Source organism: Rhizorhabdus dicambivorans, from assembly GCF_002355275.1.
Lineage (GTDB): Bacteria > Pseudomonadota > Alphaproteobacteria > Sphingomonadales > Sphingomonadaceae > Rhizorhabdus > Rhizorhabdus dicambivorans.
Map to the genome: position 1 here is coordinate 1,192,443 of NZ_CP023449.1, position 907,409 is coordinate 2,099,851.

Below are 907,409 nucleotides of genomic sequence, written 5' to 3' on the forward strand. Positions count from 1 at the left end.
ACGAACGCTCGCGCAAGGTGATCATGACCGGTCGGCTGGTCATGCCTTATTACAGCCCGCGCGGGCAGGAAGTGATCCCCAGCGCGATCTCGGTGAACCTCACCGACGACGACTACATCTGCACCATCTATCGCGGCAGCCACGACCAGCTGGCGAAGGGTCTGCCGCTCAAGGACCTGTGGGCCGAGGTTGCCGGGCGCACCAGCGGCACCTGCAAGGGCAAGGGCGGCCCGATGCACGTCACCTATCCGACCAAGGGGATCATGGTGACGACGGGTATCGTCGGATCGACCATGCCGATCGCCAACGGCCTGGCCTGGGGATCGCAGCTACGCGGCGACGGCCGGGTGACGGTCGCCAATTTCGGCGATGGCGCGGCGAACATCGGCGCCTTCCACGAATCGCTCAACCTGGCGTCGGTCTGGAAGCTGCCGGTGATCTTCGTCTGCCAGAACAACGAATGGGGCGAGCACACCGCCTATGACAAGACCAGCAACGTGCCGGTCGCGGCCCGCGCCGCCGCTTATGGCATCCCGGGCGAGCGGGTCGACGGCAACGATCCCTTTGCCATGTACGCGGCCGCGCATGAGGCGATCGCCCGCGCCCGCGCCGGGGAGGGGCCGACCCTGATCGAGGCGATGACCTATCGTTTTCACGGGCATGTGTTCGGCGATCAGGACGCCTATATGGACAAGGGCCGCAAGGCGCAGGCGCTGGCCGACGATCCGGTGCCCCGCTTCCGCGCCCGGCTGATCGCCGACGGTGTCGCGGGAGAGGACCAGCTCGCCGCGATGGAGGCCGATATCGAGGCGCAGATCGACGAGGCGGTCGAGTTCGCGCTGGCCGGCGATTTCCCCGGCATCGAGGAACTGAAGCGCGATGTGTTCGCGGAGGAGCTGAACTGATGGCTACGCAGGCTGCCGCCAAACCCGCCAAGGCCAACATCCTCCAGGCGATCAACGCCGCCATCGCCGACGCGATGGAAGCCGACGACAATGTCGTGGTGCTGGGCGAGGATGTCGCCGATCCCGAGGAGGGTGGCGTCTGCGGCGTCACCAAGGGGCTGTCGTCGCGCTTCGGCGATGCTCGGGTGCGCTCGACTCCGATCTCCGAACAGGCGATCATCGGCGCCGCGATCGGCGCCTCGCTGGTCGGCTTCAAGCCGGTCGCCGAGATCATGCTGATGAACTTCACCACGGTGGCGATGGATATGATCGTCAACCACGCCGCCAAGCTGCGCTTCATGTCGGGCGGGCAGACCCATGTGCCGATCGTGATCCGCACCATGACCGGCACCGGCTTTGCTTCGGGCGGCCAGCATTGCGACTATCTGGAGGCCTGGTTCGCCCACACGGCCGGCATCAAGGTAGTGGCGCCGTCCAGCCCGCGCGACGCCTATGGGCTGATGCGCAGCGCGATCGACGATCCCGATCCGGTGATGTTCATCGAGAATCTGCCGACCTACTGGGCCCCCGCCGAGGCGCCCGAGAAGGGCCATCGCGTGCCGATCGGCAAGGCGAACGTGCTGAGCGAGGGCAGCGACGTTACCATCGTCGCCTATGCGCGGATGATCCAGGAGGCGCTGCCGGCGGTCGCCCAGCTCGCCGAGGCGGGCATTTCCGCTGAACTGATCGACCTGCGCACCATCGCACCCTGGGATCGTGAGACCGTGCTCGCCTCGGTCGCCAAGACCGGCCGGGCGATGATCGTCCATGAGGCGGTGACGCCGTTCGGGGTGGGCGCGGAGATCGGATCGGTGCTGAACGAGGAACTGTTCGGCAAGCTCAAGGCGCCGGTCAAGCGGCTCGGCGGGGCCTTCTGCCCGGTACCCTTCTCCAAGCCGCTGGAGACCGCCTTCGCGCCGCAGACCGCGGATATCGTTGCCGCCGCACAGGCCCTGATGGGCCGATAATCTTCCAAGGGAGTTCGCCATATGGCCGTTGAGATATTGCTGCCGAAGCTCGGCTTTTCGATGAACGAGGGGGTGCTGGCCGAATGGCTGGTCGCCGATGGCGGCCAGGCGGTCGAGGGCCAGCCGCTTTATGCGCTGGAATCGGAGAAATCGACCCAGGAAGTCGAAAGCCCGGCGAGCGGCACCCTCAAGATCATCGCCGCTGTCGGCGAGACCTATGAGGTTGGTACCGTCCTCGGCGTGATCGAGTAACGATGCGCTACATCCTCCACGTCACCTCGCGTGCGCTCCCCGGTCGGGAGCAGGATTATGATCGCTGGTATGATGAGATTCACGCCGCCGAGGTGCTGGCGCTACCCGGCTTCCTGTCGTGCGATCGCTATGACGAGCTTGGGCCGGACGGCCAGCCGACAGGGACGTTCGTCGCCCATTATGGGGTGGAGACCGACGATCCCGCCGCGCTGCTGCAAAGCCTGTTCGCGGCCGTGCCGACGATGCGGCTGACCGACGCATTCGACCCCGACAGCGCCAGCTTCTCCTTCCTCCGGCCGCACGGCTGATCATGCGCGCCGTCGCGATCGGGCGCTATGGCGGGCCCGAGGTGCTCGAGCTTGTCGAACTGCCGCTGCCTGAACCGAAGCCGGGCGAGGTGCTGGTCGCTATCCGCGCGGCGGCGGTCAATCCGGCCGACGGCAAATGGCGGGCCGGCATGTTCGCCGGCTTCGCGCCGGTCGGCTTTCCACACATATTGGGCTATGACGTCGCCGGTACTGTGGCGGGCGGTGATGGCCTGCCCGTCGGCACGCGGGTTGCCGCGATGCTCGATCCCTTCATCAAGGGCGGCTATGCCGATCATGTCGCGGTGGCGGCCGATCGGCTGGTCGCGATGCCTGATGGCCTGTCCTTCGAGCAGGCGGCGGCGGTGCCGACGGCGGGACTCACCGGTAGCCAGTTGGTCGAGCGCGCGGTCGATGCGCGGCCCGGTCAGCGCATCCTGATCACCGGCGCCACTGGCGCGGTCGGCCGCTTCGCGCTCGATGCGGCGCGGCGTCGCGGCGTGGCGGTGGTCGCGGCGGTGCGGACTTCGCGGAAGGCCGAAGCGCTGGCGCTCGGCGCCGAGGCGGCGATCGCCCTCGGCGAGGAGGATTGGACGGGGGTGCCGTTCGATCATGTCGTCGACACGGTCGGCGGCGATGCCGTTGCCGCACTGTGTCGGCATCTTCGTCCCGGCGGCCGGATCGCGACCGCAGCCACCACGCCGATCGATCCGCAGGGCCTGCCCGCCACGCCCGAATTCTACGCTGTCGTCGCCGATGCCGAGAGGCTTGGTCGTCTGCTTGAGGCCGTCGCCAAGGGCGAGATCGCAGTTCCGATCGCGCGGGTGATGCCGCTGGAGCAGGCCGCCGAGGCGCAGCGGCTGACCGATGCCGGCGGCGCGGGCGGGAAGATCATCCTGGCGCCCTGACGGGCTCAGTCCCCGTCGCGGTACATCCGCTCCAGCGTGCCCGCCAGCGGCACCGGCACGAAGCCGTCGCCGAAAGGCCAGTCGAGGAAGCCCGCCGCCGCCATCGTGCCGCCGTCGACATGCAGGGTCATGCCCGATACGAAGCGCGCCATGTCCGATGCCAGGAACAGCACTGCGTCGGCCAACGCCTCGGCCGGCGGCTGCTCTCCGCGAGGGATGTACATCTCCATGCCCTTGGACATCGCGGACGGGGGCAGGCGGCCGAAGGCCTCGCCATATTCGGGCGGGAGGCCGTTCATATTGCCCCGGCTGGGGGTGGTGTCCGGTGCGATGCAGTTCAGCCGAATCTTCTCCTTGCCGAGTTCCACCGCCATGGCGCGGGTGAAGTTGGTGGTCGCCGCCTTGGCGCCGGCATAGACCGAGAAGCCGGCGGCGCCGCGATGCGCCTCGATCGTGGTGAAGCTCACTATGCTGCCGCCCGCGCCCGATCGCCGGATCAGCGGCACGGCGCGCTGTACCGACTGGACGGCATAACCATAGTTGCGCTGGATATCCTGGGCGATGTCGGCACGGCTCGCCGCCATGAATTCGCGCCGTTGGGTGCCGCCCGCGATGTTGACGAGGATGTCGATCCGCTCGAAATCGCGTTCGAGCCGATCGTAGAAGGCATCTAGCGCGGCTTCGTCCGTCGCATCGGCATGGCAGGTGGTGACCGTACGGCCGAGTGTGCACGCCGCCGAGGCGGTTTCCGCCATCGCCGCCTCATCGATATCGCAGAGGGCGAGGTCGACCCCCGCTCGGGCGAGCGCGATCGACACCGCCGCGCCGATCCCGCCGCCGCCGCCGACCACAGCCGCGACCTTGCCGGACAGGCCGGCGCGCTCCTCCAGAAATCCGGTCATCATCCCTCTCCCGTCACCATTTGCGGCGGAGCTGCGATCCGATCCGGCGGCGGCGCAGCGCCTCCGCCCGCTCCTCGCCACCGATCCGCGCGGCGCCATCGGGCAGGTGGCGGTAGAGTTCGGCGAACTTCACCTTCTTCACCTCAGGGGTGGGATGGCTCGAGCAGCGATACCAGCGGCCGATCAGCATCCCGTAGAGATTGCCCCCGGTATCCAGCCAGTTGGCGACGCCGGGATCGTGATGCGCCAGCACCGCACGGAATTTCCCGTCCGCATCCACCTTCGCCTGCAGCCCGTTGAGGCTCGACTGGCGATAGACATAATCGACCTGGTTCCAGAGCCTGTCGATCACCTGGATGTTCCAGTAGGGGCGCTGCTCGGGCAGATCGCTCTCGATGATCAGCGCCTCGTCCTCGCCGATGTCGAACACCGTCTCCCAATAGGCCTGCGGCCAGTCCTTGCCGTTGCCGAGCTCCTGGAAGCTGGTGAGGTTGAAGCGGTTGACGAAGCCGTTGTCGGCGCAGCGCGCGACCGCGCCGATTGATATCTGCGACAGGTTGCGGACATAGCCGCCGAACAGATGCTCCAGCTTCGCGTCGGTCTGTTCGGGCGTCAGCGCCGGGCGGATGGCGGGCGCATCGATCCGCTCGATGGCGAGGCGCACGTCGCGCTCGCGGCCCCAGTCGTAGGAGAATTGCCGGACGAGAATGAAGTCGGCCTCCTCGGGCAGCTTCAGCCAGTTGTCGTCATGGCCGGCGGGCCGCTCGGCGCTGAAGATCACCTCGAACCGGCCATCCTCGTCCATCTCCAGATCGTCGAAGTCATGATTGCCAAGGCCCTTGCCCGGCAGCGGGTCCATGCCGATGATCCGGTTGCCGAGCGCGAAGCCGGCGACGGGAGCGTTGCCGCGCTCGCCTGTCACCCGATAGGTGCCACGTGCGTCGACCGGGGCATAATAATAGACCGCATCGGGATTGGGCTGCGCCAGAAACACCGAATTCTCGAAGGGGGCGAATTCGGGATGGTCAGTGGTCGACTGGAACAGCAGGAAATAGCCCTGCGACAGGTTCATCGCGAACTGGCGCCAGAGCTGCGCCTTCATCGCCTCGCTGTCCGGAAAATGCGTCCTTGTGAGCAGGTCGGCTGCCGGTTTCAGCAGCTCCGCATAGTCGGCCCAGTCGCGCATATCCGTCTCTCCCTCGGTCGATGGCGCGCAGGGTGGCGGATCGGTGCGGGCGAGGCCAGTTGCGGGTATATCCACCGCATCCATGATGGCTGGCCACATTCCATCATTCGATCCGCACTGATAATGTCGCGCTCATCCCATGACATTATTCGATAATGGGGAATGGTGATGGACCGGCTGACGGCGATGGAGGCTTTCGTGGCGGTGGCCGAGCTGGGCTCGTTCAGCCGTGCCGCTGCGCGGATGCGGATGTCGGCTGCGATGATGACGCTTCATATCGCGCGGCTGGAGGAGAAGCTCGGCGTCCGGCTGTTCAACCGCACCACCCGGAGGGTCGACCTGACCGAGGACGGCCGCCAGCTGCTCGACCGCGCCCGCGCCGCGCTCCATGCCTTCAGTCAGGCGGAAAATGCGCTGAAGCCGGGCGGCGGGCTGACCGGGCGGGTGCGGATCGATGCACCGGCCTCGATCGGCCATGGCTTCATCGTTCCCGCGCTGGAAAGCTTCCACCGCCTCTATCCCGATATCGTCGTCGAGCTGAGCCTGGGCGATCGCGGCACCGTCTTTCGCGCCGATGGCTTCGACATATTGCTCAGGGTGGGGGAGGCGCCGCTGTCGGGCTGGATCACCGTGCCGCTGGGGACGACCCGACTCGTCTGCCTGGCCGCGCCCGATTATATCGATCGGTACGGCGCCCCGGCCACGCCCGAGGACCTCAACGAGCATCGCTGCATCCTCTATGCCAGCGTCGAGGGGGCGGGTGGCAATCCGTGGAGCTTCGCACAGAACGGCCGGCGGGTGCGCATCCGCCCGCCGGCTGCCTTCACCTTCAACGACGGCGCGGCGATCATGGCAACGACCTGCGCCGGGCTCGGCATCGCGCAGAATCTGGAGATGCTGGCCCATGACGAGCTACATAGCGGTCGGCTGCGCCCCCTGCTCGAGGACTGGACGACAATGAGCCTGCAGGTCGTGCTGATGAGCGCCAGGGATCGTTATACGCTGCCCCATGTGCGGGCGACGATGGACTTCCTAGCCGAGCGGATCGACTGGCGGCTTTGACCCGGATCAGCCGCCCCGGCTCACCGGGACCAGTGCGCCGCTGATCGCGCGCGCAGCGGGCGAGGCGAGGAACAGGATCACGTCGGCGAGCGCGGCCGGCTGTACCCATTGGCTGAAATCGGCATCGGGCATGTCGGCGCGGTTAACCGGCGTATCGATGATGCTGGGCAGCACCGCGTTGACGGTGACGGAGCTGCCCGCCAGCTCGGCGGCAAGGCTTTCGGTCAGCTTGTGGACCGCCGCCTTGGATGCGGCATAGCCGCCCATTCCCGCTGCTGCGACCAGCGCACCGCCCGCGCCGATATTGACGATGCGGCCCGCTTCGGCCTTGCCCAGCGGGCCGAGCGCGGCTTTGGTCATGTTGACGCAGGTGGTCGCGTTCATCGCGAACATGCGCGCCCAGGTGTCGCTGCCGCCATCGGCCAGCGTCTGCCAGGTGAAGCCGCCGGCGACGTTGACGAGCACGTCCACCCCGCCGAACGCCGCGACTACGTCGGCCACGGTCTTTTCGGCGGCGCCCGCATCGGTCAGGTCGATCCCGCCCAGATCGATCCCACCGGCCAGCGGTTCGGGTGCGGAGGTCGCGAAATCGACCCGCGCCACCCGTTCACCCGTTGCCGCGAAGGCTGCCGCGACGGCGCGCCCCAAGGTGCCGAAGCCGCCGGTGACGATGATCGATCGTGCCATGATATTCCCCTCTATGCGCCGCCGCGCTCGCGCGTCAGCGGCCGGACATAGGAGATATCGCCCTTGTCGCGGCGGTTGGGGCCGGACTTGTGGAGCAGCCGCTCGGCTTCCTCGGGCAGGCGATTCTCCATGAACAGGCCGGCCTTCTCGTTCACGCAGACGCGATGCGCAATCCTCCACTCGCCGTCGCGCTTCTCGAAGCGGTCGACATAGCGGCCGAAGGCAAGGGTGGGCGGCCCCATCCGGTTCTCGCCCCAGAAGACATAATAGGTCTCGCCATGGGCGGTATCGCCATCAAGTTCGAGACTGTGATTGGCGATGATGTGCTGGTGCCTGGTCTGATATTCCCCGTGCCAGCCGATCGCCCAGTCGACGAACTCCGCCGCATGGCCCTCGGCCACACCATGTTCGTCGAACGCATCGGGCCAATAGGCGGACAGCATCAGCTCCCGGTCGTGGCGGTCGACCCCGCGCGTGTAGCGCAGCAGGCATTGCTGGATGTCGAAACGGTCCTTCTGCTCGCGCACGAAGGCGACCAGCTCGGGCGTCAGCATATCGGACATGGCGGTTCCTTCAGAGTACGGGTTCAGGCGGCTGTCGGTGCGGGCTGGCCGCCGCGCACCAGCCGTCCGGGCAGCGCGCCCGTGGCCACCCCGTTGCGGTAGGTGACAACGCCGCTGACTATGGTCGCCTCATAGCCCTCGGCGCGCTGTGACAGCCGCCGTCCGCCGGTCGGCAGGTCGTAGCTGGCGTGCGGCGCGTGGAGGTGCAGCCGGTCCATGTCGATCACGTTGAGATCCGCCTTATAGCCGGGTTTGACCAGCCCGCGGTCGTTCAGGCCCACGGTCAGCGCGGGCTCATGGGCGAGCTTGCGGATCGCATAGGGCAGGTCGATCTTGCGGTCGGGCTCGGCGTCGCGGACCCAATAGGTCAGCATATAGGTGGTGTAGGCCGCGTCGCAGATCATGCTGTAATGCGCGCCGCCGTCGCCGAGCGCCGGGATGGTGTAGGGATTCCTGACGAGGTGGCGGCCGGAACTCTCGAATTTCTCCCCCTCGGCATTGCCCATCGGGCGATAGAGCACCTCATGCCCGTCGCGCTCCAGCAGCGCGTCGTAGATCAACTCCTTCGGATCAACGCCCCGCGCGCGGGCCTGGGCGGCGATGCTGTCCTCGGTGCGCGGATTATAGTTGGGCGGATCGCCGAGCACGAACAGCGCATCGAGGTCCGAGATGATGAACTTGAAGAAATCATGCGGGTCTTCCGGGGATTCGGCGATCAGCCGCTTGCGGAATTCCGGATCGCGCATCCGCGCCACCTTCTGCTCCAGCGGCAGATGCTCGATCGCGCGATAGCTGGGGTTGAGCGCGAAGGGGTGGAGCGACAGTTCGAGGCCGAGCAGCCCACCGGTCGGGCGCGGGATGATCTGCCCGCGAATCTCCAGCCCTTCCTTGTTGGCCTGATCGAGATCGTTGAGCGTCTCGCGCCAGTCGCCCGGGGTGTGGGGTGTCTGCATGAAGGTGAAGGATACCGGCCGGCCGGAGGTCTTCGCGATGTCGCGCAGCAGATCGAAGCGCTGGCGCGCGGTGACGTCGTAGCTCGGCACCATCTGGAACACGCCCTTGCCGGCGTCGCGCAGGCCCGCGGCGAGTGCCAGCACCTCCTGGTCCTCGGTCGGCACCGAAGGCGCCAGTTCGCCGGTGCGGAAGCGGTGGGCATAGCTGCGCGAGGTGGTGACGCCCAGCGCGCCCGCCTCGATCGCCTCGGCGGTCAGCCGCCGCATCTCGACCAGGTCCTGTTCGGTCGGCGGCTCCAGATGCGCGCCGCGCTCGCCCATCACATAGACGCGCAGCGGGCTGTGCGGCAGCTGGGCGGCGAAATCGATGTCGCTCTCGCGCTTCTCCAGCGCGTCGAGATAGTCCGGGAAGCTTTCCCAGTTGAACGGCACGCCATCGGCCATCACGACCTCGGGAATATCCTCGACGCCTTCCATCAGCTTGATCATCAGATGATGGTCGCCCGGCTTCACCGGTGCGAAGCCGACCCCGCAATTGCCCATCACGACCGTCGTCACGCCATGGTCGGACGACGGCGCCAGACGGTTCTCCCAGGTGATCTGGCCGTCATAATGGGTGTGGACGTCGACGAAGCCTGGGGTGACGATCTTGCCGCTGGCATCGATCTCCTCGGCACCGTTGCCCTCCACCGTGCCGACTGCGACGATGCGGCCGTCCTTGACGGCGACATCGGCCGCGAACGGCTCGCCGCCGCTGCCGTCGAACAGGGTCCCGCCGCGAATGACGATGTCGAACTCAGCCATGTCTCCACTCCTCGATGGCGCCATCGCGCCTTTGCGCCGAGATTATTCTTCGTTCCGCCGCGCCACAAACGCGGACCGGCAGCCTTCAGCCCTGTGATATCTGCGCGAAGAAGCGTCCGACATTGGCGGCGAAGGCGGCTGGCTCTTCCAGCGCGGCGAAATGGCCGCCGGCCTCCATCTCCTGCCAGTCGGCGATGGCATAGGCGCGCTCGGCGGCGCTGCGCGGCGGATAGGGCATGAACTCGCGCGGGTAGAGGGCAAGGCCGGTCGGCACCTCGATCCGCCTGCCCGGCCGCGCCTCGGTGAAGATGGTGTGATACATCCAGATCGCCGACTGGACCGCATCGTTGACCAGATAGACCATGATATTGTCGAGCAGCCAGTCCTTGGAGAAGCGGCTCTCGATATCGCCGCCGGTGTCGCCCCAGCCGTGGAATTTCTCGCAGACCCAGGCGGCGAAGCCGATCGGGCTGTCGGCCAGCGCCAGCCCGATCGTCTGCGGCTTGGTCGCGTGCTGCATCATATAGGCGGATTCGCGCAGCTGCACCGCCGCCAGCGCCTGCCGGTAGGCGGTGGTCTCGGCATCGTCGCCCTCGGTCGAGGGTGGCGCCATGAACAGGTTCAGGTGGATCGCGCTGAGCACATCGCCATGGTCCGCGCCGAGGGCGGCGGTCACCGCCGATCCCCAGTCGCCGCCCTGCGCGCCGAAGCGCTGATAGCCGAGCGCCTCGGTCATCAGCTTTCGCCACAGCCGGGCGACGCCGGCCGGGCCGATCGGGCGCGGCGGCCGGCCCGAAAAGCCGTAGCCGGGCAGAGAGGGGATGACGAGGTCGAAGCCCATCGCCGACAGCGGCTCGATCACGCCGAGGAATTCGAGCACCGATCCCGGCCAGCCATGGGTCAGCAGCAACGGGAAGGGCCGGGCCGGGCCGGTGCCGCGCACATGGATGAAGTGGATATCGATGCCGTCGATCCGGGTACGGAAATGCGGCAGCGCGTTGAGCCGGGCCTCGCAGCGGCGCCAGTCATAGCGGGTGCGCCAATGGTCCAGCAGCCCCGCCAGCCAGCGCGCGTCGGTGCCATAGCGCCAGTCCGCGTCGTCCTCCGGCGCATAGCCGACCTCGGACAAGGCGAGCTTCGCCGCGATCCGGTCCAGCTTCGCCTGCGGGATATCGATGCGGAAGGGTTCGATCGCCATCAGGCCGCTGCCCTTCCCATGTCGCCGCCCTTTTCGAATCGCTCCAGATAGTCACGCAGGCCGCGCGGCTCGGGCTTGTGCGCGGGATCGTAGAAGGGCGAGAAGACCTTGAGCAGTCGCGGGCCGGTGTGACGACGCATGAAGGCCTGGAATTCCTTCAGGCTGGCCTTGGATCGCTCGACCTCCTCCGCGCTCATCGAGCGGCGGTCGGCGTCGATCAGCTCCTGCGAGACACGCTTGCTGTAGGCACCGAGATGGCGGATCGCGCTGACGAAGCCATAGCAGCGATAGAGCCAGCCGTTCCAGAAGCGGCCCCAGAGCCCCTTGGCATAGAGCGCCCGGAACAGCCGGAAGCAGACCTCGCGATGCTCATATTCCTCGGCCATATGCCACTTCCACAGGGCGACCGCCTCATGGTCAGCACCCTCCAGATAGGGGTCGTAAATCTCGAACCACATCGTGGCGGCGGGCGAGCCGAGCGATTCGAACCCTTCCGAATAGGCGAGGCAATATTTGAGCGAGCGGTGCTCCAGCATTTCCTCATATTCGCGCTCGATCCGCTGTTCGTGCGGGATGATCTCCGGATAGGCCGCGCGGATGTTGCGATTGAAGCCGGCATGCTGGCGATAATGCTGGGCCTCCTGCGCGATGAAGATGTCGATCTCGCGGTGCAGCCGAGTCTCGCTGTCGGGCAGGATCGCCTTGGCCTTCGTCATCACCTTGATCAGCCAGGGCTCGACGAACACGGGAATGGTCGAGGACGCATTCACGTTGTGCGCGAATTCGCGGTTCGGCGCCCAGTGGGGGCGGACCCGGGAATAGTCGATCTTGGGGAAACGGGCTTTCATCGTCGTCCTCTCCTGTGATGATGTCAGCCCCAGGCCACGGGAAGCTGGCGGCGGCCCCAGTACATCCAGCTGTCGATCCGCTCGGTCTCGCCGGTCAGGCGCAGCTTCGGCAGCCGCTCGACCAGTTTGCGCAGGCCGATCTGCGCCTCCAGCCGGGCGATTGGCGCGCCCAGGCAGAAATGGACGCCATAGCCGAACGACAGATGCCGCTTCACCTGGTTGAGCGGGCGGTCGATCCTGAACATGTCGGGCTCGTCGAAGATGTCGGGATCGCGATTGGCCCCCATCATCGAGAACATCAGCTTGCTGCGCTCGGGCAGTTCGGTGCCGTGCATCGTCACCGGGCACAGGCTGGTGCGGAAATGGGAATTGATCGGCGGATCGAAGCGCAGGCTCTCCTCGATCGCATTTTCGACCAGATCGGGATTGGCCTTGAGCTGCTCCCACAGTGCGGGCGTCTCCAGCAGCCGCCAGATCACGTTGGTCAGCAGGCTGGTGGTGGTCTCCTGCCCGCCGGTCAGGAAGGCGGTACAGACCTGGAACAGCTCCATATCGTTGAAGCGGCGCCCCTCGACCCGGCTGACCAGCGCCAGTGAGATATAGTCGGGCGGCAGCACCGTGCCCCAATGCTCCAGCGTGGGGTCGTCGATCCCGGCATCGGCCAGCATCTGCTTGCGCGCCTCGATCAGCCCCATGAAATGGGGCATGATCTCCGCGATCAGCGACTGTTCGGCGGCGGGATTCTTGTCGTTGAACAGCAGCGACTGGAGCTCGTCGGCCCAGCGCTTGTAGTCAGCGTACATCGCCTGGTCGGCGCCCAGCATGAAGCACATCGTCCTGGCCGGCAGCGGCAGCGCGAACAGGTCATGGAAATTGCCGCTCTTGTCGGCGCGGGCTTCGAGGCCGGAGACCAACTCCTCGGCGATCGCCTCGACCTCGGGCCGGTAATATTTCATCCGCGAAGGGGTCATGCCCTTCCGCAGCGCGGCGATATATTCGAGGTGGAAGGGAGGATCGGTCAGGATACCGAAATCGCTGAACTCGGCCCAGTCGATCGGCCCGTCACCCCATTTGAACGACCAGACCGGATTGTCGGACAGGATCTTGTCGCGGATCTCCTTATAGTCGCTGGTGACGTAGAACTGATATTCGTCGCCCTGATAATGGTAGAAGGGGCATTTGGCGGCGAGCTCGGAATAGGCCGGGCCGGGATTACGCACCGTTTCCGGATCCAGCGGATCGAAGACATGATCCGCCCTGGTCTTAAGCTGCCGTTCCGCGCCTTCGTCGCGTGGCCGTGCCTGCGCCGCTCCGCTCATCCCGTCCTCCATATCGTGATGCGGGAAATTTACGGGCAGCGGCGCCGCGATTGAACGGTGAATTGTTTAGGGCCCTAATCATCGCTGTGCGGCACGCCGACGAAATCGCGATCGAGCTGTTCGTGCATGTCGCCCAATATCCGGCTCAGCGCCTGCCGATCCTCCGGGGGCAGGCGCCGGAACAGTTGGACGATCTTCGCCTCGCGGGCGATCAGCAATATCGCATCCTCGATGAGCGCGCGGCCCCTGTCGGTCAGGTGGAGTTCGAAGGCGCGCCGGTCGGCACCCTGCTCGCGGGTCAGCAGGCCCTCCTTCTCCAGCCGTGCGACGCGGGTCGAGAGCACCGCGTTGGAGACATAGAGGATCGAGGTAAGATCGGTCGCGCGCAGCGCGCGGCGGCGGTCGCGGCCGAGGCTGCCGAGCAGGTGGATATCGGCGAAGCTGTGGCCAAGCTTGTGGACCACCCGGTCGAGGTCGGTCGCGACCAGATGGCCGACCGTGAACAGGTGCCACATCGTCGCGAAATATTCGACGTCGAGCTCGGGCAGCAGCCGCGCATAATAGTCGCGTCCGGCTTCCAGCTCCTCGGTCGGTTTCCTGGGCATGACGAAGCTTGTGCCACCCGTCGCCGCTTATGTCAGCCCCGCCCGCCGGTCAGGGCCAGACCAGATCGAGCCGCAGCACCCCGTTGACCATTCCCGTCGCCAATACCGGCTGGGTTCCGGGCTTGATCCGGAACTCGGGAATGCGCTTCAGCCATTCCTCCAGGAAGATGCGGATCTCGCGTCGGGCGAGCACCGCGCCGGGGCAGGCGTGGGCGCCGTTGCCGAACGCGGCATGGACCGGTTTCTCGCGATCGAAATCGACCTCCAGTGGATCGGCGGTGATGCGGTCGTCGACACCGACGAACAGGTTGGCCGGCAGGATGCGGTCGCCGGCGCGGAAACGGTTGTCCTTATAGTCGAAATCATGAGTGATGATCCGCGCGGTGTTGGCGAGGCCGTGGCGGCGGATCAGCTCCTCGATCGCGTTCTTCAAGAACGCCTCGTCGTCGATTCGCTCGACGAGTTGGCGGCGATGGCCGGGATTCAGGGCCAGGAAGCGGGCGATGAAGGCGATCATGCCGGCGACGGTGTCGAGCCCGCCGAACAGCACCAGGGTCGCGTAGGAGATCGCCTCCGCCTCGGAGATGCGCTCGCCGCTGATGTCGACATTGACCAGTTTGCTCAGCAGGTCATCACCCGGATTGTCGCGGCGCGCGCGAATCCAGGGCAGCAGATAGGCGCCCATCGCATGCTGCGCGCCCAGCCTTATCTCGGCGGTGCTGCCGCGCACCGAATCCTCGGCTATGGTCAGCAGATAGGCCTTGTCGTCGAGCGGGATCTTCACCAGTTCGAGAAAGACGTGGATCGGCAGGACCTTGGCGAAATCCTCGACGAACTCGCACTCGCCCAAGGGCCGGAGCCGCTCGGCCGCGTCGATCGCCACCTGCCGGACATTCTCTTCCAGCTCGGATACGATCGAGGGCAGCAGCGCCTGCATCAGCGGACGTCGGTAGCGGGCATGTTCGGGCGGATCGATTTCCAGCGGGATTTGCCGCGGCGTGCCCTCGGGCATCGGCGGCAGCACGATCTGCTGATATGAGAAGCGGCTATGATCGCGCTGCATGACGAGGATATCCTCGCCACGCGTCGCCACCCAATGGCCGCCGTTGCGCGGGGTCCAGAAGATGTCGGGCGAGCTTTGCTGGATCGCGGCATAGGCGGCCTGGATGTCCTCGGCGGCGCCGGGGACATTGTAGAGGTCGAAATCGCGCACGCGATCGGCGGGAACATGATCGGGCCGGGGCGCAAGGCCCGCTTCCATGGCGTCCTGCATCGTCGTCCTCTCCCTATTCGGCCGCGATCGGGGCGGCATCCCGCTTGCGTGCGGCCGCCGCGACGGCGGTGAACTCGTCGTAGACGGTCAGCGGCCGGTGCAGCGTGGCCGGGTCGCCGATCTCCTCGAAATGTGCGGCGACGTCCTCGACGCTCGGCGCCTCGGCGCCGGCCGGCGATATCCAGCCCTCGGTCGCGTGGATCAGCACCTCGGCATAACGGCCGCCATTGGCGCTGAAGATGCCGTGGGTCGACCGGCACTGCTCGCTCGCCAGATATAGGGCGAGCGGGGTGTTGAACGCGGGCAGCAGCCGATCCTGCACCGCCGAATAATCGGCCTCCAGCACCGAGCGGGCGAACTCCGGAATCTCCATGAAGCCGTCGTTCATCTCGGCCATCAGCCGCGACTGGGCGGTGGGCATCAGCAGGTTGGACTTTATGCCATAGGCCGATCCTTCGATCGCGACGATGTGACTCAGCCCCATCAGCCCGCCCTTGGCCGCTGCATAATTGGCCTGCCAGGCATGGCCGAACATCGCGCTCGCCGATCCCGTGAAGACGAAGCGGCCATAGCCGTGCTTGCGCATGACCCGGTAGGCGGGCTGCGCGACGTAGAAGGCGCCCTTCAGATGGACGTCGATGATCGCATCGAGCTTCGCGTCGTCGATATCCTCGAAGCGGGCGTTGCGCAGGAAGCCGGCATTGCTGATGCAGATGTCGACCTTGCCGAACGCCTCGACCGCGGCGGCGATGATCGCCTCTCCGCCCTGCCGGGTGGCGACGCTGTCATGATTGGCGACGGCCTTGCCGCCTGTCGCGCGGATCTCGTCGACCACGGCGTCGGCGGCGCTCTGCGACGCGCCTTCGCCCGCCCCGCTTCCGCCGAGATCGTTGACCAGCACCGCGCCGCCGCGCCGGGCGATCTCCAGCGCATAGTCGCGGCCGAGGCCATTGCCGGCGCCGGTGATAACGGCGACCCTGCCGTCGAAGCATATCTGTTCGGTCATCGCTCAGTCTCCGAAGCGCACGTAGAGATGTTTGGGCACGCGCATCATCGAACCCTGGATCTGCGGGCGCGGCTTGTCCGGATCGAAGCGCAGGTTCGGCAGATGATCGAGCACCGCGTGGAGCGCGCGGGTCATCTCCACCCGCGCCAGATGCTGGCCGACGCAGATGTGCGGCCCGCGCGAGAAGGAGAAATGCGGCTTGCGGTCGCGGAAGATGTCGAACCTGTCGGGATCGGCGAACAGCGCCGGATCGCGATTGGCGGCGCCCGCGACAACATCGAGCAGCGAACCCGCCGGGATCGCCACCCCGCCCAGCTCGGTGTCGACGCTGGCCATGCGCAGCTGCGCGAGGACGGGCCCGTCCCAGCGCAGCGCTTCCTCAATCGCCTGCGGGATCAGCGCGCGATCGGCGCGGATCGCTTCGAACTGGTCGGGATTCTCCAGCAGCGCGGTCAGCAGGATGCTGGTGCCGCGATAGGTGGTGTCGCCTGCCGCGTTCATCAGCTGGCGGAGGAAGGAGATCAGCACCTCATGCGGCAGATGTTCGCCCTCCGCCTCGGTCAGGGCGAGCAGGCTGACCAGATCCTCGCCGGGGTTCTTCCGCCGCTCCTCGACCAGCGCGGTGAAATATTCGCCGAGCTTGCGGCCGGCCTCGATCGCCTTCTCATGGTGCACATAGTCGGTCTGGCCGAGTGCCAGCCGCTGGAAAGTGCGGACGTCCGCCTCGGGCAGGTCGAGCTGGTGGTAGATCACCTCGAACGGGTAGCGCAGCGTGAACTGCTCGATCAGGTCGGCCCGCCCATCGGGCAGGAAGCGGTCCATCAGGCCATGGACCACCGGATCCACGATCGTGTCGCCCCATTTCTTCACATATTGCGGCAGGAAGATCTTCTGGAAGATCCGACGCCAGCGGCCATGCTCCGGATTGTCCATCGTGCTGATGCTGCCCTGGCCGAAGGTGATGCCAAGGTTGAACTTGTAGGCCGCGTTGGAGAAGCGATCGGTGTCGGTCAGCACCTCGTTCACCTCGCGCGAGCCGACCACGGTGAACATCTTGCGATCCGGGTAGAGCGCCGCGGGCAGGCCCATCAGCGGGCGATAGCCGCCCTCGATCACCGGCGCCTCGGCGCGCCAGCGCGCGATCAGGGGATAGGGATCGGCATGATCGCCGAAATTGACCTCGTCCGAATTGAACGGATCATAGCTCGAATCGTCGAACTCCTGGATCCGGACAGCGCTCTCCATCGCTCACCACCTTATATGAAGTGAGCACTACATAAAATCGCGACTCCACGAGTGTCAATCGGAGCGGGGGCGCCACATCATATCCGCGATCATCTGTTCCAAGGCGCCCATCAGCGCCTCGCGGTCGGTCTGCGGCGGAAACAGCATCGGCTGGAACAACACGGCGGAGGCGATCATGCCGAAGCCCAGCCGCACCGCGATCGCATAGTCGACACCCGCCGCGCCGTCCTGCGCGGCATAGGTAGTGGATTTCTCGAAGAAACTGTCGAGCCCGCCGAACGGCAATGCCGGCTGGCCACGGCTGTCCGCCGGCATCTGGAACAGCAGTGCGCGGAACATCTCCTGATTGTCCTCGAACAGCGCATAGACGTTGCGGACGAAGCGGCGCGCGTCGGCATCGCGGTTCGGATCGCGCGGATCGGGATGGAGGGCGACGAAATCCTCCATGAGGCGATTGAACGGTGCCGTCACCACCTCGTCGAACAGCGTCGCCTTGTCGCCATAATAGCGGAACAGCAACGTCTCGCTGACGTCGGCGAGGCGGGCGATCTCCTTGGTCGTCGCGAAGGCATAGCCGCGCTCGGCGAAAAGCTGGCGGGCGGCGGCACGGATCCGCTCGACGACATCCTCGCGCGTGCGGCGGCGGCGGCGGGGGCTGGCCTCGGGGGCGGCTATGTCGATCGTCTCGGCCATGTCGCTATAGATCGCCTGATATCGTCCAAGTCCAGCGCACTATCGGCTCCGTCCTTCGAGGATCAGCGAAGCTGCGCGCCAGGCGGAGGCCATGATCGGGCCGTTGGTGTTCGCGGAAACCATCGCCGGCATGATCGATCCGTCGACCACGCGCAGCCCGTCCACGCCGCGCACCCGCAGCCGCTCGTCGAGCACCGCATCGTCGAAGTCGCCCATCCGGCAGGTGCCGCAGCCATGATAGCCGGCCTGGCCCTGGCTGCGGAACCCGGCGAGGATCTCCTCGTCGGTCTGGAGCGAGCGGCTCGGCTCGCGCTCGCCGGTCACCATCGGCGCGATGGCGGGCTGGCGCATCCACTCGCGGATATAGCGGTGCATCGCCACGGTGACGGCGCAGTCATAGGGATCGGTCAGATAGCCGGCATGGATCGTCGCCGGCTGGTTGGGATCGGCCGAGGCGATCCGGACATGGCCCTCGCTGCGCGATCGCAGCGGATAGCCGAACAGCTGGATGCTGTGGCCGCGATCGACGATCATATTGCCCTTCGCGTCGGGCATCGCGACGACCGGCGAGAACAATATCTCGATGTCCGACGTTGCCGATTCGGCCAGCACCTTCGCGAAGGCGCCGACCGTGCCATAGGCCACCGCCATCATCCCCGACCGGGCGAGATAATAGCGCAGCACATTGGCGGCGAGGCGCAGCCCGCGCAGCTGGGGATTGTGGCTGTGCGGCACGTTGATGTCGTACTGCATCATCATCAGCCGATGCTCGAGCAGATGCGCGCCGACCCCGGGGCTGTTGACCAGCGGCGCGATGCCGAGGCCCGACAGATGCCCCGCATCGCCGATCCCCGAGCGCTGCAATATCTGCGGCGACATCAGCGCGCCCGCCGACAGGATCACCTCGCCCTGGGCATCGAAGCGTTGGGGCGAGCCGTTCACCGTCGCCGCCACGCCGATGGCGCGCTGGCCCTCGAACAGTACCTTGTCCACCGTCGCGCCGGTGACGATACGCAGGTTCGGGCGGCGGCGGGCCTGCTTGAGGAAGGTCTGCGCGGTGCTCTGCCGGCGGCCCTTCCAGATCGTCCGCGTGGCATAACCAACGCCCTGTTGCTCGGGGCGGTTGAGGTCCTCCACCCGGGGCAGGCCCATCTGCTCGCCGGCCTTGATGAAGGCTTCGGTCAGCGGGCTACGCTCGCGCTCGACGCTGATGCCCAGCGCGCCGCTGCCGCCGCGCACATCATCCTCGCCCAGCTCGTGCCGTTCGATCGCGCGGAAGGCGGGGGCCATCTGGTCCCAGCCCCAACCCTTGGCGCCGAGTGCTTCCCAGCCGTCATAATCCTGTGGCTGGCCCCGGAAATACATCATCCCGTTCACCGAGGAGGAGCCGCCCAGCATCTTGCCGCGGATCCAGGTTTCGGACGGGATGTCGTCATGCGCCTCGGTCTGGAAATACCAGACATGGCGCGGGTCGGTGTAGAGCTTGGCGACGCCGCGCGGCATGTGGATGAAGAGGCTTTTGTCCTCGGGCCCCGCCTCCAGCAGCAGCACCTTGTTGGCCGGGTTGGCCGAAAGCCGCTCGGCCAGTACGCAGCCGGCCGATCCGGCGCCGACGATGATATAATCCCAGCTCACAGGGCGCTCCGGATCACGTCGCCGATCAGGGTGCGGCTGTCCTGGTCGATCTCGATCGTGTCGAACATGCGGTTGTGGCAGAAGGCGACGGCGAGCTTCAGGTCGGGGTCCGCCCAGCCGATCGATCCGCCCATGCCGGGGTGGCACAGCGCCCGCATGTTGCGCGGGGAAGAGACGGGCGGCGCCTCGGCCCCGCCCAGCCAGAAGCCGGCCCAGCCGATCGGCACCTTCATCCCGAAGAACACCGGGTCGGCATCCTCGAAATGCGGACGCGGGCCGGCGAAGCTGGCGACCCGATCCTCGGACAGCAGGCGTACCCCGTTCAGCTGCCCGCCATTGGCGAGCATCGCCCAGAAGCGCGCCTCGCTGCGTGCGTTGAAGATGCCGCCCACCGCCGGGATGCAGGCGCGGCGGACATAGGGCCGCTCGAACGGATCGGGCATCAGGTCGACGATCAGAGGCTGCGCCTCGCGCATCGCATTGCCGTCGGGCATCACATAGACCGCGACGTCGTCCAGTTTCGCGATGCGCGGCTCTACCTCTGCGGGAATGCCGAACCACAGGTCGGTCGCGCCCAGCGGCTCGGCGATCTCCTCGCGGACGAACTGGCCGAAGGGACGGCGCTTCGGGTCGGTGCGGCGGACCACCTCGCCGACCAGCCAGCCAAAGGTCATCGACTGGTAGGAGGACCGGCTGCCGGCGGGATAGGCGCCCGGCATCTCGGCGATGCGATTGCACATCCAGTCCCAGTTGGTCATCAGCTCTGGGGTGACGTCGGGCGGCATGCGCAGCACGCCCGATACATGGCTGAGGACGTGGCGGACGGTGACGTCGCCCTTGCCGGCCTGCGCGAAGTCCGGCCAATAGGCGGCGACCGGCGCGTCATAGTCTACCAGCCCGCGCTCGGCCTGGATGTGGAGCGCGGTGGCGGTGACGGCCTTCGACACCGAATAGACGTTGAACAGCGTGTCGCCGTCGACAGGGCGGCCGGTTGCGGCATCGGCCACGCCGGCCCAGCAGTCGACGACCTGCTCCTCGCCAACCCAGGCCGCGACCTGCACCCCGATCTCGCGCCCATCGGCCACCAGCGAATCGAGGGTGCGCTGCACCGCCTCATTGACCTTGTTCGCCACGGACATGCGCGTCCTCTCCTTATCGCCTGGATATTTCTCCCGGACCACTTATCAAGTAAGCACTACATAGTATAGTGCGCGCCCGAAGCGGCGGGAGGAGAGGCGATGAACGGAAATTACGAGACAATCGCGCTGCGACGCGAGGGAGACATCCTCGAGCTGCGAATCCATCACAAGGGTGAAGCCGCGCGCTGGGGGCTGTGGGGCGGGCTGCACCGCGAGCTTGGCCTCGCCTTCGCCGAGATCGCGGCCGATCCCGACCTGCGCGCGCTGATCCTGACCGGCACCGGTGAAGCTTTCTGCGCCGAATTCGACATGGAGGGGGAGATGCCGCCGGCCATGTCGCCCGCCACCTGGGACGTGATCTTCCGCGAGGGCCGCGCCCTGCTCAACAACCTGCTGGCGATCGAGGTGCCGGTGATCGCGGCGGTCAACGGCCCCGCTTTCATCCATGCCGAACTGGCGGTGCTCGCCGATATCGTGCTGGCGTCGGACGATGCCGCGTTCGCCGATAAGGCGCATGGCATCGCCGGGGTGGTGCCGGGCGATGGCGTCCACACCATCTGGCCGATGCTGCTCGGCCCCAATCGCGGCCGCTATTTCCTGCTGACCGGGCAGGAGATCGACGCTCAGGAAGCGCTAGGCTGTAGTGACATTTTAGGGATTTACGCCGACGAAGGTTTCTGATTCAACGCTGGCTTTTGGAGGCTGGTGTGGAAGGCGAGGTTCTTCGAGACGATCAATGGGACCGTCTGCGAGAGTTCGTGCCGGGTGGTCGCAAGGGACGGAGAGGCCCACGCAGCGACGGCCGTCGCTTTCTAAATGCCCTTTTGTGGCTGGCGCGTTCAGGCGGTCGCTGGCGCGATCTTCCAGAGAGGTTCGGCCCCTACCAGACCGCCAAGCGGCGCTATTATCGTTGGGTCGAGCAGGGGGTGATCGACCGGATATTCGAAGCCGTGTCGGATGATCCCGATATTGAATGGCTGGCAATCGATGCGACGGTGATCCGCGCTCAAGCCCAAGCGGCTGGGGCAAGGGTAAAAAGGGGGGCGCTCAAGCCCAGGCTCTTGGGCGATCCAGAGGCGGGTTTGGCACCAAAATCCACGCCGTAGTCGATGCCCTTGGCTTGCCGATCCGCTTCATCCTCGGCCCTGGACAGCAAAACGACATGGCACCGGCCTGCGATCTGATCCGAGGCATTCCAGCTGAAAGAGTGCTGGCGGATCGTGCCTACGACGCCGACAGCTTGCATGACCTCATCTACGAGCAAGGCGGCGAGCCGATCATTCCGCCTCGCCGCCATCGCAAATATCAGCACCACTATGATCGCATTGCCTACAAGCAGCGCTGGGGCATCGAGGGCTTCTTCGCAAAGCTCAAGCAGTGGCGGCGCATCGCCACACGCTACGACAAAATTGCCAGAAACTTCCTCGGCTTCGTTAAACTCGCCAGCATCATGCTGTGGCTCAAATGATTAAATCGTCACCACAGCCTAGCGCTCGGCATCGTCGGTGAAGTGCTGCCGCGCGACCGGCTGCTCGACCGCGCCTGGGACCATGCCCGGACCCTCGCCGCGCGCCCGCCGCTGGCGATGCGCTATGCCCGGATCGCGCTGACGACGCGGCTACGCGAACAGGTCGCGCGTGATCTGGGGCCGGGGCTGATGCTCGAGGGCATGACGGTGCTCGCCGGTCATGGCGGCTGATTATTACGTGATCCTGAAAAGTATCTTCGAAAAGGAAGGGATTATACAGTAGCGGCAATAGGCATATCCTCCGGCGCAGATAGAAAAAGGGAGAGGCAATGGACTTCCCGCATCTCTTCGCGCCCTTCGCGATCCGCGACATGCGCCTGAAGAACCGCATCATCATGGCGCCGATGGAAAGCCATCTCGGCAATGCCGACGGATCGGTGTCGAAAGAGGCGATCGCCTATTATCGCGAGCGCGCGCTGGGCGGCGTCGGCATGGTCGTGGTCGAATATACCTGCGTCGACGGGCAGGAGGGGTTCAGCTCGATGGCGCCGCAGCTGCGGCTCGACTCGCCCTTCTACCGCTCGGGCCATGGCAAGCTGGCGGCGGCGATCCAGTCGGGCGGCGCCCGCGCCTGCGTCCAGCTCAGCCATGCCGGCCGCCAGTCGCGCGAGTCGGTGCTCGGCCGCCAGCCGGTGGCGCCCTCGGCGGTGCCGTTGAAGTCGCTGTACCTGAACGCGGTGCCCCGCGCGCTGGAGGCGGACGAGATTCCCCACATCGTCCAGCGCTATGCCGATGCCGCCGCGCTCGCCGCGCAGGTCGGTTACGACGCGGTGATGCTCCATGGGGCGCATGGCTATCTGCTCCAGCAATTCCTCTCGCCGCTGGTCAACCGGCGCGATGATGATTGGGGCGGCGATTTCGAGCGGCGGCTGCGCTTCCCGCTGGAGGTGGTGAAGGCGGTCCGCGCCGCGATCGGCAACATGCCGTTGCTCTACCGCATGTCGGTATCGGACTTCATCGAGGGCGGGCTGACCATCGAGGACGGTGAGGCGATCGCGCCGCGCCTGTGCGAGGCCGGGGTCGATGCGATCGATATTTCCTGCGGCTCGCTCGACCGGGTCGACGTGATCGTCGAGCCGATGTCGATCGACGAAGGCTGGCGCCTGCCGATGGCGCGCCGCATCCGCGCGGCGACGGGCAAGCCGGTAATCTGCGCCGGGGTGATCCGCCGGCCGGAGATGGCCGAGGCCGCGATCGCAGCGGGCGACACCGACATGGTTTCGCTCGGTCGCGCGCTGCTCGCCGATCCGCTCTGGCCGAACAAGGCGCGGATGGGCCGGACTGACGATATCCGGCCCTGCACCTCTTGCAACTGGTGCATCAAGGAAACCGGGGGCAACCGGGGCGTGAGCTGCGCCGAAAATCCGCGCTGCGGCCATGAGACCGATCCGCCGATCGACGATTTCGGCCAGGGCCTGCGCGCCGTCGTGGTGGGGGCGGGGCCGGGCGGCATCGCCGCCTCGCTGCTGCTCGACCAGGCCGGCTTCGCGGTGACCCTGTTCGAGAAGCGGCATGGCGCAGGCGGCAACCTGATCACCTCGGCAACGCCGCCGAACAAGGAAAAGCTGTTTTGGTATCATGATTTCCTCCAGCGGCGGCTGGCGGCGAGCCGGGTCGACCTGCGGCTGGGCGTGGAGGCTACGGCCGACCATGTCGACGCCGAGCGGCCCGACGTCGTCGTGGTCGCGGCGGGATCGAAGCTCGCGCCGCTGGCGCTGGACGGCGTGGGCGACGTACCGGTCCACCCTGCCTTCGCACTGCTGCTCGGCGATGTCGCGCTGCCCCCGTCCTCGCCCGAACGGCCGATCCTGATCTATGGCGGCGGCGAGACCGGCACCGAGACCGCCGAGCATCTCGCCAAGCAGGGCCATCATGTCCTGCTCGTCAGCCGCTCCGACGCGGCTCTGCTCGCGCGCAATGCCGAGCCGCTCTACCGCATGCACCTGCTCCAGCGGCTGCGCGCCAATGCGGCGATCACCGTCGCCGATCATAGCGCGGTGACCGGGATCGATGGCGATGCGGTCATCCTCCAGAGCAAGGGCGAAACCCGGCGTCAGCCGGCCGCTGCGCTGCTTCTCGCCCATGGATTGGTGCCCGACACCCGCATCGCCGACGCGCTGGCCCATCTGCCGGTGCCGGTCGTGCCGATCGGCGACTCGGTGCGGGTCGCGCGGATCGGGGAGGCGGTGCGCGACGCCTATCGCTGCGTCCAGGATCTCAGACGAACCATCAATCAACCGGAGGCCATAGCATGCTGACCGATACGAAAATCTCCACCCGCCCGCTGGCGTCCGGATTCGGCGCCGAGATCATCGGGGTCGATCTGAGCCGCCCGATCGACGCCGCCACCGAGCAGGCGATCCGCGATGCCTGGATCGAGCACGGCATCCTGCTGTTCCGGGGCGCCGATCAGGACGACGAGGCGCAGATGCGGCTCAGCCGGATCTTCGGAGACATGGAGCCTGCCGCCACCGCCGACATGAACGACCCCAACAACCAGTATATGATGACGCTGGCCTATGATCCCGACGACAAGGCGCCGCGCTTCCAGCAGCATTACAATGTCGGCGGCATCGATCGTGCCGGCTGGCTCGGCTGGCACTGGGACCAGTCGTTCATGCCGACCATCGTGCGCGGCGCGGTGCTGCGGATGGAAATGCCCTCGCCCGAGATGGGTGAGACCGGCTTCATCGACGCGGTCGGCGCCTGGAACCGGCTGCCCGACGATCTGAAGGCGCGGATCGAGGGGCTGGAGGTCGTCTATCTGTTCAACCCCGATTTCGTCTCGGGCCAATATGGCTTCCCCGAGGACATAAAGGCGCTGCCGCGTGAAAAGCCGGCGAAGGAGCCCAGCTATGATTTTCCGCCGGTGGTGCACCCGATGGTCATCACCCAGGTCGAGACCGGCCGGAAGGTGCTCAAGCTTTCGCCGATGCATGCGCGCTACATCCTCGGCATGGATGCCGACGAGAGCGACGCGCTGCTGAAAGAGGTCGCCTCCTACCTCGTTGATCCGGCGTTCGCCTATTTCCACGACTGGCAGAAGAACGACATGGTGGTGTGGGACAATTGGCGGGTGATTCACGGTGCCAACGGCGTGCCGCTCCATTGCAAGCGCCGCGCCCGGCGCACCACGATCATGGGGGACTATAAGGTCGGCCGCTATCTCGATCCCGCGCTCGATCGCGACCGCAAGGTGAAGCGGCTGGTCGACTGACCCCAGCAGACGGAGAGCGGCGATGGCCGAGACCCGGACCAGTCTGTGCCGGCTGTGCACGGCCTATTGCCCGATCATCGTATCGGTCGAGCAGGGCCGCGCCGTCGCCGTCGCCGGCAATCCGGCGGCGCCGCTCTACGGCGGCTATATCTGCCCCAAAGCGCGGGCGCTGCCCGAGCAGCACCATGGGCCGTCGCGGCTGACCCGATCGTTGAAGCGGCGGCCCGGCTGCGGCCATGAGCCGATCGCGTCGGGGCAGGCGCTCGACGAGATCGCCGGCCGCCTCCGCGCGATCGTCGACGAGCATGGGCCGCGCTCGGTCGCCGTCTATGTCGGCATGGGCAGCGTGCCGTTCATCGCCAGCTATTCGATCGCCGCCGGCTGGCTGCGCGCGCTCGGCTCGCCGATGTTCTTCACGGCGGGTTCGATCGACAAGCCCGGCATATTGATCGCGCTGGCCCTGCACGGCATGTGGCAGGGGGGCCAGCCGCCGGTCGACAGCGCCGATGCATGGCTGTTCGTCGGCATCAATCCGGTGATCAGCAAGTCGCCGGGTTTTCCCGGCCAGAATCCGGGGCTGTTCCTCAAGCGGCTGGTCGACAAGGGCGCGAAGCTGATCGTCATCGATCCGCGCCGGACGGAGACGGCGAAGCGCGCTTATATCCACCTCCAGCCGCGCCCCGGCGAGGATCCGACGCTGCTTGCCGGCCTGATCCACATCATCCTCGAAGAGGCGCTGTTCGACGCCGATTTCGTCGCCGCGAACGCCCGTGGGCTGGAGGCGCTGCGTGCCGCCGTCGCGCCGTTCACCCCCAGCTATGTCGCGGCGCGGGCGGACGTGCCGGAAGCCGACCTGATGGAGGCGGCGCGGGTTTTCGCGCAGGCCGGCTATTCGGGCGTCAGCTGCGGCACCGGGCCGAGCTTCGCGACCCATTCGACGCTCACCGAATATCTCGCCCTCTGCCTCGCCACTTTGTGCGGACGCTGGGCGCGCGAGGGCGAGCGGCTGACCAAGCCCAATGTCCTGCTCCCCGGCTTCGATGCGCGGGCGCAGCCCTGGCCGCCGTTCCAGGGCTGGGGTTTCGAGCCGCGCCTGCGGGTGCGCGGGCTCGGCGGCTGCGTGAGCGGGCTGTCCGCTGCCGCGCTGTCCGACGAGATATTGCTGCCTGGCGAGGGCAGGGTCCGCGCGCTGATCGTCTGCGGTGGCAATCCGATGATGGCCTGGCCCGACCAGGCCAAGGCCTTCGCCGCGCTCAACGACCTCGACCTGCTCGTCACCATCGACACCGAGATGACCGCGACCGCCGAGCTTTCCGACTATGTGATCGCGCCCCGGCTGACGCTGGAGACGCCGATGACGACCTGCATGCCGGAGAGCGTCAAATATTACGGCACGACGCGCGGCTTCGATCAGCCCTATGCCGCCTATACCCCGGCGATCGTCGACCCACCCGAGGGAAGCGACGTGATCGAGGATTGGGAATTCTTCTGGGGGCTTGCGGAACGGCTGGGCCTGAAGATCCCGGTGACGACCTATTTCGGCAACGGCCCGCAGGCCGAGCATGCGCCGGTCGACTTCATCCTCGATCCCAGCGGCCCGAAGCCGACCACCGATCAGCTCATCGCGATGGCCCATCGCCATTCGCGGGTGCCGCTGGACCAGGTAAAACAGAACCCCAACGGCCAGATCTTCGAGTGCGACCAGCGCATCGGCCCGCGCGAACCGGGCAATGACGCGCGGCTGGAACTGGCGGCCGGCCCGATGCTCGACGAGCTTGCCGCCGTCCTGGCAGAGGACAATCGCGCGATCGAGGCCGACTATCCCTTCCGCCTCGTGCCGCGTCGGCTCAACAACATGCTCAACTCGTTCGGCCGTCGCTACGCCCAGCTCGCGCGGAAGCCTTATAATGCGGCCTATATGAACCCTTCCGACATGGCGGCGCTGGGCTTGGCCGATGGCGACCTGATCGGCATTTCCTCCCCCCATGGCGAAATCGTCGGCATTGCGGAGGGAGAGGCGGCGCTCCGGCCGGGCACGGTTTCGATGGCGCATGGTTTCGGCCGTAATCCCGGGGACGATGATCCGCGCGGAAGCGGTGCCAACACGGGCCGGCTGATGTCGGCCGAGGTCGACTATGATCCGATCACCGGTATCCCGCGCATGGGCGCGATTCCGGTCCGGATCGAACCCGTCACGTCCGCGGATCAGGGATAAGGGCGGATCGGCTCGCTCCCATCCCAATCGAGGGCGGCGGCGCGGATGCGCCCGATGCCGGGCAGGCGGCCGGGCACCAGTTCGGATATCTCCAGGCTGGTGCCGCCATGCGCGGCATCCTCGAAATAGGCGAAGCGGATGCGGCCGAAGCGGCCCTCCTGCGCCACCGTCAGCCCGCTCGTCTCCGCCAGCGCGAAGCAGGCGTCATAGTCGGCCGGCCAGACGCAGATATGCTGGAGCCCTTCGCCATGACGGTCGAGATGCTCGCGATAAAGGCTCGGCGTATCGCAGCGCTGCTGGATGAGTTCGATCTGCATGTCGCCCGAATTGGTGAGGGCGTAGCTCATGTCGAAATCGGGATAATCGGTACCCCGGAACCGGTAATGGCTGAGGGCGAGGCGCGGATTGTAGAACCAGGGGCCGATGCGCAGCCTGTCCGCCCAGGCGTTCATCGCGGTTTCGATGTCGCGGACGACATAGCCCATCTGGCGGATCGGGCCGAAGCCGGCGTGCATCCTATCCGGCCCGGTCGATCAGGATGGCGTCGCAGTGGCCATGGAGCCATTCCGCGAAGGATATGGGATGGAGGCCGATCGCTTCCATCTGCGCGGGCCGCGCCGGATAGCCGACGACGTTGAGCCAGAGCTGGGTCCGCACCCAGCCATCATGCTGGCCGCGCAGGACCAGTTCGTCATAGCCGCGCGTCTCAGCAATGATCGGAACGCCCCTGGCCGCACCGATCGCCGCCGCGACCTCACCCAGGGTGAGATGATCGCCCGCCAGTTCGATTGCCGCACCATTGAAACGGGCGGGCTCGGCGATGGCCAGTGCCGCCGCCGCACCGATATCATCGGCGGCGACCAGTGCGATCCGGGTGTCGGGCTCGGTCGCGGTCAGGATGCGGCCCTGCTGCAGGTCGGGGAACATCGATCCCGCCTTGGGCTCGGCGAAATTCTCCATCATGAAGGCGGGGCGCAGCAGCGTGTGGCTGGCGAAACCCGCCTCGCGCACCAGCGCTTCGGCGTCGGCCTTGCTCCGCCAGTAATTGGGCTCCCACCGACCCTCTGCCCAGCCCGCCATCGTTTCGAAGTCGCCGGTGTTGGAGACCGAGCTGTGGACGAACTGCGCGACCCCGGCGCGCCGCGCCGCCGCGACCAGCGCACCGGCCTGTCGGCGCTCCCTATCGGGATCGGCCGGGGACGGCGCGAGCTGCACCGAGAAGACGGCCCCGCACCCCGCAATCGCCCGATCGAGCAGGGTCTGGTCTTCATAGCTGCCCTCGGCGACGTCGCAGCCGATATCGGCCAGGGCCGTAGCCGAAGCCGATGTCCGGTCGCGGACCATCGCCCGGACCGGGCGGCCTTGCGCGCGCAGCGCCCGGGCGACCGCGCCACCCTGCGCGCCGGTGGCGCCGGTCACCAATGTCGGGGCGTCGTTCATGGCCTTCTCCCTGCCGTGGACCGTCAGAGGTGGCTCAGGCCCGCACACGCGACAAGCGGGCCATGCATCTCATCGAATGGGTGATGGGATGGGCCGCAACCTTCCACGCCGCGCGGCGGATGGGCATGGTCCGCCTGAAGGGAGAGCGAGGATGCAGCGGATCGAACGGCGGATCGACGTCAGCGGGGCGGCCGGGCTGGGCGAGCCGGTCGAGATGGCGGTGAGTATCTTCCTGCCCGATCCGGCGGCGATACCGAAGCGCCCGGTGGCGATCTTCGCGGTGCCCGGCGGCGGTTATTCGCGGGCCTATTATTATCTGAGCTTCGCCGGTCATGACGGCTATGACGAGGCCGCCTGGCATGTGGCGCGCGGCACCGTCTATATCGCGATCGATCATGTCGGCGTCGGCGAAAGCAGTATTCCGGACCTGTCGCGGATCAGCTTCCAGACGCTCGCCGCGACCCATGACAGTTGCGTTCGCCAGATCGCGGCGATGATCGAGCAGGGGACGCTCGATCCCGGATTCCCTGCCTGTCCGGGCCTGTTCCGCATGGGCATGGGCCAGTCGATGGGCGGCGGCGTCACTATCCTCGCGCAGGGGCGTTTCGGGACCTTCGATGCGATCGCCCCCTGCGGGGTCAGCGCGATCCACACCGCGCTTCCCCAGCGCAACGCCGAGGAATTCGAAGCGGGCAAGCGGCGGTTCGACGAGATCAGCGTTGGCGACAGCTCCCATAGTCATCTGACGACGCCCCACGAAGATGTCGACTATGTCTATCCCTTCCACTGGGAGGACGTGCCCGCCGACATATTGGAAGCGGACATGGAAGGCGGCTATCCGATCCGCCGGACGGCGCCCGATTTCGGCAGCCTGACCATCCCCCATTGCGCGGTGCAGATGATGACGCCGGGCTGCTTCTCCGCCGATGCGGCGCGGATCACGGTGCCGGTGCTGGTCGCCGTCGGCGAGCGCGACACCTGCCCCGATCCGCGCGCCGAGCCGTCGGCCTATAGCGCCTCGCCCGACATCGGCGTCTTCATCGTGCCGCGCATGGCGCATATGCACAATTTCGCCTCGACGCGCGAACTGCTCTGGGCGCGGCTCCATGGCTGGACGCGGATGCTGGCCGAAGGCTGACATACAGCGTCGCCCCGGCGAGGGCCGGGACGACGAAATTTCAGGCCGTCGTCCGCCGGTCCCAGTCGCGCCGCCGCTGGGCGATACGTCGCTCGCGTTCGACCGCATCGATCCGGGTCGCGTCGGGGACATGCTGGTCGATCTCGGCGAAGGGCACGATATCGAGCCAGTGACGCGGCCCTTCCCGGACGTGCGCGGCGGGGATGCCCTGCCAGCGGATCATCGGCAGCAGATTCTTCAGCCCGCCGGTATCCACCCAATTGGCGATGCCGGGATCGCGCGCCGAGACGACGACGCTGATCGTGCCGTCGGCATTGGGTTCGGCCTGGGCGGCGGTCAGCCCGGACTGGATGCGGTGCGGATCGATCGAGCGATACCACCACATTGCCATCTGAAAGCTGTTGTAGCAGGCGCCCGCCGGATCGAAGCGGACGATCGCGGCCTGGTCGTCCTCCAGGTGGAAATGGCCGAGGCTGCTCGCCTGGGTGATGAGTCCGCCATAGCCCGCGACCCGCACCGGCTGCACCATCGTGTTGACCGGCTTGCCGGTCGAGAGGCGGAAGAACCAGTAATAGAGCGGCACATCCTCGCGCATCCGCCGCAGCGCCTCGTCGAGCCGCTCCTCCAGGCCGAGCGCAGGTGCCGCATCGAGCCGCTCGATATGGAGATCGAGCGGGGTCTCGCGCGACCAGTCCATCAGGCTGTCGCGGATGAACAGGAATTTGCTGCGCGGCGTGCTGGTCAGGTGGTTGGGCCGGCCATTGGAAGCCTCGGCATCGATCGTGATGGTGAAGCTTCCATCGGCCTCCACCGCGATGCCGGGCAGTTCCAGCGTCGCCACCGTGATCGAGGTTCCCCAATTCTCGACCAGCGTGAAGGAGACATGCGCCGGCCGGCTGTCGAGGATGCGGCCGCTGATCCGGTAGCGTCCATCGGGGGCGATGCCCGCGAGCCGGTAGCAATTGTCGGGATTGTCGCCGCCCATCCGCGCGTCGGGCACGTCGGCGCCGTTCCAGCGATAGGTCGGCATGAAGTTGCGGACAAGGCGCGGCGCCGCCGGATCGATCGCGGTCGCCTTGAAAAGATAGTTGGTGACCCAGCCGTCCATCGCGTCGTCGAAGCTGTCGAGCAGCCCGGGGGGAATATCGTCGCCATGGGCGACCCGCCAGTGGCCGGCAGCGATGTCCCGCGCGGCGCGCGTCTGGGGCAGCGTCCACATCTGGCGCACCTCCTCCTCGGCCGCGAGCTGACCGGCATTGGCGATAGGGTTGGCCATCATGCCGCCGCTTTCGCCGTGCCGATCAGGCCGAGCACCCGCGCGGCATGCTCCTGCCGGCAGATCAGCAGGTCGGGCATGTAGACATCGCGCTGGTTGTAGTGCAGCGGGCTGCCGTCGATCCGCGAGGCGTGCAGGCCGTGCGCCAGCGCGACGGCGGCGGGCGCGCAGCTATCCCACTCATATTGGCCGCCGGAGTGGAGGTAGATGTCGGCCTCGCCGCGCACCACCGCCATCGCCTTGGCGCCGGCCGATCCCATCGGCACCAGCTCGGCGCCCAGCCTGTCGGCGACGTCGACCGCCTCGGCGGCGGGGCGGGTGCGGCTGACCAGCATGCGCAGGCGATCGGGCGCGGGCGGCACCGGTGCCGGGCGGTCGGTGCGCAGGACGACGCCGCCATCGAGGCCCGGCAGGGCCACCGCGCCGATCGCGGGAACGCCGTCGATCGTGAGCGCGACATGCACCGCCCAGTCGGCGCGCGCCTCGCCATATTCGCGGGTGCCGTCGACCGGGTCGATGATCCACACCCGCGATTTGCCCAGCCGCTCCTCTGTGTCCTTGCTCTCTTCTGAGAGAAGCCCGTCCTCGGGCCGCTGCTCGCGGATCGCGTGGCAGAGGAACTGGTTGGCGGTCTGGTCGCCCGCCTTGCCTAGCGCCTTCGTCCCGAACAGCCCCGATGCGCGGACCTCGGTCAGGATGCGCCCGGCGGTCTCGGCGAGATGCGCGGCCAGTTCGGCGTCGGTCATTGCGCGTCTCCCAGCAGCCGGTCGACGATATGGTCCGCGGCCTGTTCGGCGGTCATCGCACTGGTATCGATGCGAATCTCTGGCGCTTCGGGCGGTTCATAGGGGCTGTCGATGCCGGTGAAGTTCTTGAGCTCGCCCGACCGCGCTTTCCTGTAGAGGCCCTTCACGTCGCGCTTCTCGGCCTCGGCCAGCGTCGTGTCGATATGCACTTCGACGAACTCGCCCGGCGCCATCATCGCCCGCACCATCTCGCGCTCCGCCCGGAAGGGGGAGATGAAGGCGGTTATCACCACCAGCCCGGCATCGGTCATGAGCCGCGCGACCTCACCGACGCGGCGGATATTCTCGATCCGGTCGGCGTCGGTGAAGCCCAGATCCTTGTTCAGGCCGTGGCGGACATTGTCGCCGTCGAGCAGGAAGCTGTGCCGGTTCATCCGGGTCAGCTTCTTCTCGACCAGATTCGCGATGGTCGACTTGCCCGCACCCGAAAGCCCGGTGAACCACAGCACGGCGGGCTTCTGGTTCTTCAGGTCGGCGCGCTTCTCGCGGGTGACGTCGGTTGCCTGCCAGTGGACGTTCTGGGCGCGGCGCAGCGCGAAGTGGAGCATGCCCGCCGCCACCGTCGCGTTGGTCATCTTGTCGATCAGGATGAAGCCGCCGAGATCGCGGTTGTCGGCATAGGGCTCGAAGGCGATCGCCCGGTCGGTGGCGAGGGTGACGACGCCGATCGCGTTGAGATCGAGCGTCTTCGCCGCGAGATGCTCCATAGAATTGACGTTCACCTGATATTTGGGCGCATGCACCGTCGCCGAGACGGTCTGGGTGCCGAGCTTCAGCCAATAGGGGCGGCCGGGCAGCATCTCGGCCTCGTCCATCCAGACGACCGTCGCCTCGAACTGGTCGGCGGCCTGGACGGGCTCGTCGGCAATGGTGATGACGTCGCCGCGTGAGCAGTCGATCTCGTCGGCCATGGTCAGCGTCACCGACTGGCCGGCGATGGCCTGGTCGAGATCGCCATCGAATGTCACGATCCTCGCCACGGTCGATGTCTTGCCCGAGGGCAGTACGCGGATCGCGTCGCCGGGCCTGACCGTGCCGCTGGAGATCAGGCCGGAGAATCCCCGGAAATCGAGATTGGGCCGGTTGACCCACTGCACCGCCATGCGGAACGGCCGGGCCTGCATCGCGGCGGTATCGACCTGCACCGTTTCCAGATGTGGCAGCAGGGCCGGGCCCGAATACCAGGGCGTGTTGGGCGAGGCGGCGGTGATGTTGTCGCCCTTGAAGCCGGAGATCGGCATGGCGACGAAATCGGCGATGCCGATCGAGTCCGCGAACTGGCGGTAGTCGGCGACGATCCGGTCGAAGACGGCCTGATCATAGCCGACCAGGTCCATCTTGTTGACGGCGAGGACGATGTTCCGGATGCCGATCAGGTGGGCGAGATAGCTGTGCCGGCGGGTCTGGGTCAGCACGCCCTTGCGCGCGTCGATCAGGATCACCGCGAGGTCGGCGGTGCTCGCGCCGGTCACCATGTTGCGGGTGTACTGCTCGTGGCCGGGCGTATCGGCGACGATGAACTTGCGCTTGTCGGTCGCGAAGAAGCGATAGGCGACGTCGATGGTGATGCCCTGTTCGCGCTCGGCGGCGAGGCCGTCGACGAGGAGGGCGAAGTCGATCTCCTGCCCTTGCGTTCCGACCCGCTTGCTGTCCGCCTCCAGCGCCGCGAGCTGATCCTCGAAGATCATCTTCGAGTCGTAGAGCAGGCGGCCGATCAGCGTCGACTTCCCGTCGTCGACCGATCCGCAGGTGATGAAACGCAGCAGGCTCTTATGCTGGTGCTGGGCGAGATAGGCTTCGATATCCTCGGCGATGAGGGCGTCGGCCTCATATTCATAAGTGCCGCTCATCAGAAATATCCTTCCTGCTTCTTCTTCTCCATCGAGGCGTCGCCGGCATCCTTGTCGATCGCGCGGCCCTGCCGTTCGGAGGTCGTCGTCAGCAGCATCTCCTGGATCACCTCGGGCAGGGTCTTCGCCTCGCTCTCGACCGCGCCGGTCAGCGGGTAGCAGCCGAGCGTGCGGAAGCGGATCGAGCGCTCCACGGGCGTCTCGCCGGGCTTCAGCCGGAAGCGGTCGTCGTCGACCATCAGCAGCAGGCCGTCACGCTCCACGGTCGGACGCGGGGCCGAGAAATAAAGCGGCACGATCTCGATGCCCTCGAGATGGATATACTGCCAGATGTCGAGCTCGGTCCAATTGCTGATCGGGAAGACGCGGATGCTCTCGCCCTTGGCCTTGCGGGCATTGTAGAGATTCCACAGCTCGGGCCGCTGGTTCTTCGGGTCCCAGCGGTGATTGGCCGAGCGGAAGCTGAATACCCTCTCCTTGGCGCGGCTCTTCTCCTCGTCGCGGCGCGCGCCCCCGAAGGCCGCGTCGAAGCCATATTTGTCGAGCGCCTGCTTTAGCCCCTCGGTCTTCCACATGTCGGTGTGCAAGGGGCCATGGTCGAACGGGTTGATGCCGCGTTCCTCGGCCTCAGGATTGTGGTGGACGAGCAGTTCCATCCCCGCGTCGCGGGCGGCCTTGTCTCGCAGCTCATACATCGCCTTGAACTTCCAGGTCGTGTCGACATGGAGCAGCGGGAAGGGCGGCGGCGATGGATAGAAGGCCTTCTTGGCGAGGTGCAGCATCACCGCCGAATCCTTGCCGACCGAATAGAGCATCACCGGACGCTCGGCCTCGGCAACCACCTCGCGCATGATGTGGATGCTCTCGGCTTCGAGTCGCTGGAGATGCGTCAGGGCCTTGGTCGTCATGCGAATTTTCCCAGTTTGAAGCGCCTCGAGTAGCCTTCGAACGCGCCCTCGATCATCTCGCGGGTCAGGCCATAGGGCTCCATCGTGTAGCGGTAGCGGCCATAGCGATCGGGCGCGTTGGCCGGATCGGCGAGCCAGGCCTTCATCCGGCCCTCGAAGGCGTCGCTATAGTCGAGCCCCCACGTGCCATAGGCCTTGCGGACAATCGCGATCGGATCGCGGGTCAGTTTGCGGAAATCGACGTGCAGGATGCGCGGATCGTCCACGAACGGGCTATCGACCGCGGCTGCCACCGACTGGGCGATCCCCTGCACGAACAGTGGGCCCAGCTCCTTGAAATCCATCTGCCAGTTGGTGATCGCGCCATAGAGGACGGCGGTGATCGCCATGGTCGAGGGATGGACCTCCGCCGGATCGCGATGCGGCCAGATGCACAGCGCATCGGGATAGGCCTCGAACAGCTCCTTGAGCACGAACTGGTGGTAGATGCCCTTCACCACCCAATGCTTCGGATCCTGGTTCCATTGCAGATGCTGAAGGAACTGGCGGTGGAAGCCATAGGCCTCCTTCGCGCTGCCCGCCTCCAGGATCATCGCTAGCGCGGGCAGGCGATGGAGCAGGGTCGGATAGGCGTTCTGGAAATCGAGGGTGAAGATCTCCTCATCCTCGATCAGGCAATGGCCGCGCTTGTCCCAATAGGGGTGCATGGTCAGAAGCCCCGGCGTCTGCGCGATCAGCCGGTCCAGCTCCTTGCCGGTATATTCGATCCGCTCGGGAACCACCGGCACTTCGCCGGGGGGCGGGGAAGGGTCATGGGTGTGCCACCACAGCGGCGCGCGGGCCCCGGGGTCCTCGGCCAGCAGCGAATGGATCAGGGTGGTGCCGGTGCGCGCGAAGCCGATCACGAAGATCGGGCGCTCGATCTTCTCCCCGGCGATGGCGGGGATACGCCTGCGGTCGGCGGCCAGCCGCAGCCGGGTGGCGAGCAGCTTGCGCAGCTGGAGCTCGACCTCCTCCTTGCGCTCGCCGCCCAGCCTGATCTGGCCGTTGACCCAGGAGACGAGCTTGTCGACGCGCCCTTTCAGGCCATCGTCGAGCGTGTCGAACGACCCGCTGATGATCTGGGCGCTGTGAAACAGGCGCTCGACGTCGATCGGTGATCCGCCGCCCTCGACGCTGGTCCTGACATCGGGTGATCTGCTTCGCATCGTCCGGCATCCTCGCCTTGCCGGCCGGGCTGCCGCCGGCCGTTGATTCGCTTATAGGAAACTTCACCTAGTTTCTCAATTGAGCGGCAAAAACGTCGGACAGTCCATCGTATATGTGAACGAATATGCAATATGCAGGGAGATATAAGCGGCTGACCAAGGGATTTCAGTTCCAATAAAAGAACGTTTGTTCTTAATTATCTCTCTCGTCCGCGTCGATCAGCGCCTGTGCGGTCTGCAATCCGTCCATCATCACCCGATAGTCCCGCTCGGACAGGTCCATCGGCCACATGATGTGGGGCGAATGGCGGTCGAGCTCGACCAGCCGTCGGAGCAGGGCGACGCCGCTAGCGGTCAGCTGGACCAGCATGCCGCGCCGGTCGTCGGGATTGGGGACGCGTTCGATCAGGCCGAGCGCGAGCAGCCGTTCGAGCCGCTTGGCGACCCCGGCCAGTGAGATCACGAAATGCCGCTTGAGCGCGGTCGGCGCCAGCGCGTGCGGCGGCCCCGCGCGGAACAGAGTATCGAGCACCAGTACCTCGCCCGCGCTCAGCCCCTCGCTGGCGGCGGTCCGGGCCAGTCCGGCCTCGATGCTGCGCGCGAGCCGCAGCAGCCGCACCGTCATCATATAGGCGCGGGTCAGTTCGCGGTCGTAGCCGGTCGACCAACGCTCCATCGCCTCGTCGAGTTCGGGCTCCTGCGCTGCGGGAACGGGGTGGGTGTCACCGGCGACGCGGAATGCGGGGCCGGGGCGCAGCCGCCGGTCGGGCGACCAGGCGAGCACCCCGGCCTCCACCAGTTCGCCCACCCGCCGCGCGGCGGAGGATTTGCTGGCATAGCCCCATAGGCGGGCGAGCCCGGCCATCGACGGAATGGTGCCGTGGCGGGCGTGATGCGCCTCGATCGCCCTTTGGCTCTCGTCGATATGCGGTGCGACCGCCCTGCGTCCCATCCGCCTATATTGGCCTCGCCGAGGCCGCGATGCTAGGCGAAGATGCTGTCGCCGAAGCGCTCGGTGTGGCGGATCAGGTCGCCATATTGCTTTTCGAGGCTCATCAGCCGGCGGAAATAATGGCTGACCGCATATTCGTCGGTCAGGCCATAGCCGCCATGGACCTGGATGCCGTTGCGCGAGACCAGCTGGCCGGCCTCGCCGATGACGATCCGCGCGGCGGAGAGGGCGGCGGCGCGCTCGGCGGCGGGCTTATCGCCAGTGGCGATCGCATGGTAGAGCATCGAGCGCGCCTGGTGCGTCGCCACGAACATGTCGGCCGATATGTGCTGGATCGCCTGGAAGGAGCCGATCGCGACGCCGAACTGCTTGCGCTCCTTCGCATAGTCGCCGCAGATGCGGATGCAGGCCTCCATCGCCCCCACCGCCTGCGCCATCAGCGCAACGCTGGCGCGATGGATCGCCTCGTCGAGCACCGCTTCGCCGCTATTGCCGCCAACCAGCAGCGCGCTGGCGGGCAGGCGGACGTCGGTGAGCCGGATATCGGCGGCGCGGGTGCCGTCGATCAGCGGATAATGGTCCGCCTGCACGCCCTCGGCCTCGGCCCGGACAAGGAACAGCGCGACGCCGTCCTCCCCCTCGATGCGCGCCGAGACGATCAGTCGCGCCGCGCTTGCCGCGTCGGCCACCATCAGCTTGGCGCCCGACAGGCTGAAGCCGTCGGCGGTCCGCCGCGCGGTCGCGGCCACCGCGCCGGTGGCGAGGGGATCGGCGCCCGGCTCCTGATGGGCGAGTGCGATGCGCAAGGCGCCGGTGGCGATCTCGCCCATCAGCTCGGCGGCGGCACTTTCGTCGGCGGCGTGCTTCAATATCTGGGTCGCGAGCACCACCGAACTGACATAGGGCTCGGTCGCCAGCGCTTTGCCGAGGGCGATGTTGAGCAGCGCGACATCCTCGACGCTGCCGTCCAGTCCGCCCGCCGCCTCCGGCAGGGGCAGCGCCAGCCAGCCGAGCTCGGCGAACTGCGCCCAGCGGGCCTCGTCGAAGCCGAGCGCATTGTGGCGCTGTTCGCGCCAATATTCGACGCCCGCGCTGTCGGCCAGCAGCCGTTCGGCGCTGTCGAGCAGCATCGTCTGAATGTCGGACTTGGCGAAATCCATTTGGCGATCCTCAGAGTCCGTAGGCCAGCTTGGCGAGGATGTTCTTCTGCACCTGCTTGGAGCCGCCATAGATGGTGGCGGCGCGCGCGATCAGGGCGATGGTGGTGCGGCCGGGCGCATAGTCGGGCCAGTCGGCGCTCGGCGTGGGGGCATCCGGGGTCGGCTCATAGTAGCGCAGCGACTTGGCGCCGAGCGCGTCGACCTGGAGCATGGTGATCTCCTGCTGCAGCTCGGACCCGCGTATCTTCAGCACCGAGGCGGCGGCTGCCTCGGGGAAGCCGGTCTCCTCATGCGCCAGTACCCGCAGCACCGACCATTCGAGCGCCAGCAGATCGGCCTGCACCCGGGCGAAGCGGGCGCGGAAGGCGGGATCGTCACACACCCGCCGGCCGCCCACGGTCTCACCCCGGGCGATCTCCTTCGCCCGATCCAGTTCCCGCTTGCTCCAGTAGATGAAGCTGGAGGTGGTGCGTTCATGCTCCAGCAGGAATTTGGCGTAGGTCCAGCCCATGCCGGGCTCGCCCACCAGCTGGTCGGCCGGCACCTCGACATTGTCGAGGAACACCTCGCAGAGATGCGCCTCGCCGTTGATCTGCGGGATCTGCCGCACGGTGACGCCGGGGCTGTCCATGTTGATGATGAGGAAGGAGATGCCGCGCTGTGGCTTCACATTCTTGTCGGTGCGCACCAGGAAGAAGCCCCAGCGGGCATGTGCCGCGCCGCTGGTCCAGATTTTCTGGCCGTTGACGATATATTTGTCGCCCTGCAGTTCGGCCGAGGTGCGCAGCGAGGCGAGGTCGGATCCGGATCCCGGCTCGGAGAAGCCCTGCGCCCAATAGGTCTCGCCATTGCGGATCATCGGCATGAAGTGCTCGCGTTGCGCGGGCGAACCGAAGGTGTAGAGCACCGGCCCCAGCATATGGGTGCCGCCCCAGTCGAATTCCGGCGCGTCGGCGGCGTAGAGTTCCTCGTTGAAGATGAACAGCTGCTGCGGGGTCCAGCCGCAGCCGCCATGCTCGACCGGCCAGTGCGCGACGGCGCGGCCATGGCGGTTCAGGATGCGCATCCATTCCTGCTGGTCCGCGATGGTCGCATTGTTCATGATCTTGGTGCGTTGGCGCGCCTTCATCTCGGGCGGTAGCACCTCGGCGATGAAGGCCCGGATTTCCTGGCGGAACCTGTCCAGTTCCGGATCGTGCAGCAGTTCCATCGAAAGTCCCCGGCGTGCTGGACGCGAACAATATCGCTCAATCCATGGCGCCGGCTCCGGCGAGGCGCAAGCAGGGGGAAGCTCCCATCACCAGTGCGATGGAGCAGGGCGCGCGGTTTGACAGGGCGGCGTCGCGGCGATGCTATGTCGGCATGGAGAATGCCGATAGCCTGATCTGGATTTCGGGTGCGACCGAGGGAATCGGCCTCGGCCTGTCGCGCAATATCCCTTATGCGGACGCGCGGGTTATCAACCTGTCGCGCCGCGCCCATCCCGCGATCGAAAGCGTCCCTCTCGACCTTGCCGAGCCGGAAAGCTGGGCGACGGTGGAGGCGCATTTCCGCTCGACGCTCGCCGGCTTTCGGGGGCGGCGCGCGATCTTCATCCAGAATGCGCATCTCAAGGGGCTCACCGGTTTCGCGGGCGAGGTCCCTGTCGAGGATTATGCCCGCGACATCACCGCCAACATGACCGCGCCGATCCGGCTCGGCGAAGCCTTCCTGCGCGCGGTGATCGACAGCGGTTTCGGGGGCGAGGCGGGGCTGGTGATGATGTCCTCGGCCTCGGCCCGGTCGCCCTATGAAGGGCAGTCTGTATATTGCGCGGGCAAGGCGGCCCTGGAGATGTGGGTCCGGGTGGTGCGGCGCGAACTGGCGCAGCGCGGGCGCGACCATATCTGGGTGACGGCGGTACGCCCCGGCTTCGTCGATACCGGGCTCACCCGCCATGTCGCGGCGATGGCCGATCGCGACTATCCGGTCGCGTCGATGCTCCGCGGGCAGATCGAGCGTGGCGAAGGGGTGATGGATGTCGACACCGCCGCGCGGCATATCTGGGCGGCGCTGCCGACCGACCGGTCGCTGCTGCTGTTCGGCGAGCAGGTTCAGGTCGATCGCGGGAGCGCGACATGAGCGATTTTCGGTCGCGAGCCGTGCCGCCTTCGTCACTGGCGGAGTGAGCGGTTCGTTAGAACCTAGCGCGCATCGAGCAGGATCAGGTCTGATGCCTTCTCCGCGATCATCACCGTCGCGGCGTGGGTGTTGCCGGAGACGATGTTGGGCATCACCGAGGCGTCGACCACGCGCAGTCTCTCGACGCCGTTGACTTGGAGGGTGGGGGAGACCACCGCGTCGGGCCCGACGCCCATCGCGCAGGTGCAGCTCTGGTGATAGCCGGTCGACCCGCTCGCCCGCGCGAAGGCGAGCAGCGCCTCATGGCTGTCGGCCTCGGCGCCGGGTGTCAGCTCATGGTCGAAATAGGGGGCGAGCGCCGGGCTGTGCATGATCCGCCGCGCCCAGACCAGCGATCCCACCTGGGCGCGCTGATCGGCTTCGTCCGCGAGGTAGTTTGGCTTGATCGCGGGATGATCGCGATAGTCGGGCGTGGTGATGTGGATCGACCCGCGCGAGCGCGGCCGCATCACATAGCCGCCCACCGTCATGCCCGGCTCGCGCTCCATCGACATGGTGCCATGCTTGGCGAGGCCGACGAAATCGACCGTCGCCGGGCTGGCGAAGAATTGGATGTCGGGCAGGTCGAGCGCCGGATCGGACTTGAGGAAGGCGGTGAGGTTCGATCCGCCAAGCGCGAGCAGGCCGCTCCGCCCGAAGGCGTAACGCAGCATCTGCCCGGCGAGGCGGACGCCGCGCGACAGTTCGTTGAAGCCGGCGCTGCCCGGCTTCATCCGCGCGCGCACCATCGAGGCGTAATGGTCCTGGAGGTTCTCGCCCACCCTGGGGCTGTCGGCGACAACCTCGATGCCCAGCGCCCGCAGCCGCTCGCCGCTTCCGATTCCGGACAGTTCGAGCATCTGGGGTGAGTTGATCGCGCCGCCCGACAGGATCACCTCGCGCCGCGCGCGGACCTGCCTGCGGACCCCGCCATGCACATATTCGACGCCGACCGCCTTCTTCCCCTCGAACAGGATGCGGGTGGCATGGGCGCGGATCACCACCTCCAGATTGGAGCGCTTCATCGCGGGATGGAGATAGGCGACCGCCGCCGATACGCGCACGCCGTTACGGGTGTTCAGGCGGACGCGGGCAACGCCCTCGCGCGTGGTGCCGTTCAGATCGTCAGCGACGGGGGCGCCGGCCTCCTCGAAGGCCCTGGTCATCACGTCGAGCATCGGATGCTTCATCGGCACGTCGCTGACGTGGAGCGGCCCCGGCTGCGCCTCGCTGATCTGGCCTTCGCCATGCTGATGCTCGATGCGGCGGAAATAGGGCTCGACATCGTCCCACGACCAGCCTTCGCAGCCCAGTTGCCGCCAGCCCTGATAATCCTCGGGCAGGCCGCGCACCCACAGCATGCCGTTGATCGAGGAGGAGCCGCCCAGCACCTTGCCGCGCGGGAAGCTGTGCTGCCGCCCCTCGGTGCCGGGATCGGGATCGGTCATGTAGTTCCAGTTGACCTTGGGGTCCTTCAGCATCCGCGTGAAGCCGGCGGGCATGTGGATGTTGATGTCGGCGATGGCCTGGGCCGGATCGAGCAGGTTGCGGCTCGGCCGGTCGTCGGCGCCGGCCTCGAGCACCACCACCTTGTGGCGACCGTCGGCGCTCAGCCGGTTGGCGAGCACGCAGCCCGCCGATCCGGCGCCGATGATCACATAATCGGCCTCGCCGCCGTCCTCTATGCGCCCGCCCGCCATCGTCCGTCTCCTGTGTCGGTTCGCCGATGTGCCGTGCGATCGGGGCCGGGCTCAAGCAGATTGCCGCGCGCGGCTGCGGACATCGCCAATATGATGGATGCGCAAGGGGGATCGGTAACCGGCCCGGTCGAGGGCTATGTCGGTCGCATTGCAGAAGAAGAGGATAAGATGACGGCGCTTTTTTCGCTGGAGGGGCGGACCGCGATGGTCACGGGCGCGTCGCGTGGGCTGGGCCGCGCCATCGCGCTGGGGCTGGCCGATGCCGGCGCTTCGCTGATCCTGGCCGCGCGCGACGAGCAAAAGCTCGGCGAGGTCGCCGACGAGGTTCGGGCGCGGGGGCGCGAGGCGCGGGTGATCGCATTCGACCTCGCCAGTCCGGCCTCGGTCGAGGCCGCCGCCGGCCGGCTGGTCGCGGAAGGCGCGCCGATCGATATCCTCGTCAACAATGGCGGCATCGCCGAATGGGGACCGCTGCACGGTTCGAAACTCGACCATTGGGAACGGACCTTCGACGTCAATGTCTCGGCGATCTACCTGCTCTGCCGCGAGCTTTCGAAGCATATGGTCGCCCAGCAATGGGGGCGGATCATAAACTTCGCCTCCTATGTCGCCGACAGGGGGCGGCCCAACCTGTCGGCCTATGTCGCCAGCAAGCATGCGGTGCTGGGCCTGACCCGCGCAGTCGCCGCCGATCTGGCGCCGCACGGCGTCACCTGCAACGTGATCGCTCCGGGCATCTTCCATACCGACATGTCCGCGCCCACCGCCGGCCACCCGCAGCGCGCCAAGATCTTCCGCGACACGATCGCGATCGGCCGCTTTGGCGATCCGGCCGAGATTGTCGGCCCGGTCCAGTTCCTCGCTTCCGAAGCCTCGCGCTACGTCACTGGCCATATGCTGCCGGTCGACGGCGGCATCGCGAACATATTGTCGCTGCCGGTCGTCGTCGAAGGCGGATCGCTGGACTGAGGGCGCGATGAGCCGCAAACCCGAGCCCCTCTCGCGACGCGAAGCGATCGTCGCCGGCATAGCCTCGTCGGCGGCGGTCGGGGTGGGGCTGTCGCCGGCATCCGCCGAGGCGCGGGCCGAAGGCGATGCTTTCAAGGGTCGTATCGCGCCCGTGATGAGCGCTTCGACTCCCGATATCCGGCATGACCCCGTCCCGGCGCCGGGCAGCCCCAATATCCTGCTGATCATCCTCGACGATGTCGGTTTCGCCGATCTCGGCTGCTATGGCAGCGAGATACCGACGCCGCACATCGACCGGCTGGCGGCTTCGGGCCTGCGCTACACCAATTTTCGCACCACAGGGGTCTGTTCGGCGACCCGCGCCAGCGTGATGACGGGCCTCAACCCGCACAGCGCCGGGATCGGCTGGCTGACCTTCGCCGATTCGGGTTATCCCGGCTATCGCGGCGATCTGGCCGCCGAGGCCACGACGATGGCCGAACATTTCAGCGATGCCGGCTATTGCGCCTATCATGTTGGCAAATGGCATGTGAACCTGGCCGACACCGCCAACGCCGCCGGGCCGACCCGCAACTGGCCCAGCCAGCGTGGCTATGCGCGCAGCTACTGGTTCCAGGGTCATTCGACCGACTATTTCGCGCCCGCCCAGCTCTATGCCGGAAATGAGCGCGTTACCCCGCCGGTCGAGGGCTATTACGCTACCGACGACTTCACCGAGAAGACGCTGGCCTTCCTGCGCGATCATCGCGCCCAGCGCGGGGACAGGCCCTTCCTGCTGACCCTGGCGCATCCCGGCGCCCATTCGCCGCTCCAGGCCCCTCGCGAGGATATCGCCCGGTTCAAGGGTGCCTATGATGCCGGTTGGGACGTGCTGCGCGCCGCGCGGCTGGAGCGGCAGAAGGCGATGGGACTGGTTCCGGCCGACACCGGCCTGCCGCCCGCCAACCCCGGCGTGCCGCGCTGGGAGTCGCTCGATCCGGCCGAGCGCCGGGTGCAGGCGCGCTATATGGAGGTCTATGCGGCGATGATCGCGCGGATCGACGAAGGCGTGGGGCGCATCCTCGACGCGCTCGACGCCTCTGGCGATCGCGACAACACCATCGTCGCGCTGATGTCCGACAACGGCGGCTCACCCGACGGGCGCGGCGGTACCCCCAACCTGCTGGCGATGGTCAATGGTGGCTACAAGCCCGCCGAGGTGGCCGAGCGTCTGGACGCGATCGGCGGGCCGGACAGCTATCCGATGTATTCGCTCGGCTGGGCGTCCGTGTCGAACACGCCGTTCCGGCTCTACAAGCATGATACCCATCTCGGCGGGGTCGCCGATCCGCTGATCCTGAGCTGGCCCGGCAAGGTCGCGGCGCGCGGCGAGACGCGCGGCCAGTTCCTCCACGCGATCGACCTGCTGCCGACGCTGCTCGACGCCGCCGCACTGCCGGCGCGGTCCGCTCGGCCGGGCGCGAAGCCGATCGAGGGCCGGTCAGCGCGGGCAAGCTTTGCCGACCGCGCCGCCCCCGATCCCCGCGACCGGCAATATTTCGAGATGGGCGGGCTCCGCGCGATGCGGCTCGGGTCCTGGCGGATCGTGTCGAAGGGGCGCTTCGGCCTGCCCGGTGACGCGTGGGAATTATATGATGGCGATGCCGATCCCAACGAGACCCGCGACCTCGCCGCCGAACGGCCCGATATCGTCAAGCGGCTCGACCGCGCCTGGACCGTCGAGGCGCGCAAGCATCAGGTCTTCCCGATCGACGACCGATCGCTGTTGGAGCGGTCCTTTGCGGAGCTGTTCCGCGGCGGCGGCAAGGACCATTGGTCGATCATCCCGCCAATCGACCTGATCCCAGAGGAATCCTCACCCAAGCTGCTCGGCCGCGACTTCGAGATCGACATGGCACTGGGCGATGCCGGCCGCCAGGGCGTGCTGTTCGCCCATGGCAACCAGTTCCTGGGCGCCGTCGCCTTCGTCCGCGACGGGCGGGTCTGGTTCGAGCTGCGCTGTGATCCGCATCTGATCGCGCTCGACGCGCCCTGGCCGGCCGATGTGCGGCGGGTGCGCTTCGTCCAGCGGCTGTCGGCGCGGCCGCGCGCCGGGCGGCTGTCGATCCTGATCGACGGGCGCGAGGTGGCGGCGCTGGACAGTGGCCGGCTTCTGCTCGGCATACCGATGCAGGGCCTCCAGATCGGCCGCAACGACGCGGTGCGCGCCAGCCCGCGCTACGCCGGCCCCTTCGCCTTCGATGGACGGATCGACCGCGTCGAGATCCGCACCGACAACCGACCCTATGACAAGGCCGAGATCGCTGCCGCGAGTCGTGCCTATGCCGCGCCTGCAAGGAAGGATAGCTGATGACCGACACGCTGGTGAACCTGTCGAACCCGGAGAAGCTGTTCATCGGCGGCGACTGGGCGGCCTCGTCGGACGGCGGCGGGATCGAGATCGTCTCGCCCTCGACCGAGGAGGTGGTCGGCCGGGTCGGCAAGGCGACGAAGGCGGATATGGATCGGGTCGTCGCGATCGCGCGCCAGGCTTTCGATCATGGCCCCTGGCCGCGTACCACGGGCTCCGAGCGGGCCAAGGTGCTGCGCCGGATTGCCGAGGAGATGACGAAGCGCGCCGACGATTTCGCCCGCGCCTGGTCGCTCCAAGTCGGCATGCCCTATGCCCAGTCGTCTATGACCGCGCCTTATATGGCGGCCTATTTCACCTATTTTGCCGACCTTGCCGAGCAGGGCTTCGAGGAGGTCCGCAAGCCTATGCTGGGTGGCCACTGCATCGTCGTGCGCGAGCCGGCGGGCGTCGTAGTGGCGGTCGTGCCATGGAACGCGCCGCTTGCGACATTGCTACTGAAGGTTGCGCCGGCGCTGGCGGCGGGTTGCGTCGTGATCGCCAAGCCTTCGCCCGAAACCCCCCTCGAGGCGCTGATCCTCGCCGAATGCATCGCTGCCGCCGGGGTGCCCGAAGGGGTGTTCTCGGTCGTCACCGCCGATCGCGAAGTCTCTGATCATCTGATCCGCAATGCCGATGTCGACAAGGTCAGCTTCACCGGTTCGACCGCCGCCGGCCTGCACATCGCGTCGGTGTGCGGCGGCCGGATGGCGCGCGTCACCACTGAGCTGGGCGGCAAGTCCGCCGCGATCATCCTCGACGATGCCGATATCGGCGCGGTCGTCGCCGGGATCATGCCGAATCTGGTCGGCCTGTGCGGCCAGCAATGTGCCGCCTTCAGCCGCATTCTCGTCTCTGCCGCGCGCAAGGCCGAAGTGACCGAGGCGGTCGCGGCGGCGATGCGCGCGGTGACGGTCGGCGATCCCTTCGACCAGGCAACCCAGATGGGTCCGCTCGTCACCCGCAGCCAGCATGGCCGGGTGTTCGGCTATATCGAGAAGGGCAAGGCCGAGGGCGCCCGCCTCGTCACCGGCGGCGGACGGCCGACGCACCTCGCCAGGGGCTGGTTCGTCGAACCGACCTTGTTCGCCGACGCCAGCAACGACATGGTGATCGCGCGCGAGGAGATTTTCGGCCCGGTCGGCACCGTCATCGCCTATGACAGCGAGGAGCAGGCGGTCGCCATCGCCAATGACAGCAATTACGGTCTGTCTGGCGGGGTGTTCACCCAGGACCCCGATCGTGCCTATGCGATGGCACGGCGCATCCGCACCGGCAATTTCGGGCATAATGGCCGGGTGATCGACTTCACCATGCCTTATGGCGGGTTCAAGCAGTCCGGGATCGGCCGCGAGGGCGGGGTCGAGGGGCTGCATGCCTTCACCGAGGTCAAGGCGGTGTTCATGCCCGAACTCCCTTCCCACCTCCGGTCATGAGTGCCGCGCCCGCATCCTCGCCGGCGCATGAGGATTGGCCCGATAACTACGGCTCCCCTGCCGCATGGTGGGCGGTGGCGGTGACGATGATCTTCCAGATCGTCTCGATGATCGACCGGCAGGTGGTGTCGGTACTGATCCCCGAGATGCGCGCGGATCTGGGTCTCAACGATTTCCAGATCAGCATGGTGCAGGGCATGGCCTTCGCGCTGTTCTATGGCGCGATGGGGCTGATCATCGGCGCGCTGGTCGATCGCCATTCGCGGCAGAAGATCATGTTCGCCGGGATCGTGCTGTGGTCGGTGGCGGCGGCGAGCACAGGCTTCGCGCGCAACTATGTCCAGCTGTTCGTCGCGCGGCTGTTCGTCGGTTTCGGCGAGGGGGCGATATCCCCGGCGGCGCAGTCGCTGCTGTCGGGCATCTTCCCGCGCGGCAAGCTGGCGACGCCGATGTCCTGCTTCACCGCCGCGGGGGTGATCGGCATCTCGCTGTCCTACGCGCTGGGCGGCCTGCTGCTCGACCGTTTCACCGCCACCCCGCTCGGTGGTCTGCTGGAGGGGATGGCGCCCTGGCGGCAGGTGCTGGTCGTCACCGGCGCCCCCGGCGTCCTGGTGGCCTTTCTTGCCTTCACCCTGCGCGAGCCGAAGCGGGCAGGCATGCCGCCACCCACCCGGCATGAGGCGAGCTGGGGCAGTTTTTTCGGCTATATCGGCGCCAATGCGCGGCTGATGCTCGGCGTCATCCTCGGTTCGGCGCTGGTCGCGATGATGACCCAGGCGGCGATGTCCTGGACGCCGACCTATGCCCGCCGCGTGCTGGGCATGAGCGCGGGCGAGGTCGGCACGATGATGTCGATCACCGTAGGGCTGGGCGGAGTGGTCGGCGGGATTGCGCTTGGCATCGCGATCGATCACTGGTTCCGGCGCGGAGTGCGCGACGTCGCGCTGCGCGTCCTCGCCTGCGGCAGCCTGGTCATGCCGCCGCTGATCGCTGCCAGTTTCCTGGCCGACGACAGCCGCATCCTGTTCGCGGGGGTTGCGCTGATGATGCTGACGATGGGGGCGATCTTCGGGCCGACCCTGGCGGCGGTACAGATGATTGCGCCCCCCGCGATGCGGGGCCGCTTCGGGGCGCTGTGCGTGCTGGCGTCGAACCTGTTCGGCTTCGCCTTCGGGCCGATGCTGGTCGGCGCGATCACCGATTATGGCTTCGCCGATCCCAACAGAGTGGGGGCCAGCGTGGCGATCGTGCTGGTCGCGGTCTGCCCCTTCGCATCCTGGCTGATCTGGTCGGCGCGCGGCGATTTCGTGCGACGGCTGGACAATGGCTCGCCCGCCCGCCCGGCGGGCGATATGACGGTTCTGAACGAGGTTAGAGCGTGAGCAACACGATACCCGCCCTGCTGCGCGATGCCGCCGCCCGCTACAAGGATCGGGCAGCGCTGGCCTCTGCAACCGATGGCGCGATCAGCTATGCCGATCTCGACCGGCGCGCCGACGAGGTCGCCAAGGCGATGATCGCCGACGGTGCGATGCCGGGCGACCGCGCCGCGATCTGGGCGCCGAACATGTGGGAATGGGTGGCCGCCACGGTCGGCATCCAGCGGGCCGGCGGCGTGATGGTGCCGCTCAACACCCGGCTGAAGGGCGGCGAGGTCGCCGACATCATCCGGCGCGGTGGCGTCTCGCGCCTGTTCGTGATCGGCGATTTCCTGGGCCGCCATTATCCCGAGATGCTGCGCGGCGAGGCGACGCCGGGGCTGCGCCGGACGATCGTGCTGCGCGGCACGCCCGACAAGCTCGGCGCGGGCGAGGAAGGCTGGGAGGATTTCATCGCCCGTGGAGCCACGACCAGCGACGCCGCCCTGGCCGAGCGCGAGGCGGGGGTGACGCCCGACACGCGTGCCGACATCATGTTCACCTCCGGCACCACCGGCGCGCCGAAGGGGGCGATCTTCGATCATCGCCGCTCGCTGGGCGGCGGCCGCGCCTGGGCCAATATCTCGCGCCAGACCGCCGACGATCGCTATTGCGTTTTCGGCCCCTTCTCGCACAACGCCTCCTACAAGGCGGGTTGGGTCGCCGGACTGATGACCGGCAGCACCGTCTATTGGCCCGAGGCCTATGACGCGGTGACGATCCTCGATCTGATCGCTAGCAACCGCATCTCGGTGATGTCGGCGCCGCCGACCGTGTTCCAGGAGGTGCTGGCCCATCCCAATTGGCGCGACTGGGACATCTCCAGCTACCGCTTCCTCTCGACCGGTGCGACGGTCGTCCCGATCGAGTTGATGAAGCGGCTCCAAGCCGAGACGACCATCGCCGAGATCACAACCGGCTACGGCATGACCGAATGCGCGGGATCGGCGACGCATACCCGCCCCGGCGATCCGGTCGAGCGCGTCGCCTATACGGTCGGCGCGGCGATCGAGGGGACCGAGATCAAGCTGGTCGGCCCCGACGGGCGCGAGGTGCCCGTGGGCGAGCCCGGCGAGGTGCTGATCCGCGACGACAAGCTGCTGATCGAATATCTCGACAATCCGGAGGCGACCCGCGCCACCCTCGATGCCGGAGGCTGGCTGCGCTCGGGCGACATCGGCACGCTCGACGCGGAAGGCTATCTTAAGCTCACCGACCGGCTGAAGGACATGTACATCGTCGGCGGATTCAACGTCTATCCGGCCGAGATCGAGAAGCAGATGAGCGGCCTGCCCGGTATCTTCCAGTCGGCGATCGTCGGCGTGCCCGACCAGCGGCTGGGTGAGGTCGGCCATGCCTTCATCGTCCGCTCGGCCGGATCGACCATCACCGCTGAGGAGGTGATCGGCTGGAGCAAGGCGAACCTCGCTAACTACAAGGTACCGCGCGGGGTCACTTTCGTCGACGCGCTGCCGATGAACGCCACCGGCAAGGTGATCAAGTTCGCCCTGCGCGACATGCTGAAATAGGGCAGGCGCGATGGACGCGCCGCTGCTGATCGAGGAAGCGGGCGAGGGGGTGCTGCTGCTGACCCTCAACCGCCCCGCCCAGCGCAACGCGATCGACCTCGATCTGTGCGATGCGCTGTTGGCGGCGCTGGCCCGCTTTCGCGACGAGGATCGCTGGCGCGCCGCGATCCTGACCGGCCAACCCCCCGCCTTCTGCGCGGGGATGGATCTCAAGGCCTTCTCGGCACCGGACGCGCCGCGCCATCGTGTCACCGAGCTGATCCATTCGCTGCCGTCGCTGGGCAAGCCGATCATCGCCGCGGTGAACGGCGCCGCCTATACCGGAGGGCTCGAATTGGCGCTGGCCTGCGACTTCATCCTGGCGGGGGAGGGCGCGCGCTTCGCCGATACCCATGCGAAGATCGGGGCGCTGTCGGGCAGCGGCATGGGATCGCGGCTGCCGCATGCGGTCGGCCTGCGCTTCGCCAAGCAGATGATGCTGGCCTGCCAGCCAATCGACGCGGCGACCGCGCTCCGGGTCGGGCTGGTCAACGAAGTGCTGCCCGCCGATCGGCTGCTGCCGCGCGCGATCGAACTGGCGACGGCGATCGCGGGCCATGATCGGGAACTGGTGCGGCTTGCTCGCGACGTACTCGATCGCGGCAGCGCGGCGACGCTGGGCGAGGCGATCGCGATCGAGCGGGAGGCGCTGGCGAAGCGCAAGGCCGAGGGCGCGATGCGCTGGGAGGCAGGTATTCCCCCAAAAGCGTCATGCTGAACTTGTTTCAGCATCCACTCTTCCACGGGAGTACCGGAGCTGGTGACAAAGTGGACCCTGAACCAAGTTCACGGCGACGAGGTAAACTGCAGAGGCGTGTTGTTGGAACCTAAATCCCCCAGAGCTTAGCCGCTGTGTCGCCGACGATCTGGCGGGCCTTGGCGTCGCCGACCTTGTCGAAGATGCCCTGGACGATCGCTTCGCTGTTGCCCAGGATGCTTTCGGGGTGTGGATAGTCTACCGACCAGAGGATGCGGTCCGCGCCGATCCGGTCGATATTCTCCAGCGCCACATCGTCCTGCATGAAGGTCGCGTAGCAGTTGTTGTGCCAGTACCAGCTCGGCGCATGCGCGATGCGCGGGCGCAACTCGCTGGCATAGTCGCGGGCGATCTTGTCGGCATTTTCCAGCGTCGCCGGAACCCAGCCGGCGCCACCCTCTGTGAACACCAGCTTGAGGCCGGGGAAGCGATCGAAGATGCCCGAGAAGACGAACTGTCCGAACATGCCGGTGAAGGGCATCAGGTTCGCGTTGAGGTTCGCGCCGAGCGAGCCGCGTCCCGAGAATTGGAGATAGGCGCCGATATGGACCGAGAGCGGAAATCCGCTCTCCTCGATCGCCCGCCACATCGGGTCCATCTCGGAACTGTTGTAGCGCATGCCGCGGGGATTGAGCGGGATCTCGATCGCCTTGAAGCCCAGTTCCTTCAGCTTGTGCAGATAGTCGGCGGTCATCTCCGGCTTGAAGAAAGTCGGCAGATAGGCGACCGGAAACAGACGGGTCGGCGCGGCTTCCTTCCACTCCGCCATCCATTCGTTGAACACGTCGATGCAGCGGATGAAGAAGTCCTTGTCCGCCATGCGGATCAGCCCGGCGGCGCGGCCATGATAGACCACCGATGCCTCGACCCCTTCGGCGTCCATGTCGGCCAGCCGTTCGGAGACGTCCCAGAAGCCTTCGCGGCCTTCGTGGAAATCGAAAGGCAGGCCAGGCACGTCATAGGAATCGCCGCCGACCGTCATGTGGAAGCCGGTTTCATCCTTCCAGAATTTCGGCGCGCGATCCTTGTCGGCACCTTTCAGCCGGTCTTCCCACAGGTGTGGCACCTCCAGGACATGGTCGTCGCTGGAGATCAGGCGGACGCCGGCCGGTGGCTGCCAGCTATTGGCGGGGATGACCCGATCCTTCGGCCATGGAGTGGGGGTGACGCTGTTCATCTCTGCCTGTGCTGCCTTGCCTGTTGGGAAGCGACGCCGCGCCGTCTGGCCGGCCGGCGCCGGTTCCAGAACCGTTATCGACAGCCGGGATATTGAGGCGGGTGGGGCCGGGCGGCAATGCGAGACGGCGGTTTTGCGCGGTTTGGGCCGCACAATTCAGAACTCTGATGCTTTTCGCGGAAACCGATATCTTCGTGCAGGCGCAGTGGGTCGCGTGCTTGCGCCGGGCAATCACACCGCATGTCGTCGGGTCGGCTTAGGGCCGGGCGCGGTCAGGCCGCGCGCGAAGCGGCATCCGGGCTCAGGAAGCCGGCGAGGCGTCCGGCGATGATCGCTTCGGCGTCGGCGACGATGCGGCCGATCAGTTCGGCGCAGCTCGGTATGTCGTGGATCAGGCCCTGGACCTGCCCGGCCCACACGAGGCCGGCGTCGACCTCGCCGCTCTCCAGCGCCTCGCGGCCCTTCATGCCGGCGACATAGGGGCGGATATCCTCGAACACGGCGCCGGGCGCCGCCGACAGCTCGATCACCTTGTCCGAAACGCTGTTCTTCGCAACCCGGCCGGTGTTCCTGAACTCTCGGAAGATCAGGTTGGTCGCGCGCTCGTCATTCTCGACAATGAAGCGCTTGACGTTGTCGTGGATCGGCGCTTCGCGCGTCGCGCAGAAGCGGGTGCCCATGTTGATCCCTTCCGCGCCCAGCGCCAGCGCCGCCGCCAGGCCGCGCCCGTCGCCGAAGCCGCCGCTGGCGATCATCGGGATTTTCACCTTGTCGGCCGCCGCCGGGATCAGGATCAGCCCGGGGATGTCGTCCTCGCCAGGATGGCCCGCGCATTCGAAGCCATCGATCGAGATCGCGTCGACCCCCATCCGTTCGGCCGACAGGGCGTGGCGAACGGCGGTGCATTTGTGGACCACCTTGATGCCATGCGCCTTGAAATCGTCGACATGCTCCTGCGGCTTGTAGCCGGCGGTTTCGACGATCTTCACGCCGCTATCGATGATAGCCCTGCGATATTCGGCATAGGGCGGCGGGCTGACCGAGGGCAGGATCGTCAGGTTCACGCCGAAGGGCTTATCGGTCATCGTCCGGCAGCGGTCGATCTCGCGGCGCAGGTCGTCCGGGGTCGGCTGGGTCAGCGCGGTCAATATGCCCAGCCCGCCGGCATTGGACACCGCCGCCGCGAGTTCGGCGCGGCCCACCCACATCATGCCGCCCTGGACGATCGGATGTTCGATGCCGACCAGTTCGGTGAAGCGGGTGGAAATCGTCATTGAGCACCTCTGAAATCGGGTTTGCGTTTGCCGAGGAAGGCGGCGACGCCTTCCTTGCCTTCGACGCTGCTGATGGACGTGGCGATGCCGCGCGCTTCCAGTTCCAGATGGGTTTCCCAGCTGTTGCCGAAACTGGCCAGCAGCAGATCGCGGGTCCGGCCGATCGCACTGGTGGCGCCGGCCGCCAGCTTTCCGGCCACCGCCATGCCCTCGGATATCAGCGCCTCGTCGTCGATGGCGCGGGTGATCAGACCCATGGTCTCGGCTTCCTCGGCGGAGAGCCGTCGGTTGGAGATGATTATTTCTTGCGCGCGGCGCAGGCCGACGAGGCGCGGCAGCAGCCAGGTCAGCCCGCCGTCGGGCGATACGCCCAGCGCGCCATAGGCAGCGCTGAATACCGCCGAACGGGCCGCGAGCACGACGTCACCTGACAGGGCCAGGCCGTAGCCCGCGCCTGCGGCGGGGCCGTTGACCAGCGTGACCAGTGGCTTGTTCATCCGCGCGAGGCGCGACATGGCAAGGTGTAGCTTGCTGGCGAGTTCCCCCACAATCGGGCCGACCTTGTCGCCCGCGGCCGACATTGCCCCGATGTCGCCGCCTGCGCAGAACATCCGGCCGGTACCGGTCAGCACCACGCAGCGGATCGATGCGTCGCCGTCGCACTCGGTCGCCGCTTCGAACAGCGCCTCGCAGAGCGTAAGGTCCAGCGCATTTGCCGCGTCGGGGCGGTTGAGGGTGAGGCGGGCGACATCGCCGTCGCGCTCGAACAGGAGGACGCTCATCGCGGCGCCATCCGGATCGCGCCGTCGAGGCGGATCGTCTCGCCGTTGAGCATCGGATTCTTCAGGATGCTCTCGGCCAGCAGCGCATATTCGCTGGGATCGCCGAGCCGGCTGGGATGGGGCACCTGCTGGCCGAGCGAATCCTGTGCCGCCTGGGGCAGGCCCTTCATCATCGGGGTCAGGAAGATGCCCGGCGCGATCGTCATCACCCGGATCTTGTGCTGGGCAAGGTCGCGGGCCGCGCACAGCGTCAGCCCCGCCACGCCCGCCTTGGACGAGGCATAGGCGGCCTGGCCGATCTGGCCGTCGAACGCGGCCACCGAAGCGGTGTTGATGATCACCCCGCGCTCCTCGCCGATCGGATCGACGGTGATCGCGCGCGCCGCGAATTGCGACAGCGTGTTGAAGGTGCCGATCAGGTTGATCTCGATCACCTTGCGATACTGGTCCAGCGAATGCGGGGTGCCGTCCTTGGCGACGATGCGGGCGGGCGGAGCGATGCCAGCGCAGTTGACCAGCACGCGGGCTACACCATGCTTCGCTTCGGCCTCGGCAATGCCGGCGGCGACGCTGGCCTCGTCGGCGACGTTGACCGACGCGAAATGGCCGCCCAGTTCGGCGGCCGCTGCGGCGCCCACCTCGGCGTTGAGATCGAAGATGGTGACCTTCGCCCCGTTGCTCGCCAGCATCCGGGCCGTTTCGTGGCCCAGGCCGGATGCGCCGCCGGTAACGATCGCGGCAATCCCGTCCAGTCTCATATTCCCATTCCCCTCATTCGTCGCCGATCAGGTCAGACCAGCTCGACAGCCATGGCGGTGGCCTCGCCGCCGCCGATGCACAGGCTCGCCACGCCCTTCTTAAGTCCGCGATTTTGCAGCGCGCCTAGCAAGGTGGCCAGGACGCGGGCACCGCTCGCGCCGATCGGATGGCCCAGCGCGCAGGCACCGCCGTTGACGTTGAGCTTCTCGGCCGGGATCTGCAGGTCCTTGGCGGCGATCATCGCGACCACCGCGAACGCCTCGTTGACCTCGAACAGGTCGACGTCGTCGACCGACCAGCCGGCCTTGGCCAGCGCCTTCTGGATCGCCGGCACCGGCGCGGTGGTGAACAGGCCCGGCTCATGCGCATGGGCGGCATGGCCGACCACCTTCGCGACGATCGGCAGGCCCAGTTCCTTCGCCACGCTCTCGCGGGTCATCACCAGCGCGGCCGCGCCGTCGGAGATCGAAGAGGCGTTGGCGGCGGTGATCGTGCCGTCCTTGGCAAAGGCTGGCTTCAATGTCGGGATCTTGTCGGGGCGGGCCTTGCCGGGCTGCTCGTCGGTGTCGACCACCACCTCGCCGCCCCGGGTCTGCAGCGTCACCGGCACGATCTCGCGGTCGAAGGCGCCGCTGCTGATCGCGGCATTGGCGCGGGCGAGCGAGCGGATCGCGTAATCGTCCTGCTCCTGGCGGGTGAACTGATAGTCGCGCGCCGAATCCTCGGCGAAGGCGCCCATCAGCTTGCCCGGCGTATAGGCGTCCTCGAGCCCGTCGAGATACATCGAATCCTTGATCGCATCATGGCCGATGCGCGCGCCGCCGCGATGCTTGGTCAGCAGATAGGGGGCGTTGGTCATGCTCTCCATGCCGCCCGCGACGATGATGTCGGCGCTGCCGGCGGCGAGCGCGTCATGCGCCATGATCGCCGCCTGCATGCCCGAACCGCACATCTTGTTGACGGTGGTCGCCTCAACCGACTTGGGCAGGCCGGCGCCCAGCGCCGCCTGGCGCGCCGGCGCCTGGCCGAGGCCGCCGGGAAGCACGCAGCCCATAAAGATCTGCTCCACCTTGTCGCCGTCGACTCCGGCGCGCTCGATCGCGGCCTTCACCGCGGCTGCGCCCAGCTCGGTCGCGGATGCGCCCGACAGCACGCCCTGGAAGCCGCCCATCGGGGTGCGGGCATAGGAGGCGATGACGACGGGATCGGTGCTCATGGGAAGGTCCTCGGGTTGGGATTACAGCTGGGTCGGGATTACAGGGCGCGGGCTATCACCATCCGCTGGATGTCGGAGGTACCCTCGTAGATCTGGCAGACGCGGACATCGCGGTAGATCTTGGCGAGCCCGAACTCCTCCAGATAGCCATAGCCGCCCAAGGTCTGGATCGCGCCGGAGACGATCGCCTCGGCGGCCTCCGAGGCGAACAGCTTGGCCATCGAGGCTTCGGTCAGGCATGGCAGCCCGGCATCCTTGATGCTGGCGGCGTGGAGGACGAGCTGGCGGGCGGCCTCCAGCCGGGTGGCGAGATCGGCGAGGCGGAAGCCCACCGCCTGATGCTCGACGATCGGCTTGCCCATGCTGCGGCGATCCTTCGCATAGGCCACGGCGATCTCCAGCGCGGCCTGCGCCATGCCAACGCATTGCGCGGCGATGCCGATCCGGCCCTGCTCGAGATTGGCGAGCGCGATGTTCAGCCCGCGCCCCTCGGCCCCGTAGAGAAGATCATCGGGGACGAACATGTCCTCGAAGCGGATCGCGCAGGTGTCGGACGCGGCCTGGCCCAGCTTGTGTTCGACCTTGTCGACGAGATAGCCGGGCGTGTCGGTGGGCACCAGGAAGCCCGAGATACCTTTCTTGCCGGCGGCGGGATCGGTGACCGCGAACACCATCGCCAGCCCGCCGATCCTGCCCGACGTGATGAACTGCTTGGCCCCGTTCAGCTTCCAGCCGCCGTCGACCTTCACGGCGCGGGTGCGGATCGCCGCCGCGTCGGAGCCGGCATCGGCCTCGGTCAGCGCGAAGGCGCCGATCATCCGGCCGCCGACCAGATCGGGCAGGAAGCGCACCTTCTGCGCCTCGCTGCCTTCCTTGAGCAGGCCACCGACGATCAGGCTGTTCTGGATCGAGATGATCGTCGAGAGCGCGCCGTCCGCTGCCGCGATCTCGATCAGCGATAGCGCGTAGGAGACATAGTCGGCCCCCGCCCCACCCACCGCTTCGGGCGCGACCATGCCGAGCAGGCCGAGGCCGGCCAGTTCCTCGAACAGGCCGTCGGGATAGCCGGCCGCCGCCTCGAAGGCCTGGCTGCGCGGGCGGATCCGGTCCTGCGCGAAGGCGCGCACAGCATCGCGGATTGCCGATTGTGTTTCGGAGAGAATCACGAGAGCCTCGATAATGATCTACTCACGGGTATATTGAATGCTGATGGGTTTTGTGTCAATGGTCGGCGATGGATATCAGGCCTGCAGACGATGGTGCCGCGTCGCCCTTCCGGACGCGCGAGCAGAGGGCGGAGGAGCGCTCGGCCAAGCGCAGGGCGCTTCTCGCGGCGGCGGTGCGGATGTTCAACGAACGCGGCTTCCACGCCACGCTGCTGGAGGATGTGGCGGCGAGCCTGAGCATCTCCAAGCCGACCATCTACCATTATCTGGGCAACAAGGAGCAGGTGCTGCTCGAATGCATCGCCGTCGGCCTGGAGGGCTATTGGTCGGCGATCGAGCAAGCGAGGGCGCTGAACGGCGACGGACTCACCCGGCTGCGCCATTTCCTGCACCTTTACGCGCTGGCCAACATGGAGGATTTTGGCCGCTGCGTGATCCGTACCGGTGCGGAGCCGCTTTCGCCCGAAGGCGCGCGCGGTTTTCGCGAAGCCAAGCGCGCGATCGACGCGGCGATGCGGGACTTCATCGAGCAGGGCCAGGCCGATGGCTCGATCGCGTCCAGCGATCCCAAGATCCTTGCCTTCACCCTGGCCGGCGCGCTCAACTGGCCGGCGCGCTGGCACGTTCCCGGCGGCGAATTGGGCGCCGATGAGATAGCCCGCCAGATGGTCGATATACTGACGAGCGGGCTGGCACCGAGGAGATGACGTCGCCCCCGTCTCGGCCGGGGCGACAGATAATCTCTAGAACAGCCCCACCAGCAGGTAGAAGCCCGCGCCGATCGCCGCTGCCGCCGGCAGCGTGATGACCCAGGCGATGACGATGCTGCCCGCCACGTTCCAGCGCACCGCCGACAGCCGACGCGACGATCCGACGCCCACGATCGCGCCGGTGATGGTGTGGGTGGTCGACACCGGAATGCCCAGCCAGGTCGCGCCGAATAGGGTGATGGCGCCGCCCGTTTCCGCGCAGAAGCCCTGCGCGGGGCTGAGCCGGGTGATCTTCGATCCCATGGTGTGGACGATCTTCCAGCCGCCCATCAGCGTACCCAGGCCCATCGCCGCCTGGCAGGTGATCACCACCCAGAAGGGCACGTGGAACGCCCCGCCGAGCAGCCCCTGCGAATAGAGCAGCACGGCGATGATCCCCATCGTCTTCTGGGCGTCGTTGCCGCCATGGCCGAGCGAATAGAGCGAGGCCGAGACAAGCTGCATCCGGCGATAGCGCCGGTCGGCCGCGGTGGGCGTGGAGCGGACGAACACCCAGCTCGTGATCAGCACCAGCAGCAGCGCCAGCACCAGGCCGATCGTCGGCGACAGCACGATCGCGAAGCTCGTCTTGAGCACGCCCGACAGCACGATCGCGCCGGTCCCCGCCTTGGCGACACCGGCGCCGATCAGCCCGCCGATCAGCGCATGGCTGGACGAGGAGGGGATGCCGAGCAGCCAGGTAATCACGTTCCAGCTGATCGCGCCCATCAGCGCGCCGAAGATCACCTGCGCGTCGACCACCTCGGGGTTGACGATGCCCTTGCCGACCGTCTCGGCGACATGCAGGCCGAAGAACAGGAAGGCGATGAAGTTGAAGAACGCGGCCATCGCCACCGCCTGGTGCGGCTTGAGCACCCGGGTCGACACCACGGTCGCGATCGAGTTGGCGGCGTCGTGCAGGCCGTTGAGGAAGTCGAAGGCCAGCGCGATGCCGATCAGGCCGACCAGCAGCGGAAAGGAGAGGAGGGCGGGTTCCATCGTCAGGCGTGATCGAGCACCAGGCCCTGGATCTCGTTGGCGACATCCTCGAACCGGTCGGTGATCTTCTCGAGGTGGCTGTAGATCTCGCGGCCGATGACGAAGGCGATCGCCGCCTTCTCGCTCTTCGCCTTGAACAGCGCCTTCAGGCCGGCGTCATGGATCTCGTCGGCATGGCCTTCGAGCTTGACGATCCGCTCGGTCAGCGAATGGAGGCGGGTCGCGTTGCGGCCGACATCGCGCAGCAGCGGCATCGCGTCGGCGGTGATCCGCGCGGCTTCGACGATGATCCCGGCCATGTCGCGCATCTGCGGCTCGAACTCCTTGAGCTCGTACAGCATGATCGCCTTGGCGGTCTGGTTCATCTGGTCGATCGCGTCGTCCATCGATCCGATCAGGCTGGTGATCGCGGTCCGGTCGAACGGCGTGATCAGCGTCTTGCGCACATCCACCAGCACGTCGCGGATGATGTCGTCCGCGTCATTCTCGCGGTCGAAGATCTCCTGGCAGTGGATGGGCATGTCCGGCCCGCCCTGGAGCAGCTTGCCGAGCGCGTCGGCCGCAGCGACGTTGAGCGCGGCATGCGCCTCGAACTGTTCGAAGAAGCTGCCCTGCTTGGGCAGCAATGCCTGGAACCAGCGCACGATGGTGAACCTTTCTGCTGTGTGGCGGCGTGTCGCGTTGACGAAGCGCTCGGCCAGTCCGGGATTCCAGACGGGGGGTACGAAATTGGCGAGGATGTCGCGCAGTTCGGGCTCGTCCACCGAGACGGCGGCGTCGGAAGGGGCGAACCAGCGTAGCTCGCGTTCCTCCTTTTCCGGCCATTCGTCGAGCTGTGCGGTGACCGAGAAGGGAAAGATGTCGACTGTCGTCGGCCGCTCGGTGCCGTTGCGGCGCTGCTTGCGATATTGATAGGTGCCGATCGCATAGGGGCAGGCGATGCCGACCAGGCCGGCTTCCTCATAGGCCTCATGGCTTGCCGCCTCATGGCTCTTGAGGCCCTTGATCCGGTTGCCCTTGGGCAGCACCCAGCGGCGGGTGTCGCGCGAGGTTATCAGCAGGACCTCGGTCTGGCCCGCTTCATTCGTTCGATAGGGCAGGACGGCAATCTGGCGAATGATTCGAATCCCCGGTCTGGGGCCTCCTAATAATGTGACAATTTTGTTTCAATCACGCTCTTCGCTTGGACATCCCACGCGACCGATTCGAAGCTTTTCCACCTTGCTCGCGCATCTTCGTGTCGTTCGTCGACTCCTCATGGGCGTTCGTCGCCCGAAATCGCCCTTGGTGGAGGGGCGGGCGCGGTCGGTCGAAGCCCCAATGCGGGTCAACGGCAGCTGTCCTAGATGGTTTCCAACGGCAGCACGGAGCCACGCCGGGCCGCCGCCGAACAGGGATTTCACCGGGCATGGAACGCCACTCCCGCCCGGCACAACAGGAGACGCCACCATGATCCGCTCGACCTTCATCCTCGCCCTTGCCGCCGCGACCGCCATGTCCGTTCCGGCCCACGCCCAGGACGCTACCAGCAGCACCGAGGTCCGCTACGGTGATCTCAACCTGACCAATGCCGATGGCGCCGCCGCGCTGAAGGCGCGCGTGACCCGCGCCGCCGACAAGGTCTGCGGCGTCTCGAGCCAGCTCTCGCTGCGTTCGGCCGCCTCGGCAAAGAACTGCTCGAAGATCGCGGCGGCCAAGGCCATGCCGCAGGTCGAACTGGCGCTTGCCAAGGCCAGCACCCAGCTTGCCGAAAGCGGCCGGGTCACCGTCGCGGCCCACTGATCGATATCGGCCGGGGCTTCCATCCCCGCCCCCAGACCAGCCAAGCCAAGCGAATGGGACCCGGCGGCTCTAACCAAGCTGTCAGTTCCAGCCCGGCCGGGAACCCCTTCCCAGCCCGCCTCCCGGGGCTCCCCCCAAGCCACCCGCCCCGGGAGGCCACCCCTTCATCTCCAGCGATACATGCGGCCAGGACTGGCAATTTCCTCCGCGTGGGACGCACCCTCGGGTTCCCTTGCCCGGGGGTGCTTTCCGTTTGGGGCGGGCCCATGCCAGCGGTTGCCCGCCATTCCCGCCGCCATCCATGAATGGCGCTTCCTCGTGAATCGCGCTGGATAAAGCGTGATTCCACAGCAGGTTACTTCCTATTCGATCCGCCGCCAGACGCGCTGTCGTTCGTCGACGCCGGCCGCATGTTCGTCGCCCGTAACGGCCCTTGGTGGAGCCGCGGCGGCGGTCGGTCGAAGTCGCGATGCGGGGTGTCCGCGCTTCGCCTAGCAAGGCTTCAACGCCTCTCCACGGGCGCACAACAGGAGATTTCAGATGACCCGTTCGACCTTCCTCATCGCCCTTGCCGCCGCCGCCGCGACCGTGGGCACCATCGCTTTCCCCGCCTATGCGCAGGAAGTGACCACCTCGACCGAAGTCCGCTACGCCGATCTGAATCTGGCTGACGGCGCCGGCAAGGCCCAGCTCCACGCCCGCATCAAGCATGCCGCCAATCTGGTCTGCGGTGTTCCCGGCCAGCTTTCGCTGAGCGAATATTCGGCGGCGCGCAAATGCGCGCGGAAGGCTGTAGCCAAGGCGCAGCCCCAGATCGACCTCGCGCTCGCCAGGGTCGGCACCGACTATGCCGCGAATGGCCGCCTGGTCGTCGCCGCGAACTGAGCGATCGACCTGGAGAGGGTCGGCCTCTCCACATACCGGGGACGGAAAACCGGCCCCTTCATACACCCTCGGGCTCCCCGGCCCGGGGGTGTTTTCGTTCTGGGGGCGATCTCATTTCGCAGCGCAGCGGAACCCTATCGATTTCCGGGCGTCCTCCCTTCGGTTCATCCCGGACCGGGCTCACCCTGCCCAAAGTCGCTTGATTGAATGCCAGTTATTGCAGCGAAGGAATGAAATGCTGTCCCGGCCCCACCAACCGGTGCTTCCGCCGCCGCCGCCGATCGACTGCGCCAGCCATAGCCTGTTCGTGGATTTCGACGGCACCCTGGTTCCGCTGGTCGATCATCCCGAACTGGTCCGTGCAGACAGCGAACTGGTGGAGCTGCTCGATGCCCTGCACACACGCTATGGTGGCCGTCTCGCGCTGGTCAGCGGCCGTTCGCTGGCTCAGCTCGATGCGATGATCGGTCCCGTCGTCAGCCGGATCGCGCTGGCGGGGAGCCATGGCGCGGAGGTCCGTCGCGGCGACCGGCTGGTCGAGCCGCCCCGCCCGGAAGGTCTCGATGGCGCGATTGCCGATGTGCGCGCCTATGGCGCCGGCCATCCGGAGATGATCGTCGAGGAAAAGAGCCACGGCGTGGCGATGCATTATCGGCGCGCACCCATCCTGGAGGAGCCGGTGAAGCGCCGGGCCTATGCGATCGCCGAACGCCACGGGCTGGAGGTCCAGCTGGGCAAGATGATGGTCGAGCTGCGCGGGCCCGGCTGGGACAAGGGGCAGGCGGTGGCGGTGCTGATGGGCGAACCGCCGATGGCGGCCAGCCTTCCCGTCGTGATCGGCGACGATCTGACCGACGAGCCGGCGCTCAAGGTGGCGGGCGAGATGGGCGGCTTCGGCGTGCTGGTCGGTGCGCCGCGCGAAAGCGCGGCGCTCTACGGGCTCACCGATGTCGGGTCGGTACGCCACTGGCTGTGGGAAGCGGCGCGATGACCGCGACACTCGATCTCTGGCCGATCGGAAACTGCCAGGTCTCGGCGCTGATCGATCGCGCCGGGCGGATGGTCTGGGCCTGCGTGCCGCGGGTCGACGGCGATCCGGTCTTCTGCTCTCTGCTCGACGACAACCCGCCTTCGGCAGAGGGCGCGCGCGGCTTCTGGGAAATCGACCTGGAGGATTGTGTCGAGACCAGCCAGGCCTATCTGCGCAACACCCCGATCCTGGTCACCCGTCATCGCGACGCCGCCGGCAATGCGATCGAGGTGGTCGATTTCTGTCCCCGCCACTTCCGGCATGGGCGCATGTACCGCCCGGTCGCCTTCGCCCGCATCGTCCGGCCGGTGGAGGGCAGTCCGCGCATCCGGGTACGGCTGCGCCCCGCCAAGGCATGGGGCGCCGGCGATCCCGAGCGGACGCGGGGGTCCAACCATGTCCGCTACGTGCTCGACGACATGACCCTGCGGCTCAGCACCTCCGCGCCGATCGGCTGGATCGAGAGCGAGCGGCTGTTCCGGGTCGAGCGGCCGCTCCATTTCTTCCTGGGGCCCGACGAAAGCTTCGTCGGCGATATCGGCGACACGCTCGATACGATGCTGGAGCACAGCGCGCACGAATGGCGCCGATGGGTGCGGGCGCTGGCAACGCCGGTCGAATGGCAGGAGGCGGTGATCCGTTCCGCCATCACCCTGAAGCTCTGCCAGCATGAGGAAACCGGCGCGATCGTCGCCGCACTCACCACCTCGATCCCCGAACATGCCGGTTCGCAGCGCAACTGGGACTATCGCTACTGCTGGATCCGCGACGCCTATTACACGGTGCAGGCGCTGAACCGGCTCGGCGCGCTCGACGTGCTGGAAAGCTATCTCGAATATCTGCGCAACATCGTCGACAACGCCAAGGGCGGCCATATCCAGCCGCTCTATGGCGTCGGCGGCGAGGCGACATTGGTCGAGGAGTTCGCCCTCGCGCTCAACGGCTATCGGGGGATGGGCCCGGTCCGCGTCGGCAATCAGGCCTATGAGCAGATCCAGCACGATGCCTATGGCCAGATCGTCCTCTCCAATGCCCAGGCTTTCTTCGACCAGCGGCTCTACCGCATGGCCGGCGAGGAGGATTTCCGCGCGCTGGAGAAGGTCGGTGAGCGTGCCTGGGCGGTCCATGACAAGCCCGATGCCGGGCTGTGGGAACTGCGCACCAAGAGCCATGTCCATACCTATTCGGCGGCGATGTGCTGGGCGGCGTGCGACCGGCTCGCCAACGCGGGGGAGGCGCTGGGGCTGGCCGAGCGCGCGGCGTTCTGGCGCGACCGGGCAGAGCGCATCCGCGACCGGATCGAGAGCGCGGCCTGGCGCGAGGAGACCCGGCGCATCTCTGCCACCTTCGGCGGCGACGATCTCGACGCCAGCCTGATCCAGCTGCTCGACCTGCGCTTCGTCAAGCCGGGCGACGAGCGTTTCCAGGGAACGCTGCGCGCTGTCGAGGACGGCTTGCGGCGCGGATCGCACATGTTGCGCTACGCGACCGAGGACGATTTCGGCCTGCCCCATACCGCCTTCAATGTCTGCACCTTCTGGCTGATCGAGGCATTGTGGCTGACCGGCCGCGCCGATGATGCAAGGGAGCTGTTCGAAGAGATGCTGTCACGCCGGACCCCGGCCGGTCTGTTGTCGGAGGATATCGATCCGGCGACGGGCGAGCTGTGGGGCAATTATCCGCAGACCTATTCGCTGGTCGGCCTGATCAACTGCGCGTCGCTGCTCAGCAAGCCGTGGAGTGCGGTGCGATGAGCCGCCTGATCATCATATCCAACCGGGTCCAGCCGCCGACCGGAGAGGGCGGCGGCGGCAACCAGGGCGGCCTCGCGGTGGCGCTGTCGGCGGCGCTCAGGGAATCGAGCGGCATCTGGTTCGGCTGGTCGGGCGAGACCACCGATCAGTTCACCGGCCATATCAATCTCCAGCGCGCCTTCGGCGTCACCACCGCGACGATCGACCTGGAGGAGCAGGACGTCGACGAATATTATAACGGCTATGCCAACCGGACGCTGTGGCCGCTGTTCCATTACCGGATGGACCTGGCCGAGTTCGAAAGCGGCTTCGCGGAGGGCTATGAACGGGTCAACCAGCGCTTCGCCGAAACGCTGGAACCGCTGATCGAGAGCGACGATCTCGTCTGGGTCCACGACTATCACATGGTCCCGCTCGGCCAGTATCTGCGCGACCGGGGCATCACCAACCGGATCGGCTTCTTCCTGCACATCCCCTGGCCGCCATACCGGCTGCTGCTGTCACTGCCCAATCATCGTCAGCTGGTCGAGACGCTGTTCGCCTATGACGTGGTGGGTTTCCAGACGCGGGATTCGCTCGACAGCTTCCGCGACTATGTCCGGCAGGAAATGGGCGGCAGCGTCGCGGAGGACGGGCGGATCACGGTCGGGGACCGCTCGATGATGGCGATCCACTGCCCGATCGGCATCGACACCGCCAATTTCCTGGAGGCGACCCAGTCGACCGCCGCGCGCTACGCCTATTACCGGATGCGTCAGTCGAGCAGCGGGCGGGAGATGATCATCGGCGTGGACCGGCTCGATTATTCCAAGGGCCTGGAGGAACGCTTCCTCGGCTATGAGCGCCTGCTCCAGCAGCGCGAGGACCTGCATGGGGAGGTGTTCCTGCTCCAGATCGCGCCGCCTTCGCGCGGGGACGTGCAGAGCTATCAGGAGATACGCGCGTCGCTGGATGCGCTGTCGGGCCGGATCAACGGCGCCTATGCCGATGTCGAATGGGTACCGATCCGCTATGTCAACCGCGGCTATCCGCGCGACCGGCTGGCCGGCATCTATCGCGCCGCCAAGGTCGGCCTCGTCACTCCCCTGCGCGACGGCATGAACCTCGTCGCCAAGGAATATGTCGCGGCACAGGATCCGGAAGACCCCGGCATACTGATCCTCTCGCAATTCGCGGGCGCCGCCGAGCAGCTTACCCAGGCGCTGCTGATCAACCCCTACAGCCCCGAGGACATCGCCGACGCGATCGCGCGGGCGCTGGAAATGCCGCTGGACGAACGCAAGGCCCGCTGGCGCGCCTGCATGGACAATATCGAGGCCGAGGACGTCCTGTGGTGGAGGAAACGCTTCACCGACGCGCTGGAGGGGGTGGGGCAGTCGGTGGAGTGATGCGCCTGCTCAGCGGCGATGCGCGAGACGGCGGAGGGCATCCCACCACCGCCATTTTCCGCCCCGCGCTGCCATTCGCCCCTTCCTGGCGATCGCGATGGCCTGGTGCACATGGCCATCCTCGATCAGGCGCTCATCGAGCTGCAGCAGCGATTCGAGCCGGGCGGCATCCTTCACATCGTCGAAATTGGCGAGGACCTGGTCCAGAGCCAGGCTGTAGACGACGCCGCCGGTCAGGGTGATCCTCGCCTCGGGAAAAAAGGCACGCACCGCGCCGAGGATGTTCGCGCTGTCGGCGGCTTCGGACGGGTCGGCGGCGATAAAAGCGTCGAGATCGGGCCGCAGGACGCGACCGTCCAGCGATCGGGTGGGGTTGCCGGGGTCGCGCATCAGCTGACCGGACAGCGACGCCCGGATGTCCGACGCGATATCGAGTTCCGCGTCGGTCCATTGGAAGCGCGTGGCGCCGACGAACTCGTCCATCGCGAAGCAGCCGCCTGGCTTCAGATTGCGATAGCTCCACGCCACGGCGGCGTGGGCATCGAACATGTGGTGGAGCGAGCTGTTCCAGTAGACGAGGTCGAAGCCGTCGGGGAACGCACGCTCGAACGCATTCGCGCAATGGAAGTCGATCCGGTCGAACACACCGTGCCGGCGAGCGAGCCTCTTGCTGGCGCGAAGGCGGTCCTCGCTGATCTCGAAAAGGTCGAAATGCTGGACGATGCCGTCGCTGAGCAGCGCGATTTCCTTCGCCGCCACGCCGCTGCCGACCGAAATGGCGCGCGGGAATCCGCCCTTGGGGGCCTCGGCCTCGATCAGCCTGTGAAACCCCGCGGACTGGCCGTCGATCGCCTCTCCGCACACCAGCCGGTTGACATGCCGGACGATGGCGGGATGCATCCACCAATGCGGGCGACCCTTCGGCGCCTCCATCTGCGACCAATGTTCGGCGGCCCTGATCAGCCTGTCGTCCATCATGCCTTGCCCAATCCCATTCGGATGCCGGCGGAAACGGCCGGAGCTAGTTGACCGGCGCCCGCCGCCGATAGCTCAGCGCTTCGGCGACATGGACACGTCCTACGCTCTCCGCGCCCGCCAGATCGGCGATCGTGCGGCTCACCCGCAATACCCGGTGATAGCCTCGTGCGGACAGCCGCATCGCCTCTGCCGCCTGGGCGAGCAGCTTGCGTCCCGCCTCGTCCGGGGTGGCGGCGGCGTCGAGAACGTCGCCGTCCGCCTCGGCATTGGTGCGCACGCCCTTGCCCTCATAGCGCGCGGTCTGGATGGCGCGCGCCGCCGCTACCCGCGCGGCGACTTCGGCCGATCCCTCGGCGGGTGGAGGCAGGACGAGGTCGGCGGCGCTGACGCTGGCGACCTCGACATGAAGGTCGATGCGGTCGAGCAGCGGGCCGGAGAGTTTTGCCTGATAATCGGCGGCGCACCGCGGCGCGCGCGAGCAGGCGAGGGCGGGATCGTCCATATGGCCGCAGCGGCACGGGTTCATGGCGGCGACCAGCTGGACCCGCGCGGGGAAGGTGACATGGGCGTTGGCGCGGGCGACTGAGACCTTGCCGGTCTCCAGCGGCTGGCGCAGCGAATCGAGCACCGCGCGCTGGAACTCGGGCAGCTCGTCGAGGAACAGCACGCCGAGATGGGCTAGGCTGACCTCGCCGGGGCGCACCTTCAATCCGCCGCCGACCAGCGCCGCCATCGATGCCGAATGGTGCGGGCTGCGGAACGGCCGGGCGCGGATCAGCCGGCCGTCCTGCAGCTCGCCCGCGACCGAGGCGACCATCGACACCTCCAGCGCCTCGGCCGGGGTCAGTTCGGGCAGGATGCCCGGCAGGCAGGCCGCCATCAGCGATTTGCCGGCGCCCGGCGGGCCGCTCATCAGCATATTGTAACCATTTAAATTTAATATAGAGTCGCCGTCTTAGATGGGGAAAAAATGCGGTGCCGAAGGCCTACTCCTATATTCGGATGTCATCCCCCGAGCAGCTAAAAGGCGACTCCGTGCGTCGTCAGCAGACGGCCACGGATAGGTATGTGGCTGAAGCCGGGCTGACACTCACTGACATTATCAGTGATCATGGCGTATCGGCCTTCCGGGGTAAGAACTCCGAGTTCGGCGCCCTTGCTCAATTCCTGCACCTTGCCGAGCGTGGAGAGATCGAGGAGGGTAGTTACCTAATAGTAGAATCCCTCGACCGTCTGACGCGACAAAACGTCTTCGATGCGATCGCACTGCTCAGTCGGATCATCGATTATGGTATCAACGTTGTTACCCTGATCGACCGCAGGGTTTATTCCAAAGAATCGCTGGCGACGAGCCAATCAGACCTATTGATCGCCGCCATCACTATGATGCGAGGGCATGAGGAATCCCTCATGAAATCGGTTAGGCTTGCCGCTGCATGGAGCAACAAGCGTGAGAAGGCCCGCAACGGGAAGCTGACCCGGCACAAATTGCCGACCTGGCTCAAATTCACGGATGACGGCACCGCTATCATTGCAGTTGCTCACCGGGCCGCTATCATTCGGGAGATATTCGAATTGTCCCGTGACGGCTGGGGCACATACTCCATCGCTCGCTTGCTCAATGAACGTGGTGAAGTAACATGGGGGTCAGCAGCTTTTTGGGGCGATTCCTTCGTAAAGAAGCTGCTTGGTAACCGAGCCGTCCTCGGCGAATACCAGCCCCAAAGGCTCGTAACGCAAGGGCATCGAAAAATCCGCATACCTGACGGGGATCCTATCAAGGGATATTACCCCGCCGTGATTGACGAACTTTTGTTCGATGACGCGTCGAAGGCCGCAGCTCGCCGACGCGTGGCCGGGAGAGGTCGTAAGGGAAAGTCTCATACGAACATTTTTTCTGGCCTGCTAAAATGCGACGCCTGCCAGAGCGGCATGCGGTTCATCGATAAGGGACAGCCGCCAAAGGGAGGGCAATATCTCAGATGTGGGATGTCGTTGAGCGGCGGTAAATGTCGTGCTCCCGGCATTCGCTACCACTCCGCGGAGGAGCTGCTCCTCAATGTTATCCGGAATGTGAACGTCCGCACCTTAGTCAACGGAGACGAGTGGGAGCAGGAGGCCAGAGACGCCCGCCAAAAGCGTCTAAACCTCGAAAAGGAGGTGGTCGCTCATACCGACCAGATAGGCCGCATTGTTTCGGCGATTGCGAATGTCCCTGACTCGGGTGAGCTTCAGATTAAACTTCGCGAGCTGACTGCTTCCAGACAATCCCTCCTTGACGAAATTGAGGGTGTCGATGCTGCGCTGGCTGATCTGGGCGAGGGACATGATATACCTGTCCAAGCTTTGCTCCTACGGTTGAACGGCGGTTCTTTGAACGATCTTGAGGTCGTTAAGAACCGCAAGAAGCTGTCCGCCGAGCTTCAGCGCGTCATTCGATCGATCCACCTGGCGGTCGAGATCGAAGAGCCATGGGAAGCTAAAGACGATGCCGTGACCGAACGGCGCAGCGGGCTGAGGGGACGCATTTTTTACAGGAGCGGGGCATGGCAAACGTTCGACTCGTTGAATGGGCAGGACGTCTACGCCATCGACGGCACCCAGCAGACGTTAATGCGCCGTCGCTATGCCATCGATCAGCTAGAGTGATCCGTCCATGAGGGTGAATATAGATAAAATAGCCGCCCCGTGGTCTGCTGAGATAGTCCTCCGATCCCATGATATGGACCTCAGTAAAAGTAGCATATGGGTGGAGAGACAAAACTTTTACGGAGATCGTTTCTCTACTGACCGTGAGGTTTTTCTTGTCGTCGGCTTCGACACCGAGTTCAAAACGCCCGACCATGCCCTATCCCGTGCCGAACTGACTGAGGGGATGGGGAAGAATAACATCCTATCGTATCAGGTCTACTGCAAATTGTATGACCCGAACCAGCCGGGTGCCGATGAGTGGGGTGGTGTCTGTTATCCGGAGCCGGGAGAACGCCTCAGCTTGCCCGACGTCCTGACTTTCGCTTTCTGGAAGGGTATCCAGCAAGGAGCACTCCAGCAGATACCGAGTAGGATCTACCTCGTAGGGCATTTCACCCGAGCGGATGTGCCCGCCTTCTCCGATTTCAAATCGATGACGCAGATGATGCAATGCGTCCGCAATACCTTCCTCAACATCAACGATCACATTGCCGTGACGTACGGCGCCGACGCTGACGCTGACGATTCCGTGGAGCTTCAGGTGTTCCTTCGGGATACCATGCTGCTCACTCCAGCAACCTCGAAGAGCCTGAGAGCGCTAGGTGAGCTTGTCGGCCAAGAGAAGATTGCTCTCGATCCCGATCCGAAGCGAGACAAGTGGTACAAGCAGAACATGGACGTGCTGCTTGCCGAGCGACCGGAGCTGTTCGATCGCTACGCCCTGAATGATGCCGTGATATGCGTCCGCTACCTCGATCAACTCATTGAGCAATGCCGGGAGTTGCTCGGCAAGCCCAAGATACCGGCGACCCTCACGTCGATCGGCATGGACCTACTGCTACAGACTTGGAGGAAGGAGATGGACCTTGATCCGTTAGCGGTGCTCGGGAAGGAAAAGGTCTACGACACCTATTACAGCAAGCGCCTCGGCCGCTACGTGAAGAAGCCACGGGAGGTCGATCTGGATGAGGTCCATTGGCATATCCCACTAGCCACGGAATGCTATCACGGTGGCCGGAATGAGCAGTTCTGGTTCGGTCCCGGCTTTGAGGATGACTGGACAGACTACGATCTTTCGAGCGCTTACCCTTCGGCCATGGCCTTGCTGCGTGAGCCCGCTTGGCGGGAAACTCGAACATCGACCAAGCTAGACGACTACGCCCCCGACGTGCTCGGGATAGCCAATGTGGATTTTGAGTTCCCCGCATCGGTTCGCTTTCCGACCCTTCCGGTCCGTTCCGACAATGGCCTGATCTTCCCGCGCAAGGGCCGAAGCTATTGCGCTTCCCCGGAGATCGCCCTTGCTCTGCGGCTCGGCGCCAAGATCAAAATCCGCCATGGTGTTGTGATTCCCTATGCGTCGGACACGCTGATCTTCGGTGAATTCATCAAGAAGTGCATCAGCAAGCGGAAGTCGTACCCGAAGGGTACGCTGCGCGAGCAGTTCTGGAAGGAGCTGACCAACTCCAGCTACGGGAAGACCGCCCAGGGCCTCCGGGAGAAGCGTGTCTTCGACCTGCGTGACCCCGAGCGGAACAAGCCGCTCCCGCCGAGCAAGATCACCAATCCATTCTTTGCCGCCTTCATCACCTCCTTCGTCCGAGGAGTGCTCGGTGAGATCATCAACGGGCTGCCGGACAGCGTGTGCGTGTTCAGCTGCACGACCGATGGCTTCCTGTCGAACGCGAAGCCGGACGAAATTGCCGCCGCGACGAGCGGCTCGCTCTGCAATCTGTTCAGCAACAGTCGTCGAACGCTCACCGGAAATCCTGACGTGCTGGAGATCAAGCATCGTATCCGCCGCCCGCTGGGCTGGCGCACGAGAGGACAAGCGACTTTGTTGCCTGGCGATGGTGATCATCCGCCTATCGTGCTCGCGAAGGGCGGTATCTACCTGCCTGAGCACTTTGAGGATGTGGAGGAGCAGAACCAGCGCATCGTCGAGCTATTCCTGAACCGAACACCAGACGACGTGATCGACCTCAACATTATGACCGGGGTAAGGGACATCATCACCTTCGACGCGGACCTTGTGGAGAAGAAGGTCACCAAGCGCCTGAGCATGGAGTTCGATTGGAAGCGGCGGCCGTATGCCGCCCGGCAAGCTGCGGCCCCTCAACATGTCGCCTTCTCGACGGACCCGTGGGAGAGCTTTGCCGAATTCCAGTTAATGCGAACCTACTGGACCGACTTCGGAATCAAGTCTCCTCGCTGCCTGAAATCGATCGAGGATTTCCGATCGTTCGCTCGCTACGTGCTGTCGCAATCGGCGTTGAAGAAGGAGGATGCCAGATACCTAAGCAAGAAGCGTCCCGACATAAACCGCCTGCGCCAATCTCTGTCCTCGGCTTGGCGACATTCGGAAGCTGGCTTTGTTTGGCAGCAGGATGGTCTAAGCAATGGTGATTTTGCCGCGATCCTATCGGATGCCGGAATCCCCTGCACACGCGCTGATGTGGAAAATGGGGCGCGGAAGCCCTTCGTCCCGAAACGGGTGCCGCCTACACCTGACGTTTATAAAGCGATAAGTGCCCTAGCCGCTCGCTTCCCGGATTTAATATTCGAGCAGCTGGTCGCATTATCCGACAGCAAGATCGATTTAATTTCTGCGATCGATCGCCCTTGCCAGTTTATTGATAGAATATAACAATCGCGTGCAATTTTCTTATAAATACCTCATGTTTATCGGGTATTTACGGGGAAGTGATCGATGCGCTGCCACGAGGGTCGTGCCTTACGAAATGCACTGCGCAATTGGGTTGATATCGATGCATGGCAGGCTCCATTTGCCGTCACCCTTACCCTTCGCCAATCGATCAATGTCGAAGATGGCAGGGCGATCCGGCGGCTATGGCTCACGGACCAGCAGGCGTCGCAGAACTTCCGGCATTTCATGAACAAGCTGAACCGCCGGATATTCGGAAAGCCAGCGAGCCGCTATAGGCGAGGAGTGAGCGTGCTGCCCGTGCTCGAAGGCGGCGACGGCAAGCGCCTCCACTATCACGCTGCTATCGATTGCCCCCATTCCTCACTAGTGCAAGAATTTCCGTCGATCATCGGAAACCTGTGGCGATCGACGATGTGGGGTTACGATCAAATCGAGGTTCACCCTGACGCCGATAGGGGATGGCTGAACTACATCACGAAGCTCCGGGACAAACCGGATTTCGCTTCCGCTATTGTCAACGCCGGGATAAAAACGGGCCAGGCACCGGTTTAAAATGGGGCCAGTTGGTTTGAACAAAAAGCCCCAAGGTTGAGGCTGGGCAGCATCGGCAGCGGGGAAGCGGCTGGAGCGGAGCGGAAGCCGATTTCCCGCTGCCGATGGCCGCCCGTTCTTAGGTCATTTATCCTCCCCCTTGTCCTTCTGGCGCTTGCGGCTGCTGGCGAGACGGAAGCTGTCACCATTCATCTCGAGAATGTGGACGTGGTGTGTCAGCCGGTCGAGCAGGGCGCCGGTCAGGCGTTCGGAGCCGAACACCGATGTCCATTCATCGAAGGGCAGATTGCTGGTGATCAGCGTGCTGCCGCGTTCATAGCGCTGGCTGAGTACCTCGAACAGCAACTCGCCGCCCACGGCGGTGAATGGTACATATCCCAACTCGTCGAGGATCAGCAGCTTTACAGATGCCAGATGCTTTTGCAGGCTGCGCAAGCGACGCTCGTCGCGAGCCTCCATCAGGTCATGGACCAACGCCGCGGCCGTTGTGAAGGCCACGCTGTGCCCTTTCTGGCACGCAGCCAGTCCTAGCGCGAGGGCGGTGTGGGTCTTACCGGTGCCGCTGGGGCCCAGCGCAATGACATTACGCCGCCGCTCGATCCATTCACCGCGCGCCAGTTCCAGAACCAAGGCCTTGTTCAGTGATGGCTGGGCTGCAAAGTCGAAGGTGTCAAAGCTCTTGGTGTGCGGGAAGCGAGCCATGCGGATACGGCGCTCCACCATCCGGCGCTCGCGATCAATCCGTTCAAGTTCGCACAGGCGCAGCAGATAGCGGGGGTAATCGGCCCGATCCTGCGCGGCCTCGAAGGCGACCTTCTCATACTCGCGCACAAAGGTGGGCAGCTTGAGCGCTTTGAGATGGTTGGCCAGTAGTACAGCGGGCGGCACGCTGGTGGGTTCGGCCTCGATGGCTGGCAGCGGCATCATGGGATCACTCATGCTGCCACTCCCGTCGCTGGAGTGCCTGCCTGCGAGAGCAGGCCCATGTAGGTGCGCGGATCGGTACGCCCGACATTCGCGCGCGGCAAATGCGGGTAAAATTGCAGATCGAGGCGCGGCACACGCTGTTCGAGGCGGGCCAGCGCGATCATCTTGATCGCATCGAAGCTGATTGCCCCCATCTCCAGCGCGCGGGCCACTGCCCATTCCACCAGGGACTGCTCGAAGCGTTCGCATAGCCGCAGCACCTGGATGAACTCGCGCCGTCCCTCTTTGCCGCTGCGCGCCTCCATCAGTCGTCGGATGCGATGCATCGGTTCAGCCAGCACCCAGCCATCGAGCGGCGCTGCCTGATCAAGCGCGCGGGGTTTCTGTTCTAACAGCGCCAGATAGTGCAGCGGGTTGGCAATGAAGTCCTCCCGCTCATAGCTGCGCGGATGCACTGCGATCAGCTCCCCGCCACAGATGATCGCAACCCGATCGACATAGCCTTTGATTACGACCTCCTGGTGGGCATAGGCCGTCGGCACCGAATAATCATTGGTACGATAGCGCACCAGCGACATCGACGAGGCCCGCCCCGTCACCATATGGCAGGGATCGAACGGCACCGCCGGTAGCGGCATAAAGGCCGCCAGATCAGCCACCAGCCTGTCACCGATGCTGCGCTCATGCCCGCGCAAGATGGCCTGTCGTCGCTCCATGCATTGTTCGACAAAGCGCGCGTTCAGCGCATCAAAGCTGGGCGCCTCTGGCCTCGGCACCATGAAGTGGCGCCGGGAATAACCGACCAGCCCCTCGACCTTGCCCTTGTCGTTACCCTTGCCGGGGCGCCCGAATTTGTCTTCGAACAGGTAATGGCTCTGGAGGGTCGAGAACATCCGGCTGCGCTCGCGCTTCCCGTCGCCCAGGATCTGCGCCACTGCCAGCTTGGTGTTGTCATACAGGATCGACTGCGGGATGCCGCCGAAGAAGGCAAAGGCCGCCACGTGCCCTTCGCAAAATGCCTCAGCCACCTCGGCAGGATAGGCTTTAACGAACGGCGCATCGCTGTGCGGCAGGTCCATGCAGAAATAGTGGAACCGCACCAACTTGCCGTCGATGATCCCGTCCGCCTCACCAAAATCCACCTGCGCATGCCCCGGCTTGTGGCTCAATGGTATGAACACCTCGCGGCTGCGCAACTTGGCGCCCGCCACATAGTCGCGAACAATGGTGATGCCGCCGGTGAAGCCATGTTCATCGCGCAGACGCTCGAAAATACGCGCGGCAGTGTGTCGCTGTTTGATGTGAACCTTGCGGTCATCCACCAGGATTTGGTCAATGATGTCGGTAAATCCGGACAGCTTGCGGCTGTAGGTTTGCCCGCTCCGGCCGTGCGCTGCTGGCTCTGGAAAGCACAGCATCTTGTCGACGGTCTTGCGATTGATCCCAAAATACCGGGCGGCAGCGCGACGGCTCATCCCGTCAATCAGCACGGCGCGGCGGACCTTCTGATAAAGCTCCACTCTCTTCATCCTCCACCTCCGCCCAAAAACGGAGGTCTAGCAGGACTGGCCCCTTTTTAATCCGGTGAGACTGGCCGATCCGTGGCCCCTTTTATTCCCGGTGTTCTCAGCTATAGACTGGGTGAACGTTCGCCTGCCGTGATCGCTGGGTACAGACCCCGTCACTCCCCATGTCGTCTGCTATTAGATCGAAGGCACCGCCGTAGGCGAGCCTTGATCTATTATTATGCCTGGTAAACATCATAAAATAATTAATAAACAGAAGGTTACGCCTATGGCCCACGTAATTCTAACCAATTTCAATGCCCCATCTCACATCCGCCAGCGGTTCGATGCCGTCTGTCACGCCTCCGGCCGAACACGAACGTCCGTGCTCATCGAGATGATGGAACGGTACGTAATCGACCAGAGCAACGCTCTGGCCTGCAAGGCTCGGCAGCTCGGTGATGCCGATCGGATCATCGAGGAAAATCGGTCTTTGAGCCGTTCGAATGATGGATGGGGTGAGGCCCCCGGGTCAGCTTTGTATGGTTCTCACAGCCGGACAAAATCGATTTTTGAGCCGCTGTCGCCATTCATGGATGACGGGCCGGATCAATGGGCATGAAGCCCAGCTAAAAGCCCCAGGGTATTTCCATCCTGGCTAAATTAGCCGCTAGACGTAACCGAAATAGTGTGCGGGCCCGGCTTTGCGATCACCTTTACGTAGTAGGCTAGGTTTAGGGCCTTGTGCACCTCAAACCGGTAGCTAGGCTTCAAACCCGCCTCGTTCACGAAACTTTCGATGTTGAGGTGCCTTAGCCGCTCCGCGTTCTCGATCACGAATAAGTGAACTGCCAGCAGCTTCTCGCCGGGGCGAGCGCCATCGTACGCTCTTCTTAGCTGTTTAGCGATCTCTGCCACCCTTCCACCTCACCATTAAGTCCTTCTGCCAGCACCTTGATGCCTTGCCGGTCCTTGACCGTAAAGTCGTTCAATAATGCGCCCCCCTATCGCTCGCCTCCCTGGCCACCTGTTGCGAGTTGTCTGATCGTGGAAAGCCGACGATCCCGTCAAACGCAAACCAACATTTGCTTTTGATGAGAGGTCGAATTTGGACCGATATGTGGCCTATTATCGTGTGTCTACCGAGAAGCAGGGCCGGTCAGGCTTGGGGCTCGCTGCGCAGCAATCGGCGGTGGATCGGTTCCTACAGTCGGGTGACGAGGTGCTCGCCGCGTTCGTCGAGGTACAATCAGGGCGAGTTGATCAGCGGCAGGAGCTTTGGAAGGCTATTGCCTTCGCCAAGAAGCATAGTGCCAAACTGCTCATCGCGAAGCTGGACCGCTTCTCGCGCAAGGTCAGTTTTATCGCAGGGATTATGGAGCAGGGAATAGAATTGGTTGTGGCGGAAATGCCTCACGCGACCGACTTCCAACTGCACATATTCGCTGCCCTGGCACAGGAAGAAAGGCGGCTGATTTCCGAGCGGACTAAGAATGCTCTAGCGGAGGCAAGGAAGAGAGGCGTCATCCTGGGTCGAAATGGTAAGAAGCTTGCTGATCGAAACCGTAGAGAGGCAGATGAGCGGGCGAGGGCGCTCGCTCCACTAGTTCTGCCAATGATCGATCAAGGTATGTCTTTGGGACAGATTGCCCGCAATCTGAACGCAAGCGGCATAACAACTCCTCGCGGCAATGCCTTCAAGGCACAGCAGGTCAAAAATTTGGTGGTTCGTACGCTAAAGGAGCGAGCACTCACCTTCGCGTCGGTCCTCAGCTCTGGTCAGTGAGCTGACCTTGAATTCGCTCTGCGTCCTGATGGCCCGTGAGGCGTCGATTGGCGGACAGCTTCTAGCTCTTTTTCGATCTTATCCGCCATAGCTCCTGCTCTGTCGCGCTCACGTCTAGCCAAAGCGAGGAGTGCTTGCTGCTTCTTTTGTGCATCTTCTAGTGCGGATCGCGCAGTATTGATTTTGTCAATTTCAATCCAGGCAACTGGTATTATTATAGCGGGCATCGCCAAGAAAAAGGTGATGCCTGCCGCCGCGATAGCCCAGAAATCCCGCTTAATACCTTCTACCTTATTATCAATTCCAGAAATTTTTTCTTCAATTAGCTCAACTATTGCTCCACCGCGCCCCGTTACGGATTGATCCGTAACGAATTCTGCCATTTTCTGTTTAAGTTGATATTTTTGGCTATAGCCTTTTGCTACTGCTGTCGTGGTTGTAAAATCAATTGTGGCGAACTGACGCCCAAGCGTAAGCAGCTTTGATCGACCACTGCCATTATAAAGCATGCAGAACAGCGCACCCTTGTACCCAGGGTCTATTTGTGGACCATTTGAAAGAATAATTCCTTCAAAAAAATAACTAACCTTTAAATCAAATCGCCCAATAATAAACGGTGGGAGGTTCGCATGTTCGAGCGCGCTGACTATCGCATAAGAATATGGCGGTATTTCAAAGTGGGAATTTGAGTTGCTAAGTTCTATCATCTTCCCTTGGCAGAGAATTTCTGGCCCAATGCGAAGGTCGTAGCTTGCTGATCGGATGTTTAATTCTTCCGCTTCTGAAAGAAGGGCACCTGCTCTGACGAGGGGGGCTAGGTGTTCCTTGGTCACTACACCACCACGGGTCTTGAGCAAGTCAAGCATCGCTAGCACAGCGGCTGCAACGGTGTCGGCATCTCCTTGAAGCACGATGTCGCACTGAGCCACGACCGCATTGGCCCTTTTGAGGGATTTCTCGTCCATCAGTCGGGTGGCATCCCCCGCCACTCTGCGTGCTTGTTCAGTAGTATCGTCGATAGTGGCGAGCCCAACCGTCATCGTTTCGCAGCCGATCGTTTCGCGTACGTTCTGAAATACCTCCAAGCTCATGGGGTCGAAAACCGTCGCGCAGGTTGCGGCAGCCGCGTGATTCAGTTCGGACCAGCGCATACCATATGTGTCTGGGCCTACGGTGATTTTCCAAGCGTGAGTCGCGTCATTCCATTTGGTGACAAAATTATATTCTTTATCGTTCGCATCTCGTGGCTTCCTGGTCGTTGACGGCTTGAGCACCTGGATGCCTTGAGCCCTCAGCCTGTCCTGGAGAGTCGATTTGCCCGCCCCTCGTGGGCCCACAATCACGATCAGCATGATGCATTTCTCCGCCTAGGATGCGTAGTAATACACATGCCCGGACGTTGGAGCGATATGGAACGCCTCCGATATGACATCCTTCCCCGTTTTGAGCTAAGCGGCTTCCCTCGTGACAGGACTTCCGGCACAGCCTCCAGGCATGATCTATCTTTCGGCGCCTTATTCATCCAGCGATCCGGCCATACGCGCGCAGCGCGTGGCTTCTGCGATCCAGGCTATGACGACATTGATGGCAAAGGGCCGTGTTACCATTTGCCCGATCGTTCTGAATCACCAGGCCATCGAACAGCTGCCAGACGGTGCGGCTCAGCTTCCGGGCGCCTATTGGAAGGAGTTGGAGCTGCGGCTTGCAGATGCGTGTGATCAACTCCTGGTGCTGCGTCTTCCGGGGTGGGATAAGAGCCGTGGCGTAAAGCGCGAGATGGACCTTTTTAATGCGAGGGCAAAGCCGGTAGAATTCTTGGACCCGCTTGATGGCTCTATCATCGCTGGAGCCAATTTAACGACAGGTAGACGAAGCGAATTGTCCGGTGAGTGATATCTACGACCTTGTCATAATCGGTGGCGGCCTCGCCGGTCTTTCTGCATCCGCGCGGGCAGAAGAGCTTGGGGCCCGTGTGGCGCTCGTGGACGCAGCTATTCCCGGCACGCCGGGCGCTCTTGGAGGATTCGCACCTTTCTCGGGGGCCAAATTCTCTCTCGCTCCCGCTGGCTCTGGTCTTGCTCCTCTTGTGGGGGGGCGGGGGGCGCTGATTGAGCGGTACCGAGAATGTTGTATGGATTTTGCCGCTCTCGGCTTCCACGAGTTCGCTTTGGACGAGCGCGAACTTGCCGGTGACGAATCGGATATGGGCGACGCGCTGGCTTATCGGAGCTATCATTCGGTCCTTCTCTCTCCGAGCCGGATTGACGAGCTTTTGCTGGCGATGGGAGCCCGTTTACGGACAACAGATATCGTCCGCGACAAGGTGCAGAAGATTATCGCACCTCAGAAAATGGCGCGTGCTGCGATCCTCAGCGATGGGCGTCGAATTACCGGGCGATCTCTTGTGTTGGCGGCCGGACGGTTAGGGGCCGATCTGCTGAGGGCGGCGTCCGTGCCGGAAAAGAGAGGGAAGGGGATCGATGTAGGCGTTAGACTCGGTTTTGATAGCCTTGAGCCGTTAGCACCTTTGCGCGCGTTGGGGCCGGACGCGAAGATGATGTCGAGCGGTGTTCGGACATTCTGTCTGAACTCCCCAGGGCAGATTTTTCACTATCCGGGCCTTGGCTATGAGATTCCTGGAGGAATTGTCGCTCCGGATGGCTGGCTTGAATCAAATGTCGGCATCCTGTGTCGTCTTGATGACCGTGAGGCCGTCCTTGCGCACTTCGCTAGACGGGCTCCGCTCGAAGCGATGCCGCTCGTGCAGCAAGGGTCTGGTACCAAACTTGGTTGGACCGACGAATCGATAGATATGTTCACTCCCGAGATCGTTGCCCGGATCGATCAGTTCGTAGAGCAGCTGGCAAATGCGGGGTTTTTTGCCCCCCCAAGTCATTATGATGTCCACCTACCTTTGCTGGATTGGCACTGGCCTGTCTTTTCGCTTCCTGGTCGCCTTGAGACAGGGGTAGAGGGGGTTTTCGCGGCCGGCGATGTAAGTGGCCACGCTAGGGGGCTACTTCAAGCGGTTGTGATGGGCCGCCTAGCGGTAGAGGAGGCGTTACGCTGACGGAGCAGAAATTCCTCGACCCGCTCTACGGTCCCATAGAGGTTGACGCGGCAACGCGCGCCCTGGTGTTTTCGCCCGAATTTCAGCGTCTGCGTTATGTGCGACTCTGCAATATCAACTCGCTGTATCTAACGGGCGCTTCGGAGCCGAAGCGGTTCGAGCATTGCCTTGGTGTTTATCATTTGGCTGATGTCTGGGCGCGTGAACGTTCCCTCACGCTCCGGGAAACCTCCATCGTCCGCGCAGCAGCGCTTCTCCACGATCTCCTTACGGGGCCGTTCGGCCACTCGTTCCAGTATGTGATGGAGGATAATCCGTTTGAGCAGAGATTTGAGCATACCAACATCGCTCACGGCGTAAGCTCGCGCTTTCTAAAGCTGGTGCGTGCGAGCGCCCATTTTGGCGGAAGGCCCTTTGAAGTGGCGAGCTTGCTGGGCGAAATTAGCGCTGACGTGTTTGAAGCGGTGGAAGGCAAAGGACCCTTTGGCTCCATTATCTCCGGAACGCTTGACCTCGATAACTTGGATAACGTTGTGCGACTGGCTTTCCATATGGGCCTCTGTAATGATGAGGACCGCGCGCTCCCGTTAAAGCTCACGCCGCTTATCGAGACTCGGGAGGGGCGGCTTGCGGTTCGAGAGCATGCGAAGCCATTGCTAGAGCGCTGGTTCGATATTCGTCGCAGGCAGTACGAACTGCTCCTTCTCGACCGCGGAGAATTTTCGGCAAAAGCTATGTTAACCTTAGCCGTTGAAATGGCAGCAGAAGCCAATCTGATAGGTCCTGACGATTGGACGCTGACCGATGACGAACTCCTTGAAAAGCTGAGGGAGCGAAGCGTCGGGGACAACCAAGCCATCGGTCAAATTGTAAGACGATTACGGGTCGGTGATCTCTTCGAATGTGTAGGCGTTTGGAGGAGTGATGCCATCGATTTATATAATGCGCTGTCGGATGCGCATTCGAAGCGGGAGCTTGAGCGCTCCATCGAAGCTCAGCTCGCTGGTAAAGGGGCGCCAAAAGTTAAAGTCTGCGTCCATTACATTCTGGACGCCAGAAAGACCTGTCGCGCGCTCTCCTATTACGACTTGGCCTCTGGCAGTGAAAAAATGATTGGCCACGATAGCCGTAGTCTGTTGGTAGGGGTATTCTTGACCAACGCTCGTTCGACCGTCCTTACCGCACAAGAGCAGGTGCGCGTCTCCGCCATAGTGCGAGATGGACTGGCTACGGTCGGATTGGGAATATTGAAAAATGCTGAGGAGCCGCTTGCTGCCTCGCCTGTCGAAAGCGGTCTGTTTGTATAATGAGTGGCCTGATCCTTCGCACGCTCAATTCAATCGATTGGGATTTCGTTCTACCAAGAAAAGGCTATGTCGGTCCGCCGCATTGGTATCCTGGCACCTTCATTCCTGCGTTGAGCGATTCCCTTATTGAAGCTCTCACTCCTGAGGGCGGTGTTATTTTTGACCCATATTCGGGAATTGGCACATCTGGATGGTCTGCTATACGAACCGCTCGTTCCTGCCATATTGCTGATATCAACCCAGTTGCTATCTTGGCCGGCTACGTAACGACATCCCTTTTGGCTCTAAAACGAATTGACGCGAACCGGGCATATGCGGCGCTGGGTTCATTGAGCAAATTAGTTGATCATGGGGATGATCTTTTTGGAGCGGAGTCTCTTGGCGGCTCGGATCTCGACCACGCGGTAGAAGCAATTTCGTCGCCGAAACCGGCCGAGCTACTTCAGCAAATGCGTGTTGGTTTGCCGCAATGGGAGCCGTTGTCTCGGTGGATGGCTCGTGAAACAATGGCCGAGCTAGGCAGTTTGCTCGCAAGGCTCGATCAACTGAAAGGCGCCTATCTCCGTGTGCTCGGGATGGCAATGATATCAGCGATCGCGCGCACGGTCGGTTCACAGCATGCCAGTTGGGGACACATCGCTGACAACGTACGTCCGCGTGAGCTAAAACCGCAGAGCGTACGGATCGCGGCAATGCGATGGCTAAACAGGACACGGGCTTTCATCGATCTACCTATGCTACCATCGCGCGCCGCGTGCCCTCCGCAGACGTCCGTGCATATACGAGACTGGTCAAACTCAGGCGAAGATGGGCCAGGCACAGCTGATCTCCTGCTCACTTCCCCTCCATATGCTGATGCCATCGATTACACGCTCGCCCAGCGACTATCGCTCTATATCATGGGTCATACCGATGACGATATTCTGAGGATGGTGTCGGGTGAAATCGGCGCTCGGCGCAAGCGCTTCAAGTCGGATAGCCGAGTCCAATGGTCTGAGCAGCTTTGCAATGCGCTTGCGTCGCAAATCACTTGGCTCAAGCCGAAAAGCTCCCTTTGTCTTGTCCTCCCGCATAAGGACAGCGGGCGGAGTGCTGGCGAAGATGACCTCAAGACAACACTAGAGCAGCTGGGGTGGGATCTATTTTTCGAGCGGGACCGTTCGATCCATCAGTCTCACACTCGCCAGTCTTGGACATCCATTAAAAAAGAAACGATTCTCGCCTTTAGCCGGGGATAAATGTAGCCTGCACGTCGCAGGTGTTTCTAAGAGAGAGAAATAAGGGCGGCGGGGAATACTGCCCGCCACTCTTCATTGTTTAGTGAGCCTTTTTAAAGCGCTGTCGAATATCAACCGACAGCTTCGTCAAACGCTCATCGAATTGACCATCCATTACCATAGCCCTGATGGTACAGAAGGCATGCTCGACCTCATCGAGATCCTTGCACTGAACCGAGAACATCCCTTTCTTCAGTTCGATCTGATGCCGACCATATTTGATCGGCACGAAGTAGGTGCCGGCTTCGTCCATCCAAGCCCATGCCCCCCGAGGCTGTTTGCCCTCGATCATCTGACGGACATGGCCGAGCTGCTGATCTATCCGCTGAATGAGCTTCCGGCGACGTTTGGTTTCGGCCGTGAGCGGGGCGGGCTTGGTGGTGGCGGCAAACTTGAGTTCCATCGACATACCTCCATTGTTGATATGCCTGCGGTCCCCTCGGATCGATATTAGGTCCACAGCCGATCAGCCGAGGTTCGGAGCGTTACAGCATATCGACCAATTTTCCGTTTTCATCGACTGCCCGGATACGTTTGCCCGTGTGGGATTTCTGCGCATTCCGCATCGAGTGAACAACATGCTGGGGGCTGTTCATCATTAGCGTGGAGACGGTCCGCCAAGCGCCCGGACTGATTTCAAACTGAATGTTAATGCGAGGTGGCTCCGAAGGTTGGACAGGTGGCTCCGACATCACCTTGGGCTGTTTCTGACCTTTCGATTTGCGAACCTTCGGCCTCGCTTCTGGTTCGTCCTCCTCATCGCTCTCGCTCTCGGCGCCTGACCCGAACTCTCCCACAAGGCTCTGTTTAAACAGGGCCCACCGATCGATCTTGTCGGCATCCGGGTCATCTTCCGGCATGATCTTGAGCAGGAAATACGATGCTCCGGCATAGGCCGCCGTCCAAAAAGTAGACCACAGAAAATCCAGTCCGAAATATCGGCAGGCGGCAAAAATCACGATCGCCAGGCAAACCGTCCCGAAAATTATGTGGTTTCTGAATGAGAGCGATTTGGCCACGGCATACGACAACGCAAGGAATATCCCCCAGCAGACCAATGTATGCAGGCCAAAATGGTTGAGCGTGTAAGCGATGGTTCCCGTAATTGCGTACGGCACTACCGCCGCCGGCACGATGAGATAAAAGACCTCTGGAACTTCGCTAGATTGCGACATGCCTACCCCCCCGAATGTTAGTTGAGTTGATTTGCTGGGACTACGAATGGTGCAGGACGAGTTGCGCCCCATCATCCTCAGAGTAGAGCCATCCTCCGCTGAGCGAGCCACACCAGTCAGCCGAATTATCCCGTAGCCACTGTTCAAACTCGCCGGGCTGCGCCTCATCTTTCGCCATCAACGGGAATGTAGTGGCAGCCGTCACGGTCAGCGCATTCCTCCACAAGCCTAGCTGGAGGACCGAGTTTAGTCGGGTGCAGGGGACTATGAAGTCGGTACAGTCGACCAAAAATTCAGTTGGAAGGCTATCCGCCTGAGACCACGTCCAAGAAAGGCTCATTGCCGGCAAGAGAAGGTCGCAAGCTTCTTTGAATCGCTGCATTCCGATCAGGCGTTTGCACCGGTCGAGCAATTCCGAGGTTTCGAGATCCTCGTCGCTTGGCCAAACGACACCCCGCTTGATCGCAAAGCTTAAGGTCAGCTCTCGCGCCATCGCCTTACCGTCGCCACGAGAAGAACGGGATCTCAAGCATCATGAACAGGCTGACGACCCCCATCCAGGCGAACCAAGGCGCTCCGATCGCGATCATTGTTAGTCCGAGAGGCCACCACCAGAGGCGCACGCCGCGTAGCCACACCATCAACGGGGATGGCGGACTTGCAGGTCGAATCTGACGTGGCCCTGTTCGAGCTAGAGCGGCCTTGGCTGACACGTAGGTGAACTTCGATCCGGCGGACTTCTTCGATGCCCTTGGTCGCTTTGCTTGCTTTACCTTTTTGGTGGGGTTGATCGTGCGGACCGTTCTTTTCGTCCCGAGCGTCGGGTGGTGCTCGGTGATGTAGACCCTGGTTTTACCGCTGCTCGGGATCGATTCCGTGATCCGAGTGCTTCCAGATTTATAGCTGGTGGAACGCGTGGTTTTCCCGGTGTTGCTAGTCGTCTTGGTGGTCCTCTGACCTGCACTACCGGATTTCCATGATCGGCGCTTCGACCAATTAGCCATTTGACCCCCGAACGCGGCAATTTGATCTGGAAGACCAAGCCGTAATGGCAGTTTCCATAACCCAATATGGGATATTCCAAAAGGGGTTTTAGCCCTGTCGGGGACCATGCCCCGATCCGTCTTCACCGAGCCTTATGCAGCTCTCATCCAAGCGCTTATTGACGCTCGTGGTCAGGCCCGGCTGCGTCAGGAGGACGTGGCTAGTCGGCTCAGAAAGCCTCAGTCTTTTGTTTCGAAGGTGGAGCGGGGTGAAAGGCGGCTCGATCTTGTCGAGTTTATCGTTTTCGCTCGGGCTTTGGATGCCGATCCTGTGGCAATCCTTGTGAAACTTCAGAGCGAGGTTCCCGCAGGCTTCATCATTTGATCGGTCGAGGCGCTAATCCTTGAAGAATTTCGTTAAGGTAGCTCGGGGCGCAGGCGCTTCGTACGGTTTTATAGTCAGCACCTCTTGATCGGCCCGACGAGCTTCCAGCTCAGCCTCGTTGCCCCACTTTAAAAACTTTCCGCAACGACCGCATTCCACACGATATCGATGAGGGTAATCGGGGGCACACTCAATCCATTTGGTCGATTTCGGCTTGCAGTGGCAATTGCGCTGTGCCGTTTTCATGTTGGCCTCGTCACGAGATTAGCTGACCCCGAGCGATCGATTTGCTTCCACAAATGCATTGCCCTTCTTGTTGGCGGGAATCGCTCCGCTTCCGGCCGACTGCGGTGGGATCGGGATCTCTGCTATTAAATCCCTCGTAGCGACGAGCAAAGCGGCCCCAGTCGTCTGACGATTCGATCACGAAGCCCCTGTTACCGCAGGCGTTGCAGATTGCTTCATAGCGATCGTGCTCCCATCCCATTAGCCAGTAATCGCCTGCAGGGCCTCTGCCTGCAACAAAATTTGGCCACAGGGGAGTAGCGCCTAGCTCAATATTTTAATTGGCTACAACAGCAGCATAAATTCCACGCCGGACTTGTTGTGGCCGCCCGATAGTGAGTTGTTACCTGTCGGAAACTTTATGGACGTTCGAAAATGGTCGCCCTGCTTCGACCCATGCGCGCAGCTCCGGCACCGAAAAAGGTAGAATTTTCCTAGGTCGGCGGTGCGCTTTCCGGTGACAGATCGGGCACAATATCTCCAAATGGCTCGCAACGGTCGTGCGTACACCCATTGCAAGCGGCGTGGGATGGTGCGCGTCGAATAGCGATTTGTCGTCATTGGAAAACTCGCACGCTTCACAGCGGTAAGTTCCATATTTGGCATGGTTCAACCGCTTAGCTTCCTCCCGGAGGGCAGGATCACGCTCGGCAACCAGCTGCAACTTCCAAAGCTGTTCACCCTCCTCCGCAGACATGTTTCGCGGAGGACGATTGTGGTACGTGTATAACAACTGGGGTTCGCCAGCGTCGTAAAGATTATTGGGGAGCGGCAGATCGACCCTATCCAATGGCCAACCCCGAAGCGCTTGCCAGAGGTCATCGATGGCCGCAGGACGGATCGTGCCGTCCATCATCCCGGAAAACATGCCCAGATCGGCAAACCCGAGATCGCGCACCAGGTGCGGGAACCCTCGGAAGCGATAGACTTCATGCGCAAGAACGGCGACTGGCCACTGCTTCAATTCGCCCGCTAGGGCCTCTCCCAATATGACCTTCGTTGGTCCGTAGACCGTTCCCACCCGGATCAAATTAACAGCACTGCCATGAACGTTGCTCTGCGCATTTGCCCCAGCACCCACCGCAATCACGTAGGGGCGCTTTACGGCACGGTCAGCGATGCTCGCAGCGACAGAGAAAAATTGCGTGGGGTTAGTAGGTGAACCGCGACCGCCACAGCAGATAGCCAGCTCCGTAATTTCGCTCCAGACTGCTGTGATGCCCATGAGGTCACCTGCTTTGACGCCCAGGCGATCCATCGTTTCGACATCGTCTCCCGCGACAACTCCAGCGAGGTCCCGCAGCGGGGCAGGCGTCGTTGGCACATCGTATGATCTGATTAATCTGCTGATTAGAGCTTCGTTCGTAGGGCCAACATTTTGGGCAGGCTTGTAGCCGTCGATCCATTTCCTGCCCATCCTGTCTAGCACGGCGGAGATGTTGGCCATGCGGAAGTCGACTGACCCCTCCGACCGACCGGCCAATGGCCCGGCGACCAATTCTCGGCGCACCGCTGACTTGTTGACGGCGCGAGCTGCCTGTTCGGCGGCTAACATCTCCATGTAAGCGCCCACCGCCGCCGTTATTTCGTCTTCGCTCCAGACCTCCGATGCCATTTACCCTCCCGCTGCATTGGCATCTAACCGGTCCATGAGGAGGGCCGCAATGGTGTAGGAAGCGGAATGGCCGCTGCTTCGCCTAGCTGGATAGCCGCTGAGAGATCCCACAGGCTGTATGGTTAAGTTTAAGTCATCTTGCGAACCCGTAACAGTCTGTTAGTCTTTGACTCCACTGAGTTCCACGCGGAGGTAGCGAATGTCTGACGATCAAGGCAGCCATAACGACGAGACCATCGGCCTTGCGTTCGCAGCCATGGCAACCGCCGATTTTGCTAGGGCGAATATCGCGCGTTATCTCGCCCTCCACGGCTCCGATGCCGAGGCCAGTCACTACAAGATGAAGATCGCGTCCACCGCGGCGCACTACAATATGAAGATCACGGCATCGCCCGCTCATTATAACATGCGGATTGCTCAGGACGCCGGCACCGGGATTGATGCGATCGTCGATCAGAGTGTCGAGCTTGCCGCGAAGACGCTGCAAGGGTTCCTCGATTCCCGCAAAGGCTAGCAACTAGTGGCTCCGGTCGATTCCCGCCGCGAGTTCAGCCTCAGCTTTCTGCAGCGCGACCGAGTGAATGCATCGCTCCACGCGCTGTCCGACTTTGCTGTGCTGACGGGCGACGAACGCCCCATCCCCTCGCGCTGGTGGAACGCTTTGCGCGCTGTGCAGCACCAGGAGCTTCCTCCCCGCACCTCGGATGAGACGGCGCTGATCTGGTACGATGGCCCGGGTCACCCCTACGAACGCGCATTGTCGTCGTTGATGGGCGGCGTCGATGCGAGTGTACATGGCAGAGTGATCGATCCCGTCGCTCGAGCGGCCATCGAAGCAGGCGCGGTCGCCGCCTTTCGCCGTTTTGAGTTCGTGTTTCCGCAGACCTTTCGCTGCTTCCACGACTTCATCGCAGCAGTGATCCTAGCCCGCCGTGACGATTATTCGGGCGGAACGGTCTCCAATCGAATTGGCCTCATCTGGCTCGGACCGGAGCTGCACTGGACGGATCTGGACTGGCTGGAGAACCTCGTCCACGAATTCGTGCATAATGCACTGTTCTTGGAAGATCTGGTTCATCACGTGCTGATCGGCGGCGGCGACACACTAGAGCAGCCCGAAGCGCTCACGCTCAGCGCAATCCGTCAGGTCAAGCGCGGTTACGACAAAGCCTATCATTCGGCCTTCGTGTCGTTCACCGTAATTGAAATGTACCATGCGGTCGGTCGAAGCGATCTGGCGGAGCCGTACATTGCGCCCCTCCTACTGTCCTGCGAAGAACTGGTTAACAACAGGCGCTTTGCCACGCAGCATGGACACCTTCTTCTGGAGGAGCTCGTGGCCGGAGCATTGAGTCTCCCAAGGAACGTGCACAACGCAGAAGCGGCTTGAGCTCTCGCTCGGGAGAAAAGTTGCGCGTAGATGAGCATAAGTGCGCCGGCAAGTGGCGGCGTCGCAGCGCTCGCGGAAGGGGGGAGTCAGTGATGGCTAAGATGGTTGTTTGCGCTGCTTTGGCGGCGGCGGGGATTGCTATTCCTGTAGGTCCTGTCCGTGCTCAACAGATCGGGACGGAAGCACCCAACAGCGAATGGGAACTCGGCGTCGAAGTCGATGCCGGCCCCGTGCTCGGTAAAAACCTGCCGCTAAACAACGAGAGCAAGGGAACGGATTACAGCGAATATGCCGTTATCTCCTCGCTGAAGAAGAAGAGAGCCGTCGGCAATCTCTCGGTCAAAGCCACCGGGGGATTGGTATTCAACTCCGATGTGTTCGGGCCGGACGACGAAACTTACTATTACGGAGAGCTGACGCTGGGCGGCGATCCCTATTCGCTTCGCGACCTTCGCTTCGACAAGGACGACGCGGATGCTGTCGAAGATCAGATCACGCCAACGCTGTCGGTCAAGCATTCCGAAGTGTATTCGGGGTTCCTTCACAGTTATGCACGCCGCGAAACGACATTGACCGGTGGCGTCACTTTCAAGGACGTCCGGACGATCGTCTGCCCTCTTGGCAAGCCAGGCCGGGTGGGCGATCAGGTCTGTAGCAATGATCCCGGATTCTCATACAAGCTGGCGCTCCAGGTCACGAAACTCTGGTCGGATGATCCGGGGGAAAGGCGATGGGCTCCGAAGGCGAAGCTTGCCTTGGCTGGACCTGTGGTCAAGGACAGCTTCCTCATCTTCGGTCGCGCTGAATATGAATATCGCTTCTACGAAGCTGGCGTGCCCGGCATTAGCCGCAGTCGCCGCGACCACCGCGTCATGTTTGCCGCCGGACTTGATTTTGCTCCCCTGTTCGGGCGCTATACCGACCTGGTCGACACGGCCGAACTTGGCGTCATGTACCTCGGCAGACGGTCTACAGACGACACCCAGGACTTTGATCGGGCCTATTTCTCACCGTCTCTGGTGCTCATCAAAGCCTTTTAGAAGTCGCGGCCTGAAACTCAGAGAATTTCCTCGAAACGTTCTTATGATGCCGGGTGAGGGACGTCCGCTAATCAGGCTCATGTGGCGGCGTTGGACACAAGCTTCCGCTCAACAGCGGGTTGTGGAATGAGCAGGATGGCTGCACTTGGCGCTAGGGCGACGTGCGCTCTGTATGCAGAGTCGGCTATCCGTTCTCGCTCAACCAAAAGCCGATCTTCCGCTTTCAACGGATAGCCGACGCCTCTAGCGAGTTAGACGGAGGGCGGCCTTCGGACCAGATCTGTTGAATTTGTAACGGTCGATTAGGGGTGCATAACTGACGGTCTGTCAGGAAAGTCGGTGAGGGCTAATCCGCATCACTCGCGTCCCCAAAAGCGCAACCAGTGAGAACTACCCACCGACTCCATCCAACGGATATTCTGTTCAACAGATCGCTAATATGCTGAGCCGGGGCGGGGCGCTTCCGTCATCCAGCCACTATGGTGGCAACTTCTAATCGTCGCAAATGCCGACATTGTCGCTGAAACCCGAAGATAACAGGTAGAGAATCGAGCCGAATTTTCTATTTAATTGGCTACAATATCAGCAGGTTGTGGCCGCCCGCCGCCGCTATCTCCAACGCGCGCTTGGCGGTTTCCTGACCCCTGACCTGCCTGAGGTCGGCCGTCGGGACGGGCAGGTCGGCGCTGCCGGGCTGCGGTGGGGTCAGCGGCGCTCCGCCCTTGAAATGGCCGATCAGCGAAAGGAGATCGGGCGCGCCGATCACCTCGATCGTGCCGGCCCATGCCGCCTCGGGTCCCTGCGCTGCCGGGCAGACGAGGCCAAGCCCGCGTTCGGAGGCGTGGAGCGCGGCCAGCAGCACGCCCGGCGCGGGGGCGACGCGGCCGTCCAGCCCCAGTTCGCCGACCACGACATAGTCGGCCAGGGTCTCGGCATCGATCACCCCCATGGCGCCGAGCAGGCCCAGCGCGATCGGCAGGTCGTAATGCGATCCCTCCTTGGGGAGATCGGCGGGAGAAAGATTGACGGTGATCCGCTTGGGCGGCAGTGCCAGCCCGATCGCGGACAGCGCTGCGCGCACCCGCTCGCGGCTTTCCGCGACCGCCTTGTCGGGCAGGCCGACGACGACGAAGGCGGGCATGCCGGGTGCGACCTGCACCTGCACTTCCACCGCGCGTGCCTCCAGCCCGAGAAACGCGACCGTTGCGACATGCGCCACCATATACCAGCCCCCGGAAGCCCGATCCGGGGATCAAGGCCGATGTTCGCGGACTGTTCTTGCGGTGGCGGCGGCCCGATGTCGAGCGATTCGTTGCCTTTACTGGCTCAGCAGGTCGACGGTGCCGCTCTCGAACGCCGAGACGCGCAGCCAGCCAAGCTGGGTCGGCGGCACGCCGGGCAGATCGATGACATATTGCTTCCAGCTTCCCGGCGGCAGCGGCTCGGGCGCGGTGAAGGCCATCGACTGGGCCTGGGTCGGCGCCATCGGCAGGCCTTTGGCGTCGTTTCCACCCCACTCGATCCGGGCCTTCATGCCCGATAGCCGGGCCGCGCTGGGGTTGCCGAAGTCGAGTGTGACCCGCGATCCGCCGGCATAGGGCTCGATATTGGCGATCGTCACCGCGATCCGGCCCATGTCCGATTCGAGCAGGCCATAGCCGGCGGCACCCGGCTTGAGGGTGACGGTCTGCCGGGAAGCGGCGGTCTGTTCCAGCTTGCCGATCCGATCCTCAAGTGCCTTGAGCCGCTCGTCGGTCTTCCCGCAGCCGCTGAGCGCCGGCAGCAACAGCAGCGCGCAGATGATCGGACGGTGCATGATATCCTCCTCGCAGGAACCTCGTCGCCGGACGCAACGCCCATGGAACGAAAAAGAGCCATCACCCGAAACGAGATTTTTGATCTATATCCGGGGATGCAACGGCCGCTGGAGGTGCGGCGGCGATTGACTCGGGGGCGCCTTTTCCTTAAGCGCGCCCCTCGATAGCGGCTGCCGCAGGTTCGGCGGCCCTTTTGTTTTGGATTTGAGGCAAAGACGATGAAGCGCACTTTCCAGCCGAGCAACCTGGTCCGCAAGCGGCGCCATGGCTTCCGTTCGCGCAGCGCCACCCCTGGTGGCCGCAAGGTGCTGGCCGCCCGCCGCGCGCGCGGCCGCAAGAAGCTGTCGGCCTGAGCCAGCCTCCCTACGCGGTGCTGTCGCGCCGCGCGGATTTCCTGGCGGCCAATGGCGGCAGGCGGGCGCCCATGCCCGGCTTCGTGCTGCTCGTCCGGCCTCGGGGCGATGACGATCCCGTCATGCGCCTCGGCATCACCGTCACCAAGAAGATCGGCAATGCGGTGGTCCGCAACCGCATGAAGCGGCGCTTCCGCGCGCTTGCACGCGAGCTGTTTCCCGAAGCGGGGATCGCGGGTGCCGATCATGTCCTGATCGGACGCGCAGGCGGGATCGAACGGGATTTCTCCGAATTGCGCGTCGAGCTGCGCAAGGCGCTCGGCAAGGTGATGCGCTCGGCGGCGCCCCAAGCGCGATCATGATCGCGCGGCTGATCATCCTGCTCGCGAAGGTCTGGCAGAAGGGCCCTTCGCTGATCCTTCCGCCCACCTGTCGCTACATGCCGAGCTGTTCGGCCTATACGATCGAGGCCGTCTCGCGCTATGGCGCGCTCAAAGGCGGGTGGCTGGGCCTCCGCCGGATCTGCCGATGTCACCCCTGGGGTGGCTCCGGCTATGATCCGGTGCCTTGAATTTATTGCGTTTTCCGGGAGTTTTTGGTGGATAACCAGCGCAACCTGATCCTCGCGATCGTCCTGTCGGCGCTCGTCCTGTTCGGCTGGCAGGCGATGAGCGACCGATTCTTCCCGGTCGCCAAGCCGCCGGTCACGAAGATCGAGGGCGGCCAGGAGAAGGTCGTTCCCCAGCCCGGCGCCGATCCCGCCGCGGACGGTCCGCGCGCGGTTCGCGCCCGCGCCACGGTGCTCGCCGAGACGCCCAGGATCGTGATCGACACCCCCAAGCTGGCGGGCACGATCAACCTGAAGGGCGCCCGGATCGATGATCTGGTGTTCAAGGCCTATGGCGAGACGGTGGCAAAGGATTCGCCGCCGATCCGCCTGCTTTCGCCGGCCGGCTCGCCGGCCGCTTATTATGCCGGCTTCGGCTGGACCGGCGACGGCGTCGATGCGCCCGGCCCCAACACCGTCTGGACCGCGAACGGCACCCGGCTGACTCCGCAAACCCCGGTGACGCTAAGCTGGGCCAATACGCGCGGCCAGCGCTTCGAAACCGTGATCGCGGTCGACAGCGACTATATGTTCACGATCACCCAGAAGCTGGCCAACACCGGCGCGGGTGCCGTCGCGGCGCGGCCCTATGGCCTGATCTCGAAGGACGGCGTCTCCAAGGACCCGTCGAGCTGGACGCTCCACACCGGACCGATCGGCGTGTTCAACGACAAGGCCAATTATGATCTGAGCTTCGAGAAGCTCGACGAAGCGGGCCGGGCCGGCATCCGCTTCGCCAGCACCGGCGGCTGGATCGGCTTCGGCGACAAATACTGGCTGACGGCGTTGATCCCCGATCCGAAAGCGCCGGTCGACGCCGGTTTCCTCTCGACGGCGCCGAAGGTCTATCAGGCGGTCGACAGCGGCCGCCCCCTCATCATCGCCCCCGGCAAGGCCGGCTCGGTCACCCAGCGCTTCTTCGCGGGCGCCAAGGAGGTGAACCTGCTCGACCGCTATGAGGCCGATCTGAAGGTCGCCCAGTTCGGTCGCGCGATCGACTGGGGCTGGTTCGAGGTGATCGAGAAGCCGATCTTCTGGGTGCTCGATCAGGTGTTCAAGCTGGTCGGGAATTTCGGCGTCGCGATCATCATTCTGACCTTCATCGTGCGCGGGCTGATGTTCCCGATCGCGCAGAAGCAGTTCCGCTCGATGGCCGGCATGCGCCGCGTCCAGCCGAAGATGAAGGAGCTGCAGGAGCGCCACAAGGACGACAAGCCCCGCCTCCAGCAGGAATTGCTCAAGCTCTACCAGGAGGAGAAGGTCAATCCGCTCGCCGGCTGCCTTCCGATCCTGGTGCAGATCCCGGTCTTCTATGCGCTCTACAAGGTGCTGATGGTGACGATCGAGATGCGCCACCAGCCCTTCGTGCTATGGATCCGCGATCTTTCCGCGCCCGACCCGCTCCACATCCTCAACCTGTTCGGCCTGCTCGACTTCACCCCGCCGTCCTTCCTGGGCATCGGCGTGCTGGCGATCCTGCTCGGCATCTCGATGTGGCTGCAGTTCAAGCTCAACCCGCAGCCGATGGACGATGCGCAGAAGCAGATCTTCGCGCTTATGCCCTGGATCATGATGTTCATCATGGCGCCCTTCGCGGCGGGGCTGCTGATCTACTGGATCACCTCCAACTTCCTGACCATCGCGCAGCAGGCCTGGCTCTACCGGCAGTATCCGATACCCGAGACGCCGGCTTCGGCGGCGGTGGTCGAGGCCAAGGCGGCCAAGAAGAAGTGAGCGACGAGGCTGACGGACAGGATTTGATCGAACCCGCGCGCAAGCTGTTCGCGGGGCCGGTCTCGTTTCTCAAGTCGGCGCCCGACCATCGCTATCTGCCGGAGCCCGACGCACCTGAAGTCGCCTTCGCCGGGCGGTCCAATGTGGGCAAGTCCTCCTTGCTCAACCGGCTGACCAACCGGGTGGGCCTCGCGCGCACCTCGAACACGCCGGGGCGGACGCAGGAGCTGAACTTCTTCGATGTCGGCGCGCCGGAAGAAGGCGCTACGCCGGTGCTCCGCCTTGTCGACATGCCCGGCTACGGATTCGCCAAGGCGCCGAAGGACATGGTCCGCAAATGGCGCCATGTGGTGAACGACTATCTGCGCGGCCGGGTGGTGCTGCGCCGCGCGCTCGTGCTGATCGACAGCCGCCACGGCATCAAGGATGTCGACCGCGAGATCATGACGATGCTCGACAAGGCGGCGGTCACCTATCACCTCGTCCTCACCAAGGCCGACAAGATCAAGGCGAGCGAACTCGCCGCCGTCACTGATCGCACCGCGGCGGAGGCGCGCACCCATGTCGCCGCCCATCCGAAGCTGCTCGTCACGTCGAGCGAGAAGGACATGGGCATCGCCGAGTTGCGCGCGGCGATCCTGGAAGCGATTCGGAACTAGCTTCCCTTCCTCCCGTGCGCTTGCAGGGGAGGAGCCGATGGCCTCCGCTCATAAGCCCCTTTGATCCAGACCGGCCGATAGTTGATTTGGCCGACCCCCCTTCCTGGGGCTAAAGCCTCGGCGATCCACCCGGGGAGACGCTGGCCATGGCCCTCAAGATCTACATCGGCAACAAGGTCTATTCGAGCTGGTCGCTGCGCGGCTGGCTGGCGGTCAGGCAGTCGGGTCTTCCCTTCGAGGAAGAGGTCGTCCCGCTCTATGACGCCGCGTGGGAGAAGCGGCGCATGGCGCCCGAGTTCGCCGCCTCGAACGGCAAGGTGCCCGTGCTGTGGGATGGCGGAAATCCAGTCTGGGAAAGCCTGGCGATCATCGATCATCTGGCCGACAAGGTGGGCCGCGATCGTTATTGGCCTGCCGATGAGGCCGCCCGTGCGCTGGCCCGGTCGATGGCGTCGGAAATGCATGCCGGCTATGTCGCGCTGCGTTCGCAACACGGCATGAACCTCCGACCGGTCTATCCGCCTGAACCGCTCACCCCTGAGGTGGCGGCCGATGTCGCGCGGATCACCTCGCTCTGGGATCAGGCGAAGCGCCGTTTCGGCCAAGGCGGCGACTATCTGTTCGGCAGGTTCGGTGCGGTCGACATCATGTTTGCGCCCGTGATCACGCGCTTCCGGACCTATTCGATCCCGCTGCCGGCGCTGGCGGCGGACTATTGCGCGGCGATGTGGGCCCATCCCTTCATGGTCGAATGGGGCGAAGGCGCGGCACGCGAGGATTGGGTGATCCCGATGTTCGAGCGCGCTACCGATTAAAGGGCGCTGCCGTCTCTGCGGGTGTACCGTTTCGCCGCGCCATCCCACTCCATGTCGATATCGGGATAGTGGGCCCGGCCCCCGGCGGGGCGGCCGACCGCGATGAACATGCAATCCTCGTCGCTCTCGTTGATCAGGCAATGGCCGTTGCCATCGGCCTTGGGGAAGGAGGCGCAGTCGCCGGGGCGCATAGGCGTGCGGCCGCTGTCGTCGACCAGCACCGCCTCGCCGGACAGCATCACCACGAACTCGTCCTCCTCCTCATGCCAGTGCCGCTGGGCCGACCATCCGCCCGGCTTCAGCGTGACATGGCTGATGCCGAATTCCGAAAGGCCCGTGGCCGGGCCAAGGCGCCGATACCAGCGCCGCTGGACCACATCGGCATATTCGGCGGGATAGCCGGTCGCATTGACCGGCGGAATGGCATCGAGATCGATCTTCGGCACCGTCGGGCTCCGTATTTTGCATTGGAAGCGCAGGGAGGCTAGGCGGGCGTCATGGCCAACGCAATCGACCCCGTCGAACTGACCCGGCGCCTGATCGCCTGTCCCAGCGTCACCCCCGCCGATGCCGGCGCGATGGCGGTGATAGCCGAGGCGCTGGAGGGGATCGGCTTCACCGTCCACCGCTTCGCCGCCGGAGGGCCGCCCGACGGCCCGATCGAAAATCTCTTCGCGATCCGGGGCAGCGGCGGCCCGCACTTCGCCTTTGCGGGGCATAGCGACGTCGTGCCGCCGGGCGAGGGCTGGCACAGCGATCCGTTCATCCCCGAAATACGCGGCGAGCTGCTTCATGGGCGCGGCGCGGTCGACATGAAGGGGGCGATCGCCGCCTTCATCGCGGCGGCCGCGCGGATAGAACAGCAGACGGGCACGATCAGCCTGATCATCACCGGTGACGAGGAGGGGCCCGCCACCCATGGCACCGTCGCCCTGATCGACTGGATGGATGCGCGCGGCATCCGTCCCGATCTCTGCCTGGTCGGCGAGCCAACCTCGACGCATCGCCTCGGCGACATGGTCAAGATCGGCCGGCGCGGTTCGGTCAACATCTGGATCGAGAATGCGGGAACGCAGGGGCATGTCGCCTATCCGCATCTCGCCGCCAACCCGATCCCGGCGCTGGTCAAGGCGCTCGACGCACTCGCAGCGTTGCATCTCGACGACGGCAATGCCTGGTTCCAGCCCTCGAACCTGGAGATTACGACGGTCGATGTTGGCAATGGCGCCACCAACCTCATCCCGGCGGTCGCCCGCGCGCGCATCAATATCCGCTTCAATGACGAGCACAGCGGCGCCGACCTGATCGAACTGGTCCGCCGCACCGTCGCCGAGCATGCGCCGGTCGCGACGGTTCGTGGGGTGGTCTCGGGCGAAAGCTTCATCACCCCGCCGGGCGAATTGTCGGCGCTGATATCGGCGGCGATCGGCAAGGTGACGGGGCTGACCCCCGAATTTTCTACGACCGGCGGCACATCCGATGCGCGCTTCCTGTCGCGCATCTGCCCTGTCGTGGAGTTCGGGCTGTGCAACGCGACGATGCACAAGCTGGACGAGGCGGTGGCCGTGCCCGATCTGCACGCCCTGGCCGACATCTATGAGGAGATCGCGCGCGCCGCGCTTGCCTCACCCACCAGGTGATGACAGTCGAGGGCCGAACGAGCCCCGCGATCGGCCCAATGGCGACGTGCCCGGCCCGCTGATCCGCCTGCGCGAGGGGCGGTGGGGGGAACAGCGCGGGCCCCCCGTTTGGCATCTGGCAATTTCCCGGCGCCCGACCTATAGGCGGCTTCGCTCGGGGCGTTTTTCGTGCCCGATGGCGCGCGGGTGTGGCGGAATTGGTAGACGCAGCGGATTCAAAATCCGCCTCTGGCAACAGAATGTCGGTTCGAGTCCGACCACCCGTACCAATCCAGGATCGTAGTGCCGAAGATCGGAGCAAGGTCGCCCGGCCGCCCTCCGGATATCGAGCGCAGCCGCGCCCGGAAGAATTGGACGAAAGTTTGTCCTCAAAGTGCGCTTTCGGCTTGCTTTGTCGGGCTGATGGTCTAAACCGGACGGGTCATTAGTCAGAATCCTCCAGCGAATAACCCGGCCCTTAAAAGCCGGGTTATTCATTTTTGCGGCACTGATAATTTCCTTTTCTTATCAAAGTCTTTCCAGCCGATTCCGGCCCCCGTCGGCGGGCCGGCCGGGGATGGTGGCAGCATGGCCGCGCGGGGCGAGTCGCGGGTGATTCCCAGCGGCGCCGATAGGCGGTAAGGCGGCGGCGATGGCCTTATTTGTCTTCTGGCGGGAGGGGGCAGCGGCGGGGCGCCCGGCGGGGCAACTCCATGCCCTGCTCGATGGCGCCGCGCATATCGCCCCTGATCGGGTGACACGGGGCGAAGCCGGCGGGCCGGCGTGGCGCTGGCACTTCGTGGCTTATGCCACCCGGACGCATTTCTACACGCCCGAAGCGCAGGTCTGGCAGGCGCCCGGACAGGGGGCTTGCGTCATCCACGGCCTGATCTGGCGGATGCGCGGCACCGTGCCCGAATTGCTCGATGCCGCCGCAGTCGCGGCCCTGCTCGATCGGCCGGGGGCGATGCTGCCCGGCGATGTCATGGGCGAATATGCGGTGGTGCGGCTGCTGCCGGATGGAAGCCTCGTCGCCTTTTCGGACCGGCCCGGTCTGCACCAGCTTTTCCACGCTGCCGACGGCGCGCCGGTGGTCGCCAATCGCGCATCGCTGGCGGCGACCGTGCTGGACGATGCGGCGCCCGATCCGGCCGGTCAACGCTGGCTGGCCGCGATCGGCTATCGTGTCGGCACCGCGACGGCCTATCGGGCGGTTCGCCAGCTTGCCCAGGAACGGGTGCTGCGCTTCGCGGCTGAGGGGATGGCGATCGACGCGATGGCGGATCCGATCGTCCGCCTTGATCGCCCGCGCGGATTCCACCCGGCGCTCGATCCGCTGCTCGACGAGGGAATCGCCCAGGCGCAGGCGGCGATCCGGCTCGGCATCCCTGCGGACGGGCCGGTCGACCTGCCGATCACCGGCGGCAAGGACAGCCGGGTGGTGCTGGCGCTGTGTCTGGCGGCAGGGCTGCGCGACCGGCTTCGCCTGTTCACCCGGGGCTATGCCGGCCATCCCGATGTGGTGGCCGGCGCCGGAATAGCAGCGGCGCTGGGCCTGCCGCACCGGCGTGAGGCGCCGCATGGCAGCGATGACGCGGCGGTGTGGAGCGGCCGGCGCTTCTTCGACACGGTCGCGGCGCAGGCCTGGCAGAGCGACCATATGGTCGGCGGCTGGGATCTGATCCTGGGCACGCGTATCGCCGCCGATACCCTCATCAGCGGCCATATGGGCGAGGTGCTCAAGGCCTATTCGAAGAAGCCGCTGCCCGAAGGGCCGCTCGATCCGGTGGCGATGGTGCGGCTCCAGGCGCCGTTCGACCCCATGGGACTGCTCCATCCCGAGGCCCGCGCCGCGATCGAGGGCGAGCTTGCGGTGCAGATGGACGAGGCCCGCGCACAGGGCGCGCGCGAGGGCGACCTGCCCGACCTCTTCTACTATCGCAACCGGCTGCCCAACTGGCTCGGCGCGATCCGGGCGATCAAGTCGTTCGAACGCCAGCCGGTGGTGCCGCTCGGGGCTCCGGCGCTGCTCCGCCTCGCCTTCCAGCTGACCCCCGAGGAGCGCAAGCACGAGTTGCTTCACTGGCTGATCATCAGCCGCTGCGCGCCCGTGCTGCTGGCGCAGCCCTTCGCCTTCCAGAGCTGGGATCCCGCGCTCGGCCCGGATGCGCCCTATGTCGCCCCGGTGCTTCCCGCCGCCGGAGCGCCGCCCGCTTTCGGCAACTGGCAATATTCGCTCAACAGCAATGCTTCGATCCGCGCCGCCCTGGCGGCCGAGGTGGCGGCGCATGGGGATCTCGCGCTGTGGCGGTCGATCAACCGGGAGGCGCTGGTCGATCGGCTGCACCATCGCCGGCTGGACTATTTCGACGGGATCAGCATGCTTGGCCTGATGATCGCGATCGTCCAGGAACGCGGGCTGGGCCGCCCGGTGAAGATCGGCGCGGCCGAGTCGGACGGGGTGCCCTCTGTCACGCTCGCTCCGCATGATCCGCCACGGCTGATCGGGCATCTCGACGGGGTGGAGGGGGCGGCCAAGGCGGTCGGCTTCGGCGGCTGGGCCTATGCGCCCGACTGGCCGGCGGCGCAGGTCGCGCTGGAAGCCCGGGTGCGGGGCCAGTCGCTGGGCGTGGGCGTCGCGGGGAACGACCGGCCCGATCTGGTGCCGCATGGCGTCGGCGACGGGCGCCATGGCTTCTCCTTCGCCATTCCCCGGTCCGACCTGATCGACGCGGCGCGGGGCGCCGGCGAGGTGGAGGTGGTGATCTCGCCATTTGACGGTGCCGGGGAATTGGCGCGGGTGAAGGTCGTGCCATGAGCAAGTCGATCCTCGTCATCGGCCAGAGCCACATCGCCGCGATCCGCTCCGCCGCGAAGACGCGGCGCGAGGCCGATCCCGAAAGGCTGCGCACCCGTGTGATCCACACGATGGAGCCGCAATATGCACCCGAAGTGGAAGGGGAGGGCTTCACCCCGGCGCTGGAGGAGGCGATCCGTGACCAGATCGCCCGCAACGCCCCGCTGGTCGCCTCTGCCAGCGGCGGCAATGTCCACAACGGCTTCGCGCTGATCCGCCATCCGCGGCCCTATGACTTCCTGCTGTCCGACGAGGACGGCCCGCCACTAGATCCCGAGGCCGAGCCGGTCACCGAAGCGCAGGTGCGCGCGGCGCTGGAGGAGGGGCTGGTGCGCGACCGGCTGCGCCTGAGCGAGCTCAAGCGGATCGCCGGCGAGGTCATCCAGCTCGAATCGCCGCCGCCGGTCGCCGACAGCGGCTGGATCGCGGCCCAGGCCGACGCCTATTTCAAGGATCGCGGGCTGGCCGATCTCGGCGTTGCGCCGGCCGCGCTGCGCTACAAGATCTGGCGGCTCCATTCGCGCATCGTCGCGCGCTATTGCGCCGAACTCGGCATCGCCTTCCTGCCGGTGCCGGCGGAAGCTCGGGACGAACGGGGTTTCCTGCGGCTCGACCATGCGGGCGACGCCACCCATGGCAACGAGGCCTATGGCGAGGCGGTGATCCGTCAGTTGGAGGAGCTATGAGCGATCATCCCTATCGCAGCCTGCCAGAGGCCGCCTTCTGGCGCCGCGCCGTCGCGGGGAAGGGGCCGGCGATCGATCCGCTGGCGGGGGGCTTCCTGTCGCTGGGGCGCGAGGACAAGGTGGCGACTGCAGGCAGCTGCTTCGCGCAGAATATCGCCCGCTACCTGAAGCGCAGCGGCTTCAACTATATGGTGAGCGAGACCGCGCACCCGATCGTCCCGGCGGCGGTGGCCGAACGCCATGGCTACGGCCTCTACAGCGCGCGCTACGGCAATATCTACACCGCGCGCCAGCTGCTCCAGCTGTTCGAGCGCGCCTATGGCCGTTTCTCCCCCGCCGAGGCGATCTGGCGCGCGCCGGAGGGCGACAGCGGGCTGGTCGACGCCTTCCGTCCGACGATCGAGCCCGGTGGCTTTGCGAGCGAGGCCGAGCTGCTGGCCGATCGCGCGCATCACTTCGCCCGGGTCCGCGAGATGTTCGAGACGCTCGACATCTTCGTGTTCACCCTCGGTCTGACCGAGGGTTGGGAATCGCGGATCGACGGCGCGGTCTATCCGGTGTGCCCCGGTGTCTCGGGCGGGACCTTCGATCCGGAGCGGCACGCCTTCCACAATTTCCGGGTGGGCGAGGTGACCGAGGACCTTTCCGCCTTCATCACGGCCCTGCGCGGCGTGAATCCGAAGGCGCGGATCATCCTCACCGTCTCTCCCGTCCCGCTGGTCGCGACCGCGAGCGGCAACCATGTGCTTGCCGCCACCACCTATTCGAAATCCGCGCTCCGCGCCGCCGCGCAGGAAATCGCCGAGGATCATGAGGGTGTGTTCTACTTCCCGTCCTACGAGATCATCATGGGCGCCCCCGCCGCCGCCCGCTATTTTGCCGAGAACATGCGCAACGTGACCGAGGAGGGCGTCGCGCAGGTCATGTCGGTGTTCCTGCGCCATGCCGCCGGCATCGACCTGCCGGGGCCAGCCGCCTCCGCCGCGCCTGAGGCGCGCGACGCGACGATCGATGCCGCGAAGGAGTGGGTGCAGGTTATGTGCGACGAGGCGCTGCTCGACGAGGGCGAGTGAACGCGGTCGTTGGCGTCTATAGTTTCCGCGCGATCAGCGTGTTGCCCGCCGCGTAAGTGCTGATCGCGGCTTCCGGGACCGTTGCCAGCACCCGCTGCCAGAAAGCGCCGCCCGGCGCCTCGGCCATCAACTGCGCGACGCTCATCGCCTTCAGTTCTTCGCGCAGACCGTCATCGGTCAACGCTTCGGCAAGACCGTTGAGCTGCCAGTGGAGCGCATGATCAGGGGTCTGGTTGGCCTCGGTCGCCAGCTTCACCCGCTCGAAACCCCGGTCGAACAGCTGCGCCAGCCCTTCGCGCGTCGCGTTGTAATAATGCGAAGGATAGCCGTGGACCGGCACCAGGAAGGGATAGTCGATGAACACCATCCCGCCGGGCTTGAGCATCCGCAGGAATTCCTGCGCCGCGATCCAGGGTTCCTCCATATGCTCCATCACCGCGAAGCAGCCGATCCCGTCCAGCGAGGCGTCGGCGACCGGATAGCGGCAGGCGGGCTCGATGATCAGATCGGCGCTGACCGAGGGATAGACTTCCAGATATAGGCAATTGTCGAAGGTCCGGCTGCGCCGGCCGCAGCCGACGTCGAGATAGAGCTTGTCGGGGTTGGCGCGCACCGTCTCGACGAAATCGCGCAGGCCGGGATTGGCAGACTCGTCATCATAATCGGCCAGGTCGTGCGCGGCGGCACCATAGGCGACCGGGAAGCTTTCCGGGCCGCCGAGGAAGCGGAAGTTTCCGCCGGCCCCGCACGATGCGTCGAGCAGCGGCGCGAAGCGGGCATATTTGGCCTCGGCGCGGGTGCCGGGCAGGCCGGCGGCGGCGCGGGTAAGCTGCTTGCGGCCCTCGTTGCGGCCGTGCCGCTCGAAATGCCGCCAGGCATCACCGCCCGCCGCGACATGGCGCGCGACATCCGGGTTGGCCGCCAGATACAGCTCTTCGACGAAATTGGTGTCGGTGACGGGTTCGAACCGCGATGGATCCTGCATCGCGCCTGACTATCGCGATATCGCGGCGGCGGCTAGCCGTTGCCCGAAGCCTGACGAGCGGCTAACCGTCGCCGCCAAGGCAGTGGAGAAGAGTTTGGGGCAGCCCGACATGCGAAAGGCGCGGATCGCCATCCTGGTGCTGGGCATGCACCGGAGCGGCACCTCGGCGCTCGCCCGGCTGCTTGGCTATCTAGGTGCGGCGCTGCCCCGAGACGCGATCGAAGCGCATAGCGATAATGCCAAAGGCTATTGGGAATCGGCCGCGATCGTGAAGGCCGACGACCAGCTGCTGCGGGTCGCGCGGTCGAGCTGGTTTGATCCGCGTCCGCTCGATCTGTCGCGGCTGGAACCATCCGCGCTGCGATCGCGCAAGGACCGGATCTGGGAGGCTGTCACCGCCGCGTTCGGCGAAGCGCCGCTGATGGCGATCAAGGACCCGCGCCAGTGCCGCTTCGTGCCCACCATCGTCGAGACGCTGGCCGAGCATGGCGTCGCCAGCCGCGCGGTGCTGATGCTGCGCAGCCCGCAGGCGGTCGCCCGTTCGATCGCCAGCCGCGACGGCACCACCATGGCCTTCGCCCAACTGCTCTGGCTGCGCCACATGATCGATGCCGAGCGCGCGACCCGGGGGCTTGCCCGCGCCGTGGTGTCGTTCGAGGCGATGCTGGCGCAATGGCGCTATGCTGCCGCAAAGCTTCTGCCTTTGACCGGGGGCATGCTGCCCGAGGGCGACACGGCGGCGGCGATCGATGCCTTTCTCGATCCGGCGCTCCGCCACCATGGCGAGGATGAACCCTCGGGACTGGAAGAGCCACTCGCCGGGATCGTCGATGCCGTGCGCGACGGCCTCTGGGCGCTGACCGAGCGCGACGATGCCGAGACCCGCGCCGTGCTCGATACCGCCTATACCCGGCTGGAAGCGCTGCCCTGGCTCGCCGACGACATCATCCATGACGAGCTTCGTCACCGCCGCTCCGGCGAGGGCGATGCCGCCCCGGCCGCGCCCGAGCCGCTCCCCGCGATTGCGCCGCCCGCCCAGTCGATGCCGACGCCGACCCCGGAGCAGGCGGAGGCGGTGGCGATGATCCGCGACAGCGGGTTGTTCGACATCGGCTGGTATCTGGAGACCTATCCTGACGCGGCCAGCAGCGGGCTTGATCCGATCGAGCATTATCTGACTGTCGGTGCGGCGAAGGGCTATAATCCCAACCCGCTGTTCGACACCGGCTTCTACGCGCGTCAGATGGCGCGGCGGCTGGCCGCCGGGGGCGCTCGGCCATGAAGGCGGCGCTGGTCCTCCATCTTTTCTACCCCGAGGTCGCGGTCGAGCTGATCGATCGGGTTGCGGCGCTCGGCGACCGGGTGGACATCTTCGTTACCCACAGCGTCGCGCTGGATGAGAGCGTGGTGGCCGCGCTCGACCGCCTGCCGCGCAAGGCCGAGATCGTTCCCGTCGCCAATCGTGGCTGGGATATCGGCCCGCTGTTCGAATTGCTGCCGCTGCTGGCGACGCGCGGCTATGACCTGATCGGCAAGCTCCACACCAAGAAGGGCGGGTCCGGCTATGCGCCCGAATGGCGCCGGCTGGCCTATGACGGGATGATCGCCGACGGGGCGCTGGTCGACGCGATCGTCGCGGCGTTCGATGCCACTCCCGATCTGTCGCTGCTGGGGGCGAAGCCGCTCTACAAGTCGGTCGCCAGCCATCTGTTCCGCAATGCCGAGCTGCTGTCGGATCTGGCGCCGCTCCTCGTCGCGCCGGCTTATCCGCCCGCCGACTGGGGCTTCTTCGCCGGCACTTTCTTCTGGGCGCGGCGGACATTGCTGGAAAAGGTCGCCGCGCTCGCCGATTTCCACGACGCTTCGCCCAATCAGGATCGTGACGGGGCGCTCGGCCATGCGGTCGAGCGGCTGTTTGGCCTGGCCCCGCTCGCATTGGGCGGCAGGATCGGGCTGGTCGAGAATGGGCGGATCGAGCTGATCCAGGCGCCGGGCGCACCATCCCACGAGCCCGTGATCCAGACCTTGGTCGATGTGGCGGGGCTGGGCGTCGGCCCGGTCGATGATGCACTGGCCGCGCTGATCGCCAGCCATAATCCGCTGATCGACTATATCCGCCATGGCCGCGAGGCCGATGCGCTGGATCCAAACCTCTATTTCTCGTCGAGCTGGTACAATTCGATCCACGCCGACGTGCATGCGGCGGGAATGCTGCCGCTGCACCATTATATCCACCATGGCGCGGCCGAGGGCCGATCGACCGGCCCGCTGTTCGACGGCGTCTTCTACCGCAAGTCCCATGACGATGTGGCTGGCGATCCGCTGCGCCACTATCTGGAGGTGGGGGCGGTCGAGGGGCGGGTGGCGATCCCGGTCAGCCGGCCGCGCTATGAGACATCGGATGAGCGGCCGCGCCGCTATTATCGCCATTTCGACATTGCCAGCGAGGAAGCCTTCCTGCGCGCGATGGCCAATGTGTCGGCGGATGTCCGTCGCAAGGCCGACGAGACGCTGATCAGCGTGATTATGCCGGCCTGGAATCGAGCCGATCGCATCGCCGCCGCGATCCGATCGGTACTGGCGCAGAGCCACGCGAAATTCGAACTGCTGGTGGTCGACGACGGATCGAGCGACGGCACCGCCGAGATCGCGGCCGCCTTCGCCAGCGATCCCAGGGTCAAGGTGATCCTCGGCTCGCATGGCGGCGTCAGCGCGGCGCGCAATCTGGGGCTGGAGGCCGCGACCGGCGAAATCGTCGCCTATCTCGACAGCGACAATAGCTGGAAGAGCTGGTTCCTCGACGTGATGGCGCTGTTCATGGTCTCCGAAGGGCTCGACTGCGCCTATTCGGGGATCGCGCTTCGCGACGAACTCAACCAGCTCACCGGTTATCGCGGCGACGATTTCGACTGGGAAGCATGCCTCGCCGAAAATTATATTGACCTCAACGCCTTCTGCCACCGCCGCGCGCTCACCGGTGAACTGGGGCTGTTCGACACCAACCTCCGGCGCATGGTCGATTGGGACCTGATCCTGCGCTACGCCAAGGGCCGCCCGGTAGGCTATGCGCCCTTTGTCGGCTGCGAATATCATGACGCAAAGAGCGATGCCGGCCGCATCACCGTCAGCCAGCCTGCGGCCTTCCAGGCGCTGGTCCGCACCAAGAACCGGACAGGCCTGCCGACCGGCCGCGATGCGCACGAACTGGCCGCGCAGCTGAAGCTCAACGTCGCGATCAAGATCGCCGCGCCCGAGGAGGAGAAGGCCGCCTGGGGCGATTTCCACTTCGCCGAGAGCCTTGCGGCGGCGATCGAGAAGCTCGGACACAAGGCGCGGATCGACTTCCGGGGGAAGTGGCACGGCCATTCGATCGCCAGCGAGGATCTGGTGATCGTGCTGCGCGGACTGATCGGCTATGAGCCGCGTCCCGGCCAGATGGCCTTCCTGTGGAACATCAGCCATCCCGACCAGGTCGGTTTCGACGAGATGGACCGCTACAGCCGGGTCTATGCCGCCTCCGCCTCCACCGCCGCGCTGGTCGAGCATATCGTCCGCCCGCCGGTGGTGCCGATGCTGCAGGCGACCGATCCCGGGCGCTTCCACCCGCTGGCCGATCCGCCGGCGGCGCCCGACATCGTTTTCGTCGGCAATTCGCGCGGGATCGACCGCGAGATCGTGAACTGGGCGATCCAGGCCGATCGCGCGCCCGCCATCTATGGCGGAGGCTGGGACGGGCGGGTGCCCGACGGCCTGATCAAGGCCACCAATGTCGACAATCGCGAGCTGGGCGCGCTCTATGCCGGGGCGGGCGTCGTGCTCAACGACCATTGGGAATCGATGCGCGCCTTCGGTCTGCTGTCGAACCGGCTGTTCGACGTGGTGGGCGCCGGGGGCAGGGCGGTCTCCGATCCGATCCCGTCGATGGCGTCGGTGTTCGGTGATGCGGTGAGGCAGGTTTCCGGCCCGGCCGAACTTCGCATGGCGGTCGACGAACTGCTCGCGGCTCCGCGCGATCGCGGCGCGGCGCAGCTGGCCGCCGACTATATCCATGCCGAACACAGCTTCGATGCCCGGGCGCGAACCTTCATCGCCGATGCCTTCGCGATATTGGGCCTGCCCTCGCCGGTCCCCGCCGAAGCGCCCGATTTCGACAATCGCCTCGCCGTCCATATTATCGCGAAGCACAGCGCGATTGGCCCGCAAAGCTCGGCCTATATCCGCCTCGTCGCGCCGCTGAGCGACGAGAGCGTGGCGGGGCGCCTGCGTCTGACCCTGGGCGCCCCAGGCGATCCGCTGCCGGACTGCGACGTCTGCATCGTCCAGCGCACCGCGCTGCCGACGATAGGTGCGGTCGATGCGCTGGTGCGGCAGCTGGGCGCGATGGACGCGGCGCTGGTCGTCGATGTCGATGACGCCTTCACGCTGATCGGGCCCGAACATCCCGAACATGATCTCTATCGCCCGCTCAACGCCGCGCTCGACCGGCTGGTGGCGGCCGCGGCCGAGACATGGTTCTCCACCGAGGAACTGGCCCGGGCCTATGCGCCGCTCGCCCCGCGCAGCGTGATCGTCGCCAATGCGATCGATCCCCGGCTGTGGCGCGACTGGCGCAGGCAGCGCCCGCGCCCCTTCAGCGGATCGAGGGTCCGGATGCTCTATATGGGCACCCACACCCACGGGCCCGATTTCGCGCTGATTCGACCCGCGCTGGACCAGCTTCATGCCGAGCGCGGGGATGCGTTCGATGTTACCGTGATCGGCATCGATCCCGATATTGCCCCCGCGCCCTGGCTGCACCGGCTGGCGCTGCCGGCCGGGGCGGTCAGCTATCCGCGCTTCGTGCGCTGGCTGCGCGAGCAGGGGCCGTTTGACCTGGGACTGGCTCCGCTCGCCGACAATGATTTCAACCGCTGCAAATCCGACATTAAGGCACTGGATTATGCGGCGCTCGGCATCCTTCCCCTGCTCAGCGACGGCCCGGCCTATCGGGCCGATCCGGTACTCGGGAGCGAGGCTTTCTTCTCGGGCCCGGACGACTGGCTGATGATGATGCGCGAGATCATCGACAACAAGGAAGCTGCGGCGGCGCGCGCGGCGGCGGTGGAGGCACATGTGTGGGACCAGCGCGTGGTCGCGCGCAATGCGCCGGAACTGGTGGGCCGGCTCGAGGCTTATCGACGCTAGGGCCTCCGCCGGGGCGACGTTTGAGGAGAGGCCGTTGAAACCCGTGCTCCTGTCCCTGCTGGCACTTCCGCTGCTGCTTGGTGCGGACAGCTCGGTGCCGGCTTTCATCCAGCCGATTGCCTGCAAGCTGGGGCAGGATTGCGCGATCCAGAACTATGTCGATCTCGATCCCTCGGCCAGGGCGAGCGACTATCGCTGCGGTGGCCGCACCTATGACAAGCACAATGGGGTCGATTTCCGCCTTACCAGCATGGCCCGGCAGCGCCGCGGCGTGGCGGTGCTGGCCGCTGCCGACGGGACGGTGCTGCGCGGCCGCGATGGCGTCGCCGACGTGTCGGTGAAGGAGGCGGGCGCAGCGTCGGTCGCCAACATGGAATGCGGCAATGGCGTCGTGATCGGCCATGCCGGCGGCTTCGAGACCCAATATTGCCATATGGCGAAGGGAAGTATCGCCGTGAAGCCGGGGCAGGCGGTGAAGGCCGGTATGGCGATCGGCAAGGTCGGCCTGTCGGGCAACAGCGAATATCCGCACCTCCATTTCACCGTGCGAAAGGACGGCGCGGTGGTGGCGCCCTTCGCCTTCGGTGCGGCGCCCGGCCGCTGTGGGGCAGGTCGCAGCCTGTGGGCGGCTACGGCCGGGCTCGGCAATGCCTACCGCGCCGGCGAGGTGCTGAACGCGGGCTTCGCCGCCGGGCCGGTATCGCTTGCCGCCGCGCTGGAGAACGGATCGGCCCAGCAGCCGCGCCCGACGCGTGACGCGCCGGCGCTCGTCGCCTTCGTCCAGGCGATCGGCCTGCGCGGCGGCGATCTCCAGCGGCTCACCGTTACCGCTCCGGACGGTTCGCTGATCGGCGACAACCGGGCGCCGCCGCTCGACCGGGACAAGGCGCAATGGCTGATCTTCGCCGGCAAGAAGCGCCCAGCCGCAGGCTGGCCGGTGGGCCGCTATGGCGCGCACTATGTCGTCACCCGTGCCGGCAAGCCGGTGATCGAGAAGCGCTTCGCGTTCCAGCTCTGATCTGAGCGATGGCCTAGCCAAAGCGTGGGGACGCGGCTAACCCCAGGCCATGTCAACGGATATGCTTCGATGCCGAACCGCCGGGTTCTGATCGTTCACCAGAATTTCCCCGGTCAGTTCGGCCAGATTGCCCAGGCGCTGCTGGCGCGGGGCGATCAGGTCGCGGCGATCGGTGGGCCCACCGCGCGCCAGATGGAAGGCGTCATGGTCGCCCAATGGTCGGCCGAGAAGGGCACGACGCCGGGAATCTATTATCAGGCGGTGCGGGCCGAGGCGGACCTGATCCGCGCGACCGGCGCGGCCCGCGCGGCGCTGACGCTTCAGAAACATGGCTTCGCCCCCGACGTCATTGTCGCCCACCCCGCCTGGGGCGAGACGCTGCACCTGCGCACCATCTTCCCCGACGTTCCGCAGCTGCTGTTCGGCGAGCTTTATTACAAGGCGCGCGGCCTCGATTCGGATTTCGATCCGGAGTTCGACCAGCCGAGCCTCGGCAGTGATCTGCGCATCAATGCGAAGAACGCCACGGTGATGCTGGCCTATGCCAATGCCGATCGCATCGTCTGTCCGACGCGTTTCCAAGCGGGCCTCCTGCCCCCGCTGCTCCAGCCGCTGATCGAGACGATCCACGAAGGGGTCGATACCGACCGGGCGAAACGGCGGCCCGGCGCGGTGCTGGAACTGCCGAATGGCGCAAGGCTCGACGGCTCCACGCCGGTCATCACCTTCATCAACCGCCGCTTCGAACGGTTGCGCGGTTTCCATGTGTTCATGCGCGCACTGCCCGAATTTCTGGCCGCCTGCCCGGAAGCACAGGTCGTGCTGATCGGGGAGGAGAAAGGCGTCTCCTATGGCGGGCCCCTGCCCGATGGTCAGGAGTGGAAGGACCGGATGCTGGCCGAGGTCGGTGATCGCCTCGATCTGTCGAGGGTCCATTTCCTGGGCAGGGTCGAGCACAGCCGGATGGTCGATGCGCTGTCCATCTCCTGGGGGCACGTCTATTATACCTATCCGTTCGTGCTGAGCTGGTCCCTGCTGGAGGCGATGGCCTGCGAATGCCTGATCATCGGGTCCGATACCGCTCCGGTCCGCGAACTGGTCCAGCATGGTGCCAATGGTGTGCTCTGCGATTTCTTCGATATCCCCGCGCTGACCGCCGCGATGGTGCGCGCGGTGCGCGAGCCGCAGGCCTTCGCGGCGATGCGCAAGGCGGCGCGCGAGACTGTGGTTCCCCGCTATGACGGGCGGCGAACCGGGGTTCCCGCCTGGCTGGAGCTGATCGACAGGGTCGCGCTCCGCCGCTGAGCGTCAGCATATGCCTTTGTGATGCGGGCCTTTGCGGATAAGGGAAGGTCCGCATCGCTTGAAAGCCGAAGGATAGCTGCTTGATCACCACCATCGACGAGGAACAGGGCATCGTCATCGTCCGCGACGGGGACCGCGAGGAACGGCATAGCCTCGCCACCGCCGAGGGTTTCGACGCGGCCTCGCGCGCCTGGCTGCGGGCGACCTGGGACTCCAAATATGTCTACAGCTTCGCCTGGATGGGCCGGCCTGTCATCCAGCCGCCCGAGGACATGATCCGCCTTCAGGAGGTGATCTGGACGCTGAAGCCCGACGTGCTGATCGAGACCGGCGTTGCCCATGGCGGCTCGCTGATCTTCTACGCTTCGCTGTTCGAGGCGATGGGCAAGGGCCGGGTGGTCGGCATCGATATCGAGATCCGCCCGCACAACCGCGAGGCGATCGAGGCGCATCCGATGAGCAAGCGGATCGAGCTGCTCGAGGGATCGTCCACCGCGCCCGAGATCGTCGCGGCGGCGGCGGCGCTGGTGAAGCCCGGTGAAACCGTGCTGGTGGTGCTCGATTCGAACCACAGCAAGGGCCATGTGCTCGACGAATGCCGCGCCTATGGCCCGCTGGTGAGCATCGGCAGCTATATCGTCGCGACCGACGGCATCATGGAGCAGGTGAAGGGCGGCCCGCGCACCGGCGACGATTGGGACTGGAACAATCCCAAGGCCGCCGCCCATGCCTTCGTCGAGGAGGACGAGCGCTTCGTGCTGGAGGAGCCCGCCTTCCCGTTCAACGAGGGGACGGTCGCGAGGCGGGTCACCTACTGGCCCGACGCCTTCATCAAGCGGATCGCCTGAGGCCCACGCGGGGGACAGCCATGAAGACGGTGATATTGGCGGGCGGCCTCGGCACCCGCATCTCGGAAGAGAGCCACCTGCGGCCCAAGCCGATGATCGAGATCGGCGGGCGGCCGATCCTGTGGCACATCATGAAGCTCTTCTCTCAGGCCGGCTTCAACGATTTCATCGTCTGCCTCGGCTACAAGGGCTATGTCATCAAGGAGTATTTCTCCAACTACGTCCTCCACAACGCCGATCTGACCGTCGATCTTGGCAAGGGATCGGTCGAATATCATGCGACCAACCATGAGCCCTGGCGGGTGACGCTGGTCGATACCGGCGCGGAGACGATGACCGGCGGGAGGCTGAAGCGCGTCGCCTCCTATCTCGATCCGGGCGAACCCTTCTTCTTCACCTATGGCGACGGCGTCTCCGACGTCGACCTGAAGGCACTCGCCGCCTTCCATCGCAGCCATGGCCGCGAGGCGACGGTGACGGCGGTGGCGCCGCCGGGCCGCTATGGCGCGCTGGAGATCAGCGAAGGACAGGTGGATCGCTTCGTGGAGAAGCCGGCCGGGGACAACGGCCTGATCAACGGCGGCTTCTTCGTGCTGCAGCCCGAGGTGGTGAACCGTGTGGCCGGTGATGGCATGCCGTTCGAGGCCGAGCCGCTGGAGGGGCTGGCCCGGGACGGGCAACTGATGGCCTGGCGCCATGACGGCTTCTGGAAGGCGATGGATACGCTGCGCGACAAGAACGACCTCGAGGCGCTGTGGGCGAGCGGCAAGGCTCCCTGGCGGTTGTGGGAATGAGGCCTGATCCGGGCTTCTGGTCCGGCAAGCGCGTGCTGCTGACCGGCCATAGCGGCTTCAAGGGGGCCTGGGCGGCGCTGTGGCTGGCGCGGATGGGAGCGGATGTCACCGGGCTTTCACTCGCCCCGGAGGATCAGCCGAGCCTGTTCGAACTGGCGGGCGTTGCGGGCCGGGTCGATCATCGCATCGTCGACCTGCGCGACCGGGCGGCCGTCGGTACCGTGCTTGACGATCAGGACTTCGACATCGTCCTCCATATGGCGGCGCAGGCGCTGGTCCGGGAATCGATCCGCGATCCGATCGCCACCTTCGCGACCAATGTCATGGGCACCGCGCATCTGCTCGATGCGCTGCGCGGACGTGACGGGCTCCGGGCGGTGTTGGTCATCACCTCGGACAAGGTCTACGCCAATGCCGAGACCGGGCGCGCCTTCGCCGAGGGCGATGCGCTGGGCGGCAAGGACCCCTATTCGGCGTCGAAGGCGGCGGCCGAGATCGTGACGAGCAGCTTCGCCCGCAGCTATTTCGCCGGCCGAGTTCCGGTGGCGACCGCGCGGGGCGGCAATGTCATCGGCGGCGGCGATTTCTCGCGCGATCGGATCATGGCCGATATCGTCCGCGCGGCGCTGGCGGGCGGGGAGACGGTGCTGCGCCATCCCGAGGCGACCCGCCCCTGGCAGCATGTGCTCGACTGCGTCGCCGGCTATCTGGTCTATGCCGAGCGGCTGTCGAGCGATCCCGCCGCGCCCGCCGCGCTGAACTTCGGGCCGCGCCCCGATGGCCCGGTGCTGACCGTGGGCGAACTCGCCACGCGCGCGATCGACGCGCTGGGCGCTAAGCCCTGGCGGCATGAGCCCGACAGCACCTCGATCGAGGCCCGCACCTTGGGCATCGACACGACGCTCGCCGGCAGCCTGCTCGGTTTCGCCAGCCGGCTCGATGCACCCGACGCGGTCGACTGGACGGTCGATTGGTACCGACGCTGGTCGCAGGGCAGCGATGCCGCGCTGCTGTGCGACGAACAGATATCCCGCTACGAAGACAGTTGATGACCCAACCGACCTGCCGTTTCTGCCGAGCCCCGCTCGCGCTCGATCTTATCGACCTGGGGCAGCAGCCCTTGTCCAACGCCTATCTGACCCGGGCGAAGCTCGACGCGGGCGGCGAGGGTTTCTACCCGCTCCATGTCCGGGTCTGCGAGCAATGCTGGCTGGTCCAGGCCGACGATCCCGTCGCGCATGACGCGATCTTCGATGATGATTACGCCTATTTCTCCTCCTATTCGGCGAGCTGGGTTGCCCATGCGAAGCGCTATGCCGAGGCGATGAAGGCGCGCTTCGGGCTCGGCCCGTCCTCGCTGGTCGCCGAGGTGGCCAGCAATGACGGCTATCTGCTGCAGCATTTCGTCGCGATGGGCGTGCCGGTGCTCGGCATCGAGCCCACCGCCAACACCGCCGCCGCCGCGATCGACAGGGGCGTGCCGACCGAGGTCGCCTTCTTCAACGCCCGCGCTGCCGCCGAGATGAAGGCGCGTGGCATCCAGGCCGATTTGATGGCGGGCAACAACGTCCTCGCCCATGTTCCCGACATCGCCGATTTCGTCGCGGGCTTCCCGATTCTGCTCAAGTCCGAAGGCGTGCTGACCTTCGAATTCCCGCACCTGCTCAAGCTGATCGAGCTGGTCCAGTTCGACACCATCTACCATGAGCATTTCTCCTATCTGTCGCTGCTGGCGGTGGAGAAGGTGCTGGCGGCCAACGGCATGAGGGCCTTCGATGTCGAGCAGCTGCCGACCCATGGCGGCTCGCTGCGGCTGTTCTGCGCCCACCAAGGCGCCAGCCATGCCGAGACCCCGGCGCTCCGCGATGTCCGCGCGGCCGAGGCGGCGGCGGGGCTCGATACGCGCGCACCCTATGAAAGCTTCACCGCGCGGGCCGAGGCGGTGCGCGATGGCCTGCTCGTCTTCCTCGACCGTGCCGCGGCGGAGGGCAAGCGGGTTGCCGCCTATGGCGCGGCGGCCAAGGGCAACACCTTCCTCAACTATGCGGGCGTGACGGCGCCGCGCATCGAGGCGGTGTTCGATGCCAATCCGCACAAGCAGGGCCGCTATCTTCCGGGCAGCCATGCGCCGATCCTTGCACCGTCGGAAGTGGCGACGATGCGGCCCGATTATCTCCTCATCCTGCCCTGGAATCTGAAGGACGAGATCATCGGCCAGATGGCGACGATTCGCGACTGGGGCGGGAAGTTCGTGATCGCGGTACCGACGATCGAGGTGATCGACTGATGCGCTTCGAGCCGACCCCGATCGCCGGCGTTGTGGTGGTCGAGCTCGAACCCCATGCCGACGACCGGGGCTATTTTGCCCGCGCCCATTGCCCGCAGGAGTTCGCGGCGGCGGGCTTTCCCTTCGTGCCGGTGCAGAGCAGCCTGTCGCGCAACCACGCGGCACGCACCCTGCGCGGCATGCACTATCAGCCGGCGCCGCATGGCGAGGCCAAGCTGGTGCGGGTGGTGCGCGGCCGCATCCATGATGTCGCGCTGGACATGCGGCCCGGCAGCGCGACCTTCGGCCGCTGGACCGCCGCCGAGCTGTCGGCCGACAATGGGCGGGCCTTGCTGATCCCCGAGGGGGTGGCGCATGGCTTCCTGACGCTCGAGCCCGACAGCGACATCCTCTACATGATCGACCGGATGTTCGAGCCGGGCCGTGGCCGGGCGGTGCGCTGGGACGATCCCGCCTTCGCGATCGACTGGCCTGCCGCGCCGGATGTGCTATCTCCGGCCGACGCCAAGCTGCCCGATTTCGTTGCGGAGCGCTGAGCCCATGCTCGAAGCCGATCCCACCGCCCGCATCTCGCCGCTTGCCGATATCGAGCCGTCGGTGCGCGGCAGCCGCTATGTGGTGGGCGCGCGGACGATGATCGACGCCTTCGTCAAGATCAAGCCGGCGGGCGGATCGGGCGACGTGGTCATTGGCGCCGACTGTGCGATCAATTCGGGCACCGTGATCTACAGCGGCAATGGCGTGACGATCGGCGATGCGGTGCTGATCGCCGCCAACTGCACACTCGCCGCGACCAACCATGAGACCGCCGATCCCGATCGACGCATCCGCGACCAGGGGTTTCAGCCGAGCCGGGGCGGAATCGTGATCGGCGACGATGTCTGGCTGGGCGCGAATGTGGTGCTGCTCGACGGCGCGCGGATCGGGCAGGGCGCGGTGATCGCCGCCGGATCGGTGGTGCGCGGCGAGGTCGAGCCCTATGCCATCTATGCGGGCGCCCCGGCCGTGAGGCGTGGCAGCCGGCGCGGCGGACCCTCGGCCGAATGACCGGCTATACCGTCATAGGCGCGAACGGCTTCGTCGGTAGCCACGTCGTCGATCATCTGCGCGGACGGGGTATCGAACCCTTCTGCCCGGTGCGCGACGATCCCCGGCTGTGGGATCGCGATCTCGGCCGCATCTTCTACTGCGCCGGGCTGACCGGCGACTATCGCAGCCGCCCGTTCGCGACGGTGGAAGCGCATGTCGCACTGCTCGCCCGGCTGCTCGAACGGGCCCGCTTCGATCGCATCGTCTATCTTTCCTCAACCCGGCTCTATGGCAGCCAGGCGGGCGGTGAGGGGCGCGAGACGCTGCCGATCGCCGTCGACGCCGGCGATCACGAGCATCTCTACGAACTGTCGAAGCTGCTGGGCGAGAACCTGACCCTGCATCGCTCCGACGGGCGCGGGGTGGTGGCGCGGCTGTCCTATGTGTTCGGCTGGGACGACAGGGCGGAGGGCTTCCTGTCCGAATGGCTGCGCCGGGCGGCGCGGGAGAGGGAAATAAGCCTGGACAGCAGCCCTGGCTATGCACGGGACTATATCCACATCGACGACGTCGTGGTGGCGTTGAAGGCGCTGCTTGACCGAGGCCCGGCCGGCATCGTCAACGTGGCGCGGGGAGAGACGGTCAGCAATGTCCAACTGGCCGAGCTGTTCGCCGCCCAGGGATGGCGGATCGCCTTCACGCGCGGCAACGACGGCGGATCGGCCGGCGAACGGATCGACGCGGCCCGGCTCGTAGCTCTCGGCATGGCGGCCCGGCCGATCCTGCCGCTGATCAGTGGCTTTCTGGACGGGCTGAAATGATCATTTGATCACGAGCCCCTGGCCGGTGGGTAATTCCAGCACCTTGTAGCCTCGTCGACCGAGCCAGTCGTCCTCGGCATGCTTCTGGGCGCGGTAGGCGAGCCACCCATAATCGTCGAGTACCATGATCGCGCCCGGAACCATGCGATCAAACAGCAGTTCGAGCGCACCTATCTCGGCGTCGGCGTTATTGAGATCGAGGTGGAGGAAGGCGATCTTCTCAGGGCTTACCTTGCTGAGCGATTCCGGCACGCGCCCCTGCGTCACAGTCACATTGGGCAGATCGGCAAAGCGCTGGCGGACCTCCTGATAAAGAGTCTGGCTATGCTCGGGCATGTGATGATGCGGCATCGCGCTGTCATGTTCGAACAAATCGTAGAGGAAGTAGCGCCGATCGGACTGTGAGCCGAAGTCGACATAATCGCAAACGATCCGTGCGGTGATGCCCTTGTAACAGGCGCATTCAACGAAATCGCCTTCGAGGCGCATTCCGTTTGCGGCACCCCAGGCGACGGTAGCGATACGCCAGATGATGCCCTTTTCGATATCCGTGGTCGCATGAGCTTTGAACGCGGCCATGAAGCGCTCATCGGTCATGAAGCTGAGACTCTTGCCGAAGGTGATGAGGTTGTCACCAGTGAACAAACCCGCGCCGGACTTCAGCGATTTGATCGCGGTATTGATCCCTCCGATGAATTGTTTCCAATCCCGAACACCGAAGAACATGGATGTGACATACTGGCGGAATTCAGAGTTCACGCGCTGGCCCTTTCTGCGACGGTTCTGGCAACGAGATCATAGAAATCCCGCGCGAATGTTTCGGTCTGGCCAAGCGGCCCGGCACGCAGTTGTTCGCGCAGTTCCGTACGCAGCGTTTGGATACGATCGGGATCCGCCGCTAGCCGCGCTGCGATCTCTATATAATTCTCCTGGGTCGAAGCGCACAGATCGCCGAGTCCGGCATTGTGCAAGATCGAATAGCTTAGCCGTTCGAACAGGGCGGGGCCAACCAGCGATATGGTGGGCACGCCCATCCAGGCGGCTTCGCAGGTGGTGGTACCGCCCGTTTGTGGGAAAGTATCGAGCGCGATGTCGATATCGTTATAGTGCGGCATGTGCGCGCCGCGCACGGCGCGGAACTCGATCCGGTCAGCGGCGATGCCCGCCGCATTAAAATAGGCGCGGATATTGCCAACAAAAGCCTTCGAGCCTCCTTCGGGACGGACAAACAGAAATCGGGAGTTAGGAACCCCCGCCATGGTCTTCGCCCAGACGCGAAGCATCTCGGGGCTATATTTGTAGGGATTGTTGGCGGTCCCGAAGGTGATGAATCCGTTGCGTTTCACCGGCGCGATCGGGTTGATCTGATGCACATCCGGAAAGGCATAACGGCTCATCGCGATCCAGCTTTTCGGCATGACGAGCGGCTTTTCGATTAGTAACGAAGAATCCGGCGGATTGAGGAACGGGTCGACCAGCAGATAGTCGATAGTCTCCAATCCGATCGAGTGCGGATAGCCAAGCCAACTCACCGTGATCGGCGCAGGCTTCCAGGCCATGACGCCGACCTTGTTCATATGGGTCGCACCACCGAGTTCGAACAATATATCCAACTGGTCGTTTGCGATCATCTGGGCCGCATCGCGTTCGGTGATGTCGGGGTGCCATCGGAAGGCGTCCACCATCTCCGTCAGCCTCCTCTGGATCGGTGATGCTTCGGTACCCACGAAGAAGGAGTAACAGTAGATTTCGAACCGATCCCGATCGACATTCTCGAACAGCGGAAGCGAAAAATAGGCGACCGGATGATCACGCAGGTCGGAGGACATGAAGCCGACGCGGATCTTGTCTTTCGCTTTTGCCGCCGGTCGGGTGATCGGCATGCGCTGCGCTACGTCCAGTGCCTGCTGGCCCCACATCCGGTGCTGTTCGAGCAGTTCGCGGCGATCCTCGTCGGTTCTGACGCGCGGCATCTGGCCCAACAGCGCGGTGTGACGCCCGCTTTTGACCCATAGCCGGCCCATTTCCGCGAAGTTTCCCAGTTTCGCGATGGCGTCATAGTCGGCAACGCGAGTGAATATCTCGGCAGCGATCTTCGTCTCTCCGCCGCCAAACCTTGCGGGCATGTTTGTGGCGCACAGCACGGCATATCCTTCGTCGATATGCGCGCCTTCGCCTGGTCCGCGGGTCCGCTCCAGGCTTTCGGCAAGTGACATTCGATATTCGAAATCGTCCGGGGCCAGTTCGGCGGCTTTCCGATAATGGCTATTGGCCCGCTCCCGCTCGGAATCGGGAAGGGATCGCGCCATCTGGTAATGAAACCAGGCGGTGTCTCCGAATTTGTCCGAAAGTGACTGGAGATAGGCTTCAGCGGCGCGCACTTTGCCCGATAGGCGTATCGAGGTGACTTTCGCCTGCAGGAGGCGTGGATCGTCGGGTAAAACCTTGAGCGCCTTGTCGATCGTCGCGAGCGCGGTGGCATGATCGCCTTGAGTGTCGATCAGGGCGGCGAGGTCGAGCCATGCGTTGATATCGTCTCGCTTGAGCGCGATCGCCTGGCGCAGTCGCATCATGGCCGGGCCGAATTTCTTCTGGACGGATAGTGCGCGAGCTAGAGAGCGCTGGAATTCAGGGGATTTCGGGGTCTTGCGGAGGAGTTTTGTGAAGATTGCTTCGGCTGCAGGGCCTTCTTCGAGGTCGTTATGGACATTGCCCTTGTTGACCAGCGCGGCATTGTCCGCAGGCTTGAGCCTGATGGCGTCGTCCAGCACGTCCAGGGCTTCGCGATACCGGCCGGTTCGGCGCAGGAATATGCCCAGGAGATTCAGCAGTTCGTAGCTCTTGGGAGCGAAATTTACGGCTTTGGTGGCCCAGATGACGCCATCCTCATAGCGCGCAAGCGCCAGCAGATTGCGCAGCAGAGCGCGATACAGGTTCTCTGATTGCTCGATGCCGTCCAGCAGCGCCGAGATCATGATGTCGATGGCGTCGGCCCGGCGGCCTTGTTGGATGGCGGCGTCAGCCGCAATAAGCCTCGGATCCATTCAGTTTCTCGATGTCGCTACGGGCACCCGCATAGCTTGAGGATTCCGGACAGGCCAAGCGGTTTTCAGCGCGATTCGCCTCGCGCTTCAGCTTCCGCAGCCTTCTTTCATTTACCGCAGACAAAAAGGGGGCCGGTCTTGCGACCGGCCCCCTCTTTTGAGGCATGCTGCGCTCGATTAGCCGGCGAAGTCGGCAATCGTGAACAGCGAGACGTCGGTAACGCCCTGAACCTTGATGATCGAGTTGATCGTCGCGCCGGCTGCGTCGTTGTAGAACAGGTAGGTGTCGCCACCGACGTTAACCACAGCGAGGTCCGTATTGCCGGCGTGCGCATCCAGCAGCTGCTGGGCGTAAACAGTCGCCGCCGAAACGGTGGTGAAGCTCGCGCCCGAAGCCTGCAGCAGGACGTCACCAGCAGCCGTACCGACGGTACCAGCAGCAAGGCGGAAGAGGTCTTGGCCATCGACATAGTCGTTGACGGTGTCATACGAGGTGACGCCGTTCACCGCCGCAGCAATGGTGGCCTCGGTAGCAGCGAACGAGAACACGTCGTTGCCCTCGCCGCCTGTCACGAAGTCGGTGCCGGTGCCGCCAGCGAGGGTGTCGGTCCCGAGATCGCCGATCAGGAAGTCCGAGTCAGCGCCGCCGGTGAGCGAGTCATTGCCCTGGCCGCCGCGGATGCTGTCATTGTCCGCGCCACCGTCGATGGTGTCGTTGCCGAGGTTGCCGTTGAAGCTATCATTGCCGGCGCTGCCCGCGATGCTGTCATTGTCCGCGCCGCCCAAGATGCGGTCCGAACCAGCGCCGCCGTCGATGGTGTCATCGCCCATGTTGCCGTTGATGTAGTCGCTGCCGGCTCCACCCAGGATGGTGTCGACGCCATCAGTGCCGCCCGCCGCGCTCTGACCATAGATGTGGTCATTACCAGCACCGCCGGTCAGGCTGTCGCCGCCCGAACCACCGATCAGATTGCTCGCGCCAGCGCCCGCCGTCACGGTGTCGTTGCCGGCCGCCGCGAAGATCGTCGAGGGACCCGCGGTGCCCGTGTAAACGTCATTGCCCGCGAACAGGTAGACGGTGTCACCTGCGGTGCCGTTGCCGGTGAGAGTGGTGTCGGCGCCATTGGTGCCGAGGATCAGCGACGAACCATCGTTGAACACGAGGTTGCCGGCGTCCGACGCGGTGCTGAGAGCCGCCGAGCTGAAAACCAGCGACTTGGTGCCGACGGTCAGCGTGATGGTCTGCAACTGGTCGGTGGTGGCACCGATGGCAACCGTCAGGCTCGAGGCGTTCGCGGTGGTCGTCGCGAAGGCCAGAATGTCGGTGCCAGCAAACGCATTGGCTTGCGCCTGCGTCATATTCTCAAAAACAAAAGTAGCCATTAGAGTCCTCCAGTAGAACCTTACCCGGGCAAGCAGCGCGCCACCTCCCGTTTAGAACGTGAGGCACCCCTTGCCGCCCGCGAACCGATCCCCCACGGCATGGTTCGACGAGCAAGCCCAGAACGCTGCTTAGCCAAGCTTTCTCAACCGCGCAACAGACAAAAAGCGCACCGCAACATACGCGATTAAACTATCTTATCCGCAAGTTAGGGGGGCAAGGGGCGGTATAACCAGCGTCGACGTGGCGCCCCTTGCCGGAAGAGGCTGATAAACCCCACGCTTTTCGGGGGTTTTTCGTCCTGTGAACAATAGTTTGAAGAAGTTGTGCCACCCACCCCGGTGGCTCGCTAGGCGAAGTGCCAGCATCGTCGCGGGAATCCTTGGCGGCGTCACAACCAGTTTCTTGTCCAGAAGGACGTGTCGAGGCCGCCAACATCCTCGAATCGCGCCAGATCGGAGCGGTACAGGTCCGCGAGCAGCCGGCGGTCCTCGTCGGTCAGGACCGAGGGATAGGCCATGGTGCGGGCCGCGTGCACGGTCCGTGACGGAACCGTTCCGGGCCCCGGAATTCGCAGAAAAGTACAAATGCGGTCGATCGTTCCGGTTGGGTCGGTGTCAAGCTCCTCGGAGCGCAGCAGCAGGCATTGCTCGTGCGGAAACAGCCCGAACAGCCGCTCGACCTGCTGGCCGTAAAAGCCGCGTTCGACATAGCTGAACACGCGATGATAGCCGGGCGCGGACAGATCCGCATCGGCCAGCCGGGCGCGGCCTTCGCGGATGCACCAGGCGAAGGGATGCGTCTCCTTGCGCTTGGCATATTCCATCTTCCAGTGCGACCAGGCCCGCTCGATCGGGTCGCGGAACAGCAGGATGATCCGCATCGCCGGATTATAGCGGGCGATCCGTTCCAGGCTGTTCGGCCAGTAGATATAGATGGGCGTCGCCTCGCCCCGCAGCCGTGCATCGTCGGCGAACAGGGCGTGATAGCGCCGATAGTCCGGCGCCGACCAGTCGACCGTTTCGTCGTCGAAGAAATGCGCCTCCTTCACCGCAGGCATCTGCACGCCCGCAAGGTCGCGCAGATATTCGAACAGCGCGCTGGTACCGCCCTTCTGGACCCCGGCGACGAGAAACGAGACCTGGGCGTCGCCGCTCATCGCTCCTTCAGTGCCGACCGCATGGAATCGGTGAAGGGTTCGAGCAGATAGTCCAGAATGGTGCGTTCGCCGGTGACGATCGCCACGCTCGCGGGCATGCCGGGGGCGAGGCGGACGTTGGGGCCGGCCTTGGCGAGATTCTCCGCGGGCACGGTTATCTCGACCAGGAAGAAGCTGATCCCGCTCTTCTCGTTGCTGCGTGCGTCGGCCGAGACGAGGCTGACCTTGCCTTCCACCGGGGCGACCTTGCGCTGGTTGTAGCCGAGCAGGGTCACGCTTGCCGGCATGCCCAGCTTCACGTCGGTGATGTCGCGCGGCGACACCTCGGCGGAGACCACCAGCTGGGTGTGGGTCGGCACGATCTGCATCAGCGTCTGGCCGGCGCCGGCGACGCCGCCCTCGGTGAACTGGGTCAGGTTGAACACATAGCCCGCTACCGGTGCCCGGACCTCGGCCTGCTGGCGTTGCTGCAGCGCGGTGCGCAGCTTCGGTTCGGCATCGGCAAGGCGTTCCTGCGAGGCGCGGATGCCATCCGAGACCTCGGTCTGATGGCGGTCCTCGAGCTGGGCGATCTGCAGCCTGATCTCGCCGATCGCCTGGCGCGCGCGCGCCATTTCGGACAGCATCGAGCCCTTCTGGCCCTTGACCTGCACGGCGCTGCGCTCGAGCGCGAGCAGCCGGCTGTTCGGCGCGTAGCCCTGGCGGCTGAGCTCACGGACGCCGTCCAGCTCCTCCCTGACCAGCCTGGCCTGATCGTCGATCGCCTGGGCTTGGATCCGCATCCCGCTGATCTGGGTCTCCAGCTGCTGAGCCTGGGAATTGAGCACCATCGCTTGGCTGCGATAGAGCGTCATTCGGCTCTGGAACAGGGTCTGCTGGCTCGCCAGCAGCGCGGCTACCCGGGGATCGGCCGAGCGCGCGGTAAGATCGGCGGGGAAGGTCACGCTGGCGGCGTTCGCCGCCTCGGCCTGGAAACGGGCGATCTGCGCGTTGGCACTGTCGACGACGCTCTGGAAGATGTCGGCTGCCGCCTTGGTTTGGGTGTCGTCGAAACGGATCAGCAACTGGCCCTTGGCCACCTTCTGCCCCTCGCGCACCAGGATCTGGCGAACGATGCCGGGCTCGAGCCGGCTTAGATTCTTGCTGTTGTTCTCCACCCGGACGACGCCGGGGGCGAGCACCGCACCGGTGATGCTGAAGAAGGCTGCCCACAGCAGCAGGCCGGCCGCGAGCACCAGCACGAGCAGGCCGCCCATCATCATCGGCCGGCGCAGCTGGCGGTCCATCGCCGCCTGGTCGGCCCCTGGGCCGGTGGCGTAGTTGCCGGCGTCATCGTCCGGCAGCGGTTCCGCGCGGGTGAGCATCTTGCGCAGGTCGGGAAGGATGCTCATGGCTTGGCCTCCGCCAGGGTCGGGCGCTGTGGCGGTTGCTGTGCCGGCGGAGCGATGGCGCGCATCACCTCGTCGCGCGGCGCGAAGCGCTCGATCCGCCCGTTACGGACCAGCATCAGCTTGTCGGCCTGCGCCAGCACGCTGGGCTTGTGAGAGACCATCACGATGGTCGTGCCCCGCTCCCGCAGGCCCTTGATCGCCTGGTCCAGCGCGGCTTCGCCATCAGCGTCCAGATTGGCGTTGGGCTCGTCGAGCACGATCAGCTTGGGGTCGCCGAACAGCGTGCGGGCCAGGCCCACCCGCTGGCGCTGGCCCGCCGAAAGGATCGACCCGCCCTCGCCAAGTTCGGTGTCATAGCCCTTGGGAAGGCGCAGGATCAGGTCATGCGCGCCCGCCGCCTGCGCCGCACGGACGATGTCCGCGTCGTTCGCATCGGGCAGGAAGCGGCAGATATTGTTGCGCACCGTGCCGGCGAACAGCTCGGTGTCCTGGGGCTGATAGGCGACATGGCGGCCGAAGTCGCCACGGTCCCAGCTGTAGACGTCGGCGCCGTCGAGCCGGACGGTGCCGGCAGTCGGTTTCCAGATGCCGACCATCAGGCGCAACAGTGTCGACTTGCCCGCGCCCGAAGGGCCGATGACCCCGACCATCTCGCCGGGCTGGATCAGGAAGGTGGCGCCGGCCAGGATCAGCGATGACGCGCCGCTTGTGCCGAAATTGACCCCTTCGAAGGTGATACGGCCTTGCGGGGCCGGCAGCTGGGTGGTCGGCGCAGGCGCTTCATAGTCGTTCAGCACCTTTTCGAGCCGGCCATAGGCCTGCGACGTTTCCAGCAAGCTCTTCCACGAGCCGACGATCCGTTCGAACGGCGCCAGCGCCCGCGAGGCGAGGATCATGTTGGCAAACAGAAGGGCCGAGGAGATCGAGCCTTCGATCACCAGCCAGGCGCCCAGGCCGATTGTGGCGATCTGGATGAACATCCGAATGAAGCGGATCGCGTTGGAATAGAAGCTCGCCCGATGGTTCGCGACGATCGTCATCTGTAGCGAGGTCTGGCGATACTGCGCCCATGACCTGCCGAGCGTCGGTAGCATGCCCAGGGCGCGGACCACCTCCGAATTGCGCAGCGCCGCATCGGTGAAGCTGTAGCTCTTGATGGCCGCGCCATTGGCTTCGCCGAGCGCGGCGTGGGTTGCGCGATCCTGCAGGTAGGCCAGGATCAGCAGGACGACGCCGCCCACCAGCGTCAGTGTGCCGATCCACGGATCGACGATGAAAAGGAGGCCCAGGAAGATCGGTATCCAGGGCAGGTCGAACAGCACCGAGATGGCCGGGCCGGCGATCGACTGGCGGATATTGTCGAGATCGCGCAGGGCCTGGGCGTGCGATCCGCCCATCCGTCGGACGACGAGGTCGAACAGCGCCGCGAAGGTGGGGCTGGCGAGCTGGCGGTCGAAGGTGATGGAGAAATTGGTCAGCACCTGGGCGCGATAATGGTCGAGCAGGCCGGAGATCAGGAACACGAACAGTGCGCCGACGGTCAGCACCAGCAGGGTGGATCCGCTGTGGCTGTACAGCACGCGCGAATAGATCTGGTTGGTGTAGATGGGAAGCGCGAGGTAGAGCAGGTTGCTGGCCAGGCTGAACAGCGCGGCGAAAATGAACGAACTTTTTCCCTTCGCCAGCGCGTCGGTAATGATGTTCTTCTGGGAAAAGACGGACAACATCGCGCGGTCAATATCCTGAATATGGCATGCGCCGGCTGGCCCATGCGGCCCTGGCTCTTATCATCACGGCCGCCGAGCGGTTAAGGCTTTTCATCGCGGGTCGCCTTCGCGGGGCGGCGGGGCGCCATAATCGCCGACGATCGGCGGCAGGCGATCGCCGGTGATCAGCGTGCTGTCGGCGATCGGCACCAGCGGCGCATCGGTGTAACTCTTGTCCGGCAAAGGCGGTAGCGCTGGCTGGCCCGTCGGCTTGGGCTGGTCGAGGCCGCGCAACTCGGTCTTCGGCGGTGCATAGGGGCTCGCCGACCCGACGCGGTCGAGCAGCATCACTACCGGCTCGGTGGGGGAGATGCCGCGCCAGCGCACCTTCTTGAATTCGGCCTCCGGATCCCTGGCCGGGATCGCCGAATTGACGGTGCGGGCATCTAGCCGGCCCATTGCGAGCAGCAGTTCGGCCCGGGCCAGATATTCCTGGAAGCGGTTGTTGAGCAGGGTAAGCTGCGATGAAGCCAGTTCCTGCTCGGCGTTCAGCACCTCGATCGTGCTGCGCAGGCCGAATTGTTCTTCGCGCTGCATGCCGGCAAAGGCGATCTGTGCCGCCTGGACCTGCCGCGTGCCCGAGACCACCGCGATTCGCGATGCACCGAGCTGGTTCCAGGCGATCACCACATCCTGCATCGCTGCGCGACGCTGCCCGTCGAGCGCCGCCTGCTGGGCATTGTTGATGTCCTCGGCCTGACGGATCCGCGACCGGATCGCGCCACCCTGGAACAGGGGCTGGGTGATCGTCAGCTGCGCCGTCACCTCCGTCCGGAACTCGCGCCGGTCGAACGGCGATAGCTGGCCGACCTTTCCCGCCTCGGCGGTGATCGTGGCGGTAGGGCGCTGATTGCCGCGCTGTACCGCGACATTGGCGCGCGAGGCTTCCTCGGCATGGCGGGCCGCGCCGATATTGGCATTCTCGGCTTCGGCGACCATGAACGCCTCGTCGATCGAAGCCGGCAGGCCTGGCAGTTCGGGCAAGGGTGCGAGATCGCCGGGCTCATGTCCCACGACGGCCAGATAGTCTCCCCGGCTGATCGCGAGCTGGGCCTCCGCATTGGCGAGCTGGCTCTCGCCTGCGGCCAGGCGCGCGTCGGCCTGCGCGACATCGGTTATCGTTACGTCGCGGACCCTGCGCTTGGCACGGCGTTCGGCGAACTGCGCGCGCAATGCCTCGACATTCTGGCGCGCCACCTCCACCCGCTGGCGATCGCGGAGTACCGCGGCATAGGAGGAGATGGTATCGCGGATCACTTCGCCCTCGGTGCGGCGCAGCACCTCCTCGCTGTTGCGGACATTGGCGCGTGCCTGGGCCAGCTGGCCGCGGAAACGCCCGCCCGAATAGACCGGCTGGCGAACGTTGACCGACAGTGAGCCGTCATTCGCGTCCGCGCTCAATTCGCGCAGCTTGGTGTAATTATAGTTGCCGACGGCATTGATCGAGATCGACGGCCCATATTGGGCGCGTGTCTGGACATATTGCTCGTTGGTGCCCTTCTGGCGATAGCGCTGCTCGACCAGCGCCGGATTCCTGGCATAGGCGGCCTCGACCGCATCCATCAGCGTCTCGGCCGTGGCGGGCGCCGTCGTCCATAGCAGGCTCACGCCCACCAGCAGCGGCGACATGCGCCACCGTCTGGAACGTCCTGATCTATTGCAGGTCCGGTCGATGTCGAAAGTCATCCAATATGCCGCCCCGTTTCGCCGACGGCTCCACCGCGGCATGTGCTTCATGCCGGGGCGCCCCCATAGCTGCCTTTGCGCGGCTGTCAATTGCGATCCTAGCCTTGCTCCAGCCTTAACGGCTTGCCTTGAAACATGGTTTCTTCCAAGAGGCCGCTTTTTGCGGCGGCCCCTATGGTTCGTCGACGAGAGATACGCCGGATGCCCGCTGCCTATTCCGCCCATCGCCGCCGCATGATAGCGAGCATCGCATGACGGGGGGATTTTGGCGCCGGCGCGCGATACGACGCGCCTTCCTGAAAGCCAGCGCCGCCCGGGACAGCGGGCGCTGGCGGGAGGCCGCCGCGCACTATCGCCGCTATCTGGTCCACCGGCCCGACGATTTCGCGATCTGGGTCCAGCTTGGCCATATGCTCGGCGAAAGCGGGGACCTGACGGGCGCCGACCTCGCCTATCGCACCGCTCATAGCCTGCGGCCAGACGACGCCGATCTTGCCCTGTGCCGCGGCCATCTTGCCCGGCGGACCGGGGAGGTCGACGCCGCTATCGGTTTCTACCGGCACAGTTTCGAGCTCGACGGCAATCCCCGTGCCGGGCAGGCGCTGGACGAGTTGCTCCCGCCCGAGCCCGAGCCCGAAGCCGAGCCCGAACCGGAACCTGAAGCCGAACCCGAGCCTCAGCCTGACCCGGAGCCGGAGCCCGGTCCCAGGGGCGGCCATATCGAGGGCTGGTATGAGCGCTCCGTTTCCGGTGTGCTCCTGCCGTTTGGCGACGAGCGGCCGACCGTGGAGTTCCGTGCCGGCGACCGATCGGTCGCGCGGACGCGCGCTCACCCTCGCGAGGAGGATGGCGCGCTGTTCTTCCGCGCGCTGCTCGATATCGACCTGGGCGAGAATGGCGAGGGGGTGGAAGTCACAGCCCATCGCTTGCCCGATGGCGCGCCGCTCGATCCCGGCCCGATCCTCCTCTTCCCGCCCTCGCGTCATCCGGAGGATCATCCGATCGCCTGGTCGGTGCCTGCTGAGATCGTCAAGCCGCTCGATCTGTCTGCCGGAAGCGAGGTGGCGCTGCTCGTCACCCACAGTCGCACCGGCAAGATCAAGCCGCATGTCCTGCCCTATCTCCGCGCGCTGAAGGCCGCGGGGCTCGGGGTGTTCGTGATCGCGACGGTGGATCGGCCGGTTGATCTGCCCCGCGAGTTGATCGAGGCCGCCGACGCGGTGATGGTCCGCCGCAACGCCGGCTATGATTTCGGCGCGTGGGCGCATGCGCTGCGCCTCCACCCCCGCCTCTACGGCGCCAGCACGCTCTATCTGCTCAACGACAGCGTGCTGCCGGCCCGTGACGACGCCCGCATCGCGGAACTGATCGACAGGGTCCGCGCCAGCAAGGCCGATCTCGTCGGCCTAACCGAAAGTCATGAATGGCGCTGGCACGTGCAGAGCTATTTCCTGGCGATCAAGCCCCGGCTACTGACCTCGCGGCATTTCCACGCGTTCATGAACGACATCAGGCTGCTTACCCGCAAGGATCATGTGATCCGGGCCTATGAGGTGCGGTTGGCCGAGATGACCGAGCAGATCGGCCTGGATGTCGACCTGCTCTATGCCAGCGCGACGGCGATCAATCCCACCCTGTTCGGCTGGCGCGACCTGCTCGCCGCGGGCATGCCGTTCGTCAAGCTGCTGCTGCTGCGCGGCCAGTTCGAGGATATCGACATCACCGGCTGGCAGAAGGTTCTGGCCGATGCCGGGTTCGATGTCGCTCTGGCCGAGGCAGTGATCGCCGCCGCCGCGGAGGAAGGGCCGATCGACGATGGCGGACGCCTGCTCGCGCGTCGGGTGCCGGCGGGCGTCCATGTCGAAACGCCGCTCAAGATATCCTTCTTCGGCCCGTGGAACTATGACAACGGCCTGGGTGCCGCGAGCCGGGGGATCATCGCCGCGATCCGGCGGACCGGAGCGCTGCTGAGCCTTCACCCGATCAAACAGCCCTTCCATATCCACAAGCCGCTGGCACCACCGGTCGACATCGTCGATTTCGAGGAGCCTGCCGATATCGCCGTGGTGCATCTCAACCCCGACAGCTGGCACCTGCTGACCGATGAGCAGCGCGGGGCGATCGCCGCCGCTGGCAAGCGGATCGGCTATTGGGTCTGGGAGATGGGGCATATCCCCCCGGCCTGGCGCCGCAATTTCGGCGCGGTCGACCGGATCTGGGCGCCGAGCCATTATTGTGCCGAGCTGTTCGCGACCGAGGCTAATGTCCCCGTCGACGTCGTGCCGCATGTCGTGCCGGTGCCCGAGCCCGTGGCGCTCGACCGCGCCGGGGCGCTCGCACGGCTGGGCCTGCCGGCCGATCGCCGCACGATCCTCTATGTGTTCGACGGATCGAGCTATCTGGTCCGCAAGAACCCGGCCGCGCTGGTCCGCGCTTTTTCGGCATCGGGGCTGGCGGAAGAGGGCTGGTCGCTGTTGCTGAAGACCAAGCATCTCCACGACCGGCCCGAGGAGGGTGAGGCTTTCCGCGCGCTTGCCGAGGGCAGCGAGGGCGTGGTTCTGATCGACCGGTCGATGGCCGCCGACGAACTCGCCGAGCTGACCGCGCTGGCCGATCTCTACGCGTCGCCGCATTGTTCGGAAGGCTTCGGCCTGACGATCGCCGAGGCGATGGCGGCGGGCAAGCCGGTGGTGGCGACCGACTTTGGCGGCAGCCGCGATTTCGTTGACGCCTCGGTAGGCTGGCCGGTCAAGGCGCATCCCTGGCGGCTCGATCAGGATTTCGGCCATTATACCGAGGGCGGCGAATGGGCGCGGATCGACGAGCCGGCGCTCACCACGGCGCTGATCCGCGCGGCGAGGGCGATCGAGGCGGGTGACGCCGGCAAGAAGCGGGGCAAGGGCGCCGCCGCGCGGGCGCGGATTGCCGCGCTGCTTTCCTATGAGGCCGTGGCGGAGAAGATCGCGGCCAGCTTCCAGGCGGTGCGGAGCGAGCCGGTCGAGACGGGCGGCGCGCATATCGCTTCCGATCTGTCGATGGGCATGGCGGTCGAGGATGCGGTGTTCGGCCCCGCGCTGCGGGTGGTGGCGCTGGCGCCGGACGGCGCGCTCGATACGCTCCTGCCGGAGGACCTGCCCATCGATCGCGACAGCTGGGTCCTGCTCGCGCCGCGCGACGCGGTGCTGGCGCCCCTGATCGAGCGTGAGTGGCGGGCGGCCGCCGCAGCGCGGCCCGATGCCGGCATCTTCTATGGCGACGATTTCGCCGCGGGCGAGGAACGCGGGCTCGATCAGCTTCGGCTCAAGCCCGCCTTCGACCTGACCCTGCTCGCCGCGCAGGACTATATCGGCGCGCCGCTGATCGTCCGCGCCTCGGTCCTGGCCGAACTGGGCCTGCGTCCGGAAATGGGCGCGGCGCTGTTGGACGACCTGATCCTGCGCGCGCACCACGCCGGCACCTCGATCGTCCGGATTCCCAAGGTTTTGTTGGGCTATCCGGGACGGCGCCCGCGAGTCGATCCGGCGGTGCGCGCTACGATGCTCGCCCGGCAGCCGCTGTTCGGCCATGTCCGTTTCAAGCCCGGCCGCGCGCCGGGCAGCCTTGCCCAGGTCCGCGATTTCGGGCGCGACCATCCGGCGGTGACTTTGCTCATCCCGACCAGGCGGAGCAAGCTGCCGGGCGGCCGGACCGTCTATGTCGAACGGCTGCTGAAGGCGATCGCCACCACCGACTGGCCGATGGACCGGCTGACCGTGATCGTCGGCGACGACATCGCCGGCGAACCGGCCTGGGCAAGCCAGCCTTGGCCCTTCGCCCTGCGCCGCATCGAGACGCTGCGCGGGCCCGGCGAGCCCTTCAACTATGCCGGCAAGATGAACCTGCTCTGGCGCGCGGCAGAGACCGACCAGATCGTGATGATGAACGATGATCTGCTGCCGGCCGAACCTGGCTGGCTGGCGGCGCTGATCGGCTTCTCAGTCGACGAGACGGTCGGCGGGGTGGGCGCGCGGCTGCTCTATGCCGATGGCAGGCTTCAGCATGCGGGGATCATCCCGGCGCTCGGCGCGGTGGCCCACGCCTGGGCCATGCGCGCGAAGAGTGGGGGCACCTATCAGAATTGGGCGCTGGTCCAGCGCGAGTGGTCCGCCGTCACCGGCGCGCTGTTCGCGACCCGCCGCACGCTGATGGAGGAGATCGGCGGTTTCGACGAGCAGTTCACGCTCGAATATAACGACGTCGACCTGTGCCTGCGGCTGCGCGCGCTGGGCTATCGGATCGTCTGCACGCCGGAGGCGGAGATGGTCCATGCCGAGAAGGCTTCGCGTGGCGAGATGCCGGTGGCGGGTGAGCAGTTCGCCGCCTTCCTGTTGCGCTGGGGGGCGTGGCTGGCCCAGGACCCGTCCTGGCATCCGGGCCTGCGCCGCGATCTGTTCGATGTCGTGCCGGCGGACGAGCCCGGCGCCTGGTATCGATAAAAGGCCTAGGATCGCCCGATCCGAGCGGCTAACCCGGCAGGATGGCGACACCGATGCTTCTGGAAAGCGATGCGGCCGGGCTGGGCGATGGCCTGCCCCCCGCCTTCGACCCTGCTTATTATCTGTCGGCCAATCCCGACCTCGATCTTTCGCCGGAGGCCGCCGCCGAGCATTACCATAGGGTGGGGCGGGCCGAAGGACGGATCGCCTCCCCACTGGCGCTGCGCGAGAATCTCATCGCGCTGATCGCCGATGGCCGCTCGGTGCTGGAGATCGGCCCGTTCTGCAGCCCGCTGCTGCGCGGCCCCAACATCGCCTATCTTGACGTGCTCGACGCCCGGCAACTGCGCGACAGGGCGCGGGAGATCGGCGCCGATCCGGCGGGTTGCCCCGAACGGATCGACTATGTCGGGGGGCTCGACAAGGTCCGCCGCTCTTTCGACGCGATCATCAGCAGCCATGCGATCGAGCATCAGCCCGATCTGGTCGAACATCTCCGCCAGGTCGAGCGGATCATGGCGCCTGAGGGGCTGTTCTGTCTCATCATTCCCGACAAGCGCTATTGCTTCGATCATCATATCGCCGAAAGCACGATTGCCCAGGTCGTCCAGGCGCATCGCGAACAGCGCAGGACGCACACCCTCGCCAGCGTGATCGAGCATGTCGCCCTCACCACCCATAATGATTCGCGCCGCCATTGGGCGGGGGACCATGGCCCGGCCGTGCCTGCCGACCGCGCGAAACGGGTCGAGGCCGCGCTTCACAGCCATGATTTCGGCGGCGGCCGCTATATCGACGTCCATGCCTGGTATTTCACGCCGGACAGCTTCCGCACGATCATCGATACGCTGGGCGCGCTCGGCCTGACCGGGCTGGAGCTGGCCGGCGTCTACGACACGGCGCGCGACCGTAACGAGTTCTGCGCGGTGCTGCGCCTGTCGCCCGAGGCGCGACGGCGGCGGATCGAAAGCCCCGACGAGCCCGGCATCGTCCTGCTCCAGACCGCCGATGCCGAACGCTACGCGCCGATGCTCGCGGTCACCGCCGTCAATGTCCGCGAATATGCCCGGCGACAGGGTTTCGGCTATGAAAGCTTCCTGGGCATCAAACGCGGCTTCCACAACTGGCAGGCGACCTTCAACCGCATCCCGATGCTGGCCGAACTGGCCGATCGCGGCTTTGCCGGCTGGGCGGTCTATCTCGATGCCGATGCCTATATCCAGGATCTCGATTTCGATCTCGCCGCCTACCTCGCCGGCAAGGGCGATCGCGCGGCGATCTTCGCCACCTCCGGGGTCACGGGGGAGGCCTGGGACGTCAACGCAGGGGTGGCGCTGATCAATTTCGGCCATCCCCAGGGGCGCGCGCTGGTGCGAAGCTGGGCCGAACGCTTCGCCGCGCACAGCGACGATTTCCTGCGCGGCGCCGCCGAATGGATCGGCCCCGGCAACGATCAGGACCTCCTCCACCATATATTGCGCGAGGAGCCCGATATCGCGGGCGCCGTGTCGATCGAGCCGATGAGCTTCATCAACGGCCCCCATGCCAGCTTCATCCGCCAGCAGCTCCGCACCATGGCACCCACGCTGGAGGCGCGGGTCGAGGCGTTGACGGCGGCGGTGGCGGAAAGCCTGCGCGATGGCGGGCAGCCGGTGCCGGCCCCGCCCTCTGCTGCCGATAGGCGCTGGGCCGCGCGGCTGGCCCATGGCGAGGGGCGGTTGCCGGCGCTGGTCGAGGCGCCGATTCCCGCGCCGCGCCCCGATCTCGGGGAGGAAGCTTGCCGGCTCTGGGCGGGAGCCCGCGTCGACAGGGCGGATCTGGCCGACCGCCAGCGCGATTTCGCGGCGGTGCTCGATCGCGGTGATGCCGCCGCCGTCGCGGCCGAGCTTGCCGCGTTGGGCAAGGCCCGCATCGCGGAGGGCACGCTGGGCGGCGCGCGCCAGCATGAGCGCGCGCGGGATCGCCAGTTCGCCGAGCGGCTGGCGCGCTGGACCTATGACAAGCTCGTCTCGCTGGCCGAGGCGGTGGGCGTGCTGCCGCTGGAGAATCCCGAAGCCGGCCGCTGGGGCAGGAACGCCCTCACCGACCCGGCCGAACTGTTCGCCGCGATCGAGGGGGCGCTGGGCGCCGATCTGACGCCGCCCGCGTCCATCGGCGGGCATCTCGGCATTGCGGTGGGGCAGGGGCGGATCGTCCATATGCGGATGCTCGATTCGATCCACGCCGCGTGGCGGCTGCGGCAGCTCGGCGACTTCGCGGGTTCTGGCGATGATGTACGGATCGCCGAGATTGGCGGAGGCCCCGGCCTCACCGCCTTCTACGCCCGGCGGCTGGGCCTGATGAACTACCGCCTTTACGATACGGTGATGAACGGGGCGATCCTGGCCTATGTCCTGAAAGGGGCCGAGCTCGATCCGTCGCTACCTGGCGAGCCCGCGAGCGCCACGGCGATCCTCGATATCCGCGATTTCGGGGCGGCAACGCCAGGCTCGATCGATCTGCTGCTCAACATCGATTCCCTGCCGGCCATGGACCTTGGCGAAGCGGTGGCCCATCTCGCCGAGGCCCGGCGGCTGGGTGTCGGTCATCTGCTCAGCATCAATCAGGAGGCGGGGCCTTCCGATCAGACGCCTGTCACGGAACTTGCCCGGCTGGCCGGCGGCTATCGCCGCATCTCACGCCACCGCCACTGGCTGCGCGCGGGCTATGCGGAGGAGCTCTACGTTCTGCCGGATAACACCCTGCGGCACGAGGTTAAGGCCGTGTCGACGCAGTCAATTAGCTCCGATCATCCATAACCAAGGTGAGTAGCGCATGCCGACGAAGATCTGGAACACACCCTCCAAGGCGTTCACCGTTACGGGTTTCGATGATGGCTATTTTCAGGGCCTTTGTGACGAATGGGAAAGGCCCTATTATTTTCTCCTCAGGAAATATGTACCTGCTGGCAGCACCATCATAGATATCGGCGCCAACATAGGGGTAACAGCCTTTGCGGCATCGTCAGCCGTCGATGATGTCGACGTAATCGCTTTCGAACCGGCTGGTAGCGTGTTCGAGATACTCAAAACGAATATCGAGCAGAATCGCGCCAGCAATATCGTGCCAATCCGGTCTGCCGTGGGAAACAAATCGGTAAGCCACATCGCCTTTCACGAGAACTCGGCGTGGGGAAGTATCAACCCGGCGGGTCTCTCGACCGCTGAAGATCCGCCATGCGTTACGCTGGACGAATTCATCATCCGGTGGTCGGCCCAACATCCGGTCAAGCCCATAAAGTTCGTGAAGATCGATGTCGAAGGCTTCGAGTGGGAGGTGATCGAGGGGATGGAGAACCTGATCAACGCCCTGGATCCCATCGTGCAGGTCGAATTCAATATCTGGTGCCTGATCGGAATGCAGGACCGCAGCGTGCACAAGGCGCTGGAAGATATTTCGAGCAAGTTTCGATATGTCTACAGGGCAATCGCCGGAAATAGTGAAATGCCTATAGAAGCTGTGGACCTTTCGACACGGGAGGGCCGCACCCACTATATTTACGCGGCCATCTCGCGCGGGTTGGATTATGACGACCTGATCCTATCCAATAAAAAGCTCGATTAATTCCACCATGTTAGGAACTAGCGGCTGGCGCAACCCGGCGGCTTGACACTTCAAGAGGGATGGGCTGGAGAGGTCCGCATCCCGGGCTCCAATCGACAGAAAAATCAGTGAGAAGGCAGAATTGATGGGCTTTTCCCGAAAGCGGATTCTAGTATCAGGCGGCGCGGGCTTTCTGGGGTCGCACCTCTGCACGCGACTGGTCGAGGCCGGTCACGACGTCCTGTCGGTCGATAATTATTTTACCGGCCGCAAGGAGAATATCGCCCATCTCCTGTCGAATCCGCGCTTCGAGGCGATGCGCCACGACGTTACCTTCCCGCTCTATGTCGAGGTAGACGAGATCTACAATCTCGCCTGTCCGGCTTCGCCGATCCATTATCAGTTCGATCCGGTCCAGACGACCAAGACCAGTGTCGTCGGCGCGATCAACATGCTCGGCCTCGCCAAGCGGGTGAAGGCGAAGGTGTTCCAGGCCAGCACCAGCGAGGTTTATGGCGATCCCGAGGTTCACCCGCAGACCGAGGATTATCGCGGCAACGTGAATCCGCTCGGCCCGCGCGCCTGTTATGACGAGGGCAAGCGCGCGGCCGAGACGCTGTTCTTCGACTATCACCGCCAGCATGAGGTGCGGATCAAGGTCGCCCGTATCTTCAACACCTATGGCCCGCGCATGCACCCCCAGGACGGCCGCGTCGTCTCCAACTTCATCATGCAGGCGCTGACCGGGCAGCCGATCACCCTCTACGGCACGGGTTCGCAAACCCGCGCCTTCTGCTTCGTCGATGATCTGGTCGAAGGCTTTATCCGGCTGATGGGCACGGGTGATGAGGTGACGGGCCCGGTCAACCTCGGCAACCCCCACGAGATTTCGGTTCGCGAGTTGGCCGAGCGGGTCATCAAGCTGACGGGTTCGAAGTCCGAGATCGTGTTCGAACCGCTGCCGCAGGACGACCCCACCCAGCGCTGCCCCGATATCGGGCTCGCCCGGCGCACCCTGGGATGGGAGCCGCAGGTGCCGCTGGAGAAAGGCCTTCAGGCGACGATCGACTATTTCAAGGGCGTCGTCCGCGAGCGGGGCTGAGGGCCGGACCGATGTCGGAGACGCAGAGTCCTGCATGGCGCGAGATCGTGACGACGGTCCCTCGGGAGGGCCTGGCCGCGATGATCGGCATACATGTGAATCCCGACCTCGCGATCGTCGCGCGCCTCGGGACCGGCCATGCCGACTATCGCTATTTCGTCAGCGGGTGGCCGGGAGAGATCGATAACAGGGTCAGCCTTTCGCTGACCTATGTCGAGCATCTGCGCGGCATTATGGAGGCGTCCGATCCGGCGCGTCCCACCCGCCGGGAAATCCTTTTCCAGCTGGAGGACAATCCCGTGAATGTTCCCAGCGCTTCCTGGGAATCGCGACATGATTGGGATGGCATCCGTCTGATCCCCGACCTCTATTATTTCATGGCGAGCGGCTATGAGGGTTTTGATCCCGCTGTCGGCCCCTGGAAGGAACGAAAGCCGTCCGTTGTCTGGCGGGGTGCTTCGACCGGCCTGTTCCATCAGACCGAAAGCACGTTGGACAATCTCCCACGATATCGGATGAGCAGGCTCGCGGCCCAGCTCGGCGAGCGCGCCGATGTCGGCCTGACGCAGGTTGCGCAGGCCGCCAGCGCCGAAGAGGCCGATCTGATCAGCCAGCGGCTGGAGCGCGAAGGCCTGATGAAGCCGTTCATGCCGATGACCGAAATGGCCCGGCACCGTTTCATCCTTGATATCGACGGCAATTCCAACAGCTGGAATTTCATGCAGAAATTGCGCCTCGGCTGTTGCGTCCTGCGGGTCGAAAGCCAGTGGCGGCAATGGTTCTCGGATCGGCTGATCCCATGGGAGCATTATGTTCCTGTCGCGCCGGATCTTTCCGATCTGGTGGAGCGCGCCGAATGGTGCTTCAGCCATCCCGGCGAGTGCGAGGCCATTGCCGCGCAGGGCACGAAATTTGCCTTTGACATGCGCTTCGCGGATGAAATGCCGCGTGCGGCACAGATCGCCTTCGCGGCCGATGGCGCCAGCGAACATGACGTCAACGGCTGAGCCCCGGGTTCGATAAGGAGGATTATGTCAATCACGCGAGAGGAAGCGGTCTTTGCTTATCGCTTGATCCTGGGCCGGGAGCCCGAAAATGAGCAGGTCATCGAAGAGGCCATGGCCGCCGACAATCTGGCGCACCTGCGCAGGGTGTTTCTGGGGAGCGCAGAATTCTCCCGGAAATATGACGAATCGGCGCGGGGCGCGCTGCATGTGGGCCGGTTTCAGGATGTCTCCGAGGTCGATATCGACCTGGATTGCACAGCTGTGAGAGCGGCGGTGCAAAAGTCGGCCACGGTAGCGGCGGAATAAACCAGCCGCGGGCGGAGTAAAATCCGGCCACCTATTTCCTTTCTGCAATGACGGCAGGAGGGACAGGGGATCTACACCGTGGAACTATATCTGAAGGTTCGCCTGGCTGTCTCCGAAGGGATGACGCAGCGCCAGGCAGCAAAGCATTTCAACATATCTCGCGACAGCGTCGCCAAGATGGTGTCGTATTCGATACCGCCCGGCTATCAGCGGCGATCACCGATCCGGCGGCCGAAGCTGGATGCGTTCGTTTCGACGATCGAGCATTGGCTCGACGAGGATATGAAGGTGCCGCGCAAGCAGCGGCATACTGCCAAGCGGGTGTTCGACCGGCTGCGCGACGAATGCGGGTTCACCGGCGGCTACACGATCATCAAGGACTACATGCGCGAGCGGGATCAGCGCCGCCGGGAGGTGTTCGTGCCGCTGTCGCATCCTCCCGGCCATGCGCAGGCCGACTTTGGCGAGGCGACTGTGGTGATCGGCGGCGTCGAGCAGAAGGCGCGCTTCTTCGTGCTCGATCTTCCGCATAGCGACGGCTGCTACGTGCGGGCCTATCCGGCGGCGGTGGCCGAGGCCTGGGTCGACGGCCACATCCATGCGTTTGCCTTCTTCGGAGGCGTGCCGCAGTCGATCGTATACGACAACGACCGTTGCCTTGTGGCGAAGATCCTGCCCGACGGCACGCGCAAGCGGGCAGCGCTGTTCAGCGGTTTTTTGTCCCACTACCTGATCCGCGATCGCTATGGCCGTCCGGGAAAGGGTAATGACAAGGGGAATGTGGAGGGTCTTGTCGGATATGCCCGGCGCAACTTTATGGTGCCGATCCCGCAGTTTGCGACATGGGATGCGTTCAACGATTTTCTGGAGGAGCAGTGCCGAAAGCGCCAGCGCGATAAGCTACGCGGCGAGAACGAGACGATCGGCGAACGGCTGCAGCGCGATCTTGCCGCCATGCGTCCCTTGCCGGCGTCGCCGTTTGATGCCTGCGACCAGACCAGCGCTGTTGTGACAGCCCAATCGCTGGTGCGCTACAAAACGAACGACTATTCCGTGCCGGTTGCCTACGGTCATCAAGACGTCTGGGTCCGGGGCTATGTCGATCAGGTGGTGATCGGTTGCCGTGGTGAGATCATCGCCCGCCATCCCCGGAGCTGGGAACGGGAAGACATCGTCTTCGACCCCGTCCATTACCTGCCGCTGATCGAGCAGAAGATCAATGCGCTGGATCAGGCAGCTCCATTGCAGGGCTGGGATCTGCCGGACGAGTTCGCCACGCTGCGCCGTTTGATGGAAGGCCGCATGGCAAAGCATGGCCGGCGGGAATACGTCCAGGTTCTCCGTCTGCTGGAAAGCTTCGAGCTTGCCGACCTGCATGCGGCGGTAAGGCAGGCCCTTCAGCTCGGCGCGATCGGCTTCGATGCGGTCAAGCATCTGATCCTGTGCCGCGTAGAACGCCGACCGCCGCGATTGGACCTGTCGATCTATCCGTACCTTCCGAGGGCGACGGTCGAGAAGACCTCGGCGAAGGCGTATATGCGCCTCCTGTCGTCTGATGCGGGAGAGGCGGCATGAGCACCGAAGCACCTGACATCCTGCTCGCCCACTATCTCAAGACCCTCAAGCTGCCGACCTTCCAGCGCGAGCACCAAAAGCTGGCCCGACTCTGCGCAACCGAGGACGTCGATCACGTCGGCTACCTCTTCCGGCTTGCCGAGCGGGAGATGATCGAGCGCGATCGCCGCAAGGTCGAACGGCGGATCAAGGCGGCCAAATTCCCGGTCGTCAAAAGCCTCGACAGCTTCGACTTTGCCGCCATCCCCAAGCTCAACAAGATACAGGTGCTGGAACTGGCCAGATGTGAATGGATCGAGCGCCGCGAGAACGTCATCGCTCTCGGTCCCAGCGGCACGGGCAAGACGCATGTCGCGCTCGGCCTCGGCCTGGTCGCCTGCCAGAAAGGCTTATCCGTCGGCTTCACCACGGCGGCGGCCCTGGTCAGCGAGATGATGGAGGCTCGAGACGAGCGGCGTCTGCTCCGCTTCCAGAAGCAGATGGCCGCCTACAAGCTGCTGATCATCGACGAACTGGGCTTCGTGCCGCTCTCCAAGACCGGTGCGGAATTGCTGTTCGAGCTGATCTCCCAGCGTTACGAGCGCGGTGCCACCCTGATCACCAGCAATCTGCCTTTCGATGAATGGACCGAAACCTTGGGATCAGAACGACTGACCGGCGCACTGCTCGATCGCATCACCCACCACGTCAACATTCTCGAAATGAACGGCGACAGCTATCGTCTCGCCCAAAGCCGCGCCCGAAAGGCTGGCTGAAACCTTTCAAAAAAATCGCCGCGCCCGGCTGAGACCCCGCTCGGGCTACGCCCTCACGGCGGTCTCAGCCGGGCGCAAGGGTGGCCGACTTTTGCTCCGCCCGGTGGCCGGAAATTGCTCCGCCGTTGACATCGAGGATCCTCAGGCCCCGCTCGGCACCTATCATTTCGTCAACGCCGGCGAGGCGAGCTGGTGCGAGCTGGCGCGCGAGATCTTCGCGCTCAGCGGGGCGGCGGGCGGCCCCTCGCCACAGGTCGAGCCGATCGCCACCGCCGATTATCCGACCCCCGCGAAACGCCCCGCCAATTCAAGGCTCTCGACGGACAAGATCGTCAGGGACTATGGGATACACCCGCGCGACTGGCGGGCGGCGGTGCGCGACATAGTGGACGAGCTTGCGGGGCCGGTGCCCCAGACTGGGGCGTGATCGAGTGAAAGGCATCATCCTGGCGGGCGGCGCGGGGACGCGGCTCCATCCGATGACGATGGTGACCTCCAAGCAGCTGCTGCCGGTCTACGACAAGCCGATGATCTATTATCCGCTGTCGACGCTGATGCTGGCCGGCATCCGCGAGGTGCTGCTGATCTCCACGCCGCGCGACGTGCCCTCCTTCCAGGCACTGCTTGGCGACGGGAGCCAGTGGGGCATGGAGATACGCTACGCCGTGCAGCCGAGTCCGGATGGGCTGGCCCAGGCCTATATCATCGGCGCGGATTTCGTCGGGGGCGAGCGGTCGGCGCTGATCCTCGGCGACAATATTTATTACGGCCATGGCGCTACCGACCTGTTCAGGGCGGCGCTGGGGCGCGACGAGGGGGCGACGGTGTTCGCCTATCATGTCACCGACCCCGAACGCTATGGCGTGGTCGAGTTCGACGCGGCCATGCGGGCCATCTCGATCGAGGAGAAGCCGGCAAAGCCGCGCTCCAACTGGGCGGTGACGGGCCTCTATTTCTACGACGCCGACGTGGTCGACATCGCCCGCGACCTCAAGCCCTCGCCGCGCGGCGAACTGGAGATCACCGACGTCAACAAGGCCTATCTTGCCGCCGGCAAGCTCTCGGTCGAGCTGATGGGCCGTGGCTATGCCTGGCTCGACACCGGCACGCCGGACAGCCTGATCGAGGCGGCCGAGTTCGTCCGCACGCTGGAGAAGCGGCAGGGCTTCAAGATCGCCTGCGTCGAGGAGATCGCCCATGGCCAGGGCTTCATCGATGCGGCACAGCTCGAAAAGCTTGCCGACGGCTACGGAAAAAGTGCCTATGGCACCTATCTTCGCACCATGCTGATGAGAGGCTGATGCAGAACGCCCGCTATATTGCCGCTGGTCTCAGCGATTCCGACATGCTCTGGCTGCTGTCCGTCGGCAAGCTCCGGCGGCTCAAGGCGGGCGAGAGGCTGGTGACGGCTGGCAAGTCGGTAGCCGACCTGTTCTTCGTCACCAGCGGCCAGCTGGGTGTGGTGCTGGAGGATGGGTCGAGGGTCGCCCAGCTTCATACCGGCGACGTCGTCGGCGAGATGTCCTTCGTCGAACGCCATTCGCCGCTCGTCTCGGTGATCGCCGAGGAGCCGACCGAGATGCTCGCCATTCCGCGCAAGCTGATCCTCGACCGCTTCGAGCAGGAGCCGGTCTTCGCCGCGCGCTTCTATCGCGCGCTGGCAGTCTTCCTGTCCGAGCGCCTCCGCGAGACCACGGCGGCGGTCAAGGCCGCGGCCGAGGAGGAGCAGCGCAAGCTCAAGGCCGACAAGGCCGCGCGGGCCAGGTTCACGCGGCTGTTCGTTCGGTCGGGCCCGTAAAGGCCCTTTCGAGGATCGGTCCGGATGAGCCGGTTCGATGCAATCGTCATCGGCGCCGGGGTGATCGGCCTGGCCATCGCGCGGTCGCTGGCGCGGGCGGGGCGGGCGGTGCTGATCCTGGAGCGCGAAGGCGCGATCGGCACCGGCATTTCCTCACGCAACAGCGGGGTGATCCACGCCGGGCTCTATTATCCACCAGGTTCGTGGAAGGCGCGGCTGTGCCGGGAGGGGCGCGGCCTGCTCTACGCCTATTGCGAGGAACGGCAGGTCGCATATCGCCGCTGCGGCAAGCTCGTCGTCGCGCGGAACGATGCCGAACGGCCTGCGCTTGAGGCGATCGTGGCACGGGCGGGCGCGGCGGGCGGCGGTGATCTCCTCTGGCTGGACGGGGCCGATGCCCGGCGGATCGAGCCCGCGCTGGACTGTGCCTCGGCCTTGCTCTCGCCATCGAGCGGGATCGTCGACGCGCACGGTTTGATGCTCGCCCTGCTCGGCGAGGCGGAGGATCATGGCGCGATGCTCGCCCGTCTGGCCCCTGTGGATCGCGTCGATCGCGCCGCGGGCGCCTGGCTGGTCCATGCCGGTGGCGAACGGGTCGCGGCGCCGCTGCTCGTCAACGCCGCGGGGCTCGATGCGCAGGCGGTGGCCGGGACGATCGAAGGGCTGAACCGGGCGGCGATCCCGCCGTGCTTCCTCGCGAAGGGGCATTATTTTTCCTATGCGGGCAGGGTGCCGTTCGATCGGTTGATCTACCCGGTGCCGGTGCCCGGCGGGCTCGGCACCCATCTCACCCTCGATCTGGCGGGGCAGGCGCGCTTCGGGCCCGATGTCGAATGGATCGATGCGGTCGACTGGGCCGTCGATCCGGGCCGGAAGGATCGCTTCGTGGCGGCGGCCAGCCGGCTCTGGCCGGGACTCGATCCCGATCGACTCCAGCCCGGTTATGCCGGCATCCGCCCCAAGCTGGTCGGCCCCGGCGATGCGGATGCCGATTTCCGGATCGATGGCGAGGCGGAGCACGGCATGCCGGGGCTGGTCAACCTGTTCGGGATCGAATCGCCCGGGCTGACCGCCTCGCTGGCGATTGGCGATGAGGTGGCGGCGATGCTGGCGGGGCGGGTCAGCCGCCCATCGCGCTGGTGATCTTTTCGAGCGTTTCGGGCAGGTGTTTGCGCAATTCGTGGATCTTGCCGTTCAGCAGCGGATTGGCCTCGAACGCGGGCGAGGAGGTGGCGACGGCGATGGCGAGCACGCAGCAGCCCAGGGCGAACCTGACCACAGCCTTGCCGCTCTCGTCGCAGGCCAGAGTCGCGATCGCCATTCTCGTCACCATGCCCAACCCCGGCTTTGCCGCCCCCAAGAAATCACCGTCCTCCTAGGCCAAGAAGCCTAAGGTCGGGTAAAGGCCGCGCGGTTGCCAAGCCGGGGGCCGGGTCCCTATCTGAAGCTTCGAGAATCATCCATCATCCGGAGCGCACTGCCCCATGACCGCTAGCCATTCGACCCGCATGCTGATCCTGGGCTCCGGCCCCGCCGGGCTGTCCGCCGCGATCTATGGCGCGCGGGCCGGCCTTGCGCCGATCGTCGTGCAGGGTCTTCAGCCGGGCGGCCAGCTGACCATCACCACCGATGTCGAGAATTATCCGGGCTTCCGCGACGTGATCCAGGGCCCCTGGCTGATGCAGGAGATGCAGGCCCAGGCCGAGCATGTCGGCGCGCGGATGATGTGGGACACGATCGTCGACGTCGACCTTTCCGAGCGGCCCTTTCGCCTGAAGGGCGATGGCGGCACGCTCTATGTCTGCGATACGCTGGTGATCGCCACCGGCGCCCAGGCCAAATGGCTCGGCGTCGAGGGGGAGGCGGCGCTGGGCGGCAAGGGTGTCTCGGCCTGCGCGACCTGCGACGGCTTCTTCTATCGCGGCAAGAAGGTTGCCGTGATCGGCGGCGGCAACACCGCGGTCGAGGAGGCACTGTACCTGACCAACCACAGCCAGGACGTGACCCTGATCCACCGCCGCGATTCGCTGCGGGCCGAGAAAATCCTCCAGGAGCGCCTGTTCGCGCATCCCAACATCAAGATTCTCTGGAACAAGGGCGTCGAGCGCTTCGTGGCCGGCGAAGGCAATGCCGGGCTGGTCGCGATCGACCTCAAGGACACGGTGACCGGCGAGACGTCGCAGCTCGGCGTCGACGGCGGCTTCGTCGCGATCGGCCACAGCCCGGCGACCGAATTGCTGCGCGGTCATCTCGAACTGGACGAGGACGGCTATCTGGTCGTCGAGAAGGGCGGCACCCGCACCAATGTCCCCGGCGTGTTCGGCGCGGGCGACGTCTCCGACAAGACCTACCGGCAGGCCGTCACCGCCGCTGGCATGGGCTGCATGGCGGCCCTCGACGCCGAGCGCTTCCTGGCCGAGGCCGATTTCGAGGCGGCGCGCGAGACCGTGGTGGCCTGAAGCCGGCGTCGCCCCGGCGGAGGCCGGGGCCGTAAGAGATTTGGCGACAGGCTTTTGGCAAGAGCCGCTTGCGGCCGGCCTTCGCCGGGGCGACGATGCTTTCTAGCCCTTCTTCGTCTCGACGAAGCGCACCAGCGCGCCGAAGCTCTCCAGCATCTCGCCATCGACCTCGTCATCGTCGATGATGATGTCGAGCCGGTCCTCCAGTTCGGTCAGCAGGCCGGCGACCGCCATCGAATCGAGTTCGGGCAGCGATCCGAACAGGCCGGTATCTGCATCGAAACCGGCGGCGCGGGCGGGATCGAGCGCCAGGGCGTCGACGAGCACCGCGCGGACGATATCCTCGATGCTGCTGGAACCGGCAGTGCCCACCTGATTATCCCCGAAATGGTCCAAACGGCGGCTCCGTAAACGGAACGGCGGGCGCGGACAAGACGCCGTTGCCGATCCCGGCGACAGCGCCTAGCTGTGGCGGCGATGCCCATCGCGCCCGATCCGATCCCCAGACCGCTCGACCATCTGGCGCTGACTGGCGCGCGGGATGCGCCCGCGCTCGCCGACAAGGCGGGCGTGATCGACCATGGCACGCTCGATCGCATGGTCGGTGCGCTCGGTGCCGCGCTGCTGGCACAGGGGCTGGCGCCGGGCGACCGGGTGGCGAGCTGGCTGTCCAAGCAGCGGCTCGCCTGCCTGCTGCCGCTGGCGGCGGCGAGGGCGGGGCTGGTCCATGTGCCCGTCAATCCGCTGCTCAAACATCCCCAGGTTGCGCATATCCTGGCCGACAGCGGCGCGAAGCTGCTGATCGCCGGACGCGGCCGGGCCAACACTTTGGAGCCGGGCGACCGGCCTCAGGGCTGCGCGCTGCTGATCGACGAGGAGGCCGGCGCCGCGCTGCTCGACGGAGACGATGTGCTGGTACCGTCGGTCGCCGATCCGGATGAACTCGTGGCGATCCTCTACACCTCGGGCTCGACGGGGCGGCCCAAGGGGGTGATGCTCAGCCACGCCAATCTCTGGCTCGGCGCGGTCAGCGTCGCCGATTATCTCGGGCTGGAGCCCGACGACCGCACCTTGGCGCTGCTGCCGCTCAGCTTCGACTATGGCCAGAACCAGCTGCTCTCGACCTGGGCGGCGGGCGGCTGCGTCCATCCGCTGGACTATCTTACCCCGCGCGATGTGGTCCGGGCGGTCGGCAAGCACGGGATCACCACGCTGGCCGGTGTGCCGCCGCTGTGGATCCAGCTGGCGGAGAGCGACTGGCCGCCGGAGAGCGTCGCGCCGCTGCGGCGGCTCACCAACACCGGGGGGCGGATGAGCGTGCCGCTGGTCCGCCGGCTGCGCGCGCTGTTTCCGCAAGCGCGTCTCTTCTCGATGTATGGGCTGACCGAGGCCTTCCGCTCCACCTATCTCGATCCGGGGCTGATCGACGCTCATCCCGATTCGATCGGCGGCGCGATCCCCTTTGCCGAGATACTGGTGGTTCGACCAGACGGCAGCATCGCGGCCGATGGCGAACCGGGCGAACTGGTCCATGCCGGGCCCCTGGTCGCGCAGGGCTATTGGGATGACGCCGAAAGGACCGCGCAACGCTTTCGTCCCGCGCCTGCCGCCTCGGCCTATGGCGGCACCGCCGTCTGGTCCGGCGACACGGTGGTGCGCGACGCCGAGGGGCTGCTCCGCTTCGTCGGCCGCGATGACGAGATGATTAAGAGTTCGGGCAACCGGATCAGCCCGACCGAGATAGAGGAAGCCGCGGTGGCCAGCGGCGCGGCGGCCGAGGCGGTGGCGCTGGGCCTGCCCGACGAGCGTCTGGGCCAGGCGATCCTGCTTTATGCGCGGCCCCTGGGCGACGGTGCCAAAACGCGGCTGATCGACTGGTTCAAGCGCAACCTTCCCGGCTTCATGCAGCCGGCGCGGGTAGTATGGCGGGATGAGCTGCCACGCAACGCCAATGGCAAGCTCGATCGCGCCGCGCTGAGGGCCGAGGCGCTCGCGGAGGAGAGGACATGAAACCGAGCGGACCCATCCCGGCCGATTATATCCGGCGCGATGGCGCGCTGATGATCGGTGGGCGCAGCGCCGACGAATGGATCGGCATCGCGGGCGACACGCCGCTGTTCGTCTATGATCTGGCCATCGTGCGCGATCGGATTGCGCGCTTCCGTGCCGCCTTTCCCGGCGTGTCGCTCCATTATGCGATCAAGGCCAATCCGCATCCCCCGCTGGTCCGTGCCATGGCCGGCCTCGTCGACGGCATCGACGTCGCGTCCGGAGGCGAGGCGCGGATAGCGCTCGACGCCGGGATGGACGCGCGGCGCATCTCCTTCGCCGGCCCGGGCAAGCGCGACCGCGAACTGGCCCTGGCGATCGAGGAGGGGATCACGCTCAACCTCGAATCCGAAGGGGAGGCCGAACGCGCGCTGGCGATCGGGCGCGGTATCGGCCGGACGCCGCGCCTCGCCATCCGCGTCAATCCGGATTTCGAGCTGAAGGGCTCGGGGATGAAGATGGGCGGCGGCGCCAAGCCCTTCGGCATCGACGCCGATCAGGCGGCGCAGGTCGTCCGCCGCATCGTCGACGGCGGCGGCGACTATCGCGGCCTCCACATCTTCGCCGGTTCTCAGGCGCTCGATCCGCAGGCGCTGATCGAGGCGCAGGCTTCGGCGCTGGCGCTGGCCGCGCGGATCAGCCGCGAGGCGGACGTGCCGCCGCCGCACGTCAATCTCGGCGGCGGCTTCGGCATCCCGCATTTCGCCAATGACACGCCCTTAGACGAAAGTCTGGTGGGCGACGCATTATCCGCGGCGCTCGCGGGACGCGATCCGATCCTCGCCGATGCAGAATTTACAATCGAACTGGGCCGCTGGCTGGTGGGCGAGGCGGGGGTCTATCTGAGCCGGATCGTCGACCGCAAGACCAGCCATGGCGAGACTTTCCTGGTCGTCGACGGCGGCCTGCACCACCAACTGGCGGCAAGCGGCAATTTCGGTACGGTGGTCCGCCGTAACTATCCGATATCTTTGACGAATATCGCGGATTCTGCTACGGTCGAAACCGTGTCGGTGGTGGGCTGTCTCTGTACCCCGATCGATCGCTTGGGCGACCATGTCGGCCTGCCCCGGGCGGAGGTCGGCGATGTCGTCGCGCTGTTCCTTGCGGGGGCCTATGGCGCGAGCGCGAGCCCGCAGGCTTTCCTGGGCCACCCGCCCCCGCGCGAAATAACCGTGGACGGGACAGGCATCCTGTGATTCTAAGCATCTGTTCATGGTCGATGGAGCATTAAGCAGGTCGCGAAGTTTACGGGTTTCGGGGAACCCATCGTCGGGTGTTCTGCCCTGGAGGTTATGCGGATGACCGTTGGTGCTGCCGTGACAAGGCTGGTGGGGATGATGGCGGCGGCGATGCTGATCGCTGCCCAGCCGGTCTATGCCAAGGACAAGGAACTGCCGCCTGCGCCGTTCGTGCCCGATACCGGCGCGCCGGGGGAGGACTACACGATCGGCCCGCTGGACGCGCTGACCGTGTTCGTCTGGCGCAATCCGGAACTGGGCGCGCAGGTCCAGGTTCGGCCCGATGGCCGGATCACCCTGCCGCTGATCAGCGACATGGTCGCGGTCGGCAAGACCCCGGCCAAGCTGTCCGATGACATTCGCGACGCGCTGTCCACCTACATCACCGATCCGATCGTCTCGGTGATCGTCAACAATTTCTCGGGAACCTTCGCCCAGCAGATCCGCATCGTCGGCGCGGCGGAGAAGCCCGCGACGGTCTCCTACCGTTCGGACATGACCCTGCTCGACGCGATGATCGCCGTCGGCGGCCTGTCGGAATATGCCGCGGGCAACCGCGCCAAGCTGATCCGCTACGATCCCGTCACCAAGAAGCAGCAGGAGTTCCGCCTTCGGATCGACAGCCTGCTCAAGCGTGGCGACATCAAGGCCAATGTCAAATTGCAGCCGGGCGATGTGATCATCATCCCCGAAAGCATCTTCTGATCGGGATCGCGGGGGCGGCAGACTAGGGTCGATGGAAGCAATCTACACCGAGATCAGGATAGCGCTCTACGCCATTTGGCGGATGCGCTGGCTTGCCCTCGCGGTCGCCTGGGGTTTCTGTCTGGTCGGCTGGGTGATGGTGATGCGGGTGCCCGCCTCCTATGAGAGCAGCGCCCGTATCCAGGTCCAGGTCAAGTCGCTGTTCGCCGACGGTGCCGAAAGCGACATGCAGAAGAATGTCGACCGGGTCCGCCAGTCATTGACCTCGACCGAGGTGCTCAAGCGGGTGGTGCGCACCGTCTCCAACGGTGAGCGGCCGCTGACCTCCTATGAATCGCTGTCGCTGATCGGCGCGCTGCGCGGCGGCATCTCCATCACCGCGCAGGGCGAGGACCTGCTGGAGATCAAGACCCGGATCAGCCTGAAGAGCATTTCCGAGCAGCAGACCGCCTTCATCGCCCGAAACGTCACCCAGAAGCTGATCGAGATCTTCATCCAGGAGAATGTGATCGGCAGCCGGACCAACAATGCCGAAGCGCTGCAATTCCTGGATCAGGAGCTGGCCCGCCGCGCCAAGGAACTGGCCGATGTCGACCGGCGCCGTGCCCAGATCGCGCAGGACACGCTGGGTTCGCTGCCGGGATCTGGCACCCTGGAACAGCGCATGGATTCGGCGCGCAACGAGATGATGAACCTGGAATCGGGGTTGATGCAGGCGCGCAGCTCGCTGGCCGCGATGAACGGCCAGATCGCCGCGACCCCGGCCCAGATTCCGGCCGGTACGGTCGGCGGCGTCGACACGCTTGACCAGCGGATCAGCCAGCTCGAAGGGCAGCTGTCCGAGGCGATCTCGCGGGGCTGGACCGAAAAGCACCCCGACGTGATCGCGATCCGTGCCCAGCTGCGCCAGCTCCGCGCCGAGAAGGCGCGGGGCGGAACGCGGGACGTGCCGATGGCACCCAACCCGGTCTATGTCTCGCTCAAGTCCATGCAGGCCGAGCGCGAGGGCAATGTCGCCGCGCTTCAGGCGCGCAAGGACCAGCTTGACCGGGCGGTGACGATGATCGCCCAGCGCCAGCTGAGCGCGCCCGCCGCGCAGATCGATCAGGCCCGGCTCGACCGCGACTATGATGTGTTGAGGGACCAGTACAACAAGCTGCTCGCCCAGCGTGAGGGCGCGAAGCTGCGGTCCGACGCGACCGGCAAGACCGATGGCGTCCAGTTCCGCGTGATCGACCAGCCGGCGGTGCCGCGCCAGCCCGCCGCGCCCAACCGGACGATGCTGCTGACCGCGGTCCTGATCGCCGGGGCGGTGGTCGGTGCCGGCGTCGCCTTCGCCAAGAGCCAGCTCGCCAATGTCTATACCACCACCCAGCAGCTCGCCAAGGCGAGCGGCCTCCCAGTGCTGGGCTCGATCTCCGAGGTCATCACGGCGGAGACCCGCGCGATCCGCCGCAAGCAGATGATGTGGTTCAGTTCCGCGGCGGCCGGACTGCCCGGCATGTTCATGTTGTTGATGCTGATCGAATTCGTGAAACGGATCATGGTATCCTGATCGCATGGACGGGCCAGACGATAGCGGCAAGCCGCCGCCACGGAAGCGCAAGCGCCGCGGCTCGCTGATCGAGCGGGCCGGTTCCGTCTATGATTTCGAGGCGGTGCTGCGCGCGCGCGTTGTCATGCCCGAAAGCAACGGCGCGCCGGGCCAGGTTGTCGACGTGCCCCTGACCCAGGTCCAGCAGCCGACCCTCACGCCGCAGCCGACGCTGTCGCCACCGCTGCCCTTCGAATCGATCGACACCGCCATGGGCGTGTCGACGATCCAGGCCGATTCCGCGTTCCCAGCCCCGGCGCCGCTGCCGGGTGCCGGCGGCAATGGCGCGTCGCCGCCGGCCGAGCTGCCTACCCTGGCCGCCGGCAAGGACCCCGCGGCGCTGCCCGCGCCCGAGATCGCCTATCGCACCGCCAAGGTGAACCGCGCCGACCTGATCGACCAGGGCTTCGTGATGCCCGATGCGGCAATCACCGCGCTCGCCGAGGAATTCCGCATCGTCAAGCGCACCCTGCTGCTCAACGCGATCGGCCCTACCGCCTTGCCCAACGGCCGGCGCATCCTGATCTGCTCGGCACAGGCGAATGAGGGCAAGACATTCTGCGCGGTCAACCTCGCCCTCTCGATGGCCAATGAGCGCGACATCGAGGTGCTGCTGATCGACGGCGATTTCGCCAAGCCGACGGTGCTCTCCACCCTCGGCATCGAGGGGCCGGTGGGCCTGATGGACGCGCTTGGCGATCCCGACATCGACGTCGAGACCCTGGTGATCAAGACCGATGTCGGCAATCTGTCGGTGCTGCCGTCGGGCAAATACACCAATGAGGCGACCGAGCTGATCGCCGCTGACCGCACCCGCGTGATCATCGAACGGCTGTCCGCCAAGCCGAACCGGATCATCCTGTTCGACAGCCCCCCCGCGCTCGCTGCCTCGCCGGCGTCGGTGTTGGCCTATCATGTCGGGCAGGTGCTGCTGGTGGTGCGCGCCGACAAGACCGCCGAGGCCGAACTGCGCGACGCGGTGCTGTTGCTCGGCGGCTGCGAGGAAATCCAGTTGCTGCTCAACGGCGCCCGCTTCGCGCCCAATGCCCGCCGCTTCGGCAGCTATTACGGATATGAAGCGCCGCGATGAGCAGCGCCAGATCGCGGATCATCGTGGGTCTCTTCGCAGGAGGGGCCGCCTGTGGCGCGGCCCATGCCGATCGCCCGCAATACGGCGCCTTCCTCAATATCCAGCAGATCGCCGAGGCGCAGCTGCACGGCCCGGGCGCCGACGACGTCACCTATACCGAGGTGTCCGGCAACCTCTTCGCCCAGATTTCCAACCGCCGCATCGTCGCGACCGGGACCTATCGCCTGGGCTACCGCATTCCCGAGATAGGCGACGCCGACAAGAGCGTGACCCAGGACGGGGTGATGCGGCTCCAGGCCAATGTGATCGACGAATGGCTGACGGTGGATGCCGGGGCGATCATCACCCGCAGCCGCGTCGATCCGAGCGGCTCGGCACCCGCCACCAACGTCGGCAATCCCAAGAATCTGACCCAGACCTATTCGACCTTCTTCCAGCCCTCCCTTTTCCACCGCATCGGCGATCTTGGCGTGCAGGCGTCCTATCGTTACGCCTATACGCAGAACGAGATCGGCCAGACAGATACCGGCTCGTTCGGCCCGCCCACCGACCGGTTCGACAGTTCCGTATCGCAGCAGGCCAGCCTCGCGCTCGCGATGCAGAGCGGCGATCTGCCGTTCGACTGGAAGCTGAGCGGGCAATACCAGCACGAAAACACCACCAATCTCGCCCAGCACCTGCGCGCGGCGAGCGTCACCGGGGAGATCAAGCTGCCGATCGCGAGCAGCCGTGTCGCGCTGGTGGCGAGTGGCGGCTATGAGCGGACCCGCACCACGCAGCGCAAGGCGCTGGTCGATCCGATCACCGGCTTTCCCGTGCTGGGCAAGGGCGGGAAGTTCGTCGTCGACCCCGCCAGTCCGCGCGTATTGACCTATGAGATGGACGGGCTGATCGGCGATGCGGGCATCATCTGGCGGCCCAGCCGGCGGACCCGGGTCGAGGCGCGGGCCGGATATCGCTATGGCGGTCTGTCGATGACCGGCCTGATCGAGCTGCAGCCGAGCGCGCGCAGCGGCCTCACCTTCATCCTGACCGATCAGGTGCAGACCTTTGGCTCCGGCGTCTCGGGCGGCCTCGCCGGCAGCACGCCGGACCTCGACCTCGGCCAGTCCAACGATCCGTCCAGCTCCTATCAGGAATGCCTGTTCGGCAAGCAGGCCGGGAACGGCAAGTGCATCGGCGGGGCGCTGGGCAATGCTTCGGCGCGCAGCTATCGCGAGCGCGCGGCCAATCTCATCTTCACGCGGCGGATGCGGACCTGGACGTTCGGCGGATCGCTGGGCTATTCGCGTCGCACCTATTTCGACGATCCTACCTCGCCGGTTTCGCTGGCCGGGGTGGTCGACCAGAGCTTTTTCGGCAATCTTTCGATTGGCCAACGACTCACCCGCACCTCGTCCGCTTCCTTTTCTTTCTCGGGCAACTACTTTATGAACGGACAGGTCGGAGCGTCTGATGTGATGTCTGGTTCGTTCAGCACCAATTATATTCGCTCCTTTGGCCGTGGGATTCAGATGCAGGCGACCGTCGCGGTCGATGGCACCAAGCAGGAGAATGCAACCGCTGATGTGTCGGGACGCGCCCAGCTTGGCCTGCAATACAAGTTCTGAGATGGGACGGGGCATCGCATCCGGGCGGGAGGGCCGCATTGGACCATGATCCCTATGGCCTGAGCGATCGGCCGTTCCAGCTTACGCCCGATCCGCGCTTCTATTTCGAGAGCGCGACCCATCGCAAGGCGATGACCTATCTGGGCTATGGCCTGGCGCAGGGAGAGGGCTTCATCGTCGTCACCGGCGAGGTCGGCACCGGCAAGACCATGCTGGTCGGCCGGCTGATGGCGACGATCGATCGCTCGCGGCTGACCGCGATCAATCTCGTTTCCACCCAGCTGGAGGGGGAGGATATCCTCCGCATCGTCGCGCTCGCGCTCGGCGTCGCGACGGACGTCGCCGCCAAGGGCCAGCTGCTCGCGCGGATCGAGCGCTTCCTTCATGAACAGGCGCGCGGCGGCAAGCGTACCCTGTTGATCGTCGACGAGGCGCAGAACCTGCCCATCTCGGCGCTGGAAGAGCTGCGTATGCTCTCCAACTTCCAATATGGCGGGCAGGCGCTGCTGCAGATATTCCTGCTCGGCCAGCCGGAGTTCCGCGACGCGCTCGCCCAGCCGCGCTTCGAGCAGCTTCGCCAGCGGGTGATCGCGACCCATCACCTGACCGCGATGGGCCCCGACGAGGTCGCGCCCTATATCATGCACCGGCTCGCCTGCGCGGGCTGGAAGGGTACGCCGCGCTTCACCCAGGATGCCTATGCCGCCTTCCATCGCCTGTCGGGCGGCATTCCTCGCCGGCTGAACATGCTGGCCGGCCGGGTCATGCTCCAGGGCGCGATCGAGCGGCTGATCGACATCGACGGCGAGGTGGTCGAGGATGTCGCCGCCGACCTGGCCAGCGAGAGCATCATGCCCGCCGAGGGGCCGCAGCCGCGCGCGCAGGCGATGCCGCCCGCCTGGGCCGACACGCCCTCCGTTCCGCCGCTGCCCGTCGATCCGGTGCCGCCGCAGGACGCACAGCCCTCCGCCTTCCAGCCCCCCGCCTCACAGCCCCCAGCTGCACCACCCCCCGCCGCGCCGACCCGGCCGCCGGGCCTGCCGTCCTATGACAGCTATGCGCCGCCCGAGGAGGAGCCCGCCTCGCCCGCGCAGTCGGCTCCAGTGACGTCCTGGTCGGTCGAGCAGCAGGATCCTTTCGCGCATCTCCCATCGGACATTCCGCCGCCGTCGATGCCGCAGCCACCGCGCTACGACGGCTATGTCCCGCCCGAGGCTGCGCCGCCGCCGCCCTTCGCCCCGGATTCGCCGCTGATCAGCCTGGCCGATCCGGAGCCGGAGCGCGCTCCGCCGCCGGCTTTCCATCAGCCGCCGCAGCCCGCGCCGGCCGAGCAGGCCTGGCAGCCGCCCGTGCCTCCGCCCTATCAGCCGGCTGCGGTCCAGCCTGCGGCCATGCCTCCGATGGCTGCCCCCCCGCCGCCCGAGCCGCCCCAGTACGCGCCCCAGCCGGCTCCCCCCGCGCCGCAACCGGCGATCAGCGCGGTGGAGGCCGACCTTGTGGCGCGCAATGCCGAGCTGGAGGCGCGGCTCGCCGAGCAGGAGGAGATGCTGCGCAGGACCCTGTCGCTGCTCGCCGAACTGGTCGAGAATGATCCGCCGCCGCAAAGTCCCCAGGGCGGCAATGGCGGCAACCAGGATGCGGCCTGATCGGCCCATGGTCATCAATGGTCTGTCGGTCGACATAGAGGACTGGTTCCAGGTCGGGGCGTTCGAGCGCACCATCAGGCGCGAGGACTGGGACGGCCTGACGCACCGGGTCGAGCGCAACAGCGACGCGGTGATCGCCCTGTTCGACCGGATGGGGGCGAAGGGCACCTTCTTCACGCTCGGCTGGGTGGCCGAACGCTATCCCGCCCTGATCCGGCGTATCGCCGATGCGGGACACGAGCTGGCCAGCCACGGCTGGGATCATGTCCGCGTCTTCACCATGACTCCGGATCAGTTCCGCGCGGACCTGCGCCGGACCCGCGCGACGCTGGAGGATCTGGGCGGGCAAAAGGTGACCGGCTATCGCGCGCCGAGCTTCTCGATCGACGCACGCACTCCGTGGGCGCACGAGATACTGGCCGAGGAAGGCTATGCCTATTCCTCGAGCGTCGCGCCGGTGGTCCATGATCATTATGGCTGGCCCGAAGCGCCGCGCTTCGCCTTCCGTCCGGTCGCGGGGAGCCCGCTGGTCGAGCTGCCGGTGACGACAGCACGGCTCGGCAGCCGCATCGTCGCGGCGGGGGGCGGGGGCTTTTTCCGCCTGTTCCCCTATGCCTTCTCGCGCTGGGCGATCCGGCAGGTGAACCGGGAAGGGCATCCCGCCATCTTCTATTTCCACCCTTGGGAGATCGATCCGGGCCAGCCCCGCGTCGCCGACGCACCGCTGAAATCGAAGCTGCGCCATTACAGCCGGCTCGCCGCGATGGAGGCCAAGCTCGAGCGGGTGATCGGCGAGTTCCGCTGGGACCGGGTCGATCGCATCGTGGCGGCCGAAGCCGCCGAGACCGCCTGATCGATGCCGGGGGTCCGCCGCGCCGATCTGTCGGACGGAGCGCATGTCCGCGCGATCGAGGCCTATGTCGCCGCCCATCCGGATGGCAGCGCTTTTCACCGGCCCGGCTGGAGCCTGGGCGTCGAGCGCGGCTGCGGGCAGACCGCCCACTATCTGGTGGCGGGCGCCGAAGGCAGCCTGCGTGGCGTGTTGCCGCTGACCGAGATGCATTCGCCGCTGTTCGGCCGCGCGCTGGCCTCGGCCGGCTTCGCGGTCGGCGGCGGGCCGATCGGCGACGATCAGGCGACGGTCGACGCGCTGGCCGAGGCCGGCTGGGCGCTGGCCGGGCGGCTGAGCTGTCCCTCGCTCGAGCTGCGCGGCGGGGCGATGCCCTCGGGCGCGGGCTGGCATGTCGAAGAAGGCGTCTATGCCGGCTTCGAACGGCCGCTGGCGGCCGATGACGAGGCGGAACTGCTCGCCATCCCGCGCAAGCAGCGCGCCGAACTGCGCAAGGCACTGGGCTTCGATCTGGCGGTACGCACCGGCCGCGACGCGCGCGACCGCGCTGATCATTATGCCATCTATGCCGAGAGCGTCCGCAACCTCGGCACGCCGGTCTTCCCCCGATCGCTGTTCGACGCCGTGCTCGATGCGTTCGGGAAGGACGCAGACATCCTGACCGTCAGCCGCGACGGCGTGCCGCTCGCCAGCGTGCTCAGCCTGTACCACAAGGGGGTGGTGATGCCCTATTGGGGCGGCGGCAGGCAGGCGGCACGCGCCTGGCGCGCCAACGACATGATGTATTATGCGCTGATGCTCCATGCGCGAAAGCGCGGCTGCACAGGCTTCGATTTCGGACGCTCGAAATATTCGACCGGCGCCTTCGCCTTCAAGAAGAACTGGGGCTTCGAGCCGCGCCCGCTCGCCTATGCCGCGCGCACCGCTGACGGGCAGGAGCCGCGCCAGATCAACCCGCTCAGCCCGAAATACCGGCTGCAGGTGGCGCTGTGGCAGAAACTGCCGCTGGCGGTCGCCAACCGGATCGGACCCTGGATCGCGAAGGGGCTGGGCTGATGGGGGAGCTGATGTTCCTCGCCCACCGTATCCCTTTCCCGCCCGATCGCGGGGACCGGATCCGCAGCTTCCACATATTGCGCCACATCGCCCAGCGGCGGCCGGTCCACCTGCTGGGCTTCGTCGACAATGAGGAGGACCGCAAGGCGGCCAAGGAGCTGATGCCGATGCTGGCCTCGCTCCATATCGAAATCCGTTCCAAGTCGCGCCTGCGCGCCGGGATCGAGGCGCTGGCGCTGGGCGAGCCGGTGTCGGTCGCCGCCTTCGGATCGCGCCGGATCACGCGGATGGTCGACCAGTTGCTCGATGAGCGGCCGATCGACACCATCTTCGCCTATTCGGGGCAGATGGCGCAGTTCGTGCCCGACGATCGCGGCGGCCGGCGCTTCATCATGGACTTCGTCGACGTCGATTCGGAGAAGTTCGCCGCCTATGGCGCATCGACCGGGGGCCTGATGGGCTGGGTCCACCGCCGCGAGGCGCGTTTGCTGGCCGATTATGAGAATGGCATCGGTCGCTGGGCCGACGTCAACCTGTTCGTCAGCGAGGCGGAGGCGGCGCTGTTCCGTCAGCGCGCGGGCTTGGCGGCGGCGCATGTGCGCGCGCTGGACAACGGCATCGACGCGGTCCGCTTCGATCCCGCCGGCTTCCCCCGGGTGGAGGGTGCCGAGCCGATGCTCGTCTTCACCGGGCAGATGGATTATCGCCCCAATGTCGAGGCGGTCCTGTGGTTCGCGCAGCGGACCTTTCGCGCGATCAGGGCCAAGCACCCCAATGTGCTGTTCGCGATCGTGGGGCGCGATCCGACCCCGGAGGTGCGCGCGCTCGCCAAGCTGAAGAACGTCATCGTCACCGGCGGCGTGCCCGATGTGCGGCCCTGGATCGCGGCGGCGGCGGTCGTGGTCGCGCCGCTCGATATCGCGCGCGGGGTGCAGAACAAGGTGCTGGAGGCGATGGCGATGGCCCGCCCTGTCGTCGCCTCGCCCGCCGCCTTCGAAGGGATCGACGCGGTACCCGGTGAGCATCTGCTTGTCGCCCAGGGCAACGACATGGCCAATGCGGTGGGCCATCTGCTCGGCAACCCGCACGAGGGCGACGCGATGGGGCAGCGCGCTCGGGCGCATGTGATCAGGCGTTACAATTGGGAGACGCAGCTGCTTGCCCTCGACGCGCTGATCGGCAACGGCTGACCATCATGTGTGGAATTGCCGGCATCTATCATCTCCAGACCGCCAAGCCGGTGGACGAGGCGCGCGTCCGGGCGATGACCGACGCGATCGCGCATCGCGGGCCTGACGGATCGGGCTGCTGGCTTGCGCCTGGGGTGGGGCTCGGCCATCTCCGCCTCGCCATCATCGACCTTGTCGGCGGCGTCCAGCCGATGGCTAGCGGCGACGGTCAGGCGATGCTCAGCTATAATGGCGAGGTCTATAATTTCGCGGAGGTTCGCGCCGAGCTGGAGACGAAGGGCCGCAGCTTCAGGACCCACAGCGATACCGAGGTGATCGTCGAGGCCTGGCGCCAATGGGGGCCGGACTGCGTCTCCCGGCTAAACGGCATGTTCGCCTTCGCGATCCACGATCAGGACCGCGGCTGCCTGTTCCTGGCGCGCGACCGGCTCGGCGTGAAGCCACTCTTCTATGCCGAGCTGTCCGATGGCAGCGTCATCTTCGGCTCGGAGCTGAAGGCGCTGCTCGCGCACCCGCTGCTCCGCCGCGTGCCAGATTTCAGCGCGGTCGACGATTATCTCGGGCTTGGCTATGTGCCCGACGACACCAGCATTGTCGCCGGCGTGAAGAAGCTGCCCGCCGGCCATTATCTGCTGCTCCGGCGCGGCCAGCCGCTGCCCCGGCCGGTGCAGTGGTGGGACGTCAGCTTCGCCGACCGCGCCAGGGGATCGGCGGCGAAGCTGGAGGAGCAGCTGGTCGGCCTGATGCGGTCGGCGGTCACCGATCGGATGATTGCGGACGTGCCGCTCGGCGCCTTCCTGTCGGGCGGGGTCGACAGCTCGGCGGTGGTCGCGCTGATGGCCGAGGCGAGCGGCCAGGCGGTCAAGACCTGCTCGATCGGCTTCGACCATCCCGATTATGACGAGACCCGCTACGCCGCCCAGGTGGCGGCGCGCTTCGCCACCGATCATCGCACCCGCATCGTCTCGGCCGACGATTATGGCCTGATCGACACGCTGGTCCACGCCTTCGACGAGCCTTTCGCCGATGCCTCCGCCCTGCCGACCTATCGCGTTGCCGAACTGGCGCGCGAGACGGTTACGGTGGCGCTGTCGGGCGACGGCGCCGACGAGGCCTTCGCCGGCTATCGCCGACTGACCTTCTTCAACGCCGAGGAGCGGGTGCGCGGGCTGATGCCGCTCGGCCTTCGCCGGCCGCTGTTCGGCACGCTCGGCAAGCTCTATCCCAAGCTCGACTGGGCGCCGCAGTATCTGCGCGCCAAGACCACCCTGCAGGGGCTCGGCCGGTCGAGCGAGGAGGCCTATGCGCTTGCGGTCGGCGTCACCCCGCCGGCGCTGCGCGCTCGGCTCTACAGCGACGGTGCGGCGCGCGCCCTGCAGGGCCATCGCGCCGAGGACCGCTATATCGCCGCGATGCGCGCAGCGCCCGCGCGCTGTGCGCTCGACCGCGCCCAATATGCCGATATGAAGATATGGCTGCCCGGCGACATCCTCACCAAGGTCGACCGCGCCAGCATGGCGGTGAGCCTGGAAGCGCGCGAGCCGCTGCTCGACTATCGCCTGATCGAGTTCGGCGCGCGGCTGCCCGTATCGATGCGGATGCGCGGCGCCACCGGCAAATGGCTGATGAAGCGGGCGATGCGCCGCTATCTGCCCGACGATATCCTGTTCCGGAAGAAGATGGGCTTCTCCACCCCGATCAGCGCCTGGTTCCGCGGGCCGCTGGCCGCCGAAGCCCAGCGCATCGCCCGCGCCTCGGCGCTGGGCGAAACCGGCTGGTTCGATCCCAAGGCGCTCGACATGATCGTCACCGAGCATCAGAGCGGCCGCTTCGACCATGGGCGGCTGCTGTGGCAGCTGCTGATGCTGGACAGGTCGCTGGGGCGGTTGTTCGGGGCGGGGCGATAGGCGTTCCCTACCGCACTCCCACCAGTTCCACCTCGAACAGCAGCGTGCTGTTGGGCGGGATCGGGCCGCTGGCTTCGGCGCCATAGCCCGATTCTGGCGGGATGATCAGGGTGCGGACACTGCCCACCTTCATCCCCACCAGCCCTACGTCCCAGCCCTTGATCACCTCGCCCGCGCCGAGATGGAAGGTGAAGGGGTCCCCGTCGTGCGAACTGTCGAATTTCGGGCCGCGCTCGTCATTCACATAGAGCCAGCCGGTATAGTGGACGGTGACGGTCTGCCCCGCTTGCGCCACCGCGCCGCTGCCGGTCTCGATATCCTCGATCTGGGTGCCGTCGGGCAGGACGACCGGGTCGCTGGCGAGCGCGGTGCCTGCCAGCATCAGCGCGGCGACGGGGACGAGGAGGAGGGAGCGGAAGGTCATCGGGCGGCACTTTCCGGGTAGACGGCTTCCATGAAATAGAGCCCATCGGGCGGCGCATTGAGGCCCAATCGGCTGCGGTCGGCGGCGGCCAGCGCATCGCCGAGGTCGTCGGCGCTCCAGCTGCCGCGCCCGACCATCATCAGGCAGCCGACCATCGAGCGGACTTGGTGGTGGAGGAAGGAGCGCGCCGCCGCCTCGATCTCGATCACATCGCCCGTGCGGCGCACGTCGAGCCGGTCGAGCGTCTTGACCGGGCTCTCGGACTGGCAATGCGCCGAGCGGAAGGTGGTGAAGTCGTGCCGGCCGACGAGCCGCTGGGCAGCAGCGTGCATCACGTCCGCGTCCAGTTCGGCCGCGACCTGCCAGGCGAGCCCGGCGTCCATCGTCAGCGGGGCGCGGCGGTTGACGATGCGGTAGATGTAGCGCCGGCCGATGCAGGAGAAGCGCGCATGCCAGTCGTCGGCCACGGCTTCGCAGGCGAGGATCGCGACCGGGGCCGGACGCAGCCGGGCGTTGAGCGCCTCGCCCAGCCGGAAGGGCGTGATGTCCTTCGCGACATCGGCGTGTGCCGCCATCGCGCGGCCGTGGACCCCTGCATCGGTTCGCCCGGCGGCATGCAGCACGGCGGTCTCGCCGGTGACGGCGGTGATGGCCTCCTCGATTGCCTGCTGGACGCTCGGCCCGTGCGCCTGGCGCTGCCATCCCATGAAGGGGCGGCCATCGAACTCGACCGTGAAGCGGAAGCGGGTCATGCCGGATCGGGGCTGGCGAGGACCGTGCCGCGCGGAATGGCGAAGCCGCGCAGCAGTTCGGCCGTCGTCATCGCACCCTTGCCGGCGCGCTGGACGATGGTGGGCCGGATCGCGCCGTTGATGCACTCGATCGTCAGCGCATCGTCGATCACCTCGCCCGGCGCCGCCAGGCCATGGCTGTCGATCAGCTCGCAGGCATGGATGCGGATGCGTTCGCCTTCATGCTCGAACCATGCGCCGGGGGCGGGGTTGAAGGCGCGGACGTGTCGTTCGATCTGCCCCGCCGCCTCGCGGAAGCTGATCCGCGCCTCGGCCTTGTCGATCTTGCTGGCATAGGTCACGCCCTCCTCGGGCTGGGCCACCGCCGGGTGAGCCGCGATGTCGGCCACCACCTCCACCATCAGCGCGGCGCCCTTGCGGGCGAGTTCGTCGGTCAGTTCGCCCGCCGTCTTGCCGTCGACCGGGGTCTCGATGGTCGCCAGCATCGGGCCGGTATCCAGTCCGCGCTCCATCTGCATGATGGTGACGCCGGTCGTCGGATCGCCCGCCAGTATCGCGCGCTGCACCGGCGCCGCCCCGCGCCAGCGCGGCAGCAGCGAGCCATGGACGTTCAGGCAGCCCAGGCGCGGCGCGTCGAGGATCGGCTGGGGCAGGATCAGGCCATAAGCCGCGACCACCGCGACATCGAGGTCGAGCGCGGCGAAATCGGCCTGGGCCTCCGGCGTTCGCAGGCTGACCGGAAAGCGCACCTCGATCCCCAGCGCCTCGGCCCGCGCCTGCACCGGGGAGGCGCGCAGCGCCTTGCCGCGTCCGGCGGGGCGGGGCGGCTGGCAATAGACGGCGACGACCCGATGGCCGGCCGCCACCAGCGCCTCGAGGCTTGGCACGGCGAAATCGGGGGTTCCCATGAAGGCGATGCGCATGCTGCCCTCTGAAACGCTTGCGCTGTCATCATGCAAGCCCATATCGATGAAACATGGCATCGCCCGAGATCGAAACATTGACGCAGGCGCTCGCGAAGCTGCCCGGCCTCGGCCCGCGTTCGGCGCGTCGGGCGGTGCTTCACCTGCTCAAGAAGCGCGAGGCGGCGATGGCGCCGCTGCTGCGCGCGCTGGAGGCGGTCAACGAGAAGCTGACCAGCTGCCATGTCTGCGGCAATGTCGACACCAGCGACCCCTGCGGTATCTGCTCCGACAGCCGCCGCGATCCCCGCATGCTGTGCGTGGTGGAGGAGGTCGCCGATCTCTGGGCGCTCGATCGCTCGCGGCTGTTTCCCGGCCACTACCATGTGCTGGGTGGACGGCTTTCGGCGCTGGAGGGCGTGCGTCCCGAGGACCTTTCGATCGACTTGCTGATCGGCCGCGTCGCGGCGGGCGGGGTCGACGAGGTGGTGCTGGCGATGAACGCCACCCTCGAAGGGCAGACCACCGCCCATTATATCGCCGACCGGCTGGAGACGCTGCCGGTCCGGCTCACCCAGCTCGCCCATGGCCTGCCGGTGGGCGGCGAGCTCGACTATCTCGACGAAGGCACACTGGCCCAGGCCCTGCGCGCGCGCCGGCCGGTGGGCTGAGACGGCCGTTCGGGTGCGGTTCAGATAATCGCTCCCATAGTCGATTCACGCCGACTCCAGCTCGGGCGAATCGCTGAAGGAGTTGAGAATGAACAGGATTCTGACGAAGCTCGTCGCCGCCCTGACGGTGGGCAGCGCGATCGCCGTCGCCGTGCCCGCCGAGGCGCGGGACTGGCGGGGTGATCGCGGCGGCTGGAGCCGTGGCGACCGTCATGGTGGCGGAGATCGCTGGCGTGGCGACCGCTGGCGCGGTGACCGCCATTGGCGCGGGGATCGCGGCTGGGGCCGTGGCTATGGCTATTACGCGCCCCGGGGCCGCTATTATGCGCCGCGCTATTATGGCTATGGCTACGGCTATCCCCGGCATCGCCATTATTATCGGGACGGCGGCGGCGATGCGCTGGTCGGCGCGCTGGCCGGCATCGCGATCGGCGCGGCGATCGCCTCGAGCGACTGACAATCCGGGATCAGGCGGGGCGCGGGCGGCCGGGAGCCGCCCGCGCCTTGACGATTCGGCCGGTTATACCTAGCTCAGCCTCATGGCCATCCGTCCCATCCTCGAAGCGCCGGACCCCCGGCTGCGCACCAAGTCCGCCCCCGTGGAGATCGTCGACGACGATCTGCGCGCGCTGATCGCCGACATGTTCGAGACGATGTACGACGCGCCGGGTATCGGCCTTGCCGCGATCCAGGTCGGCGTGCCCCAGCGGGTGCTGGTGATCGACCTGCAGGAGGAAGAGGACGCGGAGGGCAAGCCGATCCGCAAGCCGCTGGTGTTCATCAATCCCGAACTGTTCGATCCTTCCGAGGAGCAGTCGGTCTATAATGAGGGCTGCCTGTCGGTGCCCGATCAATATGCCGAGGTCGAACGGCCGGCGGTGATCCACGCCCGATGGCTCGACGAGAATGGCGGAAAGCAGGAGGCGAAGCTCGAAGGCCTGCTCGCCACCTGTCTCCAGCATGAGATGGATCATCTCGAAGGCATTCTCTTCATCGACCATCTGTCGCGCCTGAAGCGCGATATGGTACTCAAGAAGCTGGAAAAGGCCCGCCGCTCGCGCCGCGCGGCGTGATGCGTGTCGTCGAATGGTCCATTGTCGTCATTCCCGCGAAAGCGGGAATCCATCGACGGCGGTCCGCAAGAGGCTCCTGATCATCGCGACAGTGGATTCCCGCTTTCGCGGGAATGACGTCCTTGTTTCGAGGGCACTCGCTTTTCTATCGCATGCAACGGATGACCCGCTTGCTTGGGCATGACGGCGCGTGCCCGGCTACCGCCTCGGCCCGGTCTTCATCAGCTCGTCGACCAGCACCACGAGCCGCGCCTGTGCCTGTGGCGCCACCGCGCGGGGATAGGCGGCCGTCATTCGCGCATCCCAATAGCCGAAGTTCACCGCCGTCAGGCTCATTTCATAAGGGGTGCGGCCCAGTCTGGCGCTGAAGCGCGCTTGATAGCCCGATCCGGGCTTCATTCCTTTCAGGCTCAGTGGCCCCTCGGATTGCGGGCGAACCCCGCTCAGCTTGAGATCGCGAAAATAGGTGCCAATCACTGGCTTGAGGCTCAGCACATGCTCCTTGGGGCGAAGTCCCTCGATATGGATCATCGCGATCCGCGCGACCACCGGCTTGCCCGCGATCGTCTGGCTGTAGGAAATGGCGAAATCATGCCCCTTCTTGTCGAAGGCGGTCGCCCGCGCCCGGGTGAAGCCCGCCAGCTGGACCGGAAAGCGCGTTCCGCTCTTCCTGTGGACCAGCGTACCGTCCTTCTTCAGGCTAAAGCCCGGCCCGGCCTCCCGCTTCTGCGCGGATGCCGGCACGGTCGCCGTCACCAGGCCCAGCAGCAGCGGAAGCAATGCTATCAAACGAAAGTGCATGATGGTCCCCAAGGGCGATTGATCCACATCAGGAACAACCGTGCTGGGGCCGATAAGTTGCCTCAGGCGTCCGCCCAGCGGCGCAGCAGGTTGTGATAGACGCCGGTCAGCCTGATGATCGCCGGATCGGCCTGGCCGCGATCCGCGGCCACCGCCTGGATCGCGCTGTCGAGGTCGAACAGCGTGCGCCGCGCGCCGTCGTCGCGCACCATGCTCTGGATCCAGAAGAAGGAGCAGAGCCGTTCGCCGCGCGTGATCGGGGTGACGTGGTGGAGGCTCGACGCCGGGTAGAGGATCATGTCCCCCGCCGCGAGCTTGACCTGATGGGTGCCGAGCGTGTCCTCGACCACCAGCTCGCCGCCGTCATAGCTGTCGGGATCGTTGAGGAACAGCGTCGCCGACAGGTCGGATCGGATGCGGAAATCGGTGCCGCGCTTCATCCGGATCGCATTGTCGACATGGGTGTCGAAGCGATCCTCCAGCCCGTAGCGATTGAACAGCGGCGGAAACACCTTGAGGGGTAGTGCTGCGGCGATGAACAGCGGCGTCGCACCGAGCGAATCGAGGATGATGTCGCCAGCCTCGCGCCCGGCGGGGCTGTCTTCGGGAAGTTGGCGGTTGCGCTTGGCGAGCGCCGACTGGTGGCCCGACGTGGCGTTGCCGTCGACCCATTCGGCCTCGGTGACGAGCGTGCGGACATGATCGAGCGTGCGGCCCGCAAGCACGCCAGGAATGGCGATCATCATGGCGGTGTCAGCCCTGCAGCGCGAAGGGCATCGAATAGAGGCCGCGCACCTCGACAGGCTGTCCATCGCGGACGACGGGCTGCCAGCGCCAGCCGCGCACGGCCTGAAGCGCGGCCTGGTCGAGTCGTTCGAAGCCGCTGCTCTGCGCGATCGAAATCTGCGCGACGCGGCCATCGGTGCCGATCAGCAGGCGAAGCACGACCGTTCCCTGCTCTTTCTTGCGGCGCGATTCCATCGGATAGCGGGGCGGACGGCCTTCGAGCAGCCGCTCGTCCAGATTGCCGACCGTCACCGGTCCGGCGGGCGGCGGCGCGGTCACGGCCATCGGCTTGGGCGGCGGTGGCGTGGATGTGACGGCGATCGGCGGCGGCGGAGGGGCGAGCGGCTGGACGATCGGTGCGGGCGTCACCACCACTGGCACGACTTTCTGGACGACCACGGGTTCGGGCTTCGGCTTTTCGGTGGGCGGCGCGGGCGGCTCGGCGATCAGATCGACCACCAGCACCTTCTTCTTCTCCGCGATATGGATCACGTCGAACTTCACCAGCGCGTAGAAGGTGACGAGATGCAGCGCCGCGATCGCCAGGATCAGGATCCAGTTCGGGCGCCGGCCAGCGCCATAGGCCGAGCGCTCGACGGCCGGACGGATGAGCCTCGCATCGGGGGAATCGGGCAGGTCGGCGAAGAACAGCGCTTCGCTGTCCACCTCCATCCCTTTGTCCAGCGTCCCGTGCATCGTCACGATCGACTCCCTGTCTTCCGTCCCGCTATCTCAGTTATTAGTGCAAATCAATCGCAATAGCGTTTGACCGTCGTCAAAAAGGTCGATTTTCCGGGAGGTGACGAACGGCGCCGGCATGCCTATGTGTGGATGATGCGCCGTCCAGCTTCCCCGGGCCTGCCCAGCCGCGAGCAGATCCTCGACTTCATCGCCAAGTCCGACGTGCCCGCGGGCAAGCGGGAGATCGCCCGAGCCTTCGGCCTGCAGGGCAATGAGAAGATCGCGCTCAAGGCGCTGCTCAAGGATATGGCCGATGAAGGCCTGATCGACAGCGCGCGGGGCCGCGCCTTCCACAAGATGGGAGGGATTCCCAAAGTGACCGTGCTGCGGATCACCGACGTCACCGACGAGGGTGTCGCGCTGGCCGTCCCGGAAAGCTGGCATGGCGAGAACGGCCCGCCGCCGCAGCTTCGCGTCAAGGAGGCCAGGGGCCGCAAGGGCGCGGCACTCGGTGTCGGCGACCGTATCCTCGCGCGGACCGAGGAGGCGGGGAAGGGCTGGATCGCCCATCCGATGAAGAAGCTGGCGCGCGGCGAGGCGCTGATGCTTGGCGTTCTCCATCGCGAGGGCGACCGGCTGTGGCTGCGCCCTGTCGACAAGCGCGAACGGCGCGACACATTGGTTTCCGACGCGGGCGATGCCGATGCTGGCGATCTGGTGCTGGCCGAACGCGCGGGCCGTCCGCCGCGTATCACCGCGCGGGTGACCGAACGGCTCGGCGATCCCTTCGCGCCGCGTGCCTTCAGTCTCGTCGCGATTCACAAGCTCGGCATTCCCGACGTCTTTCCCGAGACGGTGCTGGAGGAAGCAGCACTGGTTCCCCGCCTCGATCTGGGGGAGGGCCGCGAGGATCTGCGCGATCTGCCGATCGTCGCGATCGACCCGGCGGACGCGCGCGACCATGACGACGCGATCTGGGCGGCCCCGGACGATGACCCCGCCAATCCCGGCGGTTTCCAGGCGATCGTCGCGATCGCCGACGTCTCCTTCTATGTCCGCCCCGGATCGTCGCTCGACCGCGAGGCGAAGAAGCGCGGCAACAGCGTCTATTTCCCCGACCGGGTGGTGCCGATGCTGCCCGAGGCGCTGTCGGCCGACATCTGCTCGCTCAAGCAGGGCGAGGACCGCGCGGCGATGGTCTGCCACCTGACGATCAAGGCCGATGGCACCCTCGCGAAATGGCGCTTCACCCGCGCGGTGGTCCGGATCGCGGCGAACATCGCCTATGAGGACGCCCAGGCGGCGATCGATGGCCGCGCCGTGGAAGGCGATTGGGACGCGGCCCTTGTCGAAACCGCCCTCAAGCCGCTCTGGGCCTGCTGGAAGGCGCTGGCCGCCGCACGCGACAAGCGCGAGCCGCTCGACCTGGACCTGCCCGAGCGGCGGGTGGTGCTCGACGAGAAGGGGCGCATCCTCTCGGTCGCGCCGCGTGAGCGGCTCGACGCGCACCGGCTGGTCGAGGACTATATGATCGCCGCCAATGTCGCGGCGGCCAAGGCGCTGGAGGCGAAGAAGGCGCCGGTCATGTACCGCGACCATGAGCCACCGAGCCGCGATAAGCTGGTCGCGCTCAAGGATTATCTGGCGACGTTCGACATGGAGTTCGCGCTGGGCCAGGTCGTCCGCCCCGCGACATTCAACCAGATACTCGGCCGCATCACCGACGAGACCATCAAGCCGCAGATCATGGAACAGGTGCTGCGCAGCCAGACCCAGGCCTATTACGCCCCCGCCAACACCGGCCATTTCGGGCTGTCGCTGGGCAGCTATGCCCATTTCACCAGCCCGATCCGGCGCTATGCTGATCTGCTGGTCCACCGCTCGCTGGTCGGCGCCTATGGGCTGGAGGCGGGCAAGCCGAAGCTGGTCGGGCCGGGTAGGGCCGGAGATATCCCGGCATCGACCAAGCTGACCCAGGAGGAGGCCGAGCGGATGACGGCGATCGGCGAGCTGATCAGCCAGGCCGAGCGCCGCGCCATGGAGGCTGAGCGCGAGACGATCGACCGCTATGTCGCTGCCTTCCTGTCCACCAAGGTCGGCGAACTGCTCGACACCCGGATTACCGGCGTCCAGCCCTTCGGCTTCTTCGCGACGGTCGAGGGGCTCGGTGGCGACGGGCTCGTGCCGGTATCGACGCTCGGCGCCGAGCGTTTTAACTATGACGAGGCGGCGCAGGCGCTGGAGGGCGAGGAGAGCGGCGACCGCTATACGCCGGGGATGAAGCTGAAGCTGCGGCTGGTCGAGGCCAATCCGATCAACGGATCGCTGCGCTTCGAGCTGGAGGAGGGCGCAACACAGCGGCCGATGCGCGGCCCCCGCGGGTCGCGTCCGCCGAAGCGACCGATGATGGGGCGGCGCGGCCGGCCCGCCAATATCCGCCACAAGGGCAGGCGATAGGAACAGGGGGGTAAGTACGCCGTGGGAATTCCGGTTCAGCTTCAGCGCGGACTTCGCCTGCCGGCGATAGCCGCGCCCATGTTCATCCTGTCCAACCCGGATCTGGTGATCGAGCAGTGCAAGGCGGGCGTGATCGGGTCGATGCCGGCGCTCAACATGCGCCCGCAGCCGTTGCTGGACGAAGCGCTCGACCGGATCCGCACCGAGCTGGCCGAGCACGACGCCCGCCACCCTGACCGACCGGCGGCGCCCTTTGCTATCAACCTGATCGTCCATCGGACCAACGACCGGCTCGAAGCCGATCTGGCCTCCTGCGTCCGGCACAAGGTGCCGCTCATCATCACCTCGCTGGGCGCCCAGCCCGAGGTCAACGCCGCCATCCACGGCTATGGTGGCCTCGTCTTCCACGACGTGATCAACCAGTTCTTCGCCCGCAAGGCGATCGAGAAGGGCGCCGACGGGCTGATCCTCGTCGCGGCCGGGGCGGGGGGCCATGCCGGCGTCCAGTCGCCTTTCGCCCTGGTGCAGGAGACACGCACCTGGTTCGACGGGCCCATCGCGCTGTCGGGGGCGATCGCCAACGGCCGTTCCATATTGGCGGCGCGGGCGATGGGGGCCGATTTCGGCTATATCGGCTCGGCGTTCATCGCCACGGCCGAAGCCAATGCTCCCGCCGCCTACAAGCAGATGATCGTCGACAGCGACGCCGCCGACATCGTCTATTCCAACCTGTTCACCGGCGTGCATGGCAATTATCTGCGCGGGTCGATCGTCGCGGCGGGGATGGATCCCGACAATCTGGCGGTCGCCGATCCGTCCAAGATGGATTTCGGCGGTGGCGAGGGCAAGTCGAAGGCCTGGCGCGACATATGGGGCGCGGGTCAGGGCGTGGGGGTGGTCCACGATATCGTGCCCGCGGCTGAGCTCGTCGCCCGGCTGGCGCGGGAATATGAAGAGGCGAAGGCGGCGCTGGCCGGCGCCTGATCCTATAGCTTGGGCAGCGTCACGCCCTGCTGGCCCATATATTTGCCGGCGCGATCGGCATAGCTCGTCTCGCAGGGCTCGTTGCCCTGCAGGAAGAGGAACTGGCACGCGCCCTCATTGGCGTAGATCTTGGCGGGAAGCGGCGTCGTGTTCGAGAATTCGAGCGTGACATGACCCTCCCAGCCGGGCTCCAGCGGGGTCACGTTGACGATGATCCCGCAGCGGGCATAGGTCGATTTGCCCAGGCAGATGACCAGCACGTCGCGCGGCACCCGGAAATATTCTACGGTGCGGGCCAGCGCGAAGCTGTTCGGCGGGATCACGCAGACGTCGGTCTCGCGGTCGACGAAGCTGTTCGCGGCGAAATTCTTGGGATCCACCGTCGCCGAGTCGACATTGGTGAAGATCTTGAACTCGGGCGCCACCCGCGCGTCATAGCCATAGGACGACAGGCCGTAGCTGATGCAGCCGTCGCGGCGCTGCGCCTCGACGAAAGGCTCGATCATCCCGTGCTTCTGCGCCTGCTCGCGAATCCACTTGTCCGACATGATCGACATGAAGCCTGCGTCTCCCCTATTCGATGCCCAGGTCCGTGGGACCGAAGGCGTGCGGCAGCAGCTCGGATGCGCGGAAATGGGCATAGCCCGCGCCGTCTGCCGATCCGCAATGGATATCGATGTCGCGGCCCGACAACTGCGCCGCCTCGTTGATGATCTGACGGCAACGGCCACAGGGTGTCACCAGCCCTGATCCGCTGATCGTTCCGTCCTTCGCCAGCGCCCCGCCGATCACGCCGATCGCGACCACCTCGCGCAGCGCACCCTGGCTGTTGGCGGTGGCCAGCGCCACCGTCTCGGCACAGAGCGACAGGCCGTAGCTGGCATTCTCGAAATTGGCGCCGGTTACGATCCGGCCATCGGCCAGCAGCGCGGCGGCGCCAACCCCGAAGCGCGAATAGGGGGCATGGGCCTTGCCCGCCGCGTCGCGCGCCGCGTCGATCAGCACGCGCCCCGCCACCTCGCGCATGTCGACCGGCTCAGCCACGGATGTGGAGCACGCAGATCAGCGTGAACAGGCGCCGGGCAGTATCGAAATCCACTTCGATCTTGCCCTCGAGCCGTTCCTTGAGCAGCTGCGCCGCATCGTTGTGGACGCCGCGCCGCGCCATGTCGACCGTCTCGATCTGCTGCGCGGTCGAGGTCCGGATCGCCTGGAAATAGCTGTCGCAGATCGCGAAATAGTCCCTGATCGGGCGCCGGAAGCTGCCGAGGCCGAGGATCAGCGTCTCCAGCAGATCGTCGCTTTCCGCCTTGATGTCGATCGCGAGGCGGCCTTCCTCGACCCGCAGGCTGACCTTGAAGGGGCCGGCATAGCCTTGGGGGTAGGCCCGTTGCGGCTTGAAATAATTCTCCTCGAGCAGATCGAAGATGGCGACGCGCCGCTCCTGCTCGACATCGGCATTGCGCCAGATGATCGTCTTGTCGTCGAGATCGATGGCGATGATGCGCGGATCGGACATGGGTGATCAGCCCTTAAAGGCTGATCGTCCGAGGTGGAAGCGCTTTGCGCTTTCGATCGAGGCGGTCGCCGCGCTCTCCTCGTCCGACCGCCCGGTCCGGCTCGGCCACTAGCGAAAAAGAAAGGGAAGCATGCAGAGCGTGGGGCTCTGCATGCTTCGAGTTTGCCTCGGGGGGAGGAACTCAATCCTTGGCGACGTGCACCGTGACATGGGCGCTCCAGCCGGCCACCAGCGGCCGGTCGAGCTTGTCGTCGATCTGGATGCGGACGGGGACGCGCTGGGTGACCTTCACCCAGTTGCCGGTGGCATTCTGGGGAGGCAGCAGCGAGAATTGGGAGCCGGTGCCGGCGTTGATACCGACGACATGGCCGTGCAGGGTGCGGCCCGGCATCGCATCGACCTCTATGTCGGCGCGCTGGCCGACCCGAATCCGGTCGAGCTGGGTCTCCTTGAAATTGGCGTCGATCCAATAGCCGCGGTCGCTGACGATGTTCACCATCGGCAGCATCTGGACCGCAATCGAGCCCGGCTGAAGTTTGTCCGCCTGGCTGATCCGGCCCTCGATCGGGGCGCGGACCTCGGTGCGGCTCAGGTCGAAGCGCGCCTTGTCGCGCATCGCCACCGCCGCCTCGATCTGCGGATGGGCGCCGTTGCGGGTGGCCAGCACCGCGCGGGCCGATTCGGCTTCCGAACGTGCCGACGCCTGCTGCGCCTGGGCCGCGGAGAGCCCCGCTTTGGCCGCGTCGTAATTGGCGCGGGTGGTGAAGCCGTGGGCAAGGAGTTCCTGCTGGCGGCGAAAGGTATCGCGCGCCAGGCTGACGTCCGATGCGCTCTTCTGCGTATCGGCCTCCTTGGCGTGATAGGTGCTTTGCAGCTGGGCGACGTTCAGCTCGGCATTGCCGACCGCGGCCTCGGCCTGGAGCAGCGCGATCCGATAGGGCTCGGCATCGAGGCGGAAGAGCAGGTCACCTTTGCGGACCTGCTGGTTCTCGGTGACGAACACTTCCGTCACGCGCCCGGCCACCTCGCTGCTCACCTCGACGACATGCGCATTGATCTGGGCGTTGTCGGTGGAGACGGTGCGTCCGCTGGTCAGCCAGAAATAGAGCCCTGCGGCGATCAGGACCAGCGGCAGCGAGACCATGAGCGCGATCTGGCTCGGCCCGCGCCGGCTTGGGGGGGACGGGGCCTCGATCTCCGAATCGGCGGCTATGCTGCGCATTTCGTTCATTTCCGTGCCTCGGCGGTAACCGGCGCGTCACTGGATTCACCGGCGGCCCGGATATGCTCGCGAACGATGCTCAGCAGATGCGTCAATTGCTCGCGCTGTTCGCCATTGAGGGGGGACAGCATATTTTCTTCCATCTCGTTCGCGATCTCGCCAAGCTCGTCGACCAGCGGCTTCGCCTTGTCGGTCAGGTGCAGCCTCCACACGCGGCGATCGGACGGATCGGCCCGCCGCTCGATCAGGCCCGCCTCGGCCATGCGGTCGACCATGCGGCACAGGGTGATCCGCTCGACATCGAGTAACTCGGCCAGCTCGCTCTGCGTAGGCGGGCTCTCGCTGCGTGCCAGGCTGATCAGCACGCGCCACTGGGCGCGCGTCGCGCCGCAGGAGCGCGCGCGGGCATCGAACCAATAGCGTGAACGTCGCGCGATATCGTGCATCAGAAACGACAGGCGACGACTCGTATCTGTGTGCATGCTTACAATTATGCAGGCTTGCAGTTCGAATTGCAAGTACGGAATATCCACAGAATGGTCCCCGTGCTTTTCTGGTGGGCCCGCTTGCGGCGAGGGCGCCGGCGGGGGATAATCGCGGTCATGGTCGAAGCAGTTCGCGTCATCCCCCCCGTAGCCGCCGAGCCGCCGGCTCTCCCCCATAATATCGAGGCGGAGGCGGCGCTGCTCGGCGCGATGATGCTCGACAACCGGGTTGCGGAGGACGTGCAGGTCCGGTTGCGGGCCGATCATTTCTTCGAGCCGCTGCACGGCCGCATCTATGAGGCGATCCTGAAGCTCGTCGATCGCAACATGCTGGCGACGCCAGTCACCCTGCGCCCGATGTTCGAGGGTGATGCTGGCATGCGCGAGCTGGGCGGGCCGGCCTATCTGGCACAGCTCACGGGCAGCGGCGCGGCGCTGATCGGCGCGCGAGACTTCGCCAACCAGATCTACGACCTGGCCCTGCTGCGCGCACTGGTCGGGGTCGGGCGGGGCATGGTCGAGGGCGCGCTCGACACCTCGGAGGAGGTCGATCCCAAGAGCCAGATCGAGCAGGCCGAGGTCGCGCTCTACAAGGTCGCCGAGCAGGGCGGCGAGGAAGGCAGCGTCAAGAGCTTCGCCCAGGCGACCAAGATGGTCATCGAGACGGCGAGCGCGGCGCTCAACTCGGGCGGGCATGTCGCCGGCATCACCACCGGGCTCGAGCGGCTCAACGCGAAGATCGGCGGTCTGCATCCGTCCGACCTCATCATCCTCGCCGGCCGTCCGGGCATGGGCAAGACCTCGCTCGCCACCAACATCGCGTTCAACGCGGCGATCCGCTATGTCCGCGACCAGGAGGATGGGATCGCCCATTCGGTCGGCGCGCCGGTCGCCTTCTTCAGCCTGGAAATGTCGGCCGACCAGCTCGCGGGCCGTATCCTGTCGGAGCAGGCGGAGATCAGCTCCGAGCAGATCCGCATGGGCAAGATCAGCCATGCCGAGTTCACCAACTTCGCCCGGGCGGCACAGAATCTGGAGAATCTGCCGCTCTATATCGACGATACGCCCGGCCTCACCATCGCCGCCCTGCGCACCCGCGCGCGGCGGCTGAAGCGGCAGCGGGGGATCGGCGTGATCATCGTCGACTATCTCCAGCTGCTCACCGGATCGGGCAAGGCGTCCGACGCCAACCGCGTGCAGGAGATCTCCGAGATCAGCCGCGGCCTCAAGACGCTGGCCAAGGAGCTGAGCGTGCCGGTGATCGCGCTTTCGCAGCTCAGCCGCGCGGTCGAGCAGCGCGAGAACAAGAAGCCGGTGCTGTCCGACCTGCGCGAATCGGGATCGATCGAGCAGGACGCGGACATGGTGTGGTTCGTCTATCGCGAGGAATATTACCTCAACCTGCTGAGCCCCAAGCCGGCGTCGGTGGAGGCGGGGGACAGCGCGGTCGAGGTGGCGGCGTTCGAGGAATGGAAGATCAAGATGGAGCGCGCCCACAACCGCGCCGAGATGATCATCGCCAAGCAGCGCCACGGCTCGACCGGCTCGATTCCGCTGAAATTCGAGAGCCGCTTCACCAAATTCTCGGATCTCGCCGACGAGTATTACCAGCCCGTCGACTATGATTGAGCGGGCGCCGTAGCGTCACTTTCCGCCTGGTGCGCCGCCCCGAAATCCGCGCGTGACAAGCGCCGTCCATTATGTTCATCTTGCCGTAATAATCCGCGAAAAGCGGGTAATCGGTGGGGATGAGGATGGAACGGATCGACCTGATGATGGACCGCGTGCTGGTGATCGCGGTGCTCTGCCTGCCTTTCTACATGATCTACAAATTCGGGTTGATGTTCACCAGCTGAGCCCAACCCTTCCGCGGATCAGAACACCGGCTCTTCGCCGGGGCGGACGATGGGTTCGCCGTGGATGCCGCATTCGACCTTGTCCCAGCCGCGCCAGCGGCCCGCGCGCGGATCTTCGCCCGGCTTGACGACGCTGGTGCAGGGCGCGCAGCCGATCGACAGATAGCCCTGCGCCTCCAGCGGATGGCGCGGCAGCTGGCGCGCCTCGAACCAGCCGTCGAGATCGGGCTTGCTCCAGTCGGCCAGCGGATTGAACTTGATGCGGTCGCCATCCAGCTCGAACCGGTTGATGTTGGCGCGGGTCGCGGCCTGGAAGCCCTTGCGGCCGGTGATCGAGGCGTCGAGGTCCTTCATCGCGGCGGCGAGCGGCAGCACCTTGCGGATCTCGCAGCAGCCGTCGGGATCATAGGACCAGCGCAGCCCGGTCGCGTCCTTCGCCTCGATCGTCGCGGCCTCGGGCGCGACGTTGCGCACCCCGGTCAGCCCCAGCCGCTCGACCAGCGTGTCGCGATAGGCAAGCGTCTCGGGGAACATCTTGCCGGTGTCGAGGAAGATCACCGGGGTGGCGGGATCGACCATCGCGACGAGATCGAGCAGCACCGCCGATTCCGTGCCGAAGGAGGAGACGACCGCGAGCCGGCCCAGCAGCCCCTCCGCGATCACCGCGCGGATCACCTCCTGGGTCGGCACCCCTTCGAAGCGCGCGTTGAGACGCGCGACATCGTCCGCGGTGAAACGCGGTGCGGTGTCGATCCGGTCGATGCGGCGGGCGGGCTCAGCCATCGATGTCAGCCGTGCACCGGCGCACTGCGGCGCGCCCATACCGGCGCGCGCCCGTCGACCGTCTTCTGATAGACATTGTCGTAGAGCGCCGAGAGCCTGGCGAGCACGTCGCGATCGACCTCCGCCTCGCTGAGGATCGCGTCGAAGCCGCAGCGGCGCAGCGGGTTGATCTGGTCGACGAGGATGTCCCCCGCCGCGCGCAGCTCCCCGGTATAGCCGGCCTCGCGCAGGATGCTGCCGGTCGAAAAGCCCCGCCCGTCGCGGAATTTGGGGAAGGACACCTCGATCAGCGACAGCCGGCCGAGATGCGGGATCAGCGCGCGCGGATCGTCGTCGGGCTCGAGCCGGACGGCGGTGGCGTTGCCCTGCTCGAGGAAGCCTTCGAGCGTGACGGAGGGCTCTTCGTGGGCGTCGTCGTCGCGGAAGCGGATCAGATCAGCCATGCATGTTCTCTTCTTCGTCACCCCGGACTTGATCCGGGGTCCAGCTGCTCTTGCCCGCGTTCGAAGAAGAAGCGGGATCCCGGATCAAGTCCGGGATGACGGGGAGGGGGGTGGGGGCGTGGCGATCACCCATAGATCGCCTCCTTGAACGGCGCCTCGCCGACGCGGCGATAGGTGTCGAGGAAGCGTTCGCCCTCGCTGCGCAGGTCCGTGTAGACGGTCAGCGCCTTTTCGACCGCGTCGACCACGCCGTCTTCCGAGAAGCCGGGGCCGATGATCTTGGCGAGGCTGGCGTCCTCGGCGCCCGAGCCGCCGAAGCTGAGCTGGTAATTCTCCTCGCCCTTACGATCGACGCCGAGGATGCCGATATGGCCGGCATGGTGGTGGCCGCAGGCGTTGATGCAGCCCGAGATCTTCAGCTTGACCTCGCCCAGGTCGCGCTGGCGATCGAGATCGGCGAAGCGCTTGGCGATCTTCTGCGCCAGCGGGATCGAGCGGGCATTGGCCAGCGCGCAATAATCGAGGCCCGGGCAGGCGATGATGTCGCCGATCAGATCGAGGTTGGGCGTCGCGAGGCCGGCGGCGTCGAGCTTCTGCCAGATGGTGTAGAGGTCCGCCTTCCTGACATGCGGCAGCACGACATTCTGGGCATGGGTGATGCGCAGCTCGTCGAAGCTGTACGCCTCGGCAATGTCGGCCATCAGGTCGATCTGCGCGGAGGAAGCGTCGCCGGGAATGCCGTCGGTCGGCTTCAGGCTGATGTTGACGATCGCATAGCCCGGCGCCTTGTGGGCGGCGACCTGCCGGTCGACCCAGGCGGCGAAGGCGGGATCGCTGCGGTCGATCTCGTCGGACAGGCCGGTTTCGAAGGCGGGCGGCGCGAAGCCGGCGGCGATCCGATCGAACTCCTCCTGCGGCGCGTCGAGGCCGAGCGTCTGGGTGTGGAGGAATTCCTCCTCGACCTGGCGGCGATATTCGTCGGCGCCCAGTTCATGGACGAGGATCTTGATCCGCGCCTTGTAGAGATTGTCGCGGCGGCCGAAGCGGTTGTAGACGCGCAGGCACGCCTCCAGATAGCTGATCAGCTGCGCCTTGGGCAGGAACTCGCGGATCACCGGGGCGACCATCGGGGTGCGGCCCATGCCGCCGCCGACGAAGACGCGGAAGCCAACCTCGCCCGCGTCGTTGCGGACGATCTGCAGGCCGATGTCGTGGAGCTTGACCGCCGAGCGGTCCTCCTCCGCCGCGATCACCGCGATCTTGAACTTGCGTGGCAGGAAGATGAACTCGGGGTGGAAGGTGCTCCACTGGCGCAGCAGCTCGGCCCAGGGGCGCGGATCCTCGATCTCATGCGCGTCGGCGCCGGCATATTGATCCGACGAGATATTGCGGATGCAATTGCCGCTGGTCTGGATGGCATGCATCTGGACGGTGGCGAGCTGGGCGAGGATATCGGGCGCGTCGGCGAGCTTGATCCAGTTGAACTGGAGGTTCTGCCGGGTGGTGAAATGCCCGTAATTCTTGTCGTAGGTGCGCGCGATATGCGCCAGCATCCGCATCTGCGCACCCGACAGCGTGCCATAGGGGATGGCGACGCGCAGCATATAGGCATGGAGCTGGAGATAGAGGCCGTTCATCAGCCGCAGCGGCTTGAACTGGTCCTCGCTCAGCTCCCCGGCGAGGCGGCGGTTGGTCTGATCGCGGAATTCCTCGACGCGGGCGTCGACGATCGCCTGATCATAATCATCATAGCGGTACATCAGCTAATACCGTTCCGTTTGTCCCGAGCGAAGTCGAGGGACGTGAGCTGGGTGGATCGTGTCTCGACTTCGCTCGACACGAACGGGATGGGGGGAAGAGGACGGGACAGGCCGGGCGAGCGCGTCATCAGATCACCCACTCGCCGATCGTGGGATCGGCGGGCTTGAGGCCGAGATCGGGCCGCACGGTGGGCCCGACCGCGCGGATGCGGTCCTTGATGTGCGCGGGGCGGGGGCCGGCTTCGGTCTGTTCGGCCTGGATCACATAGGGGCCGTTGACGCGGCGGGCGGCCTCCTCGGTCGCGGCGATCGCCTCGCCATGGCCGTCGACATCGACCGCATGCTCGACATGGCGCGACCAGCCATCGCCGGTCCACCAGATCACGTCCCCCGTGACCAGATCATTCCCCGTTAATATCTTCACGCTTCGTCTTTCATCTTCTCGGCCTCGGCGGCGAAGGCCTTCAGCCGGTTCTCCGCGTCGGAAAGGAGGACGACCTCCCCGACGATGATGATCGCGGGGCTCACGACATCCTCGCGCGCCACCATGTCGCCGAGATCGGCGAGCAGGGTGCGCATCGCGCGCGATCCTTCGAGGGTGCCGCGCTCCAGCACTGCCACCGGCATTTCCGGGGCGACGCCGTCGGCCATCAGCTTGTCGGCGATCAGGCCGGCGCAGGTCACGCCCATATAGATGACGAGGGTGCGGCCCCGGCCCGCGAGGCCGGCCCAGTTCTGCTCGGTCAGCCCCTTGCAGGTGCCGGCGACGAAGCTGACCGCGCTGGACCAGTCGCGATGGGTGAGCGGCAGCATAGCTTCCGAGGCGCAGCCGAGCGCGGAGGAGACGCCGGGGATAACCTCCACCGGCAGGCCGGCGGCGCGCACCGCCTCGACCTCCTCGCCGCCGCGCCCGAAGATGAAGGGATCGCCGCCCTTGAGCCGGACGACCACCGAACCCGCCTTCACATGGGCGATGATCAGCGCGTTGATCGCCTCCTGCGGCAGGGTGTGCCGATCGCGCTTCTTGGCGACCGAGATGCGCTGGGCCCCGGCGGGCGCGTAATCGAGCACGCGCGGATCGATCAGCCCGTCATGGACGATGACATCGGCGATCCGCAGCGCCTCGACCGCGCGCACGGTCAGCAGGCCGGGATCGCCGGGACCGGCGCCGACCAGGATGACGCGCCCACGCGCTTCGGGATCAAGCAAGCTTGCCATGGCGGCCAGATGGCCCCTGGCGATGCAATGCGCAAATCAAGGATGTTTGGGGGAGGGCCAAATTTTCTTTGCTCAATGGCTTAGCCCGCTTCTTCACCCCGCCCGCAGGCGGGAGGGGCCGGGGTAGGCCGCGCGCGGGGCGGGCACCCGCCGCCGCCTTTCCACGCAGCCATCGCGCGCCGCGCGGCGGCGAGCTTCCAGTTGCGAGTGGTTCGCATATTTCCGGGGTGCATGGGGTTGGATGTTCGAATTTTTATTTTTTCCCTGGCGAAGGGGTCTTTCGGCGGGGTGGGGGCGGGCGTGTCCGGCGTCATGCGCAGGGGCGCGTTCGGCGAGGTCGCCCGGAGATAGTGGACGACCTGCCTGATCCAGGCGGAGCGGGTGCCGTGCTTCCAGCCATGAAGATTGCCGCGCCGCGCGCCGCTGCCCTTGCCGCCATGCATGCGGCAGCGCCGGTGCCCGTGGACGGCGGGGGCGCGGCAGGGACGCCCGGCGCGGGTGCGGGCGCCGCAGCGTGGGGCTATGGCGAGGATTTCCGGCTCCATATTCTAACTCGTTTTCGTGGACCGGGTTGCGTGGCATAAAATGACGCAAAATGCAAGAACAAATGAAGAACAAAACTTTTTGGATGGCCTGATAAAGGGCAGCACTTGGGCCGGCTCCTGCCGGTCCGCTTTTGGGTGGCATGGCGCGAGAAGCAGATATTCACTCAGCGATCAGCTGGCGTCGGTAAGACTCACAACCAGACATCCACCCACCCGCTTCGCGCGCCAAACTTCGGCCATCGATTCAGCTCAGCACGGTTATTCAGGCGTGGCATGACCTGAGCGAATGCAAAAAGGGGCCGGCCAATCTAATATCATCTCGTTACGGCAAGCCTAAGATCGCCCGCTGGATGCGCTTCTCCGCTTCCGTTAATCGCTGCGCTACCTCTCTGCATCGCCACCAGATGATCGCTGAGCAACCTGCAAAGATTGCGACCGGCAGAACGAGGTAAAAGCCGAAGATGAACCATGTGCCATCTTGAAGGGCCTGCGCCTCCTGCCAAACCGTGCAGTAAGCGAAGTAGCCCAAGCTTATAGCGAACAAGCTGAACACGATCCAGAGTAGCACACGATTGAACTTGTGAAAGCCGATCTCTAGTCCGCTGACCTGCCCCGCCAAGGTGCGGACGTTCCTAGCCTCGGTCTTCATCAGGTTTGCCGTCACCGCGCCCTTGAGCGTCGTTACCCGCCGGGAGAGGCCAGCCACGCCGGTCGCTGATACGGCTTGAATAACCGCTAGTGCGAGATACAGTCCGATTCCTACTGTCTGCACGTTAGCCAGCTGCGCGAAGGTCAGCCCGGTTGTCGTCGCTTGCCAAGGCCATAGGTCGATACACACGTGAAGATCCCTGCTGGTGCCCTCTCTAATGTCCTTAGGGCACGCGGCCTCAATCTGGCTACCCTCGCGTCACGCAGTGGGGTGTCTCAGTCCAAGCTACAGCAGGTCGTGGACGACGGCGGCGAGTTAGACGACGAGGAAATTACATCCATTGCGGATGAATTGGCCGTGCCGATGCACGCGTTTTTCACCGAGCGCGAACTGCCGCTGTTCCCCTCCGTTGACTTCCGAGCCGCCAGCCCCAAACTCGCCGAGTTCGAGAAGGGTACGCTCCAAGCCATTGGCTATGTTGAGAAGCTGTCCAGCACCCTGTCTGCGCTTGACCTTGACGTTGGGCTTGATGAAACTGTCGAGCAGATAAAGCCTAAAGTCTACTCGGATGAAGAAGCGATCAACCTCGCTGCGAAGTGGCGTGCTCGTTGGGGCATTACAGATGACCAGCAATTAGAGTGGCAGGACGCCAACAAGCTGTACGTCAGCCTGCGCTCGTTCATCGAGAGTCTTGGCGTCCTTGTTCTCCACCGTCCCTTCAAAACCGACGAAGCGGCTGGCCTGTACGTCCACATTGATGATGGCCCTCACACAATCGTCATCAACACGACAAACAGCAGCAAGGCTCGCAAGCTATTCACGCTTGCTCACGAGTTTGGGCACGTCCTCCTCCGCAAGGAAGGCGCATCCAACCCCTCTATCATCCGAAATCGGGTTGAGCGTTTCTGTAACCGCTTTGCTGCCTGCTTACTCGCGCCCAAACGCCTAATCAAAGCGGCACTTACCCGCTTTCGATACACGCCTATCCCTGATGATGATTTCATCCGATTGTTTGCGAAGAAGTTGGGGATCAGTCAGGAGGCGACCTACGTCCGCTTGGTTCAAACTGACTTCTTGGCTCGCGACGACTACAAGGCGTGGAAAGCCAAGTTCGGCAACCGTAACTTCGTACCTTCTGGCGATCAGGGCGAGAAGAGTAGCGGAGGAACACCTGACCCTTTGCGTGACAAGCGCACGCAGTATGGCACGCGGCTTTTGGGTTTGCTCAAGCGCGCACGGGTTACAGAACAGCTGGATGAGATCGACATTTATCGCCTGAGCGGGCTTAAGCCTATCTATCAAGATCAGCTTTTTGGGGCTGCCTAGCGAATGGCGGCGGCTTCCTCTAGCGCGGTTACGCCTAAGTGGGTCATCGACCTACACGGGATAAAGGAAGCGCTCACGACAACGTCAAACTCGGCGAAGAACCGGGTAATCAGCGCGATCCAAAGTGGTGAAATGCTCATAATGCGATCGGTGTCGAACGAGCTGAAGGACCTTTATCCTCATCTGTGGGCCGCGTTCACCGCGATCCAGCCGAGGAAGTACGTCCCAACCACTGTCGCCAATAATCAGTCAGCCACGCTCCTACAGGAGCAGCACGGTTCCGGTATACTCGGCGGGCTTCCGCTTTTCGAGCACTTCGAAGCGGTGGCAGTAGCACGCGGCAAGAAGTGCAGGCTAGTTTCCGCTGGTAAGGCGCTGAAAAACTGCAAGCAGATCGCGAAGGGCTGCGGCATCCCCGACGATGACGTAACGGACATAACTGGCGTCTAGTCGTCCCTACTGGTGCGTGCCAACCAGGCGTTTAGTCCCGACGCTTGATGGATCGGATCGATGAACCGATTAGACCCAGCAGATGACTGAAAGTCCACTCTCAGGATCGGCAACGTCAACTCCGAACGACCGCAACTAGGGCGCTAAGCAGCCGCTGTTTCATCACGTCTCGATCTTGCCTGCAACGCTTCCAGCTTCATGGTCCGAGCATAGCGGGACCACGCAAGCTGCTTCATTCACTCAGTTGTGGTGTCTATCCAATCAGAAAGCCCGCTCGACCTTCGCGGGATCGAACTTCCTGCACTCGCCCGAGAAGTCGCCGGCCTTGCCGTTGATCGAGATGTGGCCTGTCCTGCGATCGAGATGGACCTTGGGCGAATTGATGAAGTTCACCTGGGCCGTGCCGGTGATCGACATGTCGCTGAACTTCACATCGGCCAGTTCGAACCAGCCGTCCTTGCCGCCGCGCAGGCGGGGGAGCATGGCGCGGGGCAGCCTGATCCTGCTGGCGCCGCCTTCGTTGATTTCGACATCCACCTGATCGTCGAACCCGACCGATCGATCGCTGAGCGCGTTCGCCCATGCAGAATTGCCGTTGCTGTCGAAGCCATAGGCGCTCGTGGACGACTGCCGGTTCGCTGCGCCCGCGCCGAGGCAGACGAGATGCAATGTATCGGCGCTCGCGGCGGTCGAAACCGAGATCAGCATTGCGGCCAGGTACATCTTCATGATCGCTCCCCCGATCTGGCTGGGCCATTATGGATGAAACCGGGATGGCCGCAATCGGGGATTCATCCGGACTGGTTTGTTGCACATGCTTCGGTACGGGCAAATCCGAAGGCGGCGAGTTCCCTTCGCTGCGTCATCCACTCCCGATACCCTTCCTTGAAAGAAGCGGGATCCCGGATCAGGTCCGGGATGACGAGGTGGGTTCGGATGACGAGGTGGGTTCGGTGGCGAGGTGGGTTCGGCGTGACGGGGGTGGCCCGGGGTGACGGGGTGGGGAGAGGGCGGGGCGCTCGATCCCTACGCTGCTTCCAGCGGTTCCTCGGGCTCTCCGCGTATCGCCTCCGGCTTGGTCGTCGAGGCTAGCGGGAGAAGATGCGGGCGGTGCGGTCGATCGGGTGGTCGCTGGGCGGAGTTCACTGGCGGGCGCCAATCCTCGCGTCGCCGAAAGGCCCGGCGGCGCAACTTCGGCGTGCTGCGCGGAGGCGCAACAGCAGGCTCAAGGCGGTGCGAGCCGTCCGGCGGCGAAGTCGCGCGCGAGCGCGATGAAGGTGCGGAAGGCGGCGGAGGAATTGCGCCGGTTGGAATAATAGAGGCACAGCGGCGCGAGCGGCGGCGTCCAGTCTTCGAGAATGCGGACGAGCCGGCCCGCCGCGATGTCCTCTCGGACATCGGTTTCCATGAAATAGCCGATACCGACGCCGTTGGTCACCGCGATCCGCGCCAGGGACGCCTCGTCAAGGGTGATCGGCCCCTCCACATCGAGCTGCAGTTCCTCGCCGCCCTTCTCGAACCGCCATCGGAACAATGCGCCATTGGGAAGCCTCACGCGGACGCAGGGATGGGCGAGCAGCTCCTGGGGCACCTGCGGGATGGCCCGGCTTTCGAAAAAACCGGGGGATGCGGCGACCGCCATGCGCCGCGTCTGGCCCAGCGGCAGGGCGATCGCGTCGCTGGGCACCAGATCCGCGCTGCGCACCCCGAGATCGAAGCCCGCCGCGACGACGTCCACCAGCCGCCCCTCGGTGACGAGATCGATATGAACCTGCGGATAGCGCTGCAGATAGGCCAGGACGAGCGGCGCCATGATCTCGCGCGCTGCCGTCGTGAAGGCATTGATGCGCAAGGTGCCGGACGGCATCTCCTGCTGGGAGCGCGCGGTGTTCATCGCTTTCTGGATGTCCTCCAGCGCCGGCCTGATCTGTGCCACGAAGATCCGCCCCGCATAGGTGAGCGAGACGCTGCGCGTGGTGCGGTTGAACAGGCGCACGGCAAGCTCCCGCTCCAGCTTGCCCACCGCGTTGCTGATGGCCGTGGTCGACATGCCGAGATCGAGCGCCGCCGCCCGGAACGAGCCGCATCGAACGATGGCGAGAACCGCCTCCAGCTCAAGCAGTGAATGGCGCATCATTATCCCGGATTTCGTAACACCCTATGCCGTTTTGTCTCGATTATCAGGCGAAAGGTCCATCGCTAAATCATCCTCGTCACCCCCGAGGAGATGAAAAATGTCAATCGACCTACCCAAGCCGATCGCCGACTTTGTCGAGGCGAACGCCCGCCTCGACATCGACGGCATGTTGAAGCCCTTTCTGGGCGACGCCGTCTTCATCGACAATGGCAAGCGTTTCGAGGGGCAGGCGGCGATCCGCCATCTGTTCGAGGAGGAAGTGATCCCGGTAAGGGCGATCTTCACGCCCGATGCCGCGCGAGAAGACGATGGCGATCTCGTGGTCGAAGGTCCCGCCCATGGCGCCTTTCCGGGCAGTCCGCTCCGTTTCACCTATCGCTTCACGCTGGAGCACGGCGCGATCAGGACGCTGGAGGTAACGATATGAGCATCAAGGCAGATCCGATCGAGTTCGCCGGCAAGCGCGTGCTGGTCAGCGGCGGCACCAAGGGGCTGGGCCGCGCCACGGTCGAGCGCTTCCTCGCCGGTGGAGCGCGTGTCGTAACGGCGGCCCGCGCGATCAGGGATGCGATCGAGGGCGTCGAATATGTCGAGGCGGACCTGACGACCGCGGAGGGCGGCGAAGCGCTGGCCAGGGCGGCGCTCGAGCGGCTGGGCCGCATCGACATCCTTGCCCATGTCATCGGTGGCTCGGCGTCGCCGGCGGGTGGCTTCGCCGCGCTGACGGACGACCACTGGCTCGCCGAGCTGAACCTCAACCTGCTGGCCACCGTCCGGCTCGATCGCCTGTTGATACCGCAGATGCTCGAGCGGGGCGAAGGCATCGTGGTGCACGTCACCTCCATCCAGTCCGTCCTGCCGCTGCCCGAATCCACGACCGGCTATGCCGCCGCGAAGGCCGCGCTGAGAACCTACAGCAAGTCGATTTCGAAAGAACTCGGCCCCAAGGGGATACGGGTCAATTCGGTCTCGCCCGGCTGGATCATGACGGGGGCCGCCGGAGACTTTCTCGAAATGCTCCGGGCAGCCAATGGCGGCACGATCGAGGACGCGCGCCAGTCCGTGCTCGATGCCCTGGGCGGGATATCGATCGGGCGCGGAGCCGAGCCTGAAGAGGTGGCCGACCTTATCGCCTATCTCGCCTCCGACCGGGCCGGCGCGATCCACGGCGCCGAGTTCGTCATCGACGGCGGGACCATCCGAACCGTCTGAGGGCGTCGGGCCGCGCTCGTCCCTATGCCGCTTCCAGCAGTTCCTCGATCTCGCCGCGTATCGCCTCCGGCTTCGTCGTCGGGGCGTAGCGGGAGAAGATGCGGCCGGTGCGGTCGATCAGGAATTTGGTGAAGTTCCACTTGATGCCCTCGGTGCCGAGGATGCCCTTGGCGTTGCTCTTCAGCCAGCCGTAGAGCGGGTGGGCGTTGGGACCGTTGACGTCGATCTTCGCGAACATCGGGAACCGGACGTCGTAGGTGAGGCGGCAGAACCGGTCGATCTCGGCCTCGTCGCCGGGTTCCTGCTGGCCGAACTGGTTGCAGGGGAAGCCGAGGATGACGAGGCCCTTGTCGCCCAGCTGCTCGTGCAGCATCTCCAGCCCTTCATATTGCGGGGTGAAGCCGCATTTGCTGGCGGTGTTGACGATCAGCAGCACCTTGCCGCGATAGCTGTCGAGCGGGACTTCGGTGCCGTCGATCGCGCGTGCGGTGAAGTCATAGGCGGTGGTGATGCTCATGCGGTGTCGGCCCCTTGACGTGTCGGAGAGGTTCAGCCCGGCTTCCGTGCATGGGGCATGCGGGGTTTCTCGTCGGGGGGGACGAGGCCCTCCAGCACCGCCCAGAAGCCGGTGACGGCGTTCTGGCCGGCCTGGGCATAGGCGGCCGACATCGCCTCGCGCAGCGCCTCGAAGATCGAGGCTTCCAGTTCGGCGCCGGATTCGGTGACGCGGAGCAGGCGCTGGCGGCGGTCCTCGCGGCCCATGCGGGTTTCGATCAGGCCGCGTTCGGTCAGCTCGTTGAGCACGCGGCCCAGCGACTGCTTGGTGATGGCCAGGATGCGCAGCAGCTCGCTCACCGTGATATCCGGGTTGCGGGCGATGAAGTAGAGCGAGCGATGATGGGCGCGGCCGAGGCCCTGTTTCGCCAGCCCCTCGTCGATGCCGCGCAGCATGTGGCTATAGCCGAAATAGAGCAGTTCGACGCCGCGCCGTATCTCCGGCTCACGCAGGAACAGCGGGGACGCGGCGCGGAAGGTATCGGGAGAATTTTGGACAGCCATGTTGACGTAATTTGCCTGCAGCCTTAATCGGACGCAACGAAAGAATCATGCGCTGATGCAGGATAGAGTGAAATGGCTGAGGAACCTACCTACGACGATCGCGACGGCTTCATCTGGCTCGACGGCAAGCTCGTGCCGTGGCGCGAGGCGAACGTCCATGTCCTCACCCATGCGCTGCACTATGCTTCTTCGGTGTTCGAGGGCGTGCGCGCCTATGACGGCCATATCTTCGAGGCCGACTGGCACAGCCGCCGCCTGCGCGAGAGCGCGGCGATGCTGGGCTTCGACCTGCCCTGGTCGATCGAGCAGATCACGGCCGCCTGCTACGAGACGCTGAAGGCGAACGACCTGAAGGACGCCTATGTGCGCCCGGTGGCGTGGCGCGGTTCGGAGCAGATGGGCGTTTCCGCGCAGAAGACCAAGCCGCACATGGCGATCGCCTGCTGGTATTGGGGCACCTATCTCGACCCCGGCGCGGGCGGGCTGAAGCTGGACATCGCGCCGTGGCGCCGCCCCGCGCCGTTCACCGCGCCGGTGCAGGCCAAGGCGGCCGGCCTCTACATGATCGCGACCATGTCCAAGCATCATGCCGAGGCCCGTGGCTTCCAGGACGCGCTGATGTTCGATTATCGCGGCCAGGTGGCCGAGGCGACCGGCGCCAACGCCTTCTTCATCAAGGACGGGGTGATCCATACCCCGACCCCCGACTGCTTCCTGAACGGCATCACCCGCCAGACCGTGATCAAGCTGGCGCGCAGGCGCGGCATCGAGGTGATCGAGCGGGCGATCTGGCCCGAGGAGCTGGAGGGCTTCGAGCAGTTCTTCCTGACCGGCTCCGCCGCCGAGATCGTGCCGGTGGGTTCGGCCGGGCCCTGGAGCTTCCAGGTGGGCGAGATGACCCGCCAGATCCAGAAGGACTATTCGGATCTGGTGCGCGGCAAGCTGACCCTCTGATCCATTCCGTCCATACCGGTCTGCAAATGGCGGGGTTTCCCGCGCTTCCGGTGCTCACGTACAGTAAGTACGCTGCGCTCCGGGTCACGGAAAACCACCATTTTCGACTCGGTCTGAACGGAATGGCCGATCGCTGAAGGCCCGATCGCTACTCCGGCATCGTCGGCGTTACCCGGCCGCGATGCCAGGTGGCGGCGACATAGAGCGCCAGGCCGCTCCAGATCAGGCCGAAGGTGATGAGGTGGATCGGCAGCAGCCGTTCCCCAAACAGGAAGACCGCCAGCAGCATCTGGATGGTGGGGCCGATATATTGGAGCAGGCCCAGCTCCGAATAGCGGATGCGGTTCGCGGCGCCCGCGAACAGCAGCAGCGGGGCGATGGTGACCGCGCCGGCCAGCATCAGCAGCCACAGCGGCGGCCCCGCCACCCCCGGCGGCAGGATCGGCTGCGTCGCCAGCCAGAGCAGCGCGACGGGCGCCATCAGCCCGGTCTCGATCAGCAGTCCCTCCACCGGGCCCATGCCGATCAGCTTGCGGATCAGCCCATAGAGGCCGAAGCTGAACGCCAGGCCGAGCGGGATATAGGGGATGGCGCCCTGATGGACGGCGAGCGCGGTGACGCCGGCGGCGGCGAGCAGCACCGCGACGATTTCCGGCCGGCCGAGCCGTTCGCGCAGGACGACCACGCCGAGCAGCACGTTGACCAGCGGGTTGATATAGTAGCCGAGGCTGGCCTCCATCACCTGGCCGCTGTTGACCGCATGGACGTAGAGCAGCCAGTTGCCGCCGACCACGAGCGTCGAGGCGCAGAGCGCGAGTGCGAGGCGCGGACGGGCGAGCGCGGCGCGGACGGCGGGCCAGCGCTTCAGCACGAAGGCCAGCGCGATCAGCACGAGCAGCGACCAGACGATCCGGTGCGCCAATATGCCCGCCGCCGTGAGCGGGCGCTGCAGCCGGATCAGCAGCGGCAGCAGCCCCCACAAGGTATAGGCGCCGAGCCCCATTGCGATACCGAGGCGGGTGGCTTGGCGGGAGGTGGCGGACATGGCCGTGGCTTACGACCCGGCCATGGTTTCGGCAATCACCGTCAGGACAGCGCCTTCCACAGGCTGAACAGGCTGGTGGCCACCAGGACGATGCCGACCATCGTCAGCAGCCGCTTCGCCGGGATGCGGCGCACCAGCAGCGCGCCGAGCGGGGCGGCGAGTAGGCCGCCGATGATCAGCCCCACCGCCGCAATCGTGAACGCCTCGATCCCCAGGGTGAAGACGAAGGTGAGCGAGATGGTGAAGGTGAGGAAGAATTCGGCGGTGTTGACCGTGCCGATCGTCTTGCGCGGCTCGGTGCCCTGGACGAGCAGGTTGGACGTGACCACCGGCCCCCAGCCGCCGCCGCCCGCCGCATCGAGGAAGCCGCCGACCAGGCCGAGCGGCGCGATCACGCGGGCGGGCTTGTGTTCGGCGCCATGATCCATCCGCCAGGCGCGCCACAGCAGGTAGAAGCCGATGCCGATCAGATAGGCCATCACGAACGGCCGCGCGACCGAGCCGTCGATGTTCGACAGCAGATAGGCGCCGAGGATGCCGCCCACCATTCCGGGCAGGACGAGCCGGGCGAACAGCTTCCAGTCGACATTGCGGTGGAAGATGTGGCTGATCCCCGAGGCCGCGGTGGTGAAGGTCTCCACCAGATGGACGCTGGCCGAGGCGCGCGCCGGGGCGACGCCGATGATGCTGACCAGCATCGTGTTGGTGATGACGCCGAACGCCATGCCCAGCGCACCATCGACCAGCTGGGCCACGAAGCCCACCCCGATGAAGGGCGCCAGCGCCTGGAGATGTTCGAAGGTCAGTTCCGGGAGCGAGAAGGTAAACATTTGACAGGTCCCATGAAAATCCCGGCCGGCACCCTTTGGCGCCGGCCGGGAAGGATGGCAAGCGGGTTGCCGGGCCGCGAAACCGTCAGAACTTCGCCTTGACGGTGGCGCCCCAGGTCCGCTGATCGCCGGGGTTGCCGGCGATCAGGCCGACATTGCCGGGGGCGACCTGCAGCAGATCGATATATTTCTTGTCGAAGGCGTTGCGGACCCAGCCGAACACGTCGAACCGCTCGGTGCGGAAGCCGGCGCGGAAGTTGGTCAGCACATAGCCCCGGATCTCGGTATAGGCCGACGGCGAGGCGTTCGAGTTCCAGTGCGAGCGGTAGTTGCCGTCGCCGCCGAAATAGGCCTGGCCTTCATTGTCCAGCAGCGTGACCGGCAGGTTGGCCTCGGCCCCGAAGGAGGCTGACCAGCGCGAGACACCCGGCAGGCGCTGACCCGAGATGTCGCACTGGCGCGGGCTGAGCGCGCCGGGGACGCCCGGCTGCGAATAATCCGGTGTGGCGCTGGCGGCCTGGAGCGTGCCACCCGAAAGCTCGGGCGGGCAGGGCGCGTTGGTGAACTTCTTGTACTTGGCGTCGGTATAGGCGCCGCTGACATAGGCGAGGAAGCGATCGCTGGGGTTGATCCGGAAATCGGTCTCGATGCCCTGCGAGCGGACCTTGTCGGCATTGGCGAGATAGCCGCGCACCGTGCCGAACTGCCCACCGTTCACGGTCGCCTGGAAGTTCTTGATGCTGGTGCGGAAGGCGCTGATGTTGAAGGTCGCCCGGCGATCCCAGAACTGGGTCTTGAGGCCCAGCTCGAAATGGTGGACCGATTCCGGCTTCACCGTGCTCGCCGACAGATCGGGCACGTTCGCGGCGGTCAGCGGCAGGCCGTTCTGGTTGATGCCGAGGGTCTTGAAGCTCTTGGCATAGGTGGCATAGCCGAGGATGCCCCGCGCGAACTTGTAGTTCACGTTCACGTCGTAGCTGAAGTTCCACTTGCTGGCCGACGGGCGGGTAAGCTGCGGCTGATAGACGCCGCACTGCGCCGCCAGATCGGTGCCGGCGGCCGGCGCCGGGGTGCAGTTGATCACCGCGCCCGCGCCGTTGGTGACGACGCGCTGGTAGAAGCCGCTCTTCTTGTCGTAGTTCAGGCGCACGCCGGGCTGGATGGTCAGCTGGTCGGTCACCTTCCAGGCGGCCTGGCCGAACAGCGCCGCGCTGGTGCTCTTCAGATATTGGGTGTTGGTGGCGGTCAGCCCGTTGAGGATCGCGGGGTTGCCCGCCTGGGTTCCGCTCAGGCTCCAGCGGCTGGCGTCGATGCCCTGCTGCTCGGTGCCCTGGGTGTCGATGCGCTGCTTGAAGCCGAACAGGCCGACGACGAAATCGATCCGGTCGCCTTCGTAATTATAGCGGAACTCCTGGCTGTACTGATCCTGCTGCGAGGGGTTCTGCGACTTGGAGACGATCGAGAGGCCGGTGAAGTCGCGGTCGTTCTCTGGCTTCCAGTCCCAGAAGCGCCAGGCGGTGATCGAGGTGAACTTGCCCAGACCGACGTCCCAGTTCACCTTCAGCGAGGTGCCGCCGATCTTGTTGCCGGCGTTGAGGTTCGCGTCGGTGTCCGAAAGGCGGTCATAGGGGTTGCGGCTGGGCACCGCATAGTTGCGGCCATTGGCGTTGGCGGCGGCGACAAGCGCGTCATACTGGCGGTTCAGCGGGCGCTGGGTGCGGCCGACGCGGACGAAGACGGTGGTGTAGCCTTCGGGATCCTGCTTGCTGTAGTCACCCGACAGGGTGATGCTGAGATCGTCACTGGGCTTGAACAGCAGGGTGCCGCGCACGCCCAGATTGTCCTGCTCGTTCACATATTGCTGGCTGTTGACATTGTAGAGGGTGCCGCGGCGCGAGGTGACGCCGGCGGCGATGCGCGCGGCGACCTTGTCCGAAAGCGGGCCCGACACCGCGACCTTGGCCTGCTTGAAATTGAGGTTGCCGGCGGTCACTTCCGCCCGGCCCTCGAAATCGAAGGTCGGCTGGTTGGTGGTGATGTTGATGGCGCCGGCGGTGGTGTTCTTGCCGTAGAGCGTGCCCTGCGGGCCGCGCAGCACCTCGACCTGGTTGACGTCGAGAAAGTCGAACACGGCGGCGGCGACGCGCGAATTATAGACATCATCCACATAGATGCCGACGCCCTGCTCAAAGCCGTCGCTGGTCAGGCCGAACGGAACGCCCAGGCCACGGATGTTGACCGAGGTGTTGCGCGGGTTCGACGAATAGACCTGCAGCGTCGGGGCGAGCTGCTGGAGCTTCAGGATGTTGAAGTTGCCGGTGCTCTCGATCTGGTTGGCGCCGACCACCGAGATGGCGAGCGGCACTTCCTGCGCGGTTTCCTGACGGCGGCGCGCGGTGACGATGATCTCGCCGGTGGCGCGCACCGAATCCGCTTCGAAGCCCTGGGCGGCGGTGTCTGCCGCCGGCTGCGCGTCCTGCGCGAAAGCCGGTGTAGCAAGGGCGGCGATCGCCGCGCCGGCCAGAAGGAAATGTCGCATATTAGCCCCTTTCTTGTGCTGTTCCGATCCCTCCAATGGGGAGAGCGGGGTGGGCTCCCGCTCTCCCCTCCCCAGGGAAGCTGTGGCGTGACATTTATCTCTACTGCTTTGGAAGAGAAGAAAGAAATTCTATCGATTGAGTAGAGAATCTCTCATAGCGTCTTTGCAGGCTGCGATATGGGGGCCAGAAGAGATTTGGGGGCCGGGAATGAGGGATAGGGACATGACGGGGTCGGGCGGCGGACGCGGCCGCAGGATAGCAGCGAAGGCGGTGCGGATGGGGGCCGCTGCCTGGCTGATGACGGGCCTTCCCCTCTCGGCGCTCATGGCGCAGGAGCGGGGCGGCCTGCTGCGCGACGCGCTCGATCTGCCAGCGGACATCATGCTGAGCGGCTCGATCCGGGCGCGCTACGAAGCCCTGGACGGCCAGGCCCGGGCCGGCTTCGGCGCGAAGGACGATCTCGTCAGCGTGCGAACCACGCTGTTCGGCGAATATCGCGGCGATGGTTTCCGCGTCGGCGGCGAACTGTACGACAGCCGTGCCTATGGTGCCGATGCCGGCAGCGCGATCGGCACCGGCGAGGTCAACATACTGGAGCTGGTGCAGGCCTATGTCGTGGCGCAGGGCGTGGCGCTGCCGCCGCTCGGGGGGACGGCCGACATCCAGCTGGGCCGGTTCATGCTCAACCTCGGTTCGCGCCGGCTGATCGCCGCCGACGATTATCGCAACACCACCAACGGCTATAGCGGCGCGCGGATCGACTTTCGCGGCCGGGGCGGGATCGCCGCCACCGCGATCCTGGTCCTGCCGCAGCAGCGCCGACCGGACGACATCGCGTCGATCCGCGACAATCGCCGCGCCTTCGACCGCGAGAATTTCAACGTCAAGCTGTGGGGCGGGCTGATCGCGAGGCCGGGCCTGTTCGGCCGGACGATGGGCGAGCTCAGCTATTTCGGCCTCGCGGAGCGCGACCAGGCTGGGCGCCCGACGCGCAACCGTCATCTCCACACCGCCGGCGGTCGGCTGATCCGCGAACCCGCGACCGGCAGTTTCGACTATGAGGTGGAGGGCTTCTACCAGTTCGGCCATGTCCGTGCCTCGCTCGCGGCGGCGGCGGCACGGCTCGACGTGTCGGCCTGGTTCATTCATGCGGACGCCGGTTACAGCTTCCCCGGGCCGCTCAAGGCACGGCTGTCGATTGAATATGACCGGGCGAGCGGCGACGGGCGGGGCCCGGGCTTCGGGCGCTTCGACACGCTGTTCGGGATGCGCCGCGCCGATCTGGCGCCCGCCGGCATCTATGCCCAGATCGGCCGTGCCAATATCAGCACCCCCGGCATCCGGCTGGAGGTGGCGCCGACCAAGCGCCTTGACGCGTTCGTCGCCTGGCGGGCGATGTGGCTGGCCGAGCGCACCGATGCCTTCTCGACCAGCGGGGTGCGCGATCCCAGCGGTCGTTCGGGCAGCTTCGCCGGGCAGCAGCTGGAAGGGCGGCTGCGCTGGTGGGTGCTGCCCGCGCGGCTGCGCGCCGAGGCCAACGCCGCCTGGATCGCCAAGGGCCGCTTCCTCAGGCGCGCGCCCAACGCGCCGCGCACCGGCGACACCCATTATCTGTCGCTGGCGCTGACCGCGAGTTTCTGAGCGTCAGGCGGGCTGGACGCCGTCCGCCTCGACATGGTCGGGCGCGGTCAGCGTGCCGATCAGGCGGACGCGCTTCTCGACGAGATCGACGGGCGTGCGGTGCAGTTCGAGCCGGTAGAAGCCACCCAGATCGCGTTTGAGGACGAAGCCGCCGCCATCGCGCAGCAGCATGCCGGTCTCGTTCACCGCCCTGTCGGTCAGAGCGTCGCCTCGATCGCGCGGGCGGCCTGATCGGGGTCCTCGGCCTGGGTGATCGGGCGGCCGATGACGAGGATGGACGCGCCCTGGTCGAGCGCCTGGCGCGGTGTCATCACCCGTTTCTGGTCGCCTGTCCCGTTCCCGGTCGCGGGCCGGATACCGGGGACGACGAAGAAGCCGTGCGGCCAGAGCTTCTTGGCGGCCTTCACCTCATGCGCGGAACAGACGACGCCGTCGAGCCCGGCCTGTTTGGCAAGCAAGGTGAGCCGGCTGACCTGGGCATGGGGGTCGCCCTCCACACCGATCGAGGTCAGGTCCTCGCCATCGAGGCTGGTGAGCACGGTGACGGCGACAACCTTCGTGCCGGCCGGGGCCGCCGCCTTGGCATCCTCCATCATCGCGAGCCCGCCCGCAGCGTGGATCGTCAGGATCGCCGGCTGGAGCCCGGCAAGCGCCTGCACGGCCTTGGCGACGGTGTTGGGAATGTCGTGGAGCTTGAGGTCGAGGAAGATGGGCAGGCCGATGGATGCCATCTCGCGAACGCCGGCCTGTCCGTGGGCCGAGAAGAATTCGAGGCCGAGCTTGATCCCGCCGACATGATGGTGGACGCGCGCGGCGATTTCCTTGGCGCGGGTGATGTCGGGCGTGTCGATCGCGACATAGATCGGGCTGCGCGTCATGCCGCGTTCCCCGGCGCCTGGGGCAGGATGGGTTCCACCACGGGAGCGGGAGGCGCGCTCTGCAGCGCATTGCGCTCCAGATTGTCGATCCGGCGGTGGAGCCGCCACAGCTTGGTGCGATGAATGGCGTAGGTCGGCAGGAAGCCGATCAGCATGCCGACCAGTAGCAGCACCGGCAGCTTCACATCGGCTGTCAGCCCAGCCCACAGGTTGACCGGCACCGGCGCCCAGTTGCGCAGCGAGAAGATCACCGCGATCACGGCCAGGACCACCCAGAACAAGGTCTTCAGGAAATGCATCCGGTGCTTGTCCCCCAGCGGGTCGGCGGGGTCAAGACATCGGTTCGCCGCAAGGTCCACTCCAACGGGCGGCTTGGCCAGGGGAGGCACCGGCCGTGTTCATTTGCCAGACAGGTAAATCCGAACACCCAGCGATACCTGGAGAAGGATGAAGGAGTCGCTCTATGCCTGTCATTTCCAAAAGGCCGAAATTCGGGTTGCTGCTTGCCGTGCTGGCCCTGCCTCTGCCCGGAGTCCTGTCCGCGCAGCCGCAGGCCGCGGATCCCTATATCGTCGTCGAAGGCGTCCGCCCGCCCCAGGGGCCGATGGTCAAGGGGCCGGAGATCAAGGGTGTCATCTCGGCGCGCAAGGGCGAGCAGGTGAAGGTTGCCACCGCCAACGGCGGCAGTACCCTCGTCTTCGTCAACGATGCGACCAAGATCAAGGCCGCCTCGGGCCTGTTCGGTAGCAGCAGCGGCAAGCTGGGCGCGGATTCGCTGCTCAACGGCCTGCCCGTGACCGTCAAGACGCTTCAGCCGGCGGATGGTTCTTCGGGCCTGGTGGCGAGCCAGATTGCCTTCCGCAACACCGATCTGAAGACCGCCACGATGATCCGCAACGCGACGGAGCAACGCTTCGTGGAGCAGACCGCCGCCACCGAGGCGCTGCGCGGGCGCATGGGCGATATCGACAAATATAACATCAAGAGTACGACCAACGTGCATTTCGACACCGGCAAGGCGGAGTTGTCCGCCGAGGACAAGGCCAATCTCTGCTCGACGGCAAGCACGGCCCAGTCCACCGAGAACGCGCTGATGCTGGTAGTCGGCTATACCGATTCGACGGGCACCGAGGAGGTCAACCAGCAGCTCAGCGAGAAGCGGGCGAACCGGGTGATCAACTATCTCCAGCAGGTCTGCGGCTGGAAGCCCTACCGCATGCTGACCCCGACGGGGATGGCCACGGCGGACCCGGCGGCGAGCAACGAGACCGAGGAAGGCAAGGCGCAGAACCGCCGCGTCGCGGTGAACATCCTGGTCAGCAAGAGCGTCGACGATTTGTGAAGTTTGGAGAGCGGGTTCTGCCTGCCTCCTCCCCTTAGCGCAGCGTTGGAAAGAAGCTGGATCCCGGGTCAAGCTCGGGATGACGAGAGATGGAAGTGATTACCTCATTGTCGCCCCGGGCTTGACCCGGGGCCCCGGCTTCTTCCGTCGAACGAGCCTGAACAAGCCCGGGACGGTCAGGATGGCGCGAGCCGAGCCACCTCCGCGTCGATCGTCGCGATCTGGTCGGGGATCGCGGTCAGGCGGCCGCGTTCCTCGTCGAGGACGGCGCGGAACAGGCTGTGCTTGATCGCGGCGAGCTCGTCCGCCGGAAGCCCGCCCGGCACGGTCGAAACCAGCACGTCAACCATCCGCTCGGCGCCGTGGAGGCGGCCCCACAGATAGTCGTTCTCGCGATAGGCGCGGCTGAAGAAGGCGCCGAACAGATTGAACTCGATGCCCTTGAGCGTCGCCACGGCGCCGCCCGCGCGGATCGAGCCGGCATCGTCGGGTGAGATGCGATCGACCTGGATGGCGTGGAATTCCTGCGCGCCCTGCGGCCGCATCAGCGACAGGGTGGCGATGTCGTAGAAGCTGAAGCCGAGATAGGCGAGCAGCAGCGCGCGCCGGTCGGACTTCGCGAGGCGCGGCAGGACGCCGGCGATCGCCTGGTCGGTCTCCAGGTCGAGCGCCTCCAGATTGCGCGCGGCGCCGATGCCATCGAGCGCCGCTTCGGGATCGTCGAGGAAGCGACCCGCCGCAGCCGTCACGGGCGGCTCGTAATGATCGCGCATCTGCAGGCTGAGGAACGGGGCGAGCGAACCGTAGACGGCCTCGCGCGCGGCCTGCAGCGCGGCCTCGTCGCTGCCGCCGTCGCCACCCTCGATCTCGGTCAGCCGATCCGCCAGGAAGCGCAGCCGGCGGATGCGGAAGCCGAGATCGTGGCGGCGCAGGAAGGCGACCAGATCGCCGCTCGTCACGCCGCCGCTCAGCGCGTCGGCCTCCTCGAAGCCCAGCGCCCGGAGATGCGCGCCCAGCGCGGTGCGTATGGCCTGGCGCGCGGCGCTGTCGTCGCTGCTGCCGAGCAGGGCGATGGTCGAGGCCAGCTCATCGGCGATCAGGTTGAGCTTGAGCTGGCCATAGCCGGCATAAGTGAAGCCGGCCTGCCTGGCGGCCTGTTCATGCGCGCGGGCGCGCCACGCCCCGATCCGCGCGACGCTGGGCCGGTAGAGGAGGATCCTGCGGCCCATGGCGCTTTCGACCGCCATGTTCACTTCGCCGCGGATCGCCTCGATGATCCGCCGGGTCTGGGCGATGCGGATCGAACGCTGCTCGATCAGCTCCAGATTGTCGCGGATCGGCTGTTCGCGCGGGATGGTGGACATCGCGCCGAAGATGGTGGCGAAGAAGCCGGGGAGGCGGACCAGCCCCTCCCGCGAGCGTTCCGGCGGCGCCTGCACATTGGCGGTCGGATCGAGATAGACGAATCGCCGGTCGACCTCGCGCCGGGCGGGGCGGTTGCGCAGCGCCTCGATCGCCGGGCGGAACGGCGCGTTGGCGAGCACCGAGCCGTCGATCAGGACAAGATCCTCCGGGCTGCCGCTGGCCGCCGTCGCCGGGAAGATGCGGTCGAGAAACGCCTCGCGGCCCGGCCAGTCGCGCTTGCGCCCCTTCAGCACCGTGTCGATCTCCGCGACGTTGAACGGGGGGAAGGCGCCGGGGAAGCTGGCGGTGGCGCGTCCGGCGAAGGTCAGTTCGGCGGGATCGGCGAGGTGGCGCCTGTCCCGACCCATGGCCATGCCGCGGTCGGTGAAGGTGATGGTCAGGCGATGTTCGCGTTCCTCGGCCAATGCCGGGCTGTGGAGGCGCAGCCGCTGGTTGTAGCCATGGAAATCGGTGACCGTCACCGACACGTCGAGCGGCTGGCGATCGGGCAGCAGGGGAGGGCCGACGGGGCCCCTCGCCATCGCCTCGAAGGCGTCCATGATCAGGCTGCTGAAGGTGACGCCGCCGAAGGGCGGGTGGAACCAGCGGGCGCGGACGAAGCCGGACAGCTTGCGGCGCACCTCGGCGCGCGTCTCGGCCGAGACGGTGCGCTCGACCGTGCCGCCGCGCTTGCGCGCGAGCGCCCAGGCGAAGGGCAGCGCCCAGAGCTTGCTGAACCAGCGCAGCGGCCGCGCGTCTGGATCGAGCAGCACCTCGACATCGGCGCGCTCGAGCCAGAGCTGGGTGAGCGGCTCCAGCGACTGGCCCGTGGAGATGGCATGGCCGAGGAACACACCGTTCAGCCCGCCCGCGCTGGCGCCCGCGATGACATCGATCAGGACGCGGACCCTGAGCCCCTCGCCGCTTTCGATCCGGGCGAGCAGATCGCGATAGACCGTCTCGCTGCCGGCGCCGGGGGCCGCCCCGTCATGGAAGGCACGGCTGGCGCGGACGAGGCGCCACAGCTCCTTGGTGATCCCGTGCATGTAGACGGCCAGGCTGACCCCGCCATAGCAGACCAGCGCGAGCCGGAGCTCCTTCTCCTTCATGGCAGGGGCTTAGCCATGTTTGGGGGGGGCTGCCAAGGGAGGGCGTCTGCCTAATCCCGTCGTCGCCCCGGGCTTGACCCGGGCCCCGCTTCTTTCTTCGATGGCGGACAAGGCAGCGGGACCCGGGATCAAGTCCGGGGTGACGGTGGGGGGTGGTTCATAGCCAGCCGCAATCCTTGAGCATGCGCCGCCGCTCAAGCTCGGTAGCGCGGGCCCAGGCCAGGCGGTTGGCGGGGGAAACGGGATAGCCCTTGCGCTCCGGCGGCCGGGCCAGCAACCGGATGACATGGGCGCGGGCGGATAGTTCGTCGGAGTCGCTTGTCATGATGGGGGCGATCATGTACCCCTTTTGTTCGTTGTTCAAGCCGATGAAGGAACGCCATGGCCAAACCGCAGAAGCGCTATGTCTGTCAGGCCTGCGGCAGCGTGGCGACGCGCTGGCAGGGGCAATGCGCCGATTGCGGCGAGTGGAATTCGATGATCGAGGAGACAGCGAACGTCACCGTCTTCGCGGCCAAGCATGACCTGCGCAGTGGCGGGCGGGCGATCCAGATGGTCGGGCTCGACGCCGATATCCCGCTGCCCCAGCGCTGGGCGACCGGCATCGCCGAGTTCGACCGCGCGCTGGGCGGGGGGCTGGTGCCGGGCTCGGCGACGCTGATCGGCGGCGATCCCGGCATCGGCAAGTCAACCCTGCTGCTGCAGGCGGCGGCGCGGATGGCCATGGCGGGGCAGCCGGTCGCCTATATCTCGGGCGAGGAGGCGGCGGACCAGGTGCGGCTGCGCGCGCGGCGGCTCGGCCTCGGGCAGGCGCCGGTGCAGCTCGCCTCGGCGACATCGGTGCGCGATATCCTCGCCACGGTCGACAGGATGGCGCCTTCGCTGCTGGTGATCGATTCGATCCAGACGATGCACAGCGACCAGATCGAGGGCGCGCCGGGCACGGTGAGCCAGGTCCGCGCCTCCGCGCAGGAACTGATCCGCTTCGCCAAGGAACGCGGCACCGCGCTGGTGCTGGTCGGCCATGTCACCAAGGACGGATCGATCGCGGGCCCGCGCGTGCTGGAGCATATGGTCGACACGGTGCTGAGCTTCGAGGGCGAGCGCAGCCACCAGTATCGCATCCTGCGTGCGGTGAAGAACCGCTTCGGCGGCACCGACGAGATCGGCGTCTTCGCGATGGCCGAGCAGGGGCTGGACGAGGTCGCCAACCCCAGCGCGCTGTTCCTCACCGCGCGCAGCGAGGGCGTGAGCGGCGCCACCGTCTTCCCGGCGATGGAGGGGACGCGGCCGGTGCTGGTCGAAATCCAGGCGCTGGTGGTGCGGCTGCAGAGCGGGGCGACGCCGCGCCGCGCGGTGGTCGGCTGGGATTCAGGAAGGCTGGCGATGATCCTGGCGGTGCTGGAGGCGCGCTGCGGGCTGAGCTTCTCGACCGCCGAGGTCTATCTGAACATCGCCGGCGGCTATCGCGTGTCCGATCCGGCGGCCGACATCGCGGTGGCGGCGGCCCTGGTTTCCGCGCTGGCCGAGCGGCCGGTGCCGACCGACTGCATCGCCTTCGGCGAGGTAGCGCTGTCGGGCGAGGTGCGGCCGGTGGCCCATGCGGGGCTGCGGCTGAAGGAGGCCGCGAAGCTGGGCTTCGCCAAGGTCTGGGCGCCCGCCGCGAAGGAGGCCGCGCCCAAGGGGATGCGGCAGGAGAGCTTCGCGACGCTCGGCGCGCTCGTTGACCATATTCTCGGGCGGCGATAGCTAGGGCCGACTATGCGGCACATTCAGCTAATTCGTCGCCCCGGCGGAGGCCGGGGCCGTAACGGGCTCCTGCGGTCCGCCGTCCGCGCAATCTCCGACGGCCCCGGCCTCCGCCGGGGCGACCGCCTTTGTGCAGGGTCCACTCCATGCACGGCCTGACCGGTCTCGACATCATCGTGCTGCTGGCGATCTTCGGCGGCGGCATCTTCGGCATGATGCGCGGCTTCGTGACCGAGGTGATCGCGCTGTTCGCCTGGGTCGCGGCGATCGTGGCGCTCAAGCTGTTCCACGAGCCCGCGACGAAACTGCTGTTCCATGTCGTCGGGAATCCCAGCGGCGCCAGCGTGCTGGCCTTCGCGCTGGTCTTCCTGATCGTCTATGCTGGCGGCAAGCTGGTGGCGGCCTCGCTCGGCCAGCGGACGCGGAGCTCGGTGCTGGGGCCGCTCGACCGGGTGCTGGGCTTCGGCTTCGGTGCGCTGAAGGGACTCATCGTCGTCACCCTGGCCTATCTGCTGATCAACCTCGGCTATGACACGCTCTATGGCGTGACGGCCGAGCGGCCGAACTGGATGCGCCAGTCCCGCACCCACCCGCTGCTCAACGCCACCGGCCGCGCGGTGATCGACTGGATCGGCAAATATCGCAAGCAGGGCGGGCTGATCGGCGGCGAGGCCAAGGCTGAGGCCGAGACCAAGGGCGACGGCAAGGCCAAGACCGCAGAATAGGATTTCCGCAATCGGATTCGCCACGCCGAGCTAAGCCCCCGGGTGACGATCCTATGGTCGAGAGGGCTGTTCAAGAGCCTATTTGTTCTCTATATGTTCCAACAATGGACGACTCGCCATCCCCGCTGCCCCCGGCCATCAAGGGCCGGGGCGCGATCAGCGCGGCGCCCAGCGCGCGGTTCGACGACAAGGGGCGCGAAAGCGATGGCGACTGGCTCGACCTGCGCGATGGCATCGATGGCGAGGGACCGCCGCCGCGCACCGAGGTGACGATCGAGCATCCGCGCACGATCATCACCCGCAACCAGTCTCCCGACATCTCGTTCGATCGCTCGATCAACCCCTATCGCGGCTGCGAGCATGGCTGCATCTATTGCTTCGCGCGGCCGACCCACGCCTATCAGAACCTGTCGCCGGGCCTCGATTTCGAGACGAAGCTGTTCGCCAAGCCCGATGCGGCGGCGCTGCTGCGCAAGGAGCTGGCCAGACCCGGCTATCGCTGCGCGCCGCTGGCGATGGGTACCAACACCGATCCCTATCAGCCGATCGAGCAGCGCTGGCGGATCATGCGATCGATCGTCGAGGTGCTGGCCGAGCATGACCATCCGCTGGGGATCACCACCAAATCGGCGCGGATCGTCCGCGACATCGACCTGCTCGGGCCGATGGCGGAGAAGGGGCTCGTCTCGGTGATGATGTCGGTGACGACGCTGGACCCGACGCTGGCGCGGATCATGGAGCCGCGCGCCTCGTCGCCGCGCCAGCGGATCGCGGCGATCGCGGCGCTGTCCAAGGTCGGGATACCGACCTCGATCAGCGTCGCGCCGATCGTGCCCGCCATCACCGACCATGAGATCGAGGCGATCGTCGAGGCCGGGGCGGAGGCGGGCGCGCGCAACGCCTTCTCGCTGGCGGTGCGGCTGCCGCACGAGGTGGCGCCGCTGTTCCGCGAATGGCTGGCGGTCCATTATCCCGATCGCGCGGCCAAGGTGATGGCGCTGATCCAGGGTATGCGCGGCGGGCGCGACAACGAGCCAGACTTCCACAAGCGCTTTCGGCCGAACGGTGCCTATGCTGCCGCGCTGCACGCCCGTTTCAAGCTGGCCTGCCGCAAGCATGGGCTGAACCAGGTCCGCTTCGAACTGCGCACCGACCTGTTCCGGGTCCCGACGGATCAATTGAGCTTGTTCTAGGAGCGATCGTCACCTCGGACTTGCGTGGCTGAGATGGGGGGGTGGTTTCTTAACCGCTTGTTTCGCCTGCGATTCCGCAACCGTGTTCGGGTTCGATCGTTCTCCGGCCAATCCCCGAAACGCAGGAGAATGCCATGTTGGAGGAAAAGACCACCCGCAGCTTCGCGATTGGCGCGGCGGCCGGGCTGACCGCCGGGCTCGCCGCCAATGCCGTGCGCAAGATGTTCGTCCAGGCGCCGACCTTCATGGCGGGCGAATGGGACGATGCGCTGGCCGCCGAGCATCAGGCGGTGCTCAAGCTGTTCGACGCGATCCAGGCGACCGAGGATAAGCATACCACCCGCCGCTCGATCCTGCTCACCCAGATCGGCCATGCGCTGGCCAAGCATGCGATCGAGGAGGAGAATGCGGTCTATGCGACGCTGCGCACCCACGGCCAGGTCGCGGAGGCCGACAAGCTCAACGGCGACCATGGCTATGTGAAGCAATATCTGTTCGAGCTCGGCAACATGGCCGCCGACCACCCGCTATTCCTGAGCAAGATCGGCGACTTCCGCGCGATGCTGGAGGATCATATGCGCGAGGAGGAGGAGCGGATGTTCCCGAAGCTGCGCGGCCTTCTGACCGAGGAGGAGAATGCGAAGCTGACCAAGGCGATGAATCTGGAAGGATTGAAAATAGCGTGAGTGTGTGTCGCCCCGGCGGAGGCCGGGGCCGTAAGAGGCTCTTGCGGTGACGCCGTGGCAAACGCCTGCGGCCCCGGCCTCCGCCGGGGCGACGCTTGTGGTTACCTTTCCATCAGCCTGGGCATCAGTTCGACGAAGTTGCAGGGCATGTGGCGGCTGTCGAGCTGGTGGACGAGGATGTCGTCCCAGCCATCCTTGACCGCGCCGGTCGAGCCGGGGAGCGCGAAGATATAGGTGCCGCGCGCGACGCAGGCGGTGGCGCGGGACTGGATCGTCGAGGTGCCGATCTTGGCATAGCTGAGCCAGCGGAACAGTTCGCCGAAGCCGGGTATCTCCTTGTCCCAGACGCGCGCCAGCGCCTCGGGCGTGACGTCCCGGCCGGTGACGCCGGTGCCGCCGGTGGTGATGACGCAATCGACCTGGGGATCGTCGATCCAGCCGTGGAGGCGGGCGACGATATGATCGACGTCGTCGGTGACGATCGCCCGATCGGCGAGGATATGGCCCGCCGTTTCGATGCGGGCCGCGAGCGTGTCGCCCGACCTGTCGGTGGACAGATCACGCGAGTCGGACACGGTGAGGACCGCGATGCGAACAGGGTGAAAGGGAAGGTCTTCCTTGATCGGCATTGCTGTTCACCCGCGAGCCCGGCGACGGCCGGGTTTGATGTTTCGATACCGCGTAGCGCCTTTGCCGATCCGATGCATCGATCGCATTCTTCCAGCCTATCGGTTTTTGTGCGATGTCCGAACCTAGAGTGGTTCACCGCGATTTCCGAGTCGGCAGATGTCTTAATCTGCTTAGAAATCGCTCCAAGGAATATTCAGCGCAGGCCCGTGAGCGGCCGCACCTCATCCATCGGCATCATGTGGGGGATGGAGTCCTCGGTGTCGCCCGCCTGGGCGAGATTGGCGAGCACGGCACGCTGGGCTGCCAGCGATGCCAGCAGCGTCGACAAGGTGTAGATCACGGCGGCATGGCCAGCGCCCACCAACTCCTCGGCCCGGAAGCTCTTGCGCGCCGTTTCGGTTACGACCAGCACCAGCGGCTTGCGGAGCCGTTTGACGGCGTCGATCACCTGGGCGCGATCGGTGAGATACATCATCATCAAGGCATCCGCGCCGGCCTCTTGCAAGGCTTCGGCGCGGTGAAGCGCGGCCTCGAAACCGTCGGTCGCCATGGCATCGGTGCGGCCGATGACGGTGAAATCCGGCGAGGTTCGAGCGCCGCACGCCGCGGCGATCTTGGCCTGCATGTCTTCGATCGGAACCAGCGCCTTCGATGCGCCGGCGGGCCTTGGCAATATCTGATCGTCGATATGCACGCCCACCGCGCCGGCGCCTTCGAGCTGCCGGACGGTATCCGCCGTGGCCCGGGCATCGCCATAGCCGTTGTCGGCGTCGACGAAGAAGGGAAGGCTGATCGAGCCCGCGACTTCGGCGGTTCGGCGGGCCATTTCGGCGAGCGGCATCAGCCCGATATCCGGCAGGCCGAGCGTACCGCTTACCGCGAAGCCCGACATATAGGCGATCGGGAAACCCGCCTGTTCGATCAGGCGTGCGCCGAGCGCATCGTGGCAGCCCGGTATGACCGTTCCCGCCCGCGCCTCCAGCACGGCGCGGAAGCGCTTTGCCCGGTCGCTCATGCCGTCACCATCTGCACAAGGCCATTGGCACGCTGGCGCAGAGTATCGACGCGCATCTATCCCATCTTCCGTTCTGATGTGAGGGCCCGTGCCGGCGAATGGCCCAACGGCCCACCGCTGACAAGGCCGGCCACGCCCGCGGGAAGCCCGATATTCATTAGATCAGATGCGTGATAATCGCTTCAGGATCCGATCGTACAGGATCGCGTGCCTGAAAATCGACCCTAGTCCACCGCCGCCGTGGCGCCGAGCGAGGTGAGCCGCACCGCGTCGCGGCCGGGGAGGCCGGGGAAGCGGGGCCACAGGCCCTGGCTGATCGCCATCAGGCTGGGGGCCTTCGCGCCGGTGTGGCGCTGATACATCCAGTAGTTCCGCAGCACGATCGCGACATAGGCGCGGGTTTCCGTGAAGGGGATCGATTCGATGAACAGCAGCGGATCGGCGAGGTTGCGGCCGCGCGCGTTCCAGTTGGCGACCGAGGTCGGCCCGGCATTATAGGCGGCGATCACCTTGGGCAGCAGCCCGCCGGTGCCACTGCTGTCGGCAAGCTCGCGCAGATAGGCCTGGCCCAGCTCGATGCTGGTGGCGGGCTGGCTGAGCGCGCCGGCATCGAGGGTGCGGCCGAGATGGCGGGCGACCATCTGCGCGGTGCCGGGCATGAGCTGCATCACCCCGCGCGCTCCGGCCGAACTGACCGCGTTGGTCTTGAACTGCGATTCCTGGAGGGCGTGAGCGAAGACCAGCGCCTTGTCCACGCGCCAGCCCGAGGCCGGCGTCCAGGCCGGCACCGGATAGCGAGCGGCTGCCGACAGCTGCGCGCCCGACGGGCCGTTCTGGGCGAGCCAGATCTGTGTCGACGGCAGGTCGAGCCGGGCAGCGAGGTGGATCAGCGATTCATGGTCGCGGGCAAGGCCGATCCTGGCCTGGTAGCGCAGCATCGCGTCGGCCAGCTCGGTCTCGCCGATCTCGGCCAGCGCAGTGGCGCGGCGGACATTGGCGATGGCGCCGATCGCCGACCAGTCATTGGCGGTGAGCTTCAGGCTGCCGCCCGCGTCGTCGGAAAGGCCGAGCGCCGCCTGGGCGACCATGCCGTAGAAGCTCTCCTTCATCCGCGCCGCCGAACGCAGGCGCGGCTCGACCCGCTCGGGATGGGCGCAGGCCATGTCGGCGCGGCTTGTCCAGTACAGGCCGGCGGCGATCATCTCGGGATCGCGGGCGCGGGTCGAGACTTCCTCGAAGGCGGTGCCGGCGGCGGCGCAGTCCTTCTGGCGCCACGCGGCAAGGCCCGACACCCAGCTCGCCTGCACCGCCCAGTCGCCGAGCCCGGTGCGGGCGCGGTCGGCGACGCGGCGGGCGTTCGCGTCGTCGCCCGACAAATAATAGGCCCAGGCGGTGCGCTGCAGCCATTCGGCCTGCGCTTCCGGCGAGAGATCGGCCAGACCGGCAGTGACGAGCGCTTCGGCCTCGCTCGGCCGGTCGCAGCGCAGCAGCGACGTCACGACCTGCGACAGCGCCGCGGCAGCACGGTCGTTACGCAGCGAGCGGGCGCTCTGCCGCTTGGAGGGGCCGGCGATGCGGACCAGCCCGCGCGTGGCCGGCAGCAGCGGCGTGGCGAGGCCACGGCGCGAGGCGATGGCGGCCACCTCGCCCGCCTGGGGCAGATCGGGCGCGGTGCCGAGCAGCGCGGTCAGGCTCTCGTCGCTCGCCTTGGGCGATCCCTTGGCAAGGATCAGCTCGGCCGAGGCGACGTCGGTCAGCGGGCCGCCGGGCAGTGCGGCGATGCCGGCCTGGGCGGTCGCCCAGTCATTGGCACGGATCGCGGCGAAGATCGCGCGATAGCGGCTGCGCTGGTCGGCGGTAAGGCCGGAGGTGATCGGCAGCGGCTGGGCGGCGGCGGCGAGGCCGGCGGCCGCCGCCGGCACAAGCACCGCGTTCTGGGCCGAAGCCATGGAGGGGAGGGCGGCGGCGATCGCGCCGGCAAGCAGCAGTGGTCTGAGCATCATCCGAGCAATTTCATCAGCAGTTGCAGGTCTTCCCACGCACGGCGTTTCTGCTGGGGATGCTGCAGGAGGGTTCGGGGGTGAAAGGTGGCTACAGCCTGGGTGGCGCCACCGGAGAGCTGGACATCATGGACGCGCCCGCGCGCCTCCACGAAACCGAGATTGAGGAAGGCTCGCGACGGGGCCTCACCCATCAGCAGCAGCGCGCGAGGACGGGCGAGCGCGACATGGTGGCGCGCCAGATCGTTGAACAGCGCGCCGGCCGCCTTGTCGATATAGCCGCCGGTCGGGCGGCCGGGCGCCATGGCGGAAAGGTAGAGCGACTGGCGGTCGCGCTTCATCGCGCCGATCATCGCGTCCAGCAGCGCCCCTTCGGGGCCGCTGAGCAGCCGGCCGGCTTCGGGATCGCCGGCCTCGGGCAGGTCGACCAGCACCATCAGGCCGGAGGCGGGATCCCCCATCGGCGCGACCCGCCCGGCAAGCGGCATGGCGAGCGCCTCGCTGGTGGTGAGCCAGGTCTGGAAAGCCGCGAGATCGTCGGGAAAGGAGGGAGCGGCCGGAGGCGCGGCGCGGGGCGGTTCGGCCCGCACCGCGGGAGCGGCGGGCGCAGGGGCGGCGCTCTCCGCGAGGATGGGCGCGGCGGGGCGCTCCGCCTTCGCGAGCCAGTCGCGCGGCGTCTCGTCGATCAGCGTGTCGAGCCCGGCCTCGTGCCACCACCCCATCAGGCTGGCGATATGCTCCGTCGAACCGAGATTTGCCCCCAAATCCATAAGCGGCACTAAAGGGAGGGGTTGACGAACAGGTCAATCTGACGGCAGCGGCTTTGGGGCATGACGTTTTGATGATGCGATGACCGGATCGTAGGGACACCGGGAAGAGGACAAGGGTAGGGAAATGTCGAACCGCGAATCGATGGCCTATGATGTCGTGATCGTAGGCGCCGGGCCGGCGGGGCTCGCTGCGGCGATCCGCCTCAAGCAGCTGGCACTCGAATCGGGCCGCGAGATCGCGGTCTGCGTGCTGGAGAAGGGATCCGAGGTCGGCGCGCACATATTGTCGGGCGCGGTGGTCGATCCTATCGCGCTGGACGAACTGCTGCCCGAATGGCGCGACATGGACAGCCCCCTGACCGTGCCCGTGACCGAGAACCATCACTGGATCCTGACCGCGAAGCACAGCTTCTCGATGCCGCACATCGCGACGCCGAGCTTCATGCACAACAAGGGCACCTACACGCTCTCGCTGGGCAATCTGTGCCGCTGGCTGGCGGGACAGGCCGAGAATCTGGGGGTCGAGATCTTCCCCGGCTTCGCCGCCGCCGAGATCCTTTATAATGAGGACGGCTCGGTGAAGGGCGTCGCGACCGGCGACATGGGCGTCAGCCGCGAAGGCGAGCACAAGCCCGACTATCAGCCGGGCATGGAGCTGCACGCGCGCTATACCTTTTTCGCAGAGGGCGTGCGCGGGCACCTGTCCAAGGTGCTCAAGGGCCATTTCGACCTGGAGGCCGATTGCCAGCCGCAGACCTATGCGATCGGCATCAAGGAATTGTGGGACATCCCCGCCGACAAGCATGTGCCGGGCAAGGTGATCCACACCCAGGGCTGGCCGCTGCGCGACGAGGTGGGCGGCGGTTTCCTCTACCATCAGGCGAACAATCAGGTGGCGCTCGGCTTCGTCGTCGGCCTTGGCTACAAGAATCCGCACGTCTATCCGTTCGAGGAATTCCAGCGCTGGAAGCAGCACCCGAAGATTCGCGAGATCCTCGAGGGCGGCCGCCGCGTCTCCTATGGCGCGCGCGCCATCAACGAGGGCGGCTGGCAGGCGATCCCGAAGCTCACCTTCCCCGGCGGCGCGCTGATCGGCTGCTCGGCGGGCTTCGTCAACGTGCCGCGCATCAAGGGCAGCCACACCGCGATGAAGTCCGGCATGCTGGCGGCGGAAGCGGCGTTCGATGCGGTGACGGCCGACCGTTCGGGCGACGAGCTGACCGCCTATCCGGCGGCGCTGGAGGCGAGCTGGATCGCCAAGGAGCTGAAGACCGTCCGCAACGCCGAGCCGTTCATCGCCAAGTTCGGCCCTTTCGCGGGCACGCTGCTGGCGGGCGCCGACATGTGGATGCGGCATCTCGGCATCGGCCTGCCCTTCACTCTCAAGCACCACAAGGACAATGAGGGGATGTGGCGCCAGGATATCGCGCCGAAGATCGACTATCCCAAGCCCGACGGCGTGATCAGCTTCGATCGCCTCTCGTCGGTGTTCCTGTCGAACACCAACCATGAGGAGGACCAGCCGGTTCACCTCCAGCTCAAGGACCCTTCGGTCCCGATCGACATCAACCTGCCCTATTACGACGCGCCCGAGCAGCGTTACTGCCCGGCGGGCGTCTATGAGATCGTCGGCGGCGAGGAGGGCAGCCCGCGCCTGCAGATCAACGCGCAGAACTGCGTCCACTGCAAGACCTGCGACATCAAGGATCCCACCCAGAACATCAACTGGGTGACGCCGGAAGGCGGCGGCGGGCCGAACTATCCCAATATGTGAGATGGGGCAGGGCCGGGGGAAACTCCGGCCCTTTTCTTTTGCATGCGTCGCCCCGGCGGACGGGGCCGCCATGGTCTAGGGCGCGGGGTCGCGGCAGGGGCCTGTTGCGGCCCCGGCCTCCGCCGGGGCGACGGTTGTCGCTACCGCTCGCACGCCGCATAATCGCCCGCCCGGCAGGCCGCGACCCGCTCGCGCCACTCGGCGCGCTGGCGTTCGTAGCGTTCCATCGCCTTGCGGTTCGCCTCGCGGACGCCGGCATTGGCGCGGTCGCGGCGGTTCACCACGCCCTGGGCGCCCCGATTGAGCTCGATCGTGCGGAGCCGGTCGGCGCGATGCTCGGCATCCTCCGGCTGGGCATGGGCGATGTCGGGGAGCATAGCCAGCAGCGGCATGGTGAGGAGCGTGAGGGCGAGGAGCGGACGGGCCATCAGGGCTGTCTACCCCCTGTGGCTTACGCCAGGCTGAACCGCAGCATGCTTGCCTTGTCGTGCCGGCCCCGATATCGCCCGTGCAATGTCCACACCCCGCAAGACCCTGTCGCTCAGCCGCGTCGTCGCGCCCACCGAGGGCCCGGCGCTGTCGGGCGACGCCCAGATCATCGCCCAGGCCGTTCGTCGCAAGCTGTGCATCACCGCGATCTACAATCGCACCAGCATGACGATCGCGCCCCACATCCTCTACACCAAGCATGACGACCCGTTCATGGACGGCGTGGTGGTGCTGCGCGACGGCAAGGTGCCGACCGAACCGAAGCTGGGCGCCTTCAAGCTGGCCGGGCTCAACAACGTCATGCTGACCGCGGACAATTTCACGCTCCAGCCCGTGTTTGACGCGAGCGATGCGAAATATGAAGGCGTGACCCTGGCGAAGGTCGACTGACCGGCGCCAGATATTGATCGGTTGAAGTTGAATCGGCCTGAACCGCGAAACAAGCTCTACTTCAAGCGGTCGCCCAGCCGCGCGATCAGGTCCATCCGTTCGTGGAAGATCGCAACGATAAGGGCAGGGGCCTTCTCGCGGGGAAGGCAGAATATGTAATGATGCTCGCAGCGGGCCATTCGCAGCCCGGGATAGAGTGCGTTCATATCGCGGTAGGGTCCCTGTGCCGCAGCGATGGTCTCGATAGCCTGTGCCAGTCTGGTCACGTAGCTGCGCGCCTGCTCGGATCCCCATTGCTTCCGCGTATAACGGACGATGGCCCTCAGGTCGGCTTCCGCCGCAGCGAGAAGCACATAGCCAGCGGTCAAGCGCGGCTTTCCTGGCCCAGTTCCTCATCGACTATGGCTTCGATGCTCTTTGCGGACGTCGCCCCGTCCAGGCCATCTGCGATACGCTGCGCCAACAGATCTTTCAGTTCCTGCCAGGCGTGATCGCCATCGGCATCGGCCGGGAAGAGGCGTTCGATCGCATATTGCCTGATCGTCTTGCCCTGCAGCGCGGCTAAGGCCTTCAGATTCTGATGCTGCTTGTCGGAAATGTCGATCGTCAGGCGGCTCATGTTTAGACCCCAATATCAGTCGGTGACCCAGATTAGCATAAATGTGGGTTTGTGTGAATGTGGGTGCCGCTTGGCCGGAGATCAATTCGCTACGGAGATCGCTCCTATCGGAGCCGCGTCGCCAGCCGCCACCAGTCGGGCCGGGCAGCGGCAACGGCGCGGTCGGCGGCGTCGCGCGCCGCATCCGAATCGAACAGCGCGAAGCAGGTCGCGCCCGAACCCGACATGCGGGCGAGGAGCGTGCCGGGCTGCGCCGCGAGCAGCGCGACGACATCGCCGATCACCGGGCAGAGGGCGCGGGCCGGGGGTTCGAGGTCGTTGCGGCCGGCGAGCGCGGCGGCCAGCGGGTCGCCCTCCGCCAGCGGCCCGCGATCGATTCCATCCCAGCCGGCGAAGACCGGGCCTGTCGCGAGCGGGATGCCCGGATTGACGAGAAGCAGCGGCATGCCGTGCAGTCCCGGAGCCTCGATCGGCCGGAGTTCGTCGCCGCGCGCATCGCCCCGGGCCGTCACCGACAGCAGGCAGGCGGGCACATCGGCGCCAAGCTCGGCCGCGCGGCCGACGATGCGCGGATCATTGGGACCGATTCCCCACAGGCCGCAGAGCAGGCGCATCGCGGCGGCGGCGTCGGCCGAGCCGCCGCCGATGCCGGCCGCGACCGGCAGCCGCTTGTCGAGGCGGATCGCCGGGGGCCGCCCGGTGCCGGGCAGCGAGGCGACGCCGCGCACCGCGCGCATCACCAGATTATCCTCCGGATCGCCATCGGCCAGCGCGGCGGCGAACGGCCCCGTGATCGTCAGCCCGGCGGGGCCATCGACCGTTTCAATCAGGTCGCCATGCGCGGCGAAGGCGAAGATCGTCTCGATCTCATGATAGCCGTCCTCCCGCCGCCGCCGCACGTGGAGGGCGAGGTTGATCTTGGCAAAGGCGGTCTCGATCATGGTCGCGACCGGTGATGCGGCCTTCACTTGGCGCCGAGCGCGGGGCCGATGCCGTCCGCGAGCTTGCGGCCGAGCCGCTCGGCCCCGGGCTTGTCGGCCTCCACCAGTGCGGCGCGCCAGGCATAGCGGGCCTCGATCCGCCGCCCGACCGCCCAATAGGCATCGCCCAGATGCTCGTTGATCACAGACTGGCCCGGATCGCCGGCCACCGCCCGCTCCAGCGCCGCGATCGCGCCGGCATAGTTGCCGCGCCTGTAATAGAGCCAGCCGAGCGAATCGGCGATCGCGGCATCGTTCGGGTCGAGCCCGCTCGCCCGTTCGATGAACACCTGAGCCTCGGCAAGGTCCTCGTTGCGGTCGAGCATGCCGTAGCCGAGATAATTGAGCACGACCGGCTGGTTGGGAGCGAGCTGGCTGGCCTGGCGCAGGGTGGCCTTGGCCTCGGCCCAGTTGCCCGAGCGATCGAGCGCGCCGGCCAGCAGGAAAAGATGCGGCCAGTTGGGTGCGCCCAGGGCCTTGTCCATCTCGATCGCGCGCCGATAGGCCGCGGCGGCCTCCGCCGGGCGATCGAGATCGGACAGGATGCCGCCCAGTTCGACAAAGGCCGCGGCGGTCGCGCCAGCTTGCTGCGCCGATTTCTGCGCTTCGGCCAGCGCCGCCTCCCGATTGCCCATCGCCAGCAATATGCTGCTGCGTTCCTGGCGGGCGGCCTGGGCCAGCGGATCGTCGGCGGGGACCTGGCCGATCGCCGCCAGCGCCGCCTCATGATAGCCGTTGGCGGCGAGCAGATCGGCGACGGCGATCGTCGCGGCGGCATTGCCCGGCGCCAGATAGCCGGCGAGGCGGGCGAGCTGGAGCGACACGGGCGAGCGGCCGTCGCCCTTCACCTCGATCGCGAGCTGGGCGAACAGCTCGGACAGGCCGAGCTCGGGCGTGTCGATCGCGCCGGCGAGCGGCTTGCCCGCCTCGAGCAGGGCGCGGGCGGCGGCCAGTTCGGGCGCCTTGCCGTCGAGAATCGCGCGGGCGCCGGCCTTGTCGCCGCGCTTGGCGAGCAGCGCCCCGGCGGCGAGCTGAAGCCGAAGCGCGCGGCTGTCGCCGGCGGCGACGAGCCGGCGCAGATTGGCAAGCGCATCGGTGTGGCCGGCGGCAAGCGCGATCAGCAGCTGATGATCGCGCGCATAGGCATTGGCCAGCTGCGATCCCATGCCGGCCGAAACCAGCCGCACCGCATCGCCCCGCTTCTGGCCATAGGCCACCCAGCCGCGCATCACCGGGTTGAGGAAGGCGAACACCTGTTCGCGGTCGATCCGCTGAATGACGGCGTCGGCCCGTTTCCAGTCGCGTGCGACGACCGCGTCGGAAAACAGCATCAGCACCGCGTCGGGGGGCAGCGCGCCGAGCCGGTCGAGCTGCGCCGCGGCGAGCCCGGCCAGCTTGAAATTGCCGGCGGTCAGCGCCTGGCGATAGGTGCGCAGGGCGAGGCGCCGGTCCTCCGGCGCGGCCTGCAGCAGCTTCGCATAGCTGGTGGCGGCGGCATCGGGCATACCGCCGGCATCGGCCAGCCGGGCACGGACATATTGGCGCAACTCTGCCGATGTCTCGCTGACCATCGCGGGCAGCGCGGCGGGCCAGGCCAGCGACAGGGCCATGCCCAGCAGGATGCGCTGCGGCTTCATCGTTCATCTCCGCGATAAGGTCGGCCGACTCTATCCCACAAGCGGTGCCGCAAGCCAGCGCTAAGCGCGGCGATGGACGCGGAAAGCGGCGGCGTTAAGCTCGCGCCCATGATTCGCCGTCTCCTCCCCATCATGGCCGCGCTGCTGATCGCCGCGCCCGCCTTCGCCGCGCCGTCCAGGGTCAAGGTCGCGCTCAAGACCGATCAGGGCACGATCGTCATCGCGCTCGACATGAAGCGCGCGCCGATCACCGCCGGGAATTTCCTCGCCTATGTCGACCAGAAGAAGCTCGATGGGACGACCTTCTATCGGGCGGCGCGCGCGGTGGGCAATGCGAAGCGCGGCTTCATCCAGGGCGGCGTCCACCGCGACGCGCGCCGATCCTTGCCGCCGATCGCGCACGAACCGACCACGAAGACCGGGCTGCGCCACCTCGACGGCACCATCTCCATGGCACGGCGCGAGCCGGGCACCGCGATGGGCGAGTTCTTCATCCTGGTGGGAGCTGCCCCCGCGATGGACGCGAAGCCGGGGCAGAAGGGCGACAATGCCGGCTACGCGGCGTTCGGGCAGGTGGTGTCCGGCATGCCGGTGGTCAAGCGCATCCTGGCATCGAAGACCTGGCCGCAGGGATCGGGCGCGATGAAGGGCCAGCTGATCAAGGAGCGGGTGAAGATCGTGGAAGCGCGGCGGGTGGGCTGACGCCCCCTCGCTTTTTTGTTTGGCCTCAGGCGCCGGGCGGCGGACATCCGTCCGCCTTGGCTTCCCTCGCTAGCGCTCGGACGCGGTGCACGCGCTTGCCTCTTCGAGCCTCTGGAATTCCGACGGCGAGATGATCGCCGGGACGCATGGCATCCCGCAAGCGCGAACGCGCGCCCGAGCTTATGCGAGGATAGCCAAGGGAGCGGATGCGACCGCCGGCGCATGAGGCAGTAACAAAATCAGCGCGCCGCCGCGGCGAAGGTGCCGTCGACCCAGACGAGCGGGCTGATATCGTCATGGTTCACGACATGCTCGACCTCGCCGATGAACAGCGTGTGGGTGGCGATGTCGATCCGCTGGGTGGTGCGGCAGACCAGGCTGGCAAGCGCATCGTCGAGCAGCGGGATGCCGCTGGCATGCTTGATCCAGGCGCCTGTCTCGAAACGCTCCAGCCCCTTCTTCTTGCCGCTGAAGATGCCGACCAGATCCTGGTGGCGATCGGCCAGCAGGTTCACGCAGAAGCGCTCCTCCGCCATCAGGATCGGGTGGATGCTGGCGGTGCGGTTGACCGCGGTGAGCAGCGTCGGCGGCTCGGCGCAGACCGACATCACCGCCGTCGCCGCCATGCCGGTCCATTGCTCGCCCTGGCCGGACGTGATCAGCGCGATCGTGGTCGCCAGCCGGCGCATCGCATGGCGGAAGCCGCCCTTGATCTCGTCTTCGGTCACGTCAATCTCCCTCGCTCGTCCGAAATGCCGCTAGAGAAGAGGACGGCTGGGCGCAATCACCTCCGCACCCCATCTATTATTTGTCGTGGCCGCCCCCGCTTTTCTTTTGCCGGTCAAGCGCGTATGGGCGGCGCGGACTTTTACGATATCCGCGAAGAGGCATAGAGTTTGGCCAAAGAAGAATTGCTCGAAATGCGCGGGCAGGTGGTGGAGCTGCTGCCCAACGCCATGTTCCGCGTGAAGCTCGAGAACGACCATGAGATCCTCGGGCACACCGCCGGCAAGATGCGCAAGAACCGCATCCGCGTGCTGGTGGGCGACGAGGTGCTGGTCGAGCTGACCCCCTATGACCTGACCAAGGGTCGCATCACCTATCGCTTCAAATAAGGGCCGGGGCCCCGTGTCCCCGCCAGCTTCCCCGCTCGTCCTCGCATCGGGCAGCCCGCGCCGCGCCGAACTGATCGCGCGGCTGGGACTCGCGCCCGCCGCGATCGACCCCGCAGACATCGACGAGACCCCGCTGAAGGGCGAACTGCCCGCGCCCTATGCCGCGCGCATGGCGGCGGCGAAGGCGGCGGTGGTGGCCGCGCGCCATGCCGGCGTGGCGGTGCTGGGCGCCGACACGGTGGTCGCGGCAGGGCGCCGTATCCTCCCCAAGGCAGAGAATGCCGAGGAGGCGCGTGCCTGCCTGGAGTTGCTTTCCGGGCGGCGGCATCGCGTCCATTCGGCGATCACGCTGATCGATGGCGAGGGCAGGGCGCGGCACCGGCTGTCGACCAGCATCGTCCGCTTCAAGCGGCTGGCCGCCGCCGAGATCGACGCCTATCTGGCCGGTGGCGACTGGCGGGGCAAGGCAGGCGGCTATGCGATCCAGGGCTATGCCGAAAGCTGGGTGGCGATGCTGCAGGGCAGCCATTCGGGGGTGATGGGCCTGCCGCTCTACGAGACGCGCGCGCTGCTCGGCGCGGCCGGGCTGCTGCCGTCGCATGGCGATGCGTGAATGGATCTATGAGGACGGGATCGGCGAGGCGCGCGCCGCGCTGATCGAGGACGGCGCGATCCTGGCCGCCGAGATCGAGGCCGATGACGATGGCGTCCGCGCGGGCACGATCGCCGAGGCGCGGCTGGACCGCGTCGTCGTGCCCGGCCGCCGCGCGGTCGTGCGGCTCGATTCGGGCGAGGAGGCGTTGATCGAGCCGGTGCCGAGGAGCGTGTCGGAGGGCGCGCGGCTGATGGTCGAAATCCACCGCGCCGCATTGCCCGAACCGGGGCGGGCAAAGATCGCGCTGGCGCGGGTGGCGCCGGCCGGGGCGGCATCGGTCCTCGGGCCGGCGCTGCTCGATCGCATCGTGGCGGGGGGTAATTCGGTGCGGCATCTGAGCGCGCACGAGCCCGACGCGCTGGAGGCGGCCGGCTGGTCTGAACTGCTCGAGGAGGCGGCAAGCGGCGAGGCGGCGTTCGAGGGCGGCGGGCTGCGCCTGTCGCTGACCCCGGCGATGAACCTGATCGACGTCGATGGCTGGCTCGACCTCGCTGCACTGGCGGTGGCCGGGGCGGACGCGGCGGCGCGGATGATCGTGCGGCACGGCATAGCGGGCTCGATCGGCATCGACCTGCCGACGCCCGAGGGCAAGGCGGCGCGGCTGGCGGCGGCGGAGGCGGTGGACGCGATCCTGCCCCAGCCGTTCGAGCGGACTGCCGTCAACGGCTTCGGCTTCCTCCAGATCGTCCGCCGCCGCGCGCGCGCCTCGCTGCCGGAGCGGATGCAGGGCGATCCGGTGGCCGCCGCCGCCCGCGCGCTGCTGCGCCGGGCGGAACGCACGCCGGGCGCCGGCCTCCGCACCCTGTCGGCGGCGCCGGCGGTGATCGCGCGGATCGAGGCGCGGCCGGACTGGCAGACCGAGCTGGCCCGGCGCATCGGCGCCGACATCGCCTTGCGCGGCGACGCGAGGCTCGCCATATCCGCTGGCCATGTCGACGCACAAAGACCCTAAATGCCCCGGCTGCGGCAAGCCCGCCCTGGCGCAATATGACCCTTTCTGCAGCCAGGGCTGTCGCGACCGCGACCTGCTCAGATGGCTAGACGAAGGCTATCGCATTCCCGGCCCGCCGGCCGATCCGGACGACGAATAAAAAGCCGTCCAAGGGGCTGGACAGCATGCGCAACCCGCCTCTATAGGCACGCCTCCAACGCGCGAGTGCCCAGGTAGCTCAGTTGGTAGAGCATGCGACTGAAAATCGCAGTGTCGGCGGTTCGACCCCGTCCCTGGGCACCATTTTTTTATCCTTCTATATCAATAACTTAACGCGATTCCGCAGTGCCGGAATTGTCCCCGGCTTTCCGGGGCTTTGCGGGTGATCGTAGCATCTGTCGCCGAGCCGAGAGACGCTTTTGCATGACCCTGACACGTTGAAATTGCTCGGTTTTCTGCACGCGCGATTTTGGCGGTCGGCCGATGCGATGCGCATCAAGCTGCGGGTTTGCTGCGCAGCGTTCGAGGAGAAGTTTCGCCCTTGTCTGAATGGTTCAATTTATAGCGGCTTTTGGGCCCGAAGTCCGCACCATCTTTGGCCGCCCTTGGGCTTACGCGCTTTTGTCGCCGTGAGCAGTGGGACTGGACCAGTCCCAGGTTAGCGGATGGATGCACGCAAGCGCGTAGGTGAGCGTCAGTCCATTCCGGATGGTTACGTGCTCGACATATGCCAAATTCGATTGTGCTATCCCCGCGCCGGCGCGGGGGCGATTCGGCATCTGAAGGGGAACGCGATGCCGACTGCTTATCATATGGTTCACTATCGTCGATTTGATGCCGGTACGGCGGATCTGAAGGGGCAAACTCTCGAGAGTTTGTGCCGTACAGCGTTGAATACATCCCGCGATGGTTCGTCCCTTTGGGAGCGGCCAGAAGACCGCCTTTTCGACATCGGCAGCAGTGACGGGCGCCGCATTTTCCTCAACAAGGTGGCTGATTTATCGAGCGCCGTGTTTGGAGAGATGTGCCTCGCACAAAATAAAGATTTGCAGGCGCTGTTGAATATGACGCCAGCCAAGGTCCAGCTATCAGACCTCACGACTGCGGTTGTGTACGATCTGAACGAGCGCGAGGCGCCGTCAGGATCGGAGTTTATACGCGGGCTGGCTTACTGGCTATCAATCGGCAATCATCTGTTTTTCGTGAAAACCCATTCGATGTCCGCGGATCTGATCCAGCAATATATGGATTGGCTATTGAAGCGTTGTACGTCGGTGGTCGACCCTGCCTTGCTCATCGGGCTCCAGGCTGAGTTTGATAACAGCCAAGTTGGCGGCGATATCGGCGATATAAGGAGCTTACGGGTGGCCGGTAAGGCAACTCCGCAGATCGCTGTTAATGTCCCTGTCGATACGACGGATAAGGAAGTGAACACCTCCCGGCGCGTTGCTGACAGGATAGCGCAAATGGCTCAAGCAGTCCCAATTATTGAAGCGCTGCTAGGGAAGCCGAAAGCGGAATCGCTCGTTGATAGCCTGGGGCCGAACGAATATCTCGCGGTTGAGGCTACGGTAAAGGTCAGAGGGCGCCGGACGGAAGCGTCGAAGGCCAAGCTGCAGAGTATCGCCAACGACCTCGCCGATATGTCCGATGCAAAGGTTCAAATTGAAGGAAAAGACGGCCGGGTGTTAGACGGCGATGCCCTCCTGCGCACTCGTATGCCATTTCATCAACCGCACGAGGGCAGCAATCTTCTGGAGTTCGAGAATGTCGCGGACCAGCTACAAGAGGTGTATGCCCGGTTTGCAAAGGACGGTAAGATAAAGGCCTGATGGCGCGCGTCGTTACCGTTTTGGTCGTTGCGGCCGTGGCCGGATTGTTCGGGTTCGCGGTTCCGCTGGTGCGCCTGTTTGATGCGTTTCAGCCGATAATCGTATCCCTGTCGATTATGATAGCCGCCGTATTCGTCCGGCTGAATCGAGGGATGCCCACACTCGAATGGAAGAGCCTTGAGGCTGGGGAACGGAAGAGGCTAACCGCAAAAATTGTACAGGTGACGACGGAGTACGGCTGGATCATCGGCATCAACGCGACTACGCTGATTGCGCTGGTAACCCTTTCCGTGGTGGGCAAGGCTGAGATCATTCTGTTCTGGTCTAGCGCGGTTCGGCATATCGCGTCGGCAGCAATAGGAGGGCTTGGCGCGCTGTGTGTCGCCCGGATGGCCTACGTCGTTTGGAGGGACATCGATATCGTGCGGCTTCAGAAGCGGGTCATTGATGATGCCGCAACGCGTGAGGATAAAGACGCTCAGGGCCAAGCAGCAGAGGGCAAAGTTACAGAAATTCGCCGAGCGAATTTGCGGCCGATTGATGTGCCACCACCGAAAGCTTGGGGAGATTGAGAAGGAGCAGCCGTCAGCCATCTGCAAATTCAGATAGAACATCAAGCTGCGCATCGCAGTGTCGGCGGTTCGATCTGCATCGCGAAGCACCATTTTTTCTGGAAATTTGTGAGATAGCGGCCCGCCGTTGAGGCGAGGCGCCGTTTGTGGCGCACTTCCGCGCCATTCTTGGTGTGTTGGTGCATCATGCACCGTGCCGGGAGACGTTTTTGCAGGCGCGCGGGTCGTGTAATTCGACCCTGATTTCTCTAGCAGCGATTCTGGCGGTCGGGCGATGCGATGCGCATCAAGCTGCAGGTTTGCTGTGCATCTGCACGCGATGGAGCATGCGGCGCCTGTAATGACTTTATAGCACGGTTTGGACCGAAAGTCAGCGTCGTCCGACGGCATAAATTGGGTCGTGAGCTGCTGGCAGCTTTCAGTCAAAGTCGCGGGATAGCTGCCGTTCGCGCCAGATTGGAGCAGACAGGATCGAATAAGATTTGATCAGAGAAGCAATTTCCGTCAGGTTTCTGGCGAGCGCGAGGGGGAAAGCGCAAAAATGGCATTCAACGAAGATCGCCTGATTCTGAATTTAACGGACAGCGAGCTTGAAGACCTGATCAAGAAGTGGCTCGCGAAGGTTGCGGACACCTATGTCGGATTCGAGCGGCCAACCGCGTCGGCAGACATGGGTCGCGATGCCGTCGGCTTTCTCTCGGCCCGCCGGTATGACGGCGACTGGCACAACTACCAGTGCAAGCATCTGAAGGTGCCTTTGGGCAAGGCCGAGTTCGTCACCGAGCTCGGCAAAATATTCTATTACGCCGACCAGGGCGAATTCACGCTGCCCACCAAATACATTTTCATCTGCCCCAATTCGGCGGTCCGAGACGTCAAGAAGGCGATCGACCGGCCGTCGCTTATCGCGGACTTCCTGATCAACCATTGGGACGCCTATTGCCTCAACGGCATATCGACGACGCCATGTCCGCTAACTCCACCGCTCACGACGGCGATCCGCGCGTATGCGTTCGAGAATGTCGAACTCTGGAAGGCAAGCGAGCTGGTGGAGAAGCCCCAGATGCGGGCAGTCCTGCATGAACATCTCGACATCGATCCGGGCGAAGCTCCGCGGGTGCGGATCGCTGACGTGCCGCAGGATGTTGCTGACGAAGAGTTCGCCTATGTCACCCAGCTCGTGGCGGTGTTCGCTGCGGCCAGCGGCACGGGTTTCGCAACCTATTCGGAGGTCGTGGCCAACGTGATGTACGGCCCCCAGATCGTTAATGCCCGTCGACGGTACCTCGAACGTCAGGCGTTCCGGCGCCATTTTCGTGATAACCTGCCGGTTAGCCAGATCGACAACGTCGACGAGGACGTGCACGACACTGTGATCGATCGGTACCACTCGCTGGGCACGGCACCGCCTTACGAGAGACTTACGCAGATCATGGAGGTTGCCTCTACCGCCCAGGTTACCGGCGCGCTCGGGCGACACAACCGCGTCACCCCCAGCGTTAAACAGGGCGCGTGCCACCACTTCGCAAACGTCGGACGCATGCCGTGGGCCTGAGCCTGCCCATTGCCCAGCCGCAACTCTTCAACACGCCGCTCGAAGCTGGTGTGCGGGCGTTGCTCATTCTCGACGCCTTTGCGCCCCAAGCCTTCGACCTCGCGACGATGTCGCTCCTTGATTATTACATCGTCCACACCGGCGACGCTGGCGGTCCACCGAGCCTCCACCCCGAAATCAATGCTCGTGCCGGCGAGTATTTCGTGCGCCGCCACCTGGTCGAAGAGGGCTTGCTGCTGATGGCCCGCGCATCGCTCGTCGAACAGGTTTTCACGGGCAGCGGCATCGCTTTTCGGGCGCTCGAAACAGCAACGGCGATGATCGATCTGTTGGGAAGCGCCTATAATCGCCAGCTTGCCGAAGCGGCCCAATGGCTGGCTCGGGAAGCCGCCCTCTCAGGTGTAGACGCCTTCATCGAAAATCTGAAGGACGGCCTGGAGCGCTGGTCTCACGAGATAGTCAGCAGGGCCGCCGACAATGTCTGATCGGCGCAGGATTATCATCGACCAGCTGATGTTCACTGGACCCGAGCGGACGCCGGTTTCGGTTCAATTCAAGTCGGGCGTCAACATCATCTGGGGCGCTTCGAACACTGGCAAATCGTTCGTACGCAAGTCGATCGACTACCTCCTCGGTGGAGAACTTCCGACCCTGCCTCCCGAAGGGAAGGGAATGGACAATTATCTTCTGTGGCTCACCCTCCCGGGCGATCAGAAAGTCACGTTGCGCTCGTCCGCTCTGGGCAGCGACATCTATAAGGCAGACGGGCATCGCGAGACCGTTGGCGAAGGCTCGCCCGGGTACGAGGTGTTTTCGCGGAAGCACGTCAGCTCGCCCAATGTCTCGCGCTTTCTCCTCTCTAGCGTCGGCTACCGCGAAGCGCAGCTGCTGAAGAACGAGCGGGCGGAAAAGGCGCCTTTCTCGCTACGGGTCGTCATGCGCTATCTCCTTATCGACGAGACGAGGATGATTGATGAAAAGAGCCTGCTGCTCGCGCATAACACGACGGTCACTTCGGAAGACAAGGGGCTGCTCAAGTTCCTCCTCACCGGCGTAGATGGCTCGTCGATCGCGCAGGTTCGATCCGGCGATCAGCTCAAGGCTGCAAAGGAGGGGCAAATCGAGCTCCTCTCTCAGATGGCCGAACAATTGCGAAAAGTGATCGACGAAACCGTTGAAACAAGTGCTGTCATCGCCGATCTGACGAGCGCCGAACGCGAGAAGGCGGATCTTCTTGAAACAGTGGAAGAGCGCCAGAATAGTCTGGATGCGTTGGCGCTCGAAGAGCGCGGCCTCTCCGATGAAATTCAAGGCCACCAGGCGCGGATCGCAGAGCTGAATGCCCTCAAGGCACGATTCGATGAACTTGCGCGCGTCTATGCCTCCGACATTGATCGCCTCGAAGGCCTGGAGGAAGGTGGCTTCCTCCTACAACGTTTCGCCACGATCAATTGCCCGCTGTGCGGGGCTTCCCCCGACCATCAAATACACGATCATGGGCTTGGTGGCATTGAGGAGCAGCGGCACGCCGTCGAGCTGGAAATGGAGAAGATCCGAGCCGAGGCCCGCGACCTTGCCGCGGCGCTCGCCGATGCCGATGCTGAAATCCTGGAGATAAAGCAGCTCATCGTCGTCGCAGGAGACCGTCTGAACGACGTACGCCTTGCCCGCGTCCAGGCTGCTCAGAGCGAGGTCTCGGCGCGATCCATCTTCCTCGGCGCTAGCACGCGATGCGAGAAGCTTGAATCCGACCTGGACAACAGGCGCCGGGTTGCCGAGCTTGAGGTACAGATCGTTCGTATCAAGGCCACGACCGTGCAGTCGCGGCAACGCGCCGATGGCATCGATGTAAACCTCGACCTCTCGAACAGCGAAGCGCACGAGCTCTCGACCGTGGTGAAGCAGGTCCTTAAGGCGTGGAACTATCCCGGAGCGGACGCGGTTCATTTCGAAAAAGGCGACCAGGATATCGTCGTCGATGGCAAACGCCGCCGGGACAACGGCGCTGGTGTTCGAGCCCTGCTGCATGCCGCCTTCAAGATCGGCATGCTCGTCTATTGCATCGAGAAGGGGCGGCCGCATCCGGGTTTCGTCATCTTGGATTCGCCGCTCTTCGCTTATCGTCCCGCGGAAGAGGATCGCTTCGAGGATCTCACCGACGACGAGCTGGAATTGCGCAATGCCGATGTGGCGACGCACTTCTACCGGTACCTGCAGGGCATGGCCGACCAAGCCCAGTTCATCGTGATCGAGAATCACAAGTCCGATCAGGATGTCGTTAGGCCGTACGCGAATTATCAGTTCACCAAGAACCCAAGCATCGGACGCGCCGGGCTTTTTGTTTGATAGGTACGCAGGTAGGGCACGCGCGGCTAACGTCAGTCACGGCTTGGTCAGCAGACCGATGCGCGCATTGGCAGAAACGTGCCGCTGTGCAATCTTGTGATCGTACGCATATTCCAGGGGCAGGGAATGAAACTCATAAGCTTGGCGGAGCTAAGAGTTCTTCTTGATCGAGTGATTGATAGCCGATGCTGTCCCCCATGGGCGTTATGACGATCGTTATCGATGGAGCTACCGATTGGGCTGCAACCGGACAGATGCTATCTGGGGTAGGGACTGTCTTGGGCGCTCTAGCGGTTATCTACGCTGCAAAGGTTGGCGCCGACACTTTCTCGAGCTGGAAGCGGCAAAAGCTTGAAGAGCGGAGGATTGCGGTCGCTGAGCAGGCTCTCGCGTTAGCTTTTCGTATCGAAGAGGCCTTTGAGCAAATTCGTTATCCCAGCGCGACGGCGACTGAGCAGGCCGCCGCCTTCGAGAATATGATCGGGATCGGGTTGATCGACGATCGAACTCCGATTGAGATCCGGAGTCGACTACTGCCGGCTCAAGTTGCGGTAGACCGCATCAATGCCACCAGCCCGCTCTTCTTAGAGCTGTCCGAAGTCATGCCGTTGACACGCGCGTTCCTCCACCGCGATGTTGCAGAACATTTGGTCGAGCTCAGGCAGCATCGGCAACGGATTACCCATGCCGCTTTGGAACTTCTGCAGAATGCGCGACATGCGCAACGTGCCCAAACCGAAAATCAGCGTGAACGGGAAGAAAAATGGCGCAACGAACGCGAGGCGATAGTGATCTCAGACGAAGATCGACTTGATGTATTCCGAGGCGCGATCAACAATTGTGTAGCAAGACTGGATGGCCAGCTTGGACCGATCGTACGTATCGACATCAACGTCCGCCAGCGCAGGTTCCAGCGGATCGCGATCAAGCGGCGCTAGACTTCGTAATCTCCAGTCTGACGCATGGCTACCCTTGGAGGGCGATTACATGCTTGGTAGCAGAATAGCGTTTTGCCCTTATCGCGCTACAGATGACGATCGGGGCGCGTGTAGGCTCAACATAAACCCATCTCATATGCCCGCTTTTAGGATGTGCAGACACAACGTATGATGTCCTAGAATGGGGCGCTAAACCGCCGCAGATCGTTCAAATCCAAGCATTTCCCGCTGCTGCTCCCAATCGATCGGCAGATTGGTCGCCCGAGCCAAACGCTGCCGGTTGAGCTGCATCGGCTGGCGCCCATCGAGAATGGCAGCGACGATATCCGGCGCGAGATAGGAGATGCGCAGTAGCACGCCGAAATAGTCCCGGCTGTAACCCAGCTCGCCCGCCAGCTCTTCGATCGTGCGCCTTTCCGCCGCCGCCAGCGCCTCCCGGGCCATATGGGCTTTCACGACGAGCTTGATTAGCGCTGGGTCTCGTGCCCCGATCGCCCGTTCCTCAGGCGGGACGGCAAACCGCTTTTCCTTGCCACGGCGGATGAGCGGGGCCGCGATCGATATAAGCTGCGGCTCGCCAGCTGCATCGTTCAGGTGGATGTCGACCCGATCGGCATAGACCTCGATCTTGTCGATATAGTCGTCGATGATCCTTCGCTGCTCACTGGGCGGTGCCGTTTCCAGCGACAGCAGCGCGGTCGGGCAGGTTTCGGGATCGAGCCGCTTGCGGAGCTGGGCAATGACCATCGCTTCCAGTTCGCCCGCGGGTGCACGGTGAGCGCGTTCCTTCAACCGCAGGTAGCGGTTGTCGCTGGTGTAGTAGCAATAGCGCCGGCCGAGCTTGGTAGAATGCTCGGGGCGCATGCGGCGGCCGCAGGCGTCCCAGACTTTGCCCAACAACAGGCCTGGCTCGCTGGCATGAACGCCGTCCGGCGGGTTCGGGCGGCGTCTCGTCATGAGCGCTGCGACCTGATCGAAAAGCATCGGATCGATAATCGCATCATGCTCGCCGGGATAGGTTTTGCCCTTGTGCGTCATCTCTCCGAGATAGAGGCGGTTCCGGAGCATGATGTTAAGGCCCGTCTTTGCGAATGGTGTATTGCCACGGGCAACCCCGTTGCGATCGACCCGGGGCCGGGTGCGGACGGCGCGTTTCTCGAGGTCGACGATAAGTGCCATGACGGAGCCCAGCGCCAGATAGCGCTCGAAGATCAGCCGGACATCTGCGGCCTCCGCGGGTACGACCACGAGCTTCCGATCCTTTACCGCATAGCCATGCGGGACCGCACCACCCATCCACATGCCGCGCGCCTTGGAGGCGGCGATCTTGTCGCGAATGCGCTCGCTGGTGACCTCGCGTTCGAATTGGGCGAAGGACAGCAGGACATTGAGGGTGAGCCGGCCCATGCTGGTCGTGGTGTTGAACGCCTGGGTGACGCTGACGAAGGAAGCGCCATTGCCGTCGAGGACCTCGACGATCCGGGCGAAGTCGGCGAGGCTGCGGGTCAGGCGGTCGATCTTGTAGACGACGATGCAGTCGACCTTCCTGGCGCGGATATCGGCCAGAAGCTGTTGGAGGGCAGGGCGGTCCATATTGCCGCCCGAGAGGCCGCCATCGTCATAGGCGGTCGGAATAAGCTTCCAGCCCTCGTGGCGCTGGCTGGCAATATAGGCTTCGCAGGCCTCCCGCTGGGCATCGAGGCTGTTGAACTCCTGTTCGAGGCCCTTCTCGTCGGATTTGCGGGTATAAACGGCGCAGCGGATGACCCTGGGATCATTTGGCCGGCGCATCGGGCTTTTCCTTCAGGCCGAAGAAGCGCGGTCCGGACCAGGCAACGCCGGTGATCTCCTTCGCGATCGGGGTGAGCGATCGATAGTGGCGGTCCTGAAACTGGAAGCCGTCCTCCATGACCAGCACATGATAGATGGTGCCATGCCACTGCCGAACCAGCCTGGTGCCGGGCTTCAACTGGATGTCCTTCGTGAGATCGATGTCGCCGCTTTCATGGAGCTGTCTGGCGAGGCGGCGCAGTTCTCGCACCGTACCGGAGGCGAGTCCGCCCCGGATGCGTTCCTGCATCTGCCAGGCGATGGCTCGGCTGGAGAGATCGCGACCGAGGCCGATGGGCATTTGCTGACCGCGATGATGTTTCCGCCATTCGGTACGGAGCTGGGCTTGCGATAATGTCGCAAGCCCAGCCAGTTGATCCGCGAGGCTGGCCATCAGTTGGCGAACCGGTAGCAGGTTTCGCCCGAGCGGCGGGTTTCTTTGAGAAGTTCCTTCTTCTTGCGGATTCCCGAGAGAAATGCCCGCGCGCTGTGCGGCTGCCAGCTGGTGGCGTCCATGATCTCCGCCAGGGTCGCACCTCGATTACGGGAGAGGAGCTTGGCGACTGTGGCGGCTTTGGAGGGACGTGGCAGCGCAGGAGTTTCAACAGCGGCATCGGTAGTGGTCTGAACATTTTCCATGGTGGTTCTCCAGAAGCGCGTGACTGCGCCCCACCACCCAGAGCCCCGTCGGTAAGGCCGATCAGGGCAGCAGCCTCAAATGTTGGGCCGCTATTCAGCGCGAACAAAATTGCTCCGTTTTGAGAATAAGTCGAGCTATTTTTAGTGAGCGTCAATTCAATGGGAAAATATGTCTCATGTTATATTTTAACCTGGCACGAGATATCAGCGTCTTGCGACATTATCTTCATGTAGAGATCATGCTTGACCCGACCCGATCTTTCGAATTGCTGCGTATAACTGCGCCTTGGTCGCGAAGTACCCGCTGGATATCCACGACAGACAATGCCGCAACCGGGATGGAACCGTCCACGGCCAACGCTGCTGCTGCGCCTGCGGCGTGGCCGGTGAGCCAGCATTGCGGAATCTCGCGCATGAAGGTTTGCGAGGATGCGTCGGCGGACAGATGCCGGCCGGCGACGATCAAGCGATCGGTCTTTTGGGGAAGGAGGCTGCGGAACGGCACCGAGACGCTGTCGAACTTGGGAGCGAGGCTGGGGCTGATACCGACCTCGTCGGCATGAACGACGCCGCTGCGCCAGTCGTCGCGGGTCATCTGCGCCAGTCCCACCAGTCGCCGGGTCTGCCGAATCCCGATCTGCGGCGCGCTGAGCGCGATCCACGCATTCTCGAAACCTGGCGCATGCTCGCGATACCAGGCGAGCAGCTCGACCATCTTGTCGCGCGAGCGCAACTCGACCTCGGTCAGATCGCGAACATCCAGGCCGTCATAACCAGCCCAACGAGGGCCCATGAACACCGCCACGTCATTGCGCCAGGCAGAAGCCGGCGGCTCTAGCTGGCCCACCGCCGCTCGACCGGCAGCCACGAAGTCGTCATAGGCATCGGAAGCCCGGAAGGCGAGCCAGCGCTCATTGTCCGTCCCCGCAAATAGCCAGGAGGTGTTGATGCAGTGATGGACGCTGGATTCTTCGAAATCAGACGCGCTCCGCTCACCAGCCGCGGCGAAGATGTCGCCATCGCCCGTCGTATCGATCACCACCTTGGCCTTCGCGGCAAAGCGGCCCTGCTTGCTTTCGAAAATGACCCCGTCCAGCCCGTCGTCACCGACGATCGGGGCCGATGCCCAGGCGTGGAAGAGGATTTCGACGCCCGCCTCGCGCACCATGTCGAGCGAGAGTTGCTTCAGCGCTTCGGGATCGACCATCGGCGCACAGGTGACGATGTCGTGAAATGCGGAGAAGCGAGGGCGCCATCGGGCCACGGCAGCCTCCTCCCGACTGCCCCATTCCTTCGCCGACGGGCCGAGAATAGCATCGGCCGGCAGGCGATCCATCATCTCGCCGCCGATACCGCTGATCACGCGGTTGCCCTCCCAATCGGTCATCCGGTCGATCCAAATCACCAAGCCGCCGGTCGAAAGCCCGCCCAGATGATTATATCGTTCGACCAGCAGTACGCGTGCGCCTAGCCGACCCGCGGAGATGGCAGCAGCGGTCCCGGCTGGCCCGCCGCCAACCACCAGCACATCCACGTCGAATAGAACCGGCACCTGCCGCTCCGGCTCGCGTACATGGCCGATGGTGCGTCGGTCCCGCTTGCCGTCTTTGGCATCGGTGCCCTTTTTGAATTGCTCCGCACCGTAACCATAGGTTCCCATGATCAATCCTTTTCGTCGAAGATATCTTGCTGGAGGTTTCGTTTGCCGGCGGTGGTGGTGATCGGCGGACGGCAATATGTGAAGGCTGGGCCTCACATCATTTTTGCCGTTGTGCTCTTGAGATGACCGGAAGCGCGGAGGAGATAATACGCCCCAACGGCTTCGATCGGCGCGATGTACATCAGCGCTTGCCGAAGCGAAAGCGCCGCCGGTTGCCCGGGGGTGGAGATCCAGTCGCTGAGCATACCGGCGATGACCGGGCCCAGGGCCGAACCGAGATAAACGCAGAACAGCAGGATTGCGGCAGCCGTTGCCCGCTGCCCGTCGCTGACCCGGTCCTGCAGCGTCGCGAACAGCGGCCCTGCCGACAGGCCGATATTAGCCGCTTGCAGCATCGCGAGAGCGAGCAGCGCCGGATATTGCTTCGTCATCAGAATGAGGATGATGAGAATGATGTCGAGAAGGAAGGTGAATGAAACGAAGCGAAAGGCGTAGGAACGGTCCTTGAGGTTGAGCCAGTCGCCGCACCATCCGCCGACGAGCGAGCCTGTCAGCCCTCCCAGACCGAGCACGAGGCCGACGGCCAGGCCGACGCTATGGGCCGGAAGGCCGAACTCGCGCATGACATAGGCCGGCAGGAAAGCATTGAGCGACCCGTTTGGAATGACATGGATCGCCATCGCGATCAGCATCAGCCTCAACACCGGATCGCCGGCGCAAATCCCGAACATCTGAAGAAGCGAAGATGATGGCGGCTTGCCGTATGCCGTCGGCGTTCGGGGCTCGCGCACCGTGAAGGCGATCAGCATCGCGATCAATATGCCCGGCAGGCCGACAATGAATAACGCGGTGCGCCAATCGAACAGATCGCTCAACACGCCGCCGAGAACCAGCCCGGCAAGACCGCCGAGCGGCACGCCAGCCATGTAAATCGAAAGCGCGCGCGAACGCGCGGTCGGCGGGAAATGCGACGTCAGCAGCGAATGCGCCGCCGGTCCCGCCCCGGCTTCACCAGCGGCGACGCCGACCCGGCTGAAAGCCAGCATCGCGAAACCCTGCGCAAATCCGCCACAGGCGGTCAAAAGGCTCCACGCCGCGATGCTCGCGCTGATCAGGCGCGGCCGGGAAACCCGTTCGGCGATGCGTGCGATCGGAAAGCTCGCGGCGGCATACACGAAAGAGAACAGGCCGCCTGACAGCAAACCCAATTCGGTATCGCTCAAGCCCAGATCCCGCTTGATCGGCTCTGCCAGGATGACGATCACCCTGCGATCGAGCGAGGACAGAACTTGAACCACCATCAATGCACAGGCGATATACCAAGCGTATAAGCTCACCTTCGCAGTGGATGGAGCGGCCTCGCTGGACGGTTGCTCCGCGCTCATTTCGCCATCCTCATTTTCCGGCGACGTGTCGCGGCGTAATTCATCCTGCCTTCTCCCACATTAGGCCCCATCGCCGCGGCTGGAACAGCCGTCGATCGTCCGTGCCGGATTGCTTGTGGCGCCGGGCCCGAACGTCGACTTCCGAACCATCACGAACTCCCGTCAGAAATGGGCCTTGACCTCGGCATAGAAGAACCGTCCGCGCGCATCATATACGCCGCCCGTTGGGCGTAAGCCCAGAGCAGAAGCCGTCCGGGCGGGAAGGCTGATGATCGGCGTCTGGCGATCGAACACATTCTTGGCGCCGAGCGAGATGCGATACCCCGTCAGATCGAGCCCGATCTGCACGTCGTGATACCAGATGGCGGGTATTCGCTGCAGCGAATACAGCGCGTTGGACGGCAGGATGGTCGTGTCCGCCACGGCCTTGCTGTAAATGCGGGTCGTCCAGTTGGCGAATAGCGTCTTGCCTTCATAGCCGAGCGAAGCATTGTAGCGGTTCGCGAAATCGCCGACCTGCCCCTTGCGTTTATCCGGCGTGGCGCCCTGCCGTGCGGTGAAGGTATGTTCGAACAGGTGCGCCCAATTGAACTGGGCGTTGAAGCGCCCTTCAAGCGCGGAAACCGGAAGCGTGTAGTTCAAGGATACGTCCAGTCCCGATACCTTTTCGGAAGCCGCGTTGAACAGGAAGTTGGCAACGCTGATGATCTGATTGGTCGTATCGCGTGTGATTGTCTGGCAGAATTCGGCCGGCCGTGATGCCTGGTCATAGCATTGATTGACGATATCCTGCAGCGGAAGGTCGGATATCACATTTCTGATTCGGATATTATAATAGTCGACCGTGGCATATAGGCCCGGAATGAGGGTCTTCGGGGCAACGACCGCACCGATCGTGTAAGTCTTGGCCTTTTCCGCTTCAAGGCTGGCGTTGCCGGACGCAACGGACCGGACCAATTGCCGCTGGATCTGGGTCTGATCGAAACCGGCGAAGGAGGCGCCCAGATCAGCTTGGCATGCCGTCAGCCTGTTGCCCGTTATCGTCACGGGCGCGCCGGTGTCGCTGACCCGATCGCAAGGATCCTGTACCGCCGCGGACGTCGCGGACAACGGCGCATATAGCTCGCGTATATTGGGAGCACGGACGGCCGACGCATAGACGGCACGGAAGCGCAGCGCATCCACAGGCTGCCATTCGCCGCGGAGCGAGTAGGAGAATTCCGTGCCGACGGTGCTGTACTTGCTGTAGCGGGCGGCTGCGCCCAGTTCCAGATTCTGGGCCAGGAACATGTCCTTGAGGACGGGAATGCTCAACTCGCCATAGACTTCCTCGACGTCATAACCGCCTTTGACGCCGTTCAGGAAGCGTGCCGAATTGCTCCGATTGATATAGGACGGATCCGGGGAAACGACGGTGCGTTCCTTGCGATATTCGGCCCCGGTGACGATGCTGACCGGCCCGGCGGGAAGATCGAACAGGTTCCCGCTGACGAAGCCCGACAGCACATTCTGCGAAGAGCTCGATCGGGATACGGGCCGGATCGAAGCATAGTCGATGAACTGCTGCGTAATCGTGTTGCGCCCGAAGATATTGACGGGTGTGCAGCCGACCGCGACGAAGGCGGGATCGGCGCACGTATCGTCCGCCAGCGTCGCCGTTCCCTTGGTATCGACATTGAGCGCGGCGAACAGGCGGAACCTGTCGAGGGCGCCATAGTCGCGCTGCACCGCCTTCACGCGCCCATATTGGTAATAGCCTTCATATTTGAAGCTTCCCGCAATATCGCCGCGAAAACCTGCAGCGATCCGTATGGTGTCCCGATCGATCACCGATACGCGATTGCCGAACTCCGACAGCCGGGTCTGGACGGCGATCCCGTTCGCGGGAATGGGGCCGATGATCGGGGCGAGCGCCTGCAGAAAGGGATTGCTCGCGGGCACGCGCGGCCCGCTGGTCGCGCCTTCGGCGATCGTGCCGAAGGTGGTGCCGTTCAACAGCATCAGCTGCGGCTCGAACTGAATACTCGTCTTCGTGCGGGAGGCACTGGCCTCCGTGAAGAAGGTCGACGAGAAGCCATTGCCCTGTTCGATGAGATCATAATGACCGGCGATCGATCCGAGCAGGCGTTTGGATGGGTTCTCGAGCGTCGCGACCGGCGCCCGCTGGAAACGTGTTTCGGCTACGGGCAGGGTCGAGGCCAGCACCAGCTGGTTATTGGCATTGAAGGTGAAATTGCCCCGTGACGACGTGATCAACTCGCCGGGGATCGCCGTCGAGCCGTTGATCGGGTCGACCACGAAATTGCCTGAATCCGCTTGGCCATAAGGCCTGCCAGCACCGAGAAATCCCCTGTTCGAAGTATATTCCACCGAGCCTAGCAGGCTGCCCCGCCCATCCGGCAGCGAGGTGCCGGCCAGGATCGCCAGCCGGGCGTCTCCGGCGTCACCGCGCGAGCTGATGCCCGAACGGGCTGTCAGCGAAACGCCGTCATATTTGTCCTTCAGGATGATGTTGACCACGCCGCTGACCGCGTCTGCGCCATAGACGGCGGAGGCCGCGCCGGTGACGGTATCGATCCGGGCGATCATCTCGGCGGGGATGGCATTGAGATCGACCGACGAAGTGCCCGGATCGCCGCCGACATGGCGCCGCCCGTTGACCAGAACCAAGGTCCTCTGCGCGCCGAGATTACGCAGGTTGATCAGTTCGGAGCCGCCGCCGAAGCCGTTGTTCAGCGACGTGATGCCCTGGGTGCCGGCACCGCTGCCGATACCGAACTGCGGCAGTTCGTTCAGCGCCTGGGCGGCGTTCACCGCGCCGGTCTGGGCGAAAGCCTGCTCTCCGATCGCGATGACCGGCGAGGGTGAGGTAATGCCCGGGCGACTGATGCGCGAGCCCGTGACGATAATGTCCGCGGCCGACGGCTGTTCGGACGTTGCCGCTTCGATGGGCTGGGAAGGGGTTTCCTGAGCTGCCGCGATCGCCGGTGACAGGGCGCAGCCGCAAACCAGTGCCGTCCGAAGATAGCGAGTTCTGCTGGTCCCCTTCATTGTTCTTCCCCTCAAGTTCATCGATCCCTCTCCTTATCGGCGCCTGCCGCATATTGGCTGAAGCGGCGCTCTCAATCGCAGCTATAAACCGAAATTACATTCCATGGAAGACATTAATCAATTCCGGTGTTGTCCATCTAAGTGACGAGAAGATCTGAGAAAAACCGTTGAATTGTTTCGCGATGCATTAAAAATCGTAATTTGTGGAAGGTTGAACGACATGCGTCCGCGTTGGAGGCTGTCTGGTCATGGATCGCCGGTTTCGGGCCGGCCGGGGGCGCTCGACCTTGTGGTGGCAAGCAGGGCGGAAGTCGGCGCACATATCTGTCGTCGCGTGGCGATTCGCAGAGATCGGCCAACATTGCCATGATGCCATTAGCTCCACTGAGGTGCCGATTTTCCTGCTTCTCCTTGCCCCTGCCTTGGGCAAGTGGCCGCCGTGGGCCAAGTTGATCGGGAGGGCTTTCGGGCGTCAGGTGTGCGTCGGCGAGCGATTGTGCCATCAGAGGTGCGAGCGGGTCATCTGGTTCAGCGCTCGAAAATTAAACTTCCATAGATGATAAAAAACTCTAACCCTCTTTGCTCTTACAGATGGCCATATAATATGGCTAATTAGGCACTAAATTTAGCGCTATTCGAGGAGTGTCCGAATTTTTGATGTGTTATATATTGCTTCCATGGAAGCAGTATATATAAGAGCTGCATCGATAAGTTGTGAGGGTGAGATGCGGCTGAAGGGCAGGGTGTCAATCGTGACGGGGGGTGCGACAGGGTTGGGCCGCGCTGTTGCGCTCGCTTATGCCCGGGAGGGGGCCAGCGTCGTCATCGCCGACATCGCTGACGCGGGCGCGGTCGTGGCGGAAATCGAGTCGGATGGTGGCGCGGCAATATACGCGCGCACCGATATCTCCGACGAGCAATCGGTGGCCGCGATGGTGAGGGGCGCCGTGAACCGATTCGGCGCTGTCGACATCCTGTTCAACAATGCCGCTGTATCGGCCAGTCTCGAGCTCAAGCCCTTCGAGGAGCTCAGCGTCGCCGAATGGCGGCATGTGCTGGACGTCAATATGATCGGATCGTTTCTGTGCGCGAAGATGGTCTCGCCGATCATGCGCGCGCAAAAGTCCGGGTCCATCATAAATATCGCATCGGGAACGGCCTTCAAGGGCACGCCCTTCATGTTGCATTACGTGTCGAGCAAGGGTGCGATCATTTCGATGACCAGGGTCCTGGCGCATGAACTCGGGACTGACGACATCACAGTCAATGCCATCGCGCCGGGCTATATTCTGACCGAGGGTAATCTCGGCAACGCCGATTTCCTGGCAGACCAGGGCGATAAGGCGATTGCGGGCCGGGCGCTGAAGCGCGCCGGTTATCCCGAGGATCTCATCGGCGGAGCCATCTTCCTGGCGAGCGATGAAGCGCGCTTCATCTCCGGACAGATCCTCGCGATCGATGGTGGTTCGGTCTATCATTGAGGAGCCGCCAATGTCCGCGCCCAGCCCGACCTCCGCCGCACCGCGCTGCCCATTCGTGCAGGGCGTCGCCTTCGATCCGTTTCTGCCCGAACAGGCGGGCGAGCCCTATTCCTGGCTGGAGGCCGCGCGGGAAAGCCGCCCTGTCTTCTACTGGCCCCAGCATGATCTATGGTGCGTTACACGCTACGACGACATCAATGCGATCATGCGCGATCCCGCGAATTTCTCGAACCGGAAGACGATCAATTTCCAGAACATGTCGGACGAATTCGCCGCGGCGTTTCCCGAAGGACGGCCGGACCGCGTTCTCGTTACGCTCGATCCGCCGGAACATGGCCGCCTGCGCCGGCTGGCTCAGGCCGCCTTCTCGCCGAAGCTGATCGAATCCCATCGTTTGCAGGTGCGCGCCACATGTCAGGCGCTGCTGGCCGAATTCGAGACCGGCGGGCAGGGCGATCTCGTGGCGGGTTATGCCGACAGGCTACCCGTCCAGATCATCACGCAGTTGATCGGTGCGCCGCCGGAGCGCGCATCCTTTTTTCGCCAATGGGCACTCGACCGCCTGATCATGCTGAAAGGGGCGCCGGATTTTTCGGCCAGCGAACGCGAGGCGCTGATCGCGCGCGCCATCGAGTTCAACCGATGGCTTGCCGACTTTGTCGAAGAGCGGCGCGATCGCCCGTGCGATGATATGGCTTCGGCCCTGGTCCACGCGCGAACCGCCGAAGGCGACTCTGCGCTGACCATCCAAGAGATATTGGGGCTCATCGCGACGATCGTCAGCGCGGGCTCAACATCTACCGCGCATCTGATCGCGATGATGTTCCGGGAACTGCTGACCAATCGCGACCAGTGGGAAGAGCTGATCCACGACCGGTCGCTGGTGAAAAACGCCATCGAGGAAACATTGCGCATCCGCACGCCGGTCCATGGAGTGCTGCGCACGACGACACGCGAGGTCGAAATTCGGGGTGTCACGATCCCCGCGGAGGCGGACGTCTATCTCTATTATGCGTCGGCGCAGCGGGACACGGACATATTCGTGGATCCGGACCGTTTCGACATCCACCGCCACGATGTCGCGCGGCATATGGCGTTCGGCCGGTTCGTCCATGTCTGCCTCGGCGCATCGCTTGCCCGTCTTGAGGCGGAAGAGACGCTCAACGCGTTTCTCGACCGGCTTCCTCAGCTCAGCCTCGTCGAAGATCAGCGCAGCGAATGGACGCCGAATATCCTGTCGCCGGGTCTCAAGGCGCTACTCGTCCGCTGGTAAGGAAGAAGCAAGGCATGAAGGCAATCGTCCATGCAGGTGGCGGCCCCGACGGACTCAGCCTGTGCGATGTCGCCGAGCCCCGTGCCGGGCCCGGGGAGCGGCTGATCGAGGTGGGGCTGGCGGGTGTGAACTACGCCGATCTGATCGGGCTGCGGACGGGCAATAATTTCCTAGGGGGGCGGCCGGGCGACGCCATTCCCGGAGGCGAGGTGGTCGGCTGCCGCATTGACACGGGCGAGCGCGTCGTCGCTATCTGTGGGAGCGGGGGATATGCCGAACGCGTCGCCGCGCCGGGCAATCAGATTTTCCCGGTCCCGGACGACATCGACGATGCGACCGCTCTGGCGCTGTTCATCCAGGGGCTCACGGCATGGCACATCGTCCAAACGCTGGGCCAGCCGATCAAAGGCGCACGGATATTGATCCCGAGCGCGACCGGCGGCGTGGGCCTGCTGGCGCTCCAGATCGCGCGGTCCGGCGGCGCCGCGAGGATCGTGGCCACCACGTCTTCCGACGTCAAATCGGAGATGGCGTTGAGGCATGGGGCTGATGCCGTCATCGACGGGAATCCCGAAAGCTTCGCCGCGCGCGCGATCGAAGCCAATGAAGGGAGGCTGTTCGATCTGGTGCTCGACCGGTCGGGTGGAACATTGTTCGCAGAGGAACTGGCCGCTACGGGGCCGCGCGGCCGTATCGTCAGCTACGGCACTTCGTCCGGGCAGCCGGGCCAGCTTTCCACGGCGTCGTTGCTAGCGGGGTCGAGGAGTCTGGCCGGTTTCTGGCTGATGGATTTCCTCGATGAGTCCGCCGCGGCGTTGCACGACATATATGCGCTATACCGGTCCGGCGGCGTCAGGCCGCATATCGGCCTCACGCTGTCGCTGTCCGAAGCGGCGGCGGCCCATAGTGCCATCGCAGCGCGCGGGACGGTCGGCAAACTGCTCCTCAATCCCAAGGGAACGCCATGATGTGGTCGACGGATATCGCCGGAGCGGTGGCGACGCTCGCTTATGTCAACCCGCCTGAAAACCGCATCCCCTTCGACAGCCTCATCGAATTGAGCGCATGTCTGCGTGCGATCGCAAAAGATGACGGGATCAAACTGGTCGTCCTGCGGAGCGGCGTGAGCGGTTATTTCAGCCTGGGCGCGTCGCTGGCGGACGTTCAGGCGTTGGCGAACGGGCAGGAACCGTCCGCCCCTTTTCATAGCTGGGTCGATGTGCTGCTCCAACTTGAGCATCTGCCCCAGCCGACGATCGCAATGATCGAGGGCCAGGCCGCCAGCGGCGGATGCGAACTTGCGCTGGCGTGCATGTTTCGGGTCGGCACGCGCGCGGCCAGCTTCGCCTTCCGGGAGGTTGCCCGTGGCGCCATGCCGGGTGCCGGTGCCACCCAGCGCCTGCCGCGTCTGGTAGGGACGGCGCACGCCGCAAAGATCATTCTCACGTCCTGCCTGGTGGATGCGACGGAAGCGCATCGCATCGGCTTGCTGGACGCAGTGCTTCCCGATGGGGAGGCCGCCCTGGAGCAATGGTTCGACGCGATACGTGCGATGCCGCGCGCCGGCCTCGTCGCAGCGAAGCGGGCGATCGTGGAAGGCAGCACATTGCCGCTGCGCGACGGGCTGCGTCTCGAGCAGCGCCTGTTCCTGGATCTTGTACGCCGGTCCTCCGAGCCGGGGCAGAAGGTCGAACGCTTACATCAATGAGGTTTCAGATGCCCAGGATCATCTTCCGATCGGCCAATGGTGAGGCGCGTGCCGTGGATGGCAGCGTCGGGGATAGCGTGATGGAAACCGCGCTGGCCCATAACATAGCAGGCATCGACGCGTACTGCGGGGGCGCGTGCGCCTGTGCGACCTGCCACGTTTACATTGACGAAGAATGGATGGACCTGACCGACAGGCCTGGCGACATGGAGGACGCGATGCTCGACTTCGTCGACGGGCGGACGGGAGCCTCGCGTTTGAGTTGTCAGATCGTGCTTACGGCCGCGCTCGACGGTCTATCCGTTACCACGCCGGCCCATCAGAAACTCGTCTAGGGCGTATCGACATTCAGCCCATGCCGGCCTGCAAATAACGGTTTCCCGCGCTTCCGGTATTAACGTACATTTGAGTACGCTGCGCTCCGCGTCACGGAAAGCCACCATTTTCGGTTCGGCCTGAACTGAATGTCGACACGCCCCAGAATGTGGACGGTTCACCGTCCTCATCAGCTCAGCGGCAGAACGGCAAGTCTGAGGTCCGCTGCCTTGCGGCGGCGTTCGAGCAGGGGGCGATACTCGTCGCTCTCCTGCCATGATCGGAAAATTGCCTCGGATGGCCACCGCTGCACCATCAGATCTCCAAATGCATCTCCTTCGAAGGTCGCGCTTTCGCGAGCCAGCGTCATGCCGCCTCGCGCGCTGCTCTGTTGCCGCGCTTCGGCGCGATAGGCATCAAAGGCGGCCTGATCGCGAACCTCCAGCACTTCCACCACCACCAACACCTCTGGTCCGTTCACGGAGGTCGCTCCCTTGTCGAAGATGCAGCAAACCGGGACCGCGTCGATCCGCGCTGCCGAGACAATCTATGCGCCATGGACAATGTGTCAAGAAAATCGTCTTCTTCGTCATATATTTTACCGCGGCCCCGGGGGTGACGCGCAGGCGGTTGCATCAGCATCGATCATTTCCTGTACCAGCCTCTTGGCTGAGACAGGAAAATCAAGGTATAAGACAGGGTAATGCCCATATCGGGGCGTGTCATCGCAGGTTCGAACATGGCAAAGGGCAGATCGGTGCCGATAACCGTAACTACGCATTTCGAAGAGGTGATGTCTTCCTGGGAGCGTGAGCTGCCGGGGGAAGAACTGTCGGGGATGCTGCTCACGATCGGGCTGACCAGGCTCGGACGGCTGATGGACGCGGAATATGATCTCTGGTGCCGACGCCACTTCGACATATCGGGTGCCGAACTGCGCGTCATCCTCGCGTTACGGCGGGCAGGCAGGCCTTATGCGCGGCGCCCCACCGATCTGTTTCGGGCGCTGTCGATCACATCGGGAGCGATCACCAAGCAGGTTGACCGGCTGGTGGAGAAGGAATTGGTCGTCCGGTCACCCGATGCTCTGCATGCCGGGGGATTTCTCGTCAATCTAACGCAGAAGGGTTTGAAGATCTCGAACCAGGCAGTGCGCTGGCTATCGGAGCAATCCATCCTCAATGAGCCTCTGGCGGAACTGAGCGAGGCGGAACGGGAAAGTGGCATCGCCTTCTGCTATCACCTGCTGCGGCGCGTGGAGGCGGGACGCAAGGGGGCGGTTTCGGCAAGGGCTGGCAGGAAGGCCGCAAGGGCGGCGCCGCACTCCTGACATCTCCAGCCTCCGTTCTCAGGAGTCAGGTGTCGGCAAGGCGGCCACCACATTGGCACCGCCATCCAGGGTCAGGATATTGCCCGTCACATAAGCGGCCAGTTGGGACTGAAGGAACAGCACGACGGACGCAATATCCTCGGTCGTGCCGGCTCGCTTCATCGGCGCGGCTTCATCCGCTTCTCGCCAGAAATCCTCTCCCAGCGCGGCCAGAAGCCTTGGCGTGCGAATATAGTTCGGTGCGATGACGTTCATCCGAACGCCTTGTGAGGCGAAATCGCGCGACGAGCAGCGGACGAGATGGTGCAGAGCGGCTTTCGCAGTCCCATAGGCCGTTTGACCGGGAACGCTCCTGAGGCCCGAGCCCGAGCCGATGAACGTCATAGCTCCCCCGCCGTTTTGGGCGATGAGGGGCGCTCCTAGCTGTATGGCGAGGAAGGCGTGCCGAAAGATGATGTCCATCTGCGCCTGGAACGTCTCGTCGTCGAAGGCTTGCAGGGCCTGAACATAGGCCATACCGACGATATCGACCAAACCTTTGAAGCTACTGCCGAAGATTTCGGTAGTCATCGCGAAAATGGTTTTCATCCCCGTTCGGGACGTCACATCTTCCGACACCGCATGACCGCCTACCTCCTCGGCGATCTTGCGCGCGAGTGCGGGATCATGATCCACGCACAACAGCTTTGCTCCGACTTCCGCCAAGGCACGACAGGTCTCCGCCCCCATGCCCGCACCGGCGCCGAGAACGACGATCCCCTGATCGTCCAGCCTGATCTTGGAACCATAATGCACGAGATGATGTCCTTCCAAGGATATGCGAAAATCAGGCGGCCGCCTCGGCGCGGTTGGCCGGCACGAGCTCGCGCCAGTCCGCGGACTCCTCTAGTTGCGCGTTGGTGCCGCGGATTTGGCCGACCGGCTGGTTCCAGCCTAGCGGTTCCCTGCCTTCTTCGACCGCCGAAGCGCAGCGTAACAATGTCCGGTAAAGATGGCCGATCGCGCGATCGGCCGTGGACAGGTTCTCATGGCGGCGATCCCGCAACGGGCCGCTCGAAACCGACATCACCGCATCTTCCTGGGTGAAGCTCGGCAGACCGGTGAAATGGCCCTGATGGATCAGGGTGCGGTCCTGCTGGAAGCCGTTGGCGCGGCTCGGCGCGGCGGGGGTGTCGATCGTATCGCGCGTCATGCCGTTTGCCCGCATCGTCACGTCATCGAGGCCGACGAAGCCCAATTGGCGCGAGCGCATCGGCTCTTCTCCGAACCGCGTCGTTCCATCCCACCAGATATTATAGAAGGCTGTCTTCACATCGTTGACCGGTACGACCGCGAAGAACAGATCGGCGTTCGGATTGAGGATGAAGATCGGCGCGACGAAGGCGGTCACCCGGGTTTCCACTTTTCCGCCGACGTTGCGGATGGCGGCATATTGAAAACCGAAATTGGTATCCTCCGCTTCTATGCGGGGCGCCGTATCGAATTGCATGTGATTATTGACGGTTGCGAAGTTGAAATCGTCGATGCCGTTCGTCTTGGCCAATGCCGAACTGTGCAGCACCGAAAGGTGCGAACTGTCGACCAGCCCTTCCATGACCTGGACATAGTTGCAGTTGATATAGGCGCAGGCGCTGACGCGCGTCTCGTCGGTGCTGTCCAGCCAGGGGAAATCAGGAAATTCGGGCATGCGATCGCGATCGCCGAGATAGGTCCAGATCAATCCGCCGGCCTCGCGCACCGGATAGGCCCGCGCCTTGATGCGATCGCGAAAGCGCGGATCGGCGACGTTGGGCGTCTCCAGAACCTTTCCGTCCGGCGCGAACAGCCAGCCATGGTAGAGGCACCGCACGCCGCAGCTTTCCAGCCGCCCGATCGACAGGCTCGCGCCGCGATGGCAGCACGCATCCGCGAGAACTCCGATCGTTCCGTCCTTGAGCCGGAAGGCGACCAGCTGCTCACCGAGCAATTCGACGAATGTGGGGTCCTTCGCATCCTCGGGCAGCTCCGACGACTGGAGAAGCGGGAGCCAGTAGCGGCGCATCGCAACGCCCATCGGCGTTTCCGGCCCGACCCGGCACATCCGCTCATTTTCCTGCTGCGATAGCATGATCTCTCATCCTCAAATGGCAAAATCTATCTGGTGGCCAGAGCGGGCGCCATTGCCCTGGGACAAGGCCCCGATGCCAAGATGGCGGGTCGGCGCGAAGCGCGACGGGACCTGCCCGGATCTCTCGACACCATCAGACACCTTGTGCGCCGCCTGTACCATATCATCGGATGCTAGGCGAAAAATTACTTCCATGGAAGGTCGAATTTGCAGATCTGAAATTTGCGCTTTGAAACGGGTAGGCCACTCACTGCGTCCTCTTGCCTACCGCGGCAGGACGGATGGGGGGGGCGTCTTTGGGCGCTGGTGATGAGCAAGCCCTGCCGCGCGGCTATCCCGAGGCTGTGCAAGCGCGCAGCCGGAGGATGCGAATATCATTCGTGCGATCTTGTGTCTTCCTTAGAAGATAATTACAGGTGGACGGGAGGAATGGAGTCGGTTGATGCTGTCGCACAATGAGAATGAACTGATCTGCAGAGTAGGGGAGCAGACGCCGATGGGTCGGTCCCTCCGCCATTATTGGACGCCTTTTCTTCAGAGCTCGGATCTCATCGAGGCCGGCGGAGACCCACGGCGTATCGAACTGCTTGGCCAGAGCTTCGTCGCGTTTCGGGGCGAGGATGGCGTCATCGGTCTTCTCGACGAGGGGTGCTGCCATCGGGGCGCCAGCCTGGCGCTGGGCCGGGTCGAGGGGTGTGGCATCCGCTGTCTCTTCCATGGCTGGAAGTTCGCCGCGGACGGAACGCTCCTTGAGACGCCCAATATCGCCGACCCGCGTTTCCGTAAGCGTATCCGGGCTCGCGCCTATCCGGTTCGGGAAGCGGGCGGCCTGGTCTGGGCCTATCTCGGCCCGAAGGAATTCGAGCCGGAATTCCCTCGCTGGAACTGGCTGAAGCTGCCGGCGGCGAACCGGGTCAATTCGCTCCACGTCCTGGACTGCAATTATGTGCAGGTAACCGAAGGGTTGGTCGATTCCGCCCATCTCAGCATTCTGCATGCCGACGGGGTCGCACGTGCGTCCGATCTGGAACTCGATTATGGCGCGCGGGTATCGGCCATGGGCAAGGATCTGCTTCCGAGGCTGGAGATCCAGGATGACGAGTCCGGCTTCCGTTATGCGGCCTTGCGCGTACGTGACGGCGAGCCCGGTTTGCGCGATGTGCGCGTGACGCAGTTCGTGGCGCCCTACAGCGTGTACAATGCGAATGGCGACATCGTTACGATCATGGTGCCTGCGACGGACACCCGGACATTGTTCTTCCACGTCTTCTGGGATGAAGAAAAGCCTATCGGCGAGGAACCGCTGCGCAGCCGACAGCTCGATTTCGTCGGTCTCGACCGGAGCACGCTCTGCTCCTTCGGAATAGCGCTCGATTCTCCCGAAGCCGACCGCCCCGGCTGGCATAATGGCTTTCATCAGGACCGCGCCGCGATGCGCGCCGGCCGGAGCTTCACCGGCATTTCGGGGATCGTTGAGGAGGACGCCATCATGGCCATCGGCAGCGGGCCGATCCGCGATCGGACCCTGGAAAATCTTTGCCCCAGCGATCTCGCCGTCGCGGGTCTCTACAGGGCGCTGCTCTCGGTCGCGCGCGCTGAGCCGGGCTGGATCGTCTCGGCCGAACAGGACGATGTCGTCCGGGGCTGGACGGCCACGCTCGATGAGGGACGGAACTGGCGCGACATGACCGGACCGCCGCAGCAGCCTGCACCTTCGCACCTGCAAACCGCCTGACAATCCGGAGCTTGCGATGATAGAGAATCCGCTCACAAACTTCACGCATATCGGTGTCGTCACGCATGACATCGGCGAAACGTGCAAGCGTTATGAGGCGCTCGGCATAGGCCCTTTCACCTATTTCGACCTGCCGAGCGAAGACGACTTCATGACGTTCAAGTCACGTCACCATTTCGGCGTCTCGGCCGACGGCCATAAGTACAAGGTTGCCTGGGGCAGTTGGGGGCCGATCGCGATGGAGGTCTTCCAGCCGGTTTCGGGAGACAGCATTCCGCAGCGCTTTCTCGACACGAAGGGCGAAGGTGTCTGGCATTACGGCTACGACGTCGAGGACATGGCGGTCGTTGAAGCCTTCATGAGCCAACGGGGCTATAGCGTCATCGGCGCATCTGAGACCATGGACGGCGTCAAGATGTGCTACTTCGGAACCGCCGATCATGGCGGGGTCTATTTCCAGGCGCACGAAGTTCCGCCCAGCAGCGACATGTACGAGCGCCTCTCGGGTGGTACCGGCTCCACAGGTGCCTGACTCGATCAAGAAGAACTGGGAATCAACGACATGGCAGATCACCATTCGGGCACGGCGACCTTGCCGATCCTCGAGGCGCATAACGTCGAACTCGTCGCCTATCATCCGCTGGACAAGCGTCCCAATTTCAAAATGGCGATCCAGGTCGTCGAAGGCCGCTGGTATCTCTATACCGGCCATTTCTGGCATAATGGCTGGACGGTGGTCGATGTGACCGATCCGGCCAACCCGCAACCCGTTCATCACTGGAAGGGAGCGGAGCATAATACCTGGACGCTCCAGGTCCAGGTCGCCGATGGCAAGCTCATCACCGGTCTGGAGAAGATCGGCACCTGGCTTCCGCCGGAACGGGCCGAACTGTGGGGCTATGTGCCGGGATTGCCGAACGAGGAGGGCGTTCTGATATGGGACGTGTCGAAGCCGTTGGCACCAGAACTGCTGGGAGAATTCCGCACCGGGGGATTCGGCACGCACCGCAACTTTTACGATGGCGGCCGCTATATGCATCTGGCCGCCAACATGGCGGGGTATCGCAGCAACATTTACGTCTGTGTCGACATCTCCGATCCCCGCAGTCCCACCGAAGTCTCGCGCTTCTCCATGCCCGGCCAGCGCATCGACGACGATCGCGGCATCCCGATGCCCAAGCTGGGATCGCTCCACGGTCCGGCCTATGTCGAAAATGGCCGCGCCTATCTGCCCTATGGACGTTTCGGCGCAGTGATCCTCGACGTGGAGGATCCGGCCGACCCGAAATTCATCAGCCAGTTCAATATCGGCGATTTCGGAAGCGTGATCGGCTGTCATACCTATCTGCCGCTGAGCGATCGCAAGATGGCGGTGCTGACCACCGAGGCGATCCTCGAAAACAATATGGACTCCGCCAATCTGGTCGCGTTGATCGACCTTTCGGATGAGCGCAATCCCCGCGCGATGTCGATCCTGCCGACACCGGTGCCGAGCGAGGCCGCGCCCTATCGAAGCTATGCCCAGCGCGGTGGCAAGTTCGGCCCTCACAATATCCACATCCCCAATCACCAGGCCCATTACGCCAAGATAGGCAACCTGCTGTTCCTCACCTATTTCGCCGGCGGTCTGCGCGTGTTCGATATCGCCGATCCCTACCAGCCCCGCGAGGTCGGCTATTTCGTACCGGGCGATCCCGGCGAACGGCTGAGCCGACCCTATCTTCCGACCAATCTGGTGCCGCAATTCGAAGATATTCTCATCGATTCGCGGGGGTATATCTATATCGGCGACCGCAACTACGGCCTGACCGTGCTGCGTTATACCGGACCAGTAACCTGACCGCGCTGATCGAGGAAATCCCGATCACGGTGCTCTCGGGCTTCCTGGGCAGCGGCAAGTCGACATTGCTCAACGCCATGCTGCGCAATCGGGACATGCCGCCGACCGCCGTGATCATCAACGAGTTCGGTGAGGTCGCGATCGACCACGCCCTCATCGAGGGCGTGGTCGATGGTGTAACCCTGCTCGGGTCCGGATGCGTCTGCTGTGCGGTCCGATCCGATCTCGAAGCCGCACTCAGGGATCTTTATCTCAAGCATGTTCGCGGCCTTATTCCGCCCTTTTCTCGTGTAATTCTGGAAACGACGGGGTTGGCGGATCCTGGCCCGGTGCTGCAGACGCTTTCCTCTCGGCCCGTCCAGATGCTGCGCTATCGGTTGAACGGCCTGGTGACGCTGGTCGATGCCGTTCATGGGGAGGCGGCGTTGGCGCGTCATCACGAAGCCGTGCAGCAAATCGCCATGGCGGACAGCATCGTGCTGACGAAGATCGATCTTGCATCATCCACCGACGCGGTCAGGGCAGCGGTGCACGATATAAACCCGAGCGCGACTGTCTTAGCCGCCATACGGGGCGAGATTGCGCCGCACCTGGTGCTGGCTGGAAGGGCCGGAGCTGACCTTGGTTCGGAAGCGAAAGCTTTAACGAACACAGCGCATCACAGCCATGGTATCCTATCCAAGGGAAGGCAGTTCCACGGCCGCCTCGACTGGGAAAAGGTCGAGCCCTTGTTACGCGCCTTCCTAAGGATGAATGGAGACAGGCTTCTGAGGCTTAAGGGCATCCTGTGGCTTGGCGGTGTAGAGCGGCCAGTGGCGGTCCACGCCGTCCATCACAGCCTGTATCCTGTCGATCCCGTGGCGGCGTCGGTCGAGCCCGGAATATCCTCTGTCGTGGTCATTGGCGACCATCTGGACGAGGCCGTCGTCGACGAACTGATGAACGGGCTCGCGTCTGCCGTGGAGGCCTGACCGCAATTTCGGTATGGGTGCTGGCAGCGGCTGCGATTTTAAAACGTCTCCGGCCAGTAGAGTCGCATCGGATTATCGATCAGCAGCTTGCGCTGAAGCGTGTCCGTCGGCGCAATCTCGGGGATGGCATCGACCAGCAGCCCGTCATCGGGCAGCAGCTTCTCCATGTTCGGATGCGGCCAATCGGTCCCCCACAGCACGCGGTCCGGATAGGCTTGGACCAGCGGGCGGACCGAACGGACAAAATCGGCATAGGGCGGGCCTGCCGGATCGAGCCGATCGGGGCAGGTGACCTTGAACCAGATGTCGTCACGGCTGTCGAGCAGTGCGCGGAAGGCGCGCATATCGGCGCCATCGGGGCCCTGTGCCACGTCCGGACGGCCCATATGATCGATCACGATCGGCGTCGGGATCGCCGCAAGGAGGGCGCGCATCTCATCGAGGATATCTGCCTCGAAATAGACGACGACATGCCAGCCGAGCCGCTGGATGCGGTGCGCGACCTCGAGAAACAGGTCCTTGGGCGCGTCGTCGACGAGGCGTTTGAGGAAATTGAAGCGTACCCCGCGAATGCCACCCGCGTGGAGGGCATCCAGCTCTGTGTCGCTTATCGCCGGATCGACCACCGCCACGCCGCGCGCCATGCCGCCCGACGTCGCGATGGCATCCAGAGTCGCCCTGTTGTCGGTCCCGTGGCAGCTCGCCTGGACGATCACGTTGCGGGTGAAGCCCAGCCTGTCGCGCAGGGCGAACAGCGCCTCAGGGCCTGCATCCTGCGGCAGATATTTGGCCTTGGGGCTGAACGGAAACTCCGCCATCGGCCCAAACACATGGCAATGCGCGTCGACGGCGCCCGCCGGCGGGCGATAACGTGGGAGCGATGGCTCCAATGTCCAGGAACGGATGCGGCCATGTTCGTCGGTGCTCATGCGAAAACCACTCCATCCATCAATTTGCGCGCGGTGCGCAGCATGCCCGCTTCGACCGGCTGGCCATCCTCGTCGATTGTCACGACGCATTCGGTGACGCCGGTCGGATGCTCGACACTCAGGGTGAGATTGCGTCCCTTGGGCAGCGTCGCGAGCGCGGCGGCCGGCGAACCCTCGACGAGGCAGGCGGTTGCCATGCTGACCGCGCCGAGCACGCCGATCGAGGCATGGACGCGGTGTGGGATCAGCGAACGGACGGCGATGGCTCCGCCTTCACGCGGCGGCGCCACCAGCATCATCTTGGGCACCGATTTCTCGCGTACGTCGCCGAGGTTCATCAGCGGCCCGGCCTTGAGCCGGATCGCCTCGACCTTCGCCTTCATGGCGGCATCGGCATCGAGCGTGTCGCGATCCTCATAGCCAGTGATGCCGACATCGGCCGCCGCGATCACCACGCAGGGCATGCCGTTGTCGATCATCGTCACCTTGATGCCGTCAACCTCGTCGACGCCATTGCCGGTCGGCAGCAGCGCGCCGCAGGAGGAGCCGGCGGTGTCGCGAAAGGCGAGCGGGACCGGGGCGGCGGTGCCGGGCACGCCACTGATCGCGGCGTCGCCGGCATAGGTGACGATGCCGCCCGGCGCCTGGACGGTGGCGACCGCGACCTGACCGGTATTCTCCATGAAGATCGCCACCCGGGTCTCGTCGCTTGCCGCGGCAATCAGCCCGCGTTCGATCGCGAAAGGGCCCACGCCCGCGAGCATATTGCCGCAATTCTGGCTGTCGGTGACGATCGCCTGATCGACGAAGACCTGCAGGAACAGATAGTCGACATCGACGTCGTTGCGCTCCGACTTGCGCACCACTGCGACCTTCGAGGTCAGCGGGTCGGCACCGCCCATGCCGTCGATCTGGCGCGGATCGGGCGAGCCCATCACCCGCAGCAGCAGTGCATCGCGAGCGGCCGGATCGGCGGGCAGATCGTCGGCCAGGAAGAAGGCGCCCTTCGATGTGCCCCCGCGCATCCACATGCACCTTATGCCGTCAGACATATTTCAGGCCCATCTCGGCGAGGCGCCCGCGCATGTCGTAGATATCGAGGCCCAGTTCGCCCGCCGCGAGCCGCTGCCGCTTGGCCTCCTCCGTAGCCTCGCGCGCCTGCGCCTTCTCCAGCACCGCCGCAGCATCGGCGCGCTTTACCACGCAGACGCCGTCGTCATCGGCGACGATCACGTCGCCCGGTTGGATCGCGGCACCGGCGCACACCACCGGTATGTTGACCGAGCCCAGCGTCGCCTTGACCGTTCCTTGCGCGAACACCGCCTTCGACCAGACCGGGAAGTCCATCGCGGTCAGGTCGCGCACGTCGCGCACGCCGGCATCGATCACCAGCCCCCGGCAACCGCGCGCCATCGCGCTGGTCGCCAGCAGATCGCCGAAATAGCCGTCGACGCACGGGCTGGTCGGCGCGAGGACAAGGATGTCGCCCGCCTTGAGCTGCTCAATCGCGACATGGACCATCCAGTTGTCGCCGGGGGGCGCCGAGATGGTGACCGCCGAACCGGCGATGCGCGCGCCAGCATAGATCGGCCGCATATGGGGGGCGAGCAGGCCGATCCGTCCCTGCGCCTCGTGCACGGTGGCGACGCCAGCCTGCGCCAGACCGTCGATCACCGCCGCGTCCGCGCGCTCGATATACTGCACCACCACGCCCATGTCGAAATCTCCTCTTGCCGTCGCCCGTGCCCGCGGGTGCCCGTTCCGCGCCAATCCAACTTGTGGACCGGCAATAAGTTTTTGCTATATTTATAATCAATGCTGAAGCCCTTCGATCTCAACCTGCGGCATCTGCGCGCGCTTGGTGCGGTCGTCGCACAGCGCAGCCTCAATCGCGCCGCCGAGGAGGCAGGGCTGTCGCAGCCGGCCTTGACCCAAGGCCTCGGCAAGCTCGAACGACAGCTTGGCGTGTTGCTGTTCGATCGGCATTCGGACGGGGTGACGCCGACCTTCGCGGGAACGGCACTCGCCGACCGCGCCGGGCGAGCCTTCGCCCAGCTCGCGACGGCATCGCGCCGCCCGGGGCGCGGCGCGGCACGCGGCTTCTCCAGCCCCGAACGGCTGATGACCGCGACCCAGCTCGAGGCCTTTCTCCACTTCGCCGATGCCCAAGGCTTCGCGGGCGCGGCGGCGGCCAGCGGGCTTTCGCAGCCGGCGATCCACCGCGCGGTGCGCGAACTGGAGCAGATCTGCGCGATGCCGCTGGCGGAGCGGCGCGGCCGTGGCATGGTGCTCACCGCGGCGGGCCGCAACATGGCGCGCGGAGTACGCCTCGCCGCCGGTGAGATCGCCGCCGGGATCGACGAGGCGCGCGGCGAACCCGATGAAGGCGGGCGCATAACGATCGGCGCGATGCCGCTCAGCCGTGCGCTGGTGGTGCCGCGTGCGCTCGCCCATTTTCTGCGGGATGCGCCTGCCACGGTCATCGACATCGTCGAAGGATCCTGGCGGGAACTGGTCGATCCGCTGCTCGACGGCGTCATCGATATCATGGTCGGCGCGCTGCGGGAGGCTCCCCCGGCAGGGGTCGAGCAGGTGCCGTTGTTCACCGACCGCCTGGCGATCTTCGGCCGCAAGGATCATCCCCTCGCCGCCCGCACTGCGACCGTCGCCGATCTGCGCGCACAATCCTGGGTGGTGGGGCCCGCCGGCACGCCGCTACGCGCCCATTGGGAGGCGATGTTCGAGGGGGAGGCCTTGCCGCCCGTTCCGGTCGAATGCGGATCGGTCATGGTCATCCGCGGTCTGGTGATGCAGAGCGACCTGCTCACCCTGCTCTCCCCCGATCAGATCTCCGTGGAGATCGAGGCATCGATGCTCGTGCGGATCGGCTCGAACCTCCCCAGCCGTGTGCGCTCGATCGGCATCAGCACCCGCAGCGGCTGGCGGCCGACCCGGGGGCAACAACGGATGATCGACCTGCTTAATCAGGCATCCATAGAAACGAGACTTCAGGAAAACCAATAGGCAGCGCTGCAATTGGATTGGTGGCGACCAGACGGGCTCGCCTAGGTCTCGTCCGATGTCGCACCATGCCGCCTTCATCGGGTTCGGAGAAGCGGGCCGGGCCTTCGCCTGGTCCGGCGCGCGCGCCTTCGACCGCAAGACCGACGAACCAGCTTCGCGCGGGGAGATGCTGGCCGCCTATGCTCTGGCGAGCGTGGACGGTGCGGAAAGCGCCGCCGCCGCGCTGGCGGGCGCACAGACCATATTGTGCCTGGTCACAGCGGACCAGGCGCTGGCCGCCGCCCGCGATTATGCGCGCTTCCTCCAGCCCGGCGCGCTGTGGCTCGACATGAACAGCGTGGCACCCGAGACCAAGCGCGCCGCCGCCCAGGCCATCGAGGCGGCGGACGGGCGCTATGTCGATGTCGCGGTGCTGGCGCCGGTGCACCCCGCACGGCGCGCCGTGCCGCTGCTCGCCAGCGGCCCGCATGCCGATGCCGCGCTCGCCCTGCTGGGCGGCTTCGGCTTCACCGACGCACGCCGGATCGAGGGCGATATCGGCGCCGCTTCCGCCGTGAAGATGATCCGATCGGTGATGGTGAAGGGGATCGAAGCGCTGACCGCCGAATGCGTGATCGCAGCCGAGGCCGCCGGCGTGCGCAACGAGGTGCTCGCCTCGCTCGACGCCAGCGAAAAGGCGCGGGGCTGGGCCGATCGCGCCGACTATAATCTGGAGCGCATGCTGGCCCATGGCCTGCGCCGCGCCGCCGAGATGGAGGAGGTCGTCAAGACCCTTGACGCGCTTGGCACTGGCAGCGCCATGTCGCGTGGCACGGTCGAGCGCCAGCGCGCGCTGGGTTGCCTCGGCATCGCCGCGCCCAAGGGGCTCGCGGCCAAGCTCGCCGTGCTCCTTTCTCCCAAGCAGGAGAAGGCCGCGTGAGCCTGATCATCGATTGTCATGGTCACTACACCGTCCTGCCCAAGGGGCATGACGCCTGGCGCGAGGCGCAGAAGGCCGCGTTCGAGGCCGGTACCACGCCCCCGTCCTATCCCGAGATCAGCGATGCCGAGATCCGCGAAACGATCGAGGCGAACCAGCTCCGCCTGATCCAGGAGCGTGGCGCCGATCTCACCATCTTCTCCCCGCGCGCCTCGGCGATGGCGCCGCATGTCGGCGACGAGAGCGTGGCTAAAGAGTGGGCGGTCCGCTGCAACGACCTGATCGCGCGCGTGGTGGGCCTGTTTCCCGGGACCTTCGCCGGGGTCTGCATGCTGCCGCAAAGCCCCAAGGCCGATATGTCCGCCTCGATCGCCGAGCTGGATCGCTGCGTGAACCAGCTCGGCTTCATCGGCTGCAACCTGAATCCCGATCCGGGCGGTGGCCATTTCCAGCATCCGCCGCTGACCGACCGATACTGGTATCCCTTCTACGCGAAGATGGTCGAGCTGGACGTTCCGGCGATGATCCACGTCTCGGGGAGCTGCAACCCGGCGATGCACGCGACCGGGGGCTATTATATTGCCGCCGACACGATCGCCTTCATGCAGTTGCTGGAAGGCGACCTGTTCGCCGACTTCCCCACCCTGCGCTTCATCATCCCGCATGGCGGCGGGGCGGTGCCCTATCATTGGGGCCGCTATCGGGGCCTCGCCGACATGCTGAAGAAGCCGGCGCTCGACGCCCATCTGATGAACAACATCTTCTTCGACACCTGCGTCTACCACCAGCCGGGGATCGATCTGCTGGCCGATGTGATCGACAACGAGAACATATTGTTCGGTTCGGAGATGGTCGGCGCGGTGCGCGGCATCGATCCGACCACCGGCTTTTATTTCGACGACACCAAGCGCTATGTCGACGCGCTGGAAATCAGCGACGAAGAGCGTCACGCGATCTTCGAGGGCAATGCCCGCCGCGTCTTCCCCCGCCTCGACGCGCTGCTGAAGGCGCGCGGCCTGTGAGCGGTCCGAAGGACATCCACGACTATCTCGCCGCGTTCGAGGACATTCCCGGCACGCGGGTCTTCACCGCTGCGCGCGCGCGGCAGGGCTATCATCTCAACCAGTTCGCGATGAGCCTGATGAAGCCCGAAAACCGCGAGCGCTGGAAGGCCGACGAGGCGGCCTATCTCGACGAATGGCCGCTATCCGATGCGCAAAAGGCCGCGGTGCTCGCTCGCGATTACAACCACATGCTCGATCTGGGCGGCAACATCTATTTCCTGTCGAAGGTCTTCTCGACCGACGGGCTGAGCTTCCTACAGGCGGTCAGTACGATGAGCGGCATGTCGGTCGCCGACTATGAGGCGATGATGAACGCCGGCGGCCGGTCGCCCGAGGGCGTCCGCTCGAAGAAGGAGGCGCGCTGATGGCCCTGATCACCGCCGGGGTCGGCTCCAGCCATGTCCCCCTGCTCGGCGTCGCGCATGATCAGGGCAAGGATCGCGACGATTATTTCGGCCCGATCTTCGCGGGCTATGACTGGACCCGCGCCTGGGAACGGGCCGAGAAGCCCGATGTCGTGATCCTGGTCTATAACGACCATGCCTCGGCCTTCGACATGAAGATCATCCCGACCTTCGCGATCGGCTGCGGCGAGCGTTATGCACCCGCCGACGAGGGTTGGGGGCCACGCAAGGTGCCCGATGTGATCGGCCATCCCGATCTCGGCTGGCACATCGCGCAGAGTCTGATCCTCGACGAATTTGACATGACGATCATCAACGAGATGGACGTCGACCATGGCCTGACCGTGCCGCTGTCGATGATGTTCGGCCATGTCGATAGCTGGCCGTGCAAGGTGGTCCCGCTCGCGGTCAACGTAGTCACCTATCCGCCGCCCTCGGGCAATCGCTGCTGGGCCCTGGGCGAAGCGATCGCCCGCGCAGTGGCGAGCTTCCCGGAGGACATCAACGTCCAGATCTGGGGCACCGGCGGGATGAGCCACCAGCTCCAGGGCGAGCGCGCCGGGCTTATCAATGCCGAGTGGGACAACATGTTCCTCGACGGGCTGATCGGCGAGAGCGAGCATCTGCGCCGCATCCCCCACATCGACTATCTGCGCGAGACCGGATCCGAGGGAATCGAGATGGTGATGTGGCTGATCATGCGCGGCGCGCTGGGCCCGGCCACCCGCGCGCTCCACCGCCATTACCACGTCCCCTGCAGCAATACGGCGATCGGGCACATCGTGCTCGAACCCGCATCCCCCCTTTCCAGCGGAGCCTGAAACCCATGAAAATCGCCCTAGCCGGAGGCGGCGCCTTCGGAGAAAAGCATCTCGACGCGCTCAAACAGATCGACGGTGTCGAGATCGTCTCGGTCATCGGCCGTCGTCTCGAGCCAAGCCAGGCGCTCGCCGCCAAATATGGCGTGGCCCATGCCACCACCGAACTGGCCGAAGCACTGGCGCTGCCCGGGCTCGACGCGGTGATCCTCGCCACGCCGACCCAGCTCCATGCCGCCCAAGCGATCCAGTGCCTGGAAGCAGGCAAGCACGTCCAGGTGGAGATCCCGCTTTGCGACAGCCTGGCCGACGGCGAGGCGGTGCTGAAGAAGCAGCAGGAGACCGGCCTCGTCGCGATGGTGGGCCACACCCGCCGCTTCAACCCGAGCCACCAGTTCCTTCATGACAAGATCGTCGCGGGCGAGGCGACCATCCAGCAGATGGACGTCCAGACCTATTTCTTCCGCCGCAAGAACATGAATGCCAAGGGCGAACCGCGCAGCTGGACCGATCACCTCCTCTGGCACCATGCAGCCCATACCGTCGATCTGTTCGCCTATCAGGCCGGGCCGATCGTCCAGTCCAACATCCTGCAGGGGCCGATCCATCCCGAACTCGGCATCGCGATGGACATGTCGATCCAGCTGAAAGCCGAGAGCGGCGCGATCTGCACCCTGTCGCTCAGCTTCAATAATGACGGGCCGCTCGGCACCTGCTTCCGCTATATCTGCGACAACGGCACGTGGATTGCGCGCTATGACGATCTGGTCACCGGCAAGGAAGAGCCGGTCGATCTTTCAGGTGTCGCAGTCTCCTCGAACGGCATCGAACTGCAGGACCGCGAGTTCGTGGCGGCGATCCGCGAAGGCCGGGAGCCCAACGCCTCGGTCGCGCAGGTCATGCCCTGCTACCGCGTGCTCGACGCACTGGAGCGGCAGCCGGGAACCTGATTTCTCGATAGGCAGATTCCCCGAGGTTGCCGTGCCCGCATGTCATGGGTTCAAAGGAGGAAGCGGCCGCCGGCACAGTTCGACTGCTTCGTCATTCCCGATACCCAATGCTTTCAACAGGAGGATCCCTATGGATTCCGCATAATCTATGCGCTGCGGAGCGGCGAGCGTCGCACGCAATGCTGAGCGCACCGTTCCGACCACCATGTCGGTAGCGGCGCTGAGACTGAGATAATCGAAGCGATTGAGCCGACGACCCATTTCGAGATCGGGGCGGGGATAGGCCAGAAGATCCGCATTCACCGTGAGGGAGTCGACGGATAGGGCGTAGATCAGCCAGCCCCAAGCCGGCTTCTCCGCCGCTTCCCGCAAGACAAGCCTGGCCTCGGCAACCAGGCGCTCCGCAGGGTCTGCCAATTTGGCGCAGGCGGTTTGAATGGCTTGAAAAGGATCTCGACCAGTGCTGTCCCACAAGTCGTCCAGCAATGCCTGTCGCGTCTTGTAATAATTATAGAATGTGCCGCGCGCGACGCCGGCAGCGGCGATAAAATCATCGATGGTGGCCCGCTGCTCGCCAAGTTCCGCGATGACGCGCGCGGCAGCTTGCCGTAGCTTTTCGCGGGTTTTTTCCCGCCGCGCGATTCCGATTTCCCTTCGACGGCTGTTATCTGCTGCTGCTATCATTCGAACCTCAATCTCGTGCCATCTCAGATCCAATATCAGCACGCGGCTATAATGTATCATCTACATCCATGTTGACATTTTCCGTGCAACACGGGTGCGGGCTGACGCTACGTATGAATGATTTACCGTGCAAAACGATGCCGGCGGCGCGGTAACCGCGCCAAGGCGAAAAATTATACTCAAATAAACCAAAATGACAAAAATAGTTCAATTCGATATTGACATTTCCGGGCTGCCTTGGGATTAAAATGCCAGGCGGCGCAGCCGGGAGACCGAGGCCAGGGTTGCGACTGGCTGAACGCCAGCAAGGAGGGGATTCAGCTTTGGAACTAAAGCCTCTCTCGCAAGATGTGGACGCTATCCGCGCCAGAAGCGAGGCGCCGTCACTGGATGTCGTTCAGGCGGGCAGCCTGCGTCGCATTCTCGAACTGTCCGAGCGGCTGCCGGACGATTGGTCGGGCATGCTCGGGCCAACGACACTCCAGGAAGATTTCGGCGCTCTACGCTTCCAGCTCGCTTATATGGCCTATGTGCTTGCATTGACTCATGCCCATCGGCTTCCGGCTGCGCCGGTCGTTTTCCAGAAACCCTTCGACAATTTTATCCAGAAGATTCTTTCGCCCGACGTTTGGACCTATTGGCACTATGTCAGTACCGGACGGGGACCATTCAATAAGTCGCTCGGAGAATTGCCGGCACAATGGAATCCGGTCGAAGTCGATAATATAATGTACAGTGCCTATGTGCAGTCCATGGCGCTGATGTATCACTATCTTTTCCGTGATCCAAAATATGCTCGACCCGGTGCGCTCAGCTTTTCGATAAAACCTTTGTTCTGGGGAGAGGGTGGGAAATTATTCTTATATGACGAAACATCTCTGAATGATCACATTTACTGGAATATGGTAGAGCGCGGTTATCTTGGTATCGCCTGTGAGCCGAATTGTATCTTCCAGGTCTGCAATCAGATTCCCATCATCGGCTTTCGGTTCCACGATCTCGTCTATGGTGGAAACCTGGCCCGCGAGGTGACCGATGGCTATCTGGCGGCCTGGTCCGAATTCGGCATCCTAAATGAAATGGGTCATTACAATATGATGATCCAGGAACGCGAGCGTACCCTGATCACGCCTGACCAGGCTCCCTGGGCCGACTTCTGGATGGCCGCGCTCATGCATGCCTGGAATCCTGATTTCGTCCGGGAGCATTATCCCAAACAGATGGCCGCATGGCGCATGGATGGTCCGGACGGTACCCTTACCATTCGCCCTGTCAGGTCGATCGCACCCAATCGCCCCGAATTGATTTCGGCACGCGATTTCGGTTGGGCGGCCGTCTGTGCCTCGGAAGTGGGCGATGAGGAAACCCTAGCCCGCATGCTCCGCTATGCGGACAGCATGCTTCAGCCGACATGGGAAAGGGGTAGCTATTATTACCCGCGGCAGGATGAGCCGGTGAACGCCAGCGGTATGCCGATAACGATGGACCCGCATACCGGCAACGTGCTGCTCGCCTATGCGCGCCTCAATGTCCCGGGCGGCCTGGCCAAGCTCTACGATGGCGTATGGAACGATGAGCATTTTGCCGAGCCGGCGGTGGTCGGAATGTCCTCTGGTATCGATGTACGTCAAGCTTGGTTCGATAATGCCACCGGTATGCTCAGCCTTGCCTTTGCTCCCCGAGATCAACGCGCTCTGGCTGCGGAATTCGAGATCGGCAGGTTCTGGGGACGGGGCACATGGACCATCCTTCTCGATGACGTGGCGGTCGCCTCCGGCGATCCCGGTACCGTGCTCTCCAGCACAGGCGGCATCGCGGTGCGGCGCGAAGACGAAAGGCTGGTGATCGCGCTTCCGCTGAACGGACTGACCTCGGTTCTCGTGGTGTGGGATCGATCAGATGCCAGGTAGCTGTCCGCGCCTCGCATCGACCTCGGAGATCGGGGGAGATTTCGCGCTGATCGACCATTACGGCAGGCCGGTTACCAAGGCGGACTATGCCGGACGCTATATGCTGTTGTTCTTCGGCTTCACCCATTGCCGCGTCGTTTGTCCGCGGGCATTGGGCAGGATCTCGGAAGCGCTCGATCTGCTGGGCACGTCGGCCTGTCTGATCCAGCCGCTATATGTGTCCGTTGATCCGGCGCGCGACACGCCTGCCGTCATGAAGGCTTTTCTCTGCGAGCGATTTCCCAGGTTTGTCGGCCTGACCGGCACCGAGGAAGCCACCACCGCGGCCAAGTCCGCCTTTCGGGTGTTCGCCCAGAGGCGAGACGATGCTGACGACGCCGACGGCTATGCCATGCCCCACACGGCCCTGACGTATCTCCTGGACCCGGACGGTGCATTCGTGACGCATTTTCCCGACACGATCGACGCCCCGGGTCTCGCGGCGCGCCTCCGCGATATCCTGGATATGAGCCGATGACGGAGATAGTTCTCGGCGCGCAACGGATAAGCTCACGCATGCCGTTGGCAGCGTCGGCCGCGATCGCGATGATCCTGCTCGACAGCAGCCGACTGTCGCCAACGATCCTGGCCGATATCTGCGGAGGGTCACGTTTTCCCAGCTCCGATCGCCTGCTGTTTCAGCTGATATTGCTGGCGCCCGGGCCAATGTCCTTGTTGGGGATGGCTGCGTTGACATTCCCATTGGCAGCCCGTCCGCTGTGGCAAGGAAGCCTCGCTTTCGCGGCCGCCATGATGTTGTCGCTACCGCTGACGATTCTTTGCTGCCGCGCGGCTACGGCAATCGCGGTGCCGGCCGCGCTCCATTCGTCTGCGATCGCTCATCTCTGCAGCGCCTTCCTGGGAGCCTGGCTCGTTCGGATCACATTCTCAGCACCAGTAGGGAAGTGCTAAATGGCCACGATGAATGCTGCGGTCGTGCGGGAAAAAGGTGGCGCGTTCGCTATCGAGAAAGTGGTTCTGGAAGAACCACGCGACAACGAGGTCCTGGTTCGTATCGCCGGCGTGGGTCTCTGCCACACCGATCTGGTGGTGCGCGATCAATTCTTTCCCACGCCGTTGCCGGCGATATTAGGGCATGAGGGCGCTGGTATAGTCGAGCGGGTCGGGCGGGGGGTCACCAAGGTGGCGCCGGGCGATCATGTTGTACTCAGCTATGCGAGCTGCGGTGCCTGCGCGAATTGTCAGCGTGGTCTCAAGGGCTATTGTCCTGATCTATATGCCTACAATTTCAGTGGTGCGCGCCCGGATGGATCGAGTTCCTGCCGAGATCACCGCGGTGATTGTCTCAGCAGCTTTTTCTTCGCTCAGTCGTCATTCGCGGATTATGCGCTGGCGACCGAGCAGAACGTAGTCAAGATACGATCGGACGTCCCGATCGAGCTGATGGGACCATTGGGCTGCGGTATTCAGACGGGCGCCGGCGCCGTGATCAATGCGCTGCGGCCCGGTGCTGGCACAAGCATCGCCATCTTCGGCGCAGGCTCGGTTGGACTCGCGGCGGTGATGGCGGCGAAGCTCGTGGGTTGCACGACAATCATTGCGGTAGACATCAACGCGAAGCGCTTGGCGCTGGCCGAGACGCTGGGGGCGACCATGGTGATCTCTCCAACCGACGCGGATTGCGTGGCCGCGATCAGGGAAGCGACTGCCGGCGAGGGCGTACAATTCTCATTGGAGTGTACCGGGATACCCGCCGTTGTCCGCCAAGCGGTCGATTGCCTGCGACTGACCGGAACCTGCGGCATATTGGGGGTCGCGCCTCTCGGCACCGAGGTCGCCCTTGATCTCAATGGATTGTTGTTCGGGCGAACCGTGCGGGGAATCATTGAGGGAGACAGCATTCCCGACATCTTCATCCCTCAGCTTGTGGACTTGTGGATGCAGGGCCGCTTCCCCTTCGATCGGTTGATACAGACCTTTTCCCTGGCAGATATCGAGAGTGCTGTCCGTGCATCGGAGCGCGGCGAGGTGCTCAAACCGGTTCTGCTTCCCTATCGCGCGAACTGAGGGCTTCAAGATGCAGCCCGTCATCGCCGGCCTGACCGATCACGCCGCTAAGCTGTTCGGCGACCGGATGGCTATCACGATGGAAGATGGCGTCCGTTTCAGCTTCTCCGAGATTGACCGCCTGGCCGGTCAGGTAGCGGCCGGGCTGATTGGTGCGGGCATCGATCCGGGGGATAGGGTGATCCTGCATCTTCCTAATTGCTGGGAATGGATCGCCGCCTATCACGGCATCGTGCGGGCGGGTGCGGTCGTCGTGCCGGTGAACATCATGCTGACGCTTGAAGAGCTGAATTACATTCTATCCGATTCGGGGGCGAGCGCAGTGGTTATGCCGACACAGCGTTGTGCTTCGGTCCTGGCAACAAGCCCAGCGGTTGTGGTGATTGGTGTCGGCGGCGAGGGTGGCTCGATCCGTTTCGAAGAACTGCTCGATAAGGGTGTTGCGTCACCGTCGCTTCGTTCCGGGGAGGAGCTGGCTGCGATAGCCTATACTTCGGGAACCAGCGGCCGCCCCAAAGGCGTCATGTTGAGCAATCGCAATATCTTCACGAGTCTCGCCTGGACCGCCGTGATCCACGATCGCGGCCCGGACGATGTCATTCTCTCGGCACTCCCTTTTTCCCATGTCTACGGCAATGCCGTGATGAATTCCATATTTCTGGCGGGCAGTCGTCTCGTGGCGCCTGCGCGATTCGACGCAGGCGAGACCCTGCGGATCATCGCCGCGGAGCAAGTCACTCTGCTCGAAGGCGTGCCAACGATGTTTTATCAGATTCTGCGGCATCCGGCGCTCGACGGCGCCGATCTCTCGAGCCTGACGCGCTGCACGGTGGGTGGCCAGACGATGGCGAAAGAGGTCATGGAAGAGGTCGCTCAGCGATTGGGCTGTCGCCTCCTGGAGCTTTGGGGAATGACGGAACTGGCGGGTCCGGCCGTCTCGCACCATCCCTGCTGGCCGGAGGTGCACGGGTCGATCGGTCGTCCCTTTCCAGGCGTCGAAATCAAGATTGCGGATCCGTGCGGTGCCGATCACGATGTGCCAAGCGATAGTCCCGGTGAGCTCATGATACGAGGGCCCCTGGTGATGAAAGGCTACTGGGGTAATCCCGCCGCGACCTCCGCTGCGATCGATGAGGATGGCTGGCTCGCGACGGGCGATATAGCTCGCCAGGATGAGAAGGGCCATTTTTACATCATCGATCGCAAGAACGACATGATCATCACTGCGGGTTACAACGTCTATCCTGGTGAGCTGGAACGCGTGATCGGCTCTCATCCACAGGTGGCGATGGTCGCGGTGGGTTCGCTTCTTGATCCCGAAAAAGGAGAGCTGGCCAAGGCTTATGTCGTCTTGCGCGGCGGCTCGTCGCTCGATGAAGCGGCGTTGATCGACCATTGCCGGAGATATCTCGCTCCCTACAAAGTGCCTCGCTCCGTCGCCTTCGTGCCGGACCTCCCAACCACCAGCACTGGCAAGATCATGCGTCGCGCGCTGCGCGATCTCGAACCGACTCTCGTAGCCTCAACCCCGCCTGCTCGATTGCCGGCTGGAATCGCTTGAAGGACAAATCATGACGATCGATTTCGATGCTGATTACGAAATGACGATCGACGGCTTGTCAGCCGAGAAGCGGCTGACATTCAGCGCGATCAATCCGGCCACCGAGGCGGTGATCGCCGAGGTTCCCGAAGCGACCGCCGAGCAACTCGACCGCGCCGTCGCCGCGGCTCGCCGCGCCTTCCCCGGCTGGAGCGCCACACCGATCGAGCGGCGCCAGGAACTCATAAGCCGGATCGGTGATTGCATTGAGGCTCATGCCGAGGAGTTCATGCGTCTGCTGACCCGCGAACAGGGCAAGGCGCGGGCAGGGGCGGAATGGGAGATCGGGGGTTCGATCATATGGTGCCGCGAGATCGCCAAACAGTCGCTTGCCGTTCATGTCGTGGAGAAGACCAGCGTCCGGTCGGTCGAGACGCGCCGTGTTCCCCTGGGTGTCGTCGGCGCGATTACGCCCTGGAATTTTCCGGTCCTGCTCGCGATCTGGAAGATCGCACCAGCGCTGGTAGCCGGTAACACCATGGTGCTGAAGCCCTCCCCCCACACGTCTCTCTGTACGCTGAAGCTGGGTGAGATCTGCCGCGACATCCTCCCTCCGGGTGTGCTGAATGTGGTGTCGGGCGGCAATGATCTCGGCGCTCAACTGACCACGCATCCGGATGTCAACAAGATCAGTTTTACGGGTTCGACGGCGACGGGCCGCAAGATCATGGCTGCGGCATCGAGCAACTTGAAACGCATAACGCTCGAACTAGGCGGAAATGATCCGGCGATCGTCCTCCCGGACGTGGATGTGAAGGAGACGGCGAAGGCGCTGTTCTGGGCGGCCTTCCAAAACAGCGCCCAGTTCTGCGTTGCCGCCAAGCGGCTGTATATCCATGAGGACATTTATGATGAGTTGGCAGGCGCGCTTGTCGATTATGCGGCGACGGTCAACGTCGGTGACGGGGCGCACCAGGGTGTCGATCTCGGGCCGATCCAGAACGGCATCCAGTTCGAGAAGCTCAAGGCGCTGCTCGCTGATTCCAAGGCAGCCGGCGACCGCTTCCTTACCGGTGGAGAAATAGTCGAAGGGCCCGGCTTCTTCGTTCCGATCAGCATTGTCGACAATCCTGCCGAAGACAGCCGCGTCGTCACGGAGGAGGCATTTGGCCCGATCCTTCCGCTTCTCAAATTCCGTGACATCGACGATGTCATCGCGCGCGCGAACGACACACAATATGGCCTTGCCGCGTCAGTCTGGTCGAAAGATCTGAAGCGGGCTCGTGCCATAGCGGAACGTCTTGAGGCGGGAACCGTGTGGATCAATGAGGTCCACAGTTTCTCTCCCCACGTCGCTTTCGGCGGGCACAAGCAATCCGGCATCGGCATTGAAAATGCCCTTGAGGGTCTGACCGAATATACGAACGCGCAGACGATCATAGCAACGCAACCCGAAGCGGTCTCGGCCTAGTCGTCGAGGCCGCGGTGCCGGTCGCGGTCGGCGCTATGCGGTGGCCATGCTTATAATCCGGTCGCAAACCGGTGCATCTAGCCTGGCCATTCCGGGCCCTTGTCAGCCAGGGTGTGTCTGCTCGACCAACAAGCGCAAATCCCGCTTCAATATCTTTCCGCTGGCGTTTCGCGGCATGCTGTCCACAAAAATGACGTGCTTAGGAGTCTTGAAGCTCGCCAGCCGCTTGCGACAATGAGCCCGCACATCGTCCTCGCTCAGAACGCAGCCTGTGCGCGGTACGATGACGGCGGTTACCGCCTCTATCCAGCGAGGGTCCGGAAGCCCGATCACCGCAGCTTCGGAGACACCGGGCAAGCCGTATAATATTTCCTCTACCTCACGCGATGAAACATTCTCCCCGCCTGTCTTGATCATGTCCTTCTTGCGATCGACGATGGTGATGTATCCTTCCGCGTCGATGGTCGCGAGATCGCCGCTATGGAACCACCCTCCAGCAAAAGCATCGGCAGTGCGTTCGGGGTCGTTCCAATAATGGTTCATCAACTGTGGCGAGCGATATACGACCTCACCGATCTCGCCCGGCATCATATCGTTCATCGCGTCGTCGACGACGCGGATCTGGACGTGCAACGCGGCGCGCCCCGCTGAGCCGATCTTGCGATGTTGATCTTCAGGCTGGAGAAGCGTTGCGATGCAAGCGATCTCGGTCTGGCCGTAGCAATTCCAAAGGCGCAGTTGTGGCTGCCGCGCACTCAGTTCGCGCAGTACCTCAACCGGCATGATGGACGCCCCATAATAGCCGTGAGTTAGGCTGCCTAGCGCCGTATCCGCGGGGTCATCTTGGCGAAGCAGGTCGATCCAGACAGTCGGTGGACAGAACAAGGAGGTCGCCCGATGCTCACGAATGGCCGCCAGCAATTGTGAGGGGGCTGGGCCGGGAAGGATGATGTTCGTCGCTCCCACAGCCAGCGCTGGTGCCATGAATCCGTCGAGCTGCGCGCAATGGAATATTGGCAGCGCGTTGATGACGATCGCTTCGCTGCGCCAGTCGCAGCCCGCGATTGCTCCCTGGATTTGCCACAATACCGCTTCGTGGGAGAGCACTGCCCCCTTAGGATTGGCCTCCGTCCCGCTCGTGTAAAGGATTTGCAGCGGAGTGCGGCCATCGACAATGGGTAAGACTATCGCGTGGTCATGCTCCTGTGCGGTCAGTTCGCTGAGCGGAGGGAGGTCCGGCTCTTCATCCTGTGCATCCGGCAGACCTCGCACTGATCGAATCCCGGCCAGCGCGGCCGCGGCGGTCGCAACGTCACTGCATGCAGTATCGCAGAACAGCAAAGATACATCGCTGTTGTTCAGGATGAACGCCATATCCTTTGCAGTGAGCATGAAATTGATCGGTACGAGTATCGCGCCGGTACGGGCGACGGCAAAACGCAGGGCGACGAACCAGCGGCTGTTGCGTGCCATTACCGCCACCCGGTCACCTCGTGCGATCCCCAGCGCGATCAGGCTGAGGGAGATGCGGTCGGACAGCCTATCCAGCTCGGCGTAGGTCCAATCGCCCCCGCCGCACCGGAGCGCGATCTTTTCAGGGAAGCGCGCGACGGTCCGCCGCAACATCGCCCCCAAAGACTGTTCGCGGGTTGCCCCGCCCACGAGCGAGCATGTGTCTGCAGTGCTGGTCAAGCTTCCCTCCAACTACGCTGCCTCGCGACGCGGAAGCAGCATTCCTATAATTCATGTTGACGGACTAATTAATTACACATAACTGTCCCATTGGACAAAATAAATAAGAAAGGCGACCTTGTGATCGAGGAGAGGGAGAGCGCGTTCGGCCAGAACAAAGCGCATGGTTTGTCGAGCGCTTCGCTGCATGAGGCGGCGGGCCGAACCGGCGCTTTGCCCAGTGCGATCAAGCCGATCGAGCGTGGCATGACGGTTCATGGACCGGCGCTACCGGTGCGCTGCCCGCCAGGCGACAACCTCTGGATTCACCGAGCCATGGCCCAGGCGCAGCGCGGCGACGTGCTGGTGGTTGACTGTGGCCCGGGCACGGAGTTCGGCTATTGGGGGGAGATCATGGCCACCTCGGCCAAGGCGCTCGGCATAGGCGGACTTGTCATCACGGGCGGCGTCAGAGATTTGGTCGCTTTGATAGATATCGGCCTCCCCACCTTCAGCGCCAACATATGCATCCAGGGGACCGTCAAGGATCCTTTGGGGGACGGTGCGGTCGGCGAGGTTATCCGCATTGGTTCGGTTACGGTGCGGCGCGGTGATCTTGTCGTCGGCGATGCGGATGGCGTGCTGGTGCTCACGCCCGAGGCAGCTTCGCGTGCCATCCCTATCGCGCGCGATCGCGATGCGCGGGAACTCACCATCCTTGATCGGGTCCGCGCCGGCGCGCGGACCCTAGACGTCTACGATCTCTAGCCTGCCGGAGAATCTTCATGATTATCGATGTTCACTCACATCTCTGGGCGCCACCGGAGCTCAATTCCAACGGCATGAATCTGTTGGGCAGCGATGGCAGCTATTCGGGGATGGAGCCGCGCATTCCCGACGAGCGCTTCGTCGAGCACCTGCAAGTGTTGTTCAAGGCGCTCGATCTCGTCGGGACCGATTTCCAGATGGTGTCGCCGCGTCCCTTCACCATGCTCCATTCGCGCGGCGCGCGGCTCGTAGACGTGTGGACGCGCTGGACCAATAATGCCGTCGCGCAACAGGTTCGCCTCGCGCCCGATCGGTTCATCGGTATGGCGGGCCTTCCACAGGTTCCCGGCGAACCGATCGAGCGGGTGTTCCCCGAGATGGACCGTTGCATCCGTGAACTCGGTTTCAATTCGGTCCTGATCAATCCTGATCCGTCGGAGGGTCTAGGTGGCGTACCTGCCATGGGCGATCCCTACTGGTATCCGCTGTACGAGCGTATGTGCGAGTATGACGTGCCCGCGTTGATCCACGCCGCCTCCTGCTGCAACGGCCGCGAAACCTATGCCAATCATTTCATCACCGAGCATTCGATCGCCCTGCTGTCAATGATCAAGGCAGGAGTGATGCAGCGTTATCCCAAGCTGAAGATCGTCGTCGCCCATGGCGGCGGCTCGGTCCCCTACCAGGTCGGCCGCTGGCGGGCGGAGCGGGGGTCTTTTCCCGATCTGGGCAAAGGCAGCGTCGAAGGCCGCATGAACCAGCAGGAGGGCACGTTCGACGACGCGTTGCGCTGCTTCCACTTCGACACCTGCCTGCATTCGCCGCTGTCGGTCGAATTGCTGATCAAGGTCGTCGGCACCGACGCGGTCTGCTTCGGCACCGAGCGGCTCGGCAGCGGATCCCAGATCAACGATGCAACGGGCCGCTCGTTCGATGACATGAAGCCCGATATCGAAGCGATGGACTTCCTCTCGAAGGATGATCGCTACAAGATCTTCGAAGGCAATGCGCGCCGTCTCTTTACCGGCCTGCCGGACTGATGGCGAACATCGTCCTCGGCATCGGCGCCGCGCACAGTCCACTTCTCACCATCGACTGGGAAGAGTGGCAGCGCCGCGCCGAGGCGGATTATGAAAATCCGGAGCTCAACATGTCGGATGGCCGCTGCCTGAGCTATGCGCAGCTCGCGAGCGAAAATGGCGAGCCCTATGCGGCATTGGCGACATCCGAGCAGTTCGAGCAATCCGCATTCCGCTCGCAGGCCAATCTCGACCGGCTGGCCGATGCGCTCGAGGCGGCCGATCCGGATGTCGTGCTGGTCATCGGGGATGATCAGGGCGAACTGTTCTCGCTCGCCAACATGCCGGCCATGTCGATCTATTATGGCGACGAGATCCTGACCAACGATGTCTGGGGCAGGCCGGACAAGCCCGCCTGGATGAGCGCAATGGCGAAGGGTTATGCGATGGATCGCGTCCATCATTTTCCCGCGGCGCCCGCCCTGGCCGGGAAGGTCATCGCGGGGCTGATCGAGCGCCATGTCGATGTCAGTGCGGCGGCCCTCGTCGATGATCCAGTCGAGGCCGGTTTCGGGCACGCATTCGGCTTCATCGCAGAGCGGCTGATGCGCGGGCGAGCCGTTCCGATCCTGCCGGTTCTTCTCAACACCTATTTCCCGCCCAACGTCATGCGGCCCTGCCGGGCCTATCATGTCGGCCAGATGCTGCGCGAAGCGATCGAGCAGGCGGATGACGACTTGCGGGTCGCTGTGGTGGCGTCGGGCGGCCTCAGCCATTTCGTCGTCGACGAGGCACTGGACCGACTGGTCCTCGCGGGGCTTCGGCCGGGCCAGGAGGAATTGCTGTGCACCATCCCACCGGAGGCACTGCGGTCCGGTTCTTCGGAAATCCTCAACTGGATCATGACCGCCGGTGCCGTTGGTCATCTCCCATTGTCCTGGGCCGATTACGAACCCGTCCGCCGTACCCCCGCCGGTACGGGCGTAGGCCTGGCCTTTGCCTGCTGGGGCGCCGTTTCAAAGGAGAGATAATGTCCCGTACAAGCATTCGCGTCGATGGTTTCGATCACGGCGCCCAACCCATTCCCGTGGCCAGCCGCAAGGGTTCTCTCATCGCGACTGGCGGCATATACGGCCTCGATCCCGAGACCGGCACCCTGCCTGATGATGTCGCCGCGCAGACCCGGCTCATGTTTTGGCAACTTGAGCGAGTGCTGTCCGCCGCCGGCGCCGGGTTTGATGACGTGGTACGCATGACGGTTTACGCCAAGGTTCCCGAAGCGCGCGCTCATGTGAACGAACATTGGCTCAAGGCCTTTCCCGATCCCGCGTCACGGCCGGCGAGGCATACGCTGGCCTATGATGGCCTCCCGGCCAATATGCTCGTTCAATGCGATGTGATCGCGATGGTGGATGGTCATGACTGAGCAGGAGATAGCGGCGCGGCTCGCGGCCTATGACAGTTGTACGATCTCCGATGCGCTCGATCAGCTCGGTTTGCCCGGAGCCGTGATCGGCTTGCAGCCCATGACTATGCCCGGCCAGCGCATCGCCGGGCGCGCGATGACTGTAAAGCTGGGGCCGCCGCGCGATGGCCTGCCGAAGCGTCACCTAGGTGCTGGTGCGATCATGGCCGCTGCGGTAGGCGATGTGATCGTGGTTGAGCATGGTCGCAGCGACGTATCCGGATGGGGTGGCCTGCTCAGCCGCGGCGCGGTGCGCAAGGGCATCGCGGCGGTGATTGTCGACGGGGGATGTCGCGACGTCGACGAGAGCCGCGACCTGGGCCTGCCGGTCTTTGCGCGCGCTGCCGTGCCGATCACCGCGCGGGGGCGTATCGCCGAACATGACTTTGCCTGTGCGGTCACCATCGGTGGTGTGACCGTGCAGCCCGGCGACTTTTTGGTCGCCGATGGGAGCGGGGTGGTCTTCGTAGCGATGGGCGATGTCGAACAGGTGCTGGCAGCCGCATCTCGGATTGCCGCGCGCGAAGCGCTGATGGCCCGCGATATCGATGCGGGCGAGCCGATCGGCGACGTCATGGGTGCCGACTATGAAGACATGCTCAAGATGGAGACATCACGATGACGCGCACCGATCTGGCTGAACAGCTGCTCGCGCTGGGAGTAACCGCGCTGTCTGATGCGCTCGACCGGCTCGGTATCGACGGTCAGGCCTGTGGGATTATGCCGGTCGTCCGAACCATGCGTTTTGCAGGACCGGCCTTCACTATCCGCATGGTTCCGGTCGGCCTCAGTGGTGGCGTGGTGGGGGATTATATTGACGAGGTCGAGCCCGGCGCCGTGGTGGTGATTGATAATCAGGGTATCATGAACCAGACAGTGTGGGGCGACATCCTGACCCTGGTTGCGCACACCAAGGGTGTGGCCGGTACGGTAATCGATGGCGTCTGCCGGGACAGCGACCGGTGCGTGGAACTCGATTATCCGGTTTTTGCTCGCGGCAACACGATGCGCACCGGCAAGGATCGCACTACAGCCGACGCCTATGGCGTGCCGGTCCAGATTGCCGGGATTCGTATCAACGCTGGTGACTGGTTGGTCGGCGACGCCGACGGTGTCGTTGCCATACCGTTCGACCGAATTGCGGAGGTGGTGTCGGTTGCGCAGGACATCGAGGCTGCCGAAGATCGCATTCGTCAAGCCGTGCTCGGTGGAATGCGGCTTGACGATGCGCGCCGGCAGGCCGGCTATCACGCCCTTCAGACCCGACGTGAGTAATAGAAGGCGGCGGCCATGTTGCGCTGGCGGCCGATCAGCATGGCTGATAGAGGACGTTTATGTCGACCGACGCGATCGAAAGCGAAGCTCCTAAAAAGACCCGCCGGCCCCAGCAGCGTGCCGAAGATACGCGGGAGCGCATCCTTGGCGCAGCCATTCACCAGTTCGCGTCAGGTGGCTTTGACGGCGTGACAACCCGCGCGGTTGCAGAGGCGGCGGGGGTTCGACACGCGCTCGTCACATATCATTTCCAGGGGAAGGACGGATTGTGGCGCGCGGCCCTCGATCGCACCGTTCGCAGTTTCGTCGAGCGGCAACGCGTTCGCTGCGAAGGGCTTCGCGGTGTGGACGATGCTCAGAAGCTGCGAATATTGCTTGAGGAGTTCATCCGGTATTCGGCGGATAACACCGATCTCCACCGCCTGATGACCTATGCTGCTAAAGGCGTGAGTCCGCAATTGGAGGAAATGGTAAGCGGCTATTTGCATGATTATTTCATCATGATCGCCGACCTGATTCTCAAGGCTCAGAAGGCCGGCGCTTTCGTACCCGGCGATCCGAATCATCTCCATTATCTCTTCATTGGTGCCACGACCCGCATCTTCATGCAGTCTTCCGAGGTTGAACGGATCATTGGTTGCTCGCCGCTGTCGGAGGCGTTTGTCGACCAGCATGTCCAACAATGTTTGGCGCTATTCTTCCGACATCCGGGAGAAATTGTAGCCGCGAAAGGCACAGGGCGAGCGGGGAAAACCAAGCGGCCCTGAACCAATTCGTTGCGTGGCAAGTGCCATCACTCGGCATTGAATATTGACCACCCTCACGATGCGACGCGTGCTAACGCCGTGAGATATCCAGCCGCATAACATCCGCTTCGTCGAAGGGCCGGGTGAAAACGGGCCCGCATATCTGGAGCGAGGCGCTGGGCGAACCATACCCCGTGAACAGGTGCGGTGCGCGAATGTCGCGCGCAGCGACCGCTTCGCGTCAGCGAGACATCAGCGACAAAAAAACAATCCAATCGGACAATTTTACGTTGCAATATGGGATGTCGTGGATAATATAGTCGCAAATCAAGCAGAGGGGAGGGTTATGATGAAAGCATCTATCGTACGTCTGATTGTGACGACCGCGCTTGCGACGGCGCTGCCCGGGCAGCTTTTCGCGCAGAGCGGGAATGGGCCGGCAGACTCGGCCGAGGTAAGTGCGGATGGTGTCCAGGACATTGTCGTCACCGCGCAGCGTCGAGGGGAGTCGCTTCAGAAGGTTCCGATCGCCGTTGCGGCCATCAGTGGTGACAGTCTGGTTCGCAGCGGCATTTCCGATGTGGGCTCGCTGCCAGCAGTCGCCCCCGGGTTGATCATGACCATGTCGCGAGCTTCGGTAACGCCATATCTGCGAGGTGTTGGAACGCAGAGCGGCGATATCGGTGGTTCCGGCGCCGTGGCGATCTATGTCGACGGCGTGAACTATGCCGCGCCGGCTGCGGGCCTTTTCGCGCTGAACAACGTCGAGCGGATCGAGGTCATCAAGGGGCCGCAAGGAACCTTGTTCGGGCGGAATGCGACGGGCGGCCTCATCCACATCATCACCCGTGACCCTTCGTTCACTCCGGTGCTCGAGGCGAATCTCGGTTATGGGAATTACAAGACCGTCACGGGCTCGGCCTATGCATCGACCGGCCTGACCGACAAGCTGGCGGTCGATCTCAGTGTCTATGGCAGCCACCAGGGTGACGGCTTCGGAACCAATCTCGTCACGGGCGAGGATGCCTATTTCCGCCGTGAGATCGCCTTGCGCAGCAAGCTATTGTGGAAGCCGGCCGACGGCACCAAGCTCACGCTTGCCGGTGATTACAGCAACAACCACAATGATGCCGGTCAGGTTAAGACGATCGCTCCGGGGACGCGGGCGATCGGTGGCGTTCCCCAGCGCGGCTCGATCTACGACACCCAGATCAACCTGCCGACGAAGGTCCGCGCGCCGCAATGGGGCGTGAGCCTGAAGATCGAACAGGATCTGGGTGCCATGGCCCTGACGAGCCTGAGCGCGTTCCGCTACGTGAAGAGCCGGGCCAATTTCGATCAGGACGTTACGCCCGCTCCGGTCATCGATGCCGTCTTCGCGGAGGCGACGGACACGTTCCAGCAGGAAATCACGCTCGGAGGCAGCCTCGACTGGCTCGATTATACGGGTGGCGTGTTCTACATGAACTCTTCCGCCAAGAGCCTTCCTATCCAGATCCGCAGCGCCGCTCTTGGCGCGCAGCGTCTGGACCGTTTCGTGAACCAGGGGCTGTCATCCTATGCCGTGTTCGCCCAGGGTACGGCGAAGATCACGCCTTCGACGCGGCTGACCATGGGCGCGCGCTACACGATCGACAAGATCACTGTTGCGGGGCGGGATGTCGCCGCCGGCGGCAATACGGCGGTCACCCCCGGTACCAACATCCGCTCAGCCAATCAGGATGACAGCTACAAGGTTCCGACCTGGCGCGTTGCCATCGATCAGGATCTGGCGGACGGTATCATGGTCTATGGCAGCTATAGCCGGGGCTATAAATCGGCCCAATATGCGTCGCAGAGCTTTACGGCCCCACCGGTCCGGCCCGAGAAGATGGATGCCTTCGAAGTGGGCTTGAAGTCGAGCCTGTTCGATCGGCAGCTTCAGCTCAATCTGTCGGCCTTCCACTATAATTATCGTGATATCCAGCTCATCATCGTGCAAGTTGGAACGCCAGTCATCATCAACGCGGCCGGCGCGAAGATCAAAGGGCTGGATTTCGAATCGACCTGGGTTCCGCGTTTCGCCAACAACCATTTCACGCTTCGAGCGGCCGCGTCCTTTCTGGACGGGCACTATACGAGCTTTCAGAATGCGCCCTTCTATTCGCCCAATCCGGCGGGTGGCCTGATCGTAACGCGGGGCGATGCCACCGGGTTCGACACGATCAGATCACCGAAATTCTCCGCGAACGTCACCGCCGACTATAAAATTCCGTCGTCGATCGGTGAGTTCGCGGTGGGGGCGACCTATTTCCACAGCTCGCGCTTCAATTTCGATCCGGATGGGCACTCGGTACAACGCGCCTACGATCTGCTGACGGCGCAACTGACCTACACAGAGCCGAGCGAAAGATGGTGGCTGCGTGCGTGGGGCAAGAACCTGACGAAAACCAAATATTATGTGTCATGGACCTCGCAATCGTTGGGCGATTCGATCGTGCCTGGAGCGCCACGGACCTATGGTGTGACGATCGGTTACAAGATGTGAGCAAGACGTGCGGCTCGCCGGTACCGGTGAGCCGCACATCCGGTGTGGCCGACTGTAGCGTGCCAAAACCGAGGAGATCGGATGCCTGCCAAGATCGTATATTGGGCGGCTTACGGGCTTGCCAAGAGCCAGATCATCGAAGCATTTGAAGGGCTCGAAGGAATCGATTTACACATCTGCTCGAGTCTCGACGAAGTGTTGCCGGCTATGGATGGCGCGCGCGGGCTGATCGTCTACGACGCGCCTGAGGATGTCGCCGGCCAGGTGATCGCGAAACTCAACGAGCCGGGCAATATTGTTGAAAAGCTCCATTTCGTCAGCGCTGGCCGTGACGGTTTCGAGCGAGCCGGTCTGCCGCGGCATGTCGAGGTGAGCGGCCCAGGATCGGCCACGGGCCCGGCTGTGGCCGAGCACGCCTTGGCCCTGACACTCGCTTCGCTGCGCGCGATACCGCAGGCGCAGTCGCAGGCGCGTGCGGAGATCTGGAGCCGGCATGGTGTCGTGCCGCATATGGCGTCGCTGGAGGACCGCACCGTCGCGGTCATCGGCTATGGCGCGATCGGCAAGGCGGTCAGCCGGCTCCTGCGCGCTTTCGGTGCTTCGGTTACCGCCGTGACACGGAGCCCGCCTGCGCCCGGCGAAGGCGGCGACCTGAATGTCGTGTCCCTGGAAGCCATTCGGGACGTGGTCGCGGGGAGCGATATCGTCGTCGTGACGATCGCCCTTGCACCGGAGACGATCGGGATGTTCGACGCAGAATTGCTCGGTGCGATCAAGCCGGGCAGCTACTTCGTGAACGTCGCCCGGGGCGAGTTGGTCGATATGGAGGCGCTCGAAGCGCTGCTGAGGTCGGGCCGGCTCGCGGGGGCGGCGCTCGACGTCGTCTGGCCGGAGCCTTTGCCCGAAGGCCATTCGCTTTGGACCGCGCCGAACCTGATCATCACGCCTCATGTCGCCGCAGCGGGAAGTCTCGCCGGTGCTCGACGGCTCGCTGCCGCTGCCCGACGGCATATTCTGCCGCTCGCGACGCAAGAGACCGGCCGATCATGACAGCCTGTCGTTCCGCCCGCCCTGTGAAGAGAATGTTCGAGGCCGAGCGATGCGCATCGTAAAGGTCGAGGACTTTCACGTCGACGGCGGGTGGCGCACGTTCAGCTTCCTCAAGGTAACGACCGACACCGGCGTTACGGGCTGGTCCGAATTCTGTCAGACCGGTTGGGCCCCCGGCCTGACCGGTGTCATCCGGACCATCGGACAACAGTGCGTGGGTGAGGATCCGCGCGCCTTTCGGGTCTTGATCGCCAAGCTGTCGGCGATCACCCGGATGGTGGCGGGCGGCACCATGCAGCAGGCTCTTGGCGCGATCGAAAATGCCTGCGTGGAAATCTGCGCCAAATCGCTAGGCATTCCGGTCTATGCCCTGTTCGGCGGCAAATTCAGAGATCATATCCCTTTATACTGGTCGCATTTTGGAACTGTCCGCGCCGCCGCTCCAGATCATTTCGCCAATTTCGAGGGCTCGCGCGCGCTACGCACGCTGGACGATCTCACCGCGTTTGCCGCCGATGCCGCCGCAAAAGGGTGGACCGCTCTGAAGACCAACGCGCTGATCTTCAGCCCCGACGGTGAACCGCACTGGTGGTCGACAGGGCTTTCGGCCAGATCGCTCATATGGGGCGGCCATTGCGATCAGCGGACTATCGATGCGATCGCCCGGCAGATGGAGGCACTTCGCGCCGGTTTCGGTCCGGGAGGCGACATCATGCTGGATCTGAGTTTCGGAATGGCGCCCGAATCTTTGATCAGGCTCGACGAGGCCGTGGAATCGAGCCGGCTGGGCTGGCTCGAAATGGACATGCACGAACCCGATGTGCTTGCCGATGTGCGCCGGAAAATCTCGACGCCGGTGGCGTCGCTCGAGGCGGTGTACGGTCAGCGGGCTTTTCGACCATTTTTCGAGCGCTTCTCGGTCGATGTCGCCATCGTCGATATCCTGTGGAACGGCATTGCCGAATCTCTTCGCATCGCGGCCATGGCGGAGACGTTCCAGGTGAACGTCGCGCCGCATAATTTCTATGGTCCGCTCGCCAACATGATCAGCGCCCATTTCTCGGCTGCGGTGCCGAATTTCCGGATCATGGAGTTCGAGCAGGACGATGTTCCCTGGAAGAATGAACTCATCGTCGAAGACGTCGTGGTGGACGCAGGCACCCTCATCCTACCGGACCGGCCCGGCTGGGGCGTGACGGTCAACGAAGACGCCCTCGCGCGATATCGAAAGGAAATGCCATGAGCGCGGTTTCCGCCGCACCGACGATGGCCGTCGAAGCGCTGGTAGATGGGCAGCGGGTGGGGGCATCGCTCTATCGCCTCATCGCCATCTGCGGCGCGCTGATGGCGTGCGATGCCTATGATCTCAGCGCGCTGGCCTATGTGGCGCCGACGCTCATGAAATTGTGGGCGATCCCCCCGATCGTGATGGGGCTGGTCATCGCCGCCGCCATGTTGGGAATGCTCGCGGGCTCGCTCGTCCTTGGCGAAATGGGGGACAAGTTTGGCAGACGGCGGGTCATCATCGGTGCGGTCTTCTGCTTCGCGGGTTTCACGCTGCTGGCCGGTTTCACCTCGTCGCCGCTGCAATTGGCGCTCGTCCGCTTCGGCGCGGCCATTGGCCTTGGCGGTGTAACGCCGAACGTTATCGCCCTGGCCAGCGAGATGATCCCTTCGCGGCTGCGTGCCACGTCGATCGGCATCATATTCTCCTGCTTCCTTCTCGGCGGGATCGCCGCCGCCATGGTCGCGGCAGGCATCGTCCCTCGCTATGGATGGCAGGCGATCTTCTGGGTTGGCGGCGCGCTATCGCTGCTGTGTGCAGCCGGCGTCTGCGTCATCATACCCGAATCCCTGGCATTTCTGGTGGGCAAACCCGCACCTTCATCGGTCGTACGGCAAGCCGCACTCGCATTGCGGCCCGATCTTGACCTCGGTGAAGGGGTGACCCTGGTTCTCGATCATCGCAAGGCCGAGAAGCTGGGCGTAAGATCGCTGTTTGGCGCGCGCCTGCGCTGGCCGACGATATGGGTCTGGGCCTTGTATATAACATGCGCCCTGTCGGTTTTCTTCATCGGAAATTGGCTGCCGACCATGGTGGTGCGCCAAGGCTTTGACGGCAGCGTCGCCTCCTATGCGATGGCCGCGATGTTCGCCGGTGGTGCGATCGGCAGCGTCATCGGCGGGTTCATCACGGATCGCGTCGGGTTTTTGGCGATTGCCGTTCTGGCGGTTCTTGCGGCCTTGGCCATCACCGTGCTGGGATTGGCCCGGACTTCGCAGGATATCGTGATCGTCAGCCTTTTAGCGGGTGCCGCCATGCTGGGATCGCAGTCGAGTCTCCACGGTATCGTGGGCTCGGTTTATCCCGCGGAGATACGAGCGACCGGTGTTGGCTGGGCAAATGGAATTTCCAAGACGGGCGCAATCGCCGCGCCCGTTATTGGCGGTAGTCTGATGCCGCGCCTGACTCCGGTAGAGATCTTCGCCGTGGCCGGGTCGCCCATGCTGTTGACGGCCATAAGTGCGTTGGGCCTGCTAATGCTATTGCGCGTCCAAAAACGTCTTCCGCCTAGCCGATAAACGAGTCCGAGTTTCGCGCCCTATTCAGTATCAAAGGATTGATCATGGGAAGCCAGAGCGGCGACCAGTTCTTCAGAAGCGAGATCACGAAGGATCGCGCGAGCCGTAAGCGCGGCGCCCAAGGCCATATCGTCGAACCGGAGCGTCGGGTGCCGGTTCTGTTCGACGTGGATGTTCTGGTGGTGGGCGGCGGGCCGGCGGGGACCGCGGCCGCGATCTCCGCAGGCCGGCTGGGTGCGCGCGTGCTGCTGGTCGAGCGCTATAATCATCTCGGCGGGCTTTCGACCGGCGGCCTGGTGATCTGGATCGACCGGATGACCGATTGGGACGGAAACCGCGTGATCAGCGGCATCGGCGGCGAGATGATGGACCGCCTGCCGGCCGACGCCATTCTCGGCCCGTCGGCGAAGGAATGGGGAAGCCGGGAACAGGATATCGTCGCCAAATGGCGGCCCCGGCACTCCGCATTTCACGACATCGTCACCTGGGCGCCGATGATCGATCCCGAGGCGCTGAAGCAACTCTCGCTCGACATGGTGCGCGAGGCGGGCGTCGAAATCCTCTTCCATGCCTGGGCATCGGCCCCGATCGTCGGTGACGACGGGCTGGACGGGGTTATCTTCGAAAGCAAGCAGGGCCGCTTCGCCGCGAAGGCCAAGGTGGTGATCGATACGACGGGCGATGGCGACATCTTCGCTGCGGCTGGAGAACGAAGTGCTTCGGACATCGAGGAATCGAGTATCCAGCAATGCATCAACACCGCCTGGCTGTTCGCGGGGACGGACAATGAGCGTTGGCTCGCCTTCCGGAACTCGGATGCCTATGAGGATTTTGTCGCCGCCGGGCGTGCCGCGGTAGGCCAGCTCGAACCGCCCGGTCCAGCCTGGCGCAATGACGTGGCGGTGTTCATGGGCCCTCGCTGGGCGGGCTATGACGGCCTGGACGTTCGCGATCTGACCGAGGTCGAGTTGCGCTCGCGCGACAAGATGGTCGAGCTGCTCGCCTGGTATCGCAAGCATGCGCCAGGTTTCGAGAATGCGTGGATCGCGCTCAGCGCGCCGCAGATCGGGATCCGGCAGACCCGGCGGCTGGTGGGACTGGCGCAGATGACCCGCGACGACTGGCGCAGCGGCGTCGTTCATGCCGACGAGGTCGGTATCAGCCCCAGCCTCGCTCCCAAGTTCGACAGCGTCTCGGTGCCGTTCCGCAGCCTCCTTCCCCAAAAGACCGATCGCTTGATCGTCGCCGGCCGGCACCTCTCCGCCGACGCATCCTCGCAAAGCTTCATGCGCGAAATTCCGCAATGCTGGCTCACCGGCCACGCCGCAGGCGCAGCAGCAGCGTTGGCCGTGGACGGTTCCATCCCGGTTGCGGCATTGTCTGTCGTGGATATCCAGCAAGCTCTTCGGAGCCAAGGCGCTATCCTGCGCGATCCTGTCAGCGCTTCCATGGGAACGCGCCAAGTAGCTGAATGATAAGCGATTGTTCGGGTGCTGTGGCCCTGAATTGAAGGAGATTTCGATGTCGACCGTTCTGATGCCGGACAGCCGTCGTTATGCGCTGCTGATCGATGGCCGGCTGGAGGAAGGCGCAGCCGAGTTCGGGATCGTCGACCCTGCTCGCGGGGCGGTATTCGCGCAGGCGCCCGATGCATCGCGGACGCAACTCGATGAGGCCGTCGCTGCAGCCAGGCGTGCCCAGCCCGGGTGGGGTGGGCTATCCGACGAGGAGCGGCGGCATCACCTCGGCAGATTCGCAGAGGGCATAAGGCAACAGGCTGCAGAGATCGCAAATGTCTTCACCCGCGAGCAGGGACAGCCGTTCGCACATGCCACCCGCGAAATATTGGGCGCGACGCGCTTGATCGAAGCGGTATCGCGGGTCGAGGTACAGCCGGAACTGATCTTCGAAGCTGAAGGTGTTCGGCGGGAGCTTCACTATCGCCCGCTCGGCGTGGTGGGGGCGATTACCCCTTGGAATGTGCCGATTACGATGGCCGCGGGGAAGATCGCGGAGGGGCTTCAGGCGGGTAATACGATGGTGCTCAAGCCTTCGCCTTATACGCCTCTCGGGACGTTGATGCTTGGTGAGATCGCGGCGGAAACATTGCCCGCGGGCGTGCTGAACATCCTTTCGGGTGGCAACGACCTCGGCGCGTGGATGGTGGAGCATCCCGGGATCAATATGATCACTTTCACCGGCTCGACCGCGACCGGCAAGCGGATCGGTGCGGCGGCTTCCACGCATGGCTTGAAGCGTATCGTGCTAGAGCTTGGGGGTAATGACGCGGCGATCGTGCTGGACGATGTCGATGTCGCGACGGCCGCCCCCCGGATCTTTCGCGCGGCCTTCCTCAATAGCGGTCAGGTCTGCATGGCGATCAAGCGGCTCTACGTGCATGAAAGCAAGTTCGATGACATGCGAGCTGCGCTGGTCGAACTGGCGATCGAGGCAAAGCTGGGCGACGGGCTCGAGCCGGGAGTGACGATGGGGCCGCTCCAGAACAAGATGCAATATGAACGGGTAATCGAACTGATGCAGGATGCCGCGGCGCATGGTGCGGTCTTCGAGACAGGGGGAGAGGCCCTGGCGCGGGATGGTTATTTCATCCCGCCGACGATCGCCACCGGTATATCCGATGGTGTGCGCCTCGTTGATGAGGAGCAGTTCGGACCGGTGCTGCCGATCGTTCGATACACCGATATCGACGATGCCATCGCACGCGCGAACAATAGCCCTTACGGACTGAGCGGCTCGATCTGGACGAGTGATGTCAAGCGCGGCTATGCGCTCGCCAGGCGGCTGGAGGTGGGTACCGCCTGGGTCAACAAACATCTTGAGCCGAGTGTCGATGCGCCTTTCGGAGGGGCCAAGGAATCGGGCCTCGGCCGCGTCATGTCGGTCGTGGGGGCCAAGACCTACATGGAGCCTCAGGTGGTCGACATCCAGGCGTGAGCGCGGCGGCGGGATCGCAGCAAGCATTTCTCCTTTCCACGTCGAACGAGAGCGGGGCGGCACAATGAAAGAGAATCGGCGGGGAACAGAGGCCTTTCTCATGCAGGCGGCGGTGGTCCGTGAGCCGCATGGCGGCATACGGTTCGAAGAGGTGATTATCACGCCGCCCCGCGCGGACGAAATTCTCGTCCGGAACGTCGCGACGGGAATTTGTCACACCGATATCAATGGTCTTGAAGGGCGTCTGCCTAGCCCTTTGCCGATCGTTCTCGGCCATGAAGGGAGCGGTGTGGTGGAGGCTGTCGGCGCCGAGGTACATGATGTGGCGCCGGGCGATCATGTCGTCATGACCTACCTGACATGTGGTGCCTGCCGCGAATGCACGTCCGGGCATGAATCGAGCTGCAGGTCCGCTGGCCGGCTATGTTTTTCCGGTGCCAGGCCCGATGGGAGCCATGCCCTGCAAGGCCATGATGGCGGCGTATTGAACGATCGATTCTTTGGGCAATCCTCTTTCGCACAATATTCGATCACGCATCGCAGCAACGTCGTGAAGGTATCGAAGGATCTGCCGCTCGCTCTTCTGGGGCCTCTTGGCTGCGGGATCATGACGGGTGCCGGCGCATCGTGGAATATCCTGCAGGTTCAGCCCGGCATGAGTTTCGCGGTTTTCGGTTCGGGAGCCGTCGGTCTCAGCGCGCTGATGGCGGCCCGCATCGCCGGCGCGTCGACAATCATCGCCATCGACCGTGTGCCCGAGCGACTGGAACTCGCCCGGTCGCTCGGTGCGACCCATGTCGTCGATGCAGGGTGTGAGGATCTGGCCGAAGCCGTGCGCGCCATAGCGCCTGATGGCGTCGACCGGACGATCGACACGACTGGCCGGCTGGCTGTAATGGGGGACGCTGTGCGGGTTCTTGCCCAGCGCGGTATCGCGGCGCTGGTCTCTCATGCCGAAGCGGATGGGCTCACTCTCAGTGTAAAGGATATGATCCTCAGTTCCAAAAGCATATGCGGCGTCGCTGAAGGTGGGAGATCGGCAGCTAGTAACATCAACCGTATATTGAGCCATTTTGCGAAGGGAGATTTCCCTTTCGACCGACTTATAAAAACCTATCCGTATAAGCAGATTGAGGCGGCAATCGATGACAGTCTTTCGGGAGCCGTGATCAAGCCCATCATCTGCTGGGAATGATCATGATATCATCTGGAAAATATAAAATCCGATATCGCATTAGTTCGAAGAGACGGACTATCACCTGTCAAAACAATTTTCAGGCAAGTGATTGATCTTCCGCTGAAATCGGAAAATGGTTTTGGATCAGGCGGTGGATTGTCTCCACGATCTTTTCCTTCCGCTTGACAAGGTCTTCCGACTGACCGCCGACCGCCACGGCGAGTGGCCTTCCTCTGGGATCGACATTGTCCGGGAGCCTGATAGCAATGGCGCCATAGCCGGGTGCGACGAGACCCTGGACGAAAAGATAGCCATTTTCGCGAAGCAATTGAATATTCGCAAGAGCGTCACGTTCCGAATGCTGGCGCCCATCTTCGGCTTCGGCCGCAGCGCGCCGGACCAATCGGCGGACCTCATCGTCTGATGCATCGCGGAGCAACGCGAATCCTGTGGCGGACTGGACCAGCAGGCGGCGCGACCCCACTGCGAGGTAATAACCCAGTTCCCCCCCGCCGAGGACGACGTGGAGATATTGCGAATAGATACTGAAGCGGGCCGCCAACATCACCGTGCAACCCGTTTCGTTCGCTGTTTCTTCCAGCATCCGACGCAGGCGTCCTTCGCGAATGGGTGTGCCTTCGAGCCAGGAGCCGAGCAACAGGACGCGAAAGGAGGGGAGGTAGCCATGTGTTTCGCGGGAATAATCCAGATATCCCATACGCTCGAGGCTGTGCAGCAAAGCAGCGGCGGAGGATTGCGGATAGCCCAGGCGCCGGCCGACCTCGATGGCGGTGAGTTCACCCCTGACGAGGTCGAACAATTCCAGTATTTCCAGCGTGCGCTGCGTCGATTTGATGATGGCGCCTACGCGATTTACCGGCCGGAGCTGTTGCCCGAGCTCGGTGCTGCCGGACAGTGGTACGTCTCCATCCTCGATCGCTGTTTCCGTCATGGATTCATTGTACCGCATCGCGGAGTGCTGGGAAGCCGCTCCTGTCGATTCAATGGCGATTGGGACGGAACGGTGCTTTTGCTGGCAGGAGCAGCAGGAGCATAGCTCCAGCGAACAGGGCTGGAATGCATGACATGATGGCGAACTGATAGGTCTGATGCTGGTCGTACAACATGCTGGCGATGAGAGGGCCGACACCCGCTCCGAAGCTGATCGTGCCCATGGCGATCCCGAACAGCAGTCCGTAATGCCGCATGCCGAAGTAGCTGGCGATCGCATAGGCGATCACGTCAATCTCCGCTCCCAGTCCGGCGCCGACGCATATCGCGACAATGACGGCCGAGACCAGTGACTGATCGAATGGCAGGAGCATAAGACAACCGACGATCGGCAACAGGAAGGTCATTGCGCCGATCAGGCGAATGTCGGCGCGATCGAGCAAGGCGCCACAGCAGAGGCGGGCCACGATCGAGGCCAGCCCTGCGCAGCCAACCAACATGGCCGCTTCCGACCGGCCAATACCCCTTTCGGTCAACATGGGCACGAGATCCACGATCAGCGCACCGAGCGGCAGCGTGGCGAGAAGCGCGGCGAGGGTGATCTGCCAATAGGCAGCCGACCGTAGACCGCCGCGGATCGATATGCCCGGAATTGCGGCTCGCTCGGATTTGGTCTTCGCTTTCGCTCGTCCGAGATCGGAGGCATCCCGAAAGAAGAAGAAAACCAGCGGTAGCAGGATGACTGCGGAACCGATGCCCAATATGGGGAATGTCGCGCGCCAGCCGAAGACGGCAATCAGCTTCATTGTCAGCGTCGGCACGAACGCTATGCCTACGCCGGTTCCGCAGAAGGCGATCGCCATCGCTATTCCCCGCCTTGTCCTGAAGCGGCCGGCGACCGTGGTGGCCCATACATTGGGTTTCATGCAAACGGTGCCCAGGGACACGACGCCCCAGCAGAGTACCCAGCTCAACGGGGTGGATGCTCCGAGAGTGAGTAGCGCGAATCCCGCGCAATACACGCAGGAACCGATGAGCGCGATCACGCGCGCGCCGACACTATCGACGAGATGGCCGATGATGGGCGCCATTGCGACCGAAATGACACTTACAATGGTTATGCCCAGAGAGATTTGCGTGCGGGACCAACCCAGATCCTGGCTGATCGGCTCCATGAACAGGCCGAGCGTATTCGTGTGCAACTGCGATATCAGGAGACCGATCAACGACGTTGCCAGCAGCATTGCGCCCGATCTGAGCGTTTCATCACGGGCGCTGGTAGACAATCCGGTTTCGGATAACAGCGTGCGTTGGCTGAAAGTGCTCGCCGCCGGCGTCTTTGTCGGCATCAAATCTTTGCGTCCGGATGGCGTGATCGTCATCAACGTCCCTTTTTCAAGCCGCCGTCTGGCTGACGAATTTGGTGGCCAGATAGGCGTCGATGGCCTCGGTGCCGCCCTCCGAGCCATAGCCGGAATCCTTGACACCGCCGAAGGGAACTTCGGGAAGTCCGATGCCGAAACCATTGATGGACAGCATGCCAGCTTCGATCGCGGATGCAGCGTTCGTCGCGGTCAGCGTCGATCCAGTGAAAGCAAAGGACGCAAGTCCGTAGGGAAGCCGATTGGCTTCGGCGATGGCTTCGTCAAAGGATGAGAAGCTCGATATTAGAGCAAGCGGGCCGAAGGGCTCCTCGTTCATCGCCCGCGCCTCACGAGGCACGCCGGTGAGCACGGTCGGTTCGTAAAAATAGCCCTTATTCGCTATCCTTTTGCCGCCGGTTTCCAGGCGGGCGCCTTTCCGGGCCGCATCCGCCACCATTTCCTCCATCGCCGTCACACGCCGAGGATTGGCAAGCGGCCCCATCTGCGTCCCCTCATCCATTCCGTCGCCAATCCGAAGAGCCCGGCTTTTCGAGACGAAAGCCTGGACGAAATCGTCATGGATCCGTTCGTGAACGAGAAAGCGGGTCGGGGAAACACAGATCTGCCCGGCATTTCTGAACTTCCAGCCGACCAGCGCGGCCGCGGCGGTCTCGACGTTTGCATCCTCGAAAAGAAGCGCCGGGGCATGCCCGCCAAGTTCCATGGTGGCCCGCTTCATGTGCTGGCCGGCGAGGCCAGCGAGGTGCTTGCCGACCTGGGTCGAGCCGGTGAAGGTGATCTTGCGGACCACCGGATCGCTGATGAGCCGTTCCGATATCTGGTCCGGGCGCCCATAAACGAGATTGAGCACGCCCTTTGGCAATCCTGCGTCGAGGAACGCCTGGACCATGGCGGCAGGTGCCGCCGGTGTTTCCTCAGCCGCTTTCAGGATAATCGAGCAGCCGGCGGCAAGCGCGGTACCGACTTTTCGCGCTACCTGGCTCACAGGGAAGTTCCAGGGCGTGAAGCCTGCTACGACGCCGACGGGCTCCTTGAGGACCAATTGATAGGTGCTCGAGGTACGGGCCGGCACAACCCGCCCGTAGATGCGCTTCGCCTCGTCCGCCATCCAGTCCACGATATCGGCTGAACCTATGACCTCGCCGCGCGAGTCATAAAGGGGTTTTCCTTGCTCAAGCGTCATCAGGCGAGCGATGTCCTCGCTGCGTTCGCGTATCAGTTCGGCAGCACGACGCAACACGCGCGATCGTTCGACTGCGGGCGTGCCGCGCCATATGTGAAAACCGGCCTCCGCTTCCCTGACGGCATCGGCGAGATCGCTCTCTTCGGCATGCGCGACCTCACCGATCCGTTCTTCCGTCGCTGGATTGATTACCGGAATCACCCTGCCTGCCCCGCCATCGCGCCAGCGGCCGCCGATGAGAAGCTGCGTATCGGGATAGGTCGATTTGGTCACCTCGGTCACATCCTCGGATTTGCATCGCGCTATTCGGCACTCGGGCCGAAGGCGGATTTTCAGGGTCCCGCTTCGATACGGGGCTTGAACCTGCAGATGCATCGGTTTGCTGACGCTTCGCAAGGCGACCCGTCCATTCAGGCCGGGCCGCATATTGGAAACCACATATGTGGTTTTGAAGGTTTGGCCTCGTCCCGACCTCGACAGATTACCTAAACCGGAAAAGTATAAGGGCGCGATGGTGAAATCATCTCCGCCACAATCGCGGGTGCAATAAGTTTTCGGGAAAATTGGGAAGGACATAGGTGGATCTCCATTTGAGAGATAAGGTCGCGTTTGTGACGGGAGCAAGTCGAGGGATCGGTTTTGCTATTGCATCGGAACTAGCTAAAGAGGGCGTTGCAGTTGGCATGGTGGCGCGGGACCCCGATCAACTGAACGCCAGCGTGGGCGAAATTCGTGCCCAGGGTGGACGCGCTTTTGCTGTTGCAGCCGATATCAGCCGCTCGGATGAAGTCCGTCGTAGCATCCAGATGGTCGAGCGTGAATTGGGCTCGATCGATATCCTCGTCAACAATGCGGGCTCTTCTCCCATGGGGACGATCGAGCACATGCCGGACGAGGCCTGGGCCAAATCGCTCGAGCTCAAGCTGATGGGCTATGTGCGCTGTAGCCGAGAACTGGTGCCATCCATGCGCGCACGGAGCAGCGGGCGCATCATCAACATCGTGGGCAGGAGCGGAAGGCAGCCACGATCGACCTACATGGTCGGGGGAGCCGTAAATGCCGCCCTGCTCAACTTCACCAAGGCGCTGGCAGACGATCTTGCGGCGAGCAACATCCTCGTCATCGGAGTCAATCCAGGGCCCATTCAGACCCGACGCATGGATAGCCTGCTCGAACAGAGCGCCGAAATCAATGGATCGTCGCAGGAGACGGCTGCCCGCTCCTCCCGGGAATCGGTTGCGCTGGCGCGGGCAGGCCGGCCCGACGAGGTGGCCGGGCTAGTAGCCTTTCTTTGCTCCGATCGCGCCTCGTACATCACAGGCACCTGCATCGACGTGGATGGCGGAGGAACCGCCTGCATCTGACGCCCGGAGCGGCGGGCAGGCACCAACAACTAACGGCAAGCCCGCTGAGCAAGACGGGCCAAGTGATAGGGGAGTTGAAATCATGAGTATGATCACCACAGCATTGGCCGACATCAAACTGGCGCAAGGGCGCACGCGATCCGCTCGGATGTGCGCTCTGTTGGCCTCGGTCGCTACGTCTATGGCGTGGTCGTCGGCCACCTTCGCGGCAGCAGCCAACGATGCGCCCCCAGCGGCGGCAGTTGAGGCGGAGGGGGCCAATGGCGCCGCAGCGGAGCTGGTGAGTACGGGCATGCAGGATATCGTGGTGACGGCGCAGAAGCGTGCGGAGAATATCCAGAAGGTCCCGCTTTCGATCATCGCCAAGTCGGGCGGACAGCTCGAACAAGCCGGCGTGACGAACATCACCGAACTTCAGAAGATTGTACCGAATCTGAGCTTCACATCCAATTCGCAGGCTTCCAGCGCGGTCATTCGGATCCGGGGGTTCGGGTCGATCGCCAATTCGGCCATCGATCCAGACGTCGCTTCCTATATCGACGGCGTCTATATCGCGCGGCCGGGTGCGATGCTCACCAGCTTCCTGGACGTCTCCTCGATCGAGGTGCTGCGTGGACCGCAAGGTACGCTGTTCGGCCGCAATTCGGCCATCGGCGCCATCTCGCTGACGACGAACGCGCCGTCTCTTACCAAGGCATCGGGTGAGGCCTATGTCGAATATGGGAGCTACAACGAATATAAGCTGCAGCTCATCGGCAATGTGCCGGTCAGCAATAACTTCGCTCTGCGTGCTGCCGGTTTCTACAAGAGCTTCGACGGTTATATCCGCAACAATCTGGACGGTCGGCGATATGGCGGCACGAACACGCTCGCCGGACGCCTGTCCGCCAAGTGGGAGATCACGCCCAATCTGACGTGGGTGGTTCGCGCTGACTATGCGAAGATGGGTGGCGATGGATTCAATCTTGCCCAGGTCTATGCGAGCAGCGCGACGCCGGCCCAGCTCGCGTCCTATGTCAGCAGGCTGGGTGGGCCGGCGAATGCTCCGACGATATCCGATCGGCCCACCTATCGAGCAAACCAGCGTTTCGACGATCCGACGCTCAACGACCGGCAGGGCGGTGTCGTCAGTGATATGAGTTTGCAGTTCGGCAAAGGCTACACTCTTCGCCTGATCAACGCCTACCGCGAGTGGCACAATCGCCAGACCGATGGCGACATCATGATGACGCCACTCGATATCCTCAATCGTCGTGGGCGCTATTCAAGCACTAACCAGAGCCATGAACTGCAGATCCTGTCGCCCAAGGACGAACTGCTCGACGGACGATTTAATTTCGTGCTGGGCCTTTATTATTTCCGCGAGCGGTACAAGACGACCGAGACGCTGGATTTCGGTTCCCAGTTCTGCAGCTTCATCCTTCCGCTTCTCGGCAGGTCAGCAGGTATCCCATCTTGCCTGGCCAGCCCTCAGCTTGCGGCTTCGGTCGGCAATTTCAACCAGCTCGGGAAAAGCCTGGCGGCCTATGCGCAGGCGGATTTCAAGCTGACACCCCAACTCGTGCTGACGGTCGGCGCGCGCGGCACCTTCGATCGAAAGGACGGCCGGTTCGAGCAGACAATCAACAATTCGGCGGCGACCATCGTTCGCGCATCGGAACTCACCACGGGCTTGCGCTTCCGCAAGGACCGCCCGACCTGGCGCTTCAATCTCAGCTGGGAACCCACCGATGGCGTGATGACATTCGCCTCGTACTCGACAGGCTACAAGTCGGGTGGATTCAATCAGAGCGGTGGCGCGCCTGCGCTTACGCGTGTGGATCGAACCTTCAATGCCGAGACGACGACCGAATATCAGGCGGGCATAAAGAGCGCGTGGCTCAATCGGCGCCTGGTGCTGAACGCCAATCTCTATCAGACGGACCTGCACAATTTTCAGGACAAGTCCTTCAATGGCGTCACCTTTCTCGTTCGCAATGCGGGCGATATCCGGGCTCGTGGTGCCGAGTTCGAGGGGCAGATATTGCCTGTCGATCGCTTCAAGATCGAATTTTCCGGCGCCTATATCGACTCGGTATATAGCCGCAATGTGAATGCGCCCGGCCTGCCCGGTTGTACCGGCGCGGCGAATTCCTGTCCGAGGGTTCAGGACCTCACTGGCCGTCCGACCTCATTCGCACCGAAGTGGACGCTCTATGGCGCAGTCGAATATGAGACGCCGACATTCCTCGGCGGCTTCAAGGCCGTGGCGAGAGGCGATGTCAGCTACACCGATCGGATGTACACGTCGAATGACGCCAATCCCCAAGGGATCGTGGCCAGCCGCACGCTCTTCGGCGCTCGCATCAATCTGATCAGCCCGGATCGTAGCTGGACACTATCGATATATGGGCAGAACCTGACCAACGCGCATTATTATAACTACAGCTTCCAGCAGTTGCTCGCTTCGGCACTGGGTGGAAATGTGCCTGCCACGGGCGCTACGCTGCTGCGAGCCTATATGGGACCGCCAAGGACGCTGGGCGCCAGCATCAAGAAAAGTTTCTGACCGACCGGCTCGTCTCCGCAGGGAATCCGGCCCTGCGGGGGCGAGCCTCGATGCCGATCCGGTCTGACTCGATTGATCGGATCGGTAAATCGATGTCCCGATGCTTTGAAGTAGCCGCTTTCCGGCGCCCTTGGAGGTTCCCATTCGATGGATTTTGCCCTCAGCGACGAGCAGCGGATGCTCCAGGAACTCGTCGCGCGTTTCGTTGCTGATGAACTTCTTCCTCTGGAAGCCGGACTGTTGAAGCGGGAGGCAGACGGTGGGGATTTTGCGCTCGATCGACATGAGCAGGAAAGGCTGGACCGGCGGGCCGGCGAGCTTGGCCTCTTTGGCCTCGACGCGCCGGAAGATGTCGGCGGCGCCAACCTGCCGATGGTCGCCATCGTCGGCGTCGAGGAGGAACTCGGGCGGTCGATCGTTCCCTACAGCCTGCCGCCGGATAGTCCCAACCTGCGCATGTTGATGGAAACGGTCACGGATCGTCAACGCGAAGCCTATCTCGCGCCTTACGTTGCGGGCACGCTCGTCTCGGCGATTGCGATTTCAGAGCCCGGGGCGGGCTCGGACCCGATGGCGATGACGACACGCGCCACGCGAGACGGTGATGACTGGATACTCAACGGCCGCAAGATCTGGATAAGCCGCGCCGACAAGGCTGATTTCACCATCGTCATGGCCGTGACTGGGCGATCGTCTGGTGATCGTCCCGCTATCTCTGCTTTCATCGTGGATCGGGATACGCCGGGGCTGCTGCTGGAGCGGCGCATCGCCATGATCGGTGGGCAGACGAGCTATGAAATCGCTTTGGACAATTGTCGGATCGGAGGCTGGAAACTGCTTGGATGCGAAGGTGAAGGCTTCGCGCCGATGCAGACTCGCCTGGGTACGCGAAGGGTGCAGATGGCGGCGTGGGCGGTGGGCATGGCTCAGCGGTCACTTGATATGATGATCGCCTTCGCGCCGGAGCGATCCACTTTCGGCGTTCCGCTGTCGGAACGTCAGGCGGTGCAGTTTTGGATCGCCGAGGCTGCTACCAAGATTCATGCCGCGCGACTGATGGTCTATGACTGTGCATGGAAGATCGATCAGGGCGAAGATGTCCGTTCCGAAATCTCCATGATCAAATGGTTCGCTGTCGAGATGGCCTATGCAGTCGTCGATAACGCGATGCAGCTATTCGGGGCGATGGGCATGACCAAGGATCTGCCGCTCCATCTGATGCAGTCCAAGCTGCGCACGATGCGAATCTATGACGGCCCGACCGAGATCCACAAATGGGTGGTTGCGCGCCGGCTCCTCGGCACCAGGCGATAGGGGACACGCCGTGCAAGAGCTTTGGGGGGATGGAGTAAGCCTGCGGTTGCAGGGGCCGGTGGCGGTCATCACGATCGACAACCCGCCCCATAATCATGTTTCGCCGGCGATGATGGCCGCTTTGGCGGATTGTCTCGCCGCCGCGGACGCGGAAAGTCAGGTGCGTGTCACGCTCCTCACCTCGGCGGGCAAGAGCTTCTGCGCTGGCGCCGATTTTACAGGCGGCGGCCGTTCCGCCGATGATGATATGACCCAGGCATCGCGCCTATATGGGGAAGCCGCCCGTATCATTCGGCTGCGCAAGCCGATCGTCGCGGCCATTCAGGGGGCCGCCATCGGAGCAGGCCTGGGCTTGGCCCTGTTATGCGATTTTCGGATCGCTTCGACCGAGGCGCGCTTTGCCGCCAATTTCGTGAAGCTTTCCTTTCATCCGGGCCTTGGGCTCACCTACAGCCTGCCGCGCGCGGTGGGCGCGCAAAGGGCTTCGCTGATGCTTCTGACCGGCCGCCGGCTGAAGCCGGAAGAGGCGCTCCACTGGGGTTTGATCGATGGGCTGGCCCAACCGGACGCGCTGTTCGATCATGGGCTGGGCGTTGCCATGGAAATCGCTGGAAATGGGCCCCTTGGCGTGACCGCGACCCGCCAGACCATCAGGGCTGATCTGGTTGCCGGTTTTGAAGGGAGCATTGCAACCGAACTCGCCGCGCAGCGGCTGCTGCGCGTGAGCGACGACTTTGAAGAAGGTGTCCGTGCGGTGGCCGACCGGCGGCACGGAAACTTCACCGGACGATGACAGATATTGTAGCGGAGCCCCGACGATGACCAGCCTGAACGATAAGCCGAGCGGACCGCTGTCGGGCATTCGCATCCTCGACCTGACCAGCGTGGTCAATGGCGCTTACGGCACTCAGATACTCGCCGATCAGGGCGCCGACGTGATCAAGCTCGAATATCCCGGAGACGGCAGCGAGCGTGGCGGTGATATCATGCGCTGGGCCGGTGCGCCTCCGGAAGGGGCTAAACCTGGCATGGGGCCGATTTTCTTGATGATCAACCGGAACAAGCGATCGCTTCTGCTTGACCTCCGGCAGGATTCGGCCCGCGACACGCTTAGAGGCCTGGTAGCCTGGTGCGATGTGCTGGCCACCTCCGTCCGTTATGACGGAATGGTCCGGCTCGGCCTAAGCTATGAGGACGCGGCGGCGATCCGACCGGATATCGTCTATGCCCACGCCGCCGGGTTCGGGTCGGACGGTCCGCGTGCCGGCGAGCCGGCCTATGACGATCTCATCCAGTCCGCTTCGGGGTTCACCGATATCCTTTCACGGGTGGATGGCGATCCCACGCCTCGCATGATGCCGACCCTTATTGCCGACAAGGTGTCGGGCCTGTTCTTCGCGCAGGCCGTGAGCGCCGCACTTCTTCATCGGGAACGTACAGGGGAGGGGCAGTTCATCGAGGTTCCGATGATGGAGGCGGTGACCAGCTTCCTGCTTGTGGAGCATCTTTACAATCAGACCTTTATCCCTCCCACCGGCGACTGGGCCTATGACAGGATCGTCAACCCCAATCGCAAACCATTCCGCACGAAGGACGGCTATATCAGCTTGCTGCCCTATACCGATCGGCATTGGGAAGCCTTCTTCGCGGCGGCGGGCTTCGATGAAGGAACCCGATCAGACCCGCGCTTCATCGGACATCCGAACCGCGTGAAAAACGCTCGTGAGCTTTACGGGCTGGTCGAACGGGCGGCAGCTCAGAAAACGTCGCGGGAGTGGCTCGACATCCTTCAGCCGCTCTCCATTCCGGCCACGCTGGTGAACCGCCTCGACGATCTGCCGTCAGATCCTCAGCTCGCAGCGGTCGACTTCTTCCAATCCTTCGATCATCCGGAGATCGGGCTCTATCGGCAGGTCAAGCCGCCCGTCCGGTTTTCCAGGACGCCGGCGAGCATTTACCGCCATCCGCCGATGCTGGGCGAGCACACGCAAGAGATTCTGGCGGAGCTTGAAGATGGCGGTAGGGTTGACAGCTAATAGTCTCGGCCGCGACGGCGCATGCGCGCCCGGTCCCACCACTGCCTAGGCCAGAAGCAGATCGGAAGCTTTTTCCGCCATCATGATGACGCATGCATTGATGTGCGCACCCACGATGCTGGGCATCGCGGATGCATCCACGACCCGAAGATTGTCAACGCCATGAACCCGTAGCTCAGGGTCCAGAACACGGCCCATGCCCGCTGTTCCGCACGCATGGTTGATGGTTCCTGTCGTCTGGCGGATCCACGACGCGATCTGCGTTTCGCTAGAGCGTTCGGCGGGGTCGATGGGCGCGCCGCGAAAGGGCGCGAATGGCGCCGTTTCCACCACGTCCAGCGCGATGCGGCTGGCTTTGACGAGGCTATCCAAATCCTCCGGATTCGATAGGAAATTGAGCTGGATGGCCGGCGCGACACGGGGGTCGCGTGATCGGAGTCGCACCCATCCGCGGCTTTTCGGTCGCAGTAGCACGGGGCGGACGGAGAAGCTATCTTCGAACGCGCTGCGCACGCCAGGAAACCAGATATGAGGCTGGAGGCTTGATCCGCGAAAAATGATCTCAGTGTCCGGGCAAGACAAGCCCTTGTCCGTTTTGATGAAGGCGCAGGCGCCCGGCAGCATGGTGGCGGGGCCAGTGCCGCGAAGATAGGCCTGGATCATGGCTCTGCCGATCCGGTCGGCGCGCATCAACCCGTGGAACGGTCCGGGTTGTCGGCGGCGCCACGAAAAGAAGGCGCCAGGATGATCCTGTAAGTCCTGGCCGACGGGCAGATTCGTTCGGACGGCGATGTCGAAGGCGCGAAGATGGTCCGCTGGCCCGATGCCGGAACGCATCAGCAGAAGGGGGGTATTGATGGCACCGGCACTCAGAATCACTTCGCGTCGAGCAAATGCCTTCCTCAGCTTGTCGCGACGGCGATAGGAAATACCCGTCGCGCGATTCCCTTCGAACAGTATTTCTGTCACGAGTGACCGGGGAAGAACCGTAAGCCTTGGTCTTCCCGCTGCCGGTTTCAGATAGGCGCGTGCCGTGGAGTGGCGATAGCCATTGCGCAAGGTGAATTGCATCCAGCCGAAGCCTTCGGCGTCCGCGCCATTAATGTCATGGCTTTCAGGAAATCCGGCAGCTTTGCCTGCTTCGAGCCAGGCGGCCAGCAACGGATCCCGACTAGCGCCTGAGCATGTATGCAGCGGTCCGGAGCCTCCCCGCCAGAAATCCTCCCCGCCTTCCCATGTCTCGGCTCGCTTGAAATAAGGCAGGACGTCCTCAAACGACCATCCGGGAGCGCCTTCGCCAGCCCAACGATCATAGTCATTCGGATGGCCGCGCGTATAAGCCATGAAATTGACCGAACTCGATCCACCTAGCGTCTTCCCCCTGATGAGCGGGACGCGCTGGCCTGTGAGACTGGTTTCGGGAAGGCTATCATAGCCCCAGTCGTGGAGTCGCCAATCCTGGAGCTTGCCCAGGCCGAGAGGCACATGGATCAGCGGATCGAGGTCCCGCCCCCCCGCCTCCAGCAGCAGCACCGAATAGGTGCCATCGGCCGTCAGGCGATTGGCGAGCACACATCCTGCGCTTCCCCCACCGACAATGATGAAATCGAAGGTCTCTCCAGTTTTCGTCATTGAGGTCGACTATCCGAGGAACCCGCGTTCAAGAACCCAGGGCGTTGAAAAACACAGATGTGGCTTTGCTGTCCAGGCCGGCTGTGAGAACCCCGTCGGGCTTGCGCGAACAGGACATTGCGCGCACCAAATTCGCATTATGACAGCCCAGTTGGAAACATTTTCGGAGGCCCGCCTCGAGGCAATCGAGGCGCAGATCGATGGCGTTTCGGCCGTCAGCGAGATCTGGCAGGGGCTCTCATCCTTGGATGATCGGCAGGCCTACGCTCTGCAGGTTCAACTCGCGGCTCACCGGGGGCGGCGTGGCGACCCGGTGATCGGTTACAAGGCGGCCTACACGGCGCCTGATGCCCCTGGGGGACCCCGGGTAGGAACGCTGCGCCAGGATCACATGCTTGCTTCAGGTGATGTGGTCCCCTTGTCCGGTGCGACGCTGCTCGAAGCGGAGATCGCGGTTCGCCTCGGACGGGATTGCCCGGGCGGAGTCGATCGCGACGCCGTTCGGGATATGATCGAAGCGCTGATGCCTTCTTTCGAGATCGTACCGATGCTGGAGCGGCGCAGCGGCTGGAGCCGGGCACAGTGGATCGTGGCAAACAAGATCGGCGGCCATGTAGTGCTGGGTGCGCCGGTCTGCGACCCGGCCATGATCGATCTTGTTTTGGAACAGGTGACGCTTGTGGTCGATGACGGCGCTGAGATTTCCGGATCGGGCGCGCTGGTGATGGGCGATCCCATGGATTCGGTGCGGTTCGTCGCCGACACCTTGGCGCGGGCCGGAGGGATGCTGGAGGCCGGTAGTGTCGTGATCACCGGCGCCATGACCAGACCGGTCATGCTTGACGGATCGGAGGCGCGCGCGCGCGCTGATTTCTCGAGCCTGGGGCGCATCGCGGTGGATTTCCATCGCATCCCATGACGGCTGGCACGTGCGTCGCTTTCTCCTGGCGAGCAAGGACGAAGCGCGCATTCAGAAAAAGAAGAGGATCTTGAATGTCCGAGTTATTGTCAGGCGCGAGAGACAGTCAGGCCCTGCCCACCGGGGGGCACTTCCTGGTCGAAATGCTTCGCCGGCAGGGCGTGACCCGCATTTTCACCGTACCCGGCGAAAGCTTCCTGCCAGTGCTGGATGCGCTGGTCGACGTGCCCGAGATCGAGATCATCACCTGCCGTAACGAAGGTGGTGCCGCGATGATGGCCGAAGCCCACGGCAAATTGACCGGAGAGCCGGGAATCTGCTTCGTCACCCGAGGCCCAGGTGCAACCAATGCCAGCTGCGGCGTTCATGTCGCGGCGCAGGATTCGACACCCATGATCCTGTTCATCGGGCAGGTCGATCGCCAGGCGATGGGCCGCGAAGCCTTTCAGGAAATCGAATTCCGGGAGATGTTCCGTCCGCTCGCCAAATGGGTCGCCCAGATCGACGAAGGCGATCGACTGGCGGAACTCTTGGGCAGGGCATTCGCCACCGCGACCTCCGGTCGGCGCGGCCCGGTCGTCCTGGCGCTGCCCGAAGATATGCTGGCGGAGCCGGTGAAGCGGCAGCCTGCTCTGCGCTATCAACCCAGCGAACCTGGCGTTGATGCTGCTGATGCTGACCGGCTGCTGCAGTTGCTTGCGAAAGCGCGCAGGCCGCTGCTGCTGCTGGGCGGCGGCGGATGGGATGTCGGGGCGTGCGACGATGTCAGGTCGTTCGCCGAACGTTGGAAAATCCCGGTGGCGGTTTCCTTCCGGTGCCAGGGCCTGATGGACAATGCCCATCCCTGCTATGTCGGCGACCTCGGTATCGGACCCGGCCCTGCGCTGGTGGAAGAGGTCGAGGCCAGCGATCTCCTTATCATATTGGGAGCCCGGCTGGGTGAGGTGACCACGGCCGGCTACAAACTGATCGATATTCCCGAGCCGCGCCAGCCGATCGTCCATATCCATCCATCGGCCGAAGAACTGGGCCGGGTCTACCGTCCGGCGCTCGCGATACAGGCGGGAGTCCGGTCGATGGCCCGCTCCCTGGCGGCGATGGAACCTGAAGGGATAAGGTCGAGCATCCCATGCGAAGCGCTTCGGGCGGCATATCTGGCATGGACTGAAGTGCCAGCGATCCCTGGGCACGTTCAAATGGGCGACATCATGAGGTGGCTGCGGGACCGGCTGCCTGCCGACAGCATAATTACCAATGGCGCCGGGAACTATGCGTCCTGGCCCAATCGATATTATCGGTACCGGGGACTAGGAACAATGCTCGCGCCTACGTGCGGGTCCATGGGATATGGATTACCCGCGGCAATCGCTGCCAAGCTTCACCATCCCGAGCGTGCGGTGATCGCCTTTGCTGGCGATGGCTGCCTGATGATGTCGATGCAGGAGATAGCGACTGCCGTAAAATATCGCGCGGCAGTGATCATCCTTATTGTCAACAATGGCATGCTGGGCACAATTCGCCTGCATCAAGAGCGCGATTTCCCGGGCCGTGTGATCGCAACCGATCTTGCCGGCCCTGATTTCGCCGCGATCGCGCGAGGGTTCGGCGCGCATGGCGAAACTGTGCGCTCAACCGAGGAATTCGCCCCCGCCTTCGGCCGCGCGATCGCCTGTGGCGGGCCGGCGCTGATCGACATCATCGTTGACCCCGATGCGCTGACCCCCACGATGACGCTTACGGCATGGCGAGCGGTAGCCGAAGAGCGGCTGGCTTCCATCGGGATGTAGAGCAGCAGCGATGTTGGGCAATGAAGTGAAAACGGAGCCGCCCCTTTGTGCAGCATGGCGACCGACAGGACGACCGAAACGCGTGATTCCTCCGGCGGGCGCGTGGGACATGCACGCCCATCTGGTCGGCCCGGCAACAACTCAGTCTGCCACTCGCCTGTTCACGGCGCCGGAAGCGACCGTTCATGACTACATAGGATTGCTCGATCAGCTTGGCATCCAACATGGCATGATCGTCCAGCCTACAGTACATGGCCATGACCATCATATCCTGCTGAACGGATTGCGGGCCTATCCAAGCCGACTGTCGGGGGTTGCCGTAGTCAACGCCGAAATGGCGCCAGCCGAACTTGACCTTCTGCGCGATGCCGGCGTCATCGGGGCCAGGCTATTCGATATATATGGTGACGGCGCCGCGATGGCGGACCTGGAGTCGATCGCGACGCTCTGTGCCGAGCGAGGCTGGTTCCTGCAGCTTGCCGGGCCCGGACGGCTCTACCCTCTACTGGAAGCGCGCCTCGCCTCGCTCCGCCTGCCTGTCGTGATCGATCATCTCGGTTGGATGGATCTGACGGATGGGGCGACAGGTGGCATCCTTGATTGCCTGCTGCGGCTGGTCCGATACGACCATGTCTACCTTAAGCTTTCGGCGCTCAATCGGCTATCGAAGCAGGGGCCGCCCTTCGCGGATGTCGTGCCGCTCGCTCGCTCACTAATCGATGTCGCGCCCGAGCAAATTCTCTGGGGCAGCGACTGGCCCCATATCGGGCTCCCCGATGCCACGCCTGGCACGGAAGCGGTTCTTGATTTCCTGGCCGATTGCACGTGCAACGCCCGGCAGGAGCTTATCCTAGTACATAACCCCCGGAAGCTGTTCCGAGCCACAAAGGACGCGCGACCATGAATTCGATGGGCCGGCCCCAAACCGATCACCGGATGGCCATGCCGGATGGCGCTATCCTACATGTCGCAATCGATGATTTTACCGATCCCTGGGTGCAGGCGGGAAGCATAGTCTTCCTCCATGGGCTTGCGGAATCCGGCCTTCTCTGGCGCGCTTGGAGCCCTGCATTTTCCCGCCGGTGGCGCGTCATTCGCCCCGATCATCGCGGATTTGGCCTTTCATCGCCAGTATCCGCCGATTTTACTTGGAGTCTCACGAAGCTCGAGGACGATTTAGAGACGTTGCTCGATCAGCTCGAACTCGACAGCGTTCACCTCGTAGGCGCGAAGATCGGGGGAACCTTGGCGCTGGATTTCGCGGCTCGGCGGCCGGAACGCTTGCTCAGCGTCACCGCGATCGGCGCTCCTCTTTCCATGGTCGAAAGAAGCGACCAGCTATCCGCCGCGGTTGCCCAAATCGGTAGCGACGGTGTTGAAAGCTGGGTGCGCGAAACGACTGCCGGCAGGATGGGAGCCTCGATGGGTGAGATCGAGGTTCAATGGTGGATCGATCTGATGAGTCGCACACCTGCGAATACGTTGCTGGGATTTATGCCGATGGTAGCGACCATAGATGTGCGTCCATTACTCGACCAGATTTCGATCCCCACTCTTCTTCTGACGTCGTCCCACGGCTTGTTCTCGCCCGATGAACTCATCGGCTGGCAGCGAGCGGTGCCGGACAAGCGCAAGATTTGCGTCATCGACACCGATTCCTATCATCTCGCGGCATCGCATCCCGACAGTTGCACAGAGATTGTCGTGCGTTTCCTAGAGGATGTGGAAAGCGGCCGATCATCGCCGTGGCGAACCGAACCACTGAGAGGAGATCAGGTATGACATTGGCTGGAAAAACCCTCCTCATAACCGGGGGGAGCCGCGGGATTGGCAAGGCCATCGCCCTTCGCGCAGCCGCGGACGGCGCGAATATCGTCATCGCCGCCAAGACCACCGAGGCGCATCCCAAGCTGGAAGGGACGATCTTCACCGCCGCTGACGCCATCGAACAGGCGGGTGGGCGGGCTCTGCCCCTGGCACTCGACGTCCGTGATGCCGAGGCGGTAGAAAGAGCGGTTGCGACGGCTGCAGCTCATTTCGGCGGCATCGACATCTGCGTGAACAATGCGTCGGCCATAGACCTGTCCAGCACAGAAGCTATCGAGATCAAGCGCTTCGATCTGATACAGCAGATCAACATGCGCGGAACTTTCATCGTGTCTCGCGCCTGCCTGCCCTATCTGCGCGCTGCCTCAAATCCTCATATCCTGGCGCTGTCGCCCCCGTTGGCCATGAGAGCCGACTGGTTCGCACAGCATCTGCCTTACACAATCAGCAAATATGGCATGTCGATGGTGATGTTCGGATTGGCTGAGGAACTCAAGTCCGACGGCATCGCCTGCAATGCACTCTGGCCGAGAACAACTGTCGCGACGGCAGCTGTCCAGTTTGCACTAGGCGGCGAGCCGTTGATGCGGCGGTCGCGCAGGCCGGAAATCATGGCCGATGCGGCATATGCAATTTTCTGTAGGCCGGCCCGATCTTGCTCGGGCCGCTTTTTCTTTGACGATGAAGTTCTACGCGAAGAAGGCCAGGTTGATCTTGATAAATATCGGTATAATCCGATCGAAACTCTGCAGGCGGATATCTTTGTAGACGAAGATGATCCGGAGTTGAAATAATCATCTCAACGGGATGCGAGGCGATTAGGTATCGTTCCAGGTCGTAAAACCGAGCTGGCCGGATGCCAGAGAGCACAGCTCTCTCAATCTGGCGGCTATGTTACCGTCTGCGCGTAAATCCGCTTGCGTCGGATTGCCAATGGCGGTCATCGAAAAGACCATTTCACCGAAGCGATCGAATATCGGCGCCGCGATGGCGTCGAATCCGAAATGCTGCTCCCCCGATGAAAAAGACAGGCGGATGCGCTTGATCTCCTCGAAGGCTATGCTGAGATCGGCATTAAGTTTGGAGGCTGTTATTTTTCGTTCGCGAGCTAATTGAGCGATCTCGGCGCTCAGAAGCGGCTCGATCGCAGCGGGCGCCGTGAGTGCGGCCCACAGCCGCCCCGTGGCCGACGTCGCCAACGGCAGGACGGTACCTTCGCCGATCCGCAAAGAGATCGAGCCCCCTGCACCGCTGATCCAGCGCACCACGGTTGTTCCTGCGGTGCCCCACACATTCAGATGGATGCCGCTGATATTCGGGAGCGACCGCGCTTCTTCCAATGCTCGCAGGGCGATCTCCATGCCATCCATGCGGCGCAATGCTTCCAGCCCTAGCTGCACGGCAAGGGGTCCTAGGCCATAACGGCCGCTTGTTGGATCCTGAACAGTGAGCCCGCCTTCGCCGAAACTGACCAGATAGCGATAGACGTTGCTTGGCGCCATCTGCACATGGGCAGCGATCTGTGCCAGCGGCACCGGTTCTCGGCCGTTCAGCAGAGCGCTCATGATCCGCAGTGCCGCGCGCGCGGATTGTACCCCATGTGGGACCTTGCCCTCACCATCTCCTGAAGCCACTGCCTGTCAGCCTTTATGCGCCTACGCTTAAGCGCGGCTGTAGTGCATGCGCGCCGGATCTGCCAGCATGGATTACCAGGCGATCATCGTCGCGCCTGAGCCGGGCACCACATGATTCTCGATCGCTCCCAGCCCTTCTATCTCCACACGGACGACATCTCCTACCGCGAGATAACGGGGCGGCTGGAAACCCATGCCGACGCCGCCGGGTGTGCCGGTGAAGATCAGATCCCCTGGTTCAAGCGTCATCGCCTGGCTGAGTTCCGCGATCTGGTCGGTACAGTCAAAAATCAACTGATCCAGGGTCGATCGCTGGCGCAGCTCGCCGTTGACCGATGCCGTGATGCTCTGCCCTTCCGGTTGGAATTGATCGGCGGTCGTTATCCACGGGCCAATCGGTGCGTGGCTATCGAACGATTTTCCGATCATCCATTGAGGCGATCGCAACTGCCAGTCACGGACCGATACGTCATTGCCGACGCAATAGCCGAAGATGACTTCCTTTGCGCGCGCCTTGGGAACGTTGCGGCAGCGTTTGCCGATGATAGCGACGAGTTCGGCTTCATAGTCCAGGGCATCCGACACGGGCGGCTTTTCGATGCTCCCAAAAGGTGCGTTGATGCCATTGCCATGTTTTGAAAACCAAATCTGGGCTTTCGGCATGGGAAGGCCGGTTTCTCTGACATGATCAGCATAATTGAGGCCGATCGCCAGGATCTTGCTTGGCCGCGGGACCGGCGCAAGCAGGCGCACGTCGGCCAAGGCAAAATCGGCGGGGCCGCGGGCTGCGCTTGCGAAGAGCGAGTGATATTCGCTCCAGCGCGTAATTACCTCGATGATGGTCGCGGCCTCGGGAAGTCTGGGCGAGAGATCGACGATCCCGTCTGACACGACAACCCCGATGGCTTCTGTGCCGTGTCGCTCGAAAGCGGCGATTTGCATGGATGATACCTCTTAGTGAAAGGTGTTGAGCAGCATCTTTGCTGCGGTAAGGGCCAGAAAAAGGCCAAAGACGAGGCGCAGTTTTTTGCGATCCAAGCTGTGGGCGATCCGCGCTCCGTATGGCGCCATAACGAAGGATGCCGGTGCGATCAGCGCAAATTCACATAACCGAGGGATGCGGGTGGCAGGTTAGTCGCGGCACCCCCCGCCAGAATCGCGCCGATTGTGCCCGGGACGGATATGATCGCTCCGAATACGGAAGCGGTTCCGACGGCCCGATGTATGGGAAAACCGAACATCGTCATGATCGGTACGCCCACCGTTCCGCCGCCAATGCCCATCATTGTTGAGACTGTCCCGATGAAGGTAGGAATGGCGTACTGCAGCCCTCCTCGAGGGGGCTCATCCTTTAAATGTGGTTCACGGCCCGCCACGAGGTGAATAGCTACGGGCAATGCAACTATCCCGAATACCGCCGCCAGCGCATGGCCGCCGACGAATCCAGAAACGATGCTCCCTATCAGTACCCCAAAAACCATCGGAGCCATCCAGCTACGCACCAGCGAATGATCGACTGCACCCTTCGCATTATGCGATCGTATCGACGAGAAGGACGTCGGAATGATTGTCGCTAGCGATGTACCGGTCGCCACATGCATCTGCACGTCGGGGTCGAAGCCCAACAGACCCAGCAGATAGTAGAGCACGGGCACGATGACGATCCCGCCGCCAACGCCCAACATCCCTGCGACGACACCGCCGACTAGTCCGGCTCCGATCATCGCACAGGCGAAAATCACCAGTTCAGCGGGTGAAACGATAGAAAAGTCCATAAACCCCCCTTAGGACAAGCGGCGGAGTTCGTCTCTCGTGGCCCCAGCGCGATAGCGGCGCAGGAAGTCCTCGTGATCAAGTTCTATGCCGGAAGGATTGGCCTGAAACTCAGGGGAACGCGTAAAGGCGACAAACTCGGCGTGGCTGTCATAATTATTGACGCACAACTCGACGATGTTTTGGTCGGGATCCCGATAATAAAAGCTGGTGATCGGCCCATGATTGGACGTTCGATGAGGCGTCACACCATGAACGGCGAGAGTTTCCACTTGGGCGACCAAGCGCTCCAGATCGTGGTATTTGAACTGGATATGGTTCAGGCCCGGATCGCTTGTCGGGCCAAGTGACATGCCGGGCAGTTCGAATAGAGCGAGTGTAAAGCCGCCTTCCAGAGCGGCGAAGCACGATCTCACATCAGCGGCCCTGACCTGCGGCTTTCCCGAAAGCGGGATGTCGGTTGCCATCACCTCAGGTGTATTCACCATGAACCAATCGAGTCCGAACACCGCCTCGTACCAAGCTTTAGCCTCGTCGAAACGGCCGGTCTGAAGAACCACTTCCGTGCAGGATGGCTTAGCCAAGTCGGCTACTATGCCGTGCAGCTCCTTCATCACATTCAAAGGCTGATTGCCTCTCATGAGTCCTCTCACATAATTTTATAGACAACATGTTATTCATAAGATAACGAATCGTAGGTGTCAATCTGGCACCACGGGGCAGCTGTGGGCCGATGGCGTTAACCGGAGGGGATTCGATGAAGCTCATTTCGCCTGCCAGCCTGTTTTGTGGCGTCTCGACACTTGTTCTTGCACTGCCTGCTTACGGTCAGGGTGCCGCTCCCGGGCAGGCCGCCGCGGTAGTGGCGCGGGATACCGTCGAGGATATCGTTGTCACCGCGACGCGCCGTTCCGAGCGGTTGCAGGATGTGCCGCTGGCCATCTCTGCCATCACGGGCGATCAGATGGCGCGGCGCAGCATCATGAACACGACTGATGTGGTTACGGCGGTGCCCAACATGTACGGCTCGCCCACGAACGGGCTGCGTGGCGGCACTTTCATGTTCTTGCGCGGCTTGGGCACCACAAGCCCCATGGCTTTTCTCGACCCTGCCGTATCCAACTACGTCGACGAAGTCCTGCGGCCGAGGCAGAATAATTCCACCACTAATTTCTCGGATATTGACCGGATCGAAGTATTGCGTGGTCCTCAAGGCACGACCTTCGGACGCAACTCTACCGGTGGCGCACTGAGTATCACCACCAAGAAGCCGTCGCCCGAATTCCAAGGGGATGTTAGCGTCACCTACGGAAGCTATGACGAGCACATCCTGCGAGGGATGATCAATGTGCCGCTGTCCGACAGCTTCATGATCCGGGCGACCGGCTTCTATGATAAAGCAGATGGCTGGCTGACCAACCTCACCAGAGGCGACAAGCTTATGGGCAAGAAGCTTTATGGCGGTCGCGTTGCCATTCGCCTTTTGCCTTCGGACGGTATCACATGGGATGCCTCGGCTGAACATTCGCGGTCATACGGGCTCGAAATTCGCTCCTTCGCCGGCCAGCCCAAAATCACCCGGCTTGAGGGCGTTCTCACGGGGGGCACCAATGACGTGGTTGCGGATGCGCTCGCGAACAGGGGGCTGCGCGGCAACGTCTATTCGACAAGCCTGGCCTCAAATCTCGCAATCGATCTGGGCGGCGCTGATCTCAGCCTGATCACGGGCTATAACGAGTTCCACTCGCCCTTCGTTTATGACGGCTCGGGTCTTTCGCTCACCAGCACCACAGCGACGCCGGTCCCCGCCTATCAGATCGGCGACTTGCGCGGTGACAACTTCACCCAGGAAGTGAAGATTACCGGCAAGCTTGTCGAAGACAGGCTGACCTATGTCGCGGGGCTCTTCTATCTCACCGAGAAGGATGACTTCATTCTCAGTGCAACGGCTAATCGGGTGGTCACCTGCTCTCCGGGCAGCTTCGGCGATGGTCAGGTGGTATGCCCGAATGGCCAGCGCGGCTATTATACGACGCGGCGTGGCATCCAGAAGGTGGATAGCTTTGCCGGTTATGCTCAATTCGACTTCGAGCTGACACCCACGCTGACCTTGACCGGCGGCGCTCGCTACACGGCCGAGAAGAAAACGCTGGATGCCGTTCCGGTCAGTCTTGGAGGGCTCGCCGCCGGCGGCCCGCTTACCGCCGATCTGGTTCGCTACGGCGTCGACACCAAGCTAAAAAGCTCGATCCTGACTCCCAAGGCGATCATTCGATGGAAACCATCGGGCTCGCAGATGTATTATGCGAGCTATTCACAGGGCTTCAAATCGGGCGGCTTCAATCTCGGGCCGACGCCTGCCACATCCAATTCACTCAAGCCGGAAAAGACGCGCACCTACGAGATCGGCGGTAAGGTAGAACTGTTAGATCGGCGACTGACGCTTTCGGGCGATGCTTTCTATCAGCTCACCGACAATCTCCAGCTTTCGTATAGCGCGCCTAATTTCCTGGTCGCGAACGGTGCGCCGCTGCCTGTTACCAAGAATACCGGCGACATTCGCACCCGGGGCCTGGAGCTGGAATTCACCGCGGTACCATTCCGCAATCTTGAGCTGTTCGGCGGTGCGGCGGTACAGGGGGGGCATTATCACCGGGTGAATCCCGATGCCGCGTCCTTCACCACCGCCGCAGGTGTGTTCGTCAAGGGTGTCGATCTCACCAATAAGTTGGTCTACCTGCCGGCGCGAACCTTCAATATCGGCGCGACCTATGAAATCCCGGCGGATGGGCTGGCAGGGCATTTCAGCCTTACTGCTGATTTCCGCTACCAATCAGGTTCCTGGCGTCTCGCCACCAACCAGGTCACACCTATCAAGGGCTATTCGGGCCCCTTCGAGGTTCTGAATCTGTCGGCGGGCTTCACGATGGACAACGGGCTGCGGCTGTCGGTGGAATGCCGTAATTGCACCGACAACCAGCGGATCATCGGGACCACCAGCAGCAGCTATTATTATGCCGATCCCCGGCAGATACTAGCCAGCGTTGGCTTCAAGTTCTGATAGGGAGAGGCGGATCATGCATGATCTCGTCGTTCGTGGCGGCACCATCGTCGATGGAACTGGCAAACCCGCTTATGGTGGCGATGTCGCAATCGACGGCGGCATCCTGACTGCGGTTTCCGGGCGGGCAGGCCCCGCCCGGCGCGAGATCGATGCGAGCGGTGCCATCGTCACGCCGGGATTCGTGGATATCCACACCCATTATGACGGTCAGGCGACTTGGGATCCGCTCATGTCGCCGTCCTGCTGGCATGGGGTGACGACAGCGCTGTTCGGCAATTGCGGTGTCGGCTTTGCGCCGGTGCGGCCTGAACATCGCGGGCCGCTGATCGAACTGATGGAGGGTGTCGAGGATATTCCCGGTATCACCCTGGCCGAGGGTTTGAAATGGGATTGGGAAAGCTTTCCCGAATATCTCAACGCGCTCGATCGACTGCCCCGGGTGATGGACGTCGCCGCGCAAATCCCCCATCACCCGTTGCGTGTCTATGTGATGGGCGAAAGGGGCCTTAGGCGCGAACGAGCCACGGCCGAGGACATTGCGGCGATGTTCCGCCTCACCGAGGAAGCATTGCGTGCGGGTGCGTTCGGCTTCACCACCTCGCGCACCCAGTCGCATCGTACTGTGAAGGGTGATCTGGTTCCCGGGCAGAATGCCGATGTCGAGGAATTGCTCGGCATCGGTCGCGCCTTCGGCCGCGTTGGACGTGGTGTATTCGGAATGATGAGCGATTTCGTAGACGAAACGGCCGAGTTTGCCTGGCTCGAGCGGTTGGTCCGGGAGAATGGCTGTCCGGCCTGGTTCCTGCTGACCGATCATCCATCCGATCCCGATCGCTGGCGGCGCCTCGCCGAACATATGCGGCAATCGCGCGTCAAGGGCTTGCCGATCTTCGCAGAGGTGGCTGGCCGTCCGGTCGGCGTGCTCCTCGCGGCCAATACCAGCATCAACCCCTTTTCGATGCGGCCGAGCTATCAAGCGCTGCTGGATATGTCACCGGACGATCGACTGACCGAAATGCGTAAGCCCGCCACGCGTGCCCGAATCCTGGCCGATGCGGTGCCGGCGAGTTTTCGCGAAACGGCGGCGCCGCTTCTTTGGGAGATCGCGACCGGCTGGGACAGGATGTACGTCATGGGTGAAACGCTCGACTATGAGCCTTCGCCTGACAAAAGCGTGGCCGCGATCGCCCGAGCCACGAACCGGCTGCCTGATGAGGTGGCTTACGACTATCTGGCGAATTCGGCTGAGCATTTCCTCTTCTATCCGACGACCGGCTACACCCAGGGTGATCACGATGTCATCGCGGAGCTCCTGCAGGCCGATGGCGCTATCCTTGGTCTGGGCGACGCGGGCGCGCATTGCGGCATGATCGTAGACGCGAGCCTGCCGACGTTCATGCTCACTCACTGGAGTCGGGACCGGTCGCGCGGGCCGCGGCTCGGCCTCGAGCAGGTGGTTCGGATGCAGACCTCCGCCACGGCTGGATTTTATGGTTTTCATGATCGTGGCGCCCTGAAACCTGGCCTTCGGGCCGATCTCAACGTGATCGATCTGCCCTCGTTGACCCTGGAGGCCCCGGAGGTCGTCCACGACCTCCCGGCGCAAGGCCGTCGGCTCATCCAGAAGGCGAGGGGCTATGTCGCGACCGTGGCGGGGGGCGTGCCCACCTTCGAGCGGGGCGAACATACCGGCGCATTGCCGGGGCGTCTGGTGCGCGCGGCATGAAGCTTCCACCCACTACGCGGCCGGCCCCTGTCCCCGCAGATGACGCACCCTATCCTCCGGCCGGGGCCAGTTGGCTCCTCGTTGCAATGCTGATGGCGGCCTATGTCGTCTCCTTCCTGGATCGGAACGTACTTTCGCTGCTGGTTGAGCCGATCAAGCGCGATCTCGATCTTACCGACACGGAGATCAGCCTGCTCCAGGGGCTCGCCTTCACGATTCTCTACGTGACGGCCAGTGTGCCCATGGGGCGGATCGTTGATCTTCGCCGCCGAACACGTGTCGCAGCCACCGGAATTGCTTTTTGGAGCATGATGACTGCCGGTTGTGGGCTGGTCCGCAGTTTCTTGGGGCTGTTCGCCTGCCGTGTCGGCGTCGGTCTGGGGGAGGCGGCGCTGGCGCCGGCGGCCTATTCGCTGCTCGCCGATTCCTTTCCCCCGAAGCGGCGCGGTATCGCCCTCGCGGTGTTCGCCACCGGCCTTTATGTCGGATCCGGGCTGGCGCTGGTCATCGGTGGGATCGTGACCGGCCTGGTCAAGGATGGCACGGATATCGTCCTGCCCATCGTCGGAGCCGTGCGAGGCTGGCAGGCGGTCTTCCTCGTCGTGGCGCTACCCGGCCTGATCATGACGCCGCTGATCCTGCTGCTGCCCGAACCGCCGCGGCGTGGCACCTGGGCCAAGGGAGGCACCGCCATTCCGCTCGGCCAGGTTGTTGCCTATTTCCGGCAGAATGGGCGCACCTTGGCCTGCCTGATCTTCTGCCACGGGCTGATCGCGACCGCAGTCTATGCTGTGCAGGGCTGGGTGCCCACTCTTTTTATCCGGGTCTATGGCTGGTCGGCGCCCGAGATCGGCCACGCCTATGGATTGATCCTGGTCCTGTGCGGATCTGCGGGAATCATCGTTGGAGGTTTGCTCGGCGACTGGTCCCGAACCCGTTTCGAGAATGGCCGGGTACGGATTCAGGCCAGTGCCGGTGCTCTTATGCTGCCTTTCGCGGTCGCCTTTCCGCTAATGCCTACGCCGGAACTTGCCCTGGCGATGCTGGCGCCGCTCACCTTCTTCGGTACCTTCACCTCGGTTACCGTCACGCCGGCCCTCCTCGAGATCATGCCCAATCGGATGCGCGGAACGGCCACTGCGACCAGCCTGGCGGTCTCCAACGTCTGCGGGATCGGCTTCGGCACCACTGCGGTCGCCCTGTTCACCGATTTCGTGCTGCACGACGAGAAGTCGATCTGGATATCGCTGGCGGTTGTGCCGCCAGTTGCATTGATCGGATCGGCTCTCCTGGGAGCAGGGGCGCTCGGCTCCTATCGGCAAAGTTTGCGGAATGAAGCTTTCTGGACTTCCTCGCAGAGGAATATCGACCATGCATGATCTGGTTATCAGCGGCGGAACGATCGTCGACGGTCTGGGTACTCCCGCCTATCGCGGCGATATCGCTATCTCCGAAGGGCGGCTCATATCGGTGGGCGGTACGGCTGGGCCCGCACGGGAAAGGATCGATGCCAATGGCCTGATCGTCACGCCGGGGTTTGTCGACATCCACACCCATTATGACGGTCAGGCAACTTGGGACGCGATGCTGGTGCCATCTTGCTGGCATGGCGTAACTACGGCGCTGTTCGGAAATTGCGGCGTCGGCTTCGCGCCGGTGCGGGCGGAGCACCGGCAGCGGCTGATCGAATTGATGGAGGGCGTAGAGGAGATACCCGGCTTGACGCTTGCCGCAGGCCTCGATTGGCAATGGCAAACCTTCCCCGAATATCTTGACGTTCTGGAGCGTTTGCCGAGAGCCTTCGATATTGGCGCGCAGGTCCCGCACCATGCCTTGCGCGTCTACGTAATGGGTGAGCGCGGTCTGCGCCGGGAGCCGGCGACCGGTGAAGACATCGCTCGGATGCGCGAACTGACCGAGGAGGCTCTTCGGGCCGGCGCGTTTGGCTTCACGACATCGCGAACGAATGCGCACAAGACACGCGCGGGCGAAATGGTGCCGGCGCGCAATGCCGAGCGGGATGAACTCGTCGAGATCGGTCTGGCATTGGGTGCCGTAGGCCATGGCGCGTTCGGCATGCTGACCGATTTCGACGACGTCGACGACGAATTCGCGTGGATGACGGACCTGTCGATCCGGACGGGGCGGCCCGTTTACTTCCTTTTGGGACAAAGCACCCGCGATCCAGCCGGTTGGCGGAAAATGTTGCGCCGGGTGCAACATTCCCGGGAAAAGGGCGGACATGTCCACGCGATGGTCGGAGGCCGGCCGGTGGGTGTGCTGCTCGGCATCGATACCGAGCTGAATCCCTTTTCGATCCGGCCCAGCTATGAGCCGCTGCTGCAATTGCCAGTCGGCGAGCGGCTCAAGCAGCTTCGCTGCCCGGATGTCCGGGCCAAAATCCTTGCGGATTCGCCTTCTCCCGCGCTCCTCGCGCGTTTTTCGGCTCTCCGCCAGGTGATCACGGAGAGATGGGATCTGCTGTTCGTGATGGGCGATGAGCTGGATTACGAACCCGGGCCCGAAAACAGCGTCGCAGCCATTGCCGCGCAACAGGGGCGTATGCCGGAGGATGTCGCTTATGACGTGATCACCGCTTCCGAAGACTCGTTCCTGTTCTTTCCGATTTCGGGTTATGCGGAAGGTGACCACGAAGTGATCCGCGCTATGATCGAGGATGAGGGGACAATCCTTGGCCTCAGCGACGCGGGCGCGCATTGTGGTTCGATCGTAGATGCCAGCCTGCCTAGCTACATGATCAGCCATTGGGCACGGGACCGTATCCGTGGCCCCCGTTTGCCGCTGGAGCGCGTCGTTCAGATGCAGACGTCCGAAACGGCCCATTTCTATGGGCTGTACGATCGTGGCGCGCTTGTCCCAGGGCGACGTGCTGACATCAACGTCATCGATCTCGACAAGCTCACGCTTGGCTTGCCGGAAATGAAATATGATTTGCCTGCCGGTGGCCGCCGGCTGGTGCAACGCTCGCGCGGCTACAGGGCTACGATTGTTGCTGGCCAGATTACCTTCGAACATGGGGAACACACCGGTCGCATGCCAGGAAAATTAGTTCGAGCAGGCAATCTCTCTATCATATAGATAATATATTACTCTATTGATAAATTTACGAAGGTCGGTCTACGACGTCGTCGTAGTGTCAAAAAGGCGTCTCGATGGAAACTCTAACCGTACCAGTTCTGATTGTCGGCGGCGGGCCGACTGGTCTGGCTCTCGCTAACGAACTGGGCTGGCGTGGTATCCGCTGCATGCTGATAGATGAGGGTCAGGGTGAGATTCCCTTTCCGGCCGGGGAAAATATCTTCTCCCGGACAATGGAACATCTGCGACGCTGGGGGCTGGCTGACCGCGTCCGCTATTCGGGCGGTTTCCCGCCGGATCGCAAGAAGTCGATCGTATTCGCCACATCGATGTTCGGTCGCGCGCTGGCCACATTCGAGAAAGAATCCAATGCGGATGAACCGACATCTTCGGCTGCCACGCCGGAGGGGACGCTCATCATGCCGAAAATGGATTTCGATCGGGCGTTGCGCGCCCAGGCGGAAGCTCTTCCGTCCTGCGATATCCGCTTCGGAGCTCGTCTGATCCGATTCCACGATACGGGAGATGGAGTAGAATCGCTTTTAGAGAAGGACGGGTACCAGTTTACTGTGGCCGCACGCTATCTCGTAGGCTGCGATGGCGCCCGCAGCGTGGTGAGGCGGGCGCTCGATATCGACCTAGAGGGGTCTTTCGCGCAAGGCTGGAATTTTGCCATCTTCTTCCGTTGCGCCGAACTGGATGCGGCCCTGAGCCGGCATTACGGCGTCAGCATCACCCAGCTACACACCGTGAACAGCGAGGGTAAACCATATTTGACGGTCGTTAATGGTACGGATCTTTGGCGTCTGTCCATCTACACCGATGAGGAGGTCAGCCCCGACGCTCGCGATGTGCTGAATCGCGTGCTGCCGGGCAGGTCCTGCGAGATATTGAAGGCGCAGTCCTGGGCAGGGCACCGGGTCGTCGCGAAGCATTATCGCCGCGGCAACATTTTCCTGGCGGGCGACGCCGCCCATCTACGTTGGCCCAAAGGGGGCTTCGGGGCGAATACCGGAATTGGTGACGCCATCGATCTTGGCTGGAAACTTGCCGCCGTCCTCGACGGCTGGGCCGCTCCGGAAATCCTCGACAGCTATGAGGCTGAACGGCGGCCGGTCGCCATTCGCAACGTCAACGAGGCATCGATTAATCGCCGTCTTGACGCAGCTATCGTTCCGGATCCGGCGCTCGATCGCGAGGGTGCCGAGGGTGAAATCGCGCGCGCCGCTCTGGCGAACCGACTGCACGCGTTACGCCTTCGCGAGTTCGCGACCGAGGGGATTCAACTCGGCTATCGCTATGCAGCTTCGCCGATCTGTGCGGATGACGGAACGCTGGAGCCGCCCGATGATCACATGCTTTATTTGCCGACGACATGGCCGGGCGCGCGGGCACCGCATTTCTGGATGAACCCAGGCGAGTCTATTCTCGATCGGTTCGGCCGTGGATTCGTCATGGTGCGGTTCGATCGAAGTATCGGGTTGGAGGAGCTTGAGGTTGCGGCAGCGCGGCGCAAGTTGCCGATATCAGTGGTCGACATCGCCGATCCCGATGCTCGCACTCTCTATGAAAACCGGCTCGTGCTGGTGCGGCCGGACGGACATGTAGCCTGGCGAGGGGACGTTGCACCAAAAGATCCGCTCGGACTGGTCGACCTCGTGCGTGGGGCAGCGGACAATCGGCGGCAGCGGAAGATGGGGCGGGGTGTGGCCGAGGCAGGGGGACAGGAGGTCGAGCATGCTTGAGCAGAAAGTGTCCTTTGACGTCGAGGATGTTGAGTATCTTCGCCACGGCGATCTGGGCCTGCTCGCTAGACTATACCGTCCTGCCGCCGTAGATCGCGGTGCGGCAGTGATCGAGGTCCATGGCGGTGCGTGGTCCAAGTTCGACCGGACCCGCGGCCGGCATCTGCACGAGGCGCTGGCGGCACGCGGAATCTTTGTGATGGCGATTGATTTTCGCCAGGGCGCGGACCACCCGCACCCAGCCAGCGTGCAGGACATTAATTACGCGATCCGTTGGCTTAAGCGGAATTCGGATGCGTTTGGTGTCGACCCCGATCGCATCGCCCTGTCGGGCAACTCAACCGGCGGTCATCTGGCGATGCTCACTGCGATGCGATCCTCCCGATCCGAATACGCAGCGCTCATGCTGCCCGGTGACCTGTCCCAGCCGGATGCCAGCGTCCGCGCGGTTGTGATGCTGTGGCCGGTCATCAATCCACTGAGCCGCTACCGGTTTGCCCAGATGAAATGCCTTGATGTCGAGCCGCCTTACTGGGCCAGGGATATTGTTCAATGCCATGATGGATATTGGCGGACCGAGGAGCGGATGGCTGAGGCTAACCCGATGCTCATCCTCGATCGCGGGGAGCCGGTGACGCTTCCACCCGCGCTTTGGATACGCGCCAGCGGAGACGACGTTCACGACTATCGCGATCCGGATGGAAGCTTCGATGGGCTGGAGGCGGAGCGATTCGTTTCGCTATACCAAGCAGCCGGAGGGCGCTTGGACCTGCGGGTCTTCGATGCGCCCATGATGTTCACCACGGTCCATCCGACTCTACCGGAATCGGCGGCAGCTCTCGACCAGATCGGCGATTTTGTGCTGGAGCATACGGCTCCTCCGCGAAGCTGAACGGATCGTTCGCTTGTGCGCTTTATAGTCTTCCAAGGATGATCGGATGATTGATTCGCCTGTCGTGGGTCGGGCACGAGCCCGTAGCATCAGCGATATCCTGCGCCTGCAAGCGGCGCGGAATCCCGGCAGAATCGCGCTATGTTTCGAAGAACAGGAAGACAGTTTCGCCGATCTCGATGATCTGGTTAGCCGGGCCGCCAGTGCACTGCGGGCGGCCGGCGTCGAGACGGGCGACCGCGTTGCACTGTTTTCACGTAACAATCGCCATTTCATCATCCTCCGTTTCGCGATCATACGTGCGGGCGCGATCTTCACGCCGATCAATTTCATGCTCAACGCCGATGAGGTCGCTTATATTCTCGATCATGCCGGCCCTTCCGTGGTCATAGCTGAGGATGCGCTGTGCGGCGTGGTCGAGGAAGCCCTCAGGCTACTCTCCGACCCGCGGGTGGTAAGGGCCTATATCCCGTCGGCTGGCAATCAAATTCCGGCCAGGTGGATCTCCGTCGAGGATTGGCTGTCGCGCCCAAGCGGAGGCGCGCCGGCTGTAATCCGCGATGAAGACGATCCTGTCCAGCTCATGTACACCAGTGGCACGGAGTCGCGACCTAAAGGTGCTCTGCTCAGTTCGCGAGCGCTGTTCGCGCAATATCTGAGCTGCATCGTCGATGGCGGCATGGATGCTGAAGATGTAGAGCTTCACTGCTTGCCGCTCTATCATTGCGCTCAGCTAGATTGCTTCCTTACCGTAGATTTATACATCGGTGCGAAAAGCATCCTCATGCGCACGCCTGATCCTGCTCGGATGCTGGAAGCGATCGAGCGCGAACGTGTGACCAAGCTGTTCTGTCCGCCGACGGTGTGGATATCGCTGCTGCGCCATCCCGACTTCGAGCGTCGCGATCTGTCGAGTCTCACCAAGGGCTATTATGGGGCGTCTATCATGCCGGTAGCCGTGATCGAGGAGTTGTCCCGAAGGTTGCCGACAGTGCGTCTCTGGAACTTATATGGTCAGACCGAATTGGCGCCCGTCGCGGCAATATTGAAGCCCCAAGAACAATTCGCGAAGCTAGGCTCTGCCGGCCGTCCCGTGCTCAATGTCGAAACCCGTGTGGTTGACGAGCATGATCGCCCTGTCGCTGTTGGCCTGGTGGGCGAGATCGTGCATCGCAGTCCACAGGCAATGCTTGGCTATTATCGCGATGATGAAAAGACAGCCGAAGCGTTTAAAGGTGGCTGGTTCCACAGCGGCGATTTGGGCCGCTTTGACGAGGATGGATATCTCTATATCGTCGATCGAAAGAAGGATATGATCAAGTCGGGTGGTGAGAATGTGGCAAGCCGCGAGGTCGAAGAAGTCATCTTCGCTCACCCCGCCGTTGCCGAGGTTGCTGTCTTCGGCCTGCCCGATGACAAGTGGATTGAAGCTGTTACCGCAGCCGTGGTTTTGCGAGAGAATGCTGTGATCGGGGCAAAAGAACTTGCCGATCACTGCCGGCCGAGGCTCGCGTCTTACAAGCAGCCTAAAACTATATACTTGGTAGATCGCTTGCCTAAAAATGCAAGTGGGAAAATATTGAAGCGCGAGTTGCGGGAAAGCTATTTACGGTAGCCGATGAAGGTGAATGCCGCATTCCGTGGTGATCATCACGAGAAGGGACCTCCGAATTTAGGGCAGGGCGCTATTCCTATCGGCTACGCAAGCTGGCCATTGAATGACCCAATCATGTCTGGTGCGCCAACGCAATCCTACGAAAGATTGAGCCTTCAAAAGCTACTCAATGAGCCGAGCGGCCGGTACGCCGAGCGGTTTGGCCAGCTTTTCCAATATCATCACCGTCGGATTCCGCGCCCCGCGTTCAATGTCGCTGATATAGGTGCGGTGAATATCGGCCTCATGGGCGAAAGCCTCTTGGCTCCAGCCCTTCTCCTCGCGGAGGGCGCGGACGTTCTGCCCGAGGCGCTTGCATATATCCACAGCAGCTTAAAGACACGCCTGTCGACGATCGATCTACAGACGATCAGTGACAATCTGGTTGACTGGCGCCGATTTCCGAGCATTGGCTATGTCACTCATAGGCGATATTCTCTCACGGTGCGTCGCCTCGAGAGGACATAGGCGCGACGAGATAAGCCAAGGCCGAAGGCGTCGCTCCGGTAACGGGGGACGACGTCATATGGTTGGACCGACGGCGGCAACAGCTTCCGCTCAGCGCAGGGGCGCACCGCTCAAAATCCTGGCGCTGACCAATCTTTTTCCAAGCCCGTCTCGACCAGGCAACGGCGTCTTCCTTAAACATCGGCTGCAGCACCTCTCCCGCTTGCCAGGCGTGGAGATGCGCCTGATAGCGCCTGTCCCATGGTTCCCTTCCACAGCGCGGATCTTCGGCCAATACGCCAAGCTGGCGCAGACCCCGCGCGATGACGACACGAGCGGCATCCCCGCCCGCTTCATTCGCTATCCGATGCTGCCCAAGATCAGCATGTGGATCACCCCGCTCAGCATCGCTCTGTCGGCTCTAAAAGCTATAAGAGACATGAAGCGATCTGGCTTCGAGCCCGATGTCATCGACGCCTATTATCTCTATCCGGATGGAGTCGCCGCATGTCTGCTGGGCGTGTGGCTCAGAAAACCGGTCATGCTCACAGCCTTGGGCACCGACGCCACCCAGATCGCCAGGCAGCCCATCCCAGGCGCCCTCATCTGCTGGGCAGCCCGCCGCGCCATCGCGGTCACCGCCGTCTGCCACGCGCTGATCGATCAACTCATTGGCTGCGGCATTGCGCCCGAGAAGCTGACCGTCGTGCAGCACGGCGTCGATCTCGAGCTGTTCAGCCCTCCCCATGACAGGGATGCCCTGCGCCAGACCTTTGGCCTGAAGCGCTTCACCATGATCTCAGTCGGCCATCTGTCCCAGAACAAGGGTCAGCATCTCGCAATCCGCGCCTTGACTGAGATCCCCGACGTCGATCTCCTCATCGTCGGCGACGGCCCCGAACGCGACAGGCTGCGGGCGCTGGCGAGCGACCTCGGCGCTACCGACAGGGTGCGCTTCATCGGTTCGGTCGACCAGCCCCATCTGGCCCTGCTGATGGGTGCTGCCGATCTTTTGGTTAGCTGCTCGGAATATGAGGGTATCTCCAACGTTCTGTTGGAAGCCCTAGCTTGTGGGACGCCGGTCGCCGCAACCCCGGTCTGGGGATCGCCCGAGATCGTCGCTGACCCCAAAATCGGGCTCCTGTTCAAAGAGCGATCAGGCGGTGCCATCGCGGACGGTATCCGATCTGTCATGCGACATTCGTGGGACCGCAGCTATATCCGGCACTATTCGCTACGTTATGACTGGGCAGCCACCGCCGAGCAGCACCGCTGCGTCATGCTGCAGGGCCTTGGCGCTGCGAAGGCCCTGCCCGATCGGCCATCGGCAATGGCTGATGGCTCTCCTATGGCTGACGATTGCCAGGCCTTGGTAACGAGCTCCGCTTACATCGCGGGGTCGGTCCGATGAGAGGCCCCAAGCGCAGATGCCGCGGGACGCCGGTTGTCGTCACCGCCGATGGCGAGAACCGGCTGGAGCGTATCACCCTCGGTGGCGTCCATAGCGAAGCCTGGCTCCAGAAGCTGATGCACGATCACCCATCGGCGCTGCCCATTCATATGATCGAGCCGGCCTTCGGCGATCCCATCGCCATCGCCTGCGAGATGCCGTGCGCTGCTGGCTTCATCGACAATCTGTTCCTCACACCTACGGGTGAGATCATCCTGGTCGAAGCCAAGCTGTGGCGGAACGCGGAGCTGCGCCGCAAGGTGGTGGCGCAGGCGCTCGACTATGTGGCGGCGCTGACCCGGCTCGACTATCCCGCCTTCGAGGCGATGATCCTCCACGGCTGCAAGCTGAAGGCGCCCTCGCTCCATGCGCTGGTCGCCGATCATCCCGATGCCTATGACGAGCCCGAGTTCATCGACGCCATCGCCCGCAACCTGAAACAGGGCCGAATGCTGGTCATGGCGGTGGCTGAAGGCATCCGCGAGGAAACGGAATCGCTGGTCGGCCTGCTCCAGAGCCATGCCGGGGCACACTTCACCTTCGCGCTGGTCGAGCTTGGCTGCTGGCGGGACGAGCGCACCGGCGACATCGTCGTTGTGCCCGACACGCTCGCCCAGACCGTGCTCATCGAGCGCGGCATCGTCGTCATCGAAGGCGGAGTGCCCAAGATCCTGCCATCGGCACCGGGCAAGGCGGCCACCAAGCCGCATAGCCTCAGCGCCGAGATGTTCTACGAGGAGCTGGCCAAGCGCGACCCCGCCCTTCCCAATGCCATCCAGGCCTTCATCAAGAAGGTCGAACCGCTGGGCGTCTATCCCGACCAGCGGGCGACGCTCGGCATCAAAGCCAACCATCCCGACGGCCACAAGCCGATCAGCCTGGGCTTTATCGACAAGACCGGCAAACTCTGGACCGATGCCGTCGCGACCACCGTTCCCGCGAATATTGCCCGGCGCTACACACGGCGCCTGGCCGACCTGATCGGGGGCCAGCTCTCGGGGAGCGATGGCCTCGCCGTCACCACCAATGGCAGCTCGGCGCCGCTGGTCTCCCAGCTATTGCCCGAGCATGCCGAGGCCTGGGCCGATGCCATGCAGTCGCTACTCGCCGAGGTGAGCAAGCAATCGGAGCATGCGGCATGAAAAAGGCGGAGCGGGCAGCGATCAACGCGATGCTGGAGAGTCTGGCACCAACGGGCGTCTATGGGCTGGTCAGGACCCGCGTCGATATCGAGATGTTTCACCCGGCAGGTGGCTTGCCGATCCCGATGGGATCGATCGAAAGCGACGGGCGGCTTTCGATCGATGCGCTGGCGGCGCACGTACCGTCGAAATTCGCCCGCATCTATGCGCTCGACCTGGCGGCGCTGCTCGGGTGCCGCACCACCGGATGGCGCGACATGGTGCTGGTCGACGTCAGTGGTGAAAGACCGCATGTCGCGCCGCTGCTCGTCGATGGCGGACGGGCATGGGCCGAGCGGCTCGTCATTCACGGGGAGTGGATCAGATCCTATCTGCAGGACGAAGCCGCCGGCCGGCCCGCCGACGGCTTCCTCCTTGGCAGTTGACGACCGTCGTCATTGGAGGGGCTACCGTTATGCGGGAGCATCCCCGCTGGACTTGCTCTCCTCGCTCTCCTGCGCCCGCGCGATCGCGAGCTGCTCGAAGGTCATCCGCTCATTGGCGTGAATGGCCACCTTGCCGGTCGCGTCCTGCCAGCGCCGGATGGTGACATCAACATAGGCGGGGTCGAGCTCGATACCACGACAGCGCCGCTTTTCCTTTTCACAGGCCATGAGCGTCGTGCCCGAGCCCATGAACGGGTCGAACACGATGTCGCCCCGCTTCGTCACGTCGAGCAGGGCGTCGGCGACCAACTCAACCGGCTTGGGCGTCGGATGGTCCTTCAGAGCCTTGCCCGCTGACGATCCGATGCGGTTGGCGCCCGGATATTCCCAGACGTTCATCCGGTCGCGTCCGCCGCGACCAAGCAGGACATTGTTTGTGCCAGGGGACTTGGCCGTGCAGAACACGGCGATCTCCTCATAGGCCGAACGATATAGCCCGCCCATGCCGCCCGACCCTTTGAACCAGACCACCTTGTTGATGCGCTCAAGGCCGGCGTTGCGGCCGGCCAAGAGCAGCAAGTCGATCTGCCGCCAGTCCATGCAGGCGAACATAACGGCTCCCTCGGCGCAATGCTCGCGGCATCGCGTGAGATAGGTGCTCAAGAAGGTGGTGAACCCGTCGTCCGACATTTCGCCGCAGCCCATGGCGAAATCGCTATGCTTCACCTTGCCGAGACCGCTTACCACCCCATCGATCTTGATATTATACGGTGGGTCCGAGAATACGCAGTTGATCACCTCACCGGCGAGCAGAAGCAGGTAGCTGGACGCTTCCCGAGCATCGCCGCAATATTGCACGTGGTCGCCGAGGATCCAGAGATCGCCAGGACGGGATACCGGGACGAACGGAACCGGTGGTATGACGTCGCTGACCAGCGCCTCGTCAACGACCGTGCCGAGGATCAGGTCGAGCTGGCTGGCATCGAAACCGGTTATGCTGAGGTCAAGGCCAAAGGCCTCCAACTCCTGCAGTTCCGTTGCCAACTCCTCCAGCTCGAACTTCCCGAGCACGGGAAGGTTGTTCAGCGTGACGTGCGCAAGCCGCTCTTCTTCCGGGGAAAGATGCTCCACAACGAGGCATTGAACCTCTTCCAGCCCGAGCCGCCTGGCGGCTTCAGCCACGATGGCGCCATTGATGATTTCGCCTTTGGCATTGATCAGCAAGGGCGCCAGGAAACCCAGAACCTGGATCGACGCGATCACACGCTCGAGTTGATCTGGATTCACCTTTCGCGGCCGCTTTTCACGGAGCTTCAGATCAGCGAGCCGGCGCGTGACAAGCTTGAGCTCGGGTGTCAGGTCGTTTCGCACGGGGTGTGAAATCGCGGTCAGGCTCACTTCGTCAGAGCGGCCTTTACGACGCGCGCGTTCCCGCGCCAAAATCTGCTGCTTCAGGCTTGGCTGAAAATCCTGTTTCACTTGAGTTGCCATGATCGGTCCTTTGGGTCGCCTTGAGCTGGCGACCTGAGAAATGGTGGATGAAGGCGGCAGTGCTATTTCTTCGGCTTGGCGCCGTACTGCCACCCGCCCTTGTTGCGGATCTCCTGATCCGCTGGACCCTTTTCGATCCAGCAGAGCCTCTCGCCCTTTTTGAGTCCTTCAGCTGAAGGTTTTTGACCACTGTTCTTGGCCGAAAAGGACGGAGGCGGGCCAACACCGGGATAGGGATGTTCGGTATCTGCCGCGCAATTCGGTTTCTCCAGCGGGTCGGTCGGAGTGCTTCCCGGCGCTATGCTGTCGCTGCCGTCCACCGGAATCGCGCCGGCTTGTGCGTTCTCCGCGTCGACGTCTTGTGTGGGCGGGTTTGTAGATTCGACATTGGGGGATGGTGTGCCGATCTGACCATGCGCGGGATCAAGGGGATCATGCGGATCACAGGCGTTCAACTCGTTGTCACCAGTCTCCGAATCTGCGCCTTCTATGGATTGCGCCTCGTCGTCTATCGGGTACTCCTCTGGCTCAGCTGGCCCGGGCGACGATGTGTAATAGGCGTTTTGACCAGCGTTCTTGGTCGATTCTTGAGCCTTGGATTCCTTGAGCTCCGCATATTCCAGCTGAAGCTCGGCGAGCAATCGATCCTCTTCTCCCTTGAACATGGGCACGCCGATGAGCTCTTCCAGATCCACGCCATCGTCGGGCTCCTCGCCATTCAGAGCCCTGATAATCATCGATTTAAGAGCCCAAGACCGTTGATTCCACGCCTCGCTATTGAGCCGTTCGATTTCCGTGGCCCGCCTGTGCTGGCGTTGATTTAGGCGCTCAAACGCCCCGATCGAGGTCAGCAGCCTCATTGTCTCGGTCCAATCCCGCCGGCTTCCCGCAAACAAATGCTTCTTGCCCTGCTGTATCGCAGCGTAGACGCAGGGAACCTGGATCACTCGACCGCCCTCTTTATAGGGCACCAGTTCCTCGAGCATGTCTGCGCCGAGTTCCGCGAAATCGGTGATGGGGAGTGATTTGGGCCGCTGCGCAGGATCTACTGCATTCCAAGCCGTCCAACCGTAGTCAGCCGGTGGCTTCCGCCTACGCTTTGGTTGGTTGGTGCTGGAAAATAGCGTGCTTCGCTTCGGGTTCTTATCGCCTGGCGGCTTACCCCGGAAATGGCCGCCCAGATCCTCTGGACCGCCGTGAAAACTGGTATCATGCGTCGATCGCCGACGAGACATAACGCCCCCTGCTCTGCACAGGTCCTCGACGCGCGAGGGCTGCGCCCAAATGTTGGGTTAGCTGTCTGAGGCGAGGTTGGACGCTGCCACAGACGGAGGGCCGGGTATGTCTAAGGGCGCTCGTCAGGCGCCTCCCGCCATTATTATTTAGACTCGCCTCGCGGCTAATCTACTCCCGTGCGGGGACACTTTTCCAACCAAGTACGCCCCGCACGTAAGCTGACCTGTGATGCCACCTGTCAGCGCCTCCTAATAGACATCCTGCTCCCCAACCTTGTCAACTGAGCTTTCGAAAATCTTCGAAGGGCACGTCCCCGTGCTGCTCCATCGACGGTGCCGTGCAGTCCCCATAGCTCCCGCGGACCACCCGTACCTCACCCGTGACACCACCCGTGCATCGGGGACGGGTGAGGGCGCTAAAAGTGCCCGAAAACTGCGGCTGTGTTCAAGGTTGGGGCACCGAATCGCGAAGAAAATCAGATTTATCGGAAGTGACGGGAGGGAACGGGTGAAACTCGCACCTGAGACGACCTTGGTCTAGACCCGCTGGCGCACCATTTTTTTATCCCGCCATATCAATAACTAACTTCATTTCTGTGGTGCCGGAATTGTCCCCGCTTTGGCGGTGATTACAGCATCTGCCGCCGAGCCGTGAGACGCTTTCGCGTGGCCTTGATGCGTTGAAATTGCTCGACTTTCTGTAAGCGCGATTTTGGTGGTCGGCCGATGCGATGCGCATCAAGCTGCGGGTTTGCTGCGCAGCTCTGGTTGCCCGAGCCTTCGTCACTTTGCGTGGCAAGGAGCGAGCGGAGGATAGTTGAGGCCATTGTTGGATTCGTCGGCAGGCGAGATCGCGGCACCTTGGCGTACCCATGTCATCCAGGGCATGGAGTAATCCATCCAATTGGATGGAACTCTTGCACTGCGGCCTACCAGGTGGTGAACCTATAAATGGAATGGTCTATTCATAGACCGCCGATCGCTACTGTAATAGGTTCGTCAGATGAACCAAGAGCAGCAATGGTTGCGAGAGCATAGCCGTAAGCGTCGCATTCGCGAGACGAATGAGCGGCGTCGCCGATTGATAGGATTGGCGGGTGCTAGGTTTATCCGGCGAGTTTCTGCGGTCATTTCGATCATATGCCTGCTGCTGATTTCCCTTTCCGTGCTGCTAAACTGGGGCAAGTTCAATTGGGCTGACTTGTCGATCCAGATAGCGCTGTCTGTGCTCGCCCTGGTCGCCCTCAACGGCGTGGCATGGCTGATCGAATGGTTGCTCCGACACATTGCGAACGCGGGATGACAGTGTGCTATGGGGCGAAGAGCAGCTGCATGCTTCCATAATGCACTGAACTCTGATTCAGATTCGGTATGAGCTGATCTCGGTGTCCATCAAACCGGCAGCAGTTCAGTGCATCGTACCGATAGGAGCAGCAGCATACACCTCAGTCTCTGAACGATGGTTCGCGCTTCTCCAGATTCGCTTGGAGGGCTTCCCTCTGATTCGCCCTTCCCATCAATGTGAGCTGCTCTTCTGTTTCGAGCAGCAATATGTTGCGCTGATCGCCGTCGGCGGCAAGGTTGAGCAGCCGCTTCCCGCTGCGAACAGCATTCGGGCTCTTTGCGGCGATCTCCGTCGCCAACGCCATCGCGGCTTCGTGGGGATTTGCCGACAGGCGGGTGACCAAGCCGAGACCGGCCGCCTCCTCCCCCGAGACCTGCCGGCCGGTCCAGGTCAGCTCGCGCGCGACGTCATCGCGGACGAGGTTCCTCAACAGCGCCATGCCGCCCATGTCGGGAATCAGGCCCCAGCGGATCTCCATCACGGACAATCGGGCGTCGGGCGTCGCGAAGCGGATGTCGCAGCCCAACGCGATCTGCAGGCCGCCGCCAAACGCAGCGCCGTGGATCGAGGCGATAACGGGCATGGGAAGATCGCGCCACGTCATCGCCATCTGCTGGGCGCGGTTCGCCCCGCTGGAGCTGCGTGTCTTGCCGAACAGGCGGTCACTCGGTGGCTCGTCGCCTGCCATGTCCGTGAAGTTGCTCATGTCCAGGCCGGCGCAGAACGCCCGTCCTTCGCCTGAGAGGACGACCGCGCGAACGGTCTTCTCCTGGGCCAGCCGCTCACCTGTCCGGATGACCGCATCGAACATTGCGTCGTCCAACGCGTTCAGCTTGTCGGGCCGATTCAAGCGGACATCGGCGACGCCCGCCCGAATGTCGACGGTAATACGGTCGTTCATTAGCAGCTCCTGCGAATGGACCGCTGCCGAGTGACCAGATGGACCCGCTGGAGGGCCGGCGCTGTCACGGCGAGGGTTCCGGGGCGGCAAGAGTCGGGTAGGCGCCCAGGGTGCCGATCAGCACCCCCGACAGGGCGAAGGTGGTACCCACTATCAGGAGGAGGTTCGAGTAGTCTCCGAAATGGTCGAACATCTGGGCTCCGAACATTGGACCGAGCCCCGCCCCGCAGCTCAGCAGGCCGACGACGGTGCCGAAGACCAGTCCATAGTGTCGAACGCCGAAGTAGCGGGCTGCGAGATAGGCGATCACGTCGAACTCGGCACCAGCCGAGAAGCCGATCAGTACCGCCACGACGAACGCGAAGCTCAGCCCCGCATCGGCGAGCAGCAAGGCACAACCCACAGCTGGGAGGGCGAGCGCAATCAGCCCTATCAGAGGACCATTGAACCGGTCCAGCAGCCAGCCTGTCACCAGGCGCCCGACTATCGTGGCGAGCCCGATGACCGAGGCTATCCCGGCTGCGGTCAGCGGCGAGGCTCCCTTGCCCCTGAGGATGGGAATGAAGTGGACAGTGAGGGAACTGATCGCGATCCCGACCAGCAGGCAAGCCAGGGCCATCTGGGCGAACCTGCGCGACCGGAAGATTTCTCTAGGGGTTAGGCCGGGTAACTTGGAACGGTCGATTGTAATCGCTTCCGCCTTGTCGCGTCGACGCTGATCGGACGCATCGAAGAAGAAGAACCAGGCGGGGAGGGAGAGCAGTGCGAAGATCGCAGCCAAGCCAATGTAGGCACCCCGCCAGCCGAACGATTGCTGCAGCAGTGTGAGGATGAACGGAAGACAGAAGGAGGCCAAGCCCGTTCCAGAAAGCGTGACCGCGATAGCCAGACCGCGGCTTTGGTCGAAGCGGCTGATGACGGCTGCCGTCCAGACCGTCGACTTTATGAACAGAGCCGCGACGGCGAGGAAGGTCCAACCGGCCCACCACGTCCATTTACTGGCGCCGGCGATGGCCAGTGACGCTAGCGCGAGGCAGAACATGACCAGCCCGGGCAGGGCGATCCTGCGGGATCCGAAGCGATCGACGGCATGCCCCATCAACGGGGCCAGCGTAACGATGATGACGCTCATGATGGCGGCCCCGGACGAGATCTGCAGCCGGGACCAGCCGGTGTCGTCCTGGATGGCGGTCATGAGGGCGCCCAAGGTCAGATTCGGACTTGCCGACATGCCCATGCCGATCGCGGCGATGAGCGGAATCTTCCAGCCGACGGACCATTCGCGCCGCTCCGCAGCTCCCAGGGTCAGCGAGTTCATCGGCGGGCGCGGCCGGAACGAACCGACACAGCGTGCGCGGCCCGCTGCTCATCGAGGCGGTCGACCATTCGGGACTGACGCAAGCAAACCATCAGCTATGGAGCCTCATATCATGTGAGCGTATGACGAACCGATGGGGCATCGCGACATCAGCCGGGGACCTGCGTGGTCGGCGGTTTCCGACGGCTGGTTTCGAGTGCCAGCCTGAGTTCACCGCTGCCGATCCAGTCCCGCAGGGTGGGCTTCACGATCTTGTTCATGGCGTTTCGCGGCATCGCATCGGCGACATAGTAATATTTCGGCACCTTGTAGCCGGCGAGCTGCGTCCTGAGCCATGCATCGATTTCCGCCAGGTCTGGTTCGTCGCGTGCCGGTTGGACCACCGCGGCGACCACCTGGCCCAGCCTGTCGTCGGGAAGGCCCACAACGGCGGCCGCGGCCACGTGGGGATGCTCTTCCATCGTACGTTCGACCTCGGCCGGATAGATGTTGGCTCCCCCCCGGATGATCATGTCGTTGCGTCGGTCGAGGATGTACAACCGCCCTTCCTCGTCCAGCCGGCCGACGTCCCCCGTCAGCAGCCAACCGTTCTTCAGGGCCTGCGCCGTTGCCTCGGGCCGGCGCCAGTAGCCTAGCAGGGGTGTATATACCCCCGCCCATGCTCCGGTTCGGCTGGCCCTGATCGCCACTTCGCCTGCTTCTCCCAAGGCGACCATTTTCTGCTCTTCGTCGAGGATGCCGATCTCCAGGTGGGGGAAGGCCCGGCCGCTCGAACCTGGTACAAAGGGCTCCGTGGGGTCCGTTTGCGCGACAGAGGTCGGCGCTTCGGTCAGGCCGTAGACGAGTTGCACCTCCGAGCCGAACCGCTCCCTGAAGGCGCGCCGTACATTATCGGGCAGACTCGCTCCGCCGGTCAGCGGTCGCACGAGAGACGGCAGCCGCCGGTTGCTGACCCGCGGATCCATCAAAAGGTCATGCAGCATCGTCGGCACGGCGAAGAGCACTTCTATGCTCTCTTTCTCCACCCAGTCCGCAACACCCTCGGGGTCGGTCCGATCCATGCAGATCAGGGTTCCCCCGCCGGCGAATGCCAGCACCCCGGCCCGGATCATGATGTTGTTGATCGTGAAGGCCTGTGCGCAGCCGCGGCGCAGACCCACGTCCCAGTCTCCCCTGGCGACCCAGGCCGCCGCGACGACGGCCACGTTGTGCTGGCTGTGCACCGCGCCCTTCGGCCGGCCCGTCGTGCCGCTGGTGTAGGAAATCAGCGCAGGGGCATGCGGATCGATGGCCACGTCGGCGCGTGGCGCGCCGGCGGCCTCGCGCACCGCCACGCGCCATTCGTCATCCTGCAAGGTCCCGTTCATCCGCACGATACGCGGCTTGAAGTCCGCATCCTGGAGCGAGGACACGAGCCCCGACAGATTCTCGTCGTCGATCAGCAGCAGCGACGCCTCGCAGTCGAGAAGCAGGTACAGTTTCTCTCGCGGTGCCAGCACGCGGTTCATGCCGATCCAGATGGCCCCCAGGCGCTGCGAGGCGAGGAAGGCTATGATGAGGTCAGCACTGTTGAAGGAGGATGCCGCGATGCGATCGCCGGCCCGGATGCCGAAGCCCATAAGGGCCTGACAGGCCGCGTTCACCGCCCCATCGAGTTCGGCATAGCTGTACCGACTGTTGCGATCGACCAACGCTTCGCTATCTGGCCGCTCCCTGAGAGGCTGCTCCAGCACGTCGGCGATGGTCTGTGCGCCGAAGGGGATACTGGGACGGGAGACCGGCGCAGCGAGGCCGAACCTCCCGAAGTCCAACTCATAGTCGCGTTCCACGATCTCTCCCATTCACTTCTTGCGGCCGGGGAACATCGTTCGCTCCCGATCCGCGGCCGGGCGATGCCGGTCCGATTTGCAATCCCTGGACAGGGCTGCGGCTTTCGAGGGCCGCGCCGCTTGCCTCAGCCGTTGGCGTAGGCGGAACGCCTGAGATCTTCCCGGGCGGCGCCATATTCGTCCACCAGCCGCTGGACGAGGCTTGCGGTGGACTTCACTTCGTCGATGACGCCGAGGCCCTGGCCGCACCCCCAGATATCCCGCCAGGCTTTGGCTTCCATGTTCCCGCCGCTCTGGAAATTCATCTCCTTGGGGTTTCCCACCGGCATGTTCGCCGGATCGAAACCGGCCCGGACGAGCGAAGGGATCAGGTAGTTGCCGTGGACGCCGGTGATGGCGTTGGTGTACAGGATGTCCGCCGCCGAGCTGTCGACGATCATCTGCTTGTAACCGGCCGCGGCGGTGGCCTCCTCTGTCGCGATGAACGCAGATCCCACATAAGCAAGGTCCGCGCCGGCAGCCTGAGCCGCGAGGATCGATGCTCCATGCGTGATCGCTCCCGAAAGGACGAGGGGGCCGTCGAACCATTTCCGGATCTCGCGGAGCAACGCGAACGGGGAGAGCGTGCCGGCGTGGCCGCCTGCCCCGGCCGCGACCGCTATGAGGCCGGTGGCCCCATTCTCTATCGCCTTGTGTGCGAAACGGTCGTTGATGACGTCGTGAAGGACGATGCCGCCATATCCCGTGATCGCCTCGTTGACGTCGCGTCGCGATCCCAGCGACGTGATGACGATCGGTACCTTGTACTTCACGCAGAGCTCGACATCATGTTCGAGGCGATTGTTGCTCTTGTGGACGATCTGGTTGACCGCGAACGGACGCCGTCCGCCGGGAAGCGAGACTTCTTCGCATATCTGGGCCAGCCAATCGTCCAGAACCTCCATGGGTCGGGCGTTGAGTGCCGGGAACGAGCCGATGACGCCAGCCCGGCATTGCGCGATCACCAGCTCGGGACCCGACACGATGAACATCGGCGCGGCCAGCACCGGCAATTGGAGCGTGTCCATGTGCGGCACTCGAGAAAGTGCGCCAGTCGCTAGCATCCGAAGCTTCTCCTCCAAGAATTTCCGTTTCGTTGGAGCTCGGGTCTCCAATCGGCAGTCCTGTGCGGCGGACGTCGCTATTCGCCCTTGAAATCCGGTGTCCGTTTTTCATTGAAGGCCTTGGCGGCCTCGAGATGATCCTTGGACAGATAAGTGAGGGTCTCGGCGCCGAGATGGGCCTCGATCACGCCTTCCAGCAGGCGCCTGAGAAGCATGTTGATGCTCGCCTTGGTGGCGTTCACGGCGAGCGTCGCACCACCTGCAAGCCGATCGGCCATACCGAAGCAGAGTTCGTCCAACTCCTGCATCGTCGCCGCGGACCCGGTGATCAGGCCGAGTTCGGCAGCTTCCTTGCCGCTTAGCGGGTCGCCCGTGAGCAGATATTGCTTCGCCTTCATGAAGCCCATCAAAAGGGGCCACATCATCGAGCCGCCATCGCCGGCGGTAAGGCCCACCTTCACATGGGTGTCGGCGATCTGGGCGGTCTCGATCATGTAGGAGAAGTCGCCGAGCACCGCGAGCGTCGCGCCGAGCCCCATGGCGTGCCCGTTGACGCGGGTGATCAGCGGTTTCTCCAGACGGAGGATCGAATATACGAGGTCCTTCGCCTCCCGCATCCCGCGCAGCCAGGCCGCGTGGTCCGCAGTCGTCAGCCTCCGCAGCATGTTCTTGACATCTCCGCCGGCGGAGAATGCGCGATCCCCGGCCCCCGTCAGGACGACCACCTTGACGTCGGGATCCCGGTTGATCGTCGAGAAGATGTGGGAAAGCTCCAAGTGCATTGCGGGGAAGCTGGCGTTCATCGGGGGGTTATGAAGAGTAATCACCATAACCGCGCGACGCTTCTCGATCTGAAGCGCCTTATATTCAGAATATAGTTCCAAAATCCTGGCCCCCAGAGCTCAGCTTAAGACAATCTCGGCCCCGCAGATGGCTGCGGTACGTGGCCACCATTCGCCGGCTGGATCAGGCTCATCTGCGGGGCTCGCGGATGCGCCTCATCGGCACCCGACGGACCGGCTCGGTATTTCACACCGCTGTTGGGCCAACTACTGCGAATCCGTCAGGATATCGGCGGCGTCCGCACTACTGCCGTTCTGGGGACGCCGCTGCCCGCCCAGCGCGTCAGTTCACGCCGGAGATGCTCGACCCGGGGGCCGTCGTGCGTTTCCTGCGAGCATGGGTATCCGGGGAATGCTGGCCGGCTTTTGCTGCGATGGCGACGACATCCTGCCACACCTTCCGGACGGCTTCCCGGTCGTCGTCGGCGTTCATCGCGACCACGACCTCCACCCTGGCGTCGCTGTCGATCACTTCCTTGGGAAGAAGCGAGCTGTTGACGCTGTCCTCGAATCCCCAAGCAACAAGGCAGATACGGTTCGCCAAGGCGAAGTGGAAGGCCGCGAGCGGGCCTTCCGAAACCCAATGGGGCCTCGCGCCGGCGCCCAGAAACGGACCGTAGATGGTCTCGAATGAATAGTCGTTGTCGATCAGGGGAATGGCGACGTCCAGCTCGCTTATGTCTGCCATGGATAGCTGGGGCTTTTTCGCCAGAGGGGATTCCTCGGGGACCAGCAGGCGGGGAGAGCCATTGTGGATCGTCAGGAAGTCGTAACGCTCCATGTCGTGGAGACGGCCGACGAGGCACATGTCGATTTCCCTGTCCCTTAGCTGGTTCATCAGCTCCGTGGTGTCGCTGACGACGGTCTTGAGGACGATTTCCGGGTGACACTTCGACACCGCCTCGAGAAGGGCCTTCCTCGCCGGCAGCCAGAAGGACGAGTCCGCCAATCCGAACAGGAGCTCGTTCTTCCCCGCCCCGAGCGACCGGGCGACCGACTCGACGCGTCTCGCGGCATCGGCGATTTCCTTCACGCTCTCGAAGAATTCCGCGCCTTCGGGAGTGAGCGTCGCATTGCGGTCGGACCGGTCGAACAAAAGGAAGCCCAGATGCGATTCCAGCTGCTTGATCTGCCGCGAGAGCCATGTCGGCTCGACGCCCAGCTTGAAAGCCGCCGCCGGCAGGGATTTGGCACGAGCGACGTGGTAGAATTGCACGAGCCGCCTAAGGTCTTGGTCCATCCTCATTCGTTGTTCTGCGGATCCCCACTCGGACGCGATTCTGGCTGATCGCCGCGTCTCGAGCCGGAATGGCCTCCTCCTTAGTTGACGTTCATGCACATCGACCGGTGCTGGCATTCCCACGTGCGCCATCACGGATGTTGCCGAAGCTCGGGCATTTTGCGAAGGACATCAATGCGCTTCAAGCGCCAACCATCCTTTTCCGCACCATTCCTACCGCACCAGGCGCGCGGGGCGCAAGCGCCTTCCTAGTAGATGGCCATGCTCGAAAGAAACTGCGGTTCGCTCGATGGCCGGGATGGTCAGCGAAATCCAATATTTCGGCACGAGTACTTCGGAGAATGATACAATACGCCTACTATCGACCCCAGTACATATGAGTTTTTACGGTTGATCGACACTCCCGTACGCAGCGATCTTCGTTATCAGCGAAGTCGGCGGGCGGGTTTTTGCGAGGCGCCTGGTCATCAAAAAAGAGGGGAGAGAGCCCCAAGGAACGATTTCGGACGCCGACTTAACCTTTTCGAATATTTTCGACGTTCTGCGCGGTGGACCAGAATGTCCGAACGGCCCGCCGTTCGTCATCCTTGTTCTTCAGGGCGACCACCTCCATCATCGCCGTGCAGTCGGAGATTTCCCTGAGCACGAGGGAGTCGCTGATCACATGCTCGAAACCCCAGGCGATCATCCCCATCCGTCTGGATGCCGCGAAATACATGGCGGCATAGACGCCTTCGGGTGACCAGTGAGGTCGCGCTCCGGCGTTCAGGAAAGGCTGGTAGATCAGTTCGAACGAGAAATTATTGTCTATGACGGGGAAGACGACATCGAGATCGCGGAAATCCGACATCGTTATCGTCGGCTTGTCGGCCAGCGGGGACTCCCTGGGTATGAGCAGGAAGGGGCTGTTCCGGTAGATTACGGTGCGGTCGAACTCATCCATGGGTTTGACGGCGCCGATGATGGCGATATCGACCGCTCCCTGCATCAGATCGTCGAACAGTTCGGTGCTGGTCTTGGCCGTGGTGGAGATGACCATGTTCGGATGCCGCGATCGGAACGACGTGAGTAACGCCTGTCTGACCGGGATCCAGAATGTGGAACTGCTGATCCCCACGGTGAGTTGAAGGCTCTTTTTCTGCTCCAGAGCATAAGCCACCGCTTGCGCCTGGTTCGCAGCGTTCGCCAGCTGCTTCACGGCGCTGAAGAGCTGCTGCCCCTCCGGCGTCAGCGTGACGTTCCTGGTGGTTCGCTTCAGCAGGCGGCAGCCCAGCTGAGTTTCCAGCTGCTGGATCTGACGCGACAGCCATGTCGGATCGACGTGCAGTTTCTGGGCCGCCCGGATGAACGACGTCCCTTCCGCCACGTAGAAGAAGCGCACTGCGCGCGCGAGATCGACATCCATGTACGCCACCGGCCCGCTTGACTTGAAGTGGCCGGTTGTGGGCCGTTTCCGTTCTTCGGTCAATCGCGCGGCGGGCCGGAAGCCCGGTTCGGGCGGGCCTGGATTGCTGCGAATATGGCGTGAATTTCGGGAAGGAAGCACTTCTCACAACGCGGTCCCGCCAGCAGGGTCCGGGCTCACGCGGCAACAACGCGGCCTATTCAATTCATACGATCGAGCATGGCAACGGCGCAGATGGATGGACATGCGGGCGAGACCTGGACCCCGGAGGAGCGCGCAATTCGTCGCGACCTGGCGGCGTGCTATCGGCTCGTTGCGCTCTACGGCTGGGATGATTTCACGGGAACCCATATCTCGGCGCGGCTGCCGGGCGAGAGCGACGCGTTCCTGATCAATCCCTATGGCATGTTCTTCGAGGAGATCACGGCGTCGAGCCTGGTCAAGGTGAACCTCGCCGGGGACATCATCGAGCCCTCTCCCTATCCCGTCAATCCGGCGGGCTTCGTCATCCACAGCGCGATCCACATGGCGCGGGAGGATGCCGGATGCGTGATCCACCTGCATACCCGCGACGGTATGGCGATCTCGGCGATCGAGGAGGGGCTGCTGCCGCTCACGCAGCCCGCGATCCTGATCATGAGCGAGATCGCGTTCCACGAATATGAAGGCGTGGCCACGAATCTGGAGGAACGCGCGCGACTTCAGAGTGATCTGGGCGAGAAGAACCTCATGTTCCTGAGGAACCACGGGACGCTCGCGGTTGGCCGCTCGGTCAGGGAAGCCTTCCGGGCGATCGCCAATCTGGAGACCGCCTGTTCCGCGCAGGTGGCGGCGCTGTCGATGGGACGTCCGTTGCACCTCCCCGATCCCCAAGTGGCGGCCGACGCGGATCGCAGGTTCACCCGGGAGATGATGGCGGCTTCGGCGGAGCGCAACTGGCCGGCCCTCCTTCGCAAGCTCGACCGCGAGAACCCCGGTTACGCGGATTAGGCAGCGCAAACTTAAAGAATGCGGCGAACGAGGCTGTCAGCTCGGCGCGGATTCTCAATGTCGAATTGATCGACCATGGAGTGGAAAATGCGGGTAATGGTCGCGGTGAAGCGAGCGATGGATTACAACGTCAAGGCACGCGTGAAGCCCGATGGTTCCGGGGTCGACCGTTCCAACGTCAAGATGTCGATGAACCCCTTTGACGAGATTGCCGTCGAGGAAGCGGTTCGTCTCAAGGAGGCGGGCGTCGCGACCGACATCGTGGCCGTGTCCATCGGTCCCGTACAGGCTCAGGAGACGCTGCGAACCGCGCTGGCGATGGGTGCCGACCGAGCAATATTGATCGACGCTGGTGATTGCGATCTCGAACCGCTCGCCGTGGCCAAGGTGCTGCGGGGGCTGATCGCCGAGGAGAAGCCGGATCTGGTGGTGCTGGGCAAACAGGCCATCGATGGTGACAATGCTGCGACCGGCCAGATGCTGGCGGCGCTTCTCGATTGGCCGCAGGCTACCTTCGCGAGCAGCCTGGCAATAGCCGGGGGATCTGCCACGGTTACCCGCGAGGTCGATGGTGGACTGCAGACCGTCGAACTGGAATTGCCGGCCGTCGTAACGGCCGACCTGCGCCTCAACGAGCCGCGCTATGCATCTCTGCCCAACATCATGAAGGCCAAGCAGAAACCGCTCCAGATGAGGGCGCTGGACACTCTTGGTGTCGATGCCTCTCCGCGCCTGAAGGTGCTGAGGGTCACCGAGCCGCCGGTCCGCGCCGGTGGCATCACGGTCGGGACCACGGCCGAACTCGTCTCGAAGCTCAAGAATGAAGCGGGAGTCCTGTAATGGCCGTCCTCGTCATCGCCGACCACGACAACCAGTCGCTCAGAAATACCACCCACAAGACGGTGACGGCCGCTCGGGCACTTTCGGACTCCGTCGACCTGCTCGTGGCGGGTGCCGGTGTGGCGGATATCGCTTCGGAAGCTGCTGGCCTGGCCGGCGTCCGCAAGGTGATTATGGCCGAGAGCGCGGAGCTCGGGCAGGGCCTAGCCGAGGCGTTCGAAGCGCTCGTGGTGCCTCTCGCCGGGGGATATGATGCAGTGCTCACCCCCGCGACCGCCCAGGGGAAGAATGTGAGCCCGCGCATTGCGGCCAAGCTGGATGTCGCCCTGATCTCCGATGTGGTCGACATCCTCGACGCGGACACCTTCGTCCGGCCGATCTACGCGGGCAATGCGCTGGAGACAGTGCAAGCCTCGGATGCGACAAAGATCATCACCGTCCGTCCGACCGCCTTCGCTGCGACAAGCGAGGGCGGATCGGCCGCGATCGAGGCCGTCGAGGCTCCCGTCGCCCCCGCGCGGTCCCGCTTCGTCAGCGAGGAGGCGGTCAAATCTTCCCGTCCGGATCTCGCCAGTGCGAGGGTGGTGGTGTCCGGGGGGCGCGCCCTCGGATCGCCGGAGGAATTCCGGGCGGTCATCGAGGCGCTCGCGGACAAACTGGGTGCTGCCGTGGGTGCGAGCCGCGCCGCCGTCGATGCGGGTTATGCCGCGAACGACTGCCAGGTTGGCCAGACGGGCAAGGTGGTGGCCCCCGAACTCTACATCGCGGTCGGCATCTCCGGTGCCATCCAGCACCTGGCCGGCATGAAGGACTCCAAGGTGATCGTGGCGATCAACAAGGATCCCGACGCACCGATCTTCCAGGTCGCCGACTATGGGTTGGTCGCCGATTACAAGACTGCGGTGCCGGAGTTCATGCAGCAGTTCGGAGATCTGACGTGAGCATCGACTCTCTCACCGGCCTTGCTGCCGCGCAGGGCATTCCCTCCCTGCGGCCGACGATCTCCGGCCGCGAACATGTCGTCACCGCCGGCCACTATCTCGCCTCTCAGGCCGCCTATTCGATCCTCGAAGCGGGCGGCAACGCGGTCGATGCCGGTGTCTGCGCGGTCCTGGTGATGGGGGTCGTGCAGAGCGAGATGGTGAACGTCGCCGGCGTGGCACCGATCGCCGTCTATCTGGCCGAGCGGGATGAAGTGCTCACCATCAGCGGGCTGGGGTGGTGGCCTCGGGCCGTCTCCCCCGACCTGTTCGTTCGGGAGCATGGCGGGAGGATTCCCGAGGGCATCCTCAGGACGGTGGTTCCTGCGGCGCCCGATGCGTGCCTGACGGCGCTCGCCCAATTCGGCACGATGAGCTTCGGAGAGGTGGCGCGCAGTGCGATCCGCTTCGCCCGCGATGGCTATGTGATGTACCCGTTCCAGGCCAATCTGCTGGAAACCTTCGCGGAAACCCTGGCGCAATGGCCGAGTTCGGCAAAGATCTACCTGCCGAACGGTGCTCCACCGAAGGTCGGCGACCTCTTCGTCCAGGCCGATCTCGCCGCGAGCCTGCAATATATGGTGGATTGCGAGGCGGCCGCATCGGGCCGGGGCCGCGTGGCTGGCCTGGATGCCGCTCGCGACGCCTTTTACCGGGGGGACATCGCCCGCACCATCGTCGCCTATCACGAGGCCAATGGTGGGCTACTCACCATGGAGGACCTTGCCGGCTTCCGGGTCGAGACGGAAACGGCGCTGTCGAAGAAATTCGGATCCTCGACAATCTATTCCTGCGGCGCATGGTCACAGGGCCCGAGCCTGCTGCAGATACTGACCACGCTTGAGGGCATCGATCTGGCCGCGCTCGGCCATAACAGCACGGCCTATGTCCACACGATCACCGAGGTCATCAAGCTCTGCTTCGCCGATCGGCATCACTATTTCGGCGATCCCCGGTTCGAGGACGTGCCTCTCGACGAACTGTTGAGCGCCGCCTATTGCGCCGGGCGCCGCAGGCTGGTCTCGCCGACAAGGGCCGCTCCCGAGATGCCCGCTCCGGGCAGGGCGGGGCAGGGGCCGCGGATGGAAGCGGCGGGATCGATCGAACGTCCGCCTGCGCTGCCTGCCCTCGATACGTCCTACGTGGCCGTCATCGACGGCAAGGGCAATGTATTCTCATGCACGCCCAGCGACGTTTCGACCGATACGCCGGTGATTCCCGGCACGGGCCTTTGCCCGTCCTCAAGGGGGAGCCAGTCCTGGGCCGATCCCGCCCATCCGTCGAGCGTGGCGCCGGGGAAGCGCCCGAGGCTGACCCCCGCAGCTTTCCTGTTCAGGACGGACGAGGGCGGCGTCGGTGCGTTCGGGACACCGGGCGGCGATGTACAGCTGCAAGCCCTGGTGCAGGTATGGTTGAACATCGAATTGTTCGGGATGTCGCCCCAGCAGGCGGTGGAGGCACCGCGTTTCGCGACGTACAGCTTCCCCGATTCCTTCGAGCCCCATGCCTATAATCCCGGGCGCCTCAACGTGGAGGCGCGGTTCGGCGACGAACGGATGGGCGAACTCGCCAAGCTCGGCCACGACGTCGTCGGCTGGCCGGATTTCGCATGGCGCGCGGGAGCCGTCTGCTTCGCACGGAAGTCTCCTTCCGGAGTGCTTGAGGCGGCAGCTGATCCGCGGAGACCGGCCTATGCGATCGGGCGGTGACATAAGGCATCAGTGCTTCATCGGGGTCTGACATGGGTTTTGAAACGATCATATTCGAGCGCGAAGAGGGTGTGGCCCGCATCCGACTGAACCGGCCGGAGCGGCTCAACGCCTTCACCGTGAAGATGCACGAGGAGATTGGGGGTGTTCTCGAACAGCTCGCGGCGGACCGCGATCTGAAGCTGCTGCTGCTGACCGGGGAAGGTCGAGGCTTCTGCGCGGGCCAGGACCTGCTGGAGCTAAAGCGGGAATCCGGCGAACAGCCACGCGATCTGGGGGCATCGCTCGAGTGGCGGTGGGGACCCCTGGCGCGGCGCCTGGCGCGATTGCCCGCGCCCGTGATCTGCGCGGTGAACGGGGTGGCAGCGGGCGCCGGTGCCTCCATCGCCTTCGCCTGTGACATCGTCATCGCTCGCAAGAGCGCGCAATTCATACAATCCTTCGCGCAGATCGGTCTCGTGCCGGATGCGGGCGGCACTTGGCATCTCCCGCGGTTGGCCGGCCAGGCGCGCGCCATGGGACTGGCCCTGACGGCCGAGCCGCTGCCCGCACAGACGGCCGCCGAATGGGGATTGATCTGGCGTGCGGTTGATGACGAGGCTTTTGCCGAGGCGGTGGAGGCGTTGATCGGGCGGCTTGCCGCCATGGCGCCGCTGGCGCTCGCCGGAATCAAGCGGGCGATCCGGGCGAGCAGTACGTCGACCCTGGAGCAGCAGCTGGATATCGAGCGGGATCTGCAGAGGGAACTTGGCTGGAGCGAGGATTATGCGGAGGGCGTTCGCGCCTTCGAGGAGAAGCGGCGCCCGGCTTTCAAGGGGCGCTGAGGGGGAGCGATCATGGGTGTGTTGGACGGCAAGGTGGTGCTGGTCACCGGCGGCGCGAACGGGATCGGGCGCGAGTGCGCGTTGCTCGCCGCGCGCGAGGGTGCGAAGGTCATCGTCAACGATCTGGGCGCGGGCGTAACGGGCAAGGACGACGATTCTCCCGAGACCGCCGAAGGCGTGGCGCGGCAGATCCGCGCCAGCGGCGGCGAGGCGGTATCCAATCGGGATAGCGTTGCCAGTTTCACGGCGGTCGAGCGGATGGTACGGCAGGCGCTGGACGAGTTTGGACGCATCGACGCCGTCATCAATCCCGCCGGCATCCTGCGCGACGGGATGTTCCACAAGATGCGGGAGGCGGACTGGGATGCGGTCGTCGAAGTGCACTTGCGGGGCGCCTTCAACGTGTCGCGTGCGCTGGTCGAGTTGTTCCGCGAGCAGGGCAGTGGCTCCTTCGTGCACTTCACCTCCACCTCCGGGCTGATCGGCAATCTGGGGCAGGCGAATTATGCTGCGGCCAAGATGGGCGTGGTCGGGCTGTCGAGAATCCTCGCCATGGAAGGCGCCGCAAAGGGCGTCCGCTCGAACGTCATCGCTCCCTTCGCCTGGACGCGGATGATCGCCACCATCCCCGTGACGGACGAGGCGTCCGCGCAGCGCGTCGAGCGGATGCGCACAGGCATGCGGGCGGAGCAGGTGGCCCAGCTGGCCATAGCGCTCGCCGCCGACGCCGCCTCCGACGTTTCCGGTCAGATATTCGCGGTGCGCGGGAATGAAGTCATATTGTTCAATCAGCCGCGGCCGATCGCCTCGGTGGCGCGGGGCGACGGCTGGACGCCGGAGACGCTGCTCGGCGACGCCCTCAACGCGCTGAAACCCAAATTCACCGACCTCGGCGCTTCCGCCACCGTCTTTCCATACGACCCAGTCTGATCGGAGCCGTCATGCGCCGCGCCGCCATCGTAAGCCCTGTTCGTACCCCTGTCGGAAAGTTCCTGGGGGGCCTCAGTAGCGTTCCGGTCGAGGATCTCTGCTCCATCGTGGTCAAGGCCGTGGTCGGGCGCAGCGGGGTGGATCCCGCGATGATCGAGGATGTGGTCTTCGCGCAGAGCTACGCCAACAGCGAGACGCCCTGCGTTGGCCGCTGGGCGGCCCTGTCCGCGGGTCTGCCGGTCGAGGTTCCGGGCATGCAGCTCGACCGCCGCTGCGGCGGCGGCCTCCAGGCGATCGTCACGGCCGCGATGATGATCCAGACCGGGGCAGCCGACGTGGTGCTGGCGGGCGGCGTCGAGAGCATGAGCAACATCGAGCACTATGTCACCGGATTGCGAAGCGGCGTTCGGCAGGGCTCGCCGATCCTCCATGATCGGCTGGACCGGGGCCGCGAGCGCTCGCAGCCGGTCGAGCGCTTCGGCCGGATTTCGGGGATGGTGGAGACCGCCGAGAATCTGGCCAGCCAATATGGGATTTCGCGCGAGGAGGCCGACGCCTTTGCTGCCGATAGCCAGCACAAGGCAGCCCGCGCCTGGGACAGCGGCGTGTTGAGCGCCGAGGTGGTGCCCGTGTCCGTTCCACAGAAACGGGGGGAGCCGCTCCTGTTCGATCGGGATGAGGGTGTGCGGGGCGACACGACGACGGAAGCGCTGTCGAAGCTCCGTCCGATGATGGCGGACGGAATCTGCACGGCGGGCAATTCGAGCCAGCAGAATGATGCAGCGTCGGCATGCCTGATTGTGGCGGAGGACCTGTTGGAGCCGCTTGGCCTGAAACCGATGGGATTCCTGGTCGGGTGGGCGGCGGCCGGTTGCGATCCCGCGACCATGGGGATCGGACCGGTGCCGGCCGTGGAGCGGCTGTTCGCCAAGACCGGGCTTGGATGGAACGACGTCGGCTTGGTAGAACTCAACGAGGCCTTCGCCGCACAGGTTCTCGCCGTCCTCAAGGGATGGGGCTGGGATGATCGCGACAAGCTCAACGTCAACGGTTCGGGAATTTCGCTGGGCCACCCGATCGGCGCCACCGGGGTGCGCATCATGACCACGCTGCTGCATGAGATGCAGCGCCGCGACGTGCGCTATGGGCTGGAGACGATGTGCGTCGGCGGAGGCCAGGGCGTCGCGGCCCTGTTCGAACGCGCATGAGGCGGCGCGTACAGGCGGGGAGCCCGACGTCGGGCTTGTAACCGTCTGGCCCTACGCCACCTGCCTGTCGCGTATCTCGCCGGGTTCGATCGGCTCGCCCTCGAAGGTGGCTTCGACCAGCAGCCGGTTCGGATCTCGGTGCTGTACCTGGACGAGGTTGGTCCCAGGCACGGGGATCGCCATATAGGCGCAGCCGTCGGCCTTCACCTTGTCGAGATATGCCGCGAGACCCGTCACGCGAAACGCCACATGGTCGCGCATGCCGGGCAGGTTATTGTCCGTTTCGATCACGTGCAGAATGGGATAGTCGCCGCCCTCGGCATAGAGCCAGGCCCCTCCGACCGAGAAGTCGGGCCGGAAACCGGGCCTAAGGCCGAAAAACTGCTCGTAGAAGCGCAGGGTGGCGACAAGGTCTGTCGTCCTGATCGTCACATGGTCGAGCCTGATTACGGACATGTTCGTTCTCCCATCGTGGGTCGGACGGTTGTGCATGTACCCTCGGCGGCATTGGCCGGGGGCGGCTATTATGAGGAACTCTCGGCCTGCTGCATTTTCTCGATCTGCAGCGTCTCGCCTTCGGCGATGATCTGTCCGCAGATACTGCGCATCAGTTCGGGGTTTATCCCGCGCTCGACCGCATGGCTCATCCACCGATCGATGACCAGCTGGACACGATGAGGGATGTGGGCCTCGAGCCCGGCGGACATTTTCAAGGGCGCCACTGCACGGCACAAGTCGAGGCGCCGGGCCACGAGGGCGACGATGTCATGGTCGAGGCTCTCGATGTCCTTTCTGATCCGCTCGAGTTCGGCCAATGTCTGGTCCGTCATGATATGTCTCCCTTGGGGCCTGCCGGGCGGGCCGCCTTTCACTTGGCCAGCCAGAAATCCCTCGCCTCGCCCTGGAACTGCAGATCGGCGATCAGGAACGCCGCGTCCCAAAGCTGGCCGGGCACCATTTCCCAATGTTCGACGGCGAGGTCCCCCTCGAAGCGCCACCCGCCGACGCCGATGAAATCTTCGGCCTTGCCGTCCCGTTCCAGCCGGGTGAGGAGGCGAACGATCCCATAATAATCGTCGGCGAGGATCTGATCGACTCCCAGAAGCCGGAAGCTGTGGCCGGCAATCGCCATCCGGCGCGCGCCATAGGCCTGGGTGAACTCGGCGCCTCCGGTCGCGGCCAGGCGCACGCCGCCAGTGTGGATCACGAAATCGGGCGACACCTTGGCGAAGGCGGATCGCTGATGGGCGACCTGCTTCTCGTCCCGCTCGGACGGCTCGAGGCTTTGATCGCTCTGGATCGCAATAACCCCTTCGTAGAGATGCGCGAGCCAGAGGGCATTTGGATGGTCTGCAGTCATCATGGGCGTATTCTCCTTGTCACTCGGGGGGGCTTGTTCGCTCCACGCGACGGCAATCATTTTTGTCCGGTGCGTGCGGCCAATGCGGCCTATTGGATGCGGATTCGCGAGATGAAGTCCCGAACGACCTGGCTGAGAGGCGGAGTGTTCGGGGTGTCGAGCCAATAGTCGATGGCTGCCCTCAGGGCCGCCTGGGTAACTTCGGCGGCGAAGCGGGGATAGACGTCGTAGCCGGACTTGCCCTTCCGCGTGCTGATCTGCTGTGCCAGCGCTTCCAGCGCCGTCGCGTCGGAACGATATTTCTCAGCCGCCAGCGCAGGTTCGGCCTTCAGCAGTCGCATGCGCCTGACCCACGCACGGTCCGGGTCTGTCGGGTAGAGAGCCGCGCAGGCATGGGCGAGCGCTACCCACAGCTCTTCGTCTTCCGGCCGTTCGCGCAGCGCCTCGACGACGAGATCATAGTTGTGGGTCAGGACCCCCACGACCGCAGCTTCCTTATTCGGGAAGTAATTCCGGAAGGTCCGCAGGGATACGCCGGCCTGTTCGGCGATATCCTCGATCCGCAGTTGCGCCAGGCCATATTTGTCCGCCAGTTCCAAAGCCGCGCTGGCCAGGGCAGCCTTGGTCGCGTCCTTCTTTCGTTCGCGTAGCGGTATGGTGGATGACATCAGGGTTCTCCGACTTCACATTCCGTAGTCGGTCAACGGCGTGGTGTTCGGTTTGTCGAGGCCGAAAACGCGCTTGAGCAGTCCCGATCTCACCAACCCATTCCGCACTTTCGTCCCCAACCATGTGCGCGGCACGAACATGCCGGTGAACAGATGACCCTGTTTTTCCAGCACGAGAGGGCGGTGGGCGAGGTCGTAGTTCTTGAAACCCTCCACATGATTGCCGTTGGCGGCGAACAGTTCCCCAGCCAGTCGATAAGCGCCAATCAGTCCGAGCAGACCTCCGGCGCCGGAGAAGGGGGAGGCGCAATGCGCCGCGTCGCCGACCAGCGCAATCCTTCCGTTCGACCAGGAGGGCATCACCACCTGTGCCTGCGCGTCGAGGTAGAAATGGGGATCGTCGTCTATCTGCTTCAGGATGTTCGGTGTGTCCCAACCCACGCCTTCGAAGGCATTGCGTAGAATCTGACGTTGATGCTCGATGTCGCGGTAGTGATATTCGAGCGGCTCCTCCTGGCGGAACGCCAGGTAGACCATGGACGGTCCATTACCCGCCGCCTGGACCATCACCGATTTGCCCGGCTCGTTGAAGAGCGTGCTGGCCCTTTTCTGGGCGAAGGGAGTGGAGGCCATCGTGACGGCAAAATAATGTTTCTTGAACCTGACGAACTGGTCGGACGGACCGAACGCGATGCGGCGGACCCCCGAGTGAAATCCGTCGGCTCCTATCACCAGGTTGAACCTGCGCGGAGCACCCTGCTCGAATGTCACGTCCACGCCCGACGCGTCCTGGCTGAGGCCACTGATCGCATCGCCAAAGACATATTCCACGGAGTCGCGCGTGTTCTCGTAGAGAATGCTGGACAGTTCCCCGCGCCGGATTTCGGCTGCTCCTCCGCCCTCTTTCTGGAGCGCCTGGAGATCGAGCGAGCCGATCAGGCGGTTCTTCGCGTCCACGAAGTTCGCGGCGATGTCGTCGACCCTGCGCTCCCTGACGACATCCATCAGTCCCATGCGCTCGACGACCTGAATCGACTGGTCCCGAACGTCCACGCCCTGTCCGCCCAGGCGCAAGGTCGGCGAGAGCTCCACGATCGTGACGGCGTAGCCGATGCGATCGAGCCAGAAGGCGAGCGCAGGCCCGGCGATGCTGGCTCCAGCGATCAAAACGGTTTTCTTGGTCATCAGACACCTCATTTCCGACTCGGTCGTACAATAAAATTGCCTAAAGTGCAATTTTGCTTTTTAGGCAATTTTATTGTCGCGAGATGAAAGTGGTGGACGTCTGATGGTTGGTAGGAACCGCTGCGTCCGGCGTCAGTCCGCCCCGTTCTCTCCCACGCCCGAAGAGCGCTGGTCGCGATAGCGCACGGGCGTCACACCCTCAAAGTCCCGAAAGCGCTTGATGAGATGCGATGCATCGGTGAATCCGCATTCGGCTGCGATGTGGGCGATGGGCCATTGGGTGTCGCTGAGCAGGCGCCGAACGCGGCCCATCCGTATCACCTCCTGGGCTGCTTTGGGCGTCATTCCGAGGTCGGCCACGAACAGCCTCGTCAGGTTTCGCGGCGTCGACCCCACCATCGATGCGATATCGGCAAGGCTTAGACGCTGATCGAGAAGCCGTTCGATCGCGAGCAGGCTTCTGCGCACGCGCGGATCACGGGCCTGCGCGAAGCCATGGACGGCAGGGGCGGGCTGCGGTGCCTCAGCCGGTATCGCGGCCTCCTCGAGCATGATCCGGAGGCCCTTCGCGGCCGAACCGGGGCCGAGGTGACGCTCCACCAGCCAGCTGGCCAGATGAACCGAGCCTACGCCTCCCGGACAGGTGATACGGTTGCCGTCGACGAGGAACATCCGATCGGAGACCAGGGGAAGGTCGGGGAACTCGGCCGAGTAGTCGACATGATGGAACCAGCTCACACATGCGCGGCGCCCCTGCATCAGCCCTGCCCGGGCAAGGGTGAAGACGCCGTTACACAGGCCGATCAGTGGAATTCCCGCAGCGGCGGCGGCCCGCAGATAGGCGAGCAGCGTTTCGGTCTCCTGCTCCGTTCCATGGAGCGTGCCCCCTATGACGACGACATAGTCGAACGTTTGGGGATCGATCAGCCCATCGTTCGGCTGGACCACAATGCCGTTGCTCGCCTTCACCAGCTTCCTGCCTTCGCTGAGGACCGACCATTGGCAGCGTATCTGTCTCGACCGGTCCCCCTCGTCCGCGGCCAGACGCAGGGTGTCGATGAAGCCGGCGAGCGCGAGCATGGTGAAGTTCGGCAAGGGCAGAACCGCCACTCGCAGATGAGGCCTGACCGGAACAGGCGCCGCGCGGGTTTCAGCCTTCGGCATGTACGACGGTGGTGATAGATCGAGATGGCTTCGCGGACAATGCAACGTCACCCCTGTCGCGCTGCCGCGGTCAGCAATCCGCGAAGCTCACCGCGAGCCCGCCGAGCGAGGTCTCCTTGTAGACATCGCTCATATCGGCACCGGTGCGCTTCATGGTCTCGATGACCTTGTCGAGTGAAACATGATGCTCTCCGTTTCCCATCAACGCGAGGCGCGCTGCATCTATGGCCTTGATCGCGCCCATCGCATTGCGCTCGATGCAGGGGATCTGGACGAGCCCGCCTATCGGGTCACACGTCAGGCCGAGATTGTGCTCCATCGCGATTTCCGCCGCATTTTCGACCTGGGCGTTGGTGCCTCCGAGCACCGCCGCCAGTGCGCCCGCGGCCATCGAGCAGGCGACACCCACTTCCCCCTGGCACCCGACCTCCGCTCCCGAGATCGACGCGTTGCGCTTGTAGAGTGCCCCGATCGCCGCCGCCGTGAGGATGAAGACGCGTCGACTGTCCGGCGTCGAGCCGTGATACCGGTCGAAGTAGCGCAGAACGGCGGGAAGGATGCCGGCGGCACCGTTTGTTGGTGCCGTGACGACGCGCCCGCCCGCGGCATTCTCCTCGTTGACCGCCATGGCCCACAGATTCACCCAGTCCATGGGCGCCAGGGGGTCAGGATCCCCGGCCGCTTCGCGCGCTTCGAGAGCGGCCAGCATCTCTTTGGCCCGCCGCTTCACCTTCAACCCGCCCGGAAGCTCACCGTGCTGACCGAGGCCTCGATCCATGCAGGCGTCCATGGCTGCGATGATGTCGTCCAGCCCGGATTCAAGCTCCTCCCCGGTGCGCAGGGCCAGTTCGTTCTCGCGCATCACCCCCGCGATCGTCAGTCCGGCTGCATCGGCCTGGCGCAGGAGTTCCGTGGCGGAGGCGAAGGGCAGGGGAACTTCGCCCCGATTGTCGCCGAGCGTCCGCAGCTCTGCCTCGTCTTCGGCGATAACAAACCCGCCGCCAATGGAGTAGTAGGTCTTGGCGAGGATCGCCTCGTTCGACGCGTCGATGGCCGTCAGGCGCAGGGCGTTGGGGTGTCCGGGCAGCCGCTCGCGATGCGCCCAGACTATGTCTTCCTGGGCATCGAACGCGATCGGGCTCCCGCCGCCGAGGGTGAGGCGGCGGCCGGTCTGGATAGCTTGGAGAGCGGCGTCCGCCGCATCGAGATCGATCGTGTCCGGCCAGAAGCCCGAAAGCCCCAGCAGAACCGCACGGTCGGTCGCGTGCCCCTTGCCGGTCAGGGCGAGCGATGCGTAGAGCGTCACCTTGAGGCCTGCGGTCGAGTGCAGGCGGCCCGTCCGCTCAAGCTCCGCCACGAACCGTCCCGCGGCGATCATCGGGCCCATGGTGTGGCTGCTCGACGGACCGACCCCCAGCTTGAACAATTCGAACGTGCTGACGATCATTCCATTCTCCAACCTTCCCAGCTCGCCGACGTCAGCGAAATCCGGCGCGCCGCCGATTCTGAAGGTGCATCGCTAGTCCCTGAACACGACGGTCTTCGGTCCGTTGGCGAATGAACGGCCGCTCAGGTGGAGAGAAACGGCTCTCGCCAGCACACGGCGCTCGATGTCCCGTCCCTTGCTGACCAGATCCTCGGGCGTGTCCTGGTGGCTGATCCGCTCGACGTCCTGCTCGATGATCGGCCCTTCGTCGAGGTCGGCCGTGACGTAGTGAGCCGTGGCGCCGATAAGCTTCACCCCGCGCGAATGCGCCTGGTGGTAAGGCTTTGCTCCCTTGAAGCCTGGCAGGAAGCTGTGATGGATGTTGATGCACCGTCCGGCGAGGAAGGCCGCGAGCTCGTCGGACAGAATCTGCATGTAGCGGGCCAGAACCACCAGTTCCGCACCCGTTTCGACCACCAGCTGCCTGATCTTCGCTTCCTGTGCGGCCTTGTCGGCCCTGGAGACGGGCAGGTGGTGGAAGGGGATTTCTCCGAAGTCGGTTCCAGCGAATGTCTCAAGAGGATGATTGGAAATGATGCCAACCGGCTGCATCTGCAGCTCTCCGATCCGCCAGCGGTAGAGAAGATCCACCAGGCAATGGTCGAATTTCGAAACGAGGATGAGGACCCTCTTCTTCTCGTCCGCCGGCACCAGAGACCATTCCATCGCGAGCTTCGCCGCGATCGGGGCGAAATCGGCCCGGACGACGTCCGGCGCCACGGCGGACGGCAGGCTGAACGTCAGCCGCACGAACAGCCGCGCCGTTTCGGTGTCGCAATAATGGTGGGCTTCGAGCACGTCGGCCCCATGCCGGAAGAGCTCGGTCGTGATCGCGGCCACGATCCCGGGCTTGTTGGGGCAGGAAACGGTGAGCCGGTAGACCGCGTCGGACAGTGGGGCTGGCGTCTTGGGGGCAGGCGTCATTGATGGGTTCTCTTGCTCTCGCACTGCCGGCCGGCATGGGCCAGGTGGCGTGTCAGGTAGGATGCGAAGGATCGAAGCGCACGAACCTGCCAGGCACGCTCGGCGCCCGGGCGCCACAGGACGATTTCCGCATGGCCATAGACAGTCCGCGTGGCCCGGCCCGGGGGGAAGCTGGCGTCCGCGAGGTCGAGCGGGCAGCCCGCCGCAAGCACTTGGGCGGCATTGTCCCCGGATAGCTCCCATGCGAGTTCGCGGTCGGAGATCTCGACGAGCGAAAGCGGTGTGGAGCGGGCCAGGGCGGCGAGGCCATCCGCGGCGTCGGCCGTCTGCGCGATCAGCAGCCACTCGTCGGGTCCGAGTTTTAGGGCGTGCCGCCCGTCGCGCGACGAACTGGCGAGCGGGGCGAGGTCCAGCGGCGCCTGCCAGGCTGCCGATGCCTCCTCGATCGCCTGCGCGCGGAGACGCAGCGCCCATTGGTGCCCCGGTGCCAGCGGACGGAACGGGAGACCCGTTCCGGCCAGATGTCCGATCGGCTTGTCGGTATCATGCATTGAGGCGCTCTCCCTTGGGATCCAGGAAGACCGGTTCGCAGACGCGCCACAGGGTCGGCGCACCGTCCAGGCTCGTGGCGCGGACGAGCTCGCCGTGACGGGCCCTGCCGTTTTTGAGCAGGCCGAGCGCGATCGGCCCGCCCAGCGCTTCGCTCCAATAGGCGGATGTGACATGGCCTTGCGCGCTGAAGGGCGTCAGGGCGCTGTCGCGCACCAGCTGGGCGCCTTCATCCGGCACGGTCGAGTGCCCCGAGGGCAGGAGGCCGACGAGTTGCTTCCGGTCGGGTGAAGCCGGGCCGGCGAGGGTGAGCGAACGCTTCCCTACGAAATCGCGCTTCGCCTTGCCGATCGCCCAGGTCAGTCCGACATCGTCCGGAGTCACCGTGCCATCGGTTTCCTGGCCGACGATGATGAAGCCCTTCTCGGCGCGCAGCACGTGGAGCGTTTCGGTGCCATATACCGTCGCCCCATATTTGTGGCCTTGCGCCCAGATGGCTTCCCAAACCTCCAGTCCACGGCTCGACGGGACATTCACCTCGAAGCCCAGTTCGCCGGTGAAACTCACCCGGAACAGGCGTGTCGGCACGCCTGCGATCCGCCCCTCCCGCACCGCCATGTGCGGGAAGGCTTCGACCGACAGGTCGATGCCTTCCACCAGTGGCGCAAGGATGTCGCGCGCACGCGGACCCTGGACTGCGACGACCGCCCATTGTTCGGTGGTTGAGGTGAGCCACACGTCGAGGTCGGGCCATTCGGTCTGGAGATAGTCCTCCATGAGATTGAACACGCCGGCCGCCCCGCCGGTCGTCGTCGTGACATGGAAGCGGTCCTCGGCGAGCCGGCCGACCACGCCATCGTCGAAGATGAAGCCGTCGTCCCGCAGCAGAACGCCATAACGGCAGCCGCCGGGCTTCAGCTTCGTCCAGGCGTTGACGTACATGCGGTTCATGAATTCGGCGGCGTCAGGGCCCACGACCTCGATTTTCCCGAGGGTGGACGCGTCGAGGATGCCTGCCGCCGCGCGCGTGATCCGGCATTCGCGCCGCACGGCGGCTTCCATGCTCTCCCCGTCCTGCGGAAAATAGCGGGCGCGTTTCCAGAGGCCCACGTCCTCGAACACCGCACTTCGGGCGACGGCCCATTCATGGGTCGGCGTCAGGCGGGCAGGCAGGAAGCCCTCGCCTCGGTTGTTGCCGGCCAGTGTCCCGAAGGTGACCGGGGTATAGGGCGGTCGGAACGTGGTGATGCCGACCTGCCCCATCGGCACGCCCATCGCTTCGCCGACGACGGCCATCGCGTTGACGTTGGAGGTGCGGCCCTGATCGGTCGCCATGCCGGTCGTCGTGTAGCGCTTGAAATGCTCGACCGAGAGAAACCCCTCGCGGACGGCGAGCCTCAGGTCCTTCGAGGTCACGTCGTTCTGGAAGTCGATGAACGCCATCGCGCTGTCGGCCGCGACGCTCATCGGCGTCTGGCGCATGTCGATGGCGCCATCCGCGCGTGCGCAGAGGGGTGCCCGGCCCGGCTCCACGCCTACGGCGCTTGCGCCGGCCGCGAAGCCGTTCTGCAACGCTGCCGAGGTCGGGAAGTCGCCTTGGCATGCGCCGACGCAGGTCAGAGCCTCGCTGGACTCTCCGGGAATATAGGCTTCGAGCCGCTCGTCCCACCGCAATGCCCCCCGCGTTTGCGAGAAGAGATGGACGGTCGGTGTCCAGCCCCCCGCCATCAGCACGAGGTCGCACCGGAAGGTCCGCCGCCGGCCACCCGGCAGTGCGATCTCGACGGATGTGACCCGCAGCCGACCGGTGGTCTTCAACGGCTTGGCGCCCCGGATCACCTCGATACCGAGTTTCGCGGCCTCGCCGGCCAGCAGGGCGGGGAGGGCGGTGCGCAGGTCGGCGATCGTCGTTGCGATTCCGGCCCGCGCCAGATCGAACGCCGTCTGATAGCCGCTGTCGTCCCGGGTCAAGACCACTCCCGCGCGACCGAGGCGCACGCCGTAGCGGTTGAGGTAGGCACGTGCCGCCGAAGCCAGCATGACGCCGGGCCGATCGTTCCCCTTGAAGACGATCGGCCGTTCATGGGCGCCGGTGGCAAGGATGACCCGGCCGGCGCGCACCTGGCGCCACCGCTCCCGCAGCGATCCCGGCGCCGCGTCCGCGACGTGATCGCTGACGCGTTCGGCCAGGCTGATCATGTTGTGCGAGCCATAGCGAAAAGCGGTGGTTCGCGTCAGGATCGTCACATTGGGCCTGGCCGACAGTTCGGCGGTCGTCCGCTCCAGCCAGGTCCAGGCGTCCATGCCGTCGATGACGGCATCGGGATCGGCGAGAAGCGAGCCGCCAAGTTCGGAGCGCTCATCGCACAGGATGACCCGCGCCCTGCCTGTGCTGGCTGCCAGCGCTGCGGCCAGGCCGGCCGGCCCCGCCCCGACCACAAGCACTTCGCAATGGTCATATTGAAGGGCATAGCTGTCGGGATCGGCATCCGTCGGTGGCGGACCAAGTCCTGCCGAGCGTCGGATCGCGGGCTCGTACACCGTCTTCCAGGCCGATCGCGGCCACATGAAGGTCTTGTAGTAGAAGCCGGCGGGAATCAGGGCCGATGCGGCGTCGTTGATGGCCCCGATGTCCCACCTCAGCGAAGGCCAACGGTTCTGGCTGCGCGCCACCAGGCCCTCATGGACCTCGACGGTGGTCGCCTGCACGTTCGGCTGTACCCGGCCGGGCCCGCGGTCGATGGTGACCAGGGCATTGGGCTCCTCGACACCGGCGCCCAGCACGCCGCGCGGCCGGTGATATTTGAAGGAGCGGCCAACGAGATGCACTCCATTGGCCAGGAGCGCGCTGGCGAGCGTATCTCCTGCGTATGCGGTCATCCGGCGTCCGTCGAAGCTGAAGCTGACGGGGCGCCCACGATCGATCCGACCTTTGTCCGACAGACGGAAGGAGTCCTTCATTGTCCGCACTCCAGCGGCGGTCGCGGCGTGCCGGCGGGGTAGCTTCCCGAGAAGATGTTGGTCACGGTGTGGCGCAAGGCGTTGAAGTAACGGCGGCAGCCATGGACATGATGCCAGCGTTCGGCATGGTGGCCCGCGGGATTGCTGCGCTCATAAAGATAGGCCGCCCAGGCCGCGTCGTCGAGCGACGCCGGATCGAGCGGGCGGCTGATATGGGCCTCACCCGCATAGCGGAATTCGATCTCGGGGCGGGGCCCGCAAAACGGACATTCGATAACCAGCATCGGGGCCTCCTCAGTGCGCGACCGCCGCCGCCGCCGCCTCGTTGATCAACCGTCCGCTGACGAAGCGATCCAGGGAGAAGGGCGCTGCGATCGGGTGTGGTTTCCCGGTGGCGAGGATGTGGGCGAAGACGTGCCCGGAGCCTGGCGTGGCCTTGAAGCCGCCGGTGCCCCAGCCGCAATTAGCGTAAAGACCGGGCACGGGTGTGGCACCGATGATCGGCGACCGATCTGGCGTGAGGTCGACGATCCCGCCCCAGTTGCGCAGCATCCGCATCCGCGCGAACTGGGGGAACAGCTCGCAGACCGCCTCGACGGCCTGGGCGGTAACGTGCGCGCTTCCGGCCTGGCCATAGCCGGCATAGGCGTCCGATCCCGCGCCGATGACGAGCTCGCCCTTGTCGGACTGGCTGACATAGCCGTGCACGGTGTTGGACATGACCACGCAGTCGAGCACCGGTTTCGTGGGCTCGGAGACGAGGGCCTGCAGGGGATAGCTCTCGATGGGCAGCCGCACGTCGGCCATCGCCATCACCTGGGAGCTGCGGCCGGCGGTAACGACCCCGATCTTCCCGGCGCCTATGAACCCGCGGGAGGTTTCGACGCCGGTGACCGCGCCATCGGCACCCCGCCGGATTCCGGTCACCATGCAATTCTCGATGATGTCGACGCCTCGCGCACTCGCCGCGCGGGCGTAGCCCCAGGCGACCGCGTCGTGCCTTGCCGTGCCTCCGGATCTCTGCAGGGCCGCGCCGACGATCGGATAGCGGGCATCGCGCGACATGTTGAGTCCGGGGCAGAATTCCGCGACCTGCTGTCGCGACAGCCAATGATTGTCGATGCCGTTGAGTCGATTGGCGTGGACGTGCCGCTTGATGGATTGAATGTCGTGTACGGTGTGGGCCAACATCAGCACGCCGCGGGGGCTGAACATGACGTTGTAGTTGAGGTCCTGACTCAGGTTCCGCCACAGCTGAAGCGCATGATCGTAAAGCGCCGCGCTTTCATCGAACAGATAGTTGGATCGAATGATCGTCGTGTTCCGGCCCGTATTGCCGCCGCCGATCCAGCCCTTTTCGACCACCGCAACGTTCGTGATGCCGTGTTCCTTGGCGAGATAGTAGGCGGTCGCCAGGCCATGACCGCCACCGCCTATGATGACGATGTCGTAGCACTGCCGCGGTTCCGCCTTCCGCCACTGTTGCGGATATGCGGTTTGGCCGTTGAACGCGCTCCGCAAAAGGGTGAGGGCCGAGAATCTCATGCGGCGACCTTTCCACCGGACCGCTATTCAAGCATAGTATAAACGAGGCATGTGATCGTATATTTCGGACAATGGTTATTCGGTCGGCCCGCGTCCGGGAGCCGACCGGAGGCTTCGATGGAAGGCATGTTCGTCACCTCGGACCAAATCGCCGACGGGCATCGCCTGAGCATCGTCCGATCCCGGTTCAGCCCTCCTCGGTTTGCCGGTGCTCGAACAGTTCCCGCACGGCCTGTAGTCCCACCTTCATCGAGGCGGTGCGGGGCAGCTCGTCGACCCGGATGAATTCGGCCGGTATCTGGTAGGGGAGCAGCATTTCCCTGAGGAATTTCCGCAGATCGGCGACCGAAGGCGGCGTCGTCCCGGGTTTCAATGCATAGGCCGCAGCGGGCACCTGCCCCAATCGCCTGTCGGCGATGCCCACCACCGCGGCCTCGCGGATTGCCGGGTGGCGTTCGATCGCTTCGGCGACGGAGTGGGGTTGGATCTTGAAGCCGCCGCGTATGATGGTGGCATCCGCCCTGCCCTTGATCCAGAGGAAGCCGTCCTTATCGAGCACGGCCAGGTCCGTCGTCGCGGTCCAGCTATCCGGATCGCCGATCTGCGAGCCCTTGAGTTCGAGGATGCCCTCCTCACCGGTCGCGAGGACCTCGCCGCCGACGGCCGTGATCCGCGCTTCCACGCCGGGATTGAGCCGGCCGACTGCCCCGCGCTTTTCGGGCCAATAAGCCTTGAAGTCGTCCAAGGTCCAGCCTGCCACGCCGCCGAGTTCCGTGGCGCCGTAGTTCTGGAGGACGGGAATGCCGTAGGTCTGCCAGAACTCGTCGGCGAGCGCGGGGTCCAGGGGTGCTGCGCCGGTGCGATAGGCGACGAGACTGGAGAGATCCTCCTTCGGTATCCTTGCGGCAAGCACCATGGCGAGTCCGGCCGGCGGCGTCTGCACCACCTTCGGCCGGTGCCTTTTGACGGCGTCCTGGAATTCGGAGACCTCGAACTTTTCGAGGACGCAGGTCTTCCGACCCGCGAGTAGTGCGTTCAGCAGGGCCAGGAGACCGCCGATATGCGCGAAGGGCGTCAGCAGGAGCTGGGTGCTCGGACGCAGCCGGGGGGAGTCGTCCTTGCTGCGACCGGCCTCGAACTTGGCGGCGCCGAGTATCGACTGCGCGAAACGCGAGCGTCTGAGGGGGATGCGCTTTGGCGCACCCGTGGTGCCGCTCGTCAGCATCTCGACCGCAATCCCCGGCGCGAGGCTGTTGAAGTCGTCGAGACGATCAGGGGACAGGCGCTGCAGCAGTTGGACGCATCCGCCAACCTCTTCGCTGAGCTCTATGCACAGCGCACCGCTTTCGAGCCCGGCCTCCCTTACCTCGCTGCGCGCCCAGTCCACCGAGGAAGCGACGATGACCGGCAGCTTCAGCTTCGAGATATCGGCGCGGAGGGCTGCGTCCGGCAGGGTCGGGTTGAGCGTGACCAAGCATCTCCCCGTCGCCACGGCGGCGAGGACGGCGGGGATGACCTCCGGCCGGTTCCGCAGGATCACTCCAACCCTTATGTCGGGGCCGAGGCCTGCCTGGCTGATCGCTTCCTCGATCGCTTGTTTCCGCGCCCTGAGAGTGCCCCACGTCCACCATTGGCGGCGGAACTCGACTGCCTCCTGTTCGGGCGCGATATCGAGGATCGCGTCGAGGCTCGCCCTCATCTGCTCGGCTGCATTGGCCGTCATGCTGATCGTCCTCAGGTCAATGGGCGGGGAAGGGCGGCGGCCCTTGCGCGCAGCCGTGTGGGCGATGAGAGCGTCATTCGATCATGCATCGCGCGCTTGAGCAGAAGGTGCAGGGGGTATTCCCAGGTGTAGCCGATGCCACCATGCGCCTCGACGGCGGCGCGCGCCGTCTTTACCGCGACGTCGGTCGCGTGAGCCTTGGCCAGCGCCGCGGACCAGGGCGCTTCCGGTGCGGGCGTGTCCCAGGCGTGGGCGGCGAACCAGCAGAAATAACGGACCGGATCGATATCCACGGCCATGTTGGCGAGGGCGTGCTTGATGGCCTGGAAGGCACCGATCGGGCGCCCGAACTGGACCCTGGTCTTGGCGTACTCGGTCGAAAGCTCCAGTGCGGCCGAGCCGGCACCGGCGGCGTCGATGGCCCCGAGGATCATCAACGCGTCATAAAGTCTCCAGGCGGCCTGGCGGTCCCCCGCCCGCTCGGCACCAGCCATTTGAAGCGTTACGCCGGCGTGAGGCCGCGAGGCGTCCAGTGGCGGGAAAGGGCTGACGTGGAGTTCGGCACGATCGCTCGGCACGACGAAAAGGCCGTCCTGAAGGCCGACTATGAAGAGGTCTGCATCGCCCGCGCCTTCGACGCAACGCTTGGTCACCTGGCCGTCTGTGGATGTCATTCTCCACTCGTCAGGGCTCCATATGTCGGAGGTCTCGCTGAAGGCGAATGCGACCCTGGCGTCGCCGGTCAGCAGCGCGTCGAGCCACCGCTGCCTGCTCCCGTCGGAACCGTAGGTGGCGATGGTCCAGGCCCCGACGGCGCTTCTGATCTTCGACGTGGGGGCAGCATGGCGCCCGAGCGCTTCGGCCACCACCGACAGGGTCAAGAGGCCCATGCCCAGACCACCGTCTTTCTCAGCCGTGAGGATCGCCGGAACCCCGAGCGACGTCAGTTCGACGTCCAGCGCATTGGCTATCGCGGGGACTTCTTCGCTGCGCGTCAGGATGTTTCCGCTGAGCTTGTCGGCCAGCAGCCGCTCGATGGCGTCTGCGAACTGCTTCTGCTCGTCTGTGAGGTCGAAATGCATGGGTCCTAGATTGCCTCGTCCTTCGGGAGGCCGAGCCCACGCTCGGCGATGATGTTGCGCTGGATGTTGGAAGCGCCGCCGGCGATCGAGAGCGCGAGCGATCCGAATATCTGGTTCACCCACTGGCCCGGATCGCGGCGGGTCGTCTCGCCGTGGTTGGCCAGCTCGAGCGCGCGGTCCCCGATGATGTCCTGGGCGACCTGGGCGATCTCGAGCGCGATCCGCGTTCCCGCGATCTTGTTGAGCAAGGGCAGTCTCCCGGCCGACCCGCCTGCCACGGCCTGTGCGAACTGGTAGTAGCCGCAGCAAAGCTGGGCCTGGACATAGCCTTCCAGGACCATCATCCGATCGCGGATCTGCGGATCCTCGGCGGCGGGTCTTCCGTCTATTTCAACGTTCCTCGCCAGTCGCCACAGCGACTCCAGGAGGCCGAGCGTGCGCACGCCGCCGATGTTGCTCCGCTCGTGCTTGAGCGTGGTCTTGGATATCTGCCAGCCGCTGCCGCGCCCCCCGACGATCCAGTCGGCCGGCGTGCGCGCGTCTTCGAAGAACACCTCGCAGAACTCCGACTGGCCGGTGATCTGATGGATCGTGCGGATGGAGATGCCCGGCTGGTCCAACTCCAGGAGGAGGTAGGAGATACCGGCGTGCTTGCCCGCATCCGGCTCGGTCCGCACGAGGGCGAACATGTGGGTGGCGCTATAGGCCTGGCTGGTCCAGATCTTCTGACCGTTGATGATCCACTGCCCGTCTTCCAGACGGCCGTTGGTCTTGAGAGAGGCGAGATCGCTGCCCGCGCCCGGTTCCGAATATCCCTGCGCCCAGCGATATTCGCCCAGGATCGTCTTGGGGATGAACCACTGCCTCTGCTCCTCGGTACCATGCTCCAGCAGGGTCGGGATCAGCATCGACATGCCGGCGCCCGGCACTTCCATCGGCGCGCGCGCCTTCTCGAAGCATTCGCGGATGATCCGCCCGCGCATGGGATCCGCAGGCTGCTCCGAACCGCCATAGGCCTTGGGGATGGAGCGGTACAGATAGCCTAGCTCAGTGGCGAGGAGGCGGAATTCGCGGACGAGCCCCGCGTCCGGCCTGCCCTTGGCGGGAAGGCGGTTCTTCCAGGCTTCATCGAGGAAGGTCTGCACCTCCTCGACGAATGCCATATCGTTCTTGGAATATCCTAAGTCCATGATTCACCAAAGATTTGTGCGCGATATATTGGTCGCGGCCTACCAGGATCCGATGTTGGGCATCGACGCCCAGGGTTCCTGCGCTTGCAGCGGGGCGCCGGTCTGCAACAGCTCCACCGAGATGTCGTCGGGCGACCTGACGAACGCCATCTTGCCGTCTCGCGGCGGGCGATGGAGCACGACTCCATGATCGAGAAGTCGCCGGCAGGTGGCGTAGATGTCGTCGACGGCGAATGCGATATGCCCGAAATTGCGTCCACCCGAGTAGGTTTCGGCGTCCCAGTTGTGGGTAAGTTCGATCATCGGCGACCTCACCGCCCGCGCGGCCTCGCTGTCCTGTGGGGCCGCGAGGAAGACCAGGGTGAACCGGCCGGCAGGCGCCTCGTGCCTCTCCATCTCTTCCAGTCCGAGCGCGTCCCGATAGAAGGAGAGGGACTCCTCCAGGTCTCGCACCCGCACCATGGTGTGGAGGAATTTCACCGCGACCCTTTCCCATCCTGTCCGCCCGGGGCTGAGCAGCCTCGACATCCGTTCGCGCAGTCCGCTGCCGAACTTCCGGCCGGCGCGAGATGGCGATCACGGGGCGGGGCGCTCGGGGCGGCTGCACTTGGCAGCTTCTTCGCACGCACCATCCGCGGCAATTAGTGTGAAAAATCTTCCGGACGGACCAAGCACGCACTTCACGGCTCGCGGTCCAGCTGCACTTATCGTCTGCGCTGCACATGACGGCTCGCCGCCCCCGATGCTCAACCTGTCAGGCCTGGGCATCGGCAATTCGCCACGCGCCCGTCCGAAAATTGTTGCGAAACGGAGATCTGGGAATGGCGACGGACGGAATGATCCTTGGACAGATCACCGACGAGTCCGTCGCGCTGATGCGGCAACGGATCGGATTTCCCAATCCCACCCTGCGTCACGGGTGGCTCGACAAGCCGCACAACATCTATGCGTCTTATGACGCGTTCCGCCGTTTCGCGATCTATGGCGGCAGCGACAATCCGTTCTTCATCGACGAGGATTATCCCAAGGCCACACGTTGGGGGGAAAGTATCGCGCCGCTCGGCTTCGAGGGCACCATGGGCCTCAAACGTCCCAAGCAGATGGATCCCGACTTCGAGCGCGCCACACGTAGCGCCTTGCGCGGTGTTCAGCTTTTCCATTCCGGCGGTGAGAATTACTATTACGCTCCGATAACGGGCGGTCAGCGGCTGTACGTCTCGAAATATGTGGAGGACGTTCAGGTCAAGACGTCCAGCTTCGGGGGCAAGTCCGTCGTCGTCGATAACGGCAAATGCTATTGGAACGACGACGACGTCGTACTGGTGCAGGGCACCGAGACCTTCGTGCACATCGAGCGCCGACGGTCTTCAGACCCGAGTGATAAGCCCCGGAAAAAGCCGGAACCGATCATCACGCGCTATTCCGACGAAGACCTGGCCGCCATCGACGCGGCTTACGACGCGGAGTTCCGGCGCGGATCGGACACTTGGTATATCGAGGACATCTCGGTCGGAATGCGGCTTCCCACCATGGTCAAGGGCCCGCTCACGATCACCGATCTGATCAATCTTTTCATGGGCGCGGGGTGGTACTCCTACGGGGCTCCCCCGTTCAGGCTGGCCTATGAGAGCCGCAAGCTCCTTCGGGGCTTCTACTCCAGGAACGAATTCAACGCATGGGATGCCATCCAGCGGGTGCATTGGGAACCCGGTCTGGTCAAGGAGGTGGGAGTCGCCGGGATATACGACGTCGCGGTCATGCGGCAGGCGATGCTCAATCATTACTGCAACAACATAGCCGGTGACGATGCCTGGGTTTACCGGGTCAAATACGACCTGCGCAAATTCAACTATATCGGTGACACGACCTGGATCCACGGCGTCGTGACCGAGGTGAGGGTGGACCCCGTGCTCGGGCCTGCGATCGAAGTGGATCTGGTCGGCATCAACCAGCGCGGCGAGGAAAATATCGGCGGTTCGGCGACGATCCTCGTCGCCTCGCGCCAGACCGGGCTGGCGAAGCTGCCGCCGCCGGTAAAGCCGACAGCCCATCGCGCCGACGACTGGCGGACCGTTTAGGTCCGTCGATCCCCGGCATCGGAATCCGCAAGAGACGAGAGAGACATGAACAAAGAGGCTTCAACATCGCTGTTCGCGCCCGGCGCCGCGCTCGTGGTTGGTGGCAGTGGTGGTCTAGGCACGGCAATAGCGACCAAGCTCGCCGGGTATGGCGCTCAGGTCGTAGTTTCGTACCGTCGAGCGCGCGATGAGGCGCAGGGACTGGTCGATGCGATCCGCGGGGCGTCTGGAGAAGCGGAAGCCGTCGAACTCGACGTGCTGGACCCGGCGTCCGTGGCGCGGGGCATTGAACGGGCTGCCGATCTCTTCGGGGGGATTGGTACTCTGGTCTATGCGCCGGGAGGAAAGCCCAAATATGATTTCGTGAGCCGGGTGCCTCCGGAAGAGTGGCGCCGGATCTTTGAAATCGACGTCTTCGGGCTCGCCAATCTGCTCCATGCCTCGCTTCCCGAACTGCGCAAGTCCGCGGGCGCCATCGTCGGCGTGACGACCTATCAGGGCGCGCACCTGGAGCCGCAGGGCGGTCTCTCGGCCGTCCCAAAGGCGGCGGCCGAACGTTTGCTCGCGGTGACGGCCAAGGAGGAGGGGCGCTATCAGGTGCGCTCGAACGCGGTGCGCGCGGGCTGGTTCGACAACCGCGGGGTCAAGAGGACCGACATCGCGACGGAGCAGGAGAGCCTCCTGGGCCGTCGCGGCCGGCCCGAGGAACTTGCGGAGGCGATCGCGTTCCTCGCATCCCGTCGGGCCAGCTTCGTGACGGGGGCCGTACTCACGGTGGATGGCGGCCAGAGCCTGTGACCCCGCGAAAGCGCCCTCATTCGCCATTCGTGTGCCTCAAGGCATCACAGGCCAAAAACGCATTACTCGCCGCAAGGTGCTACGGGTAACTCTGGCTCAAAGTTCGAATGCAAGAGTAGCGCCATGGGAAGCAGGATTCTGGAAGACGCAGTTCACGAGCCCGTGCCGGCGGAGGGCATCGACGTCAGCGACCCCACCCTGTTCAGTCAGAACCGGCAGGGCGCGATCTTCGAGCGGCTGAGGCGCGACGACCCCGTGCACTATTGCGCCAGCAGCCCCTATGGGCCCTACTGGTCGGTGACGCGGTACAAGGACATCGTCGAGGTCGACAGCAATCATGGCGCCTTCTCGTCGGCGGGAGCCACCTCGCTGGATGAAACGCGGGCCAAGGGAGTGAGCGCCGACGCCACGCCTATCGGGGGTTTCCTTGGCATGGACCCACCCGATCACGATGTGCAGCGAAAGATCGTCTCTCCGGCGCTCGCGCCGAGCAATCTGGTGAAGTTCAGGGATCTGATCCGCGAGAGAACCCAGAACATCCTCGGCAATCTGCCGATCGACGAGGAGTTCGACTGGGCCAAGACGGTGTCGGTCGAATTGACCATGATGATGCTCGCCACTCTGTTGGGCTTCCCGTCAGCAGAGCGGCAGAGACTCAAGCGCTGGTCCGACATCATCGCTGGCGTCCCTGGTGACGGCGTGGTCGAATCCTGGGAACAGCGGGATCGCGAATTAAAGGAGATGGCGCAGACGTTCCTCGAGTTGCGCGAGGAGAGAAGGGCGCAGGAGCCGGCATCCGACCTGCTTTCGATATTGGCCCACTCGCCTGAGGCGCGCGCGCTGAGCGATATGGAATTCGCGTCCAATGTCTCGATCCTGATCGTCGGCGGTAACGACACGACCAGGAACAGCATGTCGGCCACGGTCCTGGCATTTCATGACCATCCCGGCGAGTGGGCCAAGCTGAAGCAGGACCCGGCCCTTATCGAAAGCGCGGTTTCCGAGATAATTCGCTGGCATACGCCGATCATGTCGCAAGGACGGCGCGCCACGCGCGACTATGAACTGGGCGGGAAAAAGATCCGCAAGGGCGACAAGGTCATGATGTGGTACATTTCGGGTGAGAACACCGGGAATAAAAGGGGCCACGGATCGGCCAGTCTCACCGGATTAAAAAGGGGCCAGTCCTGCTAGACCTCCGTTTTTGGGCGGAGGTGGAGGATGAAGAGAGTGGAGCTTTATCAGAAGGTCCGCCGCGCCGTGCTGATTGACGGGATGAGCCGTCGCGCTGCCGCCCGGTATTTTGGGATCAATCGCAAGACCGTCGACAAGATGCTGTGCTTTCCAGAGCCAGCAGCGCACGGCCGGAGCGGGCAAACCTACAGCCGCAAGCTGTCCGGATTTACCGACATCATTGACCAAATCCTGGTGGATGACCGCAAGGTTCACATCAAACAGCGACACACTGCCGCGCGTATTTTCGAGCGTCTGCGCGATGAACATGGCTTCACCGGCGGCATCACCATTGTTCGCGACTATGTGGCGGGCGCCAAGTTGCGCAGCCGCGAGGTGTTCATACCATTGAGCCACAAGCCGGGGCATGCGCAGGTGGATTTTGGTGAGGCGGACGGGATCATCGACGGCAAGTTGGTGCGGTTCCACTATTTCTGCATGGACCTGCCGCACAGCGATGCGCCGTTCGTTAAAGCCTATCCTGCCGAGGTGGCTGAGGCATTTTGCGAAGGGCACGTGGCGGCCTTTGCCTTCTTCGGCGGCATCCCGCAGTCGATCCTGTATGACAACACCAAGCTGGCAGTGGCGCAGATCCTGGGCGACGGGAAGCGCGAGCGCAGCCGGATGTTCTCGACCCTCCAGAGCCATTACCTGTTCGAAGACAAATTCGGGCGCCCCGGCAAGGGTAACGACAAGGGCAAGGTCGAGGGGCTGGTCGGTTATTCCCGGCGCCACTTCATGGTGCCGAGGCCAGAGGCGCCCAGCTTTGATGCGCTGAACGCGCGCTTTGTCGAACAATGCATGGAGCGACGACAGGCCATCTTGCGCGGGCATGAGCGCAGCATCGGTGACAGGCTGGTGGCTGATCTGGCGGCCTTTATGCCGCTACCGGCGGTGCCGTTCGATCCCTGCCATATGGTGACGGGGCGGGCCTCGTCGATGTCGCTGGTGCGCTATCGTACCAATGATTATTCGGTGCCGACGGCCTATGCCCACCAGGAGGTCGTAATCAAAGGCTATGTCGATCGGGTTGCGATCATCTGTGGCGGGGAGCTGATCGCAGTGCATCCGCGCAGCTATGAGCGGGAGGACTTCATTGCCAACCCGCTGCACTATCTGGCGCTGTTAGAACAGAAACCCCGCGCGCTTGATCAGGCAGCGCCGCTCGATGGCTGGGTGCTGGCTGAACCGATGCATCGCATCCGACGACTGATGGAGGCGCGCAGCGGCAAAGAGGGACGGCGCGAGTTCATCCAGGTGCTGCGGCTATGCGAACGCTTCGAGCAGTCCCTGGTGGAATGGGCAGTGGCCCGCGCGCTGGAGATGGGGGCAATCAGCTTCGATGCGATCAAGATGATCGCGCTGGCCCGCCTCGAACAGCGTGTGCCGCGCCTCGATCTGCAATTTTACCCGCATTTGCCGCGCGCGAATGTCGGGCGTACCGATCCGCGCACCTACATGGGCCTGCTCTCGCAGGCAGGCACTCCAGCGACGGGAGTGGCAGCATGAGTGATCCCATGATGCCGCTGCCAGCCATCGAGGCCGAACCCACCAGCGTGCCGCCCGCTGTACTACTGGCCAACCATCTCAAAGCGCTCAAGCTGCCCACCTTTGTGCGCGAGTATGAGAAGGTCGCCTTCGAGGCCGCGCAGGATCGGGCCGATTACCCCCGCTATCTGCTGCGCCTGTGCGAACTTGAACGGATTGATCGCGAGCGCCGGATGGTGGAGCGCCGTATCCGCATGGCTCGCTTCCCGCACACCAAGAGCTTTGACACCTTCGACTTTGCAGCCCAGCCATCACTGAACAAGGCCTTGGTTCTGGAACTGGCGCGCGGTGAATGGATCGAGCGGCGGCGTAATGTCATTGCGCTGGGCCCCAGCGGCACCGGTAAGACCCACACCGCCCTCGCGCTAGGACTGGCTGCGTGCCAGAAAGGGCACAGCGTGGCCTTCACAACGGCCGCGGCGTTGGTCCATGACCTGATGGAGGCTCGCGACGAGCGTCGCTTGCGCAGCCTGCAAAAGCATCTGGCATCTGTAAAGCTGCTGATCCTCGACGAGTTGGGATATGTACCATTCACCGCCGTGGGCGGCGAGTTGCTGTTCGAGGTACTCAGCCAGCGCTATGAACGCGGCAGCACGCTGATCACCAGCAATCTGCCCTTCGATGAATGGACATCGGTGTTCGGCTCCGAACGCCTGACCGGCGCCCTGCTCGACCGGCTGACACACCACGTCCACATTCTCGAGATGAATGGTGACAGCTTCCGTCTCGCCAGCAGCCGCAAGCGCCAGAAGGACAAGGGGGAGGATAAATGACCTAAGAACGGGCGGCCATCGGCAGCGGGAAATCGGCTTCCGCTCCGCTCCAGCCGCTTCCCCGCTGCCGATGCTGCCCAGCCTCAACCTTGGGGCTTTTTGTTCAAACCAACTGGCCCCATTTTAAACCGGTGCCTGGCCCGTTTTTATCCCGGCGTTGACACCGCCGGGATCCGATATTATATCGTGCTGCTTGCCGCGAGCGTTCCTCTCGCCGGCCTGACTTTCAGTGTCCACAGCCCCTTGGTTTTCCTCGGACTGCTCGGGATTTTGCAGATCGTCGCGCTGCCCTTCATGCTGGTGATGAGCGCGTCGGTGATATCCATTCTTCCAAATGCGCTCCGGGGGCAACTGACGGCGACATTCGGCTTCGTCATGAGCGTGGTCGGAACGGCCGCCAGCCCGGTCCTCGTCGGCGCGCTGACCGATTATGTTTTCGGGGACGATCAGAAGATCGGCCTCTCCCTCGCGATCATCACGTCGATCGGATGCGCGGGCTCGCTTATCGCTTTCTGGTGCAGTTTGCGGCCGTTGGTCGAACTCACGATCCGCAAAGACGGCGGCGCCGCGTAGCGTGGGAACGTCAGGCCGCCGCGCGGGGAGCGGTCGCCGGCGAGGCGACTCGTTCCCCAGATTCCGGAAGAAACTTCGTCGGCTTCGGTGCACTCGGCCCCGTGGCTAGCAGGGGGCGCCCACTGTTCGGCATCGTCCGCGACGCCAGTGAGCCAGGCGCTGCCCTGCCGGATGCCGACCCCGGCGGAGCGAAAGCCCTCGTCGGGCCGCGCAAGGAGCGATCGGCAGACGCGCTGGAGAAGCTGTATCGGTCCTATCGGGCACCGCTTATCGCGTGGCTGAGACAGCGCTACGGATCCGGACCTCCCCATCCCGAGGATATCGCGCAGACCGCTTTCACCAAGCTGATTGCATCCGGCGGGATAATGAAGGCGGACCATGTCAGGTCCTATCTGTACGCGATTGCGGTCAATACGGCGCGAGATGAGATGCAATGGATCAAGCGGACGGATCGGTTCATCGAGGGCCAGCTGCGTGAATCCGGACACGACCTGGAAGAAATCACGCCGGAAAGGGTCTGTAGCGGTAAGCTCGATGTGGACCGGCTGGCGGAATTGATGGAGCAGTTGACCGGGAAGCAGCGCGAGATCGTGCGACGGAGCCGCATCTTGGGACAGACCTACGCCCAGATATCAGAGGAAACGGGATGGAGCATGGCGGACATCTGCCGCCAGCTGGCTGCGGCGCTCGCTTTCCTCAAGGCCCGGCTGGATGCGACCCCGTCCGACCGCCTTTGGCCAGCGCCCGGCCCGGCCTCGCGACAGATATGAGCGGAAGGGACGAGATGCGGGCAGCATTGCCCGATGAGGTCGGCAACCCCGCCGACCAGGCTGCCAGCTGGCTGGCATATCTTTACTCCGGCTCGGCGAGCGAGGAAGGGTTGCAGGCGTTTTCGACCTGGTTGCGGCGCTATCCGGCCAATGGCGAGGCGTTCAGGGACCTGCAGCAGATTTGGAGCGACCTTCCGTCGGTGGAAGGCCTCCAGGCCTCCGAGGCGGGGGAGTTCGGTTCGAGCGACGATCGGATGGGCGGGGACAACGTCGAAGCCGGCGTCGACGCCTTCGATGACGTCCAGCCGAGTTTTGCGATGTGGAGGGCGCTTGCCGCAGTGTTGCTGGTCGGCCTGGTCGGGGAGGATTCTGGCACGCCTATCTGAGCAATTCAGTCGCCATTGCCGACTACCATACGGGTATCGCGGAAGTCAGGCGAGTGAAGTTGGCCGATGGATCGGTCGTCACCCTATCGGCGAGCTCATCCCTCCACGCCGAGATGTCCAGTGCGACGCGTAGCGTCGACCTCGATGCGGGACGGGCTTTCTTCGATGTCGCCCCCGATCGCACGCGCCCCTTCACGGTGGATGCAGGCGGCGTGCGAGTCCAGGTCGTCGGGACGGAGTTCGACGTCAACATATCGCCGGCCAAGGTACGGGTCTCGGTTGCCAGGGGCGTGGTCGAGGTACGGCCTGGCGTCGGGCACAGCTCCCGGGGCGTCCGGCTCGTTGCGGGCCAGCGCGTCACGACGTCGCAGAGCGGAGAACTGCAGGCGATCGAGAGCTTCGACGCAGGCCGGGTCATGCCCTGGTTGCGCGGCATGCTCGTGTATCGTGATGAACCTCTGGCCGATGTGGTCGCCGATATGAACCGCTATCGTACCCTGAAGATATCCATCGCCGATGAGGTGCTCGCACGGATGCCGATTACCATGGCGGTGCGGACGGACCAGACAGACGCCCTCATTGCCGGACTGGAGGCTATGCGGTTCACCACTGCCGAGCAGACCCCTCGGAGCGTGGTCCTCCGCCCGATCGGCAGCCAGCGAGCGCGCCGAACATCGATGTGAGATTCTTTGGAAAATCCATGGCCGTGCACAGTCTCTCTTCTGTCGCGACCCTCAGCCCAGCCGCATCGGAGCTCGGGAAGGGTCGCGGTGGGAACAGGGAGAGAGAGGCATGATCATATCACCGCGTATGAGGCGTGAAACGAAGGGCTTGCGCCACGTGGTCAACATGGCCGGGGCAGGCTGCTCGGCGTGGGCGGTGGCGCTCTGCGGAGTGACGATGGCGACACCGGCCTATGCAGCGGACGCCTCCCACAGGATATCGGTACGCGCGGGCCCGCTTGACGCGGCGATCGTCGAGCTCGCGGAGGAACTGAGGGTTTCGATACTTATCGAGCCCCGCCTGGCCGCGAACAGGAGATCGGCTGGCCTTCAAGGCGTCATGAGTACGGAGGAGGCACTGACCCGGCTGCTTCGCGATAGCGGCCTGACTTTCTACAGGAATTCCAACGGCGGCTACATAGTGGTGAAGGCCGACGCTTCGCAGGTGAGCGAGGTCAGGCCTGCTCCGTCACCGGTTCAGCCGCAAGCGGCGATGGAAGAAAGCGATTCAGGGGGCGTAGAGGAAATCATCGTGACGGCGCTCCGGAGGGAGACGACGTTGCAGGACACCGCGATCGCGGTGGCCGCGGTGAGCGGTGAACGCCTGGATGCGCTTGGCGTGAACAGTACCAGTGCCCTGCAGCTCCAGATCCCCGGGCTGGTCATATCGACGAACACCGCAGGGCAGAGCCAGATCTACATCCGCGGGGTCGGCAACACCATCACCGGAGTCGTCTCCTCCAACAGCGTCGCCACCTATCTTGACGGTGTCTACATAGCCAATGGCCAGGCCGCACTGCAGACCTTCAACGACATCGCGCGGGTAGAGGTCCTCAAGGGCCCCCAATCGACGCTGTACGGGCGGAACGCGACGGGTGGTGCCGTCGTGCTGGTTTCCAAGGAGCCCAGTGATCGACCGGAATATTCCGTCAGCGGCCTGGTAGGCAATTACGAGGCCTATAGGGTACAGGCGAGCCTGAACGGGCCGCTGCGCGGTGACGAAATCATGGGCCGCCTCTCATTCTTCGCGCAGGGTCATAAGGGCTATGCGGAGAATGTCACACTCGGAACCCACCCCGGCGGTGACCGGCAATGGGGCGTGAAGGGGGCGCTGAAGCTCGTGCCGTCGGATAGCCTCGACGTCACCGTCCGCGGCGACTTCCGCCGCATTCGGGGAGGGGACTATATCAAGCACCTCAACCCGAACAGCTATGTGTACCTCACATCGGCGATACCCAACCAATATATTGACGACCCCTGGAAATACCGTTCCGAAATCCGCGCCTCCTTCAAGGGTTACGACACCGGCGGGTCCGCGCAGCTGCGCTGGCGGTCCGACATCGGCAAAGTCACGTCGGTCACGAGCTATCGCCGCTTCTCTCTTGGGCCGCAGTTCTCGGATTTCGACTCCATCGTGGGCTTTTTTGCGGGCACGACGCGCGCGGAAATGTTCGGCGAAACCGTGGATGCGAAGCAGTTCTGGCATGAGACGATCTTCCAGAGCCCGGAAGACCGGAATTTCCAGATCATGGCTGGAGCGAGCTATTTCTCCGGTCGGTCCTGGCAGGAGGTCAGGCGCATCTCGACCGGCAACACCGTCGGCAGCGCGAGACGGTCGGCCGACAACAGAGCGGGCGCAGCGTTCATCGACGCGCGATACGACTTCAGTCCCCGATTCTCGGCGGTTGGCGGCGTCCGCTACACGCGCGAGCACCTCGAATATGCGCAGCTCGTCAGGATCACCACGGCCGGTGTCGGCCCGGGCCGTGCGGAGAATGCCAGGACATGGAGCGCGCTTTCGCCCCGCTTTGGTCTCGAGTGGCGCCCCTCGGAGGGCAGGCTGCTTTATTTCAACGTCACGAGCGGGTTCAAGAGCGGCGGCTTCAACGAAACGAACCCGCTGAACGCCTTCGAACCGGAGAAGGTGTGGGCGTTCGAAGGGGGCGTGAAAACGACCTGGCTCGACGGCAAGGTGCAGGCGAACGCGTCGGCTTTCACCTATGCCTACCGCGATCTGCAGGTTTCCCGGATCGCGCCGATCACGCAGGCCCGCGTCGTCGCGAACGCTGGCCGTTCGCGGATCAGCGGGGCCGACATCGACCTGGTGGTTCGGCCGGTCCGAGCGGTATCGCTTGGGGCTTCGCTTTCTCTGTTGAAGAGCGAGTTCGGCGATCTCGTGCTTTGCGACAATGTGGCCGGGCCGTGCTCGCTTCCTCCGAACGATTCCGGGTTCGTCAACATCAAGGGCCGACAGCTCAATAACGCGCCCAACCGCGCGTTGAGCCTCTTCACGGACTTGAGCTTCACTCCGCCGGGATTGCCCGGCCAAATGCTCTTGCACCTGGACGGCAATTACCGCTCGCGCGTTTACTTCACGCCATTTGCGCGGAAGGAGTTCCAGTCCGATCCAGGCAACTGGCTGCTGAACGCCGAACTGAAATATGAATGGGCTGATCGACAGTTCGTCGCGCTTTTCGTCCGGAACGTCACCGATGAGGTCAGGGTCGACTACGCCTCGGCTTCAGGGGTGCTGAGGACGCCCAGCACCTCCGCTACCGCCATCGGGACGTCCCTGTTCGCCGCCCGGCTTCAGCCTCCGCGCACATTCGGGCTGCGCGCCGGATACACCTTCTGATGACAGATGGCTCGCCTGCGCCCCACGACGCACCGTCGATGGCAGGACCTGACGATGCTTCGGAGGCGCGGGCGACGCTGCTGCGTCTTAGAGGGGTCATCCGCCCATGGCATGACGCTTTGCTCAACGTGCGCCCCGCTTCGGTGCTGCGGTACATCGACCTGATAGACAGTGTCGATCGCAGTTGGCCTTTCACCCCCAGTCTTTTGCAACTGATGTGCGTGGCGGGCGATGCCGTGCTCACCCATATTGCACCGGAGGGGATCGAACTGCACGCGCGGTTGGCGATCCAGGCGGGGGCCAGCCCGGCGCAGGTGCTGGAGGCGCTCGAGATCGCGACGATATGTGGCGCCCGGACCTTGGCCCAGCCCGCTTCGGCGCTTCCCGGGGGCGCTAACCACGCGGTCTCCGGGGAGCTGGCAGAAAAGGTCCGGAGTTCGCGCGAGCGCTTCACGCAGATCTTCGGGTCGCTTCCGGACTGGCTGGAACGCCAGTTTGCGATCGATCCTGGCTACGCGTCAGCGCTCGTCGACCTGTCCTACGCGCCTTCTCAACCCGCGCTCAGCAGCCGGGATCGCGTGTTGATCTGCTTCGGCGTCTGTGCCTGTCCCGCCGTCCTGGATCCGGAAGGAGCGTCGTTCTTTGCGAAGGCTGCTCTGCGCCACGGTGTGGAAGAGCGCGAGCTCGACGCCATCAGGAGGGTGATGACCCTACTGGGTCTGCATTCGATATCCTACGGCATCCTGCCGGCTACGGCAGGGATGGAGACCAAGAGCGTTGCGTCGTGAATTGGCGGACGCACGGCGCCGGGGATCGAAGAAAGAAAGCAGGTGGATTGATCCGGGTGGAATATTCCACCCGGATCAACCATCATTTCGTCAGTAGTCGAACGACAAGCTCACACCGATCAGGCGCGGCTCGCCGAATTGCTGTGTAGAGAAACCGAGTGAATTGTGCAGCGGTGTGGCTGCAGTCTCGTAAATCTTGTTGAAGATGTTCCGGACAAAGACGCTGGCTACGATGTTCTTGATCCCCAGCGCGTCCTCCCAATCGACGCGGGCGTTGGCAATGCCGTAGCCGTTGATCGTTACCGAGTCCCGCGCGCCTTCACCGAAGATCTGGATGTAGCGGTTAGCGGCGGTGAGGCCATAAGACTTCGACTGATAGGTGTACTGGCCCGTGATCGAAACCGCTCCGTTGTCCCCCGAAAGGGGTATCTCATAGGTCGCGTTGAGGTTGACTTTGTGTTTCGGCGCGTTCTGGAACGGGTTGTCCGAAAGGTCTATGTTCGTGCCCACGGGCGCGGCCCCGTACGGGTCGGCTCCCACCCACTGGGTGTATTTGGCCTCGTTGTAGGAATAGTTCACGCCAAGCCTGAGGTCGGAGGTGGGAAGGACCGTCAGTTCGGCTTCGATGCCACGCAACTTGGCCTTCGCGACATTGGCGACGTAGGAGATCGCGGCACCGTTGACGATGGCCGTAAACGACCTCTGGATCCCCGAGTATCTCGCTTGGTAGCCGGCCAGGTTGAAGCGTCCGCTCGTGCCCCCAAGGTTGAAGTCCCATTTCACGCCGGCCTCAACATCCTTGATCGTCTCGGATCCGTACTGCAGCTGGAAGTTGGGTGCGCCGGCGGCGTTGGAGTTGTTCAGACCTCCGGGGACATAGCCCTTGCGCGTCGATACGTAGAGCAGGAGATCCGAAGTGGCTTTATAGTCGATCGAGAAGTTATAGTTCGTTCCGCTCGTTTTCAGGCTCTGGGTCGCGACTGGCGAAGGTGTCAGCGTGATGGTGCCGGTCGTCGTGTTGATTGTCACTATCGATGGCGAGATCACGCCGGTCAGGGGATGAATGCCCGCGGCCCGGGTGCGGAGGATGAAGTCATCCTTGGTGCGCCGGACGCCACCGGTCAGATGGAGCCCGTCGATCAACCCGTCGAGACCAAGCGTTGTCTGCCCGTAGAAAGCGCTCTGCTTGGAGCGCCCGCCTACCGTGAACGGCCTGCCTGCGGAGAAGCCGAGGTTGACAGCTGTCACGCCGCCGAGCGTCTTTTGTACGCCGCCTACATCGGTCAGATCGGGGGTGCTCGGCGCGTGCTGGTAGTAATAGCCGCCCACGAATACCAGCCGGTCATCGAACAGGTTGCCCGACAATTGGGTTTCATTGGAATAGAACTTCTCCCCCTTGCCGGTGGAGATCACCGCCTTGGTGCCGGACTGGTTTCCGGCGAGGCCGGTACCAACGCCGACGTAGAGGTTCAGGAGTTCATCGATGCCGCCGACGTTGACGCCCGAATAGCCCTTCGTCGTCTGGTAGCCGAAGATATTCTTCAGCTGAAGCTGAAGCGGTCCCATATCGGGCAACGCGAGTTCAGTCCTGTTGACCAGCGTTTCGTGGGTATTCCGGTCCTGGAAGTAAGTGGTGTTGCCTGCATTGACCCGGCGCAGTTCCTTGCCGCCCCGTGACACCCGTGTCACCTCGGCGTCCAAGGTGGCCTTCAGCGAAGCCAGGATGCCCAGCCGCTGCGCGGCACATGCGGGTACGCTGGACGCAAGCCCCACCGCGACGGCCTGGGCACAGATTCCGTTGAAGAACGGGGTGTTCGCCGGAAGGTTGAACAGGCCGAAGTTCCGGTTGTAGTCCAGGGCCAGATAAGCGCTGGATGCCTGGTCGGAGTGGAAACGATCGTAGATCGTCGTGTTCTTCAGCCAGCTGGTCGGCTCGAAAAGGACGCTGATGCGCTGGGATTCATTGTTCAGTTCGTCCAGGCGCTTGTCGGAGCCGATGACCTTCGTATAGCCCCGCCGGTGGTTGTAATTGGCCGCGGCTCGCACGGCCAGGACGCCGTCGATGATGGGGACGCTGACTGCCAGGGTTCCCTGGAAGTAGCCCAGCGTTCCGACGCCAAGGCTGCCATTGGCTTTCACGTCATTGAGGTGCGGCGCGGCGGGCGTGACAAGCACGGCGCCCGCGGTGGTCGTGCGGCCGAACAGGGTGCCCTGCGGTCCCTTGAGGACCTGCACCGATTGCAGGTCGTACAGCGATTGCCCCGCGCTGCCGTCGTAACCGACGTTGTTGGTGGGGGTCGGGACTTCGGCGAAATAGGTGCCGACCGTGGGGGTTGTCGAGCTCTGGCCGGACAGGCCGCGCATGCCGTAGGTACCCCCGGTTCGTCCGAAGCGGCTGGCGACGCTCAGTGACGGAATCTTCTGCTGGAGATCGTTTTGATCACGCACGTTCTCCGTCTTCAGCTGATCCTGCGTCATGACGCTGACGGCCTGTGGCACGTCCTGCAGCTTCTCCTCTCGCCGACGCGCGGTGACAACTATGTCGCCGATGCCTGCCTCGACGGAGCGGGCTCCCTCCTCAGCGGATTGCGCCCTTGCCTCCGGTGCCATCAGCGCCAGCGCCAGGGTCGACGCCGTGGCAAGCTGGAGTGTGCGTCGATTGAAGTTGCCGCGCGGCGAATGTGGGTAGATCGAGCTTTTCATTTTTCCCTCCCTATCTTTTTACTCTGACTATGTTCTTCGGCCAATCGCCGCTACAGCGGTGGACCTGAATATGCGCAAGCCACCCGTGGCAACCTCGCCGAATGCGCAGGCAGGGGCGGATGTCCATCCATCTCGCCTCTTCCCTGGCAGCGCTTCGTTTCAGGGCGCGTACCGAGGCAGAAGGCAGGCGCGCCACTAAAGCTGAACAACTATGCTGGTGGCGATAAGTGTCTTTTTCCGGCCTCGGGTTCGCTTTTGTCCATTATGGCAGGGGGCGCTCCGTGGAGCGATCGAGTGTTGGTCGCCGAGCAGGAAGGAATGTGGCACCAATCGTTTCCACCTCGACGCGCCATTCAGGGGAGTGGTCGCCCCTTCCCTCGGCGGCCGGCGGCTTGGGGACGAGTAGTGCTTACCGGCGAGGTATGAACCTCAATACGCATTAGTTTGCTCCCTCCGCCTATGCGACCAACGCCCGACAATGAGCGTCCGAGCTGTGTCCTCTGATTGAGGCGGATGTCCGCCAGAAGCGCGGGCTCGGGACGCTGCAAGCGGGGTGAGGTTGGTGGAAGTCGCGTACTATAAGAGCATCTCCGCACGATCGCGCGGGCAGGCGTGCCGCAACCCCTTCTGGAAAGGGGGCGTGGCGTGATCCGTCCCGGGGATGTCCCTTCCCGGAAAATCTTCGACCTGGTGATCGTGGGTAGCGGTGCCGGGGCGCTGATCGCCGCTCTGCGTGCAAAAGCCCTGGGCCTGACGCCGATCATTGTTGAGAAACAGGGCAAGGTCGGCGGTTCGACGGGGCTGTCTGGCGGGGTCCTCTGGATTCCGATGAGCCCGGTGCTCGAACGAGAGGGCGTGCGGGATCGCCACGAACTCGCCTGGACCTATCTGACGAACCTCGTGGGCGAGGATGGGGGGCGCGGTTCCACGCCCGAGCGCTGGCGTGCCTTTCTCTCGGAAGGCCCGGAGATGGTCCGGTTTCTCGAGGACCGCGGAATCCCGTTCAAGCACTGCGCGTACCGTTCCGACTATCATGACGAGCTTCCGGGCGGTCTGGTCGAGGGCCGTTCGATCGAGTCCAAGCTCGTGGACGGGCACATCCTTGGCCCGTGGTATGATCATCTTCAAGGGACCGCGAATCCCTATCCCCTGATGACATCGGAGATGCGTTATATCCTCCTGGCGCAGGCCCGGGTGAAGGGCGCCGCCATGGTCGGGCGGATGCTCTACCGGATGGCGAAACAGCGCATCCTGGGAAAGCATTATCTGGGTCTTGGAGCGGCGCTGGTCACGCGTCTGCTCAAGCTGGCTCTCGATGCCGAAATACCGATCGTGATCAACATGCCTGTCGAAGAGCTGCTGTCGGTGGACGGCCGCGTAACGGGCGTTCGATGTTCGAGAAACGGCGAGAATTTCGAGTTTTCCGCCCGGCGTGGCGTGCTCCTCGCCGCAGGCGGGTTCTCGCATTCGTCCAGGATGCGACAGCAATATGGGCCCGCGCCAAGTTCGACCGCCTGGACGGCCAGCAACCCGGGCGACACCGGGGAGGTGATGGAACAGGCCATCGGCCTTGGCGCGGCGACTGACAAGATGGATTTCGCCTGGTGGATTCCGACGTCGCTTCTGCCGAGCGGACAGCGGGCGTTTTGCGCGGCCGAGCTCGCCAAGCCTGGCTGCATAGGGGTCGATCAGGCGGGTGAGCGGTTCGGAAACGAGGCGGGATCCTATGTTGCCGCCGGCATGGCGATGTACGCCCGCCAGAAGCTGAGACCGGCGGTGCCATGCTGGGCGATCATGGATCACCGGAACCGGAGCCGCTATGCGTGGGCCGGCAAGCTGCCGTTCCAGACGCCGAAGGAGTGGTTCGCAAGCGGATATATGAAGCGCGCCGACACGATCGAGGAGCTGGCGCGCCTTTGCGGGATCGATCCAGCCCGGCTTGCGGCGACGGTTTCGCGGTTCAACGGCTTCGTCGATCGTGGCCGCGACGCGGACTATGGGCGCGGGGATCGTCACTACGATTCCTATTATGCGGATCCCTTCCATCGCCCCAGCGCGACGCTCGGCCGCATCGACAGGGGCCCGTTCTACGCGGTGAAGTTCTTTCCCGGTGACGTGGGCACGGCCGGCGGCCTGGTTTGTGACGAACATGCGAGAGTGCTGCGCGATGACGGCACGGCCATCGAAGGTCTCTATGCCGCGGGTAACATAGCGGCGCCCACCTTTGGGGCCACTTACCCCGGCGCCGGCGCCAGCATCGCCCCGTCGGCTGTCTTCGGCTTCATCGCCGCCGAGGCGGCGGCATCGTCCGGATAGTCGCAGGAGACCGCGCCGCCACCACGGCCGCATTCCTTCAGATCCCACACCGTCCTGAATGTCAGGAGACAATACGTGAAGAACTTCGACCCCGCCGATCCGATAGCCAAGGCACCGGGGATCACCTATCAGGAGGTGATCGACCAGGACGTCGATCCGCCGGCGCCCGCGGTCTCCCGTTATCACAATCCCGTCGATCTTGGCGTGCAGCCGATCAAGGCAAGCAATTACACAAGCCGCGAATATTTCCTCAAGGAGATCGACAAGGTCTGGCTGAAGACCTGGCAGTATACCTGCCGCGAGGAGGAGATACCCAATCCGGGCGATACCTACGTATTCGACCTCGTCGGCAGGTCGGTGCTGATCGTCCGGCAGCCCGACGGCACTATCAAGGCGCTGCAGAATGTATGCCTGCACCGCGGCCGCAAGCTGGCGACGCATGGTGGCTGCAAGAGGCAGCTGCGGTGTCCCTATCACGGCTTCGTCTGGGGCATCGACGGCTCGTTCCAGCACAATCCTTTCGAATGGGACTTTCCGCAGATTGAGAAGGAGTCTTTTGGGCTTCCGGAACTACGGCTCGAGACGTGGGCCGGATTCATCTTCATCAACTTCGATCCGGACGCAAAGCCTTTCCTGAGTCTGCTCGGGGACTATCCGGAGCATATGGAGCACTTCAGGATAAACGACTGCTACAAGGCCTTGCATCTGGGCAAGGTGGTGGACGCGAATTGGAAGGCAGTCGCCGAAGCCTTCCTGGAATCGTCGCACGTCGTCGCTACCCACGCCCAGGCGGTGCCCTATTCCGGCTACGATCAGGTCCAATATGATCTCATCTCGGATCATGTGACGCGGTTCGTGGTGCCCTTGGGCGTGATCAGCGAGGCCTGGAGCGGACCTGAGCATCTGTCGGACGAGCAGCGGGTTCGGCTTGCGCTGACCAACGGTAGCCGTGGAGGCCCTCCGGGGCGGGATTTGGCAAAATCGATCAAGCCCGGCCAGACGATGCGGAACTATCTGGCGCAAATGGCCCGAGAGAATCTCGAGCGGGAAACCGGTTACGACTTCTCCGACCTGTCCGATGGCGAGTTCGTTGACGGCTTCTCCTACGACCTGTTCCCCAACACGCATATCTGGGGCGGGTTCACGGTGAAGATCTGCTATCGCATCCGCCCTCTCGGCCTGGATCACGAGCGTAGCCTGATGGAGATCTTCCTGATGAAGATCAAGCCGAAGGGCACGAACCCTCCGCCCGCCCAATATCGGCTCCTCGGGCCCGACGAAGCGCTTGGCGACGCCCCGGAATTCAACGGTTCCTACCTGGGCGGCCTGCTGGATCAGGACGTCGCCAACATGGGGCCGCAGCAAGAGGGTTTGCGGGCCCTCGGACCGGACGGTGAACTCACGTTCGGCCGCTACACCGACATGCGCTGCCGCAATCTGCATCGCATGGTGGAACAATATCTCGCGAGCTGAGCGGTTCGCAGCGCAGGCCGCGCAATAGTCGGCGGCAACAGGAGGCAGGCGTTTGTCAGTGATAGAACAACGGATGATGAAAGGGCACGAGGCTGTGGCGCGCGCTCTGTTGGATCATGGCGTCGACCCGATCTTCGGTGTCCTGGGCAACGCCAACATCTTCGTTCTGGACAGCTTCAGGCGACTTGGTGGCCGTTACGTTCCGGCAGGGAACGAAGGGGGCGCGGTCCTTATGGGACTCGCCCACGGCCGGTGCTCGGGCAAGGTGGGCGTCGCTACCGTTACTCATGGGCCAGGTCTGTGCAATTCGATCACGGCGCTGGTCGAAGGTGTGAAGTCTCGCGTTCCCTTCGTGCTATTATGCGGTGACACGGCCCACACCAATCGCGAAAGTACCCAGAACATCGCCCAGCGCGAACTCGTGCTGTCGATCGGTGCCGGGTTCGAGGAGGCGATCTCGCCCGAGACACTGTTGGGGGACATTGCCAGGGCGTTCCGCCGTGCGGAGCTCGAGAAGCGACCCATCGCGCTAAACTTCCCCACGGATTTCCAGTGGGCCGATGTGGAATACCGCCCGACCAAATTGCTGAACTTCGAGCGCCGGGCGCTGGTGCCGGCGAGCGACGATCTCGACAACGCCATAGGGATGATCGCCGCCGCCTCGAAGCCCATCATCGTGGCCGGTCGCGGTGCGGCGACCGCGCGTGGCAAAGCCGCGCTCATCAAGCTCGCCGAGCGCACCGGCGGGTTGCTGGCGACCACTGTCCAGGCGCGCGAGCTCTTCGATGGCGAGCCCTATAACCTCGGGGTCTTCGGCACCCTGTCCACCCCGGCGGCGGTGGACGAGATCGTTGCCAGCGATTGCGTGATGTTCTTCGGCTGTTCGATGAACTCGTACACCACCAGCAAGGGCGCCTTCATCGAAGGCAAGCGGGTGATCCAGTGCGATAACGATCCCGCGGCGATCTGCAGGTTCGTCGAGCCCGACGCCGGATTGCTGGGTGAAGCCGACCTGGTCGCCGAAGCGCTCATCGGCCTGCTTGACATGGCCGAGATCCCGCCGAGCGGTTATCGGGACCCGGCCCTGCCGGCACGTCTGGCCGCGTCCCATCTGGACCTACCGGACACCTCGACGGAGACCACCGTAGACTTCTACAAGGCGCTGATCGCAATCGGCGACGCGATACCCAGGGATCGCGTGCTGGTGAACGACTGTGGCCGGTTCGTGGTGGAGGGCCTCAAGGTCTTTCGTGTCAAGAACCCACAGCTCTACTATTTCGGCATCATGTCGGGCTGCATCGGCCTTGGCCTTGCCTCTGCGGTGGGGGCCTCGTTCGCCGCGCCGGATCTGCCAACCCTCCTCGTCACCGGCGACGGCGGCTTCATGAACAATGGCCTACTGGAGTTCAACACGGCGGTCCGGATGGGAGTCGATCTCATCTGCGTCGTCTGCAACGACAGCGCCTATGGAATGGAAGTCGCGGAGTTCACCTGCCGTGATCTTCCGCCGGACATCGCATTGATGAACTGGCCGGATTTCGCCCCGCTGGCTGAAGCTCTGGGCGGGCAGGGGGTCACGGTGCGGAATGATGACGACCTTCAAAAGGCGATCGAGGCGATCCAGAACCGCAAGGGGCCTCTCTTGATCGACCTCAAGATCGATACGTTGGCGATGCCGAATCCGTTCCACTGAGAGCGGACGAAAGAGGCCAACATCGAAGCCGAGTCTGCACGCGGCCAGCCCTGAAAGGCCTGGCCGTGGGAAAGATGGTCGCGGCGCATGCATTGATTTTTTGCGGAGCCTTGGACGCAATGGACCTGTTATTGACCGATGAGCAGGAAGGGCTTCAAAGCACCTTCGCCAAGGGGATAGCCAAGGAGCTGCCCCTGGAGCGGTTGCACGGCGCGCAAGGCCAGGCCGCCGACAATGCGTCGCTCCGTACCTTCGCCGATCTCGGATGGCTTCGCATGAGCATGCCGGAGGAATGGGGGGGACTGGGTCTGGGCTATGCGGAGGAGGTTCTGCTGTTCCGCGAGCTCGGTCGCAACCTGGGACCGCTATCGGTGCTTGCAGGCGTGCTTGCCGCGCGGCTCGCCGCGAGTTCCGGCAAGCTGGAACTCGCGGAGTCGATTCTCGACGGCGAGGAAATCGGGATCGTCGTCCCGGAGGGCGACGCCGGGGCAGCTTCCGGCGGCGCGGGCCGTGCCCGTCTGTTTTCGACGGGGGATTGCCGGAAGGGGGTTCTGGTCCTTCCCGATGGCGCATCTCTGCTCGACCTGACGGCTCTTGATGGGGCGGCTGCGCCATGCCTCGACGGCACGCTGAAAATGTGCAGTTTCGAGCTCGGTGATGCACGGCCCGTAGGCCACACGGAAGGTGGGGATCTCTGGTGGCAGGGCTCGCTTCTGACCGCTTCGATGTTCGTCGGTCAGGCCGAGGGTGCGCGCAACATGATCCTCGAATATGCGAAGGTTCGCCAGACCTTCGGGCGCCCGATCGGTGCTTATCAGGCGGTGCGTCATCCCATTGCCGAGATGACCGCGCGCGCCGAGCATGCGCGCTGCCAGACCTATTACGCTGCGCTCGCCCTCGGCATGGGACGGGCGGATGCGGCCATGCAGGTGGCCGCCGCGCGTACCCTTGCCCAGGATGCGGCCCGGAAGAATGCCGACGCCAATATCCAGCTGCACGGGGCCGTGGGCATCACAAGCGAGTTGAGCGCGCATCTCTTCCTGAAGCGCGGCATCGTCCTTTCCAACCTCTTCGGAAGGAAGAAAGCCGCTCTTCGCCAAATCCTCAACGACGATCTGATGGAGGTTTGATTTGGACCTGGTTTACACACCGGAGCAGATCGAGTTCCGTCGGAAGGCGCGGGACTGGCTCAAGGAGAATGTTCCGGGCACGCGGCCGTCCTCCCGCGAGGAGGCCGCTGCTTACGACAAGGCGTGGCAGCGCAGGCTTCATGACGGTGGATGGGCCGGGCTGAACTGGCCGAAGGAATATGGCGGCGCCGCGCTGACCGGAATCCAGTCGCTCATATGGTTCGAAGAGTGCGAGCGCGCCAATGCGCCCGCCTATGGGCTGATGTCGATCGCCCAGACACATGCGGGTCCGACGCTCATTGCCCGTGCGAGCGAAGACCTGAAGGCGTTCCACCTCCCGAGGATACTCAGGGGTGAGTCTCTGTGGTGCCAGGGATTCTCGGAACCCGGCGCGGGCTCCGATCTTGCGAGCCTGAAGACGAAGGGCGTCATCGACGGCGACCACATCGTCGTCACCGGCCAGAAGATCTGGACGACCGGAGCGAGCACTGCGGATTATCAGGAGTTGCTCGTCCGGACCGACCCCGATTCCGAGCGGCACCGGGGCCTGACCTGGATCATCTGCGATATGCGCTCGCCGGGGATCACCATTCGTCCCATCGAGACGATGATGGGGGAGTCCGCCATCAACGAGGTTTTCTACGACGAGGTCCGCATTCCGATCTCGAACGTCGTAGGGGACATCAATGGCGGCTGGAGCGTGGCGATGTCCACGCTCGCCTTCGAGCGCGGCACCACCTTCCTGCGGGACCAGATCAGCCTTAGCGCCAAGGTTGAGCGGGCCATAGACCTGGCGCGCCGCACGCCTCTCGCAGACGGCCGGTTCGCGATCGAGGATTCGGCTATTGCCGAGAAGCTGGCTGAGTTGAAGGCGGAAGGTCTCGGGCATCGCGCCATGGCGGTGGCTAACGTCTCCAATGTCGATCGCACCGGCTCGCCGGGTCCGGAAGGCTCGATGGTCAAGCTCCTGGTCGGTGGGACGTATAAGGCGCTGGGCGAAGTCGTGACGGAAATCCTTGGGCTGGGCATGCTCGACTATGATCACAGCCGCGCGAGCAATCCCTGGGCCTACGACTTCATGAACAGTTGGGTGGTCACCATAGCCGGCGGTACCTCCGAGATTCAGAAGGAAATCATCGCCGACCGTGTCCTGGAGTTACCCCGCGCACGATAGGATGCCGGCAGGCGCCGCGGTCCGACATGACAGGCGTCTGCATCAGGCAAAAATGCGAGAGCAGATTTTATGTTAAGGCGCTTCCGCTACGGTTCGGGGCTGAACACCTAGCAGAGCCCCAGTTCGAGCGGGATTTCGGATAGGACGCCGCGGAACCAGGAATGAGCGGGGTCAAGTTCCCGCGAGCGGCTCCAGGATGCCATCACCCGCAACTTCGGAAGAGCTTCGGAAGGAGCGATCATCATCGTGTTTGTCATGACCGGGAACAACCGCTCGGCGAGACGCCGTTGAACCAAGGCGACGTTGTCCGATCCGCCGATCATGAACGGTATCAGCATATAGCTGGATACTCGCGCCGCTTCCGTGATCACCGTGCGTCGCTGGCGCAAGACCGTCTCGGCAAAAGACATGAAGCCGGGCCGGCCGCGCGGGTCGCAGAATATGTGGGGGCGGTCGGATAGATCCTCCCCCGGCGAATGACGCGGAACGCCGTCCTCCGCCGCCACCAGATAGACGAGTTCGTCCTCGAACAACTGCATGCGGCTGAATTGTTCGGACTCACCGACAATCTGTCCGGCCGGCGCGATGATCATGTCGATCTCACCCATCCGGAGATCGAAATTGCTGTCGAGATGCGTATCGACGAACTCGATACTCATTGACGGCGCCTGCTCGTTGAATCGCAGCGCCAGCCGTGGCGCGAGCAGCAGCGCAATGTAATCGGATGTCGCGATCCGCATCTTGCCGACACCGCTGGCCGGATCGAACGCGGCTGGAGCAAGCAGGGTCTCCACTTCGGCAAGTGCGCTTTCCAGCTGAGGCTGGAGGCGTTGCGCCAGGGCCGACAGGATGAAGGTGCGCCCGGAGGGTATCAGCAGCTCATCGTGCAGGATCAGGCGCAGGCGGTTCAGCGCCTCGCTCACCGCCGGCTGACTCATGTTGAGCTCGCGTGCGGCGTGGGTGACGTTCGTCTTGCGCAGCAACTCGCGCAGGATCGGCAACAGGTTGAGGTTGACGCCGCGAAGGAATGTCATTCGCTACCATCGGCTATATATATGATGGGCATATAATCATACTATTTTTCATATGGGTTCGGGTCAATGATTGTGTTGCCACATGGAAGAGGATGAACGGATGCACACGGCGATAGTCGGCATCGGCCCCGGGCTTGGGATGGCGATCTCGCGGCGCTTTGCGCAAGGCGGGCATCGGGTGTCGCTGGTCGCCAGATCGATCGGCTCGGCGGAAAAGGCCGCGGGCGAGCTGCGATCGGCCGGGCTGAGCGCCGCCGGATATGAGGGCGACGCTGCCGATTCCGAAAGCATGCAACGGGTTTTCGATGCCATGCGGGCGCGTGACGGCGACATCGACAATCTGGTCTTCAACGTTGCGCTCGTGACGCCCGACCGGTTGGTCACGTCATCGGTAAAATCCGAGCTGGGATATGGCGAACGCTGGAAGACCCGAGGTTCCGCGGTCACTCCAGACGAGTTCATCGATACGTTGCGGATCAATGTGGGCGGGGCGCTCATCTGCGCCAAGCAGGTCGCCGATGCCATGTGCAGCCGTCGCTCGGGCGCGATCATCGTCACGGGCGGCACCCTGGCCTTGGCTCCGTGGGTCGAATGGGGGTCCTTATCGGCGGGCAAGGCTGCTCTGCGCAGCCTCACGCGCTCGCTATTCAAGGAACTTCGGCCGTTTGACGTGCATGCCGCGCTGGTGACCATCCACGACACGATCGTCCCCGGGACACCCTATGATCCGGATATAATCGCCCGATATTATTGGGACATCGCGGCGGAAAACCCGGCGGACTGGGTGGCCGAATATGATTTCAATCCGACCGGCGCCGAGGCGGTGGATCGTGATCTCTAATCCGTCTCCCCTGATCCACCCGAATTTCGAGGCGATCCGATGATCAGATCAGCGGAGAATATGGTCAGGAAGCGCCTTCATTCCGGCGAGGTCGCGGTGGGGCTGGGGGTCCGCCTGTTTCGAAGCGTGGAAATAGTCGGACTGGCCGCCGAAGCAGGCTATGACTGGCTGTTCATCGATCTCGAGCATGGGTCGATCTCGCTGGAGAGCCTGTCGCAGATTTCGAATGTGGCCGTCCTGTCCCGGTGCGCGCCGATCGTCCGGGTGCCCCAACTGGATTTCAGCACCGCCAGCCGGGCGCTCGACGGTGGGGCGCTAGGGGTCATCTTTCCTCATGTCGAAACGGCTGAAGAGGCCATGGCGATCGTCGATCATGTGCGCTTCCCGCCTAGGGGAAGGCGTTCCTATGCCGCGCGGCAGCCCGCCATCGGCTTCGCAGCGAGGCCGGCGCGGGAGGTAATGCCGGCGCTCGATGCCGAAATCCTATGTTTCGTGATGATCGAATCGGCTGCCGGCGTGGCCAACGCAGCGGCCATCGCGGCGGTGCCGGGCATAGATGTTCTGTTCATCGGCGCGAACGATCTGGCGATCGATCTAGGAATTGCGGACCAATTCGACTCTGCCGATTTCCGGCATGCGGTGGATCGGATCATCGAGGCAGGCAGAGCTCACGGCAAGGCAATCGGAATTGGGGGCATCCGGGCCGGTGAGTACATGCAGCATCTGCTTCAGGCGGGCGTCTCGATCATACTTGGCGATATGGAAGCGAGCATCCTGGTCGAAGGTGGGCGAGCCCAGACCTCGATGCTGAAAAAATGAGGGCTGGAACGGCAGACCCCTGACGCGAATATCTTCGCGGACTGCCGATCTCCACTCCCTTCAATTCAGAATATACCGGGTCCCCAACCACATGAGTTCGGGAGCCTGAGCGGATTATTGTGTAAATTTCTCAAGGAGTTTCACCTATGTCTCAGGACCAACAGCCGGCTACGCCGCCCTCTCAGGAGCGGCCCCGACAGGTTATCACCACGCCCGAAACTTCGCCCTTCATCACCGGCCGCCGGGATTTCTTCAAATATCGCGACCTCGGAATGATGGAAGCGACGAAAGGCGCGATGCACGCCACGGTCACGAAAGGAACGATCGGCATCGTTCCCACCGGCTGGCACTATCACGAGCTGCAGATCCAATTCCTTTATTTCCTCAAGGGCTGGGTCAGGCTCGAATTCGAAGACGGGACCATGCATGTCTTCAAGGAGGGGGACTCCTGCTATATTCCGCATGGACTCCGCCACAATGAACTCGAGGGATCGGACGACTTCGAAGTTCTGGAGATATTGCTTCCCGGCGAAATCACCACGGTCCCCTGCGATGAGCCCTGATCCGTCGCCTCCATCAGCCTTGTCGCAGCCGCTGGGCGCGATCATGCAGCTGGCGGCGACCGAGCGCGTAGCGCTCGGAAAGCCCGCGGCGGAGGTGATCGCGGCGGAGGCCCAACGGCTGGGCGCCGCCAGGGTCTTCATCCTGGCGGGGGGCCATCTGCTGCGCCAGACCGATGAAATCCGGCGGATAGAGGTCGCGCTAGGCAGCCGTCATGCGGCCTCGCATACTGGCATCGGGCAGCATGTGCCGCTGGGCGACGTGCTTGCCGCTGCCGATGCGGCGCGCGGCGTCAGCGCCGACCTGATCGTCGCGATCGGCGGAGGATCGGTGATCGACGCCGCGAAGATGATCGGCCTGTGCCTCAAGCATGATATTCGCGAACCGGCCGGTTTCGCTCCCTATCGCACGCGGGTGGACGAAGCGGGAGAAGTCATCATCCCGGAGTTCGCAGGCGCCGATATCGCGCTCATCTGTGTTCCCACGACGCTGTCAGGGGGGGAGTTCAGCCCGTTGGCGGGGGCCACCGATGAGGAAGCCCGGTTGAAGTCGGTGTACGAACATCCCAGCATGGCACCGGTTTGCGTCGTGCTCGATCCCGCGATCAGCCTTCACACGCCTGAATGGCTTTGGCTATCGACCGGAGTGCGGTCGATCGATCACGCCGTCGAAGCTTTGGCATCGCTGGACTCAAATTATTTCTGCGATGGAATGGCGGAGAGCGCCCTGCGGCTGCTGGCGCAGGGCCTGCCGCGCGTAAAGGCCGATCCGGGCGATCTGGACGCGCGGATGCAGTGCCAGGTCGGCGCTTGGCAATCGATGATTCCGATCATCGCCGGTGTGCCCATGGGCGGCAGCCATGCCATCGGCCATATCCTCGGCGGCACCTGCAATGTCGCGCATGGGCACACCTCCTGTGTGATGTCGCCACATGTGCTCGCCTGGAACTTCCCGGTGAATAGCGGCAGGCAGAAGCGGATCAGCGCGTGCCTCGGCAAGCCCGAAGAGTCCGCGTCCGAATTGCTCGACGGGCTGATCCGAAGCCTGGGGATGCCGCGCACGCTGCGCGAGGTGGGCGTGGAGGAAGAGATGCTGCCCGTGATCGCTGCCAATACGCTGAAGGATCCGTGGGCACCTACCAATCCGCGTCCGTTGAGACGATCCGAAGAGGTGATGGCCATCCTGCAAACGGCGCTCGGCTAGCCATGACGGCTGGCGGAAGACTTGAATTCAGCACGCAACCTCCCGGTACGGTTCTCCAGCCCGACGGGAATTAATCAGCAACGAGAGCACTTCAAAACTCAGGGAATGAAGGAGGGGATATTATGAAAGCCAAGATCACCACATTGCGCGGCGCTTCGTCGGTCGCGATCATGCTCATGGGCCTGTCCCAGGCCGCCAATGCGCAGACTGCCAGCCCGGCCGACGCGGCCGTAGCCCAGCAGGAGAGCGATGCCGGCGGCATTCAGGACATTGTCGTAACCGCCACGCGCACCGGCGAGACGCAGTTGCAGAGAACACCGGTCGCCATGGCCGTTCTGTCCGGCGATAGCCTGTCTTCGCGCAACGCGGTGAACGTCAAGGATCTCGTCAATCTCACGCCCAATATGAGCGTCGGCCAGACGACGGCGAACGCACAGATCTATGTTCGGGGCATCGGCAGCAACAATGTTTTCACCGGGTCCGATCCATCGGTCACGGTCCAGTCCGACGGCGTGTATATCGCCCGCGCCTACAGCCAGTTTTCGGACTTCGTGGATATCGACCGCATAGAGGTCCTGCGAGGCCCGCAGGGCACGTTGTACGGCCGCAACTCGATCGGTGGAACGATCAACCTGATCTCGCGAAAGCCCAGCGACGAGCTGGTCGGCAAGGCCCAGCTGACTGTGGGGAATTATTCGGCCGTACAGGCCCAGGCCTATGTCAGCGGGCCCATCGTGCCTGGTGTTGTCCAGGCAAGCCTTGCGGGCAATTACATTCGCCATGACGCGTATGTTGACAACATCGTTCCGGGAAAGCCCAACATCGGCGCGGCCAACCGAGGCGGCCTGCGAGGCCAATTGCGGATCACGCCCAGCGATTCCGTAGAGCTTATCACCCGTGCCGACTGGTCGAAGGGCGATGAGCGGATCGACGCCTATGCGCACATCCGGGCGCCCGTCGCCGCCGCGCCGCTGGCATCGAGCACGGTGGGCAATCTCCGCAAAGTCGCCCTGGACAACCCGCCCCGGAATCGAACCAACGGGCATGGCATTGCGCAGGAGATAAACGTCGACCTGAACCCGGCCCTGACGTTCAAATCGCTGACCGCCTATCGCTATAGCCATTATCACTTCACCGGCGACACGGATGCCACGGAAATTCCGTTCAACCAGGCCACTCAGTTCGACGATTCAAAGCAGTTCAGCCAGGAATTCAATCTGGTCCTGCGCACCGACAAGCTGCAGGCGATCGCCGGTGCCTATTATTTTCATGAAAAGGACAACGGCGTCTTCCTGGTCGATATCAAGCCCAGCATACTGACCCCTGCCGCCAGCTCGGCGTTCAGCACCATTTCGCCTCGGATCAAAAGTGAATCGAAGGCGGTGTTCGTTCAGGGCACCTACCATATCACCGATGAACTCGGGATCACGGCCGGCCTGCGCTATACGCGCGACAAGAAGACGATCAATCAGAGCTATTTGCGGACATCACAAAACCCGGCAACCCTCGGCGCGACTGTGCCCCCGTTCCCCTTCTTCGGCTCGTCTACCAGGACATATGACGCGTTTACGCCGAAGTTCGGCATAGACTATCAGGTCAATCGGCACTTCTTCCTCTATGCTTCCGCAACCCGCGGCTATAAAAGCGGCGGCGTCAACTTCGTCGCCTCCAATCCGCTGGCGTTGGCCTTTGGCCCGGAAAAGATCTGGGCTTATGAAGCGGGTCTCAAAAGCGATTGGTTCGAAAATCGCCTGCGGGTGAACATCACGGCCTTCCGCTATAACTACACCGACCTGCAGGTGCAGACCACCATTACCGCCGGCCTGATCTCGATCGCCAATGCCGCGACTGCCCGCACCAACGGGCTTGAGATCGAAACGACGGCAAAGCCCATTCCCAATCTCACACTGTCTGCGAACCTGGCATTGCTGGACACGGAATATGGATCCTTCCCGAATGCGAGCGTTCCGAACACCTATATTCCCTATGTGACCGGAAACCCGCAGTTCAATCCCACCACCAGGCTGTTCAACGCCTCCGGCAATCGGCTGAACCTCGCGCCCCGGACGTCCTTCTCGCTCAGCGGTCGATATGATGTCGACATGCCGTCGGGCACGGCCTTCATCCGCGGCGACTATCGTCACCAGAGCCGCTCGTTCAACGAGCCGACCAATGTGCTCATTTCGAGCCAGAAAGCCTATGGCATTCTAAATCTGGGCCTCGGCTATGAGAGCGATCGGGGCGGATGGAGCGCGCAGCTGATCGGCAAGAATGTGCTCAACAAGCAATATCTGATCAGCATAGTATCGAGTGGACTCGTACCTAACGGAGTAGCGGGCGATCCGCGAACGGTGGCCATACAGCTGACCAAGAACTTCTGATAGCATGCCCGACGAGCGGCATTTACGGCGACGATCGGAGCATCCCATGTCGGAATATGGCCGCACAGATCAGCATCGGCGGGAATCCCCCGCCGATGCTTATCCCAAATATACCCTTATCCTGCTCACGCTGTGCTACGCCTTTTCGATCGTAGACAAGCAGCTGCTTGTCATCGTTCAGGAAAGCGTGAAGCGTGATTTCCAGCTCTCAGATACGCAGCTGGGCCTGTTAACCGGTTTCGCCTTCTCGGCGCTCTACGCCGCCGCCAGCATCCCGTTGGCCAGGATCGCCGACCGGTCAGGCCGGCGCAACGTTATCGCCGTGACGACGGTTGTGTGGTCGCTGCTTACCACGGCGGCCGGCGTCGTGACGAACGTGACCCAGCTATTCCTCGTCCGGATGGGTGTGGCCGTCGGCGAAGCCGGCTGCAGCCCCGCAGCCACGGCGTTGATCGCCGATCATTTTCCCGAAGAGCAGCGGACGACCGCCCTGTCCTTCTATTGGATGGTGGGCGCCGGCATCGGGGTTCTCGTGGCCTTCATCGGCGGCGGGCTGATCAACGAGATGTACGGCTGGCGCTACGCCTTTCTGTTGCTGGGCGCTCCGGGTGTCGTGCTCGCGCTGGCGGTTGGACTTACGCTGCGCGAACCTGCGCGCGCCCGGAAATCCAGCGGCGAGACAGATTATCGTTTTGTCGATTGTATGCGGTTCCTGGCTGTGGAGCCGACGCTGCGTTTGTTGCTGATCGCCGGAACGCTCAGCTATTTCGCCGCATCCGGCGCCTTGAACTGGTCGGTGTCGCTGCTCAGCCGATCCTTCGCCGTCCCCACGAGCAGTTCGGGCCTGTTCCTGGCCTTGAGCTATGGGATCGGCGGAACCGTCGCCTCGCTGGCGATCGGGCGTTTGGCCGACAGGCTGGGCGCACGGGATCGCCGATGGCAGATATGGCTGCTGGCGATCGATATGCTGGTGATGGGGCTGCTGATGGCCGGGGCTTATCTGGCCACGACGCCGGCGACGGCTCTGATCCTGCTCGCACCGGTATTGGCGCTCGCCTCGGTCTTCGTCGGTATCGTTTTCTCGCTGGTCAGCACGCTGACGCCGGTGAACATGCGTGCGACAATATCCTCGATCTTCATCTCGACCTTCAACCTCGGCGGTCTCGGGCTCGGCGGTGCGATCGTCGGTATGTTGAGCGACCACCTCGCACCCGCTTGGGGCAATGATTCCTTGCGGATCGCCCTATTGATGGCGATGCCTGCGGTGTCACTGATGGCGGCGCTAATCTATTTCCTGACGTCCTTTACCGTTAGCGGCGAAATTCCGAAGGTCGCGAATGCCGATTCACCGACGACTTCCGAAGCTTCGGCGCATGCCTGACGGCATAAGCAGGATCGGCTTCATCGGTGTCGGCGGAATAGGCCGACCGATGGCGGAGCGCCTCGCGGAGACGGGCTATGAGCTGATCGTCTGCGACAAGCGGGCCGACGCGCTGAGGCCATTTCGGCATATGGCGCTAGAGACCACCGCTCGTGCATCGGACTGCGCCAGGGCCGACATGGTGATCGTGATGGTCGCCGACGACGCCCAGGCATGGTCGGTCGTCAGCGGAGATGCCGGCCTGCTGCACGGGATAGATCCGGATCGGCCGCCGCTCGTCGCGATAATGAGCACGATCCTGCCTGAGACGGTCCGCCGTATCGCCGCCTCACTGGCCACGAAGAACGCGCAAACGGTGGATGCGCCCGTTAGCGGCGGCGCGGTACGGGCCTCCCGCGGCGAATTATCCATCATCGCCAGTGGAGAAGCGGTGCCTTTGGCGGCCATGGCGCCGGTCTTCGGTTCGCTCGGAAGCCGAGTTTTCCACTGCGGCGTTCTGGGCAACGGCGAGGCAATCAAGATTCTCAACAATTCAGTAGCAGTTACCATCCAGCTTCTGATGGGAGAGCTGGCCGTGATTGCGGAAGGTCTGGGGCTGGACCTGGAACTCCTGGTCGAGGTGATGGAAGCAAGTTCTGGCCGGAGCTTCGTCACGGGCGATTATGAAATGCAGAAAGCGGTGCTCCGCCGAATCATATCCGATCCGGCGTTATTGCGTGCCCATGTCGATGTCTGCCGCAAGGATCTTAGGTTGGCGCAGTCGCTGGGCATTCAGCAAAATGTCTCATCGCCTCTCCTGGATGGGGTTGTGGCTTCGCAACGCGAAGTGCCTTACGAAGATTGCGGAACTCGCTGGAGGTCGCTGTCTCAGCAGACTCCGCAATGATCGTGCTGATCCCGAAATCTGGCGCTGCGGGGCGGCCTGTGCGGCATCCCCGAAACGGTCGTCGACGCGCTCCCCGAAAACCGGTGCCCGCGATCTTACATTGATTATTCGCCTTCGATACCGCGAGCGCGTCTCATCTCCGTTGCTGTAACATTTAGGAAGGGTGCTCCTGATCAGCAGGAATAGCAGGTGCTGACTCGCTAGCTCCGGACCGGGTGGCAGCCATTTTCCCCAATTTCACTGGGCTATCGGATCGGAAGAGCCACGAGGCGCCGTCTTCGGCGCGGTTCGGGCCCCTTCTCGTTGCGCGCCGCATGGCGGCCGGCCGATGCGGGGGCAGCCCTCCTGGAACGTCATCGTCATAGGGTACCGAAAACCAGGTGCCGATCGCGTGATGAGGCAGACAGGTGGACATATTGCTACCGAAAATCGGGTTTTCGATGAACGAGGGGGTCCTCGCCGAGTGGCTGGCGGCCGATGGCGACAAGGTTTCCGAAGGGCAGCCGCTCTATGCCCTGGAGAGCGACAAGTCGACGCAGGAGGTAGACGCGCCGGCGTCCGGCACGTTGCGCATCGTTGCCACGCCGGGCGAAACCTATGAGGTCGGCGCGCTGCTGGGCCGGATCGAATGACGATGCAGCCTCCCGGCACGATCTGGGCCGACAGGGGCCTGTCGTCGATCGAGGAGGTCATCGACGATGCCAGAAACGGCCGCCTGAGCATATTGGTCGACGGCCAGAACGAGCATAGCCAGGCGCATCTGATCGTGCCGGCGCAGATGGCCACCCCGGATATCGTCAACTTCATGGCGAAGCATGGCCGGGGACTGGTCTGCCTTGCGCTGGAAAAGGAGCGCGCAGACCGGCTGGGGCTGGAGTTGCAGCCGCGCCGGGACGACCGGCAGGAGGCCTTCGCCGTCTCGATCGAAGCCCGGATGGGCGTGACGACGGGGATATCCGCGGCCGATCGGGCGCGGACCATCGCCGTGGCCGTGGACGGATCGAAGGGAGCCGAGGATATCGTCTCGCCCGGCCATGTCTTTCCGCTGGTGGGCCGGGCGGGCGGCGTCCTGATCCGCGCCGGCGCCGTCGAGGCCGCGATCGATATCGCACGCCTTGCGGGGCTGAACGCTTCCAGCGTGATATGCGCGATGATCAGCGACAAGGGCGACATGGCCGGCCAGGGGGAGATACAGGCGCTGGCCCGAGAACATGGCCTCAGGATCGGCAGCATCCGCGACCTGATCGCCTATCGGCGCCGGCACGACAATCTGGTCGAGCTGGTCGGGGAAACCCGGTTCGACAGCCCGTTCGGCGGCCACTGGATCGCCAAGACCTATGCGACCAAGGTAGACTATGGCGAGCATCTGGTGCTGATCAAGGGAAGCATCTCTCCCACCGCGCCGACATTGGTCCGCGTCCATGTGCTGTCCACCTTCGTGGACATGCTGGGGGAGAAGGAGACCGGCCGCGCCGGGCGGCTGCAGGCGGCGATGCAGCAGATCGGCGAGGCCGGCAACGGGGTGATCGTGCTGATCCGCGATGCGCGGATCGATGCGTTCAGCCAGCAGATGAAGCGCTATGTCCGCGGCGAGGGACTGGAACTGCGCGATTACGGCATCGGCGCGCAGATCCTGGCCGATCTGGGCGTGCACGACATGATCCTGGTCACCAATTCGCACCGGCCGATCATCGGCCTGGAAGGCTATGGGCTGAACGTGATCGAAACCCGGCCGATCGGCCCGCTGGTGCCGCCTTTCGCCTGACCCGCGGATCGGCGGGCATATTCGGAAAGCGCGAAATATCGAGCTTCTCCCATGCCCTATGCCATCATGCGGGTGAGGGGATGATTGCGGTATGGAGCGGTGTCGGGCGTCTAGGATAATGTGACCGGAAGGCGGCCATATCGCGCGCCCGGAGAGGAAAGCAGCCAATGCGGGATCAAGCGTTACAGGATCGTGTCTCACCCATGGATCAGGAGGCCATCCGCGTTCCGCTGATCATCCGCGGCGAGATCATCGAGGAGGATATGATCCTGTTCCCCGGCCGGCATGGCGGGGTCTCCTTCTCCACGCCGGACGTGCGTCGCTATCTGAGCCGGATGCCGCTGCGCAATCCTTCGGACCTGAAGGATTATTATGCGATCTCGCTCGACGAGATCATCGATTTCCTGGTCGCGCTGGGATCGCGGCTCGAGCTCGACACCAACCGGCATCTTCAGCAGGCCTATACCCTGTCGCTGAGCGCCTCGGGCCTCACCAAGCCGATCCTGCACAATATGTACAGGAACGGGCTGCAGCGCATGTTCGAGCGCAGCTGGCTGGAGGAGGTGGTCGATCGCAACATCGGACGCGATTATCTGGAAGGCTGGGTGCCGGTGCCGCTGAACAGCGGGATCACGGGGGAGGTGCGCGCCTTCGGGGCACGCGGGCTGCATGTCGTGCCGGGCAATGCCGCGCTGGCGGCGGGCATCACCGTGGTCCGATGCGCGGTGACGCGCAGCGACGCGGTGATCAAGTCGCCGTCGAACGATCCGATGACCCATGCGGCGGTGATCCGGACGATGATCGACATGGACCCCACCCATCCGGTAACCCGGCATTTCACCGTCGGCTACTGGAAGGGCGGCGACGAGGAGGTCGAGCGCGCGCTCTATCACCCCGCGAACATCGAGAAGATCGTCGCCTGGGGCGGGATGGGATCGATCAAGCATATCGTCAAATATCTCCAGCCCGGCATCGACCTGATCACGCTGGAGCCCAAATTCAGCTCCAGCATCATCGGCCGCAACACCTTCGCCGACGAGGCGACGATGCGCGAGGCCGCGTCCCGGCTGGCGCTGGACGTCGGCGGGGTGAACCAGGAGGGCTGCGCCAATTCGCGGGTGATCTATGCCGACACGGGAACCGACCCGGACGGGATCGCGACGGCGGAGCGTTTCGCGCGTATGGTGCTGGACGCCATCGCCGCCTTGCCCGAGCGCATCTCCACGACGCCCAAGGATTATGATCCCGAGCTGGCGGCCGAGATGGAGGCGCTGGTGCTCGACGACATGTTCTTCCGCGTCATCGGCCAGGCCGGCGACGCCGCGATCATCGTGTCGCAGGACAGCGAGCCGGTCGAATTCTCCCGCCTGCTGGGCGGGCGGACCGCCAATATCGTGCCGATCGACGGGGTCGAGCAGGCGATCCGTTCGGTCAACGCCTACACCCAGACGATCGGCGTCTATCCCGAGGCGCTGCGCCACGAGATACGCGATCGGCTGGGCCTGCACGGCGCGCAGCGCGTGGTGGCGCTGGGCTGTGCCATCTCGACGATGATGGCGCTGCCGCAGGACGGCATGGAGCCGCTGCGCCGCATGTGCCGCTGGGTATCGGGCGAGGGGGGCGACAACGCCGCGATCCGCAACGCGGTGATCGACTGAGACTATCGTAAAAGGAGTTGGAACTTGAGCAACGGCGACGGAATCCTGGAGGATATCGCGCGGCGCGGCGCGGAACAGCGCGGCAAGGCGCCCCGCGACGCCGTCGATTTCATCTACATGTCGGTCGATGAGATGTTCGACACGCCCTATGCCGAGGTGGAGGCGATCCAGCTCGCCTCGCTGAAGGCGCGGTTCGAGACGATGATGGAGAAGATCGCGCCGCTGCGGCAGCTTTCACAGATGCAGGGTATCACGTCGATCGCGCGCATCGAGGATGCGGCACCGCTGCTGTTCAACCCCAAGGTCGCCAAATCCTATCCGTTGTCGCTGCTGGAGAACAACCAGTTCGGCAAGCTGACCCAATGGCTGGGCCGGCTGACGACGCATGACCTGTCGCAGGTCGATTGCACCGGCCTCGACACGATCGACGGCTGGCTGGACCGGCTGGAAGCGCAGACGCCGATGATGGTGATGCATTCGTCGGGCACCAGCGGGAAGCTGTCGATCCAGCCGCGCAGCCGGATCGAGATGTGCCATTTCGTCGAGATCTGGTTCAAATATCTCAACCATTACCGGGGCGAGTTCGGCGCCGAGATCCGCGATCTGGGCGGCACCGTGCCGATCTTCCTGCCATCCTATCGTCATGGCCGCCATATCCAGCGCTTCCTGGAGATCGCGATGCCGGCGATCTGCGGCACCGAGGAGGATTTCATCTGCGCCTTCCCCGGCCGCCTCAGCGCCGATCTGCTGACCCTGGGCGGGCGCCTGGCGGCCGCCCAGGCGCAGGGCGAGGAGGGGCAGCTGCGCCTGAACCCGGCGTTGCTGGCGATGCGCGACGAGATGATCGAGTTCCAGCGGCGCATCCCCGAATATATGGACCGCTATTTCGAACGGATGCTGGGCTATCAGGGCCGCCGCGTGCTGGTCGCCGGCACCTGGACGACGCATTGGAACGCGACCGAATATGGCGAGGCGCGGGGCGTGCAGGGGCTGTTCGCGCCCAATTCCTTCCCGATCGCCGGCGGCGGCAGCAAGGGGCAGGTCTTCCCCGACGACTGGTATGAGCGGATCTGCAAATTCTACGGCATGCCGGAGATGCGGGCCAATTACGGCATGGTCGAGCTGACCGGCCTGATGCAGCAGTGCCGCGAGGGCCATTATCATCCCTGGCCGCACCAGATACCCTATCTGCTCGATCCGAAGACGGGCGACCTGCTGCCGCGCGAGGGCGTCCAGCGGGGCCGGTTCGGCTATATGGACCTGTCCGCCGAAACCTATTGGGGCGGCGGCCTGTCCGGCGACGAGGTGACGATCCACTGGGGCGAGAAGGCCTGCGTCTGCGGCCGCCAGGGGCCCTATGTCGCGCCAAGCATCCAGCGGCTCAGCGAGCAGCAGGGCGGGGACGACAAGATCAGCTGCGCGGGCGCCCAGGCGGCCCATGACAGCGCGATCGAATTCCTCACGCGCATCTGATCCGGTCGATATGACGATGCAGCGTTCGAGACTGGGCGGCAGCGACCTGGAGGTGTCGCGCTTTTCCCTGGGGACGATGACCTTCGGCAACCGCGGGCCCGCCGGCATCGCCTGCGTCGACCGCGCGGGGGCCGATCAGCTGGTCGGCACCGCGATCGATGCCGGGATCAACCTGTTCGATACGGCCGACGTCTACAATGCCGGTGAGTCCGAGACATTGCTGGGCGAGGTGCTGGGGGCGAGGCGCAAGGATGTGCTGATCGCAACCAAGGTGGGGCTGCGGGTCAGCCGCTCGCCGGAGGATCAGGGGCTGTCCGCGCGCCACATCGCGGCGTCGATCGATCGCAGCCTGGCGCGGCTCGGCACCGATCATGTCGATCTCTATCTGGCGCACCGCATCGATCCTTCGGTGCCGCTGGAGGAGACGCTCGCCGCGTTCGATGCGGTGGTGCGCAGCGGCAAGGCCCGGCATATCGGCTGTTCCAACTGGCCCGCCTGGCTCACCGCCAAGGCGATCATGATGCAGCGGGCCAATGGCTGGGCGCCGTTCGTAACGGGGCAGGTCTATTATTCACTGCTCGACCGCGACGTGGAGCAGGAGATCGTGCCCTGCGCGGTCGACCATGACGTCGGGCTGATGATCTGGAGCGCGCTGGCGATGGGCCGGCTCACCGGCAAATATGCGCCATCGGCGGCGCCGACTGAGGGGCGGCTCGCCGCGTTCAAGACCTTCCTCCGCCATCATGAGAATCGCGAAGGGGCCGTGCTGGCTGCGTTGCGCGCGATCGCCGAGGCGCGGGGCAAGACGCCGGCGGCGATCGCGCTCGCCTGGACCGCCGCGCGCCCTACCGTCTCGACGGTGCTGCTGGGCGTCAGGACCATCGATCAACTGCGCGACAATCTGTCCGCTGCGGATCTCCTGCTCTCCGATGACGAAATGGCACGGCTCGATGCGGCGTCCGCACGGCCACCGCTCTATCCGACCTCGGCGATCGCAGAAGTGCTCGATGCGGACAGCTTCGCACGATTCACCACTGGCCGGCCGGCGTCCTTCGGCGGAGGCTGATGGCGTGCTGCCGCCGGCTTGTCGGTAGCGATGCTTTCCATGTCCGACCGGAAGGGGCGGCATACCTAACTTATAGATGCTGGGAGGGATATGTGCCTTGGGACATCGAGACGGACCTCGTTGTGGTCGGCAGCGGCGGTGGCGCCTGTTGTGCCGCGCTGGTTGGAAGATCCAGCGGAAAGGATGTCCTCGTCGTAGAAAAGCTGGCGATGTTCGGTGGATCGACGGCCTATTCCGGTGGGATCGTCTGGGTGCCGATGAACCGCTTTCTGAAATCGGCCGACACATTCGAGAAAGCTCGCGAGTATCTTGATAGCGTGATCGGAGATATCGGCCGCGCTTCGACCCCGGCGATCCGCGACGCCTATGTCCGTCAGAGCCGCAACATGATATGCTTTCTCGAGACTTTCGGCATCCAGTTCGAACATGCTCGGATGCCGGACTATTACAGTACAGCGCCCGGCGGACTCGATGAGGGGCGATCGATCCTGTGCCCGTTGTTCGATCTCAACCGGTTGGGTGAATGGAGCGATCGTGTGGCGCGCTTTCAAGGCTGGCCACCGCTGCCATTGAAGGCCAACGAAGCTTGCGATCTCACGCTGGTGAGGCGCTCTTGGGCGGGCAAGCTAATGGCAACGAAGCTTGCATGGCGAATGTTCTGGCAAAAGCTCACCGGACAGCGCCTGCGCGGCATGGGCAATGCGCTACAGGGGCAAATGCTGAAAGCGGCGTTGGATAATGGCGTCGAAATCTGGCGCGAAGCTCCGATGACGAAGCTCGTCGAAGAGGGAGGAAACGTTGCCGGCATCGTTGTTCGGCGGAACGGTCGGGACGTCCGCATTCGAGCACGTCATGGGGTGTTGCTCAACAGCGGAGGATTTTCGCGGAGCGACGCAATGCGCAGGCGCTACCAACCGTCGCTCGGCACTACGGCCTGGACGGCGGCGAATCCCGGGGACACCGGCGAGGCGATAGAAGCCGCGCAGCATGTGGGTGCTGCAATCGATCTGATGGACGCTGCGATATGGGTGCCCGCCAGCTTTCATCCCGATGGGGAGTTTGGCGGGTTTCACGTACCCAATGACGCTGGCAAGCCGCATTGTATCATCGTTGATGCCCAAGGCCGCCGTTTCGCCAACGAGGCGCAAAGCTACAATGATTTTGGATATGCAATGCGGAATTGCAACGCGGTCCCGGCCTGGGCGATCATCGAATCCCGCCATCGCGATTATTATAGCTGGGGTATCGCGATGCCCGGCAGGACGCCGGACAGCTGGTTCAGTTCTGGATATATGAAGGTCGCCGACACGCTTGATCAGCTCGCCACGCAATGCGGCATAGATTCAGCCGGATTGGCGAAGACCGTCGCTCGGTTCAATCATTTTGTCGCCAATGGGAGCGACACCGATTTTCGTCGCGGCGAACGCGCGTTCGATCGCGCCAATGCTGCCGATCCGAACTATGCGCTGAACCCATGTCTAGGTGCGATAGAGCGCGGGCCTTTTTATGCTGTAAAGATCGTCACGGCTGATGTGGGCACCCAGGGCGGTGTGATAGTCGATGAATATGCTCGCGTGCTGCGGGACGATGGCTCGCCGATCGGGAAGTTATACGCTGCGGGCAATTGCACCGCGTCGATGACCGGCCGCAGCTATCCAGGTGCGGGCGTCAGCATAGGAAAGTCGTTCACTTTCGCCTATATCGCCGCGCGTCATGCCTTCGGCATAGCGGAAGAAGGGTGATTGAGCAGCTTGGCGGTATCGGCCGCGTCCGGCAGCCGCAGAATGATGTCGTCATCCCGCGGTTGCCGTGACTGGCGCATGTTTTGACTCAGCCAAGGCTGTTTCGGATCGCAGCTTCGATATCCGCCTGGCCCGGCGCGAACGCAGCTTCCAGCGGCTTGGAGAAGGGCACCGGCGCATTATGGGCCGCGACACGGCGCACCGGTGCCTTGAGCTGGCCGAAGAGCTCCTCCTGCACCGTCGCCGCGATCTCCGCGCCCACGCCGAAGTTGCGCACCGCCTCGTGCACGATCACTAGTCGGCCGGTCTTGCGCGTCGAGGCGAGCACGGTCTCCCTGTCCCAGGGCGAGATAGTGCGAAGGTCCACGACCTCGACCGAAATGCCGTCTTTGGCCAGCTTGTTCGCGACGGCGAGCACATCGTTTACCGGCCGCGAATAGCTGACCACGGTGACGTCGGTGCCCTCGCGAGCGACATTCGCCTTGCCCAGCGGAAGGCGGTGATTGGCGGGCGGCGCCGCGCCTTGGACCCAATAGGTCGGCAGATTCTCAATAAAGATGCAGGGATCGTCATCGAAGATGCACGAGGCGAGCAGTCCCGCCGCATCCGCCGGATTCGAGGGGGCCACCACCTTGAGGCCGGCGGTGTGGGCGAACCATGCCTCCAGCATGTCGGCATGCTGGCCGCCGGTCGCGAAGCCGACCCCGGTCATCGTGCGGATCGTAAGCGGCACGTTGGTCTGCCCGCCCGACATGAAGCGGAGCTTGGCGGCGTGGTTGACGATCATGTCCATCGCCACCGTGGTGAAGTTCATCAGCATGATCTCCGCCACCGGGCGCTTGCCGGCGATAGCGGCGCCGATCGCGGCGCCGATGATCGCCTGCTCGGCGATCGGGGTGGAGCGGACGCGCTCGTCGCCGAAGCGGGTGGACAGGCCCTGCGTCACCTTCACCACGCCGCCGCCCTGGCCATCGGCGACATCCTCGCCAAGGACGATGACCGACGGATCGGCGGCCATGGCTTCATGCAGGGCGCCGTTGAGCGCTTCGACGCTGTTCATCTTGGTGGGACGGTCGTTGCTCACGCCGCGGTCTCCATGCCGTAAATGTCGGTGTTGATTTCGTCGAGCGAGGGATATTCGCTCGACAGGGCGAACTCGACGGCTTCGTCGAGCTCCGCCTTGATGGCCGCCTCGATCGCCTCGACCTGACCGGCCGATGCATAGCCGCGTTCGATCAGGATCGCGCGCAGCCGCGCGACGGGATCGGCCTCCATCGCGCGGGCGAGCTCGCCTTCCTCCATATAGTGGCTGTCGTCGCCCAGGACGTGGCCGTAGAAACGGAAGGTCATCGCCTCGATCAGGGTGGGGCCGCCGCCCGAGCGCGCCCGGTCGATCGCCACCTTCGCGGCGCGCCACATCGCTTCGGCATCGTTTCCGTCGACGGTTTCGGCGGGCATGCTGTAGGCCGCGCCGCGATCCGAGACACGCTCCACCGCCGTCGTCAGCGAGAAGGCGCTATGTTCGCCATAGCGGTTGTTCTGGCAGACGAAGATCACCGGCAGCTTCCACAGCGAGGCCATGTTGAGCGCTTCGTGGAAGGCGCCGATATTGTTGGCGCCATCGCCGAAATAGGCGACGGTGACGCGACCGTCCCGATCGATCTGCGACGCCAGGGCGAGGCCGTTGGCAATCGGCAGGCCCGAGCCGACGATGCCGGTCGTCACCATCACGCCGCTGGCGGGATGGGTGATGTGCATGGCACCACCTTTGCCCTTACAGGTGCCGGTGACCTTGCCCGCGATCTCCGCCCAGAGCAGCTTGAGCGGCACGCCCTTGGCGATTTGATCGTGCATGCCGCGATAGATGGTGACGATATAGTCCTTCTGGTCGAGCAGGACGGAAATCGCGGAGGGGATCAGCTCCTGGCCGGCAGGCGAATAATAGGGTGTGGCGATCCGGCCAGACGCAATCACGTCCATGAAGCGCCTGTCGGTCTGCCGGATCAGCGACGCCTTCCTGTAGATGTCCACATAGTCGGCGCCCGACATGGCGAGGTTATGGTCTTGCGGCACTGCTGTCTCCAAATGTCCAGCGGATGTGGTTGGCGGTGGGTGAAGGATCAGGCGGCGGCGGCCGTCTTCGGATCGAAGCGCTTGCGAAGCTCGAACTTCTGCACCTTGCCGTTGGCGTTGGTGGGCAGGGCGTCGAGGAAATGCCAGGCGCGCGGAATCTTGTAGGGGGCGATCTGCGGGAACAGCCAGTCGCGCAGCGCAGGTCCTTCCGCCGCCGCCCCGTCGCGCAGACGGATCGCCACGGCGATCTCCTCGCCGAGTTCGTCGTCGTCGATGCCGAACACCGCCGCTTCGGCGACCGCCGGATGCTGGACCAGCAGATCCTCGACCTCGCGCGGATAGACATTGTGGCCGCCGCGCTTGATCATCTCCTTCAGGCGGCCGGTGATCGAGAGATAGCCGTCCGCATCGAGCCGGCCGAGATCGCCGGTGCGCAGCCAGCCGCGTTCGTCGATCGCCGCCGCCGTCGCCTCGGGCAGGCCGTAATAGCCGCTCATCGCGCCCGGCGAGCGGACGCATATCTCGCCGATCTCATCGGGGGGCAGCGGAGCGCCGGTCTCGATGTGCCGGATCTCGACCGAGACGCCGGGGATGGTGCGGCCCGCGCTCATGCTCTTGCGCTCGAAACTGTCGTCGGGCGTGCTCATCACGACGGTCCCGCTGGTTTCGGTCATGCCGTAGGTGGTGAGACAGGCCGCGCCATATTGGCGCTCGATCCGCTCGATCAGCGAGGTCGGCACGGTGGCGCCGCCGCAGGTGATCGCGCGGACCGAGGCGAAGCTTTCGGGATTGGTGCCGGGATGTTCGAGCAATCGGAAATGGACGGTGGTGACGGCGTTGAAGAAGGTGACCTGCTCCTCCGCGATGATCCGGGCCATCAGGGGGGCGTCGAACTCGCGCATCACGATCAGCGTCGACAGGGTGGTGAGCGCGCCCATCATCGCGAACACGCTGCCGCCGACCGAGGCGAGCGGGAGGACGAGCAGCCAGACCGAGCCCTCCGGCAGGCCCATCGGCACCGCGCCGTCATGGCCGATCGTGACGATGCCGCCATGCGTCATCAGCACACCCTTGGGCGTGCCGGTCGTACCCGACGTATATTGGACCAGGGCGTTGTCGCCGGGGGCGACGTCCGGCAGCGCGGCCGCGCCATCGAGCGTGGCCAGTTCGTCGATCAGGAAGACGTCGGCCAGCGCATCGATCTCGTCGCGCAGGCCGCGGGCGATGTCGGCCATCGCATTGTCGCGATACCGCTCGACGGTGAAGATCGCCCGGCTGTTCGAGTTGCGCAGGATGAAGGCCACTTCGGGCGCGCGCAGATTGGGGCTGAGCATCACCAGCGGCGTGCCCGCCAGCGCTGCCGCCATCTGCACCACCACCCATTCCACCGAGTTCGGCGCCCAGATGGCGACATGGGTTCCCTTGGCGTAGCGCGCGGCAAGCCCGCGCGCGATCCGTTCGCTGCGGGCCAGCAGATCGCCATAGCCGATGCGGGTGCGGCCCGAACGATCGGCGCTCCCTTCGATCAGCGCGATGCGGTCGGGATGGAGGCGTGCCGCGTGGCGCAGGGCATCTCCGACGGTCTGGACGGGCATGAACCTCTCTTTGACTTGCTTGGTCTGGCGGCAGCCCGAAGGATGCCCCTTTCATTCTGACGATCCTGGGGAGGTTGGGCCACAGGCGCGATGTCCGTCACTGGGATTTTTTGGAGGATCGCATTGATGGCTTTGCGCGGGCTAAGCGTCATAACAGTCGAGGATCGGCACAATGCAGGCCGACCATAGGTCAGGAATGGCGAGGATCGAGATGGACAATTTTCAGTTCATAGACGGAAGCTGGGTGGTGGATCCGGACGCACCGACCGTGGCGAAGGGCGCCAAGGTCCCCAACCCGCCTTATGAGCCGAAAATCTTTCCGCCCCGGACCTATTATGATCCCGAATTGAATCAGAGGGAAACAGAGCTGTTCTGGCCGAAAGTCTGGACGATGGCGGGTCGTGTCTCCGACGTGCAGGAGGTGGGCGACTATTTCACCTATGAGCTGGGGCCGGAGAGCTTCATCATCGTCCGCAGCGACGCCGACACCATCAAGGCCTTCTACAATGTCTGCCCGCATCGGGGAAACCGGATCGCCTATAATGACATCGGCCATGCCAGCGACTTCACCTGCTCCTTCCACAGCTGGCAATTCTCGCTCGACGGCGAACTCAAGCGGATCACCGACGAGGAACTGTTCCACCCCAAGGTGATCTGCGACCGGCCGGGGCTGAAGGAGGTGCGCTGCGAGAGCTGGGGCGGGTTCGTCTTCGTGAACATGGACCCGGACGCGGTGCCGCTGCTCGATTTCCTCGGCTGCATTCCCGAGCATTTCGCGCCCTATAACCTCGAGAATTTCCGTATCTTCAAGGACTATGAGATCGAGTTCAACACCAACTGGAAGACGGCGGTGGACGCCTTCATCGAGGTGTATCACGTCCACAGCCTCCATCCCGAACTCGAGGTGCTGGCGGAGACGAAGCGCTGCCAGCACGACCTGCTTGAGAATGGGCATAGCCGCACGCTGGTGCCCGAAGGGCTGGTGAGCCATCGCGTCGAGCCGCGACCGAACGAACTGAATCCCGCGCTGGCGGTGATGCTGCGCCAATATGGTGTCGATCCGGCCGACTATGATGGACCGCCCGACAATGTCCGCGAGTATCTGATCCCCTACAAGCGGAAATGGGGCGAGGAAAATGGCGTCGACTTCTCGAAGCTGTCGGACCAGCAGCTCAAGGACCTGTGGAATTACCACGTCTTCCCGAACATGACGCTGAACATCACCGAGAGCGTCTGCATCGTCCAGCGCTGGATACCCCATGCGACCGACCCGCTGAAGTGTACCTACAGCGTCCAGACGCTGTTCCCGCTGCTCAACGACCCGTCGAAGACGCTGCTCGACATCACCAACCAGGCGACCGATTCCGAGTTCGTGACGATGGATCCCGACAACCGGCCGCCCAAGGTTCGTACCACGGACGGCATGGACCTGGGCTATGTGCTCAACCAGGATATCGAACAGCTCCAGTTCCAGCAGAAGGGCATCCGCTCCCGCTCGTTCGACGGGATGCGGTTCAGCTATCAGGAGGTCCGCATCCCGCATTACTGGGCCGAGATGGAACGCTATATCTCCGGCGAGAAATAGCGCGTGATCGAGCTCGACAAGCTCGGCCGCTGGGTGACGCCTACGGCCGAGCAGAGCTATGACGGCCGCGATTGCGCGCTCTATGCGCTGGCGCACGGCGTGGGCGGGGACCCGCTCGACCGGCGCCAGCTGGACTATGCGGCGCTCCCGGTGAAGCGGATGTTCCCGACGATGCCGCTGGCGATCGCCAATGCCGATCGCGCGCTGGAGCATGGTAATACGGGCGTCGATTATAGCCGGACGGTGCTGGGCGAGCAGAGCGTCGTCATCCATCGCCCCTTGCCGATCGCCGCGATGCTGCGCTGCGAGGGCGGCTTTCATGACGTCGTCGATCAGGGGGAGGGGCGCAACGCCACCATCCGCCTCGTCCGCCGCCTGTACCAGGGATCGGACCCGCAGCCGCTGGCGACGATGGTCGCGGGTTATGTGGCGCTGGGGCAGGGCGGTTTCGGCGGGCCGGGGCCTGATCCGGCGTCGTCCCCGGCCCTGCCCGATCGCGCGCCCGACACCGAAATATCGATCGCCACGCTGCCGCAGGCGGCGCTGCTCTATGATCTGACCGGCGATTATGTGCCGTTCCACGTCGATCCCGATCTGGCCCGCGCCATGGGGTTCGAGCGGCCGATCCTCCATGGCATCTGCACGGTGGGGCTGGCGGCGCGGGCGGCGATGATGGCGGGGTGCGAAGATCCGCGGTCGCTGTCGGTCCGGCTGGGCGCGGCGGTCTACCCGGGGGATGTGCTGCGCTTCTCGATCTGGCGCGACACCGGCGGCCTGATCCTGCGCGCCGACGTGCCGGCGCGCGGCGCTGTCGTCATTCGATCGGCTCTTGCGTCTGCATGAAACCATGGCGCGCGCCGCTGGTGCGATACTGACCGGGTGAAACCCCCAGCGCGCGCTTGAAGGCGCGGTTGAACGCCGCATCCGAGTCATAGCCGACCAGATGGGCGATCTCGCCGAGCCGCTGGTCGCTGCCGCGCAACAGCCGGCACGCCTTGTGCATCCGCCAGGTCGTCAGATATTCCATCGGTGCCTCGCCCACCAGCGCGCGGAAGCGGTGCGCGAAGGCCGATCGCGACAGCCCGATCTCGTCGGCCAGCGATTTCACCGTCCAGGCCTGGGCGGGCCGCATGTGCATCAGCCGCAGCGCCGACCCGATGGCGCGATCCCCCAGCGCGCCGAGCCAGCCGGGGCGATCGTTCATCTCGGTCGCCACATAGGCGCGGACCATCTGGATGAAGAGAACCTCGGCCAGGCGGCTGACCACGCTGCGCGCGCCGGGTGCTGAGCCCGATGTCTCCCGCGCCATCATCGTGAGTGTCTCGCCAAGCCCCAGCGCCGCGGCCTGCGCCGCCGAAATATGGATCATCGGCGGCAACAGCTTAGTGAGCGGGTGACTGCTCAATTCATCGAAGTTGAACCAGCCGCCGATCAGCACGGTACGGGCGCCGCTGCCCCCATATGGTTTCAGGCGGTCCTTCAATATCTGGCGGAAGGGGATCAGCGGCGTGGCCGCGTTGTCGCGCAAGGCATGGGCATCGCCATGCACGATCAGGAAGCAGTCGCCCGCGCTCAGCGGGGTGAGGCCGCCCGAATCCCCGATGGAAAGCAGGCAGTCTCCCTCCAGGATCATGCCCAGGCTGGCATCGTGCCTTTCATAGCTGACGCCCCAGGGCGCGCCAATCTCCAGCCGGCCATATCCGAAGCTGCGAACGTGCATCCCCGCCAGAACGTCGCTCATCGGATCCATTGGGTTCTCCGTGGACGATTGATCAATAAATTAGCCGTCTTGAGTATTTAGCGTCTGGTATTCCGTTCGTAAACTGCTCTCACAGGAAGCAGGAATGGCCGAATTGGGGGCCGGAACGAACGTCGACATTGCGTGTCGGCGAACGATCCAGCTCGGCCATGAACCCGCTTCTCGACAGGAGCGGGAGGTGAGCATGACCGGTTTGCGGAAGGCGACATTATCGAGCTGCCAGTCCAACGCATTGAAGCAGAGGATCACGTCCATCCTGCGCGATACGCAGGATGCCGAGGATGCGATCCAGGATGCCTATGTCCGGGTCCTCGAAATCGACGGCGCCTGCGACGCGATCCAGAATCCGGGCGCCTATCTGAACCGCGCCGCGCGCAATGTCGCGCTGGACAAGCTGCGCCGCAAGCGCCGCACCGACCGGATATTCGTGGCGATGGAAAGCAGCGAGGACGTGCGCGAACAGATCATGGCGCGGCCGTGCCTGAACCAGCGCGCCGACGACCGGCTGCACCAGCAGCAGACGATCAGCGCGGTCATGGATGCGGTGGCGATGCTGCCCCCAAATGCGGGCAGGCCTATCTGATGAGCTGCATCGACGAATATACCTATAGCGAGATCGCCAGCGAGATCGGCGTCTCGGTCAGCATGATCGAAAAATACGTCGCCCACGCCCGCCGCCACGTTCGCGCGTCGGTGCCCGCCGACTTCAACTGATCGGGCCGATCGGAAGAAGGCCGGCTGTGGCGCGCCGTGCCGCCGAACGTCCTTCAGGAAGAGCGAAAAGGAGATCGGCGTGGGCCTCAAGACCCCTGAACAATATGTGGAGAGCCTCCGCGACGGCCGCGTGACCTATTGGGACGGCGAACGGATCGACGACCTGACCACGCATCCGCGCTTTCGTCAGGCGCTGGCCATCGCAGCCGCCGATTATGACTATGCGGACGCCGGCCGCCGCGATGCCCGGGTGTACCGGGCCGAAGACGGCAGCGAGGCCAACCGCATCTACCAGATACCGACCGAGGAGGATCATCTGCGGCGGCGGATGGACTTCTTCGAATCCAGTTCGATCGTCGCCCAGGTGACCGGCGTCTATATGGCCCTGCTGAGCGAGCGCGACGCGGTCGCCGCGATCAACCCACAATATGCCGCCAATATCGAGGCGGTCTATCGCCATGCCCGCGACAATGACCTGCGCGCCGCCGAGGTGATTACCGATCCCAAGGGCGACCGCAAGCGCCGCGCCCATGAGCAGGACGATCCCGACCTGTATCTCCGGATCGTCGAGCGGAACGACAGGGGCATCGTCGTTCGCGGGGCCAAGCTGCACATCACCGGCGCGTCGCTGTGCCATGAGCTGGTGGTGCTGCCGGGCAAGGGGCTGAAGCCCGAGGAGGCCGATTATGCGGTCGCCTTCTCGATCCCGGTCAATACGCCGGGCGTGTCAATCATCAACAAGAGCTTCGCCAACGCCGAGCATGAGACCTTCGACGCGCCGATGACGGCGCGCAATGCGATCCCGGAAGGCTTCGTGATCTTCGACGACGTGCTGGTGCCGTGGGACCGGGTGTTCCTGGCCGGTGAGATCGACCTTTCGGCCAAGCTGACCCGATCGCTGGGGCTGTGGGAGCGGACTGGCGGGCTGACCGAGGCAGCGCATCGCGCCGAGATCTTCACCGGCCTCGCCCAGCTTGTCGCCGAGCAGCAGGGCAAGGAGCGCGATATCGCGATCCTGTCCTCGATCGCGGAGCTGATGCAGTTCGCGACCGTGCTGCGCATCATGCTGGAATATGCCTGCGCCAATTACCGGACGATGCCGTCGGGCATGATCTATCCCGACGTACTGGCGGTGAATGCGGGCAAATTCCATTATGCGTCCAACTATCACCGCATCGTCCAGATATTGCAGGACATGGCGGGCGGGCTGGTCATCACGCTGCCGTCGGTGAAGGACCTCCAGCATCCCGAGGCCGGCGCCTATATGCGCAAATATCTGCACACCAAGCAGGGCATCGCGGTGGAAGACCGGATGCGGGTGTTCAACACGATCCGTGACATGACGGCCGACAGCTATGGCGGCTGGCTGCTGGTGACCGCGCTGCAGGCCGGCGGCGGCCTGAACGCGGGCCGGATCATGCTGAACCGCGCCTATGATATCGAGCATGCCCGCGCGGCCGCCAAGAAGGCGGCAGGCATTTCCTGACATGGCGCTGCCCTACACCGAAGAGCATGACATGTTCCGGCGCAGCGTCCGCGCGTTCGTCGAGCGGGAGATCGCGCCGCATCACGAACGCTGGGAAGACGAGGGGATCGTCGACCGCGACCTGTGGCGCAAGGCCGGCGGGGCGGGCCTGCTGCTGACCGGCATCGCGTCCGAATATGGCGGCGGCGGCGGCGATTTCCTGATGACGCTGATCATGACCGAGGAACTGACGCGTGGCGTGTTCAGCGGCCCCGGCTTCCGCCTCCACTCGGATATCGTCGCGCCCTATATCGAGCATCTCGGCACCGAGGAGCAGAAGCGGCGCTGGCTGCCGGCCATGGCGAGCGGCGAGATGGTCGCGGCGGTGGCGATGACCGAGCCGGGCGCGGGCAGCGACCTGCAGGCAATCCGCACCACGGCGATCCGCGACGGCGACGACTATGTCGTCAATGGCCAGAAGACCTTCATCAGCAATGGATCTATGGCCGATCTCGTCGTCGTGGCCGTGAAGACCGATCCGGCCGAGGGCGCCAGGGGCACCAGCCTGCTGGTGATCGAGGCCGAGCGGGCGGGCTTCGCCAAGGGCAAGCGGCTCAAGAAGCTGGGCCTGAAGGCGCAGGACACCGCCGAGCTGTACTTCGACGATGTGCGCGTGCCGGTCGCCAACCGGCTGGGCGAGGAGGGCAAGGGTTTCGCCTATCTGATGCGGGAGCTGCCGCGCGAACGGCTGATCGCCGCCGCGATCGGCGTGATCGCCGCCGAGGCCGCGCTGGACTGGACGATCGACCATGTGAAATCGCGCAAGGCGTTCGGCGGCACCCTGTTCGATCTGCAGAACACCCGTTTCGTGCTGGGCGAGCTCAAGACCGAAGTGGAGATCGGCCGCACCTTCCTGGACGATTGCACGCTGCTGCTGATGCGCGGCGGGCTGGATGCGACGCGCGCGGCGATGGCGAAGCTCTGGTGTACCGAGCTGGAAGGGCGGGTGATCGACCGCTGCCTGCAGCTGTTCGGCGGCTATGGCTATATGTGGGAATATCCCATCGCCCGCGCCTATGCCGATGCCCGCGTCCACAGGATCCTCGCGGGCTCCAACGAGATCATGAAGGAACTGGTCGCGCGTTCGCTGTGAACGACGCGCGGGGGAGATGATGATGAGCGCGCAACGTGACGAAAGGCCTCTTCGGCTCCAGCGATCGGAACTGGCGGTGCCGGCAAGTTCGGAGAAATTCTTCGAGAAGGCGGCTCGCGGGCCGGCGGATTCGCTGTTCCTCGACCTTGAGGACGCGGTCGCGCCCGACCAGCGGGTCGCCGCGCGGGCGGCGGCGGTCAAGGCGCTGGGTGAGGTGGACTGGGGCCAGAAGATCGTCTCGGTCAGGGTCAATGGCCTGGGCACGATCTGGGGCCTCGACGACATATTGGCGGTCGCGCGCTGCCCCCGGCTGGATATGGTGCTGATCCCCAAGGTGGAGACGCCCGACGACGTGATCTTCGTCGACCGCCTGCTGAGCGAGATGGACCTGGCGACGCCGCGCGAGCGGCCGCTGGGGATCGAGATACTGATCGAGACGACCAAGGGCCTGGCCAATGTCGAGGCGATCGCGGCCTGCTCGAAGCGGCTTGAGGGGATCATCTTCGGGGTCGGCGACTATTCGATCGAGCTCCAGAATTTCGACACCGTCTTCGGGTCGCCCAGCCCCGACTATGCGATGCGCACGCCCGACGGCGCGATGCACTGGAACGACCAGTGGCATTTCGCGCTGGCGCGGATTGCCAATGCCTGCCGCGCCTATGGCCTGCGGCCGATCGACGGCCCCTATGCCAATTATGGCGATGTCGAGGGCTATCGCAACAGCTGCCGCCGCTCGCGCGCGCTGGGCTTCGAGGGGAAATGGGCGATCCACCCTTCACAGGCGCCGCTGGCCAACGAGGAGTTCGCGCCGCGTCCCGAGCATCTGCGCTGGGCCCGGGACATCGAGGCGAAGATGGCCAGGGCCGCCGCCGAGGGGCAGGGCGCGATCGGGCTGGACGGCGTATTGATCGACCGGGCGCATGTGAAACTGGCGGAGCGCATATTGCGCCGCGCCGCGCTGGCCGAAGGGCGATGAACGCCCCGCTCGCCGGCATCCGGGTGCTCGATATCGCGACCTTCCTGGCCGCGCCGTTCTGCGGCACGGTGCTGGCGGATTTCGGCGCCGAGGTGTTCAAGATCGAGCAGCCCGAGGGCGGGGACTCGCTGCGCCGTTTCGGTTCGCGCAGCGACGCCGGCGATACGTTCATGTGGATGAGCGAGGCGCGCAACAAGAAGTCCGCGACCCTGGACCTGCGCACCCCCGAGGGCGCGGAGCTGTTCCGCAAGCTGGTTGCCCAATCCGATGTCGTGCTGGAGAATTTCCGCCCCGGCACGCTGGAGAAATGGGGGCTGGGCTATGCCGCGCTGGCGGAGATCAATCCCAGGCTGGTGATGCTGCGGGTCAGCGCCTACGGCCAGACCGGGCCCTATAAGGCCCGCCCGGGCTTCGCGCGGATCGCGCATGCGTTCAGCGGCCTTTCCTATCTCGCCGGCGAGCCGGGACGAGTTCCGGTGGTGCCGGGATCAACATCGCTGGCCGATTACATGTCGGGGCTGTTCGGCGCGATCGGCGTGCTGATCGCGCTGCGCCATGCCGAGAAGACCGGGCAGGGGCAGGAGGTGGACGTCGGCCTGTACGAGTCGATGTTCCGCGTGCTCGATGAACTGGCCCCCGCCTTCGCCGGCCGGGGCGTCCAGCGCGAACGCATGGGCGCCGATGTCATCAACATCGTGCCGCACAGCCATTACCCGACCGCGGATGGCCATCATGTCGCGCTCGCATGCTCGAACGATCGGATGTGGGAACGGCTGACGGCGGCGATGGGGAAGCCCGAGCTGGCGAAGGACCCGCGCTATGCGACGATCCCGGCCCGCGCGGCGCATCGTGACGAGATCAACGCGCTGGTCGGCGGCTGGACGGCGAGCCTGCCCGTACAGGAACTGATCGCCCGCTGCGACGCCGACCAGGTGCCGGTCAGCAAGCTGATGTCGATAGCCGACATCTTCGACGACCCCCAATATGCGGCGCGCGACAATCTGCTGACGATCGACGATCCGCGCGCGGGGCCGCTGACCCTGCCCGGCCCGGTGCCGCGCCTGTCGCGCACGCCGCCCGAACTCAGGCATGCCGGCCCCGCGCTGGGCGATGCCAATGAGGAACTGTTCCGCACCATATTGGGCGTGAGCGAGGAGGATTATCAGGACCTCCGCGCGCGCCGGATCATATAGCTTCTGGAGCCCCCATGTCCGATCGCCAAATGACCCTGATCGCATTTCTGCAAGCGCAGAACTGCTCCAATTTCCCCGCATCGTGGCGGCATCCCGAAGCGGCGCAGGACTTCACCTCCGCCGCCTATTATCAGCGCATCGGCAAGACGCTGGAGGCGGCGAAGATCCATCTGGCCTTTTTCGACGACCGGCTGGCGATCCCGGACATCTATGGCGACGATTTCCGCGTGACGATGCGCGAGGGCATTCGCGCGGCCAAGCTCGATCCGATGCTGTGCGCGATGGCGATGGGGCTGGCGACCGAGCGGCTCGGCATCGGCGTGACCTATTCGACGACCTATTATGAGCCCTTCCATGTGGCGCGCACCTTCGCCACGCTCGACAGCCTGACCGGCGGGCGGGCGGCGTGGAATGTCGTGACCTCGCTCAACCAGTCCGAGGCGGTCAATTTCGGGCGGACCGAGGTGCTTGAGCATGACCTGCGCTACGATCGCGCCGATGAGTTCATCGGCGTGGTGCGCGACCATTGGCGGAGCTGGGATGACGATGCGCTGCGGATGGATCGCGAAACGGGCCTGTTCGCCGATCCGGACGGGGTGCGCCGGCTAGATCATGAAGGCGACTGGTTCCGATCGCGCGGGCCCTTCACCGTGCCGAGATCGCCGCAGGGCGAGCCCATCCTGATCCAGGCGGGCCAGAGCGGGCGGGGCAAGCAGTTCGCCGCGAAATGGGGCGATCTGACCTTCGTCATCTATCCGAATCTGGAGATGGGCCGGCGGCAATATGCCGACTTCAAAAGCTATCTGGGCTCGATCGGCCGCGATCCGGATCAGACCAAGGTCGCGCCCGCCGTCTATGCGGTGATCGGCGAGAGCCAGGCCGAGGCCGAGGATCGCTACGCCGCGATCCAGGCGCTGGCCAAGCCGATCGATGCGCTGGTGCTGCTGTCCGAGGTGCTCAATTTCGACTTTTCGACCAAGGGCTATGACGAGGCTTTCTCCAGCGAGGAGATGGACGGAATATCGGGCATCCAGGCCTTCCGCGACCGGGTGGTGACGATGAGCGGCCGGGCCAATCCGACGGTGGGCGACTTCGTGGAGTTTACCCGGCGCGGCACGCTGAACGAGTTTCCGGTGTTCGTCGGCGACGCGAAATCGGTCGCCGATCAGATGGAGGAATGGTTCGGCACCGCCTGCGACGGCTTCGTGCTGGCGGCCAGCCATGTGCCGGGCAGCTATGAGGACTTCACCCGGATGGTGGTGCCCGAACTGCAGCGCCGTGGCCTGTTCCAGACCGAATATGCCGGCAGCACGCTGCGCGAGAATCTGGGCCTTCCCGCCCTCCATGTCTGATCGGGAGCCGCGCATCCGGCGGAGCGCGCTCTATCTGCCGGCGTCGAATGAACGCGCGATCGAGAAGGCGCGGACCCTGCCGTGCGATGTCGTGATCCTCGACCTGGAGGACGCCGTCGCGCCCGAGGCGAAGGAGGCGGCGCGGGAGATGGCGGCGCGCGCGGTCGCCGATGGCGGCTTCGGACGGCGGGAACTTGTGGTACGGGTCAACGGCCTCGGCACCCCATGGGGCGAGGCCGACCTGGCGGCGATCGGGCCGGCCGGGGCCGACGCGATCCTGGTGCCGAAAATCGACGATGGAGCGACGCTGCGGCGCTATGACGCTCTGCTGGCGCAGGCTCCGGCGGCGACCCGGCTGTGGGCGATGATCGAGACGGCGCGCAGCATGTTCGCGCTGCAGGACATCGCGGCGCAGGCGGAGGCGACCCGCCTGGCCTGCTTCGTGATGGGGACCAACGACCTGGCCAAGGAATTGCGCGCCAGCCCCGATGTGGGCCGCGAGGGCTTTGTCGGCTTCCTGTCGTCGACGGTGGCGGCGGCGCGCGCCCATGGGCTTTCGGCCATCGACGGCGTGTTCAACGACATCGGCGATGCGGAGGGCCTGGTCCGGCAATGCGCCCAGGCGCTGGCGCTGGGTTTCGACGGCAAGACGCTGATTCATCCCGGACAGATCGACATTTGCAATCGCGCCTTCACGCCAGGCGACGACCGGATCGAGGCCGCCCGGGCGATTGTCGCGGCGTTCGATGCGCCCGAGAATGCCGGCGCGGGAGCGCTGAAGGTGAACGGGCAGATGGCCGAGCGGTTGCACCTGGAACAGGCGCGGGCGCTGCTGGCGATGCGGGCGCAGATCGACGAGATGGGCTGAGGAGCGCGACGATGGACGGCAAGGCGAAGATGGCCGCGGTGCGCGCGATGATCGAGCGCTCGACGAGCGGCGATGTCGCGGGAACGCTGGCCCTGCTGCATCCCGACATGGTGTTCCGCGAGGCACAGGGCCTGCCCTATCCCGGCGACTTTGTCGGCCATGACGGCTTCCTTCGCCTCGTGGAGGAATGCGCGGCGGCCTATGCACTGCACGTCGACAGCTATGAACTGGCCTATGATGGCGAGCGGGTGATCGCGCAGATGCAGCTCACCGCGACCTCGAACAGGAGCGGGCGCGTGCTGAAGACGGCCGTCACCGAATTCTACAGTTTCCGGGATGGCCTGATCGCCGACGGCGACATCTATTACAAGGACAGCCGGGCGATGTGGGAACTCGCCACGATCGGGTGACGGCCGGCTATAGCGCTTCCAGGATGGTGACATTGGCCTGGCCGCCGCCCTCGCACATCGTCTGCAGGCCATAGCGCTTGCCGCCCGCGCGGAGCGCGTGGATCAGTGTCGCCATCAGCTTGGTGCCCGACGCGCCGAGCGGATGGCCCAGCGCGATCGCCCCGCCATGCACGTTGAGCCTCACCGGATCGGCATCGAGGGCGCGCAGCCAGGCCAGCGGGATCGGCGCGAAAGCCTCGTTGACCTCGTAAAGGTCGATATCGCCGATCCGCATGCCTGCCTTGTCCAGCGCCCGCCGGGTCACCGCCAGCGGGGCTTCGAGGTTGATCACCGGATCCTCGGCCCCGACCGACATGTGATGGAGCCGCGCCAGCGGCGTCAGGCCGAAGCGCTTGAGGGCATCCTCGCCGACCACCACGACGCCGGAGGCGCCATCGCAGACCTGGCTCGATGTGGCGGCGGTCAGCATGCCGCCCTCCTGCAGCAGCTTCACCCCGGCGATGCCTTCGAAGCTCGCATCGAAGCGGATGCCCTCGTCGATCCGGTGAAGTTCCGTCGCGCCATCGGCGCCGGTGATTTCGATCGGCAGGATTTCGCCGTCGAACGCCCCCGATCGCGTCGCGGCGGCCGCCTTGAGATGGCTGTCGAGCGCGAACTGGTCGAGTTCGTCCTTGGTCAGGCCATGCTTCCTGGCAATCGCCTCGGCCCCGGCGAACTGGCTGAAACGCACGCCCTTGTAGCGCCGCTCCATCGCCGGGCTGAACGGGCCGTCGAGCCCCTGTGCGGTTGCCGCCGTGACGGGAGTGCCCATGGGGACCCGGCTCATGCTTTCGACGCCGGCCGCGAACACCACGTCCATCATGCCGCTCATCACCGCCTGGGCAGCAAACTGCACGGCCTGCTGGCTCGATCCGCACTGCCGGTCGACCGTGGTGGCGGGCACCGACTCCGGGAGCGAGGATGCGAGGACCGAATAGCGGGCGACATTGTTCGCCTGCGCGCCGGCCTGGCTGACGCAGCCCATGATGACATCGTCGATCGCGGCCGGATCGATGCCGGTGGTGGCCGCCAGATGGTCGAGCATCCGCCCCCCCAGGTCGGCGGGATGCCAGCCGGACAGGCGGCCGCCGCGACGGCCTCCGGCGGTGCGTGCGGCCGCGACGATATAGGCTTGCTTCATAAAGGCTCCGAGAGCGCCGGGCAGGAATGCGCGGCCCTGTCGAATATGACGTTCGAGCGGCGGCATGCCCGGAACCCCCATCGTCGAGCGGGCCCATCGGCTTCGCTTAGCGCATGGATTTTCCGCGACGGACGGCGGATATCTGGGCGGCGCGCTGTGGTCGGGGCGGTAGCCGAACGTCGGAACCGATGGGACCGCATATCAGAGAGGCTGGGAGACACGCATAATGGCTGGACGTCTGGAGGGGAAAGTCGCTCTCGTGACCGGGGGCGGCCGGGGCATCGGCCGTGAGGAGGTGCTGCTGCTCGCCCGCGAAGGCGCGAAGGTCGTGATCAACGATCTCGGCACCTCCACCGAAGGGCAGGGCAGCGATGGCGGCGTCGCCCAGGCCATGGCCGACGAAATCCGGGCCGCCGGTGGCGATGCGGTCGCCAATGGCGATTCCGTGGCGGAGATGGCGGGCGGCCGCCGCATGGTCGAATGCGCGATGGACCATTTCGGGCGGCTCGACATCCTGATCAACAATGCCGGCATCACCAAGCTCAGCCCGATCTACGAGATGAGCGAGGAGGACTGGGACATCGTCCACGCCGTGAACACCAAGGGCGTGTTCACCACTGTGCGGCATGCCGCGCCGATCATGATGCAGCAGAGATCGGGCGTGATCATCAACACCTGCTCGGCGTCGGGTCTCGGCCATCTCCATATGTCCAACTATGCCTCGTCCAAGGAGGCCGTCGTCGGCTTCACCCGTTCGATCGCCCGCGATCTGGGGCCCTATGGCATCAGGTGCAATGCGATCCGTCCGATGGCGCAGACCCGGATGTCGAACGCCGACATCGCCGAGACGATGCGGATATCGCAGCGCCAGTTCGGGATTCCCGCCGTTGGCAACGAATGGCTCGATGGCAAGTCGACGGGCTTCAAGCCCGAGCAGGTGGCGGCGGTGGTCGTCTGGCTGGCGACCGACAAGACGAAATCGGTCAATGGCCGGACCTTCATGATCGCCCGCCAGGAAGTCGGCCTCTACACGGAGCCGGAGGCGACCCGCGTCGCCTTCCATCCTGATGGCTGGGATCTCGACGCGCTCGACAGCCCGGCGGCGCAGGCCTTTCTGGCCGGCGTGCTCAAGAACGTGTTTCAACCGGCGGAGTGATGGACGGCGCGGCCGGCTTCGTGGAAGGCGCCGACCGCCTGCGCCACTGGCCGGGAGCCTGCTTCACCCAGATCGCCTGGACTACCAACGATATCGATCGCGCGCTGCCGCTGCTCCAGAACTGGCTCGGCGCGCGCGATTTCGTGCGGGTCGGCGACCGGCTGCTGACGGTCATGACCCCCGATGGAGAACGGGTGCTGCGCCAGAATCTGGCTTTCGGCCGGGCAGGGGCGGTTTCCATCGAACTGATCGAGCCGATCGGCGACGATGGCGGGTTCTGGAGCGATGGTTTCGGCGAGACCGGCTTCGCGATGCGCCAGCATCATCTGTCGATCGCGATCGATGGCGACCGATCGGCCTGGCAGGCCTTTCGCGACCAGGCCGCCGCGATCGCGCCCGTGCCGGTGCAGGGCCGTTACGAGCGGTCCCATTTCCTGTTCGTCGACCTGAGGCCGGCGCTGGGCTGCTACCTGGAGGCGACGTGGCGCGATCCGGATTCGCGCGAAGGCCGTCAGGCCCCACCCACATCCACTTCCACGATGCCGTCGACGACGCGCGACGCATAGATACGGATCGGTCGCGACGCAGGGAATTTCACCGCGCAGCCGGTCCTGAGATCGAACATGCCGCCATGGACCGGGCAGGCTATCGAACCGCCGACGATCCGCCCCCGCGCCAATGGCTGGCGCTGGTGCGAGCAGAGGTTCTCCACGACATATATGTCATCGCGCAGGCGGGAAATGAGAAGATCATGTCCCTCGACGACATGGCGGACATATTTGCCGGACGGGACATCGGTGAAGGAAATGGTTGGAACGAACTTCTGTTCGGGCACGATCTCTCCTGGCATCGGATGACTTTGCCGATCCGCCGCAAGCATACAAGATCGGCGCGACAATATTGCCAATCTTTTTCGGCCGCCGTTGAGAGGTGGTCCTCCGTAAGACGTCAAATAGGGAGAAGTGTCGGAGAGGCGAGCCACGAGCCCCAGCCGCTCCAGCGCGTGAGTTAGGGGTACGCGATGAAATTCGGATTGCTCATGGAATTATCGGTACCACGTCCGTGGACCAACAATATCGAGCACAAGGTATTCCATGATTCGATCGAGCAGGTGGTCGTCGCGGAATCGCTGGGCTTCGATCAGGTGTGGAGTGTCGAGCATCATTTCCTCGAAGAATATTCGCACAGTTCCTGTCCGGAGATATTCCTGGCGGCGGTCGCGGCGCGCACCAGCAGGATAAGACTGGGCTTCGGCATCGCGACCTGCGTCCCGCAGATATCGCACCCCGCGAAACTGGCGGAGAAGACAGCGTTCCTGGACGTGATATCGAGCGGGCGCGTCGAGGTGGGCACCGGCCGTTCGTCGACCTGGAACGAACTGGGCGGCTTCGGGGCTTCGATCGACGACACCAAGAAATCCTGGGACGAGTTCATCCGCGCCATCCCCAAAATGTGGATGCAGGAGCGCTATTCCCACAAGGGCCTGACCTTCTCGATGCCCGAACGGGCCGTGCTGCCGAAGCCGTACCAGAAGCCGCACCCGCCGCTCTGGGTGGCGGTGACGGCGCCGGGAACCGAGCTCGACGCCGCCGATCGCGGGCTGGGCTGCCTGACGCTCAGCTTCGGCAATATCGGCAATACCGGCGAGCGGTTCGAGACCTATCGCAAGCGGATCAAGAATTGCGAACCCGTCGGCGCGTTCGTGAACGAGCAGATCATCGCCGCCAACTGGCTCTACTGCCATGAGGACAAGGCGCATGCGATCGAGCGCGGTCGCCAACTCGTCGGCGGCTTCGGTTCGGCGGCGGCGCAGATCAGCGAGATCAAGGGCGTCTATCCCGCCAGCAACTATCTGGAACAGGGGCTGCTGGGCATGTTCCGCGCCGATCCGGACAATGCATCGGCCCGGGGAAAGATGCCCGACGGATTGTGCCTGGGTGATCCCGACGAAATCATCAAGGTCTTGAAGAGGTGGGAAAGCACAGGTGTCGATCGGCTGATGTTCCTGATCAACTATATGGAAGTCCTGACCCAGAAGGAGGTGCTCGACAGCCTCAGGCTGTTCGCGCGTGAAGTCATGCCGCATTTCGATCCGGAGGCGGCGATCGCCGCGCGTCTGATGCTCGACACTATCGGCGCGGAGGCGCGCGCATGACGGCGCATCATCTGGACGGCCAGCGCGATATAGCATGGCTGGAGCCGCGCGCCGCCGATCTCACCCGCCGCGTCACCGAAGACCTCATCATTCCCGAGGTGGACATCTGCTGCGGCCTGGTCGAAATTCCCGTCGAGGATGCCCTGCGCGTCCTGCCACCGGCGCTGCATCCGGCGATCCCGGGCCTGGTCGGGCTGTACACCTACAGCGCCCCGGAGAGCCCGATCGGGGCGTTCAACATGGTGTTCGTCGGCGTGCTGGCGCGATCGGGCGTCAAGCCCCGGCTGATGGTCACCGCCGGCTTCATCGACAATGCCGAAGCCGGCCGGCTGCTGTCCAGCGGCTGGGGCTTTCCGCTGGAGGTGGCCGATGTGCGGCTGGCGGTCAATTATGACCGGGTGCGCACCACGGTCGCCCGCGACGGGCGATTGCTGCTGTCTTTCGAGGTGCAGCATCCCGTCGCGATGACGGGAGCCGGCAGCACCCTGCGCTATCCGCAGCCGTTCAACCTCACCCGATCCGAGGGCGGCCTGAAGTTCGTCCAGTTCGACGCGAGCTACGGTTTCGAGCGGGTCGCGCGGGGCCATCCGCGCATCACCTATTGCGATCCGGATCTGGTGGGCGGCGTCGAGGTGTCGGACGACTTCCCGGTCACCGGGACGCTCGCCAAGGCGAAGATGACGCTCCACCCCATCCGCTATGTGGCGGAGACGGCGACACGGGCGGAAGACGGCGGCGTCAGCCAGTTGAGCTGACCGCCGCCGGGCGATTGCATGCGGGATCGAAAGGAGGCCGGGGATCGCTCCCCGGCCTCGCTATTTTCCGGTGAAGCTCCTGCCCTCAGCCGCGAGCCTGAGCAGCAGCGGGGCGGGTTCGAAGGCATCGCCATGGGCCGTCCGCAGCGCGCGCAACCGATCCACCACCCTGTCGAGACCCAGCTGATCGGCCCAGCACATCGGGCCGCCGCGATAGGCCGGCCAGTTGAAACCGAGCATCGCGGCGACATCGATATCGGAGGCCCGCAGCGCGATGCCCTCCTCCAGCAGCCGCGCGCCTTCGTTGACCACGGGCAGGAGGAGGCGGAGCAATATATCCTCGTCGCTCTGGCCTTCGTTCCGCGCGACGCCCTTATGGGCCGCGAGATCGGCGATCAGCTGCTGCGCGACGGGGGAGGGCGATGCCTTGCGGGATTCGTCATAATCGTAGAAGCCGCCCCCGGTCTTCTGGCCGAGCCGGCCCTGCCGGACGAGATCGCCGCGCAGGCTGCGCTCGGTCTCGCCGCGCACCAGCACGTCCAGTCCCACCAGATCGGCGGTCTGGAACGGCCCCATGGCGAAGCCGTAATCGACGAGCACCTTGTCGATCACGGCGGGCGTCGGCCCTTCCAGCACCAGCTGGTCGGCCTGGACGCGGCGCTGGGCCATGATGCGGTTGGCGATGAACCCGCGACAATTGCCGCTCAGCACCGGCACCTTGCCCAGCGTCCGGGCCAGGCGCATCGCGGTGGCGACGACCCGGTCCGAGGTTTCCCGCCCGCGCACCACCTCCAGCAGGCGCATGACGTTCGCGGGTGAGAAGAAGTGCAGGCCGACGACATCGCCGGGCCGCCCGGTGGCGGCCGCGATCGCGTCGAGATCCAGGAAGCTGGTGTTGGAGGCGAGGATGGCGCCCGCCCGGGCGATCCGATCGAGTTTCGCGAACAGTTCGGTCTTGACCGCCATCTCCTCGAACACCGCTTCGATGATAAGATCGACGGTGCCCAGCGCCGCGAGATCGATCGTGGGCGTGATCATTGCCATGCGCTGTTCGAGCTGCCCGGCGTCGAGCTTGCCGCGCTTCACGCTGGCCTCGTAATTCTTCCGGATTGCGGAGAGGCCGCGATCGAGCGCTTCCCGGCTCGTCTCCACCAGCGTCACGCCGATGCCGGCATTGGCGAAGACCATGGCGATGCCGCCGCCCATCGTGCCCGCGCCGACGACGCCGGCCGTGCCGACCGGCAGGACGGGGGTGTCGGCCGCAATCCCCGGGACCTTCGCGGTCTGGCGCTCGGCGAAGAAGGCGTGGCGCAGGGCCCGGCTTTCCGGGGATGCCTGGAGCGTCTCGAACAGCCGCCGCTCCTGTTTCAGGCCCTCCTCGAACGGCAGTTCGACGGCCGCCCGCACCGCCTCGACGATCGCGGGCTGGGCCTTCTGTCCTCGCCACGCACGGGCGTTGTTCTGTAGGAACGTCTCGAACAGCGCCGCGTCGCCGCGCGCCTCGGCGATGCGATCGTCGCGGTCGCGCACCCGCACGGGTGGCCGTCCTTCGGCAAGCCGGGCCGCCGCATAGGCGACCGCTTCGTCGACGAGCCGTTCTTCGGTGGCGATCCCGTCGATGACTCCCAGTTCCAGCGCTTCCTTCGCCGCGATCGAACGGCCGCTGGTGATGAGATCGAGCGCGACCCGCGCGCCGACGATCCGGGGCAGGCGCTGCGTACCGCCCAGGCCGGGGAGAATACCCAGCCCGACCTCGGGAAGGGCGAACCGCGCCGACGGGACAGCGACGCGATGGTTGCACAGCAGCGCGAGTTCGAAGCCGCCGCCCAGCGCCTGGCCGTGGATCGCGGCCACTGTGAGCTTTCCGCAGGATTCGATCCTGTCGAAGATGTCGGTAAGCGTCGGCGGCACGGGGGGCTTGCCGAATTCGGCGATATCGGCGCCCGCGAAGAAGGTGCGCCCGCCGCAGGTGAAGATGATCGCCTTGATCGTGGCATCCGGGCAGAGCGATGCCAGCGCCTCCGCCAGCGGCTTTCTGACCGCTATGCCGAGCGCGTTCACGGGTGGGGAATCGACCGTGACGACGGCGATCTCGCCTCGACGGTCAACGCTGACGATATCTGCCATGCTCTCCGCTGTTCTCCATGCAATTCATACTGATTAGACGTTCGGCGATCGCGCGGGCCGCATGGGGCGCGGCACCTTTTCCCGGCCCACAAAAAATCCGGCGCCGGATGGTCCGGCGCCGGAAGGTCTGGCTATGCGCTTGTCGTTCGAAGGATCAGAAGGCGTAGCTGGCCGTCAGCCCATAGGTGCGCGGCTTTGCCGGGCCGCGATAGGCGCCGAACGCGTTGGTGGACGCATTGTCGACATAGAATGTGTCGAACAGATTATCGATGTAGAAGCCGACCCTGACGCCATCTTCCGTCTGGCCGACCGAGCCGGTCATGTTGACCATGGTGAAGCCCTTCTGTCGATCGAGCCGCAGCGGCCCGCCCGCGAGCGGGTTGAAGATGTAGCTGCTGGTGTAGCGCGCCGTGGCGTTCAGGCGGGCATCCCAGGCATCGGACATCGGGAAGTGCAGCTCGACGCTGCCGTAGAGCGTGTGCTTCGGCGAGCGCTGGAGCGGTGAGCCGGCACCGTTGACGATCGTCGTCGCGGCGCCGGAACCGGTGGCGGGGTTGGCGACCCCCGGCCCGATCAGCCGTACATTCGGATAGCGGGTATATTCGGCGTTGAGATAGCCGTAGCCCGCGCCGAAGGTGATGATGTCGGTCGGCGCGAACTGCATGTCGAACTCGGCGCCATAGCCGCGCGCATTGCCGATATTTGCCTTCAGGCTTCCGCGAAGCGGATCGACGATCGAGACCTGGATGGCCTTGTAGCGATAGTAGAACAGCGCGAGGTTGGTGCGGAGCCGTCCGTCGAGGAAGCGGTTCTTCGCGCCCAGTTCCCAGCTGTTCACCTTTTCCGGCTTCAGCGTGTCGTTCGGGTTGTTGGCGAAGGCCGGGAAGTTGAAGCCGCCGCTCTTGAAGCCCGACTGGTAGCTCGCATAGTAATTCTGGTCGCCGTCCGGCTTATATTCCAGGACGATGCGCGGCGTCGCGTTCTTCGAAGAGGTGCGATAGCGGAAGTCCGGGCCGGCGGCGATGCCCGAGGGCGTACTGAGCGACCGCTTCTTGTCGTAATTGTAGCGCCCGCCCGCGGTGAGCCGCAGCTGCGCGGACAGGTCGTAATAGAGCTCAAGGAAGGCGGAGGCGGTGTCGGTCTTCAGCCGGTTGCGGGTCCGCTGCGTCAGGCCGCGGAAGGCCGCGCCGTTGATCTGATAGTCAAGCACCTCCGAAGAATGCGCGCCGCTGATCCCGGCCAGGAAGTTGAGCGGCCCGTCGAAATGCGAGGTCACCCGGAATTCCTGCTGGTAATAATCGCCGCTGACCTCGTTCACCAGCGCGTTGAGGATGGCGATTGACCGGCCGGCGGGCGCGCCGCCGAACATGCCTTCGTCGGAGCCGAGGCCGGCGCCGTCCAGATGGCGATAGCCGGTGACGCTGGAGAGATCGAGCGTGTCCGAAAGCTGCGCGTCGAGGTGCAGCGAACCGAAGAAATTCTTGATCTTCGCCACGCCCTGGCTGTTCTGGTAGGTTTCATATTTGCCGGGCGGCGGCGTCGATCCGAAAAGGTTGCAGGCGAAGCAGAGCGGCGATCCGATGAACGCCTGCCGCAGGCCGGCCCGCGTCTTCGTCTCGGTATATTCGCCGCTCAGCAGCGCGGTGAAGCGGTCATTGTCGTAAAGCGCCTTGCCCCGGACCGCATAGTTTTCGTGCCCGTTGAAGCGCAGGCCCGTCACCGGATTACGGATCCAGCCCTTCTCATGCGAGTAGAGGCCGGCCACGCGGACGGCGAACACATCCGAAAGCTTCATGTTCAGCATCGGCTCGACCCGGCGATGCGCGAGGTTGCCGAGTTCGGCGCTGATGCTGCCGGTGTTTTCCATGACCGGCTTGTTGTTCTCGATCAGGATGGCGCCGCCGGTGGCATTACGGCCGTAGAGCGTGCCCTGCGGTCCTTTCAGCGTCTGCACCGAAGAGGCGTCGAACAGGTCGAAATTGCCCGTGTAGGAATTCTGGATGTAGACGTCGTCGACATAGACCGCGACGGGGGCTTCGAGGCCCGGATTGGCGAAGATGACGCCGATGCCGCGGATGAAGGGCTGGATGCTGCCCGAGTCCAGCGTGAAGATCAGGCCCGGCGACTTCATGTCGATCGAGGCGACGTCCTGGATCGAGGCCTTGGCGAGATCGGCACCCGAATAGGCGCTGATCGCGATCGGCACCTTCTGAAGGGATTCGCTGCCGCGCTTCGCGGCCGTCACGACGATATCCCTGACCGCGTCGTCGTCTTCGGCGGCAGGCGCCGTAGAACCGGCCGAACTGTTCACGGTCTGGGCAGAAGCTGGAAATGCCGCGCCAGCCATTGCCAAGGCGAGCACCACCAAGCTTGACGAGTTCATACGGTGATTTTTCAAAACATCCTCCCCATCCTAGATTGTGGTCGCTTCATCACGATCTGTCCAAGTTGTTACTTTAGACGTTCGGCCGATGAGCCACCCGCAATGAGAGGAAGCGGAATCATCACTTTCTTGCTTCTTGACGAAAGATAGCCCGATTGCCCCCCGCATATGTCAGGAAGAATGAAGCGGTTCAATCGGATTGGGACGCGCGGAAAACCGCGACGGCGTCATCGGCGAGGCGATGCCCTATACCCTTCCTTCAGGACGAATGGGCGGGGACCGACCCGCAGGCCGATCAGGTCGGCGGGCGCCGGATCGCATATTCGGTGGCGCCCTCATATGCCACGCCCTGGCTGAAGCCGGGCTCGCGGGCCTGGCGGAACAGGTCCTTATAGGCGGCGATCGAGTCCGGATTGCCCTTCATGATCGCTTCGGCCATGCCGCCGACGGCCGCGTCGAGCTGTTCGGCGGGAACATGCCGGCTGATCAATCCGATCCGTGCCGCTTCCGCCGCGTCGATCTGCCGACCGGTATAGACCATCTCGCGCGCCCGGGCCGGTCCGATGAGATAGGGCAGCCGCTGGCTCATCCCCCAGCGCGGCCGGAACCCCACTAGCGCATGGGTATCGCCGAACCTCGCATCGTCGGCGGCGACGATCAGGTCGCAGGCGATCGCGATTTCCAGCCCCCCCGTCAGGCAATGGCCGCGCACCTTGGCGATGACCGGCTGGGGTATCGTCTCGATCAGCCTCTGGAGTTCATGCGCCGACCGGGTGAAGCGATCGCGGCCGGCCGCATCGAGAGATGCCGCCGCGTTGAGGTCAACCCCCGCGCAGAAGCTTGGGCCCGCGCCCTCGATCACGACCACCGCCGCATCGTCCCGGCCCAGTCTGGCCAGATGGCCGGCGGCCATATCGAGCATGTCGGGCACCAGGGCATTGCGCCTGGCCGGCCGGTTGAGGGTCAGGGTGGCGATGCGCCCATTGACCTGCCACAGTATCTCCGGTTCGTTCATGGCAGGCCTTCCATCATGCTTCCGCTACATGTCAGGACGTCCGGTCTGCCGGCTGGCCACAGGAGAAATGGACCGGCATCACCGCTCCGGCGTCGATGCGGGCGGCGGCGTCCGCTGGATGCGACTGCGGCTGCTCCCCGGGTGGGACGTCGATGGAAGGCATGCCGAAGCACTCGCCGAGGGCTGGGCCGACAAGCATCAGAAGAACGGATAAGGTAGGATGAGCAACGTTCCCAGCCATGTTCCCAGCGATCTCGTCTACCCGTACGATTTCCTGACCGACGATCGGAACCGCACCGATGTCTGGGGCTTCGTGAAATCGGCGTTCGAGCGCCCCGATATCTTCTACTCGCCCGACCTTGGCGGTTTCTGGGTGGTGACGAAGCACGAGCTGATCCGGGAAGTGTTCAACGATCATGAGGTATTTTCCAGCCGCGCGGCGGCCATCCCCTATCTTGGCGACGTGCCGGACCTGATCCCGCCGGGCATCGATCCGCCCGAGCATCGCCCCTATCGGCGATTGCTGATGCAGACCATGTTCGCGCCATCGGCGCTGAAGGGGATCGACGCGGACGCGCGCGCGATCGCGCGGCAGCTGCGGGATGGTTTCGTCGCGGCCGGAGAGTGCGAGTTCATCGCCGACTTCGCGGCGCAGCTGCCGGTGATGGTGTTCCTGAAGATGATGGGCATGCCCGCCGACCGGCGCGGCGAGTTCATGAACTGGATCCACTGCTTCTTTCAGGGCGGCAGCATGGAGGTGATGTCCCAGGCGCGTCTCGATCTGCACGCCTATCTGGAGGAATGGCTCGACGATCTGGAAAGCAGGCCGCCGGACGGCACCGGCCACAGTTTTCGCGCGCTGCTGGGCCGGGAGATCGACGGCCGGCCGCTCAGCCGGGCCGAGCAGACGTCGATCGCGCAGACGCTGTTCTTCGCCGGCCTCGACACGGTGACGTCATTCATGGGGCATGTGATGTATTTCCTGGCCTGCAACCCCGGCCACCAGGCAGCGCTGCGCGACGATCCCGCGATCATGCAGAAGGCGATGGAGGAGTTTTTCCGTCGCTTCGGCATAACCAATCTCGGCCGCAAGGTGACCCGGGACGTCGATTTCCACGGCGTGCATTTCAAGGCCGGGGACCGGGTGCTGGTCTCCACCCAGATATCCAGCCTCGATCCCGACAAATGGGACGATGCCGAAGCCGTCGACTTCGCCCGCGACACCCGGGACCATCTGGCCTTCGGCGCCGGGCCGCATGTCTGCATCGGCAACAGCATCGCCCGGATCGAGATGCGGGCGATGCTTGAGGAATTGCTGCCGCACCTGCCGAACTTCCGCCTCAAGCCGGGCGCGACCGTCCGCACCTTTCCGGGCGTGGTGGTCGGGATCGAATCCCTGCCGCTGGTCTGGGACAGATAGGGCGGTCGTTCCGCCACCCGCTGATCGGGCTCAGTGCTCCCCGCCCTGCTCGTGCAGCGTCACGATCGGCTTCATGCCGGGAAGCTCATCCTGATAGGGGAAGCGGGTCAGCTGAATGCCGCCGCACACGGGAAGGTTGAGCCCGGTGACATAGGCGCCGCCGGCAAGCCACAGCACCGCGTCGGCGAAGTCCTGGGGAAAGCCGATCCGGCGAAGCGGGATTTCGCGCTCGAGGGCTTCGACATAGCCGGGCTGGGCATAGATGGCGGCGGTCATGTCGGACTGGATAGGGCCCGGCAGGATGCTGTTCACGCGGATGCCGCGCGGCCCATATTCCATCGCGGCATATCGTACGAGGCAGTCGGTCGCCGCCTTCGCGCAGGCATAGGAGAAGAAGGGTATCATCGGATTGGTCGTCGACAGCGACGAGATGATCGTAATCGAGCCGTCCGTGCCGATCGCGCGTGCCATGTGCTTTACGAAATAGACATTGGCGAAATAGTTGTTCGCGATCGCCTTGCGCAGGTCGTCGTCGTCGGCCTCGTCGATCAGGCCCTGCCCCGCGAGGCCGGCCGCGTTGACGGCGATATCGAGCCGGCCATAGCTGTCGATCGCGGTCCTGGCTGCCGCCGCGACGTCCTGCTCGCTCGAAACGTCGCATCGTACCGCGGTGCCGCCGATCCTGTCGGCGAGCGTCTCGAGCGGCTCCAGGCTGCGCGCGCCGACGACGACCCTGGCGCCTGCGGCGGCCAGCGCTTCGGCCACGGCCCAGCCGGTGCCCTTCGATGCCGAGGCGCCCAGCACGACGGCAACCTTGCCCTCAAGATCGGCCATATTCTCTCCCATGCGGCCATCGCGACGTGCGCCTCGCCTGCTGGGATTCTGACGAATCAGACGCCGCCGCCCGCAATGCCCCGTTTCGGGCTGTGGCTGGCCGGCGGTTCGAACGTCTCATTTCAAGGGCGCCGGCGCCCGTTCGATAGAGAGGGGCGGGGAGAAACCATGAGCCAGGAGGAAAGCCCGCAGATCCGATATGACGTGCCGCTGGATCGGGTCGCCAGGATAACGCTGGCGCGGCCCGACATGCGCAACGCGCAGGGCATGCAGATGACCTATGAGCTGAACGCCGCGTTCGACCGGGCGGCGCGGGACGATGCGATCGGCGTGATCATCCTTGCCGCCGATGGGCCGCATTTTTCGTCGGGCCACGATCTCGGCGGCGACAAGGACAAGACCTGGCGGGATTTCCCCGTGGTCGGGACGTGGGGCGATTTCGATGCGGGCGGCGCCGCCGGGCGCTATTATCGCGAGAAGGAACTCTATCTCGAGATGGCCGAGCGCTGGCGGAACATCCCCAAGCCGACGATCGCGGCGGTGCAGGGCAAGTGCATCTCGGGCGCGCTGCTGCTCGCATGGGTCTGCGACCTGATCGTCGCGACCGAGGATGCCCAGTTTCGCGACACCACGACCGACCTCGGCCTGACCGGCGTCGAACTGTTCATGCATCCCTATGAACTGGGCACGCGCAAGGCCAAGGAATGGCTGTTCACATCGGGCTGGCTCGATGCCGCCGAGGCCGAGAAGCGCGGCATGGTCAACCGTGTCGTGCCGGCCGACCGGCTGGAGGCCGAGGTTCTGGCGCTCGCCGAGACGATCGCGCAACGCCCGGACTTCGCGTTGCGTACCGTCAAGGAGGCCTGCAACCAGGCGCAGGATCTGATGGGGCGGCGGCAGGTCGTGCAATCGGCCTTTGCCATGCATCATCTGGCGCATGCGCATAACCAGCTGAAGTTCGGCATCCATGTCGACCCGTTCGGGCTGCCGCCGGCGGTGCGCGGGAAGTTCGAGGCGCGGATGGGGGTCTCGCTCGACAAGGGCGAGGGGGAAGCGGATGCCTGACGACAGCGCGCCGCCCGTCCTGCTGGATATCGCCGATGGCATCGCCACCATCACGCTCAACCGCCCTGACGCACGCAACGCCGTGACCCCGGCGATGACCGACAGGCTCGTCGCCCTGACCGAACAGGTCGAGCGCGACGATGCCGTGCGGTGCGTGGTGCTGAAGGGGGCGGGAAAATGTTTCTCGGCCGGCGGCGACGTCACCAAGTTCCAGGAGGAACTGACCCATAACCGCGCCCATTATACCGCCAATCTGGAATTGCGGCTGGCCCAGTCCAACCTGATGATGGGGCGGCTGCGGCGCATGCCCAAGCCGGTGGTGGCATCCGTGCACGCCGCCGTGTCCGGGATCGGCTTCAGCATGGCGCTGGCTTCCGATTTCGTGATTGCGGCAGAGGGCACGGTCTTCGTGCTCGTGCATCGTCACATCGCCCTCGCCCCCGATGGCGGGGCGAGCTATTTCCTGCCGCGTATCATCGGCGAACGGCGCGCGCTGGAGCTGGCGATGCTCGGCGAGCGGTTCGACGCCGCACGGGCGCATGAACTGGGCATCGTCAACTGGCTATGCCCGCCCGAAGAGCTGGAGCAGCGCACCGCCGCGCTCGCGGCCAGGCTGGCCGGCGGTCCCACCGCCGCGATGGCCAATGCCAAGGCGCTGATCCGTGGCTCGCTGGATCGCAGCTGGACCGAGGTCGCCGCCGAGGAGGCGCGGATCGCGGGCCGCCTCGTCCTGTCCGACGATCATCTGGAGGGGGTCAACGCCTTCATCGAGAAGCGCCCGCCCAGCTTCAAGGGCCGGTGAGCGTCACATAGCCTAACGAACCTCAACGGGCCGGTGCAGGAAGGGCACGGTCGCGAAGAGGATCAGCGACACCAGCATCAGCGCGGCCAGCGTCCCGAAGGCGGCGTCATAGCTTTGGGTGATGTCGAACATATGGCCCACGGCGGGGGCGGCGATCAGCAGGAACGGCACCTTGATGAAATAGCTGATCCCGATCGCGCCTGGCACGCTGCGGACCCCGAACAGGGCGGCGAGCGCCGCCGCCTGGAGCGCGTTCAGCGCGGGCAGGCCGATACCGATCATTGCGCAGACCAGGATCAGCGCCGCCAGATCGGTGACGAGCACCAGGCAGGACCAGAGCGCGAACTGCGCCAGCGCGTCGATGATCAGGGCGCGGATCGGGGTGATCCTGTCGGCGAGCCATCCGAACAGCGACGTGCCGATCACGCCGCCGCCGGCGAAGATCGTGAAGGCGATGGTCGCGCCATCGGCGCCGATGCCCTTCTGGATCATATAGACCACGCCATGCGCATAGAGCGCCGTCCCCGATCCGGCCATCAATGCGATCCCCAGCGTCAGCGTCCAGAAAGCCGGCTGGCGGAGGAAGGTGGCCCGGTCGGGGGCGGGGGGCTGGTCTTGCGGCGCGGCTGCTTCGGCCTGCCCTTTCGGGCGCTCGACCACCATCAGCATCAGCAGCGCGACGGCGGCGAAGGTGCCCGCCATCGCCAGGAAGGCGGCCTCGAGCCCGCCGAGCTTCAGCAGCATGGCGGCGGCCGGCGGCGACAGGAACATGAAGATCGGCGCGGTCGCGATGCCGAGGACCGATCCCCGCTTCCTGTCGAACCAGCGGCTGATCAGCGTCATCGGCGCGACGATGCCCAGGAAGCCGCTGCCGATGCCGACAATGGCGTAGAGCAGCACGAGCCACCGGATATCGGTGGCAAAGGCCGCCGCCGCCATCGCGATGGCGCACAGGGCGGCGCCGCCCGACATGAACAGGCGCAGCGGAAAGCGGGCGAGGCCCAGACCGACCAGCGGCGAAACCAGGCCGAACATCATCATGAAGATGCTCACCGCCACCGCCGCCGCGGCGCGCGACGCGCCGAGATCCTCGCAGATGCGGGGAAGCAATATGCCGAAGCTGCTGAGAACCATGCCCAGGCCGACATTCTGCGCGAGAAAGGCCAGAGCGGCCATGCGCCACCGCAGAGCGATCATGATAGGCATCTCTCCTTGGCGCGATAGCGGTCCGCGGACTCAGAAAAAGACGTTTGGTGGCAGGGAAATCCGCAATGGGAAGCGGGAATATCCGCCCGTGGAGGGGCTCGCGGCCTCTAGTCCCGCCCGGCCCTGAGCGCCGCGCCCGCCGCGAAGGGGGCGATCGCGGTGAGCACCAGCGCGGTCGCCGCGAGCAGCTTCACCGCGCCCATGCCGTCCTGGCCCAGCGCGCCCGCGCCGAAGATCAGGATCGGGATGGCGAGCGGAAGCATGACGAGGCCCGCCAGCGCGCCCGCGCCGCGCAGGCCCAGGGTCAGCGCGCTGGTCATCACGCCAAGCGCGGCGAGCGCCGGGGTGCCAATGGCGAGGCCCATCTCCAGCCGTGCCAGCATCGCGCCGTCGAGCTTGAGCAGCGCCGACGCGGGCAGGGCGGCGAGCATCAGCGGCGGGCCGAAGCCCAGCCAGTGCGCGGCGATCTTGGCGGAGGCGACACCCTCGTCGGAAAGGCCGCGCACCACATATTGGTCGAGCACACCGCTTTCGGCGTCGGGCGCGACCAGCCGGTCGACCGGCAGCAGCGCCGCGAGCAGCGCGGCCATCCACAGCGCGCCGCCGCCGACCTTTGCCAGCAGCGGCCCGTCCGGCCCCACCGCGAAGGGGAACAGCGTCGCAACCAGCAGGAAGAAGATCAGCGGCAGCAGCGCCCCGCCGCCCTGCCACGCCGCCCGCACGTCGCGCAGGATGATCGCGCCCCACACCCTCATGGCTGCGATCCCAGCGCGATCGCCGATGCGTCGGGCAGGTCGATCGGCTGGTGGGTGGCGACCATCACGATCCCGCCGCCCGCGCGATGCGCCGCGATCGCCGCCGCCAGCCGCGCGGTCGCGGCGGTGTCGAGGCCGTTGCCGGGCTCGTCGAGCAGCCAGATCCCCGCCTTGCCCGCGATCACCCGGGCGAGGGCGGCGCGCTTGCGCTGCCCGGTCGAGAGCATCCGCACCGGCACCGGCGCCAGATTGGCGATCCCCATCGCATCGAGCGCGGCATCGACATCGCCGCCGTCCGCGCCATTGAGCCTCGCCCAATAGCCCAGCGCCTGCGCCAGCGGCAGCCGCGCGTCGAGCGCCGCCGCCTCGCCCGCGAAGGCGAGCCCGCCGCCGCGCTCGACCGTCCCCGCCGAGGCCGGGAGCAGCCCGGCGGCGATCCGCATCAGGCTCGATTTACCGGCGCCGTTGGGGCCGGTCAGCAGTGCCGCCCCGCCGGGGGCCAGCGCGAAGCTCATCCCCTCGAACAGCAGCCGCTCGCCGCGCAGGCAGGCGACACGGTCGAACGCCAGCCGCGCGCTCATCAGCCGACCATCTCCTCGAGCGCGTGCATGTCCTCGTCGGACAGGCCGAAATGGTGGCCGATCTCGTGGATCACGACATGGCTGACCAGCGCCTCCAGCGTCACCCCGGTCTCGACCCATTCGTCGAGGATCGCGCGGCGATAGAGGTGGATCATGTCGGGCATGGTGCCGCTATGGTCGACCGACTTCGAGCCGACCGGCAGGCCGGTGTAGAGCCCGGTCAGCTCGAACGGGTTCTCGATTCCCATCTCGGCCAGGATGTCATCCTCGGCAAAATCCTCGATCCTGAGCACCACGTCGCCCAGGTGCCGGGCGAACTCCGGCGGCAGTTTCGCGATCGTCGCACGCGCGATCGCCTCGATCCGGTCGGCGTCCGGCGCCAGGGTTTGACCTTCGCTCATCCAGGGCCGACATAAAGGGCAGGACCGAAACATACCAGCGCAAGGAACACGCCATGCCGATCGAAGCCCTGACCGACGAGGAACGCGCCGACGCGCTCGATAGCCTGCCCGACTGGGACTATGACGACGGCCGCGACGCGATCAGCCGCAGCTTCACCTTCCCGGATTTCTCGGCCGCCTTCGCCTTTATGACGCGGGTGGCGCTCTATGCCGAGAAGCATGATCATCATCCCGAATGGTCGAACGTGTGGAACCGGGTCGACATCCTGCTGACCACCCATGACGCGGGCGGGCTGTCGCATCGCGATGTGGCGATGGCGGAAGCGATCGAGGCGCTGGTGGAGTAGTCGATGATCGCCTAATGTTCCGTGTTTGTTCTTAACATTTTCCGGCGATTACGTATTTTACAAACCAATGAATAGGACCGCGATCGGGGCTACCGGAATCGCGCACAAGGCCAGCCAAGTCCAAGGCTTACGCCCCAAGTGCGATACCACTGCGATAAGCGCTACAATTAGCGCGGTGCCGAAATAGACCTTCATCGCGAGATCGTTTCGCGCAAAGCACAGATCAATTTCCGGCTGTCCGCCCGCTAACGTGCATTCATTCATCGCGAAGGGGAAGGCCATGGGCAACGTGGCCACAAGGGCGACGAACAGGCCAAGGATGAACCCGACATGCCTCAATCCGGCTTCTTCTCGACCAGCTTCTTCATCCGCTCGTCAAAGCGCCTCTCGTCGTCGTCGCACTCTAGATCGCGCGCGGCTTCCTTGAACTTGTCGAGCTGGTTCTTTTTATCAGACATCGAGCAATCCCTGGGCCGCTTGAGGGGACGATATTTTTAGGTCGTACTTTCCACAGAGGCGCGGGTTGCCCGTTGTCTCGTACAAGGTCAGAAGCGGGATATTCCCCTTCTTCTTCTTGTTATCGCGGGTGTGCATCTCGGGAACCCCGAGAACCGATGCGGTAGCGAGGTGGATGGCGTCTCCGACATCCATCATCTTCATTCCCTGCCCAGCGGCATCGGGAGGCTGATAATAAAATTCTCGGATTTCTCGGGCTCGCAAAATGATGTTTGTCGAGAGTTCAACCTCTAGGCTGTGGTGACGATTTAATCATTTGAGCCACAGCATGATGCTGGCGAGTTTAACGAAGCCGAGGAAGTTTCTGGCAATTTTGTCGTAGCGTGTGGCGATGCGCCGCCACTGCTTGAGCTTTGCGAAGAAGCCCTCGATGCCCCAGCGCTGCTTGTAGGCAATGCGATCATAGTGGTGCTGATATTTGCGATGGCGGCGAGGCGGAATGATCGGCTCGCCGCCTTGCTCGTAGATGAGGTCATGCAAGCTGTCGGCGTCGTAGGCACGATCCGCCAGCACTCTTTCAGCTGGAATGCCTCGGATCAGATCGCAGGCCGGTGCCATGTCGTTTTGCTGTCCAGGGCCGAGGATGAAGCGGATCGGCAAGCCAAGGGCATCGACTACGGCGTGGATTTTGGTGCCAAACCCGCCTCTGGATCGCCCAAGAGCCTGGGCTTGAGCGCCCCCCTTTTTACCCTTGCCCCAGCCGCTTGGGCTTGAGCGCGGATCACCGTCGCATCGATTGCCAGCCATTCAATATCGGGATCATCCGACACGGCTTCGAATATCCGGTCGATCACCCCCTGCTCGACCCAACGATAATAGCGCCGCTTGGCGGTCTGGTAGGGGCCGAACCTCTCTGGAAGATCGCGCCAGCGACCGCCTGAACGCGCCAGCCACAAAAGGGCATTTAGAAAGCGACGGCCGTCGCTGCGTGGGCCTCTCCGTCCCTTGCGACCACCCGGCACGAACTCTCGCAGACGGTCCCATTGATCGTCTCGAAGAACCTCGCCTTCCACACCAGCCTCCAAAAGCCAGCGTTGAATCAGAAACCTCCGTCGGCGTAAATCCCTAAAATGTCACTACAGCCTAGAAAATGCTCAGCGTCGAACAGCGCGAGATAATCCTCCTCATCATCGGCGCCCTTTTCACTCAGCTTCGATGGGAGGACCTCCAGGTGCGTGATAACCGAGGTCACAATGAGATTTTCAGCGGCCTTGTTTGCCGTCAAAATTTCATCGACGGCAGCTTTTTTGGTCTGCTCAACCTGCTCGTTGCCGAGAACCTCGTAGAACATGCACGAGTCCCAATACAGGCTTTGCTTCTCAGGCATCTAAAAGCGGGGTCCAATCGGTTTCGTTACGGGGCAGATCAGAGAACACCCCTCGAAGATCGTCAAGAGTCCGCCGCCGTGTCCGGCTTGGGTAGACGTTAATACCGCCGGCTTTCGCATCGACTCGATAGGGAAAAGGGGAATCTTCTCCATAATGGAGTATTCCCTCGACCCTGACTGTTTTGAACAGGTAGCCGCCCATTTCTCCCCGCATAGCCGCTGGGAATGTGCACATAATCGCATCTGCGCCAGTAGGAGGGACGATTACAAACTCGCGATCATCATCAATATCATCAACTGCTTTAAGTTGGCCAACAATAGACCCCATAGACGCGCCAACATGCCATCGCGATGGGCTTTCAATTCGAGCCCGCTCGCGCACTAGCAACGCTGCTTTTGCAAGAAAATCCTCGTCAAAGCGCACGGCCTCGGCATGGCCATTGATCCAAAAAGCCTTGTATCCGTCGTCAGCCTCTTTGGTCGCCAACTTGACAAGATCACGGGCTATTTCGCCGCGTACGCGATCGTCCGGCTGTTCGCCTCGGGATACCGCGCCAATTTGTGCCAGTGCCCAATGAAATGCGGGGTCTGGATCATAGGCTTTCACGCGCGGGACGGGCTTAAGCGTCAGGGTAGTGGGGTTCCGTTTGTCAGCAGCGGTAATCTCAAAATCCGTCTGTCGCGTCCCACTTTCGATATAGGTGCGCTCCAGCTTATTCAAAACGAGCGTAAGCCGATGAACTTTTGCCAGAAAAGCGTGCACGAGGACGTTGCCCCGATGGCCTTCATGGCCTTCGAGATACACGGTGAAGTCAGAAAAATGACGGTTTTCTGCCAAAACTTACGCCTCCGGCGTAGATTCTAGGCCACTTGGAAATTCCCGTAAAGCGATCATTTCCGGTGTGGCTTGGTTCGCCAACGGCTGCGAACGCGCCTCTTCGCGCACAGCTATCTCGCCCACCTCGACGGTGCGTCCAGATCGGCCATCGCCTGTTGCAGCAGTTCGCCGATCGCCAGCGGCGACATGCGGATCGCGTAGACGGTCAGCACCAGATATTTGGAGTTTGCGTCGAGCAATGCACGGCAGTCGGCGATCAGGACGGGCAGGCCTTCCTCCAGCCGCCAGGTCTCGCCGTTCGGGCCGCGCCCGAACTTGGGCGGGTCGAGCATGATGCCGTCATAGCGGCGCCCACGGCGCACCTCCCGGGCGGTTGGCTGGGCGGCGGAGCCGAGATTCCGGCCATTGCCATCGGAGCTGCGGGAGGCGGTGCCGGAGGGTTTGCTCAAGGTGTCGCTTGGAAGAAGCAGCATGTGGATCAGTAGCAGCCAGCCGCCCGCCAGGATCGCTACGACCCACCGCATGGAGCTTCAGGGCTGCCTGCCCGGACGCCTGTCAACGGCGTCCTTTATCAGGATTTCCGGGCTCCCGACCTGGGCGATGCCCGATCAGTCTCCGACATATGTGCCCTTGGGCGTCATATGGCAGGCGCCGCTGACATAGGTGCCGTCGGGGCACAGGGTGGAGGCGCCCGGCGGCGTACCGAAGGCCCGCTCTCGGCCCGGCCCGCCGACGGAGCCGACACCCAGCTCGCGCATCTGATTCTGCTGCTGTGAAAGCACCATCGCCAGCCCTGCCAGCAGCGTGGTGCGCAGGCGAACGGCGCGTTCATGTTCTTCGGCCCGTGCCGCGTAATAGGAACGCAGATTCTCGTTGATCAGGGTCAGTTCGGCGGTGGCACCCTCGCTATAGCCGCGGTCCTGGGCCAAGCGCTCGACCGCGCCGACCCACTGGATCAGAGGGAGGTCTCTGCCCGGTACCGATCGTCGCAGGTCCTGCTCGGCCGCATCCGATGCGGCGATCTTCGCCCTGATTCCCTCGACCTGGGATTGCAGCCACATCTCGCTGACCGCCATCGAAGGCTTCTTCTCCATATGTTCGCGCAGCGCCCACAGGGTCTGGTAGCGGCCATAGAGATAGGAAAGCTGGCGCGTATCGCCGAGCGCTTCGTTCAGCGCTTCAGGCGCCGACGGGGCGGAAGCCTGGATCGAGCGAACGGCGGTCTCGGCCGATTGCTGGGTGCGCTGCTCCAGGGGCGCGCGCTGCTGTGTATAGTCCTGCGCCCGCTGTTCCCACTGGCGCATGAAGTCCTTCAGCACCGATGCCCCTGCCGCAACGGTCCAGAGCAGAGCTGCCCCAAGACAAACGACTTTGAGAGAAAGCTTCATATTTTTCCCGCCCCTTCGGCGGGCGCTATCATGCCGGAACCACGAAGCGGTGGAAATACCGATCAGGCCGCGCTGGTCAGTCCCGCCGCCACCGCGCGAAGATCGCGGTCGGCAGCAGCAGTCCGCGCGCTTCCTCGCGCACCGCCATCTCGCCCACCTCGACGGTGCCGCCCAGATCGGCCATCGCCTGTTGCAGCAGCTCGCCGATCGCCAGTGCGGACATGCGGATCGCGTAGACGGTCAGCACCAGATATTTGGAGTTTGCGTCGAGCAGCGCGCGGCAGTCGGCGATCAGGCCGGGCAGGCCTTCCTCCAGCCGCCAGGTCTCGCCGTTGGGGCCGCGTCCGAATTTCGGCGGGTCGAGCATGATGCCGTCATAGCGGCGGCCACGGCGCACCTCGCGGGCGGTGAACTTGGCGGCGTCGTCGACCATCCAGCGGATCGGCCGGTCGGCCATGTCGCTTAAGAAAGCGTTGGCCTTGGCGGCGTCGACCGACTTCTTCGAGGCATCGACATGGGTGACCTTCGCCCCCTTCGCCGCCAGCGCCAGCGTGCCCACCCCGGTATAGCCGAACAGGTTCATCACCTCGTCGCCTTCGGCCGTCCGGTCGCGCATCCATTCCCATTGCGGCGCCATGTCGGGGAAGAAGGCGAGGTGGCGGAAGGGGGTGTTCTGCGCGGTGAAGCGGACATCCTCCCAGCGCATGTGCCAGCCGCCGCGCGGCACATCGCGCGACAGGTGCCATTTGCCGCCGCCATCCTCGTCCGACGCGCCGATGAAGTCGCCATCGGCCTCCCAGTTGGCGGAGGCGGGCGCCCACATCGCCTGCGGCTCGGGCCGGATGAAGCGGAAGCGGCCATAGCGCTCCAGCTTGCGGCCATGGCCGGAGTCGACGAGCCCGTAATCGGGCCATGGCTCGGTGATCAGGGTGAGGAGGGTCATCTCTGCCTAATACATCCCTCTCCCGCTAGCGGGAGAGGGAATGAGGGTGAGGGCGCGAGCGAAGCGAGCATCTGCGGTAGCCGCTGGCGATGTGCGTGAAGAAGAAGACCCTCACCCAACCCTCTCCCATGAAGATGGGAGAGGGCTAAAAGCCCTGGTCTCACGCCGCCGCCTTGAGCGCCGGGCCGACCGTCGCCAGCGTCTCGCGGCCCGCCGTCAGTCGCGCGCCAACCGCGCGGACCTCGTCGAGCGTGCAGCCGTCGATCTTCGCGACGATGTCGGCGGGGTCGAGCGGCTGGCCATGGACCAGCGTTTGGAAGCCGAGGCGGTCGGCGCGGCTCTGCACCGATTCGAGCGCCATCAGGATCGTCGCGCGGATCTGCGCCTTGGCGCGCGCCAGTTCCTCTGGGCTGAGGTCGATCGCCGCCCCGCGCAGCAGATCGCGCGACAGGTCGGTCGCGTGCTGCGCCTCGCGCCGGGCGGTGGCGAGGTAGACGGTGAGCATGCCGGTGTCGCGCCACGCCGCGACCGAACTGCCGACCGAATAGGCCAAGCCCCTGTCTTCCCGAATGGACTGGAACAGGCGGGACGAGCTGCCTTCGCCGGCCGCCTGGCTGAACAGCAGCAGCGGATAATAATCGGCGTCGAAATAGCTGACACCTTCCCAGCCGAACAATATGTGCGCCGATTCCAGCCGCCGCCGCTCGACGAAGCTGCCGCCCTGATAGGTCGCCACCTCGGCCACGGGGCGCGGCGCCTGCTCCATGTCGCCGAAGCGTGATTCGGCCAGCGCCACCAGCCGCTCCATGTCGACCTTGCCCGCCACCGCCAGCACCATCGATTCGGGGCGGTAATGCTTGCGCGTCCAGCCGTGGAGATCGTCGACGCCGATGGTCGCGATCGTCTCCTCGTCGCCCAGCACCGGGCGGCCGAAAGCCTGGCCCGGCCAGGCGGTGGCGTGGAAATGATCGTTGATGATGTCGTCGGGCAGGTCGCGCGCCTCGCCCAGCTCCTGCAGGACGACATCCTTCTCGCGGGCGAGGTCGCCGGGATCGAAATGCGGCTTGCGGATCATGTCGCCGATCAGTTCGACGCCGAGATCGAGATGCTCGGCCAGCAACCGCGCCTGGAAGGCGGTCTGGTCGCGCGAGGTATAGGCGTTCAGATAGCCGCCGACATTCTCCACCGCCTCGGAGATCTGGCGCGCGCTACGCCCGCCCGCGCCCTTGAACACCATATGCTCGAACAGATGGGCAAGGCCGTTGGTGCGCGCATCCTCATGCCGGGCGCCGCAATCGACGTGCAGGCCCACCGCGATCGTCTCCACCCCCGCCATAGGCTCGGCGGCGATGGTGAAGCCGTTGGCCAGACGATGGACGGTGGGGCCGGACATGGTGTGGCTCAGACCGCCGCCGCCGCGGTGTCGGCGACGAAGCCTTCGATCGCGCCGATCTCGGCCGGAAGAACGGCATAGCGTTCCTGCCGCTCGAACAGGCCGCCGATCCGCGCGGGCAGTGTCGGACGGATGCCGGTCGCGCGCTCCACCGCGTCGCCGAACTTGGCGGGGTGGGCGGTGGCGAGGGTGACGATCGGCACCGACGGATCGAGGTCGCTGTCCTGCGCGGCGGCAAGGCCGATCGCGCTGTGCGGGTCGATCACTTCATGCGCCTTGTCGTGCGCCCAGCGCATGGCCAGCTGCATCCGGTCTGCATCGACCCTCGTGCTGCTGAACAGCGCGGCGGCCTCGGCGCGCATCGCCTGCGGGATATCGAGGCGCCTGCTCGCCTCGAAGCCCTTCATCGATGCCGACAGCGCAGGCCCGTCACGGCCGTGCAGGTCGAACAGCAGCCGCTCGAAATTGGAGCTGACCTGGATGTCCATCGACGGCGCGGCGGTGGGCGTGACGGTGCCCACCGAATAGTCGCCGGCCGAAAGCGCGCGGTGAAGGATGTCGTTGACGTTGGTCGCGACGATCAGCTTCGCGATCGGCAGGCCCATCTTCGCGGCGACATAGCCCGCGAAGACATCGCCGAAATTGCCGGTCGGCACCGAGAAGGCGACCGGCCGGTCGGGCGCGCCGAGCTGGGCCCCGGCGTAGAAATAATAGACGACCTGCGCCATCAGCCGCGCCCAGTTGATCGAGTTGACCGCGGACAGGTTGAACCGGCTGGCGAAATCGGCGTCGGCGAACATCGCCTTCACCAATGCCTGGGCGTCGTCGAAGCTCCCCTCGATCGCGATATTATGGACGTTCGGCGCCAGCACCGTGGTCATCTGCCGGCGCTGCACCTCGGACACGCGGCCCTTGGGGTGGAGCATGAAGATGTCGACCTTGGCACGGCCGGCCAGCGCGTCGATCGCCGCCGATCCGGTGTCGCCGCTGGTCGCGCCGATCACGGTCAGATGGGTGTCGCGCCGCGCCAGGAAACGCTCGAACAGCAGGCCGAGCAGCTGGAGGGCGACATCCTTGAACGCAAGGGTCGGGCCGTGGAACAGCTCCATCAGCCACTGGCGATGGTCGAGCTGCTTGAGCGGCACCACCGCGGCATGGCTGAAGCGGCCATAGGCCGCCTCGCACAGCTTCTTCAGTTCCGCCTCGTCGAGCGCGCCCGCGACGAACGGCTTCATCACCGCGACGGCGGTATCGACATAGGAAAGCCCGCGCATCGCTGCGATCTCGGCCGTGCTGAAGCTGGGCCAGCTTTCGGGCACATAGAGGCCGCCGTCCGAGGCGAGGCCCGCCAGCGTGACATCTTCGAATCCGAGGCGCGGGGCCGAGCCCCTGGTGCTGATATACTGCATGACCGGCGGCCCTTAGCGGCAGCGCGCCCTTGCGGCAAGGCAAAGGGCGGGCGTGGCCCCGTCGCGGATCAGAAAGCGACGCCGAGCGATACCCGCATGTCATGTGCCGAAATCTCGCGCGTCGTCGGCATGGCGCGATATTTGCCGTAGCTCGCGCCGACCGACACCGGGCCGGTCTGAATCGGAGCCTCGACGTTCAGCGAAGTCGCCTCGGGGGCGATCGGCCGGTTGGTCCAGCGCGTCATCGCGGGGTCCGACGGGCCGAGCGCGGCGACGGCTCGCGACGATGCTTCGGCCGGTCGGCGCGAATGGGCATCGGCGGTGGCCGGCGCGGCCGTGACTTCGGCCACATTGTTCGGCGCGGCATTCAGGCGGAACTGGCCGCTCCAGTCGAGGACGACCGGCTGTGGAACCGCAGGCTCCGCCCGCAACGGTGCGGCAAGGGTCAGCAATGATAGCGCGATCAGGCGAACCATGGCTGCCCCATAGCATGGTTCGTCGATCTCCGCTCGGCTTTCCATTCCGTTAGCCGAGAGACACCCGGAGCCGTTCCGTCCGCGGGCGCGCCTGTTCATGGCGCGGCAGGGCGTCGATCGTATCGAACCAGCCGATCCGGCTCTCGCGCCAGATATGGAAATTGGGCGGCAGCGCGATCGGGTCGTCGAGCGTCGCCAGGGCCAGATCGACCAGATCGGGAGCGTCGTCGACCACCATCGCGAGCGAACTTCCGCAGTCGCCGCAGAACCAGCGCTCCCCGATGTCCGAGGACCGGCGCCGCACGGGCTCGCCCGTTTCGAAAAGCAGGTCGTCGCGTGGAATGCTGGCATAGGCCATGACCGGCGCGCCGCTGAAGCGCTGGCACATCCGGCAATGGCAATAGCCCGCATCGAACGGCTCGCTCAGCACGCGATAGCGGATGGCGCCACACAGGCATCTGCCGTTCAGGCCGTCATCGTCCATTACTGCTCTCCCATAGAGGCAGTTGGGCAACGTCCCGCGGGACGCCCATGCTCCGGCCGATGATCCGAACGGTTCGATTCGTCGGACGAGTGCTGGAAGTGTCAGAAGATGAGCCCCAGCGACACGCGCAGATCACGCGCGGGGATCGCGTTGGGATCGGCGACCGGGCGGAAATCATTATAGGTCGCGCCCAGGCTCAGCTTTCCCCGGGTCGCGCTGGTCGAAAGGCTCAGCTTGTCGCCGTTCGAGGTGCTGATGCCGTTGGCCGCGAAGCGGCGATAGCTGGTCCGCGTCGCGGCAAGATCGCCCAGGTCGAAGCTGCTGCCGATCTGCCAGTAGGTGGGCGCGCCGCCGACGGCGTTGGCGAGCGATCCGGTCTGGCGGACAAAGCCCAGCGAATAGCCCAGCCTGATGTCTTCCCCGATCTTGCGGCTGCCGCTGAAGCGCGCGCCATAGACCTGGTTCAGCAGCCGGAAATCGCTGTTGCCCGCCTCGCGCTGGTCGATCTGATAGGTATAGCCGCTCAGGGTGCCGAAGCGGCCGGCCCAGCTCAGCTGCGCGAAGATATTCTCCCCCGGCACGCTCACCGGCAGCGGGCCGACATCGGCCGCCCACAGGCTGCTGCTCGACCAGGCATAGGCGATATCGGCGCTCAGCCCCGGCAGGGCGGTCCAGCGCAGCCGCGCCGCGTCGAAGGTCTGGGCGCCGTCGCGGTCGCCGGTGATGGCGGCGCCCGCCAGCCCCAGATGCTGGCGTCCGACGCTGATCGCGGTGCCGGGCAGGCCGCTATACTGCACCTTGATCTCGCCAAGCTGGATCGCCTCTGGACGGTGCGGGGTAGTGCCCGGTGCCGCGCCGGGCTCGATCCGGCGAAGCGTGATCGCGGCGTCGCTGGCCGCGTCGAACGACCAGGGCCCGGTGGACAGGCTGAAGCCCGGCCGCGCCCGGAACAGCAGTGCGTCCTCGCCGTCGAGCAACCGGTCGGGCGTGCTCTGCTCATAGCGCAGTTCGGTGCCGAAACTGGGCGACAGGATGATCGGCTGCGCCGCCAACGGGGCGGGAGCGATCAGGAAAAGCGGGGCCAACAGGCGACGCATCGGCGACCTACGATTGTAACGATTCTCTCGGATTTGCGGGACTTGTACCGGATCGGGCCGGCTGCGCCCACCGCGATGCGACGAAGCGTTTGACGCGCATGGGTGCACATCTCTATATGCCCGCTCCGACAGGCGGCCGGGTGGGCCGCCTTTTTGCGTTTTCGGAGCTTGTTCGACACCGAAGGAAGGAAAAGGGAGTTTTTGCCATGACCATCACCCCGCTCATGCCCGTCTATCCGCGGTGTGGCGTGCGTCCGGTGCGAGGCGAAGGCTGCTACCTGATCGGTGAGCGCGGCGAGCGCTATCTCGACTTCGCGAGCGGCATCGCCGTCAACATCCTGGGGCACGGCCATCCGGCCCTGGTCAAGGCGATCGCCGACCAGGCGGCGACGCTGATGCACGTCTCGAACCTCTACGGCAGCCCGCAGGGCGAGGCCTTCGCGCAGAAGCTGGTCGACAAGAGCTTCGCCGACACGGTGTTCTTCACCAATTCGGGCGCCGAGGCGGTCGAGTGCGCGATCAAGACCGCGCGGCGCTATTTCCATGTCGAGGGCAAGCCCGAGCGGACCAAGATCATCAGCTTCACCAACGCCTTCCACGGGCGGACGCTGGGCACCATCTCGGCCACCAACCAGCCGAAGATGCGCGACGGCTTCGAGCCGCTGCTGCCCGGTTTCGAAGTGGTGCCGTTCAACGATTTGGAGGCGGCGCGCGAGGCGGTCGATGCGACCACCGCCGGTTTCCTGGTCGAGCCGGTGCAGGGCGAGGGGGGCATGACCCCCGCCAGCCAGGACTTCCTGAAGGGTCTGCGCCAGATCTGCGACGAGCAGGGCCTGTTGCTGATCCTCGACGAGGTGCAGTGCGGCTATTGCCGTACCGGCCGCTTCTTCGCGCATGAGCATTATGGAATCACGCCCGACATCATGGCGGTAGCCAAGGGCATCGGCGGCGGCTTTCCGCTCGGCGCCTGCCTCGCGACCGAAGAAGCCGCCAAGGGCATGGTGTTCGGCACCCATGGCTCGACCTATGGCGGCAACCCGCTCGCCATGGCGGCGGGCGAGGCGGTGTTCGAGGTGGCGGTGAACGACGAGTTCCTCGCCAACGTCCGCGCGAAGGGCGATCGGCTGCGCCAGGCGATCGAGCAGCTCATTCCGAACCACGACAGCGTGTTCGACAGCGTCCGGGGCCTTGGCCTGATGGTCGGCATCAAGCTGAAGGACGCGGTCGAGGCGCGCGCCTTCGTTGCCCATCTGCGCGACAATCACGGGCTGCTCACCGTCGGGGCGGGCGAGAATGTCGTCCGCATCCTGCCGCCGCTGGTGATCGAGGACAGCCATATCGCCGAGTGCGTCGAGAAGCTCTCGGCCGGCGCCCGGACCTTCGAGCCAGCGTCATGACCCGGCATTTCATCGATCTCGCCGATATCGGCGCCGATGGCCTGCGGCTGATGCTGGAGGCCGCCCGGACCCGCAAGATCGACCGCAAGGGCTATCCGAAGGGCAAGGCCGACGACGATGCGCCGCTGGCCGGCCATGCGCTGGCGATGGTGTTCGAGAAGAACTCCACGCGGACCCGCGTCTCGTTCGACATGGCGATGCGCCAGCTGGGCGGCACGCCGATCGTGATGGACGCGGGCAGCATGCAGCTGGGCCGCGGAGAGACGATCGCCGACACCGCGCGGGTGCTCAGCCGCTATGTCGACGCGATCATGATCCGAACCGACGATCACCAGAAGATCGTCGACCTCGCCGAATATGCCGGCGTGCCGGTGATCAACGGGCTCACCGACCAGTCGCACCCCTGCCAGATCATGGCGGACCTGCTGACCGTGCTGGAGCATAAGGGGAGGATCGAGGGCCTGACCTGGGCATGGCTGGGCGACGGCAACAATGTCCTCCACTCGATCGTCGAGGCGGGCAGCCTGCTCGGCTTTCCGGTGCGGATCGGATGCCCCGAGGGCTATGACCCCGATCCGGCGGTGATCGCGGCGGCGCGGGCGCGCGGCGGCGAGGTACTGCTGTCGCGCGATCCGGCCGAGGTGGTGGCGGGCGCCGATGTGATCGTCACCGACACGTGGATCTCGATGGGCCAGGCCCATGCCGAGACGAAGCTGGCGGCGATGCAGCCCTTCCAGGTCAACGAGGCGCTGATGGCCCGGGCGGCCTCCGACGCCGTCTTCCTCCACTGCCTCCCCGCGCATCGCGGCGAGGAGGTGGTCGACGCGGTGATGGACGGCCCGCAGTCGCTGATCTGGGACGAGGCGGAAAACCGCCTCCACGCCCAGAAGGCCGTGCTGCTATGGTGCCTGGGGAAACTTGGCTGAGGATGACCGGCCGGCGGGCGGTCTTGAAAAAGCCGCTCGTCATGCTGAACTTGTTTCAGCATCCACCATCGTCCTCCCGGACGATGCTTGTAGCGGAGCGGACCCTGAAACGAGTTCAGGGTGACGATGGGATAAGTTCGTGACCACCGATTACCAGACCCTCGATCTCGCGCTCGGCTTCACCATTCCCGATCGCCATGCGCGCGGGCGCTTCGTCCGGGTGGGGCCCGCGCTCGACACCATCCTCGGCGCGCACGGCTATCCGCCCGCGATCGAACGACTGCTGTCGGAGGCGATCGTGCTCGCGGCGCTGCTGGGCTCGACATTGAAGCATGATTCCGGCCAGCTCACTCTGCAGGCGCAGGCCGAGGGTGGTGCGGTGGAACTGATGGTCGCGGACTACAAGGCCGGCGAGATTCGCGGCTACATCCGCCACGATTCCGATCGGGTCGCGGAGATGCCGGCCGATCCGTCGCTGTTCGCGCTGTTCGGCAAGGGCTATCTGGCGATCACCTTCGATCAGGCGGTGACGGGGGAGCGCTACCAAGGGATCGTGCCGCTGGAAGGCGGATCGCTGGGCGAGGCGGCCGAGGCCTATTTCAGCCAGTCGGAGCAGCTTCCCAGTCTCGTCCGCCTTGCCAGCCGGCGCCTGCCCGATGGCCGCCACATCGCGGGCGGCCTGCTGGTCCAGCATCTGCCCGAGGGCGAGGAGGGGCGTGACCGCATCCACGCGCGGCTCGACCATCCCGAATGGGAGCATGTCCGCGCGCTCGCGCAGACGCTGGGGGCCGAGGAATTGACCGACGCCGACCTGCCGCTGGAGACGATCCTCTGGCGGCTGTTCAACGAGGATGAGGTTCGCACATTTCCCGGGATCGGGCTGGCGCGGGGCTGCCGCTGCGATCCCACGCATATCCGCTCGGTCATCACCCGCTTCCCGCCCGAGGAGCGTGCCCAGATGGCCGACGAGCAGGGCGAGATCCACGTCGATTGCGAATTCTGCGCCAACCGCTTCTCGCTGGCGCTCGATTCGATCTGAACGTCGCAACGATTTCCACGCGCATTCCGTAACTGTCGTAAGAAAAGCTCAGCTTTCTTCAGTTAAGCATATTGTCGGTCTTGCGGTATCGACCGTTGGTCGAAGTTGCGTACCCTGGCCGTCGCGATTGGGGAATCGGGGCGGCCTGACGGTGTGAGGGCGAAGATGGCGACGTGGTTGCGTGGTGGAATGGCGGTTCTGGTGGTGCTGGCGGTTCGCGCGGCGGCCGCACCTGCGCCTGCGCCTGCGCCTGTGCCCGGTTCCGCCCCGGCGCCCGGTGCCGCACCCGTCGCCGCCATGTCGCTCGCCGCGCTTGGTCAGATGGAAAGCGGGCTGTGGCAGCTCGACGTGCAGGGCAGGGCGCCCCGCCAGATTTGCATTTCCGATCCGGTCGCGCTGGTCCAGATCGAGCATGACCAGGCCGGTTGCTCGCGCTTCGTGATCGCCAACGATCCGAAGAGTGCCACGGTGCATTACAGCTGCCAGCGCGCCGGCTGGGGCCGCACCACCGTGCGCGTCGAGACCCCGCGCGCGGCGGTAATCCAGACCCAGGGCATCGCGCGCAACGCGCCGTTCGACTATGTCGTCCAGGCCCGCCGCGTCGGCTCCTGCACCGCGCAGGCCGCCGCCAAGCAGCGCTAGGAATCATCTGCGAGGATGACGGCATTCGACCAAAGTCGAATCGCCCACGCCCGCATGGAGGCGGGATGGTTAATCCTTTGTTTAGGGGTGCCCTGGTAAAGGGAGGATGTGCCTTCCCCTTTTGGGCACACTTTCCTCCCTTAGCAGGCTTAACGGCCTCACTGGGCCGCCCTCGGGCGGCCCATTTTTTTATCCCGCGGTCTTGAGTTCGACGACGCCGCCGTCTTCCTTCAGGAAGGGCGGGTCGGGGATCGCGGCGCGGCCCTCGTTGAGCAGCGTCGACCAGCGGTCGGAAAGGTTGCGCATATAGGGGTCCTGCGGCTCGATCCGCTTCTTGATGATCGGCAGCTTGGGATCGTTGCGGAACACCATCACGTCGAAGGGCAGGCCGACCGACTTGTCGGACCGGATCGTCGAATCGAACGAGAGCAGCGCTACCTTCACCGCCTCGTCGATCGTGCTGTCATGGGTCATCGCGCGGTCGAGGATCGGCTTGCCGTATTGGCAGGCGCCGATCTGGAAATAGGGGCTGTCAGGCTGGCATTCGATGAAGTTGCCCGCGTCGTAAATCAGGAACAGCTTGAGCGGCCCTCCGCCGATCCGTCCGCCGAGCAGCAGCGATATGCCCGAGGCCACCCCGGCATTGTAGAGCGCGGGCTTGAGCTGTGCCGCCGCCGCCATCACCGCCTCGCCGACGAGCTGAGCCGCCTGGAACATGCTTGGCATATGCTCGATCTTGCGGGGGCCTTCGTCCGGGTTGCGCGAGGGCAGGCCCTCGTTGAGCATGCCGAGCACCAGCTGGGTTACCGACAGGTTGCCCGCACTCGCCGCGACGACCAGACTGTCCTTGGTGTCGGCCAGCACATGGAGCTTGCGATAGGTGGAGATGTTGTCGATCCCGGCGTTGGTGCGGGTGTCGGCAACCATGATCAGCCCCTGTCGAAGCATGATCCCGACGCAGTAGGTCATTGCAGTGCCCCCTCCTGACTACGATCCCCCGATCCGGTTCACTATGCATATAGGATGGAACGGGAATATAGGAGCGTCTTTTTAGGATGCGGCGACGGCGCGAGGGAGGGCCGGTCAGGGAGTACGATGACCAGATACCGTGCCATCATCACCGCGATCGGCTGTCTCCTGATCGCGCCTTTCGCCGCCGGGACGGCCAAGCCGCCGTCCGTCGCGCAATGGCGCGCCGCGCATGAGGCCGAGCTCGTCGGCCGGCTCGACAGTCTCGTGCGTATTCCCAGCATAGCCGCCGATCCGAAGGCGGTCGCCACCGCCGCCGATGCGCTGACCGCCGAACTTGCCGCCCGGGGCTTCGCGGCTCGGATGCTGGTGGCATCCTCAGGCGGGGCGCCCGTGGCGCTCGGCAGCCTCGACACGCCGGGCGCGAAGCGGACGGTTGTGTTCTACGCCCATTATGACGGGCAACCAGTGGACAGGGCGGAGTGGACGTCCGATCCCTTCGTGCCGGTAATGCGCCGCATGGCCAATGGCCAGCCGCAGGATGTCGACTGGAAGACTATCGCGACGCCCTTCGATCCAGAATGGCGGCTTCATGGGCGGGGCGTCGCCGACGACAAGGTCTCGATCGTCGCCTTCCTGGCCGCGTTCGATGCGCTCAAGGCGGCGGGACGCAAGCCGAGCGTGAACATCCGCGTCTTCTGGGAAGGCGAGGAGGAGGAAGGATCGCCGCACCTCGCCACGCTGCTCGGCGAACAGGCCGATCTCCTCAAGGCCGATCTGTGGCTGATCGGCGACGGACCGGTGCACCAGTCGCGCACGCCCACCCTCTATTTCGGGGTGCGCGGCGTCCTGGGCTTCGACGCGACGATCTACGGCCCGATCCGCCCGCTGCACGACGGCCATTACGGCAACTGGGCGCCCAATCCGGCGGCCCTGGCGGCGCGGCTGATCGCGGACATGCGCGACGAGGACGGGACGATCCTGATTCCCGGGGTGGGCGATGCCGTCCGCGTGCCGACCACGACCGAGCTGGCCGCCATCCAGGCGCTGCCACGGGTGGAGGACGGGCTGATCGAGCAGCTGGAGCTGGGTCGCAGCGAGACCGGCGAGGGATTGGTGCTGAGCGTTCAGCGGCCGGCGCTCAATATCCGGGGGATCCGAGCCGGGGCGGTGGGCGCCGATGCCGCCAACGCGATTCCGGCCGAGGCGCGCTTCTCGGCCGATTTCCGGCTGGTGCCCGACCAGACCGTGGATGGGATCAAGGCGGCGGTCGAATCCTTCCTCGATCGGAAGGGCTGGAAGGTGGTGCGCGAGACCCCCGACCGCGAGACGCGGCTGGCCTATCCCCGGATCATAAGGCTCGACTGGTCGCCCGGCTATGCGGCGCTCCGCACCGACATGGGCCTGCCCGCCGCCCAGGCGGTGATCGCGGCGGCGAAGCAGGCGGCTGGCGAACGGCCGCTGGCGCTGGTTCCGATGATGGGCGGCAGCGTGCCGCTCACCATCTTCGATGCCGCGCTGAAGACCCCGCTGGTCGGCCTGCCCATCGTGAATCACGACAACAACCAGCACGCCGCGAACGAGAATCTGCGGCTCGGCAATCTCTGGGACGGGATCGATCTCTATGCGGCGATGATCGGCGGGCTCGACTGGTAGACCGCCGCCGCGATTTCGCCTAAACGCCGGCCCATGTCGGACAATCTGGACAAACAGGGCCGCCGCGCGATCGTGCTGTTGTCGGGCGGGCTGGATTCGATGGTGTCGGGCGGAATCGCGCGCGAGCAGGGCTTCGCGCTGGCCGCGCTCACCATCGACTACAACCAGCGCCATCGGGTCGAGCTGGAGGCGGCGAAGCGCGTGGCCGCCGCGCTGGAGGTGGACCGCCACGTCACCATGCCGCTCAACCTGCGGGCTTTCGGCGGCTCATCGCTGACCGACGATATCGAGGTGCCCAAGAACGGCGTGATGCCCGGCATCCCGTCCACCTATGTCCCGGCCCGCAACACCATCTTCCTGTCGCTGGCGCTGGGCTTCGCCGAGGCGACCGGCGCGCGCGACATCTTCCTGGGCGTCAACGCGCTGGACTATTCGGGCTATCCCGATTGCCGGCCCGAATTCATCGCCGCCTTCCAGCATCTTGCGGACCTCGCCACCCGCATGGGCGTGGAGGGGCAGGGCTTCACCATCCACGCGCCGCTCCAGCACATGACCAAGGCCGATATCGCGCGGGAGGCGGCGCGGCTTGGGCTCGATGCCGGAATGAGCTGGTCCTGCTATGATCCGACACCCGAGGGGCGGCATTGCGGGCTGTGCGACAGCTGCCGGCTGCGCGCCAAGGGCTTCGCCGAGGCCGGACTCCCCGATCCGACGGTCTACGCCTGATGGCGAGCTATGCGGTCAAGGAGATGTTCCTGACCCTGCAGGGGGAAGGGGTGCAGGTCGGCCGCCGCGCGGTCTTCCTGCGCTTCGCGGGCTGCAACCTGTGGACGGGGCGCGAGGAGGATCGCGCGACGGCGGTCTGCACCTTCTGCGATACCGATTTCGTGGGGCTCGATGGCGATCATGGCGGGCGCTATCCCGATGCCGACGCGCTGGCTGACAGGGCGGCGGCGCTGTGGGGCGATTTCCCCGAACCCTTTGTCGTGATGACGGGGGGCGAGCCGCTGCTCCAGATCGATGCGGCGCTGGTCGCGGCGCTGAAGGCGCGCGGGTTCGAGATGGCGGTGGAGACCAACGGCACCCAGCCCGCGCCCGACGGGATCGACTGGATCTGCGTCAGCCCCAAACAGGGCAGCGACGTGGTCCTGCGCCGGGGCAATGAACTGAAGCTGGTCTGGCCCCAGCCGGGTCTGGACCCCGACGAACTGGCCGGGTGGGATTTCGACCATTTCCTGCTCCAGCCGATGGACGGCCCGAACCTGTCGAGCGCGCGCGAGGCGGCGATCCGGTTCGTGCTGGAGCATCCCCGGTGGCGGCTGTCGACGCAGACGCATAAGGTGGTGGGGATACGATAGCCTCCCCACGTCATGCCAGCCCTTCGGCTGCCTGCAAGGCAGGCGCTCAGGATAAACTTCAGCCTGAAAGGCTGAAGGCTGGCATCCATGTCGGTAGCCTTGTCAGGTGTCATCTCTCGTGAAGAGAGAGATGGCCCCCCTCGCTGGGGTGACCTTTTCTCTTTTTATCCCGCGCTGTGCGTCGCCACACCGGCCTGTTGCGCGCCCGCCGGCACGCATTCCGGGCGGAGAAGATTCTTCTTCGTCCAGCAGGCCTTGTCCATCGACGGCGGCACGACCGGCACATAGATGAAGCGCCGCGCGTGGATCATGTCGCCGGCGGGGACCAGGCTGTTGCGGAACTCGCGCATTCGTTCGATCGCCAGCTGGGTGAGCTTGCCCTTGCCGAGCTTGCGACTGTCACGGCCGATCGCGGCGGCCGTCTCACAGAAGCCCAGCTGGGCGTGCATGGTCGAGAAGCCGTTATAGGTCCTGGTGGTGTAGTTATCGAATTCCTTCTGCCAGGCCTTGCCCTTGACCCGTTTGAAATAGGCGCCGAGCGCCTTGTAGGCGGCGTTCAGCTCGTCGGCGTCCTTCCTCAGCAGGTTGTTGTAGTTGGGCACGGTCTGCAGGATCGGCGAGAACTGGCATTGCAGCGCCGCGACGTTGAGGCCGGCACGCATGTTCCACAGCATGTGTGCGCGCAGTTCGGCGGGGGTCGCCTTGGGCATGGGAAGGCCCAGCCCCGGCTCGTCGCCCGCCACGGGCCCGCCGGCGAAATTGGGCTGGACCCAGAACAGATAGGCGGATGCGGGCGCGGCCTGCCCCACCATGAACAGGACCGCCAATCCCGAAGCCAACCATCGAAACGCCATTCTCACTCTCCCGAACCTTGCAAGATGCCCGCCCCGCTCCCTTGCCGTCACATCGCGTTGCTGGCGTTCCCGGCATCGGCCGCGCCATTGTCGGCTGCGGCCGCCCCCGCCTGGTCGAGCGTCGCGCTTTCGACCACCGTCATGTCGTTCATCGTGCCGTCGGCGGCATTCATCTCCACGATATTGGTCGTGGTGTCGCCGTCCTTCTTGCCGCAGGCGGTGAGTCCCGTGGTCGCCAGGATAAGGCTGCCGACCAGAAGGATGCTGACGGAAGGCTTCATGACGAACTCCCTGCAAAAGCTGATTTGCGGGGAGGATATCGTTAACGACTCGGCCACTCAAGCGTTCACGGTACGCTCAGGCGGTGCAGCGCAATCCGGCCAGCATCTGCGGGAAATGGCGCGCTAGCGCGTCATCGACCGCCGCCATGTCCACCCCGGCGCCCAGCGCCGCCATCGAGGTGACCGCATATTCGCCCAGCCCGCACGGCACGATGCCCGAAAAATGCGACAGATCGGGATCCACGTTGAGCGAAAAGCCGTGGAAGCTGACCCAGCGCCGCACCCGAACCCCGATGGCGCCGATCTTGGCCTCCCGGGGGCCGTGGCCGGTCCAGATGCCGACCCGGCCCGGCTCGCTGCGCCCCTCTATGCCGAAATCGGCCAGGGTGCGGATCAGCCAATTCTCGATGCCGGCCACGAAGCAGCGTATGTCGCGCCCGCGCTTCTCCAGATCGAGCAGCACATAGCCGACCCGCTGGCCGGGGCCGTGATAGGTGTAACGCCCGCCACGGCCGGCGCGGAACACCGGGAAGCGGTCGGGCACGAGCAGTTCATCCTCCACCGCGCTGGTGCCGGCGGTGTAGAGCGGCGGATGCTCGAGCAGCCACACCAGTTCCTTCGCCTCGCCGGCGCGGATCGCGGCGGCGCGCGCCTCCATCTCGGCCAGCGTCTCGGCATAGGGCGCGAGGCCCGGCGTCACCCGCCATTCGATGCTGTCATCAACCAGGTTCATGTTCGTCGCATATTGCTGCTTTTCGCGAGCGATCAACCCCTCGCCGATTGCGCTTGGCCAAGCCGGCGGATAGGCGGGACCCGGCATGGACCTTGAATAGAGCCTGATCCACGCTTTCGATCAGGCTCCGGGGGCGGAGACAGGAGCATATGGGATCATTCTCGCTCGGGACGGTCTGGGAAGAGACGGCCTCCCTCCTGCGTCGCGAACGCGCGCTCCTGATTCCCGTGGCATTGGCGCTGTTCGGTCCCGCCCAGGTGATGATCGAGCTTGGCATGCCGCGCGACATGCCTGGCAATCCGGCCGAACAGGCGATGCAGGGCAAGGCGCTGCTCGTCCTGCCCGCGATGCTGCTGGTGTTCCTGGGCAATCTGGCGATCACCCGGCTGGCGCTGGTGCCGGGGATCAGCGTTGCCGAGGCGCTCTCGGATGGCTTGCGGCGCCTGCCCCGAACGCTTGGCGCGATGCTGTTGCTGGGCGTGGCGCTGGCCGCCATCGCGATCCTCATCGCCATCGCCGCCACCCTCGGCATTCTCGTGTTCGGCGGCGATCCGCGCTCTCCGGCGGTCAGCGCGCAGCTCGTCACCCTGATCATGATACCGGCCTTCGTTCTGCTCGTCCGCATGATGCTGCTCGTGCCGGCGGTGGCGATGGAGGAGGGGGGCGTGATCGACGCCCTTCGCCGTGGCTGGGCGCTGGGCCGGGGTAACGCGCTGCGCCTCACCGGGATGTTGCTGATCGTGCTGATCCTCACCGCGATCGTCCAGCTGATCGAAACCTTCGTCGTCGGCTCGATGATCCAGCTGCTCGCCCTGGCGACCGGCGACGGCGAACTGGCGAAGCTGCTGCACATGGTGATCAATGCCGCGATCGATTCGCTGCTGTCGCTCGGCTTCACCGTCTATGTCGCGCTCGTCTATCGCGCGGTCGCACGCGACGGGGGCTAACCCAGCAGCGGGACGTGCGGCGCCGCCTCGCGCGGCAGCACGCCGGCAAGACGCGGGTCGGCGAAGGTCTCCACCGCGCGCTCGAACGGCACGAAGCCGTGGCGGCGATAGAAGCCGAGCGCGCCGGGATGATCGAGCGTGCAGGTGTGGACCCACATCCGGGCCGTATCCTTGCGCCAACCGAGGCTCAGCGCCTGCGCCATCAGCCAGGCGCCGTTACCCTTGCCGGCCAATTCGGGGACGAAGCCGATGAAGCCGATCTCGGTTTCGCCCGCCCTGCGGAAGTCGAGTTCGAGCAGGCCGATCTCGATGCCGCGCCGATCCTCGACGGCATAGATCTCGACCGCCGGATCATGGATGATCGCGAGCAACTCGGCCTCGGGCATGACGAGCCGGGAGAACCACAGCCAAGGCTCGCCGATCCGGCGGAACAGCGCGCGATATTTGTCGGCCGACGGCGCCTTCCAGCGGTTCAGCCGGAAAGCCGCGGGCGGGGCTGGACGCGGCTTCGGGCGCTCGCGAAGCTCCAGCGAAGTGACGACCGTCGCCACCATCTGCGCGGGGACGGGGGTCAGCGGCATCTCATTCCCCCTGCTTCACTCCCACGTCGCGACGGGCGGCAGGCTCATCAGGATCGCGTCGATATTGCCGCCGGTCTTGAGGCCGAACAGGGTGCCGCGATCATAGACGAGGTTGAACTCCGCATAGCGGCCGCGGAAGTTGAGCATGTGGCGGCGGTCCTCGTCGGACGCCGCCATGTTCATCCGGGCGCGGACGATCCGGGGGAAGATGTCGAGGAAGGCGTCGCCCACATCGCGGGTGAAGGCGAAATTCGCCTCGAAGCCCGCTTCGCCCTCGCAATCCAGATGATCGTAGAAGATGCCGCCGACGCCGCGATGGACCTGGCGGTGCGGGATCCAGAAATAGTCGTCGGCCCATTTCCTGAACCGCTCATAATAGTCGCCGCCATGGCGGTCGCAGGCCATCTTGAGCCGGTCGTGGAAGGCCGTCGTGTCCTCCTCATAGGGGATCGGCGGGTTGAGGTCGGCACCGCCGCCGAACCAGCGCTTGGTGGTGTTCAGGAAGCGCGTGTTCATATGGACCGCGGGCACATGCGGATTGGCCATGTGCGCGACCAGGCTGATGCCGGTCGCGAAGAAGCCGGGATTCTCCTCGCCCGCGCCGTGGATGGTCTTGGCGAATTCGGGCGAGAAGGCACCGCCGACGGTCGAGACGTTGACGCCGACCTTCTCGAACACCTTGCCCTTCATCAGCCCCTGGACGCCGCCGCCGCCCATGGCGTCCGGATCGCCATCGCGGTTCCACGGCATGTATTGGAAGCGCGCGTCGCTTCCCGCCTCGGCCTCGATCGCCTCGAACGCGGCGCAGATCCGGTCGCGCAGCGATTCGAACCAACTTCGCGCGGCCGCCTGCTGCGGGTCGAGCTGCAATGTCATTCGGGCCATCCTCCGGTCTGCCTGAGCGCTTCGGCGAGCGCGATGCCAGCCGAGACCGCGACATTCAAGGACCGGAAGCCCGGCCGCATCGGAATCCGCACCCTCAGGTCGGCCCGGTCGTGGACCGCTCGGGGCACGCCCGCACCCTCGGATCCGAGCAGCACTATGTCGCCGGGCAGGAAGGCGGCCTTGTCCAGGGTCACATCCGCCGCCGTGGTCAGCAGCACGATCCGTCCGCCGGCCTGCGCCTCGAAGGCGGCCCAGTCGGCGTGGCGGACGATCTCCGCCGAACCCGCATAATCCATGCCCGCGCGCTTCAGGGCGCGCTCGGCGAACGCGAATCCGCACGGCTCTATGATGTCCACTGCCACGCCCAGGCATGCGGCCAGGCGCAGGATCGTGCCCACATTTCCGGCGATATCGGGCTGGTGAAGAGCGATCCGCATGGCCCCGCAGATAGGCTAATCCGCCGCGATGCGGCAATATTAGGAAAATGGGATTGGCAAAGCCGATGAACCGGCGCTATCAGCGCGCAGCCGCCGGGGATTTTGCGGGCGGCCGCGCATGCGCGGGGGGCAATGGCTGTCCGGTCTGACCCTCTTCCGCATGCGTCCATATCGTGGCAGCGCAAGGGCTCAGTAATGGCGACGCTCGAAACTACAGAAATGCATGGCGAAGGGGCCGAAGACGGCGTCCGCCGTCGTGACTTCATCAATCTCGCGGCGGTCAGCTTCGCCGGAGTCGGCGGCGCCGTCGTGCTGCTTCCCCTGATCAACCAGATGAATCCCTCGGCCGACGTGCTTGCGCTGGCTTCGATCGAGGTCGATCTCTCGGCGATCAAGGAAGGCCAGGCGATCAAGACGATCTTCCGCAAGCAGCCGCTGTTCGTCCGCCACCTCACGGCGGCCGAGATCGCGGCCGCCGACAAGGTCGATCCCGCCTCGCTGCGCGACGCGCAGACGCTGGAGCAGCGCACGGTCGGCGGCAAGAAGCAGTGGCTGATCACCATGGGCGTCTGCACCCATCTCGGCTGCGTGCCGCTGGGCGCCGGCGAGGGTGAGGTCCGTGGCGAGTTCGGCGGCTATTTCTGCCCGTGCCATGGATCGCACTACGACACCGCGGCCCGCATCCGCAAAGGCCCGGCGCCGAAGAATCTCGAAGTGCCGAAATATGCCTTCAAATCCGATACCGTCGTCCAAGTCGGCTGAGGTAGACAGACATGAGCTTCCCCTGGGCAAATCATTACGAGCCTAAGAACCCGCTGATGAAGTGGGTCGACAGCAGGCTCCCCCTGCCGCGTCTGGTCTACAACGCGGTGGGCGCCGGCTATCCGGTGCCGCGCAACCTCAATTATTTCTGGAATTTCGGCGTGCTCTCGGGCGCTGCGCTGATGATCCAGATCGTCACCGGCATCGTCCTCGCCATGCATTATGCGGCGAACGGGCTGGTCGCGTTCGACTCGGTCGAGCACATCATGCGCGACGTGAACTCGGGCTGGATGCTGCGCTACGCGCACGCCAACGGCGCGAGCTTCTTCTTCATCGTCGTGTACCTGCACATCTTCCGCGGCCTCTATTACGGATCGTACAAGGCCCCGCGTGAGATGGTGTGGCTGCTTGGCCTCGTCATCTTCCTGCTGATGATGGCCACCGCCTTCATGGGCTATGTGCTTCCCTGGGGCCAGATGAGCTTCTGGGGCGCCAAGGTCATCACCGGCCTGTTCGGCGCGATCCCGGTCGTCGGCACGCCGATCCAGACTTGGCTGCTCGGCGGCTTCGCCCCCGACAACGCCGCGCTGAACCGCTTCTTCTCGCTGCACTATCTGCTGCCGTTCGTGATCGCGGGTGTCATCATCCTGCACATCTGGGCGCTACACATTCCGGGTTCGAGCAATCCGACCGGCATCGACGTAAAGGGCCCGCAGGATACGGTTCCGTTCCATCCCTATTACACCGCCAAGGACGGTTTCGGGCTGGGCGTGTTCCTGATCCTCTACTGCGCGGTGCTGTTCTTCGCGCCGAACGCGCTGGGCCACCCGGACAACTATATCCCGGCCAACCCGCTCTCGACGCCGGCGCATATCGTTCCGGAATGGTATTTCTGGCCGTTCTACGCGATCCTGCGCGCCTTCACCGTGGACTTCATCCTGCCGGCCAAGCTGTGGGGCGTGCTCGCCATGTTCGGCGCGATCCTGCTGCTGTTCTTCCTGCCATGGCTGGACAAGTCGCCGGTTCGCTCGGGCAATTATCGCCCGGCGTTCAAGAAGTTCTTCTGGCTGCTCGTCATCGACGTGCTGGTGCTTGGCTGGTGCGGTGGCGCCCCGGCGGAAGAGCCCTACGTCATGATCAGCCAGCTCGCCGCGGCCTATTATTTCGCGCACTTCCTGATCATCCTGCCGATCGTCTCGCGCATGGAGCGTCCGCTCCCGCTGCCGAACTCGATCACCGAGGCGGTGCTTGAAAAGCACGGCAACGCTGCGGCCTAAGGGGATATAGAGACCATGGTTCGTCCCATCGCATTCCTCGCCGGCCTCGGCTTCGTCTTCGTCCTGCTCTTCTCGCTGGTGACGGGCGCCATCGCCTTCATCCAGGAGCCGCCGAAGCCGACCGTCGAGCATGAGTTCCATCTGCACCCGAAGGAGGTTTCCTTCGCGTCGGATGGCCCGCTCGGCAAGTTCGACCGCCAGCAGCTCCAGCGCGGCTTCCAGGTGTACAAGGAAGTCTGTGCCGCCTGCCATTCGCTCCATCAGGTCGCCTTCCGCGATCTGGAAGGCATCGGCTTCACGCCGGCCGAGGTGAAGGCCATCGCCAAGGGCTGGGCGACCGAGGTTCCCTCGGTGAACCCGGACACCGGCGAGGCCGCGACCCGCAAGGGTACCCCGGCCGACAAGATCCCGGCGCCCTATCCGAACGAGGTTGCCGCGCGCGCCGCGAACAACAACGCCAATCCGCCGGACCTGTCGCTGATGGCGAAGGCCCGTCATGATGGCGGCGCCTATATCTACTCGCTGTTGAGCGGCTATCAGGACCAGCCGGCCGAACTGCTCAAGCAGTTCCCGGATGCCAAGACGCCGGCTTCGCTCCACTACAACCCGTACTTCGCGAACCTGAACATCGCGATGCCGCCGCCGCTCGCGGCCGACGGGCAGGTGACCTATGCCGACGGCACCGTCGCGACCAAGGACCAGATGGCGAAGGACGTCGCCGCCTTCCTGATCTGGAGTGCGGAGCCGAAGCTGGAGAATCGTCATGCGGCCGGTATCGCCGTGCTCGGCTTCCTGCTGATCGCCACGATCCTGGCGTATCTGTCCTACCGGAATATCTGGTCGGGCATGAAGCACTGAGCCGATCGGCATGAACGGGAAAGGGGCCGTCCGGGATGACCGGGCGGCCTTTTTCATTATGACCCATCGTCGCCCCGGCGGAGGCCGGGGCCGTCGCCGGCTCTTGCGGCGGCGCGGTGGCATATCTCCTGCGGCCCCGGCCTCCGCCGGGGCGACGGATTGAGGGAAACATGGCGAACCGTCTCGGACTGATCGGAGGCAGTGGCCTCTATCGCATGCCGGCCCTTGCCGATGGGCAGTGGATCGAGATCGACACCGCCTGGGGCAAGCCGTCCGACGCGCTGCTGCTGGGCACCATCGGCGATCGCGAGGTAGCCTTCCTGCCGCGCCATGGCCGGGGGCATCGCGTCGCGCCACACGAGATCAACTATCGCGCCAATATCGCCGCGCTGAAGGCGGCGGGCTGTACCGAGGTCCTCGCCATATCGGCGGCCGGTGGCTTCCATGGGGATGTGCCGCCGGGCAGCTTCGTGCTGGTCGATCAGTATATCGACCGCACCGTGCGGGGCGGGCGCAGCTTCTTCGGCCAGGGGATCGTCGCGCATGTCGCCTTTGCCCGCCCGGTCTGCGGGCGGCTCAACGCGATCGTCGCCGCCGCGCTGGCGGAGGAGGGCGGTCCCCACCGCATCGGCGGCACGATGCTGGTGATCGAGGGGCCGCAATTCTCGACCCGCGCCGAATCGCTGCTCCACAAGAGCTGGGGTTGCGATGTCGTGGGGATGACGGGCCTGCCCGAGGCCCGCCTCGCCCGTGAGGCGGAGCTTTGCTACGCCAGCGTGGCGATGGTCACGGACAATGACGCCTGGTCCGACGAAGAGGTCGATGTCGCCACGGTGATTGCGACGATGGGGGCCAATGTTGTCCGCGCGCAGGCGCTGGTCTCCAGCGTGGCGACAACAGGCGGAGGGCAGGGCGGCTCCTGCGCGGAAGGCTGCAGCCACGCGCTCGACGCCGCCGTCATCACCGCCAGGGATGCTTGGCCCATCGAAGCGTCGCACCGGTTAGCCACCATCTCGCCCCGAACATTTTCCGGGGGGAAATAATGATGGCGGGCGGCGTTGTTCCTTCAATGGCCGCAGCCTGCTCAGAAACTGACTGGAGGCTCCCCTGGGATGGGGGGTGTCGCTGCGGGCAGGTCCGCATCCGCATCTCCGCACCCCCGCTGCTTACATCCGCATGTCACTGCACCGGCTGCCAGACCATGTCGGCCAGCGCCTTCTCATTGAGTGTCAGCGTGCCGGAGGATGGCTTCGCAGTGGTCGCTGGCGAGCCGGTGGTTGGCGGACTCCACGGGGAGGTGCGGCATTTCTTCTGCGGTCACTGCAAGACCTGGATGTTCACCCGCCCGCCGCCGGGCGCCGCTTTCATCAATGTCCGGCCATCGATCCTCGACTGGCACGGCTGGTTCGTGCCCTTTGCCGAGTTCTGGCTGTCGGAGAAGCTGCCATGGGCTGTGACACCTGCCGTGCACGGCTTCGAGGGCTTTCCGCCGATGGAGCAGTTTCCGGAGCTGATCGAGCAGTTCGCCGCGCGCGGAGTGTGCCGCCCAGGCTGAACGCCTTCAGGCCGGGCGGCGCTGCTGGATGTTGGTGACCTTCATCGTCATCACCGGTTCGTCATTCTGGTTGAACACGGCGATGCGGAAACTGACGAAGCCCATCTCCGGCCTGGACCGGGGCGCGCTTTTGGAAAGCACCTCCGCCTCGGCGCTGAGCACGTCGCCTGGATAGACCGGCTTCACCCAGCGCAGTTCGTCGACCCCGGTGCCGCCGAGCGAGAAATAGCCGTCCTCGGTCCAGTGATCGGTCAGCATCCGCATCACCATCGCACAGCTGTGCCAGCCGCTCGCCGCGAGCCGGCCGAAGATCGGGCTCGCCGCCGCCGCGTCGTCATCGAGATGGAAGGGCTGGGGATCGAACTTCGATGCGAAGTCCATCACCTCCTCGCGCGTCACCCGATAGGCGCCGAACCGTTCGATATGGCCTTCCACATAATCTTCGAAATAGCGCATGCGACTGTCCTCAACGACGCATCCCGGCCTTGCCTGGGCGACCTATATGGGAACTGTCTTCCGTTTACGTCAAGCCGTGGATCACACGTTGAACCGGAACAGCATGATGTCGCCATCCTGGACGACATAGTCCTTGCCTTCGGAACGATATTTGCCGGCCTCGCGCGCGGCGGCTTCGCCGCCCAGCGTGACATAGTCCTTGTAGGACATCGTCTCGGCGCGGATGAAGCCGCGCTCGAAGTCGCTGTGGATCGCGCCGGCCGCCTGCGGAGCCTTGGAGCCCTTCTCCACCGTCCAGGCGCGCGCCTCCTTGGGGCCGACCGTGAAGAAAGTGATGAGGTCGAGCAGCTCATAGCCGGCGCGGATCACGCGGGCCAGGCCGGTCTCGCTCAGGCCGAGATCGGACAGAAACTCCGCGCGGTCGGCGGGGTCCAGCGTGACGATCTCAGCCTCGATCGCGGCGGAGACGATCACCGCCTTGGCGCCTTCGGCCTTCGCCTTTTCGAACACGCGGGCCGACAGCTCGTTGCCATTGGCCGCCGCGCCCTCGTCGACGTTGCAGACATAGAGCACCGGCTTGGACGTGAGCAGCTGCGCCTGGGCGAAGATGCGCGCCTCGTCATCGTCCCTCGGCTGGGTCAGCCGGGCCGGCTTGCCGTCGCGCAGCAGATCGAGCGCCTGGCCCAGCACCGAGGCGGCGGCCTTCGATTCCTTGTCGCCCTGTGCCGCTTTCTTGGCATAGGCGGGGACGCGCTTCTCCAGGCTCTCCAGGTCCGACAGCATCAGCTCGGTCTCGACCGTCTCGGCATCGGCGATCGGATCGACCTTGTTCTCGACATGGGTGACGTCGCCGTCCTCGAAGCAGCGCAGCACATGGACGATCGCGTCCACTTCGCGAATGTTGCCTAGGAACTGGTTGCCCAGCCCTTCGCCCTTGGAGGCGCCGCGCACCAGCCCGGCGATGTCGACGAAGGCAAGCTGGGTCTCGATGATCTTGGCCGACTGGCCGATCTTCGCGATCTCATAGAGGCGCGGATCGGGCACCGCGACCTGCCCGATATTCGGCTCGATCGTGCAGAAGGGATAATTGGCCGCCTGCGCCGCGGCGGTCTCGGTCAGCGCGTTGAAGAGGGTGGACTTGCCGACGTTCGGAAGCCCAACGATGCCACAGCGAAAACCCATAATCCCTCAAGCTTTGTTCGGATGCGCGCCCGATAGCCGCTGCGGGGGCGAAAGGCCAGCGTGGAGCGCCGGAAAGTCGAAGGGCCCCGGGTTTCCCCGAGGCCCCTCATCCTCTCCTGACTGGTGGGCTCAGGTTCTGGAGGGCGTGAAGGTGGTGATGGGCCTGGGCGCGCTGACCGGGGTGATCTTCGGCGCGGGCCGCGCTGCCGGTGCCGGTGCGGCGGTGGGCGTCACGGCGTGGGGCTTGGCGACGGCATCGCTTCCGCAATCGCCCGCGCTGGTGCGGACGACCTTGGGCTCGCCCGCCGCATTGACACCATTGGAGCTGTAGCTGACCGTCTGAGTGCAGCCGTTCGCCGAGATGCTGGTGGAGACGAAGCTGTACTGCATCATGCCGACGGGCTGGCCCTGCGCGTTGGTCATGACGATGCCCTTGCCATGGGGGGCCTGCGCCCGCATCGCCGCGGCCTGGCGCATCATCGCGTCGGCCTGGGCATCCATGGCGGCCGAGATCCGTTCCATCTCGGCAAAGGGCGATCCCGGCCCGAAGGCGACATCGAAAAGGCTGACCGGCTGCGCGATCGGCACCAGCACGACGCGCGGCGCGGCAGCGGGCTGATAGGGGACGTGATGGACGCTGCCGTCGGGCAAGGCGACCAGCATCATCCTGTTGTCGGCGTGGCCTGCGAAGGCGGCGCCTGCGAGCGCGGCCGAGGCGACACCGGCGATGATGGCGGTCCGAACAAGACGCATGGATGGCTCCCTCCGTAAAGTCGATCGGCCGGGAGGCTAATGAAGCGTAGATGAACCCTGGATAAACGGGCGGGTGCGGCACATCGCATCATGCCAACGGCTCAGCGCGATCAGCGCCAGCGCGGCCCCGACAAGGCACATCAGCATGTCCCACTGCGTATCCCAGGGGTCGCCCTGGGTGCCCAGGAAGGCGTCGGCACCTTGCCCCAGCGCCACGGCCGCGCCGAACTCGATCAGCTCGTAAAGCGCGCTGATCGCCAGGCAGATCAGCAGCACGACCGGCGCGAGCAGGCGATCCGAGCGGAGCAGGGCCCGGCGGACGAAGATTTCGCGGATCACCATCGCCGGCACGAAGCCCTGCATCAGATGGCCGAAGCGGTCATAAGGATTGCGCGCGAGGCCCAGCCAGTCCTGCACCGCGAAGCCGATCGGCACCCGCGCATAGGTATAGGCGCCGCCCAGCATCAGCACGCAGCCATGGAAGGCGATCAGCGCAAGGACCAGCGGGGTGAACATGAACCGGCTCCGGATCGCGAACAGCAGCGGCCAGGCGATCAGCACCGGCGCGACCTCCATCAGCCAGGTCGCGCGGTCATGGGGCGCCCATCCCGACAGCAGCAGCCCGGCCAGCCAGAGCAGGCCAAGGCCGAGAAGGGCGCGGTCGCCACGTGCCATATCGCCGGTGCGCTCACTCATAGGCGGCCAGCAGGCGCGGGGTCCGCAGCAGCAGGGTGACGCGCGCGCCCGGGGCGAGCCTTGCGACGCGCACCTCGCCGCGATGGCGTTCGGCGATCGCGCGGACGATGATCAGGCCCAGGCCGTGCCCGCCCAGGGTGGATCGCGGTTCGACCGCAATGTCGCCCTCGGGAAAACCGGGGCCCTGATCGGCGACCCCGAGTTCGATCGCCGGTTCGCCGTCCTTGCGGGCCGTCGACGCGGTGACGTGGATCGTCCCGCCGGGCGGCGACACCTTCAGCGCATTCTCGATCAGGTTGGCGAGCGCGCGGATCACCAGTTCGCGGTCGCCGCTGAACTGGCCGGCGGCGATCGCGCGGGTGATGCGGACCTGCTTCTCGTCCTCCGCGACCGCTTCGTATAGGTCGATCGCGTCGTCGATCGCGCCGGCTATGTCGAACAGGGCCGGCGTCGTGCTAACATCGGATTCGATCTCGCGGAGTTCCAGCAGCGCGTTGAACGCCGCCATCAGCCGGTCGAGTTCGGCGGCAGCGCGGGTCGCCTGTCCGGCGATCTCCGCATCGTCGGCATTCTCCATCGCCGACAGCCGGGCGCGGACACGGGCGAGCGGGGTGCGCAGGTCGTGCGCGATATGGTCGGATGCCGCGCGCAGGCCGTGGATGCGGCGCTCCAGTTCGCCCAGCATGCCGTTCATGTGGCGGGCGAGGATGCCGATCTCGTCGGGCGGGCCGGGATCGGCGATCCGTGCCGAGACATCGCCTTCGCCCACCCGGTCGCATACCCGGTTCAGCCGGCGGATGCGGGCCGCCGTCTGGCCGCCGACGATCACCGCCGTGGCCAGCGACAGGCCGAGCAGCAGCAGCACGATGCTGCCCCCCCACAATCCCAGCGAGCGGCGCAGCGCGCTTGCGGCGCCGACCGGCCGGGCGATCAGCAGGCGGGCGTCCCCGGGCAGGATGCGCTGTACCCCGATCAGATCCGCGCCGTCCGGCGTGCGGCCGATCACCAGCCCGTCGCGCCATGGCCGGAGATCCCGTGGCCAACTGGTCCAGCTGCCGCTGACTACGCCGTGGATGTCGCGGAACAGCGCGACGCGCGGTTGGCCGGTCCGCCCGGCATATTGGCCGATTTCCCCGATTGCTGCGGCGAGCAGCGGCATCGCCGCCGGATCGCCGATCACCCCCGGCAGCTTTTCGTCCAGTGCCTCATAATCGTGCCGGGCGGCCTCGGCGGTGGCGAGGCGCCGTGCGTCCCGGTCCACCATGGCGAGCCCGGCCAGGCTCAACGCCAGTGCCAGGGCCGAGAAGAAGGCGAGCAGCAGCGCGGTCTTGATGGGGAGAAGGAGCGGTCTCAACCGGCGCCGTCCAGCCGCCGCAGCATCAGCCCCTGGCTGCGCACCGCCACGATCAGCGGGTTGAGGCTGGCGGGCAGCGAGTCGCCCGCCGCCGTCTCCAGCTTGCGGCGCAGCCGCGAGACATGGACGTCGATCGTGTTGGCGAAATTGGCCGGCACGAAATTATAGGTCGACCAGCAGACCGACCACAGCATCGATCGCGTCACCGGCAAGCCGATGTTGCGCGCAAGCAGCGACAGGATCGAGAATTCGCGCGCCGTCAGGTCCAGCGCCTTGTCGTACAGGCTGGCGGTCATCGCGCCGGTATCGAGGCGCAGCGGGCCACAGTCCAGCGCCGTGTCGCTGGGCGATGCCCCGTCCCACTCGCGCCGCCGCAGCAGCGCCGCGAGCCGGGCGAGCAGTTCGATCTCCGACAGCGGCTTCACCGCATAATCGTCGCCGCCGCCTGCCAGTCCCTCGACGCGGTGCCGCTCGGAGCCGAGCGCGGTGAGGAACAGCGCCGGCGCCCGGTTCGATCGCCCGCCCCCGGCGCGGATGCGGCCGAGCGCGCCCAGCCCGTCCAGTTCGGGGGTCTGGCGATCGAGGATCAATATGTCGAACGGATCGGCCCCCGCGCGATCGACCGCCTCGCGGCCGTTGCCGACCACGTCGACCCGGCCGAAACCCGCGCGCGCCAGCGCGGCGGCGATCAGTTCGGCCACCTCGACCTCGTCCTCCAGGATCAGCGCCGACCGGCCCAGGAACAGGCGGCGGAAGCCGTGCTCGATCGTCTCTTCTTCTTGCCCCATGCCGCCATCATGCCAGCGCGCCGGGGAAAGGGAAGCGCGGGGGCGATGCGCGTCAGATAAATTCAGGCGCTCCCGGCTGGCCTGCGGCGGCCGGTCATAATACACCCGGACCATGCCGCGCCTGCGCATCCTTGCCGCCCTGCTGTTGATCGGTGCCGCCGCGCCGTCGCCGATCGATGACGCCGCGCTGGGCCTTCGGCTCGCCGACTATGCGCGGCGGACGGGCGACGCGCGGACGATGCTGACGGCGGCGCGGATCGTCGCGGCCAGCGGGCTGCGCGAAGGCGAGATGCGCGGCGGGCAGCTCGTCGCCGTCGCGGGCCTGCCCGATCGTTCGCCGATCGTCGCCGCGCTGGCCGAGGAGGCGAAGCTGATGGCGCCGGGCGATGCCGTGGTCGCCGCCGATGCCGCGGCGCTCGCCCAGGCCCGGCCAAAGGGCATCATCGGCGGCAGCTGGGGCAGCGGCCCGCTGCAGTTCCGGCGGCTGCTGCCGGCGGGCGAGCGGATCGGCTGGACGGTCCAGACCCGCGGCGCCGAACTGGCGCTGGTCTCCGCGATCGGCGATGGCGATGCCGATCTTCATCTCAGCGTCGCCGACGGACGCGGACGCACCGTCTGCGACGATCGGCGGAGCGCCTATTATCCGCTCTGCCGCTGGTCTCCGGCGCGCGCCGCCGCCTATCGCGTCGCGCTCGGCAACGCCGGGAAGGTGCCGACCCAGGTGGTGGTGCTGAGCAACTAAGGCAGTCAGGTCGGACATGGACGCGCGCGATACCGCCGCGGCTCGCGCGCGCAGCCGTTCACGGGTCTGGCTATTGCGCTAGATCTGCAGCGGTCCGATATTCTGTCTGCCGATCCTCTTCATCACGATGCGGAGGTCGGCGAAGCCCAGCCGGCGGAAACAGCCTTCGAAATGGTGCGGGCTGATCGCTTCCGCCATGAAGTGGACATGAAAATCGGCGTCCGCTGGTCCGAAGATGGTTCCGTCATCCCCTCCCTGACCATGCCTTTTGAAATGCAGCGTTGCCGACAGGCTTCCCTGATCGAGCCTGCAGCGGCCGCGAAACGCGAAATCTTCGTTGCCGCCCACCATATTCAGGCCATGCACCGTCAATGAGCCGCCGCGCAGTTCATAATCCAGGCATCCGAAGGGGCCCGTGCATAAGCTCCAGAAGCCGTTCAGGTCGGCCTCGTCCACGATGACGGGTAATTCGCCGACCGCCGCGATGGTGCGGCGATCATAGGAGGAAACGGGTTGCCTCTCCATAACTCGATCTCCCCAACAGCCGAGTTTCATGGAGATTGATGTCAGATCGGAGTGGTTTCAGCTTCGTAAATATACGTAATCGCTCGCAAAATTCCTCCGTGCCGCCAGTAGAGCCCCTTGGCAGGTGCGCTTTTCATCTCCAAGTTCGCGCTGACCGGTGGGCGGCACGCGCAATATCGGATGCCCTGGCCGGCAGACCGGATGACGGTGGCAACATCATAGAGGCGCGCAAGATGGGCGAGCACATGGTCTTGTACACTAGTACATGCCTGATCCCCCCGGCGCATGCCGATGCGGAGCTGGCGCGGCTCGTCGAGCAGGCACGGGTCAGGAACGCGGTTTTGCGGGTCACCGGGGCCCTGCTCTACAGCGAGCTGCGCCGCTTCGCCCAGATCCTCGAAGGCGACGCCCATGCGGTGCATGCCCTGATGGACAGCATTCGCCGCGACGCCCGTCATACCCGCGTGACCACGTTGTACGACGGACCCTTGCAGCGCCGGATGTTCGGCAGCTGGTCGCTGGCTTATGCGGGCCCGTCGGTCTTGGTCGATCGGGCGATCGAAGCGGCGGAGTTCGGGGCGCACTCGGTCTCGCCCAGACCGCGTGACGATCTCGTCGCGCTGATGATCGATCTCGCGAGGCGGCAGCCGTCCCGGGGCGGCGTCGAGCCTTCCCATCTTGGCGCGGCCGGCAGGGGGCGCGGCTTGTCGGGCTGACCGGCGGATCGCCGGAAGGGCGCTGGGATCGCAGCGCGGGACCCCGGCTATTCCGCGCTGATCACCACCCGGTCGCGGCCGCCGCGCTTGGCCTGGTACAGCGCTTCATCGGCCTTGCGCATCAGTTCCTCGCGGCCGATGCCCGGATAGGCCTGGGCCGCGCCGCAGCTGACCGAGATCAGCAGCGGCGCCTCGTCATCGCCCTGGAGTATCGGCCTGTTCGATATCGCGATACGGATCGATTCGGCGATCGAGATGGCCAGTTCCTCGGCGGTGCCGTCCAGCAGGATCGCCAGTTCGTCGCCGCCCAGCCGCCCGATCACGTCATGGTCGCGGAGCAGCGCGCGCAGCCTCGCGTGGAGCTCGACCAGCACGCGATCGCCGGCAAGATGCCCGTGGCGATCGTTGACCTGCTTGAAATGATCCACGTCGACCATGATCAGCGCGAGATGGGTCGAGGTGAGGTGGGCGAGCGCGCGATCGAGATGCGCCATGAAGGCGGCATGGTTGAGCGCGCCGGTCAGGCTGTCGCTCGACGCGGCCAGGGCGAGGCTCACCTCGCGCTCCTTGCGGATCGTGATGTCGCGGATGGCCCCGATCGCGCCATAGGCGCGCCCCTCCTGGTCGACCAGCGCGCGCAGCGTGCATTCGAGCCAGTCGCCTTCCCGGTCGCGCGGCCGGAACTCGCAATAGGCGACGGTGCCGGGATGGATCAGCGCCTGCTCGAACGCCCGGTCGATGTAGGCGGCATCCCGCGGATCGATCAGCCCGGACAGGGGACTGCCCACCAGTTCCCTGCTTTCGACCCCCAGCAGCATGGTTGTCGCCCCCGAGGACTGGATGCAGCGCGTCCGCTCGTCGAGCCGGACCAGCGCATCGGCAGATTCGGAGGCGAGCAGGCGCAGGCTTGCCTCGCTCTCGGCCAGCCGCCGCGCGAGCGAGCGGCGGGCGTTGAGCTCGGCCGCCACCGGCAGGGTCGAAAGCAGCATCACGCCCAGATAAAATTGCATGAACAGCGCCTGGTCCCCGCGATCGGGGATCAGCGCGGCGATCGGGCCGGTCCCCGACATGGTGCAGACCATCCCGACGACCGCGACGATGATCAGCGAGATCTTGGTGCCGAATGGGCCGAGCCGGAAGCTGGCGAGCAGGATCGGCGCGCTCATCACGAACAGCATCGGGTAGCCGGAGGAGCGGAAGACGAACAGGGCGGCGAGGATCACCAGCCCGAAGATGGCGAGCACTTCGATCCGTCCGGCGCGGCCGATCTCGCGCAGCCAGCTCGCCATCTCGCCCGACCGGACGCCCAGGAACAGCGGGGTGAAGATCAGCAGGCCCAGCGCGTCGGCGAGATACCAGATGCGATAGGATATCCAGTAGGGCTGGCCGTAGACGAAATGCGCCGTCGCCGCGCCCGCCGCGGCGCTGATCGCCGGAGCCAGGCAGGCGAACAGCGCGAACCGGGCGATCGAGCGGACATTCTCCAGCGGATTGCCATGGGCATCGAGCCGGCGCAGCAGCATCCCCGCGATCAGCACCTCGCTGAGATTGTTGGCGCCATAGAGGATCGGGGCGACCAGTGAGCCGAAGGCGATATAGTTGGCCAGGATGTTGCCGGCCAGCGCGGCGGCGAAATAGATCGGCCAGCGGCGCACGGGGATCGGCAGAACGATCGCCAGCAGCAGCGCATTGGCGGGCCAGATCGCCGCTACATTGTGACCGTCGCTGGTGAGCCGGATCGTGCCCCAGGCGAGCAGAAAATATCCCGCTCCGCCGGCCAGTGCGGCCAGGATATCCCGATGTTCCCGGTTCCCGATCAGTCGCTCCACGTCACCTTCGCCCCCCGGCTACCCGCTGAAAGACAGGCAGGACGGCTATGCTGGAATTTTCCCTAGATTGACAGGCATTCGTAGCATTTCTCTTAAGTGAGCTTCCGGTTCACCAAACTGTGCACTGGATCACTGCCGGCGGGCGCGGTCGGCTCTAGCCCCCGGAATCCTATGTGGCCTTTCAGAAAAAAACCCAGAAGCCGTAACGACGATGCGCTGGCGACGATCGATAGCGCGATCGACTTCGTAGCCCAGCGCTGGCTGGCGTTCAGCGGCTCGGTGCCGGTGCGCCCGGACACCCCGTTGCGCGATCGCGTCGCCCTGTTCGCCCGCTCGGTCGACGCCAGCCTGCACCAGCGCTTTCCCGCGCTCGCCGCCGCATCCGAACAGGTGATCCTGATGATCGTCGCCAAGGGAATCGAGCAGTCCGGGGCGGTGGGGCGGCGCGAACTCGAGCGCGAACTGGGGATATTGCTGCCCCCGTGAGCGCTCAGCCCGCCGCGCGGAACCGGAGCAGCGCGGCACCGATGGCCGTGCCGGTTGCGTCGCGCGCGATCAGCACCAGATATTCGTCGCCCTGCGGCAGGGGGCGGCCCGTGCCGGGATCATGGGTGACGAAGGTGAAGCCGATATTGGCCCAGCGGCCCGGTGCCGCGACCAGGCCCAGCGGCGGCGCGAGGCTGGTGTAGCCGCCCACGGCGTCGCGGTACCAGGCCTCGATGCGGAGCGGCTGGCCCGGCTCGCCGATATCGACGCGGACATGATCGCAATGGCGAAGCAGGGTGGCGCCGTCGCCGGCCGTGTCGCGGCGGCCCTCTTCCCACGCTTCGGCGCGGCAGGCGCCGGCACGGTCGATCTCGGTGCGGGTGGCGAAGGGCAGGGGCGGCAGCGCGCGCGCCAGATCGAGCAGGTCGGGCGACCGGCCGGAAAAGAGCAGCGGCGCGGCCAGGTCGCCGGCGGTCCAGAAGGCGCCGAGCGTGCCCCCCGCCCGCCGCCCCGCGCTGGTGCTGGCGGCCAGCGCGGCAAAGCTGGCGGGCGGGCGGGCGGCGATCGCGCCGGTCAGCGCGCGGGTGAAGGCGCCGCCCCCACCATCGCCGTCGCCATCGTCCCAGGCGATGCCGCCGGGCCCGGCGGCGGCGAAGGCGACGAGGCGGCCACCCCCCGCCAGCCCGCCGTCGACGAAGCCCGACGCGTCGATCGCGCCGCGCAGCGGTGCGCCGGCCGGGATGCCGAGCCGTTCGGGTGCGATAGTCTTGGCCCTTCCGGCGGCGCCGCGCAGCAGGCCGCCGCCGGTGCAGCTGTCGATCACCACCCAGACATCGGTGCCACGCGCGCGCAGTTCGCCGATCCGCCGGCCGATCTCGTCATCGGCCAGCGCGCCCGGCAGGCTGCGGCTGCGCGGATCCCAGCGCCCGGCATCGGCCGCGAGGAATATCTCGTCGCGGCCATCGGGCTCCAGCAGGTCGCCGGGCCGGGCCGGGGCCTGGCTGCCATGGCCGGACAGGAAGATCACCGCCCGGTCGCCTGTCCGGGAAGCTTCGGCGAGCCGGTCGAGCGCGGCGCGGATCGCCGACAGGGTCGCCTCGCGGCCCGTCAGCAGGGTCATCGCCTCGCGTTCGACACCCAGCCCCGCCAGCGCGTCGGCCATGCGCTCGGCGTCGCGCGCCGCGCCGGGAAGCGTGAAGGCTGCCAGCCCGGGGTCGCTGAAGGATGAGGCGCCGACCAGCACTGCGCGGACCGTCGCCGCAGCGGGCGTGGCCGGCAGCGCGATCAGGCCGAACAGGGCGGGAAGCAGTCGCAGGAAGATCATGCTTCGTCATAGGGCCGCAACGGACCCTGTGCCAGCGCATGTCAGGAAATGTCAGGCAGCGGATCGCAGAGGGGATGGCAGAGGGGCGCGCTGCTCGTGCAGCAGGCTCGGGCGTCCTCCTCCCACCTCGGCGCCCGGTGGGGCGGTGCCAGGCCTCGCGGCCTGGTGCCGCTTCCGGTCAGTCGGCCTGCCGCAACGCCACCTCGTTCATGAAGCGAGCATCGTCGCCCGCCGCGAGCCAGCCCGCTTCGGCGGCCAGCGCGCCCAGCAGGTCGGCCAGCGGGTCCATCTCGGCCTTGACGTAATTGCCCAGCACATGGCCGGTCACGCGATCCTTGTGGCCGGGATGGCCGATGCCCAGCCGCACCCGGCGAAAGGCGTTGCCGATATGCGCCTCGGTCGATCGCAGGCCGTTATGGCCTGCGGTGCCGCCGCCGGTCTTCACCTTCACCTTGAACGGGGCGAGGTCGAGTTCGTCGTGGAAGACGGTGACATCGCCGGTCTCGGCCTTGAAGAAGCGCATCGCCTCGCCGACCGCGCGGCCGCTCTCGTTCATGAAGGTGGCCGGCTTGAGGAGCAGGATGCGCTGGCCGCTGATCCGCCCTTGCGCGGCCCAGCCCTGGAACTGCTTCTTCCACGGGTCGAAGCCATGGACCTCGGCGATCGTATCGACCGCCATGAAACCCACATTGTGCCGGTGCATCGCATATTGCGAGCCCGGATTGCCGAGGCCGACCCAGATCTGCATGGCGTGCCTCCTAGCGGCACGGACGGCATAGGTCCATCGTCGCCCCGGCGGAGGCCGGGGCCGCAAGCGGCGCTTGCCTCAAGGTCATCGCCGGAGCCCATGACGGCCCCGGCCTCCGCCGGGGCGACGGACAAGAAAAAGGCCCCGCCGATCGCTCGGCGGGGCCTTTATCGGTTCGAAGGGCGAAGGCCTCAGCCCTCGGCGCCCTCGCCACCCTCGGCGGCGGCTTCTTCGCCCTCGGCGCTCTTCAGCGCCGACGGGGCGACGATCGTCGCGATGGTGATGTCGTCGCTGTCCAGCGCGGTCGCGCCCTTGGGCAGGGTGATCTGCGACAGGTGGATGTTCTCGCCCACGTCGAGGCCCTTCAGCGAGACGGCGATCTCGTCGGGGATCTCGGCCGCGTCGACCGACAGGCCGAGGTCATGGACGACGATGTTCAGCACGCCGCCGCGCTTGATGCCGGGCGACTGGTCCTCATCCTTGAAGTGGACCGGAACGTTGACGTTGACCTTGCTGTGCTCGCCGATGCGCAGGAAGTCGGCATGGAGCGGGCGATCGGTCACCGGATGGAACTGGACGTCCTTCGGCAGGGTCCGGACCTTCTTGCCGGCGACGTCGAGCATCACCACGCTGTTGAAGAAGTGGCCGGTATGCAGGGCCTTCATGAGGACCTTTTCCTCGATGTGGATCGAGGCGGGTTCCTGCTTCTCGCCGTAGATCACGGCGGGGACGCGGCCTTCGCGGCGGATGGCGCGGGAGGCTCCCTTGCCAGCCCGCTCACGCACCTCGGCCACAAGATCGAGCACTTCGCTCATAACTTGTCTCCAGTTCGTATGAGTTTCACAAACCCGTACCGCCTCCAGGGATGACCGGAACGGGATGGGCGCGCATAGCGGCGCGGGCCCGATAAAGCAAGGAAGACTCTTTGCAGCGGGGGCCGCGCGTGCAAGGGAGGCGCGATGCTGGACGAACATATCCTCTTCATCGACGGCGAGGCGATGGTGATCGACAAGCCCTCGGGCCTGCCCGTCGATCCGCCGCGCGACGGCAGCATCAGCCTGGAGAACCACCTCCAGTCGCTGAGCTTCGGCTTCAAGCGCTGGCCGAGCGCGGTCCACCGGCTCGATCGCGACACCTCCGGCTGCCTGCTGCTCGCGCGCAATCCCAAGGCGCACCGGCGCTTCGCGCTGGCCTTCGAGGAAGGCAGGGTCGAGAAGAGCTATCTCGCCATTCTCGATGGCGTGCCTGAGACGGAACAGGGCGTGGTCGACCTGCCGCTCGCCAAGGTTTCGACCCGCGAAAGGGGCTGGCGGATGGTCGGCAACCCGAAGGGCAAGCCCGCCATCACCAGCTGGCGCACCATCGCGGTGGTCGGCGGCAAGGCGCTGGTCGAGTTCCGCCCGGCCACGGGCCGCACCCACCAGATCCGCGTCCATGCCGAAAGCGGCATCGGCGTGCCGATCCTGGGCGATCCGGTCTATGGCCGGGGCGGGGCGGGGGGCGTGACCCTGCTCCACGCATCGCGCCTCGTCGTCCCGCGCGAGGGCAAGGGCGCGATCGAGGCGCACGCCCCGCTTCCGGAACGGTTCACGGCACTGGGTTTCGGGGAGCCCGGCTGACAGGGCACGCGCAGCGATCGCGCGCGTTCTACCATCCCCCATAAGGAGATGAAGCATGGCCGATCTCAGCAACATCAAGGAACATGCCGAAGTCATCGGCGCCGATGGCGTCCATGTCGGAACCGTCGATCATGTCGTCGGCAACCGCATCAAGCTGACGAAGAAGGACAGCGGCCAGGGCGAGCATAAGGGCCATCATCATTATATCTCCGGCGGCCTGGTCGCCGGGGTCGAGGATGGCGTGGTGCGGCTCAGCGCCAATGCCGATGTGGCGGTAACCTTCGAGGAAGAGGAGGCCGGCTAATCGAAATTCCTGCCGCGCAGGCTTTTGACGGCCGAGCGCTTCGCCTTGCCGTCCATCCGCCGCGCCTTGGCGGCCTTGGACGGCTTGGTGGGCTTGCGCTTCTTCGGTACAAAGGTCGCCTCGCGGATCAGGTCGAACAGCCGCTCGCGGATCTCCTGGCGGTTGAGCGCCTGCGAACGCGCGCCCTCGCTGCGCAGGATTAGGACGCCATCGCGCGTCAGCCGGCTTCCCGCCAGCGCTTCGAGCCTGATCTTCACCGCCTCGGGCAGGTTGGGCGAGTTGCGCACGTCGAAGCGCAGCAGCACCGCGCTGTCGGTGGTGTTGACATGCTGGCCGCCGGCCCCGCCGGACCGGGTAAAATTTTCCTCGATCTCATCGCTGTCGATCGCGATCGAGCGGGTGACGGGAATGAGCGGCATGGCACCGACCCTATCGGCGTGGATGGCCCTTGGCCAGATCAGACGCCACCGACATGATAGATGCCGACCGCCGCGACCAGCGCCATGAAGGCGCCGCCGATCGCGATCGCGCCCGCCAGCGCCTTGCAGCCGATCTGCCGTTCGGCGAGCGCCGCCTGCCAGATCGCGAGCGACAGCGGCAGATAGATCAGCGCGCCGGTGATCAGCCCGGGCGAATGGCGGTCATGCGCGGGCACCGCGATCAGATGATAGACGAAGTTCCAGAACTGGTTCCCCGCCGCCCAGGCGAGCAACCAGAACATCGCCGCCGGCTTGCGCGTCTTAGCCGCCCACCATGTCAGCAGCGCCATGATCGCGACGAACAGGATGTTGGGGCCAAGAAACATCGGCAGCGCCATCGGATGGCCGGTCACCGCCGCGGCATAGGCGGGATAGCCGGTGCAATATTCCTCGACCAGGTGCAGCGCGAAGGCGACCGGCAGCAGCCAGATCAGGCGGTAGAAGGATATCGTCATGGCAAGCCTCCCCAAGCTCGATGCATCACGATAGGGGAACCGGCTTGAAGCGCAAGCAAGGCTGGGCCAGATGGGGGCCATGTACAAGTTCGACATCGACAAGCATGGCGACAAGAGCATCCTGTATGCCGATCTGTCCGCGGCGCTCGCCGCGCTGACGGCGGACGAGCCCGACGCCATCGCCAACATGGCCAATGCCGCCGCGCTGATCTGGGAATATCTGCCCGATCTCAACTGGGCGGGCTTCTACCGCGCTGTCGATGGCGAACTGGTGCTCGGCCCGTTCCAGGGCAAGACGGCCTGCATCCGCATTCCGTTCGGCAAGGGCGTGTGCGGCACGGCAGCGGCGACCCATGAGCCGCAATGCGTCGAGGACGTCCACGCCTTCCCCGGCCATATCGCCTGTGACGCCGCGTCGGCCTCCGAACTGGTGATGCCGATCGTCCACCAGGGCCGGCTGATCGGCGTGCTCGATCTCGACAGCCCGGTGAAGGGGCGGTTCGATGCGGCCGATGTGACGGGGTGCGCGGAGCTTATGGCGGTGCTGGGGCCGAGGGTCACAGGGTAATCCTGCCGTCGCCCCGGCGGAGGCCGGGGCCGTCACGGGCTCATGCGGCGCGCTTGTCGCGAATCTCTTTCGGCCCCGGCCTCCGCCGGGGCGACGCCTGACCTCCTTCGTCATGCTGAACGTGATTCAGCATCCATTGCCGCAGCGCTGGAACCAGAAGCGAGCGCGTCTGGATCCTGATTTTCGTCAGGATGACGGGGAGCGGCCGCGCGCTTTCCTGGTCAACTCAACCGGTCGAGCGCCTCGTCGCTGAGCGATCCGGGCACGATCATCAGCGGGCAGGGGAGCAGCCCGGCGTCGGTACCGGCGAAATGGCTGACCAGCTTGCCGGGGTTGCCGCTGGCCGCCGCGCCCAGCACCAGCGCGGCGACATGCGGCTGTTCGGCCAGCAATTCACGCACCACCGCCACCGGATCGCCCTGGCGGACGGTGATCGAGGGCATGACCCCGGTTTCCTCGATCAGCGCACTGGCGGCCTGGGCGACCATCGCCTCGGCGCGCAGCCGGGCCTCCTCCTCCATCGTCGCCTGGACGGCGCCCCACTGGACGAACTCCTGCTGGGGGACCAGCGCCAGTATCTCGACCGCGCCGCCCGTCTTGGTGGCGCGCCGCGCGGCGAAGCGCAGGGCGGCCCGCGCAGCGTCATTGTCATCGATGACAACCAGATAGGTACGCATTGCCGCTTATTCCCCTCTGTTTTAACCAAACCGGCTCAAGGCCTATCGATTTGGGCATCCACCGCCCTTGACGCCGCCCGGTCGAGCGAGGATGACGGTCCCGCATCGACCCCCTCCCGCGTCAAGGGACATAACATATGCCGATAGAGTTGAAGATGCCCGCCCTCTCTCCGACGATGGAGGAGGGTACTCTTGCCAAATGGCTGGTCAAGGAAGGTGACAAGGTCAGCTCCGGCGACCTTCTCGCCGAGATCGAGACCGACAAGGCGACGATGGAATTCGAGGCTGTCGACGAAGGCACCATCGCCCAGCTCGTTGTTGCCGAAGGCACCGAGGGGGTGAAGGTCGGCGCCGTCATCGCGCTCATCCAGGGCGAGGATGAGGACGAGGCGCCCGCCGCCAAGCCCGCGCCCAAGGCGGAGGCCAAATCCGAACCCAAGCCCGAACCCAAGGCGGAGGCTGCCGCGCCCGCCAGCGCGCCGGAGCCCGCTCCCGCGCCCGCTCCTGCCGCCAAGGCGCCCGCCGCTTCGGGCGACCGGGTGAAGGCCAGCCCGCTCGCCAAGCGCCTCGCCCAGGCGCAGGGCATCGATCTCGCCCAGGTCAGCGGCAGCGGCCCCGGCGGACGCATCGTCAAGGCCGATCTCGGCGGTGCCGCCAAGGCTGCTCCTGCTGCTGCGCCGGCCGCGGCGCCCGCTTCGCCGGCTTCCGCCCCGGCCGCTGCGCCTACGCCGGCGCCCGTGGTCGCGCAGGACGATATCCCGCACGAGGTCGTCAAGCTGTCGAACATGCGCAAGGTGATCGCGCGTCGCCTGACCGAATCGATGCAGCAGAGCCCGCACATCTTCCTGACCGTCGACATCGTGCTCGATCCGCTGCTCAAGCTGCGCGGCGAGCTCAACAAGGCGATCGAGCAGAGCGGCGTGAAGCTGTCGGTCAACGACATGCTGATCAAGGCGCTGGCCAAGGCGCTGATCGAGGTGCCCGAATGCAACGTCTCCTTCGCGGGGGACACGATGATCCAGTACAAGCGTGCCGACATCTCGGTCGCGGTGGCGATCCCGGGCGGGCTGATCACCCCGATCATCAAGGGAGCCGACACCAAGAGCATCGGCACGATCGCGGCCGAGGCCAAGGATCTCGCCCAGCGCGCCAAGGACGGCAAGCTGCAGCCCAGTGAATATCAGGGCGGCACCGCCTCGATCTCCAACATGGGCATGTTCGGCATCAAGCAGTTCACGGCGGTGATCAACCCGCCGCAGGCGATGATCATGGCGATCGGCGCCGGCGAGAAGCGCCCCTATGTGGTCGACGACGCGCTCTCCACGGCGACGGTGATGTCGGCCACGGGCAGCTTCGATCATCGTGCGATCGATGGCGCGCTGGCGGCGCAGCTGATGCAGGCGTTCAAGCGGCTGGTCGAAAACCCGCTCGGCCTGCTGGCCTGACATGGCCGACATCGCAGAGGTGCCGCCGGAAGGTCATCCCGCGATCCGCGTGGTGGCCATGCCGGCGGACACCAATGCGAATGGCGACATCTTCGGCGGCTGGCTCGTCAGCATGATGGACCTTGCCGCCGGGACGGTCGCCTCGCAGCACAGCAAGGGGCGGGCGGCGACGATTGCCATCGACGGTATGATGTTTCACCGGCCGGTGCAGATCGGCGACACCGTATCGGTCTATGCCGATCTGATCGGAGTCGGGCGGACATCGATGAAGATCGACGTCACCGCCTGGCGCCGGTCGCGTGACGGCGCCGAACATAACCGGGTTACCCACGCGACGTTCACCTTCGTCGCGATCGACGACCAGGGGCGACCGCGCCCCGTCGGCGACTAGATTTTCAAGGAGCAGACAGTGGCTGAGACCTATGATCTGATCGTGCTTGGCTCCGGGCCGGGCGGCTATGTGGCGGCGATCCGCGCCGCGCAGCTTGGGCTGAAGACCGCGATCGTCGAGCGGGAGCTGCTTGGCGGCATCTGCCTCAACTGGGGATGCATCCCGACCAAGGCGCTGCTGCGCTCGGCCGAGATATACCATCATATGAACCATGCCGAGGCGTTCGGCCTCGCGGCGGTGAAGCCGGGCTTTGATCTCCAGAATGTCGTGCAGCGCTCGCGCGGCGTCGCCAAGCAGCTGAACCAGGGCGTCACCGGCCTGATGAAGAAGCACAAGATCGCGGTGCATTTCGGCGACGGCAAGCTGACCGACAAGGGCAAGCTGACCGTCACCAGGGACGGCCAGATCACCGAACTTTCGGCGAAGAACATCATCATCGCCACCGGCGCCCGCGCCCGCGACCTGCCTTTCGCCAAGGCGGACGGTGAGCGGATCTGGACCTATCGCCACGCGATGACGCCCAAGGAGATGCCGAGCAAGCTGCTGGTGATCGGATCGGGCGCGATCGGGCTGGAGTTCGCCAGCTTCTACAGCGATTTCGGCGCCGAGGTGACCGTGGTCGAGATGCTCGACCGCATCCTGCCGGTAGAGGATGAGGAGATCAGCACCTTCATGACCAAGGCGCTGACCAAGCAGGGGATGAAGATCCGCCCGTCGACCGGCGTGCAGAAGCTCACCCCCTCCGCCAAGGGCGTGACCGCCGAGATCAAGGACAAGGACGGCAAGGTCACCACCGAGGAGTATAGCCACGTCATCGTCGCGGTCGGCATCGTCCCCAATGTCGAGAATATCGGGCTGGAGACGGTCGGGGTCGAGCCCGACAAGCGCTTCCACATCAAGACCGACGAATATTGCCGCACCAACGTGCCCGGCATCTACGCGATCGGCGACGTCACCGATGGCCCCTGGCTGGCGCACAAGGCGATGCACGAGGCGGTGATCGCCGCCGAGCATATCGCCGGCCAGCATCCGCACGCGATGGACAAGCGCAACATCCCGGGCTGCACCTATTGCCGCCCGCAGGTGGCGTCGGTCGGCCTGACCGAGGCAAAGGCGAAGGAAGCCGGCTACAAGGTGAAGGTCGGCAAATTCCCCTTCATCGGCAACGGCAAGGCGATCGCGCTGGGCGAGCCAGAGGGCTTCGTGAAGACGATATTCGACGAGGCGACCGGCGAGCTGCTCGGCGCCCACATGGTCGGCGCCGAAGTGACCGAGATGATCCAGGGCTACACCATCGGCAAGACGCTGGAGACCACGGAGGCCGAACTGATGGGCACCGTCTTCCCGCATCCGACGATCAGCGAAGCGATGCACGAAAGCGTCCTCGCGGCGTATGGGCGCACGCTGCACATGTAGCTTTCAGGATCCAACCGCCCACGGGAGCGCCGAGCGGGATATCCATGTCGTTTGTCGATGCTCCACGTCGTTCGCCGACGGGGCATCCCGCGGACGTAACGGTATCCGCTATCCTTCGCGCCGCGAGAAGACGTCAAAGGGAGGCGGCTTTGGGCTTGGGACGGACGATTATCATTGGCGGCCTCGCGCTCATGGCCATAGGCGGCCATGAGCTGCTCGCCTGTGAACTGAGCCAGGCGCCGAGGCCCGTGGCGGCAGCTGCGGCGGCGACGGTGGCGCGCAAGCCGATGAGACTGGTGCTGCCCGAGCGCTTCCGCACCGAGCGCCGCGAACCCGCTTATGCGTCGCTGCCAAGCCGGCGCATCATCCTTCAGTAAAAGAAAAAGGACGGACCTTGCGGCCCGTCCCATTCTACCCACCCCAGTGTCGCGTCGGCCACGGCCTCGGCGCACGCCCCCTCTTTTTGGCGGAGGGACTTGGAGCCCAGGAGATTATTCGCCGTCGCCCTCCTCGACGTCGACCGCGGCGATGCGCGGGGCCGAGCGGAGGCTGCGGTTGAGCGCGAAGCCCGAACTGGCGAGCAGCGCCGGCATGTCCTCCGCCCCGCCGCCGCGGCGGATGTCGAGCGCGGTGAAGCCGGCATTGAGCAGCGAGGTGACATCGCGGTCGCGCTGCCAGCCCGAAGGCGATCCCATCACCACCGCGATCAGGCGACGGCCGCCGCGTACCGCCGATGCGGTGAGGGTGAAGCCGCTGTCGTTGGTGAAGCCGGTCTTGATCCCGTCGACGCCGGGCACGTTGCCGAGCAGCTTGTTATGGTTCGCCATCCGCAGCTTGCCATAGCTGAAGATCTGATCCGAAAAGACGCGATAGCGGCTCGGATGGTTGCGGATCATCGCGGCGGACAGAATCGCGATGTCCTGCGCCGAGGTGAAATGCGCGGGATTGGGCAGGCCGCTGGCGTTGGAGAAGACCGTCTGGCGCATGCCGAGCTGGCGCGCCTTGGCGGTCATCATCCGGGCAAAACCATCCTCGGTCCCGCCGATCTTCTCGGCCAGGGCCACCGCGACGTCATTGGCCGACTTGACCGCGATCACGCCGATCGCATCGGCGACCGACAGCGACTGGCCGACGCCAAGGCCCAGCTTCGACGGACGCTGGCTGACCGCGCGGGACGACATGACGATGCGGTCGTCGAGCCGCAGCCGCCCGGCGTCGAGCGCGTCGAACGCCAGATACAGCGTCATCACCTTGGTGATCGAGGCGGGGTGGCGGATGGCGGTCGCCTGTTCGGCGAACAATATCTCGTTGGTGTCGGCGTCCATCAGCACGGCGGCGAAGCGCGGCATGCCGAGCGGGCTTGCCGCCGCGACGGGGGCCGAAGGGACGGCCATCGTCGCCGAGACGCCAAGCGCCACGCAAGCAAGCCATCGAACGAACGCAGATCCAGCCACTATCCAGTCCCCTCTTTATCGACCAGATGGGGTTGAATCTAAAGCATTTTCTGGAATCGCGACAGCCGCCTTCACGCCCTGTTTCATGCGCTTCGACTCATTTTAGGCACGGTCGACCTTGTCGGCGTAGATCAGGCGGCCCGGCCCGAGCCGTGCCATCACCTGCGCCAGATCGCTCGAACCGAAGGCGAAGCAGCCCTCGGACCGGCCCAATTTGCCGTGCTGCGCGATCATCTGCCGTTCGGCATACCAGGCGCCGTGGATCACCACCGCGCGGCTACGGGCATTGCTGTTGGTGGGATCGAGCCCGTCGATCCGCCGCGAGCGGCCGTGATTGCCATAATATTCCTCGGCGGTGACGAAGGCCCCGCTCGACGACGCGGCCGAGCCGACCTCGTTCGAGAAGCGCTTGAGCCAGCCGGTATGCGCCGGATCCGACCCGCGGCCATGCGCGACCAGCAGGCTGTCGACCTTGCCCGAGGCGACGTCGAGCAGATGGAAGCGTGGCGTTGCGGAAGGATCGTCGAAGTCACAGATCCCGATCAGGTCGCGATGTTTGATCCGGCCGATATGGCGGCTCATCGCGGCAAGCGCCCGCTGGCGCACCTCGGGCCGAAGACGCGGCGCAGGGATGAGGGGCGCCGCGACCGAAGTCCCGCCTGCCGCCAATGCCAGTCCGCCGAAAATCCCCGCACCCAGCAATCCGCGCCGGTTCACCGGCGTGTCGATGATATCCTGCAAATGCCCAACCCGCTCTTTACGCTACTGATCTGCATAAAGTAGCAGAGCGGGTTAACTATTTCATGGGCCGAGTCGACATTTGTTCCGGCTTATTCCCGATTCGGCCCCATCCTTTGCACGGTTCATCGTGATGGCCGCGAACGATTGCGAAACTCAGCGTTACCGAGCCGCCATCTGCACCGCGCCGCTGCCCGGCCCGCCAAGTTGCCTGAGCAGCGCGGCGTCCCGGCCATAGGGGTCTCCAACGAAGCGGATCGAGCCGTCCCGTTCGGCCTGCGCGGTAAAGTAGACCAGATAGACGGGTATGCTCCTTCCCAACTGGAAGGTGCGGGTCTTGCTCGGCTCGGCAAGCGCATCGTCGAGGCCGTCGCCGCCTTGGAGCAGCGCGGCGAGCTCCTGGATGTTCTGGACGCGCACGCAGCCATGGCTCAGCGCGCGGTTCTCGCGGTCGAACACGGCATGGTTGGGGGTGTCGTGCAGATAGATGGCATGCGGGTTGGGCATGTCGATCTTGATCCGGCCGAGCGCGTTGGTCGGCCCGGGCGCCTGGACGGCGCGGACGCTGCCATCGGGGTTGCGGGTGTATCGGAAACCCTTGCCGCGCACCCCGCCCGCCTTGATGATGCTCTGCGGCACCGTCCAGCTGGGGTTGGCGACGATCGACTGGGCGTGGAGCGCGAGCTGCGGGGTCGGCGTCTTAGGGGCGCCCACCACGACATTATAGGATGCCTCCTCGGTGCCGTCGTTCATCACCGAAAGCCGGTAGCTCGGCACGTTGACGTAGATATAGCGATCGCCCAGGTCGCGGGGCATCCAGCGCCAGCGTTCGAGATTGGCGCGCAGCTGGGCGCGCATCGCCTCGTCGCCCACGGCCTGCGCATAGGCCGCCTTGAGCGCGCGATACTGCTCGTGGTCAGGCAGCAGGCCGCGCAGCCATTTGCCCAACCGGTCGCGATCGAGCGCGTCGTTCAGGCCGGTGGCCAGCGCGTTCGAATCCAGCGGCGGCGTCATGTGCCAGTCGAAGCGTTCCTTGTCGTCGATCCGGCCATCGGCATAATCAAGGGCGACGCGAAGCGCGATCGACGTGGCCAGCGCGTCGAGCGCGGGGCTCTGCTGGTTGGCGTTGGCCGCGGCGCGAAGCGCATCGGCATTATAGGCCGTCGGATCGAGGCCCTCCGCCGCGCTTTCGTCGATCACCGCGATCAGGTCGCGGATCTGCGCCACCGACCAGCGGGCCCGTTCCTGCGGCGCCACGATCCCCGCCGAATCCTCTGGCGTGATTCCTGCCGGCGCAGTGCCGTTGAAGGTGAACCCGGCGACCAGCAGCAGCGGAAGCGTCGCCAGCCACCGCTTCGCGCTTGGGGGTCGCCGTCCAGCACGGCGGAAGGCCCGGTTCCACGAAGGGCTTGACGGGGTGGATTGATTGCCGATAAACAACATGGCACAACTCCCTGACTCTGCCCGCTGAAACGGTCGAGACCGTTCGGGCGATCCATCGGCACATCGAAATTTCGACTGCGGGAACGCGGGAACCTTTTGCTCGTTTCGCCTGTGGAAAGGGTGCGGCCTGTCCGCCGTCGCCGTTCAGGGAGCCCGATGACCGAACCCCCGGAAAGCCGGCTGATCCTGTTTGCGGCGCTGGCTGCTAATCTGGGCATCGCGATCGCCAAATTCGTGGCGGCCGGGGTAAGCGGATCGTCGGCGATGCTGACCGAGGGTTTCCACTCGGTGGTCGACAGCCTCAATCAGCTGCTGCTGCTCTATGGCCAGAAGCGCGCCTCGCGCCCGCCCGACGAGCGCCATCCGCTCGGCTATGGCCGCGAGCTCTATTTCTGGAGCTTCGTTGTCGCGATCCTGATCTTCTCGACCGGCGCCGGCCTGTCGATCTACGAGGGCATCCTTCACATCCGGCACCCCGAGCCGATCCGCACGCCATGGATCAACTATGTCGTGCTTGCCGTCTCGCTGCTGCTCGAAGGCACGAGCTGGGTGATAGCGGTGCGCGAGTTCGGCAGCGCCAAGGGCGACCATGGCTGGTGGGAGGCGGTGCGGCGGTCGAAGGACCCGGCGAGCTTCATCGTGCTGTTCGAGGATTCGGCGGCGATCTTCGGCCTGTTCATCGCCGGCGTCGGCATCACGCTCAGCCTCGTCACCGGCGATCCGCGCTGGGACGGGGCGGCGTCGGTGGTGATCGGCCTCGCGCTGGCGGGAGTCGCCCTGGCGCTGGCACGGGAATCGAAGGATCTGCTGATCGGCGAGCCGGCCGATCCGCTGCTGGAGGCGGCGGTCCGCGCTGCGGTCGATCGCTGGCCCGAGGTGACCGGGGTGAACGAGATCACCACCATCCATATCGGCCCGCGCAACATCTTCGTCGGGCTGTCGGTCGATTTCGAGGATCGCGTGCCGGTGGGCCGGATCGAGGAGATGATCGCCGAGGCCGAGACGGAGCTGCGCGCGCGCTGGCCCTCGATCCGCGCTATCTATATCAAGCCCCAGGCGAGGCCGTAGCGTCGCAACATGACGGGGAACCCTGGATGATCGTGATCCTCACCGCGTGCGGTTCGGCGGAGGACGCCGATCGGATCGCCGCCGCCCTGGTGGAGGAGCGGCTGGCCGCCTGCGTCCAGATCGTGCCCGTGCGCAGCGTCTATCGCTGGCAGGGCCGGATCGAGCGGGCGGGGGAGTGGCAGCTCCAGATCAAGACCCGCGCCGCGCTGGCCGATGCGGTGGAGGCGCGGATCAAGGCGCTTCATGGCTATGAACTCCCCGAGATCGTCGCGCTGCCGGTGGCGGCGGGATCGTCCGACTATATCGGCTGGGTGCATGCCGAGACGGCGGAGCCGTCCCGATAGCGGCTCATCCGCGAAATCCGGGGGTTCGCCCGGTTGACCCGCTCCGACTCCTTCTCTATAGGCGCGCCCTGCTCAGGGGCGGTCCGCCGTTTTTGGGCAAGCTTGAACATTGCTGATGCGTGTGAAGGCCTAGGAGGTCGGAAATGACCGCCGGGGCTTTCGTGCATTTCCGTCGTCCGGGTCTCCGGCCCGCGGAAAGCAAGTCGGGCATCGGTAAAGTAACACTCTCTTAGAGGTGAAGGGCTTCATGCCAACGATCAACCAGCTGATCCGCAAGGGTCGCGAACCGCAGAAGGCCAAATCGAAGGTCCCTGCGATGGAAAAGAACCCGCAGAAGCGCGGCGTTTGCACGCGCGTCTACACGACGACCCCGAAGAAGCCGAACTCGGCGCTGCGCAAGGTGGCCAAGGTCCGCCTGACCAACAGCCGCGAAGTGATCAGCTACATTCCGGGCGAAGGCCATAACCTCCAGGAGCACTCTGTGGTCCTGATCCGCGGCGGCCGTGTGCGCGACCTTCCCGGTGTGCGCTACCACGTCCTTCGCGGTGTGCTCGACACGCAGGGTGTCAAGGATCGCAAGCAGAGCCGTTCGAAGTACGGCGCCAAGCGTCCCAAGTAAGAGGTAGATCGATATGGCTCGTCGTCGTCGTCCCGAAAAGCGCGAAATTCTTCCCGATCCCAAATTCGGGGATGTCGTGCTCAGCAAATTCATGAACAGCGTCATGCTCGACGGCAAGAAGTCCGTCGCCGAGGGCATCGTCTATGGCGCCCTGGAAACCGTCGAAACCCGCGCCAAGCGCGAGCCGCTCGGCGTGTTCCATGACGCGCTCAACAATGTGAAGCCGGGCATCGAGGTCCGCAGCCGCCGCGTCGGTGGTGCGACCTACCAGGTTCCCGTCGAGGTTCGTCCGGAGCGCTCGCAGGCGCTGGCGATCCGCTGGCTGATCTCGGCCGCGCGCGCGCGTTCGGAGCACACCATGGCCGGCCGCCTGTCGGGCGAGCTGATGGATGCCGCGAACAACCGCGGCAATGCGGTCAAGAAGCGTGAGGACACGCACCGCATGGCCGAAGCGAACCGCGCCTTCAGCCACTACCGCTGGTAACAATCCTGTCCATTCAGCCGGGGTAGGGGCACAGGCCCTTCCCCGGCATCGGAGTTTTCAGATCATGGCCCGCAGCCACCCGCTCGAAAAGTATCGCAACATCGGCATCATGGCGCACATCGATGCCGGCAAGACGACCACGACCGAGCGTATCCTTTATTACACCGGCAAGTCCTACAAGATCGGTGAGGTCCATGAGGGCACCGCCACCATGGACTGGATGGAGCAGGAGCAGGAGCGCGGCATCACGATCACGTCGGCCGCGACGACCTGTTTCTGGAACGACAACCGCATCAACATCATCGACACCCCCGGCCACGTCGACTTCACCATCGAAGTCGAGCGTTCGCTGCGCGTGCTCGACGGTGCGGTGGCGTGCTTCGATGGCGTCGCGGGCGTCGAGCCCCAGTCGGAGACCGTCTGGCGGCAGGCCGAGAAGTACAAGGTGCCGCGGATGTGCTTCGTCAACAAGCTTGACCGCACCGGCGCCAACTTCGAGATGTGCGTGGACATGATCAAGGACCGCCTGGGCGCCCGCCCGGCCGTCCTCTATCTGCCGATCGGACTGGAGAGCCAGTTCAAGGGCCTGGTCGATCTGGTCGAGAACCGCGCGATCATCTGGCTCGAGGAGAGCCTGGGCGCGAAGTTCGAATATCAGGACATCCCCGCCGAGCTGGCCGACAAGGCCGCCGTCGCGCGCTCCGAGCTGATCGAAATGGCCGTCGAGCAGGACGACGAGGTCATGGAGCAGTATCTGGAGGGCAACGAGCCCGACGTCGCGACCCTGAAGGCGCTGATCCGCAAGGGCACGCTGAACTTCTCGTTCGTGCCGGTGCTGTGCGGCTCGGCCTTCAAGAACAAGGGCGTCCAGCCGCTGCTCGACGGCGTCGTCGACTATCTGCCGAGCCCGCTCGACATCCCCGACGTGCAGGGCGTCAAGCTCGACGGCGAGACCCCGGACAGCCGTCCGGCCGAGGACACCGCGCCGATGTCGGCGCTGGCCTTCAAGATCATGAACGATCCGTTCGTCGGCTCGCTCACCTTCGCGCGCATCTATTCGGGCAAGCTCGAAAAGGGCACCTACCTGAACAGCGTGAAGGACAAGAAGGAAAAGATCGGCCGCATGCTGCTGATGCATGCGAACAGCCGCGAGGACATCGACGAGGCCTATGCGGGCGACATCGTCGCGCTGGCGGGTCTCAAGGAGACCACCACCGGCGACACGCTCTGCTCGCCGACCGCGCCGATCATCCTCGAGCGCATGGAGTTCCCGGACCCCGTCATCGAGCTGTCGGTGGAGCCGAAGACCAAGGCCGACCAGGAGAAGATGGGCATCGCCCTCAACCGCCTGGCTGCCGAGGATCCCTCGTTCCGCGTTTCGACCGACCATGAGTCGGGCCAGACGATCATCAAGGGGATGGGCGAACTCCACCTCGAGATTCTCGTCGACCGCATGAAGCGCGAGTTCAAGGTCGAGGCCAATGTCGGCGCGCCGCAGGTGGCCTATCGCGAATATCTCAAGAAGCCGGTCGAGCTGGTCTACACCCACAAGAAGCAGTCGGGCGGCTCGGGCCAGTTCGGCGAGGTCAAGGTGCAGGTCAAGCCGGGCGAGCGCGGTTCGGGCTTCGTCTTCAAGGACGAGGTCAAGGGCGGCAACATCCCGCGCGAATATATTCCTTCGGTCGAGAAGGGCATGAAGGAAACCGCCGAGGGCGGCGCGTTGATCGGCTTCCCGATCGTCGACGTCGAGGTCCACCTGGTCGACGGCAAGTATCACGACGTCGACTCGTCGGCGCTTGCCTTCGAAATCACCGGCCGTGGCGCGATGCGTGAGGCGGCCCAGAAGGCCGGCATCACCATCCTCGAGCCGATCATGCGGGTCGAGGTCGTGACGCCGGAGGATTATCTGGGCGACGTGATCGGCGACATGAACAGCCGTCGCGGCCAGATTCAGGGCACCGACACGCGCGGCAATGCCCAGGTCGTCGAGGCGCAGGTGCCGCTGGCCAACATGTTCGGCTATGTGAACCAGCTCCGCTCGTTCACCCAGGGCCGCGCCCAGTACACGATGCAGTTCTCGCATTATGACGAAGTGCCGGCGAACGTGGCCGAAGAGGTCAAGGCAAAGCTGGCGTAATTAAAAATTTCTGGTTATGGGCGCGTCCGCAACGGGCGGCGAGTCCGGCAATTGATTCGAAAAGAAGAGGCGAAAAATGGCTAAGGCTAAGTTTGAGCGGACCAAGCCGCACTGCAACATCGGCACCATCGGTCACGTCGACCATGGCAAGACCTCGCTGACGGCTGCCATCACCAAGGTGCTCGCCGAGACCGGCGGCGCGACCTTCGTCGACTATGCCAACATCGACAAGGCTCCCGAGGAGCGCGAGCGCGGCATCACCATCTCGACCGCCCATGTCGAGTATGAGACCGAGAAGCGCCACTATGCGCACGTCGATTGCCCCGGCCACGCCGACTATGTGAAGAACATGATCACCGGCGCCGCGCAGATGGACGGCGGCATCCTGGTCGTGTCGGCCACCGACGGCCCGATGCCGCAGACCCGTGAGCACATCCTGCTCGCCCGCCAGGTCGGCGTGCCCGCGCTTGTCGTGTTCATGAACAAGGTCGATCTGGTCGACGATCCCGAGATCCTGGAGCTCGTCGAGCTCGAGATCCGCGAGCTGCTGTCGTCCTACGACTTCCCGGGCGACGACATCCCCGTCATCCAGGGTTCGGCGGTCAAGGCGCTCGACGGTTCGAACGACGAGATCGGCAAGAACGCCGTCCTCAAGCTGATGGCCGCCGTCGACGAATATATCCCGCAGCCCGATCGTCCGCTCGACAAGCCCTTCCTGATGCCGATCGAAGACGTGTTCTCGATCTCGGGTCGCGGCACGGTCGTCACCGGCCGCGTCGAGACCGGCCAGGTCAAGGTCGGCGAGGAAGTCGAGATCGTCGGCATCAAGGACACCCGCAAGACCACCGTCACCGGTGTAGAGATGTTCCGCAAGCTGCTCGACAGCGGCCAGGCGGGCGACAACATCGGCGCGCTGATCCGCGGCGTCGGCCGTGAAGAGGTCGAGCGTGGCCAGGTTCTCTGCAAGCCGGGTTCGATCAAGCCGCACACCGACTTCTCGTCGGAGGTCTATGTGCTGTCGAAGGAAGAGGGTGGCCGTCACACGCCGTTCTTCGCGAACTATCGTCCGCAGTTCTACTTCCGCACGACCGACGTCACCGGCACCGTCGAACTGCCCGAGGGCACCGAGATGGTCATGCCCGGCGACAATGTTAAGCTCGGCGTCAAGCTGATCGCTCCGATCGCGATGGAAGAGGGTCTCCGCTTCTCGATCCGCGAAGGCGGCCGTACCGTCGGCGCCGGGGTTGTCAGCTCCATCGCGAAGTAATATAGGCACACAGGAATCGGGCCGGCCGGCCCCCCTCGCGGGGTCGGCCGGTTCCTTTTTTGACTATTAATAGAAGCGACGGAAACGTCGCACGGCTCTTTCGCATCGGTGTAGGACATGGAAACGCAGAATATCCGCATTCGCCTGAAGGCATTCGACCATCGCGTGCTCGATCAGGCCACCGGCGACATCGCCGACACCGCCCGCCGTACCGGCGCCCTCATCCGTGGTCCTATCCCGCTGCCCACCCGCATCGAGAAGTTCACCGTCAACCGCGGTCCGCACATCGACAAGAAGTCGCGTGAGCAGTTCGAGGTGCGCACCTACAAGCGGCTGCTGGACATCGTGCAGCCCACCCCGCAGACCGTCGACGCGCTGATGAAGCTCGATCTCGCCGCGGGTGTTGATGTCGAGATCAAACTGGCCTAAGAGGCCGGCTCCACGCGGGGATGATTCGTCCCCGCGTTCGTCATTTCCGTATCCTTGGGATCGGGAAATGACGGAAAAGTAGGGATACCGACCGGCCTGGTTCCTCGGAACGTTGCCGGTGCCCTGGTCCCCGCCTTTTCGCAGTGATGCGGAAGAACCGAGCCCGGGCGGGGGCAATCGAAATTGGGCTGGAAGCTTCGGTTTATGCCGAGGCTTTTTTCGTTGGCACGCTCGCCGCTAACGCGAGCCTCTGTTGTGGAAGGAGCAGATCATGCGCACTGGCGTGATCGCGAAGAAGATGGGGATGACCCGCCTGTTCCAGGAAGACGGTCGGCACGTGCCGGTCACCGTCCTGGCGCTGGAGAATGTACAGGTCGTGGCTCGCCGCGAAGTCGACCGTGACGGCTATGCCGCCGTCCAGCTCGGCGCCGGCTCGGCCAAGCCGAAGAATCTCACCAAGCCGGAGCGCGGCCATTTCGGCAAGGCCGAAGTGGAGCCGAAGGCGATCCTCGTCGAGTTCCGCGTGTCGGAAGACGGCCTGCTGGACGTTGGCGCCGAACTGTCGGCCGACCATTTCGTCGCGGGCCAGCTCGTCGACATCTCGGGCAAGACCCAGGGCAAGGGTTTCGCGGGCGGCATGAAGCGCTGGGGCTTCGGCGGTCTGCGCGCCACCCACGGCGTCTCGGTCTCGCACCGTTCGCTCGGTTCAACCGGTAACCGCCAGGATCCGGGCCGCGTCTTCAAGAACAAGAAGATGGCCGGTCACATGGGTGACAAGAACCGCACCCAGCAGAACCTCGAAATCGTCCAGACCGACGCCGAGCGCGGCCTCCTCTTCGTCCGCGGCTCGGTCCCGGGCTCGAAGGGCACCTGGCTCCTCGTCAAGGACTCGGTCAAGGTTCCGGCGCACAAGGATGCGCCGTACCCGGCCGGTCTGAAGGCTGCGGCCAACAGCAACAACGCGCCCGCCGAGACGCCTGCGGAAGAGACCGCAGCTCCCGAAGCGGCCGAAGGCCAGGAGGGCTGATCATGAAGGTCAAGGTTCAGACCCTCGACGCCAAGGCATCGGGCGACATCGAGCTCAACGACGAGATTTTCGCTCTCGAGCCGCGTGCGGACATCCTCCACCGCGTCGTCACCTGGCAGCTCGAAAAGCGCCGCGGCACCGCCCGCGCCGCCCGCGAGCGTTCGGACGTCGCCCGTTCGGGCAAGAAGTTCGGTCGCCAGAAGGGCGGCGGTACCGCTCGTCACGGCGATCGCCGCGCCCCGATCTTCATCGGCGGCGGTAAAGCCCATGGTCCCCGCGTTCGCGACTTCAACCCGTCGCTGAACAAGAAGGTTCGTGCGCTCGGCCTGAAGATGGCGCTCTCGTCGAAGGCCAAGGACGGCAAGCTGCTGATCCTGGACACGCTGACGGTCAAGGAGTTCAAGACGAAGTCGCTGCTCGCGCAGATCGGCAAGCTGGGCTTCGGCAACACCACCCTCGTGATCGATGGCGACATGGTCGACAACGGTTTCGCGCTGGCGTCTTCGAACATCCCGAAGCTCAATGTGATGCCCGCCGTCGGTGCCAATGTGTACGACATTCTGAAGCATGAAACGCTGGTGCTGACGCGCGCCGCGGTCGAGAAGCTGGAGGCGCGTTTCAATGGCTAAGAAGCAGGAAGCCGTGGTGGACAACCGCCATTATGATGTGGTGCTGCGGCCGCACATCACCGAAAAGACGACGCTGCTCTCCGAGCATAACGCCGTGGTGTTCCAGGTTGCCGGCGATGCCAGCAAGCCGGAGATCAAGGCCGCGATCGAGGCGCTGTTCAACGTCAAGGTCACTGGCGTGAACACGATCGTCTCCAAGGGCAAGACGAAGCGCTGGAAGGGCACGCCCTACAAGCGCTCCGACGTGAAGAAGGCGATCGTGACGCTGGCCGAAGGCCAGTCCATCGACGTGACGACGGGAATCTGACGCCATGGCGCTGAAGCATTATAACCCGACGAGCCCGGCCCGCCGCGGCCTGATCCTCGTCGACAAGTCGAGCCTGTTCAAGGGCAAGCCGGTCAAGGCGCTGACCGAAGGCAAGCGCAAGTCGGGTGGCCGCAACAACCAGGGCCACGCCACCGCGCGCGGCATCGCTGGCGGCCACAAGCAGAAGTACCGGATCATCGACTTCAAGCGTCGCAAGTGGGATCAGCCCGCGACCGTCGAGCATCTGGAATATGACCCCAACCGTTCGGCCTTCATCGCGCTGGTGAAGTATGAGGACGGCGAGGTGGCCTACATCATCGCGCCGCAGCGTCTGGCGGCCGGCGACGTCATCGTCGCGGGCAAGAAGACCGACACCAAGCCGGGCAACGCGATGGAGATCGGCCAGGCTCCGGTCGGCACGATCGTCCACAATGTCGAGATGAAGCCCGGCAAGGGCGGTCAGATCGCGCGTGCGGCGGGCACCTATGTGCAGATCGTCGGCCGCGACAAGGGCATGGTGATGGTCCGCCTGAACTCGGGCGAGCAGCGTTACATCCGCTCGGACTGCATGTGCACCGTCGGTGCCGTGTCCAACCCGGACAACGCCAACCAGAACCTGGCCAAGGCCGGCCGCAACCGCTGGCTGGGCAAGCGCCCGCTGACGCGCGGCGTCGCCAAGAACCCGGTCGACCACCCGCATGGCGGCGGTGAAGGCCGCACCTCGGGCGGCCGTCATCCGGTCACCCCGTGGGGCAAGCCCACTAAGGGTGCGCGGACCCGCCACAACAAGGCGACCGACAAGTTCATCATCCGTTCGCGCCACGCGAAGAAGAAGAGGTAATCCATGGCCCGTTCCGTCTGGAAAGGTCCGTTCGTCGATCTCCACCTTCTCCGGAAGGCGGAAGGCGCTCAGGACAGTGGCGCGCGCGCTCCGATCAAGACCTGGTCGCGTCGCTCGACCATCCTGCCGCAGTTCGTTGGGCTCACGTTCAACGTCTACAACGGCCGCAAGTTCGTGCCTGTCTCGGTCAACGAGGACATGGTTGGTCACAAGCTGGGTGAGTTCGCGCCGACGCGCTACTTCCCCGGTCACGCCGACAAGAAGGGTAAGCGCTGATGTCGAAGCCCGCAGCTCCGCGCCGGGTCGGTGAGAAGGAGGCCCTTGCGGTCGCCACCACCGTTCGCGGCAGCCCGTACAAGCTCAATCTCGTCGCGGGCCTGATCCGCGGCAAGAAGGCCGGCGACGCGCTCAACATCCTCTCCTTCTCGACGAAGGCGATGGCTGTGGACGTGCGCAAGGTGCTCGCCTCGGCGATCGCCAATGCCGAGAACAACCACAATCTCGACGTCGACGCGCTCGTCGTGAAGGAAGCTTCGGTCGGCAAGTCGATCGTCATGAAGCGCTTCGCCACCCGCGGCCGCGGCAAGTCGACCCGCATCATCAAGCCGTTCGCGCGCCTCCGGGTCGTCGTTCGCGAGCAGCAGGAAGAGGCTGAATAACATGGGTCAGAAGTCCAACCCCATCGGCATGCGGCTGCAGATCAACCGCACCTGGGACAGCCGCTGGTATGCCGACGGCGCCGACTACGGCCGCCTGCTGCTCGAGGATCTCAAGATCCGCAAGCACATCATGAAGGCGATCCCGCAGGCCGCGATCTCGAAGGTCGTGATCGAGCGTCCGGCCAAGCTGTGCCGCATCTCGGTCTATGCCGCCCGTCCGGGCGTGATCATCGGCAAGAAGGGCGCAGACATCGAAAAACTGCGCCGCGCGCTCGGCAAGATGACCTCGTCGGAAGTCTCGCTGAACATCGTCGAGATCCGCAAGCCCGAGATCGACTCGAAGCTCGTGGCCCAGGGCGTCGCCGACCAGCTCGAGCGCCGCATCGCCTTCCGTCGCGCGATGAAGCGCGCGGTTCAGTCGGCGCTGCGTCTCGGTGCCGAGGGCATCCGCATCACCTGCGCCGGCCGCCTCGGCGGCGCGGAGATCGCGCGGACCGAATGGTATCGCGAGGGCCGTGTGCCGCTGCACACGTTGCGCGCGAATGTCGACTATGCCGAAGCCGAAGCCCACACCGCCTATGGCGTGTGCGGGATCAAGGTCTGGATCTTCAAGGGTGAGATCCTCGGCCATGATCCGCTGGCCCAGGACCGGCTCATGATGGAAGCTCAGACGTCGGGGGTCCGGCCGGCGCGGTAAGGGGTCTCCCCTTACGGCGTCGCCTGATCGACCGGACAATCGGTGTCAGAAGGCGATAGAAAATGCTGCAACCAAAGCGCACCAAATTCCGCAAGGCCCATAAGGGCCGCATCCATGGCAACGCGCCGGGCGGCGCGACGCTGAACTTCGGCGCGTTCGGCCTCAAGGCCCTCGAGCCGGACCGGATCACCGCGCGCCAGATCGAGGCGGCCCGCCGCGCGATCACCCGCCACATCAAGCGCCAGGGGCGTTTGTGGATCCGCGTGTTCCCGGACGTTCCGGTGTCGTCGAAGCCGGCCGAAGTCCGCATGGGCTCGGGTAAGGGTTCGCCGGAATTCTGGGCGGCCCGCGTCAAGCCCGGCCGTATCCTGTTCGAACTGGACGGCGTGCCCGGCCCGCTCGCCCGCGTCGCCTTCGAGCGCGCGATGGAGAAGCTGCCGATCAAGACCAAGGTCGTCGCCCGCTTCGGCGAGTCGATCTACGAGGACGCATAAGATGGCCAAGATTGCCGATCTCACTGCCAAGACCGACGATCAGCTCGCCCAGGATCTGGGTGAACTGAAGCGCGAGCAGTTCAACCTGCGCTTCCAGGCGGCGACCAGCCAGCTCGAGAAGCCGAGCCGCGTGAAGGAGGTCCGCCGGACCATCGCGCAGATCAAGACCCTGCAGACGCAGCGTGCCGCTGCGGCCGCGAAGTAAGGAGCTCCAGCCATGCCGAAGCGCGTGCTGACCGGAACGGTGGTCTCCGACAAGACCGACAAGACCGTCGTGGTGAAGGTCGAACGTCGCGTGAAGCACGCGATGTACGGCAAGATCATCAAGCGGTCGAAGAAGTATCACGCCCATGACGAGACCAATGAGTTTCGTGAGGGCGAGACGGTGCGCATCGAAGAGACCGCGCCGATTTCGAAGCTCAAGTCGTGGAAGGTGATCGGGCGGGTTGATACCCACGCGACGCCGAACCACGCCTGATCAAGGAAGGGTCTGAACAATGATCCAGATGCAGACGAACCTCGACGTCGCTGACAACAGCGGTGCCAAGAGGGTGCAGTGCATCAAGGTGCTGGGCGGTTCCAAGCGTCGTTTCGCGACCGTGGGCGACGTGATCGTCGTCTCGATCAAGGAAGCGGCTCCGCGCGGCAAGGTCAAGAAGGGTGACGTGCATCGCGCGGTCATCGTCCGCACCGCCAAGGACATCCATCGTCCCGACGGTTCGACGATCCGGTTCGATGGCAATGCCGCCGTCCTGATCAACAAGAACAGCGGCGAGCCGATCGGCACCCGCATCTTCGGCCCGGTGGTCCGCGAGCTCCGTGCCAAGAACCACATGAAGATCATCTCGCTCGCCCCTGAGGTGCTGTGATGTCCGCGCTGAAGATCAAGAAGGGTGACAAAGTCGTCGTCCTGTCCGGCAAGGACAAGGGCAAGACCGGCGAAGTCACGAAGGCCTTCCCCAAGGAGGCCAAGGTGATCGTGTCGGGCGTCAACGTCTCGACCCGCCATCGCAAGCCGAGCCAGGCGAACCCGCAGGGTGGCCTGGAGCGCGTCGAGGCGCCGATGCATGTCTCGAAGGTCGCGATCGCGACCGCCGACGGCAAGCCGACCCGCGTGCGCTTCGAAGTGCAGGACGGCAAGAAGGTCCGCGTCGCGGTCAAGACCGGGGAGACGATCAATGGCTGAGGCCTACACCCCGCGCTTCCGGAAGCTGTATGACGAGACGATCGTCAAGGCGATGACCGAGAAGTTCGGTTACAAGAATGCCATGGAAGTGCCGAAGATCACCAAGATCGTCCTGAACATGGGCGTTGGTGAGGCCACCCAGGACAAGAAGAAGGTCGAGCAGGCCGCGCAGGAAATGACCCTGATCGCGGGCCAGAAGGCCGTCATCACCAAGGCGAAGAAGTCGATCGCGCAGTTCAAGCTGCGCGAGGGCATGCCGATCGGCGCGAAGGTCACCCTCCGCCGCGAGCGCATGTACGAGTTCCTCGACCGGTTCGTGACGATCGCGCTTCCGCGCGTTCGCGACTTCCGTGGTCTCAACCCCAAGTCGTTCGACGGCCGCGGCAACTATGCCACCGGCCTAAAGGAACAGCTGATCTTCCCGGAGATCAGCTACGACAAGGTCGACAAGATCCGCGGCATGGATGTCATCATCGCCACCACGGCGAAGACCGACGATGAGGCGCGCGAGCTGCTGCGCCTGTTCGGCTTCCCCTTCCCGGTGGAAAATCAGGACCAGAAGCAGGCCGCTTAAGCGGCCTGCTGGATAAGGAAGAACTTAAGTCATGGCGAAACTGAGTTCGATCAACAAGAACGAGCGTCGCAAGAAGCTGGTGAAGGCTTATGCGGGCAAATATGCGCGCCTCAAGGCGATCGCGGACGACGAGAGCAAGGACGAGACGGAGCGCCTGATCGCGCGCCTGAAGCTCGCCGAGATCCCGCGCAATGCGAACCCGACCCGTGTGCGCAACCGGTGCGAAGTGACGGGCCGTCCTCGCGCTTATTATCGCAAGTTCCGGCTTTGCCGTGTGCAGCTCCGGGAGCTGGCCAACAAGGGCCTGATCCCCGGCGTCACCAAGTCGAGCTGGTAAGGAACCGAGAAGATGGCTCTGACCGATCCCCTGGGTGACCTGCTCACCCGCATCCGCAACGGGCAGCGCGCCCGCAAGGACAGCGTGGTTTCCCCCGCGTCCAAGCTGCGCGCCCGCGTGCTCGACGTGCTTCAGCGTGAAGGCTACATCCGTGGCTACAGCGAGGAAGACGTCGCCGGCCACAATGGCCTGCGCATCGAGCTGAAATATTTCGAAGGGCAGCCTGCGATCCAGCATGTCGCCCGTGTCTCCAAGCCGGGCCGCCGCGTCTATTCGGGTTCGAAGGAACTGCCGCGGATCCGCAACGGTCTGGGTATCAGCATCGTCTCGACGCCGAAGGGTGTTCTGTCTGACGCGGAAGCGCGCGAACAGAATGTCGGCGGCGAGGTTCTCGCGGAGGTCTTCTGATGAGCCGCATCGGTAAGAAGCCGGTCCCCGTGCCGGCGGGCGTCACCGCCGCGATCGAGGGCAAGACGCTCTCGGTCAAGGGTCCGAAGGGCACGCTCAGCATCGCGCTGGCCGACGAGGTCAGCTATGCGGTCGAGGACGGTTCGATTTCGGTCCAGCCGATCAACGACACCAAGCGTTCGCGTTCCTTCTGGGGCATGCAGCGGACCCTGGTGCAGAACCTGATCACCGGCGTGACCGAGGGCTATTCCAAGACCCTCCAGATCACCGGCGTCGGCTACCGCGCCAATGTCCAGGGCAAGAACCTGAAGCTGCAGCTCGGCTACAGCCACGATGTCGATTTCGCGATCCCCGAGGGGATCACGATCGCCACCCCCGATCAGACCACGGTCCAGATCTCGGGCATCGACAAGCAGCAGGTTGGCCAGGTGGCCGCGGAAATCCGCCGTTGGCGCAAGCCCGAGCCGTACAAGGGCAAGGGCATCAAATACGCCGGCGAGTATATCTTCCGCAAGGAAGGGAAGAAGAAGTAATGAGCAAGGGTCTCTCTCTCTTCGAGCGCCGCCGTCGGCGCGTCCGCACCGCGCTGCGCGCCCGTGGCGGTATCCGTCCGCGCCTTTCGGTGCATCGTTCGGGCCGTCACATCTATGCCCAGGTGATCGACGACGAGGCCGGCCGCACGGTCGCCTCGGCCTCGACCCTCGACAAGGATCTGAAGGGCAAGACCGGCGCCACCACCGATGCCGCGGCTTCGGTCGGCAAGGCGGTCGCCGAGCGTGCCAAGGCGGCGGGCGTCACCCAGGTGGTGTTCGATCGCGGCGGCTTCCTGTTCCATGGTCGCGTCAAGGCGCTGGCCGATGCGGCCCGCGAAGGCGGATTGGAGTTCTAAATGGCTGACGAAACCGAAATCCAGGCGGGCGCTCCGGCCGAAGCCATTCCCGGCGCCGAAGGCCAGGGCGAGCGTCGCGGCCGCGGTGGCCGTGGCCGTGGCGGCAACGACCGTGGTGGCCGTGGCCGTGAAGGCGGCCGTGGCCGTCGTGACGACCGCAACAAGAATGCGGACGATCAGGGCGAGGAACTGATCGAGAAGCTCGTTCACATCAACCGCGTCTCGAAGACCGTGAAGGGCGGCAAGCGCTTCGGCTTCGCCGCGCTGGTCGTGGTCGGCGACGGCAAGGGCCGCGCGGGCTTCGGCCACGGCAAGGCCCGCGAAGTGCCGGAGGCGATCTCGAAGGCGACCGCCGCCGCCAAGAAGGCGATGGTCCGCGTGCCGCTGCGCGAGGGCCGCACCCTGCATCATGACGGCAAGGGCCATTTCGGCGCCGGCCGCGTGACGGTCCGCACCGCGCCTCCGGGCACCGGCATCATCGCCGGCGGTCCGATGCGCGCGATCTTCGAGAGCCTGGGCGTCCATGACGTCGTGACCAAGTCGGTCGGCACCTCGAACCCCTACAACATGATCCGGGCGACCTTCGAGGCGCTCGCCGATCAGACGTCGCCGAAGTCGGTGTCGCAGCGCCGTGGCAAGAAGATCGCCGACCTGCTGGGTCGTGGCGGTGCTTCGGCCCAGGCTGCCGAGGCCGATGCGGCCGCGATCACGGAGTAATCGATCATGGCTGGCAAGACCATCAAGGTGACGCAGACCGGTTCGCCGATCCGCCGTCCGACCGACCAGCGCGCAACGCTGATCGGTCTCGGCCTGAACAAGATGCACAAGACCCGCGAACTGGCCGACACCCCCGAGGTGCGCGGCATGATCGCCAAGGTCCAGCATATGGTGAAGGTCGAGGACTGATCCTCGATCGATCCGCCGGTCCTTTCGGGGCTGGTCAAAAAGGTTGAAGGGGGCTAATCGCCCCCTTCCTCTATTCTAGCGCGAACATAGCGAAAGCGAGTGCACGATATGAAACTCAACGATCTCCGCGACAATGCAGGCGCCCGCAAGGGCCGGGTCCGTGTCGGACGCGGCATCGGCTCCGGCCTGGGCAAGACCGCCGGCCGCGGCCAGAAGGGCCAGACGAGCCGCTCGGGCGTCTCGATCAACGGCTTCGAGGGCGGCCAGATGCCGCTGCACATGCGGATCCCGAAGCGCGGCTTCAACAACATCTTCGCCAAGGACTATGCCGAGGTGAACCTGGGCGCGATCCAGAAGCTGGTCGATGGCGGCAAGCTGGAGACCGGCGGCGTGATCGACCATGAAGCGCTGAAGGCGGCCGGCGTCGCCCGTGGCGGCAAGGACGGCGTGCGCATCCTGGGCAAGGGCGAGCTCTCGGCCAAGCTGTCGTTCAAGGTGGCCGGCGTCTCCGCCGGTGCCCGCGCGGCGATCGAGAAGGCCGGTGGTTCGGTGGACGTGATCGAGGTGGTTCCGGCCGCCGAGAAGGCCGCCGCCAAGCACCGCACGGTCCAGAAGGCGCGTGCCGCCGACAAGGAAGCGAAGAAGGCGGCCAGCAAGGCCTGATCGTCGCTTCCTCATTCGGGGGCATGACAAGCCCGAACCATAGACTATATGAGGCGGCGGCGTGACCAATATGGTCTGCCGCCGTTTCCTTTTTCGGGGTCAGAGAACAACATGGCATCCGCAGCCGAACAAATGGCCGCCAACATCAGTCTGGGTCAGTTCGCCAAGGCGACCGAGCTCAAGAAGCGCCTATGGTTCACCCTGGGCGCGCTGATCATCTTCCGGCTGCTCAGCCATGTGCCGCTGCCGGGCCTCGACCCGCGCGTGCTCCAGTCGCTGTTCGAGACGACCAAGGGCGGCGTGCTCGATTTCTTCAACGCCTTCTCGGGCGGCTCGCTGACCCGCATGTCGCTGATCGCGCTCGGCGTGATGCCCTACATCACCGCCTCGATCGTGGTCCAGCTCGCCACCTCGCTGTCGCCGACCCTCGGCGCGCTGAAGAAGGAAGGCGAAAGCGGGCGCAAGAAGCTCAACCAGTACACCCGCTACGGCACGGTCCTGCTGACCGGCATCCAGGGCTATTTCATCGCGGTCGGCCTGGAGGGCTGGGGCGCCAGCGCCGGCATGGAGGCGGTGGTCATCGACCCCTATCTCTTCCGCCTGACGACCGTCATCTCGCTGATCGGCGGCACCATGTTCCTGATGTGGCTCGGTGAGCAGATCACCAGCCGGGGCATCGGCAATGGCGTCTCGCTGATCATCATGGCGGGCATCGTCTCGCAGCTGCCGACCGCGCTTGCCAATCTGTTCGAGGGCGGCCGCACCGGATCGCTCTCGGCGATGTTCATCGTCGCGGCGGTGGTCGGCGTGATCGCGCTGGTCGCGGGCATCGTCTTCATGGAGCGCGCGCAGCGCCGGGTGCTGATCCAGTATCCCAAGCGCCAGACCCAGCGCGGCATGATGCAGGCCGACAAGAGCCATCTGCCGCTCAAGATCAACACCGCCAACGTGATCCCGCCGATCTTCGCCTCGTCGCTGCTGCTGATGCCGCTGACGGTCAGCCAGTTCGCCGGTCAGCGTGCGCAGGGCGAGAGTGCCTGGGGCGACTTCATCATCTCGCTCAACCAGTATCTCCACCACGGCACGCCGCTCTACATGGGGCTCTATGCGGCGGGGATCATCTTCTTCTGCTTCTTCTACACCGCGGTTGTCTTCAACCCGGAGGAGACGGCGGACAATCTCAAGCGCCATGGCGGCTTCATTCCCGGCATCCGCCCGGGCAAGAACACCGCCGATTATCTGGATTATGTGCTGACCCGCATCACCGTGATCGGCGCGGCCTATCTGACCTTCATCTGCCTGGTGCCCGAATGGGTCACCGCGCAATATGGGCTGGGCCTGGCGCTGGGCGGCACCAGCCTGCTGATCGTCGTCAACGTCACCATCGACACGGTAACGCAGATCCAGAGCCACCTTCTCGCGCACCAATATGGTGACCTCATCAAGAAAGCCAAACTCAAGGGGGGAATGCGCCGTTGAATATCATCCTGCTGGGACCGCCCGGCGCCGGTAAGGGTACCCAGGCGTCGAAACTCGTGGCCGATCGCGGCATGGTGCAGCTCTCCACCGGAGACATGCTGCGCGCGGCGGTGAAGGCGGGTACGCCGATCGGCCTGAAGGCCAAGGCTGTCATGGATGCCGGAGAACTGGTTTCGGACGAGATCGTCTCGGGCCTGATCGGCGAGAAGCTCGATAGCATGGCGGCCGGCGAGGGCGCGATCTTCGACGGCTATCCGCGCACCGAGGCGCAGGCCGTTTCGCTGGACGAGATCCTCAAGAGCCGGGGTCGCGGCCTCGATCATGTGATCGAGCTCGAGGTCGACGAGGATGCGCTCGTCGAACGCATCACCGGGCGCTACACCTGCGCCCAGTGCGGCGAAGGCTATCACGACCGGTTCAAGCAGCCCCGGGCCGCCGGCACCTGCGACAAGTGCGGTTCGACCGAGTTCAAGCGCCGTCCCGACGACAATGAGGCGACGGTGCGTACCCGCATGGCGGAGTATCGCGCGAAGACCGCGCCGATCCTGCCGATCTACGAGGCACGCGGCCTGGTGAAGCGGGTCGACGGCATGGCCGAGATGGACCAGGTCTCGGCGGCCGTCGTGGCCATCCTCGACAGCTGATCTCATGGCGTTCCGGCAATCGCCGGAACGCTCGAGCCCCAGCCGGGCGGGATTGCCGAAGCGGCATCCGTCGGGCCTGGATCGCTTATGGACACAAAGCCGCTTTGGCTTTGCATCCACTTGGTGCATGGTTCCTTCCGCATGGAACAGCAACCGGTCAGGCGGCGGCGAAGGAGACGGCGGCGGGCCTCATCGGCCCAGCGCGAAACCGTCGCGTGGCTGACCCTGTTGTTCAGCCTTTTCCAGCGCGCCTATCACTGGGCGGCGCTGCTGCTCATCCTGGCGGTGATCCTCTATATCGGCCTTGGCGCCCCGGTCACGGTGCTGGACAGCATCCTCAGCTTCTGGGGCCACTGGTAGCATCGCGCGATGCTTTTCTGACGAAATGGTTTCGGGGGCGTGGCAATTCGGCCCAAGGGGCTGAAAAAACACATGCAAATGGCTGCTGAAAGTCCTTGCTCAGGCGCGTGAATCGCGGGATGCCTAGCGTCCACGGATGCCGAGTCCCACGGGACAGGGCTTGGATCTGAGGAGCAGGGGAAAAATCATATGGCCGTTTCAGATCATGTCGACCTCGCGGGATTCGTCGAGGGGGTGAAGAAGCGCAATCCGGGGCAGCCGGAATTCGCGCAGGCGGTGCAGGAAGTCGCCGAAGATATTTTCGATTTCATCGCCGACAAGGAACAGTATCACAAATATCAGATCCTGCGCCGCATCGCGGAGCCGGACCGGGTGATCAGCTTCCGCGTGTGCTGGGAAGACGACAAGGGCAATATCCGCGTCCAGCGCGGTTGGCGCGTCCAGAACAACAATTCGATCGGGCCCTATAAGGGCGGCATCCGCTTCCACCCCTCGGTGACCGAGAGCGTGCTGAAGTTCCTCGCCTTCGAGCAGACCTTCAAGAACGCGCTGACCGGCCTGCCCATGGGCGGCGGCAAGGGCGGATCGAACTTCAACCCGAAGGGCAAGAGCCCCAATGAGGTGATGCGCTTCTGCCAGAGCTTCATGAACGAGCTCTATCGCCACATCGGCGCGGACGTTGACGTTCCCGCCGGCGACATCGGCGTGGGTGGCCGCGAGATCGGCTACATGTTCGGCCAGTATAAGCGCCTGACCAACGAGTTCACCGGCGTGCTGACCGGCAAGGGCCTCGAATATGGCGGCTCGCTGATCCGCACCGAGGCGACCGGCTATGGCGCGGTCTACTTCCTGCACGAGATGCTCAAGCACAAGGGCAAGGATCTGGTCGGCCTCAATGCCGTCGTCTCGGGCTCGGGCAACGTCGCGACCCATGCGGCGGAGAAGATCAACCAGCTCGGCGGCAAGGTGCTGACCCTGTCGGACTCCGAAGGCTATATCTACGATCCGGAGGGCATCACCCAGGAGAAGGTGAACTGGGTCAAGGAGCTCAAGAATGTCCGCCGCGGCCGCATTTCCGAATATGTGAAGGAGTTCAAGGGCGCCGAGTTCCACGGCAATGGCGCGCGTCCCTGGGGCGTGCCCTGCGACGTGGCGGTGCCCTGCGCGACGCAGAACGAGCTGAATGAGGAAGAGGCCAAGACCCTGGTCAAGAACGGCGTCATCGCGGTTGCCGAGGGCGCCAACATGCCGACCACGCTTGAAGGCACCCATGTCTTCAAGAAGGCCAAGGTGCTGTTCGCGCCGGGCAAGGCCGCCAATGCCGGCGGCGTCGCGGTCTCGGGCCTCGAGATGAGCCAGAACTCGGCCCGCATCTCGTGGAAGGAGGAGGAGCTTCAGCGCCTCCTGCTGGACATCATGCAGGGCATCCATGGCCGCTGCCTCGAATATGGCGGCTCGGCCGGCACCGATCACATCGATTATGTGAAGGGCGCCAACATCGCCGGCTTCAAGAAGGTGGCCGACGCGATGCTCGCCTATGGCGTCGTCTGATCCGTCGCCGAATTGCTGAACAGGAAGGGGCGTCCGCTTTACGAAGCGGGCGCCTCTTTCCTTTCGGGCCCGTGCCGCGCCGGCTTGCGGCCATGCGGCAGGAAGTGGCGCTCGACCAGCCACCAGCTCGCCACCCCGGCGCCCAGCGCCAGCGCCATCGACAGCAGGATGAACGACGCGAAGGGCAGGGCGGTGGTCGCGACCAGCATCTGCTGGATGGTGTAGGCGTAGAGATAGGTGCCGTAGGAGAAGTCGCCGAAGCGCGCGGCGCGGCTGAGGTCGATCCGCGGGTGATAGGCGAGCCAGAAGACCGCATAGGCGATGGCGGGCGGGCCGAGCAGATGCGCGGCGATGAGGCCGGCGGGGCGGTGGCCGCCGAGATGGAAGCCCAGCAAGGCGCCCGCCAGCAATGCCGCCAGCAGCGCGGTCGAGCGCGGTATGTGAGCCCGCCAATGATAGACGATCATCCCCGCGAGGAAATTGGGCAGCACCCGGAACCAGGCGTAGGGCCAGCCGATCGCCTCGCGCAGCCAGTCGGGCCCACCCGGCTTGCGGCCGGTGACATCGAGCCAGCACCAGGTCAGGACGATCGCGACATAGACCAGCGGCAGGACATGCCGGCGCAGCCGCAGCGCGACCAGCCCGCTCAGGGCTACCCCGATATAGCAGAGGAATTCGAACCGGATGCTCCACAGCGCGCCGTTGACGGCGGGAACCGGGTTGCCGGCGAACAGGTCCGGGATCGGGAAATGATTGGCGAGCAGCAGGTTGGCGCCGATCGTCCGCGCCGCCTCGGCCGCGGTCAGCGACCAGCCCGGGGGGGCGAACAGCGGCGTCACCAGGAAGGCGCAGGCCGAGGTGGCAACCAGATAAGCCGGATAAATGCGTCTGATCCGCTTGGCCGCATAGCTGCCGATCGACGTCGACCGCTCATGGCTGTGCGCGATCAGGAAACCGCTGATGACGAAGAACACCCACACGCCGACATTGCCGCTGTTGTAATGGCCGTTGGTGGCCAGCGACATCGGCTCGAAATCCTCGGTGCCGAACCGCAGCGCGAAGCTGTGCGAGAACACCACCAGCAGGGCCATGGCAAGTCGGATCGCGTCGAAATTGTTCCGATAGAAGCGCCCGCGCTCGGCGGGGATGAGCAACGCCCGCGCCACCGGCTAGCGGCCCGTCACGGCGCCGGCGGCGGATGGAACGGCATATGTCCACGCCCATCCGAGCCCGCCGATCCCCATAGCCATTCCTTTCGCCATCGTTTCGTCTTATAAGCAGGGAAACCCGTCCCTCCCAAGCCGGCACCTGCTTGCGTGCCGAGGGCGGGCGATGCAGATTCGCTCCTGCCACGCGCTTGACAGCTGTTGTCGCGCGCTTTAGTGACGCTCGCTCCCATACCGCTCCGCCCGGTGCCGCTACGTGCGCGTGCCGTCGTTCTTGCGTTGTGGGAGGCGGCCCCGGTCCGATGGGGCGAGCGTCGAGATGGGGCGGCAAGCCAACCGCCCCGTGGAGCAGGAGAATAGCACAGTGGCACGTATTGCGGGTGTCAATATCCCGACCAACAAGCGCGTCGAAATCGCGCTGACCTATATCCACGGCATTGGTTCGGCCAAGGCCAAGGAAATCACCACCAAGCTGGGCATCGAGCGCCAGCGCCGCGTCCAGGACCTGAGCGATCAGGAGATCCTGCAGATCCGTGAAGCCATCGACGCCGGTTACACCGTCGAGGGCGATCTGCGCCGCCAGGTGGCGATGAACATCAAGCGCCTGATGGACCTGGCCTGCTATCGCGGCCTGCGTCACCGCAAGGGCCTGCCGGTCCGTGGCCAGCGCACGCACACCAATGCGCGCACCCGCAAGGGCAAGGCCAAGCCGATCGCCGGCAAGAAGAAGTAAGACGTCGGGAGACGTTTTACTCCGCCGGAGGCAGGCGCAGCGAGCGGCCACTTCGGTGTCACGAGATTAGGTCAGGAACGAACAGATGGCACGTGAACCTCAGCGCATTCGCCGTCGCGAGCGCAAGAACATCACCGCCGGCGTCGCCCATGTGAACGCCAGCTTCAACAACACCATGATCACCATCACCGACGCGCAGGGCAATGCGATCGCTTGGTCGTCGGCGGGCATGATGGGCTTCAAGGGCAGCCGCAAGTCGACCCCCTATGCCGCGCAGGTCGCGGCCGAGGATGCCGGCAAGAAGGCCGCCGAGCATGGCGTCCGCACCCTCGAGGTCGAGGTCAAGGGCCCCGGTTCGGGTCGTGAGTCGGCGCTGCGCGCGCTGCAGGCGGTCGGCTTCCACATCACGTCGATCCGCGACGTGACGCCGATCCCGCACAACGGCGTCCGCCCGTCGAAGCGCCGCCGCGTCTGATCCTGCGGGTCCGACCTGGCAAGGGGGGCTGGGCCCCCCACTAATTTCTCCAGTTTTTCCGGCAGGCGGCCTCCCGCTTCCTGCCATACCCCGAGGGGAACACAGTGGCTGTCAACGCAAAGAACTGGCAGGAACTCAAGAAGCCGAACGGCCTCGAAAAGAAGTCGGGCGGCGATGGCAAGCGCAAGGCGACCTTCGTCGCCGAGCCGCTCGAGCGCGGCTTTGGCCTGACGCTGGGCAACTCGTTGCGCCGCGTGCTGCTGTCCTCGCTGCAGGGCGCGGCCGTCACCTCGATCAAGATCGAGAATGTGCTGCATGAGTTCTCGAGCCTCGCCGGCGTCCGCGAGGACGTCACCGATATCGTGCTGAACGTCAAGCAGATCGCCCTGCGGATGCAGGGCGACGGTCCGAAGCGCCTCCAGCTTTCGGCGACCGGCCCGGCCGAGGTCACCGCGGGCATGATCGCGGCGACCGGCGACATCGAGGTGATGAACTCCGATCTGGTGATCTGCCATCTCGACGATGGCGCGACGCTGAACATGGAACTCACCGCCGACGTCGGCAAGGGCTATGTCACCGCGGCGGCGAACCGTCCGGTCGACGCGCCGATCGGCCTGATCCCGGTCGACTCGCTCTACTCGCCGGTCCGTCAGGTCGCCTACAAGGTGGAGAACACCCGCGTCGGCCAGGAGCTTGATTACGACAAGCTCACCCTGACGATCGAGACCGACGGCACCGTCACCCCGGAGGACGCGCTGGCCTATTCGGCGCGCATCCTGCAGGACCAGCTCCAGCTGTTCGTCCATTTCGACGACGGTATGGCGCTGTCGGCCCCGCAGGCCGGTGCCGCCGCCTCGGTGCAGGGCGGCGCGGAGCCGGAAGGCGATGCCAACCAGCTCAACCGTTACCTGCTCAAGAAGGTCGACGAGCTGGAGCTCAGCGTCCGTTCGGCCAACTGCCTCAAGAACGACAACATCATCTACATCGGCGATCTGGTCCAGAAGACCGAGGCCGAGATGCTGCGCACGCCGAACTTCGGCCGCAAGTCGCTCAACGAGATCAAGGAGGTCCTCGCCTCGATGGGGCTGCGCCTGGGCATGGAAATCCCCGGCTGGCCGCCCGAGAATATTGAGGAAATGGCCAAGAAGCTCGAACAGGAATTCTGATCGGGCGGTATCGCTCAGCGCCGCACCCGCTTCACCGGGGCGGCGTCGAGGGCCGAAGAGACAGGGTAAGGGCGGTGCCCTCAATCACCGCCTGGCTTGGGGTACCTCGCACGGCCCCCTGACGAACGAAGGAAAGATACCATGCGCCATCGCGTTGGCGGTCGTAAGCTTCAGCGGACCGCATCCCATCGTACCGCCCTGTTCCGCAACCAGTCGGCGGCGCTCATCAAGCATGAGCAGATCCTCACCACCCTCGCCAAGGCGAAGGAGCTTCGCCCCTATGTCGAGAAGCTGGTGACGCTGGCCAAGAAGGGCGGTCTCGCCAATCGCCGCCTCGCCCATGCGCGGCTGCTCGACGACACCCAGCTGAAGAAGCTGTTCGAGGTGCTGGCCGAGCGCTACGCGTCGCGCAACGGCGGCTACACCCGCGTCATCAAGGCCGGCATCCGCGCCTCGGACGCCGCCCCGATGGCGATCATCGAGTTCGTCGACCGCGACGTGTCGGCCAAGGGCCAGGATTCGGGCCCGGTCGCCGGTGACGATGATTTCGCCGACGCGGCGTGATCCCGGGCCCCGCAGGGGGCCTGCCTAAGCCATTGCAAAGAGAGCCGTGAGCGTTACGCTTGCGGCTCTTTTTCGTTGCGTGGGAGGGGGGAGTCGGATGCCGCCGCACGGGTTGCGTTCCACTCTGCTCGCCTGTCTCGCGCTCGGCCTCGCGGTGTCGGCCGCCGCGTCCGATCCGATCGCCTATCCCGAGACGCGCCGTACCGACATTGTCGACACCCGGTTCGGGGAGGCGATCGCCGATGCCTATCGCTGGCTGGAGAATGATGTGCGCGGCGATCCCGAGGTCGCCGAATGGGTGCGCCGGGAAAACGCCGTTACCAACAGCTATCTCGACACGCTGGCCAGCCGCGCCGCGATCCGCACGCGCCTCAGGACGCTATGGAATTATGAACGCTACGGCGTGCCCCGCAAGCGCGGCGGGCGCTATTTCTACACCTGTAACAGCGGCCTGCAGAACCAGTCGGTGCTGCTTGTGCGCGACGGGCTGGATGGGAAGGAGCGCGAATTGCTCGATCCCAATGGCTGGTCGCGCGACGGCGCCACCGCACTCGACGAATGGCGGCCTTCGAACGATGGCGATCTGTTGCTCTATTCGATCCAGGACGGCGGCAGCGACTGGCGGACCCTGCGCGTGCTCGACGTGCGGACCGGCAAGCTGCTCGACGATCGCATCGACTGGGTCAAATTCTCCGCGCTCGCCTGGGACGGCGACGGCCGGGGCTTCTTCTATTCGCGCTTTCCCGAGCCGCGCAGGGGCGCCGATTATCAGGCCCTCAATCTCAACCAGCAGGTCTATTATCACCGGATCGGCACGCCCCAGTCGGCAGACCGGCTGCTCTATGCGACCCCCGGCCGGCCCCGGCTCAACCATCGCGTCGAAACCACCCAGGACGGCCGCTACGCGCTCGTCACCTCCAGCGAGGGGACCGACGAGCGTTTCGAACTGACCCTGTTCGATCTCGCCGATGCGGACCCGGAACCCCGCAGGCTGGTACGCGGCCTCACCAACCAGTGGGCGCTGGCGGGAAGCATCGGCAGCCGCTTCTACTTCCGCACCAATCTCGAAGCGCCCCGGCAGCGCGTGGTGATGATCGATGTCGCCGCACGGAAGCCCAAGCCCGTCGAGGTCATCCCCCAGGGCCTTGACGATCTGGTCGGGGCGACCCTGGTCGGCAACCGGCTGATCGTCGCCTATCTGGGCGACGCCAAGACCGAAGCCGTGCTCTACGAACTGACCGGCCAGCCCGCCGGTGCGATCAACCTGCCCGATATCGGCACTGGCGCGGGGTTCGGCGGTCGGGTCGGCGATCCCGAGACCTTCTTTGCCTTCTCCAGCTTCGCGACGCCCTCGACCATCTACCGCTTCAACACCGCGACGCGGAAGATGGAGGCGTTCATCAAGCCCAAGCTCGCCTTCGATCCGGACGACTATCTCGTCGACCAGAAATTCTACCGCTCGAAGGACGGGACCGAGGTGCCGATGTTCGTGGTGCGCAGGCGGACCACCCAGCCGGGCGCGCCGGCGCTGCTCTATGGCTATGGCGGCTTCAACATCTCGATGACCCCCGGCTTCTCGCCAGCGATCCTGGGCTGGATGGAGATGGGCGGGGTCTATGCGGTCGCCAATCTCCGCGGCGGCGGCGAATATGGCAAGCTGTGGCACGAGGCCGGCCGGCTCGAGCGCAAGCAGAATGTGTTCGACGATTTCATCGCGGCCGGCGAATATCTGATCTCCAGCGGAATCAGCGCCAAGGGGCGGCTTGCCGCGATGGGCCGGTCGAACGGCGGGCTGCTGGTCGGCGCGGTGGTGAATCAGCGGCCAGACCTGTTCGCCGCTGCCAGCCCGGCTGTCGGGGTGATGGACATGCTGCGCTTCACCCGCTTCACCGCCGGCCGCTACTGGATCGACGATTATGGCGATCCCGACAGGGAAGCCGATTTCCACGTGCTGCGCGGCTATTCGCCCTATCACAATATCCGGTCCGGGGCGGACTATCCGGCGATCCTGGTCACCACGGCCGACACCGACGACCGCGTGGTGCCGGGCCACAGCTTCAAATATGCGGCCGCGCTCCAGGCCGCCGATATCGGGCCCCGGCCGCACCTGATCCGGGTGGAGACCCGCGCCGGGCATGGATCGGGCAAGCCCACCGACAAGCTGATCGAGGAATATACCGATCTCTGGGCCTTTCTGGGCCACTGGACCGGCCTGCCGGCGCCCGACAAACAATAAACGCCAGCGAAACAACCTATTCAGCTTACCGCAATCCGCTGGCGGTTAATCGCAATCTCCATCATGTTTTGCGTGGCATTAGTTGGGGCAGTGAGATGATCAGGAAGCTCATCGGTTCGGCAGCGGTATTGGCTCTGGTGGCGGGGACGGCGGCCCCGGCGGCGGCCCGGCCCTATTGGGGCCATCACCATCATCGCGGTGGCGGCGATACCTTCGGCAACATTCTGCTCGGCGCGGTGATCGGCGGTGGCCTGATCGCGGTCGCCAGCTCGGCCAACAAGAACAAGGGCACGCCCTCCCGGCGCAATGTCGATCAGCGCGACGATCTTCGCGAGGATGGCGAGGACGCGCGCGAGGTCGCCTCGCTCTGCTCGAACGCGATCGAGAATATGGCGCGCGGCCCCGTCTCGTCGGTCGATTCGGTCGGCCGTGACGGCAAGGATGGCTGGCGGGTCGAAGGCGTCGTCCGTGGCGAGCGCGGCGACCGCAGCTTCCGCTGCGCGGTCCAGGAAGGCCAGATCGAGATGATCGACCTGGGCGAACGGCTGGCGGCGCGCTGACCTGGAGCGATTTCTAGATGTGAGCTTTCAGGAGGTTGTTCATCCGGCGTGACCGGATCAGACTGATGTTGCGACACGTCAGGTCTGGAGGAACGACCGGATGAACATCCACAAGAATGCCCGAACCACGCCCTTCAGTCGAGCCGAGATCGTCCGGCGCGTGATGGTTCTGCGCGAGACGCCCAGGGCGGTCGCGACCGCCCTGGGCGTCTCGGAGCGAACCGTAGCCAAGTGGCTGGCACGTTATCGGATCGAAGGCGAAGCCGGTCTCGTCGACCGCAGCTCGCGCCCACACGCCATGCCCCGCGCCACGCCCGCCGACCGCATCGAGCAGGTCATCGCCCTGCGCCGTCAGCGCCTCTGCGGCAAGCAGATCGCCGCCACGCTGAAGCTCTCGCCAGCCACTGTCAGCCGGATACTGCGCAACGCACGCTTGAGCCGAATGCGCGATCTCGATCCTCCCGAGCCCATCCGTCGCTATGAGCGCGCGCACCCCGGCGAGCTGATCCACATCGACATCAAGAAGCTCGGCCGCTTCGAACGCGTCGGCCATCGCATCACCGGCAATCGGACAAAGCAGAGCAGCACTCGCGGCAGCCGTGCTGGCGAGCGCTACGGCGCGGGCTGGGAGTTCGTCCACGTCTGCATCGACGATGCCTCGCGCATCGCCTTCAGCCAGATCCTCCCCGACGAAAAGAAGGAAAGCGCAACCGCCTTCCTCTTCGCCGCCATCGCCTATTATCAAAGCCTCGGCATCACTGTCTCGCGCGTCATGACCGACAACGGCGCCTGCTACAAAAGCTTCGCCTTCCGCGACGCCTGCAAAGCACTCGGCCTCAAGCACATCCGCACCAAACCCTACACGCCCAAGACTAACGGCAAGGCCGAACGCTTCATCCAGACCAGCTTACGCGAATGGGCATATGCTCGCGCCTATCCAACCTCCGAGCACCGCAAACGCGCCCTCAGTCCATGGCTCCATAATTATAACTGGCACCGCCCCCACGGCAGCTTACAATCACAACCGCCCATCAGCCGACTACGTCAGCCAATGAATAACCTGTTGAGGCTCCACATCTAGAGCCTGATCGGTTGAGGTGGAAGCGCTTCGCGCTTCCGCCGATGGCGTGAATCAGGCTCTATCAAGGTCTAGGCGGATGGAACATCCGCCGACTCGGAAATCGCGGTAAAACCAAGAGCTAGCGCGGTCGATCCAAGCGGATCGACCGCGCCATGGCTTCAGCGCAGCTCCACATAGCTGGACGACACCGTGCGGAGCGCCTGTGACGGATCGGCGCCGGCGGCGAGATCGTCGGCGGCGATGATCATCACCTCAAGCCTGAGCTGGCCCAGATCGCCCGAAATCGCCTCCTGGTAGATTTCGCGCGCGGCGACGCTGCGCCCGCTCTGGCCGATGAACATCGCCACCAGCTTCTCGCCGTCCTTCTCCTTCATCCGGCGCAGCCACAGGCCGCGCTGGCGCGCCCGCTCCTCCAGCGCGGCGAGATCCGTCGCGCTGCCCGCGACGATGAACCCCGCCATCAGGAAGGCGGTGTCATAGCCCCGCACATGGATGGCGATGTCGCCGGGCTCGGGCGCCGCCGCCTCCCGCTGCGGCCAGCCGATATTGCTGATCAGCTCGGCCAGCTCGGGCTGATAGTCGTAATCGGCCGGGCTGGTCGCCCGATAGGCGATCTGCCAGTCCCCGGCGACATAGCAGAACAGCGCCAGTTCCGATCGCAGCGCCATGCGCCGTCCCCGGAACTTGGCCTTCATCTCATAGACGGCACGCAGGCCGGTCGCGGCATCCGATCCGGCCGGAGGCGGCGCCTTGGTCCGCTCGATCAGCTTGGCCGAGGGGTGGATCTTCTTGAGCTGCAGTTCGCGCCGTTCGAAGTCCCGATAGCAGTTGGTCTCGCGTGCCGCGCTCACCGCCTCTGGTGTAGCGCCGATCGCGGGTGCCGCCTCGGACACGAACAGCGACACGGCCACCCGGCTCGGCGTCATCAGCTCATAGGCAACCGCCAGATTCTGTCCCTGGTCGCCATAGCGCCGCGCTCCGGCGCGCCGGAACAGGCCGAGCTCGTTCATGAACATCAGCCCCGGCCCGGCGCTGATCAGCGGCTGCTCCATCCGTTCGCCGCCCTTTTCGGAAGCGCCGTCGGCCTGCTCCTCTCCGCTCAGGTCGACACCGGACAGATCGGTGGTCGGAACCGCCGCGGCGACCCCGGAGGCCAGTGCCAGCCATGCGCTCAGGAAAACGGCTTTCCGCACCGACACTGTCCCCCGCGTCCATGTCGTTACGGTCTAGGCCGATGCGGAAGGGGAGGCAATGTACTCGCGTTGCTGTCCGTCATCGCACTGCCCGCTGGACAGGCGCGCTCCGGGCCTTTATCGGCTCGGCATGACAGCCCAGCTTCCCGCCACATCCGCCCCGAAGCCCAGCAGCCAGCCGCAGGAAACGATCCTGATCGTCGATTTCGGCAGTCAGGTCACCCAGCTCATCGCCAGACGCGTGCGCGAGGCCGGCGTCTACAGCGAGATCGCGCCCTTCAACGCCGCCGATGCGGCCTTCGACCGGCTCCAGCCCAAGGGCATCATCCTCGGCGGCGGCCCCGCCTCGGTCGCCGATATCGGCAGCCCGCGCGCGCCCCAGCGCTTCTTCGAGGCGGGCGTGCCGATCCTCGGCATCTGCTACGGCCAGCAGACCATGTGCCAGCAGCTCGGCGGGTCGGTCACCCCCGGCCATGACAGCCGCGAGTTCGGCCGCGCCTTCATCGAGATCAGGGACCGCTCGGCGCTCTTCGACGGCCTGTGGAAGGAAGGTGAGAGCCATCAGGTCTGGATGAGCCATGGCGACAAGGTCGATGCGCTACCGGCCGGCTTCTCGCCGATCGCGGTGTCGGAAGGCGCGCCCTTCGCCGTCACCTCGGACGAGAAGCGCCGCTTCTACGGCGTCCAGTTCCACCCCGAGGTGGTCCACACTCCCGACGGCGGCAAGCTGATCGCCAATTTCGTGCGCCATGTCTGCGGCCTTTCCGGCGACTGGACGATGGCCGAGTTCCGCGCGACGAAGATCGCCGAAATCCGCAAGCAGGTCGGCTCGGGCCGGGTGATCTGCGGGCTTTCGGGCGGCGTCGACAGCGCGGTCGCGGCGGTGCTGATCCATGAGGCGATCGGCGACCAGCTGACCTGCGTGTTCGTCGACCATGGCCTGATGCGGATGGGCGAGGCCGATCAGGTCGTCGGCCTGTTCCGCGAGCATTATGGCATCCCGCTGGTCCATGTGAATGCCGAGACGCTGTTCCTCAACGGTCTCAAGGGCGTCACCGATCCTGAGGCCAAGCGCAAGTTCATCGGCAAGACCTTCATCGAGGTGTTCGAGGCCGAGGCGAACAAGATCGGCGGCGCCGATTTCCTGGCACAGGGCACGCTTTACCCGGACGTGATCGAAAGCGTCAGCTTCACCGGCGGCCCGTCGGTGACGATCAAGAGCCACCACAATGTCGGCGGCCTGCCCGAGCGGATGAACATGAAGCTGGTCGAGCCGCTGCGCGAGCTGTTCAAGGACGAGGTCCGCGCGCTCGGCCGCGAACTGGGCCTGCCCGACATCTTCGTCGGCCGCCATCCTTTTCCGGGGCCGGGCCTCGCCATCCGCATCCCGGGCGAGGTGACCAAGGAGCGCTGCGACATCCTGCGCAAGGCCGACGCCGTCTATCTCGACGAGATCCGCCGCGCCGGCCTCTATGATGCGATCTGGCAGGCCTTCGCGGTGCTGCTGCCGGTCCGCACTGTCGGCGTGATGGGCGACGGCCGCACCTATGATTCGGTCTGCGCGCTGCGCGCCGTCACCTCGACCGACGGCATGACCGCCGACATCTATCCGTTCGACGCCGCCTTCCTCAGCCGCGTCGCCACCCGCATCGTCAACGAGGTGCAGGGCATCAACCGGGTGACCTACGACTATACCTCGAAGCCGCCTGGGACGATCGAATGGGAGTAAATCGGAGCAATCCGGCGATATACGGAAACGCGCCGAATTACGACCTAACCAGCTGATATAGATATGATTTTCTGCTGGCAGCAATCGGCCCCCATAGATCGCGTGTGAGGGCGCGAACGGCGGTATACGCGATGTTGCGTATCGCAGCGAGACGACACACCGTCACTCCTTGTCAAGCGGTTGACGAGGTTGCGATACCGGCAGGCCGTGTGTGGGACATCATTGGAGATTTTGGAGGCCTGTCTAAATGGGCCACCAGGGTCAAATGTGAGCGGATTGAAGATCGGCCCGAAGATACGTACCGGATTATTACCACCAAATGGTAACATTTATCAAGAGCGGCTCGTCCGCAGCGGCGATGCCTCCTACACATATTCGGTGGAGCGGACCGGCACGGATCACTATGAGACAACGATAGCCGTGGAAAGTCTCGGCGAGGATAAAACCAAAATCTTACTGATGGTCGAGTTCGAACCACAGGTGGATGTCAATGCCGATGCTCTCTCGGAAGATATATCGGTCTTTTTTCGCGGTTGCCTAAAGGCAATGACCAAAGCGCTCAATTCGAGTCTGCCCCACACTGAGCATTAACGGCTATGGGGAAAATCCCTCCAACGGCTGAATAGGCTGGTCGTTGATCGGCCGAGGCCGACCACCAATCGCTACCGCTTGCATTATCTCCCGCCGGTTGGTTGTTGCGCATACACTTTGTCGCCGGGAGAGCCAGTCGCTCGCCTAAGTGCAATGTCTAATCACCGCAGCAGGTCGCGGGGAGACCGTTTTTCACGCCCTTCACAAGCTCCGACGCTCCTCTGGCATAGGATTTGCGTAACCCACTCGGTCAAGGCGCAGGACTGCGCTCAAACCTGCTAGGGGTATCACATCCAAATGAGCGAAGCATATATTATTGATGCGTGCAGAACACCGCGCGGCGTCGGCAAGGTTGGAAAGGGCGCCCTGGCGGATATTCATCCGCAGCGCCTTGCGGCAACCGTGTTGCGAGCGATTGCTGAGCGCAATGGTATAAACACCGGTCAAATCGACGACATCATATGGGGCACGTCGACCCAAGTGGGAAAGCAGGGCGGCGATCTTGGCCGAATGGCGGCTCTGGATGCAGGCTATGATGTCCGAGCCAGCGGCGTCACGCTCGACCGCTACTGCGGCTCCGGCATCACTGCTGTTAGCCTTGCGGCGGCACAGGTCAAAGCCGGGATGGAAGATCTGGTCGTCGCAGGCGGAACGGAAATGATGTCGTTCACGCCTTCGACGCGCGATCCCAACAAGCCGACGATGATGGATCGTGACAATCTTCACCTGCGTTCCGTTCATCCTCAATCGCACCAAGGGCTTTGCGCAGACGCCATCGCGACCATGGAAGGAATCAGTCGCGAGGCATGCGACGAATTGGCGTTCAACAGCCAGCAGCGTGCGGGTGTAGCGATCAAGGAAGGTCGGTTCGCCAAGAGCCTGATCCCAGTTTATAAGGACGACGGTTCGCTTGCGCTCGATCAGGAGGAGTATCCGCGACCGCAGACGACGCTTGAGGCTTTGGCCGGTCTGAAGCCGGCGTTCGAGGCCGTCGCTAATGTGCAGCTCAATGAGGATGGCCTCACCTATGCGGGCCTCATTCATCAGGCGTACCCGGATCTCGAAATCAAGCATGTTCATCATGCTGGAAACTCGTCGGGCGTTGTCGATGGCGCCGCCGCCGTGCTTCTGGCTTCGAAGAGCTATGCCGACAAAAATGGTCTGAAGCCCCGCGCTCGCATCGTCGCAACGGCTAATATCGGGGACTGCCCAACGTTGATGCTCAATGCTCCGGTTCCTGCGGCCCGCAAAGTTTTGGCGAAGGCGGGCCTGTCGGTCGATGATATCGACCTGTTTGAGATTAACGAAGCGTTCGCAGCGGTGGCCGAAAAGTTCATCCGCGACCTCAAGCTCGATCGTGACAAGGTTAACGTCAACGGCGGTGCGATGGCGCTCGGTCATCCGATTGGCGCGACCGGTGCCATTCTGATCGGAACTATTCTCGACGAGCTCGAGCGTCGCGACCTCCGGCGAGGTCTTGTGACGATGTGCGCCGCCGGAGGTATGGGACCGGCGATCATCATCGAACGAATCTAATACAACGAGGCGACGTGCCCCGGCGTGTCGCCTCGCAGGGCTACCGTCTTGAGAATGCGGCGTTCACCCTGGGGGAGAGCGCCGCAACTCCCGCTCGAAAGGGCAACGATCTACAAATGAGCGCAGTGCAGGCCCTGTTTTCAACATTGCGCACCGTCAAACCGGGTGGTGAGAACTAATAGTTGTGACCGACGAGTTGAACGAGGAGGCCGTGCCGCCGACCATGTCCGCCCGGTCTCCTCTTCGTTTCCCGACATTTCGTAGCCTTTGGTTTGCTAATCTTGTCACTGGCATTGGCTACATGATCCAGTCGGTCGGGGCATCCTGGCTGATGCTGGAGCTGACGTCGTCGCCATCGATGGTCGCCCTTGTACAAACGTCGATCACGCTCCCGATAATGCTATTCTCCGTACTAGCCGGAGCAACGGCCGACAGCTGGGATCGACGGCGCCTTATGCTGTGGTCGCAGACCTTCATGATGGCTGTCTCTATCGGTCTGGCGGTCCTGACGCATATTAACCTCGCATCGCCCTACATGCTCCTGGCATTCACCTTCCTCATTGGCTGCGGCAACGCATTCAATGCACCTGCCTGGCAAGCATCCGTTGGCGACATGGTTCCGAAAGCCTTGCTCCCCGATGCGGTTGCATTGAACAGTGCCGCGTTCAACACGGCGCGAAGCGCCGGGCCGGCCTTGGGCGGGGCAATCGTTGCTGCCGCGGGGGCCACGACCGCTTTTATGGTGAATTGCGCGACCTATCCGCTGCTCATCATCACGCTCCTGCGATGGCATCCAAAGCCAGATCCGTCAGCATTGCCTGCCGAGCGGATAGCCGGCGCGATTGCAAGCGGGGTACGCTATGTGTTCATGTCGCCTGATCTGCTAAAGACGATCGCTCGGGCCATGCTGATCTCGGTATGCGTGAGTTCGATCCCGTCTCTGCTGCCCATAATTGTCCGTGACGGTCTCAATGGCGCCGCAACCACCTACGGACTGCTCCTTGCCGCCTTCGGGGCCGGTGCAGTGACGGGTGCCCTCGTCAGCGCACCGCTCAGAAGCCGGTACTCGGTCAATCGCATCATTTCCGCCGCTATTGGCCTCGGGGTTCTGGGACTTACTCTTACCGCTCTGTCAACATCTCCTGCCCTAACCGTGCTCGCACTGATCATCGCTGGTGGCGGTTGGATACTCGCCCTCTCCACGCTCAACGTTACCATGCAGCTCGCTACGCCGCGATGGGTGCTCGCGAGGGCACTCTCGCTTTATCAAATGGCAGCGTTTGGCGGAATTGCGGTCGGTAGCAGCGTCTTCGGCGCCATTTCGTCGTTGATAGGCGTCAGCAGCGCCATGATTGCGGCGGCCATGCTCTTGTCGATCGGCCTCGCGGCCGGATTTCTGGACCCGCTTCCCGATCTCGATGGTCTAGATCTCGATCCGTTGCGCAAATGGCAGGAACCTGAAGCGGGACCGTTGATCGAAGCGAACAGCGGCCCGATCTCGATCACAATCCACTATGAGATCGATACTGTGGAGGCCGCCGCTTTCATAGCGCTCATGCGGGAACGGCGGCGGATCCGCCGTCGGGATGGGGCGCGAAACTGGGTGCTTCTGCGAGACGTTAGCCAGCCAAACCTTTGGATCGAGCGCTATCAGGTGGCGACATGGCTAGAGTATGTCCGGCACAACCAACGCAGGACACAGGCCGACGCCGTTAATATCGCGGCAATTACAGCACTTCATACGGCTCCCGGACCTCCGAAAATTTACCGTCGCATCCAGGTCGATCCGCATAGTCGCCAGCCTGATAGCGCGGAGCAACGAGAACCGCTTTTTCAGCAGGTGATACCGGGCGCTCCATAGCAAGCAGGCAGAAACAAAGGAGAGACGAGATGCTGGACTTCGAGGGAAGGGTCGCCGTGGTGACCGGCGCGGCTGGCGGCGTAGGTACCGCCTTGTGTCGCAAGCTTGCGGAGCGCGGAGCCACTATCATCGGCATCGGCCGGACTGAGTCGAAGCTTGCTCAGGTTCGGTCAGCTATTCATCAAACGGGCGGGCAAATGCGCACCGTGGTGGGAGACATCACCGATGCAGCCACAGCCGAGCAGATCGACCAAGCATGTGAGGATGCCGGTGGCATCGACTTGCTGATCAACAATGCGGCCGTCGGCTATTCCTACGAACGGACTCGGCCCGGCAGCATGGCTATCATTACCGAGCAGTCGGCTGACTCGTGGCGCGAGGTGGTCGACATCAATCTCAACGGCCCTGCCGCCATCACGCGCTCGCTCGTTCCAAGGCTTCTCAGACGGGGTCAGGGGGCCAGTATCGTCTTCATCTCAAGCATATTAAGCTTGGGTGGCCATACCAATGCTCATGCCTACAGCGCATCAAAGGCGGGGATCAATAATCTCGTGCAGTCCCTTGCTGTCACCTATGGCCCGAAAGGTTTGCGCACCAACTGCGTGGCCCCGGGGCTTATCGAGACCGAGATGGTCGAGGCGGTGTTGGATTCCGGATTTCTGGATTGCGACGAAAGTCGCTTCGCCTTCTGCCCGCTCGGGCGCGCCGCGCAGGCTGATGAGGTCGCAAACGCCGCTCTCTTTCTCGCATCACCGGCTGCCTCTTACATCAACGGCGCCATTCTCACTGTCGATGGGGGCACGTCCGCTAAGGCCTGACGCAACGGTCCGGGCATTCGCAAAGTAAAGGAAAGGATGAGGCAGCATGAAGGATACATTTGAGGGGCTGCAGCTCCGATCCACCGTGGACCCATCTGGCGTGCTTCGCCTCGAACTGGTCGAAATAACAGTATCCGACCCTGCACCCGACGAGGTCATTGTCCGTGTCGAGGCCAGCCCGATCAATCCTTCGGATCTCGCCGTCCTGCTGGGGGCCGCGACCGCTCCGGCCGACCTCGACACGCTCGAGGTTACAGGATCAGATGAACGGCCCATTGTCCTCGCCAAGGTGCCGCCTGAGTCGATCGGCGCGCTGAGCGCGAGGATCGGGATTGGGATCACGCCAGGTGCCGAGGGTGCAGGGTCGGTCGTGGCGGCGGGCGAAAATGCCCGGCATCTCCTTGGTCGTCGGGTAGGAATGCGCGGCGGCGCGATGTACGCGCACTATCGAAAGCTGGGAATGGCCGATTGTGTCCTGCTGCCCGAAGATGTGGAGCCCGCGGCGGGCGCAGCCATGTTCGTCAATCCGCTCACGGCTCTGGGATTCGTCGAGACCATGCGAACGGAGGGATTTAGCGGAATTGTTCATCTCGCTGCTGCATCCAATCTTGGTCAGATGCTCAATCGAATTTGCGTCACTGACCATATCCCGCTCATCAACGTCGTGCGATCAGGTGAACAAGCGAAGCTTCTCATGAATCAGGGCGCGCGCTACGTGTTCGACAGCTCGTCGCCCGATTATGAAGAGCAGCTCCGCTCAGCCCTTTACGAGACGAAGATCACGCTTGCTTTCGATCCCATCGGGGGCGGAACTCAAGCGAGCCAGGTGCTCGCCGCCATGGAGGCCGCCGCAGCCCGAGACGTAAGCGCCTATAACCGCTACGGGACCGAAGTTTTCAAGCAACTTTATATCTATGGCATGCTCAACCCATCCCCAACGGTCCTAGATCGTTGGGTCGGGTTTGCATGGTCCGTCGGCGGGTGGCTTCTTACCCACCGGCTCAAACAAATGGGGAAAGACGACGAAGCTAGGCTGCTAGATAGGGTGCGGAACGAGCTCACGACAACCTTTGCCAGCCACTATACGGCGCGCATGGGGTTACAGGAAATCCTGCACCCAGATAATATCCGCTCTTTCAGCCGCAAAGCGACCGGCGCGAAGTACCTCGTCACGCCATAGAGCGGGCTGCGCATTCATCTATGCAGCAAAATAGCCTTTGAGCCAGGCGAGCGCTTCCTGCTCCTCGGTGAAGAAGGCAATGTTCTGCAATCGAACGCTCATGCGCCCGGTCTGACTCTTCTGGATCTTCGACGGCGAAAGAATGACTGCCGCAGGATTGCTTGTTGGCCACTCATTCTCAGTGACCTCCTGCATCGCTTCCGCTGTATCTTTAGGGAGGATTGCTTGCTCCCGAAGATCTACCAACGCACCGATTGTCGCGGGAAACCGTCCCCCGGCTTTGAGGCTCGATATCTGTGCTACGAGCGCCGTCCGATAGGACCGAACAGTGGAACTGTCCCAAAGTCCGGTCATCCGCACGACAAGCAGCTGGCGCTCCGGGTCGAACTCCAACTGATAAGCACCGCTGGTGACCGACATGCTTCTCTCCTCCATCATATGATGTCGTAGGGCCGCAGTCATATCGACTTCATACATGTTTGGGGAGATGGTGCTGGTTTCTCCCGAGGATGCCGGGCGAAGCGGGTTGAATTTCAGGGGCGATTGAGCTCAGCACTTATACGGTCGATCTCGCATTCCCCAGTAAGCGTCTGACCGCCAATCTCCAGGAAGCGCATCATATTTTGCCGAGCATCTTTCGTTCGAAGCAGTTGGCGAAATAGGAACACCTCCTCAAGGAGACCTTCCTTCTTACCAAGCTCAGCTGCATCGACCGCGGCCTTGGCGAGACGGACTGCATCGGGCGGAAAAGATGCAATGCGATCAGCAAGCATGGCAACCTGGGTTCCGATCGCATCGGGTGCGAAAGCACGGTTCAGATAGCCCCAGCGTTCCGCCGTTTCGGCATCGAGATCGCTCCCGCTTAGGATGATCTCCAACGCCCGAGCTCGTCCCATAAGTTGCGGCATCTGCTGCGTTCCGGTGCCGCCTGGAAGGATTCCAAGAGGCACTTCCATCTGATTGATCATCGTTTTTCCGACCACGCCAAAGCGCATGTCGAAGTTCATGATAAGCTCGCTGCCCACCCCGCCGACTCTGCCCTCGACTTGCGCAATCGTGATCTTGTCCATCGATCGGAAGCGCTCGCACATCGCATGATAGGCGCTGTCCCCCGAGCGAGGGCGCTCTGCTGCTGCCTCAATCGGAAGGTCGAGGATGCGTTCAATATCGAAGTGAGCAAGAAAGAACTGCGGATTTGCGCTTTTCAGCACGAAGACAAGGGTATCTGGATCCTTCTCCAGCTCTACGCTCAGCGCGATGAGCTCGGCCATCAACGCTCCTGTCACAAGGTTGAACGGCGGGCTGTTCACCGTCGCGGTCATGACACGGCCGACCTTTTCTAAGACAATAAACTTATAGTCTGAATATGTCATAGCCGCACCCAAGCGATTTCCTATCTTAGCTCAGCAGATCTTCTCGCATCTCATTTGCAGGCCTGCACTGACCATGTCTTTGGTGTCGCAGCTGCCAACCGGTGATCGACCGCGGCCATCCGCCTCAGCTCGCCGCGATAGGGCTCAGCACCAATGCGGTGCGATCAGCCAGTTCGTGGATCTTCGACAGATAGTGGAGAAAATGCGGCGAAGCGCGGTGCGCCGCCACCGCCGCATCGTCCTCGTAAAGCTCATCGAGCAGGAGGCGGTTCAGATCGGCCTCATCCTGCCAAATGTCCCAGCGCAGATTGCCCGGTTCAGCCCGGCTCGCTGCCAACACTCCGTCCAATAGGCTGCGTAACGCATCCGCTTTCCCGGGCTTGGCAGTAAGAATCGCGACGATTTTTATGGCCATGGTCGGGCTTTGTCCTTGGTTGCGCCGCCAGCCGGCTATCGTCGTCATACCCGCTCGATTGCGATGGCGAGACCTTGGCCAACGCCAATGCACATTGTGATCAACGCCCGGTTGCCGCCACGCTGCTCTAGTGCGCGCGCGGCAGTGAGAACCAGCCGCGCGCCTGACATGCCTAGAGGATGTCCTAGGGCGATGGCGCCGCCATGCGGATTTACCTTCTCACTAAACGGGTCGACGTGCAGCTTCCGTAATGACGCGATTACCTGCGAGGCGAATGCCTCATTGAGTTCGATCAGATCGAAGTCGTCAATGCCAAGGCCCAGCCGTTGCATCAGCTTTTCGCTCGCGGGCGCCGGTCCTATCCCCATCACCTTGGGGGGGACTCCGGCGGTTGCCATTCCGAGGAACCTCGCCCTGGGTTTCAGGCCGTGACGCTTCACTGCGCTTTCCGAGGCGATGAACATCGCCGCCGACCCGTCATTGACCCCCGAGGCATTGCCGGCGGTTACCGTGCCACCCTCGCGAACCACGGGACGTAGACCGCTCAGGGACTCGGGAGTGGTATTAGCCCTCGGATGTTCGTCCATCGATACGGCAGTCTCGCTCTTCTTTGCCGTGATCGTGACCGGGGTGATCTCCTCCGAAAAAAAGCCCTGTTGCTGCGCCTTCGCTGCAAGCTGCTGGCTTCTAAGAGCGAAGGCATCCTGCTCCTCACGGCTGACGCCGTGCATAACTGCGACGTTTTCCGCTGTCTCCGGCATGGAATCGACGCCATGGGTCTTCTTCATCACTGGATTGATGAAGCGCCAGCCGATCGTGGTGTCCTCGATGCTAGCCGAACGAGACCAGGCGGTTTCGGCCTTACCAATCACGAACGGAGCTCGCGACATGGATTCGACCCCGCCGGCAATGGCGAAGTCAATCTGGCCGGACATGATTGCGCGCGCTGCGTAACCTACTGCATCAGCGCCGCTCGCACAGAGGCGATTGATTGTCGAGCCCGGGACTGACGTCGGCAAGCCGGCCAGCAGGGCTGCCATGCGAGCCACGTTCCTGTTATCTTCTCCAGCCTGGTTCGCGCAGCCTAATATGACCTCGTCTATCGCGGCCGGATCGATTGCGGGATTCTGTTCGAGCAATGCCCTGATCGGCACAGCCGCAAGATCGTCTGTTCTTATGGAAGCCAAGGCGCCGCCAAAGCGGCCGATCGGTGTCCGCAGACCCTCGCAAATGAAAGCATTGATCAAAGCCATATTCCTTGCCGAACCGTGTTCATCGGCTGAAGGGCGGCCGCTGAACCATCCATATTATTCTGCGCCATGCCGCCTAGGGGGCGGGCTCGAAGCCGATGACCGCCTTCGTCTCCAGGAATTCATGAAATGCGAACTCGCCCCATTCACGGCCGTTGCCCGACATCTTGTAGCCCCCAAAGGGGGCGTTGAGATCAGGCGGTGAGCCATTGATATGAATCTGGCCGGCTCTGATCTGGCGCATTACTCGACGCGCATTGTCGATACTGCCGCTCTGTACATAGCCTGCGAGACCATAAGGCGTGTCGTTCGCGATCCGAATGGCGTCGGCCTCATCTTCATAGGGGATGATCGCCAGCACCGGCCCGAAAATCTCCTCGCGCGCGATCGTCATGCCCGGATCGACATCCGCGAAGATAGTAGGCTTCACATAGTAGCCCGTCTCAAGATCATCCGGCCGTCCGCTGCCGCCCGATACCAAGGTTGCGCCTTCATCGATCCCGACCTGTATCAGCGACTGGATCTTGGACCATTGTGCTTGCGAGACAACGGGTCCGATTGTCACCTCTCTGTCCGGGGCCCCTACCGAGATTGCTTCGGCCGCTGTCCGGGCAATTGCTTTGACGCGCTCGCTAAGGGCCACAGGGACCAGCATTCGCGTTGGAGCGGTGCAGGTCTGACCGGAATTGTTCATAACTGCTCGAACGCCACGGGTGACGGCTTCTTCGAGGTTGGCGTCGGGTAGAATGATGTTGGGGGATTTGCCGCCAAGCTCCTGGTGGACGCGTTTCACGGTTGCGGCGGCCTCGCGCGCGACTTCGATGCCGGCCCGCGTCGATCCGGTGAAACTGATGAGGTCGACATCCGGATGGCGCGACAAAGCGGCCCCAACCGTAGGCCCGTCGCCATTGAGGAGATTGAACACGCCGGCCGGCACGCCCGCTGCGTCAAGTATCTCGGTCCAAATCTGGGCCGAGAAGGGGGCGATTTCGGAAGGCTTCAGCACCATGGTGCAGCCCACGGCGAGCGCCGGCACGACCTTGCAGGCGATCTGATTTATCGGCCAGTTCCATGGTGTGATCAGCGCACACACGCCGATTGGCTCTTTGGCGATCAGCGTCGTGCCTTTCTGCTCTTCGAAGGCGAAATGCTCGAGTATCTTGATCGCTGTCTTAAGATGCCCGGCGCCCAGGGCCGCCTGCGGGCCTTTGGCGAGCCAGGCCGGAGCCCCCATTTCTTCGGAAATCGCTGCTGCCACGTCGCCAATCCGCCGTTGATATTCCGAAGCAATCGCCTTGAGAAGGTCAATCCGTTCCTCGCGCGTCGTTGAGGAGTAGGCCGGAAAAGCGGCGCGTGCTGCGGCGACGGCGGCATCGACGTCCGCCTGGGTGCCCAAACTGATTACCCCGGCGCTCTTTTCCGTAGCCGGATTGATAACCTCAACGGTGTTTGCCAACTGCGGCTCCACCCAGCGTCCGCCAATATAAAATTTCCGATAGTCGCGCATGATTTTTCTCCACGGATCGGCTATGTTCCGCTCCGACTAAGTCATTCCGCAGTCGAGCAACTTGGAGCCATCAGCTCCGGTGCGTCTGGTTCAATCATTGTCTGGCGTAGACAAACTCCGAACCGGTAAGGTCGATGTAAGGAATTTCATCACGCTCGGCCCAGTAATCCTGATTGTGCCGCCATTCTGGCTTGTCGCCGCTGCGCGGCATTTGGCCAAGTCCGCGAACAAGATAATTGGGGCTGAAGTTGTCCTCGTCGATCCAGGGCAGCAGGGGCATGTCGCGATCCTCTTGCCGTAGCACGACATCGACGCGCTTAGCACCGACTGCATCCATGTGGTTCAGCAGCCTGCAGACGAAGTGGCCGAGCATATCGACGCGCAGTGTCCAGCTCGCCCGGAAGTAGCCCATCACCCACACGAGGTTGGGAACACCCGTAAACATCATGCCGCGATAGGTGACCGTGCTGTTCCAATCGACAGGCTGTTCATCGACGGTGAAACGGATGCCGCCCATCATGAGAAGGTTGAACCCGGTGGCGGCAACGATGATGTCGGCCTCGATCAATTCGCCCGACTTCGTGCGAACTCCTTCTTCCGTGAAGGTGTCGATTTCATCGGTGACGACTGTCAACTGACCGGCGACCGCCGCTTTGAAGATGTCACCACCGGGGCAGAAGGCGAGACGCTGCTGCCATAGGCGATATCGCGGCGTGAAATGCGGCTCAAACTCGAAGTCCTGTTTGCCCGTAAATGTTCGGACGCGCTCCTTCAGCTCTTCGAAGACGATATCGGGCTCGGTCAAGCACCGGTTCGTCATCACATTCTGGTCGTGCAGGATCTGGGCGCGCACGACGCGGTGAATCGTCGGCGCATCAATGCCGATTTCGCGCAACCGTTCGGCAAGCTCGTTTCGATTTTCCGCGCAAAAGAAATAGGTCGGCGAACGCTGCAGCATGGTCACATGAGCAGCTCGCTTCGCGAATTCGGGGATGACGGTCGCAGCGGTAGCGCCAGACCCGATAACGAGCACCTTCTTGCCCTCATAATCGATCGAGCGATCCCACTGTTGCGCGTGGACCAGAAGCCCATTGAAGTTCGCCGTTCCTGGCCAGTCGGGAAGATAGGGTTTCTGGTGATCGTAGTAGCCTTGGCACATCCAGAGGAAGTTGCAGGTGTACGTCAGGCTCGCGCCATCAGCCTTGCGGACTGCGTTGACTGTCCAGAGATTAGATTGGCTGTCCCATCCACATTCGGTGACGCTGTGGCCAAAGCGAATGTGCTGGCCAATCCCGTTCTCTTCGATCACTTCACCAAGATAATCGAGGATAGCCTGGCCCGAAGCGATGGGGCTGCCGAGCCATGGTTTGAACTCGTAACCGAAGGTGTGCAGATCAGAGTCCGAGCGGACCCCAGGATATTTGTGAGTGTCCCACGTCCCTCCGAAACTGTCCTTGGCCTCAAGGATCGCATAGGACTTGCCCGGTGCCTGCGTCTGAAGGTGATAAGCAGACCCGAGCCCGGAAATCCCGGCTCCAATGATGAGCACATCCACATGCTCGGACCTGTTCTCGTTCAACCTGCTCTCCATTCCGTTCTCAGCTTTTGACCGGACGCTCCCTGGCTACGAGCGCGGATCCCGCCGCCACATCAAAAGCGCCATCTTGCGCCAAGCAAGCGACATGCCAGTCTGCCTTGCCACAAAAGTCTGCGCCATTATGGGCTTCACCCATGGACGTGCCGCATGCGGGGCCGATCTTGTCTTTCAGGCGGCCACAGGCCGGGCCCGATTGTATTCTTCGACGGCAGGCCTGGGATTCATGGGACGAGCACCGCGCGGCCGTGGACGCGTCCTTCGCGCAGCCGCTGATAAACATCGAGGGCATCGTTGAGGGGAAAAGTCTCCACCTCGGCTTTGATGCGGCCGGCTTGAGCGAGAGCGATGACCTCGATCAGCTCGGTGCGCGAGCCCCAATAGGGTAGGTCGATGCTGTACGCATAGGGTTTTATGACGGGCAGGGCGATGGTCCCACCGCCCATGCCTACCACGCTGATCCGCCCACCGCGTCCGACGATGCTCGTGCACAGCTTGATCGTGGGCTGGATGGCTACGAAATCGAACGCTACCTTCACCCCGCGCCCGCCGACGATATCGAGGATCTGCGCTCTTGCCGCTTCTCCGTCACTGGTGTTGACGACGTAGGTTGCGCCAAGCTCTCGGGCGTGGGCCAGCTTGCTATCGTCCACATCGCAGGCGATCACCTGAGCGGGGCATAGTGCCGACAGAATCTGTACCGCCATATGTCCCAGCCCGCCCACGCCTACCACGACGGCGGTCGCATCGGGGGTCAGCAAGGGGAGTGCATTCTTGATCGCGTGATAGGGCGTCAACGCTGCGTCGCTGAGTGGGGCGGCGGCTGCGGGGTCAAGTCCACCAAGCGGTACGAGCAACCGGGGGGAAGGAACGATCATATAGTCTGCCATCCCCCCATCGGAGCCCAGACCTCCGCCGAACGAGGGAAGGCTCGCATGATGCTCGCAATGATTTTCCGCAGATCCCTGACAAGCATGACAGCTTCCGCAGCCCCAGGGACCGTACACGGCCACTGCGTCACCTTCCTTCCAGCCGCTTACACCGTCGCCCAGTTCGGCAATCCAGCCGGCGTTTTCATGTCCCAAGGTGAAGGCGGGTAAACTGCGGGGTCCTTCATCGAGGATATGCAGATCCGAATGGCAAACCCCTGCGCCGCCGACCTTGATCAGCACTTCTCCGGGGCGTGGGCTCGGTTTTGCAACGTCAATGATCTCGGGCGGTCGGCCGGATTCGATGAAACGGACTGCTCTCATATGAGCTGCTCTCCCTGTGCTCGTTCGCGTCACGCGGCGGTCATTCCGCCATCGATGACGAGCTCGCTCCCGGTTACCCAATTCGCTTCATCGGATGCGAGGTAAAGGCAGCCATAGGCGACGTCGGAAGGATGTCCGAACCGTCGCAGAGGCGTTGCCTCCATCCGCTTTCTACCCACTTCTCCATTATGACCCGTTCTGGCCAAAGGAGTATCCACAAAGCCGGGATGTACTGAATTCACCCGAATCTTATCCGCTGCATATTGAAGCGCCGCTGCCTTGGAGAACAGGCGAACGGCACCTTTGGAGGCGTTGTAGGCTGCGTTTCCAAAGGAGCCCACGAGTCCGCAGATTGACGACATGTTTATGATCGAGCCGCCGCCCGACCTGGCCATCGCGCCGTGGACGCTCTTAGTCCCCAGGAATACGCCGTCCGCATTGACCCGCATAACCTCCGTCCAGGCATCGAGAGGTAAACCCGGGAGGTCCATCACGACCATCTCGCGGGTTACCGGATCAATACCGCGTGCAATGCCGGCGATGTTGCACAAGATGTCCAATCGCCCATGGGCCTCTTCCACATATTGGACTAGGGCGCTCCACGCGCCTTCCCGCGTGACGTCGAGACTGCGATATTCAGCGATCCCGCCGTCGCTGACGATCGAAGCTGAAACCTCAATGCCCATAGCGTCTTGCCGGTCACACAGCACGACCGTGGCGCCGTGCCGCGCAAAAAGACGCGCGGTTTCTGCGCCGATTCCTGATGCTGCTCCCGTTACGATGGCGACTTTCCCGGGCAGCCGTTTGCCTGGTTCCAAATCCAGCTCCTATTCTTTCGGCGGCACCGGTCCGGCCGCTTCGCGGTTGAACAGTATGCAACAACGGTGCCAGTCAGGCTCAATCTGGCATGACGCTTGCTATGAGCTACGGGCTCTTCGCATAATTGGAGAGGAGCGGGATGATCTCGCGCGTATTGATCGCGTGGCGACCATCGGAGAGGAAAGTTGAAAGCAGCCCCGATGACAATCGACCTGACAAAGCACTGCCGCGCGTCCTCCCTGAAGCCCGCGCGAGCGTCACTATGAGTGATCAAGTGATGGTAACGAGGTCGCCAGCGTCGGCCGAGCGTGACGGCTGGTATTCCTATTACGTCCTGGTGGTTCTGCTGCTGGTTTACATCTTCAACTTTGTGGACAGGCAGATCCTCGCCATCCTCGCGGAAGACATCAAGGCGGATCTGGGCATATCCGATTCCCAGCTCGGGTTTCTTTACGGAACGGCCTTTGCGATGTTCTACGCCACGTTTGGCATTGCATTCGGACGCCTGAGAACACCGGGAATAAAAGGGGCCACGGATCGGCCAGTCTCACCGGATTAAAAAGGGGCCAGTCCTGCTAGACCTCCGTTTTTGGGCGGAGGTGGAGGATGAAGAGAGTGGAGCTTTATCAGAAGGTCCGCCGCGCCGTGCTGATTGACGGGATGAGCCGTCGCGCTGCCGCCCGGTATTTTGGGATCAATCGCAAGACCGTCGACAAGATGCTGTGCTTTCCAGAGCCAGCAGCGCACGGCCGGAGCGGGCAAACCTACAGCCGCAAGCTGTCCGGATTTACCGACATCATTGACCAAATCCTGGTGGATGACCGCAAGGTTCACATCAAACAGCGACACACTGCCGCGCGTATTTTCGAGCGTCTGCGCGATGAACATGGCTTCACCGGCGGCATCACCATTGTTCGCGACTATGTGGCGGGCGCCAAGTTGCGCAGCCGCGAGGTGTTCATACCATTGAGCCACAAGCCGGGGCATGCGCAGGTGGATTTTGGTGAGGCGGACGGGATCATCGACGGCAAGTTGGTGCGGTTCCACTATTTCTGCATGGACCTGCCGCACAGCGATGCGCCGTTCGTTAAAGCCTATCCTGCCGAGGTGGCTGAGGCATTTTGCGAAGGGCACGTGGCGGCCTTTGCCTTCTTCGGCGGCATCCCGCAGTCGATCCTGTATGACAACACCAAGCTGGCAGTGGCGCAGATCCTGGGCGACGGGAAGCGCGAGCGCAGCCGGATGTTCTCGACCCTCCAGAGCCATTACCTGTTCGAAGACAAATTCGGGCGCCCCGGCAAGGGTAACGACAAGGGCAAGGTCGAGGGGCTGGTCGGTTATTCCCGGCGCCACTTCATGGTGCCGAGGCCAGAGGCGCCCAGCTTTGATGCGCTGAACGCGCGCTTTGTCGAACAATGCATGGAGCGACGACAGGCCATCTTGCGCGGGCATGAGCGCAGCATCGGTGACAGGCTGGTGGCTGATCTGGCGGCCTTTATGCCGCTACCGGCGGTGCCGTTCGATCCCTGCCATATGGTGACGGGGCGGGCCTCGTCGATGTCGCTGGTGCGCTATCGTACCAATGATTATTCGGTGCCGACGGCCTATGCCCACCAGGAGGTCGTAATCAAAGGCTATGTCGATCGGGTTGCGATCATCTGTGGCGGGGAGCTGATCGCAGTGCATCCGCGCAGCTATGAGCGGGAGGACTTCATTGCCAACCCGCTGCACTATCTGGCGCTGTTAGAACAGAAACCCCGCGCGCTTGATCAGGCAGCGCCGCTCGATGGCTGGGTGCTGGCTGAACCGATGCATCGCATCCGACGACTGATGGAGGCGCGCAGCGGCAAAGAGGGACGGCGCGAGTTCATCCAGGTGCTGCGGCTATGCGAACGCTTCGAGCAGTCCCTGGTGGAATGGGCAGTGGCCCGCGCGCTGGAGATGGGGGCAATCAGCTTCGATGCGATCAAGATGATCGCGCTGGCCCGCCTCGAACAGCGTGTGCCGCGCCTCGATCTGCAATTTTACCCGCATTTGCCGCGCGCGAATGTCGGGCGTACCGATCCGCGCACCTACATGGGCCTGCTCTCGCAGGCAGGCACTCCAGCGACGGGAGTGGCAGCATGAGTGATCCCATGATGCCGCTGCCAGCCATCGAGGCCGAACCCACCAGCGTGCCGCCCGCTGTACTACTGGCCAACCATCTCAAAGCGCTCAAGCTGCCCACCTTTGTGCGCGAGTATGAGAAGGTCGCCTTCGAGGCCGCGCAGGATCGGGCCGATTACCCCCGCTATCTGCTGCGCCTGTGCGAACTTGAACGGATTGATCGCGAGCGCCGGATGGTGGAGCGCCGTATCCGCATGGCTCGCTTCCCGCACACCAAGAGCTTTGACACCTTCGACTTTGCAGCCCAGCCATCACTGAACAAGGCCTTGGTTCTGGAACTGGCGCGCGGTGAATGGATCGAGCGGCGGCGTAATGTCATTGCGCTGGGCCCCAGCGGCACCGGTAAGACCCACACCGCCCTCGCGCTAGGACTGGCTGCGTGCCAGAAAGGGCACAGCGTGGCCTTCACAACGGCCGCGGCGTTGGTCCATGACCTGATGGAGGCTCGCGACGAGCGTCGCTTGCGCAGCCTGCAAAAGCATCTGGCATCTGTAAAGCTGCTGATCCTCGACGAGTTGGGATATGTACCATTCACCGCCGTGGGCGGCGAGTTGCTGTTCGAGGTACTCAGCCAGCGCTATGAACGCGGCAGCACGCTGATCACCAGCAATCTGCCCTTCGATGAATGGACATCGGTGTTCGGCTCCGAACGCCTGACCGGCGCCCTGCTCGACCGGCTGACACACCACGTCCACATTCTCGAGATGAATGGTGACAGCTTCCGTCTCGCCAGCAGCCGCAAGCGCCAGAAGGACAAGGGGGAGGATAAATGACCTAAGAACGGGCGGCCATCGGCAGCGGGAAATCGGCTTCCGCTCCGCTCCAGCCGCTTCCCCGCTGCCGATGCTGCCCAGCCTCAACCTTGGGGCTTTTTGTTCAAACCAACTGGCCCCATTTTAAACCGGTGCCTGGCCCGTTTTTATCCCGGCGTTGACACCGGGCCGGCGCTGAGTTCGGAAAACAGCTGCGAGTCGATCGCCATCATGTCGGTGTAGCTGCCCAGCGCGCCGAAGCGCCAAAGCATCTGCCGGGTGACGGCCACGGCCACCGGCGACGTCCATTCGGCAATCTCCAACGCCAGCTGTCGGGCGCGTGACAGCAGGTTGTCGGCACCCACTATTTCCGATACGAGGCCCGCACCGAGCGCCTCCTGGCTGCCGAATGTTCGACCGGTCAGGCACCATTGGAGGGCTTTGCTCGTGCCGACGATCTGGGGCAGGAACCACGCGCTGCCGACCTCGGGCGTCACTCCTCTTCGGGTGAAGGCAAACGCGAAACGTGCCGTGTCTGAGCAGATGCGGAAGTCGAGAGGCAAGGTGATCGTGGCGCCGATGCCAATGGCCGCGCCATTGATGGCCGCGATCGAGGGCTTCCGCGCGTTAAACACGGCATCGACGTACAGGCGCTCGGCGTTGGGCTGCGAGGCGTCGGAGGGCGTGGCGCTCTTGAAGTTGTCGCCGCCCGGAGACAGATCCGCACCTGCGCAAAACGCGCGTTGTCCGGCAGCGGTCAGGATGATGACCCGGACATCGTCATCGCAATCGGCCGTCAGGAATGCGTCGCGCACTTCCAGTATCATCGGCCTGACATAAGCATTCATCCGGTCGGGCCGGTTGAGCGTGATGGTCGCGATCGGGCCATCGATCTGATACAGAATATGTTCATAGGCTAACGGCATGCTTCGTCCTTCAGAGCGCGCCGAAGGCCCAAGGAGACACGGTAGCGAGGATCATGGGTGAGCTCGAAGATCGAGTCGATGACCAGAGTGATCCGGCCAAGCCCCACCCTTTTGGCCCACTCGATGGGACCAAGCGGATAGTTCACGCCGAAGCGCATCGCCGAATCAATTTCTGCCTCTTCCGCCACGCCGTGGAGAAGCGCTTCGAAGGCTTCGTTGGCGAGCATTGCAACCGTCCGCATTGCGACGAGGCCGGGCCAGTCGGGAAGGCGCGTGGCTCGTTTGCCGGCGCGACCGGCTGTCGCGACAAACCGGTCGGCATGAACATCCGACACATCTTGCGAGGTGCAAAATCCAATCCTGTTCGATGACCCCGGATCGAGCATGAGATCGAACAGGATCACCGGCCGGCCCTCGGCGTGTGCTCGGTCAGCCGCAGTTCGTCCGTCAGTAAGAGCGATCAATACGCCATCGACGATCGTCTCGCTGCTGAAGGCGGGGGCGTCGTAGGGTTCCGCATCCGAGCATGCCGCGACGGTGTGCGGTTCTTCAATCGGAGAGCCTTGCCCGTAGTCGTAAAATCCCCGCCCGGATTTTCGTCCGAGCCAACCTGCCTGGACCAACTCGAGCTGCACGAGCGACGGCCGATACCGCGGATCGCCATAGAAGGCGTCGAACACCGAGCGGCTGACCGCATAGTTAACGTCATGGCCGATCAAATCCATGAGTGCAAAAGGCCCCATGCGAAAGCCAGCCGATCCCGTCAGAATAGCGTCTATCGCCGCCGGACCGGCGACTTGCTCTTCATAGAGGCGAAGTGCCTCAGCGTAATAAGGGCGCGCCACCCGGTTCACGATGAAGCCGGGTGTGGAACGTGCCTTGACCGTCGTCTTTCCCCATGAACGCGCCGTCGCGACCAGGCACGCCATCGTGGCGGGAGTGGTCGCGAGACCGCTCACCACTTCGACGAGCCGCATTACCGGCGCAGGATTGAAAAAATGCAGACCGGCAAAACGGCTAGGCTCATTGAGCTCAGCGCCGATAGCCGTGATCGAGATGGACGACGTATTGGACGCAAGGAGCGCATCGGGCGCCACGATAGACTCAAGGCGGGCGAACAAGGCGCGCTTGATTTCCAGATCCTCGACGATCGCCTCGATGGTCAACCGCGCAGGTGCGAGGTCATCAATAGTGTCGCAAGGTGTGATGCGCGAGGCAATCGCGTCGGCGTCCTCCGGCGACATCCGACCCTTCTCCGCGCTACTCTTGAGTTGCGCCCTGGTCCGCTCGCATGCTTCCTGTGCGGCTGCCTCGCGTGAATCGAACAGAAGCACTTTGTGGCCCGCCGCGGCGGCGACATGCGCAATGCCCGCGCCCATTGTTCCGGCGCCGATTACTGCGACAATGGCCGAAGCCGGCAAAGCTCCATGCGACGTCATGGCGACCTCCTCTCCGGGGTTATGGCTCAAGGATCACCTTCCCCTGGACCCGGCTGTGGCGAAGATCTTCCAAAGCCTCCTCAAAGCGGGCGAGCGGCAGTTTCTTAGAGATGTGAGGCTTGAGCTTGCCCTCCTCCCAGAGCTGGAAAATCTTCTGCTGGGCGACGCGCACACCTTCAGGGTCGCGCTCGCGGTAGTCCGACCACTGAAGGCCCGCGACCGCGATATTTTTCACCAACAGATAGTTTGTCTTGATCGTCGGGATGTTACCTGAGGCAAAGCCGATGATTACCATGCGACCGCACCAGGCAAGCCCGCGCAATGCGGCCGCGTTGGCTTCGCCGCCGACCGGATCGATGACGACGTCGCAGCCCTTGCCGCTCGTTACGCCATAAACGGCCTCGCGCAGCCCATCCCGTAGGTCTGCCGCGGCAAGATCGACGACATGGTCGCAACCGAGCGCAGTGGCGACCTGCATATTCTCCGCACCCAGAACGCCGCCGATAACGACCGAAGCACCCATCGCTTTGGCGAGTTGCACCGCCGCGGACCCGACGCCGCCAGACGCTCCCAGAACGAGCACGCTGTCGCCCGGTTTGAACGATGCTCGATGAACAAGGGCGAAGTAGGAGGTCTGGTAGACGAGGCCAAGCGCAGCAGCGACATCAAACGGCATGGCTTCGGGCAGACGGAATGCGGATCGGTGCGGAACAATCAGCTGTTCGGCATAGGCGCCATATTCGACTTGGGCGGCTACCCTACTTCCGATCGCGAAGCCCTCTACATTCGCGCCGGCGGCGGTGACTATTCCAGCGGCCGCTTTACCCGGAGAAAAGGGCAGGGGCGGCTTGATCTGGTACTTGCCTTCCATCACCAGAAGGTCGGGATAATTTGCTTCGCTCGCGCGCACTTCGATGAGAAGATCGTCGTTCCCAGGGAGAGGAGCAGCTACCTCCGTGTATCGCGCATTGCCAATCGGCCCGAATTCATTGACCAGTACAGCTTTCATCCCGTCTTCCTCGTCAGCCTTTCCACGCGCTTGCGTTCGTCAGTGCCCGAATTTCGATCCGTCGGGCTTGCGGCGCTCGGCGAAGCTGGCCGACAGCTCCTTGGCTTCATCAGTCCCGAGATATTGGCGCAACAAAAGGTCGTGGGTCACCCGTGAGAGTCCGGCGACGCCACCGTGACGTGCGTTAAACGCGCCCTTGATCGACGCGAGGGCGAAGGCGCCGCGATCAGCGACATCCAGGGCGAATTCCATGGTCTTCTGCTTGAGCTCCGCATCGGGAACGACGCGGTTTATAAGTCCGATGGACTGAGCTTCGGCGGCGCTCAGCTTGATGTTGGTATACCACATCTCCTTCGCCTTCTTCTTGCCGACGAGGTCCTCGAGGTACCAGGTGCCATAACCCGCATCGAACGAGCCCATCATCGGACCGACCTGTCGGAACACCGCGCTTTCCTTGGCGATCGTGAGATCACAAACCATTTGAAGGACGTTGCCGCCGCCGACCGCAAATCCATTCACGCTGGCAATGACGGGCTTCTGTAGCCGATCGATCGCTTCGTACATCTCTAGCGTCGGCAGCACGCCAGCATAGAGATTGGTATCTTCCATCCCGTCCTTGCGGCCGCCGATGCAGAAGAACTTGTCGCCGGCGCCGGTAAGGACAACCACGCGGGTCCTCGTTTCCCGACGAATTTGCTCGATGCAGTCCCGCAGCTCATGGCACATGGTTTCAGTGAACATGTTCCCGTCGTCAGGGCGATTGAGGGTGATAACGCCGACCGGCCCAACCTCTTCGTAAAGAATCTCGGTAAAGCTCATTATATCTTCTCCAGCGTCGTTCTAATCATGCCGTCAGGCCGGTTGTGGCCAGCGCCACATACTCTTTCGAATGTTGGCCGAGGCGGGGCGGGGCCGAACAGGGCGTCGCGATCTTACCGTCTATGCGTATTCCCAGCCCAATCTGCGGGACCTGGCGTTCGCCATCGCGAAGCGTGAAAAGAAAGCCGCGGTCGTGCAGCGCCGTGTCCGCCGCAAGGTCCTCTACGCTGTTGATGGGGCCAGCCGGCACGCGAGCAGATGCGAAGATTGCGAGCCAATGGTCTCGCGATTCCGTGAGGAGAATGGCCTGAATTCTCTGGACGATCTCCGTTCGACAGTCTCGCCTGGCGGCGTTGCTGTGGAATTCGGGCCGCGCGCCAAAGCCAGGATCTCCCATAGCCTGCCAGAAGCGACGCCAGATGGCGTCGTTCCCGAGGCCCAGAGTGAGCGGCTGATCGCTGGTCTCGAACTGCTGGTATATTGCGATGACGCTGTCAGTGCCGCCGGACCTGACAGGAGCTTCCCCGGCCCCAAGATAGGGAGAGACACGGCAGCACAGAAATCGCGTCATGCTTTCAACGAGACTGACGTCGATCAGATGGCCTTTCCCCGTGCGCATCCGGTCGAACAATGCGGTGACGGTCGCCATCGCCGCATCCTGCCCCGCGAGCATGTCGGCGGCAGGGGCCCCAACCTTCTGGGGCGGCCCAGCGGGATCCCCTGTAATGTCCATGATACCAGAATAGCCTTCCGCGATCAGATCGTAGCACGTCAGGTCCGATCGCTGACCGGTCAGTCCGAAGCCGGTTATGGACGTGAAGATTATGTCGGGCCGCAACTGCGTAAAGCTCTCGTAATCCAGTCCCAGCTTCCTTTGCGCTGCCGGCGGTTGATTGGTGATAACCACGTCAGCCAGACGCGCCAGGTTGCGAAGGACCTCGCGGTCCTTGCTGTCCTGTAAGTCGAGAACGACGCTCTTCTTGTTGCGGTTGACGGCGGTGAACCACAACGATTCGCCCTCGAGAAACGGTGGACCCCATTTGCGCGCATCGTCGCCGTCGGGCCTCTCGATCTTGATGATCTCCGCGCCGAAGTCCGACAGCAACATCGAAGCATACGGGCCCGCAATGGAGGTCGTCAGATCAAGAACCCTGATACCCGACAGGAATGTGAAGCCCTCCCCCGCATCGACAACCGGCAATACCTCCATTGGTCGCGGATCCATTCCCACCTCGCCTAACTCCAATGCCAGTTTCTGGCTCTGCCGATCGCACGACGAGCGATCCAGGCTGGCTCTGCAAGCTGCATGCCATTCGATCCGAACGAAGCGACCGATCGCGGTTATGGGGTGATTTGAGGCGCGCCGGTAATCAGAACCGGTTGCTTGTATCCCTCCCGGCCAATGCGTGCTGGGGACTGTATTTCTGGAGAACAGCTTGCGAACTAGCCCCGCGAGAGCCCCTCGCGCAATCTTTCAAGCGTCTTTCGGCTCCTCCGCTCCCGGTGTCCGAAGCCGTATTCCATCCATGAGCAAGGACATGGACTGTCGAATGAAATGCCTTTGAAGCGTGGCGTCATCAGACTGTCGGCCAAAAACAGTCTCAATGGTGTGGCGCGCTTTGAATAACATGTCTACCGCGCCCATCACGTATAGATAAAAGACCATAGGGTCGATCTCCCGGAATACCCCTTGAGCGCGGCCCTGTTCAAGAATATCGCGCTGGATTTCCACCGCAGGCCGAAGCAACCGGTTCACAATTTCATCCCGAGACTGGGTACTGCTGCGGCGCAAAAGTTCTGCGGTTAATGGTAAAAGATAAGGATGCTTGGCCCACGCTTTCACCATTCCCGTCAAGTGGCGTTCAAGCCTAATTTCGGGCGGATCATTGCGTTCGCGTTGCTTCTCCGATGGCTTCGTGATGAGCGCCTGGTCTTCGTCGAGGATTGCAAGCAGCATCTCCTCCCGGCCGCCGAAATAATAGCTGACCAGAGCAATATTCTTACCGGAACGTTTGGCGACCTCAGTGAGTGTAAATTGCGATCCGCCTCGCTCACCCAACAGGCTGCGTGCAGCCTTGAGGATAGCGCTCTTACCTTCGGGACGCTTTTCTGAGGATCGTGGCGGCTTGGTTGCCATGAAGAATGCTGACCCTGATTTCTTGGAACGACGGAACAGTGCATAGCGTAACATGCCCGCATAGCTAATTCGGACGTATCAAGAATCCCTCCCCGCCGGAGATATTTTCAATGCGTATCCATCGTAGCATGTGCGAACCAACTCCACCATGCCCGTCGCCTTGACCTCCTCTGAGGATCACCACGCAACTGCCGATCTCCGTAGCTTCATATGCCCTCCTCATTTTGCCTTGCGGAGTCCGGCTAACGTGCGGACCCGACTCGTGCTTTGTCGGGGGCGATGGAAATGCGCGGGAAATGACCTGCCCATCGAAGGCTCGGAGCAAGCAATCCGACAAAGACAGCCTTTCGAATTTTAGAAAGCTACGTAAAATCAGTCAGTAAGCTCATAGGCTGTCTTCCGTGGCTACACGCAGCCTTGACGGACATTAAAAAAATTTTTAATAGCAGAGCAGGGCCATCGCGCCGGTGAAGGCGCTCACTAGGGCCAGAGAGGATCACGTATGTCGTCCACGATGGCGAGGTCGCTGCCGACCGAAATTCCAGATGTCGATCCAGATGGAGCTGTGTCACGAAAGCCCGGCCTCGTCGTTCTGTCCTCCGGCGGGGAGGTTGTGCATTCTGTAGGTCTCGGCAAGCAGTCTGCGATCCAAGCACTTGTGCGCGACCCGGAGTGGGTGGCCAGCATCCGGGGGGGCCGGCTCGTCGCGATGACCGTCAACGGTTCCAAGCTCGTCCTCCTGTGGACGGACTTGACAGATGGCGCGATGTTGACAGTGAGCGAAGCGCCTGGCGACACCGTTCTAGAGTTCATTCACTCTGTCGATTTCGCCTACGACATTTTTGAACATCTGTTGAGTAACCCGTTCGATGCCATGACGGTTGTCGATACTGATGCCATCGTTCGCTTCATTTCACCCATCCACGAGAACTTCTTCCGCCAGCGCCACGGCGAAGGCTACGGGCGCCCGGTGCAGAAAATGATTGAAAACACCAGGCTGCATCAGGTGGTTCAAAGCGGAAAGGCGGAAGTGGGGCATATTCAGCGGATGAATGGCTCCAACCGGGTGGTGAGCCGGACGCCGATCTATCGCGGCAAGAAAATTGTCGGCGCCATTGGACGGATCATGTTCAAAGGGCCCGAACAGCTTGAGAAGCTTAATCAGGAAATTAATTCGCTCGAGAGCGAAGTCAAGTTCTACCGACGCGAAGCCGAGGCGATGCGTCGCAATGAATATGGTCTCGAGAGTATCATTGGATCCAGCCGCAGTATCAGTGATCTCAAGAATGATATCGTACGCATTGCACCTCTCGATGTGCCTGTGCTGGTCTGTGGCGAAAGCGGTTCCGGCAAGGAGCTTGTCGCCCAAGCGCTGCACAGAATTAGTTCACGACGCAATAACAATATGATCATGATTAATGCGGCTGCGCTGCCTTCTACCCTCGTGGAGAGCGAGTTGTTCGGCTACTCGGCCGGCGCGTTCACTGGAGCTCATCAAAAGGGCCACCCAGGAAAGTTCGAGCAGGCGAATGGAGGTTCTTTATTTCTCGATGAGATTGGCGATATGCCGCTCGACGTTCAGGCCAAGCTGCTACGAGTGCTTCAAGACGGGTCTGTCGAAAAATTAGGTAGCACGAGATCGATAAAGGTCGATTTCCGGCTCATTTCGGCAACTAACCGCAATCTTGAGGAAATGATCCGTGAAAACGATTTCCGGCTAGATCTCTACTATCGGATAAGCCCGGTTGTGCTGCATGTGCCTCCCCTCCGTGACCGTCTCGAAGACATACCAGCGCTTGCCGATGAATTTCTCAGGAACTTCGCGGAGCGTCATGATCGTCCAGTCTGCAGCCTCAGTGCAGAAGTGATTTCGCTCCTTCAGTCCCATAACTGGCCTGGGAATGTGCGGCAGTTGAAGCACGAGGTCGAGCGAGCTGCAATTTTCAGCAATGGCGGCGTCATAGAGGCCCATCTCCTGCAGCGCTCACTACATGGTGGAGGTCTGGCGGCGATTCCCGATCGGCCGATCGCTGGAGTTGCTGCCTCCAATGACCTCCAGCTCAAGGACCATATGCAGAAGGTCGAGGATGTGGTCATCGAAAACGCTATGCAGCGTCTAAATGGAAACAAGAAGAGAGTGGCAGAGGAGCTGGGGATCTCACGCTCCTACCTATACAAAAAGCTGGCAGGAATTGGTGTTGATCTTAATTAATCGACCTCATTTGTGGATTGTTTGCGACGGTCAGTGTAAGATATTCCCTGTAGCTCTCCAAGAATGGATGCTGCGGGCATTGTGGCTACTTAATAACGTGCCGACTTATAGACATTGGACGCGACATTCTTAGGGACGATGCGCTCGGAGCAGTGCTAATGATCGCGCATGTTTCAGCAAGATTTCCAGCGCCGCGTCATTAACTATTCAGGTGGACTGGAGTACGCACGTAGCTAGTAAAATTTATCAGTGAAGTGAGCTGATGAATATTGGTGAAAATGTATGAGCGGGCGTAAACAAGCTGCTCGCCGGTTGAAGAGTGTCGTACGGCGAGATTTTTATCAATTGGAGACCTTTCTTAAGTCGCTGAAACTCGAAGTTTCGTCGATGCAGCAAGGCAGCTTGGAATAAGCCAACCGGCCGTCAGCCAAGCGATTGCGCGTAATTACTGGCTTTCTGCCGGCCGTAGATGGGGGAGCGAACATTCAGGAACGACTCTGGGTGGAACCTCTCGTCGCCGTCCTACCTGCAGATCATCCGCTCGCTGTTCGAAAAGGGGTACGTTGGACGGACCTTGCCTCCTTGCCGCTTATTTTGAGGTCATATCACGGCCAGGCGGTTGGCGCTGCGGGACGAGCATCAGCCCTATCTGGCGTATCACCGCAACCACGTCTGGATGCGGAGTTAGGCAAGTAGGAAAGCGGGAAAGCTTGCGGGATCCGAGAGCGATCAAAAGGTGCTGCTCGACCAAGCGTGATATGGCTTGAGTGACGGTACTTCTTGAGGTGTCGCGAGTGCATCGCGGACTCCCCGCATGCGAAGTTATCGGGCAATTGGTGTCGATAGATGGCGAAATCGAAAATATTTTTTACCGGCTATTTTCCGTTTAAAATCAAAAGTGTAACTTTTTGACGGCCCGCGCGTCGGCTTTTACCTGTCGCCGTTGGCTTCTTTTTCGAGTTTTTCAATGATTTATGATGGAGTTAATCAATCGAATGGGAATGAGGGCGCCTGGCCGGCCTCCCTTTATCTGAGCGCGTCGGTGAGCCGTAGCAGCAGGGCCGTGACGGCCTGGTAATCGAGCGGTGCCGCGGCTTTGCGAAGCCGCGTCTCCGCATCGGCCACGATATCGGTCGCCGCCTCCAGGGCCCGGAGCCCCTCCACCGTCATTTCGGTCCTGCGGACGCGTCCATGTTCGGGGTGGGGGCTGCGCGTGATGAGGCCTGCCTTCTCCAGCGTGACGAGTATCGCCTGCATCGTTTGCGGCGTGACGAACGCATGGCGTGCGAGCGACGCATTGGATGCCCCCGGTTCGATCTTCAGACAGGCAAGGACCGCATATTGCGGCGTGGTCAGGCCGATCCCGCGCAGGTCGGCGTCCATGCGCGTGCGCAGGGCATGCTGCGCCTGCTTAAGCGTGAATCCGATCGTCGCATAAGGGGCGCTTTCGGGCGCAGCCGGGTTTGACATGTCAGGGCCCTTATATATATCAGCTCCCTTATATTATCACCTGATGACAGGAAGGGAACCCAGCCATGCCGCATCTGATCGGACCCGATTTCATCGGCATCCAGACCGAGGATCTCGAAGCCGCGCGGACATTCTATACCGAAATCGTGGGACTGAAGGCCGCGCCCTCCAGCCCGCCGGGAGCGATCCTGTTCGATACCCGGCCGATCCCGTTCGCCGTCCGCACGCCGGTCGTCGATCTGGGGGAGACGGATCGACTGGGCTGGGGGATCGCGATCTGGTTCGGCTGCGACGACGCCGATGCGCTCCATGCGCATCTCGTCGAGCAGGGCATCGACATCGAGTTCCCGCCGAAGGATGGGCCGTTCGGCCGCTACTTCGCGTTCCGCGATCCGTTCGGTTACACGATCACGGCCCATACGGTCGCTCCGCCGCGATCGACAGGCGCGTGAGGGGCTGACGGCCGGGATCACATCCGAAATCATCGGAGCCGGCGGACGGTCGCCCGTCCACCGGCTCCATGTCGGCCGGGCCGTCTGTCTATCGGGGCGTCAGATGGTCTGGCCGCCCGACACCTCGATCCGCTGGCCGGTCACCCAGCGATTGGCCGGGCCGAGCAGGCCGGCGACCATCGGCCCGATATCGTCGGGCACGCCGACCCGGCCCAGCGCGGTCATCTGTGCGAACTGGTCGTTGAGATCGGGCATGTCGCGCACCGCGCCGCCCAGAAAGTCGGTCTCGATCGCGCCGGGGGCGACCGTGTTGGCGGTGATGCCCCGGCTGCCCAGTTCCTTGGCCATGTAGAGGGTCAGTATCTCGATCGCGCCCTTGGCCGCCGAATAGGCCGAGAAGCCGGGGAAGGAGATGCGGGTCAGGCCCGACGAGAAGTTGATGATGCGCCCGCCATCGGCAAGGATCGGCAACAGCGCCTGGGTCAGGAAGAACACGCCCTTCACATGGGTATCGAACAGCGCGTCGAACTGCGCCTCGGTTGTCTCCATCAGGCTCGCCATCTCGCCCTGGCCGGCATTGTTGACGAGATGGTCGAAGCTGTCGCGGCCCCATAGGTCCTTGAGCACCGACCGGACCTTCTGCGCGAAGGCCGGGAAGGTGGAGATGTCCGTCACGTCGAGCTGCAGCGCGACGGCTTTCCGGCCGAGCGCCTCGATCTCGCCGACCACCGCGTTCGCGGCGTCCGCGCCGCTGCGATAGGTCAGGATCACGTCGCCGCCCTGCTTCGCGATGCTGAGCGCGGTGTTGCGGCCTAGCCCGCGGCTGCCGCCGGTGATGATCGAGATGTTGGTCATATGTGCCTCCTTGGTCGGTGTTGCGATGAGGCGACTATCGCCGGGGCCGACCGTCCCGAGTTGCCGGATCCGCTGAATATCTTGCCTGATCCTATGGGATCGACTGGAGATTGGCAAAATCATGCAAGGATATCTGGCTGATGATTGCCTGATCATCCGACAGGGATTGCCTGAGCTCCCCACAAAGATTAGGCTGCGGTGAATGACCCAGGCTCTGCTCGATGCCGCAAGGCGCTTTGCCGAAACCCATGCCGACCCGGCCGGCGTGGCGCGCACGCCTATCCCCGGCCTCACCATAATCCGTGAAACGATGCCCGGCCTGCTGCAATATGCGGTCAACAGGCCGCTGGTTGCGATGCTCCTCCAGGGTCGCAAGCGGGTGACAATGGGCAGCGAGATTTTCGACTTCGGGGCCGGCGAGTCGCTGCTGATCACCACCGACGTCCCGACGATCAGCCAGATCACCCGGGCGAGCGCCGGCACGCCCTATTTCTCCATCGTCTTCGATCTCGATCCGGCGGTGATAGAGGGGCTGGTGATGGAGATGGGCGCGGCGCCCTTCGCGGCGGGCCAGCCGGTCAGGGTCGATCCGACCGAGGGCGAGGTGGCAGATGCTGCGCTGCGCCTGCTGCGCCTGCTCGATCGCCCGGCCTCCGTGCCGATCCTTCAGGGCCAGCTGGTGCGGGAGCTGCACTATTGGCTGCTGTCGGGCCGGCACGGCGCCGCCATTCGCAGCCTGGGCGTCGCGGACAGCCATGCGCAGCGCATCGGCCGTGCGGTGGCGGTGATCCGCGCCGATTTCGCCAAGCCGCTGCGGATGGAGCGGCTGGCCGAAGTCGCCGGCATGAGCCCGTCGACCTTCCACGAGCATTTCCGCGCCATCACCTCGCTCAGCCCGTTGCAGCTCCAGAAGCAGCTTCGGCTGATCGAGGCGCGGCGGATGCTGCTTTCCGATGGTGCCACCATCGGCCATGCGGCGCATGCCGTCGGTTATGAGAGCGTGCCCCAGTTCACCCGCGAATATGGCCGCATGTTCGGCCTGCCCCCGGCGCGCGACCTGAAGGCGGTGAAGACGCGCCTGCAGGCCGCCGCCTGAACCAGCTGCCGTCTCCGGTTGAGCGCGGCTGGAGAGCGCGTTATCCCGGTTGCTTGTTCATGGTGGGGAGAGCGGTGTGACATCCCATTGGCTCGTGAAGTCCGAACCCAATGCCTATTCCTTCGCGGATCTCCAGCGCGATGGCTCGACCGTGTGGGACGGCGTCCGCAACAACGCGGCGGCGCTGCACCTCAAGGCGATGAAGGTCGGCGACGAAGCGTTCTTCTATCATAGCCAGGAAGGCAAGGAGATCGTCGGCATCGCCAGCGTCACCCGCACCGCCTTTCCCGACGCCAGCGATCCCACCGGCCGCTTCGTCGCGGTTGAGCTGGCCCCGGTGCGCGCGCTGAAGAACAGCGTCACCCTCGCCGATATGAAGGCCGAATCCGCCCTCAAGGACATGGCGATGCTCCGCCAGAGCCGCCTTTCGGTCTCCCCGGTCAGCGATGCCGAATGGGCGGCGATATTGAAGATGGCTGGGGGCTGATCGATCGAGCCCTAAAGCGGCGTGGCTTCGTAGTTTGTCGCTATCAGGGATAAATGGGAATCCAGCGGCGGATTTAGCTCAAAGCCCTTGGGTTCACGTGCAAAATCCCACAGCCGGACCAATCGCCACTCAGCACGCTGCGACTCCGCGACGGACAATTCGTTGCGGGAGATGTAGAATGGTGTGCGTTCCCAGCCTCTGGTGGTCTTCACTTCGATCAGGCGTTTGCCACCGTTCGTATCGAAGCTCTGGATGTCGTAGCCGGCACCATCGCCATCAACGTTCGAAACCCAGCGGATGCGGTTGGCGAGATCCGTTCGCCCGGCAGCCGAGAGGGTTGCTCGCTCATGGGCCAGAACCAGTTCCTCGCCGGCTCGGCCGAGCGCGCGATTGCGCGCGTCACGTTGGGCCACATCATATTTGCGGGCGATCGCCATCATCTGGCCGAGTTCCTGGGGCGGCGGAGCGTTGCTGTATGTGGGAGGAGGACCAATCCAGAGCATTCCGCTTTCGGACACCGCGCCCGATATTCCGTGATCGCTCCCACGAGATGGAGGCGTCAGCCAATCGGGATTGCGGTCGAGCCAACGTGCAACCGCATGTTCGAGCGAGCCCTGAAAGTTAAAGGCTGGTTTGTATCCGGGAATCCAGGCTTCACCGATCCCCTTGAGGACCGCGCTGATATTCTGGTGCTTATATTCGATCGCGCTCCGCGGTCGGGCAATCGCCAATTGTAGCAGGCGATTATGCTCCGCTTTATTATACGGCTGCCCCGCGAGATCGGCTGCCAACATCGCAAAATAATCCGCAACGATCGCATCGTTCTGATTATCGGTCCAATGGCCGCTCATTCGAGAAGCCGTGTCGGTACGGCCAACAGAGGGCCGGCGGCGGCGAGCCTTTCGTCTAGGGTGTACACCGTCGCGCCATGGTATGATGCAACCGCAAGATGAAGCGCATCGCCGGCGCGTAGGCCCAGTTCACGCTGGTCAACGAACCGGGCAGCCGTGCGGAAGTGCGAACCGCTCACATCCAGCATTACAAAGCTCTCTGCGACGAGCCCGTTGAACATTGCGAGGGCCGCAGCGCGTTGATCCACGGAAATCTGGCCCGTGCGCAGCTTGATCGCGAAGGCCGAAGAGGTTTCGGTAATTGTCCAATCGCTGATCATCAAATCTGATGGCGTTTGATCTGCCAGCCAGCGCTGAGCCCTGTCGGATGCCGTCTCGTTGCTCAGTGCGGCGACGATCAACGAGGTATCCAGATATAGCATCAGTAGCGGTCGTTGTCCCGCATCGCCCGAACAAGTCCAGCGGCTGAGGGCTGAGGTGGCATGGTCGCGGTCAGCGCTTGCAACTCCTCAAGAACAATAGCCTTGCGGGGGTGTTCGACGGCTGTCAGTCGCGCGACGCGTTTGCCCCGGCGAGTGATGTCGATCGAGTCGCCGGCCTCGACCCGATCGACGAGTTCGCTCAAATGCGCCTTGGCATCTGCTAGCTTGATCGCATCCATATTTGGCTCCTGACCAGATAGATGGTCATATAGCTCATATCGCGGGCAATTTCCAGTCACGCTTCGGCCGGCGCCTGGTCCATCGCCGCCATATCCATCCAGAAGACCTCCCAGACATAGCCGTCGGGGTCTTCCACACTGCGGCCATACATGAAGCCGTGCTCCTGCGCCGGATTGGGATCGGCCTTGCCGCCCGCGCGGGCGGTGACCTCGATGGCCGCGTCCACCGCCTCGCGGCTGTCGGCGTTGAGCGCGATCAGCATCTGGCTCTCGCTTCGCGCATCGCCGATCGGCCGCTTGGTGAACTCGGCGTAGCGATCATGGGTCAGCAGCATCACGAAGATGGTGTCGGACAGCATGATCGAAGCGGCCCGTTCGTCCGAGAATTGCGGGTTCACCGTGCCGCCAAGCGCCTCATAGAAGCGGATCGATGCCGCCAGATGGCGCACCGGCAGGTTCACGAAGATCATCTTGCTCATAGCGTCCTCCTTCATGTGGGGCTTGATCGGCTGGCCGGAATTAGAGCATCGCGCGGAAAAGTAGACACCGGTTTTCCGCAAAAGCGATGCGGCAACAGCAGCTTAAAGCAAGGTGCCTGATTCAGGAATCTGGCACCTCGCTTTAGACGATATCTGCCCGCTCGATCCTACAGGACGAAGCAGAAATTGTGGCACCTCGCTCTCACTCGGCTGGCGGAACCAGTTCCACGCGGTTCCGCCCCCCGTCCTTCGCGGTGTAGAGCGCCGCGTCGGCGCGCGCGTAGAGCCGGCTGAAATCGTCGCCGCGCCCCAGTCTCGCGACGCCCATGCTGGTGGTGACCGCGATCCGCTCGCCGTCGATCTCGACGCTGCCGGCGCCGATCGCCTCGCGCAGCTGCTCCGCCCGCCGCCGCGCGTCGGCCAGGCCGGTGTTCGGCATCAGCAGTGCGAACTCCTCGCCGCCGATGCGCCCGGCCACCTCGCCGGGCGCGGCCTGGTCCAGGATCGTGCGGCCGGTGCGGGCGAGCACCGCGTCGCCGCCCGGATGGCCGTGGTGGTCGTTGACCTGCTTGAACTCGTCGAGGTCGAGGATGGCGAGGCTGAGCGGCTGGCCGTCGCGCTGGGCGGCGGCGATCAGTTCCTCGGCCCGCGCCATGAAATGGCGGCGGTTGGCGCAGCCGGTCAGCGGATCGGTCATCGCCAGCTGGCCTAGCCGGTCGTTGGCGGCGCGCAGGGCGGCAGTGCGTTCGGTAATCTGGCGCTCCAGATCGGCCTGCCGGTCGCGCAGATAGCGGGTGCGCCAGCGTACGATCGCGACGATCGCCAGCAGCGCCGCCACCGCCATCGCCAGCCTGAACCACAGCCGCTGGTACCAGGCCGGCATCACCCGCACCGGCAGGCTCAGCTCGCGCTCGGCCCAGACGCCGGCGCGGTTCGATCCGCGCAGCCGCAGCACATAATCGCCGGGGGGCAGGTTGGTGTAGATGGCAAGCCGGCGGTTGGCGTCGGTTTCGGTCCAGTCCCTGTCGAAGCCGTCGAGCCGATAGGCATAGCGGTTGCGCTCGGGTGCGGTGAAATCCAGCGCCGCGAACTCGACGGCGAGGCTGTTGCCCTCGGGAGTCAGGGTGAGCGGCCCGATCGAAGTCCCCCGGTTGAAGCTGGCGACCGGCACCGAAACCCCGCCGACGCGCAGGTCGGTGATGACCAGCGGCGGCTGCAACGTCCAGTGCGGCAGCCGGCCCGGCCGGACGATCGTCACCCCGCCCTTGGCGCCGAACAGCGCCTCGCCGGTCGCGCTGGTCGCCCCTGCGCCGGCGAAATAGTCGATCAGCGCCGATCCGTCGGCCTGGCGAAGCGCCCGCACCGCCAGGGTGGCCGGATCGATCCGGGCGAGGCCGTCGTCGGTGCCCGCCCAGATCGTGCCGGCGCCGTCCATCTGCAGGCTGTCGACATTGGCATGGGGCAGGCCCTGCGCCACGCCGATCTTGCGGAAACGGGGCCGCCCGTCGGCGCCGCGCCCCGTCATCACCCCCAGGCCGCCGCCGAAGGTGCCCGCCCACAGCCGCCCCTGCCGGTCGACCAGCAGTGCGACGACGAACCGCCCCGGCAGCGCGGCGGCGTCGGCGGGGTCGGGGGCGATATGCTCGACCGCGCGGGTCGCCAGGTCGAGCCGGTAGAGCCCGTTGCGGCTGCCGATCCAGAGGTCGTTGCCCTTGCCGCGCCGGATCACGGCGATCCCGCCATCGGCGAGCCTGGGCCGGAAGATCACCCGGCCGGTAGCCGGAGCGACCCCCAGCAGGCCGCTGTCGTCGCCCCCCACCCACAATATCCCGGCATCATGGGCAAGCGCGGTGACCGCCGCGTGCGGATCGCGCCCGGCGATGGTGACGAGCCGGGCCGCGCGGCCGAGCCGGTCGGCATGGTAGAGGCCACGGCGGGTACCGATATGGACGCTGCCGTCCTCTGCCTCCGCCATGGCGAACACGACGTCGGGGGGCAGGCTGGTGCCAGGTCTCAGCGCGGCGATCCGGCCGCCCGCCGGGTCGACCAGATCGACGCCGCCGTCGAGATAGCCGAGCCATAGCCGGCCGTCGCGTGTGGCGAGCAGCGAGAGCGGATCCGACGCGCTGAGCCCGCCGGCCTGCCCCGGCGAGGCGAGGATGGTCGAGATCAGTCCGGCCGTCCGGGGATGATAGCTGAGCCCGCCGGTGCTGCCGACCCACAGCGATCCGGCCCTGTCGCGCAGCAGCGCCCAGACGTCGTTATGCGCCAGGCTGTTCGCGACCGAGCGATCGTGCCGGATCAGGCGGACCCGGCCGGTCGCGGTATCGACCGAGGCGATCCCGTTGCCGCGCAGCCCCGCCCATATTTCATGCGGGCCCGCCGCGCTGATCGTCGAGACCGATCCAGTCGACAGGATCGCCTCGCCGCCGATCGGGCGGGGCGCCGTCCCGGTGGGATCGATGACGAGCAGGCCGCGCCGCAACGTGCCCACCCAGATCCGGCCGTCGCCGTCCTGGAACAGCGCGCCAACCCCGGTCGCGCCCTTCGGCAGCGGCACCGGTGCGAAGGCCGTCGCTCCGGCGGCCCGCCGCCAAAGGCCCCTGGTGGTGCCGACCCAGAGCGCGCCCCTGGCTTCGCGCAGCAGCGCCCGGACCGGGGCGGGCGGGAATGTCGTCGGCCGGACGGTGCCGCGCGCGGGATCGAGGTGGCGGAGCCCGTCGTCCGATCCGATCCAGAGGCCGCCGCGTCCGTCGTCGGCGATCGCGCCGATGTGGATGCGCCCCTCGGTCGGGCCGATCGGCACCGGCACGAAGCGGTCGCGCGCCGCGTGGTAGCGCGCCAGCCCGGCCGCGCCGCCGCCCACCCACAGCCGCCCCGCGCGATCGACATGGAGTAGCTGGATCCAGTCGTCGTGCAGGCTGCCCGGCTTGGTGGGATCGGCCTTGTAGCTGTGGAAGCGATAGCCGTCCCAGCGCGCCAGCCCGCCCTGCGTGCCGATCCATATGAAACCGTCGCGATCCTGCGCCAGCGCGGTGGGGACGGGGTGCGGCAGGCCCTGGTCGCGGCCATAATTGTGGAAGACGGTGGCGGCCAGGTCGCTCCAGCGCGGACCGGCCGCGTCGCTCGCGCCGGCCGCCAGCAGCAGCCAGCCAAGCAGGATCGCGGCCCATGCCGGGCCCGATCGGGTCCGCCTTTTCCCCCTCGCGATCAAGCCCCTGTCGCCCCGTTCAGCCCCATGCCTTCATAGCAGGCGCCGGGGCGGATGACAGCAGGCAGAAATGCGGGGTTGCGGTCCCGGAATCGGCGGCGGCGCCTCAGCGCCGCCGTTTCACCAGCCGCAGCGTGGGCCAGTCGCCCCGGACGATCCGGTCGGCCAGGTAGAAGCCCTGGCGGCGATAGGCCTGGGCCACCGCCTCGGCCTGGCTGTCGAGCAGCCCGGCCAGGATGATCGTGCCGCCCGGCAGCACCGCGTCGGCGAACACCGGGGCCAGCTCGATCAGCGGCCCGGCCAGGATATTGGCGATCAGCAGGTCATAGGGCGCGCGCGCCTTGAGCCGGCGGTGGTCCATCCCCGCCGCGACGGCCAGTTCCACCTGGCCGCGTCCGCGCCCGGTGGGGATGGCGTTGACGGCGGCATTCTCGGCGGTGACCTCGATCGAGACCGGGTCGATGTCCGACGCGATCGTCTTGGCCGCCGGCCACAGTGCCCGCGCGGCGAAGGCCAGCAGGCCGGTGCCGGTGCCGATATCGGCGATGTCGTCGAAGCGCAGGCCCGATTGCCGCAGCTTGTCCAGCATCATCAGGCAGCCGGTGGTCGTCTCGTGATGGCCGGTGCCGAAGGCGCGGCCGGCGTCGATCAGGAAGCCGGTCATGCCGTCGGGCACCCGATCGGCATTATAGGGCGTGTGGACGAAGAAGCGCCCGGCCCGGATCGGCTCCAGCCCCGATTGCGACAGCGTGACCCAATCCTCCTCGGGGATATGCGTCACCACCGGCTTCGCCCCGGCGGCGCTCGGCGCCAGCGCCGCGATCGCTGTGAGCAGTGCCTTGTCCGGTTCGTCCTCGACATAGACGTCGAGTTGCCAGTCGTCGGGCCGCTCGGGATCGGGCTCGCTGGTCATCACCGTCGGCTGCGGATCGAACGGCGCCAATTCAGGGATGTCCTCGGCGATGCGTTCGGCTTCCGCCTTGGTGCAGGGCAGGGTGACCTTCCAGCTTCCCTCGCGGGCGGGCGCGAAGGGAAAGCCGGTGATGCCGTCGCCCTTGGGCTCGCCGGGCCTAGCGGACATAGGAAGCTCCGTTGATGTCGATCACCGCCCCGGTCATCGATGCGGGCGCGTCGAGCGCCAGGAAGCGGACGGTCTCGGCGACCTCCGCCGGATCGGCGACCCTGCCCAGCGGGATGTCGGCCAGCAGCTTGTCGCCGCCCCGGCTGGCCAGATAGTCCTCGGCCATGCCGGTCATGGTGAAGCCGGGGCAGATGGCGAAGGCCAGGATATTCTCGGCCGCATAGCCGCGCGCGATCGTCTTGGTCATCGCCACCATGCCCGCCTTGGACGCGGCATAGTGCCAGTGCGCCGGGCTGTCGCCGCGATAGGCGGCGCGGCTGGCGACATTGACGATGCGGCCCCCGCCATGGCGGCGGAAATGCAGCACCGCGTGGCGGCACAGATCGGCCGACGCGGCCAGGTTGATCTGCATCGTCCGGTTCCACGCCTCGGCCCAGGCGGCGTCGGGCGCGTCGATCGAGGCGGCCTCGAAGATGCCGGCATTGTTGACGAGCACGTCGATCCGCCCGTCGAGAGTCTCCAGTGCCTGTTCCCAGATACGGCGGGGGGCGGTCGGGTCGGTCAGGTCGGCGGAGATGCTGGCCGGGTCATCCTCGGCGGCGCTGCTGCGATGGCCGACGATACGGACGTCCTCGCCGCCGAAACGGTCGAGTACGGCCCTGCCGATGCCCCGGCTGGTGCCGGTGGCGAGGATATGGATGGTCATGGGGAGGCGATTAGGCGGTCACGGGCGGGACGGCAATGTCGGAGGGGCAAGTCGCCCTCCAAAAGCGTCGCCCCGGCGGAGGCCGGGGCCGCAAACGTTTTTGCGGCCGCGTGCCGCAAGAGCCTGTGGCGGCCCCGGCCTCCGCCGGGGCGACGTGGATGTCGTCGGGACCGGAGCCCGTCAGGGCTCCGCAAGCGCGAACGCGCGTCCGAGCTTATGCGAGGAAAGCCAAGCGAGCCGGATGGCTCGCGCCCGGCGCTTGAGGGCTAATCAAATTAAGCAGCGATGCGGCTCACGAAATCGCCGGTGATCGTCTCCAGCTTGGACAGTTCGCCATCCACCCGGCGGAAACCGGCCTCGAGATGGTCGATCTCGCCCGCGACATTCTCGGTGTCGCTGCGGATCGCGGAGATGGTGGTCGACATCGAGTCGGCCGCCAGCGCGGTCTCGTCGACGGCGGCGGTGATCATGGTGACGGTGTGGGATTGCGCTTCCATCGTCGTGCGGATGCGCTCCGCCGATGTCTGGACCTCGCCGACGATGTCGCGGATCGCGCCGTTCGCTTCCACGGTCTGGCGGGTCGCCGCCTGGATCGCGGCAATCTTGGCGGCGATGTCGTCGGTGGCGCGCGCGGTCTGGCTGGCGAGGCTCTTCACCTCCTGGGCAACCACCGCGAAGCCGCGGCCGGCGTCGCCCGCACGGGCCGCCTCGATCGTGGCGTTGAGCGCCAGCAGGTTGGTCTGGCCGGCGATGTCGCGGATCAGGCCGAGGATCGATTCGATCGCCTGGGCATGGTCCGACAGCACTTCGGAGATGGCCACCGCATGGACCGAACGGTCGGCCGCGCGGGTCGCGATCTGGGCGGCGACCTCCACTTCGGCGCGGCTTTCCTCAATCGCGCGGATCAGGCCGGCGGCGGTGTGGGCGGCCTCGCGCATGGCGAGCGCCGACTGCTCGGCGGCGGCGGCGACCTCGGATGTCTTGCCCAGCATGCCGCGCGCGGCATGCGATGTCTGGCCGGTCTTCTCGCGCAGGCCGCGTGAGTCGTCGAGCGCGCGGGTCAGCGTCTCGGAGATGTCGGAACGGAAGGTGCGGCTGGTGTCGGCCAGGCCCTGGTGCTGGCTGGCGCGGTTCTGCGCGCCGACGATGGTGAAGGTGATGTCGAGATAGATCGAGCTGACCGTCAGCAGCGCCTCGCAGCTTTCGCTGACGAACGCCTGATCGTCGCCATAGGTGCGGATCAGGAAGCCCGAAAGGCCGGACACGCCTTCGGACGTCTTCTGCGCCAGCGTGCTGTGATCGCCGCCCTGCGAGACATAGGTGAAGATGTTGTGCGCGAAGGAACGCAGTTCGTCGATGTCGACGCCGTTGCGGAGCAGTGTCTTCCAGCGGTCGATCGCCCGTGCGGAAGCGGCCTCGCCGCCGACCGTCGCGACATAGGCGGCGCGGCTTTCCGGCTGTCCGTCGAAGGTGCCGCCATAGATGGCGTGGAGCACGTCGACCAGCTGGTCGCCGGCCCGGTCCCAGATCTTCCTGAGTCGGATGCCGACATCGCCCTTGCTGTCATATGTGGCGAGCTTCCGCCGGATTTCCTGATCGGTGATGCCGATCATTTCCATATCGAGACCGCTCATCATGGCTCCTGGCTGTGCCGCTTGATTCCCTAGACGGTCCCGACTCTTAGGGGCCAATGGTAAACACGCCGCTAAGGCTGATCGGGTTTCGCCGCGCGAAAGTCTTTACGGCGCCAGCAATGCCTTGCATGGCGTCGCGCATCGTCTAAGAACGGGCCGTCGACAGAGGGAGGGCATCATGTCGCGCAATCCAGGGCGTCCGCTTTCGCCGCATCTCACGATCTGGAGATGGGGCCCTCATATGCTGGTCTCGATCCTGCACCGGGCGACCGGCGTGGGCATGGCCATCGTCGCCGGGCTGGGCTTCGTCTGGTGGCTGGTCGCCGCCGCGATGGGGGCGGAGGCCTATGAGACCTTCTACAAGGTCGCGACCTCCTGGTTCGGCTATCTGGTCGCCATCGGGCTGACCTGGGCCTTCTTCCAGCATCTCTTCTCGGCGCTGCGCCACTTCGTGATGGACGTCGGCGCGGGCTATGAGCTGAAGACCAACAAGACCGGCGCGATCCTGACGATGGCTGGCTCGGTGCTCGTCACCTTGCTGATCTGGGCGCCGATCCTGGCCACTCTCGCGAACAAGGGAGCCGAATGATGGGCAGCGGAACGGGAATCGGCCGCGTCCGCGGTCTCGGCTCGGCCAAGCATGGCTCGCTGCATTGGTGGCGCCAGCGCGTCACCGCGGTCGGCAATCTGCTGCTGGCCACCTGGTTCGTGGTGTCGCTGTTCCGCCTGCCGGCGCTCGACTATGCGACGGTGATCGGCTGGATCGGCTCGCCGCTGGTCGCGGTGCCGCTGGTGCTGCTCACCATTTCGGTCTTCTATCATCTGCGGCTGGGGCTGCAGGTGGTGGTGGAGGACTATGTCCATGAGGAAGCCGGCAAGGTCTTCTTCATCCTGTTGCTCAACTTCTATGCGATCGCCGCCGCCGCGCTTGCGATCTTCTCGATCCTCAAGATCGCCTTCGGGGGAGTGCCCGCGTAATGGCCGAGGCTTATAAAATCATCGACCACCTCTATGATGCGGTGGTCGTCGGCGCGGGTGGCTCGGGCCTCCGCGCGACCATGGGCGCCGCCGGTGCCGGCCTCAAGACGGCCTGCATCACCAAGGTGTTCCCGACCCGCAGCCACACCGTAGCGGCGCAGGGCGGCATCGCCGCCTCGCTGGGCAATATGGGCCCGGACCACTGGACCTGGCATATGTACGACACCGTCAAGGGGTCGGACTGGCTGGGCGACCAGGACGCCATCGAATATATGGTGCGCGAGGCGCCGGCGGCGGTGATCGAGCTGGAACATGCCGGCGTGCCGTTCAGCCGCACCGATGAGGGGCTGATCTACCAGCGCCCGTTCGGCGGCCACATGCAGAATATGGGTGCCGGCCCGCCCGTGCAGCGCACCTGCGCCGCCGCCGACCGCACCGGCCACGCCATGCTTCACGCGCTGTACCAGCAGAGCCTGAAGTACGACGCGGACTTCTACATCGAATATTTCGCGCTCGACCTGATCATGGAGGATGGCGAGTGCAAGGGCGTGATCGCGCTCTGCATGGAGGATGGCTCGATCCATCGCTTCCGCAGCCATGCGGTGGTGCTGGCGACGGGCGGCTCGGGCCGCACCTATTTCTCCGCCACCTCGGCGCACACCTGCACCGGCGACGGCGGCGGCATGGTGCTGCGCGCGGGGCTCCCGCTGCAGGACATGGAGTTCGTCCAGTTCCACCCGACCGGCATCTACGGCGCGGGCGTGCTCATCACCGAGGGCGCGCGCGGCGAGGGCGGCTATCTCACCAACTCCCAGGGTGAGCGCTTCATGGAGCGCTATGCCCCGTCGGCGAAGGACCTCGCCAGCCGCGACGTCGTCTCGCGCTCGATGGCGATGGAGATGCGCGAGGGCCGCGGCGTCGGCAAGGACGGCGAATATATCTACCTGCACCTCGATCATATCGATCCCAAGGTGCTGGCGGAGCGGCTGCCCGGCATCACCGAGACCGGCAAGATCTTCGCCGGTGTCGATCTCACCCGCCAGCCGTTGCCGGTGACGCCGACCGTCCACTACAATATGGGCGGCGTCCCTTGTAACTATCATGGCGAGGTCGTCACCCTGAAGGACGGCAACCCGGACACGGTCGTCCCCGGCCTGTTCGCGGTGGGCGAGGCGGCCTGCGTCTCGGTCCATGGCGCCAACCGCCTCGGCTCCAACTCGCTGATCGATCTGGTGGTGTTCGGCCGCGCGACGGGCTTCCGCCTCGCCGAGCTGATCAAGCCGAACAGCAAGCATGGTGCGGTGGTCAAGGAAGCCGACGACAAGGCGCTGGGCCGGCTCGATCATTATCGCAACGCCAAGGGCGGCGCGCCGACCGCGCAGATCCGCGTCAACATGCAGCGCACCATGCAGAAGCATTGCGCGGTGTTCCGCGACAGCGAACTGCTGCGCGAGGGCCAGGGCTTGATCGACAATGTCTATGCGACCCTGCAGGATGTCGGCATCACCGATCGCTCGCTGATCTTCAACACCGACCTGATCGAGACGCTCGAGCTGGACAACATGCTGCCGCAGGCGGTGGTGACGATGCATTCGGCCGCCAACCGCAAGGAAAGCCGCGGCGCCCACATGCACGAGGATTATCCCGATCGCGATGACGCGAACTGGATGAAGCACACCATCACCTGGTTCGAAAAGGGCGCGGTGACGATCGATTATCGCCCGGTGCACGAATATACGCTCACCGACGAGGCGGAATATATCAAGCCGAAGGCGCGCGTTTACTGACGCTGCCCGGGGCACACAGCCGATATGGAAAAGGGGGCTTCGGCCCCCTTTTTCTTTGCGCGCCGTTCATCCATATGGGCGCCTTCTCCAATGGATTTGATCATGGCTGGTTACAAGACACCCGATTTCAACGAGCGCACCGCGGCGGCGAAGGCCGCCAAGCTGAAGGCACTGGAAAAGCTGCGCAGCAAACCCGCGCCCGATCCGGAGGTCGTCGCCGCTCGTCAGGCGGCACAGGCGGCCCGCGAAGCCGCCGAGGCCGAGCGCCGCGCTGCCCGGCAGGCGGCCATCGCCGAAGCAAAGGCCGCCAAGGAGGCCCAGAAGGAGGCCGAGCGCCAGCGCAAGGAAGCGGCGAAGCCGACCGAGGCCGAGCTGAAGGCCGCCCGCGATGCGCGCTACGCCGCCCGCAAGGCGCGGAAGAAATGACACCCCGCGAGCTGGTCGGGGTGGCCGAGGTGCCGGGCGGCCCGCCGCTCCGCCTCGTCCGCCACGGCGGCGACTTCATCATCATGCTCGACCGCAACGAGCTGATGAGCAGCCGGATGAGCGGCTCTGAAAAGGCGCTCGGCCTGATGACGCTGGAACGGCTCGGGGCGCCCGATGCCGCCCGGCTGCTGATCGGCGGCTATGGCATGGGCTTCACCCTGCGCGCGGTGCTGGCCGAGCTTGGGCCCAGGGGCCGGGTGGTGGTCGCCGAACTGGTCCCCGGCATCATCGAATGGGCGCGGGGCCCGATGCAGGCGCTGGCCGCCGGCTGCCTCGACGATCCCCGCGTCGAGATCAGGATCGAGGATGTCGGCGAAACCATATCCGCCGCCCCGGCGAACTATGACGCGATCCTGCTCGACGTCGACAATGGCCCCGATGGGCTCACCCGCGACGCCAATGACGGCCTCTATACGGCAGGCGGCCTCGCGCGGGCGCGGGCGGCGCTGCGGCCCGGCGGTATATTGGCGGTCTGGTCGGCGGGCGCCGACGCGGCCTTCACCCGCCGGCTCAAGCAGGCCGGCTTCGTGGTCGACGAGGTCCGGGTCCGCGCACGCGAGAACGGCAAAGGGCCGATCCACACCATCTGGTTCGCGCGGGCTTAAAGCCCCTTTAGTAGCGGCAGGATCGTCCCATGATGGTCGGTCCAGGCGGTGAAGCCGGGCCGGCGTTCGATCGCGCGCCATTCGGCCCTGGGATCGCTGGCGCGCAGCCGGGCCAGCGTCGCGGGCGAGCGGCTCATCGCCACCCAATAGGAGGTCGCGGCGCGGCGCGCCTCGGCGGCCTTGTCGGGATGATATTCGCGCAGGGTGACCTGCCAGCCCTCGGCCGTCGCCAGCGCGGCCAGCGCCGGTTCCAGATCGACCCATTTGTTCGAGATGTGGATCATCAGCAGCCCCTCCGGCGCCAGCGCCTGCCGATAGGTGGCAAAGGCTTCGCGGGTCAGCAGGTGCATCGGGATCGCGTCCGACGAGAAGGCGTCGATCGCCAGCAGGTCGTGCGCGGCCGGCGGTGCTGCGGCAAGCGTCAGCCGCGCGTCGCCGATCTCGATCGGCGCGCGGGGCAGGCAGTGCGACAGGAAGGTGAAGGCGCGCTTGTCGCGCGCGATGCGGGCGACGGCGGGATCGATCTCGTAGAAGCGCCATGCCTGCTCGGGCCGGGCGTAGCAGGCCAGCGTGCCGGTGCCGAGCCCGACCACGCCGATCCGGGCCTGCGCGCCGAACAGCGTGGGGGCCGCGCGCATCGCGATGCCGATGCCGGATCCCGGCGCATAATAGCTGGTCGGATAATCGGCCATGCCGGGGGCCAGCAGCTGGATGCCATGGGTGGTGTTGCCATGGATCAAAATACGGGCCCGGCTCGCGCCGTCGCCATTCTCGCCGATCGTGTAGATGCCGAAATAGCTGCGGGTGCGGGCGCTGCCGTCGATCGTGCGCAGGATATTCGCGCCGCAGCCCAGCCCCAGGATCAGCGCGGCGAGGCAGGTCGCGAAGACGATGCGGTTGCCGATCGCGAAGCGCGCGAGCAGCGCGACCGCGATCAGCGCCGTGGCGGCCAGCGCCAGCGGCGGCGTATCGACGAACAGGCCGCGCGCCAGCATCGCCAGCAGGATCGCGGCCAGCGGGATCCAGCGGCGCTGCCGGGGCGTCAGCGCGGCGGCGTCGGGGCGCAGCGGCATCAGCAGCCCGGCACCCAGGATCAGCAGCGGATATTCGTACAGCCAATCGAACAGCGCCGGGGCCAGCAGCGCGCAGAACAGCCCGCCCACGACGCCGCCGATCGACATGCACAGATAGAAATCGGTCAGCCGGGCCGGGCCGGGCCGCAGCCGGTACATGCGATGGTGCAGCGCCACGGCGGCGGTGAACATGATCAGCAGGTCGGCCGCCATCATCAGCCAGAGATTGGCGACCAGCCCGCTGCCTGCCGCCGTCCCCGCGATGATCAGCACGATCGGAAACAGCCGGGTGACGATCGTGGCGACCCGCCCGCTGTCGGAAAAGGCGAAGGTGAAGCTGAGCAGATAGAGGCCGAGCGGCACCACCCAGATCAGCGGGATCGCCAATATGTCGGTGGTGATGTGGGTGGTCGTCGCCAGGATCAGCCCCGACGGCACCGCCGCCAGCGCGATCCAGCGTAGCCGCGTCGCCATGGTCGGTGCGGCCTCGTCGGTGGCGCGGGGCAGGGCCGGTACGGCGGCCTGCCGGGGCAGCAGCGCCACGCAGCCCGCGACCAGCAGGCAGAGCAGGACATAGCCGAAGCTCCACGCGCCGCTCTGTGCGTCGAGCGGCAGCATCGGCTCCAGGATCAGCGGATAGGCGATCAGCCCGCCGAAGCTGCCCAGGTTCGACGCGGCGTAGAGCGCATAGGGATTGGCGCCGGGCTCGCGCAGCGCGAACCAGCGCTGCATCAGCGGTGCCTGCGCGGAGACCACGAAGAACAGCGGGCCGATCGATCCGATCAGCAGCCATGGCACCCACAGGATCGGCGATGCGTCGGCCGGCGGCGTCGCACCGCTCAGCCCCAGCGGCAGCCACAATGCGGCCAGCCCGAACAGGATCAGATGCAACACGCCCTGATGCGCCGGGCGCAGCCGGCTCGCGGCATGGGCATAGGCATAGCCGCCGAGCAGCAGCGCCTGATAGACCAGCATTGCGCTGTTCCACACCGCCGGCGCGCCGCCGAGGTGCGGCAGCGCCATCCGGGCCACCATCGGCTGCATCAGGAACAGCAGGAAGGAGCCGGCGAACACCGTCGCGACGAACAGGGGCCGCGCCGATCCGCGATGCTCAACCGGAAGTGCCGACGATGCCATGCTGCTGGTCCTCTAGGAGGCTCGCTGCATGGGGCCGTCATGGTCAAAATAGCGTTAATGGCCCCGGCCGCGCGAAGCGATTGACGGAGGCGGGCCGCTCCCCCGAAAAGGGGATGTGGCGACGGGGACGATGAACATGGCTTCGCAGAGGCGGCCCGCCGGCCCGGCGGTCTGGGTGGTCCTGACCGCGCTCCTCGCCTTGGCGGGCTGGTTCGCGCTGCGGGTCGGCGGCGAACTGCCCACCGGGATCGAGGCCGAGGTGCCCACCGTGACGCTGTCGCACGCGGCCGGGGGCGGTACGCCGGGCCCCTATCTCGCCGACATTCCGGGCAAGCCGCGCGCAGGGGTCTATTTCGAGGGACGCCGGCTGGTCGCGGGCTATGCCGGGCCGGCGGCGCGCTATCGCCGCTCGTGCGACGGGGCGGTGCTCGATGCCGGTTTCGCGCCGGGCTCGGACACTCTCGATCTCATCGCGCTGGAAGCGTGGAGGACCCGCGCGCCCTGCAACATCTACGCCCGGCTCAGCCTCGTGCAGGTCTATGACCAGGACGGGCGGCAGCCGCCGCTCGCCGCCATGGGAGCGGCCGCCGAAAGCCGCACCGATCCGACCCGCGCCTGGCAGGGGCGGCTGGGCTCGCTGCACAGCGGCGCGCAGGGCGCGGAGGTCGCCTTCGCCGGCGATGGGAATGCGTTCAGCGCGCTGCTCGCGGTGCAATTGATGGCCAGTGTCGAGCGGGTCGCCCTCTGGTCGCTCGCCGACGCGCGGGGCGGCGGGGCGGCGCTCACCACCGGCGGCGGCACAGGCCCGGCCTATCGCAGCGGCAACGCGGTCGACACGCGCTGGCTGCGCGATCCGGCGGTCGCGATCCGGGCCAATCCCACCGTGATCGGCTGGACCGGCAGCGCAGAGGCGCGCAGCTTCTTCGCGCGCGGGCAGGTCGCCACCCGGCAGGGCCGATTCCCGTCCGCCGCGACCGAGCGTTTCCGGGTCGGGGTCGGCGGCCCCGCGCCGGTCGCCAGCTGGGCTCGCTATGGCGTCGTCCTGTGGAAGGCGCCGCTCACCCCTTCGGAGATGCAGGCGGCGATCGCGCAGGTGAACCGGGCGATGGCCTTCCCCACCCATTTCGACGCGATGGCGGTCGCGGTCGGCGACAGCATCCTCTACGGCGCGGGCGCGGAGGGGACCGACCAGCGCGGGCCTGGCTGGTTCCTGTCGCGGGCGCTGCCCACCGTCGAGCTGTTCAACCTCGGCATGAAGGCGCAGCAGCTCGCCCAGCAGGTCGGACCTAGCTTCGGCGAGACGGTGACGCCACTGCTCAAGAGTTCGCCCTATGGCGCCTCGCGCACCGCGATCCTCTGGCAATCGGGTACCAACGATATCGGCCTGGGCGGGCGCGGCGCGGCGGAGCTGCTCGCCGATTCGGCGCAGGCGGTGCGGCTTAGCCGCGGCGCCTTGCCCGGCCTCCGGGTGCTGCGCGCCACCTTGCTGCCGCGCGCCGATGGCGGCTGGATGGCGGACGGCGCCAAGGAGGCGACCCGGCTGGCCGTCAACGCCGCCTGGCGGCGGGACAGGGGCGCCGCCGATCTCCTGGTCGACCTCGGCGATCCCGCCTCGGTGCTGGGCTCCCCCGTCGCGCCCCGCGACACCACCGCCCATGCCGCGCCCGACATGCCCGATCGCAACATCCTCTATGTCGATCGGCTGCACCCGTCGGGCGTCGGCTATGCCAGCGGCTATTGGCAGGCGATGGCCCGCGCGCTCCAGGCGCAGCTCGGCCAATAGGCGTGACCGGCGGCGCCCAGCATCATTATCCGACGCTCGACGGGATGCGCGGCGTCGCGGCGATCGGCGTGTTGGTCTATCATTTCGGGGATCTGCTGCCGGTCCCGCTGTTCCGGGCCGGCTATCTGGCGGTCGATCTCTTCTTCTGCCTGTCGGGCTTCGTCATCGCCCATGCCTATGAAGCCAGGCTGCGCGCCGGGATGACCATCGGCCGTTTCGCGCTGATCCGCCTGATCCGGCTCTGGCCGCTGGTCGCGCTGGGCGTGGCGCTCGGCGCGGCGCAGGCCTGGCTGTTGCCGGCGACGGCCGATCCCGCGCTGCTGGCGGCGACGGCGCCGGTCGTGATCCTGCTCAATCTGCTGCTGCTCCCATCCTTCGTCGGGGATGGGCCCCGCCTCTTCCCGGCCAATCCGCCGCACTGGTCTTTATTCTACGAGATGGCGGTAAACCTCGCTTATGCCGCGCTGTCGCGCCGGCTGTCGAACCGTCTGCTCCTGCTGCTGATCCTGGGCGGTTTCGCGCTGTTCTGTGGGGGCATCGCGACGCTGGGCACCGCCAATATCGGCTGGGCGCGAGATCAGATTCCGTTCGGCATCGGCCGGGTGACCTGCACCTTCCTGTCGGGCGTGCTGCTCCACCGCTGCCGGGAGCGGCTCGATGCCCCGCGCCTCGCCGGCTGCTGGTGGCTGGCGCTGCTGCTCACCGCGGCGGCGCTGACGCTGCCGGTCGGATCGGTACTGCGGCCGATCTTCGATGCCATGTTCGTGCTGGCGGGGGGGCCGCTGCTCATCTGGCTCGCCATGGCCGCCCGCCCGCCACAGGCCGCGCTGCCCGTGCTCAGCGGGCTCGGTCGCCTGTCCTATCCGCTCTACGCCTTGCACTTCCCGCTCTATCTCGCGGCGGCGGAGCTTGCCTCGCGCTTCCCTTCGCTGCGCGGCCTGGTCGCGGTCACGGCCATGGTGATCGCCTGCGGCGGGGCGCTGCTGCTCGCCCGTCTCTATGATGAGCCGGTTCGCCGCCGGCTCACCGCCCTTTTCATCATTTCGCCGCAATGGGGCTCTAGGCGCCCGCCGCCATGAAGAAAGCCATCATCCTGTCGGCGGGTCAGGGCTCGCGGCTGCTGCCGCTCACCGCCGACCAGCCCAAATGCCTGATCGATTTCGCGGGGCGCAGCCTGATCGAATGGCAGATCCGCTCGCTCGCCGCCAACGGCATTGAGGAGATCGCGGTCGTCACCGGCTTCCGCGACGCGAAGCTCGGCGCCGCGCTGGCCGCGCTCGATCTGCCCGGCGTCGCGATCCGCACGGTATTCAATCCCTTCTACAAGGTCGCCGACAATCTCGGCTCCTGCTGGATCGTGCGCGAGGAAATGGACCAGGATTTCATCATCCTCAATGGCGACACTCTCGTTTCGCCGGAGATCGTCGGCCGCCTGATCGCGGGCGCGCGGGAACCGATCACCGTGACGATCGACGTCAAGGACAGCTACGATCTCGACGACATGAAGGTGCAGCGCGACGGTGATCGGCTGCTCCAGATCGGCAAGCGGCTGGAACCGCAGGAGACCAACGCCGAATCGATCGGCATGCTTGCCTTCCGGGGCGATGGCCCGTCGATCTTCCGCAACCAGGTCGAGGCGATGATGCGCACCCCCGAGGGCGTGCTCAACTGGTACCTCAAGGCGATCCACGCGCTGGCGCCCTCGGGCGTGGTCGGCACAGTCTCGATCGAGGGGCTCGCCTGGGCCGAGGTCGACTTCCCCGAGGACCTTCCGATCGCCCGCGCGCTGACCGAGGGCTGGGCGAGGGGCTGAGCCGATCAATTGAATCGTGACAAGAGATCGCTGGAGTGAACGGCAATGATCGATAGCAGCCTCCAGATCAGCTCGGCCACAATCCTTTCAGCCATCCGCTCAGCGCCCTGATCTGCTCCGCGTCGAGCGCTACCGCCTGCCCCAGCGCGGGCGGCCCCGGCCAGCCGGCGTCGGTCACCGATACGCCGTCGCGCTCGCGCTCGCCCTCATGGCGCGGGATGACGTGGAAATGGACATGCGGGTCGACCATCATCAGCATCAGGTAATTGAGCTTCTGATAGGCGACGGCCCCCGACAGCGCGGTCTCGATCTCCTTGGTGATCACCGCCAGTTCGGCATGGGCCTCGGGCGGCAGGTCGCCAAAGGCGGTCGCGTCGGATTTCGCGGCGAGGATCAGCGATCCCAGCGTCGGCTGGGTCGGGCGGAGCAGCACCACCCAGTGCCGGTAATCGCGGATCAGCGTGGCCGGCCAGCCGAACCTCTCGATCGTCGCGTTCGCCATGCCTCTTCTCCTACAATGTCAGCCAGGACCCGATCGTCTCGCCGCGCGCCTGCCGCAGCATCGCCTGCACCAGCCGCACCGCGTGGAAGAGGCAGGACAGCACCGTCCACCATGCCACCGCGATCAGGCCGATATCGGGGCGCTGCAGCAGGGTGGCGACGAACAATATCACCATGTTCGGGTTGCGCCGGGCGGTGATCAGGCGGAAATCGCTGTCGATCTTCTCCCACACATGGATGTGGATGCCGCCGAAATTGCGGATGAACAGGCCCTCGATCAGCCGCTGGACGACATAGCCGCCGACGATCGCGATCATCACCCAGGTGAAGCTCTCGCTCGACAGCGCCAGCCCCCAGGCGCCGAGCCCGACGCCCCATGCCCACCACCAGAAGGGTGGATGGACCAGGTCCATGCCATGGTCGAAGATATTGCCCCAATAGCTGGAGGTGATCGTGCAGCGGGCCAGCTTGCCGTCGACCGTGTCGAGCACCATGAAGCCGAGGCCGGCGGCCATGCCCGACCAGTAATGGCCTTCCCAGAACAGCCAGGTCGCCAGCACGCACAGCGCCGCCCCGATCGTCGTCACCATGTTCGGGGTCAGGTGGAGCCGCGCGGCGATGCGGGTCAGCACCAGCGCCCATTCGGGCCAGAGATATTTGGTCAGGATGTCGGTGACGCCCTTATAGGCGCCGAAATAGGTCTGGCGCTCGATCGCGCGGACCCGGCCGGGCTCCAGCCGCTCCAGCACCGGCTCCTCGCGCTTGCGCAGCGCCTCGTTGTAAAAGACGCGATGGTCCTCGGCGCGCACCTCGGCCAGCCCGGCGGGAAAGCCGCCGCCCGTGTCCTGCGCGACATGGGCGATCACCGGCTCGCCAGCCAGGGTCAGCAATTGCCCGGGCCGCGCGGCCATGAATTTCAGCCAGGCGGGTTCGAACACATGGCTGGCGGCCGCCAACAGCACCGGGCCGCCATTGGCCTCGGCGGAGAAGCCGAGCGACTGCGCGGCGGCGATCCGGCGAAGCCGCTCGGTGCTGGTCATGCCCCAGATCAGCGTGGGATTGGTGCCGATCGGCCGGACGTTCAGCGCGCTGCTGCTCATGGATTTCCAATATGCGGTCGGATAGGGGCCCGTTCCTTGCCGATCAGGCGCGGGGCTGGCAAGGCATGATCATGGACAACAGGGGTTTCACGGCGATCATCCTCGCCGGGCAGCGGCCGGGCGGCGATCCGCTGGCCGAACATTTCGGCCAGCCTTTCAAGGCGCTGATCGACGTCGCCGGCCAGCCGATGCTCGCCTGGGTCGGCAGCACGCTGGCCGCGCGGGGCGATGTGCGGCGGATCGTCATCCTGGCGCAGCAGGCCGACGCGCTGCTCGATCACCCGGCGACGGCCTGGCTGCGCGACGAGGCGCGGGTCACGGTGCGCGACTGCGGCGATTCGATTGTCGAGGCGATCGCGGCCACCATCCGGGCGATGCCGCAGGCCTATCCCTTCCTGCTCACCACCGCCGACAATGTCCTGCTCGACGACGCGATGATCGACCGGTTCAGGGTCGGGGCGGACGGCGCCGACATCGCCGTGGCGCTGGTCGAGCGGCGGGTGCTGGAGGCGGCCTATCCCGGCAATCGCCGCACCTGGCTGCCCTTTCGCGGCGGACAATATTCGGGGGCGAACCTGTTCTGGCTGGGCAGCCCCGAAGCGCTCAAGGTTCTGGCGATCTGGCGCGGGGTGGAGCAGCAGCGCAAGAAGGCGCGCGCGGTGCTGGGCGCCTTTGGCATCGGCCTGTCGCTGATGATCGCGGCGCGGCTGCTCACCTTGCGTCAGGCGATCGAGCGGGTCGGGCGGCGGCTGGGGATCAGGGCAAAGGCGGTGCTGCTGCCCCAGGCCGAGGCCTGCATCGATGTCGACAAGCCCTCGGACCATGCGATGGTAGAGTCGATCCTGCGCGCCCGCCGCCAATAGCGTCGCCCCGGCGGAGGATCGAGCGGCGGTCAGCGGACTGTCGGGGGCAGTCCGCAGCCCGAGATCGGCTGGCTATGCCAGCCGTTGGGCCGCAAGAGGCCCTTGCCGCGACGTGGCCGCGCAACCTCTGACGGCCCCGGCCCCCGCCGGGACGACGGCTAACCTACAACAGCCGCAGCTTCCGCGCGGTCTTGCCCAGCGCCAGCTTGTCCGCCTCGGCCAGCCCGAAGCGGCCCGACAGCCAGATGCCCCCGATCAGCAGCAGCGCGCCGATGCCGATGCGCAGCAGGTGGTGGAGCGGCGACAGCAGCAGCGACAGCAGCAGGATGGCGGCGCCCACCAGCAGCGCGACGCCCGCCGCGCGGGCGAAGGGCGGCGCGAAGGGGTGGATGCGTTCATGGACCCACAGCTGGACCATCGGCGTCAGCACCGACAGGGCGATGCCCACCGACACCGCCACCGCCATGCCGTCCATCCCGCCCTGCGGCAGCAGCAGCCAGCCGATGACGAGAGCCGCGCCCAGCCCGATCGCGCTGCCGACCAGCGGATGGTGATAGCGGCTGATCACTGACTGGATCGCCGATGCCTGCCCCGCCACCGCCTCGATCAGCCGGGTGAAGGTCAGCAGCGCCAGCGCGGCATAGGCCGCCTGGGCGGGGCTGCCGAACAGCGCCAGCAGCGCGCGGCCGCCGCCCGCGATCGTGCACACCACCGGCGTCGCGACGACGATCGTCAGGCGGGTGGCGAAGCCGTAGATTTCGGCGACATGGCGAATGTCATGGCGCACCGCTTCGGAGGCGAGCGGCGCCATCACATAGGAAAAGGCCTGGCGGATCAGCTGCACGCCACTGGCCAGCTTGCGGGCGATGGCGAACAGGCCGGCGGCGCTGGCGCCGGCGGCGCCGGGGATCATCAGGTTCAGGATCAGCGGCGGCGCATCGGCGAACAGCCGGCTGACGATGTTGGAGGGGAGCACCGACAGCCCGGCATAGAGGGTATGCGCGGTGGTCGTGGGCGTCGCCGATGCGCCGAGCACGAGGTCGAGCCGATAATATCGCGCGAGCAGCCGGGTCGAGAAGATGCAGGTGATCGCCAGCGAGCAGAGATGCGCGATCAGCAGGCCCAGCGTGCCCGCGCCCAGCGCCGCCAGCACGATCGCGGCGACCATCCGCAGCAGCTGTTCCCACATCACCCGCAGCCGGATCTCGGGCCCGAACGCCTTGCGCGCGCGCAGCGCCGATGTCGCGATCTCGACATAGGCCCAGAAGGGCAGCGCCCAGGCGAACAGCGCGATGCCGGTGGCCAGCCGGTCGCGGTCCTTGGGTGCGACGTTGACGATCTCGGCGATCCAGTGCGCGCCCAGGCTTGCCGCCAGCGCGATCAGGATGCAGGGCAGCAGCCCCAGGATCATCGCCTGGCGCAGCGCGCCCGCCCGCTCGGCATCGTCCTTCGCCTGGGGCACCACCCTCTGCAGCGCGCTGGTCATGCCGAGGTCGGCGAAATTCTCGACCAGGTTCACCGCCGACCAGAGCACCATGTAGAGGCCGTAGGTCGGCAGGCCGAACAGCCAGACATAGAGCGGCTGCGAGACGATCTCGATCACCCCGCCCGCCCGCGCGAGCAGCGCGGTACCGGCGCCCTTGGCAACCTGGCGCGATCCCGGCGGCGGCTCGGGGGGAGGGGGAGATGACATCGCCTGCTTCTACCGGCTGGGTGCGCCCTTTCAAGGGAGCGGAATGTGGGGCTATATAGCGCAGCGGGGCGTAACGATAAGCTTTGGAAAAATTTGGCGCCCCGAAGCCATTGAGCCGCGCGGCGCTATTCGCTATCGCGGGTCCCAACCAAGGGCAGGGGGTCATGAGTCATGGCTGAGTTCGCGCTTCCGAAGAACAGCAAGATCAAGAAGAACGGCAAGGTCCACAAGGCCCCCGCAGGTGCCAAGGACGTCAAGAGCTTCAAGATCTACCGCTACGATCCGGACACGGGCGAGAACCCGCGTTACGACACGTTCGAGGTCGACCTCGCCGAATGCGGCCCGATGGTCCTCGACGCGCTGATCAAGATCAAGAGCGAGCAGGACCCGTCGGTCACCTTCCGCCGCTCCTGCCGCGAGGGCATCTGCGGCTCCTGCTCGATGAACATGAACGGCAAGAACGGCCTCGCCTGCACCACCGCGATCGAGGACTGCAAGGGCGAGGTCCGCATCACCCCGCTGCCGCACATGGACGTGATCAAGGATCTGGTCCCCGATTTCACCCATTTCTACGCGCAATATGCCTCGATCCAGCCCTGGCTGAAGACGGTCACCCCGAACCCCTCGGGCAAGGAGCGGCTCCAGTCGCCCGACGATCGCAACAAGCTGGACGGTCTTTATGAGTGCATCCTGTGCGCCTGCTGCTCCACCTCCTGCCCCAGCTATTGGTGGAACAGCGACAAGTTCCTGGGCCCCGCGATCCTGCTCCAGGCCTATCGCTGGCTGGCCGACAGCCGCGACGAGATGACCGGCGAGCGGCTCGACGAGCTGGAGGATCCGTTCCGCCTCTATCGCTGCCACACGATCATGAACTGCGCGAATGTCTGCCCGAAGGGCCTGAGCCCGGCCAAGGCGATCGCCGAGGTCAAGAAGATGGTGGTCGAACGCCAGCTCTGATCGCGTTTTGAGATGACGGCCTACGATTCCCGGTTCCTGTATCAGCCGGACCCGGACAATCCCGGCTGGCATCAGTGGCGCCTCAGGGATGAGGGCAGGTTCAACGCGCTGTTCGGCAATCTCCTCGTCCGGGGCGATGGCGCGCGCGCCATCGTCCGCCTCACCCCGCACCACAGATTGAGCAACTTCCAGGATCGCCTCCATGGCGGCGCGCTGATGGGTTTCATCGATTGCGCGCTGTTCGCGGGCGCCAGCACGCTCGGTTCGGCCGGCGCGCTGACCGGCGTGACCGTGGATCTCAGCGTGCAGATGGCGGGCGCTGCCGATCCCGGCCACCCGGTCGATGCCATCGTGGAGGTGACGCGCGAAACGGGCCGGCTGCTGTTCCTGCGCGGCACGGTCGAGCAGGGCGATGCCATGATCGCCGGCTATATCGCGACGATCCGCAAGGCCCGTTCATGACCCAGAGCGTTGCCGCCCGCTATGAGGAGCTGCTCGCCCTTGGGGAGCTCAAGCCCGATCCGGACCAGCGCGCCACGGTGCAGCGGCTCGACGCGCTTGCCCGTGCGCTGGAGGAGCGCCCCGTGAAGGGCAGTGTGTTGTGGCGGATGCTGCGCAAGCCGCCGCCGCCGGTGCGCGGCCTCTATATGTGGGGCGGTGTCGGTCGCGGCAAATCGATGCTGATGGACCTGTTCTACGATTGCGTGAACGTCGAGTCGAAGCGGCGCGTCCATTTCCACGAATTCATGATCGAGGTGCATGAGCGGCTGCGCGTCGAGCGCGCCAAGGAGAAGGGCGATCCGATCCCGCCCGTCGTCGAGGCGATCGCGTCGCAAGCGAAGCTGCTCGCCTTCGACGAGATGGTGGTCAACAACATGGCCGACGCGGCGATCCTCAGCCGGCTGTTCACCGGGCTGATCGTCGATGCCGGGGTCACGGTCGTCACCACCTCGAACCGGCCGCCGCGCGACCTCTACAAGGATGGGCTCAACCGCCAGCTGTTCGTGCCGTTCATCGATCTGATCGAGGACAAGCTCGACGTGCTCTGCCTCAACGGGCCGACCGATTACCGGCTCGAACGGCTGGGCGGCATGCCGGTCTGGTATTCGCCGCTCGATACCCGGGCGAACGAAGCGGTGCGCGAGGCCTTCTTCCGCCTCACCGATTATCCGCCCGAGGACAGCGCCCATGTCCCCACCGCCGACATCGCTGTGCAGGGCGGCCGCACCCTGCATGTCCCCAAGAGCCTGAAGGGGGTCGCGGTCTTCTCGTTCAAGCGGCTCTGCGCGGAGGCGCGCGGGGCGGCCGATTATCTCGCCATCGCGCGCAACTACCACACGGTGATCATGGTCGGCATTCCGCTGCTGACCCCGGAGAAGCGCAACGAGGCATCCCGCTTCAAGGTGCTGATCGACGCCTTCTACGAGCATAAGGTCAAGCTGCTCGCCACCGCCGAGGCCGAGCCCGAGCAGCTCTATCCCGAGGGCGACGGCGCCTTCGAGTTCGAACGCACCGTCTCGCGCCTGATGGAGATGCGCAGCCAGGATTATCTGGCGGCCGGCCACGGCGCGGAGGAATAACCCTTGGCTGTCATCCCGGGTCAAGCCCGGGATGACGATGCGGGTCGGATTTGCGCCCGCTCCTACCGCCCCACGAACACGAACGGCGCCCAGTTGACCGGCTGCTCGGCCCCCTCGAACGGCTGCTTGTCGATCATCCGCAGCATCGTCTCGCGCAGCGCCCGGGCGGGGTCGGCGCCGCGCCCATATTTGCGGACGGTCTCGACCGACAGATAGGCGGCGGCATCGTCGCGCACCGCCCAGTGCGATGCCAGCAGGTTGCGGCCGCCCGCATAGAGGAAGGCGCGGGCGACGCCCGCAAGGCCGCTGTCGTCGCTGCTTCCGCCGGCGGCGGTGTTGCAGGCGGACAGGATCACCCAGTCCGCTGCCAGCCGCAGCCGCATGATCTCGCTGGCGGTCAGCAGCCCGTCGTCCGATCCGGCCGGCGTCATCACCAGCGCGGGCTCGTCCAGTCCCTCCAGATCGCCGGCCATCAGGCCATGGGTGGCGAAGGCCAGCACATTGGCGCGGGTCAGGTCGGCGGAGCGGATCGCCTGTTCGGTGGCGCGGTCCCCGGTCAGGATCAGCTGCTCGGGGGCGGCCAGCGCCCGGGCGAAGGTGCGCAGCTCGGGTTCGGTGGCGGGCAGCGCGGGCAGGTCCCGCACCTGCCGGGCCATGCTCGCCGATCGGAAGGCCAGGGCGGTGCCCGCCGGCGCCAGGTCCGGCGCGCCGACCGCGAAGAAGCTGCGCACCTTTCGCCCGGCGGCGGTCGATCGCGACGCGGTGACGCTCGCGACGGAGGGGAGGGTGACGAGGATATGGTCGCGGATCAGCCATTGGGTGCCGCCCAGCGTCGGATGGCTCCGCCGGGGCGCCAGCACGGCCAGCGGAACCGTGGCGAGGCTGGCATTGGCGGCGATCAGCAGGCGCGGCTTGTTCGCGATGGCGGCCCGGATCGGCGTCGGCAGCAGGATGTCGTGCAGCTGCGCCGACGCGTCATAGTCGAAGCTCACCCTGGCGGCGGCGTCCGATATCGCGGCCCGGCTGGGGGCGGCCGCCCGCAGCGCGAAGCTCGCCCCCGGCCTGGCCTGCGGCGTGATGCCGGAGCGGAGCCGCGTCACCAGTTCGGCGATCTGCCGCGCGCCGGCCGGCGCCGTCGTCATCGCGGCCTGTTCGCGCGTGACCGCGAACAGCGTCGTGCGGCCCTCGGCGACGGCAGCAACCAGCAGCGCCTCGTCGCCCTTGAGCGCGGCGCGGACCGTATCGAGCGCCAGCGGTTCGGAACCGGCGGGTGCGATCAGCTGTGGCGCGCGTGCCGCCAGCGCGGCGGTCCGCTGCTCCAGCCGCGCGGCGGCGGCCTTGCGCTCGGCGGCCACCGCCTTGATCGTCGCCGCATCGGCGCTCCGTCCGGCGAGTCGCAGCTGGCGGTCGAGCAGGGTTTCCAGCTCGATTGCGGCGTCCTGGCGTCTGCGGATCAGTTCGGCCAGCTGCGGATCGCCGGCGGCCGACCGCGCCTCTTCCTCGCGCACCGCGCGCGCCGCCGAGCTTTCCATCAGCCGCTGGGTCAGCTGGAAGGCCAGCGCCTCGTCGCCCGCCGTCACCGCCGCGTCCAGCGCCCAGCCATAGGCCGCGCGAATCTCCAGTTCGACGCCCGATCGCCGCCGCCCGGCGGCGCTCAGCTGGTCGAGCCGCTGGTCGAGCAGCGCCACGGCAGCCCGGACCCGCTTCAGCGCGCCTTCGCTGTCGCCTTGATGCGCCTCGATCGCGCCCAGCCGGGTTTCGCCGGTCAGCGTGGCGACGTCCTCGGCGGGAAAGGTCGATCGGCTGCGCAGCGCCTGGGCCTGGGCCTGCGCGGTCTTGGCCGTCGCCATGTCGCCCAGCTTGAAGGCCAGCGTCGCGAGCTGGTCTCGCCCGCCGATATGGTCGCGGTGAAGCGGCGGCAGCTTGCGCTCGCGTGCCGCCTCCACCTCGCGCAGGATCGTGATCGCCTGCTGCCCGTCGCCGGCGGCGGCCAGCGCGTCGGCATAGGTTTCGCGCGCCATCAGCGTGCGCTGGGCGTCGGGGCCGATGCCCTTGGCCAGGATCTCCGCCGCTGAGCGCGCCGTCCCGATCGCCTCCGTCGTCTTGCCCTGGACGGTCTGCGCCTTGGCGACGGTGACCATGTAGCTCACCGCCTGCTGGCTCTGGCCGAAGCGCGCAACCGCGATGTCCACCGCCTTATGCGCCACATCCTCGGCCTCGCCGGGCCGTCCCAGCAGGATCAGGATGCGGGCCAGCGTGTTGAGGTTGGTCGCCAGATAGGGATGCCCCTTGGGCATGAATCCCTCCAGCGTCGCCTGTACCGTGCGGGCTTCCTCGATCGCTTCCTCCAGCCGGCCCGATTGCAGCAGGAAGATCGGCAGATTGGCGAAGCGCGGCGCCGAGTTGACTGGGATTTTCTCGTGCCGGCGGTCCTCCGCATTGGCCTTGCGGACCAGCTCGATCGCCTTGTCGTAATTGCCGAACTCGAACTCGGCATTGGCCAGGTTGGAATAGGCGGCGGCGACGTTGCTGCTCGGCTCGCCCTTGCTGGCAGCGATCCGCCATTCCAGCACCTGCGCGGCCAGCGTGCGCGCGCGGTCGTGATCGCTCAGCGTCATCAGGATGACGACCTGGGCGTTGGCCAGCTCCATCCGCCGGTCGTGATAGGCGGGGCCGCCGGCTTCCAGCAGCGCGCCGAGCCGTTCGGCCCGGGCCGCCGCCCCGGCGATATCGCCCTGCAGATAATCCGCCGTGACGAGCTCGCCCTCCAGCCAGGCGAGTTCCGGATGGCCGGCGGGATAGAGCGTCCGCCCATAAGCGAGCACCGCTTCCCACGCCTTGCGATAGCCGGCCGGATCGGCGCCCTCGTCCAGGTCGTCGGCGGCCTTGCGCATCTTCTCCAGCCGGGCCTTGTCGGCGGCGGATGGCATGGCGACGCCGCTCCTGGTACCAGCCGAAAGAGCGCTCGCCGACGTCATCAGAAGCCCTGCCGCCGCTGCCGCCGCCAAGATGCCGCGCATATCCATCCCCCGTTCCCCGTCCCGTGCCATGCTAGCCGATAGCCGGTGAACCGCAATCAAGACGTGATTCCGAACACAGCCTTGCCGGAAGATGCGGATGTCCATGCAATCTCCGTATCGCAGGCCCGGAGCCGGGACGGAGATGCCCTCAGCGCATCAACATCAGAAAATCGCGGTTTTCCTAGTGTAATCGATATGACGCCGGATTATCGCAAAGGCACCATCCCGCCGTCATGACGCGCCCCTATCGCGCCTTGTGCAACGCACAAACGCCAAGGGGATCATCATGCGCAAACTCTCAACCTGTCTGCTCGCGTCCGTCGCCTTCTGTGCGCAGCCCGCATGGGCCGAGGACGCCGCGCCCCCCGCGGCCGACGCCGGCGCAGGGGAAGAGATCGTCGTTTTCGGCAAGGGCGAGGTCCGGCAGGTCCAGCAGGTCGATGCGGCCGAAATCCGGATACTCACCCCCGGCTCCAGCGTGATCAAGGCGATCGAGAAGCTGCCGAGCGTGAATATCCAGGCGTCCGATCCGTTCGGAAATTACGAATGGTCGACCCGCGTCACCATCCGCAGCTTCGCCCAGAGCCAGATCGGCTTCAATTTCGACGGCATCCCGCTGGGTGACATGCAATATGGCAACCATAACGGCCTGCATATCAGCCGCATCGTCAGCCCGGAGAACGTCGCCTCGGTTCGCGTGTCGCAGGGCGCAGGGGCGGTCGGCACCCAGTCGACCAACAATCTCGGCGGTACGGTGGAGACCTTCTCGATCGATCCGCTCGACCGGTTCGGCGGCCAGGCGAACGCGACCTATGGCAGCGACCGGACGATGCGCGGCTTCGTCCGCCTGAACGTCGGCAGCGCCGAGGGCCTCCGGGGCTTCGTTTCCTACGGCTATGGCACAACCGACAAATATAAGGGCGATGGCAAACAGGACCAGCATATGGTCAACGCCAAGGCGGTGCTGCCCGTGGGCGAAGGTCAGATCGACGGCTGGTTCAGCTATTCCGACCGGCGGGAGCAGGACTATCAGGACATGTCGCTCGATATGCTGGGCCGGCTCGGCTACCGGTCCGACAACACCTCGCCCGACTATGCCCTGGCCGTTCGGCTGGCCGATATCGGCAATAATCGCGGCGAAACCGGCGCTCCCATTTCCAATGCGGCGGCGGGAACGGCCTATCCGGGCAATTTCCAGACGGTCGATGATGCCTATTATGATGCTTCGGGTCTCCGGAAGGACACCGTCGCCGCGCTCGGCTTCAGGTCGCCGATCGCCGATGACGCGAACGTCGCGCTGAAAAGCTATTATCACCACAACAAGGGCATGGGCCTGTGGGGCACGCCCTATGTGCCCAGCCCCAGCGGCTCGCCCATCTCGATCCGCACCACCGAATATGACATCGACCGCTGGGGCCTGTTCGGATCGGTGGATTTCAAGCTCGGCTTCAACAGCATCGTCGTGGGCGGCTGGTTCGAGCACAATAATTTCAACCAGGCGCGGCGCTTCTACGACCTCGGCACCCGCACCACGCCGAGCAAGTCCTTCCGCGAATATCCCAAGAATCCGTTCTTCACCCAGTGGAACTTCGATTTCACCACCGACACGCTGCAATATTATGTTCAGGACGCCATCGAGCTGGGCGAACTGAAGATCAACATCGGCTGGAAGGGCTTCAAGGTCGACAACGAGGCCGATGCGATCGTCAAGGACGTCTTCCCCGAAGGCAAGTTCAAGACCGAGGACTGGTTCCAGCCGAGCGTCGGCATGGTCTATGATCTGGGCGGCGCCGAGGTCTTTGCCGGTTTCACCCAGGCCACCCGCGCATTCCCGTCGGTGAACGGCAGCATCTGGGGCACTACCCAGGCGGGCTTCGACGCGATCAAGGACACGATCAAGCCCGAGACATCGGACACCTATGAGCTGGGCGTGCGTTACGGCAACTCCGCCTTCAACGGCGTGCTCGGCGCTTATCTCGTCAACTTCCATGATCGCCTGCTCGGCGTGGCGAGCGGCCCGGACATCATCGGCAGCCCCTCGGTGCTTCAGAATGTCGGCTCGGTGCGCTCGGTCGGCGTCGAGGCGGCGGGCGACCTGAAGCTCAACGAGGTCGTCACCCTCTACGCCTCCTACACCTACACCGACGCCACCTATCGCGACGATGTGGTGGACGGGGCCGGGGCCATCACCCGGCTCAAGGGCAAGACCGTGGTCGACGCTCCGAAGCATATGGCACGCGGCGAGATCGGCTATGACGACAGCGCGCTGTTCGCCCGCGTCTCGGCCAACTACATGTCGCGGCGCTTCTTCAACTATCTCAACGACCGCTCGGTCCCCGGCCGGGTGATCTTCGACGCCTCGCTCGGTTACCGCTTCGGCGCCGACAAGCAATATGAGCTGCAACTCAACGCCAGTAACTTCACCGGCAAGAAATATGTCGGCACGATCAACTCGGCGGGTACCGGCAATAGCGGGGACCGCCAGACCCTGCTGGTCGGCGCACCGCAGCAGTTCTTCATCTCGCTGAAGGCGGGGTTCTGATCATGCGGGCCGCGCTGTTCATCGCCGCCGCTCTGTGGGCCTCCTGCGCTTCGGCCAGGCCGGTCCTGATGATCTCGATCGACGGGCTCCGGCCCGCCGACGTGATCGAGGCGGAGCAGCGCGGCCTGCGCATTCCCCATCTGCGGCGCTTCGTCGCCGAGGGCGCCTATGCCAGCGGCGTGCGCGGCGTGCTGCCGACAGTCACCTATCCGAGCCATGTGACGCTGGTCACCGGTGCCAGCCCCGCGAAGCATGGCGTCGTCAGCAACACCACCTTCGATCCCATGCAGATCAATTATGGCGGCTGGTACTGGTACGCCACCGACATCCGGGTGCCCACGCTGTGGGCGGCGGTGACCGAAGCCGGCAAGACGGCGGCGAGCCTTCACTGGCCGGTCAGCGTCGCCGCTTCCGGAGTGACCTGGAACATCCCGCAGATCTGGCGGTCCGGCCATGCCGACGATGCCAAGCTGGTGACGGCGCTGTCGACCGCCGGCCTCGTCGCCGAACTGGAACGGGCGACCGGCGAGCCCTATGCCGCCGGAATCGACGAAAGCGTCGAAAGCGATGAAAGGCGCGGCCGTTTCGCTGCGAAGCTGATCGCGCTGCACAAGCCCGACTTCATGACGGCCTATCTTACGTCACTCGATCATGAGCAGCATGCGCACGGGCCGGGTTCGCCGGAGGCGCATGCGGCGCTCGAGCGAATCGATGCGGTGATCGGCGGGCTCGTCGCCGCCGAGCTTGCCGCGCATCCCGACGCGGCGATCGCGATCGTCAGCGATCACGGTTTCGAGGCGATCGGGCGGGAGACCAATTTCTTCAGGGCTTTCATGGATGCTGGGCTGATCAGGCTCGATGCCAAGGGGGCGGTGACGGGTTGGGACGCGATGCCCTGGCCGAGCGGGGGCTCGGCCGCGATCGTGCTGGCCCGGCCCGACGACAAGGCGCTCGCGGCGCGCGTCGCCGATTTGCTCGCCGCGATGCAGGCGGATCCGGCCAACGGCATCGCCGCCGTGGCCGACCGCGCCGGTATCGCCCGGATGGGCGGCAATCCGGAGGCGAGCTTCTTCGTCAACATGGTGCCCGACGCGGCGGTGGCCGGCGCCTTCGGCGGCGCCACGGCGCCCCTGCATGCAGTGCCCAAATATATGGGAACGCATGGCTATTTTCCCGAGGTCGGGAATTTGCGCGCGACGTTCATGATCATGGGGCAGGGGCTGCCGAAAGGCCGCGCGCTCGGCGAGATCGACATGCGGGCCATCGCGCCGACCATTGCCGCTATGGCAGGCGTTCGCTTGACGAAGGCCGAGGTGCCGCCGGTCGCGGAGATCGCCGCGACGCGCTAAGTGGGACGGCAGCCGGCGCGGGCCTTTGCCAACCGCAACTTTTGGCCGGCACCAAAAAACTTGCCCGCTTCGCATATGCAACAGTTGCCCCATCGGGAGGACGGGGCTAAGCGGGCACCGCATTTTCGGGCGGTCGCAACGGCGTGGCCGTCTTCCTTTGCGGATCTTCATACCGGAGGAGTCGGATGGCTCGGACTAAAATCGCCCTGATCGGCGCTGGCAATATCGGCGGAACGCTCGCGCATCTCGCGGCTTCCAAGGAATTGGGTGATGTCGTCCTGTTCGACGTGGTCGAAGGCGTGCCGCAGGGCAAGGCGCTCGATCTGTCGCAGTGCGGCCCCGTCGAAGGCTTCGACGCGAAGCTCAAGGGCACCAATGATTATGCCGACATCAAGGGCGCCGACGTCATCATCGTCACCGCCGGCGTCGCCCGCAAGCCGGGCATGAGCCGCGACGATCTGCTCGGCATCAACCTGAAGGTGATGAAGTCGGTCGGCGAAGGCATCAAGGCCAACGCCCCCGACGCCTTCGTCATCTGCATCACCAACCCGCTCGACGCGATGGTGTGGGCGCTGCGCGAATTCTCGGGCCTGCCGCACAACAAGGTCGTCGGCATGGCCGGCGTGCTCGATTCGGCGCGCTTCAGCAGCTTCCTCGCCGAGGAGTTCGGCGTGTCGGTGCAGGACGTCACCAGCTTCGTGCTGGGCGGCCATGGCGACACCATGGTCCCGGTCGTCGAATATTCGACCGTCGCGGGCATCCCGATCCCCGATCTGATCAAGATGGGCTGGTCGACCAAGGAGCGCATCGACGCGATCGTCCAGCGCACCCGTTCGGGCGGCGGCGAGATCGTCGCGCTGCTCAAGACCGGCTCGGCCTTCTATGCGCCCGCCACCTCGGCGATCGCGATGGCGGAGAGCTATCTGAAGGACAAGAAGCGGGTCCTGCCCGCCGCGGTCCACCTGACCGGTCAATATGGTGTCGACAATCTCTATGTCGGCGTTCCGGTCGTGATCGGCGCCGGCGGCGTCGAGAAGATCGTCGAGATCGAGCTGTCGGACGAGGCCAAGGCCAACCTCCAGGTCTCGGTCGAGGCGGTCAAGGAACTGCTGGTCGCCTGCAAGGCGATCGACGGGTCGCTCGCCTGACATCTTACTGCATTAACCCGATCCCCGGCCTTGTCTGGGTGACGCTGAAGGGATGACGCACAGCTTATGAGTATCCTGGTCGACAAGAACACCAAGGTCATCACGCAAGGCATGACCGGCAACACCGGCACCTTCCATACCGAGCAGGCGCTGGCTTATGGCACGCAGATGGTCGGCGGCGTGACGCCGGGCAAGGGTGGCACCACCCATATCGGCCTGCCCAATTTCGACACCGTCCATGAGGCCGTGGCCGCCACCGGCGCCACCGCCAGTGTCATCTATGTTCCGCCGCCCTTCGCGGCGGACTCGATCCTGGAGGCGATCGACGCGGAGGTTCCGCTCATCGTCACCATCACCGAGGGCATTCCCGTGATCGACATGATCCGGGTGAAGCGTGCCCTGCAGGGTTCGAAGTCGCGCCTGATCGGTCCGAATTGCCCGGGTGTCCTGACCCCGAACGAGTGCAAGATCGGCATCATGCCGGGTTCGATCTTCAAGAAGGGCTCGGTGGGCGTTGTTTCCCGCTCGGGCACCCTTACCTATGAAGCTGTGTTCCAGACCTCGGCCATCGGCCTGGGCCAGACCACGGCGGTCGGCATCGGCGGTGATCCGGTCAACGGGACCAACTTCATCGACGTGCTCGAACTGTTCCTGGCGGACGACGAGACCAAGTCGATCATCATGATCGGCGAGATCGGCGGGTCGGCCGAGGAAGAAGCGGCGCAGTTCCTGCGCGACGAGGCGAAGCGTGGGCGCAAGAAGCCCATGGCGGGCTTCATCGCGGGCCGTACGGCGCCTCCGGGCCGCCGCATGGGCCATGCCGGGGCGATCGTCTCGGGCGGTCAGGGCGGCGCGGAAGACAAGATCGCGGCCATGGAGGCGGCGGGCATCAAGGTGGCGGCAAGCCCCTCGGAGCTCGGCACCACCCTGGCCGAGGTGCTCAAGGGCTGATGTGAGCAAGCCCCGTTTCCGGACCTGACCGGGTCCGAGGCGGGTGGGCGTTTCACGCCCGGTTCAGCCAAATTGATGTCAAGCTACGTTGCTGCACTTCGGGCCTAAGTCCCGGGGTGGGTGCAGACAAGGATGGTGAGATGGGTATCGAAGGCGTCGGTTTCGACGGACCGGAGGGAGTCAGTGCTTCCTTCGTTGAAGGCCTGTATCGGCAATATCGCGCCGATAGTTCCAGCGTGGACCAGAGCTGGCGGGATTATTTCGCCGGCATAGAGGCCGGGATATCCGGCCCCAGCTGGGCGCGGCCCAACTGGCCCCCCAGCAGCACCGACGCGCTGACCGCGGCGCTCGATCCCACCCAGATGGAGGTTCCGGCCAAGGCGCCCAAGGCGGCGCCCGCCGCCGCTCCGGCCCCCGCGCCGGCCATGGCCGCGACCGACCCGGCCGAGATCGAGCGGCAGGCGCTGAACTCGATCCGCGCGGTGATGCTGATCCGCTCCTATCGCGTGCGCGGCCATCTGCTCGCCAATCTCGATCCGCTCGGCCTGTCCCAGCGCGCCGAGACCGACGATCTGACCCCCGCCTGGCACGGCTTCTCCGAGGCCGACATGGACCGGCAGGTCTATGTGCCGGGCTTCCTCGGCCTGAAATGGGCCACCCCGCGCGAGATACTGGCGATCCTCCGCAAGAATTACTGCGGCAATGTCGGCCTCGAATATATGCACATCAGCGACGTGGAGGAGCGGCGCTTCCTCCAGGCGCGGATCGAGGGCAAGGACGCCGAGATCACCTTCACGCCCGAGGGCAAGAAGGCGATCCTCACCAAGGTGATCCATGCCGAGCAGTGGGAGAAGTTCCTGGGCCGCAAATATGTCGGCACCAAGCGCTTCGGCCTCGACGGCGGCGAATCGATGGTCCCCGCGCTCGAAGCGGTGATCAAATATGCCGGTGCCTATGGCGTGAACGAGGTGGTGATCGGCATGGCCCATCGCGGCCGCCTCAACGTCCTCTCCAACCTGATGGAAAAGCCCTATCGCGCGATCTTCAACGAGTTCGCGGGCGGCTCCTCCAATCCGGAGGATGTCGGCGGGTCGGGTGACGTCAAATATCACCTCGGCACCTCGACCGATCGTGAGTTCGACGGCAACAAGGTCCATCTCAGCCTCGCGCCGAACCCGTCGCACCTCGAATGCGTCAACCCGGTGGTGCTCGGCAAGTCGCGCGCCAAGCAGACCAAGCTCGACGATCTCGAGCGGTCCAGGGTGCTGCCGATCCTGCTGCACGGCGACGCCGCCTTCGCGGGCCAGGGCATCATCATGGAGTGCTTCGGCTTCTCCGGCCTGCGCGGCTACAATACCGGCGGCACGATCCATTTCGTGATCAACAACCAGGTCGGTTTCACCACCTCGCCGCAGTTCGCGCGCTCATCGCCCTATCCGTCGGACATCGCCAAGATGGTCCAGGCGCCGATCCTCCACGTCAACGGCGACGATCCCGAGGCGGTGACCTGGGCGTGCAAGGTCGCGACCGAGTTCCGCCAGACCTTCAAGCGCGACGTCGTGATCGACATGTGGTGCTATCGCCGCTTCGGCCACAACGAAGGCGACGAGCCGGGCTTCACCCAGCCGCTGATGTACGAGGCGATCCGCAAGCACCCCCCGGTCAGCGCGATCTACAGCGCGCGCCTCGTCCAGGAAGGCGTGATCGACAACGAATGGACCTCCAAGTCCGAGGGCGAGTTCGTCAACCATCTCGAGCAGGAGTTCGAGGCGGGCAAGAGCTACAAGGTCAACAAGGCCGACTGGTTCGAGGGCGACTGGACCGGCTTCGCCGAGCCGCGCGAGGCGATTACCGAGCGCCGCGCCGCGGTCACCGGCATCTCCACCGATCTGATGGCCGATCTCGGCCGCCAGCTCACCACCGTTCCCGAGGGGCTGACCATCCACAAGACGCTGGGCCGCATCCTCGAGGCGAAGAAGGAGATGTTCGCGTCGGGCAAGGGCTTCGACTGGGCGACCGGCGAGGCGCTGGCCTTCGGCTCGCTGCTGACGGAGGGCTATGGCGTCCGCCTGTCGGGCCAGGATTCGGGGCGCGGCACCTTCAGCCATCGCCACGCCGTCTGGGTCGATCAGAAGGACGGGCACAAATATATCCCGCTCTCCGCGCTCGACCGGCGCTTCCAGGTGCTGGACAGCCCGCTGAGCGAGTTCGGTGTGCTCGGCTTCGAATATGGCTATGCCTCCGCCGCGCCGAACACGCTGGTGATGTGGGAAGCGCAGTTCGGCGATTTCGCCAATGGCGCGCAGGTCATCGTCGATCAGTTCATCTCGTCGGGCGAGGCGAAGTGGCTGCGCGTCAACGGCCTCGTGATGCTGCTGCCGCACGGCTATGAAGGGCAGGGGCCCGAGCACAGCTCGGCCCGGCTGGAGCGCTATCTCCAGCTCTGCGCCGAGGATAACATGCAGGTCGCGAACTGCACGACGCCGGCCAATTATTACCACATCCTGCGCCGGCAGATGCTCCGCAAGTTCCGCAAGCCGCTGATCATCATGACGCCCAAGTCGCTGCTCCGTCACAAGTCGGCGGTATCGACGGCGGAGGAGATGACCGGCGATACCCGCTTCATGCGCGTGCTGATGGACACCAACGCGCCGGCGGCGGCCGATGTCCGCCGGGTCGTGCTGGTGTCGGGCAAGCTCTATTATGAGCTGGCCGAGGCGCGCGACGCGGCCGGGGACAAGAACACGCTGATCCTGCGGGTCGAGCAGCTCTATCCCTTCCCGGCCGATGCGCTGATCACCATCCTCGGTCGTCTGCCCAACCTCGAAACCGTGGTGTGGGCGCAGGAGGAGCCGAAGAACCAGGGCGCCTGGAGCTTCGTCGAGCCCTATATCGAGAAGGTTCTCACCGACAATGGGGGCGCGCCGAAGCGCGCGGTCTATGCCGGCCGCAAGGCCGCTGCGGCGACCGCGACCGGCCTCGCCCGCAACCATGCCGTCCAGCAGGCGGCTCTGATCGCCGACGCTCTCGGCCACGAAACAAAGGGTAAGTAAGATGGCAACCGATGTTGTGGTTCCGACGCTCGGTGAATCGATCACCGAGGCGACTCTCGGACAATGGCTCAAGAAGCCCGGCGAGGCGGTGAAGGCCGATGAGCCGATCGCCAGCCTGGAGACCGATAAGGTGGCGATCGAGGTTCCCTCGCCCGTCGCCGGCGTGGTCGGCGAGCTGGTGGTGAATGAAGGCGACACCGTCAATGTCGGCGCGGTGATCGCGCGGATCGAGGCGGGCGCCAGCGCGGCCACCGCCGCGACCCCGGCGGTCGAGGACCGCACCGCTGTCGGCCAGGCCGAGGCGGCCGCTCCCCCCGAGCCCGCCGCGGCCCCGGTCGATGAGGAAGGCGATCCCGTCACCCTGTCGCCGTCGGTGCGCCGCGCGGTGCTGGAGCATGGCGTCGACCCGTCGAAGATCCGGGGCACCGGCAAGGACGGCCGGCTGACCAAGGACGATGTCGTCGCCGCCGCGCGCACCCAGCCCAAGCCGGCTGCCCCGGCCGCAGCCGCCCCGGCGCCTGCCGTCGCCGCGCCGGTCGCCGCTTCGGCCGGTGGCCGCAAGGAGGAGCGGGTCCGCATGACCCGCCTGCGCCAGACCGTCGCCAGCCGCCTCAAGGAGGCGCAGAACACGGCCGCGATCCTCACCACCTTCAACGACGTCGACATGACGGCGGTGATCGAGGCGCGGAACAAGTATAAGGACCTGTTCGAGAAGAAGCACGGCGTCCGCCTCGGCTTCATGGGCTTCTTCGTGAAGGCCGCCTGCATGGCGCTGAAGGACGTGCCCGCGGTCAACGCCTCGATCGAGGGCGACGAGATCGTCTATCGCGACTATGTCGACGTCTCGGTCGCGGTCTCCGCGCCGAACGGCCTGGTCGTGCCGGTGATCCGCGACGCGCAGGACCTTTCGGTCGCCGGCATCGAGAAGACGATCGGCGATTTCGGCACCCGCGCCAAGAACGGCACGCTCAAGCTCGAAGAGATGAAGGGCGGCACCTTCACCATCTCGAATGGCGGCGTGTTCGGCTCGCTGATGTCGACCCCGATCATCAATCCGCCACAGTCGGGCGTGCTCGGCCTGCACCGGATCGAGGAGCGCCCCGTGGTCCGTGACGGCCAGATCGTCGCCCGGCCGATGATGTACCTCGCGCTGAGCTATGATCATCGCCTGATCGACGGCCGCGAGGCGGTGACCTTCCTCGTCGCGATCAAGAACGCGATCGAGGACCCGACCCGCCTGCTGATCGACCTGTAATAAAATCCGTCGCCCCGGCGCCCTCCCATCAAAATATATTTTGATGGGAACCCAAGGTAGCCGGGGCCGCAAGAGTTGAAACGTCGCCCCTGCCGCTTGCGGCCCCGGCCTCCGCCGGGGCGACGGGATAAGGAAGACTCGAATGTCCGACTATGATTTCGACGTGATCGTCATCGGCGCCGGCCCCGGCGGCTATGTCGCCGCGATCCGGGCCGCGCAGCTCGGCCTCAAGACGGCCTGCGCGGAAAGCCGCGAGACGCTGGGCGGCACCTGCCTCAACGTCGGCTGCATCCCCTCCAAGGCGATGCTCCACGCATCCGAGCTCTATGACGAGGCCGCCAGCGGCAAGCTCGCCAAGCTCGGCATCAAGGCCACGGTCGAACTGGACCTCGATACCATGCACGGCCAGCGCCGCGACGCGGTCAAGGGCCTCACCGGCGGTATCGAATATCTGTTCAAGAAGAACAAGGTCGAGTGGCTGAAGGGCCTCGCCGCCTTCACCGGCAAGGACACGGTCGAGGTCGCGGGCAAGAGCTATCGTGCGAAGAACATCGTCATCGCCACCGGCTCCAGCGTCACCCCGCTGCCCGGCGTCGAGATCGACGAGAAGGTCGTGGTTTCCTCGACCGGCGCGCTGGAGCTGCCCAAGGTCCCCGGCCATCTGGTCGTGATCGGCGGTGGCGTGATCGGGCTGGAACTGGGGTCGGTGTGGAAGCGGCTCGGTGCGAAGGTCACCGTGGTCGAATATCTCGATCAGCTGCTCCCCGGCATGGACGGCGAGATCCGCAAGGAAGCCGCCAAGATCTTCAAGAAGCAGGGCATGGAGCTGAAGCTCTCGACCAAGGTCACCGGCGTCACCGTCAAGGGCGGCAAGGCGACCGTCACCGTCGAGCCCGCCGCTGGCGGCGCGGCCGAGACGCTGGAGGCCGACGCGGTGCTGGTGTCGATCGGGCGTCGCCCGAACACCGAGGGTCTCGCACTGGAGCGCGCCGGCCTCACCACCAACAAGCGCGGCCAGATCGAGGTCGATCACGACTTCGGCACCGGCGTTCCCGGCATCTGGGCGATCGGCGATGTCGTCCCCGGCCCGATGCTTGCCCACAAGGCCGAGGATGAGGGCATCGCGGTGGCGGAGAATATCGCCGGTCTCACCGGCATCGTGAACCACGATGTCATTCCCGGCGTCGTCTACACCTTCCCCGAGATCGCCGCCGTCGGCCTGACCGAGGAGGACGCGAAGGCGCGCGGAGAGGTGAAGGTCGGCAAATTCCCGATGATGGCGAACAGCCGCGCCAAGACCAATCATGAGCCCGATGGCTTCGTGAAGGTGATCGCCGACGCCAAGACCGACAGGGTGCTGGGCGTCCACATCATCGCGTCGGTCGCCGGCACGATGATCGCCCAGGCTGCGCAGGCCATGGAGTTCGGCGCGACCAGCGAGGACATCGCCTATACCTGCCACGCCCATCCGACCCATTCGGAGGCGATCAAGGAAGCCGCGATGGCGGTGACCGGCAAGCCGATCCACATCTGAAGATAGAAGGGTATAGCCCTTCCTTCATGCGTCACCCCAGCGCAGGCTGGGGTCCATGTCTCTCTCCAAATGCGGTGAACACTGGGGAGACGGCAGACATGGACCCCAGCCTGCGCTGGGGTGACGTCTGTCATCTCCCCCTTATTTTCCGTCCTTCCCGAACGCCGTGCGCAACTCGCCCTTCGCTGCCTCCAATATCTTCCGCTGCTTCTCGGGCAGGTCCTTGCCCGCGCGGTTGATGTAGAAGGTCAGCATCGACATTGCCGATCGGAACGGCGTCGCCTTGCGGCGCCGGCTATGCTCGGCCGACTGCTTGAGCGAGTGGGCGATCTTCGCTGGATCGCTCAGCGTGAACACGCCGCGATCCAGCGTCAGCGCATCCGAATGCTCGGTCACGTCCTGCGACCATTTGTGCGCCGTCATCGCTGCCTCCGCCTCAGATCGGCGAGATGCCCATGAACTTCAGGATGCCGAGGACGAGCAGCAGCAGCGCGATCGCGGCGATGATGCCGCCCACATTCATGCTGCTCTTCTCGACGACGACCCGTTCGTCACTGTTCACATCGGCCATAATGTCTCTCCTGCCTTGGTCAGCCCCCAACGACCGGGCCCGGCAGGTCGTTCCGTGGGACGAAGGGCGCGCTAAATGGGTTGCCATTCCCGGCGGCCATCGGCAGAGGGGCCGGCCCATCTTTCCAGGATTATTTCAGGTGACAGGCGGATCGATCGGTCTCGATTTCGGGACGACCAACAGCGTCGTGGCGCTGGGGCAGGGCGGCGGTTCCGATCTGCTCGATTTCGCCGCGCCGCGCGGTGCCGCGCCGGTCTTCCGCTCGGCGCTGTGCTTCTGGCATGATGACGATGCCGACGGTGGGCTGGCCTCGGATGCGGGGCCATGGGCGATCGCCGAATATCTCGAATATCCGGCTGACAGCCGCTTCATCCAGTCGTTCAAGACGGTCGCGGCCAGCCAGAGCTTCGACCAGGCGACGATCTTCGGGAAGCGTTTTCGCTTCGAGGATCTCGGCCGTGTCTTTCTCGATCGCATGGTCGGCCATGCCGGCGGGCGCCTCGATACCCGCCCCCCGCGCATCGTCGTCGGGCGTCCGGTCGAGTATGCCGGTAGCCGCCCGGACGAGGCGCTCGCCCGGCAGCGCTATGCCGCGATGTTCGAAGGCTTCGGCGTCGATATCCATTATGTCTATGAGCCGCTGGGTGCTGCCTACAGCTTCGCCGCACGGCTTGACGAGCCAGCCACCGTCCTCGTCGCCGATTTCGGCGGCGGTACCAGCGACTTCTCGGTGGTGCGGATCGGCGCGCGGGGCGATGCGCCGCGTTGTGTGCCGCTGGGCCATGCCGGCGTCGGCATCGCGGGGGACCGGCTTGACTATCGCCTGCTCGATCGCCTCGTCCTGCCGATGCTGGGGAAGGGCGGGGAGTATCGCTCGTTCGACAAGCTGCTCGAGATTCCGCGCAGCTGGTTCAGCGACTTCGCCGACTGGTCGCGCCTCGCGCTGATGCGCAATCCCAGAACCTTGGCCGAGCTGGAGCGCCTGCGTCGCGCGGCGGTCGATGGCGATGCGATCGCGCGGATGATCGCGGTGATCGAGGGCGAGCTGGGCTACCCGCTCTATGAGGCCGTCGCACAGACCAAGCGGGCCCTGTCGACGGCGGAGGTCGCGCCCTTCCGCTTCGACGGGGGCGGCCTGACGATCGAGGCCGATGTCAGCCGCGCTTCGTTCGAGGACTGGATCGCCGAGGATGTCGCGCAGATGGAAAGGGCCGTCGATCGCGCGCTCGCCGCCTCCCGGATCGACGCGGCAGGCATTGATCGCGTCTTCCTGACCGGCGGTACCTCGCTAGTCCCCCGCATCCGCCGCATCTTCACCGATCGCTTCGGAGCGGATCGGATCGAGAGCGGGGGCGAACTCACTTCGATCGCCCATGGCCTCGCGCTCATCGGCCAGGAGGAGGATGTCGCCGCCTGGTCGGCCTGATCCGGGCCCCTCGCCGCGCTTGGAACCGGCCCGTCCTTATGGCAGGGCGGGCGGGAGCCACGGGAAGAATATGTAGATGGTTGCCCAAATCGAGCCGTTTCACGCGATCGCGATCAGCCGGATCGCCCACCAGCTGCGCGACGAGAGCCGCTCGATCATCCATATGGAATTCGGCCAGCCCTCCACCGGTGCGCCGGCCGCCGCCATCGCCGCGGCGCGTCATGTGCTCGACACCGACGCCATGGGCTATTGGGAAAGCACCCGCCTCAAGGAGCGGATCGCCGGCCATTATCGCGAGCGCCATGGCGTGGCGGTCGATCCCGAGCAGGTCATCCTCACCTGCGGCGCGTCGCCCGCGCTGGTGTTGGCCCTGTCCTGCCTGTTCGCGCCGGGGGACCGCGTGGCCTTCGCGCGGCCGGGCTATGTCGCCTATCGCAACACCCTGAAGGCGCTCTATCTCGATCCGGTCGAACTGGCCTGCGGGCCGGCGCAGCGTTTCCAGGTCACGGCGGCGGCGCTGGCCGCGCTCGATCCCGCGCCCAGCGGCGTGATCATCGCCTCGCCCGCCAATCCCACCGGCACGATCATCGCGCCGGAGGAGGCGAGGGCGATCGCCGCGGTGTGCCGCGAGCGCGGCATCCGGATCGTCTCGGACGAGATCTACCACGGCCTCAGCTACGGCGCCGTCACCCGCTCGCTGCTGGAGGACGCACCCGACGCGCTGATCCTCAACAGCTTCTCCAAATATTTCAGCATGGCCGGCTGGCGGCTCGGCTGGCTGGTCGTCCCGCCCGATCTGATCGGCGCCGCCCGCGCGCGGATGGGCAATCTCTTCCTCACCCCGCCGTCGCTCGCGCAGCATGCCGGGCTCGCCGCCTTCGACTGCCGCGAGGAGCTGGAGGGCCATGTCGAGACCTATGCCCGCAACCGGGCGCTGCTGCTGGAGGCGCTTCCCCACCTCGGCCTCGGCAACATCGCGCCGCCCGACGGCGCCTTCTACATCTATGCCGATGTCCGCCACCTGACCGATGACAGCATGGCCTTCTGCAAGCGGCTGCTGCTCGATACCGGCGTCGCCCTCGCGCCCGGCATCGATTTCGATCCGGTCGACGGCCACCATTATATCCGCTTCAGCTTCGCCGTCTCGACCGCGCTGGTCGAGGAGGCGCTGCGCCGGATCACCCCCTGGCTTGCCGAGCGGGCAAGCGAACGCGCGGTGGCGTGAGGGCAAGAAAAAAGCCCCGGGCCGGAACCCGGGGCTCTTGTCGCTTTCGATCGCGAAGCTCGCCCTATTGCACGACCATCGTCGTGAAATAGACATTGTCGATCCCGCCGAAGCCGGTGCGCTGCTTGAGCGTTTCGTTGATCGCGTCCTTCAGCCCCTTCTGCAGCGCCAGCTTGCCCTCCGGGGTGGAGATGGTGAAGCTGTCCTGCTGCGCCATCACCATCAGGATCGCCGATCGGATCGGCAGCTCATTCTCCTTGAGGTTGTCGAGCACCTTCTGGTCGTAGAAGGTCGATGCGCCCAGGCCGATCTGCGTGAAGCCGTCCGAATCGCGCAGGTTCGCGGTGAAGGGCTGCTCGAAGGTGTAATAGCTCGCCTTGTACTTGGTCGGATCGGGCGACTTCTCCACCTCGAAGCCCATCGGCAGGGTCTTCTTCTCGCCATGCTCGGCGCCATGGTCCTCGGCGCCTTCCTTCTTGACGAGCTGGGGCATGTTGGGATCGACCGGGGCCTCCTCCTTGTGCCCGCCCGCCAGGCCGGCGCCCGCGGCGTACAGGCCGGCGCCGACCCCGCCGCCGCCAAAGACGAGCGCCATGACGAGCGTCATGACGATGCCCTTCATCTTACCCTTTTTCTTCGGCGCCTCGGCGGCCGGTGCTGCTGCTGCACTCATCGTTCAGGTCCCATGATCAAGCGTAGAGTTCGCCATCCTCGCGTGGTGCCGAATCACCGGCATCATCGCGACTCGTGGCCTGTGTACGCGCAAAAGGTTGATGATCTGCTGACGGCTGGCGCTGCTGGCCGGCCTGGCCCTGATGGTTCTGAGCAAAGGCGGAGCCGTGGTTGGCGCCGCTCTGCTGCTGGTTGTTCAGCTCGACATGCGTCTCGGAAACCCGCAGCCCCTGGGCGCGGACCTCGGCGATCAGCTGCGGCTGCGCGTCGGCGATGATGGTGCGCGCCTGGTCGGTATCGGCGGTCAGCTTGATCGCGGTGCCCGCCGCGCTGTTGGCGATCTCCACCGTCAGCGCGCCGAGATGCTCGGGGTTGAGGTGGAATTTCAGATGGCCCTGCTGGGTCGCGGCCTGGCTGATGTCGCGGGCCAGCCGGTCGAGCCACTGGCTGTCGCGCGCCAGGTCGAGATGGCGTTCGACGGTCTGCAGGCCCTCGCTGACAGCCGGCGTGGCGCCATCGGCCGGCGCGGCGGCGGCGACGGGCTGGCCTGCCGGCTGAACCCCCGCGATCGCGGGATCGACAGACGGCGCGGAGGGCATCGCCGGGCTGGCCGGCGCCGGTGTCGCGGACGCCACAGTGACGGGGGCCAGGTCGTCGCCGGTCGGCGCGATCGGCCGATCGGTGTCGGCCGGCGCCGGAGCGACGCTCGCCTGCGGGGCCGTTACATCGGCTTTGGCGGCGGTGGCGATCGGCGGAGCGGCGGGCGCCCGCGCGGGCTTGCCGGCCTTGGCGCCCTGCGGCGCCGGCTCGGCGGCCAGGGCCTCGGGCGCCACTGCCGCGACGGTCTCGGGAGTCGGCATCGGCGTGGCGTTCGAAACGGGCGTCGCCGCGACGGGCGCGACACCGGGCTCTGCCGCCGCCGGCATCGGCGCATCGGCGGGCATGCGGCCCGGTGTGAGGGCCGATTTCAGCGAGGCGATCAGCGTCGCGATATTGCCACGCGCGGCCGGTCGGGCGGGCGCCGTCGCATCGTCCACCACGGGGGTCGCTTCGATCGCGCCCCGGGTGTCGCCGACATCGGCGGCGAACGGCTTGGCGGCGGCGGCCGTCGGAACGGGCCTGGCGTCGGGCACGATGGCCGCTGCCGGGGCCTGTTGCCGCGGCTGGCTGTCGACCGGAAGACGGGTCACGTCCTTCGCCTGGGGCGGGATCTCGCCGGCCCGATCGGCGGTCGGCGTCTCCGGCCGGGGGGCGATGGCCGCCGGTCGGAGCGGCATGGCCGGGGCGCTGTTCGCCGCCAGCCGGGTGATGGTGCGGCCGACGAGCACCGGCTCGGCGGGCGCTGCGCCATCCAGTGCGGCGGGGGCGGGTGTCGGCACCGGCGTGCCCTGCGCGGCGGGTGCGGGCGCCGGCTGGGTGACCGTGATCTGGCCGGCGGCGGCGACCATCGCCTCGATATCGGCCAGCAGGTCGAGCGGCTGGTCGGCACCGGCGTCCTGGCTCTTGCTCTCGGATGCGCCCGGCGCCGTTTCGTCGCCCATGATGGCGATGATCTCGGCCTCGCCCTCGGCGCCGGTTTCGGGATTGGGCCCGCCTTGGCCCGCCTTGCCCTCGGGCTGGGTTTGGGCGACGAGCTTGGCGAAGGCCGGCGCGGCCTCGCCCACGGGCGGGCTGGCCGGCATCGGCGTCGGGCTGGCCGGCGTCGGGCTGGACGTCAGGGCGATCGCGGATGTCGAGAGCGCGGCAACGGCCATGTCAGTCTTCCCCTTCGTTCTTCTTGGTCGTCCGGGACCGGAAATGCGCGGCCATGCGCGCCTCGGTCCAGTCCTGCAGCGCCTTCACGGCGCGCTGGTCGAGCTTCGCGGCGCTCTCCTGGCGCTGGCGCGCCTCCAGCCGCTCGGCAACCTTCTGCTCGGCGGTCGCCTTGGCGGAAGCGATCGCGGTGTCGAGGCCATGGCGCGCGGTGTCGAGCCGCTGCGCCAGCGTCCCCCGGTTCTGCAGGATCGCGCCGCTTGACGGGCCCGCCGGCAGCGTCAGGCTGTCGCGCAGGGTCGCCAGCTTGGCGGCGTTGGTCTCGAGATGGACGACCTGCGCCTCCGCGCTCGCCGCCACCGAAGCCGCCAGCAGATGCTGCGCCGCCCGCACCCGCGTGATCCGCGCGCGCTTCTTGACCAGCGCCTTCATCCGCCGAACGCCTCAAGCAGTTGCTGGGTGGATGTCGCGTAATCGACCCGGTCCTTCTGGCCCTGGCTGATGAACTCCAGGATATGGTCGTGCCGCGCGATGGCGACATCGACGATCGGGTCGCTGCCGCTGCGATAGGCGCCCATCAGGATCAGGTCGCGATTTTCCTCATAGACCGCCCACAGCCGGCGCAGGATCTGCGCCGCCTGCTGGTGCTCGGGGGTCACGATGTCGCTCATCACGCGGCTCAGCGACTTGCCCACGTCGATCGCGGGGAACACGCCCTGCTCGGCCAGGGCACGCGACAGGATGATATGGCCGTCGACGATCGCGCGCGCGGTGTCGACGATCGGATCGTCGGTGTCGTCGCCGTCGGCGAGCACGGTGTAGAGCGCGGTGATCGATCCGCCCGTATGGGCATCGACCCCGGCGCGCTCGATCAGGCGCGGGATCAGGCCCAGCGCCGATGGGGGATAGCCCTTCATCGTCGGCGGCTCGCCCAGCGACAGGCCGATCTCGCGCTGCGCATGGGCAACGCGGGTCAGGCTGTCGATCAGCAGCAGCACGCGCTTGCCCTGCGCGCGGAAATATTCGGCGATCGCGGTGGCGCGCATCGCGGCGCGCAGGCGCAGCACCGGCGGATGATCGGCCGGCACCGCCACGACCACGCTCTTCTGGCGTACCGGGCCGGACAGCTTGGTCGCCAGGAAGTCGGAAACCTCGCGGCTGCGCTCGCCGACCAGGCCGACGACGATGATGTCGGCATCGGCGCCGGCGATCATCTGGCCCATCAGCACCGATTTGCCGACGCCCGAACCGGCGGCAATGGCGATGCGCTGGCCGACGCCTGCGGTCAACAGCGCGTTGATCGCGCGCACGCCCATGTCGAATGGTTCGGTGACGCGGGCGCGGTCCAGCGGGTTGCCGCGCTTGCCGGCGAGCGGCCAGCGCTCGGATGTGGCGATCGGGCCCATCCCGTCGATCGGATTGCCCAGCGCGTCCATCACGCGGCCCAATAGTGTTTCGCCGACGTCGACCGATCCGCCGCGCCGGTCGGGCTCGACCCGCGCGCCCGCGCTGTGCGGCGCATCGGCGTCCAGCGCCATCAGCAGGGTGCGGTTGCCGCGAAAGCCGACGACCTCGGCCAGCGCGGCATGGCCGTCGGCGTCGATGACGCGGGCGTTGGAACCCACCGGCATCGGAAAGCCGGTCGCTTCCAGCATCAGTCCGTCATAGGAGGCGAGCCGGCCGACCCGGCGGGGGCCGACCTGTTCCAGCTCGACGGTGCCGAGCATCGCGTCAGCGGTCGCGGCGAGGGTCATCGCGGCATACCCATCGCGTCGAGCTGCTGGCGCAGCTTGGCAAGGCGGACCTGCGGGCCGTCCTCGATCCAGCCTTCGCCGCTTTCGAGGATGATGGTGCCGGAGGCGAGATGATGGTCGGGCGCCACGGCGATGCCCAGCTCGACGCCTTCGAGCATCGCTATGTCGTCGGGGTGCATGCGCAGCCGGGCGGGGCCGGACTCGGCGGTCACCAGTTCGGCGATCGTCTCGGCGCGCTCGCGCAACAGGACGGGATCGATCTTCACCTCGCCGACGATCTGGCGGACGAGGCGGGTGACCGTCTCGGCCAGCACCGATGCCAGCGGGCCGCTCGGCTCGGGCTGCAGCGCCTCGGCGGAGCGGATCAGTTCGGCCAGCGCCGCGCGCTCGCGGGCGAACTCGGCGATCATCGTCTGGCGGCCCTGCTCGAAGCCCTGGGCGAAGGCTTCGGCACGCTCGCTGTCCATGTCGACCACGGCTTCGGGCTCGCGGGCGGCGGGGGTGGGCGCGAAGTCGCTGGCGCGGCGGCGCGGGTGCGGGGCACCATCACCACCCCAGGGCGTGAAGTGCGCGGTGGGCGCCGGGCGGGCCCAGGCATTCACCCGGGTCGCGGCCTCGCGCCATTCGTGCGTCCAGGCCTCAGACAAAGTCGTCGCCCTTGCCGCCCAGGCTGATCGTGCCTTCCGCCGCCAGCTTGCGGGCGATGGCCAGCATCGCCTTCTGCGCTTCCTGTACGTCGGCCAGGCGCATCGGGCCGCGATCGGCGATCTCGTCCTGCACCGACTGGGCGGCGCGGCTCGACATGCAGCCGAAGATCTTGGCGCGCAGCTTCTCGTCGGCGCCCTTGAGCGAGACGACCAATATGTCGTTGTCGACCGTGCGGAGCAGCGCGCCCAGGTCCTTCTCGGTCAGCGCGTTGAGGTTGTCGAAGATGAACATCTCCTCCTCGATCGTCCGCGCCACGGTCTTGTCCAGCTTCTGCAGCGCCTTGATGATCCGCTGTTCGGCGGCCTTGCGCGAGCTGTTGACGATCTGGGCGGCTTCGCTGGCGCCGCCGCGGCGGATGGTCGATCCGTTCGACTGGGCGGTGGCCGGCCGGCTCAGCAGCTCGTCCAGCTCCTCCAGCGCGGCCTCGGTGACCGGGCCCATCGTCGCGACGCGATAGACCAGGTCGGCCTGCACGTCGTCGGGCAGCAGCTGCAGCACATCGGCCGCGCGCTGCGATTCGAGGAAGGCCAGCACGATCGCCGCGATCTGCGGATGCTCGAACTCGATCAGGTTGGCGATCTGCCGCGCGTCCATCCACTTGAGGTTCTCGAGCGCGGTGGTGTGCTGGACCGGGGTGATCCGCTGCAGCACCTGATCGGCTTTGTCCTGGCCCAGTGCCTTGTGCATCATCCCCTTGATCTGGCGCTCGACGCCGAAGCCCAGCGTGGTGCGGGCCTTGGCGCGGTCGACGAACACGTCGAACACGCCGTCGATCTCGCCTTCGGAGATGTTGGCGACGTTGAACATCGCGCCGCCGAGATGCTGGACCTCGTCCGGATCGAGCCGGCTCAGCACGGTGGCGGCTTCCTCCTCGCCCAGCAGCATCAGCAGGATCGCGGCGGCGGAACTGCCGGTCGGGGCGACCGGGGTCGCGCCGTCGGTGTCGATGGGGGTTTCGTCGGCCATCGGATCAGGCTCCCGGCATGTCGGCGCGGATCAGGTCGCGGACGACCAGCGCGGCGCGGTCGGGATCCTGCTTCACGAAGTTGCGGATCAGTTCGGCGCGGTTGGCATAGCCCGGGGTCGCCTCGATCATGTCGAGCGTTACCGGCTTGTTGGGATCGATCAGCGCCTGCTGCGCCATCTCGGATGCGATCTCGGCACGGATGGCGGGGTTGGTGCCCTGCGGCAGGCGGCCACCCGATGCGATCATCGCCTCCATCACCGCCTTCTTCTCCTCGGCCAGCGCGGCGCGGCGCTTGAGCAGCGGCTTGGCGACGCCGAAGACGAGCAGGGCGACGACGAACAGCGCGGACAGGTTGCGGGCCAGGGTCGATACCCAGGGCGCTTCCCACCAGTTCGGCTTGACCTCGGCCTCCTCGGCCACCGCGAAGCTGCGGGCGGACAGGGCGACGACATCGCCGCGCGCCTGGTCGGCGCCCACCGCGCCACGCACCAGCGTCTCGATCGAGGCCAGCTCGGCGCGGCTGAACTTGCGGCTGCCTTCGCGCAGGGCGACCGCGACCGACAGCCGCTTGACCGTGCCGATCGGTGCCTTGGTCACCGATACTTCGCGGCCCAGTTCATAGGTGCGATTGTAGTTTTCGGATGTCTTGGCGGCATTGGCAGCGTCGGTGGTGCCGGGCGCGGGAACCGTCTGGTTCGGCGCGGCGGTCACCTGGCTCGCGGCCGGCGGCTGGTTCGACAGCGCGCCGGGGATACCGGTCGCTTCGCCGCCGCCATTCTTGTCGCCGGTCCAGCTGCCCTGCTCCTGGCGGACCACGGCGGTATCCTTGGGATAGCTTTCGCGGGTCGCCTGGGTCTCGGTGAAGTCGACATCGGCATGCACCTCGGCGGTGAAGTTGCCGGGGCCGACGATCGGGGTCAGGATCTTGTTGAGCGCGTCGAGATAGCGCTGCTCGATCTTGGTCTGGATATCGACCTGCCGGTTCGAGGCCTGGCTCATCGCGTCGCCGCCGGGCGAGGAGAGCAGGCGGCCGGCCTGGTCGACCACCGATACGGCGTCCGGGGTCAGGTTCGGCACCGAGGAGGCGACGAGGTTGACGATCGCCTGGACCTGCGAGTCCGACAGGGCACGGCCGGCGCGCAGGCGCAGCATCACCGATGCCTGCGGCTTGGCTTCGTCGCGCAGGAACACGCTGGGCTGGTCGGCGGCGACATGGACCTTGGCGCTCTCGACCGAGTCGATCGCCTCGATCGTGCGGGCCAGGTCCATCTGGCGGGCGGTGCGCAGCTTCTCGCCTTCCACCGCGCGGCTGGCGCCGAGCGGCAGGGAGGAGATCAGTGCGTCGCCATCGGGGGCCGACTTGGGCAGGCCCTGCTGCGCCATCAGCATCTTCGCCTGATAGAAGCTGGTCTCGGGAACGGTCAGCGATCCGGTGCTGCGATCGATCTCATAGGGGATGTTCGCGGCCTTCAGCGCATCGGCGACGGCGGCCTTGTCGCCATCGGCCATGCCGGGGAACAGGTCGCGCTGCGGCGCGCCCGACATGGTCGACCACAGCAGCGCGGCGCCGCCGAGCAGGCCGACCAGGCCCATCATCGGCAGGCTGCGCTGGATCGCCGGCTGGTTGGTGAAGTCCTTGATCCGGTCGAGCACGGCGCCGGTGCCGACGCCGGGGGCGGCGGACGAGGCGGCAAGCGCGGGAGCGGTGGCGGGGGAGGGGATGATGTCAGCCATGGATCATTACACCGGCATGCTCATGATGTCCTTGTAGGCGGACAGGAGCTTGTTGCGGACCTGGAGGGTCGCCTGGAAACCGACGCTGGCGCTCTCGCGCTGGAGCATCACGGCGGCGATGTCGGTCGTCTCGCCGCGCTCGTAGCTTTCGGTGATCGCGCTGGCCTTGGCCTGCTGGTTGTTCACCTCGCCCAGCGCGCCGCGCAGCGTGGCGGTGAAGCCGCCATCGGGCGCGTTGACGGCGTTGGCCGTCTGCCCGATCCCGCCGACCAGCGGGTTCGGCGCGGGCGCGGCTGCGGCCTTCTGCAGCGCGCTGTTCTGCTGCAATATGGCGTTTCGCATCGCCAGGAGATTGCTGGTGTTGACGGTCGTCATCTACCCCTCCCTCAAGCCGCCACGGCGCGCATGTCGGCCATACGGTAGCGCAGCGTGCGTTCGGAAATGCCGAGCCGCTGGGCGGCGCGGAGACGGTGGCCGCCGGTGGCGGCAAGGGCTTCCTCGATCGCGCGGATCTGGCTGACGCGCTTGGCGTCGGCAAGGCGGATCGGGGCGGTTTCCGGACCGGCCGGAGCCGCGACCGGAGCGGTCTCGTTGGCGGCGATCGGGCGCGGCGCGACCGGCGCGGACACCGCGTCGATCATCAGGTCGGCGGCCTCGATGCGGGCGCCGTCGCGCATCAGCATCGCGCGCTGCAGCACATTCTCCAGCTCGCGGACATTGCCGGGCCAGCCATGCGTCATCAGCCGGTCGAGCGCCTCGGCGGTCGGCCAGGCGAGGTCTTCCTGCTCGGGCGTGTGGCGCAGCAGCAGCGCGGCGGCGATGGCGCGGATGTCCTGGCGGCGCTCGCCAAGCGCCTTCAGCGCCAGCGGCATGACGTTGAGGCGCCAGTAGAGATCGGCGCGGAACCGGCCGGCTTCGACCTCGGCGGCGAGATCGCGGTTGCCGGCGGCGATGACGCGGACGTCCACCGCGATCGGCGCGGTGGCGCCGACGGGAAGCACTTCGCGCTCCTGCAGCGCGCGGAGCAGCTTGGCCTGGAGCGCGAGCGGCAGCTCGGAAATCTCGTCCAGCAGCAGCGTGCCGCCCTCGGCGGCGCGGAACAGGCCCTCGCCGGTGCCGACCGCGCCGGTGAAGGCGCCCTTCTGGTGGCCGAACAGCATCGCCTCCAGCATGGTCTCGGGCAGTGCGGCGCAGTTGACCGCGACGAAGGGCTTGTCGGCGCGCGGGCTCGCGGCGTGGATGAAGCGGGCGACGCCTTCCTTGCCGGTGCCGGTCTGGCCCAGCAGCAGCACGGTCGCGTCGCTGCGGGCGACGCGGGCGGCGATTCCCAGGAAGCGGGCGCTCTCCGGTTCGCCGCAGGCCGGCATGCCGCGCGGGCGGGCCAGCTCGGCGATCAGCGCATGGCCGAACGCCATGTCCTCGAAGCCGAAGACGATGGTGGCGGGGCGGCCGACCTTTGCCCGGCGCAGCACCGGCGCGCCATCGGCGAAGTCGATCAATATGTCGTTCTGGCGGGCAAGGCCGATCTCGGTGACGTGCAGGATGCGCGGTGCGCGATCGGCGGAGGCGGCCGGGTCGACCATCGCGGTCTCGATCCCCGCGCCCGCCAGCCAGGCGACGAGCGTGGGCTGCGAACCCTGTGCCTTCTCGCTGATGCCGATCATCGTCATGGCGGTCCTTCGCGGATCGATGCGCCAGCCGCACCAATTCCTTGCCCGACATGATTACCGGCGGATTAACTTAAAAAGTCTTAATAGACCGCGCGCCGTGCCCGCCCTCATGCGCGAGCGTCGTACGCGGGCGCGCGAAGGCGGCCGGGTGATGCCTATCATCTATCTGAAATATAAAGGCTTTTCCGGCGCGGCAAAAAGCTGCTCATCCAATGGTCGAACCCGGCAAAAAATTGCCGTGGGTCTGCCGGGGTCTGTTCGGGGCGGCGCCCGTTTCGGCTGTGGTTTCGCCCCTTAAACAAAATAATCGAAAAAATAATCCATGTTTTTCAGATACTTAATCTGAAAAATCGGCCGTGGTGAATTTTCCTGGTTAAAGCGGGGGTAAGCACGGCCGTTAATGGGATCGAGGCGAGAACGGCCAGCACCGGATCGTCGCCTGCTTTTTAAACTTGGTTTTAGAAACAAGGACTGATCCAATGACCGTCATCAACACCAACATCTCTTCGCTCCGCGCCCAGAACGCCGGTCGACTGGCCGACCAGATGTCGGCGACCGCGATGGCCCGCCTGTCGAGCGGCAAGCGCATCAACTCCGCGAAGGACGACGCTGCCGGCCTCGCCATCGCCTCCTCGATGACCAGCTCGATCCGCGGCATGACCGTCGCGATCCGCAACGCCAACGACGGCATTTCGCTGTCGCAGACGGCGGAAGGCGCGCTGGGCGAGGCGAGCAACATGCTGCAGCGTATCCGCGAACTGGCCGTCCAGGCCGCCAACGGCACCTATCAGTCGACCGACCGCGACAATCTGCAGACCGAAGTCGCCGCGCTCCAGTCGCAGCTGACCAGCATCGTGACCGGCACGAAGTTCAACGGCAACACGCTGTTCTCGGCCACCTCGACCGCGACGAGCTTCGCGATCCAGACCGGCATCAACTCGGGCGACACCACCTCGATCTCGGTCGGTGGCCTCGACAAGGTGGCCGCGGCCTATGCCAACACCATCAAGGTCGACACCTCCACCAACGCCGGCCTGGCGATCACCGCCGCCGACGCGGCGCTTGCCCAGGTGGCCAATGTCCGGGCCAATCTCGGCGCCAACCAGAACCGTCTGGAAGCCAGCGTTGCCGTGCTGACCGCGAACATCACCAACCTGTCCGAGGCCCGCTCGCGGATCGAGGATACCGACTTCTCGGCGGAATCGAGCGCCCTCGCCAAGGCCGGCATCCTCCAGCAGGCTTCCACCGCGATGCTCGCCCAGGCCAATCAGAGCCAGCAGAGCGTGCTCAGCCTGCTCAAGTAGGTCGCTTACCGTATCTTTTGCTGGCCGAGACGGCCCCCGGTGCATCGCATCGGGGGCCGTTTCGGTTTTGGCGTCTTCGGCGTCGCGTCGCCGCGCCACGCTCAGCGTCGCCCCGGCGGAGGCCGGGGCCGTAACCGCTTTTGCGACAAGCTCGCCGCGCAAACTCTTGCGGCCCCGGCCTCCGCCGGGGCGACGCCCACTGACGAAGGCCCTGGCACCGTCCGTCCCCAACATTCGTCTATTCGTCCGTGCCGGGCTTCGTGCCGCACGCGCAGGCCTCTCCACGTCATGCCAGCGAAGGCTGGCATCCATTTCTATCGCCATGTCAGGTGCCGTCGCGTTTGAAGAGCGCCGGGATCCCAGCCTCCGCTGGGGGAGCAAATAAGGCTGGAAGGTGCGCCAGAAGCCGCTCCGCAGCCCCCGATCATCCTAAAGTCTAAGCTAGCCATGCCCGTTTCAGGGCTATCTGCTAAAGCGAATAACCCACTGATATAACTGTATATATCCGCGCCCGCGCGTAGGGAGCCGGGCCATTTACCCAATTTATTTATGGTTAATGGCCGCTAACCATCTTTCTTCCTTAAGCCTGCTTTCCCCGCGTCGTTACCCGGATCGTGGCGAGGACGGTCAAGTGAGCCGGAACGCCTTGTAGTAGCGGAAGGATTTTTCAATGGCTGTCATCAACACCAACATTTCGTCGCTGCGTTCGCAGAATGCCGGCCGTCTGGCCGACAAGCTGCAGGCGACCGCCATGGAGCGCCTGTCGAGCGGCAAGCGCATCAACAGCGCCAAGGACGATGCCGCCGGCATGGCGATCGCTTCGTCCATGACCGCTTCGGTCCGCGGCATGAGCGTCGCGATCCGCAACGCCAACGACGGCATCTCGCTGGCGCAGACTGCGGAAGGCGCGCTCGGCGAAGTCAGCAACATGCTGCAGCGGGTCCGCGAGCTGGCCGTCCAGGCCTCGAACGGCACCTACCAGTCGACCGATCGTGACAATCTGCAGACCGAAGTCGCCGCGCTCCAGTCGCAGATCACCGACGTGGTGACCAAGACCAAGTTCAACGGCAACACCCTCTTCTCCGCCACCTCGACCGCGACGAGCTTCGCGATCCAGACCGGCATCAACTCGGGTGACACGACGTCGATCTCGGTCGGCGGTCTCGACAAGGTCGCTGCGGCCTATGCCAACACCATCAAGGTCGACACCACCACCAATGCCGGCCTGGCGATCACCGCCGCCGACGCCGCGCTCGGCCAGGTCAACACGGTCCGCGCCGGTCTCGGTGCCACCCAGAGCCGCCTCGACGCCGCCGTCAACGTGCTGACCGCGAACGTCAACAACCTGTCCGAGGCCCGCTCGCGGATCGAGGATGCGGACTTCTCGGTGGAATCGACGGCGCTCGCCAAGGCGGGCATCTTGGCCCAGGCGTCCACGGCGATGCTGGCCCAGGCCAACCAGAACGGGCAGAGCGTCCTGAGCCTGCTCCGCTAAGACCAGGACGGCCTAAACACCTCGGCCGTCTCGACAGGGCCCCCGGCGCAACCTTTCCCCGCGCCGGGGGCCTTTGTCTTGTTCTTCTTTTCATTCCAGCGACGGGATCAGGGCGATGGACGCGACAGCGGCTTCAGGCGGAAACGGTTTTGACGCGGCGCTCCGCGCGCTCGAGGATCTCGAGACCAGCGTCGCCCAGGTCCGCGAGGACGGGCGCGACGACAAGGGCCCGGCGGCCGTCACCGCCACCGTCCCGCCGGCCGAACCGGTGCTGCCCCCGACCAGCGTGCTCGCCTTCTCCGATGGCGATCCCGCCGACGAGCCCGTCGCGATCGCCGCCGTCCCGCTCGCGGAAGCCGATCCCGCCCCGGCGCCGGCCCACCAGGCCGAGCCGACCGAGCCCCAGGCGGCGGCGCCCGCGCCTGTCCCGGCAACCGCCCCGGCCGTCGAGGCGCCCGCCGCCCGGTCGGGCCTCTGGACGAAGGTCGCGATCGGCCTCGGCCTTGCCTCCAGCGCCGTCTCCGCCGCCGGGCTGGTCATCGCCGAGCGGACGATCATGTCCGCCCGGCTGGTGGTCGCCGACGCCCGCGAACGGCAGGCGCAGCTCGCCCAGGCCAACCGGCTCATCCAGGATCTCCAGCTGGTCCGCGATCGCCAGGTCGAGCTGCTCAAGGCCCAGCAGGCCCAGCTCGCCAGCGCGCCGGTGAGCAGTGCCGAGCTTCAGCACCGCATGGAGGTGCTGCAGGAAGGGATCATGAAGCGCGATCCGGTCAACCAGGTCATCGAGGCGATCCGCGCCGGCCAGTCCGACAACAACGCCCGCGTCAACGAACTCGGCACGAAGATCGATCGCCTGGAAGCAGCGCTGCGGCACTGATTGTTGGCGCCCTCAGGCGCCGGGCGCGAGGCATCCACCTCGCTTGGCTTTCCTCGCATAAGCTCGGGCGGCCGTTCGGCCTTGCGGAACGCTCCGCGTTCCGACGACAATCTCAACGTTGCGTTGATCGTCGGAGCCCGTCAGGGCTCCGCAAGCGCGAACGCGCGCCCGAGCTTATGCGAGGAAAGCCAAGGTCACGGATGTGACCGCCGGCGCCTGAGGCTAATCAAAAAGCTCGGGCCAGAACAACTAACGCAATTCCCGCAGCGAACCCCGCAGCTTATCGAGCGCCGCCTTCTTGATCTGGCACACGCGCGCCGCGCCGATGCCCAGCGTCTGGCCGATTTCCTCGAGGTTCATCTCCTCGACGAAATAGAGCTGCAGCACCATCGCCTCGCGTTCGGGCAGTTCGGCGATATGTTCGGCCAGCGCCGCGCCCAGCTGCTCGCGCTCCATCGTCTGGTCGACGCGCTCCTCGACATCGGCGAACCACATCGACTGGTCCGAATAGACCTCGTCCATCGATTCCTGATAGGTCGCCGCCGTCTCGTCGAGCAGCGCGCGGAACGCGGCGCCGTCGAGGCCCAGCGCCTGGGCCAGCTCGGATTCGCTGGGGGAGCGCCCGTGGCTCTTCTCGAAATCGGCCTTGGCCTTGAGCAGCTGGCGCCGCTTGGTCATCGCGCCCCGGCTCATCGATGCGTGGCGGCGGAGGTGATCGATCATCGCCCCGCGCACCCGCATCGATGCATAGGTGGAAAAGGCGTGGCCGCGATCCTCATAGCCGTTGGCCGCCTCGACCAGCGCGATCATGCCGATCTGGATCAGGTCCTCCACGTCGATCGCGGAGGAGACCCGGCCATGCACATGCCAGGCGATCTTGCGGACGAGCTGCATGTGCGCGCGCACCAGCTCCTCCTGGCTCGCGCGCTTCGGCTTGCGGCCATAGGTCAGGTTGGTCTGGGTCGCCTCAGCCAGCACGGGCCACCGCCTCCATGCCGAAGAAGCTGTCGCCGCCCGCCGTCGCCGGGATCGCCATCGAATCGATCGATCGGGAGAGCTGGGCCATCGCCTGGGCGGCGCGGGCGTTGGGATATTGGTCGACCACCAGCCGGCGGCGCGCGGCGGCGGTGCGGACCCGCTCGTCATGCGGCACATTGCCGATATGGTTCAGCATGGTGTGGCCCAGGAAGCGGCCGGCGACGTCGCGGAAGCGGCGGAACAGCTCGCGCCCCATCGCCTCGTCGGCGGTGCGGTTGGTGATGATCGCGATGTCGGCCAGGTCATGGTCCAGCGCCAGCAGCTTGACGGTGCCGTATGCGTCCATGAACCGCTCGGAATCCGGCGCCAGCACCACCACCGCCAGATCGGCGGAGGCGACCATGTCCAGCGTGTCGGGGTCGCCCGAACCGGGGGTGTCGACGATCACGAAGTCGAGGCTGCGGCGATGCGGGCGGAACGCGTCGGCCAGCTTCAGCCGCGCGGACAGGTCCACCCGGCCCGCCACGTCGGTGGATCCGGCGGGCACGACGAACAGCGCCTCGGGCCCGTCGACCACGATCTGGTCCACCGTCAGCCGCCCGTCGATCACGTCGTCGATCGATTCCTGCGGGTCGAAGCCCATCGATCGGGTCGCGTCCAGCGGGCCCGGATCGCAATCGACCAGCATCGCCCGGCGGTGCATCCTGGAAAGCGACAGCGCCAGGTTCGCCGCGATCGTCGTCTTGCCGACGCCGCTGCGCCCGCAGGCGATGCTGATCACCCGCGCGCTGCGCTGCTGGCCCCAACTGCCCGGCAGGTCGCCCAGGTTCGGCGCATCGGTGCGATGATAGGTGGCGATGGTCATTCAGCCGTCTCCATCGGCCGGCCAAGCGCGCCGGCATTGTTCTGGGCGGGCCCGCCGCCCACCACCGCCGCGACCTCGACGGGCTTGCCGTCGGGAATCTCGAGGAAGGACATGACGGGGGTTTCGGGCAGATGCGGTTTCAGCAGCCGGGCGAGCGCGCGGCGCGCGATCGGCGATGTGACGATCGCGAAGCGGGTCGCGCTGTTGACCAGCGGCGCCGACGCTTCGGAAATCGCGGAGACGATGCGGTTGGCCAGCGCCGGCTCGAACGGATGGGCGGCGCCGGGCGATGTGCGCACCGCCTGCGCCAGCAGCGATTCCAGCCCCGCGTCCAGGGTGACGACCGGCAGCGGCATCTTCACCGGCACCAGCGTCTGCACGATCAGCGCGCCGATCCGGGCGCGGATATTCTCCACCAGCGCGGCGGCGTCGGCCGATTGGCCGGCCGCGTCCACCATCGCCTCGGCTATGCGGCGGAAATCCTTCAGCGGCACCCCTTCGGACAGCAGCGCGCGGCACGCCGACGATATCTGCGCCAGCGTCAGCGGCTGCGGCGTCAGCCCGGCCACCAGCTGCGGCGCGGCCTCCTTCAGCGTGTCCAGCAGGCGCTGCGCCTCGTCCATGCCGAACAGGTCGGCGCAGGTGCCGGCGATCACCTGGTTTAGGTGGGTCGCGATCACGGTGGCGGGGTCGACCACGGTATAGCCCGCGACGATCGCGTCGCCGCGCTTGTCCGGGCTGATCCACACCGCTTCCAGCCCGAAGCTTGGATCGCGGCACTCGCGGCCTTCCACCCGGCCTTCCAGGTCGCCGCTGTCCAGCGCCAGCAGCTGTTCGGGATAGCATTCGTCCTCGCCCATGATCACGCCGGCCACGGTGATGCGATAGGCGTTGGGGGCGAGGCTGAGGTTGTCGCGCACCCGCACCAGCGGCACCACGAAGCCCAGTTCGCGGCTCAGCTGGCGGCGGATGCCGGTGATCCGCGCCATCAGCGGCGCGCCCTTGCGCTCGTCGACCAGGTTGACCAGGCCATAGCCCAGCTCCAGCCCCAGCGCGGATCCGTCGGAAATCTCGTTCCAGTCGATGCTGTTCGGCGAAACCGGGGCGGGCGCGTTCGCCGCCTCGGCCTTCGCCACCTCGACCGCGGCCTGCACCTTCTTCGCCTTGCCCAGCTTCCAGGCGACGAAGCCCGCCACGCCGGCCGCCGACAGGACGATGAAGTGCGGCATGCCGGGCACCACGCCCAGCAGCGCCAGGATCGCCGCCACCGGATACCAGGCGCGGGGCGAGCCGAATTGCGATGTGATCTGCCCCGGCAGGTCCAGCGGGCTGGACACGCGGGTGACGATCGATGCCGCCGCGATCGACAGCAGCAGCGCGGGCACCTGCGCCACCAGCGCGTCGCCGATCGCCAGGATGATATAGGTGGATGCGGCCTCCGACAGCGACAGGCCGTGGCTCAGCGTGCCCAGGATCAGGCCGCCCAATATGTTGATCACCAGGATCAGCACGCCGGCGACGGCATCGCCCTTCACGAACTTGCTGGCGCCGTCCATCGATCCGTAGAAATCGGCCTCGGTGGCCACTTCCTGGCGGCGCGCCTTGGCTTCCTCGGGGGTCAGCAGGCCGGCGTTCAGGTCGGCGTCGATCGCCATCTGCTTGCCGGGCATCGCGTCCAGGGTGAAGCGTGCCGACACTTCGGAGACGCGGCCGGCGCCCTTGGTGATCACCACCAGGTTGATCACCATCAGGATGCCGAACACGAACAGGCCGACGGCATAGTCGCCGCCGATCAGGAAATTGCCGAAGCTCTCGATCACATGCCCCGCCGCCGCCGGCCCGGTATGCCCGTCGACCAGGACGACGCGGGTGGAAGCGACGTTCAGCGACAGCCGCAGCAGGGTCGCGAACAGCAGCACGGTCGGAAAGGAGGAGAAATCCAGCGGCTTGGCGGCGTTCAGCGCCACCATCAGCACGGCCAGCGATATCATGATGTTGGCGATGAAGCCCATGTCCAGCACGAAGCTGGGCACCGGGATCACCATCAGCCCGACGAGCATCAGCGTCGCGAGCGGCAGCACCGCGCTCTTCCCCGTCACCGCCCAGAGCTTGCGAGTCACCGATGCGGGCGCCGCCATGATTCAGCCCTCCCCACGGGGGGTGGAGAGGCGCCCGAAGCCCCGGAAATCAGCCATTTCTACGCAGTCGGGCAGTGCCATCTCGATACTCTTCGCCTGTGTTGCGAAGCCAGAGATGCGGCAATCATGGTTAATTTTGAGTTAGGGATGGTGAAGATCGGGGGGCTTTAGGGAGCGGATGGGGGGCGGGGATTGGACTTTAGGCTATGTCGGTTGTGCGCCCTAATTTCGAACGTTGGCCCTCCTGCTGATGGCTCCAAAATCTGCCGATGGCGCCACTTTGCTGCCGATCGCGAGCAAAATCGGCGCAGGGCAGATATCGCCGCTTCGGCGTGTCGGATCTAGCCTTAAGTATCGGTCAGGTGGCAGCCGCGGTTGGCAACGAGCCCATCAGGTCAATGTGCTGGACAGGAAAGCCGTCCGGCCGCTGGACCGCCAGCCGACTCAGGCGAGCAATGTCAGAGACCGTAGGTTTCAATGCTTGCCAGATCTTTTCGTCTTTCGCGACCTTCCCGTGAACCAGCTTACTCCGGACGTCGTACAGCTTCCTAAAGGCCTTCTGCTTTTCGACGCGGTCGGCATAACTGTCGGCCAAAATAACCGCGGCGCGGGTCGCTACCTTGTGAATGATCTCGCCGGTGCCCCCGTCCGGCCCCAGAAGCGCCTCCAGCCCGATGCACAGCTGTAAGGCCTTCCCGGCAGGCCGCAAAAAGCGCCGCGAGAGATGGATCGTATTGAGCGCAATAGCGCATGCGTTGCGCCAGTCTCCCGTCAAAGCAAGATAGGCTTCGACGAGGGCTTTCGTATCCGCTGCTAGACTCACCGAGGCATTCTGCTCCGGACCATCGTCTTTCTGCCCAAACTGACCCCAGCCCCGCTTGGAAAATATCTGAAAGACAGGATCGAGAAACTCGGTCCACCAAGTGGTGGTGGTAGGGGCGGCCGACGGATCGAGAGCCAAGGCGACGATCAAATCGCGCTGCTTCTCGCGAGGCCCTTGGGTTTCGTAGAGTCGTTTCTCGCCCGCAGCGGTGATCTTCGCTTCGACGTCTCCCCAGACAAAGCAGTGCGCTTTCGCGGCTGGATGCATAAGTTGCCCGAAGGGCACGGTCATGATGTCGAACTCCATTCCCTTGGCGCGCGCGCACCACGGAATGTGCTTGGCCCGGCAGATCGTTTGCCCGTTGGAGAAACCGATCGGGTCGGTGATGTTGAGGCCCGACACCGCTGAGACTGCGGCCATCTCGGTGTGCGTGCAGGCATGGATCTTCCGTAGCCATCCAATGGCGCCGACTGGCCCCCACTCGCAGGCCGCATCAAGCATGGAGTCGACGATGCTGTTCGGACTGGTATGGAAGCCGCTATTTCCAACGCCCAGCTCCTTTCCCTGACTGAACAGGGGGTGGGCCTTCAGCAGTTCAAGGAGCGGCTCCTTGAGGGCAAACTTTTCGTGCCAGAGCGGGCCGTTGAGATCACCGGTGGACTTCTCGATCGCGGCGCACGCAGCAAACATAGTGGCATGTGGCGCCAATAGCGCCTGCAGAGGGGCGTCAGCGGCTACATCTTTAGCTAATATGGAGGCATCGTATTTGGGCACCTCGTCAGCCATCCTCCCGAGCCACAACAGTGGGCCACACCGGGTCAACCTCCATCATCTGCGAGAGGGACTCAGGGCAAGGCTGCAAGCCGAGTCGTAATCGACGGAAAGCTTGGGGTGGAGACCGCGATGATAGCGCATGGCCGGAGAATGCCCGACCCGAAACGATTCGGATAGGTCTACCTCACGTCTCGGATGCGCTGGGTCGGTCAGTATCCGCCTCAGCGTTGCGGCCGCCCCCGATTGCGATAGGATGACCGGGGAGGGAGGGAGGGGTATGTCTCAGCCGTTTGACGATCTGCCAGACGACTTCGGTAAGGGATTTGAGCGGCTCCGGGCCGCCCTGGCGAGCACCGATCAGCGGGCCGGCCAGATTCTCGCGCTACACGCGGCGATCGAGCGAGAAATGGACATTGCGCTTCGCGATCTTCTGCCTCACGCGACGAGACTTCGTGGGCTTGGCTATAGCCAAAAGGCGAGCGTACTTGCCGCCCTTACTCCCTACCCAGACAGCATGGTCACAACCTGGTGGCTCAAACCCATTGAGCGGTTCAACGAACTCCGAAATGGCGTAGCACATGGGGACTCGTCTGACCGCGTCGACGCCGCAATCGATCGCCTGAAGAAGTCCTTCGACAGCTTCCCGCCACCCAGCGATCGATTTGACGATGTAACCATCGCAGCTGGGCTCATTTTCTCCGGGCTGGGCACTGCCAAACTGGCCCCGCACATGACCAAAATGGCTGAACAAGCTGCTCGCCGCCGTATCGGGGCCGCCACGATGATTTTAGCAGACGCCGACGAGAATTAACCTAGAAACTGTTCGTCGATCGACGGCATGATCTGCAGTCGGTTTGACCCCGCCCGTGGGTGCCAAGCGCCTGGCAACCGCGCTTCTGCCGGGCCGACATCGACATATTGAACTTCGACGGCCAGCCGCCCTAGCAAATATAGCCAGGCAGCGATCGTACATCTGCCGCGGCGGCTATCATCGACGACGACGTCCGACAGGCCGAAGTCGCCCGGATTATTGGCCCGCAGCCGAATATGAATATGGGGGTAGATCGTCCCATGGAGCAGAGACGTTGCCATCCCGCGCTGGTCAAACGGGACGCCCATGTAGGTCAGATAGCAGCCGGTCAGTTTGGTAAAATAGAGCTGCACGTTTCGAAGGCGACGCGAGCAATGACCATCCGGCCATACCCGATCGCCCCGAACTTGGTCGCCCGGCCGCAAGTTTACCTTTGCCCGCAGCCAGTCGGACAGGCTTTCCCAGGCTCGGTCATAGGGCTGGCTGCGCTCGTTGTTGCAGGGAGCGCACAGGATTCTCGGCATTTTCAGGACGTTGGCCTTCAGGCTGCCAATTGGGCGGTTCACCCGCTTCGTGCTGTGATGGAATAGCGGTGCGGCTTGCGATGGCTGGCCGAAAATCTGCTTGAGGTCGGAATGCTTGAAGAAATGCTCGCCCGTCGTGGCCGGCTCTCCGCAAATCCAGCAAGTGGGGTCGATGGCGCTCGACATTCCTACGCCCCACAATTGAAGAAATGACCGCTCTCGCGCAGCCGCGGGATCATGGAAAAGTCTGCGCTTTGGCCCACAGATCGTCGAAGAAAGAGATTTTTAGGCTGGCGACTTCCGCCGGCAATCGAGCAACGCTGGCCGGTGACCGTTGAGCCAAATGTTCGAGCGACTGAGTAAGGCTCCAGGCCGTCGCCCCATCGATGAGCACCAGCCGATCGTGCAGCGATCGGGCAGGTGCCAACCGAACCACCAGCGGCCGAGTTCTACCGTATTGCCGCGCCCAAGCTTCGACGGCTGGATTGAGGCCCGGCTTCACCGAAGCGGCATCGGCAAGGAGCCGGATCCGAATTCCTTCGGCAGCCATCGGGATGAAGTCCATGACAGCCCGCTCCCCCATATATGGATCAACGATCAGAAGGTCTTTGGCAGCGCCTCCGAACACTCGAGCGACGGCGGCCAAGCCATCCATCGCGTTTCCGGCGCCAATGAACGTTCCCCTCGCTGCGGTCGGCAAACGAGCTTCCGCCTTCGCCAAGGCCGAGTACAGGTTGGTCAGCAGAGTGGTAACATTGCCCTCGTGTGTCAGCCCGCCGAGGTTTTGGGCAGCGACCCGCGTGAAGGCGATATCAGCTCCATCGCCCAAATACTCGATGCACGCCAAAAGCCTGCCGATCCAGAGCAGGGTCTCGTGGTCGCGAGCCGGTGCGTCGATCGTGCCGAAATTGGGAACTCGCGCAGTTAGATCGCCCAACATGGCATAGACTTCTTCGTCAGTCATAGTCCCCCCGAGCTAATTCAAATGCGGACTCAGTCTTGTTCAAAGCCCCTCCACAGCCGGCTGAGCTATAACAGTGGGCGAAGAATAGCATCGGCGCGGGTGATGATCTGCCTGACCTCAAGCACGATCGGATCGGTTGCCTCTGGACCCTGCATATAAGCCTCGCGCAGCATCCGCGCCAGTTCACCGTCGGGGTCATTGACCATGTTCAGGCCATGCAGGGTAACAATCGCTGCGTTCACTTTGCGGATGACCTCGTCCATATCCTTCAGAGGCTGTTCGGCTTTTGGGGCGATTGCCCGCGCCTGGCGGGCCAAGGAGTCCAGCTCGGCGAATAGCTCCGACTTGCTATGCAACCGCTTGTGAACCAGCTCGAGCTTGGCATCATGCTGCCGGCGCTGATCGGCTTTTAGCCAGTCGGCCTCCACTTGGGCAAGCTCGCCAATCCAAAAGACATTCAAACGCACCGACCTCAAATGCTCCTGCGCCTCCAGAAGCTTCGTCAGCGTTCGCTCGGCAAAATCGCTCCGGCGATTGCCGCGGCGCTCATTCTTCCAGGAATTGAGCCCGGCGATTGCGAAGCCGGTGACGGTCAACGCGCAGATGGCCTGAATCACATCCGATCCGGTCGAGATCAGGTCGCACCCGGCGTCAGCCATGAGATTCCCTTTCTGCTCTCAGGTTAAGCAGGCCCTTACGGCTACGGTAGCAAAATGGTGGCGGTAGCAAACTTGGGACGTCTGCTCCATGGGCCCGATTGACCAAAACCCGTCAGTCCGCTCCCGGCCCTATCCCGCCCCCAAGCGCCTCCGCCAATCCAAGTTAATCTCATATTTCCAATGAACCGATACACCCGTCGCACGTTCAACCACCTGGATCGGCCATGCTTCACCAGATCATCTATATCAGCACCGCGCGCCCGTCGCTCATCCTCTCCGATGTGGAGGATATTCTGCGCGCCTCCCGCCGCAACAATGAGCGGGCCCGCGTCACCGGGCTGCTGATCTTCGACGGCAAGCGCTTTCTGCAGGCGCTGGAGGGGTCGATGGAGGATGTCGAGGCCACCTTCTCGCGGATCGCGGTCGATCCCCGGCATCGGGCGCTGGTGCGGCTGTCGGGCCGGGCGGTCGAGGGGCGCGAGTTCGGGGACTGGTCGATGGGCTCGCACCTGGTCGGTCCGGTCACGGGGAAGGGCGACATGGTCGGTCATGTCGACGCGATGACCGAGGGGCTGACCGATCCCAATATGCGCGAAACCCTGCGCGGCTTCGCCCGCATCCGGGGCGGCGCGGCCGGCTGAAGGTGAACGTTGTTCGCTTTTTGTTCTATCTTTGTAGGGTTGCGCCTGCTAGGCTGCGGGCATGACCCTGTCCTGGCCCAGGCCGATCTTCCGCGCGCTGCGCCGCATCGTCGGCGCCGCCATCGCCGCCCTGCCTGCCGTCCCGGCCGTCCCCTGTGCGCGGGCCGCAGCGGGCATGCGCGGAGCGATGGCGCGCCGGCCATGGGGCGGCGACAGGAAAAATAAAAAAATCGAACATCCAACCCCATGCACCCGGGGTTTTCGCGACTCGTTCGCAACTGGGGCGGGGGCCGCGTGCGGCGGGGCGCGGTCAGCGGCCGGGGCGGCCGTAGGTCGCGGGGGTGCAGTCGAAGCGGCCGGCGGCCACCGCGAGCATGTCGATCCGCTGCTGGGTGCGGTCGCTCAGATAGCGGATGCGCGCGCGGGCCGCGTCGGCCAGCGCCAGCGCCTTGTCCAGGCGCGCCTTCAGCCCCGGGGTGGGCAGGCCACCGCCGGGGCTTTTGAGCGCGGCGACGCTCTGGCCGAAGCCGGGCAGCGCCGCTTCGATCGCGTCCACGTCATGCGCGTCGAGCGCGGCGATCAACGCCTCGCTCGATCGGATCAGACGATCGACTGCGATCTCGTTCATGTCGTCCTATTCGGCCTTCGGCAGGTCGAGCGCGATCATCTTCGCGGCGATCGCCCTGGGATCGATCGGGTAGGCCCCCGATGCGATCGCCTGGCGGATGGCCTGGATCTTCTCGCTGTTGATCGGCGGTCCGGCTTCGGCCAGCGCCGCCACCAGCGATGGGCTGGCCGCGGGCGATGCGCCCACCGGTCCCGTCGGCGCCAGCGGCACCAGCGGGATCACCTTCTCGTCCTTGACCTGACCGATGCGGGTCGGGCTGGCCGGTCCTACCCCATTGATCATCCTAATGTCCTTTCACTCCGGGGCCCCGCGAAGGGCCTCTCTGTCCACCTCTGATGGGAGTAACGACAGGTTTCCAATTTATTTAAATCCGATCAGGCGAACTTTTCCGGCGTCCAGCACCTCGGCGAACATGATACCCCCCTTGGCGGCGGTCGTCACGCGCATCCGGTTGCCGACATTGGCGTCTTCCATCGCGGTCGCATCGACGCTGATCGAGAAGGCGGACCCTTGCGCGATCAGCTGGACGGGGTCGCCCTTGCGGATCGCGGCGTTGCTCAGCGCGGGCTGGCCCTGCTGGCCGCCGCCATAGACCGGGTTGCCCTGGGCATAGCTGGTGCCCGGCCGGGTCAGCGGCACGCGGATGCGCCAGCCCGATGTGGTGCAGCGCACGGTGACGGCGCCGGGGGAGGGGGGATCGATCTGGATGCCGCCCGCGCACGCCGCCAGCCGCATCCGCCGGTCGATCGGCGCCATCGGGCCGCCGGGGGCGCCGATGTCCGCGCCCAGCGTCGCGATCACCATCCGCTCCAGCTGGTCCAGGTCCTGCGCCGGCGGCAGCGCGCTCTGCGCCGACAGCGGCGCGGCGGCGAGGCCGAGGAAAAGGCCCAGGGAAAGAGCGGTCATGGCGGTGCGCATCGCGGCGATACTCCAGTTCATGCGCCCGTGCCTACCGCGCGAACTGGAAAGAAAGGGTTAACGCGCCGGTTACCAAGTTTGATTTCGTCGCCCCGGCGGAGGCCGGGGCCGCCAGCGTCAAGGGACGACGTCGCGGGCAGGAGCCGGTTGCGGCCCCGGCCTCCGCCGGGGCGACGGGCTGGCCGGGGCCGGGTCAACGCAACGCTACTCGAAAGAAGGGGGGAACATCATCCCGGCGGGGGGCCTGTTGGGCCCGTCGCTCCCGCGGCCAGCACGATCCGGGAGCCGCACCGGGATGATGTTGCCCTCAGGGGTTGGCCTGCGCCTTCCCCGAAACTGTCTGCACCGCGATGCGCTGGCCCTTCGCGGGTTCGCTGGCGCGCATCGGCGGGATGCTGATCTCGATCATGGCGTCCGGCACGCCGCCCATCCGGATCGCGCGGGCGACCGCCGTGGTGCGCGCGGCGGAGAGTTCCCAGGCGTCGAGCCGGGCCGACTGGCCGTCGCGGCCCTGGCTGGCGACGATCACCCGCCTGCCGCCGCGCGCCGCCTCGGCGCCGATCGCCTTCAGCTTCGCCTGGACGCCCGGCTTCAATATCGCTTCCCCGGCCTCGAAGATCTGCCCGGCCGCGAAGCCTTCCACCTTCACGCCGCCGCCGCTTCCGCCCGCGCCCTGCCCGCCGAACGCGCCGCGCAGGCTCGCCGCCAGTTTCACCCGGTCGGCCATCTGCGCCTGCATCATCACGAAGAAGGCGAGCAGCAGCAGCGCCAGATCGGCGAAGCTCAGCACCCAGCGCTGCGATATGTCGCGCCGCGTCACCGCCTGGCCCGTCACCGCCCGGCCGGTCACAGCACGGTCCGCAGGTTCGGGCGGGCGATCGGCTGCGGCAGGCTGTCCAGTTCCTCGCGCGCGAGAATCTCCAGCTGCTTGCACGCCGCCGCCTGCCACGCCAGTTCGGCCTCGGAAATCGTCTCCAGCCGCCCCGCGATCGGTGCCGCGATGCCCGCGCTGATCAGCACGCCATATAAGGTGGTCAGCATCGCCACCGCCATCGCCGGGCCGATCGCCGCCGCGTCCTCCATGTGGGAGAACATCTGCACCAGCCCGATGATCGTGCCGATCATGCCCATCGCCGGCGCGGTCTCCGCCACGCCGCGCCACACGCCGATCACGCCCTGGTGGCGCAGGCGGCGGGCGTCGAGGTCGGCGGCGGCCCAGCGGACGAAGTCGCCCGAGTTGCGCGCCTCCGATAGCTCGCGGGCGGCGCGGATCAGGAAGCGTTGCGCGGTCTCGACCCGGTCGACGCAGGCGATCGCGCGGACCTGGGCCAGCTCGCGGATGCGGCTCACCGATACGCGCGCGGCGGCGGCATCGGCGTCGGGGTTGGCTTTCGCGACCAGCCCGAACGCCCCGAAGGCGCGGCCGATGTCGGAAAGCGGGGAGCGGAAGACGGTGGTGAGGAGGGTGCCGCCGAACACGATGCCGATCGCGACGGGGTCGATATAACGGGCGATCGCATCGAGCAGGACCATGTCTTTCTTCTAGCTCCAGATGGTCGACAGACCGTTGCCCGACAGGGTTAACGAACCCGGCAAGATCGACCGGCAAAATCTTGCCGCCTCCGGCAAAGCCCTGCCGGAATCCCGCCAAATCCCAGAAATTTAAGGGGTGATCGCCCTGTTAACCACGTTTGGCACGGCAGTTGCTTGGGAGGTGCCCAAGAGCGCCGCAGTGCCTGCTCGAACATGATTAACGGCAGGCCGCGGCGGAAGTTTAGGGAAGGTGACACGAAAAATGGCTGATCCACTTTTCGGCATCCACGGCAAGGCGCTGGAGCTGCGGTCGCAGCGGCTGGCGATGCTTGCCTCGAACATCGCCAACGCCGCGACGCCCAACTACAAGGCGCGCGATATCGATTTCCGCAAGGCGCTGTCGGACGCCACCAGCAACAGCGGCATGACCGCGGGCCAGGCCGCCGACGCGAACATCGGCTACCGCGTGCCGCTGGAAACCTCGCTCGACGGCAACACGGTGGAGCTCAGCACCGAGCAGAACCAGTTCGCCGAGAACGCGCTGCAGTACAAGTCGACGCTGTCCTTCCTGGAAGGCCGCATCAACACCATCAAGCAGGCGCTGAGGGGAGAATAAGCCATGGCCGGCAATCTTTCCGTCTTCGATATCGCCGGGCGCGCCATGTCGGCGCAGATGGTGCGGCTCAACACCTCGGCGTCGAACCTCGCCAATGCGGGCTCGGTCGCGGGCAGCAAGGCAGAGGCGTTCCGCGCGATCAAGCCGGTCTTCTCCTCCGTCACCGACGCTCCCGGCGTCGCCACCGTCAAGGTCGATCAGGTCGTCGCCTCCAACATCGAGCCGACCAAGCGCTACGATCCCAACCATCCCAAGGCCGACAAGGACGGCAATGTCTGGGAGGCCGGGGTCGATCAGGCGCAGGAGCTGGTCGAGATGATGGAGACCGCGCGCCAGTACCAGAACAATGTCTCGGTCATGCAGACCGCGAAAACCCTGACTCTCGACACGCTGAGGCTCGGCAAATGACCATATCCGGAAACAGCTATCTCGATAGCCTGAGCAACGTCAAAACGTCCTCGTCGGCCACCACGACCGGCAAGACCAATGACACGCTCGATCAGGCGGCGTTCCTCAAGCTGCTCACCACGCAGATGACGACGCAGGACCCGTTCAACCCGGTCGACAACACCCAGATGGTCGCCCAGATGGCGCAATTCTCGTCGGTCGCGGGCATCGCGGAGATGAACAAGTCGCTAAAGACGATCGCCGGCGGCATGGAAGCCAGCCGGGTCGGCGGCGCCGCCAGCTGGATCGGCAAGGCCGCGCTGATCGGTTCGAAGACCGCCGCGCCCCTTGCCGACGGCGCCTATGCCGGCACGGTCACGCTTCCCAAGGATGCTGCGCAGGTCAACATCAGCCTCGTCGATGGCAGCGGCAAGGTCGTCTACACCGGCACCGCCACCGACGTCCCCAAGGGTGACGTGCCCTTCTACTGGGACGGCAAGGATCAGGACGGCAACGCCGTCCCCGGTCCGCTCACCATCTCGGTCTTCGCCAAGGACGCCCAGGCGCAGACGATGAAGGATTACGCCACCGCCAGCTGGGCCACCGTCAACAGCGTGACCTCGCCGACCAGCGGCTCGACCAAGCTCAACACCTCGATGGGCAGCTTCAGCCCGTCCGACGTCCTTCAGCTTTCCTGATCTTCCCCTTTTTCTTGCGAAACGGAGCTTAACCCATGTCCTTCTACACCTCGCTCTCCGGCCTCAAGGCTTCGCAGACCGATCTCGCGGTCATCTCGAATAACATCGCCAATGTCGGCACCACCGCCTTCAAGCGCAGCGATACCGAGTTCAGCGATCTCGTCTCCTCCTCGCCGCTGCAGAGCGCCGGCATCGCCGGGCAGGGCACCCGCCTGCGCGGCATCGCCCAGCAGTTCACCCAGGGCGGCCTGGAAGCTTCGGAGCGTTCGCTGGACCTCGCCATTTCGGGCCAGGGCTTCTTCATGACCCGCGCCTCCAGCTCCAACGCGCAGGTCAGCTACACCCGCAACGGCGCCTTCAGCGTCGACGCCAACCGCTTCCTGGTCGATAGCGCGGGCGCCTATCTGCAGGTCCTGCCGACCGACAGCTCGGGCACCGTCACCGCCACCGGGATCAGCGCCACGCGCTCGGTCCAGCTGCCGCTGACCTCGGGCACGTCGCAGGCGACCCAGAACATCAACCTCGCCGTCACCTTCCCGTCGGCGGCGGACGTGCCCTCGACCCGTTCGGTGTACACCGCGACGAACCCCTATGCGTTCGATCGCAACGACGCGAACAGCTACAACCAGTCGACCACCACTACGGTCTACGACGCATCGGGCACCGCCTTCCCGATGACCACCTACTACACCCGCGAGAACATCCCCTCGGGCGCCACCACGACCACGAGCTGGACCGCCCACACCTTCATCGGCGACACCGAGATCAGCTATGACAACTCGGCCGCGACCCAGCCGGCGCCGCTGACGCTGACCTTCGACGCGTCGGGCGCGATGACCGCGCCGAGCAGCGCGATGACGATAGGCCCGGTCGCCCCCAACGGCGCGTCGGCGCCGCTGACCTTCGACCTCTCCTATGGCGCGAGCACCAAGCAGAGCTCCGCACCCTTCACCCTCACCAGCTTCGATCAGGACGGCTTCGCGGCCGGCGCGCTCGACAATGTTTCGGTGGGTTCGGACGGCCTGGTCGTCGCCACCTTCTCGAACGGCGACAGCCAGGCGCTGGGCAAGATCATCGTCGCCACCTTCGCCAATCCGGAGGGCCTGCGCCAGCTCGGCGACAGCAAATGGGGCGCCACCGGCGTTTCGGGCGAACCGATCATCAACGAGGCGAACAGCAACGGCACCGGCCAGATCCAGTCCGGCGCGCTCGAGCAGGCCAATGTGGACATCACCGAGGAGCTGGTTGCGCTGATCCAGGCGCAGCGCAACTTCTCGGCCAACGCCAAGGCGATCGAGGCGGCCAACACCATGACCCAGACGATCGTCCAGCTGCGGACCTGATCATAGGCGTTACGGGCAGAATAGGGACCTGAGCCATGGACAAGCTGATCTACAGCTCACTCTCGGCGATGCGTTCGGCGATGGCGCGTCAGACGATGACCGCCAACAACCTCGCCAACGTCAACACCGCGGGCTTCCGCGGCGAGATGAGCTCGTCGACGGCGCTGTGGCTGAAGGGCGACGGACTCGATGCCCGCGCGACCAACTCGGGCGAGGTCACCTCGGCCGACATGACCGAGGGCACCGTCTCGGAAACCGGCCGCGACCTCGACGTCGCGGTGCAGGGCAAGGACAGCCTGCTCGCGGTGCAGAGTCGCGAAGGCGACGAGGCCTATACCCGCCGGGGCGATCTTCAGGTCAGCGACAGCGGGCTGCTCACCACCGGCGATGGCCTGCCCGTCCTCGGCGACAGCGGCCCGATCACGCTGCCGCCCTATGACAAATTGATCATCGCCGGCGACGGCACCGTCTCGATCATTCCCCAGGGCGGCGATCCCACCCAGGTGCAGCAGGTCGACCGGCTGAAGCTGGTCTCCACCAACGGCAATTCGGTGGAAAAGGGGCTCGACGGCCTGTTCCGGCTGCGCAGCGGCGGGACGCTGGGCGCCGATCCGCAGGCTTCGGTCAGGCAGGGGGCGCTCGAGGGATCGAACGTCAACGTCTCGGCCACGCTGATCGACATGATCGAGGCCAGCCGCGACTGGGACATGCAGGTCAAGATGATGAGCTCCGCGCAGGACATCGACAAGGCGTCGACCGACCTGATGCGCTTCGACTGAAATTAAGAGTGGAGTAGACCAATGAGCAACGCAGCTCTTCACGTCGCACGGACGGGCCTTGATGCCCAGAACATGCGCATGCAGGTGATCGCCAACAACCTGGCGAACGTCAACACCACCGGCTTCAAGCGCGATCGCGCAAGCTTTGAGACGCTCGCCTATCAGGCGATGACCGCGCCGGGCGCCGCCTCGTCGGAATCGACCAAGTTCGCCACCGGCACCAATCTCGGCTCGGGCGTGCAGATCAACGGCACCGCCAAGATCCAGACGCAGGGATCGTTGCAGACGACGGGTAATCCGCTCGACATCGCGATCCAGGGATCGGGCTATTTCCAGGTGCAGATGCCCGACGGGCGCACTGGCTATACGCGGGACGGCAATTTCAACCTGTCCGCCGACGGCACGATCGTCACGTCGGACGGCTTTCAGCTCCAGCCGCAGATCCAGGTCCCCGAAGGCGCCACCAACGTTACCATCGGTGCCGATGGCAGCGTCAGCGCAAGCCTGGCGGGCCAGACCGAGGTCAGCGAGATCGGCAAGATCGAGCTTGCCCGCTTCATCAACCCGGCCGGCCTGCAGGCCGAGGGCAACAACCTGCTGACCGAGACTGCCGCGTCGGGCCAGCCGCAGGTCGGCGCCGCCGGCGTCGATGGTCGCGGCACGATCGCGCAGGGGTCGCTCGAATCCTCGAACGTCAACATCGTCGAGGAACTGGTCGACATGATCGAGACCCAGCGCGCCTATGAAGTGAACAGCAAGATGATCTCCTCCACCGACCAGATGCTGCAATATGTCAACCAGAACCTCTAAGCTGGATATGAACGCGCTCGGAGCGCTCGGTCTGGTCGCGGCGCTACTTGTCGGCGTGGCGGTCGATCCGGTCCACGCCAAGCCGCGCAAGCGCGACCTGGACTATGTGCCGGCCTTCGCCAGCCCGCCGATGGCGCCGGTCGCCAACGGATCGATCTTCCAGGCATCCAACGGCTATTCGGCGCTCACCAACGGCGCGCGCGCCGCGATGGTCGGCGATATCGTCACCATCACCCTGGTCGAGCGGACCCAGGCGACCAAGTCGAACAGCGCGTCGACCGATCGCTCGGGCGACATCGGCCTGACCCCGCCCGCCACCGGCCCCGCTTCCTTCTTCAAGCCGACCGATATCGGCGCGAGCGGCGGCAGCACCTTCCAGGGCAAGGGCGGGGCGGCGCAGTCCAACCAGCTGAACGGCGAGGTGAGCGTCACCATCGCGCAGGTCTTCCCCAACGGGACGATGCTGATCCGCGGCGAAAAGCTGCTGACGCTCAACCGCGGCGACGAGACGATCGGTATCACCGGCATCATCCGCGCCGCCGATATCGGCCCGGACAACCGGGTGCCCTCCACCCGCGTCGCCGATGCCCGCATCATCTATTCGGGCAAGGGCGAGATCGCGCGCGGCTCGAAAATGGGATGGCTTAACCGTTTCTTTGCCATCTTGAGTCCATTCTAGTTAAGAATTTCGAGGATGTGCCGTTAATGATCCGCTTTCTGATCACCTTCCTGTTCGCTTTCACGGGTCTGGCCGCCTCCGGCGTCAGCCATGCGGAGCGGATCAAGGATATCGGCACCTTCGCGGGCCTGCGTGCCAACCAGCTGACCGGCTACGGCATCGTCGTCGGCCTGGCGGGGACCGGCGACGACAGCCTCGACTACTCTACCCTGGGCATGAAGGGCGTCGCCTCGCGCTTCGGCCTGCAGCTTCCCCCGGGCGTCAATCCTGCGCTGAAGAACGCGGCCGCGGTGATGCTCACCGCCGAGTTGCCGCCCTTCGCCAAGCCCGGCCAGCGTCTCGACGTCACCATCTCGGCGCTCGGCAAGGCCAAGTCGCTGCGCGGCGGCACTCTGATCATGGCCCCGCTCCAGGGCGCCGACGGCCAGATCTATGCGATGGCGCAGGGCAATCTGGCAGTGGGCGGCCTCGGCATCGACGCCGCCGACGGCTCGAAGCTGACGATCAACGTGCCGACCGCCGGCCGCATCCCGGGTGGGGCGACGGTGGAGCGCAGCGTCGATGCCGGCTTCGCCACCTCGCCGCAGCTCCGCTTCGACCTCGCCGAGGGCGATCTGACCACCTCGCAGCGGGTCGCCGCTGCGATCAACAGCCGGCTCGGGCCCATCGCGCGCTCGATCGACGCCACCACCATCACCATCGAGGCCGAGCCCGGCGCCGAAGTCCGCACCGCGCTGATGAGCCGGATCGAGAATATCGATGTCGACACCGCCGATGCGCCCGCGCGCGTCGTGGTCAATGCCCGCACCGGTACCGTCGTGATCAACGGCGCGGTCCGCATCGCGCCGGTCGCCGTGACCCATGGCAAGATGACCGTGCAGGTCGACGAGAAGCCGCAGGTCATCCAGCCGCTGCCCTTCTCCAAGGGCCAGACGGCCGTCCAGCAGAACAGCGCGATCAAGGCCGATCAGGAGGTCCGCCCGATGTTCGAGTTCCAGCCGGGCGCCTCGCTCGCCGAGATCGTCAAGGCGGTCAACGCGATCGGCGCCTCGCCGGCCGATCTCGTCGCGATCCTCGAAGCGCTCAAGCAGGCGGGCGCGATGAAGGCGGAGCTGGTGGTGCTATGATCAACGGCGTCTCCATCAAGAGCGGCGTCCTCGGCGATCCGAAGGCGAACGAGCTCGATCAGCTCAAGGCCGCGGCCAAGCAGTTCGAGGCGATCTTCACACGCCAGATGCTCAAGTCGATGCGCGAGGCGAAGCTCTCCGACGACGATCTGTTCGGGAGCGATGCGACCGACCAGTTCCGCGAGATGCAGGATTCGAACCTGGCCGACCAGCTGTCGGGCAAGGGCGCGATCGGCATCGCCGACCTGCTGGTCAAGCAGTTCCAGGCGCGCGTCGCCAGGCCGGCCGCCCCGGCCGGGACCGCGCAGGGCCATGCCGCCCCGGCCAAAGCTGACGGGACCACCGGATGAGCGATCTTCTCCAGATCGGCCGCTCGGGCGTCATCGCCTATCGCGCGGCGCTGTCCACGGTCGGCGAGAATGTCTCCAACGCTGAGACCGAGGGCTATACGCGCCGCAAGGTGAACCTCACCGAATCCGCGGTGGCCTCGTCCAGCAACTATATCTACCGCTCCTCCGCCGTGTTCGGCGGAGTCGAGGTCGGCTCGGTGCAGCGGGTGTTCGACAATTATCGCAGCACCTATGCCCGCTTCGCCAATTCGGAGGCGAGCAAGGCCGACGCCAAGGCGGCCTGGCTCGATACCGCGGAGGGCGCGCTCGACGATTCGGATGTCGGCCTGGGCGTGAAGATGGGTGCCGTCTTCACCTCTGCCGAGGCGCTGAGCGCCGATGTCAGCAGCGACACCAACCGCCGCACCATGCTGACCGCGATCACCGACGCGGCCAACCAGTTCAACACCACCGCGGCGGCGCTGCGTTCGTCCGCCGAAGGCATCTCGACCGCCGCGCAGAACAATGTCGCCAAGCTCAATGCCGACCTCCGGACGCTGACCCAGATCAACGCCGGCCTGCGCCGCTCGGCGCCCGGTTCGCAGGGCCAGGCGCTGCTGCTCGACCAGCGCGACGCAACGCTCAAGAGCATCTCGAACGCGGTGGGCATCGACGTGCGGCTGGAGGATGACGGCCGTGCCGAGGTCACCCTGCTGGGCGACAATACGGTCAAGCTGGTCGATGCGACCAATTCCAACCCAGGCTATGTCGGGCTGGTGCAGGCGAACAGCGGGCGCCTGTCGCTCGTCGCCTCGGGCTTCGGAGAAGAAGTGCCGATGGCGCCGCAGTCGGGTTCGCTCGCCGGGCTGGTCGACGCCGCCAACACGATCGCGTCGCGTCGCGAGTCGCTCGATGCCATCGCGTCGCGCTTCGCCCAGGTCGTGAACGACTGGAACAGCGCCGGCATCGATCGCAACGGCAATCCCGGTGCGGCCCTCGTCACCGGCAACAGCGCCGATACGCTCGGCACGGCGACCAGCGATCTTTCTCTGATCGCCGCGGCCTCGACCGCCGGCGTCGCCAACGGCAACGCGCTGGCGCTGAAGGATTATCGCAATTCGGCTGGTCCGGAAGCGCAATGGGCGCTGCTGGTATCGACCCATGCGCAGAGCGTGGCCGCCGCCAAGGCCGAGCAGTCGGCGACGGCGATCCAGCGCGATGGTGCGCTCCAGCAATTGGACGAAGTCACCGGCGTCGATCTCGATGTCGAGGCCGCCCAGCTGCTTCGTTTCCAGCAGGCCTATAACGGCTCGGCGCGGATCATCCAGATCGCGCGCGAGACGCTTCAGGAAATCCTGGGCCTGTTTTGATGAGGCCCCTTGAACCCATGAGGAGCGACCGGTGATAACCGCGACCCGCTACAACGCCCTGGCCCAGATCAACCGGCAGGCCAAGCTCGGCGCCGAGATCGCGCGCGCCCAGTCGGAGATATCGACCGGCAAGAAGGTGCAGAAGCCGTCCGACGATCCGATCGCCGCCGGCCGCATCTCCGAACTGCGCCGTGCCCAGGCCGATCAGGTCGTGTGGAGCCGCAACATCGAGACCGCCAAGGCGGTAGCCGCCCAGGTCGATACCGCGCAGAACAATATCGGCGACATCTTCAACCGGGTGAAGGAACTCACCCTGGCCGGCCGTTCGGAATCGGTGTCGCCCACCGATCGCGCCGCGATCGTCCAGGAGCTGTCCTCGCTGCGCGTCGCGCTGGCCAACACGGCGACGGCGACGACGCCGACCGGCCAGTCGCTATTCCCGACCGACGCGCCGCTCCAGGTCTCGGTCTCCGCGACCGTGCGGCTGACCGCGACGACCCAGCGCTCGGAGATGTTCGAGGGCATCAGCTACGGCCATGGCATCGACGATCTCGATTATGCGATCGGCGCCGCGATCGACGCGATTTCCACCGACGACGTCGCGACCCGCCGGACCGTCGCCGATGCCGCGCTGTCGGACATCGATCGGGCCATCACCCATGTCACCAACCAGCGCGCCGCCCAGGGCGTGCGCGCCTCGCAGCTCGACACCGCGGCCGAGACTCTCATCGATGCCTCGGCCCAGCTGTCCGAGGAGCGCAGCTCGCTCGAGGATACCGACGTGGCGGCGGCGATCATGAAGCTTAACGCCAAGACCCTGACGCTCCAGGCCGCGCAACAGGCCTTCGCCAAGGTCAACAGCAACACTTTATTTGATTTTCTACGTTAAGCGTCGCTGACGAAGGCTGGATAAAGAATCTGCTTTTCCGGCCGTTAACGATGATCGGGGACATGGGCCGCGCACAGGCCCGGCGCCCATAGGAATATCCGGGAGTGAGCGTCCATGTTTGCTGGTATCGGCCTCGTCATCCTCATGGCCATGGTGTTTGGCGGTTTCGCCATCACCGGCGGTGACCTCGGCCCCGTCTTTCACGCCATCCCGCACGAAATGCTGATCATCGGCGGCGCGGCGGTCGGCGCGACCGTCGCCGGCAATTCGATGAAGGAGCTCAAGCAGCTCGGTGGCGGCTTCGCCAAGGTCTTCAAGGGTCCGAAGTACAACAAGAAGGACTATCTCGACGTCATCTTCCTCGTCAGCACGCTGATGAAGAAGCTGCGCACCGAGGGGCCCGTCGCGCTCGAACCGCATATCGAGGACCCCAAGGCGTCGACCCTGTTCGCCGAATACCCCAAGCTCCTGAAGGACAGCACGCTGATCCACATGATCACCGACACGCTGCGCCTGGTCGTCATCTCGTCGGGCACGCTCGATCCGATGGCGGTCGAGGACGTGATGGATAATGCGCTGAAGACCCATCATCATGACGAGGTCCGCCCGGCGGACGCGATCCAGAACCTGGCCGACTCGCTGCCCGCGCTGGGCATCGTCGCGGCGGTTCTCGGCGTGGTGAAGACGATGGGCTCGATCGACAAGCCGCCGGCGATCCTCGGCGCGATGATCGGCTCGGCGCTCGTCGGTACCTTCCTCGGCATTCTGCTCGCCTATGGCATCTTCGGGCCCTTCGCGAGCCGCTGCAAGCAGGTGATCGAGGCCGATGCCGCCATCTATGGCGTGGTCAAGCAGATCATCATCGCGTCGCTCCATGGCCATCCGTTGCCGCTGGTGATCGAGGCCGCGCGCTCGGGCATCACCCATTCGAACCAGCCGGCCTTCGCCGACGTGTTCGACGGCATGCGCGGCCGTTAAGCCTCAAATCCTCGCAGGAAAGCCTTCGCCATGGCGCAATCGCCCACCAAGCGCGGCAAGAACGAGCCCGAACCCAGACCGATAATCATCAAGAAGATTATCGAGGAGGGCCATGGCGGCCATCATGGCGGCGCCTGGAAGGTCGCCTATGCCGACTTCGTGACCGCGATGATGGCGTTCTTCCTGCTGATGTGGATCCTGGGCGCCACCACCGAGAAACAGCGCAAGGGCATCGCCGACTATTTCACGCCGACGATGGTCCAGATGCGCGAGAAGAGCGCGGGCTCCAACGGGCTGTTCGGCGGCGAGTCGATCGTCGACAAGGACAATTACCCGCACCGCGCGGCGCAGACCGGCTCCAAGTCGATCACCATCCCCAAGGATGCGTCGGGCGGCGAGAAGGAAGGTGGCTCGGCGATCCGCAACAAGGATCGCGTGGCCTTCCAGAAGCTCAAGATGATGCTTCAGGCGAAGATGGCGGCCAATCCCAAGCTCGCCCAGATGATGAAGAACGTCCGCATGGTGGAAACCCGCGAGGGGCTGCGCATCGATCTGGTCGACCAGGCCGACTTCGCCATGTTCCGGTCGGGCACCGACCAGCTTTCGCCGGAGGCGCTCAGCCTGATGAAGCAGGTCGCCGAGGTGAGCAACTTCACCGACAATTCGGTGATCGTGCGCGGTCACACCGATGCGATGCCCTATTCGAAGGGCCGCACCGTCAACAACTGGACCTTGTCTGCCGCCCGCGCCGAGGCGACCCGCCGCGCGCTGGCCGACAATGGCGTCGCCAACAGCCGCTTCGCCCGGATCGAGGGCGTCGCCGATCGCGAGCCCTATCTGCCCGACGATCCCTATGATCCGCGCAACCGCCGCATGTCGATCACGCTCGCCTGGTCGGGCGACAACCCAGGCTTCGCCGGCGCCGCGCCGCGCGGCCCGGTCGACCTGATGGCGGGCTCCGGCGCGAACGACCCCACCGCGATGCCCGCCGAGGCGATGGCGCAGATGGCGGCGGCGAAGAAGCACTGATTCTGGCGATTTCCCGGCCGGGATTGCGGCCGATCGGTCATGGCGATAGGCAATCGCCATGCGCCAATCGAGGTCGGTCGTCTATTTCGCATTCCTTGGCGACGAGGATGCCGATCCCGCGGCGATGCCGGCGCGGCTTGGCTTCATGGGGGAGCAGCTTCGCTGGATCGCCGAACTGATCCGGCCGTCGGCGGAACCAATCGAGGTCGTGGTCGCCTATGTCGCGCCACGGGCCTGGGATGCCGAAGTCCATCATGCGATTGCCAGCCATGGCTTTTCGATCGACCCCGCCTCGATCGAATCCGATCGCCGCAACCGCTTCGAATATCCCGGCTTCCGCGCGATGAAGGCGGTGGCCGAGCGGTCGTCGCCCGATCACCTGATCTATTATTGCCACAGCAAAGGCATATCGCAGCTCTCGCCGGGCAAGATGGGCCTGTTCCGGCTGCACACCGAGGTCGGCCTGACCGCGGATCTCGCTCTGCTGACCGGCAATCCGGCGATCACGCGCGCCGGGCTGTTTCCGTCCCGGCGCGGCTGGTGCTGGCATAATTTCTTCTGGATCAAGGCGGGGTACATGGCCCGCCTGCCGGTCGAGGAGTCCGACGATCGCTATCATTTCGAGGCGCTGATCGGCGATCATGGGGACAGGCAGGGCTATGAGGGCGTCCTGCCGCTGATCGACCGCTTGCCATTCGCCGACACCGGCATAGCCGCGCAGCCCTGGTATCGGCCCGAAGAGACCACCTCTGCGACCCTCGTCGAAACCTGCTATCGCTATGCGGGCCTGCAGTCGCCCGTCACCAGACCTTCTGGCCCGGCACATGGGGGATCGACCGGCTCTGCTTCGCGATGAATGCGCCTTTCTCGACGACGGCAATGCTGTCGTAGAAGTGCACCGCGCGGGTCAGCCGCCCGATCTCCGAACAGGGCAGGTCCTCGCCGATCTGCGCCTTGTTATAGGGATTGCCGGCGTGGAGTTCGTCGACGATGCGCTTCATCCGCTCGATGAATGTGGTCGGCACGCCCAGGCCGCCGCCCCAGCGCGGCCAGTAGCTCGCATGGGTGTCCTCGACCACGTAGAGCGCCTCGCGCGGCATGTTCGGATAGAGGAAATCGAAGGTCGCATTGACATGCTCGGAACGATGGCTGCCGTCGTCGAGGACGATATCCGGATAGCCGAACTCCTCGACGATCGCGCCCAGGAAGGCGGGGTCCGACTGGTCGCCGATGCGGATCGCGACCTGCTCGTCCTCGAACTTGCGGCATTCCTCGCGGATGTCGACGCTCACGATCTGCGCCGCCGGCCCGAAATAATGCTTCCACATCTGCGACGAGCCGCCCTGGCCGGTGCCGATCTCCAGGAACATGATCCGCCGGTCGCGAAAGCGGGAGAAATAGCGTTCGTAGACGGGGAGATATTGGAGCCACTTGTTGATCGGCTCGCCACGGTTCGTCCAGAAATACTGATTCAGCGACATTGACCAACCCGATCCAGCGAAGCCCGGCCACGCTGTACAGGGCGGGTCGGGAGCCCGGCAAGGGGAAGTCTTGGGCGCCCGTCAGGCGTCGCGGCCGGGGAGGAAATCGTCGCTGATCGAGCCATCGCCGTTGGAGGCGAGCATCCGGTAGGCCAGCATCGCGTTGGACGGGCTGGGCTTGAGCAGGTTGAGCCGCTGGGTCGATCCCATCATCGCCAGCATCTCGGCGGTGTCGGGCGCGGCCTTGCCGTCGCCTTCGAACACCTGGCGCGCATAAGCGAGGCGCAGGCCGTCCTCGCCCGCCAGCGGATCGGTCTGTCCGGGCCCGGTGGCGGGCACGGCGCTGCCATTGTCGTCGATCTTCTTCGCCATCAGCGCATAGACCTGTGACAGCGAGCGGGCATTGCCGCCATTGTCGTAGAAGATCGAGCGGTTGGCGCGGGCCTCGCGCGGGAACAGCGCGGCCGCGCTGGCGTCGGGCCGCGCATCGGCGGCCTTCAGGAATCTGGTCGCGCCTTCCAGCCCCAGGAAATGCGCGAAATAAAGGTCGGCCGAGCGCGGCTGGCGGCCCAGCCTGGCCTGCAGCCCTTCGGCATTGTCGCTGGCGAACTCGGCGGCCATCAGCGAGGAGGCGTCGGGATGGTTCTTGAGCGCCATCACCTGCTCGCGGACCGAGCTGTCGACCTTCCAGCTGCCGTCGCCCCGGCGGCTGATCGCATCGGCGGCCCAGCCCAGACCGTGCTTGGCGCCATACATCTTGACCGCGCCGAGCCAGCTCTGGTCGATGAACTGGAACAGGCCGCCCGCCGAGCTCGACTGCGCCTGCGCCTGAGGGTTGAGCCCGCTCTCGGACTTGGCCTGGTTGAGCAGATAGGTGAAGTCGACGCCCACCCGCTGCGCCGCGCGCTGGATCGCGCCGCGAACGCCGCCGGCATCGCGCTCGACTCTGCCGAAGCCCGTCAGGCTCATGGGAGGGGTCCCGTTAACACCCCTTAATTGTCGCTGATCATGGTTAACGAAAGGTTGCCGCCGTCTGGCGCCCTTTCTCAGACTTTCGGCTGATCGTCGTCCTTGCGCTCACGGGGCAGGCGCCTGATCCGGGCGATGCCGGCGAACATCGGCAGCAGCAGCACGAGCAGCAGGATGGCGGGACGATCTGCTTCTTCATGTCCGCATCCCCTGTGCCGCCGCCGCGATCGCCGCGTAGATCGCGTCGAGCTGGTCGTCCTCGATGCAATAGGGCGGCATCACATAGACGGTGTTGCCCATCGGCCGCAGCAGCAGCCCCCGGTCGCGGAAGAAGCGGCCCAGCATCGGCCCCATCGCCGAAAGATAGTCGCCATAGGGATCGACGAACTCCATCGCCGTGATCGTGCCGAGCTGGCGCTTGCCGACGATCAGCGGATCCTCGATCCGCTCCAGCCGCTCGACCTGGCGGCGGGCAAGGTCGATGATCCGCGCCATCACCGGCTCGTCGCGCCAGATGGCCAGATTGGCATTGGCGGCGGCGCAGGCGATCGGATTGGCGGTGTAGCTCGACGAATGGAAGAACATCCGGCCGCGATCGTCGGAGAGATGCGCGTCGAAGATCGCCCTGGTCGCCATGGTGACGGCCAGCGGCACCGCGCCGCCGGTCAGCCCCTTGGACAGGCACATCAGGTCGGGTGCGATCCCGGCGTGCTGGCAGGCGAAGACCATGCCGGTGCGGCCCCAGCCGGTCATCACCTCGTCGGCGATGAACAATACGCCTTCGCGCGCGCAGATGTCGCGCAGGCTTTTGAGCACATGCGGCGGGTAGATCAGCATGCCGCCCGCGCCCAGGATCAGCGGCTCGACGATCAGCGCGGCGGGTGGCGGGTTCTGCGTGCAGAGCCGTTCGAACGCGGCGATCGCCGCCTCGCCGTCGCCATGCGGGAAGGGCAGGGTGTCGACGTCGAACAGCAGCGGCTGATAGGCGCGGTTATAGACCCCACGCTCGCCCACCGACATCGCGCCGATAGTGTCGCCATGATAGCTGTGCTCCATCACGACGATGCGGTGGCGCGGCTCGCCCCGGTTGAGCCAGTAGCCGAGCGCCATCTTGAGCGCGACCTCGACGCTGGTCGATCCGCTGTCGGAGAAGAAGACATGGTCCAGCCCGGCCGGGGTGATCGCGACCAGGTCGCGCGCCAGCGTCTCGGCCGGCTCGTGCGTCCAGCCGGCGAAGATCAGCTGGTCCAGCTTCCCGGCCTGTTCCCGGATCGCCGCCATGATGCGCGGATGGCAATGGCCGTGGGTCGTCACCCACCAGGAGGATATGGCGTCGATGAAGCGGCGCCCGTCGGCGGCGTGGAGCAGCGCGCCCTCGGCCCGCTCGATCAGCGGGATATCCTCGCCCAGGCCATGCTGGGTGAAGGGGTGCCAGACGGGTGAGCTCATGGTGTGAAATCCGCGGGATCGAAATTGGCGGCGAAGGCGGCGGCGAGCGATCTGGCGTCGAGCGGATCGAGCCGGGGCAGGCGGCCGAGCCGCTTCACCCGGCCGATCGCGCAGATCGTCCGCTCGCTTTCCTCCACCGCATCGCCGACGAAGGCGATGCCGAGGATCGGGATGTCGCGCGCGCGCAGCGCCTCGATCGTCAGCAGGCTGTGGTTGATCGTGCCGAGCGCGGTGCGCGCGACCAGCACCGTCTCGAAGTGCCAGCGCGCGAAGATGTCAGCGAACAGCAGCCCGCCCGCCAGCGGCACCAGCAGCCCGCCCGCGCCCTCGATCACCAGGCGGCGGTCGCAGGGCGGCGGATCGAGCAGCGCGGGTTCGATCACCACATTGTCGATGGCGGCGGCATGGTGGGGCGACGCGGGGGTGTGGAGGCGATAGGCCTCGGGCAGGATGCGATCGTCGGGCAGGCCTGACAGGTGGCGTACCGTCTCGCTGTCGGTGCCGTCGGCAAGGCCCGCCTGCACCGGCTTCCAGTAGCAGCCGTCCAGCGCGCGGACGAGCCCGGCCGAGAATACCGTCTTGCCGACATCGGTGTCGGTCGCGGTGACGACGATCGCCTGGGTCATGCGGTCAGGTCCCCGATCGCGTCGGCCAGCGCATCGACGGCCGCCTCGTCGGCGTTGAGGGTCAGCGATATGCGCAGCCGGGATGTGCCGGGCGGCACGGTCGGCGGGCGGATGCCGCGCACGTCGAAGCCGCGCCCCTGCAGTTCGCCTGCGATCTCCATCGTCCGGCCATCCTCGCCAATGATCAGCGGCAGGATCTGCGATCCGCTGGCCGGCAGGCGGGTTCCCGCATGGGCGACCAGCCTGGCCAGCCGCTCGCGGCGCTCGGGCTGGGAAGCAAGCAGGCCGATGCTCGCGCGCACTGCCGCCGCCGCGAGCGGCGAGGGAGCGGTGGAGAAGATGAAGCCGCGCGCCTTGTTGATCAATATGTCGATCAGCACGCGCGGCGCGCAGACCAGCGCCCCTTCGCAGCCCAGCGCCTTGCCGCAGGTCCGGAGCGTGACAACATTGTCGCGCCCCTCCAGCGCATGGGCAAGGCCGCGTCCGTCGGGCCCGAACACCCCGGTGGCATGCGCCTCGTCGACGATCAGGAAGGCCTCCTCGCGGTCGGCCAGTTCGGCCAGCTCGTCCAGCGGGGCGATGTCGCCGTCCATGCTGTAGAGGCTCTCCACCGCGATCCAGACCCGGCCCTTGTTGCCGGCCGCGCGCCAGCCGCGGACCGCATCGGCGAAGGCGTCGACATCGTTGTGGCGGGCGGCGACGGTGGTGGCGCGGCCCAGCTTCAGCCCCTCATGCACGCTGGCGTGGATCAGCGCGTCGTGGACGATCAGGTCGCGGCCCGCCGGCAGGGTGGACAGGATCGCGCTGTTGGCGGCGAAGCCGGTCGAGAAGAACAGGGCGGCTCCGCTGCCGAAGAAGGCGGCGGCCTCGGCCTCCAGCGCCTCATGCTCGGGATCGTTGCCGCGCAGCAGCCGCGACCCGCCCGCGCCGATCGCCACCCCGCGCTCGATCGCGGCGGCGACGGCGCCGCGCAGTTCCGGCGAGTTGGCGAGGCCCAGATAGTCGTTCGACGCGAAATCATGGCCGGCGCGCGGGATCAGCCGCCGCGTGCGCGATCGCCGCGCGATGAGGTCCAGCGCCTCGCGATGGGTGTCGAGGATCGACATGGGCCGCGCAGTAGCGCCTCATTTCCCCGCCGTCATGCTGAACTTGGGCGTGTCGTCGGTTTGCCCATTGTCGTCATTCCCGCGCAGGCGGGAATCCATATTCTCTGAAGCTCGAACCTCTTGGGCGAAGGGGTTATGGATCCCCGCATCCGCGAGGATGACGGGTGTTGGGGGGCGCACGCTCTTTACGCAAAGGTCCACTTTCGCGGGAAAGGCGACAATGGATCATGGCGCAAAATGCGTTCGGCCTCTGGTCGTTCGCCTTTGTTTGACTATATCAGCCCGCGAAACGATGGCGGGTGATCCCGCGCAGCGACCGGAAGAAGGCATGAGCGAAGAACAGATCGGCGAGAACGAGGTGGAGACCCCCGAGACGGAGACGGCGGCGGAAGCCGAGGTCGAGAACCCCTTTGCCCGGCTTGAGGGCGAGTTGGAGAAGCTGCGCAACGAGGTGCTCTACGCGCAGGCCGAGACCCAGAATGTCCGCCGCCGGCTGGAGAAGGAAAAGGCCGACGCCTCGGCCTATGCGGCGACCGGCTTTGCGCGCGACATGCTGTCGGTCTCCGACAATCTCGCCCGTGCGCTCGCCGCGATTCCGGCCGAGCTGCGCGAGGACGAGCGGATCAAGTCCCTCCTCACCGGGATCGAGATGACCGCCAAGGAGCTGGACAATGTCTTCCAGCGCAACGGCATCACCAGGATCGAATCGATGGGCGAGAAGCTCGATCCGAATCGCCACCAGGCGATGATGGAACTGCCCCATGCCGATGCCGAACCCGGCACCGTCATCCAGGAGATGCAGGCGGGCTACATGATCAAGGACCGGCTGCTGCGCCCGGCGCTGGTCGGCGTGGCGAAGAAGCCGGACTGATTCGCCGTTGAACCATGGCGGTCGCCCCGGCGGAGGCCGGGGCCGTCAGAGTGTGAGGTGAGGCTGCCGCAAGAGCGATTTCTAAGCAGATTGAAACATCTGCTGGCTCGGAAATCGCGGTAAAACAATGACCTAGAGCGGTCAATCCGATGCAGTCGGATCGGCCGCTCTAGGCTGTGGTGACGATTTAATCATTTGAGCCACAGCATGATGCTGGCGAGTTTAACGAAGCCGAGGAAGTTTCTGGCAATTTTGTCGTAGCGTGTGGCGATGCGCCGCCACTGCTTGAGCTTTGCGAAGAAGCCCTCGATGCCCCAGCGCTGCTTGTAGGCAATGCGATCATAGTGGTGCTGATATTTGCGATGGCGGCGAGGCGGAATGATCGGCTCGCCGCCTTGCTCGTAGATGAGGTCATGCAAGCTGTCGGCGTCGTAGGCACGATCCGCCAGCACTCTTTCAGCTGGAATGCCTCGGATCAGATCGCAGGCCGGTGCCATGTCGTTTTGCTGTCCAGGGCCGAGGATGAAGCGGATCGGCAAGCCAAGGGCATCGACTACGGCGTGGATTTTGGTGCCAAACCCGCCTCTGGATCGCCCAAGAGCCTGGGCTTGAGCGCCCCCCTTTTTACCCTTGCCCCAGCCGCTTGGGCTTGAGCGCGGATCACCGTCGCATCGATTGCCAGCCATTCAATATCGGGATCATCCGACACGGCTTCGAATATCCGGTCGATCACCCCCTGCTCGACCCAACGATAATAGCGCCGCTTGGCGGTCTGGTAGGGGCCGAACCTCTCTGGAAGATCGCGCCAGCGACCGCCTGAACGCGCCAGCCACAAAAGGGCATTTAGAAAGCGACGGCCGTCGCTGCGTGGGCCTCTCCGTCCCTTGCGACCACCCGGCACGAACTCTCGCAGACGGTCCCATTGATCGTCTCGAAGAACCTCGCCTTCCACACCAGCCTCCAAAAGCCAGCGTTGAATCAGAAACCTCCGTCGGCGTAAATCCCTAAAATGTCACTACAGCCTAGTGCCTGTGCCGGCCCCGGCCTCCGCCGGGGCGACGCTGTTATATCAATCCTCGTTCCGGCTGAGGATGTCGTACTGCCGGCGCTTCATCCTGGCCTTGGCCTTGCGGGTGCCGAGTTTGCCGACGAGGCCGCCCTTCACCCACAGCCCGGTGCCGAGCCGTTCGCGTCTGTGGTTGGCGATGGCAGCCTTGTTCTGGATGCCGAGCGCGGCGCGGTGGAGGATAGAGGGCGGTCGCACGGTGCCGCTCAGGAAATAGCTGTTCTGGAGCAGCCAGCGCGCGGCGCGATGCTCGGCGGCGGAGATTTCGCGCGTTTCGGCCTTGCGCCAGCGGCCGGCCGCCTCGCGTTCCAGCACGCCGGCCTGCTGCAGCATCTCCGGCGCCACGGGCAGCTGCAGGAACTGGCAGAGCCGCCGGATCTCATAATCGGGCTCGGCGGCCATGGTCTCATATTTGATCGTATATTGCCGGTCGGGCGGCAGCTTGTGCGACATCCGGTCCCACAGCGCCTCCGCCTCGGTCCATTCGGCGATGCCGTGCCACAGATTGCCCGCTTGCCGCGCCCGCACATTGGCCATCGCCACGTCGCGCCCGTCGCGCACCAGGTGGATGAAGCGCGCGTCGGGCCACAGCCACAATATCCGGTCGAAATCATGCTGCAGCGTGGCGCCGACGATCGCCGCGCCGGGGCGGGCCGCCGCCACCTGATCGAGCAGCGCCTGCGCGATGCCGGCCAGGCCGGTGCCCTGCGGCACCGTCAGGCCCAGCTTCTTGAAGCGGCTGTTGAAGTCGACCGAGCGCAGGAAGGCATCGCGCTTCATCAGCCGGCCATCGGGGGTGATCGCCTCCACCAGGAAATCGAACTCGGGCGCGATGATGATCGCCGGATGCTGGTTCAGCACATGGCGCAGCGCCGCCGCACCCGAACGCGGCGCCGCGACCAGGAAGGTCGGGGCGGGGCGGGGCGGCTCGCTTGCCATCAGTGGTGCATGCCCGCCATGTCGCCCTGGCCCCCGCCCTGACCCTCGTCGCCACCGGCGGGAACGGTCTTCGCCTCGACCTCGATCTTCGCGCCGCTGGCGAAGCTGAACAGCATGGGGATTCCCGTGCCCGGGGTGATACGCGAATCGACGCCGAACAGCATCGCATGGTTGCCGCCGGGCGCGAACTCGATCGTCGCGCCGGCCGGCAACGGTACATCGGCCATCTGCCGCATCGTCATCACGCCCCCGTCCATGACGTTCTCGTGCATCTCTATCTTGTCGACCACCGCGCTGTCGATCCTCAGAAGCCGATCGTCCTTGGCCGCCCCCTTCAGCGTGAAATAGGCGGCGGCGGGCCGCCCCGGCACCACTGCCAGCCGCACCCAGGGGTCCTTCACCACCGGTTTTTCACCGCCCCGGGGCTGGCATGCGGCAAGCGCGAGAAGGGCGATCAGGGGAACCAGCAGGCGGCGCATCGATAACTCCATGAAATCCGGCACGACAATTAGGAGCAGTTGCGTCTTGCAGCAATCGAATCCCCACCTATATCGCCCCCGTTCACTGCGATTGGCCGCCTGCTCGCCTCGTTATCTGGGGGCAGGACAGGGATCGCCCATTGGGGGTTTGAAAGGACTGGAATGGCTAAGGTAATCGGTATCGATCTGGGCACCACCAACAGCTGCGTCGCCGTGATGGAAGGCGGCAAGCCCAAGGTCATCGAAAATGCGGAAGGCGCGCGCACCACGCCTTCGATCGTCGCGTTCGCCAAGGATGGCGAGCGGCTCATCGGTCAGCCGGCCAAGCGCCAGGCGGTGACCAACCCCGACAACACCATCTTCGCGGTGAAGCGCCTCATCGGCCGCCGCTTCGACGATCCGATCACCAAGAAGGACACCGAACTGGTGCCCTATCACATCGTCAAGGGTCCGAACGGCGACGCCTGGGTGAAGGCGGGCGGTGAGGATTATTCGCCCTCGCAGATATCGGCCTTCACGCTCCAGAAGATGAAGGAGACCGCCGAGTCCTATCTGGGCGAGACCGTGACCCAGGCCGTCATCACCGTGCCGGCCTATTTCAACGACGCCCAGCGCCAGGCCACCAAGGACGCCGGCAAGATCGCCGGTCTAGAGGTGCTGCGCATCATCAACGAGCCGACCGCGGCCGCGCTGGCCTATGGGCTGGAGAAGAACGACGGCAAGACCATCGCCGTCTATGATCTCGGCGGCGGCACCTTCGACATCTCGATCCTCGAGATTGGCGACGGCGTGTTCGAGGTGAAGTCCACCAACGGCGACACCTTCCTGGGCGGCGAGGATTTCGACGCCAAGCTGGTGGAGTTCCTGGCGGCCGACTTCCAGAAGGCCGAAGGGATCGACCTGACCAAGGATCGCCTGGCCCTCCAGCGGCTCAAGGAAGCCGCCGAGAAGGCGAAGATCGAGCTGTCGTCGGCGCAGACCACCGAGGTGAACCTGCCCTTCATCACCGCCGATGCGACCGGGCCGAAGCACCTCGTCAAGGCGATCAGCCGCGCCGATCTGGAACGACTGGTCGAGCCGCTGATCCAGCGTTCGGTCGAGCCGCTCAAGAAGGCGCTGGCCGATGCCGGCCTGAAGACCGGCGACATCGACGAGGTCGTGATGGTCGGCGGCATGACCCGCATGCCGCGCGTCCGCGAGGTTGTTAAGAGCTTCTTCGGCAAGGAGCCGCACACCGGCGTCAACCCCGATGAGGTCGTCGCCATGGGTGCCGCCATCCAGGCCGGCGTGCTGCAGGGCGACGTCAAGGATGTGCTGCTGCTCGACGTGACCCCGCTGTCGCTGGGCATCGAGACGCTGGGTGGCGTGTTCACCCGGATGATCGACCGCAACACGACGATCCCGACCAAGAAGTCGCAGACCTATTCGACGGCCGACGACAACCAGAACGCCGTCACCATCCGCGTCTTCCAGGGTGAGCGCGAGATGGCGGCGGACAACAAGATGCTCGGCCAGTTCGACCTGATCGGCATCCCCCCGGCGCCGCGCGGCGTGCCGCAGATCGAGGTCACCTTCGACATCGACGCGAACGGCATCGTCAATGTGTCGGCGAAGGACAAGGGCACCGGCAAGGAACAGCAGATCAAGATCCAGGCGTCGGGCGGCCTTTCGGACGCCGATATCGACGCGATGGTGAAGGATGCCGAACAGTTCGCCGACGAGGACAAGAAGCGCCGTGCGGCGGCCGAGGCGAAGAACAACGCCGAAAGCCTGATCCACTCGACCGAGCGTCAGCTCCAGGAACATGGCGACAAGGTCGACGCGAGCGTGAAGGCCGAGATCGAGACGGCGCTGGCCGATGCCAAGACCGCGGTCGAGGGCGGCGATGCCGACGCGATGACCGAGAAGGCCCAGGCGCTTGCCCAGGCGGCGATGAAGCTCGGCCAGGCGATCTACGAGCAGGAGCAGGCGGCCGCCGCCTCGCCCCAGGCCGACGAGGCGCCGAAGAACGACGACGTGGTCGACGCCGAATTCTCGGAAGTCGACGACAAGAAGTAAGACTGGTGAACCGGATCCGGGATTTGCCTCTCCTGCGGGAGGGTGAGCTTCCGGATCCGGTCTTTTTTTCCTCACCCCGGACTTGATCCGGGGTCCCGCTGCCTTCCATGACGCGGGAGAAGCTGGACCCCGCAGGGCCGGTTTGCGCTATAGCCCTCTCCCGCCTTCGCGGGAGAGGGTTGGGTGAGGGTCTTCTTCTTGCGGCAGGCTCGCTGCGGCATGGGCCGGTAAAGAAGAAAAAGACCCTCATCCAACCTTCTCCCGCAAGCGGGATAAGGCTTTTGGCGGCGGGAAGTTAGCCTATCGGGGGCACGATGAGCACGGACATCGACTATTACGAACTGCTGGAGGTCGATCGCACCGCCGATGACAAGGTCATCAAGTCGTCCTACCGGCGGCTGGCGATGCAGTTCCACCCCGATCGCAACCCCGGCGATCAGGAAGCGGAAGCGAAGTTCAAGGCGATCAGCCAGGCCTATGACTGCCTGAAGGATCCGCAGAAGCGTGCCGCCTATGACCGCTTCGGCAAGGCCGCGTTCGAACAGGGCGGGGCGGGGGGCGGCTTCGGCGGCGGCCAGGGCTTCGAAGGCTTCTCCGACATCTTCGAGAATATCTTCGGTGAGTTCATGGGCGGCGGTCGCGGCGGCGGCCAGCGTTCCAGCGTGCGGCGCGGCGCCGATCTGCGCTACGATCTCGAGATCAGCCTCGAAGAGGCCTATGCCGGCAAGCAGGCGACCGTCACCGTCGATGTCGCCGCGGCCTGCGAGCCCTGCCAGGGCACCGGGGCGAAGCCCGGCACCGGCAGCCAGCAGTGCAAGACCTGCGGCGGCCACGGCAAGGTCCGCGCCCAGCAGGGGTTCTTCCTGGTGGAGCGGACCTGCCCCTCCTGCCATGGCGCCGGCCAGGTCATCTCCGATCCCTGCGGCGAGTGCCGGGGCGAGGGCCGGATCGAGAAGACCAAGACGCTCGACGTCGCCATTCCGGCCGGTGTCGACGAAGGCACCCGCATCCGCCTGACGGGGGAGGGCGAGGCCGGCGCCAGGGGTGGACCGCCCGGCGATCTCTACATCTTCCTCCACCTGCGCGAGCATGCGCTGTTCCAGCGCGACGGCACCACCCTGTTCGCCCGCGCCCCGATCAGCTTCACCACCGCCGCGCTCGGCGGCACGATCGAAGTGCCCGGCCTCGACAGGAAGCGCCACGAGATACGCATCCCCGCCGGCATCCAGTCCGGCAAGCAGATCCGCCAGCGCGGCGCCGGCATGCCGGTGCTCAACCAGCGCGGCCATGGCGACCTCGTCATCCAGATCGACGTCGAGACGCCCACCAAGCTCACCTCCCGCCAGAAGGAGCTGCTGGAGGAATTCCGCGCCACCGAGACCGGCGAGGAAAGCCCCCAGTCGAGCGGCTTCTTCGCCCGGCTGAAGGGCGTGTGGGAGGATCTGACGGATTAGAGCGATTTCTAGGCAGATGGAAACATCTGCCGACTCGGAAATCGCGGTAAAACAACAAGGTAGAGCCCACGAGCCGAAGCAATCGGATAGAGCGCACGTCGGCGCGCCCATCCGCGATTGTCGTCCCGGACGTGATCCGGGATCCCGCTTCGTCTTCACGCGTCCTGTCCCTGAGGAACCGGCGAGGGAAGCCATGACGAAGCACCGCATCTATGCGACCAGCGTCGCCAGCGTCTATCCGCATTATGTCGCCAAGGCTGAGAAGAAGGGCCGCACCCGCGCCGAGGTGGACCGGATCATCTGCTGGCTGACCGGCCACACCCCGGCATCGCTGGAGCAGGCGCTGGCGAATGGGACCAGCTTCGAGGATTTCTTCGCCCGGGCCCCCGCGATGAACCCTGCCCGCACCCTGATCACCGGTGTGGTCTGCGGCGTCCGCGTGGAGGATGTGGAGGAGCCGCTGATGCGGGAGATACGCTATCTCGACAAGCTGATCGACGAGCTCGCCAGGGGCAAGGCGATGGAGAAGATCTTGCGGGGATAACCTCCTGCGGGCGCCGCTTTGGGATTCAGGGCGCGGTGCTCGGGGCCGGGCGCTTCCGCTCGCCGCCGGTGCCGTTCAGTTCCAGTCCATAGTTGCGATAGGTTTCGACGATATCGGAATCCTTGGCCAGCGCGGCGGCGCGGTCGGCTTCCGCGCGCCGGGCATCCCCCTTGCGCGACCAGGCGATGGCCCGGCCCAGCAGCGATTCCGCCGTGTCGGGTTTCATCGCGAGGGCGGTGTCGAAACCGGCGATCGCGTCGTCGAGGCGGCCCATTTTCAGCAGGACGACGGCACGGCTGTCATGAGGCGCAAAATCGTCGGGATCCTTGGCGATCGCGGCGTCGCAATCCGCCAGGGCGGCGGGGAGATCGACGTCGGCCGTGGCGTTGTCCCAGCAGACCGTGTTCAGGTCGGTCGCCGTCTTCGCCGCGGCGCGGGCCATGGCGAAGTCACGGAGGGCTTCCTGTTTCCGGCCGTCGAGGAAATAGGCCTGCCCGCGCAGCGAAATCAGGTCCAGATTTCCCGGCAGCTTGCGGAGCGCCGCGCTCAGGGTTTCGACCATGCCGGAATGGTTGCCGGCGCTCCGCTGCACGATGGCCTTCCCATACCAGGCTTCGAAATTCTTCGGATCGATCCGCAGGGCGGCATCGGCATCGGCCAGCTTGCCCGCCACGTCCGCGCGGCCGCGGATGCCCATGCGGTCGAGATAGAAGTCGGCCGTGGGTTCGATCTCGATAGCGCGGCCGATCTCGCGCAGGGCGTCTTCCCGTCGCCCGCCCCAACGGTAGATGTTCGCCGCCAGGGCGTGCGCCTGGCCGTCGCCGGGCTTGGCCGCGACCAGCGCCCGCGCCTCGGCGATGGCCAGTTCGGGCTTGCCGGTCAGCCGGTGGATCGAAGCCCGCAGCGTGTAGAGGTCGGACCATCGCGGCAGCGATTTGGTCGTCAGGTCGGCTTCGCGCAGGGCGGCCTCGTAATTTCCCAGGTCCCGATAGACGAAGGCGCGCCAGCCGCGAACGGTGTCGTCGTCCGGGAATTCCTCAAGCACGCGCGAGAAATAGCGCAGCGCATCGGCCGGGCGCCCTTCGGCATAGGCGAGATAGCCGCGCGAGCGCACGAGGTAGGTGTTGTCGGGGTCGAGCACCGCCGCGGCATTGAAGTCGCGGGTGGCGGCGGCGAAATCCTTCCGCCACGCGAAGATGAAGCCCCGTGCCGCCAGCGCATCGGCATTGCGCGGATCGCGTTCCAGCGCGGCATTGAACGCCGCCACCGCGCCGTCGAGATCGTTGCGGTCCAGCAGCTGCAATCCGCGCTCGACGAACTGGTCGCTGGTCTCGGGCGCCTGGTTTTCGCCCAGCGCGGCCGATTGCGGCTGGGCGATCCGCAGCGCGACGTAGCGATCCGCGAGCGCGCGGATGGTCTTCTGGGCGGCGGCGGCTTCGCTGGCCGGGAATTCCGGGGCCAGGCTCTGCTGTACCGTCTCGACCGACAGGATATTGCCTTTCAGCGTCCCCTTTCGCGAATGGCGGATGGCCCCGGCTATGGCCTCGACATTCGGATTGTCGGGCACCACGCCGGGGGGCAGGATGATGGTCTCCCTGAGCAGGGTGTAGCTTGGGAAGTTGACGGCATAGGGCGCGGCCCGGTCTTCGGCCGCGCTGCGCTCGAAATCGACCTTGTCATAGCCCAGCCGGCTGTCGGTGAGCCAATAGGCGCCGCCATCCCATTCCAGCGTGGCGATGCCCTCCATGGCGAGGCGCTGCTCGCGCCTGTCCGCGTCATAGCTCTGCGTCACGGTGCCGACCGCGATGAAGTCGTAGCGGCGCTTCCAATAGTCGCGCAGCCACCTTTCGCGCGTCTCGTCGTTCATGTCGGCGATGGCGACGCTCATCGAATAGGCATAGTCGCCTCGGAACAGGATTTCCGCGCGGGCGGGCGCCGGCTTGGTCCGGCCGGCATGGGCATCGATGTGCAGCGAGGATTCGGTTTCGGGCAGCGCCAGCTGTTCCGGCACCATGCGGACCAGCGCCGCGTCCTTCGTCAGCGGCAGCCCCCAGCCATAATCGGGCGTGGCAAGCTGGTCGAGCCGCCGGTCGCCGCTCCGCGTGCCGTCGAGCCAGTAATTCTTGCCGGCGACCGTCGCCCGCACGATCACATGGTCGAACAGGCCCGCCCTGGGCAGGCGCTGGTCGAAGCCGTCGCCCCCGTCGCTGTCGACCAGCACCGGCTCGGCCGCGATGTCCAGCGCGCGCAGGATGGCGATCAGCAGGGCCGATTTCGCCTTGCAGTCGCCGAACCGGCGGCTCCACGTGGTCGATGCATCGGCGGGCGTATAGCCGCCCGCCCCCATCAGCAGCGCGACATAGCGCACCTGGCCCTGGACGAGCATCAGCGCCGCCTCGGTGCGCTTGACCGGATCGGGGGATGCGCGGCGGATGCGCTCGATCTCCGCCCGCAGCGGGCTGTCGGCGGGGATCAGCGCCGCCTTGTCGTAGAGAGGCACGAACAGGTCCGCCAGCTCGGCCCAGGAGCCGAAGCTGCTGAACTCGATCATGCGGGGCTGTCGGTAGCGGTCGGGCGCGCCCTTGGTCAGGATGACCGGCTTGGCGCGATCGAGCGTCAGTTCGACCTCGATCCGGTTTCCGGCCCGTCGCGGCGGCGCCGCCGGCCAATCGGGGGTCTGCTGCACCCGGATCGGGAAAGCCGCCGGCCATTGCGCGCGGATATGCTCGCGCGCCACCCCGCCCGCATTGGTCGCGCGCCGCGCGCGTTCGGCATGGCCGCCCAGCACCGGATCGGCCATCACATGCGTCGTCACGAGATGAACGATGTCGCCGACCTGGAGCCCCTCGGGCTGGATGTTCGCGGTGAGGACGCCGTCGAGCATCGCGCTTTCGAGGTTGGATTCCCGGCGCAGCACGGTGAACTGCTGGCCCGATTTCAGCACGTCGATCGTCTGCTTGCCCCGCTGGATGGTCAGCCGGTGGACGATCAGCCGCTGCGTCTGCGGCTCCCACCCCAGCGAGATGTTGCCGGCGGACAGGCCATCGGCGGTGTTTATGCGGAAGATGCTTTCGGCATAGACGCTGGTCTGCTTCGCCTGGAAATCGATCTGCTCGTCGAGCAGCAGATAGCTGATCCCGCCCTGGGCCGGCAGATCAGCCGCCTGGGGGACGGCGACCGGCTTCACCCAGGCCGGCGGCGGCCCGAACTCCACCTGATCCCCCGCAAGCGCCGGCGTCATCCAGCCGAGCACCAGCATCCATCCGATCCAGAATCGCATGCCATGTACCCCTTTTGTTCAGATGTACGCGATTCGTCGCGCCGATCAACCCGTTCGTCGCTGTTGTTCGCGGATCGCTTCTGGTCAATCTCTGCGCCTCGCCGCAGTGACGGGGCGGGGCACGCAAGAAGGGGGAAACATGAAGGCTGTCGAAAAGGCCGCGGAGGTGCGCGCCGCCGCCGCCCAGTGGCAAAAGGCGTTCCGGGACGAGTCCAGGGCCATCGGCAAGATGGATGGTCAGGACGTGCTCTGGCACGAGCGGCTGCAGTTCTGGGCCTCCTTCGGCAGGACGAAGGGCCGGAACGGCGCGCTGCGGGACTGGAACGCCTTCGGCCAGAAGCCCCTATCCTTCCGCAGCAATATGATCGTCGAGATCAACCAGCCCCCCAGGGGGATCGATCGCAACCTCCAGGCCGTCTTCGCGCGCGATGGCGCCGGCCATCTCTGGGTGCTGCACCAGGGCCGCATGAGCGTGTCGGGAAGCCGGGTGACCGAGGCCGATTTCATCGCCGCGACGGGGTTGCAGCCGGTGAAGGTGGCCTTCAGCGACGGATCGCACGGCGCCTATCACCCCGTCGCGCGGATCGACGGCCCCGCCGCGCTCATGGCGGAGGGCATCGGCGCCTTCATCGCCCAGTGCGCCCATGCCCGCAACGTCAAGCTCGCCAACGGCATGGCCCTCCCCGATCTGGAAAAGACGAAGGACTGGGAACACCGCTTCAGCCCCGAAGCGATCGGCAGCTTCGAGATCGCGGCGCAGGACGCCCGCACCGGCAACCGCTGGCATGGCGAGATTCAGCGCGCCCTGGCCGGCGCGCTTGCCGATCGCGAAGTGCCGCACTCGAACGATCGCGTCGGCCAATATGGGCCCGATCTCTTCACCTATGGCCCGGGCCCCAGCGTGCTGTTCGAGATCAAGTCGGGCGCCGGCGCGCAGGATATCTTCGCCGCGGTCGGCCAGCTGCACATCTACGATCATCTGCTCGGCGGCGGCTATCGCAAGGTCCTCGTCGTGCCGAAGGGCATGGGGGCGGCGCTCAAGGGCCCGGTCGCCGCGCTGAAGATCGACACCGTCGAGTTCCACCGCGCCGGCCGGAAGATCGTCTTCGACGAAGCGGCCCTGTCGCACTGCCTGGGCCAGAGTGATTTCAAGTCAGGTGGAATCACCTGACGACTCGGAAATCACGGAAAAAAAGGAAAATAGACGTGATCCCGCTCTTCATATCCGTCATTCCCGCGCAGGCGGGAAATCCATATTCTCTGAAGCTCGAGCCTCTTGACGGAAGGGATTATGGATCCCCGCATCCGCGAGGATGACGAATGTTGGGGGGGCAGACGCTCTTACGCAAAGGTCCAGAGTGATTTGAAGTCGGGTGGACGCACCTGACGACACGGAAAACAAGGGGAATAAGCGTGCTCAGCCCCGCCGCCGCGTCCGCGCCCGATCCGCGTCCCTGATCGCCGCCTCCAGCGCCAGCGCATCGCCCAGCGCCGCTCCGGTGACGGTGTTGTCGAAGATGCACCAGCTCTCCACCCCCTCGGCCAGTTCGGCGGCGATCTGCCCGGCATAGCCCGCCAGCGCCTCGCTGCTGTAGGGGGATCGGTACATGGCCGGCGATCCGTGGAGCCGCCTGTATCGGAAGCCCCGCCAGCCGCCGGGGCGGGCGGCCTCCTCGCTCAGCGCCGGATCGGCGCCGACGCGCGCGACGCGCAGGTCGGATAGCACCCCGTCGGCATGTTCGGTGAACCAGGACGGATTGCGCGGCTCGCACACGATCCGGGCGGCGGTGCTGTGGGCCCGCAGCGTGGGGAAGAAGGCACGGCACACCGCTTCGTCGAACGCCAGCCTGGGCGGCAGCTGCACCAGCAGCACGGCCAGCTTCGGCCCCAGCCCCTCCACCTCGGAACAGAATTGCGCGATGGCCGCATCGGCGCCGACCAGCTTCGCCTCATGCGTGATCGCCTTGGGAATCTTCACCGAGAAACGAAAATCCGCCGGCACGCTCGCCGCCCACCGCGCCCAGGTCGATCCGCGATGCGGCCGGTAGAAGGAGGAATTGACCTCAACCCCGCCCAGCCGCCGCGCATAGCGCTCCAGACCCGTGCCTTCGGCGGGAAACCTAGCGGCCTCGCCGCGCGGAATGGCCCAGCCCGCCGTGCCTATGATAGCGATCATGGTGGGGACAACGCGCGGGGCAGGGGGGCGTTGCCGGGACGGGCGGTACGGGGTGCGATTGCGGCGGCTATACGCGAGATACCAGCCGTTCAGCAGGCTTTCCGGCCCTCCCGAAAGCCTCCATTTGATCTTTCACTCAATGAACGAGTCTGGAACGACCGGCTTTGGGACTTTCCTGCCGTTCCTGTGCCGCAGGTCGAGCGGCAGCTCGCGTCAAGAGCGGACGTGAAACGTTAGTTCGAGCGGCGTCGCATAATGCCAGGAGCTGAGCCGGACGCAGATCAGCTGTCCTTGATGGTGGTGTTGGGGCTGCGCTTCCCGTGCGCGGTCGTCACGAACCGCCCGGAGATTGCGCTGCGATAGGTGCCACCGGTGCTGCCGCTGCCAGCGGCCTCGCGAACGGTCGTGCGCGAAGACGCCCTCCCGTGCTTTGCCGTCACGAAGCGACCGGAGATCGCGCTGCGGTAGGAACCGCCACTCTTGCCCTTGGCCATGCTTATTCTCCAATCATCGAGTCATCGAGGGTGGGGCCGCGCCGAAGCGCGGCCCCGGTCTTGCGTCAGCCGCGCGGCGGGAACGGATCGCCGCCGAAGCTGTCGCGTTCGCGGATCTGGCCATTACGGCCATGGATCAGCAGTTCGCTCTGCTGGTTGCGCGCGATGTCACGCGCCGCGCCGATCGCTTCGGACTGGGTGGTGTGCACCGAGGTCGCCCGCTCATTGCCGGCGCCACGAACCGCCCAGCCGCCTGCGTGCGGCACAACATGCTGGTTCTTGCCCATCTTGATATTCCTCCTTCCTCGCGCTGGCGGGTAAGCCGGCTTGCGACACCGCTCCCGAACCCCGTGATTGGCATTCAGGAGGTAGGCTGATCCCGGCAGCCTACACGGACATCAAAATTTATTTCGACCGACTTGTCCGCGAAGCAGTTCCACGTCAGCCTATGCAGGAAGACAGACCCAAGTGGAGTGACGCGATCCGAGACGTGTTCGACCTCGAAGAAATCAGGTCCGCTCTCGACGGCCTGACCCAGAGCGATCTCGTTCGCCTGCGCCGTGCGGGCAGCAAGTTCGCTCTGGCCCTCGACTGCACGGCGGACGATCTCATCGGCGAGGCGGTGTGTTCCGCCTATTCCGGTGCACGCGAATGCCGCAGGGACCTTCCCATCCTGGTATTCCTCGTCGGCGCAATGCGGAGCATCGCATGGAACGCGAAGGTGTCCTCACGAAAAGCCGGGAGTGAGATCTCGCTCGACGCCACTGGAACCGATGGCCACCCCCTGGTCGTTCTCAAGTGCGACGCGCCGGACGCGGAGACCCTAGTCCTCCGGGCCGACGACACGGCCCGGAGGATCGCCGCTCTGGAGGATTTGTTCGCCGATGATGAGCCTGCACTGCTCGTCATCATGGCTGACCTGGACGAACTATCGAAGGAGGAAATCATGGTGATGAACGAGATGTCCGAAACCACCTACAACAGCACCCGAACCCGAATCCGCCGAAAGATGGAACGGAGGTTTCCAAACGGGTGGACTGCGTGAGCGGCCCTGAGAAAAACGATCCCACGCTCCACCAACTGATCGACGAAGCCGTAGAAGACCTGATGAAGCTGAGTGATGCCGAACTGATGGCTGAGCTCGCCGAAGAAGGAGCCGACCCGGAAGCGGAAGCGCAGGCCGCGCGCAACGCAGTCGCCGCAGGCATCGCCCGTGGGGGTCGCGCGCGTCTCGTCGCAGCACGAACAGCAGTGGATCGTGATCGGACGGCGCGCGTCGTGCGCTCCCCGCTCCCCGCAGCAATGCGCGCCAGCATCCTGGAGCGCTTCGCTAACGACGATGCCAAGCTCAAGTCCCGCCTCACCATGGCGGCCCGAAACGGCGAAGGTATCACGGAACAGGAGATCGACTCCATTCTAGCCGATCTGCGCGAGCTCGGACTGATAGATGACGAGGGGAACCCGATTGAGCGGTGACACCCCGGCGGAGACGCTCCTGCGCTCTTTGGGTGTCACAAGTCCCGATGAGATCGACCTCGAAGCAATCGCCTGGTCCATGGGAGTCAAGGTTCGCGAAGCCGAGCTACCAAGCTGCGAGGCACGCATCATCGGTTTCCAGGACCAGGCGATCATCACCGTCCGCAACTTCGGCGACCCGCGCCGCCGTCGCTTCTCAATCGGCCATGAGCTCGGCCACTGGGTCCATCATCGCGGCCGATCCTCTATCTGTCGCTCGAGCGACATCGGCAACCCCGGAGCTGCCAGCCAGCTTGAGAAGCAGGCCGACAGGTTCGCCGCCGACCTTTTGATGCCACGCTTCCTCTTCAGTCCGTCAGTCGCACAACTGAAGCGGCCGGACTTCGAAGGCATCGACATGCTCGCCGGGACCTTTTCGACTAGCCGGCTCGCAACCGCCCTTCGCTGTGTCGACATCAACTCTTGGCCAGTTGTCCTCGTTTGCCATGGTTCCTCCGGCCGACGATGGTTCAAACGAGCCGCAAGCGTCCCCGACGACTGGTTTCCCCGAGACGATCTCGATCCTTCCTCGCCTTCGTTTCCTGTACTGTTCGGAACCGTCGAGCGATCCAAGAGCCAAGCCGTGGCCGCCAGCCTCTGGTTCGATCGGCGCGATGCCAGCCGCTACCGCATCACCGAGCAGTCGCTGAAGGCGCACGGCGGCACAATGCTCACGCTCCTCACGCTGACCGATCCGAAGATGCTGACCCTATGAAACAGGTACCGTCTTAGGATATTGCAGCGCTGCTACCTAGGATCGAGGTTTCACCGTGCGCCCTGGCCATTCCGCTTTTGGTGGGGATGGGATCGCAACTGGTTACGATACCAAAAGATAAGCAGGTTTCTGCCGCCAACGCGCCGCGTGCACTTGGATCAAAGGTAAGCTTCCGAGTATATAGCAATTCCAATCACAAACATGCGCCGATTTCTGCCTTGCTAGACGTAGCTTTCGCAGCGGATGTTTGGCTGGGATCCAACCAACGGCAAGTTGCGCGTCGAGTGGAAAGATGATTGAAGGCGCTGCGCTGCCCAAGGCCGTAAATACAGCCCGATGCGCCTGCCTATTTTCTTGAAGAAGCGAGGGGCAGGTTCGCCCATTATTGGTCGTCCGTGCCTCTGCCCCGAACGACGGGGTGTGGTCGGAAGCTGCCGTCGCTATGTGACGGATCGGAGGGCCCCTATTCCCCTATTGTTGCCCGGAACCCGCCATTCCGCAACCGGCCCAGTAGCGGCCGTAACCGTCAATTCAATTTGTTCTCTTTTTGTTCTATCTTTCCTCCTCGTGGCGTGTTAAGGCTGGCCGCGCCGCATATTGCACAGCGCCCATCAGGAACCACCCAACTGCCCAACCCATCACCCCCCTCCGCCGAACCCGCCATCCTCGCCAGCGCCCCGCGCTGCGGCGCGCGGACCCGTTCGGGGGCGCCGTGCCGGTCCCCGGCAGTGGGCGGAAGGCAGCGGTGCCGGATGCATGGCGGCAGGGGCAGCGGCGCGCCGCGCGGGAACCGGAATGCCTGGAAGTATGGCGGGCGTTCCGCCGCGTTCCGGGATGCGGCGCGCTATATTCGGGCGAGCAGCCGCTTTACCGCCGCCGCCCGGCTCGCTTTGCGCGCCTTCGCGCTGGGGCCGGAGGTCGCCGCCATGGCGCTGCGGCTGGCCGATGCCGCCTGGGCGGAGATGCCGGCGGCGCCCGGCGTGGACGTCCTCCCATTTCGTATCCCCTCGCGTCACCGGCAGGCCGGGCGATGCGCGGCCGGGCCCGCTTCGTCGCGGGAAAAAATAAAAACGAACGCACAACCCCATGCACCCGGAAATGCGGGCCCTCGGCCCTCCTTCGTCGGCGCCTTCGCCAGCCTCGCTGCCGGCCCCGCAGACAGGCATCGGCTCGCACGACAGACGGCCGGCACGTCGCCATGCCGGCCGTCCTTCCTCGCGATCGGGTCAGCCGAGCGCGGCGGGGGTGCCGTCGGCGTCGCTCGCGCCGTCCTCCCGCGCTTCGGCCTCCGCTTCCCCTTCGCCGACATGGCGGGTGACGTACATCAGCACCCCCAGCGCCGCGAACAGGATCAGGCTGCCCAGCAGCAGGGCATAATCCTCCAGTTGCAGCAGCACATAGAGCACCCCGTAGAGCAGCGTCAGCACCCCGCCGATCACCAGCGCCCGGCCGGTGCCGCCCAGCACCGCCTTCGAATAGCTGCCGATCAGCCCGATCAGCGCCGCCGCCGCCAGCACATAGGCGGGGGTGAGCGAGATATATTCGGCCAGCGCCAGCAGCAGCAGGAAGAACAGCACCAGCCCCAGCCCCACCAGCGCATAGGCCAGCATCGGCACCCGCCGCCGCCCGGTCACGTCATAGGCGAAGAAGGTCAGGAAGGTCAGCGCGATGAACAATATCCCATATTTCAGCGATCGTTCGACCTGCGCATAGAGGTCGGCCGGCTGGATCAGCCGCACCTCGGCCAGGCCCGGCGCGCCCTGTTCGCGGGCGGCCCCGGTGCTGGCGCGCATCGCCAGCGGCCTGTTCGCGACCAGATAGCTGGTCGACCAGCGCGCCGCGAACCCCTTGGCCGATATGCTGCGCCGGTCGGGCAGCAGCCCGCCCGTGAAGCTCGGATGCGGCCAGGGCGAGGCAAGGTCGACGGTCATGCGGCGGGCATGGCCGTCCACGCCGAAGCCGGTGCTGCCCTTGACCGGCAGCCGGCTCGACAGCCGGATCGGCCCGGCCGGCGGCGCGCTCAGCCCGGCCGGGGCGCTGATCGCGCCGCCGGGCAGCTTCAGGTCGCGGCTGCCCGGTTCGGCCTCCACCAGCCGGCCGTCGATCCGCATATGCGGGATCGATCCGCCGAAGCCGCGCGGATCGTCGATCGCCAGCACATAATAGGCGCGGGCCCAGTCGAGACGCGCCGGATCGACATCGCCCCCGGCGATCGCGCCGGTCGAGAAGCGCGCCTCCACCGCCAGGTCGGCCTGGTAGACCACCGTTTCGAACAGCGATCGGCGGCGCAGCTCGGGCGCCAGCCGCGCGGTGACGTGCAGGTCGTCGGGCGCGATCACCAGCGCGTCCTGATGGTCCGCCAGCACCTGTTGCACCGCGCCGGCCCCGACACCGGCCACGGCACCGGTCACGGTGCCCGTCGCGGCCTCTGCCGGGGCGGCCTCCACGGCGGTCAGCCGCCTCTCGGTGAAGGGCACGACCAGCCAGGGGCCGCGCAGCGTCTGTTCGCCGGCCCATCCGGCGCTGATCTCGCTGCGGGCCTGCGCGGCGGTGGCGCTCCGGTCCCACACCAGCATGTAGATGACGAACAGCGGTATGCCGAGCGCGGCGGCGATCACCCCGATCGCCAGGAATCTGCGGCTGATGCTCATGACGGCCTCCGCCGGCGGGGATGTGGGGAAGGGCAGGACATGGTCGGTCTCCTCTCGATTGGCCGGGTCCACGCCTGTCATGCCGCCGCGCCGGACAGCGATCGGCAACTCCCGCCATTTGCCGCCACGCCGTGCTTGTCATGGCGGGGTCCGCGCGCCACTGTGCGGATTTGTACGGGATGGTGAGGGCTGCGCATGGCGTCGGACGGAGCGGGGGCGGAGGAGGCGCGGCGGATCGGGGAGCGCATCCGGGAGGAGTTGGCGCGCCGCCGGCTGTCGCGGCAATGGCTGGCCGATGCGGCCCGCATCAGCCTTTCCACCCTCGAAAAGGCGCTGGCGGGCAGCCGCTCCTTCACCCTGATGACGACCATCCGGATCGAGGAGGCGCTGGGCCTGTCGCTGCGCGGCGAGGGAGGCGCGGCCGCCGCGTCGTCGCTTCCCACCCTCGCGCCGCAGGAGCTTGGCGCCTATGCCCGGCCGGCGGTGAGCTGGCTGGAGGGCGATTATCTGACGCTGCGGCCCTCGGCGGGGGAGGCGGGCTCGGTCTATGCCCATCTGCTCGGCATCGCCTGGGACGAGGCGCGCGGCCTGCTCGCCTTCCGGGAGGCGGCGCGGATCGATCCGGAGTTCACCCAGGGCGGCACCGTCGGGGTCTCCAACCTGTCGGGCCATGTCTATCTCGTCACCAACGATCTCGGCCAGTACCGGCTCGTCATCCTCGGCCGGCCGACCATCGCGGGGGAGCTCTATGGCGTGCTGACCACGCTGCAGGTCGGCCAGGGCACCTCGCTGATGCCGGTGACGATGCCGATCGCGCTGGTGCCGCTGAAGCCCGGCCAGCCGTCCCCCGCGCTCGGGCGGATCTCGCCCGGCCACCCCGATTTCGCCGCCTATCGCCGCCATGTCGATCGCGTCACCGCCGACGGTTTCGCCCGCATGCTGATGTGATCGCAAGGAGCGGGAGGCGCCGTGGCGGCAGGTCCGCGATAATGATGGCCGTGGCGATATCGGGAGCGAATCGATGACCCTGGCTTTCACGACCTTTCCCTCGCCGGTCGGCGACCTCCGCCTTGTCGCTAGTGATGCGGGGCTGGTGGCGATCCTCTGGCAGGATGACGATCCCGCCCGGGTGCCACTGGCGCGGGCCGAGGAGCGCCCCGATCACCCGGTGCTGCGGGAGACGGCGCGGCAGCTCGCCGCCTATTTCGCGCGGACGCTCGACCGCTTCGATCTCCCGCTCGATTTCCGCGGCACCGATTTCCAGCGCAGCGTCTGGGCGGCGCTGCTTGCCATCCCGTTCGGGGAGACCCGCAGCTATGGGGAGATTGCGCGGGCGATCGGCCGGCCCTCGGCGTCCCGCGCGGTGGGCGCCGCCAATGGGCGCAACCCGATCTCGATCGTCGCGCCCTGCCACCGCGTGATCGGCTCCACCGGCGCCCTCACCGGCTTCGCCGGCGGCATCGCGGCAAAGCGCTACCTGCTCGAACTGGAGGGGCAAACCAATTTACTATGAGGTTATGTCGTGTGTCGGAAATCGGCTCGGGGCGAGCCGAAAATGGTGCCGAGCGAGAACCGGCGCGCAGCGTACTCAAGGTACGTGAGCACCGGAAGCGCAGGGGGGCGCCATTTGCAGGCCGCCTCGGGCCGATTGCCGATACACGAGGAAGCGCCGCCCCTTGCCGGCTATTCCCCCCGTCGGAGAATGAGCTGGCAAAGGACGGCGCCACCGGCACTGGCTCGGGTCGAGGTTTCAGCCTCAGCCCTGATAAGCCGGCCGGAAGCCGGGCCGGGGCGGACGTTGCACCCGGGTCGTGACATATTCGGTCTGGCGCGGGGCGGTCGCCGGCTGGCTGGCGGTGGCCGCGACGACCGGATCGGTCATAGGCAGATCGCCCCGCGCAGCCATCCGCTCGCGCATGTCGTAGAAGCTGGCCCGCTTCACGCGGCGCTTCAGCGACAGGAACGGATTGTTGGGCGTCGGCCCGCGATAGGCGGCCTGGACGTGGCGGCCAAAACGCGACGTGTCAAAGCCTTCGGGAATCCGGTTCGACGGGGCATCGGAGGCCGTCGCCAGGGCGGGCTCGGGTGTCCGGATCGGCGCAGTCATGACGGGGGCGGCATAGACCTCCGGCGCGACGGGCACCGGCGGCTCGCGGGTCTCGACCGTGTCGGTCCTATGGACCTCCGCGACATCGTCGCGGCGGCGGCGGTTGAGTGCGTAGAGCCCGCCGCCGAGCAGCAGGATCGCGGCGCCGACGCCGCCCGCGATCGGCAGCGTGTCATCGGCCGGGGCGGCCGGGGCAGGCTGCGCGACGGGCGCCTTGGCGACCGGGGTCGGGGAGGGTGCTACGACCGGGGCAACCGGCGCGAGCCGTTCGGCCGGCGCCGCGATCGGCGCGGCGGCGGGGGCGGCTGCGGTAGGGGCGGTCGCGGTGGCACGCGGCGCCGGAGCAGGGGTGTTGCGGGCGGTCGAGCGGGCAATCGGTGCGGGGGCCGGCGTAGCGGGTTCGGCCTCGACGACGGGGGCCGGGGCGGGCGCGGCGCTGGTCGGAGCAATCACGGTCGAGCTGCCCGGCCGGATCGGCACGGTCACGAGGCCGCCGCTCGATGGGGCCGATGTCGTGCTGCTCATCGTTGCCGGGGCGCTTTCGACCGGCGCGGGTGCGGGCGCGGCGACGACCGGCGGCGGGGTCACGATCGGTGCGGGCGCTGCCGGATCGGCGGCCTGCGCGAAGGACGGGGTTGAGGACAGGGCCAGGACAGCGGCAATCGCGGTCAGGCCGGGGCGGACGGGGTGGGTTGCGTACCTCATGCGTAAAAGAACCCAGCTTCCTTCAATCGGGTCCATGCTTCTCCGACCAATTGCCGGCCCGGCGCGATGAATTGATTTGGAGATATGAAGTTATGTGCTGAGATGAACATCTATGACGGATCGGACATCATCCATTAATCTGCCATTAATGTGACGACTCGGGAAGATCATCTTCGATATTCTGTAAGGAAGGTGATCTATAGTCTCATCGCCTCACCCATGCGGCGGATCGCGTCGACTTTCGCGTGGAGCGGTCCCCAGTCGTCATGCTCGTCGATCGCCGACCAGATCGCCTCCACCTCGTCGATCAGCATCGAGCAGGGCTCGGGGTCGCGCCAATAGTCATGGTCGAGCGAGGCCTGGCCCCGATAGTCCGCGATGGCCGCACGGAAGCCGGCGAAGTCCTCGCCGTCATACAGCGCATCGGCCGGCGATGCCGCGCGCCGCGCGCCGCCGCGCCAGTCGAAGAAGAAGCGGTCGATGCCGACCTGGCTGCGCTGAAGCGCGCTGTCCATCGCCTGGAGCAGGGCGAGGTCCGCTTCCTCGCCGCGCGGGGCGACGCCGAGCCGGCCGCAGATCGCGGCGGCGACGTCGCGCTCATAATGGCCGGGCCAGCCGTCGAGCGCGGGCGCCAGTTCCTCGGCTTCGGCGACGGTGCGCAGCGACCGGGCCAGTTCCACCACGTCCCAGTGGATCGCCTGCGCCTGCCGGCCGAAGGCATAGAGGCCCTGCTGGTCGAAATAGGCGGCGGTGAAGCCGGGGTTCCATGTGGGGTTGAAGCGCCACGGGCCATAGTCGAAGCTCTCGCCGGTGACGTTGATATTGTCGCTGTTGAGCACGCCATGGACGAACCCCGCCGCCATATAGCTGGCGGCGAGCGCGGCAGTGCGGCGGCAGACGAGATCGAGCAGCTGGCCGGCGGGCGCGTTGCCGGGCGTCTCGCCATAGAGGTTGGTCAGCGTATAGCCCATCAGGTCGCGCATCGTGTCAGCCTCGCCCAGCGTAGCCAGCCGCTGGAAGCTGCCGATGCGGATATGGCCATGGCTCAGCCGCACCAGCACCGAGGACCGGGTGGGGGAGGGCTCGTCGTTGCGCTGGAGCGCCTCGCCGGTCTCGATCAGCGAGAAGGTCTTGCTGGTCTCGACCCCCAGCGCCTCCAGCATCTCGGTCGCCAATATCTCGCGCACGCCGCCCTTCAGGGTCAGCCGGCCGTCGCCGAAGCGGCTGTACGGCGTCTGGCCCGATCCCTTGGTGCCGAGATCGAGCAGTCTGCCCTCTCCGTCGCGCAGCTGCGCGAACAGGAAGCCGCGCCCGTCGCCGATGTCGGGGTTGTAATGCCGGAACTGGTGGCCGTGATAGCGAAGCGCCAGCGGCTGGGGCAGGTTGCCGGGCAGCGGCTCGAAGCGGCCGAAATGGGCGATCCATTGCTCGTCGCTCAGCGAATCGAGGCCGACCGCGCCGTCCCAGCGCCGGTTGCGGAACCTCAGGATCGCCTGCGGGAAGTCCGCTGCCGCGACGGGATCGGACAGGCGATCCCTGATCGTCTCGATTTTGGGATCGGCGCGATAGGCGGCGGCTTGCGGGGCGATGGGCATGCGGCGATATGGGGGTGGAACAGGCGGAGGTGCAAGCATGGCGGCATGGGAAGACGGTCACTGGTTGTCGAAAGACGGCCTCCGTCTCCATTATCGCGACTATCCCGCCGCGGCGCGATCGAAGCGCCCGGCCATCCTGTGCATCCCCGGCCTGACCCGCAATGCGCGCGATTTCGCGGCGGTGGCGGATCGGCTGGCGGGCAAATACCGGGTGATCGTCGCCGAACTGCGCGGGCGCGGCGAGAGCGAGCGCGCCAAGGACCCGATGAGCTATGTGCCCGCCACCTATCTGGAGGACCTGACCGCGCTGATCGAGCAGCGCGCGCTCGATCGCTTCATCCTGTTCGGCACTTCGCTGGGCGGCATATTGTCGATGCTGATCACCGCCACCCATCCGGCCAAGGTGGCGGGCGTGCTGCTCAACGACATCGGGCCGGCGATCGATCCGGCCGGGCTGGTCCGCATCCGCGGCTATGTCGGGCGGGGCGGAAGCTACCCGACCTGGCTCCACGCGGCCCGCTCGCTGGCGGAGGTGCACCGGCCGGCCTATCCCGACTACAAGCTGGACCAGTGGCTGGAGATGGCGAAGCGGCTGTATCGCCTGACCAGCGCCGGGCGGATCGTCGCCGACTATGACAATGCGATCGCCGAACCGTTCCGCGTGCCCGGCAATGAAAGCGGCGGCGATCTGTGGCCACTGGCCGAAGCGCTGAAGCCGATCCCCAGCCTGCTGATTCGGGGCGAGCTGTCGGATATCCTCTCGGCCGAGACGGCCGACCGCATGGCCGCCGAGCTGCCGCTGCTCGAACGGGTCGATCTGCCGCGCATCGGCCATGCGCCGACGCTGTTCGAGCCCGAAAGCGAGGCGGCGGTCGACCGGCTGCTCGCCCGCATCGCCAAGGCCGGCTGACCGGATGGATCGTCCGGCCCGCATCCTCCATTGCCACTCGACCTTCCAGCTGGGTGGCAAGGAGGCGCGGGCGGTGCGGCTGATGAACGCCTTCGGCGACGCCGCCGAGCATGTCGTGCTGAGCGCGGTGCCCGGTGCGCTGGCCGCCCGCGACGCGATCGATCCGGGCATCGGCGTGGCCTTTCCCGGCGATGGCGCGCCATCGCTGCAGGGCAAGCCGGGTGTTGGCCGCTATTCGTTGCTGGCCCGCTATATGGCCGGCTTCGACCTCGTCCTGAGCTACAACTGGGGCGCCATGGACGTGGTCGGCGCGCGGCGGCTCTATGCCGGGCTGCGCCGTCTGCCGCCGCTGATTCACCATGAGGACGGCTTCAACGAGGATGAGGCGGTGCGGCAGAAGCCGGCGCGGGTCTGGTTCCGCCGCGCCGCGCTGCCCGCCGTTCACCGGCTGGTGGTGCCGTCGCACCGGCTGGAGGCGATCGCGCTCGACGTCTGGAAGCAGCCGACGGGCAGGATCGAGCGCATCCCGAACGGCATCCGCCTGCCGAGCGAGGGCGAGCTGGCCGCGCCGCTGCCGATCCCCGGGCTCGCGGCAGGCGGGGGGCTGGTGATCGGGACGGTTGCCGGGCTGCGGCCGGTGAAGAACCTGCCGCGCCTCGTTCGCATCTTCGCGGCCGGCGCGCCGGCCGATGCGCGGCTGGTGATCCTGGGCGAGGGCCCTGACCGGGGCGCGATCCAGGCCGAGGCGGAACGGCTGGGCGTCGCCGGCCGGCTGGTGATGCCGGGCTTCGTGCGCGATCCGGTACGCCATATGGCCGGGTTCGACATCTTCGCCTTGTCGTCGGACAGCGAGCAATTCCCGATCTCGCTGGTCGAGGCGATGGCCTGTGGCCTGCCGGGGCTGATGGCCGATGTCGGCGACATCGCTGAGATGACGGCGCCGGAGAACCGGCCTTTCATCCGGCGCTGTGACGATGAGGCCGGCCTTGCGGCAGGGCTGGCGCAACTCGCGGCCGATCCTGCCCTGAGGCGTGCGATAGGCACGGCCAATCGGGCGGTGGCGCTACGAAATTTCGCCGAAGAGGCGATGATCGAGCGCTATCGCACCCTATATTGGAATGCGATCGGCGCATCCCTGACACGGTAACAATCGCCGATTTGCAAGGGCTGGGCGATTTTGCGCGCATTTCGCGGCGCTTGGCACTATAGGGCGCCCATTCTGGCCCTTGCCATGCTTGGGCGTTGGTTGCGCGTGATTGGAGGTATCGTTGTTCAAGGGTCTGCGGCCGATCGTTTATGGCGGGCGCGAAGTCTGGCCGATCATCGAAGGCGGCAAGGGCGTCGCCGCGACCAATCATGCCAGCTCGGGCGCCTGGGCAGCGGCGGGCGGCATCGGCACGGTCTCGGCCGTGAACGCCGACAGCTATGATCCCGAAGGCCGGATCATCCCGCAGGTCTATCGCGCCTCGACCCGGCGCGAGCGCCATGAGGAGCTGATCCAATATGCGATCGACGGCGCCGTCGAGCAGGTCAAGCGTGCGTTCGAGATCGCCGGCGGCAAGGGCGCGATCAACATCAACGTGCTGTGGGAAATGGGCGGCGCCCAGCGCGTGCTGCACGGCGTGCTGGAAAAGACGCGCGGCATGGTGGCGGGCGTCACCTGTGGTGCCGGCATGCCGTACAAGCTCAGCGAGATCGCGGCCTCCTATGGCGTGAACTATCTGCCGATCGTTTCCTCCGGCCGCGCCTTCAGCGCGCTGTGGAAGCGCGCCTATTCCAAGGCGGCCGAATGGCTGGCGGCGGTGGTCTATGAGGACCCGTGGCTGGCGGGCGGCCATAACGGCCTGTCCAACGCCGAGGACCCGAAGGCGCCGCAGGATCCCTATCCGCGCGTCAAGGCGCTGCGCGACACGATGCGCGAGGGCGGCATATCGGACAGCGTGCCGATCATCATGGCCGGTGGCGTCTGGTATCTGCGCGACTGGAACGACTGGATCGACAATCCCGAGCTGGGCGCGATCGCCTTCCAGTTCGGCACCCGTCCGCTGCTGACCCAGGAAAGCCCGATCCCGCAGGGCTGGAAGGACCGGCTGACGACGCTGGAGCCCGGCGACGTGCTGCTCCACCGCTTCTCACCGACCGGCTTCTATTCGTCGGCGGTGCGCAATCCCTTCCTCCGCAACCTTGAGGCGCGCTCCGAACGGCAGATCGCCTTCTCGATGGAGGCGGCGGGCGACCATCAGTATCAGCTCGACGTCGGCGTGAAGGGCAAGAGCTTCTGGGTGACGCTGGGCGATCTCCACCGCGCGCGCGAATGGTATGGCCTGGGCTTCACCAACGCGCTCAAGACCCCCGACAACACCCTCGTCTTCGTCACCACCGACGAGATGAAGATCATCCGCAAGGACCAGGCCGATTGCATGGGCTGCCTCAGCCAGTGCGGCTTCTCCTCCTGGGCGGACAATGAGAACAACTCGACCGGCCGCCTCGCCGATCCGCGCAGCTTCTGCATCCAGAAGACCCTGCAGGATATCGCCCATGGCGGGCCGGTGGACGAGAACCTGATGTTCGCGGGCCACGCCGCCTACAAGTTTAAGCAGGACCCCTTCTACTCGAACGGCTTCGTGCCGACGGTGAAGCAGCTCGTCGACCGCATCCTGACCGGGGACTGAGGGGGGGCGTTTCGACCGCCTTCGGGCCGTCCGGAGATGCGGTTCCCGCACAATGCGGCCCCTCCTCATCGTCATTCCCGCGAAGGCGGGAATTCACGGTAACGGAACGATTTCGACTGGTCCGGACGCCGTCCATGGATTCCCGCCTTCGCGGGGATGACGGTTGGCAGGTCGTCCTCCGCTCCTCAGCGGACTCCGGCAGTATTGCACCATTTCGGACCAGTCCGCCGGCCCGCCGCACCATCATGCTTGCAATGTAGGATTTCGTTTGTTCTCTTTATGTTCTATTTGGAAATATGGAGAATCGAATGGCCAAGGATCCGAACTACGATCGCTACGCGGGGATGAAGTCGCTGCCCGGCCCGGACGGCAAGCTGCCGCGGCCCTTCCGGGTCGATGAGGGCGGCAACGTCATTTATCGCGATGAGGAGCGCGGCATAGGACAGCCGATGAGCGCGGGGAAGTCGCGCGATCTCGCCCGGGCGGGTATTCTGAGTTGGGATGAGCTGGATCGGAAGCTCGATCGGCAGATGGCGCCGCCGACCGGGGAGGTTCTGGCGACGGCTTCCCGTGGTTCGGCTGGAACGGGCGGCAGTGGAGGCGGTGTAGCTGTAACCCGCAAGACGATCGGCGGAATCGACTATAATGTGATCAGCGCGAACTCCTTCGATCCTGCGCTGTCTATGGGAAAACGGTCATGCCCAACGCTGACGTGATCGCTAAAATGAATGCCGATATAAATCAGATTGCTGTGACAAATCGTTCGGCAAGAGGGGAGAAAGGAACTCGGATCATAAGCTTGCCGATGAATTTCAGTGACCAAATTGACGATCGGCCGCCTAGTGAAAGGAATCTCCCGCTGACCGCGCCCAAGTCGGAAATGTATTATTCTCTTCCTGTTATAAATCCAGAGACCAAATAGATAGACGGCGCCGAGACGCTCAAGTTTGGAGATTTTAATGAGCAACCGGTGGGAACGGTGGCTTATGGCCATGGCCACATCGATAAAGGAGATTACGCAAGTGATGCAATGATCGATTATTGGGCTCCTTCCAAAAAGGTTTATGGAGATGTGACGTCACTGCTTGCGAATAATCCGGCACCGATGGCTACCGTGTCGGAAGGACGCCTAGCTTGGCATCAACTGGAAGATGGCAGACTCCAGTTTATGTACCCTGTAGGAATGCGTCTTAGCAATCATGAGGCAGAAGAGATTCAGAAGAATTTGAATCTTCAACAGTCTTTATTTCATAGGAAAACCCCGTGAAAAGCATCAGATGTTTGCTATTCTCCATTGCCGAAATTCGACCATGGACCGGTCCTGCCTTGCGTGAGCGTCCCTCGCTTTGCCTGATCATGCTGCTGGTGATTTCATGTTTGATGCCAGTTGCTTCTCACGCGAAGCATTCAGATAAGAAGGGGGAATGCACGGCCGCTAACGCACGGCCCATATCGATCGCGGAGGCGTCGCGGGGCGGAAGTAGGCAAGAATGGGCCTGTGTTCGGATTACGGGCATCGTTGCTTTTTGGACGATGTACGGCAGCGTCAGTGACATCTACCAAAGCACGGAGACTTGGCAAAACCATAATCCCCGCGCTCGGAGGCGCGCGCGTATGGGGCTCGGGGTATTTCCTGCAGCCGACGACGGTACGGAGTTTGGGTGGCCGTGGTCTGCCGGGGCACCGCATCGGATAACGCTGCTCGGGCGATTGCACGAATGCGGCCGTGATCCAGAAACGGGAAAACCCTATGAGGGCTTCTTCATGGAGCTTAACTGGTGCCATGTCTGGACGGCGCTCCTCGTCAAGGGTTTTGAAGGGATGCGTTGAACGGGTGCGGTCATGTCTTCGGCCTGTTGAGTGCGGTGGTTGCCGCTGGCCCTGATGATTGTCCGCTGAAGGTGGCGTGCCGCTATCACCGTATCGCGCTCGAAGCGCTGCCAGTTTACCGGGCTGTGCAGCCTTGTTGTCCGCCTGTCACATCACCGCATGGGCACCCTTGAGCGAGCCGGGGAGGTCAGGCGGCGTAGCGCGCCTGCCGGGAGAGCAAGGCGAAGGCGATCCGCGCCAGCTTGTTGGCGATGGCGACCGCGACGAGCTTGAAGGGCTTGGTGGCGAGCAGTTTCCTCGCCCACAGCCGCAGCGGATCTTCGTGCCGGGCATGATGGTGGAGCACGGCATGAGCGCCGACGACGAGCAGCTTCCTGAGATAGACATTACCCATCTTGGTGATCCGGCCAAGCCGCTCCTTGCCCCCCGAGGATCGCTGGCGCGGGACGAGGCCCAGGAAGGCGGCGAACTCGCGGGGACCCGAGAACTGGCCCACGCCATCGGGGCCCAGCGTGGCGACGAACGCATTCGCGGTAAGCGAGCCGATGCCGGGAATGGACATCAGCAACCGTGCATCCGCGCTGCCACGCGCGGCTTCGAGGATCGCCTTGTCAGCTTCGGCGATGGCGGCATCAAGATGGCGGAGCTGCTCTACCAGCGGCAGCAGCGCCTGAACCACACAGGTCGGCACCTCGTCGTCGCCGGCCGCGACGAGCGCCGCGAGGGCGCGGGCGTTGCATGCCCCCTGCGCGGCAATGACGCCGGCCTCGGCGAGATGGCCGCGCAGGGCATTGAGCAATTGGGTCCGTTGGGCGACGATCAACTCGCGCACCTTGTGGCGCATCAGCACTGCCTGGTTCTCGATCGAGCGGACGGTCACGAAGCGCATCGACGGCCGCGTCACCGCCTCGCAGATCGCTTCGGCATCGGCGGCATCGTTCTTCTGGCGCCGGACATAGGGCTTCACATAAGCGGGGGGCATCAGCTTCACGTCGTGCCCCAGCGAAATCAGCGTGCGACCCCAATGATGGGCCGAGCCGCAAGCCTCCATGCCCACCCGGCACGGCGGCAGGCGCCGGAAGAAGTCCGCCACCTCGCGCCGCCTGAGCGAGCGGTTCAGCACCACCCGGCCCTCGGTATCGATGCAGTGAACCTGGAAAACATGCTTGGCCAGATCAAGGCCTACAACCGTGACAGTCGACAAATCGCTTGATAGCTTGCTCATGTGGATGGTGCTCCTTGGTGGACCTTCGACAGTCACACCGTGGAGAATGTCGCTATGCGACTCAAACCTCCCTCAGAGCGCCGTCCACACCATCACCATAATAGTGGAACCATTCTGGTGCCCCAGAAGATTGTAGCCGATGACCCGATCGATCTCACGCGCATGACCGGCAGGCGTGCGTGGCGTCGATATGGGGATATCATGCCGAGTCGAAAGGGCTCCCCGTTGGAGGCCAATGCCTTGGAATATACCTACCGGATGTTCCTTGCGGCTCATAAAGGCGACCGGCGAGCGATGCTGGACCTTAACGACTTTGAGGGAGTCAAGCTGTCTCCCAGTGGATTGGAATTGTCTGAAGACCTTGAAGAAAAGCCGTGGCTTTCGAAAGCCCAGGATCTCCTCGATCTTTGGTTTGGGAACTCCGATTTGGTTATTTCGCAAGTTGCTCGAAGTGCCTTTCCCCCGGCCGTGCGAATTTTTGAATCGCGATGGAAAGGGGAAAATGACGAAGGGCCATGGGCCTGCTGGACGTCAGCGCCCATGGCTGAGAACGACTGGCCGATCAGCAGCGTGGATACCGGCAATATCGCAGGACGGCCCTATGCCTGTGTCGAGTTGACTACAAAATTATATGAGCCGGACGAAATTTTGACCGGTGCTTCTCGCCGAGGGTGGAAGCTGAAGGAAGCCGCCGATTGATCGCTTCGTAAAGATAAAATCTACCAATTTAGTAGAGTTTATCTTTCGCGGGAAGAAGGAGCATTAGTGTTGGCTTCGGCCGCGGCTCCGCTACTCTCGCAGCATGAAGACCGCGCTCATCATCCGCCACACCCCCTATGAAGGCATTGCCGGCTTTCGTGCGCCGGTCGAGGCCGCCGGGTACGAGATCGACCGGATCGACGTCACCGATCCCGACTTCGCGAATATCGATTTCGACGAGCCTGATCTGGTCGTGATGATGGGCGGGCCGATGGGCGTTTATGAAACCGACAGCCATCCCTGGATCGCCTGCGAAATCGTCCGGCTGGCGCGGCGGATATTGCTCGATCGGCCGACCCTGGGGGTGTGTCTGGGCAGCCAGATGATGGCGGCGGCGATGGGCGCGCGGGTCTATCCGGGGCCGGTGAAGGAGGTGGGCTTCGCGCCGGTCGCGATCAGCGCGGCGGGGCAGGGATCGCCGCTGCGGCATATCGAGGACGTGCCGGTGCTGCACTGGCATGGCGATACATTCGACCTGCCCGAAGGCGCCGAACTGCTCGCCTCGACCGGCCATTATGCGCACCAGGCGTTCCGGCGCGGCAGCAATATCCTGGCGCTGCAATGCCACCCCGAAATGGGCGAGGACCCGCGCTTCGACGTGTGGCTGGAGGACGAACCCTATGTCGCTGCGGCAGGGCAGACCATCGCCGGGCTGCGCGAGCAGCACGACCGGCATGGATCGGCGGCGGTGGCGGCCGGCCGCCGGATGATCGCGGACTGGCTCGACCGGCTTGAATAGCCGTCCGGGTGTGAAGGTAAGCCGGCCGATACCCGTAATTGCCCAACTTCCCTGCGCAACGAATTGGGGCTAGCATCGATTCGAGGCAGGGGGGCGTTGCTTTATGATATGGTCGGAGGAAGCACGGGACGGGGCGGTGGTCGCGTCGCCGAAGGGCAAGATCGACGAGAGCACGGCGCAGGGATTCGGCGCGAATCTGGAAGGCGCCGTCACGCGCGCGGCCGATGCGTCGGCCCGGCTGGTGCTCGACTGTTCGGGAATCGATTATATGTCGTCGCGGGGCCTGCGCGCGCTGACGCTGGCCAAGCGCAAGGCCGATGGCGCGGGGGTGCGTATCCTGCTCGCGGCGCCCAATGCGATCGTGCGCGAGATCCTGGCGATCAGCCGCTACGACAAGCTGTTCGGGGTGACCGAGACGGTCGACGCCGCACTCGCCGGCTGATTGTCGAAGCTTTAGTTTCCCGCGATTTCCGAGCCGGCAGATATGCCTATCTGCCTCGAAATCGCTCTAGCGAGGGGTAAGGTCCATGCTGGTCCGTTTCTGGGGAACGCGCGGTTCGCTGGCGGTGGCGCCGACCGCGGGGGCCATAAAGGGCAAGATCGCCAAGGCGCTGGTCGCCGCCGGCGGACGTCGCTTCGCCGACGAGGCGGAGGCCACCGCCTTCGTCGAGGGCGAACTCGATTTCGCCACCGGGGCGACCTACGGCGGCGCCACCACCTGCGTCGAGATCGAGGCCTCGGCCGGCGACGGCTCGTTCATCCTATGCGACTTCGGCACCGGATCGCGCGAGTTCGGGATCAGCGCCTTCGGGCGGATGGCAGGCGGCCACAAGCGCGTCTTCAACGTTTTCATGTCGCACCTGCACTGGGATCATATCGGTGGATTCCCGTTCTTCGGGCCCGCCTTCGATCCCAATTCCCACATCGTCATCCATGCCGGGCATGAGGATGTCGAACAGGCCTTCCGCCGCCAGCAGGAAGAGATCAGCTTCCCGGTGGCGTTCGACTGGCTGCGCGCCAAGATCGAATTCAAGGTGCTGGCGCCGGGCGAGACCTACCGGATCGGCGGGCTCGACGTGGAGGTGATGGAGCAGCATCACAGCCACAAGAGCTATGGCTATCGCTTCACCGATCCGACCGGCAAGACGGCTGTGTTCTCGACCGACAGCGAGCACAAGATCGAGAGCATGGAGGGCGAGGCCGACGTCGCCAACTTCTTCCGCGCGGCCGATCTCGTCATCTGCGACACCATGTACTCGCTCGCCGACGCGGTTTCGATGAAGGAGGATTGGGGGCACAGCTCGAACATCGTCGCGATCGACATCTGCCATGAGGCGGGGGCGAAGCGGCTGGCGCTGTTCCACCATGAGCCGATCTACAGCGACGAGGATATCCAGCGGATGCACAAGGAGAGCATCCGCTATGAGGAACTGACCCGGCGTGACGATCCGCTGGAGGTGCTGTGCGCCTATGACGGCCTAGAGGTGAGGCTGTAGGAACTGGGGCATTCCCATGACCCGCCGAATCTGGATTGCCGGCATCGTCGCGCTGCTGCTGGAGGCGGCGCTGAGCGCGATGTCTGGCGAGGCGATGCGGCGGCCGCTGTTCGACTGGTGGCAGCGCGCCGCGCCGCGCGACCTGTCGGGCACCAGGGTCCATGTCGTGCTGATCGATGCCGAGAGCATCGCCGAGGTGGGGCCCTGGCCCTGGCCGCGCTATCATATGGGCCGGCTGACCGAGCAGATCGCCGCGCGCAGGCCCAGTGCGATCGGCTTCGACATGACCTTTCCGGAGCCCGACCGGGTCCGGCCCGACCTCTTCGCCCGCCTTTATCCCGAACTCAGCCCCGAGGCTGCCGCGGAGGTGCAGGCGCTGCCGCCGATGGACAAGCTGTTCGGGCAGGTGATCGGCGGCGCCCCGGTTGTGCTGGGCCGGGCCGGTGTCGCCGATGACGGAGGCGATCCGGCGCAGTTGATCGTCGATCCGGAGATCAAGGGGAAGCTTCCGCCGCGCCTGCCCGATTATCCCAGGGCGATCGCCAACATCCCCGAACTGGAGCCCTGGGCGCTCGGCCATGGCCTGCTCAACGGCCAGCCCGATGGAGATGGCAAGGTTCGCCGGATACCGATGCTGGTGAAGGCGGGGGGGCGTCCCATGCCCAGCCTTTCGCTGGAGCTGGCCCGTGTTGCATTGGGTGAGGAAGAGCTGAGGACCGACGCCGGCCATGTGATGGTCGGAAGGCAGCATGTCCCGGTCGATGAATCGGGCGACATGCTGCTGCGCTTCGGCCATTTCCCGTCCACCCAGATCAGCTCGGCGGTCGACCTGCTGCGGCAGGGCTTTCCAGCCGATGCCTTCGCCGGCCAGATCGTGCTGATCGGCCTGTCGGCGACCGGGACACCCGATATCGTCGCGACGCCGCTGGAGGCGGAGGCGTTCGGGACCTTGGTGCAGGGCCAGGCGGTCGATGCGATATTGCGCGGCGGCTGGCTCGATCGGCCACGCTGGGCGGCGCCGCTGGAATGGGCGCTTGGCGCATTGCTGTCGCTGCTCATCCTGCTGCTGGCGGCGCGGCGGCGCTGGCTGCTGTTGCCGGTGGGGCTGGCGATTGCCCTGCCGATCGGCTGCTGGCTGGCCTTCGATCTTGGATCGCTGCTGATCGATCCGCTGCGGCCGCTGCTGCTCGCCGGGGCCACCGCGCTCGGCGTCGCGGCGGCGACCTTCGTCGAGGCGCGGCGCGAGCGCGAGCGGCTGCGCGGGGCGCTGGTGCAGGAGCAGATCGCCTCGGCCGCGACCGGCGCCGAACTGCAGGCGGCACGCTCGATCCAGCTCGGCATGCTGCCGCCGCGCGAGGACCTTGCCGCCTTCGACCCGCGCCTCGACATCGATGCCCTGCTGGAGCCCGCCAAGTCGATCGGCGGGGACCTTTACGACGTGATCCGGATCGATGCCGATCGCGTCGCCTTCCTGGTGGGCGACGTCACCGGCAAGGGGGTGCCGGCCGCCCTGTTCATGGCGCTGAGCAAGGCGCTGGCGAAAAGCGTGGTGCTGCGCGGCGTTCCGAGCCTCGCCGATGCCGCCTTCATCCTCAACGAGGAGCTGATGCGCGACAACAGCGAGTCGATGAACGTCACCATGCTGATCGGCATCATCGACCTGTCGAGCGGCGAGACCGTGCTGATGAGCGCGGGGCACGAGGACCCGCTGCACATCGGCAGGGACGGCGCGATCGCGATCCACAAGCTGGACGGCGGGCCTCCCTTCTGCATCGTCGACTTCCCTTATCCCGACGAGCCCATGAAGCTGGCGCCGGGCGAGACGCTGGTGATCATCTCCGACGGGGTGAGCGAGGCGCAGAATGGCGCGGGCGCGCTGTTCGGCCATGAACGGCTGCTGGAGGCGCTCCAGGGCAAGGCCAGTGCCACCGCGATGGTCGATGCGATGCGGGATGCGGTGCGGGTCTTCGAGGAGGGCACCGATCCGACCGACGACCTGACGGTGATGGCGATCCGGTATCTGGGGTGAGTTCTACCTGACCGTCACCACCACGCGGCGGTTGGCGGGCTCGCGCACGCCATCGTCGGTCCTGACCCGCAATTCGCGCTCGCCCCGGCCGACCGCGCTCATCATATCGCGGTCGAGGCCCTGATCGGCGAGCGCGGCCAGAACCTCCTCGGCGCGGCGCTGCGAGAGCCGGTCATTATCCTCGTCGCTGCCGAGCGTGTCGGTATAGCCGGTGACCTGGACCTCCGCCCCCGGGCGTCCGGCGATCTCCTTCTTGAGAAAGTCGAGCCCGGGTTCGGATTCTGACGTCAACTGGGTCGTTCCCTCCCGGAAATAGAGGGTCAGCCGCACGGGCGGCGGCGGCAGCGTATCCAGCAGCGCGCGCTGGCGGGCGCTCAGCTTCGGGTCGACGCTCCTGGTGCGCGGCCGTCCGGACAGGTTGGTGCGGCTGTTGAGCTCGCTCACCACCGTCTCGCGTGCCACGCCATTCTCTTCGATCACCGCGACCGCGCCCTGCTTGCCCTCCTCGCTCGGCAGGAGGGTCAATGACGGCGTGGCGCAGCCGACGAGCAGCCCCGCCAGCATCAGCGGGGCCAGACATGCGGGGCTCACTTCGGCACCTCGACGATGAAGCGGGTGCCGCGCACCCCCAGCAGCGAGGTCGGCGTGCGGACTTTCATCGCATCCTGCTTAGACTTGGCGATCTGCCCCGATACGACCGCGAGCGAGCCACGGTTGACGCGGGTGACGAAATTGCCGGCCTGGGTGGTGCGGTTATAGTCGAACTGGTCGACCGCGATGCTGCTGTTCGGCCCGACCGAGAAGCGGGTGTCGTCGATGAAGGTGAGGCTCATCTGGCCGTCCCTGCCGGTGACCAGCCTGTCGCCCGACTGGAGCTGGAATCCGGGCACCGGCGCCAGCTTCGCCTTGCCGCGTTCGACCGAGGCCGTGCCCATGCTGCGCTTGATCCGGCCGATCTCCGCAGCCATTGCGGACTGGGCGATCAGCGCCGTTCCGAGCATCACCATCATTGCGGGTTTCATGATGTTCGCCATCCCCATGACCGAGGAGTCGTGACATAGGCGGAATCATGGTGTCCCGCGACTCGAATTCGGTGTCGTTAACAATCCGTTGCACAGGCGCGGATGCCGTCCACGCGATGGTCGAGGGCGCGCAGCAATATTGCCTCGATCGCGGGCTGGAGCCGGACCTGGGCGCCCGGCTGGTGATCGTGGTCGAGGAACTGGTGGCCAATCTCGTCGAGCATGGCGGTGTCGCGGCGGACGGGCTGATCGAACTGGTGTTGACCCAGGAGCAGGGCGCGATCGCAATCGCGCTGAGCGACAGCGGCGTCGCCTTCGATCCGCGCAGCGACGATCCCGACGCCGGAATTCCGGAGCGCGGTGGCGGAGCCGGCATCGACCTGGTCAAGGCCTGGGCGGAGATCGTCGACTATCAATCGGGCAACGGGCGCAACAGGCTGCTGCTGAAGATGTGGGTGTCGTGAGCGCGATCACAATATCATCTCGATGCACGCTCCGGCGTCGCTGGGCCGGATCGTGATCGTGCCGCCATGGGCGGTGACGATGCGGCGGACCAGGCTGAGGCCGACGCCGGTGCCCTTCGCCTTGGTGGTGAAGAAGGGCAGGAAGATGTCGCCCGCCTGATCGGGGGCGATGCCGGGGCCGTTGTCCGACAGCATGATCGAGCTGCGCCCGCCCGCGATCAGGCCGAGCGACAGTTTCAGGCGCGGCGCACGGCCCGCCGCGATCGCGGCTTCGGCACCGTTCTTCAGCAGGTTGAGCACCGCCTGCGCCATCAGGTCGGGATCGCCGTCGAGCACCATGTCCGCCGGAACGATCGAGATGGCCAGTTCCGCCTCCTGGCCCTCGGCGGTGGCGGCGAACAGGCGTTGCATCTCCTCCGCCCAGGGGCCCGCAGGGAAGCGCCGTGCGCGGATCGTCGGGGTGCGGATGAAGGCCCGATAGCCTTCGACGAAATGCATGATCCCTTCGGCACGACGGGCGAGGGTGGAGACGGCAAGGCGGGCGTCGCTGATCTGGGGGGCGATGCGAGGATCGTCGGTCTCTATTTCGGCCATCAGCCCGGCGGCGCTCTGGGCGAGCGAGGCGACGGGGGTCATCGAGTTCATGATCTCATGGGTGAGCACCCGGACCAGATCGGCCTGGGCGGCGATTTCGACCGCGTCGAGTTCGCCGTGCAGCGGCTGCACGGTGAGCAGGCGCAGCGGATGGCCCAGTCGATGGATCTCGGCCCCGGTCAGCACCGCGCGCTGCGGACGTCCGTCGATCTCGATCGCGGCGATGCGGCGGCTGCTGCCTTCGAGCGCCGCGACGAAATCGGCGCCGTGGGGGGCATAGTCGGCAATCCGCACCGCCTCGGTCCGCCCGAACAGCTTGCGCGCGGCGCGGTTGGCCAGTTCGACCCGCTCGCCATCGATCACGAGCAGCGCGACCGGCGCCTCGTCGACCAACGCGGCGTTGAAGCGGCCCGCGTCGGCCGCCTGCGCCCGTTCCTCGCGAAGCCGCCGCATTGCGCTGTCGAGCTGCTGCCCCAATGCGTCGAAGCCGCCGCCATGGCGGTGCGAGGAGAAGCCCTGCGACAGATCGCCATGCGTCACCGCTTCGATGAAGCGCGCCAACTCGACATTGGTACGGCGGACATAGCTCCACAGCGCCCAGATCGCGATGGCGGCGATGACCGCCGCCAGCAATTTGGTGGCGACAAGGTCTGCGCGTTCGAAACTATAGACAAGCGCCCATAGAGTCAGCGCGACCGCCGTCAACCGCCAGGCCAGCCCGATCGAGAAGTGCCGGTCAAAGGCCATGCTTTTCCATCCGGCGATAGAGCGAGCCGCGCGTCAGCCCCAGTTCGGCGGCGGCGGCCGAGATGTTGTAGGCGTGTTTCTGCAGCGCGCGTTCGATCATCTGCTTTTCGGCGCGTTCGAGGTTGAGATCGGTCGCTGGAGCAGCAGTCGCCTGGATCTTCACCGCCGGGGCGCCGCGCGACAGCGGGAAATCGGCGAGCGCATAGGCGTCCCCCTGTGCCAGGATGACGGCGCGCTCGGCGGCGTGACGGAGTGCGCGGACGTTGCCCGGCCAGCTATAATCCTGGAGCGCGGCCAGCACGTCGCGGGGCAGTTCGCGTTCCGGCGCGCCATATTTGCGCGCGTAGAGATCGAGGAAATGGGTGAGCAGCACCGGCACGTCCTCGGGCCGTTCGCGCAACGGCGGCAGCTCTATCTCGACCGTGTTGAGCCGAAACAGCAGGTCGGGCCGGAACACCCGGTCGTCATGAAGCCGCTCGGGTGACAGGTTGGTGGCCGAGACGATGCGGACATCGATCGCGGCCGACTTGTTCGATCCGACCGGGGTCACCTGCCGCTGTTCCAGCGCGGTCAGCAGGCGCGGCTGGAGATGGAGCGGCAGGTTGCCGATCTCGTCGAGGAACAACGTGCCGCCGTCCGCCGCCTGGAGCCGGCCGATCCGGTCGGCGCGGGCGTCGGTGAAGGCGCCCTTCACATGGCCGAACAGCTCGCTGTCGATCAGGCTTTCGGCGATCGCGCCCATGTCGACCGACACCAGCGCGTGCGCGGCGCGGCGCGAACGGCGGTGGATCTCGCGCGCCACCAGTTCCTTGCCGGTGCCGTTCTCGCCCAGGATCAGGACATTGGCCTCGGTCGGCGCCGCCCGCTCGATCAGCGAAAGGACATGGCGGATCGCGGGCGAGCGGCCTAGCAGGGGCGTCCCGCCCGCCGGGTAGGACAGGGCGGATACCTTGGCACGCTCGACATCGGTGGCGCGGCGCGAAGCGCGCAGTCTGGCGGCGGTGGCGACGGTGGCGAGCAGCCGGTCGTTCGACCAGGGCTTGGAGACGAAATCGGTGGCGCCGCGCTTCATCGTCTCCACCGCGATGCCGACGCCGGCATGGGCGGTGATCAGCACGACGACCGCGTCCGGATCGTCCGCCAGGATGCGTTCGAGCCAGTGGAAGCCTTCGGCCGCGTCGGTGGCGCCGCGCGCGAAATTGGCGTCGAGCAGGATCACGTCGGGGGAGCGCGCGGCGATGGCGGCCATCGCCTCATCCGGCGAGGTGAAGCACGCGATCTCGGCGAATATGTTCTTCAGCGTCAGCCGCGCGGCGAGCAGAATGTCCTGATCGTCGTCGACGATGATCGCCAGATCGAATGTGCTCAATGTCATGCTCGGTAGCTATGGACTGTCCGGAATTGGACAATCAAGGGTCGTGCCAACCCTTAGTACGTCATGCCAGCGAAGGCTGGCATCCATGTCTGTGGCCTTCTCCGATGTCATCGGATGACGGGAGAGACATGGACCCCAGCCTTCGCTGGGGTGACGAATGTTCGGATGCGGACAGTCCGACTGTCCGAAAATGGACGGTCGCTCAGCAGGATCGCTGGAAATCCGGTCTTCCCCACTTGGCACGCCGATTGCGTAGCTCGCCGCCATGAGCGTAGTCCCCATGAAGAATGAACCCGAGCCCGCGGCCCATAGCGGCGGCGCGATGGACCGGGTCATCGAGAAAAAGGGCCTGTCGCCGCGTATGAAGATCGGGGGCGGGATAGCGCTGCTGCTCGCCGCCATCCTGCTGTTCTGGTGGTTCGCGCCGCGCGGATCGAGCCAGACGGTCGAGGCGCAGCGTCTCGCCATCTCCGAGGTGAAACAGGGCACCTTCGACGATTTCCTGCCCCTGCGCGCGCGCGTCACCCCCCTGCTGACCGTCTATCTCGACGCAGTCGAAGGCGGTCGGGTCGAGAAGATCCTGGTCGAGGACGGGGCCACGGTGGTGAAGGGGCAACTGCTCGCCGAGCTTTCCAATGCGGACCTCCAGCTCTCGACGCTGGCACGCGAGACCGAGGTGGCCGAGCAGCTCAACAATCTCCGGACCACCGAACTGGCCCTGTCGCGCACGCGCCTGGAGAATGAACGCAACATCATCCAGGCCGATCTGGATGCGACCAAGGCCCGTCGGCAATATGAATTGCAGGCGCCGCTCGCCGCGAAGGGGTTCGTCGCGGGCAGGGTCTTCCGGGACACCTCGGACGATTATCAATATCAGGTGAAGCGCGGCCGCGTCCTCCGCGCCGCGCAGGCCAATGACGAGCGGCTCCAGTCGAGCCAGCTGTCGCAGCTCCGTGCCACCGCCGCTTCGCTTCAGTCGGCGCTCGCCATCGCCCATGCCAATCTCGATCAGCTCAAGCTGCGCGCGCCGGTATCGGGCCAGCTCACCGCCTTCTCGATCCAGGTCGGCCAGTCGATGAGCCGGGGCGAGCGGATCGGCCAGATCGACAGCCCCGGCCGCACCAAGCTGGAGGCGGGGGTCGACGAATATTATCTCGGCCGGGTCCAGCCCGGGCAGAAGGCGACCATCGAGCTGGGCGGCAAGACCTATCGGATGAAGGTCGCCAAGATCTATCCGCAGGTGAAGAATGGCGAATTCCAGGTCGACCTGTGGTTCGTCGATCCCGAGCCGGCCGGGATGCAGCGTGGCCAGTCGCTCCAGGCGAAGCTGATCCTCGGCGATCCGAGCCCGGCGCGGCTGCTGCCCAGCGGCAGCTGGTACACCGACACCGGCGGCGCCTGGGTGTTCGTCGTCGATCCCGACGGCGACGGCGCGATCCGCCGCGCCGTCCGGCTCGGCCGCCGCAACAGCGATTATATCGAAATCCTCGACGGGCTCGATCCCGGCGAGAAGGTCATCACCTCATCCTATGCCGGCTTCCTCGACAGGACGCGGCTCGACCTCCAGCGCGACTGAAAGGACATCTTATGCTCACATTGCGCAACCTGAGCCGCGTCTACCGTACCGACACGGTCGAGACGACCGCGCTCGACGGGATCGACCTCGACATCCTCGCGGGCGAGTTCGTCGCGATCATGGGGCCGTCGGGCTGCGGCAAATCGACGCTGCTCAACATCCTCGGCCTGCTCGACAGCCCGACCGGCGGTTCCTATCGCTTTCACGACCAGGAGGTGGCGGGCCTGCCCGAGGCGAAGCTGGCCGATGTCCGCAAGCGCCACATCGGCTTCATCTTCCAGAGCTTCAACCTGGTCGACGAGCTGACCGTCGCCGAGAATATCGAGCTGGCGCTGCTCTATCACGGTATCCCGGCGTCCGAACGGCGCAACCGGGTGCGCGCGGCGATGGACCGGGTCGGCATCGCCCACCGCGCCGATCACCGGCCGAGCCAGCTGTCGGGAGGCCAGCAGCAGAGGGTCGCGGTCGCACGCGCGGTGGTCGGCCGGCCCGACCTGATCCTGGCCGACGAACCGACCGGCAATCTCGACACCCAGCATGGCGAGGAGGTGATGGGCATGCTCCAGGCGCTCAACCGCGACGGGGCGACGATCGTGATGGTCACCCATTCGCCGGCCCATGCCGACTATGCGAGCCGCGTCGTCAACATGCTCGACGGCCGGGTGCTGGTCGAGCGCCGCCGGGCGGCTTGAGGGCAAGCAGAACATAAGAGCCGTCATTCCTGCGAAGGCAGGAATCCATGTCTCTCCCGGCATCAGATGCCATCGCGAGCGGAGACAGACATGGACCCCAGCCTCCGCTGGGGTGACGAAAATGGAAGGGCAGGGATATGTGGCGCAATTATCTGACGGTCGGCATCCGGGCGCTGGCGAAGAACAAGGTCTATGCCTTCATCAACATCTTCGGCCTCGCCATCGGCATGGCGGCCTGCCTGCTGATCCTGCTCTTCGTCCGCTACGAGATGAATTACGATCGCTGGCTTCCGAACAGTGAGAATATCTACCAGCTGCAGAGTTGGTATCACTGGCGCGATACGGGGGAGGATCAGCGTCTCCAGCTGACGACCTACACATCGGCGGCCGCGATCCGGAAGGATTTCCCGCAGGTCGCCAACGCTGCCTATCTGTTCACCAACAACCCCGTGTTCGTGAAGGAGGGCCAGACCTCCTACACTGAGAATTATTGGTTCACCGATGGCGATTTCCTGGACATCGTGCCTTTTCCGGTGGTGCGCGGCGCGCGCCGGCTCACCGCAAATGGCCAAGCCTTCATCACGCAAGCCGAAGCCGTGAAGCGCTACGGGGCCGAGGATGTGGTCGGCAAGACAATGTCGGTGATCACCCGGGGCAAGCATGTCGATTATCGGATTGTCGGCGTATTGAAGGATATTCCGAAGTCTTCGCACTTCAAGGTCAACGCTTTGATCCGCATGGACATCCCCGCTTATTGGGGGCCGGAAGGGCGGCAACAGCTTACCTGCTGGGGCTGCCAGAACGGGTTCGTCTATCTGCGGCTGAAACCCGGCTCCGACGTGAAGGCGATGGAGGCGATGCTCCCGGCCTGGGAGAAGCGCAACATTCCCGATGTTATGCAGGGTGACTTGCGCACCAACCAGGGGGACGAGCAGGACTGGCATTTTGTCAACGTCAGGGACGTTCATCTCGGCGCCGGGCAGGATGGCGCGATGACCCCGGGCAACGATCGCCGGACGATTGCCACCTTCGCGATCATCGCGCTGCTGATCCTGGGCATGGCGGTGGTCAACTTCACCAACCTCGCCACCGCCCGGGCCAGCCAGCGCGCGCGTGAAGTGGCGCTGCGCAAGGTGCTGGGCGCCAACCGCCGCCAGCTGATCGTCCAGTTTATCGGGGAATCGCTGTTGATCGCGGCGCTCGCGATGTTGATCGCGCTGGCCATGGTCGAACTTTCGATGCCGTTCCTCGCCAATTTCCTGAACGCCGATCTGGCGGTCGTCTATCTGGGCAGCGGAGGTATAGCGCTGCCTGTGATCGCGCTGGTGCTGGTCGTCGGCGTACTGGGTGGCCTCTATCCGGCCTTCTTCCTGTCGCGCTTCCAGCCTGCCACGGTGCTCAAGGCCAACAAGTCCTCGGCTGAGACCTCCGGATCGGGCCGGCTGCGCAACGTGCTGGTCGTCGGCCAGTTCGCGGTGTCGATCGGGCTGATCATCTGTACTGCTGTCGTCTATCTTCAGACTGTTTACGCCCGCACCGTCGATCCGGGTTTCAAGCGCGAGAATATCGTTCAGATGGAGGGGCTCTCCCGTGCTCAGTTGATCGATAAGGGCGACATGATCGTCGAGCAGATGAAGCGCGTTCCCGGCATCGAGGCGGTGGGAAGGAGCGGCATCGGCGTGGGCACCGACAACAACAGCAGCAATGGCTGGAACCTGCCCGGCCGATCGGAGCCGGTCTCGATCGACAGCTATAATGTCGACCGCGGCTTCCTGGAGGCGATGGGGCTGAAGCTGGTCGCTGGTCGCTGGTTCGACGATCGCGCGATGGACGATTCCACCATCCCCTATGGCGATGACGGGACGGCGGAGACCGCACTGGCCCGGCGCGGCGTCAATGTCGTGATCAACCAGCTGGCGGCGAAGCGCCTCGGCTTTGCTGACCCGGCGCAGGCGATCGGCAAGACCTTCAAGGCAAGCCTCGTCCAGAGCGAATATGGGCTGGTGCCGACGACGATCGTCGGTGTGGTCGCCGATGCGCGCTTCCGCTCGGTCCGCCTGCCGCTCGATCCGATCGCGTTCCAGAACGCGCATCAGGGCCACCAATTCCTGGTCGTCCGCTACCACGGCAATCCGGCCGACATGCGCGGCAGGCTGGAGCGGGCGTGGCGCGGCATCACCAGCGACGTGCCTTTCGACGCCAAGCTGAGCGAGGACGTGATCCAGGAACTCTACGAGGCCGACGACGCGCGGGCGAAAACCTTCGCGGGCTTCGCGATCCTGTCGATCATCGTCGGCTGCCTCGGCCTGTTCGGTCTCGCCGCGTTCACCGCCGAACGTCGCACGAAGGAGATCGGCATCCGCAAGGTACTGGGCGCCCGTACGCCGGATATCGTCCGGCTGCTCGTCTGGCAGTTCAGCCGTCCGGTGCTCGTCGCGAACCTGATCGCCTGGCCGATTGCCTGGTGGGTGATGCGCGACTGGCTGAACAGCTTCGATACCCGCATCGCGCTGGGGCCGACGCCCTTCCTGGCCGCCGGCCTGCTGGCCCTGGTCATCGCGATCGGCACGATCGGTGCGCATGCCTTCCGGGTGGCGCGGGCGAACCCGATCCATGCGCTGCGCTATGAATGAATTTTAAGATCCTCCCTACGCGCAGCGTGGGGAGGGGTAGCCACGCTCGACCGTTACGCTGATGGAGAGGTTGTAAACCCCTCCACCATCCTGCAAGTGGTCTCCCTCCCCATCGCTGCGCGATAGGGAGGATCTTGGCTTCCTCTCCCCGCATCCCCCGGCTATGGCAGGGGCACACCAGCCTCCGGGGGACGATCTTGCAACTGCCCGTCTTCGCAGCCGCCGCCCAGGCGCTTCATTTCGACGATCTTCACCTGAACCCGATCGTGCTCGATATCGGCTTCCTCCAGGTCCACTGGTATTCGCTGGCCTATATCGCCGGCATCCTGCTCGGCTGGTATTATCTGACCAGGCTGATCGCCCAGCCCAATGCGCCGATGGCGCGGCGCCATGCCGATGATCTCGTCTTCTACGCCACCGTGGGCATCCTGGCCGGCGGGCGGCTTGCCTATGTGTTCTTCTACCAGCCCGATATCCTGCTCCACCCGCTCGACATATTGAAGCTGTGGCAGGGGGGCATGTCCTTCCATGGCGGTGCGCTCGGCGTGTCGCTCGGCATTGTCTACCTGGCTCGCAAGGAGGGGCTGAGCTGGCTGCGCATCCACGACTATGTCGCCTGCTGCGCGCCCTTCGGGCTGTTCTTCGGCCGCATTGCCAATTTCGTGAATGGCGAATTGTGGGGCCGCCCCACCGACGCGCCCTGGGCGATCATCTTTCCGAGCGCTCCGGACGGCCTGCCGCGCCATCCGAGCCAGCTCTATGAGGCAGGGCTGGAGGGGCTGGTGCTAGGTCTGGTCCTGGCCTTCTTCTTCTGGCGCACCAATGCCCGCAACCAGCCGGGCAAGCTCGTCGGCATCTTCCTGCTCGGCTACGGCCTCAGCCGCTTCATCGTCGAGTATTTCCGCGAACCCGACGTGCAGCTGGGCACGCTGAGCTGGGGGTTGACGATGGGCCAGACCCTGACCGTGCCGATGCTGATCGGCGGCCTCTACCTGGTCGCCACCGCCTCGAAGCGGCCCTCGATCGATGCGGCTTAGCGATTTGCTAACCATGTTCCGCTATCACGCGACGGTTTCTACGTCGCAGATATGGCCATGATGACAATACAGGACGCGCTCTCCGAAGCGCTGATCGAGAGGATCAGGGAAGAGGGACCCATTCCCGTCGCCGACTATATGGAGGCGGCGAACGGCCATTATTACGCGTCGCACGATCCCTTCGGCGTGAAGGGCGACTTCATCACATCGCCCGAGATCAGCCAGATGTTCGGCGAGATGATCGGCATCTGGTTCGCCGACCTGTGGGCCCGGTCGCGCACGCACGACGTCCATTATGTCGAGCTAGGCCCCGGTCGCGGCACGCTCGCCGCCGACGCGCTGCGGGCAATCGGGGCGCAGGGGCGCCACCCCATATCGGTCCATTTCGTCGAGACCAGCCCGGTGCTGCGCAAGCTGCAGAAGGAACGGGTGCCGCACGCCACCTGGCACGACAGCATCGCGACCTTGCCCACCACCGGGCCGATGATCATCATCGCCAACGAATTCTTCGATGCGCTGCCGTTCCGCCAATATATCAAGACCTATGGCGGTTGGCGTGAGCGGATGGTCCGCCATGGCGTGGAGGGGTTCGAACCGGTGCCCGGCACCGAACCCGTCGAGGACCTCATTCCCGAGCATCTCCACGCGGCGCACGCCGGCAGCATCTACGAGACCTCGCCCGCCGGCCTGCTGATCGCCCGCGCGCTCGCGGCCCGCGTCGCGCGGCAGGGGGGGGCGCTGCTCGCGATCGACTATGGCCATGAGAATTACGACGCCGGCGACACGCTCCAGGCGCTCAACGCCCATGCCTATGCCGATGTGTTCAGCAATCCCGGCCAGAACGACCTGACCTGCCATGTCGACTTCACCGCGCTGGGCGCGGCCGGCAAGCTGGGCGGGGCGCGGGTCGAGGGGCCGGTGTCGCAAAGCTATTTCCTCGGCACGCTCGGCATAACCGCGCGGGCCGCCGCGCTCGCCCGCCGCCATCCCGACCGTCAGGAGGAGATCGGCAGCGCCCACCACCGCCTGACCTCGGAAGAGGAGATGGGCACGCTGTTCCGCGCGATCGCGATGGTCGCGCCGCGCTGGCCCAAGCCGGCGGGTTTCGAGGTGGTGGAGGGTTGACCTTTCTCTCCCTCTCCCGTTGGCGGGAGAGGATGGGGCGAGGGTCCTTTCTCTTTTTCCCGGCTCCTGGAAACGGGGTTGAGTTGGTCGAAAAGACCCTCTCCCGCGAACGCGGGAGAGGGGGGCATCACCCCTCGCTCTCGGGTACGCAGGGTGCCGGGCGCGCCGTCTTGCGGGCGATCCGGGTAGTCGCGAATTCCTCGGTGGTCAGCGTTGCGTTCTTGTCGCCATCGGCCTTGGCGAAGCGGTCGGTGGTCTTGACCGACCATTCCTCGAAGCTCAGCCGGCCGTCGCCGTTTACGTCGAGCCTGGCATAGGCCTTGCGCCGGCTGGCGAGGAATTCCTCGCGGCTGACCTTGCCGTCCTTGTCCTTGTCGTAGCGTCCGAAGCGCTTCTCCTCGCGGGTCTTCTCGGTCGCGGCGGGCGGTTCGGCGAGCGGGGTCGGCTCGGCCGCCTGGAGCGGGGCGGCCGGCGCCAGTTGCGGTCCCTTGTCGAAGCTCTGCCACAGGGCCACGCCGCCGCCCACCAGCAGCACCCCGGCCAGCACGCCCACCAGATATCGCCACATAGCCCGTCTCCCCGTCGTGACGGAGCGAGACTAGCGCCCCATCAGCCGATAGGCGAGGGCCCGAAACAACCGTTTCGGAGAACCCTGCCGCCTTTGACGATCGGCGGGCAGGGCGGCGTCGCCGCGCGCCAGCACCGTCAGAAGGCCCAGAGGCCGCAGCGGCGCGGGCCAGCGCCCGATAGCGACATCGGTCAATCGCTTCATCGCCTCTATCCGCGCGAAGGCCCTCGCCTCGGGATCGCGCAGGCGGTGGCCGAGATCGGCGAGCGCCCAGCCTTCGCCGGCGCGGCCGACATCCTCGGGCATCGCGCCCAGCAGCGCTGCCGACATCGCGAAAAGTGGGCCGCCCCGTTCCTCGCCATGGGCGAGGATTTCAGCCTCGCCCGGCGTCTCGGCCTCCAACAGCGCAGCCCAGCCTTCCTCCAGTTCGGCGATCGATCGGCCGGGAAGACCAGCGGGCAGCAGCCGCGTGGCGATATCGTCCAGCAGGGGTTCGGCCGGGACGAGGGCACCCGGCTCGTCGAGCGCGATCAGCGCGTCGCGCCACCAGATCAGCCGCATCGCGCCGATGGCGGGCTCGTTCGCGGCGGCGACGATCGCGCCCAGCCGCTCGTCGAGCCGCCACAGCGTGGCGAGCGCGTCGTGGCGGTCCGATGGCGCGTAGCTCAGCGCCAGCAGTCGTTCGGGGTCGGAAAGTGCGGGGTCAGCAGGCGGTCTGATAGACCGAGCCGTCAAGATGGCGCTGCAATATGTCGATCAGCGCGCCGCGCGTGAAGGGTTTGCGCAGCAATTCATATTGGCCGCCATAGCCCATCGCCAGCTCGTCGCTGAACCCGCTGACCAGCACGATCGGAAGGTCGGGCCAGCGCCGGTTGAGACGACGCGCGAGCTGCACGCCGCTCAGGCCCGGCATGACCACGTCGGTAAGGACGATGTCAAACGGGACATCGCTTTCATCGACGATGCGGAGCGCGTGTTCTGCGGATTCGGCCTGGGTGATCTCCAGCCCGCTATCCTCCAGCAACAGGCAGGTGATCTCCGCGATGTGGGCGTTGTCCTCGACATAGAGGAGGCGGCCCAGGAAAGGGCTGTCCTGCGTCTCGTTCGGCTTCTCACGGGGCATGTCAGCTCTCCCGAGTCGATTCGGACTCAGGAGAGCTTAACACAAATTGCGGACGCGCCTGTCCGCAATAACCCCTAAAAGGACGCGGCTCGCCGCTCAATCGCGGTAGCTCACCGCCTTGGCTGCCGCTACGACATCCGAGACTTTCAGCAGGGCCGCCTTCTCCAGATTGGCGGCATAGGGCATCGGCACGTCCTGGTTGGTGACCCGGCGGACCGGCGCATCGAGATCGTCGAAAGCCTCCTCCATCGCGATGGAGATGATCTCCGACGCGATCGAGCAGACCGGCCAGCCTTCCTCGACGATGACCAGCCGGTTGGTCTTCCTGACGCTGGCCAGCACCGTCGCCTTGTCGAGCGGTCGCAGCGTGCGCAGGTCGATCACCTCGGCATCCACGCCTTCGGCCTCGAGCTGCTTGGCGGCCTCAAGCGCGACGCCGACCCCGATCGAATAGCTGACGATCGTGACGTCCTTGCCCTCGCGGCAGACCCGCGCCTTGCCGATCGGCAGGACATAGTCCTCGATCGCGGGAACATCGAAGCTCTGGCCGTAGAGCAGCTCATTCTCCAGGAAGACGACCGGATCGGGCGAGCGGATCGCCGCCTTGAGCAGACCCTTCGCATCGGCCGCCGAATAGGGCGAGATGACGATCAGGCCGGGGACGCTGGCATACCAGGGTGCGTAATTCTGGCTGTGCTGCGCGCCGACGCGCGCGGCGGCGCCGTTGGGGCCGCGGAACACGATCGGGCAGCGCATCTGGCCGCCAGACATATAGTTGGTCTTGGCCGCCGAGTTGATGATGTGGTCGATCGCCTGCATGGCGAAGTTGAAGGTCATGAATTCGATGATCGGCTTGAGCCCGCCCATCGCGGCGCCGGTGCCGATGCCTGCAAAGCCATATTCGGTGATCGGCGTGTCGATGACGCGCTTGTCGCCGAACTCGTCGAGCAGGCCCTGGGTCACCTTGTAGGCACCCTGATATTGCGCGACCTCCTCGCCCATGACGAAGACGTCGCCATCGCGGCGCATCTCCTCCGCCATCGCGTCGCGTAACGCCTCGCGGACGGTGGTCTTGACCAGTGCGGTACCCTGCGGAACCTCCGGATCGTCGCGGGTATCGGCGACGGCGGCGACCAGGTCGCGCGCGCCGGTCTCCATCTTGTGCGGGGTCGGCGATTCCGGGGCCGTAACCTGGGCCTTCTGGACCTCGGGCTCCGGTTTCGGCACGGCCTTGGGCTCCGCCTTCGCTGCGGGGGCCGATGCGGCGGAGGCGTCCTCGCCCTCTTCGGCGATACGGGCGATCACCTCGCCCACCTTCACGCCTTCGGTCCCGGCGGGAATGACGATCTGGGCGATCGTGCCCTCGTCGACCGCCTCGAACTCCATCGTCGCCTTGTCGGTCTCGATCTCGGCGAGGATGTCGCCGGACTTGACCGCGTCGCCCTCCTTGACGAGCCATTTGGCGAGCGTGCCTTCCTCCATCGTCGGGGAAAGCGCGGGCATCTTCAGATCGACAGCCATCAATATTGTCCCACCAGCACGTCGGTGTAGAGCTCGTCGAGCTCGGGTTCGGGCGATTGCTCGGCGAAGTCGGCCGATTCCGCGACGATCGCGCGGATGTCCTTCTCCAGCTTCTTGAGATCGTCCTCGCTGACGCCGAGCGCCTCCAGCTCCTTCTTGAGATGGTCGATCGGATCGGACTTGTCGCGCACCGACTGCACCTCGTCGCGCGAGCGATATTTGGCGGGGTCGGACATCGAGTGGCCGCGATAACGGTAGGTCTTGAGTTCGAGCAGCACCGGGCCCTTGCCGGCGCGCACCCACTTCACCGCCTCCTCCGCCGCGCCGCGCACTGCGAGCACGTCCATGCCGTCGACCTGGATGCCGGGGATGCGGAAGCTCTCGCCACGGCGGTAGAGCTGGTCTTCCGACGATGCCCGGTTGACGCTGGTGCCCATGGCGTACTGGTTGTTCTCGATCACGAAGATGATCGGGAGCTTCCACAGCTCGGCCATGTTGAAGCTTTCGTAGACCTGGCCCTGGTTGGCCGCGCCATCGCCGAAATAGGCCATGGCGACGCCGCCATCGCCCGCATATTTATGCTTGAAGGCGAGGCCCGCGCCCAGGCTGACCTGCGCGCCGACGATGCCGTGGCCGCCGTAGAAGCGATGTTCGACCGAGAACATGTGCATCGATCCGCCCTTGCCCCGGCTGATGCCGGCGGCGCGGCCGGTCAGCTCGGCCATGATCACCTTCGGGTCGATGCCATAGGCGAGCATGTGGCCGTGGTCGCGATAGCCGGTAATCACCGAGTCCTTGCCGACCTCCAGCGCGGATTGGAGCCCGACGGCCACCGCCTCCTGACCGATATAGAGATGGCAGAAACCGCCGATCAGGCCGAGGCCGTAAAGCTGTCCCGCTTTCTCCTCGAAACGCCGAATCAGCAGCATCTGCCGATAGAATTCGAGCATCTCCTCCTTGGAGGCCTGATAGCGCTGCGGTTCGGCCGGGCGCTCGCGGTTTGAGATGGCCGGTGCGGCTGCCGCGACCGGCTGGGGTTTTTCCGTCGCGGGCGTGCGCGACGCGGGTTTCTTCGCTGTGGCGCGTGGTTGTGCTGGCTTCGCCAAGAGGCTGGCTCCTTGTCCCTGGGGAGGGGGTGACAGCCGGCATATAGGCCGCGCGCCGCGCGGATTTCAACGCGAACTCGTACCGGGACTGATATTTAATTGCGCGGAATGATGATCTCGTCCGGGCGAACCTGACCAGTGGAGCGGCGAACCAGCTCCTCGCCGAAATCGGGATCGACCTTCGCGGGGTCGAGCAGCTTGGCGTGGTGGCGCAGCCGATCGCGGACCGCTTCGACCCGGCGCAGCTCTTCGGCCTTGAACTGGAGCTGGCTGCGATAGCCGCCCAGCGCGAACAGCCCGTTGGGGCCGACCAGCGCGGCGCTGGCGAAATAGCCGATGATGAGAATCGCCACCGCCGGCAGTGCCGCACTGCGCGCAATCTGCAGAAAGGGGACGCGATTCATTCAAGGACAGAATCATCATCGAGTCGCGCGATCAAGCCCTTTCGGATCATCCGAGAGATAAAATCCGTTTTTTTTCGAGGATGTTACGTGCGCGTTTTAACGGCAGGCCAAGGCCTTTTCGAAAATGGACCACAACATGTTGTGGTCGATCCGCCCAATATTCTGATTGTAGCGCGAGCAGTGGTAGGAATCGATCAGCGAGACATCCCGCAGCCGATGGATCGCCCCGTGGGCGAAGGGAAAAGCCGACGGCCGGCACCCGAACGCCGCCAGCGCTGCCTGATGGGCCACGCGCCCAAGCGCGACGATCGCGCGCAGGCGGGGCAGCGCGGCGAGCGGGCCCTCGAGATGGGGGCGGCACGCACGAAGCTCGGCCGGAGTGGGGCGGTTGGCGGGAGGCACGCAGCGCACCGCGTTGACGATGATCGCGCCGTCGAGCGTCAGCCCGTCCGCCGCGATACCCGCGTAGCGGCCATGGGCCAGTCCGTGTGCGGCCAGCACATCGAACAGCATGGCACCCGATCCGTCGCCGGTGAAAGCCCGCCCGGTGCGGTTGGCGCCCTTCAGGCCGGAGGCGAGGCCGATGATCGCCAGCCAGGCCCCGGGATCGCCGAACGGCGGCACGGGCGCGTTGAACCAGTCCGGATGCGCGGCGCGCTGTTCGGCGCGGAAAGCGGCGAGGCGGGGGCAGTACGGGCAATCCACGTGAGGTTCGGCGGCGGTGGGCATGAGGGGAGATTAATGCCGGCGCTGTGATCCGAGTCATAAAAATTCAGTTGCGCAACCGTCATGAGGGGCCTTGACCTGCCTTCCGGCAGGGATAGCGTTCGACCTGCGCCGTCAGGCGCGCGGCGGGGGCGCCGCATCAAGACGATCAATGGGGGTTTCCATGGTGAAATTGCGTTACGCGGCGACGGCCGCCATCCTCGGCTTCGCGGTCGCCGCTGGGCCGGTGCTGGCGAAGAAGGACCGTTCGCACCAGGCGGTCGATCTCGATCCCGATCAGCGCGGCGTCGTTTCCGGCGTCGGCATCGAGGGCCAGGACCTCGGCCGCATGGCGGACCAGATGGTCCGGGACCTGATGGCCAATCCGGAAATCTCCGACCGGGCGACTCCGCCCCGGATCATCCTCGACAGTTCCGACCTGCGCAATCAGAGCTCGCAGCGGATCGACAAGGACATCATCACCGACGAGCTGCGCGGCAAGCTGATGAACGCGGCGCGCGGCAAGATGCGCTTCGTGAGCCGCGAGTTCATCGCCGCGGTTGAGCGGGAGCGCGCGCTGAAGCGGGAGGGCGTCGTCGATACCGGCACCACCGGCCTTACCCGCGCCACCGCCGGCGCCGACTATAAGCTGGTCGGCAAGATCACCTCGCTCGACAGCCGCAACAACGACACCGGCATGCAGGAGCGGCTGACCGTCATCTCGCTCGAGATGCTCGATCTCGAATATGGCACGCTGGTGTGGAACGGCACCTACAAGATCCGCCGCGCCGGCGCCGACGACGTCGTCTATCGCTGATCGGGAGGCCCGGATGACCCTTTTGAACCGTCTTGCGGCCGGCGTGGCCGCGTTCAGCCTCGTCGCGCTGCCCATCGCCGTCCAGGCACAGGATGCGGCCGTCGATCCCGCGGCCGCGAAGGCCGCGGCCAAGGCCCGCGCCAAGCAGGTGGCGGCCTGGAAGGCGCAATATGGCCCCGGCCCTTATCCCGACGAGGTCGAGGCCTTCGCCCAGACCCGCGAGGAGAAGCTGCGCGAATATTATCGCGTCCTCTATTATGACGGCGAACATAATGCCGTGCTCAACTATGAGCGGCTTGGCCTCCTCGCGATGGAACTCGGCTATTATGCCGACGCCGAAAAGGCGTTCGACGGCGCCCTCGACCGGATCGAGGCCTTCTACGGCAAGGACAAGCAGGCCGAGAAGGCGACGTCGGCGACCCGGCTGGAGGTGAACAAGGATTTCAAGGGCGAGCCCTATGAGCGGGCGATGGCCTATTATTATCGCGGCCTGCTCTACCTCCGCAAAGGCGATTACGACAACGCCCGCGCCTCGTTCAAGGCGGCGGAATATCAGGACACCGTCTCGGCCGACGAGAGCTTCCAGTCCGATTTCGCCCTGCTGACCTATCTCCAGGGCTGGGCCTCGCACTGCGCGGGCGACGGCAGCCAGGCCGCCGACGCCTTCGAGCAGGCGGCCAAGATCGATGCCAAGCTCAAGGTGCCGGGACCGAACGACAATCTGCTAGTGCTGACCGAAATCGGCCATGGGCCGGTCAAGGCGACCGATGGCCAATATCAGGAGAAGTTGGTCTTCAAGGCCGGCCCGGCGCTGCCGGAGAACGGCGCGATCGTCACCCTGGGCACCGGCAAGACCACCCGAGCCTGGCCGCTCGTCCCCGCCGCGGATCTCTATACCCAGGCCTCCACCCGGGGCGGCCGCGCGATCGACGGGATCCTCAACGGCAAGGCGCAGTTCAAGGCCGGCCTGGAAACGACCAGCACGGTGGTGACGACGGTCGGCTCGACCTTCGCGCAGCAGATGGGCGGCAACGCGCTCTATGCGCAGGGCATCGGCGCGGCGATCAGCATGTTCTCGAAGTCGGTGCGGCCCTCCGCCGACGTGCGCATGTGGGACAGCCTGCCATCGGGCATATTGGTCGGCACGACGCGCTGGGGCGCCGCTCCGGCTGCCGCCCCGGCCGCGAAGGGCAAAGGCAAGGGCAAGGCGGCGGCCAGACCATCGGCGCTGAGGCCGCAGGATTGGAGCATGCCGCCCGTCAGCATGGCCTATCGGCGTGACAGCGACATGCTCGATCTTGCGGGCGTCAAGCCGATGTCGGCCAGCGCAGGCAAATGCGGGATCGTCTGGGCGCGGTCGCGCAGCGTGGCGACCCTGCCGGCCGCGGCGCCGGGCAACAATGACAAGGTCGCACTGGCCCGCAAGAAGGACAAGGACGTGTGGGCCAAGGACGAGGCCTTCCGCGCCAAGCTGCGCTGATTCTCGAAGGGAGACGGACTATGAAGATCCACTTGCTCAGCGCGATCGCCGCCGCCGCCCTGCTGGCGGCGCCCGGCCAGACGCGCGAGAACCGGCCGCTTAAGTGCGACATCGGCGATGCGAAGCGGGCTCAGTCGCCCGGCGGGCCGGTGCTGGTCGCCAACGTGCCCAAGGCGATGACGCCGATCGACCTCAACGCCGTCCAAATGACCGACAAGAAGCTTGCCAAGCAGGTTGTCGTTGAGGGCGTGTTCGCCCGGCGGACCGAAACCAACTCGGTCGAGGTGATAACCCGGCTGGTCAACTGCACGAAGAAGACGGTGACGCTCGACGCGCGTTCCTCGTTCATGGACGAGAACCAGGTGCCAACCGAGGATTCGACCTATTGGAAGAAGGTGATCCTCTCCCCCAAGGCGACCGGCGTCTATCGCGGGCTTTCGATCGGCCGCGACGAGGTCAAATATTATCTCGTCGAAGTGCGGACGTCGCAGCCATGATCCGCGCCCTGCTCAGCGCAGCGCTGACGCTCGCCGCTGCCGGCTCGGCGCAGGCGGGACAGGAGGTTCCGCCGCCGCGTCCGATCCGTCCGGTCGAAACGGCACTGGCCGCGCTCCCGCCTGCCCCTGCCGCCGTGCCTCATGGCTGGCGGGAGACGCCGCCGGTGATCGGCGATGGCTCACCGGATCGCTTCATCGCCGTGGCCGATTTCGGCTGGGACGGGGGATGTGGCACCGACGAGGACTGGGGCGAGGAAGAGGATTTCGCCGATGCCGGCTTTCCGGCCTGGGAGGAGATGTGATGGGCGGGAAGACGGGCCGGGCGGCCATGCTGATCGTGGCGATGCTGGGCGCCGATATGGCGCTTGCACAGCAATATCGGGAGAATATGCCGGAGGTTCTGAGGGCGCCCCCGCCTCCGCCGGGCGCCGCGCAGATGGGCGCGGCGACGGCCGGCGCCTTCCGCGCGGCCTATGCGCGCCGGAAGAGCCCCCGCATGGTGATCTTCTGGAACCGCCAGCTCACCGATTCGCTGTCGACCAGCTATGAGGAATGGTCGCGCTTCACGCTCGTCGACGGGCGCGCGGTCGACAAGACCTATTATGATGACGGATCGGTCGTCACCGGCGCCCGCGTGGTCGATGCCGAGCTGCGTTCGGGACGGGCGGCGGCCACCGCCGACGGCGCCCGTGCGACAGGCCTGCCCGAGCGGGCCGACTGGCGCGCCGCGCAGGGCTTCAATCGGGCCCTGCTGGCGGGCGGGGCGCGGCTGATCGACCGCACGCTGATCATGCGTTCGACGGCGCTGCAGAAGGGCGTCGATCGCGGCGATACCCAGGCGGTGGAGATGTCGGCGCTGATGGGCAAGGCCGATCTGCTGGTCGAAGTGCTGCAGACCCCCGATCCCGGCGCGCCCAGTGGCTACACCTTCCGTGTCGACGTCAAGGACATCCGCAGCGGTACGCTGCTGGCGACGGTGGTCACCCAGGGCGTGCCGCCTTCGGGTGGCCCGGGGCGGTTCGTGGCGGGGCCGAACGGCTATGAGCGCGAGCGGCCGTTGCCGCCCACGATCGATCAAGTCGGCGCGCGGGTCGCGTCCGAGATCATGCAGGCCCTCGTGGCCAACTGGGGCTAGAGCCGATCGACATTCAGCCCATACCGGCCTGCAAATGTCGGTTTCCCGTGCTTCCGGTGCTCACGTACATTTGAGTACGCTGCGCTCCGGGTCACGGGAAACCACCATTTTCGACTCGGTCTGAACTGAATGTCGATCGGCCCTAGCCGATCTCAAGGGCGGATCAGGCTCCATTCAAGGTCTGGAAAGCCGGGCCGGCTGGGCTATAGCCGGGGCATGGCGCCATATCTCTATGCGATCGGGCTCGGCTCGAACCGGCGCCATGGCCGCCATGGCGCGCCCGCCGCCGTGTTGCGCGCGGCGCTGGCGGCCCTGGTGGGCGACGATATCAGGGTGACGGCGCTCTCGCCGGTGATCGCGACGCCGCCTCTGGGGCCGGCGGGACGAAGCTTCGCCAATGCCGCGGCGATCATCGAGACCCGGCTCGGCCCAGCGATGCTGCTCATCCGGCTGAAGGCGATCGAGGCCGCGTTCGGCCGCCGGCGTGGACGGCGCTGGGGCGCCCGCGTGATTGACCTCGATATCCTGCTGTGGTCGGGTGGGCGCTATCACCATGGCCGGAGGTTGGCCATTCCACATCGGGGCCTGGAGCAGAGGGACTTCGTGCTCAGGCCGTTGGCGGCGATAGCGCCCGGCTGGAAGGTGGGGAGGGGAGCCCGCACCGTCCGCCAAGCCAGACATCGTCTAATCCGCGGTTGACCCGACCTGCCGCGCCCAATAGGGAGACGCCTTCGGTGGGTCCGTAGCTCAGTCGGTAGAGCAAGCGACTTTTAATCGAGAGGTCCCGGGTTCGAATCCCGGCGGACCCACCAGCATTGCGGCCAATCTCCATTGGGGCCGCCATTCTTCACCTGCCGACGAAGATGCTCGCGATCTGGCTGGCCAGCAGCCAGAGGGCGCCCGCGCCGATGGCGGCGGCAACGACGAAAGCGTGAGCGGGAAGCCGTTCAACCATCACTCAAATCCTTCTTGCAATATGTTTATGCAAACCTTTGCAGTGCGTGGGTTCACCTATGCGTCAAAGCGCTGACGAATTCCAGTGGAGGGAATCGATCAGAGCCATCGACCGGCTCGTTCCGAACGGCTCGAATTCGGTATCGCTCAATGAAGGAAATGGCGGAAATCCGTTGGTTTCCGACGCCTTAACCCTAGACCGTTACGCCGCCTTAACAGGGAGGGGGTTAGACCAAAGTCGCACGAGGACGTCAGATAAGGACACCATATGCGCAAGTTCACCAACCTGCTTCGCGACAGCCGCGGCGCCACGGCGATCGAATATGGCCTGATCGCGGCACTGATCGCGGTCGCGGCGATCACCGCGATGACCGCGCTGGGCAACCAGCTGTCGACCACCTTCACCAATGTCGGCAACAATATGAAGGCCGGCTAGAGGCGCGCTTCAGGCCGGTGAGCATTTCCCGCCCGCCGGACACCGCAGCCAACAAGAAAATCAGCCGGTTTTCCGACCTGCTTCCGCTGCCCCGGCCGGTGCGTATCTGCCGGCCGGGGATTTTTCGGCGCAGGGTCGATGGAGAGGATGCCGGAACGGGCCTTGCCCCGGGTGATGGCGTTCCCTAACTGTTCGCGGGTGACTCAGGACATTCCCGCCCCCGAACCCGGCTATCTGCGCGGGCTGAACCCGCCGCAGCGCGAAGCCGTGCTCACCACCGAGGGGCCGGTGCTGGTGCTTGCGGGCGCGGGCACCGGCAAGACTGCGGCGCTGACCGCGCGACTGGCCCATCTGGTGGCGACGCGCCGTGCCTGGCCGTCGGAGATCCTGGCCGTCACCTTCACCAACAAGGCCGCGCGCGAGATGCGCGAGCGGGTCGGCCGGCTACTCGGCGAGGCGGTCGAGGGCATGCCCTGGCTCGGCACCTTCCATTCGGTCGCGGCGCGGATGCTGCGCCGCCATGCCGAACTCGTCGGCCTCACCCCCAGCTTCACCATCCTCGACACCGACGACCAGCTGCGCCTGCTCAAGCAGCTGCTGGCCGCCGCCGACCTCGACGAGAAGCGCTGGCCGGCACGCCAGCTGGCCGGGCTGATCGACCGCTGGAAGAACCGGGGCCTGACGCCGGCCGATATCGACGCGGGCGAGGCCGAGCAGTTCGCCAATGGCCGTGGCGGCGAGCTCTACCAGCAATATCAGGACCGGCTGCGCGCGGTAAACGCCTGCGATTTCGGCGATCTGCTGCTCCACATGCTGGTGATCCTGAAGAGCCATCGCGACGTGCTCGCCGATTACCAGAACCGCTTCCGCTATGTGATGGTGGACGAATATCAGGACACCAACAGCGCCCAATATCTCTGGCTCCGGCTGATCGCGCAGGAGCGCAAGAATATCTGCTGCGTCGGCGACGACGACCAGTCGATCTATTCGTGGCGCGGCGCCGAGGTGGCGAACATCCTGCGCTTCGAACGCGATTTCCCCGGTGCGACGGTGATCCGGCTGGAGCAGAATTACCGATCGACGCCGCATATCCTGGCGGCGGCAAGCGCGCTGATCGCGCATAATGGCGGCCGCCTCGGCAAGACGTTGTGGACCGAGGAGGGCGAGGGTGAGAAGCTGCGCATCGTCGGCATCTGGGACGGGCCCGAGGAGGCGCGGCGGATCGGCGACGAGATCGAGGCACATGAGCGCGGCGGCGGCAAGCTCGACGATGTCGCGATCCTGGTCCGCGCCCAGTTCCAGACCCGCGAGTTCGAGGACCGCTTCATCGCGATCGGCCTGCCTTACCGGATCGTCGGCGGCTTCCGCTTCTACGAACGGGCCGAGATACGCGACGCGCTCGCCTATCTGCGCGTCGTCAGCCAGCCCGCCGACGACCTAGCCTTCGAACGGATCATCAACACGCCCAAGCGCGGCCTTGGCGACAAGGCGGTGCAGAAGCTCCACCTGCTCGCCCGCGCCGAGGATATCCCGCTGACCCTCGCCGCCGCCCGCATCCTGGGCACCGACGAACTGACCCCGCAGGCGCGCCGCGCGCTCGGCAACCTCGTCGGCGACATCGCCCGCTGGCGCGACCTGCTCAGCCAGCTGTCGCATCCCGAGCTGACCCGCCAGATCCTGGAGGAGTCGGGCTATGTCGCGATGCTCCAGAACGAGAAGTCGACCGAGGCCGACGGGCGGCTGGAGAATCTCAACGAGCTGGCCCGGGCGATGGAGGATTATGAGACGCTCGGCGAATTCCTCGAGCATGTCAGTCTGGTGATGGACAATGACGCCGAGGCCGATACGCCCAAGGTGACGATCATGACGATCCACGCCGCCAAGGGGCTGGAGTTCGGCACCGTCTTCCTCCCCGGCTGGGAGGAGGGGGTATTCCCCTCGCAGCGCTCGCTCGACGAGGGCGGGCTCGCCAGCCTCGAGGAGGAGCGGCGGCTAGGCTATGTCGCGATCACCCGCGCGCGGCGCCGCTGCACCATCCTCCATGCCGCCAATCGCCGCATCTACGGGCAATGGACCTCGTCGATCCCGTCGCGCTTCGTCGCCGAATTGCCGGAGCAGCATATCGAGACCGAGACGACCATGTCGGGCGGCGAATCGCTGTGGCGCGCGCAATGGTCCGAACATGCCGATCCCTTCGCCCATGTCAGCCGTGGCACGGGCAGGGGGCCTGGCTGGCAGCGCGCGACCGCCGCCGGCGGCCTCGGCAAGCCGCAGGCGGGATCGCGCGTGGTCGAGGCGCGCGCCTCGGCGGTGAGCTTCGCCCAGCCACCGCGCAAGGACATCGCGCTTGGCCAGCGGGTCTTCCACAGCAAATTCGGCTATGGCGCGGTCGTGGAGATCGAGGGCAACAAGCTGGAGATCGATTTCGAGCATGCGGGCCGCAAGCGGGTGCTCGACAGTTTCGTGAGCCTACCCTGATCCGAATTTTTCTATCGTTATAGTAGAAATTGTCCTGACCCTGCACCTGCGCGGTTGCCGGGGTATCGGTCGAGCGCTTAGAGGAAAGCATGGCCCGCAGCCCGTCTCCTTTCTCGATTCCCGCCTATCGCTATTATTGGCTCGCGCGTTTCAGCTCGACGATCGCGCTGAACGGCATGGTCGTCGTGATCGGCTGGCAGGTCTATGACGTTGCCCGGCGAACCATGCCCCCGCGTGAGGCGGCGCTGCAGCTCGGGCTGATCGGGCTGGCGCAGTTCCTGCCGCTGATGCTGCTGACGCTGGTCACGGGGCTTGCCGCCGACCGGCTCGACCGCCGCTGGATCGCGCGTGCCACCACGGCGCTGGAACTGCTCTGCGCGATCGCCCTCGCCGTTATGACCTGGCGGGATACGATTACCTTGCCGGCGCTGTTCGCGGTCGCGGCATTGCTCGGCGTGGCGCGGGCCTTCGCGGCACCGGCGCTCCAGGCGCTGTCGCCCAATCTCGTGCCCCCCGCGCTGCTGCCGGCCGCGATCGCTACCAGCTCGGTCGCCTGGCAGGTCGGCGGAATCGCGGGGCCGCCGCTCGGCGGTTATCTCTATGCGATCGATCCGCCGCTCGCTTATACGGTCGCTGCCGCGCTGCTTGGCGTGGCGGTGCTGATGCTGATGCTGATCGGCCCGGTACCGCGCACCGAGGTCGACGGTAGCCGTAATCCCTGGGCGCAGATGCTGGAGGGCCTTTCCTATCTTCGGCGCAACCGGCTGGTGCTCGGCGCCATCTCGCTTGATCTGTTCGCTGTGCTGCTCGGCGGCGCGACGGCGATGCTGCCCATCTATGCGCGCGACATATTGCATGTTGGTTCGGATGGGCTCGGCCATCTCCGGGCGGCGCCCGCCGTTGGCGCCGTGATCGTCGCCTTCTGGCTCAGTCGCTATCCGTTGCGCAGCAATGTCGGCTTCAAGCTGCTCGTCGCGGTCGCCATCTTCGGCACCGGCACCATTGTTTTCGGGCTGTCGCAGAACACGTCGATGCCGATGGCGACGGCGCTTGGCGCGCTTGGCCTGCTCGGCGCGGCCGACATGGTGTCGGTCTATGTCCGCCAGACGCTGATCCAGCTCTACACGCCCGATGCGATGCGCGGCCGCGTCGGGGCCGTCTCGTCGCTCTTCATCTCCGGCTCGAACGAACTGGGCGAAGCCGAATCGGGCTTCCTCGCCGCGGCGGTCGGGCCGGTCGTGGCGGTGGTCGCTGGCGGGATCGGCACGATCGTTGTCGCCATCTTGTGGGCGAAACTTTTCCCGGAGATATTGCGGGCGCGGACATTCGACCCGCCCAGGTCGTTCGAGGACGTCCCCCGAGCCTGATCGCCGATCAAGCTCACATCTGATTATGGTCCAGGAGAAGACGGCATGACCAAATATGCATCGATTTTGGAGACGATCGGCGGGACTCCGCACATCCGCGTCAACCGGCTGTTCGGTGAAGCCGAGGTGTGGATCAAATCCGAACGCAGCAATCCGGGCGCATCGATCAAGGACCGTATCGCCCTGGCGATGATCGAGGAGGCCGAACGATCGGGTAAGCTGAAGCCCGGCGGCACCGTCATCGAGCCGACCAGCGGCAACACCGGCATCGGCCTGGCGCTGGTCGCGGCGGTCAAGGGCTACAAGCTCGTCCTGGTTATGCCCGAGAGCATGTCGATTGAACGGCGCCGGCTGATGCTGGCCTATGGCGCTACCTTCGACCTCACCCCGCGCGAAAAGGGGATGAAGGGTGCGATCGAACGCGCGCTGGAGCTGCAATCGCAGACGCCGGGCGCCTGGATTCCGCAGCAGTTCGAGAATGCCGCGAACATCGACGTCCATGTCCGCACGACGGCCGAGGAAATCTACGCCGACTTCAAGGACAGCCCGATCGATATCCTGATCACCGGAGTCGGCACCGGCGGCCATATCACCGGCTGCGCGCAGGTGCTCAAGGCCCGCTGGCCGGGCCTCAAGGTGTTCGCGGTCGAGCCGACGCTGTCGCCGGTCATCTCCGGCGGGCAGCCGGGCCCGCATCCGATCCAGGGCATCGGCGCGGGCTTCGTTCCCGCCAACCTGCATACCCAGCTGCTCGACGGCGTGATCCAGGTCGATCCCGCCGAGGCCAAGGAATTCGCCCGCCGCTCGGCCCGCGAGGAGGGGATGCTGGTGGGCATCAGCTCGGGCGCGACCCTGGCCGCGATCGCCCAGAAGCTGAAGGAAGCGCCGGGCAAGCGGGTGCTGGGCTTCAATTACGACACCGGCGAGCGTTACCTGTCGGTCCCGGATTTCCTGCCGGAGTGACCATCAGCGGAGGGGCGCCTTAGCTCCTTCAAGCCAGAACCGCCTTGGCGCCCTCTAGGCGCTGAGTGCCGGGCCATGCGTTTTATTACGGCATGGACGGCTTTCGATGACCGAAGCACGATGGCTCCCGAACTTTCGGGAGGGCAGCTAATGCTGAGGATCGCTTCTGCGCTGTGTGTGGCTTTTCTTGTATCCGGTTGTGCCGGTGTCATCAATTCGATCGCTGACCGTCCAGTCACCTCCGATAAATATGTGTCTGGGCGGGATTCCAACAAAACGCAGAAGGTAAGCGGGGAACGGCGGCTGATAAGAGTTTTGGAAAAGGTCACCTATGACAACAAGGATGGTCAATATGTCCTCAAGGACGGTCGCCCGGTTCCAAAGTACAGCCAGTGGGTGGTGTGCATAGAAGCGCATGCCGATGCGATCAGCGCGCGGTCTAGCGCCACGGCCGTCACCCTTGCTGGGAAGGGGGCTGTGCAGGATGCCGTCACATCAGGTCTGCTCCAGACCTTTACCCGAACCCAGGCTTCCGATGTGATCCGGCGGTTGGCGTGGGAAGCATGCATGGCCCACGCCAATGGAATTTTCTCTGAGGCGGATTACAGGGAGCAGTTGATCAAGATCATCGACAACTCCTTCATCCTGTTGGCCAGGTTGCCCAATGATCCGCCGCCGAAAGTGGAAAACAAGCTGATCGTCGGATCGAGTACGACCAACCAGAACGCGGCAACATTGCCGCTGATACCGTCGACGGCCACTCCGGTGATCCCGGGAACCGCTAAGCCATAGGGCAAGAACACCGGTCCGGCCGGGGGAAAAGGCACTCAGCCGGCGGCGCTGGCTTCCCCACCAATCTCTTCCCCCGCGCTGCCGATCGACTGGTCGATCAGGCCCGCCCGCATCATCAGCCAGAACAGGATGATGCCGGGCAGCGCGATGAGGGTGGTGAAGAGATAGAAGTTCACATAGCCGATCGCCTCCAGCATCGCGCCCGCGCTGGTGCCGGTGAGCAGGCGGCCGATGATGCTGGCGGCGGCCGAGATCAGGGCATATTGCGCGGCGGTGAAGCGCAGGTCGCATAGCGCCGAGAAATAGGCGACGACGCAGACCCCGCCGATGCCGCTGGCGATATTCTCGAAGCCGATCGCGCCGGCCATCGCCCAGTTGCTGTGGCCGCTGGCCGCCAGCCCGGCGAAGCTCAGATTCGATATCGCCATCAGCACCAGGCTGATCAGCACCGACCGCTTCATGCCGAGCCGCGAATAGAGCATGCCGCCGATGAAGATGCCGATCAGATAGGCCCAGAAGCCGAAGCCGACATCGTAGATGGCGATCTCGTCATTGGTATAGCCGAGGCTGTCGAACAGCAGCCGGAAGGTGAGGTTGGCGAGGGTGTCGCCGATCTTGTGAAGCAGGATGAACAGCAGCACCAGCAGGGCGCCCCTGCGCCGGAAGAACTCGGCAAGCGGACCGAGGATCGAGGCCAGCACCTCGCTGCGGGTCCGGCGCATCGTCGGTTCGCGATGGCGCGCCGGCTCGCCCATGAGCAGGGCGGTGATCATCGCCGGCAGCGCGAAGGTGGCGCAGGCGGCATAGGCGCCGCTCCAGCCGATACGTTCGGCCAGGATGAGCGCCAGCGCGCCGGCCGTCGCGGACCCGATCCGCCAGCCATATTGCGACATGCCGGCGCCGACACCCAACTGGCGGGCTTCGAGAAGCTCGATGCGATAGGCGTCGATGATGATGTCGAAGGTGGCGCCCGCCGCCCCGACCAATATCGCCGCCACCGCCGTCTGGGCGAGACTGGCGCTGGGATCCACCAGGGCGAGGTTGATCACCGACGCGATCACCAGCAGGCCGATCACGATCATCCACGACACACGCTGTCCGAGATGGCCGATGATCGGCAGCCGCACCCCGTCGACGATCCAGGCCCAGAGGAATTTGAGGTTGTAGACGAGGAAGGCCAGGGTGAAGGCGGTCACCGCCTTCTTGTCAATTCCGTCCTGGGCGAGGCGGGTGGTAAGGGTCGCTCCGATCATCGCATAGGGGAAGCCGGAACTGATCCCCAGGAACAGGGCGGCGAGCGGTGCCGGCTCGGTATAGGGCCGGATCGCCGCGATGATCCCGTTGCTGCTTGCGACGGCCGTGCCGTCCGACCCCGATATGTCGTTCATCGCGCGAGCATAGCGGCCGGCCGGGACGAGGGAAGGGCCCTATTTGTAAATGCTCAGTCCCCTGGGAAGGGTTTTGGGCCTGTTTCCGTCGAGCGTCGCCTCGATGGCCTCGATCGCCTGCCGCAATTCCTTCTGCGTATAGGGCTTGGCGAGACAGCCGGTCGCGATCTCGGGTGCGTCGACCGGGCAGGTCGCGGTCACGAACAGGACCGGGATGCCGGCATCGCGTGCCCGGATGGCGACATCCCGACCGTCGCTTTCGTTGAGCCGGACATCCGCGAGGACGAGGTCGATCCCGCCTTCGGCAATCGCGGCGAAGGCGGCTTCGGCGGTGTCGATCGTCGCCACCACCTCATAGCCGTGGGTGGCCAGGAAATGCTCGTTGTCGAACGCGATCAGCGGTTCATCCTCGACGATGAGGAGATTTTTCAGCCGGGGCTCCTTCGTACCGAACAGCATCGCATCTCCCCGGCCGACAGCGGGCACTTGACCCGGCCGGCCTTTGGCCCGACCACAGGCAATATTTCTTTGCGGAGACGCCCGTGGCCAAGCGCCTCACCCTCTACATCCTCTTCGCGATGGTCGCCGGCATCATCCTGGGCATCACCCTCAACCGGACGATCAGCGACCCCGAGACACTAACCAACGTCACCGGCCATATTTCGATCCTTACGGATCTGTTCCTGCGGCTGATCAAGATGATCATCGCGCCGCTGGTGTTCGCGACGCTGGTCAGCGGCATCGCCCATATGGGCGACACCGCGGCGCTGGGCCGGGTCGGGGCGCGATCGATCGCGTGGTTCATTGGCGCCAGCCTGCTGTCGCTGACCCTGGGCCTGATCATGGTCAACCTCTTCCAGCCCGGCGTCGGCGCCGATCTGGTGCTGCCGCCGGAGGGGGCATCCGCGGGGCTGGCGCAGACCGAATTCTCGCTCAAGCAGTTCGTGACGCATCTGGTGCCCAAGAGCTTCTTTGAGGCGATGGCGACCAATGAGATATTGCAGATCGTGGTCTTCTCGGTGTTCACCGGCGTCGCCATCACCGCGATCGGAGAGCGCGCCGCGCCCCTGGTGCGGGGAATCGAGGCGCTGGTGCATGTGATGCTCCAGATCACCGATTATGTGATGCGCTTCGCCCCGTTCGCGGTGTTCGCCGCGGTCACAACGGCGCTGGCCGAGCAGGGGCCGGGCATCCTGATCAGCTTCGGCAAGTTCATGGGCAGCTTCTATCTTTCCATGATCGTGCTCTGGATCGTGCTGCTGCTGCTCTGCTGGCTGATCGTCGGCGGGCGATCGAAGCTGCTGATCCGCTACATCCGCGAGCCGATCCTGCTCGCCTTCAGCACCGCATCCTCCGAGGCCGCTTTCCCGCGCACCCTGGAGGCGCTCGACCGCTTCGGCGTGCCGCCGCGCATCGCCAGCTTCGTGCTGCCGCTCGGCTATTCGTTCAATCTCGACGGCTCGATGATCTATTGCACCTTCGCGACGATGTTCATCGCGCAGGCTTATGGGGTGGAACTGACCCTGGGCCATCAGATCACCATGCTGCTGATCCTTATGGTGACCTCCAAGGGCATCGCCGGGGTGCCCCGCGCCAGCCTCGTCATCATCTCCTCGACCCTGGCCTTCTTCGACATTCCCGAGGCGGGCCTGCTGTTGATCCTCGCGGTCGACCATTTCCTCGACATGGGCCGTTCGGCGACCAACGTGGTCGGTAATGCCGTGGCGAGCGTGGTGATCGCGAAGTGGGAGGGTACACTCGATCCGATCGAACCGGCCGAGATCGAGCCGCCGCCCGCGCCGTGACAAGCGTTGCCCGGGCGGAGGCCGGGGCCGTCAAGAAATAGTCGTGCCCTCGCCGCTTGCGCCTCCGCCTCCGCCGGGGCGACGGCAAGCTCAGATATCCTGGACCAGCCGCCCGTACAGTTCCGGCCGACGATCGCGGAAGAAGCCGAAGGCTGCGCGGTGGCGCTTCGCGAGATCGATGTCGAGGGTCGCCGTCAGCACGCCGGTCTCGGTCGCCCCGAACTCGGCCAGCAGGTCGCCGCGCTGGTCACAGATGAAGCTGTGACCATAGAAGGTCTGGCCGTCCTCGGTGCCAATGCGATTGGCGGCGACGACGGGGACGACGTTCGACACGGCATGGCCGATCATCGCGCGGCGCCACAGCCGGCTGGTGTCGAGATCGGGGTCGTGCGGCTCGTTGCCGATCGCGGTCGGGTAGAACAGCACCTCGGCGCCCATCAGCATCATCGCGCGGGCGGTTTCCGGATACCATTGGTCCCAGCAGATGCCGACGCCGATCGTCGTGCCCGCGGCGGGCCAAGCCTTGAAGCCGGTGTTGCCGGGCCGGAAGTAGAATTTCTCCTCATAGCCCGGCCCGTCGGGGATGTGCGTCTTGCGGTAGACGCCGCCGACCTTCCCGTCGGGGCCGATCATCGCCAGGCTGTTATAATGGTGCGGGCCATCCGCCTCGAAGAAGCTGGTCGGGATATGGACCTTCAGCTCGGCGGCGAGCGCCTGCATCGACGTGACTGCCTTGTGCTCGGCCAGCGGCTTGGCACGGGTGAACATGCCTTCGTCCTCGACCCGGCAGAAATAATGGCCTTCGAACAGCTCCGGCGGCAGGATCACCTGCGCGCCCCTGGCCGCCGCCTCGCGGACCAGTTTCGAAACCTCGGCGATGTTCGCGTCAATATCGTCGCTGAAGGCGAGCTGGAGCGCGGCTACGGTAACCTGGGTCATGATCGCTTATCCCCGCGCCGGAATCTGCTGGCTGATGCAATGGAAGCTGCCGCCGCCGGTCAATATATGGTCCGCCCGGAAACCCACAACCGCGCGGGTCGGGAACAGCCGGCCGATCGCATCGACCGCCGCCTCGTCATTGGCGGCGCCGTAGAGCGGCACCACCACCGACGCGTTGCCGATGTAGAAGTTCATATAGGAAGCGGGGATGATCTCGCCGTCGTCTTCGACCAGGCCCGGCGAGGGGAGGGGGACGACGTCCAGCCCGAACGCCAGCGCGCGGGCCCGCGCGTCGGCGAAGATCGCGGCGTTGGGGTCGTCGCGGCCGGCCGCCTCCGGAATGGCGAGCACGCCGGGCGCCACGAAGCGCGCGAGGTTGTCGACATGGCCGTCGGTATGGTCGTTGAGCAGACCGTCGCCCAGCCACAGCAGGCGATCTACGCCGAGCCCCTCGCGCAGCCGCGCCTCGATGTCGGCGCGGCCGAGACCGGGATTGCGGTTCGGATTGAGCAGGCATTGCTCGGTGGTGACGCCGATGCCGGCACCGTCGATGTCGATCGCGCCTCCCTCGAAAATCCAGTCATGGCTGCGGATCGGCAGCGCCGTGCGCGCGGCAAGGCGAGCGCCGATGCTCTCGTCGCCGGGCAGCTCATATTTGCCGCCCCACCAGTTGAAGCCGAAATCGGCGGCGGTGAGCCCGCTTGGACCATGGACGATGATCGGTGCGGAATCCCTCAGCCAGATGTCGCCGAACGGTTCGACGATGGTCTGCGCGGCATCGCCGGCCAGTTCGGCGGCGCGATCGGCCGAGGCCGCGTCGGCGGCGACGAGGACCACCTTCTCGCCCTTGCCGCCGGCATGGACGGCGCGCGCAAATGCGACCACCTCGCCGCGCGCGGGCTCGAGATCCTCTTCCCAAAGCTCCGGATGGCTGGGGAAGCCGATCCAGACGGCGTCATGCGGGGCCCATTCGGCTGGCTGGCGAAAGTCGGTCATGGCGCGCCAGATAGCGATGGGGCGTGACGGTTCAAAGAGGTGAATCGGCCAAATGGCGGATTCCCGTTGCGCGAAAGTTGGGCTAGGCGTGGGTCATGACGATGGATCTGGACCACGCGCTCGCTTCCCGTTCGGCGCAATGGCTGGTGACGGGGGCGGCGGGCTTCATCGGTTCCCACCTCGTCGAGGCGCTGTTGCGCGCTGGACAGAAGGTGCGCGGGCTCGACAATTTCGCGACCGGCCATCGCAGCAATCTGGAGGATGTGCGGATAAGGGTTGGTGCGCCCGCCTGGGCGAATTTCGCCTTCATGGAGGCCGACATCCGTGATCGCGCCGCCTGTGCTGCCGCGGTCCGGGGCGTCGATCATGTCCTTCATCAGGCCGCGCTGGGATCGGTGCCGCGCTCGCTCGCCGATCCGCTCACAACCCATGACGTCAATGCCACAGGCTTCGCGAATGTCATCGATGCGGCCCGGCTGGCCGGCGTCGCCAGCTTCGCCTACGCCTCGTCCAGTTCGGTCTATGGCGATGAGCCGAACCTGCCCAAGGTGGAGGATAGGCTGGGCCGGGTGCTCTCGCCCTATGCGCTGACCAAGCTGCACAATGAGCTGACCGCCGACGTCTATCGGCGCGGCTACGGCTTCGGTTCGGTTGGGCTGCGCTATTTCAACGTGTTCGGCCCGCGCCAGGACCCCGAAGGCGCCTATGCCGCCGTCATCCCGCGCTGGGCCGCAGCGATGATCGCGGGCGAGGCGGTGGCGATCCACGGCGATGGCGAGACGAGCAGGGACTTCTGCTATGTCGCCAATGCGGTGCAGGCCAATCTGCGCGCGGCCCTGTTCGCGCCAGCGGGCGAGACCATCCTGCTAAACATCGCGGTCGGCGAGCGCACCAGTCTGACCGAACTGTTCGGGCTTCTGCGCGACGGGCTCGCGCGTGAGGGCGTGGCTTATGGGCTGGCCCCGGATCATGGGGATTTCCGGGCCGGCGACGTTCGCCATTCTCTGGCAGATATCGGCGCGGCCGAACGGACGATAGGCTATCGGCCGAGCCACCGCATCGAGGAGGGGCTGGCCGAGGCATTGCCTTGGTATCGGCAAGTCGCCAAGGTGGCGGGGCGATAGCTTGGGGGAGTAAGCGTGGGTAGGGGAGTGAGCCGGGTTGCCGTGATCGGTCTGGGCTATGTCGGGTTGCCGCTCGCGGCCGCGCTGGCCAGGCATTTCCCCACGGTCGGCATCGATATCGACAAGGGCCGGGTCGACGAGCTGCGGAACGGCCACGACCGCACCAACGAGCTGGACGGCGCGGCGCTGGCGGCATCGCCGCTGGAATATGCGACCGATATCGAAGCGGGCGCGGAGGCCGACGTCATCATCGTCACCGTGCCCACTCCGGTCGATCATGCCAACCAGCCCGATCTCGGCCCAGTGATGTCGGCGACCCGCAGTGTCGCCAGGATATTGAAGCCCGGCAGGGGCACGATCATCGTCTATGAGAGCACCGTCTATCCCGGCGTGACCGAGGATTTGTGCGGGCCCGAGCTGGAGAAGCTGTCGGGCCTGAAGCGCGGCACCGACTTCTTCCTCGGCTACAGCCCGGAACGCATCAATCCCGGCGACCGCGAGCATACCGTCGACCGCATTACCAAGGTGGTGGCTGGCGAAAATCCCGACGTGCTCGATACGCTCTGCCAGGTCTATGGTGCGGTAACGACGGGGGGCACTTTCCGCGCCGCATCGATCAAGGTCGCCGAGGCGGCCAAGGTGATCGAGAATGCCCAGCGCGACATCAACATCGCCTTCGTCAACGAAATCACGCAGATCTTCGGCAAGGTCGGCATATCGGTGTGGGACGTGCTTGCCGCCGCCGGGACCAAGTGGAACTTCCTGAAGTTCGTGCCGGGGCTCGTCGGCGGGCACTGCATCGGCGTCGACCCCTATTATCTCAGCCATCTCGCCCAGCAGCTCGGCCATTATCCGCGCGTCATCCTGGCCGGCCGCGGTATCAACGACGGGATGGGAGGCTGGGTCGCCGACCAGATTCACGAGCGTATCCCGAGCGGCTCGCGTATCCTGGTCCTTGGGCTCACCTTCAAGGAGAATGTGCCCGACCTGCGCAATTCGCGGGTGATAGACGTGGTCCGCCGGCTCGAATGGCTGCGCCATGAGGTGGTGATCCACGATCCGCTCGCCGATCCCGCCGAGGCGCGCCACGAATATGGGGTCGATCTGGCGGGCGACGCGCTCCAGCAGCGGTTCGATGTCGTCATCGGCGCGGTTTCCCATGCCGATTATGCGGGGATGTCCGCCGACCGGCTTGCCGCGCTGGTGGGCGAGGGCGGCATGGTCGCCGATCTCAAGGGGATGTGGGGCGGCCTCGATCTGCCCGCCGGCGTCAAGCGCTGGTCGCTCTGAGCGGACTTCGCGCCGCCATGAACCGCAGGAGCTGGGCGGAACGCGGAGGCGCGCTGCTGCTCGGGCTCGCGGCCTTTCTGCTGGTGGTGGGGCCGGCGCCGCTCGATCCCACCAACATCGCCTGGCTGTCCGAGGCGGACGCGGCGACCAACTATCTCGGCTGGGCCTTCTTCAGGGCGAGCCCGTGGGGCTGGCCCCCCGCCGCGAATCCCTCCTACGGGCTCGACATCGCCGGCAGCGTGATGATGGCCGACGCCAATCCGCTGATGGCGCTGCCGTTCAAGCTGCTCGGCCCGATATTGCCTACGCCCTTTCAATATTTCGGCTGGTGGCTGCTGCTCTGCTTCCTGCTCCAGGGGCTGTTCGCCCATGCGATCGCGCGCAAGCTGACCCCCCATGTCGAACAGCGGCTGGCCATCGCCCTGCTGTTCCTGTTCACCCCCTTCTTCCTGATCCGGATCGCCACGCCCGCGGTCTTCCACATGACGCTCGTCGGCCAATGGCAGATATTAGCGGCGCTGTTCCTCTATCTGTCGCCGGATCTGCGGCGGCGCGCGCTCTGGTGGGCAGCGCTGCTCGCGGTGGCGGTCCTTACCCACCCATATCTGCTCGCGCTGGTCGCGGCGATCTGGCTGGCCGACATCTTCCGCGCCCTGATAGCCGCCCGCGAGGCGCCCAGGACGATCCTGCTCGGCGCGGTGCTGGGGCCGGCTGCCGCCTTCGCCGTGGCCAGGCTGTCGGGGGTGTTCTGGCTGCAGGGAGCCGGCATCGATACCGCGAACGCCGGGACCATGAGCGTTGAGTGGGGCTTCGCGATCTACAAGGCGAACCTGCTCACCGCGATCGATCCTGGTGGCTGGTCGCTCTTCCTGCCCGACATCGCGACCAAGCCCGAACAGATAGAGGGCTTCGCCTATCTGGGCCTCGGCGTGCTGTTGCTGGCGGTGGCGGCGGTGGCCGCGGGCGGACGGCTGCGCCCGAAGCTGCGGCTGGATCGCCAGCATTGGCCGCTGGCGATCATCCTGGCGGGCTGCGCGCTATTCTCGCTCAGCAACCACGTCGAAATGGGGGGCATATGCTGAGCCTGCCCTGGCCCGCACCGCTAGTGGGAATCGGGAACATGTTCCGCAGCACCGGCCGTTTCGTCTGGCCGGTCGCCTATGTCGTGATGCTGATCATCATGTGGGGCGTGGCGAAGGGGTGGCGGCGTCCGTTCGCCTCGTCGCTGCTGGCGGTCGCGGCGCTGGTGCAGATCATCGACAGCAGTGCCGGTTGGAGCGCCTATGCCGAGACGTTCGCGCGGCGCGGCGCCGCCTGGCCGACGGGGCTGCAATCGCGCTTCTGGGACGAGGCGAAAGGGCGCTACCGGGCGATAGGCCTGATCGTGCCCCGCAATCACGCGCCCTTTTATCGTGACCTGAATATGTGGGCGCTTGACCAGGGCATGGGCAGCGGCATCACCTATCTGGCGCGTTACGACAGGGGCGCGCTCGATCGCCTGACCCAGCTTCGCGCCCACCAGTTCACGTCGGGCAGTCTGCCGCGCGACACGCTCTGGATAACCGATGGCGTGCCGGCGGACCGACTGGCGGGTATGAGGCGGACATCCGGCGACTTCGTCGGTACCGTCGACGGTATCCCGCTGTTCGCGCCCGGCTTCGCGGCCCGACCGGCCCGCTGATTTCAGTTCGGCTGGTTTGACCGGAACCGGCTGAACCTGCCTCGGTCAGCTGCGGGCGTGGCTGCGGCCTTCCTTCTCGGCGGCCCGGAGTTCGTCTCCCTCCGGACCGTCGACCGCCGTCTTCGCGGCTTCCGCCTCGGTCTTCACCTTGTCCTTATCCCGGGCGTGCGCGGTCGCGCCTTCGTCATATTGGCGGGCGGCCTCGTAATTGCCCTCGCCCTTCCACTTGCCGTCTTTCTGCATGGCTGCTCTCCTGTCGATAGGCATCCAAACCCGTCGGCGGCAGCGGCAGTTCCCCGAAAAGGCGGAAGGAGGTAAGCCGAACGTTTGCCGACAATGCGCCTTCCAACGATCGGCTCAGAGATCGAGGGCCGTGATCAATATTTCCACCCCGCCGTCGCGATGGGTGATGAAGCCGTCCCCCGCAAGGCGGGTGGCGGCGTCCTCTATTTCCTCGCGCTTGCTCTGCAGAACCTCGGCGATCTCGCCGGGGGTAGCCTGCTTCGCCAGCCGGAACACGGCGCCACTGTCGAGTTCGACGATCGCCGCCTGCCCGTCGAGCGAAGCATGGAAGCTGGGGCGCGACGCACCTTCGACAGGGGAACCCAGGGTCAGCGGCATGGTGCATCCGATCGCCTGCGAGCCTGCCAAGCTGGCAGCCTCATCGTGCAGCGCCTGTGTGGCCTACCCCATATCCGTGGCAGGGCGATATGATGCAGATTAGTGGTCGATAAGCTTACCGTAGCGTCACCGAGTCACACAGGCCCAGGATGGCCGTCGTCGAGATACAGATAGGAACCGTCGAACTGGCCCCGGGCGGCGAGGCGTTCGGGCTGCATGATTTCGACCAGCGACGAACGCATCGTCACCAGGCCATCTTCGCGAAGCTGCCGGAGGATACGGTTCATGTGGATGCTGGTGACCCCGCAGATTTCGGCCAGATCGTTCTGGGTCAGGTCGAGCGCGAAGCTGCGACCGTCGCTGAGACCGACCGCGCATAGCCGCGCATTGGTTTCACACAGGAAATGCGCCACCCGGCCCATTGCGTCGAGACGGCCGAGCCGAAACAGCCAGGCACGATGCATGGCCGCGTCCAGCAAGGTCGCGAACCATAATTTGCGGGCGAGCGTGGTGTCCGTGACCAGCATGTCGATCCGGTCGTGCGGCACAATCGCGACCCGCGCCTGGGTGACCGACGAAATGTCATGTTCCAGGTTCGACAGCGCATAGCTGTGCAGATCGACGAAATCGCCGGGAAGGTGCAGGCCGACGAATTGGCGCAGGCCATCGCGATCGGAAATCGTGCGGCAGACCAGCCCGTCGATGATGAGCGCACTGTGGCGCAGCGGGCGGCCCGCTTCGATCAGGATGGTGCGGGGCGGGATCGCCCGTATCTCGCTCACCGCCTTTTCGATAGCCGTCCGCTCGGCTGGCACCAGCGACATGCCGCGCCGTCCCTTCAGGAATTTTTCCGTAATCATCCCCTGGCGTCGCACCCCTGAGCGCGGCGGCCCCCGTTTCGGCCTCCGTTTTGATCGATGCGCATCCTCCTAATCCGGGAAGCCCCGAAATGAGATTGCCGTAGGTTAAGTTTGTGAAATGAATTGCAACTTCCCTGTCATCGACGGGTTTGATCAGCGATTCCAATCGCCTGCCGGACGCGCGGCGTTCCGCTTCGCAGGCCCTCCGTGAGGCTTGTCCGATCATGCCGCAGTTCTATTTCCACGTCTTCAACGGCACGGGAGAAACGCATGACGACGAAGGCGTGGATCTTCCCGACATGCAAAGTGCGCGGGTGCGGGCGATAATCGCGATCAGATCCATTCTGGGTGAGGAACTAAATCGCGGCCTGCTGGATTTTGGAGGTATGATCCGGATAACCGACCAGAATGGCAATCTGCTGCTCGAGGTGCCCTTCGCCGAAGCAGTGGAGGTGCGCGATGGCGACGAACGCACGTGAGCCGACGTCGCCGCGCGCCGGGGACGGCGCCGACAAGCTGCTGCTGAAGCTGCGCCTGCGCGACGGCATCGATGCGGAAGAGGAACAGGCGCTGCGCGACATCATCAGGCCTCCGGAGCGCATGGCTGCGCGCTCCGTGGTGGTCCGCGAGGGTGTGCCGCTCGAGCGTTCGGCGCTGCTGGTCCAAGGGATATTGGGTCGCTCGAAGGATATGCGGGACGGCCAGCGCCAGATTTCCGAGATACATATTCCCGGCGACTTCGCCGATCTCCACAGTTTCACCCTCAAACGGCTCGATCAGGACGTCATCGCACTGACCGAATGCTGGATAAGCTGGGTGCCGCATTCCGCGCTTCAGGACATCACCGAACGGCTGCCGCACCTTGGCCGGATGCTATGGCTTTCGACAAATCTCGATGGCGCGCTCCACCGTGCCTGGACGGTGTCGCTGGGACGGCGCGATGCGCTGGCAAGGATTGCGCATCTTCTGTGTGAAATGCAGGTCCGCCTGTCGGTGGTCGACATGGCCGACGAGCGATCCTATGCGCTGCCACTGACCCAGAGCGACCTGGCCGAATGCGTCGGGCTGACATCGGTCCATGTCAATCGGGTGCTGCGCGAACTGCGCGAGCAGGGGCTTGTCACCTTCCGTAGCGGGCGGGTGACTATTCACGATATCGATCGGCTGCGCAGGGTCGCCGAATTCTCCACCGATTATCTCTTCCTCGATAAGCGGGCCCGCTGATCGCCCCGTCCGGATTGTATCGAATGCGACGAACGGCTATGCGAACGTTCAATGACAAAAACTTCGTGGGACGCAGGAGAGAAAGCCGCCGGGGAGCGGGATGACGCTCCTACGTGCGCTTCGCTCGATCCAGCCTGCTATGATCCCAGCATATTGTTCGTCGCCGAGATCGGCGCGGTTCATCGCCAGTGGCAGGCGGCGATGGATTATCAGCTTCGGGACCAGGGGCTGACCCATGTCCGCTGGATCACGCTGTGGCGGATCGCGGAATCGCAGGCGGCGCTCAACCAGACCGATCTGGCCCGCCAGGTCGGCATCGAAAGCTCGACCCTCGTCCGCCAGCTGGATGCGCTGGAGGAACGCGGCCTGATAGAGCGCGTCGTCGACAAGGATCGCCGAGCGCGCCGGATCAGGCTGACCCCGGCCGCGCAGCCGGTGATCGAACTGGTCAAGGTGACCGCCAGCCGGCTCTGCCGAGAGGTGATGGCGGGCGTCGATCCGGCGCAGATGGCGCAGAGCACGGAATTGCTCCATGCGATGCGCGCCCGGTTGCGCGATCGCGTCGCGGCCCCTGCGGATGGCTCCGGCGGCGAATAGGCTTCGCCCTTCGGCAGGAAGATATTGCCGATCGGAGCCGGCTCTTCCCTTTCCCATTCCACCGGCGTCAATGGGGCATGTCCGCGTCCCGGCCCAGCCAAGCCCAGCTTCCCATCCTTGCCCGGCGGGTGGCCGTTCCCGCCTATGACCGGGCGGCGCTGAAGCCGGGGATCGTTCATATCGGTCTGGGCAATTTCCACCGGGCGCATATGGCGCGCTATACCGACGCGCTGATGGCGCGCGAGCCGTCCGCATCGGCCTGGGGGATCATGGGGGCAGGGCTTCTGCCTGGCGATGCTCCGCTCCATGATCACCTGCGCGCGCAGGACTGGCTCTACACGCTGGTTGAGCGCGGCGAGGGCGAGCGGGTCGCGATCGTCGGATCGCTGGTGGGCACGATCCTCGCAGCGGGAAGCAGCGCCGCCCTGGTCGAGGCCATGGCCCGACCGGAAACCCGCATTGTCAGCCTTACCGTCACCGAGCATGGCTATTGCCTCGATGCCGCCACCCGGCGGCTCGACCGCGATCATCCGGCGATCCTGGCCGACCTCGCCGATCCTGGGCATCCGCGCAGCGCGGTGGGGATCATTGTCGAAGCTTTCCGCAAGCGGATGATCGCGGGTTTCGGCGCCTTCACTGCGATGAGCTGCGACAATATCCAGCATAACGGGCATATGCTGGCCCAGGCGGTGCTCGACTTCGCCGCCTGGCGGTCGCCCGCACTGGCTGCCTGGATCGCCAGCCACGCTCGCTTCCCGAGCACGATGGTCGACCGCATCACCCCGGTTACGCGACCCGAGGATATCGCCGATCTCGCCGCGCGGCACGGCATCGACGATGCGGCGGCGGTCTTCTGCGAAAGCTTCAGCCAGTGGGTGATCGAGGACGACTTCGCCGACGGCCGGCCCGCCTGGGATAGTGTCGGCGCGCAGTTCGTGGATGATGTGACGCCCTATGAGTTGATGAAGCTGCGGCTGCTCAACGCCAGCCACCTGGCGATAGCGGGCCCGGCACGGCTGATGGGCCACGACTATGTTCATGAAGCCATGGCGGACGGTCTGGTCCGCCGGTTCATGGCCCGGCTGATGGATGCCGAGACGGGACCGACCCTGCCGCCGGTGCCGGGCATCGACCTCGATCGCTACAAGGCGACATTGATCCGGCGTTTCGCCAATCCGGCGATCCGCGACCGCGTGGAACGGGTCAACAGCGATGCCGCGCTGAATTATCTGCTCGATCCGGTCCGTGACCGGCTCACAAAAGAGGAGCCGGTCGATCTCCTCGGCTTCGGCGTCGCGGCCTGGATCAGACGGATGCGCGGCGAGGATGAGGCGGGCGGGCCGATCGAGGTGCGCCATCCGCTGGCGGCGCTGCTGCGCGAACGGACGATCGAAGGCGGGCCCGATCCGTTGCCGGTGCTGCGGATCGCGAGTCTGTTCGGCGACCTGGTCGACCATGTCGGCTTCGTTGCCACGGTGGCGCGCAGCCTCGCCGCGATCTACGCATTGGGTTGCCGGGCGGCACTGGAGCGGCTGGCGGAGGAGCAGGGCTTTTGAGCGAGGATGATCGGCTGTTCGCGGGGATCGAACTGGGCGGCACCAAGGCGATCGCGCTGATCGTGCGGGGCCGCCGGATACTCGCCAGCGCGCGCTTTCCGACCGGGCAACCCGAGCAGACGCTGGGCGTGATCGGCGACCGGCTGGAGGCCTGGCAGGCCGAGCATGGCCGCCCGGAAGCGCTCGGCATCGCCAGCTTCGGGCCGGTGGGGCTGGATCGGTCGCGGGCGGATTACGGCCATATCACCTCGACGCCGAAGCCCGGCTGGCAGGGAACCGATCTGGTCGGCCATTTCAGGAAGCGCTTCGGCCTGCCGATCGGTTTCGACACCGATGTGGCGGGCGCGGCGCTGGCCGAGCATCGCTGGGGCGCGGCGCGGGGCTGCGACGTCGCCATCTACATCACGATCGGCACCGGCATCGGCGGCGGCGTGATCGTGAATGGCGAGCCGCTCCATGGCCTGATCCATCCCGAACTGGGGCATCTGCGCGTCCGCCGCACCGCCGGCGATGATTTTGCGGGGGTCTGCCCATTCCATGGCGATTGCCTGGAGGGCTTGGCCTCCGGCCCCGCGCTCGGCGCGCGCGCCGGCATGGACGGTGCGGCGATCCCCGACGATCATCCCGTGTGGGATCGGGTGGCGGCCGAGCTGGCCGAGGCGATGGCGATGCTGATGCTGACCTTGTCGCCCCGCCGCATCCTGATCGGCGGTGGCGTCTTCCAGCATAGGCAGGGGGTGCTGGCCAGGGTCCGTGCGCGCACCGCCGAACGGCTCAACGGCTATGTCGCGGGGGTTGGAGAGGCCGAACTGGCGGGGATCATCATGCCGCCGGCGCTCGGCGACAGAGCCGGGCCACTCGGCGCCATTGCGCTCGCCTACCGCTCGAGCTGAGCGCTTCGCAGCATATCGTCGATCGAGCGATCGAAATGATCGCTCATCAGCCGCCGGGCGGCGGCGGGGTCCCGATCGGCGATCGCCCTGGCGAGCGCGCGGTGCCGGGCGATCACGTCGCTGCGCTGGCCGTCGGTGGTGCGGGTCTGCCAGGCGGCGGGAACCGCCATCTTCATCAGCGTGCCGAACGACCGGATGATGTTCAGGAAGAAGGGGTTGCGGCTGGCTTCGGCGATCGCCTGGTGAAGCGCCACATCGGCGGCGGTGACCTGTTCCATGTCGTCCCCCGCCTCCGCCATCGCTTCGGCGAACGCCACGATCCGCGCCGCTTCCTCATCGCTCCGCTTTTCGGCGGCCAGCTCGGCGGTACGGACCTCCAGGGTGCGGCGGACGTCCCAGATCTCGCTGATCGACACCTGCGAGGTCGCCACCGCATGGTCGAGCGAGGCGGCCATCACCGATCCGTCGATACCCGCGACCCGCGCGCGGCGGCCATTGGCGACGTCGATATGGCGCAATGCCGCCAGCGCGCCGAACGCCTCACGCATCACCGCGCGGCTGACGCCGAGCTGGCTGGCAAAATGGCCTTCGCCGGGCAGCGTGTCGCCCACTTTCAGGTCATTGTCGCGGATATGGTCGCGGACGGCCTGCATCGCCTGCTGGACGAGCGACAGCCCCTCGCCGGGGCCATAGGCGCCGGGCGGATGCGAACTCATGCCGCCAGCCTGCCGGCGCGGTACTGGGTCGGCGCGGTGCCGAAGCGCCGTGTGAACGCCCGGGTGAAACTGGCATTGTTGAGATAGCCGCAACGATAGCCGATCGAGGCGATCGGAAGGTCGGTCGACAGCAGCAGGCTCCGCGCGCCCTCCAGCCGCTTCTCCGCCAGCGCATCGGCGATCGAGCAATCGAACATCTCGCGGAAGCCTCGGGTCAGCTTGGCGCGGTTGAGCCCGCAGGCGCGCGACAGCTTGTCCAGGGTCAGTTTCTCGGCCCAGCGTTCGTCGATCATCGCGCGGGCGGCAAGGATGCGGCGGCTGTCCTCCTGGGACAGCAGGCCATCCCCCAGAACCGGCACCAGCGCATCCGCCCCGATCAGGCGGAGCGTGTCGCACAGCAGTTCGATGCTCTTGGCGAGGCGATAGGGTTCACGCGCTGCTTCGGGAAGCGCGCAATCCCGGATGGCCAGCGCGATCTCGCGCAGTTCCCGCGTGATGTGGAAGCCACTGGATATTCCGGCGGGCAGCGTGCCGAACAGCCGCCGGACGGCATCGGCGGCCACGATCAGGACCAGCGGCTCGCCCTCGAAATCCGACGGCCTTGGGGCGGCATGCCAATGGACCGTCGCCGGAGCCCCAACACCGCCATAGCGAAAGCCGAGGGCGACCGGATCGGCGGGCCAGGCTTTTTGGGGAACCGTCCCGCCACCAAGCAGCGCGCCCATCTCATGGGAGACCTGAATCCACTCGCGCTCACCAGCCTTCATATCCGCACCTCGCCCGTCAGGCTCTCTCCATGAACCTTTCTGATAGGTTTTGCAATACCTATCAGAAAGGTTTTGATGTGGAGTCTTGCGGGGCGTGGCGCATCGCCAGCGGAAAGGCGATCGAGGCGAGCGCGGTGGTCGCCACCCCGACGATGGCGAGCGCGGTCCCAAGCTGCGCTTCGCCGCCGAGCAGGCCGCTGACGACGGTGATCAGCACGGGGGCAAGGCCGAAGCCGATGATCCCTGCCATCGCGATGAACAGGCCGATGCACAGCCCGCGCAGTTCATTGGGCAGCAGCACGGCGATGGCGGTGCTGACGATCAGCCCGGCGGCGGTGCCGCAGAACAGGAACAGCCCGAGCATGATCGCGAAGCTGGGCTCGTCGGGTGCGAGCGGAAACAGCGCGAGCGGCACCGAAAGGATGGTGGCGCCGACCGCGCCCAGCAGGATGCCGCCGCGCCGGCCGGTGCGGTGCCCGAAATCGGCGGCGATGCCTCCCGACAGCGACCCGGCTATCCCCGCCGCGAACACGACCAGCCCCATCCATTGGGCGAATTGCTGCGGCTGGAGGCCGTAGTTGCGCGACAGCACCGGGGCCGCCCAGATGCCGGCGGCGATGTCGACCATCGCCACCGCGATCTGCCCCGCGAACATCGGCAGGATGAAGCCGCGCCGCGCGACGATTTCGCGCAGCACCACGCGTAAAGGCGCGCCTTCGCCCGCGATCGTCTCGCGGCGGGGCGGCTCGCGCAGGAAGAAGAGCGGCAGGATCGCGATCACGGTGATTGCCGCCACGACGAGATGCGCGCCGCGCCAGGGCTCGGTCAGGCCCGTCCAGGCGGGCAGGGGCATCTCGCCGAGCAGGCCGAACAGCCAGCCTCCCAGCGCGAAGGACCCCGCCGTGCCGCCCCATTTGCCAAGGGTGAGGATCAGCATCGCGCTGCCCCGGCGGGCCGGGACGCACAGATCGGCGGCGATCGAGATGCACGCCGCGACCGCGCAATTGGCGGCAAGCGAGGTGAACATCCGGCCGATGAACAGCGCCGTCGCGCCATTGGCGAAGGCGATCACCAGCAGCCCGGCGACCGCCGACAAAGCCAGCCCGATCATCACCCGGATCCGGTTGCGATGGTCGATCATCCGCCCGATCGGCAGCGACAGCAGGACGAGCGGCAGCGCGGCGCCGACGCCCTGGATGAAACCCAGCTGGGTGTCGCTCAGCGCCAGTTCCGCCTTGGCGGCTTCCTGGACGATGCTGAACAGGTTGAGCGCCTGGTTGCCGGCCGCGATGGCGAGCGACAGCGCGACCAGCGCGGGAATCGAGCGGGCGAAGCCCGTCTCCCGGCTGTGGCCGGGGTGAGGTGCGCGGTGCATGTCGGGCGGCCTACAGCTGGAATATCTTCCCGGGATTGAACAGATCCTTGGGGTCGATCGCCCTTTTGATCAGCCGCATCATGTCCACGGCATCGCCCAGCTCGTCGACCAGATGGCGCTGCTTGCCGATGCCGATGCCATGCTCGCCCGTGCAGGTGCCGTCCATCCCCAGCGCGCGCTGGACCAGCCGGTCGTTGATCGCTTCCACCTCGTGCATCTCTTCGGGCGCATGGGGGTCGATCGCGAAGATGACGTGGAAATTGCCGTCGCCGACATGGCCGAGAATGGTCGACGGCACCGCCGATCCGGCGAGATCCTGCTGGGTCTCGACGATGCATTCGGCGAGCCGGCTGATCGGCACGCAGACGTCGGTCGTCCAGCCGATCGCGCCGGTACGCTGGGCGATGGCGGCATAATAGGCCTCGTGCCGAGCCTTCCAGAGCTTCGAACGCTCCTCGGGCAGGTTCGACCAGAGGAACTCGTCGCCGCCATTGCCGCTGGCCAGTTCGCGCACCGTCTCGACCTGTTCCTGCACATAGCGTTCCGAGCCGTGGAACTCGAAGAGGAGGGTGGTCTTCTCCGGATAGCTCAGCTTCGAATAGGCGTTGCAGGCGCGCATCTGGGCCGCGTCGAGGATCTCGATCCGCGCCACCGGCACGGCAAGCTGGATCGACTGCACGACGGTATCGACCGCGCCCTTCAGGCTCTCGAACGAGCAGACCGCCGAGCTGATCGCCTCGGGGATGCCGTGTAGCCGCAGCGTGATCTCGGTGATGATGCCCAGCGTGCCTTCGGCGCCGATCATCAGCCGGGTCAGGTCATAGCCCGCCGCGGACTTGCGGGCACGCCTGGCAGTGCGGATGACCTTGCCCTCCGGCGTCACCACCTTCAGCGACAATATCGCCTCGCGCATCGTGCCGTAGCGCACCGCGTTGGTGCCCGAGGCGCGGGTCGAGGCCATGCCGCCGATCGTGGCGTTGGCGCCCGGATCGATCGGGAAGAACAGGCCCTGGTCGCGCAGATATTCGTTGAGCTGCTCGCGCCGCACGCCGGCCTGGACGGTGCAGTCGAAATCCTCCTGGTTAACCTCGACGATCGCGTTCATCTCGCCGAGGTCGATGGTCAGGCCACCCCGGACAGGTGTGACATTGCCCTCCAGCGAGGTGCCGGCCCCGAACGGGACGACCGGCACCTCATGGGCGACGCACAGCTTCACCAGCGCGGCGACCTCCTCGGTCGAATGGGCGAACACCACCGCGTCCGGGAGCACCGGGTCATAATGGGTCTCGCTCGACCCATGCTGGAGGCGGATCGCCTCTCCGGTGTGCAGCCGCTCGCCGACCACCGCGCGGACCTCGTCGAGGAAGCCCGGCGGCAGCGGCTTGCGATCGATGGTGATCGGCGCGGTCATGGATCAGAACGCGAAGCTGGCGCGGACGCCATAGCGACGACGATCGCCGATGATGCCGAGATCCGATGCCGGCAGGCCCGCCAGCTGGAGCGTGGTCTTCTCGATATAGCTTTCGAAATATTTCTTGTTGAACAGGTTGGTGCCGAACAATGCCAGTTCGACCGGGCCGTGCCGGTAGGCGATCGATCCGTTGACCAGCGCATAGCCTTTCAGGAACGTCGGCGTGGTCTGGTTGAGGGTCGCGGCGAGCCGCTTGCCCTTGCCCTGGACGCCACCGCTGAAGGTCAGCGTGTCGTCGCCCACGGGCACGACATAGTCGCTAGTCAGGCTGAACAGCAGATCGGGCGTGAAGGTGAGGCGGTCGCTGGAAAGGACGCGATTGGTGGCCCGCGTATAGGCACTGCTGTCGGTAAGGCGGGAGTGCTGGTAGGTCATGCTGCCCGAGATCGTCCATTGCGGCGTGGGCTTGAATGCAGCCTCGATTTCGAAGCCGTAGCTCTCGATATCGCCGCTATTGAGATCGACCGTGACGAGGCCGGCCGGCACCGCCGGCGCGATCGAGTTGAGGCCGATATAGTCCTTGTAATCATTGTAGAAGATGTCTGCCGACAGCGTCACGCCGCGCGTGGCATATTTGGTGCCCAGCTCATAGGTCCAGGCCGAGTCGCCCTTATAGGTACGGAACGGCGCGTTGGGCGGATTGAAGCCGCCGCCGCGATAGCCGCGCGCGACCGACGCATAGGTCATCAGGGTCGAATCCCAGTGGCGGGTCACGGTCAGTTTCGGCTGAACCTGGTTCGACTTGATCCTGGCCGAAGGGATGGCGGTGCCGGCGACCGAGCCGGTGGCCTTGCGGAGTTCATGATCGTAACGCAGACCCGCCGCGACTTCCCAGCCCGGATTGGGCTTCCAGAACAAGGTGCCGAACACGGCCGATGTGTCGCCCTCGCGATGGTCGATGGTGCGGACCGTGCGGGCCAGGGGAATGATGTTCTGCAGCAGGTTCGAGTCCAGTGTTTCCTTGCTGTAGAACAGGCCGACGAGGGTCGAGAACTGGTCGTTCAGCGTGGTGTCGAAGCGCAGTTCCACCGTCTTCGTGCGCAGCTTGTCGGTGCCGCTGGACCGCACGACATTGTCCGGACCGAAATCCGCGTCATTGTCGGGCGCGCTCGTGTTGCGCAGGTCGTAGGCCGCTTGGAGTGTGATCTTGGTGTTGAGCGCGTCGAGCGGCGCCTCGATCTTCGCGTTGACGCCACGATACCTGTAGTTGGTGATGCCCAGCGCGTTGAACTGGTTGGTGCGCAGATAGTTGGTCGGCCCGGAGACGCGGGCGTAGGGCGTGTTGGTGCCCTTGATCCAGTCATAATAGCCGTTGAGTGTGATCGTAACATCCTCGCTGGGGGTGGCCCGGATGGTGGCATTCAGCGAGTCGGTGTTGAGCGGGTTCGATTTGCCGCCGATGGTGACATTGTTGATGAAACCGTCCTGCTCGCGATGCGAAGCGGCGATGCGGATCGCCAGCTTGTCCTGGACGATCGGCGCGGAGACCGAGCCCGAGACCAGCCAGGCATTGTCGGGGCCGGCATAGCTAGCCTGGCCGCGTGCCGAGAATTCGTTGCCGGGCTGGCGGGTGATGACGTTGATCGCGCCGCCCAGCGTGTTCTTGCCGTAGAGCGTGCCCTGCGGACCGCGCAGCACCTCGATCCGCTCGACGTCGAGCAGCGGGTTGTTCAGATAGGCGGTGTTGGGGCGATAGATGCCGTCGACGAACAGGCCCACACCCGGCTGGACGGTGCCGACCAGCGTGTTGCCGACGCCACGGATCGAGATGAAGGCGCGGCCGGCGCCATCGCTGGCGATATTCAGGCCGGGCGAAAGCAGGGCGGCTTCGCGGACCGAGTTGATGTTGCGCTTGGCCAGCGTGTCGCCCGAGATCGCGGTGACGGCGACCGGAACGTCGAGCAGGGTCTCGTTGCGCTTGCGGGCGGTGACGATGATTTCGCCTTCGTCGCCGGCGATGTCCGCTGCGGCCTGCGGAGCGGGGGCGGCCTGCTGGGCGAAGGACGGGGTCGCGGCGAGTGCGGCGAAGGCGCAGCCCGAGGCGAGCAGGGTGGTGAAACGCATCGAAGGTCCTCTCCTGAATGGCATCGTGTTAGATCCGGTGCCGGACAGTTCGGACCTATCAGATAGCTGACCTTTCTGAAAGGTCGTGATTCCCCCTAAACTATGCCGGGCGGCTCCTAGGCTTGGCCGATCGGATCAGGGAAGGAAGCCCTGCGCAGCCATGGGTTCCTCCCGCAGCGCCTTGCCGTCAAGCAGGGAAAAAACCTTACGGCTTTCGCGGTCGAACGCGTCCCAGGGCAGACTGCCGTCCCGCGCAAAATCGACCCAGATGCGGTGGACCCGATCAGCCAGCGCCTGCGGCGGCGCTTCTCCGGCAAGGCCCTGGGGGCCGGTGGCGCAGGCCAGGGAATCGAAGGTGAATGGCAATTCCATGCCGTGGCACGCCCCCAATTCGCCACCGAATGCGGGCGAGCGCCAGTCGAACTCGTACATATGGGTGCGACCCTGGTGCTCCTCTGCGAAGCGGCGGGCGGGCCAGCGGAAGACAAGGTCGTTGGTCGCATCGAGGAGGGCCTGGCCGGCCTTCTTTCCCGCCTGGCCCAGGCCATAGGCCTTGAGTGCCTTGCGCGCCCGGGGCTGCGAGCGGCTGAGAATGAAGGTGGCGAACAGGCCGCCAACCTTGTCGCGAACGCCGGTCGGGACGAGATAGAGGTTCATCTCCTCGGCATTGGTGCCGATCAGCACATCGATTTCGGCGCCCGCGCCCCGCTTCAGCGCCTCCAGCGGCTGGAGCGGCAGCACGTCGTCGCCGTGGACGGGCACGAAGCGGCTAATCCCGAAAACCGGCTCATGCCCATCGGCATCGCGCAGATCGATCCGGGCGGTGGGCTGCGAGACCTTATCGACTGCGTCCAGCGTTGCCTCCTGGTCGACGCTCATGAAACCGGCCTTGTCAGGCGTGATCCGCAACAGCTTCGCGAGTTTCCTGACCAGCCGCTGCATCACCGGAATCGAGCGCGTCATCGCGGCATGGCCGCTCTGGATGATCGCCCGGCGGAACAGGCCCTTGGCAAGCGGCGAGGCGATCAGGTCCGCAATCGCCATGGCGCCGGCGGATTCGCCGAAGACGGTGACGTTGTTGGGGTCGCCCCCGAACGCGGCGGCATTGGCCTGCACCCAATGGAGCGCCGCGATCATGTCGCGCAGGCCCAGATTGGTGGGAATGCCGGGGATCGGCAGGAAGCCGTCCACGCCCAGGCGATAGTTGATGGCGAAGCAGACGATGCCGTCGCGTGCGAAGGTCGCGCAGTCCTGGATCGCGGCGTCCTTGCTGCCGATGACGAAGCCGCCGCCATGGATCCACACCATCACCGGCCGGCCCGTGCCCGCATCGTCGGGAGTGAAGACGTTGGCGGCGAGATAATCGTCGCCCCGCACCCAGCCGGTGCCGATCAGCGGGCTGACGTCGAGGCCGGGGAAGTCCTTCACCCGGTGGGGGGCGGTGGCGCCGGGCGCGGTCGCATCGCGGATGCCGTCCCAAGCCGGGTGGGAGACGGGCAGGGCAAAGCGCCGCTCGCCGGTCGGGGAGGCGGCGTAGGGAATGCCCAGGAAGCGACGGACCCGGCCATCGCCTATCCCGCGCACCCTGCCGCTGCTCGTCGTCGCGATCGCGTCCGCCATATCCTCTCCACCGCCACTCTACTGCATGATCGAGGGGAAGGCATAGCGGGGAGAAGGGCGCCAATGCGCGGCTTCATGCTGTGCCGACCGGCATTTTGTGAATGCGCGCATCGGGGAACCGTCTGCCGTGCGGCCGGTTGTTCCGGCAGCGGCTTGAAAAGCGAGGCTGGCATTTCCTTATTGGGGGAAGCGGCCAGCGCCATCGCGGCGTGATCGACGGCCGGTAGAGAGGATGGGACATGAGCAATGGCCGATCGCGCGACTGGATGTGGGCCGAGGCCGTCGATCTGATCGATCGCGTCCAGCGGCTTCACCAGCAGGCTTTCGCCCCGGCCCGCGCCGGCGGCGGCACGCCCCGCTGGGAACCGCCTGCCGACATGATCGAGACCGAGACGGAACTGCTCGTGCTGGTGGCCTTGCCCGGCGTGGACATCGACAAGACCGAAGCGTTCATCGAGGACGGCGTGCTGATCGTCACCGGCGCTCGGATACTGCCCGCCGAGTTGCGCACCGCGCGCATCCATCGCCTCGAACTGCCGCAGGGCCGTTTCGAACGCCGCCTGCCACTGCCGGCCGGGCGCTATGATGGCGTTCGCCGGTCGGGCGACCATGGCTGCCTGCTCGTCACCCTTCGCAAGGCCCAGGGAGGGGCCAGATCATGACCGACATGGCCACCCACCCCACCGAGGCCGAGGCCAAGGCCGCCGATCCTGCTGGCAACTTTCCGCCATTGCCCGAGGATGCGATCATCATCGTGCCGGTGCGCAATTTCGTGATGTTCCCCGATGTGGTGATGCCGCTTGCCATTGGCCGACCCCTGTCGGTCGAGGCTGCGCAGGCGGCGGTGCGCCAGAGCCTGCCGGTCGGCGTCCTCGCCCAGCGCGATCCCGAACTGAAGGAGCCGGGCGCGCTCGACATGCACCGCATGGGCACGATCGCCAATGTGCTGCGCTACGTCACAGCGCCCGACGAGAGCCATCATCTGATCGTTCAGGGCGAGTCGCGCTTTCGGGTGAAGGAGTTCCTCGACGGCTGGCCCTTCCTGGTCGCGCGGATCGAACGGGTCGCCGAGCCGGACGCGGAAGGCGCGGAAATCGAGGCCCGCTTCATCAACCTGCGCAACCAGGCGCTGGAGACGGTCCAGCTGCTGCCACAGGCGCCGCAGGGGCTGGCCGAGGCGATCCGGACGATCGGGTCGCCGGGATCGCTGGCGGACATGACCGCGGCCTATCTGGATATCCCGACCGACCAGAAGCAGGACATATTGGAGACGGTGGCGCTGGAGCCCCGGCTCGACAAGGTGATGGCGCTGCTCGCCGAACGGCTGGAGGTGCTGCGGCTGTCGGCGGAGATCGGCAAAGGCGTGCAGGAGAAGCTCGGCACCCGCCAGCGCGAGCATTTGCTGCGCGAGCAGATGGCCGAGATCCAGCGCCAGCTGGGCGAGGATGAAGGCAATAGTGCCGAGATCGCCGAACTGAAGGAGGCGACTGCCAAGGCGGGCATGCCCGAGGATGTCGAGAAACAGGCCAACAAGGAACTGCGCCGGCTGGAGCGAATGCCGGACGGCGCCGCCGAGCATGGCATCATCCGCACCTATCTCGACTGGCTGACTGAGCTGCCCTGGGCATTGCCCGAGCACAAGGCGATCGATATCGCCGAGGCGCGCGCCCAGCTCGACGCCGATCATTACGGGTTGGAGAAGATCAAGAAGCGGATCATCGAATATCTGGCGGTGCGCAAGCTGGCGCCCGAGGGCAAGGCGCCGATCCTGTGCTTCGCGGGCCCTCCCGGTGTCGGCAAGACGTCCCTCGGCCAGTCGATCGCCAAGGCGATGGGGCGCGAATTCGTCCGGGTCAGCCTGGGCGGGGTCCATGACGAGGCCGAGATACGCGGCCATCGCCGCACCTATATCGGCGCTCTGCCCGGTAATATCATCCAGGCGATCCGCAAGGCCGGCACGCGCGACTGCGTGATGATGCTCGACGAAATCGACAAGCTGGGCCGAGGCGTTCAGGGCGATCCTTCCGCCGCGATGCTGGAGGTGCTTGATCCAGAGCAGAACAACAGCTTCCGCGACAATTATCTGGGCGTGCCCTTCGACCTCAGCCGGGTGGTGTTCATCGCCACCGCCAACATGCTGGATACCATCCCGGGGCCGCTGCGCGACCGCATGGAGGTAATCTCGCTCCCCGGCTACACCGAGGAGGAGAAGCTCCATATCGCCGAGCGCTATCTCGTCCGTCGCCAGCTGGAGGCGAACGGCGTGACTGAGGATCAGGTTGCGGTGGGACCCGAGGCGCTGAAGGCGATCATCAGCTATTATACCCGCGAGGCCGGGGTCCGGAATCTGGAGCGCGAGATCGGCAAGGTCATCCGTCATGCCGCGGTGCGCATCGCCGAGGGCAGCGCAACCCATGTGGCGATCGGCGAGGCCGATGTCGAAGAGGTGTTGGGCGGCCGCATCTTCGAGGACGAGGTGGCGCAGCGCACCAGCGTACCGGGCGTCTCGACCGGGCTCGCTTGGACACCCGTCGGCGGCGGTATCCTCTTCATAGAGGCGACGCGTATGCCGGGATCGGGCCAACTGATCCTGACGGGCCAGCTCGGCGAGGTGATGCGCGAAAGCGTCCAGGCAGCGCTCAGCCTGGTCAAGAGCCGTGCCGCGAGCCTGGGCATCGATCCGGGCACGTTCGAGCGGCAAGACATCCATGTCCATGTGCCGGCCGGCGCGACGCCGAAGGATGGGCCGAGCGCGGGTGTGGCCATGTATCTGGCGCTGACCTCGCTGCTGACCGGCCGCACGGTGCGCAGCGATACCGCGATGACGGGCGAGATATCGCTGCGCGGGCTGGTATTGCCGGTCGGCGGGATAAAGGAGAAGGTCGTCGCCGCCGCGAGTGCCGGGATCAAGCGGGTGATGCTGCCGGCACGCAACAAGCGCGACTATGACGACATTCCCGCCAATGCCCGCGAGAAGCTGGAGTTCATCTGGCTGGAGAAGGTCGAGGATGCGTGGGACAACGGGATGGACGCGCCCGCACCGGCTGCCTCTCCGGCCCCGGCCCCGGAAAGCTGAAACGCGCCGCCGGTCAGTGCCCGCCCTGGACCGTCACGCTGCGCGGGCGCGGCGCGAGCCAGATGAAGATCGACGTCACGCAGAACAGCAGGCCGGCGACAAGGAAGACCTTGTCGGTAGCCAGGGTGAGCGCCTCCTTGTCGACCAGCTGTGCGATCAGGGCGCGGGTCTGGTCCGCGGAGAAGCCCGCCTGGGCGAGCGCCGTGTCGGCCGCGCCGGTGTTGAGCTTGCCAGCCAGTTCGCTGCCGGAGACGCGTGCCTGGTCGCCCCAATAGGTCATCACGATCGACGTGCCGGCCGCCATGCCGATGATGCGGAGGAAATTCTGGAGTCCCGCCGCTGAGGTGGCCTGCTGTGGCGGCACCGATCCCATCGCGATGGTGGTCGACATAATGAAGAAGAAGGGCATGCCCAGCCCCAGGAGTGCCTGGGGGAGGGCAAGATGGAAGAAATCGATATCGGTCGTCCAGTTGATCCGCAGCAGGGTGACGCAACCGATCCACAGGAATGCCAGCGACAGCAGCATCCGGGGATCCACGCGGGTGGCCAGCTTGGCAACCGAACGCGCGACGAGCAGGCCGCTGACCCCGGTGACGGCGGTGGCGATGCCCGCCTGGGTGGCGCTGTAGCCCAGCGAAAGCTGCATCCATTGCGGAATCACGACGATCCCCGCCATGTAGAGGCTGAAGCCCAGCGCGAGGGTGAGCACCGCAATGGTGTATCCGTGATATCGGAAGATGCGGAGGTCAACGACGGGGTGTTCCTCGGTCAGTTCCCAGATCACGAAGACGATCAATCCCACCAGCGCGACGATGCCCAGCAGGAGCACGATGGGATCGGCGAACCAGTCATGCTCGCGACCGATATCCAGCATGATCTGCAGCGCCCCGATCCACAGGATCATCAGTGCGATGCCCACCCGGTCGATCGGAAGCTTGACGATCGGCGTCTCGATGGGGCGGAGGCGCGAATAGGTGGCCATGACGCAGAACAGGACGGCCGGGACATTGATGAAGAAGATCCAGTGCCAGCTCCAATTGTCGCTGATATAGCCGCCGAGGATCGGCCCGAACACCGGGGCCATGATCGTGGTCATCGCCCAGGTCCCCATCGCCTGGCCCCGCTTTTCAGGCGGGTAGATGCGCATCAGCAGCGTCTGGGTGAGGGGGATGAGCGGTCCGCCGCAAAGCCCCTGACCCACGCGGCAGGCGACCAGCATGCCAAGCGTGACCGACAGGCCGCAGAGTACCGAGAACAGGCCGAAGCCGAGCACGCAGGTGAGGTAGGTCCGCAAGGTGCCGAAGCGCTGCGCCAGCCAGCCGGTCAGTGGCACGCAGATCGCTTCGGCCACCGCGTAGGAGGTGATGACCCAGGTGCCCTGGCTGGGCGAAATGCCGAGGTTGCCCGAGATGTGGGGCACGGAAACATTGGCGACCGTCATGTCCAGCACCACCATGAAGTTGGCGCTGGCCAGGGCGATGGTGGCGAGCAGGCGCTGCCGGCCCGTCACATGGTTCCAGATGGCATCCTCGGCCATGGGATCGTTCAGTCGCCCGAGACGTCGATTTCGGCTTCCATCGAAAGCCCGACCCGCAGCGGATGCTCGGCCAGTTCCTTCGGGTCGAGCGCGATCCTTACGGGCAACCGCTGGACGACCTTGATCCAGTTGCCGGTCGCGTTCTGCGCCGGGATCAGCGCGAAGGCCGATCCGGTGCCGCCCGAGAAGCCCACCACGCGGCCATGATAGACGACGTCGCCGCCATAGAGATCGGCGGTGAGGGTGGCGGGCTGGCCGGGCTTGACGCGGCGCAGCTGCCGCTCCTTGAAATTGGCATCGACATAGACCTGCGACACCGGGACGATCATCATCACCGGGTTGCCGGTGGCGACCCGCTGGCCGACCTGGACCTGCCGGCGGGTGACGATGCCGTCGATCGGCGCGCGGATGACGGTGCGGTCGAGATCGAGCTTTGCCGCAGCCAGCTTCGCCTTGGCGGAAAGCACCATCGGATCGGTCTCGACGGTCGCGCCGCTCACCATCGCCTGGTTCGCCGCAAGCTGGCCGGCGGCCGCCCCCTGGTTCGATCGCGCCTGGGCGAGGCCCGCGCGCGCCGCCGCGAAGGCCTTGCGCGCGCTGGTCAGTTCCTCGCCGGAGACGGCGCCGGACGGTTGCAGCTTCAGGCGGCGGTCGAGATCTATCCGCGCCTGCTCATAGTCGGCCGCGGCCCGGGCGATATCTGCGCGCCGCGCATCGACCTGTGCCGCCAGGGCGTCGCTGGTTGCCGTCGCCTGACGGAACATCCGTTGCGCCCGTGTCAGCTCGGCCGCGGCGCCTTGATAGGCCAGCCGGGCATTGGCATCATCGAGCCGGATCAGCACGTCACCCTTCTTCACCGCCTGGGTGTCGCTGACCCGCACCTCGACCACCTGTCCGGCGACGAGCGGCGTGACCTGCGCGACCTCGGCGGCGACATAGGCATTGTCGGTGCTGACATGGTTGCGACCGATCAGCAGATACCAGAGGCCCCAGATGATCGCCGCAGCGCCGACCACAAGCGCAAGGCGGGTCAGCCACAGCCGGCGCTTTTCGAGCCGCGCCGCCTTCAGCGCCTGCGCATCCGCCTCGGAGGGCGTATCGGCGCCGGCGGGGGTGATCGGATCGGCATCAGCCATTCGGGCTATCCTTGGCATAGGCAACAGGGTTGGGGGTGAAGCCGCCGCCCAGTGCGCGGACCAGGGCGACGTCCAGCGCGAACATCCGGGCGTCGAGAGCGGCGACCGCGCGGCGCGCCTGCAACAGCTTCTCTTCCGCCGTCAGCACGCTCAGATAGGTCGACAACCCACCCTCGTACCGTTTGCGGGCGATCGCATAGGCTTCCTCGGAATCGGCCAGCGCCTGGCGCGACTGGGCGAGCCGGTCGGCTGCCCAAAGCTGGCTCGTCACCGCGTCGGCTACCTCGCGATAGGCGGTCAGGACGCGGAGATCGTAGCTGGCGACGGCTTCGTCATAAGCGGCGCGGGCGCCACGATACTGGCCCGCAATCGCGCCGCCGTGGAAGATGGGCAGGCTGACCGCCGGGCCCACGCGGCCGGTGGTCGATCCGCCCTTCGCCAGATTTTCCAGCCCGAACGACTGGAGGCCGACCAGCGCATCGAGCCGGATCGCCGGGTAGAAATCGGCACGGGCGGCCTTGATCCGTCGGGCGGCGGCCTCGGCACGGGCGCGGGCGGCGGCGATGTCGGGACGGCGACCGACGAGTTCGGTGGTGATCCGAGCCGGGAGGGCCGGCGGGTGAAGGGTCGCAAGATTGGGCCGGGCAATATCCCTTCCCCGATCAGGCCCGGCGCCGATCAGCGCGGCGATCTGGTTTCGCGCCAGCGAGATCGCCTCCTCTGTCGCGGCGAGATCGGCCCGCGCCTGGGGCACGCCGGCGTCGGCCTGTTTCTGCTCGGCACGGGTGTCGAGGCCCGAGCGGACCCGATCGCCCACCAACTGCCGGGTGGCGGTGCGGAGCTCGACGGCCGCGGCCAGCACGTCGCGTTCGGCATGCAGCCGGGCAAGATCGGCATAGGCGGCGGCGATCGCTGTGGTCAGCATCAGCCGGGCTTGGCCCTGTTCCATCCACGCCGCCTCGGCTTCGGACGTCGCGGCGGCCAGCGCCGCGCGGTTGCCGCCCCACAGGTCGAGATCATAGGACAGGTTGAGCGATGCCCGGCCGATATCCTGCCAACCACGGGGGACGAACTGGGCCGGAACGCCGTTGTTGTAGCTCTGCTTCTGGAGCGCCGCCTCGCCGGTCGCATCGATCGACGGCAGCAGCGGAGCACCGGCGGCTTGCGCCAGCCCTTCGGCGCGCCGGAATCGTGCGGCCGCAGCGGCGGCATCGGGCGAACCGCGCAATCCTTCCTCGATCAGCTGGGTCAGCTGCTGATCGCCATAGTCCCGCCACCAGCCATCGCCGGGCCACTGCCCCGCCTCGTCACGCATGGCGAAGCTCTGCTCGGCGGCGATGCTGCCCGGTGCGCGGAGCTCCGGCCGTGTCCCCAGATCGGGTATGGAAGCGCATCCAGCCAGGGCCAGGGCCAGGGCGAGCGGGACGGGACCACGGCGCGGGGTAAGGCGACTCTGATTCATCAAAAGCGTACCATGTAGGATGGTTGGGGATGTGCGCCCGGCTTACCCCCTTGTCAATATGAAACTGTACCATATAGTACGGTTATGGATTTGACTCGGGAAGATGCAAGTCTGAGCCGCCGCGAGGTGCGCCGCAACGATCGTCGCGATGCGATGCTGGCGGTGGCCTATGACTATTTCCTGGAGCATGGCTATGCGGCGACGAGCATGTCCGGAATAGCCGCGACGCTCGGTGGATCGAAGGCGACGCTCTGGAGCTATTTCCCCTCGAAGGAAGCCTTGTTCGAAGCCGTGCTGGACTACGCCACGACCATGTTCCGCCAGCAGATATCGGTGCTGCTGGAGACCGGCGGAGAACCCGAACCGACCCTGCGAAGCTTCGCCCGGCGTTTCATCGAAAGGGTGACGGCCCCGCAGGCGGTGGCGCTGCAGCGGCTGGTGCTCGCGGAGGTCGGGCGCTTCCCCGAGATCGGCGAGATATTCTACGAACGCGGCCCCCGCACGACGTATCAGCTGCTCGGCAATTTCATCGCCACGGCTATGGCCCGGGGGCAGTTGCGCCAGGATGATCCGCTCAGGGCCGCCAAGATGCTGATCGCCCTGTGTACCGGCGGGTGCCTGCAACTCGTATTGCTCGACCGGATCGACGCTCCGGCCGTGGATATGATCGGGGCCGACGCCGATGCGGCGGTCGATTTCTTCCTGCGCGGCTACGCGCCCGACTGAACCCGATCCAAATGAAAAGGGCGGCCCGAAGACCGCCCTTTCCCTGTTCCGATAACCGGATCGATCAGCGCGAGTAGAACTCGACGACCAGATTCGGTTCCATCTTGACGGGGTAGGGCACCTCGTCGAGCGTCGGCACGCGGACGAAGGTGACCTTCGCGGCGCCGTCCTGGGCGATATATTCGGGAACGTCCCGCTCCGACAGGCCCTGCGCCTCGAGCACGAGCGCCATTTCCTGCGCCTTCGAGCCGAGGGTGATCTCGTCGCCCGGCTTCACCTGGCGCGAAGCGACGTTGCACTTCACGCCGTTGACGCGGATGTGGCCGTGGCTGACCAGCTGACGCGCGGCGAAGATGGTCGGCGCGAACTTGGCGCGATAGACGACCGCGTCGAGGCGGCGCTCGAGCAGGCCGATCAGGTTCTGCGAGGTGTCGCCCTTCATCTTCGAAGCGTCGGTATAGTTCCGCTTGAACTGCTTCTCGGTGACATCGCCGTAATAGCCCTTCAGCTTCTGCTTAGCCTTGAGCTGGATGCCGTAGTCGGACATCTTGCCCTTGCGGCGCTGGCCGTGCTGGCCGGGGCCATATTCACGCTTGTTGACCGGGCTCTTCGGGCGACCCCAGATGTTCTCGCCCATCCGGCGGTCGAGCTTGTACTTGGCGCTGGTGCGCTTCGACATGATATCTTCCTTCAATCGCTACAACGTTACCCTCCCTCGCTGTAAGCAAAGGCGGGTTCGATCCCGGTATTTCGCGCTGCGTGGATCGGAAGATCCGGCAGGGCCACCGCTTCACCGGGGTGCGGGGCCGATTACGAAGGCGCGCCTATGGCCGCGAAGAGTCGGATAGTCAAGCGCATCTGTGGTTCAGCTGCGCTGGTGCGGTAACCGGTTCACCTTTGGTGAACCTCGCTCTATACGCCCGCCGCATGACCGACAGCAGCATCGTTCCCGCTTCCGAATGCACCACTATGGCGGAGGTCCGCGCCGCGATCGACGGGCTCGACACCCTGATCGTCAGCCTGCTGGCCGAACGGATGCGCTATATAGAGGCGGCCGGCCGGATCAAGGCGGACCGCGACGCCGTCCGTGACGAGGTCCGCAAGGCCGAAGTGATCGCCCATGCCGTCAAGGTCGCGCATGATCGCGGTTTTCCGCCCAAGCTCGCCTATCGGCTCTACGACATGCTGGTCGAAGGTTCGATTTCGCATGAGTTCGAGATATTCGATGCGCGGGGAAGCGGCCCCGCCTGAACCGATCGGGTTTCAGGCGCCGGTGTCGAGGGCGGTCCGTTTCGGCGCGAGCCGCCGTTTCAGCCCCTTGGCCGGCTTCTCGACCAGAACCCAACTGATCGCGCCGGCCGCCCAGGCGGCGAACAGCGTCGCGGCCGAATAGGCGGCAAAGCCGAGGCCGGCGAAGCTGAGCAGGATTCCCAGCGGCCAGCCATATAGATAGGTGCCGTAGCTGATGTCGAAGCGGTCGTTGATCGCCTGCAGCCGCCCAAGCCTGGCGTGCAGCGCCAGCCAGAACAGGGCGACCCCGCCGAACAGGATCGCCGAGCTCTCGGCAATCGGCCGGTAGAAGACGGCAACGGCGAAGATGGCTGCGGCCGCCGCCGCGGTGCGGCCCCGGATGATCCGGTCGAGTTCTTCACGATAGAGATAGGCGGAGGCGCCAAAGCCGAACGTCGCCAGGAAGCGGATCGTCGGATAGGGGGAGCCCAGCGTCATGTCGACGATGGGCGGGAAGCGAAACTGTTCGACGCGCCAATAGACGGGCGGCAGGTTGCAGAAGCAGAACAGCAGGAAGAAGAAGACCGCTCCCCGCAGCACCAGCTTCCGCTTGGCCAGCCATCCGGCGCTGCCCAGCAGCGCCACAAGGATATAGCAGCGGAACTCATAGGAGATCGTCCACATCGGTGAGTTCGGCTCGATCCAGGCGGCGCCTTCGTAGAAGCCCTCCGGCCGCTGCAGGATCAGTACGCGCCAGCCTTGCCACGGGCTGGGCGAATGGCCGTAGAGGGCCGGCACGATCAGCAGCGAAGCGACGAAGGCGACGATGAAGGCCGGAAAGATCCGCAATATCCGCTTGGCGAAATAATCGCCGGCCGTTGCCGAATGCTGCATCGACTGCACGATCAGATAGCCACTGAGCAGGAAGAAGGCGTCGACGCACAGCGCCGAGATGGTCAGGCCATTGCCGGTAATCGACTGGAGCAGATCGGGCGAGGGGGGCGCCTGTCCCCATTGTTCATGGACATGGGTCAGGATGACGCCGCTTGCGAACAACAGCCTGAGAAAGCCGATATTGTTTCGGGAGTGTGCGGACGCCATGCCATTTGATCCCCGTTCGATTGCGTGCTGTCAATTGCAGCACGCCTCCCCGCGATGGCCCGACGGAAGGCGATGCGCCTCGGGCCCGGCGGACTCGATAGCCGGAACCGCCCCGCTTCAGCGCCGGCCCGGGAACCCGTCCCGCATCGGGTCCGCGACATCGCTGGGGGCGGCATCATCGTCGGCCAGTTCCTCCGGTGGGGGAACGGCTATCCCATAGGAAGGCGGCCATTGCCGGGCGGGCAGATAATGAGTGCCGAACAGCCGGTCGTAGATCGGCAGCACCGACGCGAAGTTGTGATTGGGATGATCGTCGCGCGAATGATGCCAATGGTGAAAGCGCGGGCTCGACAGGATATGTTCGAGAGGCCCCAGATTCACCTTCAGGTTCGAATGGATGAAGAAGGCCCAGAAGGTGCCGGTCAGCAGCACGATCACCGGGATCAGGCTGCCCGAACCCGAGCCTGGCGTCCCGAAGCCGGCGATGGCCACGAGCGTAAGCCCGCACATCCGGGTGAAGATGATGTCGATCGGGTGGGCGCGGGTGTTGATCAGCCAGTCCATCCGCACCGGATCATGGTGGATGGCGTGAAACCGCCAGAGCCAGGGCACCTGGTGCATGATCCGATGGCCCCAGTAAAATCCGAATTCGCCGATGATCAGGGCCATGGCGATCTGCAGCCAGATCGGCAGGCCGATAACCCAGATATAATAAGCGGGGGGCAGGATCTGCTGCGCGGTTGCCGCGATGGCTGCCAGAGGGAAGGCCAGCACGAATGTCGGGATGAACCCGCTCATGAAGTAAAAGCCGATATCGGCGGCCAGGCCCTTGCGGAGCACCGGCTGACGGTTGACGGCGAACAGCCATTCCAGCGGAACGAATATGGTGGTCAGCAGCACCAGCCAGAGGGTCAGGCTGGCGGCCGTCGCGAGGATGGGCATGATGGCGGACAGCATGGTGTGTTCGTCGACGCTCCCCTGTTCGCTCCTGCTCAGGAGCGCGACCGCGCGTCAGAGCATCTGCGAGCCGAGCGCGTGGCGGCCGTTGGTCGAGCGGCGGCGGGTCCGCATCACGCCCCCGATGATGCCGAAACCGATCAGCATCATCGCCCATGTGGTCGGCTCGGGAACCGGGGCCGGCACGACCGTATCGATGCTTATGCCGTCGATCAGCGAGAAGGGGGGCTGACCCTGCGGCGTGCCATAGGCGAGCAGCGACAGCGTGGCCGTCGTCGAGGTCGCCGTGAACGAGAAGGACTCGAACATCCACGGGGTGAAGCCATGTTCCGGATTGGTCACCACGGCGGTCTTGAACAGCTTGTCCGTGCCGTTGAGCACCAGATTCGGGTCATAATTGCCGAGGTTGTTGGTATCGTCCCCATAGCTGGGATCCATGTCGCCAGGGTCGGCATTGAAATAGGTCAGGCCTTCGAGGACGCCGGGATTAGGCGTGGTATAGGCGCATGTGCCGATGCAGATGACCCAGGCTTCCTTGGTGTTGCCGTTCAGGCCCGCCTGCTGTGCCGCCGCCCAGTAGAAGCTGAGATGATAGGTTTCCCCGATCGTCATCCCCGTGATCGTCTGTTCTATCGGCCGGTTCAGATAGGAGCCGTCCGCCGCCAGGAAATTGCCGCCATAGGGGCTGTTCGTCAGCGCATTGCCGGGCGCTGCGCCAGGATAGTCGGGACCCCACAATATGAAGCGGGATGAGCCATCATAGAGCGCGTGCGCATTGCCATCGATATAAGGGCCGTCCGCGAAATCGTCCGCGCCGGTCGCCGTCTGTCCTGGATTGCCGAAAAAGACATAGCCGGGATTGTCAGCCATGATGAAGTTGTAGCCGCCGTTCGAGCTACGCCAGCCGGTCGAGGTCGGCAGGCCATCGCCCGCGCCGTTACCGAAGATCGTCGAATGCACCGCGTTACCGCTCGTCATCGTCAGCAATTCGAAATTGCCATTGGTCACGAGATTGGCCGCCGGGAGCGGTGCCCCCAGCGTAAACGCCATCAAAGCCGTCAGCAATGTGACAAGCTTGAAACGCACTTACTTCAAACCCCCGATCACAGAACGCATAGGGCCGACTAGCACAATTCTCCGCTAAATACAAGATTCGGCGGAATTTTGCGGTTTACAGCTAGTTTACATTTTGCGTAAACGGGAGTTGATCGGCAAAGTGCCGAGTCTGTGCGGTATTTTAGCGTCGACGCGGGCGCTCGAGGGCACTCAACACGCCGCGCAATGTCCGCACCTCCTGAGTGTTCCAGCCCGGTTTTGTCAGCAAAGTCCGCAGCGTACGCTTGCTGGCGGGCGTCCGATCGGGCGGAAAGAAATATCCCGATTCTTCCAGCAGCGTTTCGAGATGTCCGATCAGGCCTTCGAGATCAGCCTGCGGCGCAACCGGATCGAGCTCGACGATGGTGGGCGAAACGAGCTTTTCTCCTTTCGACCATTCATAGGCAATTAGGATAACCGCCTGGGCGAGATTGAGGCTTCCGAACTCTGGATTGATCGGCACGGTGACAATGGTGCGCGCCAGCGCCACGTCCTCGGTCTCGAGTCCCGAGCGCTCCGGCCCGAACAGTATGGCGGCGCGGCCCGGCTCGTTGCGGATGGTCCGCGATGCCTCCTCGGGCGTCATCACCGGCTTGGTCACCCCGCGCTTGCGGACCGTGGTCGCATAGACATGGGTGCAGTCGGCGGTCGCGTCGGCGACGCTGTCGAAGACCTCGGCCTGTTCGAGGACGATATCCGCGCCCGATGCGGCGGGGCCGGCGTCAGGATTGGGCCAGCCGTCGCGGGGGCTGACGAGGCGCAGCTCGGTCAGCCCGAAATTGAGCATGGCGCGTGCTGCCTTGCCGATATTCTCGCCAAGCTGCGGGCGGACCAGGACGATGATGGGTGTGGATGTCATGTTGGACTAACCTCATTGCCGTCTGTCGTCACTCCGGCCTGACCCGGGGTCCCGCTTCGTTTTTCGCCGCGTCTGAAGAAAAGCGGGACCCCCGGGTCAAGCCCGGGGTGGCGGGACAAGCTCGGGAAACACCGACTCCGTAGATATGGCCGACAGCTCAGCCGTCCTTTCCGGCCTCGCTCACCGCGCCGGCGAAATCCTCGAAATCCTTGGCTTCGCGGAAGTCCTTATAGACGCTCGCGAAGCGGATATAGGCGACGCTGTCCAGCGCCCTGAGCCCGTCCATCACCATGCCGCCCACCGAGGCCGCGGGGATTTCGCTGTCGCCGCTGGTCTCGATCTGGCGCTGGATCGCGGTTGCGAGCCGTTCGATCCGGGCGGGATCGACGGGGCGCTTGCGGCAGGCGACGCTGATCGAGCGTTCGAGCTTGGAGCGGTCGAACGTCTCGCGCCGCCCGTCGCTCTTCACCAGGTTGATCTCGCGCAGCTGGATGCGCTCGAATGTCGTGAACCGCGCGCCGCAGCCCTCGCACTGCCGGCGTCGCCGGATCGCCGCCCCATCGTCGGTGGGGCGGCTATCCTTCACCTGGCTGTCGTCATGGGCGCAGAACGGGCAGCGCATTCAGATCACAGCTCCGGGTAGATCGGGAAGCGGTCGCACAGCGCCTCGACCCGCGCCTTGACGTGCTGCTCGGTCTGGCCGTTGCCCTGCGGGCCGTTCTTGGCGAGGCCGTCGAGCACATCGGCGATCATGTCGGCGATCTCGCGGAACTCGGCCGGGCCGAAGCCGCGGGTGGTGCCGGCCGGTGAACCAACGCGGATGCCCGAGGTCTTGACCGGGGGCAGCGGATCGTTGGGCACGCCATTTTTGTTGCAGGTGATGCTGGCCCGCTCCAGCGCCTCGTCGGCATCCTTGCCGGTTACGCCGATCGGACGCAGGTCGACCAGCGCCAGATGGGTATCGGTGCCGCCAGACACGAGATCGGCGCCACGCTCCTTAAGGCGCGCGGCCAGCACCTTGGCATTTTCGACCACGGCCGCCGCATAGGCCTTGAACTCGGGGCGGAGCGCCTCGCCGAACGCAACCGCCTTGGCGGCGATCACATGCATCAGCGGGCCGCCCTGGAGACCGGGGAACACCGCCGAGTTGATCTTCTTGGCGATCGCCTCGTCATTGGTGAAGATCGCGCCGCCGCGCGGCCCGCGCAGCGTCTTGTGCGTGGTGGTGGTGACAACATGGGCGTGGCCGAAGGGCGTCGGGTGCACGCCGCCGGCGACGAGGCCGGCGAAATGGGCCATGTCGACCATGAACAGCGCGCCCACCTCGTCCGCGATGGCGCGGAAGCGGGCGAAGTCGATGTGGCGCGGATAGGCCGAGCCGCCGGTGATGATCAGCTTCGGCTTATGCTCGCGGGCCAGCGCCTCGACCTGATCGAAATCGATGCGGTGGTCATCGGGCCGGACGCCATATTGAATGGCGTTGTACCACTTGCCCGACATCGCCGCCTTGGCGCCATGCGTCAGGTGGCCGCCGGCATCGAGGCTGAGCCCCATGATCGTGTCGCCGGGCTTGGTCAGCGCCAGCATGACGGCGCCGTTGGCCTGCGCCCCCGAATGCGGCTGGACGTTGGCGAACTCGCAGTTGAACAACTGCTTGACCCGATCGATCGCCAGTTGCTCAACGGTGTCCGACGGATGGCAGCCCTGATAATAGCGCTTGCCCGGATAGCCCTCGGCATATTTGTTGGTGAACACCGAGCCCTGTGCCTCGAGCACCGCCTTGGAGACGATGTTCTCCGACGCGATCAGCTCGATCTGCTTCTTCTCGCGCGAGATTTCCTGCTGGAGGCCGGCGAACACCGCCGCATCGGTCTCGGCAAGACCGCGCGTGAAGAAGCCATCGGGCTGGACGTCGGACAAGGTGGCGGCGGGGTTGCTGCTCATGCGTGTTCCTTGTGGAAACGTGGGTGGGAGAGCTTGTCGACCCGGCGGAGATGGCGGTCCCCGGCGAAATCGGTCGATAAGAAGGCGGCGACGCAGGCCTTGGCCTGTTCGATGCCGATCAGCCGCGCGCCCATGGCAAGGACGTTGGCATCGTTATGCTCGCGGCAGAGCCGCGCGGACAGAACCTCGGAAACCAGCGCGCAGCGGGCCGCCGGGTGGCGGTTGACCGCGATCGAGATGCCGATGCCGGAACCACACAGGGCGATGCCCCTGGTCGCTTCGCCGGCCGCGACCGCCTCGGCGAGCTTGTAGCCATAGTCGGGATAGTCCACCGAATCCGTGGTGGCGGGGCCGAGGTCGCGGACCTCATGGCCCTCGCCGCGCAGCCATTCGACCAGGGCGGCCTTCATGTCGAACGCGGCATGATCGGATGCGATGGCGATAGTCTCGGCCATATCCTGTCCAGTGCTGACGAGTCGGGTGTTGCGGCTCCTCTACGGGGCAAGCGCCAACGGGGCAAGGTGCCAGGGCGATCGGGCAGAGCTTTCCTTTTGACCTCGCCGGTGCGCTCCTCCAGAAGTGGGCCGAGACGCGAACAGGGGATGACGTCGGTTGAGCATGAGCGGCAGCGCGATGGCGCGCATCGTCGGTTTGCAGACGGTGCTCCAGTTCGTCATCGATTTCACCGCCAGCCTGATCGTCGCCCGGCTGCTGTCCCCGCACGAGATCGGCGCCTTCTCGATCGCCCTCGCCGCCGTGGTGATCGCGCAGACCCTGCGCAGCGCCGGCGTCAACATGTTCCTGATCGCGGCACCCAGCCTGGATGAGGGCAGGGTGCGCACCGCGCTGGGCCTGGCGATGTTCGCCAGCTTCGGCTTCGCGGCGGCGATCTTCGTCACGGCCCCCCTGATCGCGGCCTTCTATCGCGAGCCGGTGATCGCCGACGTGCTGCGGGTCGTGTGCCTCAGCTATGTGCTCGCGCCCTATCAGGTGCTCGCCCATGGCCTGCTGACCCGCGCGCTGCGGTTCAAGTCGCTTCTCGTCGCGACCCTGTCGGCCAGCCTGCTGGGGGCGCTGACGGCGGTGGGGCTGGCGATGCGGGGCTGGGGCAGCATGTCGATGGCCTATTCCTCGCTGGTCAGCGGCGTCATCCTGCTGGCGGTGATGATCGCGGCCCGGCCGCCGCAATTCGTCTTCCGGCCCGCGCTCATCCACTGGCGTTCGGTGTCCGCCTTCACCGGCTGGGTGCTCGGCGGAACCCTGCTGGGCCAGTTCGGCCCGCGCCTGAACGAGCTGTTCGTCGGCCGCGCGCTGGGCATCGCCCCGGCCGCCTATCTCGACCGGGCCGAGATGCTGCCCCGGATGCTGTGGAACTATGCGGCACCGCCGGTGCTGAGCATATTGTCGCCGCTGGTCGCACATGAATTGCGGCAGGGGATCGATGCCCATACCACGCTGCTGCTGCGGATGCGGCTGTTCGGCTGCATCTTCTCGCCGATCCTCATCGGGATCGCGACCCAGTCGGCCCCGATATTGATCGGCCTATATGGCTGGCAGTGGCAGGCATCGATCGATCCGGCGCCATGGCTGTGCGTCGCGGCGGCGATCACCGGCCAGTTCGTCGTCCTCAACGCCTCGATGAATGGCCTCGGCCAGGCGCGGGCGCTGTTCTTTCTCGGCCTCACCGAACAGGTGGCGCGGGTGGCGATGCTGGCGCTGCTGAGCTGGACGCATATTGAACTGGTCGCGATGGGAACGGTCGCGGTGGCGCTGATCTATGCGGCGGCGGCGATCCGGCTGGGTGCCCGGCTGAAACTGTTCACTGTAAGGGAGGTGCTCGCGAGCCTCCTGCCGGCTGTCGCGATCTGTGCGGTGGTCGGCGCGGCCGGCATCGCGATCGACCTGGCGCGGGGCGGGGGCCTGCCGTCGAACCCGATCGTCGCCGTGCTGCAGGCGGCTGCGATCCTGGCGGTGGTGTGGCTGGGTGCGGTGGCGGTCTTTCAGCGCGCGGTAATCGTCGCGCTGTGGAAGCTGGTCAAACATTAGGTCCGGCCGCCCTCTTTGCTGTTGACCGCGCGCCCGATGTCGCTTTGAAGCGTCGGGCGTTTCCGTTCCCAAGGGAGTCGATCGATGACCATCCGTACCCCCGCTGCGCTTGCGGCCCTGTTGCTCGTCGCCGCCTGTGCTCGCGGTGAGGATGCGCGTCCGATCGAGAACGCGGCAGCCGTCGAAAATACTGCCGACGAACTGGCCGAGGACAGCGATCCGGCCGCCAACGCGTCGGCGCCAGCGCTGTCGACCGATGCGTGGGTCGGCAAGTGGATCGGAGTCGAGGGGCTCGTCCTCGATATTCAGCCGGCAGGCGAGCGCGGCCATTATGTGTTGAGCGTTACGCTGCTCGACGGGACGAAGAGCTACGACGGCGTCGCGGATGGCGATCTGATCCGCTTCACCCGCAACGGCCGGCCCGAGAGCGTCCGCGCCGCGACAGGCGATCAGACCGGGCTCAAATGGCTGGCCGGCAAGCAGAATTGTCTGATGATCCAGCAGGGCGAGGGTTTCTGCCGTGAGAATGCCCCCGCTGCCCCGGCCGCACCCGTTGCGGCCGGGGCAGCGGTCACGCCGCCGCCGGCCGCCGGCCAGCCTTGAAATGGCCGGTTTTCGCGACTAGGGCGCGGCGATGACCCAGCCGACTCCATTGATGTCCGCCGAGGAATTCGCAGAACGCGCGCGCCAGATCGTCGCGACGATGCACGGCCATGCCGCGCATCGGGCGATCGATCTGCTGACCAATGATGTGCTGCGCGGCCTTGGCTATGGCGAGGGGATCGAGATTTTCGAGGCGATGGTGGGGCACTGGCACGATGCCGACGCCCTCTATCCCCACGCCGGTCCCTGTCCCGATTGCGAGCGCAGGGCCGCCGAACAACTGAGCGGCCGCCGCGCCGCCTGAACCGCCGCAAGATTGCAGAGCAAGCGCCGGGAAGCATTTCCGGCCTCGCATCGCCATGGTCTGCCCACAATAACGGGCAAGGACTATGAGATGCTGATGGACTCGATCGTCAACGACCCCCGCTGGATGCGGATGATCACCCGCGATGCCGGCGCGGACGGCAGTTTCGTCTATTCGGTGAGATCGACAGGCGTCTATTGCCGGCCGAGTTGCGCTGCGCGGACGCCCAGCCCCCGCAACGTCGCCTTTCATGACGACCCGGCCGCGGCGGAGGCGGCGGGTTTCCGCCCCTGCAAGCGCTGCCGGCCCAATGAGGCGCCGCGCGCCGAACGGCACGCCGCGCTGGTCGAGGCGGCCTGCCGCCGGATCGAGTCGGCCGAGGAGCCGCTGTCGCTGGGGGAACTGGCCGACGGTGCCGGGCTCAGCCCTTATCATTTCCATCGCCTGTTCAAGGCCGTGACGGGCCTGACGCCCAAGGGTTATGCCGACGCTCACCGCGCGCGCCGCGTGCGGGAGGCGCTGGGCAAGGGAACTCAGGTCACCGAGGCGATCTATGAGGCGGGTTACGGATCGAGCGGGCGCTTCTACGCGGCGGCCGACAATGCGCTTGGAATGCTGCCGGCCGATTACCGCAGGGGCGGCCGGGCGGCGACGATCCGCTATGGTATCGGCCAGAGCTCGCTTGGCCGGGTGCTGGCGGCGGCCAGCGAGCGCGGCATCTGCGCGATCATGATGGGCGACGATGATGCCGAACTGGTTGCCGATCTTGGCCGGCGCTTCGCCAATGCCCGGGCGATCGAGGCCGATAGCGGCTTCCAGGCGACGATCGATGCCGTCGTGGCGCTGGTCGAGGAACCCGCGCGTGGGCTGGGGCTGCCGCTCGACATACGCGGTACGGCTTTCCAGCGGCGCGTGTGGCAGGCGCTGCAGGCGATCCCGGCCGGCGAAACCCGCAGCTATGCGGAGCTTGCTCGCGCCATCGGCGAACCCAGGGCCGCCCGTGCGGTGGCCGGTGCCTGTGCGGCCAACAAGCTGGCCGTCGTCGTGCCCTGCCATCGAGTTGTCCATGGCGACGGGAGCCTTTCCGGTTATCGCTGGGGCGCCGAGCGGAAGAGGGCGCTGCTGCGCAAGGAGGGGCGGGGCTGAAGCGCTCGCACCGCGGAGTGACAATAAATCCCGATTGTCTGGATGGCTTTCGAGCTTTTCGCGGGATAGGCGTTCGCCATGCACGGCACCGGCCATCATCATGTTACGCTGCGCCATCTGCTGCTGGCGCTCGCCGTGGTCGCGGTGTGGGGCACCAATTTCGTCGTGATCCGCGTGGCGCTGGACGAATTGCCGCCGCTGCTGTTCGCGACGTTGCGCTTCTGCTTCGTGCTGCTGCCGGCCGCCTTCTTCATCCGCAGGCCGGCGGTCTCGTGGGGCTCGCTCGCCGCCTATGGCGTGCTGATCGGCTTCGGCCAGTTCGGCATGATCTACATCGCGATCAGCCATTATATCTCGCCGGGTCTAGCCTCGCTGGTGGTGCAAAGCCAGGTGTTCTTCACCATCGGCCTGGCCATGATCTTCAGTGGTGAGCGGATACGCCCGTTCCAACTGATCGCCCTTGTCACCGCGACGGCCGGGATCGGCATCATCGTCCAGCATGGCGACAGCAGCGCCACGCCCTTCGGCATTCTGCTCGTCCTGATCGCGGCGGCGGGCTGGGGAGGGGGCAATCATGTCGCCAAAGCGAGCGGGGCCACCAACATGGTGGCCTATGTCGTCTGGTCGGCGATGTTCGCCATCCCGCCACTGTTCGTCGGATCGCTGATCATGGAGGGATGGCCGGCCATCACCTTCGCCGTTACCCATGCCGGGCCCATGGCCTGGGGCGCCGTGCTGTGGCAGTCCGTCGGCAACAGCATGTTCGGCTATGCCGCCTGGGGCTGGCTGCTCAACCGTCATCCCGCCGCCACGATCACGCCCACGTCGATGCTCGTTCCGGTCTTCGGTATGGGCGCCTCGGCCATGCTGCTCGGCGAGCCGCTGCCGCTGTGGAAGCTCGCGGCGGCGGCGCTGGTGATCGGGGGGCTTGCGCTCAATGTGCTGTGGCCGCTCGCGGCGAAGCTGCCGGCCTTTCCGTGGCGGCGCGGCGCCGCAAGCTGAAGCGGCGATGTTGCGAAAACCTCGCACGCTATTGTGTCACCGCTGAAAAGCGCTTTTCCGGGCTGAGAAAGCCGGGCAAGAAATCCGGTTCATGACTGTCCCATCCAACGATAGGGATAATGGACATGAAGCTTCTGAACGTGGTGGCGGCGGAGACGATCCTGGTATCGCTGGCGATAGCCGATGCCCTCATCTTCCTGACGGTGCTCGTGCCCAACGGCTGACCCGGCCTGATCGTCGATCGAGCCGGGCACCGGAGCGGCCGTTCAGAGACCGTACCGCGCCGCCGCCTTGCGATGCGAGAGGTTGGGGCGCAGCGCGTCCCGCGCAGAGAGGAAGGCGTCGAAGTCCTCCTTGTCCGGCAGCGATGGCATGGTGATCGTCTCGCCCTGGTCGAAGCCCGCCAGCGCGGCGTCGACCATCTCGCCAACTTCCATCACCATCTCGGCCGGGAACTGGGAGAGACGCTCCTCCTCCCAGATGGCGGTGCGGGTGATCCCAGGCAATACCGCCTGGACGCGCACCCCTTTCGGGCCGAGCTCGGCCGCCAGCGCCTCCGAGAAGGCGAGCACGAACGCCTTGGTCGCGGGATAGACCGACGTGAAGTGCGCTGGCATCAGGGCAGTGACCGAGGTGAGGTTCACGATGGCGCCCGTGCCGTTGGCCGCCAGGCGGGGCGCGATCGCGGTGGCGAGGCGGGTAACCGCGACGATGTTCAGGTCGATCATGTCGCTCAGATAATCGGGATCGGCGCTTGTGATCGGGCCTTCTCCCGCGATGCCGGCATTGTTGACCAGCGTGTCGATCGCCGCGTCCTCGCGCAACCGGGCCTCGACCCTGGCGAGATTGTCGACCTTGCCGAGATCGGCGGCGATGGTCTCGATGCCGACTCCGGTCTCGGCACGCAGCCGGGCGGCGATGGTTTCGAGCTTGCCGGCGCTACGCGCTACAAGGACGAGGTCGAAACCGCGGCGGGCGAGGCGTTGGGCATAGGCTTCGCCGATCCCACCCGACGCACCGGTGATGAGGGCCTTGGACATATCGTGTCTCCTTGGAAGCAGACGGCGGATCGCTCCGCCGTCTTGCTGATCAGCCATTGATGAAATCGAGCAGGTCGGCGTTGAACCGGTCCTGATGGGTCTGGGTCAGCCCGTGGTCGGCCCCTTCGTAGACTTTCAGCACCGCGTGGCGGACGATCCGGACGGTCGAGCGGGCCGAGGCGTCGATCGGTACGATCTGGTCGTCGTCGCCGTGCAGGACCAGGGTCGGAATGTCGAACTTCGCGAGGTCCTCGTGAAAGTCGCTCTCCGAGAAGGCCCGGATGCTGTCGAGCTGGCCCTTGAGGCCGCCCATCATCCCCTGCCGCCAGAACTCTTCGCGAACTCCCGCCGAGATCGCGGCGCCTTCGCGGTTATAGCCGTAGAAGGGGATCGTCAGATCCTTGAAGAACTGGCTGCGGTTATCGAAGGTGCCCTTGCGGATGCCGTCGAACACGTCGATCGGCAGGCCGCCGGGATTGGCCTCCGTCTTCAGCATCAGCGGGGGAACCGCGCCGATCAGCGCAACCTTGGCGACCCGCGCCGTGCCATGCCGGCCGACATAGCGGGTAACCTCGCCGCCGCCGGTCGAATGGCCGACCAGGATGACGTCGCGAAGATCCAGCTGCTCGATCAGTTCGCCGAGGTCGTCGGCATATTGATCCATATTGTTGTTTTCCCACACCTGATCCGAGCGGCCATGGCTGCGGCGGTCATGGGCGATGGTGCGAAAGCCCTGATTGGCGAAGAAGACCATCTGCGCATCCCAGGCGTCGGCCGAAAGCGGCCAGCCATGCGAGAAGATGACGGGCTGCCCGTCGCGAGGGCCCCAGTCCTTGTAGAAGATGCGGGTGCCGTCCTTGGTTGTGATCGTGGTCATGGCGGTGTTCCTTGTCCGATGGTGGGGGGCGCTTTCGCCCGATGGTTGAACAGATAGGCCGGTTGCTGCATCGTAAGGATTGGCGGATTCGACATTATCCGGGGCAAAACCGACAAAGGATGCACCATGGTCAGGACGGCGGCGACACGCACCGAGGTCGGGATACTGCTCTATCCCGGCTGCCAGCTGGCGATGGTGCATGGCATCACCGACATGCTGATCATCGCCGGGCATTTCGCCAAGCGGCTGGGCAGGCAGGCGGTTCGCGTCAGCCATTGGCACCGGCAGGAGGCGGGGGGATTCGCCCGATGCTTCGACAGCCATCCGGACGAAGGGGGCAGCCCGGCCTATCTCCTCACCCCCGGCCGGCTGGCGGGGCCCCCCGATGCCGATGAGGCCGCACCCTATGCCCGTTTCCTGCTGGATCGGCATGCGCAGGGCGCGGTGCTCGCCTCGAATTGCGGGGGGGCCTTCGTGCTGGCGGCGACGGGATTGCTGGCGGGGCGTCCCGCCACCACCCATTGGCAGTTCGCCAACGCCTTCCGCGATCGTTTCCCCGATGTGCTGCTCGATCCGGACAAGATCGTGATCGAGGATGGCGATATCATCACGGCAGGCGGGCTGATGGCCTGGACCGACCTCGGCCTGCGGCTGGTCGACCGGCTGTTCGGGCCCTCGGTGATGATCGAAACGGGCCGCTTCCACCTGGTCGATCCGGTGGGGCGCGAGCAGCGCCATTACAGCAATTTTTCCCCGCGCATGACCCATGGCGACGAGCCGATCCTGAAGGTCCAGCATTGGTTGCAGGCCAGGGGTGCGCGGGCGGTGAGCGTCGGCGAGATGGCCGCGCAGGCCGGACTGGAGGAGCGCACCTTCCTGCGCCGCTTCAAGGCGGCGACCGGCCTGAAGCCCAGCGAATATTCGCAGCATCTGCGGATCGGCAAGGCGCGCGAGCTGCTGGAGGCGACCAGGCGGCCCGTCGAACAGATCGCCTGGTCGGTCGGCTATGAGGATGCGGCGGCGTTCCGCAAGCTGTTCCACCGCATCGTCGGGCTGACGCCCGGCGAATATCGGCAGCGCTTCGGCGTGGGCCGGGACGAGCCGCTAGCGGCGTAGCCTGCCGGCGAGGTGAACCAGCGGGACGATCGCGGCGCCGACGATCAGGCCGACGATTCCCGAACCGATCGCCGTTACCAGCCAGGATAGGACGCCCGTGGCAGCGGGCACGGCATGGGCGGCGCCCTCGGCGAGATGATGGATGGTGCCGGCGGGTTCGTGCACGCCGAAGCCTTCCAGTCCATGGACCAGAATACCGCCGCCGACCCAGATCATCGCTGCGGTGCCGATGATCGCCAGCCAGCGCATCACCACGGGCATGCCCTTCACCAGCGCGGTACCGATCGCCCGGCTCGCCGGCTTGCGGGCGAGATGGAGGCCGATATCGTCCATCTTCACGATCAGCGCGACGACGCCATAGACGCCGATGGTGATGGCGATTCCGACCGCAGCCAGGACGGCGGCCCGCATCAGCAGCGGCGTGGTCGCGACCTCGGCCAGCGCGATCGCCATGATCTCCGCCGACAGGATCAGGTCGGTGCGGATCGCGCCCGACACCTGCTCCTTCTCCAGCGTGGCGGGGTCGGTGGTGGCGACATGCTCCTCGGCATGGCCATGGCCGGTCACGGCCTCGATCACCTTCTCGGCGCCTTCGAAGCAGAGGAATGCGCCGCCCAGCATCAGCAGCGGCGTGACCGCCCAGGGGGCGAAGCTGCTGAGCAGAAGGGCGGCGGGGAGCAGGATGAGCAGCTTGTTGCGGAGCGACCCGATCGCGATGCGGCCGATGATCGGCAGTTCCCGATCAGGGGTGAGGCCGGTGACGTAGCGCGGCGTGACCGCGGCATCGTCGACCACCACGCCCACCGCCTTGGTGCCCGCCTTGCCGGCCGCCGCGCTCACATCGTCGAGCGAGGCCGCCGCCAGCTTCGCTATCGCGGCGACGTCGTCCAGCAGTGCGACCAATCCCGATGCCATCGAATCCCCCTTCGTTCGCGCCTCTGTAGAGATCGGCGACAACGGATCAAAGGCTCCCTGTTTCCGTTGTCACGCCAACAGGATAGATAAGCGACGTGCGCCAACAAGCTTCCGCTCCTTCGAAACCGCTGACCCTGCGCCGTCGGAGCAGGACGCCGGTGTGGCTCTCACTCCTGTGGCGGGTGCTGCTCGCGCTGGCGCTGATCGCGGTGGCGCTGGCCGGCCACTGGTTCGATCGCGACGGCTTGCGCGATAATATCGATGGCGCGATCAGCTTCGTCGACGTGCTCTACTTCACGATGATCACGGTCACCACCGTGGGTTATGGGGACATCGTGCCGGTGACCGATCAGGCGCGGATGTTCGACACCTTCGTGGTGACACCGGTGCGGCTGTTCGTCTGGCTGATCTTCCTGGGGACGGCCTATGAGTTCCTGTTCAAGCATGTCTGGGAGAGGTGGCGGATGAGCGTGATCCAAAGCAAGCTGCGCGGCCATGTGGTCGTCGCCGGCTACGGCACGAGCGGCGCCGAGGCAGTGAGCGAGTTGGTCCGGCGCGGCACCGATCCGGCCGAGATCGTCGTGATCGACGGGCACGATCAGAGCCTGGCGGCGGCCGAGGCGATCGGCGCCAATATCATCGACGGGGACGCTACCCGCAATGCGACGCTGGAAGCGGTGCAGGTGGCGCGGGCGCGCGCGATCCTGGTGTCGGCGGGACGCGACGACACCTCGATCCTGATCGTGCTGACCGCGCGCCGGCTGGCGCCCGACGTGCCGATCAGCGTGGTGATCCGGTCCGAGGACAATGAGGCGCTGGCCCGGCAGGCGGGCGCGGACACGGTCATCAACCCGGCGAGCTTCGCGGGAATGCTGCTGGCGGGATCGACCCACGGGCCGCATATCGCCGATTATATGGCCGACCTTGCCAATGCCGGTGGGCAGGTGTCGCTGCGCGAACGGACGGTGACGGCCCAGGAGGTCGGCAAGTCCCTCTCGGCGATCTCCACCGGACTGGGGCTGCGTATTTATCGCGCCGGTGCCTGCCATGGCTTCTGGGAGCCGGAGGTCGCGCGGCTGGAGGCCGGTGACCTGATCGTTGAAGTGGTACCGCGCTAGATATGGTGCGGGGCCAGTTTTCCGGCGCTTAGCCGACCATGCTCAGTGCCACCGCCTCCGCCACCTTGATCCCATCCACCGCCGCCGAGAGGATGCCGCCGGCATAGCCCGCGCCTTCGCCTGCCGGGAACAGGCCCGCCACGTTGAGGCTCTGGAAGTCCTTGCCACGGGTGATGCGGACCGGGGAGGAGGTACGGGTTTCGACGCCGGTCATCATCGCGTCGGGGTCGTCGTAGCGGGCGATCTGGCGGCCGAAGACGGGGAGCGCCTCGCGCAGGGCCTCCACCGCGAAGTCGGGCAGGCACAGCGACAGGTCGGTGAGGTGGACGCCGGGCTTGTAGGAGGGGATTACCCCGCCCAGCGCGGTCGAGGGGCGGCCGGCGAGGAAATCGCCGACCCGCTGGCCGGGGGCCGCATAGCTGGAGCCGCCCGCCAGATAGGCCTGTTCCTCCCACTGCCGCTGGAGGGCGATCCCGGCGAGCGGATGGCCGGGATAGTCCCGCTCGGGATCGATGCCGACGACCAGACCGGAATTGGCGTTGAACTCCTGCCGCGAATATTGGCTCATGCCGTTGGTGACGACGCGGCCTTCCTCCGAGGTGGCGGCGACGACCCGGCCGCCCGGGCACATGCAGAAGCTGTAGACCGAGCGACCGTTGGCACAATGGTGCGACAATGCATAGGCGGCGGCGCCGAGATCGGGATGGCCCGCGCATGGGCCGAAGCGGGCGCGGTCGATCCAGCTTTGCGGATGCTCGATGCGCACGCCGATCGAGAAGGGCTTGGCCTCGATATGGACGCCGCGATCATGGAGCGCGTGGAAGGTGTCGCGCGAGCTGTGACCCACTGCGAGGACGACATGGCTCGTCTCGATATAATCGCCGGTGTGGATATGCAGGCCGCGCAGCCTGCCGTCGACGATATCGAAGTCCGAGACGCGCTGCTGCCAGCGATATTCGCCGCCGAGTTCCTCGATGGTGGTGCGCATGCTCTCGACCATCGAGACGAGGCGGAAGGTGCCGATATGGGGATGCGCTTCGGTGAGGATTTCCTCCGGCGCGCCTGCCTTGACGAACTCGGTCAGCACCTTGCGGCCGAGATGGCGCGGGTCCTTGATCTGGCTGTAGAGCTTGCCGTCGGAGAAGGTGCCGGCGCCGCCCTCGCCGAACTGGACGTTGGATTCGGGATCGAGCACGCTTTTGCGCCACAGGCCCCAGGTGTCCTTGGTCCGTTCGCGCACCACCTTGCCGCGATCGATGATGATCGGGCGAAAGCCCATCTGGGCCAGGATCAGCCCCGCGAACAGGCCGCACGGGCCGGCACCGATCACGACCGGGCGGGGTGCGCCCCTCGGCGCCTGCGCCACGAAGCGATAACCGGTGTCCGGGGTCGGCCGGACATGGTTGTCCCCCGCGAACCGGGCGAGGATGGCGGCTTCGTCGGCCAGTTCGACATCGACCGAGTAGACCATCAGTATCGCCGACTTCCGCCGCGCGTCATTGGCGCGACGGGCGATCTGCCACGACAGGAGCTCGGCGGGTGCGATGCCCAGCCGTTCGACGATCGCGGCGGGCAGCGCCTCGGTCGGATGGTCGAGCGGCAGCTTCAGTTCGGAGATGCGGAGCATCAGGCGGCTTTAGGGCCGTGGCGCGCTCTCTACAACACGTCCCAGAACATGAAGTAGAGCAGCGCGAACCAGGCGACCAGCGCGACCACACCCCGGATCCAGCCGAGATGCGAGCGCAGGCGATCGATCCAGTTTTCCATCGGGACGAGGGTAGGAGGCGCACGCCATCGCCGCAAGCTTTGCGCGGGCGCCCGGCGAGGCTAGAGTGCGCGGGTGAGCGGGTGGGCATTTCTGAAAGCAGCGGTTCTGCTCGCCCTGGCGCTGCCGGGCGTGGCGCAGGCGCGATGCGCCCTGGGGCAGGGGGCGGAACTGCCGGTGACGATGGCAGGCTGGAAACCGCTGGTGCGTGGCCTTGTCGAGGGCAGGGAACTGCCCTTCGTCGTCGATAGCGGCGCTCTGGTCAGCATGCTGACGGCAAACACCGCCGAGGCGCTGGGCCTGCCTTTGGTGGATGCCCCCGAACGGTTCCGGATGCACGGGGTGGGCGGCGAGTTCGCCTTCAGACTGGCGGCGGTGCGGCGGTTCGAACTGGGAGGGCAGGCACGCCAGAATCTCGATTTCCTCGTCGGGGGCAGCGAAGCCGATGCGGCGGGGTGGATTGGCCAGAACCTGCTGGCCCAGGGGGACACCGAATATGATCTGGGCAGCGGCGCGATCCGCTTCTTCCGGCCCACGGGATGCTCGGCCCCCGAACTCGCCTATTGGAGCAGGGCGCCGGCGGCGGTGGAGATCGAGCCGGTGGACGGCCGCAAGACCCATATCATCGCCACGGTGATGCTGAACGGCCAGCCGTTGCGGGCGGCGTTCGACACCGGCGCCGCGCGGACGGTCATCTCGCTCGAGGCGGCGGCGCGAGCAGGGTTTCGGCCGGGCGGGCCGGGCATCGTTCCGGGGGGGACGGCGGTAGGGCTGGGGCAGCGGTCCCTCGCGGCCTGGATATTGCCAAGCGCGAGCCTGCGGATCGGCGACGAGGAGATCCGCGCGCCCGGGCTGCGGATCGCCGATATCGGTTCGATCGGTGTCGACATGCTGATCGGCGCCGATTTCTTCCTGGCCCACCGGCTAATCGTCGCGAACAGCCAGCGCCGGCTTTATTTCAGCTATAATGGCGGGCCGGTCTTCGATGCGCCGCCCGACATCTTGCTGGTGCGTGGGGCCGAATGGAAGCGCGGCGCGGCGGTCGCCGAACTCGCCGATGGCGAAAGCTATGCGCGGCGTGGGCTGGCCGCGCTAAAGCGGGGGGACGCGGCGGGGGCGCTCGCGGATTTCGATCGGGCGGTGACGCTGAACCCCGGGGAAGCGCGCTATTATTTTGTGCGCGCGCAAGCCCGGCTGACGCGCAACGAGGCGCTGCTGGCGCGGCAGGACCTCGATGCGGCGCTGATCCGCAGGCCCGATTATGCCGAGGTGCGGCTGATGCGGGCGCGGCTCGCGATGCTCGATTTCGATGTGGCTGCCGCGCGGCGCGATCTGGAGGCGGCATCGCGATCGGTGGCGCGGGACGCCGATCTCCATCTCCCCATCTCCGCCGGCTATGCGGCGATGGAGGACTGGGCGGGGGCGATCGGCGAACTCGATCTGTGGATCGCGGCCCATGCCGGAGACCGCCGGCTGGCCGACGCGCTCAACGTTCGCTGCTGGAGCCGGGCGATGCTGAACGATGGGCTGCCGCAGGCGCTGGCCGATTGCGAAGCCGCATTGCGGCTGGCGCCGGGGGCGGCGCAGCTGCGCGACAGCCGGGCGCTCGTGCGGCTGCGAATGGGCGACCTCGCCGGCGCGATCACCGACTATGACGCGGCGTTGGCGGCGCAGCCCGGCATTGCCTGGTCGCTGTTGGGCCGCGGCCTGGCGAAACGGCGGAGCGGCCGGGAGGCGGAGGGAAAAGCCGACATCGCCTCTGCCTTCGCGCGGGACCATAGCCTGGCGGAGAAAGCGCTCCGGATCGGGCTGATCCGATCGGTCGATGACCCGCGCTAATCGTTTCGTTTCGACCGGCCGGCATAGAGCAGCCGCCCCTTGCCGAGCCGGGCCAGCACCGTGGCGATGTCCTGTTCGCCGAAGGCGAAGCAGCCGTCGCTGCGGCCGAGCTTGCCCTGGCGGGCGATCATGTCGGGATTGGCGTACCAGGCCGAATGGATGACGATCGCCCGCTCCTCGGCATGGGTGTTGGTCGGATCGAGGCCCACCAGCCGGCGCGACGGGCCATGGACGCCATCATAGGCCTCGCCGGTGAGATAGGCGCCCTCGGAGGTGGCGGCGGAACCCACCGCGTCGGAGAAACTTCGCAACATCCCGCCATGATCGGGGTCCGAACCCTTGCCATGCGCGACGAGCAGCGCGGTGGTCGTACCCCGCAATATATCCATCAGGAAGAAGCGCGGTGCGGCGGAAGGCAGTCCGAAATCGGCGATGGCGATCACGTCGCGCGACCAGAGGGCGGCATGGTGACGAAACAGCGCATCCAGCGCACGCTGGACGAGCCGGGGATCGACGCCGGCCGCGATGCTGGCGAGGCCGGGCGGGGCCGCAGCGGCCGGAGCCGAGAGCAAGGCGCCGAGCAGGGCGCGTCTGGTCAGCCGCACCGGCTCAATCGCGCCAGAAGCGCTTGCAGTCGATCAGGGCGTCGAAACAATCCTCTGCATCCTCCAGCAGCCGCTTGCGCTCCTTCCTGCCCAGCGGCGGCAGGGCGAGGTCGACGCCGAGCCGGGCGAACAGGGCAGGGGCCGCCGCGCGGTCGTTCAACTCGCCGAGCTTGTCCTGAAGCGCTTCGAGCCGATCGAGGAAACGGTCCATCCGGCGGCGCGGTTTCCGGCCCGGATAGAGCGACACGAAGAATTCCGCAGCATAGCGCAGCTTCTTCGCGTCCTTGCGGACCTCGTGGCGATGGTCATCGGCGAGATCGGCGAGACCCTTGCCCTCGCGCTTGATCCGCCTGCGCAGCCTTTCCAGCCGGTCGGCGGCAAAGCCGCGCAGGTCGCGGTCGCGGGGCCCCGGCCCGGCGGTCTCGCCGCGCCATGGGCCGATGGAGAGCCATTCGGCCAGGTCGATCGGCAGCAGCCGGGCGCGACCCGTCTGGAGCTGGTTGCACAGATGGACGAACCGGCTCTCGCGCATCGCCGCAAGGCTGGTGCGCTGGACACCCTCCAGCCTCGGGAGCAGCGCATCGATGTCGCGGATCTCACCCAGTTCGCCGGCCAGCCAGCGCAGTTCCGCGGCGAACATCGCCGCCTTGTCGTCGCCCTCCAGCAGCGGCCGGAACAGCCAGAAGGCGGATCGCAGCCGGCGCAGGGCGACCCGTGCCTGGTGCAGCGGCTCGACGCCGCCCGACCGGAGCAGCAGATCCTCGTTAAGCCGATATTGGCGGATGCAGGCCGCGGTGATCGCCGCGAAGCCGTCGCCAGCGGTCATGCCCTTGTCGAGCCGGATCGGTTCGGCGCGGACGGCGGCAGCCGACCGGTTTCGCGCGAGCGCATAGCCGCGCTCGGACTTCGACTGAACGCCGAGACGCAGGGGCACCGTTTCGTTGAGGGTGCGGGCCAGATCGAACAGCGTTTCAGGCGATCCCTGCTTCAGTTCCAACTCGATCTCGCTCAGCGCCTGATGACGGGCGCCGGCCCGCACTTCGCCCGCATCGATCGCATATTCGACCAGGCTGCCATCCTTGCGCTCGATCGGCCCCGCCAGCCGCTCTACATCGGTAACGAACAGGGGCGCGATCTTCTCCAGCGTGGCGGCGTCGAAAAGCTGGGTGAGCGGGCCCGCCTTATCGTCCAGCACCGGCTTGCCGCCGCCGACCTTGCGTTCCCACTCGCCGCGCACGAACAGGCCGGCGGCCTGGCGGGATGCGGCCTTCACCGTCTGGACGTGTCTGGTCCCCTCTTTCCGGATGCGCAGCACATAGCCGGCCTTGTCGAGCTTGAGATCGGGCGTGTCGAAATAGGTGGCGCAGAGCCTTTTCGGGCTTTGCCCTTCCACGCCCAGCAGGGCGCAGCCGAGCAGCCGCTCCCGGTCGGAAGGATCAAATTCGAGCTTGAGCTCAATCTCTAAAGGATCGTCCATGCCGTCCTGACGCCGCTGCCATCATGTCATATTAGCGGGAAGTCCGGGTCAAAGTCATGACGGCGATCAATTCGGCCAAATGGCTCGTCGATCGAGACCGGGGATGACGATCAGGCGAGGGCGAGCCTGAGGCCGCGGGCCGCCTGACCGGTTTGCCGGGCTTCGTCTTCGTCGTTCCAGCTGTGGAAGGACAGGCGCAGGATATCGCCGCGACGATCGAAACGGCAACCGATCCTTTGGAACGCGGCGGCGAGCGCGTCGGCCTGCCCGGAACGCAGGCAGAGCGTGCCGCCGCGATGGGTCATGTCGATATCCGCGCCGGCCTCTTCGGCGAAACAGGCTATCAGGCGGCGATTGTCGGCGAGGATGCGATCAACGCCGAGGCCGGTGATCGTCGCGATGCCGGCCGTCGCCAGCGCATAGGGCGCGATCGACGGCGTTCCGCCCCAGAAGCGGCGCGCGTCGGGTGCGTAGCGGAAGTCGTCTATATCGAAGGCGAAGGGATCGACGTGCGAGAACCAGCCGACATTGAGCGGTTCGGCTTGGTCGATCAGGGTTTGCGAAGCCCAGAGGAACGCCGCGCCGGGGCCGCCGCAGAGCCATTTGACGCAGGAGCCGATCGCGGCATCGACGCCCCACGCCGCCGGATCCACCGGCAGGATTCCAGCCGACTGGGCGATATCGACGATCGAGAAGGCTCCGGCGGCGCGGGCAAGCGCGGCGATCTCGTCGATTGGGGAGAGGCGGCCGCTGTTCGAATGGACGTGCATCGCGACCACCGCTGCGACGTCGGGGCCGATCGCGGCGCTCCAGATGCCGGCGTCGGACGGGTCGCCGTCGATCAGTTCCAGCCGGTAGCCGAGGCGCTCGCATGCCCGCATTGCGAAGCCGATCGACGGGAAGGCGTGGCGTGAGGCGAGCAGCCGCTCACGCCCGGCCCTGCGCGGCAGGCCTGAAAGCAGGGCGGTTAAGGCAATCGAGACGCTTGGCTGCGGACAGATCAGGTCCGGGCCGGTGGCGAGCAGGCCGGCGAGGGCCAGGCGGAAGCGGTCGATCGCCGCCAGCCAGTCGAGCCAGCCGTCCGATCCCTTGTCCGCCCAGGGCTGGAGCATCGCCGCGTCGATCGCCGCCCGCGCCGAGACCGGCAGGCAGCCGACCGAATGGGCGAGCAGATAGGGGCCGGGGGCAGGGACCTCGAACAGATCGCGCGGGGCGGCGATCATGCCGCCTCGTTATGCGAGATGCTGTCCCGTACTCGGCCATGATGGTCGCCCCAGTCATCGGTCATCGCGACGCGGACGTCCCACAGCTCGGGGAAGAAGCGGTGCTTGGCGCCGGCCTGGAGCAGATCGACTGGGCGGCCCTTGAGCGAGGCCGAGCCCATGCCGATCGAGCGCTGGATCAGGAAAAGGTGATGCCAGCGGAACTTGCCGAACAGTTCGTCGAACTCGATCAGTGCTTCGGCCACGGCATAGGCGGCGTCGTGGCGGTAATCTTGGTCGTAGATCGAACGGACGGTGCGCCCCTCCGCCTTCAGATAGCGACCCTCGAAGCTGCGCCATAGCTCGGGCACCATCTTCAGCAGCACGCGGAAGCCCGGTGATTCCTGGCCGCTGCCATTGCCGAGCTGAAGCCTTATCTCCTGATATTCCTTGGGCGACATCGTCTCGAGCAGGTCGAGCTGCGCGATCATCAGCTTGAGCAGCTTGTGGCAGCGGCCCATCAGCGTGATTACGCGGTGGGTCTCGCCCGCCTGGAGATAATCGTCGATGTCGAGCAGGGTGTACGCCATCAGCTTCATCCACAGCTCCTCGACCTGGTGGACGATCTGGAACTGAAGCTCGTCGCGGTTGCACAGCGCGTCAAACGCCTTCTGGCAGGCGAGCAGCGAACCGGTGCGCAGGTAAACCTCATAATCGAGTGCCTCCGGCGCCTGCATCTGTTCATAATATCGGTTGCGGTCCATCCTCGTCCTCCTCCGTGCCGGGCGGTCGCAGCTTAGCATCGCAGCGCGGGGACATTGTCCGCATAATGATCGTCAAAGGCGAAGGACGTAGGACGTTGGTCCTTCCAATCGTATTTTTTTGCGACTATCGTGCTATGGATTATCGATTCCGAAGATTGGATGTGATGTCGCTCGATCAGATCGACCATAGCCTGCTCGCCGCGCTGGAGGATGATGCGCGGCTGTCCTTCGCGAGCCTTGGCGAAGCGGTGGGCCTGTCCAAGACGCCCTGCTGGAAACGCGTGCAGGCTCTGGAGCAGGCGGGTGCGATCCGGGGCTATCATGCCGCGCTCGATCCGCAGGCGCTGGGCCTCGGCACCGCCGCCTTTGTCCGGATCAGCGTGCGCTTCGACAAGCATGCGGCGTTCGAGCGCGCGGTGTGCGATCATCCTATGATCGTCGCCTGCCACGCGACGGTGGGCGATACCGATTATCTGGCGCATATACTGGCGCGCGACATGACCGACCTCGACGAATTCCTGCGATCCGAGCTGTGGCGCCTGCCGGGCGTGGAGCGCTTCACCACGACGATCGCGATGCGGGAGATCAAGTCGGCCGGGTCGCTGGCCGCCAATGCGGCGAGGAAGCGGTGAGCGATTTGCGCGGCCTCTATCCACCGCTCGAGCCCTATGAGACGGGCATGCTCGATGTCGGCGACGGGCATCGCGTTTATTATGAACGGGCAGGGACACCGGGCGCGAAGCCGGCGGTGTTCCTGCATGGCGGGCCCGGCGGGGGATGTTCGCCCGATCATCGGCGGCTGTTCGATCCGGCGCGCTATGATCTGCTGCTGTTCGACCAGCGAGGCTGTGGGCGGTCGACGCCCCATGCGGACCTCAACGCGAACACGACCTGGCATCTCGTCGCCGATATCGAGCGGCTGCGGGCGCTGGTGGGCACCGAGCAATGGCTGGTGTTCGGGGGAAGCTGGGGATCGACCCTGGCACTGGCCTATGCCGAGACCCATCCGGAGCGGGTGAGCGCGCTCGTGCTGCGCGGCGTCTATACGGCGACGCGGGCCGAGATCGACTGGTATTACCAGTGGGGCGTGTCGCAGATGTTCCCCGACAAATGGGAAGGCTTCGTCGCACCGATCCCGGAGGCCGAGCGCGGCGCGATGGTCGCTGCCTATAACCGGCTGCTGACCGGCGACGATGAGGCGGCGAAACTTGAGGCGGCCAAGGCGTGGAGCCTTTGGGAAGGCGAGACGATCACGCTGCTGCCGAGCGCGGCGCTGAGCGAACAGCATGGCGAGGACCGTTTCGCGATCGCCTTCGCCCGGATCGAGAATCATTATTTCCACCATGATTGCTGGCTGGAGCCCGGCCAACTGCTGCGCGATGCGGGCAGATTGCGGGGTATCCCGGGCACGATCGTTCATGGTCGCTACGACATGCCTTGCCCGCTCCACTATGCCTGGGCCTTGCACAATGCCTGGCCAGAGGCGGATTTCCACCTGATCGAAGGAGCAGGGCACGCTTATTCCGAGCCGGGGATACTCGACCGGCTGATAAGGGCGACCGACAGGTTCGCGGAGAGGAGCGAGGCATGAGGGGATTGCTGCGGCGCAAGCCGATCGGCGGGGCCGAGAGGCATGGGGGAAGGCTGACGCCGACCCTTTCCTGGCCCCATCTGGTGGCGCTGGGGGTCGGCGCGATCGTCGGCACCGGAATCCTCACCCTGATCGGGGTCGGTGCCGATCGCGCGGGCCCCTCGGTGCTGCTGTCCTTCGCGATCGCCGGGGTGGTCTGCGCCTGTGCCGCGCTCGCCTATGCGGAGCTGGCGGCGATGATGCCGGCGGCGGGCAGCGCCTATAGCTACAGCTATGCCGCGCTGGGCGAGATATTCGCCTGGGTGGTGGGCTGGAGCCTGATCCTCGAATATTCGCTGGTGGTGTCGACCGTGGCGGTCGGCTGGTCGGGCTATGCCTCGCCGCTGCTGATGGGGATCGGATTCCCGGAGGCGCTGACCCAGGGCCCCGAACTGGGCGGGCTGATCAACCTGCCGGCGATCCTGATCATCGCGGTGGTAACCGGATTGCTGCTGCTCGGCACGCATGAGAGCGCGCGGGTCAACACCATATTGGTGGTGGTCAAGATCGCCACCCTCTCGCTGTTCGTGGCGGTGGCGCTGCCGCAGTTCGACGCGGGCCATCTGCATCCGTTCATGCCCTATGGCTTCGCATCGGTGGCGGGGCCCGATGGCGTGCAGCGCGGGGTGATGGCGGCGGCGGCGATCATCTTCTTCGCCTTCTACGGCTTCGACGCCATCTCGACCGCCGCCGAGGAGACCAAACGGCCCGAGCGCGATCTGGCGATCGGCATCGTCGGATCGATGCTGGCCTGCACGCTGATCTATATCCTCGTCGCGGCGGCGGCGGTCGGTGCGGTGCCCTTCACCAGCTTCGCGGACAGCCCCGAGCCGCTCGCGCTGATCCTGCGCGACCTGGGGCGGCCCGGCGTTGCCAAGATCGTGGCGACCGCGGCGGTGATCGCGCTGCCGACGGTGCTGCTCGCTTTCCTCTACGGGCAGAGCCGTATCTTCCTGGCGATGGCGCGCGACGGTTTCCTGCCGCGCTCGCTCGCCGTCATCTCGAAGCGCGGCACGCCGGCGCGGATCACCACCGCGACGGCCGTCCTCGTCGCGATCCTGGCCGGGCTGCTCCCTATCGGCGAGATCGCGGCGCTGGCCAATGCCGGTACGCTGATCGCCTTCATGGCGGTTGGCGCCTGCCTGATCGTGCTGCGTCGCCAGCGTCCGGAACTGCCGCGCCCCTTCCGGACGCCGGCCGCGCTGCTGGTGGGCCTGGGCGCGGTGCTGGGCTGCCTCTATCTGTTCGTCAGCCTGCCGGTGGAGACGCTGCTCTGGTGCCTGCTGTGGAACGCGATCGGCGTCGCCATCTATTTCGGCTATGCGCGGCGGCAGAGCGCGCTCGCGGATTGAAGGCAAGAAACGGAAAGTGCGCCGACCCGCGATCGGGCAGGGACAGGCGATGATTCCGACCGATGACCATGACTGGGCCCGCGCCGCCGACGATCTTGACGAGCGCGGCTGGACCGTGCTGCCGAAACTGCTCGATCCTGAGCAATGTGCCGCAACGGCGGCGCTCTACGATCACGAGACGGCTTTTAGAAAGCAGGTGGTCATGGCGCGGCACGGCTATGGGCGGGGCGAATATCGCTACTTCGCCTATCCGCTGCCGCGGCTGGTGGCCGGGTTGCGGAGCGCGCTCTATCCGCGCCTCGCGCCGGTCGCCAATCGTTGGCACGAGCGGATGGGCTTCGACGCCCGCTTTCCCGAGGAGCATGGCGACTTCCTCGATCGCTGCCATGCTGCGGGACAGGGGCGACCCACCCCGTTGATCCTGCGCTATGGGCCGGGCGACTATAATTGCCTGCACCAGGACCTCTATGGAGAGCATGTCTTCCCGCTGCAGGCGGCGGTGCTGCTGTCTTCGCCGGGCGAGGATTTCACCGGCGGGGAGTTCGTGCTGACCGAGCAGCGCCCGCGCATGCAGTCGCGGGCGGAGGTGGTACCGCTCGGACAGGGCGATGCCGTGGTTTTCGCGGTGGCGCACAGGCCGCGCGCGGGGTCACGCGGCGATCACCGCGTTAATATGCGGCACGGCGTGGCGACGATCCGCGCCGGGCGGCGGCATATGCTCGGCATCATCTTCCACGACGCGGCCTGATCGTCGCGGAAGAGAGGGGTCACGCCGTGGCGGCGCGCGGCGATGAAGGGTTCGCCGAGACCAGGCCGCGACGCCCTTCGGCCAGCAGCATCTCGAACTTGGCGGCGGGCAGGCCCTGGTCGAAGGCCAGGCCGAAGCGGTTGCCACGGACCCAGGCCGTCCGCGAAAGCACCTCATTGCCCCGGCACACCAGCCAGACGGTCTCGCCCGGCTCGGGCGGTTGGTCCGCATGGGCAAGGGCGCCCTTGCGCGAAAGATCGAGAAGATAGACCGGGGTCGGCCGTCCGCTGGCAAGAAGCGAAGCGCGCAGCAGTATCCGGTTACGCGCATCCTGACGCGCGTCGGGCCGCTGCCGGAACCCCAATAGGCTTGCAATCGACATGGTTACGCTACCTCACACGCCGGCCCAAAACACCGGGTCGACACGAGGACGCTAATGGCTGAGGCGATACGGACGCGTTATGGGAATTGGTGAACGCGGCGCTAAGGCTGATTTGTTCGACCGGGGTTGGAGCGGTTCTGGATCGAACCCCGGGCGGACGAGTTCAGGCGAGCAGGAGGGCCAGCGCGAGTGTGAGGACGATGCCGAACAGCGCAGCGGCGAGGATAGCCGATGGAAGCACCCAGCCGTGCCGGTGCGGCCGTGACGTCACGGTCTCCTCGACGATGGCGGCGTCGGGCCTGGCCTCCGCGCCGGCCGCGATCTCGGCGATCTGGGCGGCGAGTTCCGGGCATTCGGCGGCCAGGCGATCGCTATGGGCGGCGGCCAGCGCCAGTTCTTCCAGGCTGAGTGGCTGGAGAAAGCGACAGCCCGCACGATTGTCCGCGATCCAGACGACTTCGCCCTCGCGCCAGCCGACCAGCGGTACCTCCAGCGTCAGGAAGGCGCCCGGGACGAGTTGCCCAGCGCCCGCGGCCATCAGTCCGCCACGCGAGATGTCGGTAAGGGTGACGCCATGAATCGACTCGGTCCCGGTCTCGGCTCCGTCCAGGGTAAGGCGCAGGTTGGAGCGATGATCGATCGCCAGCCGCAGGCTCTGGCGGCGTTCGGAGGGGCGGTAGGCCTGTTCGATCATTGCAAATCCGGTCAAGAGCATTGGCGGCACATGCCCCCCGGATGCGCCGTCATGAAATCTACGCCGCTGCCCTTTTCATGCGACCCGGGTCTTTTCCGTTACGTAGATTCCCAAGGATGACGCGAAGGCTTGGCACGGCACGCGGGCTCCTGCATGGCGGAGCGATGTCCGACGCGTCGAGCGACACTCCGACTCCGCCGCCCTCGCCATTCCGCGTGCCCATCTTCCGCGCGGTTTGGGCGGCATCGCTGATGTCGAACTTCGGCGGGCAGATCCAGTCGGTCGGCGCGGCATGGATGATGACATCACTCGCCCAGTCGGCCCAGATGGTGGCGTTGGTGCAGACATCGGCGGTGCTGCCCTTCATGTTGCTGGCCCTGCTGGGCGGCGCGGTGGCCGACAATTTCGACCGGCGCAAGGTGATGCTCGTCTCGCAGAGCTTCATGTTGCTGGTTTCGGCCATATTGAGCCTGTTCGCGTGGCAAGGCTGGCTGACGCCCTGGCTGTTGCTGGTCTTCACCTTCCTGATCGGCTGCGGGATGACCATGAACGGGCCGGCCTGGCAGGCGTCGGTGGGAGAGATCGTGCCGCGGCCGCAGATACCCGGCGCGGTCGCGCTCAACTCCATGGGGTTCAACCTCGCGCGGACCGCCGGCCCGGCGATCGGCGGCGCCGTCGTCGCGGCGGCGGGCGCCGCGGCGGCCTTCCTGTTCAACACGCTGTCCTATCTGGGGCTGATCGCGGTGCTGCTGCGTTGGCGGAAGCCGAAGGCGCAACGGCTGCTGCCCCGCGAGGGGGTGTTCGTCGCGATGGGCGCCGGGCTGCGCTATGTCGCCATGTCTCCCAATCTGCGGATCGTGATCGGCCGGTCGACGGCCTTCGGGCTTTGTGCCGGCGCCATACCGGCGATGATGCCGCTGGTCGCGCGCGAGCTAATCCAGGGCGGCCCGCTGACCTACGGCATATTGCTCGGGGCCTTCGGAAGCGGAGCGGTGATGGGCGGGCTGCTGACCGACCGGCTGCGCCGCCGCATGACGATCGAGACGATGATCCGCCTGATATCGCTGACGCTCGCGGCCGGCACCGCGGTCACTGCCCTGAGCCATTGGCTGGTGCTTACCATCCTGGGGCTGATGCTGGCCGGCGCGAGCTGGGTATTGGCCTTTTCCACCTTCAACATCACGATCCAGCTGGCGTCACCCCGCTGGGTCGTGGCGCGTGCCCTGTCGGTCTATCAGATGGCGTCCTTTGGCGGCATGGCGCTGGGCGCCTGGGGGCTGGGCGTCCTTGCGGACCACCAGGGCGTGGCGTTCGCCTTGCTGGTCGCGGCGGCGGTGCAGGCCGGCGTGATCCTGATTGGCCTGATGCAGCCTCTGCCGCAGGTCGACGACCTGAACCTCGATCCCCTCAGGCAGTTTCAGGAGCCCCAGCTCGCGGTCGGGATCGAGCCGCGCAGCGGGCCAGTGGTTATCACGATCGAACATCGCATCGAGCAGGAGAATATCGTCGTCTTCCTGGCGGCGATGACCGAGCGGCGGCGCATCCGGCGCCGGGATGGCGCGCGGGGCTGGACCCTGCTGCGCGACCTGCATGAGCCGGAACTGTGGGTGGAGCGCTATCACGTCGCCACCTGGCACGATTATATCCGCCACAATCTCCGCCGTACCCATGCCGATGCCGAGAACAGCGCCGCGATCCACGCGCTCCACAAACCTGGAACCTCCCCCCGCGTGCACCGGATGATCGAGCGGCAGACCGGATCGCTGCCCAGTGCGCGGCGCAACGAGCCGGTGACGATCGATCCGGAGATGACCGATCCGGCGCGCTCGGCCTGAACCGATCGCTATCGGGGCGGCAGGGCGCGTGCCAGCAGGGTCTGGATCTCGCGCTCGTACATCTCGGCTATGGCAAGGTGAAGCTGGCGGGCGGTGTCGCTGTGCGCGGCGTCCGCAGCCTTGCGGGCACGCTTGATGCGCAGCCGATAATGCGTCAGCCGGGTGTCGTTGATCTCGATCATCGAATTGGCCGGCGGCTCCCCAAATGCCACGCCGCTGCATAGCAGGGCGCGGGGGATGGGCGCCGTAAACAATTGCAACATCCCGATTGCGTAACGATCTGTTCAGGTGGCCCGATCTAAAGCGGCGGCATGACAGAGTTGATTGTTGGCGGCATGTCCAGCGGTTCGGTGGCGATCAGCCCCGGGAGTGCGAAACAATTGCGCCGCGAGGCGGCCAAGGCCCGAACCCTGGCCGACAATGCCTTTGCCGAGGACGAGCGCCGCAGGTTGCAGGACGTCGCCCACAGCCTCGAACGGGAGGCGATGGCGATAGAGGCTGCACTGCGTATCAGCCCGGCAGGCTTGCCGCAGCCTGGCCGGCGGGGGCCGCGCATCTGATCAGGCGGTCGGGCGGCGGATCAGACGGCCTATACGCGTAGACCGATTGGGCATGCCACGCAGGGATGTGGTGACGCGGGGGTGATCATGGACTGGCGCTGTCCTCGGTCTCGAAGGAAGGATAGGCGCCCAGGCTGCCCAGCAATATTGCGCATAGCCCGAACACCGGCATCATTCCCCATAGCAGCGGCTCATAACTCTGCGCGCGATCGAACACGAAGCCGGCGATCGGCGCGCCGAGCCCCACCGCACATCCCTGCGCGGCGACGATCATGCCATAGACCGCACCGAAACTGCGCATGCCGAAATGCCGCGAGGCTAGATAACTCAGCACATCGACTTCCGAGCCGAGCGACAGGCCGAACAGCAATGCGGCGAGGGGTGCCGCCGGTCCATCCATGAAGATCAGGGTCAATAGAACCGGGAAGGGCAGACAAAGCGCACATGCGCCGACGATCGAGCCATTGATGCGATCGAGCAGAAATCCGGTCGCCAGCCTTCCCACAACCGATCCCACGCCGATCAGTGCCGCCGCCGAGGCGGCATCGGTCCGCGACAGGCCTTTTGCCGTCAGGATCGGCACGAAGTGCACTGTGAGCGCGACGATCGACATGCCCGCCAACAGAGCGACGACCGCAAGCCGCCAGAAGCGCGAGGAGCGCGTGGCCTCGGCGAGGCCGATGCCCGTCATCCTTCTTGCGGGGCGCGATGGACCGGCCCCGGCGCTCGAGCGTCGCAGATCGCGAGCGTCGCGAAAGAACAGCAGCAACAACGGAACGCACAGCATCGCCATCAATGCGGCCAAGGCGACATAGGCGTCGCGCCAGCCGAGTATCGCGATCAGCCGGTTTGCCACCGGCGGAAGCGTTGCCGTGGCGAGTCCCGCACCGCACAGGGTGATCGACATGGCCAGCCCACGCGCACGATCGAAGCGCGAGGCCACCGCGCCCACCCAGGTCATCGACTGGATCGTCAAGGTGGCGAGCCCCAGCAGCACCCAGAGCGCCCACCAGTTCCACAGCGCGGGGCCGGTGGTTGAAAGCGCGGCCAAGGCCAGGCAGAAGAACAGCGTTCCGGCTATGCCGATCCGCCGGGCGCCCCAGCGGTCGATCAGCAGCCCCATCGCGGGCGCGAGCAACATCGTCGCGCTGAGCATGGTTAGGCCCGAGGTGATCGCCGCCCTGCTCCAGCCAAATTCCTCCTGAAGCGGGGCGATAAACAGGCCGAGGGTGAAGATGTGCGACATACCAACGCCAAGGCCAACCGCACTGACCAGTGGTAATATCCATCCCTCACGCCATTCCCGGCGGGCGGCCGCCTGCTCACCCTGCATATTCCCTCCCCGATTTGTCGCGCGTTCCCATCAACTGCGGTGAAGGCGTACGGGTAGCGCCGAAAAGCCCCTGAACATGGTGCTGTGGATCCTTACCGGGTCACCGGTCACTTCGATGCGGTCGAAGCGCGGCAGGATCTCCTCCCACAACACCCGCAGTTGCAGCTCCGCCAGCCGGTTGCCGAGGCAGCGGTGGATGCCGAAGCCGAAGGTGAGGTGCTGGCGCGGGTTCGGCCGCCCGATGATGAAATCCTCGGGCCGCTCGTACATGCCCTCGTCGCGGTTGCCTGACAGATACCACATGACGACCTTGTCGCCCTTGCGGATCGTCTTGCCGCCCAGTTCGCTGTTCTCGGTCGCGGTCCGCCGCATATAGGAGACCGGGCATTGCCAGCGCAGGATTTCCGAGACCGCGACCGGCACCAGGCTGGGATCGGCCTTCAACTTGGCGAACTCGTCCGGAAACTGGTGCATCGCCAGGATCGACCCGCTCATGGAATTGCGCGTGGTGTCGTTGCCGCCGGTCATCAGCAGGGTGATCGTGCCAAGGAACTCCTCCGGGCGCATCTCCTGCGTCAGCGGCGACTTGGCGAGCACCGACATCAGGTCGGCGGACGCCGGCGCGTCGATCTTTTCGTTCAGCAGCCGGGTGAACCGCTCGGCGATCTCGCGCATCACCGCGCTGCGATGCTCCCAGGATTCGACGACCCCGTCGCCCGGCGCACCTGACTGGACATTCGACCAGTAGAGCAGCTTGTGCCGTTCTTCGAACGGGAAGCCCATCAGGATGGCCAGCATGCGCAGGGTCAGCTCGATCGAGACCTCGCTCACCCAATCGAACTCCTCGCCGATCGGCAGGCTGTCGAGCAGCTGGCGGGTCCGCTCGCGGATGCCCGCTTCCATCTTTTGGATATTGCCCGGGGACAAGGCCGGGATCACGATGCTGCGCCGCGGGCCGTGATGGGGTGGATCCATCACGATGAAGCTCGTCTTGGACACCTCGTTTTCGATGTGGCCCCCGGAAAAGAAGGCATCGTCCAACACCACTGTTCCGTCCGAGGAATAGGTCTGGTGGTTCATGTCGACGTGCAGGATGTCGGCATATCTGGTGACCGACCAATAGGGGCCGAACTTGCTGTCGGCGCAATAATGGACCGGGTCCTCGCGGCGCAGGCGGCGGAAATAGCTCCGGGCGAGGTCGCGCTGGTGCAGCAGCGGATCGCTGACGTCGATCGCCGCCAGCGGCATGCTTTCGATTTCGGACGGATCGAGCGAAGCCATGGCGATCCCCTCAGCGGCCGGTGTAGCGCGGCGGCCGCTTCTCGTTGAACGCGGCCAGCCCTTCGCGAAGATCGTCCGAACGGACATTCTCCAGGACGATCTTGCGCTCCTCGGCGATCGCGGCCTCCAGGGGCACGTCGAAGGCGAAAGGGGTCGCCCGCTTGATATTGGCGAGGCACAGCGGGCTCTTGCTGGCGATCATCTCGACATAGCGGTCGACGGTCGCCTGCAGCTGTTCCAGCGGCACGACGTCGTTGATCAGGCCCCATTCCTTCATCTCGCTTGCGGGCGCGAGGCGGCCGGTAAACAGCAGGTCGTTGGCGCGCGACAGGCCGACGCGGCGGGGCAGGCGGATGGTGCCGCCCGCACCCGGTACCAGCGCGAAATTGGAATGACACTCGCCGATCTTGGCGTGCTCGGCCGCGAAGATCAGGTCGCAGCACAGGATCAGCTCCAGCCCGCCAGCCGCCGTCGTTCCGTTCACCGCGGCGATGGTGGGCTTGGGGAAGCGTTCGACGCCGAAGAACAGCCTGTCACCCCCGCTGCAGAGATGCTCGAAGAATTCGGCCAGTTCGTCACCGACCAGATGCTGGAAGCGCAGCAGATCGCCGCCGGCCGAAAAGGCCTTGCCCGCGCCGGTGAAGACGACGGCATGCACTTCGGAATCGTCGCCGGCGATCTCGAGCAGTTCGATGATCCGAGCGCCCACCTCCTCCGTCAGCGAGTTGAGCTTTTCCGGACGGTTGATCGTCAGCCACGCGGCACCGCCGCGCTTTTCGTATAGAACACAGTCCATCAGATGCTCCTTTTGGTCACAGCAGGGCGCCGCGTTCGACCAGCCCGTCGATTTCGCCGTCCGAAAAGCCCCAGTCGCTCAGCGCCTCGCGGTTGTGCGCGCCGGCGTCGGGGGGCGAACGCTGGATCGCGCCCGGCGTCGCCGAGAAGCGCGGCGCGGGGGCGGGCTGAACCACGCCGTCACGCTCGACGAAGATCTGCCGGGCGACATTGTGCGGATAGGCCGGCGCTTCCTCCAGCGAGAGAACGGGCGCGAAGCAGACGTCGGTCCCCTCCAGCAGCGCGCACCATTCCGCTCGGCTCTTGGTGGCGATCAGTTCGGCCATCTTCTCGCGCAGTTCGGGCCACACGTTGCGGTTCATCCGGTTTGGGATATCGGGATCGTGGAAGCCGGTCTTCTCGATCAACAGCAGGTAGAATTGCGGTTCGAACGACGCGATCGAGATCCATTCTCCGTCGGCGCATCGATAGGCGCGATAGAAATGCGCGCCACCATCGGCGAAATTGCTCTCGCGCTCATCCTTCCAGACGCCGGCCGCCTTCATCCCGTAGACCATCGCCATCAGCGATGCGGCGCCGTCCACCATCGCGGCGTCGACCACCTGGCCGGTGCCCGTCGCGCGGGCATGGAGCATGCCGGCGAGCAGGCCGATCGCCAGATAGAGTGCGCTGCCGCCCGTGTCGCCGACCAGATGGAGCGGCGGGATCGGCCGCTCGGCCGTTCCGATCGCGTGCAGCGCGCCGGTGACGGCGATATAGTTGATGTCGTGCGCGGCGGCCTGGGCGAGGGGGCCGGTCTGTCCCCATCCGGTCACCCGGCCATAGACGAGCCGGGGGTTGCGTTGCAGCGCCACGTCGGGGCCCAGGCCGAAGCGCTCCATGACGCCCGGCCGGAACCCTTCGTACAGCGCGTCGGCGCGTTCGATCAGGGTCAGGCAGGCTTCGATCGCTTCCGGACGCTTAAGGTCGAGCCGGATCGAGCGGCGCCCGCGCGCGGTGACATAGGTCGGGCCGCTGTCCTTCGCGCCGGGCCGGTCGATCCGGATGATGTCGGCGCCCAGGTCCGACAGGATCATCCCGCAGAAGGGCACGGGCCCCAGGCCCGCGAACTCGACGATCCTGAAGCCGCTCAGCGGTCCCTGATCCATGGCCTGCCTCCTCGCTCGCGATCAGGCGAAGGCGTCCAGCCCGGTCAGCTCGCGGCCGATCGTGAGCTTGTGGATCTCGGTGGTGCCGTCGGGGATGGTCAGCAGCCGCGCATCGCGGAAATAGCGCTCGGCGGCGCATTCCTTGGTCAGGCCGATCGCGCCGTGGACCTGGATACCGAGCGACGCCACCCGCACCGCCGCCTCGCAGGTATAGGCCTTGGCGATCGACACGGTTTTGCGGCAGCGTTCGCCGGCCATGAACTGTGACGCGACGCGATAGGCCATCAGCCGCGACAGCTCGGTCTCGATCGCCATGTCGGCCAGCATGCCCTGGACGAGCTGGAAGGAGCCGATCGGCCGGCCGAACTGCTGGCGGACCTTGGCATATTCGACGGCCAGATCCAGCGCGGCCTGGGCGATGCCGACGGCCATGAACATCATCTTGATCCGCGCTTCCTCGACGAAGCTCAGTGCGGTCTTCAGGCCGCCCTTGCCAGGGGTCAGCTCGGCATCGCCATCCAGCCGGCAGTCGACGAATGAGACTTCGCAGAAGGAGGTGGCGTGCCAGCCCAGCTTGGGGATGGTCCGCACCTCATATTGCTGGCGGGTGGCATCGACCAGGAACAGTGAGATCAGGCCCGATTCCAGATTGCGCGCCGCGACGATGATGCCCGCCGCGATCTGTGCGTTGGATGTCCAGATCTTGTTGCCGTTCAGCACCCAGCCGTCACCGTCGCGGCGCGCGGTGGTCTGCAGGCCGGCCAAGTGCGATCCGGCGTTGGGCTCGCTCATCCCCATCGCGACGATCTCGCCGGGGCCGAACATATGGCCATATTTCTCTTGCTGCGATCCCTGGAGCAGGCTGCCCAGGTCCCAGACCGGAAAGAAGACCGGCGTCGCGAGTGAGGCGAGGCTGGGGTTGAGCTTGCTGATCTCCTCAATGAAGATGCCCAGGCAGATCAGGTCGAGCCGGCCATTCTCGTCGACCGGCGCGGTGGTGGCGATCTCATGGCCGGACACGTCGGCGCGCAGCGCCGCCACTTCTTCGCGGGTCTGCAGCCGGTCGAAATCATATTTATCGTTGATCAGGGGCGCCAGCACGCGGCTGACGAAGCGCTGGACGCCCTCGCGATACTGGGCTTGTTCATAGGTGTAGGTCAGATCCATCGCTTGTCTCCTGGGCCGCCGCCTCGCGCGGGGTCGGGATTGGGGGATATATGCTCAGTTGCCGACGCGCCCGACATGGCGGCGCATCGCCGCATTCCATTCGGCGGGACGCTCAAAATAGGGCGAGTGGCCGGCGCCGGGCAGCGTCTCGACGGTCGCATTGGGCAGATGCGCGGCGAGTTCGACATAGGCGGCCGGATCGGCGACATGGTCATGCTCGCCCCGGCCAAGCAGGATCGGCGCGGGCAGCGCCGCAAGCGCCGCGATCGACACCGGCTCGGCCTGCGCGGCGGCGAAGGTGCGGCTGTAGGGCGGCCGCTGGTTCCCGACCTCCTGGAAGGTCTGGTAGAGATAGGTGCGGACCGGATCGCGCGCGGCGAAGTCGGCGCCGACCGAGCGGGTCCAGCCCAGCCGGCGGTCCACCAGCGTGGCCTGCACATCCGTGTCGTCGGGCTTGAGCTGCCAGCCCAGTTCGCGTCCGCCCTTGATCGGCGCGAACGGCCCGTCCCACAGCGCCAGGCTCAGCACCCGTTCCGGGTTGGAAACCGCCCATCGCGCGGCCACCAAGGCACCGAGCGCCTGTCCCGCGAGGTGGATCGGTGCCGCCGCCAGACCGACCGCATCGAGCACGGCCGACAGGTCGGACGCCCCGGTCGCGATCCCCCAGTCATCGCTGGTGAAGGTCGAGTTGCCATAGCCGCGCTGGTCCCAGAGGATGACCTGCGTCCCGTCATCGGCGAGGCCGGCGATCTGCTGGAAGAAGGAGAGGTGATTGCTGCCGGCGCCATGGCAGATCACGATCGGCGCGCCTTCTCCGGCTTTTTCCCAATAGATGCGCTCGCCGCCGCTCGCCGCATAGCCGTGCTGCCAACCCGTCACGCGCGCCTCCGCCAAATCTTCGCTGTTATCCGACCGATATCATCATCGTCACCGCGACACCCGGCATTGGCTCGTCACTTCGGATGCGGGCTGATCATCAGGAAGGCGAAGGTGCCGCCGGTCTCGGTCCGCCAGGCGTGCGGGGTGCGCGGCAGATAGGCGGTATCGCCCGGCCTGAGCACGATCTCCTCGGTCTCGAGGATCAGGATCATCTCGCCCGCGATGCACATGTCGAAGTCGATCGAGTCGGTGAAGTGCATCTTGCTCTGATAGCCGGGGCCATAGCTGGCGACGCACCAGCGGGTCACACCGGCCGGCACATCCAGGCTCATCAGCCCGGGCGCCTCGGTATAGTCGTTGGGGTCCTCCTCGACGATGCCGGCGGGGTTCATCCGGGTGGTGAAGACTTCGGTCAGCGCGCCCGAATGCGGGCCGGGCTGGAAGGTCGCGGGATTCTCGACCAGCCGGCGCTCCACGAAATGGGGCGCTTCCTCCGAACTGTTGGTCCAGGTCCAGGTGCGGACCGAGTCGGTGCGATGGAGGACCGCCGACTTGCCGTTCGCGTCGACGCCGGTGATGTAGCGCATCATCGGGCCAATCCTCCGCCCGAAGCCGGGATCGAGTCGAGATGGCGCGCGCGCAGGGTGTTGCGCACATGGTAGGTGTCGCCATGTTCCCAGCCTTTGACGATCCGGCCATCCTCGCCGATGTCGAACTGGAAGAAATAGATATTGTTGTAGGGAACGCCGTTGTCCATCGTCCCATGCGATTCCGCGCGCACCGCGACGCGGTTCTCGTCGGCGGTGATGTCGTGAATCTCCAGAACCAGCCCGTCGGGGAATTGTGCGGTGATCAGCTTTTCCCAGAGCTCGATATAGCTCGCCATGCTGATTTCGCGCCGCTCGGTGAGGCTCCACCAGGAACCGGAGGGATCGACCATCGTCCAGGCGGTATCCAGATCGTTACGGGATTGCGCGTCGATAAACCGTCGGACCATGTCCTTGTTCTCAGCCGGCGTAGGCATGCGGCAATACTCCACTGTTCGGACCCGATCCGGGCGCAACCGGATCGGGCCAGATTTCCGTGCGTTCTTTCGTCGTTCAAGAGCCGGCGGGCGTTCGGCCCGAGTTATGGGCCCTAGAACTTGAACTCGGCGGAGACGCCATAGGTACGCGGTGCGCCAGGCGAGCCATAGGGCGGCAGGCCCGTCGCTGTGCGGACCAGGGTGTAATATTTCTCCTTGAAGGCGTTCTTCACCCAGGCGCGCAGGGTGAAACGTTCGCTCTCCGGCGTCCAGCGACCCTCGAAATTGAAGATATTATAGGAAGGCTGACGGATCTGATTGTCAGGCTCGAAATAGAAGCCGTCATTATAGTAATAATTTCCGTTCAGGCCGAACTCGCCCATGCTCGTCGGGATGACATAGTCGAAGCCGAGGTTCACGGTCATCTTGGGTGTGCGCTGTAGATCGTGGCCGGAATTGTCGATCGGGGTGGCCACGCCGACGCCCGTGGTCGGGCTGGTGACGAACGAGGTCGCGCCGGGATAGCTGTCATATTTGGAGTCGATGAACGAGACGCCGTAGGTGATCGAGAAGTCACGGGTGACGTTCGCCTGGCCCTCGATTTCCATACCATAGACGGTTGACTGGGCTGCATTGGCGGTGATTGCGCCAGTGGTACGGGTCTGCGTCAGCTGCAGGTTCTTATAGTCATAGTAAAAGCCCGACAGGTTGATACGCACGCGGCGATCGAACAGCTCGGTCTTCAGGCCGACCTCATAGTCGGTCAGCGTTTCCGGATCGACCGGCGCCTGGCTGGGGTTCGACGCATTCCAGTAGCCGCTCTTGAAGCCCGTGCTGATGCTCGCATAGGCAAGCACCGTCGGGGTGAGCTGCTGCGAGATGGCGGCGCGATAGGTGAATTTCGACTCATTCTTCTTGGTGCCGGCCGGAACCGTGAAGAGCAGCCCCTGCGCCGAGGTGGTGGTGCCGCTGAACTTCTTGCGGTCGGTGGTGTAGCGGCCCCCCAGGGTGATCAGCGTGTCGTCCGTGAACAGCGGGAAGGTGGCCTGCGCATAGGCGGAGTAGCTGTTGTTCACCTGCTCGGAGTCGTTGATGCGGAACTGTGAGGCGCCGAATGCGGGGGCAACGATCAGCTGCGGCTGATAGCCGGTCCGCGCATGGAAGTAGAACAGGCCCGCCTGCCACTGCAGCCGATTGCCGGCCGGAGCCAGAAGTTGCAGCTCGTTGGTCCAGCTTTCGGTGACATCGGTGAAGAAGGCGTTCGAAGCGGGGAACGGCGTCGCGTCGTTGTCGAGGTCCTCCCGGCGCTTCACCTGGCGGTAGGAGGTGGTGTTGACCAGGCGGATCGCATCGAAATCATGGGCGACGCGGAAATAGCCGCCATAATTCTTGGCGACGCCGATGCTGGCGATGTTGCTGATCGTGTCGTAGATCGAACCACGGAAGAAGGTGCCGGCCAGGCTGGGCGGTGGTGGCGGCAGGCCCGGCAGGGTCATCGCCGAGGCGCCGACGTCGGTCTTGGTATATTGATATTCGCCGACCAGCGTGACGGTGGTGTTCTCACCCGGCCTCCACTGCCATTTCGAACGGACCTGCCATTCCTTGCGGAAATTGGCATCGACGTTGAGGACCAGGTTACGGCCCCAGCCCTTGCTCTGGTTATAGCCATAGGCCGAGAAGTCGGCGGCCAGCGTCTCGGACAGCGGGCCGGACAGGTAGACGTCACCTTCCAGTGCCTGATAATTGGCATAGCCCGCCTTGATCCGGCCGGTCAGCGTGTCCGACGGATCCTTGGTAATGACGTTGATCAGGCCGCCCATGCTGTTGCGCCCGAACAGGGTGCCCTGCGGTCCCTTGAGAACCTCGACCCGCTCGATGCTGTTGAAGCTCGACGCGCTGCCGAGCGCGCCGGCATAGTAGACGCCGTCGACATAGAAGGCGACGGGCGGCTCTACGCCCGGCGCACGGCTGTTGGAGCCGACGCCGCGCAGGAAGACGGCGTTTGCGCCGCTGATGCGCTGCGTGTTCAGTGCGGGTACCAGCGTATTCAGATCTTCGGTGGTGCGCACGCCCTTCGAGGTCAGCGCGTCGGATGTGATCGCGGACACCGAGATCGGAACCTTCTGCAGGCTTTCGCTGCGGCGCTGCGCGGTCACCACGATTTCGGTCAGAGCGCCGCTGTCGTCGGTGGCGTCGGCGCCTGGCGCGGCCACTGCCTGCGCCCCTGCGGGGGCCGCGATCACGAGGGCCAGGATCGAAGAAGCGCCGATCAGAAGGGCTATACCACCCCGACGGCGCGCCATGGCACGGAATTTTGTCATCTGCTTTCCTCCCCTAGGATGATTGTCCGATGCGCCATTTCGGCGATCGGCTCATCGCGATGCCCGAACGCGACCTCCGGAACTCGGTGTGGACTGGATTTCGATCCGATGTGTCGAAGAATGCCGCGCATCCCGGATCAACACCAAAGTCACCTGCGAGTCGTCGTTCAAGCGATGTGGTTTGTAGAAATTATTATACGGTCGATCAACTAAATTATATCGGCTGTACAATTGGTCCAAGCACTCTCCCGGAAAACTGCGGCGCCGGGCGCCATCGACCTGCCGGCAGCTGGTTCGGTCAACTGGGCCAAAGGCTGGTTGCCGAGACTCTGTCGCCGGTCGGGCAGGGCTCGTTTTAATCATTTTTTGAACGGACGTCTATCTTATTTTTGACGTGTTTCGATCGCGTGGACCTGGCCCTTTTCCGCCCTGTCCTGCTCCGAACCTATGGCGTCGCCGCCGGCGCGATCCCGCCGCGGGGATGGACGTGGTGCTGGCGAGGCCCGCGTGTAGCCGACGGGCGGGCGTGCCCGAGTTGGTCGCCGGAATAATTTTCCGTTCGGGATTCGATGTCGTCTTGACGCCGCTCGGCCTCGCGCCGACAGCTGTTTCCGTCCGATCCGATTCGGCGGAGCCGGAGCCCGGTGTGCAAGGGTTCCTGCTGGACGGATTGGCCGGATGAAGCGATATTCGTTCGCCGCGTCTGCGCGGCGGCCCAGCCATGATGGGGACAGGAAGTTGGCGACAAATACGGCGGTGAGCAAGGTGGCCACCAAGGGTCGTGCCAGGCAGGCGCCGGTCGAGGCGGAAGCCAAGGCCGCCCCCGCCGCGCGCGGCGGCCGGAAGAAGTCCCGTGCCGGTGCCGATACCCGGGTGAAGCTGCTCGACGCGGCCGAGCGGCTGTTTGCCGAGGATGGCTATGACGGCACCTCGCTCCGCGATATCGCCAACCGCGCCAAGCTGCATCTTGCGCTCTCGACCTATCATTTCGGGACCAAGGAGAAGCTTTTCGAAGAGGTGATCCAGCGCCGCGCGACCGAGATGGAGCAGATCCGCCTCGCCGAACTCGCGAAGATCGATCTCGACAAGCTTTCGTCGGACGAGGCGCTGATGGCCCTGATTGAGGCCTATGCGCTGCCGATGATCCGCGCGCGCTACGGCCCGTCGCGGCAATGGCAGGCCTATGTCCGCCTGGTGTCGCAGCTGATCAGCGTGAAGCGCTGGGTGCCGCTGATCCGCAAATATTACGACAATTGCGGCCGGCAGTTCATCGCGAAGTTCGAAAAGGTCCTGCCCCATGCCGATCATGACAGCCTGCTCGATTCCTTCTCGTTCATGATATCGAACATGCTGTACGTCTGTTCCTATACGAACAGGTTCGACAAGCAGAAGGCCAAGCATCTTTCCGCCAAGGAAGATGTCGATGCGGCCGTCAAGAACTTCCTGCGGTTCACGCACGCGGGCTTCAAGGCGCTCTAGCGCCGTCGAGCGGGTTCGCTCGATCGGAATGGTGGTCCGGCGGGGGTCGTTCTGCGGCGTGACCTGCTGCTCGTCCGCATGCGGCCTATCGTTCTGCGGGATGCCGGCGATGGCCACAAAACGGCCGTCGAGCCGGCTTTCGGGGGCGTTGGACCCGCACAAGAATTTATATGGTCGTACAATAAGTCTCATGCTATGTGGGCGGTGTATCGAGAGTCGCCCGAAAGCAGTCCCCGGGCGTGCTGGGCGATAGAAGGAGATGGGTTTTGGAAGGCCAAGTTGATGTTGAGCCCGAGGCTGGCGGATCTACGAAGTCGAAGGGTTCGCGCCAGTTCCTGAAGGACAAGCTCCCGCGCGCCGGCCTCAAGGAATTCTGGTATCCTGCGGCCCGGGCCAAGGCGGTCGGGGAGAAGCCGATCGCCGTCAAGCTGCTCGGCGATGAGGTCGCGTTGTTCCGAGACGGGGGCAAGGTCCACGCCGTCCACAATCGCTGCCCGCACCGGGGCCTGCCGATGTCGATGGGCAAGCGCCATTTTCCGGGCACCATCTCCTGCGGCTATCATGGCTGGACCTTCGACATGAAGGGCAACTGCGTCGCCGCGCTCAATGAGGGGCCCTGCTCGCGGCTTCCGGGGCGCGTCAACCTGCGTACCTATCCGGTCGAGGAGCGCAGCGGCATCGTCTGGATATTCATGGGCGACAAGGCGCCCAAGCCGATCGAGGAGGATGTTCCGGCCGAACTGCTCGACAAGGATGCGATCACCTATTTCCATGTCGAGAACTGGGACTTCAACTGGCTGCCGGGTCTCGAGAATCTGATGGATACGCACGATCTGTTCGTGCACCGCAATTCGCCCTTCTACCTGTTCACCAAGATCCCGGCCTGGGCCGAGGTGGGCTCCGAGGTGATGGCTGATGGCCGTGGCGTCGCCTATCATTATTCGAAGGTCGGGCCCCTGCAGGAGGACTATCCCGGGCTCGGCAAATGGCCCAAGCGGGTCTGGTGGCGCAGGAAGAGGATCGCCGCGCCGAGCGGCGAATATCTGACCGCCGAACTGCGCCTGCCCGGCATCACCCGGGTTGGCTTCACCACGCTGATGTTCATCCGCTACATGGTGCCGATCGACGAGAATAGCTGCCGCGCCTTCCTTTTCTCGACGCGGCGCGTCACCGGCATCCGGGCGCTGTTCTACCGGGCTTATTATCATCTATGGGCGTCGTGGAGCCTGCTCAAGCTGTTCATCGGCCAGGATACGGTGGTGTTCGGCGCGCAGGATTATGATGCGCCCGAGCAGCTTTCGGCGCCCGACAACGGCATCATCAAATGGCGCCGTATCCTTGCCAGTTTCGCCGCCGCCGAGGCGGGGCAGGGCGATGGCGGCAGCGGCGGCCGCAAGATATCCAAGATCGATGTCGCCGCAGCCTGACGTTTGTCTCTGGATTATTTGTACGACTGCATAAAAAAATTGACTCGGCTCCGGGGCGCGACTAGCAGTTTGGCGAGGGCCGGGAAGCTGGCCGCTGCCGGCGATGCGTGCGACCACTCGGCTGACGCGTCGGTAACGGGCGCGCCACGCCGGCGATGGCGGGGCGTCCGCCCCGGGGTTGGGCCGCGCAGGACAGGCTTGAGGAGAGAGGTCATGGAGTCTCAATCGATCGCGGGGGAAGCGGGCGGCGAAGCGGTCGACAGGCGAATGGCGGCGCTGGTCGGCGATCCGGGCTTCCATGTCGATCCTTACCCGGCCTATCGCGAATTTCTGCGCGCGCCGGGCTGGCGGACGCCGTCGGGCTACCGCGTCTTCTCGCGCTACAAGGACGTTCAGGACATATTGCGCGACCCGACCGCCTTTGGGCAGGAAGGGATTCCCTATCCCAATTTCCACGTTCTCAACCCGCCCGAACATACGCGTCTTCGCAAGCTGGTGGCCAAGGCCTTCACCCAGCGTGCGGTGAACGATCGCATCGGCCAGATCACCGCCTTCGTCGATGAGCTGATCGACGATGTCGTCGCCGATGGCTCTATGGACTTCATGGGCCGCTTCGCGCTGGAACTGCCCGGGCGTGTGGGCGCATCGCTGCTCGATGTGCCCTATGAGGACATCCATCTGTGGAATCACTGGCTGTGGGCGATCGGCCAATTTCGCGGCAAGACTCATTATCTGGGCGAAGGCAGCGACGCCGACAAGAAGATCGCCAAGGATGCGGCGGCGGCAGCAGCGGACTATTTCCGCAACCTCGTTGCGGACCGGCATTCGGTGCGCGGCACCGACATCGTCAGCTCTCTCTTCTCGGCCCGCGAGGGCGAGGATCGGCTGAGCGACGAGGAGATCATGTACAGCCTGGTGCTGATCCTCGGCGGCAGTCTTCACACCACCGCCAGCCAGCTCGGCAACATCTTTCGTGCGCTGTTCGAGCATCCCGATCAGCTCGCGCTGCTCGAAGCCGATCCCTCGCTGGTCAATGGCGTGGTCGAGGAGGGGCTGCGCTATGACGGGTCGCTCCAGGCCGAATATCGTGTCTGTCGCGTGGATACAGAGGTTAACGGCGTCGCGGTCGAGGCCGGCACGCCGATCATCGTCGCGGTCGGCGCCGCGAACCGGGATCCCGAGCAGTTCCCCGATCCCGATCGGTTCGACATCCGCCGCGAGAATGCGGCGCAGCACCTGACCTTCGGTATGGGCATCCATCGCTGCCTCGGCGCGCAGCTCGCCCAGGCCGAGATGCGCATCGCGGTCGAGGCGCTGATCCGCCGCCTCCCCAGCCTGCGGCAGGCGGGCGCGCTGGAGCAGCATGAATATGATCGCTGGCGTGGGCTGCGCTCGCTGCCGGTCGCCTGGGAGGTCGCATGAACATGGGGAATGAGCTTCGTTTCGACGGCAAGGTCGCAGTGGTGACCGGCGCCGGGCGGGGGCTGGGGCGCGAATTCGCGCTGCTGCTGGCGTCCAGGGGCGCGGCGGTGATCGTCAACGACATCGGTTCGTCGGTCGACGCGCAGCGCTACGCCGCAGGCGAAAAGGCTCCCAACCCGGCGGGCGAGGTGGTCGAGGAGATCATCGCGGCCGGCGGACGGGCGAAGGCGAACACCGCCTCGGTCGCCGATCCCGCCGGGGCGGCCTCGATCGTCGATGACGCGGTGGAGGCTTTCGGGCGGATCGACATCGTCATCAACAACGCCGCCGTGGTGCTCACCGAGCCATTCGCCACGATGTCGCTCGACATGCTGACGACCAGCCTGGAGGTGAACCTGAAGGGACCCTTCCTGGTCGCGCAGCGCGCCTGGGGCCATATGCTGAAGCAGGGCGGCGGCCGCATCCTGAACATCTGTTCGGTCGACGGCGTCGTCTTCGGCAACGTCAACCATTCGGCCTATGACGCCGCCAAGGGCGGCCTCGCCGGCCTGACGCGGGGCATGGCCATCGAGGGGGCAGAGGTCGGGATCGCCGTCAACGGCCTGCTGCCCGGCGCCTATACGCGTGGCCAGAAGTCGGTCGACCAGTCGCTGACCCCGGTCAAGCTGATCGATATGCGGCCCGAACTGGTCGCCCCCGCCGCCTGCTGGCTGGTGCACGAGGCGTGCGGGGAGAATGGTGCCTTCTTCCATAGCAGTTCGGGCCGGCTCAGCCGCGTCTTCGTTGGCGTCGGTGAGGGGTTCCAGGACGTGCCCGAGCATTTCTCGATGGAGCGCATCCGCGACAATCGCGAGCAGGCTCACAGCTACGAACCCTATGTGTCGCCGCGTACCACCCAGGAGTTCAACGAGTTCCGGGTGCGCCGCTTCCGCGAGATCAACCCGCCGGTGGAGGCCTGAGATGCAGCGGCTTCCCCCCGCCGAACCCGGCGCCGAGGAAAAGGCCTTCCGCGCGCGCGAGGGCACGGTCTCGCCCAACATCCAGCTCGCCCTGGCGCATGCGCCGGAGGTCGCGCAAAAACAGCTTGAACTGCTGCGGGCCTTTTCCGCCGGCATGTCGCTGCGCGACAAGGAGGCGGCGATCCTCCACATCGCGGTGCTGACCGACAACAGCTATTGCTGGGGCTTCCATGTCCGTCCCGGTATCCGGGCCGGCCTCAGCGAAGCGGAGATTCGGGGCATCCTGGCCGGCGACCATTCGATGTTCCCGCAAAGGGATCGCGATCTGCTCGATTTCGTGGGTGCCACGGTCGCGCAGACGACCACCGATCAGCAATGGGCACGGATGGCGGAAGGGCGATCCCATGAGGAGATCGTCAAGCTGATTTTCCTGGTCGGCTTCTACTGCATGCTCGGCAAGATCAATGCGGTCGTCCGCGTTCCGCTCGATCCCGGACAGGGGGAGACGGATGGCGAGAGCTGGTCGCCGCTGGTGCGGGCGATGGTGGAAGAAGCAGCGCTCTGAATATTAGGAACGGGAGAGGCTAAGGTGGACCTGGGAGTTTCTGGAAAGACCGCGCTGATCGCCGGCGGATCGATGGGGATCGGCCGCAAGACCGCGGAGATTCTCGCCGCTGATGGCTGCGCCGTCGCGGTCGTCGGTCTTGCCGATGATCCGGCCTCGATCGCGGCGGCGGTCGATGCGATCACAGGGGCTGGCGGCAAGGCGATCGGCATCGGCGCGGACATGACCCGCAAGAGCGAGATCCAGCGCGCCATGGCCGAGTGCAAGGCCGCGTTCGGATCGCCCGATATTCTCGTCGCCAATGTGAACGGCCCGCCGCCCGGCTATTTCGAGGAAGTGACCGACGAGCAGTTCGAGGAAGCCGTCCGCAGCATGACGATGTCGCTCGTCTACACGCTGCGCGAGGCCTTCCCGCACATGAAGGAAAAGGGCTGGGGCCGCGTCGTCAACATGAACTCGATCGGCGCGAAGGAGCCGACCCGCTTCATCGGTCACACGCTGGTCAACACCGGCCGCGCGGCGGCGGTGGCGCTCTCCAAGTCGCTGTCCGACGAATATGCGCCGTTCGGCATCACCGTGAACTCGATCGGCACCGGCTTCATCGGCACCGACCGCTTCATGGGCTATTGGAATCGTCTCTCGGAGAAGACCGGCGCGCCGCTCGACGAGGTGCTCAAGGACGTCACCGCCTCGATCCCCGCCGGCCGCATCGGCCGGGTCGAGGAGATTGCCGGGACGATCGCCTTCCTCTGCTCCGACCTGGGCGGCTATGTGAACGGCGAGTTCATCAATGTCGACGGCGGCTGGCACAGGAGCGCCTGGTGATGGCGGCACCCGAAAGCCCGGCGGTCGTCCTACGCCCATCTTCCGAAGTGCTGGTGGGGCTCGGTGCGGATGTCGGCGCGGCCGCCCGGCTGGTCGTCCAATGGTTCGCCACCCTGTCCGAGGGCCACCTTGATGAGGCCTGGGCGATGATGGAGCGGACCGGCAGCTATTATCTGCTGCGCCAGCGCAAGACGATCTCGATCGCCGATTTCACGGCGGTCATGTCGGGCCTCGTCGGCACCACCTTCGCCGGCCCGATCGTCTGGTCGCTGGGCGCGGTCACAGCGCAGGACGGCCGCGTCTCGGTGGTCGCGGGATCGAAGGTGCCGCTGACCAAGGGCGGCTATTACGAGAATCTCTACCATTTCCTTTTCCGCGTGGAGGATGGGCTGATCCGCGAAGGCTATGAGTTCGCCGACACCTTCGTCTCGGCGCAGACCTTCGCCGCCCCTCCGGGAGAAGGCTGAGGCGGCGACGGCATCATCGGGAGGCTGATATGCAGGACATGGGCGAAAGCTGCCCCTTCGCGTTCAATTTCGACGAACGGAGCTTCAAGGCGGGCGATATCGTCAGCTACCGCGTCGAGGGCCTCGCCGACTTTCCCTTCGTCGGCACGCTGATCGAGGTCCATGACGATCATGTCGTGATCAGCGCCGATCCGAAAGACGCGGCCAGCCGGATGCGGGCCACGCGCGAGAGCCGGCCGCTGGTCGCCGCAGGGGACGCGCTTTGAATCCGGAGCGGTCCACGAAACGGGTGGTGACGGGGCGCGGGGCGGATGGCCGGGACGCCATCCTGCAGCAGGGGCCGATCGACCCGATCGCCGGCATGGCCGGCAGCGCCAACCAGACGCGGCTGCACTGGGCGACGTCCGATCCTGTCACCCTGCCGCATGACGGCACCGATCCGGTGGCGGGCGCCGGGATGTCGATGCCTGCGCCGGGCGAGACCCTTTTCCTCCAACTCACCCTCGTCCCGCATTCGGCGACGCCGATCCATGCGACGCCGACCCTGGACTATGTCGCGATCCTGTCCGGCGAACTGTGGCTGGTCATGGAGGATGGCGGGGAGACCCGGCTGACGGCGGGCGACACGGTCGTCCAGAACGGTACGCGCCACGCCTGGGAAAACCGTTCCGCCGAACCGTGCACGATGATGGCGGTGATGGTCGGCGCGAAAGTCATTGATTGAACGATCGTACAAGTTTATGTGCTGGTCCGGAACCGGGAGGCGGGGTCGGCTCCTTGGACAAGCGGGGCGGGACGCAGGAGAATGACAGCATGAGCAGCGAAGTCGCGCAGGCCGGCAGTTTCTGGCTGGAGCTGGTTGGAACGGGCCTCAAGGAGAATTTCCACCTCGTCTCGGGCGTGCGTACCCGGGTGCTGGAGGCGGGATCGGGCCCGGCCCTGCTGATCCTGCACGGCACCGGCGGCCATGCCGAAACCTATCAGCGCAACATCGGGCCGCTCTCGAAATATTTCCGGGTGATCGTGCCAGACATGATCGGCCATGGCTTCACCGATCGGCCCGATCTCGATTACACGCTCGATGACTTCGCCGATCATCTGTTCGGCCTGCTCGACGTACTCGGAATCGACAAGGCCCATGTCTCGGGGGAATCGCTGGGCGGCTGCATCGCGGCCTGGATGACGATCCGCAATCCCGAGCGGGTCGACCGGCTTGTGCTCAACACCGGCATCCTCGATCGCCCCGACGCGAAGGGGCTGGTCCAGCTTGCGGACCTCGAGCAGCGGACCAAGACGCTGGCCGAGGATTGCTCGCTCGATACGGTGCGGCGGCGCCTTCAATGGCTGGTGCTCGACAAGGATACGATGACCGAGGAGATGGTCCATATCCGTCATCGCATCTACAACCAGCCGGGCATGATCGATTCCGTGATCCGGGTGATGGGCGCCGTCCTGTCGATGAACCGCGGCCTCTACAAGGGCGGCGACTATCTCGCGCGCGAACGGATGGCGCAGATCAGCCGTCCGACCTTGGTGCTGTGGAGCGATCATAATCCCGGCAAGCCCTATGACGTGATCAAGCCGGCGATCGACCTGATTCCCGATGCCGAGGTGCATATCATCAGGGATGCCGCGCATTGGCCGCAGTTCGAGCAGCCCGACGCCGTCAACGGCCTGATGATCGACTTCCTCACACGGCCCGAAGCGGCCCGGTCGGCCGCCTGATGCCGGACCCGCTGGCCTTGGGATTCATCGGGCTGGGTGACATGGGCGGCCCGATTGCCGAGCATATCCTGGAGGCCGGCCACGCGCTTGGCCTGTGCGATCTGCGCGCGGAGGCGGTCGCGCATCTGGTGGCGCGCGGCGGCCGGGCGGCGGCGAGCCCCGCCACGCTGGCGGCGGAAAGCGACGTGCTGTTCCTCTGCGTGGTCGACGACAAGCAGGTCCTGTCATTGAGCCGGGACCATCTCGTCGGGGCTATGCGCTCTGGTTCGGTTCTCGTCATCCTGAGCAGCGTGCGGCCCGACACGATGCACCAGCTGCAGGCGCTGTTCGACGGGCGCGGCGTGGAGCTGCTCGATTGCCCGGTTTCCGGTTCGCGGCCGGCGGCGGCGGCCGGCACCCTCACCCTGATCATCGGTGGCGACACCGAGCTGATCGATCGGCTCCGTCCGGTGCTGGAATGCTTTTCGGAGCGCATCTTCCACACCGGCCCGCTCGGCTCGGGACAGGCGATGAAGATCGCCAACAACGTGATGCTCCACATGAACCACCTCGTCGCGCTCGAGGCGGTTCGCTTCGCTCGCGCGCAGGGCATTGCCGAGGAGAAGCTGATCGAAGTGGCGAACACCAGTTCGGGCCGCTCCTGGGTCACCGAGACCTGGGGGCTGATCGACGACATGTTCCGCGATCATCCCCAGGCGGGAACGCCCGGCATCTACGAGATGATGGTCAAGGAGATGTGGAACTCGGTGCTGCTCTCGCGCGGCAGCGAGACCTGGCTGCCGCTGACCGGCCTGGGCCTCCAGGTCAGCCGCGCCTTCTACGAGGAGCGCGAGCGGCAGCTCGGCATCGTCCCCGCCGACGAGCGGGATTAGGCCGCCAGCCTCTCGAAGCGCGGGCTCGGGCAGGCGCGAAAGAGGCGGGGGCGGGCGCAGCTCCGGAAGAAGCTGACACTGTCCTCGCTCAGCACGATCCGCTCGCGTCGCGAGACGGGCACGGTCTCCCCGTTGATCTCGCGGACCAGCTGCGCATCATGCGCCAGCCGTCCGTGCAGCGCGATGATCTCCTCCGCCTTCACCAGCATGCTGTTGGTAGCGCGCAGGCAACCATCGATGTCGATGATGTAGCGGCCGATCCCCTGATGCTCGAAACCCTGGTTCATTGCTCGTCGTCCTTTTCCGATTCGACGAGGATAACTATGAATGGGCGGCATGACAAAAACTGTCACCCACTCGTTTGGCAAACAAAATGCGCCTAGGGCAGCGCCGGAAAATCCCCGCGCCGATAGGGATGAACCATGGCCGCCAGCGCGGACGGGGCAAGCACCTCCACCGACGATCCCCAGCTGTAGAGATGCCACGCCATCTCCAGATGGCCGGATGCCTCGAAACGGACCACCAGCGATCCGTCGTCGAGGATTTCGCTCCTCTGTGACGGGTGGAACAGGAAGCGCTGCGCCCGGTCGGCGGCGGCCGGTGCGAACTTCCAGATCACCTCGCCATATTCGCGATCGTCGTGGAAGGAGCCGAAGGCGCGCTGGGCATAATCCGCCAGATTGAAATCCTCCGGATAGTCGAAGCTGCTCTCCAGAGGCTCGGCGCGGCTGATGTCCTCGACCCGGTAATGGCGCAGTCGCCCGTCGGTCCGCGCAAGATCGATGCCCACAAGATAGCGGCGTGCGCCGAGCAGCAGACCATAGGGTGCGATGGTGCGTGTGCTGGGGGCGGCCTCGGTTCGGGCACGATAGTCGACGGCGAGGTGGAACGGCCCTTTCAGCGCATGCGAGATCGCCTCGTCGATCTGGCTGTTGGCGCTGGGGCGGGGCCCCGGCCGCGCGGCATAGCCCATCGCTTCCAGCAACGCCTCCTCGTCCACCGCCAGCCGCGTACCCTTTTCGGGCGGAACCAGCGCGCGGACCTTCCGCGAAAGGGTGCGCAGCTGTCCCGCTTCCGATCCCATGCCGGCGCGCTCCAGCTCGGTGATTGCAGCTGCCATCGCCACCAGTTCGTCGGCGGAGGGCGAGAGCAGCGGCGCGATGGCCCGCGCGGGCAGGGTCCAGTAATGGCGGCCGTCGTCGGCGACATGGTGCTCGGTGGCGGGGAACGCCTCCTGCAGCGCCGCGATCATGCGCTGCGCCGTGCGCCGCACCCCTCCAAACTCGGCCTCCACGTCCGCCAGGCAGACACCGCGCCGGCCGGTGCTCATCATCGCCAGGCGGAGCAGGTCGACGGCTTTTCCGAAGGACATGGCGTTTCTCCCAGGTGACCGATTTTGTCGCCACCCGATGGCGGGCGCAAGCCGCCTCGTGCCGTCGATTCCCGGATTGCCCGCCGCCTCCGCCCGGCTTATTCAGGACCGGCGGACGGTGCTGCACCGTTGCAACAAGGAACAGAGGATGCGGGGCAGTCCGGGGGCGGAGGAGCCTGGTATGGATACGGTGACGGCCAAGGATGCCCCGAAGGTTGCAGAGCCCCGGCCTGCGGCGCGGCCGTCCGCCGGGCGATCGTCAGGTGACGACCGCAAATGGCCGCTGGCAACGCGGGTGGCCTTCATCGCCGGTTCGGCGGCGGCGCTCTGGGGCCTGATCTATCTCGGCTATCGGGCGCTGTAGCCTCCGTCAGTCGCGTGATTTGGCGGGCGCCCAGGTCTGGTAGGTCTGGCCGCGCCAGCTGTCGGTGAGCCCGACGAAGATCGCGCTGATCGACAGGAAGATCTCCCCGATCTGCCCGAACGGCCGGATATGCGCGCGCGCCAGCAGCAAGGTTGCCGCCGCCGCTGCCCATAGCGCCAGTGCCCAGCCCGCCTGTCCCGCCAGCAGCAGCGCGGCGGTGGCGCACAGCCCGCTCAGCGCCAGGATCGGCAGGCCCAGCCAGCGCAGCAGCTTGTGCGACACATATTTGTAGATGTCGGCCGCGCCATAGCTGCGCCATATCTGTGGCCAGAGATGGCGGTGGGTGTTGAAGGCGCGGCAGGCGATGCGGCGCTTGCGGCGGAATTCGTCGGCCGAGGCGGTGGCGTTCTTCTCATAGGCCACCACATCGGCGGCGTGGATCAGTCGGTAGCCGGCGAAGGTCGTGCTCATCGACACCGTCATGTCGTCGAGCAGGTGGGGCGGCACCTCGGGATAGAGGTGGCGGCGCGTCGCGAAGATCGAGCCATCGGCGCCCATGATTGAACCGCAGTGCGACTCCCGGCGCTTGATCCATTCCTCCAGCCGCCAATAGAGCCCGCTGACCTCGGCGGTCAGGCTGTCGGCATCGTTGATGTAGCGCAGCGTTCCGGCGACGCCGCCCACCTCCGGATCGCTGAAATAGTCGAGCAGCCGGTCCACCGCGACAGGGTCGAGCAGCACATTGGCATCGGTGAAGATGCAGATATCGGCATAGCTGGTGGCGACCATGCGGCGCATGCCCGTCGCCTTGCCGGTGCGTTCGGTCGAAGGCACGACGCGCAGCAGGTCGGGCCGCGCGCTCAGCATCTCCAGCGTCCGGTCGGCGCTCATGTCCGAATAGGCGACCACGTCGGTCGCGGGGTGGAGCGCCTTGATCTCGGCGACGTTCGCCAGCTTGGCGGGGAGGGCGCGCTCCTCATTATAGGCGGCGAAGAACAGCGAGGCGCTGTGCGGGCGCGGCCCGGCGCCCCTGCGGACCGGCCGCTCGCGGAACAGCAGCAGGCTCAGTGGATAGCTGATATAGGGGTGCAGGAAGAGCAGCAGCAGCACCGCCGACAGCAGGGCGAGGATGGTGATCATGGGCGGTGCCTCCTCATAGCGAGAATTTGATGCCGGCCAGCACGCGCTGGCCCGAGAAGCGGTCGCTGCGGATCGTCGCGCTGCGCTTCACCTGCTGGATCGAGAAATTCATCGAGGTGAGCCGGCTGAGCAGATAGCTGGCCCGCAATTCGGCCCGATATTCGATCGCCTTGCGCGGGATGCCGACATATTTGATCCGGTCATAGGCGCCCTCGGCGGTGACGATGACATTGGGCAATATCTCGCGGTCGACGCCGGCCTTCATCGTGGTGACGAGCTGCCCCTCGACCGTGGGCGCGCTCGACTCGCTCACCCGGCGCGCCGCTTCCAGCCGGAAGCTGGTGCGCGGGATCATGTTCCAGATCGCCCGGGCGTTGAGGCTCAGCCCCTTGGCATCGTTGAGGCGCGGATCCTTGAAACGCTGAACCAGCCAGCCGGCCCGCGCTTCCACCGAGACATGCTCGTTGGGCCGCCACAACATCCCGCTCTCGATCGTCCCGCCGCGCGAGCCACGGTTGATCCCGCCCGTCGAACGCTGATCGAACACGCGCTTGTTGAAGCTGCCCGCGACGATCGCCGACAATGATCCCGACAGCGCATAGCCGAGCCTGAGCGAGCCCTGATAGCGGGTGAAGTCGCGCTCGCCCTGGCGGGTGCGGCGACCGTTGAAATCGGTATAGCTGCGGTAGGTCCGCCGGTCGACGAGTGCACGCGCCTCGACCTGGACGAGGTTGTTGTCGCGCGCATAGGTCAGCGTGCCGCGCAACTGGTCGTAGAGCGCGGGGCTCCGCGCGTCGCCGGGGGCGTTGATCTCCTCGCGTGGCTCGACCAGCCGGTCATAGGAGCCGGCCCAGCCGAGATGGCTCGTCGCCGATATGTCGTAGCGGGCGATTGCCTTCGCGCCATATTCGGTGCGGCTTTCCTTGCTCAGCGAGGCATATTGGCTGCGCCTGGCATAGGCCTGTCCCGACAGCGCATGGCGTCCCCAGTCGCTCTTCACCAGCAGATCGGCGGTCGCGGTCGCGGCGATATCGGCTTTGCGGTCGGTCTCGCTCGCACGGACGTTGGTCGCGCCCACCGCGCCCAGTTCGATCGAGGGCAGCGCCACCCATGGCCCCATCCGGATGCCGAGCGGCTCCCATTCGGGACGCGGCTGGTCGGCGACGCTGATCACATCGGTGGTAAGCTGGGCGTGGGCGGGGGTGGCGACAAGGAGGCTGGCGGTTACCAGCATGGACGCCGCCCCGGCGGAGGCCGGGGCCGCAACCGGTCTGTGCGGCCAGGTCGAGGCAAGCGCCGCCAGCGGCCCCGGCCTCCGCCGGGGCGACGCTCTGCTCAGATTCTGGACCAGCCCGATCAATGCCGCCCGACCGAGCTATATTCGAAGCCTGCGCTGCGCATCTGTTCGGGCCGGTAGATGTTGCGCAGGTCGACGATGGTGGGGGATTTGAGGAGGCGCCTGACCCGGTCGAGGTCGAGGGCGCGAAACTCGTTCCATTCGGTGACGAGGACGAGGGCATCGGCGCCGTCCATGGCGGCATAGGCATCCTCGGCGAAGTCGACCTTGTCGAGGAGGGCTTCGGCCTGCCTGCGGCCTTCGGGATCGAAGGCGCTGATGCGGGCGCCATTGTCCTGGAGGACGCGGACGATGTCGATGGCGGGGCTGTCGCGCATGTCGTCGGTGTTGGGCTTGAAGGTGAGGCCGAGCAGGGCGATCTTCTTGTCCTGGACCGAGCCTCCGGCGGCGGCGATGACCCGGCGGCCCATCGATCGCTTGCGCTGCGCATTGACGTCGACCGTGGCCTTCACGATCTGCATCGGGCTCTCATAGTCCTCGGCGGTCTTGAGCAGGGCGGTGGTGTCCTTGGGGAAGCAGGAGCCGCCATAGCCGGGGCCGGCGTGGAGGAACTTGCTGCCGATGCGGTTGTCCATGCCGATGCCCCTGGCGACCGCTTGCACGTTGGCGCCGGTCTTCTCGCACAGGTCGGCGATCTCGTTGATGAAGGTGATCTTGACCGCCAGGAAGGCGTTGGCGGCATATTTGATCAGTTCGGACGTCTCGCAGTCGACGAACAGGATCGGCACCTCGCGTAGCGAGAGGGGCCGGTAGATGTCCTTGAGCACCTGCTGCGCGCTCTCGCTGGCGGTGCCGCAGACGACCCGGTCGGGGCGCATGAAATCCTCGATCGCCGAGCCCTCGCGCAGGAACTCGGGATTGGAGGCGACCTCGATGGCAAGGTCGGGCCGGGCCTTGGACACGATCGCTGCCACCTGCTTGGCGGTGCCGACCGGGACGGTCGACTTGGTGACCATGACGCATGGTTTGGTCAGCGCCTCGGCGGCCTGCTGGGCGGCGGCGAAGACATAGGAGAGATCGGCATGGCCGTCGCCACGCCGGCTGGGGGTGCCGACCGCGATGAACACCGCATCGGCATCCTTCACCCCCTCCTTGATGTCGTTGGTGAAGCTCAGCCGGCCCGAACGGCTGTTCCGCCGCACCAGATCGTCCAGACCCGGCTCGTAGATCGGGATCTCGCCGCTCTTCAGCTTCGCGATCGTCGCCTCGTTGATGTCGACGCAGGTCACGTCATGCCCGAACTCGGAGAAGCACGCCCCCGATACCAGACCGACATAACCCGTGCCGATGATCGCCAATCGCATAAGATTACCTCCACTGTGCTCCGCAGAGCAGACATAGTTTCAAGCGGTTACGGCCATTTCTCGCGATGGCATGGGAAAGGATCGGAGCTGCCGGCGGCTCAGCCACCACAGCGCCCCCAGATTGCAGGCCTGCGCGATCACCAGCGCGATGGCGGCGCCGAGCAGGCCCAGCAGCGGCCCGAGCAACATGAGCCCAGCGACCGCCAACACTGCGCTCAGGCAGCGCGAGAAGAGCAGGGTGCGTGCCTGTTCCTGTACGACCAGGAAGGTTTCAAATGGTTGGTTGATGCTGAGCAGCAGGCAATAGACGGCGAGCACCGCCATCTCGACGGGATGGTGATAGGCCGGGCCCAGCACCAGATGCTGATAGGGCGCGGCGAGGAACGCGGCGGCGAGCAGGAACGGGCCGTTGAGGGCGAGCAGCAGCCGGCGGGTCCGGTCGGCCGAGCGCTTGGCGCCGGGCGGGCCATCCTCGTGGAAGGCGGCGATGGCGCGCAGCTTGTCGGTCGAATCCACCGCGCTGATCAGGCTCACCGAGGGGGAGAGCAGGGTGCGCAGCGCGGTATAGCCCGCCGCCGCCATCGGCCCGGTGAAGATCGCCAGCAGCAGCGTATAGCCGTTGTTGTAGAGGATATAGGGGATATGGGCGAGGCTTTGCCACAAGGTGAACTCGCGCCGCCGCCCGATCAGCGTCGCGGCCCGCACGCCCAGCCCGTCGCGCGAGGGGCGGCAGAGCAGGAAGGCGATCAGCGCGGCGGCGAGCGCGGCGGCGCCCAGCACTGCCGAGGCGAGCATCGCCACCGGCAGCGCCAGCGCCACCAGCGCGACCCCGGCCAGCACCAGAGCGAAGCCGCTGCCCGAGCTGATCAGCACCGCGCCGGGCCGCTGGTGCTGGTAGAGCCAGCGCTTGGCGAATTCCTGGAGCAGCAGGCCGGGCGACTGGAATGCCGCGAACAGCGCGCATTTGGTGGCGAACAGCGACAGGCCCGACAGGCCCAGGCCCAGCGCGGCGAGGAACAGCAGCAGCCCCACCAGCAGCGAGACCCGCATCGCCAGCCAGGCCCAGGCGCTGCGCGGCACCGGATCGGACCGGTCCTTGGCGCTCAATATATAGGGCATGACGATCGCGGCGCGGTGGAAGCCGAAGATCACATAATGGATCGCCACCGCCACGCCGATCGCGGCGAAGTCCTCGCGCGGCAGGACGCGCGCGAAGGCCGCGAGCGCGAGGAAATTGGAGAGGCCGACCAGCGCCTGGTCGCCAATCGCCACCACCCGGTCGCGGCGCCGGGCGATCTGGTCGAATATCCGCCGCACCGGCCTGCCGCTCAGAAATAGCGCTTGGGGACGGTGATGATGTCGCCGGGGCGGACGACGAACTGGCTCCTGGCTTCGATCGGTACCCGCCGGTTCGTCGAATCGCCGTCGCGATGCAGGATCAGCTGGCGGCTGTTGGCGCGTACCGTATATCCGCCCGCGATCGCCACCGCGCTCTGCAGCGTCATATTCGCCTCGAACGGATAGCGCCCCGGCTTCGCGACCTCGCCCAATATGTAGAAGGGGCGGAACTGGACGACGTTCACTGCCACGCGCGCGTTGCGCACGAGGCCGCCGCCGGCCAGCCGCTGTTCCAGCAGCGCGCGGATCTGTTCGGTGGTCAGGCCCTGGACATCGACCTCGCCGGTCAGCGGGAAGGCGAGCTTGCCGTTGGGCAGCACCGTGAATTCGTTGGAGAGGTCGGTCTCCATATAGGTGTTGATCCGCAGCACGTCGCCGGGGCCGACCCGATAGACGCCGTCCGACGCCGGCAGCGCCGCCGCCGATTCGAGAGGGAGGCCGCCCGTTTCGGTGCAGGCGGCGAGCCAGCATAGGCTGGCGGCGAGAAGGGGGGTGAGAAGGTGCCGGGCTTTCACGGTTTCTCCCTTGCGCAGTAAGGCACGCAGGGGCGGAAACGCCGGATAGGGGCGTTGCTCCGCCCCGCTGCGATTATAGCAGCATCAATTCGGTATGCATCGGGGGGCCATCTCGGCGCGTCGCCGATTTCTACCGCATTGCAGCAAAAGCCTTCCGGAAAATCGGCGGCGCCCGTAGCGTTCTCGTCAACGGGGGTATTTTAAACCAGCAGCTGGAGCTGTGGATGGTGGAATGCCGCGTCGCTCATCTCAGTTCGCATCATCAGCCTGTCGACAACCGGATATTCCAACGGGAATGCCGGAGCCTGGCCGATGCGGGCTATCAGGTTCATTTCATTGTCCGGAATCCCGCCGACGAGATACGTGATGGGGTCCATATCATGGCGATCCCGGCGCCTCGCAACCGGCTCGAGCGGGTCACTGTCACGGCATGGCATGTGTTCCGCCGCGCGCTCGAATCGAAGGCGCGGATCGTCCACCTCCATGATCCCGAACTGATCCCCTGGGGCTTCCTGCTCCGCGCGATGGGGCGGACGGTGGTGTTCGACGTGCATGAGGACTTCGCCCACGCCGCCGGCGTGCGCAGCTGGATACCGAAGCCGCTGCGCGGGCTGGTCGCCCATGGCTGGTCGGGGCTCGCCTGGCTTGCGTCCAGGGCGTTCCACATCGTCATCGCCGAACGCTATTATGCGCGCAGCTTCCCGAAATCGGTGAAGGTGCTGAACTATCCGCATCTCGAACGCTCGGCCGCGCTCCGCTCGGTGCCGCGCTCGGCGGAGCCGCGCGATCGCATCCGGCTGATCTATGCCGGCAGCGTCACGATCAGCCGTGGCGCGGAGCTGCATGCCCGGCTCGCCACCCTGCTGCCGGGCTGCCTGATCCATTTCTGCGGCAACATGTCGCAGGCGACGGCGGACGCGATTCGCCGGGCGAGCGGCGATGCGACGATCGGGGTGATGGCCGAGGATGGCTCGATCGCGTGGGAGAAGCGCTCCGACCGGCCCGACGCCGAGGTCTCGACGATATTGCTCGAAGGGGTCGGCTATTACGTCACCGACCGGATGGTCGCGGCACTTCAGGAGCCATGGACCGCTGGCCTGTCCATCTTTCCCTACAGCGAGCATTATTATGAGAAGGAACTGACCAAGTTCTTCGAATATATGGCCGCCGGCCTGCCGTTGCTGGTTTCCGACTTCCCCAATTGGCGCGCGATCGTCGACGGCACCCAGTGCGGACTGGCGCTCGATCCCGAGCGGCTCGATATCGCCGCCGAACTGATCCGCCGCCTGCACGACAGCCCCGCCGAACGGATCGCCATGGGCGAGCGCGGCCGGGCGGCCGTGGAGAGCCGCTACAGCTGGACCAGCCAGCGCCAGAATCTCCTCGATTTCTACGGAAGCCTCGTCCGGCCGCCGGCGGCCCCGCCGATGCCGAACAACAACTCCTCTTCGGACCTGGAGGCGGAAAAGAGCCTATGATCGTCGATCTCGAACCGATGGAGGGCTCGCCCGCCGTGCGGCGCCGTTTCGCGCAGCCCGGCTACCTCTTCACCTTCGCGACCGAGCGGGCGCGGCTGATGGGCATCGTCGCGGGCGCCGTGCTGGCGCTCGTGCTGCTCTACCTGCTGCTGGCCACGCGCGAGTACAGCGCCCGCTCGATGGTGATCATCGATCCGCGCAAGCAGGAGACCACCAAGAGCGATCCGGTGCTGTCGGGGCTGGAGCCCGACGCCACCGTGGTGGAGACCGAACTGCAGATGCTCCAGTCGCGCTCGCTGGCGGAACAGGTCGGCAAGGATCTCGGCCTCGATCGGGACAGCTCGTTTGTCGAGCCACCCTCGGGCCTGCTCCATAGCCTCAAGTCGATGGTCCGGGGCGGGGAGGAGAATGATCCGAACCGGGCGATGACCGACAAGCTGCTTGGCGGGCTCAAGGTGGCGCGGGTCGGCACCAGCTATGCGATCTCGATCAACTGGAGCGGCGACGAGCCGGGTCTCGCCGCGCGCATCGCCAACCAATATGCCCAGCGCTACATCATCAATCAGGTCGACACCAAGGACAGCGCCACCGCGCAGGTCAACAGCAAGATCCGCGACCGGCTCGACGAGATACGCGAGCAGTTGACCGATGCCGAGGCGAAGGTGGTCGCCTTCCGGCAGAAGACCGGGCTGATCAGCGCCATGGATCCGGCCAACAGTTCAATCCAGATCAGCGGCCTCGGCCAGCAGATGGCGCTGGCCCGTGCCCAGGCCGCCGAGCAGGCGGCGCTGCTGGCCGCCGCCCAGCGTGCCAATGGCGCTGCTTCGCCCGCCGCGCAGGCGTCGCAGGTGATCCAGGCGCTGCGCGCCCAGCAGGGCGGGATCGAGGCGCGCGCCGCCGAACTCAACACGCGCTACGGGCCGCAGCACCCGCTGGTCCAGCAGGTCGCCGAACAGCAGCGCGACATCCAGGCGCTGATCGACGGCGAAGTGGCACGGGCCAACCGCGCAGCTCAGGACGCTGCCCGTGCCGCCGCCTCGGCGGCCGGCAGCCGGGCCGGGTCGAGCGCATCGAGTCTCGGTGCCGCGCAGGGCAGCTTCGCCGCGAACAACGTCGCCACCACCCGCCTTGCAGAGCTGGAGCGCGACGCCGCCGCGTTGACCGCGCTCTACCAGTCCTATCTCAGCCGCTACAAGGAAACCGGGGTAGAGGTGGGCATGCAGACGCCCGACGCCCGGATCATCAGCCGCGCCGTGCCTCCGTTCGATCCCTCGACACCCAATGTGCCACTCACCATCGCGCTGGGCCTGCTGCTCGCGCTGTTCGCCGCGATCGGCGCCGCGATCATCGCCGAACTGATGCTGTTCGTGAAACTCAAGCGCGACGAGGCCGCGCTTGTCGCCTGAACGGGTCGCACCAGCCGGTCCGGCGGCAGGCGGAGGCGGGGCTGCGCGGCCGTCCGCGCATCCGCGCGGCGGCGCGCTGCAGGGCGGGCTGTGGGGGCTATGGCTCGGCTGCGGGCCGCTGATCCTCTTCCTCGGCGCGCCTGCCCGCATCCCGATCTACCTCTACGGTCAGGTCGATACCCGGCTGGAGACGCCGCAGGCCAAGGCGCTGACCATCCTCGTCATCCTGCTCGGGCTGGTCCCCGCGCTGGCGACGCTGATCGGCTCGCGGATCAGGCCCGCCCAGGCACTGCCTTTCCTTGCCATCGCGACGATGATCCTGTTCGCGATCACGCTCAGCCTGGTCGGCACCCATGAACGCGCGGATATCGTCAAGCCGCTGCTCGGCCTCTACGTCTTCGGGCTGGTCGTCCTGCTCGCTTCGGCGGAAACCCGCGACGAAGCATTCCTGCATAATCTGCTGGTCGGCTATGCGGCGATGCATGCGTTGGCCGCCATCGTCGCGCTGATCGACGGCAATTTCCTCTATGGCCGCTTCATGGGCCGCCTTGGCCCCAATTATTGGGGATCGGTCTGCGCCTATGGCCTGCTTGCGGCGACCGCCGCACGGCATCGGTGGGTGTTCCTGCTGCTCGCCGCGATCGACATGGTCACGCTGCTCGCCTCGCAGAACCGTACCGCGATGCTGGCGCTGATCGTCGGCGGCACGCTGTTGATGATTCTGGCCTATATACGGTCTGGCATTGCCGGGCGGCTGTGGATGTGGCTGGCGGCGATGGCCGGCTCGGTCGCGCTGCTGTTCGCGATGCCGACCCTGCTCAGCAAGGTGTTCATGGTCGACGATCCCCGCCGCGGCCTCGATTCGGGCGGCACCGGCCGTGCGGAGGCCTGGAAGGAGGCGTGGGCGCTGGTCGAGCAGCACCCGTTGCTCGGCGTCGGCTATCGCCACCACGAACAATATATCACCGCCGCCTCCTCGGCCCACCAGGCCTATCTGGCGACCACCGCCGACATGGGCGTGCTCGGCCTGCTCGTCTTTCTGCTGTTCCTGTTCGCCGGCCTCGGCACGGCGATCTACAAGGCGGTGGTCCACCGTTCCAAGGCCTATGCCGCGCTAGCCGCGCTGCTGCTCGGCTATGCCGTTCAGGGCCTTGCCGAGCAGCGCGCGATCAACTTCGCCAACTCAATCTCGCTGATGATGATCATCGCCGTCGCCCTCGCGACCCGGCTGACCCTGCCGGCCTCACCGCCCCGTTTCCGGATGCCTGTCCATGCTTGATGTCGCCGAGCCCCGTTCCGAGGCGACCCGCCCGGCGCCAGCAGCACCCGAAAAGGTGAAGGCAGCCGCCTATCGGCCCGATATCGACGGCCTGCGCACCGTGGCGGTTCTGTCCGTCGTCGTCTTCCATCTCGGCACCAGCGTGCTGTCGGGCGGCTTCGTCGGGGTGGACGTCTTCTTCGTCATCTCGGGCTATCTGATCACCGGCACGCTGTTGCTGGCGCGCGGCGGCTATGCCCAGGGCCTGGCCGATTTCTACAAGCGGCGGATCAAGCGCATCTTCCCGGCATTGTTCGTCGTCTATGCGGCGGTGATGGCCTTCGCCTTCGCGACTTTGTTCGCGGACGAAACGCGCGGGATCGCGTTGACGACGGTTGCCTCGATCTTCTTCGTCTCGAACATCCTGTTCTTCTCGTCGAGCGGCTATTTCGACGGCGGGCTCGACAGCAATCCGCTGCTCCACACCTGGTCGCTCTCGGTGGAGGAGCAGTTCTACATCTTCTTCCCGCTGCTGCTGTTCTTCAGCCGCAGATGGGCGCCGCGCATGCGTATCGCGCTGGTCGCCGCCGTGGCGCTGGTCAGCTTCGTCGCCTCGGCCTGGCGGGTGCAGGAGGATATGAACGCCGCCTTCTACCTGGTCCAGTACCGCACATGGGAACTGGCGCTGGGATCGCTGCTCGCCATGGGTGCCTTTCCGGAAGCGCGATCGGCGCTGATCGCGCAGATCGAGACGCTGGTGGGGCTCGCGCTGATCGCGGCGGCGGTGGTCCTCTATGACAGGACCACGCCCTTTCCCGGGCCGGCGGCACTGCTGCCGTGCATCGGATCGGCGCTGGTCATCCATGGCGGCACCGCGCATCGAACGCTGGTGGGCAGCGTGCTCTCGACGCCGCCGGCGCGTTTCATCGGGCTGATCTCCTATTCGCTCTATCTGTGGCATTGGCCGATCATCGTCTTCTACCGTAGCTTTGATCACCGGCTGACGATGGTCGATCGCGGCTGGCTGCTGATCGCCAGCATCATCCTGGCGACGCTCAGCTGGTATCTGGTCGAACAGCCGTTCCGCGCCCGCGACAGGCTGCAGGGGTCGAAGCGGGTGATCCTCGGCGGGCTGGTGGCAATGGTGCTGGCCTCGGCGGCAGCGCTCGGCGCAGCGAAGATCAGCGCGACGTTCTGGCCGATCTCGCCGGCCGCACGGCAGGTGCTCTCCTATCTGGATTCGGACGGTCAGAGCGAAGGGATGCGGACCGGCACCTGCTTCCTCGCCTCGCAGGCGGCGTTCGACAGTTTCGATCGCAAGGCCTGCCTCGCGACCGTGCCGGGCAAGCGCAACATCCTGCTGATCGGTGACAGCCACGGTGCCCATTTCTATCATGGGCTCGCCGCCGCGCTGCCCGACTATCATATCCTCCAGGCGACGGCATCGGGGTGCAAGCCGTTGCTCACCAACCATGGCGAGAAGCGCTGCGTTGCGCTGATGCACTATATCTTCAACGAATTCGTGCCGGCCCATAAGCTCGACGGCGTCGTCATTTCGGCGCGCTGGCAGAAGGACGAGGCCGAGGCGGCGGTCGCGGCCGCCCGCGCGCTGCGGCGGTTCGTCCCGCATGTCGTCGTGTCCGGGCCGATCGTCGAATATGATGTGGCGCTGCCGCGCGTGCTGGCCCGCAACATCGATTATGGCGAGTCGATCGCCGGCCACCGCGTCGCCGAGATCCGGAAGGTCGATCGCAGCTTTGCCCAGGCCTTCGCCAAGGCGCGCTTGCCCTATGTCTCGCCCTATGGCGCGGCCTGCCATCCGGAATGCGATGTCTGGGCGCGCCCGGGCGTGCCGCTTCAGTTCGACTATGGCCATATGACGGCGGAGGGCTCGAAGCTGATCGTCGGCCGGCTGGGGCCCGCGATCCGAGCCGGGCTGGGCGGGCAGGAGCCGCGTTGACATGCGCGGCAGCCATCTTGCGCTGCTGATCGCCATTGTCGGCGGTTGCGCGGCCTTCGCGGCGGCGGATCGGATCGGCTATCGCGAGCGCCCGGCCGGTCTCCAGGATGACGCCTGGCTGGCCCGCCACGGCGCATTCGGCCCCGGCCGCGACGTCCGCATCACCGCGCCGCCCGGCGGCTGGGGACGCCCCCTGCGTGTCCAGGGCGGGCGCCATGTGCTGATCGACGGCCGCAACGAGCTGGTCGGGCGGATGGCGCTGCGCCAGCAGACCGGCTCGGTCACGATCTCCAACGCGCGTATCTTCATGACCGAGGAAGGCGATGCCATCGCCGTGGCGAGCCGCAACGGCCATGCGCCCGACGTCACCCTGAACAACATCGTCGTCGGCGGGGTGCGCGGCACGCGGGAGGGGGTTCATTCGGATATCTTCCAGGGGCAGGGGGATATCGGCCGGCTGACCATCAACGATCTGACCGGATCGAGCGGCTATCAGGGCATCTTCCTGAAGGGGACGCCGGGGCGTGCGGTCGGCAGCGTCCATCTCAACCGTGTCGTGCTCAGCCACAGCGGGGCGGCGCTCGGTTTCCTGCTCTGGTTCGGCGACGGAATCCGCAAGCCCGGCGACGTCGCTGCACCGCGCTTCCCGGTCTATCTGAACCAGGTCTATGTGATCCCGCGCCCGGGCGAGGACCTCAGCCGCTCCATCTACCCTAACAGGGGTATCACCGACGCCCGGGGCCGCGACATCGGCGCCTATTCGACGGACGGCGGACGCACCTGGCGCTGGCCCCCGGCGGCGAACATTCACGGCGTCGTGATCGCCGGGCCGCCGCCCCGCAGCTTCTACGAACGGCAGGGCCGCGATCGTCACGGCTGACGAGTATTCCAGCGCCCGGCCCATTATTGTTACGGCGAGACGTCCTGCTGGTCATTTCGGCTGCGACGGTGCGATTTTTATTTCAGGATCGTAATATCTATTCTTGCATTTTCTTCGGCTCATCGCATTTGATGAGTGCGCCACTGCACATTTAACTATTGCTTAACCGGATTGCCGGAAAAGCGCCCTCACCCAAACAGCTTCACGTCTTGAAAGCCGGGCCTGTCCCGGTGAACGGGGGATTTTTGTGTCCGATCTTGTTGTGAACCTTTCCGCCGGCGCCACCGAGGCCCAGATACAGGCCGCTTTGAACGGGCTTGCCGATGGCGGCACGCTCGTCCTCGCGGCGAACCAGACGATCTCGATCCGCAGCGGCCTCGTCATGGATGTTTCGGGCCGGTCGATCAGCTTCGATCTGAACGGGTCGACCCTGCAGCAGGCCGGCGATGTCAGCGTGCTCACCGTCAAGGGCCAGAACCCCACCGGCCAGTCGGCGACGCTCGGCCATGACGATGCGGGACAGCTGACTATCGCCACCGCCGGGGCGCCCAACGCCATCGCGGGCCAGTGGGTGAAGGTCTATTCGGACGATATTCTGCCTCATGATCAGGGCGATGCGACCCGGCTGGGCCAGGCGATGCAGGTCGTCTCGGTCTCGGGCAATACGCTTACCCTGAAGGGGGAACTGCTCAACGAAGCCAGCTATGCGACGAACGTGCGCGTAGCCGCCTATGTCGGCGGCACCCCCACTGTCCAGAACGGCACGATCCGTGGCGATCAGGGCCATGACGATTGGCTGAAGGACCTCGTCCAGGTCCGCTCGACCGTCCATGCCGATCTCAACCATCTCACCGTGCGCGACGGCAACTCGATGGGCATCAACATCGTCAACTCGGTCCACGCGAAGGTCAGCCAGACGGCGGTTATCAACCTGACCGACGATCCCGCCACCGGCCATAACGGCTATGGCGTCCACTCGGCATCGAGCACCGGCACCACCGTCGAGGGCCTCTATGCCGAGCGGGTCCGCCACGCGACCGACGACAATGCAGTGGGTACGGCGGCCGGCGGCACCGATCCCTCCCGCTATGGCGCCGATATCGGCCTGACGGTCAGCGACGTCGTCGCCTCCAACACCAGCGCGCCGGCCTTCTCCTGGCACAGCGAGGGCCGTGCCGGGCTGGTGACGGACTCGGTGGTGTTCGACAGCTATGGGGTGCTCGGCGCGCGCGGCGTCGGCAATGCGATGCGCGACGTCTCGGGCACGGGCAATGCGCGCGGCATCACCTTTTACGAATATGGCGATGGCGACGGCCGCGACATCAGCGTCGACAATGTCCACCTGTCCGGGCTCAGCGTCTATGGCTTCACCACCATCGGTGACGCCACCGATAACCGCATTACCGACAGCACGTTCGACGTGCTCAGTTCCAAGGTCTGGAACACCAGCGGCAGCAGTCTGCTCAACACGCTGGTCAATATCGTGACCGGGGTGAACCAGGTCAGCGGCGCGATGACGATCGGCACCGCCGCCGACGACCGGCTGCTCGGCACCGCGCTGGCGGACAGCATCTCGGGCGGCGACGGCAGCGATTATATCTGGGGCGGCGTCGGTGCCGACCTGCTCAATGGCGGCTCGGGTCGCGATCGCTTCGCCTATCTGTCGGTGGAGGAGGGCGGCGACACGGTGGTCGGCTTCACCGCCGGGGCCTATGGCGATGCGATCGATCTGTCGGTGATCGCGATCCGCAACGGCTGGACGGGCGACATCTTCGCGGGCGGCTATGTCGCGCTGGTCCAGTCGGGCGCGGACACGCTGGTTCGGGTCGATGCCGATGGTGGCGCCAACGGCTTCGTGACGCTCGCCACCCTGCGCGATGTCGATGCCGCCGATGCGCGTGCCACCATATCGACCGAGATCCGCGTGACGGGCGATCCGGTCGCCAGGCCGGTGGGCGACGTCAATCTGGTCCTGGCCCCGCCGGTCATCGCGCAGAAGCTCACCGGCACCGCCGGGGCGGATGCGCTGGTTGGAGGGGCCGGCAACGACACGCTGAGCGGCCTCGAGGGTGACGACACCCTGACCGGCGGTGCGGGGGCCGACACGCTCTACGGCGGGGCCGGCCGCAACAGCGCGGGCTATGCCGGCGCCGCGGCGTCGGTCACCGTCGATCTTGATGACGGCACCCACAATGGCGGCGAGGCGGCCGGGGATGTGTTCAGCGGCATCTCGGGCATCATCGGCAGCAATTTCGACGATGTGTTGCGCGGCAGCAGCGGCTCCAACGCGCTCAGTGGCGGGGCGGGCGACGACCTGATCGATGGCCGGTCGGGCGCGGACACGCTGTCCGGCGGTTCGGGCAACGACACCATCCTCGGCGGCACCGCAAATGACCGGCTCGATGGCGAGGCGGGCTCCGACCGGCTGGCGAGCGGCAGCGGCTATGACACGCTGACCGGCGGCGACGGTGTCGATGTCTTCGTCTTCGATCGCGCCGACAGCGGCTGGGACACGATCACCGATTTCCGGGGCGACCGGATCGAGCTGGTCGGCTTCGGCGTCACCAGCATGGCGCAGGTCAATTTCATTAGCGGCCCAGCCCCCACGGCGGTGGGGACGATGCCGACTCTGCTCTACAACAGCAATGACGGTAGCCTGCTGTGGGATGCGGACGGCGCGGGGAAGGGCGTGGCGGCGGTGAAGATCGGGATGCTGGGCGACCATCCGACCCTGACCGCCGGCGATTTCCTGTTCGGCTGATCGGTGGGGCGATCCATCAGAACTGGAAGTAGATGAACGGCCCGGTGCCGGACAGTGGCGTGAACAGGATAATCGACAGGACGGCCGCCAGCAGCGCGCCCATCTGCCAGAAACGGCCCGGATGTCGGAAGCCCGCCAGCGACCGGCGCCAGCGCGGGGCGAGCCGGTAGCCGATATGCCAGCCGGCGATGATCGCGATGACGATGATCGCCGGCACATAGGGCCAGCTCGCGGTGCCGTCGCCCAGTCCGGCGAGGCCCCGGAAATAGGTGGTCGTCGTCTCCCATTGCGGGGCGCGGAACGGAACCCAGACCAGCGTCACGAACAGGAAGGTGACGGCCCAGGCGAGCGGCGGCGGCATCCGCTTCTCGCGCGGCACATGGCGTGACCAGAGCCGGTTGACGATCAGCGCGCCGCCATGGAGCCCACCCCACAGCACGAAGCTCCAGCTCGCCCCGTGCCACAGCCCGCCGATCAGCATCGTCATGCCCAGATTGGCATAGGTGCGCACGGCTCCTTTCCGGTTGCCGCCCAGCGCGATGTAGAGATAGTCGCGCAGCCAGTTGGACAGGGTGATGTGCCAGCGGCGCCAGAACTCCTGGATGTCCAGCGATACATAGGGCATCCGGAAGTTGATCGGCAGCCGATAGCCCATGATCCGGGCAAGCCCGATCGCCATCATCGAATAGCCGAAGAAGTCGCAATAGATTTGCCCGGTATAGCTGAGCAGGCCGAGCCATAAGGTCGCGGTGTCATATTTGGCTGGATCGGCGAAGATCCAGTCGGCGGCGTAGGCAAGGTTGTCGGCCAGCACGAGCTTGGAGACCGCACCGACCAGGAAATATTGCGCCCCCAGCAGCATCATCGGCCGGTTCATCCGGAAGGGCCGGGCGAGCTGGGGCATGAACTCCGGCGCGCGGACGATCGGGCCGGCGATCAGCTGAGGGAAGAAGGCCTTGAAGAACAGGAAGATGACGAGGTCGCGAGTCGCCTTCTTTGTGCCGCGATAGATGTCGACGACATAGGAAATGCCCTGGAAGGTGAAGAAGCTGATCCCCAGCGGCAGGATGATGCCCAGCGCCCCGGTGGACTGGATGTTGAACAGCGTCTCGAAGCTGGAGACGAAGAAATCGGCATATTTGAAGAAGCCGAGCGCCAGCAGGTTCAGCGCCACGGCGATGATCATCGCGGCCTTGCGCCGCGACTGCGTCGGCGCGTCCTCTATCACCAGGCCCAGCGCCCAGTTCCACAGCGAACAGGCGACGAGCAGGCTCAGCAGCCGCCAGTCCCAGGCCGCATAGAACAGATAGCTGGCGGCGAGCACGATCCAGAAGCGCGCCCGGCTGTTGCGGACGATCGCCAGCAGCGCCAGCAGCGCGGCGAAGAAGAACAGGAAGTCGATCGAGGTGAACAGCATCAGCGCGGGCCCTCCAGCCCCTGCGCGGCCAATCCCCGCGTGATCGCGGCGGCGACGACCTCATGGCCCCAGGCATTGAGATGGCCTTCGCCGAGCCGCGAATTGCGGAATCCGGTAAGTGGCCGGCCGGTGCGCGCATAGGCGGCGGCCATCGCCGGGCCGGCATCGACGAAGGGCAGGCCGGCACGCCGGGCCGCCGCTTCGAACAGCCCCGCCTCGGCCTGCGAGCGCGGCTCCAGTTCCACCTTGCCATGCGCTTCGTAGCGATAGGCGGGAAGGGCGACGATCGCGATCCGCCGGCCCCGGTTCACCAGTTCGAGAATGTCGTCGAGCTGGGCCTCGATGGCCGCCCGGTCCAGCGCCTCCTCACCGCTGTTGCGGCCGGCGATGGTCGCCTTGCCGCCGCGGATCATCCAGCCGGTCCAGCTGTCGCCGGTGCGCAGCGCGGTCAACTCGCTGTTGGCGCGGCGGACAAGGAAGGTCGCCAGCGCCGAATGGCGCATGATCGGCTCGAGCCGTTCCTGCATCGCATCGCGGCCGGAGGGCGGCCGGGAAAGGCCGGTTGGGCGGCCGGCGGCGTCATGTTCGATCGTCACCCCGGCGTCGCGCAGGTCGAAGGCGTCGCCGCGCGAGACCATCAGCACGATCAGGTCCGGCTTCACCGCCGGTTCCAGCCGGTCGATCATCGCCGGCCAGTCCTGCGGGCCCAGCGCGTCGCGGCCGGCGTTCACCGTTTCCAGCCGAGGCAGCCGCCGCCCGACTTGCGACACGAAATTGGCGTCGGACGGAACCTGCGCGGCGAAGGTCATCGAATCCCCGATGAACAGGGCCCGCATCCGGCCCGGCACCTTGGGGCCCGGCTCCGGCGCATTAAGCCCGAGGCTGTTGAGCCGGAGGCGCTGGAAGCCCTCGCGCGCCTGAAAATAATCGCCGGGACTGTTCACATAGCCGAGCGCCGGGTCGAAGATCTGCGTGGAGGGCGAGCTGAGCAGCGCGCGGGCGAAGAGTTCGCCGCCCACGATGGCCACGATCAGCCAGATCGCCATCGATCCGATGACCTTGCGGATGCTCGTCTCCCTGAAAATCCATGGAACCGGCGCCTGCCGGTTGGGCGGTGGCCGGCCGGGCGGTTTCAGTAGCTGCCGCGCGCCAGGAACACGGCCGGGACGGTCATCGCCAGGATGCGCAGGTCGAGCACCACCGACTTGTTCCGGGCATAGCTGACGTCGAGCGCGACGCGGCGGCGGTAGGAGACGTTGTTGCGCCCACTGACCTGCCACAGCCCGGTGATGCCCGGCTTCACCCGGCTATATTCGGCGAAATAGCGCCCATAGCGCTCGATCTCGCCCTCGACGATCGGCCGGGGGCCGACGATGCTCATCTCGCCGCGCAGGACGTTCAGCAGCTGCGGCAGTTCGTCTATGCTGCTTCTGCGCAGGAAATTGCCGATCGGCGTGATCCGGGGATCGGAGCGGAGCTTGTAGTCGCGCGCCCATTCCGCGCGTGCCTCCGGATCGGTGGCGAGCAGGTGCTTAAGCCGCGCCTCGGCGTCCGTCACCATCGAGCGGAACTTGAGGCAGGGGAACATCCTGCCGTCCTTGCCCATCCGCCGATGCGCGAAGAAGATCGGCCCCGGATCGACCGCATAGACCAGACAGGCCACTACGATCATCAGCGGCGCCAGGAAGATCAGCGCGCAGGAAGCAACGCCGATGTCCAATATCCTGACGGCCAGGAGATCGAGCTGCGATGTCTGTCGTGCCGCACTCTCTTGAAACCCCATGAAGCGACCTCTTTGGGTTGCCCCCGATCCGACGGATGACGCGTACATGATAAACCTCGTTCTGCTGCAACGCGGCGAAGTCTGATCCTGAACTGCCAGTTGCCCTTTCATCGTTCAACGGCTTGGCGACCAGTGGAGCGATAGTTGAGGCTGGCCGATCGAAAGTCGCCATCGGCGGCATATTTGCCGGATTTACGCCGTTTTATGGAGGCCCCTAACGTTTATTGGGTCCATTGGTTGCGGGTGCGGCGAAACGCGTCGGGCAATATTAATGCTGGCTGAATGGCGATCGCAAGCGCCGGGAAACACAGCGTAATTTCATTTCGCATGTGCGAGATAATTTGCGTCGGCCCCGACTGAACGGCAGATTAACATAGGTTGCGAACGCACCGGCGGGGGCCGGTCGTTACGGGGCGGCGCGGGCACGGGCTGGTCCTGGCGGCTCCCGTCCGGCTTTCGGGCAACGGTGCCGTGATCGCGGTGAGCGGTTGCTGGCGTTTCAGGCCGGGAGGACTACCGCCCCCTCCCGCGCCTTCCCCATGGCAGTGGCACGGGTCGCTTCGCCGATCAGCAGCAGGGTGGGGTCGTCGTCGCTGATCGCCTGCGTCAGGAAAGAAAGGGCCGAAAGCCGGCCCCGGATCAGCCGTTCGCCGGGCAGTGAGACGTTGACGGCGATCAGCACTGGCGTGTCGGCCGCCCGGCCGGCCGCAATCAGCTTGCGGGCGATCTCAGGCGCGGCGGCGCGGCCCATATAGACCGCCAATGTGCTGTCGGATGTGGCGAGCGCCGCCCAGTCGAGGTCGATCGCCTCGCCCGCGCGGGCGTGCGCAGTGACGAAGGTCAGCCGCCGGGCGAGCCCGCGAAGGGTCAGCGAGGCGAGCCCGCTCGCCGCCGCCGCGCTGGCGGCCGTGATGCCGGGGCAGATATGGACCGCAATGCCCTGCGCTGCGAGATGGTCGAGCTCCTCGGTCGAACGGCCGAAGATTGACGGGTCGCCGCCCTTGAGGCGGACCACCCGCTTGCCGCCCAGCGCGGCGGCAAGCAGCAGGTCGTTGATCGTATCCTGCGCCTTCGAATGGCGTCCCGATCGCTTGCCGACGCTGACCAGTTCGGTGCCCGGCGCGGCGAGGTCGAGGATTCCCGGGCCGACCAGCGCGTCGTGGAAGATGATCTCGGCGGCGGCGATCAGCTTCTCGGCCTTGCGCGTCAGCAGGTCGGGGTCGCCGGGCCCGGCGCCGACCAGCCAGACGCTGCCCGGGGCGATCATCTCATTCGGCTGCATGGACCTTCTCCGCGGTTGCGAGGGTGTCGGCGAGGATACGGGCGAGGGCGGGGCGGCAGGATCCACAATTGGTGCCGGCGCGGATCGCCTTGCCGATCGCGGTGACGTCGGCCAGTTCCTCCGCGACGATCGCGCTGACGATGGTGCGCAGGCCGATGTCGAAGCAGACGCAGACCACAGGCCCGCGATCGGGCATCGCCCCGGGCGCGCGGCCGGCAAGCAGGGTCGGCGCCACCTCGGGCGCTTCCAGCTGGGCGATCAGCCAGTCGCGGCCCGGCAGCTCGCCTGTGCGGGTGACGAACAGCACCGCCGCAAGCCTGTCTCCAGCCACCACCGCGATCCGGCGGGTGCCCTTGGCCGGGTCGGCCGCCTCCATCCGCGTGCCGGCCGGCAGCCAGCCGTCGATCGCCTTGTCGTCCTCGGCACCGGCCAGCTCGTAGAGCGTACCGCCATTGACCGTGATCCGCGTCGCCCACAAGGCGGGCGGCAGGCTCGCCGTGCCGGCATCGCCGCGCAAGATCAGGAAGGCGCGCCATTCGATCGCGACCTTCTCCACCTTCGCGGGCGTGGACTTGAACCCTGGCTGGCCCGAATGCGGATCGGTCAGCGGGCGCGGCAGCAGGCCGGTGCGGCCGCCGGTGGATTGGCGATCGGTCCAGTGGATCGGGGTGAATATCTCGCCGGGCCGTTGGCCCTCGCTGATACCGACGCGGAACAGGCTCTGGCCCTGCGGGGTCGCGACCCGGGCGATGTCGCCGTCTTCGAGGCCGAACCGTCCTGCATCGCCGGGATGGATCTCGACCAGCGGTTCCTCGCGGTGGCGGGCGAGCTTGGGCGACAGGCCGGTGCGGGTCATGGTGTGCCATTGGTCGCGGTAGCGGCCGGTGTTGAGCGTCAGTGGCCAGTCTTTCAGCGGATCGGCCAGCGCAGCCTGCACGGTGGAGACCAGCCGGGCCTTGCCGTCGGGGGTCGGGAAGCGGCCATCGGCGAAGGATCGTTCGCCCCACCGCACCGGTTCCATTGCGTCATAGGCGGGATTGCCGATCGCCGCATGGTCGCGCAGGTCGAGCATCCGCGCACCCTTGTTGTCATAGGCGGTCAGCCGGGCATGTTCGCGATAGATGTCGGCCGGGCCGCCATAAGCGAAGGCGCTCGCCCAGCCCATCCGCGCGGCGACCTCCTTGATGATCCACCAGTCCGGCTTCACCTCGCCGGGCAGCGGCAGCGCCTGGCGCTGGCGGCTGATCCGCCGCTCGCTGTTGGTGACGGTGCCGTCCTTCTCGGCCCAGGCGGCGGCGGGCAGGCGGACATGGGCGAAGCGGCCGGTGTCGGTGTCCGCCATCACGTCGGAGACGACGACGAAGGGGCAGGCGGCCAGCGCGTCGCGCACCCGGTTGGCATCGGGCATCGAGACGGCGGGGTTGGTCGCCATCACCCAGATCGCCTTGATCCGGCCTTCTTCGACCGCGCGGAACATGTCGACCGCCTTCAGGCCCGGCTTGGTCGCCATGCGCGGGGCGGACCAGAAGCGGCCGACCCGGGCGACGTTCTCGGGCGCGAAATCCATATGCGCGGCCAGGGTGGATGCGAGCCCGCCCACCTCGCGCCCGCCCATCGCATTGGGCTGGCCGGTGATGGAGAAGGGTGCCGATCCAGGCTTGCCGATCCGGTTGGTGGCAAGGTGGACGTTGATGACCGCGTTGACTTGGTCGGTGCCGCGCAGCGCCTGGTTGATCCCTTGGCTGAACAGCGTGACGGTGCGCGGGTGCGCCGCGAACAGTTCGTAGAAGCGCAGCAGCTGCTCGGGCGCGACGTCGCAGCTGCGGGCGGTGCTCCACAGGTCGCTGCCCTGGCCGATCATGTCCCAGAAGCCCTGCGGGATCGACACGTTCGCGGCGAGATACTCCTCATCGACGAGGCCCGCGCGCAGGCAATGGGCGAGCAGCCCGTTCATCAGCGCGACGTCGCTGCCAGGGCGGATGGCGAGATGCAGGTCGGCATCCTCGCAGGTCTCGGTGCGGCGCGGATCGATCACCACCAGCTTGGCGCCGCGCTTTTCGCGGGTCGCCTGGATGCGCTGGTAGACGATCGGGTGGCACCAGGCGGTGTTCGATCCGACCAGCACGAACAGGTCAGCTTCGTCGAGATCGTCATAGCTGGCCGAGACGACATCCTCTCCAAAGGCGCGGATGTGGCCGGCCACGGCGCTCGACATGCAGAGCCGCGAATTGGTGTCGATGTTGCTGGTGCCGATGAAGCCCTTCATCAGCTTGTTGGCGACATAATAGTCTTCGGTGAGCAGCTGGCCGGAGACATAGAAGGCGACGCTCTCCGGCCCGTGCCGCGCGATCGTGTCGTTGAACCGCTTGACGACGAGGTCGAGCGCCTTGTCCCAGCTCGCCCGCTTCTCGCCGATCATCGGGTGGAGCAGCCGTCCGCCGAGGCCCACCGTCTCGCCCAGATGAGTACCCTTCGAGCAGAGCTTGCCGCGATTGGCGGGATGCTCGGGATCGCCTTCGATGCGCAGCTGGCGATCGCCGGCCGGCGTGGCCCGGACGCCGCAGCCGACACCGCAATAGGGACAGGTGGTGCGGATGGCGTCGCTCATCTGATGAGCGCGCTCGCCGCATGGGCACCGTCATCCCGGACTTGATCCGGAATCCCGCTTTTTTTGGCGGCGCCGGAGGAAGAAGCGGGACCCCAGGCCAAGCCCGGGGTGACGACACCAAGGGCCGGGGCCGTCATGCCGCCGCCTTCTCCGTGCAGGCGCCTTCGCCCTCGGCCGCCAGTGCCGCCAGCATCGCCATGCGCGAGATCAGGATGCGGCCCGCGTCGATCCGCACCGGGATGGTAGGCACGCAGCCCTCGTCCTCGCCCAGCGCCTCGCCGCTCACCAGCGAGATGCGCCAGTTGTGCAGCGGGCAGGTCACCGCCTCGCCATGGACGATGCCCTGGCTCAGATGCCCCTGCTTGTGGGGGCAGCGGTTGACCAGCGCATAGAGCTTGTTGCCCGCCGTGCGGAATATCGCAATCTCGTCGCTGCCCGCGGTCTTGATGGTACGGGCACCGCGCAGCGGAATCTCCACCAGCGCGCCGACGTCGAGCCAATCTCCGGTCACCATGTCGCTTACTCCGCGGCCAGCAGTTCGATGGGGCGGAACTCGCCCAGATGCGCATGCTGTTCGCGGTCTTTGCCTGCGGCGCGTTCGGCCCAGGGATCGTCCTGCGAGAAGCTCTGCGAATAGAGGAAGCGGCTTGTCAGCGCCTCGCGGCCCACCTCGTCGTCGACGATGCGGCTACGGACATAGTCGACGCCGACCCGCTCGATCCAGGGCGCGGTGCGTTCCAGATACCAGGCCTCCTCGCGGTAGAGCTGGATGAAGGCCGCGCAGTAATCGAGCGCCTGCTGCTCGGTCGCGACCTTGCACAGCAGGTCGGTCCCGCGCAGCTTGATGCCGCCATTGCCGCCGACATGCAGTTCATAGCCGCTGTCGACGCAGATCACGCCGAAATCCTTGATCGTCGCCTCGGCGCAGTTGCGCGGGCAACCCGACACTGCGATCTTGAACTTGTGCGGCATCCAGCTGCCCCAGGTCATCCGCTCGGTCTGGACGCCCAGGCCGGTCGAATCCTGGGTGCCGAAACGGCACCATTCGGAGCCGACGCAGGTTTTCACCGTGCGCAGCGCCTTGCCATAGGCGTGGCCCGAAACCATCCCGGCCGCGTTGAGGTCGGCCCAGACGGCGGGCAGGTCGTCCTTCTTGATCCCGAAGATGTCGAGCCGCTGGCCGCCGGTCACCTTGACCATCGGCGCGTTGTACTTCTCGACCACGTCGGCGATCGCGCGCAGTTCCTTGGGGTTGGTCAGGCCGCCCCACATGCGCGGCACCACCGAATAGGTGCCGTCCTTCTGGATGTTGGCGTGCAGGCGCTCGTTGACGAAGCGGCTCTGCTGGTCGTCGACATAGTCGCCGGGCCAGGCGCAGAGCAGATAATAGTTGAGCGCCGGGCGGCAGGAGGAGCAGCCGTCGGGCGTGGTCCAGTGCAGTTTCTGCATCACCTCGGGGATCGACTTCATCCCCTGCGCGACGATCTCGCGGCGGACATCATCATGGGTGAAGCTGCTGCACTTGCAGATCGTCTTGACCGCGCGCTCGCCGGCATAGTCGTCGCCGAGCGTGACCGCGAGGATCTGCTCGACCAGCCCGGTGCACGAACCGCACGAGGCCGAAGCCTTGCAGGTCGCGCGAACCGCGTCGAGCGTGCAGGCGCCATTTTCGATCGTGGCGACGACCTGGCCTTTGGAGACGCCGTTGCAGCCGCACACCTCGGCATCGTCCGAGAGCGCCGCAACGGCGGCCTTAGGGTCCGCGCGCCCACCTCCCTGGGCGAACGCCTGGCCGAAGATCAGCACATCGCGGATCTCCGAGACATCCTCATTTTTCTTGAGCAGGTCGAAATACCAGCCGCCGTCGGCGGTATCGCCATAGAGCACCGCGCCGACGACCTTGTCGTCGCGCAGCACCACACGCTTGTAGACCCCGCGCGAGGCATCGCGCAGGACGATGTCCTCGGCGCCTTCGCCGCCCGAGAAATCGCCCGCCGAGAAGACGTCGATGCCCGACACCTTGAGCTTGGTCGAGGTGACCGAGCCATGATAGCCGCTCGGCTCCGCGACCAGCCCGTCGGCCAGCGCGCGGCACATCTCCCAGAGCGGGGCGACCAGGCCATAGACCTGCCCGTCATGCTCGACGCATTCGCCGACCGCCAGCACCGCCGGGTCGCTCGTCACCATATGGTCGTCGACATGGATGCCGCGCCCCACCGCGAGGCCCGCCGTGCGCGCCAGGGCAGTGGAAGGGCGGATGCCCACCGCCATCACCACCAGGCTGGCCGGGATGTCGCGGCCGTCCTTCAGCCGGAGGCCCTCGACCTTGCCGTCGCCGTAAATCTCGGCGGTGTCGGCACCCGTCAGGATGGTCTGGCCTCGCGATTCCAGCTCGGTCTTGAGCAGCCAGCCAGCCGCCTCGTCCAGCTGCCGCTCCATCAGCGTCGGCATCAGGTGGATCACCGTCACCTTCATGCCGCGCAGCGACAGGCCGTGCGCGGCTTCGAGCCCGAGCAGGCCGCCGCCGATCACCACGGCGTCGCCGCCCTGGTTTGCCGCCGCCAGCATCGTGTCGACATCCTTCATGTCGCGGAAGCTGATGACGCCGGGCAGGTCCTTGCCGGGCACCGGGATGATGAAGGGATCGGAGCCGGTGGCGATCAGCAGCCGGTCATAGCCGACGACGCGGCCGCCCTGCGAGGTGATCGTCTTCTCTTCGCGGTCGATGCCCACCACCGGGTCGCCGCTGACCAGTTCGATGCCGTTGTCGGCATACCATTCGGTCGTGTTGATGACGATGTCGTCGAAGCTCTTCTCGCCCGCCAGCACTGGCGAGAGCATGATCCGGTTGTAGTTCACATAGGGTTCTGCACCGAAGATGGTGACCGAATAGCGATCCGGATCGCGGGCGAGGATTTCCTCGACGGCCCGGCAGCCGGCCATGCCGTTGCCGATGACGACGAGGCGTTCGCGGGAGGTGGGAGCGAGCATGATGCTGTCCTTGGTTTGATTCGGGCGGTTAGATGCGGGCGCCGGCGAGGGCGGAGGCCCAGGTCGAGCGCCAGCGGCCCTTGACCAGGCTGATCCCGCCCAGCGCGATCAGGGCCAGGCCGGCGAAGATCAGGAAGCCGAGCTGCGGGCTGCCGGTCAGCTGCTTGGCGAGGCCGAGCGACGAGGCGAGGTAGAAGCCGCCGACGCCGCCGGCGAAACCGACCAGGCCGGTCATCACGCCCATTTCCTCCTTGAAGGGCTGGGGCACCAGCTGGAACACCGCACCATTGCCGAAGCCGAGCGCGAGCATCGCCACCAGGAACAGGCCGAGCGCCAGCAGGACGGTGGCCGGGCCGGTGCTGATCGCGCTCAGCGTGATCGCGGCCAGGATATAGGCGACGGTCAGTGCCTTGGTGCCGCCGATCCGGTCGGCCACCGCGCCGCCGAGCGGGCGGATCAGCGATCCGGCGAACACGCAGGCTGCGGTGCAATAGCCCGCCATCACCGGGGTCAGGTGGAACTGGTCGGTGAAGTAGATGGAGAGCGAGGAGCTGAGGCCGACGAAGCCGCCGAAGGTGACACCGTAGAACAGCATGAACCACCAGGCATCGGCCTTCCTGAGCGGCTTGAGATAGGCGGTGACGGGCTTGGGCGCGGGCGCATTCGGCGCGTTCTTCGCAAAGATCATGTAGATCACGAAGACGATCGCGAGCGGGATGACCGCGAGGCCAAGCACGGCGTTCCAGCCGAACAGTTTGGCCAGGGTGGGGGCGAACAGGGCGGCGAAGACCGTGCCGCTATTGCCCATGCCGGCGATGCCCAGCGCGGTGCCCTGGTGCTCGGCCGGATACCAGCGGCTGGCCAGCGGCAGCGCGACCGCGAAGCTGGCGCCTGCGAAGCCCAGGATGATGCCGACCGCGACGGTTCCGGCGAAGCTGTGGACCCCCAGGCCCCAGGCGGCGAGCAGGCCCGTCATGACGATGACCTGGCCGATCGCGCCGGTCGCCTTCGGGCCGATCCGATCGACGAGCACGCCGTTGACAAGGCGGAGGAGAGCGCCGGCAAGGGTAGGTACGGCGACCATGAAGCCCTTCTGCGCGGGGCTCAGGCCCAGGTCCGCCGATATGGCGGGCGCCAGCGGGCCGAGCAGCACCCACACCATGAAGGCAATGTCGAAATAGAGAAACGCCGCGAGCAACGTCGGCCGATGGCCGGCGGCCCAGAAACCCTTGTTCATTGCACGTCCCCAAACCAGCGCATTGCAAACCTTTCGGGCATGAAAAAAGCCGCCTCGAATCACGACCTCCATGGTCGGTTCGGGCGGCGTCATTGCCTTGTGCTTCGGCCCCGGAGGGCTTTGGCCGATGATCCTGTCCTTCGTCGGACAGGCGCATCTATGGAATCGAGGCGTCCTTGCCTCTTGTCAGAGAAATCTCACGGGTGGGCCCCGATGGCAAGACTCTTTTTGCGCGGTGCAGCATTTTTGCGGCGCGACAGAACACCCCGCCCGTGGCCGGGCAGGGTGTTCCTCCTCTCTACTGTCTTAGACCCTCCTTGCCCGCAGGGCGGGGAGGGGGCCCTCCGCGCAGTGGATGGTGGAGGGGTAATCCGAACCATCCAACGCACCCGGTTGGAATTGTCGGACTACCCCTTCACCACGCCTTCGGCGCGGTCCCCTCCCCACGCTACGCGCAGGGAGGATCTAAATCAGAACGCCCATTCCACCGACAGCCACAGCTTCTTGGTGTCTGCGTCGCCCGCATAGCTGGCGATGCCCTTGCGCTGGTAATCGGCATATTTGGCCAGGAAGGTGTATTTCTTCATCTTCGCGACAAGCTGCAGGTTCAGTTCGTCGCCATAATGTATGCCGGCGATATCGCTGTTGAAACGATGGTACATCGCGGTCGCCGTGATGGTGTCGAACGGTCCCACCTTCTTCAGGCCATAGCCGATCGATCCATAATAATCGGTGAGGCCCTGCGCCGGGGTGGTCAGGAACTTGTCGGCCCAGCCGTTGAACTTATGCAGCGTGGCGAAGGGCGTCATGAAGGCGAAGCCCGCCGGGAAACGCGCGCCGGTCGCCTTGGTGAGCACGGAGCGGTCCGCCCCCAACTGTTCCACGCCCGCGCCCAGCTTCCAGGCGCCGATGTCCAGCCCGCCTTCGGCCAGGAAATAATCGGCCGAATAATCGAGCGGGTTGGTGCCGTTGTCCTGCTGATGGGCATAGCTCACTATGTAGTTCCACTTGACCGCCTTGCTCAGCGGGCGGCTGCCCGCGAAACGCAGGCCGTAGGTGTTGGAACTGTTGCGGCGGAGCGCGACGACATTCTCGTCCTCGTCGATCCGATAGAAGAAGCCGGTCAGCAGGCCATAGGGCGTCTTGTAGGAGCCGTTGACGAAGATGTCGTCGCCGCTCATCGCCTGGGGCCGGTTGGTGAAGCCGCGCGTGCCGCCGTCGACGCCCCAGATGGTGCGGACCGACCAGCTGTAGACGACGTCCAGCTTGACGTCCTTGATCGGGCTCCATTCGACACGCGCGGCATCGAAGGTCTGCTCGTTCTGGCGCCACGCGACCCCGCCGACGAAGCGCTGGTCATCCAGGTTGATCCGCTGCCGCCCCCCGGTGATGGTCAGGCCCTTGCCCTTGTACTGCAGCTGGATGCGATTGATCTCCACGGTCTCGGGATCGGCGACGACCGGATAGGTCGTCTTGCGGTTGACGCCGCTGAAATAGCTCTCGTCGATCGCCAGTGTGCCTTCCCCTTCGATCAGGATGCTGAACGGTCCCTCGGTCGCCTCCGCCCCCACCCGGGCACGCAGGGTCAGCGCGTCGGCGTCGCGGGCAATGCCCTGCTGCTCGACACCCTCGTAGCGAAGCCGCGTATCGACGATCGGCTTGATCTTGACCGCCTGCGCGGCGGCTGGAAGCAGAACTACAGAGGACATGAGGCAGCACGTCAGGAATCGCATGGTCTTCCCCCCAATTGAAGATCGCATTGTTCAGTTCGATGCCTGGTCGGCATCCTCTCCTTGCCGGGTCGTTGCCCGGCCCGCTCGGGCGGCCCCCTCAGGCCGCCGTCACGTCAGGCGGCCTTATCGACCGGATTCGAATAGCGCTGGTGCAGGAAGTGCAGGATCTCGTGGCGCGCATGGTTGTAGTCGGGCGTGTCCGCCATCTCGATCCGGTTGCGCGGACGCGGCAGCTTCACCGACAGGTCCTCGCCGATCGTCGCGGCGGGGCCGTTGGTCATCATCACCACCCGGTCGGCGAGCAGCACGGCTTCGTCGACGTCATGGGTGATCATCACCACGGTATTGTTGAGCTCGGCCTGGATCGCCATCACCGAGTCCTGCAGGCTGGCACGGGTGAGCGCGTCGAGCGCGCCGAAAGGCTCGTCCATCAGCAGTACGCGCGGGCTCATCGATATGGCGCGGGCGATGCCCACGCGCTGCTTCATGCCGCCCGACAGTTCGCCGGGGCGCTTGGCGGCGGCATGCGCCATCTTCACCAGTTCCAGATTGTGTAACACCCAGTCGCGGCGCTCGGCGCGGCTCTTGCCGCCCATCACCTTGTCGACCGCGAGCCGCACATTCTCCTCGACGGTCAGCCAGGGCAGCAGCGAATGATCCTGGAAGATCACCGCGCGATCCGGCCCGGGCTTGTCGACCACCTCTCCGTCGAGGAAGACGACGCCACGGCTGGGCTTCACCAGTCCGGCGACGATGTTCAGCAGGGTCGATTTGCCGCAGCCCGAATGGCCGATCAGCGCGACGAACTCACCCTTCTCGATCGACAGCTCAATGTCGCGAAGCGCGGTGAACGGGCCCTTGGGAGTGGGGAAGGTGACCCCGATGCCTTCGAGCGCAAGATAGGAACGATGCTTCATGGTCGTATCCTTTTTCAGGCCTGGCGGGCGATGCGGCGGCCGATCCAGCCGACGATCCGGTCGAGAGCGAAACCGATTATGCCGATCCAGACGAGGGCGACGATCGTGTCGGTGAGCAGCGAGCTGTTGTAGCTGTCCCAGATGAAGAAACCGATCCCGGTTCCACCCTGGACCATCTCCGCCGCGACGATCGCCAGCCAGCTCATGCCGATGCCGATCCGCAGGCCGGTGAACATGTGCGGCACGGTGGCCGGCAGCATCACCTTGGTGAAATATTCGAACGGGTTGAGCGACAGCACCTTGGCCACGTTGCGATAGGTCATGGGGATGTTCTGCACGCCGGCGGCGGTGTTCAGGATCACCGGCCAGATCGCGGTGATGAAGATCAGGAAGATCGCCGATGGCTGCGCCTGCTGGAAGATGGCGAGGCTCAGCGGCAGCCAGGCGAGCGGTGGCACCGTGCGCAAGATCTGGAACAATGGATCGAGTGCGCGATAGGCGAACTGGCTCTGGCCGATCAGGATGCCCAGCGCGATGCCGAAGATCGCCGATAGGGTGAAGCCCAGCGCCACCCGCTTCAGGCTGGTCAGCACATGGCCGGCGATGCCGACGTCGCCGCCGTCCTGGATCTTGAAGCCGATCCCGTCCATCTCGACGCCCTTCAGCGGATGGAGGATCACCTCCTTGCTGTCGGTCCACACCTTGGAGGGGGCGGGCAGCGACGATCCTTCGCCGCTGCACGCCATTTCCCAAACCATCAGCAGCGCCGCCACCATCAGCAGGGTGGGCAGCACCGCCAGCGCGGCGTTGCGCAGCCCGCCGAGCAGCGGGGACAGGTCGATGCCCTTCTTCACTTCAGCCGCGGCGGGATGGGTGCCGGGATAGGGGATGATCTCCGCCTGGGGCAGCGGCGCCTTGCCGGCGGGCTGCTCCTGTTCCTGGCTGGCGAGACGAACCGGGGAGGTCATGACGCAACTCCTTGGACGCAGTTCAGATCTTCTTGATCTTCAGGCTGGCGAGATAGGCGGCCGGATTGGCCGGATCGAAGACCTTGCCGTCGAAGAATTTCTCGACGCCACGGCTGTCGGACTTGGGGATCTGCGCGGCCGGCACCTTGGCCAGCATCGCCGCCTTGCGCCAGATATCCGATCGGTTGACCTTGGCGACCGCCGCGGTCTTGTTCAGATTGGCCGGCAGCTTGCCCCAGCGCTGATCCTCGGTGAGGAACCAGAGGTCGTGGCTCTTGTACGGGAAGGAGGCGTTCGAGCCCCAGAACTTCATCTTGAACGGGGCGTTGGTGAACACCCGGCCATCGCCCATTGTGAAGTTGCCGAGCAGCCGGTCCTTGATGTCGGTGACGGGCACTTTCAGCCAGTCGCGCCCGCCCACGATCTCGGCGAGCTTGGCGTTGTTCGCCGGATTGTCGCACCAGCGCTGCGCGTCGATGACGGCCGCGGTCAGCGCGATGGCCGCATTCGGATTGGCGGCCACCCAGTCGGCGCGCATGCCGAATGCCTTTTCGGGATGGTTCATCCACAGCTGGCCGGTCGACACCGCGGTATAGCCGAGCCCCTGGGCGACAAGCTGGTCGTTCCAGGGCTCTCCGACGCAAAAGGCCTCCATCGTGTTCGCCTTCATATTGGCGACCATCTGGGCAGGCGGGATGGTGATCAGTTCGACATCGACATCGGGGTTGATGCCTTGCGCGGCGAGCCAGTAGCGGATCCAGAGATCGTGGGTACCGCCGGGAAAGGTCATGGCCATGGTGATCTTGCGGCCGGCCGCCTTGCGCTGCGCGATCAGCGGCTTCATCCGGGCGGCGTTGATGTCGGTGCGGGCGGCAAGATAGGCCTTTTCCACCGAGATCGCCTGGCCGTTGACGTTGAGCCGCGCCAGGATGTTCATCGGGGTCGCCTTGCCGATCGCGCCCAGGGTCAGCAGATAGGGCATGGGCGACAGGATATGCGCGCCATCGATGCCGCCACCGCCGGAGCCCAGCACAAGATTGTCGCGGGTCGCGCCCCAGCTCGCCTGCTTGGCGACCACCACGTCAGGCATGCCATATTTCGCGAACAGCCCCAGTTCCTTGGCGATGATCAGCGGCGATGCGTCGGTCAGCGCGATGAAGCCCAGCTTGGCGCCCTTCACCTCGGGTTTGCCGCCCGCTGCGAACACCGGGCTGCTCATGCTCGCGGCAGCGGCAAGGCCTGCCGCTGCGGTGGTGCCGGTCTTCAGGAAGGTGCGGCGGCCCATGTCCATCGCGGCGCCCGCTTCGTCGTCGATCCTGTCCGTCATCTTTCCCCCTAGCCGAAACGAAAAAAAAGCCGCGATCGGACCCTCGACATTTCGAGGCCCGACAGCGGCTTTGCTGTAAAACTGATGGCGCCTGTCCCCGTCGTTGGAGGAGGCGGCCGGATCTTAGCGCAGCGTCATTGTGCGCTGCACACATAACGCGCGAATCGGCATGTTCGCGCAAATGCTTTTTTTGCAATCGCGAAAGGATGTCGCGCAATCGTCCTCTAAGTAGCGAAGCCGGCGAGATATTCTTCTATCCGCGCCGGATCGAAAACCCGCCCATCGAAGAATCGATCGGGACCCAATGTCAGGGTTCCGCTGCTCGAACCGACCGGAAGCGGAGTCGACAACGAGCCTTCCAGCTTCATGCTGGCGCCGGGCATCGGCAGGCCGCTGGCCCCCAGCGCGCGCCGGTAGACGTCGGAACGGAAGACGTTGCCAGCGATCTGTTCATTCTCGGCGCTGGCCTTGATGAAGCCCCAGCGGACGAACTGGGAATAGATCCACAGCGCCTGGCTGCGCCACGGAAAGCCGGCCGCCTCGCGATGGAAGATCATCGCGTCGGGCACATCGGCGAGCGGGGCTCCGGCGCGCACCGGAAAGCGCCCGCTGAGGCTCGGCAGGATGATCCTGGGATCGAGGTTGATATATTCGGGGGCGGACAGCAGCCGTGCCAGTTCCTCGCGATTCCCGGGCTCGTCGCACCACGCGGCAGCGGCGGACAGGGCGACGATCAGCCGGTCGACGATCTCGGGATTGGCCTCCATCCATTCCTCACGGAAGGCCAGCAGCTTCTCCACGCCGCGCTGCCAGATGCGCGCGCTCACCATCACCGTCTCGGCCAGGCCCTGGTCCACGGCGACCAGCCCCCACGGCGAACCCGCGATATAGCCGTCGATCTCGCCCGCCCGCAGCGCGTCGGACATGAAGGAGGGGGGCAGCACCGGCATCGAGACGTCGCGATCGGGATCGATACCGGCCGAGGCCAGCCAGTAGCGCAGGGTGAGCGCGTGGCTCGACAGCCGGTGCACCATGCCGATGATCGGCTTGCGCCGGTACAGCCCGATCGCTGAGGCGAAATCATGCGCTGTCGCCAGCGGATCCTCAAGCCGGCGGATCGGATCGGGATCGAGCGCCTGCGCGAACTCGGTTCCCATCACGAAGATGTTGCCGTTGACGTTCAGCTTGAACGGCGCCGCCAGCGCGCAGCGATGCTGGCTGATTCCCAGCGTCACCCCCACCGCCAGCGGCGCCAGCAGATGCGCGGCCTCGGCCTGGCCGTAGACCAGCCTGTCGCGGGTCTCCGCCCAACTGGTGGTGCGGATCAGGCGCAGGTCGAAGCCGGCTTCGGCGGCGAACCCCTTCTCCTTCGCCGCGACCAGGACGGCGCAGTCGGTCAGCGGAAGGAACGCGATCGAGATCGGGGTCAAGACTTTCCTCCCAACAGGTCGCTGGCGGTGATCAGCGCCTCGGCTACCTCGATGATGCGGCGGCTCTGGTTCATCGCCGTGCTGCGCAGCAGCGAATAGGCGTCGGCTTCGGACAGGTTGCGGCTCTCCATCAGGATCGCCTTGGCGCGGTCGATGGTCTTGCGCTCGGCCAGCGCGGTGCGCGCCTCGTTGAGCTCGGCCTGCATGCTGGCAAAGGCCCGGAAGCGGCGGATGGCCAGGTCGAGCACGGGCTTGACCCGCTCCTTGCGCAGCCCGTCGACGACATAGGCCGAAACGCCGGCATCGATCGCGGCGCCGATCATCGTCTCGTCGGACTGGTCGACGAACATCGCGATCGGGCGGGCGAGCGCGCGGCTCACCGCCAGCATCTCCTCCAGCGTGTCGCGGCTCGGGCTGCCCAGGTCCATCAGTACGACGTCTGGCGCCATGCGCTCGAGCTTGGCGACCCAGGCGCCGTGCGGCGGGACGACATGGATATCGTCATAGCCCGCCTCGCGCAGGCCATCCTCCAGGACGGTCGCGCGTAAGCCGCTGTCATCGACGATCACGATTCGCAATGCGGGCCCCTTCGCATCCAGATCGGGGGACGGCCTATGGGGCAGCTGGGGGATTGTTGCAATGCACTATCGGTGTCGGCATTGGCCGCCCACGGATTTTTCGCTCGGCATGTCACAGCCGCCGGCCCCATCTCGTCATGTCATCGGAACCCATGAAGGAGCCGATATCATGACTGCCATTCTCGATCCCTATGCCGCCGCACCCGCGCTGATGAAGAGCTGGACGAGCCTCTCCTTCGCCATCGGCTCCAGCCTGGAGCCGAGCCTGATTGAATTGGTGAAGATCCGTGCCTCGCAGATCAACGGCTGCGCCAATTGCATCAACATGCACACGCTCGATGCCCGCGCGATGGGCGAGACAGAGCAGCGCATCCATCTGTTGACGGCGTGGCGTGAGGCCCCCTTCTACAGCGACCGCGAGCGTGCCGCGCTGGCCTGGACGGAAGCGTTGACACGGCTCTCCGAAGGGCACAGCCATGAAGCGGCCCATGCGGCGCTCGCGGCGCAGTTCAGCGAGGAGGAGCAGGTGAACCTCACCCTGATGATCAACATCATCAACGGCTGGAACCGGATCGCGGTGGGCTTCGGCCTCTGGTATGATCACAAGCCGGCGAAGGCCGCGGCGTGACGGCCGGCGCCGCGTCCGATGCCGTGGCGGATTTCGATCCGCTGCGGCCCCGGTTGGTCCGGGTCGCCTATCGCATGCTCGGTTCTGTCGCCGATGCCGAGGATGTGGTGCAGGAGGCCTTCATCCGCTGGATGGCGGCCGACCGCGCGGCGGTGCGCGAGCCCGAGGCGTTCCTGCGCCGCACCGTGACGCGGCTCTGCCTCGACCAGCTGAAATCGGCGCGGCACCGGCGCGAGGTCTATGTCGGCCCCTGGCTGCCCGAACCCGTCGTCGAGGAGGATGAGGAGGCGGAGGACGTTACCCTGCCGCTGATGCTCGCGCTCGAACGGCTGTCGCCGCTCGAACGGGCGGCCTTCCTGCTCCACGATGTGTTCGGCCTCGATTTCGAGGAGGTCGGCGCGACGATCGGCCGCGATCCCGCCGCCTGCCGCCAGCTCGCGTCACGCGCCCGCGCCCACGTCCAGGCGGGGCGGCCGCGTTTCCAGGTCGAACGGAAGCGTGGGCTGGAACTGGCCGAAGCCTTCTTCGCCGCCTCGCGCAGCGGCGACATGAGCGCGCTCGGCACGCTGCTCGCCGCCGATGTCAGCATGCACGCCGATGGCGGCGGCAAGCGCTCGGCGGCGCCCGAGGTGTTGCTGGGCCTCGATCATGTGATGAAGCTGCACAGGGCGCTGGCGGTGCTGTACGGCAAGCATGGCTCGGCCCTGGTGCGGCTGGGCTTCATCAACGGCCTGCCCGGCTTCGTCACCCGCGAGGCTGACGGCGAACTCCAGACCACCGCGCTCGATATCGAGGACGGGCGGATCGCGGCGATCTATGTGGTGCGCAATCCCGACAAGCTGAAGCATCTGCACTAGGCGTGACAGAGCGTCACCTCGGCCTCCGCCGGCGCGACGCTCGGGGCTCAATCCTCCAGGAAAAGCTCCGCCGCCGCGTCCGCGATCGCCTCGGCGTCGAGGCGGTAGGTGCGGTAGAGGTCGGGCAGATCGCCGGTCTGGCCGAAGCGGTCGAGGCCGAGCGCGCCGACCTTCTGGCCCCGCACGCCGCCCAGCCACGACAGCGTCGACGGGCTGCCGTCGATGATCGTGACGAGGCCCGCGTCCGGCGACAGATCGCGCAGCAGGGTCTCGACATGCGAGCGCTCGCTCGAACCACCTTGCCAGCGCGCCGCCTGCCGGGCGGACCAGCCGCGATGCAGCAGGTCGGGCGAGGTCACGTTGAGCAGGCCCAGCCCCGGAATATCCTCCTTGAGCTGATGATAGGCGGCGATCGCTTCGGGCGCGATCGCGCCGGTGAAGACGATCGCCGCCTCCGCGCCGGGGGCTGGTCGCATCAACCAATAACCGCCCTTCAGCGCGTCCTCCTTCCACCCATCGTCCTCGCGTTCGACCTGTTCGATCGCGCGGGTGGTAAGCCGCAGATAGACCGAGCCGCCGTCCTCGGCCTGCATATGCTCGAACGCCCAGCCCATGATCAGTGCCAGCTCGTCGACAAAAGCCGGCTCGAAATAGGTCAGGCCCGGCTGGCCGATGCCGATCAGAGGGGAGTTGATCGACTGATGGGCGCCGCCCTCCGGCCCAAGCGTCACGCCCGAAGGGGTGGCGACCAGCAGGAAGCGTGCATTCTGGTAACAGCCATAGTTGAGCGCATCGAGGCCACGCGCGATGAACGGGTCATAGACCGTCCCGATCGGCATCAGTCTTGTGCCGAACAGCGGCGCCGACAGGCCCAGCGCCGCCAGCATCAGGAACAGATTATGCTCGGCAATGCCCAGCTCGATATGCTGGCCGGCGCCGTGGCCGGACCACTTCTGCGCCGACGGAATCCGGGCAGCGTGGAAGACGTCCTTCAGCTCCTGCCGGCGGAACAGGCCGCGATTGTTCACGAAGGCGCCCAGGCCGGTCGACACGGTCACGTCGGGCGCGGTGGTGACGATCCGGTCGGCCAGCGCCCGAGCAGCCGGATCTCCCGACTTCGCCAGGTCGAACAGGATGCGGCCGAAGGCGGGCTGGGTGGCCTGCTCTGCGCCCTCGGGGGCGGGTAGTACGGGCACCGGCACCGCTTCGACCGCCTTTTCGCCTGCGGCCCGGGCCAGGGGCGAGTTCGCGACGAACTCCTTCAGCACCGCCACGGTATTGTCGCCGAGGCCGCCATAAGGCGCCCATTCCTCGCCCTCGGCAATGCCAAGGCTCTCGCGCAGCCCGGCGATCTGGGTCGGGTTCATCAGGCCGGCATGGTTGTCCTTGTGGCCCGCGAACGGCAGGCCATAGCCCTTCACCGTATAGGCGATGAACATCGTCGGCTTGTCGTCACTGGCCTGGGCGAAGGCGTCGATCAGCGTCTCGATGCAATGCCCGCCCAGATTGGTCATCAGCGCGGTCAGACCGTCATCGTCGAACGAAGCGACCAGCTTCAGAGCCTTGGCGTCGCCCGCCAGATCGGCGTTCAGTCGCGCGCGCCAGGCGCCGCCGCCCTGATAGGTCAGCGCCGCATATTCGGCGTTGGGGCAATTGTCGATCCAGTCGGCGATCGCCTGTCCGCCCGGCTTGCGGAAGGCCTCGCGCTGGAGCTTGCCGTGCTTCAGGGTCAGCACCCGCCAGCCGCAGGTGCGGAAGATGTCGTCGAAGCGGTTGAACATCCGGTCCGCCGTCGTCGCGTCGAGCGACTGGCGGTTATAGTCGACGATCCACCAGCAGTTGCGGATGTCGTGCTTATAGCCCTCGATCAGCGCTTCGTAGATATTGCCCTCGTCCAGCTCGGCGTCGCCCATCAGCGCGATCATCCGGCCGGTGTTGGCCTCCGCCAGGTTGCCGTGCGCCACCAGATAGTCCTGCACCAGGCTGGCGAAGGCGGTGATCGCCACGCCCAGGCCCACCGATCCGGTCGAGAAGTCGACCGGAATCTTGTCCTTGGTGCGGCTTGGATAGCTCTGCGCGCCGCCCAGTCCACGGAAACGCTGGAGCTGGTCGAGGCTCTGGTTGCCGAGCAGATAGTGGACCGCGTGCAGCACCGGCCCGGCGTGCGGCTTCACCGCCACCTTGTCGTTCGGGCCGAGCGCGTGGAAATACAGGGCCGACATGATCGCGGTCATCGACGCGCAGCTTGCCTGGTGCCCGCCGACCTTCAGCCCGTCGCGGCTTTCGCGCAGATGATTGGCGTTGTGGATCGTCCAGCTCGATAGCCAGCGCAGCCGGACCTCGAGCGCCTCGAGCGCTGCCACGGTGGCGGGGTCCTGGGGCTTCACCTCGTGAATCATGGCCGGCTGTTCCTTGTTTCTCCGGCCAGATGGATAGCCGATCAGACCAAATGGAACATTGCGATTTCGCTGGCGGATCGCGGATTTTTGAGCATATATTGCCGTTCTAACGAGCAAACGAGACAGAATATTGCAGATATGCAGATCGATGCGATAGATCAGAAGATCCTCTCCGAACTTCAGGCCGACGGGCGCGTCACCAATCATGAGCTGGCGGGCCGGGTCGGCCTGTCGCCCAGCCCCTGTCTGCGCCGGGTGCGCCAGCTGGAAGAGGCCGGGATCATCCAGAGCTATGTGGCTCTGGTGGATGCGGCCGCGCTGGGCCTGCACGTCAGCGCCTTCGTGCGGGTCCGGCTGGACGGGCAGGACGACCGCCATCTTGCCGCCTTCGAGGCCGCCGTCGCGGACTTCCCCGAGGTGATGGAATGCTATCTCATGACCGGAGAAAGCGACTATCAGTTGCGGGTGATGGTCAGTTCGCTCGCCGCTTTCGAGGATTTCCTGCGCCAGCGGCTGACGAAGATCGCCGGCGTCTCCCAGGTGACGTCCAGCTTTGCCCTGCGGCCGGTGGTCTATCGCACCGCGATCCCGGTGGATGCCGCGCGATGATCGAATCCATCGCCCATCTCGGCCTGCTCGACGATGAGGATATCGGGCTCGACAGTGCCGCCCTAGAGCTGAGCGCGCTCGACCATGAGGGTCTCGATCTCGCGCCCTATGCGGCCCGGCTCGACGGCCATGGCGCGGAGCTGGCGGCGATCGCCGGGGAAGCGGAATCGGCGCTCGATCAGGCCGGGCTGCTCGCCCGCATTCTGGCCGAACGGCATGGCTTCCGGGGAGACCGGGACAGCTATGACGCTCCGCTCAACGCCGATCTGATCCGCGTGCTCGATCGGCAGCAGGGCCTGCCGGTCGCCCTCTCGATCCTCTATGTCGGCCTCGCCCGCCGGGTCGGCTGGCGCGCGGACGCGCTCAACACGCCGGGCCATGTTCTGGTGCGGGTCGGCCCCGACGATGGATCGGTGGTGATCGATCCCTTCCACGACGGCCGGCTTGTCACCCATGACATATTGCTCAATCTGGTGCGCCAGTCGCTTGGGCCCCAGGCCGACTATGATCCGCGCCATCTCGCGCCGATGTCGAACCGGATGACCCTGGTGCGGCTGCTGCTCAACCAGGCGACCCGCGCGGAAAAGGCCCGTGACCATGGCCGCGCGCTGGTCCTCTACCAGCGCATCGTCACGGTCGCGCCGTCGCACGGTCAGGGCTGGTGGGATCTCGCCCGCCTCCAGCTCGGCGCCGGGCGGGTCGAGGAGGCGCGCAGCAGCCTGAGTTCGATGCTGGAGGTGACGCGCGATCCCGATAGCCGGGCGCATATCGCGGCGGCGTTGGAGGCGCTGGCGGGGAAGTGATCCGAGGCCCAATATTCACCGCACCGTGAACAGCACCTGATCCACCGTCCGTCCCACAGGATCGGCAAGCACCAGCCGATGTGCGCCCGGCCCCGGCAGCACCAGCGGCTGCGCCCCGGCAGGGCCGATATCCTTGCGGTCGAGCAGCAGCCGATGGCCCGCGACCGCACCTGACACGAGGATGCGGATGCGCTGGCGATCGATCGGGATGTCGGGATCGAGCGCGTAGATGCTGCCAGAGACGGGGCTGGCGATCCGTGCGCGGCGCGCCTCGGGCGGCGCGGCGCCGAAAACGGGCTGGGCCGTGCCGCGCAGGAAATATTCGGTACGCGGCGGCTCGATGGCGCTCGCAAAGCGCACCGTTCGGCTTTCCACATCATGGGGCTTCGCCGGGCGGGGCGGCGCGCCTGTGCGGTGGAGCGCGAGCATGATCTCGCGCCACACCGGCGCCGCGCCGCTGGTGCCGGAAACGGCGCGCATCGAATCCCCCTCCAGATTGCCGATCCACACCGCGACGGTGAACCGGCTGCTGAAGCCGACGCACCAATTGTCGCGCATCGCCTTGGAGGTGCCGGTCTTGACTGCCGCCCAGAAGGGCAGGCGCAGCGCGCTGTCGAGCCCGAAGGTGCCCGCGCGCGCGCCGGGATCGGACAGGATGTCGGCGGTTATCCACGCGCCGGCCGGGCTTATCACCGGGCGCAGCGGCTGCTGCGCATCGCTGGGGCGCAGCCGGGCGGCGGACCAGCGGCCGCCATTGGCGAGCGCGCGATAGGCATTGGCCTGTTCGGCGAGCGTGACCTCGGCCGATCCGAGCGCCAGCGAGAAGCCGTAATAGTCGCCATCCTCGGTCAGCCCGGCATAACCCAGGTCCCATAGCCGGTCGCGGAAGGCGTTGACCCCGACCAGCAGCAGGGTGCGTACTGCCGGCACGTTGAGCGATGCGGCGAGCGCCGAGCGCGCCGAGACCGGCCCCCGGAAGCTGCGGTCGTAATTCTGCGGGATGTAGAGGCCGGAGGCGGTGTCGAGCTGGACCGGGCTGTCGTCGAGGATCGACGCGGCGGTGAGATAGCCGCGTTCGATCGCGGCGGCGTAGAGGAAGGGCTTGAGCGTCGAGCCCGCCTGGCGCGGCGCATTGGCGCCGTCGACCGCCGCCGCGGTCGATCCGCCGCCCACCCCGCCGACATAGGCCAGCGTGTCGCCGGTCGCATTGTCGAGGACGATCACCGCGCCGTCGCGGGCGCGCTGGTCGCCCAGGCCGATCAGCTGGCGCGACAGCGCGGTGATGGCGATGCGCTGGATCGGGGCGTCGAGCGTCGTCGTCACCCGCATGCCGGGCTTGTCGATCAGTCGCTGGGCGAGATGCGGCGCCAGTTCCGGGTCGATCCGCAGCCGCCGCGCGCTGCCCAGCGCGGTGGCCGCGATCGCCTTGATCGCGGGGCAATCGCCGCGCCGCATCGCGCAGGCGCGGCGCGCGACCCGTTCTGGCGGTGCCTGCGGATCGGGCAGCAGCGCGGCGATCAGCAGCGCCTCGTCGCGCGACAGCCGGGCAGGGGGCTTGCCGAACATCTGCTCGCTTGCCGCCATGATCCCCTGCGCCTCGCCGCGAAAGCCGGCCAGGTTGAGATAGGCTTCGAGGATTTCGTCCTTCGACCAGCGATGCTCGATCGCCATCGCCCCGCGCATCTGGCGTGCCTTCTGCCAGTAGTTGCGCGATCCCGGCCGGGCGAGGTCGGGCGATAGGAACGCCGCAAGCTGCATTGTGATGGTCGATGCCCCGCGCGCGCGCCGGCCCGAAAGCCGGTCGCGGATCGATCCGGCCACCGCCAGCCAGTCGACACCGCCATGTTCGCGGAAGCGCCGATCCTCGGCGGCGATCACGGCCTTCGCCAGCGCAGGGGCGGTCTCGCCAAGCGGCACCCAGCCGAGCCGCCGCCGGCTGAAATCGACCCGCATGCTGTCGAGCAGCAAGCCGTTGCGGTCGTAGAGCCAGGCTTCGGTGGGATGCCAGGTGGCGCGGACCGTCCGGAAGTCGGGTGTGATGGGCGGCCATGTCGCGATATAGAGCAGCGCCGCCAGCGCGAGCGGCACGATCCACAGCAGTTTAGGGAAGCCCCTCCCCTTCAGGGGAGGGGTTGGGGTGGGGCCTATCCCCATAAGCCGTACTCGCGGACAAGCCCCACCCCCAACCCCTCCCCTAAAGGGGAGGGGAGAAAAGCCGATCGCCTCACCGTGGGGATACCGACACCAGCCTGTTGGGCAGCGCCGCGCGGATTTCGGGCGAGTACATCGCCTGTACGCGGGTCGGCGGAAGCCGGAAGCGCCCGGCGGCGTTCAGCCGCACCGCATATTCGACGGTGAAGCGTCCGCGCGGCACCCATTCGAAATAGCCGCGCCATGCGTCCTGCCCGCGCTCGACATAGGAGGGCTGGATGCCTTCGCCACCGCTCGCCTGTGCTGCGAGCGTCGCCGATTGGCCGCCCAGGTCGCCCACGATCGTCGCCCCGGCCGGGATCGGATCGTCGAGCACCACCCAGTTGCGCTCGGCCCCCGCCTCGACCGTCAGGCGGACGCGCAGCACGTCGCCCCTGCTCAGCCGGTTGGGGGTGCGCTGCTGGATGGCGCTCACTTCGCGGCTGACCCGATAGCCGGCGAAGAAGGCCTGCTTGAGCGGAACGGCGGCAGAGACCTGCACCTGCGCCCAGGGGCCGGCCTCTCCGGGATGCGACAGGCTGAGCGGAGCTCCTGCGCGTGGCAGCGGGAAGCGCAGCAGCGTGGGCCCGGACGAGGGCCAGGACGCCGTGCGCGACACGCCGAGCAGGCCGAGCCGGGTCGTTCCGCTGATCGCGGCTGGCGGATACAGCGCCGTGAACTTGCGCGCCGCCACCACGCCCCAGGCATTGGCGGTGGTGGTGTCCCAATGGCCGCGCTGCTGGCGGAGCGCGGCACCGACCAGCAGGCGGGGCAGGTCGTCCTGCCAGCCCGGCCGCCCGGCCAGCACCGCGACCATGCGGTTGGCGGTCTCGTCGCCCGAGCTCATCATCCACCAGGGCGCGTTGGCATTGTCGATCAGGTCGAACCGTGATCCCTCATAGGCGATGCGGCGGCGCAGTTCGGCCTCGGCGGCGGTGATCGCGGCTGGGTCGCTGCCCGGCGTGCGGTGCAGTGCTACCACCCAGTCGAGCAGCGAGGCGCTCTGCATATCGGCGGGCGCCATGCCGATCTGGCCGAACAGTGCCGGGTCGCCCGCGCCGTTGCGGGCCAGGGCGGCGAGGGCGGCGAGCTTCTCGATCCGGTTGTCGGCTTGCCAGGCAGTATCGCGGGTCAGCCGTCCCTCGACAACCGCACGCAGCGCACCTAGCAGCCGTTGCCGCTCGGCCTCGGGCAGCGGGAAGCCCATCTCGGCGGTGATCGACAGCGCATAGGCGGTCAGCGCGATCGATCCTTCCATCCGCTCCTCGGGGAAGTAGCGCAGCAATCCGTCGCGATCGAGATAGGCGGGCATGTCGGCGGCGAGCCGGTTCCATGCCGCCACATCCTCAACCGCCACCGCCTTGGACAGGCGCTGTTCGAAGCAGTTGTAGAGATAGTCGCGCATATAGCGGCGTACCCCGTCCAGCGGCGGGGTCAGGCTGTCGGTCAGCCGCACCTCGACCGCGCCGAAACCAGGCAGCGCCCCCGCCGGCGGGGTGAGCGGGATCAGCGATTGCGGCCCGACGCGCAGCAATGTTGCCGCCCAGACGTCGACGGGGACCGCCGGGACGACGCTCTGGCCCACGGTCAGCCGGTCCCCGGCGCGCCCGTCGGCCGAGCGCGCGTCGATCGTCCAGGTGAGCTTGTCGATCCCGCGCGGCGCATTGAGCCACCAGGTCACCGATTGCGCGCCTCCGGCCGGCAGTGTCACCTTCAGCGGTGGTCCCTTCGCGACGCTGGGGTTGACCGTGACCCGCGCCGTCACCGTCATCGGCCGGTTGGAGCCGTTGCGTAGCGTGAAGCTCGCGCCATAGCGGTCGCCCGATCGCACCAGCGGCGCCAGCCCCGAGTAGATGCTGAGATCCTGCTGGGTGCGGACCGTCGCCGCTCCCGTGCCGAAGCTTCCCGCGCCCGCCGTCGCCACCGCCACCATGCGGAAGGAGGAGAGCGAGTCCGACAGCGGCACCGTGACCCGAGCCACGCCCCTGGCATCGAGCGGCACCCGGCCCTTCCACAGCAGCACCGGGCGAAAATCCTCCCGGTTCACCTGGCTGAGATCGCCGCCGCCACCGCCCGCGGCGACCGCCTTGCGGCCATAATGGCGCTTGCCCACCACCTGCATCTGTGCGGTCGAAGTGAGTACGGCGAGGGCACGCTGTCCCATCATCGCGTCGAGCAGCTTCCAGCTCTCATTGGGAGCAAGGGCGAGCAGCGCCTCGTCGATCGCGACGAAGGCGATCTCGGCGGCGCGCGGCGGCTTGCCGTAGGGATCGGTGACCGTCACCGCCACCTGCGCCCTATCGCGCACATGATATTGCGGCTTGTCGGTGCGGACGTCGACCGCCAGCCGGTGCCGGTCCCAGCCCACGTCGATCTTCGCCACCCCCATGCGGAAGCTCGGCTTGGCGAGGTCGACCAGCGCGGTCGGCTTGGCGGCCAGCTCCTGGAAGAAGGGCAGGTGCCATTTGCGCGCGAACTCGGCCAGCCACAGCCGCCAGCCCGCCACCCGCCCGCGTACCGCCAGCACCGATACATAGACGTCGGGCGCATAATAGCCCTGCAGCGGCACCTCGATCACCGGGTCCTTGCCCGACAAATTTGTCACGAAGCTCGACAGCACGCCCTCGCGCTCGACCGTCACCAGCGCGGTCGCGGAGCGGAAGGGCATGCGGACCTGGAAGCGCGCCGTGTCGGTCGATTTGTACTCGCGCTGCTCGGGAATCACGTCCATGCGGTCGCCATTGTCGCCGCCGAACCACCAGTCGTCCCCGGCGAGCCAGACGGATGTGACCGCGCGCGCCTCGTTGCCGGCCCCGTCGCGCACCGTCGCCACCGCATAGACTTCGCCCGAGACGCCCGGATCGATCTTGCAGGACGCGAGGCCCCGGACGTCGGTGAGGACGGTGCAGCTCGGCTCCAGCCGCGTCACCTTGGCGTTGTTCTCATAGGCATAGAAGCCGCCGACCAGCCGCCGCCGCGACGACATGATCTCGCGGCTGTACAGCCTCACGCTGACGCTGCGGCCCCGCACCGGCTTGCCGTCCAGGTCGAGCGCGACCAGCTTCAGGCGCAGATCGTCCTTCTTCATCATCCAGCCGTCGGTCCTGATGCCGAGCCGGATGTTGGCGGGGTTGAGCGCGATGCGCTGGCTCGCGGTCAGGGTTTCGCCATTGGCGTCGGGATAGTCCATCTCGACGGTCATGGTCGCGCCGTCGCGGACGCTGGCGGGGATGGCGATGGTGCTGCGCCCGGCGCCCTGGCGGTCCAGGTTGAGTGCCAGCAGCTGGACGGCGGGCAGCGGCGTCGCCATGTCGCGATTATCGTCGTCGAGCGGGGTCACGCCCTCCACCAGCCGGTCGCCGCCGAAGGTCCAGCCGTCCCAGCCTTTCGGGCTCGTCGCCGTCCGGTCGAAGCTGGCGCGGACCTGCACCGGCAGATTGGCCGCGCCGCCGCCGGCCAGATAGCCGACATAGAGGTTCACCGGGACGCTCTTCGGCCGCACCAGCGCATCCTTGGGGCCGCTGACGGTCGCCCGCATCGTCGGCAGCCGATATTCGTCGACGCGCACCGATTGCGATGCGTAGATCGTCTCCTCGCCGACGATCAGCGACAGGTCGTAATCGCCTTGCGGCGTGCCCTTGGGCGCAGTCCAGTCGGTCAGCGCGATGCCGTCGCGGCCCACCGCGATCGGGATGTCATATTTGGTGTCCGAGCCGCGATGGGCGAGGCGCAGCGTGCCTTTCAGCGCCATCGGCGCGAAGCCGGTCGCGATCGGCCGGCGCAGCACATGCTTCATGTGGACCGTCTCGCCCGCGCGCATCAGCGTGCGGTCGAAGATGGTGTGGAAGATCAGCGGGCGATCCTCCCATTCGAACGGCATGTCGAAATCATAGGGGCTCAGCCCCTTGTCCCAGCTCGTCAGCACGAAGCTGAAATCGCCGTCCTTCCGCGCCGAGACCATCAGCGGATGGCCGTCGCCCTGGCAGGAACCATAGGTCTGCGGCTGCGGCAGTTTCGATCGGATCAGCAGCCGGCCCGATCCGTCGGTCACGCCGCGCGCCAGCATCTTACCGGTGCAACTGTCGCTCAATTGCACCGCCGCGCCCGCGACCGGCTCGGCGCTGTCGAGCCGGGTAACCCAGGCGAGCGAACCGGCCTGGCCCCATTTGAAATGCACCGCCATGTTGGTGACGAGAGCGCCCGCCGCCACATAGCGGGTAGCATTGCGGCCCAGCAGTGCCCGGCCCAGCAGGGGGCTCGCCATTTCGACGACATAGAAGCCGGGCTTGCCGAGGGGGATTCCGACCACCTCGAACGCCTTGCCCTTGCCGGGCAGCGCCACGCTGGTCGGCCTCAGCCCGGGCTGATCGCCGAGCAGCGGCGTATCGCGGGTGCGGTTGATCCAGACGTCCGAGTCCTCATTCTCGCGGACGAACTCGCTCTCCTCGGCATCGTCGAGCCGGCGCAGCCAGGCGGCGATCTCCCCGTCCGATTGGCCGAGCCGCAGGGTCTTGCCGGACAGGGCGATCCGTTTCCCGGCCAGCTTGGGTTCCACCGCGCGCACGGTCAGCGGCAGCACGCCGCCTTCCGCCGCTTCCAATATGCCGAAGGGCGCCGCAAATTTGGCGAGCGGCGGCGCCGCGTCGAACCGGACTGCCAGCGGAAAGCGGCGGGCATTGGCGAGCGGCCGGCCATTCTCGTCGCGCACGGCGGCGGGGAGCAGCACCGTCGCCGTGGTCGCCTTGCGATCGGAGGAGATCTGGAACTTGGCGCTCTGGACGGTAGGAGAGGAGCGGTTGCCGTCGCCCTCGTCGAAGCCCGTAGGCGCAAGCTGCGCTCCATCGGCCAGCCTGATGCGGATCGCCGCTGCCGTCGCGCGCGGCACGGGTGCGCTGAAGCGGACATAGGCGGGCTCGACCGGGTTGCATCCGGCGCGCGGGTTGGTGCGCGAGCATTCGAAGCGGGCGGTGAACTCGTCGATCACGCGATAGTCGAAGCGCTTCGTCTCCAGCGCGGCGCGGCCATTGCCGGTGATGGCGTTCGGCCAGATCAGCGCCATGTCGCGCCCCGGCGGCAGCGGCCGGCGGCAGCGCAGCGCGATCAGCGTGCGGGTTCCGCCCGGCGCCTTCGCCTTGTCCAGCGTCAGCCCGGCCTCCTCCAGGAAGGAGCGCAGCTGGTAATTGTTCGGCAGCCCGGCGATCAGCTTGCCCGGAACGTCGGGCGGCAGCAGGTCGACGGGCAGCTTCTCGCCGATCCCGTCCACTGCGCAATAGGCCTCGCGCGCCACCGAGGCGCGATCGGCGGGGACGTTGGTCGCGATCAGGAAACTCTGGTCCTGCTGGATCGCGCCCTCATAGCGGGCCGGCAGGATCGCGCGCACGTCGGGCGCGCTGGTGTCGAGCACATAGCGGGTCGCCGGCCCGAGCAGAGGCGCGCCGTCGAGCCCTTTCAGGCCGGCGCGCAGCGTCAGCGTGCAGCGCACCCCGCCGGGCAGCGGCTCGGAGAATTCATAGTCATAGCCCTGCTGGTCGGTCCATCGGCCCACGCCCGCGACGGGGCAGGCAATGTCGAACGGCCCCCGCGCGCGTGGCTCACCCAGCGGCACCATCGGTGCGGAAAACCGGATCGTGAAGTTGCGGATCGCATTGGCCGATCCGCCCGGCGCGGCGCTGACGATGGTCGGCCCGCCGCCCTGCGACGAGGCGACCGAACCCAGCATCAGCAGCACCGGGGCAAGGCGTAGCAGCAGACCGCGCATAGTCTCTCCGTACCGCCCCCGGCCGGCAGCCTATGACGGACGTGCCGTCATCGCAATGATCCGCGTCGCTGCCGCGCTGTCAGTCGAGCAGCGCCACCACCTGGCTGGCCAGCGAAATGGGGTCGAACGGCTTGGTTATCACCGCCTTGGCCCCTTGATGGACATAGTCGCGGATGTCCTGCGGGCGGGCGCGGGCGGTGATGAACACCACCGGCACCTTGTCGAAGCGCGGATCGGCGCGCAGCGCGGCGAGGACGTCCGGGCCGGTGAGCCCGGGCATCATCACATCGACCATCACCAGATCGGCCTGCCAGTCGCCCCAGCGCAGCAGCGACAGCGCATCTTCGCCCGATCCGGCGGTGCGCACGTCGAATTCAGGCCGCATCTTCAGCGCCATCTCGACGATCAGGCGGATGTCGGGTTCGTCATCGACATAGAGGATTCGGGTCTTTTCGCTCATTGCGGTCCCCCGTGCCGATCAACGATATCCAAAATGGTCGACGCCAGCTTGGGCAGCGCGCGCCGCGACTTGACCAGCACCGCGTCGGCGAGCCTGCGGGTGGCCTCGTCGATCTCTTGCGCCGAATAGACGACCACGGGCAAGGGGTTGTCGCCCTCCTTCACCTCGGCGAGCAGCGAGCCGCCCGATCCGTCGGGCAGGCCGAGGTCGAGCACGATGACGTCGGGGCGCCGTTCGGCCAGGATCATCCGCGCGGTGGCCAGGCTGGTGGCGCTCAGCAGCAGGCCGCGCCCGGCGAGCGCCGCCGAGAAGAGCTCGCGCGTGTCGTCGTCGTCGTCGATATGGAGGATGACCGCCTTGCGCTGGTCGGAGCGGCGGATCGCTCGCTGTATCAACTGGATCAGCCGCGGCGGATCGAACGGCTTCTGCAGCCAGCCGGCATAGCCGTTCATGTCGTCGAGATCTGTCGGCGGCGCGAGGCCCGAGATGACGATGACGGGCGGGGTCCGCACGCTGCCGTCGCTGCGCAGCCCGCGCATCACGTCCATCCCGTCGGCATCGGCCAGGGTGAGATCGAGCAGGATCGCGTTATAGGGGTGCGCGCGGGCATGGGCGATCGCATCGCGCACTGTCGTCACCAGGTCGCTGGCATAGCCGTGCGCGGTCAGGATCGACTGGATCGTGCGGCCCGCGTCATGATCGTCCTCGCAGATCAGCAGCCGGGCGGAACCGTTGACGTTCGCCGCATAGGCGGAGTCGCGCGGAATGCTGAAGGCGAAGCGGGCGCCGCCCTCGCGCCGGTTCTCGAACGATATCTCCCCGCCATGACTGCGCACGATCTCCCGCGAGATGGCGAGGCCGAGGCCGGTGCCCGCGATCATCTGCCTGTTGGGCCGGGCGCTCTGCGCGAAGCGGCTGAAGATGCTGCTGGCGAAATCCGGATCGATGCCGGGCCCCTGGTCGGTGACCTGGATGACATGGTCCTCCTGGCCCTCGTGCAGCTCGAAGCGCACTACCGATCCCTCGGGGGAGAATTTGATCGCGTTCGACAGCAGGTTGCTGGCGACCTGGACCAGCCGGTCGGCATCGGCGCATGCCATCACCGGGTTGCTGGGCACCTGCGCCTCGATCTGGATCTCGCGCCGGTCGGCCAGGCCCTGCATCGCGTCCACCGCCTTGGTCATCACGTCGCGCAGGTCGATCACGGCATAGTCGAACGCCATCCGGCCCTTGCGGATCTGGTCGATGTCCAGGATGTCGTTGATCAGGCGGATGAGCCGCTGGCTGTTGGTCTCGGCGATCTCGGCCAGCCGTTGCGCCTCGACCGGCAGCTGCCCGGCGGCGCCGCTGCGCAGCAGCCCCAGCGAACCGACCACCGATGTCAGCGGCGTGCGCAGTTCGTGGCTGACGGTGGAGATGAAGTCGTCCTTGAGCCGGTCGATCTCCTTGCGCGCGGTCGCGTCGCGGACCGCCAGCACGATATGCACGCCATCGGGCAGCGGCATCGTGCCCATGACGATGTCGAGCGATATATTCTCGCCCTCGGCGGTGTGGCCGGGGAAGTCGAGCAGTTCGGTCTTCTGCAGTTCGCCGTCGCGTAGCCCGACCCGCTCCAGGAAGGAGCCCTCGCCCGGGGCGATGTCGATGATCGTCGAGATGTCGCGGCGCAGCAGCGCGTCGGTGCTGTATCCGAAGATGCGCTCGCCGGCCGGGTTGACCTTCTCGATCGAGCCGCTGGGGTTGACGGTGATAAGCCCGTCGGTGACGGCATCGAACACGGCCCGCCGCCGGGCAGCCTGCTCCTCATTCTCGATCGCAAGCTGGCTGCGCAGCCGCGCGCTGCGGCCCATCAGGAAGCCGGCGATGGCGGCGGCGATCGCGATCAGGGCAATGGCCCACCAGATCGTGGCGGCGTTGCGGGCCCGGCGGTCGGTCTCTCTCTGCCGCGCGGCCTCGACATGGTCCACGCCGCGCCGGTCCATCCGGTCGACCACCCGGCGGATATCGTCCATCAGCCTCTTGCCTAGCCCCTGCCGAAGCCGGACTGCCGCAGCCTCCGCACCGGCGCGGTGGTGGACGTCGAGCAGGGCCTGCATTTCCGTGAACTTCGCCGCAATCAGCTGCTTGAGCAGAGTGAGGTCCGCCCTTTGCGGACCATTGGCCGGCGTCAGTTGGTCGACGCGCACGATCTGCTCGTCGACGCCGGCCCGGGCCTCCTCATAGGGTTGCAGGAAAGCCGGGTCGCCCGCGATCAGATAGCCACGCTGGCCGGTCTCGGCGTCCTTCATCAGGGACGCGAGCCGTTCCACCTCGCGTTGATATTCGAACGATCGGCTGAGTTCCCGACGCGCCGTCTCGGCGTGATGGCTCTCCTTGCCCAGCCAAAGCGCCATCGCGGCGAGCAGGATCGGCGCGAGCGCGGCAAGCAGGGCAACCTGCGCCCAGCTCGGACGGATTCGGGGGCGGTAAGGGGGGCGCAGCGTCACGATGGTTGCAGCAGCGGTCGCATCAGCAGGATGGCCTGTGTCCGGTTGGTTACCCCCAGCTTCCGGAAGATCGCAGACAAATGGGCCTTGATCGTGGCTTCGGAGACACCCAGATCGGCGGCGATCTGCTTGTTGAGATCGCCGCTGGCCAGCGCGAGCAGCACGCGCCGCTGCGCGCCGGACAGGCTTTCGAGGCGCTTGCGCAGCACGTCGGTCTGGGCATCGGGCCCCGGCGAGGGCGGGAAGACCCGCCCGCCGTTCAGGATCATCTCTATCCCGGCGATGGTGATGTCGAGCGGCTGGCGCTTCGACAGGAAGCCTGCCGCGCCCACCGCCTGCGCGGTCGACACCATATGCTCGCTGTCATGGCCCGATATGATGGCGATCGGCGTGCGGCCCAGCAGATGCTGGAGCTTGAAGAAGCCGCCGAAGCCCTTCGCGTCGGGCAACTCATAGTCAAGCAGCAGCAGCCGATAGGCGCCGTTGCGCTGAATGAAGGCCTCCGCCTCGGCGATCGATCCGGCGACGTCAACCGCATAGCCCGGATGGCGCGCCCGCATCGAAAGCTGGATACCTTCACGGATCAGCGGATGGTCATCCGCGATCAATATCCTCCCGTTCGACACATCAACATCCCCGTTCACAGGGTGGGCGATGTGCGCCCACCGTCCGCCTTCTTCCAGGGCCCCGCCCACAGGCCGATGGAAGGACGGTTGATGATACGTTACTAACCTTATCAAGCCTCGGGGAAAATGATGGAAAAATACGGTATTCTCCTTATCGACGATGAAGCGGCCTATCATGCCATGGTTTCCGCGCTGCTCGGAGGGCGTGGCGTGGAGGTGGCCGCCGTCGCCGATTCGGACGAAGCCCTGGCCGCGGTCATGCGGCAGCGATTCGCGCTTATCCTGCTCGACATCCAGCTTGGCGCCGACGATGGCCGTGAACTGGTGGGATCGTTGCGCCGGATGCGGCCGTGGCTCGCTGATTGCCCGATCGTCGCCTTCACCACGATGCGGCCGGCGGCGGGCGAAAGCTACTTCATCGATCGCGGTTTCGACGGCTGGCTCCCAAAGCCGTTCAAGGCCGCCGATCTGATCGCGCTGGCCCGTCGCTGGCTGGGCGCCGACCGGGTCGGAGAGCTTTCCGAGGAAAGTCCCCTGGCGAAACTGCTAGGGGAGGAGGCGGCGGCCTCGATGATCGAGCGGCTCCACGTCCATCTGTCCGAGGCGGTGGCGGAGATCGATGGCGGCGCCGACCCCCGGCCGGTGGGACATAGGGTGGGGGGCCTCGCCGGCACGCTCGGCTTTCCCGCGCTCAGCGCCGCCTGGCTGTCGCTGCAGGACAACAGCGCGGCATGGCCCACGGTCCGGGCGCTGACGCTGGAGACGCTGGGCGGGAATGGCGCGTCGCGTCGCTGACCATTCCAGTGCCGCCGCCTCGAAGGCCCGGGGCGGCACGAAGAGGGCGGCCCCAATTCTCACGCACCCTCATACTTTGGTGGCGGTTATCTGCTCGACGCGACTTTTCTGACTGATCGTTAAACATTTCCGTGGCTTCGCTCGCCACCGGTCAAACCGGGGGCATGGAGAATGGGTGTTTACACGATAAGCGGGCGGCGGATGTCGCCAGGCGCCCGCCAGGGCGATCGAGCGGCCCGTCAGGCCGCCGACCATCGGCTGCACGTCTATCGTAGCGACAGCGGCGATCTTATGTGCCTTGCCCATGCCGGAACGCTATCCAGCGAAACCCGCGTGACCGCCTCCTTCTGCGGCGCCGATTCCGGTTGCCGCGGCCTGTGGCGTTGCCTGGAGGCCGGATCCTCGCCCGTTTCCAAGAACTGACAAATATTAGACAAAAGTATCGCCAGCATCCCGATCTCAGTCATTTGTCTAACGATGATGTAAATTTACGTAGTCGTCCGATCTTGGTGAACGATCCGGGAAATTAACCAGGTCCGATAAATATGGGCTAGGTATTTACATCCATAATGGGGTGATTTTCTGTCGCTGTTTCGATTATTTTCTGATCGTCGTCCGTGGAAGCTTTCCGCGTTTTTCCTGCTATGGGGTGTGGCAGGTGCGCAGTCGGGCGCCTCAACGCCCGCCGGCACGATGATCAGCAACGTCGCACGGATCGATTATCGCCTCGATGGCGGCGTCTTCGCGCTGCCGTCGAACCGGGTCGAGTTCCGGATCGGCGAGATCATCGAATTCACCGTCGCGCCGGCCCCGGTCTGCAGCGTCGCGAACGCCGATGGCTACATCGCGGTGGCGTTCGACGTCACCAATATCGGCAATGGCATGGAGGCTTTCGCGCCGGGGGCACCGCTGGCCGGGGGCGGCGCGGATTTCGCTTCCTCGGGCGTCTATTTCGATGGCAACGGCAATGGCTGCTACGATGCCGGCATCGATCCCGCGATCGCGCCCGGCGGCAGGACGCCGCCGGTGGCGCCGGGCGGTTCGGTCCGTCTGTTCGTTGTCGGAAGCGGCCAGGGCAGCGGGCATGTCGTCCTGCCCATCACGTCGGGAACCGGCACCGGCGGGGCCGGCACCGCGATCGTCGGCGCCGGCGACGGCGGCAGCGATGCGGTGATCGGGCCTTCCGGCGGGGTGGTCGTCGATGTTGCGGCGCCGCTGCCCGGCTCGCTGGTCGCCAGCCTGGCCAAGACGCAGCGGGTCTCGGCGCCTGACGGCAGCGCCCAGCCGCGCCGCGGCGCGATCGTCACCTATGCGATCGAGGGTCGCTTCACCGGTTCGGGCGTTGCCAGCGCCGCCGTGATCGCCGACGCCATCCCGACGGGCACCACCTATGTGCCCGGCAGCCTGTTCCTCGACGGCGCGCGCCTCAGTGACGCGGCGGGCGACGATGCCGGCCGCTTCGACGGCCATCGCGTCGCGGTCTCGCTCGGTGATGTCGCCGCGCCCGCGATGCGCAGCATCAGTTTCCAGGTTCGGATCAATTGAGCATGAGAAGGAGTAACGACATGAAGGCCAGGATACTCTTCCTCGCCGCCATCGCCGCGATGACCGGTGTACCGGCCCAGGCCGGCATCGCTCTGGAGACGAAGATATTCAGGACGGAGGCGACGAAGCTCGCTTCCGGCGCCACCACGGAACGGCTCGTCCCCGCGCAACGCGCGGTTCCCGGCGATCCGATGGTCTATGTCCTCGCCTATCGCAATACGGGAACCCAGCCTGTCGCGGATATCATGCTCGACAGCCCGGTGCCGCCGTCGATGATCTATCGCGGTGCGGGGGCCGGTGCGGAACCGGAGGTGTCGATTGACGGCAGCCGCTTCGGCCGGCTCGCCGATCTGAGCATCACCGGGCCCGGGGGCGTCCGCCGCCCGGCCCGCCTCTCCGATGTCGTCCATGTCCGCTGGCGCGTCGTCGCGCCGGTCCAGCCGGGGGCGGGGGGCGAGGTCTCGTTCCACGCCGCGCTGCGCTGATCCGCTTTCCGAAGGGAGTATTTTCCAATGTTGCGTAACATATCCTGTCGCGGCGCGCTGTCCGCCACCGCGCTGTCGCTGGTTCTTTCCAGCACCGCCCACGCGGCTTCCGGCACCACCGCCGGCACCAGCGTCACCAACACGGCAAGCGTCGCCTACACGATCGGCGGCGTCGCGCAGACCCCCGTCTCGTCGAACGCGGCCGCCTTCCTGGTGGACCGCAAGGTCAACGTCACGGTCGCCCAGGTCGGCGGCCAGGCCACGAATGTCACCGCGGGCGATACCAATGCGGTAATCGCCTTCACGGTCACCAACAACACCAACGCGGTGCAGGATTTCCGGCTGATCAAGGACCAGCAGAATTCGCTGGTGCTCACCCTGCTCGGCCACAGCGACAGCTTCGATGTCGACAATCTGCGGGTCTTCGTCGATTCCAACGGCAACGGCACCTACGAAGCCGGCACCGACACCGCGACCTATATCGACGAACTGGCCGCCGACGCTTCGGTGACGGTGTTCCTCGTCGCCGACATACCCACCAGCCTGCCGGCCAATCCCTTCGCGGGCGTCGGCCTGATCGCGGTTGCGGCGGCGGGCGGCTCGAACGGTTCGCTTGGCTCGGATCTCGTCGCAACCTTGCTGGGCGACACCGCCAATGCGATCGACAACGTCTTCGCGGACGCCAGCGGCACGCTGGATGCCACCCGTGACGGCCGTGCTTCGGCGGTGGGCGAATATGCGGTGGGTACGGCGTCGATCGAGGTGACCAAGACGGCGGTGACGATCAGCGATCCCCTCAATCTCGGTCTGCTTCCCAAGGCGATCCCGGGGGCCGTGATCGAATATTGCATCCAGGTGAAGAATGCAGGCACTGGCACTGCCACCAACATCGCCATCACCGATCCGATTCCGGCCAATTCGACCTTCCAGGCGGGCAGTATCCTTGTCGGCGGTACCACTCTGCTCGGCGTCTGCAACGCCGACGGCAGTTCGGTGACCGATGCCAACGACTCCGACACAGGCGAATATGACGGGACGAACGTGAAGGCGACCATCGCGTCGCTGGCGGCGGGGGCCACCCGCACCGCGCGTTTCCGGGTGACCGTCAACTGATCTGAATCCTTGTCAGGAATCAGCACCTTGATCCCGACCGTGCGGCCGGGAACCGGCGGAGCCTTGCCCGGCAGGCTCCATCGTGCCGTGCCGCGCGCGATTCTGATCGGCCTCGCCGCCATGGTCTCGACCATGGCCGCCGGGGCCGGGACCATTTCCAACACCGCGACCCTCAGCTTCGGCACGGGCGGCGCCCGGCAGCAGGTGCAATCGAACACCGTTACGCTGGTACCGACCGGCGGGCTTCCGGCCTCGGTTCGTTTCATGCGGCTGCCCGCGGCCTTCGCCGGTAAACTGCCGGTCGCCGCCTGCGGCAACGGCCGGCTCACGCTGAACGGCGATGGGCTAAGCGAGCCCGGTGCGGGAGCCTATACCGACAGCGAAAGCTATGCCGCCAACGCGACGGTGCTGGTCGAACTGACCAATCCCTCCGGTAATCTCGATCCGGGGGCGCTCGACCGGTCGAGAGTGGCGATCCGGTCGAGCCTTGGCGATGTCGAGCATCTCGCCCTGACCGAGACCGCGCCGGACAGCGGCGTCTTCACCGGCGCGATCGGGTCAAGGATGGCCGATGCGGTGCCGCAGGATTGCGAGCTTCAGACCTATGCCCGCGAAACCATCACCGTCGATTTCGATGGCGCCGGCGATACCACCAACAATGCCAGCGACACCGCACTGATCGATCCATATGGCTTCGTGTTCGACTCGTTGAGCGGCCGTCCGATCGATGGTGCCACGGTTCGCCTGGTCGATGCCGACAGCGGCCAGCCCGCCCGCGTGTTCGGCGACGACGGTGTCAGCCCCTATCCCTCCACGGTGGTCAGCGGGCAGGCGGTCACCGATGGCGGTGGGGCGGTCTATGCGGCCGAGAGCGGCCGCTATCGTTTCCCGCTGGTGATGCCCGGCCGCTACCGTATCGTGGTCGAGCCGCCGCCCGGCTACAGCGCGCCTTCCCGCGTATCGCCCGATCAACTCGCCAGCCTGGAAGGGCCGGGGGGCGTCTTCATCGTCTCGGATGCGTCCTATGCCCGGGGCTTCGCGCTGGTGGATCTGGATCCCCTTCAGGTGGATATTCCGGTCGATCCGAGCGGCGGGCCGCTGACCCTCGACAAGATCGCCTCGGTACGTACTGCCTCGCCCGGCGATGCGGTCCAATACCGGCTGCGCCTCGCCAACCGTGACGGCTCGGAAGTCATTCCGGGCGTCACCATCACCGACCTGTTGCCCCCCGGGATGCGCTACCGAAAAGGCTCGACCCGTGGTGTAGCCGAGCCGGAGGTCGGCGCTGACGGCCGCAGCCTCACCTTCCGTCCCGGCGTGATGCGGCCCGGGGCATCGCTGGAGATACGCTACAGCGTCACGATCGTCCCGGGCGCGCCGGTGGGGGAGGCACTCAACCGCGCGATCGCGACCGACGCCGGCGGTGCGCGCAGTGCCGCCGGCAGCGCCGCCGTCCGGATCCGCCCGCTCCTGAACAGCGATGCGCTGACGATCGTGGGGCGAGTCAGCGAGGGCGGTTGCGGCGTCACCGGCGCGGCGCGCAAGGGCGTCGCGGATGTCCGGTTGCTGATGGAAGACGGAACCTATGTCGTCACCGACAGGGACGGGCTTTATCATTTCGAAGGCATCCGCAAGGGCCGCCATGTCGTCCAGCTCGACAGCCAGAGCCTGAAGGGCGGCTATCGGCCGATCGTCTGCGACGACGACAGCCGCGCTGCTGGCAGCGCGATCTCGCGCTTCGTGGAAGGGCAGGGCGGCACCCTGCAGCGGGTCGATTTCGCGCTGGTGCGGGCCGAGACGGCCGCGACCGCAGAGCAGGCGGCACCCGTGGTCGCGGACGATGCCAGCGCCGCCGGCAACGGCATCGACTGGCTCGACTGGGCCGGGGAGGAACCGGGCGTCGACTGGCTGTTTCCGATGGCCGATCACAATCCCCGCGCCCCGGTGCTGCGCGTGGTGATAAAGCATCTGCGGGGGCAGGCTATCGACCTCCGCCTGAACGGCGCGCCGGTCGATGCGCTTGCGCGCGATCAGGGCGACGGCAATGGCCGGGTGGTGATCGCCAAATGGACAGGCCTGCCGCTCAAGGAGGGCGACAATCTTCTGGAGGCGCGCGTCATCGATGCATCGGGACGGACAACCGCCACGCTGACCCGTACCGTGCACTACGCGAACAGCGCGGTCCGCGCCGAATATCTGCGCGAGCGTTCGAGCCTTGCGGCCGATGGGATCGGCCGGCCCCTGATCGCCGTGCGGCTGCTCGACCGTGACGGCAGGCCGGTGCGCAAGGGCACGCCGGTCGCCTTCCAGATCGAAGCGCCGTACATGGCGGCCGTCGAGGCGGCGGCGCAGGAGCAGAAGCCGCTCGCCGGGCTTGGTCGGGGCGCGCCGACGGCGCGGGTCGGCGATGATGAAGGCGTGGCCCTGATCGCGCTGGAGCCGACCACGCAGGCGGGTGCGGCCCGTCTGGTGCTCAGCTTCGCGGACGGCGAGCGCACGCGGACGCAGGAAATCCGTCCCTGGCTGGAAGCGGCCGCGCGCGAATGGGTGGTGGTCGGCTTCGGCGCCGGCACGGTCGGGCATTCGATCCTGTCGGGCAAGGCGCGCAGGGCGGGCGCCCTGGGCAGAAGCGACAGCTTCGCCGATGGCCAGCTTGCCTTCTATGCCAAGGGCCGGATCCGGGGCAGCTGGCTGCTGACCATGGCCTATGACAGCGCGCGCAAGGCCGACCGCGACCGCGGCCTGCTCGGTACCATCGATCCCGATCGCTATTACACCGTCTATGGCGACGGCACGAGCCAGGGCCATGACGCGGCGACCAGCGGCAAGCTCTATCTGCGGCTCGAACGGCGGCAGTTCTACGCGCTCTACGGCGACTACCGCACCGACCTGAGCGAGGCGCAACTGACGCGCTTCAATCGCACGCTGAACGGCTTCAAGGGCGAGTTTCGCGGGCGCGTCATATCCTTCACCGGCTTCGCCGCGAACAGCGAGGAGCGGCATGTCCGGGACGAGATTCAGGGCAATGGCCTGACCGGCCCCTATCGCCTGCGCGGCCGGCAGATCGTCCCGAACAGCGAACAGGTGCGGATCGAGACGCGCGACCGTTTCCGCTCCGACGTGATCGTCGGCAGCCAGTATCTGACCCGTCACATCGACTATGACATCGATGGCGACAATGGCACGCTGATCTTCAAGGCGCCGGTGCTGTCGCGCGATCCGGACGGCCATCCGAACTTCATCGTGGTCGATTACGAGCTGTACGGGACCGGCGCGAAGCGGCTGGTGGCGGGTGGCCGGGCGGCCGTCGCATTGCTGGGCGGCAAGGTCGAGGCCGGCGCCACCATGCTGCGCGACGAGACCAGCGGCACCGCGACGGTCGGCGGTGTCGACGTCCGGGCGAAGATCGCGGTGAACACCGAACTGCGGGTCGAGGCGGCGGCGGGCGGGGTGCGCGGCGGCAGCGGCAATCGCGCCTATGTCGCGGAGATCGAGCATCATGACGCGCGGATCGACCTCACCGCCTATGTCCGTCAGCAGGACCAGGATTATGGCGTCGGCCAGCAGAATGTCGTCGAGGCGGGCACCCGCAAAATCGGGGCGGACGGACGGATCAGGCTGAGCCGGCGCATCGCGATCAGTGCCGCCGCCTGGCACCAGCAGTCGCTGACCGGGCCGGCGCGGCGCGACGCTATCGACGCGCGCGCCGAGTGGCGCGGCGATGGCGCCAGCTTCCATGCCGGCGTGAAGATCGCCGACGATCGCGGGGTCGGCAATATCCCGGCGAAGTCGCGGCTGATCGCGCTCGGCGGGTCGAAGGAACTGTTCGGGGGCAGGCTGCTTGTGGCGGCCGAGAACCAGTTCGCGCTGGGCGGCGACAGGGCGAGCACGGACTTCCCTGTACGCCGCACGGTCGACGCCGGTTATCGCCTGAGCGATGCGGTGCGGCTGATCGGCGGCTATGAGATGGCGAAGGGCGAGCGTGCGAGTGCGCAGGGCATCCGCGCCGGTTTCGACGTCACGCCCTGGGCGGGCGGCAAGCTCACCACCACCTTGAACCGGGAGAGCGTCGGCGAGAGCGGGCCGCGCGCCTTCGCGCAGTTCGGCATGGCCCAGTCGCTGCCGATCGGCGCGCATTGGACGGTCGACGGCTCGCTCGACAGCAGCCGAACGGTGAAGGGGCGGATCGCGCCGGGGCAGATCGTCAACCCGCTGCATCCGGTCGCCTCGGGCGGATCGATCGGTCAGGACGGGCCGGCAAACGAGGATTACAGCGCGGTGAGCCTGGGAGTGGCGTGGCAGTCGGGCGGCTGGTCGTGGAACGGCCGCGCCGAGCATCGCCGGGGCGACGCGACCACGCGCTGGGGCGTGGCGAGCAACCTGCTGCGCCGGCTGGGCGGGGGGCGGACGATCGCATCGTCGCTGCGCTGGTACCGGATCGCGAACCGCGACGGCGCGGTGGCGGCGGCGCTGTCGGCGGACCTGGCGGTAGCGTGGCGGCCGATCGGCAGCCGCTGGTCGCTGCTCAACCGCACCGAGTTCCGCCACGAGCGCGGCGACGGGCGGGCCGGATCGGGCAATCTGCTCGGCGTGCCGACCGCGAACGGCGCCGATGCGCTGTCGAGCCGGATCATCAACAACCTCGCGATCAACTGGCGCGACGCGCCCGAGGGCGCCGAGGCGCGGTGGGAGGCGGCGCTCTATCATGGCGTCAAATATGTGAAGGGCCGGTTCGACGACGACCGCTTCGACGGGCTGATCGACGTGATCGGCTTCGACCTGCGCCGCGACCTCGGCCGGCGGTTCGACATCGGCATCTCCGGTAGCGTCCAGCACAGCTGGAAGGACAAGGCCGTCGCGTGGAGCGCGGGCCCCGCGGTCGGCGTCAGCCCGGCCGACAATATGTGGATCAGCCTGGGCTATAATGTGAAGGGCTTCCACGACCGCGACTTCGAGGAGGGCCGCTATCTGCGCCAGGGACCCTATGTGACGCTGCGCCTGAAGTTCGACCAGCAATCGCTGGCCCGGCTGGGACGGAGGTTCGGATGACCCGCTTCGCCCTGCCGCTTCTCCTCTCGCTCGCGCTGCCGGCCGCCGCCGCCGAGGCCGCGCTGACGATCAGCAAGAGCCAGAGCACCGCCTGGGACCCGCTGAACGGATCGCTGCTGCCCAAGGCGGTGCCGGGCGCGCAGATCGACTATGTGATCACGGTGTCGAACGCGCTGTTCCAGAGCACCGCGCGCGGCGTGACCATCACCGACGCGATCCCGTCCCGGGTCAGCTTCCATGTCGGCACCGGCAACCCCGTGACGGTGACGATCGGCGCCCTGTCGGGCCTGACCTACAGCTATACCAGCCTGTCGAGCAGCAGCGACGGGCTGGACTTCTCGAACGACAATGGCGCGACCTGGACCTACACCCCGGTCGCGGGCGCCGACGGCAGCGACCCCAACGTCACCAACATCCGCGTCCGCACCGGCGGCAGCCAGGTCGCGGGGGACAGCTTCACGATCAGGTTCCGGGCGGTGGTGAAATGACCGGGGCTTGACCGGCCGCGCCGGGACCGCCAAGCGGCGGCGATGGCCGAGACCCATATCCTGACCCTGTCCTGCGTCGATCATCCCGGCATCGTCGCGGCGGTATCCACATCGCTCGCGCGGCACGGCGCCAACATCATCGAGGCGCAGCAGTTCGACGACCTGCTGACCGGCCGCTTCTTCATGCGGGTCGAGTTCGCGCTGGTCGGCGGCGCGACCATCGACCAGTTGGAGGCGGGCTTCGCCCCGGTCGCGGCCGACCATGGGCTGGACCACCGCTTCCGCGCGGCGGCGGCGCGCAAGAAGGTGCTGCTGCTCGCCAGCAAGTTCGACCATTGCCTGGCGGACCTGCTCTACCGCTGGAAGATCGGCGAGCTGGTGATGGAGCCGGTGGGCGTCATATCGAACCATCCGCGCGAGACCTATGCCCATCTCGACTTCGGCGACATCCCGTTCCACCACCTGCCGGTGTCGAAGGCCGACAAGGCCGCGCAGGAGGCGCAGGTTCGCGCGATCGTCGAGGCGAGCGGCGCTGAGCTGGTGGTGCTGGCGCGCTACATGCAGATATTGTCGGACGAGATGGCGGGCTTCCTGTCCGGCCGCTGCATCAACATCCACCACAGCTTCCTGCCGGGCTTCAAGGGCGCCAAGCCCTATCACCAGGCGCATGCCCGCGGCGTCAAGCTGATCGGGGCGACCGCCCACTTCGTCACCGCCGACCTGGACGAGGGGCAGATCATCGAGCAGGACACCGAGCGCGTCAGCCACCGCGACACCCCCGACGATCTGGTCCGCAAGGGCCGCGACATCGAGCGCCGCGTGCTGGCCAGCGCGGTGCGCGCGTTCCTGGAGGACCGGGTGCTGATGAACGGCGCGACGACGGTGGTGTTTTCGTAAGGAAATCCACTCCCTGAAATCGTCATCCCGGACCTGATCCGGGATCCCGCTTTTCTTGTCGGCGTCGGAAGAAGAAGCGGGACCCCGGGTCGAGCCCGGGGTGACGGTGGAAAGGGGAAGGGAGGTGGGCGTCACTTCCCTCCGAACATCGCGCTGATCTCGGCGCCGCGCTTCGCCTGCAGGATGCCGCAGCTGTGGACCTGCTCCACAGTGCGGTCGAGCGAGAGGGCGCCGCGCTGCTGCTTGAGGATGTAGGGGCGCAGCGCCGCCTCGATCGCGGCGGCCTTCTCGACCGAGCAATAGCGGCCCGGCAGGCCGGGCAGGCGGCTGACCGAGAAGATGCCGTTGCCGCTGGCGAGCCTGTCGTAATTGGCGACGGCATAGTCATAGGCCATGTCGCGGGTCTCGGGCTGCTGCGCGAGCGAGACGAGCAGGTTGACCCGGTCGCTGGCGCGGACGCGCTTGTCGTCGAGGCGGGCGAGCAGCCAGCGGCCGGCGGCGGCGCGGTCGACGGCCCCCATCGCGCCGAGCGCATTGTCGCGGAACAGCGTGTCGTCCGACGCCATCGCCTTGTCGAACAGGGTGGCGAGCGCCGCATCGCCGCCCTCGGCGAGATAGGCGCTGAACCCGGCGCCCAGGAAGGCCTGATCGAGCGCGGCCTGATCGCCGCCGAGCCAGGCGGCGGCGGCCTTGCTCAGCCGGGCGCGCAACGGCTTGTCCTCCGCCTCCCCCGCGACGAGGCTGACGAGATCGGCGCGCAGCTTCTGCCGATCGGCATTGTCGGCCTGATGCGCACCGGCCCGGGGATCGAAGCCGATCGCGGCGAGGCGGGGGCCATAGACCTGGGCCATGAAGGCGCGATAGCCGGGCAGCGCATCCCCGGCGATCTGACCGCGCAGCCGCAGGCCGACCAGCCGCGAGCCGCCTTCGACCGCCGCGACCGAATAATCATTGCCGGCCATCGCCCGCGCCGCATCGAGCAGCAGCGAGGGCGCGACATCGCCCGCGCGGAAGCCGGCCCACAGGCTGTCGGTCAGCGCCGACGCCTCGCCCGAGGGCAGGCCCGCGCCGGCGGCAATCAGCGTCTTCCATTCGGCCTCGGGCAGCGAGAAGCGGTAATAGCCGGTGCCGCCCGCATTGGGGACGATCGCCCCGGCACCTTTCAGCGCGACGGTGGCCGAAGGCTTGTCGAGCAGCGAGCAATCGCGCTGGTCGCCGATCCGCACGCAGAGCGGGATGATCCAGCTCTGCGGCGTCAGTTCGGTGCCGAGCAGCGCATAGCGCTTCTGGCTGACGGTGAGGCCGTCCGCGCCGCGCTCGACCCGGACGACGGGCACGCCCTGCTGATCGACGAAGCTCTTGAGCGCCTCCAGCACGCGCGGATCATGCGCGGCCTCCGCCAGCGAGCCGAAGAACTGATCGGTGCTGGCGCTGCCATAGGCATAGCGTTTCAGGTGGAGGCGGACGCCGTCGCGGAACCGCTCATCCCCCAGATAGGCGGCGATCATCGAGACGACATGGCCGCCCTTGCCGTAGGTCACGGCGTCGAAGGCGCTGTCAATCTCTCCATTGGTCCTGATCGGCTGGTGGATCGGGCGGCCGGCCTTCAGCGCGTCGGTGTTCATCGCCGCGAAGCCCTCATCCAGCGCGCCGGCCCAGATCTTCAGATCGGGGCGCCATTCATCGCCGATGCGATAGCCCATCCAGTTGGCGAAGCTCTCGTTCAGCCAGATATCGTCCCACCAGGCGGGGGTGACGAGATCGCCGAACCACTGGTGCGACAGCTCATGCGCGACGATCATGCCGAAATTCTTCTTCTGATCGGTCGAGGCGCCGCGATCGAGCAGCAGGATCGGATCGCCATAGATGTCCGCGCCCGCATTCTCCATCGCGCCCGGCATCACCGGGGAGCCGATCTGATCGAGCTTGGGGAAGGGGAAGGGGGTGCCGAAATATTTCTCCAGCAGGGCGACGATCGGGCCGCTATTCTCCAGCGCGAAATCCAGCTTGTCCTTGTAGGGCTGGGTGCCGACGATCCGCACCGGCAGCGGCGTGGCGCGCTGCGGGGTGGGATCGACCATCGCGCTGGCGGTGGCGAAGGGGCCGACGACGAAGGCGACCAGATAGGTGGGCAGCGGCTTCGTCGCCTCGAACTCATGCCGGACGAGATCGCCGGCCTTCACCGTCCGCACCTCGGGCGCGTTGCTGAGCGCGGTATAGCCGGGGCGGGTGGTGAGCGAGACGGTGAAGGGCGTCTTGTAGCCGGGCTGATCGAAGCCGGGAAAGGCGGCGCGGGCGTCGATCGACTGGAACTGGGTCCAGGCATAATATTGGTCGGCGACCTTGACCCGGTAGAGGCCCGCCGCGCTGTCGCCGAAGGGCGCGTCATAATCGAATGCCAGCGTCACCTTGCCGGCGGGCAGCGCCTCCGCGAAATCGAGCCGGGCGACGCCGCTGTCCTCGACCTGGCTGTAGGCGGCCTTGATGGTGCGCCTGCCGACGCGGGCGACGACGGCGGAAACCTTGAGATCGCGGCCGTGGAGATAGAGCGACCGGGTCGCCGCCTTCAGCGTGGCGTCAATCTCGGCATGGCCGGTGAAGCGTTCCTGGTCGGGCAGCACGGTGAGATCGAGCCGATAGGCGGTGGGGGTGGCCGCGTCGGAGAGGATGCCGAGCGGAATGGGGCCGGCGTGCGTCGCGGGGGCCGCCGCCGGGGCGACGGGGGCGGGCGCGGCGGCGAGCGGAACGGAGATGGCGCCCAGAGCAACGGCGGCAAACAGGCTTTTCATGCGGCTTCCTTCGGATCGGATGCCGGGGTTGTATAGTCGGGTAATACAGCTGACAAGGCGGGGCCGGGTGTGCGCCTTTTCCGGGTGCATGGGGTTGATCGTCGCTTTTTTTATTTTTTCCCCGGGCCGGGGATCGGGGCGCCGTTCCAGCCGTGCGAGACGTGCGAGCCGCGCGGTTCGGCGGGCAGCGCTGAACACCGCCAGTTCCAGCCGGCACTGGGCGATCACCCGACTGGTGTGGCGGAGATAGCGGGCGATCTCCCGGACCTCGGCGGAGCGGGCGCCATGCTTGAGGGCATTGGCATTGCCGCGCGGCGCGCCGCTGCCCTTGCCGCCATGCATCCGGCAGCGGCGCCCGCCCGCCAGGGCGGGGGAACGGCATGGCTCACCGGAGCGGGTGCGGGCTCCGCAGCGGGGGGCGTTGGCGAGGATGGCGGGTTGCATGGTGGTTGCTTGACGATCCATTGCCTGATCAGGAGTGTCCAAGGTCATGCCGACAGCGTTCTACGCTGGGCTTGATGGGAACAAATAGCAAACAAAATGCTACAAGGCAAGTATGTTCTATTTTTGTTCTTGAAATGTAGGATCTGGTATGTAAGACTGGCTGGCAGCGAAGAGCGCTGCATCGCCAAGGAAACCGGCAATGCCAGATAATAAGCCAAGCCCATTTTTGAATCTGTTCGGCGCGTTTCGCCGAAATATCAGTCCTTTCGAGGCTACGGAAGTCGAGGGTTATGAAGGGGCGCCCCACGTAAGTTCGAAACCGAAGTCTCCCGCGCCCGCCCGAACTTACATGCCGACGCATGATCAGAAAATGTTCCTTGAGGATGAACTTAAGGTTCGCGGTTTACCTTATGACCATGTGAGCAAGATCAGGTTTGTGGAAGGTCCCGACGAGAACACGAATGCTTTTACCCGGCTTGCCCTTCGAAGAGGGCATAAGGCGGTGACCCAAGGCAATACGATCTATGTCCGCCCGGATAGCTTCGATAAGGTAACAAGTTTTACCGAATATACGCCGTTCGAGGAAGTCTATCACACTGCCCAGTTTAAGGGCGATAGCAACGCCCGATTTTACAATAGCTACTGGCTGTCCATGCTGGGCGGGGTAATGTCCGGGTTAGGGCCGCGCGACGGAAATGTCCAAGAGGCTTTTGCCGAGACGGAGGGTAAGAAGATGTTCCGATCCTATAAATCGAACAGGAAGCGGGATCGCTGGAGCCGGTGACCACGCAGGGGGCATCATCGCGCATAGGGGAGGTCACGCGCTGGTGGGCGGCGTTTTCCGGCGTGCTGCTCTGGTTCCTCTATCTGGCGGTGCAATTCGACCTGATGGACGCCGAGGAAAGGCGCTATTGCGCACGGCGCGAGGCCCTGGGAGAGTTGTGTAATTACGACCATCTCCCGATGCTCGAGTTTTTCTTCGTCCCGGCCTTTGTGCTGCTCGCAGCCTACCCGTTTTCGCGCTTCGCCTATGGTGTTTTCGCGCCGCCCATCGATGCGCGGCGCCTCCGCTGGAGTTTCGCGGGGGCGACCGACGCGACGACGACCTATCCGGTCATGCCGATACTCGCCGTGCTGGGGCTGGGCTGGTCGACCGTCAGGATGGCGTCCATTCCCTTCGCCTTCGCTTCCTGGGTTTCGGTCCTCTATTGGGCGGCGTGGATCTGCTGGTTCGCAGGGGCCATTGCCGCCAGTTGGAGCAGGCGAGCAGAGCGCCAGGATCGCTGAGATGCTGCCACGGGGCTGGGCCGGGTATTCTACGCAAAGGGGCAAGCAACGCGAATGTCAGCTATTCCCTTCCAGGGGCAAATAACCCCACTTTTGCCGCAGTTGTCGGTCCGTTTTTCGGAGAATGCCCAGCGTGGCGATGAGAGCCAGCGCGCCGAACGGGATTGTTATCCAATGGCCCATGGATGGTCCTGCCAATTTGTTGATTTGCATGGCGATCAAGAAGACCGCCCCATAGGCCAGGAATTTCACAATATAGGACGCGAAGTCGTAAATTGCCTCAGCCATCAGGTTCGCCTTGCCTAACGCGCGCCGAAATTGAAGACAGATTGCTCCCGCGTCAATCAATTCGGATCGAACGGCAGCAAGCGACACGATAGCAGATTTCGCGATATTCAATTAACATGTTGGATGTGGTCCACGCACCATGGTTTCGGGGTCTGAAATTGGGTGAGCAACGCAGGCCAGTTCCAAGGCGTTTCCACATCGCGCGCCGCTGGCAATGGGTGGCGGCGGTCATATCCTCCCTCTTCATTGGAGCTTGCTTTATCGGTTGGCCCTTAGGTTATTTTTGGCCATCGGCTATTGGTTTTATCGGCTTTCTGCCGAGCGTGTGGCTGTTCAACCTGAAATGCTACAACTGCGGCTGGCCGGCGTTCTCAGATTATGAAGCACAAGAAAAGCTTCGACGGGACGAGAGGTTCTGGACCCGTTTCTGGGGAAAGGAATATGGCGGGGTTAGTCTGCCGCTCGCACGCTCATGTTCCAAATGTGGTGTGCGTTTCGTTGATTAGGGATGCGATCGTCGAGGGGCGCTGGCCTCGCCGACCAACCGATGCGCATGCGACGTGGCACTCCCTTGCCGTTACCCCGGGCTTGACCCGGGGGCCCGCTGCTTCCTTCACCTAGATTCCAAGAAAGCGGGATCCCGGGTCAAGCCCGGGATGACGATGGGTAAGTCTGCTTCCCACCCCGTAACGGACATTTCCACCAGATCGGATCGAACGGCAGCAAGCGACGCATAGCGACGTTGTATTGCCTAGAGTAGCAGCCACTTAACAAGGCCTGCACCGGTCAGAAGCAACAAGGCGTAACCCCAAGTCGGAATCGGAGTGCCTTCGTCCCAGTCTCCCGAGTCAACAAACCGGCGCACATCTCGCCTTTGACGCGCCGCGTATGCTTCATCGCGACAACGGATGTCTGCATCGTCAAGGTAGTGATGCACCGCCTCTGGCGTTGCGTCGATGGGCAGTTCGCGTTGAAGATCGCTAGCAAGCCGTTCCACCTCGAGCCAATCCGGTGGGTCTTGTTCCTCGACGGCAAGAATGGCTACCAAGCGGCTGCGTAGCTCGTCAAACTCCATACATATAGACTAGCAACGCGTGCCACCGACGCAATGGCAGCTTCCTACCCCATAACAGCCGTCAGCCCGCCGCGATCACCTCGATCCCCAGCGGTGCACCCCCCGCCACGATCGCCAGCAGCCGATCGATGTTCGGATGCGCGCCCGGGCGCTGGCGGGCATCGGGGGTGTGTTCGGCGAAGAGGGCGAGGCCATGGTCGGCGGCCGTCGTGTCGAGCGTGCCGAAGGCCTGCTTCAGATAGTGGTAGACGGCGAGCGAGCCCTGCTTGCCCGGCTGGTTCTCTATGCTGGCGACGACGGCGCCGTTGGGGTCGATGAGGTCGATGCGCTGCACGCCGTCTATCGGCGGCAGTTGCTGGAGGTTGTCCTTGAAGCTCGCACCGGATTGAATCGTCGCCACCATTTCGGCTCCTTGCAGCGGGTTGGGGGCGGGCGTGTATCATCCTTGCCGGCCGTCCGCCATGCGCGGCGTTCGCATCGGCCCGTCGCGCCGGGGCGCGGCCCGAGCCACCGGCTTGCGCCCGGCGGGAAAGTTAATTAAGCCAAAACTATGAAACGGACATTTCAGTTCGGTGGGGTGGCGTGGCCGCGCCAGCCGATGGAATGGGTGGGAGAGGGCATCGCATGACGGATATCGTCCGCTACCATGAGATTGGCGGCCCCGAGGTGCTGAAGGTGGAGCAGGGCGACCCCGGCGCGCCCGGCGACGGCGAGGTGCTGATCGCGATCGAGGCGATCGGCCTCAACCGATCCGAGGCGGCGCAGCGGGCGGGCACCTATATCGTGCGGCCGCCGCTGCCCGCCCGGCTGGGCCATGAGGCGGCGGGGACGATCCTGGCGGTGGGCGCGAACGTGACCGGCTGGCAGATCGGCGACGCGGTTTCGACGCTGCCACCGATGCGGCCCGGCGATTATGGCACCTATGCCGGGCAGACGCTGTGGCCGGCGACGCAGCTGATCCGTCGCCCAGAGGGCCTGTCGGCGGAGCAGGCGGCGGCGAGCTGGGTGGCGTTCCTGACCGCCTATGGCGGCTTGTGCGAGGCGGGTGGGCTGCGCGCGGGGCAGCCGGTGGTGATCAGCGCGGCATCGAGCAGCGTCGGGCTGGCCGCGATCCAGATCGCGCGCGCGGTGGGCGCAATCCCGATCGCGACGACGCGGCAGGCCGCCAAGCGCGCGGCGCTGGAGCAGGCGGGGGCGGCGTATGTCGTGATCAGCGACGAGCAGGATGTGGTGGCCGAGATCCGGCGGGCGACCGGGGGCGCGGGCGCGCCGCTGATCTTCGATCCCGTCGCCGGGCCGTTCGCCGAGCGGCTGATGGAGTGCCTGGCGCCGGACGGGATGCTGATCGTCTATGGCGGGCTTTCCAACCAGCCCGCGACCTTCCCACGGCATCTGGCGATCGGCCGGAACCTGACGATGCGCGGCTATAATTTCTTTCCGCTGGCCGCCGATGCCGCGCGCCGGGCGGAGGCGATGGCGATGATCTCCGCAGGGCTGGAGGCAGGCCGCTTCGACATGCCGGTGGCGGCGCGCTTCGCGCTGGCCGAGGTAGGCGGGGCGCATCGGGCGCTGGAGGCGAACGCCCATATCGGGAAGATGCTGCTCATTCCCTGAGACGGGATGGCCCCGAAGCGATCGTTTGTAATGCAATTGTATTTGACAAGGGCCGCCGGGCGGCCCGGGAGAGGATCGAGGATATGGCACAGAGTGGGCTGGCGACGCTGGGGTTCGGGCGCGACGTGTTCGAGCCGGAGCATGACGCCTTTCGCGAGACGATGCGCAGGTTCATCCAGCGCGAAGTGGAGCCCAATGTCCGCCGCTGGGAGGAGGAGGGCTTCTTCCCGGCCGACCTGTTCCGCAAGGCGGGTGAGGCGGGCGTGCTGTGCGCGGGGATACCGGCCGAATATGGCGGGATGGGCGGCGACGTGCGCCACCATATCGTGATGAACGAGGAACTGGCCTACAGCCCGCTGGCCGCCGCGCTGGAGGGGAGCCTGAGCATCGACTTCTCCTCCTACGCCATCCTCAACGACGGCACCGAGGAGCAGCGCCGCGAATGGCTGCCGCGTTTCGCGCGGGGCGAGACCATCGCCGAGATCGCCCTGTCCGAGCCGGGGGCGGGCAGCGACGCGGGCGCGATCAAGACGTCGGCGCGCCGGGACGGCGGCGACTATATCATCAACGGGCAGAAGAGCTGGATCACCAATGGCCCGATCCTGACCATGGCGCTGGTGGTTTGCCGCACGAAGACCGAGGGCGACACCGACGGCTATTCGATGTTCCTGGTGCCCACCGACACGCCGGGGGTGACGATCCGCGAAACCGACCTGATGATGAAGAGCTGCGGCGGCGTGGCGGAAATGTTCCTGGAGGATGTGCGCATCCCGGCGGGTAACCTGCTGGGCGGGGTGGAGGGCAACGGCCTGCGATCCGCGCTGAAGCTGATCGGGCTGGGGAGGGTGATGATGGCGAGCAAGGCGATCGCCGCCTGCGAGGCCGCGCTAGAGATCACCCGCGACTATGTCCACACGCGTCGCGCCTTCGGCCAGGCGATCGACCAGTTCCAGAACACCCAGTTCAAGCTGGCGTCGATCTCCACCGAGATCGCGGCGGGCCGGGCGCTGGCCGACCAGTCGATCCGCCGCTATGCCGAAGGGCGGCTGAGCGTGGCCGACGGCGCGCGCGCCAAGCTGTTCTGCACCGAGGTGGAAGGCCGGGTGATGGACGAGTGCCTGCAGCTGCATGGCGGCGCCGGCTTCACCAACGAATATCCGATATCGAAGATGTACCTGCTGGCGCGCGCGCACCGCATCTATGGCGGCACATCGGAGATCATGCGCGACATCATCTATCGATCGATGTGAACGGCTGGCCGGGCGCGGGCGGGGCGTTCGTTCCGCCACCGGCGCGCCCGGCTTGTGCGCTCCAGGCTGTTGTTTTGCCGCGATTTCCGAGTCGTCAGGTGATTCCACCTGACTCGAAATCACTCTATCGGCGCGTCTGGCGCGCCTTGCGGGCAGCGTAGCGCGCGTCCCGCGCCGCCTTCCGGTCTTCCTCCGTCCACGACTTTCGCTCGGCGATCTTCTCGGCCTTGGCGTCGGCTTTCGCCTGGACCTCGGCTTCCGCCTGGGCCTTTGCCTGGGCCTCGGCCTCGACGGCCTTCCTGCGCTGTTCCTCGCGCCGCGCCTCTGCCTCTTCCTTCCCACGGCGCAGGGCCGCGCGCTTTTCGGCTTCGGCGGCCTCGCGGGCCTGGCGACGGGCGATCCTGGCCGCCGTCGTCTCCGGATCGATCGCGGGGCGATCGCGATACTGGGCGAGCGCCTTGTTCCGCGCCTGTGCCGCGGCTTCCTGCCGCTCCTGAAATCCTGGGTTCTTGAATGCGTGCATCAAGGTCTGGCAGTTCCTTTTTTGGTGCTTCCGGGCTCGACGCGCGGGATGGCGCCGGAACGAGGGAGGTGAACGGCATGCCCCGCCATGGCATCATCGCCAGGCGGGCACGGGCACGTCAGAGGGCGGGGGCGCTTCCGGCCGGAAGATCACGCCGATGGGCGTTGATCCGTTCCGCATAGAGCATGGCCAGCCGGCCATGGGCCAGGCGCGCCTCGGTGGAGCCGGCCCGGGTCGCGTTGATCAGCGAAATCTGATGGCGCGAGTAATAATAGTTGAGATCCATGGGATTCCTTGTGTCAGGCCCCTTGCAGGCGGGTCGGATAGCGCCTGACGGCACCCTCGATGACCTTCTTCGCATAGGAGCGGGCAACGGCGGCGCGCTCCACGGCCGTGCTGAGCACGACGCGGGTTCCGCCCGAGAGGAGCGGCTCCATCGCCGTGATCCTGGCGCCGAGCTTATGGCAGGTCTGAGAGACATGATCTTCGGTAGCCTGAACGTTGACGGCCCGGGACATGGCGTTCTCCAAATAGCGCTGAAGGGGGGATGTGGAGGCGCGCGAAGGCGCCTCCACGCTGGATCAGGCAGCCTGCAGATTGACCGCGCTGGTCTTGCCGCGGTTGTTGGTTTCCAGCTCGTACGAGACGCGCTGGTCACGATCCAGGGTGCCGAGGCCGGCCCGCTCCACCGCCGAGATATGGACGAAGGCGTCTCCGCTGCCGTCCTCCGGCGCGATGAAGCCATAGCCCTTGTCGGGATTGAAGAATTTGACGGTTCCGGTGATCATGGGGAGGATATCCTTGTCCCAAAAACATGACGGGCATACGCCAACTGCGGCGCATCCCGGCTTCGTGAGGCTAGAAAGGGACAAAGGGAGAGCCGTGGCGGCCCCGTATCCGTCGCAAACGACGTCAGCGGGACCTATATAGCCCTTATCGCGCCGGAATGTAAGGGGCTGAGGGAAATAAGAAATCGCCGGACGGCCCGGCGGCCCCCTTTCCGATGGCCCGCCGCCGTTGCGCGGGCAGCGGATTGATCATAGATGGCAGCATGAGAGACGACGCGCCCGAGCCAGAATCGCACCAGATCCACCGCATCCAGCAGAATATGCTGGCATCGGCCGAACGGTCCCTGCTGACGTGGCTGTGCCGCAGGATGCCGGGCTGGGTGACGCCCGACCTGCTGACCCTGGTGGGCATGGTGGGGGCGGCGGCGATCTTCGTCGGATATGTCGCGAGCATCCTCCACCCATCCTGGCTGTGGCTGGCCATCGCTGGATATCTGGTCCACTGGTTCGGGGATTCGATGGACGGCAGCCTGGCCCGCCATCGGCATATCGAGCGGCCATCCTATGGCTATTTCCTCGATCACAGCTGCGACAGCGTCTCGACGATGCTGATCCTGGGCGGGATCGGCGCGAGCCCCTATGTGCGGCTCGACATCGCGCTGCTGGCGGTGGCGGGCTATCTGCTGCTGTCGATCCACGCCTATCTTTCGGCGAAGGTGTGCGGCGACTTCAAGCTTTCCTACCTGGCCGCCGGCCCGACCGAGCTTCGCCTGATGCTGATCGGGCTGACCCTGGCCATGCTGATGCTGGGATCGGCCCCGGGCGTCTTCGGGCGGGTATCGGGCTTCGACCTGTTCGTCGGGATCGTCGCGGTGATATTGATGATATTGTTCGCCGCCCAGTCCTGGACGGTCGCCAGGCGGCTCGCGGCGATCGATCGCTGATCCGGCGGGCGGCATCCCGGCCGATCGGCCGGAATGCCGGATTTCAGGCGGTGCGGACGGGGCGCAGGCCGACGACCTTCCCGTGGACGGCTTCGGCACCGTCCTCCCGGTCCTGCAACGCGCCGAGCGCCTTGCGCGCATAGGCGGCGGCGAGGCTCCTGTGGATCATCTCCGCTTCCGGGCAGTTAGCACTGCGGGCGGCTTGGGATTCCTGCGCGAGCCTCTCACGGTAATAGTCGAGATCGGACATATCGGGCCTCCTGTCGGCTCCCGTTGTACGCCTTCTTCGCAGCCTGTCCTCAACCTGGGTTAGATTCGGTGCATTGTCGCGGAAGGGCAGGCCCATCTAACCCAGATGGGTGATGTTGGGGCCGGGGCCGCAGGGCTAGCTTCCGGCCTTTCGGATTCGCTGCCGACGGCGCCTGTGCCCCGCGGCGATCCCGAGGATCGTGCGCCGCACGCCACGCCGTGGCCGCGGCGGGTGTTGATGGGAGGAAAGACATGGCTATTCTGACGGGTGGTTCGGTAGGCGCGGTGCGGTTCGACACGTTCAGCGTCGCGAATGATTTCGACGGCGACATCACCTCGGCCACCAGCACGCAGGTGGTGAGCAACACCGGCGGCGGCTACACCATCACCTTCGGCGGCAGCGGCATCACCTTCAACAATGCGGGCGAGGTGACCGGCGGCACGGCCACCAGCATCACCGAGCGGCTGAACGGCGCCGTCACCTATACGATCACCGGGCTCAGCATCCCGGCCACCACGCTGGCCCGCTGGATCGACACCGACGCCACCACCGAGGCGCTGACCACCGTGTTCGGCGGCGACGACAACATCACCGGCACCGGCTTCGCCGACGCGCTGCTCGGCTATAACGGGCATGACAATCTGTTCGGCGGCGCGGGCGCGGACACGCTGACGGGAGGTGCTGGAAACGACCATCTCTATGGCCAGTCGGCCAATGGCGGCAGCGACGGCACCGATGTGCTCAACGGCGACGGCGGCTCCGACTATCTGCAGGGCAATGCCGGCAACGACACGCTGAACGGCGGCGACGGATCCGATCGGATCAACGGCGGCGGCGACAGCGATGTGATCAGCGGCGGCGCCGACAACGACACCGTCAACGGCAATCTCGGCAATGACTCGATCGACGGCGGCGGCGGCAATGATTCCCTGCGCGGCGGGCAGGGCAACGACACCATCACCGGCGGCGACGGCAACGACGTGATCAGCGGCGACCTGGGCGTCGATCGGCTGACCGGCGGCAGCGGCGTAGACATGTTCCTGTTCGGCGGCAACGCTTCGCTGTTCGGCAGCGCATCGGCCGACATCGTCACCGATTACCAGGACGGCACCGACCGCATCCATGTCGGCTATGCCGTCGAGGCGGTGCTGACCGGCGCGGCCCAGGCCAGCTTCGCCGCCGCCACGACCGCCGCCCAGCAGCTGTTCGACGGCCGCGCCGGCAATGGCGAGGTGGCGGTGATCGGCGTCGGTTCGGACAGCTACATCTTCTATTCGAGCAACAATGGCGCGGCGGCGGATTCGGCGATCCAGCTCACGGGGATCGGCGCGTCTGTGCTCGCGGTGAGCGACTTCATCTGATCCAAGGCTTGTGCGGGCGGCGGGGCAAGGCCTCGTCCCGCCGTCCGCATCCCCCGCGCCGTATCAGTCCGACGCAGCGGTGACGAGCAGGCTGCCCTCGTTCGCACCCTCGAACAGGTCGAGGAAGGATTCCGGCAGCTTCGCGAAGCCGTGGCGGATATCCTGCCGGGCGACGAGCTTGCCTTCGCGGAACCACTGGCGGATCGTCTGGCGCGCGGCGGCGACCCCGTCGGCGAAGTCGCCGAGCACGAAGCCCTCGATCCGGACGCGCCAGTAGACCAGCTTCATCATGTCGCGCGGCCCCGGCGCGGGATCATCGCTGTTATAGGCGGAAACCTGGCCGCACACCGCGATCCGGCCGCGCGGGGCGATATTCTCCATCACCGCGTCCAATATCTCGCCGCCGACATTGTCGAAGAAGACGTCGACACCATCGGGGCACAGCTCGCGCAGCCGTGCGGAGACGTCCTCGCCCTTATAGTCGATCGCGCCGTCGACGCCGAGCGTGTCGAGCAGCCAGGCGCATTTCTCGGGCCCGCCGGCGATGCCGATCACGCGGCAGCCATGGATGCGCGCGAACTGGCAGGCCATGGTGCCAACCGATCCGGCAGCGCCCGACACCACCACCGTCTCGCCGGGCGCGGGCTTGCCGATGCCGAACAGGCCGTAATAGGCGGTGAGGCTGTTGAGCGAGAGCGGGCCCATCATCTCCATCAGGTCGATGTCGCCCTCGATCGGATAGACCGGAACCTCCGTCTTCGCGGGATTGAGCAGGCTGTAATCCTCCCAGCGCGCGACGGTGTTGACCTGGGTGCCGACCGGATAGTCGGGATTGTTGGACGCGATCACCTCCGCGCCGACGACGCCGGTGACGGGCGTGCCCAGCGGCACCGACGCGCGGTAGCTGCGCCCCGGCGGGTTCATGAAGTTGCGCATGGTGGGCGCGCAGGCGAAGACGCGGTTGTTCAGCAGGATCTCGCCGGGTTCGAGATCGGGAATGGCGAACGGAGTCTCGCGATATTCGAAGTCGCCGAGCTTGAGCTTGCCCTGTGGCCGCGCCGCGAGCAGCCATTGCCGGTTCAGCAGGGTCTTGTCGTCAGCCATTTCCGTCCCCTCATTCTTATGCAAAGGCGCTCGAGTCCCATGACGGCGATGTCCGGGAAACAAGCACAACCGCCAGCTTGCGGAGCCGGATCGGTCAGATCGGGATGTCGGTCTTGTACTTCACGCATTTGAGCGCGAAGTGCGAGGAGGAGGCGGCGACGTCCTGGGCCAGGATCTCCTGCATCAGGATCTTCTCATATTCCTGCACATTGCCGACGACGATGCGGACCAGATAGTCCCATTCCCCCGACATCGAATAGCATTCCATGATGTTGGGATGCTGCCGGGCGAAGTCCTCGAAACAGTGGCGGGCGTCGAGGTCGTGCGCCTTCATCCGGACCTGGCAGAGCACGTCGAGCCCGCGCCCGACGGCTTCGCGGTCGAGCAGGCGCACCGTCGGCCCCAGCACGCCGCGTTCCTCGAGCGCCCGAATGCGGCGCCAGCAGGATGCCTGCGAGGCGCGCACCTCGATCGCCAGTTCGGCATGGCTGATATTGCCGCGCTTCTGCAGGCAGGCCAGGATCTTGCGGTCGAGCGGATCGAGCGAGGGAAGAGTGGAATCTTTCATGGAACCGGGAAATCCTGGATCAGACAATTCAGAAATCCCGCTATGTGCCGCGAATATGAAAAGCAATATGCAGGGATGATGAGCTACACCGCTCCCCGATAAATGGAATGATGGGAGGTTCGCATGTCGCTCGATACCGTCGCACCGGCGCCCCGGCCGGAGGGCGAGACGGGGACCGGCCTGTTTCCGGGCGGGCTGGGGCCGCAGCCCGCCGATTCCCTGCTGGCGCTGATCGGGGCCTTCCGGGCCGACCGGCGGGCGGGCAAGATCGATGTCGGGGTGGGCGTCTATCGCGACCCGCAGGGGCGGACCCCGGTGCTGCGCGCGGTTAAGGAGGCGGAGCGCCGCCTGGTCGCCGGGCAGGAGACCAAGGCCTATCTGGGGCCGGAAGGCGACGCCGGCTTCTTCGAGGCGCTGAAACCGATCATCTTCGGCGACGCCGACCATGGAGCGAGGCTCGTCGGCCTGCAGACGCCCGGCGGCACCGGGGCGCTGCGGCTGGCGGCCGAACTGATCGCTCGGTTCAACCCGCAGGCGCGGATATGGGTGGGCGAACCGACCTGGCCCAATCATCACCCGATCCTGCAGGCCGCGGGGCTCGAAATCATGGCCTATCAGCATTTCGACGTCGCGACCCAGCGGCTGACCTTCGCTCGCGCGCTTGACGCGCTGAGCCGGGCGCGGCGTGGCGATGTCGCGTTGCTGCACGGCTGCTGCCACAATCCGGTCGGCGCCGATTTCGACATGACGCAATGGCGCGAACTGGCGCAGCTGATGCGCGAGCGCGGCGTGCTGCCGCTGATCGACCTCGCCTATCAGGGCCTGGGCAGGGGGCTGGACGAGGACGCGGCGGGCGCCCGCATCCTGCTCGAAACCGTGGGGGAAGGGCTGCTGGCCTATAGCTGCGACAAGAATTTCGGCCTTTATCGCGAGCGGGTGGGGGCGCTCTATGCGCTGGCCGGCGAAGCGGCGGCGGCCGGGGTGGTGCAGTCCAACCTGCTCGCCCTCGCCCGCGCCAACTGGTCGATGCCGCCCGATCATGGCGCGGCGATCGTCCGGGTCATCCTGTCCGATCCGGCGCTGGCCGCCGACTGGCGCACCGAACTGGCCGAGATGCGCGATCGCATCCGGGGCATCCGCGCGCTGCTGGCCGATGCCGACCCCCGGCTGGCGCCGCTGCGCGGCCAGCAGGGCATGTTCTCCACCCTGCCGCTTACCCCGCAACAGGTGGCGCGGCTGCGCGACGAGCGCGGAATCTACATGCCCGCATCGGGCCGCATCAACCTTGCCGGCCTGACCGCCGAGACCATTCCCACCTTCGTCGACGCGCTGGCCTCGCTCCGCTGAGCGCGGCCGCCGCGTCCCCGGCGCCGTCAACCCATGACGTAGATGGATTTGGTGTTGTGATAGGCGTTGAGGGCTTCCGGCCCGAACTCGCGCCCCATGCCGGAGGCCTTCACGCCGCCGAAGGGAGCGCCGATCGAGGGGAGGTAGCCGTTGATGCCGATGGTGCCGGTGACGACCCTGCGGGCGACGTCGGTGGCATGGGCGCTGTCGGCGCTCCAGACGGAGCCGCCGAGGCCGGCGGGGTTGTCGTTGGCGATGCGGATGGCGTCCTCCTCGCCATCATGGGGGATGACGGCGAGGACGGGGCCGAAGATCTCCTCCTGGGCGATGCGGGCGTGGTTGTCGACATCGGCGAAGATGGTGGGCTGGACGAACCATCCGCGGTTGCTGTGGGAGGGGCGTCCGCCGCCGGCGACGAGGCGGGCCTCGTTCTTGCCGATGGAGATATAGTTTTCGACGCGGTCGCGGTGGGCGGAGGAGGCGAGGGGGCCGAGCTGGGTATCGGGATCGAGGGCGTCGCCGATGACGAGCGAGTTGGCGAGGCCGGCGAGGGCATCGACGATTTCGGCATAGCGGCGGCGGGGTGCGAGGATGCGGGTTCCCAGATAGCAGGTCTGGCCGTTGTTGAGCAGGGAGGCCATGGGGACGCCCTGGATGAAGGCATCGAGATCGACATCGTCGAGGAGGATGGCGGCGGACTTTCCGCCGAGTTCGAGGGTGACGGGTCGGAGCAGTTCGCCGCAGGTTCGGGCGATGGCGCGTCCGGCGGCGGTGGAGCCGGTGAAGGCGACCTTGTCGATGCCGGGATGGGCGATGAGATAGGCGCCGACGTCGCGGTCTGCTGCGACCCAGTTGAGGACGCCCGGGGGCACGCCGGCCTCGAGGGCGGCCTCGGCGAGGATGTAGCTGTCGAGAACGGTGCCGGGGGAAGGCTTGATGACCATGGTGCAGCCGGCGGCCATGGCGGGGGCGATCTTGCTGATGGCGAGGGTGACGGGGAAGTTCCAGGGGATGATGGCGGCGACGACGCCGATGGGGCTGTGCTCGACGCGGGTTTCGCGGCCCATCTGGGAGGGGCGGATGTCGGGCTGTCCGAGGGATCGGGCGAGATCGGCATAATATTGGCCGAGGCCGAGGGAGAAGCCGCCTTCGAGGGCGCGGCTGACGGCGATGGGCATGCCGTTCTGGGTGCTGACGGAGCGGGCGATATCCTCGCTGCGGGCGGTGAGGGCGGCGAGGAAGCGTTCGATGACGGAGGCGCGCTCGGCGGGGGAGGCATCGGCCCATCCGGAGGCATGGAGCGCCTTGCGGGCGGCGGCGACGGCCGCGTCGATATCGGCCTCAACACCCTCGGGCACCGTGCCGATCGCTTCCCCGCTCGACGCATCGACCAGCGTGAAGCGCCGGTCGCTCGCCGGCTCCACCCAATCACCGCCAATGAAGAACGATCCCCGCAACTGCTCCATTGTCCCTCTCCCTTATGGACGATTCCGCCTAGGTGCGCCCGGCGCCGGGCGCGGCGCGATCAGAGGCGCGTGGCCGCACCGATCATCAGGGCGGCGCCGACCAGCAGGCCGATCTTCGCCATCGATGCGGACTCGCCGTAGACGGTGACGGCGACGATCAGGATGCCGATTTGCAGCGACACGGTGATGATCGGCGTGAGGACGCTGAGATCGACGCCGCCATGCACGAGGCGTGCCGAGATGCCGATGCTGACCACGAACGCGACGATGCAGATGATCGTCGGCCAGATCGCGGTGAAGCCGCGCGTAGCGGGGATCAGCGACAAGGCGATGAACTGGCCGATGACGGTCGCAATAAAACCAGCGATGATCGGAAATGATAGTGCCGGCATGTCATACCTCCCTTATGATCAGTCCAGGATCTTCTGGTCGTAGAAATCGAGATACATCCGGCCTTCCATGACGAAGGCCTCCAGCTGTTCGAGCTGATCGAGCGCGGCGAGCTGCCGGACGATGTGATATTGCGTCGGCATGTCCTGCCAGTCGGGCCGGTTGAAGCGGATCCGGCCGGTGCCGACCCTGATCGAGGGGGCGGGCTGCGGATCGCGCAGATTGGCCTCCCCCGGCAGCGGCGACAGGGTGAGATAATCGGCGTCGGCCTGATCCCACTGCCCGCTGCGCGGGATATATTTGTGCGAGATGATCCCCGCGCCCGCGCTCTGCCCGATATCGGCCAGCAGTTCGGCGCTGGGGGCAGCGTCGCAGGACAATTCCATTTCGGCGAAGGTGAAATCCTCCCAACTCGCGCGGATATGCGTCCTGCCGTTCCAGTCCCGTGGCTCAGGCAGCTGGGCGTAGAGCTTGGGGTGGCCGAGCTGCTCCCGGCCGGTGATGATCGGATCGCCGAGATTTTCCCACATCACCGCCTGATATTGGCCATCGGTGATGTCGCCGCCGGCCGAAGACGCATGGCGGACCGGGATCAGCATCGACAGGAGGTTATAGCCGCGCCCCGCCAGCCAGGGGATGTCGCGCAGGCAGAAGAACTGGAAGGTCACGGTCGGCTCCCCGCGCAGGGCGAGGCCGTCCGGCAGCAGCGCGCCGATCTGGTCGCCACGGCCCCGGAAGCGCACCACGAAGCGCCGCACGCTGATCGGGCCGGACCGGAAATCGCCATGATCGGGGGCCTGGCGCGGGCCGCCGGCGACGCCGAAGCTGGCCGGCATGATCCGGATCGCGGGCCTGGGGTTGTGATCCATCATCTGTCCTTTGCGTCAGAAGCGCGAATGGGTTGGCGCGCCGAGATGGGTGGGGCCGACCGAGCGGGCATATTTCTCGGCCAGGCCGCCGACCCAGTCCGGTGGCGGCGTCCAGCCGCTGCGGCGGCGGGCGAATTCCTCGTCGCTGATGCGAACGTCGATCGTGCCGCGTTCGGCGTCGATCCGGATGATGTCGCCATCGCGCACCAGCGCGAGCGGACCGCCGCTGTGGGCTTCGGGCGAGACATGGGCGACGCACAGCCCGCCGGTTCCGATCGGCCAGCGGCCATCGGTGACGAGAGCGACATCCTGCCCCATGCCGCGACGGCGGATCGGGGAGGGCGCCTCCAGCATTTCGCGCATGCCCGGGCTGCCCCTGGGCCCCTCGCCACGGACGATGATGACGTCGCCGGCCTTGAAGCGGCCTTCGGCGATGCCCTTGCGCGCTTCCCGATCGCCGTCGAACACCCGCGCCGGCCCCTCGAAGACCAGCCGGGGAAGGTCCGCCGTCTTCACGATGCAGCCATCGGGGGCGAGATTGCCCTGCAGCACCCTGATTCCGCTATCCGACTGGAAGGGATCGTCGCAGCCCCGGATCACCCGGCCGTCGGGCGCGCGCGCATCGGCCAGCGCGGCGGACAGCGGCCGCCCGTCATTGGTCGGCGTTTCGCCGTGCAGCAGGCCGCCGTCGAGCAGCGCGCGGAACACGACGGGCAATCCTCCGGCGCGGTGCAGATCGAGCAGGAAATGGGGGCCGTTGGGCGCGACGCTGGTGATGCGGGGCGTGCGGCGCAGTATCGCCGCCATGTCCTTCAGCTCGAAGCGGATTCCGGCCTCGTTCGCGATCGCCGGCAGATGCAGAAGCATGTTGGAGGAGCCGCGCGTGGCGGCGACCATCGTCACGGCATTCTCGAGGCTTTCGCGGGTGACCCAGTCGCGCGGCAGCAGGCCGCCCTGCATCAGCAGCCGCACCGCATGTTCGCCGGCCTTGCGGGCCAAGTCGGTTCGCTGCGGGAAGACGGCGGGCATGGTGGTGCTGCCGAGCGCGGAGAAGCCCATGATCTCGGCGCTGGCGGAGGCGGTGCTCGCCGTGCCCTGGACGGGGCAGGTGCCGATCGTCACCACCGTATCCCGGTTCAGGTCCTCCAGCCCGGTTTCGGATATCTCGCCGAGCGCGGCGCGGTCCATGTCGCCGAATATCCGGTAGAGATTGAGATCCTGCCCGTCCCGGTGGCCCTGAATGGCGGGGCCGCCATGGATATAGACGCCGGGGATGTTCACCCGCGTCATTGCCATCAGCATGCCGGGAACGGTCTTGTCGCAGGCGCCCAGCGCCACGACGGCATCGTAACGCTGCCCCTCCAGCACCAGTTCGACCGAGTCCGCGACGACTTCGCGCGAGATCAGGCTGTATTGAGGGCCATGGTCGTGCGCCAGGGTCCATACGTCGGATATCGAGACAGTGGTGAACTCGCGCGCCGTCGCGCCGGCGACTTCGACGCCGAGCTTGGCCGCCGCCGCCTGGGGGGCGAGCGACATCGCGCAGGGGCTGACCTCGCCATGGGTGTGGACCACCCCGACGAACGGCCTGGCGATGGCATCGTCGCCCAGGCCGGTCGCGCGCAGATGGTGGCGTTGCGGCGCACGCATCGGCCCCTCAAGCGCCGATCGAGAGCGCTCGGTTGCTTTGGTCATCATCGTCTCCACTTTCGCCGGGGCCGAACCGTTCGGATCAGCCGGGCGTCGTCCCGTCGCCGGCCGTCACGCCTCCGAAAAGGTGTGCGTCACGAAATCCAGAAGTTGATCGAGCTGCCCGGGCGCGGTGAGGGAATGCCCGCCCGGGAAGGTGCTCAATCGCTTGTCCCCGGAGCCCAGCGCCTCGAAAATCTCGCGCTGGCCCCCGTTGGAGAAAATCTCGTCCCCGGCCTTGATCTGGAAGAGGGCGGGGATGGTCATCCGCCGCGCGTCGCCGATCAGCCGCTCGGCCTGGCCCCAGTCGGTGCCCCACATTCCCATCGCGGCGGCCTTGATGCGGGCATCGGCCGCGCAGACCGGGATCCCATAGGCTGTTCCCATCGAGACGCCGAACCAGGCGACGCGATCGGGATCGGCCCAGCCGCGCTCCAGCACCGCGTCGAGGGCTTGGCGCCAGTCGGATACCATGCCGTCTATGCCCGCATCGTCCTGCCAATAGCGGCGGAAGACGCCGAGCATCTCCATCAGTTCAAGCTGTTCGGCGCGGCGCTGGCCATGGATGGGGCCGTCGATCAGCAGGACCGCGCTGCCCGTCCGTTCGACGATCGAACGGGCGAGATTGTCCGAATTCTCGTGCCGCTTGTGCAGGGGGCCGCCATGCTGGAGCAGGGTCAGCGCGGGCGGCACCCCTGCCGACGGCTTCGCGTTCCAGAAGGTGCCGGGCACGACATGGCTGTCCAGCCGCAACGAGAAGTCGAAGCTCTCGTCGGTATCGCGTCCGTCGATGATGATGTCGAAGGGCATCGGGCGATCCTCAGCCGGCCGTCATGCCGCCGTCGATCACGATCCCGGCGCCGGTGATGTGCCGGGCGGCATCGGATGCAAGGAAGCAGATGGTCTGGGCGATCTCCCCGGCCGAGCAGGCGACGCCGATCGGCACGACCTTCCGGGCGACCTCGTCGGCGCTCAGGACGCTTGCTCCTTCGGAGAGCGTGTCGGAAAGCGCGCCGACCTCGTCGGGGCCGTGCTTGTGCCAGGCGGGGGTGTCGACGATGCCGGGATGCACCGAATTGACGCGGACGCCGTTGCGAAGCTCCGCGCATTCGAGCGCGACCGCCTTCGTCATCATCTCGATCGCGGCCTTGGACCCGCAATAGGCCGCCATCCGCGCGACCCCCTTCATCGCGAGCGCCGACGACATGTTCACCACGGCGCCCCCGCCCGATCGCGCGATCCGGGGGATGCCGTGCTTCATGCCGAGGAAGGTGCCCTCCACGTTGATCGACAGGATGCGGCGCAGATCCTCGACCGGCATCGCGAAGGTCTCGGCGATGATCGACTTGCCGGCGCAGTTCACGAGGATGCGCAGCCCGTCCGCATGATCGTCGGTCAGGGCGAGCGCGGCTTCCCATTCGGCCTCCAGCGCCACGTCCAGCCGCAATGCGCGTGCCCTGCCTCCGGCACGTCCGATCAGATCGACGGTTGCTTCGGCCGATGCGCGGTCATAGTCCGTGACCCAGACGAACGCGCCACGGGCGGCCAGGGCAAGGCAGGTCTCGCGGCCGATGCCGCTTCCTCCTCCGGTGACGAGCGCCGCGCGCCCTTCGAATTCCAACATGATCTCTCCCTGACGATCGCCCGCCGCGCCGCCGCGTCGCAGGCCTCCGTCCCGAACCAGGAGGCCCCAGGCCTCGTTGGAGAGCATGGATAGGATGCAAGTGAATGGCGGACTAGCGTGATTCGAATTATGCAAGCCATAGGCTGTAGGCTATGATTGACGGCCGAAACGTTGGACGAGCGGCGCCGCCATGAAGAGACCGCCGTGAAGAGAGGGGCTCGACCGTGAACCTGCGCAGTCTTCGTTATTTCCTCAAGGTGACGGAATATGGCAGCATCACCCGCGCGGCGGTCGGCCTGCACATCACCCAGCCATCGCTGACCCAGCATCTCAAGCAGCTCGAGGAATATTTCGAAACGCCGCTGTTCATGCGGCACGGGCGCGGGATCGTGCTGACCGAGGCCGGCCGGCTGCTGCGCCTGAAGGGCGAGATACTGATCGACCAGATCGAGGACCTGCGCAGCGAGGTGGAACAGAGCGCGGCCACGCCGCGCGGGACGATCGCGGTGGGGATGCCGATTTCCTGGTCCGAACTGGTGACCTATCCGGTGATCGAGCGGTACCGCCGCGAGTTTCCCGATGTCCGCATCAAGCTTGTCGTCAATGCCAGCGAGGCGCTGGCCACCGCCATGGACAACAGCGAGATACAGCTCGCGGTGCTGACCGAGACCGACGACCCCGGCCGTTTCTGGTCGACGCCGATCATGGAGGAGCGGGTGTTCCTGGTGGGGCCGGCATCATCGGGTCTTCGCGAGGACAAGCCGGTCACCCTCAACGACCTGATAGACTATCCGATGATCATCCCCCTCAACATGACGCTGGTGATGCGGCGGGTGGATCGCGCGCTCGCATCGGCGGGGCTCTCGCTCAACGGCGTGCTGGAAGCGCCGTCGACCAACATCCTGCCGTTGATCGAGAAGGGAGTCGGCTTCTCGACGATGTCGGCGGCCGGGCTGCCGCCGACGGGGCCGGGCAGCCCGTTCGCCGCGACGCAGATTTCCGGCATGTCGATGGCCTGGGCGATCGCGACGCCGAAGAACCGGCCGAAGACGGCGGCGGTATCGGCGTTCGAGACGCTGCTGATCGAACAGATCCGGACGGCGGTATCCTCCGGCCGCTGGCGGACCGGGCGGATCTTCGACGAGCCGGTCGACCTGACCAAGCCGGCCGCGACCGGCGCGCCTTCCAAGCTGCGGCTGTAGGAGGAGGGCCCGGTCACGCGCCGGGCCTCTCCCATGATCCACGCAATGGAGCGGCTCCGACAGGGCCTGGCCGGTGATCATAGGTGAACGCCTATGGATCACATAAAATTTATCGAGCTAGTCCAACGTAACGGACGCTTCTATTTCCGCGACAGGCATCGGCTTCGGCGACCGGCACCCGAATGGCGCAGCGTCGCATGATGTGTCGGACTGATGATGGAAGCATCCGGCCATCCATCTTCACATGCACGGTAGAAAAAATGTGGGAAAGGGGAGAAACCATGATTTCTTATTCCAATAGTCGCAAGCACAAGCAGCGGACCATGTTCGCATCCCGGCTGTCCTTTCTCCTCCTGTGCACCGGCCTGACGCCGGCCTCGCTCTACGCGCAGTCCGCCAATCCGGCGGCGGCGGACGCGGCGGATGGAGCCGACCAGCTGCAGGAGATCGTCGTGACCGCCCAGCGGCGCGAGCAGAACCTTCAGGACACGCCGGTCGCCGTGAGCGCCTTCAACGCGCAGCAACTGCTGAGCAGCGGTGTCGCGAACGTCAGGGATCTCGCGCATGTCGATGCGTCGCTGAACATCCCGTCGGCCGCCGGCGTCTACCTGCCCTTCCTGCGCGGCATCGGCAACAGCGCCGGCGGCAATGTGGGCAATGAATCGAGCGTCGCGGGCTATATCGACGACGTCTATTATTCGCGCCTTTCCACCGCCTATCTCGCGCTTGGCAGCATGGAGCGGGTCGAGGTGCTGAAGGGGCCGCAGGGCACGCTGTTCGGGCGCAACTCGTCGGGCGGCGCGATCCAGATGTTCACGAAGGACCCGGGGCAGACCGCCGAAGTGAACGGCATGCTCGGCTATGCCAATTATGACCGGCTGAGCGGGCAGCTCTATGCCGCCACGCCGATCACCGAGACGCTCGGCTGGAACATCTCCCTCGGCGGGGTCAACCAGCGCGACGGCTGGGGCAAGAGCATCACCACCGGCGAGGACGCCTATCTGGAGAAATATGCCACGGTCCGTTCCAAGCTGGTCTGGGAACCGGGCGCCGGAACGCGGATCAAGCTGGTCGGCTTCTATGCCTATTCGAAGGGCGACATGGGCCTGACCCAGGACCGGCACAGCGGAAGCTATGGATCGTCGCCCAACTGGGCCGCATTTGGCAGGCCCTTCCCGGCGGGCTATCCGAACCCCGCCGTCGTGCTGCCGTCGCTGGCCGATGTGCCGGGCGGCCATTTCTACGACAACCGGCTGAACTTCAAGAATTTCCAGCGCGAGGAAGGATATGGCGCATCCCTGCGGATCGATCAGGAGATAGGCTTTGCCGATTTCGTGTCGATCAGCGCCTTCCGCAACTCGAAGGGCCAGGGCCATTACGATGCCGATTACAGCGCGCAGAATTTCTTCTTCGGCGACCTGAACAATATCGACCGGCAGTGGAGCCAGGAGTTCCAGCTGAAATCGCGGCGCGGCAGCGCCATCGACTGGATCGTCGGCGCCTTCTACCTCCATTCGAAGGCCGGCTATAATCCGGTCCAGGTTCGCGGCGATCTCCTGAACGCGCTGATCGCGCCGGGTGGCGCGCAGAATCTCTACGGCCGGCAGCTCGTCAACAGCTACTCGGTCTACGGCCAGGCCACCGCGCCGCTGTCGGAGAAGACCAACCTTACGCTGGGCCTGCGCTACACCCGCGACGAGGTGAGCGGCCTCGGCCGTACCACGGCGACCATCCCCGGCGTCGGCGAGGTACCGATCGCGCCCAATTTCACTGCGGCGCGGACCTATAAGCGCGTCACCTGGAAGGGCGCGCTCGACCACCACCTGAGCGACGATCTGATGGCCTATGCGTCGATCAGCCGGGGCTACAAGGCGGGAACGTTCAACACCTTCTCGCTCGATACGGTGCCGGCGGATCCCGAGACGGTCGATGCCTATGAGATCGGCCTCAAGTCGGAACTGTTCGACCGGCGGGTCCGCCTGAACGGCGCGGTGTTTTGGAACGACATCAAGAATCCGCAGGTCCTGACCATCATCAGCAAGGGCCTGGCGGTCGGCATCGGCCTGACCAACGCGCAGAAGGCGCGGGTCAAGGGCGCCGAGGTCGGCATGGAAGCGGTCGCGGCCGATGGGCTGAAGCTGCGCGGTGCGCTGACCTATCTCGACGCCAAATATCGCAGCTTCGTCAATGCGCCCTTCTATACCCTCAACGGGAGGACGCTGGTGGGACCGGCGCTGGGCGATGCCAGTGGCTTCCGTCTGCCCAATGTGCCAAAGTGGCGCCTGAGCGTCGGCGCCAATTACACGGTGGAGACGGGCGCCGGGACCTGGGTTGGCGACGTCAGCGCCAACCATACCGGCGGCTTCCCGTGGACCGCCGACAACCGCATCTCCGAGAAGGCCGTCACGCTGATCAACGCCTCGCTCAACTTCACGCCTTCGAGCCTCGACTGGCTGACGGTGGGGCTGTGGGGCAAGAATCTGGGCGACGTCCAGCATTACTCGATCACCCAGGCCTCCACCGGCCCGGCGGGCGACATCGGCGGCCATATCTCGAGCGCGGCGGCGCCGCGCACCTATGGTGCATCCGTTTCGTTCAAGTTCTGATCGGGACCCGGGCGCCGCTGGAACGGCGCCCGGGCTCATCGCGAAGCAAGTCAACATGCGGGAAGAAGAATGTCGGAAGCTGTAGCGGGCACGGACGCCTTCCGGCGCTGGACGGTCGGCGATATCCGGATCACCCGGATATTGGAATTGCCGCCGATGGCGTTCGACCCGGCGGATTTCCTGCAGACGACCCGCGAGGAGGTGCTCCGCCGGCGGGCGTGGCTGGTCCCCGATTATGCCACCGAAGCCGGCGACATCATCCTGCACTTCCAGGCCTTCATCATCGAAGCCGGCGGCAAGCGGATCATGGTCGATCCCTGTATCGGCAACGGCAAGCCGCGCGTCCCCGCGGCGCTCGACATGCTGGACACGCCCTTTCTCCAGCGGCTCGAAAGCGCCGGCTTTCCCAGGGAGAGCATCGATTTCGTGCTGTGCACCCATCTGCATGTCGACCATTGCGGATGGAATACGATGCTGGTCGACGGCCGCTGGGTGCCGACCTTTCCCAATGCGCGCTATTTCTTCGCCAGGGGCGAGTTCGAGCATGCGCGGGTCGATGGCAGCGATCCCAACGCCCGCGCGATCTTCGAGGATTCGGTGCAGCCGATCGTCGATGCCGGTCTCGCCGACCTGATCGAGCCCGACCATCCGATAGTGGAGGGAGTGAGGCTGGAGGCGACCCCCGGGCACACGCCGGGCCATTGTTCGGTGGTCATCTCGTCCGGGGGCCAGCAGGCCATATTGACCGGCGACGTGATCCATCACCCGATCCAGACGTCGATGCCGGACGTATCGAGCAATTTCTGCTGGGACGGCGAAATCGGACGGGCGACGCGCAGGGCCATGCTGGAACGTGTCGCCGCCGCACGGGCGATCATGATCCCCCCGCATTTCGCGGGGCCGACGGGCGTGTACCTGACGCCCGATGGAGAGGCGTGGCGCGTCGAGGAAGCGTGATCCGTACGCAGCCCGTGCCCTGACACGCGCTAGTCGGGCCGCGCAGGATCATCATTGCAGGCTTGGGGACTCCGATGGGTATCAACCCAATATTCAACGACAACAGGTTGAAGCTGGGCACCTTCTGCACCAATGGGCGGGGCGCTTCGCACACGCTGGTTCCCGAGGCCAACCGGCTGGACTGGCCGCTGGCGGTGAAGCTGGCCCAGATGGTCGACCGGGCCGGGTTCGAGGCGGTCGTGCCCTATGCGCGCTGGAAGGGCTATATCGCGGGGAAGCCCCATCATGTGTCGGGCGAGGTGCTCGATCCCTATAGCTGGGCGGCGGGGATCGCGCAGGCGACCGAGCAGATCGGCGTTTTCGTCACCTCGCATGCGCCCACCATCCATCCGCTGCTGGCCGCCAAGCAGACCGCCACGATCGACATCATTTCGAACGGACGCCTGGCGCTCAACGTGGTCGGCGGCTGGAACCGGCCGGAACTGGAAATGTTCGGCGCGCCGCTAAAGGAGCATGACCAGCGCTACGATCATCTTGCCGAATGGCTGCACATCATAAGGACGGTCTGGGATTCGGAAGAAGAGTTCGACCATCAGGGCGAGTTCTTCAACATCCTGCGGGGCTTCCTGCTGCCAAAGCCGATCCAGCGACCGGGACCTGCGATCATGAACGCGGGCCTTTCGGATCGCGGAAGGCTGTTCGCCTGCGAACATGCCGATTTGTGCTTCGTCGGCCTGAAGGCGGAGGATTTCGAAAGCGTCCGCGCCGAAGTGGACAAGTATAAGCGGACGGCCCGCGAGCGCTTCGGCCGCAAAGTCCAGGTCTGGGCGCACAGCTTCGTCGTCCAGCGCGACAGCCAGAAGGAAGCCGAGGATTATCTTCGATATTATGCGGTGACCCATCAGGACCGGGAAGCCATCGACGCGCATATCGGCGGATCGATCGCCGAAGTGCATGACATGCCGCCGGCGGTCTGGGACGCGCTTCGCCTGCGGTTCGCGGCGGGCTTTGGCGGCTTTCCGCTGGTGGGGACCGCTGAACGCATAACCGAAAGACTGGAGATGATGTCGAGGGCCGGGCTCGACGGCGTGCTGCTGACCTGGGTCGATTATCTCGACGGCGTCGAACGGTTCAATCGCGATGTCCTGCCGATGCTCGAGCAGGCCGGATTGCGCCGGGCCGCGCCGCCGCGACATCGGGCCGGCGGCGAGCAAGAGCCCACAGGATCAATGCCCTTAGCGGAGTAGCATCATGGCACATTATCTGAAGCGCGGGGCGACCGCGGAGGCGAAGGCGGAGACCAACCGCCAGGTTCGCGATACGGTGGAGGGGATCCTCTCCGACATCGAGGCGCGCGGCGACGATGCGGTGCGCGAGCTTTCGATCAGGTTCGATAAATGGGATCGGGACAGCTACCGGCTGACCGACGCCGAGATCCAGGCCTGCATCGACACGCTGCGCCCGCAGGACATCAGGGATATCGAGTTCGCGCAGCGGCAGGTGCGCAACTTCGCCCAGATCCAGCGCGACAGCATGAAGGACGTCGAGGTCGAGACGCTGCCAGGGGTGGTGCTGGGCCACAGGAACCTGCCGCTGAACGCGGCCGGCTGCTACGTGCCCGGCGGCAAATATCCGCTGCTGGCCAGCGCGCACATGTCGGTGATTACCGCCAAGGTGGCGGGTGTTCCCCGCGTCGCGACCTGCGCGCCGCCGTTCCAGGGCAGGCCCGCCCCGGCGATCGTCGCCGCGCAGGCGATGGCCGGCGCCGACGAGATATATTGTCTTGGCGGCATCCAGGCGGTCGCGGCGATGGGGCTGGGGACCCAGTCGATCGCGCCGGTCGATATCCTTGTCGGCCCCGGCAACGCCTTCGTCGCGGAGGCCAAGCGCCAGCTGTTCGGCCGGGTCGGCATCGACCTGTTCGCGGGGCCGACCGAGACGCTGGTGATCGCCGACGAGATCGGCTGCGATGGCGAACTGGCGGCGACCGACCTGCTGGGCCAGGCCGAGCATGGCCCCGACAGCCCGGCGGTGCTGCTGACCACCAGCGAGACGCTGGCGCGCGAGACGATGGCGTGGATCGACCGGCTGCTGGATATCCTGCCGACCGCGGACATCGCCCGGCGCGCCTGGGACAGCTACGGCGAGGTGATCGTCGCGGAGGACGATGCGGAGATGGTGCGCATCGCCGACGAGATCGCGTCCGAGCATGTCCAGGTGATGACCGCCGACCCGGATTATTTCCTGAAGAACATGACCAATTATGGCGCGCTGTTCCTGGGCGCGCGCACCAATGTGTCATTCGGCGACAAGGTGATCGGCACCAACCATACCCTGCCGACGAAGAAGGCAGCGCGCTACACCGGCGGCCTGTGGGTGGGCAAGTTCATCAAGACCTGCACCTATCAGCGCGTCACCAGCGACGAAGCCTCCGCGATGATCGGCGAATATTGCAGCCGCCTGTGCGACCTGGAGGGCTTCGCCGGACATGGCGAGCAGGCCAATATCCGCGTCCGTCGCTACGGCCATCGCGACGTTCCCTATGCCGGCCGCGCCGAGCCGGTCGGGGCCTGACATGGCGCTGCCCAAAACCCCCAGCCTGCGCCTCGACGGCCGCCGCGCCGTCGTGACCGGGGCCGGGCGCGGCATCGGGCTGGCGCTGGCGGCGGCGCTGGCCGAAGCCGGCGCGGCGGTGACACTCGCTGCCCGGTCAGGCGATGAGATCGAGGCGGCGGCGGAGGCGATCCGGGCCGAAGGCGGCATGGCCGATGCGGCGACGCTCGACGTTGCCGACCTCGGCGCCGTCCGGGCGTTTTTCGATGGCCGTCCGGCCTTCGACGTGCTCGTCAACAATGCCGGCACCAACCGGCCGAAGCCGATGATGGACGTCAGCGAGGCCGATTTCGACGCGGTGCTGGACCTGAACCTGAAGAGCGCCTTCTTCGTCGCCCAGGCCTGCGTGCAGCGGATGATCGCCGAAGGGGCCAAGGGCAGCCTGATCCATATCGGATCGCAGATGGGCCATGTCGGCGGCGCCAGCCGTTCGCTCTATTGCGCCTCCAAATGGGCGATCGAGGGGATGAACAAGAGCTTCGCGCTCGATCTCGCCCCGCATGGCATCCGATCGAACGTCATCGCCCCGACCTTCATCGAGACGCCGATGACCCGGCCCTTCTTCGAGGATGGGGATTTCAAGGCGCGCGTCCTCGCCAAGATCACGCTGGGTCGCATCGGTAGCGTCGAGGACCTGATGGGAGCGGCGCTTTTTCTTGCCGGCGATGCTTCCGCCTTGATGACGGGCACCAGTCTGCTCGTCGATGGCGGCTGGACCGCCGATTAGGGGCGAATGCGATGCTGTTACATGAAGCATTCGACTATCATGCGGGAAGCCGGGGCGGGCAGGTGCTGTCGCGGATGGGTGGGGTCGAGCTGAGCTATGGTGCGGGGCGTGCGCGGTCGATCGCGATGGCGTCGGCGCTGCTGGGTCTGGGGGTGAAGCCGGGCGACCGGGTGGTGACGATCCTGGGCAATTCGATCGACGCGCTGCTGCTGATCCATGCGGCGTCGCGGACGGGGATCGTGTGCGTGCCGCTGAACTGGCGGCTGGCGCCGCGCGAATGGGTGGGGATGATCGAGGACGCCGGGGCGCGGGTGGTGATCGCGGACCCGGCGCATGGCGAGGCGCTGGAGGCGGCGGGGGGCCGGCCTGAAGTGGCGATCTGCTCGCGGGGGGCGCTGCCGGGCTGGCTGAGCCTGGACGAGCTGGTGGAGCGGGCGGCGCCGGGGCTGCCGCCGGTGCCGGTGACGGACGAGGCGGCGGTGCTGCAGCTGTACACGAGCGGGACGACGGGCAAGCCCAAGGGGGCGATGATCAGCCATCGCGGGGTGGTGGCGAATATCGGGCAGATCGAGCTTGCGACGGGGAGCAGCGCGCCGGGGCAGCGATCGCTGCATGTGCTGCCGATGTTCCATATCGCGGGGGCGGTGTTCGCGCTGCGGGCGATGGCGCATGGCGAGACGCTGGTGATCCTGGCGGCGGCGGACCCGGCGGTGCTGCTGCGCACGATCGTGGAGGAGCGGATCGCGCACATGTTCATCGTGCCGACGCTGATCCAGATGATGCTGCGCCAGCCGGAGATAGCGGGGATGCGCTTCCCGCATCTGCGGCAGATCATGTACGGGGCGTCGCCGATCGCGGAGCATGTGCTGGTCGAGGCGATGGGGGTGTTCGGCTGCGCCTTCCTGCAGGGCTTCGGGATGACCGAGCTGAGCTGCGCGGGGACGTTCCTGAGCGAGGCGGACCATGTGCGGGCGCTGTCCGATCGGCCCGAGCTGCTGGCGTCGGCGGGCCGGGCGCTGCCGGGCACCGAGCTGCGGATCGTCGATGCCGGGGGCAGGGCCTGCGCGCCGGGGGAGATCGGGGAGATACTGATCCGGGGTCCGCAGGTGTTCCCGGGCTACTGGAAGCTGCCCGAGGCGACGGCGGCGGCGCTGCGCGACGGCTGGCTGCACAGTGGCGATGCGGGATCGTTGGACGAGGAAGGCTATCTGTTCATCCGCGACCGGCTGAAGGACATGATCGTGAGCGGCGGGGAGAATGTCTATCCGGCGGAGGTGGAGGCGGTGCTGCACCAGCATCCGCAGATCGCCGAGGCATCGGTGATAGGGGTGCCGGACGAGAAGTGGGGCGAGACGGTGATGGCGGTGATCGTGGCGGAAGCCGGGGCCCGGCCGAGCGAAGCCGAGATCGACCGGCACTGCCGCGAGAGCCTGGGCGGCTTCAAGCTGCCGCGCCGCTACAGCTTCGTCGACGCCTTGCCCCGCAACGCCAGCGGCAAGATCCTCAAGCGCGAACTGCGCGCCTCCTTCTGGACCCATAGCAGCCGGCAGATCGGGTGATGGGCGAGATGCGGCAGACAGCCCGCATCTCGCCCATCGCGCCGTCACATCGCGGAGTAGCCGCCGTCGACCGAGATGGCCGCGCCGACCACGAAGGAGGCGGCATCCGAAAGCAGCCAGGCGGCCGCCTCGGCAAGCTCGGTGGGCTTGGCGATCCGGCCGATCGGATGCTTCGATTCGACGATCTCGCGGATCGCGTCGTTGCCGTCGATGAGTTTCAGGAACATCGGCGTTTCGGTGGCGCCCGGCACGAGCGCGTTCACCCTGATGCCCTTGTCGCTCACCTCCGCCGCCGCGGCCCGCGTGATGCCGATGACGCCATGCTTGGCGGCGACATAATCCACCGACATGGGGAAGCCGGCCACGCCCGACACCGACGAGGTGTTGAGGATCGCGCCGCCGCCATGCGCCAGCATGTGCCGGATCTGGTGCTTCACGCACAGGAACACCCCGGTCAGGTTGACCGAGACGCCGCGCTGCCATTGTTCGAGGGGGAAATCCTGCAGCGGCGTCAGCCCGGTCTCCACGCCGGCATTGTTGAACGCGGCGTGCAGGCCGCCGAAGGTGGACGCGGTGAAGTCGATCATCGCCTCCACATCGCGCTCGCTGGTCACGTCGGTGCGCGTGAAGGCGGCCTTGCCGCCCACCGACCGGATTTCCTCGACCAGCTCGTTTCCGCGCTGCTCGTCCAGATCGGCGATCACCACCGCCGCGCCGCGCGCCGCGCAGAGAAGCGTCGTGGCCCTGCCGATGCCGCCGGTGCCGCCGGTGACTGCGATCACGCGGCCCTCAAAACCAATCTTGTCGAACCCCGCCTGCATCCTGCTCTCTCCCATATTCGATCGGTTATCGTGACGATCGCGCACCGCGCGATCCTATGTCCGCCGCGTGGAGAAGGCACGTTCCACGCGGCGGACCTTGACCGGCCCGTTCGCCCGTCAGGCGACGGTGAGGACGATCTTGCCCTGGATATGGCCCTGGGCCGCGCGCTCATGCGCCTTGCCCGCATCGGCAAGGGGGAAGCTGCTGTCGATCGCGACGCGGATCTTGCCGCTTTCCAGCAGGCTGCCCAGTTCGGCGAGCTGCGCGCCGCTGGAACGGACCTGCGTGGCCGATACCGTGACGCCGAGCTTTTCGGCTTCCTCGGCCCCCGCGAAACCGAGCGGAAAGATCGGGAACAGCGCGCCGCCGCGCTTCAGCGTGCGCAGGAAACGGCCGGTGGTGGGGCCGCCGAAGGTGTCGACGACCAGATCGACATCCTTGACCGCATCCTCGGGAGCGCCCTTGGTATAATCGATGAACTCGTCGGCGCCGAGGCCGCGCAGAAAGGCTTCATGCCTGGTCGAGGCCACGGCGATGACCCGGGCGCCCTTCAGCTTGGCGACCTGGACCGCGAAATGGCCGACGCCGCCGGCGGCGCCGTTGACCAGCACGGTCTTGCCGGCAAGCGGCACCGGGGCGTGCATGTTGGGCTGGAGCGGGTTCGGCTCGTTGTGGCCGAGCGCCACCAGGAACTGCCAGGCGGTGAGCAGCGCCATCGGCGCGGCGGCGGCGTCGGCATGGCTCAGGCCGGCCGGCTTGATCGCCATGTCGCTCGCCGGGGCGGTGACATATTCGGCATAGGCGGCGCTGTCCCCGAAGCTGGGGAAGCGGACCATGCCGAACACCGCGTCTCCGACCTTGAAATCCTGCACGTCGGGCGCGACCGCCTCGACCACGCCGGAGATGTCGGTGCCGAGAATGACCGGGAAGGGAACCGGCGGCCGCCATTCAGGCGGAAGCATCTTGTAGCCGTCGCGCAGATACCAGTCCGGCGGATTGATGCCCACCGCATGGACGCGCACGCGCACTTCGCCCGGCTTCACATCGGGAATGGGCGCGTCCTCATATTTCAACACCTCGGGGCCGCCGAACTCGTGCTGACGAACGGCCTTCATAGTCTTCGACGACATCATGGGATCCTTTCACCCTCTATCGCTGTTTTTTATCGGAGCGGTGTTCCGATTAATGTGGAGCACCGCTCCGTATGTCAAGCGAGGTCCGGGCGGTCCATCGGCCCCGATCGGCGGCGGCGGCAGGCAGGGACGCGAAGGGGGGCCTGCGAGGACCGGAGACCGGATGCTGGCATCGCGAGCCGGCGATGCGGGAGACGGAGCATGATTCCCGCCGGATCGCCCGGAATCCCGGGCTGGATTGCTGCGGCGCCCGGCGCCGGAGCCCGCCGGAGCGTCGTCGTCCCCGGGGTGAGGCGGGGCGTCATCGGCGCGATTTCCATTGCGAAGCCGGGATGAGGGCTATGCCGAGCCGAGATTAGTGGCCGCCCCGGCAAGCGGCTTATCCAGCATTCCGTCCACAGCCCATAAGAAAATGGAGCGGAATCCTATGGAGGGGAGAGACCCGATGAAGCTATCAAAAGGCATTTTCGCGACGTCCGCCAGCGTGCTCGTGCTGCTGACTGCGGGACAGGCGGCGGCGCAGCAGGCCGCCCCGGCAGAAACGGTTTCCGGCGCCGGGATCGATCGCGCGAGCATCGCCGATATCGTCGTCACCGCGCGCCGCAAGGCCGAGCGCCTGATCGACGTTCCCGTGGCGGTTTCGGCGCTGTCCAAGGACGTGCTGGTCCGCAACAACATCACCAGCCTGCAGCGTGTCGCCGAGATCGTGCCGTTCGTGACGCTGCAGCCGGTGCCGGCGGGCGCGGGCGGCCTGTTCGCCATTCGCGGCATCGGTTCGCCGCCGGCCGATCCGGGCATCCAGCAGAGCGTGCTGGTCAACATCGACAATGTCATGATCGGACGCGGCCGCGCCGCCCAGGCGGGGCTGTTCGACCTGGCCCAGGTCGAGGTGCTGAAGGGGCCGCAGGCCTTGTTCTTCGGCAAGAATTCGCCGGCGGGCGTGATATCGGTGACCACGGCCGATCCGGGCGGAGAACTGGCCGGGTTCGTGCGGGGCGGATATGAGTTCGTCGCCGACGAAGCCTATGTCGAAGGCGCGATCGGCGGCCCGGTTTCGGAGACGCTGAGCGTGCGGGTGGCCGGCCGCTACAGCTTCATGGAAGGCTTCATCCGCAACATCGCCCAGCCGCGCGCATTCCCCTGCTCGGGCGCGGGATGCAATTTCGCGCCCTGGGTGGCGGCCGGCGCGACCATAACCGGCGCCGACCATGCCCGGCTGCCGCACGGCACCGACTGGGGCGCCCGGATCACCGCCGTCTGGTCGCCGACCAGCGACCTTACGGCAAAGCTGAAGTACAGCTATGGGGACAACAAGGTCGTCAGCTATTACGAGCCCTATTGCGGACGCGGCCTGACCAACATGACCGCCATCGGTTTCGCCGATCTCCAGAGCGACTGCCGGTTCGACCGGCGGATGGCGGTCAGCGCGCTGCCGACACTGATCGCCACGAACATGGAAAGCGGAAATGGCGGCAAGCCCTATACCGACATCAAGACCCATGTCGCATCGCTCAACGTCAACTGGGACATCAACGACACTTTGTCGCTGACGAGCATCAGCGGCTATTACAAGCTGGACAGCGGCAATTCCTTCGTACTGAACCTCAGCTCCATCCCGGCGCTGTACCTTGCCGCGATCGAGCGCTCGACCGGCATCTCGCAGGAGGTCCGCCTGGCCAGCAGCTACGAAGGGCCGGTGAATTTCGTGATCGGCGGCTTCGCCGACCGGATATCGCAGTATAACAACACATCGGTGGTGTTCACCCGCAATGCCGTCGATGTGGCGACCGGCCGTTTCTACACGTTCGACAGGTTCAGCAAGTTCATCGCCAAGTCCCAATCGGCTTTCGGCCAGCTTCGCTGGGACATCGTCGAAGGCCTCGAGTTCGCCGGCGGCGCGCGCTACACGCGCGAGACCCGCAGTTCTCGCGACGGCAATAGCTATGTCAATCCCAACGGTCCGCCGACTTTGCGGGCGGCCGGCGACATCTTCGTCCGATCGCTGACCAATTCGAACTGGTCGCCGGAAGCCACGCTGACCTGGCATCCGTCATCCAACCAGACGATCTACGGTGCGTTCAAGACCGGCTACAAGTCGGGCGGCTTCTCCTATCCGACCGTGCTGACCCGGGTGTTCACCCAGGCGAACACGCTGTTCAAGCCGGAGCGCTCGAAGGGCTTCGAGCTGGGGTACAAGGCCCAGCTGCTCGACCGGCGCCTGATCGTCCAGGCCACCGCCTACAGCACCGATTTCAAGGACCAGCAGGTCAGCACCTTCGACCAGGCCAGCGTCAGCTATATCGTCGGCAATGCCGCGAAGTCGCGGGTGAGGGGCGTCGAGCTGCAGACCACGCTGACCCCAGCCGACGGCCTGCAGCTGCGGGGCAATATCGGCTATAACGACGCGCATTACCTGTCCTATCCGCGCGGCGGATGTCCGGCCGGCTTTACGGCGGCGCAGGGCTGCGTCGGCGGTTTCCAGAACCTCAGCGGGCGCCAGCTGCCCCGCGCGCCGAAGTGGCAGGGCAATGCCGGTTTCACCTATGACTTCCCCGTCTCGCAGGACTTCGAGGTGGAGCTGAACGGCGATGCCTTCTACTCGTCGCGCTCGCTGCTGCAGGACAATCTCGATCCGTTCGCAGTCCAGAAATCCTATGTGAAGCTGAACGCCGGCATTTCGGTGGGCCCGCAGGACAACAAGTGGAAGCTCTCGCTGATCGGCCGCAACCTGACCGACAAGCTGGTCGCGCGCTATTCGAACGACATCGCAGGAGCGGCGCCCGGAAACTATGCCGGTACACATGAGCGCCCGCGCGAGATCGTGATCGAGGGCCGGTTCAACTTCTGAGGACGCGCGGAAGGGACGGGCGCTTCGATAGCGGAGTGTCCGCCCCTTCCCGAATTCCACCTGGGACGAATGTGACGATCGGGAGAGCCTGGAGATGACGATGTCGGCAACCGCGTTCGAAAAAGCCGGCCTGGCGGGCCGGGTGATAACCGTGACCGGCGGGGCGGGCGGCATCGGCAGGGCCGCGGCACTGCTCTGCGCTTCCCGTGGCGCGCAAGTCGTCATCGCCGACCTGGACGAGGCGGGCGGTGCGCAGGTCGTGGGGGAGATAGAGCGGGCGGGCGGCAGGGCGGCCTTCATCCGCACCGACGTCACCATCGAGGACGAGGTGCGGGGCATGGTCGCCTTCGCGGTGTCGACCTTTGGCGGGCTCCATGGCGCGTTCAACAATGCCGGCCTGATGCTGGGCGGAACCCCGCTCACCGATTTCCCGATCGACCTGTGGGAGAAGGGAGTCTCGATCAACCTGACGAGCGTCTTCCTGTGCGTGAAGCACCAGCTGCGGCACATGCTCGATCATGGCGGCGGCGCGATCGTCAACAATGCGTCGGCATCGGGCGCGGTGGGCATCCCCATGGCGGTGAACTACGTCGCGACCAAGCATGGCGTGATCGGCGTGACGCGCGCCGCGGCAGCCGAGGTCAGCGGGCGCGGGGTGCGGGTGAACGCGATCCTGCCGGGCGCGGTCGAGACGCCGCTTCTGGCCGAGGCGGTCAAGGCGCCCGGCGTTCGCGAGGCGGTGATCGCGGGCCATCCGATCGGCAGGATATCGCAGCCCGAGGAAATCGCCGAGGCCGCCGCCTGGCTGTTGTCCGATGCATCATCCTTCGTGACCGGCGCCTGCGTCACGCTGGATGGCGGCTACACCGCGATATGATGCGACGAGGCCGCGGCAGGGATGGCGCCGCCCGGGAAGGCGCGGCTCCGTGAACGACATGTTCGATCATGTGATCGTCGGCGGCGGGACCGCCGCAGGGGTCATGGCGTGGCGGCTGATCGAGGCCGGGCGTTCCGTCTGCGTGCTGGAGGCGGGGCCGCCCGATCGCCGTTTCTACCATCGCCTGCCGGTCGGGTTCAGCCAGATGCTGTTCGACGACCGGACCACCTGGCAATATGCCAGCGAGCCCAATCCGGCGACGGCGGGGCGGGCGATCCACATTCCACAGGGCCGGACCCTGGGCGGTTCGAGTTCGGTCAACGGCATGGCCTATGTGCGCGGCCAGCCCGCCGATTTCGACCGCTGGGCCGAACTGGGCAACCGGGGCTGGTCCTATGCGGACGTGCTGCCCCTGTTCCGGCGCAGCGAGCGCTATCTGGGGGAGGGCGACGACGGCTATCGCGGCCGCGCCGGGCGCGTGTCGATCAACACGCGGCTGTGGCAGGACGCCACCACCGATGCGCTCGTCGAAGCGGCGATGATCCGGGGGCATCCGTTCAACCAGGATTATAATGGCAAGGAGCAGCGCGGCGTCGGCTATTTCCAGAGCATGATCCATCGCGGGCGGCGGGTCAGCACCGCGACGGCCTTCCTGCATCCGGCCCGGCGGCGCGGCGCGGACGTGCGAACGGGCGCGCTGGCGCATCGCCTGATCATCGCCGAAGGGCGGGTGACGGGCGTGGACTATCTTTCGGGCGGGACCCGACGGCGGGTGTCGGCGCGCCATTCGGTGATCGTAGCCGCCGGCCCGGTCGGCTCGCCCAAGCTGCTCCAGCTGTCCGGCATCGGGCCGGGGGAGGTGCTGCGGCATGCCGGTGCTCCGCTGCGGCACGAACTGCCCGGTGTCGGCGAAAATCTCCACGACCATTATGGCCCTCGCCTGGTCGCCCGGTTGAAGCCGGGCGCGGCGAGCATCAACGCCCGCGTCACCGGGCTCGGCCTCGCCGGCCAGACGCTCCGCTGGCTGATCGGCAAGCCGAACGCGCTGTCGATCGGCGCGGCGCTGATCCATGTCTATGGCAGCAGCGAGCCGGGTTCGGACCGGCCCGATTATTCGCTGCATTTCGCGCCGCTCAGCTATCATGTCGAGAGCGGGACGGCGCCCGGGTCGAGGCCCGTGGTGAAGATCGACGACCGGCCGGGGCTGACCTGCGGCGCGTGGCAGATGCGACCGCTCAGCCGGGGCCATGTCCGCATCCGCAGCCTCGATCCGCACGAGCAGCCGGTGATCGATCCGCGCTATCTGGCCGAGGAGACCGACCGGCGGGTGATCGTCGCGGCGATGAAGGAGGCCCGCGCGATCTTCGCGACGCCGCCCCTGGCCCAGCTGGTCGACCATAATCTGATCCCCGGCGACGATGTCCGCAGCGACGAGGAGTGGCTCGATTTCGTGCGGCAGACCGGTGGCACCGGCTTCCACCTTATCGGCGCCTGCCGGATGGGCCCGCGATCGGATCCCCTTGCGGTGGTCGACGAGCGGCTGCGGGTCCACGGGCTGGAAGGGCTGTACGTCGCCGACAGCTCGATCATGCCGGAGATGGTATCGGCCAACACCGTCGCCGCGACGATGATGATCGGTGAGAAGGCGAGCGACTTGATCGTACAGGACAGCAGGGGCTGATCGCGGATCGGCTTCGGGCCGGCGTGTTGCAGCATATTGGCAGGAGGTTGGATGCACGGGAAGGATGTGGTCGATCGGCCTGCGGACGCCGCTTATCAATGGACCGGAATGCGCCGACATCTGACCCTGGCGCTGCTGTGCCTGACGGCGCTGTTCAACATTTTCGACCGGCAGATCATGACGATCCTGCTGGAGCCGATAAAGATCGAATTCGGCGCCTCCGACACCGAGATGGGGCTGCTGGCCGGATCGATCTTCGCGCTGTTCTATGCGGCGGCGTCGATACCGCTGGGCCGTCTGGCGGATCGCCATTCGCGCCGTGTGCTGATCGCGGCCTGCCTGGCCGCATGGAGCCTGATGTCGGCGTTCGGCGGGGTGGCGCGGACCTTCGTCCAGCTGGCGCTGACCCGCGTCGGCGTGGCGATCGGGGAGGCGGGGTCGACACCCGCCAGCTATGCGATCATCGCCGATCTCTATCCGCTGCGGCATCGCGCCAAGGCGCTGTCCTTCTATGCCGCCGCTTCGTCGATCGGCGCGGGCGCGGCGGTGATGCTGGGCGGATGGCTGGTCGAGAATTTCGGCTGGCGGACGACGCTGGTCGCGGTCGGCCTGCCGGGCCTGGTGCTGGCGGCGCTGCTGCTGTGGCTGCTGAAGGATCCGCCGCGGGGATTGTCCGACCCGCTTCAGGCGGCGCGGCCGGACGCGGGGCATTCGATGCTGTCGGCGCTGCGGCATTTCTGGACGCTGCGCAGCTATCGCTGGGTGCTGCTGGCCCCGGCATTCTGCCAGGTGACGCTGTACGGGACGCTGATCTGGGGGCCGACCTTCATGCTGCGCGTCCATGGCCTGAGCCCGAGCGAGGTGGGGCTGCTGTTCGGCGGAGTCACCACGATCGCGCTGGTGCTGGGCCAGCTGTCCGGCGGCATGCTGGCCGACTGGATGGGGAGCCGCGACATCCGGGGCTATATGCGCTTCTCCGCCGCGATGGCGGGCATCGGCATTCCTGCCGGCCTGCTGTTCCTGTTCGCGGCGAACACCGGGCTGGCGATGGTCGGCTTCGGCCTGCTCAGCCTTGCCATGGCGCCGATCACGATGTGCGCGACGGTGATGGCGCAGAGCCTGGTGCCGCCACGGATGCGGGCGACCTCCTCGACGGCGCTGCTGCTGACCGCGACGACCTTCGGCGTCGGGTTCGCGCCGCTGTTCGTCGGCCTCTCGAACGATTTCCTGCAGCCGATGCTGGGCGGGGAAGCGATCCGCTATTCGCTCGCCATCGTGGTCGGCTTCCTGGCGCTGAGTTCGATCTCCGCGCTGATCGCGGCTAAATGGGTCTGCGCCGATTATGATCGGCTGCAGGGGGAGACGTCCGCCGCCGGGTGATCGCCCTTCAGGCGGCCTGGCCGGCCGGCCGGGATGGCGTAGGTCCGGCCTCGCGCGCGGCGGCTCCGGCCTCCGGCATGAAGATCATCAGCGCCCCCGCGAGGAAGAAGAAGATGCCGCAGAGCGCGATGCTGGTCGACAGGCTGAACGACATCGCGATCTCGCCCAGCACATAGGGGGCGAAGGCCGAGATGCCGCGACCCACATTGAAGCAGAAGCCCGCGCCGGTCGAGCGGATGTGCGGCGGGAACAGGGCCGAGAAATAGGCCCCGAAGATCCCGAAATAGGCGAAGAACAGCGCCACCACCGGACCGAACCAGAGCAGCAGGGACAGATCCCGGATCAGGGCGTAGACCGGCAGCAGGATCGTGGTTGCGGCAAAGCAGAACAGGATCGTCTTCTTCGCGCCGATCCGATCGGCGACATAGCCGAAGAACTGGTATCCCACGAACATGCCGATGTTCATGACGATCAGGAAGGTCGTCATCGCGCCGGGATCAAGGCCGCGCTCCTTGACCAGATAGGTCGGCAGCCAGGTGTTGGTGCCCCAGTAGCCGGTGAGCGAACAGGCCGCGATCGCGGTCGCGAGCATGGTGCGGCGCCAGCGGCCTTCGGTGAAGATGTCCTTCAGGGAGACGCCGCCATGGGCGTGGATCGTCCGGCGCCGGGCCTTCTCCTGCCGCCACACGCCGGATTCGGGCACGAAGAGCAGGACGAACAGCGCGGCCGCCAGCGCCAGCCCGCCGGAGAGGAACAGCCCCCGCCAGCCATAAGCGGGCAGCAGCATATGGGCGAGAAGGGCGGCGAGGATGAAACCGACCGGCCAGGCGCTGAGCACGAAGGAACTGGCACGTGCCCGCAAATGGGGCGGCCAGGTCTCGTTGATCAGCGCCGACACGATTCCCCATACGCCGCCCAGCCCCAGGCCGGCGAGCAGGCGGAGCAGCATCATGTCGTTCCACCCACGCGCCACGGCCACGGCCATGGTGAAGATGGCGAAGATCAGGACGCTGGCAATCAGGGCGGGGCGGCGGCCATGGTTGTCGGCATACCAGCCGAGCAGGACGCTGCTGATGCCGACGCCGATCATGCCGGCGGTGCCGATCAGCCCGGCCTCGCCGAGGCTCAGGTTGAAATCCTGGACGATCGCGGGAAGCGCCAGCGCCAGGATCATGAAATCGACGGCGTCGAAGCCATAGCAGAGGAAGCAGCCGGCTAGGGTGATCCAGCGCGGATCCCCGCCCCTGGCCTCGCGTTCCGACATGCGCCTGTCCAGATACCCCCGCATCAGTGCATCCTATCCCGCTTGTCTTGTTCTGTTTCGGCCTGTGGCCGTTTCCATCCCATATGCCGGCGGTGGCGCCGGTGCGCGAGGATCAACTTGCCGCTTGCCGATATTCCTGCGCGAGTTCGGCATAATGGGTGACGAACCTGCGGTTCCTGGCGACATCGGCATCGCCCAGCGTGCGGAGCAGCCTGGCCGGCCGCCCCGTCCACAGCTCGTTCGGCCCGATATGCTTGTTGGGCGTCAGCATGGCGCCGGCCGCGAGCATGCCGCCGCCCTCTATCACGCTGCCGTCCATCGCGATCGCGCCGATGCCGACGAAGCTGCCCGACATCAGGGTGCAGCCATGGAGCATCGCCATATGCCCCACCAATACATCGTCGCCGATCAGCGTCGGATATCCGGGGCTGCCGCCTTCGGCCGCATCGCAATGGATCACGCTGCCATCCTGGATGTTCGATCGCGCGCCGATGCGGATGGCGTTGGCATCGCCGCGCAGCACGCAGTTGAACCAGATGCTGGCGCCCGGCCCGATCTCGACATCGCCGATGATGCTGCAGCCGGGGGCGATCCACGCGGTCGGATCGATCTTCGGCGACTTGCCGTGGAACGGCATGATGCTGACGCGGTCCATCATTCCCTCATCCTGGTGGGATTGCACCGGACATTGCCGGGGCCAGCAGGGCCGCACAAATCCCAAAAGAGGGATCGGCCTGATCAGGAAGCAGCATGACGGCTTGCTTTACTTATGCTAATTTTCGATCGGATCATGATTTCGGCTGGAATTCGAGATGAGAGTCGGTTTGAACATGCGTCACCTGGAGATATTCCAGCAGGTGACCCAACATGGCGGCTTCAATCGCGCCGCCGCCCATCTGCACATCGCCCAGTCGGCGCTCAGCCGCCATGTCCAGCAGCTGGAGGCGGATCTGGGCGTGGCGCTGTTCGAGCGCAGCGGGCGCGGCGTGCAATTGACCCCGGCCGGCGAAATCCTGGCCCAACGCGTCGATTCCCTGCTGCGCCAGTTCCGCCAGACCCGCGACGAACTCGTGTCGAAGGCCGATATCCCGCAGGGCGAACTGGCGATCGGCCTGCCGCCGTCGATGCAGGGCATCGCGACCCGCCTGCTTGCCGAATATCGCAAGGCCCACCCCGATGTCGCGATGACCGTCAAGGTGAGCACCAGCATAGAATTGCGCGAATGGCTGCTCAGCGGCGCGGTGGACGTGGCGATATTCGGTATCCTCGAGCCGGAAACCGTGCTGGAATCCTACCCGTTCCAGCGCGATCAGGTCTATGCGCTGGGTGCGGCGGGCTCCGAACTGACCGGCCAGGCGATCGACATGCGGGCCTTCGCGAAATTGCCGCTGATCCTGACGAGCCGGCCGAACAGCATGCGCCTGCTGGTCGATCATGCCGCCCAGCGGCTCAATCTCTCGCTGGACATCGTGATGGACGTCAATTCCATCCCGCTGCTGATCGATCTGGTCGGCACCGGGCTGGGCTATACCGCGCTGCCGTCCAGCGCGGTCCTCCAACTGCAGGACGATGAGCGGTTCACCTGTTCGCCGCTCAAGCAGATGTCCTACAGCTGGACGATCAGCAATTCGCGCGAACGCCCCCTGTCCGCGGCGGGGCGGCGTTTCCGCAGCATGGTGCTCGATCTCGCCGGCGATCGCGACATCGTCCACGCCCTGCCGGATCGCGCGATCGTCTGACAGCCGCCGCCGCCCGGCGCGGGCCTGCGCCATCCGCTATCTCCAGACGGCATCACCCCAATCCGTAAATCGCATTGCTGCCCCGACGCCCCGGCGCGCTAACAGAAGAAGGAGTCCGTCGACGTCGCTGAGGGGCGGATGAAGTTGGGTGATCGCGCTTCCCCGATCGATGCCGCGCACGGCATCGCATGTCCTCGGGGCAGGGGGCTCGCGGCAGGGCGAAAGAAGAGGGATGCTGGCTAGGGTCGCTTTGCTGGGGGAGGTCGACGCACGGACGTTCGCGGTTCTCGACGATCGCTATGGCGTGGTTCGGATGCGATCGGGGGCTGTCGCCAACAAGCGGGCGCTGGCCGCCTGCGAGGTGCTGGTGACGAACGGGCTGCAGGGCGTCACCGCCGACGAGCTGGATCGCTTCCCCGCCCTGAAACTTGTCGCCAGCCTGGGCAGCGGCGTCGACACCGACGCGCTGGGCGAATGCCGCGCGCGGGGACTCCAGGTGACGAACACGCCGGGCGTGCTGGCCGAGGACGTCGCCGATCTGGCGCTGGGCCTGCTGATCGCGGCGGTGCGGCGGATCTGCGTTGGGCATGATTTCGTTCGCAACGGGCGGTGGCCCGCCGGGCGCATGCCGCTGACGGGATCGTTGCGCGGCGCCCGCGTCGGCATGATCGGTCTTGGCAAGACCGGCCGCGCTTTGGCCCGCCGGCTCGTCGCCTGCGGGGTCGAGATGTCCTATCATTGCTATCGGACCAAATCCGACATCGATTATCGTTTCTGGCCCGATCTGATCGAGATGGCCAAATATTCGACGATCCTGGTGGCCTGCTGCCCGGGGGGTGATGCGACGCGCGGTATCGTCTCGCGCGAGGTGCTGAGCGCGATCGGGCCGCGCGGAACCTTCGTCAATGTGGGCCATGGCAGCGTGGTCGACGAACCGGCGATGATCGAATTGCTCGAAACCGGCCGGCTGGGCGCGGCGGCGCTCGACGTCTTCGCGGACGAGCCGAACGTGCCCGAGGCGCTGATGGCGCTCGACAATGTCGTGCTGCAGCCGCACCAGGGAAGCGCGACCGCCGACGCCCGCCACGCCATGAGCAACCAGCTGATCGATAATATCGAGGCGCTTTTCGCCGGGCGCGCGCTGCTGAGCCCTGTCGATGACGACGGGGCCGGCGATTACTGACCCCCGGGAATCCTCCCTTCGCGCCGATGATCCGGCGGGCGCATTGCCAGTTCCGGCCAGACCTTCCTCACGCCGCGCCGCGCCATTCGCGCGGCGTTCCTCTCGATCCGCGCGGCCGGGTTCGGGCGATCGCCCGGCCGGGTGTCGCATCGTCGCGATGGGGGTGATGCTGAGGTGAGATTAGAGCCGGTCGGCCCGGCGGATTACTAAGGTGGAAGATCGACCCTGCAACAGAGCCGGGGCGTCACAAAGGGGATGTAGGAAGATGATGAACCACAAGCGCCACATGAAGTCTCCATTCCGGATCGCGAGGCGCCTCGCGCCCTGGATGTACGGTGTCGCCCTTGGTGCCTTCATCATTCCGCAGGCCGAGGCGCAGACCGTCGCGCCCGCCGGGGCCGAGCAGCCGCAGGGCGATGTCGATTCCGCGATCGCCGAGATCATCGTCACCGCGCAGAAGCGCTCGGAAAGCGTGCAGAAGACGCCGCTGGCGATCACCGCGATCGGCGGCGAGAACCTGCGCATCGCCGGCATCTCCAACGTCTCCACGCTCATCCAGAGCGTGCCGGGCCTGCAACTGGGCCAGTTCTTTGGCGTCCCGGCGGTCACGCTGCGCGGCATCACGCTGAACGCGCTGAACTTCGGCGTCGAAAATCCCATCGCCTTCCATACCGACGGCATCTATTATGGACGCCCGGCGACGGCGCTGAGCGGCTTCTATGACCTGGCCCGTGTCGAGGTGCTGCGCGGCGCCCAGGGGACGCTGTACGGCCGCAATGCGACCGGCGGCTCGATCAATATCATCACCGCCGATCCGACGGGCGACCTGTCGGGCTATGCGCAGCTGACCTATGGCAACTACAACCATCTTTCGGTCGAAGGCGCCGTCGGCGGGCCGCTGTCGGACAAGGTACAGGTCCGGCTCGCCGGCCGCTGGGACTATCATGACGGCTATGGCCGCAATGAGGCGACCGGCAACGACATAGACGACAATCGCGAACGCGCGATCCGCGGCAAGCTGAAGTTCCTGCCCTCGGAGAACCTGACCATCCTGCTTTCGGGCGACTATTACCGCTCCAATACCCATCCCGGCATCCACTTTCAGGGCACGATTTCCGGCGGCCCGCTGTGGGGCGCGGTGCCGCCGCCCTTCCTGGTCGGCCTGACCCCGGGACGGGCGCCGAGCAAGCTGCGCAACATCTCGCAGGAATATGATCCGACCAGCGACAGCACCTTCTGGGGCCTGGGTTCGACGATCACCCTGGAAATGGGATCGGTCACTCTGCGCTCCATCACCGGCTATCGCAGCTCGAAATCGGCGTCGCTCGGCGACGTCGACCTGACCAGCGCCTCGCTGATCTCGCCGGCGAGGGTGGCGGACGATGCCAAGCAGTTCAGCCAGGAACTCCAGCTGGTCGGCCAGAGCGACAATGCCAACTGGATCCTCGGCGGCTATTATTTCCACGAGAAGGACGATGGATCGCTGACCAGCGGTTTCAGCAACGTCTTCCTGCCGCTGTTCGGAGCGCCCGCGCCCGCGAGCGTCTTCAACACGCAGGGCCTGTACACCGGATCGCAGATCAAGACCGACGCCTTCGCCGCCTTTGCCCAATATACCCGCAAGTTCGCGGACAGGCTGAGCGTGACGCTGGGCGCCCGGTACAGCGTCGAGATCAAGAAGACGATCAACCAGAACACCGTCGACCTGTTCACGCCGTTCAGCCTGGATTTCATGGGCACCGTGCCCGCCGCGCTGCAGATCCAGTGCGGAGCCGGCCTGCCGACGATCGGCTATGCCGGAAGCGGCGTGACCTGCGATCCCAAGAAGACGTTCAAGGCGTTCACGCCGAAGATCGGCGTCGATTACCAGCTGACGCCGCAGACGCTGCTCTACGCATCCTACACGCGCGGCTTCAAGAGCGGCACCTTCAACTTCGGGGTCGTGCAGGATGCGGTGAAGCCGGAGAAGCTCGACGACTTCGAGGCGGGTATCAAGACCACGTTGCTGGACGGCCGCCTCCGCGCCAATCTCGCGGGCTTCTACTATAATTACAAGGACGTGCAGGTCTACAACACCCGGCCCACCCAGACCGTCCTCGAAAATGCCGCTGCCGCCAAGCTTTACGGCTTCGAGGCTGAAATCGTGGCCAAGCCCGATCCGGCGCTGCAGATCGACCTGAACGGGTCCTATCTACACACCCGCTACACGGACTATATCGCCGCCGACCAGCTGCGACCCGGCGGCGACGGCGTCACGGTCAATTCGACGGGGCAGCCGGCGTTCAACCTGAAGGGCAATCGCCTGCCGCAGGCGCCGCGACTGTCGGGCCGCCTGGGTGCTGCCTACACGCTGACCTCCGCGCTCGGGGATTTCACGCTTCGCGGTGAGGCGGTCTACACCGGCAAGCTCTACATCACCCAGTTCAACACGAGCCCCGCCGGTGCGGTCAACGCACGGACCCGCTTCAATGCGTCGCTGGCCTTCAGCGGCCGGGATGGCCATCTCTATGCCAGCCTCAATGCCAAGAACATCGCCAACAAGGTGCGCGTGATCAACGGCTATGCCGGGTCGCCTTTGGCCGGCGGCGCGGTTTCCGGATATCTGGAAGCGCCCCGGACGGTCGATTTCACGATCGGCTACAAGTTCTGATGAAGGCGGGTGGCCTCGATCCCCGCCACATCAAGGGCGTGGGATCGGGGCCATTCCGACAGTGCATATTTTCGGCGACCAGCCGAGCTTGACAATCGGAGCACTGCTCCGCATGTTCGCGTTGGGACGTTGTTCGAAAGAGCCGGATGGCCCTCCGAAAGAAGAGCGGAAGGTTTGCCCGGATACCGAGTTCGAGGAAGCGCGCAGCTTCTCAGTAAAAGCTTGAAGACGGAGAATTACGAACATGTCTGACGATCTGGCGAGCACCATCGATGTGGCGGCTCTTCGCGCCAAATATGATGCGGAACGCGACAAGCGCCTGCGCCGCGACGGCGAAGCGCAATATATGGCGCCGGTCGGCGATCATGATCGCTACATCACCCATGATCCTTTCGTAAAGGAACGGACCGAGCGCGCACCGCTGAACGACGAGGTCGAGGTCGTCGTGCTCGGCGGCGGATGGACGGGCCTGCTGACGTCGGTACGGCTGACCGAGGCGGGTATCCGCGACATCCGGGTCATCGAGGACGGTTCGGATTTCGGCGGCACCTGGTACTGGAACCGCTATCCCGGCGCGCAATGCGACATCGAGAGCTATGTCTACATCCCGCTGCTCGAGGAAACCGGCTATATGCCGAAGGAGAAATACTCCTACGCGCCCGAGATGTACGAGCATGCCCAGCGGATCGCGAAGCAATATGATCTCTACGACAAGGCGCTGTTCCAGACGCGTGTCGGCGAGGTGCATTGGGACGAGGCCGACAAGCGCTGGATCGTCACCACGAACCGCGGCGACAGGATCCGGGCGCGCTTCTTCATCTGCGCGATCGGGCCGTTCTCGCGGCTGCGCCTGCCCGACATCCCCGGCTTCGACGATTATGAGGGCCACAGCTTCCATACCAGCCGCTGGGATTTCGACTATACCGGCGGGGACCATAGCGGCAATCTCACGAAGCTGGCCGACAAGAAGGTGGCGATCATCGGCACCGGCGCCACGGCGGTGCAGGCGGTTCCGCACCTCGGCAAATGGGCCAAGCATCTCTACGTCTTCCAGCGCACGCCCTCTTCGGTCGATGTGCGCGGCAACAAGCCGACCGATCCGAACTGGGTGAAATCGCTCAAGCCGGGATGGAAGCGCGAGCGCAGCGACAATTTCAACACCGTCGTGCGCGGCGAGCCGTTCGAGGTCGATCTGGTCAATGACGGCTGGACCGACATCTTCCGCCGGGTGCCGATCGTCCATGCCGTGGGCGCGCTCGAGCAGGCCAGCAAGGACGACATGGCCGAGCGCCAGAGCCGCCTGGAACTGGCCGATTTTGAAAAGATGGAAGAAATCCGCGCGCGGGTCGATGAACTGGTCCACGACCCGGCGACCGCCGAGGCGCTGAAGCCCTGGTATGCGCAGTTCTGCAAGCGGCCATGCTTCAACGACGATTATCTGCCGACCTTCAATCGGCCCAATGTCACGCTGGTCGACGTCAGCGCCACCCGTGGCGTGGAGCGCGTGACCAAGAAGGGGCTGGTCGCCAACGGCAAGGAATATGAAGTCGACTGCATCATCTATGCGACCGGCTTCGAGGTCAGCGGCACCTATCGCCGCCGCTACGGGTTCGAAGTCTATGGCCGTAACGGGATCGATCTCTACGACCATTGGGAAAAGGGCATGCGCACCCTGCATGGTCACTCCATCCACAACTTCCCGAACTACTTCATCGTGGGCCTGACCCAGGTGGGCGGATCGTGGAACTATTGCGCGATCGTCGACGAAGTGGCGAAGCAGGTTTCCTACATCATCGCCCAAACCCAGAAGGCGGGCGACGATGCGGTCGTCGAAGTCACGGCCAAGGGTGAGGATGCCTGGGTGAAGACCATCCGCTCCTATGCCGGATATAATGACAAGTTCCTGGAGAGTTGTACGCCGGGATATTATAATAACGAAGGAAAGTTCAAGGAATCGGTCGCGACGTTTTCGGGAGATTATTATGCTCCCGGGTCGAACGCCTTCAACAAGATCCTCGAGGACTGGCGTGCTTCCGGCAAGATGGAAGGCATGGCCATCATCAAATGATAACTGACCGACCCGCCCGGTGGGGCGGGTCGGATTCCGCGGCAAGAGAGAGGACTCCACAGCTATGATTTCGCGCGAGATTTCCTATGAGGCCGATGGCCGCCAGATGGTCGGCAATTTCTACGCGCCGGCGGGTGGCGGGAAGCACAAGGCGGTTCTGGTCTGCCATGAAGGCACCGGACTGAGCGATACGACCCGGGACGTGGCCAAGCGGCTCGCCGGCCTGGGCTATGCCGCTTTCGCGCTGGATTTCCATGGCGGCGGCAAGCCCCTGCCGATGGAGGAGCTGATGTCGCGGGCAGGCGACCTGTTCGGCGATCCGGCGCGGTTCCGCGCGATCGGCAAGGCCGGGCTCGCCCAACTGCTCGCCCAGCCCGAGGCCGATGCCGCCAATGTCGCCGTGATCGGCTATTGCATGGGCGGTGCGCTGGCCTTCGAACTGGCGCGCGCCGGCGAGGAACTGAAGGTTGCGGTCGGCTTCCATGCCAATCTCGTCACCGGGGCTCCGGCGGAGAAGGGCGCGGTCAAGGCCAAGATCCTGGCGCTGACCGGTGCCGATGATCCGATCGTCAACGCCGAACAGCGCGCCGCCTTCGAGGAAGAGATGCGGGCGGCCGAAGTGGATTGGCAGTCCTTCGTCTATGGCGGCGCCAAGCACAGCTTCTCGAACCCGAACGCGGGCGACATGGGTCATCCCGGCATCGCCTATGACAAGGCCGCCGACAAGCGCTCCTGGACCGCGATGATCAGCTTCTTCGACGAAGCCTTCTGAAGACAGGCGGAGGACCCGATCCGCGCCGGCCGAGGTGGAAATCCCGGTCGGCACGGACCGGGCCGCCCGCGCCGGGCCGCCTTGCGGCCTCCAGCACCATGCCGGGGAGAGCAGATGTCGGCACAAACATTTTCCAAGGGCCTGCACGATCTTGGCAATGGGTCGGGCGCATGGGCCTGGCTGATGCCCACCGGCGGCTGGAACCAGAGCAACGCCGGCCTGATCACCGACGGTGACGAGGCGCTTCTCGTCGATACGCTGGTGGACGAGCGGCTGACGGCCGAGATGCTGGATGCCATGCGCAGCCGGACCGGCTTCGGCGCGGATAATATCGGCACGCTGGTCAACACCAACGAGAACAGCAATCACAGCTGGGGCAATCGCCTGCTGGTGAACGCCACCATCTATGCGTCGGAGCCCAGCGCGCTGGAAATGGCCGAGGACACCGGGCCGCAGCAGATCGGCAAGCTGCTGGGCGCGGCCGGCGGGATGGGCGAACTGGGCCAGTGGTTTCTCGACCGATGGGGTGGCCACCAGTTCGAAGGGCTGGAGGTGCGCCCGCCCGATCGCAGCTTCACCGGCCAGCTCAGCCTGAAGGTGGGCGACAAGGACGTCCACCTCATCCAGGTCGGGCCGGCGAGCACGCCGGGCGACGTCATCGTCCATTCGCCCGCCGATCGGGTCGTCTTCGCGGGGGATGCGCTGTTCGTCGGGAACACGCCTTTCACCTGGAACAGTTCGGTGACGAGCTGGATCGCGGCCTGCGACCGGATCATGGCGCTGGATGCCGACGTGATCGTGCCCGGCCATGGTCCGTTGACCGACAAGGCGGGCGTGAAGCGGATGCAGGACTATCTGCGCTTCGTCGACCGGGAGACGCGCAGGCGCCATGCGGCCGGCATGGACAGCTGGCAAACCGCCCAGGAGATAGCCGAGGAGCTGGCCCGGGGAGAATTGGGCCACTGGCCCGACGGTGGCCGGCTGGCCATCACCGTCGGCACCATCTTCCGCGAGATCGAGGCGGATGACGCCCCGCCCAATCTGATCGAGTTCTTCAGCCGAGCCCAGCAACTCGACAAGAAACTCGCCGCCAACTGAACCGCAGGCCACAGGAGATGACGATGACCACCGACCTGAAGATCAAGCACGGCACGACCGCCTGGTTCGAAATGCTGGGGGAGGCGATGTGCGACGCCGCCGCCAAGGCCGGCCTGCCGTCGGACTTCACCATCTCGGTGGTCGAACATTTCGTCGATGGCGCCGAACTGTCCGACGGACTGTTCGAGGGCTTCCGCTTCAACATCGTCAACGGCAAGCCGTCGTTCGAAATCGGGGCGCGTCGTGAGGAACGCGGCGACATCACGCTCGACGTGACCAAGGCCTGTTCGCGCGAGCTGAACATGCTGCACACCGACGATCCGCGATATCAGGCCGCCGTCGGCCGCCTGGTCGGCAATGGCGAGATGAAGGTGGACGGGGATGTCTCGCGTCTGGGTTCGTGGCTGGGGCCGGTCCACGACATCGTCGTCGACCGCACGGTCTGAGCCGCATGGCGAGGGTCGACAGCAAGCTGGTCCAGGGTTCGGAGGCCTGGTTCGACATGGTCGGGACCGTGATGAGCGATGCGGCCGCCCGGGCCGGATTACCCGCCGATCTCAACATATCGTTGGTCGAACGCTATACCGACGGATCGTTGCTGCTCAACGGCCTGATCCAGGGCCTGCGGTTCGAGATCGTCGCGGGCAAGCCGCGCTTCAGGATCGGCGCGGGGCCGACCGAACGCGGCGACATCCTGATCGAGATAACCAGCGCCGCGGCGCGTGAGCTCAATCTGCTCCATGCCGCCGACCCGGCCTATCACGCCGCGCTGGGGCGCTTCATCGAGAGCGGGGAGATGCGGATCGATGGCGATCCAGCGCGATTGGGCGATTGGCTGGGCTCGGTTCATGATCCGATCGTCGATCGTACCCGCTAGAGCGGAACGGTGCGGATAGACGATTACCCCCCTCAGGAGCCCGTGCCCGAAGGCCTGAGGTTCATCCACGAGACGCTGATGCGGATGGCCGACGGGATCGGCGGCCATGAGCATCGCTATGGCGACGATCCGAGCCAGTCGCTGATCGTCTACCCGGCGGCCCGGCCGAATGGTCCGGTGCTGCTGTTCCTGCACGGGGGCGGGTGGACCAATGGCTACAAGGAAGAGATGGCCTTCCTCGCGCCGCCGTTCAACGCGGCCGGGGTCACCCTGGTCAGTGCCGGCTATCGACTGGCGCCCCGCCATGTCTTTCCCAGCAATTTCAATGATGTTGCCGACGCTGTGGCGATGGCCTGGCGGCTGGCGGAGGTCCATGGCCATAATCGGGATGCGCTGTTCGTCGGCGGGCATTCGGCCGGGGGGCATCTCGCCAGCCTGCTCGCGACCCGCGACGACTGGCAGGCACCGCGCGGCCTGCCGGGCAATGTCATCCGGGGCTGCCTGCCGATTTCAGGCAGCTATGATTTCACCCCCGGCGCGGGCTCCTCGGTGCGCCCGCGCTTCCTGGGGCCGCCGGGCCTGTTCAACGAGGTCGCGGCGAGCCCGATCTTCCAGTTGTCGGATCGCGCGGCCCCCTTCCTCATCGCGCATGGATCCGACGATCTGCCGCATCTGAAGGTGCAATCGGAGAAATTCGCCCTGGTGGCGCGCGCGAAGGGTGTTCCGGTCGAGGCGCTGGAGGTGGATGGCGTGAACCACGCCACGATCCTGCTGACGGCGGCGGACCCGGACAAGCCGTGGCTGGCGGCGGCGGTGGCATGGATGCGCACCCGGCTCGACGGGCATTGAGGCCGCAATGGGCGGCGATCCGACGACCTGGTTCATCTCCGGCTGCTCGACGGGTTTCGGGCGCTCGCTGACGCAGGCGGTGTTACAGGCAGGCCATCAGGTGGTGGCGACGGCCCGCGATCGCGACAGCATCGCCGATCTTGTGGCCCGCGCGCCCGATCGCGCCATCGCGCTGGAACTCGATGTGACGAACCCGGCGCAGATCATGGCGGCGGTCGCACAGGCCGAGGCGCGTTTCGGCCGGATCGACATCCTCGTGAACAATGCCGGCTATGCCTATCAGAGCAGCGTCGAGGAGGGCGAGGAAGCGCGCATCCGGGCGATGTTCGATGCCAATGTCTTCGGCCTGTTCGCGCTCACCCGCGCGATATTGCCGATCATGCGGCGCCAGCGGCGGGGCCATATCATCAGCATCAGTTCGGTGGCCGGGCTGCTCGGTCTCGCCGGCTCGGGCTATTATGCCGCGACCAAACATGCGGTCGAGGGCTGGTCCGATGCCCTGCTGGCCGAGGTCGCGCCGCTGGGTATCCAGGTCAGCTGCGTGGAGCCGGGCCCGTTCCGCACAGATTTCGCCAGCCGCTCGCTGGAGCGTACCGACTGCGGCATAGATGATTATGTGCAGACGGTGGCGAGGCGGATGCAGGCGGCCGGCGGTGCCGATGACGACCGGCCGGGCGATCCCGATCGCGCCGCGCGCGCGATCATCGCGGTGGCGCTTGCCCCGGATGCGCCGCGCCACCTGGTGCTGGGCGGGATGGGTCATGCCATGGTTATGAAAAGGCTGGCCGAGAGGATCGATGAGATCGGTGGGCTGGGCGAGGTCGCCCGCTCCGCCGATTTTCCACGGCCTTGAAGAAGGGCGCGGCCGCGATCCGGCCAGCTATTTCTTCAGGCCTTCCATCAGCAAGGTGAGCAGCCGTTTCCGCCGATCCGGTGTGAAGCTTTCCAGATCCGACAGCCAGGCGATCGCCGCGACCAGCGATATGATGTCGGTGCCTTCGATATCGGGCCGCACCAGCTCCGCGTCCTGGGCGCGGCGCACGAGCAGGTCGCCGGACTGTTTCAGCGAGGAACAGGAGGCATGGAGCGAGGAGGTGGGGTCTTCGCGCTTCTCGATCATCGAGGCGGCGAGGCCCTGATAGGCCGAGGTGTTCGTCGCGACCTCCTCCATCCAGCGTTCCAGGGCGTTCAGCGGGCTTTCGCTGGATGCCAGGACATGGGCCTTTTCGGAGAGGTCGTCGAAGCTGCTGCTCAGGATTTCCTGGAGGAGATCGTCCCGGGTGGGAAAATGACGATAGACCGTACCAAGCCCGACGCCCGCATTGCGGGCGACTGCGCGGAGGGACATCTTCGTCCCGTCGTTTCCGACCATCGCGCGCGCTACCTTGAGGATGGCCTCACGGTTTCGCTGGGCGTCCGCTCTCATCGTCGTTGGATTTGCCCTCGTCGACGCCTGATCCGCTTCATCTACCGACACCGCCAACACCTCTGCTCGACAAGCGGGTAGTTTATACGAAGCGTGCAGGCCGAAAACAACTCGGCGGGATCGGGCCGGCGGTGGCCGGGGGGCGGCATGCCGCCATCCCCCCGGCTCGGTCCAGCGTCATGAAGCTCCGCGCATCGGATCAGATCAGTTGGTTCTCGATCGCGCCGATGCCGTCGATCTCGCAGCGGATGACGTCGCCACGGGCCATTTCGACATAGCCCGGCGGGGTGCCCATGCTGATGATGTCGCCGACTTCGAGCGTCATCACGCCGCTGGCCCAGGAAAGCGTTTCGTAGATGTCGAACGCCATATTGTCGAACACGCCGCGCTGCTTGACTTCGCCGTTGAGGATCGCGCGCAGTTCGCGGCCCTTCGGGTCGAAGTCCGTCTCGATCCAGGGGCCCATCGGCAGGAAGTCGTCATACAGCTTGAAACGGAAGGACTGTGCGGCGACCGTATCTTCCTGCAGCACGCCGAAGGCGGTCATGTCGTTGGTGATAGTGAAGCCGAAGATATGATCCTTCGCATCCTCCACCGAGACGTCCTTGGCTTTCTTTCCGATCACCACGGCCAGTTCGGCTTCGAAATAGGGCGCATGGTTGAGCGCCTTGGGCCAGCGGATCGGGGCGCCTGTCGGGATGATGCAGTTGTTCGGCTTGATCCACAGGCCAGAGCCCTGGCGGCCATTGCGGCCGGACCAGTTGCCCATCAGCGCGACGACCTTGTTCTGCGGTTCGATCGGCGCGAGCAGGCGGGCCTGATCGATGGGGCCGAGCTTCGCGCCGCGCGCCGGATTGCCGCCCGGCCCGCCGATTTCATAGGCGTTGCCATCATCGGCGAACTCGGCCCACACGACCTTCCCGGCCCAATTGATCCTGGCAATTTTCATTTTTACTTCCTTCTGCAAACAAACCGCCCGGGGGCGGAGAAATCTGTGGCCACTTCCACGGTAGTCGGGCTTCGTTCCAGCTGAAGCCGTTCAATAATCGATTCAACCCATGACGTAGATGGATTTGGTGTTCTGGTATGCGTTGAGGGCTTCCGGCCCGAACTCGCGCCCCATGCCGGAAGCCTTCACGCCGCCGAAGGGAGCGCCGACGGAGGGGAGATATCCGTTGATGCCGATGGTGCCGGTGACGATCCTGCGGGCGACGTCGGTGGCATGGGCGCTGTCGGCGCTCCAGACGGAGCCGCCTAGGCCGGCGGGGTTGTCGTTGGCGATGCGGATGGCGTCCTCCTCGCCATCATGGGGGATGACGGCGAGGACGGGGCCGAAGATTTCCTCCTGTGCGATGCGGGCCTGGTTGTCGACATCGGCGAAGATGGTGGGCTGGACGAACCATCCGCGGTTGCTGTGGGATGGGCGGCCGCCGCCGGCGACGAGGCGGGCCTCGTTCTTGCCGATGGCGATATAGCTTTCGACGCGGTCGCGGTGGGCGGAGGAGGCGAGGGGGCCGAGCTGGGTATCGGGATCGAGGGCGTCGCCGATGACGAGCGAGTTGGCGAGGCCGGCGAGGGCATCGACGATTTCGGCATAGCGGCGGCGGGGTGCGAGGATGCGGGTTCCCAGATAGCAGGTCTGGCCGTTGTTGAGCAGGGAGGCCATGGGGACGCCCTGGATGAAGGCATCGAGATCGACATCGTCGAGGAGGATGGCGGCGGACTTTCCGCCGAGTTCGAGGGTGACGGGTCGGAGCAGTTCGCCGCAGGTTCGGGCGATGGCGCGTCCGGCGGCGGTGGAGCCGGTGAAGGCGACCTTGTCGATGCCGGGATGGGCGATGAGATAGGCGCCGACGTCGCGGTCTGCTGCGACCCAGTTGAGGACGCCCGGGGGCACGCCGGCTTCGAGGGCGGCCTCGGCGAGGATGTAGCTGTCGAGGACGGTGCCGGGGGAAGGCTTGATGACCATGGTGCAGCCTGCGGCCATGGCGGGAGCGATCTTGCTGATGGCGAGGGTGACGGGGAAGTTCCAGGGGATGATGGCGGCGACGACGCCGATGGGGCTGTGCTCGACGCGGGTTTCGCGGCCCATCTGGGAGGGGCGGATGTCGGGCTGTCCGAGGGATCGGGCGAGATCGACATAATATTGGCCGAGGCCGAGGGAGAAGCCGCCTTCGAGGGCGCGGCTGACGGCGATGGGCATGCCGTTCTGGGTGCTGACGGAGCGGGCGATATCCTCGCTGCGGGCGGTGAGGGCGGCGAGGAAGCGTTCGATGACGGAGGCGCGCTCGGCGGGGGAGGCATCGGCCCATCCGGAGGCATGGAGCGCCTTGCGGGCGGCGGCGACGGCCGCGTCGATATCGGCCTCGACACCCTCGGGCACCGTGCCGATCGCTTCCCCGCTCGACGCATCGACCAGCGTGAAGCGCCGGTCGCTCGCCGGCTCCACCCAATCACCGCCAATGAAGAACGATCCCCGCAACTGCTCCATTGTCCCTCTCCCCTTGGCCCTTGCTCTCCCTGCTTCTGTCATCCCGGGCGCGGTGCGTCTGGTTACAATCTCGCGATTTTCCCTATCTCGGATTGAGATTGGCGGCCTCGCCGGCCGGACGCGATAAGCGCGGCGAGGAAAAGGTGTCACGCAGGCTAGACGCCGTCCGACGCTATCGGCCGTCCCGTTCGCCTGTCGCCAGTTCCCGCCGCCCGCGACCGAGTTCGCTTCGAGTGCCGGCGCTACCGAGAACGCACAGCAGAGGATTGATGATGGATATGGCGAGTACGGGGCCGCAGGTGAAGATTGTCCCATCCAATAATCCGGCCCGCAAGCTGAACCGCGCCGATATCGATGCGATGGCGGACAAGGTTCGGAACTGGAACCGCTGGGGACCCGATGACGAGATCGGCACGCTCAACTTCGTCGGCGACGAGGAGGTCCGTGCCGCGGCGGGGCTGGTGCGCAAGGGCCGCGTGATCTCGATGGGCCTCGATTTCAATTTCAACGGCCCGCAGAAGGGCTGGGGCAACCGTTTCAACCCGATCCACACCATGTTGCAGACCGGAACCGACGCGGTGGCCGGAAACCAGGACAAGATCGGCATCCGCTATGCCGACGACATGGTGACGATGCCGCTCCAGTGCGGCACCCAGTGGGACGCGCTGGGCCACGTCTTCTTCGACGAGCAGATGTGGAACGGCTATGACGCGCGGCTGGTGGATTCCACCGGCGCCCAGAAGAACGGTATCGAGAAGACGCGCGACCGCATGGTCGGGCGCGGCGTGCTGCTCGACGTGGCGCGGTTCAAGGGCGGCTATCTCGACGATGGCTATGGCATCAGTTCGGCCGATCTCGACGAGTGCGCAGCCGCGCAGGGCGTGGAGATACGGCGCGGCGACTTCGTGGTGGTCCGCACCGGCCATATGGAGCGCTGCCTCGATGCCGGCGATTGGGGCGGCTATGCCGGCGGCGACGCGCCGGGGCTGCGCTTCGAGACGGCCGAATGGATCTACCGCAAGGAGATCGCGGCGATCTGCACCGATACCTGGGGTTGCGAGGTCCGCCCGAACGAGAGTGTGGACATCAACCAGCCATGGCATTGGGTGGTTATTCCGATGATCGGCATCAGCATGGGCGAAATCTTCAACGTGCGCGAGCTTGCCGAGGACTGCGCGCAGGACGGCGCCTACGAATTCCTGTTCTGCGCGCCGGCGCTGCCGATCACCGGCGCCGTCGGCTCGCCGATCAACCCCATCGCCATCAAGTGACGGATAGATAATCATGGCTGCCAAGCAAAAGAATGTGATCGTCACCTGCGCGGTGACCGGATCGATCCATACCCCTTCGATGTCGCCCTATCTGCCGGTGACGCCCGAGGAGATCGCCAATGAGGCGCTCGCCGCGGCGGCGGCCGGCGCGTCGGTCGTCCATCTCCATGCCCGCGATCCGATCACCGGGCAGCCGACCCAGGACCCGGCCCGGTTCCGCGACTTCCTGCCGCGCATCCAGCGGGAATCGGACGTGGTGGTGAACATCACCACGGGTGGCGCCCCCAATATGCCGGTCGAGGAACGGCTGCAGCCGGCGCTGCAGCTGAAGCCCGAGGTGGCGTCGCTGAACATGGGATCGATGAACTTCGGCCTCTATCCGATGCTGTCGCGGTTCAAGGACTTCAAGCATGACTGGGAGCGACCCTATCTGGAGGGCTCCAACGACCGGGTGTTCAAGAATACCTTCAAGGATATCCAGAACATTCTGGAGCTTTGCGGGGCGAATGACACCCGGTTCGAGATCGAATGCTATGACATTGGCCATCTCTACACCGCCGCGCACTTCATGGATCGCGGCATCCTCAAGGGGCCGCTGCTGATCCAGTCGGTGTTCGGCCTGCTGGGCGGCATCGGCGGGCATCCCGAGGATGTCCATCACATGAAGCGGACGGCCGACCGCCTGTTCGGCGACGACTATTACTGGTCGGTGCTGGGGGCGGGCCGGAACCAGATGCAGATCGCGACCATGGCGGCGACCCTGGGCGGCAACGTCCGCGTCGGCCTGGAGGATTCGCTGTGGATCGGGCCGGGCAAGCTGGCCGAGTCCAATGCCGATCAGGTCCGCAAGATCGTCGCGATCCTGGGCGAGCTCGGGCTCAAGCCGGCGACCCCGGACGAGACCCGCGCGATGCTGGGGCTGAAGGGGCGGAATTCCGTCGCCTTCGGATAGAATGCCGGGAGGGCGATGATTGGCCTTGCCAAGCTATGAGGAGCATCGCGCAGCCGCCCGCCGGCGGCTGCCCCACATGCTGTTCGAATATATCGACAGCGGTGCCTTCGACGAACGCACCCTGGCGGCGAACCGGGACGGCTTCGGCGATTTCCGGCTGAAGCAGCGGGTGATGCGCGACATGTCCGATCTGGACATGTCCGCCGAGCTGGCCGGGGCGCCGGCGGCGATGCCGATCGCGTTGGGGCCGGTCGGCTTCGCGGGCATGTATGCGCGCCGTGGCGAGGTGCAGGCGACACGGGCGGCGGTGGCGGAAGGCGTGCCTTTCTGCCTGTCGGCCGTTTCGGTCTGCGGCTATGACGAGGTGCGGCGCGGCGGCGGCATCGCCCCCTGGTTCCAGCTCTACATGATCCGGGATCGCGCCTATATGCGCGACCTGATCGACAGCGTGCTGGCGGCTGGCGCGGAGACGCTGGTCTTCACCGTCGACATGCCGCTGCCGGGGATCCGCCATCGCGATGCACGGTCCGGGCTTTACGATGCCGGCTCTCGCGGTCTTGCGCGGCAGATCTGGCAGGGGATCGCTCGCCCCGGCTGGCTATGGGACGTCTATCTGCGCGGGCGGCCGCACAGCTTTGGCAATTTCGCGGCGGCGATGACGGGCCGGGCCGGGCTGGGCGACTACTGGGGCTGGATCCGCGAGAATTTCGACTGCAGCACCAATTGGGACGACCTCGCCTGGATCCGCGCGCGCTGGCCCGGCCGGATCCTGATCAAGGGAGTGCTCTGCCCTGAGGATGCCGCCGCCGCCTTCGATGCCGGCGCCGATGGCGTGGTGGTTTCGAACCATGGCGGCCGGCAGCTGGACGGCGTCTCCTCCAGCATCGAGGCGCTTCCCGCGATCGTCGATGCCGTCGGCGGCCGGGGCACGGTGCTGGTCGACGGCGGGGTGCGTTCCGGCCTGGATATATTGAAGGCGCTTGCGCTGGGAGCCGACGGCTGCCTGCTCGGCCGTGCCTGGGCCTTCGCGCTGGCCGCAGGCGGGGAGCGCGGCGTCGTCGCGATGCTCCAGGCGCTCAAGGTGGAACTGCGCGTCGCGATGACGCTGACCGGATGCGGAACGCTGCGCCAGGCCGGCCGCACGCTGCTGGACGGCCGGTTCACATCATCATGATCGGGAGGAGTGCGCCGCCTCGGCGCCGCAAGCGGGAGTGACGAAGTGCTGTTACATGAAGCATTCGACTATCATGCGGGAAGCCGGGGCGGGCAGGTGCTGTCGCGGATGGGTGGGGTCGAGCTGAGCTATGGTGCGGGGCGTGCGCGGTCGATCGCGATGGCGTCGGCGCTGCTGGGTCTGGGGGTGAAGCCGGGCGACCGGGTGGTGACGATCCTGGGCAATTCGATCGACGCGCTGCTGCTGATCCATGCGGCGTCGCGGACGGGGATCGTGTGCGTGCCGCTGAACTGGCGGCTGGCGCCGCGCGAATGGGTGGGGATGATCGAGGACGCCGGGGCGCGGGTGGTGATCGCGGACCCGGCGCATGGCGAGGCGCTGGAGGCGGCGGGGGGCCGGCCTGAAGTGGCGATCTGCTCGCGGGGGGCGCTGCCGGGCTGGCTGAGCCTGGACGAGCTGGTGGAGCGGGCGGCGCCGGGGCTGCCGCCGGTGCCGGTGACGGACGAGGCGGCGGTGCTGCAGCTGTACACGAGCGGGACGACGGGCAAGCCCAAGGGGGCGATGATCAGCCATCGCGGGGTGGTGGCGAATATCGGGCAGATCGAGCTTGCGACGGGGAGCAGCGCGCCGGGGCAGCGATCGCTGCATGTGCTGCCGATGTTCCATATCGCGGGGGCGGTGTTCGCGCTGCGGGCGATGGCGCATGGCGAGACGCTGGTGATCCTGGCGGCGGCGGACCCGGCGGTGCTGCTGCGCACGATCGTGGAGGAGCGGATCGCGCACATGTTCATCGTGCCGACGCTGATCCAGATGATGCTGCGCCAGCCGGAGATAGCGGGGATGCGCTTCCCGCATCTGCGGCAGATCATGTACGGGGCGTCGCCGATCGCGGAGCATGTGCTGGTCGAGGCGATGGGGGTGTTCGGCTGCGCCTTCCTGCAGGGCTTCGGGATGACCGAGCTGAGCTGCGCGGGGACGTTCCTGAGCGAGGCGGACCATGTGCGGGCGCTGTCCGATCGGCCCGAGCTGCTGGCGTCGGCGGGCCGGGCGCTGCCGGGCACCGAGCTGCGGATCGTCGATGCCGGGGGCAGGGCCTGCGCGCCGGGGGAGATCGGGGAGATACTGATCCGGGGCCCCCAGGTGTTCCCGGGCTACTGGAAGCTGCCTGAGGCGACGGCGACGGCGCTGCGCGACGGCTGGCTGCACAGTGGCGATGCGGGATCGTTGGACGAGGAAGGCTATCTGTTCATCCGCGACCGGCTGAAGGACATGATCGTGAGCGGCGGGGAGAATGTCTATCCGGCGGAGGTGGAGGCGGTGCTGCACCAGCATCCGCAGATCGCCGAGGCATCGGTGATAGGGGTGCCGGACGAGAAGTGGGGCGAGACGGTGATGGCGGTGATCGTGGCGGAAGCCGGGGCCCGGCCGAGCGAAGCCGAGATCGACCGGCACTGCCGCGAGAGCCTGGGCGGCTTCAAGCTGCCGCGCCGCTACAGCTTCGTCGACGCCTTGCCCCGCAACGCCAGCGGCAAGATCCTCAAGCGCGAACTGCGCGCCTCCTTCTGGAACCACAGCAGCCGGCAGATCGGGTGACATCCCCTCTTGCGACCCCGGCCTCCGCCGGGGCGACGGTCTGGTTGGTTCGGTTCAATCGACGAACAGCAGCGCCTCGGTCGACCCTCCAAGCCCGATGGCATCGAGACCGCCGCTATGCTCTGCCGAGAACCGCCCTTAACGGGAAATGCCAGCCCGGCTGCTTTGTCATTTTCGTGATCCGGGACCAGGCCATCATCAGCCGTGCCGAAGTCCCGCAGGGCCTCAGGGGGCGGGGTTGGACGGCGCGGGGGTGCGCCTGCGGTTCTTCACCATGCGATCGTACAGCCGCTCGATCACCGCGCTCCCGGTCTTCTGGAAGAGATGCGGGACCAGGGCATGGATGAAACAGGCCAACCCGGCCAGCGTCATGGTCGCGGCGAACCAACTCGCGGTATGGAGATGCTGACGATAGGTTTCGTCCACGCTGCGAGGATGTTCGCGGAAATATCGATCTATCATGCTCGTCTCCTCGGTCCGGACACGAGGATAGGGTTGCGAATGAAGAAAGTGCTTCTTAGTTTGCCTATGGAATAGCAAATTCAGGAAATCTCATTTCATGAACTACAATTTATGAAAAATATCTCTCTCGATGCGGTTGATCGTCGCCTGCTCGCGATCCTGCAGGAAGATGCAACCGTCTCGATGGCCGACCTTGCGGAACGTGTCGGCCTGTCCGCCACGCCCTGTTGGAAACGGATCAAGCGGCTGGAGCAGGATGGCGTGATCGAACGCCGGGTGGCGATCCTGAATCGCGAGGCGCTGGGGCTCGGCATAACCGTGATCGTCGCGATCCGCACCTCGCGCCACAGTGACGATTGGCTGCAGACCTTTGCCGATGGCGTGTCGAAGATCCCGGAAGTCGTGGAATTCTACCGGATGAGCGGGGAGATCGACTATCTGCTGAAGATCGTGGCGCGGGACATTTCCGATTATGACAGGATCTACCGCAAGCTCACCAAGGTCGCCGAACTGCATGATGTCAGTTCGTCGTTTGCGATGCAGGAGATCAAGTCGACGACCGCGCTACCAATATTCGACTGAACCCGGGGCGTACGGGCGGCGAACCTCTGGTCTGATCTTGTTCACTTAAAAGCCACCATTCGCTGTGGTGCAGCTATGATGCAAAGCCACGGCCAGGCCGCTGTGCGGCACACCGCAGAAGCCTTCGCTACAGGCTTCCGGCGCCGGGCCGGCATGTCATTGTGCCTAGCTACGGGGCGGCAGTTCGAGCATCGCGCGCGCTTCGGCTGGCGTCGCCGGCTCACCGCCGAGCAGGTCGAGCAAGTGCACGGCCTGTTCAACCAACTCGCCATTTCCGCGCGTCAGCTGGCCCCGGCGAATGTAGATATTGTCCTCCATGCCGACGCGAACCTGTCCGCCAAGCAGATGCGCCGCGGCAAGGATCGGATATTCATGGCGGCCAATCCCGAAGGCCGACCAGATCGCACCATTGGGAATCAGCGAGCGCATATAGGCGATCGTTTCCACCGTGGGCGCACAGCCATATCTGACGCCCGAAACGATCTGGAAGAACGGCCTTCCGGGGATGAGTCCTTCCGCAATCAGATCGTTGGCGAGGTGAATATCACCACTATCGAACACTTCGATTTCGGGTTTGACTCCCGCGCCGACGATCGCCGCCGCCATCTTGCGGACATTGGCGGGCGTGTTGATGACGACCTGCCCGCCGGAATTCATCGTGTTGAAGTCGAGTGAGCAGAGATCCGGCTTCAGCTCGACAATATGCTCGACGCGGCGCAACGGATGGACGAGCGTCGTGCCGGGAGCGGCGACCTTCGGATCGTCGTCCGACGGCACGAAACGCTGACCTTCGCCCGTCGTAAGGTTTATGATCACGTCGCTGCCGCTGTCGCGGATACGATCGACCACCTCCTTGTAGAGATCGAGGCGCATGGAACCGCGCCCGGTCTCGGGATCGCGGACATGGATATGCGCAATCGCTGCACCCGCAGCGCGCGCGTCAAGCGCCGCCTGGGCGATCTGCTTCGGTGTGACCGGCAAGCCGGGATGCTGTTCCGGCTTCACGAGATTGCCGGTGACGGCGCATGAGATGATTGTCTTGCTCGCCATGGTGGCCAGGTTCTTTCGATACAGAAAATGTGGAAGCCGATGCTGGTGGAACCGCACCAAATCGGCCGCAGTCGCGCAATACCGATTGTCCAATTTTCCATTCTTCGGAAAGTTCCGCCGTTCGGAAAGTTCGAACTCGACGCTGGTCCTCTATCTTCATTTTCCTCCAAAAACGGGGCTCAGCGCGAAGATGCACCGGAGTGAGGAGGAAGAGAATGGCGGCCATGACGTCGAATGGAGACGAAATCGATATCCGTCGCCGCGTCAGCGACAGCGCCGCACGGCTTCCGGAGACCACGGCATGACCGTTCAGTGTGGCATTTTCCTCAAGACCACCTCGCCACACATCGTGGAAGTACTGGGCACCTGCGGACTCGATTTCGCTGTCGTTGATGCTGAACATGCACCCTTTGATAGGGCTGCAATCGACTTGATGATCCTCGCAGGCCGCGCCGCCGGACTGCCGATCTTCGTCCGTGTGCCGGACGACCGCCACTCGACTCTGCTTTCGGCGCTCGACATGGGGGCGGCCGGCTTGCTGGTGCCGCATGTCGATTCCGCGGCTCAGGCAGCGGAGATCGTCCGCAACACCCGTTTCTCGACCGGCCAGCGCGGCTATTCGGGTGGTCCGCGCTATGCCGGCTACGGCTCGCTGGGCATGGCCGAGGCGCTCAGGCGCGGCGATGAGGCGGTCATTCTGGCGCAGATCGAGAGCGGCCTTGCCGTCGAGGAGTGCGAGGCGATTGCCGCGACGCCTGGGATAGACGGCGTGTTCATTGGCCGATCGGACTTGTCATTGTCTATCGGCGAGGCCAGTGCCAGCACCCCGGCGGTCATAGCCGCCACCCGGCGCATCATCGCCGCGGGCATTGCCGCCAACAAACGCGTCGGCATGTTCGTGGCCTCGCCCGAGGAGGGCGCGAAGTTCGCTCCGTTGGGCGCCGACTGGTTTGTCATCGGATCGGATCAATCGATCCTGCGGCAGGGCGCGCGCAACGTGGCCGCCTTCGCAACCCAGCAGAAAAAGGGACATGCAGCATGAGCACAGCACGAGCAGCGATGGGCGCATGGCATTATCGAGACGCGCCGCTGACGGACCTGGAGGAGGGGGCCGAGAGCTGGATCGCGCGTGGCGCGAATTTCGTCACCGTGGTCAGCAAGGCGACGGCAGGAACGCGCCTGGAGCGCGCCGACAATCCCGACGAATATATGATCCTTACGGACAAGATCGGTGCGACGGTCGCCGCCGGTGGCGAGACGGTCGAGGTCGCACCCGATAGCCTGACGATCGTGCCTCCGGGGCCCAGCAGTGTCACGTTGAATGGCAATGGCGAGATCATCCGCGTCTTTTCGAGCCGCGCTTCCGATCTTGCCGCCCGCGCCACCAACGCCGCGGCCTACGCGGAGCGCCCTGTCGATGTCGCGCCGCTCGATCCCTGGCCGCTTCCGATCGGCGGCTATCGCCTGCGTACCTATCGCCTTGCGGATTACATACGCGAAGGCACCAACATGCGGATCTTCCGCTCGACCAATCTCATGCTCAACGTCATGACGGCCCGGAATGTACCGCGCGACACCAGCAAGCTGACGCCGCACGCGCATGCCGATTTCGAGCAGGGATCGCTCGCGATCGGGGGTACCTACATCCACCATATCCGCTACCCGTGGGGCCCGGATTTCGCGACCTGGCGGGATGATGAGCACATCGAGATGGCGAGCCCATCGCTGCTGGTGATCCCCCGACGGTTGTCCACACCAGCCGCAATATCGGCGACGAGCCTGGCCGTCTGGTCGATGTGTTCGCGCCGCCGCGCATGGATTTCTCGCTGCGTGAAGGGCTGGTCGCGAACGCCGAAGACTATCCCATGCCATGAAAGGGCAATGCGGCAGACCCGATCTCGGGACTTGTCGCGAACAAGGGCGCGCCGCATTGTTTCGCGGTGGAATGAGCGGGAAATGGCGTCATCGCTCCGGCGATACGTGCGAGCAATGGCCGGCTGCGGCCGAGGGGAGAGACAGATGGCCTTGATCGGCAGAGCGAGCGTGGCCGATGATTTCAGCTGGCGCGTCTACAACAAGATCGCGCTTCGCATCCTGCCGCTGATCCTGGTCAGCTATATCTTTGCGAGCATCGACCGGGTCAATGTCGCCTTCGCCAAGCTCCAGATGGGGCCTGCGCTTGGGCTCACCGAAACGATGTACGGCTTCGGTGCAGGTGTGTTCTTCATCGGCTATTGCCTGTTCGAGATTCCGAGCAACATGATGCTGCACCGTATCGGTGCGCGCGTCTGGCTCGCGCGGATCATGGTCGTGTGGGGGCTGTTGTCGACCCTGACGATGTTCGTCCAGACCCCGACCCATTTCTATATCATCCGGTTCCTGCTCGGCATAGCCGAAGCGGGGTTCTATCCCGGCGCGCTGCTGTATCTTACCTACTGGTTCCCGAGCTATGTGCGCTCACAGGCGGTCGCCGTGATGCTGCTCGGCACGCCGCTTGCGGCGATCATCGGCAGTCCTCTCTCCGGTGCGATCATGCGCTTCATGGATGGCTGGGCCGGCCTTGCCGGCTGGCAGTGGGTATTCGTGGTGGAAGGGCTGCCTGCGGCTATCCTCGGGGTCATCGTCTTCGTCCAGCTGCGTAGCCAGCCGAGCGAAGTGCATTGGCTCGATGACGAGGAAAAGGCGCTGGTCACGCGCGAACTCGCGAAGGAACACGCGGCTCAGGCCCAGGCCGGTATGGGGCATCGCTTTGGTGACGCATTTCGCGACTCGAATATCTGGTGCGTCGTCCTCGCCAATTTCTGCAACCTTTCGACTCTTTATGGCATCCAGTTCTGGCTGCCGACGATCGTCCAGCGCGTGAGCGGCGCGACCGTGTTCAACACGGGGCTGATTGTCGCGGCGCTTTCGATCATTCCCTGCGCAGTGCTGGTGATCAACGCGCGCCATTCGGACAGGACCCGAGAGCGTCGGTGGCACGCGACCGTGGGCTTCGCGATTACCGCGTTCGGCTTGTGCCTTGCCGGAACTTTCTCCGAGGAGGCATGGCTGGCGCTCGGCGGACTCATGCTGGCATATTCGGGCGTGACGATCGTTTCCGGTACCATCTTCTCGCTGCCGGCGACGTTCCTGATGGGCGCCGCCGCGGCCGCCGGTTTTGCGCTGATCACGACGATCGGCAATCTGTCGGGCTATACCACCCCCTTCCTTTTCGGTGTGCTGCGCGACGCGACCGGCTCCTTCAGTCTGGGCTTCTACGCTATGGCGACTACGTCGCTCGTCGGCGCCGCGGCGATGCTCTCGGTACCCGCGCTCCGGCGGAAGCCGCCGGTTGCTGGGTAGATCGCGGAGGATTTCGCTCTGCGGAAAGCCGATCCAGGCGCATTGCGGTGGTAAGCCGACAACGATAGTTTCACCTGGTGGAAAAGGTAGGCGCGATAACCGCGACGGCTACCGGCCAGGGATCGGATGTCGGACATGATCAATGATGCGGCGGAGAAGAAGAGTGACGGCGTTCGCGCGGTGGAGCGCGCGATCGACTTGCTCCAGGCGCTCAACCGTCGTCCGTTCTCGACACTACATGACCTCCATCGCGAGACGGGGCTGCCCAAATCGTCCATCGTACGGTTGCTGCGTACATTCGAGGCGAAGGGGCTCGCGGCGCAGTCGTCAAGCTATGGCACCTATCATCTGCTCGGGCGGGTCAAATCGTTATCGAGCGGCTTTCATCACGAGCCGCTGGTGATCGAGGTAGCAGAGGAGATCATGATCGACTTCACGAAGCGGGAAGGATGGCCTCTTGCGCTGGCCCTCTTCGACGTCAACGCGGTGGTGGTGCGGGCCAGCACCATACCGCACACCTCGCTCTCTTTCCTCCATTCGTCCCTCAACATGCGATGGAGCCTGGTCAGCCGCGCGCTCGGGCGCTGCTATCTGGCGCATAGCCCGGCCAATGAGCGTAAAATCCTCATCGAAATCGCCAAGCAGAGCAAGAATCCCGAGGATGCGGCGGCGCATGACAGCGCCGCGATCGCCAGGATGCTCAAGCAGGTCCGTGAGCGCGGCTATGCTCTCCGCGATCCAACGATCGAATCGCGTTCGTCCACCATCGCCGTGCCGATCTTTGATGATGAGCGCCTTGTCGCCTGCCTCGGTCTGACGTGGATTACCGCTGCGATGTCGCTCGACGAGGCCGTCGATCAGTACGTGCCGCAACTTTTCGAGATGACGGATGCGATCTCGCGGGAATTAGCCAAGCGATCCGCTCGGCAGCCGCTATCTCCCCACCCTCCGCAGGACGATCGAGCCTTCTACTGAGCTTTGATGCCGGCAGGCCATGGTGCTCTGAACGCTTCAAGAAGACCGACAATTGATCGGCGATAGCCACATTATCCAGGGCGGGAAGAAAATCCTTCTGCCGTCCGAACTTTGTGCCGTCCACTCCGATGACTGACGAAACCATAGGGGTTTGCGAAGTCATTTGACTCGTTATCCAGCAATAGTCTGACGGATATGCTCGCGGGAGGAGGGATTACTTTTCCACCTGACGGAAATTTCGCAATTCCGACTTTTGCCTTGTGCTTCGGTCTGCATAGATCGGCGGGCAAGCAGCAATAAAGAGGGGTGGCCAGTGTTTCCGCGGACAACATCATGAGCAGCGATGAAATACGCCTTTATGATACGCATGCCCATTTGGTGTCGGACGACGAAATCCGCTATCCCCGCAGCTATCCATTCGAGAACACGTCGCTTCGAATGCCGCGCATCCCCGGCACCATCGGAACCCCGGGCGGTATGCACGGCCCCGAACCGATCAATGAAAAGCCGACCGCCGAGCTCATGCACAAATGGATGGCCGAAGAAAATGTAGTTGGCATCGCGGCCGTGCAGAAGGGCATGATCTACGGCACGGACAACAGCTATATCGTTGATGCGGCCGACGCCTTCCCCGACGAAATGCGCGCCATCATCATCGTCGATCCGCAGGCGCCGGAGACGCCCGATATGATCCGCGAATGCGCGTCGCGCGGGATCGTCGGAATCCGCTTCTTCGGTGTGGGCGTGGTCGACAAGGGCGCCTGGCTGAGTTCGCCCGCTTCCCTAAAAGTCTGGGAACTGGCCGACAGTCTTGGCCTGCTGGTCGATATCGAGGCGCCCGCGACTGGGAGCGAAGTATTGATTCCGGTTATCGAGCAGATGGCCGATCATCTTCCTGAATTGCGGATCGTGCTGGATCATGTTTTTCTGCCGGACTGTACCCAACCGAATTACGGCATCGACGAAAGATTTGACGGCTTCGCCAGGCGTGAAAATATCTCGGTCAAGTTCACGTCGCTCAGCATGGACGTCATCCGCGAAAAGGGTGTGGCCCCTGAACGCGTGCTCCGCCGTACGGTCGATTTCTACGGTGCCGATCGAACGATGTGGGGATCGGACATCGGCACGTCATCGGGAACGTATAAGATGATGGTCGCCCGCGCCATAGCGGCGACCGAGTTGCTCACGGACGAGGAGCGTCGCAAGGTGCTTCACGACACAGGGCGGCGGATCATGCTTGGCTGGACAGGTTAGGGGACGCTGGTCGCACCATGACGGGTCAATCGAGGCATCCCCGACTATTTTCGTGAGTTCATCGAAATTATATGGCGCAATGAGCCGCGGTGAGGGAAATCCCTAGGGCAGACGGGAGAGCAAGTTGATGATAGCACGCGCTAATATACGGCGATCCGCTTCACGCTGGCTCAGCGCTTCGCTATTGCCAGCCTTGATTTTGTGGACAGCCGGCGCTCCCGCTCAGTCCGGGCCGATCCAGATCGAAAAGCAGGGTGCGTTCGAAGCCGGCGGCACCGTTCTGGGCAGCGGGCAATCCACGCTTTCCTGCGATCATGGCTATGTCGAATATCAGATTCCCCGACATGCCCGGGACGTCGCCTTGTTAATGTGGCACAGCTCATCGACGAAGGTCTGGCAAACGCGCTGGGACGGCGGAGAAGGCTATCAATCGATCTTCCTGCGCCGGGGTTTTCCAGTCTATCTGTGGGATGGGCCGCGCGTCGGACGAGCCAATTGGGGCTGCGATCACTATACATATGAGCCGTCCGTCGGCCAGGACCAGCAGAATTTCACGGCATGGCGGCTGGGCGCGAAATATCCTGACTTTTTCCCGGGGGTGCAGTTTCCGACCCGGGATGCGGAGGCCTGGGAGCAAGCCGTGCGCGCGCGCTATCAGGAGTTCGACACGACGCCCAATGCCGAACTGGAGGCCGCAGCGGCGGCGAAGGCGATCGAGCGTGTGGGGCCGACCGTATTGGTAACGAATTCCGCAGGAGGCATGCGGGCCTTGTTGGCGGCGATGAAGACGAGCAAGGTCAAGGCGATCGTCGCATATGAAAATCCGGGCTATGTGTTTCCCAGCGACGTAAACCCGCCCAGCGAGCCGACCCGCTTCGGCCCGGTCATCGTATCGCCCGAAGATTTCGAGAAGCTCACGCGGATCCCGATCCAGTTCGTGTTCGGCGATAATCTCGACAAATCGCCAACCTGGACCGCCTACGCGAAAACCAGCCAGAAATTCGTCGATCTCGTAAATGCGCGCGGCGGAAAGGCGGAGATATTGTTTCTTCCTGCTGCGGGCTTGAAAGGGAATACGCATATTCCCTTCGCGGATCTCAATAACGTCGCCGTTGCGGATCAGCTCTCGGCATTCCTGCGCCGTAACAGGCTCGATTTGCGCTCGAAAAATCGGCGCAGCTCCGAGGCTCCGAAGCCGTAGATCCGCAACTACATCCCGATAATCGGTCCCACCGAACAGCCGATTATAGCTCGGTAGGTGGGTTGTATCCGAAATGATTGCGATATTTAGAGCCGAGTGTTTGCTTGGGTGGACGACGTTACCTGACCTAAACTTGAGATTTTGAAGGCGTGCTATGACGCGCTACCCGTACGCAGGACAAATGTTTCGACAGTTGGAAACTTCCACCCTGCGGAAAACTCAAATCTAGCACTTTCCGCAGGCGGGCGGGTCCGCCAAGAAATGGACGTGGGAGCTTGAAGATCATGAAGGGCGCAAGCGCTCGGATCGTGGATCACGCACAGCGCTTTCTCGGCGCGGTCGTGGATATGCTCATACGGAAAAATATAGAGGGGAGAGCACGACGTGGCGACTAAATTTGCTAGCAGGACGGCAGTGTCGGTTATCGCGCTGACGATGTTTTCGTTAGGAAACGCCGCCCCCGGCTGGGCGCAGGCTGAAAGCGCATCTGCCGATTCCGAGGCTCCCGCTGAGGAGATCATTGTCACCGGATCGCGATTGGGCAGGACCAGCTTCAATTCGCCAACGCCCGTCAACGTGATCGATCAGCAACGCTCGCAGAATCTCAACATCACGAGCGTCGGCGATGCCCTCAATCAGATTCCCTCCTTTCGCCCGATCACCGGCCCAGCCACCCAGCAGTTCCGATCCAGCGCGAACATCGCCGGCCGAAGCCTCGATCTTCGGGGATTGGGCTCGATCAGGACATTGACGCTGATCGATGGCAGGCGACATGTCGCCAGTTCCGATGACGGCAATTTCGACCTGAACGCCATCCCGTCCATCATGATACAGCGATCGGAAGTCGTGACCGGCGGCGCATCCGCAGCTTATGGCGCCGGAGCGGTCTCCGGCGTGGTCAACCTGATCACCGATACCAGCTTCAGCGGCGTCAAGGCCGAAGCGAGCTATGGCGTAAGCGACAAGGGCGACGCACGTAACAAATATATCGCGTTCCAGGTTGGTAGCGACTTCGCCGGCGGACGTGGTCATGTCGTGCTGGGCGGCGAATATGCGGACGAAGGCCCCGTCTCGGACTATAACAGTCGCGACTGGAGCAGGCGGCATCGCGATTTCGTTCCGAATCCTTTCTTTTCCACCAATCCGGCGCTCAGCAATGGCTTGCCCGCCAATGTCGGCGCGAACGATGTGAGGACATCGCTGACGCCCGCCGGAACCATTACCGTCGTCCACCCGCTGCAGGGCATGCAGTTCGACAGCAACGGCAATCTGGTCCCTTTCCAGTTTGGCGCCTTGTATAACAGGGCCAGGCCCAGCTCGCTGATGATCGGTGGCGATCCGAGCATTACGGATTATTATGGTGCGGTGGGGCCATTGGTCGTCGCAACCAAGCATCTGTCGCTGCTCAGCCACGCCGATTACGAACTGACGGAATCGCTGACCCTGTCCGCCGAACTGGGCTATGCGAAGGTCGATGGCGGCCCGACGGGCGCGAACCCGCGATCGGATCCTAATGGCGCGCTCAGGATCAACCGCGACAATGCCTATCTGACGCCGGCGACGGCGGCGATGATGGACGCGGCAAGGGTCAGCTTCATTCCGGTGAGCCGCATCAATTTCGAACTCGGCCCGAACATATACAGCTCCACCAACGAAACCTGGCATGCCTTTGTGGGATTGAAGGGCGGCGCCTTCGCGGACTGGAAATGGGACGCCTATTATCAGTTCGGACGAACCAACGGTCGCCAGAGCAACGCCAATTCACGACTGGAGCAGCGCTGGAAGGACTCGATCGACGCGGTTTTCGCGCCGGCTGGACTTCCGGGGATCGCAGCCGGGACGATCATCTGCCGCACCACGATCGCCAATCCGACAAACGGGTGCGTTCCCGCCAATATCATGGGGCCAGGAAAGGTAAGCGCGGCAGCGGCGGCCTGGGCCAACACCGTTGCCTGGTCCACCCGCCACTTCACCGATCACACGTTCGCGGCAAATTTCCGCGGTACGCTGATCGAAGGCTGGGCCGGGCCGATATCTGCGGCGTTCGGCGGGGAATATCGGACGAGCAACTCCAAGGGCAACAACGATCCAAACAGCAAGGCGGGGCTGTTCTCCCAGATCGCCTGGACCTTCCTGCCTTCCACGACGCAGAAGGTGACGGAGGTCTATGGCGAGCTCAACCTGCCGGTGTTCAAGGACTGGGCACTCGGCAAATCTCTGGAGCTGGATGGCGCGGTTCGCCAGACGCACTACAGCCTGTCGGGCAGCGCCACGACCTGGAAGACTGGCGCAGTTTACCAGCTGAGCGATGACTATATGCTTCGCGTGACCCGGTCGCACGACATAAGGGCGCCATCTCCTCTGGAACTGAACCCTAACAGGACCGTGACGACATTTTCGCTCGCCGATCCGAAATATGGGGTCCAGTATCTCATGCCGACCTTCAGCGGCGGCAACCGGAACCTGAAGCTGGAGACGGCCGATACATTCACGGCGGGTATCGCCATCAAGCCGAGCTGGTTTCGCGGATTCGCGCTGTCCGTGGATTATTATGACATCACGGTGGATGGCGCGATCGACATCCCGTCGGCCAACCTGGCCGTCAACATATGCCGTTCGGGCAGCAATCCTGCGATCTGCACGCTGGGAACGGACGTGAATGGCAATCCGGATCGGATATTGGCGCTCTTTGCCACCTACCAGAATATCAACAGACTGCGGACTCGGGGATGGGAGTTCGTGGCCAAATATTCGTTCGACCTCGCGGATGTCGGCAGCTTCCTCGGTGGCAATATCGACATCGCCCTCAACGGCTCGCTCGTGAACAAACTGACGACTGAGCTGCCTGACGGGACCAGAAAGGAACTGTCGAACTTCACGGGCAATTCCGGCGGCGTAACCAACATCGTGGGCGTTCCGCGGTGGCGCGGCGATGCGGTGATAACATATTCACAGCCGACTTTCTCGATCACCGCTCATGCCTCCCACATTCCGAAGGGGCTGCAGAACCCGGACTGGATTGGGCCCGAGCAAAAGGGATATAGCCCGTACCTCCCGAACAGCGTGACGTATAACCATGTGTCGTCACGCACCTATTTCGATCTGAGCGGCAGGGTGAAACTGTTTGGAGGCGAGGACCGCAACATCGAGATGTTCGGGGGCGTGACCAACGTCTTTGATACTGATCCTCCGCCGGAACTGCGGCTGAACGGTAATGGACTGTATTTCAACCCCATTGGCCGTGCCTATAAGATGGGCATCCGCGCAAGGATGTAGGTTTTCAAGGAGATCATTCCCAGTTAGCAATTTTAACTGAGAAAGACTTGATCGAGAGAGGTTTGGCCATGTTGCGTGTAATAGATAAAATTGTTCTTGCCATCACTTTGGCAGCTATCCCTGCCGCGATCCTGGCCGAACCTCTCCGCGTTGTTGGAAACACCCAGGTTTTTGAAACCGGGGCCATGGCTCTGGCGGCGGAAACTTCCCCCAAAGGGACAGTGGAGTTCAGCCTGGGCGGGGTGCCCAACCTCTGGGAAACCGGGCTGCCGAAGTTGACGGCGGTCGTTACGGCCGGAGGTCCCGTAGCGCCCACGTCCCATGACAGGTTGGCCGATCTGGCGGGCAATGCCGAAACCCAGTTCCTGCGGGCCACGGTCGCGCATCCCGATGGGCGCTATCTTTTCACCGTGGTCGAGGGAATTTACCGCATTGTCGCCCGCAAGTCCAAAGGCATTGCCCATGAGGCGGACTTGAAGGGAAAGCGCATTGCCACATATCCCGGCACGTCGGCGGCGTTCTATCTGCGCAAAGCGCTCGAACGATCGGGCCTGACGGAAAAGGACGTCACCATCGTACAGTTGCCGCCGAAAGCCTGTGCCGAAGCGCTGATCGCCGGGACGGTCGATGCGATGTCGATGTGGGAGCCCCACGCCGAAGATGCGATTCGTGCCATTGGCGCGGACGTCATCACCTTCCAACCCGCTAACGGATATCGGGAAATCTATTCGCTCTACGCAACCGCCGCGACCCTGGGGAACCCGGCCAAGCGAGCGCAGATCGTGGCATATGTTCGGGAGATGATCCTGGCTTGCAAGCAGGGGGCGACCAATCCGGGGCGTATCCAGGATATTCTTTCCAAAAATACTGGCCGTTCGAAGGAAGATATCGTTGCTGCCTGGAACTATAATTTCTTGTGCGACACCTCCCCGAATATCCTCGACGTGATGGTCGAGGAGGAATCCTGGCTTGCGGCGCAGGACGGCCGCGCGCCGAGAACCCGGCAGCAAATCGCCGCGCTGATCGATACGAGCGTGTTGGAGGAGGCGAAACGCCTGAAATGATAACCGCGGCGTGAGGCACCACATCCTGCAGACCGCGCCATTCGCCTTGAGGCGCCGCCCGTGAACATCGGGCGGAAAGGAACAAGAGCGTTTCGCGTTTTCAAAGCGCCGCAAGCCCGGCCTCCAGAATTGTGGGAAGCCGAAGTGGTGAACGATGAACCAAGGCCGCGACGGTCGATCGCGGTTTGCCGGTGAGGGTCATGGACAGATTGAAATTCTACATTGACGGCGCGTGGACCGATCCGGTGTCGCCGTCGACGCTGGACATCACCAATCCCGCCACGGAGGAAGGGTTCGCGCGGATCTGCGTGGGTTCGCATGCCGATGTCGATCGGGCCGCCAGAGCCGCTCGCGCCGCCTTTGCCCAATTTTCCCGGACAAGCTTGGAGGAGCGGCTCGGCTATCTGCGACGGATCATCGAAGGTTTCCGCGCCAATCTGCAAGAACTCGGACGCATGATGACGCTCGAAATGGGCGCGCCCATAACCTTTGCGACCGAGCGCCAGGCAACCGTTGCGCTCTTTCATTTCGAAGAAGCGGCACGTGTGCTGGCGAATTACAGGTTCGAGGAACGGATGGGCCCGGGCATCATACGCCGCGAGCCCATCGGTGTCTGCGGCCTGATCACCCCGTGGAACTGGCCGCTCAACCAGGTCGCCTCAAAGGTCGCACCCGCATTGGCAACGGGCTGCACGGTCGTCCTCAAGCCGAGCGAGATCGCTCCGCTCAGCGCGATGCGCCTGGCGGAGATCATCCACGATGCCGGCGTTCCGCCCGGCGTGTTCAATCTTGTCAACGGCCACGGCCCGACAGTGGGCGAAGCTATCGCGTCGCATCCCGAGATCGACATGGTCTCGATCACTGGATCCACCGGGGCCGGCATCAAGGTGGCCAAACTCGCCGCGGATACCGTCAAGCGCGTCGCGCAGGAACTGGGCGGGAAATCCGCCAACATCATTCTCGCCGACGCCGACCTGCCGGCCGCGGTGGCGGAGGGCGTATATGCCTGCTACGTCAATGCCGGCCAGAATTGCCAATCGCCCACACGCATGCTGATACCGCGCGGCGAACGCGCCGTTGCATTTGATGCCGCGCGTGCGGCGGTCGGTAGCATTCGTCTTGGTGACCCGCTCGATCCGGCGACGACAATGGGGCCCCTCGTCAGCAAGGCGCAGTTCGACAAGGTCCAGGCCTTGATTCAGACAGGCTTGGATGAAGGAGCTACCCTGATAGCGGGAGGCGTGGGACGTCCCGCCGAACTGAATCGGGGATTTTACGTTCGGCCGACGGTGTTCGGCGACGTCACCCCCGACATGACGATTGCCCGCGAAGAAATCTTTGGCCCCGTACTGTCGATCATGAGCTATGATGACGAGGAGGAAGCCATCGGTATCGCCAACGATACACCGTTCGGGCTCGCGGGCTTCGTCCAGTCTGGCGACCGTGATCATGCGCTTCGGGTGGCCGCGCGCATCAGGGCGGGTCGCGTTTATCTCAATGGCGCGCCATTCGACCGGAGCTTGCCGTTCGGTGGCTACAAGCAATCCGGAAACGGGCGTGAATTCGGCATTTTCGGCTTCGAGGAATATCTCGAGGTGAAGGCGATCCTGGGTTAGGTTGGCGATGTTGGATTTGGCCGGACGACAGGCGCTGATAGCAGAGCTGGATGCGGCGCGGCGGACGCGTTCCTCGGTGGCATTACCGCGTGCACGTCATCCCGAGCTTACGCTGGAGACGGCCTATGCCGTGCAGCAGGATTGGGTCGCAGCACGTATCGCCGGCGAGGGGCGGCGGGCGATCGGTTACAAGGTGGCACTGACAACGCGCGGGTTGCAGCGCGCATTCGGCGCAGACCAGCCGGTATTTGGCGTCCTTCTCGACGATATGGAATTTGACGAAGCCACGCCGATTCCAATGGACCGGTTCGTTGCGCCGAAGGTCGAGATGGAACTTTGCTTTCGCATGGCCAAGCGACTGGCGGGCCCGTGCAGCGAGGCGGATGCGATTGCCGCGATCGACTGGATCGCGCCGGCGATCGAGATACTCGATAGCCGCACAGTGATGTTCGATCCCGCGAGCGGCCAGGCGCGGTCCGCCATCGATATCGTCGCAGACGCGGGTGGCGCGGCGGGCTTCGTCGTCTCGCCCCTTCGGATGACCCCGGGCGACACCGATCTCAGTCGCATCGGGGCTGTGCTCTACCACAATGGCGAGGCTGAGGATTCCGGGCTATTCCCACTCGTGTTCGGACGGCCGGAACGTGCTCTGACGTGGCTCGCCGGGGCACTGGCGGAGCAGGGCCGGGCAATCGAGGCGGGAGACATGGTTCTCTCGGGATCCGTGATCAAACCTTATCCCGTCGCGCGCGGGGATCGGTTCGAATTCGACTATGGTCCCCATGGAACGATCGCGTTACGCTTCGAGTAGATGGTGATCGCCGGTTCACACTCGGTCGATGTGCCTACACCTCGGGCTGGAATGACGGCGCTCCGACTTCAAAGCGCAGCGATGTAGCCGCCGTCCAGTGCGATGGTCGATCCGTTGATATAGGCGCCCGCGCGGGAGGAGAGGAAGATGCATACACCCTGGATATCCTGCGGTGTGCCGGCGCGCTTTACCGGGATATAGGTCTCGATACTTTTCCTGACCGCCTCCGAACCGGTATCGGTGAGGCGCGAATGAAATGGGCCAGGGGCGATCGCGTTGACACGAATCTGCTCGACGCCGAGCCGCTTGGCCAATGCGCGCGTCAGGTGATGGATCGCCGCCTTCGACGCGCCATAGGGATAGGCTTCCCAGTTCGGGATGTGCAGCCCGCCGATTGAACCGATATTGATGACGCTTGCATGTTCTTCATCGCTCGCGGCCGCGCGCAGGAGGGGCAGGGCTTGCTGCGTGAGCAGGAAGGGCGCGCGCAGGTTGACGTCCATCACGTCGTCCCAGGCTTCCGCGCTGACGTCGGTGATCGGGCCGCGATTATTGGCGCCGGCATTGTTGACGAGAATATCGAGCCTCGTTTCATGGGCCTTGAGCGCATCGATCAAGGCGGCAGCGCCGCTTGCGTCTCGGAGGTCTGCGGCCAGGCCGACACAATGCCCGCCAGCGGCGGCGATCTCGGCGGCGGCTGCCCGGGCGCGGTCAAGGTCGCGCGCGGCGATATAGGTTCTGACACCGCGCCTGGCATATCCTTCGGCGATCATCGCGCCGATCCCGCTGGTTCCGCCAGTGACCAGGGCAACCTTGCCCGCCACATCAAAAAGCTCGTCGACCATCGCTGTCACCATCCTCACCGTGCATCGCTGCCGCGCGGGGATGACATGTGCGATTGGCGGCATGCTATCAACGGGGCGCTTCGTACATTCCGCCATGCAGAAACTGCGGTCCTGACGTGGCGTGAACCCCCGCGCGAATGAGTCCGAAACTCTTCGGGGCCTGATCGACAGCGAAGCGCGCGAGCCGGGGCCCGGCCAGGCTGAGATTGGCTATCGCGCCCTGTGCAACGATGCCGCGCGTCGCCCTCTTGGCGGACAGTTGGGCATGCCAGGGCCTGCAAAACCCCGGACTTTCGGACATAATTTTCGCGGCTAGGCGGCAGATGGGGCTGAGATTGGACATCAAGCAAGGAAGGAGCGGGCGCAAAGGAGGTCGCGGCGGCGTCGATCGGCATCTTGGCGAAAGCCTTCATCTCCCTGTTTCACACGTCGGCGCAGACATGGATTGGACATCAGTAGATGTTCAGACCCGCGGGTCGGATCGTTATTCAGCGGATCGGCCAGTTGGCTAACACCTCGTCAGTCGCAGGATTCTCAATCCGGATTTCATTGATACGGCTGCTGATCACGCAGATTGGACGCTGCTCCACGCCCGCTGGCTGAACACAGCGAACGGGGCCAAAGTCCCGATCGACACGGCCCACGATCCGGAGGCGGAAGCCCAGAGATGCGTCCAATGCATCGGGCGGTACGCGTTTTACGATGTCGAAGGGCCTGTCATCGCGCGACAGTCCACCTTTGGCATCGGCGGTGAACTGCGCGATGGCCAAGGTCTGCCCCGGCAGGGTCACAGGCTCAGTACCGGACGGACTGACCTGCACCACGGAAGGCGGGCAGCGCTCGCTCGACGTCCATGGCCTGGCAATCCAGAACCCGTCGGCCCGGAGGCCCTTTGCAGCCGCGAAGTCCCAATCCTGGCCGTTCCACGCGACGGGCGTCACCGAAATGCGAAGCGCCTCGGTTGCCTCGTCGTAGCGCCACCGCATCGGCTGGGTGCTGCCTTCCTCCGACGGACCGGCGCAGCCAAACGGCAGCAGCAGCTCGAATCGGCGGCCGGCTGCGCTCGTCACGGTCGGCGGTAGCGGGTTCCCAGATGCACGCGCGTCCGACGCCTGCTGCGCCAACGCTATGAGGTCGGCCCTCTGCAGCGGCTTGGGCGCCTCGGCGCGGATAGGAATCGGTGGTTGCGGCGCGGGCGCCGGAACCACCTGTTCGGCGCGTGGAGCCGACGCGCGGCCTAGGAAGTAGCCTGCACCACCTACGGCGAGGACAGCCACCAGCCCAGCCGCGATGGCGAGCCGGCTTGTCCTGATGCTGGGTTCGCGCATGAGGGATAGATAGCAACATCGAGCCTATCCTCCAGTGTAAAAAGGCGAAAATATCTTCTACAGCGTTGACACTCCGGCGATTGCAGCCGACGCAGCACGGGCATGACGGCCGACCAGATCCTCACCTTGGTGGTTCTTGCCGCGGTTGTCGGCGCGCTGGTCTGGGACAAGATCCGCGCCGATGTCGTGGCGCTCACTGGCGCTGCGGTGCTGTTGATGACGGGCGTCGTGCGTCCAGTCGATGTCCAGGGAGCGTTCGCCAGCCCCGCGATCATCGCCCTGGCATCGCTGTTCGTCATTGCCTACGCGCTGGAGCTTTCCGGGCTGCTGGATCGCGCGATCGCCGCGGCGGTCATGATGTGTCGCCGTTTCGGCGCGATCGGAATCTGGATGCTGCTGGCGATGATCGGCTCGGTTTCCTGCTTCCTCAATTCGACGCCGATCGTGGTGCTGGGCGCCCCGGTAGTGCGTGACGTAGCCAAAACGTTGAAGCTCTCCCCGAGACGCTTCCTAATTCCGCTGTCCTACGTCACGATCCTGACCGGCTGCTGTACGTTGATCGGAACCTCGACCAATCTTCTCGTCGACGACATGGCTAGCGTCTCGGGACAACCTCGCTTCGGGATGTTCGAGGTCACGCCGGTCGGCGTGCCTATGGCCATTGCCGGCGGCATCTATCTGTTCCTGGTCAGCGGCAGGCTTCTTGGTGGGCGCCATGAGGACGAAATGCCGCAAGGTGACATTGCGGTCGTCGAGCCGCTTCAAATCCACAGCGCCCAGGTGGGTGACGCCACTGTTTTTGCCGAGAAGCGGCCGCTCGTCTGGCGCAAGGCGATCATTGCTTTGGCCACATTCCTGGGAGCGGTGGCACTCGCAACTATGGGCGTAGCGCCCATCGCGGCGACTGCCTTCGCGGGTGCCGTGTTGCTGATCCTCCTGCGAGTGATCAGCGCAGACGAGGCCTATAGCGGGCTCAAGCCCGAAATCCTGATCCTCATTGCCGGCATGGTCGTCATCGGGATCGCCATGGACGAGAGCGGGCTTGCCGCGAGCGCCTCCAAGCTTCTGATCGCCAGCGTCAACGGATTGAGCCCGATGGCAGCCCTGGCCGTGCTTTACGTCTTGACGATGGTGCTGACGGAACTGCTTTCCAATGCAACCGTCGCTGTCCTCGTGACACCAGTAGCCGTCGCGCTTGCCGAGAGTTTGGGTGTTAGCCCGCGCCCTTTTCTGGTGGCCGTGATGATGGCTGCGAGCGCCGCCTTTGCCACGCCCTTTGGCTACCAGACCAATGTGATCGTCTATCAGATGGGCGGCTATCGCTACATGGACTTCGTGCGTATCGGATTGCCCTTGAACCTGATCACCTGCGCAGTCGCGATCATCGCTATTGATTACGCCTTTCCATTCTGAGCGGCGCCTGATGGCCCATTCGCCGCCGGACCGGTCCGCTACGCCAACGCTGCACGAGGGGCGGGCGCGGGCCGCCCGGCTTTTCAGCTGGCAGGGCGAACGCGGCTCTCCAAGTCATTAAGCCTCTTCGAGGTCGCGGGCTCCTTCGTCCGCTGCCGCGATCGTCGCTATTGTCAGGGATTGTCGCCTCATCGAGGGCGTCGGGATGGTTCTCCGAGGAGGTCGGCGATATGCTATGGCATGAACCAGGTGACCTCTCCAGCTGTCACGGCTTCGAGCGTGACGAGTTTGGCTTCTGACCTCCCGCGACAGATAGCAGTCGCCATCGGCGGCTCGGGCGACGGCGAAAAGCTCGTGCGCTCAGCGCATGAACTGGCCCAGGCGCTCGGGTCGAGCTGGGAGGCAGTACATGTGGAAACGCCAGGTGAAGAGCGCGACCCTGCTGCGGCGGGAAGGATTGCCGATGCAATGCGGCTGGCAGCGCAACTGAGCGCCTCGATCGCCATTGTCCCCGCAGCCACGGTGCTCGATGGTTTGAGCGCCTATCTCGAGAACGCTCCCATCAAGCATCTGGTGCTGGGGAAGAGGGCTCTGCGGCGCCGGCTTTTCCGGAGCAGATCCGGTCTCGACGAACTCGCGGCCCGCAACGACGTAGCGCTGCACATTTACCCCGCAAGAGCTGTCGAACGGGAGATCAGGGTTCCAACGAGGCTTGGCTCGTCATTTATATCCGCGCGCCCCTTGAGTTTCGCCTATGCGGCGCTCGCGGTCTTGCTCACTCTCGTGCTGGCAGAGGGCTTGCAGTTCTTCATCAATACCAGATCGCTCGATCTCCTCTTCTTGTTTCCGGTGATTGCCATCGCGGCGCGCTGGGGTGTCGGCCCGGGCCTGTTCGCCGCTGCCCTGTCCGTGGTTTGTTATAACTTTTTTCTGCTGGCCCCAGCGTTCGACTTCGATCTTCGCGCGCCTCAGAACATCATTATGGCGCTCGTGCTGACCGGCGTCACAATCTATACTGGAATGCTGACGCACCGTTTGCGCGGCCGACTTGTCCTGAGTGATCGCAGCGCCCGCGAAAACGCCAGCATCGCGTCACTCGCGCAACGGCTCGCCGCCGATTGCACCTGGACCGATACGGCGACCACCCTTTGCGAATATGTCGAAAGCCTCCTCAAGGTGCATGCGACCGTGTTTCGCGAGATCGGCGGAGAGCTCTTGGTGGCAGCCGCCACACCTTCTGAACCGCAACTTGGCCCCGTGGATCAGGCGGCGCTGGATTGGGCGTGGCGAAACGGGATTGAGAGCGGGGCGGGAACCGATATTCTCTCCTCCGCGAACTGGCAATTTCAGCCTCTCAAGACATCCCTCGGGATGCTGGCGATTTTGGGAATCGCCCGCGATGATGGTCGTGATCCCATAGCGCCTCACCAGCGCGTGCTGTTTTCCACGTTGGTCGCCCAAGCTGCTCTGGCTCATGAGAGGCTGAGACTGGAGGATGACATGAGGAGCAGATGGGCGGACTGACGGGGCCAGTCGACAGTGCGGAGCACCGACCGTCTAGCCAACCGCCTTACTCCCACATCGTCGTGTCGCGCCGAGAGGGCTTCGAAAGTCGCCTTTAACATTTACCGCGAACAAAAGTGGCCCACTTGGTCATAAAACGGGGCTTTGAGATTCTGGGCCAAAATTGAGGCCCAGAGCTAAGTCTAATGGTCTTTCGCTGAACGCCAATCTGGCCAAAGCTCAAAAAACAAGAGGCTTTTTGTGCTCCAGCGCTCCTAGAGCCCTTCACGATCCGATTGCATCGGCTCGTCGGCTCTAGTTCATTGTTTTGCCGCGATTTCTGAGTCGGCAGATGTTTCCATCTGCCTAGAAATCGCTCTAGGGTCCGGACCCAATTAGCCCACCAGACGATGGCGGCGACGATGAGTATGGCGGACAGGAAAATATCCGCGCGTTTGTCATATCGAGTGGGGATGCAACGGGGCCGTTCGCGATCTTGCCGCTCGCGCCGACAAGGATCTAGTTACTCCGCGACGAGCACGGCATCTATATCGACGCATCCAGACGCATCAATATCGCCGGGCTGAACGACGGCAATATCGATCGCTGTCTGGCGGCGCTGGCGGGCTGAAGCCGGGGGGCAATCTCCTGTTCCACGCTGCCCGCCTGGCGAGGTTGGCACGATCGGATCGCAGCAGATCTCAGGCTTCCGACCATGGAAGTGATATCGGAGCCCGAAGCGGCGGCTGGAGCGTCCCGATGCATCTCCGCGTCCGAAAGATGCCGTCCCGATCAGCGCAATCCACCCTCTTGAATCGGGAGTAGCGTCGCCAGCAGCCCAGTCTATTTACAAAAAAATTAAAATCATCTACATATGAGAATAGAGCCCCGCGTGAACGGAGGCCTGATGGGAGGGAAATTTCATGCGTTTCGGCAAAGCACCCTTTTTATGCGGAATCGGCCTATTGGCAGTCCCGGCATCGGCCTGGGGCCAAGATGCCGGCGTCCGTCCTTCGTCTGAAGCGCAGGCGGCGGCTGCCAATGCGATTGGGGACATCATCGTCACCGCCAACCGGCGCGAGGAACGGCTGCAGACCGTGCCCACTGCGATCACCGCTGTAAGAGGATCGACGCTTCAGCAGTCCGGCATCAACAACCTGCGCGATCTGACCCAGATTGCGCCCGGCTTGACGCTCACTCGCGCTTCTAACGCTTATCAGCCGTTCATCCGCGGCGTGGGCACCCGCAACAGCTCGGTCGGCGACGAGCCGAATGTTTCTGTCTATGTTGACGGTGTCTACCAGCCGGAAATGGCGGCGACCGCGGTCGATCTGGTCGGCATAGAACGGATCGAGGTGCTGCGTGGTCCGCAGGGGACTCTGTTCGGCCGCAACGCAACGGGCGGCCTTATTAATGTCATCACAGCCGATCCGAGCTATGAAACCCAGGGAACCATCTTTGCGAGCTATGGCCGGTTCAATGAGGCCACGGGCAAGCTATATGTAACAACCGGGCTTGCCGACAACGTCGCGGTCAACCTGTCGGCGTTCGGTACAAGAACCGACGGGTATCTTCGGGATGTTGTCCGCAACAAGCGGGTTGGAGGGCGTGATGGCTTTCTGTTCCGCGGCAAGCTGCTGCTCGAGCCGACCGAAGACGCGCGTATCATTCTGGCTCTCAGCTATAGCGACGTCACTGATCCGTCGAACGAATATCGCAATGCCTATACGGGCAACAC

The 907,409-nt window shown here is 65.3% G+C and carries 859 protein-coding genes, 3 tRNA genes and 5 pseudogenes (2 of these 867 cut by a window edge); 488 read left to right on the top strand and 379 right to left on the bottom strand.

Annotation, left to right across the window (positions count from 1 at the left end):
- The 5 genes in view from CMV14_RS05705 to CMV14_RS05725 are tightly spaced (at most 21 nt apart) and all read left to right on the top strand, a layout consistent with a single transcriptional unit that may run on beyond the window.
- Positions 1 to 905, top strand: the 3' portion of a protein-coding gene (locus CMV14_RS05705; RefSeq protein ID WP_066967744.1) for a thiamine pyrophosphate-dependent dehydrogenase E1 component subunit alpha. It extends 76 nt beyond the left edge of the window; 905 of the gene's 981 nt are visible here — the last part of the coding sequence; the start codon falls outside the window, past its left edge; its stop codon occupies positions 903 to 905.
- Entirely contained in the window at positions 905 to 1,912 is a 1,008-nt protein-coding gene (locus CMV14_RS05710) for an alpha-ketoacid dehydrogenase subunit beta (RefSeq protein WP_066967740.1), read from the top strand. Before CMV14_RS05705 ends, CMV14_RS05710 begins: the two co-directional genes overlap by 1 nt.
- Before the next feature lie 21 nt (positions 1,913 to 1,933).
- The gene (locus CMV14_RS05715) at positions 1,934 to 2,164 is read left to right on the top strand and encodes a biotin/lipoyl-containing protein (protein ID WP_066967737.1); all 231 of its coding nucleotides are present in this window, start codon (positions 1,934 to 1,936) and stop codon (positions 2,162 to 2,164) included.
- Between the two features lie 2 nt (positions 2,165 to 2,166).
- Complete coding sequence (locus tag CMV14_RS05720) at positions 2,167 to 2,472, top strand: DUF4286 family protein (RefSeq protein ID WP_066967733.1); 306 nt, start codon at positions 2,167 to 2,169, stop codon at positions 2,470 to 2,472.
- 2 nt (positions 2,473 to 2,474) lie between these two features.
- On the top strand, positions 2,475 to 3,377 hold the full coding sequence (locus CMV14_RS05725; RefSeq protein ID WP_238147201.1) for an NADP-dependent oxidoreductase: 903 nt from the start codon (positions 2,475 to 2,477) through the stop codon (positions 3,375 to 3,377).
- Between the two features lie 5 nt (positions 3,378 to 3,382).
- Here the strand turns inward: CMV14_RS05725 and CMV14_RS05730 are convergent, their stop codons facing one another.
- A complete protein-coding gene (locus CMV14_RS05730; RefSeq protein WP_238147202.1) occupies positions 3,383 to 4,279 on the bottom strand; it encodes an SDR family NAD(P)-dependent oxidoreductase in 897 nt (298 codons plus the stop codon).
- Between the two features lie 13 nt (positions 4,280 to 4,292).
- A complete protein-coding gene (locus CMV14_RS05735; RefSeq protein ID WP_238147203.1) occupies positions 4,293 to 5,540 on the bottom strand; it encodes a DUF1214 domain-containing protein in 1,248 nt (415 codons plus the stop codon).
- Positions 5,541 to 5,633: 93 nt separating this feature from the next.
- Between CMV14_RS05735 and CMV14_RS05740 the strand changes: the two genes are divergently transcribed.
- Positions 5,634 to 6,527, top strand: coding sequence for a LysR family transcriptional regulator (locus CMV14_RS05740; RefSeq protein ID WP_066967855.1), 894 nt, complete (start codon positions 5,634 to 5,636; stop codon positions 6,525 to 6,527).
- A gap of 6 nt (positions 6,528 to 6,533) precedes the next feature.
- On the opposite strand, the gene CMV14_RS05745 is transcribed toward CMV14_RS05740, so the two are convergent.
- From CMV14_RS05745 to CMV14_RS05805, 13 genes are all read right to left on the bottom strand, one after another.
- Positions 6,534 to 7,214 carry an SDR family NAD(P)-dependent oxidoreductase gene (locus CMV14_RS05745; protein ID WP_066967722.1) on the bottom strand — a complete coding sequence of 227 codons (681 nt, stop codon included), beginning with the start codon at positions 7,212 to 7,214 and terminating at the stop codon, positions 6,534 to 6,536.
- Between the two features lie 11 nt (positions 7,215 to 7,225).
- Complete coding sequence (locus tag CMV14_RS05750; RefSeq protein WP_066967719.1) at positions 7,226 to 7,777, bottom strand: nuclear transport factor 2 family protein; 552 nt, start codon at positions 7,775 to 7,777, stop codon at positions 7,226 to 7,228.
- A gap of 23 nt (positions 7,778 to 7,800) precedes the next feature.
- Positions 7,801 to 9,534, bottom strand: a complete 1,734-nt coding sequence (locus CMV14_RS05755; RefSeq protein ID WP_066967716.1) for an N-acyl-D-amino-acid deacylase family protein — start codon at positions 9,532 to 9,534, stop codon at positions 7,801 to 7,803.
- A gap of 85 nt (positions 9,535 to 9,619) precedes the next feature.
- A complete protein-coding gene (locus CMV14_RS05760) occupies positions 9,620 to 10,732 on the bottom strand; it encodes an epoxide hydrolase family protein (protein ID WP_066967713.1) in 1,113 nt (370 codons plus the stop codon).
- Positions 10,732 to 11,580 (bottom strand): metal-dependent hydrolase, encoded by an 849-nt coding sequence (locus tag CMV14_RS05765; RefSeq protein WP_066967708.1) that lies wholly within the window; start codon positions 11,578 to 11,580, stop codon positions 10,732 to 10,734. The genes CMV14_RS05760 and CMV14_RS05765 overlap by 1 nt, the downstream gene beginning before the upstream one ends.
- 23 nt (positions 11,581 to 11,603) lie before the next feature.
- Positions 11,604 to 12,899 (bottom strand): cytochrome P450, encoded by a 1,296-nt coding sequence (locus CMV14_RS05770; protein WP_083216058.1) that lies wholly within the window; start codon positions 12,897 to 12,899, stop codon positions 11,604 to 11,606.
- Between the two features lie 74 nt (positions 12,900 to 12,973).
- On the bottom strand, positions 12,974 to 13,504 hold the full coding sequence (locus CMV14_RS05775; protein ID WP_066967706.1) for a MarR family winged helix-turn-helix transcriptional regulator: 531 nt from the start codon (positions 13,502 to 13,504) through the stop codon (positions 12,974 to 12,976).
- Between the two features lie 49 nt (positions 13,505 to 13,553).
- Complete coding sequence (locus CMV14_RS05780) at positions 13,554 to 14,777, bottom strand: cytochrome P450 (RefSeq protein WP_066967701.1); 1,224 nt, start codon at positions 14,775 to 14,777, stop codon at positions 13,554 to 13,556.
- Between the two features lie 13 nt (positions 14,778 to 14,790).
- Positions 14,791 to 15,783, bottom strand: coding sequence for an SDR family NAD(P)-dependent oxidoreductase (locus CMV14_RS05785; protein WP_066967699.1), 993 nt, complete (start codon positions 15,781 to 15,783; stop codon positions 14,791 to 14,793).
- A 3-nt stretch (positions 15,784 to 15,786) separates the two neighbouring features.
- The gene (locus CMV14_RS05790) at positions 15,787 to 17,028 is read right to left on the bottom strand and encodes a cytochrome P450 (protein ID WP_066967697.1); all 1,242 of its coding nucleotides are present in this window, start codon (positions 17,026 to 17,028) and stop codon (positions 15,787 to 15,789) included.
- Between the two features lie 54 nt (positions 17,029 to 17,082).
- Entirely contained in the window at positions 17,083 to 17,721 is a 639-nt protein-coding gene (locus CMV14_RS05795) for a TetR/AcrR family transcriptional regulator (protein WP_066967695.1), read from the bottom strand.
- Positions 17,722 to 17,760: 39 nt separating this feature from the next.
- Positions 17,761 to 19,356, bottom strand: coding sequence for a GMC family oxidoreductase (locus CMV14_RS05800; protein WP_066967692.1), 1,596 nt, complete (start codon positions 19,354 to 19,356; stop codon positions 17,761 to 17,763).
- Positions 19,353 to 20,495: a serine hydrolase domain-containing protein gene (locus CMV14_RS05805; protein WP_066967690.1), complete on the bottom strand. Its 1,143-nt coding sequence runs from the start codon at positions 20,493 to 20,495 to the stop codon at positions 19,353 to 19,355. Before CMV14_RS05805 ends, CMV14_RS05800 begins: the two co-directional genes overlap by 4 nt.
- A 99-nt stretch (positions 20,496 to 20,594) precedes the next feature.
- Between CMV14_RS05805 and CMV14_RS05810 the strand changes: the two genes are divergently transcribed.
- The 6 genes from CMV14_RS05810 (at position 20,595) to CMV14_RS05835 (ending at position 27,455) form a co-directional block, all read left to right on the top strand.
- Positions 20,595 to 21,176, top strand: a complete 582-nt coding sequence (locus CMV14_RS05810; RefSeq protein WP_238147204.1) for an enoyl-CoA hydratase/isomerase family protein — start codon at positions 20,595 to 20,597, stop codon at positions 21,174 to 21,176.
- A gap of 26 nt (positions 21,177 to 21,202) precedes the next feature.
- Positions 21,203 to 21,963, top strand: a protein-coding gene (locus CMV14_RS05815; RefSeq protein WP_096367834.1) for an IS5 family transposase whose coding sequence is annotated in 2 segments (ribosomal slippage) — positions 21,203 to 21,527 and positions 21,527 to 21,963 — 762 coding nt in all. Because the reading frame shifts where the segments join, the coding sequence is not laid out codon by codon here.
- 42 nt (positions 21,964 to 22,005) lie between these two features.
- On the top strand, positions 22,006 to 22,194 hold the full coding sequence (locus tag CMV14_RS05820; RefSeq protein WP_238147205.1) for a hypothetical protein: 189 nt from the start codon (positions 22,006 to 22,008) through the stop codon (positions 22,192 to 22,194).
- 98 nt (positions 22,195 to 22,292) lie between these two features.
- On the top strand, positions 22,293 to 24,281 hold the full coding sequence (locus tag CMV14_RS05825; protein WP_066968863.1) for an oxidoreductase: 1,989 nt from the start codon (positions 22,293 to 22,295) through the stop codon (positions 24,279 to 24,281).
- On the top strand, positions 24,275 to 25,240 hold the full coding sequence (locus tag CMV14_RS05830) for a TauD/TfdA dioxygenase family protein (protein WP_066968860.1): 966 nt from the start codon (positions 24,275 to 24,277) through the stop codon (positions 25,238 to 25,240). Before CMV14_RS05825 ends, CMV14_RS05830 begins: the two co-directional genes overlap by 7 nt.
- A 22-nt stretch (positions 25,241 to 25,262) precedes the next feature.
- A complete protein-coding gene (locus CMV14_RS05835) occupies positions 25,263 to 27,455 on the top strand; it encodes a molybdopterin-containing oxidoreductase family protein (RefSeq protein WP_066968858.1) in 2,193 nt (730 codons plus the stop codon).
- Here CMV14_RS05835 and CMV14_RS05840 read toward each other — a convergent pair.
- Both CMV14_RS05840 and CMV14_RS05845 read right to left on the bottom strand, forming a co-directional pair.
- Complete coding sequence (locus CMV14_RS05840; protein WP_066968856.1) at positions 27,446 to 27,970, bottom strand: VOC family protein; 525 nt, start codon at positions 27,968 to 27,970, stop codon at positions 27,446 to 27,448. The genes CMV14_RS05835 and CMV14_RS05840 overlap by 10 nt on opposite strands.
- Before the next feature lies 1 nt (position 27,971).
- Positions 27,972 to 28,895, bottom strand: a complete 924-nt coding sequence (locus CMV14_RS05845) for an NmrA family NAD(P)-binding protein (RefSeq protein WP_066968854.1) — start codon at positions 28,893 to 28,895, stop codon at positions 27,972 to 27,974.
- A gap of 151 nt (positions 28,896 to 29,046) precedes the next feature.
- On the opposite strand from CMV14_RS05845, the gene CMV14_RS05850 reads away from it, so the two are divergent.
- A complete protein-coding gene (locus CMV14_RS05850; protein ID WP_066968852.1) occupies positions 29,047 to 30,033 on the top strand; it encodes an alpha/beta fold hydrolase in 987 nt (328 codons plus the stop codon).
- 40 nt (positions 30,034 to 30,073) lie between these two features.
- Here CMV14_RS05850 and CMV14_RS05855 read toward each other — a convergent pair whose 3' ends face one another.
- From CMV14_RS05855 to CMV14_RS05890, 8 genes are all read right to left on the bottom strand, one after another.
- Positions 30,074 to 31,312 carry a hypothetical protein gene (locus CMV14_RS05855; RefSeq protein ID WP_238147206.1) on the bottom strand — a complete coding sequence of 413 codons (1,239 nt, stop codon included), beginning with the start codon at positions 31,310 to 31,312 and terminating at the stop codon, positions 30,074 to 30,076.
- Positions 31,309 to 32,055 carry a 3'(2'),5'-bisphosphate nucleotidase CysQ gene (locus CMV14_RS05860; RefSeq protein WP_066968850.1) on the bottom strand — a complete coding sequence of 249 codons (747 nt, stop codon included), beginning with the start codon at positions 32,053 to 32,055 and terminating at the stop codon, positions 31,309 to 31,311. Before CMV14_RS05860 ends, CMV14_RS05855 begins: the two co-directional genes overlap by 4 nt.
- The gene (cysN, locus tag CMV14_RS05865) at positions 32,052 to 33,965 is read right to left on the bottom strand and encodes a sulfate adenylyltransferase subunit CysN (protein ID WP_066968848.1); all 1,914 of its coding nucleotides are present in this window, start codon (positions 33,963 to 33,965) and stop codon (positions 32,052 to 32,054) included. The genes CMV14_RS05860 and cysN overlap by 4 nt, the downstream gene beginning before the upstream one ends.
- Positions 33,965 to 34,873, bottom strand: a complete 909-nt coding sequence (gene cysD, locus CMV14_RS05870) for a sulfate adenylyltransferase subunit CysD (RefSeq protein ID WP_066968846.1) — start codon at positions 34,871 to 34,873, stop codon at positions 33,965 to 33,967. The genes cysN and cysD overlap by 1 nt, the downstream gene beginning before the upstream one ends.
- Positions 34,870 to 36,081, bottom strand: a complete 1,212-nt coding sequence (locus CMV14_RS05875; RefSeq protein ID WP_066968844.1) for a sulfotransferase — start codon at positions 36,079 to 36,081, stop codon at positions 34,870 to 34,872. Before CMV14_RS05875 ends, cysD begins: the two co-directional genes overlap by 4 nt.
- A 193-nt stretch (positions 36,082 to 36,274) precedes the next feature.
- The gene (locus tag CMV14_RS05880; protein ID WP_066968842.1) at positions 36,275 to 37,033 is read right to left on the bottom strand and encodes a MarR family winged helix-turn-helix transcriptional regulator; all 759 of its coding nucleotides are present in this window, start codon (positions 37,031 to 37,033) and stop codon (positions 36,275 to 36,277) included.
- A 32-nt stretch (positions 37,034 to 37,065) separates the two neighbouring features.
- Positions 37,066 to 38,193, bottom strand: coding sequence for an acyl-CoA dehydrogenase family protein (locus tag CMV14_RS05885; protein WP_066968840.1), 1,128 nt, complete (start codon positions 38,191 to 38,193; stop codon positions 37,066 to 37,068).
- Positions 38,194 to 38,203: 10 nt separating this feature from the next.
- The gene (locus tag CMV14_RS05890; protein ID WP_066968838.1) at positions 38,204 to 39,403 is read right to left on the bottom strand and encodes an acyl-CoA dehydrogenase family protein; all 1,200 of its coding nucleotides are present in this window, start codon (positions 39,401 to 39,403) and stop codon (positions 38,204 to 38,206) included.
- Positions 39,404 to 39,447: 44 nt separating this feature from the next.
- On the opposite strand from CMV14_RS05890, the gene CMV14_RS05895 reads away from it, so the two are divergent.
- Entirely contained in the window at positions 39,448 to 40,314 is an 867-nt protein-coding gene (locus tag CMV14_RS05895; protein ID WP_238147207.1) for an SDR family NAD(P)-dependent oxidoreductase, read from the top strand.
- Between the two features lie 62 nt (positions 40,315 to 40,376).
- On the opposite strand, the gene CMV14_RS05900 is transcribed toward CMV14_RS05895, so the two are convergent.
- Positions 40,377 to 42,053, bottom strand: coding sequence for a GMC family oxidoreductase (locus CMV14_RS05900; RefSeq protein ID WP_066968836.1), 1,677 nt, complete (start codon positions 42,051 to 42,053; stop codon positions 40,377 to 40,379).
- A 168-nt stretch (positions 42,054 to 42,221) separates the two neighbouring features.
- Here CMV14_RS05900 and CMV14_RS05905 point away from each other — a divergent pair, with 168 nt between their 5' ends.
- The 6 genes from CMV14_RS05905 to CMV14_RS05930 all read left to right on the top strand — a co-directional run bounded on the left by CMV14_RS05905 (position 42,222) and on the right by CMV14_RS05930 (position 50,551).
- Positions 42,222 to 43,022, top strand: a complete 801-nt coding sequence (locus tag CMV14_RS05905; protein WP_066968869.1) for an SDR family NAD(P)-dependent oxidoreductase — start codon at positions 42,222 to 42,224, stop codon at positions 43,020 to 43,022.
- A gap of 7 nt (positions 43,023 to 43,029) precedes the next feature.
- Positions 43,030 to 45,372, top strand: a complete 2,343-nt coding sequence (locus CMV14_RS05910) for an arylsulfatase (RefSeq protein ID WP_066968834.1) — start codon at positions 43,030 to 43,032, stop codon at positions 45,370 to 45,372.
- Positions 45,372 to 46,847: an aldehyde dehydrogenase gene (locus tag CMV14_RS05915; RefSeq protein ID WP_066968831.1), complete on the top strand. Its 1,476-nt coding sequence runs from the start codon at positions 45,372 to 45,374 to the stop codon at positions 46,845 to 46,847. The genes CMV14_RS05910 and CMV14_RS05915 overlap by 1 nt, the downstream gene beginning before the upstream one ends.
- Positions 46,848 to 46,933: 86 nt before the next feature.
- Complete coding sequence (locus tag CMV14_RS05920; RefSeq protein WP_238147282.1) at positions 46,934 to 48,229, top strand: MFS transporter; 1,296 nt, start codon at positions 46,934 to 46,936, stop codon at positions 48,227 to 48,229.
- Positions 48,226 to 49,794, top strand: a complete 1,569-nt coding sequence (locus CMV14_RS05925; RefSeq protein ID WP_066968828.1) for an AMP-binding protein — start codon at positions 48,226 to 48,228, stop codon at positions 49,792 to 49,794. Before CMV14_RS05920 ends, CMV14_RS05925 begins: the two co-directional genes overlap by 4 nt.
- A gap of 10 nt (positions 49,795 to 49,804) precedes the next feature.
- On the top strand, positions 49,805 to 50,551 hold the full coding sequence (locus tag CMV14_RS05930) for an enoyl-CoA hydratase-related protein (RefSeq protein ID WP_066968826.1): 747 nt from the start codon (positions 49,805 to 49,807) through the stop codon (positions 50,549 to 50,551).
- 109 nt (positions 50,552 to 50,660) lie between these two features.
- Here the strand turns inward: CMV14_RS05930 and CMV14_RS05935 are convergent, their stop codons facing one another.
- The 6 genes from CMV14_RS05935 to CMV14_RS05960 form a co-directional block, all read right to left on the bottom strand.
- Positions 50,661 to 51,767, bottom strand: coding sequence for an amidohydrolase family protein (locus CMV14_RS05935; RefSeq protein ID WP_066968823.1), 1,107 nt, complete (start codon positions 51,765 to 51,767; stop codon positions 50,661 to 50,663).
- Positions 51,768 to 52,039: 272 nt separating this feature from the next.
- Entirely contained in the window at positions 52,040 to 53,041 is a 1,002-nt protein-coding gene (locus tag CMV14_RS05940; RefSeq protein ID WP_066968821.1) for an NAD(P)H-dependent flavin oxidoreductase, read from the bottom strand.
- The gene (locus CMV14_RS05945) at positions 53,038 to 53,823 is read right to left on the bottom strand and encodes an enoyl-CoA hydratase/isomerase family protein (protein WP_066968818.1); all 786 of its coding nucleotides are present in this window, start codon (positions 53,821 to 53,823) and stop codon (positions 53,038 to 53,040) included. Before CMV14_RS05945 ends, CMV14_RS05940 begins: the two co-directional genes overlap by 4 nt.
- Positions 53,820 to 54,581, bottom strand: coding sequence for an SDR family NAD(P)-dependent oxidoreductase (locus tag CMV14_RS05950; RefSeq protein ID WP_066968815.1), 762 nt, complete (start codon positions 54,579 to 54,581; stop codon positions 53,820 to 53,822). The genes CMV14_RS05945 and CMV14_RS05950 overlap by 4 nt, the downstream gene beginning before the upstream one ends.
- A gap of 32 nt (positions 54,582 to 54,613) precedes the next feature.
- Positions 54,614 to 55,798, bottom strand: a complete 1,185-nt coding sequence (locus CMV14_RS05955; protein ID WP_066968813.1) for an acetyl-CoA C-acyltransferase — start codon at positions 55,796 to 55,798, stop codon at positions 54,614 to 54,616.
- 38 nt (positions 55,799 to 55,836) lie between these two features.
- Positions 55,837 to 56,961 carry an acyl-CoA dehydrogenase family protein gene (locus CMV14_RS05960; protein ID WP_066968867.1) on the bottom strand — a complete coding sequence of 375 codons (1,125 nt, stop codon included), beginning with the start codon at positions 56,959 to 56,961 and terminating at the stop codon, positions 55,837 to 55,839.
- Positions 56,962 to 57,032: 71 nt separating this feature from the next.
- On the opposite strand from CMV14_RS05960, the gene CMV14_RS05965 reads away from it, so the two are divergent.
- A complete protein-coding gene (locus CMV14_RS05965; RefSeq protein WP_066968812.1) occupies positions 57,033 to 57,671 on the top strand; it encodes a TetR/AcrR family transcriptional regulator in 639 nt (212 codons plus the stop codon).
- A 36-nt stretch (positions 57,672 to 57,707) separates the two neighbouring features.
- Here the strand turns inward: CMV14_RS05965 and CMV14_RS05970 are convergent, their stop codons facing one another.
- Together CMV14_RS05970 and CMV14_RS05975 are read right to left on the bottom strand one after the other, a co-directional pair.
- Positions 57,708 to 58,712 carry an inorganic phosphate transporter gene (locus tag CMV14_RS05970; protein ID WP_066968810.1) on the bottom strand — a complete coding sequence of 335 codons (1,005 nt, stop codon included), beginning with the start codon at positions 58,710 to 58,712 and terminating at the stop codon, positions 57,708 to 57,710.
- Between the two features lie 2 nt (positions 58,713 to 58,714).
- Positions 58,715 to 59,830: a DUF47 family protein gene (locus CMV14_RS05975; protein WP_066968808.1), complete on the bottom strand. Its 1,116-nt coding sequence runs from the start codon at positions 59,828 to 59,830 to the stop codon at positions 58,715 to 58,717.
- A 331-nt stretch (positions 59,831 to 60,161) separates the two neighbouring features.
- On the opposite strand from CMV14_RS05975, the gene CMV14_RS26680 reads away from it, so the two are divergent.
- The 5 genes from CMV14_RS26680 (at position 60,162) to CMV14_RS06000 (ending at position 65,551) form a co-directional block, all read left to right on the top strand.
- On the top strand, positions 60,162 to 60,494 hold the full coding sequence (locus CMV14_RS26680) for a UrcA family protein (RefSeq protein WP_066968806.1): 333 nt from the start codon (positions 60,162 to 60,164) through the stop codon (positions 60,492 to 60,494).
- A gap of 540 nt (positions 60,495 to 61,034) precedes the next feature.
- Positions 61,035 to 61,379 (top strand): UrcA family protein, encoded by a 345-nt coding sequence (locus CMV14_RS05985; protein WP_066968804.1) that lies wholly within the window; start codon positions 61,035 to 61,037, stop codon positions 61,377 to 61,379.
- Between the two features lie 235 nt (positions 61,380 to 61,614).
- Positions 61,615 to 62,370: a trehalose-phosphatase gene (gene otsB / locus CMV14_RS05990; RefSeq protein ID WP_066968802.1), complete on the top strand. Its 756-nt coding sequence runs from the start codon at positions 61,615 to 61,617 to the stop codon at positions 62,368 to 62,370.
- Entirely contained in the window at positions 62,367 to 64,163 is a 1,797-nt protein-coding gene (locus CMV14_RS05995) for a glycoside hydrolase family 15 protein (RefSeq protein WP_066968865.1), read from the top strand. The genes otsB and CMV14_RS05995 overlap by 4 nt, the downstream gene beginning before the upstream one ends.
- Positions 64,160 to 65,551 (top strand): alpha,alpha-trehalose-phosphate synthase (UDP-forming), encoded by a 1,392-nt coding sequence (locus tag CMV14_RS06000; RefSeq protein ID WP_176489130.1) that lies wholly within the window; start codon positions 64,160 to 64,162, stop codon positions 65,549 to 65,551. The genes CMV14_RS05995 and CMV14_RS06000 overlap by 4 nt, the downstream gene beginning before the upstream one ends.
- Positions 65,552 to 65,560: 9 nt before the next feature.
- On the opposite strand, the gene CMV14_RS06005 is transcribed toward CMV14_RS06000, so the two are convergent.
- Positions 65,561 to 66,529 carry a class I SAM-dependent methyltransferase gene (locus CMV14_RS06005; protein ID WP_066968797.1) on the bottom strand — a complete coding sequence of 323 codons (969 nt, stop codon included), beginning with the start codon at positions 66,527 to 66,529 and terminating at the stop codon, positions 65,561 to 65,563.
- A gap of 43 nt (positions 66,530 to 66,572) precedes the next feature.
- Positions 66,573 to 67,457: pseudogene (locus tag CMV14_RS06010) on the bottom strand (YifB family Mg chelatase-like AAA ATPase); the annotation flags it as partial.
- A gap of 47 nt (positions 67,458 to 67,504) precedes the next feature.
- Here CMV14_RS06010 and CMV14_RS06015 point away from each other — a divergent pair.
- The 3 genes from CMV14_RS06015 to CMV14_RS06025 all read left to right on the top strand — a co-directional run bounded on the left by CMV14_RS06015 (position 67,505) and on the right by CMV14_RS06025 (position 72,440).
- Entirely contained in the window at positions 67,505 to 69,178 is a 1,674-nt protein-coding gene (locus tag CMV14_RS06015; RefSeq protein ID WP_139114784.1) for a recombinase family protein, read from the top strand.
- A 100-nt stretch (positions 69,179 to 69,278) separates the two neighbouring features.
- On the top strand, positions 69,279 to 71,867 hold the full coding sequence (locus tag CMV14_RS06020; RefSeq protein ID WP_192876307.1) for a DNA polymerase: 2,589 nt from the start codon (positions 69,279 to 69,281) through the stop codon (positions 71,865 to 71,867).
- Positions 71,868 to 71,930: 63 nt separating this feature from the next.
- A complete protein-coding gene (locus CMV14_RS06025; RefSeq protein WP_096367680.1) occupies positions 71,931 to 72,440 on the top strand; it encodes a rolling circle replication-associated protein in 510 nt (169 codons plus the stop codon).
- 123 nt (positions 72,441 to 72,563) lie between these two features.
- On the opposite strand, the gene istB (CMV14_RS06030) is transcribed toward CMV14_RS06025, so the two are convergent.
- Both istB (CMV14_RS06030) and istA (CMV14_RS06035) read right to left on the bottom strand, forming a co-directional pair.
- Complete coding sequence (gene istB, locus CMV14_RS06030) at positions 72,564 to 73,364, bottom strand: IS21-like element helper ATPase IstB (RefSeq protein WP_066970386.1); 801 nt, start codon at positions 73,362 to 73,364, stop codon at positions 72,564 to 72,566.
- 11 nt (positions 73,365 to 73,375) lie between these two features.
- Positions 73,376 to 74,896, bottom strand: a complete 1,521-nt coding sequence (gene istA / locus CMV14_RS06035; protein WP_096367681.1) for an IS21 family transposase — start codon at positions 74,894 to 74,896, stop codon at positions 73,376 to 73,378.
- Positions 74,897 to 75,257: 361 nt separating this feature from the next.
- Between istA (CMV14_RS06035) and CMV14_RS26400 the strand changes: the two genes are divergently transcribed.
- Positions 75,258 to 75,494, top strand: coding sequence for a hypothetical protein (locus CMV14_RS26400; protein ID WP_139114766.1), 237 nt, complete (start codon positions 75,258 to 75,260; stop codon positions 75,492 to 75,494).
- A gap of 41 nt (positions 75,495 to 75,535) precedes the next feature.
- On the opposite strand, the gene CMV14_RS27685 is transcribed toward CMV14_RS26400, so the two are convergent.
- Positions 75,536 to 75,790, bottom strand: a complete 255-nt coding sequence (locus CMV14_RS27685; RefSeq protein ID WP_066968062.1) for an HTH-like domain-containing protein — start codon at positions 75,788 to 75,790, stop codon at positions 75,536 to 75,538.
- 202 nt (positions 75,791 to 75,992) lie between these two features.
- On the opposite strand from CMV14_RS27685, the gene CMV14_RS06045 reads away from it, so the two are divergent.
- A complete protein-coding gene (locus CMV14_RS06045; protein WP_238147208.1) occupies positions 75,993 to 76,658 on the top strand; it encodes a recombinase family protein in 666 nt (221 codons plus the stop codon).
- Here CMV14_RS06045 and CMV14_RS26405 read toward each other — a convergent pair.
- Positions 76,652 to 78,010: a dCTP deaminase domain-containing protein gene (locus tag CMV14_RS26405; RefSeq protein ID WP_139114767.1), complete on the bottom strand. Its 1,359-nt coding sequence runs from the start codon at positions 78,008 to 78,010 to the stop codon at positions 76,652 to 76,654. The genes CMV14_RS06045 and CMV14_RS26405 overlap by 7 nt on opposite strands.
- A gap of 142 nt (positions 78,011 to 78,152) precedes the next feature.
- Between CMV14_RS26405 and CMV14_RS06050 the strand changes: the two genes are divergently transcribed.
- The 4 genes from CMV14_RS06050 to CMV14_RS26410 all read left to right on the top strand — a co-directional run bounded on the left by CMV14_RS06050 (position 78,153) and on the right by CMV14_RS26410 (position 82,273).
- Positions 78,153 to 78,551, top strand: a complete 399-nt coding sequence (locus tag CMV14_RS06050) for a DUF1937 family protein (RefSeq protein ID WP_066968068.1) — start codon at positions 78,153 to 78,155, stop codon at positions 78,549 to 78,551.
- Complete coding sequence (locus tag CMV14_RS06055) at positions 78,544 to 79,728, top strand: FAD-binding protein (protein WP_139114768.1); 1,185 nt, start codon at positions 78,544 to 78,546, stop codon at positions 79,726 to 79,728. Before CMV14_RS06050 ends, CMV14_RS06055 begins: the two co-directional genes overlap by 8 nt.
- Positions 79,729 to 79,793: 65 nt before the next feature.
- Positions 79,794 to 81,035 (top strand): HD domain-containing protein, encoded by a 1,242-nt coding sequence (locus CMV14_RS06060; protein WP_192876308.1) that lies wholly within the window; start codon positions 79,794 to 79,796, stop codon positions 81,033 to 81,035.
- On the top strand, positions 81,035 to 82,273 hold the full coding sequence (locus CMV14_RS26410) for a site-specific DNA-methyltransferase (protein ID WP_139114769.1): 1,239 nt from the start codon (positions 81,035 to 81,037) through the stop codon (positions 82,271 to 82,273). The genes CMV14_RS06060 and CMV14_RS26410 overlap by 1 nt, the downstream gene beginning before the upstream one ends.
- 79 nt (positions 82,274 to 82,352) lie before the next feature.
- Here CMV14_RS26410 and CMV14_RS06070 read toward each other — a convergent pair whose 3' ends face one another.
- The 3 genes from CMV14_RS06070 to CMV14_RS06080 form a co-directional block, all read right to left on the bottom strand.
- Positions 82,353 to 82,715: a hypothetical protein gene (locus CMV14_RS06070; RefSeq protein WP_139114770.1), complete on the bottom strand. Its 363-nt coding sequence runs from the start codon at positions 82,713 to 82,715 to the stop codon at positions 82,353 to 82,355.
- 82 nt (positions 82,716 to 82,797) lie between these two features.
- Positions 82,798 to 83,487, bottom strand: a complete 690-nt coding sequence (locus tag CMV14_RS06075) for a hypothetical protein (RefSeq protein ID WP_066968082.1) — start codon at positions 83,485 to 83,487, stop codon at positions 82,798 to 82,800.
- Positions 83,488 to 83,527: 40 nt separating this feature from the next.
- Positions 83,528 to 83,980: a hypothetical protein gene (locus tag CMV14_RS06080; protein ID WP_066968085.1), complete on the bottom strand. Its 453-nt coding sequence runs from the start codon at positions 83,978 to 83,980 to the stop codon at positions 83,528 to 83,530.
- Positions 83,981 to 84,597: 617 nt separating this feature from the next.
- On the opposite strand from CMV14_RS06080, the gene CMV14_RS27560 reads away from it, so the two are divergent.
- Positions 84,598 to 84,855 (top strand): helix-turn-helix domain-containing protein, encoded by a 258-nt coding sequence (locus CMV14_RS27560; RefSeq protein ID WP_066968089.1) that lies wholly within the window; start codon positions 84,598 to 84,600, stop codon positions 84,853 to 84,855.
- A 628-nt stretch (positions 84,856 to 85,483) separates the two neighbouring features.
- Here the strand turns inward: CMV14_RS27560 and CMV14_RS06090 are convergent.
- On the bottom strand, positions 85,484 to 86,755 hold the full coding sequence (locus CMV14_RS06090) for an HNH endonuclease (protein WP_066968092.1): 1,272 nt from the start codon (positions 86,753 to 86,755) through the stop codon (positions 85,484 to 85,486).
- Between the two features lie 199 nt (positions 86,756 to 86,954).
- Between CMV14_RS06090 and CMV14_RS06095 the strand changes: the two genes are divergently transcribed.
- The 3 genes from CMV14_RS06095 (at position 86,955) to CMV14_RS06105 (ending at position 89,185) form a co-directional block, all read left to right on the top strand.
- Positions 86,955 to 87,269 (top strand): hypothetical protein, encoded by a 315-nt coding sequence (locus CMV14_RS06095; protein ID WP_066968095.1) that lies wholly within the window; start codon positions 86,955 to 86,957, stop codon positions 87,267 to 87,269.
- Between the two features lie 6 nt (positions 87,270 to 87,275).
- Complete coding sequence (locus CMV14_RS06100; RefSeq protein WP_066968097.1) at positions 87,276 to 88,145, top strand: aKG-HExxH-type peptide beta-hydroxylase; 870 nt, start codon at positions 87,276 to 87,278, stop codon at positions 88,143 to 88,145.
- A 92-nt stretch (positions 88,146 to 88,237) separates the two neighbouring features.
- Positions 88,238 to 89,185 carry a hypothetical protein gene (locus CMV14_RS06105; protein ID WP_139114771.1) on the top strand — a complete coding sequence of 316 codons (948 nt, stop codon included), beginning with the start codon at positions 88,238 to 88,240 and terminating at the stop codon, positions 89,183 to 89,185.
- A gap of 577 nt (positions 89,186 to 89,762) precedes the next feature.
- On the opposite strand, the pseudogene CMV14_RS06110 reads toward CMV14_RS06105, so the two are convergent.
- Together CMV14_RS06110 and CMV14_RS06115 are read right to left on the bottom strand one after the other, a co-directional pair.
- Positions 89,763 to 90,407 (bottom strand): annotated as a pseudogene (locus tag CMV14_RS06110) (magnesium chelatase domain-containing protein); the annotation flags it as partial.
- A 96-nt stretch (positions 90,408 to 90,503) separates the two neighbouring features.
- Entirely contained in the window at positions 90,504 to 91,001 is a 498-nt protein-coding gene (locus tag CMV14_RS06115; protein ID WP_066968104.1) for a DUF3251 domain-containing protein, read from the bottom strand.
- A 219-nt stretch (positions 91,002 to 91,220) separates the two neighbouring features.
- Here CMV14_RS06115 and rpmH point away from each other — a divergent pair, with 219 nt between their 5' ends.
- The 6 genes from rpmH (at position 91,221) to CMV14_RS06145 (ending at position 95,170) form a co-directional block, all read left to right on the top strand.
- A complete protein-coding gene (rpmH, locus tag CMV14_RS06120) occupies positions 91,221 to 91,355 on the top strand; it encodes a 50S ribosomal protein L34 (protein ID WP_012049799.1) in 135 nt (44 codons plus the stop codon).
- Positions 91,356 to 91,426: 71 nt separating this feature from the next.
- Positions 91,427 to 91,717: a ribonuclease P protein component gene (rnpA, locus tag CMV14_RS06125; RefSeq protein WP_238147209.1), complete on the top strand. Its 291-nt coding sequence runs from the start codon at positions 91,427 to 91,429 to the stop codon at positions 91,715 to 91,717.
- Positions 91,714 to 91,926: a membrane protein insertion efficiency factor YidD gene (gene yidD, locus CMV14_RS06130; protein WP_066968110.1), complete on the top strand. Its 213-nt coding sequence runs from the start codon at positions 91,714 to 91,716 to the stop codon at positions 91,924 to 91,926. Before rnpA ends, yidD begins: the two co-directional genes overlap by 4 nt.
- A 27-nt stretch (positions 91,927 to 91,953) precedes the next feature.
- A complete protein-coding gene (yidC, locus tag CMV14_RS06135) occupies positions 91,954 to 93,696 on the top strand; it encodes a membrane protein insertase YidC (RefSeq protein ID WP_066968114.1) in 1,743 nt (580 codons plus the stop codon).
- Positions 93,693 to 94,355, top strand: a complete 663-nt coding sequence (gene yihA / locus CMV14_RS06140; RefSeq protein ID WP_066968116.1) for a ribosome biogenesis GTP-binding protein YihA/YsxC — start codon at positions 93,693 to 93,695, stop codon at positions 94,353 to 94,355. The genes yidC and yihA overlap by 4 nt, the downstream gene beginning before the upstream one ends.
- Before the next feature lie 146 nt (positions 94,356 to 94,501).
- Entirely contained in the window at positions 94,502 to 95,170 is a 669-nt protein-coding gene (locus tag CMV14_RS06145) for a glutathione S-transferase family protein (RefSeq protein ID WP_066968119.1), read from the top strand.
- Here CMV14_RS06145 and CMV14_RS06150 read toward each other — a convergent pair.
- Positions 95,167 to 95,616 carry a cupin domain-containing protein gene (locus CMV14_RS06150; protein WP_066968125.1) on the bottom strand — a complete coding sequence of 150 codons (450 nt, stop codon included), beginning with the start codon at positions 95,614 to 95,616 and terminating at the stop codon, positions 95,167 to 95,169. The two genes, CMV14_RS06145 and CMV14_RS06150, sit on opposite strands and share 4 nt — an antisense overlap.
- Before the next feature lie 51 nt (positions 95,617 to 95,667).
- Here CMV14_RS06150 and dapE point away from each other — a divergent pair, with 51 nt between their 5' ends.
- From dapE to CMV14_RS06175, 5 genes are all read left to right on the top strand, one after another.
- Positions 95,668 to 96,810: a succinyl-diaminopimelate desuccinylase gene (gene dapE, locus CMV14_RS06155; protein ID WP_066968128.1), complete on the top strand. Its 1,143-nt coding sequence runs from the start codon at positions 95,668 to 95,670 to the stop codon at positions 96,808 to 96,810.
- A 182-nt stretch (positions 96,811 to 96,992) separates the two neighbouring features.
- Positions 96,993 to 97,079: transfer RNA gene (locus CMV14_RS06160), tRNA-Leu, on the top strand.
- A 362-nt stretch (positions 97,080 to 97,441) separates the two neighbouring features.
- On the top strand, positions 97,442 to 99,607 hold the full coding sequence (locus tag CMV14_RS06165; RefSeq protein WP_066968131.1) for a hypothetical protein: 2,166 nt from the start codon (positions 97,442 to 97,444) through the stop codon (positions 99,605 to 99,607).
- Positions 99,604 to 100,332, top strand: a complete 729-nt coding sequence (locus CMV14_RS06170) for a hypothetical protein (RefSeq protein ID WP_066968134.1) — start codon at positions 99,604 to 99,606, stop codon at positions 100,330 to 100,332. Before CMV14_RS06165 ends, CMV14_RS06170 begins: the two co-directional genes overlap by 4 nt.
- The gene (locus CMV14_RS06175; protein WP_066968137.1) at positions 100,329 to 101,405 is read left to right on the top strand and encodes a GSCFA domain-containing protein; all 1,077 of its coding nucleotides are present in this window, start codon (positions 100,329 to 100,331) and stop codon (positions 101,403 to 101,405) included. Before CMV14_RS06170 ends, CMV14_RS06175 begins: the two co-directional genes overlap by 4 nt.
- A gap of 16 nt (positions 101,406 to 101,421) precedes the next feature.
- Here CMV14_RS06175 and CMV14_RS06180 read toward each other — a convergent pair whose 3' ends face one another.
- Positions 101,422 to 102,390 carry a methyltransferase domain-containing protein gene (locus CMV14_RS06180; protein WP_066968140.1) on the bottom strand — a complete coding sequence of 323 codons (969 nt, stop codon included), beginning with the start codon at positions 102,388 to 102,390 and terminating at the stop codon, positions 101,422 to 101,424.
- On the opposite strand from CMV14_RS06180, the gene CMV14_RS06185 reads away from it, so the two are divergent.
- The 11 genes from CMV14_RS06185 (at position 102,359) to CMV14_RS06235 (ending at position 115,676) form a co-directional block, all read left to right on the top strand.
- Complete coding sequence (locus CMV14_RS06185; RefSeq protein WP_238147210.1) at positions 102,359 to 103,672, top strand: sulfotransferase family protein; 1,314 nt, start codon at positions 102,359 to 102,361, stop codon at positions 103,670 to 103,672. The two genes, CMV14_RS06180 and CMV14_RS06185, sit on opposite strands and share 32 nt — an antisense overlap.
- On the top strand, positions 103,669 to 107,574 hold the full coding sequence (locus CMV14_RS06190; RefSeq protein ID WP_066968146.1) for a glycosyltransferase: 3,906 nt from the start codon (positions 103,669 to 103,671) through the stop codon (positions 107,572 to 107,574). Before CMV14_RS06185 ends, CMV14_RS06190 begins: the two co-directional genes overlap by 4 nt.
- Positions 107,575 to 107,617: 43 nt before the next feature.
- On the top strand, positions 107,618 to 108,592 hold the full coding sequence (locus CMV14_RS06195; RefSeq protein WP_238147283.1) for a M23 family metallopeptidase: 975 nt from the start codon (positions 107,618 to 107,620) through the stop codon (positions 108,590 to 108,592).
- 69 nt (positions 108,593 to 108,661) lie between these two features.
- On the top strand, positions 108,662 to 109,897 hold the full coding sequence (locus tag CMV14_RS06200) for a glycosyltransferase (RefSeq protein WP_066968152.1): 1,236 nt from the start codon (positions 108,662 to 108,664) through the stop codon (positions 109,895 to 109,897).
- Positions 109,898 to 109,977: 80 nt separating this feature from the next.
- Positions 109,978 to 110,745 (top strand): cephalosporin hydroxylase family protein, encoded by a 768-nt coding sequence (locus CMV14_RS06205; protein ID WP_202820883.1) that lies wholly within the window; start codon positions 109,978 to 109,980, stop codon positions 110,743 to 110,745.
- A 20-nt stretch (positions 110,746 to 110,765) separates the two neighbouring features.
- A complete protein-coding gene (rfbF, locus tag CMV14_RS06210) occupies positions 110,766 to 111,539 on the top strand; it encodes a glucose-1-phosphate cytidylyltransferase (protein ID WP_066968153.1) in 774 nt (257 codons plus the stop codon).
- Positions 111,536 to 112,588: a CDP-glucose 4,6-dehydratase gene (gene rfbG / locus CMV14_RS06215; RefSeq protein WP_066968156.1), complete on the top strand. Its 1,053-nt coding sequence runs from the start codon at positions 111,536 to 111,538 to the stop codon at positions 112,586 to 112,588. Before rfbF ends, rfbG begins: the two co-directional genes overlap by 4 nt.
- A complete protein-coding gene (locus CMV14_RS06220; protein WP_066968160.1) occupies positions 112,588 to 113,826 on the top strand; it encodes a class I SAM-dependent methyltransferase in 1,239 nt (412 codons plus the stop codon). The genes rfbG and CMV14_RS06220 overlap by 1 nt, the downstream gene beginning before the upstream one ends.
- On the top strand, positions 113,826 to 114,362 hold the full coding sequence (gene rfbC / locus CMV14_RS06225; RefSeq protein ID WP_066968163.1) for a dTDP-4-dehydrorhamnose 3,5-epimerase: 537 nt from the start codon (positions 113,826 to 113,828) through the stop codon (positions 114,360 to 114,362). The genes CMV14_RS06220 and rfbC overlap by 1 nt, the downstream gene beginning before the upstream one ends.
- A gap of 4 nt (positions 114,363 to 114,366) precedes the next feature.
- Positions 114,367 to 114,873, top strand: a complete 507-nt coding sequence (locus CMV14_RS06230; protein ID WP_066968166.1) for an acyltransferase — start codon at positions 114,367 to 114,369, stop codon at positions 114,871 to 114,873.
- Entirely contained in the window at positions 114,870 to 115,676 is an 807-nt protein-coding gene (locus CMV14_RS06235) for an NAD-dependent epimerase/dehydratase family protein (RefSeq protein WP_066968169.1), read from the top strand. The genes CMV14_RS06230 and CMV14_RS06235 overlap by 4 nt, the downstream gene beginning before the upstream one ends.
- Here the strand turns inward: CMV14_RS06235 and CMV14_RS06240 are convergent, their stop codons facing one another.
- From CMV14_RS06240 to CMV14_RS06270, 7 genes are all read right to left on the bottom strand, one after another.
- Entirely contained in the window at positions 115,677 to 116,435 is a 759-nt protein-coding gene (locus CMV14_RS06240; protein ID WP_139114772.1) for a TylF/MycF/NovP-related O-methyltransferase, read from the bottom strand.
- A complete protein-coding gene (locus CMV14_RS06245) occupies positions 116,432 to 118,720 on the bottom strand; it encodes an O-linked N-acetylglucosamine transferase, SPINDLY family protein (RefSeq protein WP_066968175.1) in 2,289 nt (762 codons plus the stop codon). Before CMV14_RS06245 ends, CMV14_RS06240 begins: the two co-directional genes overlap by 4 nt.
- A 177-nt stretch (positions 118,721 to 118,897) precedes the next feature.
- Complete coding sequence (locus CMV14_RS06250; protein WP_066968178.1) at positions 118,898 to 120,103, bottom strand: calcium-binding protein; 1,206 nt, start codon at positions 120,101 to 120,103, stop codon at positions 118,898 to 118,900.
- Between the two features lie 389 nt (positions 120,104 to 120,492).
- On the bottom strand, positions 120,493 to 121,260 hold the full coding sequence (locus tag CMV14_RS06255) for a sulfotransferase domain-containing protein (protein ID WP_066968181.1): 768 nt from the start codon (positions 121,258 to 121,260) through the stop codon (positions 120,493 to 120,495).
- Complete coding sequence (locus CMV14_RS06260) at positions 121,257 to 122,651, bottom strand: HlyD family type I secretion periplasmic adaptor subunit (RefSeq protein ID WP_066968183.1); 1,395 nt, start codon at positions 122,649 to 122,651, stop codon at positions 121,257 to 121,259. The genes CMV14_RS06255 and CMV14_RS06260 overlap by 4 nt, the downstream gene beginning before the upstream one ends.
- Positions 122,648 to 124,378, bottom strand: a complete 1,731-nt coding sequence (locus CMV14_RS06265; protein ID WP_066968187.1) for a type I secretion system permease/ATPase — start codon at positions 124,376 to 124,378, stop codon at positions 122,648 to 122,650. Before CMV14_RS06265 ends, CMV14_RS06260 begins: the two co-directional genes overlap by 4 nt.
- Positions 124,379 to 124,468: 90 nt before the next feature.
- Positions 124,469 to 126,046: a TolC family outer membrane protein gene (locus tag CMV14_RS06270; protein ID WP_066968190.1), complete on the bottom strand. Its 1,578-nt coding sequence runs from the start codon at positions 126,044 to 126,046 to the stop codon at positions 124,469 to 124,471.
- 308 nt (positions 126,047 to 126,354) lie between these two features.
- On the opposite strand from CMV14_RS06270, the gene CMV14_RS26685 reads away from it, so the two are divergent.
- From CMV14_RS26685 to CMV14_RS06330, 12 genes are all read left to right on the top strand, one after another.
- Complete coding sequence (locus CMV14_RS26685; protein ID WP_066968193.1) at positions 126,355 to 130,578, top strand: glycosyltransferase; 4,224 nt, start codon at positions 126,355 to 126,357, stop codon at positions 130,576 to 130,578.
- A 53-nt stretch (positions 130,579 to 130,631) separates the two neighbouring features.
- Positions 130,632 to 133,376 (top strand): methyltransferase domain-containing protein, encoded by a 2,745-nt coding sequence (locus CMV14_RS06280; RefSeq protein WP_202820884.1) that lies wholly within the window; start codon positions 130,632 to 130,634, stop codon positions 133,374 to 133,376.
- 16 nt (positions 133,377 to 133,392) lie between these two features.
- A complete protein-coding gene (locus tag CMV14_RS06285) occupies positions 133,393 to 134,181 on the top strand; it encodes an FkbM family methyltransferase (protein ID WP_066968198.1) in 789 nt (262 codons plus the stop codon).
- Between the two features lie 124 nt (positions 134,182 to 134,305).
- On the top strand, positions 134,306 to 135,262 hold the full coding sequence (locus tag CMV14_RS06290) for a UDP-glucuronic acid decarboxylase family protein (protein WP_066968201.1): 957 nt from the start codon (positions 134,306 to 134,308) through the stop codon (positions 135,260 to 135,262).
- 47 nt (positions 135,263 to 135,309) lie between these two features.
- Positions 135,310 to 136,269 carry a glycosyl transferase family 90 gene (locus CMV14_RS06295; protein WP_176489128.1) on the top strand — a complete coding sequence of 320 codons (960 nt, stop codon included), beginning with the start codon at positions 135,310 to 135,312 and terminating at the stop codon, positions 136,267 to 136,269.
- Positions 136,270 to 136,293: 24 nt separating this feature from the next.
- Positions 136,294 to 136,575 (top strand): hypothetical protein, encoded by a 282-nt coding sequence (locus tag CMV14_RS06300; protein WP_096367682.1) that lies wholly within the window; start codon positions 136,294 to 136,296, stop codon positions 136,573 to 136,575.
- A 78-nt stretch (positions 136,576 to 136,653) separates the two neighbouring features.
- Positions 136,654 to 138,150, top strand: coding sequence for an IS21 family transposase (gene istA / locus CMV14_RS06305; protein ID WP_066970373.1), 1,497 nt, complete (start codon positions 136,654 to 136,656; stop codon positions 138,148 to 138,150).
- The gene (gene istB / locus CMV14_RS06310; protein ID WP_066970376.1) at positions 138,147 to 138,905 is read left to right on the top strand and encodes an IS21-like element helper ATPase IstB; all 759 of its coding nucleotides are present in this window, start codon (positions 138,147 to 138,149) and stop codon (positions 138,903 to 138,905) included. Before istA (CMV14_RS06305) ends, istB (CMV14_RS06310) begins: the two co-directional genes overlap by 4 nt.
- 91 nt (positions 138,906 to 138,996) lie before the next feature.
- Positions 138,997 to 139,332: a sugar nucleotide-binding protein gene (locus CMV14_RS06315; protein WP_238147211.1), complete on the top strand. Its 336-nt coding sequence runs from the start codon at positions 138,997 to 138,999 to the stop codon at positions 139,330 to 139,332.
- Positions 139,333 to 139,336: 4 nt separating this feature from the next.
- A complete protein-coding gene (gene rfbA, locus CMV14_RS06320; RefSeq protein ID WP_066961007.1) occupies positions 139,337 to 140,206 on the top strand; it encodes a glucose-1-phosphate thymidylyltransferase RfbA in 870 nt (289 codons plus the stop codon).
- Entirely contained in the window at positions 140,206 to 140,703 is a 498-nt protein-coding gene (locus CMV14_RS06325; RefSeq protein ID WP_066961005.1) for a Crp/Fnr family transcriptional regulator, read from the top strand. Before rfbA ends, CMV14_RS06325 begins: the two co-directional genes overlap by 1 nt.
- A 24-nt stretch (positions 140,704 to 140,727) precedes the next feature.
- Positions 140,728 to 141,846: an NAD(P)/FAD-dependent oxidoreductase gene (locus CMV14_RS06330; protein ID WP_066961003.1), complete on the top strand. Its 1,119-nt coding sequence runs from the start codon at positions 140,728 to 140,730 to the stop codon at positions 141,844 to 141,846.
- Here CMV14_RS06330 and CMV14_RS06335 read toward each other — a convergent pair.
- Complete coding sequence (locus CMV14_RS06335) at positions 141,824 to 142,024, bottom strand: hypothetical protein (RefSeq protein ID WP_066960999.1); 201 nt, start codon at positions 142,022 to 142,024, stop codon at positions 141,824 to 141,826. The genes CMV14_RS06330 and CMV14_RS06335 overlap by 23 nt on opposite strands.
- Before the next feature lie 163 nt (positions 142,025 to 142,187).
- Here CMV14_RS06335 and trxB point away from each other — a divergent pair, with 163 nt between their 5' ends.
- Positions 142,188 to 143,162 carry a thioredoxin-disulfide reductase gene (gene trxB, locus CMV14_RS06340; RefSeq protein ID WP_066960996.1) on the top strand — a complete coding sequence of 325 codons (975 nt, stop codon included), beginning with the start codon at positions 142,188 to 142,190 and terminating at the stop codon, positions 143,160 to 143,162.
- A gap of 102 nt (positions 143,163 to 143,264) precedes the next feature.
- Here trxB and CMV14_RS06345 read toward each other — a convergent pair whose 3' ends face one another.
- Positions 143,265 to 143,534 carry a phosphopantetheine-binding protein gene (locus tag CMV14_RS06345; RefSeq protein WP_066961093.1) on the bottom strand — a complete coding sequence of 90 codons (270 nt, stop codon included), beginning with the start codon at positions 143,532 to 143,534 and terminating at the stop codon, positions 143,265 to 143,267.
- Between the two features lie 105 nt (positions 143,535 to 143,639).
- Between CMV14_RS06345 and CMV14_RS06350 the strand changes: the two genes are divergently transcribed.
- From CMV14_RS06350 to CMV14_RS06400, 11 genes are all read left to right on the top strand, one after another.
- Positions 143,640 to 145,172: an acyl-CoA ligase (AMP-forming), exosortase A system-associated gene (locus tag CMV14_RS06350; RefSeq protein ID WP_066961090.1), complete on the top strand. Its 1,533-nt coding sequence runs from the start codon at positions 143,640 to 143,642 to the stop codon at positions 145,170 to 145,172.
- Positions 145,169 to 146,410, top strand: coding sequence for a pyridoxal-dependent decarboxylase, exosortase A system-associated (locus CMV14_RS06355; protein WP_066960993.1), 1,242 nt, complete (start codon positions 145,169 to 145,171; stop codon positions 146,408 to 146,410). Before CMV14_RS06350 ends, CMV14_RS06355 begins: the two co-directional genes overlap by 4 nt.
- A gap of 138 nt (positions 146,411 to 146,548) precedes the next feature.
- The gene (locus CMV14_RS06360; RefSeq protein WP_066961087.1) at positions 146,549 to 147,157 is read left to right on the top strand and encodes an XrtA/PEP-CTERM system exopolysaccharide export protein; all 609 of its coding nucleotides are present in this window, start codon (positions 146,549 to 146,551) and stop codon (positions 147,155 to 147,157) included.
- 31 nt (positions 147,158 to 147,188) lie between these two features.
- Complete coding sequence (locus CMV14_RS06365; RefSeq protein WP_066960989.1) at positions 147,189 to 148,712, top strand: XrtA system polysaccharide chain length determinant; 1,524 nt, start codon at positions 147,189 to 147,191, stop codon at positions 148,710 to 148,712.
- A 4-nt stretch (positions 148,713 to 148,716) separates the two neighbouring features.
- Entirely contained in the window at positions 148,717 to 149,841 is a 1,125-nt protein-coding gene (locus CMV14_RS06370; RefSeq protein ID WP_066960985.1) for an AAA family ATPase, read from the top strand.
- Positions 149,838 to 151,451, top strand: coding sequence for a porin family protein (locus CMV14_RS06375; protein WP_066960983.1), 1,614 nt, complete (start codon positions 149,838 to 149,840; stop codon positions 151,449 to 151,451). The genes CMV14_RS06370 and CMV14_RS06375 overlap by 4 nt, the downstream gene beginning before the upstream one ends.
- 38 nt (positions 151,452 to 151,489) lie before the next feature.
- Positions 151,490 to 153,097: an ExeA family protein gene (locus CMV14_RS27485; protein ID WP_066960980.1), complete on the top strand. Its 1,608-nt coding sequence runs from the start codon at positions 151,490 to 151,492 to the stop codon at positions 153,095 to 153,097.
- A gap of 7 nt (positions 153,098 to 153,104) precedes the next feature.
- Entirely contained in the window at positions 153,105 to 153,950 is an 846-nt protein-coding gene (locus tag CMV14_RS06385) for an XrtA system polysaccharide deacetylase (protein ID WP_066960977.1), read from the top strand.
- Between the two features lie 3 nt (positions 153,951 to 153,953).
- The gene (locus tag CMV14_RS06390) at positions 153,954 to 155,003 is read left to right on the top strand and encodes a FemAB family XrtA/PEP-CTERM system-associated protein (protein ID WP_066960974.1); all 1,050 of its coding nucleotides are present in this window, start codon (positions 153,954 to 153,956) and stop codon (positions 155,001 to 155,003) included.
- Entirely contained in the window at positions 155,003 to 156,193 is a 1,191-nt protein-coding gene (locus CMV14_RS06395) for a TIGR03087 family PEP-CTERM/XrtA system glycosyltransferase (protein WP_066960970.1), read from the top strand. The genes CMV14_RS06390 and CMV14_RS06395 overlap by 1 nt, the downstream gene beginning before the upstream one ends.
- A 5-nt stretch (positions 156,194 to 156,198) precedes the next feature.
- Positions 156,199 to 158,100 (top strand): XrtA/PEP-CTERM system amidotransferase, encoded by a 1,902-nt coding sequence (locus tag CMV14_RS06400; protein WP_066960967.1) that lies wholly within the window; start codon positions 156,199 to 156,201, stop codon positions 158,098 to 158,100.
- 7 nt (positions 158,101 to 158,107) lie between these two features.
- Here CMV14_RS06400 and CMV14_RS06405 read toward each other — a convergent pair whose 3' ends face one another.
- From CMV14_RS06405 to fmt, 3 genes are read right to left on the bottom strand one after another with little or no spacing between them, the layout of a single operon-like run.
- Entirely contained in the window at positions 158,108 to 158,524 is a 417-nt protein-coding gene (locus CMV14_RS06405) for an FKBP-type peptidyl-prolyl cis-trans isomerase (RefSeq protein WP_083215736.1), read from the bottom strand.
- A complete protein-coding gene (gene truA / locus CMV14_RS06410) occupies positions 158,521 to 159,276 on the bottom strand; it encodes a tRNA pseudouridine(38-40) synthase TruA (RefSeq protein WP_066960963.1) in 756 nt (251 codons plus the stop codon). Before truA ends, CMV14_RS06405 begins: the two co-directional genes overlap by 4 nt.
- On the bottom strand, positions 159,273 to 160,199 hold the full coding sequence (fmt, locus tag CMV14_RS06415; RefSeq protein WP_066961082.1) for a methionyl-tRNA formyltransferase: 927 nt from the start codon (positions 160,197 to 160,199) through the stop codon (positions 159,273 to 159,275). The genes truA and fmt overlap by 4 nt, the downstream gene beginning before the upstream one ends.
- Before the next feature lie 53 nt (positions 160,200 to 160,252).
- On the opposite strand from fmt, the gene recR reads away from it, so the two are divergent.
- From recR to def, 3 genes are all read left to right on the top strand, one after another.
- The gene (recR, locus tag CMV14_RS06420; protein WP_066960960.1) at positions 160,253 to 160,849 is read left to right on the top strand and encodes a recombination mediator RecR; all 597 of its coding nucleotides are present in this window, start codon (positions 160,253 to 160,255) and stop codon (positions 160,847 to 160,849) included.
- An 88-nt stretch (positions 160,850 to 160,937) separates the two neighbouring features.
- Positions 160,938 to 161,306: a hypothetical protein gene (locus CMV14_RS06425; protein ID WP_066960957.1), complete on the top strand. Its 369-nt coding sequence runs from the start codon at positions 160,938 to 160,940 to the stop codon at positions 161,304 to 161,306.
- Between the two features lie 82 nt (positions 161,307 to 161,388).
- Positions 161,389 to 161,922 carry a peptide deformylase gene (gene def, locus CMV14_RS06430; RefSeq protein WP_066960954.1) on the top strand — a complete coding sequence of 178 codons (534 nt, stop codon included), beginning with the start codon at positions 161,389 to 161,391 and terminating at the stop codon, positions 161,920 to 161,922.
- Positions 161,923 to 162,120: 198 nt separating this feature from the next.
- On the opposite strand, the gene CMV14_RS06435 is transcribed toward def, so the two are convergent.
- The 3 genes from CMV14_RS06435 to CMV14_RS06445 form a co-directional block, all read right to left on the bottom strand.
- On the bottom strand, positions 162,121 to 162,723 hold the full coding sequence (locus CMV14_RS06435; RefSeq protein WP_139114688.1) for a hypothetical protein: 603 nt from the start codon (positions 162,721 to 162,723) through the stop codon (positions 162,121 to 162,123).
- 62 nt (positions 162,724 to 162,785) lie between these two features.
- A complete protein-coding gene (locus CMV14_RS06440; RefSeq protein ID WP_066960947.1) occupies positions 162,786 to 163,469 on the bottom strand; it encodes a Fe2+-dependent dioxygenase in 684 nt (227 codons plus the stop codon).
- Between the two features lie 7 nt (positions 163,470 to 163,476).
- On the bottom strand, positions 163,477 to 164,205 hold the full coding sequence (locus CMV14_RS06445) for an energy transducer TonB (RefSeq protein ID WP_066960945.1): 729 nt from the start codon (positions 164,203 to 164,205) through the stop codon (positions 163,477 to 163,479).
- A 138-nt stretch (positions 164,206 to 164,343) separates the two neighbouring features.
- Between CMV14_RS06445 and CMV14_RS06450 the strand changes: the two genes are divergently transcribed.
- Together CMV14_RS06450 and CMV14_RS06455 are read left to right on the top strand one after the other, a co-directional pair.
- Positions 164,344 to 166,647: a ribonuclease R family protein gene (locus CMV14_RS06450; protein WP_066961079.1), complete on the top strand. Its 2,304-nt coding sequence runs from the start codon at positions 164,344 to 164,346 to the stop codon at positions 166,645 to 166,647.
- 21 nt (positions 166,648 to 166,668) lie between these two features.
- On the top strand, positions 166,669 to 167,631 hold the full coding sequence (locus CMV14_RS06455) for an NAD(P)H-dependent flavin oxidoreductase (RefSeq protein ID WP_066960942.1): 963 nt from the start codon (positions 166,669 to 166,671) through the stop codon (positions 167,629 to 167,631).
- A 2-nt stretch (positions 167,632 to 167,633) separates the two neighbouring features.
- Here the strand turns inward: CMV14_RS06455 and dcd are convergent, their stop codons facing one another.
- From dcd to CMV14_RS06480, 5 genes are all read right to left on the bottom strand, one after another.
- On the bottom strand, positions 167,634 to 168,188 hold the full coding sequence (dcd, locus tag CMV14_RS06460; protein WP_066960939.1) for a dCTP deaminase: 555 nt from the start codon (positions 168,186 to 168,188) through the stop codon (positions 167,634 to 167,636).
- 16 nt (positions 168,189 to 168,204) lie between these two features.
- Positions 168,205 to 168,657: a cytidine deaminase gene (locus tag CMV14_RS06465; RefSeq protein WP_066961077.1), complete on the bottom strand. Its 453-nt coding sequence runs from the start codon at positions 168,655 to 168,657 to the stop codon at positions 168,205 to 168,207.
- Between the two features lie 10 nt (positions 168,658 to 168,667).
- Entirely contained in the window at positions 168,668 to 169,150 is a 483-nt protein-coding gene (locus CMV14_RS06470; protein ID WP_066960936.1) for a UPF0262 family protein, read from the bottom strand.
- A 181-nt stretch (positions 169,151 to 169,331) separates the two neighbouring features.
- On the bottom strand, positions 169,332 to 170,381 hold the full coding sequence (locus CMV14_RS06475) for an HlyD family secretion protein (protein ID WP_066960933.1): 1,050 nt from the start codon (positions 170,379 to 170,381) through the stop codon (positions 169,332 to 169,334).
- Complete coding sequence (locus tag CMV14_RS06480; RefSeq protein WP_066960930.1) at positions 170,378 to 170,854, bottom strand: MarR family winged helix-turn-helix transcriptional regulator; 477 nt, start codon at positions 170,852 to 170,854, stop codon at positions 170,378 to 170,380. The genes CMV14_RS06475 and CMV14_RS06480 overlap by 4 nt, the downstream gene beginning before the upstream one ends.
- A gap of 120 nt (positions 170,855 to 170,974) precedes the next feature.
- Between CMV14_RS06480 and CMV14_RS06485 the strand changes: the two genes are divergently transcribed.
- Positions 170,975 to 172,486: a replicative DNA helicase gene (locus CMV14_RS06485; RefSeq protein WP_066960925.1), complete on the top strand. Its 1,512-nt coding sequence runs from the start codon at positions 170,975 to 170,977 to the stop codon at positions 172,484 to 172,486.
- 245 nt (positions 172,487 to 172,731) lie between these two features.
- Here CMV14_RS06485 and CMV14_RS06490 read toward each other — a convergent pair whose 3' ends face one another.
- The 7 genes from CMV14_RS06490 to CMV14_RS06520 all read right to left on the bottom strand — a co-directional run bounded on the left by CMV14_RS06490 (position 172,732) and on the right by CMV14_RS06520 (position 178,300).
- Positions 172,732 to 173,496, bottom strand: a complete 765-nt coding sequence (locus CMV14_RS06490) for a phosphoadenylyl-sulfate reductase (RefSeq protein ID WP_066961074.1) — start codon at positions 173,494 to 173,496, stop codon at positions 172,732 to 172,734.
- A 5-nt stretch (positions 173,497 to 173,501) separates the two neighbouring features.
- On the bottom strand, positions 173,502 to 173,939 hold the full coding sequence (locus tag CMV14_RS06495; protein WP_066960922.1) for a DUF934 domain-containing protein: 438 nt from the start codon (positions 173,937 to 173,939) through the stop codon (positions 173,502 to 173,504).
- A gap of 125 nt (positions 173,940 to 174,064) precedes the next feature.
- Positions 174,065 to 175,699 carry a nitrite/sulfite reductase gene (locus CMV14_RS06500; protein ID WP_066960919.1) on the bottom strand — a complete coding sequence of 545 codons (1,635 nt, stop codon included), beginning with the start codon at positions 175,697 to 175,699 and terminating at the stop codon, positions 174,065 to 174,067.
- Positions 175,700 to 175,826: 127 nt separating this feature from the next.
- Positions 175,827 to 176,123 (bottom strand): DUF2849 domain-containing protein, encoded by a 297-nt coding sequence (locus tag CMV14_RS06505; RefSeq protein WP_066960916.1) that lies wholly within the window; start codon positions 176,121 to 176,123, stop codon positions 175,827 to 175,829.
- The gene (cobA, locus tag CMV14_RS06510; protein WP_066960913.1) at positions 176,120 to 176,917 is read right to left on the bottom strand and encodes a uroporphyrinogen-III C-methyltransferase; all 798 of its coding nucleotides are present in this window, start codon (positions 176,915 to 176,917) and stop codon (positions 176,120 to 176,122) included. The genes CMV14_RS06505 and cobA (CMV14_RS06510) overlap by 4 nt, the downstream gene beginning before the upstream one ends.
- A gap of 80 nt (positions 176,918 to 176,997) precedes the next feature.
- Positions 176,998 to 177,462: an HGGxSTG domain-containing protein gene (locus CMV14_RS06515; protein WP_083215734.1), complete on the bottom strand. Its 465-nt coding sequence runs from the start codon at positions 177,460 to 177,462 to the stop codon at positions 176,998 to 177,000.
- A gap of 322 nt (positions 177,463 to 177,784) precedes the next feature.
- Complete coding sequence (locus CMV14_RS06520; RefSeq protein WP_066960910.1) at positions 177,785 to 178,300, bottom strand: hypothetical protein; 516 nt, start codon at positions 178,298 to 178,300, stop codon at positions 177,785 to 177,787.
- Between the two features lie 108 nt (positions 178,301 to 178,408).
- Here CMV14_RS06520 and CMV14_RS06525 point away from each other — a divergent pair, with 108 nt between their 5' ends.
- Entirely contained in the window at positions 178,409 to 179,437 is a 1,029-nt protein-coding gene (locus tag CMV14_RS06525; RefSeq protein ID WP_139114687.1) for an ImmA/IrrE family metallo-endopeptidase, read from the top strand.
- A gap of 3 nt (positions 179,438 to 179,440) precedes the next feature.
- The gene (locus CMV14_RS06530) at positions 179,441 to 179,887 is read left to right on the top strand and encodes a hypothetical protein (RefSeq protein WP_066960904.1); all 447 of its coding nucleotides are present in this window, start codon (positions 179,441 to 179,443) and stop codon (positions 179,885 to 179,887) included.
- A 261-nt stretch (positions 179,888 to 180,148) separates the two neighbouring features.
- Here the strand turns inward: CMV14_RS06530 and CMV14_RS06535 are convergent, their stop codons facing one another.
- Both CMV14_RS06535 and CMV14_RS06540 read right to left on the bottom strand, forming a co-directional pair.
- Positions 180,149 to 180,616: a hypothetical protein gene (locus CMV14_RS06535; protein ID WP_066960901.1), complete on the bottom strand. Its 468-nt coding sequence runs from the start codon at positions 180,614 to 180,616 to the stop codon at positions 180,149 to 180,151.
- 496 nt (positions 180,617 to 181,112) lie between these two features.
- Positions 181,113 to 182,024, bottom strand: a complete 912-nt coding sequence (locus CMV14_RS06540; protein WP_066960899.1) for a LysR family transcriptional regulator — start codon at positions 182,022 to 182,024, stop codon at positions 181,113 to 181,115.
- A gap of 97 nt (positions 182,025 to 182,121) precedes the next feature.
- On the opposite strand from CMV14_RS06540, the gene CMV14_RS06545 reads away from it, so the two are divergent.
- Entirely contained in the window at positions 182,122 to 182,451 is a 330-nt protein-coding gene (locus tag CMV14_RS06545) for a Cif family virulence factor (RefSeq protein WP_066960895.1), read from the top strand.
- Positions 182,448 to 183,236, top strand: a complete 789-nt coding sequence (locus CMV14_RS06550) for an SDR family oxidoreductase (RefSeq protein ID WP_066960893.1) — start codon at positions 182,448 to 182,450, stop codon at positions 183,234 to 183,236. Before CMV14_RS06545 ends, CMV14_RS06550 begins: the two co-directional genes overlap by 4 nt.
- 22 nt (positions 183,237 to 183,258) lie before the next feature.
- Here CMV14_RS06550 and CMV14_RS06555 read toward each other — a convergent pair whose 3' ends face one another.
- The gene (locus tag CMV14_RS06555; RefSeq protein WP_066961071.1) at positions 183,259 to 183,747 is read right to left on the bottom strand and encodes a glutathione peroxidase; all 489 of its coding nucleotides are present in this window, start codon (positions 183,745 to 183,747) and stop codon (positions 183,259 to 183,261) included.
- A gap of 38 nt (positions 183,748 to 183,785) precedes the next feature.
- Positions 183,786 to 184,295, bottom strand: a complete 510-nt coding sequence (locus tag CMV14_RS06560; protein ID WP_066960890.1) for a MarR family winged helix-turn-helix transcriptional regulator — start codon at positions 184,293 to 184,295, stop codon at positions 183,786 to 183,788.
- Positions 184,296 to 184,367: 72 nt separating this feature from the next.
- On the opposite strand from CMV14_RS06560, the gene CMV14_RS06565 reads away from it, so the two are divergent.
- Positions 184,368 to 185,249, top strand: a complete 882-nt coding sequence (locus tag CMV14_RS06565; protein ID WP_066960887.1) for a branched-chain amino acid aminotransferase — start codon at positions 184,368 to 184,370, stop codon at positions 185,247 to 185,249.
- Between the two features lie 148 nt (positions 185,250 to 185,397).
- Here CMV14_RS06565 and rarD read toward each other — a convergent pair whose 3' ends face one another.
- The 3 genes from rarD to CMV14_RS06580 all read right to left on the bottom strand — a co-directional run bounded on the left by rarD (position 185,398) and on the right by CMV14_RS06580 (position 189,663).
- The gene (gene rarD / locus CMV14_RS06570) at positions 185,398 to 186,294 is read right to left on the bottom strand and encodes an EamA family transporter RarD (RefSeq protein WP_066960884.1); all 897 of its coding nucleotides are present in this window, start codon (positions 186,292 to 186,294) and stop codon (positions 185,398 to 185,400) included.
- Between the two features lie 41 nt (positions 186,295 to 186,335).
- Positions 186,336 to 187,124, bottom strand: coding sequence for a sulfite exporter TauE/SafE family protein (locus tag CMV14_RS06575; RefSeq protein ID WP_066960882.1), 789 nt, complete (start codon positions 187,122 to 187,124; stop codon positions 186,336 to 186,338).
- 85 nt (positions 187,125 to 187,209) lie between these two features.
- Positions 187,210 to 189,663 (bottom strand): TonB-dependent receptor, encoded by a 2,454-nt coding sequence (locus CMV14_RS06580; RefSeq protein WP_066960880.1) that lies wholly within the window; start codon positions 189,661 to 189,663, stop codon positions 187,210 to 187,212.
- A gap of 223 nt (positions 189,664 to 189,886) precedes the next feature.
- Here CMV14_RS06580 and CMV14_RS06585 point away from each other — a divergent pair, with 223 nt between their 5' ends.
- On the top strand, positions 189,887 to 191,305 hold the full coding sequence (locus CMV14_RS06585) for an alginate export family protein (protein ID WP_238147212.1): 1,419 nt from the start codon (positions 189,887 to 189,889) through the stop codon (positions 191,303 to 191,305).
- 3 nt (positions 191,306 to 191,308) lie between these two features.
- Here CMV14_RS06585 and CMV14_RS06590 read toward each other — a convergent pair whose 3' ends face one another.
- The 3 genes from CMV14_RS06590 to CMV14_RS06600 are packed head-to-tail and all read right to left on the bottom strand — an operon-like array spanning position 191,309 to position 192,482.
- Positions 191,309 to 191,476 carry a DUF5818 domain-containing protein gene (locus CMV14_RS06590; RefSeq protein WP_238147284.1) on the bottom strand — a complete coding sequence of 56 codons (168 nt, stop codon included), beginning with the start codon at positions 191,474 to 191,476 and terminating at the stop codon, positions 191,309 to 191,311.
- A gap of 26 nt (positions 191,477 to 191,502) precedes the next feature.
- Positions 191,503 to 192,183: an orotidine-5'-phosphate decarboxylase gene (pyrF, locus tag CMV14_RS06595; RefSeq protein WP_066960873.1), complete on the bottom strand. Its 681-nt coding sequence runs from the start codon at positions 192,181 to 192,183 to the stop codon at positions 191,503 to 191,505.
- Entirely contained in the window at positions 192,180 to 192,482 is a 303-nt protein-coding gene (locus CMV14_RS06600) for a LapA family protein (RefSeq protein ID WP_066960870.1), read from the bottom strand. The genes pyrF and CMV14_RS06600 overlap by 4 nt, the downstream gene beginning before the upstream one ends.
- Positions 192,483 to 192,646: 164 nt before the next feature.
- Between CMV14_RS06600 and CMV14_RS06605 the strand changes: the two genes are divergently transcribed.
- Positions 192,647 to 193,525, top strand: a complete 879-nt coding sequence (locus CMV14_RS06605) for an OmpA family protein (RefSeq protein WP_066960867.1) — start codon at positions 192,647 to 192,649, stop codon at positions 193,523 to 193,525.
- Between the two features lie 176 nt (positions 193,526 to 193,701).
- On the opposite strand, the gene CMV14_RS06610 is transcribed toward CMV14_RS06605, so the two are convergent.
- Complete coding sequence (locus tag CMV14_RS06610; RefSeq protein ID WP_066960864.1) at positions 193,702 to 196,038, bottom strand: patatin-like protein; 2,337 nt, start codon at positions 196,036 to 196,038, stop codon at positions 193,702 to 193,704.
- Between the two features lie 157 nt (positions 196,039 to 196,195).
- Positions 196,196 to 196,402, bottom strand: a complete 207-nt coding sequence (locus tag CMV14_RS06615) for a hypothetical protein (protein WP_139114686.1) — start codon at positions 196,400 to 196,402, stop codon at positions 196,196 to 196,198.
- Positions 196,403 to 196,419: 17 nt separating this feature from the next.
- Here CMV14_RS06615 and radA point away from each other — a divergent pair, with 17 nt between their 5' ends.
- The 4 genes from radA to CMV14_RS06635 all read left to right on the top strand — a co-directional run bounded on the left by radA (position 196,420) and on the right by CMV14_RS06635 (position 200,391).
- On the top strand, positions 196,420 to 197,787 hold the full coding sequence (gene radA / locus CMV14_RS06620) for a DNA repair protein RadA (protein ID WP_066960859.1): 1,368 nt from the start codon (positions 196,420 to 196,422) through the stop codon (positions 197,785 to 197,787).
- A gap of 146 nt (positions 197,788 to 197,933) precedes the next feature.
- Positions 197,934 to 198,512 carry a CvpA family protein gene (locus CMV14_RS06625; protein ID WP_066960856.1) on the top strand — a complete coding sequence of 193 codons (579 nt, stop codon included), beginning with the start codon at positions 197,934 to 197,936 and terminating at the stop codon, positions 198,510 to 198,512.
- A 104-nt stretch (positions 198,513 to 198,616) separates the two neighbouring features.
- Complete coding sequence (locus tag CMV14_RS06630; protein WP_083215733.1) at positions 198,617 to 199,705, top strand: PA0069 family radical SAM protein; 1,089 nt, start codon at positions 198,617 to 198,619, stop codon at positions 199,703 to 199,705.
- Positions 199,706 to 199,839: 134 nt separating this feature from the next.
- Entirely contained in the window at positions 199,840 to 200,391 is a 552-nt protein-coding gene (locus tag CMV14_RS06635; RefSeq protein WP_066960854.1) for a hemerythrin domain-containing protein, read from the top strand.
- Between the two features lie 101 nt (positions 200,392 to 200,492).
- Here CMV14_RS06635 and moaB read toward each other — a convergent pair whose 3' ends face one another.
- From moaB to CMV14_RS06655, 4 genes are all read right to left on the bottom strand, one after another.
- Positions 200,493 to 201,020 carry a molybdenum cofactor biosynthesis protein B gene (moaB, locus tag CMV14_RS06640; protein ID WP_066960851.1) on the bottom strand — a complete coding sequence of 176 codons (528 nt, stop codon included), beginning with the start codon at positions 201,018 to 201,020 and terminating at the stop codon, positions 200,493 to 200,495.
- Between the two features lie 194 nt (positions 201,021 to 201,214).
- Positions 201,215 to 202,036, bottom strand: coding sequence for an isocitrate lyase/PEP mutase family protein (locus CMV14_RS06645; RefSeq protein ID WP_066960849.1), 822 nt, complete (start codon positions 202,034 to 202,036; stop codon positions 201,215 to 201,217).
- A 224-nt stretch (positions 202,037 to 202,260) separates the two neighbouring features.
- On the bottom strand, positions 202,261 to 204,039 hold the full coding sequence (locus CMV14_RS06650) for a lytic transglycosylase domain-containing protein (RefSeq protein ID WP_238147213.1): 1,779 nt from the start codon (positions 204,037 to 204,039) through the stop codon (positions 202,261 to 202,263).
- On the bottom strand, positions 204,036 to 204,806 hold the full coding sequence (locus CMV14_RS06655; protein ID WP_066960846.1) for a uracil-DNA glycosylase: 771 nt from the start codon (positions 204,804 to 204,806) through the stop codon (positions 204,036 to 204,038). Before CMV14_RS06655 ends, CMV14_RS06650 begins: the two co-directional genes overlap by 4 nt.
- Positions 204,807 to 204,930: 124 nt before the next feature.
- On the opposite strand from CMV14_RS06655, the gene CMV14_RS06660 reads away from it, so the two are divergent.
- Entirely contained in the window at positions 204,931 to 206,580 is a 1,650-nt protein-coding gene (locus CMV14_RS06660) for an electron transfer flavoprotein-ubiquinone oxidoreductase (protein ID WP_066960842.1), read from the top strand.
- 140 nt (positions 206,581 to 206,720) lie between these two features.
- Here the strand turns inward: CMV14_RS06660 and CMV14_RS06665 are convergent, their stop codons facing one another.
- Positions 206,721 to 207,008: a hypothetical protein gene (locus CMV14_RS06665; RefSeq protein ID WP_066960839.1), complete on the bottom strand. Its 288-nt coding sequence runs from the start codon at positions 207,006 to 207,008 to the stop codon at positions 206,721 to 206,723.
- A gap of 85 nt (positions 207,009 to 207,093) precedes the next feature.
- On the opposite strand from CMV14_RS06665, the gene CMV14_RS06670 reads away from it, so the two are divergent.
- Positions 207,094 to 207,459, top strand: a complete 366-nt coding sequence (locus CMV14_RS06670; protein WP_083215732.1) for a hypothetical protein — start codon at positions 207,094 to 207,096, stop codon at positions 207,457 to 207,459.
- 56 nt (positions 207,460 to 207,515) lie between these two features.
- On the opposite strand, the gene CMV14_RS06675 is transcribed toward CMV14_RS06670, so the two are convergent.
- From CMV14_RS06675 to CMV14_RS06690, 4 genes are all read right to left on the bottom strand, one after another.
- Positions 207,516 to 207,827: a type II toxin-antitoxin system RelE/ParE family toxin gene (locus tag CMV14_RS06675; protein ID WP_066960836.1), complete on the bottom strand. Its 312-nt coding sequence runs from the start codon at positions 207,825 to 207,827 to the stop codon at positions 207,516 to 207,518.
- The gene (locus CMV14_RS06680; RefSeq protein ID WP_066960834.1) at positions 207,824 to 208,078 is read right to left on the bottom strand and encodes a type II TA system antitoxin, ParD family; all 255 of its coding nucleotides are present in this window, start codon (positions 208,076 to 208,078) and stop codon (positions 207,824 to 207,826) included. Before CMV14_RS06680 ends, CMV14_RS06675 begins: the two co-directional genes overlap by 4 nt.
- A gap of 104 nt (positions 208,079 to 208,182) precedes the next feature.
- The gene (locus CMV14_RS06685; protein ID WP_066961054.1) at positions 208,183 to 209,019 is read right to left on the bottom strand and encodes a 4-(cytidine 5'-diphospho)-2-C-methyl-D-erythritol kinase; all 837 of its coding nucleotides are present in this window, start codon (positions 209,017 to 209,019) and stop codon (positions 208,183 to 208,185) included.
- A 23-nt stretch (positions 209,020 to 209,042) separates the two neighbouring features.
- On the bottom strand, positions 209,043 to 210,695 hold the full coding sequence (locus CMV14_RS06690; protein ID WP_066960832.1) for a tetratricopeptide repeat protein: 1,653 nt from the start codon (positions 210,693 to 210,695) through the stop codon (positions 209,043 to 209,045).
- Positions 210,696 to 210,803: 108 nt separating this feature from the next.
- Between CMV14_RS06690 and CMV14_RS06695 the strand changes: the two genes are divergently transcribed.
- Positions 210,804 to 211,397 carry a peptidylprolyl isomerase gene (locus CMV14_RS06695; protein WP_066961051.1) on the top strand — a complete coding sequence of 198 codons (594 nt, stop codon included), beginning with the start codon at positions 210,804 to 210,806 and terminating at the stop codon, positions 211,395 to 211,397.
- A gap of 239 nt (positions 211,398 to 211,636) precedes the next feature.
- Here the strand turns inward: CMV14_RS06695 and CMV14_RS06700 are convergent, their stop codons facing one another.
- On the bottom strand, positions 211,637 to 212,125 hold the full coding sequence (locus tag CMV14_RS06700) for a flavin reductase family protein (protein WP_066960829.1): 489 nt from the start codon (positions 212,123 to 212,125) through the stop codon (positions 211,637 to 211,639).
- Between the two features lie 168 nt (positions 212,126 to 212,293).
- Here CMV14_RS06700 and infA point away from each other — a divergent pair, with 168 nt between their 5' ends.
- The 11 genes from infA to CMV14_RS06755 all read left to right on the top strand — a co-directional run bounded on the left by infA (position 212,294) and on the right by CMV14_RS06755 (position 221,341).
- Positions 212,294 to 212,512, top strand: a complete 219-nt coding sequence (infA, locus tag CMV14_RS06705; RefSeq protein WP_010162480.1) for a translation initiation factor IF-1 — start codon at positions 212,294 to 212,296, stop codon at positions 212,510 to 212,512.
- A gap of 13 nt (positions 212,513 to 212,525) precedes the next feature.
- A complete protein-coding gene (locus CMV14_RS06710; RefSeq protein ID WP_066960826.1) occupies positions 212,526 to 213,125 on the top strand; it encodes a Maf family protein in 600 nt (199 codons plus the stop codon).
- The gene (locus CMV14_RS06715; RefSeq protein WP_066961047.1) at positions 213,118 to 214,119 is read left to right on the top strand and encodes a ribonuclease; all 1,002 of its coding nucleotides are present in this window, start codon (positions 213,118 to 213,120) and stop codon (positions 214,117 to 214,119) included. Before CMV14_RS06710 ends, CMV14_RS06715 begins: the two co-directional genes overlap by 8 nt.
- On the top strand, positions 214,097 to 214,258 hold the full coding sequence (locus CMV14_RS06720; RefSeq protein WP_083215731.1) for a DNA gyrase inhibitor YacG: 162 nt from the start codon (positions 214,097 to 214,099) through the stop codon (positions 214,256 to 214,258). Before CMV14_RS06715 ends, CMV14_RS06720 begins: the two co-directional genes overlap by 23 nt.
- A 67-nt stretch (positions 214,259 to 214,325) precedes the next feature.
- Positions 214,326 to 214,401 (top strand) — tRNA-Phe (locus tag CMV14_RS06725).
- Positions 214,402 to 214,763: 362 nt separating this feature from the next.
- Positions 214,764 to 215,930 carry a hypothetical protein gene (locus CMV14_RS06730; RefSeq protein ID WP_202820885.1) on the top strand — a complete coding sequence of 389 codons (1,167 nt, stop codon included), beginning with the start codon at positions 214,764 to 214,766 and terminating at the stop codon, positions 215,928 to 215,930.
- Positions 215,930 to 216,502: a hypothetical protein gene (locus CMV14_RS06735; protein ID WP_066960820.1), complete on the top strand. Its 573-nt coding sequence runs from the start codon at positions 215,930 to 215,932 to the stop codon at positions 216,500 to 216,502. The genes CMV14_RS06730 and CMV14_RS06735 overlap by 1 nt, the downstream gene beginning before the upstream one ends.
- 541 nt (positions 216,503 to 217,043) lie before the next feature.
- Positions 217,044 to 218,057 carry an ABC-three component system protein gene (locus CMV14_RS06740; protein ID WP_066960816.1) on the top strand — a complete coding sequence of 338 codons (1,014 nt, stop codon included), beginning with the start codon at positions 217,044 to 217,046 and terminating at the stop codon, positions 218,055 to 218,057.
- Positions 218,048 to 218,542: an ABC-three component system middle component 2 gene (locus tag CMV14_RS06745; RefSeq protein WP_066960811.1), complete on the top strand. Its 495-nt coding sequence runs from the start codon at positions 218,048 to 218,050 to the stop codon at positions 218,540 to 218,542. The genes CMV14_RS06740 and CMV14_RS06745 overlap by 10 nt, the downstream gene beginning before the upstream one ends.
- The gene (locus CMV14_RS06750; RefSeq protein ID WP_066960804.1) at positions 218,535 to 220,403 is read left to right on the top strand and encodes a coiled-coil domain-containing protein; all 1,869 of its coding nucleotides are present in this window, start codon (positions 218,535 to 218,537) and stop codon (positions 220,401 to 220,403) included. Before CMV14_RS06745 ends, CMV14_RS06750 begins: the two co-directional genes overlap by 8 nt.
- 185 nt (positions 220,404 to 220,588) lie before the next feature.
- Complete coding sequence (locus CMV14_RS06755) at positions 220,589 to 221,341, top strand: hypothetical protein (RefSeq protein ID WP_066960797.1); 753 nt, start codon at positions 220,589 to 220,591, stop codon at positions 221,339 to 221,341.
- 189 nt (positions 221,342 to 221,530) lie between these two features.
- Here the strand turns inward: CMV14_RS06755 and CMV14_RS06760 are convergent, their stop codons facing one another.
- The 6 genes from CMV14_RS06760 to CMV14_RS06785 all read right to left on the bottom strand — a co-directional run bounded on the left by CMV14_RS06760 (position 221,531) and on the right by CMV14_RS06785 (position 229,906).
- On the bottom strand, positions 221,531 to 223,132 hold the full coding sequence (locus CMV14_RS06760) for a recombinase family protein (protein WP_066960789.1): 1,602 nt from the start codon (positions 223,130 to 223,132) through the stop codon (positions 221,531 to 221,533).
- On the bottom strand, positions 223,116 to 223,565 hold the full coding sequence (locus tag CMV14_RS06765; RefSeq protein ID WP_066960781.1) for a DUF2924 domain-containing protein: 450 nt from the start codon (positions 223,563 to 223,565) through the stop codon (positions 223,116 to 223,118). Before CMV14_RS06765 ends, CMV14_RS06760 begins: the two co-directional genes overlap by 17 nt.
- A complete protein-coding gene (locus CMV14_RS06770) occupies positions 223,565 to 223,810 on the bottom strand; it encodes a DUF3489 domain-containing protein (protein ID WP_083215730.1) in 246 nt (81 codons plus the stop codon). Before CMV14_RS06770 ends, CMV14_RS06765 begins: the two co-directional genes overlap by 1 nt.
- 226 nt (positions 223,811 to 224,036) lie before the next feature.
- Positions 224,037 to 225,470, bottom strand: coding sequence for an FAD-dependent oxidoreductase (locus CMV14_RS06775; RefSeq protein ID WP_066960773.1), 1,434 nt, complete (start codon positions 225,468 to 225,470; stop codon positions 224,037 to 224,039).
- A 92-nt stretch (positions 225,471 to 225,562) separates the two neighbouring features.
- On the bottom strand, positions 225,563 to 226,855 hold the full coding sequence (locus CMV14_RS06780; RefSeq protein WP_083215729.1) for an MFS transporter: 1,293 nt from the start codon (positions 226,853 to 226,855) through the stop codon (positions 225,563 to 225,565).
- A 162-nt stretch (positions 226,856 to 227,017) separates the two neighbouring features.
- A complete protein-coding gene (locus CMV14_RS06785; protein WP_066960756.1) occupies positions 227,018 to 229,906 on the bottom strand; it encodes a TonB-dependent receptor plug domain-containing protein in 2,889 nt (962 codons plus the stop codon).
- Positions 229,907 to 230,631: 725 nt separating this feature from the next.
- On the opposite strand from CMV14_RS06785, the gene CMV14_RS06790 reads away from it, so the two are divergent.
- From CMV14_RS06790 to CMV14_RS06810, 5 genes are read left to right on the top strand one after another with little or no spacing between them, the layout of a single operon-like run.
- Positions 230,632 to 231,387, top strand: a complete 756-nt coding sequence (locus CMV14_RS06790; RefSeq protein WP_066960753.1) for an SDR family NAD(P)-dependent oxidoreductase — start codon at positions 230,632 to 230,634, stop codon at positions 231,385 to 231,387.
- A gap of 10 nt (positions 231,388 to 231,397) precedes the next feature.
- Positions 231,398 to 232,660, top strand: coding sequence for a cytochrome P450 (locus CMV14_RS06795; protein WP_066960750.1), 1,263 nt, complete (start codon positions 231,398 to 231,400; stop codon positions 232,658 to 232,660).
- A gap of 14 nt (positions 232,661 to 232,674) precedes the next feature.
- A complete protein-coding gene (locus tag CMV14_RS06800) occupies positions 232,675 to 233,628 on the top strand; it encodes a quinone oxidoreductase family protein (protein ID WP_066960747.1) in 954 nt (317 codons plus the stop codon).
- 26 nt (positions 233,629 to 233,654) lie between these two features.
- Positions 233,655 to 234,368 (top strand): enoyl-CoA hydratase/isomerase family protein, encoded by a 714-nt coding sequence (locus tag CMV14_RS06805; protein WP_192876309.1) that lies wholly within the window; start codon positions 233,655 to 233,657, stop codon positions 234,366 to 234,368.
- An 8-nt stretch (positions 234,369 to 234,376) separates the two neighbouring features.
- Complete coding sequence (locus CMV14_RS06810) at positions 234,377 to 234,703, top strand: 2Fe-2S iron-sulfur cluster-binding protein (RefSeq protein ID WP_066961044.1); 327 nt, start codon at positions 234,377 to 234,379, stop codon at positions 234,701 to 234,703.
- A 170-nt stretch (positions 234,704 to 234,873) separates the two neighbouring features.
- Here the strand turns inward: CMV14_RS06810 and CMV14_RS06815 are convergent, their stop codons facing one another.
- Positions 234,874 to 235,164: a DUF1330 domain-containing protein gene (locus CMV14_RS06815; RefSeq protein WP_176489016.1), complete on the bottom strand. Its 291-nt coding sequence runs from the start codon at positions 235,162 to 235,164 to the stop codon at positions 234,874 to 234,876.
- 258 nt (positions 235,165 to 235,422) lie between these two features.
- Between CMV14_RS06815 and CMV14_RS06820 the strand changes: the two genes are divergently transcribed.
- Positions 235,423 to 236,013, top strand: coding sequence for a MarR family winged helix-turn-helix transcriptional regulator (locus tag CMV14_RS06820; RefSeq protein ID WP_066960738.1), 591 nt, complete (start codon positions 235,423 to 235,425; stop codon positions 236,011 to 236,013).
- An 18-nt stretch (positions 236,014 to 236,031) separates the two neighbouring features.
- On the opposite strand, the gene CMV14_RS06825 is transcribed toward CMV14_RS06820, so the two are convergent.
- Positions 236,032 to 236,808, bottom strand: coding sequence for an SDR family NAD(P)-dependent oxidoreductase (locus CMV14_RS06825; protein WP_083215722.1), 777 nt, complete (start codon positions 236,806 to 236,808; stop codon positions 236,032 to 236,034).
- A gap of 31 nt (positions 236,809 to 236,839) precedes the next feature.
- Positions 236,840 to 238,120, bottom strand: coding sequence for a Rieske 2Fe-2S domain-containing protein (locus CMV14_RS06830; protein WP_066960731.1), 1,281 nt, complete (start codon positions 238,118 to 238,120; stop codon positions 236,840 to 236,842).
- 442 nt (positions 238,121 to 238,562) lie between these two features.
- Between CMV14_RS06830 and CMV14_RS06835 the strand changes: the two genes are divergently transcribed.
- From CMV14_RS06835 to CMV14_RS06850, 4 genes are read left to right on the top strand one after another with little or no spacing between them, the layout of a single operon-like run.
- A complete protein-coding gene (locus CMV14_RS06835; protein ID WP_066960725.1) occupies positions 238,563 to 239,855 on the top strand; it encodes a Rieske 2Fe-2S domain-containing protein in 1,293 nt (430 codons plus the stop codon).
- 16 nt (positions 239,856 to 239,871) lie between these two features.
- Complete coding sequence (locus tag CMV14_RS06840; RefSeq protein WP_066960723.1) at positions 239,872 to 240,387, top strand: VOC family protein; 516 nt, start codon at positions 239,872 to 239,874, stop codon at positions 240,385 to 240,387.
- A 30-nt stretch (positions 240,388 to 240,417) separates the two neighbouring features.
- Complete coding sequence (locus CMV14_RS06845) at positions 240,418 to 241,695, top strand: LVIVD repeat-containing protein (protein WP_066960720.1); 1,278 nt, start codon at positions 240,418 to 240,420, stop codon at positions 241,693 to 241,695.
- 29 nt (positions 241,696 to 241,724) lie between these two features.
- Entirely contained in the window at positions 241,725 to 242,666 is a 942-nt protein-coding gene (locus CMV14_RS06850; protein ID WP_083215721.1) for a CobW family GTP-binding protein, read from the top strand.
- 38 nt (positions 242,667 to 242,704) lie between these two features.
- Here CMV14_RS06850 and CMV14_RS06855 read toward each other — a convergent pair whose 3' ends face one another.
- Genes CMV14_RS06855 through ligK form a run of 3 tightly spaced genes read right to left on the bottom strand, consistent with a single transcriptional unit; the run spans position 242,705 to position 245,311 of the window.
- A complete protein-coding gene (locus tag CMV14_RS06855) occupies positions 242,705 to 243,595 on the bottom strand; it encodes an amidohydrolase family protein (protein ID WP_066960714.1) in 891 nt (296 codons plus the stop codon).
- Positions 243,592 to 244,647 carry a 4-oxalomesaconate tautomerase gene (locus CMV14_RS06860; RefSeq protein ID WP_066960711.1) on the bottom strand — a complete coding sequence of 352 codons (1,056 nt, stop codon included), beginning with the start codon at positions 244,645 to 244,647 and terminating at the stop codon, positions 243,592 to 243,594. Before CMV14_RS06860 ends, CMV14_RS06855 begins: the two co-directional genes overlap by 4 nt.
- Complete coding sequence (gene ligK / locus CMV14_RS06865; protein ID WP_066960709.1) at positions 244,640 to 245,311, bottom strand: 4-carboxy-4-hydroxy-2-oxoadipate aldolase/oxaloacetate decarboxylase; 672 nt, start codon at positions 245,309 to 245,311, stop codon at positions 244,640 to 244,642. The genes CMV14_RS06860 and ligK overlap by 8 nt, the downstream gene beginning before the upstream one ends.
- A gap of 99 nt (positions 245,312 to 245,410) precedes the next feature.
- Between ligK and CMV14_RS06870 the strand changes: the two genes are divergently transcribed.
- The 6 genes from CMV14_RS06870 to CMV14_RS06895 are packed head-to-tail and all read left to right on the top strand — an operon-like array spanning position 245,411 to position 250,774.
- Positions 245,411 to 246,619, top strand: coding sequence for a LysR family transcriptional regulator (locus tag CMV14_RS06870; RefSeq protein ID WP_066960706.1), 1,209 nt, complete (start codon positions 245,411 to 245,413; stop codon positions 246,617 to 246,619).
- Between the two features lie 55 nt (positions 246,620 to 246,674).
- Positions 246,675 to 247,538, top strand: a complete 864-nt coding sequence (locus CMV14_RS06875; RefSeq protein ID WP_066960703.1) for an NAD(P)-dependent oxidoreductase — start codon at positions 246,675 to 246,677, stop codon at positions 247,536 to 247,538.
- Positions 247,535 to 248,560, top strand: a complete 1,026-nt coding sequence (locus CMV14_RS06880) for an amidohydrolase family protein (protein ID WP_066960700.1) — start codon at positions 247,535 to 247,537, stop codon at positions 248,558 to 248,560. Before CMV14_RS06875 ends, CMV14_RS06880 begins: the two co-directional genes overlap by 4 nt.
- Complete coding sequence (gene ligA / locus CMV14_RS06885; protein WP_066960696.1) at positions 248,557 to 248,967, top strand: protocatechuate 4,5-dioxygenase subunit alpha; 411 nt, start codon at positions 248,557 to 248,559, stop codon at positions 248,965 to 248,967. Before CMV14_RS06880 ends, ligA begins: the two co-directional genes overlap by 4 nt.
- Positions 248,967 to 249,827, top strand: a complete 861-nt coding sequence (locus CMV14_RS06890; RefSeq protein ID WP_066960693.1) for a class III extradiol dioxygenase subunit beta — start codon at positions 248,967 to 248,969, stop codon at positions 249,825 to 249,827. Before ligA ends, CMV14_RS06890 begins: the two co-directional genes overlap by 1 nt.
- 5 nt (positions 249,828 to 249,832) lie before the next feature.
- Complete coding sequence (locus CMV14_RS06895; protein ID WP_066960690.1) at positions 249,833 to 250,774, top strand: Gfo/Idh/MocA family oxidoreductase; 942 nt, start codon at positions 249,833 to 249,835, stop codon at positions 250,772 to 250,774.
- Positions 250,775 to 250,816: 42 nt separating this feature from the next.
- Here CMV14_RS06895 and CMV14_RS06900 read toward each other — a convergent pair whose 3' ends face one another.
- Positions 250,817 to 251,518, bottom strand: coding sequence for a TetR/AcrR family transcriptional regulator (locus CMV14_RS06900; RefSeq protein WP_066960687.1), 702 nt, complete (start codon positions 251,516 to 251,518; stop codon positions 250,817 to 250,819).
- A gap of 224 nt (positions 251,519 to 251,742) precedes the next feature.
- Between CMV14_RS06900 and CMV14_RS06905 the strand changes: the two genes are divergently transcribed.
- The 6 genes from CMV14_RS06905 to CMV14_RS06930 are packed head-to-tail and all read left to right on the top strand — an operon-like array spanning position 251,743 to position 258,446.
- Positions 251,743 to 253,368: a linalool dehydratase/isomerase domain-containing protein gene (locus CMV14_RS06905; RefSeq protein WP_139114685.1), complete on the top strand. Its 1,626-nt coding sequence runs from the start codon at positions 251,743 to 251,745 to the stop codon at positions 253,366 to 253,368.
- Positions 253,358 to 253,885, top strand: coding sequence for an SCO family protein (locus CMV14_RS06910; RefSeq protein ID WP_066960683.1), 528 nt, complete (start codon positions 253,358 to 253,360; stop codon positions 253,883 to 253,885). The genes CMV14_RS06905 and CMV14_RS06910 overlap by 11 nt, the downstream gene beginning before the upstream one ends.
- Entirely contained in the window at positions 253,882 to 254,319 is a 438-nt protein-coding gene (locus tag CMV14_RS06915) for a hypothetical protein (RefSeq protein ID WP_066960680.1), read from the top strand. The genes CMV14_RS06910 and CMV14_RS06915 overlap by 4 nt, the downstream gene beginning before the upstream one ends.
- Positions 254,320 to 255,435: an NAD(P)-dependent alcohol dehydrogenase gene (locus tag CMV14_RS06920; RefSeq protein ID WP_066960676.1), complete on the top strand. Its 1,116-nt coding sequence runs from the start codon at positions 254,320 to 254,322 to the stop codon at positions 255,433 to 255,435.
- A gap of 10 nt (positions 255,436 to 255,445) precedes the next feature.
- On the top strand, positions 255,446 to 256,996 hold the full coding sequence (locus tag CMV14_RS06925; RefSeq protein WP_066960673.1) for a class I adenylate-forming enzyme family protein: 1,551 nt from the start codon (positions 255,446 to 255,448) through the stop codon (positions 256,994 to 256,996).
- A 10-nt stretch (positions 256,997 to 257,006) separates the two neighbouring features.
- A complete protein-coding gene (locus CMV14_RS06930) occupies positions 257,007 to 258,446 on the top strand; it encodes an aldehyde dehydrogenase family protein (RefSeq protein ID WP_176489014.1) in 1,440 nt (479 codons plus the stop codon).
- Between the two features lie 102 nt (positions 258,447 to 258,548).
- On the opposite strand, the gene CMV14_RS06935 is transcribed toward CMV14_RS06930, so the two are convergent.
- The gene (locus tag CMV14_RS06935) at positions 258,549 to 260,138 is read right to left on the bottom strand and encodes a fatty acyl-CoA synthetase (RefSeq protein ID WP_238147214.1); all 1,590 of its coding nucleotides are present in this window, start codon (positions 260,136 to 260,138) and stop codon (positions 258,549 to 258,551) included.
- 120 nt (positions 260,139 to 260,258) lie between these two features.
- Here CMV14_RS06935 and CMV14_RS06940 point away from each other — a divergent pair, with 120 nt between their 5' ends.
- The 14 genes from CMV14_RS06940 to CMV14_RS07005 all read left to right on the top strand — a co-directional run bounded on the left by CMV14_RS06940 (position 260,259) and on the right by CMV14_RS07005 (position 275,700).
- On the top strand, positions 260,259 to 260,885 hold the full coding sequence (locus CMV14_RS06940) for an RraA family protein (RefSeq protein WP_066961035.1): 627 nt from the start codon (positions 260,259 to 260,261) through the stop codon (positions 260,883 to 260,885).
- Positions 260,886 to 260,968: 83 nt separating this feature from the next.
- Positions 260,969 to 261,925, top strand: coding sequence for an amidohydrolase family protein (locus CMV14_RS06945; RefSeq protein WP_238147215.1), 957 nt, complete (start codon positions 260,969 to 260,971; stop codon positions 261,923 to 261,925).
- Positions 261,925 to 262,935: a DODA-type extradiol aromatic ring-opening family dioxygenase gene (locus tag CMV14_RS06950; protein ID WP_066960664.1), complete on the top strand. Its 1,011-nt coding sequence runs from the start codon at positions 261,925 to 261,927 to the stop codon at positions 262,933 to 262,935. Before CMV14_RS06945 ends, CMV14_RS06950 begins: the two co-directional genes overlap by 1 nt.
- Entirely contained in the window at positions 262,935 to 263,330 is a 396-nt protein-coding gene (locus CMV14_RS06955; protein ID WP_066960661.1) for a RidA family protein, read from the top strand. Before CMV14_RS06950 ends, CMV14_RS06955 begins: the two co-directional genes overlap by 1 nt.
- Complete coding sequence (locus tag CMV14_RS06960; protein ID WP_083215740.1) at positions 263,323 to 263,991, top strand: RraA family protein; 669 nt, start codon at positions 263,323 to 263,325, stop codon at positions 263,989 to 263,991. Before CMV14_RS06955 ends, CMV14_RS06960 begins: the two co-directional genes overlap by 8 nt.
- A complete protein-coding gene (locus CMV14_RS06965) occupies positions 263,988 to 264,644 on the top strand; it encodes an RraA family protein (protein WP_066960654.1) in 657 nt (218 codons plus the stop codon). Before CMV14_RS06960 ends, CMV14_RS06965 begins: the two co-directional genes overlap by 4 nt.
- 59 nt (positions 264,645 to 264,703) lie before the next feature.
- On the top strand, positions 264,704 to 265,411 hold the full coding sequence (locus CMV14_RS27385; RefSeq protein ID WP_066960652.1) for a TetR/AcrR family transcriptional regulator: 708 nt from the start codon (positions 264,704 to 264,706) through the stop codon (positions 265,409 to 265,411).
- Positions 265,412 to 265,739: 328 nt separating this feature from the next.
- Positions 265,740 to 267,917 (top strand): TonB-dependent receptor, encoded by a 2,178-nt coding sequence (locus CMV14_RS06975; protein WP_176489013.1) that lies wholly within the window; start codon positions 265,740 to 265,742, stop codon positions 267,915 to 267,917.
- A gap of 81 nt (positions 267,918 to 267,998) precedes the next feature.
- Positions 267,999 to 268,967 carry an NAD(P)-dependent oxidoreductase gene (locus CMV14_RS06980; RefSeq protein ID WP_066960647.1) on the top strand — a complete coding sequence of 323 codons (969 nt, stop codon included), beginning with the start codon at positions 267,999 to 268,001 and terminating at the stop codon, positions 268,965 to 268,967.
- Positions 268,867 to 270,210: a mandelate racemase/muconate lactonizing enzyme family protein gene (locus CMV14_RS06985; RefSeq protein ID WP_083215720.1), complete on the top strand. Its 1,344-nt coding sequence runs from the start codon at positions 268,867 to 268,869 to the stop codon at positions 270,208 to 270,210. Before CMV14_RS06980 ends, CMV14_RS06985 begins: the two co-directional genes overlap by 101 nt.
- A complete protein-coding gene (locus tag CMV14_RS06990; RefSeq protein ID WP_066960640.1) occupies positions 270,207 to 271,550 on the top strand; it encodes an MFS transporter in 1,344 nt (447 codons plus the stop codon). Before CMV14_RS06985 ends, CMV14_RS06990 begins: the two co-directional genes overlap by 4 nt.
- A gap of 44 nt (positions 271,551 to 271,594) precedes the next feature.
- Positions 271,595 to 273,025, top strand: coding sequence for an FAD-dependent oxidoreductase (locus tag CMV14_RS06995; protein WP_096367685.1), 1,431 nt, complete (start codon positions 271,595 to 271,597; stop codon positions 273,023 to 273,025).
- A 46-nt stretch (positions 273,026 to 273,071) separates the two neighbouring features.
- A complete protein-coding gene (locus CMV14_RS07000; RefSeq protein WP_238147216.1) occupies positions 273,072 to 274,505 on the top strand; it encodes an aldehyde dehydrogenase family protein in 1,434 nt (477 codons plus the stop codon).
- A gap of 64 nt (positions 274,506 to 274,569) precedes the next feature.
- Positions 274,570 to 275,700, top strand: coding sequence for an NAD(P)-dependent alcohol dehydrogenase (locus CMV14_RS07005; RefSeq protein ID WP_066960634.1), 1,131 nt, complete (start codon positions 274,570 to 274,572; stop codon positions 275,698 to 275,700).
- A gap of 79 nt (positions 275,701 to 275,779) precedes the next feature.
- Here CMV14_RS07005 and CMV14_RS07010 read toward each other — a convergent pair whose 3' ends face one another.
- From CMV14_RS07010 to CMV14_RS07020, 3 genes are read right to left on the bottom strand one after another with little or no spacing between them, the layout of a single operon-like run.
- Complete coding sequence (locus tag CMV14_RS07010) at positions 275,780 to 276,652, bottom strand: IclR family transcriptional regulator (protein ID WP_176489012.1); 873 nt, start codon at positions 276,650 to 276,652, stop codon at positions 275,780 to 275,782.
- Between the two features lie 31 nt (positions 276,653 to 276,683).
- Complete coding sequence (locus tag CMV14_RS07015) at positions 276,684 to 278,015, bottom strand: MFS transporter (RefSeq protein ID WP_176489011.1); 1,332 nt, start codon at positions 278,013 to 278,015, stop codon at positions 276,684 to 276,686.
- A 13-nt stretch (positions 278,016 to 278,028) separates the two neighbouring features.
- Positions 278,029 to 279,483 (bottom strand): NAD-dependent succinate-semialdehyde dehydrogenase, encoded by a 1,455-nt coding sequence (locus CMV14_RS07020; protein ID WP_238147217.1) that lies wholly within the window; start codon positions 279,481 to 279,483, stop codon positions 278,029 to 278,031.
- Positions 279,484 to 279,779: 296 nt separating this feature from the next.
- Here CMV14_RS07020 and CMV14_RS07025 point away from each other — a divergent pair, with 296 nt between their 5' ends.
- From CMV14_RS07025 to CMV14_RS07045, 5 genes are all read left to right on the top strand, one after another.
- On the top strand, positions 279,780 to 280,565 hold the full coding sequence (locus CMV14_RS07025) for an SDR family NAD(P)-dependent oxidoreductase (protein WP_066960627.1): 786 nt from the start codon (positions 279,780 to 279,782) through the stop codon (positions 280,563 to 280,565).
- A gap of 82 nt (positions 280,566 to 280,647) precedes the next feature.
- Positions 280,648 to 283,113 carry a TonB-dependent receptor gene (locus CMV14_RS07030; RefSeq protein ID WP_176489010.1) on the top strand — a complete coding sequence of 822 codons (2,466 nt, stop codon included), beginning with the start codon at positions 280,648 to 280,650 and terminating at the stop codon, positions 283,111 to 283,113.
- Between the two features lie 147 nt (positions 283,114 to 283,260).
- On the top strand, positions 283,261 to 284,427 hold the full coding sequence (locus tag CMV14_RS07035) for an acyl-CoA dehydrogenase family protein (protein ID WP_066960621.1): 1,167 nt from the start codon (positions 283,261 to 283,263) through the stop codon (positions 284,425 to 284,427).
- A gap of 58 nt (positions 284,428 to 284,485) precedes the next feature.
- Positions 284,486 to 285,220, top strand: a complete 735-nt coding sequence (locus CMV14_RS07040) for an enoyl-CoA hydratase/isomerase family protein (RefSeq protein WP_238147218.1) — start codon at positions 284,486 to 284,488, stop codon at positions 285,218 to 285,220.
- Positions 285,221 to 285,245: 25 nt separating this feature from the next.
- Positions 285,246 to 286,463 carry a CaiB/BaiF CoA transferase family protein gene (locus CMV14_RS07045; protein ID WP_066960618.1) on the top strand — a complete coding sequence of 406 codons (1,218 nt, stop codon included), beginning with the start codon at positions 285,246 to 285,248 and terminating at the stop codon, positions 286,461 to 286,463.
- 45 nt (positions 286,464 to 286,508) lie between these two features.
- Here the strand turns inward: CMV14_RS07045 and CMV14_RS07050 are convergent, their stop codons facing one another.
- Positions 286,509 to 288,095 carry a GMC family oxidoreductase gene (locus CMV14_RS07050; protein ID WP_066960615.1) on the bottom strand — a complete coding sequence of 529 codons (1,587 nt, stop codon included), beginning with the start codon at positions 288,093 to 288,095 and terminating at the stop codon, positions 286,509 to 286,511.
- A 139-nt stretch (positions 288,096 to 288,234) separates the two neighbouring features.
- Here CMV14_RS07050 and CMV14_RS07055 point away from each other — a divergent pair, with 139 nt between their 5' ends.
- From CMV14_RS07055 to CMV14_RS07075, 5 genes are all read left to right on the top strand, one after another.
- On the top strand, positions 288,235 to 289,014 hold the full coding sequence (locus tag CMV14_RS07055) for a 2-keto-4-pentenoate hydratase (RefSeq protein WP_066960612.1): 780 nt from the start codon (positions 288,235 to 288,237) through the stop codon (positions 289,012 to 289,014).
- A 143-nt stretch (positions 289,015 to 289,157) separates the two neighbouring features.
- Positions 289,158 to 290,801 (top strand): thiamine pyrophosphate-binding protein, encoded by a 1,644-nt coding sequence (locus CMV14_RS07060; protein WP_238147285.1) that lies wholly within the window; start codon positions 289,158 to 289,160, stop codon positions 290,799 to 290,801.
- A gap of 10 nt (positions 290,802 to 290,811) precedes the next feature.
- Positions 290,812 to 291,705 (top strand): amidohydrolase family protein, encoded by an 894-nt coding sequence (locus CMV14_RS07065; protein ID WP_083215715.1) that lies wholly within the window; start codon positions 290,812 to 290,814, stop codon positions 291,703 to 291,705.
- Positions 291,702 to 292,583, top strand: coding sequence for an alpha/beta fold hydrolase (locus tag CMV14_RS07070; protein ID WP_083215714.1), 882 nt, complete (start codon positions 291,702 to 291,704; stop codon positions 292,581 to 292,583). Before CMV14_RS07065 ends, CMV14_RS07070 begins: the two co-directional genes overlap by 4 nt.
- Positions 292,580 to 293,422, top strand: a complete 843-nt coding sequence (locus tag CMV14_RS07075) for an SDR family oxidoreductase (RefSeq protein ID WP_066960606.1) — start codon at positions 292,580 to 292,582, stop codon at positions 293,420 to 293,422. The genes CMV14_RS07070 and CMV14_RS07075 overlap by 4 nt, the downstream gene beginning before the upstream one ends.
- Positions 293,423 to 293,446: 24 nt before the next feature.
- Here CMV14_RS07075 and CMV14_RS07080 read toward each other — a convergent pair whose 3' ends face one another.
- The 4 genes from CMV14_RS07080 to CMV14_RS07095 form a co-directional block, all read right to left on the bottom strand.
- Complete coding sequence (locus CMV14_RS07080) at positions 293,447 to 294,193, bottom strand: IclR family transcriptional regulator (RefSeq protein ID WP_066960603.1); 747 nt, start codon at positions 294,191 to 294,193, stop codon at positions 293,447 to 293,449.
- A gap of 141 nt (positions 294,194 to 294,334) precedes the next feature.
- Positions 294,335 to 295,204: a fumarylacetoacetate hydrolase family protein gene (locus CMV14_RS07085; protein ID WP_066960599.1), complete on the bottom strand. Its 870-nt coding sequence runs from the start codon at positions 295,202 to 295,204 to the stop codon at positions 294,335 to 294,337.
- A gap of 149 nt (positions 295,205 to 295,353) precedes the next feature.
- Positions 295,354 to 296,037: a sulfite exporter TauE/SafE family protein gene (locus CMV14_RS07090; RefSeq protein ID WP_238147219.1), complete on the bottom strand. Its 684-nt coding sequence runs from the start codon at positions 296,035 to 296,037 to the stop codon at positions 295,354 to 295,356.
- 9 nt (positions 296,038 to 296,046) lie between these two features.
- Positions 296,047 to 296,676 carry a VOC family protein gene (locus tag CMV14_RS07095; RefSeq protein ID WP_066960596.1) on the bottom strand — a complete coding sequence of 210 codons (630 nt, stop codon included), beginning with the start codon at positions 296,674 to 296,676 and terminating at the stop codon, positions 296,047 to 296,049.
- 116 nt (positions 296,677 to 296,792) lie between these two features.
- Between CMV14_RS07095 and CMV14_RS07100 the strand changes: the two genes are divergently transcribed.
- The 11 genes from CMV14_RS07100 to CMV14_RS07150 all read left to right on the top strand — a co-directional run bounded on the left by CMV14_RS07100 (position 296,793) and on the right by CMV14_RS07150 (position 311,679).
- Positions 296,793 to 299,096: a TonB-dependent receptor gene (locus CMV14_RS07100; RefSeq protein WP_176489009.1), complete on the top strand. Its 2,304-nt coding sequence runs from the start codon at positions 296,793 to 296,795 to the stop codon at positions 299,094 to 299,096.
- 16 nt (positions 299,097 to 299,112) lie between these two features.
- On the top strand, positions 299,113 to 300,825 hold the full coding sequence (locus CMV14_RS07105; RefSeq protein WP_066960589.1) for an N-acyl-D-amino-acid deacylase family protein: 1,713 nt from the start codon (positions 299,113 to 299,115) through the stop codon (positions 300,823 to 300,825).
- 92 nt (positions 300,826 to 300,917) lie between these two features.
- The gene (locus CMV14_RS07110; protein WP_176489008.1) at positions 300,918 to 302,204 is read left to right on the top strand and encodes an MFS transporter; all 1,287 of its coding nucleotides are present in this window, start codon (positions 300,918 to 300,920) and stop codon (positions 302,202 to 302,204) included.
- Positions 302,197 to 303,924 carry an N-acyl-D-amino-acid deacylase family protein gene (locus tag CMV14_RS07115; RefSeq protein WP_066960583.1) on the top strand — a complete coding sequence of 576 codons (1,728 nt, stop codon included), beginning with the start codon at positions 302,197 to 302,199 and terminating at the stop codon, positions 303,922 to 303,924. The genes CMV14_RS07110 and CMV14_RS07115 overlap by 8 nt, the downstream gene beginning before the upstream one ends.
- 74 nt (positions 303,925 to 303,998) lie before the next feature.
- Positions 303,999 to 305,669 carry an FAD-dependent monooxygenase gene (locus tag CMV14_RS07120; RefSeq protein ID WP_083215712.1) on the top strand — a complete coding sequence of 557 codons (1,671 nt, stop codon included), beginning with the start codon at positions 303,999 to 304,001 and terminating at the stop codon, positions 305,667 to 305,669.
- Positions 305,662 to 306,561, top strand: coding sequence for an alpha/beta hydrolase (locus CMV14_RS07125; protein ID WP_139114683.1), 900 nt, complete (start codon positions 305,662 to 305,664; stop codon positions 306,559 to 306,561). Before CMV14_RS07120 ends, CMV14_RS07125 begins: the two co-directional genes overlap by 8 nt.
- 46 nt (positions 306,562 to 306,607) lie before the next feature.
- On the top strand, positions 306,608 to 308,176 hold the full coding sequence (locus CMV14_RS07130) for a fatty acyl-CoA synthetase (protein WP_066960574.1): 1,569 nt from the start codon (positions 306,608 to 306,610) through the stop codon (positions 308,174 to 308,176).
- Positions 308,177 to 308,179: 3 nt separating this feature from the next.
- Complete coding sequence (locus CMV14_RS27690) at positions 308,180 to 308,683, top strand: hypothetical protein (RefSeq protein ID WP_456291215.1); 504 nt, start codon at positions 308,180 to 308,182, stop codon at positions 308,681 to 308,683.
- Between the two features lie 58 nt (positions 308,684 to 308,741).
- The gene (locus tag CMV14_RS07140; protein ID WP_176489007.1) at positions 308,742 to 310,073 is read left to right on the top strand and encodes a glycosyltransferase; all 1,332 of its coding nucleotides are present in this window, start codon (positions 308,742 to 308,744) and stop codon (positions 310,071 to 310,073) included.
- The gene (locus CMV14_RS07145) at positions 310,070 to 311,254 is read left to right on the top strand and encodes a hypothetical protein (RefSeq protein ID WP_066960563.1); all 1,185 of its coding nucleotides are present in this window, start codon (positions 310,070 to 310,072) and stop codon (positions 311,252 to 311,254) included. Before CMV14_RS07140 ends, CMV14_RS07145 begins: the two co-directional genes overlap by 4 nt.
- Positions 311,251 to 311,679 carry a hypothetical protein gene (locus tag CMV14_RS07150; RefSeq protein WP_066960560.1) on the top strand — a complete coding sequence of 143 codons (429 nt, stop codon included), beginning with the start codon at positions 311,251 to 311,253 and terminating at the stop codon, positions 311,677 to 311,679. The genes CMV14_RS07145 and CMV14_RS07150 overlap by 4 nt, the downstream gene beginning before the upstream one ends.
- A 27-nt stretch (positions 311,680 to 311,706) precedes the next feature.
- On the opposite strand, the gene CMV14_RS07155 is transcribed toward CMV14_RS07150, so the two are convergent.
- Together CMV14_RS07155 and CMV14_RS07160 are read right to left on the bottom strand one after the other, a co-directional pair.
- On the bottom strand, positions 311,707 to 313,170 hold the full coding sequence (locus CMV14_RS07155; RefSeq protein WP_066960556.1) for a DNA modification methylase: 1,464 nt from the start codon (positions 313,168 to 313,170) through the stop codon (positions 311,707 to 311,709).
- Between the two features lie 62 nt (positions 313,171 to 313,232).
- Complete coding sequence (locus CMV14_RS07160; RefSeq protein WP_066960553.1) at positions 313,233 to 314,156, bottom strand: hypothetical protein; 924 nt, start codon at positions 314,154 to 314,156, stop codon at positions 313,233 to 313,235.
- Positions 314,157 to 315,408: 1,252 nt separating this feature from the next.
- Between CMV14_RS07160 and CMV14_RS07165 the strand changes: the two genes are divergently transcribed.
- Positions 315,409 to 315,708 (top strand): hypothetical protein, encoded by a 300-nt coding sequence (locus tag CMV14_RS07165; RefSeq protein WP_066960546.1) that lies wholly within the window; start codon positions 315,409 to 315,411, stop codon positions 315,706 to 315,708.
- 142 nt (positions 315,709 to 315,850) lie between these two features.
- Here the strand turns inward: CMV14_RS07165 and CMV14_RS07170 are convergent, their stop codons facing one another.
- The 7 genes from CMV14_RS07170 to CMV14_RS07200 form a co-directional block, all read right to left on the bottom strand.
- Complete coding sequence (locus CMV14_RS07170) at positions 315,851 to 316,651, bottom strand: crotonase/enoyl-CoA hydratase family protein (RefSeq protein WP_066960544.1); 801 nt, start codon at positions 316,649 to 316,651, stop codon at positions 315,851 to 315,853.
- A 64-nt stretch (positions 316,652 to 316,715) separates the two neighbouring features.
- Positions 316,716 to 317,969: an MFS transporter gene (locus tag CMV14_RS07175; protein ID WP_066960543.1), complete on the bottom strand. Its 1,254-nt coding sequence runs from the start codon at positions 317,967 to 317,969 to the stop codon at positions 316,716 to 316,718.
- 149 nt (positions 317,970 to 318,118) lie between these two features.
- Positions 318,119 to 319,798 (bottom strand): class I adenylate-forming enzyme family protein, encoded by a 1,680-nt coding sequence (locus CMV14_RS07180; protein ID WP_176489006.1) that lies wholly within the window; start codon positions 319,796 to 319,798, stop codon positions 318,119 to 318,121.
- Between the two features lie 125 nt (positions 319,799 to 319,923).
- Complete coding sequence (locus CMV14_RS07185; protein ID WP_202820886.1) at positions 319,924 to 320,865, bottom strand: NAD(P)H-dependent flavin oxidoreductase; 942 nt, start codon at positions 320,863 to 320,865, stop codon at positions 319,924 to 319,926.
- A 113-nt stretch (positions 320,866 to 320,978) separates the two neighbouring features.
- Entirely contained in the window at positions 320,979 to 321,704 is a 726-nt protein-coding gene (locus CMV14_RS07190; protein ID WP_238147220.1) for an enoyl-CoA hydratase-related protein, read from the bottom strand.
- Positions 321,705 to 322,026: 322 nt separating this feature from the next.
- Positions 322,027 to 323,100 (bottom strand): LysR family transcriptional regulator, encoded by a 1,074-nt coding sequence (locus tag CMV14_RS07195; protein WP_176489005.1) that lies wholly within the window; start codon positions 323,098 to 323,100, stop codon positions 322,027 to 322,029.
- A 397-nt stretch (positions 323,101 to 323,497) separates the two neighbouring features.
- Positions 323,498 to 324,388 (bottom strand): LysR family transcriptional regulator, encoded by an 891-nt coding sequence (locus CMV14_RS07200; protein ID WP_066960531.1) that lies wholly within the window; start codon positions 324,386 to 324,388, stop codon positions 323,498 to 323,500.
- A gap of 219 nt (positions 324,389 to 324,607) precedes the next feature.
- Between CMV14_RS07200 and CMV14_RS07205 the strand changes: the two genes are divergently transcribed.
- The 7 genes from CMV14_RS07205 (at position 324,608) to CMV14_RS07235 (ending at position 331,869) form a co-directional block, all read left to right on the top strand.
- A complete protein-coding gene (locus CMV14_RS07205; RefSeq protein WP_083215708.1) occupies positions 324,608 to 325,378 on the top strand; it encodes a class II aldolase/adducin family protein in 771 nt (256 codons plus the stop codon).
- An 87-nt stretch (positions 325,379 to 325,465) separates the two neighbouring features.
- A complete protein-coding gene (locus tag CMV14_RS07210; RefSeq protein WP_066960528.1) occupies positions 325,466 to 326,218 on the top strand; it encodes an electron transfer flavoprotein subunit beta/FixA family protein in 753 nt (250 codons plus the stop codon).
- Positions 326,218 to 327,159 (top strand): electron transfer flavoprotein subunit alpha/FixB family protein, encoded by a 942-nt coding sequence (locus tag CMV14_RS07215; RefSeq protein WP_066960525.1) that lies wholly within the window; start codon positions 326,218 to 326,220, stop codon positions 327,157 to 327,159. The genes CMV14_RS07210 and CMV14_RS07215 overlap by 1 nt, the downstream gene beginning before the upstream one ends.
- Positions 327,156 to 328,907, top strand: coding sequence for a gamma-glutamyltransferase family protein (locus tag CMV14_RS07220; RefSeq protein WP_066960522.1), 1,752 nt, complete (start codon positions 327,156 to 327,158; stop codon positions 328,905 to 328,907). The genes CMV14_RS07215 and CMV14_RS07220 overlap by 4 nt, the downstream gene beginning before the upstream one ends.
- Before the next feature lie 32 nt (positions 328,908 to 328,939).
- Entirely contained in the window at positions 328,940 to 329,731 is a 792-nt protein-coding gene (paaG, locus tag CMV14_RS07225; RefSeq protein WP_066960519.1) for a 2-(1,2-epoxy-1,2-dihydrophenyl)acetyl-CoA isomerase PaaG, read from the top strand.
- Positions 329,732 to 329,743: 12 nt separating this feature from the next.
- On the top strand, positions 329,744 to 330,661 hold the full coding sequence (locus CMV14_RS07230; RefSeq protein ID WP_066960516.1) for an SDR family NAD(P)-dependent oxidoreductase: 918 nt from the start codon (positions 329,744 to 329,746) through the stop codon (positions 330,659 to 330,661).
- An 11-nt stretch (positions 330,662 to 330,672) separates the two neighbouring features.
- Positions 330,673 to 331,869 (top strand): acetyl-CoA C-acetyltransferase, encoded by a 1,197-nt coding sequence (locus CMV14_RS07235; RefSeq protein WP_066960513.1) that lies wholly within the window; start codon positions 330,673 to 330,675, stop codon positions 331,867 to 331,869.
- A 51-nt stretch (positions 331,870 to 331,920) separates the two neighbouring features.
- Here CMV14_RS07235 and CMV14_RS07240 read toward each other — a convergent pair whose 3' ends face one another.
- The 16 genes from CMV14_RS07240 to CMV14_RS07315 form a co-directional block, all read right to left on the bottom strand.
- Positions 331,921 to 332,325 carry a VOC family protein gene (locus CMV14_RS07240; protein WP_066960511.1) on the bottom strand — a complete coding sequence of 135 codons (405 nt, stop codon included), beginning with the start codon at positions 332,323 to 332,325 and terminating at the stop codon, positions 331,921 to 331,923.
- Between the two features lie 68 nt (positions 332,326 to 332,393).
- Positions 332,394 to 332,699 (bottom strand): chorismate mutase, encoded by a 306-nt coding sequence (locus tag CMV14_RS07245; protein ID WP_139114681.1) that lies wholly within the window; start codon positions 332,697 to 332,699, stop codon positions 332,394 to 332,396.
- A 38-nt stretch (positions 332,700 to 332,737) separates the two neighbouring features.
- Complete coding sequence (locus tag CMV14_RS07250; protein ID WP_139114680.1) at positions 332,738 to 333,232, bottom strand: hypothetical protein; 495 nt, start codon at positions 333,230 to 333,232, stop codon at positions 332,738 to 332,740.
- Between the two features lie 86 nt (positions 333,233 to 333,318).
- Complete coding sequence (locus CMV14_RS07255) at positions 333,319 to 333,897, bottom strand: acyl-CoA-like ligand-binding transcription factor (RefSeq protein WP_066960502.1); 579 nt, start codon at positions 333,895 to 333,897, stop codon at positions 333,319 to 333,321.
- Between the two features lie 15 nt (positions 333,898 to 333,912).
- Positions 333,913 to 335,082, bottom strand: coding sequence for an FAD-dependent monooxygenase (locus tag CMV14_RS07260; RefSeq protein ID WP_066960499.1), 1,170 nt, complete (start codon positions 335,080 to 335,082; stop codon positions 333,913 to 333,915).
- A 132-nt stretch (positions 335,083 to 335,214) separates the two neighbouring features.
- Positions 335,215 to 336,162 carry a GlxA family transcriptional regulator gene (locus tag CMV14_RS07265; protein ID WP_176489004.1) on the bottom strand — a complete coding sequence of 316 codons (948 nt, stop codon included), beginning with the start codon at positions 336,160 to 336,162 and terminating at the stop codon, positions 335,215 to 335,217.
- A 154-nt stretch (positions 336,163 to 336,316) separates the two neighbouring features.
- Positions 336,317 to 337,693, bottom strand: coding sequence for an L-serine ammonia-lyase (locus CMV14_RS07270; protein ID WP_066960494.1), 1,377 nt, complete (start codon positions 337,691 to 337,693; stop codon positions 336,317 to 336,319).
- A 72-nt stretch (positions 337,694 to 337,765) separates the two neighbouring features.
- Entirely contained in the window at positions 337,766 to 338,656 is an 891-nt protein-coding gene (purU, locus tag CMV14_RS07275) for a formyltetrahydrofolate deformylase (RefSeq protein ID WP_066960491.1), read from the bottom strand.
- A complete protein-coding gene (locus CMV14_RS07280; RefSeq protein ID WP_066960488.1) occupies positions 338,653 to 339,207 on the bottom strand; it encodes a sarcosine oxidase subunit gamma in 555 nt (184 codons plus the stop codon). Before CMV14_RS07280 ends, purU (CMV14_RS07275) begins: the two co-directional genes overlap by 4 nt.
- The gene (locus tag CMV14_RS07285; RefSeq protein WP_066960486.1) at positions 339,200 to 342,166 is read right to left on the bottom strand and encodes a sarcosine oxidase subunit alpha family protein; all 2,967 of its coding nucleotides are present in this window, start codon (positions 342,164 to 342,166) and stop codon (positions 339,200 to 339,202) included. The genes CMV14_RS07280 and CMV14_RS07285 overlap by 8 nt, the downstream gene beginning before the upstream one ends.
- Positions 342,163 to 342,450: a sarcosine oxidase subunit delta gene (locus tag CMV14_RS07290; protein ID WP_066960482.1), complete on the bottom strand. Its 288-nt coding sequence runs from the start codon at positions 342,448 to 342,450 to the stop codon at positions 342,163 to 342,165. The genes CMV14_RS07285 and CMV14_RS07290 overlap by 4 nt, the downstream gene beginning before the upstream one ends.
- A gap of 10 nt (positions 342,451 to 342,460) precedes the next feature.
- Positions 342,461 to 343,711: a sarcosine oxidase subunit beta family protein gene (locus CMV14_RS07295; protein WP_066960479.1), complete on the bottom strand. Its 1,251-nt coding sequence runs from the start codon at positions 343,709 to 343,711 to the stop codon at positions 342,461 to 342,463.
- Between the two features lie 187 nt (positions 343,712 to 343,898).
- The gene (locus tag CMV14_RS07300; protein WP_066960476.1) at positions 343,899 to 345,434 is read right to left on the bottom strand and encodes a class I adenylate-forming enzyme family protein; all 1,536 of its coding nucleotides are present in this window, start codon (positions 345,432 to 345,434) and stop codon (positions 343,899 to 343,901) included.
- An 11-nt stretch (positions 345,435 to 345,445) separates the two neighbouring features.
- Entirely contained in the window at positions 345,446 to 346,516 is a 1,071-nt protein-coding gene (locus CMV14_RS07305; RefSeq protein WP_066960471.1) for an acyl-CoA dehydrogenase family protein, read from the bottom strand.
- A 5-nt stretch (positions 346,517 to 346,521) separates the two neighbouring features.
- A complete protein-coding gene (locus CMV14_RS07310) occupies positions 346,522 to 347,679 on the bottom strand; it encodes an acyl-CoA dehydrogenase family protein (protein ID WP_238147221.1) in 1,158 nt (385 codons plus the stop codon).
- Between the two features lie 66 nt (positions 347,680 to 347,745).
- Positions 347,746 to 348,186 carry a VOC family protein gene (locus tag CMV14_RS07315; RefSeq protein WP_066961010.1) on the bottom strand — a complete coding sequence of 147 codons (441 nt, stop codon included), beginning with the start codon at positions 348,184 to 348,186 and terminating at the stop codon, positions 347,746 to 347,748.
- A 341-nt stretch (positions 348,187 to 348,527) separates the two neighbouring features.
- On the opposite strand from CMV14_RS07315, the gene CMV14_RS07320 reads away from it, so the two are divergent.
- The 11 genes from CMV14_RS07320 to CMV14_RS07370 all read left to right on the top strand — a co-directional run bounded on the left by CMV14_RS07320 (position 348,528) and on the right by CMV14_RS07370 (position 360,010).
- On the top strand, positions 348,528 to 349,784 hold the full coding sequence (locus CMV14_RS07320; RefSeq protein WP_066960465.1) for an FAS1-like dehydratase domain-containing protein: 1,257 nt from the start codon (positions 348,528 to 348,530) through the stop codon (positions 349,782 to 349,784).
- A 45-nt stretch (positions 349,785 to 349,829) separates the two neighbouring features.
- On the top strand, positions 349,830 to 350,582 hold the full coding sequence (locus tag CMV14_RS07325; protein ID WP_066960462.1) for an SDR family NAD(P)-dependent oxidoreductase: 753 nt from the start codon (positions 349,830 to 349,832) through the stop codon (positions 350,580 to 350,582).
- Between the two features lie 123 nt (positions 350,583 to 350,705).
- Positions 350,706 to 351,776 (top strand): cytochrome P450, encoded by a 1,071-nt coding sequence (locus CMV14_RS07330; protein WP_096367687.1) that lies wholly within the window; start codon positions 350,706 to 350,708, stop codon positions 351,774 to 351,776.
- A gap of 27 nt (positions 351,777 to 351,803) precedes the next feature.
- Complete coding sequence (gene istA / locus CMV14_RS07335) at positions 351,804 to 353,324, top strand: IS21 family transposase (RefSeq protein WP_096367681.1); 1,521 nt, start codon at positions 351,804 to 351,806, stop codon at positions 353,322 to 353,324.
- 11 nt (positions 353,325 to 353,335) lie between these two features.
- A complete protein-coding gene (gene istB, locus CMV14_RS07340; RefSeq protein WP_066970386.1) occupies positions 353,336 to 354,136 on the top strand; it encodes an IS21-like element helper ATPase IstB in 801 nt (266 codons plus the stop codon).
- A gap of 99 nt (positions 354,137 to 354,235) precedes the next feature.
- Positions 354,236 to 354,709 carry a hypothetical protein gene (locus CMV14_RS07345; RefSeq protein WP_153046158.1) on the top strand — a complete coding sequence of 158 codons (474 nt, stop codon included), beginning with the start codon at positions 354,236 to 354,238 and terminating at the stop codon, positions 354,707 to 354,709.
- On the top strand, positions 354,625 to 355,479 hold the full coding sequence (locus CMV14_RS07350; RefSeq protein WP_083216032.1) for an RNA polymerase sigma factor: 855 nt from the start codon (positions 354,625 to 354,627) through the stop codon (positions 355,477 to 355,479). Before CMV14_RS07345 ends, CMV14_RS07350 begins: the two co-directional genes overlap by 85 nt.
- A complete protein-coding gene (locus CMV14_RS07355) occupies positions 355,476 to 355,865 on the top strand; it encodes a FecR/PupR family sigma factor regulator (protein ID WP_192876310.1) in 390 nt (129 codons plus the stop codon). The genes CMV14_RS07350 and CMV14_RS07355 overlap by 4 nt, the downstream gene beginning before the upstream one ends.
- Positions 355,866 to 355,918: 53 nt before the next feature.
- Positions 355,919 to 356,548 (top strand): FecR family protein, encoded by a 630-nt coding sequence (locus CMV14_RS07360; RefSeq protein WP_192876311.1) that lies wholly within the window; start codon positions 355,919 to 355,921, stop codon positions 356,546 to 356,548.
- Between the two features lie 109 nt (positions 356,549 to 356,657).
- Complete coding sequence (locus CMV14_RS07365) at positions 356,658 to 359,222, top strand: TonB-dependent receptor (protein ID WP_176489109.1); 2,565 nt, start codon at positions 356,658 to 356,660, stop codon at positions 359,220 to 359,222.
- 119 nt (positions 359,223 to 359,341) lie between these two features.
- Complete coding sequence (locus CMV14_RS07370) at positions 359,342 to 360,010, top strand: carboxymuconolactone decarboxylase family protein (RefSeq protein ID WP_153046159.1); 669 nt, start codon at positions 359,342 to 359,344, stop codon at positions 360,008 to 360,010.
- Between the two features lie 90 nt (positions 360,011 to 360,100).
- Here CMV14_RS07370 and CMV14_RS07375 read toward each other — a convergent pair whose 3' ends face one another.
- The gene (locus tag CMV14_RS07375) at positions 360,101 to 362,713 is read right to left on the bottom strand and encodes a TonB-dependent receptor (protein ID WP_066967416.1); all 2,613 of its coding nucleotides are present in this window, start codon (positions 362,711 to 362,713) and stop codon (positions 360,101 to 360,103) included.
- Positions 362,714 to 363,358: 645 nt separating this feature from the next.
- On the opposite strand from CMV14_RS07375, the gene CMV14_RS07380 reads away from it, so the two are divergent.
- The 5 genes from CMV14_RS07380 (at position 363,359) to CMV14_RS07400 (ending at position 370,499) form a co-directional block, all read left to right on the top strand.
- Positions 363,359 to 365,029 carry an FAD-binding protein gene (locus CMV14_RS07380; protein ID WP_202820887.1) on the top strand — a complete coding sequence of 557 codons (1,671 nt, stop codon included), beginning with the start codon at positions 363,359 to 363,361 and terminating at the stop codon, positions 365,027 to 365,029.
- A 75-nt stretch (positions 365,030 to 365,104) separates the two neighbouring features.
- Positions 365,105 to 366,502, top strand: coding sequence for an aromatic ring-hydroxylating oxygenase subunit alpha (locus tag CMV14_RS07385; protein WP_066967418.1), 1,398 nt, complete (start codon positions 365,105 to 365,107; stop codon positions 366,500 to 366,502).
- Positions 366,503 to 366,575: 73 nt separating this feature from the next.
- The gene (locus CMV14_RS07390; protein ID WP_066967420.1) at positions 366,576 to 368,195 is read left to right on the top strand and encodes a thiamine pyrophosphate-binding protein; all 1,620 of its coding nucleotides are present in this window, start codon (positions 366,576 to 366,578) and stop codon (positions 368,193 to 368,195) included.
- Positions 368,196 to 368,269: 74 nt separating this feature from the next.
- Entirely contained in the window at positions 368,270 to 369,325 is a 1,056-nt protein-coding gene (locus CMV14_RS07395; protein WP_083216035.1) for an acyl-CoA dehydrogenase family protein, read from the top strand.
- 1 nt (position 369,326) lies between these two features.
- A complete protein-coding gene (locus CMV14_RS07400; RefSeq protein ID WP_066967423.1) occupies positions 369,327 to 370,499 on the top strand; it encodes an acyl-CoA dehydrogenase family protein in 1,173 nt (390 codons plus the stop codon).
- A 107-nt stretch (positions 370,500 to 370,606) separates the two neighbouring features.
- Here the strand turns inward: CMV14_RS07400 and CMV14_RS07405 are convergent, their stop codons facing one another.
- Positions 370,607 to 371,500, bottom strand: coding sequence for a LysR family transcriptional regulator (locus CMV14_RS07405; RefSeq protein WP_176489110.1), 894 nt, complete (start codon positions 371,498 to 371,500; stop codon positions 370,607 to 370,609).
- Between the two features lie 133 nt (positions 371,501 to 371,633).
- Between CMV14_RS07405 and CMV14_RS07410 the strand changes: the two genes are divergently transcribed.
- Positions 371,634 to 372,374 (top strand): SDR family NAD(P)-dependent oxidoreductase, encoded by a 741-nt coding sequence (locus CMV14_RS07410; RefSeq protein WP_176489111.1) that lies wholly within the window; start codon positions 371,634 to 371,636, stop codon positions 372,372 to 372,374.
- Between the two features lie 48 nt (positions 372,375 to 372,422).
- On the opposite strand, the gene CMV14_RS27115 is transcribed toward CMV14_RS07410, so the two are convergent.
- A complete protein-coding gene (locus CMV14_RS27115) occupies positions 372,423 to 372,563 on the bottom strand; it encodes a hypothetical protein (protein ID WP_238147325.1) in 141 nt (46 codons plus the stop codon).
- Here CMV14_RS27115 and CMV14_RS07415 point away from each other — a divergent pair.
- From CMV14_RS07415 to CMV14_RS07470, 12 genes are all read left to right on the top strand, one after another.
- Positions 372,501 to 373,193, top strand: a complete 693-nt coding sequence (locus CMV14_RS07415; RefSeq protein WP_238147286.1) for an HpcH/HpaI aldolase family protein — start codon at positions 372,501 to 372,503, stop codon at positions 373,191 to 373,193. The two genes, CMV14_RS27115 and CMV14_RS07415, sit on opposite strands and share 63 nt — an antisense overlap.
- A 146-nt stretch (positions 373,194 to 373,339) precedes the next feature.
- Complete coding sequence (locus tag CMV14_RS07420; protein WP_083216036.1) at positions 373,340 to 373,756, top strand: cupin domain-containing protein; 417 nt, start codon at positions 373,340 to 373,342, stop codon at positions 373,754 to 373,756.
- Positions 373,746 to 374,957 carry an iron-containing alcohol dehydrogenase gene (locus CMV14_RS07425; RefSeq protein ID WP_238147222.1) on the top strand — a complete coding sequence of 404 codons (1,212 nt, stop codon included), beginning with the start codon at positions 373,746 to 373,748 and terminating at the stop codon, positions 374,955 to 374,957. The genes CMV14_RS07420 and CMV14_RS07425 overlap by 11 nt, the downstream gene beginning before the upstream one ends.
- Positions 374,958 to 375,100: 143 nt before the next feature.
- Positions 375,101 to 377,338 carry a TonB-dependent receptor gene (locus tag CMV14_RS07430; RefSeq protein ID WP_238147223.1) on the top strand — a complete coding sequence of 746 codons (2,238 nt, stop codon included), beginning with the start codon at positions 375,101 to 375,103 and terminating at the stop codon, positions 377,336 to 377,338.
- Between the two features lie 46 nt (positions 377,339 to 377,384).
- On the top strand, positions 377,385 to 378,719 hold the full coding sequence (locus tag CMV14_RS07435) for a spinster family MFS transporter (RefSeq protein WP_066967437.1): 1,335 nt from the start codon (positions 377,385 to 377,387) through the stop codon (positions 378,717 to 378,719).
- Positions 378,712 to 379,605, top strand: coding sequence for an NAD(P)-dependent oxidoreductase (locus tag CMV14_RS07440; RefSeq protein ID WP_066967440.1), 894 nt, complete (start codon positions 378,712 to 378,714; stop codon positions 379,603 to 379,605). The genes CMV14_RS07435 and CMV14_RS07440 overlap by 8 nt, the downstream gene beginning before the upstream one ends.
- A 440-nt stretch (positions 379,606 to 380,045) precedes the next feature.
- A complete protein-coding gene (locus tag CMV14_RS07445; RefSeq protein WP_066967443.1) occupies positions 380,046 to 380,237 on the top strand; it encodes a lipoyl domain-containing protein in 192 nt (63 codons plus the stop codon).
- Positions 380,234 to 381,370, top strand: coding sequence for a 3,4-dihydroxy-2-butanone-4-phosphate synthase (locus CMV14_RS07450; protein ID WP_066967446.1), 1,137 nt, complete (start codon positions 380,234 to 380,236; stop codon positions 381,368 to 381,370). The genes CMV14_RS07445 and CMV14_RS07450 overlap by 4 nt, the downstream gene beginning before the upstream one ends.
- Positions 381,371 to 381,573: 203 nt before the next feature.
- Positions 381,574 to 383,028, top strand: a complete 1,455-nt coding sequence (locus CMV14_RS07455) for an acyl-CoA reductase (protein WP_066967450.1) — start codon at positions 381,574 to 381,576, stop codon at positions 383,026 to 383,028.
- A 24-nt stretch (positions 383,029 to 383,052) separates the two neighbouring features.
- The gene (locus CMV14_RS07460; RefSeq protein ID WP_066967453.1) at positions 383,053 to 384,501 is read left to right on the top strand and encodes a hypothetical protein; all 1,449 of its coding nucleotides are present in this window, start codon (positions 383,053 to 383,055) and stop codon (positions 384,499 to 384,501) included.
- A gap of 16 nt (positions 384,502 to 384,517) precedes the next feature.
- Positions 384,518 to 385,567, top strand: coding sequence for an aldo/keto reductase (locus CMV14_RS07465; RefSeq protein ID WP_066967558.1), 1,050 nt, complete (start codon positions 384,518 to 384,520; stop codon positions 385,565 to 385,567).
- A 92-nt stretch (positions 385,568 to 385,659) separates the two neighbouring features.
- Entirely contained in the window at positions 385,660 to 387,309 is a 1,650-nt protein-coding gene (locus CMV14_RS07470) for an FAD-dependent oxidoreductase (protein WP_066967456.1), read from the top strand.
- A gap of 88 nt (positions 387,310 to 387,397) precedes the next feature.
- Here the strand turns inward: CMV14_RS07470 and CMV14_RS07475 are convergent, their stop codons facing one another.
- The 3 genes from CMV14_RS07475 to CMV14_RS07485 form a co-directional block, all read right to left on the bottom strand.
- Positions 387,398 to 388,369: an alpha-ketoacid dehydrogenase subunit beta gene (locus tag CMV14_RS07475; protein ID WP_066967561.1), complete on the bottom strand. Its 972-nt coding sequence runs from the start codon at positions 388,367 to 388,369 to the stop codon at positions 387,398 to 387,400.
- 20 nt (positions 388,370 to 388,389) lie between these two features.
- On the bottom strand, positions 388,390 to 389,358 hold the full coding sequence (locus CMV14_RS07480) for a thiamine pyrophosphate-dependent dehydrogenase E1 component subunit alpha (RefSeq protein WP_066967459.1): 969 nt from the start codon (positions 389,356 to 389,358) through the stop codon (positions 388,390 to 388,392).
- Between the two features lie 71 nt (positions 389,359 to 389,429).
- A complete protein-coding gene (locus tag CMV14_RS07485) occupies positions 389,430 to 390,977 on the bottom strand; it encodes a class I adenylate-forming enzyme family protein (protein WP_066967462.1) in 1,548 nt (515 codons plus the stop codon).
- A gap of 172 nt (positions 390,978 to 391,149) precedes the next feature.
- Between CMV14_RS07485 and CMV14_RS07490 the strand changes: the two genes are divergently transcribed.
- Positions 391,150 to 392,562 (top strand): aromatic ring-hydroxylating oxygenase subunit alpha, encoded by a 1,413-nt coding sequence (locus tag CMV14_RS07490; RefSeq protein WP_083216040.1) that lies wholly within the window; start codon positions 391,150 to 391,152, stop codon positions 392,560 to 392,562.
- 3 nt (positions 392,563 to 392,565) lie between these two features.
- Positions 392,566 to 393,405 (top strand): MaoC/PaaZ C-terminal domain-containing protein, encoded by an 840-nt coding sequence (locus CMV14_RS07495; protein WP_066967468.1) that lies wholly within the window; start codon positions 392,566 to 392,568, stop codon positions 393,403 to 393,405.
- Here the strand turns inward: CMV14_RS07495 and CMV14_RS07500 are convergent.
- Entirely contained in the window at positions 393,377 to 394,303 is a 927-nt protein-coding gene (locus CMV14_RS07500; protein ID WP_176489112.1) for an AraC family transcriptional regulator, read from the bottom strand. The two genes, CMV14_RS07495 and CMV14_RS07500, sit on opposite strands and share 29 nt — an antisense overlap.
- Positions 394,304 to 394,505: 202 nt before the next feature.
- On the opposite strand from CMV14_RS07500, the gene CMV14_RS07505 reads away from it, so the two are divergent.
- From CMV14_RS07505 to CMV14_RS07545, 9 genes are all read left to right on the top strand, one after another.
- On the top strand, positions 394,506 to 394,904 hold the full coding sequence (locus tag CMV14_RS07505) for an RNA polymerase sigma factor (protein WP_192876312.1): 399 nt from the start codon (positions 394,506 to 394,508) through the stop codon (positions 394,902 to 394,904).
- Positions 394,904 to 395,035, top strand: a complete 132-nt coding sequence (locus CMV14_RS07510) for a sigma factor-like helix-turn-helix DNA-binding protein (protein WP_096367693.1) — start codon at positions 394,904 to 394,906, stop codon at positions 395,033 to 395,035. The genes CMV14_RS07505 and CMV14_RS07510 overlap by 1 nt, the downstream gene beginning before the upstream one ends.
- Positions 395,036 to 395,114: 79 nt before the next feature.
- Positions 395,115 to 396,521 carry a 4-hydroxyphenylacetate 3-hydroxylase N-terminal domain-containing protein gene (locus CMV14_RS07515; protein ID WP_066967477.1) on the top strand — a complete coding sequence of 469 codons (1,407 nt, stop codon included), beginning with the start codon at positions 395,115 to 395,117 and terminating at the stop codon, positions 396,519 to 396,521.
- 1 nt (position 396,522) lies between these two features.
- The gene (locus CMV14_RS07520; RefSeq protein ID WP_066967480.1) at positions 396,523 to 397,653 is read left to right on the top strand and encodes an acyl-CoA dehydrogenase family protein; all 1,131 of its coding nucleotides are present in this window, start codon (positions 396,523 to 396,525) and stop codon (positions 397,651 to 397,653) included.
- 22 nt (positions 397,654 to 397,675) lie between these two features.
- Positions 397,676 to 398,629: an HpcH/HpaI aldolase/citrate lyase family protein gene (locus tag CMV14_RS07525; protein ID WP_096367837.1), complete on the top strand. Its 954-nt coding sequence runs from the start codon at positions 397,676 to 397,678 to the stop codon at positions 398,627 to 398,629.
- Positions 398,626 to 399,822: a CaiB/BaiF CoA transferase family protein gene (locus CMV14_RS07530; RefSeq protein WP_066967486.1), complete on the top strand. Its 1,197-nt coding sequence runs from the start codon at positions 398,626 to 398,628 to the stop codon at positions 399,820 to 399,822. Before CMV14_RS07525 ends, CMV14_RS07530 begins: the two co-directional genes overlap by 4 nt.
- 14 nt (positions 399,823 to 399,836) lie before the next feature.
- Entirely contained in the window at positions 399,837 to 401,174 is a 1,338-nt protein-coding gene (locus tag CMV14_RS07535; protein ID WP_083216042.1) for an LLM class flavin-dependent oxidoreductase, read from the top strand.
- On the top strand, positions 401,167 to 402,042 hold the full coding sequence (locus tag CMV14_RS07540) for an HpcH/HpaI aldolase/citrate lyase family protein (protein WP_066967488.1): 876 nt from the start codon (positions 401,167 to 401,169) through the stop codon (positions 402,040 to 402,042). Before CMV14_RS07535 ends, CMV14_RS07540 begins: the two co-directional genes overlap by 8 nt.
- Positions 402,043 to 402,053: 11 nt before the next feature.
- Complete coding sequence (locus CMV14_RS07545; RefSeq protein WP_066967491.1) at positions 402,054 to 402,452, top strand: nuclear transport factor 2 family protein; 399 nt, start codon at positions 402,054 to 402,056, stop codon at positions 402,450 to 402,452.
- A 7-nt stretch (positions 402,453 to 402,459) separates the two neighbouring features.
- Here CMV14_RS07545 and CMV14_RS07550 read toward each other — a convergent pair whose 3' ends face one another.
- The gene (locus CMV14_RS07550) at positions 402,460 to 403,632 is read right to left on the bottom strand and encodes an acetyl-CoA C-acetyltransferase (RefSeq protein ID WP_066967494.1); all 1,173 of its coding nucleotides are present in this window, start codon (positions 403,630 to 403,632) and stop codon (positions 402,460 to 402,462) included.
- A 226-nt stretch (positions 403,633 to 403,858) separates the two neighbouring features.
- Here CMV14_RS07550 and CMV14_RS07555 point away from each other — a divergent pair, with 226 nt between their 5' ends.
- Positions 403,859 to 404,788, top strand: a complete 930-nt coding sequence (locus CMV14_RS07555) for an SDR family NAD(P)-dependent oxidoreductase (RefSeq protein ID WP_066967497.1) — start codon at positions 403,859 to 403,861, stop codon at positions 404,786 to 404,788.
- Positions 404,788 to 405,354, top strand: a complete 567-nt coding sequence (locus tag CMV14_RS07560; protein WP_066967500.1) for a VOC family protein — start codon at positions 404,788 to 404,790, stop codon at positions 405,352 to 405,354. Before CMV14_RS07555 ends, CMV14_RS07560 begins: the two co-directional genes overlap by 1 nt.
- Here the strand turns inward: CMV14_RS07560 and CMV14_RS07565 are convergent.
- Complete coding sequence (locus CMV14_RS07565) at positions 405,300 to 405,623, bottom strand: Rieske (2Fe-2S) protein (RefSeq protein WP_176489114.1); 324 nt, start codon at positions 405,621 to 405,623, stop codon at positions 405,300 to 405,302. The genes CMV14_RS07560 and CMV14_RS07565 overlap by 55 nt on opposite strands.
- A gap of 186 nt (positions 405,624 to 405,809) precedes the next feature.
- Here CMV14_RS07565 and CMV14_RS07570 point away from each other — a divergent pair, with 186 nt between their 5' ends.
- Both CMV14_RS07570 and CMV14_RS07575 read left to right on the top strand, forming a co-directional pair.
- Positions 405,810 to 406,943: an LLM class flavin-dependent oxidoreductase gene (locus CMV14_RS07570; protein ID WP_083216044.1), complete on the top strand. Its 1,134-nt coding sequence runs from the start codon at positions 405,810 to 405,812 to the stop codon at positions 406,941 to 406,943.
- Entirely contained in the window at positions 406,940 to 407,698 is a 759-nt protein-coding gene (locus CMV14_RS07575; protein ID WP_066967507.1) for an acetoacetate decarboxylase family protein, read from the top strand. The genes CMV14_RS07570 and CMV14_RS07575 overlap by 4 nt, the downstream gene beginning before the upstream one ends.
- A 60-nt stretch (positions 407,699 to 407,758) precedes the next feature.
- On the opposite strand, the gene CMV14_RS07580 is transcribed toward CMV14_RS07575, so the two are convergent.
- The 3 genes from CMV14_RS07580 to CMV14_RS07590 form a co-directional block, all read right to left on the bottom strand.
- Positions 407,759 to 409,825 carry a 3-hydroxyacyl-CoA dehydrogenase NAD-binding domain-containing protein gene (locus CMV14_RS07580; RefSeq protein WP_066967509.1) on the bottom strand — a complete coding sequence of 689 codons (2,067 nt, stop codon included), beginning with the start codon at positions 409,823 to 409,825 and terminating at the stop codon, positions 407,759 to 407,761.
- 154 nt (positions 409,826 to 409,979) lie between these two features.
- Complete coding sequence (locus CMV14_RS07585) at positions 409,980 to 412,208, bottom strand: TonB-dependent receptor (protein WP_083216045.1); 2,229 nt, start codon at positions 412,206 to 412,208, stop codon at positions 409,980 to 409,982.
- A 295-nt stretch (positions 412,209 to 412,503) separates the two neighbouring features.
- Positions 412,504 to 413,223 (bottom strand): enoyl-CoA hydratase/isomerase family protein, encoded by a 720-nt coding sequence (locus CMV14_RS07590; protein ID WP_066967512.1) that lies wholly within the window; start codon positions 413,221 to 413,223, stop codon positions 412,504 to 412,506.
- A gap of 67 nt (positions 413,224 to 413,290) precedes the next feature.
- Here CMV14_RS07590 and CMV14_RS26690 point away from each other — a divergent pair, with 67 nt between their 5' ends.
- A complete protein-coding gene (locus CMV14_RS26690; RefSeq protein ID WP_176489115.1) occupies positions 413,291 to 413,437 on the top strand; it encodes a hypothetical protein in 147 nt (48 codons plus the stop codon).
- Between the two features lie 6 nt (positions 413,438 to 413,443).
- Positions 413,444 to 414,643: a cytochrome P450 gene (locus tag CMV14_RS07595; protein ID WP_066967516.1), complete on the top strand. Its 1,200-nt coding sequence runs from the start codon at positions 413,444 to 413,446 to the stop codon at positions 414,641 to 414,643.
- Positions 414,644 to 414,673: 30 nt separating this feature from the next.
- Here the strand turns inward: CMV14_RS07595 and CMV14_RS07600 are convergent, their stop codons facing one another.
- The gene (locus CMV14_RS07600) at positions 414,674 to 415,477 is read right to left on the bottom strand and encodes an SDR family NAD(P)-dependent oxidoreductase (RefSeq protein ID WP_066967519.1); all 804 of its coding nucleotides are present in this window, start codon (positions 415,475 to 415,477) and stop codon (positions 414,674 to 414,676) included.
- Between the two features lie 168 nt (positions 415,478 to 415,645).
- On the opposite strand from CMV14_RS07600, the gene CMV14_RS07605 reads away from it, so the two are divergent.
- Complete coding sequence (locus tag CMV14_RS07605) at positions 415,646 to 416,542, top strand: enoyl-CoA hydratase (RefSeq protein WP_066967521.1); 897 nt, start codon at positions 415,646 to 415,648, stop codon at positions 416,540 to 416,542.
- Positions 416,535 to 417,344: an enoyl-CoA hydratase/isomerase family protein gene (locus CMV14_RS07610; protein ID WP_066967523.1), complete on the top strand. Its 810-nt coding sequence runs from the start codon at positions 416,535 to 416,537 to the stop codon at positions 417,342 to 417,344. The genes CMV14_RS07605 and CMV14_RS07610 overlap by 8 nt, the downstream gene beginning before the upstream one ends.
- Positions 417,345 to 417,356: 12 nt before the next feature.
- On the opposite strand, the gene CMV14_RS07615 is transcribed toward CMV14_RS07610, so the two are convergent.
- The 4 genes from CMV14_RS07615 to CMV14_RS07630 form a co-directional block, all read right to left on the bottom strand.
- Positions 417,357 to 418,541 (bottom strand): MFS transporter, encoded by a 1,185-nt coding sequence (locus CMV14_RS07615; protein WP_066967525.1) that lies wholly within the window; start codon positions 418,539 to 418,541, stop codon positions 417,357 to 417,359.
- 116 nt (positions 418,542 to 418,657) lie between these two features.
- Positions 418,658 to 419,305 carry a heme exporter protein CcmB gene (locus tag CMV14_RS07620; RefSeq protein WP_066967530.1) on the bottom strand — a complete coding sequence of 216 codons (648 nt, stop codon included), beginning with the start codon at positions 419,303 to 419,305 and terminating at the stop codon, positions 418,658 to 418,660.
- Positions 419,302 to 419,886: a heme ABC exporter ATP-binding protein CcmA gene (gene ccmA / locus CMV14_RS07625; protein WP_066967532.1), complete on the bottom strand. Its 585-nt coding sequence runs from the start codon at positions 419,884 to 419,886 to the stop codon at positions 419,302 to 419,304. Before ccmA ends, CMV14_RS07620 begins: the two co-directional genes overlap by 4 nt.
- Entirely contained in the window at positions 419,886 to 420,287 is a 402-nt protein-coding gene (locus CMV14_RS07630; RefSeq protein WP_066967541.1) for a metallopeptidase family protein, read from the bottom strand. The genes ccmA and CMV14_RS07630 overlap by 1 nt, the downstream gene beginning before the upstream one ends.
- 53 nt (positions 420,288 to 420,340) lie before the next feature.
- Here CMV14_RS07630 and CMV14_RS07635 point away from each other — a divergent pair, with 53 nt between their 5' ends.
- Positions 420,341 to 420,634 (top strand): 4a-hydroxytetrahydrobiopterin dehydratase, encoded by a 294-nt coding sequence (locus tag CMV14_RS07635; protein WP_066967543.1) that lies wholly within the window; start codon positions 420,341 to 420,343, stop codon positions 420,632 to 420,634.
- Between the two features lie 335 nt (positions 420,635 to 420,969).
- Here CMV14_RS07635 and CMV14_RS27390 read toward each other — a convergent pair whose 3' ends face one another.
- From CMV14_RS27390 to CMV14_RS07700, 13 genes and pseudogenes are all read right to left on the bottom strand, one after another.
- Entirely contained in the window at positions 420,970 to 421,092 is a 123-nt protein-coding gene (locus CMV14_RS27390) for a hypothetical protein (RefSeq protein ID WP_255250189.1), read from the bottom strand.
- Positions 421,085 to 421,288 (bottom strand): hypothetical protein, encoded by a 204-nt coding sequence (locus CMV14_RS07645; protein ID WP_141396751.1) that lies wholly within the window; start codon positions 421,286 to 421,288, stop codon positions 421,085 to 421,087. Before CMV14_RS07645 ends, CMV14_RS27390 begins: the two co-directional genes overlap by 8 nt.
- A 114-nt stretch (positions 421,289 to 421,402) precedes the next feature.
- Positions 421,403 to 422,163, bottom strand: a protein-coding gene (locus CMV14_RS07650; protein ID WP_096367834.1) for an IS5 family transposase whose coding sequence is annotated in 2 segments (ribosomal slippage) — positions 421,403 to 421,839 and positions 421,839 to 422,163 — 762 coding nt in all. Because the reading frame shifts where the segments join, the coding sequence is not laid out codon by codon here.
- Between the two features lie 26 nt (positions 422,164 to 422,189).
- On the bottom strand, positions 422,190 to 422,441 hold the full coding sequence (locus CMV14_RS07655; RefSeq protein WP_141396748.1) for a hypothetical protein: 252 nt from the start codon (positions 422,439 to 422,441) through the stop codon (positions 422,190 to 422,192).
- 28 nt (positions 422,442 to 422,469) lie between these two features.
- The gene (locus tag CMV14_RS26430; protein ID WP_139114745.1) at positions 422,470 to 423,315 is read right to left on the bottom strand and encodes a hypothetical protein; all 846 of its coding nucleotides are present in this window, start codon (positions 423,313 to 423,315) and stop codon (positions 422,470 to 422,472) included.
- Between the two features lie 3 nt (positions 423,316 to 423,318).
- A pseudogene (locus CMV14_RS07665) lies at positions 423,319 to 423,701 on the bottom strand (hypothetical protein); the annotation flags it as partial.
- A gap of 222 nt (positions 423,702 to 423,923) precedes the next feature.
- Positions 423,924 to 424,703 carry a hypothetical protein gene (locus CMV14_RS07670; RefSeq protein ID WP_139114744.1) on the bottom strand — a complete coding sequence of 260 codons (780 nt, stop codon included), beginning with the start codon at positions 424,701 to 424,703 and terminating at the stop codon, positions 423,924 to 423,926.
- A 76-nt stretch (positions 424,704 to 424,779) separates the two neighbouring features.
- The gene (locus tag CMV14_RS07675) at positions 424,780 to 425,646 is read right to left on the bottom strand and encodes a class I SAM-dependent rRNA methyltransferase (RefSeq protein WP_066966532.1); all 867 of its coding nucleotides are present in this window, start codon (positions 425,644 to 425,646) and stop codon (positions 424,780 to 424,782) included.
- Between the two features lie 160 nt (positions 425,647 to 425,806).
- Positions 425,807 to 427,039: a M16 family metallopeptidase gene (locus tag CMV14_RS07680; protein WP_066966528.1), complete on the bottom strand. Its 1,233-nt coding sequence runs from the start codon at positions 427,037 to 427,039 to the stop codon at positions 425,807 to 425,809.
- Positions 427,040 to 427,047: 8 nt separating this feature from the next.
- Positions 427,048 to 428,448 carry a threonine synthase gene (thrC, locus tag CMV14_RS07685; RefSeq protein ID WP_066966525.1) on the bottom strand — a complete coding sequence of 467 codons (1,401 nt, stop codon included), beginning with the start codon at positions 428,446 to 428,448 and terminating at the stop codon, positions 427,048 to 427,050.
- 68 nt (positions 428,449 to 428,516) lie between these two features.
- Positions 428,517 to 428,924, bottom strand: a complete 408-nt coding sequence (locus CMV14_RS07690; RefSeq protein WP_066966523.1) for a hypothetical protein — start codon at positions 428,922 to 428,924, stop codon at positions 428,517 to 428,519.
- A 49-nt stretch (positions 428,925 to 428,973) separates the two neighbouring features.
- The gene (locus CMV14_RS07695) at positions 428,974 to 429,408 is read right to left on the bottom strand and encodes a GFA family protein (protein WP_066966519.1); all 435 of its coding nucleotides are present in this window, start codon (positions 429,406 to 429,408) and stop codon (positions 428,974 to 428,976) included.
- Positions 429,409 to 429,509: 101 nt separating this feature from the next.
- Positions 429,510 to 430,493 carry a hypothetical protein gene (locus CMV14_RS07700; protein ID WP_141396747.1) on the bottom strand — a complete coding sequence of 328 codons (984 nt, stop codon included), beginning with the start codon at positions 430,491 to 430,493 and terminating at the stop codon, positions 429,510 to 429,512.
- A gap of 218 nt (positions 430,494 to 430,711) precedes the next feature.
- Between CMV14_RS07700 and CMV14_RS07705 the strand changes: the two genes are divergently transcribed.
- From CMV14_RS07705 to CMV14_RS07720, 4 genes are all read left to right on the top strand, one after another.
- The gene (locus CMV14_RS07705; RefSeq protein WP_066966512.1) at positions 430,712 to 431,902 is read left to right on the top strand and encodes an aspartate aminotransferase family protein; all 1,191 of its coding nucleotides are present in this window, start codon (positions 430,712 to 430,714) and stop codon (positions 431,900 to 431,902) included.
- Entirely contained in the window at positions 431,899 to 432,828 is a 930-nt protein-coding gene (gene argF / locus CMV14_RS07710; RefSeq protein ID WP_066966509.1) for an ornithine carbamoyltransferase, read from the top strand. The genes CMV14_RS07705 and argF overlap by 4 nt, the downstream gene beginning before the upstream one ends.
- 139 nt (positions 432,829 to 432,967) lie before the next feature.
- The gene (gene hslO, locus CMV14_RS07715) at positions 432,968 to 433,867 is read left to right on the top strand and encodes an Hsp33 family molecular chaperone HslO (protein ID WP_066966506.1); all 900 of its coding nucleotides are present in this window, start codon (positions 432,968 to 432,970) and stop codon (positions 433,865 to 433,867) included.
- A 165-nt stretch (positions 433,868 to 434,032) separates the two neighbouring features.
- Entirely contained in the window at positions 434,033 to 434,509 is a 477-nt protein-coding gene (locus CMV14_RS07720; RefSeq protein WP_066966503.1) for a DUF3617 domain-containing protein, read from the top strand.
- A gap of 189 nt (positions 434,510 to 434,698) precedes the next feature.
- Here the strand turns inward: CMV14_RS07720 and CMV14_RS07725 are convergent, their stop codons facing one another.
- On the bottom strand, positions 434,699 to 435,478 hold the full coding sequence (locus CMV14_RS07725) for a proteasome-type protease (protein WP_066966500.1): 780 nt from the start codon (positions 435,476 to 435,478) through the stop codon (positions 434,699 to 434,701).
- Between the two features lie 126 nt (positions 435,479 to 435,604).
- Here CMV14_RS07725 and CMV14_RS07730 point away from each other — a divergent pair, with 126 nt between their 5' ends.
- Genes CMV14_RS07730 through queE form a run of 3 tightly spaced genes read left to right on the top strand, consistent with a single transcriptional unit; the run spans position 435,605 to position 438,492 of the window.
- Positions 435,605 to 437,134 carry a M20/M25/M40 family metallo-hydrolase gene (locus tag CMV14_RS07730; protein WP_066966497.1) on the top strand — a complete coding sequence of 510 codons (1,530 nt, stop codon included), beginning with the start codon at positions 435,605 to 435,607 and terminating at the stop codon, positions 437,132 to 437,134.
- Between the two features lie 33 nt (positions 437,135 to 437,167).
- On the top strand, positions 437,168 to 437,860 hold the full coding sequence (queC, locus tag CMV14_RS07735) for a 7-cyano-7-deazaguanine synthase QueC (RefSeq protein ID WP_066966494.1): 693 nt from the start codon (positions 437,168 to 437,170) through the stop codon (positions 437,858 to 437,860).
- The gene (gene queE, locus CMV14_RS07740) at positions 437,860 to 438,492 is read left to right on the top strand and encodes a 7-carboxy-7-deazaguanine synthase (protein ID WP_066966491.1); all 633 of its coding nucleotides are present in this window, start codon (positions 437,860 to 437,862) and stop codon (positions 438,490 to 438,492) included. Before queC ends, queE begins: the two co-directional genes overlap by 1 nt.
- 164 nt (positions 438,493 to 438,656) lie before the next feature.
- Here the strand turns inward: queE and CMV14_RS07745 are convergent, their stop codons facing one another.
- The 3 genes from CMV14_RS07745 to lipB form a co-directional block, all read right to left on the bottom strand.
- Positions 438,657 to 439,319: a hypothetical protein gene (locus CMV14_RS07745; protein WP_238147224.1), complete on the bottom strand. Its 663-nt coding sequence runs from the start codon at positions 439,317 to 439,319 to the stop codon at positions 438,657 to 438,659.
- Between the two features lie 74 nt (positions 439,320 to 439,393).
- Complete coding sequence (locus CMV14_RS07750) at positions 439,394 to 439,627, bottom strand: hypothetical protein (RefSeq protein ID WP_066966485.1); 234 nt, start codon at positions 439,625 to 439,627, stop codon at positions 439,394 to 439,396.
- 76 nt (positions 439,628 to 439,703) lie between these two features.
- A complete protein-coding gene (gene lipB, locus CMV14_RS07755) occupies positions 439,704 to 440,360 on the bottom strand; it encodes a lipoyl(octanoyl) transferase LipB (protein ID WP_066966571.1) in 657 nt (218 codons plus the stop codon).
- Positions 440,361 to 440,509: 149 nt separating this feature from the next.
- Between lipB and CMV14_RS07760 the strand changes: the two genes are divergently transcribed.
- Positions 440,510 to 441,307: a DUF7847 domain-containing protein gene (locus tag CMV14_RS07760; RefSeq protein ID WP_066966482.1), complete on the top strand. Its 798-nt coding sequence runs from the start codon at positions 440,510 to 440,512 to the stop codon at positions 441,305 to 441,307.
- Here CMV14_RS07760 and CMV14_RS07765 read toward each other — a convergent pair.
- From CMV14_RS07765 to CMV14_RS07775, 3 genes are read right to left on the bottom strand one after another with little or no spacing between them, the layout of a single operon-like run.
- A complete protein-coding gene (locus tag CMV14_RS07765) occupies positions 441,304 to 441,888 on the bottom strand; it encodes a GNAT family N-acetyltransferase (RefSeq protein WP_066966479.1) in 585 nt (194 codons plus the stop codon). The genes CMV14_RS07760 and CMV14_RS07765 overlap by 4 nt on opposite strands.
- 15 nt (positions 441,889 to 441,903) lie before the next feature.
- Entirely contained in the window at positions 441,904 to 442,764 is an 861-nt protein-coding gene (hemF, locus tag CMV14_RS07770) for an oxygen-dependent coproporphyrinogen oxidase (protein ID WP_066966568.1), read from the bottom strand.
- Positions 442,761 to 443,210 carry a tRNA (cytidine(34)-2'-O)-methyltransferase gene (locus CMV14_RS07775; RefSeq protein ID WP_066966476.1) on the bottom strand — a complete coding sequence of 150 codons (450 nt, stop codon included), beginning with the start codon at positions 443,208 to 443,210 and terminating at the stop codon, positions 442,761 to 442,763. Before CMV14_RS07775 ends, hemF begins: the two co-directional genes overlap by 4 nt.
- 195 nt (positions 443,211 to 443,405) lie before the next feature.
- Here CMV14_RS07775 and petA point away from each other — a divergent pair, with 195 nt between their 5' ends.
- From petA to CMV14_RS07800, 5 genes are all read left to right on the top strand, one after another.
- A complete protein-coding gene (gene petA / locus CMV14_RS07780; RefSeq protein ID WP_066966473.1) occupies positions 443,406 to 443,972 on the top strand; it encodes a ubiquinol-cytochrome c reductase iron-sulfur subunit in 567 nt (188 codons plus the stop codon).
- Positions 443,973 to 443,983: 11 nt separating this feature from the next.
- Positions 443,984 to 445,249: a cytochrome b gene (locus CMV14_RS07785; protein ID WP_066966471.1), complete on the top strand. Its 1,266-nt coding sequence runs from the start codon at positions 443,984 to 443,986 to the stop codon at positions 445,247 to 445,249.
- 15 nt (positions 445,250 to 445,264) lie between these two features.
- Complete coding sequence (locus CMV14_RS07790) at positions 445,265 to 446,107, top strand: cytochrome c1 (protein WP_066966468.1); 843 nt, start codon at positions 445,265 to 445,267, stop codon at positions 446,105 to 446,107.
- A gap of 170 nt (positions 446,108 to 446,277) precedes the next feature.
- Entirely contained in the window at positions 446,278 to 447,150 is an 873-nt protein-coding gene (locus tag CMV14_RS07795) for a phosphorylase family protein (protein ID WP_066966465.1), read from the top strand.
- A gap of 26 nt (positions 447,151 to 447,176) precedes the next feature.
- A complete protein-coding gene (locus CMV14_RS07800) occupies positions 447,177 to 447,662 on the top strand; it encodes a GFA family protein (protein ID WP_066966565.1) in 486 nt (161 codons plus the stop codon).
- 6 nt (positions 447,663 to 447,668) lie between these two features.
- On the opposite strand, the gene CMV14_RS07805 is transcribed toward CMV14_RS07800, so the two are convergent.
- The 6 genes from CMV14_RS07805 to CMV14_RS07830 form a co-directional block, all read right to left on the bottom strand.
- Complete coding sequence (locus tag CMV14_RS07805) at positions 447,669 to 448,118, bottom strand: MaoC family dehydratase (protein WP_066966462.1); 450 nt, start codon at positions 448,116 to 448,118, stop codon at positions 447,669 to 447,671.
- Between the two features lie 81 nt (positions 448,119 to 448,199).
- Positions 448,200 to 449,300, bottom strand: a complete 1,101-nt coding sequence (gene ychF, locus CMV14_RS07810; protein WP_066966460.1) for a redox-regulated ATPase YchF — start codon at positions 449,298 to 449,300, stop codon at positions 448,200 to 448,202.
- Positions 449,301 to 449,429: 129 nt separating this feature from the next.
- Positions 449,430 to 450,053 (bottom strand): hypothetical protein, encoded by a 624-nt coding sequence (locus tag CMV14_RS07815; RefSeq protein WP_066966457.1) that lies wholly within the window; start codon positions 450,051 to 450,053, stop codon positions 449,430 to 449,432.
- 36 nt (positions 450,054 to 450,089) lie between these two features.
- The gene (locus tag CMV14_RS07820; protein WP_096367695.1) at positions 450,090 to 450,749 is read right to left on the bottom strand and encodes a DUF2238 domain-containing protein; all 660 of its coding nucleotides are present in this window, start codon (positions 450,747 to 450,749) and stop codon (positions 450,090 to 450,092) included.
- A complete protein-coding gene (locus CMV14_RS07825; protein WP_066966451.1) occupies positions 450,742 to 452,103 on the bottom strand; it encodes a sensor histidine kinase in 1,362 nt (453 codons plus the stop codon). The genes CMV14_RS07820 and CMV14_RS07825 overlap by 8 nt, the downstream gene beginning before the upstream one ends.
- The gene (locus CMV14_RS07830) at positions 452,100 to 452,891 is read right to left on the bottom strand and encodes a response regulator transcription factor (protein ID WP_066966562.1); all 792 of its coding nucleotides are present in this window, start codon (positions 452,889 to 452,891) and stop codon (positions 452,100 to 452,102) included. The genes CMV14_RS07825 and CMV14_RS07830 overlap by 4 nt, the downstream gene beginning before the upstream one ends.
- Before the next feature lie 112 nt (positions 452,892 to 453,003).
- On the opposite strand from CMV14_RS07830, the gene CMV14_RS07835 reads away from it, so the two are divergent.
- Positions 453,004 to 453,633, top strand: a complete 630-nt coding sequence (locus tag CMV14_RS07835; protein ID WP_066966448.1) for a hypothetical protein — start codon at positions 453,004 to 453,006, stop codon at positions 453,631 to 453,633.
- A 78-nt stretch (positions 453,634 to 453,711) separates the two neighbouring features.
- Here the strand turns inward: CMV14_RS07835 and CMV14_RS07840 are convergent, their stop codons facing one another.
- On the bottom strand, positions 453,712 to 454,089 hold the full coding sequence (locus CMV14_RS07840; protein ID WP_139114743.1) for a hypothetical protein: 378 nt from the start codon (positions 454,087 to 454,089) through the stop codon (positions 453,712 to 453,714).
- 302 nt (positions 454,090 to 454,391) lie between these two features.
- On the opposite strand from CMV14_RS07840, the gene CMV14_RS07845 reads away from it, so the two are divergent.
- The gene (locus CMV14_RS07845) at positions 454,392 to 454,874 is read left to right on the top strand and encodes a BLUF domain-containing protein (RefSeq protein ID WP_066966440.1); all 483 of its coding nucleotides are present in this window, start codon (positions 454,392 to 454,394) and stop codon (positions 454,872 to 454,874) included.
- 47 nt (positions 454,875 to 454,921) lie between these two features.
- Here CMV14_RS07845 and CMV14_RS07850 read toward each other — a convergent pair whose 3' ends face one another.
- Positions 454,922 to 456,703, bottom strand: coding sequence for a sensor domain-containing diguanylate cyclase (locus CMV14_RS07850; RefSeq protein ID WP_066966437.1), 1,782 nt, complete (start codon positions 456,701 to 456,703; stop codon positions 454,922 to 454,924).
- 171 nt (positions 456,704 to 456,874) lie between these two features.
- Here CMV14_RS07850 and CMV14_RS07855 point away from each other — a divergent pair, with 171 nt between their 5' ends.
- Positions 456,875 to 457,189: a hypothetical protein gene (locus CMV14_RS07855; RefSeq protein ID WP_066966434.1), complete on the top strand. Its 315-nt coding sequence runs from the start codon at positions 456,875 to 456,877 to the stop codon at positions 457,187 to 457,189.
- 4 nt (positions 457,190 to 457,193) lie between these two features.
- Here the strand turns inward: CMV14_RS07855 and CMV14_RS07860 are convergent, their stop codons facing one another.
- From CMV14_RS07860 to CMV14_RS07870, 3 genes are all read right to left on the bottom strand, one after another.
- On the bottom strand, positions 457,194 to 458,513 hold the full coding sequence (locus CMV14_RS07860) for a caspase family protein (RefSeq protein ID WP_066966431.1): 1,320 nt from the start codon (positions 458,511 to 458,513) through the stop codon (positions 457,194 to 457,196).
- A 178-nt stretch (positions 458,514 to 458,691) separates the two neighbouring features.
- Positions 458,692 to 459,261, bottom strand: coding sequence for an aminoacyl-tRNA hydrolase (pth, locus tag CMV14_RS07865; RefSeq protein WP_066966428.1), 570 nt, complete (start codon positions 459,259 to 459,261; stop codon positions 458,692 to 458,694).
- Positions 459,262 to 459,452: 191 nt separating this feature from the next.
- Complete coding sequence (locus CMV14_RS07870; RefSeq protein ID WP_066966424.1) at positions 459,453 to 460,076, bottom strand: 50S ribosomal protein L25/general stress protein Ctc; 624 nt, start codon at positions 460,074 to 460,076, stop codon at positions 459,453 to 459,455.
- Positions 460,077 to 460,220: 144 nt separating this feature from the next.
- Here CMV14_RS07870 and CMV14_RS07875 point away from each other — a divergent pair, with 144 nt between their 5' ends.
- Together CMV14_RS07875 and CMV14_RS07880 are read left to right on the top strand one after the other, a co-directional pair.
- Entirely contained in the window at positions 460,221 to 460,880 is a 660-nt protein-coding gene (locus CMV14_RS07875; RefSeq protein ID WP_066966419.1) for an RluA family pseudouridine synthase, read from the top strand.
- Between the two features lie 55 nt (positions 460,881 to 460,935).
- The gene (locus tag CMV14_RS07880) at positions 460,936 to 461,184 is read left to right on the top strand and encodes a DUF2171 domain-containing protein (protein WP_066966416.1); all 249 of its coding nucleotides are present in this window, start codon (positions 460,936 to 460,938) and stop codon (positions 461,182 to 461,184) included.
- Here the strand turns inward: CMV14_RS07880 and arfB are convergent.
- A complete protein-coding gene (gene arfB, locus CMV14_RS07885) occupies positions 461,181 to 461,603 on the bottom strand; it encodes an alternative ribosome rescue aminoacyl-tRNA hydrolase ArfB (RefSeq protein WP_066966413.1) in 423 nt (140 codons plus the stop codon). The two genes, CMV14_RS07880 and arfB, sit on opposite strands and share 4 nt — an antisense overlap.
- Before the next feature lie 38 nt (positions 461,604 to 461,641).
- Positions 461,642 to 462,118 carry an HXXEE domain-containing protein gene (locus CMV14_RS07890; RefSeq protein WP_066966410.1) on the bottom strand — a complete coding sequence of 159 codons (477 nt, stop codon included), beginning with the start codon at positions 462,116 to 462,118 and terminating at the stop codon, positions 461,642 to 461,644.
- 79 nt (positions 462,119 to 462,197) lie between these two features.
- Here CMV14_RS07890 and msrC point away from each other — a divergent pair, with 79 nt between their 5' ends.
- The gene (gene msrC, locus CMV14_RS07895) at positions 462,198 to 462,686 is read left to right on the top strand and encodes a free L-methionine (R)-S-oxide reductase MsrC (protein ID WP_066966407.1); all 489 of its coding nucleotides are present in this window, start codon (positions 462,198 to 462,200) and stop codon (positions 462,684 to 462,686) included.
- 221 nt (positions 462,687 to 462,907) lie between these two features.
- On the opposite strand, the gene CMV14_RS07900 is transcribed toward msrC, so the two are convergent.
- Positions 462,908 to 463,363 (bottom strand): universal stress protein, encoded by a 456-nt coding sequence (locus CMV14_RS07900; RefSeq protein WP_066966403.1) that lies wholly within the window; start codon positions 463,361 to 463,363, stop codon positions 462,908 to 462,910.
- A gap of 137 nt (positions 463,364 to 463,500) precedes the next feature.
- On the opposite strand from CMV14_RS07900, the gene CMV14_RS07905 reads away from it, so the two are divergent.
- The 4 genes from CMV14_RS07905 to CMV14_RS07920 all read left to right on the top strand — a co-directional run bounded on the left by CMV14_RS07905 (position 463,501) and on the right by CMV14_RS07920 (position 466,992).
- Entirely contained in the window at positions 463,501 to 464,808 is a 1,308-nt protein-coding gene (locus CMV14_RS07905; RefSeq protein ID WP_066966400.1) for a pyruvate dehydrogenase complex dihydrolipoamide acetyltransferase, read from the top strand.
- Position 464,809: 1 nt separating this feature from the next.
- Positions 464,810 to 465,199, top strand: coding sequence for an acyl-CoA thioesterase (locus CMV14_RS07910; protein ID WP_066966396.1), 390 nt, complete (start codon positions 464,810 to 464,812; stop codon positions 465,197 to 465,199).
- Between the two features lie 18 nt (positions 465,200 to 465,217).
- Positions 465,218 to 466,615, top strand: coding sequence for a dihydrolipoyl dehydrogenase (gene lpdA, locus CMV14_RS07915; protein WP_066966393.1), 1,398 nt, complete (start codon positions 465,218 to 465,220; stop codon positions 466,613 to 466,615).
- 155 nt (positions 466,616 to 466,770) lie between these two features.
- Complete coding sequence (locus CMV14_RS07920; protein ID WP_139114742.1) at positions 466,771 to 466,992, top strand: hypothetical protein; 222 nt, start codon at positions 466,771 to 466,773, stop codon at positions 466,990 to 466,992.
- Positions 466,993 to 467,106: 114 nt separating this feature from the next.
- Here CMV14_RS07920 and CMV14_RS07925 read toward each other — a convergent pair whose 3' ends face one another.
- The 3 genes from CMV14_RS07925 to CMV14_RS07935 form a co-directional block, all read right to left on the bottom strand.
- On the bottom strand, positions 467,107 to 468,033 hold the full coding sequence (locus CMV14_RS07925; protein WP_238147226.1) for a D-alanyl-D-alanine carboxypeptidase family protein: 927 nt from the start codon (positions 468,031 to 468,033) through the stop codon (positions 467,107 to 467,109).
- Positions 468,034 to 468,171: 138 nt separating this feature from the next.
- Entirely contained in the window at positions 468,172 to 468,810 is a 639-nt protein-coding gene (locus tag CMV14_RS07930) for a murein L,D-transpeptidase catalytic domain family protein (RefSeq protein ID WP_066966385.1), read from the bottom strand.
- Between the two features lie 159 nt (positions 468,811 to 468,969).
- Complete coding sequence (locus tag CMV14_RS07935; protein ID WP_066966383.1) at positions 468,970 to 470,250, bottom strand: L,D-transpeptidase family protein; 1,281 nt, start codon at positions 470,248 to 470,250, stop codon at positions 468,970 to 468,972.
- Positions 470,251 to 470,406: 156 nt separating this feature from the next.
- Here CMV14_RS07935 and CMV14_RS07940 point away from each other — a divergent pair, with 156 nt between their 5' ends.
- From CMV14_RS07940 to gdhA, 31 genes are all read left to right on the top strand, one after another.
- Positions 470,407 to 471,318, top strand: coding sequence for a cation diffusion facilitator family transporter (locus tag CMV14_RS07940; RefSeq protein ID WP_066966380.1), 912 nt, complete (start codon positions 470,407 to 470,409; stop codon positions 471,316 to 471,318).
- Positions 471,319 to 471,344: 26 nt separating this feature from the next.
- Positions 471,345 to 471,662 (top strand): divalent-cation tolerance protein CutA, encoded by a 318-nt coding sequence (gene cutA, locus CMV14_RS07945; RefSeq protein WP_066966378.1) that lies wholly within the window; start codon positions 471,345 to 471,347, stop codon positions 471,660 to 471,662.
- 247 nt (positions 471,663 to 471,909) lie between these two features.
- Positions 471,910 to 472,281: a 30S ribosomal protein S12 gene (gene rpsL, locus CMV14_RS07950; protein WP_011952201.1), complete on the top strand. Its 372-nt coding sequence runs from the start codon at positions 471,910 to 471,912 to the stop codon at positions 472,279 to 472,281.
- Between the two features lie 13 nt (positions 472,282 to 472,294).
- A complete protein-coding gene (gene rpsG / locus CMV14_RS07955; protein ID WP_056363489.1) occupies positions 472,295 to 472,765 on the top strand; it encodes a 30S ribosomal protein S7 in 471 nt (156 codons plus the stop codon).
- A 64-nt stretch (positions 472,766 to 472,829) separates the two neighbouring features.
- The gene (fusA, locus tag CMV14_RS07960) at positions 472,830 to 474,902 is read left to right on the top strand and encodes an elongation factor G (protein WP_066966375.1); all 2,073 of its coding nucleotides are present in this window, start codon (positions 472,830 to 472,832) and stop codon (positions 474,900 to 474,902) included.
- Positions 474,903 to 474,978: 76 nt separating this feature from the next.
- Complete coding sequence (gene tuf / locus CMV14_RS07965; protein ID WP_066966372.1) at positions 474,979 to 476,169, top strand: elongation factor Tu; 1,191 nt, start codon at positions 474,979 to 474,981, stop codon at positions 476,167 to 476,169.
- 117 nt (positions 476,170 to 476,286) lie between these two features.
- Positions 476,287 to 476,598: a 30S ribosomal protein S10 gene (rpsJ, locus tag CMV14_RS07970; RefSeq protein WP_011952197.1), complete on the top strand. Its 312-nt coding sequence runs from the start codon at positions 476,287 to 476,289 to the stop codon at positions 476,596 to 476,598.
- A gap of 271 nt (positions 476,599 to 476,869) precedes the next feature.
- A complete protein-coding gene (rplC, locus tag CMV14_RS07975) occupies positions 476,870 to 477,625 on the top strand; it encodes a 50S ribosomal protein L3 (RefSeq protein WP_066966559.1) in 756 nt (251 codons plus the stop codon).
- Between the two features lie 2 nt (positions 477,626 to 477,627).
- Positions 477,628 to 478,254 (top strand): 50S ribosomal protein L4, encoded by a 627-nt coding sequence (rplD, locus tag CMV14_RS07980; RefSeq protein ID WP_066966369.1) that lies wholly within the window; start codon positions 477,628 to 477,630, stop codon positions 478,252 to 478,254.
- A complete protein-coding gene (locus CMV14_RS07985) occupies positions 478,247 to 478,561 on the top strand; it encodes a 50S ribosomal protein L23 (RefSeq protein ID WP_066966368.1) in 315 nt (104 codons plus the stop codon). The genes rplD and CMV14_RS07985 overlap by 8 nt, the downstream gene beginning before the upstream one ends.
- A gap of 4 nt (positions 478,562 to 478,565) precedes the next feature.
- A complete protein-coding gene (gene rplB / locus CMV14_RS07990) occupies positions 478,566 to 479,402 on the top strand; it encodes a 50S ribosomal protein L2 (protein WP_066966365.1) in 837 nt (278 codons plus the stop codon).
- Between the two features lie 3 nt (positions 479,403 to 479,405).
- Positions 479,406 to 479,678, top strand: coding sequence for a 30S ribosomal protein S19 (rpsS, locus tag CMV14_RS07995; protein ID WP_046194320.1), 273 nt, complete (start codon positions 479,406 to 479,408; stop codon positions 479,676 to 479,678).
- A complete protein-coding gene (gene rplV / locus CMV14_RS08000; RefSeq protein WP_066966363.1) occupies positions 479,678 to 480,061 on the top strand; it encodes a 50S ribosomal protein L22 in 384 nt (127 codons plus the stop codon). The genes rpsS and rplV overlap by 1 nt, the downstream gene beginning before the upstream one ends.
- 1 nt (position 480,062) lies before the next feature.
- Complete coding sequence (gene rpsC / locus CMV14_RS08005) at positions 480,063 to 480,758, top strand: 30S ribosomal protein S3 (protein WP_066966360.1); 696 nt, start codon at positions 480,063 to 480,065, stop codon at positions 480,756 to 480,758.
- A gap of 62 nt (positions 480,759 to 480,820) precedes the next feature.
- Positions 480,821 to 481,252, top strand: coding sequence for a 50S ribosomal protein L16 (rplP, locus tag CMV14_RS08010; protein WP_066966357.1), 432 nt, complete (start codon positions 480,821 to 480,823; stop codon positions 481,250 to 481,252).
- 1 nt (position 481,253) lies between these two features.
- On the top strand, positions 481,254 to 481,457 hold the full coding sequence (gene rpmC, locus CMV14_RS08015; protein WP_011952188.1) for a 50S ribosomal protein L29: 204 nt from the start codon (positions 481,254 to 481,256) through the stop codon (positions 481,455 to 481,457).
- 12 nt (positions 481,458 to 481,469) lie between these two features.
- A complete protein-coding gene (gene rpsQ / locus CMV14_RS08020) occupies positions 481,470 to 481,730 on the top strand; it encodes a 30S ribosomal protein S17 (protein WP_066966354.1) in 261 nt (86 codons plus the stop codon).
- Positions 481,731 to 481,749: 19 nt separating this feature from the next.
- Complete coding sequence (rplN, locus tag CMV14_RS08025; RefSeq protein WP_011952186.1) at positions 481,750 to 482,121, top strand: 50S ribosomal protein L14; 372 nt, start codon at positions 481,750 to 481,752, stop codon at positions 482,119 to 482,121.
- The gene (gene rplX, locus CMV14_RS08030) at positions 482,121 to 482,438 is read left to right on the top strand and encodes a 50S ribosomal protein L24 (RefSeq protein ID WP_066966351.1); all 318 of its coding nucleotides are present in this window, start codon (positions 482,121 to 482,123) and stop codon (positions 482,436 to 482,438) included. Before rplN ends, rplX begins: the two co-directional genes overlap by 1 nt.
- A complete protein-coding gene (gene rplE, locus CMV14_RS08035) occupies positions 482,431 to 483,012 on the top strand; it encodes a 50S ribosomal protein L5 (protein WP_066966348.1) in 582 nt (193 codons plus the stop codon). The genes rplX and rplE overlap by 8 nt, the downstream gene beginning before the upstream one ends.
- 31 nt (positions 483,013 to 483,043) lie before the next feature.
- Entirely contained in the window at positions 483,044 to 483,349 is a 306-nt protein-coding gene (rpsN, locus tag CMV14_RS08040; RefSeq protein ID WP_066966345.1) for a 30S ribosomal protein S14, read from the top strand.
- A gap of 12 nt (positions 483,350 to 483,361) precedes the next feature.
- On the top strand, positions 483,362 to 483,757 hold the full coding sequence (gene rpsH / locus CMV14_RS08045; RefSeq protein ID WP_066966342.1) for a 30S ribosomal protein S8: 396 nt from the start codon (positions 483,362 to 483,364) through the stop codon (positions 483,755 to 483,757).
- The gene (gene rplF, locus CMV14_RS08050; protein ID WP_066966338.1) at positions 483,757 to 484,290 is read left to right on the top strand and encodes a 50S ribosomal protein L6; all 534 of its coding nucleotides are present in this window, start codon (positions 483,757 to 483,759) and stop codon (positions 484,288 to 484,290) included. Before rpsH ends, rplF begins: the two co-directional genes overlap by 1 nt.
- Positions 484,290 to 484,646, top strand: coding sequence for a 50S ribosomal protein L18 (gene rplR / locus CMV14_RS08055; protein ID WP_066966335.1), 357 nt, complete (start codon positions 484,290 to 484,292; stop codon positions 484,644 to 484,646). Before rplF ends, rplR begins: the two co-directional genes overlap by 1 nt.
- A complete protein-coding gene (gene rpsE / locus CMV14_RS08060) occupies positions 484,647 to 485,363 on the top strand; it encodes a 30S ribosomal protein S5 (RefSeq protein ID WP_083215989.1) in 717 nt (238 codons plus the stop codon).
- Between the two features lie 6 nt (positions 485,364 to 485,369).
- On the top strand, positions 485,370 to 485,552 hold the full coding sequence (gene rpmD / locus CMV14_RS08065; RefSeq protein ID WP_066966332.1) for a 50S ribosomal protein L30: 183 nt from the start codon (positions 485,370 to 485,372) through the stop codon (positions 485,550 to 485,552).
- A 108-nt stretch (positions 485,553 to 485,660) separates the two neighbouring features.
- On the top strand, positions 485,661 to 486,215 hold the full coding sequence (rplO, locus tag CMV14_RS08070; protein WP_066966329.1) for a 50S ribosomal protein L15: 555 nt from the start codon (positions 485,661 to 485,663) through the stop codon (positions 486,213 to 486,215).
- 111 nt (positions 486,216 to 486,326) lie between these two features.
- Positions 486,327 to 487,694: a preprotein translocase subunit SecY gene (gene secY / locus CMV14_RS08075; RefSeq protein ID WP_066966326.1), complete on the top strand. Its 1,368-nt coding sequence runs from the start codon at positions 486,327 to 486,329 to the stop codon at positions 487,692 to 487,694.
- Positions 487,691 to 488,338, top strand: coding sequence for an adenylate kinase (locus tag CMV14_RS08080; RefSeq protein ID WP_066966324.1), 648 nt, complete (start codon positions 487,691 to 487,693; stop codon positions 488,336 to 488,338). The genes secY and CMV14_RS08080 overlap by 4 nt, the downstream gene beginning before the upstream one ends.
- Positions 488,339 to 488,479: 141 nt before the next feature.
- Positions 488,480 to 488,698, top strand: coding sequence for a hypothetical protein (locus CMV14_RS08085; protein ID WP_139114741.1), 219 nt, complete (start codon positions 488,480 to 488,482; stop codon positions 488,696 to 488,698).
- Positions 488,699 to 488,887: 189 nt separating this feature from the next.
- Positions 488,888 to 490,249, top strand: a complete 1,362-nt coding sequence (gene gdhA / locus CMV14_RS08090) for an NADP-specific glutamate dehydrogenase (RefSeq protein ID WP_066966318.1) — start codon at positions 488,888 to 488,890, stop codon at positions 490,247 to 490,249.
- Between the two features lie 38 nt (positions 490,250 to 490,287).
- Here gdhA and CMV14_RS08095 read toward each other — a convergent pair whose 3' ends face one another.
- A complete protein-coding gene (locus tag CMV14_RS08095) occupies positions 490,288 to 491,403 on the bottom strand; it encodes an acyltransferase family protein (RefSeq protein WP_066966554.1) in 1,116 nt (371 codons plus the stop codon).
- Between the two features lie 376 nt (positions 491,404 to 491,779).
- Between CMV14_RS08095 and rpsM the strand changes: the two genes are divergently transcribed.
- From rpsM to CMV14_RS08130, 7 genes are all read left to right on the top strand, one after another.
- Positions 491,780 to 492,148, top strand: coding sequence for a 30S ribosomal protein S13 (rpsM, locus tag CMV14_RS08100; protein ID WP_066966550.1), 369 nt, complete (start codon positions 491,780 to 491,782; stop codon positions 492,146 to 492,148).
- 85 nt (positions 492,149 to 492,233) lie between these two features.
- Entirely contained in the window at positions 492,234 to 492,623 is a 390-nt protein-coding gene (rpsK, locus tag CMV14_RS08105) for a 30S ribosomal protein S11 (protein ID WP_011952170.1), read from the top strand.
- A 104-nt stretch (positions 492,624 to 492,727) separates the two neighbouring features.
- Positions 492,728 to 493,789, top strand: a complete 1,062-nt coding sequence (locus CMV14_RS08110) for a DNA-directed RNA polymerase subunit alpha (RefSeq protein ID WP_066966315.1) — start codon at positions 492,728 to 492,730, stop codon at positions 493,787 to 493,789.
- Positions 493,790 to 493,930: 141 nt separating this feature from the next.
- Positions 493,931 to 494,353 (top strand): 50S ribosomal protein L17, encoded by a 423-nt coding sequence (gene rplQ / locus CMV14_RS08115; RefSeq protein WP_066966313.1) that lies wholly within the window; start codon positions 493,931 to 493,933, stop codon positions 494,351 to 494,353.
- A gap of 97 nt (positions 494,354 to 494,450) precedes the next feature.
- Positions 494,451 to 496,589 (top strand): prolyl oligopeptidase family serine peptidase, encoded by a 2,139-nt coding sequence (locus tag CMV14_RS08120; RefSeq protein WP_083215988.1) that lies wholly within the window; start codon positions 494,451 to 494,453, stop codon positions 496,587 to 496,589.
- A 95-nt stretch (positions 496,590 to 496,684) separates the two neighbouring features.
- Positions 496,685 to 497,149: a hypothetical protein gene (locus tag CMV14_RS08125; RefSeq protein WP_066966310.1), complete on the top strand. Its 465-nt coding sequence runs from the start codon at positions 496,685 to 496,687 to the stop codon at positions 497,147 to 497,149.
- Positions 497,150 to 497,249: 100 nt separating this feature from the next.
- Positions 497,250 to 498,230 carry an IS481 family transposase gene (locus CMV14_RS08130; protein ID WP_066970399.1) on the top strand — a complete coding sequence of 327 codons (981 nt, stop codon included), beginning with the start codon at positions 497,250 to 497,252 and terminating at the stop codon, positions 498,228 to 498,230.
- Between the two features lie 158 nt (positions 498,231 to 498,388).
- On the opposite strand, the gene CMV14_RS08135 is transcribed toward CMV14_RS08130, so the two are convergent.
- Positions 498,389 to 499,423: a hypothetical protein gene (locus CMV14_RS08135; RefSeq protein WP_139114824.1), complete on the bottom strand. Its 1,035-nt coding sequence runs from the start codon at positions 499,421 to 499,423 to the stop codon at positions 498,389 to 498,391.
- A 130-nt stretch (positions 499,424 to 499,553) separates the two neighbouring features.
- On the opposite strand from CMV14_RS08135, the gene guaA reads away from it, so the two are divergent.
- The 6 genes from guaA to CMV14_RS08165 all read left to right on the top strand — a co-directional run bounded on the left by guaA (position 499,554) and on the right by CMV14_RS08165 (position 507,138).
- Entirely contained in the window at positions 499,554 to 501,152 is a 1,599-nt protein-coding gene (gene guaA, locus CMV14_RS08140) for a glutamine-hydrolyzing GMP synthase (protein ID WP_066969967.1), read from the top strand.
- Between the two features lie 267 nt (positions 501,153 to 501,419).
- Positions 501,420 to 501,743: an SRPBCC family protein gene (locus CMV14_RS08145; RefSeq protein WP_139114825.1), complete on the top strand. Its 324-nt coding sequence runs from the start codon at positions 501,420 to 501,422 to the stop codon at positions 501,741 to 501,743.
- A 297-nt stretch (positions 501,744 to 502,040) separates the two neighbouring features.
- Complete coding sequence (locus tag CMV14_RS08150; protein WP_066969976.1) at positions 502,041 to 503,279, top strand: acetyl-CoA C-acetyltransferase; 1,239 nt, start codon at positions 502,041 to 502,043, stop codon at positions 503,277 to 503,279.
- Positions 503,280 to 503,463: 184 nt separating this feature from the next.
- Positions 503,464 to 505,140, top strand: coding sequence for an MFS transporter (locus CMV14_RS08155; RefSeq protein WP_238147227.1), 1,677 nt, complete (start codon positions 503,464 to 503,466; stop codon positions 505,138 to 505,140).
- Between the two features lie 29 nt (positions 505,141 to 505,169).
- On the top strand, positions 505,170 to 505,958 hold the full coding sequence (locus tag CMV14_RS08160; RefSeq protein WP_066969977.1) for an SDR family NAD(P)-dependent oxidoreductase: 789 nt from the start codon (positions 505,170 to 505,172) through the stop codon (positions 505,956 to 505,958).
- 46 nt (positions 505,959 to 506,004) lie between these two features.
- Entirely contained in the window at positions 506,005 to 507,138 is a 1,134-nt protein-coding gene (locus CMV14_RS08165; RefSeq protein ID WP_066969978.1) for an MDR/zinc-dependent alcohol dehydrogenase-like family protein, read from the top strand.
- Positions 507,139 to 507,156: 18 nt separating this feature from the next.
- On the opposite strand, the gene CMV14_RS08170 is transcribed toward CMV14_RS08165, so the two are convergent.
- From CMV14_RS08170 to CMV14_RS08205, 8 genes are all read right to left on the bottom strand, one after another.
- On the bottom strand, positions 507,157 to 507,558 hold the full coding sequence (locus CMV14_RS08170) for a hypothetical protein (RefSeq protein ID WP_139114826.1): 402 nt from the start codon (positions 507,556 to 507,558) through the stop codon (positions 507,157 to 507,159).
- A gap of 113 nt (positions 507,559 to 507,671) precedes the next feature.
- A complete protein-coding gene (locus CMV14_RS08175) occupies positions 507,672 to 508,511 on the bottom strand; it encodes an enoyl-CoA hydratase/isomerase family protein (protein ID WP_066969980.1) in 840 nt (279 codons plus the stop codon).
- Positions 508,512 to 508,635: 124 nt separating this feature from the next.
- Positions 508,636 to 508,974 (bottom strand): putative quinol monooxygenase, encoded by a 339-nt coding sequence (locus CMV14_RS08180; protein WP_238147228.1) that lies wholly within the window; start codon positions 508,972 to 508,974, stop codon positions 508,636 to 508,638.
- Positions 508,971 to 510,173, bottom strand: coding sequence for a 3-oxoadipyl-CoA thiolase (gene pcaF / locus CMV14_RS08185; protein ID WP_066969994.1), 1,203 nt, complete (start codon positions 510,171 to 510,173; stop codon positions 508,971 to 508,973). Before pcaF ends, CMV14_RS08180 begins: the two co-directional genes overlap by 4 nt.
- 79 nt (positions 510,174 to 510,252) lie before the next feature.
- Positions 510,253 to 511,683 carry an aldehyde dehydrogenase family protein gene (locus CMV14_RS08190; protein WP_066969981.1) on the bottom strand — a complete coding sequence of 477 codons (1,431 nt, stop codon included), beginning with the start codon at positions 511,681 to 511,683 and terminating at the stop codon, positions 510,253 to 510,255.
- Between the two features lie 94 nt (positions 511,684 to 511,777).
- A complete protein-coding gene (locus CMV14_RS08195; protein WP_238147229.1) occupies positions 511,778 to 513,262 on the bottom strand; it encodes a flavin-containing monooxygenase in 1,485 nt (494 codons plus the stop codon).
- Between the two features lie 239 nt (positions 513,263 to 513,501).
- Complete coding sequence (locus CMV14_RS08200; protein WP_066969996.1) at positions 513,502 to 514,530, bottom strand: NAD(P)-dependent alcohol dehydrogenase; 1,029 nt, start codon at positions 514,528 to 514,530, stop codon at positions 513,502 to 513,504.
- Between the two features lie 29 nt (positions 514,531 to 514,559).
- Positions 514,560 to 515,348 carry an SDR family NAD(P)-dependent oxidoreductase gene (locus CMV14_RS08205; RefSeq protein WP_066969984.1) on the bottom strand — a complete coding sequence of 263 codons (789 nt, stop codon included), beginning with the start codon at positions 515,346 to 515,348 and terminating at the stop codon, positions 514,560 to 514,562.
- A gap of 278 nt (positions 515,349 to 515,626) precedes the next feature.
- On the opposite strand from CMV14_RS08205, the pseudogene CMV14_RS08210 reads away from it, so the two are divergent.
- The 3 genes and pseudogenes from CMV14_RS08210 to istB (CMV14_RS08220) all read left to right on the top strand — a co-directional run.
- Positions 515,627 to 515,857 (top strand): annotated as a pseudogene (locus tag CMV14_RS08210) (MFS transporter); the annotation flags it as partial.
- Between the two features lie 98 nt (positions 515,858 to 515,955).
- Positions 515,956 to 517,476 carry an IS21 family transposase gene (istA, locus tag CMV14_RS08215; protein WP_096367681.1) on the top strand — a complete coding sequence of 507 codons (1,521 nt, stop codon included), beginning with the start codon at positions 515,956 to 515,958 and terminating at the stop codon, positions 517,474 to 517,476.
- 11 nt (positions 517,477 to 517,487) lie between these two features.
- Positions 517,488 to 518,288 carry an IS21-like element helper ATPase IstB gene (gene istB / locus CMV14_RS08220; RefSeq protein ID WP_066970386.1) on the top strand — a complete coding sequence of 267 codons (801 nt, stop codon included), beginning with the start codon at positions 517,488 to 517,490 and terminating at the stop codon, positions 518,286 to 518,288.
- Between the two features lie 146 nt (positions 518,289 to 518,434).
- Here the strand turns inward: istB (CMV14_RS08220) and CMV14_RS08225 are convergent, their stop codons facing one another.
- From CMV14_RS08225 to CMV14_RS08250, 6 genes are all read right to left on the bottom strand, one after another.
- Positions 518,435 to 519,193 carry an enoyl-CoA hydratase-related protein gene (locus tag CMV14_RS08225; protein ID WP_096367697.1) on the bottom strand — a complete coding sequence of 253 codons (759 nt, stop codon included), beginning with the start codon at positions 519,191 to 519,193 and terminating at the stop codon, positions 518,435 to 518,437.
- On the bottom strand, positions 519,184 to 520,632 hold the full coding sequence (locus CMV14_RS08230; protein WP_066968447.1) for a 3-hydroxyacyl-CoA dehydrogenase NAD-binding domain-containing protein: 1,449 nt from the start codon (positions 520,630 to 520,632) through the stop codon (positions 519,184 to 519,186). The genes CMV14_RS08225 and CMV14_RS08230 overlap by 10 nt, the downstream gene beginning before the upstream one ends.
- 19 nt (positions 520,633 to 520,651) lie before the next feature.
- Positions 520,652 to 521,641 (bottom strand): NADPH:quinone oxidoreductase family protein, encoded by a 990-nt coding sequence (locus CMV14_RS08235; protein WP_066968448.1) that lies wholly within the window; start codon positions 521,639 to 521,641, stop codon positions 520,652 to 520,654.
- A 39-nt stretch (positions 521,642 to 521,680) separates the two neighbouring features.
- Positions 521,681 to 522,460 carry an enoyl-CoA hydratase-related protein gene (locus tag CMV14_RS08240; RefSeq protein ID WP_066968450.1) on the bottom strand — a complete coding sequence of 260 codons (780 nt, stop codon included), beginning with the start codon at positions 522,458 to 522,460 and terminating at the stop codon, positions 521,681 to 521,683.
- Positions 522,461 to 522,485: 25 nt separating this feature from the next.
- The gene (locus CMV14_RS08245) at positions 522,486 to 523,670 is read right to left on the bottom strand and encodes a CaiB/BaiF CoA transferase family protein (protein ID WP_202820888.1); all 1,185 of its coding nucleotides are present in this window, start codon (positions 523,668 to 523,670) and stop codon (positions 522,486 to 522,488) included.
- 264 nt (positions 523,671 to 523,934) lie between these two features.
- Positions 523,935 to 524,597: a TetR family transcriptional regulator gene (locus CMV14_RS08250; RefSeq protein ID WP_176489079.1), complete on the bottom strand. Its 663-nt coding sequence runs from the start codon at positions 524,595 to 524,597 to the stop codon at positions 523,935 to 523,937.
- A gap of 502 nt (positions 524,598 to 525,099) precedes the next feature.
- On the opposite strand from CMV14_RS08250, the gene CMV14_RS08255 reads away from it, so the two are divergent.
- Both CMV14_RS08255 and CMV14_RS27565 read left to right on the top strand, forming a co-directional pair.
- Complete coding sequence (locus tag CMV14_RS08255; RefSeq protein WP_202820889.1) at positions 525,100 to 526,809, top strand: sigma-54 interaction domain-containing protein; 1,710 nt, start codon at positions 525,100 to 525,102, stop codon at positions 526,807 to 526,809.
- Between the two features lie 501 nt (positions 526,810 to 527,310).
- Positions 527,311 to 527,505 (top strand): LysR substrate-binding domain-containing protein, encoded by a 195-nt coding sequence (locus CMV14_RS27565; RefSeq protein ID WP_176489078.1) that lies wholly within the window; start codon positions 527,311 to 527,313, stop codon positions 527,503 to 527,505.
- Positions 527,506 to 527,835: 330 nt separating this feature from the next.
- On the opposite strand, the gene CMV14_RS08270 is transcribed toward CMV14_RS27565, so the two are convergent.
- On the bottom strand, positions 527,836 to 528,279 hold the full coding sequence (locus CMV14_RS08270) for a MarR family winged helix-turn-helix transcriptional regulator (RefSeq protein WP_066968458.1): 444 nt from the start codon (positions 528,277 to 528,279) through the stop codon (positions 527,836 to 527,838).
- A 65-nt stretch (positions 528,280 to 528,344) separates the two neighbouring features.
- Between CMV14_RS08270 and CMV14_RS08275 the strand changes: the two genes are divergently transcribed.
- Positions 528,345 to 528,731: a VOC family protein gene (locus CMV14_RS08275; protein ID WP_066968460.1), complete on the top strand. Its 387-nt coding sequence runs from the start codon at positions 528,345 to 528,347 to the stop codon at positions 528,729 to 528,731.
- Positions 528,732 to 528,830: 99 nt separating this feature from the next.
- Here CMV14_RS08275 and CMV14_RS08280 read toward each other — a convergent pair whose 3' ends face one another.
- Positions 528,831 to 529,586 carry an SDR family NAD(P)-dependent oxidoreductase gene (locus CMV14_RS08280; protein WP_066968462.1) on the bottom strand — a complete coding sequence of 252 codons (756 nt, stop codon included), beginning with the start codon at positions 529,584 to 529,586 and terminating at the stop codon, positions 528,831 to 528,833.
- 202 nt (positions 529,587 to 529,788) lie between these two features.
- Between CMV14_RS08280 and CMV14_RS08285 the strand changes: the two genes are divergently transcribed.
- Positions 529,789 to 530,682, top strand: coding sequence for an AraC family transcriptional regulator (locus tag CMV14_RS08285; protein ID WP_066968463.1), 894 nt, complete (start codon positions 529,789 to 529,791; stop codon positions 530,680 to 530,682).
- A gap of 76 nt (positions 530,683 to 530,758) precedes the next feature.
- Complete coding sequence (locus CMV14_RS08290) at positions 530,759 to 531,169, top strand: EVE domain-containing protein (RefSeq protein WP_176489077.1); 411 nt, start codon at positions 530,759 to 530,761, stop codon at positions 531,167 to 531,169.
- Between the two features lie 11 nt (positions 531,170 to 531,180).
- On the opposite strand, the gene CMV14_RS08295 is transcribed toward CMV14_RS08290, so the two are convergent.
- The 8 genes from CMV14_RS08295 to CMV14_RS08330 all read right to left on the bottom strand — a co-directional run bounded on the left by CMV14_RS08295 (position 531,181) and on the right by CMV14_RS08330 (position 539,792).
- Positions 531,181 to 532,020 (bottom strand): protein NO VEIN domain-containing protein, encoded by an 840-nt coding sequence (locus CMV14_RS08295; protein ID WP_066968467.1) that lies wholly within the window; start codon positions 532,018 to 532,020, stop codon positions 531,181 to 531,183.
- A complete protein-coding gene (locus tag CMV14_RS08300) occupies positions 532,017 to 532,442 on the bottom strand; it encodes a type II toxin-antitoxin system VapC family toxin (protein ID WP_066968469.1) in 426 nt (141 codons plus the stop codon). Before CMV14_RS08300 ends, CMV14_RS08295 begins: the two co-directional genes overlap by 4 nt.
- Entirely contained in the window at positions 532,442 to 532,681 is a 240-nt protein-coding gene (locus CMV14_RS08305) for a type II toxin-antitoxin system Phd/YefM family antitoxin (RefSeq protein WP_066968471.1), read from the bottom strand. The genes CMV14_RS08300 and CMV14_RS08305 overlap by 1 nt, the downstream gene beginning before the upstream one ends.
- 56 nt (positions 532,682 to 532,737) lie before the next feature.
- Positions 532,738 to 533,160, bottom strand: a complete 423-nt coding sequence (locus CMV14_RS08310) for a VOC family protein (RefSeq protein ID WP_066968536.1) — start codon at positions 533,158 to 533,160, stop codon at positions 532,738 to 532,740.
- 202 nt (positions 533,161 to 533,362) lie between these two features.
- Entirely contained in the window at positions 533,363 to 536,374 is a 3,012-nt protein-coding gene (locus tag CMV14_RS08315; RefSeq protein WP_238147230.1) for a ligand-binding sensor domain-containing protein, read from the bottom strand.
- Positions 536,375 to 536,477: 103 nt separating this feature from the next.
- Entirely contained in the window at positions 536,478 to 537,452 is a 975-nt protein-coding gene (locus CMV14_RS08320; protein ID WP_066968473.1) for a 50S ribosomal protein L11 methyltransferase, read from the bottom strand.
- The gene (locus CMV14_RS08325; RefSeq protein ID WP_066968475.1) at positions 537,442 to 538,158 is read right to left on the bottom strand and encodes an SDR family NAD(P)-dependent oxidoreductase; all 717 of its coding nucleotides are present in this window, start codon (positions 538,156 to 538,158) and stop codon (positions 537,442 to 537,444) included. The genes CMV14_RS08320 and CMV14_RS08325 overlap by 11 nt, the downstream gene beginning before the upstream one ends.
- 275 nt (positions 538,159 to 538,433) lie before the next feature.
- Positions 538,434 to 539,792 carry a methyl-accepting chemotaxis protein gene (locus CMV14_RS08330; protein ID WP_408014380.1) on the bottom strand — a complete coding sequence of 453 codons (1,359 nt, stop codon included), beginning with the start codon at positions 539,790 to 539,792 and terminating at the stop codon, positions 538,434 to 538,436.
- 178 nt (positions 539,793 to 539,970) lie between these two features.
- Between CMV14_RS08330 and sdhC the strand changes: the two genes are divergently transcribed.
- The 5 genes from sdhC to CMV14_RS08355 all read left to right on the top strand — a co-directional run bounded on the left by sdhC (position 539,971) and on the right by CMV14_RS08355 (position 543,648).
- Complete coding sequence (sdhC, locus tag CMV14_RS08335; protein WP_066968479.1) at positions 539,971 to 540,381, top strand: succinate dehydrogenase, cytochrome b556 subunit; 411 nt, start codon at positions 539,971 to 539,973, stop codon at positions 540,379 to 540,381.
- On the top strand, positions 540,381 to 540,770 hold the full coding sequence (gene sdhD, locus CMV14_RS08340) for a succinate dehydrogenase, hydrophobic membrane anchor protein (RefSeq protein WP_066968482.1): 390 nt from the start codon (positions 540,381 to 540,383) through the stop codon (positions 540,768 to 540,770). The genes sdhC and sdhD overlap by 1 nt, the downstream gene beginning before the upstream one ends.
- The gene (sdhA, locus tag CMV14_RS08345; RefSeq protein ID WP_066968484.1) at positions 540,770 to 542,557 is read left to right on the top strand and encodes a succinate dehydrogenase flavoprotein subunit; all 1,788 of its coding nucleotides are present in this window, start codon (positions 540,770 to 540,772) and stop codon (positions 542,555 to 542,557) included. Before sdhD ends, sdhA begins: the two co-directional genes overlap by 1 nt.
- A gap of 102 nt (positions 542,558 to 542,659) precedes the next feature.
- Complete coding sequence (locus CMV14_RS08350; protein WP_066968540.1) at positions 542,660 to 542,983, top strand: DUF6481 family protein; 324 nt, start codon at positions 542,660 to 542,662, stop codon at positions 542,981 to 542,983.
- Positions 542,980 to 543,648: a spermine/spermidine synthase domain-containing protein gene (locus CMV14_RS08355; protein ID WP_066968486.1), complete on the top strand. Its 669-nt coding sequence runs from the start codon at positions 542,980 to 542,982 to the stop codon at positions 543,646 to 543,648. Before CMV14_RS08350 ends, CMV14_RS08355 begins: the two co-directional genes overlap by 4 nt.
- Here CMV14_RS08355 and CMV14_RS08360 read toward each other — a convergent pair.
- Complete coding sequence (locus CMV14_RS08360; protein ID WP_066968488.1) at positions 543,645 to 545,858, bottom strand: spermidine synthase; 2,214 nt, start codon at positions 545,856 to 545,858, stop codon at positions 543,645 to 543,647. The two genes, CMV14_RS08355 and CMV14_RS08360, sit on opposite strands and share 4 nt — an antisense overlap.
- A gap of 136 nt (positions 545,859 to 545,994) precedes the next feature.
- On the opposite strand from CMV14_RS08360, the gene CMV14_RS08365 reads away from it, so the two are divergent.
- From CMV14_RS08365 to CMV14_RS08375, 3 genes are read left to right on the top strand one after another with little or no spacing between them, the layout of a single operon-like run.
- The gene (locus CMV14_RS08365) at positions 545,995 to 547,641 is read left to right on the top strand and encodes a GDSL-type esterase/lipase family protein (protein ID WP_176489076.1); all 1,647 of its coding nucleotides are present in this window, start codon (positions 545,995 to 545,997) and stop codon (positions 547,639 to 547,641) included.
- A 2-nt stretch (positions 547,642 to 547,643) separates the two neighbouring features.
- The gene (locus CMV14_RS08370; RefSeq protein ID WP_066968492.1) at positions 547,644 to 548,720 is read left to right on the top strand and encodes an acyltransferase family protein; all 1,077 of its coding nucleotides are present in this window, start codon (positions 547,644 to 547,646) and stop codon (positions 548,718 to 548,720) included.
- Complete coding sequence (locus tag CMV14_RS08375; RefSeq protein ID WP_066968494.1) at positions 548,717 to 549,454, top strand: phosphocholine cytidylyltransferase family protein; 738 nt, start codon at positions 548,717 to 548,719, stop codon at positions 549,452 to 549,454. Before CMV14_RS08370 ends, CMV14_RS08375 begins: the two co-directional genes overlap by 4 nt.
- A 67-nt stretch (positions 549,455 to 549,521) precedes the next feature.
- On the opposite strand, the gene CMV14_RS08380 is transcribed toward CMV14_RS08375, so the two are convergent.
- Together CMV14_RS08380 and CMV14_RS08385 are read right to left on the bottom strand one after the other, a co-directional pair.
- Positions 549,522 to 549,956, bottom strand: coding sequence for an HIT family protein (locus tag CMV14_RS08380; protein ID WP_066968497.1), 435 nt, complete (start codon positions 549,954 to 549,956; stop codon positions 549,522 to 549,524).
- 10 nt (positions 549,957 to 549,966) lie between these two features.
- A complete protein-coding gene (locus CMV14_RS08385) occupies positions 549,967 to 551,055 on the bottom strand; it encodes a CDP-alcohol phosphatidyltransferase family protein (protein ID WP_066968499.1) in 1,089 nt (362 codons plus the stop codon).
- A gap of 11 nt (positions 551,056 to 551,066) precedes the next feature.
- Between CMV14_RS08385 and CMV14_RS08390 the strand changes: the two genes are divergently transcribed.
- Positions 551,067 to 551,918, top strand: coding sequence for a nucleotidyltransferase family protein (locus CMV14_RS08390; protein ID WP_238147231.1), 852 nt, complete (start codon positions 551,067 to 551,069; stop codon positions 551,916 to 551,918).
- A gap of 163 nt (positions 551,919 to 552,081) precedes the next feature.
- On the opposite strand, the gene CMV14_RS08395 is transcribed toward CMV14_RS08390, so the two are convergent.
- Positions 552,082 to 553,611, bottom strand: coding sequence for a lipopolysaccharide biosynthesis protein (locus tag CMV14_RS08395; RefSeq protein WP_066968503.1), 1,530 nt, complete (start codon positions 553,609 to 553,611; stop codon positions 552,082 to 552,084).
- 171 nt (positions 553,612 to 553,782) lie between these two features.
- Between CMV14_RS08395 and sdhB the strand changes: the two genes are divergently transcribed.
- Genes sdhB through zapE form a run of 3 tightly spaced genes read left to right on the top strand, consistent with a single transcriptional unit; the run spans position 553,783 to position 556,148 of the window.
- Positions 553,783 to 554,568, top strand: a complete 786-nt coding sequence (gene sdhB / locus CMV14_RS08400) for a succinate dehydrogenase iron-sulfur subunit (protein WP_066968505.1) — start codon at positions 553,783 to 553,785, stop codon at positions 554,566 to 554,568.
- 12 nt (positions 554,569 to 554,580) lie between these two features.
- Positions 554,581 to 555,030: a PaaI family thioesterase gene (locus tag CMV14_RS08405; RefSeq protein WP_066968508.1), complete on the top strand. Its 450-nt coding sequence runs from the start codon at positions 554,581 to 554,583 to the stop codon at positions 555,028 to 555,030.
- Entirely contained in the window at positions 555,027 to 556,148 is a 1,122-nt protein-coding gene (zapE, locus tag CMV14_RS08410; RefSeq protein ID WP_066968510.1) for a cell division protein ZapE, read from the top strand. The genes CMV14_RS08405 and zapE overlap by 4 nt, the downstream gene beginning before the upstream one ends.
- 62 nt (positions 556,149 to 556,210) lie before the next feature.
- On the opposite strand, the gene CMV14_RS08415 is transcribed toward zapE, so the two are convergent.
- Entirely contained in the window at positions 556,211 to 559,168 is a 2,958-nt protein-coding gene (locus CMV14_RS08415; protein WP_066968542.1) for a CHAT domain-containing tetratricopeptide repeat protein, read from the bottom strand.
- 286 nt (positions 559,169 to 559,454) lie between these two features.
- Here CMV14_RS08415 and CMV14_RS08420 point away from each other — a divergent pair, with 286 nt between their 5' ends.
- From CMV14_RS08420 to lpdA (CMV14_RS08450), 7 genes are all read left to right on the top strand, one after another.
- Complete coding sequence (locus tag CMV14_RS08420; RefSeq protein ID WP_066968544.1) at positions 559,455 to 561,710, top strand: TonB-dependent receptor; 2,256 nt, start codon at positions 559,455 to 559,457, stop codon at positions 561,708 to 561,710.
- A gap of 2 nt (positions 561,711 to 561,712) precedes the next feature.
- Positions 561,713 to 563,059, top strand: a complete 1,347-nt coding sequence (locus CMV14_RS08425) for an alkaline phosphatase family protein (protein WP_066968512.1) — start codon at positions 561,713 to 561,715, stop codon at positions 563,057 to 563,059.
- A gap of 185 nt (positions 563,060 to 563,244) precedes the next feature.
- On the top strand, positions 563,245 to 564,207 hold the full coding sequence (gene mdh, locus CMV14_RS08430; protein WP_066968514.1) for a malate dehydrogenase: 963 nt from the start codon (positions 563,245 to 563,247) through the stop codon (positions 564,205 to 564,207).
- A 66-nt stretch (positions 564,208 to 564,273) separates the two neighbouring features.
- Positions 564,274 to 565,158, top strand: a complete 885-nt coding sequence (gene sucD / locus CMV14_RS08435; protein WP_066968516.1) for a succinate--CoA ligase subunit alpha — start codon at positions 564,274 to 564,276, stop codon at positions 565,156 to 565,158.
- 140 nt (positions 565,159 to 565,298) lie between these two features.
- Complete coding sequence (locus CMV14_RS08440) at positions 565,299 to 568,211, top strand: 2-oxoglutarate dehydrogenase E1 component (RefSeq protein ID WP_066968518.1); 2,913 nt, start codon at positions 565,299 to 565,301, stop codon at positions 568,209 to 568,211.
- 1 nt (position 568,212) lies between these two features.
- Positions 568,213 to 569,466, top strand: coding sequence for a 2-oxoglutarate dehydrogenase complex dihydrolipoyllysine-residue succinyltransferase (gene odhB, locus CMV14_RS08445; protein WP_066968520.1), 1,254 nt, complete (start codon positions 568,213 to 568,215; stop codon positions 569,464 to 569,466).
- A 142-nt stretch (positions 569,467 to 569,608) separates the two neighbouring features.
- On the top strand, positions 569,609 to 571,000 hold the full coding sequence (gene lpdA, locus CMV14_RS08450) for a dihydrolipoyl dehydrogenase (protein WP_066968522.1): 1,392 nt from the start codon (positions 569,609 to 569,611) through the stop codon (positions 570,998 to 571,000).
- Between the two features lie 141 nt (positions 571,001 to 571,141).
- Here the strand turns inward: lpdA (CMV14_RS08450) and CMV14_RS08455 are convergent, their stop codons facing one another.
- Both CMV14_RS08455 and CMV14_RS27395 read right to left on the bottom strand, forming a co-directional pair.
- On the bottom strand, positions 571,142 to 571,423 hold the full coding sequence (locus CMV14_RS08455) for a DUF3175 domain-containing protein (protein WP_066968524.1): 282 nt from the start codon (positions 571,421 to 571,423) through the stop codon (positions 571,142 to 571,144).
- Between the two features lie 13 nt (positions 571,424 to 571,436).
- Entirely contained in the window at positions 571,437 to 571,571 is a 135-nt protein-coding gene (locus CMV14_RS27395) for a hypothetical protein (RefSeq protein ID WP_255250182.1), read from the bottom strand.
- A 139-nt stretch (positions 571,572 to 571,710) separates the two neighbouring features.
- Here CMV14_RS27395 and CMV14_RS08460 point away from each other — a divergent pair, with 139 nt between their 5' ends.
- Positions 571,711 to 572,997, top strand: coding sequence for an Hsp70 family protein (locus CMV14_RS08460; RefSeq protein WP_066968526.1), 1,287 nt, complete (start codon positions 571,711 to 571,713; stop codon positions 572,995 to 572,997).
- A gap of 76 nt (positions 572,998 to 573,073) precedes the next feature.
- Positions 573,074 to 574,222 carry an aminotransferase class I/II-fold pyridoxal phosphate-dependent enzyme gene (locus CMV14_RS08465; protein ID WP_066968528.1) on the top strand — a complete coding sequence of 383 codons (1,149 nt, stop codon included), beginning with the start codon at positions 573,074 to 573,076 and terminating at the stop codon, positions 574,220 to 574,222.
- A 64-nt stretch (positions 574,223 to 574,286) separates the two neighbouring features.
- Here CMV14_RS08465 and CMV14_RS08470 read toward each other — a convergent pair whose 3' ends face one another.
- The 9 genes from CMV14_RS08470 to CMV14_RS08510 are packed head-to-tail and all read right to left on the bottom strand — an operon-like array spanning position 574,287 to position 583,479.
- Positions 574,287 to 574,895: a flagellar basal body-associated FliL family protein gene (locus CMV14_RS08470; protein ID WP_066968530.1), complete on the bottom strand. Its 609-nt coding sequence runs from the start codon at positions 574,893 to 574,895 to the stop codon at positions 574,287 to 574,289.
- A 16-nt stretch (positions 574,896 to 574,911) separates the two neighbouring features.
- A complete protein-coding gene (locus tag CMV14_RS08475; protein WP_096367699.1) occupies positions 574,912 to 576,648 on the bottom strand; it encodes a flagellar hook-length control protein FliK in 1,737 nt (578 codons plus the stop codon).
- A gap of 1 nt (position 576,649) precedes the next feature.
- Positions 576,650 to 577,078, bottom strand: coding sequence for a hypothetical protein (locus tag CMV14_RS08480; protein ID WP_066969229.1), 429 nt, complete (start codon positions 577,076 to 577,078; stop codon positions 576,650 to 576,652).
- Positions 577,075 to 578,400, bottom strand: a complete 1,326-nt coding sequence (locus CMV14_RS08485; protein WP_066969226.1) for a FliI/YscN family ATPase — start codon at positions 578,398 to 578,400, stop codon at positions 577,075 to 577,077. Before CMV14_RS08485 ends, CMV14_RS08480 begins: the two co-directional genes overlap by 4 nt.
- Entirely contained in the window at positions 578,397 to 579,047 is a 651-nt protein-coding gene (locus CMV14_RS08490) for a FliH/SctL family protein (RefSeq protein WP_066969224.1), read from the bottom strand. Before CMV14_RS08490 ends, CMV14_RS08485 begins: the two co-directional genes overlap by 4 nt.
- The gene (gene fliG / locus CMV14_RS08495; RefSeq protein ID WP_066969222.1) at positions 579,040 to 580,074 is read right to left on the bottom strand and encodes a flagellar motor switch protein FliG; all 1,035 of its coding nucleotides are present in this window, start codon (positions 580,072 to 580,074) and stop codon (positions 579,040 to 579,042) included. The genes CMV14_RS08490 and fliG overlap by 8 nt, the downstream gene beginning before the upstream one ends.
- Before the next feature lie 4 nt (positions 580,075 to 580,078).
- Positions 580,079 to 581,809, bottom strand: a complete 1,731-nt coding sequence (gene fliF / locus CMV14_RS08500; RefSeq protein WP_066969220.1) for a flagellar basal-body MS-ring/collar protein FliF — start codon at positions 581,807 to 581,809, stop codon at positions 580,079 to 580,081.
- Between the two features lie 6 nt (positions 581,810 to 581,815).
- The gene (gene fliE / locus CMV14_RS08505) at positions 581,816 to 582,184 is read right to left on the bottom strand and encodes a flagellar hook-basal body complex protein FliE (protein ID WP_066969218.1); all 369 of its coding nucleotides are present in this window, start codon (positions 582,182 to 582,184) and stop codon (positions 581,816 to 581,818) included.
- An 11-nt stretch (positions 582,185 to 582,195) separates the two neighbouring features.
- The gene (locus CMV14_RS08510; protein WP_066969216.1) at positions 582,196 to 583,479 is read right to left on the bottom strand and encodes a sigma-54 interaction domain-containing protein; all 1,284 of its coding nucleotides are present in this window, start codon (positions 583,477 to 583,479) and stop codon (positions 582,196 to 582,198) included.
- Between CMV14_RS08510 and CMV14_RS26435 the strand changes: the two genes are divergently transcribed.
- The 4 genes from CMV14_RS26435 (at position 583,463) to CMV14_RS08525 (ending at position 587,155) form a co-directional block, all read left to right on the top strand.
- Positions 583,463 to 583,777 (top strand): hypothetical protein, encoded by a 315-nt coding sequence (locus CMV14_RS26435; RefSeq protein ID WP_139114788.1) that lies wholly within the window; start codon positions 583,463 to 583,465, stop codon positions 583,775 to 583,777. The two genes, CMV14_RS08510 and CMV14_RS26435, sit on opposite strands and share 17 nt — an antisense overlap.
- 181 nt (positions 583,778 to 583,958) lie before the next feature.
- Positions 583,959 to 584,783 carry a flagellin N-terminal helical domain-containing protein gene (locus tag CMV14_RS08515; RefSeq protein WP_066969214.1) on the top strand — a complete coding sequence of 275 codons (825 nt, stop codon included), beginning with the start codon at positions 583,959 to 583,961 and terminating at the stop codon, positions 584,781 to 584,783.
- Between the two features lie 670 nt (positions 584,784 to 585,453).
- Positions 585,454 to 586,278 (top strand): flagellin N-terminal helical domain-containing protein, encoded by an 825-nt coding sequence (locus tag CMV14_RS08520; RefSeq protein WP_066969212.1) that lies wholly within the window; start codon positions 585,454 to 585,456, stop codon positions 586,276 to 586,278.
- 115 nt (positions 586,279 to 586,393) lie between these two features.
- Complete coding sequence (locus CMV14_RS08525; RefSeq protein WP_066969210.1) at positions 586,394 to 587,155, top strand: hypothetical protein; 762 nt, start codon at positions 586,394 to 586,396, stop codon at positions 587,153 to 587,155.
- Positions 587,156 to 587,404: 249 nt separating this feature from the next.
- On the opposite strand, the gene CMV14_RS08530 is transcribed toward CMV14_RS08525, so the two are convergent.
- From CMV14_RS08530 to CMV14_RS08545, 4 genes are all read right to left on the bottom strand, one after another.
- Complete coding sequence (locus tag CMV14_RS08530) at positions 587,405 to 588,049, bottom strand: FliA/WhiG family RNA polymerase sigma factor (protein ID WP_238147287.1); 645 nt, start codon at positions 588,047 to 588,049, stop codon at positions 587,405 to 587,407.
- A gap of 73 nt (positions 588,050 to 588,122) precedes the next feature.
- Positions 588,123 to 588,998: a MinD/ParA family ATP-binding protein gene (locus CMV14_RS08535; protein WP_066969206.1), complete on the bottom strand. Its 876-nt coding sequence runs from the start codon at positions 588,996 to 588,998 to the stop codon at positions 588,123 to 588,125.
- On the bottom strand, positions 588,995 to 591,136 hold the full coding sequence (flhA, locus tag CMV14_RS08540; RefSeq protein ID WP_066969204.1) for a flagellar biosynthesis protein FlhA: 2,142 nt from the start codon (positions 591,134 to 591,136) through the stop codon (positions 588,995 to 588,997). The genes CMV14_RS08535 and flhA overlap by 4 nt, the downstream gene beginning before the upstream one ends.
- 358 nt (positions 591,137 to 591,494) lie before the next feature.
- Entirely contained in the window at positions 591,495 to 592,745 is a 1,251-nt protein-coding gene (locus CMV14_RS08545; protein ID WP_096367700.1) for a HEPN domain-containing protein, read from the bottom strand.
- 265 nt (positions 592,746 to 593,010) lie between these two features.
- On the opposite strand from CMV14_RS08545, the gene CMV14_RS08550 reads away from it, so the two are divergent.
- Entirely contained in the window at positions 593,011 to 593,544 is a 534-nt protein-coding gene (locus CMV14_RS08550) for a hypothetical protein (protein WP_096367701.1), read from the top strand.
- Here the strand turns inward: CMV14_RS08550 and CMV14_RS08555 are convergent.
- From CMV14_RS08555 to CMV14_RS08565, 3 genes are all read right to left on the bottom strand, one after another.
- Positions 593,541 to 594,254, bottom strand: coding sequence for a hypothetical protein (locus CMV14_RS08555; RefSeq protein ID WP_066969197.1), 714 nt, complete (start codon positions 594,252 to 594,254; stop codon positions 593,541 to 593,543). The two genes, CMV14_RS08550 and CMV14_RS08555, sit on opposite strands and share 4 nt — an antisense overlap.
- A gap of 49 nt (positions 594,255 to 594,303) precedes the next feature.
- Positions 594,304 to 595,032: a phospholipase D-like domain-containing protein gene (locus CMV14_RS08560; RefSeq protein ID WP_083216111.1), complete on the bottom strand. Its 729-nt coding sequence runs from the start codon at positions 595,030 to 595,032 to the stop codon at positions 594,304 to 594,306.
- 65 nt (positions 595,033 to 595,097) lie between these two features.
- Positions 595,098 to 595,691, bottom strand: coding sequence for a hypothetical protein (locus tag CMV14_RS08565; protein WP_066969195.1), 594 nt, complete (start codon positions 595,689 to 595,691; stop codon positions 595,098 to 595,100).
- A 224-nt stretch (positions 595,692 to 595,915) separates the two neighbouring features.
- On the opposite strand from CMV14_RS08565, the gene CMV14_RS08570 reads away from it, so the two are divergent.
- The gene (locus tag CMV14_RS08570; RefSeq protein ID WP_066969193.1) at positions 595,916 to 596,332 is read left to right on the top strand and encodes a BLUF domain-containing protein; all 417 of its coding nucleotides are present in this window, start codon (positions 595,916 to 595,918) and stop codon (positions 596,330 to 596,332) included.
- 310 nt (positions 596,333 to 596,642) lie between these two features.
- Here CMV14_RS08570 and CMV14_RS08575 read toward each other — a convergent pair whose 3' ends face one another.
- The 5 genes from CMV14_RS08575 to CMV14_RS08595 all read right to left on the bottom strand — a co-directional run bounded on the left by CMV14_RS08575 (position 596,643) and on the right by CMV14_RS08595 (position 599,411).
- Entirely contained in the window at positions 596,643 to 596,960 is a 318-nt protein-coding gene (locus CMV14_RS08575; protein WP_066969191.1) for a hypothetical protein, read from the bottom strand.
- Positions 596,961 to 596,966: 6 nt separating this feature from the next.
- Positions 596,967 to 597,242, bottom strand: a complete 276-nt coding sequence (flgM, locus tag CMV14_RS08580; RefSeq protein WP_066969189.1) for a flagellar biosynthesis anti-sigma factor FlgM — start codon at positions 597,240 to 597,242, stop codon at positions 596,967 to 596,969.
- A 78-nt stretch (positions 597,243 to 597,320) separates the two neighbouring features.
- Complete coding sequence (locus CMV14_RS08585) at positions 597,321 to 597,899, bottom strand: flagella basal body P-ring formation protein FlgA (protein ID WP_083216109.1); 579 nt, start codon at positions 597,897 to 597,899, stop codon at positions 597,321 to 597,323.
- A gap of 286 nt (positions 597,900 to 598,185) precedes the next feature.
- Positions 598,186 to 598,728: a flagellar motor protein MotB gene (locus CMV14_RS08590; protein WP_238147232.1), complete on the bottom strand. Its 543-nt coding sequence runs from the start codon at positions 598,726 to 598,728 to the stop codon at positions 598,186 to 598,188.
- Positions 598,725 to 599,411 carry a motility protein A gene (locus CMV14_RS08595; protein ID WP_066969187.1) on the bottom strand — a complete coding sequence of 229 codons (687 nt, stop codon included), beginning with the start codon at positions 599,409 to 599,411 and terminating at the stop codon, positions 598,725 to 598,727. The genes CMV14_RS08590 and CMV14_RS08595 overlap by 4 nt, the downstream gene beginning before the upstream one ends.
- A 262-nt stretch (positions 599,412 to 599,673) precedes the next feature.
- Between CMV14_RS08595 and flgB the strand changes: the two genes are divergently transcribed.
- The 14 genes from flgB to CMV14_RS08665 all read left to right on the top strand — a co-directional run bounded on the left by flgB (position 599,674) and on the right by CMV14_RS08665 (position 611,301).
- Positions 599,674 to 600,027 (top strand): flagellar basal body rod protein FlgB, encoded by a 354-nt coding sequence (gene flgB, locus CMV14_RS08600; RefSeq protein WP_066969185.1) that lies wholly within the window; start codon positions 599,674 to 599,676, stop codon positions 600,025 to 600,027.
- 3 nt (positions 600,028 to 600,030) lie between these two features.
- Positions 600,031 to 600,435 (top strand): flagellar basal body rod protein FlgC, encoded by a 405-nt coding sequence (gene flgC / locus CMV14_RS08605; RefSeq protein ID WP_011952113.1) that lies wholly within the window; start codon positions 600,031 to 600,033, stop codon positions 600,433 to 600,435.
- Positions 600,432 to 601,112: a flagellar hook assembly protein FlgD gene (locus tag CMV14_RS08610; protein ID WP_066969184.1), complete on the top strand. Its 681-nt coding sequence runs from the start codon at positions 600,432 to 600,434 to the stop codon at positions 601,110 to 601,112. Before flgC ends, CMV14_RS08610 begins: the two co-directional genes overlap by 4 nt.
- Positions 601,113 to 601,147: 35 nt before the next feature.
- Entirely contained in the window at positions 601,148 to 602,455 is a 1,308-nt protein-coding gene (locus tag CMV14_RS08615; protein ID WP_066969182.1) for a flagellar hook protein FlgE, read from the top strand.
- Positions 602,456 to 602,490: 35 nt separating this feature from the next.
- Positions 602,491 to 603,234 carry a flagellar basal-body rod protein FlgF gene (locus tag CMV14_RS08620; RefSeq protein WP_066969180.1) on the top strand — a complete coding sequence of 248 codons (744 nt, stop codon included), beginning with the start codon at positions 602,491 to 602,493 and terminating at the stop codon, positions 603,232 to 603,234.
- Between the two features lie 21 nt (positions 603,235 to 603,255).
- Positions 603,256 to 604,044, top strand: coding sequence for a flagellar basal-body rod protein FlgG (gene flgG / locus CMV14_RS08625; protein WP_066969178.1), 789 nt, complete (start codon positions 603,256 to 603,258; stop codon positions 604,042 to 604,044).
- 7 nt (positions 604,045 to 604,051) lie between these two features.
- Positions 604,052 to 604,723, top strand: coding sequence for a flagellar basal body L-ring protein FlgH (locus CMV14_RS08630; protein ID WP_238147233.1), 672 nt, complete (start codon positions 604,052 to 604,054; stop codon positions 604,721 to 604,723).
- A gap of 26 nt (positions 604,724 to 604,749) precedes the next feature.
- On the top strand, positions 604,750 to 605,850 hold the full coding sequence (locus tag CMV14_RS08635) for a flagellar basal body P-ring protein FlgI (protein WP_066969174.1): 1,101 nt from the start codon (positions 604,750 to 604,752) through the stop codon (positions 605,848 to 605,850).
- Positions 605,847 to 606,200, top strand: coding sequence for a rod-binding protein (locus CMV14_RS08640; RefSeq protein ID WP_066969172.1), 354 nt, complete (start codon positions 605,847 to 605,849; stop codon positions 606,198 to 606,200). Before CMV14_RS08635 ends, CMV14_RS08640 begins: the two co-directional genes overlap by 4 nt.
- Positions 606,197 to 607,549: a flagellar hook-associated protein FlgK gene (gene flgK, locus CMV14_RS08645; protein ID WP_066969169.1), complete on the top strand. Its 1,353-nt coding sequence runs from the start codon at positions 606,197 to 606,199 to the stop codon at positions 607,547 to 607,549. Before CMV14_RS08640 ends, flgK begins: the two co-directional genes overlap by 4 nt.
- A 31-nt stretch (positions 607,550 to 607,580) precedes the next feature.
- Positions 607,581 to 608,438, top strand: a complete 858-nt coding sequence (locus CMV14_RS08650) for a flagellin (protein ID WP_066969167.1) — start codon at positions 607,581 to 607,583, stop codon at positions 608,436 to 608,438.
- 114 nt (positions 608,439 to 608,552) lie between these two features.
- Entirely contained in the window at positions 608,553 to 609,416 is an 864-nt protein-coding gene (gene motA / locus CMV14_RS08655) for a flagellar motor stator protein MotA (RefSeq protein ID WP_066969165.1), read from the top strand.
- 30 nt (positions 609,417 to 609,446) lie between these two features.
- Positions 609,447 to 610,445, top strand: a complete 999-nt coding sequence (locus CMV14_RS08660) for a flagellar motor protein MotB (protein ID WP_066969164.1) — start codon at positions 609,447 to 609,449, stop codon at positions 610,443 to 610,445.
- Between the two features lie 58 nt (positions 610,446 to 610,503).
- Positions 610,504 to 611,301: a hypothetical protein gene (locus CMV14_RS08665; protein ID WP_066969162.1), complete on the top strand. Its 798-nt coding sequence runs from the start codon at positions 610,504 to 610,506 to the stop codon at positions 611,299 to 611,301.
- Here the strand turns inward: CMV14_RS08665 and CMV14_RS08670 are convergent.
- The 5 genes from CMV14_RS08670 to CMV14_RS08690 form a co-directional block, all read right to left on the bottom strand.
- Positions 611,246 to 611,926 carry a class I SAM-dependent methyltransferase gene (locus tag CMV14_RS08670; protein WP_066969160.1) on the bottom strand — a complete coding sequence of 227 codons (681 nt, stop codon included), beginning with the start codon at positions 611,924 to 611,926 and terminating at the stop codon, positions 611,246 to 611,248. The genes CMV14_RS08665 and CMV14_RS08670 overlap by 56 nt on opposite strands.
- An 81-nt stretch (positions 611,927 to 612,007) precedes the next feature.
- Positions 612,008 to 612,895: a hypothetical protein gene (locus CMV14_RS08675; protein WP_066969158.1), complete on the bottom strand. Its 888-nt coding sequence runs from the start codon at positions 612,893 to 612,895 to the stop codon at positions 612,008 to 612,010.
- A 195-nt stretch (positions 612,896 to 613,090) separates the two neighbouring features.
- On the bottom strand, positions 613,091 to 614,344 hold the full coding sequence (gene bioA, locus CMV14_RS08680; protein WP_066969156.1) for an adenosylmethionine--8-amino-7-oxononanoate transaminase: 1,254 nt from the start codon (positions 614,342 to 614,344) through the stop codon (positions 613,091 to 613,093).
- Positions 614,341 to 614,970 (bottom strand): dethiobiotin synthase, encoded by a 630-nt coding sequence (gene bioD / locus CMV14_RS08685; RefSeq protein WP_066969154.1) that lies wholly within the window; start codon positions 614,968 to 614,970, stop codon positions 614,341 to 614,343. Before bioD ends, bioA begins: the two co-directional genes overlap by 4 nt.
- Positions 614,967 to 616,076 carry an 8-amino-7-oxononanoate synthase gene (locus tag CMV14_RS08690; RefSeq protein WP_066969152.1) on the bottom strand — a complete coding sequence of 370 codons (1,110 nt, stop codon included), beginning with the start codon at positions 616,074 to 616,076 and terminating at the stop codon, positions 614,967 to 614,969. The genes bioD and CMV14_RS08690 overlap by 4 nt, the downstream gene beginning before the upstream one ends.
- A 328-nt stretch (positions 616,077 to 616,404) precedes the next feature.
- On the opposite strand from CMV14_RS08690, the gene grpE reads away from it, so the two are divergent.
- Positions 616,405 to 616,947 carry a nucleotide exchange factor GrpE gene (gene grpE, locus CMV14_RS08700; RefSeq protein ID WP_066969231.1) on the top strand — a complete coding sequence of 181 codons (543 nt, stop codon included), beginning with the start codon at positions 616,405 to 616,407 and terminating at the stop codon, positions 616,945 to 616,947.
- 191 nt (positions 616,948 to 617,138) lie between these two features.
- Here the strand turns inward: grpE and CMV14_RS08705 are convergent.
- From CMV14_RS08705 to CMV14_RS08715, 3 genes are all read right to left on the bottom strand, one after another.
- A protein-coding gene (locus CMV14_RS08705; protein WP_096367834.1) for an IS5 family transposase occupies positions 617,139 to 617,899 on the bottom strand; the annotation gives its coding sequence in 2 pieces (ribosomal slippage) (positions 617,139 to 617,575 and positions 617,575 to 617,899; 762 coding nt in all).
- 117 nt (positions 617,900 to 618,016) lie between these two features.
- The gene (locus CMV14_RS08710; RefSeq protein WP_066969712.1) at positions 618,017 to 618,952 is read right to left on the bottom strand and encodes a sulfotransferase family protein; all 936 of its coding nucleotides are present in this window, start codon (positions 618,950 to 618,952) and stop codon (positions 618,017 to 618,019) included.
- Positions 618,952 to 619,431, bottom strand: coding sequence for a copper chaperone PCu(A)C (locus CMV14_RS08715; RefSeq protein ID WP_066969714.1), 480 nt, complete (start codon positions 619,429 to 619,431; stop codon positions 618,952 to 618,954). Before CMV14_RS08715 ends, CMV14_RS08710 begins: the two co-directional genes overlap by 1 nt.
- Before the next feature lie 162 nt (positions 619,432 to 619,593).
- Between CMV14_RS08715 and dnaK the strand changes: the two genes are divergently transcribed.
- The 3 genes from dnaK (at position 619,594) to CMV14_RS08730 (ending at position 623,487) form a co-directional block, all read left to right on the top strand.
- Positions 619,594 to 621,489: a molecular chaperone DnaK gene (gene dnaK, locus CMV14_RS08720; protein ID WP_066969716.1), complete on the top strand. Its 1,896-nt coding sequence runs from the start codon at positions 619,594 to 619,596 to the stop codon at positions 621,487 to 621,489.
- A 314-nt stretch (positions 621,490 to 621,803) separates the two neighbouring features.
- Positions 621,804 to 622,943: a molecular chaperone DnaJ gene (gene dnaJ, locus CMV14_RS08725; protein ID WP_066969718.1), complete on the top strand. Its 1,140-nt coding sequence runs from the start codon at positions 621,804 to 621,806 to the stop codon at positions 622,941 to 622,943.
- A gap of 193 nt (positions 622,944 to 623,136) precedes the next feature.
- Complete coding sequence (locus CMV14_RS08730; protein WP_066969720.1) at positions 623,137 to 623,487, top strand: DUF2200 domain-containing protein; 351 nt, start codon at positions 623,137 to 623,139, stop codon at positions 623,485 to 623,487.
- 25 nt (positions 623,488 to 623,512) lie between these two features.
- On the opposite strand, the gene CMV14_RS08735 is transcribed toward CMV14_RS08730, so the two are convergent.
- A complete protein-coding gene (locus CMV14_RS08735; protein WP_066969722.1) occupies positions 623,513 to 626,767 on the bottom strand; it encodes a tetratricopeptide repeat protein in 3,255 nt (1,084 codons plus the stop codon).
- A 139-nt stretch (positions 626,768 to 626,906) separates the two neighbouring features.
- Between CMV14_RS08735 and CMV14_RS08740 the strand changes: the two genes are divergently transcribed.
- Positions 626,907 to 627,938, top strand: a complete 1,032-nt coding sequence (locus tag CMV14_RS08740) for a hypothetical protein (RefSeq protein ID WP_139114810.1) — start codon at positions 626,907 to 626,909, stop codon at positions 627,936 to 627,938.
- 246 nt (positions 627,939 to 628,184) lie between these two features.
- On the opposite strand, the gene CMV14_RS08745 is transcribed toward CMV14_RS08740, so the two are convergent.
- The 3 genes from CMV14_RS08745 to CMV14_RS08755 all read right to left on the bottom strand — a co-directional run bounded on the left by CMV14_RS08745 (position 628,185) and on the right by CMV14_RS08755 (position 629,724).
- Entirely contained in the window at positions 628,185 to 628,943 is a 759-nt protein-coding gene (locus tag CMV14_RS08745; protein WP_066969726.1) for a DUF72 domain-containing protein, read from the bottom strand.
- Positions 628,944 to 629,224: 281 nt separating this feature from the next.
- The gene (locus tag CMV14_RS08750) at positions 629,225 to 629,437 is read right to left on the bottom strand and encodes a hypothetical protein (RefSeq protein ID WP_066969728.1); all 213 of its coding nucleotides are present in this window, start codon (positions 629,435 to 629,437) and stop codon (positions 629,225 to 629,227) included.
- Positions 629,438 to 629,502: 65 nt separating this feature from the next.
- Entirely contained in the window at positions 629,503 to 629,724 is a 222-nt protein-coding gene (locus tag CMV14_RS08755; protein ID WP_066969730.1) for a DUF2188 domain-containing protein, read from the bottom strand.
- Between the two features lie 203 nt (positions 629,725 to 629,927).
- Between CMV14_RS08755 and CMV14_RS08760 the strand changes: the two genes are divergently transcribed.
- The 3 genes from CMV14_RS08760 to CMV14_RS08770 are packed head-to-tail and all read left to right on the top strand — an operon-like array spanning position 629,928 to position 631,667.
- Positions 629,928 to 630,482, top strand: coding sequence for an RNA polymerase sigma factor (locus CMV14_RS08760; protein ID WP_139114811.1), 555 nt, complete (start codon positions 629,928 to 629,930; stop codon positions 630,480 to 630,482).
- The gene (locus CMV14_RS08765) at positions 630,479 to 630,913 is read left to right on the top strand and encodes a hypothetical protein (protein ID WP_066969750.1); all 435 of its coding nucleotides are present in this window, start codon (positions 630,479 to 630,481) and stop codon (positions 630,911 to 630,913) included. The genes CMV14_RS08760 and CMV14_RS08765 overlap by 4 nt, the downstream gene beginning before the upstream one ends.
- Positions 630,903 to 631,667 (top strand): ImmA/IrrE family metallo-endopeptidase, encoded by a 765-nt coding sequence (locus CMV14_RS08770; RefSeq protein ID WP_176489153.1) that lies wholly within the window; start codon positions 630,903 to 630,905, stop codon positions 631,665 to 631,667. The genes CMV14_RS08765 and CMV14_RS08770 overlap by 11 nt, the downstream gene beginning before the upstream one ends.
- Before the next feature lie 1,226 nt (positions 631,668 to 632,893).
- On the opposite strand, the gene creD is transcribed toward CMV14_RS08770, so the two are convergent.
- The gene (creD, locus tag CMV14_RS08780; RefSeq protein ID WP_066969752.1) at positions 632,894 to 634,318 is read right to left on the bottom strand and encodes a cell envelope integrity protein CreD; all 1,425 of its coding nucleotides are present in this window, start codon (positions 634,316 to 634,318) and stop codon (positions 632,894 to 632,896) included.
- Positions 634,319 to 634,513: 195 nt separating this feature from the next.
- Between creD and CMV14_RS08785 the strand changes: the two genes are divergently transcribed.
- Both CMV14_RS08785 and CMV14_RS08790 read left to right on the top strand, forming a co-directional pair.
- Entirely contained in the window at positions 634,514 to 635,266 is a 753-nt protein-coding gene (locus tag CMV14_RS08785) for a helix-turn-helix domain-containing protein (RefSeq protein ID WP_066969736.1), read from the top strand.
- A 73-nt stretch (positions 635,267 to 635,339) separates the two neighbouring features.
- The gene (locus tag CMV14_RS08790; RefSeq protein WP_066969738.1) at positions 635,340 to 635,831 is read left to right on the top strand and encodes a methylated-DNA--[protein]-cysteine S-methyltransferase; all 492 of its coding nucleotides are present in this window, start codon (positions 635,340 to 635,342) and stop codon (positions 635,829 to 635,831) included.
- Between the two features lie 243 nt (positions 635,832 to 636,074).
- Here CMV14_RS08790 and CMV14_RS08795 read toward each other — a convergent pair whose 3' ends face one another.
- Complete coding sequence (locus CMV14_RS08795; RefSeq protein ID WP_066969740.1) at positions 636,075 to 637,130, bottom strand: hypothetical protein; 1,056 nt, start codon at positions 637,128 to 637,130, stop codon at positions 636,075 to 636,077.
- A 197-nt stretch (positions 637,131 to 637,327) separates the two neighbouring features.
- On the bottom strand, positions 637,328 to 638,725 hold the full coding sequence (locus CMV14_RS08800; protein ID WP_066969742.1) for a protein adenylyltransferase SelO family protein: 1,398 nt from the start codon (positions 638,723 to 638,725) through the stop codon (positions 637,328 to 637,330).
- 37 nt (positions 638,726 to 638,762) lie between these two features.
- Between CMV14_RS08800 and CMV14_RS08805 the strand changes: the two genes are divergently transcribed.
- The 6 genes from CMV14_RS08805 to CMV14_RS26445 all read left to right on the top strand — a co-directional run bounded on the left by CMV14_RS08805 (position 638,763) and on the right by CMV14_RS26445 (position 644,137).
- Positions 638,763 to 639,635: an alpha/beta fold hydrolase gene (locus CMV14_RS08805; RefSeq protein WP_066969744.1), complete on the top strand. Its 873-nt coding sequence runs from the start codon at positions 638,763 to 638,765 to the stop codon at positions 639,633 to 639,635.
- Positions 639,636 to 639,639: 4 nt separating this feature from the next.
- Complete coding sequence (locus CMV14_RS08810) at positions 639,640 to 640,782, top strand: glycosyltransferase (RefSeq protein WP_066969746.1); 1,143 nt, start codon at positions 639,640 to 639,642, stop codon at positions 640,780 to 640,782.
- Positions 640,783 to 640,903: 121 nt separating this feature from the next.
- Complete coding sequence (locus CMV14_RS08815; RefSeq protein ID WP_066969755.1) at positions 640,904 to 642,307, top strand: NAD(P)H-dependent flavin oxidoreductase; 1,404 nt, start codon at positions 640,904 to 640,906, stop codon at positions 642,305 to 642,307.
- Between the two features lie 308 nt (positions 642,308 to 642,615).
- The gene (locus CMV14_RS08820; RefSeq protein WP_066969748.1) at positions 642,616 to 643,023 is read left to right on the top strand and encodes a hypothetical protein; all 408 of its coding nucleotides are present in this window, start codon (positions 642,616 to 642,618) and stop codon (positions 643,021 to 643,023) included.
- Positions 643,024 to 643,277: 254 nt separating this feature from the next.
- Entirely contained in the window at positions 643,278 to 643,574 is a 297-nt protein-coding gene (locus tag CMV14_RS26440) for a hypothetical protein (protein WP_139114812.1), read from the top strand.
- Positions 643,571 to 644,137, top strand: a complete 567-nt coding sequence (locus CMV14_RS26445) for a hypothetical protein (RefSeq protein ID WP_141396756.1) — start codon at positions 643,571 to 643,573, stop codon at positions 644,135 to 644,137. Before CMV14_RS26440 ends, CMV14_RS26445 begins: the two co-directional genes overlap by 4 nt.
- A gap of 187 nt (positions 644,138 to 644,324) precedes the next feature.
- On the opposite strand, the gene CMV14_RS08825 is transcribed toward CMV14_RS26445, so the two are convergent.
- Complete coding sequence (locus tag CMV14_RS08825; protein ID WP_096367840.1) at positions 644,325 to 645,341, bottom strand: IS110 family RNA-guided transposase; 1,017 nt, start codon at positions 645,339 to 645,341, stop codon at positions 644,325 to 644,327.
- A 138-nt stretch (positions 645,342 to 645,479) separates the two neighbouring features.
- Here CMV14_RS08825 and CMV14_RS08830 point away from each other — a divergent pair, with 138 nt between their 5' ends.
- From CMV14_RS08830 to CMV14_RS08850, 5 genes are all read left to right on the top strand, one after another.
- Entirely contained in the window at positions 645,480 to 646,061 is a 582-nt protein-coding gene (locus CMV14_RS08830) for a hypothetical protein (RefSeq protein ID WP_096367703.1), read from the top strand.
- Positions 646,062 to 646,164: 103 nt separating this feature from the next.
- On the top strand, positions 646,165 to 646,860 hold the full coding sequence (locus CMV14_RS08835) for a glutamine amidotransferase (protein ID WP_066964223.1): 696 nt from the start codon (positions 646,165 to 646,167) through the stop codon (positions 646,858 to 646,860).
- A gap of 103 nt (positions 646,861 to 646,963) precedes the next feature.
- A complete protein-coding gene (locus tag CMV14_RS08840) occupies positions 646,964 to 647,302 on the top strand; it encodes an STAS domain-containing protein (RefSeq protein WP_066964226.1) in 339 nt (112 codons plus the stop codon).
- Between the two features lie 85 nt (positions 647,303 to 647,387).
- A complete protein-coding gene (locus tag CMV14_RS08845; RefSeq protein WP_066964229.1) occupies positions 647,388 to 648,356 on the top strand; it encodes an MBL fold metallo-hydrolase in 969 nt (322 codons plus the stop codon).
- Between the two features lie 16 nt (positions 648,357 to 648,372).
- Positions 648,373 to 650,385 (top strand): CHASE2 domain-containing protein, encoded by a 2,013-nt coding sequence (locus CMV14_RS08850; protein ID WP_066964232.1) that lies wholly within the window; start codon positions 648,373 to 648,375, stop codon positions 650,383 to 650,385.
- A gap of 3 nt (positions 650,386 to 650,388) precedes the next feature.
- Here the strand turns inward: CMV14_RS08850 and CMV14_RS08855 are convergent, their stop codons facing one another.
- On the bottom strand, positions 650,389 to 650,976 hold the full coding sequence (locus tag CMV14_RS08855) for an OmpA family protein (RefSeq protein WP_238147234.1): 588 nt from the start codon (positions 650,974 to 650,976) through the stop codon (positions 650,389 to 650,391).
- A complete protein-coding gene (locus CMV14_RS08860) occupies positions 650,973 to 651,407 on the bottom strand; it encodes a FecR family protein (protein ID WP_066964520.1) in 435 nt (144 codons plus the stop codon). Before CMV14_RS08860 ends, CMV14_RS08855 begins: the two co-directional genes overlap by 4 nt.
- 116 nt (positions 651,408 to 651,523) lie before the next feature.
- Here CMV14_RS08860 and CMV14_RS08865 point away from each other — a divergent pair, with 116 nt between their 5' ends.
- A complete protein-coding gene (locus CMV14_RS08865) occupies positions 651,524 to 651,871 on the top strand; it encodes an ATP-binding protein (RefSeq protein ID WP_238147235.1) in 348 nt (115 codons plus the stop codon).
- A 6-nt stretch (positions 651,872 to 651,877) separates the two neighbouring features.
- On the opposite strand, the gene CMV14_RS08870 is transcribed toward CMV14_RS08865, so the two are convergent.
- Together CMV14_RS08870 and CMV14_RS08875 are read right to left on the bottom strand one after the other, a co-directional pair.
- Positions 651,878 to 653,212, bottom strand: a complete 1,335-nt coding sequence (locus CMV14_RS08870; protein WP_066964240.1) for a sensor histidine kinase — start codon at positions 653,210 to 653,212, stop codon at positions 651,878 to 651,880.
- Positions 653,202 to 654,587 carry a sigma-54-dependent transcriptional regulator gene (locus tag CMV14_RS08875; protein ID WP_066964243.1) on the bottom strand — a complete coding sequence of 462 codons (1,386 nt, stop codon included), beginning with the start codon at positions 654,585 to 654,587 and terminating at the stop codon, positions 653,202 to 653,204. Before CMV14_RS08875 ends, CMV14_RS08870 begins: the two co-directional genes overlap by 11 nt.
- Before the next feature lie 265 nt (positions 654,588 to 654,852).
- Between CMV14_RS08875 and CMV14_RS08880 the strand changes: the two genes are divergently transcribed.
- The 5 genes from CMV14_RS08880 (at position 654,853) to CMV14_RS08900 (ending at position 661,650) form a co-directional block, all read left to right on the top strand.
- Positions 654,853 to 656,163, top strand: coding sequence for an efflux RND transporter periplasmic adaptor subunit (locus CMV14_RS08880; protein ID WP_066964247.1), 1,311 nt, complete (start codon positions 654,853 to 654,855; stop codon positions 656,161 to 656,163).
- An 11-nt stretch (positions 656,164 to 656,174) separates the two neighbouring features.
- Positions 656,175 to 656,855, top strand: coding sequence for an ABC transporter ATP-binding protein (locus CMV14_RS08885; RefSeq protein ID WP_066964250.1), 681 nt, complete (start codon positions 656,175 to 656,177; stop codon positions 656,853 to 656,855).
- Positions 656,856 to 656,992: 137 nt separating this feature from the next.
- Positions 656,993 to 659,488 (top strand): ABC transporter permease, encoded by a 2,496-nt coding sequence (locus CMV14_RS08890; protein ID WP_066964253.1) that lies wholly within the window; start codon positions 656,993 to 656,995, stop codon positions 659,486 to 659,488.
- Between the two features lie 197 nt (positions 659,489 to 659,685).
- Positions 659,686 to 660,525: a prolipoprotein diacylglyceryl transferase gene (gene lgt / locus CMV14_RS08895; protein ID WP_066964256.1), complete on the top strand. Its 840-nt coding sequence runs from the start codon at positions 659,686 to 659,688 to the stop codon at positions 660,523 to 660,525.
- 60 nt (positions 660,526 to 660,585) lie between these two features.
- A complete protein-coding gene (locus CMV14_RS08900; protein ID WP_066964522.1) occupies positions 660,586 to 661,650 on the top strand; it encodes a class I SAM-dependent methyltransferase in 1,065 nt (354 codons plus the stop codon).
- Between the two features lie 127 nt (positions 661,651 to 661,777).
- On the opposite strand, the gene CMV14_RS08905 is transcribed toward CMV14_RS08900, so the two are convergent.
- From CMV14_RS08905 to CMV14_RS08935, 7 genes are all read right to left on the bottom strand, one after another.
- Complete coding sequence (locus tag CMV14_RS08905; protein WP_066964259.1) at positions 661,778 to 662,218, bottom strand: EF-hand domain-containing protein; 441 nt, start codon at positions 662,216 to 662,218, stop codon at positions 661,778 to 661,780.
- Positions 662,219 to 662,248: 30 nt separating this feature from the next.
- The gene (locus tag CMV14_RS08910; protein WP_238147236.1) at positions 662,249 to 662,953 is read right to left on the bottom strand and encodes a hypothetical protein; all 705 of its coding nucleotides are present in this window, start codon (positions 662,951 to 662,953) and stop codon (positions 662,249 to 662,251) included.
- A complete protein-coding gene (locus tag CMV14_RS08915) occupies positions 662,922 to 663,341 on the bottom strand; it encodes a response regulator (RefSeq protein WP_066964262.1) in 420 nt (139 codons plus the stop codon). The genes CMV14_RS08910 and CMV14_RS08915 overlap by 32 nt, the downstream gene beginning before the upstream one ends.
- 96 nt (positions 663,342 to 663,437) lie before the next feature.
- The gene (locus tag CMV14_RS08920) at positions 663,438 to 664,862 is read right to left on the bottom strand and encodes a pyruvate dehydrogenase complex E1 component subunit beta (protein ID WP_066964265.1); all 1,425 of its coding nucleotides are present in this window, start codon (positions 664,860 to 664,862) and stop codon (positions 663,438 to 663,440) included.
- Positions 664,862 to 665,968 (bottom strand): pyruvate dehydrogenase (acetyl-transferring) E1 component subunit alpha, encoded by a 1,107-nt coding sequence (pdhA, locus tag CMV14_RS08925; RefSeq protein WP_066964268.1) that lies wholly within the window; start codon positions 665,966 to 665,968, stop codon positions 664,862 to 664,864. The genes CMV14_RS08920 and pdhA overlap by 1 nt, the downstream gene beginning before the upstream one ends.
- Before the next feature lie 95 nt (positions 665,969 to 666,063).
- Complete coding sequence (locus CMV14_RS08930) at positions 666,064 to 666,372, bottom strand: FtsB family cell division protein (RefSeq protein ID WP_066964271.1); 309 nt, start codon at positions 666,370 to 666,372, stop codon at positions 666,064 to 666,066.
- Between the two features lie 96 nt (positions 666,373 to 666,468).
- Positions 666,469 to 667,101 carry a uracil-DNA glycosylase gene (locus tag CMV14_RS08935; protein ID WP_066964274.1) on the bottom strand — a complete coding sequence of 211 codons (633 nt, stop codon included), beginning with the start codon at positions 667,099 to 667,101 and terminating at the stop codon, positions 666,469 to 666,471.
- Positions 667,102 to 667,261: 160 nt separating this feature from the next.
- On the opposite strand from CMV14_RS08935, the gene CMV14_RS08940 reads away from it, so the two are divergent.
- The 12 genes from CMV14_RS08940 to CMV14_RS08995 all read left to right on the top strand — a co-directional run bounded on the left by CMV14_RS08940 (position 667,262) and on the right by CMV14_RS08995 (position 677,996).
- On the top strand, positions 667,262 to 667,894 hold the full coding sequence (locus tag CMV14_RS08940; protein ID WP_066964277.1) for an LpoB-related protein: 633 nt from the start codon (positions 667,262 to 667,264) through the stop codon (positions 667,892 to 667,894).
- Positions 667,895 to 667,907: 13 nt separating this feature from the next.
- A complete protein-coding gene (locus CMV14_RS08945) occupies positions 667,908 to 669,374 on the top strand; it encodes a tetratricopeptide repeat protein (protein ID WP_066964280.1) in 1,467 nt (488 codons plus the stop codon).
- 20 nt (positions 669,375 to 669,394) lie between these two features.
- Positions 669,395 to 669,871 (top strand): putative periplasmic lipoprotein, encoded by a 477-nt coding sequence (locus tag CMV14_RS08950; RefSeq protein ID WP_066964284.1) that lies wholly within the window; start codon positions 669,395 to 669,397, stop codon positions 669,869 to 669,871.
- Positions 669,868 to 670,173 (top strand): hypothetical protein, encoded by a 306-nt coding sequence (locus CMV14_RS08955; RefSeq protein ID WP_066964287.1) that lies wholly within the window; start codon positions 669,868 to 669,870, stop codon positions 670,171 to 670,173. Before CMV14_RS08950 ends, CMV14_RS08955 begins: the two co-directional genes overlap by 4 nt.
- Positions 670,173 to 671,006, top strand: a complete 834-nt coding sequence (locus CMV14_RS08960) for a hypothetical protein (protein ID WP_066964290.1) — start codon at positions 670,173 to 670,175, stop codon at positions 671,004 to 671,006. The genes CMV14_RS08955 and CMV14_RS08960 overlap by 1 nt, the downstream gene beginning before the upstream one ends.
- Before the next feature lie 216 nt (positions 671,007 to 671,222).
- Positions 671,223 to 671,705, top strand: a complete 483-nt coding sequence (gene folK / locus CMV14_RS08965; RefSeq protein WP_066964293.1) for a 2-amino-4-hydroxy-6-hydroxymethyldihydropteridine diphosphokinase — start codon at positions 671,223 to 671,225, stop codon at positions 671,703 to 671,705.
- Positions 671,706 to 671,742: 37 nt separating this feature from the next.
- Positions 671,743 to 671,818, top strand: a tRNA-Lys gene (locus tag CMV14_RS08970).
- Between the two features lie 410 nt (positions 671,819 to 672,228).
- The gene (locus tag CMV14_RS08975) at positions 672,229 to 672,396 is read left to right on the top strand and encodes a Flp family type IVb pilin (protein WP_066964298.1); all 168 of its coding nucleotides are present in this window, start codon (positions 672,229 to 672,231) and stop codon (positions 672,394 to 672,396) included.
- Positions 672,397 to 672,570: 174 nt separating this feature from the next.
- Positions 672,571 to 674,874 carry an ATP-dependent helicase gene (locus CMV14_RS08980; RefSeq protein WP_066964301.1) on the top strand — a complete coding sequence of 768 codons (2,304 nt, stop codon included), beginning with the start codon at positions 672,571 to 672,573 and terminating at the stop codon, positions 674,872 to 674,874.
- Between the two features lie 89 nt (positions 674,875 to 674,963).
- On the top strand, positions 674,964 to 676,241 hold the full coding sequence (locus tag CMV14_RS08985; protein ID WP_066964303.1) for an MFS transporter: 1,278 nt from the start codon (positions 674,964 to 674,966) through the stop codon (positions 676,239 to 676,241).
- Between the two features lie 45 nt (positions 676,242 to 676,286).
- Positions 676,287 to 677,204: a cysteine synthase A gene (gene cysK / locus CMV14_RS08990; RefSeq protein ID WP_066964306.1), complete on the top strand. Its 918-nt coding sequence runs from the start codon at positions 676,287 to 676,289 to the stop codon at positions 677,202 to 677,204.
- 150 nt (positions 677,205 to 677,354) lie between these two features.
- On the top strand, positions 677,355 to 677,996 hold the full coding sequence (locus tag CMV14_RS08995) for a hypothetical protein (protein ID WP_096367704.1): 642 nt from the start codon (positions 677,355 to 677,357) through the stop codon (positions 677,994 to 677,996).
- A gap of 35 nt (positions 677,997 to 678,031) precedes the next feature.
- Here CMV14_RS08995 and CMV14_RS09000 read toward each other — a convergent pair whose 3' ends face one another.
- Together CMV14_RS09000 and CMV14_RS09005 are read right to left on the bottom strand one after the other, a co-directional pair.
- Positions 678,032 to 679,384 (bottom strand): AmpG family muropeptide MFS transporter, encoded by a 1,353-nt coding sequence (locus tag CMV14_RS09000; RefSeq protein ID WP_066964314.1) that lies wholly within the window; start codon positions 679,382 to 679,384, stop codon positions 678,032 to 678,034.
- Between the two features lie 39 nt (positions 679,385 to 679,423).
- Positions 679,424 to 679,843: a response regulator gene (locus CMV14_RS09005; RefSeq protein WP_066964526.1), complete on the bottom strand. Its 420-nt coding sequence runs from the start codon at positions 679,841 to 679,843 to the stop codon at positions 679,424 to 679,426.
- Between the two features lie 83 nt (positions 679,844 to 679,926).
- On the opposite strand from CMV14_RS09005, the gene CMV14_RS09010 reads away from it, so the two are divergent.
- Positions 679,927 to 681,189, top strand: coding sequence for a dicarboxylate/amino acid:cation symporter (locus tag CMV14_RS09010; RefSeq protein ID WP_066964317.1), 1,263 nt, complete (start codon positions 679,927 to 679,929; stop codon positions 681,187 to 681,189).
- 90 nt (positions 681,190 to 681,279) lie between these two features.
- Here the strand turns inward: CMV14_RS09010 and aguB are convergent, their stop codons facing one another.
- Positions 681,280 to 682,128 carry an N-carbamoylputrescine amidase gene (aguB, locus tag CMV14_RS09015; RefSeq protein WP_066964320.1) on the bottom strand — a complete coding sequence of 283 codons (849 nt, stop codon included), beginning with the start codon at positions 682,126 to 682,128 and terminating at the stop codon, positions 681,280 to 681,282.
- Positions 682,129 to 682,134: 6 nt separating this feature from the next.
- Positions 682,135 to 683,124 (bottom strand): agmatine deiminase family protein, encoded by a 990-nt coding sequence (locus CMV14_RS09020; RefSeq protein ID WP_066964322.1) that lies wholly within the window; start codon positions 683,122 to 683,124, stop codon positions 682,135 to 682,137.
- A gap of 95 nt (positions 683,125 to 683,219) precedes the next feature.
- On the opposite strand from CMV14_RS09020, the gene CMV14_RS09025 reads away from it, so the two are divergent.
- From CMV14_RS09025 to CMV14_RS09040, 4 genes and pseudogenes are all read left to right on the top strand, one after another.
- Complete coding sequence (locus tag CMV14_RS09025) at positions 683,220 to 684,248, top strand: NAD-dependent epimerase/dehydratase family protein (RefSeq protein ID WP_066964323.1); 1,029 nt, start codon at positions 683,220 to 683,222, stop codon at positions 684,246 to 684,248.
- 27 nt (positions 684,249 to 684,275) lie between these two features.
- Positions 684,276 to 685,538, top strand: coding sequence for a nucleotide sugar dehydrogenase (locus CMV14_RS09030; protein ID WP_238147237.1), 1,263 nt, complete (start codon positions 684,276 to 684,278; stop codon positions 685,536 to 685,538).
- Between the two features lie 17 nt (positions 685,539 to 685,555).
- Positions 685,556 to 686,742, top strand: a pseudogene (locus tag CMV14_RS09035) (DUF6311 domain-containing protein); the annotation flags it as partial.
- Positions 686,719 to 687,219, top strand: a complete 501-nt coding sequence (locus CMV14_RS09040) for a DUF6311 domain-containing protein (RefSeq protein WP_524539029.1) — start codon at positions 686,719 to 686,721, stop codon at positions 687,217 to 687,219. The pseudogene CMV14_RS09035 and the gene CMV14_RS09040, both read left to right, overlap by 24 nt.
- Before the next feature lie 45 nt (positions 687,220 to 687,264).
- On the opposite strand, the gene CMV14_RS09045 is transcribed toward CMV14_RS09040, so the two are convergent.
- From CMV14_RS09045 to CMV14_RS09055, 3 genes are all read right to left on the bottom strand, one after another.
- Positions 687,265 to 687,462 (bottom strand): hypothetical protein, encoded by a 198-nt coding sequence (locus CMV14_RS09045; RefSeq protein ID WP_083215885.1) that lies wholly within the window; start codon positions 687,460 to 687,462, stop codon positions 687,265 to 687,267.
- Positions 687,463 to 687,576: 114 nt separating this feature from the next.
- Entirely contained in the window at positions 687,577 to 687,870 is a 294-nt protein-coding gene (locus tag CMV14_RS09050) for a hypothetical protein (RefSeq protein WP_139114718.1), read from the bottom strand.
- 104 nt (positions 687,871 to 687,974) lie between these two features.
- Positions 687,975 to 688,664 carry a Crp/Fnr family transcriptional regulator gene (locus tag CMV14_RS09055; RefSeq protein ID WP_083215886.1) on the bottom strand — a complete coding sequence of 230 codons (690 nt, stop codon included), beginning with the start codon at positions 688,662 to 688,664 and terminating at the stop codon, positions 687,975 to 687,977.
- Between the two features lie 260 nt (positions 688,665 to 688,924).
- Between CMV14_RS09055 and CMV14_RS09060 the strand changes: the two genes are divergently transcribed.
- The 5 genes from CMV14_RS09060 to CMV14_RS09080 all read left to right on the top strand — a co-directional run bounded on the left by CMV14_RS09060 (position 688,925) and on the right by CMV14_RS09080 (position 692,970).
- A complete protein-coding gene (locus CMV14_RS09060) occupies positions 688,925 to 689,179 on the top strand; it encodes a DUF6894 family protein (protein ID WP_066964529.1) in 255 nt (84 codons plus the stop codon).
- The gene (locus CMV14_RS09065) at positions 689,160 to 689,924 is read left to right on the top strand and encodes a Crp/Fnr family transcriptional regulator (RefSeq protein WP_066964336.1); all 765 of its coding nucleotides are present in this window, start codon (positions 689,160 to 689,162) and stop codon (positions 689,922 to 689,924) included. The genes CMV14_RS09060 and CMV14_RS09065 overlap by 20 nt, the downstream gene beginning before the upstream one ends.
- A gap of 51 nt (positions 689,925 to 689,975) precedes the next feature.
- A complete protein-coding gene (locus CMV14_RS09070) occupies positions 689,976 to 690,521 on the top strand; it encodes a MarR family transcriptional regulator (RefSeq protein WP_083215887.1) in 546 nt (181 codons plus the stop codon).
- A gap of 77 nt (positions 690,522 to 690,598) precedes the next feature.
- Positions 690,599 to 692,077 (top strand): mannitol dehydrogenase family protein, encoded by a 1,479-nt coding sequence (locus CMV14_RS09075; RefSeq protein WP_066964339.1) that lies wholly within the window; start codon positions 690,599 to 690,601, stop codon positions 692,075 to 692,077.
- The gene (locus CMV14_RS09080; protein ID WP_066964341.1) at positions 692,074 to 692,970 is read left to right on the top strand and encodes an ROK family protein; all 897 of its coding nucleotides are present in this window, start codon (positions 692,074 to 692,076) and stop codon (positions 692,968 to 692,970) included. Before CMV14_RS09075 ends, CMV14_RS09080 begins: the two co-directional genes overlap by 4 nt.
- Here the strand turns inward: CMV14_RS09080 and CMV14_RS09085 are convergent.
- The 6 genes from CMV14_RS09085 to CMV14_RS09110 all read right to left on the bottom strand — a co-directional run bounded on the left by CMV14_RS09085 (position 692,955) and on the right by CMV14_RS09110 (position 700,983).
- Entirely contained in the window at positions 692,955 to 693,686 is a 732-nt protein-coding gene (locus CMV14_RS09085; RefSeq protein WP_066964343.1) for a FadR/GntR family transcriptional regulator, read from the bottom strand. The genes CMV14_RS09080 and CMV14_RS09085 overlap by 16 nt on opposite strands.
- On the bottom strand, positions 693,683 to 694,453 hold the full coding sequence (locus tag CMV14_RS09090) for a helix-turn-helix domain-containing protein (RefSeq protein ID WP_066964345.1): 771 nt from the start codon (positions 694,451 to 694,453) through the stop codon (positions 693,683 to 693,685). The genes CMV14_RS09085 and CMV14_RS09090 overlap by 4 nt, the downstream gene beginning before the upstream one ends.
- A 61-nt stretch (positions 694,454 to 694,514) precedes the next feature.
- Positions 694,515 to 695,828 (bottom strand): MFS transporter, encoded by a 1,314-nt coding sequence (locus CMV14_RS09095; protein WP_066964347.1) that lies wholly within the window; start codon positions 695,826 to 695,828, stop codon positions 694,515 to 694,517.
- A 10-nt stretch (positions 695,829 to 695,838) separates the two neighbouring features.
- The gene (locus CMV14_RS09100; RefSeq protein WP_066964350.1) at positions 695,839 to 697,239 is read right to left on the bottom strand and encodes an FAD-binding oxidoreductase; all 1,401 of its coding nucleotides are present in this window, start codon (positions 697,237 to 697,239) and stop codon (positions 695,839 to 695,841) included.
- 3 nt (positions 697,240 to 697,242) lie between these two features.
- A complete protein-coding gene (locus CMV14_RS09105) occupies positions 697,243 to 699,363 on the bottom strand; it encodes a TonB-dependent receptor (protein ID WP_066964353.1) in 2,121 nt (706 codons plus the stop codon).
- 135 nt (positions 699,364 to 699,498) lie between these two features.
- On the bottom strand, positions 699,499 to 700,983 hold the full coding sequence (locus tag CMV14_RS09110) for a carboxylesterase/lipase family protein (protein ID WP_066964356.1): 1,485 nt from the start codon (positions 700,981 to 700,983) through the stop codon (positions 699,499 to 699,501).
- Between the two features lie 239 nt (positions 700,984 to 701,222).
- On the opposite strand from CMV14_RS09110, the gene CMV14_RS09115 reads away from it, so the two are divergent.
- Entirely contained in the window at positions 701,223 to 701,645 is a 423-nt protein-coding gene (locus CMV14_RS09115; RefSeq protein WP_066964359.1) for an Hsp20/alpha crystallin family protein, read from the top strand.
- Positions 701,642 to 704,059, top strand: coding sequence for an endopeptidase La (lon, locus tag CMV14_RS09120; RefSeq protein WP_066964362.1), 2,418 nt, complete (start codon positions 701,642 to 701,644; stop codon positions 704,057 to 704,059). Before CMV14_RS09115 ends, lon begins: the two co-directional genes overlap by 4 nt.
- Before the next feature lie 13 nt (positions 704,060 to 704,072).
- On the opposite strand, the gene CMV14_RS09125 is transcribed toward lon, so the two are convergent.
- The 3 genes from CMV14_RS09125 to CMV14_RS09135 are packed head-to-tail and all read right to left on the bottom strand — an operon-like array spanning position 704,073 to position 708,194.
- Positions 704,073 to 705,596: a DHA2 family efflux MFS transporter permease subunit gene (locus CMV14_RS09125; protein WP_066964364.1), complete on the bottom strand. Its 1,524-nt coding sequence runs from the start codon at positions 705,594 to 705,596 to the stop codon at positions 704,073 to 704,075.
- Positions 705,597 to 705,604: 8 nt separating this feature from the next.
- On the bottom strand, positions 705,605 to 706,732 hold the full coding sequence (locus CMV14_RS09130) for an EmrA/EmrK family multidrug efflux transporter periplasmic adaptor subunit (protein WP_066964367.1): 1,128 nt from the start codon (positions 706,730 to 706,732) through the stop codon (positions 705,605 to 705,607).
- On the bottom strand, positions 706,725 to 708,194 hold the full coding sequence (locus CMV14_RS09135; RefSeq protein WP_066964370.1) for an efflux transporter outer membrane subunit: 1,470 nt from the start codon (positions 708,192 to 708,194) through the stop codon (positions 706,725 to 706,727). The genes CMV14_RS09130 and CMV14_RS09135 overlap by 8 nt, the downstream gene beginning before the upstream one ends.
- Before the next feature lie 84 nt (positions 708,195 to 708,278).
- Between CMV14_RS09135 and CMV14_RS09140 the strand changes: the two genes are divergently transcribed.
- Entirely contained in the window at positions 708,279 to 708,920 is a 642-nt protein-coding gene (locus CMV14_RS09140; RefSeq protein ID WP_066964373.1) for a TetR/AcrR family transcriptional regulator, read from the top strand.
- 64 nt (positions 708,921 to 708,984) lie between these two features.
- Here the strand turns inward: CMV14_RS09140 and rpsD are convergent, their stop codons facing one another.
- Entirely contained in the window at positions 708,985 to 709,599 is a 615-nt protein-coding gene (gene rpsD / locus CMV14_RS09145) for a 30S ribosomal protein S4 (protein WP_066964535.1), read from the bottom strand.
- A gap of 248 nt (positions 709,600 to 709,847) precedes the next feature.
- Between rpsD and CMV14_RS09150 the strand changes: the two genes are divergently transcribed.
- Entirely contained in the window at positions 709,848 to 710,171 is a 324-nt protein-coding gene (locus CMV14_RS09150; RefSeq protein ID WP_066964376.1) for a chorismate mutase, read from the top strand.
- Between the two features lie 12 nt (positions 710,172 to 710,183).
- Here the strand turns inward: CMV14_RS09150 and CMV14_RS09155 are convergent, their stop codons facing one another.
- The 7 genes from CMV14_RS09155 to rpiB all read right to left on the bottom strand — a co-directional run bounded on the left by CMV14_RS09155 (position 710,184) and on the right by rpiB (position 716,561).
- Complete coding sequence (locus CMV14_RS09155; protein ID WP_066964378.1) at positions 710,184 to 711,251, bottom strand: acyltransferase family protein; 1,068 nt, start codon at positions 711,249 to 711,251, stop codon at positions 710,184 to 710,186.
- 117 nt (positions 711,252 to 711,368) lie between these two features.
- A complete protein-coding gene (locus CMV14_RS09160) occupies positions 711,369 to 712,208 on the bottom strand; it encodes a sterol desaturase family protein (RefSeq protein ID WP_066964381.1) in 840 nt (279 codons plus the stop codon).
- Between the two features lie 54 nt (positions 712,209 to 712,262).
- Positions 712,263 to 713,294, bottom strand: a complete 1,032-nt coding sequence (locus tag CMV14_RS26695; RefSeq protein WP_066964385.1) for a PEPxxWA-CTERM sorting domain-containing protein — start codon at positions 713,292 to 713,294, stop codon at positions 712,263 to 712,265.
- A 151-nt stretch (positions 713,295 to 713,445) separates the two neighbouring features.
- Positions 713,446 to 714,162 carry an RNA methyltransferase gene (locus CMV14_RS09170; protein WP_066964388.1) on the bottom strand — a complete coding sequence of 239 codons (717 nt, stop codon included), beginning with the start codon at positions 714,160 to 714,162 and terminating at the stop codon, positions 713,446 to 713,448.
- Between the two features lie 157 nt (positions 714,163 to 714,319).
- Entirely contained in the window at positions 714,320 to 714,784 is a 465-nt protein-coding gene (gene nrdR / locus CMV14_RS09175) for a transcriptional regulator NrdR (protein ID WP_066964391.1), read from the bottom strand.
- Positions 714,785 to 714,789: 5 nt separating this feature from the next.
- Positions 714,790 to 716,106 (bottom strand): serine hydroxymethyltransferase, encoded by a 1,317-nt coding sequence (gene glyA, locus CMV14_RS09180; RefSeq protein WP_066964393.1) that lies wholly within the window; start codon positions 716,104 to 716,106, stop codon positions 714,790 to 714,792.
- Entirely contained in the window at positions 716,103 to 716,561 is a 459-nt protein-coding gene (gene rpiB / locus CMV14_RS09185) for a ribose 5-phosphate isomerase B (RefSeq protein ID WP_066964396.1), read from the bottom strand. The genes glyA and rpiB overlap by 4 nt, the downstream gene beginning before the upstream one ends.
- A gap of 163 nt (positions 716,562 to 716,724) precedes the next feature.
- Here rpiB and CMV14_RS09190 point away from each other — a divergent pair, with 163 nt between their 5' ends.
- From CMV14_RS09190 to CMV14_RS09210, 5 genes are all read left to right on the top strand, one after another.
- Positions 716,725 to 718,152, top strand: coding sequence for an oligosaccharide flippase family protein (locus tag CMV14_RS09190; protein WP_066964399.1), 1,428 nt, complete (start codon positions 716,725 to 716,727; stop codon positions 718,150 to 718,152).
- 84 nt (positions 718,153 to 718,236) lie between these two features.
- A complete protein-coding gene (locus CMV14_RS09195; protein WP_238147238.1) occupies positions 718,237 to 718,755 on the top strand; it encodes a hypothetical protein in 519 nt (172 codons plus the stop codon).
- A gap of 31 nt (positions 718,756 to 718,786) precedes the next feature.
- Positions 718,787 to 719,059: a hypothetical protein gene (locus CMV14_RS09200; protein WP_066964402.1), complete on the top strand. Its 273-nt coding sequence runs from the start codon at positions 718,787 to 718,789 to the stop codon at positions 719,057 to 719,059.
- A gap of 90 nt (positions 719,060 to 719,149) precedes the next feature.
- On the top strand, positions 719,150 to 720,205 hold the full coding sequence (ada, locus tag CMV14_RS09205) for a bifunctional DNA-binding transcriptional regulator/O6-methylguanine-DNA methyltransferase Ada (RefSeq protein ID WP_066964405.1): 1,056 nt from the start codon (positions 719,150 to 719,152) through the stop codon (positions 720,203 to 720,205).
- A 78-nt stretch (positions 720,206 to 720,283) separates the two neighbouring features.
- The gene (locus CMV14_RS09210; protein WP_066964408.1) at positions 720,284 to 721,207 is read left to right on the top strand and encodes an EamA family transporter; all 924 of its coding nucleotides are present in this window, start codon (positions 720,284 to 720,286) and stop codon (positions 721,205 to 721,207) included.
- A 266-nt stretch (positions 721,208 to 721,473) separates the two neighbouring features.
- Here CMV14_RS09210 and CMV14_RS09215 read toward each other — a convergent pair whose 3' ends face one another.
- On the bottom strand, positions 721,474 to 722,247 hold the full coding sequence (locus tag CMV14_RS09215; protein WP_066964411.1) for an SDR family NAD(P)-dependent oxidoreductase: 774 nt from the start codon (positions 722,245 to 722,247) through the stop codon (positions 721,474 to 721,476).
- A 49-nt stretch (positions 722,248 to 722,296) separates the two neighbouring features.
- The gene (locus tag CMV14_RS09220) at positions 722,297 to 723,124 is read right to left on the bottom strand and encodes an alpha/beta fold hydrolase (RefSeq protein ID WP_066964414.1); all 828 of its coding nucleotides are present in this window, start codon (positions 723,122 to 723,124) and stop codon (positions 722,297 to 722,299) included.
- Positions 723,125 to 723,250: 126 nt separating this feature from the next.
- Between CMV14_RS09220 and CMV14_RS09225 the strand changes: the two genes are divergently transcribed.
- Positions 723,251 to 724,240 carry a GlxA family transcriptional regulator gene (locus CMV14_RS09225; protein WP_066964417.1) on the top strand — a complete coding sequence of 330 codons (990 nt, stop codon included), beginning with the start codon at positions 723,251 to 723,253 and terminating at the stop codon, positions 724,238 to 724,240.
- On the opposite strand, the gene CMV14_RS09230 is transcribed toward CMV14_RS09225, so the two are convergent.
- Positions 724,229 to 725,155 carry a DUF808 domain-containing protein gene (locus CMV14_RS09230; RefSeq protein ID WP_066964419.1) on the bottom strand — a complete coding sequence of 309 codons (927 nt, stop codon included), beginning with the start codon at positions 725,153 to 725,155 and terminating at the stop codon, positions 724,229 to 724,231. The genes CMV14_RS09225 and CMV14_RS09230 overlap by 12 nt on opposite strands.
- A gap of 158 nt (positions 725,156 to 725,313) precedes the next feature.
- On the opposite strand from CMV14_RS09230, the gene CMV14_RS09235 reads away from it, so the two are divergent.
- Positions 725,314 to 726,273, top strand: a complete 960-nt coding sequence (locus CMV14_RS09235) for a potassium channel family protein (RefSeq protein WP_238147239.1) — start codon at positions 725,314 to 725,316, stop codon at positions 726,271 to 726,273.
- 28 nt (positions 726,274 to 726,301) lie between these two features.
- Here the strand turns inward: CMV14_RS09235 and CMV14_RS09240 are convergent, their stop codons facing one another.
- Entirely contained in the window at positions 726,302 to 727,900 is a 1,599-nt protein-coding gene (locus CMV14_RS09240; RefSeq protein WP_066964426.1) for an NAD(P)/FAD-dependent oxidoreductase, read from the bottom strand.
- Positions 727,901 to 728,113: 213 nt separating this feature from the next.
- On the opposite strand from CMV14_RS09240, the gene CMV14_RS09245 reads away from it, so the two are divergent.
- Positions 728,114 to 729,877, top strand: coding sequence for an aspartyl protease family protein (locus tag CMV14_RS09245; RefSeq protein WP_066964428.1), 1,764 nt, complete (start codon positions 728,114 to 728,116; stop codon positions 729,875 to 729,877).
- Here CMV14_RS09245 and CMV14_RS09250 read toward each other — a convergent pair.
- The 4 genes from CMV14_RS09250 to CMV14_RS09265 form a co-directional block, all read right to left on the bottom strand.
- Positions 729,874 to 730,482 carry a murein L,D-transpeptidase catalytic domain family protein gene (locus tag CMV14_RS09250; RefSeq protein WP_066964430.1) on the bottom strand — a complete coding sequence of 203 codons (609 nt, stop codon included), beginning with the start codon at positions 730,480 to 730,482 and terminating at the stop codon, positions 729,874 to 729,876. The genes CMV14_RS09245 and CMV14_RS09250 overlap by 4 nt on opposite strands.
- 4 nt (positions 730,483 to 730,486) lie before the next feature.
- Positions 730,487 to 731,959 carry a CYTH and CHAD domain-containing protein gene (locus CMV14_RS09255; RefSeq protein ID WP_066964431.1) on the bottom strand — a complete coding sequence of 491 codons (1,473 nt, stop codon included), beginning with the start codon at positions 731,957 to 731,959 and terminating at the stop codon, positions 730,487 to 730,489.
- 110 nt (positions 731,960 to 732,069) lie between these two features.
- Positions 732,070 to 733,182 carry an aminotransferase class V-fold PLP-dependent enzyme gene (locus tag CMV14_RS09260; protein WP_066964433.1) on the bottom strand — a complete coding sequence of 371 codons (1,113 nt, stop codon included), beginning with the start codon at positions 733,180 to 733,182 and terminating at the stop codon, positions 732,070 to 732,072.
- The gene (locus tag CMV14_RS09265; protein ID WP_066964434.1) at positions 733,179 to 733,925 is read right to left on the bottom strand and encodes a tryptophan 2,3-dioxygenase family protein; all 747 of its coding nucleotides are present in this window, start codon (positions 733,923 to 733,925) and stop codon (positions 733,179 to 733,181) included. Before CMV14_RS09265 ends, CMV14_RS09260 begins: the two co-directional genes overlap by 4 nt.
- A gap of 164 nt (positions 733,926 to 734,089) precedes the next feature.
- Between CMV14_RS09265 and CMV14_RS09270 the strand changes: the two genes are divergently transcribed.
- Genes CMV14_RS09270 through CMV14_RS09285 form a run of 4 tightly spaced genes read left to right on the top strand, consistent with a single transcriptional unit; the run spans position 734,090 to position 737,655 of the window.
- Positions 734,090 to 734,557: an Lrp/AsnC family transcriptional regulator gene (locus CMV14_RS09270; RefSeq protein WP_066964538.1), complete on the top strand. Its 468-nt coding sequence runs from the start codon at positions 734,090 to 734,092 to the stop codon at positions 734,555 to 734,557.
- Between the two features lie 47 nt (positions 734,558 to 734,604).
- On the top strand, positions 734,605 to 735,516 hold the full coding sequence (pip, locus tag CMV14_RS09275) for a prolyl aminopeptidase (protein ID WP_238147289.1): 912 nt from the start codon (positions 734,605 to 734,607) through the stop codon (positions 735,514 to 735,516).
- Complete coding sequence (locus CMV14_RS09280; protein ID WP_066964440.1) at positions 735,513 to 736,907, top strand: amino acid permease; 1,395 nt, start codon at positions 735,513 to 735,515, stop codon at positions 736,905 to 736,907. The genes pip and CMV14_RS09280 overlap by 4 nt, the downstream gene beginning before the upstream one ends.
- A gap of 49 nt (positions 736,908 to 736,956) precedes the next feature.
- Positions 736,957 to 737,655 carry a 2OG-Fe(II) oxygenase gene (locus tag CMV14_RS09285; RefSeq protein ID WP_066964540.1) on the top strand — a complete coding sequence of 233 codons (699 nt, stop codon included), beginning with the start codon at positions 736,957 to 736,959 and terminating at the stop codon, positions 737,653 to 737,655.
- Between the two features lie 19 nt (positions 737,656 to 737,674).
- Here CMV14_RS09285 and CMV14_RS09290 read toward each other — a convergent pair whose 3' ends face one another.
- Both CMV14_RS09290 and CMV14_RS09295 read right to left on the bottom strand, forming a co-directional pair.
- Positions 737,675 to 738,037: a PilZ domain-containing protein gene (locus tag CMV14_RS09290; RefSeq protein WP_066964441.1), complete on the bottom strand. Its 363-nt coding sequence runs from the start codon at positions 738,035 to 738,037 to the stop codon at positions 737,675 to 737,677.
- A gap of 163 nt (positions 738,038 to 738,200) precedes the next feature.
- A complete protein-coding gene (locus CMV14_RS09295) occupies positions 738,201 to 738,731 on the bottom strand; it encodes a PilZ domain-containing protein (protein ID WP_066964541.1) in 531 nt (176 codons plus the stop codon).
- A gap of 164 nt (positions 738,732 to 738,895) precedes the next feature.
- On the opposite strand from CMV14_RS09295, the gene CMV14_RS09300 reads away from it, so the two are divergent.
- Positions 738,896 to 740,566, top strand: coding sequence for an MFS transporter (locus CMV14_RS09300; protein ID WP_066964444.1), 1,671 nt, complete (start codon positions 738,896 to 738,898; stop codon positions 740,564 to 740,566).
- A gap of 8 nt (positions 740,567 to 740,574) precedes the next feature.
- On the opposite strand, the gene CMV14_RS09305 is transcribed toward CMV14_RS09300, so the two are convergent.
- Positions 740,575 to 740,820 carry a hypothetical protein gene (locus CMV14_RS09305; protein WP_192876313.1) on the bottom strand — a complete coding sequence of 82 codons (246 nt, stop codon included), beginning with the start codon at positions 740,818 to 740,820 and terminating at the stop codon, positions 740,575 to 740,577.
- A gap of 57 nt (positions 740,821 to 740,877) precedes the next feature.
- Between CMV14_RS09305 and CMV14_RS09310 the strand changes: the two genes are divergently transcribed.
- Positions 740,878 to 741,126: a hypothetical protein gene (locus CMV14_RS09310; protein WP_066964449.1), complete on the top strand. Its 249-nt coding sequence runs from the start codon at positions 740,878 to 740,880 to the stop codon at positions 741,124 to 741,126.
- Positions 741,127 to 741,211: 85 nt separating this feature from the next.
- Here the strand turns inward: CMV14_RS09310 and CMV14_RS09315 are convergent, their stop codons facing one another.
- The 9 genes from CMV14_RS09315 to CMV14_RS09355 all read right to left on the bottom strand — a co-directional run bounded on the left by CMV14_RS09315 (position 741,212) and on the right by CMV14_RS09355 (position 751,074).
- Positions 741,212 to 742,459 carry an MFS transporter gene (locus tag CMV14_RS09315; RefSeq protein WP_066964452.1) on the bottom strand — a complete coding sequence of 416 codons (1,248 nt, stop codon included), beginning with the start codon at positions 742,457 to 742,459 and terminating at the stop codon, positions 741,212 to 741,214.
- A 30-nt stretch (positions 742,460 to 742,489) separates the two neighbouring features.
- Positions 742,490 to 743,740: a cytochrome P450 gene (locus tag CMV14_RS09320; protein ID WP_066964460.1), complete on the bottom strand. Its 1,251-nt coding sequence runs from the start codon at positions 743,738 to 743,740 to the stop codon at positions 742,490 to 742,492.
- 10 nt (positions 743,741 to 743,750) lie between these two features.
- Positions 743,751 to 744,536 carry an enoyl-CoA hydratase/isomerase family protein gene (locus CMV14_RS09325; protein ID WP_066964462.1) on the bottom strand — a complete coding sequence of 262 codons (786 nt, stop codon included), beginning with the start codon at positions 744,534 to 744,536 and terminating at the stop codon, positions 743,751 to 743,753.
- 16 nt (positions 744,537 to 744,552) lie between these two features.
- On the bottom strand, positions 744,553 to 745,683 hold the full coding sequence (locus tag CMV14_RS09330) for a CaiB/BaiF CoA transferase family protein (protein ID WP_066964463.1): 1,131 nt from the start codon (positions 745,681 to 745,683) through the stop codon (positions 744,553 to 744,555).
- A gap of 21 nt (positions 745,684 to 745,704) precedes the next feature.
- Positions 745,705 to 746,850 carry an acyl-CoA dehydrogenase family protein gene (locus CMV14_RS09335; RefSeq protein ID WP_066964464.1) on the bottom strand — a complete coding sequence of 382 codons (1,146 nt, stop codon included), beginning with the start codon at positions 746,848 to 746,850 and terminating at the stop codon, positions 745,705 to 745,707.
- 54 nt (positions 746,851 to 746,904) lie between these two features.
- Positions 746,905 to 747,729: an alpha/beta fold hydrolase gene (locus tag CMV14_RS09340; RefSeq protein WP_176489055.1), complete on the bottom strand. Its 825-nt coding sequence runs from the start codon at positions 747,727 to 747,729 to the stop codon at positions 746,905 to 746,907.
- A 74-nt stretch (positions 747,730 to 747,803) separates the two neighbouring features.
- A complete protein-coding gene (locus CMV14_RS09345) occupies positions 747,804 to 748,319 on the bottom strand; it encodes a cupin domain-containing protein (RefSeq protein WP_066964466.1) in 516 nt (171 codons plus the stop codon).
- Entirely contained in the window at positions 748,316 to 748,753 is a 438-nt protein-coding gene (locus CMV14_RS09350) for a nuclear transport factor 2 family protein (RefSeq protein ID WP_083215890.1), read from the bottom strand. Before CMV14_RS09350 ends, CMV14_RS09345 begins: the two co-directional genes overlap by 4 nt.
- Positions 748,754 to 748,866: 113 nt before the next feature.
- A complete protein-coding gene (locus CMV14_RS09355; protein WP_083215891.1) occupies positions 748,867 to 751,074 on the bottom strand; it encodes a TonB-dependent receptor in 2,208 nt (735 codons plus the stop codon).
- A gap of 678 nt (positions 751,075 to 751,752) precedes the next feature.
- On the opposite strand from CMV14_RS09355, the gene CMV14_RS09365 reads away from it, so the two are divergent.
- The 11 genes from CMV14_RS09365 to CMV14_RS09415 all read left to right on the top strand — a co-directional run bounded on the left by CMV14_RS09365 (position 751,753) and on the right by CMV14_RS09415 (position 760,815).
- A complete protein-coding gene (locus tag CMV14_RS09365; protein WP_066964470.1) occupies positions 751,753 to 752,553 on the top strand; it encodes a TetR/AcrR family transcriptional regulator in 801 nt (266 codons plus the stop codon).
- A gap of 266 nt (positions 752,554 to 752,819) precedes the next feature.
- Entirely contained in the window at positions 752,820 to 753,980 is a 1,161-nt protein-coding gene (locus tag CMV14_RS09370; protein WP_066964471.1) for a Rieske 2Fe-2S domain-containing protein, read from the top strand.
- A gap of 213 nt (positions 753,981 to 754,193) precedes the next feature.
- Positions 754,194 to 755,402, top strand: coding sequence for a cytochrome P450 (locus CMV14_RS09375; protein ID WP_066964472.1), 1,209 nt, complete (start codon positions 754,194 to 754,196; stop codon positions 755,400 to 755,402).
- Entirely contained in the window at positions 755,399 to 756,361 is a 963-nt protein-coding gene (locus CMV14_RS09380) for an SDR family NAD(P)-dependent oxidoreductase (protein WP_083215893.1), read from the top strand. The genes CMV14_RS09375 and CMV14_RS09380 overlap by 4 nt, the downstream gene beginning before the upstream one ends.
- A gap of 1 nt (position 756,362) precedes the next feature.
- Positions 756,363 to 756,926: a carboxymuconolactone decarboxylase family protein gene (locus CMV14_RS09385; RefSeq protein ID WP_066964486.1), complete on the top strand. Its 564-nt coding sequence runs from the start codon at positions 756,363 to 756,365 to the stop codon at positions 756,924 to 756,926.
- 24 nt (positions 756,927 to 756,950) lie between these two features.
- Positions 756,951 to 757,751 carry an SDR family oxidoreductase gene (locus CMV14_RS09390; protein WP_066964488.1) on the top strand — a complete coding sequence of 267 codons (801 nt, stop codon included), beginning with the start codon at positions 756,951 to 756,953 and terminating at the stop codon, positions 757,749 to 757,751.
- The gene (locus CMV14_RS09395) at positions 757,748 to 758,218 is read left to right on the top strand and encodes a nuclear transport factor 2 family protein (RefSeq protein WP_238147240.1); all 471 of its coding nucleotides are present in this window, start codon (positions 757,748 to 757,750) and stop codon (positions 758,216 to 758,218) included. Before CMV14_RS09390 ends, CMV14_RS09395 begins: the two co-directional genes overlap by 4 nt.
- A 29-nt stretch (positions 758,219 to 758,247) precedes the next feature.
- Complete coding sequence (locus tag CMV14_RS09400; RefSeq protein ID WP_066964492.1) at positions 758,248 to 758,484, top strand: hypothetical protein; 237 nt, start codon at positions 758,248 to 758,250, stop codon at positions 758,482 to 758,484.
- Positions 758,485 to 758,510: 26 nt separating this feature from the next.
- The gene (locus tag CMV14_RS09405) at positions 758,511 to 758,942 is read left to right on the top strand and encodes a cupin domain-containing protein (RefSeq protein ID WP_139114720.1); all 432 of its coding nucleotides are present in this window, start codon (positions 758,511 to 758,513) and stop codon (positions 758,940 to 758,942) included.
- A gap of 89 nt (positions 758,943 to 759,031) precedes the next feature.
- Entirely contained in the window at positions 759,032 to 759,943 is a 912-nt protein-coding gene (locus tag CMV14_RS09410) for an alpha/beta fold hydrolase (protein WP_066964547.1), read from the top strand.
- Positions 759,943 to 760,815: an NAD(P)-dependent oxidoreductase gene (locus CMV14_RS09415; RefSeq protein WP_066964496.1), complete on the top strand. Its 873-nt coding sequence runs from the start codon at positions 759,943 to 759,945 to the stop codon at positions 760,813 to 760,815. Before CMV14_RS09410 ends, CMV14_RS09415 begins: the two co-directional genes overlap by 1 nt.
- Here the strand turns inward: CMV14_RS09415 and CMV14_RS09420 are convergent.
- Positions 760,812 to 761,102, bottom strand: a complete 291-nt coding sequence (locus CMV14_RS09420; RefSeq protein ID WP_066964499.1) for a hypothetical protein — start codon at positions 761,100 to 761,102, stop codon at positions 760,812 to 760,814. The two genes, CMV14_RS09415 and CMV14_RS09420, sit on opposite strands and share 4 nt — an antisense overlap.
- Positions 761,103 to 761,194: 92 nt before the next feature.
- Positions 761,195 to 762,187 (bottom strand): helix-turn-helix transcriptional regulator, encoded by a 993-nt coding sequence (locus tag CMV14_RS09425; protein WP_066964511.1) that lies wholly within the window; start codon positions 762,185 to 762,187, stop codon positions 761,195 to 761,197.
- A 181-nt stretch (positions 762,188 to 762,368) separates the two neighbouring features.
- Here CMV14_RS09425 and CMV14_RS09430 point away from each other — a divergent pair, with 181 nt between their 5' ends.
- Complete coding sequence (locus tag CMV14_RS09430; protein ID WP_066964515.1) at positions 762,369 to 762,551, top strand: hypothetical protein; 183 nt, start codon at positions 762,369 to 762,371, stop codon at positions 762,549 to 762,551.
- A gap of 6 nt (positions 762,552 to 762,557) precedes the next feature.
- Here the strand turns inward: CMV14_RS09430 and CMV14_RS09435 are convergent, their stop codons facing one another.
- The 6 genes from CMV14_RS09435 to CMV14_RS27490 all read right to left on the bottom strand — a co-directional run bounded on the left by CMV14_RS09435 (position 762,558) and on the right by CMV14_RS27490 (position 768,642).
- Positions 762,558 to 763,691 carry a glycosyltransferase gene (locus CMV14_RS09435; RefSeq protein WP_066964516.1) on the bottom strand — a complete coding sequence of 378 codons (1,134 nt, stop codon included), beginning with the start codon at positions 763,689 to 763,691 and terminating at the stop codon, positions 762,558 to 762,560.
- A 13-nt stretch (positions 763,692 to 763,704) separates the two neighbouring features.
- On the bottom strand, positions 763,705 to 764,925 hold the full coding sequence (locus CMV14_RS09440; protein WP_066964517.1) for an outer membrane beta-barrel protein: 1,221 nt from the start codon (positions 764,923 to 764,925) through the stop codon (positions 763,705 to 763,707).
- A gap of 122 nt (positions 764,926 to 765,047) precedes the next feature.
- Positions 765,048 to 766,352, bottom strand: coding sequence for a UDP-glucose dehydrogenase family protein (locus CMV14_RS09445; protein ID WP_096367707.1), 1,305 nt, complete (start codon positions 766,350 to 766,352; stop codon positions 765,048 to 765,050).
- A gap of 39 nt (positions 766,353 to 766,391) precedes the next feature.
- Positions 766,392 to 767,669: a lipopolysaccharide biosynthesis protein gene (locus CMV14_RS09450; RefSeq protein WP_066967017.1), complete on the bottom strand. Its 1,278-nt coding sequence runs from the start codon at positions 767,667 to 767,669 to the stop codon at positions 766,392 to 766,394.
- Between the two features lie 11 nt (positions 767,670 to 767,680).
- Positions 767,681 to 768,265: a polysaccharide biosynthesis/export family protein gene (locus CMV14_RS09455; RefSeq protein ID WP_066967019.1), complete on the bottom strand. Its 585-nt coding sequence runs from the start codon at positions 768,263 to 768,265 to the stop codon at positions 767,681 to 767,683.
- A gap of 200 nt (positions 768,266 to 768,465) precedes the next feature.
- Positions 768,466 to 768,642 (bottom strand): hypothetical protein, encoded by a 177-nt coding sequence (locus tag CMV14_RS27490; protein WP_331251146.1) that lies wholly within the window; start codon positions 768,640 to 768,642, stop codon positions 768,466 to 768,468.
- Here CMV14_RS27490 and CMV14_RS09460 point away from each other — a divergent pair.
- From CMV14_RS09460 to CMV14_RS09485, 6 genes are all read left to right on the top strand, one after another.
- Complete coding sequence (locus CMV14_RS09460) at positions 768,601 to 769,743, top strand: glycosyltransferase family protein (protein ID WP_331251143.1); 1,143 nt, start codon at positions 768,601 to 768,603, stop codon at positions 769,741 to 769,743. The genes CMV14_RS27490 and CMV14_RS09460 overlap by 42 nt on opposite strands.
- Entirely contained in the window at positions 769,740 to 771,149 is a 1,410-nt protein-coding gene (locus CMV14_RS09465) for a GumC family protein (RefSeq protein ID WP_066967025.1), read from the top strand. The genes CMV14_RS09460 and CMV14_RS09465 overlap by 4 nt, the downstream gene beginning before the upstream one ends.
- Positions 771,139 to 772,428: an O-antigen ligase family protein gene (locus tag CMV14_RS09470; protein ID WP_066967028.1), complete on the top strand. Its 1,290-nt coding sequence runs from the start codon at positions 771,139 to 771,141 to the stop codon at positions 772,426 to 772,428. The genes CMV14_RS09465 and CMV14_RS09470 overlap by 11 nt, the downstream gene beginning before the upstream one ends.
- Positions 772,421 to 774,367, top strand: a complete 1,947-nt coding sequence (locus CMV14_RS09475) for an acyltransferase family protein (RefSeq protein WP_083216016.1) — start codon at positions 772,421 to 772,423, stop codon at positions 774,365 to 774,367. Before CMV14_RS09470 ends, CMV14_RS09475 begins: the two co-directional genes overlap by 8 nt.
- Before the next feature lies 1 nt (position 774,368).
- Complete coding sequence (locus CMV14_RS09480; RefSeq protein WP_066967030.1) at positions 774,369 to 775,247, top strand: hypothetical protein; 879 nt, start codon at positions 774,369 to 774,371, stop codon at positions 775,245 to 775,247.
- Positions 775,248 to 775,494: 247 nt separating this feature from the next.
- Complete coding sequence (locus tag CMV14_RS09485) at positions 775,495 to 778,008, top strand: calcium-binding protein (protein ID WP_139114752.1); 2,514 nt, start codon at positions 775,495 to 775,497, stop codon at positions 778,006 to 778,008.
- 16 nt (positions 778,009 to 778,024) lie between these two features.
- Here CMV14_RS09485 and CMV14_RS09490 read toward each other — a convergent pair whose 3' ends face one another.
- From CMV14_RS09490 to CMV14_RS09555, 14 genes are all read right to left on the bottom strand, one after another.
- Entirely contained in the window at positions 778,025 to 779,425 is a 1,401-nt protein-coding gene (locus CMV14_RS09490) for an MBOAT family O-acyltransferase (protein WP_066967037.1), read from the bottom strand.
- On the bottom strand, positions 779,425 to 780,471 hold the full coding sequence (locus tag CMV14_RS09495; protein WP_066967041.1) for an SGNH/GDSL hydrolase family protein: 1,047 nt from the start codon (positions 780,469 to 780,471) through the stop codon (positions 779,425 to 779,427). Before CMV14_RS09495 ends, CMV14_RS09490 begins: the two co-directional genes overlap by 1 nt.
- 86 nt (positions 780,472 to 780,557) lie before the next feature.
- Positions 780,558 to 781,208 (bottom strand): sugar transferase, encoded by a 651-nt coding sequence (locus CMV14_RS09500; RefSeq protein ID WP_066967045.1) that lies wholly within the window; start codon positions 781,206 to 781,208, stop codon positions 780,558 to 780,560.
- 499 nt (positions 781,209 to 781,707) lie between these two features.
- The gene (gene cobA / locus CMV14_RS09505) at positions 781,708 to 782,490 is read right to left on the bottom strand and encodes a uroporphyrinogen-III C-methyltransferase (RefSeq protein WP_066967048.1); all 783 of its coding nucleotides are present in this window, start codon (positions 782,488 to 782,490) and stop codon (positions 781,708 to 781,710) included.
- Positions 782,477 to 785,098, bottom strand: a complete 2,622-nt coding sequence (locus CMV14_RS09510; RefSeq protein ID WP_066967052.1) for a nitrate reductase — start codon at positions 785,096 to 785,098, stop codon at positions 782,477 to 782,479. The genes cobA (CMV14_RS09505) and CMV14_RS09510 overlap by 14 nt, the downstream gene beginning before the upstream one ends.
- Positions 785,099 to 785,231: 133 nt before the next feature.
- On the bottom strand, positions 785,232 to 785,612 hold the full coding sequence (nirD, locus tag CMV14_RS09515; protein ID WP_066967055.1) for a nitrite reductase small subunit NirD: 381 nt from the start codon (positions 785,610 to 785,612) through the stop codon (positions 785,232 to 785,234).
- Positions 785,613 to 785,617: 5 nt separating this feature from the next.
- On the bottom strand, positions 785,618 to 788,089 hold the full coding sequence (gene nirB, locus CMV14_RS09520) for a nitrite reductase large subunit NirB (protein WP_066967058.1): 2,472 nt from the start codon (positions 788,087 to 788,089) through the stop codon (positions 785,618 to 785,620).
- A gap of 28 nt (positions 788,090 to 788,117) precedes the next feature.
- A complete protein-coding gene (locus CMV14_RS09525; protein ID WP_066967174.1) occupies positions 788,118 to 789,326 on the bottom strand; it encodes a nitrate/nitrite transporter in 1,209 nt (402 codons plus the stop codon).
- A 470-nt stretch (positions 789,327 to 789,796) separates the two neighbouring features.
- A complete protein-coding gene (locus tag CMV14_RS09530) occupies positions 789,797 to 791,035 on the bottom strand; it encodes an alginate export family protein (protein WP_238147241.1) in 1,239 nt (412 codons plus the stop codon).
- Between the two features lie 137 nt (positions 791,036 to 791,172).
- Positions 791,173 to 791,976 carry an ABC transporter ATP-binding protein gene (locus tag CMV14_RS09535; protein ID WP_066967064.1) on the bottom strand — a complete coding sequence of 268 codons (804 nt, stop codon included), beginning with the start codon at positions 791,974 to 791,976 and terminating at the stop codon, positions 791,173 to 791,175.
- Positions 791,977 to 791,990: 14 nt separating this feature from the next.
- Positions 791,991 to 792,944 carry a nitrate ABC transporter permease gene (gene ntrB, locus CMV14_RS09540; RefSeq protein ID WP_066967067.1) on the bottom strand — a complete coding sequence of 318 codons (954 nt, stop codon included), beginning with the start codon at positions 792,942 to 792,944 and terminating at the stop codon, positions 791,991 to 791,993.
- A 22-nt stretch (positions 792,945 to 792,966) separates the two neighbouring features.
- A complete protein-coding gene (locus CMV14_RS09545; protein ID WP_096367708.1) occupies positions 792,967 to 794,271 on the bottom strand; it encodes a CmpA/NrtA family ABC transporter substrate-binding protein in 1,305 nt (434 codons plus the stop codon).
- A gap of 224 nt (positions 794,272 to 794,495) precedes the next feature.
- Entirely contained in the window at positions 794,496 to 795,701 is a 1,206-nt protein-coding gene (locus CMV14_RS09550) for a CmpA/NrtA family ABC transporter substrate-binding protein (RefSeq protein ID WP_066967070.1), read from the bottom strand.
- On the bottom strand, positions 795,698 to 796,279 hold the full coding sequence (locus CMV14_RS09555; RefSeq protein WP_066967073.1) for an ANTAR domain-containing response regulator: 582 nt from the start codon (positions 796,277 to 796,279) through the stop codon (positions 795,698 to 795,700). The genes CMV14_RS09550 and CMV14_RS09555 overlap by 4 nt, the downstream gene beginning before the upstream one ends.
- 169 nt (positions 796,280 to 796,448) lie before the next feature.
- Here CMV14_RS09555 and CMV14_RS09560 point away from each other — a divergent pair, with 169 nt between their 5' ends.
- Complete coding sequence (locus tag CMV14_RS09560) at positions 796,449 to 796,907, top strand: carboxymuconolactone decarboxylase family protein (protein ID WP_066967076.1); 459 nt, start codon at positions 796,449 to 796,451, stop codon at positions 796,905 to 796,907.
- Positions 796,904 to 797,764, top strand: a complete 861-nt coding sequence (gene sigJ, locus CMV14_RS09565) for a sigma-70 family RNA polymerase sigma factor (protein WP_066967079.1) — start codon at positions 796,904 to 796,906, stop codon at positions 797,762 to 797,764. The genes CMV14_RS09560 and sigJ overlap by 4 nt, the downstream gene beginning before the upstream one ends.
- Positions 797,765 to 797,811: 47 nt before the next feature.
- Here sigJ and CMV14_RS09570 read toward each other — a convergent pair whose 3' ends face one another.
- The gene (locus CMV14_RS09570) at positions 797,812 to 800,163 is read right to left on the bottom strand and encodes a thiamine pyrophosphate-binding protein (RefSeq protein WP_066967082.1); all 2,352 of its coding nucleotides are present in this window, start codon (positions 800,161 to 800,163) and stop codon (positions 797,812 to 797,814) included.
- A 138-nt stretch (positions 800,164 to 800,301) separates the two neighbouring features.
- On the opposite strand from CMV14_RS09570, the gene CMV14_RS09575 reads away from it, so the two are divergent.
- Positions 800,302 to 800,772: an Lrp/AsnC family transcriptional regulator gene (locus CMV14_RS09575; RefSeq protein ID WP_066967084.1), complete on the top strand. Its 471-nt coding sequence runs from the start codon at positions 800,302 to 800,304 to the stop codon at positions 800,770 to 800,772.
- Positions 800,769 to 801,575 carry a SirB1 family protein gene (locus CMV14_RS09580; RefSeq protein ID WP_066967087.1) on the top strand — a complete coding sequence of 269 codons (807 nt, stop codon included), beginning with the start codon at positions 800,769 to 800,771 and terminating at the stop codon, positions 801,573 to 801,575. Before CMV14_RS09575 ends, CMV14_RS09580 begins: the two co-directional genes overlap by 4 nt.
- 15 nt (positions 801,576 to 801,590) lie before the next feature.
- Here CMV14_RS09580 and pbpC read toward each other — a convergent pair whose 3' ends face one another.
- From pbpC to CMV14_RS09605, 5 genes are all read right to left on the bottom strand, one after another.
- The gene (gene pbpC, locus CMV14_RS09585) at positions 801,591 to 803,729 is read right to left on the bottom strand and encodes a penicillin-binding protein 1C (protein ID WP_066967090.1); all 2,139 of its coding nucleotides are present in this window, start codon (positions 803,727 to 803,729) and stop codon (positions 801,591 to 801,593) included.
- A 70-nt stretch (positions 803,730 to 803,799) separates the two neighbouring features.
- A complete protein-coding gene (locus tag CMV14_RS09590) occupies positions 803,800 to 809,523 on the bottom strand; it encodes an alpha-2-macroglobulin family protein (RefSeq protein WP_066967093.1) in 5,724 nt (1,907 codons plus the stop codon).
- Positions 809,524 to 809,602: 79 nt separating this feature from the next.
- Positions 809,603 to 809,983, bottom strand: coding sequence for a response regulator (locus CMV14_RS09595; protein ID WP_066967096.1), 381 nt, complete (start codon positions 809,981 to 809,983; stop codon positions 809,603 to 809,605).
- The gene (locus CMV14_RS09600) at positions 809,980 to 812,469 is read right to left on the bottom strand and encodes a CHASE3 domain-containing protein (protein WP_066967099.1); all 2,490 of its coding nucleotides are present in this window, start codon (positions 812,467 to 812,469) and stop codon (positions 809,980 to 809,982) included. The genes CMV14_RS09595 and CMV14_RS09600 overlap by 4 nt, the downstream gene beginning before the upstream one ends.
- On the bottom strand, positions 812,466 to 813,095 hold the full coding sequence (locus CMV14_RS09605; protein WP_066967102.1) for a response regulator transcription factor: 630 nt from the start codon (positions 813,093 to 813,095) through the stop codon (positions 812,466 to 812,468). The genes CMV14_RS09600 and CMV14_RS09605 overlap by 4 nt, the downstream gene beginning before the upstream one ends.
- Before the next feature lie 129 nt (positions 813,096 to 813,224).
- Here CMV14_RS09605 and CMV14_RS09610 point away from each other — a divergent pair, with 129 nt between their 5' ends.
- From CMV14_RS09610 to purU (CMV14_RS09645), 7 genes are all read left to right on the top strand, one after another.
- Positions 813,225 to 813,890, top strand: a complete 666-nt coding sequence (locus CMV14_RS09610) for a response regulator (protein WP_238147242.1) — start codon at positions 813,225 to 813,227, stop codon at positions 813,888 to 813,890.
- A gap of 693 nt (positions 813,891 to 814,583) precedes the next feature.
- On the top strand, positions 814,584 to 815,435 hold the full coding sequence (locus CMV14_RS09620; protein ID WP_139114753.1) for a hypothetical protein: 852 nt from the start codon (positions 814,584 to 814,586) through the stop codon (positions 815,433 to 815,435).
- Positions 815,436 to 815,455: 20 nt separating this feature from the next.
- The gene (locus CMV14_RS09625) at positions 815,456 to 815,920 is read left to right on the top strand and encodes a hypothetical protein (RefSeq protein ID WP_066967114.1); all 465 of its coding nucleotides are present in this window, start codon (positions 815,456 to 815,458) and stop codon (positions 815,918 to 815,920) included.
- Between the two features lie 27 nt (positions 815,921 to 815,947).
- Positions 815,948 to 817,033: a DUF11 domain-containing protein gene (locus CMV14_RS09630; protein WP_066967117.1), complete on the top strand. Its 1,086-nt coding sequence runs from the start codon at positions 815,948 to 815,950 to the stop codon at positions 817,031 to 817,033.
- A gap of 27 nt (positions 817,034 to 817,060) precedes the next feature.
- Positions 817,061 to 822,082 carry a hypothetical protein gene (locus CMV14_RS09635; protein WP_238147243.1) on the top strand — a complete coding sequence of 1,674 codons (5,022 nt, stop codon included), beginning with the start codon at positions 817,061 to 817,063 and terminating at the stop codon, positions 822,080 to 822,082.
- The gene (locus tag CMV14_RS09640) at positions 822,079 to 822,570 is read left to right on the top strand and encodes a hypothetical protein (RefSeq protein WP_066967120.1); all 492 of its coding nucleotides are present in this window, start codon (positions 822,079 to 822,081) and stop codon (positions 822,568 to 822,570) included. The genes CMV14_RS09635 and CMV14_RS09640 overlap by 4 nt, the downstream gene beginning before the upstream one ends.
- A 42-nt stretch (positions 822,571 to 822,612) precedes the next feature.
- A complete protein-coding gene (gene purU, locus CMV14_RS09645; protein WP_066967123.1) occupies positions 822,613 to 823,467 on the top strand; it encodes a formyltetrahydrofolate deformylase in 855 nt (284 codons plus the stop codon).
- A 131-nt stretch (positions 823,468 to 823,598) separates the two neighbouring features.
- On the opposite strand, the gene CMV14_RS09650 is transcribed toward purU (CMV14_RS09645), so the two are convergent.
- A complete protein-coding gene (locus CMV14_RS09650; RefSeq protein ID WP_269148374.1) occupies positions 823,599 to 826,700 on the bottom strand; it encodes a M1 family metallopeptidase in 3,102 nt (1,033 codons plus the stop codon).
- 199 nt (positions 826,701 to 826,899) lie between these two features.
- On the opposite strand from CMV14_RS09650, the gene CMV14_RS09655 reads away from it, so the two are divergent.
- Both CMV14_RS09655 and CMV14_RS09660 read left to right on the top strand, forming a co-directional pair.
- Positions 826,900 to 827,484 carry a hypothetical protein gene (locus CMV14_RS09655; RefSeq protein ID WP_139114754.1) on the top strand — a complete coding sequence of 195 codons (585 nt, stop codon included), beginning with the start codon at positions 826,900 to 826,902 and terminating at the stop codon, positions 827,482 to 827,484.
- On the top strand, positions 827,481 to 827,987 hold the full coding sequence (locus CMV14_RS09660; RefSeq protein WP_066967128.1) for a hypothetical protein: 507 nt from the start codon (positions 827,481 to 827,483) through the stop codon (positions 827,985 to 827,987). The genes CMV14_RS09655 and CMV14_RS09660 overlap by 4 nt, the downstream gene beginning before the upstream one ends.
- A 57-nt stretch (positions 827,988 to 828,044) precedes the next feature.
- On the opposite strand, the gene CMV14_RS09665 is transcribed toward CMV14_RS09660, so the two are convergent.
- A complete protein-coding gene (locus CMV14_RS09665) occupies positions 828,045 to 828,275 on the bottom strand; it encodes a hypothetical protein (RefSeq protein ID WP_066967131.1) in 231 nt (76 codons plus the stop codon).
- A gap of 116 nt (positions 828,276 to 828,391) precedes the next feature.
- Here CMV14_RS09665 and CMV14_RS26450 point away from each other — a divergent pair, with 116 nt between their 5' ends.
- Positions 828,392 to 828,781 carry a hypothetical protein gene (locus CMV14_RS26450; protein ID WP_139114755.1) on the top strand — a complete coding sequence of 130 codons (390 nt, stop codon included), beginning with the start codon at positions 828,392 to 828,394 and terminating at the stop codon, positions 828,779 to 828,781.
- Positions 828,782 to 829,026: 245 nt separating this feature from the next.
- Here CMV14_RS26450 and CMV14_RS26455 read toward each other — a convergent pair whose 3' ends face one another.
- Together CMV14_RS26455 and CMV14_RS09670 are read right to left on the bottom strand one after the other, a co-directional pair.
- A complete protein-coding gene (locus tag CMV14_RS26455) occupies positions 829,027 to 829,350 on the bottom strand; it encodes a hypothetical protein (RefSeq protein WP_139114756.1) in 324 nt (107 codons plus the stop codon).
- A gap of 61 nt (positions 829,351 to 829,411) precedes the next feature.
- Complete coding sequence (locus CMV14_RS09670; protein WP_066967140.1) at positions 829,412 to 829,753, bottom strand: DUF2322 family protein; 342 nt, start codon at positions 829,751 to 829,753, stop codon at positions 829,412 to 829,414.
- Between the two features lie 221 nt (positions 829,754 to 829,974).
- On the opposite strand from CMV14_RS09670, the gene CMV14_RS09675 reads away from it, so the two are divergent.
- Both CMV14_RS09675 and CMV14_RS09680 read left to right on the top strand, forming a co-directional pair.
- The gene (locus tag CMV14_RS09675; RefSeq protein WP_066967143.1) at positions 829,975 to 830,964 is read left to right on the top strand and encodes a zinc-dependent alcohol dehydrogenase family protein; all 990 of its coding nucleotides are present in this window, start codon (positions 829,975 to 829,977) and stop codon (positions 830,962 to 830,964) included.
- Positions 830,965 to 831,047: 83 nt separating this feature from the next.
- Positions 831,048 to 832,214 carry an acyl-CoA dehydrogenase family protein gene (locus tag CMV14_RS09680; RefSeq protein ID WP_066967146.1) on the top strand — a complete coding sequence of 389 codons (1,167 nt, stop codon included), beginning with the start codon at positions 831,048 to 831,050 and terminating at the stop codon, positions 832,212 to 832,214.
- Positions 832,215 to 832,338: 124 nt separating this feature from the next.
- On the opposite strand, the gene CMV14_RS09685 is transcribed toward CMV14_RS09680, so the two are convergent.
- The 4 genes from CMV14_RS09685 to CMV14_RS09695 form a co-directional block, all read right to left on the bottom strand.
- On the bottom strand, positions 832,339 to 832,737 hold the full coding sequence (locus CMV14_RS09685) for a DUF6481 family protein (protein WP_066967148.1): 399 nt from the start codon (positions 832,735 to 832,737) through the stop codon (positions 832,339 to 832,341).
- Between the two features lie 118 nt (positions 832,738 to 832,855).
- Entirely contained in the window at positions 832,856 to 833,023 is a 168-nt protein-coding gene (locus tag CMV14_RS26700; RefSeq protein WP_176489094.1) for a hypothetical protein, read from the bottom strand.
- Between the two features lie 13 nt (positions 833,024 to 833,036).
- The gene (locus tag CMV14_RS09690) at positions 833,037 to 833,255 is read right to left on the bottom strand and encodes a hypothetical protein (RefSeq protein WP_066967152.1); all 219 of its coding nucleotides are present in this window, start codon (positions 833,253 to 833,255) and stop codon (positions 833,037 to 833,039) included.
- 63 nt (positions 833,256 to 833,318) lie between these two features.
- Positions 833,319 to 833,525, bottom strand: coding sequence for a cold-shock protein (locus tag CMV14_RS09695; RefSeq protein WP_066967154.1), 207 nt, complete (start codon positions 833,523 to 833,525; stop codon positions 833,319 to 833,321).
- A gap of 263 nt (positions 833,526 to 833,788) precedes the next feature.
- Here CMV14_RS09695 and CMV14_RS09700 point away from each other — a divergent pair, with 263 nt between their 5' ends.
- Positions 833,789 to 834,469: a CDP-alcohol phosphatidyltransferase family protein gene (locus CMV14_RS09700; RefSeq protein WP_066967185.1), complete on the top strand. Its 681-nt coding sequence runs from the start codon at positions 833,789 to 833,791 to the stop codon at positions 834,467 to 834,469.
- A 43-nt stretch (positions 834,470 to 834,512) separates the two neighbouring features.
- On the opposite strand, the gene CMV14_RS09705 is transcribed toward CMV14_RS09700, so the two are convergent.
- Positions 834,513 to 834,719 carry a hypothetical protein gene (locus tag CMV14_RS09705; protein ID WP_139114757.1) on the bottom strand — a complete coding sequence of 69 codons (207 nt, stop codon included), beginning with the start codon at positions 834,717 to 834,719 and terminating at the stop codon, positions 834,513 to 834,515.
- 251 nt (positions 834,720 to 834,970) lie between these two features.
- Here CMV14_RS09705 and CMV14_RS09710 point away from each other — a divergent pair, with 251 nt between their 5' ends.
- Positions 834,971 to 836,080, top strand: coding sequence for a calcium-binding protein (locus CMV14_RS09710; protein WP_083216018.1), 1,110 nt, complete (start codon positions 834,971 to 834,973; stop codon positions 836,078 to 836,080).
- Positions 836,081 to 836,143: 63 nt separating this feature from the next.
- On the opposite strand, the gene CMV14_RS09715 is transcribed toward CMV14_RS09710, so the two are convergent.
- Together CMV14_RS09715 and CMV14_RS09720 are read right to left on the bottom strand one after the other, a co-directional pair.
- Positions 836,144 to 837,184 carry an NADP-dependent oxidoreductase gene (locus tag CMV14_RS09715; RefSeq protein ID WP_066967163.1) on the bottom strand — a complete coding sequence of 347 codons (1,041 nt, stop codon included), beginning with the start codon at positions 837,182 to 837,184 and terminating at the stop codon, positions 836,144 to 836,146.
- A 94-nt stretch (positions 837,185 to 837,278) separates the two neighbouring features.
- On the bottom strand, positions 837,279 to 837,752 hold the full coding sequence (locus CMV14_RS09720) for an Lrp/AsnC family transcriptional regulator (protein WP_066967166.1): 474 nt from the start codon (positions 837,750 to 837,752) through the stop codon (positions 837,279 to 837,281).
- A gap of 123 nt (positions 837,753 to 837,875) precedes the next feature.
- On the opposite strand from CMV14_RS09720, the gene CMV14_RS09725 reads away from it, so the two are divergent.
- Positions 837,876 to 839,099, top strand: a complete 1,224-nt coding sequence (locus CMV14_RS09725; RefSeq protein ID WP_066967168.1) for an amino acid aminotransferase — start codon at positions 837,876 to 837,878, stop codon at positions 839,097 to 839,099.
- 26 nt (positions 839,100 to 839,125) lie between these two features.
- Here CMV14_RS09725 and CMV14_RS09730 read toward each other — a convergent pair whose 3' ends face one another.
- The 6 genes from CMV14_RS09730 to CMV14_RS09755 form a co-directional block, all read right to left on the bottom strand.
- On the bottom strand, positions 839,126 to 840,565 hold the full coding sequence (locus CMV14_RS09730) for an aldehyde dehydrogenase (RefSeq protein WP_096367709.1): 1,440 nt from the start codon (positions 840,563 to 840,565) through the stop codon (positions 839,126 to 839,128).
- Between the two features lie 59 nt (positions 840,566 to 840,624).
- On the bottom strand, positions 840,625 to 840,957 hold the full coding sequence (locus CMV14_RS09735) for a hypothetical protein (RefSeq protein ID WP_066970218.1): 333 nt from the start codon (positions 840,955 to 840,957) through the stop codon (positions 840,625 to 840,627).
- Between the two features lie 18 nt (positions 840,958 to 840,975).
- Positions 840,976 to 841,824, bottom strand: coding sequence for an acetoacetate decarboxylase family protein (locus tag CMV14_RS09740; protein WP_176489166.1), 849 nt, complete (start codon positions 841,822 to 841,824; stop codon positions 840,976 to 840,978).
- A gap of 15 nt (positions 841,825 to 841,839) precedes the next feature.
- The gene (ilvD, locus tag CMV14_RS09745; protein ID WP_066970227.1) at positions 841,840 to 843,519 is read right to left on the bottom strand and encodes a dihydroxy-acid dehydratase domain-containing protein; all 1,680 of its coding nucleotides are present in this window, start codon (positions 843,517 to 843,519) and stop codon (positions 841,840 to 841,842) included.
- Between the two features lie 66 nt (positions 843,520 to 843,585).
- The gene (locus CMV14_RS09750) at positions 843,586 to 844,323 is read right to left on the bottom strand and encodes an alpha/beta hydrolase family protein (RefSeq protein ID WP_066970212.1); all 738 of its coding nucleotides are present in this window, start codon (positions 844,321 to 844,323) and stop codon (positions 843,586 to 843,588) included.
- Between the two features lie 10 nt (positions 844,324 to 844,333).
- Positions 844,334 to 845,137, bottom strand: a complete 804-nt coding sequence (locus tag CMV14_RS09755) for an SDR family NAD(P)-dependent oxidoreductase (protein WP_066970224.1) — start codon at positions 845,135 to 845,137, stop codon at positions 844,334 to 844,336.
- Between the two features lie 224 nt (positions 845,138 to 845,361).
- On the opposite strand from CMV14_RS09755, the gene CMV14_RS09760 reads away from it, so the two are divergent.
- From CMV14_RS09760 to CMV14_RS09790, 7 genes are all read left to right on the top strand, one after another.
- The gene (locus tag CMV14_RS09760; protein WP_066970210.1) at positions 845,362 to 846,339 is read left to right on the top strand and encodes a LysR family transcriptional regulator; all 978 of its coding nucleotides are present in this window, start codon (positions 845,362 to 845,364) and stop codon (positions 846,337 to 846,339) included.
- Between the two features lie 281 nt (positions 846,340 to 846,620).
- Complete coding sequence (locus CMV14_RS09765) at positions 846,621 to 848,945, top strand: TonB-dependent receptor (protein WP_176489165.1); 2,325 nt, start codon at positions 846,621 to 846,623, stop codon at positions 848,943 to 848,945.
- A 69-nt stretch (positions 848,946 to 849,014) separates the two neighbouring features.
- Positions 849,015 to 849,902 (top strand): MBL fold metallo-hydrolase, encoded by an 888-nt coding sequence (locus CMV14_RS09770; protein ID WP_066970204.1) that lies wholly within the window; start codon positions 849,015 to 849,017, stop codon positions 849,900 to 849,902.
- A 74-nt stretch (positions 849,903 to 849,976) separates the two neighbouring features.
- Positions 849,977 to 851,149 carry an LLM class flavin-dependent oxidoreductase gene (locus CMV14_RS09775; protein ID WP_066970202.1) on the top strand — a complete coding sequence of 391 codons (1,173 nt, stop codon included), beginning with the start codon at positions 849,977 to 849,979 and terminating at the stop codon, positions 851,147 to 851,149.
- Between the two features lie 4 nt (positions 851,150 to 851,153).
- Positions 851,154 to 852,476 (top strand): histidinol dehydrogenase, encoded by a 1,323-nt coding sequence (gene hisD, locus CMV14_RS09780; RefSeq protein WP_066970199.1) that lies wholly within the window; start codon positions 851,154 to 851,156, stop codon positions 852,474 to 852,476.
- Position 852,477: 1 nt separating this feature from the next.
- A complete protein-coding gene (locus CMV14_RS09785) occupies positions 852,478 to 853,242 on the top strand; it encodes an SDR family NAD(P)-dependent oxidoreductase (protein WP_066970221.1) in 765 nt (254 codons plus the stop codon).
- A gap of 11 nt (positions 853,243 to 853,253) precedes the next feature.
- Complete coding sequence (locus CMV14_RS09790; RefSeq protein WP_096367710.1) at positions 853,254 to 854,801, top strand: long-chain-fatty-acid--CoA ligase; 1,548 nt, start codon at positions 853,254 to 853,256, stop codon at positions 854,799 to 854,801.
- A gap of 44 nt (positions 854,802 to 854,845) precedes the next feature.
- Here the strand turns inward: CMV14_RS09790 and CMV14_RS09795 are convergent, their stop codons facing one another.
- Both CMV14_RS09795 and CMV14_RS09800 read right to left on the bottom strand, forming a co-directional pair.
- Positions 854,846 to 855,622: an SDR family NAD(P)-dependent oxidoreductase gene (locus CMV14_RS09795; RefSeq protein ID WP_066969804.1), complete on the bottom strand. Its 777-nt coding sequence runs from the start codon at positions 855,620 to 855,622 to the stop codon at positions 854,846 to 854,848.
- Positions 855,623 to 855,739: 117 nt separating this feature from the next.
- Complete coding sequence (locus tag CMV14_RS09800) at positions 855,740 to 856,753, bottom strand: NADP-dependent oxidoreductase (RefSeq protein WP_066969806.1); 1,014 nt, start codon at positions 856,751 to 856,753, stop codon at positions 855,740 to 855,742.
- A gap of 448 nt (positions 856,754 to 857,201) precedes the next feature.
- On the opposite strand from CMV14_RS09800, the gene CMV14_RS09805 reads away from it, so the two are divergent.
- The 4 genes from CMV14_RS09805 to CMV14_RS09820 all read left to right on the top strand — a co-directional run bounded on the left by CMV14_RS09805 (position 857,202) and on the right by CMV14_RS09820 (position 863,542).
- Entirely contained in the window at positions 857,202 to 859,604 is a 2,403-nt protein-coding gene (locus CMV14_RS09805; RefSeq protein WP_066969809.1) for a TonB-dependent receptor, read from the top strand.
- Positions 859,605 to 859,704: 100 nt separating this feature from the next.
- Entirely contained in the window at positions 859,705 to 860,481 is a 777-nt protein-coding gene (locus CMV14_RS09810) for an SDR family NAD(P)-dependent oxidoreductase (protein ID WP_066969836.1), read from the top strand.
- Positions 860,482 to 860,539: 58 nt separating this feature from the next.
- Positions 860,540 to 862,162 (top strand): GMC family oxidoreductase, encoded by a 1,623-nt coding sequence (locus CMV14_RS09815; protein WP_066969811.1) that lies wholly within the window; start codon positions 860,540 to 860,542, stop codon positions 862,160 to 862,162.
- Positions 862,163 to 862,213: 51 nt separating this feature from the next.
- Positions 862,214 to 863,542 carry a spinster family MFS transporter gene (locus CMV14_RS09820; RefSeq protein ID WP_066969813.1) on the top strand — a complete coding sequence of 443 codons (1,329 nt, stop codon included), beginning with the start codon at positions 862,214 to 862,216 and terminating at the stop codon, positions 863,540 to 863,542.
- Between the two features lie 7 nt (positions 863,543 to 863,549).
- Here CMV14_RS09820 and CMV14_RS09825 read toward each other — a convergent pair whose 3' ends face one another.
- Positions 863,550 to 864,830, bottom strand: coding sequence for an MFS transporter (locus tag CMV14_RS09825; RefSeq protein ID WP_202820891.1), 1,281 nt, complete (start codon positions 864,828 to 864,830; stop codon positions 863,550 to 863,552).
- An 88-nt stretch (positions 864,831 to 864,918) separates the two neighbouring features.
- Positions 864,919 to 865,464, bottom strand: a complete 546-nt coding sequence (locus CMV14_RS09830; protein ID WP_066969816.1) for a gamma carbonic anhydrase family protein — start codon at positions 865,462 to 865,464, stop codon at positions 864,919 to 864,921.
- A 172-nt stretch (positions 865,465 to 865,636) separates the two neighbouring features.
- Here CMV14_RS09830 and CMV14_RS09835 point away from each other — a divergent pair, with 172 nt between their 5' ends.
- From CMV14_RS09835 to CMV14_RS09880, 10 genes are all read left to right on the top strand, one after another.
- Entirely contained in the window at positions 865,637 to 866,545 is a 909-nt protein-coding gene (locus CMV14_RS09835; RefSeq protein WP_066969818.1) for a LysR family transcriptional regulator, read from the top strand.
- A 232-nt stretch (positions 866,546 to 866,777) separates the two neighbouring features.
- Positions 866,778 to 867,728, top strand: a complete 951-nt coding sequence (locus CMV14_RS09840) for a 2-hydroxyacid dehydrogenase (RefSeq protein ID WP_066969820.1) — start codon at positions 866,778 to 866,780, stop codon at positions 867,726 to 867,728.
- 265 nt (positions 867,729 to 867,993) lie between these two features.
- Positions 867,994 to 870,378: a TonB-dependent receptor gene (locus tag CMV14_RS09845; RefSeq protein ID WP_083216167.1), complete on the top strand. Its 2,385-nt coding sequence runs from the start codon at positions 867,994 to 867,996 to the stop codon at positions 870,376 to 870,378.
- A 244-nt stretch (positions 870,379 to 870,622) separates the two neighbouring features.
- Positions 870,623 to 872,446: a flavin-containing monooxygenase gene (locus CMV14_RS09850; RefSeq protein WP_066969824.1), complete on the top strand. Its 1,824-nt coding sequence runs from the start codon at positions 870,623 to 870,625 to the stop codon at positions 872,444 to 872,446.
- 64 nt (positions 872,447 to 872,510) lie between these two features.
- Positions 872,511 to 873,218 carry a dienelactone hydrolase family protein gene (locus tag CMV14_RS09855; RefSeq protein WP_066969825.1) on the top strand — a complete coding sequence of 236 codons (708 nt, stop codon included), beginning with the start codon at positions 872,511 to 872,513 and terminating at the stop codon, positions 873,216 to 873,218.
- Positions 873,219 to 873,332: 114 nt separating this feature from the next.
- Positions 873,333 to 874,316, top strand: coding sequence for an MBL fold metallo-hydrolase (locus CMV14_RS09860; RefSeq protein WP_066969827.1), 984 nt, complete (start codon positions 873,333 to 873,335; stop codon positions 874,314 to 874,316).
- A gap of 23 nt (positions 874,317 to 874,339) precedes the next feature.
- Positions 874,340 to 874,762, top strand: coding sequence for a hypothetical protein (locus tag CMV14_RS09865; RefSeq protein WP_066969838.1), 423 nt, complete (start codon positions 874,340 to 874,342; stop codon positions 874,760 to 874,762).
- Positions 874,763 to 874,767: 5 nt separating this feature from the next.
- Complete coding sequence (locus CMV14_RS09870) at positions 874,768 to 875,193, top strand: hypothetical protein (RefSeq protein WP_066969828.1); 426 nt, start codon at positions 874,768 to 874,770, stop codon at positions 875,191 to 875,193.
- Between the two features lie 42 nt (positions 875,194 to 875,235).
- Positions 875,236 to 876,042: an alpha/beta hydrolase gene (locus CMV14_RS09875; RefSeq protein ID WP_066969829.1), complete on the top strand. Its 807-nt coding sequence runs from the start codon at positions 875,236 to 875,238 to the stop codon at positions 876,040 to 876,042.
- Positions 876,043 to 876,049: 7 nt separating this feature from the next.
- Entirely contained in the window at positions 876,050 to 876,895 is an 846-nt protein-coding gene (locus CMV14_RS09880) for an oxidoreductase (RefSeq protein ID WP_066969830.1), read from the top strand.
- 27 nt (positions 876,896 to 876,922) lie between these two features.
- Here the strand turns inward: CMV14_RS09880 and CMV14_RS09885 are convergent, their stop codons facing one another.
- From CMV14_RS09885 to CMV14_RS09895, 3 genes are all read right to left on the bottom strand, one after another.
- Positions 876,923 to 877,390: a TetR/AcrR family transcriptional regulator gene (locus CMV14_RS09885; protein ID WP_238147244.1), complete on the bottom strand. Its 468-nt coding sequence runs from the start codon at positions 877,388 to 877,390 to the stop codon at positions 876,923 to 876,925.
- Between the two features lie 277 nt (positions 877,391 to 877,667).
- A complete protein-coding gene (locus CMV14_RS09890; RefSeq protein WP_066969834.1) occupies positions 877,668 to 878,417 on the bottom strand; it encodes a fumarylacetoacetate hydrolase family protein in 750 nt (249 codons plus the stop codon).
- A 102-nt stretch (positions 878,418 to 878,519) separates the two neighbouring features.
- Complete coding sequence (locus tag CMV14_RS09895) at positions 878,520 to 879,959, bottom strand: aldehyde dehydrogenase (protein WP_096367711.1); 1,440 nt, start codon at positions 879,957 to 879,959, stop codon at positions 878,520 to 878,522.
- Positions 879,960 to 880,258: 299 nt separating this feature from the next.
- On the opposite strand from CMV14_RS09895, the gene CMV14_RS09900 reads away from it, so the two are divergent.
- Genes CMV14_RS09900 through CMV14_RS09915 form a run of 4 tightly spaced genes read left to right on the top strand, consistent with a single transcriptional unit; the run spans position 880,259 to position 884,949 of the window.
- On the top strand, positions 880,259 to 881,230 hold the full coding sequence (locus CMV14_RS09900; RefSeq protein ID WP_202820892.1) for a cyclase family protein: 972 nt from the start codon (positions 880,259 to 880,261) through the stop codon (positions 881,228 to 881,230).
- Positions 881,231 to 881,243: 13 nt separating this feature from the next.
- On the top strand, positions 881,244 to 882,182 hold the full coding sequence (gene kce / locus CMV14_RS09905; protein ID WP_066970343.1) for a 3,5-dioxohexanoate:acetyl-CoA acetone transferase: 939 nt from the start codon (positions 881,244 to 881,246) through the stop codon (positions 882,180 to 882,182).
- A 19-nt stretch (positions 882,183 to 882,201) separates the two neighbouring features.
- Positions 882,202 to 883,356 (top strand): L-lactate dehydrogenase, encoded by a 1,155-nt coding sequence (locus CMV14_RS09910; protein ID WP_066970347.1) that lies wholly within the window; start codon positions 882,202 to 882,204, stop codon positions 883,354 to 883,356.
- A 45-nt stretch (positions 883,357 to 883,401) separates the two neighbouring features.
- Positions 883,402 to 884,949: a long-chain-fatty-acid--CoA ligase gene (locus CMV14_RS09915; protein ID WP_192876314.1), complete on the top strand. Its 1,548-nt coding sequence runs from the start codon at positions 883,402 to 883,404 to the stop codon at positions 884,947 to 884,949.
- A 225-nt stretch (positions 884,950 to 885,174) separates the two neighbouring features.
- Here the strand turns inward: CMV14_RS09915 and CMV14_RS09920 are convergent, their stop codons facing one another.
- The gene (locus CMV14_RS09920; protein WP_066969300.1) at positions 885,175 to 885,411 is read right to left on the bottom strand and encodes a DUF6356 family protein; all 237 of its coding nucleotides are present in this window, start codon (positions 885,409 to 885,411) and stop codon (positions 885,175 to 885,177) included.
- Between the two features lie 111 nt (positions 885,412 to 885,522).
- Between CMV14_RS09920 and CMV14_RS09925 the strand changes: the two genes are divergently transcribed.
- Complete coding sequence (locus CMV14_RS09925) at positions 885,523 to 885,993, top strand: Lrp/AsnC family transcriptional regulator (protein ID WP_066969302.1); 471 nt, start codon at positions 885,523 to 885,525, stop codon at positions 885,991 to 885,993.
- A gap of 165 nt (positions 885,994 to 886,158) precedes the next feature.
- Here the strand turns inward: CMV14_RS09925 and CMV14_RS09930 are convergent, their stop codons facing one another.
- Positions 886,159 to 887,043, bottom strand: coding sequence for a beta-keto acid cleavage family enzyme (locus tag CMV14_RS09930; RefSeq protein ID WP_066969305.1), 885 nt, complete (start codon positions 887,041 to 887,043; stop codon positions 886,159 to 886,161).
- Between CMV14_RS09930 and CMV14_RS09935 the strand changes: the two genes are divergently transcribed.
- From CMV14_RS09935 to CMV14_RS09975, 9 genes are all read left to right on the top strand, one after another.
- Complete coding sequence (locus CMV14_RS09935; protein ID WP_202820893.1) at positions 887,024 to 888,085, top strand: HpcH/HpaI aldolase family protein; 1,062 nt, start codon at positions 887,024 to 887,026, stop codon at positions 888,083 to 888,085. The two genes, CMV14_RS09930 and CMV14_RS09935, sit on opposite strands and share 20 nt — an antisense overlap.
- Complete coding sequence (locus CMV14_RS27005) at positions 888,082 to 890,385, top strand: MFS transporter (protein ID WP_202820894.1); 2,304 nt, start codon at positions 888,082 to 888,084, stop codon at positions 890,383 to 890,385. Before CMV14_RS09935 ends, CMV14_RS27005 begins: the two co-directional genes overlap by 4 nt.
- A 126-nt stretch (positions 890,386 to 890,511) precedes the next feature.
- Positions 890,512 to 891,360 (top strand): DNA-binding transcriptional regulator, encoded by an 849-nt coding sequence (locus tag CMV14_RS09945; RefSeq protein WP_202820895.1) that lies wholly within the window; start codon positions 890,512 to 890,514, stop codon positions 891,358 to 891,360.
- 333 nt (positions 891,361 to 891,693) lie between these two features.
- On the top strand, positions 891,694 to 892,614 hold the full coding sequence (locus tag CMV14_RS09950; protein ID WP_066969357.1) for an amidohydrolase family protein: 921 nt from the start codon (positions 891,694 to 891,696) through the stop codon (positions 892,612 to 892,614).
- Positions 892,615 to 892,741: 127 nt separating this feature from the next.
- A complete protein-coding gene (locus CMV14_RS09955) occupies positions 892,742 to 893,815 on the top strand; it encodes an alpha/beta hydrolase (protein WP_066969320.1) in 1,074 nt (357 codons plus the stop codon).
- 435 nt (positions 893,816 to 894,250) lie between these two features.
- Positions 894,251 to 897,091 carry a TonB-dependent receptor domain-containing protein gene (locus CMV14_RS09960; protein WP_066969359.1) on the top strand — a complete coding sequence of 947 codons (2,841 nt, stop codon included), beginning with the start codon at positions 894,251 to 894,253 and terminating at the stop codon, positions 897,089 to 897,091.
- A gap of 68 nt (positions 897,092 to 897,159) precedes the next feature.
- Positions 897,160 to 898,155 carry an ABC transporter substrate-binding protein gene (locus tag CMV14_RS09965; RefSeq protein ID WP_083216124.1) on the top strand — a complete coding sequence of 332 codons (996 nt, stop codon included), beginning with the start codon at positions 897,160 to 897,162 and terminating at the stop codon, positions 898,153 to 898,155.
- A 200-nt stretch (positions 898,156 to 898,355) separates the two neighbouring features.
- Positions 898,356 to 899,771, top strand: a complete 1,416-nt coding sequence (locus CMV14_RS09970) for an aldehyde dehydrogenase family protein (RefSeq protein WP_066969323.1) — start codon at positions 898,356 to 898,358, stop codon at positions 899,769 to 899,771.
- Position 899,772: 1 nt separating this feature from the next.
- Positions 899,773 to 900,582: a 2-keto-4-pentenoate hydratase gene (locus CMV14_RS09975; protein WP_083216125.1), complete on the top strand. Its 810-nt coding sequence runs from the start codon at positions 899,773 to 899,775 to the stop codon at positions 900,580 to 900,582.
- Positions 900,583 to 900,650: 68 nt separating this feature from the next.
- Here CMV14_RS09975 and CMV14_RS09980 read toward each other — a convergent pair whose 3' ends face one another.
- Together CMV14_RS09980 and CMV14_RS09990 are read right to left on the bottom strand one after the other, a co-directional pair.
- Positions 900,651 to 901,427 carry an SDR family oxidoreductase gene (locus CMV14_RS09980; protein WP_066969362.1) on the bottom strand — a complete coding sequence of 259 codons (777 nt, stop codon included), beginning with the start codon at positions 901,425 to 901,427 and terminating at the stop codon, positions 900,651 to 900,653.
- A gap of 488 nt (positions 901,428 to 901,915) precedes the next feature.
- Positions 901,916 to 902,755: a hypothetical protein gene (locus CMV14_RS09990; protein ID WP_066969327.1), complete on the bottom strand. Its 840-nt coding sequence runs from the start codon at positions 902,753 to 902,755 to the stop codon at positions 901,916 to 901,918.
- 102 nt (positions 902,756 to 902,857) lie between these two features.
- On the opposite strand from CMV14_RS09990, the gene CMV14_RS09995 reads away from it, so the two are divergent.
- The 3 genes from CMV14_RS09995 to CMV14_RS10005 all read left to right on the top strand — a co-directional run.
- Positions 902,858 to 904,168 carry an SLC13 family permease gene (locus tag CMV14_RS09995; RefSeq protein WP_066969329.1) on the top strand — a complete coding sequence of 437 codons (1,311 nt, stop codon included), beginning with the start codon at positions 902,858 to 902,860 and terminating at the stop codon, positions 904,166 to 904,168.
- A gap of 240 nt (positions 904,169 to 904,408) precedes the next feature.
- The gene (locus tag CMV14_RS10000) at positions 904,409 to 905,692 is read left to right on the top strand and encodes a DUF4118 domain-containing protein (protein WP_066969331.1); all 1,284 of its coding nucleotides are present in this window, start codon (positions 904,409 to 904,411) and stop codon (positions 905,690 to 905,692) included.
- A 902-nt stretch (positions 905,693 to 906,594) separates the two neighbouring features.
- A protein-coding gene (locus tag CMV14_RS10005; RefSeq protein WP_083216126.1) for a TonB-dependent receptor crosses the window boundary here: on the top strand, positions 906,595 to 907,409 show its 5' portion. The gene runs 1,366 nt beyond the window's last position; the window shows 815 of its 2,181 coding nt (coding positions 1–815); its start codon is at positions 906,595 to 906,597; the stop codon falls past the right edge of the window.

Coding starts and splice junctions, on each gene's coding strand:
- CMV14_RS05710 (WP_066967740.1), top strand. CDS start 905: ATGGCTACGCAGGCTGCCGCCAAACCCGCCAAGGCCAACATCCTCCAG.
- CMV14_RS05715 (WP_066967737.1), top strand. CDS start 1,934: ATGGCCGTTGAGATATTGCTGCCGAAGCTCGGCTTTTCGATGAACGAG.
- CMV14_RS05720 (WP_066967733.1), top strand. CDS start 2,167: ATGCGCTACATCCTCCACGTCACCTCGCGTGCGCTCCCCGGTCGGGAG.
- CMV14_RS05725 (WP_238147201.1), top strand. CDS start 2,475: ATGCGCGCCGTCGCGATCGGGCGCTATGGCGGGCCCGAGGTGCTCGAG.
- CMV14_RS05730 (WP_238147202.1), bottom strand. CDS start 4,279: ATGACCGGATTTCTGGAGGAGCGCGCCGGCCTGTCCGGCAAGGTCGCG.
- CMV14_RS05740 (WP_066967855.1), top strand. CDS start 5,634: ATGGACCGGCTGACGGCGATGGAGGCTTTCGTGGCGGTGGCCGAGCTG.
- CMV14_RS05745 (WP_066967722.1), bottom strand. CDS start 7,214: ATGGCACGATCGATCATCGTCACCGGCGGCTTCGGCACCTTGGGGCGC.
- CMV14_RS05750 (WP_066967719.1), bottom strand. CDS start 7,777: ATGTCCGATATGCTGACGCCCGAGCTGGTCGCCTTCGTGCGCGAGCAG.
- CMV14_RS05755 (WP_066967716.1), bottom strand. CDS start 9,534: ATGGCTGAGTTCGACATCGTCATTCGCGGCGGGACCCTGTTCGACGGC.
- CMV14_RS05760 (WP_066967713.1), bottom strand. CDS start 10,732: ATGGCGATCGAACCCTTCCGCATCGATATCCCGCAGGCGAAGCTGGAC.
- CMV14_RS05765 (WP_066967708.1), bottom strand. CDS start 11,580: ATGAAAGCCCGTTTCCCCAAGATCGACTATTCCCGGGTCCGCCCCCAC.
- CMV14_RS05770 (WP_083216058.1), bottom strand. CDS start 12,899: ATGAGCGGAGCGGCGCAGGCACGGCCACGCGACGAAGGCGCGGAACGG.
- CMV14_RS05775 (WP_066967706.1), bottom strand. CDS start 13,504: ATGCCCAGGAAACCGACCGAGGAGCTGGAAGCCGGACGCGACTATTAT.
- CMV14_RS05780 (WP_066967701.1), bottom strand. CDS start 14,777: ATGCAGGACGCCATGGAAGCGGGCCTTGCGCCCCGGCCCGATCATGTT.
- CMV14_RS05785 (WP_066967699.1), bottom strand. CDS start 15,783: ATGACCGAACAGATATGCTTCGACGGCAGGGTCGCCGTTATCACCGGC.
- CMV14_RS05790 (WP_066967697.1), bottom strand. CDS start 17,028: ATGGAGAGCGCTGTCCGGATCCAGGAGTTCGACGATTCGAGCTATGAT.
- CMV14_RS05795 (WP_066967695.1), bottom strand. CDS start 17,721: ATGGCCGAGACGATCGACATAGCCGCCCCCGAGGCCAGCCCCCGCCGC.
- CMV14_RS05805 (WP_066967690.1), bottom strand. CDS start 20,495: ATGTCCGTGGCGAACAAGGTCAATGAGGCGGTGCAGCGCACCCTCGAT.
- CMV14_RS05810 (WP_238147204.1), top strand. CDS start 20,595: ATGAACGGAAATTACGAGACAATCGCGCTGCGACGCGAGGGAGACATC.
- CMV14_RS05825 (WP_066968863.1), top strand. CDS start 22,293: ATGGACTTCCCGCATCTCTTCGCGCCCTTCGCGATCCGCGACATGCGC.
- CMV14_RS05830 (WP_066968860.1), top strand. CDS start 24,275: ATGCTGACCGATACGAAAATCTCCACCCGCCCGCTGGCGTCCGGATTC.
- CMV14_RS05835 (WP_066968858.1), top strand. CDS start 25,263: ATGGCCGAGACCCGGACCAGTCTGTGCCGGCTGTGCACGGCCTATTGC.
- CMV14_RS05840 (WP_066968856.1), bottom strand. CDS start 27,970: ATGCACGCCGGCTTCGGCCCGATCCGCCAGATGGGCTATGTCGTCCGC.
- CMV14_RS05845 (WP_066968854.1), bottom strand. CDS start 28,895: ATGAACGACGCCCCGACATTGGTGACCGGCGCCACCGGCGCGCAGGGT.
- CMV14_RS05850 (WP_066968852.1), top strand. CDS start 29,047: ATGCAGCGGATCGAACGGCGGATCGACGTCAGCGGGGCGGCCGGGCTG.
- CMV14_RS05855 (WP_238147206.1), bottom strand. CDS start 31,312: ATGATGGCCAACCCTATCGCCAATGCCGGTCAGCTCGCGGCCGAGGAG.
- CMV14_RS05860 (WP_066968850.1), bottom strand. CDS start 32,055: ATGACCGACGCCGAACTGGCCGCGCATCTCGCCGAGACCGCCGGGCGC.
- cysN (WP_066968848.1), bottom strand. CDS start 33,965: ATGAGCGGCACTTATGAATATGAGGCCGACGCCCTCATCGCCGAGGAT.
- cysD (WP_066968846.1), bottom strand. CDS start 34,873: ATGACGACCAAGGCCCTGACGCATCTCCAGCGACTCGAAGCCGAGAGC.
- CMV14_RS05875 (WP_066968844.1), bottom strand. CDS start 36,081: ATGCGAAGCAGATCACCCGATGTCAGGACCAGCGTCGAGGGCGGCGGA.
- CMV14_RS05880 (WP_066968842.1), bottom strand. CDS start 37,033: ATGGGACGCAGGGCGGTCGCACCGCATATCGACGAGAGCCAAAGGGCG.
- CMV14_RS05885 (WP_066968840.1), bottom strand. CDS start 38,193: ATGGATTTCGCCAAGTCCGACATTCAGACGATGCTGCTCGACAGCGCC.
- CMV14_RS05890 (WP_066968838.1), bottom strand. CDS start 39,403: ATGGAACTGCTGCACGATCCGGAACTGGACAGGTTCCGCCAGGAAATC.
- CMV14_RS05895 (WP_238147207.1), top strand. CDS start 39,448: ATGGCGCCGGCTCCGGCGAGGCGCAAGCAGGGGGAAGCTCCCATCACC.
- CMV14_RS05900 (WP_066968836.1), bottom strand. CDS start 42,053: ATGGCGGGCGGGCGCATAGAGGACGGCGGCGAGGCCGATTATGTGATC.
- CMV14_RS05905 (WP_066968869.1), top strand. CDS start 42,222: ATGACGGCGCTTTTTTCGCTGGAGGGGCGGACCGCGATGGTCACGGGC.
- CMV14_RS05910 (WP_066968834.1), top strand. CDS start 43,030: ATGAGCCGCAAACCCGAGCCCCTCTCGCGACGCGAAGCGATCGTCGCC.
- CMV14_RS05915 (WP_066968831.1), top strand. CDS start 45,372: ATGACCGACACGCTGGTGAACCTGTCGAACCCGGAGAAGCTGTTCATC.
- CMV14_RS05920 (WP_238147282.1), top strand. CDS start 46,934: ATGATCTTCCAGATCGTCTCGATGATCGACCGGCAGGTGGTGTCGGTA.
- CMV14_RS05930 (WP_066968826.1), top strand. CDS start 49,805: ATGGACGCGCCGCTGCTGATCGAGGAAGCGGGCGAGGGGGTGCTGCTG.
- CMV14_RS05935 (WP_066968823.1), bottom strand. CDS start 51,767: ATGAACAGCGTCACCCCCACTCCATGGCCGAAGGATCGGGTCATCCCC.
- CMV14_RS05940 (WP_066968821.1), bottom strand. CDS start 53,041: ATGACGATTTCCACCCGCTTCACCGAACTGGTCGGCATCGAACATCCG.
- CMV14_RS05945 (WP_066968818.1), bottom strand. CDS start 53,823: ATGAGCGTCCTCCTGTTCGAGCGCGACGGCGATGTCGCCCGCCTCACC.
- CMV14_RS05950 (WP_066968815.1), bottom strand. CDS start 54,581: ATGAGACTGGACGGGATTGCCGCGATCGTTACCGGCGGCGCATCCGGC.
- CMV14_RS05955 (WP_066968813.1), bottom strand. CDS start 55,798: ATGAGCACCGATCCCGTCGTCATCGCCTCCTATGCCCGCACCCCGATG.
- CMV14_RS05965 (WP_066968812.1), top strand. CDS start 57,033: ATGGATATCAGGCCTGCAGACGATGGTGCCGCGTCGCCCTTCCGGACG.
- CMV14_RS05970 (WP_066968810.1), bottom strand. CDS start 58,712: ATGGAACCCGCCCTCCTCTCCTTTCCGCTGCTGGTCGGCCTGATCGGC.
- CMV14_RS26680 (WP_066968806.1), top strand. CDS start 60,162: ATGATCCGCTCGACCTTCATCCTCGCCCTTGCCGCCGCGACCGCCATG.
- CMV14_RS05985 (WP_066968804.1), top strand. CDS start 61,035: ATGACCCGTTCGACCTTCCTCATCGCCCTTGCCGCCGCCGCCGCGACC.
- otsB (WP_066968802.1), top strand. CDS start 61,615: ATGCTGTCCCGGCCCCACCAACCGGTGCTTCCGCCGCCGCCGCCGATC.
- CMV14_RS05995 (WP_066968865.1), top strand. CDS start 62,367: ATGACCGCGACACTCGATCTCTGGCCGATCGGAAACTGCCAGGTCTCG.
- CMV14_RS06000 (WP_176489130.1), top strand. CDS start 64,160: ATGAGCCGCCTGATCATCATATCCAACCGGGTCCAGCCGCCGACCGGA.
- CMV14_RS06005 (WP_066968797.1), bottom strand. CDS start 66,529: ATGATGGACGACAGGCTGATCAGGGCCGCCGAACATTGGTCGCAGATG.
- CMV14_RS06025 (WP_096367680.1), top strand. CDS start 71,931: ATGCGCTGCCACGAGGGTCGTGCCTTACGAAATGCACTGCGCAATTGG.
- istB (WP_066970386.1), bottom strand. CDS start 73,364: ATGCCGCTGCCAGCCATCGAGGCCGAACCCACCAGCGTGCCGCCCGCT.
- istA (WP_096367681.1), bottom strand. CDS start 74,896: ATGAAGAGAGTGGAGCTTTATCAGAAGGTCCGCCGCGCCGTGCTGATT.
- CMV14_RS26405 (WP_139114767.1), bottom strand. CDS start 78,010: ATGCTGATCGTGATTGTGGGCCCACGAGGGGCGGGCAAATCGACTCTC.
- CMV14_RS06050 (WP_066968068.1), top strand. CDS start 78,153: ATGATCTATCTTTCGGCGCCTTATTCATCCAGCGATCCGGCCATACGC.
- CMV14_RS26410 (WP_139114769.1), top strand. CDS start 81,035: ATGAGTGGCCTGATCCTTCGCACGCTCAATTCAATCGATTGGGATTTC.
- CMV14_RS06070 (WP_139114770.1), bottom strand. CDS start 82,715: ATGGAACTCAAGTTTGCCGCCACCACCAAGCCCGCCCCGCTCACGGCC.
- CMV14_RS06075 (WP_066968082.1), bottom strand. CDS start 83,487: ATGTCGCAATCTAGCGAAGTTCCAGAGGTCTTTTATCTCATCGTGCCG.
- CMV14_RS06080 (WP_066968085.1), bottom strand. CDS start 83,980: ATGGCGCGAGAGCTGACCTTAAGCTTTGCGATCAAGCGGGGTGTCGTT.
- CMV14_RS27560 (WP_066968089.1), top strand. CDS start 84,598: ATGCCCCGATCCGTCTTCACCGAGCCTTATGCAGCTCTCATCCAAGCG.
- CMV14_RS06090 (WP_066968092.1), bottom strand. CDS start 86,755: ATGGCATCGGAGGTCTGGAGCGAAGACGAAATAACGGCGGCGGTGGGC.
- CMV14_RS06095 (WP_066968095.1), top strand. CDS start 86,955: ATGTCTGACGATCAAGGCAGCCATAACGACGAGACCATCGGCCTTGCG.
- CMV14_RS06105 (WP_139114771.1), top strand. CDS start 88,238: ATGGCTAAGATGGTTGTTTGCGCTGCTTTGGCGGCGGCGGGGATTGCT.
- CMV14_RS06115 (WP_066968104.1), bottom strand. CDS start 91,001: ATGCACCGTCCGATCATCTGCGCGCTGCTGTTGCTGCCGGCGCTCAGC.
- rpmH (WP_012049799.1), top strand. CDS start 91,221: ATGAAGCGCACTTTCCAGCCGAGCAACCTGGTCCGCAAGCGGCGCCAT.
- rnpA (WP_238147209.1), top strand. CDS start 91,427: ATGCCCGGCTTCGTGCTGCTCGTCCGGCCTCGGGGCGATGACGATCCC.
- yidD (WP_066968110.1), top strand. CDS start 91,714: ATGATCGCGCGGCTGATCATCCTGCTCGCGAAGGTCTGGCAGAAGGGC.
- CMV14_RS06145 (WP_066968119.1), top strand. CDS start 94,502: ATGGCCCTCAAGATCTACATCGGCAACAAGGTCTATTCGAGCTGGTCG.
- dapE (WP_066968128.1), top strand. CDS start 95,668: ATGGCCAACGCAATCGACCCCGTCGAACTGACCCGGCGCCTGATCGCC.
- CMV14_RS06165 (WP_066968131.1), top strand. CDS start 97,442: ATGGCCTTATTTGTCTTCTGGCGGGAGGGGGCAGCGGCGGGGCGCCCG.
- CMV14_RS06170 (WP_066968134.1), top strand. CDS start 99,604: ATGAGCAAGTCGATCCTCGTCATCGGCCAGAGCCACATCGCCGCGATC.
- CMV14_RS06175 (WP_066968137.1), top strand. CDS start 100,329: ATGAGCGATCATCCCTATCGCAGCCTGCCAGAGGCCGCCTTCTGGCGC.
- CMV14_RS06180 (WP_066968140.1), bottom strand. CDS start 102,390: ATGCAGGATCCATCGCGGTTCGAACCCGTCACCGACACCAATTTCGTC.
- CMV14_RS06190 (WP_066968146.1), top strand. CDS start 103,669: ATGAAGGCGGCGCTGGTCCTCCATCTTTTCTACCCCGAGGTCGCGGTC.
- CMV14_RS06200 (WP_066968152.1), top strand. CDS start 108,662: ATGCCGAACCGCCGGGTTCTGATCGTTCACCAGAATTTCCCCGGTCAG.
- rfbF (WP_066968153.1), top strand. CDS start 110,766: ATGAAGACGGTGATATTGGCGGGCGGCCTCGGCACCCGCATCTCGGAA.
- rfbG (WP_066968156.1), top strand. CDS start 111,536: ATGAGGCCTGATCCGGGCTTCTGGTCCGGCAAGCGCGTGCTGCTGACC.
- CMV14_RS06220 (WP_066968160.1), top strand. CDS start 112,588: ATGACCCAACCGACCTGCCGTTTCTGCCGAGCCCCGCTCGCGCTCGAT.
- rfbC (WP_066968163.1), top strand. CDS start 113,826: ATGCGCTTCGAGCCGACCCCGATCGCCGGCGTTGTGGTGGTCGAGCTC.
- CMV14_RS06230 (WP_066968166.1), top strand. CDS start 114,367: ATGCTCGAAGCCGATCCCACCGCCCGCATCTCGCCGCTTGCCGATATC.
- CMV14_RS06235 (WP_066968169.1), top strand. CDS start 114,870: ATGACCGGCTATACCGTCATAGGCGCGAACGGCTTCGTCGGTAGCCAC.
- CMV14_RS06245 (WP_066968175.1), bottom strand. CDS start 118,720: ATGGATCCGAGGCTTATTGCGGCTGACGCCGCCATCCAACAAGGCCGC.
- CMV14_RS06250 (WP_066968178.1), bottom strand. CDS start 120,103: ATGGCTACTTTTGTTTTTGAGAATATGACGCAGGCGCAAGCCAATGCG.
- CMV14_RS06255 (WP_066968181.1), bottom strand. CDS start 121,260: ATGAGCGGCGACGCCCAGGTCTCGTTTCTCGTCGCCGGGGTCCAGAAG.
- CMV14_RS06260 (WP_066968183.1), bottom strand. CDS start 122,651: ATGAGCATCCTTCCCGACCTGCGCAAGATGCTCACCCGCGCGGAACCG.
- CMV14_RS06265 (WP_066968187.1), bottom strand. CDS start 124,378: ATGTTGTCCGTCTTTTCCCAGAAGAACATCATTACCGACGCGCTGGCG.
- CMV14_RS06270 (WP_066968190.1), bottom strand. CDS start 126,046: ATGTCGCCGCTGCTGGTGGGCGTGAGCCTGCTATGGACGACGGCGCCC.
- CMV14_RS26685 (WP_066968193.1), top strand. CDS start 126,355: ATGACGGGGGGATTTTGGCGCCGGCGCGCGATACGACGCGCCTTCCTG.
- CMV14_RS06280 (WP_202820884.1), top strand. CDS start 130,632: ATGCTTCTGGAAAGCGATGCGGCCGGGCTGGGCGATGGCCTGCCCCCC.
- CMV14_RS06285 (WP_066968198.1), top strand. CDS start 133,393: ATGCCGACGAAGATCTGGAACACACCCTCCAAGGCGTTCACCGTTACG.
- CMV14_RS06290 (WP_066968201.1), top strand. CDS start 134,306: ATGGGCTTTTCCCGAAAGCGGATTCTAGTATCAGGCGGCGCGGGCTTT.
- CMV14_RS06300 (WP_096367682.1), top strand. CDS start 136,294: ATGTCAATCACGCGAGAGGAAGCGGTCTTTGCTTATCGCTTGATCCTG.
- istB (WP_066970376.1), top strand. CDS start 138,147: ATGAGCACCGAAGCACCTGACATCCTGCTCGCCCACTATCTCAAGACC.
- CMV14_RS06325 (WP_066961005.1), top strand. CDS start 140,206: ATGCAGAACGCCCGCTATATTGCCGCTGGTCTCAGCGATTCCGACATG.
- CMV14_RS06330 (WP_066961003.1), top strand. CDS start 140,728: ATGAGCCGGTTCGATGCAATCGTCATCGGCGCCGGGGTGATCGGCCTG.
- CMV14_RS06335 (WP_066960999.1), bottom strand. CDS start 142,024: ATGGCGATCGCGACTCTGGCCTGCGACGAGAGCGGCAAGGCTGTGGTC.
- trxB (WP_066960996.1), top strand. CDS start 142,188: ATGACCGCTAGCCATTCGACCCGCATGCTGATCCTGGGCTCCGGCCCC.
- CMV14_RS06350 (WP_066961090.1), top strand. CDS start 143,640: ATGCCCATCGCGCCCGATCCGATCCCCAGACCGCTCGACCATCTGGCG.
- CMV14_RS06355 (WP_066960993.1), top strand. CDS start 145,169: ATGAAACCGAGCGGACCCATCCCGGCCGATTATATCCGGCGCGATGGC.
- CMV14_RS06360 (WP_066961087.1), top strand. CDS start 146,549: ATGATGGCGGCGGCGATGCTGATCGCTGCCCAGCCGGTCTATGCCAAG.
- CMV14_RS06365 (WP_066960989.1), top strand. CDS start 147,189: ATGGAAGCAATCTACACCGAGATCAGGATAGCGCTCTACGCCATTTGG.
- CMV14_RS06370 (WP_066960985.1), top strand. CDS start 148,717: ATGGACGGGCCAGACGATAGCGGCAAGCCGCCGCCACGGAAGCGCAAG.
- CMV14_RS06375 (WP_066960983.1), top strand. CDS start 149,838: ATGAGCAGCGCCAGATCGCGGATCATCGTGGGTCTCTTCGCAGGAGGG.
- CMV14_RS06385 (WP_066960977.1), top strand. CDS start 153,105: ATGGTCATCAATGGTCTGTCGGTCGACATAGAGGACTGGTTCCAGGTC.
- CMV14_RS06390 (WP_066960974.1), top strand. CDS start 153,954: ATGCCGGGGGTCCGCCGCGCCGATCTGTCGGACGGAGCGCATGTCCGC.
- CMV14_RS06395 (WP_066960970.1), top strand. CDS start 155,003: ATGGGGGAGCTGATGTTCCTCGCCCACCGTATCCCTTTCCCGCCCGAT.
- CMV14_RS06400 (WP_066960967.1), top strand. CDS start 156,199: ATGTGTGGAATTGCCGGCATCTATCATCTCCAGACCGCCAAGCCGGTG.
- CMV14_RS06405 (WP_083215736.1), bottom strand. CDS start 158,524: ATGACCTTCCGCTCCCTCCTCCTCGTCCCCGTCGCCGCGCTGATGCTG.
- truA (WP_066960963.1), bottom strand. CDS start 159,276: ATGACCCGCTTCCGCTTCACGGTCGAGTTCGATGGCCGCCCCTTCATG.
- fmt (WP_066961082.1), bottom strand. CDS start 160,199: ATGCGCATCGCCTTCATGGGAACCCCCGATTTCGCCGTGCCAAGCCTC.
- recR (WP_066960960.1), top strand. CDS start 160,253: ATGGCATCGCCCGAGATCGAAACATTGACGCAGGCGCTCGCGAAGCTG.
- CMV14_RS06425 (WP_066960957.1), top strand. CDS start 160,938: ATGAACAGGATTCTGACGAAGCTCGTCGCCGCCCTGACGGTGGGCAGC.
- def (WP_066960954.1), top strand. CDS start 161,389: ATGGCCATCCGTCCCATCCTCGAAGCGCCGGACCCCCGGCTGCGCACC.
- CMV14_RS06435 (WP_139114688.1), bottom strand. CDS start 162,723: ATGCACTTTCGTTTGATAGCATTGCTTCCGCTGCTGCTGGGCCTGGTG.
- CMV14_RS06440 (WP_066960947.1), bottom strand. CDS start 163,469: ATGATGATCGCCATTCCTGGCGTGCTTGCGGGCCGCACGCTCGATCAT.
- CMV14_RS06445 (WP_066960945.1), bottom strand. CDS start 164,205: ATGCACGGGACGCTGGACAAAGGGATGGAGGTGGACAGCGAAGCGCTG.
- CMV14_RS06450 (WP_066961079.1), top strand. CDS start 164,344: ATGCGCCGTCCAGCTTCCCCGGGCCTGCCCAGCCGCGAGCAGATCCTC.
- dcd (WP_066960939.1), bottom strand. CDS start 168,188: ATGTCGATCATGTCGGACAAGTGGATTCGCGAGCAGGCGCAGAAGCAC.
- CMV14_RS06465 (WP_066961077.1), bottom strand. CDS start 168,657: ATGCGCGAGGTGGCGGGGCGCGTGCTGATCGACGCGGCGCGCGACGCG.
- CMV14_RS06470 (WP_066960936.1), bottom strand. CDS start 169,150: ATGTCCGATCCGCGCATCATCGCCATCGATCTCGACGACAAGACGATC.
- CMV14_RS06475 (WP_066960933.1), bottom strand. CDS start 170,381: ATGAACGAAATGCGCAGCATAGCCGCCGATTCGGAGATCGAGGCCCCG.
- CMV14_RS06480 (WP_066960930.1), bottom strand. CDS start 170,854: ATGCACACAGATACGAGTCGTCGCCTGTCGTTTCTGATGCACGATATC.
- CMV14_RS06485 (WP_066960925.1), top strand. CDS start 170,975: ATGGTCGAAGCAGTTCGCGTCATCCCCCCCGTAGCCGCCGAGCCGCCG.
- CMV14_RS06490 (WP_066961074.1), bottom strand. CDS start 173,496: ATGGCTGAGCCCGCCCGCCGCATCGACCGGATCGACACCGCACCGCGT.
- CMV14_RS06495 (WP_066960922.1), bottom strand. CDS start 173,939: ATGGCTGATCTGATCCGCTTCCGCGACGACGACGCCCACGAAGAGCCC.
- CMV14_RS06500 (WP_066960919.1), bottom strand. CDS start 175,699: ATGTACCGCTATGATGATTATGATCAGGCGATCGTCGACGCCCGCGTC.
- cobA (WP_066960913.1), bottom strand. CDS start 176,917: ATGGCAAGCTTGCTTGATCCCGAAGCGCGTGGGCGCGTCATCCTGGTC.
- CMV14_RS06515 (WP_083215734.1), bottom strand. CDS start 177,462: ATGGAGCCGGAAATCCTCGCCATAGCCCCACGCTGCGGCGCCCGCACC.
- CMV14_RS06530 (WP_066960904.1), top strand. CDS start 179,441: ATGGCGGCGGCTTCCTCTAGCGCGGTTACGCCTAAGTGGGTCATCGAC.
- CMV14_RS06535 (WP_066960901.1), bottom strand. CDS start 180,616: ATGAAGATGTACCTGGCCGCAATGCTGATCTCGGTTTCGACCGCCGCG.
- CMV14_RS06540 (WP_066960899.1), bottom strand. CDS start 182,024: ATGATGCGCCATTCACTGCTTGAGCTGGAGGCGGTTCTCGCCATCGTT.
- CMV14_RS06545 (WP_066960895.1), top strand. CDS start 182,122: ATGTCAATCGACCTACCCAAGCCGATCGCCGACTTTGTCGAGGCGAAC.
- CMV14_RS06550 (WP_066960893.1), top strand. CDS start 182,448: ATGAGCATCAAGGCAGATCCGATCGAGTTCGCCGGCAAGCGCGTGCTG.
- CMV14_RS06560 (WP_066960890.1), bottom strand. CDS start 184,295: ATGGCTGTCCAAAATTCTCCCGATACCTTCCGCGCCGCGTCCCCGCTG.
- CMV14_RS06565 (WP_066960887.1), top strand. CDS start 184,368: ATGGCTGAGGAACCTACCTACGACGATCGCGACGGCTTCATCTGGCTC.
- rarD (WP_066960884.1), bottom strand. CDS start 186,294: ATGTCCGCCACCTCCCGCCAAGCCACCCGCCTCGGTATCGCAATGGGG.
- CMV14_RS06575 (WP_066960882.1), bottom strand. CDS start 187,124: ATGTTTACCTTCTCGCTCCCGGAACTGACCTTCGAACATCTCCAGGCG.
- CMV14_RS06580 (WP_066960880.1), bottom strand. CDS start 189,663: ATGCGACATTTCCTTCTGGCCGGCGCGGCGATCGCCGCCCTTGCTACA.
- CMV14_RS06585 (WP_238147212.1), top strand. CDS start 189,887: ATGACGGGGTCGGGCGGCGGACGCGGCCGCAGGATAGCAGCGAAGGCG.
- CMV14_RS06590 (WP_238147284.1), bottom strand. CDS start 191,476: ATGCTGCTGCGCGATGGCGGCGGCTTCGTCCTCAAACGCGATCTGGGT.
- pyrF (WP_066960873.1), bottom strand. CDS start 192,183: ATGACGCGCAGCCCGATCTATGTCGCGATCGACACGCCCGACATCACC.
- CMV14_RS06600 (WP_066960870.1), bottom strand. CDS start 192,482: ATGCATTTCCTGAAGACCTTGTTCTGGGTGGTCCTGGCCGTGATCGCG.
- CMV14_RS06605 (WP_066960867.1), top strand. CDS start 192,647: ATGCCTGTCATTTCCAAAAGGCCGAAATTCGGGTTGCTGCTTGCCGTG.
- CMV14_RS06610 (WP_066960864.1), bottom strand. CDS start 196,038: ATGAAGGAGAAGGAGCTCCGGCTCGCGCTGGTCTGCTATGGCGGGGTC.
- radA (WP_066960859.1), top strand. CDS start 196,420: ATGGCCAAACCGCAGAAGCGCTATGTCTGTCAGGCCTGCGGCAGCGTG.
- CMV14_RS06625 (WP_066960856.1), top strand. CDS start 197,934: ATGCACGGCCTGACCGGTCTCGACATCATCGTGCTGCTGGCGATCTTC.
- CMV14_RS06630 (WP_083215733.1), top strand. CDS start 198,617: ATGGACGACTCGCCATCCCCGCTGCCCCCGGCCATCAAGGGCCGGGGC.
- CMV14_RS06635 (WP_066960854.1), top strand. CDS start 199,840: ATGTTGGAGGAAAAGACCACCCGCAGCTTCGCGATTGGCGCGGCGGCC.
- moaB (WP_066960851.1), bottom strand. CDS start 201,020: ATGCCGATCAAGGAAGACCTTCCCTTTCACCCTGTTCGCATCGCGGTC.
- CMV14_RS06645 (WP_066960849.1), bottom strand. CDS start 202,036: ATGAGCGACCGGGCAAAGCGCTTCCGCGCCGTGCTGGAGGCGCGGGCG.
- CMV14_RS06650 (WP_238147213.1), bottom strand. CDS start 204,039: ATGATGCTCAGACCACTGCTGCTTGCCGGCGCGATCGCCGCCGCCCTC.
- CMV14_RS06655 (WP_066960846.1), bottom strand. CDS start 204,806: ATGGATTTGGGGGCAAATCTCGGTTCGACGGAGCATATCGCCAGCCTG.
- CMV14_RS06660 (WP_066960842.1), top strand. CDS start 204,931: ATGTCGAACCGCGAATCGATGGCCTATGATGTCGTGATCGTAGGCGCC.
- CMV14_RS06665 (WP_066960839.1), bottom strand. CDS start 207,008: ATGGCCCGTCCGCTCCTCGCCCTCACGCTCCTCACCATGCCGCTGCTG.
- CMV14_RS06670 (WP_083215732.1), top strand. CDS start 207,094: ATGTCCACACCCCGCAAGACCCTGTCGCTCAGCCGCGTCGTCGCGCCC.
- CMV14_RS06680 (WP_066960834.1), bottom strand. CDS start 208,078: ATGAGCCGCCTGACGATCGACATTTCCGACAAGCAGCATCAGAATCTG.
- CMV14_RS06685 (WP_066961054.1), bottom strand. CDS start 209,019: ATGATCGAGACCGCCTTTGCCAAGATCAACCTCGCCCTCCACGTGCGG.
- CMV14_RS06690 (WP_066960832.1), bottom strand. CDS start 210,695: ATGAAGCCGCAGCGCATCCTGCTGGGCATGGCCCTGTCGCTGGCCTGG.
- CMV14_RS06695 (WP_066961051.1), top strand. CDS start 210,804: ATGATTCGCCGTCTCCTCCCCATCATGGCCGCGCTGCTGATCGCCGCG.
- CMV14_RS06715 (WP_066961047.1), top strand. CDS start 213,118: ATGCGTGAATGGATCTATGAGGACGGGATCGGCGAGGCGCGCGCCGCG.
- CMV14_RS06720 (WP_083215731.1), top strand. CDS start 214,097: ATGTCGACGCACAAAGACCCTAAATGCCCCGGCTGCGGCAAGCCCGCC.
- CMV14_RS06730 (WP_202820885.1), top strand. CDS start 214,764: ATGGATGCACGCAAGCGCGTAGGTGAGCGTCAGTCCATTCCGGATGGT.
- CMV14_RS06735 (WP_066960820.1), top strand. CDS start 215,930: ATGGCGCGCGTCGTTACCGTTTTGGTCGTTGCGGCCGTGGCCGGATTG.
- CMV14_RS06740 (WP_066960816.1), top strand. CDS start 217,044: ATGGCATTCAACGAAGATCGCCTGATTCTGAATTTAACGGACAGCGAG.
- CMV14_RS06750 (WP_066960804.1), top strand. CDS start 218,535: ATGTCTGATCGGCGCAGGATTATCATCGACCAGCTGATGTTCACTGGA.
- CMV14_RS06755 (WP_066960797.1), top strand. CDS start 220,589: ATGCTGTCCCCCATGGGCGTTATGACGATCGTTATCGATGGAGCTACC.
- CMV14_RS06760 (WP_066960789.1), bottom strand. CDS start 223,132: ATGCGCCGGCCAAATGATCCCAGGGTCATCCGCTGCGCCGTTTATACC.
- CMV14_RS06765 (WP_066960781.1), bottom strand. CDS start 223,565: ATGGCCAGCCTCGCGGATCAACTGGCTGGGCTTGCGACATTATCGCAA.
- CMV14_RS06770 (WP_083215730.1), bottom strand. CDS start 223,810: ATGGAAAATGTTCAGACCACTACCGATGCCGCTGTTGAAACTCCTGCG.
- CMV14_RS06775 (WP_066960773.1), bottom strand. CDS start 225,470: ATGGGAACCTATGGTTACGGTGCGGAGCAATTCAAAAAGGGCACCGAT.
- CMV14_RS06780 (WP_083215729.1), bottom strand. CDS start 226,855: ATGAGCGCGGAGCAACCGTCCAGCGAGGCCGCTCCATCCACTGCGAAG.
- CMV14_RS06785 (WP_066960756.1), bottom strand. CDS start 229,906: ATGAAGGGGACCAGCAGAACTCGCTATCTTCGGACGGCACTGGTTTGC.
- CMV14_RS06790 (WP_066960753.1), top strand. CDS start 230,632: ATGCGGCTGAAGGGCAGGGTGTCAATCGTGACGGGGGGTGCGACAGGG.
- CMV14_RS06795 (WP_066960750.1), top strand. CDS start 231,398: ATGTCCGCGCCCAGCCCGACCTCCGCCGCACCGCGCTGCCCATTCGTG.
- CMV14_RS06800 (WP_066960747.1), top strand. CDS start 232,675: ATGAAGGCAATCGTCCATGCAGGTGGCGGCCCCGACGGACTCAGCCTG.
- CMV14_RS06810 (WP_066961044.1), top strand. CDS start 234,377: ATGCCCAGGATCATCTTCCGATCGGCCAATGGTGAGGCGCGTGCCGTG.
- CMV14_RS06820 (WP_066960738.1), top strand. CDS start 235,423: ATGGCAAAGGGCAGATCGGTGCCGATAACCGTAACTACGCATTTCGAA.
- CMV14_RS06830 (WP_066960731.1), bottom strand. CDS start 238,120: ATGCTATCGCAGCAGGAAAATGAGCGGATGTGCCGGGTCGGGCCGGAA.
- CMV14_RS06835 (WP_066960725.1), top strand. CDS start 238,563: ATGCTGTCGCACAATGAGAATGAACTGATCTGCAGAGTAGGGGAGCAG.
- CMV14_RS06840 (WP_066960723.1), top strand. CDS start 239,872: ATGATAGAGAATCCGCTCACAAACTTCACGCATATCGGTGTCGTCACG.
- CMV14_RS06845 (WP_066960720.1), top strand. CDS start 240,418: ATGGCAGATCACCATTCGGGCACGGCGACCTTGCCGATCCTCGAGGCG.
- CMV14_RS06855 (WP_066960714.1), bottom strand. CDS start 243,595: ATGAGCACCGACGAACATGGCCGCATCCGTTCCTGGACATTGGAGCCA.
- CMV14_RS06860 (WP_066960711.1), bottom strand. CDS start 244,647: ATGTCTGACGGCATAAGGTGCATGTGGATGCGCGGGGGCACATCGAAG.
- ligK (WP_066960709.1), bottom strand. CDS start 245,311: ATGGGCGTGGTGGTGCAGTATATCGAGCGCGCGGACGCGGCGGTGATC.
- CMV14_RS06870 (WP_066960706.1), top strand. CDS start 245,411: ATGCTGAAGCCCTTCGATCTCAACCTGCGGCATCTGCGCGCGCTTGGT.
- CMV14_RS06875 (WP_066960703.1), top strand. CDS start 246,675: ATGTCGCACCATGCCGCCTTCATCGGGTTCGGAGAAGCGGGCCGGGCC.
- CMV14_RS06890 (WP_066960693.1), top strand. CDS start 248,967: ATGGCCCTGATCACCGCCGGGGTCGGCTCCAGCCATGTCCCCCTGCTC.
- CMV14_RS06895 (WP_066960690.1), top strand. CDS start 249,833: ATGAAAATCGCCCTAGCCGGAGGCGGCGCCTTCGGAGAAAAGCATCTC.
- CMV14_RS06900 (WP_066960687.1), bottom strand. CDS start 251,518: ATGATACATTATAGCCGCGTGCTGATATTGGATCTGAGATGGCACGAG.
- CMV14_RS06910 (WP_066960683.1), top strand. CDS start 253,358: ATGCCAGGTAGCTGTCCGCGCCTCGCATCGACCTCGGAGATCGGGGGA.
- CMV14_RS06915 (WP_066960680.1), top strand. CDS start 253,882: ATGACGGAGATAGTTCTCGGCGCGCAACGGATAAGCTCACGCATGCCG.
- CMV14_RS06920 (WP_066960676.1), top strand. CDS start 254,320: ATGGCCACGATGAATGCTGCGGTCGTGCGGGAAAAAGGTGGCGCGTTC.
- CMV14_RS06925 (WP_066960673.1), top strand. CDS start 255,446: ATGCAGCCCGTCATCGCCGGCCTGACCGATCACGCCGCTAAGCTGTTC.
- CMV14_RS06930 (WP_176489014.1), top strand. CDS start 257,007: ATGACGATCGATTTCGATGCTGATTACGAAATGACGATCGACGGCTTG.
- CMV14_RS06950 (WP_066960664.1), top strand. CDS start 261,925: ATGGCGAACATCGTCCTCGGCATCGGCGCCGCGCACAGTCCACTTCTC.
- CMV14_RS06955 (WP_066960661.1), top strand. CDS start 262,935: ATGTCCCGTACAAGCATTCGCGTCGATGGTTTCGATCACGGCGCCCAA.
- CMV14_RS06960 (WP_083215740.1), top strand. CDS start 263,323: ATGACTGAGCAGGAGATAGCGGCGCGGCTCGCGGCCTATGACAGTTGT.
- CMV14_RS06965 (WP_066960654.1), top strand. CDS start 263,988: ATGACGCGCACCGATCTGGCTGAACAGCTGCTCGCGCTGGGAGTAACC.
- CMV14_RS27385 (WP_066960652.1), top strand. CDS start 264,704: ATGTCGACCGACGCGATCGAAAGCGAAGCTCCTAAAAAGACCCGCCGG.
- CMV14_RS06975 (WP_176489013.1), top strand. CDS start 265,740: ATGAAAGCATCTATCGTACGTCTGATTGTGACGACCGCGCTTGCGACG.
- CMV14_RS06980 (WP_066960647.1), top strand. CDS start 267,999: ATGCCTGCCAAGATCGTATATTGGGCGGCTTACGGGCTTGCCAAGAGC.
- CMV14_RS06985 (WP_083215720.1), top strand. CDS start 268,867: ATGTCGCCGCAGCGGGAAGTCTCGCCGGTGCTCGACGGCTCGCTGCCG.
- CMV14_RS06990 (WP_066960640.1), top strand. CDS start 270,207: ATGAGCGCGGTTTCCGCCGCACCGACGATGGCCGTCGAAGCGCTGGTA.
- CMV14_RS06995 (WP_096367685.1), top strand. CDS start 271,595: ATGGGAAGCCAGAGCGGCGACCAGTTCTTCAGAAGCGAGATCACGAAG.
- CMV14_RS07000 (WP_238147216.1), top strand. CDS start 273,072: ATGTCGACCGTTCTGATGCCGGACAGCCGTCGTTATGCGCTGCTGATC.
- CMV14_RS07005 (WP_066960634.1), top strand. CDS start 274,570: ATGAAAGAGAATCGGCGGGGAACAGAGGCCTTTCTCATGCAGGCGGCG.
- CMV14_RS07010 (WP_176489012.1), bottom strand. CDS start 276,652: ATGCGGTACAATGAATCCATGACGGAAACAGCGATCGAGGATGGAGAC.
- CMV14_RS07015 (WP_176489011.1), bottom strand. CDS start 278,015: ATGACGATCACGCCATCCGGACGCAAAGATTTGATGCCGACAAAGACG.
- CMV14_RS07030 (WP_176489010.1), top strand. CDS start 280,648: ATGAGTATGATCACCACAGCATTGGCCGACATCAAACTGGCGCAAGGG.
- CMV14_RS07035 (WP_066960621.1), top strand. CDS start 283,261: ATGGATTTTGCCCTCAGCGACGAGCAGCGGATGCTCCAGGAACTCGTC.
- CMV14_RS07045 (WP_066960618.1), top strand. CDS start 285,246: ATGACCAGCCTGAACGATAAGCCGAGCGGACCGCTGTCGGGCATTCGC.
- CMV14_RS07050 (WP_066960615.1), bottom strand. CDS start 288,095: ATGACGAAAACTGGAGAGACCTTCGATTTCATCATTGTCGGTGGGGGA.
- CMV14_RS07055 (WP_066960612.1), top strand. CDS start 288,235: ATGACAGCCCAGTTGGAAACATTTTCGGAGGCCCGCCTCGAGGCAATC.
- CMV14_RS07060 (WP_238147285.1), top strand. CDS start 289,158: ATGCTTCGCCGGCAGGGCGTGACCCGCATTTTCACCGTACCCGGCGAA.
- CMV14_RS07065 (WP_083215715.1), top strand. CDS start 290,812: ATGTTGGGCAATGAAGTGAAAACGGAGCCGCCCCTTTGTGCAGCATGG.
- CMV14_RS07070 (WP_083215714.1), top strand. CDS start 291,702: ATGAATTCGATGGGCCGGCCCCAAACCGATCACCGGATGGCCATGCCG.
- CMV14_RS07075 (WP_066960606.1), top strand. CDS start 292,580: ATGACATTGGCTGGAAAAACCCTCCTCATAACCGGGGGGAGCCGCGGG.
- CMV14_RS07080 (WP_066960603.1), bottom strand. CDS start 294,193: ATGAGCGCTCTGCTGAACGGCCGAGAACCGGTGCCGCTGGCACAGATC.
- CMV14_RS07085 (WP_066960599.1), bottom strand. CDS start 295,204: ATGCAAATCGCCGCTTTCGAGCGACACGGCACAGAAGCCATCGGGGTT.
- CMV14_RS07090 (WP_238147219.1), bottom strand. CDS start 296,037: ATGGACTTTTCTATCGTTTCACCCGCTGAACTGGTGATTTTCGCCTGT.
- CMV14_RS07095 (WP_066960596.1), bottom strand. CDS start 296,676: ATGAGAGGCAATCAGCCTTTGAATGTGATGAAGGAGCTGCACGGCATA.
- CMV14_RS07100 (WP_176489009.1), top strand. CDS start 296,793: ATGAAGCTCATTTCGCCTGCCAGCCTGTTTTGTGGCGTCTCGACACTT.
- CMV14_RS07105 (WP_066960589.1), top strand. CDS start 299,113: ATGCATGATCTCGTCGTTCGTGGCGGCACCATCGTCGATGGAACTGGC.
- CMV14_RS07110 (WP_176489008.1), top strand. CDS start 300,918: ATGGCGGCCTATGTCGTCTCCTTCCTGGATCGGAACGTACTTTCGCTG.
- CMV14_RS07115 (WP_066960583.1), top strand. CDS start 302,197: ATGCATGATCTGGTTATCAGCGGCGGAACGATCGTCGACGGTCTGGGT.
- CMV14_RS07120 (WP_083215712.1), top strand. CDS start 303,999: ATGGAAACTCTAACCGTACCAGTTCTGATTGTCGGCGGCGGGCCGACT.
- CMV14_RS07125 (WP_139114683.1), top strand. CDS start 305,662: ATGCTTGAGCAGAAAGTGTCCTTTGACGTCGAGGATGTTGAGTATCTT.
- CMV14_RS07130 (WP_066960574.1), top strand. CDS start 306,608: ATGATTGATTCGCCTGTCGTGGGTCGGGCACGAGCCCGTAGCATCAGC.
- CMV14_RS27690 (WP_456291215.1), top strand. CDS start 308,180: ATGAAGGTGAATGCCGCATTCCGTGGTGATCATCACGAGAAGGGACCT.
- CMV14_RS07140 (WP_176489007.1), top strand. CDS start 308,742: ATGGTTGGACCGACGGCGGCAACAGCTTCCGCTCAGCGCAGGGGCGCA.
- CMV14_RS07145 (WP_066960563.1), top strand. CDS start 310,070: ATGAGAGGCCCCAAGCGCAGATGCCGCGGGACGCCGGTTGTCGTCACC.
- CMV14_RS07150 (WP_066960560.1), top strand. CDS start 311,251: ATGAAAAAGGCGGAGCGGGCAGCGATCAACGCGATGCTGGAGAGTCTG.
- CMV14_RS07155 (WP_066960556.1), bottom strand. CDS start 313,170: ATGGCAACTCAAGTGAAACAGGATTTTCAGCCAAGCCTGAAGCAGCAG.
- CMV14_RS07160 (WP_066960553.1), bottom strand. CDS start 314,156: ATGCTCGAGGAACTGGTGCCCTATAAAGAGGGCGGTCGAGTGATCCAG.
- CMV14_RS07165 (WP_066960546.1), top strand. CDS start 315,409: ATGAACCAAGAGCAGCAATGGTTGCGAGAGCATAGCCGTAAGCGTCGC.
- CMV14_RS07170 (WP_066960544.1), bottom strand. CDS start 316,651: ATGAACGACCGTATTACCGTCGACATTCGGGCGGGCGTCGCCGATGTC.
- CMV14_RS07175 (WP_066960543.1), bottom strand. CDS start 317,969: ATGAACTCGCTGACCCTGGGAGCTGCGGAGCGGCGCGAATGGTCCGTC.
- CMV14_RS07185 (WP_202820886.1), bottom strand. CDS start 320,865: ATGGACACGCTCCAATTGCCGGTGCTGGCCGCGCCGATGTTCATCGTG.
- CMV14_RS07190 (WP_238147220.1), bottom strand. CDS start 321,704: ATGAACGCCAGCTTCCCCGCAATGCACTTGGAGCTTTCCCACATCTTC.
- CMV14_RS07195 (WP_176489005.1), bottom strand. CDS start 323,100: ATGCCAGCACCGGTCGATGTGCATGAACGTCAACTAAGGAGGAGGCCA.
- CMV14_RS07200 (WP_066960531.1), bottom strand. CDS start 324,388: ATGGATGTCGATCTCGCGCGCGCAGTGCGCTTCTTCTACGTGGCGGAA.
- CMV14_RS07205 (WP_083215708.1), top strand. CDS start 324,608: ATGGCAACGGCGCAGATGGATGGACATGCGGGCGAGACCTGGACCCCG.
- CMV14_RS07210 (WP_066960528.1), top strand. CDS start 325,466: ATGCGGGTAATGGTCGCGGTGAAGCGAGCGATGGATTACAACGTCAAG.
- CMV14_RS07215 (WP_066960525.1), top strand. CDS start 326,218: ATGGCCGTCCTCGTCATCGCCGACCACGACAACCAGTCGCTCAGAAAT.
- paaG (WP_066960519.1), top strand. CDS start 328,940: ATGGGTTTTGAAACGATCATATTCGAGCGCGAAGAGGGTGTGGCCCGC.
- CMV14_RS07230 (WP_066960516.1), top strand. CDS start 329,744: ATGGGTGTGTTGGACGGCAAGGTGGTGCTGGTCACCGGCGGCGCGAAC.
- CMV14_RS07235 (WP_066960513.1), top strand. CDS start 330,673: ATGCGCCGCGCCGCCATCGTAAGCCCTGTTCGTACCCCTGTCGGAAAG.
- CMV14_RS07240 (WP_066960511.1), bottom strand. CDS start 332,325: ATGTCCGTAATCAGGCTCGACCATGTGACGATCAGGACGACAGACCTT.
- CMV14_RS07245 (WP_139114681.1), bottom strand. CDS start 332,699: ATGACGGACCAGACATTGGCCGAACTCGAGCGGATCAGAAAGGACATC.
- CMV14_RS07250 (WP_139114680.1), bottom strand. CDS start 333,232: ATGATGACTGCAGACCATCCAAATGCCCTCTGGCTCGCGCATCTCTAC.
- CMV14_RS07255 (WP_066960502.1), bottom strand. CDS start 333,897: ATGTCATCCACCATACCGCTACGCGAACGAAAGAAGGACGCGACCAAG.
- CMV14_RS07260 (WP_066960499.1), bottom strand. CDS start 335,082: ATGACCAAGAAAACCGTTTTGATCGCTGGAGCCAGCATCGCCGGGCCT.
- CMV14_RS07265 (WP_176489004.1), bottom strand. CDS start 336,162: ATGCTCGCGCTCGCCGGCTTCATCGACACCCTGCGTCTGGCCGCGGAC.
- CMV14_RS07270 (WP_066960494.1), bottom strand. CDS start 337,693: ATGATCGTCAGCACGTTCGAATTGTTCAAGCTGGGGGTCGGTCCGTCG.
- purU (WP_066960491.1), bottom strand. CDS start 338,656: ATGACGCCTGCCCCCAAGACGCCAGCCCCACTGTCCGACGCGGTCTAC.
- CMV14_RS07280 (WP_066960488.1), bottom strand. CDS start 339,207: ATGCATGATACCGACAAGCCGATCGGACATCTGGCCGGAACGGGTCTC.
- CMV14_RS07285 (WP_066960486.1), bottom strand. CDS start 342,166: ATGAAGGACTCCTTCCGTCTGTCGGACAAAGGTCGGATCGATCGTGGG.
- CMV14_RS07290 (WP_066960482.1), bottom strand. CDS start 342,450: ATGCTGGTTATCGAATGTCCGTTTTGCGGGCCCCGCCCCGAGATCGAA.
- CMV14_RS07295 (WP_066960479.1), bottom strand. CDS start 343,711: ATGAGATTCTCGGCCCTCACCCTTTTGCGGAGCGCGTTCAACGGCCAA.
- CMV14_RS07300 (WP_066960476.1), bottom strand. CDS start 345,434: ATGACGGCCAATGCAGCCGAGCAGATGAGGGCGAGCCTCGACGCGATC.
- CMV14_RS07305 (WP_066960471.1), bottom strand. CDS start 346,516: ATGCATTTCGACCTCACAGACGAGCAGAAGCAGTTCGCAGACGCCATC.
- CMV14_RS07310 (WP_238147221.1), bottom strand. CDS start 347,679: ATGGCATTCGTCGAGGAGGTGCAGACCTTCCTCGATGAAGCCTGGAAG.
- CMV14_RS07320 (WP_066960465.1), top strand. CDS start 348,528: ATGGCGACGGACGGAATGATCCTTGGACAGATCACCGACGAGTCCGTC.
- CMV14_RS07325 (WP_066960462.1), top strand. CDS start 349,830: ATGAACAAAGAGGCTTCAACATCGCTGTTCGCGCCCGGCGCCGCGCTC.
- CMV14_RS07330 (WP_096367687.1), top strand. CDS start 350,706: ATGGGAAGCAGGATTCTGGAAGACGCAGTTCACGAGCCCGTGCCGGCG.
- istA (WP_096367681.1), top strand. CDS start 351,804: ATGAAGAGAGTGGAGCTTTATCAGAAGGTCCGCCGCGCCGTGCTGATT.
- istB (WP_066970386.1), top strand. CDS start 353,336: ATGCCGCTGCCAGCCATCGAGGCCGAACCCACCAGCGTGCCGCCCGCT.
- CMV14_RS07350 (WP_083216032.1), top strand. CDS start 354,625: ATGCGCGGGCTCGCTTATCGCTTTCTGGTGCAGTTTGCGGCCGTTGGT.
- CMV14_RS07355 (WP_192876310.1), top strand. CDS start 355,476: ATGAGCGGAAGGGACGAGATGCGGGCAGCATTGCCCGATGAGGTCGGC.
- CMV14_RS07365 (WP_176489109.1), top strand. CDS start 356,658: ATGATCATATCACCGCGTATGAGGCGTGAAACGAAGGGCTTGCGCCAC.
- CMV14_RS07375 (WP_066967416.1), bottom strand. CDS start 362,713: ATGAAAAGCTCGATCTACCCACATTCGCCGCGCGGCAACTTCAATCGA.
- CMV14_RS07390 (WP_066967420.1), top strand. CDS start 366,576: ATGATGAAAGGGCACGAGGCTGTGGCGCGCGCTCTGTTGGATCATGGC.
- CMV14_RS07395 (WP_083216035.1), top strand. CDS start 368,270: ATGGTCGCGGCGCATGCATTGATTTTTTGCGGAGCCTTGGACGCAATG.
- CMV14_RS07410 (WP_176489111.1), top strand. CDS start 371,634: ATGCACACGGCGATAGTCGGCATCGGCCCCGGGCTTGGGATGGCGATC.
- CMV14_RS27115 (WP_238147325.1), bottom strand. CDS start 372,563: ATGCTCGAGATCGATGAACAGCCAGTCATAGCCTGCTTCGGCGGCCAG.
- CMV14_RS07420 (WP_083216036.1), top strand. CDS start 373,340: ATGTCTCAGGACCAACAGCCGGCTACGCCGCCCTCTCAGGAGCGGCCC.
- CMV14_RS07425 (WP_238147222.1), top strand. CDS start 373,746: ATGAGCCCTGATCCGTCGCCTCCATCAGCCTTGTCGCAGCCGCTGGGC.
- CMV14_RS07435 (WP_066967437.1), top strand. CDS start 377,385: ATGTCGGAATATGGCCGCACAGATCAGCATCGGCGGGAATCCCCCGCC.
- CMV14_RS07440 (WP_066967440.1), top strand. CDS start 378,712: ATGCCTGACGGCATAAGCAGGATCGGCTTCATCGGTGTCGGCGGAATA.
- CMV14_RS07445 (WP_066967443.1), top strand. CDS start 380,046: ATGAACGAGGGGGTCCTCGCCGAGTGGCTGGCGGCCGATGGCGACAAG.
- CMV14_RS07450 (WP_066967446.1), top strand. CDS start 380,234: ATGACGATGCAGCCTCCCGGCACGATCTGGGCCGACAGGGGCCTGTCG.
- CMV14_RS07455 (WP_066967450.1), top strand. CDS start 381,574: ATGGATCAGGAGGCCATCCGCGTTCCGCTGATCATCCGCGGCGAGATC.
- CMV14_RS07465 (WP_066967558.1), top strand. CDS start 384,518: ATGCAGCGTTCGAGACTGGGCGGCAGCGACCTGGAGGTGTCGCGCTTT.
- CMV14_RS07475 (WP_066967561.1), bottom strand. CDS start 388,369: ATGAACAGCGTCGAAGCGCTCAACGGCGCCCTGCATGAAGCCATGGCC.
- CMV14_RS07480 (WP_066967459.1), bottom strand. CDS start 389,358: ATGTCGGGCGCCGACTATGTGGACATCTACAGGAAGGCGTCGCTGATC.
- CMV14_RS07485 (WP_066967462.1), bottom strand. CDS start 390,977: ATGCCCGTCCAGACCGTCGGAGATGCCCTGCGCCACGCGGCACGCCTC.
- CMV14_RS07490 (WP_083216040.1), top strand. CDS start 391,150: ATGCAGGCCGACCATAGGTCAGGAATGGCGAGGATCGAGATGGACAAT.
- CMV14_RS07500 (WP_176489112.1), bottom strand. CDS start 394,303: ATGAGCGACGTTCTGGCGGGGATGCACGTTCGCAGCTTCGGATATGGC.
- CMV14_RS07505 (WP_192876312.1), top strand. CDS start 394,506: ATGACCGGTTTGCGGAAGGCGACATTATCGAGCTGCCAGTCCAACGCA.
- CMV14_RS07510 (WP_096367693.1), top strand. CDS start 394,904: ATGAGCTGCATCGACGAATATACCTATAGCGAGATCGCCAGCGAGATC.
- CMV14_RS07520 (WP_066967480.1), top strand. CDS start 396,523: ATGGCGCTGCCCTACACCGAAGAGCATGACATGTTCCGGCGCAGCGTC.
- CMV14_RS07525 (WP_096367837.1), top strand. CDS start 397,676: ATGAGCGCGCAACGTGACGAAAGGCCTCTTCGGCTCCAGCGATCGGAA.
- CMV14_RS07530 (WP_066967486.1), top strand. CDS start 398,626: ATGAACGCCCCGCTCGCCGGCATCCGGGTGCTCGATATCGCGACCTTC.
- CMV14_RS07535 (WP_083216042.1), top strand. CDS start 399,837: ATGTCCGATCGCCAAATGACCCTGATCGCATTTCTGCAAGCGCAGAAC.
- CMV14_RS07540 (WP_066967488.1), top strand. CDS start 401,167: ATGTCTGATCGGGAGCCGCGCATCCGGCGGAGCGCGCTCTATCTGCCG.
- CMV14_RS07545 (WP_066967491.1), top strand. CDS start 402,054: ATGGACGGCAAGGCGAAGATGGCCGCGGTGCGCGCGATGATCGAGCGC.
- CMV14_RS07550 (WP_066967494.1), bottom strand. CDS start 403,632: ATGAAGCAAGCCTATATCGTCGCGGCCGCACGCACCGCCGGAGGCCGT.
- CMV14_RS07555 (WP_066967497.1), top strand. CDS start 403,859: ATGGCTGGACGTCTGGAGGGGAAAGTCGCTCTCGTGACCGGGGGCGGC.
- CMV14_RS07560 (WP_066967500.1), top strand. CDS start 404,788: ATGGACGGCGCGGCCGGCTTCGTGGAAGGCGCCGACCGCCTGCGCCAC.
- CMV14_RS07570 (WP_083216044.1), top strand. CDS start 405,810: ATGAAATTCGGATTGCTCATGGAATTATCGGTACCACGTCCGTGGACC.
- CMV14_RS07575 (WP_066967507.1), top strand. CDS start 406,940: ATGACGGCGCATCATCTGGACGGCCAGCGCGATATAGCATGGCTGGAG.
- CMV14_RS07580 (WP_066967509.1), bottom strand. CDS start 409,825: ATGGCAGATATCGTCAGCGTTGACCGTCGAGGCGAGATCGCCGTCGTC.
- CMV14_RS07585 (WP_083216045.1), bottom strand. CDS start 412,208: ATGAACTCGTCAAGCTTGGTGGTGCTCGCCTTGGCAATGGCTGGCGCG.
- CMV14_RS07590 (WP_066967512.1), bottom strand. CDS start 413,223: ATGAACGAACCGGAGATACTGTGGCAGGTCAATGGGCGCATCGCCACC.
- CMV14_RS26690 (WP_176489115.1), top strand. CDS start 413,291: ATGGACCGGCATCACCGCTCCGGCGTCGATGCGGGCGGCGGCGTCCGC.
- CMV14_RS07595 (WP_066967516.1), top strand. CDS start 413,444: ATGAGCAACGTTCCCAGCCATGTTCCCAGCGATCTCGTCTACCCGTAC.
- CMV14_RS07600 (WP_066967519.1), bottom strand. CDS start 415,477: ATGGCCGATCTTGAGGGCAAGGTTGCCGTCGTGCTGGGCGCCTCGGCA.
- CMV14_RS07605 (WP_066967521.1), top strand. CDS start 415,646: ATGAGCCAGGAGGAAAGCCCGCAGATCCGATATGACGTGCCGCTGGAT.
- CMV14_RS07610 (WP_066967523.1), top strand. CDS start 416,535: ATGCCTGACGACAGCGCGCCGCCCGTCCTGCTGGATATCGCCGATGGC.
- CMV14_RS07615 (WP_066967525.1), bottom strand. CDS start 418,541: ATGATCGCTCTGCGGTGGCGCATGGCCGCTCTGGCCTTTCTCGCGCAG.
- CMV14_RS07620 (WP_066967530.1), bottom strand. CDS start 419,305: ATGAGGGTGTGGGGCGCGATCATCCTGCGCGACGTGCGGGCGGCGTGG.
- ccmA (WP_066967532.1), bottom strand. CDS start 419,886: ATGAGCGCGCGGCTGGCGTTCGACCGTGTCGCCTGCCTGCGCGGCGAG.
- CMV14_RS07630 (WP_066967541.1), bottom strand. CDS start 420,287: ATGAGCGAAGGTCAAACCCTGGCGCCGGACGCCGACCGGATCGAGGCG.
- CMV14_RS07635 (WP_066967543.1), top strand. CDS start 420,341: ATGCCGATCGAAGCCCTGACCGACGAGGAACGCGCCGACGCGCTCGAT.
- CMV14_RS27390 (WP_255250189.1), bottom strand. CDS start 421,092: ATGTCTGATAAAAAGAACCAGCTCGACAAGTTCAAGGAAGCCGCGCGC.
- CMV14_RS07645 (WP_141396751.1), bottom strand. CDS start 421,288: ATGATGGATGTCGGAGACGCCATCCACCTCGCTACCGCATCGGTTCTC.
- CMV14_RS07655 (WP_141396748.1), bottom strand. CDS start 422,441: ATGTTCTACGAGGTTCTCGGCAACGAGCAGGTTGAGCAGACCAAAAAA.
- CMV14_RS07670 (WP_139114744.1), bottom strand. CDS start 424,703: ATGAAGCTTTCTCTCAAAGTCGTTTGTCTTGGGGCAGCTCTGCTCTGG.
- CMV14_RS07675 (WP_066966532.1), bottom strand. CDS start 425,646: ATGACCCTCCTCACCCTGATCACCGAGCCATGGCCCGATTACGGGCTC.
- CMV14_RS07680 (WP_066966528.1), bottom strand. CDS start 427,039: ATGTCCGGCCCCACCGTCCATCGTCTGGCCAACGGCTTCACCATCGCC.
- thrC (WP_066966525.1), bottom strand. CDS start 428,448: ATGCAGTATATCAGCACCAGGGGCTCGGCCCCGCGCCTCGGATTCGAA.
- CMV14_RS07690 (WP_066966523.1), bottom strand. CDS start 428,924: ATGGTTCGCCTGATCGCGCTATCATTGCTGACCCTTGCCGCACCGTTG.
- CMV14_RS07695 (WP_066966519.1), bottom strand. CDS start 429,408: ATGGACGATGACGGCCTGAACGGCAGATGCCTGTGTGGCGCCATCCGC.
- CMV14_RS07705 (WP_066966512.1), top strand. CDS start 430,712: ATGACCATCACCCCGCTCATGCCCGTCTATCCGCGGTGTGGCGTGCGT.
- argF (WP_066966509.1), top strand. CDS start 431,899: ATGACCCGGCATTTCATCGATCTCGCCGATATCGGCGCCGATGGCCTG.
- CMV14_RS07720 (WP_066966503.1), top strand. CDS start 434,033: ATGGCGACGTGGTTGCGTGGTGGAATGGCGGTTCTGGTGGTGCTGGCG.
- CMV14_RS07725 (WP_066966500.1), bottom strand. CDS start 435,478: ATGACCTACTGCGTCGGGATCATGCTTCGACAGGGGCTGATCATGGTT.
- CMV14_RS07730 (WP_066966497.1), top strand. CDS start 435,605: ATGACCAGATACCGTGCCATCATCACCGCGATCGGCTGTCTCCTGATC.
- queC (WP_066966494.1), top strand. CDS start 437,168: ATGTCGGACAATCTGGACAAACAGGGCCGCCGCGCGATCGTGCTGTTG.
- queE (WP_066966491.1), top strand. CDS start 437,860: ATGGCGAGCTATGCGGTCAAGGAGATGTTCCTGACCCTGCAGGGGGAA.
- CMV14_RS07750 (WP_066966485.1), bottom strand. CDS start 439,627: ATGAAGCCTTCCGTCAGCATCCTTCTGGTCGGCAGCCTTATCCTGGCG.
- lipB (WP_066966571.1), bottom strand. CDS start 440,360: ATGAACCTGGTTGATGACAGCATCGAATGGCGGGTGACGCCGGGCCTC.
- CMV14_RS07760 (WP_066966482.1), top strand. CDS start 440,510: ATGGGATCATTCTCGCTCGGGACGGTCTGGGAAGAGACGGCCTCCCTC.
- CMV14_RS07765 (WP_066966479.1), bottom strand. CDS start 441,888: ATGCCGCTGACCCCCGTCCCCGCGCAGATGGTGGCGACGGTCGTCACT.
- hemF (WP_066966568.1), bottom strand. CDS start 442,764: ATGACATTGCAGCTCGACCCGCAGCAGGCGGCCGCGCGAAGTTGGTTC.
- CMV14_RS07775 (WP_066966476.1), bottom strand. CDS start 443,210: ATGCGGATCGCTCTTCACCAGCCCGATATCGCCGGAAATGTGGGCACG.
- petA (WP_066966473.1), top strand. CDS start 443,406: ATGGCGACGCTCGAAACTACAGAAATGCATGGCGAAGGGGCCGAAGAC.
- CMV14_RS07785 (WP_066966471.1), top strand. CDS start 443,984: ATGAGCTTCCCCTGGGCAAATCATTACGAGCCTAAGAACCCGCTGATG.
- CMV14_RS07790 (WP_066966468.1), top strand. CDS start 445,265: ATGGTTCGTCCCATCGCATTCCTCGCCGGCCTCGGCTTCGTCTTCGTC.
- CMV14_RS07795 (WP_066966465.1), top strand. CDS start 446,278: ATGGCGAACCGTCTCGGACTGATCGGAGGCAGTGGCCTCTATCGCATG.
- CMV14_RS07800 (WP_066966565.1), top strand. CDS start 447,177: ATGGCCGCAGCCTGCTCAGAAACTGACTGGAGGCTCCCCTGGGATGGG.
- CMV14_RS07805 (WP_066966462.1), bottom strand. CDS start 448,118: ATGCGCTATTTCGAAGATTATGTGGAAGGCCATATCGAACGGTTCGGC.
- ychF (WP_066966460.1), bottom strand. CDS start 449,300: ATGGGTTTTCGCTGTGGCATCGTTGGGCTTCCGAACGTCGGCAAGTCC.
- CMV14_RS07815 (WP_066966457.1), bottom strand. CDS start 450,053: ATGCGTCTTGTTCGGACCGCCATCATCGCCGGTGTCGCCTCGGCCGCG.
- CMV14_RS07820 (WP_096367695.1), bottom strand. CDS start 450,749: ATGAGTGAGCGCACCGGCGATATGGCACGTGGCGACCGCGCCCTTCTC.
- CMV14_RS07830 (WP_066966562.1), bottom strand. CDS start 452,891: ATGGGGCAAGAAGAAGAGACGATCGAGCACGGCTTCCGCCGCCTGTTC.
- CMV14_RS07835 (WP_066966448.1), top strand. CDS start 453,004: ATGCCGCGCCTGCGCATCCTTGCCGCCCTGCTGTTGATCGGTGCCGCC.
- CMV14_RS07845 (WP_066966440.1), top strand. CDS start 454,392: ATGGGCGAGCACATGGTCTTGTACACTAGTACATGCCTGATCCCCCCG.
- CMV14_RS07855 (WP_066966434.1), top strand. CDS start 456,875: ATGTGGCCTTTCAGAAAAAAACCCAGAAGCCGTAACGACGATGCGCTG.
- CMV14_RS07860 (WP_066966431.1), bottom strand. CDS start 458,513: ATGATCTTCCTGCGACTGCTTCCCGCCCTGTTCGGCCTGATCGCGCTG.
- pth (WP_066966428.1), bottom strand. CDS start 459,261: ATGCAGATCTGGGTCGGCCTCGGCAATCCGGGCTCGCAATATGCGATG.
- CMV14_RS07870 (WP_066966424.1), bottom strand. CDS start 460,076: ATGAGCGAAGTGCTCGATCTTGTGGCCGAGGTGCGTGAGCGGGCTGGC.
- CMV14_RS07875 (WP_066966419.1), top strand. CDS start 460,221: ATGCTGGACGAACATATCCTCTTCATCGACGGCGAGGCGATGGTGATC.
- CMV14_RS07880 (WP_066966416.1), top strand. CDS start 460,936: ATGGCCGATCTCAGCAACATCAAGGAACATGCCGAAGTCATCGGCGCC.
- arfB (WP_066966413.1), bottom strand. CDS start 461,603: ATGCCGCTCATTCCCGTCACCCGCTCGATCGCGATCGACAGCGATGAG.
- CMV14_RS07890 (WP_066966410.1), bottom strand. CDS start 462,118: ATGACGATATCCTTCTACCGCCTGATCTGGCTGCTGCCGGTCGCCTTC.
- msrC (WP_066966407.1), top strand. CDS start 462,198: ATGTACAAGTTCGACATCGACAAGCATGGCGACAAGAGCATCCTGTAT.
- CMV14_RS07900 (WP_066966403.1), bottom strand. CDS start 463,363: ATGCGTACCTATCTGGTTGTCATCGATGACAATGACGCTGCGCGGGCC.
- CMV14_RS07905 (WP_066966400.1), top strand. CDS start 463,501: ATGCCGATAGAGTTGAAGATGCCCGCCCTCTCTCCGACGATGGAGGAG.
- CMV14_RS07910 (WP_066966396.1), top strand. CDS start 464,810: ATGGCCGACATCGCAGAGGTGCCGCCGGAAGGTCATCCCGCGATCCGC.
- CMV14_RS07935 (WP_066966383.1), bottom strand. CDS start 470,250: ATGTTGTTTATCGGCAATCAATCCACCCCGTCAAGCCCTTCGTGGAAC.
- CMV14_RS07940 (WP_066966380.1), top strand. CDS start 470,407: ATGACCGAACCCCCGGAAAGCCGGCTGATCCTGTTTGCGGCGCTGGCT.
- cutA (WP_066966378.1), top strand. CDS start 471,345: ATGATCGTGATCCTCACCGCGTGCGGTTCGGCGGAGGACGCCGATCGG.
- rpsL (WP_011952201.1), top strand. CDS start 471,910: ATGCCAACGATCAACCAGCTGATCCGCAAGGGTCGCGAACCGCAGAAG.
- rpsG (WP_056363489.1), top strand. CDS start 472,295: ATGGCTCGTCGTCGTCGTCCCGAAAAGCGCGAAATTCTTCCCGATCCC.
- fusA (WP_066966375.1), top strand. CDS start 472,830: ATGGCCCGCAGCCACCCGCTCGAAAAGTATCGCAACATCGGCATCATG.
- tuf (WP_066966372.1), top strand. CDS start 474,979: ATGGCTAAGGCTAAGTTTGAGCGGACCAAGCCGCACTGCAACATCGGC.
- rpsJ (WP_011952197.1), top strand. CDS start 476,287: ATGGAAACGCAGAATATCCGCATTCGCCTGAAGGCATTCGACCATCGC.
- rplC (WP_066966559.1), top strand. CDS start 476,870: ATGCGCACTGGCGTGATCGCGAAGAAGATGGGGATGACCCGCCTGTTC.
- rplD (WP_066966369.1), top strand. CDS start 477,628: ATGAAGGTCAAGGTTCAGACCCTCGACGCCAAGGCATCGGGCGACATC.
- CMV14_RS07985 (WP_066966368.1), top strand. CDS start 478,247: ATGGCTAAGAAGCAGGAAGCCGTGGTGGACAACCGCCATTATGATGTG.
- rplB (WP_066966365.1), top strand. CDS start 478,566: ATGGCGCTGAAGCATTATAACCCGACGAGCCCGGCCCGCCGCGGCCTG.
- rpsS (WP_046194320.1), top strand. CDS start 479,406: ATGGCCCGTTCCGTCTGGAAAGGTCCGTTCGTCGATCTCCACCTTCTC.
- rplV (WP_066966363.1), top strand. CDS start 479,678: ATGTCGAAGCCCGCAGCTCCGCGCCGGGTCGGTGAGAAGGAGGCCCTT.
- rpsC (WP_066966360.1), top strand. CDS start 480,063: ATGGGTCAGAAGTCCAACCCCATCGGCATGCGGCTGCAGATCAACCGC.
- rplP (WP_066966357.1), top strand. CDS start 480,821: ATGCTGCAACCAAAGCGCACCAAATTCCGCAAGGCCCATAAGGGCCGC.
- rpmC (WP_011952188.1), top strand. CDS start 481,254: ATGGCCAAGATTGCCGATCTCACTGCCAAGACCGACGATCAGCTCGCC.
- rpsQ (WP_066966354.1), top strand. CDS start 481,470: ATGCCGAAGCGCGTGCTGACCGGAACGGTGGTCTCCGACAAGACCGAC.
- rplN (WP_011952186.1), top strand. CDS start 481,750: ATGATCCAGATGCAGACGAACCTCGACGTCGCTGACAACAGCGGTGCC.
- rplX (WP_066966351.1), top strand. CDS start 482,121: ATGTCCGCGCTGAAGATCAAGAAGGGTGACAAAGTCGTCGTCCTGTCC.
- rplE (WP_066966348.1), top strand. CDS start 482,431: ATGGCTGAGGCCTACACCCCGCGCTTCCGGAAGCTGTATGACGAGACG.
- rpsN (WP_066966345.1), top strand. CDS start 483,044: ATGGCGAAACTGAGTTCGATCAACAAGAACGAGCGTCGCAAGAAGCTG.
- rpsH (WP_066966342.1), top strand. CDS start 483,362: ATGGCTCTGACCGATCCCCTGGGTGACCTGCTCACCCGCATCCGCAAC.
- rplF (WP_066966338.1), top strand. CDS start 483,757: ATGAGCCGCATCGGTAAGAAGCCGGTCCCCGTGCCGGCGGGCGTCACC.
- rplR (WP_066966335.1), top strand. CDS start 484,290: ATGAGCAAGGGTCTCTCTCTCTTCGAGCGCCGCCGTCGGCGCGTCCGC.
- rpsE (WP_083215989.1), top strand. CDS start 484,647: ATGGCTGACGAAACCGAAATCCAGGCGGGCGCTCCGGCCGAAGCCATT.
- rpmD (WP_066966332.1), top strand. CDS start 485,370: ATGGCTGGCAAGACCATCAAGGTGACGCAGACCGGTTCGCCGATCCGC.
- rplO (WP_066966329.1), top strand. CDS start 485,661: ATGAAACTCAACGATCTCCGCGACAATGCAGGCGCCCGCAAGGGCCGG.
- secY (WP_066966326.1), top strand. CDS start 486,327: ATGGCATCCGCAGCCGAACAAATGGCCGCCAACATCAGTCTGGGTCAG.
- CMV14_RS08085 (WP_139114741.1), top strand. CDS start 488,480: ATGGAACAGCAACCGGTCAGGCGGCGGCGAAGGAGACGGCGGCGGGCC.
- gdhA (WP_066966318.1), top strand. CDS start 488,888: ATGGCCGTTTCAGATCATGTCGACCTCGCGGGATTCGTCGAGGGGGTG.
- rpsK (WP_011952170.1), top strand. CDS start 492,234: ATGGCACGTGAACCTCAGCGCATTCGCCGTCGCGAGCGCAAGAACATC.
- rplQ (WP_066966313.1), top strand. CDS start 493,931: ATGCGCCATCGCGTTGGCGGTCGTAAGCTTCAGCGGACCGCATCCCAT.
- CMV14_RS08120 (WP_083215988.1), top strand. CDS start 494,451: ATGCCGCCGCACGGGTTGCGTTCCACTCTGCTCGCCTGTCTCGCGCTC.
- CMV14_RS08125 (WP_066966310.1), top strand. CDS start 496,685: ATGATCAGGAAGCTCATCGGTTCGGCAGCGGTATTGGCTCTGGTGGCG.
- CMV14_RS08130 (WP_066970399.1), top strand. CDS start 497,250: ATGAACATCCACAAGAATGCCCGAACCACGCCCTTCAGTCGAGCCGAG.
- guaA (WP_066969967.1), top strand. CDS start 499,554: ATGACAGCCCAGCTTCCCGCCACATCCGCCCCGAAGCCCAGCAGCCAG.
- CMV14_RS08150 (WP_066969976.1), top strand. CDS start 502,041: ATGAGCGAAGCATATATTATTGATGCGTGCAGAACACCGCGCGGCGTC.
- CMV14_RS08160 (WP_066969977.1), top strand. CDS start 505,170: ATGCTGGACTTCGAGGGAAGGGTCGCCGTGGTGACCGGCGCGGCTGGC.
- CMV14_RS08165 (WP_066969978.1), top strand. CDS start 506,005: ATGAAGGATACATTTGAGGGGCTGCAGCTCCGATCCACCGTGGACCCA.
- CMV14_RS08170 (WP_139114826.1), bottom strand. CDS start 507,558: ATGTCGGTCACCAGCGGTGCTTATCAGTTGGAGTTCGACCCGGAGCGC.
- CMV14_RS08175 (WP_066969980.1), bottom strand. CDS start 508,511: ATGACATATTCAGACTATAAGTTTATTGTCTTAGAAAAGGTCGGCCGT.
- CMV14_RS08180 (WP_238147228.1), bottom strand. CDS start 508,974: ATGACGACGATAGCCGGCTGGCGGCGCAACCAAGGACAAAGCCCGACC.
- CMV14_RS08190 (WP_066969981.1), bottom strand. CDS start 511,683: ATGCGCGACTATCGGAAATTTTATATTGGCGGACGCTGGGTGGAGCCG.
- CMV14_RS08200 (WP_066969996.1), bottom strand. CDS start 514,530: ATGAGAGCAGTCCGTTTCATCGAATCCGGCCGACCGCCCGAGATCATT.
- istA (WP_096367681.1), top strand. CDS start 515,956: ATGAAGAGAGTGGAGCTTTATCAGAAGGTCCGCCGCGCCGTGCTGATT.
- istB (WP_066970386.1), top strand. CDS start 517,488: ATGCCGCTGCCAGCCATCGAGGCCGAACCCACCAGCGTGCCGCCCGCT.
- CMV14_RS08225 (WP_096367697.1), bottom strand. CDS start 519,193: ATGCCGTTAGCCTATGAACATATTCTGTATCAGATCGATGGCCCGATC.
- CMV14_RS08230 (WP_066968447.1), bottom strand. CDS start 520,632: ATGACGTCGCATGGAGCTTTGCCGGCTTCGGCCATTGTCGCAGTAATC.
- CMV14_RS08235 (WP_066968448.1), bottom strand. CDS start 521,641: ATGAAAGCTGTACTGGTCAATGAATTCGGGCCGATTGGCAATGCGCGA.
- CMV14_RS08240 (WP_066968450.1), bottom strand. CDS start 522,460: ATGAGCTTTACCGAGATTCTTTACGAAGAGGTTGGGCCGGTCGGCGTT.
- CMV14_RS08245 (WP_202820888.1), bottom strand. CDS start 523,670: ATGGAGGTATTGCCGGTTGTCGATGCGGGGGAGGGCTTCACATTCCTG.
- CMV14_RS08250 (WP_176489079.1), bottom strand. CDS start 524,597: ATGGCAACCAAGCCGCCACGATCCTCAGAAAAGCGTCCCGAAGGTAAG.
- CMV14_RS08255 (WP_202820889.1), top strand. CDS start 525,100: ATGTCGTCCACGATGGCGAGGTCGCTGCCGACCGAAATTCCAGATGTC.
- CMV14_RS08270 (WP_066968458.1), bottom strand. CDS start 528,279: ATGTCAAACCCGGCTGCGCCCGAAAGCGCCCCTTATGCGACGATCGGA.
- CMV14_RS08275 (WP_066968460.1), top strand. CDS start 528,345: ATGCCGCATCTGATCGGACCCGATTTCATCGGCATCCAGACCGAGGAT.
- CMV14_RS08280 (WP_066968462.1), bottom strand. CDS start 529,586: ATGACCAACATCTCGATCATCACCGGCGGCAGCCGCGGGCTAGGCCGC.
- CMV14_RS08285 (WP_066968463.1), top strand. CDS start 529,789: ATGACCCAGGCTCTGCTCGATGCCGCAAGGCGCTTTGCCGAAACCCAT.
- CMV14_RS08295 (WP_066968467.1), bottom strand. CDS start 532,020: ATGAGCGGCCATTGGACCGATAATCAGAACGATGCGATCGTTGCGGAT.
- CMV14_RS08300 (WP_066968469.1), bottom strand. CDS start 532,442: ATGCTATATCTGGATACCTCGTTGATCGTCGCCGCACTGAGCAACGAG.
- CMV14_RS08305 (WP_066968471.1), bottom strand. CDS start 532,681: ATGGATGCGATCAAGCTAGCAGATGCCAAGGCGCATTTGAGCGAACTC.
- CMV14_RS08310 (WP_066968536.1), bottom strand. CDS start 533,160: ATGAGCAAGATGATCTTCGTGAACCTGCCGGTGCGCCATCTGGCGGCA.
- CMV14_RS08320 (WP_066968473.1), bottom strand. CDS start 537,452: ATGTCCGCTAGGCCCGGCGAGCCCAAGGGCGACGGCATCACCGGCTTT.
- CMV14_RS08325 (WP_066968475.1), bottom strand. CDS start 538,158: ATGACCATCCATATCCTCGCCACCGGCACCAGCCGGGGCATCGGCAGG.
- CMV14_RS08330 (WP_408014380.1), bottom strand. CDS start 539,792: ATGAGCGGTCTCGATATGGAAATGATCGGCATCACCGATCAGGAAATC.
- sdhC (WP_066968479.1), top strand. CDS start 539,971: ATGTCGCGCAATCCAGGGCGTCCGCTTTCGCCGCATCTCACGATCTGG.
- sdhD (WP_066968482.1), top strand. CDS start 540,381: ATGGGCAGCGGAACGGGAATCGGCCGCGTCCGCGGTCTCGGCTCGGCC.
- sdhA (WP_066968484.1), top strand. CDS start 540,770: ATGGCCGAGGCTTATAAAATCATCGACCACCTCTATGATGCGGTGGTC.
- CMV14_RS08350 (WP_066968540.1), top strand. CDS start 542,660: ATGGCTGGTTACAAGACACCCGATTTCAACGAGCGCACCGCGGCGGCG.
- CMV14_RS08355 (WP_066968486.1), top strand. CDS start 542,980: ATGACACCCCGCGAGCTGGTCGGGGTGGCCGAGGTGCCGGGCGGCCCG.
- CMV14_RS08360 (WP_066968488.1), bottom strand. CDS start 545,858: ATGGCATCGTCGGCACTTCCGGTTGAGCATCGCGGATCGGCGCGGCCC.
- CMV14_RS08365 (WP_176489076.1), top strand. CDS start 545,995: ATGGCTTCGCAGAGGCGGCCCGCCGGCCCGGCGGTCTGGGTGGTCCTG.
- CMV14_RS08375 (WP_066968494.1), top strand. CDS start 548,717: ATGAAGAAAGCCATCATCCTGTCGGCGGGTCAGGGCTCGCGGCTGCTG.
- CMV14_RS08380 (WP_066968497.1), bottom strand. CDS start 549,956: ATGGCGAACGCGACGATCGAGAGGTTCGGCTGGCCGGCCACGCTGATC.
- CMV14_RS08385 (WP_066968499.1), bottom strand. CDS start 551,055: ATGAGCAGCAGCGCGCTGAACGTCCGGCCGATCGGCACCAATCCCACG.
- CMV14_RS08390 (WP_238147231.1), top strand. CDS start 551,067: ATGCGGTCGGATAGGGGCCCGTTCCTTGCCGATCAGGCGCGGGGCTGG.
- CMV14_RS08395 (WP_066968503.1), bottom strand. CDS start 553,611: ATGTCATCTCCCCCTCCCCCCGAGCCGCCGCCGGGATCGCGCCAGGTT.
- sdhB (WP_066968505.1), top strand. CDS start 553,783: ATGGCTGAGTTCGCGCTTCCGAAGAACAGCAAGATCAAGAAGAACGGC.
- CMV14_RS08405 (WP_066968508.1), top strand. CDS start 554,581: ATGACGGCCTACGATTCCCGGTTCCTGTATCAGCCGGACCCGGACAAT.
- zapE (WP_066968510.1), top strand. CDS start 555,027: ATGACCCAGAGCGTTGCCGCCCGCTATGAGGAGCTGCTCGCCCTTGGG.
- CMV14_RS08415 (WP_066968542.1), bottom strand. CDS start 559,168: ATGCGCGGCATCTTGGCGGCGGCAGCGGCGGCAGGGCTTCTGATGACG.
- CMV14_RS08420 (WP_066968544.1), top strand. CDS start 559,455: ATGCGCAAACTCTCAACCTGTCTGCTCGCGTCCGTCGCCTTCTGTGCG.
- CMV14_RS08425 (WP_066968512.1), top strand. CDS start 561,713: ATGCGGGCCGCGCTGTTCATCGCCGCCGCTCTGTGGGCCTCCTGCGCT.
- mdh (WP_066968514.1), top strand. CDS start 563,245: ATGGCTCGGACTAAAATCGCCCTGATCGGCGCTGGCAATATCGGCGGA.
- sucD (WP_066968516.1), top strand. CDS start 564,274: ATGAGTATCCTGGTCGACAAGAACACCAAGGTCATCACGCAAGGCATG.
- CMV14_RS08440 (WP_066968518.1), top strand. CDS start 565,299: ATGGGTATCGAAGGCGTCGGTTTCGACGGACCGGAGGGAGTCAGTGCT.
- odhB (WP_066968520.1), top strand. CDS start 568,213: ATGGCAACCGATGTTGTGGTTCCGACGCTCGGTGAATCGATCACCGAG.
- lpdA (WP_066968522.1), top strand. CDS start 569,609: ATGTCCGACTATGATTTCGACGTGATCGTCATCGGCGCCGGCCCCGGC.
- CMV14_RS08455 (WP_066968524.1), bottom strand. CDS start 571,423: ATGACGGCGCACAAATGGTCGCAGGACGTGACCGAGCATTCGGATGCG.
- CMV14_RS27395 (WP_255250182.1), bottom strand. CDS start 571,571: ATGGCCGATGTGAACAGTGACGAACGGGTCGTCGTCGAGAAGAGCAGC.
- CMV14_RS08465 (WP_066968528.1), top strand. CDS start 573,074: ATGGTTGCCCAAATCGAGCCGTTTCACGCGATCGCGATCAGCCGGATC.
- CMV14_RS08470 (WP_066968530.1), bottom strand. CDS start 574,895: ATGAGTGCAGCAGCAGCACCGGCCGCCGAGGCGCCGAAGAAAAAGGGT.
- CMV14_RS08475 (WP_096367699.1), bottom strand. CDS start 576,648: ATGGCCGTTGCCGCGCTCTCGACATCCGCGATCGCCCTGACGTCCAGC.
- CMV14_RS08480 (WP_066969229.1), bottom strand. CDS start 577,078: ATGAAGGCGCTGGTCAAGAAGCGCGCGCGGATCACGCGGGTGCGGGCG.
- CMV14_RS08485 (WP_066969226.1), bottom strand. CDS start 578,400: ATGACCCTCGCCGCGACCGCTGACGCGATGCTCGGCACCGTCGAGCTG.
- fliG (WP_066969222.1), bottom strand. CDS start 580,074: ATGGCCGACGAAACCCCCATCGACACCGACGGCGCGACCCCGGTCGCC.
- fliF (WP_066969220.1), bottom strand. CDS start 581,809: ATGGCTGACATCATCCCCTCCCCCGCCACCGCTCCCGCGCTTGCCGCC.
- fliE (WP_066969218.1), bottom strand. CDS start 582,184: ATGACGACCGTCAACACCAGCAATCTCCTGGCGATGCGAAACGCCATA.
- CMV14_RS26435 (WP_139114788.1), top strand. CDS start 583,463: ATGCCGATCATCGTCATGGCGGTCCTTCGCGGATCGATGCGCCAGCCG.
- CMV14_RS08510 (WP_066969216.1), bottom strand. CDS start 583,479: ATGACGATGATCGGCATCAGCGAGAAGGCACAGGGTTCGCAGCCCACG.
- CMV14_RS08515 (WP_066969214.1), top strand. CDS start 583,959: ATGACCGTCATCAACACCAACATCTCTTCGCTCCGCGCCCAGAACGCC.
- CMV14_RS08520 (WP_066969212.1), top strand. CDS start 585,454: ATGGCTGTCATCAACACCAACATTTCGTCGCTGCGTTCGCAGAATGCC.
- CMV14_RS08525 (WP_066969210.1), top strand. CDS start 586,394: ATGGACGCGACAGCGGCTTCAGGCGGAAACGGTTTTGACGCGGCGCTC.
- CMV14_RS08530 (WP_238147287.1), bottom strand. CDS start 588,049: ATGCAGCTCGTCCGCAAGATCGCCTGGCATGTGCATGGCCGGGTCTCC.
- CMV14_RS08535 (WP_066969206.1), bottom strand. CDS start 588,998: ATGACCATCGCCACCTATCATCGCACCGATGCGCCGAACCTGGGCGAC.
- flhA (WP_066969204.1), bottom strand. CDS start 591,136: ATGGCGGCGCCCGCATCGGTGACTCGCAAGCTCTGGGCGGTGACGGGG.
- CMV14_RS08545 (WP_096367700.1), bottom strand. CDS start 592,745: ATGGCTGACGAGGTGCCCAAATACGATGCCTCCATATTAGCTAAAGAT.
- CMV14_RS08550 (WP_096367701.1), top strand. CDS start 593,011: ATGTCTCAGCCGTTTGACGATCTGCCAGACGACTTCGGTAAGGGATTT.
- CMV14_RS08555 (WP_066969197.1), bottom strand. CDS start 594,254: ATGTCGAGCGCCATCGACCCCACTTGCTGGATTTGCGGAGAGCCGGCC.
- CMV14_RS08560 (WP_083216111.1), bottom strand. CDS start 595,032: ATGACTGACGAAGAAGTCTATGCCATGTTGGGCGATCTAACTGCGCGA.
- CMV14_RS08565 (WP_066969195.1), bottom strand. CDS start 595,691: ATGGCTGACGCCGGGTGCGACCTGATCTCGACCGGATCGGATGTGATT.
- CMV14_RS08570 (WP_066969193.1), top strand. CDS start 595,916: ATGCTTCACCAGATCATCTATATCAGCACCGCGCGCCCGTCGCTCATC.
- CMV14_RS08575 (WP_066969191.1), bottom strand. CDS start 596,960: ATGAACGAGATCGCAGTCGATCGTCTGATCCGATCGAGCGAGGCGTTG.
- flgM (WP_066969189.1), bottom strand. CDS start 597,242: ATGATCAATGGGGTAGGACCGGCCAGCCCGACCCGCATCGGTCAGGTC.
- CMV14_RS08585 (WP_083216109.1), bottom strand. CDS start 597,899: ATGAACTGGAGTATCGCCGCGATGCGCACCGCCATGACCGCTCTTTCC.
- CMV14_RS08595 (WP_066969187.1), bottom strand. CDS start 599,411: ATGGTCCTGCTCGATGCGATCGCCCGTTATATCGACCCCGTCGCGATC.
- flgB (WP_066969185.1), top strand. CDS start 599,674: ATGGCTGATCCACTTTTCGGCATCCACGGCAAGGCGCTGGAGCTGCGG.
- flgC (WP_011952113.1), top strand. CDS start 600,031: ATGGCCGGCAATCTTTCCGTCTTCGATATCGCCGGGCGCGCCATGTCG.
- CMV14_RS08610 (WP_066969184.1), top strand. CDS start 600,432: ATGACCATATCCGGAAACAGCTATCTCGATAGCCTGAGCAACGTCAAA.
- CMV14_RS08615 (WP_066969182.1), top strand. CDS start 601,148: ATGTCCTTCTACACCTCGCTCTCCGGCCTCAAGGCTTCGCAGACCGAT.
- CMV14_RS08620 (WP_066969180.1), top strand. CDS start 602,491: ATGGACAAGCTGATCTACAGCTCACTCTCGGCGATGCGTTCGGCGATG.
- flgG (WP_066969178.1), top strand. CDS start 603,256: ATGAGCAACGCAGCTCTTCACGTCGCACGGACGGGCCTTGATGCCCAG.
- CMV14_RS08630 (WP_238147233.1), top strand. CDS start 604,052: ATGAACGCGCTCGGAGCGCTCGGTCTGGTCGCGGCGCTACTTGTCGGC.
- CMV14_RS08635 (WP_066969174.1), top strand. CDS start 604,750: ATGATCCGCTTTCTGATCACCTTCCTGTTCGCTTTCACGGGTCTGGCC.
- CMV14_RS08640 (WP_066969172.1), top strand. CDS start 605,847: ATGATCAACGGCGTCTCCATCAAGAGCGGCGTCCTCGGCGATCCGAAG.
- flgK (WP_066969169.1), top strand. CDS start 606,197: ATGAGCGATCTTCTCCAGATCGGCCGCTCGGGCGTCATCGCCTATCGC.
- motA (WP_066969165.1), top strand. CDS start 608,553: ATGTTTGCTGGTATCGGCCTCGTCATCCTCATGGCCATGGTGTTTGGC.
- CMV14_RS08660 (WP_066969164.1), top strand. CDS start 609,447: ATGGCGCAATCGCCCACCAAGCGCGGCAAGAACGAGCCCGAACCCAGA.
- CMV14_RS08665 (WP_066969162.1), top strand. CDS start 610,504: ATGCGCCAATCGAGGTCGGTCGTCTATTTCGCATTCCTTGGCGACGAG.
- CMV14_RS08670 (WP_066969160.1), bottom strand. CDS start 611,926: ATGTCGCTGAATCAGTATTTCTGGACGAACCGTGGCGAGCCGATCAAC.
- CMV14_RS08675 (WP_066969158.1), bottom strand. CDS start 612,895: ATGAGCCTGACGGGCTTCGGCAGAGTCGAGCGCGATGCCGGCGGCGTT.
- bioA (WP_066969156.1), bottom strand. CDS start 614,344: ATGAGCTCACCCGTCTGGCACCCCTTCACCCAGCATGGCCTGGGCGAG.
- bioD (WP_066969154.1), bottom strand. CDS start 614,970: ATGACCCAGGCGATCGTCGTCACCGCGACCGACACCGATGTCGGCAAG.
- CMV14_RS08690 (WP_066969152.1), bottom strand. CDS start 616,076: ATGTCGATCCTCGACACCCATCGCGAGGCGCTGGACCTCATCGCGCGG.
- grpE (WP_066969231.1), top strand. CDS start 616,405: ATGAGCGAAGAACAGATCGGCGAGAACGAGGTGGAGACCCCCGAGACG.
- CMV14_RS08710 (WP_066969712.1), bottom strand. CDS start 618,952: ATGGCAAGCGAGCCGCCCCGCCCCGCCCCGACCTTCCTGGTCGCGGCG.
- CMV14_RS08715 (WP_066969714.1), bottom strand. CDS start 619,431: ATGCGCCGCCTGCTGGTTCCCCTGATCGCCCTTCTCGCGCTTGCCGCA.
- dnaK (WP_066969716.1), top strand. CDS start 619,594: ATGGCTAAGGTAATCGGTATCGATCTGGGCACCACCAACAGCTGCGTC.
- dnaJ (WP_066969718.1), top strand. CDS start 621,804: ATGAGCACGGACATCGACTATTACGAACTGCTGGAGGTCGATCGCACC.
- CMV14_RS08730 (WP_066969720.1), top strand. CDS start 623,137: ATGACGAAGCACCGCATCTATGCGACCAGCGTCGCCAGCGTCTATCCG.
- CMV14_RS08735 (WP_066969722.1), bottom strand. CDS start 626,767: ATGCGATTCTGGATCGGATGGATGCTGGTGCTCGGCTGGATGACGCCG.
- CMV14_RS08740 (WP_139114810.1), top strand. CDS start 626,907: ATGAAGGCTGTCGAAAAGGCCGCGGAGGTGCGCGCCGCCGCCGCCCAG.
- CMV14_RS08745 (WP_066969726.1), bottom strand. CDS start 628,943: ATGATCGCTATCATAGGCACGGCGGGCTGGGCCATTCCGCGCGGCGAG.
- CMV14_RS08750 (WP_066969728.1), bottom strand. CDS start 629,437: ATGGCCAAGGGCAAGAGTGGCGGTTCCTACCGCAGCGCGATCTCCGGT.
- CMV14_RS08755 (WP_066969730.1), bottom strand. CDS start 629,724: ATGGGCAAGAACCAGCATGTTGTGCCGCACGCAGGCGGCTGGGCGGTT.
- creD (WP_066969752.1), bottom strand. CDS start 634,318: ATGAGCATCAGCCGCAGATTCCTGGCGATCGGGGTGATCGCCGCCGCG.
- CMV14_RS08785 (WP_066969736.1), top strand. CDS start 634,514: ATGGCGTCGGACGGAGCGGGGGCGGAGGAGGCGCGGCGGATCGGGGAG.
- CMV14_RS08790 (WP_066969738.1), top strand. CDS start 635,340: ATGACCCTGGCTTTCACGACCTTTCCCTCGCCGGTCGGCGACCTCCGC.
- CMV14_RS08795 (WP_066969740.1), bottom strand. CDS start 637,130: ATGAGGTACGCAACCCACCCCGTCCGCCCCGGCCTGACCGCGATTGCC.
- CMV14_RS08800 (WP_066969742.1), bottom strand. CDS start 638,725: ATGCCCATCGCCCCGCAAGCCGCCGCCTATCGCGCCGATCCCAAAATC.
- CMV14_RS08805 (WP_066969744.1), top strand. CDS start 638,763: ATGGCGGCATGGGAAGACGGTCACTGGTTGTCGAAAGACGGCCTCCGT.
- CMV14_RS08810 (WP_066969746.1), top strand. CDS start 639,640: ATGGATCGTCCGGCCCGCATCCTCCATTGCCACTCGACCTTCCAGCTG.
- CMV14_RS08820 (WP_066969748.1), top strand. CDS start 642,616: ATGGCCAAGGATCCGAACTACGATCGCTACGCGGGGATGAAGTCGCTG.
- CMV14_RS08835 (WP_066964223.1), top strand. CDS start 646,165: ATGAAGACCGCGCTCATCATCCGCCACACCCCCTATGAAGGCATTGCC.
- CMV14_RS08840 (WP_066964226.1), top strand. CDS start 646,964: ATGATATGGTCGGAGGAAGCACGGGACGGGGCGGTGGTCGCGTCGCCG.
- CMV14_RS08845 (WP_066964229.1), top strand. CDS start 647,388: ATGCTGGTCCGTTTCTGGGGAACGCGCGGTTCGCTGGCGGTGGCGCCG.
- CMV14_RS08850 (WP_066964232.1), top strand. CDS start 648,373: ATGACCCGCCGAATCTGGATTGCCGGCATCGTCGCGCTGCTGCTGGAG.
- CMV14_RS08860 (WP_066964520.1), bottom strand. CDS start 651,407: ATGAAACCCGCAATGATGGTGATGCTCGGAACGGCGCTGATCGCCCAG.
- CMV14_RS08865 (WP_238147235.1), top strand. CDS start 651,524: ATGGTCGAGGGCGCGCAGCAATATTGCCTCGATCGCGGGCTGGAGCCG.
- CMV14_RS08870 (WP_066964240.1), bottom strand. CDS start 653,212: ATGGCCTTTGACCGGCACTTCTCGATCGGGCTGGCCTGGCGGTTGACG.
- CMV14_RS08875 (WP_066964243.1), bottom strand. CDS start 654,587: ATGACATTGAGCACATTCGATCTGGCGATCATCGTCGACGACGATCAG.
- CMV14_RS08880 (WP_066964247.1), top strand. CDS start 654,853: ATGAGCGTAGTCCCCATGAAGAATGAACCCGAGCCCGCGGCCCATAGC.
- CMV14_RS08885 (WP_066964250.1), top strand. CDS start 656,175: ATGCTCACATTGCGCAACCTGAGCCGCGTCTACCGTACCGACACGGTC.
- CMV14_RS08890 (WP_066964253.1), top strand. CDS start 656,993: ATGTGGCGCAATTATCTGACGGTCGGCATCCGGGCGCTGGCGAAGAAC.
- CMV14_RS08900 (WP_066964522.1), top strand. CDS start 660,586: ATGACAATACAGGACGCGCTCTCCGAAGCGCTGATCGAGAGGATCAGG.
- CMV14_RS08905 (WP_066964259.1), bottom strand. CDS start 662,218: ATGTGGCGATATCTGGTGGGCGTGCTGGCCGGGGTGCTGCTGGTGGGC.
- CMV14_RS08915 (WP_066964262.1), bottom strand. CDS start 663,341: ATGCCCCGTGAGAAGCCGAACGAGACGCAGGACAGCCCTTTCCTGGGC.
- CMV14_RS08920 (WP_066964265.1), bottom strand. CDS start 664,862: ATGGCTGTCGATCTGAAGATGCCCGCGCTTTCCCCGACGATGGAGGAA.
- CMV14_RS08930 (WP_066964271.1), bottom strand. CDS start 666,372: ATGAATCGCGTCCCCTTTCTGCAGATTGCGCGCAGTGCGGCACTGCCG.
- CMV14_RS08935 (WP_066964274.1), bottom strand. CDS start 667,101: ATGCCCACCGCCGCCGAACCTCACGTGGATTGCCCGTACTGCCCCCGC.
- CMV14_RS08940 (WP_066964277.1), top strand. CDS start 667,262: ATGGTGAAATTGCGTTACGCGGCGACGGCCGCCATCCTCGGCTTCGCG.
- CMV14_RS08945 (WP_066964280.1), top strand. CDS start 667,908: ATGACCCTTTTGAACCGTCTTGCGGCCGGCGTGGCCGCGTTCAGCCTC.
- CMV14_RS08950 (WP_066964284.1), top strand. CDS start 669,395: ATGAAGATCCACTTGCTCAGCGCGATCGCCGCCGCCGCCCTGCTGGCG.
- CMV14_RS08955 (WP_066964287.1), top strand. CDS start 669,868: ATGATCCGCGCCCTGCTCAGCGCAGCGCTGACGCTCGCCGCTGCCGGC.
- CMV14_RS08960 (WP_066964290.1), top strand. CDS start 670,173: ATGGGCGGGAAGACGGGCCGGGCGGCCATGCTGATCGTGGCGATGCTG.
- folK (WP_066964293.1), top strand. CDS start 671,223: ATGGCGCCATATCTCTATGCGATCGGGCTCGGCTCGAACCGGCGCCAT.
- CMV14_RS08975 (WP_066964298.1), top strand. CDS start 672,229: ATGCGCAAGTTCACCAACCTGCTTCGCGACAGCCGCGGCGCCACGGCG.
- CMV14_RS08980 (WP_066964301.1), top strand. CDS start 672,571: ATGGCGTTCCCTAACTGTTCGCGGGTGACTCAGGACATTCCCGCCCCC.
- CMV14_RS08985 (WP_066964303.1), top strand. CDS start 674,964: ATGGCCCGCAGCCCGTCTCCTTTCTCGATTCCCGCCTATCGCTATTAT.
- cysK (WP_066964306.1), top strand. CDS start 676,287: ATGACCAAATATGCATCGATTTTGGAGACGATCGGCGGGACTCCGCAC.
- CMV14_RS08995 (WP_096367704.1), top strand. CDS start 677,355: ATGCTGAGGATCGCTTCTGCGCTGTGTGTGGCTTTTCTTGTATCCGGT.
- CMV14_RS09000 (WP_066964314.1), bottom strand. CDS start 679,384: ATGAACGACATATCGGGGTCGGACGGCACGGCCGTCGCAAGCAGCAAC.
- CMV14_RS09005 (WP_066964526.1), bottom strand. CDS start 679,843: ATGCTGTTCGGTACGAAGGAGCCCCGGCTGAAAAATCTCCTCATCGTC.
- aguB (WP_066964320.1), bottom strand. CDS start 682,128: ATGACCCAGGTTACCGTAGCCGCGCTCCAGCTCGCCTTCAGCGACGAT.
- CMV14_RS09020 (WP_066964322.1), bottom strand. CDS start 683,124: ATGACCGACTTTCGCCAGCCAGCCGAATGGGCCCCGCATGACGCCGTC.
- CMV14_RS09025 (WP_066964323.1), top strand. CDS start 683,220: ATGACGATGGATCTGGACCACGCGCTCGCTTCCCGTTCGGCGCAATGG.
- CMV14_RS09040 (WP_524539029.1), top strand. CDS start 686,719: ATGTGGGGCGTGGCGAAGGGGTGGCGGCGTCCGTTCGCCTCGTCGCTG.
- CMV14_RS09045 (WP_083215885.1), bottom strand. CDS start 687,462: ATGCAGAAAGACGGCAAGTGGAAGGGCGAGGGCAATTACGAGGCCGCC.
- CMV14_RS09055 (WP_083215886.1), bottom strand. CDS start 688,664: ATGTCGCTGGTGCCAGCCGAGCGGACGGCTATCGAAAAGGCGGTGAGC.
- CMV14_RS09060 (WP_066964529.1), top strand. CDS start 688,925: ATGCCGCAGTTCTATTTCCACGTCTTCAACGGCACGGGAGAAACGCAT.
- CMV14_RS09065 (WP_066964336.1), top strand. CDS start 689,160: ATGGCGACGAACGCACGTGAGCCGACGTCGCCGCGCGCCGGGGACGGC.
- CMV14_RS09070 (WP_083215887.1), top strand. CDS start 689,976: ATGACAAAAACTTCGTGGGACGCAGGAGAGAAAGCCGCCGGGGAGCGG.
- CMV14_RS09075 (WP_066964339.1), top strand. CDS start 690,599: ATGTCCGCGTCCCGGCCCAGCCAAGCCCAGCTTCCCATCCTTGCCCGG.
- CMV14_RS09085 (WP_066964343.1), bottom strand. CDS start 693,686: ATGAGTTCGCATCCGCCCGGCGCCTATGGCCCCGGCGAGGGGCTGTCG.
- CMV14_RS09090 (WP_066964345.1), bottom strand. CDS start 694,453: ATGAAGGCTGGTGAGCGCGAGTGGATTCAGGTCTCCCATGAGATGGGC.
- CMV14_RS09095 (WP_066964347.1), bottom strand. CDS start 695,828: ATGCACCGCGCACCTCACCCCGGCCACAGCCGGGAGACGGGCTTCGCC.
- CMV14_RS09100 (WP_066964350.1), bottom strand. CDS start 697,239: ATGACCGCGCCGATCACCATCGATCGCAAGCCGCTGCCGCCGGGCTTC.
- CMV14_RS09105 (WP_066964353.1), bottom strand. CDS start 699,363: ATGCGTTTCACCACCCTGCTCGCCTCGGGCTGCGCCTTCGCCGCACTC.
- CMV14_RS09110 (WP_066964356.1), bottom strand. CDS start 700,983: ATGGCGGACGCGATCGCGACGACGAGCAGCGGCAGGGTGCGCGGGATA.
- CMV14_RS09115 (WP_066964359.1), top strand. CDS start 701,223: ATGAGCAATGGCCGATCGCGCGACTGGATGTGGGCCGAGGCCGTCGAT.
- lon (WP_066964362.1), top strand. CDS start 701,642: ATGACCGACATGGCCACCCACCCCACCGAGGCCGAGGCCAAGGCCGCC.
- CMV14_RS09125 (WP_066964364.1), bottom strand. CDS start 705,596: ATGGCCGAGGATGCCATCTGGAACCATGTGACGGGCCGGCAGCGCCTG.
- CMV14_RS09130 (WP_066964367.1), bottom strand. CDS start 706,732: ATGGCTGATGCCGATCCGATCACCCCCGCCGGCGCCGATACGCCCTCC.
- CMV14_RS09135 (WP_066964370.1), bottom strand. CDS start 708,194: ATGAATCAGAGTCGCCTTACCCCGCGCCGTGGTCCCGTCCCGCTCGCC.
- CMV14_RS09140 (WP_066964373.1), top strand. CDS start 708,279: ATGGATTTGACTCGGGAAGATGCAAGTCTGAGCCGCCGCGAGGTGCGC.
- rpsD (WP_066964535.1), bottom strand. CDS start 709,599: ATGTCGAAGCGCACCAGCGCCAAGTACAAGCTCGACCGCCGGATGGGC.
- CMV14_RS09150 (WP_066964376.1), top strand. CDS start 709,848: ATGACCGACAGCAGCATCGTTCCCGCTTCCGAATGCACCACTATGGCG.
- CMV14_RS09155 (WP_066964378.1), bottom strand. CDS start 711,251: ATGGCGTCCGCACACTCCCGAAACAATATCGGCTTTCTCAGGCTGTTG.
- CMV14_RS09160 (WP_066964381.1), bottom strand. CDS start 712,208: ATGCTGTCCGCCATCATGCCCATCCTCGCGACGGCCGCCAGCCTGACC.
- CMV14_RS09170 (WP_066964388.1), bottom strand. CDS start 714,162: ATGACATCCACACCCATCATCGTCCTGGTCCGCCCGCAGCTTGGCGAG.
- nrdR (WP_066964391.1), bottom strand. CDS start 714,784: ATGCGCTGCCCGTTCTGCGCCCATGACGACAGCCAGGTGAAGGATAGC.
- glyA (WP_066964393.1), bottom strand. CDS start 716,106: ATGAGCAGCAACCCCGCCGCCACCTTGTCCGACGTCCAGCCCGATGGC.
- rpiB (WP_066964396.1), bottom strand. CDS start 716,561: ATGGCCGAGACTATCGCCATCGCATCCGATCATGCCGCGTTCGACATG.
- CMV14_RS09190 (WP_066964399.1), top strand. CDS start 716,725: ATGAGCGGCAGCGCGATGGCGCGCATCGTCGGTTTGCAGACGGTGCTC.
- CMV14_RS09195 (WP_238147238.1), top strand. CDS start 718,237: ATGACCATCCGTACCCCCGCTGCGCTTGCGGCCCTGTTGCTCGTCGCC.
- CMV14_RS09200 (WP_066964402.1), top strand. CDS start 718,787: ATGACCCAGCCGACTCCATTGATGTCCGCCGAGGAATTCGCAGAACGC.
- ada (WP_066964405.1), top strand. CDS start 719,150: ATGCTGATGGACTCGATCGTCAACGACCCCCGCTGGATGCGGATGATC.
- CMV14_RS09210 (WP_066964408.1), top strand. CDS start 720,284: ATGCACGGCACCGGCCATCATCATGTTACGCTGCGCCATCTGCTGCTG.
- CMV14_RS09215 (WP_066964411.1), bottom strand. CDS start 722,247: ATGTCCAAGGCCCTCATCACCGGTGCGTCGGGTGGGATCGGCGAAGCC.
- CMV14_RS09220 (WP_066964414.1), bottom strand. CDS start 723,124: ATGACCACGATCACAACCAAGGACGGCACCCGCATCTTCTACAAGGAC.
- CMV14_RS09225 (WP_066964417.1), top strand. CDS start 723,251: ATGGTCAGGACGGCGGCGACACGCACCGAGGTCGGGATACTGCTCTAT.
- CMV14_RS09230 (WP_066964419.1), bottom strand. CDS start 725,155: ATGGCATCGGGATTGGTCGCACTGCTGGACGACGTCGCCGCGATAGCG.
- CMV14_RS09240 (WP_066964426.1), bottom strand. CDS start 727,900: ATGCTCCGCATCTCCGAACTGAAGCTGCCGCTCGACCATCCGACCGAG.
- CMV14_RS09255 (WP_066964431.1), bottom strand. CDS start 731,959: ATGGACGATCCTTTAGAGATTGAGCTCAAGCTCGAATTTGATCCTTCC.
- CMV14_RS09260 (WP_066964433.1), bottom strand. CDS start 733,182: ATGATCGCCGCCCCGCGCGATCTGTTCGAGGTCCCTGCCCCCGGCCCC.
- CMV14_RS09265 (WP_066964434.1), bottom strand. CDS start 733,925: ATGGACCGCAACCGATATTATGAACAGATGCAGGCGCCGGAGGCACTC.
- CMV14_RS09270 (WP_066964538.1), top strand. CDS start 734,090: ATGTCGCTCGATCAGATCGACCATAGCCTGCTCGCCGCGCTGGAGGAT.
- pip (WP_238147289.1), top strand. CDS start 734,605: ATGCTCGATGTCGGCGACGGGCATCGCGTTTATTATGAACGGGCAGGG.
- CMV14_RS09280 (WP_066964440.1), top strand. CDS start 735,513: ATGAGGGGATTGCTGCGGCGCAAGCCGATCGGCGGGGCCGAGAGGCAT.
- CMV14_RS09285 (WP_066964540.1), top strand. CDS start 736,957: ATGATTCCGACCGATGACCATGACTGGGCCCGCGCCGCCGACGATCTT.
- CMV14_RS09290 (WP_066964441.1), bottom strand. CDS start 738,037: ATGTCGATTGCAAGCCTATTGGGGTTCCGGCAGCGGCCCGACGCGCGT.
- CMV14_RS09295 (WP_066964541.1), bottom strand. CDS start 738,731: ATGATCGAACAGGCCTACCGCCCCTCCGAACGCCGCCAGAGCCTGCGG.
- CMV14_RS09300 (WP_066964444.1), top strand. CDS start 738,896: ATGTCCGACGCGTCGAGCGACACTCCGACTCCGCCGCCCTCGCCATTC.
- CMV14_RS09310 (WP_066964449.1), top strand. CDS start 740,878: ATGACAGAGTTGATTGTTGGCGGCATGTCCAGCGGTTCGGTGGCGATC.
- CMV14_RS09315 (WP_066964452.1), bottom strand. CDS start 742,459: ATGCAGGGTGAGCAGGCGGCCGCCCGCCGGGAATGGCGTGAGGGATGG.
- CMV14_RS09320 (WP_066964460.1), bottom strand. CDS start 743,740: ATGGCTTCGCTCGATCCGTCCGAAATCGAAAGCATGCCGCTGGCGGCG.
- CMV14_RS09325 (WP_066964462.1), bottom strand. CDS start 744,536: ATGGACTGTGTTCTATACGAAAAGCGCGGCGGTGCCGCGTGGCTGACG.
- CMV14_RS09330 (WP_066964463.1), bottom strand. CDS start 745,683: ATGGATCAGGGACCGCTGAGCGGCTTCAGGATCGTCGAGTTCGCGGGC.
- CMV14_RS09335 (WP_066964464.1), bottom strand. CDS start 746,850: ATGGATCTGACCTACACCTATGAACAAGCCCAGTATCGCGAGGGCGTC.
- CMV14_RS09345 (WP_066964466.1), bottom strand. CDS start 748,319: ATGATGCGCTACATCACCGGCGTCGACGCGAACGGCAAGTCGGCGGTC.
- CMV14_RS09350 (WP_083215890.1), bottom strand. CDS start 748,753: ATGCCTACGCCGGCTGAGAACAAGGACATGGTCCGACGGTTTATCGAC.
- CMV14_RS09355 (WP_083215891.1), bottom strand. CDS start 751,074: ATGACAAAATTCCGTGCCATGGCGCGCCGTCGGGGTGGTATAGCCCTT.
- CMV14_RS09365 (WP_066964470.1), top strand. CDS start 751,753: ATGAAGCGATATTCGTTCGCCGCGTCTGCGCGGCGGCCCAGCCATGAT.
- CMV14_RS09375 (WP_066964472.1), top strand. CDS start 754,194: ATGGAGTCTCAATCGATCGCGGGGGAAGCGGGCGGCGAAGCGGTCGAC.
- CMV14_RS09380 (WP_083215893.1), top strand. CDS start 755,399: ATGAACATGGGGAATGAGCTTCGTTTCGACGGCAAGGTCGCAGTGGTG.
- CMV14_RS09385 (WP_066964486.1), top strand. CDS start 756,363: ATGCAGCGGCTTCCCCCCGCCGAACCCGGCGCCGAGGAAAAGGCCTTC.
- CMV14_RS09400 (WP_066964492.1), top strand. CDS start 758,248: ATGCAGGACATGGGCGAAAGCTGCCCCTTCGCGTTCAATTTCGACGAA.
- CMV14_RS09410 (WP_066964547.1), top strand. CDS start 759,032: ATGAGCAGCGAAGTCGCGCAGGCCGGCAGTTTCTGGCTGGAGCTGGTT.
- CMV14_RS09415 (WP_066964496.1), top strand. CDS start 759,943: ATGCCGGACCCGCTGGCCTTGGGATTCATCGGGCTGGGTGACATGGGC.
- CMV14_RS09420 (WP_066964499.1), bottom strand. CDS start 761,102: ATGAACCAGGGTTTCGAGCATCAGGGGATCGGCCGCTACATCATCGAC.
- CMV14_RS09425 (WP_066964511.1), bottom strand. CDS start 762,187: ATGTCCTTCGGAAAAGCCGTCGACCTGCTCCGCCTGGCGATGATGAGC.
- CMV14_RS09430 (WP_066964515.1), top strand. CDS start 762,369: ATGGATACGGTGACGGCCAAGGATGCCCCGAAGGTTGCAGAGCCCCGG.
- CMV14_RS09435 (WP_066964516.1), bottom strand. CDS start 763,691: ATGATCACCATCCTCGCCCTGCTGTCGGCGGTGCTGCTGCTGCTCTTC.
- CMV14_RS09440 (WP_066964517.1), bottom strand. CDS start 764,925: ATGCTGGTAACCGCCAGCCTCCTTGTCGCCACCCCCGCCCACGCCCAG.
- CMV14_RS09445 (WP_096367707.1), bottom strand. CDS start 766,352: ATGCGATTGGCGATCATCGGCACGGGTTATGTCGGTCTGGTATCGGGG.
- CMV14_RS27490 (WP_331251146.1), bottom strand. CDS start 768,642: ATGGACCCCATCACGTATCTCGTCGGCGGGATTCCGGACAATGAAATG.
- CMV14_RS09465 (WP_066967025.1), top strand. CDS start 769,740: ATGATCGTCGATCTCGAACCGATGGAGGGCTCGCCCGCCGTGCGGCGC.
- CMV14_RS09475 (WP_083216016.1), top strand. CDS start 772,421: ATGCTTGATGTCGCCGAGCCCCGTTCCGAGGCGACCCGCCCGGCGCCA.
- CMV14_RS09480 (WP_066967030.1), top strand. CDS start 774,369: ATGCGCGGCAGCCATCTTGCGCTGCTGATCGCCATTGTCGGCGGTTGC.
- CMV14_RS09490 (WP_066967037.1), bottom strand. CDS start 779,425: ATGCTGTTCACCTCGATCGACTTCCTGTTCTTCTTCGCCGCGCTGCTG.
- CMV14_RS09495 (WP_066967041.1), bottom strand. CDS start 780,471: ATGGCGATCTGGCTGATCGTGGCCATCGTGGGCGGCGAACTCTTCGCC.
- CMV14_RS09500 (WP_066967045.1), bottom strand. CDS start 781,208: ATGGGGTTTCAAGAGAGTGCGGCACGACAGACATCGCAGCTCGATCTC.
- cobA (WP_066967048.1), bottom strand. CDS start 782,490: ATGCAGCCGAATGAGATGATCGCCCCGGGCAGCGTCTGGCTGGTCGGC.
- CMV14_RS09510 (WP_066967052.1), bottom strand. CDS start 785,098: ATGAGCGACGCCATCCGCACCACCTGTCCCTATTGCGGTGTCGGCTGC.
- nirD (WP_066967055.1), bottom strand. CDS start 785,612: ATGGTGACCGGAGATTGGCTCGACGTCGGCGCGCTGGTGGAGATTCCG.
- nirB (WP_066967058.1), bottom strand. CDS start 788,089: ATGCTCGCTCCCACCTCCCGCGAACGCCTCGTCGTCATCGGCAACGGC.
- CMV14_RS09525 (WP_066967174.1), bottom strand. CDS start 789,326: ATGAACAAGGGTTTCTGGGCCGCCGGCCATCGGCCGACGTTGCTCGCG.
- CMV14_RS09530 (WP_238147241.1), bottom strand. CDS start 791,035: ATGTCCTCTGTAGTTCTGCTTCCAGCCGCCGCGCAGGCGGTCAAGATC.
- CMV14_RS09535 (WP_066967064.1), bottom strand. CDS start 791,976: ATGAAGCATCGTTCCTATCTTGCGCTCGAAGGCATCGGGGTCACCTTC.
- ntrB (WP_066967067.1), bottom strand. CDS start 792,944: ATGACCTCCCCGGTTCGTCTCGCCAGCCAGGAACAGGAGCAGCCCGCC.
- CMV14_RS09545 (WP_096367708.1), bottom strand. CDS start 794,271: ATGACGGACAGGATCGACGACGAAGCGGGCGCCGCGATGGACATGGGC.
- CMV14_RS09560 (WP_066967076.1), top strand. CDS start 796,449: ATGACTGCCATTCTCGATCCCTATGCCGCCGCACCCGCGCTGATGAAG.
- CMV14_RS09570 (WP_066967082.1), bottom strand. CDS start 800,163: ATGATTCACGAGGTGAAGCCCCAGGACCCCGCCACCGTGGCAGCGCTC.
- CMV14_RS09575 (WP_066967084.1), top strand. CDS start 800,302: ATGCAGATCGATGCGATAGATCAGAAGATCCTCTCCGAACTTCAGGCC.
- CMV14_RS09580 (WP_066967087.1), top strand. CDS start 800,769: ATGATCGAATCCATCGCCCATCTCGGCCTGCTCGACGATGAGGATATC.
- pbpC (WP_066967090.1), bottom strand. CDS start 803,729: ATGGGGATAGGCCCCACCCCAACCCCTCCCCTGAAGGGGAGGGGCTTC.
- CMV14_RS09590 (WP_066967093.1), bottom strand. CDS start 809,523: ATGCGCGGTCTGCTGCTACGCCTTGCCCCGGTGCTGCTGATGCTGGGT.
- CMV14_RS09595 (WP_066967096.1), bottom strand. CDS start 809,983: ATGAGCGAAAAGACCCGAATCCTCTATGTCGATGACGAACCCGACATC.
- CMV14_RS09610 (WP_238147242.1), top strand. CDS start 813,225: ATGGAAAAATACGGTATTCTCCTTATCGACGATGAAGCGGCCTATCAT.
- CMV14_RS09620 (WP_139114753.1), top strand. CDS start 814,584: ATGATCAGCAACGTCGCACGGATCGATTATCGCCTCGATGGCGGCGTC.
- CMV14_RS09625 (WP_066967114.1), top strand. CDS start 815,456: ATGAAGGCCAGGATACTCTTCCTCGCCGCCATCGCCGCGATGACCGGT.
- CMV14_RS09630 (WP_066967117.1), top strand. CDS start 815,948: ATGTTGCGTAACATATCCTGTCGCGGCGCGCTGTCCGCCACCGCGCTG.
- CMV14_RS09640 (WP_066967120.1), top strand. CDS start 822,079: ATGACCCGCTTCGCCCTGCCGCTTCTCCTCTCGCTCGCGCTGCCGGCC.
- purU (WP_066967123.1), top strand. CDS start 822,613: ATGGCCGAGACCCATATCCTGACCCTGTCCTGCGTCGATCATCCCGGC.
- CMV14_RS09650 (WP_269148374.1), bottom strand. CDS start 826,700: ATGCAACCCGCCATCCTCGCCAACGCCCCCCGCTGCGGAGCCCGCACC.
- CMV14_RS09655 (WP_139114754.1), top strand. CDS start 826,900: ATGCCAGATAATAAGCCAAGCCCATTTTTGAATCTGTTCGGCGCGTTT.
- CMV14_RS09665 (WP_066967131.1), bottom strand. CDS start 828,275: ATGGCTGAGGCAATTTACGACTTCGCGTCCTATATTGTGAAATTCCTG.
- CMV14_RS26450 (WP_139114755.1), top strand. CDS start 828,392: ATGTTGGATGTGGTCCACGCACCATGGTTTCGGGGTCTGAAATTGGGT.
- CMV14_RS26455 (WP_139114756.1), bottom strand. CDS start 829,350: ATGGAGTTTGACGAGCTACGCAGCCGCTTGGTAGCCATTCTTGCCGTC.
- CMV14_RS09670 (WP_066967140.1), bottom strand. CDS start 829,753: ATGGTGGCGACGATTCAATCCGGTGCGAGCTTCAAGGACAACCTCCAG.
- CMV14_RS09675 (WP_066967143.1), top strand. CDS start 829,975: ATGACGGATATCGTCCGCTACCATGAGATTGGCGGCCCCGAGGTGCTG.
- CMV14_RS09680 (WP_066967146.1), top strand. CDS start 831,048: ATGGCACAGAGTGGGCTGGCGACGCTGGGGTTCGGGCGCGACGTGTTC.
- CMV14_RS09685 (WP_066967148.1), bottom strand. CDS start 832,737: ATGCACGCATTCAAGAACCCAGGATTTCAGGAGCGGCAGGAAGCCGCG.
- CMV14_RS26700 (WP_176489094.1), bottom strand. CDS start 833,023: ATGGATCTCAACTATTATTACTCGCGCCATCAGATTTCGCTGATCAAC.
- CMV14_RS09690 (WP_066967152.1), bottom strand. CDS start 833,255: ATGTCCCGGGCCGTCAACGTTCAGGCTACCGAAGATCATGTCTCTCAG.
- CMV14_RS09695 (WP_066967154.1), bottom strand. CDS start 833,525: ATGATCACCGGAACCGTCAAATTCTTCAATCCCGACAAGGGCTATGGC.
- CMV14_RS09700 (WP_066967185.1), top strand. CDS start 833,789: ATGAGAGACGACGCGCCCGAGCCAGAATCGCACCAGATCCACCGCATC.
- CMV14_RS09705 (WP_139114757.1), bottom strand. CDS start 834,719: ATGTCCGATCTCGACTATTACCGTGAGAGGCTCGCGCAGGAATCCCAA.
- CMV14_RS09710 (WP_083216018.1), top strand. CDS start 834,971: ATGGCTATTCTGACGGGTGGTTCGGTAGGCGCGGTGCGGTTCGACACG.
- CMV14_RS09715 (WP_066967163.1), bottom strand. CDS start 837,184: ATGGCTGACGACAAGACCCTGCTGAACCGGCAATGGCTGCTCGCGGCG.
- CMV14_RS09720 (WP_066967166.1), bottom strand. CDS start 837,752: ATGAAAGATTCCACTCTTCCCTCGCTCGATCCGCTCGACCGCAAGATC.
- CMV14_RS09725 (WP_066967168.1), top strand. CDS start 837,876: ATGTCGCTCGATACCGTCGCACCGGCGCCCCGGCCGGAGGGCGAGACG.
- CMV14_RS09730 (WP_096367709.1), bottom strand. CDS start 840,565: ATGGAGCAGTTGCGGGGATCGTTCTTCATTGGCGGTGATTGGGTGGAG.
- CMV14_RS09735 (WP_066970218.1), bottom strand. CDS start 840,957: ATGCCGGCACTATCATTTCCGATCATCGCTGGTTTTATTGCGACCGTC.
- CMV14_RS09740 (WP_176489166.1), bottom strand. CDS start 841,824: ATGGATCACAACCCCAGGCCCGCGATCCGGATCATGCCGGCCAGCTTC.
- ilvD (WP_066970227.1), bottom strand. CDS start 843,519: ATGACCAAAGCAACCGAGCGCTCTCGATCGGCGCTTGAGGGGCCGATG.
- CMV14_RS09750 (WP_066970212.1), bottom strand. CDS start 844,323: ATGCCCTTCGACATCATCATCGACGGACGCGATACCGACGAGAGCTTC.
- CMV14_RS09755 (WP_066970224.1), bottom strand. CDS start 845,137: ATGTTGGAATTCGAAGGGCGCGCGGCGCTCGTCACCGGAGGAGGAAGC.
- CMV14_RS09765 (WP_176489165.1), top strand. CDS start 846,621: ATGATTTCTTATTCCAATAGTCGCAAGCACAAGCAGCGGACCATGTTC.
- CMV14_RS09770 (WP_066970204.1), top strand. CDS start 849,015: ATGTCGGAAGCTGTAGCGGGCACGGACGCCTTCCGGCGCTGGACGGTC.
- CMV14_RS09775 (WP_066970202.1), top strand. CDS start 849,977: ATGGGTATCAACCCAATATTCAACGACAACAGGTTGAAGCTGGGCACC.
- hisD (WP_066970199.1), top strand. CDS start 851,154: ATGGCACATTATCTGAAGCGCGGGGCGACCGCGGAGGCGAAGGCGGAG.
- CMV14_RS09785 (WP_066970221.1), top strand. CDS start 852,478: ATGGCGCTGCCCAAAACCCCCAGCCTGCGCCTCGACGGCCGCCGCGCC.
- CMV14_RS09790 (WP_096367710.1), top strand. CDS start 853,254: ATGCTGTTACATGAAGCATTCGACTATCATGCGGGAAGCCGGGGCGGG.
- CMV14_RS09795 (WP_066969804.1), bottom strand. CDS start 855,622: ATGCAGGCGGGGTTCGACAAGATTGGTTTTGAGGGCCGCGTGATCGCA.
- CMV14_RS09800 (WP_066969806.1), bottom strand. CDS start 856,753: ATGTCGTCGAAGACTATGAAGGCCGTTCGTCAGCACGAGTTCGGCGGC.
- CMV14_RS09805 (WP_066969809.1), top strand. CDS start 857,202: ATGAAGCTATCAAAAGGCATTTTCGCGACGTCCGCCAGCGTGCTCGTG.
- CMV14_RS09810 (WP_066969836.1), top strand. CDS start 859,705: ATGTCGGCAACCGCGTTCGAAAAAGCCGGCCTGGCGGGCCGGGTGATA.
- CMV14_RS09815 (WP_066969811.1), top strand. CDS start 860,540: ATGTTCGATCATGTGATCGTCGGCGGCGGGACCGCCGCAGGGGTCATG.
- CMV14_RS09820 (WP_066969813.1), top strand. CDS start 862,214: ATGCACGGGAAGGATGTGGTCGATCGGCCTGCGGACGCCGCTTATCAA.
- CMV14_RS09825 (WP_202820891.1), bottom strand. CDS start 864,830: ATGCGGGGGTATCTGGACAGGCGCATGTCGGAACGCGAGGCCAGGGGC.
- CMV14_RS09830 (WP_066969816.1), bottom strand. CDS start 865,464: ATGATGGACCGCGTCAGCATCATGCCGTTCCACGGCAAGTCGCCGAAG.
- CMV14_RS09835 (WP_066969818.1), top strand. CDS start 865,637: ATGCGTCACCTGGAGATATTCCAGCAGGTGACCCAACATGGCGGCTTC.
- CMV14_RS09840 (WP_066969820.1), top strand. CDS start 866,778: ATGCTGGCTAGGGTCGCTTTGCTGGGGGAGGTCGACGCACGGACGTTC.
- CMV14_RS09845 (WP_083216167.1), top strand. CDS start 867,994: ATGATGAACCACAAGCGCCACATGAAGTCTCCATTCCGGATCGCGAGG.
- CMV14_RS09850 (WP_066969824.1), top strand. CDS start 870,623: ATGTCTGACGATCTGGCGAGCACCATCGATGTGGCGGCTCTTCGCGCC.
- CMV14_RS09855 (WP_066969825.1), top strand. CDS start 872,511: ATGATTTCGCGCGAGATTTCCTATGAGGCCGATGGCCGCCAGATGGTC.
- CMV14_RS09860 (WP_066969827.1), top strand. CDS start 873,333: ATGTCGGCACAAACATTTTCCAAGGGCCTGCACGATCTTGGCAATGGG.
- CMV14_RS09865 (WP_066969838.1), top strand. CDS start 874,340: ATGACCACCGACCTGAAGATCAAGCACGGCACGACCGCCTGGTTCGAA.
- CMV14_RS09870 (WP_066969828.1), top strand. CDS start 874,768: ATGGCGAGGGTCGACAGCAAGCTGGTCCAGGGTTCGGAGGCCTGGTTC.
- CMV14_RS09880 (WP_066969830.1), top strand. CDS start 876,050: ATGGGCGGCGATCCGACGACCTGGTTCATCTCCGGCTGCTCGACGGGT.
- CMV14_RS09885 (WP_238147244.1), bottom strand. CDS start 877,390: ATGTCCCTCCGCGCAGTCGCCCGCAATGCGGGCGTCGGGCTTGGTACG.
- CMV14_RS09890 (WP_066969834.1), bottom strand. CDS start 878,417: ATGAAAATTGCCAGGATCAATTGGGCCGGGAAGGTCGTGTGGGCCGAG.
- CMV14_RS09895 (WP_096367711.1), bottom strand. CDS start 879,959: ATGGAGCAGTTGCGGGGATCGTTCTTCATTGGCGGTGATTGGGTGGAG.
- kce (WP_066970343.1), top strand. CDS start 881,244: ATGGCTGCCAAGCAAAAGAATGTGATCGTCACCTGCGCGGTGACCGGA.
- CMV14_RS09920 (WP_066969300.1), bottom strand. CDS start 885,411: ATGATAGATCGATATTTCCGCGAACATCCTCGCAGCGTGGACGAAACC.
- CMV14_RS09925 (WP_066969302.1), top strand. CDS start 885,523: ATGAAAAATATCTCTCTCGATGCGGTTGATCGTCGCCTGCTCGCGATC.
- CMV14_RS09935 (WP_202820893.1), top strand. CDS start 887,024: ATGATTGTCTTGCTCGCCATGGTGGCCAGGTTCTTTCGATACAGAAAA.
- CMV14_RS09930 (WP_066969305.1), bottom strand. CDS start 887,043: ATGGCGAGCAAGACAATCATCTCATGCGCCGTCACCGGCAATCTCGTG.
- CMV14_RS27005 (WP_202820894.1), top strand. CDS start 888,082: ATGAGCACAGCACGAGCAGCGATGGGCGCATGGCATTATCGAGACGCG.
- CMV14_RS09945 (WP_202820895.1), top strand. CDS start 890,512: ATGTCGGACATGATCAATGATGCGGCGGAGAAGAAGAGTGACGGCGTT.
- CMV14_RS09950 (WP_066969357.1), top strand. CDS start 891,694: ATGAGCAGCGATGAAATACGCCTTTATGATACGCATGCCCATTTGGTG.
- CMV14_RS09955 (WP_066969320.1), top strand. CDS start 892,742: ATGATAGCACGCGCTAATATACGGCGATCCGCTTCACGCTGGCTCAGC.
- CMV14_RS09960 (WP_066969359.1), top strand. CDS start 894,251: ATGTTTTCGTTAGGAAACGCCGCCCCCGGCTGGGCGCAGGCTGAAAGC.
- CMV14_RS09965 (WP_083216124.1), top strand. CDS start 897,160: ATGTTGCGTGTAATAGATAAAATTGTTCTTGCCATCACTTTGGCAGCT.
- CMV14_RS09970 (WP_066969323.1), top strand. CDS start 898,356: ATGGACAGATTGAAATTCTACATTGACGGCGCGTGGACCGATCCGGTG.
- CMV14_RS09980 (WP_066969362.1), bottom strand. CDS start 901,427: ATGGTCGACGAGCTTTTTGATGTGGCGGGCAAGGTTGCCCTGGTCACT.
- CMV14_RS09990 (WP_066969327.1), bottom strand. CDS start 902,755: ATGCGCGAACCCAGCATCAGGACAAGCCGGCTCGCCATCGCGGCTGGG.
- CMV14_RS09995 (WP_066969329.1), top strand. CDS start 902,858: ATGACGGCCGACCAGATCCTCACCTTGGTGGTTCTTGCCGCGGTTGTC.
- CMV14_RS10000 (WP_066969331.1), top strand. CDS start 904,409: ATGAACCAGGTGACCTCTCCAGCTGTCACGGCTTCGAGCGTGACGAGT.